This is a genomic window from Asaia sp. HumB (assembly GCF_030263835.1).
Lineage (GTDB): Bacteria > Pseudomonadota > Alphaproteobacteria > Acetobacterales > Acetobacteraceae > Asaia > Asaia bogorensis.
On record NZ_JARPML010000002.1, the window covers coordinates 250515 to 1165000 of the forward strand.

755 protein-coding genes, 7 tRNA genes, 2 rRNA genes, 1 other RNA gene, 5 pseudogenes and 2 riboswitches (1 of these 772 only partly in view) are annotated in these 914486 nt (G+C 59.7%); of the genes and pseudogenes, 371 read left to right on the top strand and 399 right to left on the bottom strand.

The window, feature by feature from the left end; all coding sequences use genetic code 11:
* Nucleotides 1–14 carry the 3' portion of a trifunctional transcriptional activator/DNA repair protein Ada/methylated-DNA--[protein]-cysteine S-methyltransferase gene (locus P5689_RS02460; protein ID WP_285531967.1) on the top strand. Its footprint begins 1051 nt before the window's first position, so 14 of the gene's 1065 nt are visible here — the last part of the coding sequence; its start codon lies beyond the left edge, outside the window; it ends in the stop codon at nt 12–14.
* Between the two features lie 374 nt (nt 15–388).
* Complete coding sequence (locus P5689_RS02465; RefSeq protein ID WP_081866669.1) at nt 389–1291, top strand: prohibitin family protein; 903 nt, start codon at nt 389–391, stop codon at nt 1289–1291.
* A gap of 346 nt (nt 1292–1637) precedes the next feature.
* Here P5689_RS02465 and groL read toward each other — a convergent pair whose 3' ends face one another.
* The 3 genes from groL to P5689_RS02480 all read right to left on the bottom strand — a co-directional run bounded on the left by groL (nt 1638) and on the right by P5689_RS02480 (nt 4053).
* Nucleotides 1638–3281 carry a chaperonin GroEL gene (groL, locus tag P5689_RS02470; protein WP_023978433.1) on the bottom strand — a complete coding sequence of 548 codons (1644 nt, stop codon included), beginning with the start codon at nt 3279–3281 and terminating at the stop codon, nt 1638–1640.
* Nucleotides 3282–3331: 50 nt separating this feature from the next.
* The gene (gene groES / locus P5689_RS02475) at nt 3332–3622 is read right to left on the bottom strand and encodes a co-chaperone GroES (protein ID WP_023978434.1); all 291 of its coding nucleotides are present in this window, start codon (nt 3620–3622) and stop codon (nt 3332–3334) included.
* A gap of 227 nt (nt 3623–3849) precedes the next feature.
* The gene (locus tag P5689_RS02480) at nt 3850–4053 is read right to left on the bottom strand and encodes a DUF4169 family protein (protein ID WP_285531968.1); all 204 of its coding nucleotides are present in this window, start codon (nt 4051–4053) and stop codon (nt 3850–3852) included.
* Nucleotides 4054–4103: 50 nt separating this feature from the next.
* Here P5689_RS02480 and P5689_RS02485 point away from each other — a divergent pair, with 50 nt between their 5' ends.
* Together P5689_RS02485 and P5689_RS02490 are read left to right on the top strand one after the other, a co-directional pair.
* Nucleotides 4104–4778 carry a dienelactone hydrolase family protein gene (locus P5689_RS02485; RefSeq protein ID WP_285531969.1) on the top strand — a complete coding sequence of 225 codons (675 nt, stop codon included), beginning with the start codon at nt 4104–4106 and terminating at the stop codon, nt 4776–4778.
* Between the two features lie 30 nt (nt 4779–4808).
* Nucleotides 4809–5129, top strand: coding sequence for a DUF2934 domain-containing protein (locus P5689_RS02490; protein ID WP_285531970.1), 321 nt, complete (start codon nt 4809–4811; stop codon nt 5127–5129).
* A 133-nt stretch (nt 5130–5262) separates the two neighbouring features.
* Here P5689_RS02490 and P5689_RS02495 read toward each other — a convergent pair whose 3' ends face one another.
* Complete coding sequence (locus P5689_RS02495; protein ID WP_285531971.1) at nt 5263–6150, bottom strand: S-methyl-5'-thioadenosine phosphorylase; 888 nt, start codon at nt 6148–6150, stop codon at nt 5263–5265.
* A gap of 178 nt (nt 6151–6328) precedes the next feature.
* Here P5689_RS02495 and hemF point away from each other — a divergent pair, with 178 nt between their 5' ends.
* Together hemF and P5689_RS02505 are read left to right on the top strand one after the other, a co-directional pair.
* Complete coding sequence (gene hemF / locus P5689_RS02500; RefSeq protein ID WP_285531972.1) at nt 6329–7270, top strand: oxygen-dependent coproporphyrinogen oxidase; 942 nt, start codon at nt 6329–6331, stop codon at nt 7268–7270.
* A 130-nt stretch (nt 7271–7400) separates the two neighbouring features.
* Nucleotides 7401–8504 (top strand): hypothetical protein, encoded by a 1104-nt coding sequence (locus tag P5689_RS02505; protein WP_285531973.1) that lies wholly within the window; start codon nt 7401–7403, stop codon nt 8502–8504.
* Nucleotides 8505–8570: 66 nt separating this feature from the next.
* Here the strand turns inward: P5689_RS02505 and P5689_RS02510 are convergent, their stop codons facing one another.
* The 5 genes from P5689_RS02510 to P5689_RS02530 all read right to left on the bottom strand — a co-directional run bounded on the left by P5689_RS02510 (nt 8571) and on the right by P5689_RS02530 (nt 13802).
* Nucleotides 8571–9197 carry a Smr/MutS family protein gene (locus P5689_RS02510; protein WP_285531974.1) on the bottom strand — a complete coding sequence of 209 codons (627 nt, stop codon included), beginning with the start codon at nt 9195–9197 and terminating at the stop codon, nt 8571–8573.
* 56 nt (nt 9198–9253) lie between these two features.
* Complete coding sequence (locus P5689_RS02515; protein ID WP_408868557.1) at nt 9254–10711, bottom strand: cytochrome-c peroxidase; 1458 nt, start codon at nt 10709–10711, stop codon at nt 9254–9256.
* A 270-nt stretch (nt 10712–10981) separates the two neighbouring features.
* Nucleotides 10982–11818 (bottom strand): site-specific DNA-methyltransferase, encoded by an 837-nt coding sequence (locus tag P5689_RS02520; RefSeq protein ID WP_023978443.1) that lies wholly within the window; start codon nt 11816–11818, stop codon nt 10982–10984.
* Nucleotides 11818–12975, bottom strand: coding sequence for an MltA domain-containing protein (locus tag P5689_RS02525; RefSeq protein WP_285531976.1), 1158 nt, complete (start codon nt 12973–12975; stop codon nt 11818–11820). The genes P5689_RS02520 and P5689_RS02525 overlap by 1 nt, the downstream gene beginning before the upstream one ends.
* Nucleotides 12976–13118: 143 nt before the next feature.
* On the bottom strand, nt 13119–13802 hold the full coding sequence (locus P5689_RS02530) for a Tim44/TimA family putative adaptor protein (RefSeq protein ID WP_062164848.1): 684 nt from the start codon (nt 13800–13802) through the stop codon (nt 13119–13121).
* A 234-nt stretch (nt 13803–14036) separates the two neighbouring features.
* Between P5689_RS02530 and secB the strand changes: the two genes are divergently transcribed.
* Complete coding sequence (secB, locus tag P5689_RS02535; protein WP_023978446.1) at nt 14037–14555, top strand: protein-export chaperone SecB; 519 nt, start codon at nt 14037–14039, stop codon at nt 14553–14555.
* 251 nt (nt 14556–14806) lie between these two features.
* Here the strand turns inward: secB and P5689_RS02540 are convergent.
* The 3 genes from P5689_RS02540 to tsaD all read right to left on the bottom strand — a co-directional run bounded on the left by P5689_RS02540 (nt 14807) and on the right by tsaD (nt 16561).
* Nucleotides 14807–14896, bottom strand: a tRNA-Ser gene (locus P5689_RS02540).
* Between the two features lie 257 nt (nt 14897–15153).
* Nucleotides 15154–15348 (bottom strand): hypothetical protein, encoded by a 195-nt coding sequence (locus P5689_RS02545; protein ID WP_285531977.1) that lies wholly within the window; start codon nt 15346–15348, stop codon nt 15154–15156.
* 124 nt (nt 15349–15472) lie between these two features.
* Entirely contained in the window at nt 15473–16561 is a 1089-nt protein-coding gene (gene tsaD / locus P5689_RS02550) for a tRNA (adenosine(37)-N6)-threonylcarbamoyltransferase complex transferase subunit TsaD (protein WP_285531978.1), read from the bottom strand.
* 88 nt (nt 16562–16649) lie between these two features.
* Here tsaD and hemC point away from each other — a divergent pair, with 88 nt between their 5' ends.
* From hemC to P5689_RS02575, 5 genes are read left to right on the top strand one after another with little or no spacing between them, the layout of a single operon-like run.
* Entirely contained in the window at nt 16650–17759 is a 1110-nt protein-coding gene (gene hemC, locus P5689_RS02555) for a hydroxymethylbilane synthase (protein ID WP_023978449.1), read from the top strand.
* A complete protein-coding gene (locus P5689_RS02560) occupies nt 17752–18498 on the top strand; it encodes a uroporphyrinogen-III synthase (protein ID WP_285531980.1) in 747 nt (248 codons plus the stop codon). Before hemC ends, P5689_RS02560 begins: the two co-directional genes overlap by 8 nt.
* On the top strand, nt 18495–19352 hold the full coding sequence (locus P5689_RS02565; protein WP_285531981.1) for a 23S rRNA (adenine(2030)-N(6))-methyltransferase RlmJ: 858 nt from the start codon (nt 18495–18497) through the stop codon (nt 19350–19352). Before P5689_RS02560 ends, P5689_RS02565 begins: the two co-directional genes overlap by 4 nt.
* Complete coding sequence (locus P5689_RS02570) at nt 19349–20314, top strand: NAD(P)H-dependent glycerol-3-phosphate dehydrogenase (protein ID WP_285531982.1); 966 nt, start codon at nt 19349–19351, stop codon at nt 20312–20314. The genes P5689_RS02565 and P5689_RS02570 overlap by 4 nt, the downstream gene beginning before the upstream one ends.
* A 23-nt stretch (nt 20315–20337) precedes the next feature.
* Nucleotides 20338–21048, top strand: a complete 711-nt coding sequence (locus P5689_RS02575) for a TylF/MycF/NovP-related O-methyltransferase (RefSeq protein ID WP_285531983.1) — start codon at nt 20338–20340, stop codon at nt 21046–21048.
* Nucleotides 21049–21112: 64 nt separating this feature from the next.
* Here the strand turns inward: P5689_RS02575 and P5689_RS02580 are convergent, their stop codons facing one another.
* The 3 genes from P5689_RS02580 to P5689_RS02590 form a co-directional block, all read right to left on the bottom strand.
* Nucleotides 21113–21409: a superinfection immunity protein gene (locus P5689_RS02580; RefSeq protein ID WP_285531984.1), complete on the bottom strand. Its 297-nt coding sequence runs from the start codon at nt 21407–21409 to the stop codon at nt 21113–21115.
* A gap of 85 nt (nt 21410–21494) precedes the next feature.
* Nucleotides 21495–22412, bottom strand: a complete 918-nt coding sequence (locus tag P5689_RS02585) for an aquaporin (RefSeq protein ID WP_285531985.1) — start codon at nt 22410–22412, stop codon at nt 21495–21497.
* Nucleotides 22413–22565: 153 nt separating this feature from the next.
* Nucleotides 22566–23807 (bottom strand): nucleoside transporter C-terminal domain-containing protein, encoded by a 1242-nt coding sequence (locus P5689_RS02590; protein ID WP_285531986.1) that lies wholly within the window; start codon nt 23805–23807, stop codon nt 22566–22568.
* A gap of 226 nt (nt 23808–24033) precedes the next feature.
* Between P5689_RS02590 and P5689_RS02595 the strand changes: the two genes are divergently transcribed.
* Nucleotides 24034–24522, top strand: a complete 489-nt coding sequence (locus P5689_RS02595; RefSeq protein WP_062164857.1) for a glutathione peroxidase — start codon at nt 24034–24036, stop codon at nt 24520–24522.
* Nucleotides 24523–24606: 84 nt separating this feature from the next.
* Here P5689_RS02595 and P5689_RS02600 read toward each other — a convergent pair whose 3' ends face one another.
* Nucleotides 24607–25242 (bottom strand): LysE family translocator, encoded by a 636-nt coding sequence (locus tag P5689_RS02600; RefSeq protein WP_285531987.1) that lies wholly within the window; start codon nt 25240–25242, stop codon nt 24607–24609.
* A 481-nt stretch (nt 25243–25723) separates the two neighbouring features.
* Here P5689_RS02600 and murJ point away from each other — a divergent pair, with 481 nt between their 5' ends.
* The 3 genes from murJ (at nt 25724) to P5689_RS02615 (ending at nt 33021) form a co-directional block, all read left to right on the top strand.
* The gene (murJ, locus tag P5689_RS02605) at nt 25724–27277 is read left to right on the top strand and encodes a murein biosynthesis integral membrane protein MurJ (RefSeq protein ID WP_285531988.1); all 1554 of its coding nucleotides are present in this window, start codon (nt 25724–25726) and stop codon (nt 27275–27277) included.
* 242 nt (nt 27278–27519) lie between these two features.
* On the top strand, nt 27520–30165 hold the full coding sequence (mutS, locus tag P5689_RS02610; protein WP_285531989.1) for a DNA mismatch repair protein MutS: 2646 nt from the start codon (nt 27520–27522) through the stop codon (nt 30163–30165).
* A gap of 48 nt (nt 30166–30213) precedes the next feature.
* Nucleotides 30214–33021: a [protein-PII] uridylyltransferase gene (locus P5689_RS02615; protein WP_408868528.1), complete on the top strand. Its 2808-nt coding sequence runs from the start codon at nt 30214–30216 to the stop codon at nt 33019–33021.
* Nucleotides 33022–33063: 42 nt separating this feature from the next.
* Here the strand turns inward: P5689_RS02615 and P5689_RS02620 are convergent, their stop codons facing one another.
* Together P5689_RS02620 and P5689_RS02625 are read right to left on the bottom strand one after the other, a co-directional pair.
* A complete protein-coding gene (locus P5689_RS02620) occupies nt 33064–34887 on the bottom strand; it encodes a tetratricopeptide repeat protein (protein WP_285531990.1) in 1824 nt (607 codons plus the stop codon).
* A gap of 65 nt (nt 34888–34952) precedes the next feature.
* Nucleotides 34953–35303 (bottom strand): DUF3147 family protein, encoded by a 351-nt coding sequence (locus P5689_RS02625; protein WP_285531991.1) that lies wholly within the window; start codon nt 35301–35303, stop codon nt 34953–34955.
* A gap of 109 nt (nt 35304–35412) precedes the next feature.
* Here P5689_RS02625 and P5689_RS02630 point away from each other — a divergent pair, with 109 nt between their 5' ends.
* From P5689_RS02630 to P5689_RS02650, 5 genes are all read left to right on the top strand, one after another.
* Nucleotides 35413–36552: an L-dopachrome tautomerase-related protein gene (locus tag P5689_RS02630; protein WP_285531992.1), complete on the top strand. Its 1140-nt coding sequence runs from the start codon at nt 35413–35415 to the stop codon at nt 36550–36552.
* An 84-nt stretch (nt 36553–36636) separates the two neighbouring features.
* On the top strand, nt 36637–38043 hold the full coding sequence (gene thrC, locus P5689_RS02635) for a threonine synthase (protein WP_285531993.1): 1407 nt from the start codon (nt 36637–36639) through the stop codon (nt 38041–38043).
* Between the two features lie 128 nt (nt 38044–38171).
* Nucleotides 38172–39437 (top strand): pitrilysin family protein, encoded by a 1266-nt coding sequence (locus P5689_RS02640; RefSeq protein ID WP_285531994.1) that lies wholly within the window; start codon nt 38172–38174, stop codon nt 39435–39437.
* On the top strand, nt 39434–40777 hold the full coding sequence (locus tag P5689_RS02645; protein WP_285531995.1) for a TldD/PmbA family protein: 1344 nt from the start codon (nt 39434–39436) through the stop codon (nt 40775–40777). Before P5689_RS02640 ends, P5689_RS02645 begins: the two co-directional genes overlap by 4 nt.
* Nucleotides 40778–40786: 9 nt before the next feature.
* Nucleotides 40787–41692: a Tim44 domain-containing protein gene (locus P5689_RS02650; RefSeq protein WP_285531996.1), complete on the top strand. Its 906-nt coding sequence runs from the start codon at nt 40787–40789 to the stop codon at nt 41690–41692.
* Between the two features lie 876 nt (nt 41693–42568).
* Here P5689_RS02650 and P5689_RS02655 read toward each other — a convergent pair.
* From P5689_RS02655 to P5689_RS02665, 3 genes are all read right to left on the bottom strand, one after another.
* Nucleotides 42569–43510 carry a heme o synthase gene (locus P5689_RS02655; RefSeq protein WP_285531997.1) on the bottom strand — a complete coding sequence of 314 codons (942 nt, stop codon included), beginning with the start codon at nt 43508–43510 and terminating at the stop codon, nt 42569–42571.
* On the bottom strand, nt 43507–44700 hold the full coding sequence (locus P5689_RS02660) for a hypothetical protein (protein ID WP_285531998.1): 1194 nt from the start codon (nt 44698–44700) through the stop codon (nt 43507–43509). The genes P5689_RS02655 and P5689_RS02660 overlap by 4 nt, the downstream gene beginning before the upstream one ends.
* A 102-nt stretch (nt 44701–44802) precedes the next feature.
* Entirely contained in the window at nt 44803–45525 is a 723-nt protein-coding gene (locus tag P5689_RS02665) for a methyltransferase domain-containing protein (RefSeq protein ID WP_285531999.1), read from the bottom strand.
* A 275-nt stretch (nt 45526–45800) separates the two neighbouring features.
* Between P5689_RS02665 and P5689_RS02670 the strand changes: the two genes are divergently transcribed.
* The gene (locus P5689_RS02670) at nt 45801–46046 is read left to right on the top strand and encodes a hypothetical protein (RefSeq protein WP_285532000.1); all 246 of its coding nucleotides are present in this window, start codon (nt 45801–45803) and stop codon (nt 46044–46046) included.
* Nucleotides 46047–46106: 60 nt separating this feature from the next.
* Here P5689_RS02670 and gshB read toward each other — a convergent pair whose 3' ends face one another.
* From gshB to uvrB, 4 genes are all read right to left on the bottom strand, one after another.
* Nucleotides 46107–47087 (bottom strand): glutathione synthase, encoded by a 981-nt coding sequence (gene gshB, locus P5689_RS02675; protein WP_285532001.1) that lies wholly within the window; start codon nt 47085–47087, stop codon nt 46107–46109.
* 171 nt (nt 47088–47258) lie between these two features.
* The gene (gene greB, locus P5689_RS02680) at nt 47259–47756 is read right to left on the bottom strand and encodes a transcription elongation factor GreB (RefSeq protein ID WP_285532002.1); all 498 of its coding nucleotides are present in this window, start codon (nt 47754–47756) and stop codon (nt 47259–47261) included.
* A gap of 6 nt (nt 47757–47762) precedes the next feature.
* Entirely contained in the window at nt 47763–48656 is an 894-nt protein-coding gene (locus tag P5689_RS02685) for an aldose 1-epimerase (protein ID WP_285532003.1), read from the bottom strand.
* A complete protein-coding gene (gene uvrB, locus P5689_RS02690) occupies nt 48653–50872 on the bottom strand; it encodes an excinuclease ABC subunit UvrB (RefSeq protein WP_023978472.1) in 2220 nt (739 codons plus the stop codon). Before uvrB ends, P5689_RS02685 begins: the two co-directional genes overlap by 4 nt.
* 121 nt (nt 50873–50993) lie before the next feature.
* On the opposite strand from uvrB, the gene P5689_RS02695 reads away from it, so the two are divergent.
* The 4 genes from P5689_RS02695 (at nt 50994) to glpK (ending at nt 56140) form a co-directional block, all read left to right on the top strand.
* Nucleotides 50994–51761: a DeoR/GlpR family DNA-binding transcription regulator gene (locus tag P5689_RS02695; protein WP_285533803.1), complete on the top strand. Its 768-nt coding sequence runs from the start codon at nt 50994–50996 to the stop codon at nt 51759–51761.
* A gap of 117 nt (nt 51762–51878) precedes the next feature.
* A complete protein-coding gene (gene glpD / locus P5689_RS02700; RefSeq protein ID WP_285532004.1) occupies nt 51879–53534 on the top strand; it encodes a glycerol-3-phosphate dehydrogenase in 1656 nt (551 codons plus the stop codon).
* A gap of 47 nt (nt 53535–53581) precedes the next feature.
* A complete protein-coding gene (locus tag P5689_RS02705; RefSeq protein ID WP_285532005.1) occupies nt 53582–54487 on the top strand; it encodes an MIP/aquaporin family protein in 906 nt (301 codons plus the stop codon).
* Between the two features lie 117 nt (nt 54488–54604).
* Nucleotides 54605–56140, top strand: a complete 1536-nt coding sequence (gene glpK, locus P5689_RS02710; RefSeq protein ID WP_285532006.1) for a glycerol kinase GlpK — start codon at nt 54605–54607, stop codon at nt 56138–56140.
* Nucleotides 56141–56238: 98 nt separating this feature from the next.
* Here the strand turns inward: glpK and P5689_RS02715 are convergent, their stop codons facing one another.
* Nucleotides 56239–56754: a DUF2938 family protein gene (locus tag P5689_RS02715; RefSeq protein ID WP_285532007.1), complete on the bottom strand. Its 516-nt coding sequence runs from the start codon at nt 56752–56754 to the stop codon at nt 56239–56241.
* 519 nt (nt 56755–57273) lie between these two features.
* Between P5689_RS02715 and P5689_RS02720 the strand changes: the two genes are divergently transcribed.
* Genes P5689_RS02720 through P5689_RS02730 form a run of 3 tightly spaced genes read left to right on the top strand, consistent with a single transcriptional unit; the run spans nt 57274 to nt 60346 of the window.
* The gene (locus tag P5689_RS02720; protein ID WP_285532008.1) at nt 57274–58608 is read left to right on the top strand and encodes an SMP-30/gluconolactonase/LRE family protein; all 1335 of its coding nucleotides are present in this window, start codon (nt 57274–57276) and stop codon (nt 58606–58608) included.
* Complete coding sequence (locus P5689_RS02725) at nt 58605–59834, top strand: L-dopachrome tautomerase-related protein (RefSeq protein ID WP_285532010.1); 1230 nt, start codon at nt 58605–58607, stop codon at nt 59832–59834. Before P5689_RS02720 ends, P5689_RS02725 begins: the two co-directional genes overlap by 4 nt.
* Nucleotides 59831–60346, top strand: coding sequence for a DUF1440 domain-containing protein (locus P5689_RS02730; RefSeq protein WP_285532011.1), 516 nt, complete (start codon nt 59831–59833; stop codon nt 60344–60346). Before P5689_RS02725 ends, P5689_RS02730 begins: the two co-directional genes overlap by 4 nt.
* Nucleotides 60347–60398: 52 nt before the next feature.
* On the opposite strand, the gene P5689_RS02735 is transcribed toward P5689_RS02730, so the two are convergent.
* The gene (locus P5689_RS02735) at nt 60399–60818 is read right to left on the bottom strand and encodes a GNAT family N-acetyltransferase (RefSeq protein ID WP_023978481.1); all 420 of its coding nucleotides are present in this window, start codon (nt 60816–60818) and stop codon (nt 60399–60401) included.
* 76 nt (nt 60819–60894) lie between these two features.
* Nucleotides 60895–62004 (bottom strand): hypothetical protein, encoded by a 1110-nt coding sequence (locus P5689_RS02740; protein ID WP_285532012.1) that lies wholly within the window; start codon nt 62002–62004, stop codon nt 60895–60897.
* Nucleotides 62005–62159: 155 nt separating this feature from the next.
* Here P5689_RS02740 and P5689_RS02745 point away from each other — a divergent pair, with 155 nt between their 5' ends.
* Complete coding sequence (locus tag P5689_RS02745) at nt 62160–63782, top strand: ABC-F family ATP-binding cassette domain-containing protein (RefSeq protein ID WP_122050194.1); 1623 nt, start codon at nt 62160–62162, stop codon at nt 63780–63782.
* Nucleotides 63783–64013: 231 nt separating this feature from the next.
* On the opposite strand, the gene P5689_RS02750 is transcribed toward P5689_RS02745, so the two are convergent.
* Together P5689_RS02750 and P5689_RS02755 are read right to left on the bottom strand one after the other, a co-directional pair.
* On the bottom strand, nt 64014–64529 hold the full coding sequence (locus tag P5689_RS02750) for a 2'-5' RNA ligase family protein (protein WP_285532013.1): 516 nt from the start codon (nt 64527–64529) through the stop codon (nt 64014–64016).
* Nucleotides 64530–64652: 123 nt separating this feature from the next.
* The gene (locus tag P5689_RS02755) at nt 64653–65348 is read right to left on the bottom strand and encodes a TetR/AcrR family transcriptional regulator (RefSeq protein WP_285532014.1); all 696 of its coding nucleotides are present in this window, start codon (nt 65346–65348) and stop codon (nt 64653–64655) included.
* Between the two features lie 75 nt (nt 65349–65423).
* On the opposite strand from P5689_RS02755, the gene P5689_RS02760 reads away from it, so the two are divergent.
* Nucleotides 65424–66893 carry a cytochrome P450 gene (locus P5689_RS02760; protein ID WP_285532015.1) on the top strand — a complete coding sequence of 490 codons (1470 nt, stop codon included), beginning with the start codon at nt 65424–65426 and terminating at the stop codon, nt 66891–66893.
* 9 nt (nt 66894–66902) lie between these two features.
* Here P5689_RS02760 and P5689_RS02765 read toward each other — a convergent pair whose 3' ends face one another.
* The 4 genes from P5689_RS02765 to P5689_RS02780 all read right to left on the bottom strand — a co-directional run bounded on the left by P5689_RS02765 (nt 66903) and on the right by P5689_RS02780 (nt 73124).
* Complete coding sequence (locus tag P5689_RS02765) at nt 66903–67730, bottom strand: FkbM family methyltransferase (RefSeq protein ID WP_285532016.1); 828 nt, start codon at nt 67728–67730, stop codon at nt 66903–66905.
* A 642-nt stretch (nt 67731–68372) separates the two neighbouring features.
* A complete protein-coding gene (locus P5689_RS02770; protein WP_062164894.1) occupies nt 68373–69740 on the bottom strand; it encodes an AarF/ABC1/UbiB kinase family protein in 1368 nt (455 codons plus the stop codon).
* A gap of 3 nt (nt 69741–69743) precedes the next feature.
* Nucleotides 69744–71555: a M3 family oligoendopeptidase gene (locus tag P5689_RS02775; protein WP_285532017.1), complete on the bottom strand. Its 1812-nt coding sequence runs from the start codon at nt 71553–71555 to the stop codon at nt 69744–69746.
* A gap of 120 nt (nt 71556–71675) precedes the next feature.
* Nucleotides 71676–73124 (bottom strand): AMP nucleosidase, encoded by a 1449-nt coding sequence (locus tag P5689_RS02780; RefSeq protein WP_285532018.1) that lies wholly within the window; start codon nt 73122–73124, stop codon nt 71676–71678.
* A gap of 109 nt (nt 73125–73233) precedes the next feature.
* Between P5689_RS02780 and P5689_RS02785 the strand changes: the two genes are divergently transcribed.
* From P5689_RS02785 to P5689_RS02800, 4 genes are all read left to right on the top strand, one after another.
* On the top strand, nt 73234–73737 hold the full coding sequence (locus P5689_RS02785; protein ID WP_285532019.1) for a DUF6525 family protein: 504 nt from the start codon (nt 73234–73236) through the stop codon (nt 73735–73737).
* Nucleotides 73738–74034: 297 nt separating this feature from the next.
* Nucleotides 74035–75489, top strand: coding sequence for a hypothetical protein (locus P5689_RS02790; protein ID WP_285532020.1), 1455 nt, complete (start codon nt 74035–74037; stop codon nt 75487–75489).
* Nucleotides 75486–76691, top strand: a complete 1206-nt coding sequence (locus P5689_RS02795; RefSeq protein WP_285532021.1) for an HlyD family secretion protein — start codon at nt 75486–75488, stop codon at nt 76689–76691. The genes P5689_RS02790 and P5689_RS02795 overlap by 4 nt, the downstream gene beginning before the upstream one ends.
* Entirely contained in the window at nt 76688–78133 is a 1446-nt protein-coding gene (locus P5689_RS02800) for an efflux transporter outer membrane subunit (protein ID WP_285532022.1), read from the top strand. The genes P5689_RS02795 and P5689_RS02800 overlap by 4 nt, the downstream gene beginning before the upstream one ends.
* Nucleotides 78134–78203: 70 nt before the next feature.
* Here P5689_RS02800 and P5689_RS02805 read toward each other — a convergent pair whose 3' ends face one another.
* The 7 genes from P5689_RS02805 to P5689_RS02835 form a co-directional block, all read right to left on the bottom strand.
* On the bottom strand, nt 78204–80243 hold the full coding sequence (locus tag P5689_RS02805) for a transglycosylase domain-containing protein (protein ID WP_285532023.1): 2040 nt from the start codon (nt 80241–80243) through the stop codon (nt 78204–78206).
* Entirely contained in the window at nt 80240–85291 is a 5052-nt protein-coding gene (locus P5689_RS02810) for an MG2 domain-containing protein (RefSeq protein WP_285532024.1), read from the bottom strand. The genes P5689_RS02805 and P5689_RS02810 overlap by 4 nt, the downstream gene beginning before the upstream one ends.
* Before the next feature lie 160 nt (nt 85292–85451).
* Nucleotides 85452–86381 (bottom strand): Gfo/Idh/MocA family protein, encoded by a 930-nt coding sequence (locus tag P5689_RS02815; protein ID WP_031240626.1) that lies wholly within the window; start codon nt 86379–86381, stop codon nt 85452–85454.
* On the bottom strand, nt 86378–87664 hold the full coding sequence (locus tag P5689_RS02820; RefSeq protein ID WP_031240627.1) for a sugar MFS transporter: 1287 nt from the start codon (nt 87662–87664) through the stop codon (nt 86378–86380). The genes P5689_RS02815 and P5689_RS02820 overlap by 4 nt, the downstream gene beginning before the upstream one ends.
* A 171-nt stretch (nt 87665–87835) precedes the next feature.
* Nucleotides 87836–92356, bottom strand: coding sequence for a glutamate synthase large subunit (gltB, locus tag P5689_RS02825; protein WP_035443882.1), 4521 nt, complete (start codon nt 92354–92356; stop codon nt 87836–87838).
* A 5-nt stretch (nt 92357–92361) separates the two neighbouring features.
* Nucleotides 92362–93822, bottom strand: coding sequence for an NAD(P)-dependent oxidoreductase (locus tag P5689_RS02830; RefSeq protein WP_285532025.1), 1461 nt, complete (start codon nt 93820–93822; stop codon nt 92362–92364).
* A gap of 178 nt (nt 93823–94000) precedes the next feature.
* On the bottom strand, nt 94001–94936 hold the full coding sequence (locus P5689_RS02835) for a complex I NDUFA9 subunit family protein (protein WP_285532026.1): 936 nt from the start codon (nt 94934–94936) through the stop codon (nt 94001–94003).
* Between the two features lie 112 nt (nt 94937–95048).
* Between P5689_RS02835 and P5689_RS02840 the strand changes: the two genes are divergently transcribed.
* The 7 genes from P5689_RS02840 to rpoN all read left to right on the top strand — a co-directional run bounded on the left by P5689_RS02840 (nt 95049) and on the right by rpoN (nt 100991).
* Nucleotides 95049–95135: transfer RNA gene (locus P5689_RS02840), tRNA-Leu, on the top strand.
* Between the two features lie 69 nt (nt 95136–95204).
* Nucleotides 95205–95852, top strand: a complete 648-nt coding sequence (locus P5689_RS02845; protein ID WP_023978500.1) for a ribonuclease D — start codon at nt 95205–95207, stop codon at nt 95850–95852.
* A gap of 126 nt (nt 95853–95978) precedes the next feature.
* A complete protein-coding gene (locus P5689_RS02850; protein WP_285532027.1) occupies nt 95979–97013 on the top strand; it encodes a KpsF/GutQ family sugar-phosphate isomerase in 1035 nt (344 codons plus the stop codon).
* Complete coding sequence (lptC, locus tag P5689_RS02855; RefSeq protein WP_285532028.1) at nt 97010–97792, top strand: LPS export ABC transporter periplasmic protein LptC; 783 nt, start codon at nt 97010–97012, stop codon at nt 97790–97792. Before P5689_RS02850 ends, lptC begins: the two co-directional genes overlap by 4 nt.
* On the top strand, nt 97792–98781 hold the full coding sequence (locus tag P5689_RS02860; protein ID WP_408868558.1) for an LptA/OstA family protein: 990 nt from the start codon (nt 97792–97794) through the stop codon (nt 98779–98781). The genes lptC and P5689_RS02860 overlap by 1 nt, the downstream gene beginning before the upstream one ends.
* Entirely contained in the window at nt 98781–99557 is a 777-nt protein-coding gene (gene lptB, locus P5689_RS02865) for an LPS export ABC transporter ATP-binding protein (protein ID WP_023978504.1), read from the top strand. Before P5689_RS02860 ends, lptB begins: the two co-directional genes overlap by 1 nt.
* A 6-nt stretch (nt 99558–99563) precedes the next feature.
* On the top strand, nt 99564–100991 hold the full coding sequence (gene rpoN, locus P5689_RS02870; protein WP_285532029.1) for an RNA polymerase factor sigma-54: 1428 nt from the start codon (nt 99564–99566) through the stop codon (nt 100989–100991).
* A 69-nt stretch (nt 100992–101060) separates the two neighbouring features.
* Here the strand turns inward: rpoN and P5689_RS02875 are convergent, their stop codons facing one another.
* The 3 genes from P5689_RS02875 to P5689_RS02885 all read right to left on the bottom strand — a co-directional run bounded on the left by P5689_RS02875 (nt 101061) and on the right by P5689_RS02885 (nt 102262).
* Entirely contained in the window at nt 101061–101423 is a 363-nt protein-coding gene (locus P5689_RS02875) for a RidA family protein (RefSeq protein ID WP_285532030.1), read from the bottom strand.
* A gap of 2 nt (nt 101424–101425) precedes the next feature.
* Nucleotides 101426–101680 (bottom strand): DUF1150 family protein, encoded by a 255-nt coding sequence (locus tag P5689_RS02880; protein ID WP_035443886.1) that lies wholly within the window; start codon nt 101678–101680, stop codon nt 101426–101428.
* A gap of 84 nt (nt 101681–101764) precedes the next feature.
* Nucleotides 101765–102262 (bottom strand): Hsp20 family protein, encoded by a 498-nt coding sequence (locus P5689_RS02885; RefSeq protein ID WP_023978508.1) that lies wholly within the window; start codon nt 102260–102262, stop codon nt 101765–101767.
* Nucleotides 102263–102451: 189 nt separating this feature from the next.
* On the opposite strand from P5689_RS02885, the gene def reads away from it, so the two are divergent.
* From def to truA, 3 genes are read left to right on the top strand one after another with little or no spacing between them, the layout of a single operon-like run.
* A complete protein-coding gene (gene def, locus P5689_RS02890; RefSeq protein ID WP_023978509.1) occupies nt 102452–102997 on the top strand; it encodes a peptide deformylase in 546 nt (181 codons plus the stop codon).
* A 4-nt stretch (nt 102998–103001) separates the two neighbouring features.
* Entirely contained in the window at nt 103002–103928 is a 927-nt protein-coding gene (gene fmt, locus P5689_RS02895) for a methionyl-tRNA formyltransferase (protein WP_285532031.1), read from the top strand.
* On the top strand, nt 103918–104709 hold the full coding sequence (gene truA / locus P5689_RS02900; RefSeq protein WP_285532032.1) for a tRNA pseudouridine(38-40) synthase TruA: 792 nt from the start codon (nt 103918–103920) through the stop codon (nt 104707–104709). The genes fmt and truA overlap by 11 nt, the downstream gene beginning before the upstream one ends.
* 28 nt (nt 104710–104737) lie before the next feature.
* Here the strand turns inward: truA and P5689_RS02905 are convergent, their stop codons facing one another.
* The 3 genes from P5689_RS02905 to dapD are packed head-to-tail and all read right to left on the bottom strand — an operon-like array spanning nt 104738 to nt 107333.
* Nucleotides 104738–105373 carry a hypothetical protein gene (locus tag P5689_RS02905; RefSeq protein WP_285532033.1) on the bottom strand — a complete coding sequence of 212 codons (636 nt, stop codon included), beginning with the start codon at nt 105371–105373 and terminating at the stop codon, nt 104738–104740.
* Complete coding sequence (gene dapE, locus P5689_RS02910) at nt 105370–106500, bottom strand: succinyl-diaminopimelate desuccinylase (RefSeq protein ID WP_285532034.1); 1131 nt, start codon at nt 106498–106500, stop codon at nt 105370–105372. Before dapE ends, P5689_RS02905 begins: the two co-directional genes overlap by 4 nt.
* A gap of 2 nt (nt 106501–106502) precedes the next feature.
* Complete coding sequence (gene dapD, locus P5689_RS02915; RefSeq protein WP_023978513.1) at nt 106503–107333, bottom strand: 2,3,4,5-tetrahydropyridine-2,6-dicarboxylate N-succinyltransferase; 831 nt, start codon at nt 107331–107333, stop codon at nt 106503–106505.
* A 211-nt stretch (nt 107334–107544) separates the two neighbouring features.
* On the opposite strand from dapD, the gene P5689_RS02920 reads away from it, so the two are divergent.
* Nucleotides 107545–108570, top strand: coding sequence for a diguanylate cyclase domain-containing protein (locus P5689_RS02920; RefSeq protein ID WP_081866677.1), 1026 nt, complete (start codon nt 107545–107547; stop codon nt 108568–108570).
* Here P5689_RS02920 and argB read toward each other — a convergent pair whose 3' ends face one another.
* The 6 genes from argB to rpmH all read right to left on the bottom strand — a co-directional run bounded on the left by argB (nt 108571) and on the right by rpmH (nt 112812).
* Nucleotides 108571–109494 carry an acetylglutamate kinase gene (gene argB, locus P5689_RS02925; RefSeq protein ID WP_031240645.1) on the bottom strand — a complete coding sequence of 308 codons (924 nt, stop codon included), beginning with the start codon at nt 109492–109494 and terminating at the stop codon, nt 108571–108573.
* Nucleotides 109491–110168, bottom strand: a complete 678-nt coding sequence (gene yihA, locus P5689_RS02930) for a ribosome biogenesis GTP-binding protein YihA/YsxC (RefSeq protein ID WP_285532035.1) — start codon at nt 110166–110168, stop codon at nt 109491–109493. Before yihA ends, argB begins: the two co-directional genes overlap by 4 nt.
* A complete protein-coding gene (yidC, locus tag P5689_RS02935; protein ID WP_285532036.1) occupies nt 110165–111934 on the bottom strand; it encodes a membrane protein insertase YidC in 1770 nt (589 codons plus the stop codon). The genes yihA and yidC overlap by 4 nt, the downstream gene beginning before the upstream one ends.
* A gap of 164 nt (nt 111935–112098) precedes the next feature.
* Nucleotides 112099–112332 (bottom strand): membrane protein insertion efficiency factor YidD, encoded by a 234-nt coding sequence (gene yidD / locus P5689_RS02940; protein ID WP_336717216.1) that lies wholly within the window; start codon nt 112330–112332, stop codon nt 112099–112101.
* On the bottom strand, nt 112329–112670 hold the full coding sequence (gene rnpA / locus P5689_RS02945) for a ribonuclease P protein component (RefSeq protein WP_285532037.1): 342 nt from the start codon (nt 112668–112670) through the stop codon (nt 112329–112331). Before rnpA ends, yidD begins: the two co-directional genes overlap by 4 nt.
* A gap of 7 nt (nt 112671–112677) precedes the next feature.
* The gene (rpmH, locus tag P5689_RS02950; protein ID WP_023978518.1) at nt 112678–112812 is read right to left on the bottom strand and encodes a 50S ribosomal protein L34; all 135 of its coding nucleotides are present in this window, start codon (nt 112810–112812) and stop codon (nt 112678–112680) included.
* 148 nt (nt 112813–112960) lie between these two features.
* Here rpmH and P5689_RS02955 point away from each other — a divergent pair, with 148 nt between their 5' ends.
* Nucleotides 112961–113173 carry a hypothetical protein gene (locus P5689_RS02955; RefSeq protein ID WP_122050224.1) on the top strand — a complete coding sequence of 71 codons (213 nt, stop codon included), beginning with the start codon at nt 112961–112963 and terminating at the stop codon, nt 113171–113173.
* Between the two features lie 74 nt (nt 113174–113247).
* Here P5689_RS02955 and gloA read toward each other — a convergent pair whose 3' ends face one another.
* The 19 genes from gloA to rpoZ all read right to left on the bottom strand — a co-directional run bounded on the left by gloA (nt 113248) and on the right by rpoZ (nt 131890).
* The gene (gene gloA / locus P5689_RS02960; RefSeq protein ID WP_023978520.1) at nt 113248–113643 is read right to left on the bottom strand and encodes a lactoylglutathione lyase; all 396 of its coding nucleotides are present in this window, start codon (nt 113641–113643) and stop codon (nt 113248–113250) included.
* 54 nt (nt 113644–113697) lie between these two features.
* Nucleotides 113698–114540 carry an LpxI family protein gene (locus P5689_RS02965; RefSeq protein ID WP_285532038.1) on the bottom strand — a complete coding sequence of 281 codons (843 nt, stop codon included), beginning with the start codon at nt 114538–114540 and terminating at the stop codon, nt 113698–113700.
* On the bottom strand, nt 114537–115388 hold the full coding sequence (gene lpxA / locus P5689_RS02970) for an acyl-ACP--UDP-N-acetylglucosamine O-acyltransferase (protein WP_122040076.1): 852 nt from the start codon (nt 115386–115388) through the stop codon (nt 114537–114539). The genes P5689_RS02965 and lpxA overlap by 4 nt, the downstream gene beginning before the upstream one ends.
* Nucleotides 115389–115409: 21 nt before the next feature.
* The gene (gene fabZ / locus P5689_RS02975; protein WP_031240655.1) at nt 115410–115829 is read right to left on the bottom strand and encodes a 3-hydroxyacyl-ACP dehydratase FabZ; all 420 of its coding nucleotides are present in this window, start codon (nt 115827–115829) and stop codon (nt 115410–115412) included.
* Nucleotides 115830–116076: 247 nt separating this feature from the next.
* The gene (gene lpxD, locus P5689_RS02980; RefSeq protein ID WP_285532039.1) at nt 116077–117138 is read right to left on the bottom strand and encodes a UDP-3-O-(3-hydroxymyristoyl)glucosamine N-acyltransferase; all 1062 of its coding nucleotides are present in this window, start codon (nt 117136–117138) and stop codon (nt 116077–116079) included.
* A 6-nt stretch (nt 117139–117144) separates the two neighbouring features.
* Nucleotides 117145–118056 (bottom strand): OmpH family outer membrane protein, encoded by a 912-nt coding sequence (locus tag P5689_RS02985; protein ID WP_285532040.1) that lies wholly within the window; start codon nt 118054–118056, stop codon nt 117145–117147.
* A gap of 71 nt (nt 118057–118127) precedes the next feature.
* Nucleotides 118128–120560: an outer membrane protein assembly factor BamA gene (gene bamA / locus P5689_RS02990; RefSeq protein WP_035443891.1), complete on the bottom strand. Its 2433-nt coding sequence runs from the start codon at nt 120558–120560 to the stop codon at nt 118128–118130.
* A gap of 194 nt (nt 120561–120754) precedes the next feature.
* Nucleotides 120755–121840 carry an RIP metalloprotease RseP gene (rseP, locus tag P5689_RS02995; RefSeq protein WP_122050227.1) on the bottom strand — a complete coding sequence of 362 codons (1086 nt, stop codon included), beginning with the start codon at nt 121838–121840 and terminating at the stop codon, nt 120755–120757.
* Nucleotides 121833–123035 (bottom strand): 1-deoxy-D-xylulose-5-phosphate reductoisomerase, encoded by a 1203-nt coding sequence (dxr, locus tag P5689_RS03000; protein WP_023978528.1) that lies wholly within the window; start codon nt 123033–123035, stop codon nt 121833–121835. Before dxr ends, rseP begins: the two co-directional genes overlap by 8 nt.
* 19 nt (nt 123036–123054) lie before the next feature.
* A complete protein-coding gene (locus tag P5689_RS03005; RefSeq protein WP_023978529.1) occupies nt 123055–123921 on the bottom strand; it encodes a phosphatidate cytidylyltransferase in 867 nt (288 codons plus the stop codon).
* Nucleotides 123918–124685 carry a polyprenyl diphosphate synthase gene (gene uppS, locus P5689_RS03010; protein ID WP_035439813.1) on the bottom strand — a complete coding sequence of 256 codons (768 nt, stop codon included), beginning with the start codon at nt 124683–124685 and terminating at the stop codon, nt 123918–123920. Before uppS ends, P5689_RS03005 begins: the two co-directional genes overlap by 4 nt.
* 9 nt (nt 124686–124694) lie before the next feature.
* Nucleotides 124695–125261 carry a ribosome recycling factor gene (frr, locus tag P5689_RS03015; protein ID WP_062164947.1) on the bottom strand — a complete coding sequence of 189 codons (567 nt, stop codon included), beginning with the start codon at nt 125259–125261 and terminating at the stop codon, nt 124695–124697.
* Between the two features lie 135 nt (nt 125262–125396).
* A complete protein-coding gene (gene pyrH / locus P5689_RS03020; RefSeq protein WP_031240659.1) occupies nt 125397–126125 on the bottom strand; it encodes a UMP kinase in 729 nt (242 codons plus the stop codon).
* Nucleotides 126126–126211: 86 nt separating this feature from the next.
* Nucleotides 126212–127102, bottom strand: coding sequence for a GTPase Era (era, locus tag P5689_RS03025; protein ID WP_035443892.1), 891 nt, complete (start codon nt 127100–127102; stop codon nt 126212–126214).
* Complete coding sequence (gene rnc, locus P5689_RS03030) at nt 127099–127848, bottom strand: ribonuclease III (protein ID WP_035443893.1); 750 nt, start codon at nt 127846–127848, stop codon at nt 127099–127101. Before rnc ends, era begins: the two co-directional genes overlap by 4 nt.
* A 9-nt stretch (nt 127849–127857) precedes the next feature.
* Nucleotides 127858–128652, bottom strand: coding sequence for a signal peptidase I (gene lepB, locus P5689_RS03035; protein WP_035443895.1), 795 nt, complete (start codon nt 128650–128652; stop codon nt 127858–127860).
* Nucleotides 128653–128695: 43 nt separating this feature from the next.
* Nucleotides 128696–129106 (bottom strand): holo-ACP synthase, encoded by a 411-nt coding sequence (gene acpS / locus P5689_RS03040; protein WP_023978535.1) that lies wholly within the window; start codon nt 129104–129106, stop codon nt 128696–128698.
* A gap of 8 nt (nt 129107–129114) precedes the next feature.
* Nucleotides 129115–131328, bottom strand: a complete 2214-nt coding sequence (locus P5689_RS03045; protein ID WP_051395864.1) for a bifunctional (p)ppGpp synthetase/guanosine-3',5'-bis(diphosphate) 3'-pyrophosphohydrolase — start codon at nt 131326–131328, stop codon at nt 129115–129117.
* Between the two features lie 163 nt (nt 131329–131491).
* Entirely contained in the window at nt 131492–131890 is a 399-nt protein-coding gene (gene rpoZ / locus P5689_RS03050) for a DNA-directed RNA polymerase subunit omega (protein WP_023978537.1), read from the bottom strand.
* Nucleotides 131891–132175: 285 nt separating this feature from the next.
* Between rpoZ and P5689_RS03055 the strand changes: the two genes are divergently transcribed.
* The 4 genes from P5689_RS03055 to P5689_RS03070 all read left to right on the top strand — a co-directional run bounded on the left by P5689_RS03055 (nt 132176) and on the right by P5689_RS03070 (nt 135085).
* Nucleotides 132176–132781, top strand: a complete 606-nt coding sequence (locus tag P5689_RS03055; protein ID WP_023978538.1) for an NYN domain-containing protein — start codon at nt 132176–132178, stop codon at nt 132779–132781.
* A 27-nt stretch (nt 132782–132808) separates the two neighbouring features.
* On the top strand, nt 132809–133330 hold the full coding sequence (locus tag P5689_RS03060; RefSeq protein WP_285532043.1) for a hypothetical protein: 522 nt from the start codon (nt 132809–132811) through the stop codon (nt 133328–133330).
* A 139-nt stretch (nt 133331–133469) separates the two neighbouring features.
* The gene (locus P5689_RS03065) at nt 133470–134354 is read left to right on the top strand and encodes an NAD(P)-dependent oxidoreductase (protein ID WP_285532044.1); all 885 of its coding nucleotides are present in this window, start codon (nt 133470–133472) and stop codon (nt 134352–134354) included.
* A gap of 122 nt (nt 134355–134476) precedes the next feature.
* Nucleotides 134477–135085, top strand: coding sequence for a superoxide dismutase (locus P5689_RS03070; RefSeq protein WP_285532046.1), 609 nt, complete (start codon nt 134477–134479; stop codon nt 135083–135085).
* A gap of 129 nt (nt 135086–135214) precedes the next feature.
* Here P5689_RS03070 and yajC read toward each other — a convergent pair whose 3' ends face one another.
* Complete coding sequence (gene yajC, locus P5689_RS03075; protein WP_023978541.1) at nt 135215–135529, bottom strand: preprotein translocase subunit YajC; 315 nt, start codon at nt 135527–135529, stop codon at nt 135215–135217.
* Nucleotides 135530–135651: 122 nt separating this feature from the next.
* Here yajC and P5689_RS03080 point away from each other — a divergent pair, with 122 nt between their 5' ends.
* Nucleotides 135652–136494 (top strand): ATP-binding protein, encoded by an 843-nt coding sequence (locus P5689_RS03080; RefSeq protein WP_285532047.1) that lies wholly within the window; start codon nt 135652–135654, stop codon nt 136492–136494.
* Between the two features lie 103 nt (nt 136495–136597).
* On the opposite strand, the gene P5689_RS03085 is transcribed toward P5689_RS03080, so the two are convergent.
* Nucleotides 136598–139117: a TonB-dependent receptor gene (locus tag P5689_RS03085; protein ID WP_285532048.1), complete on the bottom strand. Its 2520-nt coding sequence runs from the start codon at nt 139115–139117 to the stop codon at nt 136598–136600.
* A gap of 426 nt (nt 139118–139543) precedes the next feature.
* On the opposite strand from P5689_RS03085, the gene P5689_RS03090 reads away from it, so the two are divergent.
* Together P5689_RS03090 and P5689_RS03095 are read left to right on the top strand one after the other, a co-directional pair.
* A complete protein-coding gene (locus P5689_RS03090; protein ID WP_285533809.1) occupies nt 139544–140644 on the top strand; it encodes an aromatic ring-hydroxylating dioxygenase subunit alpha in 1101 nt (366 codons plus the stop codon).
* Nucleotides 140641–141603: a bifunctional GNAT family N-acetyltransferase/(deoxy)nucleoside triphosphate pyrophosphohydrolase gene (locus P5689_RS03095; RefSeq protein ID WP_285532049.1), complete on the top strand. Its 963-nt coding sequence runs from the start codon at nt 140641–140643 to the stop codon at nt 141601–141603. Before P5689_RS03090 ends, P5689_RS03095 begins: the two co-directional genes overlap by 4 nt.
* Nucleotides 141604–141617: 14 nt before the next feature.
* Here the strand turns inward: P5689_RS03095 and P5689_RS03100 are convergent, their stop codons facing one another.
* Complete coding sequence (locus P5689_RS03100) at nt 141618–142526, bottom strand: SMP-30/gluconolactonase/LRE family protein (protein WP_285532050.1); 909 nt, start codon at nt 142524–142526, stop codon at nt 141618–141620.
* A 131-nt stretch (nt 142527–142657) separates the two neighbouring features.
* On the opposite strand from P5689_RS03100, the gene P5689_RS03105 reads away from it, so the two are divergent.
* Complete coding sequence (locus P5689_RS03105) at nt 142658–143410, top strand: competence/damage-inducible protein A (RefSeq protein WP_285532051.1); 753 nt, start codon at nt 142658–142660, stop codon at nt 143408–143410.
* A gap of 89 nt (nt 143411–143499) precedes the next feature.
* On the opposite strand, the gene P5689_RS03110 is transcribed toward P5689_RS03105, so the two are convergent.
* From P5689_RS03110 to P5689_RS03120, 3 genes are read right to left on the bottom strand one after another with little or no spacing between them, the layout of a single operon-like run.
* Nucleotides 143500–144456 carry an acetyl-CoA carboxylase carboxyltransferase subunit alpha gene (locus P5689_RS03110; protein ID WP_062164959.1) on the bottom strand — a complete coding sequence of 319 codons (957 nt, stop codon included), beginning with the start codon at nt 144454–144456 and terminating at the stop codon, nt 143500–143502.
* Nucleotides 144457–144504: 48 nt separating this feature from the next.
* Nucleotides 144505–145431: a tyrosine recombinase gene (locus tag P5689_RS03115; RefSeq protein ID WP_285532052.1), complete on the bottom strand. Its 927-nt coding sequence runs from the start codon at nt 145429–145431 to the stop codon at nt 144505–144507.
* A gap of 11 nt (nt 145432–145442) precedes the next feature.
* The gene (locus P5689_RS03120; RefSeq protein WP_162993494.1) at nt 145443–145694 is read right to left on the bottom strand and encodes a hypothetical protein; all 252 of its coding nucleotides are present in this window, start codon (nt 145692–145694) and stop codon (nt 145443–145445) included.
* A 147-nt stretch (nt 145695–145841) separates the two neighbouring features.
* On the opposite strand from P5689_RS03120, the gene aroB reads away from it, so the two are divergent.
* The 3 genes from aroB (at nt 145842) to P5689_RS03135 (ending at nt 149312) form a co-directional block, all read left to right on the top strand.
* Entirely contained in the window at nt 145842–147524 is a 1683-nt protein-coding gene (gene aroB, locus P5689_RS03125; RefSeq protein WP_285532053.1) for a 3-dehydroquinate synthase, read from the top strand.
* Between the two features lie 311 nt (nt 147525–147835).
* On the top strand, nt 147836–148981 hold the full coding sequence (locus P5689_RS03130) for an OmpA family protein (RefSeq protein WP_023978549.1): 1146 nt from the start codon (nt 147836–147838) through the stop codon (nt 148979–148981).
* Nucleotides 148982–149168: 187 nt separating this feature from the next.
* Nucleotides 149169–149312 (top strand): hypothetical protein, encoded by a 144-nt coding sequence (locus P5689_RS03135; RefSeq protein ID WP_023978550.1) that lies wholly within the window; start codon nt 149169–149171, stop codon nt 149310–149312.
* A gap of 111 nt (nt 149313–149423) precedes the next feature.
* Here P5689_RS03135 and P5689_RS03140 read toward each other — a convergent pair whose 3' ends face one another.
* Both P5689_RS03140 and rpsD read right to left on the bottom strand, forming a co-directional pair.
* Complete coding sequence (locus tag P5689_RS03140; RefSeq protein ID WP_122039844.1) at nt 149424–150986, bottom strand: peptide chain release factor 3; 1563 nt, start codon at nt 150984–150986, stop codon at nt 149424–149426.
* Between the two features lie 107 nt (nt 150987–151093).
* Nucleotides 151094–151711, bottom strand: coding sequence for a 30S ribosomal protein S4 (gene rpsD / locus P5689_RS03145; protein ID WP_023978552.1), 618 nt, complete (start codon nt 151709–151711; stop codon nt 151094–151096).
* A gap of 385 nt (nt 151712–152096) precedes the next feature.
* Between rpsD and P5689_RS03150 the strand changes: the two genes are divergently transcribed.
* The gene (locus tag P5689_RS03150; RefSeq protein ID WP_285532054.1) at nt 152097–152567 is read left to right on the top strand and encodes a LysM peptidoglycan-binding domain-containing protein; all 471 of its coding nucleotides are present in this window, start codon (nt 152097–152099) and stop codon (nt 152565–152567) included.
* Nucleotides 152568–152611: 44 nt separating this feature from the next.
* Here the strand turns inward: P5689_RS03150 and P5689_RS03155 are convergent, their stop codons facing one another.
* Nucleotides 152612–154039 carry an MATE family efflux transporter gene (locus P5689_RS03155; protein ID WP_035443901.1) on the bottom strand — a complete coding sequence of 476 codons (1428 nt, stop codon included), beginning with the start codon at nt 154037–154039 and terminating at the stop codon, nt 152612–152614.
* 96 nt (nt 154040–154135) lie between these two features.
* Here P5689_RS03155 and cysS point away from each other — a divergent pair, with 96 nt between their 5' ends.
* From cysS to P5689_RS03170, 3 genes are read left to right on the top strand one after another with little or no spacing between them, the layout of a single operon-like run.
* A complete protein-coding gene (gene cysS / locus P5689_RS03160; protein WP_285532055.1) occupies nt 154136–155491 on the top strand; it encodes a cysteine--tRNA ligase in 1356 nt (451 codons plus the stop codon).
* On the top strand, nt 155488–156267 hold the full coding sequence (locus P5689_RS03165) for an RNA methyltransferase (protein WP_171840683.1): 780 nt from the start codon (nt 155488–155490) through the stop codon (nt 156265–156267). Before cysS ends, P5689_RS03165 begins: the two co-directional genes overlap by 4 nt.
* The gene (locus P5689_RS03170) at nt 156242–156658 is read left to right on the top strand and encodes a VOC family protein (RefSeq protein ID WP_240993632.1); all 417 of its coding nucleotides are present in this window, start codon (nt 156242–156244) and stop codon (nt 156656–156658) included. The genes P5689_RS03165 and P5689_RS03170 overlap by 26 nt, the downstream gene beginning before the upstream one ends.
* A gap of 117 nt (nt 156659–156775) precedes the next feature.
* On the opposite strand, the gene P5689_RS03175 is transcribed toward P5689_RS03170, so the two are convergent.
* The 10 genes from P5689_RS03175 to tkt form a co-directional block, all read right to left on the bottom strand.
* Nucleotides 156776–158170, bottom strand: a complete 1395-nt coding sequence (locus P5689_RS03175) for an MFS transporter (RefSeq protein ID WP_408868559.1) — start codon at nt 158168–158170, stop codon at nt 156776–156778.
* A 227-nt stretch (nt 158171–158397) separates the two neighbouring features.
* Complete coding sequence (locus P5689_RS03180) at nt 158398–159294, bottom strand: DUF4349 domain-containing protein (protein WP_285532057.1); 897 nt, start codon at nt 159292–159294, stop codon at nt 158398–158400.
* 276 nt (nt 159295–159570) lie between these two features.
* Nucleotides 159571–160107: a gluconokinase gene (locus P5689_RS03185; protein ID WP_285532058.1), complete on the bottom strand. Its 537-nt coding sequence runs from the start codon at nt 160105–160107 to the stop codon at nt 159571–159573.
* Nucleotides 160104–160823 carry a ribose-5-phosphate isomerase RpiA gene (rpiA, locus tag P5689_RS03190; protein WP_285532059.1) on the bottom strand — a complete coding sequence of 240 codons (720 nt, stop codon included), beginning with the start codon at nt 160821–160823 and terminating at the stop codon, nt 160104–160106. The genes P5689_RS03185 and rpiA overlap by 4 nt, the downstream gene beginning before the upstream one ends.
* The gene (gene pgl / locus P5689_RS03195; protein WP_062164971.1) at nt 160816–161565 is read right to left on the bottom strand and encodes a 6-phosphogluconolactonase; all 750 of its coding nucleotides are present in this window, start codon (nt 161563–161565) and stop codon (nt 160816–160818) included. Before pgl ends, rpiA begins: the two co-directional genes overlap by 8 nt.
* A gap of 94 nt (nt 161566–161659) precedes the next feature.
* Nucleotides 161660–162523: a Cof-type HAD-IIB family hydrolase gene (locus P5689_RS03200; RefSeq protein ID WP_285532063.1), complete on the bottom strand. Its 864-nt coding sequence runs from the start codon at nt 162521–162523 to the stop codon at nt 161660–161662.
* A 28-nt stretch (nt 162524–162551) separates the two neighbouring features.
* Complete coding sequence (gene zwf, locus P5689_RS03205; RefSeq protein ID WP_285532064.1) at nt 162552–164099, bottom strand: glucose-6-phosphate dehydrogenase; 1548 nt, start codon at nt 164097–164099, stop codon at nt 162552–162554.
* Between the two features lie 133 nt (nt 164100–164232).
* Nucleotides 164233–165228: a phosphogluconate dehydrogenase (NAD(+)-dependent, decarboxylating) gene (gene gnd, locus P5689_RS03210; protein WP_023978565.1), complete on the bottom strand. Its 996-nt coding sequence runs from the start codon at nt 165226–165228 to the stop codon at nt 164233–164235.
* Nucleotides 165229–165319: 91 nt separating this feature from the next.
* Nucleotides 165320–168187 (bottom strand): bifunctional transaldolase/phosoglucose isomerase, encoded by a 2868-nt coding sequence (locus tag P5689_RS03215; RefSeq protein ID WP_285532065.1) that lies wholly within the window; start codon nt 168185–168187, stop codon nt 165320–165322.
* Between the two features lie 157 nt (nt 168188–168344).
* Entirely contained in the window at nt 168345–170465 is a 2121-nt protein-coding gene (gene tkt, locus P5689_RS03220; protein ID WP_023978566.1) for a transketolase, read from the bottom strand.
* Nucleotides 170466–171885: 1420 nt separating this feature from the next.
* Here tkt and P5689_RS03225 point away from each other — a divergent pair.
* From P5689_RS03225 to P5689_RS03250, 6 genes are all read left to right on the top strand, one after another.
* Complete coding sequence (locus P5689_RS03225; RefSeq protein WP_122039834.1) at nt 171886–172401, top strand: ankyrin repeat domain-containing protein; 516 nt, start codon at nt 171886–171888, stop codon at nt 172399–172401.
* Nucleotides 172398–173465 (top strand): histidinol-phosphate transaminase, encoded by a 1068-nt coding sequence (locus P5689_RS03230; protein WP_285532066.1) that lies wholly within the window; start codon nt 172398–172400, stop codon nt 173463–173465. The genes P5689_RS03225 and P5689_RS03230 overlap by 4 nt, the downstream gene beginning before the upstream one ends.
* Before the next feature lie 124 nt (nt 173466–173589).
* Nucleotides 173590–173874, top strand: coding sequence for a hypothetical protein (locus P5689_RS03235; protein WP_285532067.1), 285 nt, complete (start codon nt 173590–173592; stop codon nt 173872–173874).
* 86 nt (nt 173875–173960) lie between these two features.
* Nucleotides 173961–175202, top strand: coding sequence for an aminopeptidase (locus P5689_RS03240; RefSeq protein WP_285532068.1), 1242 nt, complete (start codon nt 173961–173963; stop codon nt 175200–175202).
* The gene (locus tag P5689_RS03245) at nt 175199–175726 is read left to right on the top strand and encodes a hypothetical protein (RefSeq protein WP_023978571.1); all 528 of its coding nucleotides are present in this window, start codon (nt 175199–175201) and stop codon (nt 175724–175726) included. The genes P5689_RS03240 and P5689_RS03245 overlap by 4 nt, the downstream gene beginning before the upstream one ends.
* 49 nt (nt 175727–175775) lie before the next feature.
* Entirely contained in the window at nt 175776–176204 is a 429-nt protein-coding gene (locus P5689_RS03250) for a hypothetical protein (protein WP_285532069.1), read from the top strand.
* 90 nt (nt 176205–176294) lie between these two features.
* Here P5689_RS03250 and P5689_RS03255 read toward each other — a convergent pair whose 3' ends face one another.
* Nucleotides 176295–176639, bottom strand: a complete 345-nt coding sequence (locus P5689_RS03255; protein ID WP_285532071.1) for a hypothetical protein — start codon at nt 176637–176639, stop codon at nt 176295–176297.
* A 509-nt stretch (nt 176640–177148) separates the two neighbouring features.
* Here P5689_RS03255 and P5689_RS03260 point away from each other — a divergent pair.
* Entirely contained in the window at nt 177149–177892 is a 744-nt protein-coding gene (locus P5689_RS03260; RefSeq protein WP_035443908.1) for a response regulator transcription factor, read from the top strand.
* On the opposite strand, the gene thiD is transcribed toward P5689_RS03260, so the two are convergent.
* The 16 genes from thiD to secA all read right to left on the bottom strand — a co-directional run bounded on the left by thiD (nt 177875) and on the right by secA (nt 195345).
* Nucleotides 177875–178675 carry a bifunctional hydroxymethylpyrimidine kinase/phosphomethylpyrimidine kinase gene (gene thiD, locus P5689_RS03265; protein ID WP_285532073.1) on the bottom strand — a complete coding sequence of 267 codons (801 nt, stop codon included), beginning with the start codon at nt 178673–178675 and terminating at the stop codon, nt 177875–177877. The two genes, P5689_RS03260 and thiD, sit on opposite strands and share 18 nt — an antisense overlap.
* Complete coding sequence (glmM, locus tag P5689_RS03270) at nt 178675–180042, bottom strand: phosphoglucosamine mutase (protein ID WP_031240699.1); 1368 nt, start codon at nt 180040–180042, stop codon at nt 178675–178677. Before glmM ends, thiD begins: the two co-directional genes overlap by 1 nt.
* A gap of 109 nt (nt 180043–180151) precedes the next feature.
* Complete coding sequence (gene ftsH, locus P5689_RS03275) at nt 180152–182074, bottom strand: ATP-dependent zinc metalloprotease FtsH (protein ID WP_035443910.1); 1923 nt, start codon at nt 182072–182074, stop codon at nt 180152–180154.
* A 166-nt stretch (nt 182075–182240) separates the two neighbouring features.
* A complete protein-coding gene (tilS, locus tag P5689_RS03280; protein ID WP_023978576.1) occupies nt 182241–183530 on the bottom strand; it encodes a tRNA lysidine(34) synthetase TilS in 1290 nt (429 codons plus the stop codon).
* 8 nt (nt 183531–183538) lie between these two features.
* The gene (locus tag P5689_RS03285) at nt 183539–184405 is read right to left on the bottom strand and encodes a tol-pal system YbgF family protein (protein ID WP_031240704.1); all 867 of its coding nucleotides are present in this window, start codon (nt 184403–184405) and stop codon (nt 183539–183541) included.
* Nucleotides 184406–184664: 259 nt separating this feature from the next.
* Nucleotides 184665–185141 carry a peptidoglycan-associated lipoprotein Pal gene (pal, locus tag P5689_RS03290; protein WP_023978578.1) on the bottom strand — a complete coding sequence of 159 codons (477 nt, stop codon included), beginning with the start codon at nt 185139–185141 and terminating at the stop codon, nt 184665–184667.
* A 276-nt stretch (nt 185142–185417) separates the two neighbouring features.
* Nucleotides 185418–186797, bottom strand: a complete 1380-nt coding sequence (gene tolB / locus P5689_RS03295) for a Tol-Pal system beta propeller repeat protein TolB (RefSeq protein ID WP_051757603.1) — start codon at nt 186795–186797, stop codon at nt 185418–185420.
* Between the two features lie 46 nt (nt 186798–186843).
* Nucleotides 186844–187839 carry an energy transducer TonB gene (locus tag P5689_RS03300; RefSeq protein ID WP_285532076.1) on the bottom strand — a complete coding sequence of 332 codons (996 nt, stop codon included), beginning with the start codon at nt 187837–187839 and terminating at the stop codon, nt 186844–186846.
* A 17-nt stretch (nt 187840–187856) separates the two neighbouring features.
* On the bottom strand, nt 187857–188291 hold the full coding sequence (tolR, locus tag P5689_RS03305; RefSeq protein WP_023978580.1) for a protein TolR: 435 nt from the start codon (nt 188289–188291) through the stop codon (nt 187857–187859).
* 5 nt (nt 188292–188296) lie between these two features.
* Nucleotides 188297–188965, bottom strand: a complete 669-nt coding sequence (gene tolQ / locus P5689_RS03310; RefSeq protein ID WP_369794225.1) for a protein TolQ — start codon at nt 188963–188965, stop codon at nt 188297–188299.
* A 147-nt stretch (nt 188966–189112) separates the two neighbouring features.
* Nucleotides 189113–189526, bottom strand: coding sequence for a tol-pal system-associated acyl-CoA thioesterase (gene ybgC, locus P5689_RS03315; protein ID WP_023978582.1), 414 nt, complete (start codon nt 189524–189526; stop codon nt 189113–189115).
* Nucleotides 189513–190571 carry a Holliday junction branch migration DNA helicase RuvB gene (ruvB, locus tag P5689_RS03320; RefSeq protein WP_035443911.1) on the bottom strand — a complete coding sequence of 353 codons (1059 nt, stop codon included), beginning with the start codon at nt 190569–190571 and terminating at the stop codon, nt 189513–189515. Before ruvB ends, ybgC begins: the two co-directional genes overlap by 14 nt.
* Nucleotides 190572–190626: 55 nt before the next feature.
* Entirely contained in the window at nt 190627–191232 is a 606-nt protein-coding gene (gene ruvA / locus P5689_RS03325; RefSeq protein ID WP_023978583.1) for a Holliday junction branch migration protein RuvA, read from the bottom strand.
* A gap of 76 nt (nt 191233–191308) precedes the next feature.
* The gene (gene ruvC, locus P5689_RS03330) at nt 191309–191815 is read right to left on the bottom strand and encodes a crossover junction endodeoxyribonuclease RuvC (RefSeq protein ID WP_122039817.1); all 507 of its coding nucleotides are present in this window, start codon (nt 191813–191815) and stop codon (nt 191309–191311) included.
* Complete coding sequence (locus P5689_RS03335; protein WP_122050267.1) at nt 191812–192561, bottom strand: YebC/PmpR family DNA-binding transcriptional regulator; 750 nt, start codon at nt 192559–192561, stop codon at nt 191812–191814. The genes ruvC and P5689_RS03335 overlap by 4 nt, the downstream gene beginning before the upstream one ends.
* A gap of 36 nt (nt 192562–192597) precedes the next feature.
* Nucleotides 192598–195345, bottom strand: coding sequence for a preprotein translocase subunit SecA (gene secA, locus P5689_RS03340; protein ID WP_285532077.1), 2748 nt, complete (start codon nt 195343–195345; stop codon nt 192598–192600).
* Between the two features lie 362 nt (nt 195346–195707).
* Here secA and P5689_RS03345 point away from each other — a divergent pair, with 362 nt between their 5' ends.
* The 5 genes from P5689_RS03345 to P5689_RS03365 all read left to right on the top strand — a co-directional run bounded on the left by P5689_RS03345 (nt 195708) and on the right by P5689_RS03365 (nt 201010).
* Nucleotides 195708–196628 carry a peptidylprolyl isomerase gene (locus P5689_RS03345; protein ID WP_023978587.1) on the top strand — a complete coding sequence of 307 codons (921 nt, stop codon included), beginning with the start codon at nt 195708–195710 and terminating at the stop codon, nt 196626–196628.
* A 139-nt stretch (nt 196629–196767) separates the two neighbouring features.
* Nucleotides 196768–198003 (top strand): bifunctional glutamate N-acetyltransferase/amino-acid acetyltransferase ArgJ, encoded by a 1236-nt coding sequence (argJ, locus tag P5689_RS03350; protein WP_285532078.1) that lies wholly within the window; start codon nt 196768–196770, stop codon nt 198001–198003.
* A gap of 363 nt (nt 198004–198366) precedes the next feature.
* A complete protein-coding gene (locus P5689_RS03355; RefSeq protein ID WP_285532079.1) occupies nt 198367–199602 on the top strand; it encodes an NAD(P)/FAD-dependent oxidoreductase in 1236 nt (411 codons plus the stop codon).
* Between the two features lie 26 nt (nt 199603–199628).
* Nucleotides 199629–200387, top strand: coding sequence for a 2OG-Fe dioxygenase family protein (locus P5689_RS03360; protein ID WP_408868529.1), 759 nt, complete (start codon nt 199629–199631; stop codon nt 200385–200387).
* Nucleotides 200388–200446: 59 nt separating this feature from the next.
* Entirely contained in the window at nt 200447–201010 is a 564-nt protein-coding gene (locus tag P5689_RS03365; protein ID WP_285532080.1) for a hypothetical protein, read from the top strand.
* A 26-nt stretch (nt 201011–201036) separates the two neighbouring features.
* Here P5689_RS03365 and P5689_RS03370 read toward each other — a convergent pair.
* Nucleotides 201037–201110: transfer RNA gene (locus tag P5689_RS03370), tRNA-Gly, on the bottom strand.
* Nucleotides 201111–201214: 104 nt separating this feature from the next.
* A riboswitch (SAM riboswitch) is annotated at nt 201215–201294 on the top strand.
* Between the two features lie 67 nt (nt 201295–201361).
* Here P5689_RS03370 and metZ point away from each other — a divergent pair.
* Both metZ and apaG read left to right on the top strand, forming a co-directional pair.
* Entirely contained in the window at nt 201362–202549 is a 1188-nt protein-coding gene (gene metZ, locus P5689_RS03375; RefSeq protein ID WP_285532081.1) for an O-succinylhomoserine sulfhydrylase, read from the top strand.
* A 36-nt stretch (nt 202550–202585) separates the two neighbouring features.
* Complete coding sequence (gene apaG / locus P5689_RS03380) at nt 202586–203059, top strand: Co2+/Mg2+ efflux protein ApaG (RefSeq protein ID WP_285532082.1); 474 nt, start codon at nt 202586–202588, stop codon at nt 203057–203059.
* On the opposite strand, the gene P5689_RS03385 is transcribed toward apaG, so the two are convergent.
* Both P5689_RS03385 and P5689_RS03390 read right to left on the bottom strand, forming a co-directional pair.
* Nucleotides 203019–205946, bottom strand: coding sequence for a diguanylate cyclase (locus tag P5689_RS03385; protein ID WP_285532084.1), 2928 nt, complete (start codon nt 205944–205946; stop codon nt 203019–203021). The genes apaG and P5689_RS03385 overlap by 41 nt on opposite strands.
* A 131-nt stretch (nt 205947–206077) precedes the next feature.
* Nucleotides 206078–206296, bottom strand: a complete 219-nt coding sequence (locus P5689_RS03390; RefSeq protein ID WP_285532085.1) for a hypothetical protein — start codon at nt 206294–206296, stop codon at nt 206078–206080.
* A gap of 488 nt (nt 206297–206784) precedes the next feature.
* Here P5689_RS03390 and P5689_RS03395 point away from each other — a divergent pair, with 488 nt between their 5' ends.
* Nucleotides 206785–208188 (top strand): sugar porter family MFS transporter, encoded by a 1404-nt coding sequence (locus P5689_RS03395; RefSeq protein ID WP_031240037.1) that lies wholly within the window; start codon nt 206785–206787, stop codon nt 208186–208188.
* 105 nt (nt 208189–208293) lie between these two features.
* A complete protein-coding gene (locus tag P5689_RS03400) occupies nt 208294–209457 on the top strand; it encodes a bifunctional 2-C-methyl-D-erythritol 4-phosphate cytidylyltransferase/2-C-methyl-D-erythritol 2,4-cyclodiphosphate synthase (RefSeq protein WP_285532090.1) in 1164 nt (387 codons plus the stop codon).
* A gap of 146 nt (nt 209458–209603) precedes the next feature.
* Here the strand turns inward: P5689_RS03400 and P5689_RS03405 are convergent, their stop codons facing one another.
* From P5689_RS03405 to aat, 11 genes are all read right to left on the bottom strand, one after another.
* Nucleotides 209604–209777: a hypothetical protein gene (locus P5689_RS03405; RefSeq protein WP_023977686.1), complete on the bottom strand. Its 174-nt coding sequence runs from the start codon at nt 209775–209777 to the stop codon at nt 209604–209606.
* Between the two features lie 133 nt (nt 209778–209910).
* Nucleotides 209911–210642, bottom strand: coding sequence for an ATP12 family chaperone protein (locus tag P5689_RS03410; RefSeq protein WP_285532093.1), 732 nt, complete (start codon nt 210640–210642; stop codon nt 209911–209913).
* On the bottom strand, nt 210639–213197 hold the full coding sequence (locus tag P5689_RS03415; RefSeq protein ID WP_285532094.1) for an AsmA family protein: 2559 nt from the start codon (nt 213195–213197) through the stop codon (nt 210639–210641). Before P5689_RS03415 ends, P5689_RS03410 begins: the two co-directional genes overlap by 4 nt.
* A gap of 16 nt (nt 213198–213213) precedes the next feature.
* Nucleotides 213214–214209, bottom strand: coding sequence for an RluA family pseudouridine synthase (locus tag P5689_RS03420; RefSeq protein ID WP_062164997.1), 996 nt, complete (start codon nt 214207–214209; stop codon nt 213214–213216).
* Nucleotides 214206–215618 (bottom strand): replication-associated recombination protein A, encoded by a 1413-nt coding sequence (locus P5689_RS03425; RefSeq protein WP_408868530.1) that lies wholly within the window; start codon nt 215616–215618, stop codon nt 214206–214208. Before P5689_RS03425 ends, P5689_RS03420 begins: the two co-directional genes overlap by 4 nt.
* A gap of 218 nt (nt 215619–215836) precedes the next feature.
* A complete protein-coding gene (locus P5689_RS03430) occupies nt 215837–219109 on the bottom strand; it encodes an AsmA-like C-terminal region-containing protein (RefSeq protein WP_285532095.1) in 3273 nt (1090 codons plus the stop codon).
* A 15-nt stretch (nt 219110–219124) separates the two neighbouring features.
* On the bottom strand, nt 219125–219586 hold the full coding sequence (gene bcp / locus P5689_RS03435) for a thioredoxin-dependent thiol peroxidase (RefSeq protein WP_023977680.1): 462 nt from the start codon (nt 219584–219586) through the stop codon (nt 219125–219127).
* A 22-nt stretch (nt 219587–219608) separates the two neighbouring features.
* The gene (locus P5689_RS03440) at nt 219609–219971 is read right to left on the bottom strand and encodes a hypothetical protein (RefSeq protein WP_285532096.1); all 363 of its coding nucleotides are present in this window, start codon (nt 219969–219971) and stop codon (nt 219609–219611) included.
* Nucleotides 219972–220338: 367 nt separating this feature from the next.
* Nucleotides 220339–220983, bottom strand: coding sequence for a hypothetical protein (locus tag P5689_RS03445; RefSeq protein WP_023977678.1), 645 nt, complete (start codon nt 220981–220983; stop codon nt 220339–220341).
* A complete protein-coding gene (locus P5689_RS03450) occupies nt 220980–221627 on the bottom strand; it encodes a hypothetical protein (protein ID WP_023977677.1) in 648 nt (215 codons plus the stop codon). The genes P5689_RS03445 and P5689_RS03450 overlap by 4 nt, the downstream gene beginning before the upstream one ends.
* A gap of 20 nt (nt 221628–221647) precedes the next feature.
* Entirely contained in the window at nt 221648–222310 is a 663-nt protein-coding gene (gene aat / locus P5689_RS03455) for a leucyl/phenylalanyl-tRNA--protein transferase (protein WP_285532097.1), read from the bottom strand.
* A gap of 161 nt (nt 222311–222471) precedes the next feature.
* Here aat and P5689_RS03460 point away from each other — a divergent pair, with 161 nt between their 5' ends.
* Nucleotides 222472–222636 carry a hypothetical protein gene (locus P5689_RS03460; protein ID WP_155996798.1) on the top strand — a complete coding sequence of 55 codons (165 nt, stop codon included), beginning with the start codon at nt 222472–222474 and terminating at the stop codon, nt 222634–222636.
* A 96-nt stretch (nt 222637–222732) separates the two neighbouring features.
* Here P5689_RS03460 and P5689_RS03465 read toward each other — a convergent pair whose 3' ends face one another.
* On the bottom strand, nt 222733–223569 hold the full coding sequence (locus P5689_RS03465) for an EcsC family protein (protein WP_023977674.1): 837 nt from the start codon (nt 223567–223569) through the stop codon (nt 222733–222735).
* Nucleotides 223570–223793: 224 nt separating this feature from the next.
* On the opposite strand from P5689_RS03465, the gene P5689_RS03470 reads away from it, so the two are divergent.
* The 4 genes from P5689_RS03470 (at nt 223794) to P5689_RS03485 (ending at nt 227352) form a co-directional block, all read left to right on the top strand.
* On the top strand, nt 223794–224276 hold the full coding sequence (locus P5689_RS03470) for a hypothetical protein (RefSeq protein ID WP_023977673.1): 483 nt from the start codon (nt 223794–223796) through the stop codon (nt 224274–224276).
* A 5-nt stretch (nt 224277–224281) separates the two neighbouring features.
* Complete coding sequence (locus P5689_RS03475; protein WP_023977672.1) at nt 224282–225664, top strand: NAD-dependent succinate-semialdehyde dehydrogenase; 1383 nt, start codon at nt 224282–224284, stop codon at nt 225662–225664.
* Between the two features lie 252 nt (nt 225665–225916).
* Nucleotides 225917–226552, top strand: a complete 636-nt coding sequence (locus P5689_RS03480) for a PadR family transcriptional regulator (RefSeq protein ID WP_285532099.1) — start codon at nt 225917–225919, stop codon at nt 226550–226552.
* On the top strand, nt 226549–227352 hold the full coding sequence (locus tag P5689_RS03485; protein WP_285532100.1) for a siderophore-interacting protein: 804 nt from the start codon (nt 226549–226551) through the stop codon (nt 227350–227352). The genes P5689_RS03480 and P5689_RS03485 overlap by 4 nt, the downstream gene beginning before the upstream one ends.
* A 129-nt stretch (nt 227353–227481) precedes the next feature.
* Here the strand turns inward: P5689_RS03485 and P5689_RS03490 are convergent, their stop codons facing one another.
* A complete protein-coding gene (locus P5689_RS03490; protein WP_285532102.1) occupies nt 227482–228678 on the bottom strand; it encodes a phytanoyl-CoA dioxygenase family protein in 1197 nt (398 codons plus the stop codon).
* Between the two features lie 174 nt (nt 228679–228852).
* Here P5689_RS03490 and P5689_RS03495 point away from each other — a divergent pair, with 174 nt between their 5' ends.
* The gene (locus tag P5689_RS03495) at nt 228853–229947 is read left to right on the top strand and encodes a LacI family DNA-binding transcriptional regulator (RefSeq protein ID WP_285532105.1); all 1095 of its coding nucleotides are present in this window, start codon (nt 228853–228855) and stop codon (nt 229945–229947) included.
* Between the two features lie 44 nt (nt 229948–229991).
* On the opposite strand, the gene P5689_RS03500 is transcribed toward P5689_RS03495, so the two are convergent.
* On the bottom strand, nt 229992–230630 hold the full coding sequence (locus P5689_RS03500; protein ID WP_285532107.1) for a pyridoxamine 5'-phosphate oxidase family protein: 639 nt from the start codon (nt 230628–230630) through the stop codon (nt 229992–229994).
* A 107-nt stretch (nt 230631–230737) separates the two neighbouring features.
* Between P5689_RS03500 and P5689_RS03505 the strand changes: the two genes are divergently transcribed.
* Nucleotides 230738–232174 carry a PLP-dependent aminotransferase family protein gene (locus P5689_RS03505; RefSeq protein WP_285532109.1) on the top strand — a complete coding sequence of 479 codons (1437 nt, stop codon included), beginning with the start codon at nt 230738–230740 and terminating at the stop codon, nt 232172–232174.
* Nucleotides 232175–232190: 16 nt separating this feature from the next.
* Here the strand turns inward: P5689_RS03505 and P5689_RS03510 are convergent, their stop codons facing one another.
* Entirely contained in the window at nt 232191–232613 is a 423-nt protein-coding gene (locus tag P5689_RS03510; RefSeq protein ID WP_062165862.1) for an EVE domain-containing protein, read from the bottom strand.
* A gap of 215 nt (nt 232614–232828) precedes the next feature.
* On the opposite strand from P5689_RS03510, the gene P5689_RS03515 reads away from it, so the two are divergent.
* Genes P5689_RS03515 through ccmI form a run of 7 tightly spaced genes read left to right on the top strand, consistent with a single transcriptional unit; the run spans nt 232829 to nt 238254 of the window.
* Nucleotides 232829–233590 (top strand): heme ABC transporter permease, encoded by a 762-nt coding sequence (locus tag P5689_RS03515; RefSeq protein ID WP_285532113.1) that lies wholly within the window; start codon nt 232829–232831, stop codon nt 233588–233590.
* Complete coding sequence (gene ccmD, locus P5689_RS03520) at nt 233587–233784, top strand: heme exporter protein CcmD (protein ID WP_023977662.1); 198 nt, start codon at nt 233587–233589, stop codon at nt 233782–233784. The genes P5689_RS03515 and ccmD overlap by 4 nt, the downstream gene beginning before the upstream one ends.
* Before the next feature lie 35 nt (nt 233785–233819).
* Nucleotides 233820–234335, top strand: a complete 516-nt coding sequence (gene ccmE / locus P5689_RS03525) for a cytochrome c maturation protein CcmE (protein ID WP_031240023.1) — start codon at nt 233820–233822, stop codon at nt 234333–234335.
* Between the two features lie 10 nt (nt 234336–234345).
* On the top strand, nt 234346–236364 hold the full coding sequence (locus P5689_RS03530) for a heme lyase CcmF/NrfE family subunit (RefSeq protein WP_023977660.1): 2019 nt from the start codon (nt 234346–234348) through the stop codon (nt 236362–236364).
* On the top strand, nt 236361–236951 hold the full coding sequence (locus P5689_RS03535) for a redoxin domain-containing protein (protein WP_285532115.1): 591 nt from the start codon (nt 236361–236363) through the stop codon (nt 236949–236951). Before P5689_RS03530 ends, P5689_RS03535 begins: the two co-directional genes overlap by 4 nt.
* Nucleotides 236948–237460, top strand: coding sequence for a cytochrome c-type biogenesis protein (locus P5689_RS03540; RefSeq protein WP_023977658.1), 513 nt, complete (start codon nt 236948–236950; stop codon nt 237458–237460). The genes P5689_RS03535 and P5689_RS03540 overlap by 4 nt, the downstream gene beginning before the upstream one ends.
* Nucleotides 237457–238254: a c-type cytochrome biogenesis protein CcmI gene (gene ccmI, locus P5689_RS03545; RefSeq protein ID WP_023977657.1), complete on the top strand. Its 798-nt coding sequence runs from the start codon at nt 237457–237459 to the stop codon at nt 238252–238254. The genes P5689_RS03540 and ccmI overlap by 4 nt, the downstream gene beginning before the upstream one ends.
* A 48-nt stretch (nt 238255–238302) precedes the next feature.
* Here ccmI and P5689_RS03550 read toward each other — a convergent pair whose 3' ends face one another.
* Both P5689_RS03550 and P5689_RS03555 read right to left on the bottom strand, forming a co-directional pair.
* On the bottom strand, nt 238303–240471 hold the full coding sequence (locus tag P5689_RS03550) for a hypothetical protein (protein WP_285532119.1): 2169 nt from the start codon (nt 240469–240471) through the stop codon (nt 238303–238305).
* The gene (locus tag P5689_RS03555) at nt 240437–241684 is read right to left on the bottom strand and encodes a DUF3142 domain-containing protein (RefSeq protein WP_023977655.1); all 1248 of its coding nucleotides are present in this window, start codon (nt 241682–241684) and stop codon (nt 240437–240439) included. The genes P5689_RS03550 and P5689_RS03555 overlap by 35 nt, the downstream gene beginning before the upstream one ends.
* Before the next feature lie 385 nt (nt 241685–242069).
* Here P5689_RS03555 and P5689_RS03560 point away from each other — a divergent pair, with 385 nt between their 5' ends.
* The 7 genes from P5689_RS03560 (at nt 242070) to P5689_RS03590 (ending at nt 249820) form a co-directional block, all read left to right on the top strand.
* Nucleotides 242070–242423 carry a hypothetical protein gene (locus P5689_RS03560; RefSeq protein WP_231944553.1) on the top strand — a complete coding sequence of 118 codons (354 nt, stop codon included), beginning with the start codon at nt 242070–242072 and terminating at the stop codon, nt 242421–242423.
* Nucleotides 242424–242487: 64 nt separating this feature from the next.
* Nucleotides 242488–243639: an LPS export ABC transporter permease LptF gene (gene lptF, locus P5689_RS03565; RefSeq protein WP_023977653.1), complete on the top strand. Its 1152-nt coding sequence runs from the start codon at nt 242488–242490 to the stop codon at nt 243637–243639.
* Nucleotides 243629–244780, top strand: coding sequence for an LPS export ABC transporter permease LptG (gene lptG, locus P5689_RS03570; RefSeq protein WP_023977652.1), 1152 nt, complete (start codon nt 243629–243631; stop codon nt 244778–244780). The genes lptF and lptG overlap by 11 nt, the downstream gene beginning before the upstream one ends.
* Nucleotides 244780–247092, top strand: coding sequence for an LPS-assembly protein LptD (locus P5689_RS03575; protein ID WP_285532122.1), 2313 nt, complete (start codon nt 244780–244782; stop codon nt 247090–247092). The genes lptG and P5689_RS03575 overlap by 1 nt, the downstream gene beginning before the upstream one ends.
* An 82-nt stretch (nt 247093–247174) precedes the next feature.
* Entirely contained in the window at nt 247175–248632 is a 1458-nt protein-coding gene (locus P5689_RS03580; protein WP_408868560.1) for a peptidylprolyl isomerase, read from the top strand.
* On the top strand, nt 248629–249447 hold the full coding sequence (gene rsmA / locus P5689_RS03585; protein WP_023977649.1) for a 16S rRNA (adenine(1518)-N(6)/adenine(1519)-N(6))-dimethyltransferase RsmA: 819 nt from the start codon (nt 248629–248631) through the stop codon (nt 249445–249447). The genes P5689_RS03580 and rsmA overlap by 4 nt, the downstream gene beginning before the upstream one ends.
* Before the next feature lie 166 nt (nt 249448–249613).
* Entirely contained in the window at nt 249614–249820 is a 207-nt protein-coding gene (locus tag P5689_RS03590) for a cold-shock protein (protein WP_023977648.1), read from the top strand.
* Between the two features lie 168 nt (nt 249821–249988).
* Here the strand turns inward: P5689_RS03590 and P5689_RS03595 are convergent, their stop codons facing one another.
* The 9 genes from P5689_RS03595 to P5689_RS03635 form a co-directional block, all read right to left on the bottom strand.
* Nucleotides 249989–252253: a TonB-dependent receptor gene (locus P5689_RS03595; RefSeq protein ID WP_285532124.1), complete on the bottom strand. Its 2265-nt coding sequence runs from the start codon at nt 252251–252253 to the stop codon at nt 249989–249991.
* A 134-nt stretch (nt 252254–252387) separates the two neighbouring features.
* Nucleotides 252388–253587 (bottom strand): cyclopropane-fatty-acyl-phospholipid synthase family protein, encoded by a 1200-nt coding sequence (locus P5689_RS03600; protein ID WP_285533816.1) that lies wholly within the window; start codon nt 253585–253587, stop codon nt 252388–252390.
* A gap of 138 nt (nt 253588–253725) precedes the next feature.
* Nucleotides 253726–254304 carry a 50S ribosomal protein L9 gene (gene rplI / locus P5689_RS03605; RefSeq protein ID WP_023977645.1) on the bottom strand — a complete coding sequence of 193 codons (579 nt, stop codon included), beginning with the start codon at nt 254302–254304 and terminating at the stop codon, nt 253726–253728.
* A 10-nt stretch (nt 254305–254314) separates the two neighbouring features.
* Nucleotides 254315–254596 carry a 30S ribosomal protein S18 gene (gene rpsR / locus P5689_RS03610; RefSeq protein WP_023977644.1) on the bottom strand — a complete coding sequence of 94 codons (282 nt, stop codon included), beginning with the start codon at nt 254594–254596 and terminating at the stop codon, nt 254315–254317.
* Between the two features lie 5 nt (nt 254597–254601).
* Nucleotides 254602–255066 carry a 30S ribosomal protein S6 gene (gene rpsF, locus P5689_RS03615; protein WP_023977643.1) on the bottom strand — a complete coding sequence of 155 codons (465 nt, stop codon included), beginning with the start codon at nt 255064–255066 and terminating at the stop codon, nt 254602–254604.
* Between the two features lie 226 nt (nt 255067–255292).
* Nucleotides 255293–255877, bottom strand: coding sequence for an N-acetyltransferase (locus tag P5689_RS03620; protein WP_166928060.1), 585 nt, complete (start codon nt 255875–255877; stop codon nt 255293–255295).
* Nucleotides 255878–255893: 16 nt separating this feature from the next.
* The gene (rpoD, locus tag P5689_RS03625; protein WP_023977640.1) at nt 255894–257843 is read right to left on the bottom strand and encodes an RNA polymerase sigma factor RpoD; all 1950 of its coding nucleotides are present in this window, start codon (nt 257841–257843) and stop codon (nt 255894–255896) included.
* A gap of 246 nt (nt 257844–258089) precedes the next feature.
* A complete protein-coding gene (gene dnaG / locus P5689_RS03630; protein WP_285532127.1) occupies nt 258090–259901 on the bottom strand; it encodes a DNA primase in 1812 nt (603 codons plus the stop codon).
* A 14-nt stretch (nt 259902–259915) separates the two neighbouring features.
* On the bottom strand, nt 259916–260368 hold the full coding sequence (locus P5689_RS03635) for a GatB/YqeY domain-containing protein (protein WP_023977638.1): 453 nt from the start codon (nt 260366–260368) through the stop codon (nt 259916–259918).
* A gap of 165 nt (nt 260369–260533) precedes the next feature.
* Between P5689_RS03635 and carA the strand changes: the two genes are divergently transcribed.
* The 4 genes from carA to P5689_RS03655 all read left to right on the top strand — a co-directional run bounded on the left by carA (nt 260534) and on the right by P5689_RS03655 (nt 267300).
* Nucleotides 260534–261886, top strand: coding sequence for a glutamine-hydrolyzing carbamoyl-phosphate synthase small subunit (gene carA, locus P5689_RS03640; protein WP_285532128.1), 1353 nt, complete (start codon nt 260534–260536; stop codon nt 261884–261886).
* Between the two features lie 3 nt (nt 261887–261889).
* A complete protein-coding gene (carB, locus tag P5689_RS03645) occupies nt 261890–265144 on the top strand; it encodes a carbamoyl-phosphate synthase large subunit (RefSeq protein ID WP_023977636.1) in 3255 nt (1084 codons plus the stop codon).
* A gap of 398 nt (nt 265145–265542) precedes the next feature.
* Nucleotides 265543–266016, top strand: a complete 474-nt coding sequence (greA, locus tag P5689_RS03650) for a transcription elongation factor GreA (RefSeq protein WP_031240013.1) — start codon at nt 265543–265545, stop codon at nt 266014–266016.
* A gap of 72 nt (nt 266017–266088) precedes the next feature.
* The gene (locus tag P5689_RS03655; RefSeq protein WP_285532130.1) at nt 266089–267300 is read left to right on the top strand and encodes a threonine ammonia-lyase; all 1212 of its coding nucleotides are present in this window, start codon (nt 266089–266091) and stop codon (nt 267298–267300) included.
* 13 nt (nt 267301–267313) lie between these two features.
* On the opposite strand, the gene P5689_RS03660 is transcribed toward P5689_RS03655, so the two are convergent.
* The 7 genes from P5689_RS03660 to aroA form a co-directional block, all read right to left on the bottom strand.
* A complete protein-coding gene (locus P5689_RS03660) occupies nt 267314–268216 on the bottom strand; it encodes a hypothetical protein (RefSeq protein ID WP_285532131.1) in 903 nt (300 codons plus the stop codon).
* A 185-nt stretch (nt 268217–268401) separates the two neighbouring features.
* Nucleotides 268402–269415, bottom strand: a complete 1014-nt coding sequence (locus tag P5689_RS03665; RefSeq protein WP_031240011.1) for a glycosyltransferase — start codon at nt 269413–269415, stop codon at nt 268402–268404.
* Nucleotides 269416–269483: 68 nt separating this feature from the next.
* A complete protein-coding gene (locus P5689_RS03670; protein ID WP_285532133.1) occupies nt 269484–272435 on the bottom strand; it encodes a glycosyltransferase in 2952 nt (983 codons plus the stop codon).
* Between the two features lie 20 nt (nt 272436–272455).
* Nucleotides 272456–275812: a glycosyltransferase gene (locus P5689_RS03675; RefSeq protein WP_285532134.1), complete on the bottom strand. Its 3357-nt coding sequence runs from the start codon at nt 275810–275812 to the stop codon at nt 272456–272458.
* A 197-nt stretch (nt 275813–276009) separates the two neighbouring features.
* Nucleotides 276010–277704 (bottom strand): 30S ribosomal protein S1, encoded by a 1695-nt coding sequence (rpsA, locus tag P5689_RS03680; protein WP_285532135.1) that lies wholly within the window; start codon nt 277702–277704, stop codon nt 276010–276012.
* Between the two features lie 496 nt (nt 277705–278200).
* Entirely contained in the window at nt 278201–278833 is a 633-nt protein-coding gene (gene cmk, locus P5689_RS03685; protein ID WP_285532136.1) for a (d)CMP kinase, read from the bottom strand.
* A complete protein-coding gene (gene aroA, locus P5689_RS03690; protein ID WP_285532137.1) occupies nt 278833–280176 on the bottom strand; it encodes a 3-phosphoshikimate 1-carboxyvinyltransferase in 1344 nt (447 codons plus the stop codon). The genes cmk and aroA overlap by 1 nt, the downstream gene beginning before the upstream one ends.
* 182 nt (nt 280177–280358) lie before the next feature.
* Between aroA and P5689_RS03695 the strand changes: the two genes are divergently transcribed.
* Nucleotides 280359–280685 (top strand): FYDLN acid domain-containing protein, encoded by a 327-nt coding sequence (locus P5689_RS03695; RefSeq protein ID WP_031240006.1) that lies wholly within the window; start codon nt 280359–280361, stop codon nt 280683–280685.
* 44 nt (nt 280686–280729) lie between these two features.
* On the top strand, nt 280730–281260 hold the full coding sequence (locus P5689_RS03700; protein WP_285532139.1) for a hypothetical protein: 531 nt from the start codon (nt 280730–280732) through the stop codon (nt 281258–281260).
* A 35-nt stretch (nt 281261–281295) separates the two neighbouring features.
* Here the strand turns inward: P5689_RS03700 and P5689_RS03705 are convergent, their stop codons facing one another.
* The 9 genes from P5689_RS03705 to P5689_RS03745 all read right to left on the bottom strand — a co-directional run bounded on the left by P5689_RS03705 (nt 281296) and on the right by P5689_RS03745 (nt 291150).
* Nucleotides 281296–283185, bottom strand: coding sequence for a glycosyltransferase family 2 protein (locus tag P5689_RS03705; RefSeq protein ID WP_285532140.1), 1890 nt, complete (start codon nt 283183–283185; stop codon nt 281296–281298).
* A 30-nt stretch (nt 283186–283215) separates the two neighbouring features.
* Nucleotides 283216–283968 carry an SDR family oxidoreductase gene (locus P5689_RS03710; RefSeq protein ID WP_285532141.1) on the bottom strand — a complete coding sequence of 251 codons (753 nt, stop codon included), beginning with the start codon at nt 283966–283968 and terminating at the stop codon, nt 283216–283218.
* A gap of 2 nt (nt 283969–283970) precedes the next feature.
* A complete protein-coding gene (recR, locus tag P5689_RS03715) occupies nt 283971–284567 on the bottom strand; it encodes a recombination mediator RecR (RefSeq protein ID WP_408868561.1) in 597 nt (198 codons plus the stop codon).
* A 57-nt stretch (nt 284568–284624) separates the two neighbouring features.
* Entirely contained in the window at nt 284625–284948 is a 324-nt protein-coding gene (locus P5689_RS03720) for a YbaB/EbfC family nucleoid-associated protein (RefSeq protein ID WP_023977620.1), read from the bottom strand.
* A gap of 18 nt (nt 284949–284966) precedes the next feature.
* A complete protein-coding gene (locus P5689_RS03725; protein WP_285532143.1) occupies nt 284967–287078 on the bottom strand; it encodes a DNA polymerase III subunit gamma/tau in 2112 nt (703 codons plus the stop codon).
* Nucleotides 287079–287110: 32 nt separating this feature from the next.
* Nucleotides 287111–287207: signal recognition particle sRNA small type (gene ffs / locus P5689_RS03730), an RNA gene on the bottom strand.
* Nucleotides 287208–287264: 57 nt separating this feature from the next.
* Complete coding sequence (gene ggt / locus P5689_RS03735; RefSeq protein ID WP_408868531.1) at nt 287265–289079, bottom strand: gamma-glutamyltransferase; 1815 nt, start codon at nt 289077–289079, stop codon at nt 287265–287267.
* 39 nt (nt 289080–289118) lie between these two features.
* On the bottom strand, nt 289119–289910 hold the full coding sequence (map, locus tag P5689_RS03740) for a type I methionyl aminopeptidase (protein ID WP_031239998.1): 792 nt from the start codon (nt 289908–289910) through the stop codon (nt 289119–289121).
* A gap of 121 nt (nt 289911–290031) precedes the next feature.
* A complete protein-coding gene (locus tag P5689_RS03745; protein WP_285532144.1) occupies nt 290032–291150 on the bottom strand; it encodes a D-alanyl-D-alanine carboxypeptidase family protein in 1119 nt (372 codons plus the stop codon).
* Nucleotides 291151–291466: 316 nt separating this feature from the next.
* Between P5689_RS03745 and clpS the strand changes: the two genes are divergently transcribed.
* Together clpS and clpA are read left to right on the top strand one after the other, a co-directional pair.
* Entirely contained in the window at nt 291467–291835 is a 369-nt protein-coding gene (gene clpS / locus P5689_RS03750) for an ATP-dependent Clp protease adapter ClpS (protein ID WP_408868532.1), read from the top strand.
* A gap of 115 nt (nt 291836–291950) precedes the next feature.
* Nucleotides 291951–294287, top strand: coding sequence for an ATP-dependent Clp protease ATP-binding subunit ClpA (gene clpA, locus P5689_RS03755; RefSeq protein ID WP_285532145.1), 2337 nt, complete (start codon nt 291951–291953; stop codon nt 294285–294287).
* 103 nt (nt 294288–294390) lie between these two features.
* On the opposite strand, the gene P5689_RS03760 is transcribed toward clpA, so the two are convergent.
* The 5 genes from P5689_RS03760 to P5689_RS03780 all read right to left on the bottom strand — a co-directional run bounded on the left by P5689_RS03760 (nt 294391) and on the right by P5689_RS03780 (nt 297783).
* Complete coding sequence (locus P5689_RS03760; RefSeq protein WP_285532146.1) at nt 294391–294858, bottom strand: DUF3465 domain-containing protein; 468 nt, start codon at nt 294856–294858, stop codon at nt 294391–294393.
* Nucleotides 294859–294863: 5 nt separating this feature from the next.
* The gene (locus tag P5689_RS03765; RefSeq protein ID WP_285532147.1) at nt 294864–295217 is read right to left on the bottom strand and encodes a DUF2945 domain-containing protein; all 354 of its coding nucleotides are present in this window, start codon (nt 295215–295217) and stop codon (nt 294864–294866) included.
* Nucleotides 295218–295237: 20 nt separating this feature from the next.
* On the bottom strand, nt 295238–295978 hold the full coding sequence (locus P5689_RS03770) for an HAD family phosphatase (RefSeq protein WP_285532148.1): 741 nt from the start codon (nt 295976–295978) through the stop codon (nt 295238–295240).
* Nucleotides 295979–296501: 523 nt separating this feature from the next.
* Complete coding sequence (locus tag P5689_RS03775; protein ID WP_285532149.1) at nt 296502–297206, bottom strand: HAD family phosphatase; 705 nt, start codon at nt 297204–297206, stop codon at nt 296502–296504.
* Between the two features lie 307 nt (nt 297207–297513).
* A complete protein-coding gene (locus P5689_RS03780; RefSeq protein WP_285532150.1) occupies nt 297514–297783 on the bottom strand; it encodes a DUF333 domain-containing protein in 270 nt (89 codons plus the stop codon).
* Nucleotides 297784–298845: 1062 nt separating this feature from the next.
* On the opposite strand from P5689_RS03780, the gene P5689_RS03785 reads away from it, so the two are divergent.
* Together P5689_RS03785 and P5689_RS03790 are read left to right on the top strand one after the other, a co-directional pair.
* The gene (locus P5689_RS03785) at nt 298846–299637 is read left to right on the top strand and encodes an SDR family NAD(P)-dependent oxidoreductase (protein WP_062165044.1); all 792 of its coding nucleotides are present in this window, start codon (nt 298846–298848) and stop codon (nt 299635–299637) included.
* A 137-nt stretch (nt 299638–299774) separates the two neighbouring features.
* Nucleotides 299775–300575, top strand: a complete 801-nt coding sequence (locus tag P5689_RS03790; RefSeq protein ID WP_023977606.1) for an SDR family NAD(P)-dependent oxidoreductase — start codon at nt 299775–299777, stop codon at nt 300573–300575.
* Between the two features lie 68 nt (nt 300576–300643).
* On the opposite strand, the gene P5689_RS03795 is transcribed toward P5689_RS03790, so the two are convergent.
* Nucleotides 300644–301081: a response regulator gene (locus P5689_RS03795; protein ID WP_200863450.1), complete on the bottom strand. Its 438-nt coding sequence runs from the start codon at nt 301079–301081 to the stop codon at nt 300644–300646.
* A gap of 11 nt (nt 301082–301092) precedes the next feature.
* Nucleotides 301093–302196 (bottom strand): histidine kinase dimerization/phosphoacceptor domain -containing protein, encoded by a 1104-nt coding sequence (locus P5689_RS03800; protein ID WP_035439324.1) that lies wholly within the window; start codon nt 302194–302196, stop codon nt 301093–301095.
* 657 nt (nt 302197–302853) lie between these two features.
* Here P5689_RS03800 and P5689_RS03805 point away from each other — a divergent pair.
* The 3 genes from P5689_RS03805 to P5689_RS03815 all read left to right on the top strand — a co-directional run bounded on the left by P5689_RS03805 (nt 302854) and on the right by P5689_RS03815 (nt 304730).
* Complete coding sequence (locus P5689_RS03805) at nt 302854–303348, top strand: lysozyme (RefSeq protein WP_285532152.1); 495 nt, start codon at nt 302854–302856, stop codon at nt 303346–303348.
* 36 nt (nt 303349–303384) lie between these two features.
* Nucleotides 303385–303624, top strand: coding sequence for a hypothetical protein (locus tag P5689_RS03810; protein ID WP_023977602.1), 240 nt, complete (start codon nt 303385–303387; stop codon nt 303622–303624).
* A gap of 704 nt (nt 303625–304328) precedes the next feature.
* Entirely contained in the window at nt 304329–304730 is a 402-nt protein-coding gene (locus P5689_RS03815) for a type II toxin-antitoxin system HicB family antitoxin (protein WP_336717165.1), read from the top strand.
* 135 nt (nt 304731–304865) lie between these two features.
* On the opposite strand, the gene P5689_RS03820 is transcribed toward P5689_RS03815, so the two are convergent.
* The 7 genes from P5689_RS03820 to P5689_RS03850 form a co-directional block, all read right to left on the bottom strand.
* A tRNA-Thr gene (locus tag P5689_RS03820) sits at nt 304866–304940 on the bottom strand.
* Nucleotides 304941–305009: 69 nt separating this feature from the next.
* A complete protein-coding gene (dksA, locus tag P5689_RS03825) occupies nt 305010–305423 on the bottom strand; it encodes an RNA polymerase-binding protein DksA (protein ID WP_023979604.1) in 414 nt (137 codons plus the stop codon).
* Between the two features lie 455 nt (nt 305424–305878).
* Nucleotides 305879–306538 (bottom strand): glutathione S-transferase family protein, encoded by a 660-nt coding sequence (locus P5689_RS03830; RefSeq protein ID WP_285532154.1) that lies wholly within the window; start codon nt 306536–306538, stop codon nt 305879–305881.
* A 14-nt stretch (nt 306539–306552) separates the two neighbouring features.
* Nucleotides 306553–307617, bottom strand: a complete 1065-nt coding sequence (gene mnmA, locus P5689_RS03835; RefSeq protein WP_122039749.1) for a tRNA 2-thiouridine(34) synthase MnmA — start codon at nt 307615–307617, stop codon at nt 306553–306555.
* A gap of 38 nt (nt 307618–307655) precedes the next feature.
* Nucleotides 307656–307970, bottom strand: coding sequence for a ferredoxin family 2Fe-2S iron-sulfur cluster binding protein (locus P5689_RS03840; protein WP_285532155.1), 315 nt, complete (start codon nt 307968–307970; stop codon nt 307656–307658).
* 23 nt (nt 307971–307993) lie between these two features.
* A complete protein-coding gene (locus P5689_RS03845) occupies nt 307994–309142 on the bottom strand; it encodes a cysteine desulfurase family protein (RefSeq protein ID WP_285532156.1) in 1149 nt (382 codons plus the stop codon).
* On the bottom strand, nt 309139–310251 hold the full coding sequence (locus tag P5689_RS03850; protein WP_285532157.1) for an aminotransferase class V-fold PLP-dependent enzyme: 1113 nt from the start codon (nt 310249–310251) through the stop codon (nt 309139–309141). Before P5689_RS03850 ends, P5689_RS03845 begins: the two co-directional genes overlap by 4 nt.
* Nucleotides 310252–310717: 466 nt before the next feature.
* Here P5689_RS03850 and P5689_RS03855 point away from each other — a divergent pair, with 466 nt between their 5' ends.
* The gene (locus P5689_RS03855) at nt 310718–311383 is read left to right on the top strand and encodes an alpha/beta hydrolase (RefSeq protein ID WP_023979597.1); all 666 of its coding nucleotides are present in this window, start codon (nt 310718–310720) and stop codon (nt 311381–311383) included.
* A 160-nt stretch (nt 311384–311543) separates the two neighbouring features.
* Nucleotides 311544–312800 carry a tyrosine--tRNA ligase gene (gene tyrS / locus P5689_RS03860; protein ID WP_285532158.1) on the top strand — a complete coding sequence of 419 codons (1257 nt, stop codon included), beginning with the start codon at nt 311544–311546 and terminating at the stop codon, nt 312798–312800.
* Between the two features lie 161 nt (nt 312801–312961).
* Here tyrS and P5689_RS03865 read toward each other — a convergent pair whose 3' ends face one another.
* Nucleotides 312962–314290, bottom strand: coding sequence for a hypothetical protein (locus P5689_RS03865; protein ID WP_285532159.1), 1329 nt, complete (start codon nt 314288–314290; stop codon nt 312962–312964).
* Nucleotides 314291–314575: 285 nt separating this feature from the next.
* On the opposite strand from P5689_RS03865, the gene P5689_RS03870 reads away from it, so the two are divergent.
* From P5689_RS03870 to P5689_RS03880, 3 genes are read left to right on the top strand one after another with little or no spacing between them, the layout of a single operon-like run.
* Complete coding sequence (locus tag P5689_RS03870) at nt 314576–315139, top strand: hypothetical protein (RefSeq protein WP_285532160.1); 564 nt, start codon at nt 314576–314578, stop codon at nt 315137–315139.
* Nucleotides 315140–315179: 40 nt separating this feature from the next.
* Nucleotides 315180–316274: a histidine kinase gene (locus P5689_RS03875; RefSeq protein WP_285532161.1), complete on the top strand. Its 1095-nt coding sequence runs from the start codon at nt 315180–315182 to the stop codon at nt 316272–316274.
* Complete coding sequence (locus P5689_RS03880) at nt 316271–316885, top strand: response regulator transcription factor (protein WP_031241364.1); 615 nt, start codon at nt 316271–316273, stop codon at nt 316883–316885. Before P5689_RS03875 ends, P5689_RS03880 begins: the two co-directional genes overlap by 4 nt.
* Here P5689_RS03880 and P5689_RS03885 read toward each other — a convergent pair whose 3' ends face one another.
* The 4 genes from P5689_RS03885 to P5689_RS03900 form a co-directional block, all read right to left on the bottom strand.
* Complete coding sequence (locus P5689_RS03885) at nt 316886–317992, bottom strand: glycosyltransferase family 4 protein (protein WP_285533823.1); 1107 nt, start codon at nt 317990–317992, stop codon at nt 316886–316888. It abuts the gene before it with no gap.
* A gap of 47 nt (nt 317993–318039) precedes the next feature.
* A complete protein-coding gene (locus P5689_RS03890) occupies nt 318040–319851 on the bottom strand; it encodes a heparinase II/III family protein (protein WP_285532162.1) in 1812 nt (603 codons plus the stop codon).
* A 27-nt stretch (nt 319852–319878) separates the two neighbouring features.
* Nucleotides 319879–320553 carry a ribulose-phosphate 3-epimerase gene (gene rpe, locus P5689_RS03895; protein ID WP_023979589.1) on the bottom strand — a complete coding sequence of 225 codons (675 nt, stop codon included), beginning with the start codon at nt 320551–320553 and terminating at the stop codon, nt 319879–319881.
* 89 nt (nt 320554–320642) lie between these two features.
* Nucleotides 320643–321905: an RsmB/NOP family class I SAM-dependent RNA methyltransferase gene (locus tag P5689_RS03900; protein ID WP_023979588.1), complete on the bottom strand. Its 1263-nt coding sequence runs from the start codon at nt 321903–321905 to the stop codon at nt 320643–320645.
* Nucleotides 321906–321977: 72 nt separating this feature from the next.
* Here P5689_RS03900 and P5689_RS03905 point away from each other — a divergent pair, with 72 nt between their 5' ends.
* From P5689_RS03905 to P5689_RS03925, 5 genes are all read left to right on the top strand, one after another.
* Nucleotides 321978–322661 (top strand): YggS family pyridoxal phosphate-dependent enzyme, encoded by a 684-nt coding sequence (locus tag P5689_RS03905; RefSeq protein WP_023979587.1) that lies wholly within the window; start codon nt 321978–321980, stop codon nt 322659–322661.
* 140 nt (nt 322662–322801) lie between these two features.
* Entirely contained in the window at nt 322802–324790 is a 1989-nt protein-coding gene (locus P5689_RS03910; protein WP_023979586.1) for a potassium transporter Kup, read from the top strand.
* Nucleotides 324787–325944 (top strand): radical SAM family heme chaperone HemW, encoded by a 1158-nt coding sequence (gene hemW / locus P5689_RS03915; RefSeq protein ID WP_285533824.1) that lies wholly within the window; start codon nt 324787–324789, stop codon nt 325942–325944. Before P5689_RS03910 ends, hemW begins: the two co-directional genes overlap by 4 nt.
* Before the next feature lie 159 nt (nt 325945–326103).
* Nucleotides 326104–327189: a nucleoside hydrolase gene (locus P5689_RS03920; RefSeq protein ID WP_023979584.1), complete on the top strand. Its 1086-nt coding sequence runs from the start codon at nt 326104–326106 to the stop codon at nt 327187–327189.
* A gap of 3 nt (nt 327190–327192) precedes the next feature.
* Nucleotides 327193–327615 carry a DUF1489 family protein gene (locus P5689_RS03925; RefSeq protein ID WP_023979583.1) on the top strand — a complete coding sequence of 141 codons (423 nt, stop codon included), beginning with the start codon at nt 327193–327195 and terminating at the stop codon, nt 327613–327615.
* Between the two features lie 39 nt (nt 327616–327654).
* Here the strand turns inward: P5689_RS03925 and P5689_RS03930 are convergent, their stop codons facing one another.
* The 11 genes and pseudogenes from P5689_RS03930 to rimP all read right to left on the bottom strand — a co-directional run bounded on the left by P5689_RS03930 (nt 327655) and on the right by rimP (nt 341005).
* Complete coding sequence (locus tag P5689_RS03930; RefSeq protein WP_285532163.1) at nt 327655–329697, bottom strand: FUSC family protein; 2043 nt, start codon at nt 329695–329697, stop codon at nt 327655–327657.
* A gap of 31 nt (nt 329698–329728) precedes the next feature.
* The gene (locus tag P5689_RS03935) at nt 329729–331159 is read right to left on the bottom strand and encodes a nitronate monooxygenase (RefSeq protein WP_285532164.1); all 1431 of its coding nucleotides are present in this window, start codon (nt 331157–331159) and stop codon (nt 329729–329731) included.
* Between the two features lie 60 nt (nt 331160–331219).
* Nucleotides 331220–333373 carry a polyribonucleotide nucleotidyltransferase gene (pnp, locus tag P5689_RS03940; RefSeq protein ID WP_285533825.1) on the bottom strand — a complete coding sequence of 718 codons (2154 nt, stop codon included), beginning with the start codon at nt 333371–333373 and terminating at the stop codon, nt 331220–331222.
* A gap of 247 nt (nt 333374–333620) precedes the next feature.
* Entirely contained in the window at nt 333621–333890 is a 270-nt protein-coding gene (gene rpsO, locus P5689_RS03945; protein ID WP_023979579.1) for a 30S ribosomal protein S15, read from the bottom strand.
* Nucleotides 333874–334827, bottom strand: coding sequence for a tRNA pseudouridine(55) synthase TruB (truB, locus tag P5689_RS03950; protein ID WP_285532165.1), 954 nt, complete (start codon nt 334825–334827; stop codon nt 333874–333876). The genes rpsO and truB overlap by 17 nt, the downstream gene beginning before the upstream one ends.
* A 15-nt stretch (nt 334828–334842) precedes the next feature.
* Nucleotides 334843–335268, bottom strand: a complete 426-nt coding sequence (rbfA, locus tag P5689_RS03955) for a 30S ribosome-binding factor RbfA (protein WP_122039729.1) — start codon at nt 335266–335268, stop codon at nt 334843–334845.
* Nucleotides 335265–337562 carry a translation initiation factor IF-2 gene (gene infB / locus P5689_RS03960; RefSeq protein ID WP_408868562.1) on the bottom strand — a complete coding sequence of 766 codons (2298 nt, stop codon included), beginning with the start codon at nt 337560–337562 and terminating at the stop codon, nt 335265–335267. The genes rbfA and infB overlap by 4 nt, the downstream gene beginning before the upstream one ends.
* A 71-nt stretch (nt 337563–337633) precedes the next feature.
* Nucleotides 337634–338072 (bottom strand): annotated as a pseudogene (locus tag P5689_RS15610) (translation initiation factor IF-2 associated domain-containing protein); the annotation flags it as partial.
* Nucleotides 338069–338854 carry an RNA-binding protein gene (locus P5689_RS03965; protein WP_285532166.1) on the bottom strand — a complete coding sequence of 262 codons (786 nt, stop codon included), beginning with the start codon at nt 338852–338854 and terminating at the stop codon, nt 338069–338071. The gene P5689_RS03965 and the pseudogene P5689_RS15610, both read right to left, overlap by 4 nt.
* Entirely contained in the window at nt 338751–340295 is a 1545-nt protein-coding gene (gene nusA / locus P5689_RS03970; protein WP_062165068.1) for a transcription termination factor NusA, read from the bottom strand. Before nusA ends, P5689_RS03965 begins: the two co-directional genes overlap by 104 nt.
* 83 nt (nt 340296–340378) lie before the next feature.
* A complete protein-coding gene (rimP, locus tag P5689_RS03975) occupies nt 340379–341005 on the bottom strand; it encodes a ribosome maturation factor RimP (RefSeq protein WP_122039726.1) in 627 nt (208 codons plus the stop codon).
* 194 nt (nt 341006–341199) lie between these two features.
* Here rimP and P5689_RS03980 point away from each other — a divergent pair, with 194 nt between their 5' ends.
* From P5689_RS03980 to P5689_RS03995, 4 genes are all read left to right on the top strand, one after another.
* Nucleotides 341200–341841: a hypothetical protein gene (locus tag P5689_RS03980; RefSeq protein ID WP_285532167.1), complete on the top strand. Its 642-nt coding sequence runs from the start codon at nt 341200–341202 to the stop codon at nt 341839–341841.
* A complete protein-coding gene (locus tag P5689_RS03985) occupies nt 341838–343106 on the top strand; it encodes an AAA family ATPase (protein ID WP_285532168.1) in 1269 nt (422 codons plus the stop codon). Before P5689_RS03980 ends, P5689_RS03985 begins: the two co-directional genes overlap by 4 nt.
* 21 nt (nt 343107–343127) lie before the next feature.
* Complete coding sequence (locus P5689_RS03990) at nt 343128–344084, top strand: hypothetical protein (protein ID WP_023979571.1); 957 nt, start codon at nt 343128–343130, stop codon at nt 344082–344084.
* Nucleotides 344085–344430: 346 nt separating this feature from the next.
* A complete protein-coding gene (locus tag P5689_RS03995) occupies nt 344431–345105 on the top strand; it encodes a DUF7010 family protein (protein ID WP_023979570.1) in 675 nt (224 codons plus the stop codon).
* On the opposite strand, the gene P5689_RS04000 is transcribed toward P5689_RS03995, so the two are convergent.
* The 3 genes from P5689_RS04000 to acnA all read right to left on the bottom strand — a co-directional run bounded on the left by P5689_RS04000 (nt 345083) and on the right by acnA (nt 350107).
* Nucleotides 345083–346609, bottom strand: coding sequence for an ABC transporter substrate-binding protein/permease (locus tag P5689_RS04000; RefSeq protein ID WP_285532169.1), 1527 nt, complete (start codon nt 346607–346609; stop codon nt 345083–345085). The genes P5689_RS03995 and P5689_RS04000 overlap by 23 nt on opposite strands.
* A gap of 41 nt (nt 346610–346650) precedes the next feature.
* On the bottom strand, nt 346651–347343 hold the full coding sequence (locus tag P5689_RS04005; RefSeq protein ID WP_081866928.1) for an amino acid ABC transporter ATP-binding protein: 693 nt from the start codon (nt 347341–347343) through the stop codon (nt 346651–346653).
* Nucleotides 347344–347413: 70 nt separating this feature from the next.
* Entirely contained in the window at nt 347414–350107 is a 2694-nt protein-coding gene (gene acnA / locus P5689_RS04010; protein WP_023979567.1) for an aconitate hydratase AcnA, read from the bottom strand.
* A 155-nt stretch (nt 350108–350262) separates the two neighbouring features.
* Here acnA and ccmA point away from each other — a divergent pair.
* The 3 genes and pseudogenes from ccmA to P5689_RS04025 form a co-directional block, all read left to right on the top strand.
* Nucleotides 350263–350913: pseudogene (ccmA, locus tag P5689_RS04015) on the top strand (heme ABC exporter ATP-binding protein CcmA); the annotation flags it as partial.
* Entirely contained in the window at nt 350904–351575 is a 672-nt protein-coding gene (gene ccmB, locus P5689_RS04020; RefSeq protein WP_031241344.1) for a heme exporter protein CcmB, read from the top strand. The pseudogene ccmA and the gene ccmB, both read left to right, overlap by 10 nt.
* Nucleotides 351576–351747: 172 nt before the next feature.
* The gene (locus P5689_RS04025) at nt 351748–355053 is read left to right on the top strand and encodes a S41 family peptidase (RefSeq protein ID WP_285532176.1); all 3306 of its coding nucleotides are present in this window, start codon (nt 351748–351750) and stop codon (nt 355051–355053) included.
* Between the two features lie 350 nt (nt 355054–355403).
* Here P5689_RS04025 and P5689_RS04030 read toward each other — a convergent pair whose 3' ends face one another.
* From P5689_RS04030 to aroQ, 4 genes are read right to left on the bottom strand one after another with little or no spacing between them, the layout of a single operon-like run.
* Entirely contained in the window at nt 355404–355973 is a 570-nt protein-coding gene (locus P5689_RS04030; RefSeq protein ID WP_285532178.1) for an NIPSNAP family protein, read from the bottom strand.
* A 21-nt stretch (nt 355974–355994) separates the two neighbouring features.
* Nucleotides 355995–357341 (bottom strand): acetyl-CoA carboxylase biotin carboxylase subunit, encoded by a 1347-nt coding sequence (gene accC / locus P5689_RS04035; protein ID WP_023979562.1) that lies wholly within the window; start codon nt 357339–357341, stop codon nt 355995–355997.
* 26 nt (nt 357342–357367) lie between these two features.
* On the bottom strand, nt 357368–357823 hold the full coding sequence (locus P5689_RS04040) for an acetyl-CoA carboxylase biotin carboxyl carrier protein subunit (protein ID WP_023979561.1): 456 nt from the start codon (nt 357821–357823) through the stop codon (nt 357368–357370).
* The gene (gene aroQ / locus P5689_RS04045) at nt 357820–358275 is read right to left on the bottom strand and encodes a type II 3-dehydroquinate dehydratase (protein WP_023979560.1); all 456 of its coding nucleotides are present in this window, start codon (nt 358273–358275) and stop codon (nt 357820–357822) included. The genes P5689_RS04040 and aroQ overlap by 4 nt, the downstream gene beginning before the upstream one ends.
* A gap of 281 nt (nt 358276–358556) precedes the next feature.
* Here aroQ and P5689_RS04050 point away from each other — a divergent pair, with 281 nt between their 5' ends.
* Entirely contained in the window at nt 358557–359261 is a 705-nt protein-coding gene (locus tag P5689_RS04050) for a septal ring lytic transglycosylase RlpA family protein (protein ID WP_023979559.1), read from the top strand.
* A gap of 136 nt (nt 359262–359397) precedes the next feature.
* On the opposite strand, the gene P5689_RS04055 is transcribed toward P5689_RS04050, so the two are convergent.
* Nucleotides 359398–360366, bottom strand: coding sequence for a YihY/virulence factor BrkB family protein (locus tag P5689_RS04055; protein ID WP_081866937.1), 969 nt, complete (start codon nt 360364–360366; stop codon nt 359398–359400).
* Between the two features lie 622 nt (nt 360367–360988).
* Between P5689_RS04055 and P5689_RS04060 the strand changes: the two genes are divergently transcribed.
* From P5689_RS04060 to P5689_RS04085, 6 genes are all read left to right on the top strand, one after another.
* Nucleotides 360989–362122: a type III PLP-dependent enzyme gene (locus P5689_RS04060; RefSeq protein WP_023979557.1), complete on the top strand. Its 1134-nt coding sequence runs from the start codon at nt 360989–360991 to the stop codon at nt 362120–362122.
* A gap of 292 nt (nt 362123–362414) precedes the next feature.
* Nucleotides 362415–363521, top strand: a complete 1107-nt coding sequence (locus P5689_RS04065) for a P1 family peptidase (RefSeq protein ID WP_285532182.1) — start codon at nt 362415–362417, stop codon at nt 363519–363521.
* Nucleotides 363522–363741: 220 nt separating this feature from the next.
* Nucleotides 363742–365394: an NAD-dependent malic enzyme gene (locus P5689_RS04070; RefSeq protein WP_285532183.1), complete on the top strand. Its 1653-nt coding sequence runs from the start codon at nt 363742–363744 to the stop codon at nt 365392–365394.
* Between the two features lies 1 nt (nt 365395).
* Complete coding sequence (locus P5689_RS04075; protein ID WP_285532184.1) at nt 365396–366799, top strand: class II fumarate hydratase; 1404 nt, start codon at nt 365396–365398, stop codon at nt 366797–366799.
* A gap of 491 nt (nt 366800–367290) precedes the next feature.
* On the top strand, nt 367291–368850 hold the full coding sequence (locus P5689_RS04080; protein WP_285532186.1) for an ATP-dependent endonuclease: 1560 nt from the start codon (nt 367291–367293) through the stop codon (nt 368848–368850).
* A gap of 415 nt (nt 368851–369265) precedes the next feature.
* Complete coding sequence (locus tag P5689_RS04085; protein ID WP_285532191.1) at nt 369266–370765, top strand: S10 family peptidase; 1500 nt, start codon at nt 369266–369268, stop codon at nt 370763–370765.
* 66 nt (nt 370766–370831) lie between these two features.
* On the opposite strand, the gene P5689_RS04090 is transcribed toward P5689_RS04085, so the two are convergent.
* The 4 genes from P5689_RS04090 to P5689_RS04105 all read right to left on the bottom strand — a co-directional run bounded on the left by P5689_RS04090 (nt 370832) and on the right by P5689_RS04105 (nt 377013).
* Nucleotides 370832–372337 carry an aldehyde dehydrogenase family protein gene (locus P5689_RS04090; RefSeq protein WP_285532192.1) on the bottom strand — a complete coding sequence of 502 codons (1506 nt, stop codon included), beginning with the start codon at nt 372335–372337 and terminating at the stop codon, nt 370832–370834.
* Nucleotides 372338–372585: 248 nt separating this feature from the next.
* Nucleotides 372586–373380, bottom strand: a complete 795-nt coding sequence (locus P5689_RS04095; protein WP_285532193.1) for a deaminated glutathione amidase — start codon at nt 373378–373380, stop codon at nt 372586–372588.
* A gap of 112 nt (nt 373381–373492) precedes the next feature.
* The gene (locus P5689_RS04100; RefSeq protein WP_285532194.1) at nt 373493–374446 is read right to left on the bottom strand and encodes a BadF/BadG/BcrA/BcrD ATPase family protein; all 954 of its coding nucleotides are present in this window, start codon (nt 374444–374446) and stop codon (nt 373493–373495) included.
* 92 nt (nt 374447–374538) lie between these two features.
* Nucleotides 374539–377013, bottom strand: coding sequence for a TonB-dependent receptor domain-containing protein (locus P5689_RS04105; RefSeq protein WP_285532195.1), 2475 nt, complete (start codon nt 377011–377013; stop codon nt 374539–374541).
* 327 nt (nt 377014–377340) lie between these two features.
* Here P5689_RS04105 and nagB point away from each other — a divergent pair, with 327 nt between their 5' ends.
* A complete protein-coding gene (gene nagB / locus P5689_RS04110; RefSeq protein ID WP_285532197.1) occupies nt 377341–378108 on the top strand; it encodes a glucosamine-6-phosphate deaminase in 768 nt (255 codons plus the stop codon).
* 155 nt (nt 378109–378263) lie between these two features.
* On the opposite strand, the gene P5689_RS04115 is transcribed toward nagB, so the two are convergent.
* From P5689_RS04115 to P5689_RS04125, 3 genes are all read right to left on the bottom strand, one after another.
* Nucleotides 378264–380456 carry a beta-N-acetylhexosaminidase gene (locus P5689_RS04115; protein WP_285532198.1) on the bottom strand — a complete coding sequence of 731 codons (2193 nt, stop codon included), beginning with the start codon at nt 380454–380456 and terminating at the stop codon, nt 378264–378266.
* A 27-nt stretch (nt 380457–380483) separates the two neighbouring features.
* A complete protein-coding gene (locus P5689_RS04120) occupies nt 380484–381287 on the bottom strand; it encodes a copper homeostasis protein CutC (RefSeq protein ID WP_285532199.1) in 804 nt (267 codons plus the stop codon).
* 178 nt (nt 381288–381465) lie between these two features.
* Nucleotides 381466–382602, bottom strand: coding sequence for an ROK family transcriptional regulator (locus P5689_RS04125; RefSeq protein WP_285532200.1), 1137 nt, complete (start codon nt 382600–382602; stop codon nt 381466–381468).
* An 842-nt stretch (nt 382603–383444) separates the two neighbouring features.
* Between P5689_RS04125 and gluP the strand changes: the two genes are divergently transcribed.
* The 3 genes from gluP to P5689_RS04140 all read left to right on the top strand — a co-directional run bounded on the left by gluP (nt 383445) and on the right by P5689_RS04140 (nt 387535).
* Entirely contained in the window at nt 383445–384725 is a 1281-nt protein-coding gene (gluP, locus tag P5689_RS04130; RefSeq protein ID WP_023979540.1) for a glucose/galactose MFS transporter, read from the top strand.
* A gap of 49 nt (nt 384726–384774) precedes the next feature.
* Nucleotides 384775–385845 carry an N-acetylglucosamine-6-phosphate deacetylase gene (nagA, locus tag P5689_RS04135; protein ID WP_285533827.1) on the top strand — a complete coding sequence of 357 codons (1071 nt, stop codon included), beginning with the start codon at nt 384775–384777 and terminating at the stop codon, nt 385843–385845.
* Nucleotides 385846–386017: 172 nt separating this feature from the next.
* Entirely contained in the window at nt 386018–387535 is a 1518-nt protein-coding gene (locus P5689_RS04140) for a carbohydrate porin (protein WP_081866927.1), read from the top strand.
* A gap of 59 nt (nt 387536–387594) precedes the next feature.
* Here the strand turns inward: P5689_RS04140 and ade are convergent, their stop codons facing one another.
* Entirely contained in the window at nt 387595–389295 is a 1701-nt protein-coding gene (ade, locus tag P5689_RS04145) for an adenine deaminase (protein WP_023979537.1), read from the bottom strand.
* Between the two features lie 102 nt (nt 389296–389397).
* On the bottom strand, nt 389398–390990 hold the full coding sequence (locus tag P5689_RS04150) for an NAD(P)/FAD-dependent oxidoreductase (protein WP_084331113.1): 1593 nt from the start codon (nt 390988–390990) through the stop codon (nt 389398–389400).
* Nucleotides 390991–391617: 627 nt separating this feature from the next.
* Between P5689_RS04150 and P5689_RS04155 the strand changes: the two genes are divergently transcribed.
* From P5689_RS04155 to P5689_RS04165, 3 genes are read left to right on the top strand one after another with little or no spacing between them, the layout of a single operon-like run.
* A complete protein-coding gene (locus tag P5689_RS04155) occupies nt 391618–391857 on the top strand; it encodes a FeoA family protein (protein WP_023979534.1) in 240 nt (79 codons plus the stop codon).
* A gap of 6 nt (nt 391858–391863) precedes the next feature.
* The gene (locus P5689_RS04160; RefSeq protein WP_285532201.1) at nt 391864–393726 is read left to right on the top strand and encodes a ferrous iron transporter B; all 1863 of its coding nucleotides are present in this window, start codon (nt 391864–391866) and stop codon (nt 393724–393726) included.
* Between the two features lie 5 nt (nt 393727–393731).
* Complete coding sequence (locus P5689_RS04165) at nt 393732–393929, top strand: hypothetical protein (RefSeq protein WP_285532202.1); 198 nt, start codon at nt 393732–393734, stop codon at nt 393927–393929.
* 104 nt (nt 393930–394033) lie between these two features.
* On the opposite strand, the gene P5689_RS04170 is transcribed toward P5689_RS04165, so the two are convergent.
* From P5689_RS04170 to xdhA, 4 genes are all read right to left on the bottom strand, one after another.
* Nucleotides 394034–394702, bottom strand: a complete 669-nt coding sequence (locus tag P5689_RS04170; protein ID WP_166927990.1) for an HAD family phosphatase — start codon at nt 394700–394702, stop codon at nt 394034–394036.
* A gap of 130 nt (nt 394703–394832) precedes the next feature.
* Nucleotides 394833–395672 carry a xanthine dehydrogenase accessory protein XdhC gene (xdhC, locus tag P5689_RS04175; protein ID WP_285533828.1) on the bottom strand — a complete coding sequence of 280 codons (840 nt, stop codon included), beginning with the start codon at nt 395670–395672 and terminating at the stop codon, nt 394833–394835.
* On the bottom strand, nt 395669–398056 hold the full coding sequence (xdhB, locus tag P5689_RS04180) for a xanthine dehydrogenase molybdopterin binding subunit (RefSeq protein WP_285533829.1): 2388 nt from the start codon (nt 398054–398056) through the stop codon (nt 395669–395671). The genes xdhC and xdhB overlap by 4 nt, the downstream gene beginning before the upstream one ends.
* Nucleotides 398057–398069: 13 nt before the next feature.
* A complete protein-coding gene (gene xdhA, locus P5689_RS04185) occupies nt 398070–399542 on the bottom strand; it encodes a xanthine dehydrogenase small subunit (RefSeq protein WP_285532204.1) in 1473 nt (490 codons plus the stop codon).
* 189 nt (nt 399543–399731) lie between these two features.
* Between xdhA and P5689_RS04190 the strand changes: the two genes are divergently transcribed.
* From P5689_RS04190 to P5689_RS04200, 3 genes are all read left to right on the top strand, one after another.
* A complete protein-coding gene (locus tag P5689_RS04190; RefSeq protein WP_023979527.1) occupies nt 399732–400010 on the top strand; it encodes an HU family DNA-binding protein in 279 nt (92 codons plus the stop codon).
* A 317-nt stretch (nt 400011–400327) separates the two neighbouring features.
* A complete protein-coding gene (locus tag P5689_RS04195; RefSeq protein WP_285532206.1) occupies nt 400328–401851 on the top strand; it encodes an adenosine deaminase in 1524 nt (507 codons plus the stop codon).
* Complete coding sequence (locus P5689_RS04200) at nt 401851–402990, top strand: purine nucleoside permease (RefSeq protein WP_408868563.1); 1140 nt, start codon at nt 401851–401853, stop codon at nt 402988–402990. Before P5689_RS04195 ends, P5689_RS04200 begins: the two co-directional genes overlap by 1 nt.
* A gap of 149 nt (nt 402991–403139) precedes the next feature.
* On the opposite strand, the gene P5689_RS04205 is transcribed toward P5689_RS04200, so the two are convergent.
* Complete coding sequence (locus tag P5689_RS04205; RefSeq protein ID WP_285532208.1) at nt 403140–403955, bottom strand: AraC family transcriptional regulator; 816 nt, start codon at nt 403953–403955, stop codon at nt 403140–403142.
* Nucleotides 403956–404044: 89 nt separating this feature from the next.
* Here P5689_RS04205 and P5689_RS04210 point away from each other — a divergent pair, with 89 nt between their 5' ends.
* Complete coding sequence (locus P5689_RS04210; RefSeq protein WP_285532209.1) at nt 404045–404842, top strand: class I SAM-dependent methyltransferase; 798 nt, start codon at nt 404045–404047, stop codon at nt 404840–404842.
* A gap of 306 nt (nt 404843–405148) precedes the next feature.
* On the opposite strand, the gene P5689_RS04215 is transcribed toward P5689_RS04210, so the two are convergent.
* The 4 genes from P5689_RS04215 to P5689_RS04230 form a co-directional block, all read right to left on the bottom strand.
* Nucleotides 405149–405610 carry a GAF domain-containing protein gene (locus P5689_RS04215; RefSeq protein ID WP_285532210.1) on the bottom strand — a complete coding sequence of 154 codons (462 nt, stop codon included), beginning with the start codon at nt 405608–405610 and terminating at the stop codon, nt 405149–405151.
* Nucleotides 405611–405711: 101 nt separating this feature from the next.
* Nucleotides 405712–406479 carry a sulfite exporter TauE/SafE family protein gene (locus P5689_RS04220; protein ID WP_285533830.1) on the bottom strand — a complete coding sequence of 256 codons (768 nt, stop codon included), beginning with the start codon at nt 406477–406479 and terminating at the stop codon, nt 405712–405714.
* Between the two features lie 42 nt (nt 406480–406521).
* Nucleotides 406522–408123: a TIGR01244 family sulfur transferase gene (locus P5689_RS04225; protein WP_285532211.1), complete on the bottom strand. Its 1602-nt coding sequence runs from the start codon at nt 408121–408123 to the stop codon at nt 406522–406524.
* Between the two features lie 135 nt (nt 408124–408258).
* Nucleotides 408259–409185: an MBL fold metallo-hydrolase gene (locus P5689_RS04230; protein WP_285533831.1), complete on the bottom strand. Its 927-nt coding sequence runs from the start codon at nt 409183–409185 to the stop codon at nt 408259–408261.
* Between the two features lie 163 nt (nt 409186–409348).
* Here P5689_RS04230 and P5689_RS04235 point away from each other — a divergent pair, with 163 nt between their 5' ends.
* From P5689_RS04235 to P5689_RS04245, 3 genes are all read left to right on the top strand, one after another.
* Complete coding sequence (locus tag P5689_RS04235) at nt 409349–409990, top strand: peroxiredoxin (protein WP_035440436.1); 642 nt, start codon at nt 409349–409351, stop codon at nt 409988–409990.
* Entirely contained in the window at nt 409987–410352 is a 366-nt protein-coding gene (locus P5689_RS04240; RefSeq protein WP_285532212.1) for a metalloregulator ArsR/SmtB family transcription factor, read from the top strand. Before P5689_RS04235 ends, P5689_RS04240 begins: the two co-directional genes overlap by 4 nt.
* Nucleotides 410353–410474: 122 nt before the next feature.
* Nucleotides 410475–411275: a phosphatase PAP2 family protein gene (locus tag P5689_RS04245; RefSeq protein ID WP_285532214.1), complete on the top strand. Its 801-nt coding sequence runs from the start codon at nt 410475–410477 to the stop codon at nt 411273–411275.
* Between the two features lie 62 nt (nt 411276–411337).
* On the opposite strand, the gene cysC is transcribed toward P5689_RS04245, so the two are convergent.
* The 4 genes from cysC to cysG form a co-directional block, all read right to left on the bottom strand.
* Entirely contained in the window at nt 411338–413206 is a 1869-nt protein-coding gene (gene cysC, locus P5689_RS04250; RefSeq protein WP_285532215.1) for an adenylyl-sulfate kinase, read from the bottom strand.
* 15 nt (nt 413207–413221) lie between these two features.
* A complete protein-coding gene (cysD, locus tag P5689_RS04255) occupies nt 413222–414016 on the bottom strand; it encodes a sulfate adenylyltransferase subunit CysD (RefSeq protein ID WP_023979512.1) in 795 nt (264 codons plus the stop codon).
* A 50-nt stretch (nt 414017–414066) separates the two neighbouring features.
* Nucleotides 414067–414750, bottom strand: coding sequence for a phosphoadenylyl-sulfate reductase (locus tag P5689_RS04260; RefSeq protein ID WP_285532216.1), 684 nt, complete (start codon nt 414748–414750; stop codon nt 414067–414069).
* A gap of 93 nt (nt 414751–414843) precedes the next feature.
* Nucleotides 414844–416259, bottom strand: a complete 1416-nt coding sequence (gene cysG / locus P5689_RS04265) for a siroheme synthase CysG (RefSeq protein ID WP_285533833.1) — start codon at nt 416257–416259, stop codon at nt 414844–414846.
* A 310-nt stretch (nt 416260–416569) separates the two neighbouring features.
* Between cysG and P5689_RS04270 the strand changes: the two genes are divergently transcribed.
* A complete protein-coding gene (locus tag P5689_RS04270; protein ID WP_023979509.1) occupies nt 416570–417337 on the top strand; it encodes an SDR family oxidoreductase in 768 nt (255 codons plus the stop codon).
* Nucleotides 417338–417479: 142 nt separating this feature from the next.
* A complete protein-coding gene (locus tag P5689_RS04275) occupies nt 417480–421112 on the top strand; it encodes a PAS domain-containing protein (RefSeq protein WP_023979508.1) in 3633 nt (1210 codons plus the stop codon).
* 207 nt (nt 421113–421319) lie between these two features.
* Here P5689_RS04275 and P5689_RS04280 read toward each other — a convergent pair whose 3' ends face one another.
* From P5689_RS04280 to P5689_RS04290, 3 genes are all read right to left on the bottom strand, one after another.
* The gene (locus P5689_RS04280; protein ID WP_285532219.1) at nt 421320–424007 is read right to left on the bottom strand and encodes a mechanosensitive ion channel family protein; all 2688 of its coding nucleotides are present in this window, start codon (nt 424005–424007) and stop codon (nt 421320–421322) included.
* A 282-nt stretch (nt 424008–424289) separates the two neighbouring features.
* Entirely contained in the window at nt 424290–425510 is a 1221-nt protein-coding gene (gene hemA, locus P5689_RS04285; protein ID WP_023979506.1) for a 5-aminolevulinate synthase, read from the bottom strand.
* 145 nt (nt 425511–425655) lie between these two features.
* The gene (locus P5689_RS04290) at nt 425656–426792 is read right to left on the bottom strand and encodes a hypothetical protein (protein ID WP_152530254.1); all 1137 of its coding nucleotides are present in this window, start codon (nt 426790–426792) and stop codon (nt 425656–425658) included.
* Between the two features lie 350 nt (nt 426793–427142).
* Here P5689_RS04290 and P5689_RS04295 point away from each other — a divergent pair, with 350 nt between their 5' ends.
* Complete coding sequence (locus P5689_RS04295; RefSeq protein WP_051395935.1) at nt 427143–428405, top strand: MFS transporter; 1263 nt, start codon at nt 427143–427145, stop codon at nt 428403–428405.
* A gap of 96 nt (nt 428406–428501) precedes the next feature.
* On the opposite strand, the gene P5689_RS04300 is transcribed toward P5689_RS04295, so the two are convergent.
* The 4 genes from P5689_RS04300 to P5689_RS04315 all read right to left on the bottom strand — a co-directional run bounded on the left by P5689_RS04300 (nt 428502) and on the right by P5689_RS04315 (nt 441414).
* On the bottom strand, nt 428502–434846 hold the full coding sequence (locus P5689_RS04300; protein ID WP_285532222.1) for a type I polyketide synthase: 6345 nt from the start codon (nt 434844–434846) through the stop codon (nt 428502–428504).
* Between the two features lie 96 nt (nt 434847–434942).
* The gene (locus P5689_RS04305) at nt 434943–436406 is read right to left on the bottom strand and encodes a class I adenylate-forming enzyme family protein (protein ID WP_285532223.1); all 1464 of its coding nucleotides are present in this window, start codon (nt 436404–436406) and stop codon (nt 434943–434945) included.
* An 87-nt stretch (nt 436407–436493) separates the two neighbouring features.
* Nucleotides 436494–438509: a Hint domain-containing protein gene (locus P5689_RS04310; protein WP_285532224.1), complete on the bottom strand. Its 2016-nt coding sequence runs from the start codon at nt 438507–438509 to the stop codon at nt 436494–436496.
* Nucleotides 438510–439176: 667 nt separating this feature from the next.
* Nucleotides 439177–441414: a Hint domain-containing protein gene (locus P5689_RS04315; protein WP_285532225.1), complete on the bottom strand. Its 2238-nt coding sequence runs from the start codon at nt 441412–441414 to the stop codon at nt 439177–439179.
* A gap of 635 nt (nt 441415–442049) precedes the next feature.
* Here P5689_RS04315 and P5689_RS04320 point away from each other — a divergent pair.
* From P5689_RS04320 to P5689_RS04340, 5 genes are all read left to right on the top strand, one after another.
* Entirely contained in the window at nt 442050–443027 is a 978-nt protein-coding gene (locus P5689_RS04320; protein WP_285532226.1) for a glycosyltransferase family 4 protein, read from the top strand.
* A gap of 14 nt (nt 443028–443041) precedes the next feature.
* Complete coding sequence (locus P5689_RS04325; protein WP_285532227.1) at nt 443042–444193, top strand: autotransporter strand-loop-strand O-heptosyltransferase; 1152 nt, start codon at nt 443042–443044, stop codon at nt 444191–444193.
* A 1-nt stretch (nt 444194) separates the two neighbouring features.
* Nucleotides 444195–445598 carry an autotransporter strand-loop-strand O-heptosyltransferase gene (locus P5689_RS04330; RefSeq protein WP_285532228.1) on the top strand — a complete coding sequence of 468 codons (1404 nt, stop codon included), beginning with the start codon at nt 444195–444197 and terminating at the stop codon, nt 445596–445598.
* On the top strand, nt 445591–447351 hold the full coding sequence (locus tag P5689_RS04335; protein WP_285532229.1) for an AMP-binding protein: 1761 nt from the start codon (nt 445591–445593) through the stop codon (nt 447349–447351). The genes P5689_RS04330 and P5689_RS04335 overlap by 8 nt, the downstream gene beginning before the upstream one ends.
* A 279-nt stretch (nt 447352–447630) precedes the next feature.
* Nucleotides 447631–447915, top strand: a complete 285-nt coding sequence (locus P5689_RS04340) for a hypothetical protein (RefSeq protein ID WP_031241304.1) — start codon at nt 447631–447633, stop codon at nt 447913–447915.
* 49 nt (nt 447916–447964) lie between these two features.
* Here the strand turns inward: P5689_RS04340 and P5689_RS04345 are convergent, their stop codons facing one another.
* The 3 genes from P5689_RS04345 to P5689_RS04355 form a co-directional block, all read right to left on the bottom strand.
* Complete coding sequence (locus P5689_RS04345) at nt 447965–448549, bottom strand: tetratricopeptide repeat protein (protein ID WP_285532230.1); 585 nt, start codon at nt 448547–448549, stop codon at nt 447965–447967.
* 3 nt (nt 448550–448552) lie between these two features.
* A complete protein-coding gene (locus P5689_RS04350) occupies nt 448553–450760 on the bottom strand; it encodes a TonB-dependent receptor domain-containing protein (RefSeq protein ID WP_285533834.1) in 2208 nt (735 codons plus the stop codon).
* 430 nt (nt 450761–451190) lie between these two features.
* Nucleotides 451191–452525 (bottom strand): carbohydrate porin, encoded by a 1335-nt coding sequence (locus P5689_RS04355; RefSeq protein ID WP_285532231.1) that lies wholly within the window; start codon nt 452523–452525, stop codon nt 451191–451193.
* Nucleotides 452526–452671: 146 nt separating this feature from the next.
* Here P5689_RS04355 and P5689_RS04360 point away from each other — a divergent pair, with 146 nt between their 5' ends.
* The gene (locus tag P5689_RS04360; RefSeq protein WP_285532232.1) at nt 452672–453514 is read left to right on the top strand and encodes a PhzF family phenazine biosynthesis protein; all 843 of its coding nucleotides are present in this window, start codon (nt 452672–452674) and stop codon (nt 453512–453514) included.
* Between the two features lie 57 nt (nt 453515–453571).
* Here P5689_RS04360 and P5689_RS04365 read toward each other — a convergent pair whose 3' ends face one another.
* Nucleotides 453572–454699, bottom strand: coding sequence for a zinc-binding dehydrogenase (locus P5689_RS04365; RefSeq protein WP_023979491.1), 1128 nt, complete (start codon nt 454697–454699; stop codon nt 453572–453574).
* Between the two features lie 27 nt (nt 454700–454726).
* Nucleotides 454727–456559: a dihydroxyacetone kinase subunit DhaL gene (gene dhaL, locus P5689_RS04370; protein WP_285532233.1), complete on the bottom strand. Its 1833-nt coding sequence runs from the start codon at nt 456557–456559 to the stop codon at nt 454727–454729.
* Nucleotides 456560–457109: 550 nt separating this feature from the next.
* On the opposite strand from dhaL, the gene P5689_RS04375 reads away from it, so the two are divergent.
* The 4 genes from P5689_RS04375 to P5689_RS04390 are packed head-to-tail and all read left to right on the top strand — an operon-like array spanning nt 457110 to nt 463995.
* Nucleotides 457110–461105 (top strand): amino acid adenylation domain-containing protein, encoded by a 3996-nt coding sequence (locus tag P5689_RS04375; protein WP_285532234.1) that lies wholly within the window; start codon nt 457110–457112, stop codon nt 461103–461105.
* Nucleotides 461106–461117: 12 nt separating this feature from the next.
* Nucleotides 461118–462431, top strand: coding sequence for a glycosyltransferase (locus P5689_RS04380; protein ID WP_285532235.1), 1314 nt, complete (start codon nt 461118–461120; stop codon nt 462429–462431).
* Complete coding sequence (locus P5689_RS04385) at nt 462428–463246, top strand: ABC transporter ATP-binding protein (protein WP_285532236.1); 819 nt, start codon at nt 462428–462430, stop codon at nt 463244–463246. The genes P5689_RS04380 and P5689_RS04385 overlap by 4 nt, the downstream gene beginning before the upstream one ends.
* A complete protein-coding gene (locus tag P5689_RS04390) occupies nt 463246–463995 on the top strand; it encodes an ABC transporter permease (RefSeq protein ID WP_285532238.1) in 750 nt (249 codons plus the stop codon). Before P5689_RS04385 ends, P5689_RS04390 begins: the two co-directional genes overlap by 1 nt.
* Nucleotides 463996–464006: 11 nt before the next feature.
* On the opposite strand, the gene P5689_RS04395 is transcribed toward P5689_RS04390, so the two are convergent.
* The 3 genes from P5689_RS04395 to P5689_RS04405 all read right to left on the bottom strand — a co-directional run bounded on the left by P5689_RS04395 (nt 464007) and on the right by P5689_RS04405 (nt 466523).
* A complete protein-coding gene (locus P5689_RS04395) occupies nt 464007–465413 on the bottom strand; it encodes a hypothetical protein (RefSeq protein WP_285532239.1) in 1407 nt (468 codons plus the stop codon).
* A gap of 2 nt (nt 465414–465415) precedes the next feature.
* Nucleotides 465416–465655 carry a hypothetical protein gene (locus P5689_RS04400; RefSeq protein ID WP_285532240.1) on the bottom strand — a complete coding sequence of 80 codons (240 nt, stop codon included), beginning with the start codon at nt 465653–465655 and terminating at the stop codon, nt 465416–465418.
* Nucleotides 465656–465839: 184 nt separating this feature from the next.
* A complete protein-coding gene (locus tag P5689_RS04405) occupies nt 465840–466523 on the bottom strand; it encodes a Fe2+-dependent dioxygenase (RefSeq protein ID WP_285532241.1) in 684 nt (227 codons plus the stop codon).
* Nucleotides 466524–466662: 139 nt separating this feature from the next.
* Between P5689_RS04405 and exbB the strand changes: the two genes are divergently transcribed.
* The 7 genes from exbB to P5689_RS04440 all read left to right on the top strand — a co-directional run bounded on the left by exbB (nt 466663) and on the right by P5689_RS04440 (nt 472511).
* Complete coding sequence (gene exbB / locus P5689_RS04410) at nt 466663–467415, top strand: tonB-system energizer ExbB (RefSeq protein ID WP_023979482.1); 753 nt, start codon at nt 466663–466665, stop codon at nt 467413–467415.
* Nucleotides 467416–467417: 2 nt separating this feature from the next.
* The gene (exbD, locus tag P5689_RS04415) at nt 467418–467852 is read left to right on the top strand and encodes a TonB system transport protein ExbD (protein WP_023979481.1); all 435 of its coding nucleotides are present in this window, start codon (nt 467418–467420) and stop codon (nt 467850–467852) included.
* A 17-nt stretch (nt 467853–467869) separates the two neighbouring features.
* Entirely contained in the window at nt 467870–468733 is an 864-nt protein-coding gene (locus P5689_RS04420) for an energy transducer TonB (protein WP_285532242.1), read from the top strand.
* A 351-nt stretch (nt 468734–469084) separates the two neighbouring features.
* A complete protein-coding gene (locus P5689_RS04425; RefSeq protein ID WP_031241292.1) occupies nt 469085–470191 on the top strand; it encodes an ABC transporter permease in 1107 nt (368 codons plus the stop codon).
* A gap of 3 nt (nt 470192–470194) precedes the next feature.
* Nucleotides 470195–470989, top strand: coding sequence for an ABC transporter ATP-binding protein (locus P5689_RS04430; RefSeq protein WP_031241291.1), 795 nt, complete (start codon nt 470195–470197; stop codon nt 470987–470989).
* Complete coding sequence (locus P5689_RS04435) at nt 470986–471948, top strand: MlaD family protein (protein WP_023979477.1); 963 nt, start codon at nt 470986–470988, stop codon at nt 471946–471948. The genes P5689_RS04430 and P5689_RS04435 overlap by 4 nt, the downstream gene beginning before the upstream one ends.
* Nucleotides 471945–472511 carry a membrane integrity-associated transporter subunit PqiC gene (locus tag P5689_RS04440; protein ID WP_023979476.1) on the top strand — a complete coding sequence of 189 codons (567 nt, stop codon included), beginning with the start codon at nt 471945–471947 and terminating at the stop codon, nt 472509–472511. The genes P5689_RS04435 and P5689_RS04440 overlap by 4 nt, the downstream gene beginning before the upstream one ends.
* A gap of 62 nt (nt 472512–472573) precedes the next feature.
* Here P5689_RS04440 and P5689_RS04445 read toward each other — a convergent pair whose 3' ends face one another.
* From P5689_RS04445 to P5689_RS04460, 4 genes are all read right to left on the bottom strand, one after another.
* The gene (locus P5689_RS04445; RefSeq protein WP_023979475.1) at nt 472574–474496 is read right to left on the bottom strand and encodes an OprO/OprP family phosphate-selective porin; all 1923 of its coding nucleotides are present in this window, start codon (nt 474494–474496) and stop codon (nt 472574–472576) included.
* Nucleotides 474497–474733: 237 nt separating this feature from the next.
* Complete coding sequence (locus P5689_RS04450; protein ID WP_285532243.1) at nt 474734–475804, bottom strand: catalase family protein; 1071 nt, start codon at nt 475802–475804, stop codon at nt 474734–474736.
* A gap of 190 nt (nt 475805–475994) precedes the next feature.
* A complete protein-coding gene (locus P5689_RS04455; protein ID WP_285532244.1) occupies nt 475995–476951 on the bottom strand; it encodes an SIS domain-containing protein in 957 nt (318 codons plus the stop codon).
* An 87-nt stretch (nt 476952–477038) separates the two neighbouring features.
* On the bottom strand, nt 477039–478241 hold the full coding sequence (locus P5689_RS04460) for an alpha-hydroxy acid oxidase (protein WP_023979472.1): 1203 nt from the start codon (nt 478239–478241) through the stop codon (nt 477039–477041).
* A 293-nt stretch (nt 478242–478534) separates the two neighbouring features.
* Between P5689_RS04460 and P5689_RS04465 the strand changes: the two genes are divergently transcribed.
* The 4 genes from P5689_RS04465 to P5689_RS04480 are packed head-to-tail and all read left to right on the top strand — an operon-like array spanning nt 478535 to nt 483573.
* Nucleotides 478535–480322, top strand: coding sequence for a thiamine pyrophosphate-requiring protein (locus P5689_RS04465; protein ID WP_285533835.1), 1788 nt, complete (start codon nt 478535–478537; stop codon nt 480320–480322).
* Complete coding sequence (locus P5689_RS04470) at nt 480323–481300, top strand: hypothetical protein (RefSeq protein ID WP_285532245.1); 978 nt, start codon at nt 480323–480325, stop codon at nt 481298–481300. It begins immediately after the preceding gene.
* On the top strand, nt 481293–481934 hold the full coding sequence (locus P5689_RS04475; protein ID WP_285532246.1) for a gluconate 2-dehydrogenase subunit 3 family protein: 642 nt from the start codon (nt 481293–481295) through the stop codon (nt 481932–481934). The genes P5689_RS04470 and P5689_RS04475 overlap by 8 nt, the downstream gene beginning before the upstream one ends.
* On the top strand, nt 481924–483573 hold the full coding sequence (locus P5689_RS04480; protein WP_035444554.1) for a GMC family oxidoreductase: 1650 nt from the start codon (nt 481924–481926) through the stop codon (nt 483571–483573). The genes P5689_RS04475 and P5689_RS04480 overlap by 11 nt, the downstream gene beginning before the upstream one ends.
* Nucleotides 483574–483594: 21 nt before the next feature.
* Here P5689_RS04480 and P5689_RS04485 read toward each other — a convergent pair whose 3' ends face one another.
* Nucleotides 483595–484188, bottom strand: a complete 594-nt coding sequence (locus tag P5689_RS04485; protein ID WP_285532247.1) for a DUF1826 domain-containing protein — start codon at nt 484186–484188, stop codon at nt 483595–483597.
* Entirely contained in the window at nt 484175–484870 is a 696-nt protein-coding gene (locus tag P5689_RS04490; protein WP_285532248.1) for a DUF1826 domain-containing protein, read from the bottom strand. Before P5689_RS04490 ends, P5689_RS04485 begins: the two co-directional genes overlap by 14 nt.
* An 87-nt stretch (nt 484871–484957) precedes the next feature.
* On the opposite strand from P5689_RS04490, the gene P5689_RS04495 reads away from it, so the two are divergent.
* The gene (locus P5689_RS04495) at nt 484958–486235 is read left to right on the top strand and encodes a GTP-binding protein (RefSeq protein ID WP_285532249.1); all 1278 of its coding nucleotides are present in this window, start codon (nt 484958–484960) and stop codon (nt 486233–486235) included.
* A 29-nt stretch (nt 486236–486264) separates the two neighbouring features.
* On the opposite strand, the gene P5689_RS04500 is transcribed toward P5689_RS04495, so the two are convergent.
* The 6 genes from P5689_RS04500 to P5689_RS04525 all read right to left on the bottom strand — a co-directional run bounded on the left by P5689_RS04500 (nt 486265) and on the right by P5689_RS04525 (nt 492769).
* Complete coding sequence (locus P5689_RS04500; protein WP_285532250.1) at nt 486265–487215, bottom strand: ABC transporter permease subunit; 951 nt, start codon at nt 487213–487215, stop codon at nt 486265–486267.
* Entirely contained in the window at nt 487208–488791 is a 1584-nt protein-coding gene (locus P5689_RS04505) for a sugar ABC transporter ATP-binding protein (RefSeq protein ID WP_285532251.1), read from the bottom strand. The genes P5689_RS04500 and P5689_RS04505 overlap by 8 nt, the downstream gene beginning before the upstream one ends.
* Nucleotides 488792–488873: 82 nt before the next feature.
* The gene (locus P5689_RS04510) at nt 488874–489797 is read right to left on the bottom strand and encodes an ABC transporter substrate-binding protein (protein WP_285532252.1); all 924 of its coding nucleotides are present in this window, start codon (nt 489795–489797) and stop codon (nt 488874–488876) included.
* 130 nt (nt 489798–489927) lie between these two features.
* Nucleotides 489928–490698, bottom strand: a complete 771-nt coding sequence (locus tag P5689_RS04515) for an SDR family NAD(P)-dependent oxidoreductase (protein WP_023979960.1) — start codon at nt 490696–490698, stop codon at nt 489928–489930.
* Entirely contained in the window at nt 490695–491705 is a 1011-nt protein-coding gene (locus P5689_RS04520; RefSeq protein WP_051395973.1) for an AraC family transcriptional regulator, read from the bottom strand. The genes P5689_RS04515 and P5689_RS04520 overlap by 4 nt, the downstream gene beginning before the upstream one ends.
* A gap of 26 nt (nt 491706–491731) precedes the next feature.
* On the bottom strand, nt 491732–492769 hold the full coding sequence (locus P5689_RS04525; protein WP_023979962.1) for an NAD(P)-dependent alcohol dehydrogenase: 1038 nt from the start codon (nt 492767–492769) through the stop codon (nt 491732–491734).
* Nucleotides 492770–493069: 300 nt separating this feature from the next.
* Here P5689_RS04525 and P5689_RS04530 point away from each other — a divergent pair, with 300 nt between their 5' ends.
* Together P5689_RS04530 and crcB are read left to right on the top strand one after the other, a co-directional pair.
* A complete protein-coding gene (locus P5689_RS04530; protein ID WP_023979963.1) occupies nt 493070–494773 on the top strand; it encodes a glycoside hydrolase family 32 protein in 1704 nt (567 codons plus the stop codon).
* Between the two features lie 62 nt (nt 494774–494835).
* The gene (gene crcB, locus P5689_RS04535) at nt 494836–495270 is read left to right on the top strand and encodes a fluoride efflux transporter CrcB (RefSeq protein ID WP_023979964.1); all 435 of its coding nucleotides are present in this window, start codon (nt 494836–494838) and stop codon (nt 495268–495270) included.
* Between the two features lie 79 nt (nt 495271–495349).
* On the opposite strand, the gene P5689_RS04540 is transcribed toward crcB, so the two are convergent.
* Nucleotides 495350–496807, bottom strand: coding sequence for an aminotransferase class V-fold PLP-dependent enzyme (locus tag P5689_RS04540; RefSeq protein WP_285532253.1), 1458 nt, complete (start codon nt 496805–496807; stop codon nt 495350–495352).
* 119 nt (nt 496808–496926) lie between these two features.
* Between P5689_RS04540 and P5689_RS04545 the strand changes: the two genes are divergently transcribed.
* The gene (locus P5689_RS04545; RefSeq protein WP_035444548.1) at nt 496927–497376 is read left to right on the top strand and encodes an Lrp/AsnC family transcriptional regulator; all 450 of its coding nucleotides are present in this window, start codon (nt 496927–496929) and stop codon (nt 497374–497376) included.
* Nucleotides 497377–497489: 113 nt separating this feature from the next.
* Here P5689_RS04545 and glgX read toward each other — a convergent pair whose 3' ends face one another.
* On the bottom strand, nt 497490–499622 hold the full coding sequence (glgX, locus tag P5689_RS04550; RefSeq protein ID WP_035444546.1) for a glycogen debranching protein GlgX: 2133 nt from the start codon (nt 499620–499622) through the stop codon (nt 497490–497492).
* A gap of 199 nt (nt 499623–499821) precedes the next feature.
* On the opposite strand from glgX, the gene glgA reads away from it, so the two are divergent.
* The 8 genes from glgA (at nt 499822) to P5689_RS04590 (ending at nt 513169) form a co-directional block, all read left to right on the top strand.
* Nucleotides 499822–501465, top strand: coding sequence for a glycogen synthase GlgA (gene glgA, locus P5689_RS04555; protein WP_051757798.1), 1644 nt, complete (start codon nt 499822–499824; stop codon nt 501463–501465).
* A 115-nt stretch (nt 501466–501580) separates the two neighbouring features.
* Nucleotides 501581–503794 carry a 1,4-alpha-glucan branching protein GlgB gene (gene glgB, locus P5689_RS04560; RefSeq protein WP_051757811.1) on the top strand — a complete coding sequence of 738 codons (2214 nt, stop codon included), beginning with the start codon at nt 501581–501583 and terminating at the stop codon, nt 503792–503794.
* 23 nt (nt 503795–503817) lie between these two features.
* A complete protein-coding gene (gene treZ / locus P5689_RS04565) occupies nt 503818–505572 on the top strand; it encodes a malto-oligosyltrehalose trehalohydrolase (RefSeq protein WP_285532254.1) in 1755 nt (584 codons plus the stop codon).
* A 5-nt stretch (nt 505573–505577) separates the two neighbouring features.
* Complete coding sequence (treY, locus tag P5689_RS04570) at nt 505578–508187, top strand: malto-oligosyltrehalose synthase (protein WP_285532255.1); 2610 nt, start codon at nt 505578–505580, stop codon at nt 508185–508187.
* Nucleotides 508188–508443: 256 nt separating this feature from the next.
* The gene (locus P5689_RS04575; RefSeq protein WP_285532256.1) at nt 508444–509877 is read left to right on the top strand and encodes a glycosyltransferase; all 1434 of its coding nucleotides are present in this window, start codon (nt 508444–508446) and stop codon (nt 509875–509877) included.
* The gene (locus P5689_RS04580; protein ID WP_285532257.1) at nt 509874–511022 is read left to right on the top strand and encodes a hypothetical protein; all 1149 of its coding nucleotides are present in this window, start codon (nt 509874–509876) and stop codon (nt 511020–511022) included. The genes P5689_RS04575 and P5689_RS04580 overlap by 4 nt, the downstream gene beginning before the upstream one ends.
* On the top strand, nt 511019–512038 hold the full coding sequence (locus P5689_RS04585; protein WP_285532258.1) for a galactosyltransferase-related protein: 1020 nt from the start codon (nt 511019–511021) through the stop codon (nt 512036–512038). Before P5689_RS04580 ends, P5689_RS04585 begins: the two co-directional genes overlap by 4 nt.
* A gap of 12 nt (nt 512039–512050) precedes the next feature.
* Nucleotides 512051–513169, top strand: coding sequence for a glycosyltransferase (locus P5689_RS04590; RefSeq protein ID WP_285532259.1), 1119 nt, complete (start codon nt 512051–512053; stop codon nt 513167–513169).
* On the opposite strand, the gene P5689_RS04595 is transcribed toward P5689_RS04590, so the two are convergent.
* Nucleotides 513148–513384: a hypothetical protein gene (locus tag P5689_RS04595; protein ID WP_285532261.1), complete on the bottom strand. Its 237-nt coding sequence runs from the start codon at nt 513382–513384 to the stop codon at nt 513148–513150. The genes P5689_RS04590 and P5689_RS04595 overlap by 22 nt on opposite strands.
* A 347-nt stretch (nt 513385–513731) precedes the next feature.
* A complete protein-coding gene (locus P5689_RS04600; RefSeq protein ID WP_285532262.1) occupies nt 513732–515135 on the bottom strand; it encodes a PLP-dependent aminotransferase family protein in 1404 nt (467 codons plus the stop codon).
* Nucleotides 515136–515418: 283 nt separating this feature from the next.
* Between P5689_RS04600 and P5689_RS04605 the strand changes: the two genes are divergently transcribed.
* From P5689_RS04605 to P5689_RS04645, 9 genes are all read left to right on the top strand, one after another.
* Nucleotides 515419–516612: an acyl-CoA dehydrogenase family protein gene (locus P5689_RS04605; RefSeq protein ID WP_285532263.1), complete on the top strand. Its 1194-nt coding sequence runs from the start codon at nt 515419–515421 to the stop codon at nt 516610–516612.
* 77 nt (nt 516613–516689) lie between these two features.
* Nucleotides 516690–518150 (top strand): NtaA/DmoA family FMN-dependent monooxygenase, encoded by a 1461-nt coding sequence (locus P5689_RS04610; protein WP_285533836.1) that lies wholly within the window; start codon nt 516690–516692, stop codon nt 518148–518150.
* Nucleotides 518151–518248: 98 nt separating this feature from the next.
* On the top strand, nt 518249–519394 hold the full coding sequence (gene ssuD, locus P5689_RS04615) for an FMNH2-dependent alkanesulfonate monooxygenase (RefSeq protein ID WP_336717316.1): 1146 nt from the start codon (nt 518249–518251) through the stop codon (nt 519392–519394).
* The gene (locus P5689_RS04620) at nt 519394–520827 is read left to right on the top strand and encodes an FAD/NAD(P)-binding protein (protein WP_285532265.1); all 1434 of its coding nucleotides are present in this window, start codon (nt 519394–519396) and stop codon (nt 520825–520827) included. Before ssuD ends, P5689_RS04620 begins: the two co-directional genes overlap by 1 nt.
* Nucleotides 520824–522311 carry an MFS transporter gene (locus P5689_RS04625; protein WP_285532266.1) on the top strand — a complete coding sequence of 496 codons (1488 nt, stop codon included), beginning with the start codon at nt 520824–520826 and terminating at the stop codon, nt 522309–522311. Before P5689_RS04620 ends, P5689_RS04625 begins: the two co-directional genes overlap by 4 nt.
* A gap of 194 nt (nt 522312–522505) precedes the next feature.
* Complete coding sequence (locus tag P5689_RS04630; protein ID WP_285532267.1) at nt 522506–524821, top strand: TonB-dependent receptor domain-containing protein; 2316 nt, start codon at nt 522506–522508, stop codon at nt 524819–524821.
* 207 nt (nt 524822–525028) lie between these two features.
* On the top strand, nt 525029–525199 hold the full coding sequence (locus P5689_RS04635) for a hypothetical protein (protein WP_023979975.1): 171 nt from the start codon (nt 525029–525031) through the stop codon (nt 525197–525199).
* An 85-nt stretch (nt 525200–525284) separates the two neighbouring features.
* Complete coding sequence (locus tag P5689_RS04640) at nt 525285–526997, top strand: phospholipase C (RefSeq protein WP_197669042.1); 1713 nt, start codon at nt 525285–525287, stop codon at nt 526995–526997.
* Nucleotides 526998–527106: 109 nt separating this feature from the next.
* Nucleotides 527107–528411 carry a cytochrome-c peroxidase gene (locus P5689_RS04645; protein WP_285532271.1) on the top strand — a complete coding sequence of 435 codons (1305 nt, stop codon included), beginning with the start codon at nt 527107–527109 and terminating at the stop codon, nt 528409–528411.
* Nucleotides 528412–528432: 21 nt separating this feature from the next.
* Here P5689_RS04645 and P5689_RS04650 read toward each other — a convergent pair whose 3' ends face one another.
* Nucleotides 528433–529383, bottom strand: a complete 951-nt coding sequence (locus P5689_RS04650; protein WP_285532272.1) for an SPFH domain-containing protein — start codon at nt 529381–529383, stop codon at nt 528433–528435.
* A gap of 216 nt (nt 529384–529599) precedes the next feature.
* On the opposite strand from P5689_RS04650, the gene P5689_RS04655 reads away from it, so the two are divergent.
* Together P5689_RS04655 and P5689_RS04660 are read left to right on the top strand one after the other, a co-directional pair.
* Nucleotides 529600–530670, top strand: coding sequence for a cobalt-precorrin-5B (C(1))-methyltransferase (locus P5689_RS04655; RefSeq protein ID WP_285532273.1), 1071 nt, complete (start codon nt 529600–529602; stop codon nt 530668–530670).
* A gap of 154 nt (nt 530671–530824) precedes the next feature.
* Nucleotides 530825–533284 carry a TonB-dependent receptor domain-containing protein gene (locus P5689_RS04660; RefSeq protein WP_408868564.1) on the top strand — a complete coding sequence of 820 codons (2460 nt, stop codon included), beginning with the start codon at nt 530825–530827 and terminating at the stop codon, nt 533282–533284.
* A gap of 11 nt (nt 533285–533295) precedes the next feature.
* On the opposite strand, the gene P5689_RS04665 is transcribed toward P5689_RS04660, so the two are convergent.
* From P5689_RS04665 to P5689_RS04700, 8 genes are all read right to left on the bottom strand, one after another.
* Nucleotides 533296–534318, bottom strand: coding sequence for an L-idonate 5-dehydrogenase (locus P5689_RS04665; RefSeq protein ID WP_285532276.1), 1023 nt, complete (start codon nt 534316–534318; stop codon nt 533296–533298).
* Nucleotides 534319–534417: 99 nt separating this feature from the next.
* Nucleotides 534418–536808: a TonB-dependent receptor gene (locus tag P5689_RS04670; protein ID WP_285532277.1), complete on the bottom strand. Its 2391-nt coding sequence runs from the start codon at nt 536806–536808 to the stop codon at nt 534418–534420.
* Between the two features lie 284 nt (nt 536809–537092).
* Complete coding sequence (locus P5689_RS04675) at nt 537093–537236, bottom strand: hypothetical protein (protein WP_285532278.1); 144 nt, start codon at nt 537234–537236, stop codon at nt 537093–537095.
* Between the two features lie 143 nt (nt 537237–537379).
* Complete coding sequence (locus P5689_RS04680) at nt 537380–538576, bottom strand: anhydro-N-acetylmuramic acid kinase (RefSeq protein WP_285532279.1); 1197 nt, start codon at nt 538574–538576, stop codon at nt 537380–537382.
* Complete coding sequence (locus P5689_RS04685) at nt 538573–539517, bottom strand: N-acetylmuramic acid 6-phosphate etherase (protein ID WP_285532280.1); 945 nt, start codon at nt 539515–539517, stop codon at nt 538573–538575. The genes P5689_RS04680 and P5689_RS04685 overlap by 4 nt, the downstream gene beginning before the upstream one ends.
* The gene (locus P5689_RS04690) at nt 539510–541069 is read right to left on the bottom strand and encodes a sodium:solute symporter (protein WP_285532281.1); all 1560 of its coding nucleotides are present in this window, start codon (nt 541067–541069) and stop codon (nt 539510–539512) included. The genes P5689_RS04685 and P5689_RS04690 overlap by 8 nt, the downstream gene beginning before the upstream one ends.
* 128 nt (nt 541070–541197) lie before the next feature.
* Nucleotides 541198–541914, bottom strand: a complete 717-nt coding sequence (locus P5689_RS04695; RefSeq protein WP_285532284.1) for an acetolactate decarboxylase — start codon at nt 541912–541914, stop codon at nt 541198–541200.
* 68 nt (nt 541915–541982) lie between these two features.
* Nucleotides 541983–542942 (bottom strand): glutaminase, encoded by a 960-nt coding sequence (locus P5689_RS04700; RefSeq protein WP_122040143.1) that lies wholly within the window; start codon nt 542940–542942, stop codon nt 541983–541985.
* A 380-nt stretch (nt 542943–543322) separates the two neighbouring features.
* Between P5689_RS04700 and mntR the strand changes: the two genes are divergently transcribed.
* From mntR to P5689_RS04730, 6 genes are all read left to right on the top strand, one after another.
* Nucleotides 543323–543775 (top strand): manganese-binding transcriptional regulator MntR, encoded by a 453-nt coding sequence (mntR, locus tag P5689_RS04705; RefSeq protein ID WP_285533837.1) that lies wholly within the window; start codon nt 543323–543325, stop codon nt 543773–543775.
* Between the two features lie 457 nt (nt 543776–544232).
* Nucleotides 544233–545618 (top strand): Nramp family divalent metal transporter, encoded by a 1386-nt coding sequence (locus P5689_RS04710; RefSeq protein ID WP_285532287.1) that lies wholly within the window; start codon nt 544233–544235, stop codon nt 545616–545618.
* A 259-nt stretch (nt 545619–545877) separates the two neighbouring features.
* The gene (locus tag P5689_RS04715) at nt 545878–548097 is read left to right on the top strand and encodes a TonB-dependent receptor domain-containing protein (RefSeq protein ID WP_285532288.1); all 2220 of its coding nucleotides are present in this window, start codon (nt 545878–545880) and stop codon (nt 548095–548097) included.
* A 134-nt stretch (nt 548098–548231) separates the two neighbouring features.
* On the top strand, nt 548232–550511 hold the full coding sequence (locus P5689_RS04720) for an FdhF/YdeP family oxidoreductase (RefSeq protein ID WP_023979991.1): 2280 nt from the start codon (nt 548232–548234) through the stop codon (nt 550509–550511).
* On the top strand, nt 550508–551359 hold the full coding sequence (gene fdhD, locus P5689_RS04725; RefSeq protein WP_031241738.1) for a formate dehydrogenase accessory sulfurtransferase FdhD: 852 nt from the start codon (nt 550508–550510) through the stop codon (nt 551357–551359). The genes P5689_RS04720 and fdhD overlap by 4 nt, the downstream gene beginning before the upstream one ends.
* Nucleotides 551356–551850, top strand: a complete 495-nt coding sequence (locus tag P5689_RS04730; RefSeq protein WP_031241740.1) for a nitrate reductase associated protein — start codon at nt 551356–551358, stop codon at nt 551848–551850. Before fdhD ends, P5689_RS04730 begins: the two co-directional genes overlap by 4 nt.
* Here P5689_RS04730 and P5689_RS04735 read toward each other — a convergent pair whose 3' ends face one another.
* A complete protein-coding gene (locus P5689_RS04735; RefSeq protein ID WP_285532289.1) occupies nt 551851–552441 on the bottom strand; it encodes a molybdenum cofactor guanylyltransferase in 591 nt (196 codons plus the stop codon). It abuts the gene before it with no gap.
* A gap of 351 nt (nt 552442–552792) precedes the next feature.
* Entirely contained in the window at nt 552793–554223 is a 1431-nt protein-coding gene (locus tag P5689_RS04740; RefSeq protein ID WP_081866930.1) for an amidohydrolase family protein, read from the bottom strand.
* A 251-nt stretch (nt 554224–554474) separates the two neighbouring features.
* Between P5689_RS04740 and P5689_RS04745 the strand changes: the two genes are divergently transcribed.
* Nucleotides 554475–555389: a class I fructose-bisphosphate aldolase gene (locus P5689_RS04745; RefSeq protein ID WP_285532290.1), complete on the top strand. Its 915-nt coding sequence runs from the start codon at nt 554475–554477 to the stop codon at nt 555387–555389.
* 104 nt (nt 555390–555493) lie between these two features.
* Here the strand turns inward: P5689_RS04745 and P5689_RS04750 are convergent, their stop codons facing one another.
* A complete protein-coding gene (locus P5689_RS04750; RefSeq protein ID WP_285532292.1) occupies nt 555494–556270 on the bottom strand; it encodes an ABC transporter ATP-binding protein in 777 nt (258 codons plus the stop codon).
* A gap of 5 nt (nt 556271–556275) precedes the next feature.
* A complete protein-coding gene (locus tag P5689_RS04755; RefSeq protein ID WP_031241746.1) occupies nt 556276–557073 on the bottom strand; it encodes an ABC transporter permease in 798 nt (265 codons plus the stop codon).
* A gap of 245 nt (nt 557074–557318) precedes the next feature.
* Between P5689_RS04755 and P5689_RS04760 the strand changes: the two genes are divergently transcribed.
* The 3 genes from P5689_RS04760 to P5689_RS04770 are packed head-to-tail and all read left to right on the top strand — an operon-like array spanning nt 557319 to nt 559875.
* A complete protein-coding gene (locus P5689_RS04760; protein WP_031241748.1) occupies nt 557319–558659 on the top strand; it encodes a lytic transglycosylase domain-containing protein in 1341 nt (446 codons plus the stop codon).
* Between the two features lie 22 nt (nt 558660–558681).
* Nucleotides 558682–559248, top strand: a complete 567-nt coding sequence (locus P5689_RS04765) for a peroxiredoxin (RefSeq protein WP_023980000.1) — start codon at nt 558682–558684, stop codon at nt 559246–559248.
* A 39-nt stretch (nt 559249–559287) separates the two neighbouring features.
* Nucleotides 559288–559875: a DUF1643 domain-containing protein gene (locus P5689_RS04770; RefSeq protein ID WP_023980001.1), complete on the top strand. Its 588-nt coding sequence runs from the start codon at nt 559288–559290 to the stop codon at nt 559873–559875.
* A gap of 81 nt (nt 559876–559956) precedes the next feature.
* On the opposite strand, the gene P5689_RS04775 is transcribed toward P5689_RS04770, so the two are convergent.
* The 9 genes from P5689_RS04775 to P5689_RS04815 all read right to left on the bottom strand — a co-directional run bounded on the left by P5689_RS04775 (nt 559957) and on the right by P5689_RS04815 (nt 567640).
* The gene (locus P5689_RS04775; protein ID WP_023980002.1) at nt 559957–560673 is read right to left on the bottom strand and encodes a POTRA domain-containing protein; all 717 of its coding nucleotides are present in this window, start codon (nt 560671–560673) and stop codon (nt 559957–559959) included.
* A 325-nt stretch (nt 560674–560998) separates the two neighbouring features.
* Nucleotides 560999–562531 (bottom strand): oligopeptide:H+ symporter, encoded by a 1533-nt coding sequence (locus P5689_RS04780; protein ID WP_285532295.1) that lies wholly within the window; start codon nt 562529–562531, stop codon nt 560999–561001.
* A gap of 68 nt (nt 562532–562599) precedes the next feature.
* Entirely contained in the window at nt 562600–562743 is a 144-nt protein-coding gene (locus P5689_RS04785) for a hypothetical protein (protein WP_023980004.1), read from the bottom strand.
* Between the two features lie 5 nt (nt 562744–562748).
* Complete coding sequence (locus tag P5689_RS04790) at nt 562749–563660, bottom strand: DnaJ C-terminal domain-containing protein (RefSeq protein ID WP_285532296.1); 912 nt, start codon at nt 563658–563660, stop codon at nt 562749–562751.
* A gap of 80 nt (nt 563661–563740) precedes the next feature.
* The gene (locus tag P5689_RS04795) at nt 563741–565261 is read right to left on the bottom strand and encodes an efflux transporter outer membrane subunit (RefSeq protein ID WP_285533838.1); all 1521 of its coding nucleotides are present in this window, start codon (nt 565259–565261) and stop codon (nt 563741–563743) included.
* 5 nt (nt 565262–565266) lie between these two features.
* On the bottom strand, nt 565267–566178 hold the full coding sequence (locus P5689_RS04800) for an HlyD family secretion protein (RefSeq protein ID WP_023980007.1): 912 nt from the start codon (nt 566176–566178) through the stop codon (nt 565267–565269).
* 141 nt (nt 566179–566319) lie between these two features.
* A complete protein-coding gene (locus P5689_RS04805) occupies nt 566320–566514 on the bottom strand; it encodes a DUF1656 domain-containing protein (protein WP_285532299.1) in 195 nt (64 codons plus the stop codon).
* A 262-nt stretch (nt 566515–566776) separates the two neighbouring features.
* Entirely contained in the window at nt 566777–567208 is a 432-nt protein-coding gene (locus P5689_RS04810) for a hypothetical protein (protein WP_023980009.1), read from the bottom strand.
* A 153-nt stretch (nt 567209–567361) separates the two neighbouring features.
* Nucleotides 567362–567640 (bottom strand): hypothetical protein, encoded by a 279-nt coding sequence (locus P5689_RS04815; RefSeq protein ID WP_023980010.1) that lies wholly within the window; start codon nt 567638–567640, stop codon nt 567362–567364.
* Nucleotides 567641–567714: 74 nt separating this feature from the next.
* Here P5689_RS04815 and P5689_RS04820 point away from each other — a divergent pair, with 74 nt between their 5' ends.
* From P5689_RS04820 to P5689_RS15525, 7 genes and pseudogenes are all read left to right on the top strand, one after another.
* Complete coding sequence (locus P5689_RS04820) at nt 567715–568824, top strand: ABC transporter ATP-binding protein (RefSeq protein ID WP_285532302.1); 1110 nt, start codon at nt 567715–567717, stop codon at nt 568822–568824.
* A 92-nt stretch (nt 568825–568916) separates the two neighbouring features.
* The gene (locus P5689_RS04825) at nt 568917–569936 is read left to right on the top strand and encodes an extracellular solute-binding protein (RefSeq protein ID WP_285532303.1); all 1020 of its coding nucleotides are present in this window, start codon (nt 568917–568919) and stop codon (nt 569934–569936) included.
* Nucleotides 569933–570361: a hypothetical protein gene (locus P5689_RS04830; RefSeq protein ID WP_285532304.1), complete on the top strand. Its 429-nt coding sequence runs from the start codon at nt 569933–569935 to the stop codon at nt 570359–570361. Before P5689_RS04825 ends, P5689_RS04830 begins: the two co-directional genes overlap by 4 nt.
* Complete coding sequence (locus tag P5689_RS04835) at nt 570354–570857, top strand: YcgN family cysteine cluster protein (RefSeq protein ID WP_023980014.1); 504 nt, start codon at nt 570354–570356, stop codon at nt 570855–570857. The genes P5689_RS04830 and P5689_RS04835 overlap by 8 nt, the downstream gene beginning before the upstream one ends.
* Nucleotides 570854–571525 carry a M48 family metallopeptidase gene (locus P5689_RS04840; RefSeq protein WP_051395978.1) on the top strand — a complete coding sequence of 224 codons (672 nt, stop codon included), beginning with the start codon at nt 570854–570856 and terminating at the stop codon, nt 571523–571525. The genes P5689_RS04835 and P5689_RS04840 overlap by 4 nt, the downstream gene beginning before the upstream one ends.
* Nucleotides 571526–571590: 65 nt before the next feature.
* A tRNA-Leu gene (locus P5689_RS04845) sits at nt 571591–571676 on the top strand.
* An 87-nt stretch (nt 571677–571763) separates the two neighbouring features.
* A pseudogene (locus tag P5689_RS15525) lies at nt 571764–571880 on the top strand (DUF6538 domain-containing protein); the annotation flags it as partial.
* Nucleotides 571881–572626: 746 nt separating this feature from the next.
* On the opposite strand, the pseudogene P5689_RS04850 reads toward P5689_RS15525, so the two are convergent.
* The 11 genes and pseudogenes from P5689_RS04850 to P5689_RS04900 form a co-directional block, all read right to left on the bottom strand.
* A pseudogene (locus P5689_RS04850) lies at nt 572627–572794 on the bottom strand (IS5/IS1182 family transposase); the annotation flags it as partial.
* A 63-nt stretch (nt 572795–572857) separates the two neighbouring features.
* The gene (locus tag P5689_RS04855; protein ID WP_035444534.1) at nt 572858–574126 is read right to left on the bottom strand and encodes a methyl-accepting chemotaxis protein; all 1269 of its coding nucleotides are present in this window, start codon (nt 574124–574126) and stop codon (nt 572858–572860) included.
* A 220-nt stretch (nt 574127–574346) separates the two neighbouring features.
* A complete protein-coding gene (locus tag P5689_RS04860; RefSeq protein WP_051757791.1) occupies nt 574347–575360 on the bottom strand; it encodes a methyl-accepting chemotaxis protein in 1014 nt (337 codons plus the stop codon).
* Entirely contained in the window at nt 575260–576129 is an 870-nt protein-coding gene (locus P5689_RS04865) for a HAMP domain-containing protein (protein WP_285532306.1), read from the bottom strand. Before P5689_RS04865 ends, P5689_RS04860 begins: the two co-directional genes overlap by 101 nt.
* An 883-nt stretch (nt 576130–577012) precedes the next feature.
* Nucleotides 577013–577735 (bottom strand): flagellar basal body L-ring protein FlgH, encoded by a 723-nt coding sequence (gene flgH / locus P5689_RS04870; RefSeq protein ID WP_285532308.1) that lies wholly within the window; start codon nt 577733–577735, stop codon nt 577013–577015.
* Nucleotides 577736–577766: 31 nt separating this feature from the next.
* Nucleotides 577767–578762 (bottom strand): flagellar basal body P-ring formation chaperone FlgA, encoded by a 996-nt coding sequence (gene flgA / locus P5689_RS04875; RefSeq protein WP_081866914.1) that lies wholly within the window; start codon nt 578760–578762, stop codon nt 577767–577769.
* Between the two features lie 7 nt (nt 578763–578769).
* Nucleotides 578770–579555 (bottom strand): flagellar basal-body rod protein FlgG, encoded by a 786-nt coding sequence (flgG, locus tag P5689_RS04880; protein WP_023980023.1) that lies wholly within the window; start codon nt 579553–579555, stop codon nt 578770–578772.
* Between the two features lie 281 nt (nt 579556–579836).
* Nucleotides 579837–581255: a tetratricopeptide repeat-containing glycosyltransferase family protein gene (locus P5689_RS04885; protein ID WP_285532310.1), complete on the bottom strand. Its 1419-nt coding sequence runs from the start codon at nt 581253–581255 to the stop codon at nt 579837–579839.
* Complete coding sequence (locus P5689_RS04890; protein WP_062165209.1) at nt 581255–582340, bottom strand: flagellin; 1086 nt, start codon at nt 582338–582340, stop codon at nt 581255–581257. Before P5689_RS04890 ends, P5689_RS04885 begins: the two co-directional genes overlap by 1 nt.
* A gap of 18 nt (nt 582341–582358) precedes the next feature.
* The gene (locus P5689_RS04895; protein ID WP_035444528.1) at nt 582359–583927 is read right to left on the bottom strand and encodes a flagellar hook-associated protein FlgK; all 1569 of its coding nucleotides are present in this window, start codon (nt 583925–583927) and stop codon (nt 582359–582361) included.
* A gap of 411 nt (nt 583928–584338) precedes the next feature.
* On the bottom strand, nt 584339–585997 hold the full coding sequence (locus tag P5689_RS04900) for a PAS domain-containing methyl-accepting chemotaxis protein (RefSeq protein ID WP_285532312.1): 1659 nt from the start codon (nt 585995–585997) through the stop codon (nt 584339–584341).
* Between the two features lie 528 nt (nt 585998–586525).
* Between P5689_RS04900 and P5689_RS04905 the strand changes: the two genes are divergently transcribed.
* The 4 genes from P5689_RS04905 to P5689_RS04920 all read left to right on the top strand — a co-directional run bounded on the left by P5689_RS04905 (nt 586526) and on the right by P5689_RS04920 (nt 590768).
* Complete coding sequence (locus P5689_RS04905) at nt 586526–588244, top strand: flagellar hook-basal body complex protein (protein WP_035444314.1); 1719 nt, start codon at nt 586526–586528, stop codon at nt 588242–588244.
* Nucleotides 588245–588409: 165 nt separating this feature from the next.
* Nucleotides 588410–588928 (top strand): flagellar basal body-associated FliL family protein, encoded by a 519-nt coding sequence (locus P5689_RS04910; RefSeq protein ID WP_285532314.1) that lies wholly within the window; start codon nt 588410–588412, stop codon nt 588926–588928.
* 46 nt (nt 588929–588974) lie between these two features.
* Nucleotides 588975–590117, top strand: coding sequence for a flagellar motor switch protein FliM (fliM, locus tag P5689_RS04915; RefSeq protein ID WP_081866878.1), 1143 nt, complete (start codon nt 588975–588977; stop codon nt 590115–590117).
* 48 nt (nt 590118–590165) lie between these two features.
* The gene (locus P5689_RS04920) at nt 590166–590768 is read left to right on the top strand and encodes a DUF6468 domain-containing protein (RefSeq protein WP_285532316.1); all 603 of its coding nucleotides are present in this window, start codon (nt 590166–590168) and stop codon (nt 590766–590768) included.
* A 489-nt stretch (nt 590769–591257) separates the two neighbouring features.
* Here the strand turns inward: P5689_RS04920 and P5689_RS04925 are convergent, their stop codons facing one another.
* From P5689_RS04925 to P5689_RS04935, 3 genes are read right to left on the bottom strand one after another with little or no spacing between them, the layout of a single operon-like run.
* Nucleotides 591258–591665: a hypothetical protein gene (locus P5689_RS04925; RefSeq protein WP_285532317.1), complete on the bottom strand. Its 408-nt coding sequence runs from the start codon at nt 591663–591665 to the stop codon at nt 591258–591260.
* Nucleotides 591662–592033: a rod-binding protein gene (locus tag P5689_RS04930; protein WP_285532318.1), complete on the bottom strand. Its 372-nt coding sequence runs from the start codon at nt 592031–592033 to the stop codon at nt 591662–591664. The genes P5689_RS04925 and P5689_RS04930 overlap by 4 nt, the downstream gene beginning before the upstream one ends.
* Nucleotides 591999–593081 carry a flagellar basal body P-ring protein FlgI gene (locus P5689_RS04935; protein ID WP_051395980.1) on the bottom strand — a complete coding sequence of 361 codons (1083 nt, stop codon included), beginning with the start codon at nt 593079–593081 and terminating at the stop codon, nt 591999–592001. Before P5689_RS04935 ends, P5689_RS04930 begins: the two co-directional genes overlap by 35 nt.
* A gap of 426 nt (nt 593082–593507) precedes the next feature.
* On the opposite strand from P5689_RS04935, the gene P5689_RS04940 reads away from it, so the two are divergent.
* The gene (locus P5689_RS04940; protein WP_285532321.1) at nt 593508–594341 is read left to right on the top strand and encodes a transglycosylase SLT domain-containing protein; all 834 of its coding nucleotides are present in this window, start codon (nt 593508–593510) and stop codon (nt 594339–594341) included.
* A 5-nt stretch (nt 594342–594346) separates the two neighbouring features.
* Here the strand turns inward: P5689_RS04940 and P5689_RS04945 are convergent, their stop codons facing one another.
* Complete coding sequence (locus P5689_RS04945; RefSeq protein WP_285532322.1) at nt 594347–595921, bottom strand: tetratricopeptide repeat-containing glycosyltransferase family protein; 1575 nt, start codon at nt 595919–595921, stop codon at nt 594347–594349.
* 315 nt (nt 595922–596236) lie between these two features.
* Here P5689_RS04945 and flhA point away from each other — a divergent pair, with 315 nt between their 5' ends.
* The 10 genes from flhA (at nt 596237) to P5689_RS04995 (ending at nt 609472) form a co-directional block, all read left to right on the top strand.
* Nucleotides 596237–598342 (top strand): flagellar biosynthesis protein FlhA, encoded by a 2106-nt coding sequence (gene flhA / locus P5689_RS04950; protein ID WP_408868533.1) that lies wholly within the window; start codon nt 596237–596239, stop codon nt 598340–598342.
* A gap of 160 nt (nt 598343–598502) precedes the next feature.
* A complete protein-coding gene (locus tag P5689_RS04955) occupies nt 598503–600080 on the top strand; it encodes a globin-coupled sensor protein (protein ID WP_285532323.1) in 1578 nt (525 codons plus the stop codon).
* Nucleotides 600081–600130: 50 nt separating this feature from the next.
* Nucleotides 600131–601882: a DUF1217 domain-containing protein gene (locus P5689_RS04960; RefSeq protein WP_285532324.1), complete on the top strand. Its 1752-nt coding sequence runs from the start codon at nt 600131–600133 to the stop codon at nt 601880–601882.
* Nucleotides 601883–601890: 8 nt separating this feature from the next.
* Complete coding sequence (gene fliI / locus P5689_RS04965) at nt 601891–603315, top strand: flagellar protein export ATPase FliI (RefSeq protein WP_081866877.1); 1425 nt, start codon at nt 601891–601893, stop codon at nt 603313–603315.
* Complete coding sequence (locus tag P5689_RS04970) at nt 603312–603725, top strand: flagellar FliJ family protein (protein ID WP_285532325.1); 414 nt, start codon at nt 603312–603314, stop codon at nt 603723–603725. The genes fliI and P5689_RS04970 overlap by 4 nt, the downstream gene beginning before the upstream one ends.
* A 132-nt stretch (nt 603726–603857) precedes the next feature.
* On the top strand, nt 603858–604616 hold the full coding sequence (locus tag P5689_RS04975; protein ID WP_062165219.1) for a hypothetical protein: 759 nt from the start codon (nt 603858–603860) through the stop codon (nt 604614–604616).
* 18 nt (nt 604617–604634) lie between these two features.
* Nucleotides 604635–605741 (top strand): flagellar motor protein MotB, encoded by a 1107-nt coding sequence (locus P5689_RS04980; RefSeq protein ID WP_285532326.1) that lies wholly within the window; start codon nt 604635–604637, stop codon nt 605739–605741.
* 65 nt (nt 605742–605806) lie between these two features.
* On the top strand, nt 605807–606679 hold the full coding sequence (motA, locus tag P5689_RS04985) for a flagellar motor stator protein MotA (protein ID WP_285532327.1): 873 nt from the start codon (nt 605807–605809) through the stop codon (nt 606677–606679).
* Nucleotides 606680–607082: 403 nt separating this feature from the next.
* Complete coding sequence (locus P5689_RS04990; RefSeq protein ID WP_285532328.1) at nt 607083–608657, top strand: hypothetical protein; 1575 nt, start codon at nt 607083–607085, stop codon at nt 608655–608657.
* Complete coding sequence (locus P5689_RS04995; protein WP_285533840.1) at nt 608657–609472, top strand: flagellar hook capping FlgD N-terminal domain-containing protein; 816 nt, start codon at nt 608657–608659, stop codon at nt 609470–609472. The genes P5689_RS04990 and P5689_RS04995 overlap by 1 nt, the downstream gene beginning before the upstream one ends.
* Nucleotides 609473–609566: 94 nt before the next feature.
* Here the strand turns inward: P5689_RS04995 and P5689_RS05000 are convergent, their stop codons facing one another.
* A complete protein-coding gene (locus tag P5689_RS05000; RefSeq protein WP_285532329.1) occupies nt 609567–610256 on the bottom strand; it encodes a response regulator transcription factor in 690 nt (229 codons plus the stop codon).
* 621 nt (nt 610257–610877) lie between these two features.
* Here P5689_RS05000 and P5689_RS05005 point away from each other — a divergent pair.
* The 22 genes from P5689_RS05005 to P5689_RS05110 all read left to right on the top strand — a co-directional run bounded on the left by P5689_RS05005 (nt 610878) and on the right by P5689_RS05110 (nt 632974).
* Nucleotides 610878–611105: a hypothetical protein gene (locus P5689_RS05005; protein WP_285532331.1), complete on the top strand. Its 228-nt coding sequence runs from the start codon at nt 610878–610880 to the stop codon at nt 611103–611105.
* 312 nt (nt 611106–611417) lie between these two features.
* The gene (locus P5689_RS05010; RefSeq protein WP_285532332.1) at nt 611418–613775 is read left to right on the top strand and encodes a hypothetical protein; all 2358 of its coding nucleotides are present in this window, start codon (nt 611418–611420) and stop codon (nt 613773–613775) included.
* 143 nt (nt 613776–613918) lie between these two features.
* On the top strand, nt 613919–614329 hold the full coding sequence (locus P5689_RS05015; RefSeq protein WP_285532333.1) for a flagellar biosynthesis protein FlgB: 411 nt from the start codon (nt 613919–613921) through the stop codon (nt 614327–614329).
* 21 nt (nt 614330–614350) lie between these two features.
* A complete protein-coding gene (gene flgC / locus P5689_RS05020; RefSeq protein ID WP_023980049.1) occupies nt 614351–614758 on the top strand; it encodes a flagellar basal body rod protein FlgC in 408 nt (135 codons plus the stop codon).
* A gap of 78 nt (nt 614759–614836) precedes the next feature.
* Nucleotides 614837–615580: a flagellar basal-body rod protein FlgF gene (gene flgF / locus P5689_RS05025; RefSeq protein ID WP_035444297.1), complete on the top strand. Its 744-nt coding sequence runs from the start codon at nt 614837–614839 to the stop codon at nt 615578–615580.
* Nucleotides 615581–616198: 618 nt separating this feature from the next.
* Nucleotides 616199–617863 (top strand): flagellar basal-body MS-ring/collar protein FliF, encoded by a 1665-nt coding sequence (gene fliF, locus P5689_RS05030; protein ID WP_285532336.1) that lies wholly within the window; start codon nt 616199–616201, stop codon nt 617861–617863.
* Nucleotides 617860–618909 (top strand): flagellar motor switch protein FliG, encoded by a 1050-nt coding sequence (locus P5689_RS05035; protein ID WP_285532337.1) that lies wholly within the window; start codon nt 617860–617862, stop codon nt 618907–618909. The genes fliF and P5689_RS05035 overlap by 4 nt, the downstream gene beginning before the upstream one ends.
* Nucleotides 618909–619652 (top strand): hypothetical protein, encoded by a 744-nt coding sequence (locus P5689_RS05040; protein ID WP_285532338.1) that lies wholly within the window; start codon nt 618909–618911, stop codon nt 619650–619652. Before P5689_RS05035 ends, P5689_RS05040 begins: the two co-directional genes overlap by 1 nt.
* Nucleotides 619653–620006, top strand: a complete 354-nt coding sequence (gene fliN / locus P5689_RS05045; RefSeq protein ID WP_408868534.1) for a flagellar motor switch protein FliN — start codon at nt 619653–619655, stop codon at nt 620004–620006.
* Nucleotides 620007–620399: 393 nt separating this feature from the next.
* The gene (gene fliP / locus P5689_RS05050; protein WP_285532339.1) at nt 620400–621239 is read left to right on the top strand and encodes a flagellar type III secretion system pore protein FliP; all 840 of its coding nucleotides are present in this window, start codon (nt 620400–620402) and stop codon (nt 621237–621239) included.
* Between the two features lie 444 nt (nt 621240–621683).
* The gene (locus P5689_RS05055; RefSeq protein WP_161630876.1) at nt 621684–621947 is read left to right on the top strand and encodes a hypothetical protein; all 264 of its coding nucleotides are present in this window, start codon (nt 621684–621686) and stop codon (nt 621945–621947) included.
* 61 nt (nt 621948–622008) lie between these two features.
* Nucleotides 622009–623925, top strand: a complete 1917-nt coding sequence (locus P5689_RS05060) for a methyl-accepting chemotaxis protein (protein WP_285532340.1) — start codon at nt 622009–622011, stop codon at nt 623923–623925.
* 587 nt (nt 623926–624512) lie between these two features.
* Nucleotides 624513–626072 (top strand): methyl-accepting chemotaxis protein, encoded by a 1560-nt coding sequence (locus tag P5689_RS05065; protein WP_051757728.1) that lies wholly within the window; start codon nt 624513–624515, stop codon nt 626070–626072.
* Complete coding sequence (locus P5689_RS05070) at nt 626072–626356, top strand: hypothetical protein (protein ID WP_285532341.1); 285 nt, start codon at nt 626072–626074, stop codon at nt 626354–626356. Before P5689_RS05065 ends, P5689_RS05070 begins: the two co-directional genes overlap by 1 nt.
* A 2-nt stretch (nt 626357–626358) precedes the next feature.
* Nucleotides 626359–626742 (top strand): response regulator, encoded by a 384-nt coding sequence (locus P5689_RS05075; RefSeq protein ID WP_035444293.1) that lies wholly within the window; start codon nt 626359–626361, stop codon nt 626740–626742.
* 15 nt (nt 626743–626757) lie between these two features.
* Nucleotides 626758–629079 (top strand): chemotaxis protein CheA, encoded by a 2322-nt coding sequence (locus tag P5689_RS05080; RefSeq protein ID WP_031241813.1) that lies wholly within the window; start codon nt 626758–626760, stop codon nt 629077–629079.
* 39 nt (nt 629080–629118) lie between these two features.
* Entirely contained in the window at nt 629119–629589 is a 471-nt protein-coding gene (locus P5689_RS05085; RefSeq protein ID WP_023980062.1) for a chemotaxis protein CheW, read from the top strand.
* A complete protein-coding gene (locus tag P5689_RS05090) occupies nt 629586–630425 on the top strand; it encodes a protein-glutamate O-methyltransferase CheR (protein WP_031241816.1) in 840 nt (279 codons plus the stop codon). Before P5689_RS05085 ends, P5689_RS05090 begins: the two co-directional genes overlap by 4 nt.
* A gap of 14 nt (nt 630426–630439) precedes the next feature.
* Complete coding sequence (locus P5689_RS05095; RefSeq protein ID WP_285533842.1) at nt 630440–631468, top strand: chemotaxis response regulator protein-glutamate methylesterase; 1029 nt, start codon at nt 630440–630442, stop codon at nt 631466–631468.
* Between the two features lie 79 nt (nt 631469–631547).
* On the top strand, nt 631548–631937 hold the full coding sequence (locus P5689_RS05100) for a response regulator (RefSeq protein ID WP_023980065.1): 390 nt from the start codon (nt 631548–631550) through the stop codon (nt 631935–631937).
* A 137-nt stretch (nt 631938–632074) separates the two neighbouring features.
* The gene (locus P5689_RS05105) at nt 632075–632497 is read left to right on the top strand and encodes a chemotaxis protein CheD (protein WP_252849257.1); all 423 of its coding nucleotides are present in this window, start codon (nt 632075–632077) and stop codon (nt 632495–632497) included.
* Nucleotides 632498–632629: 132 nt separating this feature from the next.
* Nucleotides 632630–632974, top strand: coding sequence for a hypothetical protein (locus P5689_RS05110; RefSeq protein ID WP_146926321.1), 345 nt, complete (start codon nt 632630–632632; stop codon nt 632972–632974).
* Nucleotides 632975–633013: 39 nt separating this feature from the next.
* On the opposite strand, the gene P5689_RS05115 is transcribed toward P5689_RS05110, so the two are convergent.
* Together P5689_RS05115 and P5689_RS05120 are read right to left on the bottom strand one after the other, a co-directional pair.
* Nucleotides 633014–633376 (bottom strand): flagellar biosynthesis regulator FlaF, encoded by a 363-nt coding sequence (locus tag P5689_RS05115; protein WP_244442075.1) that lies wholly within the window; start codon nt 633374–633376, stop codon nt 633014–633016.
* A gap of 81 nt (nt 633377–633457) precedes the next feature.
* On the bottom strand, nt 633458–634303 hold the full coding sequence (locus P5689_RS05120; protein ID WP_285532343.1) for a hypothetical protein: 846 nt from the start codon (nt 634301–634303) through the stop codon (nt 633458–633460).
* Nucleotides 634304–635187: 884 nt separating this feature from the next.
* On the opposite strand from P5689_RS05120, the gene P5689_RS05125 reads away from it, so the two are divergent.
* The gene (locus P5689_RS05125; protein ID WP_023979280.1) at nt 635188–636171 is read left to right on the top strand and encodes a flagellin; all 984 of its coding nucleotides are present in this window, start codon (nt 635188–635190) and stop codon (nt 636169–636171) included.
* A gap of 61 nt (nt 636172–636232) precedes the next feature.
* On the opposite strand, the gene P5689_RS05130 is transcribed toward P5689_RS05125, so the two are convergent.
* Both P5689_RS05130 and P5689_RS05135 read right to left on the bottom strand, forming a co-directional pair.
* A complete protein-coding gene (locus P5689_RS05130; protein ID WP_023979450.1) occupies nt 636233–636961 on the bottom strand; it encodes a glycosyltransferase family 25 protein in 729 nt (242 codons plus the stop codon).
* 138 nt (nt 636962–637099) lie between these two features.
* On the bottom strand, nt 637100–639427 hold the full coding sequence (locus P5689_RS05135; protein ID WP_285532346.1) for a glycosyltransferase: 2328 nt from the start codon (nt 639425–639427) through the stop codon (nt 637100–637102).
* 339 nt (nt 639428–639766) lie between these two features.
* Between P5689_RS05135 and P5689_RS05140 the strand changes: the two genes are divergently transcribed.
* On the top strand, nt 639767–640750 hold the full coding sequence (locus tag P5689_RS05140; protein WP_023979280.1) for a flagellin: 984 nt from the start codon (nt 639767–639769) through the stop codon (nt 640748–640750).
* A gap of 63 nt (nt 640751–640813) precedes the next feature.
* On the opposite strand, the gene P5689_RS05145 is transcribed toward P5689_RS05140, so the two are convergent.
* On the bottom strand, nt 640814–641332 hold the full coding sequence (locus P5689_RS05145; RefSeq protein WP_023979281.1) for a hypothetical protein: 519 nt from the start codon (nt 641330–641332) through the stop codon (nt 640814–640816).
* A gap of 316 nt (nt 641333–641648) precedes the next feature.
* Between P5689_RS05145 and P5689_RS05150 the strand changes: the two genes are divergently transcribed.
* From P5689_RS05150 to P5689_RS05170, 5 genes and pseudogenes are all read left to right on the top strand, one after another.
* Entirely contained in the window at nt 641649–641984 is a 336-nt protein-coding gene (locus P5689_RS05150) for a flagellar hook-basal body complex protein FliE (protein WP_023979282.1), read from the top strand.
* Between the two features lie 12 nt (nt 641985–641996).
* The gene (locus tag P5689_RS05155; RefSeq protein WP_023979283.1) at nt 641997–642272 is read left to right on the top strand and encodes a flagellar biosynthetic protein FliQ; all 276 of its coding nucleotides are present in this window, start codon (nt 641997–641999) and stop codon (nt 642270–642272) included.
* A 53-nt stretch (nt 642273–642325) separates the two neighbouring features.
* Nucleotides 642326–643111 carry a flagellar biosynthetic protein FliR gene (locus tag P5689_RS05160; RefSeq protein ID WP_023979284.1) on the top strand — a complete coding sequence of 262 codons (786 nt, stop codon included), beginning with the start codon at nt 642326–642328 and terminating at the stop codon, nt 643109–643111.
* Between the two features lie 35 nt (nt 643112–643146).
* Nucleotides 643147–644220, top strand: a complete 1074-nt coding sequence (locus P5689_RS05165) for an EscU/YscU/HrcU family type III secretion system export apparatus switch protein (RefSeq protein WP_285532348.1) — start codon at nt 643147–643149, stop codon at nt 644218–644220.
* A gap of 105 nt (nt 644221–644325) precedes the next feature.
* Nucleotides 644326–645084 (top strand): annotated as a pseudogene (locus tag P5689_RS05170) (IS5 family transposase).
* A gap of 47 nt (nt 645085–645131) precedes the next feature.
* On the opposite strand, the gene P5689_RS05175 reads toward P5689_RS05170, so the two are convergent.
* Together P5689_RS05175 and P5689_RS05180 are read right to left on the bottom strand one after the other, a co-directional pair.
* Nucleotides 645132–645527: an MAPEG family protein gene (locus tag P5689_RS05175; protein WP_285532349.1), complete on the bottom strand. Its 396-nt coding sequence runs from the start codon at nt 645525–645527 to the stop codon at nt 645132–645134.
* An 89-nt stretch (nt 645528–645616) separates the two neighbouring features.
* A complete protein-coding gene (locus P5689_RS05180; RefSeq protein WP_285532350.1) occupies nt 645617–646708 on the bottom strand; it encodes a catalase family protein in 1092 nt (363 codons plus the stop codon).
* A gap of 252 nt (nt 646709–646960) precedes the next feature.
* Here P5689_RS05180 and P5689_RS05185 point away from each other — a divergent pair, with 252 nt between their 5' ends.
* The gene (locus tag P5689_RS05185) at nt 646961–649888 is read left to right on the top strand and encodes a TonB-dependent receptor domain-containing protein (RefSeq protein ID WP_285532351.1); all 2928 of its coding nucleotides are present in this window, start codon (nt 646961–646963) and stop codon (nt 649886–649888) included.
* Between the two features lie 5 nt (nt 649889–649893).
* Nucleotides 649894–651423 (top strand): D-alanyl-D-alanine carboxypeptidase/D-alanyl-D-alanine-endopeptidase, encoded by a 1530-nt coding sequence (gene dacB / locus P5689_RS05190; protein WP_285532352.1) that lies wholly within the window; start codon nt 649894–649896, stop codon nt 651421–651423.
* A 15-nt stretch (nt 651424–651438) separates the two neighbouring features.
* Here dacB and P5689_RS05195 read toward each other — a convergent pair whose 3' ends face one another.
* Together P5689_RS05195 and P5689_RS05200 are read right to left on the bottom strand one after the other, a co-directional pair.
* The gene (locus P5689_RS05195) at nt 651439–652329 is read right to left on the bottom strand and encodes a LysR family transcriptional regulator (RefSeq protein WP_023978837.1); all 891 of its coding nucleotides are present in this window, start codon (nt 652327–652329) and stop codon (nt 651439–651441) included.
* A 2-nt stretch (nt 652330–652331) separates the two neighbouring features.
* Entirely contained in the window at nt 652332–653513 is a 1182-nt protein-coding gene (locus P5689_RS05200; protein ID WP_285532353.1) for a serine hydrolase domain-containing protein, read from the bottom strand.
* A 260-nt stretch (nt 653514–653773) separates the two neighbouring features.
* On the opposite strand from P5689_RS05200, the gene P5689_RS05205 reads away from it, so the two are divergent.
* A complete protein-coding gene (locus P5689_RS05205; RefSeq protein WP_285532355.1) occupies nt 653774–654976 on the top strand; it encodes an FAD-dependent oxidoreductase in 1203 nt (400 codons plus the stop codon).
* A gap of 72 nt (nt 654977–655048) precedes the next feature.
* Nucleotides 655049–657466: a penicillin acylase family protein gene (locus P5689_RS05210; RefSeq protein ID WP_023978834.1), complete on the top strand. Its 2418-nt coding sequence runs from the start codon at nt 655049–655051 to the stop codon at nt 657464–657466.
* A gap of 31 nt (nt 657467–657497) precedes the next feature.
* On the opposite strand, the gene P5689_RS05215 is transcribed toward P5689_RS05210, so the two are convergent.
* Nucleotides 657498–658199 carry a DUF4410 domain-containing protein gene (locus P5689_RS05215; RefSeq protein ID WP_285532356.1) on the bottom strand — a complete coding sequence of 234 codons (702 nt, stop codon included), beginning with the start codon at nt 658197–658199 and terminating at the stop codon, nt 657498–657500.
* Nucleotides 658200–658271: 72 nt separating this feature from the next.
* On the opposite strand from P5689_RS05215, the gene P5689_RS05220 reads away from it, so the two are divergent.
* Nucleotides 658272–659048, top strand: a complete 777-nt coding sequence (locus tag P5689_RS05220) for an AraC family transcriptional regulator (protein ID WP_285532357.1) — start codon at nt 658272–658274, stop codon at nt 659046–659048.
* A 94-nt stretch (nt 659049–659142) separates the two neighbouring features.
* Here the strand turns inward: P5689_RS05220 and P5689_RS05225 are convergent, their stop codons facing one another.
* Nucleotides 659143–659304, bottom strand: a complete 162-nt coding sequence (locus tag P5689_RS05225) for a DUF3309 family protein (protein WP_023978831.1) — start codon at nt 659302–659304, stop codon at nt 659143–659145.
* Nucleotides 659305–659893: 589 nt separating this feature from the next.
* On the opposite strand from P5689_RS05225, the gene P5689_RS05230 reads away from it, so the two are divergent.
* The 8 genes from P5689_RS05230 to P5689_RS05265 all read left to right on the top strand — a co-directional run bounded on the left by P5689_RS05230 (nt 659894) and on the right by P5689_RS05265 (nt 671928).
* Complete coding sequence (locus tag P5689_RS05230; protein ID WP_023978830.1) at nt 659894–659983, top strand: potassium-transporting ATPase subunit F; 90 nt, start codon at nt 659894–659896, stop codon at nt 659981–659983.
* A 2-nt stretch (nt 659984–659985) separates the two neighbouring features.
* Nucleotides 659986–661692 carry a potassium-transporting ATPase subunit KdpA gene (gene kdpA / locus P5689_RS05235; protein WP_285532358.1) on the top strand — a complete coding sequence of 569 codons (1707 nt, stop codon included), beginning with the start codon at nt 659986–659988 and terminating at the stop codon, nt 661690–661692.
* Between the two features lie 14 nt (nt 661693–661706).
* The gene (gene kdpB, locus P5689_RS05240) at nt 661707–663824 is read left to right on the top strand and encodes a potassium-transporting ATPase subunit KdpB (protein ID WP_285532360.1); all 2118 of its coding nucleotides are present in this window, start codon (nt 661707–661709) and stop codon (nt 663822–663824) included.
* Between the two features lie 10 nt (nt 663825–663834).
* Entirely contained in the window at nt 663835–664455 is a 621-nt protein-coding gene (gene kdpC / locus P5689_RS05245) for a potassium-transporting ATPase subunit KdpC (RefSeq protein ID WP_285532361.1), read from the top strand.
* 64 nt (nt 664456–664519) lie between these two features.
* Nucleotides 664520–667291, top strand: coding sequence for a sensor histidine kinase KdpD (locus P5689_RS05250; RefSeq protein ID WP_285532362.1), 2772 nt, complete (start codon nt 664520–664522; stop codon nt 667289–667291).
* Between the two features lie 126 nt (nt 667292–667417).
* Nucleotides 667418–668104: a response regulator transcription factor gene (locus tag P5689_RS05255; RefSeq protein ID WP_285532363.1), complete on the top strand. Its 687-nt coding sequence runs from the start codon at nt 667418–667420 to the stop codon at nt 668102–668104.
* A gap of 376 nt (nt 668105–668480) precedes the next feature.
* A complete protein-coding gene (locus P5689_RS05260; protein ID WP_336718095.1) occupies nt 668481–670220 on the top strand; it encodes a glycoside hydrolase family 68 protein in 1740 nt (579 codons plus the stop codon).
* Nucleotides 670221–670368: 148 nt separating this feature from the next.
* Nucleotides 670369–671928: a glycoside hydrolase family 32 protein gene (locus P5689_RS05265; RefSeq protein ID WP_285532364.1), complete on the top strand. Its 1560-nt coding sequence runs from the start codon at nt 670369–670371 to the stop codon at nt 671926–671928.
* An 8-nt stretch (nt 671929–671936) separates the two neighbouring features.
* Here the strand turns inward: P5689_RS05265 and P5689_RS05270 are convergent, their stop codons facing one another.
* Nucleotides 671937–672347: a lytic transglycosylase domain-containing protein gene (locus P5689_RS05270; protein WP_285532365.1), complete on the bottom strand. Its 411-nt coding sequence runs from the start codon at nt 672345–672347 to the stop codon at nt 671937–671939.
* Between the two features lie 53 nt (nt 672348–672400).
* Between P5689_RS05270 and gspG the strand changes: the two genes are divergently transcribed.
* From gspG to P5689_RS05330, 12 genes are read left to right on the top strand one after another with little or no spacing between them, the layout of a single operon-like run.
* Nucleotides 672401–672925: a type II secretion system major pseudopilin GspG gene (gspG, locus tag P5689_RS05275; protein ID WP_285532366.1), complete on the top strand. Its 525-nt coding sequence runs from the start codon at nt 672401–672403 to the stop codon at nt 672923–672925.
* 8 nt (nt 672926–672933) lie between these two features.
* Nucleotides 672934–673713 (top strand): A24 family peptidase, encoded by a 780-nt coding sequence (locus tag P5689_RS05280; RefSeq protein WP_285532367.1) that lies wholly within the window; start codon nt 672934–672936, stop codon nt 673711–673713.
* Nucleotides 673706–675403, top strand: a complete 1698-nt coding sequence (locus P5689_RS05285; RefSeq protein ID WP_285532368.1) for a GspE/PulE family protein — start codon at nt 673706–673708, stop codon at nt 675401–675403. The genes P5689_RS05280 and P5689_RS05285 overlap by 8 nt, the downstream gene beginning before the upstream one ends.
* A 22-nt stretch (nt 675404–675425) precedes the next feature.
* Nucleotides 675426–676691 carry a type II secretion system F family protein gene (locus P5689_RS05290; RefSeq protein ID WP_285532369.1) on the top strand — a complete coding sequence of 422 codons (1266 nt, stop codon included), beginning with the start codon at nt 675426–675428 and terminating at the stop codon, nt 676689–676691.
* Nucleotides 676675–677103, top strand: coding sequence for a prepilin-type N-terminal cleavage/methylation domain-containing protein (locus P5689_RS05295; protein WP_285532370.1), 429 nt, complete (start codon nt 676675–676677; stop codon nt 677101–677103). Before P5689_RS05290 ends, P5689_RS05295 begins: the two co-directional genes overlap by 17 nt.
* Nucleotides 677100–677510 carry a type II secretion system protein gene (locus P5689_RS05300; protein ID WP_285532371.1) on the top strand — a complete coding sequence of 137 codons (411 nt, stop codon included), beginning with the start codon at nt 677100–677102 and terminating at the stop codon, nt 677508–677510. The genes P5689_RS05295 and P5689_RS05300 overlap by 4 nt, the downstream gene beginning before the upstream one ends.
* A complete protein-coding gene (locus P5689_RS05305) occupies nt 677507–678109 on the top strand; it encodes a prepilin-type N-terminal cleavage/methylation domain-containing protein (RefSeq protein WP_285532372.1) in 603 nt (200 codons plus the stop codon). Before P5689_RS05300 ends, P5689_RS05305 begins: the two co-directional genes overlap by 4 nt.
* Nucleotides 678110–678134: 25 nt before the next feature.
* Nucleotides 678135–679202, top strand: a complete 1068-nt coding sequence (locus P5689_RS05310; RefSeq protein WP_285532373.1) for a PilN domain-containing protein — start codon at nt 678135–678137, stop codon at nt 679200–679202.
* Nucleotides 679199–679822: a type II secretion system protein GspM gene (gspM, locus tag P5689_RS05315; protein WP_285532374.1), complete on the top strand. Its 624-nt coding sequence runs from the start codon at nt 679199–679201 to the stop codon at nt 679820–679822. The genes P5689_RS05310 and gspM overlap by 4 nt, the downstream gene beginning before the upstream one ends.
* Nucleotides 679819–680325, top strand: a complete 507-nt coding sequence (locus P5689_RS05320; protein ID WP_285532375.1) for a general secretion pathway protein GspN — start codon at nt 679819–679821, stop codon at nt 680323–680325. The genes gspM and P5689_RS05320 overlap by 4 nt, the downstream gene beginning before the upstream one ends.
* Entirely contained in the window at nt 680322–682721 is a 2400-nt protein-coding gene (gene gspD, locus P5689_RS05325; RefSeq protein ID WP_285532376.1) for a type II secretion system secretin GspD, read from the top strand. The genes P5689_RS05320 and gspD overlap by 4 nt, the downstream gene beginning before the upstream one ends.
* Nucleotides 682718–683539, top strand: coding sequence for a type II secretion system protein GspK (locus tag P5689_RS05330; protein ID WP_285532377.1), 822 nt, complete (start codon nt 682718–682720; stop codon nt 683537–683539). Before gspD ends, P5689_RS05330 begins: the two co-directional genes overlap by 4 nt.
* Before the next feature lie 38 nt (nt 683540–683577).
* On the opposite strand, the gene P5689_RS05335 is transcribed toward P5689_RS05330, so the two are convergent.
* The 3 genes from P5689_RS05335 to P5689_RS05345 are packed head-to-tail and all read right to left on the bottom strand — an operon-like array spanning nt 683578 to nt 689947.
* Complete coding sequence (locus P5689_RS05335) at nt 683578–684534, bottom strand: bifunctional enoyl-CoA hydratase/phosphate acetyltransferase (protein WP_285532379.1); 957 nt, start codon at nt 684532–684534, stop codon at nt 683578–683580.
* Between the two features lie 59 nt (nt 684535–684593).
* Nucleotides 684594–688217 (bottom strand): pyruvate:ferredoxin (flavodoxin) oxidoreductase, encoded by a 3624-nt coding sequence (gene nifJ / locus P5689_RS05340; protein ID WP_285532380.1) that lies wholly within the window; start codon nt 688215–688217, stop codon nt 684594–684596.
* Nucleotides 688218–688240: 23 nt separating this feature from the next.
* Nucleotides 688241–689947: an NAD(P)-binding protein gene (locus tag P5689_RS05345; protein ID WP_285532381.1), complete on the bottom strand. Its 1707-nt coding sequence runs from the start codon at nt 689945–689947 to the stop codon at nt 688241–688243.
* Between the two features lie 385 nt (nt 689948–690332).
* Between P5689_RS05345 and frc the strand changes: the two genes are divergently transcribed.
* The 7 genes from frc (at nt 690333) to P5689_RS05380 (ending at nt 701565) form a co-directional block, all read left to right on the top strand.
* Nucleotides 690333–691643 carry a formyl-CoA transferase gene (gene frc / locus P5689_RS05350; protein ID WP_285532383.1) on the top strand — a complete coding sequence of 437 codons (1311 nt, stop codon included), beginning with the start codon at nt 690333–690335 and terminating at the stop codon, nt 691641–691643.
* Nucleotides 691644–691754: 111 nt separating this feature from the next.
* The gene (oxc, locus tag P5689_RS05355; protein WP_285532385.1) at nt 691755–693488 is read left to right on the top strand and encodes an oxalyl-CoA decarboxylase; all 1734 of its coding nucleotides are present in this window, start codon (nt 691755–691757) and stop codon (nt 693486–693488) included.
* Between the two features lie 9 nt (nt 693489–693497).
* The gene (gene yfdE / locus P5689_RS05360) at nt 693498–694721 is read left to right on the top strand and encodes a CoA:oxalate CoA-transferase (RefSeq protein WP_285532387.1); all 1224 of its coding nucleotides are present in this window, start codon (nt 693498–693500) and stop codon (nt 694719–694721) included.
* Entirely contained in the window at nt 694718–695431 is a 714-nt protein-coding gene (locus tag P5689_RS05365; RefSeq protein WP_285532388.1) for a YoaK family protein, read from the top strand. The genes yfdE and P5689_RS05365 overlap by 4 nt, the downstream gene beginning before the upstream one ends.
* Nucleotides 695432–695445: 14 nt before the next feature.
* On the top strand, nt 695446–695754 hold the full coding sequence (locus P5689_RS05370; RefSeq protein WP_285532389.1) for a GNAT family N-acetyltransferase: 309 nt from the start codon (nt 695446–695448) through the stop codon (nt 695752–695754).
* Between the two features lie 170 nt (nt 695755–695924).
* Nucleotides 695925–697787 (top strand): hypothetical protein, encoded by a 1863-nt coding sequence (locus P5689_RS05375; RefSeq protein WP_408868535.1) that lies wholly within the window; start codon nt 695925–695927, stop codon nt 697785–697787.
* 478 nt (nt 697788–698265) lie between these two features.
* Complete coding sequence (locus tag P5689_RS05380; RefSeq protein WP_285532390.1) at nt 698266–701565, top strand: TonB-dependent receptor domain-containing protein; 3300 nt, start codon at nt 698266–698268, stop codon at nt 701563–701565.
* Nucleotides 701566–701627: 62 nt separating this feature from the next.
* Here P5689_RS05380 and P5689_RS05385 read toward each other — a convergent pair whose 3' ends face one another.
* The gene (locus P5689_RS05385) at nt 701628–702662 is read right to left on the bottom strand and encodes a HoxN/HupN/NixA family nickel/cobalt transporter (RefSeq protein ID WP_285532391.1); all 1035 of its coding nucleotides are present in this window, start codon (nt 702660–702662) and stop codon (nt 701628–701630) included.
* Between the two features lie 153 nt (nt 702663–702815).
* A riboswitch (cobalamin riboswitch) is annotated at nt 702816–703031 on the bottom strand.
* A gap of 200 nt (nt 703032–703231) precedes the next feature.
* Between P5689_RS05385 and P5689_RS05390 the strand changes: the two genes are divergently transcribed.
* Both P5689_RS05390 and P5689_RS05395 read left to right on the top strand, forming a co-directional pair.
* On the top strand, nt 703232–704602 hold the full coding sequence (locus tag P5689_RS05390; RefSeq protein ID WP_285532392.1) for an NAD-dependent succinate-semialdehyde dehydrogenase: 1371 nt from the start codon (nt 703232–703234) through the stop codon (nt 704600–704602).
* Nucleotides 704603–704807: 205 nt separating this feature from the next.
* Nucleotides 704808–705671 carry an SDR family oxidoreductase gene (locus P5689_RS05395; RefSeq protein ID WP_285532393.1) on the top strand — a complete coding sequence of 288 codons (864 nt, stop codon included), beginning with the start codon at nt 704808–704810 and terminating at the stop codon, nt 705669–705671.
* A 294-nt stretch (nt 705672–705965) separates the two neighbouring features.
* Here P5689_RS05395 and P5689_RS05400 read toward each other — a convergent pair whose 3' ends face one another.
* From P5689_RS05400 to P5689_RS05410, 3 genes are all read right to left on the bottom strand, one after another.
* A complete protein-coding gene (locus P5689_RS05400) occupies nt 705966–708056 on the bottom strand; it encodes a S46 family peptidase (RefSeq protein WP_285532394.1) in 2091 nt (696 codons plus the stop codon).
* A gap of 663 nt (nt 708057–708719) precedes the next feature.
* The gene (locus tag P5689_RS05405; RefSeq protein ID WP_285532395.1) at nt 708720–710162 is read right to left on the bottom strand and encodes a glycosyltransferase family 39 protein; all 1443 of its coding nucleotides are present in this window, start codon (nt 710160–710162) and stop codon (nt 708720–708722) included.
* Nucleotides 710163–710265: 103 nt separating this feature from the next.
* On the bottom strand, nt 710266–710982 hold the full coding sequence (locus P5689_RS05410; RefSeq protein WP_285532396.1) for a polyprenol monophosphomannose synthase: 717 nt from the start codon (nt 710980–710982) through the stop codon (nt 710266–710268).
* A 1092-nt stretch (nt 710983–712074) separates the two neighbouring features.
* Between P5689_RS05410 and P5689_RS05415 the strand changes: the two genes are divergently transcribed.
* Nucleotides 712075–714612 (top strand): TonB-dependent receptor, encoded by a 2538-nt coding sequence (locus tag P5689_RS05415; protein ID WP_285532397.1) that lies wholly within the window; start codon nt 712075–712077, stop codon nt 714610–714612.
* A 258-nt stretch (nt 714613–714870) separates the two neighbouring features.
* Nucleotides 714871–715251, top strand: coding sequence for a VOC family protein (locus tag P5689_RS05420; protein ID WP_122040317.1), 381 nt, complete (start codon nt 714871–714873; stop codon nt 715249–715251).
* Here P5689_RS05420 and P5689_RS05425 read toward each other — a convergent pair.
* From P5689_RS05425 to P5689_RS05440, 4 genes are all read right to left on the bottom strand, one after another.
* Nucleotides 715236–718331 (bottom strand): CusA/CzcA family heavy metal efflux RND transporter, encoded by a 3096-nt coding sequence (locus tag P5689_RS05425; protein ID WP_285532398.1) that lies wholly within the window; start codon nt 718329–718331, stop codon nt 715236–715238. The genes P5689_RS05420 and P5689_RS05425 overlap by 16 nt on opposite strands.
* 7 nt (nt 718332–718338) lie before the next feature.
* Nucleotides 718339–719532, bottom strand: a complete 1194-nt coding sequence (locus P5689_RS05430) for an efflux RND transporter periplasmic adaptor subunit (RefSeq protein ID WP_285532399.1) — start codon at nt 719530–719532, stop codon at nt 718339–718341.
* Nucleotides 719533–719544: 12 nt separating this feature from the next.
* Complete coding sequence (locus P5689_RS05435) at nt 719545–719811, bottom strand: metal-sensing transcriptional repressor (protein ID WP_023979444.1); 267 nt, start codon at nt 719809–719811, stop codon at nt 719545–719547.
* Between the two features lie 147 nt (nt 719812–719958).
* A complete protein-coding gene (locus P5689_RS05440) occupies nt 719959–720672 on the bottom strand; it encodes a pirin-like bicupin family protein (RefSeq protein ID WP_285532401.1) in 714 nt (237 codons plus the stop codon).
* An 88-nt stretch (nt 720673–720760) separates the two neighbouring features.
* On the opposite strand from P5689_RS05440, the gene P5689_RS05445 reads away from it, so the two are divergent.
* On the top strand, nt 720761–721681 hold the full coding sequence (locus tag P5689_RS05445; RefSeq protein ID WP_285532402.1) for a LysR family transcriptional regulator: 921 nt from the start codon (nt 720761–720763) through the stop codon (nt 721679–721681).
* A gap of 87 nt (nt 721682–721768) precedes the next feature.
* Nucleotides 721769–722152: a helix-turn-helix domain-containing protein gene (locus P5689_RS05450; RefSeq protein ID WP_062165976.1), complete on the top strand. Its 384-nt coding sequence runs from the start codon at nt 721769–721771 to the stop codon at nt 722150–722152.
* A 109-nt stretch (nt 722153–722261) separates the two neighbouring features.
* Here the strand turns inward: P5689_RS05450 and cobM are convergent, their stop codons facing one another.
* The 3 genes from cobM to cbiE are packed head-to-tail and all read right to left on the bottom strand — an operon-like array spanning nt 722262 to nt 724671.
* A complete protein-coding gene (gene cobM, locus P5689_RS05455; RefSeq protein ID WP_285532404.1) occupies nt 722262–723059 on the bottom strand; it encodes a precorrin-4 C(11)-methyltransferase in 798 nt (265 codons plus the stop codon).
* Nucleotides 723056–723439, bottom strand: coding sequence for a cobalamin biosynthesis protein (locus P5689_RS05460; RefSeq protein WP_285532405.1), 384 nt, complete (start codon nt 723437–723439; stop codon nt 723056–723058). Before P5689_RS05460 ends, cobM begins: the two co-directional genes overlap by 4 nt.
* Nucleotides 723436–724671: a precorrin-6y C5,15-methyltransferase (decarboxylating) subunit CbiE gene (gene cbiE, locus P5689_RS05465; protein ID WP_285532406.1), complete on the bottom strand. Its 1236-nt coding sequence runs from the start codon at nt 724669–724671 to the stop codon at nt 723436–723438. Before cbiE ends, P5689_RS05460 begins: the two co-directional genes overlap by 4 nt.
* Nucleotides 724672–724674: 3 nt before the next feature.
* Between cbiE and P5689_RS05470 the strand changes: the two genes are divergently transcribed.
* Complete coding sequence (locus tag P5689_RS05470; protein WP_023979437.1) at nt 724675–725472, top strand: cobalt-precorrin-6A reductase; 798 nt, start codon at nt 724675–724677, stop codon at nt 725470–725472.
* Here the strand turns inward: P5689_RS05470 and cobJ are convergent.
* From cobJ to P5689_RS05580, 22 genes are all read right to left on the bottom strand, one after another.
* Nucleotides 725448–726209, bottom strand: coding sequence for a precorrin-3B C(17)-methyltransferase (gene cobJ / locus P5689_RS05475; RefSeq protein ID WP_035444461.1), 762 nt, complete (start codon nt 726207–726209; stop codon nt 725448–725450). The two genes, P5689_RS05470 and cobJ, sit on opposite strands and share 25 nt — an antisense overlap.
* Complete coding sequence (locus tag P5689_RS05480; protein WP_035444460.1) at nt 726206–726928, bottom strand: precorrin-2 C(20)-methyltransferase; 723 nt, start codon at nt 726926–726928, stop codon at nt 726206–726208. Before P5689_RS05480 ends, cobJ begins: the two co-directional genes overlap by 4 nt.
* Entirely contained in the window at nt 726925–727560 is a 636-nt protein-coding gene (locus tag P5689_RS05485) for a precorrin-8X methylmutase (RefSeq protein WP_285533844.1), read from the bottom strand. The genes P5689_RS05480 and P5689_RS05485 overlap by 4 nt, the downstream gene beginning before the upstream one ends.
* Nucleotides 727561–727598: 38 nt before the next feature.
* Nucleotides 727599–728702 (bottom strand): precorrin-3B synthase, encoded by a 1104-nt coding sequence (locus P5689_RS05490; protein ID WP_285532407.1) that lies wholly within the window; start codon nt 728700–728702, stop codon nt 727599–727601.
* A 127-nt stretch (nt 728703–728829) separates the two neighbouring features.
* Nucleotides 728830–730278, bottom strand: coding sequence for an NADH-quinone oxidoreductase subunit N (locus tag P5689_RS05495; protein WP_285532408.1), 1449 nt, complete (start codon nt 730276–730278; stop codon nt 728830–728832).
* On the bottom strand, nt 730278–731792 hold the full coding sequence (locus tag P5689_RS05500) for an NADH-quinone oxidoreductase subunit M (RefSeq protein WP_352230619.1): 1515 nt from the start codon (nt 731790–731792) through the stop codon (nt 730278–730280). The genes P5689_RS05495 and P5689_RS05500 overlap by 1 nt, the downstream gene beginning before the upstream one ends.
* On the bottom strand, nt 731777–733651 hold the full coding sequence (gene nuoL / locus P5689_RS05505; protein WP_285532409.1) for an NADH-quinone oxidoreductase subunit L: 1875 nt from the start codon (nt 733649–733651) through the stop codon (nt 731777–731779). The genes P5689_RS05500 and nuoL overlap by 16 nt, the downstream gene beginning before the upstream one ends.
* Nucleotides 733620–733931: an NADH-quinone oxidoreductase subunit NuoK gene (nuoK, locus tag P5689_RS05510; protein WP_023979431.1), complete on the bottom strand. Its 312-nt coding sequence runs from the start codon at nt 733929–733931 to the stop codon at nt 733620–733622. Before nuoK ends, nuoL begins: the two co-directional genes overlap by 32 nt.
* A gap of 1 nt (nt 733932) precedes the next feature.
* Nucleotides 733933–734436, bottom strand: coding sequence for an NADH-quinone oxidoreductase subunit J (gene nuoJ / locus P5689_RS05515; protein ID WP_023979430.1), 504 nt, complete (start codon nt 734434–734436; stop codon nt 733933–733935).
* A 2-nt stretch (nt 734437–734438) separates the two neighbouring features.
* The gene (nuoI, locus tag P5689_RS05520; RefSeq protein ID WP_023979429.1) at nt 734439–734951 is read right to left on the bottom strand and encodes an NADH-quinone oxidoreductase subunit NuoI; all 513 of its coding nucleotides are present in this window, start codon (nt 734949–734951) and stop codon (nt 734439–734441) included.
* A gap of 13 nt (nt 734952–734964) precedes the next feature.
* Nucleotides 734965–735927, bottom strand: coding sequence for an NADH-quinone oxidoreductase subunit NuoH (gene nuoH / locus P5689_RS05525; RefSeq protein ID WP_031241233.1), 963 nt, complete (start codon nt 735925–735927; stop codon nt 734965–734967).
* Nucleotides 735924–738635, bottom strand: coding sequence for an NADH-quinone oxidoreductase subunit NuoG (gene nuoG / locus P5689_RS05530; protein WP_035444459.1), 2712 nt, complete (start codon nt 738633–738635; stop codon nt 735924–735926). The genes nuoH and nuoG overlap by 4 nt, the downstream gene beginning before the upstream one ends.
* 13 nt (nt 738636–738648) lie before the next feature.
* The gene (gene nuoF / locus P5689_RS05535) at nt 738649–739965 is read right to left on the bottom strand and encodes an NADH-quinone oxidoreductase subunit NuoF (RefSeq protein ID WP_023979425.1); all 1317 of its coding nucleotides are present in this window, start codon (nt 739963–739965) and stop codon (nt 738649–738651) included.
* Entirely contained in the window at nt 739965–740474 is a 510-nt protein-coding gene (gene nuoE, locus P5689_RS05540; RefSeq protein ID WP_023979424.1) for an NADH-quinone oxidoreductase subunit NuoE, read from the bottom strand. The genes nuoF and nuoE overlap by 1 nt, the downstream gene beginning before the upstream one ends.
* Nucleotides 740461–742239 carry an NADH-quinone oxidoreductase subunit C/D gene (gene nuoC / locus P5689_RS05545; protein WP_023979423.1) on the bottom strand — a complete coding sequence of 593 codons (1779 nt, stop codon included), beginning with the start codon at nt 742237–742239 and terminating at the stop codon, nt 740461–740463. Before nuoC ends, nuoE begins: the two co-directional genes overlap by 14 nt.
* Before the next feature lie 13 nt (nt 742240–742252).
* Nucleotides 742253–742894, bottom strand: a complete 642-nt coding sequence (locus tag P5689_RS05550; protein WP_023979422.1) for an NADH-quinone oxidoreductase subunit B — start codon at nt 742892–742894, stop codon at nt 742253–742255.
* A 2-nt stretch (nt 742895–742896) separates the two neighbouring features.
* The gene (locus P5689_RS05555; protein WP_031241229.1) at nt 742897–743352 is read right to left on the bottom strand and encodes an NADH-quinone oxidoreductase subunit A; all 456 of its coding nucleotides are present in this window, start codon (nt 743350–743352) and stop codon (nt 742897–742899) included.
* 266 nt (nt 743353–743618) lie between these two features.
* Entirely contained in the window at nt 743619–745433 is a 1815-nt protein-coding gene (locus P5689_RS05560; protein ID WP_285532414.1) for a glycoside hydrolase family 15 protein, read from the bottom strand.
* A gap of 161 nt (nt 745434–745594) precedes the next feature.
* On the bottom strand, nt 745595–747100 hold the full coding sequence (gene zwf / locus P5689_RS05565; RefSeq protein WP_285532415.1) for a glucose-6-phosphate dehydrogenase: 1506 nt from the start codon (nt 747098–747100) through the stop codon (nt 745595–745597).
* A 96-nt stretch (nt 747101–747196) separates the two neighbouring features.
* A complete protein-coding gene (locus P5689_RS05570) occupies nt 747197–748750 on the bottom strand; it encodes an efflux transporter outer membrane subunit (RefSeq protein WP_062165980.1) in 1554 nt (517 codons plus the stop codon).
* Between the two features lie 62 nt (nt 748751–748812).
* Entirely contained in the window at nt 748813–750393 is a 1581-nt protein-coding gene (locus P5689_RS05575; RefSeq protein WP_023979420.1) for a DHA2 family efflux MFS transporter permease subunit, read from the bottom strand.
* Nucleotides 750390–751511, bottom strand: a complete 1122-nt coding sequence (locus tag P5689_RS05580) for an HlyD family secretion protein (protein WP_122050635.1) — start codon at nt 751509–751511, stop codon at nt 750390–750392. Before P5689_RS05580 ends, P5689_RS05575 begins: the two co-directional genes overlap by 4 nt.
* Nucleotides 751512–752002: 491 nt before the next feature.
* On the opposite strand from P5689_RS05580, the gene P5689_RS05585 reads away from it, so the two are divergent.
* From P5689_RS05585 to P5689_RS05605, 5 genes are read left to right on the top strand one after another with little or no spacing between them, the layout of a single operon-like run.
* Nucleotides 752003–753229, top strand: coding sequence for a molybdopterin molybdotransferase MoeA (locus tag P5689_RS05585; RefSeq protein WP_285532416.1), 1227 nt, complete (start codon nt 752003–752005; stop codon nt 753227–753229).
* Nucleotides 753219–754292: a GTP 3',8-cyclase MoaA gene (gene moaA, locus P5689_RS05590; protein WP_285532417.1), complete on the top strand. Its 1074-nt coding sequence runs from the start codon at nt 753219–753221 to the stop codon at nt 754290–754292. Before P5689_RS05585 ends, moaA begins: the two co-directional genes overlap by 11 nt.
* Before the next feature lies 1 nt (nt 754293).
* Nucleotides 754294–754794, top strand: coding sequence for a cyclic pyranopterin monophosphate synthase MoaC (gene moaC / locus P5689_RS05595; protein WP_285532418.1), 501 nt, complete (start codon nt 754294–754296; stop codon nt 754792–754794).
* The gene (locus tag P5689_RS05600; RefSeq protein ID WP_285532419.1) at nt 754787–755056 is read left to right on the top strand and encodes a MoaD/ThiS family protein; all 270 of its coding nucleotides are present in this window, start codon (nt 754787–754789) and stop codon (nt 755054–755056) included. The genes moaC and P5689_RS05600 overlap by 8 nt, the downstream gene beginning before the upstream one ends.
* 2 nt (nt 755057–755058) lie before the next feature.
* Nucleotides 755059–755493 (top strand): molybdenum cofactor biosynthesis protein MoaE, encoded by a 435-nt coding sequence (locus tag P5689_RS05605; RefSeq protein WP_181950280.1) that lies wholly within the window; start codon nt 755059–755061, stop codon nt 755491–755493.
* Between the two features lie 10 nt (nt 755494–755503).
* On the opposite strand, the gene P5689_RS05610 is transcribed toward P5689_RS05605, so the two are convergent.
* Entirely contained in the window at nt 755504–756289 is a 786-nt protein-coding gene (locus tag P5689_RS05610) for a sulfite exporter TauE/SafE family protein (RefSeq protein ID WP_023979414.1), read from the bottom strand.
* A 198-nt stretch (nt 756290–756487) separates the two neighbouring features.
* Here P5689_RS05610 and P5689_RS05615 point away from each other — a divergent pair, with 198 nt between their 5' ends.
* The 3 genes from P5689_RS05615 (at nt 756488) to P5689_RS05625 (ending at nt 759363) form a co-directional block, all read left to right on the top strand.
* Entirely contained in the window at nt 756488–757987 is a 1500-nt protein-coding gene (locus P5689_RS05615) for a leucyl aminopeptidase (protein ID WP_166928473.1), read from the top strand.
* Nucleotides 757984–758430 (top strand): DNA polymerase III subunit chi, encoded by a 447-nt coding sequence (locus P5689_RS05620; protein ID WP_285532422.1) that lies wholly within the window; start codon nt 757984–757986, stop codon nt 758428–758430. The genes P5689_RS05615 and P5689_RS05620 overlap by 4 nt, the downstream gene beginning before the upstream one ends.
* Nucleotides 758431–758583: 153 nt before the next feature.
* On the top strand, nt 758584–759363 hold the full coding sequence (locus P5689_RS05625; protein WP_285532424.1) for an acetoin reductase: 780 nt from the start codon (nt 758584–758586) through the stop codon (nt 759361–759363).
* An 82-nt stretch (nt 759364–759445) separates the two neighbouring features.
* Here the strand turns inward: P5689_RS05625 and P5689_RS05630 are convergent, their stop codons facing one another.
* Complete coding sequence (locus P5689_RS05630) at nt 759446–760843, bottom strand: L-serine ammonia-lyase (RefSeq protein WP_285532426.1); 1398 nt, start codon at nt 760841–760843, stop codon at nt 759446–759448.
* A gap of 300 nt (nt 760844–761143) precedes the next feature.
* On the bottom strand, nt 761144–762157 hold the full coding sequence (locus P5689_RS05635) for a cupin domain-containing protein (RefSeq protein ID WP_285532427.1): 1014 nt from the start codon (nt 762155–762157) through the stop codon (nt 761144–761146).
* Between the two features lie 189 nt (nt 762158–762346).
* On the opposite strand from P5689_RS05635, the gene P5689_RS05640 reads away from it, so the two are divergent.
* The 7 genes from P5689_RS05640 to P5689_RS05670 all read left to right on the top strand — a co-directional run bounded on the left by P5689_RS05640 (nt 762347) and on the right by P5689_RS05670 (nt 769452).
* Complete coding sequence (locus tag P5689_RS05640) at nt 762347–763192, top strand: aldo/keto reductase (protein ID WP_285532428.1); 846 nt, start codon at nt 762347–762349, stop codon at nt 763190–763192.
* Between the two features lie 125 nt (nt 763193–763317).
* The gene (locus P5689_RS05645; protein ID WP_285532429.1) at nt 763318–763593 is read left to right on the top strand and encodes a hypothetical protein; all 276 of its coding nucleotides are present in this window, start codon (nt 763318–763320) and stop codon (nt 763591–763593) included.
* A gap of 237 nt (nt 763594–763830) precedes the next feature.
* Complete coding sequence (locus P5689_RS05650) at nt 763831–765432, top strand: hypothetical protein (protein WP_285532430.1); 1602 nt, start codon at nt 763831–763833, stop codon at nt 765430–765432.
* Entirely contained in the window at nt 765432–766337 is a 906-nt protein-coding gene (locus P5689_RS05655; protein WP_285532431.1) for a hypothetical protein, read from the top strand. The genes P5689_RS05650 and P5689_RS05655 overlap by 1 nt, the downstream gene beginning before the upstream one ends.
* A 10-nt stretch (nt 766338–766347) precedes the next feature.
* The gene (locus P5689_RS05660; RefSeq protein ID WP_035444446.1) at nt 766348–766902 is read left to right on the top strand and encodes a hypothetical protein; all 555 of its coding nucleotides are present in this window, start codon (nt 766348–766350) and stop codon (nt 766900–766902) included.
* Nucleotides 766895–768055 carry a hypothetical protein gene (locus tag P5689_RS05665; protein ID WP_285532432.1) on the top strand — a complete coding sequence of 387 codons (1161 nt, stop codon included), beginning with the start codon at nt 766895–766897 and terminating at the stop codon, nt 768053–768055. Before P5689_RS05660 ends, P5689_RS05665 begins: the two co-directional genes overlap by 8 nt.
* The gene (locus P5689_RS05670; RefSeq protein WP_285532433.1) at nt 768052–769452 is read left to right on the top strand and encodes a hypothetical protein; all 1401 of its coding nucleotides are present in this window, start codon (nt 768052–768054) and stop codon (nt 769450–769452) included. Before P5689_RS05665 ends, P5689_RS05670 begins: the two co-directional genes overlap by 4 nt.
* 41 nt (nt 769453–769493) lie before the next feature.
* Here the strand turns inward: P5689_RS05670 and P5689_RS05675 are convergent, their stop codons facing one another.
* Complete coding sequence (locus P5689_RS05675; RefSeq protein ID WP_285532434.1) at nt 769494–770912, bottom strand: DUF2933 domain-containing protein; 1419 nt, start codon at nt 770910–770912, stop codon at nt 769494–769496.
* Nucleotides 770913–771134: 222 nt separating this feature from the next.
* Between P5689_RS05675 and P5689_RS05680 the strand changes: the two genes are divergently transcribed.
* Together P5689_RS05680 and P5689_RS05685 are read left to right on the top strand one after the other, a co-directional pair.
* Nucleotides 771135–772565, top strand: coding sequence for a protein adenylyltransferase SelO family protein (locus P5689_RS05680; RefSeq protein ID WP_285532435.1), 1431 nt, complete (start codon nt 771135–771137; stop codon nt 772563–772565).
* Between the two features lie 205 nt (nt 772566–772770).
* Nucleotides 772771–773256, top strand: a complete 486-nt coding sequence (locus P5689_RS05685) for a hypothetical protein (protein WP_285532436.1) — start codon at nt 772771–772773, stop codon at nt 773254–773256.
* A gap of 245 nt (nt 773257–773501) precedes the next feature.
* Here P5689_RS05685 and P5689_RS05690 read toward each other — a convergent pair whose 3' ends face one another.
* Nucleotides 773502–773954: a carboxymuconolactone decarboxylase family protein gene (locus P5689_RS05690; RefSeq protein WP_023979400.1), complete on the bottom strand. Its 453-nt coding sequence runs from the start codon at nt 773952–773954 to the stop codon at nt 773502–773504.
* A 197-nt stretch (nt 773955–774151) separates the two neighbouring features.
* On the opposite strand from P5689_RS05690, the gene P5689_RS05695 reads away from it, so the two are divergent.
* The 3 genes from P5689_RS05695 to P5689_RS05705 all read left to right on the top strand — a co-directional run bounded on the left by P5689_RS05695 (nt 774152) and on the right by P5689_RS05705 (nt 777435).
* Complete coding sequence (locus P5689_RS05695) at nt 774152–774802, top strand: FMN-dependent NADH-azoreductase (RefSeq protein WP_023979399.1); 651 nt, start codon at nt 774152–774154, stop codon at nt 774800–774802.
* 15 nt (nt 774803–774817) lie between these two features.
* Nucleotides 774818–776284: a PLP-dependent aminotransferase family protein gene (locus P5689_RS05700; RefSeq protein WP_285532437.1), complete on the top strand. Its 1467-nt coding sequence runs from the start codon at nt 774818–774820 to the stop codon at nt 776282–776284.
* Nucleotides 776285–776367: 83 nt separating this feature from the next.
* Nucleotides 776368–777435, top strand: a complete 1068-nt coding sequence (locus P5689_RS05705) for a redoxin domain-containing protein (protein WP_285532438.1) — start codon at nt 776368–776370, stop codon at nt 777433–777435.
* A 132-nt stretch (nt 777436–777567) separates the two neighbouring features.
* On the opposite strand, the gene P5689_RS05710 is transcribed toward P5689_RS05705, so the two are convergent.
* Nucleotides 777568–779142 (bottom strand): RNA repair transcriptional activator RtcR family protein, encoded by a 1575-nt coding sequence (locus tag P5689_RS05710; protein ID WP_285532439.1) that lies wholly within the window; start codon nt 779140–779142, stop codon nt 777568–777570.
* Between the two features lie 185 nt (nt 779143–779327).
* Between P5689_RS05710 and P5689_RS05715 the strand changes: the two genes are divergently transcribed.
* Nucleotides 779328–780731 (top strand): RtcB family protein, encoded by a 1404-nt coding sequence (locus P5689_RS05715; RefSeq protein WP_211199162.1) that lies wholly within the window; start codon nt 779328–779330, stop codon nt 780729–780731.
* A gap of 174 nt (nt 780732–780905) precedes the next feature.
* On the opposite strand, the gene P5689_RS05720 is transcribed toward P5689_RS05715, so the two are convergent.
* Nucleotides 780906–781823: a hypothetical protein gene (locus tag P5689_RS05720; protein WP_023979395.1), complete on the bottom strand. Its 918-nt coding sequence runs from the start codon at nt 781821–781823 to the stop codon at nt 780906–780908.
* A gap of 209 nt (nt 781824–782032) precedes the next feature.
* Nucleotides 782033–782470 (bottom strand): hypothetical protein, encoded by a 438-nt coding sequence (locus tag P5689_RS05725; protein WP_152530239.1) that lies wholly within the window; start codon nt 782468–782470, stop codon nt 782033–782035.
* 219 nt (nt 782471–782689) lie between these two features.
* Here P5689_RS05725 and gap point away from each other — a divergent pair, with 219 nt between their 5' ends.
* From gap to P5689_RS05740, 3 genes are all read left to right on the top strand, one after another.
* Nucleotides 782690–783709 carry a type I glyceraldehyde-3-phosphate dehydrogenase gene (gap, locus tag P5689_RS05730; protein WP_035444442.1) on the top strand — a complete coding sequence of 340 codons (1020 nt, stop codon included), beginning with the start codon at nt 782690–782692 and terminating at the stop codon, nt 783707–783709.
* A 26-nt stretch (nt 783710–783735) separates the two neighbouring features.
* Nucleotides 783736–784953 carry a phosphoglycerate kinase gene (locus tag P5689_RS05735; RefSeq protein WP_023979393.1) on the top strand — a complete coding sequence of 406 codons (1218 nt, stop codon included), beginning with the start codon at nt 783736–783738 and terminating at the stop codon, nt 784951–784953.
* Between the two features lie 166 nt (nt 784954–785119).
* Nucleotides 785120–785644, top strand: coding sequence for a hypothetical protein (locus tag P5689_RS05740; protein WP_023979392.1), 525 nt, complete (start codon nt 785120–785122; stop codon nt 785642–785644).
* A 21-nt stretch (nt 785645–785665) separates the two neighbouring features.
* Here P5689_RS05740 and P5689_RS05745 read toward each other — a convergent pair whose 3' ends face one another.
* From P5689_RS05745 to dapF, 9 genes are all read right to left on the bottom strand, one after another.
* Nucleotides 785666–786316: a response regulator transcription factor gene (locus tag P5689_RS05745; protein ID WP_023979391.1), complete on the bottom strand. Its 651-nt coding sequence runs from the start codon at nt 786314–786316 to the stop codon at nt 785666–785668.
* The gene (locus P5689_RS05750) at nt 786316–787476 is read right to left on the bottom strand and encodes a HAMP domain-containing sensor histidine kinase (protein ID WP_285532441.1); all 1161 of its coding nucleotides are present in this window, start codon (nt 787474–787476) and stop codon (nt 786316–786318) included. The genes P5689_RS05745 and P5689_RS05750 overlap by 1 nt, the downstream gene beginning before the upstream one ends.
* A gap of 2 nt (nt 787477–787478) precedes the next feature.
* A complete protein-coding gene (locus tag P5689_RS05755) occupies nt 787479–789944 on the bottom strand; it encodes a TonB-dependent receptor plug domain-containing protein (RefSeq protein WP_285532442.1) in 2466 nt (821 codons plus the stop codon).
* A gap of 150 nt (nt 789945–790094) precedes the next feature.
* Entirely contained in the window at nt 790095–791909 is a 1815-nt protein-coding gene (locus P5689_RS05760; RefSeq protein WP_285532443.1) for a ShlB/FhaC/HecB family hemolysin secretion/activation protein, read from the bottom strand.
* A complete protein-coding gene (locus P5689_RS05765; RefSeq protein ID WP_285532444.1) occupies nt 791906–792718 on the bottom strand; it encodes a hypothetical protein in 813 nt (270 codons plus the stop codon). The genes P5689_RS05760 and P5689_RS05765 overlap by 4 nt, the downstream gene beginning before the upstream one ends.
* Nucleotides 792719–792914: 196 nt before the next feature.
* Nucleotides 792915–795644: a TonB-dependent receptor domain-containing protein gene (locus P5689_RS05770; RefSeq protein ID WP_408868565.1), complete on the bottom strand. Its 2730-nt coding sequence runs from the start codon at nt 795642–795644 to the stop codon at nt 792915–792917.
* Nucleotides 795645–796204: 560 nt separating this feature from the next.
* Nucleotides 796205–797152, bottom strand: coding sequence for a signal recognition particle-docking protein FtsY (gene ftsY / locus P5689_RS05775; RefSeq protein ID WP_285532446.1), 948 nt, complete (start codon nt 797150–797152; stop codon nt 796205–796207).
* 1 nt (nt 797153) lies between these two features.
* Nucleotides 797154–798398: a tRNA (N(6)-L-threonylcarbamoyladenosine(37)-C(2))-methylthiotransferase MtaB gene (mtaB, locus tag P5689_RS05780; RefSeq protein ID WP_285532447.1), complete on the bottom strand. Its 1245-nt coding sequence runs from the start codon at nt 798396–798398 to the stop codon at nt 797154–797156.
* The gene (gene dapF, locus P5689_RS05785) at nt 798395–799195 is read right to left on the bottom strand and encodes a diaminopimelate epimerase (protein ID WP_285533847.1); all 801 of its coding nucleotides are present in this window, start codon (nt 799193–799195) and stop codon (nt 798395–798397) included. Before dapF ends, mtaB begins: the two co-directional genes overlap by 4 nt.
* Nucleotides 799196–799305: 110 nt before the next feature.
* On the opposite strand from dapF, the gene P5689_RS05790 reads away from it, so the two are divergent.
* Both P5689_RS05790 and P5689_RS05795 read left to right on the top strand, forming a co-directional pair.
* On the top strand, nt 799306–799932 hold the full coding sequence (locus P5689_RS05790) for a hypothetical protein (protein ID WP_285532448.1): 627 nt from the start codon (nt 799306–799308) through the stop codon (nt 799930–799932).
* Nucleotides 799933–800072: 140 nt separating this feature from the next.
* Nucleotides 800073–800720 (top strand): class I SAM-dependent methyltransferase, encoded by a 648-nt coding sequence (locus tag P5689_RS05795; RefSeq protein WP_285532449.1) that lies wholly within the window; start codon nt 800073–800075, stop codon nt 800718–800720.
* Between the two features lie 62 nt (nt 800721–800782).
* Here the strand turns inward: P5689_RS05795 and P5689_RS05800 are convergent, their stop codons facing one another.
* Together P5689_RS05800 and P5689_RS05805 are read right to left on the bottom strand one after the other, a co-directional pair.
* Nucleotides 800783–801742, bottom strand: a complete 960-nt coding sequence (locus P5689_RS05800; RefSeq protein WP_035444437.1) for a sugar phosphate isomerase/epimerase — start codon at nt 801740–801742, stop codon at nt 800783–800785.
* A gap of 174 nt (nt 801743–801916) precedes the next feature.
* Complete coding sequence (locus tag P5689_RS05805; protein WP_285532450.1) at nt 801917–804079, bottom strand: FUSC family protein; 2163 nt, start codon at nt 804077–804079, stop codon at nt 801917–801919.
* 253 nt (nt 804080–804332) lie between these two features.
* Here P5689_RS05805 and P5689_RS05810 point away from each other — a divergent pair, with 253 nt between their 5' ends.
* Nucleotides 804333–806180, top strand: a complete 1848-nt coding sequence (locus P5689_RS05810) for a DEAD/DEAH box helicase (protein WP_023979380.1) — start codon at nt 804333–804335, stop codon at nt 806178–806180.
* A gap of 344 nt (nt 806181–806524) precedes the next feature.
* The gene (gene bfr / locus P5689_RS05815) at nt 806525–807016 is read left to right on the top strand and encodes a bacterioferritin (RefSeq protein ID WP_023979379.1); all 492 of its coding nucleotides are present in this window, start codon (nt 806525–806527) and stop codon (nt 807014–807016) included.
* 180 nt (nt 807017–807196) lie between these two features.
* Here bfr and P5689_RS05820 read toward each other — a convergent pair whose 3' ends face one another.
* Entirely contained in the window at nt 807197–807427 is a 231-nt protein-coding gene (locus P5689_RS05820; RefSeq protein ID WP_285532451.1) for a (2Fe-2S)-binding protein, read from the bottom strand.
* 114 nt (nt 807428–807541) lie between these two features.
* Nucleotides 807542–808588 (bottom strand): heat-inducible transcriptional repressor HrcA, encoded by a 1047-nt coding sequence (gene hrcA, locus P5689_RS05825; RefSeq protein WP_285532452.1) that lies wholly within the window; start codon nt 808586–808588, stop codon nt 807542–807544.
* Nucleotides 808589–808690: 102 nt separating this feature from the next.
* Between hrcA and P5689_RS05830 the strand changes: the two genes are divergently transcribed.
* The 4 genes from P5689_RS05830 to P5689_RS05845 all read left to right on the top strand — a co-directional run bounded on the left by P5689_RS05830 (nt 808691) and on the right by P5689_RS05845 (nt 811848).
* A complete protein-coding gene (locus P5689_RS05830) occupies nt 808691–809479 on the top strand; it encodes an MOSC domain-containing protein (RefSeq protein ID WP_285532453.1) in 789 nt (262 codons plus the stop codon).
* Between the two features lie 225 nt (nt 809480–809704).
* Nucleotides 809705–810466, top strand: coding sequence for a ribonuclease PH (gene rph / locus P5689_RS05835; RefSeq protein ID WP_122040378.1), 762 nt, complete (start codon nt 809705–809707; stop codon nt 810464–810466).
* 20 nt (nt 810467–810486) lie between these two features.
* The gene (gene rdgB / locus P5689_RS05840) at nt 810487–811110 is read left to right on the top strand and encodes an RdgB/HAM1 family non-canonical purine NTP pyrophosphatase (RefSeq protein WP_285533848.1); all 624 of its coding nucleotides are present in this window, start codon (nt 810487–810489) and stop codon (nt 811108–811110) included.
* A 21-nt stretch (nt 811111–811131) separates the two neighbouring features.
* Entirely contained in the window at nt 811132–811848 is a 717-nt protein-coding gene (locus tag P5689_RS05845; RefSeq protein ID WP_023979373.1) for a hypothetical protein, read from the top strand.
* Here P5689_RS05845 and P5689_RS05850 read toward each other — a convergent pair.
* Nucleotides 811831–812460, bottom strand: coding sequence for a LysE family translocator (locus P5689_RS05850; protein ID WP_285532454.1), 630 nt, complete (start codon nt 812458–812460; stop codon nt 811831–811833). The two genes, P5689_RS05845 and P5689_RS05850, sit on opposite strands and share 18 nt — an antisense overlap.
* Before the next feature lie 361 nt (nt 812461–812821).
* On the opposite strand from P5689_RS05850, the gene P5689_RS05855 reads away from it, so the two are divergent.
* The 3 genes from P5689_RS05855 (at nt 812822) to P5689_RS05865 (ending at nt 816719) form a co-directional block, all read left to right on the top strand.
* Nucleotides 812822–813133: a hypothetical protein gene (locus tag P5689_RS05855; RefSeq protein ID WP_285532455.1), complete on the top strand. Its 312-nt coding sequence runs from the start codon at nt 812822–812824 to the stop codon at nt 813131–813133.
* A 101-nt stretch (nt 813134–813234) separates the two neighbouring features.
* Nucleotides 813235–814575: an HlyD family efflux transporter periplasmic adaptor subunit gene (locus P5689_RS05860; RefSeq protein ID WP_285532456.1), complete on the top strand. Its 1341-nt coding sequence runs from the start codon at nt 813235–813237 to the stop codon at nt 814573–814575.
* A complete protein-coding gene (locus P5689_RS05865) occupies nt 814572–816719 on the top strand; it encodes a peptidase domain-containing ABC transporter (protein ID WP_023979370.1) in 2148 nt (715 codons plus the stop codon). The genes P5689_RS05860 and P5689_RS05865 overlap by 4 nt, the downstream gene beginning before the upstream one ends.
* A 51-nt stretch (nt 816720–816770) precedes the next feature.
* On the opposite strand, the gene P5689_RS05870 is transcribed toward P5689_RS05865, so the two are convergent.
* Nucleotides 816771–818546, bottom strand: coding sequence for an ABC transporter ATP-binding protein (locus tag P5689_RS05870; RefSeq protein ID WP_408734843.1), 1776 nt, complete (start codon nt 818544–818546; stop codon nt 816771–816773).
* A gap of 154 nt (nt 818547–818700) precedes the next feature.
* Here P5689_RS05870 and nth point away from each other — a divergent pair, with 154 nt between their 5' ends.
* Nucleotides 818701–819396, top strand: a complete 696-nt coding sequence (nth, locus tag P5689_RS05875) for an endonuclease III (protein WP_023979368.1) — start codon at nt 818701–818703, stop codon at nt 819394–819396.
* Nucleotides 819393–819680 (top strand): DUF1330 domain-containing protein, encoded by a 288-nt coding sequence (locus P5689_RS05880; RefSeq protein WP_023979367.1) that lies wholly within the window; start codon nt 819393–819395, stop codon nt 819678–819680. The genes nth and P5689_RS05880 overlap by 4 nt, the downstream gene beginning before the upstream one ends.
* 51 nt (nt 819681–819731) lie before the next feature.
* Here P5689_RS05880 and P5689_RS05885 read toward each other — a convergent pair whose 3' ends face one another.
* Entirely contained in the window at nt 819732–820445 is a 714-nt protein-coding gene (locus tag P5689_RS05885) for a M23 family metallopeptidase (protein WP_051757769.1), read from the bottom strand.
* 238 nt (nt 820446–820683) lie between these two features.
* Here P5689_RS05885 and P5689_RS05890 point away from each other — a divergent pair, with 238 nt between their 5' ends.
* Nucleotides 820684–821934 (top strand): sodium:proton antiporter, encoded by a 1251-nt coding sequence (locus P5689_RS05890; RefSeq protein ID WP_023979365.1) that lies wholly within the window; start codon nt 820684–820686, stop codon nt 821932–821934.
* 3 nt (nt 821935–821937) lie between these two features.
* Here P5689_RS05890 and P5689_RS05895 read toward each other — a convergent pair whose 3' ends face one another.
* On the bottom strand, nt 821938–824106 hold the full coding sequence (locus P5689_RS05895; RefSeq protein ID WP_285532457.1) for a ComEC/Rec2 family competence protein: 2169 nt from the start codon (nt 824104–824106) through the stop codon (nt 821938–821940).
* A gap of 27 nt (nt 824107–824133) precedes the next feature.
* Nucleotides 824134–825204: a purine nucleoside permease gene (locus tag P5689_RS05900; RefSeq protein WP_285532458.1), complete on the bottom strand. Its 1071-nt coding sequence runs from the start codon at nt 825202–825204 to the stop codon at nt 824134–824136.
* Between the two features lie 329 nt (nt 825205–825533).
* Between P5689_RS05900 and gltX the strand changes: the two genes are divergently transcribed.
* The 9 genes from gltX (at nt 825534) to P5689_RS05945 (ending at nt 837355) form a co-directional block, all read left to right on the top strand.
* A complete protein-coding gene (gene gltX / locus P5689_RS05905; RefSeq protein ID WP_285532459.1) occupies nt 825534–826940 on the top strand; it encodes a glutamate--tRNA ligase in 1407 nt (468 codons plus the stop codon).
* On the top strand, nt 826933–827874 hold the full coding sequence (locus tag P5689_RS05910) for an aspartate carbamoyltransferase catalytic subunit (protein WP_035444431.1): 942 nt from the start codon (nt 826933–826935) through the stop codon (nt 827872–827874). Before gltX ends, P5689_RS05910 begins: the two co-directional genes overlap by 8 nt.
* The gene (locus P5689_RS05915; protein WP_285532460.1) at nt 827871–829163 is read left to right on the top strand and encodes a dihydroorotase; all 1293 of its coding nucleotides are present in this window, start codon (nt 827871–827873) and stop codon (nt 829161–829163) included. Before P5689_RS05910 ends, P5689_RS05915 begins: the two co-directional genes overlap by 4 nt.
* Nucleotides 829160–829810 carry a glycerol-3-phosphate 1-O-acyltransferase PlsY gene (gene plsY, locus P5689_RS05920; protein WP_122050734.1) on the top strand — a complete coding sequence of 217 codons (651 nt, stop codon included), beginning with the start codon at nt 829160–829162 and terminating at the stop codon, nt 829808–829810. The genes P5689_RS05915 and plsY overlap by 4 nt, the downstream gene beginning before the upstream one ends.
* 6 nt (nt 829811–829816) lie before the next feature.
* Nucleotides 829817–830944 carry a DNA-processing protein DprA gene (gene dprA / locus P5689_RS05925; RefSeq protein WP_285532464.1) on the top strand — a complete coding sequence of 376 codons (1128 nt, stop codon included), beginning with the start codon at nt 829817–829819 and terminating at the stop codon, nt 830942–830944.
* A 41-nt stretch (nt 830945–830985) separates the two neighbouring features.
* A complete protein-coding gene (gene topA / locus P5689_RS05930; RefSeq protein WP_035444428.1) occupies nt 830986–833715 on the top strand; it encodes a type I DNA topoisomerase in 2730 nt (909 codons plus the stop codon).
* Between the two features lie 189 nt (nt 833716–833904).
* Nucleotides 833905–835566: a S41 family peptidase gene (locus P5689_RS05935; RefSeq protein ID WP_023979359.1), complete on the top strand. Its 1662-nt coding sequence runs from the start codon at nt 833905–833907 to the stop codon at nt 835564–835566.
* Nucleotides 835563–835895: a DUF1491 family protein gene (locus P5689_RS05940; protein WP_023979358.1), complete on the top strand. Its 333-nt coding sequence runs from the start codon at nt 835563–835565 to the stop codon at nt 835893–835895. The genes P5689_RS05935 and P5689_RS05940 overlap by 4 nt, the downstream gene beginning before the upstream one ends.
* Before the next feature lie 320 nt (nt 835896–836215).
* Nucleotides 836216–837355, top strand: coding sequence for an OmpA family protein (locus P5689_RS05945; RefSeq protein ID WP_051757779.1), 1140 nt, complete (start codon nt 836216–836218; stop codon nt 837353–837355).
* A gap of 122 nt (nt 837356–837477) precedes the next feature.
* Here P5689_RS05945 and cysK read toward each other — a convergent pair whose 3' ends face one another.
* Nucleotides 837478–838479: a cysteine synthase A gene (cysK, locus tag P5689_RS05950; protein ID WP_285532467.1), complete on the bottom strand. Its 1002-nt coding sequence runs from the start codon at nt 838477–838479 to the stop codon at nt 837478–837480.
* 129 nt (nt 838480–838608) lie between these two features.
* Between cysK and P5689_RS05955 the strand changes: the two genes are divergently transcribed.
* Complete coding sequence (locus P5689_RS05955; RefSeq protein WP_023979355.1) at nt 838609–839058, top strand: Rrf2 family transcriptional regulator; 450 nt, start codon at nt 838609–838611, stop codon at nt 839056–839058.
* A gap of 132 nt (nt 839059–839190) precedes the next feature.
* Here the strand turns inward: P5689_RS05955 and P5689_RS05960 are convergent, their stop codons facing one another.
* Nucleotides 839191–839727, bottom strand: a complete 537-nt coding sequence (locus tag P5689_RS05960) for a hypothetical protein (RefSeq protein WP_235075489.1) — start codon at nt 839725–839727, stop codon at nt 839191–839193.
* 361 nt (nt 839728–840088) lie between these two features.
* Here P5689_RS05960 and P5689_RS05965 point away from each other — a divergent pair, with 361 nt between their 5' ends.
* From P5689_RS05965 to P5689_RS05980, 4 genes are all read left to right on the top strand, one after another.
* Nucleotides 840089–840646: a hypothetical protein gene (locus tag P5689_RS05965; RefSeq protein WP_285532468.1), complete on the top strand. Its 558-nt coding sequence runs from the start codon at nt 840089–840091 to the stop codon at nt 840644–840646.
* A 64-nt stretch (nt 840647–840710) separates the two neighbouring features.
* The gene (gene parE / locus P5689_RS05970; protein ID WP_023979353.1) at nt 840711–842729 is read left to right on the top strand and encodes a DNA topoisomerase IV subunit B; all 2019 of its coding nucleotides are present in this window, start codon (nt 840711–840713) and stop codon (nt 842727–842729) included.
* On the top strand, nt 842729–843634 hold the full coding sequence (locus P5689_RS05975; protein WP_285532469.1) for a DMT family transporter: 906 nt from the start codon (nt 842729–842731) through the stop codon (nt 843632–843634). The genes parE and P5689_RS05975 overlap by 1 nt, the downstream gene beginning before the upstream one ends.
* Before the next feature lie 125 nt (nt 843635–843759).
* Nucleotides 843760–844494 carry a YfdX family protein gene (locus P5689_RS05980; RefSeq protein WP_285532470.1) on the top strand — a complete coding sequence of 245 codons (735 nt, stop codon included), beginning with the start codon at nt 843760–843762 and terminating at the stop codon, nt 844492–844494.
* Nucleotides 844495–844575: 81 nt separating this feature from the next.
* On the opposite strand, the gene mutL is transcribed toward P5689_RS05980, so the two are convergent.
* The 4 genes from mutL to ileS are packed head-to-tail and all read right to left on the bottom strand — an operon-like array spanning nt 844576 to nt 850512.
* Nucleotides 844576–846456 (bottom strand): DNA mismatch repair endonuclease MutL, encoded by a 1881-nt coding sequence (gene mutL, locus P5689_RS05985; protein ID WP_285532471.1) that lies wholly within the window; start codon nt 846454–846456, stop codon nt 844576–844578.
* A gap of 9 nt (nt 846457–846465) precedes the next feature.
* Nucleotides 846466–847002 (bottom strand): DUF3035 domain-containing protein, encoded by a 537-nt coding sequence (locus P5689_RS05990; protein ID WP_285532473.1) that lies wholly within the window; start codon nt 847000–847002, stop codon nt 846466–846468.
* A 43-nt stretch (nt 847003–847045) separates the two neighbouring features.
* Nucleotides 847046–847627 (bottom strand): signal peptidase II, encoded by a 582-nt coding sequence (gene lspA, locus P5689_RS05995; protein ID WP_023979348.1) that lies wholly within the window; start codon nt 847625–847627, stop codon nt 847046–847048.
* Entirely contained in the window at nt 847624–850512 is a 2889-nt protein-coding gene (gene ileS, locus P5689_RS06000; RefSeq protein ID WP_285532474.1) for an isoleucine--tRNA ligase, read from the bottom strand. The genes lspA and ileS overlap by 4 nt, the downstream gene beginning before the upstream one ends.
* Before the next feature lie 212 nt (nt 850513–850724).
* Between ileS and P5689_RS06005 the strand changes: the two genes are divergently transcribed.
* Nucleotides 850725–851150: a hypothetical protein gene (locus P5689_RS06005; protein WP_023979347.1), complete on the top strand. Its 426-nt coding sequence runs from the start codon at nt 850725–850727 to the stop codon at nt 851148–851150.
* A 44-nt stretch (nt 851151–851194) separates the two neighbouring features.
* Here the strand turns inward: P5689_RS06005 and P5689_RS06010 are convergent, their stop codons facing one another.
* The 9 genes from P5689_RS06010 to P5689_RS06050 all read right to left on the bottom strand — a co-directional run bounded on the left by P5689_RS06010 (nt 851195) and on the right by P5689_RS06050 (nt 856297).
* Nucleotides 851195–851407 (bottom strand): hypothetical protein, encoded by a 213-nt coding sequence (locus P5689_RS06010; RefSeq protein ID WP_023979346.1) that lies wholly within the window; start codon nt 851405–851407, stop codon nt 851195–851197.
* A gap of 95 nt (nt 851408–851502) precedes the next feature.
* Nucleotides 851503–851925, bottom strand: coding sequence for a fosfomycin resistance glutathione transferase (locus P5689_RS06015; protein ID WP_023979345.1), 423 nt, complete (start codon nt 851923–851925; stop codon nt 851503–851505).
* Between the two features lie 37 nt (nt 851926–851962).
* Nucleotides 851963–852892 (bottom strand): bifunctional riboflavin kinase/FAD synthetase, encoded by a 930-nt coding sequence (locus P5689_RS06020; RefSeq protein WP_285532476.1) that lies wholly within the window; start codon nt 852890–852892, stop codon nt 851963–851965.
* The gene (gene mtnC, locus P5689_RS06025; protein WP_285532477.1) at nt 852889–853581 is read right to left on the bottom strand and encodes an acireductone synthase; all 693 of its coding nucleotides are present in this window, start codon (nt 853579–853581) and stop codon (nt 852889–852891) included. Before mtnC ends, P5689_RS06020 begins: the two co-directional genes overlap by 4 nt.
* Nucleotides 853578–854135: a cupin domain-containing protein gene (locus P5689_RS06030; RefSeq protein WP_285532478.1), complete on the bottom strand. Its 558-nt coding sequence runs from the start codon at nt 854133–854135 to the stop codon at nt 853578–853580. The genes mtnC and P5689_RS06030 overlap by 4 nt, the downstream gene beginning before the upstream one ends.
* Nucleotides 854132–854749: a methylthioribulose 1-phosphate dehydratase gene (locus P5689_RS06035; protein ID WP_062165369.1), complete on the bottom strand. Its 618-nt coding sequence runs from the start codon at nt 854747–854749 to the stop codon at nt 854132–854134. Before P5689_RS06035 ends, P5689_RS06030 begins: the two co-directional genes overlap by 4 nt.
* A 7-nt stretch (nt 854750–854756) precedes the next feature.
* A complete protein-coding gene (locus P5689_RS06040; protein WP_146926528.1) occupies nt 854757–855059 on the bottom strand; it encodes a twin-arginine translocase TatA/TatE family subunit in 303 nt (100 codons plus the stop codon).
* Nucleotides 855060–855110: 51 nt separating this feature from the next.
* Nucleotides 855111–855617 carry a CHAP domain-containing protein gene (locus P5689_RS06045; RefSeq protein WP_285533850.1) on the bottom strand — a complete coding sequence of 169 codons (507 nt, stop codon included), beginning with the start codon at nt 855615–855617 and terminating at the stop codon, nt 855111–855113.
* Between the two features lie 47 nt (nt 855618–855664).
* Nucleotides 855665–856297: a regulatory protein RecX gene (locus P5689_RS06050; protein ID WP_023979339.1), complete on the bottom strand. Its 633-nt coding sequence runs from the start codon at nt 856295–856297 to the stop codon at nt 855665–855667.
* 60 nt (nt 856298–856357) lie between these two features.
* Here P5689_RS06050 and P5689_RS06055 point away from each other — a divergent pair, with 60 nt between their 5' ends.
* From P5689_RS06055 to P5689_RS06095, 9 genes are all read left to right on the top strand, one after another.
* Nucleotides 856358–857944 carry a D-aminopeptidase gene (locus P5689_RS06055; protein WP_285532479.1) on the top strand — a complete coding sequence of 529 codons (1587 nt, stop codon included), beginning with the start codon at nt 856358–856360 and terminating at the stop codon, nt 857942–857944.
* Between the two features lie 129 nt (nt 857945–858073).
* A complete protein-coding gene (locus P5689_RS06060) occupies nt 858074–859300 on the top strand; it encodes an aspartate aminotransferase family protein (RefSeq protein ID WP_285532480.1) in 1227 nt (408 codons plus the stop codon).
* The gene (gene argF / locus P5689_RS06065) at nt 859297–860280 is read left to right on the top strand and encodes an ornithine carbamoyltransferase (protein ID WP_285532481.1); all 984 of its coding nucleotides are present in this window, start codon (nt 859297–859299) and stop codon (nt 860278–860280) included. The genes P5689_RS06060 and argF overlap by 4 nt, the downstream gene beginning before the upstream one ends.
* A 52-nt stretch (nt 860281–860332) precedes the next feature.
* On the top strand, nt 860333–861250 hold the full coding sequence (locus P5689_RS06070; protein WP_285532482.1) for an Hsp33 family molecular chaperone HslO: 918 nt from the start codon (nt 860333–860335) through the stop codon (nt 861248–861250).
* Nucleotides 861247–862257, top strand: coding sequence for a hypothetical protein (locus P5689_RS06075; protein WP_285532483.1), 1011 nt, complete (start codon nt 861247–861249; stop codon nt 862255–862257). The genes P5689_RS06070 and P5689_RS06075 overlap by 4 nt, the downstream gene beginning before the upstream one ends.
* Nucleotides 862258–862284: 27 nt before the next feature.
* Nucleotides 862285–863142 (top strand): hypothetical protein, encoded by an 858-nt coding sequence (locus P5689_RS06080; protein ID WP_285532484.1) that lies wholly within the window; start codon nt 862285–862287, stop codon nt 863140–863142.
* Between the two features lie 151 nt (nt 863143–863293).
* Nucleotides 863294–863989, top strand: a complete 696-nt coding sequence (locus tag P5689_RS06085) for a gluconate 2-dehydrogenase subunit 3 family protein (protein WP_285532485.1) — start codon at nt 863294–863296, stop codon at nt 863987–863989.
* 27 nt (nt 863990–864016) lie between these two features.
* The gene (locus tag P5689_RS06090) at nt 864017–865795 is read left to right on the top strand and encodes a GMC family oxidoreductase (RefSeq protein WP_285532486.1); all 1779 of its coding nucleotides are present in this window, start codon (nt 864017–864019) and stop codon (nt 865793–865795) included.
* Entirely contained in the window at nt 865795–867126 is a 1332-nt protein-coding gene (locus tag P5689_RS06095; protein WP_408868566.1) for a c-type cytochrome, read from the top strand. The genes P5689_RS06090 and P5689_RS06095 overlap by 1 nt, the downstream gene beginning before the upstream one ends.
* A gap of 42 nt (nt 867127–867168) precedes the next feature.
* On the opposite strand, the gene P5689_RS06100 is transcribed toward P5689_RS06095, so the two are convergent.
* From P5689_RS06100 to P5689_RS06200, 21 genes are all read right to left on the bottom strand, one after another.
* Complete coding sequence (locus tag P5689_RS06100; protein ID WP_285532487.1) at nt 867169–868425, bottom strand: hypothetical protein; 1257 nt, start codon at nt 868423–868425, stop codon at nt 867169–867171.
* Nucleotides 868425–869084: a hypothetical protein gene (locus P5689_RS06105; RefSeq protein WP_285532488.1), complete on the bottom strand. Its 660-nt coding sequence runs from the start codon at nt 869082–869084 to the stop codon at nt 868425–868427. Before P5689_RS06105 ends, P5689_RS06100 begins: the two co-directional genes overlap by 1 nt.
* Nucleotides 869084–870319, bottom strand: coding sequence for a hypothetical protein (locus tag P5689_RS06110; protein ID WP_285532489.1), 1236 nt, complete (start codon nt 870317–870319; stop codon nt 869084–869086). Before P5689_RS06110 ends, P5689_RS06105 begins: the two co-directional genes overlap by 1 nt.
* Nucleotides 870319–871461, bottom strand: a complete 1143-nt coding sequence (locus P5689_RS06115; protein WP_285532490.1) for a baseplate J/gp47 family protein — start codon at nt 871459–871461, stop codon at nt 870319–870321. Before P5689_RS06115 ends, P5689_RS06110 begins: the two co-directional genes overlap by 1 nt.
* Before the next feature lie 39 nt (nt 871462–871500).
* Nucleotides 871501–871875 (bottom strand): hypothetical protein, encoded by a 375-nt coding sequence (locus P5689_RS06120; RefSeq protein ID WP_023979328.1) that lies wholly within the window; start codon nt 871873–871875, stop codon nt 871501–871503.
* Nucleotides 871872–872525: a baseplate assembly protein gene (locus P5689_RS06125; protein WP_023979327.1), complete on the bottom strand. Its 654-nt coding sequence runs from the start codon at nt 872523–872525 to the stop codon at nt 871872–871874. The genes P5689_RS06120 and P5689_RS06125 overlap by 4 nt, the downstream gene beginning before the upstream one ends.
* 6 nt (nt 872526–872531) lie before the next feature.
* A complete protein-coding gene (locus P5689_RS06130; RefSeq protein WP_023979326.1) occupies nt 872532–873389 on the bottom strand; it encodes a hypothetical protein in 858 nt (285 codons plus the stop codon).
* 206 nt (nt 873390–873595) lie between these two features.
* Nucleotides 873596–873796, bottom strand: coding sequence for a hypothetical protein (locus P5689_RS06135; RefSeq protein WP_035440173.1), 201 nt, complete (start codon nt 873794–873796; stop codon nt 873596–873598).
* Between the two features lie 52 nt (nt 873797–873848).
* Nucleotides 873849–874718: a hypothetical protein gene (locus P5689_RS06140; RefSeq protein ID WP_023979324.1), complete on the bottom strand. Its 870-nt coding sequence runs from the start codon at nt 874716–874718 to the stop codon at nt 873849–873851.
* A gap of 1192 nt (nt 874719–875910) precedes the next feature.
* A complete protein-coding gene (locus P5689_RS06145; protein ID WP_023979322.1) occupies nt 875911–876228 on the bottom strand; it encodes a hypothetical protein in 318 nt (105 codons plus the stop codon).
* A gap of 2 nt (nt 876229–876230) precedes the next feature.
* Nucleotides 876231–876656, bottom strand: coding sequence for a hypothetical protein (locus P5689_RS06150; protein WP_023979321.1), 426 nt, complete (start codon nt 876654–876656; stop codon nt 876231–876233).
* Nucleotides 876657–876659: 3 nt separating this feature from the next.
* Nucleotides 876660–878150 carry a phage tail protein gene (locus P5689_RS06155; RefSeq protein WP_285532491.1) on the bottom strand — a complete coding sequence of 497 codons (1491 nt, stop codon included), beginning with the start codon at nt 878148–878150 and terminating at the stop codon, nt 876660–876662.
* Between the two features lie 116 nt (nt 878151–878266).
* On the bottom strand, nt 878267–879253 hold the full coding sequence (locus tag P5689_RS06160) for a hypothetical protein (RefSeq protein ID WP_035444413.1): 987 nt from the start codon (nt 879251–879253) through the stop codon (nt 878267–878269).
* 2 nt (nt 879254–879255) lie between these two features.
* Nucleotides 879256–879846: a hypothetical protein gene (locus tag P5689_RS06165; protein WP_285532492.1), complete on the bottom strand. Its 591-nt coding sequence runs from the start codon at nt 879844–879846 to the stop codon at nt 879256–879258.
* A gap of 50 nt (nt 879847–879896) precedes the next feature.
* Nucleotides 879897–880382 carry a hypothetical protein gene (locus tag P5689_RS06170; RefSeq protein ID WP_023979317.1) on the bottom strand — a complete coding sequence of 162 codons (486 nt, stop codon included), beginning with the start codon at nt 880380–880382 and terminating at the stop codon, nt 879897–879899.
* Nucleotides 880382–881737, bottom strand: a complete 1356-nt coding sequence (locus P5689_RS06175) for a hypothetical protein (RefSeq protein WP_035444411.1) — start codon at nt 881735–881737, stop codon at nt 880382–880384. The genes P5689_RS06170 and P5689_RS06175 overlap by 1 nt, the downstream gene beginning before the upstream one ends.
* A gap of 26 nt (nt 881738–881763) precedes the next feature.
* On the bottom strand, nt 881764–882201 hold the full coding sequence (locus P5689_RS06180; RefSeq protein ID WP_023979316.1) for a hypothetical protein: 438 nt from the start codon (nt 882199–882201) through the stop codon (nt 881764–881766).
* Nucleotides 882191–883564, bottom strand: coding sequence for a phage portal protein (locus tag P5689_RS06185; protein WP_235075488.1), 1374 nt, complete (start codon nt 883562–883564; stop codon nt 882191–882193). The genes P5689_RS06180 and P5689_RS06185 overlap by 11 nt, the downstream gene beginning before the upstream one ends.
* 79 nt (nt 883565–883643) lie before the next feature.
* Nucleotides 883644–884969 (bottom strand): phage terminase large subunit, encoded by a 1326-nt coding sequence (locus tag P5689_RS06190; RefSeq protein WP_285532493.1) that lies wholly within the window; start codon nt 884967–884969, stop codon nt 883644–883646.
* The gene (locus P5689_RS06195) at nt 884956–885393 is read right to left on the bottom strand and encodes a hypothetical protein (protein WP_023979314.1); all 438 of its coding nucleotides are present in this window, start codon (nt 885391–885393) and stop codon (nt 884956–884958) included. Before P5689_RS06195 ends, P5689_RS06190 begins: the two co-directional genes overlap by 14 nt.
* Before the next feature lie 574 nt (nt 885394–885967).
* Entirely contained in the window at nt 885968–886477 is a 510-nt protein-coding gene (locus P5689_RS06200) for a hypothetical protein (RefSeq protein WP_285532494.1), read from the bottom strand.
* A 329-nt stretch (nt 886478–886806) separates the two neighbouring features.
* Between P5689_RS06200 and P5689_RS06205 the strand changes: the two genes are divergently transcribed.
* The 4 genes from P5689_RS06205 to P5689_RS06220 all read left to right on the top strand — a co-directional run bounded on the left by P5689_RS06205 (nt 886807) and on the right by P5689_RS06220 (nt 893813).
* Nucleotides 886807–887391: a helix-turn-helix transcriptional regulator gene (locus P5689_RS06205; protein ID WP_285532495.1), complete on the top strand. Its 585-nt coding sequence runs from the start codon at nt 886807–886809 to the stop codon at nt 887389–887391.
* A 469-nt stretch (nt 887392–887860) separates the two neighbouring features.
* Entirely contained in the window at nt 887861–891025 is a 3165-nt protein-coding gene (locus tag P5689_RS06210; RefSeq protein ID WP_285532496.1) for an efflux RND transporter permease subunit, read from the top strand.
* Nucleotides 891025–892206: an efflux RND transporter periplasmic adaptor subunit gene (locus tag P5689_RS06215; protein WP_023979309.1), complete on the top strand. Its 1182-nt coding sequence runs from the start codon at nt 891025–891027 to the stop codon at nt 892204–892206. The genes P5689_RS06210 and P5689_RS06215 overlap by 1 nt, the downstream gene beginning before the upstream one ends.
* Nucleotides 892203–893813, top strand: coding sequence for an efflux transporter outer membrane subunit (locus tag P5689_RS06220; RefSeq protein WP_035444409.1), 1611 nt, complete (start codon nt 892203–892205; stop codon nt 893811–893813). Before P5689_RS06215 ends, P5689_RS06220 begins: the two co-directional genes overlap by 4 nt.
* A 356-nt stretch (nt 893814–894169) precedes the next feature.
* Here the strand turns inward: P5689_RS06220 and P5689_RS06225 are convergent, their stop codons facing one another.
* A complete protein-coding gene (locus P5689_RS06225; protein ID WP_285532497.1) occupies nt 894170–895114 on the bottom strand; it encodes a glyoxylate/hydroxypyruvate reductase A in 945 nt (314 codons plus the stop codon).
* Complete coding sequence (uvrA, locus tag P5689_RS06230) at nt 895111–898044, bottom strand: excinuclease ABC subunit UvrA (RefSeq protein ID WP_285532498.1); 2934 nt, start codon at nt 898042–898044, stop codon at nt 895111–895113. Before uvrA ends, P5689_RS06225 begins: the two co-directional genes overlap by 4 nt.
* 166 nt (nt 898045–898210) lie before the next feature.
* On the opposite strand from uvrA, the gene ssb reads away from it, so the two are divergent.
* The 7 genes from ssb to P5689_RS06265 all read left to right on the top strand — a co-directional run bounded on the left by ssb (nt 898211) and on the right by P5689_RS06265 (nt 906061).
* Nucleotides 898211–898756, top strand: coding sequence for a single-stranded DNA-binding protein (gene ssb / locus P5689_RS06235; RefSeq protein WP_285532499.1), 546 nt, complete (start codon nt 898211–898213; stop codon nt 898754–898756).
* Between the two features lie 119 nt (nt 898757–898875).
* Nucleotides 898876–901680, top strand: a complete 2805-nt coding sequence (gene gyrA / locus P5689_RS06240) for a DNA gyrase subunit A (protein WP_408868567.1) — start codon at nt 898876–898878, stop codon at nt 901678–901680.
* Nucleotides 901664–902191: a pantetheine-phosphate adenylyltransferase gene (gene coaD, locus P5689_RS06245; RefSeq protein WP_285532501.1), complete on the top strand. Its 528-nt coding sequence runs from the start codon at nt 901664–901666 to the stop codon at nt 902189–902191. The genes gyrA and coaD overlap by 17 nt, the downstream gene beginning before the upstream one ends.
* A gap of 45 nt (nt 902192–902236) precedes the next feature.
* Nucleotides 902237–902710, top strand: a complete 474-nt coding sequence (locus P5689_RS06250) for a peptidylprolyl isomerase (RefSeq protein ID WP_062165407.1) — start codon at nt 902237–902239, stop codon at nt 902708–902710.
* Nucleotides 902711–902809: 99 nt separating this feature from the next.
* Nucleotides 902810–902885: transfer RNA gene (locus P5689_RS06255), tRNA-Lys, on the top strand.
* A 268-nt stretch (nt 902886–903153) separates the two neighbouring features.
* Entirely contained in the window at nt 903154–904521 is a 1368-nt protein-coding gene (locus P5689_RS06260) for a hypothetical protein (protein ID WP_152530235.1), read from the top strand.
* A gap of 418 nt (nt 904522–904939) precedes the next feature.
* The gene (locus P5689_RS06265) at nt 904940–906061 is read left to right on the top strand and encodes a hypothetical protein (RefSeq protein WP_285532504.1); all 1122 of its coding nucleotides are present in this window, start codon (nt 904940–904942) and stop codon (nt 906059–906061) included.
* 11 nt (nt 906062–906072) lie between these two features.
* On the opposite strand, the gene P5689_RS06270 is transcribed toward P5689_RS06265, so the two are convergent.
* A complete protein-coding gene (locus P5689_RS06270) occupies nt 906073–906531 on the bottom strand; it encodes an Lrp/AsnC ligand binding domain-containing protein (protein ID WP_035440277.1) in 459 nt (152 codons plus the stop codon).
* A 135-nt stretch (nt 906532–906666) separates the two neighbouring features.
* Here P5689_RS06270 and putA point away from each other — a divergent pair, with 135 nt between their 5' ends.
* Nucleotides 906667–910233 (top strand): bifunctional proline dehydrogenase/L-glutamate gamma-semialdehyde dehydrogenase PutA, encoded by a 3567-nt coding sequence (putA, locus tag P5689_RS06275; RefSeq protein ID WP_285532507.1) that lies wholly within the window; start codon nt 906667–906669, stop codon nt 910231–910233.
* A 41-nt stretch (nt 910234–910274) separates the two neighbouring features.
* On the opposite strand, the gene P5689_RS06280 is transcribed toward putA, so the two are convergent.
* The 4 genes from P5689_RS06280 to P5689_RS06295 form a co-directional block, all read right to left on the bottom strand.
* On the bottom strand, nt 910275–911015 hold the full coding sequence (locus tag P5689_RS06280) for an alpha/beta hydrolase family protein (protein ID WP_285532509.1): 741 nt from the start codon (nt 911013–911015) through the stop codon (nt 910275–910277).
* A 334-nt stretch (nt 911016–911349) separates the two neighbouring features.
* Nucleotides 911350–911426, bottom strand: a tRNA-Met gene (locus P5689_RS06285).
* A 35-nt stretch (nt 911427–911461) separates the two neighbouring features.
* A 5S ribosomal RNA gene (gene rrf, locus P5689_RS06290) occupies nt 911462–911576 on the bottom strand.
* A 112-nt stretch (nt 911577–911688) separates the two neighbouring features.
* Nucleotides 911689–914427 (bottom strand): 23S ribosomal RNA (locus P5689_RS06295).
* Between the last annotated feature and the right edge of the window lie 59 nt (nt 914428–914486).

Here is a 914486-nt window from a genome sequence, read left to right on the forward strand (position 1 = left end):
GGATCACAGCATAGGTTCTGACATCTCATTTTCCTGCCGGTGACGCCTGCTGCCCCAGCCGGAATACCGGCATCATGGCAGTGCGGCGAACACAAGAAATCCATGACAGGCGCGTTATCTCTGCGCTCGACCGAACCAAACAGTGGCAAGGCTGACAAATGAGGCTGGCGCGGCCTTTCGGAAACGACCTGCACGAGAAGCACATCAAGATCGTATACGCGTAGTCGACTGGCAACAGCGATGCAGTGACTGGCGATGCACACTGGACGCGCCCCGCCGCTCCGCCCTTTCGTTACGATAGTGTTACTTGATGCTACATAGCGTGGCTGTAACAGTAACGTCGCTCTCGCAATGACGGGGCGAATACTGCACAGGGATCCGCAGCAACATGTCTTTTCCTCAGCCGCCATCAAGACTACCCGTTCAGGTGCCCTCAGGGATAATCAAGTTTGGCGTAGTTGCCCTTGGTGCTGTCGCGATCGTTGCTGTGCTCAATCCATTCTACCAGATCGCTTCAGGCTATTGCGGCATCCTGACCAATTTCGGTTCGGTCCAGCCCAACGCTCTCGAGCCCGGGCTGCATATCGCCATACCGGTCTATCAGAAGATCATTTCAGTCTCGACCCAGCCGCAGACCATCACCTCGCATGAGCAGGCTGCCACGCACGACCTTCAGGACGTCCGCACGTCTGTCTCGGTAACGTTCCACATCGCACAGGCTGATGCCCCGGGTTTTTATCGTGATTTCCGCACGCTGGACATGCTCGCGCGCCGTATCATTGAGCCCACGGTTTCGAACGATGTGAAGGCCATTACGGCCAATTATAACGCCGAGGAACTCATCACGAAGCGGGATCTGGTTGACGGGCAGATCAAGGATCTGATCATCCGGTCGCTTCAGCCCTACCACCTGACCATTCATTCGGTGAACACAGCGAATTTCGCCTTTTCAACGGCCTATGCACAGGCCATTGAGGCCAAGCAGGTCGCCCAGCAACAGGCGCTTCAGGCCCAGTATACGCTGCAACAGACGCAGATTTCGGCGCAGGCGCAGGTCGTACAGGCCAAGGCGCAAGCCGACGCCGCCATCGCCACAGCGCAGGGACAGGCGCAGGCACTACTGGTGACCTCGCAGGCGCAGGCAAAAGCCAATAGCCTGGTCTCTCAATCCCTGACGCCGGCGCTGTTGCAGCAGAAGGCGCTTGATCGCTGGTCAGGCACCATGCCGACCTATCTGAGCGCAGGCGCTCCCCTGCCCTTCATCGGCACCATGGATGGCGTCCAGAAATAAGGCGACAGCCCCTCTTTGATGGCGGGTCTTTCTTTCGGGGACGGCCCGTCCTCACGTCGGCGCTCATCCGGCCTTCTCTCCTAGCTGGAACACAGATCGGATATGCGGTCGAACGAGGATCACTTCCTGCCTGATCCGGCACGTTCTCTGCCTCTGCGACCATCGAGGGGACCAACGCTACAAATCTGACTGGTCATGTCCAAAGCTGCGATCCCGACCCGTTTACCTGTCCCCCTAAGGTGACGAAGCCTACGGGCAGTGATCTCGCCAGTACGCCACCCATGAAAAAACCGCCCTGTCTTGCGACAGGGCGGCTCTTTCGTAACCTCGATGGAAAGGCGCTGGATCAGAAATCCATATCGCCCATGCCACCCATGCCACCCGGGCCACCGGCCGGAGCGGCCTTCTTCTCGGGCTTCTCGGCAACCATGGCTTCCGTGGTGATCAGCAGGCCAGCAACCGAAGCTGCATCCTGCAGAGCCGTACGGACAACCTTGGTCGGATCGATGATGCCAGCGGCCACCAGATCCTTGTACTCGGCGTTCTGAGCGTCGAAGCCGTGCGTGTACTCGTTGATCTCGAGCACCTTGCCAGCGATGACAGCGCCATCTTCACCAGCATTGAACGCGATCTGACGCAGCGGAGCCTGCAGGGCCTTGCGGATGATGTCCGCACCAACGCGCTGGTCGTCGTTCTGGAAGGAGAGATCCTTCAGGGCAACAGAAGCGCGGGCAAGAGCCGTACCACCACCCGGAACGATGCCTTCTTCAACGGCAGCGCGGGTTGCGTGCAGCGCGTCATCAACGCGATCCTTACGCTCCTTCACCTCGACTTCGGTGCTGCCACCGACGCGGATGACGGCAACGCCACCAGCCAGCTTGGCCAGACGTTCCTGCAGCTTCTCACGGTCGTAGTCCGAGGTGGTTTCCTCGATCTGCGCGCGGATCTGTGCACAACGGCCCTTGATGTCGTCCGTGTTACCGGCGCCTTCAACGATCGTGGTGTTTTCCTTCTCGATATGCACCTTCTTGGCGCGACCGAGCATGTCGAGCGTAACGGTTTCGAGCTTGATGCCGATGTCTTCGCTGATGACCTGGCCGCCCGTCAGGATGGCGATGTCTTCCAGCATGGCCTTGCGACGGTCACCGAAGCCAGGAGCCTTGACGGCAGCGATCTTGAGGCCACCGCGCAGCTTGTTGACGACCAGCGTTGCCAGAGCCTCGCCATCGACGTCTTCCGCGATGATCATGAGCGGACGGCCGGACTGCACAACGCTCTCGAGCAGAGGCAGCATGGGCTGAAGCGAGGACAGCTTCTTTTCGTGGATCAGGATGTAGGGGTTATCCAGATCCGCCATCATCTTTTCGGCGTTCGTCACGAAGTACGGCGAGATATAGCCGCGGTCGAACTGCATGCCCTCGACGACGTCGAGTTCGGTGTGGAGGCCCTTGGCTTCCTCAACCGTGATCACGCCTTCCGAGCCAACCTTCTGCATGGCCTGCGAGATCATCTCGCCGATTTCATGCTCGCCATTGGCCGAGATCGTGCCGACCTGAGCCGTTTCGGCCGGGGTCGTGATCTTGCGGGTGTTCGCCTTCAGCTCTTCAACAACGGCCGCAACAGCCTTGTCGATGCCGCGCTTCAGATCCATCGGGTTCATGCCAGCGGCAACAGCCTTGGCGCCCTCACGGATGATGGCCTGCGCCAGAACGGTCGCGGTGGTCGTGCCGTCACCAGCGATGTCGTTGGTCTTCGAGGCCACTTCGCGCACCATCTGGGCGCCCATGTTCTCGAACTTGTCAGCCAGTTCGATTTCCTTGGCGACGGAAACGCCGTCCTTGGTGATGCGCGGTGCGCCGAAGCTCTTGTCCAGAACAACGTTGCGACCCTTCGGGCCCAGCGTGACCTTCACAGCATCAGCCAGGATGTCCACGCCACGCAGCATACGCTGGCGGGCATCAGCGCCGAATCTTACGTCTTTGGCAGCCATAATCTTTTCTCCAGTAGAGGTTCAGTGTGCGAAAATGGGGAGGCTGGAAATCAGCCGATCACACCCATGATGTCGCTTTCCTTCATGATCAGCAGCTCTTCGCCGTTGATCTTCACCTCGGTGCCGGACCACTTGCCGAACAGCACGCGATCGCCAGCCTTGACGTCCAGTGCTACCAGCTGACCCTGCTCATTGCGGGCACCCGGACCAACGGAGACGATTTCGCCTTCCATCGGCTTTTCCTTGGCGGTGTCCGGAATGATGATGCCACCGGCCGTCTTCTGCTCGCCCTCAAGGCGGCGAACGACGACACGGTCATGCAAAGGCCGAAAATTTGTCATAATGGATCGCTCCACTCTATCTCTAAGGCGGCGCCCTTGCTCAAAAGCAACGCCGCCGGTTTGCGCGCCCGCTAAGCCGCAGCGCGTTAGCACTCCCGTAGCGAGAGTGCCAAACAGGTAAGAGAGCCCCCGCCCTGCGTCAAGACCCCCGCCATATCTGCCATCCGAATTTCATCAAAAAATCAGTAAGCTGGCGCTTGCTCATTTCCCGGCCGGGGGACGTTCGATCATTTGCCCTCATCAGGCAAATGCGGCGCACCTTCGAGCCGGGCGCCATCGATCTCGCGCTTCAGACGGTTCTTTTCCTGCGTTGTTCTGGCGCGCTCGCCCTTGCTCTGCCCGAAGAGATGCCGGTTTTCATCAGCCTGCCGAGCATCCTTCTCACGCGCCAGACGTTTGCGTACCCGACGCAGGTTGACGATCTCTGCCATGTTATCGTTGCTCCTGATTAGAATGAACAAGCAAGAAGGAGGGCTGTTCCATGGGACGCCTGATATCCCTGACCGCCTCGGACACGCATCATTTTTCTGCTTATGAGGCAGGCGACGCCAAGGCACGTCGCGCTCTCGTGGTGGTTCAGGAAATCTTCGGCCTTACCGATCACATCCGTGCCGTGTGCGATGAACTCGCGGAACATCATGGCTATCATGTGATCGCCCCTGCCCTGTTCGATCGTGCCAAGCGCGATGTGGTTCTCCCCTATGATTCCAATGGCATGACCGAGGGCCTCGCCCTGCGCGAGAAAATCAGCCCCGATGCATTGCAGGCCGATATCACCGCCGCTTGCCACGCCCTGAATCATCACGGTCACTCGAAGGTCGGCATAACGGGCTTCTGCTGGGGCGGTCTCGTAGCATGGGAGGCCGCGACCCGTACGCGCAACTTCGCGGCTGCCTGCGCCTGGTATGGTGGCGGCATCGCGGCGCTCAGTCATGAGAAGCCCCATTGCCCGGTGCAACTGCATTTCGGCGGTGAGGACGACCATATCCCCCATACCGATATCAACACCATTCGCGAAAACAGGCCCGAGGTCGAGATCTTCGTCTATGACGACGCTGGCCACGGCTTTGGCTGCAATGATCGTCCTAGCTTCAACAAGCCGGCCCGGGACCTCGCCCATGAGCGCAGCATGGCGTTCTTCGAGGCCCATCTCTGATGTCCCACACTCTCAGTCAGGAAATCCATCATGCCCGCAGACAGCACCAATCCGCTCGTTGACAGTCCTGAGCGCGACGCCCGCATTGCCGCCAAGGCAAAGGAACTCTGGGAAGCCGATGGCAAGCCCGGATGTGGGCCTGAAGCCTACAATGAGAATGCCTCGGAAATTATCGGGATGGAGGAGCACCCGCATGCGGGAGAGATTCCCGTGAAGGATCTGCCTGATCCGCAATTTGCTGATGTTCAGGTCGAGAATGCTGAGATCCAGCAAAATCTGGGAGAGTTTCCCGAGCGTCAGACCGACCAGGGGGACCGTGAGCATTTCCCGGAGAAACAGGATCAGGCCTGATCACGCCGGCCTCCATGGGAATTGGGCAGATGCTTGCGATGGTAAGACGCGAGAAGTGCTCCGCGCCAACAGGAAAAGGCTGGCCCTCACGGGTCAGCCTTTTTCGTTCCGGCCTATCGAGACAGGTCAGTTTTCAGCGCAGAACGCGGCCCGCAACGGCATCGAGCTTTGCCAGCATGGCAGGGTCACGTGATGCCGGAGCTGTAATGATCGCATGATCCAGCGCCCGCTCCGCACCTGAAGGGCACAGACCACGCTTCTTGCCGAGTTCAGGAATGATCGCCTTGACCAGCGCCTTCGCCTTGGCAGCGTTCTGGGTCATGACGGCCACAACCGCATCGACCGTCACCGAGTCATGGTCGTCGTGCCAGCAATCGTAATCCGTCACCATGGCAATGCTGGCATAGCACATCTCGGCTTCACGGGCGAGTTTGGCCTCTGGCATGTTGGTCATACCAATGACCGAGCAACCCCACTGACGGTATAGCTCGCTTTCTGCACGGGTCGAGAATTGCGGCCCTTCCATCACGAGATAGGTCCCGCCACGCACCATCGGCACGCCGATCTTTTCGGCCTGCTCGGCAATCACATCGCCCATACGGCTCGAAACCGGATCGGCCATACCGACATGGGCCACGCAGCCACGACCGAAAAAGGTCTTTTCACGCGCAAACGAGCGATCGATGAACTGGTCAACCAGAACGAACTGTCCCGGAGGCAGATCCTCACGCAGCGAGCCGACAGCGGAAAGAGAGACAATATCGGTCACGCCGACACGCTTGAGCGCATCGATATTGGCGCGGAAATTGAGTTCTGACGGCGGAATGGGATGACCGCGGCCATGGCGCGGCAGGAATACGCAGCGCACGCCATCCAGTCGGCCGAACAGCAATTCGTCGGAGGGCTCACCCCAGGGGGTTTCGACCCGACGCCATTCCTTTTCTTCCAGACCGTCGATGTCATACAGCCCGGACCCGCCAATAAGGCCGATCACGGGTTCGATGGTCACGTTTTCAGTCATGCCGAAGTGCCTTTGCTCTGTGTCGTTAAATGTCGCGTTCAGGAACACCAGAATGGCTGGCTTCGCAACCTGTCAGTGTTTTCATTCTGCCCCGCATGGCCCTGTTCTGACGATTCTGATATGGCTCTAGGCTCTCAGGCTGGCGCAAGACCGGCTGGAACAGAATGTGGAGCTTGCCATGAGCGAGACCTTGGACCCCAAGACATTTGGCACCCTCATCCGGGACGACGTGCCTCATGACTCTTTCAAGGAAAAGGCGCGGCACTGGTTCGAGACCCTGCGCGACAAGATCTGCGCTTCGTATGAAGCCATCGAGGACGAGGCCGTCGCCAACAACTCGCCTGTCCTGCGCGATAAAACCGAGGCCGGGCGTTTCGTGCGCACGGCGTGGAACCGCAGTGAAGACCCCAACAGCGCCCTTCAGGGCAGTGGCGTCATGTCCGTCATGCGTGGCCGTGTCTTTGAGAAGGTCGGCGTCAATGTCTCGACGGTCTGGGGCGAATTCTCACCCGAGTTCCGCAAGAACATGCCCGGTGCCGATGTCGACCCCCGCTTCTTCGCAACCGGCATCTCGCTTGTGGCCCATCCATGCAACCCGCATGTGAGTGCAGCCCATTTCAACACCCGCATGATCATTACCAGCAATGGCTGGTTTGGCGGCGGCGGCGATATTACCCCCATGTTTCCCGACAGCGCTGAAGCGCAGGAAGATGCTGCTGCCTTCCATGAGACGTTTCGCAAGGCCTGTGAGCCCCACGACCCGACCTATTACGAGAAGTTCAAGGCCTGGTGCGACGAGTATTTCTTCCTGCATCACCGTGGTGAACCACGCGGGCTTGGCGGCATCTTCTACGATCACTTCAACAGCGGTGACGCCCAGAAGGATTTCGCTTTCACGAAGGATGTCGGTCTGGCTTTTTACGAGGCGTATCCACGTGCCGTTCGTGCGCGCATGATGCAGCCCTGGACCGAGGCTGATCGTGAGGCGCAGCTCATAAGACGTGGTCGCTATGTCGAGTTCAATCTGATACATGATCGCGGCACCGTGTTTGGCCTCAAGACCGGCGGCAACACGGAAGCGATCCTCATGAGCATGCCACCCGAGGTCAAATGGCCCTGATGGAGGTTGCTTCGGGGCAAACGCCCCGAGGCGTGGCGACACGATTTAGCCGCAATCATCTGGCTTACCAGCGCGTGCTGGCCAGACCGGCGGTGAAAGGGAAGAAGTGCGCTACAGGTTGACGTCTCACGTGACGGGTAAAAAGACGACCCGACGCAGCTTTCTCTCCGCTGTTGTCGCGACAAATCTGGCCACCATCCTTCCGGCCTATGCCTGGGAGGATGACGAACGGAGTGTCTCGACCTCGTCACTCATCGACTCACCCCGCCTGATTGTGGGTGGCGGTCCGGACTCCCTCCCCGGACAGGTTGCCCCGATGGTGGCGACCGCACTTGCAACCGGCCTCAATACGCCTCCCCCCATTGCCGTTCACTATGACATGGGACGCGACGGCGTCACGGCTGCCAATCTATTCGATAATGTCAGCCCCGAAGCGGATGGCGGGACCGCCATACTGGCACCCGGTGCTGCGCTGATCGCCTCGCTCTCCGGCGACGCGCGCGTGCATTTCGATTTCTCGCGCTGGGCTGCCCTGATTGTGGCACGCCGCCCGGTTGTGACGCTGGCCCGCGCCGAACTGCATCGCACCATACGCTCGCGCCTGAGTGGGCTGTTTCATGATCGGCCTGTCAGGCTCGCCGTATCCCATCCCACCGGCGTGGAGCTCTCCAGCCTTCTGGGGCTCTCCCTTCTCGGGCTTCATCCCTTGCCTGTCGCTGGCTACGCAAGCAAGGCTGAAGCGATGGAGGCCCTCAAATCCGGTCAGGTCGATGCCGTACAGCTTACACCCGGACCCGGGGATGATCTGGCCGCCGACATCGCGACAGCGCCGGAGGGGATCAAGCCGATTTTCTGCTCTGGCCCTACCGTAGCCAATGTACCGGGCTTCGAAGCGACATATCTCATGGCCCGTGGTCACGCCCCGGCAGGTGCCCTGTTTGAAGCGTGGCGCGCCGTTTCCAGCGCAGCTGCCTCAGCACTTGTCCTGGCATTACCCATGCTCACACCGCCCCTGGCCATCGCGCGCTGGCGTCATGCCTCGCAGGAGGCGATCCTGGACAGCGCCTTACGAAGCTGGAACGACACACAGCATCTCACGGTGGTAGCCGGTGCCGACGCCGCCCCCCTGTTGAACCAGTGCATGCCGGAGCTCACCTCGCTTCTGGCACTGCGGCGCTGGATCAACAACAATCAGCCGCGCTGGCGTCAGGGGCAGGAAACACGTCCCACCTGACAGCGCGTCAGATTATCTCGCGGGGAAAAGATACAGCCGCGGATAACCGGCCCGAACTATGTCGCCTCAGAGACGATGACGCGCCCTGAGCAGGATCCTCACCGCGCCCTTGTTGCGTTTATGCGTGTGAACCACCGCAAGGATAAGGGGTCGCAGATCGCCCCGCTCCAGCCAGTGGGGTAATTCCTGACGGATCACGCCGCCCTCCTGACCGCTGCCGAGCCCGGTAATCACCTCCACACAGCGAATACCCTGCTTGCTTGCGGCGTGCAGAAAATGATGGAGCTTGTAAAAGGCATCTTGGGCAAAATGCCCATGCAGGTCGAGCCGCTTCTGCGGCTTCATCTTGCCGGTCGCCAGAGCATTCCATGACGTTGTATCAAGACCCGGCTGCCGCCCATTGATTTCGAGGCGGTCATGGGTAATGGCGGGTTTTGCGACATGCGTTGCCACACGCATGACCTCACGCACTACATAGCGCGGCGCTGGCGAAGTCTTGCTGGTCTCAACGTCTACAGCGCCGGCGGCGTCACGCTGGATGCTGCGCCCCGACGCAACGGGACGCATGTTTTTACCCCTCGACGCAGCACCGGAGCGTCGTCCGGCGCGCCCGGCAGCACGAAGGGGCATGATCGTGCGCGTGAAGGCCTGCCACAACGTTTCATCTTCAGAACTTAGATCACGTCGCGACACGGCTGTTCCTTGGTGACGCGCACGAACACGCGTTTAGTTCTCAGGGCATTGCGCCCTTATGGCGCATCCTGTTGTGTTTCCGGCGCCTTCAGAGGCGGCTCCGCAATAACCTGCTGCAATGGCACGCCCTGATACTTGCCTGTCAGGGTTTTGAGGAAAGCAACGATATCGTCAACATCCTGCTTCGACAACGTTGCGTAGGGCGTTTGGTACCGGGCCATCTGACGCACGGCATCCGCCAGAGTTGCGGCACTGCCATCATGAAAATAAGGGGCCGTCAGCGCAACGTTGCGCAAATTGGGCACCTTGAATTTCTGGTGGTCATCAAGGGCATGGGTGAAACCTTCACGCCCTGAGTCCACATCGGTCAGCCCTACCTTGCGATCCGTGAAATACGGACCTTCCAGCCCCATGACCTCATAGGCATCGCCGCCCACGGCCACGCCGCTGTGGCAGCCCGAGCAGCCAATCGCCTTGAAGCGCTCATAGCCGCGCTTTTCCTGCGCCGTAATCGCGTTGTTATCCCCCTTGAGATAAAGGTCGAACGGGCTGTCAGGGGTGATCAGGGTTTTTTCGTACTCGGCAATGGCATTGGTGACCGTGCGCTGATTGACAGCGTTGGGGCCATAGAGAGCCTCAAATGCCGTATGATATTCAGGCACAGCGGCGATGATGGCAGCCACGGCGGGCCAGTCATGCGACCCCATCTCCACCGGGTTGGTGACGGGTCCCGCCGCCTGGGCTGCGAGGTCGACAGCGCGCCCATTCCAGAACTGGGCCATGTTGAACACGGCGTTATAGACGCTAGGCACATTGATCGGGCCTTTCTGGCCGTTGATTCCCGTTGCCGTGACGAGATTATCCACGCCTCCCTTGTCGAGCCCGTGGCAGCTCGCACAGTTGAGCTTGCCATCACCCGAAAGACGACGATCAAAGAAAAGCTGCCGACCCAGCTCGGCTTTCGTCCAGTCCACCGGCAAGCTTTCCGGGATAGGCTGAATGACCTCTCCCGCAAATTGCGGCGCAACCCCGGGCGTTGCGTAATAGCGACGACGCTGATCCGCCACCCAGGCCAGCACATCGCCACGGGCCTTTTCGGTCATGTAGGCATGCGGATGCATGAGCAGATAGGCCGCCGGCGGCATGCGGTTCTGGCTGATCACCTCCTCGATACGCGACAGTTGTTCAACCGAAGGCGGCTTGCCTGCCATGAACGCCGCAAGGATAGGCTCGAAACGAAAATGCCTCTGTCCCGCTACCAGATCGCGCTCCATGATCTGGTTGGCGAAAGGCAGCTTGAAATAGAACGGGAGATCCGCATTGCGCGTATGGCAGTAATCGCAGCGCGTTTCCTGAAATGCCTGAAACGCGGCCAATGCCTTGGGGTCATGCCATGTCGCGCTGCTCGTCGGCACGCGCGGCGCACCCTGATGATCGAAATGGGTCAGATAAGCAATTGTGGCGCCATAGGCCGCGATCCCTGCGACCGCCAGTCCGGCAATGGTTCTTTTTATGAGTTTCTTCTTCCCGGCGGCATCCGACAACCGACAATCTCCCAATCTGTGCAGATCGGGGCACCATGTCCAAACAGGTTGCGCCTGTCAAAGTATTGTTACCGATGACCTCAATAGGTATCACCGATAGTGTTAATCTATTTTAACGATATGTCATCTCTGCATGGGCAGTACGTGGCTGATACATCGGCTCCGCCCTGAGGGACTACAGCAGTCGTTCAAGGTCATCCCGCCGTGCGATCGGGATGTGAGGCGTTACAGGATTACCCCTCAGGAAGCTTCGTCATCTGTTTCGCCGAGAGCCTCGCGCAATCGACGCCGTGCGACGGAAACATAGCGGGTGTCGATATCAATCCCGATCCCGCTGGCTCCAAGCTCATGCGCGGCCACCAGACTCGTTCCTGTCCCCATAAAAGGATCGAGCAGCACGGTGCGCTCGTCATAGCCATGCAGGGTCATGCACGCCGTCGGCAGCGCCACAGGGAAGGTCGCAGGGTGGAGGAATTTCTCCTTGCGGTGGCGCACGGTCTCATACGGGATGAACCAGGTATTGCCCCGACAGCGCCGGTCAACCGCATGGCGCCTGCGATTGATGTTCGACTTGTCAGTGAAGGGAACACCCGCAGCGAGACGCTGAAGCGGCACATCCCCCTGATGCGTCAGGTGAAAGACATGCTCGTGATTATGGTTGATAAAGCGTGTGGAATTGACCGGCTTGAAATGACCATAGGTCTTTTCCTCAATCGAGACAGACTTGATCCAGACGATATGGTTCTGCAGCACGAAAATATCGCGCAGCTGCGTGATCAGCTCGAATGGGAGCCAGGGCTGCGCCGATGAGCCGGCGATATTCAGAAAGAACGAGCCGCCCGGTTTAAGCACGCGGGCAATCTGGGCGCAGATGATCTGCATCCAGCCGATATAATCCTGCTCCTCCAGACGATCGTTATAGGTGCGGTAGGCAAGACCGATATTATAGGGTGGCGAGGTCACGACAATATCGACCGATGCCTCTGGCATACGGCGCATGACATTGAGCGCATCGCCACGTATCAGGGCGTGAGGACCAATCGCCTCCCGACGCGCCCTGACCTTGTCATGCTTCATCAGGCGGGAGGATGCGGGAGCAGCACGACCATCCGGCCATGACTGCGCAGTTTTCCAGCCAGTGCCTCCGCCTCGGTGCCCCAGCCGGTGAACAAATCCGCTCGCCCGACACCCTTGATGTCGCTGCCGACATCCTGCGCAAAAACAAGATGCGTCCAGTGCCCCTCTGCCCCATTTGCCTGCGGCAGATGCGTGTCGATCCAGAGCGGCACGCCCAGCGGCAACACATTGCGATCGACTGCAACGGAACGACCGGGCGTGAGGGGTATCCCCATTGAGCCGGGGGCACCGCGATCGAGCGGCACCGTATCGATACGCCGGAAGAACACGTAGTTGGGGTTTTGCTCCATGATACTCTGGGCGCGATCGGGATGCGTAGCAAGCCAGGCACGCAGCGTCGCCAGCGACACATCCTGCGCCGCCATCTCACCCTGGCTCACCAGCACACGGCCAATTGGCACATAAGGCTCGCCATTCTTGGCTGCAAAGCCGACGCGACGCACGGAGCCATCGGTCATGACCAGACGCCCTGCCCCCTGGATCTGCAGGAAGAACAAGTCCTCGGGTGAGCGCAGCCAGGCAATTTCCAGACCGCGCCCCTCAAGCGCACCACGGTCGATTTCGGCACGGCTGTAATAGGGAACGAATTTGTCGTTCTCCCAGCGTCCTGTCACCCAGTCACCCGCCGTGTCCTTGGTGCGAACAAGGTCGGCAGGCTGCCCGTAGAGCGGTGTCTGGAATTCACCGCCCTTCTGAGCGGAAGCGTAGATCTGCGGTTCGTAATAGCCGGTGATCAGACCATCGCTCGCGACCAGATAGGGCGCGAACCACGTCTCGAAATAGCGCCGCGCTTCGCCTGGCTCACTCCCGACCGATTGAAGCGCGGTACAGGCACCGCTCCAGTCTCCGGCGAGGCTGCCATTGGGGATCGTGCCCTGCGCACCGCCAAGGTGCGTTTCCGGTGGCAACCTGGTGATGCGCTGGCACTCGGTGCGCAACTCCGGCAGAAGCGACTCAGGTGTTTCCGCTGACCAGCCATCGAGCATGGCATAGGTGACCGGGGTCAGTTCGAGGCGGGTTTCCTCCCGCTCCGGCGTGGCGCAGGAGGCCAGGAGGGCAAGGCTGAGCCCGAATGAGAGGCGGGTAATTGTCTTCATGGCAAACCGATTTCGTTATACAACCTGCGGGACCCCCAGCCCGATGAGAACATCAATCGGGCGATACGGGTCTGCAGAGTGCACATTCATGGGCCAGCCGGAAGCATGATACGCGTTCCGACAACGGAGAGGCTCAGCAGATATCAGGCTGCGCGCGCGGCCGCCAGATGCCAGGATGCGACTGGCTGGTTTGGGCCTGTCTCACTCTCGAATTCCCACAGATCGGAAAACTCGGTAACAGATTCCGTCCCGATCAGCGGCTGCCCACCAACATCGTTGAGAATACTGATCTGGCGTGAAACGATCTGCACGTCGATACGCGCCTTATCGCCGCCTTCAAAGCGCGTCAGCACGGCATCGACAATGGCCAGCGAGTTGATCCCGACAATCTCGGTGCGCTGTTGCTGCTGCGCCTCCTCGCGGGCCGTGATAGCTGCATCAAACCCGGCAAAAGCTTCAGGCGTCAGATAAAGACGCAGTTTTTCGCGATCACCCGTCGCGAAGGCCGTCACGACATCGCGGAAAGCCTTCTGCGCATTTTGCAGGAAGATTTCCGGTTTGAACCCGGGCTGTGCTGCCGCAATCTCGGCCAGAACCTGCCCGACCCGCGTGGCGGGCTGAGGAATATCGAACTTTGCGCTGGGTTCTTCCACGGGCGCCGGTGCGGCAGCCGCAGGCTGCGGGCGAGCAGGTACAGGCGCGGCTGTCACGGATGATCCGCCAACATCGACGCGACGACCGAGCACAGCACGCAGCCGCCAGACCAGAAGGGCCGTCAGCAAGGCAAAAATGACGATGTCGTAGGGGATATGCGAAAGGACAGACATCAGGACTTCAGCTTCCCGCTATTTTTTTCTCGAAGGGCATGTTGCCTAGGTAGAGCGGGTCGTGCGGTGGCACAACTCCCTGCCAATGCCTCCCAACCCGAAATATGGTCACATTTGCGCCGGAACCTTAGGCTGTTGGCGTGAGTCATCGATCATGCTACCGCCTAGAGGTACGCAATGCAGCTCTCATGGGCTGCATGTTCACAACCGCCCATGCGAGCAATGCGAGGCTTTATGTCCGATACCGTCCAGAACCCGGCCAACGACCAGGGCAACCCGCCCGCCCTGCCCCTGTCGGTCAATCTGCAATACACGAAGGACCTTTCCTTCGAGGTCCCGGCCGGTGCAGCGATTTTCGCAACGCTGCGCTCCGCACCCCAGATCTCGGTCAATATCGACGTGCAGGCCAATCGCCTTGAAGAAGCCCAGCCGGTTTTCGAGGTTGCACTCGCCATCCGCGCCGAAGCGACCGAATCGCCGGAAACCGAAGGCGGTGCAGCGGGCCGCACGGTGTTCATCGCCGAGCTGACCTATGCTGCCATCGTCACGCTGACCGACGCCCCCGCCGAGCTGATCGAGCCGATCCTGCTGGTTGAAGTGCCGCGTCTGATTTTCCCTTATGTTCGCAGCATCATCAGCGACGTGACACGCGATGGCGGCTTCCCGCCGATCGTTCTGCAGCCAATCGATTTCGTGGCACTGTGGCAGGCCAAGCGCGCCCAGCAATTCCCCGAGACCGCAGGCAACGCCTGATCATGAGCACCGGGAGGGCCCACCCCTCCCGGTACGCACGCGCATCACGCGCCTGCAATGGCTCGAAGGCCGAAAAGAATAATGGATATCATGGGTATCGCCGCGGGTGCCTGACCCGGTCAGCGTCGAGCCGATCAGCGATTGTCACTTCTGGCTTAGCCGATGACGAGTTAGCCCCTGCAGATGCGCTACGGTGCGCGATGATCTGCTGCGGGACAGACTGGAATCATAACCGGGAATTCTCGGAGAAATGGCGGAGAGGGTGGGATTCGAACCCACGGTACGCTTACACGCACGGCGGTTTTCAAGACCGCTGCCTTCAACCACTCGGCCACCTCTCCTGCGCTCATCAGGGTTTGACCCCTGAGGCAAGAGCCGCTTCTTTGCCCGGTTTCATAACGGGATGCAAGAGGGGGAATACCACGAAAAAAGGGCCGCCACCCGGCGCGCGCTATGCAGGCCTCATGCGGGCACCTCTGTTCTTCTTGCAGCTGACCCGAAAGGGTCAATCCGGATCCGCTGGCTCGCTCACACAGAACTCTGCTCGATCCGCACTCGCGCCAACACCTGCGCTGCGAGTATCAAACCCAGCGACGACTCAACCGAGCAGGTGAAACCAGGAAATGATGGCCCAGAGAGCACCGAGCAAGAAAACCCCCATGGCAATGGTGGGTAGAACGATCGACCAGAGGAAGCTTCGAACTGTTTGGGCTGGTTCGGCGATACCCGCCTGACGCTCAAGCGCACTCGCCTGTTCATCAATGTTGCACCAGGCATCGTCTTCTTTGCTCATCACATGCACCTTTCCCGCTGTTACTACTATCAGCCAAGCACGGATGGCAGATTCAGGCCAATCAGTTCTTGGTCATCATACGTCGCAGCCTTGGCGTAGTGCCTCAATACTATCGAAGTAGGACCTATGCCCCGGATTGTTTCCCGGCAGGCAGAATATCGCCCAGTGGCCAGCGGGGGCGTGGTGCGGCTGTAATGCCGTCCTCGAGCATCGCACCCGCCTGCTCGTAGGCGCGGATTGTCTCGATGGCCGCCCAGCCCACCATGACGGCATTATCCGTGCACAGGCGCAGCGGTGGTGCTACGAACGGAATATGCGCCTCCTGCGCAACCTGCTCCAGAGCGGCTCGGATCGTCGTATTCGCTGCAACGCCGCCGGCCACGACAAGGGACGTGGCCCCTGGCAACGCCTGAAGGGCATGGCGCGCCCTGTCTGCCATCACATCGCAAACGCATTGCTGAAAACTGGCTGCGATATCCGCTGCAACCTGCCGTGGCAGGGCCGCCATGCCATAGGGCTCGATCTGTCGGGCTACCGCTGTCTTCAGTCCTGAGAATGAGAAATCGCAACCCGGCCTGCCCATCAATGGACGCGGCAGGCTGATGCTTACAGCATTGCCCTCAGCCGCAAGCTTTTCGAGGGCAGGACCACCCGGCCAGCCCAGCCCCAGAAGCTTGGCCACCTTGTCAAAGGCTTCGCCCGCTGCGTCGTCGATCGTCCCGCCGAGCTTTTCGTAGTGCCCCACACCGTGCACGGCGACGCATTGGCAGTGCCCGCCCGACACCAGAAGCAAAAGATACGGAAATTTAATATCGGTCGCGACCAGCCCCGGCAGTCGCGCTGTCAGGGCATGTGCCTCGATATGGTTCACCGCGATGAAAGGCCGGTCCATCGCCAGTGCCAGCCCTTTCGCATAGTTGCTGCCCACAATCAGCCCACCGATCAGACCCGGGCCGGTACAGGCCGCAAAGGCCCCCATCTCGTGCAACGCAAGGCCCGAATTCTCAAGTGTTTGCCGGACGATATCAGGCAACAGGGACAGGTGCGCGCGTGCAGCAATCTCCGGCACGACCCCACCCAGCGCCGCATGGCCCGCCTGCGTATGCACGGTTTCGGCCAGCACCTGTCCTTCGGGGGAGAGAATTGCGCAGGCTGTCTCGTCACAGCTTGATTCGATGGCCAGGACCGGGGCCTTGAGTGAAAAACATGCCATACCCCCTGATAACGCGATGGAACGCCATAAGCGAGCCGTCTCTTTTCATGCATCACGCGGTGGAGTAGCAAGATCAGCCATGAAACAGATGACGATGCCCGAAGCGCTCATGACCCAGAGCCTGCAATTGCAGCAGGTTGCTGCCGAAGCCATGCGCCGACAGGCCTCGCCTCATCCGCCGACCTCAAGGCACTCCCTGCCGCTCCGCGTGGGCACGCGTGGCTCACCGCTCGCGCTTGTGCAGACGAGGGCTTTCCTGACACGGCTGACCCGTTTCTGCCCGCTGCTGCGCGACATGGGCGCGTTTCAGGAACATCCGATCAACACGACAGGCGATCAGGTCCAGTCCCGCCTTCTGTCGGAAATCGGTGGCAAAGGGCTGTTTGCGAAGGAAATCCACGAATCCCTGCTGGCACGGCAGATCGATTTCGCCGTTCACAGCCTAAAGGATCTCGAAACGGTTCTGCCTGCCGGGCTGACACTGGCCTGCACGCTCAAGCGTGAGGATGCACGCGATGTGCTGATCCTAAGCCCGGCGCTGCGCGACAAGGCAAAGGCGCTGGTCGCAGCCGGTCACTCCCCGCTCGATGCCCTGCCTTTTGGCGCCAGGATCGGCTGTGCCTCTGTGCGTCGTCAGGCCCAGCTGCTGCATCGGCGTCCGGATCTGCGGTTCGGGCTGATACGTGGCAATGTGCAGACACGCCTCGACAAGCTTGCAGGCGGCGCTTGCGACGCGACCCTTCTTGCTCTGGCCGGGCTACGCCGTCTGGGTATGGAAGACCGGGCCGATATCGTGCTCGACACCGATTTCATGATTCCGGCGGCCGGTCAGGGGATCGTTGGCGTGACAGTCCGCGCGGAAGACCGTGAACTGCTCGACTTGCTGGCGGCCATAGAAGACCCCGAAGCACGCGCTGTTGCGACAGCAGAACGCGCGCTTCTGGATGTGCTCGACGGCTCATGCCGCACGCCGATAGGTGGCTATGCCAGGCTGCGCCCCAAGGCCCAGCCGGGCGGGCGCGGTCATTTCGGCGATCGCGAGCTTGTCCTGACAGGTCTGGTGGCCCGCGAGGATGGCTCCTTCTTCCTGCAACGCGAGATCTGCGGCGAGCCGACCGAGGCCCTGCGTCTGGGGCGCGAACTCGGCCTGTCGCTCCGTGCCGATTCCCCTGCCGATATCTTTGAGGATCATGGCTGAGACGCCGCGCCGGACGGTCCTTGTCACACGCCCGGAACCGGGACTCAGCGATACGCGCCGTGCATTGGAGGCGCTGGGCTGGGAGCCTCATCTGGCCCCCATGCTGCGCATCATGCCTATGCCGTTGCGTCCCCTATCCCCTGTCGGTCGTATCGTCGTTACCAGCGGGCAAAGCCTCGACTCCCTGCGTGATGTGCTTCCACTGCAAACGCCGCTGACCGCAGTCGGCGCACGCACGGCCGAGCGCGCACGTGCCTGCGGCTTCAGTCATGTCGATCACGCCGATGGCGATGCCCGCTCCCTGTTGCAGCATCTCGGTCGCCCCCGGTCAGATCCCTCTCTTCTTCTCGCGACCGGACGCGGGCTTGGGGGCATGCTGGCGCGTGACCTGCGTAGCCAGGGCTGGCGCGTCACAAGACGGGTGGTTTACCATACCGCCCCCACCGGCAGGCTGGATGACGCCACCCGGACGTTGCTGGCCCAACAGCGTATCGCCGCTGTTCTCTTTTACTCGGCCGCGACAGCCCGTGCGTTTCTATCGGCGCTGGGGCCAAACGGCGCACTTCTCTCAACGGTGCGGGCGCTTGCCCTGTCGGACCAGATTGGCGACGCGCTGAGGCCGTCGTCATTCGCCGATATCGCCATCGCCGTACGACCGGAGCAGGAGGCGCTGCTGGATCTGCTCGGCCCATCAAGCGCTCCAGTACACGACACGCAATTCAGGAAAGACGCCCGTTGAACTATCGTCACGCCTATCACGCAGGCAACTTCGCTGACATGATGAAACACGGGCTTCTGCTCGTTATCCTTCGCCATCTGCTGCGCAAGCCAGCCGGATTTTGCGTGCTCGACACCCATTCAGGCTGCGGGCTCTATGATCTTGACGCAACCAAAGCGCAGAAAACCGGAGAATGGCGCGAGGGCATCGGCGCTTTCCATGACGCCCCGGCCCTGCCGGAAACCGTGCCAGAGGAACTGACTGATTACCTCTCGATCGTGCGCAGCTTCAATGCGCCCGATGGTCCGGCAAACCGCTATCCCGGCTCACCCGCGTTGATCGCCTCGGTGCTGCGCCCTCAAGACCGGCTCATCTGTTGCGAACTCCACCCTGACGACGCCCGCATACTCAAGCGCAACTTCCGCGATCAACCGCAGGTCGCGGTGCATGAGCGCGATGGTTATGGCGCGCTCAAGGCCTTTCTGCCGCCGCGTGACCTCAAGCGCGGCCTCGTCCTGATGGACCCGCCTTTTGAGAAAACGGACGAGTTCGATACTCTTGCTACCGCCATGCGCAATGCAAGGCGTGCTTTCCCTATGGGCATTGTCGCCGCCTGGTATCCCGTCAAGCATCGCGCCCCGGTGCGCCGTTTTCATGATACGCTGCGCGATATGGGTTTGCGTGATATCGTCGATTGCAGCCTCTATCTGCGACAGCCCACCGATCCTGCCCGGCTCAATGGCTGCGGCCTGACCGTCATCGCCCCACCCTATCGTTTCGAGGATCAGGCCAGAGTGTTTCTCAACTCCATCGCGCCCATCCTTTCGCCGGACGGTGAAGGCTACGCGGAAGTGACCCGGATCGTGGAAGAATGACAGCCACCTCCCCTCATATCGCCGTTATCGGTGCCGGTGCCTGGGGTATCGCCCTGGCTTGCGCCAGCGCCCGTGCCGGCGCGCGCGTAACGCTCTGGTCGCGCTCCCCGGTGGCACCCGGCACGCGAACATTGCCCCGCCTGCCTGCTGCCGTCCTGCCCGATGCGGTTGGCGTGACATCCGACCTCCCCGAGCACGCCGATCTGACATTGCTGGTGGTGCCCATGCAGACGCTCAGGTCAATCGCGCCGCGCCTCAAGGGTACCTCACCGCTCATTGCCTGCTGCAAGGGGCTCGAACTGGGCACGGGAGATCTCCCGCTCGATGTTCTGCGCGAGACCCAGCACGATCGGCCTCACGCCGTTCTGTCAGGCCCGAATTTTGCGATCGAGGTCGCGATGGGCGCTCCGGCAGCAGCCACCATCGCAGCGGCGTCGCTTGATGAAGCCCATCACTATGTCGGCCTGCTCTCCTCGCCGCATTTCCGTCTCTACGCCAGCGATGATCCGATTGGGGTGCAGATTGCCGGCGCTGCAAAGAACGTGGTCGCCATCGGCGCTGGGATCGCCATTGGCGCAGGGCTTGGTGAGAACGCACGCGCGGCGCTGATCACGCGTGCCATTGTCGAGATCGGTCGCCTCGCCGCGGCGATGGGAGGGCGTCCTGCGACGATAGCGGGCCTAAGCGGTCTGGGTGACCTGATTCTCACCTGTACGGGGGCGGGTTCACGCAATTACAGCCTTGGTCTCGAGTTGGGGCGCGGCACAAGCTTAGCCGAAATCCTTGGCACACGCAGCACGGTTGCTGAAGGCGTCGCCACGGCGCCTGCCCTGGCTGCAAGGGCAAAGGCGCTTGGCATTGCCATGCCCATTACCGAAACCGTCTCGGCCTTTCTGGCAGGGGAAATCGACCTCGCCCAGGCACGTCGCTACCTTCTCGAGCGGCCCATCACCGTCGAATAGAACTAACAATAAGGGACAGCATCATGTGGATGCGCAATGAAGCCATGCGTCGCCTCGTCAGCCGGAACCGGTTCGTCCGGTTTCTGACATTCGGTGTGCACAGCATGATGCAGATGAAGCTGCTCGGTGGGCACAAGCATCCGGTGACACTGCGTCGTCTCGACAAGGCGCGCGCAGGCACGGATTCACTCCTAAGCAGTGACGAGGCCTTCGTGCTTCATGAATTGGCGCAGGCGCAGGCCGTCTATGAAGGAGATATGGCCGAGTTCGGTGTCTATCGCGGTGCCTCGGCCGAGTTGCTCTGCATGGTGAAGAATCACCGCAGGCTTCACCTGTTCGACACGTTCGAGGGTCTGCCTGCACCCTGCGCGAGAGAAGGGAAGGTCTTTGCCAAGGGTGAGTTCTGCGGCACGCTCGATTCCGTCAAACGCAAGCTTGCAGGGTATGAGAACGTTGCCTTTCACCCCGGCTTCTTTCCGGACTCCGCTGCCTCGCTTGGCGATGAATGCTACAGCTTTGTCCATCTCGATGTTGATCTGTACGAAGCGACACTGGCCGGGCTGACCTATTTCTACCCGCGCATGATCCCCGGCGGCATTATTCTCACGCACGACTATTCCATCATCGATGGCGTGGCGCAGGCTTTTGCCGAATTTCTGGCCGACAAGCCGGAGCATGTCATTGAACTGCCCACCACGCAGGCCATGATCATCCGTCACCCCCGTCAGGACTGATCCGCCGATATCAAAGCAGAGGTGGCGCAGCCGGCGCCATCTCATTTCCCGTATGGGTCGAAGTCTATCTGCCTCGTCGGGGCAGAATATTCTTTAACGTACCGCGCAGGCGCTCGAGACGGGCCACCATCGCATCGCCGGGCCGATCCATGAAGGCCCATGCCATGAGCGGCATCCAGATCCAGAACTCCCAGAAAAACACAAGGTTGATCAGTGCGATCATCCGGAAAGACGGATGACGGCGCAGCCCGGCAACAAGCGTCGGCAGAAACACCCAGACAGAGCAGACAAGCCCAACAAGAACCAGAGTCAGTGGATCATGATCATGCAGGCGGTGCAGCAGCGCGCTCTTATCCAACATGTTAACGTCCCCATCTGTTTCGATAAGATAACGTTAAGACGCATGGTAAGGTGACGCAATGCAACCATTCATTGCTTTAAGGTAACTATCTCGCCTCGCCGGAAGCGCGGCCCTTATGCCTGAACCATCTCGACAGGAAAAACGGCGCGCGCCCTCCATGACCGAAATAGGCCAGACGCGCTTCATGCAGATGAACCCTGCCAAACGCTTCAGCCCGTATCAGGAAGATCATGATACTGGCCCCAGCGAAGGGGCCGAGCAGATAAACCCAGAAATGCTCCCATGATCCCGATATCAGCGCCGGTCCGACGCTACGGGCGAGATTCGTACTATCGCCCGAAAGCCAGGCCTCGAAGGGATTAAGTACGAAAAACACCGGACCTGCCGCCCACGCAGCAAAGCGCCTCAAAGCGGGCCGCGCACCGCAGAGCAGGACGACAGCAACGAGAATCGCCGTTGTATTGATCTCGCCTACAAAGGCCCACCATGGCGGCACAAATGGAGACGGCACGGTCGCTGCAAAGCGTGACGACTGGCACCAGAGCCCCCAGACTGGCCAGATCAGGCCACTCGCCGCAACCAGCCCCGTTCCCATGACCGCACCTGAAATCTGGGCGAGCATGTAAAACACCATATCGGTCAATGCCAGACGCTGGCCCAGACAGAATGCCAGGCTGATGGACGGGCTCAGATGAGCACCGCTGACACGCCCAAAAGGCGAAAGCGCCGCCAGCGTGGAGCTCAATCCGAAAACGAGCCCTTCGAGGGCACTGAGCAGATTGGGCCAGTCAGCCAGCGCCCTGGCGACCGGGCTATGCGGTGAGCCTATGGCAACGTTGGAGCAGACACCACCAATCATCAGCAGGCAGGTGGCCCAGAACTCGCAAATATAGAGCCGCGTATGAAGGTTCTTGCCCGGCTCAGGCTTCCCCATAAGAGGGCGGTCATGGGGATCGGGATAAAGGGAGTGAAGGTCCTGCTTGCCGGGTGTGTCATCCACCATGCCTGACCTGTCCCTCTTCCTCTGCCTTCCTGCGCCCTGCCATCCGAGACGTGTCAGATTTGCGGGATCGGTAAATCCTGCTGCTGACAGGCAAGATCCCTATGACGCCCCTGCAATAGCCGGGTCTATGCGAGACTTTCGGGGGACACTGGCTCAGGCGGCAATAAAAAGCCCCGTGATCGTGGCACTCATGAGATTGGAGAGCGTCCCGGCAATCACACAACGTGAAGCGATCGTCGCGATTTCAGCGCGTCGTTCGGAAGCCACGCTGCCAAAGCCACCGATAAGGATCCCTACGCTCGAGAAATTGGAAAAGCCGCACAGCGCGACCGAGACGATCGCGAGGCTATGAGCAGAGAGTGCATGCGCATGGATAAGCGGCGATAGACCGACATAGGCGACGAATTCGTTGAAGGCGATTTTCTGCCCAAGGAGCCCGCCAACGGTCAGGGAGTCAGCCCAGGGGATACCGATCAGCCAAGCGAGCGGCGCCATCAGCCCGCCCAGAAGCGCGGAGAGGCTCATCCCGGGCAGATGGAGCCACCCGCCCAATCCGTGAAGAACGCCATCGACCAGTGCGGTGATGCCGACAAACGCAACAAGAACGGCACCCACGGCAAAGGCCACGCGGGCACCGCTCATCGCGCCCTCGGCCAGCGCATCGAAAACACCGGATGTCTCGAGCACGGCGCGTGGCATGGGTTCTTTTGCCAGCGCGGCATCCTCCGGGGTGGGCCAGAGAATTTTGGCGAAAAGCAGTCCACCCGGTATTGCCATGAAAGACGCCGCCAGCAGGTAATGCATGGGCACACCAAGCCCCGCATAACCTGCCAGAACGGAACCGGAGACCGAGGCGGTGCCAGAACTCATGATCGTGAACAGTTCGGCGCGACGAAGCTTGTTCACATAGGGCCGCAGCACCACCGGCATTTCGCTCTGCCCCAGAAACACGGTCATGACGGCAGAAAAGGATTCGATGGCCGTTGTGCCGAGTACACGGCAAAGGCCCTGCCCGATGATACGGGCCAGCGCCTGCATGACGCCCCAATGATAGAAAAGGGCAATCAGCGCCGAGACATAGACAATGGCTGGCAGCACCTGAAAGGCGAACACGAAACTGTCCTGCCCGAACAGAGCGTCCATTTTGGGCCCTGCAAGACCGCCGAACAGAAAATGCGTGCCAACCTGCCCATAGGCCAGCACTGCCCCGACGCCATCGGCCAGCGCCCCGAAAAGCCTGCGCCCCCAAGGTACGAAAAGCGCCAGGGCACCGATGCCGCATTGCAGCGCCAGAGCAATACCCACCTGACGGAAATTTATGGCTCTCCGGTTACTCGAAAGCAGCACGCCCAGCGCGATGAGCACTGCCATACCAACCAAACCGCGCAGGAACATCAACGGCCCTTCAGATCATTCATTCCCTGCCCCCTCAGGGCATGAAACTGCGCCCAAGCGGGGGAGAGATGCGAGGAGTTACAACACGATAGAAGGCCAGCGTCGAGACATGACCTGCGGGAACCGTTCTACTCGCGAAAGGTTTTACTGTGTCGGGATGCTTGCACGCTGTCCAGCGGAAAGCCACAGTGGTGGGCAGGCTCATAACGAGGCATGACGGACTGACATGACGACCAGTTTTTATGATTTGCAGATACCCGCCCTGTGCGGCGAGCCGATCTCGATGGCCGATTTCAAAGGCAAGGCGGTCGTGATTGCCAATACGGCCTCGAAATGTGGCTTCACCCCGCAATATGAAGGGCTGCAATATCTCTGGAGCCATTACGGCAAATCCGGCCTTGTGGTGCTGGGTGTGCCAAGCAACGATTTTGGCCAGCAGGAACCGGGAACAGCTTCCGAAATCCAGACCACCTGCTCGCGCAATTATGGCGTCAGCTTCCCTATGGCGACCAAATCGACCGTCAAGGGCAAGGAGGCCACGCCGCTCTTTCGTTGGCTGGCGAGCCAAGGCGGGATCCTGTCGCGCCCGCGCTGGAATTTCTACAAATACATCGTCTCGCGTGAGGGTGAGCTGCTCAACTGGTACACGCCGCTCACCGCCCCCGACTCAGATCGCTTCAAGGCCAGCGTCATGCGTGCGGTGATGGATCGTTGAAGATCCCGCCCGGCCCGTTCGCGGGTCGGTATCTCTCTTACGCCACGGTGTCAGAGGCTACCCCAAACGCGATGAGGAAATGGCTCAGCCTTGGCGCTCGAGGGCAAGACGCAGGCCGAAGGCCATGAAGATACCGCCCGTGGCGCGGTCGAGGATTCTAACAGTGGCGGGACGAGACAAAAATGCACCTAGCCTGACGGTCATGAGAATGAGCAAAGTGAACCAGCTCAGCGTCAGCAGCACCTGAATTCCCGCCAGAAGCAGCGAAAATGCGACGAAATTGACCCCATGCGGGATGAATTGCGGCAGGAAGGTGATGAAAAAGATGCCGACTTTTGGATTAAGCAGATTTGTCGTCAGCCCCTGACGAAAGCTCTGCCAACCAGACAGAGTGACACCACGCAATGCGTCACCGGGTGCGGCCTTGCCACGGGGCTGGAGCAGCAGGCGTATCCCGACACTGAACAGATAGATGGCGCCCGCCCATTTCACGATAGTGAAACCGAGTTTTGAGGCTGCGAGCAACGCCGTCAGCCCGAAAGCGGCGCTCGCCCCCCAGACAAAAAGCCCGAGCGTAATGCCAAGCGCGGCACAGAATCCTGTGCGAGTTCCTGAAATGGTCGTGCTGCGCAGAACGAATGCCGTATCGAGCCCGGGGACGAGGGTGAATACCCCAGCCGCGAGGACAAAACTGGTCAGTGAAAGCACTATAGGGCTCATCTCTCGCTCGCCTTGTTCGACATCCGGCTGTCCGGATCCATCTTCTCTTGATGCCGGGCCACTTTTTGAGGCTCGCAGGAAAAAATCCCGCCAACGCGCTGCCCGAAGGGCGTTCTCTAGCCCCGGGAGATAGCTGCCCACAAGGAAAAGCTCGCAGGGGCAGCCATGCCTTTGCTGCACGATCGAACCGTCAGATAACGTGCGAAAGAGAGCGGCCTGTCGGCATAGGGGGAACAAACTCAGGATATGTCTGGCTTTGCAAGCTAGGCTGGCCATGCCTTCGTGTGGTCATGACGTGACGGCATCCATCTTTCGCCGCGCCCATCCACCGCCACAGGAAAGCCATTCTCTGCCGCGATGGGTGGGCGCCGTCATGCTGATGACCCCGTAGCCAATCCTCCCCGACCCGATGGCGCTCCAGCGCGGTTGCGTCTAAAGAGGCGCGTTCAATTTTAGCTTGTTCTCTGACTGGAAGCCCGGAATGCTCCGAAACCTGATCACCGTCGGTGGTTGGACCATGCTGTCCCGTATCCTTGGTCTGGTGCGTGACCAGCTTCTTGCAGCGTTTCTGGGTGCTGGCCCGGTGCAGGACGCCTATCAGATTGCCTTCAGGCTGCCGAACATGTTCAGGCGGCTTTTTGGCGAGGGGGCTTTCAACGCAGCCTTCGTACCGCTCTTCACCGAACGTCTGACAGCACATGGGCAGGAAGATGCCTCGCGCTTTGCCTCGCAGGCCCTGAGCTGCCTCAGCGCATGGCTGCTCGGCCTCACGATCCTGGGTGAAGTGTTCATGCCCTGGATCATCGAGATCATCGCGCCGGGTTTCAATCATGCCGGGGGCCGCTTCGAAATGGCGGTCACTCTCACACGCATCACCTTCCCCTATCTGATCCTGATCTGCACAGCCGCTCTGGTGGCGGGCGTGCTCAACGGGCTGCATCGTTTCTCCATGGCAGCCGGGGCCTATGTTTCCTTCAATATCGTGGGCATCGCCACCATCCTGCTTGGCGCGCTGGTGTTTCATGACACCGCCACCTGGACCGCCATCGGAATCACGGTTTCAGGATTCGTCCAGCTTGGCCTTCTGCTCTGGTCGGTCAGACGAGCCGGTGTGCGATTGACCCTGCCGCGCCCTCGCCTGACGGGCGAGATGCGTGACATGCTGCGTCGGCTCTGGCCGGGGCTGGTTGGCTCTGGCGCCACACAGCTCAATCTGACCGTCGATACGCTGATTTCCACCCTGCTCCCTGCAGGATCGATCTCGTGGCTCTACTTTGCCGATCGCGTCAACCAGCTGCCACTGGGTGTTCTGGGGGCCGCCGCAGGAACGACGCTTCTGCCCGTTCTGACCCGTCATGCCGCTGAGCACGACACGGCAGGCGGACAGAAAACGCTCAATCAGGCCATTGATTATGCGTCCATCCTGACCTTTCCGGCCTGTTTCGGCCTGCTAGCCCTTGCGCCGGAAATCATGGCGACGCTTTTCGGCTATGGAAAATTCACAACCGAGGACGCGCTTTCATCAGCGCAATCGCTACGGGCTTATGCGCTTGGCCTGCCCGCTTTCATTCTGATCAAGGTGCTCTCGCCCGGCTTTTTCGCGCATGGTGATACCCGCACGCCAGTGCGTATCGGGTTTCTCACCCTTGCGCTCAATCTTGCGCTCAATCTCGCCCTCTATCGCCCGCTCACCCATGTCGGACCACCGCTGGCGAGTACGATCGCGGCTCTAGTCAATCTCGGCTTCCTTGCCGTCATCTTGCACAGGCGATCTGTATTCCGTCCGGATGCAGCTCTGGTTGGCCGCCTGCTGCGTGTCATCGCCGCCTCGTTTCTCATGGCCCTTGTCACGGTCACGTTGGCACGCCTCATCGCGCCGGGTCTGGTCATGTGGCATGGCCTCATGCGGGCGATGATGCTTGGCATCCTCATGGGGCTGGCTGGTGTGGTTTACCTCGCCGCCCTTTGGGCCTTCGGGGTTGCGCAGCCTGACCGCCTGCTTCGCCGTGTCCTGCGACGCGGCCGCGCCCGTTGAGATCATACTAGGCGTTCGAAATCAGGTCGGGGCGTGACGGCGCCCCGCACATTACATCTCTCCGCACCTGAGTGATTTGCACGGCTATATGTCGCTGGCTTCCTGACCGCACAGACAAGCGTTGCAAAATAATCATGGCTCCAAGGCGATCGCGCCTTGTGCCTCGACAGAGAGTTCACAGGACCGCGCTGTAACGTTAGGATTTGTGTCATGTGGCGCGACATACAGATCCGATATCCAGCATGACGACCCCCGCGATTACGGGTGCAATCCCCTCTGCCGAGGGGGCGACGCCTGCCATGGCGCAGTGGTTTTCACTCAAGGCGCAGGAACCCGATGCGCTGCTGTTTTTCCGTATGGGCGATTTCTACGAGCTTTTTTTCGCCGACGCCGAAACGGCGTCGATGGCGCTCGATATCAGCCTGACCACACGGGGCAAGCATAACGAAGAGCCGATCCCCATGTGCGGCGTCCCGGTTGCAGCCGCCCCAGCCTATCTCGCCCGCCTGATTCGTCGCGGCTTTCGTGTGGCTGTGGCGGAGCAGACCGAAGCCGCGCGCAAGGCGGGTGATCCTCCCCAGAAAGGCCCCCTGTCGCGGGCTATCGTGCGTCTTGTCACGGCAGGGACGCTGACCGAAGACGAATTGCTCGAAGCCGGTCGCCCCAACCTTCTCTTCGCCCTTTCCGCCCCCGCGCGCAAACCACGCGCCAGCGATGCGTGCGGCGCGGCGTGGATCGATATCTCCACCGGATCGTTCGAAACCACGACGCTGCCGCGTACCCAGATCGAGGAGTTGCTCGCCCGCCTCGACCCATCGGAAATCCTTGCCGACCCGGCGCTTATCCCGGAACCCTTCGCGCTGCGCGTCGCCCCCAACTTGGTTCCGCCCGGCATCGATTCAGCACGGACGCGCATGGCGCAGATTTTTGAAGTCCCTCAAATTAACATTCTGGGCGACTTCACCGACGAGGAGATCCGCGCAGGCGCCCTGGTGCTTGATTATGTGCGTCGCAGCCAGGCCGGTGCGATGCCCCGTATCGCCCGCCCCCTGAGACGGGATGATTCCGCGACGCTGGGTCTCGATCCTGCAACACGCGCCAGCCTCGATCTCGTACAGGCCAGGGACGGCACGACCACGCATACGCTTTTTTCAGCGGTGGATCGCTGTGTCAGCGCAGCCGGGCAACGCCTGCTCGCCCAGTGGATTGCAGCCCCCTCTACCGATCTGACGCTCATCCAGAGCCGCCAGGAAGGTTGGCGTTGGATTGGTGCCCAGCCGGGGCTGATGGAGGCGACAACGCCCATCCTGCGGCGCAGTCCCGACCTTGCCCGCGCCCTGGGCCGCCTCTCGGCGGGGCGCGGCCTGCCGCGTGATCTGGCTGCCACACGTGATTTGCTGCAAGCGGCTGACGCACTCGTGGCGTTGCTCGAACCGGTTTGCGATGATGCAACGCCTTCGCTCATCCGGGCGCTTTTCGCCGGGCTGTACGGCCGCGCCGATGCCCTGCTGGAGACGCTTGAAAAAGCCCTGTCAGACTCCCTGCCCGCCCGTATCGAGGATGGCGGGGTTATCGCCACCGGCTATGATGCCGATCTCGATCGTTACCGTGGCCTGCGTGACGACAGCAAACGTACCCTTGCAGCGCTTCAGCAGAGCTATGCCGAGAAATTCGGCGTTGCCACGCTCAAGATAAAACATCACGCGCAACTGGGTTACATCATCGAGACCTCGGCGCTGCATGGGGCAAGGCTTCGGGATTGCCCCGAGCTTTCCTTCAGGCAGGGCACGGCCAATCTGGTGCGGTTCACCACAGAGGAACTGCTCGACCTCGACCGGGCTATTCTGGAAGCTGCCGACCGCGCCGGGGCGCTGGAGCGTCGTCTGTTCGCCGCGCTGGTTGCCGAGACTGTCTCCCATCCTGCCCTGCCCGAACTGGCGGAGCTTTTTGCGCTGGCCGATGTGCTGACTGGCAGTGCGCGTCTGGCCCAAGGTGGCACCTGGTGCAGTCCCGAGATGGCACAGGATCAGAGCTTTGCGCTCAAGGCCTGCCGTCACCCCGTGGTTGAAGCTGCCCTGGACCGTTCCACGCGCTTCATTCCCAATGACTGCCACCTGCCGCCCGACCAGCGCGTGATGTTGCTGACCGGGCCCAACATGGCCGGCAAATCGACCTTCCTGCGCCAGACGGCCCTCGCCGTTATCCTCGCCCAGGCCGGTCTGCCCGTTCCGGCGGAGAAAGCCCGTATCGGCATCGTCGATCGCCTGTTCTCCCGCGTGGGCGCTGCTGATGATCTCGCGCGCGGACGCTCGACCTTCATGGTTGAGATGACCGAGACAGCCGCCATCCTGCGTCAGGCCGGGCCGCGCTCACTTGTGGTGGTGGACGAGATCGGCCGTGGCACCTCCACGCTCGACGGACTTGCCATCGCCTGGGCCACGCTTGAGGCGCTTCACTCGCAGCTCGGCTCACGCACTATCTTCGCTACGCATTTTCATGAGCTGTGCAGCCTGTCCGATTCGATGCCCCGACTGACACCGTTCACCATGGCGGTGCGCGAATGGCAGGGCGAGGTGATTTTCCAGCATGAGGTGCGCAAGGGCTCGGCACGCAAGAGCTGGGGGGTACACGTGGCCCAGCTGGCAGGCGTTCCGCTACCGGTCGTACAGCGTGCCACGCGCCTGCTGGCAGCCCTTGAGAGCGATCAGGGGCGCAGTGGGCCGCAACTCCCACTATTTGCGGCCGCCCCGCCTCCCCCTGTGGCGAAAGATCACCTGCGTGAAGCGCTGGAAACGATCGACCCCGACACCCTCTCGCCGCGCGACGCTCTGGAGGCCCTCTACGCGCTACGCAAACTTGCGCTTGAAACAAAGAACGATTTGACCTGAAGATAGCAAATTCAGGTATTCCTTAACGCCCCTGACCGACGGATCTTAATGCGCGAACCCATCTCCCTCCTTGAAACCGACATGCAGTCAGCCCTGACCACGGCCCTCGACCGTGTGCGTCAGCCGGATGGCTCTGTTTCACGCGAGGATGCCGTCAGCCTCTTCCGCCGTCATATCGGTCGTCATCACGGCGAGATCCGCAGGCTTTTCGAGGGGCGCCAGCTCAAGGGCATTGCTGCCGCCTCAACCCTGGCGCAGCTGATGGATGGGGCCATCGCGAGCCTTTTCGACCTGTCCCGCGCGGCGGCCAAGGCCCCGGCAGACGGGCTCAGTCTCTGCGCTACGGGTGGCTATGGCAGTGGCCTTCTTGCCCCCTATAGTGACATCGACCTGCTTTTTCTCACTGACGAGATGCCCGCGCCTGAAACGACAGCGCAGATCGAATACATGCTGTATTTCCTGTGGGATCTGGGCGTTCGTGTGGGTCATGCCACGCGGTCCATTGAAGGCTGCCAGCAAGCGGCTGCTGAAGATCTGACCATACGCACCACCCTTCTGGATGCGCGACGGATCACCGGGGCAGAGCGCCTGTTCGTCGAACTCGGTGCGCGTTTCAGCCGAAGCGAAGCAAACGCCCTGTGTTTCATCCATGACAAGATCGACGAGCGCGAGAAACGTCACAAACGTTTTGGCGACAACCCCTATATGGTTGAGCCGAACATCAAGGAGGGACGCGGCGGCCTGCGTGACCTCCAGACCCTGAACTGGATGACGCGGGTCTTTCAGGACAGCAGCGACATCAACCCCGCCCATCCTCACCGCCCGCACGAACCCGTTTTCACGACACTGGGGCTCCTGACCGAGCAGGAAGCCAACCGCGCACGACGCGCCTGGAATTTCCTCTGGACCATCAGGCTGCATCTTCATTACATCGCCGGAAGGGCTGACGAGCGTCTGGCCTTTGACGTCCAGCCTGTCATTGGCGGCCGTATGGGCTATGCCGGTCATGGACGGCAACAGGGCGTCGAGCGCTTCATGCGCCACTACTTCCTCACCACGCGTGAGGTCATGCGCCTGACCCGCATCCTCGAACCCAGCATCATGGAACGCCTGCAAGGCCCTGTTCGAGAGGCCCCCTATCGGGGAACGACCCTGACGCCTGCAGATGCCAGCCATTTCCGACTGATCAATGACCAGATTGCGCCCGCGGATGCGCAGTGCTTCGAGAACGATCCGCGCCTGATGGTCCGGATGCTCGATGCGGCATTCCAGGACAATCTGGAACTGCATCCGACCGCCATCCAGCAACTCATACGCAATGAGCGCCGGATCGCCTCGCTGCGTGACGACCCGATGACCATGCGGGTGTTTCTGTCGCTTCTCATGCGCCCGACAGAGATGAACCGGGAACATGCCCGCCCCAGCGGCGCAGACTGGCTCACCATTCTCAACGATACTGGATTTCTTGGCGCGTTGCTGCCTGACTGGTCGCGTATCGTCGGGCAGATGCAGTTCGATACCTATCATATCTACACGGTCGATGAGCATAACATCGAGGCCGTGCGTATGCTTGGCTGGATCGAGGCCGGGGCGATGGCGGATGAAATTCCGCTCGTTTACGATCTGGCTCGCGACATGCAGTCGCGTCGCGCCATGTATGTCGCCACGCTTTTGCATGACGTTGCCAAAGGGCGCGGTGGCGATCACTCGGTTCTCGGCGCAGAGGTGGCACAGCATGTCTGTCCGCAGCTTGGACTGGATGCCGAAGAGACCGAGACGGTCTCATGGCTCATCCTGCATCACCTGCTTCTGAGCCAGACCGCTTTCCGTCGCGATATTGACGACCCGCGCACCATTCTCGACCTCGCGGACATCATCCAGTCTCCAGAGCGCCTCCGCCTGCTGCTGTTGCTCACCATTGCCGATATGCGTGCCGTAAGCCCGAATGTCTGGAATGCCTGGAAAGCGACTTTGCTGCGCGAGCTCTACAGCCGCGTTGCCGAGGTTCTCGAAGGAGGTCTGGCAGCGACAGAGCGCGACGAACGTGTAAGCCACGCGAAGGAACTGGTGCGTGACGGCCTGCTTCAGCAGGGTGTCGCCGCCGATCAGGCCGAGCACTTCCTGACACTGGGCTATGCCGGTTACTGGCTGGGCTTTGACGCCGATACCCATATCCGCCACGCACGACTGGTTCTTGATTCCGAAATCCATTCGGCTCCGCTGACAATCGAGGCGACCCCGATTCCTCAGCGTGACGTGACCGAAATCACCATCTTCAGTGCCGACCATTCAGGGCTGTTTTCACAAATCGCCGGGGGACTCGCCGTTGCCGGCGCCTCGATCGTCGATGCCCGTATTCATACGCTCAGCGATGGCATGGCGCTCGATACGTTCTGGGTGCAGGACAGCAACGGACGCGCCTTTGACACGCCACTGCAACTGGCGCGCCTGAACAGTCTGATCGAGCAGGCTCTATCGAGCCGCCTCGCCATCGGTACTGAACTCGACCGCCTTGCCGATCAACGCGCGACACGCCGTATGAGGGCCATCCATGTTCCGGCCCGTGTCGTGATCGACAACCGCGCGTCGGAGCGTCACACGATCATCGAAATCAACGGGCGTGACCGCCCCGGACTGCTTTACGATATCACCCGTACCATCAGTGAGCAGTCACTGCAGATTTCCTCAGCGCATATCACGACCTACGGCATGCGGGCGGTCGACGTTTTCTATGTGCGCGATCTGGTAGGGACCAAGGTCACCTCCGAAACCCGTATGGCGGAAATCCGTACTGCCCTGCTGGCAACCATGAATCAGGATGATACCACCCGACCGCTCAAGCCCGTCGCGGCCTGAGCGATAGCGCGCCCCAGGGTTAACGATCAAGCGCGCACAAGTTCAGGGCGCCAATTTCTTGCTTCCCCTGTCACGCAGGGCCTGAGCGACACGTGTCACCACGACAGGCCACGCCTCAGCAGGCGGCGCGTGATCGACAGGGCGGAACACCCGTGTCCTCGCGTACCAGTCAGGCCCCTGCCAGCGCCAGTCTCCCCCGACGCGGTCGAGAAGCCAGAGCTCCATGCCCGCCGATCCCGCCACGTGGGCCAGCAGGCTATCCACGCCGATAATCAGCTCGCATCGGGCCATTTCCCTTGCCGTGTCGAGCAATATGGGACCAACGCCCTGCGCCATGCCAAATGCCGGGGCCGCCGCACGCTCCCCTTCGGCCTGAAAGCTGACGAACTCATAACCAGGCACAGCGACCAGCGGCGCGAGCATCGAAACAGGCAATGAACGACGCGCATTGAAACGATAGGTCGGGCTCCCCGCATGAAAAATACCCACGCGGCCTGGCTCGGGCGCAACCCCGAGATCAAGGCTCGGCGTTGCGTCGATGTGCTCCACACCCAGTACGTAAGGAAGGCTCAGCATCGGGCAAAAGAGCGTTGCCTCGCCTTCAAGAATGACACGACCTGAACGAAGAAGCGGCGTCAGGGATGGCATGGCGCGAAGTAGCCCCTGAAGCGGTGCCGGTATCGACAGGAGGAGCGGTGCCCGCTCAGCCGCGCAAGGTACGAAACGCAGGAACTGCAACGCGTCCCCCAATCCCTGCTCGGCCTGAATGCAAACGCGTTGAGCGGTTTCCTCACCCGACCAGCGCGGCAGGTCTGACGGTAGCGGTGTGAGAGCGAGCCTGTGCTCGAAATTTGTCCAGCCCTGCGCGTAATCACCCCGGGCCAACTGGAGCACGCCGAGATTGAACCGTGCACGATGAAAGGCCAGAGTCCCCGCAGCATTGTTGGGAGCAGTGCCAGTTGGGGGCGGCTGCGGCACGGCGCAGAAAGCCTGTTCGGCCTCACGCTCCCTGCCGGTCTCGGCAAGAAGCGTCGCATGGTTCCCCTTGATGCCTGCATCATCAGGGGCATGGGAGAGCGCCTGAGTAAAAAGGCTTTCAGCCTGAGCGAAAGCACCGAGCGCATGATAGACGAGGCCCAGATTATTGAGCGTCTGCGCGCTTGGCACATCGAGCGATAACGCTGTTTGCAGGGCGGTCAGCGCCTCGCTCATGGCACCTGCCTCGAAACACGCTGCGCCAAGATTGGCATAGGCTGCCGCCTGTGCCTGCCGCAGAGTCTTGTCAGCGTCTCTGGCATGGCCTGCATTGCTGTCGTAGCCAGCACCGACGGACAACCGGGCGATCAGTGCCTTGAACGTCTCGGATGCCGTCACGAAGTCGCGCTGCGCCATCAGGAAGGCGCCGCGGCGAGCGAGCAACGAGGCCGGGTCGGCATAAAGCGTGAGTGCCTCACGGAATTCACGTTCAGCCTCGTCCCCCTGTCCGCTGCGATGCAGCAGCTCGGCGAGAAACGCCTTGCCCCTGAAATCGCGCGGCTCAAGCAGAAGGGCCACGCGACAGGCCGAGACCGCTTCTCGCAGGTGTCCGGCCTCATCCAGCGCCGCAGCAAGCGTGATGTGAAAGCGCGATTTCTCGCGGTCATTCTTTTCCAACTGAAGGGCCTGTGCGACTGAGGCAATGGCCACGCGGGGCTGCCCCAGGGCACGCGCCACGCAGGCCAGCCCATGCCACGCCCCCGCACACTCGACATCGGCTGCGAGTATTTCCCGGAAGATGGCCTCCGCCTGCACGGTTTCCCCACCTGCGAGAAGGGCAAGACCCGTATCAATCCGTGAGGCGTGAGCCCTTGAGCGCGTATCTGACATGATGCTGATCATGAAACGTCTGAGTGCCTGTTACAACCGCGCGGAGCACCCGGTTCAACGCGCAATTACAGGACAAGCCCAAGGCGCGGCCCGATCCAAGTCACCGCAAGGTAGAGTACGATCGTCAGCAGGCAGCCGGCACCGAGTGCGGGCCAGAACCCGCCCCCGTGTCGAAGCAGCGCCGGGATGAGAAGGAACATGGGCAAGGAGGGCAGAACGTACCAGAACGTCGCCTCTGCATGATCGGCCATGTTGGCCGCGTCGGGCCGGTCACGCCACAGCCAGATCATGCCCAGCACGGATACCAGCGGTAGTGAGGCAATCAGTGCACCGAAACCGGGAAAGCGGCGCGCCACAATCGAAGCGCAGGCAATCAACACACCCGACAGGGCTGATCTGACAAACAGGGCAAGCACGAACCGTTCCTTCCATGCGTGATGGGGTGTCACCCAATCCGATGGCGGCAAAATGCCGCTCTTGCAACAGATGGTTTTGCAAGGGGGCCGATTGGCCTTAAAAGGAGATATGGTCGCCTTCTCACGCTCTCTGCCCAGCCGCTTCCTGCCACCGTTCCACCCGCTCAGATTCCGTTTTCGAGCGATTTCGGCCGTTGCCAGCCTTGCCCTCTTTGCCCATGCGGCACCGGCGAGAGCGTCTCACGAGCGCCCCTGGGTTTCCGATACCGAAGGCGCGCGCGTGGTTGCGACAATCGATCTGCCCGAGTCACGCCGCTGGAAACAGGCCCTCCCCCTCGAGAACAACCAGATCGTCCTTCTATGCGACGCTACGGAACAAGGCGTCGGGTCCGCAAATGACTGCCTGATGAGTCTGAGCGCAGATCAGACTTCGAAGCCCGTCGCCTCACCTCTGACACTTATCTGGCCGGATGGCGGCACAGAGCCTCACGTCAACACGTCTCTCTCGCCCGTTGCCCTGGCTTACGGCACTGACGGTACGCTGTGGTTGCTCGACGGGGGCGCAGACAAGACCGCGCCGCGCCTGATCCGTTTTGACCCGACATCAGGGCGGGTCTTCCAGACGCAGGAGATCCCCGCCGAAGGATACACGCCCCAATCCCGCTTTACGGCATTCGCCGTTCATGGCGACATGGCCTATCTGGCTGATGAAGGCGGCATTGCCCTGACCGTGCTTGACCTCAGACGTCATGCGGCCACGCGGTTTTTCGCTGGCTACCCCACGGCACGCGGGCATGTGCCCCTGACCATCGATGGCCACTCGGTACCGGGCAAGGACGGGCATCCACTTACGCGCGACCTCGCCTATCTGGCACTCGAATCCAATGGTCAATGGCTTTACGAGCTGGCCCCTACCGGGCCGATCTACCGCCTCTCCGCCGATCTGCTGAACGATCCTTCCGTGACCCCGTCCGAACTCATGGAAGGGGTGACGCAATGGCGTGGCACGCCCACCGTCAGCGGGATCACGATCGATGACAAGGCCACGCTTTATCTGACCGATATCAGCGAGGGGCGCGTTCTGAGTTTCGACACCGCACGGCATCCGCATATCCTTCTGTCATCGCATGAACTGGTCGGGGCCGGTATGCCGCAATGGGTGCCGGGCGACGCCGGGCACAGCACCACGGGCGCGGGGGAGCTTTACATTCCGGTCGGATCCAAGCTGTTGCGCATTGCCCTGCCCTGAAATACGGGCCATTTCTTTTTCTTCTGATCTTTTTCGTCTTTTTCTCGCCCCCGGTTTTCCAGCCACGCAATCATGAAGGCCATCATGCAGTACCGTTCCACCCGCGGCGATGCGCGCCCGCGCTCCTTTTCAGATATCCTGCTCGCCGGTCTGGCAGAGGATGGTGGGCTGTACATGCCGGAAACCTGGCCCCGCTTCACGGCAGATGAGTGGCGCGCCATGCGCAGCCTCTCCTATCCTGATCTGGCCGCGAAGATCCTTTCGGTCTTTGCCGAGGGCAGCATAGATTTGCCGACGTTGCAGGGGCTTTGCGCGAAGGCCTATGCCGGTTTTTCGCATGCCGCCATCGCCCCGCTGGTAGAGGTGGAGAACGGGCTATTCTCGATGGAGCTGTTTCACGGCCCCACCCTCGCCTTCAAGGACATGGCCATGCAGCTGCTTGGCCAGCTTTTCGAGCATGTCCTGACCGAGCGCAACCAGCGCGTGACGATCGTGGGCGCCACGTCGGGCGATACCGGCTCTGCGGCCATCGAGGCTTTCCGTGGCAGCCCACATCTCTCGGTTGCGATCCTGCATCCGATGGGCCGCACCTCGGATGTGCAGCGCCGTCAGATGACGACTGTTCACGATGACAACATCCTGAACATCGCCGTCGAGGGGACATTCGATGATTGTCAGGATCTGGTGAAGGCCATGTTTGCCGATACCGGCTTTCGCGATGAGATCGGCCTTTCCGCGGTCAACTCGATCAACTGGGCACGTATTGCCGCACAGATCCCGTATTACGTGCGCGCTGCCCTCATGATGGGTGCGCCTGATCGCGAGGTCTCATTTGCCGTCCCGACGGGCAATTTCGGCAATGTGCTCGCAGCCTGGGCGGCCAGCCAGATGGGGCTGCCAATCCGCCGTCTGTGCATTGGCTCGAACCGCAACGACATTCTCACCCGCTTCCTGACCAGCAACGACATGAGCATGCGCGCCGTTGAGCCAAGCCTGTCGCCGTCGATGGATATCCAGATTTCATCCAATTTCGAGCGCCTGCTGTTCGAACTGCTCGATCGCGATCCGGTTGCCTGCCGGGAAACCATGCAGAATTTCCGCCAGACAGGCCGCATGAGCGTCGATCCTGCCGTATGGAACCGTGCGCGTGAGCGTTTTGGCGCTCTCATGCTCGATGATGAGGCAACGCTGGGCGAAATGAAGGCGCTCTGGGACAACTCGCTTTATCTGGCCGACCCGCACAGCGCGATCGGACTGGCTGCTGGCCGTCAGGAGCAGGAGCCGGGAATTCCGATGATCGTGGCCGCCACGGCCCATCCAGCCAAGTTCCCCGATGCTGTGCGCAAGGCCACGGGTATCGACCCGGCGCTACCGCCGCATCTGGCGGATCTGTTCGCCCGTGAAGAGCGTTACGAAACGCAGCCCAATGAGCTCAACCTCGTTGAGGATGCCGTAAGGCGTCATCTGGCCGGTCACGTTCACGCGGCCTGACATCCGGGCAGGCATCAGACACGCCCTGGCACGATCATCCAGCGCGGGGGGCTAGGATTTTGCCCTCCGCGACGCCATCTCCTTTCACAGACCCCGTTTTCCTTCGATTTCAGGACCATCACCACTCGATGACCGATCCGATTACCGTCACCACCCTTCCCAATGGCCTCACTGTCGTAACCGAGAGGATGGAGCGCGTCGAAACCGTTTCCTTCGGGGCCTATGTTGCCACCGGCACGCGCAACGAAAGCGCAGAGGAAAACGGTGTTTCGCATTTTCTGGAGCATATGGCCTTCAAGGGCACGCAGCGCCGTAGCGCCGCACGTATTGCCGAAGAGATCGAGAATGTGGGGGGGCATATCAACGCCTACACGGCCCGCGAGCAGACGGCCTATTACGTCAAGCTTCTGAAGGAAGACCTCCCGCTCGGTATCGACATCATTGGTGATATCCTTACCCACAGCACGTTTCTCGATCAGGAAGTCGAGCGCGAGCGCGGTGTGATCCTGCAGGAAATCGGTCAGGCGAACGATACACCTGACGACATCATTTTCGACCATTTTCAGGAAACGGCTTTCCGCGATCAGCCTATGGGGCGTCCGACCCTGGGCACCGAGGGGCTCATTGCCTCGATGAAGCGCGAGACCATGATGCGCTACATGCAGACGCATTATACCACGCGTAACATGGTCATCGCCGCGGCTGGCAATTTGCAGCATGATGCCGTGCTGGAAATGGTGCAGGAGCATTTTCGCGATCTGCCCGACCATCAGCCACCCTCACGTGAGGGATGCACCTATCTCGGTGGCGAGCATCGCGAGAAGCGCGAGCTCGATCAGGCGCATATCGTGCTGGGCTTTCCCTCGGTCAGCTATAATGACCCGGCCTATCATGCGACCATGCTGCTCTCGACCGTCCTTGGCGGTGGCATGTCTTCGCGTCTGTTCCAGGAAATCCGCGAAAAGCGCGGCCTTGTCTATTCGGTCTATTCCTTCGCCCTGCCCTTCCTCGATAGCGGGCTTTTCGGCATCTATGCCGGAACGGGCGAGCAGGAGGCAGCGGAGCTTGTGCCGGTCCTGCTGGACGAGTTGCGCCGTATCAACGATGGCATCAGTCCGGAGGAAATTGCGCGTGCTCGTGCACAGGTCAAATCCTCGCTTCTGATGTCGCTGGAAAGCACGGGCAGCCGCTGTGAGCAGATTGCCCGCCAGATGCAGCTTTTCGGGCGGATTATCGACACGAGCGAGACCGTGGCAAAAATCGATGCTGTGGATGAAGGGGCCATGATCTGCGCCGCCGAGACACTGTTTCGTGCCCGCCCCACGCTCGCAACCATTGGCCCGGTGGGGGCCATTCCGTCATTTGAGGCCATCAGCCAAAGGCTTGTTGCATGAGCAAGGACCAGGAGCGTCTTTCAGACCTGATCGAAGCCGCAAAGCGCGCCGGAGCCGATCGGGCCGATGCGCTCATGGTGGCCTCGCGTTCGGTTTCGGCCATGTGCCGTCAGGGCGTACCGGAAGGGCTGGAGCACTCCGAAACCCTTGCGCTTGGCTTGCGGGTGTTCGTGGGCAAGCGCGCGGCCAGTGTTTCGGCCACGGCACTCGACCCGTCCCGCTTTGAGGCGCTTGCCCAACAGGCCGTTGCCATGGCGCATGTGGTGCCGGAGGATGCCTGGGCCGGTACGGTCGATCCCGACCGGCAGGGCGTGTACGATATCGCGGCGCTCGATATGGTCGATCCGACCGAAGCCCCGAGCCTCGATGCTTTACTGGCCCGGGCGCGCGAGGCCGAGGAAACCGCCCTCGGTATCAAGGGGATCACCAATAGCAATGGCGCCTCTGCGGGCTATAGCCGCGTCGAGATCACCTTGGCTGAAAGCAGCGGTTTCAGCGGCGCTTATGCCCAGACCAGCCATAGCAACGGCATCAGCGTGCTCGCCGGTGACGGGCCGAGCATGCAGCGTGACTATGCCGGACATAGCACGCGCCATCTGACCGATCTGGATAGCCCTGCGCTGCTCGGACGCGAGGCGGCTGAACGGGCTCTCGCGCGCATGAACCCGGTCAAGCCGCGCACCGGATCATTCCCGGTGGTGTTCGACCCACGTGTCTCATCCAGCCTGCTCGGCCATCTGGCGGGTGCGATCAATGGCTCTGCCATCGCACGCGGCACGTCGTTCCTGTCCGGCCACAAGGGCAAGCGTATCCTGCCGGAAGCCCTCAGCGTCATCGATGACCCTACGCGTCCGCGCGGCTTGCGTTCCAAGCCTTTCGATGCCGAGGGCCTGCTGCCCAGCCCCCTCGCCTTCGTTGAAAACGGTGTGCTCACGGACTGGATTCTGGATGGTCGCTCGTCCCGCCAGCTTGGTCTGGTCAATCACGGTCGCGCCTCGCGTGGCGTAGGTGGTCCCCCCTCTCCGGCAGTCGGTAATTTCTATCTGACGGGCGGAACGGGATCACGCGCTGCGCTGATGGAGGACATTGTCGAGGGCATCTATGTGACCGAGATGATGGGGTCTTCCATCAACGGCCTGACAGGCGATTACAGCCGTGGCGCGTCGGGTTTCATGATTCGTCACGGTCAGCTTGCGGAACCTGTCGCCGAGTTGACCATTGCAGGTAATCTCATCGAGATGTTCGCGGTCCTGCGTGCCGCCGACGATCTCGTCTTCCGCCACGGTGTCGATGCCCCGACACTGAGGATCGACGCCATGAGCGTTGCCGGAAGCCAGTAAGGAGTTCTCATGTCACGCCGCCTGTTCCGCGCCTCTCTTCTGCTTCTTGCCCTTGCCCCGCTTCTGGCCGCCCCGGCCGATGCGCGCCCCGGTGGCGGTCGCTCCATGGGAAGCCGGGGAAGCCGCACCTATTCTCCCCCGCCCATGACCCAGACGGCGCCTTATCAGGCCCGGCCCATGGAGCGAAGCTATGCCCCCTCATCCCCGTCACCAGGTTATAGCAACCCGGTGCAGCGCCCGATGGGCCAGCCTTACGGCTTTGCACAGCGCCGCCCCTTCATGACCGGCTTTGTGGGTGGCCTGCTGGGTGCCGGCCTGTTTGGCATGCTGTCTGGCCACGGTTTTCTTGGTGGTATCGGCGGGGGGCTCTCCTTCCTCGGCCTGCTGTTCCAGATTGCGCTGTTCGGTTTCATTATCGTGATGGTGCTGCGCTGGCTCGGCAATCGTCGTCAAGGTGGCGCCAGTGCCCCCCAGAGCCCCGGCTTTTCGGGTGGCGCCGGGGCGCCGGCCGTGACGCTGAACAACAGCGATTACCAGAACTTCCAGCGCCTCCTGCTCGACATCCAGGCTGCCTGGAGTGCTCAGAACATGCGGGCGCTCTCCAGCATGGCCACACCGGAGATGGTGTCGTATTTCAACGAGCAGCTGGCCGATTATGCGAGCCGTGGTGCACGCAATATCGTATCGGACGTGCAATTCATGCGCGGCGATCTCTCGGAAGCATGGCGTGAGGGCAACCTGACCTATGCCACCGTTGCCATGCAGTATTCGCTGTATGACGTCACGACCGATCAGCTCGGCAACGTCATTGATGGCAGCAAAACCGAGCGTCAAGTGGTGACAGAACTCTGGACCTTCGTGCGTGCCGATGGACGCGGCAACTGGGTACTTTCAGCCATCCAGCAGGTTGGCTGAAACGGCGGGCAAGGCTGCGTTTATGCCGGGCCAGGTCGGGTGATTGCTGACCCGGGAGGACGGGTAGCTTCTACCGCCTCCCACCGCCTCCAGAACAGAAAGCCGGAGCCCCTGAGGGCTTCGGCTTTTGTGTATGGGGAAGTCACCGATGATCTCTCCTTCGGGTGGGGCACGCTTTGAACGATCGACTGCATCGTCCCGAAATCGACGAGGTGCGGGCTAGCCCCTTTGACGCGAAGGGGGCGCATTAAGCGGATTGTCGGGGCATCGACGATAATCCGTACCGGATATGCCAGCCCCACTTGTCTGTGTCTGGTATTCGGACCCAACGGCACTCGGACACATCCTCCCAAAGCGCAGCCGTTCTTTTCAGATGCCAAATCGTCGTTGGTCGTATTGGCTGATCGTTATCACGACGTAACGCTGCCCTCACCATCACGGCTATACCGCCCCTCAGCCTCTTTGTCTGCCTATGCAATGACTCGCGGCGGCTTCTGCCTCGCAGCACCGCCAGCGTTGTCTCAGACCCTTTTGAAGAGTCGAGCATCGTCCCGATCAGAGGGATAGTAGCGGCCAACCAGAACGATGCTGGCCCCGGCACCACAAACATATCCGGCAGCCGGAAGACCCACGGGAATCAGTGGCGTTGCTGCGGCCCTATCCTCATCGTTACCTTAAGGCAGCACCACAGGCGTGCAGCCTAAGTAGCGGATCTCTCGTACCCCTCTGGCGCGGGATCGGGCCGCAGTTGCGAGAGCGCCCGCGGGTATCAGAGACGCAGATAGGTCAGGGCGAAAAGAGAGATCATGACCAGTGACAGACCACCCAGCAGGCCCATGATCCGCCCCTGACGGCGCACGGCGAGTTCGTTTTTCATCATGGAAACAACACCCGATCGATCAGCAGGGCTGAAAACAGGAAGAACAGATACGCCAGCGAATACCGGAAGGCATAGCGGGCAGGCTTGTCAGCCGTCAGGCTCACCCCGGTCTCGTCTTGTTTGTCGAGCAGAACACGCAAGGCAAATCCTACAAAGCCCAGCCCGAGAACCGTGGCACTTACCGTGTAGATCAATCCGCAAAGATGCCAAAAGGACGGCACCAAAGACACAGCCAGCAGGATCAGCGTGTAGATGAAGACATTCCAGCGCGTATGACGAGCCCCCTTCACCACGGGCAGCATCGGGATGCCAGCCTTCGTGTAATCCTTGCAGGCGTAGAGCGAGAGCGACCAGAAATGGGGCGGCGTCCACAGGAACACGATGGCAAACATCACCACCGGCAATACGCTCATGGAGCCTGTTGCTGCGGCCCAACCGATCATGGGCGGAAAGGCTCCGGCTGCTCCGCCAATCACGATATTCTGCGGTGTGCTCCGCTTGAGCCACATGGTGTAGATGACGGCGTAGAAGAAAATCGAAAACGCCAGAATACCCGCAGCAAGGGCATTGCTCGCCAGCCACAGCAGAGCCACTGACGCCAGCGACAGCACAACGCCATAGATAAGGGCGCCATCGGCATCCATACGAGAGTCCGGAATGGGCCTCACCGAAGTCCGCTTCATGATCGCGTCAATATCGCGGTCGTACCACATATTGATGGCACCGGCCGCCCCTGCCCCGACGCATATGCAAAGCATATCGATCAGACCGAGCGGAACCGAAGGCCATGTCGGTGCCACGGCCATGCCCGCCACACCTGTGAACACGACCAGCGAGATGACACGCGGCTTCAGCAGCGCAAGCCAGTCCTTGAGCGTCGCCCCTTGAAGGCGATCGAACCCCGGCTCGACATGCGGCAATGATTGTGAGGCACTCATGAAAGGTCGACTTTCGCAGGCTCACGCGATGGCAAGATCAGTCTGACGCCCAGGCAGGCAACACAGCAGAGTGAGACCATCATGCCGGCCTCGCCGATATGACGCAGCATGGGCAGAAACGGGATCATGGCCAGCACCGCTATCCCCATCGAAACAAGATGAAGACGACCAAGCCAGAGTGGTGCGGCCATATCGCCCAGCTGGGCCTGCCAGCGATAATAGCAACCAAACAACGCAAACACCGCGCCAAACAGCATGGCGGAATGAAAGGCCTCCGGACGCGCGGGAAAGAGATAGAGCACCCACCCCGCAGAAAGCAGAAGCAGCGCCGGAAAGCTCCAGGAGAGCGCATAGGTCATGGTGAAGCTGCGACGCCACAGAGAAGCGCAGATCAGCCCCATGATCCCGAAACAAGGGAGGGCAACGCCTGCCCCCAGAAGCCACGCCTCGGAAAGCCCCGGCACGATAACGCCATGCGCCCAGACCACCGATACACCAAGCGTCGGTACCGCCATAAGCAGTGGCAGAACGATCTTGGCACGGGTTGAATGGAAGGAAACGAGGTTTGCAATCGCTCCGAGGGCGAGTTGCATGACAAGGGCCAGTACGGGAACCTGGATACGACCGAGCCACACGCCAGCGACAATTTGCGCATCCCCGCCCGCCACGAGGTCATGGCACAGGCCAGCCAGGACAACAGGGACGATGACGATCAAGCCAAGTGACGCGAGAAGTTGTGACCAGGTAAAGGGCGACAGGTCACGAAAGCGCACAACGCGACACTCGAGACATTTGACGATGGTCGACAGCGCCAGCAACACAACACCAACCGACCAAAGCCCCATCGAGACGGCAAACAGGTCAGGTCGTGAAACACCGCCAAGCGCGCAGAGCGCCCCGAGGAACAGGGCGACAAGAGCCACGCGGTCAAAACGGACCATCAAGGACGGGAGGGATGTCAGCTCACCCGGCAGGATCAATCGTCCCATACCGCCCAGAAAAGCCGGGATCAGGACAAAAAGATCGAGCAGCAATCCATGGCCCAGCGCATGGGTTGGGCCGGTATTCTGGGAAACAAACCCGAGGAAACCACCTGCGAGACCGCAAAAGAGCGCCAGGGCGAGAAAAGCAGCACCATCGGCCCGCAATGTCAGACCCTCGCGGCGTCTCGAAATCGGCAACTGTAACAAGACCCGTTCCTTATTCCGTCCTGGGGGTCCTCATGCCATCAGCATTGGAAAGGGACCCTGAGATCAAGGCCAGTCTGGTATGATTTGTCGGGCACAAACGTGTCAGGCAACCAGGGCCGTCTCTTCCTTACTATCCTTCTCGAGCGGCAATGTCACGAGCGTAAACAGTCCTGCAGGCGGGACCGGCGTGATGGTTGCGCGGCTCAAATCTTCAGGCGGCAGCAGGGATTCCATAGCAAAATCCGGGTGCCAGCCAAGCGATCGGGAAGCCCGGGCCATACCGCGTTCTACAGCCAGCCGGACGCCGCCCGTCGCAAGGAAATGATTGACGAACAGGATATGGCCGCCCGGCTTCACCACGCGCTTGAGCTCGCCCAGAAGACGACGTGGGCTTGGCACGACGGATGCGACGAACATCGCCACAGCAATATCAAAGCTTCCCGCCTCAAAAGTGGTCGCTTCAGCATCCATCTCCAGCAGATCATCGACATTGCCGAGCTGTTGGTTGATTACACGCTGACGGGCGCGCTCGAGCATGGCCTCGGAGAGGTCGATACCGGTGATATGCTTGTCGCGATTGTAATGCGGCAGCGCAAGCCCTGTACCGACCCCAACCTCCAGCACGCGTTGGCCCGGCAACGCATTGACAGCGGCGACAGCACGGCGACGACCGAATGCGGAGACGCCGCCAAACACGGAGTCATACACCTTGGCCCAGCGGCGATAAGCTGCGCGGACAGCATCAGCGTCCAGGGCAGAGCGGGGGCGAGGATGCGTATCGTCAAGGGAGACGGTCGGGTCGATCAGGGGGTCCGGTCGTGTCATCAGGCTTCGTTCGTCTGGTCGCACAAAATCATTGGTTTTGTCCTGATACCTGTCCCGAAATCCCCTTGCGAGACCTCGGCCATTCAAAATTGTCGCCCGACCGCAGCCAGCGTGGCAGGCATCGAACAGATCAGATGCTCTTAGCGTATCTCGTCAGAACTGGCGAGGGGCGGTTTGCATTTCGTCACAGGCAACGCCTAGAAGATAGGCAATAATAACGGGAGAGCGCCCGAGCCCGGGTTGCTCGGACAACTCCTGGAAAGAAACTGATCCGCATGTCACTCTTCGATCTTAGTTTATTCATTCTGGCAATCGGACTGTGGGCGTCGATTTTTATCGTTCGGTTCAGACACAATATTCGGGAGTGGTACGATAACCGCTACGGACGTGCGACCCCGCCGACACCTGCCGACTTCGATGTATCAAAGGTCGCGCTGCCGTTTAAATATACGGGCGCTGAAGCCAAGAATTCTGATACCGACCCATCGATCCCGGAAAATGCCCCGAAGCATTCCGATTGACACCCTTCGCCCCGCTCTGTCGCATATGTCGAAAACAAGACGCCAAGTTGAATAAACGCCTCAGCAGAGGCGCTTTTCGATGGCATCCCAGACCAGGCCGGCACTGTTCATGTCGTTGAAACGGTCCAGTTCCTGCAGGCCCGTCGGGGAGGTCACGTTGATCTCGGTCAGCCAATCGCCGATCACGTCGATCCCGACGAAGATGAGCCCATTTTCACGCAGATATGATCCGATACGCGCGCAGATTTCCTGATCGCGCGCCGTAAGGGCGACGGCTTCCGCCCTACCACCCACATGCATGTTCGAGCGGGCCTCGCCTGTAGCAGGAACGCGGTTGATCGCACCGATCGGCTCGCCATCGACCAGAATGATGCGTTTGTCCCCCTTGCGCACCATCGGCTCATAACGCTGGATCATGAGCGGTTCACGCGAGCGGCTGAAATGCAATTCCAGCAATGACGCAAAATTCTCATCACCTTCACGGATACGGAAAATACCCGCCCCGCCATTACCGTAGAGCGGTTTGAGAATCACATCGCCATAGCGGGCCCGGAATTCGGCCAGCGCCTCAGTGTCCCATGTGACCAGTGTCGGGGGCATAAGATCGGGATAATGCGTGACCAGCAGCTTCTCGGGAGCGTTTCGCACGGCTTTCGGGTCATTCACGACCAGCGTCTTGCCGGGGCCAACACCGTGGACATGCTCGAGCATATGGGTGGCGGTGATATATCCCATATCGAAGGGCGGATCCTGACGCATCAGCACCACATCGGTCTCACCCAGATCCAGACGCTGCTCTGCGCCGAAGGTCGCATGCCCCCCCTGCACGCGCTGCACCGTGACCGGACGCGCCCGCGCAGAAACCCGACCATGATGCAGCGTCTTCTCGGCCCCGCCTTCGCCGAGACACAGCGAGTCCACAGGATAAACAAAGAGTTCATGCCCACGTCTCTGGGCTTCGAGCATCAAGGCGAAGGTGGAGTCCCCATTGATATTGACGTGCTCAAGCGGATCCATCTGTACGGCTATGCGTAGGGCCATCGTCTTCGTCCTTTCGGTATCTGCAAACCAGAATGTCATCGTCACAAACCAGGTACGAACCCTGGCTTTTGCCCTGCGGGGCCGTTTGCATCACGCCACACCCATATCATGAGCGTGCACCCTGCCAAGCATGCGCAAATAGAAAGCCTCGCGGGACCTTACGGCTCCCCCTCAATGCGGATAGGCAATTTCCAGAATTTCCAGCGTGACCGTCCCGTTAGGGGTCAGCAGGCTCACTTCATCACCCACACGGCCGCGCATCAGGGCACGCGCGACGGGCGATACGAGCGAGATTTCCCGCCGGGTCAGATCTGCCTCATCGCAGCCGACGATAGTCACATCATGTCTGACATCGTCCTCATCGGCATAGGCAACGCTCGCCCCAAAGAACACACGGTCGCGCGTTGTCTGGCTGGCAGGATCGACAATCATGGCATGCTCGAGTCGCTTGCTCAGAAATCGGGCGCGGCGGTCGATCTCACGCAGCCGACGTTTGCCGTACAGATAATCACCGTTTTCAGAGCGATCGCCATTGCCCGCTGCCCAAGAGACGAGCTCCACAATGCGTGGACGCTCAACCTGCATGAGTTCCCGTAATTCCTCACGCATACGTGCGGCCCCCTGAGGGGTAAGATACTGGCTGAGGGCAATACGGGAAGCGTCGGACACGAAAATTCAGCTGCGCTGCTCGGTGATGCGATAGCGTATGACACCCGATATTCTCTCAGCCGGCGCGAGAACATGCAGCCCGTTTTCCAGTATCTCGGGATGGTTGATCGCGTTGTTCATGTTCGTCACGGCCTCGACCGCCACGAAAGGTTTTTCCGGCGCGGTGAAGACCACCAGATGCGAGAACGCCGCATCAGCCTCAATCGTCAGATCATAGCCAGCCGAGGGGTAACCGAGCGTTGCCTTGCCATCCCACCCGGCAAAGCAGTTATCAAGGCGTGTCGCCCCAACGACTTTCGCCTTGTCGAAAAACTCCGTGCCCTCATAGGGCTGCAGAGTGGTGGGAAGCATGTCCGGCCCATTCTGCCACATCCCTCGCGCCCCGAATTGTAATGTCATGTCGTCACTTCTCGCGAAGAACGGGTGAAATCCCATACCGACAGGCTGTGCACGCGTATCGCGATTGGCGAGAAGGATTTCGACATCCAGCTCTTCACGATGCAGCACGAAAGAGAGCACAGCCCGATATGCAAAGGGCCATTGCGCCGCATCGTCCCCCTTGGCGGGATCATGGTCGAGATAGAGAATGGCCCGCTCGGCATCGTGCTGGGCCACTTCCCAGCTGCGTTCCCAGCCATTGCCGTGGATGGCATGGGGCTCACTGACAAAATTATGCGCCAGCTGGCACGGGATGCCCTCGAAACTGAATGCACCATTCGCGATGCGATTGGAGAAGGGCAGCAAGGGATAGCCAGCAACGGGCGTGTTTTTCTGTGCGACAAGGTTCGGATCCGCGGTCGGCACCAGCAGATCGCGCCCGCGTAGCCGCCAGAAGGCGAGACTGCCACCAAGAGCGGGGAGTAATCCGAGATGGGCCTCGCCCAGTTTCAACTCGATCATCCTGCTTTTCTCCTGCCACCGCCCCGCTTCTTGTTGGGGTCATAACCCCCGCCGCCCGGGCCGAGCGGTCGTGGCGTCTTGTCCTTGCTCCTGAACCCGCTACGCCCTGCGGTTGAACTCGGCAAGGGGGGAGGCTCAAGCCCGAGATCGATCGCTTCAAGCCGCTTGATTTCATCTCGCAAGCGCGCGGCCTGCTCAAAATCGAGGTCCGCCGCCGCAGCACGCATACGCTTTTCCAGATCCTGAATAGAAGCCGCAAGCGACTTGCCCACGAATTCCTGCGTGTCCCCGGCCTCATCAGGTCCGACCGTCACGTAATCCTGCTCGAACACGGACGATAGCGCATCGCCAATACGCGAACGCACGGTTTGCGGTGTGATTCCGTGTTCCTCGTTCCATGCCACCTGACGGGCACGACGACGCGCTGTTTCCTCAATCGCGAATTCGAGCGAGCCCGTCATCTTGTCAGCATAGAGAAGAACGCGGCCATCCACGTTACGCGCCGCGCGGCCAATCGTCTGGATCAGCGATGTGCGGCTACGCAGAAAACCCTCCTTGTCTGCGTCAAGGATCGCAACGAGCGCGCATTCAGGAATATCGAGCCCCTCACGCAACAGGTTAATGCCAACCAGTACGTCAAAAGCGCCAAGACGCAGATCACGAATGATCTCGATGCGCTCGAGCGTGTCCACATCAGAATGGAGATAGCGCACCTTGATCCCGGCCTCGCCGAGATATTCTGTCAGATCCTCGGCCATGCGTTTGGTGAGCGTGGTCACGAGAACACGCCCTCCCGCCGTGATGGTGTCGCGGGCTTCAGCCAGCAGATCATCCACCTGTCCTTCGACAGGGCGCACGATCGTGACAGGGTCGATCAGCCCGGTCGGACGGATGATCTGCTCGGCAAACACGCCGGCGGTCCGTTCCATTTCCCAGGGGCCGGGTGTTGCGGAAACGAACACGCTCTGCGGGCGCAAGGCCTGCCACTCCTCGAATTTGAGGGGCCGGTTGTCGAGACAGGAAGGCAGTCGGAAACCGTATTCGGAAAGCACGGATTTGCGCGCATGGTCACCCCGCGCCATGCCCCCGATCTGCGGCACCGTCACGTGGCTTTCATCGACAATCAGCAGCGCATCCTCTGGGAGATACTCGAACAGGGTGGGTGGCGGATCGCCGGGGCCACGACCAGAGAGGTAACGGGAATAGTTTTCAATGCCCTTGCAGGCCCCTGTGGTCTCGATCATCTCGAGATCGAAAATCGTGCGCTGTTGCAGGCGCTCAGCCTCCAGCAGCTTGCCAGCAGCATTGAGCTCATCTAGGCGCTGGCGCAGTTCCGCCTTGATACCGATCATGGCCTGATTGAGCGTCGGGCGTGGTGTCACATAATGTGAATTGGCATAGACGCTTATCTCTGTGAGATCGGCCGTCTTGTTACCTGTCAGCGGGTCGAACTCCGTGATGGCCTCGATTTCATCGCCGAAAAGCGAGACACGCCAGGCGCGATCCTCGTTCTGCACCGGAAAGATATCGATCTGCTCGCCACGCACGCGGAATGTCCCGCGCTCGAAAGCCGCGTCGTTGCGGCGGTATTGCAACTCGACCAGCGCCTTGATCAGTCGATCACGATCAATGCTGCCGCCCGCCTCGAGCTTGACCACCATGCGCGAATAGGTCTCGACCGAGCCGATACCGTAGATGCACGAAACCGAGGCCACGATGATAACGTCGTTGCGCTCCAGCAGCGCCTGCGTGGCAGCATGGCGCATACGGTCGATCTGCTCGTTGATCTGACTGTCTTTTTCAATATAGGTGTCAGAGCGCGGCACATAGGCCTCCGGCTGGTAATAATCGTAATAGGATACGAAATATTCAACCGCGTTATCGGGAAAGAACTGCTTCATTTCGCCGTAGAGCTGCGCCGCCAGTGTCTTGTTCGGCGCCAGAATCAGAGTCGGCTTCTGTGTCGCCTCGATGACCTTGGCCATGGTGAAGGTCTTGCCCGACCCCGTGACACCCAGCAGAACCTGATCCACCTCCCCATCATTCACGCCCTGCGTCAGTTCCGCAATGGCGGTGGGCTGGTCGCCCGCGGGCTCGTATTCGGATTTGACGACCAGACGCCGCAGCTTTTCCTTTGCGGGCTGTCGTTCGGGCCTGAACCCCATAAGCCGGTGCTCGGGGATCGCTTCCATCGTGGATCGTGTTGCTGTCGCCATGGCAGGAAAATGGGCTTTCAAAAGGGCTGTCACAAGAGCGCGCCAGATCGCGGGTTCAAAAGCGAGATTGTCGGCATCGGTATCGCATGACAGAACGCGTCATGGCAGACAGGGGTTCATGATGCAGGATATCCTCAATTCGCCCCGTCACAGGCAGATCGTGACGCTGGTCCAGGCCCATGGCTTCATGTCCAATGAGAATCTGGCGCAGCGTCTTGGGGTCACGGTCCAGACCATCCGGCGCGATCTCAATGCCCTGTCCGAGGCGGGACATGTGGCGCGCTATCATGGCGGGGCAAGCCCTGCCTCCTCCACCGAGAACATCGCCTATGGCGAGCGCCAGAGCCTTCACTCCCGTGCCAAGGAGGCGATCGGGCAATGTGCGTCACGGCTCATCCCCGATGGCAGTTCGCTCTTCATCAATATCGGCACCACGACAGAGGCGTTTGCCCGGGCCCTGACCAGCCATAAAGACCTGCACGTCATCACCAATAATCTGCATGTTGCAGTTGCCCTGTCGCCCCAGCGCGATTTTCGCACCGTGCTGGCAGGTGGACTGGTGCGCCCCCAGGATGGCGGTATTGTTGGCGCAGGCGCGACGGAATCCCTGTCGGGCTTCCGGGCCGATTTCGGTGTTATCGGCATCAGCGGCATTGAGGAAGATGGCACGCTACTTGATTTCGATCTCGATGAGATACAATGCGCCCGCGCCATCATGCGCCATGCGAGACGTGTGATTCTGCTGGCTGACCACACCAAGTTCACACGCAACCCAGTGGGGCGGGTGGGCGATCTCTCCAGCATTGATGACTTCGTGACGGATCGTATGCCCTCTTCCCCATTCGTTGCCGCGCTTGAAGCGGCGAATGTTAGACTTCACATAGCATGACCCACATTTTGCACACAAATAACACAAACGCGTTATAGTTAACGTTTAATGTTCGCTTTCTTTCGTTTTTGATCTAGTAAGACTTTCGAGTTTGTTCCCCTCGAAAGGTCTCACCCCATGAGCGGCCCCCCCCCCAACCACCCGAATGAGGGTTCCGACCCGATCGAGCACGACCTGCTGATCGTGGGCGGTGGCATCAATGGCGCAGGGATTGCGCGCGATGCCGCAGGGCGCGGCCTGAACGTGCTGCTGGTCGAGAAGGATGATCTGGCAAGCCATACATCTTCAGCCAGCACAAAGCTGATACACGGCGGGCTGCGCTATCTCGAATATTACGAATTTCGGCTGGTGCGCGAGGCGCTCAACGAACGTGAAAACCTGCTTCGCATTGCGCCACACATCATCTGGCCCATGCGTTTCATCCTGCCTCATTCAGCCATGCTGCGGCCGGCATGGCTGCTGCGCACAGGGCTCTTCCTTTACGACAATCTCTGCCGCGTCATGACCCTGCCCAAAACCCGCGTGCTCAAGCTCCAGCAGGACCCGGCAGGGCGTGTGTTGCGCAACGAATTCCGCAAGGGGTTCGAATATTCCGATGGCTGGGTGCAGGACAGCCGGCTCGTCGTGCTCAATGCCATGGATGCCGCCCGACGCGGCGCAACAATCTGCACCCGCACAAAGCTGGTCGGGGCCGAGCGTCACCCGGATCGCTGGATCGCCACCCTTCGTGACGAGACGAGCGGTCAGACAAGGCAGGTCAGCGCCCGAGCCCTTATCAATGCCGCAGGCCCCTGGGTGGCTGAACTGCTCAAGGACAGATTGTCAGTACCGAGCAGGAATGATGTGCGGCTCATCAAGGGCAGCCACGTTGTCGTGCCCCGCATGTTCGAGACCGAGCAGGCCTATATCCTGCAAAACCCGGACCGGCGCATCGTCTTTGCCATCCCGTATGAGAAGGATTTTACCCTTATCGGCACGACCGACATTCCCTGGGAACAGGACGCCGGTGCCGTAGCCATTTCACAGGAGGAAATCACCTATCTCTGCGAGAGCGTGAACCGCTATTTCAAACGCGCCATCACGCCGGATGACGTTGTGTGGAGCTATGCTGGCGTACGTCCGCTCTATGACGACCATTCGGGCAGCGCCTCAGCCGTGACGCGCGACTATGTGCTCGATGTCGATCACAGCGCAGCCCCCGTGCTGTCCGTTTTCGGCGGCAAGATCACCACCTACCGCAAGCTCGCCGAGCACGCTCTTGAAAAGCTCGCGCCCCATCTGCCCGGACTGCCGGTTACGTCATGGACGGCCGATACCGCCCTGCCCGGCGGCAATTTCAAGCGGGCAGATTTCAATAACCGCGTCCGTCTGCTCATGAAGCATGTGCCGGGAATGACGCAGGATACCGCAACGCGGCTCGTGCGCAATTACGGCACCCTGGTCGAAACACTGATGACAGAAGGCGCAGAAGCGCACACCACCCAGCCCGGCACGGGCACACAAGCAAATGCCCTTCCCGCCGGGCATACACCCGATGCCAGCGCCCTTCCCTCGCTGGGGGCCTGCCTTGGAGCCGATCTGTATGAGGCCGAGGCCAATTATCTGATCGACCATGAATGGGCGCGCAACGCAGAGGATATTCTCTGGCGTCGCTCGAAGCTCGGCCTTCGTTTTTCCCCTCGCGAGACACGCGCTCTCGAGGATTACATCGCCCGGCGATCGCGCCGGAATTCCCCGCCTGTCGAGACCGGCCCCGCCCACGAAATGGCCTGATCTCCCTCCCGCCTCTCCCTCCCACTCTGGCTGACGGAAATTTTCTCATGTCAGAAAGAAAACGCTATCTCGGCGAACTGATTTCCGAATTCATCGCCGTGCTGATCATCATCATCTTCGGCGACAGCGTCGCGGCGATGATCGTGCTTTATGATCCCAATCCGTATCAGAACGCCTATTGGGGCGTGGCCATCGTGTGGGGGCTTGGCGTCACTATCGCCATCTATGCCACCGGGGCTGTAAGCGGCACCCATGCCAACCCCGCCGTAACCCTCGCTCTCGCCCTGTATCGTGGCTTTTCATGGAAAAAGGTCCTGCCTTACTGCACCGCGCAGGTGCTGGGCGGTATTGCCGGGGCTGCGGTCGTCTATCTCAATTTCCATCCGGTCATCGATCACTACAACATGACCCATCACTTCACCCGTGCAGGTGATGGCGGGGCCGCAGGGGTGTTCTTTACCCATCCCGGCCTTGCCGTGACGGCCATGCATTCCTTTGTGGTGCAGATCGTCCTGACCGCCGTGCTGGTATTTGGCATCTTCGCCATCACTTGCCAGTATAACACCCAGGCCCCACAGGCGAATTCGGGTGCCCTCATCATCGGTCTGCTCGTTGCAGCCATCGGTGCCTCCTCCGGCTTCCTCGATGCCTGGGCCATCAACCCCGCACGTGATTTCGGCCCACGTACCTTTGCCTTCTTTGCCGGCTGGGGAGCTTCCGCTTTTCCGGCACCCCAGCATTACTGGTGGGTTCCCATCGCAGGCCCGCTGGTTGGTGGCGTGGTGGGTGCTGGCATCTATCAGTTCACGCTCCGCCCGTTCATGCCGAACTACAACCCAGGCGCGACGACAGGCGCAGCCCAGACATTGCCCGACCCCGTTGCCACCACCCCCGTCATTACCCCGGCATCCGTGTTTGCCTCGCGGGTCAACGAGGCCACGACGCTCCATTAGATCCAGCCTTGTGAGGCACCGGCCGACCGGAACAATCCGATCGGCCACCCCTACCCGATTTCATAAGACAGCCTGCACCGGCACCGACATGCCACGCGTATTTCAAGGACCATCACCATGACCCGCAAGACCCATATCCTCGCCATCGATCAGGGCACGACCTCCACACGCAGCATCGTGTTTGACAGCAAGGCGCGCTCTCTTGCTCTGTCACGGCGTGAATTCACCCAGCATTATCCCAGCCCCGGCTGGGTCGAACATGATGTCGAGGATATCTGGCGCGATGCGCTCGACACGGCACGCGAGGCCATCGAGCAATCCGGAGGTATCGACAGGATTGCCGGGCTAGGCATTACCAGCCAGCGCGAGACCGTCGTGCTTTGGGAGCGCAGCACAGGCAAGCCGGTGCATCGCGCCATCGTCTGGCAGGACCGGCGCACAGCCGCCTTCTGCGCCGAGCTCAAACGCGATGGTGCGGAGGAAATGGTGCGCGCCAAGACCGGCCTGCTCCTCGACCCCTATTTCTCTGCCAGCAAGATCACCTGGCTGCTCGACAATATTCCCGGCTTGCGGGCGCGGGCCGAGGCCGGCGAACTCGCTATGGGCACAATTGACTGCTTCCTCCTGTGGCGCCTGACCGGTGGCAAAGTGCATGCCACCGATGTCACCAATGCCAGCCGCACGGCTCTGTTCAACATCCACACACAGGAATGGGACCAAGAGCTTCTGGCCCTGTTCAACGTCCCTCAGGCCCTGCTGCCCGCTCTTTGCGACAATAGCGGTGAGCTGGGCATGACCGATCCGGCCCTGTTCGGCCAGTCCATTCCCATCGGCGGCATGGCGGGCGATCAGCACGCAGCGCTTGTGGGTCAGGCCTGCTTCAAACCCGGCATGGCCAAGGCAACCTATGGAACAGGCTGTTTCATGCTGCTCAACACGGGTGACAAGCCCGTCACCTCGCATCATCGGCTTCTGACCACAATCGGCTATCGTATCGGTGGCAAGACCACCTATGCGCTAGAAGGCTCCATCTTTGTGGCCGGGGCTGCCATCAAATGGTTGCGTGACGGGTTGCACCTCATCACCCATGCCTCCCAGACCGATGACATGGCAACGCGTGTGCCAGATAGCCACGGGGTATACATGGTGCCCGGTTTTGTCGGGCTGGGTGCCCCCCATTGGGATCCGGAAGCACGCGGTCTGATCTGTGGCCTCACGCTGGGCTCGACCGAGGCGCATATCGCCCGTGCAGCGCTTGAATCGGTCGCTTATCAGACTTTCGATCTGGCACACGCCATGCGTGAGGACGGCGCCATGCAGGCCCAAACATTGCGTATCGATGGCGGTATGTCAGCCAATGACTGGTTCTCGCAGTTTCTGGCGAACATCCTCGATACCGACGTGCAGCGCCCGGTGGATCTGGAGACAACGGCTCTTGGCGCTGCCTTTCTGGCAGGCCTGGCCACAGGTGTCTGGCAGTCTCTGGAAGAAATCGGCACCATCTGGGAGCAGGAGCGGCTTTTCACGCCCGATATCGACGGCGCCCTGCGCCTGACATTGCTGCGCGGCTGGGGAGATGCGGTGCGTCGCACCGTGACCCCTCCCCATGAGACGACGAGCGTCACATCCGCGCGCCGCGATCAGGCAGCCTGAACCGGCCAGCAGGCGTATGATCCGAACCGGGATGCGGGGGAAACCCCCGCATCCCGGCCTTATTCAGCCCCTCACTCGTGGCCGGGGGAACGTGTCCCTCAAAAGCAGGACGCAAACCCTATCGCTGCCGCATATTGCCCGATGGCAAAGACTGCATGGGCCAGCAGCACGAGACCGTAAAGCTTCACCGGGTTGGGCGTCTTGAGACCGAGAAAACCGCCTCCCATACCCGGTACCATAAGTGTCAGGCCCGCAATGGTGGACAGGACCACGCCGATAAGGATGATCGGCAGCCATGTGGGTGCTGCGATGAACGCCACACCCCAGAAAACCGGCAGCATGGCGGCATAGGCACAGCCCACCACGTAATGAAACAGCCAGCCAAGCCCGTGTTCACCGGGTGTGTAGACCCCGCTTGCCGTCGGTTCGAACACGAAGCGCCCCTGCTTCATGCCCTGTAGCCAGTGGCCGACCGCGCCCCAATTGGTCTGGGGGAGACCCAGAGCCTTGTCGAGCACGAGCGCGTAGAGATCGAGGATCAGGGTCGAGACGACGCCGACGATAATCGTGAATACAATGATGGCCCCCAGAGGGTGCGCGAGAAAACTGTCCATTCCGGTCATCCTGCAATGAGCGAGCCCGGCTGAGCATGAGGTGCTGACACCGGACCGTAAGCCCGCCCTCCATGACAGATCCGCCATCTGTCAGCCAGTTCGTAACACGTGCGCATCATCGGACACGCGCAATAGTGATCAGGAGCAAATTACGAGCCCTTTCATCGGTGCGGCAGAATGACTGCGCCAAATGGCGCCGAGCGGAAGTGCTGTATCAGTCAGAACAGAGCGCCCCCATGATGATGTCTGACCTCACAAGAAGAAAGGCCGGATCTTCAGGCACAGCACTGGTCTCGTATCGATCACGAATAGTAATCGGGCAATTCTTCATTGCGACTGGCCACAGCCTGATCACTAATTTAGCGTGATTTATAACACAAGCATCACATTTCCACCTGATACCCTTGTTGATCCGCCCGGAACCTGACCCCGCCCCCGGCCTTCAATGACTGATCCCGTCCCGTTGCCGTCGCTTTGCGCGGCGACCATGGAACCGAGCCTGCGAAAGGAACACGCCTCATGCTACCTGCCACACCCCCCGCCCCAGAAGTCGCTACCCGTGAAAAGAAGCTTTCCGGCGCCGACGATCCAGGCCCGGCAGGTTCGGCTCCTTCCCCAACACGGCGTGGGCTGATACGGATCGGTAGCGCCGCGCTGGGCGCAGCGCTTGTGGCCCCCCTGATGCGGCGGAAAGCCTCGGCCCATGACGTTCCAGCTGATACGGCGCTGTCTCCGCCGAGTGTTGTCAGCACACCGCCGCGCCTCTGGGGCCCCGAAGCTCCCGTCGCCTTTACCCCCGACCCCGATATCATTTCCTACGATCCGTCCTTCTCGGCGGTGATCCTCGATAACGCGCCGCTTGTTCAGGCGTGGAAAGGCAAGGTGCTCTGGCTGGAAGGGCCTGCATGGTCAAACGAGGGCAGGTTTCTTATCACCAGCGATGTCATGGGAAGCACACAGTACCGGTACCTGCCAGAAGAACGCTGCATGACGGTGTTCCGCAAGGAGAGCTACCACTCCAACGGCAATACGTTCGATCGCGAAGGACGGCTTATCACCTGCGAGCACGGGTTGCGCCGGGTGATCCGCTGGGAGCATGACGGGCGCTGCACAGTGCTCGCGGAGAGCTTCAACGGCAAACGCCTCAACTCACCCAATGATATCGTGGTCGATCATGAGGGCGGGATCTGGTTCACCGACCCGCCTTATGGCGACAGATTATGGGAAGGGCACCCGGATGCTCCCGACGGGACCACGCCGGCAAAAGGCAATCTTACCTGGAATCTGGATCTGGAAGCGACAGAGCAGATAGGGGGTGAGCATGCACAGGCAACCCATGTCTTTCATCTCGACCCCGACACGCGTCACCTTACTTCGCTTCTCGATGGCGACGCCCTCGCGGGGCCGAACGGGCTATGCTTCTCTCCCGATCAGAAGACGCTCTATATCGTCTCCAGCGAAAAAGGCGCCCTCAGCCCCAAAGGTGGCGGGTTTCGCAACATCTACGCATTTGACGTGCAGAAACCGGGGGGCACTCAACCCGGCACGAATGGCGTCCCGGCCCTCACGAACCAGCGCGTCTTTGCCGATATGACCCTTGGTGGTCACAAGCTCATGCCGGATGGTATCAAGGCAGACCGGCTGGGTAATCTCTGGGTCGCGGCCAATGGCCCGCTCGGGTTGTGCGGTGTGTTTGTCTATAACCCGGCAGGCAGGATGATCGGCCGCCTGCGCCTGCCGCGCAGTGTTTCCAACCTGTGCTTTGGCGGGACCCAGCGCGACCGTTTGTTCATGTGCGCTGAAAACACGATCTTCACACTCGATGTCGCCACACAGGGAGCCGGCCTGTCATGAAAACGCCTTATCGATTCCTGATCGGGGGGAGCGCAGTCACTCTGCTTGCCCTCTCTGCCGCACCTCGCGCACTGGCTGCACCAGCACCCGATACAACCAAGCCGGATGCGGCCACACAGCGCATCGCTCCGAAAGACGGCACGACGGCGCTGGAGGTCGTCAAGCGCTTCCCGAAGGATTTCAACATGATCGGGGTTGGGGTCTCGCATTCCGGCATCGTCTATGCCTCTGCCCCGGCAACCATGAAGCGCTACAGTGCGAGTGTCGTGCGGATCGACCCTGCGACCGGCGCCCTCCAGCCATTTCCCGATGCGGGCTGGAACCGCTTTGACCCGCATCCGGTGGACAAGGAAGTATGGGTTTCTGTACCGGCCCTGTGGGTGGATGACCGCAATCATCTGTGGGTGCTGGATTCATCGCTCCCTTCGGTGGACCAGAAAACCCTGCCGCCCAAACTGGCGGAATTCGACGCCGAAACCGGGCAACTCTACCAGATCTATCATTTCGGCCCCGACATCACTCCGGCTGACTCACTCAACGATGTGCGCGTGGATACGCGCACACGCACTGCCTATATCACCAATGAATGGGGGCGTGGCGGGCTGGTGGTGATGGATCTCGATACCGGGGCCTATCGTCTGGTTCTGGCCAATACGCGCTCGGGGATCGCCGATCCCAAACAGCATCTTCACATCTATGGGGAGCTTGCGCGCAAGAAAGATAAGACGCTCCCCGTCACACAGGATGATGGCATCGCGCTCTCACCCGACCGCAAGTGGCTCTATTATCGCCCGCTCACCGACCATCATTACTGGCGCATCGCGACCTCGGATCTGCGCAATGCTAAGCTCACCGATGCGGAGCTGGACAAACGGGTAGAGTATCTTGGCCAATCGGTCATGAGCGGCGGTATCGAGATGGATTCCTGCCAGCGACTATGGGTGGGGGATATCGAGAACCACGGCCTTTATGCCCTGAGTTTCCCCAAAGGAGCGACGACACCCAAAATCGACTTCAGCTATCGCAACCCGGCGGTTCTGGACTGGGCCGATGGCTTCGCAATTGCGAAAGACTGGCTCTATATTTCCGACTCACGTCTTGATGAACTGGCCTTCAGCAATTCCCGTCCTGTTTCTGGCGCCACAACAATCTATCGTATGAAGCGTCCTGCCTGCGAGACAGGTGGGGAAGCTTCACCTCAACAGATCGATGGACATTCAAATTGACCGGGAACAAGACCGAAAAGGCCTCCCTTAACAAGGCTCTGTGGGCAGGATTTATTGGTGGCAACCTGTCCAGCTTCGTCAAATGGGGAACCGAAGTTCCCCTGCCGCCCCGCACGCCGGACCGCCCCAGCCCACCCGCCGAGATGCTACGTGATTTCGGCATCGACGTTCGTGGCCTTGTCTATCACTACTCGGACCATCTGGTGCAGGGCGGTGTCCTGCTCGTGCATCACCTCTTTTCCATCGTTTTCGCGCTGCTCTATTGCGTCATCTGGCGCTATGAGCCACGCATTGCGCTCTGGCAGGGTGTTGCCTTCGGGCTGGTCGTCACGGTGGTGTTCCATGGCATGGTGCTGCCTTTGGGGCACTGGGCACCCGCCCTGTGGAATCTCCCGCGAGCGGAAATCCTGTCCGAGACAATCGGCCATATGCTGTGGGCATGGGTCATTGAGCTGATCAGACGTGAGTTCATGACCCCAGCCTCAGAGGCAAGGAAAACCCTTAGAGCCTGAAACACGGAAAGAGCTGCGAAGCGGGGCCATCATATCGGCCCCGCAGCGACAGTCAGAGGACGAGCGCCATGCGTTGATGCTCGATCGGCCCCTTGAAAAACAGATCCCCCATCGGCTGCATGGCAAATTTCTCGTAAAAGCCGCGTGCCGTGCTGCGGGCATCGAGTTCAAGGCGCGTGACGCCCAGCACCCGACAGGTGTCGATCGCCTCGCGCATCAGTTGCGTCCCGATCCCCTTCCCCTGACAGCGCCCCGTCACGGCGAATTTGCGCAGCTGGTACAGTCCCGGCCCGATGGGGCAAAGTGAGAGACAGCCCACCAGCGTCTCGCCGACAAACGCCCCGAGATGCGTGGCCTCGGGATCCTGTGGCACGCGACACTCATCTTCAGTCAGGGCTGGCCAAAGCACCTCGCGGCGCAAAGGCAGACAATCTTCGGTTGAAATTCGCGCAATGCGCAGAGCGTCCTGCATTTCCCTACTCCCTGATGAAGCCTCTTCACGCATCATTCCCGGCCGGTGCAATGCGCGTCCACGCCTTGAGCATAACTCAGATTGCCGTTTGAGGCCCTGCGCCAGCAATTTGTGCCCCCTCAGCCGGGCCGACATCTGAACAGGCTTTCTCAGGCACCTGTCCCAGATCCTTCGCGCCACAACTCAGGCAAAAGCGGTTGAATGCCATGTTGCGCGTGTCGCAGCGCAGGCAATGCTGATAGAGCGTCAAACCGCAATGGACGCAGTAATTCGTGTCCATGCCCTCGACCTGCAGGATAGGCCGATCGCAATCGGGGCAGATCTTCTTCTCGATACGGGCATAGGCCTGTTCGCGATCAACGCGCTGACGGCGCTCCTTTTCCGACTCTGCTTCAGCAATACGGCGCCTCGCCAGATAAGCCTGCATGTTCCTGATCAGCACGACGCAGATAACAACCGTCAGGACTGCGCCCACGCCGTAGCGCACATACCCGCCATAGCTCGGCAGATAGGGGACGAGCTCGACAAAGAACGAATAAAGCGAGGCCAGAACGAAGCCGCGATAGAGTGGCCAGTAAGCGCTTTGCCGCTTGCGCATGACCAGCCAGATGGCGAGCACCAGAAGCGGCAAGGTAAATGCAAGACGCATGAGAAACACGCGCATCTGCGCCATGAAGACAGCGCGGGCATAGACAGGCCGGTAAGCCTGCGCGATCGTATCGCGTTCCTGCTCGATCGCCGTTTTCTGCTGGCTGAGCTCATGCACACGCTGATCGATCGCCTCGATCTTCTGCGTTGCCTGATGCTCGCGCTGCTGCAATTGCTCGAGCGCCTCGGTACGACGGGTCAGTTCAGTGTCCTGCCACGGGTCGGTCGTCGCCTTGCGAGTCTCAAGCCAGGCCTGGAAGGCCTCCTTCGCGCTGCTGGTTGCACTATGTGCCGCCTCCAGCGCGATCTCACCGCTTTCGCGCTGCGCGCGCAGCGCATTCTCCTCGGTGCTGATCGAACGCGCATGCTGCGTCAGTGTGTCAGGATAGACGGGTTTATAGGCGACATCCCCTGCGCGGCGCGGCAGATCATCGATAACCAGACCGCCAAGCCCGATCAGAAACACCGCAAACGCAGCTGAAACGGCCCACATGGCCAGCCCATAAAGCCGCTCAGGGAGGCGATTGCCTTTTTTCATTCTTGTTTCCCATGATGGTGCCAGGTTGCAGGGGCACGTTACAGCAAGGGAAGCGCGATCTGACGCCTGCGTCAAATATCCGCAGCGTGATCGTAATTGCACATTACGGGTCGAGCCCGTATCAACGCCACCTTCCCCCGTGACCCAGAGGTTCCATGATCCGTCTCGATTCGATCAGCAAGCAGAACGGCCAGCGCGTCATTTTCATCGAGACGAGCGCTGCCCTCCAGAAGGGCGAGAAAATCGGTCTGGTCGGGCCTAATGGCGCCGGCAAGACCACGCTGTTCAGGCTGATCACAAAGCAGGAATCTCCCGATGAAGGTCAGGTGTTCCAGGACCGCGGCATCACCATCGGGTTTTTCAGCCAGGACGTGGGCGAAATGGATGGCCGCTCGGTCGTGGCCGAGGTGATGGACGGCGCAGGCGAAGTCGCAAAGATTGCTTCGGAGCTGGCAGAGCTCGAGGCCGCCATGTGCGATCCCGACAGAATGGATGAGATGGACGCCATTCTCGAACGCTTTGGCGATGTGCAGGCGCGCTTCGAGGAACTCGGCGGTTACGGGCTGGACAGCCGCGCCCGCGAGGTGCTGCACGGCCTCGGTTTCTCGCAGGAAATGATGTCCGGCGATGTGGGGCTTCTGTCGGGTGGGTGGAAAATGCGCGTCGCGCTGGCCCGCATCCTGCTCATGCAGCCTGACGTGATGCTGCTTGATGAGCCGAGCAACCATCTTGATCTGGAAAGCCTGATCTGGCTCGAACAGTTCCTGAAAAACTACGAGGGTGCGCTTCTCATGACGTCGCATGACCGCGCCTTCATGAACCGTGTTGTCAACAAGATCCTCGAAATCGACGGTGGGACGCTGACCTCCTACACGGGTGATTACGAATTTTACGAGCAGCAGCGTGCGCTGAATGAAAAGCAGCAGCAGGCGCAGTTCGACCGTCAGCAGGCGATGCTGGCGAAGGAAATCGCCTTCATCGAACGATTCAAGGCACGCGCCTCCCATGCCGCCCAGGTGCAGAGCCGGGTCAAGAAGCTCGACAAGATCGATCGTGTGGAGCCGCCGCGCCGCCGCCAGACCCTGTCTTTCGACTTTGCCCCTGCGCCGCGCTCTGGCGATGCTGTTGCCACGCTCAAGCAGGTTGGTAAGGCCTATGGCTCACGCGTGATCTATCAGGATCTCGACCTGCTGATCCGCCGTCAGGAGCGCTGCTGTATTCTCGGCGTGAACGGTGCTGGCAAATCCACTCTGCTCAAACTGATTGCAGGAGCCAGCGAGCCTGACTCAGGCAGTGTGAGCATTGGGGCCAGTGTGAAAATGGGCTATTTTGCCCAGCATGCCATGGATCTGCTCGATGGCAGCCGCACCATTTTCGAAACACTGGAGCACGCTTTCCCGCTTGCTGCTCAAGGCTCGCTGCGGGCTCTGGCAGGCGGATTCGGCTTTTCAGGGGATGATGTCGAGAAATATGTCAGCGTCCTTTCGGGCGGCGAAAAAGCCCGTCTCGTCATGGCGCTGATGCTCTTCGATCCGCCGAACTTCCTTGTGTTGGACGAGCCCACCAACCATCTGGATATCGACACCAAGGAAATGCTGATCCGCGCGCTGTCCAATTACGAGGGCACCATGCTGTTCGTCTCGCATGACCGGCATTTTCTGGGAGCACTTTCCAATCGCGTGCTCGAAGTCACGCCGGAAGGGCTGCACCGCTATGACGGTGGCTATCATGAATATGTCGCAGCAACAGGTCAGGAAGCTCCGGGCCTTCACGTCTGATCCGTTTCCGTCTGCCGGGTGCGACATCAAGCACCCAGCAGATGGCGTGATCCTGTTTTCCCGATAGCCCAACGCCTCGGGAGGGATCATCCGGTTTTTATGCAAGGCCCGCACCAGACCCGGCGCCACATCCAGCCCGAGGCGATAATGGCCTGTCGCCCTTCGGAATTGCTCCCTCACGAGGCGGCGGCTGCGCCCCGATAGGGTCGCAGCGTCTTTTCTGTCCCCCGCTCAGGCGGTGATGAACGCGAACCGCTTGAGCAACGTCCAGGGGCCGCCTTCATAGCGCCAGAGACGAAGAGCCACCGCGTGGCACCTAACCGGATGGGGGGCCGTCTGTAGGTCTGCAAGAAGCGCACGGGCCTCTTCCGGGGACACCTTGTTCTGGACTGTCAGATGGGGCCGCCATGACGCGGCATCCTGACGGGTCAGGCTCTCTTTCCCGACTATCGAGACGAGATCCTCACGCAGCCGGGCGAGCTCCGGCGATTTCATTGCATAGGCCACACCGCGCCCCAAAAGATAGGGTGCACCGATCGTAATCTCGGGCGCATCACCCAACGTCGCCAGATTCGCGCCGATGCGGCCGCGACACGATGATGGCAGGGCGTGAAAAAGGGTCACATGAGCAGGGACGATATTGCGGGCTGCTGGGAAATGCGTGCTGCGCATATTCTGCGCCCAATTCTGCGTAGCCGGGTCGAATTCCAGCGTCAGGATAAGCGATGCGTCATTCCCCTGATCCATGTGGCCTGCTCTCCTTACATGCGTGACGGTTTCAACCCGTCAAGACGCGAAGAGCGTGGCGGGGTTGCCCCCCAAGACAGGCCACATGCTGGCAGACCGCCCGCCAGCCCTCCTCGAGGCAGTCTAATCCTGGCCTCCATCACTGTTTCGCCCGTTGAAAGCGATCATATCCGGGTGCCTTGTCATGATCAGGCGCGCAAGCCAGGTGCGATAGGGAAAGACGAGCGCCATGATCTGGCTGAAACCCCATGAGAGATGGCTGTCATCTGGATCGCTAATGCCTGTCTGGTGGATGACATAGCCAAGCCAGTAGCTTGATACGATGAAGATATTGGCGACGAGCGGCGGTATGGCGTCATCCTCAATCGATAATGCCCGAAGCCGCCTGAGTTCCAGGACAAGACCTGTGACCCGTGCCGACAGATCGCGATTCAGGCTCATGGCGGCGTCCTGAATCTCCGGCGCAAGGCGGAATACCGCGTTACCGTCGCGCATCAGCGCCCGATAATGCCAGCTAAGCACACACCATTCGCGCAACAGGCTGATGGCCTGCTCGATGGCGGCAATGAGTTCGGCGCGATTGAATTGCCGATGGATGAATGGCCCGGAGGAGAAGATCTCCCGCGCATCCGTCTCAAACAGGGCAAACAGAGCCTGCACGATTTGGGCCTTCGTCTTGAAGTAATAATAGAGGTTTCCCTCATTGATGCCGCAGCGCTCGGCAAGCTCACGCGTGGTAAGGCGATCAAACCCGACTTCATTGGCAACGACGCGCGCCTCCTCAAGGATTCGTGATCGTGTGGAAGGACCCCGCGCCATATCTACGCTCGCTTTCTAAGGTGATCACCTTATACGGTTTAAGGTGTTAGCCTTAGATAACGGAGTCCATCCGCAATGTCATCCCTGCTCAACTCCGTCCGATCCCTGCCGAGCCAGATCAAGGCGCTGCACGCCACGATGAAAAACCCGGTAGAGGCCCTGCCCGAGGCGGTCTATCACGAGCGCCTCGTCGAGCGTCGCCTGATGCGACAGCATATCGTCTATGTCTGTGCGCCAGACCTGATACGAGAAGCGCTCGTGACCCGCAGCCATGCACTCGACAAGGGCGAAGGGCTACGCCGTGCCATCGGGCCCGGGCTCGGGCAGGGCTTGCTGACGGCCGAGGGCAGCCATTGGCGCTGGCAGCGTCAGGCTCTTGCCCCGGTTTTCAGAGCCAATGCCACAGCTGCCTTCCTGCCCGCCATGACGCGGGCCACTCTTACCTGTGTGCACGATCTGGCCAGACAGGGCGGCGAGGTTGCTATCGAGCAAATCATGATGCGGCTTACGGGTCGCATCATCATTGAAACGATGCTGTCTGACCCCGAAGCCGTCGATGCCGATGCTATGGCTGACGGACTGGCGGTATTCCTTCATCAGACGCGCTGGAGCCTCCTGGGCGACCTGCTTGGCACCCCCGAATGGATGCCCCATCCGGGCAAGGCACGCGGCCTTGCCGCGGCCCGTGCCTTGCGTCGTGAGGCGATGATCCAGATCTCACGCCGCCGCGCGGCGATGACACACGATACGCCGTCCGAATTCTCGACGCAGGAAAGTGGGCCGTCACCCCTGCCCGATGATCTGCTTGCGCGGCTCCTTGCAGCGCGTGACCCCGAGACTGGCCGGATGATGAGCGATGAGGAGATCATCGATAATCTGCTGACATTCCTGACGGCAGGTCATGAGACCACAGCGCTGGCGCTTGCCTGGACATTCGACCGTCTCGGTCGTCACCCCGAAATCGCACGCAGCGTGCAGGCGGAAATCGATGCCGTGCTGGGAACTGATGATGTGAATGGCACTGGGGGCGATGCGCTTGCTATGGAGCAGGTCCAGCAGCTCACCCTCACACGTGCCGTACTGCGTGAATCCATGCGTATGACGCCACCGGCGCCGATGATCGTTCGTGAGGTGAGCGAACCCTTCGAGCTGGATGGGGTGCAGCTCCATCGCGGTACGCGACTGATTGTACCTATCTGCGCTCTGCACCGGCACAGGAGTCTGTGGTCGGCACCTGAGATTTTTAACCCGTCGCGGTTCATGAGTCAGCCCGATGGCAAGGAAAAGCAGATCGATCGCTTTGCCTATCTGCCTTTCGGCGCAGGTCCACGCATCTGCATCGGGGCAAGCTTTGCCGAAACCGAGGCCCTTGTTGTCATGGCGCTCATGCTACGCCATGTCGCCCTTACCCCGATGCTGCGCGAGGCCCCACCCGGCCGGATGGAAATCACCATGCGGCCGGCAAGGCCCCTGCTGATGGCGGTAACGGCACGTAATCAGGGAGCGTCGGTGGCCCAAGGCGTAAAGCCTCAGGACCAACCGTAAGCGCTCGGGTTATGAAGTCTGTTCGTGAGCGAAAGGATGGAAGGTCAAATCCACGACCTCGATCATGCCTTGCACATTGAGATTGAGCTCTTTGGGCGCACACAGCATATTGCACGACACTGTGTTATCGTAGATATTTTCCGGGTCATTACGGTAATTGTTTTTATTATAAAGCGTCGTTACATGCCAATATAGAATATAATCCTGCGCCCAAAGATGCTTTATCAACTCTGCTGAGCGATCTGGCCGGTCATTTTCAACGAAAATGACCGGTCGGCACCGGGCTATGGTTTCCGAGGCGCCCTGCAATGCCTCAAGCTCGAAACCCTCGACATCGATCTTGAAGAGCAACGGGTGCTTGTCCGTCAGCATATCATCGGCCCGTACACACGGAACCTTCACCTGCTCGGCCTTGTTGTCGTGGCTCATGGAAACACGACCGAAATTGCCAAGCTGCCGGTAATCGGGGCGTTCAAACCCGAGCACACCGCGCTCCGCACCACAGGCAAAAGGCCAGGCGACAACATTATCGAGCGCGTTCAGAGCCAGATTGGCGCAGAGATTCTGGAACAGGAAAGGCTGAGGCTCGAAAACAACGACATCAGCCCCGACCCTTGCGGCAACCTGGGCGAGAGCCACCGTCATGCTGCCGTTATTACCGCCGATCTCGACGATGGTACCCGGCCCCCTGATGAACTGCCGCAGAAGCTCCATCTCGCCTTCGCCATATTCGCCGTAACGAATTAAGGCCTGCCCGATGAAGAAATCGCATTTATTGGCCAGCATCGGCCCATAGCGACCCTGGGTCAGTTCATAAGGCAGTAGGGGCTGAACCATTTTACGACACTCTTATTTTGCTTTGCCCAAAGCAATGGGCACGTGCTCGTCAATATCCCCGTTAAATAACCGACCTACCGCGTCGCGACTACTCCGATTTGGATTATGGAAACGTTAATACCTTCACATAAGCGAGATGTTCCATGAATTTACATTGCATAGATGTCAAATGAATGCATGTATATATCAAAATTCATGGAATAAGAGACCAAGACCATCTGAGATACGGATGGTATTTTTCAAAATTCATTATAGTCCACGTGAGATGATCATACTATGCCTCCCCTAGACGGCGCATCAATGATCCCCACTGAGGCAATACGATATAAGAGCAATGAATAATCTATATTGCGTTATTCATTATTTAGCCTCGCGAAAGGTGTATTTGCCTGTAAATGCAGGAACGCTGTTCGCCGAGACACCAGTCACCACGAAGGCTTCACCGCATCCCACGTAGTGCCGCCGCATGTGGCAGCAGAGGGGTAGGAACAACGTCACAGACCCCTCACCACTATGCCCTGCGATAAAGAGGCTTCGCCCTTCCTTCCCTCAGCGAGAAGGCGGAACACAACAATGCGCGAAAGACACCGTTCCTACATCCGGCTGGTACGTAGTCTTGATCGGAAGCCAGCCGGGGAGGACTTATAGACCGTTGAGCGGCGGCGGCACGCGAGCGGCGGCGAGTGCCACCTGCTGACGCTCCGCGAGAGCGACCTCGTCGAAATCCGCAATCAGTTCCTGGAAAAGCTTGTGCCAGTTCAACTTGGCGCGCAGGCGAAGGAAAACGCTCCCCAGACCGATGGCAGAGCGATCGACCAGCACGAACTCACGTGACGGACGCACGCCGCCCGTGCGCTTGAGCCCCTCATAAACGCGTTCAGCAATATCACGCCCGAAATTGGGGTCGTCATTTTCCTGAATGAAACGTTCGCGGTCATCCATCAGCGGGCCATAGATGAAACGCGCCCATTCGTTCAGCACCGAAGCTGTCTCACGCGACAGCCCCTTGAAGCCCCAAGCCTCATAGGCTGCAAAGGCCATGTCCTCATCATTGTCACGCAGCGCATTGAAGAGGTCGATGATACCCTTGATGAAATGCGGTGGGAAAATCCGTATCGCACCAAAATCGAGCAGGTTGAGCCCCCAATCGGGGCGAATGGTGAAATTGCCCATATGCGGGTCGCCATGAATAATGCCGTAGCGATAGACCGGTGTGTACCACGCCTTGAACAGTGCGGTCGCAATGGCATTACGCTCTTCCTGGGTCGGGTTCGTATCCAGGATCTTCTGGATACCCCTGCCCGAGACCCACTCCATCGTCAGCAGGCGACGGGTGGAAAGCGCCTCGACAGGCAGTGGTACCGTGACCTCAGGAATATGCTGCAGCATGTCGCGATAGAGCCGCATATGCGAGGCTTCGCGCTCGTAATCGAGTTCCTCACGCAGGCGCTCTTCCAGCTCGCGCACGACTTCATCCTGTTTGATGGCTGGCAGGAATTGCTGCACAAGCCCGACCACCACCCTGAACTGACGCAGATCGGATTCCACGGCAGCGTTCATATCGGGGTACTGCAACTTGCAGGCGACATCCTGCCCTTCTGCCGTTACCGCACGATGCACCTGCCCCAGACTGGCCGCCGCCATGGCCTGATGGGAGAATGAGCGAAACTGCCGCTCCCAGTTCACACCGAGTTCAGTCACCATACGGCGGCGCACAAAACTCCAGGCCATCGGCGGGGCATTGGCCTGCAGTTCTGCCAGCTGGTTGGCATATTCCTCGGGCAGGGCACCGGGGATGGTGGAGAGTATCTGCGCGCCCTTCATGAGCGGCCCCTTGAGCCCTCCCAGAGCCGCACGCAGGTCATTGGCATGAATGGCCTGATTGGATTTAAAACCAAGCTTGTTGCCAATCACGCGCGTCGCGATACCCCCGACCGTGCCCGAGGCACGCGCCATGCGCTTGATTTCGCCAAACAGGCCAGTCTGATCCAGATCCTTGGGTGTGCTCATCGGTTAAGCGCTCTTGTCCTGTTTTTCCCGAGCCTCAAGCTCGTCAATGAAGCCGGAGATCACATCCAGGCCCTTGCGCCAGAACCCCGGGTCGGTCGCATCCAGACCGAAAGGCGCCAGCAGATCGGCATGGCGCTTTGTGCCCCCGGCTTCCAGCATCGCCACATAACGATCCTGAAACGCGGCTGTTCCACCCTGCTTGTCCTGTTCGCTTTGATAAACGCCATAGAGCGCATTCACCAGGCAATCCCCGAACGCATAGGCGTAAACATAAAACGGTGAGTGCACGAAATGCGGGACGTAAGACCAGTAGGTGTCATAATCGGGAGTGAACTCGAAAATCGGACCAAGACTGCGCGTCTGCACCTCGCGCCAGATTTCGCCCAGACGCTCTGGAGACAGCTCGCCGTTACGGCGCTCATCATGCACCTTCACCTCAAACTGGTAGAAGGCAATCTGGCGCACAACCGTATTGAGCATGTCCTCGACCTTGCCGGCCAGCATGCGGCGCCTGCGCGCGGGGTCGTCTTCCGCGTCCAGCAGAGCACGAAATGTCAGCATCTCGCCGAACACCGAGGCTGTCTCGGCAAGGGTGAGCGGGGTCGAGGATTGCAGATAACCCTGCTTTGCCGCGAGAAGCTGATGCGCGCCATGTCCCAGTTCATGCGCCAGCGTCATGACATCGCGCGTGCGACCGTGATAGTTGAGCAGCACGTAAGGATGGGTGTCCGGTGTGACCGGATGGGCGAAGGCGCCGGATGACTTGCCCGGCACTGGCGGCACGTCGATCCAGTCATTCTCCATGAAGCGCCCCACGAGCGCACCAAGGCGCGGGTCGAAACGCTCATAGGCATCGCGCACGATGGTCTTGGCATCTTCCCACGGGATCAGCCTGTCTTCGTCATCGGGGAGCGGGGCGTTGCGGTCCCAATGCTGAAGCTTGTCGAGGCCAAGCCATCCTGCCTTGAGACTGTAATAGCGATGTGCCAGCCGGGCATAATCGGCGTCGACTGCCGAGACGAGCGCATCGACCACTCCATCCTCAACCATGTTTGCCCGGTTGCGGCTCGATGAGGGGCGCGGGAAGCCCCTGAGGCCATCCTCGATGGACTTGTCCTTGGCGAGAGTATTGGTGATCAGCACGAGAAGGCGCTGATTAGCCCCCAGAGCGCGGCTCACCTCACCGGCTGCGATACGACGTTTCTCCCGATCGGGGCTCGATAACTGGTTGAGCGCGTCACCCAGAGGGCGCTCCTCGCCATCGAGCGTGACCGTCAGGGAGGCCATGGTCTCGTCAAAAAGCCGGTTCCACGAAGCCCTGCCCGTCACCGACTTCTCAACCAGTACCTGTTCCACCTCATCAGAAAGCTGATAGGGCCGCCATACACGCAGATCACGCAGGAAGGGCGCCCAGCGGGCAAGCTCGGCATCCTCCAGCAGCTTTTCCAGATGGGCATCATCCAGTCGGTTGAGCTCAAGCGTGAAGAACAGCAGATGCGATGAGATTGCCGTCAGACGCTCTGTCATGCCCTGTGAGAAGCGCCCTGTGGCCGGGTCGGTCGTTCGCGCCGCAAAGCCAAGTTGCGCGAAGGCACCCAAGCGGCCCATGCGCTGGTCGATCCGCTCATACGCTATGATGGCAGAGGCCAGATCGCTGGCACTCGCTTCAGCCAGCCTGCCTTTCCAGCGTTCGGCGAAAGCCTTTGCCTGTTCATCGCACCAGGCGAGATCGTGCTCGATGGAAGGGTCATCGAGGCCGGCATACAGATCCGAGAGATCCCAGCGGGGCAAGGTAGGGCTGTCGGCTTGGGCCATGTCGTCGGGTCCTTGTTATCTTTGTCTGTCCCATCCCATCTGGTGACGACCAGATGGGACAGAAAGAGGGGTATCGCCCCTGCCGTGGAAGAGTGCGTGTCGCGTCGGGGAAATGATGCCCTAGCGGAAAGCCGGCTCGTCAAAGCCGCGCAGCTTGCGCGAATGAAGACTATCCACCCCCCGCTCACGCAGCAGGCGCATGGTCTCGATCCCCACCATGAGGTGCTGGCTGACCCGCTCGCGATAGAACGCATTCGCCATTCCGCGCAGCTTCAGCTCGCCATGCAATGGCTTGTCAGACACACAAAGCAGCGTGCCATAGGGAACGCGAAACCGGAATCCGTTGGCCGCAATGGTGGCGGATTCCATATCCACGGCGATGGATCGGCTCATATTGATCTGGGTGAAGAGCGCCCGCAAACGGAGCTCCCAGTTGCGGTTATCGGTCGTCATGACCGTGCCTGTGCGCAGCCTGGTCTTGATCTCGCGCTCGTCCAGCCCGGTCACGCGCTCCATCGCCTCCTGCAGCGCCACCTGCACCTCTGCAATCGGGGGGACGGGCACCCATGTCGGCAGGTCGTCGTCAAGCACATGGTCGTCGCGCACATAGCCATGCGCCAGCACGTAATCGCCCAGCAGCTGGGTGCGACGCAGCCCGGCGCAGTGGCCTACCATAAGCCAGCAGTGAGGGCGCAGAACAGCCAGATGATCGGTGATCGTCTTGGCGTTGGAAGGGCCAACACCGATATTGATGAGCGTGATGCCATCACCATCCGGGCGGCAGAGATGATAGGCGGGCATCTGCGGCAAAGAGGCTGAAGGCTGCCCCGACATACCGGTCTTGCTGTAGATCGCATCGCCCGGCTCGACGAAGGCGCTGTATTCGCCGCCGGCGTCGACCTGTGCACGGGCATAATCGCGAAAGCCGTCAACATAACGCTGATAGTTGGTCAGCAGAATGAAGCGCTGGAAATGACGGGGCGCCGTGCCGGTATAGTGATGCAGCCGCGCAAGCGAATAATCTGTCCGCTCTGCGGTGAAAAGTGCGAGAGCCCTCGGCGCGTCGGGGTCCGGTATGATTTCGCAATTGGCAATGCGGTCATCTGTCGCATGCAGATCCGGCAAGGCGTAATTATCCTGCAGGATCTTCAGATCACTCTCGGTGAGGCCAGTCACAGCCTCTTCCATGACGTAGGGCAGCGGCATGGGGCGACGCGAGAGCCCGACATGCACAGGCTGACGATAACATTCGAGCAAATTCTCGATCTGGGCACGCCAGTAGCTGCGAAACAGCGCAGGCCGCGTCAGGGTGGTGCCATAGAAACCGGGCTCAAGCAGAACGCCAAAACGCGGCTTCACATCATGGGGGATCGATCCGCGCGCGAGAGAAAAAGCGAGATAGGGATAACAGGATTCCGCTGGCTCACGCGCCTCGAAGGCCTTGCGCAGCCGGGATGCACCCTCGTCATAAAGCGCCTCGATCCGGTCAAGCGCTGCCTCGGCATCATGGAACGGCATGAAGCCTGAACCGACCTGGTCGAACATGCCATCCTGATCCGATACGCTCATCCTGCATCCTTCCCGTTTTTCAGCCCGCTTTTGAGAGGGTTGCGATCAGGCTAGCCCGAACTGCAGAACGACGATAGACGCAGATATCGGTACGTTATAACATAACGATATGAGCAATCACGATTCCGCCTCGCCTGCCGCTATCCGTTCTGCGAACGTGCAAAGCCGACTCACCCCCGGGGCTGCCGGAAAAAGAGCGTCCATACGCAAGGCATCCGCAGATAATGACGGCACCTGCCGCAAAACGATCTGGCGCAGGCTGGAAGGCGATTCATGGGAGGCGTTCGATGCCCTGCCCCGCGCCATTCGCCTTCGACTGACCGAGCATGTTTATGATGCCTGGTCGGTCAACGCTCTGGCACTGTGGCGCCACTACAAGAAAGTGCATGGCGCGACTGAAAGGGCTGAACGGGCCATGATCCGCTACCTCGATTACTGTGAGAGACTTGAGCAGCAAGCCTTTATCGAACGCCACGGTGCCCTGGCCCATCAGGCAGCAGGTGCCACACCGTTACGCTATGAAGCCTCGCGCCAGAAGATAGGGTCTCGAGCTCGAAACGCCCTCAGAACAGAGATACGCCACCATAATACTATGACGGTTGCGTTTAATTAACGCGCATCACACCATTGTCACGCACCCACTCATAAATAGTCTGCCATATAATCGGCATACCATGCGCAGATCGATGTTATATTTACTTGGACAGTCCAAACTCCCTGCGGCGATTCTGCATCCAGACAGGCGGCTTCTTCCGTATGACTGCATGAGGACATTAGCTTCAGAAGGTGTAATCTTCTGAGCGACGCCCAATCGACCGCCGGACTGGAGCGCCCTCCTCTTCTGGGCGCTCCCTATATCGCCCATCACCCTATGTGGCGTCGGGTTCTCTATGCCTGCATGGGCATTTTCATGCCCATCATTGCCTCAACCCAGAACGCCCTCCTTTCGGGCAATCTCGGGAGCGCAGCCGGTGAAGCCAGGCTGACCACAGCCGAGGCGGAATGGCTGATCGCCGCGTTTGTCGGGGCGGCGGCCTTTGCCAATCTGGTTGTCATCAAGGGGCGCCAGCAATTCGGCATCATGTTCTTTCTCATCACCCTGCTCGGGGTGAATGTGGCAACCGGGCTGCTGCTGATCGCCGCCCCGTGTTTCGCAACCCTGATCATCAACCGTGCCAGCAACGGGCTTATGGTATCGACCAGCGTTGCGGGGGGCGTTTATTACCTGATCCAAGCGCTCCCCAAATCGCATCGTGTCATGGCCATCGCCATTGCCATCACCTCCCTACAGATCGCCATCCCGCTGGCGGCCCTTATTCCCGTCGAAACGCTGACCCGCTCGGGCAATCATGGCTTTGCGTGCCTCGGCACGGCCTTCGCTGCCCTGCAACTCGCCTTCGTTCTGCTGCTGCCCCTGCCGAAAACCAATATGGGCCGCGTTTTCGAGAAGATGGACGGCATGTCAGCCCTGCTCCTGTGCGGCATGTCGATCTGCCTTGCCTCGTTCCTGACTTTCGGGCGCACCATGTGGTGGACAGACACCCCCTGGATCGGGTGGCTGCTTGTCGGCACAATCGGTTTTGGCGCTGCGGCTCTAGCAGTTGAGCTCTGCCGCACGCGTCCGCTGCTCCAGATCGACTGGCTGAGTACCGGCACGATTTTCCGTTTTGCGTTTGTCGCCATCATGGAACGGCTTCTGCTGTCAGAGCAGAACACCGGTGCTATCGGATTGCTCGGTCATGCGGGGCTGCTCAATGACCAGTATCACACGCTTTATCTGCTGGTGATTCTGGGCATGGTGGCTGGGATGACCGTCATGGCGCTGACCCTCTCGGCCCGTGCAATCCCCTATCAGTGCATCGTGGCCCTGCTCGCCATCGCCCTTGCCGCATGGCTTGATTCCGGCAGTAACGGCCTCACACGCCCTGCCGACATGTATCTTTCACAGATGCTGCTGGGCTTCGGCACCACGCTCTTCGTCGGGCCGGCCCTGCTCTATGGTGTCATTCTGGTGCTCAAATCGGATACGAGCCATTTCATCTCCACCATCTATGTCTTTGCCATCACGCAGAGTATCGGCAGCGTCACGGGGGCGGCCCTGCTGGGCAGTATCCAGTATTATTACGAACGCTATGCCCTGACCGGGTTCAGTTCACGCCTCGACGACACAGCCAGTCTCTCCCTCGCCACGGCGCGTCGAGGCCTGAGTGGTGTTTCCAGCACCCTTTCGGATCAATCCGCCATCATGGGGTATCTAAACCTGTTCGGTTTCGTGGCCGTCCTGGCGCTTTGCGCCGCCATTCTGATCGGCCTCTTCCTCATCGGGCGGCATCTCATGCAATTCACGAACAAGCGCCTCTCATGACCAACACACATTCTCTCCCCCCCGACCAGAATGCGCCGCCTCCCGGCAAGACAGCATCGGGAGGGGCGCCCGCAGCGCCCCCATCAGGCGCGGTCTGGCATCCCCCCCGACGCAGCATCACCATACTGAGCGTGGTGGCCTTGCTGGCTTTCATCGCCATCGGTTGTGTGCTGGCAACCTTCGGCCTAGCCCCTTTCGGGACCGAGGGTGTAAGCACGGATGATGCCTATGTGCAGGGCCATGTCACCATCGTGGCGCCTGAAGTGCCGGGTTATATCGAGGGGGTTTTCGTGACCGACTTCGCCCCGGTACATAGGGGACAGCTTCTGGTGCAGATTGACGAAAGCACCTATCGCGCCCGCGTGGCACAATCCGAAGCCGATCTTGCAAGCAGGCAGGCGGCGTTGGACAATAACAGACAGAACCAGGCCTCGGCCCGTGCGCGGCTCGACCAGCGTCAGGCGGCCCTGATGACGGCACAGGCCCACCTGACACGCAGCACGGCGGATCATCGGCGACAGGCGGCCCTCGTGGGCGATCAGAGCGTGTCGCGTGTGGAATATGATTCCGGCCTCGATGCCCTGCGTTCCGACCAAGCGGCATTGCGTCAGGCTCAGGCCGATATCCGTGCCGCACAGGCCGATGTGAAAGCGGCGGATGTGCAGGAAGAAGTTCTCAGCGCGCAGGTTCGTCAGGCGGCTGCAACCCTTGACTCGGCGCGCATCGACCTCGGTCGCACCCATATACGTGCGGCCAGTGATGGTGTGATTGGCCGCACGGGCGGCACGCATATCGGCGCCTATGTGGGAGCAGGCACCGCACTATTCTCTCTGGTCCCCGGTGAGCGCTGGGTGGTTGCCGAGTACAAGGAAGCCCAGACTGGCAATATCCGCATCGGTCAGGCGGCCTCTTTCACCGTGGACGGCCTGAACGGGCAGAAATTCACAGGACGGGTTTTCCGTATCGCACCCGCAACGGGCTCAGAATTTGCAGTTGTCAAACCGGATAATGCGACGGGCAATTTCGTGAAAATTCCCCAGCGTATCGGCATCTACATAGCCATTGACCCGAACCAGCCCAACGCCGATCGCCTCGCCCCGGGCATGTCGGTCGAATCCTACGTCGCCACGCCGCCTCAGTCGTCTTCCGATATTGCCCGGTCCACGGCTGACACCGGCACAGCAGGAACCCAGACGCCATGAAGACTGGTTATGGTTGGCGGCGATACTATCCTGCCAAAATCCTGACCGGGCTATGCCTTTTATCGCTCGGTGCGACGGGGTGTCAGGAGGGGGATTTCAACCTGCCGAAAGGCTCTGCCGTGGTGGCACCGGCACAATGGCGGCAGGGTGACCAGGCAGCGATGCACACGAAGCTCGACCCGCAATGGTGGGGACAGTTCGGCGACCCTGTTCTGGTGGCTCTTGTCGCCCATGCGCTGAACAACAACCCCGATCTTGCTTTGGCGGCTGAAAATGTCATGCAGGCGCGTGCGCAAATGCGCCTCGCCCTCAGTGCCCAGCTTCCCCATATCGACGGTCAGGCTCTTGGTATCGGCAATAGCCGCCTCTTCGGATCGAATTTCAGCCAGTATATCCTTGGCGGTGGCCTGACATTCGATTTCGATCTGTTCGGCAAGCTGCGCGAGCAGACCCGCGCGGCCCGGATCCAGACCCTTGCCAGCGCCGCGAACAGGGAAGCCGTCCGTCTGGCACTGATCGGCGATACGGTACGTGCCTATGTGTCACTTCAGGCCTCGCGCACGGCGCTGGACGTGCTGCAACGCACGTTGATCGTTCGGCAGAATGAACTGGTCCGCGTGCGCCACCAGCTTGCCACCGGCTATGAGAAAACCAGCACTTTCGATCAGGCGAGCGCTCTGGTCAGCGACGCCCAGTCCCAGATCGAGTCGACCCGCCTGCAGATTTCACAGCAGGAGAACGCCCTTGCCGTGCTTCTAGGCGAAATGCCCAGTGACGAGATGGCGCGTCTGACGCAAGGCAAACCGCTCGCCGCACTCACGCTCCCTCCAGCGGTAACCCCCGTTCCGGCGCGTCTGCTTGCCAACCGGCCCGATCTTATTGCGGCAGCAGATCAGATCATCGCAGCCGATCACTCCCTGCGCTCCGCCCGTGCCGCCTTTTTGCCCGATATCAGTATCAATCCCGGCATCGGCACGGCGGGGGGCACAACCCCCATCTCGGGCACGATCTGGTCTCTGGGCGGTAGTATGCTGGCGCCTATCTTCGAGGGCGGCGCTCTGCGAGCCCGTGAAAGCATGGCGGTATCGCAGCGCAACCAGGCCGCATGGAGCTACCGCAAGGTGGCGGTTCAGGCATTTCGCGAGGTGCAGGATGCCCTTACTGGCGTAACCCGACTGGCGGCACAGGAAGAGAGTCTGCAACGCAGCCTTGAGGCACGACGCCACACCCTCGAGGATGCACGCAAGGAACTCGCGACCGGCTATGTCAATTATTTCGATGTCGCCAATGCCGAAACCGCAGCCTTGTCAGCCGAGCTTCAGACTGTACAGGTCAGGGCATCGAGACTGGCCGAAATCGCCACGCTCTACCAGGCAGCAGGCGGCGGCTGGACTCCGCCAAAGGATGTGCTTCCCCTGCCCACCCATGACGACAGGTCTTGAGCCCGGATAGGTTATAACGCTCGAAAAACGCGCAGTGTGAAAAAAGAGGGCCCGCTCCTCCGCCCAGCGTTCAACGGATCCTGATATCCACCGCACTGCCGGCACCGGTGGCATCTACGAGGGCAATATGCACAAAGCCGGGGCTGTCCGGCTTCCATGACGGCGTGATCCCCACCGGTGTGTCGAGTGGCACGCCATTGACGAGCCAGCGATAGGGCTCCGTTCCCCCGCTGGCCACCAACCCCAGCGGGGTGACCTGACCATCCTCGGCAAAGCACTCCACCACGCCCCCGTTGCCCGGTTGCACGATGCGCGGCCCTGCATTGTCACGCGCCCTCACCAAAGCGGGCGACAACGAGGCTGCGGGCGCCATGGCATCCGGGCCTTCATCTCCTTCAGGAGGCAGGATGTCGAAAACGTTCATGAGCAACGGTGCGCTGGTACCGAGGCCGGTAATGCCGGGCACAGCGGTACCGTCAGGCCGTCCGCCCCAGACCACGACAATCCAGTCCCCCCTTACCCCAACGGCCCAGGCATCGCGCTGCCCGTATGAAGTGCCTGTCTTGAACGCCATGCGCTGGTCCTGCGTGTCGATGCGTCCTTTAGGCAACGGCGTGCCGCGCAGGATGGACATGATCTGATGGGCAGCATGACCGCCGATCATTCTCATCCCCTCAGAAGGCGCGACGGGCCAGTCCAGTCCGACCGGACGTGACATGCCGTGATTGGCAAAGATGCCATAGAGCCGCGCCAGATCGAGCGGCGTGATGCCAACACCCCCCAGTGCGAGGGCCAGACTCGGCGGTGTCGCCGGTGGAAGTTTCAGCCTTATGCCGGCGGCATCGAGCGTTCCGGCAAAATAGGACGCGCCAATCATGTCGAGCGCCCTCACGGCTGGCAGATTATACGACCGTTGCAGGGCATTGCGTATGGTGGTCGTGCCATGAAAGACGCGGTCGTAGTTGCGTGGCGCGTAGCCGCCAAAGCGCGTGGCGCGATCCTGTATGAGCGTATCGGGCGCCAGATAGCCGAGCTGGAAGGCGAGCGCATAGATTGCAGGCTTGAGCGTCGACCCCGGTGAGCGCCATGAGGTGATCATATCCGCAGCGCAGCCCGAGCAGCCATTGCCGGCATTGCCTTGCCATGCCGCGATACCCCCGTCGCGCTGCGCCACCAGAACAGCCCATGTGCCCCCTTCCGGCGGGGGTGTCTGGCGCAGGATACGCGCGAGATTGCTCTGGATACGCCGGTCGAGCGATGCCTGATAGACGTTGCGCGTCCCCTGCCGCCACTGCCAGGTCAACGCACCCTGCGCCTCGTGGACGATTCCGGCGGGTATCAGGGCGAAGGGCGTCGCCTCCCCTGCGGTGCGCAGGGATGGATGGCCCGCAAGCAGGGCTGCAACGGCCCTGTGCGCCGCCTGCGGATGACGGTCGGGGCGCAGGGCTTCCGGATGACGCGCCATCATGATCAGAAGGGCCGCCTCCTCATCGCTCAGATGCAGGGGCTCATGCCCGAACCAGAGGAGCGACGCCGCGCGTATGCCTTCGATGTTCCGGCTTTCCGGCGCGAGTGTCAGATAGAGATCCAGAACACCCCGATGCCCGTAGCGCCATTCAAGCTGAAGCGCCCGCGCCATATCCTGAATCTTGCCGCGCCAGCTGTGACGATGCGGGCTGAGCAGCCGGGCCGTCTGCATGGCCAGCGTCGAGCCGCCCGAGACAATATGGCCGCGGGTGGTGAGCTGATAACCCGCCCGCAACAGCGACAGGGGATCAATTCCGGGGTGCAGCCAGAAACGCCTGTCCTCGATCGCGAGCAGCATGGCGCGATAATGCGGATCGACCGATGCGGCCGGTGTGGCGAAACGCCATGCGCCATCGCCGCTCACCCGTCCGTCCATTACCTCGCCACGCCTGTCCTGCATCAACAGGGCGAAGGCGCGGGCACGCGACATATCGGGCGGAAAAAGCCTGTCTGCCCCCCAGAGCAGCGCCACCGTCAGGGTGACACAACCCAGAAGGGCGCAGACCATCTGGCCCGACCGGGCCAGACGGCGCGCCGGATTACGCGCCGGACTAACCGCCGGTATCTCGCGCCCTTCGTTCATCGTGGGGCGATGACAATCCGGCTCGAAGCACTGCGCGCCATCACTGACGGGCTGAAACGGTCCTTCACCATCGTTTCGGGGCGCAGGAACTGCCCCGGCGCCACGGCGCGCACGATATAGGCCAGACGAAAGGCATTTGAAGCCAGCAGATTGGCATCGCTCGGGCGATAGGATCCGCCAGCGATATCGAAAGCGACCGTCAGACGATCATCCCTGATCGCGACATGATGCGGCACGGTGAGTTCGCCCAGAGAGGCAAACATGGAGCCACCCGATTGAGAAGCCTCGCGCCTGTCATCATCGTCGGTTCCCTCATCACCGTCCCGGTCACGACCCATGCCATGCCCGTGTGCCTGCACCAGGCTCTCGATTTCCCAGCCTGCCGGGAGCAGATCGGTCAGAAGGCAGTGATGCGCGTTCCGGTCCTGCGCCTCACCCTGCACCAGCACGATGAACCGGTCATTCTGATGCCCCTGGCCGGGATCGTACGGATCGCCGCTCATGGTCAGCATGGATACACGAAGGGTCATTCCCGCATTAACGGCGTCCGGCGCCTCTCGCGGGGTGCCCGTCACGGTTTCGGTCAGCCAGAGCGGGGTCGTGCCGGTATTGGTCAGGCGATAACCCTGCAGTGCCGATGGCTCGGGCGCGAAGGCAACAGGCATGGCGATGGGACGGGGCATCTCCTTGCCGTTGACGGCAATCCCGCGCGCCGGGTCGGGGCGTTCCATGGCGCGGGCCGCCTCGAGCATTGCTGTTGTGGTCTCGGCAGGCAGTGACGAGAGCGAGACGTCGAGCTGGCCGAAGCGATCGATCAGTTTCTGCGCAAGCCCCTTGTTGCCACTCTCTGCCGCCAGCGGCACGAGACCGCCCAGATCACGCAGATAGATCCAGTAGAACGGATCGGAAGCCGCCGGTCGACCCGAGCGGACCGGGCCAAGGGCATCGACCGCCATCCCGAACAGCGTGTTGCTCATGCCACGCTCATTCCCCAGCGAGAGCCCACCGGCGAGATGTCCAAGCGCCAGCGCATCGGCGAAAGCCGCGTTAGCTGCCGTATCACCCCAATAGATGCGCGATACGCCATTGCTTGTCCTTGCCGTCGTACGGTCACCCAGCGCACGCAGGGCACCGATATCCAGCCTTCCCGCGCGGGCGAGAACATAGAGCGCATAAGCGCGTGTCTCAGGCGTGACCGCGCCTTCGCTATTGCGTTCATCACGGCTCGCATCCCCGGGGCTCTGGGCCTGGGAAGTCTCCAGCCAGTCCAGCGCACGATCGAGCGCAGGCGCAGGCACCCCGTATCCAGCCTCTTTGGCATGGACGAGAAAATCGACGACGTAGAGCTGCTCCCAGGGGAACAGACGGCCATCATTCAAGCGCCATGAGCCAAAACGCCCACCGGCATCCTCGCGATCGACGAGCATGGCAATGGCACTGTTGATCCGTTTATCCGCCCCTTCGGGCACGGTCAGCCGTGCCAGCTCATCGTGTCCCTTGAAGGCCAGAAGCCCGCGTGCCGAGGCTGCAAGCGAAACGCTGTCAGTGCCATATCCGGCCTCGAGCGTCTGAAGCAGGCCGATCGTATCAATCCCGTGCACCCCGGAATAGCCCAGCGTCACCCGCGAGCTGCCGGGCTCGAACGGTGCCAGCAGATCGGCCGAAGCCTCGTAGCTTTCACCGGGTGCCTGCGGCTTGACCACCGAGCGGGTGAAGGGCAGATGGCCCGGCCTGACCTGAAGATCCCAGCCTCGTGTCAGCACAGGCCGACCGGCCTTGTCCTGCACCCTGATCGTCATGTGGGCGATGCCCGAGTCACCGGCCTGCAAACCGGCACGAAACGACTGGCGTGCGCCCTTTGCGAGATTGGCTTCGAAATGCCCGGGCCCCGTAATGCGGATCGGCCCTGTGGCGCTCAGGGTTGCCGTATAACGTCCAGCCTCGCCTTCGGTATTGACGATCGAGACCAGACTGTCGGTCACGTCGCCCGGCGCCAGGAAACGCGGCAGGGTAAGATCGGCAAAGACCGGGTCACGAACGAGCACGTCGGATTCCGCCGTGCCCAGGGCGTCGTCCGACCAGGCCGTGACCATCAGATGCAACGTGCCCTCAAAATCGGGAATATCCAGCGGTATGGCAGCATGACCCGCATCATCCGTGGTGATTATGCCCGAGAACAGCGAGACGATACGGGTGGACGTGACAGAAAGCCCGCCCCCGCCATCGCCGCCCTCATCACCACCTTCGCGAATCTCGCCGCCCTGTCCGACCGGAGTCATGAGATGCGCGTAGCTGTCGCGTATATCGAGCGCGAAGGCGCGGCGCCCATAAACCAGATCGAACGCATCCGGCAGCTTCCACTGCGTCAGGGCGAGAATACCCTGGTCCACCGCCGAGACCACGAGGTGAACCTTCTTGCCCCCCGTGACGGTCAGGGGAAGTACTGCGTGACCCTGCGGCCTCAGCACAGCCGGTGCATCGAGTGCGATTTTGAGGTGATGCGCCGACTGGTCCAGACCGATATAGCCAAGCCCCACCGCCCGTGACGGCTCATGCGGACGCACAGGCGTATCGAGCGGTCGATAGGCTGTAACGAGCACATAGGCGCCACCGGGCCAGCCCGCTTCCGCTTTCACCGGGATATCAAGTCCGCCTTTGGGCAGGGTGACCGTTTTTGTGCTCTCGACCTTGTCTGTCGCAATCACGATCTGTGCTTCGCCTGCAAAAGGCGCCTGCACATGCACAACGGTTTCACCACCCACCGGCAGGATTTTGTCGCGCACGGTCAGGCTCAGGCGATCAGGCGCATTGGGCTTTTCGGTAGAATCCGACCACCAACCCGTGGCGAAGCGGGATGAACTCGCTGCGTTGCTTTGCGGGTCACTCAGAATGACGCGATAGCGCCCGCCATCCAGTTCAGTCGCGAAATGCGCCCGCCCCGAGGCATCTGTTGTCAGCGTGCCATTCTGGAGCGGCTCATCAATGACATGACGAATGAAGTGCCAACCCTGGCTGTTCCTGATCCAGTCATAGGTCTCGTTTTCACGCACGATTGTCCATCTGAGGACGTGATTGGCCAATGCCTTGTTATCGGGATTGAGCGCGATCACATCAACGGGGACCGAGCGGGTTTCCAGTTCCCCCCCACTTGCAGGTGGGGTGACACGCACACCGATCAGCGGCCTGTTGCGACGAATGGGCAGCGTCAGGATCTTGCTGACACTGCGCCCGGCAGGATCGAACAGGCTGAGGCGGATTTCTGCCTTGAGCGGCAGTGTGAGCCCATTGGGGATTTCGGGCAGGACGCTCAGTGCAGCGTGGCCTGAATCATCCGTGTCGGGTACTGCAAGGCTCTGCTGGTCAGGGCTGAAATTTTGGGTCTGCAACCCGAACACGAAGCCTTTTGCCTCTGCGACGGGGGTCTCATCACGCATGACACGCAAGACGCCCTCTCCCCTCAGATGCGCAGCCGGGGCACCATAGAGATAGCGCCCTTCAACCGCGATGCCGAGCTTCTGCCCCTCGGTAATGAAAGGGCTAGCCGGGGTGGCATCGACCGCAATGGTCTGGGGGACGAAATCCTGCACCAGAACCGAGGCGCGTCCCACGGGCGGTGACGTGGGATCGACATAGGCCTCAAGTGTCCAGTTTCCCGCTGCCGCTGCGGCCGAAAGGGCAAGGCTGGTCACAAGGCCGCCAGAGGCTTGTGGTGTCAGGTGAAGGGTCTGCGCCTTTACGCCATCCGGTCGACGCAGGACGAGGTCGAGCGGCAGATCCGGCAGCGCACGGCCCTGCGCATCGCGCAGAATCAGGGTCGTATTGATGGTCTCGCCGGGACGGTAGATTCCGCGATCAGTCGCGATCACTGCCTGTTGCGGCCCCGGTGCCTTGTGCCCTTCAGCCTCGCGGTCGGAAAAATCGAACCACGCCTGAGTGAGGGAGGACGTCGCGTAATCTCCGGTCGGGCTCATGGCGATGAGTGAGACCGGTTGATCTGCCCCCTTGCCCTTTATCAGCCCAACCGGAAACGCAACCCCACCTGTTGCATCGCTGACCGCCTGACCAAGGTCATCCCCCCCCTGAGACACGAGCCGTATCGAGACACCCTTCATAGGCAGCGCCGTCGAGAGCGCTCTGGCGAAGACATGCAGGCCGTCCGCGCCACGCATGGTGGTGAGCGCCATGTCGCTCACATTCACCCAATGAGCGGCAATGGAGAGGCTCTCACTCTCATCATAGCTGTCACTGGTACGCGGCGGGGTATGAGGCGCAGCGATACGGCTATCGCTCTTGGGCGTGCGCGCGCTTTCAGCCGTAACGAGGTAAAGCCCAGGCTTCTTGCCCGCAATCACACGCGCAATCGGAAAGGCCGTGACGGTCGTGGCATTGCGCGTGCCCGGCGTATCCATCGTCCCGGTCCAGATCTGGCTCAGACGCTTTTCGCGCAGATTGTTGAATTCATAGCCTTCGAGCGAGGTGACGCCCGTATCGACGCGAGGATAACTCTCATCGCTGGTCATGCTCTGGGTGGCGACAGGCGACAGGCGCCACACACTTACACGTACACGCTCGATATTGACAGTTTGCACATCAAGGCCGGCCACGCTGTGACGGGGCAGGATAAAGCCCTCACCTGCAAGACTGAGGCTTGGTGTCCGGTCACCCGTCGCCATGCTGACCACCACCGGATCAGCCAGCACGTTGCCGCGCGCATCATGCATGCCGCTGGTGAGTGTGACATTATATCGGGTGGCCCAGGCCAGACCACCAAGGCACAGATCGCGGTTGCGCAGCGAGATTTCAGGCCTCAGGCTGGGCGTAATCTGCACATGATCGGCATAATGGGGGCCTGCCTGGCTATCGAGCGGCGCAGCAAAGCGCAGACAGAACTCCGGGCTTTTACCCCCGGTATTGAGCAGACTGCGCTGAAACTGCATAGGCGCGGCAAACGCGGCCCCCGAGGCCAGAACGCTGATGAGCACCGAACCGAGAAGCGGCGCGCAAAGTACTGCGACCCTTGCAGAGATACCGGGGAATTTCCGCGTCATGGACCACGCCTCTTTGTCTGACCTGTAGCGTTTTTGATGGACCCGACAGGACAGAAAGGCAAGTATCCAGAGCCTGCATTACCTGAAATCTGGTGATTGTCAGGTGCTACAGGCTAGCGAACACAGATGATCGGCCTATCTGACAAATTGTATTACATATTTATTGAAATTCATCTGCCCGGTGATGGCGCGTTCCATAGGCTAGTGACTCTGTCACAATATCCAGCGGTCTCAAATCCAGAGCGCAGTCCTGCGCCGTAATCAGCGCCGCAAAGCTGTCATACACCCCGTCATATTCGCGACTTTCGGCGAGGGGCATCACCTTCCCTCCCAGAGAAAGCCTCGCGCCCCCTTCCGACATAAGAAGCTGCGCCCCATCCGGCATGGTCCAGATAATTTCCCATATCTCGTTTTCCCGCTCATGCCGCCAGTCGAAACTGGCTGATACGGGACAACGGGTCCGCGCACCAACAAGCGCGAGACGGGCCCGCGCCGGTGCCTGCTGCTGCGCAAAGAAATCAAGCGAGGCCTGCTCGAAAACGAGTGCCTCGGGGCTGACGGCGCAGAGAATGGACAGGGCATTGATCCCTGCATCGAAAACCCCCAGCGCACCGGGGCGCCACAGCCAGTCCGCGCCGGGATGCCATTTATCGGCATTTTCCTTCCAGCTAATCTCTACCCTGACCGGGTCATTCTCTTTCAGGTAAGCTGCAACACTCGGCACAGCCGCCGCATGAATCGAATGCCATGCTGCAAACACGGTGAGTCCGCGCTGACGCGCGACGGCCAGCAGAGCCTGCGCCTGGCTTCGCGTCAGGGTCGGGGGCTTTTCAAGCAGCACATGCCACCCCGCCTCCAGCGCCTGCATGGCGAGATCATAACGCATGGAAGGCGGCGTGCAGATAGCGACGGCATCGATGTCGATATGACTTTCGATCAAGGCCTCTATGGATGCAAATACCGGCACCTCCATCGTGACCGGCACGGGTGATACCGCCGCCGCCAGATGATAAGCCGAACTCGTAGCAAGGGCGGGGAGATGCTGCTGACGTGCAATCTGCCCGACGCCGATAACGGCAATCCTGATCATGATATCGTCTCCCGGGTTGCCGACGCATGGCGGCGCGGCACGGACCCCCAGCTGGCATAGAAAAGAAGGTAGAGGTAACAGACAAAGGGCAGGAGATAGGACAGGGATAGACCGATATGGTCTGCCAGCACGCCCTGGAAAATCGCAGCTGCCCCACCGGCAATGGCCATGATGAGCCACCCCGCCCCCTGCTCTGTCTGTGGGCCGAGTTCCGCGACACCGAGCGAGAAGATCGTGGGGAACATGATGGAGTGGCACAGCCCGGTCAGGAGCAACGCCCACATGGCCAGCCCGCCACTCGACGAGACAACCACCAGAATGAGCATGGCCCCGGCAAGGCTGGCGAGACCCAGCATCAGATGCGGGCTAACACGCCGCATGAGTGCCGCACCGACAAAGCGCCCCACCATGGCCCCACCCCAGAAAAAGGCCACGTAATGCGCTGCCTGGGCATGGCTCATATCGCCAATCTGTTTTTGTGAGATGAAATTCACCAGTGTGCTGCCAATGCCAATCTCGCAGATCATGTAGAGGAATATGGCGGGCACGCCCCAGAACAGATTGCGATGACGCCAGACACTGTGCTGCGTCCCGGAGGTCGTCACCTTTCGGCTGCCCGCATCGATGGACGGTAGTGGGAAACGCCAGACAACCAGCGCCATGGCCAGCAGCACGAGTGCAATCAGCCCGTACGGCAATTGCACCATCTGGGCATCCTGGATGTGTTGCCCCGCCGTCTCGGCAAGCTGGCCGCCTGTCGAGTTCTCATGGCTGCGCCCGAAGATCAGGATGCCGCCAAACAGCGGCGCAAGCGTCGTGCCGAGCGAATTGAAGGCCTGAACCATCGTCAGGCGGCTCGATGCGGAGGCCTCATCACCAATCACCACCACATACGGATTGGCTGCAACCTGAAGCAGCGTGATGGCCGCAGCCAGCAGAAACAGCGCGACCAGAAAAAACCCGTAGGAGAAAAACGCGCTGGCAGGGATGAAAAGCAGGCAGGACGCTGCCATGCCGACAAGCCCGAGAATGACCGCGTTCTTGTAGCCCAGGGCCGAAACAAGACGCGAGGCAGGCAGGGATATGACCAGATAGCCAAGATAGAAGCAGAACTGCACCAGAAGGGAGGCAGTGTAGTCGAGCGAGAAGGCAGCCTTCAGGTGGGGAACGAGAATGTCGTTGAGGACAGTCGCAAAGCCCCACATGAAAAAGACGCTCGATAACAGGGCCAGAGCGGCGACCGATGACGCCACGCCCTTTGAAGTCGAGACTTGAGACGGCATGAATAACCCTCGAAGAAGAGACCCTGCGATCTATTGACCGAGGGAGAGGGCTAGACCCTACCGAATGACTTTTCGGTAATAAAATAGATATTCAGAGGCAATATATGCCTGTTTGGCTATGAATGGGCATTACGGGCGTCGCCTCAAGCGATCCCGTGATGCCCTGTCCGCTCAGGCGGAAAGCGCCTCCTGCTTGCCCGGCAGTTCGTAGCCGATGATGCGGGCATAATCGCGCGGAACCACCTGCCAGAACTGCGACAGTACTCGATCCCAACGATGCAGAAGCTCGGCTGCATAGGCGCTGCCGGTTTCATCGGCATGACGCTGCACGAGCGAACGGAGGTTCTCTTCCCATACGCTGCCGGGCTCGATACGCGCCCAGAGAAGCGTATCCGGGTTCACACGGCGCTCGAACATCTCTTCCTTGTCGAGTACGAAAGCCATGCCGCCCGTAAAGCCGGCACCAAAATTATCGCCGATATGGCCGAGGATCACGACCGTACCGCCAGTCATGTACTCGCAGCCATTAGAACCACAGCCCTCGACCACAGCTGTCGCGCCCGAGTTACGCACAGCGAAGCGCTCGCCTGCCTGCCCCGCCGCGAAAAGCGACCCGGCAGTGGCACCGTAAAGCACGGTATTACCAATGATCGCGTTGTCTTCCGACCGCCACGGTGCGGTGGGAGACGGACGAACGACGATGGTGCCACCCGACAGGCCCTTGCCAACGTAGTCGTTCGCATCGCCCACGACATCGAGCTTGAGGCCCTGGACTGCGAAAGCACCCAGCGACTGACCGGCCGAACCACGCAGGCGCAGGGTCAGATGCCCCTCAGGCAGAGTCTTCATGCCGAATTTGCGGGTGATCAGCGACGAAACGCGCGTGCCGATGGCGCGATGCGTATTCTGCACCGTGTAGTGCAGATGCAGCTTCTCGCGATGATCGAACAGCGGCGTTGCATCGGCGATGACCTGCGCGTCGAGCGTCTCCGGCACCTCATTGCGCCCTTCACGGGTGCAATAACGTGCATCCGGCCCCGGATCGGCCTGAACCAGCAGCGAGTTCAGATCCAGATCGTCCAGATAATCCGCGCCGCGCGAGACCTGACGCAGCAGATCGGTACGGCCGATGATTTCCTCGACGCTCTTGAAGCCAAGCTCGGCCAGAATGTTGCGTACGTCCTCGGCAATGAAGGAGAAGAGGTTGATTACCTTCTCGGGTGTACCCTCGAACTTGGCGCGCAGCGCCTCGTCCTGAACGCACACGCCCACCGGACAGGTATTGGAATGGCACTGGCGCACCATGATGCAGCCCATGGCCACGAGGGCTGCTGTCCCGATGCCGAATTCCTCGGCACCCAGCATAGCGGCCATCACCACATCACGCCCGGTCTTGAGACCGCCATCGGTACGCAGGGTCACGCGATGGCGCAGGCGGTTGAGCGTCAGCACCTGATTGGCCTCGGTCAGCCCCATCTCCCAGGGGAGACCCGCATATTTGATGGAGGATTGCGGGCTCGCCCCCGTGCCACCGCAATGGCCCGAGATCATGATCGCATCCGCCTTCGCCTTGGCCACACCGGCGGCAATCGTGCCAATGCCTGTACGGGCCACGAGCTTGACGGTGACAGTCGCCTCCGGGTTGATCTGCTTCAGGTCGTAAATGAGCTGAGCCAGATCCTCGATGGAATAGATGTCATGATGCGGCGGCGGCGAAATGAGCGTCACACCAGGCGTGGCATGGCGCAGCTTGCCAATGAGTTCCGTCACCTTGAAGCCAGGCAGCTGTCCGCCTTCTCCCGGCTTGGCCCCCTGGGCGACCTTGATCTCGATCTCGCTGCAATTATTAAGATATTCCGCCGTGACACCAAAGCGCCCCGAGGCCACCTGCTTGATTTTCGAGCTGGCATTGTCACCGTTCTCACGCGGCGTGAAGCGCGAAGCATCCTCACCACCCTCGCCTGAATCCGACTTTGCGCCGATGCGGTTCATGGCGATTGCGAGCGTCTCATGCGCTTCCGGGCTCAGTGCGCCAAGCGAGATGCCCGGAGCCACGAGACGACGGCGGATGGAGGTGATGCTCTCGACATCTTCCACAGGGATCGGCTCGCGCACGCGGCGGAAATCGAGCAGATCGCGCAAAGCGGTCGGGGGCTGACGACGCACGGCATCGGCGTAACGCTTGAACAGTGAGAAGCTGTCGGTCGAGACGGCCGTCTGGAGCATGTGGATGAGCTGGCCGCTGAAGGCGTGAACCTCGCCCTTGCGACGCAGCTTGTACAAACCGCCAATCGGCAGGGCGTCCACACCGCCCGCATAAGCCGTTTCATGCGCCTTGAGCGCATTGCGGGCCAGACCGGGCAGACCGATGCCCGAGATGCGCGACGGCATGCCGGGGAAGAATTCGGCCACAAGCGCGCGCGACAGACCAATGGCCTCGAAATTATAGCCACCGCGATAGGCTGAAACGATGGAAATGCCGGATTTCGACATGATCTTGAGCAGACCCTTGTCGAGCGCCTTGCGATAACGCTCTACCGCCTCGCGCAGCGACAGCTCGCCGAAGAGGCCACGCTGCAAGCGATCGGCAATGCATTCCTGCGCCAGATAGGGGTTCACCGTGGTGGCGCCCACGCCCACCGTCACCGCCATGCCGTGTACATCCATGACATCGGAGGAGCGGACATTGAGCGAGGTGAAGGTACGCAGGGACTGACGCACGAGATGGATATGCACGGCGGCGGTCGCGAGGATCATCGGGATCGCGACGCGCTCTTCATTCTGTCCCTCATCGGAGAGGAAGAGATGGGTGCAGCCGCCGCGCACATAATCCTCGGCCTCATGGCGGATGCGCGCGATAGCGTCGCGCAGCCCGGCCTCGCCATCGGCGGCGCGGAAGGTACAATCGACCGTCGCGCCGTCCTTGCCACAGAAATTGCGCAGCGCCTCGAACTCACCCGTGGTGAGCACAGGGCTCGGCAATTGCAGCAGGTCGCATTGCTCGGGCGACTGGTCGAGGATGTTGCCCAGATTACCAAGGCGCGTGACGAGGCTCATCACGTTCATTTCGCGCAGGGAATCGATAGGCGGGTTTGTGACCTGACTGAAGCCCTGACGGAAGTAATGGGCCAAGCCGCGATAGGTGCTCGACAGAACCTGAAGCGGTGTGTCGTCACCCATCGAGCCGATGGCTTCTGCCGATGTTTCGACCATGGGATGAAGAATGGTCTCCATTTCCTCATGCGTCAGGCTCATGGCCAGCTGGCGTCGGCGCAGCTGATCGGCGCTGAACAGGACCGGCTCGGCGACATCGCCCCGCACAACGGAGCTGATATTACGGATATGCTTCGTCCAGGCGGTGAAGTCCTGACGCTCGGCCAGAAGATCGAGCAGCTCCTGCGGCGCATAGAGCTTGGCTTCCTGAAGGTCGAGACCCAGCGTCTCGCCCGGCCCGAGGCGTCCCTTCATGCGCGTATTGGCGTCCTGCACGCGCACCATACCGGCTTCGGAACCCACGATCAGCAGATCGTCCTGCGTGATGGTATAGCGCAGCGGGCGCAGACCCGCGCGGTCAAGACCGGCAACAACCCAGCGCCCATCGGTCGCACAGATGGCGGCAGGGCCATCCCACGGCTCCATCACAGCATTGCAGTAGGAGAACAGCGCCCGATGCTTGTCAGTCATGGCGGCATTGCCACCGGCACTGGCGGGTACCATCAGCGTCTTGGCCATGGGGGCATCGCGCCCGGCATGGGTGAGCAGCTCGAACACGTTGTCGAACATGGCGGTATCTGAGCCCGCCGCCTGAACGACCGGCTTGAGATCGCTCATATAGGGGTCGAGTTCGGCATTCGCGAGACGCGTCTCGTGGCTGCGCATCCAGTTCACATTACCCGAAAGCGTGTTGATTTCGCCATTATGCGCCAGACGGCGGAATGGCTGTGCCAGCTTCCAGGTCGGGAAGGTATTGGTCGAGTACCGCTGGTGGTAGATCGCAAAGCGCGAGATGAAACGCTCATCGAGAAGATCCGGATAGAAATCCGTCAGGTTCTCGGCAAGGAACATGCCCTTGTAGATGAGCGAACGACACGACAGCGAACACACATAGAGATCGACCTGAGCCGCTGCTGCAGCCTTCTCGATACGACGGCGGATGACGTAAAGATCGCGCTCGAAATCAGCTTCCGAACGGTTCAGGCGGTTACGCACCATGATCTGCTCGATCTCGGGACGCGTCGCGTTAGCCTTCTCACCAATACAGGCCGTGTCGATCGGCACCTGACGCCAGCCATAGATGCCATAGCCGAAATCGAGGATCTCGCTTTCGATGATCGCTCGTCCTGCTTCCTGCGCGGCCAGATCGGTCTTGGGCAGGAAGATCATGCCAACGGCAATACGACCCTCGATATGGTCATCACCGGCGCTGTGAATCGCCTCGGCGAAGAAATCCTGCGGGATCTCGACATGGATGCCCGCACCGTCGCCGGTCTTGCCATCGGCGTCGACCGCACCGCGATGCCAGAGCGCCTTGAGCGCCGCGATACCGGCCAGAACCACGTCACGACGGCGCTTGCCGTCCAGTGCCGCCACGAGCCCGACGCCGCAGGCATCACGCTCCATGGTCGGGTCATAAAGGCCTTCGAGGGCGCGGACATTGTCCTGATAGGACTGGATGAAGCTCTTCTCGGTCATGGCCCTTACTCCGCCGCCACTGCCTGTGCGGCATGGTCTGATGTCATGCTCTCTGTGCCAGAGAGAAATTGGTGCATTTCAGCTGCGGCCTCACGTCCGTCGCGAATGGCCCAAACCACAAGCGAGGCCCCGCGCACGATATCGCCGCCTGCGAAAACGCCTGGCACGCTTGTCTCGAATCGTCCCGGTGTGACCTTGAGCGTGCCCCATTTGGTCACGGCCAGCTCCGGCGCATTCCAGTCACCCGGCAGATCCTCAGGGTCAAAACCCAGCGCCTTGATCACCAGATCGGCCTCGATCACGAAGCTGCTCTCAGGCACGGCCTCGACCGACTGTCGGCCGGACGCATCGGGCAGGCTCAGACGCATCTTATGGGCACGCACGCCGCTAACGGTGCCGTCGCCGAGAAAAGCCTCGGGAGCCGCAAGCCAGGCGAAGTTCACGCCTTCTTCCTCGGCGTTCTTCACTTCCTGCACCGAGCCCGGCATGTTCGCCCGGTCACGGCGGTACAGGCACGTCACTTTCTCGGCGCCCTGGCGGATGGAGGTACGTACGCAGTCCATGGCCGTATCACCGCCACCGATCACCACCACATGCTTGCCCCTGGCGTGCAGCACGGAGTCATCGCCCGGCGTCTCATGATAACCACGGCGGTTGGACGCCGTAAGAAAATCGAGCGCCTGAACCACACCGCCCAGTCCGCTGCCCGGCACGGCAACCTCACGCGAACGATAGACGCCCGTCCCCAGAAAGACCGCATCGTGTTTTTCACGAAGCGCCTCGAAAGAAAGGCCGCCCTCACCTTCCCCTATGGGGGTGGAAAGATGGAAGACAATGCCCTGTGCCTCGAGCAACTCATGACGACGGGCCAGCACGTGCTTTTCAAGCTTGAAGCTCGGGATGCCATAGACCATCAGCCCGCCGACGCGATCATGACGGTCATAGACATGAATCTGATAGCCAAGGGCCCGCAGCCATTCTGCCGCAGCAAGCCCGGCCGGACCAGCACCGACTACGCCGATGCTCTGTGAACGCTCGCAAGACGGCAGGCGCGGTTTGACCCAACCCTGCTCGAAAGCCGTTTCAGTGATGAACTTCTCGACGGCACCGATCGTAACCGCCTCGAAATCCTTCTGAATGACGCAGTTGCCCTCGCACAGACGATCCTGCGGGCAGATGCGCCCGCAGATTTCAGGAAAGGTATTTGTCGCCGAGGAGAGACGATAGGCCTCCTCCAGACGGTTCTCGGCCGTCAGCTTCAGCCAGTCGGGAATATTGTTGCCCAGGGGGCAATGGACCGAACAGAAAGGTACGCCGCATTGCGAGCAACGGCTGGCCTGACGCTCGGCATGATCAACCGCAAAAGCGCGGTAGATTTCACCGAAATCCTCCCGGCGTTCGGCAGCGTCACGCTTCTCAGGCATCTCCTGCGGCAATGACACAAATTGCAGCATACGTTCGGCCACGACACGTCCTCCCCAAGGGCGAGCGGACGCATGTCGCCTCGCTCAAAAAACATGACGGACAGGTAAGACAAGCTCACGACCCGTATAAGTCATCAATGCTTACCTATCACTGGCCATATTGACGATTTATGGCGCGGACACACAGAAATATCAAATTATTAGGTCCGAAACGGACCATTTATTTGCGAATCATTCTCAACGCGCTGATTTGGCTCAGATATTCCGGTGCCACATCATACACACTCCGGGGAACGACTCCGAGGGTTTCGAGGGTCTCAGCCCCGGATGACACGATATTGTCCTGCGAAAGCATCGCGAGCTGATCCCGCGTCAGCAACTTACCCGGTAGAACCTCCATCACACTGGCCTGTATCTGGGCAACACGCTCTGGCACCGTCAGAAGTCGGGGTGTGCGCCCCACGGACTGCGCCACGAAAGCCATGATCTCGGCCATGGTGAGACGATCAGGACCGCCGAGCTCGAACAGCCTTCCGCCCAGACCGCTTTCCGTCAGGGCGAGCGCGGCAGCCTTCGCGACATCCTCGACATAGACGGGCTGAAGGCGCGTTCCGGGAAAGTAGACAGGCAGGACAGGCAGGACTTTTGCCATGAGGCCAAACATACGCAGAAAGCTGTCCTGCGGACCGAACACAACACTTGGGCGCAGGATTGTCGCCTCAGGGAATGCGGCTTTTACCCTGCGCTCGCCCTCTGCCTTGCTACGCCCGTAACGTGAAGGCGAATCAGGCGCAGCACCGATGGCCGAAACCTGAACGAATCGCTTCACGCCTGCAGCACGCGCCTCTTCAGCCACGCGTTCCGGTGCCTCGGCGTTCATGCGCTGGAAAGTCGCCCCGCCCTTCTCTGTCAGAATCGAGACCAGATTGATGGCCGCCCCGGCACCCTGCAGGGCTGCACGCACCGACGCACGATCCGTCACCGAGGCATAAACAGGCAAGACCGTTCCCGGCGGTGATTCGGCGACAAGAGAGCCCGCCTTGTGCGGCGCACGTGAGGCCACGCGGACATGATGCCCCTTCGCGACAAGCTGGCGCACGAGTGCGCGCCCGATGAAGCCATTGCCGCCAAATAAGGTGATGACCGGGTTTTCCATAAAAAAATCCTCTTTTTTCAACGGGGGGTGTTGACGCCCCCCACATCCACCGGTAAACGCCACCTCACCGAACGGGATGCCGAAAAAAAACGGCGCCCCGGACAGCCTCTGAGCCCAGATGGCGGAATTGGTAGACGCGCAGGTTTCAGGTACCTGTGTCCGCAAGGACGTGGAAGTTCGAGTCTTCTTCTGGGCACCATACGAAAAACGGAAAAGCCGACGAGAAATCGTCGGCTTCCGTTTTTTCTAGCCCCAGGGTTTTCCAGACATGGCCGCACCGAGCGCTTCGATCCATCTTTACGATGGTGATCTCCCCGACGATTTCGATCTGGGTCCGGTCGTCGCCGTCGATACCGAAGCCATGGGCCTCAACCCGCATCGCGACCGTCTGTGCCTCGTGCAGCTTTCTGCCGGTGACGGCGAAGCCCATCTGGTGCAGATCCGTCCGAAATCGCTGGGGGGTCGCTACGAGGACTGCCCGAATCTCAAGGCGCTCATGGCTGATGAAAGCGTGACAAAGCTCATGCATTTCGCGCGCTTCGACGTGGCACTGCTTCAGCACGCCCTTGGCATCAAGGTCGCGCCCGTGATCTGCACCAAGATTGCAGCCCGCCTGGTGCGCACCTTCACCGATCGTCATGGCCTGGCGCATCTGTGCCGCGAATTGCTGGGTGTCGATCTCGCCAAGCAGCAGCAGACGTCTGACTGGGGTTCGGAAGTTCTCTCCCCTGAGCAACTGAGCTATGCCGCTTCGGATGTGCTTCATTTGCATGCACTCTGGGCCAAGCTTGAGGCCCTGCTCATCCGTGAAGGCCGGCGTGAGCTCGCCCAGGCCTGCTACGATTTCCTGCCAGCCCGTGGGCAGCTTGATATCCTGGGCTATGAAGAGCCCGATATCTTCTCCCATCGCGCCTGAGCCCTGACGCGCTTCCCCTTCTGCTCTGCTCCGCTCGGTATGATATTCGCATGGCGTGTCATAGAAACGCCTTGCTTGGCGTGGCAGGGTAATTGACCTGAGGCCAGCAAAGCGGGAAGAGGACGCATGACCGAGCTTTCACGTTCCAGCTCCGCTTTGATTACCGATTCCGAGCACGCCCGTAACGCGGCAATCGAGAGTGCCCAGGCCACCCTTGCCGCCGAGGCCGCCGGACTGGCCGCGCTGCAATCCGCGCTCGCCTTGCCAGAGGCGATGGGGAACCAATTCAGCCAGGCCGTTGCCTGTATCGCCGCCACAAAGGGGCGCGTCGTGGTTTCCGGCATCGGCAAATCGGGCCATATCGGCAGAAAAATCCAGGCGACACTGGCCTCTACCGGCACATCCTCCATTTTCGTCCATCCTGCTGAAGCCGCCCACGGCGATCTGGGCATGATCGAAGCGCGTGACGTGCTGGTGCTTCTCTCGCAATCCGGTGAAACGGCCGAACTGGCCGCATTGCTCGAACATGCCGCGCGCCATGCGATCACCATCATCGGCATGACATCCTCGCCCAACTCAACGCTGGCCCGGTCCAGCAGCATTGTGCTGTGTCTGCCACGCAGCAAGGAAGCCTGCCCGATGGGGCTCGCCCCCACGACCAGCGCGGTGATGCAGCTTGCCCTCGGTGATGCCCTCGCCGTTGCCCTGCTCGAACGACGCGGGTTTACCGCTGATGATTTCGGCGCCTTTCATCCGGGCGGCTCCCTTGGCGCGTTGCTCCGCCCGGTGCGCCGGCTGATGCATGAGGGCGAGGCCATGCCACTTGGCACGGCTGACATGCCCCTATCGGGCGTCATCATTGAAATGACACGCAAGGCGTTCGGGTGTATGGGCATCGTCGACCCCAGCGGCGTTCTCATCGGCCTCGTAAGCGATGGCGATCTACGTCCGGCCCTGACCCGCGACCTCGACAGGACAACGGCGGGTGACATCATGAACCGCGCGCCAATCACCACCCATGGCGATATGCTCGCCCAGGAGGCCATTCATCTGATGACCGCGAGGCGCAAGGCCATCAATAGTCTGTTCGTGCTCGATGAGGCACAGCGACCGGTCGGTATCATCCATCTGCACGACCTGCTTCGCACAGGCGTCGCATGACCGGGACGCAGGAGAACAAGGACCGCAAGCCGCCGCAACGCGAGGATTTTGCGCGTGATGCGGCAAAGCTTGCCGCCCTGCGCGAGGCCATGCGTGAACAGGGGCAGTCCCGCCAGCGCAATATCCCGACATCGTCGGACCTTGCCTCGCGCCGTCGCCTGCTCGACACGGCAAAATGGGCGCTTCCGCTCACGGCCGCTGTTCTTCTCGGCTCGATCGCTGTCTGGCCGGAAATCGCGCGCTGGCTCAGTGCCAACCGTGCCGTCATGCAGGAAATGGCGCAGATGCGGGTCGAGAGCGGTAATCTCGAAGGGGCTATCTATCGCGGCCTCGATGCCCATAACCGCCCCTATATGATTACGGCACGCATCGCCCATCAGAACGGTCCCGATCGTGTCGATCTGGTCGACCCGGTAGCCGATACGCATATGGCGGGCGGCGGCTGGGCCGAAATCAAGGCGGACAAGGGCGTTTACATGCAGCATGAGCAAACGCTCAATCTGACCGACCATGTCGTGCTGTGCAGGGACGACGGCACACTGCTGAACGGTCTAACCGCCGATATCGACCTTCATCGCAGCGTGATTGCGTCGAATGACTGGGTTCATGCAGAGGGGCCATTTGGCATACTCGACGCCCAGGGCTATTTTATCGACCAGCACGCCAATCTTCTGCAGTTCGTGGGGCCGCAGCGTGTCATACGCAATGATGACCGTCAGGATGCCATGCCCTCGCTCACCCCCCCTGCCCGCACCTCCTCCACGCAGAAGGCCCCATGATGCGCCGCCTCATTCCTGCCCTGACCCTGGGATCGCTCCTTATGGGTCTTCCTTTTGCCGGCGTCTCGCTTGAGGCCCTCCTTTGCCCGCAGGCTCATGCCCAGGCGCTCGACATGTCGCATGGCGAGCAGGTCAATATCAGCTCCGCTGGTCCGCAGACCTATGATCACGACGCCCAGACGGTCACTTTCGTCGATCAGGCGCGCGCTGTTCGTGGCGACGTGACGATTGATGCGGATCAGCTCATCGGTTTTCTGCGCAAGAAAGCGCCTGATCCCAACGCCCCCAAGCCGCAGGATGATTCAACGCAGCAGGACGGCGAGAAAAAGCCCGGCGATGACGGCGCCATGGGCGGATCGATGGAGCTCTATCGCATGGAGGCCATCGGGCACGTTCATATCTATACCAGCACCGATCAGGCCTGGGGCGACAAGGCGCTTTACGACATCGATCAGGGCGTTCTCGTCATGACAGGCAAGGCGCTCAAGTTGACCACGCCGCAGGATGTCATGACCGCGCGCGACGTGATGGAATATCACAGCCAGACCCGTATGTCGGTCGGTCGTGGCGATGCCACCGTAACCACCAATGACGGCAAGCGCATCAAGGCTGATGTGCTGGTGGCGTTCAGCAAGCCGGACTCCACGCCCCCCGCCGGCGCGAATCCTGCCCCTGCGCCCGCACCGGGTGGCGATGGCACCGCTCGTAGCTCGAAGCTCGATCGCGCCTATGCCTGGGGCCATGTCATGCTGCGTACCCCCAATGAGACCGCGACAGGTGACAGGGGCGTCTATGTGTTCGACACGCAGATGGCGCGGCTTATCGGCCATGTGCACGTGACGAGTGGCCAGAACCAGAATAACGGCGCCTCGGCCATCGTGAACATGAAGACGGGGGTTGCCATCATGAACCCCGCACCCGGCCAGCGTATCGAAGGTCTGGTCATCCCCAACGAAGCTGGCAGCAGCAAGCCCGGAGACGCGCATTGATGAGCGACAACGAGACCGTCATCCTGCAGCAGATCCACGATGACCCCACCGTGCAGACAGGACTGATCGCGCACGGCATCGGCAAAAGCTACAAGAAGCGCCAGGTGGTCCGTAACGTCTCGATCCAGGTGCAGCGTGGCGAGGCCGTGGGTCTGCTGGGGCCGAACGGTGCTGGCAAGACGACAAGCTTCTATATGATCGTGGGTCTGGTTCAGCCTGACACAGGGACCATCACCCTCGATGGCGCCGATATCACCCAGCTGCCCATGTATCGTCGTGCACGGCTCGGTATTGGCTATCTTCCGCAGGAAGCCAGCATTTTCCGCGGCCTCAATGTCGAGCAGAACATTCTTGCGGCGCTGGAAGTGGTCGAGCCCGATTACGACCGCCGCCAGACCATGCTGGATGGGCTGCTGGCCGAGTTCGGTATCTCGCATCTGCGTCATTCGCCCTCTCTGGCCCTCTCAGGCGGCGAACGGCGCCGTCTTGAGATTGCCCGCGCCCTCGCCAGTCAGCCGAACTACATTCTGCTTGATGAACCTCTGGCCGGTATCGACCCGATTGCCGTGGGCGAAATCCGCGATCTGGTGTCCCACCTAAAGGACCGTGGCATTGGTGTGCTGATTACCGATCATAACGTTCGCGAAACCCTTGAGGTCATCGACCGGGCCTATATCATGCATTCGGGTCAGGTGCTGATGGAAGGCATCCCCGAGGAGATCGTGGCCAATGAGGACGTACGACGCGTCTATCTGGGAGAAAATTTCTCCCTCTGAGTCCTGATGGCGCGCCTCTCGCTTCAGGCGCGTCAGACCGCTGGTCTTGTCATGACCGCGGAACTGCAACAGGCCATCGGTCTGTTGCAGCTTTCGAACCATGAATTGCTGGCCGAACTCTCTCTTCTGGCCGAAGCCAATCCGCTCCTGCTTGTCAGCCCCCCTGCGGGAGAAGCCGGCAGCACGGAACCCGACACAATGGCCCACCCGGACTGGCGGGATAGCGATCTGCCGGGCGATCTCGAGCCTGATGCCAGTGACTGGCACGATGCCGCCTCCTGGGATGATGACCCCATTCTTCGTCATGGCGTGTACGACAGTGACGAGCCGACCAGCCGCGAGCCATCGGCCCCTGCCCCGACACGCCTTGAGCAGTTTCTCTGGCAGATCAACAAGGCCTTCACGCAGCCCGCCGAGCGTCATATTGCGCTGACTCTGCTCGACGCAATGGATGAATCGGGACGCCTCGATACCCCGATACCCGATCTCGCTGCGTTTACCGGCGCAGCGCTGGAAAGCATCGAGCAGGTTCGCAACATCATGCTGCTTTTCGAGCCAGCCGGGTGTTTTGCCACGTCACTGGCTGAATGCCTTGCCGCCCAGTTCAAAGCGAGGAACCGCCATGATCCCGCGGTTGCGACGCTACTGGGTCATCTCGACTGGCTCGCCCGAGGCGAGCATGAGCGCCTGCAAAAAGCCTGTGGCCTTGACAGCCAGGACTATGCCGAGCTGTTGCAGGAGCTACGCAGCTGCGATCCCAGACCCGGCGCAGGGTTCGATCCCCCGCCCCCCGAGCCTGCGCCGGATCTGTTCATTCATCTCGTTGAGGGAGAACCGATTGTTGCGCTCAACGAGGCCACATGGCCGGGGCTGTCGATTGATGAACGCCTGTATCGGCGGCTACAGACCGCTGATCGCGAAGCCCGGGGCTGGGCCCAGGAAAAGAAGCAGGAAGCGCAAAACCTGTTACGCGCTGTTGAGCAGCGTGCCCGCTCGCTCCTGCTGATATGCACCGCCATCGCGCGTCATCAGATCCTGTTCCTGCATAACGGTATCGATGCCCTGCGCCCTTTGACTCTGACCCGCATTGCCGAGGTGACGGGGCTGCATGAAAGCACCGTCAGTCGCGTCACCGCGACACGCATGATCGGCACGCCGCACGGCGTCATTCCCCTGCGGCGGTTCTTTTCCACCGGCCTGGGCGATGAGACGGATCAGACGAGTGCCGAGGCGATCAAGAACCGGATCAGGCAAGTCGTTTCAGCCGAGACGGCTGAGGCGATCCTGTCCGATGAGGCGATTACCCTGATGCTTCAGCGAGGCGGCATCGCCATCCAGCGACGCACGGTCGCCAAATATCGTGAAGCCCTCGGCATTGCAGGCTCGGCGCAGAGGCGCCGGGATTTTCGCATGAAAGCCCGAATGGCATCGTGATGCGTTGGTCGCACCCCCATGCCGCGTCGCTTGGCGCAAGCATAGGGTGAACGAACGGGGATGGTCGGCTCAGATGGCGGCGATAGCTGTGATCTCGACAGCCCATTGCGGATCGACGAGACGCGTCTCGACTGTCGCCCGTGCCGGTTTATGGTCATGGTCGAGCCAGGCATCCCAGGCGCGATTCATCGCATCAATCTCGGTGATATCGGTCAGATAGACCTGCACCGAGAGGAGCTTGGTCTTGTCCGTGCCTGCCTCGGTCAGGAGTACATCGATCTGACGCAGGATATCGGCAGTCTGGCCTTCGGTATCGAGCAATGCGTCATCTGCAACCTGCCCTGCCAGATAGAGTGTATTGCCATGACGCACCGCCCCACTCAGGCGGTGTTCCTCGGCGTAACGCTGGATGGTGTCAGGCGTGGTGGTCATGGTCAGTGTACCCAGGCCGGAATCATTTCATGGTCGACAATGGCTTCGAAGGCGCTCGAACGATCTTCCGCCAGCGCCATCGGGGTGCCATCCGCCGCGTGGATCGCAAAGGCAGCTTCGCCCTCGTAAACCACGGGTTTGACATAGGCGACATGGCTCATCCCGAACGCCTTCAAATCGTCATGCGACATGCGACGCAGATCGGCAACCGGGGCGGGTGCGTCATTTCCGGCATCATCGCGCGTGTTTTTTCTCATCGCTTTTCTCTCTTTTCAGCCCGATACCATGACAGTGCCGGGCTGGTCATCTCGCCAGTTGCCCGAATAAGGCCCTGATCGCCCTCAATCGTCGTCAAGATCGCGTATGGCGCGGGTGCGACGGGGTTTGGGCATTTCGATATGGGTGGCACGCGTCACACCCGTCTCGCGACGCCCGGCGCTGATCTCGATGCGCTTGACCCGAACTTCGGGCTGGGGGCGGAACAGATCGATATAGAGCAGACCGTTATCGAGCCAGGCTTCGCCAATCTCGATGTTTTCGGCCAGAACAAACGCCTTTTGGAACTGACGCGCTGCAATGCCACGATGCAGGAACACGCGACCCTGACTGTCATCGGTCTGGCGGCCACGAATGACCAGCTGGTTATCTTCCTGCGTGATGTGCAAATCGTCCATCACGAACCCGGCGACGGCCAGTGTGATGCGCAGGGTGGTCTGGTTCAACTGCTCGATATTATAGGGGGGATAGCCATCAGAGGCTGTTTTCGAGGCCCGTTCGAGCATCTGCTCCAGATGATCGAAACCGAGAAACATGGGTGACGTAAACAGACGGCCTGACATGCAGCCTCCTCCATGAGCGAGACGGTAACAGAACCCGGCCCTTGATTGCGGCGCCGGATCACTTTCCCGATATGGTCATGTTTGGTGCGTGGTGCAAGCAAGAGCCCTTGCAGGAATTGCCGTTCTTTGAGGTTTATGCCCCGTTTAGAACTGGTTTTCCGGCACCTGACCGATTACATCCGCTCCATCATGACAGCGCTCTCCTTCCTCCCGGACATCGAGTCCATTACGCCCACGCCCATCCTCGTTGCGCCGCAGCCCGTGCTGCGGGCGGTTGCCCGTGAGGTCACGGCTGACGACATGGCTCTCGTCAAGTCCCACCTGCCAGGCATGTTCTCTGCCATGTACAAGGCACCGGGTATCGGCCTTGCTGCCCCGCAGATCGGTCTGGGCCTGCGTTTTGCGCTCGTTGATGTTGCCGATGAGGGCGAGCGCAACCCGATGGTGCTCATCAACCCCGAAATCATCGAGGAATCCGAGCAGCTCGCCGCCCGCGAGGAAGGCTGCCTCTCCCTGCCCAACCAGTATGCAGAGGTCATCCGCCCCCTGAGCGTGCGGATGCGCTATCGTAATCTCGAGGGTGAAGTGATCGAGATGGAGGCCGATGACCTGCTGGCCACCTGCCTTCAGCACGAAATCGACCATCTCGACGGTATCCTGTTTGTCGACCACCTTTCCAAGCTCAAGCGCAACATGATCATGCGCCGCCTCGCCAAGGAACAGAAAGGCCGCTGAAACCATGCGTCTGGTGTTTATGGGCACGCCTGATTTCTCGGTGCCGGTTCTCAAGGCGCTGATCGCCGACGGGCATGAGGTCGTGCAGGTCTATACCCAGCCTCCGCGCCCGGCCGGGCGCGGCAAGGCGCTACGTCCCTCGCCCGTTCAGAGCGCAGCCGAGGCCGAGGGCATCGCCGTGCGCTCCCCGGTCAGGATCCGGCAGAACGAGGAGGAACTCGCTTTCTTCGAATCCCTCCAGGTCGATTGCGCCATTGTGGTCGCCTATGGGCTGATCCTGCCCCAGCGTATGCTCGATGCTCCGAAACTGGGCTGTCTCAATATCCACGCGAGCCTGCTGCCGCGCTGGCGGGGCGCCTCGCCCATCCAGTCAGCCATTATGGCTGGTGATCGCCGCTCGGGCGTGTCGATCATGCAGATGGATGCGGGGCTGGACACCGGCGATGTGCTGGCAGAAGCCGCTGTGGATCTGTCCCCCGCCGAAACCGCCTCAACGCTGCATGATCGCCTCAGCTTTCTGGGTGCAGAACTGTTGCTCGAGACGCTCCGCCGTCCCTTTGCCCCAGTCCCGCAGCCTGAGCAGGGCGTGACCTACGCCGAGAAACTTACCCGCGAGACAGGCCGCATCGACTGGAACCAGCCTGCGACGATCATCGACCGCCAGATACGCGGTCTGACGCCCTGGCCGGGTGCCTTCACCACACAGGACGGGACTGTACTCAAGATCGGTGAGGCAAAGCTTATACCGCTCGCTGCTTCGGATGGGGCGGATGTCCCGGCTGGCACAGTTCTGGATGATGCGCTGACGGTACGATGCGGTGACGATGCCCTGCAGATTCTGCGGCTTCAGCGCCCCGGCAAGGCGATGATGAACGCGACCGATTACCTGCGTGGCACCCCCATGCCGAAAGGCACGTGCCTTGGGCAGTGATGAACCGGCCGGCGGTTATCGCCGCTGGGCGCTCAGAATCGAGTATGACGGTACGGGGCTTGTTGGCTGGCAGCGCCAGAACAATGGCGTGTCGGTGCAGGCCCTGCTGGAAGAGGCTGCATCACGCCTCGTCGGGGATGCCCCCGTCATGACGGCCACGGCGGGGCGTACCGATGCGGGGGTGCATGCCTCTTCCATGGTGGTGCAGCTCGATCTGCCGGATGACCCTCGCCTCGACGCGCGACAGATACGTGACGGCGTCAGCTTTCACCTCAAGCCGCATCGCGTGGCGATCCTGGAGACGGCACAGGCACGCCCGGGCTGGCACGCGCGGTTCTCCGCCATCTCGCGTCGCTATTGCTACACCATTCTCAACCGCCCTACCCGCCCGGTGATCGACCTCAATCACGTATGGCATATACGGCGCCCCCTCGATGCCGGGGCGATGCATGAGGCAGCCCAGAGCCTGTTGGGGCGGCACGATTTCTCATCGTTCAGAGCCGCATCCTGTCAGGCGAGCAGCCCGATCCGCACGCTGGACCGGCTGGATGTCACCCGTGAGGGGACGTTTGTGCGGCTGGACGTGGAGGCACGGTCCTTTTTGCATCATCAGGTGCGCAATCTGGCGGGTTCGTTGCAGCTTGTCGGTAGCGGCCAGTGGCCGGTCGCCCGTATCCGTGACGTTCTCGAATCCTGCGACCGGCGTGTCGCTGGCCCCACAGCCCCGCCGGATGGCCTGTGCTTGATCGGTGTGGGCTACGAGCTGGACCCGTTCACCTGAGCCCTGCCCTGCGCAGGGGCTCAGGCGATCAGGGATGCGGTTTGGGCAGCGGACCCATCAGTTCCTTGAGCGCGTTGTAATGCGGCGGAAGCGCAATGGCGATGAGATAGAGCGACGCCACAGCGAGGTTCACCACAACGACAAGCAGTGCCGCCCTGCCGCCCTTGAGCCCCAGGCCGGATTTGGCCACGAACCATGAGAGCCAGAACTCATAGGCCTCGATACCAATCATGATGACAGCCAGCGCAAGGCGTGATGTCACGATACCGGGCATGATGATCTGCGCGATGCTCAACACCACCAGAGATAACACCATCGGCAGCCATGCTGACCACAGCAATGCCGTAGCGTAGCGCAACCAGCCCTCCGCCTTCCCCCAGACCGAAGCCAAAGCTTGGGAAACCACGAGACGCAGCAGCAGCGCCGTGATCAGGATCAGAACCTTGGTGACCTCAGTGGCATCATATCCCTGCACGAATTGCGACAGGGCCAGAACCAGAAAAAGGGCGGCACTCGGTGCAATCGCCGAGAGAAGAGCTTCAGGCGTATTGCCGAAAGACTCGATCCCTTCGGCCTTGCCCCGGCCCAGACGCACCACGCCACGAATGATCCGTGTTGCGGCACCACCAGGTGTTTCCGCCGGAGGAGTTGAACCGGGTGTCACAATCCGAAGGCCTCAAGAAAATCACGATAGATCAGGACAAGCATTTCCAGATCGGCAATCGCCACACATTCGTCTGCCTTATGCATGGTCGCACCGACAAGACCGAATTCCGCCACAGGGCAATAGGACGCGATAAACCGCGCATCGGACGTGCCGCCGCCTGTATCGAGGGCAGGCACACGCCCCGTATGACGGGCGATGACACTGGAGAGGGCTTCGACGGGCGCACCGGGTGTGGTCAGGAACGCTTCACCGCTGATGCTGGCCTCGACATGACCGGCAGGCGCATGACGCGCAACCACCTCCCTGATCCAGGCAACCAGATCGTCCCCCTTGTGGGCCGTATTGAACCGAATGTTCAGCAGCGCCGTGGCCCTGGCAGGAATGACATTGGTCGCCTGATTGCCGACATCGACACTGACAACCTGCAGCGATGATGGCGCAAAATGCTCATTACCCTCATCCAGCACACGCCCGGTCAATTCGCTCAGTATCGGCAGCAGGCGATGCACCGGATTATCTGCGAGATGCGGATAGGCCACATGCCCCTGCACACCCTCGACGGTGATCCAGGCATTGAGGCTGCCACGACGCCCGATCTTGATTACCTCACCCATGCGGGCGGGGTTGGTGGGCTCACCCAGAAGGCAGAAATCGGGACGATGCCCATGCGCCACCATCCAGGGGAGGACTTCTTTTGTGCCGTGCAGTGCCGGCCCTTCCTCGTCCCCTGTGATCAGAAAGCTGACAGACCCCTTGAGCGGACGCTCGACCAGCAAAGAGGCGACAGCCCCTACAAAGGCGGCGATGCCGCCCTTCATATCGGCAATACCACGCCCGTAGAGCATGCCATCAGCGTGCTGGGCACCAAACGGGTCATGCACCCAGCCTGGGCCAGGCGGCACAACATCAGTATGTCCTGCAAAGCAGAGATGCGGCCCCGACGCGCCAAGCCGTGCAAAGAGATTGGGCGTGCGCTCGCCCTCCGGGCCGCAGTCGACCCGCTCGCAGGTAAAGCCCATCCCCTCAAGCGTGCGGGACAGGACATCCATCGCCCCGTCATCCGCCGGGGTTACGGAACGGCAGGCAATCAGCTGGCCCGCCAGGGTCACGGCATCGAGCGGCACAATCAGTCGCGCAGCAATTCGTTGATGGAGGTCTTGGAGCGCGTGCGCTCATCCACCCGCTTGACGATGACGGCGCAGGCCAGATGCGGCGCATCGGGGGTACGGCCCGGCAGCGTGCCCGGCACAACGACGGAATAGGCCGGCACACGACCCATGAAGATCTCGCCGGTGGCACGATCGACAATCTTGGTGGACGCACCAATGAACACACCCATGGAGAGCACGGAGCCGCGCTCGACAACCACGCCTTCGGCCACCTCGGAACGCGCGCCGATAAAGCAATCATCCTCGATGATCACAGGGGCCGCCTGGAGCGGCTCAAGCACGCCGCCAATACCGGCACCGCCGCTGATATGGACGTTCTTGCCGATCTGGGCGCAGGAGCCCACGGTGGCCCAGGTGTCAACCATCGTGCCGCTATCAACGCGCGCGCCGACATTGACGAAGCTTGGCATCAGCACCACGCCGGGAGCGATATAGGCCGAGCGACGCACGATGGCGCCCGGCACGGCGCGGAACCCGGCCTCTGCAAAGCGGAACTGGTCCCAGCCGTCGAACTTCAGGGGTACCTTGTCAAAGCCGGGAACGCCTCCGCAGGCACGTTCGGCCACGCGGCTATCCGTAATACGGAAGGAAAGCAGCACCGCCTTCTTGAGCCACTCATGGACAACCCAGCCACCATCCGTGGGTTCGGCCACGCGCAGCTTGCCCTCATCGAGTGATGTCAGGGCCTGTTCGATCGCCTCACGCGCCTCACCTTCCGTATGGGCGTTGAGCGTGTCACGACGCTCCCATAGGGAGTCGATCACGGTGCGGAGATCGGAAACAGGCATTATCAGCCATCCTTTGACAGGGTTACTCGAGTGAGCGGACCATGCTCAGGACGCACCCGGAAGTCAACGAATCTTCCGCAAACGATGCGTTAAGGAGTAATTAAATACCCCGGCTTATAGTCAATGCGAGCCGTCACCGATAAAGCCCTGCTATCAATTTCGGTCTCTCGCTGCTGGCCTGACAGGCCACCCCCCGGTTCCAGGAACAATCATGATGGACGCCCTTTTTTCCGACATCATGCGCTCGGCTCGTATCCGCCTGTCACGCGCCTTCCCCTCCCCACGCCGCAGACAAAACCCTCATGCAGAAGAGGCAGCTCTTGAAGCCAGACTTCTCGAAATCCTCCGCTCTGCCATATCGGTTCCGGACGGACTGAAACAGGCTTTCGACCATTTTTGCCTCGTCACGCGCCCAGAGCGCGGTCTGATCATGAGCTCAGGCCCTCTCGTCATACCGCCGCCCACTGAACCGCAAATCCATATCCTCCACTCGTGGCCGATACGCGACGGCGATTTCCGCAGCCGTCTGGGCGGCATCAGAACCACAACCAATCTTTGTCTGCGGGCCATTGCGGAGATACGCCATCAGGGAGAGATTGGCCTTGTCGTCTATTATGGGTGTCGCATGTCGCGCCGGCGCACGGCATCGTGCCGCCGTATCCTCAACACGCTGGCGCAGACCGCGGCGGCCATGATCGAGGTGGATCATCGCTATCGTGCGCTCCTGCGTGCCCTTCCCTTCGACCCGCTGACCCATCTGCCAGTCTGGTCGCTGTTTCGAGAAAAGGTTGAGCGGCGTTTTGCACGGCTGGACCGCGAGCAGATCCCGGCCACGCTCATGCTCGTAAGTTTCCATGGCTTGCTTGACACACCCAGCGAAACGGTCGAGGCCGATGAAGCTGTGGAACAGATCGCCCATGTGCGTGACGCCATCAGTTTTCTCCAACGCGCCATACGCCCGACAGATCTGATGGGACAGCTGGATCGTGAAAGCTTTGTTCTCTGGCTCGATGGCGGAGACCGCTTTGCCTCGGTCGAGCGGGCCGAACAGATCTGCCGTCGTAAATATATGTGCTCAGCCGGCGCCAATCCGCTTGTTTCGGTCAAGATCGGGCTCGTGACGCGTGAGCCAGGATCGCATGATACGCTCGATGTGTTTTTCGAGAGAGCCCGCATGGCTCTCTCGATTGCCCAGGAGGCAAACCTGGACTGGTACTTCGCGCATGAAAGCGCGTGATCAGGCGGCGCGGATGAGCGTGCCTGATCCCTTATGCGTGAAAAGCTCCAGCAAGCAGGCATGAGGCACACGACCGTCGAGGATCACAGCCGCACTGGCACCTGCCTTGACCGCAGCGAGACAGGTCTCGACCTTTGGAATCATGCCACCCGATATCGACCCGTCGGCAATGCGGCGACGCGCCTCATCAGCCGTCAGTTCGGGAATGAGCTTGCCATTTTCGTCAAGCACACCCGCCACATCGGTCAACATCAGCAGGCGCGACGCATTGACGCTACCAGCGATGGCACCAGCCGCCGTGTCGGCATTGATATTATAGGTCTCGCCCTTATCGCCTACGCCAACCGGTGCGATGACAGGAATAAGCCCCGAACCCAGCAGGGAAAACAGAACGCGGGGGTCGATCTTGACGGGCTCACCCACAAAACCGAGATCCTGCGCCTCATCATTGCCCGAGCGGGCATCGCGGCAGTAATGCAGGAGCTTGCGCGCCTGCAGCAGGCCACCATCCTTGCCCGAAATGCCGACAGCCAGAGCCCCGGCGCGATTGATGAGGTCGGCCACCTGCTTGTTGACACTGCCCGAAAGCACCATCTCGATCACGTCGATCGCAGCCTGATCGGTCACGCGCAGGCCATCGACAAAGCGGGATTCGATGTTCAGGCGCTTGAGCATGGCGCTGATCTGCGGGCCGCCGCCATGCACAACGATGGGGTTGATGCCCACGAGCTTCAGCAGGGCAATATCGCGCCCGAAAGCGCTGGACAGATGATCCTTGCCCATGGCGTTTCCGCCATATTTCACGACAATGGTATCGCCCGCATAGCGCCGCAGAAACGGCAATGCGCTGGCCAAAAGAGCCGCCTGCTGCTGCCCCTCATCACTCATGTCCGGAAGCGTCAGCTCCGGGATATCCTTACTCATCCCTGCATCCCCTCAGGTGACGCACCAGCGATAAGCCGGGCGATCTCGGCACGCAATGTCTCGATGCCCAGTCCGGTCTCGCTGCTTGTGGTCGCGATATGTGGATAGGCCGCGGCATGTTTGGCCAGCACGGCCTGCACCTCGGCCATCTTGGCCTTGAGCTTGTTCGACCCCATCGAGTCTGCCTTGGTCAGTACGACCTGAAACAGCACTGCGGCGCGGTCGAGCATTTCCATCACGTCGCGATCTGCCTGCTTCAGCTCGATACGGGAGTCGAGCAGCAGAAAGACGCGCGTGAGCGTCGGGCGTCCGCGCAGATAGGCAAACATCATGGTCTGCCATTCTTCCTTGACCGACTTGGCCGCCTTGGCAAAGCCATAACCCGGCATGTCCACCAGAGCGAGACGATCACCAAGATTGAAGAAATTGAGCTGCTTGGTGCGTCCCGGCTCGGAAGAGGCGCGGGCCAGTCTGTTACGTCCGGTCAGGGCATTGATGAGGCTTGACTTGCCCACATTGGAGCGACCGGCAAAGGCCACTTCCGGACCGGCAAGCGGGGGAAGCTGGTCGAGCTTTTGCGCACCGAAAAAGAATTCGCATTCCGATGCGAAAAGCAGACGACCTTCCTCGATCTGCTCGTCACTGAAGACTGTCGGATCTTCTTTCTGGCTCACGACTTGCTGACGGCCTTTCCGCCTTTCTTCTGGGCACGATCGATCTGGCTCTGGATCAGCTTCTGCTGACCATAGCTGAGTACGTTGTTCCATGTGTAGTAAATGATGATACCTGCCGAGATACGACCAAGGAAGATCGTATAGATGACCGGCATGAACTGCATGATCTTCTGCTGCGCCGGATCCATGCTCACCATGCTCTGACGCTGCATCAGCCAGATGGTGAAGCCGAACAGGATGGGCCAGATGCCGATATGGAGCATCTCGGGCATGAAGCTCGGGTTGAATGGCAGCAGGCCAAACAGATTGAAAATGGTGGTCGGGTCGGGCGCTGACAGATCGCGGATCCAGCCATAGAAGGGCGCGTGACGCATCTCGATGGTGATGTTCAGCACCTTGTAAAGGCAGAAAGCAACCGGGGCCTGAACGAGCAGCGGCAGACAGCCTCCCGCCGGATTGACACCCTCTTCCTTGTAGAGCGCCATGATCTGCTGGTTCTGCGCCAGCTGATCGCCCTTGTTGTGCTCACGAATGGCCTGAATACGGGGGGCCAGCGTGCGCATACGCGCCATCGAGGCGAAGGATTTCGTCGCTAGGGGGTAAAGGATCAGCTTGATGATCAGGGTCAGGATCAGCAGGGCGATGCCGAAATTGCCGACATGACTGTAGAGCCAGTGCAGCACATGGAACATCGGGCGCGTCAGGAACGCAAACCAGCCGAAATCGACGGCCTTGTAGAAATAGGGAATATGCAGATCGTCGGTGTACTGGTCGAGGAGATTGACTTCCTTCGCACCGGCAAAAATCATGCTTGTCGTGGCAACATTCGAACCCGGCGCGATCTGGATCGGCTGGCTCGAGAGCGCATCGACAATATATGAGCCTTCCTTGGCGTTGGGCACGTAGCGATACCGTACGGTCACCGCAGCCTTCTGGTCGGGGATAATGGCCGTCAGCCAGTACTTGTCGGTGATTCCGGCCCAGCCACCCACGCCATCAGCCGACCAGGCGGTGTTGTCGGGCTTGCCAGCGCCCTTGCGCATGGTCTTGTAGGATTCCTCGTCCAGACGGTCATTCATGACCGAAAGCGGGCCTTCCTGCACGATCATACCGCCAGTTTCGAGCGGCTTGTAATCACGCTCGACGCGCTGATAGGGCGTGAGAGAAACCGGCCCACCGGCCTTGTTCTCGACACTCTGGGTGATCGCGAAAAGATAGCGACGATCAAGCTTGATCTGAATTCGGAAAATCAGACCCTGACCGTTATCCCACTGCATGGAAACCGGGTGGTCGGGCGAGAGCGTCTTGTCATCGCTCGACCAGTCGGTATTGGCATCCGGCAGGCGTATCGTAGAGCCTGATGGCGCCTGCCAGCCCAGTTCGACAAAGCTCGGCTGCGGCCCTTCATCCGTCTCCAGGAGGCGAACGAGCGGCGAATTCTTGTCCAGCGTCTCGAAATAATGCGTGAGCACCAGATTGTCGAAACGGGCCCCGCGCAGGCTGAAGGATCCGGTTGCATCCGGCCCCTCAATGGCAATGCGTCCAGCCGGTCCGTTGGGAACAGCAGGCCCATTGGCAGGTGCGCCGCCCGGCGCGGCGACAGGCAGGGCCGAAACCTTGCCATCAGCTCGGGGCTGCTTGCCCTGAACCTGCCCGGCCGTCTGGGTTTCAGCATCTTTCTTTGCGTGCTGAGGCACGAAATAATCGAAGCCGACCACGATCGCGAGCGAGAGACTGGTTGCCACCAGGATGCGCTTGATATCCATCAGCCGAGTGCCGGTCTTTCCATGAAAGTAAACAATTCTGCGCGCCCGGCGGCAGGATGCCACGGTCGCAGCCGTTGAAGTGACCGAAATCGGGTCACAAAACAATAGGGCGGAGGTGAATTAGGCGTTTTACAGCCCCTTGCAACCATCCAAAGCCGCCCCGTTCAGGGCACGGGGTCATATCCGCCGCGACAATAGGGGTGACAGCGCAGCAGTCGCTTCACAGTCAACCATATCCCGCGCACCAGACCGTGTCGGCGCAACGCCTCCTGGGCATAGGCACTGCAGGAGGGGTGAAACCGGCAGTTCGTACCGAGTTGGGGACTGATATAGCGGCGATAGACATGCAGACCGCCGAGCAGGCACGAAAGCAGAAGCTTTCTGCCCAGGCCGATCACAGGGCCTGACCTTTTTTCAAGGCATGTTCGAGATCGGCAATCAGCTTGCCGAAGGGCCGGCCACGTGTCGAATCGCGGCCAATGAGCACCAGATCCACTGCGCTCAACGCATGGTCCTGCGCCACATGCGCCAACGCCGCCCGAAGGCGGCGGCGGGTGCGGTTACGCACAACGGCGTTCCCGACTTTTTTGGTAACCGTGTAGCCGACGCGGGCCGGCGCCTCGTCTTCGGTCTTCAGAACCTGAAGCACGAGCCCCGATGTGGCGACCTTGCGCCCGCGGCTCGCAACCCGAAGAAATTCGGGTCTTTTCCGAAGTTTTTGAGGCAGGCCCGCCAAGTCGGAGTCAGGCCGAGAGCTTCTTGCGGCCCTTGGCGCGACGGTTGTTGATGACGCGACGGCCACCGACGGTTTCCATACGTGCACGGAAGCCGTGGCGACGCTTGCGAACGAGCTTGGACGGTTGATATGTACGCTTCATGGCGTCATTCCTCAAGGCAATGAATGATGGTGAGGCCCCTGGCTTCACCCCCGACAAGAAGACGACACAAGGCTGACGCCATCTTCCTCTGTGCGCGGGCTTTTACGGGCCTGAAACTGCGCTGTCAATCAAATCAAGGAGTCTGACCATGACACTGCGCGATGAAACGCCACCAACCGATGCCGAAGCGAGACTGAAAAGGCTTCGTCATGATCTGCGCAACGATCTGGCGACTGCCCTTCTCGCTGCCGACCTGCTGACGTCGCATGGTGACGAGACAGTCAAACGGCACGCCGCCAGCATCGTCAAAGCACTGGAAAAGGCGACCGAACGCCTCAAGCGCTCGCGCGTGGCGAACTAGGGTCACCAGACGCCCCGCCCCATGTCCGGGCGAGGCGCAAGGCGGGTGAGTCATGCGCCCGCCCGATCTTTCCCTCAGAACGTGTCCTTCTGGATGATCTCGATCTTGTAGCCATCGGGATCTTCAACGAAGGCGATGATTGTTGTGCCGAACTTGACTGGCCCAGCTTCGCGCGTGACCTTGCCGCCATTGCTTCGGACCGTCTCGACGGTACGGGCCGCATCAGGCACGCCGATCGCAAAATGCCCGAAGCCCGTCCCGAGCTCGTAAGGACCTTCCTGATCCCAGTTATAGGTGAGCTCAACTTCCGCCTCACCATGGGCGTTGTCGTTGAACCCCATATAGACCAGCGTGTAGCGACCATCGGGCACTTCGCGACGACGGATCTCACGCATCCCCAGAATTTTGTAGAAAGCAACGCTCTTATCGAGATCCTGAACGCGTATCATCGTGTGCAGATAGCTTGCCATTGTGGCTCTCCCGGGCAGTTGGGTCCGGAATGCGCAGCACACCGGACAGGATGATCAGTCAGCGCCCAGCAGTTCGGCCGGGCTCAGACCATAGAGAAACAGACCTGAGCGGTCGGCGGTTGCCTCGCAAGCGGCCGGATCCGTCAGAAGGGTGCCTCCCGTCTCGAACGCGATGCCACGCAATCCGGCAGTGGCGGCGTTCCGGATAGTTTGAGGGCCAATCGTCGGCATGTCGGCCCGCTTTTCCTGGCCGGGTTTCAGCATCTTCACCAGCACGCCACCGGGGCCAGGCTGGCGCAGCCCCCCTGCCCGCGCAATCATGGCATCCGTCCCTTCGATAGCCTCAACAGCAAGAACGAGGCTATCCTGCACGATGCACCCCTGCCCGATATCCAGCGCACCCAGCCCACGCACGACAGCAACACCGCGTCTGATATCGCTCAGTGCAAGATCATCCGGCGCGTATTGCCCCATGGCACCGGGGCGACCGAGCGATCGGGTCAGAAATTCATGGGCGCCACGGACGCGAAAGCCCTCTTCACCGAAAATCCGCACGAGCGCGCCGAGCAATCCGTCATCACCGGAGAAGAGCGCGCGCCCAACCCGCGCGAGCAGACGCGCACCTTCCGCGTCGGGGCGCAGATCACGCAGGGCCGGTCGCTTTACCGGGCCGATAAGCACGATATCGCGGCAACCGGCAGCACGAAGTGTGGAGAGAATTTCGCCCGCCGCAGCCAGACGGATGATACGATGTGGCCAGGCACGGATCAGATCGGGATCAACAAAGTCCTGAAACCCGATGATAAAAACCTCGCCTCCCTGGGCGCGCACTGAATCGGCCACCTGGAAAGGGAGCGGACCACCCCCTGCCAGAATGCCGACCGGTGCGGCAGTCACACGCCCTCCGTCTCGGCGGAGAGCTGCGCAGGGCTGGCGGCGCGGACGAGACCACGCCGGCTCTGGACTTCCATGAAAGCGATGATTTCCTGCACACGAGGGCTGTCAGGAAAGTCACGCTTCACAGCCGCAAGACGGGCTTCGAGCACCTGCTCATTGCGGCCAGTGCGCGGGTAAAGAATGCGGAAAGCGCGACGCATCTGCTGGATTTCCTCGGCGCTGACGCCCTGGCGGCGCAGCCAGATCCAATGCAATCCTACGAGACGCGCCCGGTTACCAAGCACACTGCCATAGGGAATGACGTCAGCTTCGACGCCGCATACGCCACCAACCAGCGCACCGCGACCGATACGCACGAACTGGTGCAGCGCAGCCGCCCCCATGACACGGGCGCCATCGCCAATCTCGACATGACCGCCCATGACCACATTGTTCACGATGATCACGCCATCACCGATCATGCAGTCATGCGCGACATGGGCATTCGCCATGATCAGACAGTGCGAGCCGATTTGGGTAAGCGCCGTTCCTTGTGCCGTGCCGCGATGGATTGTCACGTTTTCACGAATGACGGTATGGGCGCCAATCACGCAGCGTGTCGGCTCGCCCTTGTATTTGAGGTCCTGCGGCGCAAGACCGATCGTCACGAAGGGGAAGACTTCAACCCGCGCACCGATCTCGGTCAACCCGTCGATGATGACATTGGCATGAAGGCGGGCCCCCTCGCCGATCGAGACATCGGGGCCAACGGAACACCAGGGCCCGATGGTGACATTCTCCCCCAGTATCGCCTCGGGTGCGACCAGGGCGCTGGGATGAATGCTGACAGTGCTGGGCCAATTTGACACGGAACGATCCACGAAGCTGTTTTAACCCATGATCATGGCGCTGAAGGTCGCCTCGGCAACCGACACGCCATCGACGCGTGCGACACCCTTGAAGCGCCACACATTGGCTCGGGCACGCTCCTTCACGACAGTGATGTGCAGCTGGTCACCGGGGCCGACCGGCCGGCGGAACTTGGCACCCTCGATCGTCATGAAATAGACGAGCTTGCCTTCAAAAGCCTCACCCAGTGTGAGCACGACCAGCGTCGCCGCTGTCTGAGCCATGGCCTCGACAATGAGCACGCCCGGCATGACGGGCTGCGCCGGGAAATGCCCGGTGAAGAAAGGCTCGTTGATCGTAACGTTCTTGATGCCGGTCGCCGACTCACCAAGCTTGATATCGACCATCTTGTCGATCATCAGGAAGGGATAGCGATGCGGGATAGCGGCCATGATACGCATGATATCGATAGCCTCGATATCCACTGTCGCGACCTCGGCTGCGCCGTTGTCAGCCGTGCCGGCCTGCGCCGTTACTTCCTTGTTTTTCTCTTCCGCAGAGGCGTCCAATGTTCTGCTCACTTCTCGTTCCTGAGCGGGTCGGCCCTGCCAACCGCGCCCAATTGTCAGTTACATGACAACAGGTTTAACGTGTCCGCCTGCTTCTAGCAAAACTCTGTAGTCATGACCACTGCCCGACCGGTCGTGCTCAGGCGTCAGGCTTGCCGTCCTTCTTCGCCAGTCTGCGCAGAAAAGCGACATTGCGGAAGAACTCGCGGAAAGGCATGGCGGGACTTCCAATGACATCCGCACCGGCCTCAACATCCGACATCACGCCACATTGTGCGCCGATACGGGCCTTTTCACCAATCTTGATATGCCCGATCAGACCAGCCTGAGCAGCAATCGTGACGAAATCACCCAGTTCTGTCGAACCAGAAATGCCAGCCTGCGACACCACGATACAGCAGCGACCGAGCTGAGCATTATGGCCGATCTGGACAAGATTATCGATGCGCGTTCCTGCTCCGATTACCGTGTCGCGCATGGAACCACGGTCAATGGTCGAGTTCGCGCCAATCTCGACATCATGACCCAGAATGACGCGCCCCAGCTGTGGAACGGTCTCGAACCCGGCCGGTCCGACAGCAAAGCCGAAGCCATCCTGTCCAATACGCGTACCCGGATAAAGGGTGACACGATCATCGAGAATGGCATGAGACAGTGAGACATGCGCGCCGATGCGGCACGATGCGCCAATCACGACACCCTGCGCCACATCTGCGTGAGGACCGATGACGCTCCCTGCCCCGATCTGCACATTGGCGCCAATCGTTGCGAACGGGCCAATCTCGACACCCTCTCCCAGGACAGCGCTTTCATCGACAAACGCTGTCGCGTGTACGCCGGGACGCGATGGGGGCACCGGGTGGAAACGGGCGGCGATACGAGCCCAGGCGAGGTAAGGTGACTTGCTGATCAGCCCGACAACGCCCTCTGGAAGCTTGTCCTTGAACGCCGGCGCAAGAATGACGGCACCAGCCTTGGTTTCCGCCAGGAGCGGAAGATAGCGCCTGTTATCCAGAAAGCTCACTTCCTGCGCGGTGGCCGCCTGAAGAGGCGCCACACCACGCAACATGCGCTGACCCGCCTCACCCTGCCCCACGATCTCGGCATCCGCCCACTCGGCAAGCGACCGGATCGAGAACGGTCCCTGACGCCCGAAGAAGCGGGGATCGCCGGGGAGAGCGTCTGGCAGGGAAAGCGTCATGACAGATCAGTGCTTTCTGAGGATAGAAGCAGGAGCGGCTTGCGGCGCAGCAGCCGCCGGCGGTGCGGCGGGACCGGGGCCAACTTGCGAGTTCGTATCCTCATCCGCAGTGGTCGGCATCTTGCCGGACTTTGCCAGCACTTCAGGATCGACATCCTCAGCAGGGATGAAGACGTGCGGCAGAACCTTATTCAGAACCTTGGCTGTCTCTTCCGTGATGTCCTGACCATCGACATGCAGGGCGACCTGTTCGCTATGCAGAACGAGGTTCATGCTGTGGGATGCAGCAACCTGACGCACGATACGAACCAGCTCACGCTCGATCTGGTTCAGGGAAACATTGGCTGCTTCCTGAATAATCCGGGCGCGATTGGCAAAATCACGCTGCGCCTTGGCGCGACGCTCCTGCAAATGACGCTCACGCAGCTGGATCTGCTCTGAAGTCAGCGTGCGCGCGCTTTCCTGCAGCTTCTGCTGCTCGGCACGCCAGCCAGCCTGCTCCTTCTGGGCGGCAGCGGCGAGCTTGTCGCGGCGCTCGCCCAGAACACGCTGCGCCTCGGCGGCCGCGCTCGAGAGACGCATGACGGTCGGAATGCTGATCACACCGAGCAGGGCGGCCGGCGGCGGTGCAGCCTTGGGCAGATCGGGCGAGTCAGGAATAGGGGGCTGCGGCAGAACGGGCGGTGTTTCCGGCTGCTGCATCGGCTCATCAGCATCCTGCGCCATAGGCTGCGCGACAGGAACGCGACGAACCGGATGCGGCGCGGCAGGAGCCGGCTGCTGGGCCGTCTTGGGGACGAACCAGCCACCATTGCCGGAGGCGTTCTGGGCAGATTGTGCCTGGGCCAGGCTCGGCAGGCTGACGGAAGCGAGCAGTGCCGAAGCAGCCACGAAACGGGCTGCCGAGAAAATGGACATGGAAACCTCTGTTCAAGACCGGGTGGCTATCGCCTTCTTGGCGGGCGATAGCACAGAGCGGTAAGCGGAGATCAGAATTGCTGCCCGAAGCCGAAACGGATCGGGTAGAGACGGTCGTTGCGCGACTTGCGGATCGGCACGGCGGCGTCGATATTTACGAGGCCAAACGGGCTTTTCCAGGAAATACCAAGACCCGTGGTAACACGCGGTGTGAGCGTGTTACCCGTGACAGGCGTGTATTTGGCCTGCGTCGGGTTGGTGTAGAGATTCTTTACGCGCAGCCCTGCAAGGCTACCGGCATCGACGAAGTAACGTCCGGAAATCCCGACATCCTCACCCATGGGCAGCGGGAAGTTAAGCTGGGCAGACGCCGTGTAGATGAAGCGACCACCGATCAGATCTTCCTGACCCGGTAGCGGGTTATCGATACTTGTATGACCCGTACGCGGACCGGCACCACCCTGCAGGAAGCCGCGCAGGTTTTCACCACCAAGATAGAAGTTGTCGATGATGCTGACATTGCTGCTCTTGGACCAGTCGCCCATATAGCCGACGCCGCCCTTGAACTGCAGGCCCCAGTCATGGTTACCGGTCACGGAATCGAGCGGCACATAATACTGGCCATCGAACTTGGCGCGCAGATACTTCACGTCGCCGCCCACGCCGGCGAAATCGCCGCTCAGGTTCAGCACATAGCCTTTGCGCGGACGCATGCGGTTATCGCGACGGTCATAGGTGAGCGTGGTGCTCAGCTGCGAGAGCAGCGACCAGCCTGCCGAATCCTGCACATAATAGGACGGCACATACTGATAGCCGTAGGTCGCAATATCGCTCTGGCTGAAGATGTTGCCGACGCGACGATCGATCAGCGAGTAGCTCCAGGATTGCGAGAGGTAGTTGTTATACGAATACCCCATGCGCAGCGTCATACCGTAACGGCCCTCTTTATAGGACTGATAGGTCTGATAGTTGTTTTCGATACCGAAGATATCGATACCAGCAACGATATTGCGGTTCAGGAAGTAGGGATCGGTCAGCGAGAGATCGACCTGTTTCTGATAATACGCAACCGTTCCGGAGATGCCGGCATCCATGCCCGTGCCAAGCAGGTTATGCTGCTTGACCGAGCCGTTACCGAGAATACCAACGTCAGTCGAGTAACCACCACCAAGCGAAAATTCGCCGGTCGGCTTCTCAACCACGTTCGCCGCAACGTTCACCTTGTCCGGTGCCGAACCCTGGGTCTGATCGACGGAAACCGTGCTGAAATAGCCGAGATCCTGAAGCGCAGCCTTTGAGTACTTGCGATCGAACGGGGTGTACGGGTCGCCCTCTGCCATAGGCAGCGCACGACGGATGACCTTGTCCTTGGTCACCGTGTTGCCGTTGATGTCGATGCGCTCGACATAGACATGCGGTCCTTCGTTCACATCGAACAGCAGATCGACAATGCGCTTTTCAGGATTGCGGGCAATTTCGGAACGAACCATCGCAAACGGATGGCCTGTCGCCTGCAGACGCTCCTGCATACCCGTCACGTTGTTCTGGATGGCAGTGCCATCGTACCACTGATGCGGGAACAGATCGATGTACTGCTTGAGATCCTTTCCTTCGACGTGACGAAGGCTGGAACGCACATCCATCTTGCCAATGCGGTATCGCGGCCCCTCATCCACCGTGAAGGTGATGATGAAGTTCTTGCGGTCAGGTGAGAGTTCACCCGTCGCATTGATCATGTGGAAATCGACATAACCATTATGCAGATAGAAGCGACGCAGCAATTCGGCATCGTACTTCACACGCTCAGGGTTATACTCGTCCGATGAGGAGAAGAAGCGATACCACTCTGTCTCCTTGGACGAGATCACAGAGGCCAGACGGGCTTCACTGAACGCCTTGTTGCCGACGAACACGACCTTGTTGATCAGGGTCTGGCGCGCTTCGTTGATCTTGAAGATCACATCGACACGGTTATGCGACAGCTTGATGATCTGCGGCGTAACGGTCGCGCCGAAACGGGCCTTCGAGGCATAGAGATCGAGCAGCTTCTGACGATCAGCCGCAGCCGCCTGCGAGGAGAACACGGCGCGCGGTCGCATGGCGATTTCCTTGCGCAGATCCTCGTCCTTAACCGCATGATTGCCCTCGAAGGCGATGCGATTGACAATAGGGTTCTCAATCAGGTCCACGGTCAGCGTGCCGCCCGTGCGACGCAGCGTCACGTCCTTGAACAGGCCGGTCGCATACAGCGTCTTGAGCGAACGATCGAGATCGTCCTGGTTGAAACGGTCACCGGGCTGCACCACCATATAGGACAGCACGGTGCTGGTTTCGATGCGGGTGTTACCCTTCACGTCGATCGCCTCGATCATCTGCCCATTGGCCTGCCGCGATGCGGCTGCCTGGTGATGCGAAGGACGGCGGGTTTTCTGAGCCTCGGCCTTCCCTGCCCAAACAGGGAGTATGCAGACCGAAGCAAGGAGAACGAGGCGTTTACCTGACAAGACGGACGTTCCTTAACTTCATCAACCCGACGTGAAGGTTTATTTCAGACAATTTAAATTTCCGCAACGAAGCGACTACTCCGCAGCTGGCCCACTTCATCCGGACGTATCCGGTTTAGCCCCCCTGAGCAAGCGTCCTGCCACATGAAGTGTCGTAACACTCTGTGTCAGTGACAGGCACTTCCAGCGTTTTCCTAGCGAAACAGACCAAGATTCGATAGGTCGTTGAAGGTAGAAAACAGGAACAGCGCAGCAATGATGGCGAACCCGGCCTGATAGCTGATTTCCTGTACCTTGCGTGAGACAGGTTTCCCCCGCACAGCCTCAGCCGCGTAAAAGACGAGCCGCCCACCGTCGAGCAGTGGGATGGGAAAGAGATTGATCAGGCCCAGATTGATGGACAAAAGCGCCATGAAAGACAGGATGCTGGCAAAGCCGTAATGGGCCACCTGCCCTGAGAGCTGGGCAATCCGGATCGTCCCACCAAGCTCTCGCGCACTGCGATGACCCGTAATGATCTGCCAGACGCCCTGTAATGTCTGCACCGAGACCAGCCAGGTTTCATGCAGCCCTGCCGTAACAGCGCTTGCAAAACCCATCGGCTTGCCAGGCACCAACTGTGCCATGATGCCGATGCTGCCCGTGTCCGGGGCACCCAGCTTGCCCGGAACGCGGTCCAGGGTGATGGGGAGGCTGAGGTCCTGGTCACCGCGATGAATCCCGAGCGTCGTGCTCTCGCCCGGCATCTTCACGGCATGCGCCTGGATATCGGCAAAATTGAACACATCCAGCGATCCCAGCCGGGTAATCACGTCACCCTTCTGCAATCCGGCCTTTTCCGCGGCGCTATGCGGCACAACCTGCGAGACTTCGTTCTTCAACTCGGGTTTGCCGACCGAGATATACAGCACCGTAAAAAGCAGGATCGCGAAAACAAAGTTGAATACCGGGCCCATGACGATCACCAACATGCGCGAGCCGACTGGTTTGTCGTGGAACGTCTGACCTGGGACCCACGCCGCCTTTTGCTCAGGCGTTGCATCCTCGGGGTCTTCAAACCCATGCGGCTTGACGAAACCACCAAGTGGAACGGCCGAGATACGCCATTCCGTGCCCGTGCGGTCATGCCAGCGATAAAGCGCAGGCCCGAAGCCGATCGAGAACGTATCGACCTTCACACCGCGCCAGCGCGCGGCAAGGTAATGCCCCATCTCGTGAACGAAAACGAGCACCCCCAGGATGAGGGCGAAAGCAAGAATCGTCACCGCGAATTCATGCATGGAGCGTCTCCGCACCGTTCAGGGAATTGCTGCGCTCGCGCGATACGAAGGCCTCGGCTACGCGACGGGCTTCTGCATCCCAGTGCAGCACCTCATCAAGGGTATCGAGCTTGGGAGCCCCAAGCTTTTCCATGGCATAGGCTATCGTGTCCCCGATCCCGAGGAACCCGATACGACGGCCGAGGAAGGCCTCGACGGCGATTTCGTTGGCCGCAGAGAAAATGGTGGGGGAGGCCGCCCCGGCACAAAGGGCCTCACGGGCCAGACGCAGTGCGGGGAAACGCACCTCGTCTGGCGCTTCGAAATCCAGACGGGCAAGCGCCGCCAGATCGAGACGCGGCGCGTTGGTCTGCATACGTTCGGGCCAGGCTAGGGTGTTGGCGATGGGCACGCGCATATCGGGCGCACCGAGCTGCGCAATAAGGCTGCCGTCGCGGAACTGCACCATGCCATGAACAGCTGATTGGGGATGAACCAGCACGTCGATCTGTTCGTTGCTCAGGCCGAAGATGCGGGCGGCCTCGATCACTTCGAGTCCCTTATTGGCCATCGAGGCAGAGTCGATCGTGATCTTGGCCCCCATGCTCCACGTCGGATGCTTGAGCGCATGTTCCGGTGTGGCGGCACGCATGGTTTCAATCGAGGCACAACGGAACGGCCCGCCGGACGCGGTCAGCACGATCTTCTCGACGCTCTCGATCGGGCTGCCTGTCAGGCTCTGGAAGATGGCGTTATGTTCGGAATCAACAGGAAGAAGGGTCGCCCCTGCTGCCGCAACCTCACGCAGCATGACGTCACCGGCGCTGACGAGCGCCTCCTTGTTGGCGAGCGCGATAGCGCGGCCATTCCGTGTCGCTGCGAGGGTTGGCTCAAGCCCTGCGGCCCCGGTAATGGCGGCCATCGTCCAGTCGGCCTCCATGGCAGCGGCTTCGATGACCGCCTTGCGTCCACCCGCCGCTTGGACGCCGCTCCCTTTCAACCGGTCGCGCAGTTCCTCCAGCAGGGATTCGTCGTTGATGACGGCAATTTCCGCATGCAGGGCGATTGCCTGCTCTGCCAGCAAGGCAACATTGCGCCCACCAACAAGGGCCCGGATCTGGAAACGTGCCGGTTCTGCCAGCAGGAGATCGATCGTCGAGCAGCCGATACTGCCAGTACTGCCGAGAACGGTGATGCTGCGTGGTGAGACGGTCATGATCCCAGGATACTCCAGATCAATGCGATGAAGCAGAAGATGAAACGAGGTAATGTGTCAAAGCCACGATCACATCATGGGGCGTGGCATCCCAGAAAACATGTGTGGGCACGCACAGGGAAAGCAGCGCTGCAAGAGGCGCGGCAGCAAGAAGCCCGTCAAACCTGTCAAGCAAACCGCCGTGACCGGGAATAAGCTTGCCGGAGTCCTTGATCCCGACCCGACGTTTGGCCGCGCTTTCGGCAAGGTCGCCGGATTGCGAGGCACAGCCGAGCACCATGCCCCACAGGAGCCCACCCAGAGGTGAGCCGAGACCAGAGAAAAACGCTGTTGTCATGCCCGCTATACCGGCCGCCACCAGGCCACCAACCGCGCCAGAACGGGTCTTACCAGGAGAAATGCGCGGCGCGAGCTTTGCCCCGCCGAAAACACGTCCCGCGAGATAGGCGCCGCTATCACTGGCGATAACGACCACCACAACAAAAAGCACAAGTACAGCGCCGTGCGAAGGCTCTCTCAGCCAGAAGAGGGAGAGCCCCCCCAACGCTGCCACAGCAACGCAGGCCCACTGGGCAGCGCCGAAAATACCCGCCGCGAATACAAGAGCAAATGCAACGCGCCACTCGCCCCTCATGGCAGCGAGCAGTGCCGCCAACGGCCAAGCGAGGAGCAGCCAGCCGCGCCAGTGCAAGGCACCGCGCCCCCATCGCAGCCCCGCCATTGCCATAGCCTCATAAACAAGCCCGAGGCTGACGAGCAGGATCATGGCTCGATAGGCCAGCCCGCCCATGAGGATACAGAATACCGCCACAGGAACGATAATAGCTGCTGAAATGAGGCGCAGGCGCAGATCAGACCAGCGCTGGGCGGCACTTTGCTGACTCACAGGGCGCCATCCGGTGCGAGGCGTTTGCCGAAGCGGCGCTCGCGTCGAGAGAAATCGCTCATGAGGCCAGCGAAATGATCTTCATTAAAATCCGGCCACATCACATCCAGAAACGCGAGTTCGGCATAGGCCGACTCCCAAAGCAGAAAATTGGACAGCCGCCTCTCGCCACTGGTTCGCACGATCAAGTCCGGATCGGGAAAAGGAGAGGTCTGAAGAAAATCGCCGAAAGCAGCCTCGCCCAAGCCATCCAGGTCAATTTCGCCACGCGAGGCGGCGATGGCCATTTTTTTCGCCGCGCTCAGCATGTCGTGACGTGCGCCATACGACAGCGCAAGGATCATGGTCAGACGGGTATTTCGCGCTGTGAGCGTGCGCGCACGATCAATCTCGGCCCGCAACCCGGCATCGAACCGGGTCAGGTCACCGATGAAATCGAGCCGGACATTCTGCTCGTGTAGTTCCGCAACCTTGTGCCGAAGATAGAAACGCAGAAGCGACGTCAGGTCCGAAACCTCCTCGCTGGTACGATTCCAGTTCTCCGACGAGAAGGCATAAAGCGTCAGATAACGCACGCCAGCGGTGATGGCCGCCCTGACACAGCGTCTGACGGCCTCTGCGCCTGCGCGATGCCCGGCCATGACCGGTTTGCCCCGCGCTCGCGCCCAGCGCCCATTACCATCCATGATGACGGCCACGTGGCGAGGCACCGTCGCGGGGTCCAGCCCTGCAGCCGGAGCATTATGTGCGCGTGAGGAGGACACAGCCTTCAATCAGACCTGCTTGATCTCGCGTTCCTTGTCCGCCAGCATATCATCAACTTTCTTGATGTACTGGTCAGTCAGCTTCTGCACGCCATCAGACCACACCTTCATGTCGTCCTGGCTGATTTCGCTCTTCTTTTCGTGCGTCTTGATCTGGTCCATGCCATCGCGGCGCACGTTGCGCACGGCTATCTTGCCGTTTTCGGCATAGCGCCCGGCAGCGCGGGCCAGCTCGGTGCGACGCTCTTCCGTCAGTTGGGGAATCGGCACGCGTACGGTCTGTCCATCCGCAGCCGGATTGAGGCCAAGACCGGCATCACGGATAGCGCGCTCAACGGCACCTACGAGACCGCGATCCCAGACCGAGACCGTCAGCATGCGTGCTTCGGGAACGGCAATCGAGCCCACCTGCGACAGCGGCACTTCACTGCCATAAGCCTCGACGCGAACCGGCTCGAGCAGGTTCGGGCTGGCGCGGCCCGAGCGCAGGCCAGACAGATCGCGACGCAGGCTTTCGAGGGCGCCATCCATACGGCGCGTCAGATCGTCAAGCAGATCGTTCAGTTCGGCAGGCATTGGTCTCTCCTTCAATACGGTTCAGGCGTCCGGACCGGGGAAGTGTCCCTTAAGTGGCGGTATGGCATTGCCGGGTTATCCCGAAGGCCATGAGCCCTCGCGAGATCCCCCGGAACACCCGGCAGATGGCCCTGCTCAGGCCGTTTCGATGATACGGGTGAAACGCCCCTCACCGCGCATGACACTCGCAAACGCACCGGGGGCATGAATATTGAAAACAATGATTGGAAGTCGGTTTTCACGCGCCAGCGAAATGGCAGTTGCGTCCATCACATTCAGATCGCGCGACAGCACGTCCATGTATGACAATTCATCATAACGCTCGGCATCCGGCACACGACGCGGGTCAGCAGAATAGACACCATCGACCTGCGTACCCTTGAGCAGAACATCACATTCCATCTCGTTGGCGCGCAGTGCTGCCGCTGTGTCAGTCGTGAAGAACGGATTGCCCGTACCGGCAGCAAAGATGACCACGCGTCCCTTTTCCATGTGGCGCACGGCACGACGACGGATATAGGGCTCGGCAATGGAGGACATCTGGATGGCGGACATCACGCGGGTATCGATCCCTGCGCGCTCAAGAGCATTCTGCATCATCAGAGCGTTGATGACGGTTGCCAGCATACCGGCATAATCACCCTGGGCGCGGTCCATGCCCTTCGCTGCGGCGGCCACACCACGGAAGATGTTTCCGCCACCGATCACCAGACAGACCTGGATGCCGCTGCGTGAGACAGAAGCCACATCGTTCGCGATGGCCTCGACCATCTGCGGCTCGATACCGAATGAGCCCTTGCCCATGAGGGCTTCGCCCGAAACCTTGAGAAGAACGCGCTTGTATCCTGCAGAAGTTCCGGTCATCGCATCCTCTTTCACAGCGGCCTGATCAGGGCCCAACACGGCCCGCGCCTCTCTTATAGGGCGCGGCCTGTCCTCACAAGAACTTCTCAGGCGTCATCCAGCCCGATGGCACGCAGTCTGGCCTTTTCCTCATCCCAGCCCGCGCGCTCACGCACGTTCAGGAAAAGATGGCAGGGCCGTTCAAGCAACCGGCCCAGATCCAGACGGGCCCGCTCGCCGATGCTGCGAATCTTGCGTCCCCCTTCACCAATCAGAATGGCCTTGTGCCCGGGCCGGGAGACATAAATCGTGGCATCAATGCGCACCGAGCCATCGGGACGTTCCTTGAAGCTCTCTGTCTCGACCGTGGCCTGGTAGGGAATTTCCTCATGGGTCTGCATGAAAATCTGCTCGCGCACCAGCTCAGCTGCCAGCAAACGATCAGGCAGATCGGTCAGATCGTCCTCCGGATAGAGGTAAGGCCCCTCAGGCAGTTCAGCTGCGAGATAATCCAGCAGATCGTCTACCCCATCACCCGAACGGGCGCTGAGCATGAACACATGCTCGACCGACAACTGATCGGTAATGGCTTTGGTCAGGGGCAGAAGCTGCTGCGTGGTCACGAGGTCTGTCTTGTTGAGCACAAGCCAGACACGGCGCTTCTGCTTCGCCAGGGTATCAATGACCGCCTGGGCTTCTTCGCGTATGCCAGCCTTGGCATCGATCAGCAGGAGCGAGATATCGGCGTCCTGTGACCCCGTCCACGCCGCCGCCACCATAGCACGGTCAAGCTTACGCTTTGGCTTGAAGATGCCCGGCGTATCAACCAGCAGAATCTGGGAAGTCTGCCGCATCAGGATTCCGAGCACGCGAAAGCGCGTCGTCTGGGCCTTGGGGCTAACGATCGAGAGCTTGGTCCCGGTCATACGGTTGATCAGGGTGGATTTACCGGCATTCGGAGCCCCGACCAGGGCGACGAAACCACAACGTGTTGTCATTTTCTATCCTTCGTGCCTTTACGGCCACGGTTCAATCGCCGAAGCAGGGCAGTAGCAGCCTCACTCTCGGCCTGGCGTTTGCTACCCGCAACGCCCTCTCCTTTCTCCCCCATAGCAGAAACCGCGATGGTAAAGCGCGGCGCATGTGAGGGACCTTCCATGGAAAGCGTTTCGTAATCCGGCAAGGGGTACCCCCGTGCAAGAACGAACTCCTGCAGGGTTGTCTTGGGGTCCTTGGGCGGCGTGATCTGCGAGGTCAGCAGATCCTCCCACTTTTCGCGCACGAAACGTCGTGCCGGCTCCAGTCCACCATCGAGATAGAGCGCTCCTAACAGAGCCTCCATCGCGTCGGCCTGAACATTGGCGAGGCTGCGTATCCCGGCCTGCTCCTCATGTTCCGCAATATGCAGCGCCTCGGCTACACCGATGCTCTCTGCAATCGGGGCAAGAGCATTGCGCGAGACCAGTGAGGCATGGCGCGGCCCCAACGCCCCTTCGGGCTCATCGGGGAACTGCTCAAGCAGCCATTCAGCCATCAGCAGACCGAGCACACGATCACCAATAAATTCCAGCCGCTCGTTCGAGGCTGCGCTCGCAACCCGTGCGGCCTGACGTGGCGCGCGCCGTCCCTGACGGGCGGAGACGGCAGAACGGTGGGTGAGCGCCTGTCGCAGAAGCCCCTGATCAGCAAACTGGTGGCCAAGGGCCTTCTGGAGCGTCTCCGCTATGGCGTCATGAGTCGTCATGAGCCACCCTCAATGCATGGTCGCAAAAAGATGGCTCCAGCGGATCTCGAAGGGCCATTGCCAGAACTGCCAGAGAGGATGAACGGCCTCGTACGAGAAGAACACGAAGCGTGCCTTGCCCACCAGATTGACCATCGGCACATAGCCGAGATCTACACCATTATCGCGCTGGAAACGGCTATCCCCGCTGTTGTCGCGGTTATCGCCCATCGCGAAAAAGTAACCCTCGGGCACGACATATTCGCGCGTGTCGTTCTGTTCACCCTCATCCGTCTGCTTCAGAATCTGATGCGTGACGGGCGCGGCACCCGCACTCCCGGGCAAGGTTTCGAGATAGCGTATGCCCGTCTGCGGATAACGGTTCTCATCCATCACGGAATAGGCGCCCAGCGACTGGCGCGGCACCAGCGTGCCGTTAAGATAAAGCTCGCCTGCACGCATCTGGATGTGATCACCCGGCAGACCGATGATGCGCTTGATATAATCGACCGACGTATTTTGCGTATAGCGGAACACTGCCACATCGCCACGATGCGGCGACGCGCCCCAGATGCGCCCCTCAAAGAGATGGGGCGAAAATGGCATGGAGAATCGAGACCAGCCATAATCGAATTTCGTGACGATAATGTAGTCGCCCACCTGCAGGGTCGGGATCATGGACGCGCTGGGAATATTGAACGGCTCGAGAACCACCGTTCGTATCGCCAGCAATACGACAATCCAGATCGCGACAAAGCGCACGATCTCAAGGGGGGTGTCTTCTTTTTTCCTGGAGGCACGTGCCTCCTGATTTTGGTCGGTCATATCCGGGTTCTAGCGCAGGTGGTGGGGCATTGGCGACAGGCTATCACGAAGTACAGGAAACTGACTGCACGATCACATAGGCCAGTGCATAAGGTGTTTCATCACTCAGGCTGAGCAGGACTTCCGCCCGCTCTCCCGGCAGGGCCAGCGCAGCGAGACAACGCGCCGCCTCGCCCCTCAGGGTCAGGAAGGGTTTACCCGATGCATCATTGCCTGTCTCGATATCGGTCAGGACAATACCGTCTCGAAAGCCGGTACCCAACGCCTTGACGCATGCTTCTTTGGCCGCCCATCGCTTGGCAAGGATACCGATACGGCCATCGCCCTTGCGCGTATCCGCATAGGCGCGCTCCGCCGCAGTGAAGCTGCGCTCGAGAAATCTTTCCCCTGAACGCTCAAGAGCGCGTGCGATACGACGCATATCGCACAGATCCGTGCCAATTCCCCTGATCATCCCGCAGCTCAGTTCCGGGCGCGCTCGACCTGCATGACACCCCGCGCCGAGCGCAGCGCTGCAATCATGGCAGACAGGTGCCGCACGTCACGCACTTCGAGATCGACCAGAATTTCCATGAAATCCAGCTGGCGGTTCAGAATGCGCAGATTGACGACACTGCCATTATGCTTGGACGCTGTATTCGTGAGGGTGGTCAGAACGCTCGACTCATTGGCAGCAATCACGCTGACACGCCCGATATGCGGTGCGCCGCGCTCGCCTTGCGCCAGAGCCTCATAATCCCAGTCGATTTCAAGGAACCGCTCAGGCGTGGACGAGAAGGCACTCAAATTCTGGCAGGCACGCTGGTGGATGGTCACGCCCTTGCCCTGCGCGATGATGCCCACGATCGGATCACCCGGCAGCGGATGACAACACCCGGCGAAATGGGTCGCAATCCCGGAGCCGATACCGGTGATGATCGAACCGCTCTTGGCGCCATAGCGCGGCGCCGTACCGACACCCCCACCAAGGCGACCGGACAGACCGGGCACCATACGAGGCGCGCGATGGGTCTGGCGTAATTCCGGATAAGCCGCATTGACCACGTCACGCGGCCCGAGCTGACCATTGCCAACCGCAACATACAGATCTTCGATGCTGGCCTGACGCAGATCGCGCAGCAACGATTCCAGCACTTTCTCGCTGCCATCGACACCTTCCTGACGGAAAGCCTTGGCCAGCGCGGTGCGCCCGGTATCGAGATTGACCTGACGCTGCTGCAACGCGACATGGCGGCGTATGCGCGCGCGCGCCTTGCCCGTAACGACGAACCGCTCCCAGGACGCCGAAGGCGTCCCGCCACGCGCCGTCATGATCTCGACCTGATCGCCATTCTGCAATTCATGGCGCAGGGGCATCAGGCGGCCGTTGATCTTGGCGCCTACGCAGGCGTCACCAACCTGGCTATGCACCGCATAGGCGAAGTCAACGGGCGTCGCGCGACGCGGCAGGGAGATCAGCTGCCCTTTGGGGGTGAAACAGAAAACCTGATCCTGATACAGTTCGAGCTTTGTGTTTTCGAGAAACTCGTCAGGTGCCTCTGAATCCTCAAGGATCTCAAGCAGATCCTGCACCCAGCGCAGCTTGTTGAGGCCCAGAGCCGCAACTTCGCTATTGGACGCCTGCGCCTCGTCACGTTCCTTGTAGGCCCAGTGCGCCGCCACACCGTTTTCAGCAAAATTGTGCATGTCCGCCGTGCGGATCTGAACTTCGATCTTCTGGTTTCGCGGCTGTCGCAGGGTCACGCCCGTATGAAGGCTTTGATAGCCATTGGCCTTAGGCGTGGAAATGTAATCCTTGAAGCGCCCCGCAATCATCGGATAGGCGCCGTGGATGGCACCCAGTGCAGCATAACAGGCGTCACGGCTGGGAACGATCACGCGAAATGCCATGATGTCGGAAAGCTGCTCGAACGCGACATTGCGCTTTTGCATCTTGGCCCAGATGGAATAGGGCGATTTCTCCCGCCCCGTCACGTCGATCTGGGGCAGACCGACCTCGGCACAGAGCGCCTTCAGTTCATGCTTGATCTGCTCGATGATATCCGCGCCGTGACCTCGCAGGAAGTTCAGGCGTGCCCGGATTGTTGCATCGGCCTCGGGCTCAAGCTGTTCGAATGAGAGGTTCTGCAGCTCGGTCTTGACGCGGTCCATACCAATGCGCTCGGCCAGCGGCGCATAGATATCCATCGTTTCACGGGCAATGCGCAGGCGTCGATCCTGCCTCTGCACATAATGCAGGGTGCGCATGTTGTGCAGGCGATCGGCAAGCTTGACGATCAGCACGCGAATATCGCGCGACATGGCCAAAACAAGCTTGCGGAAGTTCTCCGCCTGTTTCGTTCGGTCCGACTGCAACTCCAGACGGGTCAGCTTGGTCACACCATCGACCAGACTGGCCACCGTCTCACCGAAGCGATCCTTCAGAAAGGCCGGGGTGATCCCGGTATCTTCGACCGTATCGTGCAGCAGCCCGACCATGATCGAAGGCACGTCCATGCGAAAACCCGCAAGGATGTTCGCTACGGCGATGGGGTGGATAATATAGGGTTCACCGTTGTCGCGCTTTTGCTCGCGATGCGCTTTTTCGGCCACCTCGTAAGCTTCTTCCACGCGCTTGAGGTCCGCTTCCGGATCGTAAGCGGCAATGCGGCGGAGAAGACCGCTGATCGACGGCATGGCAGGCGCCACGTTGGCCGGTTCAGCGGCGAGGATTTCAGGCGCTGGCGTGCTGTGCTCGGCGCCGGAGAGAAGGGTGTCAGACATGCCGGTACTCTCTCCCGCAACCTAGATCGTTGAATACGCTACCGGACCACAGAACGGCCCGGCACCGCAAGAGGACTCAGCGGCGGCCGCGTCCTCCGAACTCTGCCTCGAACGACGCCTCGAGCTCGGCTGTGGACATGGTTTCGGCCATGTGCGCGTGCTCTTCTTCAGAAGAGACATCCTGCAGGCCAAAAATGTTCTGATCGGTCGGGATGAGGTCCATCACCTCTTCATCGACAGGCTCAGGCTCGGGTGCACGGGCCAGGGAGCGCACGATACCATCCTTGAGCGTGCCGAGATTGACCTTGTCTTCCGCGATTTCGCGCAGAGCCACGACAGGGTTCTTGTCATTGTCACGATCGAGGGTCATCTCTTCGCCACGCGACAAACCACGAGCGCGCTGTGCAGCAAGGAGAACGAGCTCGAAGCGGTTCGGAACCTTTTCGATGCAGTCTTCAACGGTAACGCGTGCCATAAAACTCTTCCCAACCAATTTCCGCGGATCGACGTGAATTGTGCAAAATAGCATAGCCGGTGGGTCGGCACAATCTTTACGGCGATTGTCCCATACACGCAGTCTGACCTTCGCCTTTTGGGAAACAAAGTTAACAACCGCTTTGTTTACCAGACTGACATAGTCTAACCATTACGAAATGCAGCGCTCACTGTTTTATCCGCCCCGCATTTGTTAAACTTCCTGGGTAATTCCAACTGATTGTCGCGAAGTCCCGTCGTGACATATTTCTAATACGGATCAGACATGCTCGACAAGAACGAGAAAACTGCTGTTTTTATAGATGGATCGAGCCTGTACTACACTGCGAAAACTCTTGGATTTGAAGTCGATTATCGCAGGCTTCTGCGCTATCTGAAATCCGGCACCCGCCTGTTGCGCGCCCATTACTACGCTGCAATACCAGAAACTGAGGAATATTCGCCACTCAAGCCCCTGACCGATTGGCTTGCCTATAATGGTTACATGCTGGTCACGAAGACAGCGCGCGAATTCACCGATCAATCCGGCCGCCGCCGCCTCAAGGGCAATATGGATGTCGAGCTGGCGGTGGATCTTCTGGAGCTTGCCGACAAGATCGATCATGCCGTTATCTTCAGCGGAGACGCCGATTTGCGCCGCGCTGTGGAAGCCATACAGAGACGGGGCGTTCGTGTGACTGCGGTCTCATCCCTCCGCTCCTCGCCATCACTGATCGGCGATGACCTTCGTCGACAGGTCGATCAGTTCATCGAGCTGGGAGATATTGCGGCCGAGTTCACACGCCGACAGGCCGATACCCCTGCCCGCCCTCGGTCCAACCCTATTCGTCATCCAGCGGATGTCACCGTCGATCATGATATGGATGACTGAAGGACGTCACGAGGGGAAGCCTGAGGCATGGCAAGTCCAGCGCATGCGAAGGAAACGTGCATCCTGATCGTCAGCCTTGGCGCGATCGCGTCCGAGCAACGCACACAGCTTGCGCAAGCACTTAATGCCGCGCTCAGGCTCCAGGCACCCCGATCGCGTCAGACACCGCATCTCGTTTTCCACAATCTTGTCGCGCCCAATCAGATGCTTGCTACCATGTCTCGAAGATCATCGACACATGGATTGCCGGATCAGAAACGGCCAGCTTCTCTGATGCGCAAGGACGCCCATACGGGTCTCTCCCAGCTCGTCACCAGTCTTAAGGGGCTGCACATTGTGGTCAATCTGGGCGTTGCCGCCCATATCTCAACCCTGGATGCCTATGGCGTGCCATGGGCAAAGATCCCTTTCAAACCCCATGACGCACTTGTCCTTCCAGACGGCCTGCTGCTTGCAGGGTTCCCGTCGCACACCGGGATATGTATTGACACAATCGCTTCTTCCCTCGCACAGCTGACCGCAATGAGCGCGACCCAGGCGTCGCTTTGACTGTTTTCGTGTCAGTCATCTAGCGCGGCCCAAGGATCCTCAAGGGGCCGGATGCCGCGATGGCGAGTGCACCGGGCGGCGCAACCCTGACAGGCAGCTTGCATTAACCCCCGGCAGCAGGCATTGAAGGAGCTTCATCATGAACCAGCGCAATTCAGGCACAATCGGCTTTATCGGCTACGGCGCGATGGGCTCGCTGATGGGACGCAATCTTCGCAAAGCGGGATATGGGGTTTGTGCCTATACGCCATCGGGTCGCAAGCAGGACGAGGAAACCCCGGTTGAGGCGTCGGCGCGCAGACTTGCAGAGAAGGCCGACATCCTGATTCTGTGCGTCCCCAATGACGCGGCCATCTTTGCTTCGGCAGAAGGCGAGGACGGGTTTCTAACCGGTGCCCGTTCGAACACATTGGTGATCAATTGCAGCACGATCTCCCCCGAAGCGACCGATAGGCTGCATCAACTTGCTGAGAAGCAGGGACTACGCTTCGTGGACGCCCCCATGTCGGGCAGCACCCCCGAAGCCGAAAAGGGCGAACTCGTCATGCTGGTGGGGGCATCTGAACAGGATCTTGCCGCCGCCGCGCCCGTGCTGGACGCCATCGGCAAGCTCACCATTCATGCCGGAGATGTCGGAGCAGGCACACGCCTAAAGCTCGTCATCAACGGCATCATGGGCGCAACGCTCAACGTGATTGCCGAAGCTGTGGGTTATGGTCTCGATAGCGGCCTGAACCGTGACATGCTGTATGAAGCGCTCTCTCAGGTGGCCGTCATTTCGCCGCATCACAAGCGCAAGCTCGGCGCTGCACAGCAGGGCGATTTTTCGCCGCAATTCCCCACCCGCCTCATGTCCAAGGATATGGGATTGCTCATCAGTGCGGCTAGAACGACGCACAGCTTCTGCCCTGCCATTGCTGTGGCAGACCAGGCCTTGGCCCTCTCGGGCAAGCGCCATGCCAACGACGATTACTCTGCCCTGCTCGGCGCGATCGAAAAGAGCGTCGTCAAGCACGACAGCTGATAGATCAGCGCGACACGAACCGGTGCCGCAACGGGTTGACGAAACCGGTTGCGCACCATAGCTGCCTTCTGTGGCCAGACAGCCCGTCTGGCCCTCACCATGACAGTCCAGGAGACGCGACCATGGCTTTCGAACTGCCGTCCCTTCCCTACTCGTCCGGTGCGCTCGCCGCCTCTGGCATGTGCCAGGAAACGCTTGAGCTGCATCATGGCAAGCATCATCAGTCTTATGTCACGGCGCTCAACGGCTTTGTCGAAGCCAAGCCAGAGCTTCAGGGCAAGAGCCTTGAGGAAATCATCCTCGCCGTGAAGGGTGATGCCGCACAGGCTCCCGTATTCAACAACGCGGGCCAGCACTGGAATCATATCCTGTTCTGGAAGAACCTTGCGCCGAATGGCGGTCAGGTTCCCTCCAAGCTGGCTGCGAAGATCGAGTCCGATCTCGGTGGTCTCGACGCGTTCAAGGCCGCCTTCAAGCAGGCAGCCATCTCGCAGTTTGGCTCGGGCTGGGCGTGGCTGGTTCTTGGCAATGATGGCAAGCTTGCCGTGACCAAGACAGCCAATGGCTCGAACCCGCTGGCCGAAGGCCAGGGTCGCGCCCTGCTGGGTCTGGATGTGTGGGAACACGCCTATTATCTGGACTTCCGCAACCGTCGCCCTGACTACATCACCAACTATCTCGACAAGCTTGCCAATTACGAGTTTGCCGAGGCAGAGCTGCTCTCTGCCTGATATCGTTCCGGACTGCCCTGAGGATTGTCCCTGGGGACTATCTACGGGGCAGCACAAGACGTTATCCCATGAAAAAGGCCGGCTCCCTTGCGGGGCCGGCCTTTTTCGATCTGTACGGACCGCTGCGCCTTACTTGGCGGGCTTGCCACCGTCATTCGCCGGCTTGGCCGTGCTGGTCAGAACCTGCGAGACATTTTCGCGCATCAGCTGGATCTTCACGCCGGGCGCGATCTCGATTTCGATTTCCTTGGTCCCCTCGCGGGCAAGCTGAACCACGCCGATGATGCCGCCACTGGTCACAATACGGTCACCACGACGCAGCGCATTGAGCTGTGCCTTGAGTTCCTTCTGACGTGCCTGCTGGGGACGGATGAGCACGAAATAGAACACGACGAACACGAGGATCATCGGGAGGAATGAGATAATCCCGCTGTTGGCGAGCATGCGTTTCTTCCATATGTCGATAGTCAGGGACCGGACACGTCATGGGACGGACCGGATTGCAGCCGGACCATAATTGACCGCGCCTGCACGTCAAGCACGGCTTTGGAACAAGGGAGAAACCTATGGACCCCGTTCTGCTCGAAAAACTCGAGCGTATTGCATCGGCTCTGGAACGCCTGTCACCCGCACCGGCCAGCGCCACCACGCTCGAGACAGGCGACGCCTTCATGTGGCAGGGGGCGTCCGCAAGCCTGCGACCCGTCGCGCAGGTCCACGGGGTCGATCTCTCTCTGCTGCGCGGGATTGATCGCCAGACCCGGCTGGTTCTGGAAAACACGCGCCATTTCGCACAGGGTCGCACAGGCAATAATGTCATGCTCTGGGGTGCGCGGGGTATGGGGAAATCCTCGCTGGTCAAGGCGTGCTTTGCCGAGGCCAATCGCGAGCGGCCCCATGCCCTTGTCCTGATCGAGATCCAGCGCGACGATCTCTCCACCCTCCCCCGACTGCTCGATATCCTGCGCGCCCAGCCCCGGCGCTGCATCCTGTTTTGCGATGACCTCTCCTTCGAGACACAGGATGCCGATTACAAATCGCTGAAGTCGGTCCTGGATGGCGGCATCATGGGCCGCCCCGAGAACGTGCTGTTCTATGCCACGTCCAATCGTCGCCATCTCATGCCGCGCGACATGATGGAAAACGAGAGCGGCAGCGCCATCAACCCGCAAGAAGCCGTCGAGGAAAAAGTCTCCCTGTCAGACCGCTTCGGACTGTGGATCGGGGTGCATGGCTGCAACCAGGAAACCTATCTCGCGATTGTTGACGGCTATGCAGCCCACCGCAGACTCGCCATTTCGACCGAGGCGCTGCATCGGCACGCTTTGGAATGGGCTATGGAACGTGGGGGCCGCTCCGGCCGCGTTGCCGCCCAGTTCATCGACCATCTCAGCGCAACGCTGGGATGAAAAAAGCCGGGCCGGTTATGCACCGGCCCGACCTGGAAAGCTTACCCGGAGGGAAGCGTTGGCAGGGACCCTCTGGCTGGTCCCTGCATGGATGGCAGAACGATCAGAACGTCGCGTTCAGGCGACCGTAGTAATAGGCGCCATAGATCGGGATACCGGAGGAGTCGGTGTCGTAGACCTTCGGCCCCAGATAGTTGTTGATCGGGTTCACGTGGCGCGGGCGCTGATTGAAGATATTGTTCGCGCCGATAGCGAGATGCCAGTGCTCGGTGAAGCGATAACCGACTTCGATATCTGTCAGCCAAGCCGGGGTGTTCTTGAATTCTGCCCACTGGGTATTGGAGTACTTGATCGCCGCTGGTGCCAAATCCTCATAGGTCAGCAGCGACTTGGTCTCGCCATAGCGGGTCTGGCGCAGGTTCACGTCCCACTGATGATACGTCCAGTAGGCGTTCAGGATCAGCTTGCTGCGCGGTGAGCCTGTGGTGAGATAACCCACCGTCTGCGCATTGGCTGCGGGTTCCCCGAAAGCGTTGGTGTTGATATGGCTGATGCGCGTGCGGTTGAGGTTGAGCATCGCGCTCAGGTTAAGCGTGCCGTAGCGGTGCAGACGCAACAGATAATCGGTTTGCAGATCGAGACCCTGCGTGCGCGTGCTGGCCACGTTGGCAAAGTAATTGGCCGTCACATTGCTTAGATCCGCAATCCCGCTCGGAATGTTCACGCCTGTCAGCGAGATTGCGTCGAGCGCTGTCTGGCCATTGACCGTGGCCGAGCCGATAATGCGGTCACGGATATTGATCTGGTAGACGTCGACGGACATGTGCCAGTCCTTGAGCGGCTCGGCGATAATGCCACCCTCCGCACTGGTCGACCGCTCCGGCTTGAGACGCTGCGCACCGATTGACTTGCCTGCCGCTCCAACAGTCTGGAGCAAACCCGAAGCCCCAGTCGGCGAAACGTTAAGCGCCGAATAATACTGCTCGGGCATGGTCGGCGCACGAAAGCCGTTGCTGATCGTGCCGCGGATTGCGAGCTTGCTGGTGATGTCGTAGCGCGTCGTGACCTTGCCGTTCTCGGTATTCCCGACATCGGTGTAGTGCTCGAAGCGGCCGGCAAAATCGAGGTCCCAGTGCGGCAGCGGATGGAAGTCGCCATCCAGATAACCCGCCCAGATATTGCGCTGCCACTTGCCGGCGTTCTGCGGCGTCAGACCGGCAAAGCCCTGTGTGCCGCCAAGCTCATACGAAGCCGGCTCGCCCGCCTTGATCGTATACATTTCCAGGCGATGCTCGGCTCCGAAGGCCAGCGTCATCGGCACGACATCCGCGATACGGAAGTTGCGACGGGCATCGAAGTTGCTGGTCCACTGGGCAAGAGAATAGCTCTGGGCGCGCACCGTGGTGGGCGAGAACCCATAGGCCTTGTAGTAATTCGGGTTGAAGGTGTTCTTGTTTCCGATATCGTCGTCATCCTGCCCGTACAGCGTGCTCAGATCCCAGCTGAAGCCGAACAGATTATCACCCTTGAGGCCCAGATTGGCTTGGAAGTCGTTCTCCTCGATCGTCTCCAGCGGTGAGAAGCCATAAGGATAGGCGCTCGGTGCCACGGTGGGCACACGATAGTTCTCGTAAGCCTCGGAATGGCGATGGGCATAGGTGATCAGACCATAGGTCTCGATACCTTCCGTGATACCCTTGCCCCATTCGATGGAGAGATTTTCGCGTGTTTCTTCCGGATTGGAGAGAATGTTGTTGGAGTTGGCGGGCCAGCTCGAGCTGGTCGTCCAGCGATGGTCGTCGGTGCTCTTGAGCTTCGAGACCCAGTGATCGGTGTGATAGACCTGACCGCTCAGGTGGACGAAACCGTCATTGCCCCATTTGAGACCACCATCGGCACCAATCAGATACTGCCATCCGGTGCCGTTATAGGCATTGGCACCCGTCTGCGCGACAGTGTTGATGCCATGACTGGTCTTCTTGGTGATGATGTTCACGACACCTGCGATAGCATCGGAGCCGTAAAGGGCGGCTGCGCCATCACGCAGGATTTCGATGTGATCGATCGCGCCCGCCGGGATCATGTTCAGATCGACCGGGGTCGAACCCTGCTGCGGGCCCGCATCGGCATAGATATTGGCGGTCGTGTTACGGCGCTTGCCATCGACCAGCACCAGAACCTCGTTCGGGTTCAGGCCACGCATACGGATCGCCGAGGTCAGCGCACCGGCATCGGCACCGTTGGCCGTGACCGTGATGGAGGGATCAACGCGCGTAATGGCATCTGCCAGGTTGAGCTGGCCCGAGCGGCGCAGGGTGGCGGCGGAGACCACGGTGACTGGCACGGCGCTGTCGCGGGCCTTGCGATTGAAGGCATGGGTACCCGTCACGATGACGGACTCACCGCTATCGCCGCTCGCATCACGTGCCTTGCGGGTGCGGATCTTGGGAACGGAGTGAAGGGGCTGATCCGAGCCGATTGACGTTCTTTGGTGAACGACGCCGCTCTTTTTTACCTTTGGCGCGGTCTGCTCGGCAGGCTGCGTAGCCGCCTGAGCGTAGCTGAACCCGAATGGGAAGGAGAGAAGGGTCGCCGCCGCCAGTATTCTTCGCTTTGTAAACATCGTTCGAGCTGTCTCTCCATGGGATCGTGAACCAGGATCAGTCTAGGCAGCATCGAAAACTCGTTACAACTTCGAAATGGAATTTTCTTTCGTTAGCGGATCGAATGAGACAAAAAAAACACAGTTTGTCGCAGATAGCCAGCACAAACCGGCCAGTTTCAGCAATTATCTGTCGCCCGTTCTGCATTTCACGACCATAAGTTCCCCAGTGAACATTCGTGACGCAAAGGTGCTGTTCCCTCTGGCCGCAAGCCTGCTAAACTTCGCTCCTGCACAGGGTTGCAAGGATTTCAGAGCCACGCTCAGGGCCGCCAGCTCATCGCCAGGCCTGGCCATGAGGCGGTCAAGACAGGGATACCGATGACGGAAAGCCTCATTAACGACACATCCGAGAACGCCAGATCAGGGCAGCGCTGTTCAGACGCCATGAGGCTGGGAAGCGACGTGGTTGATCTGCGCCGGGTCAAGTGTGATCCCGATTACTGGTACCCTGTCGCGTGGTCGCGTGAACTGCGCAAAGGAAAAACCATTGCGACACGTTTTGCCGGCCAGCCCATTGCGCTCGTGCGCCCGCATGAAGGCACCGTGTTCGCTCTGGAGGATCGCTGCGCGCACAGGCAGGTACCGCTCAGCAAGGGACGTGTCGAAGGCGAGGCTGTCCAGTGCTGCTATCATGGCTGGGCCTATGGCCGCTCGGGGCGCTGCATCGATGTGCCCTATCTGGGCAAGGGTAAACTCCCCAATGGCGTTCGCACCTATCCATGCCGTGAGGTCGAGGGGCTGATCTTCATCTTCCCCGGTGATCCGGCCAAGGCGGAAACGACCCCCTTCCCGCAGCTCGGCTCCGTTGCCGACCCAGCCTACAAGACCCGCCGTTTCGGCGAGCATGTGAACTGCCATTACAGCTTCATGCATGAGAACCTGATGGATATGAACCATCAGTTCATGCACTCGAAGCAGATGGGCAAGATGAAGCCCCGCTATCTTGGCGGTGCCGATGAGCCACGCATGGTCGAGGCGCGCTACAGCTTTGCCCGCGTGGGTGGAAAGCAGCCCTGGGGCGAGGCGCTGATCTTCGGAGAGCGTCGTGATGCCAGCGCGAAATTCGCGCATCGCGACGTCATGACCATCCGCACTGTCTATCCCTATCAGACACTGCACATCCGTACGGGCGACGAACCACCCGTGATGGATCTCTGGATCGTCTATGTGCCGCAGGACGCCGAGCATCTTACATGCCGCGTATTCGGCCTGCTCTCGATTCGACGTCCCAAGCTCAAGGGAGCGCTCGAGCTCGCCTGGCCGCTCCTTGTCGGGTTCACTAACAGGATCTTCGCCGAGGACCGCGAGATTGTGGAGCTTGAGCAGAAGGCATGGCGCGAGCTTGGCGGTGATCGCAATCAGGAAGTCTTTCCGGTCATCAACGCCCTGCGCGACCTGTTGCGTCGTTCGGGCATTCAGCCGGAAACACAGACTCAGGATGCCGAAGCACTGACCGAACCGGATCGGGCTCAGGCCGCCGAATGAGTCTGATACTCGAGGTCTCGCCCTACCGTCTGCGCCCGCTTCAGCCGACCGATGGTGCCGCTGTGCACAATCTGGTCAATGACTGGAGTGTGGTGCGCATGCTCAGCCATCTCCCCTTTCCCTACCCCCGGGAGCTGGCCGATCAATGGATTGCGAGCACTATCGAGCGTCAGGAAGCCGGCAAAGCCTGGCATTTCGCCATTTGCGACAATGACAGGCTTGTTGGCTGCATTGGCTTGTCGATGGATCGATCGACCCAGACGGCGAGAATCGGCTACTGGGTGGGGCGCCCTTTCTGGCAGAAAGGCATTGCAAGCGCCTGCGTGCGACGCGTGGTCGAATGGGCGTTCGAGACACTTCCGGTCACGAAGATCATGGCAGATGTGGCGGAAGATAACCTGCCTTCGATCGCTCTGCTTGACCGCCTGGCCTTCGTGCGCTCAGGCACGACACGTGTTCCCTTCATTTCACGCGGGTCGGAACCCTATCCGGTGCTTACCTACAGGCTGGATCGCACAGTGGAGAAGGCAACGCCCGTGACACAGGGTAATGGGCCACGCGTTTTGCTGGTCGTCGCAGCCGTGCTGATCGATCGGGAGCAGCGCGTTCTTCTGGCCCGTCGGCCGCCCGGCAAACCGATGGCCGGATTGTGGGAATTCCCGGGTGGCAAGGTCGAACCCCATGAATCGCCCGAACAGGCGTTGATTCGCGAACTGGATGAGGAACTGGGGGTCGATATCTCGTCGGGCTGTATCGCCCCTTTCACTTTCGTCTCCGAAAACATAGGGGGGCGGCATTTACTGATGCCGCTCTATCTCTGCACACGCTGGCGACGCCAGCCCGTACCGCGTGAGGGACAGGAACTGGCCTGGGTGCCGGTGGATGAACTGGATCGCTTCCCCATGCCAGCGCCCGACCGTCCCCTGATTCCCCTTCTCAGGGAACTGCTGGCGGGTTGACCTGCAGGCAGCGTTCAGTACGCCTTGACCAGGGCGATGCGATGCTGCGGCAATCCTGCCTTGTCGGCACGGAAAGTGAAGAGACTTCCCGATTGCGGATACCGGGCAAGGACCGCATCGGAGAGGCCCTGACGTGCACTCGTGACATAGGCCGTCTTGCGATCATCACCACCAAACGCGACCTTGGTGACATTCATGGCGGGCACTGCAAAGGAGGCGCGTTCGACCCCATCGGGGGTGAAGCAACGCACATGAGCGCCATTCCAAGTCGAACACCAGATATTGCCTTCGCTGTCTGACACAACGCCGTCGGGATAGCCCTTGTCCTCAGGCAGGTTCACGAAGATGCGCTTGTTCGACAAGGCCCCATCCGGGGAAAGGTCGAAACGGTAGATCACACCATTGGGGGTATCGCAGGCGTAGAGCAGCTTGCCATCGGGCGAGACTGCGGGGCCATTGGCGACCGTATATCCCGTGTCGTGATGGCGCAGCACAAACCCTTCTGCGGTATGATGGACCGAATAGAGAGAGCCGCTCGGCGCTTCTTCCGAATCATCCATTGTGCCGAACCAGCCGCGCCCGTGCAGGTCCACGCAGCCATCATTCAGGCGGTTGCCGGGCTTGTCGGCCTCGACATCCAGTTCCTTCTCGAAGCTGCTGGCCTGAGGGTCGAACCGGTAGAGCCCGTCAGGCAGCCCTGCCAGAAAGGTACCGTCTTCCACTGGAAGCAGAAACGCGACCTTGCCGGGGGCGACCCAGTGATGGGCCTCGCCCAGCCCCGGTGTGAACCGATGGACCTTGCGACCGTTGATATCGACGAAATAGATGGCGTTTTCGCTGGAGATCCAGACCGGCCCCTCACCCAGATCGGCGCGGATGTCATAAGCGCATGATGCGCAGGGTTCGCTGTTCAGATCGCTCATTTCCTGTCTCCTGCGAAAAGGTCATAGTCAGGTTCATCAACTCAAAGTTGATCGACGTGTCGGGATTTAACGTCAGGACACCCTGTATGGTTGACGAAGTTATCATTCCCCGGCGATCAGAGGGAAACCCCATGCCACCCACCGCCTGTCTTCTCATCATCGGCAACGAAATCCTGTCTGGCCGCACGCAGGATGCCAATATCCGCTTCATTGCGAACGGCCTCGCCCGCTCGGGGATTGCGCTGGAAGAGGTTCGCGTCATTCCGGACAAGGCCCGGCGCATCATCGACACGGTTGCTACCTGTCGCGCCATGTTCGACCATGTGTTTACCACGGGCGGCATCGGCCCGACCCATGACGACATAACTGCCGCCTGCGTCGCGGAGGCCGTTGGAGTCCCCCTCGAAATTCACGAGGAAAGCTACCGGAAGCTGGAATCCTATCTGGGCAAGGAGAAATTCAACAAGGCGCGGCAGCGGATGGCCTGGCTACCGCGCGGCGCTGTCCCGATCGAGAACACCGTCTCGATTGCTCCGGGTTTTACGATTGCCAATGTCCATGTGATGGCGGGCGTACCCTCGATCATGCAATCCATGTTCAACGCCCTGCTCCCAACCCTCGAAGGCGGGGCCCCTCTATGCTCCGTGGCATGGCATGCGGATTTGCGTGAGGGGACATTGGCAGAGGGGCTGGAGGCAATCCAGAACGATTTCCCTACGCTCGACCTTGGCTCCTATCCGTTTGAACGTGCAGACGGGCGAAAAGGCGTGTCTCTCGTCGCCAAGGGCTACGATTCAGATCAGGTGGCGCAAGCCGGTGAGCGCGTCCGTCAACTGATCGATTCGCTTGGGGTGACGCCGATCGAGGGTGAACCTGCCCCTTGAAAAGCACAAAAAACCGCCTGACCTGTTGGCCGGGCGGTTCTTCATCCTTCCGGGTCGGGGCCGTCAGACCCCGTCCGTAAACCGGTGCTTCAGAGCGTATCACGCCCCATCGCGAGGAACTTCTCGCGTCGCTTTGCAACGAGATTCTCTCCCTCGAAGGGGATGAGTTCGGCCAGCACATCGCCAATGGCGTCACCGACAGCGGCAATCGCTTCTTCCGGGAAACGCTGCGCCCCGCCGATGGGCTCGGGGATGATACGATCGATCAGGTGCAGCTTGAGAAGATCCTGAGCTGTCAGCTTGAGCGCCTCGGCCGCCGTAGCCGCCTGCTTGGGGTCGCGCCAGAGGATGGACGCGGCGCCTTCCGGGGCAATGACCGAATAGATCGAATGTTCGAGCATCAGAACGCGGTCACCGGCGCCAAGGGCAACAGCCCCGCCCGATCCGCCTTCACCGATGATGATGGCAATCAGCGGGACCGGTGCACGGAGACAGCAATCGGTCGAACGGGCAATAGCCTGCGCCTGACCACGCTCTTCAGCATCGATGCCAGGCCATGCGCCTGACGTATCGATGAATGTCAGGATCGGCAGGCCAAAGCGGCCAGCCATCTCTACGAGGCGCTGCGCCTTGCGATAGCCTTCCGGCTTGGGCATGCCGAAATTATGACGCAGGCGCGACTCCATGTCGAAACCGCGCTCTGTGCCGATCACCATGACAGCCTGACCGCGAAAGCGGGCAAGACCACCGACGATGGCCTGGTCATCATGCCCCAGACGATCACCGGCAAGCGGCGTATATTCCTCAAGCAGCCCCTTGAAGTAATCAAGAGCGCGAGGACGCTGCGCATGGCGCGCGACCATGACCTTCTGCCACGGCGTCAGCTTGGTATAGGCCGCACGAAGCTGCTTTTCCGCCTTGTCGGACAATTTGCCGATTTCGTCGGCAATGTTGATGCCTTCGCCGTCCTTGGCCATCTGGCGAAGTTCGGCAATCTTGTTTTCAAGCTCGGCAACCGGCTTTTCGAAATCGAGATACTGACGCATGCCCCGCCGATAGCACGGGTTCATGTTCCACAACAATCCGTCGCTTCATCATGGCGCATCATCCGAAAGCGGGTGATGCTGGTTAAGCACCTGCCGCAGCCGCTCCTGCATCACATGGGTATAGATCTGGGTCGTCGCGATATCTGCGTGACCAAGGAGCATCTGCAAGGCGCGTAAATCCGCCCCGCGCTCCAGCAGATGGGTTGCGAAGGAGTGTCTCAGCACGTGGGGTGATACCAGATCGGGATCGATCCCGGCCCTAAGCGCCACCTGGAGCAGGATCTTGTCGAATCCCTGACGGGTCAGGGCACGCGCCGGGTTGCGACCGGGAAAGAGGTAGGGGCTATCGATATCCCGGTCGTGATGAAGCAGCGCCAGAGCGGCTTCGCGGGCTGCGTGGGAAATCGGTATGAGCCGCTCGCGCCCGCCTTTCCCCCTTATCAGCACCATTTCCGACTCACGCCTGAACAGACGCCCGGGCAGAGAGAGCAACTCCGAAATACGCAAACCGGTCGTATAGAGCAGTTCGAGCGCCGTACGACTGACCAGATCGCGCCGCGGATCGTCATGGCCATGACATCCCTCATCGAGCAGACGCTCCACCTGCGCCTCCGACAGGAGTTTGGGCAGCGGCTTCTCCAGACGCGGCATCTGGATGCTTTCCGTGGGGTCATGATCCGACCACCCCTCGCGCTGAACAAAGCGAAAGAACTGGCGCAGGCATGAAAGCCGTCGTGCTGCGGTACTTGATGAAAGCCCCGAACGCCCCTGCCAGGCACCATAGGCAGCGATGCTTGTCTGCCCTGCCTCGAGCAGAGCCGCAGGCTCACCCTCATTCTGGCGCTTCAGGAAGGCAATGAAATCCGCAAGGTCCGAGGCATAGGCCTGACGGGTGCGCGGGGCCGCATTGCGCTCCGCCGCCAGCATCTCCAGAAAAGCCTCTGCCGCCGGGGGGAGCCCTTCAACCCCGGACATGGGGGATTGGCTCAGTGCTGGAGCGTGGGCGCTGCGACGGGCTCTGGCATGGCGGGCATGGGTTTGGCGGGGGCGGCACCCGGCATGGCCGGTGCGGAATCAGCCGTTGTCGCGGCGAACTGCGTTCCCGGCAGATCCTTGTGCACCATCGTCTGTACGGGCAGCGGCGGGTTCATACCCAGCTTCAGAAAAGCTCCGCCAAGACCCAGAACGATCAGGACAACGAGTGCAAGGGCGATCCGGGGAAAGCTCAGCATGGACATGAAAAACTCCTGGGAGACGGGCGTGTGGGCAAGATTTTCAGCCACAGGCCGCGCCCTGCCGGGGCTGCTCGGTGGCGAGCCGCTTTCCTGTATGTTAGCCTTGCCCGAATGTCACGCCCCACCTTTTTTTCCGATCGAACCGAACCGATGCCCGACCTGCCTGATCCCGCAACCGGATCGGACTTCCCTGCCCCGAACCCTGCTGACCCGATCATTGTTCTCGTCGGCCTGATGGGCGCCGGAAAGACGACAATCGGCCGCCGTCTGGCGGCTCGACTCGGTCTGGAATTCGTGGATGCCGATCTTGAGATTGAGCGTGCTGCGGGCTGCACCATTTCGGAGATCTTTGCCCGTCATGGCGAGCCGGCATTTCGTGATGGTGAGAGACGGGTGATCCAGCGCCTGCTGCAGGGGCCTGCCAAGGTGCTCGCAACAGGGGGCGGCGCCTTCATCGACGCGCAGACGCGCCGTCTGGTGAAGGCCCACGCCCGGTCGGTCTGGCTACGTTGCCCCCTGCCCGTGCTGGTGCGTCGCGTTTCGGGCCGCACAGGTCGCCCCCTGCTCGACAAGGGCAATGTCGAATCAACGCTTGCGGCGCTTCAGGCGCAGCGCCACCCCATTTATGCAGAGGCAGATATCGTCGTGGATTGTGGAGATGACAGCATCGATCATGGTGCTCAGCGCATTATCGAGGCGCTCGATTCCTATGCCCACCCGCTTCGGGTACCCGTAACGCTTGAGTCGCATCATTACGAGGTTCTGATCGGGTCCGACCTGATCAGCCGTGCCGGGGCCTATCTGGCGCCCATCCTGCCCCAGAAGCGTGCGGTGGTGATCACCGATGAAACCGTGGCGAAGCTCCACCTCCCGCGCCTGCTTGGTGCACTGGGCGAGACCGGTATCGACGCCACCCCTTTCGTCGTTCCGGTGGGTGAGGAGTCGAAATCGCTCACCCGTTATGCCGCGCTGATCAACGACATTCTGGACCACGGGATGGAACGCCATACAACGGTCATTGGCCTTGGCGGTGGCGTCGTGGGCGATCTTTCCGGCTTCGTGGCGTCCAGCGTCCTGCGTGGCGTTCCTTTCGTCCAGATCCCGACAACATTGCTCTCTCAGGTCGACAGCTCGGTAGGGGGCAAGACGGGCCTCAATGCCCGCGCTGGCAAAAATCTTGTCGGGGCCTTCTACCAGCCGCGCATCGTTCTGGCAGACAGTTCGGCACTGGCGACGCTGTCACGCCGTGAGCGCGTCGCGGGTTATGCCGAGATCGTCAAGGCAGGCATTATTGCCGATCCCGCCCTGTTTGCCTGGTGCGAAGCCCACGGCGCCGGCCTTCTCGACGGCGACCCGGCTGCCCTTGGCGAGGCCGTGCAACGTGCCTGCGCCTTCAAGGCGAAAGTCGTAATGGATGACGAAAGGGAAACGGCTGCACAGGATGGAAGGGCCCTGCTCAACCTTGGTCACTCCTTCGGCCACGCTCTTGAGGCCCATTTTCGCTATGACGGGCGACTGCTGCATGGTGAGGCTGTATCGATCGGGCTCCATCTGGCCGCTGCCCTCTCTGTCGCCCTCGGCCTGTGCCCACGTGCTGACCTGGAACGCATCGACACCCATCTGCGTGGCCTTGGCATGCCCGCCGGTCTCGACTGGTTCGATGAGACGCTCAGCGCCAGCGAACTGATCGCCTCAATGGCACGCGACAAGAAGGTGCGCGATGGACGCCTCTCCTTCGTGCTGATTCGCGGGATCGGCCAGGCGTTCACGACGCGTGATGTTGAAATGGACACGGTGCGTGACGTTTTGGTTAGGGAAGGTTGCTTCGCGTAACGACAAACCGGAGAAATGGCGTTTTCTCCTTACAGAACAGCCATTCTCCTCACGATCCCTTGATGCCGCGATTCATGAACAAACCCGTTAGAACGGCTCGCTGCATAAGAAATTGTTAATCGGGCGGAATGGAGTGTTGCAGTTTTGACACGGCTATTTCGTCTAATCGTCAAATACCCATGGAACTCACTTCCTGAACCGGAACTGACGGCTCTATACGCACTTATGCATCGCGCTGAGCTTGTTGTTGCTTCGCCTCTCCGGAGGGAAAACGGCAGGCTTGAATGGATGAATTTATGAGGACGAAACTAATGCGTCTCCGCACGGCACTTCTGGCCATGACGTCGATGGCAGCCGCCCCGACGATCGCCATGGCGAGCACCATCACCGGCCCGTATGTCAATATCGGCGGTGGCTACAATCTGGTTCAGACCCAGCACGCTCACTTCTCTCCGACGACCCAGGCCGACGGCACGACCGGCAATGGCGGCACGAGCTCGAAGTTCCGTCACAAGGACGGCTTCACGGGCTTCGGTTCGTTCGGTTGGGGCTTCGGCAACGGCCTGCGCGCTGAAATCGAAGGCGTCTACAACTACTCCCAGATCAACCACCGCAACACGACACCGGTGACCGGTTCGACCAGCGGTTCCGACCAGTCCTATGGCGGCTTTGTCAACGTTCTGTATGACATCGATCTGGCCCAGTTCGGCATCAACGTGCCCGTCACGCCGTTCGTCGGTGTCGGTGCAGGTTACCTGTGGCAGCACTACAACCCGATCACCACCGCCTACACCAATGGCGCTGTTAATCGCGTTGGCGGCACGCAGGGTGGCTTTGCCTATCAGGGCATCGTCGGTGCAGCTTACGACATTCCGGGCGTCCCGGGCCTCGCGCTCACGACCGAATACCGTATGATCGGCCAGACCTTCACGGATGGTGCATACCGCTCCACCTCGTGGAACCGTAACGGCACGGGCCTGCACAAGGGCAACGTGAACTTCGGTGACCGCTTCCAGCACCAGTTCATCCTGGGCCTGCGTTATGCCTTCGACACGGCTCCCCCGCCGCCGCCGCCGGTTGCCGTCGTTGCTCCCCCGGTCGTGCAGCCTGCTCGCACGTACCTGGTGTTCTTCGATTGGGACAAGTCGAACCTGACGGGCCGCGCTCGTGAGATCGTTGCACAGGCAGCTCAGGCTTCCACGCACGTCCAGACGACGCGCATCGAAGTCAACGGCTACACCGACAACTCTGCTGCTCACCCCGGTGCACGCGGCCAGAAGTACAACATGGGCCTCTCGGTCCGTCGCGCACAGTCGGTCAAGGCTGAGCTGATCCGTGACGGCGTTCCTGCCGCTGCGATCGACATCCACGGCTACGGCGAGCAGCACCCGCTGGTCCCGACGGGTCCGAACACCCGCGAGCCGCAGAACCGTCGCGTCGAAATCATCCTGCGCTGATTTCGGCCTGAGAAAGAGGCCTCCCCGGAGGCCTTTTGATCGGTTCCAGAATAAAGGCCTCCGGCATTCGTGCCGGGGGCCTTTTTCTTTTCTGCCTCCCCCTTTTCTCAGTGACGAAAATATTACATATAAGTAATGCATTCGGAGGAAAAGCATTTCACGCTTTGCCCCTCCGGGGAGGTTGGCCATGGCTCAGACTTATCATATCGATCGTTCGGACCGCACCGGTATTACGCCGCTTCATCATGAGGGCGAGAATGTCTTCCTCATGCTCGGCGCTCTCGTGGGTGGGCTTTTCGCTCTTGGGGCGATCGCTTTATTGACCCTCTGAACGACACGTTCTTAAGGCAAGAAAAAAGCCCCGGTCTCCCGGGGCTTTTTCATTCCAGACAACGTCATGTTGGGTCTTACTCAAACAGCATCCCGTAGAGCAGCCAGTTGATCAGTTGCTCAGGCCAATCTGCTTGATATCGTGAAACGCTAGATCGGGATTCATCTCGACCATGCGGCGCATCATGAAGTTTGAGCTCGCAAGAAAAACGGGATCGCCGTCAAGATCATCTGCCATGGCTGAGCGGTTCGCCATGGAATAGGCTTCGATCTTGGTACGTTCGCCCGTCACCCAGCGGGCAATCGTATAGGGCGTCGATTCGAAGCCGATGGCGACGCCATATTCGCCCTGCAAACGCGACTGCAACACATCGAGCTGAAGTGTGCCGACAACGCCTACGATGGGTGGCAGCCCGTCCTGCGGGCGAAACAGCTGCACAACACCCTCCTCTGCCAGTTCCACAAGCGCCTGACGCAGCTTCTTCGCTTTCATCGCGTCATCCAGGCGCACACGACGCAGAATTTCGGGCGCGAAATGCGGCACGCCCGTAAAACGAAGCTCTTCACTCTCGCTAAGCGTATCGCCAATGCGCAATGTGCCGTGATTGGGCAGCCCGACAACGTCACCCGCAAAGGCCTCCTCCGCAAGCTGACGGTCACGCGCAAAGAAGAACTGTGGCGTATGCAGCGCAAACTGCTTGCCTGTGCGGACGTGCTTCAGGCGCATGCCGCGCGTAAGCCGTCCCGAGCAGATACGGGCGAAAGCCATACGGTCGCGATGGTTGGGGTCCATATTGGCCTGGATCTTGAAGATCAGCGCCGTTACCTGTTCCTCATCGGCCTTGACCTCACGCGTCTCACTGGGCTGCGCACGTGGCTCAGGCCCATAGGCTACCAGGGCGTCCAGCAGATCGGTCACGCCAATTTCCTTCATGGCGCTTCCGAAGAACACCGGCGTCAAATGCCCGGCGTCGAACGACTCACGGTCGAACAAGGGAAGCGCAGCCTCGGCGAGTTCGAGCTCTTCGGAGAGCGCCACCATACGCGCGTCGGATTGCGGGAGTGTCGCGGCCTCACCGCGTATCTCACGCGTGCGCATGTCATAGGTTCCGGCAAAATGTCCGGCACGCCCAATCGGCCATGTCGCAGGCGAGGTATCCAGCGCCAGTGTCGAGGCGATTTCGTCCAGCAGGCCGAAACAGTCCTGCGCCTCGCGGTCCATCTTGTTGATGAAGGTCACAATGGGGATATCGCGCAGACGGCAGATCTCGAAGAGCTTGCGCGTACGGTCCTCGATACCTTTGGCCGCGTCGATCACCATGACCGCGCAATCGACAGCCGTCAGCGTACGGTAGGTGTCTTCCGAGAAGTCTTCATGGCCCGGCGTGTCGAGCAGATTGAACACGCAGCCGCCATATTCGAAGGTCATGACCGAGGTCACAACCGAAATGCCGCGGTCACGCTCGATACCCATCCAGTCGGATTTGGTACGGCGGCGCTCACCCTTGGCGCGTACATTGCCTGCAAGCTGGATGGCGCCACCCGCGCGCAGGATACGCTCTGTCAGGGTCGTCTTACCGGCGTCAGGATGCGAAATGATGGCGAAGGTCCGGCGGCGCCGGATCTCGCTGGCAAGGCCCGTGGCAGAAACGGAGGCGGACGCGGCTTCGGACATCGAAAACTAACCTTCGGTAAAACGGCAAATACCAGAAACGACAAATGCCGGACCGGGGGTGAACCCGATCCGGCATTGGCCAGAAACACCCGGAAGAAACGGGTCTTTTAGCGCGAGTAGAACTCGACCACGAGGTTCGGTTCCATCTGCACGGGGTACGGCACATCGGACAGACGCGGGCTGCGAACAAACTTGCCCTTCATCTGGCGATGATCGACCTCGATGTATTCCGGCACGTCACGCTCGGCGGACTGGGCGGCATCGAGAACGACAGCAAGCTGCTTGGACTTCTCACGCACTTCAATGACGTCGCCGTCACGGACAAGGTAGGAAGGAATGTTCACCTTGCGGCCATTGACCGTCACGTGGCCGTGGCTGACGAACTGACGGGCAGCGAACGGGGTGATCGCGAATTTGAGGCGGTAGATCACCGCATCCAGGCGACGCTCCAGCAGGTCGATCAGGTTCTCTGACGTATCGCCCTTACGACGGACGGCTTCGTCATAGTACTTGCGGAACTGCTTTTCGCTGATGTTGCCGTAGTAGCCCTTGAGCTTCTGCTTGGCCATCAGCTGGATCGAGAAGTCGGAGGGCTTCTGCTTGCGGCGCTGGCCATGCTGACCGGGGCCGTATTCCCGCTTGTTGACCGGCGACTTGGCGCGGCCCCACAGGTTTACGCCCAGACGGCGATTGATTTTATACTTGCTCTCTTGGCGCTTGCTCATGTGCAAGAACTCGCTTCGACTTCGGGTTGTCCTGACGCTGCGCGACAACCTCATGTTGCGCCGGTAGGCCTTCCCCCGAATTAGGAAAGACGGGCGCATCCCTCGAACCGCTGTCACGGGATGCAGAACCCGATCTGACAACGGCCGGCATGTCCACGTTCCCGGCAATAGCGGCGGCTCCTACAGGACCCCCTCTGCGGTGTCAATCAAATTTGCCCATGTCTGCGGCGGCAGGGGTGGGCCTTTCATCGTTCTGCACCAGTGGAGATCTTGCGTAGCTCACAAATTTCGGATCGACGGAACAACACACACGCAGCTGCGTCTGCATGGATGCACGCCATGTCTCATGGCATAATAAACGCAAGTTACCCGAGGGAGGACCGTAATGGCCATTTTCAAGTTCAATCGTGCTGCCGGGCGCAAGCTTGACGAGCAAGCAAAGGTTGCGGCCATCAACCCGGCCGGTGCCCCCGCACCCAAGGCTCCGCATGAGAGCCTCATCAAACGCGCTTTCAAGCAATATGGCATGTCGCAGCTTTCCGTCTCGCACATCACGGTGCGCGACAGCACCATCGCCCTGAAGGGCAAGGCTGAAAGCGCGGCCGAACGCGATGCCATGATCCTCGCCGCCGGCAATATTGCCGGCATCGACACGGTGCATGCCGATATCACAGTGCCAGAGGGTACCCCTGCTCCGGTATTTCATCAGGTCTCACCCGGAGAGACGCTGGATGCCATTGCCGAAAAAACGGATGCGGATGTCACGGCAGAGGATCTGCACAAGGCCAATGAAGCCGAGCTGGCTCATCATGATGGCGTCTATCCCGGCCAGACGATCCGTATCCCGGAGGCCTGATCTCGCCGAAACCCACCGATTACTTAGCAATAAGCGGGGCCTGCTCAGGCGGGCTCCGCACAGGCAGGGGCTAGCGCCCCCTGCCCCTCTCGCAGTTTGCGCCGTAGCGTGACCACCAGCCTTATCGACAGCAGGACCGACAGGATACCGAGCCCGGTGGCGAGGCCGATCCAGAGCCCTGCAGCCCCATAACCTGCCTTGAACGCCAGCCAGTCGCCCCCGAGGATGGATACGGGGATATAGGTCACCACCATCAGAACCATTGGCATGAACGTGTCATGGCAACCGCGAAGCGCGCCAGAACAGACGCATTGCACGCCATCAAGAATCTGGAAGATCCCCGCAATTTTAAGAAGCGTCACAGCTAGTGGAATGACCTGCGCCGCATCCTGACCATGCGGATCGACATAGAATCCGGCGATGTATTGCGGGAAGACGAGCAGGATCGTGGCGGTGAAGCATGTCCATAATACCACCAGCATGACCGCCCCGAGCGTGGCGCGCAGGGCCGCCGCAGGAGCACCAGCGCCCAGCCAGTACGCAACCCGGATATTCACCGCCTGCGAGAGCGCCAGACTGATCATGAATGCGGTACTGGTCACGCTGAGCGCTATCTGATGTGCCGCCGACGAGACAGCCCCCAACGCGCCAGCGTGAAGCCCTGTCATCTGGAACGCCAGCAATTCTGCGCCGGTTGCGCCCATCATGGGCAGCCCCAGACGCAGCATTTCCATCATGGCGCGTGGATCGGGCCGCGTCAGGCGAAGATGCGGCCTGAGTAAGGACTGGCGCCGGGCAAGGATTACCAGCAGGATGGCAACCGACCAGCCCGTCACGATGGTCGCGCAGGCCGAACCCCACAGCCCCATACGCGGCAGACCAAAGCGCCCATGGATCAGACCTGCATTGAGAAAGCCGTTCATGACCGCCATACCCGGCATGGTCCAGAGCAGCAGACGTTCACTGCCAAACGCAGGCAGGATGATGCGCAGGAGCCCGATAATGACCAGATTGGGCAGAAGCGCCCATAGCAGCAGATGCATGAAGCGGCTGCCCTGTGAAACGATCAGGGCGGGCTCGTTGAAGAAACTAAGCAGCGACCCTGCGGGCAGCAGAATGGCCAGCACTGGCAGACAGAGCAGCAGAGCAAGCAAGACGCCTGATGTCACGATGCCCGAGAGATCTTCCAGACGCTCCTGCGACGCGAAGGCACGGCCGCGTGCCCGCGCGATGAGAATGCTGGCCCCACCCAGCGCCGCCTGAAACGTGATGAACGTGCAGAAAAAGAGATTGGTGGTCATGCCACCCACCGCCAGCGCCGTGGCACCCAGACTGCCAAGCAGCACCGTATCGGTGACATTCATGGCCATTTCGCTCAACTGCGAAAAACTCAGCGGCGCGGCAATTCTGATCAGCGCACGCAGGTGTTCACCCCAGCGCGGGGCCGTTGCGGAAGAGCGAATTTCTGTCATGCAGCCCTGATTATAGCAGTGCCGAAAGAAAACCAGCACCAAAAGCCGTAAATTAGAGTTGCATGGGGCGCGGGGCTGACGCATCTACTCAACTCCATGGCCACCCCACCCTATACCCTGTCCCTTCATGACAGCCAGACGCGGCGGAAACAGGTTTTCACGCCCCTGGACCCTGAAAATGTGCGCGTTTATTACTGTGGACCCACGGTTTATGACGCCGTGCATATCGGCAATCTGCGTGCCATGCTCAGCGCCGACATTCTGGTCCGCCTGCTGCGTACGCTGTTCCCGCGTGTGACCTTTGTCCGCAACATCACGGATGTGGACGACAAGATTACCGCCAGGGCACGGGATAATGGTGAGGATATCGCGAGCCTGACGGCCCGCACGACCATCGCCTTTCATGAAGATGTCGCAGCGCTGGGCATCCAGCCACCCGACATCGAGCCCCGCGCCACGCACCATATCGACGACATGCTGGCCATGATTGCCCAGCTGATCGCAAGCGGCCACGCCTACGAGGCAGAGGGCCATGTTCTTTTCGCGGTCGATCGCTGCGCGAGTTATGGCACCCTGTCCGGACGTAGCCCGGACGATCTTCTGGCCGGTGCACGGGTAGAGATCGCGCCCTACAAGCGTCACCCCGGCGATTTCGTCCTGTGGAAGCCATCCACGCCGGAACAGCCTGGATGGGACAGTCCGTATGGCCGCGGCCGCCCCGGCTGGCATATCGAATGTTCGGCCATGTCCCATCGTTATCTGGGTGAGAGTTTCGACATTCATGGCGGGGGCGACGATCTGCTTTTCCCGCATCATGAGAACGAACGGGCCCAGTCTCTCTGCTGCAATCCGGGCAGCAGCTTTGCGCGATACTGGCTGCATAATGCCATGCTGCTCTCCAATGGGGAGAAAATGTCCAAGTCTCTGGGCAATTTCTTCACCATTCGCGAGGTGCTGACCCGCGCCCCGGCCGAGGCGCTGCGCCTGCTCATGCTTGGTGCCCATTACCGTTCGGTGCTCGATTTCACCTGGGAAAAACTCGAAGACGCGAAGCGGATGCTCGATCGCTTCTATCGCGCCCTTGAGAAACACCCGTCTGTCACACCCGGCGCAGTCGATGCTGATTTCATGTCCGCCCTTTGCGATGACATGAACACACCTCTCGCCCTCTCCTGCCTGCACCCGCTGGCCGATGCTGCCCTCGCTGGCGATGCACAGGCAGCGGCTTCGCTCAAGGCTTCTGGCGCCATGATCGGCCTGCTTGGCCAGTCGGCCGATGACTGGTTCCGTGCCGGATCGGATGACGGAGCCATTGATGCCCTGATCGTCCAGCGCGCTGAGGCCAAGAAAGCGCGTGATTTCGCCCTGGCAGACTCCATCAGGGCCGATCTGGCCGCGCAGGGGATTATTCTTGAAGATACCGCACAGGGAACGAAATGGAGGCGCGCATGACGGGTCGTGATGGTGGCGCCGATATCGGACCGATCGGGGCCTTCAGCCCGGTCGTGATTCTGGTACGCCCGCAGCTTGCGGAGAATATCGGGACGACGGCCCGTGCCATGGCCAATGGCGGTCTCTTCCATCTGCGTATCGTCGCGCCACGTGATGGCTGGCCGCAGGAGCGCGCCTGGTATGCCTCCTCCGGTGCCGACCGGATTCTGGACGAGGCGCAGGTTTTTGACACCGTGGATGAGGCCGTTGCCGATCTCCACCACGTCATGGCGACCTGCCCGCGCCCGCGCCATATCGTCAAGACCGTCATGACGGCCCGTGGTGCCGCGTCAGAACTGCGCGCAATTGCCGATCGGGGGCTCAAGGCAGGGCTGCTTTTCGGTCCGGAGCGCGCAGGGCTCGATAATGAGGACATGGCGCGCGCCGATATCCTCATACGCTATCCGCTCAACCCCGATTTCATGTCACTCAATCTCGCTCAGGCGGTGCTGATCATGGCCTATGAGTGGTGGATGGCCTGCGAGACCACGCCGCCACGCACGTTGATGACAAACGAGACACATGTAGCGACCAAGGGTGAGCTGGAAAACTTCCTCGGCCATCTCACGCGAGATCTCGACGAGTGCGGCTTCCTGCGCAATGAGCAGAAGCGCCCTGGTATGGTGCGCAATCTGCGTCATCTGTTCCAGCGTGGGGAAGTGACCGAACAGGAACTCCGCACCATGCATGGCGTCGTGACAGAACTCTCCAATGGCCGCAAAGCCCGACAGCAATAGGCGTCAGACGATGTTCAACGGCGTCCATCATATCGCGATCATCGCCTCGGATTATCAGAAATCGCGCAGCTTCTATACTGAGGTGCTGGGGCTGGAAATTATCCGTGAGGTCTGGCGTGCGCAGCGGCAGTCATGGAAATGCGACATCGCCATTGGCGATACCCAGATCGAGCTTTTCTCGTTTCCAACCCCACCTTCGCGACCGACCCAGCCGGAAGCTGCCGGGCTGCGTCATCTCGCCTTTTCCGTGAGTAACATGCAAGACGCCGTCGATCATCTGACGGGTCATGGCGTGGCCTGCGAGCCGATCCGTACTGACCCGTATACAGGCAAGCTCTATACCTTCTTCACCGATCCTGATGGCCTGCCGCTGGAGCTCTATCAGAGCTGACCGCAGAGCCGTTCGTCCGAGAACAGACCCAAGGGAGCAGCTGCCCGCAAGACACTGTCTCCTCCCTGATCTGGGGGCGACACCCGTGATATGCCGTCTGGAGCAGGAGCAAATTGTTCATGCGCCGGAATGCATCGCCTCCTGCTCACGAGCCGCATAGAGGGCAGAGAGCGGCGGGGCCACCTCCTCAAGCGAGCGGTTTTCGGCATCGACACCCCAGATCCAGGCGACGACACTGGCCACCAGCATCAGAGCGGCAGCCACGAGATACCCGACGACCAGCAGCGATAGCCGACCCGTGCCAATCAAATGGCCGAAGATGACAGGTGCCGCGACACCCCCGAACAGGGTGCCCACAGCGTAGAAGACCGCAATGGCAAATGCCCGCATTTCCAGCGGAAACAGTTCGCTTGCGGTGAGATAGGCTGATGATGCTGCCGCTGACGCAAAGAAGAAGATCGCGCACCACGAAAGCGTCTGGGTCGTGGCTGTCAGCAGATCAGCCCCCATGGCCCAGGCAACGATGACCATCAGGACGCCCGATATGGCGTAGCTCAGGCCAATCATGCGGCGCCGTCCCCAGGTATCGAACCAGCGCGCCAGAACAAGGGGGCCGATCAGGTTGCCGATTGCCAGCGGGAGAATGTACCAGCCAACTTCGCGCGCAGAGACGCCGTGATACTGGGTGAGAACCATGCCGTAGGTGAAGAAAACGGCGTTGTAGAGAAACGCCTGCGATATCATCAGGACCAGCACGTAGAGCGACCGTCCGCGATAGCGCATCACCATGATGCGGATCATCTCCATCGGGCTGAAGACCCCGGCCGGATAGATAAGCACCGTGGGCAGCTTGCTCGCCCATCCTCCCTGCGGTTCGGCACAATGCGATTCAACGTGGCTGACGATGGCATTGGCCTCCTCCACACGCCTGTGAGTGATGAGCCAGCGGGGGCTTTCCGGCACGAAGGTGCGCAACAGCAGCACGGCCACACCAAGCAGGGCGCCAAGGGCAAAGGCCACGCGCCAAGCCAGCCATACAGGGATAAGCGCGGTATTCAGCAGCCACACCGAGCCGAGCGCGCCAAAAGCCGCCCCAGCCCAGAAAGTGCCGTTGACCATGACATCCACCCGCCCTCGCAGCCGGGCTGGCACGAGCTCGTCGATGGCCGAATTGATGGCGGAATATTCCCCCCCAATACCCATGCCCGTCAGGAAACGGGCAACGGCAAAGCTGCCCAGATTCCAAGAGAAAGCCGATGCGCCAACGCCCACGACATAAAGGGCTAGAGTGAGAAAGAAGATCTGCTTTCGCCCGAGCTGGTCCGTCATCCAGCCAAACAGCAACGCCCCCAGCACAGCACCCGCGACATAGGACGATGAGGCGAAACCAATCCCATCGGCGCTCAGACCGAGCGTATCGCCGCGTTCGAGCGATGGGGCCAGGGAGCCGATGATTGTGACCTCCAGCCCATCCAAAATCCAGGTAATGCCGAGGGCCACGACGATGAGCATGTGGAAACGCGACCAGGGCAGCCTGTCCAGTCGGGCCGGGATATCCGTCTCGATGGGCCTGCCATGGTCTTTCACGCTGTCTGCCCGATGCGACCGGTCGGAAAATGAATGCACAGAGCGAACCCCTCACCGATTACAGAATTTTTAATCTTTGATATCGGTTCTGACGCATCGCAGCTGCAAGGGTTTGCCGGCTCACTTTAAGCTGAGCCAGCGAACGATGATCCCTAGTCGCGTCTGAACCAGCCTTTGCGTATCGCACGACGAACCAGCAGGAGGCCTATCAGGACCAGAGGAGCCCAGACCACGGCCTGAATCAGGAAGAACCAGACGTCGCCCAGTGTCTCCATGAAAATCTGTGTGCTCTCGTTCCATCGCTGTCGGACAGGTGTGGACGTTGCCCTCGCGCCCTCGAAGCTGACATCGACCCTCTCGGTATCAATGCGGCGGGAGAGGCCGTTCTTCTCCTTCTGTGCATCTTCAAGCGAGGATTGTACTTCAGAGAGTTCCTTGGCGACCTTGATCAGGTCGTCGGTACGGCCGGCACTTTGGGCCTCAAGGGCTTCCAGCCTGTCGCGGTAGGCCGTCATCTGCGCCAGACGCCGATCCACATCGATGACGTCATTTTGCAGATCGGTCTCGCTCGTTGTCGCTGCACGCGTGACGATATTACGGCTTTCCTCGCCCGGCAGGGGCGATGACACAGCTTTCATAAAGGCCTCGACACGATCATGGGGCAATCGCACGGCGATGCGGGCAGAATGTTGCGATACGCCCTGCCCCAGTTCCTCCGTATTCTCACTCGACGATACAAGTTCGCACGACACCGCCGCCGCGCAGGCCGCGCGCGCCGCATCCAGATGGGCACCGACAAGATGATCGGGGACGGTAAGGTCCAGCCGGTGCTCGTAGGCCATGAACGCCTGCCCGGCCCGTTGACTGACACCATGTTTGAAGAAGCGCAGGCTCATCGCCGGCGCGGGGGCCACGGCGGGCATGGGCGGTGGAGAAGGATCCTTTTCGCGTTGCGTGGTGTGATGGTGCTTGCAGCCAGGCAGAAGCGCGAGGGTCAGAACGACGCCGGTCAAGGAAAAGAGCCGTATGGCTCGCTTGGAAGAACTCATATCACCTGCCATCTCTCTGCCCGGATTCGGGCAAATTGCCACCAGCAAAGCGGCCTTGTGTCAGGCTGGGAGGGAAATAGGGCGGAATTCCGCATCAGGCCGGTCCATCACTCCATGACACGTGAAGGCGGGCAGAGGTTATCCCCAGATTCGAGGAACAACTCTGCGGATCAGCCTGTGCATAAGCTGTTCACGAGCTTGGATAGAATCTGATGAAAGGTTTTTTGGATCGATCCACAAACTGCACGTGAATCGATCCGGATGTTGAGGAAAAGCCTAGCCGGCCTTAGATTTCAATGATGCGATCAGCTTTGCCATGACGATCTCGGGCGTACCCGCACTATCCACAGTCACCACATTCTCGTCCGGGCCTGGCGGCTCCAGCGTGGCAAGCTGGCTGGGCAGCAGCGATGGCGGCATGAAATGGCCGATGCGATGCTTCAGGCGCTCGGCGATCGTGCGCTCGCTGGTCTCGAGATAGACGAAGGTGACATTCAACCCGCTACGCAGGGTGTCGCGATACTTGCGCTTGAGGGCCGAGCAGGTCAGGACGCCCCCGGTTCCCGCATGATCACGAAGCCATTCGTGGCAGATCTTGAGCCACGGCGCGCGGTCTGAGTCATCAAGTGGGATGCCGCTATGCATCTTGGCGACATTGGCCGGCGGGTGAAGGTCATCCCCCTCCTGAAACGGCCACCCAAAATGATCGGCAAGCCCCTGTGCCACGGTTGTCTTGCCGCAGCCCGATACCCCCATGACGACAAAAAGCCCGGGCGCCGCACGATCGGCGGCAGGGTTATGCGCGGCGCTCATGCCTTGAGCCTCTGCAGACCGGACACGCCCGCCACCAGCACTTCGCTGGTGATGTCCAGAAACAGCCCATGATCAACCACACCCGTGATCGAAATGATGCGGTCCGCCAGGCCACGCGGGTTTTCGATGCGCTCGTAATCGCAATCGATGATGATGTTGTGGTTGTCGGTCATGTAGAGCGACCCGTCCTCATTACGACGCGGTATGCAGCTCTTGGCACCCGTCTGACGCAGCAGGTTCTCGACACGCTCCCAGCCCCAGGGGATGATTTCGACGGGCACAGGCATATGGGTGCCAAGATCTGTCACAATCTTGCTCTCATCGACGATCACGATGAACTTGCGCGCCGAGACCGCCACGATCTTCTCACGCAGCAACGCGCCACCGCGCCCCTTGATGAGGAACAGCGAGCCGGTCTGAACCTCGTCGGCGCCGTCAATAGCGACATCGAGATACGGATCATCGGCAAAATTGGTGATGGGGATGTTCAGGCTCTGGGCCTGGGCCGCGCTGGCCTCGGAGGTCGGAATTGCGCGTATCTTCAAACCTTCACGACGGACGCGCTCTCCGAGCGCGTCGATCATGAACTTTGCGGTGCTGCCTGTGCCAAGACCGACGGCCATGCCATCTTCGATATAGGCAATGGCGTGGGTCGCAGCCTCTCGTTTCAGCTCGGCGACACGTGCTGCGGCATCTTGTGCGCTAAGATCAGCCATTTGCCAGATCTCCGGCAGCTGCCTTGTCCGTGAGAAACACGACCTCACCTTCCGACGTGATATGCGACGACGGCAACGAGGCGTCACCCGCCCTCACACGTGCAAGCATCTCGGCCTTGCCTGCTCCTTCGATCAGGAACACGACAGCGCGGCTGGAATGGATGGCTGTGTAGGTCAGTGACACGCGGTCATGCGGTGCGTTGTCCGGTGTGCAGGCCGCCACCCATTTCTCGCGCTCCTGCAGGATAGGCTGACGCGGAAAAAGCGATGCCGTGTGACCGTCGGGGCCCATGCCGAGCATGACCACGTCGAAAAGCGGACGCCCTGGGATGAGGTGATGGCTGCCATAAACATCCACCAGGGCGGCCTGATAAAGAGCCGCATCATGCTCCGGTGTGCCATCGGCCGGGATGGGATGAACGTTCTCGGGCGGCAGGTCGACCTGATCGATCAGGATTTCGCTTGTCATGCGGAAATTGCTGTCTTCATGGGTGAAGGGCACATGCCTGTCATCACCAAAGAAGATCTGGGTACGACGCCACGGAAACTGGGCGGCATAAGCCGGCTCGGCCATGATCTTGAAGAGGCGCTTGGGGGTCGAGCCACCCGAGAGCGCGACAACGAACGGGCCGTCTTTCTTTGCGAGCGCCTGGTCAAGAAGCCATTGCGCCATCTTACGGGCAACGGCCTCGCCATCTTCCAGAACCACGAGCCGGGCCGAGGTCACATCATGTCCACTCATCTGTCTCATTCCTTCTTCTAGGGCTTCCAGGGGGCCTTTCGCAGGGCCGTCGCGCCGCAATGCCGCACGACGATTCTGCCTTTAGGCCCTCGCCTCAGGCCGCGCCCGGTGCACGGGGGAGAACGTAGTCACGCATGGCTTGCGCCCAGCCATCTGCGTCGTTTCGCCCTGTCGTCACATGGGCATGGGCGCTGACTTCCTCGCTGGCATTTCCCATAGCGATGCCGAGCCCGGCAGCGCTGAGCATTGGGACATCATTGGACATGTCCCCAATGCAGGCAACCTCATTCATGGGTATGCCAAGCCGGTCTGCCAGAGCACGGGCTGCGAAGCCCTTATTGGCATCCTTGTGCGTGATATCGAGGTAATAATCCGACGACCGGTGCACACTGGCCTGCCCCTTGAGCATGGCCCCGATCTCGATTTCCATACGCTGCAGAAGCGCAAAATTGCTACTGGCCGCCATGATCTTGCCGACACCGGCCATGTAGGGCCGGAAGTCGGGAACGACAACGGGCTCGATACCGACCGATTTGCGTTCATGGGCTACATAATAGGCGCCCGGATCGCGGATCAGCCAGTCATGGTCACGAAACAGCCAGGTGTCGATTTTGTGAACCGACAAGGTATCACAGGCCGAGACCACGCAGTTTTCGGGCAGGACGAGGTGAGAAAGGATCTCGTCGTCCGGGCTGACAATCAGACCACCATTGAGCGCCCCGAACGGCGTCTGGAGCGACAATTCCCGATGGTAGCGCAAAATACCTTCTGCCGAACGGGAGCTGACCAGACACAGGGCAATACCGGCCTTAGCCAGATCCTGCGCGGCCGAGAGTGTCGACGGTGCCAGGGATTTGTCAGGGCCGATCAGCGTTCCGTCGATATCGGAGACGACAAGCCGAATTCTGGATGCCTCGGGCGGGAGAGCATCGTGAATGGCATCCAGTTCGATTGTCATAAGGTCTCCTGTCGTTTTTCCAACGATCTCAGTTGTTCAGATCAAGCCAGCGACGGCCAGAACGCGCGAGCAGCTCATCGGCTTCACGCGGGCCGTCCAGGCCGCCCGGATAGAAGCAGAGCGGGGACTTGTCAGCGATGTTCTGCGTGAAGGCAGGCTCCACAATGCGCCAGCCCTCTTCGATGGTATCGGCGCGCTGATAGAGCGTCTGGTCGCCAATCATGCAGTCATAGATCAGCGTTTCATAGCCGGTACTCGGCCCCTCGCTGAACCAGTCGGAATAGTCGAACTTCATGCGTACGCCACCGAGGCGAACCGAAGGACCTGGCACCTTGGCCGAAAACTGCATGGTCACGCCTTCAGTCGGCTGGATATGCAGCACCATGATATTGGGGGTGAGCTTCTCCACCGGCGTATCACGGAACAGCGCGAAGGGTGCCTGCTTGAAGTGAATGGCAATTTCGGTCTTGCGACGACGTAGACGCTTGCCAGTGCGCAGATAGAATGGCACGCCAGCCCAGCGCCAGTTATCGATACGCAGCTTCATCGCAACATAGGTTTCTGTCTGGCTACCCATCGCGACATCGGGCTCCTCGCGATAACCGCGAAGCGCTTCAGCCTCATCACCCACGCCGAAAGAGCCGCTGACATACTGACCGCGCACGACCTGAGAGAGGTCGATTGGCTGGATGGCACTCAGCACCTTGGCCTTCTCGTCACGCACGGCCTCGGCATCGAAGGAGGTCGGGGCTTCCATGGCAACCATGGAGAGAAGCTGCATCAGATGGTTCGGTACCATGTCACGAATGGCACCCGTGCTTTCGTAGAAGCGACCGCGGCGTTCGACACCAACGGTTTCGGCTGCCGTGATCTGCACGTGATCGATGTTCTGACGGTTCCAGAGCGGCTCGAAAAAGCCGTTAGAGAAACGCAGGGCCAAGATGTTCTGGACCGTTTCCTTGCCGAGATAATGATCGATACGATAGATCTGGTTTTCGTCCAGCGAGCGCAGCAGACGGGCATTCAGTGCCTTAGCCGATTCCAGATCCGCACCGAACGGCTTTTCGATGATCACGCGGCGGGAGATTGTATCGGTCTGCTCGGCCAACCCTGTTTCACCCAGAAGATCGACGATCGGACCGAAGAACCTTGCAGCGACTGCGAGGTAGAAAACGGCAGAGCGCTCACCGAGACGTTCCTTGAGGGCCTCGAAGGTCGAGAGCTCCTCAAACGAGCCACGGAGATAGGTGATGCTTTGAGAAAGGCGGTTCCACACATCCTGACGCAGCGTCGTGGCGTTGGTCCCACGCTTGCTGACAAAGTCATCCAGCGCGCCTTTGAGCTGCTCGAGCAGCCCTTCTGTCGTCATCTCGGCCCAGTCGACCACGATGATCGAGAAATCCTCACTGAGAAGACCGGCGGAGTCCAGATTATAGATAGCAGGGACGAGAAGACGTTTGGTCAGATCGCCACCACCGCCGAAAATGACCATGGACCCGGGAGGCGCCTGGCGAACCCCACGCGTTGTCTCGTTATTGGACAATGCCGCATGTGCTGAAGCGGAAACGTCGACCATATGCCAAACCTTTTTAGTCGATAATCGGAAAGCCGGAGTGCGAGCGGGAGCATTCGGACTCCCGCTGGCATTCAGGCAGACAGCTTAGAGAAAAAAAAAGGGCCGGGACCAGAGAAGGTCCCGGCCCGTCATGTCACTTCTTCTCGACGTGGCCGCCGAAACCAAAGCGCATCGCAGAGAGGATCTTCTCTGCGTAGTTGTTGCCCGAACGCGAGCGGAAGCGCGTAAAGAGCGAGGCCGTCATGACCGGAACCGGCACCGACTCCTCGATAGCGGCTTCGATCGTCCAGCGACCTTCACCGGAATCGGCCACTTCGCCCGAGAACTCGGAGAGGGATTCGTTCTTGGCGAGTGCATCGGCTGTCAGGTCGAGTAGCCAGGACGACACGACACTGCCGCGACGCCAGACTTCAGCAATATCGGCCATGTTCAGGTCAAAGCGCTGGTCTTCCTGCAGGACCGGCGAGTTCTTCGACTTCATGACGTCAAAGCCTTCAGCGAAAGCCTGCATCATGCCGTATTCGATGCCGTTATGGACCATCTTGACGAAGTGACCCGAACCGGCCGGGCCGCAATGCAGATAGCCTTCCTCAGCGCGGGGATCGAGGCCCTCACGGTCGCGACCGATGGTGCGCACGACGTCGCCCTTGCCCGGTGCCAGAGCCTTCAGGATCGGGTCGATATGATCGGCCGAATCCTTGGTGCCGCCGTACATCATGCAATAGCCGCGATCGAGGCCCCAGACACCGCCCGACGTGCCGACGTCGATGTAGTGGATGCCCTTTTCCATCAGCTCGTGAGCGCGACGGACATCGTCCTTGTAGTAGCTGTTGCCACCATCGATCACGATGTCGTCCTTGCCGAGCAGGCCGCGAAGTTCCTGCACGCAGGCTTCGGTGATCTCACCGGCCGGCAGCATGACCCAGACGATCTTGCGCTCTGCCGAAAGCTTGCTGACCAGATCGGCCACCGAGTTCGCGGCGATCGCACGGCCCTTCTCGGCACGGTCGAACGTCTTGGTCACAACTTCAGGCGTGCGGTCGAACAGCACGACGTCATGACCATGACGGGTCAGGCGCACTGCAATGTTGCCGCCCATACGGCCAAGGCCAACAATACCGATTTGCATCTCTAAAACTCCTGCACAGTTTTCCTGTGCCCTCTAACTACCACGTCAAAAAACAATCCGCCCCGTTGGAGCGGGGCGGATTGCGTCAGTCTCAGACGGCTTTCTTGATGACCGTCGCCAGTTCGGCGAGGCCAGCTTCAAGCGGTCCCTTGATATGCACACGCAGGGCGCGACGGCCACGCTCGGACAGCACGTCGAAATCGCCGCGCGCCTGAGCTGCCTTCACCACACTGAACGTGAAGCGTTCACCCGGCACAGCGAGATCGGCATGATCATCTGCCGTGATCTGAAGGAACACACCGCTATCAGGGCCGCCCTTATAGGCCTGGCCGGTCGAATGCAGGAAGCGCGGGCCGAATTCGGCTGCCGTTGCGACCTTGAGCTGGTCACGCAGGTTGAGGCGAACGTTCTGGATCCACTCGCGCGTCTTCAGATCACGCTCCACATAGGCGAGAACACCCACGTAGTCGCCAGCCTTCACGCGACCGAAATGCGCCTTCAGGATTGCCAGCGCATCGCCACCGCCCAATGCCTCGGCATTGGTGTCGTCAGCGAAGAACTCGAACGCACCCGAGGTTGCAAACGGCGTCTCGGCCGGAAGCTTGCCCGTCTCGTTGAAGGCGGTCGTGAGCTTCTTGGTCTCGATCTTGCTGAACTCGACATCCGGCTGGTCGAACGGATCGATTGCCAGCACCGAGCCTGCAACAGCCGTAGCATATTCCCAATGGAAGAACGCCTGGGCGATATCGAGCTTGTCAGCCAAGTCGATCGTCACAACCGGTTCACCGGCGGCAACGAGAGCAGCGATGGCCTTTTCCTGGTTCGGGCAAGGCGCATCGGTCAGGCGCAGATAGGCAAAGACGCGGTCCTTGCCGTAAACGCCGGGCGCACCGAGGGTCTCGTCATCGATCGGGATCAGGCCAGTGCCCTTCTTGCCGGTCGATTCAGCCAGAAGCTGCTCGAGCCACGCGCCAAGGTCATAGATCGCGGGTGAAGCAATGATCGTCACCTTGTCACGACCGAACTTCGTTGCGGCCGCACCAAGGATGGCACCGAGCTGAAGCGCCGTGTTCTGCGCCGGCGGGGTGCTGGCCGAAGCGCCCTTTACGGAACGCAGAGCCGATTCGAGGAACGCGCGAACGTTCAGACCGGCGGCGGCTGCGGGGACGAGACCGAAATTGGACAGCACGGAGAACCGGCCACCAATCTGCTTCTCACCGTAGAAGATCTTCCAGAAGCCATCGCCCTTTGCCACCTGCTCCATATGCGAGCCAGGATCGGTCACGGCAACAAAATGCTTGCCGGGGGCCGAGCCGAGCGCCTTTTCAGCAGCGGCGAAGAAGTAGGCCTTCAGGATGTTAGGCTCCAGCGTACCGCCCGACTTGGACGAGACGATGAAAAGCGTATTCTTCAGGTCAACAGCGTTCTCGTACGTCTTCACCTGCTGCGGGTCCGTGCTGTCAAGCACGTGCAGCTTGGGGAAGCCTGCGATCTGGCCGAAGGTTTCCGAAATCACTTCCGGACCGAGGCTCGAACCGCCCATACCGAGCAGCAGCACATCGCTGAAGCCCTTGGCCTTGACTTCGCTGGCGAAGGCTTCGAGCTCGGCAACATGAGCCAGACGCTCATCGACGATATCGAGCCATTTCAGCCAGCTGGCTTCGTCACCGCCAGTCCAGACAGAGGCGTCCTTGGCCCAGAGCTTGCGGCCCTTGCCGGTCTTGCGCCAGTCTTCGAGAACCGCATCAGAGGCGGCTTTCAGATCGGCCGGAAGTTCGGCCTTCTGCTCGATCAGTTTGGACCCGAGAAACGTGGCCTGCTTGTTTGCTACCGCCCCAAGCAGCTGGTCGAAAGCGTCGCAGAACGAAGCGCAGCCTTCTGTTACAAGGGTCTTGGTGACGCCATCGAGGTCGAGGTCGAGCTTGGCCTGCTGCTCGAGCACCTTGAAGGCATCTTCCACGTTTTCGGTCAGGCTGGCGCGCAGCTTGCCATGATCACGGAAGGCATCGAAGGTTGCGGGCGGGATGGTGTTGACCGTGTCCTCACCGATCAGCTCTTCGACATAGAGAACGTCCGAGAAGGTCTTGTCCTTGGTGCCCGTCGAGGCCCAGAGCAGACGCTGCGGGTGCGCACCCGCGGCGGCCAGCTTCTTCCAGCGCTCGGAAGCGGTCACTTCGAGATAATGCTGATAGGCGACCTTGGCGTTCGCGATGGCAACCTTGCCACGCAGAGCCTTCAGCGCCTCGGCGTCCTTGTCGCCTTCCTTCACGCGGCGGTCGATGGCACTATCGATCTTGCCGTCGATGCGCGAGACGAAGAACGACGCCACGCTGGCGATCTTGCTGATATCCTTGCCCGCTGCATGACGGATCTCAAGGCCCTTGATGTAGGCTTCGAGAACGTTCTTGTAGGCTTCGAGCGAGAAAAGAAGCGTGACGTTGACGCTGATTCCTTCCGAGGTGACATCCTGGAATGCCGGAACACCTTCAGGCGTGCCCGGAATCTTGATCATCAGGTTTTCTTCGCTCACGGCAGCCCACAGGCGGCGGGCTTCGTCAGCCGTGGCCTTGGTGTCGAAAGCGAGATAAGGAGAAACCTCAAGGCTCACATAACCATCGAGGCCCTTGGTCTGCACGAATACCGGGTGCATGACCTTAGCGGTTGCCTTGATGTCGGTGATGGCCAGCTTCTCGTAAAGCTCACCGGGGGAGAGGATTTCCTTCGCCAGCAGATCCTTGATCTGGGCGTCGTAATCCGTGCCATACCCCATGGCCTTCTCGAAAATGGCGGGGTTGGAAGTGACGCCACGCAGGCCGTCTTCGTCCACCAGCTTCTGCAGGCTGCCATCGGCAGTATAGGATCTCTGGATGAAGTCCAGCCAGGGTGACTGGCCAAATTTGGAAAGGTCACGCAGCGGGTTCCCGCTCGTGGCGGCACCCTGCTTCTGTTCGACGTCCATGACGTACTCCTGTCTGTCCACCTGACGGGTTCCCTGTGGACACCCGTCTCAGCTCAGGTCGGCCTTCCGACCCTGACCTCAAGTTGAGGGGGCCAAAGCACGCTAGGGCCCCGAAAGGCCCGACCGCCGAGGAAACGGTCAGGCCCCGGTAGTCGTCTTACTTGCGGGCAGCCTGCTCGCGGGCCGCGTCGTAAACCTTCTCCGGCGTGAAGCCGAACTTGGTGAGAAGGCTCTTGAGCGGTGCCGAGGCGCCGAAGCTGTTCATCGCGATGATCGAACCGCCGATGCCGGTGTAACGATCCCACCCGAAAGCGGCAGCCTGTTCAACAGCCACACGTCCCTTGACGTCCGGCGGCAGCACGCTGTCCTTGTAGGCCTGATCCTGCTCCTCGAAGAGGTCGAAGGACGGGAAGGAAACGACGCGGGCCTTGATGCCTTCGGCGGTCAGCTTCTCATAGGCGTCAACCACCAGCGAGACTTCCGAACCCGAAGCCATCAGGATCACATCCGGCTTGCCTTCACAGCTTGCCAGGACATAAGCACCCTTTGCTACGCCAGCAGCGGAAGCATACTTGCTGCGATCCAACGTCGGCAGGTTCTGACGGCTCAGAACGAGCACGGCAGGCTTGTGCGTCTGCGGGATCAGGGTGCGCCAGGCTTCAGACACTTCGTTGGCGTCGCCGGGACGAATGGTCATGATACCGGGTGTGGCGCGCAGCTGGGCCAGCTGCTCGATCGGCTGATGTGTCGGACCGTCTTCACCAACACCGATGGAGTCATGGGTGAAGATGTAGATGACCGGCAGCTCCATGAGAGCCGACAGACGGATCGGGGCCTTCATGTAATCCGAGAAGATCAGGAAGCCCGAACCGTAAGTGCGCAGGCCAGCCAGCGCCATACCGTTGCAGATCGACCCCATGGCGTGTTCGCGTATGCCGAAATGGACATTGCGACCGCCATAAGTGCCACCCCACTGCGGCGGCTGGAACGAACCAGCGCCCTCGAAGGTCAGGTTCGTCTTGGTCGAGGGCGAAAGGTCAGCCGAACCACCGATCATCCAGGGGATGTTCTTGGCGACGGCGTTGATCAGCTTGCCCGAGCTGGCGCGCGAGGCAACGCCCTTGGCGTCGGCTTCCCAAACCGGAATATCCTTGTCCCAGCCTTCCGGCAGGCGACGCTCGAAGATCGCGCGCAGCTCGGCGGCTTCCTTCGGATATTCGCTGGTGTAGCGATCGAACAGCGCATGCCATTCCGCACGAGCCTTGGCACCGCGCTTGCCGAGTCCTTCCTGGAAGTGCTCCAGAACGCCTTCCGGCACATGGAAAGCATCGGTCCAGGGCCAGTGATAGGCCTTCTTGGCGCCGGCGATTTCTTCTTCTCCAAGCGGCTCGCCATGGGCAGAGGCCGTACCGGCCTTCTTGGGCGCACCGAAGCCAATCACCGTGTGCATCACAATGAGGCTCGGACGATCCTTGACCGAACGGGCTTCCTCAAGAGCCTTGCTGACAGCGGCGATGTCATTGACATCGTTGACCGTCACCACGTGCCACTTATAGGCGCGGAAACGCTCAGCCACGTTTTCCGTGAAGGCGAGATCGGTCGAACCTTCGATCGAAATCTGGTTGGAGTCATACAGCCAGATCAGGTTGCCCAGACCCAGGTGACCTGCCATCGAAGCCGCTTCGGACGAAACGCCTTCCATCATATCGCCGTCACCACAGAACACGTAGGTGTGGTAGTCGAACAGATCGAAGCCGGGGCGGTTATAATGGGCAGCGAGATACTTCTCGGCCATTGCCATACCGACGGAGTTGCCACAGCCCTGACCCAGCGGGCCGGTGGTGGTCTCAACGCCGGAGGTGTGGCGGAATTCCGGATGACCAGGGGTCTTGGAATTCAGCTGACGGAACTGCTTGAGATCTTCGAGGGTCAGCGACGGGCTGTCGAGAACCTTGTCCTTCACCACATCGCGGATGCCGGTCAGGTAGATCGTCGAATACAGCAGCATCGACGCGTGACCGACGGACAGCACGAAACGGTCGCGGCCAGGCCACAGCGGATCGGCCGGATCGTATTTCAGGTCGTTCTGCCAGAGGGTGTACATGACAGGAGCCAGCGCCATGGCCGTTCCCGGATGGCCTGAGTCGGCCTTTTCCACACCATCCATCGACAGGGTGCGGATGGTGTTGATGCTCAGCTGCGCGATGTCAGAGACACTGGCGCCGGCCGCTCCACCGGTTTCCGCGCCGAACGCGGACGGGTTGCTACAAGAACGCATCAAAAATCGACCTCCGAATTAACTCTCTGCGATGGAAAACCATCAGCCGGACAGACACCAATGTTCAAGACCGGTTTGCTGTCCGAGACAACCCCATCGGGGATCCTTTTCGTATCGGCGACCATGCAGAGTCAGCGACCACCCTCACCTTGCACGGCGCACCGTGGGGAGGCGGTTTCCAAACACCCTGACCATACGCCCTGGTCAGCGCGATGTTCCGCTGGACTGCACATATTGCCTCAAATTCCCGACAGCATTGAAACCAGACTGAAGCCTACCGGCCAGGCAATACATTGCGTTGCGCATAAAACGCCCATTGCCCACATTGTGCTAGAGCCAAAACCATCACGACTGCTCGACTACACGAAAATTTGCAGGATTTGCCGCGCCACGGTCGCAACTTGGGCCGCACATCAGTAGATGGAGTTGCTGTGAACCCGCCTCTTATCGCTTTTCCCCGCCCGACGGCCCGTCCAAGGCGTGTCGGTGGTCCGCCCGGGTTGTCATACGATCTTCATAATGAGCGATGAAATCGAGGCGGGACGGCTCAGAAATCTGACGCCCGTCTGTTCCGCTTGTCTCGCTGAGGGCGCTGCTGGCCGGGCAGCCGTGAAACCCATAGGTCCTACACAGGTCGTTCTGCGCTGAGGCGACCGGGTAGTAGGCGCTTTGAGGGACTGCATCGGCCTGCCCCTCGCGCCGCCACCCCCTCCAACGTTTCGCCCCGACGCGCACTTGGTTGGAGAGCTCCCCATCATGCACTTCCCGCGAACGCGAATTCCAGCCAGACCACCCTCTTGTGACGATCAACACGCATAGCGCCGGGAAGATGCCACTCCATTCACGCGTTTACGGGTCGGGTACATCATCATGGCAAAAGAATATTAAGGCGATGCGATCCTCGCTCCCGTGATGGCGCACCCTTGGGCGCACCCCGCGTCAGCAGAGCCATGCAACAAGGTGTTCTTATACCCTCTGAGGCGCCCGGTCGCCCGGTATCGATACCACCTGCTTCCGGCCCTGAATCAACGGCTCGGGGCGCTTTATCTCGGGCTGCCTCGCATCGGCACCCAATGGCCTTCGAGACGCTCCGTGCGACCTCCAGATGGCTCTCGAGCAGACGACAACCATCAGCAATCGAGCGATGGCACCACACAAGCGAGCCCACCATTTGCAACGGTTCATCTGATGGATAGCAGCCCTTAGCCCCTGCCGCATCGGCCGACCCAAACAGGCTCGCTGCATCGCCCGACTTCCTCGCAAGACGCGCTTCGGGCGCAGCATCAGAGGGCAAGTCACCATAGGGCACGAGCCATCTAAATCTACCGGCCTTCTTTCGGATCCACCGGGGCTCGGCTATAATTTCTCTCTGCGATCCCCATGACCGCGCCAGTTCAGGAATGAGAGTCTCCACCCCACGATGACCGAGATGATGCCGGCAGGCAGTTTTTCGCCAGAACAGATCACCGCGCTTTTCATCGATGCCGCCCGCGTGGACGACACCGACATGCTGACGCAATTTCTCGATGCAGGCATGGCAGTCGATGCACAGGACAGCCGCGGCTACACGGCTTTGATCGTAGCGGCCTATAATGGCGTCCTACCCGCGACGGCGCTGCTTCTCGAACGCGGCGCCAACCCTGACATGCAGGATGCAAAAGGTGCGACAGCCCTGTCGGGGGTCGCCTTCAAGGGGCATCTTGCCGTGGCCGAACTGCTCGTCAGTGCAGGCGCCAGTCTCGATATACCCAGCCATCTGGGCCGCACGCCGCTCATGTTTGCCGTCATGTTCGGACGTCAGGATATGGTGCGGTTTCTGCTCTCGAAGGGTGCCAATCCTGCCCATCGTGATGCAGAAGGCCTGTCCGTGCTCGATATCGCGGAATCGCATGGCCAGAGCCATCTTTTCACCTCAAGCGAAGCGGATTTCTCATGAGCCGGTTCTGGAACCCGCTGGTTGCGGATCTGCACCCCTATATCCCGGGCGAGCAGCCGCATTTCACTGATATCCTCAAGCTCAACACCAACGAGCTTCCTTATGGACCGAGCCCGGCCGCGTTGAGCGTCATGCAGGAAGGCTGCAACGATAGCCTGCGGCTCTATCCGGACCCCACAGCCCGTGATCTGCGCCAGACCATCGCGTCGGTCTATGACACAGTGCCGGAGCGCGTTTTTGTCGGTAACGGGTCTGACGAAGTGCTGGCCCATGCCTTCAGGGCGCTGATCGCACCGGAAGCGCCCATGCTCTTCGCCGATGTAAGCTATGGGTTCTATCCCGTCTATTGCGGTCTGTTCGGTCAGCCCTATCAGGAAATACCGCTCAACGAACGCTTCGAGATCGACATCGAGGATTATGCCATCCCGTGCGGCGGCATCGCGATTGCCAATCCTAACGCCAATACCGGGCACGCCCTGTCACTCGGGGCGATCTCGCACCTTGCAACGCTGCAGCCTGACCGCACCATCATCATCGACGAAGCCTATGTCGATTTTGGCGCCGAGTCCGCTGTGTCCCTCACCCGGGAGCATGACAATCTGCTGGTTGTGCAAACCCTTTCGAAGTCGCGTGCTCTCGCGGGGCTGCGGGTTGGTTACGCCATAGGCCACCCGGACCTGATTGAGGGACTGATCCGGGTCAAGGACAGTTTCAACTCCTATCCGCTCAGCCGCCTCGCCCAGGCCGGGGCCTCTGCCGCCATTGCCGATACGGCCTGGCTGACCTCGACCACCGGGCGGGTTATGGCGAGCCGCGACAGGTTTGTGCAGGTCATAAGCGGGTTGGGCTTTGACATTCTGCCCTCCTGTGCCAATTTCGTTCTGGTGCACCATCCCGCGCACAAGGCTGGCGATCTGCTGGCCGGGCTTCGGGAGCGCCACATCATCGTCCGGCAGCTGAGTGCCCCTCGCATACGCGACTGGCTTCGCATCACGATCGGCACGGATGATGAGATGAGCCGCCTGATCGAGGCGCTTGCTTCAATGGGTTTGACCGCGCGCTGAGTGTCAGCGCAGTCACCCTTCTGACCTTCACATGACGGGGCTGGCCCGGCGCGATGAGTCGTCGGTCTGGTTCCATGCCGAAAAACGAGTCCCGGGCTGACCGGGCAGATAAAGAGATTTCACGATGCGTTCGTACACAGGACAGCTCTCAGACAACCAACCCATCCGGCGCAACCTGGCCGAGAAGCAGAAGCAGCTGCGTGACCTCAAGGAAACGCTCGCCACAATGAAGCCGCATACATCGCCTTCGCTGAAGGAAAGTGTGCAACGTCGTATCCGCGAACTCGAGGTCGAGATCCGTACCGGGCCACGCAATGACAAACCCGCGACGCAGGACAAGGCACAGCGCAACGAGCGTCAACGCCGTGCGCCGCGCCGCGCCCATCATGCCGAGACATTTGGCGAGTAATCTCGTTCGATCAGGCGCCCCTCACCCGAGGTGAGCAGGGCACCGACCCGAAGTCGAACAAAGGCTTGCCCCGCAGGAGAAACGTGATGTCTGAAGCCACCCTCTCATTCACCGAGCGTCTCGACAGACTCGGTGAAGTTGCCGTTCGCATCGGGCTGAATCTCCAGCCCGGCCAGGAGCTGGTGATTTCCGCGCCGCTGGAGGCCGTCTCGCTGGTGCGCCGCATCACCGAGCACGCCTATCGCGCCGGCGCGAGTCTCGTCACAACGCAATATGCCGATGATGAGGCAACGTTGGCACGCTATCGCTTTGCCTCCGATGAGAGCCTCGACAAGAGCGCCCAGTGGATGGCGGATGGCATTGCACGGGCTTATCGGGAAGGTGCTGCGCGCCTAGCCATTACCGGCAGTAATCCGACCCTGCTCAACGGGCAGGATCCGGCCCGCGTGTCACGCGCAAGCCGCTCTGCATCGCGTGCCAGCCGTGAGGCCATGGAGATCATCACGCGCTTTGATACCAACTGGACGATTGTTGCCTATGCAACAGCCAGCTGGGCTGCGCAGGTCTTTCCCGATCTGCCGACGCAGGAAGCGCAGGACCGACTCTGGAACGCCATATTTGCCTCGTCCCGACTGGATGCGGCTGATCCTGTCGTTGCCTGGAAACAGCATAATGCAACCCTGCATGCCAAGGCGGCGATGCTGAATGAGCGCCGCTTTCATGCCCTACACTTCACCGGCCCCGGCACGGATCTGACTGTAGGCCTTGCAGATGGCCACGCCTGGGCGGGCGGTGCCGAGCGCACGACAAACGGGATTGAGTGCAACCCGAACATACCGACCGAAGAGGTCTTTACGACTCCTCACAGCCATCGGGTGATCGGACACGTTTCAAGCACCAAGCCGCTCTTTCATCAGGGCACGCTGATCGACGAAATCCGCGTGACCTTTGCTGAGGGGCGTATCATCGAGGCCCATGCTGGCAAGGGAGAAGATGCGCTGCGCCGGATTCTGGAAACAGATGAAGGCGCCGCCCGCCTTGGCGAAGTGGCTCTGGTGCCCCATGCCTCGCCCATCTCGGACACCGGCATCCTGTTCCGCAACACGCTGTTCGATGAAAATGCCTCGAGCCATATTGCGCTTGGCCAGGCCTACACCAAATGCCTGTTCGACACCGAAGGGGCCTCGGCTGAAATGCTCGCTGCCCGCGGTGCCAATACAAGCATGATCCATATCGACTGGATGATCGGCTCGGACAAGATCGACCTTGATGGTCTGGCTGAGGATGGCACTGCGACACCGCTGATGCGCAAGGGGGCGTGGGTATGATGAAAATGCACCTGACAAAACTCGCTGCGTTAGGCTTTGCGCTTGCCGTCTCACCTTCTCTGGTTGCAACAAACGCCTTGGCGCAGAACGCGCCCGCTGGTGCGCAAAGCCAGCAGAGCATCCCGCCCGAAATGAGGCAGGATATCGAGGCAGGGCTGGGTTATCCCCTGCCTGCCGACTTCATGCCGCGTGCAGCCCAGACCGTGCAGGCGCTTCAGGCGGCCAATATCCGACCGCCCAACTCCACCCAAATGTCGCTGCGGGCGACAATCGCCCAGATGCAAGCCATCCCGGGTCTGCCTGCCATCCTGAGCGCACACGGCTTCACGCCAGAGACGTTCGTGATGGGTATGACCGCCTTCGGGATGACAGTTGCTGCGACAAATGGTCAGCCTCTGCCCGCTGGTCTGCCTGCACCGAACCCAGCCAATGTTGCCCTCTTTCACGCCCATCCGGATCAGGTGACTGCACTGATGCAGGCTATGGGAACACCACCGGGGCAGATGCAGGGTCAGGATAACTGAACCGGGTATCCTGAAGGTCACGTCCGGGCCACGTCAGGCCCGGATATCCTTGAAGCAGAAAGTAGCAGACATGAAGGAATTTGCCCTCGACCCGGCAACCCTGCCCGAGGCCGATATCCTCGGCCTGGCGCAAACGGGACAGCTTTTACGGGCGGAGCGTCAGACACCTGAGAATGGTATTCCGGCGTTCATCTCCCGCGAAGACTGGGATCGCACTCAGGCGCGTTTTGGTGCGTGTGGCAGGGACAGCGGCGACCTTCTTACCGCCCTCGAGAAGGCCGTGCAGCGCCTTATGGGTCATGCCGCCGAAACCCTTGCAACGCGTGAAGCCGGTGTGGTCAGCGCCATCCTCAGCGCCCGTACCGACCTGTTCGACGATGGTGGATCGACCTATCTCTCTTTCCTCCGCGACGCCACCCACCCAGTTGCATGCGTCATCATTGGCAGTCGCCCGTGGCTCACGACTGAGGGGGCCTGAAAACGCACTGCCTCAGCATCATCGGATCGCGTTAGCGACACCCCGAGACGTTCAGCCTCTAGACTTAGGCCCAACCGGCCTGCATGGCGCTTATGCTTTGGGGGCATCGCTCAAAGCTTCAGCCTCTCCCTGCCCCGCCCCCTCAGTCGTGCTTCCTGTTTGCGAGCGTTTGATAGCGGCTCGCGCCTGTATGAATGCCTGATACGCCACGGCAACATCGATGGCGACCTCGCGCTCCGCGAGTCTCGCCCGTTCAATCGACGCACGGGCTTCCGGAAGCCAGTTGACGAACCCTTCAACGGCGCTGTCCTCATCGTTAGAAGCTAGCACATTGCGCTCGGCGCTGACGATTTCGGCCTCGGCATTACGCCTGGCGCGCCGCACGCCGGTTTCCCGTCGCAGGACCGCAGTCAGGGCCTGCGCCCGATCCACCATCTCATGCCATCTTTGCAGCCGGGTGCTCTTCCTGATTCGCACGGCACTCACTTCTCATTACCGGCCCGTCGACGCGCGTGACTTGCCAAAATACATGACGAAATCATCAACATCGCCATCGTTGAGCAGCCCAGGTTAGTTAATTTCACGATCAAAGGCACATGCCGTTGGAGTGATCAATGAAGAATAGGCGCTTGGAAATACAACCTGAGCGCGCATCCCTTGTGTTGCGGCGCCCTCTACAAGACGAGCTCAGGTCGAGGCTCGTTAACGGCCGTTAAATACTCTATATGTTAGTGTAATCGAAACTATAAAATACACCGAAAAACCTTAGATACAGCTTCGATTTGCCCGAGGATTCGAACGCCTGTTTCAGAGAAATTGTAAGATTAATCCGTTAAAGACTCGTTACCTACACCAAGAAATGTTTTGCCGTTAAACAAGTATTTTTCTTGCCGGCAGCAACCTTAGGTAGTAACTACGACTCATCAACCCTGGAGATTGATGAGATGCGCCTCCTTCTTGTGGAAAGCGACCAAGCTACAGCTCAAGCGCTGATCAAAACACTCAAACAGGGCGGTATTACTGTTGATCATGCCCAGACCGGGCATGAAGCAATCGATATGCTGCGCCATTATGATTATGATCTTGCCCTTACAGAACTGACACTCGAAGATCTGGAAGGATATGAAGTCATCCGACGGGTCCGCAAAACCCAGATCCAGACCCCGATTATTGTCCTGAGCGGAATGACGCGCCCCCAGGCCAAGATCAAGGCACTCCATGCCGGAGCCGATGACTACATCACCAAGCCGTTCGATACTGACGAATTGCTGGCACGACTTCAGGCTGTACTACGCCGGTCAAGAGGGTTCAGCACAACAGTCATGACGGTAGGACCGCTTTCGCTCGACCTCAACGCAAAGAGTGCCTCGGTCAATGGCAATCCTGTACAGTTGACCGGCAAGGAATACGCCATACTGGAGCTATTAGTGCTACGGCGTGGGAATGTTTTGACGAAGGACGCCTTCCTCAACCACCTTTATGGTGGCATCGACGAGCCGGAAATGAAGATCATCGACGTGTTCATCTGCAAGCTACGGCGCAAATTGCAGCAATTTGGCGCGGGCCAGATGATTGGCACAGTCTGGGGTCGGGGTTACGTTCTTCGTGACGAAAACAAGCCTGTCTCTGTGGTCCCGGTTACGGAGCCATCCCAGCATTCTCTTGGAGCGCTACAGCCCGCGCTCTGACGAAGGAAGATGGTTCATCGGGCGGGCAGTTCCCTTTCCATAGGAGGGTGCCTGCAAGATGGCCTGCCGGACATAATGACGCGCCCGCGTCACCGCCGCCGGAGCATCCAGCCCCTGCGCAAGACCGGTAGCGATCGCGCTGGCTAGAGTGCACCCTGTGCCGTGAGTGTGAAGCGTCTCGATCCGTCCATCGGTGTATAAGCGTGTGGTCTCCCGGTTAACGAGGATATCCGTCAAATGCGGCCCGGGTAAATGGCCACCCTTCGCCAGAACCCACTCGATCCCCTGCGACCGGGCCAGACCCCGAGCAGCCTCCAGCATGTCATCCTCAGACGAGATGGCAGTACCATGGAGCACCTCAAGTTCCGGCAAATTCGGCGTGAGCATGAAACAGCGCTTATAGAGTTGCGCCAAAGCGACCTCACCATCCGGTGTTATCAGTTTCGCACCGCTCGTGGCGACCATCACCGGGTCAATCACACAGGGGATGGAGGAGTGTTGCGCCAGCACCTGGCCCACAGCCTCCATGATGCCCGCATTGCCGAGCATCCCGAGCTTGATGACGTCAGCGCCGATATCCTCAAGCACCATCGTCATCTGCTCTGCCACCATATCGGGCGCCATATACTCGATCCGGCTCACGCCTGACGTATTTTGCGCGGTCACGGCGGTCAGGGCCGTCATAGCAAAGCCGCCCAGTGCGGTCACCGTCTTGATATCGGCTTGTATCCCAGCGCCTCCACCGGAATCGCTGCCTGCTACAATGAGGACCCGGCCTTGCATCAGGCAGCGACGGCTCGCTGAACGGCATCACAGATCGAAGCGACAATTTCCTCGACAAGAGCGGGGTCTTCGGCCTCGGCCATGACACGGATGAGCGGCTCCGTTCCACTCTTGCGCAGTACCAGACGACCAGTGCTTCCAAGACGCGTCTCCGCCGCCTTCCTCGCCTGTGCCAGCATTTCGGTCGAAAGCGGATCGCCTCCCTGATAACGCACATTGCGCAGCAACTGGGGATACGGCTCGAATACACGTAGGATCTCGCTGGCTGGCCTCCCTTCCTCGACCAGCACCGCAAGGACCTGCAACGCGGCAATCAGTCCGTCACCGGTGGTTGCGAAATCGGACAGGATCATATGGCCTGACTGCTCGCCACCAAGCTTGATCCCCTGCTCGCGCATCTTCTCAACCACGTAGCGATCACCCACCGCAGTGCGGTGTAGGGTGATCCCATGCTCGGCGAGTTTCTTTTCAAGACCGAGATTGGACATTATCGTTGCGACAGCGTCATTGCTGCCGAGACGCTCGTTCTTCTGGAGAAACAACACGATCAGACCAAGGATCTGATCCCCATCCACAATCTGGCCTTTCTCGTCGACGATGATCAGACGGTCGGCATCTCCATCGAGCGCAATCCCGAGATGGGCACCATGCTCCAGCACAGCACGCTGCAAGGTCTCCGGGTGGGTTGATCCGCAAGCCGCGTTGATATTCACCCCATTGGGCTCGCACCCGATCTTGATGACTTCGGCACCCAGCTCCCATAGGGCTGCCGGGGCTACGCGATAGGCCGCTCCATTGGCGCAGTCGAGCACGATACGCAGGCCATCGAGTCGTGATCCCTTGGGAAAGGCTGCCTTGGCCGACTCGATATAGCGCCCGGCTGCATCGTTGAGACGCGACGCGCGGCCCACTTCTTCAGGAGAGGCCATCTGATTCGTCAGATCCTGGGCCATCATGGACTCGATCTCTGCCTCAACTTCGTCAGAGAGCTTGAAGCCATCAGGACCGAACAGCTTGATCCCATTATCGCCGAACGGGTTGTGGGAGGCCGAAATCATGACCCCCAGATCGGCGCGCAAGGAGCGTGCGAGCATCGCAATGGCCGGTGTGGGCAGAGGCCCAACAAGGATGACGTCCATACCAGCCGACAGGAAGCCTGATACGAGGGCGCTTTCAATCATGTATCCCGAGAGGCGAGTATCCTTGCCAAGTACAACGCTATGACGATGGGCACCACGACGGAAATAGAGACCTGCTGCCTGCCCAAGGCGAAGGGCAACGTCCACGGTCATGGGAAAAGTATTGGCCTTGCCCCGGATACCGTCAGTGCCAAACAGCTTGCGGCCTGTACTGGATTGCTTGCTCATGATCGCCCTTCCTGTCGCTTGCTTCTGCGCGAGACATGAGGTTCTTCAAGCACACCGCGCCATACGAAAAAAGGGGGCTTGCGCCCCCTCTCCTCAATAGTAGCGAGCCTCAGCCTGGTTGCGGCGACGGATCCAGTGCTTCTGTTGACCCTCCCGTCTTGGCCTTGACCGTGGGCACCGATGACCGGCGGTTTTCAGGAGTCGAATCGTCTACCTCAAGACGGGTAATCTCCTCACCGCGGAGTACACGTGCAACCTCATCTCCAGACAGCGTCTCATACTCAAGAAGTGCCTTGGCGACCCGGTGCAGCGCGTCGATATGCTCCAGCAAGAGCGCGTGAGCCTGACGATACGCCGTATCGATCAAAACCCGGATCTCGCGATCGATTTCCATCGCGGTCTGCTCGGACACGTTCTTGTTCTGCGTCACGGAGTGTCCCAGGAATACCTCCTGACCATTATCACCGTAAGCGACCATGCCGAGCTTCTCGCTCATGCCCCACTCAGTGACCATGCGGCGCGCGTAATTCGTCGCCATCTTGATGTCACCAGAGGCACCGGTCTCGACATTTTCGGCGCCGAAGATGATCTCTTCAGCAGCACGGCCACCCATGGCCAGCACGAGCTGCGCCTTGAGCTGGGTCCGGCTCATGTTAAGACGATCACCTTCCGGGAGGATCTGAACCATGCCAAGCGCACGGCCACGTGGAATGATGGTCGCCTTGTGTATAGGATCGGAACCGGCAGTCAGCAGGGCACAGATGGCATGGCCACCTTCATGGTACGCTGTCTTCTTCTTCTCGTCCTCGGTCATGGCCAGTGAGCGACGTTCGGCGCCCATCAGAACCTTGTCCTTGGCATTGTCGAATTCGAGCATTGCCACGGTGCGCTTGCCCAGACGGGCAGCGAGCAGAGCGGCCTCGTTGACCAGATTGGCAAGGTCGGCACCGGAGAATCCCGGCGTACCACGGGCGATCACCTTGGGATCAACATCCGACGCCAGCGGTACCTTGCGCATATGGACGCGCAGGATCTTCTCACGCCCTGCAACATCCGGGTTCGGCACCACAACCTGACGATCGAAACGACCGGGGCGGAGCAAGGCAGGGTCGAGCACGTCAGGACGGTTTGTCGCCGCGATGAGGATAACGCCCTCATTGCTCTCAAACCCGTCCATCTCCACCAACATCTGGTTGAGGGTCTGTTCGCGTTCGTCATTGCCGCCACCCAGACCTGCGCCGCGATGACGGCCAACCGCATCGATTTCGTCAATGAAGATGATGCACGGCGCCGATTTCTTCCCCTGCTCGAACATGTCGCGGACACGGGAAGCGCCGACACCCACGAACATCTCGACGAAGTCCGAACCGGAGATCGTGAAGAACGGTACATTGGCTTCACCCGCGATAGCACGCGCGAGCAGGGTCTTACCTGTGCCCGGAGGGCCAACAAGCAGCGCGCCTTTAGGAATCTTGCCGCCCAGGCGGGTGAATTTCTGCGGATCCTTCAGAAACTCGACAATTTCCTCAAGCTCGGCTTTCGCCTCGTCAATGCCGGCCACATCGTCAAATGTGACGCGTCCCTGCTTCTCGGTCAGAAGGCGGGCACGCGACTTTCCGAAGCCCATGGCTCGGCCACTACCCGACTGCATCTGCCGGAAGAACAGGATACCGATACCCAGGAGGAAGATCATCGGCAGCCAACTCGTGACCGCACGCAGGATGGGGCTGCCATCTGCGTCAAGCGGCTTGGCCACAACCTCCACGCCCTTACCCGTCATCCGTGGCACGAGGCCAGGGTCAACCGGTGCATAGGTCTCGAAAGACGTACCGTCCTTCAAAGTGCCTGTGATGTTCTGGTTCTGCACAACGACAGAGCGCACCTTGCCTTCATCGATATCGGTTACGAAATCGGAATAGGCGAGTTGCTGCGCCGCGTGCTGGCTTCCCGTGGGCTGAAACGCCAGGAAGAGCAACAACGCCAGAACGATGATGATCACCCAGAGTGCCAGATTGCGGCCAAAATTGTTCATCACGGTCTCTATTGTTTCCAAATAACAGGTGCCAGGCCATGCGGCCGGCGTGCCCCCAGAGGAGAGACGTCGGCGTCGGTAGCCCCGTCTGCTGCCCTGAACCGACAACAGCGCTGATCTTTTTCATAACATAAGCATTTGGGGGGACGTTCCCACCCCCCGACGATCAAGTTTTCACGGTTTCCCGGTAATCTGGCCATCTTGACCGGTCACTCAGGCTCACGGCAGGCTCGAACGCGACTTCGAAGCCGGGCCAGTCCTGTGAAATGCCCTCACCCAGCGTCGGTACACCCACGACGCTGCCGCCTCGCCATAAGGCTGGAAGGGCGGCCAGTACTCGAGAGGGCAATGGATGGTGACGATAGCGGCGTGATTCCGGCCCCAGGGCGCCAATGCTCAGCCCAGGCTGCAGCGGCGCACCCCGCACCTTGAAACGCCGGTCCCACCAGAGCCCCTGATACAAGGCTGACTGCCCACGGATCGCTGCTGCCTCGCGTGCCAGGATCCACCCCTGGCCATACCGCCCTGCCTTGAGCAGGATACCCCCTGAGAGCGTCATCGCACGCGGCGACGCGATCAATCCGGCGAGATCCGATGGAGAGGGAGGATAAGCCGCGCCGGATATCATCTGCCAGAGCTGCCCCAGGAGGGCCGGGTCATCGGGCAAAGTTGTCATGACGGCATATCCGGCAGGATCAAGGCGGATCGAGGCGAGCCAATGTGCAACGGTCTCCGATCGTCTGTTACGTAGTGCTCCGTAAATGCTTGCCTCAACCAGCGTATCGCACCGCGCTGAGGCGTCCATATCCTGCCGTATACGGACACGCTCGAAGCATCGTTTCTGGTTACTGGGGTCTTCCACCCATTCTATATCCTGCGCCTGCAGTGTGGCACGAAGCCGCTCCGGCGCAATTGACAGCAGAGGGCGAAGATAGCGCAGATGCGGCGTCTCACGACTGAGCGCCATGGAAGCAAGGCCATAGGGTGTACTTCCATGCGCCTTGCGCATGATGAAGGTCTCCGCCTGATCGCCGGCATGATGCCCCAATGCAAGATCGAGAATACCATGGGCGGCGCAGGCCTCGGCGAGGATCTGATAACGGGCCGCCCTCGCGGTCTCCTGCAATCGTCGCGTGCCATCGAGCGCCTGAATGCACAGAACGCTCACGGGGATATCGAGCGCCTCAAGTCTGGACGCTGTCAGCGCAGCCTCGGCTGCGGAGTCTTGCCGCAAGCCATGATCGACAACAAATGCCCTGACGGCACGTCGCCAGCGTCGCAGCAACCAGGCAAGACAGAGACTATCTGCCCCCCCCGAAACTGCGACACCGAGTGGAAAGCGGGGCTCATCAGATGGAAAAGCCCCGAAGCCCTGCATGAGGGCCGCAAACTCCCCTGCTGCGATGGGCCATGCACCCGGCTGGGATGGCCGGTCCACAGTTTCAGCTGTAGGCATCAGCCCGTTCAGTGGCAGTTGGCACGGCCCTTGAAGCTTGTGACGGCAGCCTTCACGCGCGGTGTGGGCGAAGGAAACTCGGAATCGAGCTTCTGCAGGGCCTGACAGGCCGAGTTCTTGTCGCCCATTGCCAGCATGGAGGCTGAGACGCCAAGCAGGGCTTCCTGCGCGCGCGTGGACTTGGGGGAGCGATTATAAGCGTCGTAATAGGCAACAGCGGAATCGCGATACTGCTTCTGCCCCGCGAGAGACTGGGCGAGCAGGAATTGGGATTCGAGCTTCCCATTGGCCGTCTTGGCCAGTTTCAGCGCCTGCTCGGCATTGCTCTGTGCCGTGGCATAGTCACGGCTCTTCAGGGCAGCCTGACCGGATTTGAGCAGATCCAGCGCGGTCGCCGGTTTATCTGCGGGCGCTGCGGGTGGCGCACTGGAAGTGGCTGGCGCAGTCATGGCACCGGCACCGACACTGGACGCAGCGCCTGCCGCAGCGCCACCGGCTCCATTCTGGGCGGCGAACTGCATATCGCCAATCTGCTTGGTCAGCGTCGCATTCTGCGTCTGGACCTGATTGGTCAGCTGATCGAGCTCTCCGCGCATCTCCCGGTTCTCGTTCTCGAGCGTCGAGACACGCTGCAGAAGCTGGGAAACGAGATCGCCGTTGCCTGAACTGACGGCAGGGGCGGCATTGCCACTCACCGGCACGGAGGATGCACTGGACTGCACCTGCTGAAGCTGCTGCGAGAGCTGCTGGATCTGGTTTTGCAGCGCGATACCCTCGCGGCTCGTGACCTGAGCCTGTGCAGGTGAGAGCCCCAGCCCTGTTGCAGCGGCGACGGTTGAGAGAATGAGGAAGCGGGAAACTCGGGCACCGCGCATGGCGCATCCTTCGGTCAGATCGTGATGGCTGGCATCATGCCGCGCATGATCCTTCGCCGTATAGCTCAAAAGGACTTGTAAATCAGACGTTCCATAAAACAAAACCGGCTGATGCCACAGCACCAGCCGGTTTTGTCAGATCCGAATTCATCCCCTACAGGTCGCAGGGGAGAATCAATCGTCAGAGTTGGCAGGTTGTCGAGACGCTGACGTGAAAAATCAGGTCAGAACCACGAACAATCCGGCAGTCTCGAACCGATTACTTGACCGAGGTGATCGCGTTACGGTTCTGAGCCCATGCCTGCTCGTCGTCACCATCAGCGGTCGGACGGTCCTTGCCGTAGGAGATCGTCGTGATGCGCGAAGGAGCAACGCCCTTGGCAACCAGATAGTCACGAGCTGCATTCGCGCGACGCTGGCCGAGCGCAATGTTGTACTCTTCCGTGCCACGGTCATCGCAGTTACCAGCGATTTCGACGCTGACCTGCGGGTAGCGGGCGAGCCATGCTGCCTGCTTGTCCAGAGTTGCCTGTGCATCGCTGGAGAGCGTGTTGCGGTTCAGGTCGAAGAAGACGCGATCGCCGACATTGGCGACCAGATCGGCTTCGCTACCGGGCGCAGCGCCGGTTTCCTGAGCCGTTGCGCCTGCACCGGTCGATGCACCCTTGTTTGATTCATCCGAGCATGCAGCCAGAACGACTGCAAGGCCAAGCGCACCGAGAAGCTTGAAATTCATTTTTGCCAACCCTGAATATAGTCCCCATCCGGGACCAGGAAGCGTGACGACAACTAATTACGAAGGTCGGAGTTCCCGTTTTGCTTGCTGGTTACCATAACCATTGGGCCTTACCGATCCCGACGACCAAGATCGGCCATACTCATTCCCACAAAGCGCGGTCAAGCGGCATGACTACCATCGCGCACCAAGTCGCGTGGATTTCATTAGAAATTCAGAATTAGTGTCTCCAACGCCACAAAAAGCGGCATCAGAGACACAGCCTCACGGCTTTATTCAGCCCTGAAGCGGGGACCAGGCCGGATCAGAAGCGCCCGTGCTGGTGCGTACGGGCCGCTCATGGAATCCGGTGATGTCGATCGTGCCGATTCCACTGGAGAACCCGGCGCCCCCTGCCCCGGCTGCCGACTGGCGGCAAAAGGCGATAACGCGACCATTCGGACAGAAGGTCGGGCTCTCGACCGTAAAGCCCTCGGTCAGGATGCGCTCTCCCGTTCCGTCCGGTCCCATCACACCAAGCGAGAAGCGACCATTGGCAATACGGGTGAAGGCAATCACATCGCCACGCGGCGACCAGACTGGCGACCCGTACGTGCCGTGACCGTAGGAAATACGACGCGCGCCGCCGCCTGATGCACTCATGATGTAGAGCTGCGGCGATCCACCACGGTCGGAGTTGAACACGATCTGGCTGCCGTCGGGGCTGAAGCACGGGCTCGTATCGATCGCACCGGAATTGGTGATCTGGCGTTTGGAGCCCGAGCCAAGATCGACAACGAATATGTCCGACCCGCCGCCACGCGTTGCCGAGAGCACAACCTGGCTGCCATTGGGGGAGAAACGCGGGGCAAAGGAGATGCCCTCAAATTCACCCAACATACGCTGGCTGCCCGAGCCGAGATCGAACGTATAAACGCGCGGACGGTTATTGGCATAGGACATGAACGCAATCTGGTCGCGCACCGGGTTGAAACGCGGCGTGAGCGTCAGCCACTGACCCGAGGTCAGCATGTGGCTGTTGGCGCCGTCCTGATCCATCACCGCAAGACGCGTGATCTGGTGATGGCGCGGGCCAGTACGGGCGATATACGCAATGCGCGTATCGAAATAGCCCTTCTCGCCCAGCATGCGCTCATAGATCACGTCAGCTATCGTATGGGCGATGCGACGCCAGTTGCCAGCTGAGGCCGTATAGGCCGTGCCCTGGATCTGCTCGCCTGTCAGAACGTTCCACAGACGCATCTCGACGCGCGTGCTGCTCGAACCCGCAGCACTCCCCGTGACCGCGGCGCGTGCACCCTGCGCCTTGAGCGCGGCAAAATCCGGCGTGCCAGAGGAGCCGGGCAGGATCGTAAACAGGCCGGTACTGTCGAGATCGGCAGTGACCACACTGGTGATCTGCTCGCCCAGTCCGGGACCGAAAGACGGGATGGAGATGGGGATAGGCGCTGTACGGGCCTGATCAACAGTGATCTCCGCCTCGCCGGGCGCGCCGCCTGCGGCATTCTGCGCGAAGGCGCCAATCGGCGTGGCCAGCAGACCGCCAGCGGCAAGGGACGCACCGAGAACCGAGCGTCGTGAGAACAGGGAGGAGAGGCTCTGCGCCTGGTCGTCGGTCAGCAGGGGCCTGTCGAAACTGAACGTATCGCGTGACATGAATGCGGGTCTCTTGCGGTCTGGGAGGATCATGAACCTGAAAACCTCAGGGGCGGAACACGAATTTGAGCTCGTGCGTCTTGCCCAGAAGGTTCGAGGGGATGGGAAGTTTCGAGCAGGTCGGGCTGAGCACGGCATCGCGTGCACGCTCGGCCAGCGCCCGATAGGACGGGTCGGAAGCTGCCTTCGCCTGGGTATCGGGAGCAAAACGCGCCATTCTCGCCTCTCCGGTCGCATCGATCGTCACAATCAGATGCGCGCTAAATGAGGCATAATTACGCGCTTCGGTATCTTCCGAATAACAACGACGCACCGAGCCACCAATCGCTTTCTGCTGGGCAGAACTCAGCGCGTTGGTGATGTCGCCATTCGGCGCACCACCCCCGTTGGGCGCCCCGCCCTGCTGTGGGTTGGCGCGCGCCTTCGGCGGATGCGTCTGCTTCTGGTCGGCGCGCAGCGCATCGAGTGTCGCAAGCAGCGAGTGCGAATCCGCCTGGGTCTTCTTCGCCGCATTGGGTTGCGTGATATGCGAGAAGGTCGGCGTTTCAGGCAGCTTGTCCACAGGCTGTGTCTGGGGCGAAGGTGGCGCAACCTGCTTCGATGCGGAAGGGGGAGACGGCTTGGGCGGCGAGGCCTTGATAGGCTCGGCCGAGTCGTCAACCATCTTTTCAGGTGTCTTCACGTCAGGCAGAGGCGGCGTCTTGCTTTCCGCCGGAGGCGGAATGGGCGGCGGCGGCGGCGCAGGTGGTGGCGGCTCCTCCACAGGCTGAGGAGTCGGCGGCGTCGGAGCGGGCGGCGCGTCTGTCGGCGTAGGGGCTGGCGCCGGCGCTGGCTTGGGTGCTGGCGTATCGGCCTTGTGCGGCGTGGCAGGAGGACCGGAATCCTCGAAAGCCATCTCGATTGGCGGCGGTTCGGGGGGCTCGGGGGGCTTGCTCATGGGCAGCCGCACGAGAAGGAAGCCGATGAACAGCGCATGCGCTGCAACCGACGCTCCCAGCGCATAGCGGAAGCGCCGGACATCGGACCGACGGGGACGCAGCAAGGCTGCTTCTCCTCTGGTTACTGGCCCGCGGCGGGCTGCTGGGCGAGCAGCGCCACGTGCGTGAAGCCACCTGAGGTAATCTTCCCCATGATGTCCATCACCTGTCCGTAATTGATATGAGCATCAGCGCGGACGAAGATGCGATGCTCCTTGTCGTTCTGTGCGGCCTGCTGAAGCTGGGCGACGAGCTGGTCGGCCGAAACCGGGTCATCTCCCAAATAGGTCCCGCCATCGGCCTTGATTGAGACCGTTATCGGTTTGGTATCAGCGTTGAGCGGGCTGGCATCGGTCTTGGGGAGATCCACATTCACGCCGCTCGTCATCATGGGGGCTGTCACCATGAAGATGATGAGCAGCACAAGCATGACGTCCACCAGCGGTGTGACGTTGATTTCCGACGCCGGGCGTCGCCTGCGGCCGCGTGCGGGGCCGCCCCCTGCAGACATGCCCATGGGTCTTAGCTCCGCTCTTCCGACTGTCGCGACAGGATCGCGGCAAATTCGGTACCGAACGCATCCATGCGCTCAGCGAAATGATCAAGGGCAGAGCTGGTCACGTTATAGGCTACATAGGCCGGAATTGCTGTGACGAGGCCGATTGCCGTTGCGAAAAGGGCTTCTGAAATACCGGGAGCCACAACAGCGAGGTTCGTGTTGTGCATGGCCGCGATCGAGCCGAAGGCGTGCATGATGCCCCACACCGTGCCGAACAGACCGACAAACGGGGCAACGGGACCAATAGTAGCTAGAGCTACCACGCGACGGCTCAGCCGATCCATTTCACGGGCGACCGTGATGTTGATCGCGCGATCCACGCGATCACGCACACCACCGCGCGCCAGATCGATCCCCGTGATGCGGGCAGAGCGGCGCCATTCGCCCATGGCCGCACCGAAGACAGCAGCCATCGGATGAAGCGGCTTTGCGCCGTCGGAATCATAAAGATCCTCCAGGCTGCCGCCGGACCAGAAACGATCCTCGAATTCTGTCGCCTCGCGATTGACGCGGCGAATCAGGATGATCTTCTCGATGATCACGGCCCAGACAAAGGCGCTGCACAAGATCAGCCCCACCATGACCAGCTGCACCACGATGGATGCATGCAGGAACAAGTCCAACGGTGACAAACCAGAAGCGGCGGCCCCAAGGTCAGCCGCATTTACCGCTCGATCCAAAAAAACCTCCTGAGGCTTCGTTCTGCATCACGCCTATACAGTGCATGCCTCATACGCGCCTATCCCGAATCGTCACGCATCATCACATGCCGCCTGTCCTCAGGTCTGGCTCGACAATGCCTCCAAGGATGCACGCCATCGCGGCGGAATTCGGGCAGGCCGCCCGGAATTCTGCATGATGCATGCCAGCTCGACTGTCAGCGTGGCGGCGTGCATGTCGCCACACGACACGATCTGACGCAACTGGCAACGTGCAGAGCCAACAGATTCAATCGTGGTTGTGATCTCTGCCCAGTCATCCAGGCGTAATGGGCGTAGATACTCAACCGTAAGCTTCGTTACGACAAAGACGAGACCCGTTTCTTCCTGCAACATCGAAACGGGTGTGCCTGACATACGCAGGGCCTCGGTTCGTGCCCGCTCGGCAAAGGCCAGATAGCGGGCGTGGTAAACAATTCCGCCCGCATCCGTATCTTCGTAATAGACACGATAACCGATCTTATGAACCTTCATCGCTCTCCCTCAACAGATCGAACTGTGCCTCACTGGCCGAGGCCGGCGCCGCAAGGCCGAGATGGGTCCAGCCACGCTCTCCAAGCATGCGCCCCCGCGAGGTGCGCAGCACAAGCCCTTCCTGAATCAGATAGGGCTCGATCACATCTTCTAGCGTGTCACGCGCCTCAGCCAGCGCCGCAGCCAGGGTCTCGACTCCGACAGGGCCACCATGATGATGCTCGGCAATGCGCTTGAGATAGCGCCTGTCCATGGCATCCAGCCCGACCGAATCGACTTCAAGCCTCGTGAGCGCGGCATCAGCCATCACGCGCGTGATCGCCCGGTCATGCGGCGCCCCCACAGCAGCGAAATCACGCACACGACGCAGGAGCCTGCCCGCAATACGCGGTGTCCCACGCGAGCGCCTCGCGATTTCCTCTGCCCCTTCCTCGGTCAGGTTCATGCCCAGCTTGGCGGCGCCACGGGACACGATCAGCCGCAGTTCCTCGGGCGTGTAGAACACGAGCCTCAGCGGGATACCGAAACGGTCGCGCAGCGGTGTCGCAAGCAGGCCAGCCCTCGTTGTGGCCGCAACCAGAGTGAAAGGCGCCAGATCGATACGCACAGAGCGGGCGGCCGGCCCCTCGCCGATAATCAGATCGAGCTGGAAATCCTCCATCGCCGGATAGAGCACTTCCTCGATGGCGGGTTGCAGACGATGAATCTCGTCGATGAACAGTACGTCATTGGGCTGCAGATTGGTCAGAATGGCTGCGAGATCACCGGCGCGCTGGATCACCGGCCCCGATGTGGCGCGGAACCCCACGCCAAGCTCGCGCGCCACAATCTGTGCCAGCGTGGTCTTGCCGAGGCCCGGTGGCCCGTGCAGCAGAACATGGTCCAGCGCCTCGCCCCGACTGCGGGCCGCCTGGATGAAAACGGACAGGTTTTCGCGGCTGGCCCGCTGCCCGGTGAAATCATCGAGCGTCTGGGGACGCAAACCGTGATCGGTATCTTCCATACGACGCTCGGGGGTCAGTGGGCCTCTATCCGTGTCATTCATGCTCTCGCCCCTGTTCCCCTGCTGCTGGTCTCATTTGACCGGGCCATGCCTTGCGTCATCGCGCCAGATCCTTGAGCGCCAGACGAATGACCTTGTCCAGCGTTGCCCCCTCATGCTCGACCAGAATGCGGCTGAGCACAGGCCAGGCCTCGGCGCGGCGGAAACCGAGACCGGCCAGTGCCTGCAACGCGTCACTTTCCACAGAGCCTGCATTGCCCGTGACGCTACGCCCGACCGCAGTCGCGCCGCCTGCGGGCATTTTGCCCACCTTGCTTTTGAGCTCTGTCACGATGCGCTCGGCCAGACGGGCACCAACGCCCGCCGCACGGGTCAGCGCCGCCTTGTCGCCAGCGCTGATGGACAGAACCAGATCGCCCGGTGTCGCCACAGAAAGAATGGCCAGCGCCACCTTGGCCCCGACACCCTGAACGGTGGTTAGCAGACGGAACCATTCCTGCTCATCCGAAGTCAGGAAGCCGAAAAGCTGGATTGCGTCCTCGCGCACCACGGTCTCGATGAGCAATCGTGTCTTTTCAGGGGCGGCAGGCAGATTCGCCAGAGTCCGGCTCGACGCCGAAACGAGATAGCCCACGCCATTGACGTCGAGAATACAGCGATCCGTATCCGTGCTTACCACGATACCTGTCAGTAGCCCGATCATGCCCACCTCACTTCACGCGTCATGGCACCCTGCCCCGAGTCCTGTTGTCTTGTTATCAATCAGGCTGCGAACCCGATCAGGCCATCCGTCTGCCAGACATGACCTGCCGCGCCGTCTCCCGATGATGGGCGTGGCAGATCGCCACCGCCAGCGCATCGGATGCATCCGCCTTGTGGATGACCGCACCCGGCAGCAGGCGCTTGACCATCATGGTCACCTGCTCCTTCGTGGCGGCCCCGGTGCCGACAACGGATTTCTTGACCATCATCGCGCCGTATTCCGCCACGGGGAGCCCTTCATAGGCCGGGGTCAGCAAGGCGACACCGCGCGCATAACCGAGCTTGAGTGTCGAAGCCCCGTTGCGGTTGACATATGTTTCCTCAACCGCCGCTTCGGCAGGCTGATAATCGCGTATCAGCTTCTGCAGGGCACCATGAAGCTCGCACAGGCGCAGCGGTACGGACTCGGCGCCATCCGTGGCAATCACGCCGGAGGCGACATGCTGCAACCGGTTGCCTTCGACATCAATCAGCCCCCAGCCCATGAAACGCAGGCCGGGATCGATACCGAGCAGACGGATCAAGCAGCGAGTGCCTGGGCAACGTCGTCGGGAATGTCGAAATTCGCATAGACGGCCTGGATGTCGTCATTGTCTTCCAGAACGTCGATGAGCTTGAGCACAGAACGTGCCTTTTCCTCATCCAGGGTCACGGTGTTTTCAGGGCGCCAGTCGAGCTTGGCCGAGCTCGGCTCGCCAAAACGTGCCTCGAGTGCATCACGCACCGCAAAGAGGTTTTCCATGGCGCAGGTGATCTCGTGGCCATCAGCCGTGAGCTCGGCATTATCGGCACCCGCCTCGATGGCCGCATCCAGCATGTCTTCCTCGGAAGCTGCGGCAACCGGGTAGGTCACGACCCCCAGACGCTGAAACATGAAGGACACCGAGTTGCTCTCGCCCATCGACCCGCCATGCTTGGAGAACGCAGCACGCACTTCGCTCGCGGTACGGTTGCGGTTATCCGTCAGCCCCTCGACGATCACGGCAACACCCGCCGGGCCATAGCCCTCGTAGCGGACTTCCACGTAATCCTCACCGCCACCGGCACCACTGGCCTTCTTGATGGCGCGCTCGACATTGTCCTTGGGCATGTTGGCTTCACGGGCCGCGATCATGGCGGCGCGCAGGCGCGGGTTGGATGACGGATCAGGCAGGCCCGAGCGCGCAGCAACCGTAATTTCACGCAGGATCTTCGCAAACTGCTTGGCACGCTTGGCGTCCTGCGCACCTTTGCGATGCATGATGTTCTTGAATTGCGAATGACCGGCCATCAGAGCCTCCTAAACCGTATGACTGTTCGTTCTTCTTCAGGCCAGACGGCCATGACAATGCTTGAATTTCTTGCCCGACCCGCACGGGCAGGGCGCATTGCGCGGGGTTTCCTGCGCATAGCTGCCCTCGGCCTCGGGCACATTCATGCCCATGGCTGCCGGGGCCTGGAACATCCCGCCCGGCTGCATGCCTACCTGCCGCGGCTCAAGCCCGGCCGATGAGGCCCCCTCATCGGAGGACGCAAAGATCTGCTGCCCCTCGAAACCGGCATGACCATCGAAACCGGGGAACGGATCGGCCTGCTGGACCACCTCGATGCGCGACATGGTCGAGGTGGCGCGGATACGCATGTCGTCCAGCATGGCGGTGAAGAGCTGGAAGGCTTCGTGCTTGTATTCGTTGAGCGGGTCACGCTGACCATAGGCGCGCAGGCCGATGCCCTGACGCAGCTGATCAAGCGCGTGAAGATGCTCTTTCCACACCCCGTCAAACGAGGTGAGCAGCACCTGCTTTTCGATATGACGCATGATCTCCGGGCCAATATTGGCCGAGCGTGCGGCCTGCGCCTGCGTGGCCGCCTCTTCCACACGCTGGATGATCAGATCGGCATCCATGCCGTCTTCCTTTGCCCATTCGCGAATCGGCAGGGTCAGGTTGAGCAGCGACTGCAGGTCGGCTTCGAGCGCCTCGCTTTCCCACTGTTCGGCAAAGGCCTTCTCGGGCACGCGGGCATGGACCATCTCTTCGATGCTCTGCTCGCGGAGTTCCTGCAGGATACCCGATACATCGTCCATCGCCATGTATTCGCGGCGCTGGGCATAAACCTCCTTGCGCTGATCGTTCATGACGTCGTCGTATTTCAGGACGTTCTTGCGCATGTCGAAATTGCGCGCTTCAACCTTCTTCTGGGCACGCTCAAGCGCCTTGTTCAGCCAGGGATGAACAATGGCCTCGCCTTCCTTCATGCCCAGCTTGGTCCAGAACGCGCCCATGCGCTCGCCGCCATAGATGCGCATCAGGTCGTCTTCGAGCGACAGGAAGAAGCGTGATGCCCCCGGATCACCCTGACGGCCGGAACGGCCACGCAGCTGGTTGTCGATACGGCGGCTTTCATGGCGCTCGGTACCGATCACATACAGGCCGCCAAGTTCCTTGACCTTGCCATGATTGACCGCGATTTCCTCACGCAGACGGAGGACCTCGGCTTCATGCGCTGCCTCATCCTCGATCTTCTCAAGGCTCTGGCGGATCAGCATATCCAAATTGCCGCCGAGTTTGATGTCCGTACCACGTCCCGCCATGTTGGTGGCAATGGTGATGGCGCCCGGCGCACCGGCCTGTGCGACGATCTGCGATTCCATTTCATGGAAGCGGGCGTTCAGCACGGAATGAGGGATTTTCTTGGAGCTGAGCAGGTTGGAGAGATGCTCGCTCTTTTCGATGGAGGTCGTCCCCACCAGCACCGGCTGCCCTGATTTTGCGACGTCCTGGATCAGGTTCGCTACAGCCTCGAACTTCTCGCGGGCCGTGATGTAGACCTCGTCGTCCGTATCCTTGCGCGCGACGGGGAGATTGGTGGGAATCTCGACCACATCGAGCTTATAGATCTCGGCAAACTCGTCAGCTTCGGTCATGGCCGTGCCGGTCATGCCCGAAAGCTTCGGATAGAGGCGGAAATAATTCTGGAAGGTGATCGAGGCCAGCGTCTGGTTCTCAGGCTGGATCTCGACGTGTTCCTTGGCCTCAAGTGCCTGATGCAACCCGTCGGAATAACGACGGCCATCCATCATGCGGCCTGTAAACTCGTCGATGATGACCACCTTGCCGCTACGGACGATATATTCGACATCGCGGGCGAAAAGTGTGTGGGCACGCAGGGATTGCTGGACGTGGTGCATGACGGCGATGTTGTGCACGTCATAAAGGCCGCCCTCATGCAGGACGCCGGCCTCACGCAGCATTTCCTCGACCATGTCTGAGCCCTGTTCGGTCAGGATGACCGTACGCAGCTTCTCGTCCCGCTCGAAGGCCTCGGGATGCTTGACGAGCTGAACCACCACGTCATCCACCCCGCGATACAGCTCGGAGCTGTCATCGGCAGGCCCGGAGATGATGAGCGGTGTACGCGCCTCATCGATCAGGATGGAATCCACCTCGTCGACGATCGCATGATAGAAAGGACGCTGGACCATTTCTTCCAGCGTGTACTTCATATTGTCGCGCAGATAATCGAAGCCGAATTCGTTGTTCGTGCCGTAAGTGATGTCCGACCCATAGGCAGCGCGGCGCTCATCGTCCGACAGATTGGGAATGATCACGCCCGTGGTCAGGCCGAGGAAGCTGTAGAGCTTGCTCATCTCCTCGGCATCGCGCTTGGCCAGATAGTCGTTCACCGTCACAACGTGCACGCCTTTGCCGGCCAGCGCACTGAGATAGACAGCAAGTGTCGCCACCAACGTCTTGCCTTCACCTGTGCGCATTTCAGCGATACGGCCGGAATGAAGCACCATGCCGCCCACGAGCTGAACGTCGAAATGACGCATGCCGAGCACACGGCGCGATGCCTCGCGGCACACGGCGAAGGCCTCGGGCATGATCTTGTCGAGGCTCTCACCTCCGGCGATACGGCCCTTGAATTCCTCGGTCTTTGCGCGCAGTGCATCATCGTCGAGAGCCTGAATGGCAGGCTCAAGCGCGTTGATTTCAGGCAGGCGCTTCTGATAGCCCTTCAGTGAGCGATCATTGGCGGTGCCGAACATGGCGCGGGCAATACGAGCGAACATGACTGTCCTTCTGGCGAACTGGTCCGCTAGAAGCAGGACCGCGAACTGGAGTGCGGATCATCCCGACCCGCCTGCACCGATGAATTCGCCCGGTTGAGAGGCGGCGATCGGTCAAGGCGGTCACGCGAAACATCCGCCGAAGCCGGATCGGGATTGTCCACGCGGGAAATGAGATAAGGCGCGCCCTTGCCCCGGTCAACCGAGCAGCATGGCGTTCAGCGTCGCTCAAAGCCCCGCAACGCACGTTTTCTTCATGAAGAGCGCTATCAAAACCCGATATCGCGCCCCTGTCGGCCTTGCCGAGCGCCCAAGCCTGCGCCATGCTGGACAAAGTTCCACGAGTTTTTCGAGGTTATTTCTCCATGCGGCTTACCCGCCCGGCCCTTTTCTGCGCCGCTCTCATCTCCGGCACGACTCTGGCGGCTCCGGCTTTCGCAGCCCCTGCGCCTGCCGCCCCGGCGAATGCGGCTCCGGCCGCTGCCCCGGCTGCCCCTGCCGATGCCAACCCGCTGATTGCCTCTGTCAATGGACAGAAGATCTATCTTGATGACGTCAAGCACGCTGCTGCCAGCCTGCCCCCGCAGGCGCGCCAGCTGCCGCCGAACACGCTGGTCAATATCCTGCTGAACCAGCTGGTCAGCCAGAAGGCCATTCAGATCGACGCACTCAAGGAAGGCCTCGACAAGAAGCCGGACGTGAAGGCCCAGATGCAGGATGCCGCCGACAACGCGCTGCAGAATGCCTATCTGCAGGAAAAGGTTGCGCCGCTGGTGACGGAAGACGCCATCAAGCAGGCCTATCAGGCGAATTACGCCTCCAAGAAGGGTGAGCAGGAAATTCATGCCCGCCATATTCTTGTGGCCGATGAAGCAACCGCGAAGGACGTGATCAAGCAGCTCGACAAGGGCGCGAAGTTCGAGGATCTCGCCAAGAAGCTTTCGACCGACAAGGGATCGGGCGCAAGCGGCGGTGATCTTGGCTGGTTCAAGAAAGACGACATGCTGCCGGAATTCTCGAAGGCCGCTTTCGCCATGAAGCCCGGCACGATCAGCCAGACCCCGGTCAAGACCCAGTATGGCTGGCACGTCATTCAGGTTCTGGCCTCGCGCGAAGCCCCTGTGCCGCCGCTGGACCAGGTGCATGACGAAATCCGTCAGCAGCTGATCCGTGACAACGTGCGCAAGATCGTCGATGACGCGCAGAAGAAGGTCAAGATCGTGCGCTACGACGCCCAGGGCAAGCCCATCAGCGATGCCCCGGTTGCAGCCCCGGCGAAGAAGTAATCGCCACATGGAGGTGAGCGCCTAACGCTCACTTTTCACTCAGAATTCCGGTCTTTTCGCCCCATTGCGGGGCGGGGGGCTGGACCTGAGCCCCAAGCCGTGCATCCTCTTTCCGACGTTTAAAGCTCGGAGACAGATCATGGCAAAAGCCCTCCCCCGCTCCCCCCTCGCCCAACCCCTGCCGCGCCTTCTGCCGGTGGCTGGTGTCAGGCTGGGCGCTGTTGCCGCGCAGATCCGCTACAGGGATCGCACTGACCTCATGATGATGGAGTTCGTGCCCGGCACAACGGCGGCGGGCGTGTTCACGCGCAGCAAATGCCCCGGCGCTCCCATCGACTGGAGCCGTGCAGCTCTGGCGCAGGGCAAGGCGCGTGCGCTGGTGGTTAATTCGGGCAATGCCAACGTCTTTACCGGCCGCGCGGGCGTGATCGCCACGCAAATCTCGGCGGCCGCCGCTGCGCGTGTCGTGCATTGTCCAGCAACAGAGGTATTTCTTGCCTCGACCGGCGTCATTGGCGAACCGCTTGATGCCGAGCGCATCAGTGATGCGATGCCTCAGCTCTATGAGGTGCTCTCGCCCGAAGGCTGGGAAGACGCCGCCCGCGCCATCATGACCACCGACACCTTTCCCAAGGCTGCCACAAGGCAGGTCGAGATCGGGGGCAAGACCGTCACCCTGCAGGGCATTGCCAAAGGCAGCGGCATGATCGCACCCGACATGGCCACCATGCTGGGCTTTGTGGTAACCGATGCCGCAATTTCCCATGATGTGCTGCAATCGCTCCTGCGCGAGGGCACAGAACGCAGCTTCAATGCCATTACGGTCGATTCCGACACATCAACGTCAGACATGGTGCTGGTTTTCGCCACGGCGCAGGCCGGTCATGACGAGATCACCTCCCTTACCGATCCGGCACTGGCGGCTTTCCGTGAAGCCCTCGATTCCCTGCTGCTCGAACTGGCCCTGATGGTCGTTCGTGACGGTGAAGGGGCAACGAAGATGTTCACGGTGCGTGTGAGCGGTGCCGTTTCAGACGAATCGGCCAAGAAGATCGCGCTCGCCGTTGGCAACTCCCCGCTGGTCAAGACGGCTATTGCCGGTGAGGACGCCAACTGGGGCCGCGTCGTCATGGCCGTAGGCAAAAGTGGTGAGCCAGCCAATCGCGACACACTCTCCGTCGCCATCGGCAATGTCTGGATCGCCCGACAGGGAACGGTTGTCGAAGGCTATGATGAAACCCCCGTGGTAGCCCATATGAAGGGTCAGGACATCGATATCCAGATCGATCTCGGGCTGGCCAATGGCCACGCACAGATCTGGAGCTGTGATCTGACTCACAGTTATATCGACATCAACGGCTCCTACCGGAGCTGAGCCACGACCGCTGGGCCCGCCAACCGGGCCCAGCATGGCGGCCTTCGCTCTAGCGGTCCTCTTCTGCGTGACCACTGGAGCCCGAGCGCTTAGGCGCTCCCCCCCCCTCTCCCGAATCCAGCGGACAGGCCTCTGTTCAACCGCGTCTGCGTCCATTCTCAGTGCCTGCGTGCGGCATTGCGCCTCATCCTTTTCTGATTTAGTACCGTGTTCGTCCTTTTTTGATCGCTGCGACGCATCTCGCGTCTGGACGACCGCGTTGATTGCTCCCACATTATGGGTTGAGAGCGAGACGCGCTCACAACAAGAGCAATCATATCAGTGTCGTAATTCCTGCCCGGACGACACTGCGGAGGAAACTTCATGGCTAATGGATTTCGCGTGGTCATCATCGGCGGCGGTGTTGCCGGGATGGAAACAGCGATGACCCTCGGTCGCGGCCGCCATCGCAACATCGAAACCACGCTGATCGACAAGGGCGCCGTCCATTACTGGAAACCCATGCTGCACGAATTTGCAGCAGGTACGGGTGAGGAAACGCGGGATTGTACGACCTTCGTGGAGGCCAGCCGCCGTTTCGGCTTCCGCTTCATCCAGAGTTCGCTGAGCAGCGTTGACCGTAAGAAGCACGAGATACGCCTCGCGAATGACGAGATCGTACCCTACGACATGCTGGTGGTCTCGCTTGGCTCGCGCTCGAATGATTTCGGCATTACGGGCGTTATGACCAATTGCACCTTTATCGACTCACTGCCCGATGCAAGCTCGTTCCATGAGAAATTCCGGGCAGCTTTCCGTGATGCCGCGGCCAGCAACCGCAAGCTTGAAGTCGGTATTGTCGGCGGTGGCGCAACCGGCACGCAGCTCGCCGCCGAATTGTGCAGCGCCATCGATCTCGCTCCCGGTTATGGCAAGGATGCAAGACGCAACGTGCTGCGCCTCTCCCTGATCGAGACGGGCAAGCGTATTCTCCCCGCCTTCCCCGAGCGCGTTTCGAACGATGCGCGCAAACAGCTCGAGGCTCTGGGCGTGTCCGTTCTGACCGAGGCCATGGTGACGTCAGTGGATGAGGAAGGGTTTCACCTCAAGGACGGGCGCGTCATCCCGGCCTCGCTGCGTGTATGGGCTGCCGGTGTGCGCGCCAGTGCTGCAACCGAACTGTTCGAGGGGCTCGAAATTGCCCGTGGCGGCCAGCTTGTCGTGAACCATCACATGCAGTCCACGAGCGACACGTCAATTTTTGCTCTCGGCGACTGCGCGCGTATCAACGACGCCCCGCTTCCCGCCACAGCGCAGGTTGCACGCCAGCAGGGTATCTATCTTGGCCGCGCCATACCGGTCATCGCTCAGGGCCGTGAGCCCTCGACATTTGTTTACCGTGACCGTGGTGCGGTCGTGTCTCTGGGAGACTATAACGGGTGGGGCATGGTTGGTGCCTCGACGAGTTTCGGTGGCGGCTTCCTGCGCGGCCTCGCCCCGAGATGGCTTCATGATCTGATCTTCCGTCAGCATCAGATTGGCGTCATGGGACTGGCCCGCGGAACAGCTGCCTTCCTCAAGGCTCATCTGAATCCGACCCGCCCTCGTCTGGACCAGTAACACCCGATCAACGGTAGTCTCGCTTCATGCCCCTGCAACGGTCACAGTCCCTCCCCCCCGCCGAGGCGCAACGCCTCGATGATATGGTCGCCACGCTGCAGGCGCGTGGCTTTGCCTTCGAGCGTGGGCCCGACATGCGCTCCTTCCTCAAGTCTTTCGGTTTCGAGGACTGGGCGCGCTTCGCCGAGAGCTGGAACCGGCTCGGGCTCGACCGGTACATGGCGGATGGCGGACGCTATCGCAAACGGCGTTACGCCACCTATGCCCTGGCGGGTGGGCGTATCGACCGCAAGCGTCATCAGCCCCACTATCAGAGCCGCGACTACAACCTGCTCAATGGCGGAATCGAACGCTGGTTTGGCCCCATAGAGGATGCCATAGCCTCTCATCCGGTCATGCTTTCCATTCTCAATGCCGCCCATCTTCTGGCATTACGTATGACGCCAGCCTCCACGCAACCCGACAGCTGGCATGCGGAAGTGCATCAGTTCCGTATCGAGGCTCAGGCTGGCAATCAGGGCCGCCCCACGCCGGAGGGAATGCATCGTGATGGTGTAGACTGGGTTTTCGTTCTGATGGTCAGTCGCGAAAATGTCGCTTCCGGCGTCACGACGATTCACGACGATCATCGTCAGGAAGTCGGTTCGTTTACGCTCGAGTCCCCCCTCGACACGGCTCTGGTCGATGACCATCGTGTGTACCACGGGGTCACCCCCGTCGAGCCAATCGACCCAGCCCGCCCGGCCTATCGTGATGTACTGGTCGTTACGCTCAGACATGCGTAATAAACCGGCGTGAAAAAACGGCCCCTGCGATTCGTGCGGGCAAAATGAAAGACAATCCGATGCGTTTTCGTGTGGTAGTGACGGGAATTGCCATCATGGGCCTTATAGCAGCACCAGTCTTGGCCCGGACGCATCAGAAGTCGGCCCCATCAGGCAATGGGCCGCATCCCGTCATTCTCACGGCGCAGCCTGGTACCAATCTCGATCAGGAGGCCCGTCAACTGAGTGCGGGCGATCTGGCGGATGCCGCCAAACATGATGATCAACCTGTCGTTCTGGTTGCCTCGGCACCACTCTCGACAGACCGGGGTGATATGGCACTTTTCGTACAGCTGCAATCCGCCCGTCTTTGCGGTTCGGCGGGCTGTTCCACTTCGGTCTATCTGCGTCACAAGGGTGGCTGGAAGCTTGTGCTCGACTCGGTAAGCGGGGCCATATCTGTCCTGCCGAGCCGTCACAACGGCATGCATGATCTGCTGATCGACAAGAATGATCGCTGGACCTGGAATGGAACAGCCTACCAGGATGGTGCGCCTGTCACGGCGCCGGCACCGCAAAAGGCGGACAAGGATAGTAAGGACAAGGGAGACGAGACCCCGAAGAAGAAACTTCTTCGCGGCTAGTCTCAGCACCCAGTTTTTCGGGAAATTGGAGCGGGTGAAGGGAATCGAACCCTCGTATGCAGCTTGGGAAGCTGCCGTTCTACCATTGAACTACACCCGCAACGGTGCCCCTTCTATCCCAGTCGCTTGCGCTATGCAATCGTCCCACTGCCGGTTGACGACAGACACTGCCTTTGCGCATAGTCACTACCGTGGTGCCGCACGCGGCAGAACCCTCGCGATTTGAACGGCCGGATTGCGGCGAGGCTAAACAACAGCGCTAAAGAGGCCCGGAACCAGTTTGGTTCCAGGTTTTCCACGGCCAGAATCGCACCCTTCGGATCACGGTGCATTTTGGAGCGTTTCCATCCCATGACTCAAAATAATTTCGGTCCCTCGACACGTCTGTTGCACGAGGATGTCAGCCGTACCGAACATGGCGAAACCAGCGAAGCCATCTTCCTCACCTCGGGGTTTGTCTATGACAGCGCCGAGCAGGCAGCCGCCACATTCACCGGCGACGTCACCCATTACCAGTATTCCCGCTTCGGTAATCCCACGACCGATGCCCTTCAGTCACGCCTGGCCCTGCTGGAAGAAGCCGAGGCCTGCATCGTGACAGCCAGTGGCATGGGGGCGGTCTCATCCGCCCTGCTGTCCCATCTGAAACAGGGCGACCGTGTGGTTGCGTCCCGCGCCCTGTTCGGCTCGTGCTACTGGATCGTGACCAATCTGCTGCCGCGCTACGGCATCGAGACTGTGCTTGTCGATGGCGATGACTGGGCCGGGTGGGAGGCAGCACTTTCGCAGCCAGCCGGTGCGGTGCTGATCGAAAGCCCCTCGAACCCGATGCTCGACGTGCTGGACATCGAACGCATTGCCGATCTCGCCCACGAGGCAGGCGCGTTGCTGATGGTCGATAACGTGTTTGCCTCACCGGTCGGGCAGAAGCCTCTGGCCCTTGGGGCCGACGTGGTTCTGTATTCCTGCACAAAGCATATCGATGGGCAGGGCCGCGTTCTTGGCGGCGCTGTTCTGGGCCGCAAGCAGTGGATTGAGGAAGTTCTCCAGCCCTTTACCCGCAATACAGGCAACGCCCTTTCACCGTTCAATGCATGGGTGCTGCTCAAAGGGCTCGAAACACTCCCTCTGCGCGTCAACGCCATGGCTCACAATGCCAGCGAAGTGGCAAAATTCCTCGAGAACCAGCCGGGTATTGCCCGTGTTGCCTATCCGGGCCTTGCCTCTCACCCCCAGCGCGCCCTGGTTGAAAAGCAGATGCTCAATGGCGGCTCACTGGTCGCTTTTGAAGTTGAAGGCGGCCGTGAGGCAGCGTTCCGCTTCCTCAATGCGTTTAGGCTGATTGCGATCTCCAACAATCTGGGCGATGCCCGGTCTCTCGCCACCCATCCCGCTACGACGACTCACTCCAAGGTCGATGCAGCCGAGCGCGCAAAACTCGGGATTACGGATGGCGCCATCCGTCTCTCGGTAGGGCTAGAAGACGCCAGCGACCTGATTGCAGATCTTCAGCGAGGGCTTGCTGCGCTCAAAGGCTGATTGCTTTCCAGCGCTTCATCGGCATACAAGGCGGGCATGTCACAAAAGCCCGCCCCTCCCCGCCTCGTGGCCGACCCTGAAGCGAGCCTTGCCGAAGCCATGGAAGCTGCGCCTCGCTACGAGGCCACAACCCAGGGGGTGACGGTCTCTGTGCGCACTTTCTGGCTTGAGGACCAATCCCAGCCGGAAGACCATCATTTTGCCTGGGCCTATCATATCCGGATCGAGAATGGCGGCAGCGAGACGATCCAGCTTCTGACCAGGTTCTGGGAAATCACCGATGGGCGCGGCAAGACCGACCATATTCATGGCGATGGCGTGATCGGCGAGCAGCCCATTCTCATCGCGCAGGAAGTCTTCGAATATACATCGGGCGTGGCCCTGCCCACAGCGTGTGGCTTCATGCGCGGGATGTACCACATGATCGTGCCCGCCACGGGTGAACGCTTCGAGGTCGTCGTTCCCGCTTTCAGTCTTGATAGTCCTCATCGTCTTGGTCTTGTTCACTGACGACAAGACGCCCGCGGCCTTCCAGCTTCGCACGATAAAGCGCCTGATCGGCCCTTTCGAGGGCTTCCATCCACACCTCGCGGGGTGACTCGATTTCCGGCACACTGCGCGCAAGGCCGGCACTGCACCCGATTGTCAGAGCACCAACCTTTGTCTCGAAAGGATGGTCACTCAAGCCCGCCAGCAACAGTTCCACGCGACGGCGCGTGGAGGCAAAATCCCCCTGTATGACGATCAGGAATTCCTCACCGCCATAGCGACCAATGATTTCCTCTGGCAGCTTGTCTCGCAACAGACGTGCGCCGATTTCCGCCAGGATTTCATCGCCGATCATATGGCCGAAGGTGTCGTTGATCGATTTGAAATAATCCACGTCGAAAAGGGCCAGCGTTACCGAGCGATGAGATCCTTCATAATCGGGCCGTCCCTTGCGTTCGAGCAGACGCAGCACACTGGCTTCGGCCGTGCGGCGATTCATCAGTCGTGTCAGCCCGTCCTGGCGCGCCTGCTGCTCAAGGGCAGCCTGCGCCGCACGCATCTCACCGGTTCGTTCATCGACGAGCGCTTCGAGGCGCTTTTGTCTCTTGAGAAGATAGCGGAAGCGAACCCGATTGAGCGTGTAGGGCAGAACCACGACAGAGACGACGTAAAGGGTAATGAGTGGCCAAGCCATCCACCAGGGCCGCTCCATCCTGATTTCAAGAACGATGGGACGGGAGATGATATTCCGGCTGTCATTGATTGCCTGAACGATCAGCCTTGAATGACCGGGTGGAACGAAATTGTAACGTATGTCACCCGTGGTTGTGGTGACCCAGTCCTGATCGACCCCCTCGAGGCGATAACGAAAATAGGTTGTCGAGGCGAGCGCAGTATTGAGCGTCCCGAGCGTCACGATCAAAGGGTCGCGGGTGAAAGGGATGGCGTGTTCCGGCAATACGGCCCCACCAAGACGTGCCTCGATAAAGACAGGCTTGAGGTCCGTTGGTTCGAAAAGATGCTCCGGATGCAGGAGGTGTGAGACGCCTCTCGTCGTGGTGATCCAGATGGACCCGTCAGGATCTTCAGTCAGACCCTGCTGATTGATATTTGCGGAAATCAACCCATCATCCCGCGTCACCCTGATCCATTGCCGCCCATCGTAAGCCGCAAGCCCGTTTTCGGTGCCAACCCATAGTCGTCTGTGGCGATCCCAAAGCAGGCTGAAGATGATCTGTGAACCGGTGCACTCCACCCCGATCTGACGGGTACTACCGATGCGGTTGCCATCCAGATGGATATGCACAAGCCCGGTGCGCGCACGCACGCCCCCGACCCAGAGATCGTCATGGGACGAAAAAACCATGGTCAACGGGGAAAAATCATGCCCGTTGGCCCAGTGTGTGAGCACCGGCTGCCATCGGCCGTTTGCCCCTCTTCTGTAAAGGGCATTACCTATGATTGCCCACGGGGTGCCATCGTCACGAAGCGCTATGGCGCTCGCTGGCTTGCTGAGCGGCTGACCATTCTCGTCTTCAACAAGGCTTGGCTGGGCCGTACCGTCCCCGGGCATAGCCAGCATCCCGTCATCGGATGCGATCCAGAGCGTATGATCCCTGGAAGACAGTGCCAGCCCAAGAATTCGCTGCACTGGCATTTTCCGGTCACACGCGAAGTGTCCCGACTGGAAAAGACAATGCAGCAGATCGCGATCGTCCACGGGCATCCAGTATCCCGACCTGCCATCGGACAGCCCAAAGAAGAAATTTCCCTCCCTCAGGCGTTCGCCGAGCTCATTCCGGTCGAGCTGGTACAGTCCCTGATCTGTCAGAAGTAGTGTTCTCTCGGGCCCGGACAATACAGACCAGACAGACCGTATGCTCTGTGGTTCAAGGTTTTCCCAACTTCCCCAACCGACGAGCTTGACCAGTTCGACAGAGTCCTGAACAGTCCAGAGCTGCCTGTTGCGGTCAGCATACGCAAAATGAATATCCTGCTCCCTGCCGAGGTCATGATTGGGCAGGGTCCAGTATTGCCCATTGAACGAGCGCAGGCGATTGCCGTCAAAGAACACCGTCGCATCCGGCGTCTCCACGACAAAACTCGGGCGCTCGCGGAGATTTCCCTGATCAAGCACCCAATCTGTTGGCAGTCTGGCGAAGGTGCCATCGACATTTGGCACGAGCAACGCATAGCGCTCGAACGCATAAAAACTGCGATCGGCATGGCTGCTCGGTGAACCGGATATCTCGGCATCCCAGGGAAGCCTGAAGACCCGAAGCCCCGTCAGGTCGCGCATCTGGTTTCCGCCGGGTTCGCGATAGAAAACACGATCACCAATCTGGTAGACAAGCGCCCGCGCGCTGCCAGCCATCGGCGCCTGACAGGAGAGGATACTATCCTCCGGGGTTTCGCACAGATGCACACCCTGAGAATCGACAACGGTCAGTCGTCCGGCATCGAGAAAGACATTCTCGATACGTCCCAGGCCGGGGGTCTTCAAGCGCCTGAAACGCAGCAATAAGGGCGATACCCGACTACTTGTCGCGCGTTGGGATATCTTGAGCCCTCCGCGCTGGAGAACCACAACCCGGCCATCGGGGAGGAAACGAACACTATCGGCAAAATTAGGCTGATTGGGTGTTTCCTGAACCTTAACCTGATAAAAGCGCTGCCCGGAGAAAAAATAGAGCGATCTCTGGGTCAGAAGGTACAGATAGCCCTCGTGGTCTTGAGCCAGGCCAAAGATATAGGAACTATCCACCCCGTCACGCTGCGTGAAACTCTGCATGGGCAGGTCGGCGTCGCGCGCAAGGGCCATCTTCGCGAAGCTGCAGAGTAGCAGGAACACGATCACAGCCCAACGCAGAGCCGCGCTCAGGGCATGATAAAAGGAGGCCAGCACCATCGGCACTGAGCCTCACCCATCTTGATCGATGCTCGAAACGAGTTTCAGGTCTTTTTCCTCAACGCAGGGATGTGCCCCTCTGAAAGCACACTAATATAACAGCTGCGTTTCGTCGTTAAAAACTCGCAACCTCAAACCTTGCGGACCACACACGCGCCTTGCATCTCACACGGATCCCACTTCTGACCGGCAGGCGGACGCGGGCCAGCATAGGCAAGGCTCGAGGTGGCCGTTACCCCATCGCGCAGCTCATGCCCCGTGGAGGCAGAAGCCAGCGAGACCAGACCAAAGACAGCGCCTGAAAAGGCAAGTGCCGAAAAAGTTTTTGCAGCGTGAATGCGAATAGACATGAGAAGAATCCATTTACATGCGAAAGCTTTATTGCTTGAGCAATGTATGGACCCGTTTTATTGACAAGTCTCGACCAGTTATGGAATGACTCTAAGGTAGAGTTATATCAGATAAGAATAATTTGTATTTATCTCTACTTATCTTGTATTTATGTTATCTTTTTATTTACGATATAGCGACAAGATTCCGGAAAGGGGTAATCTCTTACAATGGGTTATATTCCCATCAATGCCGGTTACTTTCTTTTTTCGTGTATGAACTAAGTCGCTATTTGAGCCCGCACCGACTCACTGCTCGTCCCTGACCGGCCCCCGCTTGAACCAGGCTCCAGACACAGCCGGTGACCCATTATATGGATCACAACGATTTTGGTTTGAATTAACGTGACAAACCCTTAAAGATCACACGGACTTTGGGATTTCTTGTGTGACAACAGCGATTCCTCTGCAGGCCCGGCCCCCGGCTTTCTCGACTAAGGTCTTCTCATATGAGTAACGTTACCTCGTCCAACCCAGTAGAAACGAAGCTTCCGCTGGTTGGAAAAATGATGCTTGCTGCAATTCTCGCGGCAGTCGCAGGATTGATGTTCGGTCTCGATATCGGCGTCATCTCCGGTGCCCTTGGCTTTATTGCCAAGGAATTTCAGGCCAGTGATACCGCTCAGGAGTGGATCGTTTCTTCCATGATGTTCGGCGCGGCCCTTGGGGCACTCATTGCCGGGCGTCTTTCCTATAGCCTCGGCCGCAAAAAGGCGCTTGTCTTCAGTGCTGCCCTGTTCGTGATCGGCGCCATCTGCTGTGTCGTGGCCCATTCTGTCACTCTGCTGATCGTCGCGCGTGCGATTCTCGGGCTCGCCATTGGTATCGCCAGCTTCGTGGCACCGCTTTACATTTCGGAAGTGGCTGACGAACAGCATCGCGGCAGCCTGATTTCGGTGTATCAGCTCATGATCACCATCGGGATTTTGCTCGCCTTCATCTCGGACGCCATGTTCGCCTATTCGGGGTCATGGCGCTGGATGCTCGGTATCGTCGCCGTTCCGGGTGCCGTGTTCCTTGTGGGCTCACTTTTCCTTCCTGACAGCCCGCGCTGGCTGATGCTGCGTGGCCGTCATGCCGAGGCGCTCGAAACGCTTGCCTCGCTGCGCGCCTCGCGTGCCGAAGCAGAGAGCGAAATCCGCGATATCCAGGAAGGCCTGCAACAGAAGCAGCGCGGCTTCTCGATGTTCCTCGAAAACCCAAACTTCCGTCGCTCCGTCATGCTTGGCATTGGTCTGCAGATCGTCCAGCAGCTCACCGGCATCAACATCGTCATGTATTACGCCCCGCGTATCTTCGAAGTAGCCGGCTTCGGTCAGGACGGGCAGATGTGGGGCACCGCCATCGTCGGTCTGGTCAACATGCTGGCCACTTTCATCGCCATTGGTTTCGTCGATCGCTGGGGTCGTCGCCCGATGCTCGTTGCCGGCTTCGTCATCATGGCCATTGGCATGGGGGCACTCGCGATCCTGCTTTCCTTCGGCCAGGATTCGAGCACGATGATGCATTATCTCTCGGTCGGGGTTCTGCTGCTCTTCATCACGGGCTTCGCTTTCTCTGCCGGCCCGCTCATCTGGGTGCTTTGCGCCGAGGTGCAGCCGCTTCAGGGTCGTGATTTCGGCATTGCCTGCTCGACCTTCACCAACTGGATTGCGAACATGGTCGTAGGCGCCACGTTCCTGACGCTGCTTGGCACACTGGGCGCCTCGCACACCTTCTGGCTGTATGCAGCGCTCAATGCAGTGTTCATCCTCGTTACTCTTGCCTTCGTGCCTGAGACACGTGGCGTGTCGCTGGAGTCTCTCGAGCACAAGCTGAACAAGGGTATCCGCCTACGCGACATCGGTCGCTGAAACACACTCGACGTGTGACGCACAGGTCATGGGCTCCGCAGTCACTGCGGGGCCCTTTTTTCTTGGCTTGACGCGGCAGGGACAAATCCCCATTCCCTGAACATCATGCGTATTGCTGCCATCCTCCTCGCCGCCGGTTCCGGTCGCCGCTTCGCTGATGCCAGCGCCGCGCCGGCCACCGGCCTGTCTGCCATGCCAAAGCAGTACCTGCTGCTTGGTGGCAAAACCGTCATTCGCCACGCAGCTGAAGCGCTGCGCGACCATGTGACCCTTATCCAGCCGGTTGGTGATGACCCGCTGCTGCTGCAGGCCCTCGACGGGATCGAGACATTGCCGCCTGTCGCAGGGGGGCGTGAGCGTCAGGACAGCGTGCGCGCCGGGCTTGAGGCCCTAGCACGCCTGCCTGAGCCACCCGATCTCGTTCTGGTCCACGATGGCGCACGCCCCTACGTGCCAGCCGAGGTGGTACAGAACGTGCTCAAGGCGCTCGAAAAGCACCCAGGTGCCATACCTGCGGTTGCCGTGGCGGATACGCTCAAGCGCGGTCGCGACGGCCTGGTCGACACAACCGTTTGCCGCGACTCCCTGTGGCGTGCTCAGACGCCGCAAGGCTTCCATTTCCCGCTTCTGCTCGACCTGCACCGCACGCATCAGGGGCCCGTCACCGATGACGCAGCCCTGCTCGAAGCCGCAGGTCATCCGGTCGCCCTCGTTCAGGGCGCTGAAGATAATATCAAACTGACCCTACCGGAGGATCTCGTGCGTCTCGAAAGACTGCTCGGCTCGACCCCACTCCCGCGCACGGGGCTGGGCTATGACGTTCATGCCTTCGAGGCCGGCCGTCCCCTGATCCTCTGCGGTATCACCATCCCCCATGATCGCGGGCTGGCGGGCCATTCCGACGCCGATGTCGGTATCCACACCCTGTGCGACGCCATTTATGGTGCGCTCGCCGAGGGAGATATCGGCCGCCATTTCCCACCCACGGATAATGAATGGAAGGATATGGACTCCGCGCGTTTCCTGATCCACGCGGGCGAGCGCATCCGCCAGCGCGGCGGCATGCTGATCAATGCCGATGTAACGCTCATCTGCGAACGTCCCAAGATCGGCCCTCACGCTCAGGCCATGCGCGAACGCCTTGCTTCGCTACTTCAGGTCGATGTTGACCGCATCTCGGTCAAGGCAACCACCTCCGAGCGCCTTGGCTTCACGGGCCGCGAAGAGGGCATTGCAGCCACGGCTGTCGCCACAGTACTCGTTCCCTGAGCGAAATACAGAGCGTATAAAAGCAGAAAGCCCGGCCATTGCGCCGGGCTTTTTCGTTGCTGTGCAGCAAGGGCGGCAAGAGCTGCGCCGTTGGACGGCTCATACCGTGCGATCTTGCCTCCCGGCGAAGGCCGGATGAGCGAAACTCAGCCTTTGATGGCGCAGATCACAACAATGACCGGGGTTGCTGCAAGGAGCAGCCAGACATTCTGGACGCAACGTGCCACGAAATGGGCAGAGCGCACCTTGAACGGAATACGACGGATGAGATTTGCAGCAGCGGCGTTCTCATCCAGTACGGCCTGAATACGAGAAGACATACCTGATCCTTGCACAAATTCTTCTGATTACCCGACAACCCTCTAATAAATCGCGAAGAGCGGGTCGAGTAACCAATGGTCACCGAGTGTGATGTCCACTGAAGGCAAGGGTTAAAGGCCGATCATGGCAAAATCATGCCTGATTCGTCTCAGCTCCGTAAGAAAGCTCCAGATACCGTAACGCAATTTCCACATCTGCCGCGTTGCGATCAATCTCCTGCATCAGCGCATCATCCTCGCCCCATTGCGCCATCTGGTGCCGCTCCTCGACACTGGCCATCAGCCGTGCCGAAGCAGCGTCCACCCATCCCTCGACCAGGCCAATCGCCAGAATCAGGCTTCCCGTTGCAGGTGCGCAGATTGCGGCACAAGTCAGGGCTGCGTCATCCATACGCTCAAGGGCGGCCCCATAAGCCTTCTGAAGCTCAGGAGCGATGGAGAGCGGCAGAAGACTGCGCGTGACCTGAGGCACAACACCATGCCTGCTGCCAAACAGGGCCAGAACCGGATCAAACAGAGCGTCCTGCTCCCGGCCAAGAGACCCGACAGCCCGGTAACAAAGCAGATCGTTTTCACCATAGGCGCTAAGGCCACCAATGATCTGCTCGCGGTCAGGCCGGACACGCTCGATTTCCGTACCAGCCATCTGCGTCATAGGCAGATCTGCGGTTCGAAAGGCCTCCCCTTCAGGGATGGCCCGCCACTCGGCAGCAATAGCATCAGCCAGCCTTGCAGAGGATGTGGTCAGCAAATTTCCGCCGGGCAGTCTGAAAGGACGCCCGTCAAGCATGACAGCGTAATGCCCATCGGGCCCATACGCTGCGACTTCAACGGCTTTCCAGAAACGTTTGATCGTCTGGCTCAATGCAATATCCCCAAACCATGCAGCAATTCAGAGGCCTGCGAATGCTTCTTGCGCTCAGGTGCTGCTTCACCTGACATATTCTCACGCGCAGCGGAGAGGATATCGGGACAGGTATCGGGCTGGCTGCCGCCGATTGTCAGCTGGAAACGTCCCCCTTCGGTTGCCTCCTGGCTTGCCTTGGGTGCATCGAGCGTTCCCTTGACCAGTACCGGGGTTGATGCCCCCGTGCCGCCAAAGCCGATACGCGGCACCAGATGCAGATCAAGCATTTCGTCAGCGAGACCGTAAACACCGTGGCCAGACAGGGTAAGCGCACCAGCCTCCATACCGATCGTATCGAGCTGGGCCTGCCCTCCCTCGAACCGGGCGTGAAGCCCAAGGCAGCGCACCGGCAATTCCCGATGCGAGAGCAGCGAGCGCGCCGCATCGCCCAGATAGGCCCCAAGCCTGTTGGTATCGATCGTGCCACCCACCATGGATAGGCCAAGATGCCCCTGCAGGGTGTCGCGCATCGCTGCGCGTGTCTCACCCCGTGCATCGAGTTCACCCACCAGCATCAACGGCCCATGAAACAGGTCTGGAATTGACAGCAGGGTCTGCGCCAGCGTGGCCGGGAAGAGTACCGGAGAAAAAACGACACTGACAGAGGCAGGCGACACACTCCGGTCGTAAACGGCACGCCCGGCAAGCGTCATGCCATTGCCCGCCCCTTTGATCGACTCGATGGCCAGCTTGGCGCTGTTCAAGGCGATATGCCCGGAGACGTCGCTATAATCTGCACCATTGAAGCGCAGCTTTGCGGCAGAAACATCGATCGATGCCTGCCCCTGGTCAATGAAGCGCTGCAAGCCGGTCGTGCTGTCGGTATCGCCCACAGTGCCGGTAGGCGAATCTTTTTTGGCTGCAGGTTGAGGCGCTGCAGCACCGTTGCCGGCTACGCCGATCAGACCCGCAATTGGCATCTGTGCAGGCGAGGTCGCTGTGGACGCGGGAGACGAAGCTCCCGAGGCGCCCGGTCCGGCTGGCACAGGGGCTTGCGCTGCCGTCCCGGTTCCCTCATCGCGTCGACCCAGCCACAGCCCCTTGAGGGCGTCGAGATCAAGAGCAGAAAACTGGAGCTTTCCGTCTATGGCAGATGGGAGGGGGGCCTTCATCGAGGCATCCATCACGCCCGTCGCCTCATGGCTCGTGAGGCTCAGCCCCTTGATCTGAATGGATCCGGACGTGTCGCGCTGCACCTCCCCCTTGAACGTCACATCGTGCAACGCTGCCTGCATGACATTGAGCGTGCGTGCCTGCCCTTCCAGAGCAAGCGTGGAGTCATCCGCGCCGATCTGACCGGAAAGATGGGCCGTAAGCCCGGAACCGGTCCCGATCTTGGACACATCCCGCAGATCCACCGCCACCGGGAGCGGCGTTGCAAGTCCGGACTGCCAGGCCGAACCAGCCTGCGCCAGAGTTCCAAAACGTCCCTGCAGGGCGACGCCCGGTGCCAGTTCGCTGATCAGCGCACCATTGACGACGCCACTCACCGTCAGGGCCGAGGAGAGCGTGTCGGCATCGGCATGAACCGCGCTGGAAGTCAGCCCATGCCATGACGGGATGGAATCGGCATGCAGATGCACATGGTTCACACCCAGCCGCGAGAGATCGAGACCGCTGTCTTCGGCTTGTGGGTCGGCATCGAACACCCCGATCTCGCCTCCGAGCCCTTTCACATCGGGCAGATTGGCATTCGGGAAGAGGGATTCGACATCCTTGAGTGAGGCCAGTTCACCGCGCAATACGCCCGAAAAACCGTGGAGATGGCGCATATCAGTGATCTGACCATCGAAATTCAGCCAGTCCTGCTGTTTGCCATCCCTGCCCAGTGTCGCACCCAGACTGACCGCCCAAGGAGGGTTACCTCCCTGAAACAGCGAGAGCGGGCCGATATGGCCATTGACGCGAAACGGGGCATCCCCACGACGCCCGTGAATATCGAGATAGGGAGCTGAGGAAGAAAGACCGTCGAATTCGGCGCGCTCTACAGTCATGGCACCGCTGTGGTGACCCTGTCTGTCATCGAGGGAGATCGCCATATTGTCGAGTTTGGCAGAGCCGATCTGCAGCTTCCATCGGGCTTGCGGGTGAGACACGTGTCCCGACGGGGAACCGGTTTTGCTGGTCAGCGGGTGGAATACCCAGTTTGCCTGCCCGGATTCGTTGCGATGCAGGATTGCCGCACCGCGCATCACCGTCAGGTTTTCGAGACGGATCTCGCGCCAAAGCAATGGTATGAGCGCGATCGACGCGCGGATGTCGCGTGCGCGCAGCATCGGCGTCACGCCATCGCCCCCCTCGTCAGACAGCGTCACCTGATAGGCGCTAAAGGAAGGCCAGGGCAGCACGCCAACCGAGAAACGCGCCATTGCGAGATCACGGCCGGTCTGTCGCTTGACCGCAGCAATCACATCCTCCTTCAGCGATGAGCGATCGATCAGGACATGGGCCGTCACGGCCAGGCCTGCCGCCAGCACCAGAATGATGATGAGCGCCGCAGTCAGACGTTTCATTTGACGAGTTCCTTGGTCATTTCCTGCCGGTCTTGCCCCCGATCCGTTCGGGGCGCGGCGTCTCACCGGCGGTAAAGCCGAGATCCTTGAATGTGTCACGCATATGGGGCGGCAATGGGGCCGCTACGCGCAGGCGCCCACCGGCAGGATGCGGAAACTCCAGTGCACGCGCATGAAGATGCAACCTGTCGATAAAACCCTCCATATGCGCGGCCTTGCCACCATATTTCGGGTCGCCAAGAATAGGCGTGCCGAGGGTTTCGCAATGCACACGCAGCTGATGGGTGCGGCCTGTGAGGGGCTTGAGCGCAAGCCATGAAAGGCGTTTACCCGCCGCATCGACCACTTCATAATCGGTCTTGGCCACTACAGCGTCTTCGTCATCACGCGTAGCGGCAATCATGAGGGCGCCGTTTCCGGCCCCGAGCTTTGCGAGCGGCTGATCGATCACGCCTGAGCCGGGCATGGGGCGCCCGACGACAATCGCCCAGTAGGTCTTGTCCACATCGCGCCCGCGAAAGGCTGCGGCCAGCTTGGCGGCAACACCCGGTGTCCGGGCAACCAGCAACAGGCCGGACGTGTCGCGGTCGATGCGATGCACGAGGCGCGGCCGGTCGGGCAGGTCGCCACGCAGGCCATCGAGCATCATGTCGATATGCTTGGTGATGCCGGGTCCACCCTGTGTGGGTAGGCCGGATGGCTTGTCGAGCACGATCACCTGATCGTCACGATAGACCACCATGCGCTCGATCTCGCGGGCAAGCTGCGGGTCGAGCGGGGCGGGGCGGTCGGGCTGCGCCGCCATCGGAGCAGGCAAAGGCGGTATGCGCAGGCTTTGGCCGGGGGCAAGACGGCTTGCACCAGTCACGCGCTTGCCATCAAGACGCACCTGCCCTGTGCGGCACAGCTTTTGCAGCGCCCCCTGGGTGAGGTCGGGATAATGGCGGCGGAACCAGCGATCGAGGCGCATATCGGCCTCATCTTCGCTGACAATACGGGTCGTAACACTCATGGGCGACGGCTTGCCCGTATTGCGGCCTGCCTGTCCAGATTTTTTCTGATTTCGCTTTCCCGACCACGGTCGGTGGGCTGATAGAGTGACACGCGCGCCATTTCATCGGGGAAGTAGTTCTGTCCCGAAAATCCATCCTCCGTATCATGGTCATATTCATAGCCCTTGCCGTAGCCGATCGACTGCATCAGCTTCGTAGGGGCGTTGCGTATATGGTGTGGCGGTCCGAGGCTGCCCGTTTCGCGGGCCAGTTTGCGGGCCTGGTTATAAGCGCGATAGACGGCGTTCGATTTCGGCGCCGTAGCCAGATGCACGACCAGTTGCGCCAGGGCCAGTTCGCCCTCGGGGCTGCCCAGACGCTCATATGTTTCCCACGCGGCCACGGCCAGCGGAAGCGCTGTGGGGTCAGCCATGCCGACATCCTCTGCCGCAAAGCGCGTCAGGCGGCGGGCGATATAACGAGGGTCTTCCCCGCCTTCGAGCATCCGGGCAAACCAGTAGAGTCCCGCATCGGGGTCTGATCCGCGCAGCGATTTATGCAGCGCCGAGATCAGGTTGTAATGTTCCTCGCGATCCTTGTCGTAAAGTACCGCCCGACGAGCCACCACACCGGCCAGCCCCGCCGTATCAAGCAGCTCCCCGGCTGGCAGGGCCTGTATCTGTTCGACCAGATTAAGCAGGTAGCGCCCATCGCCATCTGCCATGGCACGCAAGGCAGCACGTGCCTCTGCGGTGAGTGGCAGCTTTGTGTCGGACAGGGCTTCGGCACGCTGGAGCAGCTTCTCGAGCCCGTTATCGTCCAGCCGGTTGAGCACCATCACCTGACAGCGCGACAAAAGCGCGCCATTGAGAGCGAATGACGGATTTTCCGTTGTCGCACCGATCAGAATGACGGTCCCACGCTCGACATAAGGCAAAAAGCCATCCTGCTGGGCGCGGTTGAAGCGATGGATCTCGTCAACGAAGAGTAACGTCCCTCGCCCTGTCTCCTGCTGGAAGCGCGAGGCGGTTTCGAAAGCCTTCTTGAGATCAGCCACGCCCGAGAAAACGGCTGATATCTGCTCGAATCTGAGCTTGGCCTCACGGGCAAGCAGCCGCGCAATCGTGGTCTTGCCGCATCCCGGTCCGCCCCACAGGATGAGGCTTGGCAGCGTGTTGCGGCTAAGCATCTGGCTGATCAGCCCTTTTGGGCCGAGAAGATGATCCTGACCAACGACTTCCGCCAGTGTGGAGGGGCGCAGCCTGTCCGCCAGCGGCTGCGTCTGTCGCGACGTCGGCGTGGACGCGGTGCCCGTTTGCGATGCAGGGGGCATCATCGGAGCAGAATGTACCGCAGGGCGCCCGTAGCGCGCGGCTTCCTTGCGAGGGGAAGGCGTGCCGAACAGATCTGCATTTCCATCATCTTGCATCGCGCTGGCCTCTTCCTTCCTGCAATCCTGCTCTATTCGACTTACCACGTATCTCATCGCGTCACCGCCAGCCTAAGCAGGAACGTGCACATGCGGACGAACGTCGCACAGAACAGATGCTTCAGATCCATCATGCGTCGGAACGATTACGGGCTATTCTCTACGCAAGGCCAATCACCGGGGCAAATATACCCTTCGTCAGACCGGTACAGGGTGCCCTATTTGGCGAGTTGACGCATGACGCCGGGTAAAAGCATGGCGAATGGATTGATCGACAGATCCGGATTTCCCGCCGTCCCCTTGACCGTAAAGGTCGCGGCAAGAAAGCCACCCCCTTTTTCCGGCGAGAACAATTTGCCCACATTCGGCAGCCGCCCCGGTGCCGCGTTCAGGCCAAAGATAGGCACGACTGTCCCGCGCAGATCGAGCCCGCCCTTGTCGAGATCGATCTTGCCTTCCAGCGTGGCCCCGAGCGCCGGGTTGCCAAGATGCCCCTCATGAATGGTCATGACGTCATCCCGCACTCTGATCGGCAGATGAAGATGCTGAACCTCAAACCGGTCATGGCTGGCCTGGGACCAGTTGAAGACAGAAAGATGGGTAGCCGCTGTCAGTGCCGCTGGTGGCTGCCTGAACGCGAAGGGTGAGACAGAAATCATCCCTTTGAAAGGCGGAACGCGCCCCGTATCGCCGTCTCCTACCTGACCGGAAATCTGCGCACGCCCGCCCTCAAGACGATCCGTCATACCGGTTTCGTTCAGAAGCCGACCGAGATTATCAATACGGAGCATGAGCTGACGCCCGGCCTCATGCGGGGCAAGATCGAACGCCACGCCAACGGGCCTGACCGCTGTGAACCGGGCACGGTCCAGCCGATCATGGCGATGCTCCAGATGCGCGGTCACACCCCCCAGAAATTTCTGCGCGTTGTAGAACAGGCGGTCGGTTGCAATATCGACAGTCCAGTCCTGACCTGCTGGCGCCGTACTTTTGCCTGACGCGCTCTCGGCAGGACCGCTCGATGCGCTGCCGGTCACCGCACTGCCGCCCTGCTCCTCCCCGGGCTTTGCATCGTCGCGGTGCAGCAGGGTCGCGATATCGAGGTCCTGCGCATGAATACGCACGGCAATCGCTGCATTGGCCTGTGTCGGCAGCTCGATCACTGCATCCCCGTTGGAGCGGCCAATCATGAATCCGTTCAGATTAATGGCCTGGACCTGCCCCTCGACCAGTCGGCTGTCGCCCTCGACATGCAGGCCTGGCCCCTCGGCGCTGATGCGATCGAGTGCAACCATTTTGCCATCGCGCAGGCCGATATGGGCGGAAGCTGTTGTCGCGATACCGGCCGCTTTGCTCCAGACGGGAATCGTCAGGGCTGCCTGGGTGAGATCAAGTGCAAGATCCAGATTGGCATGACCATCGAATGCCGCATGATAGTCAGAGACGAGCTGCGCCGTACCCTTAAACAGGCCGTTATTGGCGATATGCGCCTTGTTCAGAGCCTGTTCATCGAAAACCGATACGGCATGAACAGTCTCGCGCAGCCCGCCTGACCGGCTCAGGAAATTCTCGTTCAGCGTGGCATCGGTCGGCACACCGTCGAGCAGACCGTGCCCCTGAAGCGCGAGCTTCTTTTCAGTCGCTTCCAGATTGCCCGACGCCTCGGTCAGTTGCCGCCCCAGAACAACATTGCCAAGGGTGACGTGGTCAAACCGCGCCCGTGCGTTGACGTGGATCTGGTCATTCTCGATATGCGACGAAAGCGGCAGCGTGATGGTTTCGCTCACTTTCACTGCACCTGCTGGATGCGTAAACGGCAGTGGATGCCGCGAGAGCAGATGCAGCCTTGGATGGGCAAGCAGGGTGGCACAGTCGCCCAGATTGCAGGAGAGATCGAGTGCAATCGTGCCGGTCTGATCATGGGCAAAAAGATCGCTGATCAACATCGAGCCACCATCGAGATGGATGAGACCGGCATGGGCCGCATCGGATGCGGGCTGGGTGCCATGCAAAAAGTCGATGCGAAGGACATCCGGGGCAGCAAAGCTGAAACGCGCGGCGACATCACGTGCGGGCGGCACGGGCCGAAGCCAGTTCACAGTCGCATGCTCGATGGTCAGGGACGCGTCGGTCTTGCGGGGGCGTAGCTGGTCCCAGCCCGCGTCACTGCCGAGAATGGCATCAAGATGCAGTGAGTCTGTCGTACCGGCGCTCAGATTATTGGTGACCCAGCGGCGCGCGCCCTTCATCAGGAAGCGTGGCCAGATGGAACCCAGATGGGGGACATCGAGCGGTGTCGCCGTAAGGGAAACTCCCCCCGAAATCCGCCGGGCAGAGCGAAGCGAGTCTGCCTCAAGATGGCCATGCGCCTGGAATGTGTCGGTTCTGCCTGTATCATCAACAAGCGCGATAGCGGCATCGCTCCGGTCGACGACGAGACGCCCCTCAGGCAGGGCGATATGGGCGGAGACATGACCCGACTCCACGTTCAGAGGGTCGCCTCCTGACTGATCGATTTTGCCCTTGCCGAGAGAGAGGGCAACCTGCCCTTGCGTGACCGGGATACCTTGTAGCGGCCCATCGCCAGCAGGGTGCCGCTTGCCAGTGCTGCCCCTGACCAGAAAAAAGGCCTGCAATCCGACCGGCACATGCCAGTCACCGGCATAGGGAACGAAACCGCGCAGAATGTCAGGCGTGAAAGGGGGGACCGTCACGCGCCAGGAAAGATCCCCCGCCACCGATGTACTGACGGCGAATGAACTGGCTGCGCTGAAGCCGATCGGCGGTTCATGACCCGGGCTCACCTTGCCTTCGACCAACCCGGTCCACGCATAATCGGCTGTCCGTGGATCGTGATGCAGCACGATATGGTTCAAGAAAAGCGTAGCATCAGCGCGATCGGCATAGGCTCCAACACCATTGGCTGACAGCGCATGGCGGAGTTGCACCGTCACAGCGTTCAGGTCGAGTGCCGCCAGATGATCGAGTGAAAGTGGATTAGCGGCGTTTTTGCGATGTCTCGCATCGGGCCAGTCCAAATCGATCGACCCGTCTTCTTGACGATCGAAGATGATCCGTCCCGATTGTGCAGCAAGACGTGTGGGCTCGACACGCCCGCGTAGCAAAGGCCCCATGCGCAGGGCCAGATCGACCTGCGACAACGCCAGCGTTGGGCTGCCGTCCTTGCGTAGAATACGCAGATCCTGCGCCTTGAGCACAAGTTCAGGATGAACATGACGCAGGCCAGGCTGCCAGCTCAGAAACAGACGCTCCCAGCTCAGCCTGCCGGCAGGACGCCCTGTCTCGTTGCTGGCCTGGATTGTGACCGGCGCAAAACGTGAGGCAATGGCTGTGACATCCAGCGGGCCAAGCGACAAACGCCACAGGAACGCCAGCCCAGCCACCGCAATGATGGTGACCGGCGTTACAACAATGAGCGTCGCGAGACGGAACGCCCGCCAGGACGCACGATGGAAGGGGTCGTGCGGCACTATACCCGAAAAACGCTACAGTTCAGCGGCGGCTTCAGTCACCAGCGCCACATGCTCTGCTGGCTTGACCTTGCGCCAGAGGGCCCGGATGACACCTTCGGCATCGACCAGGAACGAGCTGCGTTCCATGCCGAAATAGGTCTTGCCATACATGGTTTTCTCAACCCACGTGCCGTACTCGTCGGCAAGCTTGTGGTCCGCATCGCTGACCAGCGTGAAATCCAGCCCGTATTTCCGGGCGAAGCGTTCAAGCTTTTCAACCGGATCGGGGCTGACCCCGATCACACGAAGACCAAGCGAACTGAGCGTCTGCTTTTGATCGCGCAGGTCGCAGGCCTGGGTCGTGCAACCGGGTGTATCGGCCTTCGGATAGAAATACAGCAGATAAGGCTGCCCATTCAGGGCTTCGCTTTCGACAACCTGACCAGTTGCATCAGGCAAGGAGAAAGCGGGGGCCCTGTCACCAATGGAGACCATAATGGATGCTTAGCCTTTGAACTCAGTATGCCGGATAGGCGGGGTAAGACGGATAAACTGCAACCGGCGGCGGGTAAACCACCCGCGGAGGCGGCTGATACACAACCGGCGGCGGGGGCGGCGCATAGACCACCGGGGGTGGCGGCGGTGCCACATAGGGCCGTGCAATCGCGCCGATTACGGCACCACCAACAAGACCGCCAACGAGGCCGCCAACGAAGGCATTACCGCCGCGATGCCAGCCGCGATCACCGCGCCAGCCGCCGCCGCCGTGCCAGCCGGGTCCGCCCCAGCCTGGGCCGGGATGAGCCTGTGCCATTGGAGCGCCTCCCATGAGGCCGATCAGGGGCAGAGCCGCAAGGCCAATTTTCAGGATATGACGCATGAAGAAACCTCCTCGTCAGATCGGCCTGAAACGGGTGGCCGATCCGATATCCAGTTTATACCATCCATATGGTGTCGATTTTGGGACCAAACAGGACCAAAACCGGGCTAGAATGTAACATAATCGCTCAGACGCGTTGATGGATCCCATGGCGGCCATGGCCGTAACAAAAAAGGGGCATGCCGACGAAGCTGCCCCTTTTTTGCGCGGTATCTGAAGTGTGGAAAGGCGAATGACCGACCCACCCTTGTATCGCCATACCTCTTGATCCGGTGAGGTCCCCCAGAATGCCGGATTTCTGAAACCCAGCGGCATCTTGGAGCACGCAGGCAGGTCGTCCCGCAACAAGAGGTACAGCTCGCTCCCCCTACTGATGATCAACCTGTATGGGTTTGGCCTCATGGAAGCCTTCCGGCTCCCTGAAGATTTCTGGCCCTTGGGCAGTCATCGCGTAGGAAAGCGCCTTGATCACCTCCAGACCGTTATGGCTCGCGGATAACAGGACGCCGTTGTCATCGTAGCAGAAATCGCCGACCTGACCGTCTGTGTCCGTGGTGGTCCAGTGTGTGCATCCCTGCCCCGCGACACGATCCTGCGTCCCGCGTTGCCAGCGACCGGCGGCCGGGGTGCCGGGCGGGGCGAACTGCGCATCCGGTGCACCAGAGACCGTGTAGGTTTTCGTACGCGTATCGATCACTGAAAGACGATGCGCCTTGTAATCCGTCAGCATGATGAGCCCGGTCGTCTCCATATCGAGACGCTGCTGCCAATGGGCAGCGTTCCAGCGCATGCGCTGGCGATAGGCCTGACCATCGGGCCCCTTGGCTTCGTAGGTGACGTCCACATCGACGCGAGGTGTAACATAAGGCGTTGCCTGTACGTCTTCAGCGTACGCCATGCCGGAATGGCAGGTCAGACCAAGCGCACCGACAGAGAGGGTGGCCAGCGCCGCCCTGCGCAGCGCGGCGCGTGTACGATTATGCAGGCTGACCCTTAGCGATTGTTGGCTCATCTGGGCGCCGCGGAGCTCTGCGGGCCAGCGCCATGCGGAATGGGCATCTGCGCCGTGATCTGCTGATAATCGGCAGGCGGCTGGAACTGGGTATCGGCAACCGGGCCGTAAGTCACCTTCTGGGCTTCAAGCTTGCCATGCAGCCCGTCTGCATCCACGCCTTCCTCGCTCAGGATAACGCCGTCCTCGGTCACGCAGGCTGCCGCTTTGCCGTGGGTCGTCGTGATGGTCCACTTGTTGCAGACAAGCCCTGCCACCGTTGCGGTACCATCCGGCGCATATTGCATGGACATGTCGAGCATGAACGGGTTGCGCAGGCCATGCTTGGGGGCAAAACTCGTATAGACGCGCTGCTTATGCATGATCAGCGTCACGCGCTGGGCGGGACGATCGAGAATGGTCGAACCTGCATGGTCGGGCGAATCGATGCGAAGCTTGTCGCCCTCAGCCTTGAACTGCACGATAGCCTGTACCGGCTGGGGCATTTTCTCGGGCTGGACGGAATAGACCACCGTCACGTCACGCGCTGGCGAAAGCCGGGGGTGGGCGCCCGTGCTTTCCTGCGCCATCGCCGTGGCGGCACCGGCCGTCATTGACAGGGCCAGCGACAGTAACGCCGCATTTCTTACATCGAATACCGACATGGTGTTCCCTCCTTCATGCCTCAGCGAGCCTCTATACCATCGCGCAGACGGATGACTTCATCTCGAAGTCTGCCCAGTGAAACATCCTTGCTCCACGATGCCTCAATCCCGAGGGCATGGTCCAGTAGCAAGCGATAGGCGTGGTCTGGAACGGTCAGGCAGCCGAATGTTTCCAGATGCCGTGTGGGAAACTGGGTATCGAGCAGGGCGAAGCCCGCAAGGCGCAGTGCAGCGACAAGATGCACCAGCGCGATCTTGGACGCATCCGTGCAAAGCGAGAACATGCTCTCACCAAAGAAGGTCCCGCCGATCTGAACCCCGTAGAGCCCGCCAACCAACACATCGTCGCGCCATGTCTCGATGGAATGGGCATAACCGAGCTGGTGCAGCAGGGTATATCTGGCCTGGATACGACCGCTGATCCATGTCTCGTCACGGCCGGGGGTTTCAGCGCAAAGGCGAATGACATCATTGAAGCAGCGATCGGTCGTCACCGCGAATCTGCCCTGCAACGCTGTGCGCGCCAGACGGCGCGAAAGGTGGAACCGGGAGTCCAGCGGCAGAACGCCACGCTCATGCGGACGATGCCAGCTGATCTCGCTGGCATCGCGCCCGTCCGACATAGGAAAAATGCCGTTCCGGTACGCCTCGATCAGAAGCTCCGGTGTGATCGGATCCGTCATCCTCTGTCCCGTTTCGCAGTCTCACTACAGCTTAAGGCATAGTTGGCAGGCCTCATGTCACTAGCTCCCGGCAACTCTTCCGCAAGCCGGGATTTGTCATGGCCAGACAATGCAGCACCATGATAGGCGATCTGTCATCGCATCCTGCCGGGAGGTTCACCATGCCACTGACTTTCGTCTATCTCATCGGTATCGCGCTCAGCGCCGTGCTCGCGCTCGTGGCCCCACATTATCGCGGCCTTTGCTTCGTCATGACCGCCATCTTCTCATTGCAGATCGTTCCGGTCGGATTGCTGGAGACCTTCACTTCCCCGCGTGAGCGCTGACCTCACGCAAGGCACGAAAGCCCCGCTCTCGTCAGTCTGACCCGGGGGTGAGAAACGCGCCATGGCACGACGTGGCGCTCTCTCACCTTGGACCCGTCAGGCCGATGCGGCGTCAGCGCCTGTCTGGCGCATATGCTGGGCGGTATCGCGCACAATTGGGCCATGCTGACGCTCAAGGCGTCGGATGGTGAAATGCGCTCGGGCAAGCGCTCTGTAATGTGAGAGGAAAGCCGCGTTGAGCGACGCGCCGCAGAGCGCACCGGCAACCGGAACCATCTGCAGGGCAAACTTGCGCGAAAGCCCGATGCCGTAATGTGACGCGACCTCAGCAATGAGCAGGACAATCGGCTTGCCGCGCATCAGGGCACGGGCAGAGAAAAAGCCCAGTTCGCTCTCATCGGCATTCTGGCCCGCAAGAAATCCCTTCAGGGCAAACACTTCGAGGCAGGCGCGGCGGGTTTCGTCATCGCTCAGATCCTCACCTTCCTCACGGGCGATGCGGGCAATCTCGCGCATGATGGTGAGTGTGGTGAATCCGATATCGGGCATCAATCCGACCACGCCACCGAAACCGCCCAGCGCTCCTGAAACCGCAACTGCCGCCTGAGCCGCCGGGTCACGCCATTTCGGGGCCTTGGTCACCGATTCCTGCGTCATGCCGAGCACCGCAATATCGAAGGCACGGGCAATCGAGGCTTCAGCCAGACCCTGAAGCTTTGTCTGGATCGCCGGAGCCATGCCCAGCCCCTGCATGCCGATACGGGTCGCCTGACCCACAGCGCCACCCATCAGATCCGCAAGGCGCACGAGTACGCCGCGCCCATGTTCGACCTTGGCCAGAGCCGCCTGAAGCTGGGCGAGCGACTCGCTATCGAGGTTCATCGGGGCGATCTCACCGATTCCGGGGATCGTCGATCCGTTTGCTGTAGCCATGGGTCATGTTCTCCCTGCACTGGCGTTCGGGCCTCGGGCTCCTGCTTTCGCGGGTCGCCTGCACAGCCTGCGCCGAATTCGTTTCATGACGGGCAACGCCCGACGGGTGCGGCAGTCACCAATAATTGTGACAAAGCCTGTTTTTTTACATCTTACAGGTTCATAGAAAAACGAAACAGACGCGCCCCTGTTAGCACCCTACAGAGGCAGGCAGGAGCACGGACATGCCCGGATCACTTTTCACCACCCCACTTACCCGCATTTTCACCGCATTACTTTTCATGGCGCCATTCGGTACCGGCATGGCGGTGGCCGATCCGGCCTCGCAGCTCAAGGCGATGGAACACCCCCTCACCCCGGTTGAAAAAGTGGCCCTGCCCGATGGCGGTGCCCCGCCGCCGCCGCACGGCTATGTCGTGACCGAGGATTTCGACAACTCGCTGCGAGATTATTCGTACAAGGTCCGTGCCCATCCGGCACTGGGACTGCCGAATTCGGAGGCTCATCAGAGCACCCAGATCCCCAATGACGCCCCGTCACATTTCTCGTTTTTGGGCTGGCCGGTGAAATTCAATGCACCCGTGCGGCCGCCTTATACCAACGGGGTCTATCACAACTACGCCGGCTCACCCGGCAACGGTCAGACCGATGTCGTGGCCCAGTCCGATGCGGCAGGCACGGCAATGTGGCACAATAACCAGAGGTAAAGATCATGACCCATCCTGCGTCAGGCGATTGCGTATTCACGGTCAACCCGGCCACCGGAGAAACGCTGGGGCGCTACCCGTTTCTGTCGGAGCAGGCGGTCGATGACATGCTGGCCCGTGCCCAGGAGGGGTTTTTGTCATGGCGCGCCAAAACCCTGGGCGCACGGCTTGATCTGCTCCACCGTCTTGCGGCAGGGCTACGTGCGCGCAAGGAAGAACTGGCGCGCCTTGCCGTCAGTGAAATGGGCAAAACCATTACCTCAGCGCGTGCCGAAGTCGAAAAATGCGCCTCGGTTATCGACTGGTATGGCGAACACGCACCAGCCCTGCTGAGGGACAAACCCATGCCCGTACCGATGGGCAAGGCCCATCTGAGCTATGCGCCAACCGGCATTGTGCTGGCGGTCATGCCGTGGAACTTCCCGTACTGGCAGATCATTCGCGCTGCCGTGCCCATTCTGGCCGGAGGCAATAGTTTTATCGTCAAGCCCGCCGAAAACACGCTGGGCTGCGGCGCATTGCTGAACGAGATCGCGCAGGATTGCGATCTTGGCGATGTGTTCATCTCCGCCAATCTCGCTCGCGAGCAGACGGCACGTGTCATTGCCGATAAGCGGATTTCGGGCGTGACAGTTACGGGCAGTGTCAGGGTCGGGCGTCTCCTCGCTGGCATGGCCGGTGAGAACGGCAAGAAGACCGTTCTGGAACTGGGTGGGTCTGACCCGTTCATCGTGCTGGCTGATGCCGATCTGGACAAGGCCGTCGATGCCGCCGTGACGGCGCGCTTTGCAAATTGCGGGCAGGTCTGCATTGCCGCCAAGCGGATCATCCTCGAAGCGCCGATTGCCGAGGCCTTCACGGAACGTTTTCTCGAGAAGGTAAGAGCGCTTCGTCTCGAAGATCCTATGAGTGATGGCGCCTTTATTGGCCCGATGGCACGCACTGACCTGCGCGATGGCCTGCACAAGCAGGTGCAGCAGAGCATCGCGGAAGGTGCGCGGCTTGTGGTCGGCGGCGAGGCTGTGAACCGTCCCGGTGCGTGGTACGAGCCGACCGTGCTACTGGACGTCACCCCCGGCATGACCGCCTTCAGGGAAGAGCTTTTCGGGCCTGTCGCCTGCCTGATCACGGCACAGGATGTCGATCATGCCATTACGCTGGCCAATGACAGTGCCTATGGCCTTGGCGCGAGCCTGTGGACACAGGATGAGCGCCTTGGTCTCGCTCTGTCACAGCGCATCGAATCGGGTGGCGTATTCATCAATCGTATCACTGCCTCGGACCCCACTTTGCCGATCGGTGGCGTCAAGGCGAGTGGCTACGGGCGCGAATTGACCGAACTCGGCCTGCATGAGTTCATGAACATCAAGACGGTCTGGGCCTGCTGAACCAGTCAGTTTCTCTTTCTGGTCCTGACGCCATCGGCGCTCCTACGGCGCCTCCCCGGCCTCATTGACCGGGATCAGGACCGGAACCGGTAAGAACCCTCGCTCTCCCCCCGTTGCATCCGGCAATCCGAGCGCACGCATAACGACACGCCTCGTTCTTTCTCCCTCCAAGCACAGGGCGAATCAGTCTTACGAAAGTTCTTGCGTTATATCTTAAGATAGAACAGTCTAAAGATATAACGGAGAATATAAATGTTTTTTCGCCATCATCTACGTCATGCCCTCAATCGCCATGACGGTTTCGGTCACGGCTCGGACCATCGCTTTGGCGGTGGCATGGGCGGGGGTTTCGGGGGCCGCTTCGGCCGCCGCCGGGGCGGTGACATTCCCGGCGGTCGCAAGCTGAGCGCCGAGGAACTGCAACTGGTCATTCTTGCCCTGCTGGCCGAAAGTCCGGCTCACGGTTACGAAATCATCCGCCGCCTCGAGGAGCGGACAAACGGTTTCTACAAGCCGAGCCCCGGCATGGTGTACCCTGCCATGACCTATCTGGAAGAGATCGGCCAGGCTGAGGTCACACAGGAAGGAACCCGCAAACTCTACACCCTGACAGATCAGGGGCAGGCTTACCTGACGGAAAACCGCGCAGAAGCCGATCGTATTCTTGAAATCCTGACACGCATTGGCAGCCGCATGAGCGAGGTTCGCGAAGCGTTTGCCGGACTGCATGACGTCGATCCCGAGGCCGCAGACGGGCTGCACAAGGCGCGTCATCACCTGAAGGCAGCGCTCTACAAGCATCGTGGCTGCAGCCCTGTCGAAGCCAGACGGATCGCTGCCATCCTGATGCGCGCTGCCGCCGAAATCATGGGCAAGGAATCATCATGACCAGCAATCTGCCCCCTCTGCCCCCCATCAAGATCCGCCATCCGCTTCGCCTGAGGCAGATCGAGGTGGCACGAATCATCCCGCTATCCGACACCATGCAGCGCGTCGTCTTTACGGGTCCCGACCTGCATGATTTCGTCACCGCCGGGACCGATGACCATGTGAAGCTGTTCTTTCCCCAGCCCGGCGAGACCCATCCTGTCCTGCCTGACATGAATGCCGACCGCACGGCACCGCGTGATCCGCGTATCATTGCCCGCGACTATACGCCGCGGCGCTTTGACGAGGAAAACGGCGAACTCATCATCGATTTTGTGCTGCACGACTCAGGCCCGGCCACCCAATGGGCGGCCCAGGCCAAACCGGGGCAGCGTCTTGGGATGGGTGGTCCCAAGGCCTCGAATATCCCGCATGAGCGCCTCACCTCGCATCTGCTGATTGCCGATGACACGGGCCTGCCCGCCATCGCCCGTACGCTGGAAGAGTTGTCGCCCGAACACAGCGCCGTTGTGGTGCTCGATACGCAGGAAAGCGACAAGACCTACCCGCTGACGAGCCGTGCCTGGGTCGATCTCTTCCGCTGTGACAGGGCCGCTGGCCAAAGCCTCGCCGATCTTCTGCGCCTGGTCGTTCTGCCTGCCCCAGAGACGCTCAACGTATGGATTGCGGCCGAGATCGATACCGTGCGTGCCCTGCGCGACCATCTGGTGAATGAGGAAGCCATTCCTCGCAACCGGATCAGGGCAGCCGGATACTGGCGTCGCGATACCGAAGCTGGTGGTGCGCGAGTGGATGACTGACCATCCGGAAAACCCAGGCCCTGAGCAGTGAACTCATCCCTTACCGGGAAACCGGTGTTCAGGACCTGGGGTATCATGAATGTTCGCCTCGTTCAGTCATCAGATGATGCAGAGCTAACTGGCCCCCGCTCAGGTTTGGGTGCAGCGCACACGTTCATCGAGTGCCGCTTCGAAACGCGACGGCTCCCAGTTTTCCTGCAAGGCCTGAGTCATAAGAGCCTGCTGACTTTGGGGCGCCAAACCATTGATGGGTGGATCACGATCGAGATTGGTCGGGAAGGCATAACCCTCGGCACAAGCTGCAACAGCGTGCATTACGGCACCGCGCCCAAGCGCCCGCTCGGTCTGGAGACGCTGGAGCACAGGGTAGAGAGCCTTGGCCATTCGCGCGCGATCCATGTTTTCCATTGCGCGGCCGAAGGGGGAGGAAACCTGAAGCAGATTGGCCATACGCCGTATGGACCGGGAATGATTCCTCCCGGCAGCATGAAAGAGCGCCGGGTTGAAAAACACGGCATCACCCTTTTCCAAAGGGAGCTGCACATGGGTGTTCTGGAACCACTCCCTGATCTCGGCACTCTGGGTTGCCAAGTAACCGGGGCCGTATTGCTGAGTGAATGGCTTGTAGAGCGTCGGCCCGCTCTCGAGCGGCATGTCACAATGGGCGACCGCCCCCTGCAGAGTCAGGAAAGGTGAGACGGCGTGCACATGCACCGGATAGCGGATGACCTGCTCGGTGGACTGGAATCCGAGATGATAGTCGCGATGGACCGTCTGCGCCTCACCGCCGGGATTAACCACATTAACCTGTGACGTGATCTGGTAAGCCGGGCCAAGCCAGGCCTCACTTACGAGCGCGATCATTTCATTGCTGTAGTAACGGGCGAACCCTTCCGGATCGAAAAGGCAGAGTTTTTCCAATGCGTTCCAGACGCGATCATTGGCTCCGGCCTTGGCGAAGTGATCGCCCGACTGCACCCCATCGCGTTTTTGCAGAGTGATCAGCGCGTCGAACTGATGCGTCACGTGGTCAAGTGCGGCCATATCATCAAAGGCCTTCTTGAGCACCACAATGCCCGGGCCGTCGCGCAGCGCCTGCGCCCATTCGGCCATCACGAGCTCACGTCCCTCCTGGGTCAGGGTAAGGCGCCGGATATCACCGCAATCGAAAAGGGGAACCTGCCCGGCACCGATAGAGGCAGCCAGAGGATAATCGCGCGGCGTGATCTGCCGCTCGGTCAGCGTTTGCAGCTCTTCCAGCGTGGCATGATCCGGGGAGTACCAGTTGCGGCTTGACCGCAATACAGAGAGATTGTCCGCTTTCACTTGTCGATCTCCATCTTGTCGATCCCTGCCTGAAACCGGGCGGCTTTCCGTCGGGCTATCGCAGGTAACGTCAGAAGATTACAATCGTGTAATCGCACGCCCCATACGGTAAACACCTCAGAAACACCTCAGGACAGTTTCAACGCTTCTCATGGGAACCGGAGGAGACGCAGCATGGCCATCGCCCATTCACTCAAGGACATATCCCGTCAGGCCGGGGTCAGTCTCGCCACCGTTGATCGGGTGCTGCATGATCGCAAGGGCGTGCGTGACAGCATGCGACGCCGCGTGCTTCAGGCCATGGACGAACTCTCCCGCCAGACCCTCGAACTGTCCCTGCATGGCAGCCGACTGACAATCGACCTGGTCATGGAAGCGCCTGATCGTTTCTCCTCAGCCGTAAGGCTGGCGCTCGAAGCCCAGCTTGCTGCGCACCTTCCCGTATTGATGCGCGTACGCTCTCATCTGGGCGAGACAGCGACCGGTGAGGAAATTGCCGCCATCATGGCGCGTATCAGGAAACGCGGGTCCAACGGCATCCTGCTGAAGGCACCCGATCACCCCTCCATACGTGCAGAGATACTGGCCTGCGCAAAGGCGCGTATCCCGGTCGTCACTCTGGTAACAGACCTGCCGAACTCCGCCAGACAGGCCTATGTCGGCATGGACAATCATGCTGCGGGAGGCATGGCCGCATGGCTGGCTTCGGGCTGGATGCCCGCTGAGACCCATGCGGGGCGATCCATTCTCGTCGTGGTCTCAAGCAATCGCTTCGTTGGCGAGGAAGAGCGCGCCCGCGGGTTTCGCGAATGGCTGCAGCAATATGCGCCGCATCTTGCCATCGTCTCGCTTGGTGAAGGGCGCGGCCTGGACTGGCAAACCTACGATCTCGTTGCCAACACCCTGCGGGACCGTCCCGATATCGCCGGTATATACTCGATCGGTGGCGGCAATCACGCCATTGCCAGAGCCTTGCGGGACTGTCTAATCGAGCCGCGCCTGTTCATCGCGCATGATCTCGACCGCGATAACAGGGCGCTTCTCTCCGATGGAACCATCACAGCGGTACTGCATCACGATCTGACGGCTGACATGCTTCTGGCTTGCCGGATCTTCACAAGCGCCAATCAGTTGCGCCCACCGGTTCAGAATATATGCCCGAGCCCCGCCCAACTGATCACACGCTTCAATCTGCCTCCGATAGGACAGCAACTAACTGATAGTCTCTCGAATGCATTTACCCATCGGCATGCACGACCGGGTGAGTGACAACTCGCGCGGTCGCGACTCCGGTAACGGACAACACTGCACTTTTAGGCCAGGAATTTTGCCTGTGCCTTGCGCAGCGACGCGGGGGGCAGCGTGCCTTCCGGGGTATGGCCGTCCTGCAGGCCTGTCCCGAGAGCGGTCACAACCGGCACCACGCCGCCCCACTGCGTGGAGGGCAGATCGGCATCATCCTCAACCGGGCCGCCTGTTCTGATCTTTGCGCTGGCTGACTCGATGTCGAGGGCCATGACGCCTGTAGCCTTGCGTTCCTGCGCCGTCATGGCCCGCACCTCACCCGAACGGCCCGGCAGGAGATGATCGGTTATGGCGTCGAGCGCCAGCTGATGCTCCTCTGCCAGAACCTTCCTCGCAGTGCCATGCACAACCGCACTGCGGTAATTGACCGAGTGGTGAAATGAAGAGCGGGCCACGACGATCCCCGTCAGCTGGGTCACGGTCAGGCAGAGCTTCTGGCCATCCAGCGCCATGATCCGTGTCTTGGAAGCGCCATGCAGATAGAGCGTGCTGCCGATACGGGCATAGGCCATCGGTATGACCATTGGACGCTCATCAGCCACAAACCCGACATGCCCGACCAACCCCGTATCGAGAATGGCGTGGAGGGTCGCTTCATCATAATGCGCGCGCCGTGCCTGCCTCGCCCTGGCGTAATCGGGAATCATGGTTTTCTGCTCCTCGCTCGGCATGTGGCCCCTGACGTGGCGCCTGTCGTAAAGACGTTATTGCGGGAACTGGACTGATCCAAGAGCCGGTTTTATGGTTTTTCGCCATGCCAGTTTACCTGCCCGCCCTGTTCAACGTCGATCCACACGCATCTGGCCCCTTGCCGGTCCAGCTCTTCGCTGCCCTGGGTCGCGCCATTAAATCGGGCAAACTGGCACATGGCGAAGCCTTGCCCTCGACTCGACAGGCCGCCGCCATGCTCGGCCTGTCGCGCAGTTCGGTCGCCACGGCCTATGACCTGCTTCGGGCGGAAGGTATCCTCGATATGCGGGCCGGACGACGCCCGGTTGTGCATTGCACGAACCTCCCCTCACCCCGGACGGTTCAGGGCGGCACGGCCACCCTGTCGGACAGAGGCAGGATTTTGGCCCAGGACCCACGGGCTGCAAGCTACCAACGCGATAAAGGCCGCTTATCCCCCGGTGTCCCGGATGAGGCGCAGTTTCCCGCCGATCTGTGGGCCCAAACCCTGCGTCGTGTCGCGCGCCAGAATCACGGCGATGAAGCCGCCTATGGCGGGTATCACGGGACTCATGCCCTGCGTGAGGCGATCAGCACCCGTCTCGCGAGCGATCGCGGGCTGCGTGTCAGCCCCGGGCAGATTATCATCACGCCAGGCACGCAGGCATCGCTCACGCTCATCGCGCAGGTCATGACCGACCCCGGTGATGTCGTTGCCGTAGAGGATCCCGGCTATATGGGTGCCCGCGCGAGCTTCATGGCATCAGGCGCGCGCCTCGCCCCCGTGCCGGTTGATGATCACGGCATGCAGGTCAGCCACCTGCCCCACGAAGCGCGCCTCGTCTATATCACGCCATCGAACCAATTCCCTCTGGGCGGTCGCATGGGGCTGGACAGACGTCTCGCCCTTCTTGAGCGCGCCAGAGCCCAGAATGCGCTGATACTCGAGGACGATTATGACAGCGAATTCCTGTGGCATGGTCGCGAAATTGCCGCGCTTGCCGCGCATGGCACGGGGTGTGAATGGCTCTATCTCGGCTCCGCCTCGAAAGCCTTGCTGCCGGGGCTGAGGCTGGGCTGGATGGCCGTACCCGAGCCACTGGTTGCATCCTTGAGGGCGGCACACCGCACAATGGGCCTCGCCGCCAATCTGCACGCCCAGCTTGCCCTCGCGGCCCTTATGGAAACAGGGCAATACCGGGCGCATCTGCGCCGTATCGCGCGTCTTTACCAGCAGCGGGGCATGGCCCTTTATCACGCTCTTTCAACCGTGGAAGGACTGCATGTCACGCCGCCGCATGGCGGGGTGCAAATCGGCGCGATCCTTGAACATGCAGGTTTCGAGACAGCCTGCCTGACAGCGCTCAGTGCAGCGGGGTATCGCATGGGGCGTCTGTCAGACCTTTGCCAGCGAACACCGCTGGAGGGGCTCATCATGGGCTTCGCCTCGCTGCGAGAAGACGACCCGGCCAGACTTGCCGCCCTTTTGCGAAGCGTCCTTGAAGGTGCGCCGGGCGTTTGAGCCCGTTGCGGCAGGCTCAGCCCTTTGGCTTGTTCCACCCTCCCATATGGCAAAGATGGTGCCATTCACCTTCGGTGACAGGCGCTACCGAGAGACGTGACTGACGCAAGAGCGCCATGTCAGCCAGAGCCGGATCAGCCTTGATGGTCGCGAGAGAAACCGGATTTTCAAAGGCCCCACAGGCCTGAACATCCACGCAAACCCATTTACCGCCTTCGGCGCTCGGATCGGGATAGGATTCACGGACAACCCGGACCACACCCACGATCTCCTTGTCCGAGACCGAATGATAGAAAAATGCCAGATCGCCACAACGCATGGCGGCGAGATTGTTGCGCGCCTGATAATTGCGCACACCGGTCCATGGCTCGATGTCGTTGCGCACCTGCTGCTGCCATGAGAAGGCCTCGGGTTCGGATTTGATCAACCAGTACTGCATTATCGTCCCTCTCTTATCGGCCTGACCTGTTTGGGTTATCGGAAGAAACTGCACCTTATGGCCTCCCTCCCCCGCCATGAATCCCGTATCAGGACGGCTTTCCGTCAAAACCTGCATTGGATGGTGGCTGAAGCGGGCTATATCATGACCGCAATCGAGGGGGAGAGAAGCACGAAGTGACAGGAACTGCGCAAGACACCAAGGGAGGCAAAAGCGTGGAACGGCCCGTACAGGGAACGTTCCTGCATCGTTACGCCAATCCGGGGCGCTTCCTGAAGCTGGCGCAATGGCTGTTGCCGCTCCTGGCCCTTCTGTCATGCCTGACGCTTGGTGTCGGTCTGGTCTGGGCGCTGATCTGGTCGCCAGCAGACTGGCAGCAGGGGGATGCCGTGCGGATCATGTATATCCATGTTCCCATGGCGATACTGGCCTCGGGTGGCTATGCCGCTCTTGCCATATGCGGGGTTCTGTCCCTCGTCTGGAAGCATCCTCTGGCCGACCTTGCCGCCGTCGAGATCGGGCCATTAGGCGCTGCCATTACCGCGCTCTGTCTGATCACCGGCTCACTCTGGGGGAAGCCCATGTGGGGAACATGGTGGGTGTGGGATGCGCGGCTGACCTCAGTGCTCGTGCTGTTTTTTCTGTATCTCGGTCATATTGCGCTGATTCAGGCCTTCGACGACCCGCAGCGCGGTTATCGTGCCGCAGCTGTTCTGGCCATTGCCGGTGTCATCGATCTGCCCATCATCAAGTTCAGCGTCAGCTGGTGGAATACCCTGCATCAGCCCGACAGCATCACGCTTACCCATGCCCCTGCCATGCCGCCCTCCATGCTGCTGCCGCTTTCATGCTGCATGGCCGGCTTTGCCTTCGGCTTCGCCGCCCTTGTGACAGGCCGCCTCAAGGCCGCCATTCTTGAAGCCCGGGCCCGACAGATCATGACCCGGTCGCTCATGCACGAGGGACCGGCCGCGTGACCCATCTGCCCTATATCGTTGCCTCCTATGCCGCGACGCTTGTGATGATCGGTGCCTTTACCCTGCCTCTCGTGATGCGGCTGCGCCGCGCCAGAGCCCGCCTTGCGCTGCTCGAACAGCGGCAGGGAGCCAGACACCGCAGCATCGGAAGCCCCGATACCGGGTCGATCCCCAGCCAGGGGGCGACTCCATGAGCGATGCGCTGTTTCAGACGCGCCCGAAGCGTCGCATGACCCGCAAATCCCGGCGTTTATGGCTTGTGCTAAGTTGCCTCGCCTGCTTCACCGTCGCAACGGCGCTGGTGCTGAATGCGTTTTCGTCCAGCATTGTCTTCTTCATGGCGCCCTCACAGCTTGTGCAAAAGCCACCCGCGCCTGACCGGGTGATTCGCCTTGGCGGCATGGTCGTGGCGGGGTCGCTTCGACGCGAAACGGATGGCAAGACACCGGTCAATTTCTTCAGGGTCACGGATGGGCAAGCCGCCGTCGAAGTACGCTTTGAGGGCATCCTGCCGGATCTGTTCCGAGAAGGGCAAAGTGTGGTCGCCCTTGGCAGCTATCATGCCGGCGCGCCCTTTGCAGCCTCTGAAGTTCTGGCCAAGCATGACGAGACCTATATGCCGAAAGAAGTGGCCGAAGCCTTGCAACGCAGCGGCAAATGGGACCCGCGCTATGGCAAACCGCCCAGTTCCGAAAGCTGGACGAGCATGATCCGTGACGATGCCAAGGGTCACACAACACCATGATGTCTGTCGCATGATTTCTGTCCTGGGGGCCGAACAGGGCCATTATGCACTGGCTCTGGCCTGCGTGATCGCACTGGCCCAGTTCATCCTGCCGCTCTGGGGGGCCGCACGCGCCAGAGTTGCGCTGCTCGATCTGGCCCCGGCGCTGGCTGTAGCCCAGCTTCTGGCGCTGGGCTTTTCCTTCGCAAGTCTGATTGCCTGCGCGGTAAATGATGATTTCTCGGTTCAGAACGTGGCTGCGAATTCTGCCCTGAGCAAGCCGTTGCTCTACAAGATCACGGGTGTGTGGGGTAATCACGAGGGGTCGGTTCTGCTCTGGGCGCTTATCCTTGCCCTGTGCGGAGGCGCCGTGGCCCTGTTTGGCCGCAACCTGCCGCTTGTGCTCAAGGCTCGTGTGCTGGCCATTCTCGGTGGCGTGTCAACCGGGTTCCAGCTTTTCTGCCTGCTCACCTCCGACCCGTTCGAGCGCATTTGGCCAGCACCCGATGACGGGCAGGGCATGAACCCGCTTCTGCAGGACCCCGGCCTCGCCTTCCACCCGCCCATTCTCTACACCGGCTATGTCGGGTTTGCCGTGCCCTTCGCCTTTGCTGTCGCCGCGCTGATCGAGGGCCGTGTGGATGCGGCCTGGGGCCGCTGGGTCCGTCCCTGGGCCGTGGCGGCCTGGGCGTTTCTCACATGCGGCATCGCGATGGGCTCATGGTGGTCCTATTATGTGCTGGGCTGGGGCGGCTACTGGTTCTGGGACCCGGTGGAAAACGCCTCGCTTATTCCTTGGCTGACCGGAACGGCCCTCGTTCATTCGGCCATCGTGGTCGAAAAACGCGATGCCCTGCGTATCTGGACCGTTCTACTGGCCATAGCGAGCTTCTCGTTCTCGCTTTCAGGCACATTCCTTGTACGCTCGGGTATTCTCAATTCGGTGCATGCCTTCGCCAATGACCCTGCCCGCGGCATTTTCATTCTGGGTCTGCTTGCGCTCGTCATAGGCGGGTCGCTTGTGCTCTTCGCCTGGCGAGCCCCCTCGCTCACCTCGGGGGGCATCTTTGCACCGTTTTCACGCGAAGGCGGGCTTGTGCTCAATAACATCCTGCTTTGCGCCCTGTGCGCGGTGGTGGTGACTGGCACCATGTACCCCCCCTTCATGCAGATCCTGACGGGGCGGACCCTCTCGGTCGGCAAGCCGTTTTTCGATGCCACGACCATTCCGCTGGCACTACCCCTCCTGCTTGCAATGGGTATCGGTCCTCTGCTGCCCTGGAAGCGTGCACGCCTCTCGCCGGTGCTGGGGCGCCTTTATCCGGCGGCCTGTTTTGCTGTGGTTGGGCTTGCAACCGCGCTCATTCTGCTCGACGGCCTCCTCCCCGCGCTCTGTGGGGCGGCGGGGCTGTGGGTCATTGCGGCCAGTCTTTCCGATCTGGCCATCCGTCTTGGCATCACCACGACCCGGTGGACCGCAATACCCCGGACCATGCGCCAGCGCGTGGCAGGACTTCCCCGCGCCGTGTGGGGCGGGGCTCTAGCCCATATCGGCGTGGGTGTGACGGTACTGGGTCTCACTGGCATGTCTCAGGCGAGCCATTCTGTGGTGGAACTCGGCGTGGGGGAGACGATCCAGCAAGGTACGCTGGTCTGGCGGCTCGATGGCGCGAGACAGGAGGACGGCCCGAATTACCGCGCGCTCGTGGCAGACCTGACTGTCCTGCGCGGCGGGCGTGTCATTGCCCATCTGCATCCGTCACGTCGTGATTTCACAAGCCAGCATCAGGTGACGACCGATGTCGCCATAAGAACCAACCTGCTGCGTGACCTCTACGCGGCGCTGGGTGAGAGTCATGGCACAGGTGCGCAGACCCGCTATGTGCTGCGCCTTCATAATAATCCGCTTGCCCCCTGGATCTGGCTTGGCGGTGTGATCATGGCTCTCGGGGGGGCGCTTTCGCTGTCGGATCGGCGCCATCGCCTCGGTGCGCCCGGCAGAGGCCGCACAGCCTCTACCTTGCCGGGCGCGAAGGAGATACACCCATGACACGCCTGACAAGACGCCGGATGTTCATGGTGCTTCCCGTAGCCGGGGCGACTCTTGCGGGGCTGGGATGCTGGAAGATGCTGGCAGCGATGCAGGACGGTTCCTTCGACCCTCATGCCATCCGCAACGATCAGGCGAGCGAGACGATCCCGGATTTTTCGCTGCCCGGTCTGAGCGGGCAGAGTGACGGTTTCTCAACCGCCGACCTCAGAGCCAGCCCTGTGCCTGTGCTCGTGAATTTCTTCGCCTCCTGGTGTATCCCCTGCGTCGCAGAGATGGCCGCCCTGCGGGTGATCAGCCGCGACATTGCTCTTTGGGGCATTGCCTATAAGGACAAGCCACAGGACGCCCGTCGTTTCATCGAGCGCGATGGCTCGCCTTATGCACGCACCGGCCTGGATGAAAGCGGCATGACCGCCATCGACTGGGGCGTGACCGGCGTGCCCGAAAGTTTTCTCGTCATGCCGGGTGGGCATATTGCCTGGCACGGCGCGGCTGCGCTTGATGAAGCCCTGTTGGATCACACGATCCTGCCTCTCGCCGCGCAGGCGTCTGCCCCATCTACTGGTGATGGCAGGTCAGAATGAGCCCATCAGGACTAGCTTCTCGTTCTCTCGTTCCGGCGTGGCTTGGTGTTGTTCTGCTGACAGCGCTGCTAGCCCTCACACCCCTGATATCCGGTCGGGCTCTGGCGCTGGACGATCCGTCCGAGATGCTGCACGACCCCGCACAGGAAAAGCGGGCGGCTGCCATAGGTGCCCAATTGCGCTGTCTGGTGTGCCAGAACGAATCCATCGAGGATAGCAGCGCAGGGCTGGCGCGCGACTTGCGCCATGTCGTGCGCGAGCATGTGGCAAAAGGCGAGAGCGACGCCCAGATCATGGCATGGATGACCCATCGCTATGGCGAGTTCATCCGGCTGAAGCCGCAATTCTCGATGGCCACATTGCTGCTCTGGACCATGCCGGCTCTGGCGGTTGCCGTCGGTATTGGCGCAGCCCTTGTGATGATGCGCCGCAAGCAGGAAGAACCTCCCCTGACTGAAGCCGAAGCCACGCGTCTGGCCAGTCTGCTGCGTGAGGAGAGCAAGCCATGAGCTGGCCCGGTTTCCTGCTTGTCACGCTTCTGGCCCTCTCGCCGCTGCTTTGGCTGATATTCCTCCAGTCGAAGCGCCAGATCCCACCCGTCGGGCCACGCCTGTCAGCCCTCGCGCTATATCGCGAGCAGTTACGCGAACTCGATCGGGATATGGCCTCCGGGCTGATCGACCCCACTGAGGCGGGTAAGGCACGGCTGGAGATACAGCGTCGCATCCTCGCCGCCGACGCGCTGCCTGATGACGGACTCACAGCCCGCGCTCTGCCCGCAGCACTTGTGGATCCTGATAATCCCGAGGGCCATCGGGCGCAGGTTTCACAAGGTATGCGGCGCTGGAAATCCGTGCTCTGGTTACCCGTGCTGCCCATCGCAGGGCTCGCGCTTTACCTGGTGAACGGTCATCCGTCACTTCCACCCCAGCCGCATCAGGACCGCACGCGCAGTGTTTCGCCGGAACTGCAGGCGCTTTTCGGCAAGCTGGCCCGGCAGGTGGCAACGCTCTCCCCTCAGGACCCGGATTTCATCCGGTCGGCCCTGCTGCTGGGTCAGGTGGATGAGGCCATGAATCGCCCCGATGAGGCTATCGGCCTGTATCGTCGTGTTCTAGCTGTACGCTTCATCCCCGATCTGGCCGTGCAGGTGGCAGAGCTCCAGACACGCCGTGACGGTCATATCTCGCCCGATAGCCTCGCCCTGTATCGGCGCGCTGTGGATGAAGCCCCGGCAGATGCCCCTTGGCGTCTGGCGGTCGAGGCCCGCATCGCGACAGGCGAGCACGAGAACACCCCCTGAAATCCGACCAAGCCTGTCGCCACACTTCCTGCGCGAACGCAACGCCCCTCAGAGCCGACGCGCGATCGCCGCTCGAACGCGCTTCCAGGTTCTACGCAGCCCGTAGAAACGGGTCTGCTCGAAAGCAGGCCTGACCGTGCAGCTACTGCCGAATTTCGGAGCAAAATCGACAAGGGCCCCTTCGCGCACATATCGCTGGTAGAGCGCTTGCGTCTGATCGGTCTGCCACCCAGCTGCCTGACAGAGCACAGCCGCGAAAGCCTGCGAGCGCGGGGGAAGGAGGTCAGCCGCACGGGATGCATAGCTGACGGCAAGCCAGCGATAATGATAGCGCGCATCGGGCTTGACTGCACTGCTGTCGAACCGGGCGATTTCCTGCGCCGTGACGAAGGTTCTTGAGGCAGGCGGCTTCTGGGCTGCTGGACCTTGCACCGAGCGAGGATCGATGTTGGCACCCCAGCCATAAATCCCGCCCCAGATATGATAATCCGGTCCCAGCTCCGTGCCGGTCAGCTCCATACCATAGAGCTTCACGATCCGTGCTGCCAGAAACCAGGCTTCCGCGCGCCCTGCCCGGGTCCAGCGCGACTTTGCGTCCGAAAGCGCCTCTGCATAGGTCTGGATCAGTTGATCATAGGTCAGATTGAGCGGCTGGCCTTGCGCGCTCTCAAGCGCGAACCCTGCCTTGTGGTCGTGATCCGTATAATTCAGCGCTTCCGCGAGGCGGTTTTCACGGATCAGGCGTCTCACAAGGAGCGAACGCATTACATCCGGCATCGTCTCGACGGGGGGCTCACCAGCAGGTTCTGTCTGGTCATCCTGCACCCCGGATGATCTGGCGCCGGAGGCTTCGGCCGGCGTTGGAGGCACGTTGGCATCCACAAACTGCCTGAGTTCATCCACGCTCAGCACGCGCTCAGCGACATAGGCGGCATCGATTCCGACATCACTGCCCGGTCCGGCCTGCTGCGCCGCTTTATAGAGCCAGAGAAGCGCCTGCACATATTCGCCACGCGATAGCGCCAGCACACCCTGCTCGCCCTGCATACGCACTGCAATGGCAGGGTCTTGCGCAGGCACCAGTGTCGGGAACCCTTTGGTCGCTTCGGCATAGGCAAGCGTCGCGGCTTTTGTGTCATTGGCGCGGACAGCCAGCTTGGCGCGCACCCAGGCAGCCAGAGGGGACGGATTCTGTGTAGCGAAATCCCGCGCCAGATCGAACTGACCCTGACGATAGGCCGCGGCCGCCAGCAGATCGGTTCCGTCATCCGGTTTGACGCCCTGCTCATGCACGGCAGTTGCAAGATTTTTCAGGGATGAATGGGCGAGGTCACCGTCATAGTCGAAAGACAGGGCATAGGCGCTGAGCAGCTTGCGCGACAGCGGATCAGCGGCGAGCGCTCTCACCAAGTCGGGATATTGCGAGACCCAGGCCAGGACGTAACGCAGGGAGTCCTCACCGGCGTAGGATCCGGATTCGACCTGATGCACATAAAGAAGGAGCGCCTTGCCAATCAGATCCTTCCTCAGGCTGCTCGTGCACGGTGCGTGAGTCTCCATTTCGTGCCAGCCGCACAGACCATTGGCACCGCGCAGATAGAGCTTCGCCTCTTCACCCCATGAGGCCTGAGCTAGGGCGTCAGGATCATTTACGCCTGCCTCGACCAGCGACCGCGTCAGGGCAAAGGCCCGGGCGGCTTCGGTCAGGTCATGCTCCGGATCGTTGGCTGACGCAAAAGCCGAAGCACTATACGCCTTGCCCAGCATGAAGGCTGCCGCAACTTTCTCATGAGCATTGCTTGTGTCTGGAAGCGCAAGAACCGCCTTGAATGCGTCGATCCCGTGATCGGCGCTATTGGGGTCGCGATAGGCCTGCGCGCCGCTCTGGTAGAGATCACGCGCCCGGGCTTCAGCTGGGTTATCCTCATCCGGAGGCAACATAGCCCCTGACCCTGGCGAAGGCTCTGGCGTTACCTTCTGTCCGGGATAAAGATGTCTGATTGCATAGGAGAACGAAAAAGAAGGCAGCTTCTCAAGCGTGTGTGTACGGTCATTCAGCAACGGCTCGGGAAAGAACGGACCGCACGCCATGACGCCGACAAGGCTTGCAGGCGTCAGAACCATCACGCCAAGCAAGGCCCGCTGCCTTGCTGTCAGTCGCTTTCGACGGGGTGCACGGTCTTCAGAAGCGTCGGGTAACGTCCTGCGCTGAGACATTGATCTGATCTTTCTTTTTCTGGCAGGTCAGCCAGCCCGCAACAATTTCCTGTCCGACCGGCAGAAGCGCCTCACCCGTTCTGACAAGAACCGGGCCAGTCTGGTCGTAATCGAGACGATAAGGCCCTTGCGCCCCCATACCGGCACAGTCCTTGTCAGCATGGATAATGAGCGGCAGCGTGGCGTCAATCGTGCCGTCATTTCTCAACACGATATGATACAAAGCTGCACCTTGTGGGTTCAGGCCAAGCGAGAGTGCCCGGCGCAATGGCTCGTGCCTGACCAGCGTCAACCACGCAGGAAGGCTCCAGGCGCGTCGGTCACCCGCAACCGGCAGGCGGAACCAGATCCATCCCGCCAGACCCGCGGGCGGCGCGTGTTCGATACGCTGCATGAACCGCGCAACCTCCTCCGGAGCAACGGTCAGTTCCTGCCCCGCCCCTCTGGCAATGCCGCGTGCCATCTCGCTTTCAACCGCGACCGGCTGGCCCGCCTCCCCCCATATGATTTTCGTACCGTAGCTTGGCAGCGCAATCTGCCACGGAACGGGCGAAATCCTGCCAAAGCGGGAAGCATCGCGCTGGGCCTCATGGGCCCTGAACAATCCACCCGCCGGATTGCTGACGGCGTGAAGCTGCAGGACGACGCCCTCGACATGGGACAGGACCGAACCGAGCGCCGGGGCGCCGATCCAGCTTGGCAAGGCTGTAATCGTCAGACGGTAGCGCCCCGACAATCTGCGATGGAGTGCATCGAGCCACGCCGCATAATCGCCAAGCCGGGCGGTGGGACAGTCATGATCGATCTCGATCCCCTCCGGCGTAAGGCCGAGCGTCTGCCATTGAGCGAGCACCTGCTCGATATGGTAGCCCGTTTGCACAGGATCGAGCGCCTCTATCCGGCCGCTGAGGCGGAACACGGCGATCACACGATGCGATGCCAGAACCTGTTTTGGGCTAAGCAACGCCGTATCACGCCACTGGCCGGTCTGGTCGAACTCGGCGGCGAGAATGTGCCAGGTCTGGATAGAGGGCGCAGCCTGCGCGATAGAGCGGATCAGTTCGTCCCGCCATTGGCGCTGCCAGATATAGGCATCCGATGGCAGCTGAACGGATGCGGGTCCAAAAAACCGCATCGCCGAAACACCTGCGAGGCAGATCAGGGCAGCGAGAAGAACGAAGGCCCCGGCGAGTGCAGCACGCCATCTGTGCACGATTCACCTCCTGCATTCAGGCGCAGCCATCGAGGCTCTGGCCCCCACGGGATCAGCCTGTCAGGACGATCTAGACGGGGATCATACACGTTGCCAAGAGATGCGGCTGAGGTGGGGGGACCGTGCCTGCCATATCATATTCTTCACCCAGACCCGCGGGGGCCGGCACGTTCAAGGGCTTCCCCGGACCTTCGCACAGTAGAGGGCGATCAGACGCCTGCCAGAGAGCGCAATACGATAGCGCAACGCGGGTCCGCGGCCTGATCAGGTCAGCCGATCAAGCAGGAACCGTGATGGGTCGAAACAGTCTTGCCTTGGTCTCAGCGCGCTACCTTGCCTGATTTTCATATTGCGCTGCCCCCATGCTTCGCGGCATGTGCACTTCATGGCGCGTCTCTCCCCCCTGCCCCGACAAAGATCGGTCATCACCGGCAATTATCTTCCTGTGCCTCGACCACCGGCGCAGGAAACGGTCGTTCTGTGCCCGGTCTGCCGCGGCAAGATGCAGCGCACGGATGAAGAATGCCCTACCTGCCATGCCCAGCGTCATTTCGGCCCCACTCGTCGAGAGACAATTGTCAGCACGCTGATCGGACTCATTGCGGCTCCTGCCCTGTCCCTCCTGCTGATACGTCCTTCCGGCTGGACATTCGCCTTTGCTGTGGCAGGTCTGCTGGCCGGTTTTTTTGTGGCGCATAGCCGCCACACCGGCGATCGCTGGTTGCGTGATCCGCGCTGATCCTGAACATTCGTAACAAGATGCAGCTTTCGGCACGTCCGGCGAAACGCTAAGGGCAATACTCATGTCTGCTTCGGCTTCACGCTCCAAACAACGCTCTCCCCTGCTGCTGCGAGAACGCTATATCCTGCGTCAGCTTTTCCTTGGGCTGGTGGGCATTACCAGTGGTGCCATTGCGCTCATCTGGCTTATGCAGTCGTTGCGCTTCGTATCACTTGTCGTGGATCGTGGCCTGTCGCTGCGCGTGTTCATCCAGCTCACCTCCCTGATGATCCCGTCTTTCCTCGCGGTCATCCTGCCAATCACGACCTTCCTTGTCGTGCTGTTCGGTTATCAGCGCATGTCGGGCGATCGTGAGCTGACCGTCATGCAGGCAGCGGGGCTTTCGCCTTTCCAGCTGGCGCGGCCAGCCATGGCCTGTGCGCTGATCACGACCGTTATTGGGTATATTCTCAACCTGTGGCTTGTCCCGGTCTCCTACCACGCCTTCAGGCGCTATGAGTTTGAGATCCGCAATCGTATGGCGGCCTTCCTGCTTCAGGACGGTGTGTTTGCTCAGCTCTCGAAAGACATGACCGTCTATGTGCGCAGCCGCGACCGTGATGGGGAAATGCACGGGGTGTTTGTGGAAGATGACCGCCAGCCTGAAGCACGCGCAACCATCATCGCTGAACGTGGAACGATGGTGGTGGTCGATAACCAGCCGCGCGTAGTGCTCTTCAACGGCTCCCGCCAAGAGATCGATCATCATACCGGGCGGCTCAATGTCCTGACATTCACGCGCAATTCAATCGATCTTTCCAGCAGCAAACAGGCCGACACCGAAGTGCGCGACGCCTCCGAAATGTCTCTCCCCGAGCTCTTTCACCCTGACCCGCGCTATGTCTCGCAGCGAGACTGGGGCAAGTTCGCTGTGGAAGGGTGGAGGCGCCTGACCTCACCGCTCACCACTTTGTCTTTCAGCATGATCGCACTTGTTGCCGTGCTGAGCGGTGCCTTTTCGCGCCACGGCAACATCAAACGCCCGCTAGCCGCCATTCTCTCTGTGGTGGGGCTGATGGCCATGTCTCTCATGTTGCAAAATCTGGCAGGCCGAAATCTCGGTCTTGTCCCGCTTCTCTGGGGCGTAGCGATTCTGCCTGCCATCGGCTGCGCAGTTTGGCTCTTCCTGCCCAGAGGGTTGAATTCCGGCCGGAAGACATCTCATGGCGCGTAATACCCTGGCCCTGTTTCGCGGCACCTCGGCTGGGGTGTCGGTCACGCTTTCAGTTTATATCTCGCGAATCTTCACGCTGTTTTCGCTGGCGATGATCGCCGCGCTGACAGGGCTCGTCTCCCTGTTCGATTTCATCGATCTGCTGCGGCGTGTCGCCACCAAACCGGATGTCCCGACGAGCCTGGTGACCGAAATCGCCGGACTACATGTGCCATATTTCATGATCATGATCATGCCGTTCGGCATCCTGCTGGGGGGTATCGTGTGCTTCTGGCGTCTGACGCGCTCGTCCGAGCTGATTGTTGCCCGTGCGGCGGGCATCTCGGCCTGGCAGTTTCTGGCGGCACCCCTGGCTTGCGCCATTCTGATGGGCGCTTTCGGGACGATGGCGCTCTCTCCGCTTTCCTCCTCCATGTTCCGCAAGGCGGAGTTGCTGGACGAGGCTTATCTGAAGACTGGCGGGGGGCCGCTCTCCCTTAATGGCGGTGCGCTATGGCTGCGCCAGCTCGATGATGAGCAGGGCGGACAGGGTGTAGCTATCCTGCACGCGCGTCACGTCTTTCTGCGGGACCGCAAATTGCAGATCAACGACATCAGCATCTTCCGCCTCGATGCGCGCGATCAGCTTGTCATCCGTATCGAGGCCCCTCGCGGCGAACTGGTGGAAGGTGCGTGGAAGCTGGAAAATGCCGCGACAGTCAGGCCGAACCACTTGCCGATCCATATCGGTGATTATCTTCTGCCGACCAATCTCTCACTGCGTCGCGTCGAGCAAAGCTTTGCGTCGCCCGATACCTTGTCCGTCTGGACGCTGCCGGGTTTCATCCATCTCCTCGAGCGGTCCGGTTTTTCCTCCATCCGGCATCGACTGCACTTCCAGACTCTGTTAGCTCTTCCGATCCTGTGCGGTACAATGGCACTCGTCTCTGCCGGCTTCTCGATGCGCCCTACCCGGCGCGGCGGTGTGGCCCGGATGCTGGGCTCGGGAATCGCGGCGGGCTTCGCGCTTTTCACCATCTCGAAGGTGGCGGCGCAATTTGGTGAATCCGGTGCGTTGCCGCCTGTCATGGCGGCATGGGCACCGACTGGCGCGGGTCTCTGCTTGGCGGTAGCCTTGCTTCTGCATCTGGAGGATGGTTGATGTCGAAACGGCGCGTTGCGCATCACAGGCGCAGGTCTTGGCTTGCTGCCTCCATGCTGGCGGGCACGGTGACATTCGGTGCCATTCCTGAGGCGGATGCAACCATGCAGCGCCAGGCGGGGCCGAAAGTTGCCGTCGGCAAGCCGTCTTCACAGTCCGATCCCGTCACCTATCTTGCTGATAACGAGAGCTACACCCGCAGCGGTGTGGCAACCTGGACAGGCAATGTGCAGGTCTGGCAGGGCGAGCATGCACTTCGCGCCGACAAGATCGTGTTCGACCGTAATACCGGTGTCCTGACGGCCACAGGTCACGTTGCAATGGTCGAGCCCGATGGCAGCACCAGCTTCGCGGACTATGTCGAGCTCAGCAACGGCATGCATGACGGCATTGCACGCGGCATCTTCCTGCGCATGGAAGACAATGCCAAGCTGGCAGCCAATGGAATGAGGCGCACCAACGGCAAGATCAATGACATGGCGAAGGCCGTCTATACGGCCTGCCAGATCTGCGCCAAGGATCCGTCACGGCCGCCCTTCTGGCAGTTGCGCGCCTATAATGCGACCCAGGATGCCGAACACAAGCGCATCGAATTCAGCCACGCCTATCTGGACATGTTCGGACTGCCGATCATGTACCTGCCTCTGTTTTCGATGACGGACCCCAGCGTGAAGCGTCAGAGCGGCTTCCTGATCCCGGGGATCAACCCGCATGACCGTTATCTGGGCACCTACTTCACCATTCCCTATTTCTGGGCGATTGACGACCAGCAGGATCTGACCGTCCAGGGGCTTGTCTCGACCCGCACAGGACCGCAGATCAGCGGGCAGTATCGAAACCAGCTCAATTTCGGCAAGATCAATTTCACGGGCGGCGTGGCCTACAGCACCCATAAGGAAGGCAGCTACGTCAACACGTTCGGCAATACGGTTGATGGCACGAACGACAACGGCATCCAGGGCTATGTCCGTGGCAATGCCATTTTCGATATCGACGATCACTGGCGCGCTGGCGCAAACGTCAATCTTGCCTCTTCGGCCAACTACATGCGTGACTACCGCATCACAGGCTACGGCAACGAAACACTGCAATCGACAGCCTATATCGATGGCTTCGGCGTGGGCTCCTACACGCGTCTCGACGGGCAGTTCTATCAGGGCCTGAACCAGGGCGTTATCCGTAACTCGAATCTGCCTTTCGTTCTGCCGCGCTTTACCTATGCGTTCCAAGGTGAGACGGATCCGCTGGGTGGCACATTCTCGCTCAGCACAAACGACTTCAACGTCTATCGCCCCGAGGGAACACGCGATCAGCGCGGGCAGATCCAGATGAACTGGAACCGGCCATTCCACAACGTGCTGGGCCAGATCTGGCTGCTGACAGCGCGTCTCGATGCCACGGTTTATCAGGCGAGCCATCTGACAGAGCAGCCAACCTATTATACCGATACCGGCACGCATACGACGGGCTGGGTCCTGCCCACTGTGGCCCTTAAGATGAACTGGCCCTTCATGCGCAGCTTTGCACATGGTCACGGGTCGCAGGTGCTTGAGCCCATTGTGCAGGCAATTGCCGCGCCCAATATGGGCAATAGTGCCACCCGCATGATCCCGAACGAAGATTCGCTGCAATACGAGTTCACGGACAGCACCTTGTTTGCACTGAACCGCTATACTGGCACGGATCGTCTGGATGGCGGCCTGCGCGGCAATATCGGGGTGCACGGTAACTGGACGTGGCGTGGTCATGTGGTTGATTTTCTGGTGGGTGAGAGCATCCAGCAGCACGTTACCCAGAACCGCATCCCCTATTCGGGCCTGTCTCATCACCTCTCGTCACCTGTGGCGCGTGTGCGCGTCAGTCCCAACCGCTATCTCGATCTGACGGCCCGTGGCCGCTATGACCCCTATCGCAAGAGCTTCGATTATGGCGAGGGACTGGTCAGTGTCGGTGTGCCCATATTCCATGTGAATGCCGGGTATATCTATGAGCCTGTCACGCCCTATTACTTCTATGCGACGAATTATCGACTGAATGGTCCGACGCAGGTCTATTATACAAAGACAAACGAAGTAACAGCGGGCGTCTCGACGGCCTATAAGCAATACCACGCTTCGATCTATGGTCGCCGTTCGCTGTCACGCAAGGAGTTTGTCAGCCTGGGTGGCGATATCGGCTACTCCAATGACTGCTTCGGCTTGGACATCCTTGCGATCAAGCAATATACCTCGATTGGTGGCCAGCAGCGTAATACGACGGTGCTGTTCAATCTCACTTTCAAGACAATCGGTACCTTCGGAATCAATGGCTGACGGACGCGCAATGACCCTTACCGCCCCCTTCCTCCGGGCTGCCCCGCAATCCGGCGCTGCCCGGCCCCTGCGTGCGATACTTATGGGCTTTGCCACCTGCCTCGTCCTGCCGGCTCTGACAGCAGTGGCAGCGACCCCGCATCACGCCACCCATGCCCGCCCGGGCCATGGCAGCGTCGCCCCGGCGGCCAATCCGCCGGAAGATGCCATTCTGGGAACGATCAACGGTCAGGTTCTGACCGAGCGCGACGTCGATAACCGCGGCAAGCTTTTTGCACTCTCTACGGGGCTGAATATCAGCGCCGACCTGATGCAGCGCCTGCGCCCGCAGATCATTCGTCAGCTGGTCGATGAGCGCATCAAGACGCAGGAAATCCTCAAGCGTCACATCAATGTCGAACCGCAGCAGATCGCCCAGGCCATCAACAACATCGAATCCCGCAATGGCATGCCCAAGAATGCCCTGCGTGATCGACTGGCGCAGGATGGTGTATCGCTCACCACCTTGATCGACCAGATCCGCGTGCAGATCGGCTGGATGCAGGTGCTTCGAGAGGAAATTTCGGGCCGCGGGCGTATCACGGCGCGTGAGATAGCCCAACGCGAGGAAGCCCTCCGTGCCGAGGAAGGCCGCGCGCAGTACAATGTGAGCGAGATCTTCATTCCGGTCGCCGATCCGCGCCATTCCGAAACCGAGCTGGAATTTACCAAGACAATCATTACACAGCTGCGCAACGGGGCGCCTTTCCCTATCGTCGCCGCGCAGTTTTCGCAGGCCCAGACCGCGCTTGACGGCGGAACAATGGGTTGGGTGCAGGAAGACAGCCTCGACCCGCCAGTTGTCGAGATCGTGCGCCAGATGCCCATCGGGGCCATTTCGAATCCGGTGAAGGTGGCGGGCGGCTACGTGATCGTCACGGTCAACGGCAAGCGCACCATCGGCCATCAGAACGTCACGATGATCACGGTACGTCAGGCCTTCTTCCCCTTCTCCTCACCGCTCAACCCACAGGCGCCGACGGATCAGCAGAAGCTGACCCTCCAGAAAGCCACGGCCGCCGCACAATCTGTGCATGGCTGTGAGTCGATGGAGGCGCTCAATCGCTCTCTGGGTGAGAAGCATCCTTCCGATCCAGGCGGTCAGCTCGTCCTCGAGCGCCTGAACCCGCAGATGCGTCAGGTACTGGCCGATCTGCCCGTCGGGCAGTCGAGCCGCCCGCTTGTCTCCTCTGATGGTATCGCGCTGCTGACGGTCTGCACCAAGGGGCAGAAGAATATTGCCCAGCAGAGCCCGAGTGAGATTGCCGACAGCCTGATGAATGAGCGCGTCGAACAGGCCTCGCGTCAGCTCGAGCGTGATCTGGAGCGTCGCTCCGTCATCGAGATGCGCAAGGACGACAAGACCGCTTCGGCCAAGGCAAGCAATGACGCTGCTGCCGATGATGAGGCCCCCGCCAAGCCTGCCCATCACGGGTCGGGGCAAGGCGGTGCGGCACAGGGTGGCAAGCCCCACGGCAAGCCAGTGTCGGACCAGGGATGACCCTTCCATCCCTGCGTGACGCAATCCGGATTCATGGTCTGGATGCGAAGAAATCCTTCGGTCAGCATTTTCTTCTCGATCCGGGAATCGTTGCCCGGATCGCCGCACTGGCTGGCGACATGGCTGGACGGCAGGTGGTCGAGATTGGCCCCGGTCCCGGTGGCCTGACACGCGCCCTGCTGGATACGAAAGCCGATGCGGTGCATGCGGTTGAGATCGATCAGCGCGCCTGGCCCCTGCTGGATGAACTTGTCGCCCACGCGCAAGGCAGGCTGCATCTGATCAAGGCGGATGCCACGTCTCTGGACTGTGCCACGCTATGCCCCGCGCCACGCAAGATCGTGGCCAACCTGCCCTATAATGTCGGCACGCCTCTTCTGGTCGCATGGTTACGTCAGGCAGCGTCTTGGGAGCGCATGACGCTCATGTTCCAGCTTGAGGTGGCCGAGCGTATCTGTGCTGCGCCCGATACCGGTGCCTATGGCCGACTGGGTGTGCTGGCGCAGTGGTGCGCAACCTGCAATGTCGTCATGAAAGTCCCTGCGGGTGCCTTCTCCCCCCCGCCCAAGGTAGAGTCGGCTGTGGTCGATATCGTCCCGAAGCCCATCCAGCCTTCAGCCTCGATGTTCAAGGCGATGGAGCATGTGACGCATCTTGCCTTCGGGCAGAGAAGAAAGATGCTTCGTGCCTCGTTGCGTCCCATTGGCGGCGAGGCCCTGCTTGAAAAGGCAGGAATCATCGCGACGAGGCGGGCCGAGACACTGTCGATCGACGAGTTTGCCACGCTTGCAAAACTGGTCTGCAAAGAGGGCTGAGCCGCGCTCAGTGCTTGCACTGGGCTGAGCGAACGCCCATACAGGGTAGACGCGGGTGCTTTTGGCCGGAAATGCGGGTGCATGTGGCGCCCGAAACAGATCCACGAAAGCATGTTTGCACGCATAATTCTTCTGCGTGGCCGCTATACTATCAAGGAGCCTTGCTATGGCAACAGGCACCGTCAAGTGGTTCAACTCAACAAAGGGCTATGGCTTCATCAAGCCGGATGCCGGTGGCGACGATGTGTTCGTGCACATTTCTGCCGTTGAGAAGGCCAACCTTTCCTCCCTCAACGACGGCCAGGCGCTCTCTTATGAGACCGAAGTCGGACGCAACGGCAAGACCTCGGCAGTAGCTCTCAAGCTTAGCTGAATCCAGCCGTTACGGGTGCCGGATTCCGGTAGAGGAAAGCGAACAAAACCAGTCGGGCGCGCAAGAGCCTCCCTTGGTGACCGTTCACGTCTCGCCGGATCTGCCCTGTCTCTGCACGGGGAGGACCATTTCCTCCCCCTCGGGTCGCTTTGAGCCCCCGCTTCCCCCTCAGAATGCAATCGATGTCGCGACAGCGAAGCTGCGCCCCTGCCCCCAGCTATTGCGGTAAACCGACCCTGTCGGAGCGATGATGTAACCCTGGTTGAGCAGGTTGACCGCATTGAGTTGCAGGTTGATCTGCCGCAAAAAGAGTTGCGTCACCGTCCATGATGCAAAGGCATCAACCGTGCCATAACCGGGCACCTGGAAGCTGTTATCAAGCGCTGCCGAGCGCGTCCCCACAAGATGGACACCGCCACCTGCACGCATCGACATAGCGTGCCACGGCAAGACGCCATTCCAGGTTAGGAACAGGCTCCCGCTGTTTTTCGGCACGCCAATCAACTGGCGCCCCTCAGTGGCAGGCGTATCACGCAGCGTCCGGGCATCGGTCCACGCATAGGCGAGCACGGTGCTCCAATGGGCAGACAGTGCCCCTGTTACACTTGCCTCCAGACCTTTGGACCCGGCCAGACCGGTAAGACGCTGCACGATGTTGCCATCGCGATCCTGCCCCGCAGTCTGGAGAACGTTTTTCTTGCGGATATGATAGAGGGCGAGATCGGCTGTCAGGCCGCCATGCGCATAACGTGCCCCGACTTCAAATTCCCGACCCGTCGTGGGCTTGTAGCCTCCCTGCAGCACGCTGCCAGCGGAGAGCTGATTTGCGCCGAAGGATTGCGAATAATCGCCATAGAACGAAACGCTCCTGAATGGCTGCCAGACGAGCGCGGCAAATGGTAACGGCTTTGTATAGGATGCATCGGTCGTCTGGATGAAGGGAATCCCACTGCCATAGCGCAAACCGAACCACTGGTAGCGCACGCCGCCGCTTGCAATCAGGCTGCTTGTCAGGTGGATATTGTCCTTGAGATAGCCAGATGCCGTATTGATGTTCTGCTGCAGATTGCTGTTTGCCGGATTGGGGCGCCCGACGGGTTCCAGCCCCCCATAGACCGGATTGGCCGGGGTAAAGCCACCCTGATTGGCTGACTGATAGAACACCCCCTGATCCTGATTCCGGTTTTCGTAGTCGATACCCGCCGTGATTTCGTGACGCATCCCCCACAGATCGTGATCGCCCAGATAATCGAGGGCGACACTGCCATTGGCACGGATTGTCCCACCATTGGCACGATAGCGACGTAGCAGAATGCCGGTACGCGCCGAGTAGCTCGAAGGGTCAGCCTGCCTGTCATGATAATCGTCGCGGTTATAGCCACCGGACAGCCTGAGCCTGTCATGCATCCCGATCCGGTAGCCCAGATGACTGGCGATGAGATGACGGGCACCAAAAGACGCGGTCCAGGGTTCATCAAGACGCTTCTGAGGACCGGAAACCGGATTATTCCCGACAAAAACGGCGCCGCGATCCAGCACATTGTCGTAAGCGACATATTCGTAAGACAATGCGCCATCCCAGCGTTCGTGATGCCAGCTGAGTGTCGGTGCCACCAGGATCTGCTTGTTGGCGCCAAAATTACGCCAGTAATTCTCGTTGCGGTAACTGCTAATCAGACGGAAAGCCAGCGTCTTTCCGAGCGGCCCGGTAACATCGACATGACCATTTCCACCTCCCAGAGAGCTCCACTGGGTCCCCAAAGCTGCTCCCCAGCGCCGGAAATCGGGCGCCTTGGTGATGACATTGATCACACCGCCTGGCTCCTGCATGCCGTAGAACAGTGAGGCTGGCCCTTTGAGGATCTCGACGCGCTCGGCAGTATCACCCTGATAATTGCGTCCAATGGGCATCCTCACCCCGTCGCGCAGGATGGACCCATCATCAATAGCCCCAAAGCCACGCTTGATGAGGGCATCCTGTGTACCGCCGAAGTTGTTCCCGATTGCCATACCGGGCACGTATTTCGCCATGTCTTCCATGGTCTGCGGCGAGAAGTCCGCGAGCGTCTGATGGGTGACGACATTGGTGGTCTGTGTCTGTTGCAGAAACGGGGTGGCGCGCTTGTCCCCCATAGCGCTTTCGGCAGCGGCATAACCACCACGAGCCCCCATTACGGTCAGCACCTCATGGTTCTGATGGTGCCGCGCGTTCGTCTCGCCTCCCTGGCCTTCCCGGTGCGGGTGGGTGATATGGCGCTTCGGTGCGTCACGCGTGGCGATATCATCCCCTGTCCGCCCGGGGCTTACAGCATTGTCGCCAGGTTTGCCCTCCGCCAAGGCATTAGGCAGCAAGGTCATGCCAAGTGCCGCAATGAGGACGATTCCGGGGCCAGACAGGCTCACCCCATTTTGTGGGTTGAGAATGTTTCTCATTCGCTAATCGTTGGCACAAAGAGTTACGTAACGAAACCGTGAGTCACGGTTTCGAGAGCCTATTTTTTTAACAAAGTATGAGATCGTACGTCAGTCGGCTGACTAGGGGCCAGCCGTGCTGCACAAAATAGGCTTCAACGACCAGCCATATAGTCGCGGGTCAATGGAACAGCATCGATATCGGCAGTCAGCTGAAGCTGGAAGTTCATGTGGCCCTGCAGTCGGAAAGACAGTTCGACCCCAACGAGGTAGAACTCGAACATACGGCAGAAGCGCTCGTCATACAGCGCCTTGATCTTCTCGCGATTGGCCGCAAAGCGCTCACGCCAAAGCCGGATCGTTTTCGCGTAATGCAAGCGCAGGATCTCGCAATCCGTCACCCAAAGGCCGGCCCGCTCGATTGCAGGAAACACTTCGCTCAAAGCCGGGGAATACCCACCGGGGAAGATATATTTATCGATCCAGGGGTTGGTGGAACCCGGCTCATCCATACGTCCGATCGAATGGACAAGCGCCACACCCCCAGGCCGAAGCGCCTTGCGCAGGGTGCGGAAATAGGTGTCGTAATGGCCTATGCCGACATGTTCGAACATGCCGACTGAAACGATGCGGTCATACTGCCTGTCGAGCTTGCGGTAATCCATGAGCTTGAAGGTTACCAGCCCTTCAAGCCCCGCCGCACGGGCACGCTCGCGGGCCACCTGAAGCTGTTCCTGCGAGAGCGTGATGCCTGTCACCTTGGCGCCGTAGTCACGCGCCAGCGTCAGGGCCATGCCTCCCCAGCCGCAACCGATGTCGAGCACATCAAGGCCGGGCCGGTCGAGTTGCAGCTTGGCAGCAATATGATGCTTCTTGGCGAGCTGCGCCTCTTCCAGTGTCATGTCGTCAGAAGTGAAATAGGCGCATGAATACTGACGGTCTTCATCGAGGAAGAGGTCGTAGAGTCTTCCGTTCAGATCATAGTGATGAGCGACATTGCGACGTGAGCGCCTCTGCCCGTTCCATTGCCGAAGAAACCGCGTGACGAAACGGGCCTTTTCCTCGACGCGATTAAGCAGATGGTGACTACCGTGGATGTTGAGCATGAGAACGCTCAGCACATCCTCAAGCGAGCAGTCCACCGAGACGATGTCGCCATCCATCCAGCCCTCACCAAAGGCGAGCCCGGAATTCAGAAGGAGTGCTCTCAGCGCCTTGTCTGTCTTGACATGAATGGCTGCGCTCGGACCGGGACGCGTCCCCTTGTAGCGGCGTTTTTCACCACCGGGCAGGATGACGTCGAGTGCTCCGGCACTGATAAAGCGCTTCAGAACACGGTCCAGCAGAAATATCATGGTCAATCCCGCTCTTCTCACATCAATTCAAGTAATTGAACGAGGAAAACCTGAGATCGTCAACTGGCCCCAATAACACAAAACCCGACTGCCTGAGGCAGCCGGGTTTTACATTCAATCGCTAAGCGATGCGTCTTTTCAGACGGCAGCGCCTTCGACTTCACCTTCAGCCGCGGCGTCTTCACCCTCGACTTCGGTTTCGAGAACGTATTCGTCCTCTTCAGCGACGATGGCTTCGCCACGTGCCTGACGCTCGGCTTCTTCTTCCGAACGGGCCACGTTGACCGTAACCGGGATCGACACTTCCGGGTGGAGGGCAACGCGTGCCTCGACCAGACCCAGCAGCTTAATCGGCTCGGCGAGGACAACCTGGTTGCGGCTGACGCTCAGGCCAGCAGCCGTCACAGCAATCGCGATGTCGCGCGTCGTGACGGAGCCGTACAGGCTGCCACTGTCACCAGCCTGGCGGATGATGACAACGCTCAGGCCATGCATACGCTCGGCAAGACGCTCGGCCTCTTCACGACGCTTGAGGTTCTGGGCCTCAAGCTGTGCGCGCTCGGTCTCGAAACGCTGGCGGTTCTGGGCGTTGGCGCGGAGCGCCTTGCCCTGGGGCAGCAGGAAGTTACGGGCATAGCCGGGCTTAACGCGGACGATATCGCCCATCTGGCCCAGATGCTCAACGCGCTGCAGCAGGATGACTTCAGTCTGTGACATGCCTGTCTCCTCAGTTCATCACGTAGGGGAGCAGGGCAAGGAAGCGGGCGCGCTTGATCGCCTGCGCCAGCTCACGCTGCTTCTTGGCCGAAACCGCCGTGATGCGGCTCGGAACGATCTTGCCGCGCTCGGAGAGGAAGCGGCTCAGCAGACGCACGTCCTTGTAGTCGATCTTCGGCGCATTGGGGCCGGAGAACGGGCAGGACTTGCGGCGGCGATAGAACGGACGGCGGGCGCCGACGGCAATGCGACGGGCGGCCGGGTTGATTTCGTTGGTGTTCTCGTCAGACATCGCGATTACTCCGCATCCATCTCGGCACCCTCACGGGCGCGGTATTCTTCACGATCGTCGCCACGACGGCCGCCACGGCCGCTGTCGAAACGACCAGCAGGCTTGGAGTTGCCACCACGGAAATTGCCACGATCGCCGCGATCATCGCCCTTGCGGGACAGGATCGGAGACGGGTCCTGGGTGATTTCCTCAACGCGCAGCGTGAGAACGCGCAGAACGTCTTCGTTGAGGCTCAGCTGACGCTCCAGCTCGCGGATCTGGTCCGGACGGGCATTCAGGCCGAGAAGGACGTAGTGGCCCTTGCGGTTCTTCTTGATGCGGTATGCGAGCGAACGCAGACCCCAGAATTCGCGCTTCTCGATGGAACCCCCATCCTGGGTGAGGAGGGTTTCGATCTGCTCGACGAGGGTTTCGACCTGCGCCTGCGAGATATCATTACGTGCGATAAGCACGCTTTCGTACAACGGCATATGAGCTCCCTTCGGATTGCTTCAACCCAACCGCCCGACCGGGACCGGTCGGATCAGCGCCTCTTCCACAAGGCTCGGGTATAGCCGGGACGATGCCTTCGTCCGGCAGGGAAAGGCGGCATAAAGCACATACGTCCCTACGGGGGCAAGAGTTTTCCTGCCTCGGAACGCTTCCATGCGAGCGACAGCCTGCTTTCCCGCCTATTTGTCCAAGCGATGGGTGCGCTCAGGGGCGGAGCAGATGGGCCGGCAGGGTGAGGCCAAGATCGTCGGGCACCGCCCAATGCTCTTCCTCGACCATGATTGGCACGAAGCCCGCAGCCTTGTAGGTGGGGAGCGCATTGGGGTGATCGGCCGTGCAGGTATTGACCCGCATGACCCGCGTAACCTTGCGCCAGCCATGAGATATGGCAGCCGCCAGCAATTTGCGGCCAAGCCCCTTGCCCTGCGCGCCTGGCACGAGCCCGAGATAGGACAGATAAGGGGTTTCCGGCTTGTGCATATCAAGCTCGAAAAAACCGGCCACGCCCTGCGGCCCCATCAGACGCCAGATTTCCGTATGGCGTGAAGCGATGATGCGATGAAGGGTATCAGCAGGCATCATGTACCGCATCCACCAGCAATGCGGAGCGCCGATCAGACGGTAAAGCGCCAGATAATCATCCACATCAGGATGCCAGCGCTCGATGTGATAGCCTTCAGGCCAGCCGATATGGGCCGAAGGTGGCGGCCTAAGACGTTCAAGGAACGTCACCTCGACCGTGACTTCGGTCGTGGGACGCTCCGGAATCGTCTCAAGCCAGGGCTCCATGAGCCGTTCCCGCCGATCAGTTATCGTCGAGGAAGGAGCGCAGCTTGCGGCTGCGGCTCGGATGCTTGAGCTTGCGCAGCGCCTTCGCCTCGATCTGGCGGATACGCTCGCGGGTCACGTTGAACTGCTGCCCCACCTCTTCAAGCGTGTGATCGGTGTTCATGCCGATACCAAAGCGCATACGCAGCACACGCTCTTCACGCGGGGTGAGTGAGGCCAGAACGCGCGTGGTTGCCTCGCGCAGATTGGTCTGGATCGCGGCATCCAGCGGAATGACCGCCGTCTTGTCCTCGATGAAGTCACCAAGATGGCTGTCTTCCTCGTCACCGATCGGAGTTTCGAGAGAGATCGGCTCCTTGGCGATCTTCAGCACCTTGCGCACTTTCTCAAGCGGCATACCCAGCTTCTCGGCCAGCTCTTCGGGTGCAGGTTCACGTCCAATCTCGTGCAACATCTGGCGCGAGGTGCGCACGAGCTTGTTGATCGTCTCGATCATATGCACCGGAATACGAATGGTGCGTGCCTGATCGGCAATCGAGCGCGTAATGGCCTGACGGATCCACCATGTCGCATAGGTCGAGAACTTGTACCCACGACGGTACTCGAACTTGTCCACCGCCTTCATGAGGCCGATATTACCTTCCTGAATCAGATCCAGGAATTGCAGGCCACGATTGGTGTATTTCTTGGCAATGGAAATCACGAGACGCAGATTGGCCTCGATCATTTCCTTCTTGGCACGCGTGGTATCACGTTCGCCACGCGACACCACGGCATAGACGCGACGGAACTCACCGACCGGCAGACCGGTGCTGTGCGCCAGATCGGCCACCTGATTACGCAGATCGATGATCTGCTCGGCATAGCGCGTGGTGAAGTTCTTCCACGACTTGCCGGGCAGCGCCGAAACGGAGGCCAGCCAGTTCGGGTCGAGTTCGTAGCCGCGATATTTCTGCAGGAAGTCATCGCGCGAGACGCGGCACCCCTCGGCCATACGCAGCATGCGGCCTTCGAGGTTATTGAGGCGCTGGAACTGAACCTTGAGCTGGGTCACCAGCTCCTCGATACGGTTGTTGTGCAGATGGACCTGCTCGACCATCTTTACGAGTTCCATACGAAGCGTTTCGTATTCCTGCTCGGAAGAGCCTGTGGTCTCGGACCCGCTGGTCAGCGTCTCGATGCGACGCACCTGAAGCGCACGCAGTGTATCGTATAGCGGCTCGATGGCCTCGAAATGCGCGAGGATCTCGGGCTTCAGCTTCTCTTCGAGGGCAGAAAGCGACAGGCCGGAGCTCTCCGGGTCGCCACCTTCCTCGTTTGCGGGCTCCTCGTCGAGATTGTCCTCGTTCTCCTCGGCGTTCTCGCTCTCGGCGGTTTCCTCTTCAGAGGGACCACCCTGCATGGCTTCAAGATCAACGATGTCGCGCAGCAACATCTCGCCTTCCTTGAGCTTGTCGTGCCAGGAAATAATGGCGCGGAAGGTCAACGGGCTTTCGCACAGCCCGCCAATCATCTCATCGCGGCCCGCCTCGATCCGCTTGGCAATGGCGATTTCGCCCTCGCGTGACAGCAGCTCGACCGAGCCCATCTCGCGTAGATACATGCGCACCGGATCATCTGTACGACCGGCGCTTTCGCTCACATTACCAGTGGGAGATTCTTCGGATTCCTCGGCCTCTTCCTTTTCCTCGGATTTCTCCTCGGCTTCGTCAGAGTCCTCGTTTTCCTCATTCTCGACGACCTGAATCCCCATCTCGGAGAAGATCGCCATGATGTCCTCGATCTGCTCGGAGGACATCTGATCCTGCGGCAGGACAGCGTTCAGCTCGTCAAACGTGATGTGACCGCGCTCGCGTCCCTTGGCGATGAGCCGCTTGACGGCACCGGACTGCGTGTCGAGGACATTGGTATCGCCGTCCTGGTCCTGCGCGTTCCGCTCCGTTCCCGTGGCCGCTTTCGTCGCCATACCCTACTCCCTGCTCCCGCACGCCCTATCGAACGCCGCACTTAAAACCAGCCATGAAAGAAACGCGCTTGGCCAGCGCTCTGCAATCACAGAACGCCGCCCCACCCGCCAGCCTGAGGCCGACCTGTCTTTCATTTGCGATCCACCAGCGCGAGCGCCAGCAATTTCGGCATCGTGCAGGTGGGCGATACGGGCCACGAAGTCAAGGGCCGGGGGCGCTCTTTTCGCGTTACGAAACCTGCATCGTCAATCTGCGTCATCGCCCTCTTCGCCGCGGCGCAGGCGCTCGAGAGTACGCAGCCGCACCATCAGCGCCTCGGGCAGTCCTTCCAGCGCGGGATTGGCCAGTGCCGCCTGCATGTCCTGCTCGACCTCACGCATGAAGGCCGGGAAATTGACCAGCCCGAAGAAATGCCACCATTGCTGAAGCGGGGCCTGATTGAAAGGTCCGCCCGTCTCGGCTTGCGCGGAGGGCACAACGCCCCGCGCAATCAGTTGCCGGGCCTCATCGCCCAGCCCCTCATGATCGAGCGCCGCAAGGGCATTCTGCTCTGTCAGGAGGTCCGACGAACCGATTTCGGCAAACCAGTCGAGAATCGTGTCGCGGATCTCATCGAGCGGATGGGGCAGATCGAGGCGGCCATAGGGGTCTTCGATCTGCGGCAGAATGGACGGGTGGCGCAGCACCAGAACCGTCAGCACCCGCAGACGCTCTCCCGCCCCGTCCCCTACAGCAATATTTCGCACCCGGCTCTTGCCGGAATCCGGCCGTGAAGGCCCACTCCGCCCCTTGCCCCGACGTGACGATGCGAAAAACCGCTCCATCAATGCACGTCGGTACTCAGCGGCAAGGTCCCTGTCCGCCACCAGTGCGGCAGAGGCCTCCAGCCGCTTTTTCAGCGCTGCACGCTGCTCGGGCACATCCTGCTTCACACCGGCCTGCATGAGCTGGAACAGCTCGTCCGCCAGAGAGGTTGCTCCATCAAGCACCTGACGCATGGCCTGAGGGCCATCGCGCCTGATCAGGCTGTCCGGGTCATCCTTGGGGTCGAGGCGGCAGAATTGCAGACTGCGCTCCGGCGTCAGAAGAGGCAGGGCCAACTCAGCCACACGAAGCGCCGCCCGCGCCCCGGCAGCATCGCCATCAAGGCACAGAATGGGATGCGAGGCCTCGCGCCACAGAAGCTCGAGTTGCTCAACACCCATCGCCGTGCCGAGCGGCGCAACCGCAGCTTCGAACCCGGCCTGTGCGAGGGCGATCACATCCATATAGCCTTCAGCCACAACCAGCTTCTGTGCCGGATCGCGCAAGGCATTGCGGGCCTGATCGAGATTGTAAAGCGCGCGGCGCTTCGAGAACAACGTGGTCTCGGGGCCATTCACATATTTAGGCTGGGCGTCGCCAAGAGTGCGCCCACCAAATGAGATCAGCCTGCCCCGCCGGTCGCGGATAGGGAACATGACACGCGAAAAGAACAGCTCGCCTCGCGGTGCGCCATGTTCATCTACACGCATCAGCCCGGCCTGCAAAAGCTGCTCGGCCGTAATATCCTGCCCGCGCAATGCCTGAAGCAGCGCCCCCCGTCCCTCGCCCGCCCAGCCAAGGCCGAAGCGCTCGATCGTTGCCTCGGTCAGGCCGCGTCGCCTGAGATAGGACAGTGCCTGACGCCCTTCAGGCGCATAGAGGGCCTGGCGATAGACGTTCTGTACAGCCTCGAGCACATCGCCAAGAGATCGCGCCTCGCGCGATCGGGCCTCCTGCCAGGGGTCCTGCCGGGGCATGTCGAGCCCGGCTTCATTCGCCAGTTGCTCGACGGCCTCCGGGAAGCTGCGTCCCTCGCTTTGCATGACGAAGGAGATCACATCGCCATGGACGCCGCAGCCAAAGCAATGGAAGTGATCGTCATAGACATAGAAGGATGGCGTCTTTTCCCCATGGAAGGGGCAGCATGCCTTCCAGTTGCGGCCTGAACGGCTGAGCTTGGTGCGGCGCCCGATGACAGCTGCAATCGGGGTGCGGGCACGCAGCTCGTCCAGAAAACCAGGATCGAACGCCATCGTTCAGCCTGCCCTCAGGACAGACGGGCTTTGACGACAGGATTGACGCGACCCATATCGAGGGCGCTGCCAAACTTGGCCTTGAGCACGCCCATGACCTTGCCCATCTCCTTCATGCTGGTCGCACCAGCCTCGGCAATCGCCGCATCGATCTCGGCATTGAGCGTCGCCTCGTCCATCTCGGGCGGGAGATAGGTCTTGATCGTCTCGATCTCGGCTTCTTCCTTTTCCGCCAGTTCGGGACGACCGCCTTCGCGATACATCGTGGCGGACTCGGTGCGTGACTTGATCATGCTGCGCAGCATCGGAAGGATATCCTCGTCACCGACTTCCTTGCCATTGGCACGCGCCGCAACATCCAGATCCTTGATACGGGCAGTGATGCCACGAATCTGGGCTACGCGATCCATCTCCTTGGCCTTCATGGCGGTCTTGAGATCGGTGGAGATCTGTTCTCTCAGGGACATTGTCTCATTCCTTTTTCGGATCACGCCACATGATTTCGGGAATATTTTTCCCACATATCAGGCAACGCATGTGAGTGGGAAAAAACTTCCCAATCTAGTCTCAAGGGCTTATCTAGCACCAACCACGCGAGCGTCCGAGTGGAAAAGGACGCAAGGGAGACGGGTATGGATATCGACGAGATCATCGAGAAGGCCGGTGGCGCCGAGGCGCTGGCGAGCCTGACCGGCGTTGGCACCGAAGCCATTCGCAAGTGGCGCCAGTCGCGTGCCATTCCCGGCAAACACTGGGCCGCATTGCTGCGCCTGCCCGGCATTTCCCTTTCGGACCTCGATCCGCAGACGCCTCAGGAGGAAACCCCGACAATGACAGAGACCTGCCCTGACGGCGCGAATGCCGCCCTCGTTCTTGCTGATGGCACCGTTTTGTGGGGCGTCGGCTTTGGCGCCCATACGGATGGCTCAGCTATTGGCGAGCTCTGCTTCAATACCGGCATGACCGGCTATCAGGAAACGCTCACCGACCCGTCCTTCGCCGGGCAGATCGTGACCTTCACCTTCCCCCATATCGGCAATGTCGGCACGAACGCCGAGGATGACGAGGCCCAGCGTGTGGCCGCGCGAGGCGTAGTGGTGAAGGAAGACGTCACCCTGCCCGCCAACTGGCGCTCGACCCAGAAGCTCGCGCAGTGGATGATCGGCCAAAACCTGCCTGGCATTGCCGGCATCGACACGCGTCTGATCACCCGCCGCCTGCGCGATGGCGGCCCGCAGACTGCCGTGCTCGCCTTCCCGAAGAATGGCCAGTTCGACCTCGCCGCCCTGCGCGCCCAGGCTGTCTCCTGGCCCGGCCTTGAAGGCATGGATCTGGCCAAGGACGTGACCTGCACCCAGAGCTACTCCTGGGAACTCGGCGTCTGGCAGAAGCCCGCAGCAGAGCGCAGCACGCGCCGTCGTGTGGTCGCTGTCGATTACGGCGCCAAGCGCAACATCCTGCGCTGCCTCGTGACCGCAGGCTGCGACGTGACCGTGGTGCCTGCCACGGCAACGGCCGAGGAAATCCTGCGGCACAACCCTGAAGGGGTGTTTCTCTCCAACGGCCCCGGCGACCCGGCGGCAACCGGCGTTTATGCGGTGCCCGCCATCAAGGGCGTGCTGGATGCCAATATCCCGATCTTTGGCATCTGCCTCGGTCACCAGCTTCTGGCGCAGGCACTTGGAGCGAGGACCTTCAAGCTGGAGCGCGGCCATCGCGGCGCGAACCAGCCGGTCAAGGACCTTGCGTCGGGCCGCGTGGAGATCACGAGCCAGAATCACGGCTTTGCGGTGGATGACAAATCCCTGCCCGAGGACGTGATCATCACCCATACTAGCCTGTTCGATGGCTCGAATGAGGGTATCCGCAGCACGAAGCTCGATGCCTTCTCGGTTCAGTATCACCCCGAGGCCAGCCCCGGCCCGTCGGATTCATTCTATCTCTTCGAGCGTTTCGTCGCGCTCATGGACAAGAAGGCAGCCTGATCCATGCCGAAACGTACAGATATCTCGTCGATCCTCATTATCGGCGCTGGCCCTATCGTGATCGGTCAGGCCTGTGAATTCGATTACTCCGGCACGCAGGCCTGCAAGGCGCTGAAAGAGGAAGGCTATCGCGTCATCCTCATCAACTCCAACCCGGCCACCATCATGACCGATCCGGGTCTGGCCGATGCCACCTATGTCGAGCCGATCACCCCGGAATTCGTCGAGCGCATCATCCTCAAGGAAAAGCCTGACGCCGTTCTGCCGACAATGGGTGGTCAGACGGCGCTCAACGCCGCCATGGCGCTCGACAAGTCGGGCTTCCTTAAGAAGCATAATGTTGAGCTGATCGGCGCCAATGCTGAAGTCATCGACCGCGCCGAGGACCGTCAGAAATTCCGCGAGGCCATGGACGAAATCGGCGTGGAATCCCCGCGCAGCACCATCGCCCACACGCTCGAAGAAGCCCGCGCGGCGCTGGAATCAGTGGGCCTGCCCGCCATTATCCGCCCTTCCTTCACCATGGGCGGCGCCGGTGGCGGCATTGCCTATAACCGTGAGGAATTCGACCAGATCGTGGCTGGCGGTCTCGATGCCTCCCCCACAACCGAGGTTCTAATCGAGGAATCCGTGCTGGGCTGGAAGGAATTCGAGATGGAGGTCGTCCGCGACAAGGCGGATAACTGCATCATCGTCTGCTCCATCGAAAACATCGACCCGATGGGCGTGCATACGGGTGACTCCATCACCGTTGCCCCGGCCCTAACCCTGACCGACAAGGAATATCAGAAGCTCCGCGATATCTCGATCGCCTGTCTGCGCAAGATCGGTGTCGAAACCGGCGGGTCGAACGTGCAGTTCGGTATCAACCCCGATGATGGCCGTATTGTCGTCATCGAAATGAATCCGCGCGTGTCACGCTCCTCGGCGCTGGCCTCCAAGGCGACGGGTTTCCCCATTGCCAAGATCGCGGCGAAGCTGGCCGTGGGCTATACGCTGGACGAACTCGCCAACGATATTACCGGCACGACGCCTGCCAGCTTCGAGCCGACCATCGACTACGTTGTTGTGAAGATACCCCGCTTCACCTTCGAGAAATTCCCTGGTGCCCCCGCCCTGCTCTCGACCTCGATGAAGTCGGTGGGTGAAGCCATGTCGGTTGGCCGTTCCTTCGCCGAGGCCCTGCAGAAGGGTCTACGCTCGATGGAAACGGGGCTGACGGGACTCGATCCTGTCGAAGCACCGGGCGATGGCTCGCTTGATGCCTATCGCGCTGCACTTTCCGAGCCGCGCCCCGAGCGTATTCTCATGGCAGCACAGGCCATGCGCGCCGGACTTTCGCTTGAGGACATCAACGCCGCCTGCCGTTTCGAGCCGTGGTTCCTGCGCCAGCTTCATGACATCGTGGTGTCGGAAAACGAGATCGCCGCCAATGGCCTGCCGCAGGATGCCCGCAATCTGCGCCGCATCAAAGCGCAGGGCTTCTCCGACCGCCAGCTTGCCCGCCTGACGGGACAGAGCGTCGAGGAAGTGACGGCATTCCGCCTCCGGCTCGCTGTGACGCCCGCCTATAAGCGCATTGATACCTGCGCGGGCGAGTTCGCTTCTGACACGCCTTATCTCTACTCGACCTATGAAGGCGGGTTCGGTGTACCGGAATGCGAAAGCCGTCCGACAGACCGCAAGAAGATCGTCATCCTCGGTGGCGGTCCCAACCGCATCGGTCAGGGTATCGAATTCGATTATTGCTGCGTTCATGCCGCCTATGCGCTGCGTGAGGCCGGGTTCGAGACCATCATGGTCAACTGCAACCCCGAGACCGTCTCGACCGATTACGACACCTCGGATCGTCTCTATTTCGAGCCGCTGACCGATGAGGATGTGATCTCTCTCATCCGCACCGAGCAGGCTGGTGGCGAGATTCTGGGCTGCATCGTGCAATATGGTGGCCAGACCCCGCTGAAGCTGTCCCGTGCGCTGGAAGCCGCCGGCATCCCGTTGCTCGGCACCCCGGCTGACGCCATTGACCGTGCGGAGGACCGCGAGCGCTTCCAGGCCCTGCTGCGCAAGCTTGGCCTGCGCCAGCCCGAGAACGGCATCGCACGCACCCCGGGTGAGGCCGAGGCCGTGGCTGAAAAGGTTGGTTACCCTGTCGTGGTTCGTCCGTCCTATGTGCTGGGCGGCCGCGCGATGGAGATCGTTTACGACCCGGCGGGGCTGCAGCGTTACCTGCGCTCCACCCTTCTTCTGGCGGGTGCCGAAGTCGCCAATGGCCCGATCCTGCTCGATCGCTATCTGAACGACGCCATCGAAGCCGATGTGGACTGCATCTGCGACGGTCAGGATGTCTATGTTGCAGGCGTGATGGAGCATATCGAGGAAGCCGGGATCCATTCCGGTGACTCTGCCTGCTCGCTGCCGCCTTATACCCTCTCACCGGCTATCGTGACCGAGCTGAAAGCCCAGACCGAAGCCATGGCCCGTGAGCTTGGCATTGTGGGCCTGATGAACGTGCAATACGCCATCAAGGATCAGGAAGTCTTCGTGCTCGAGGTGAACCCTCGCGCCTCGCGTACGGTGCCCTTCGTTGCCAAGGCGACCGGCGTGCCGGTGGCCAAGATCGGGGCCTGCGTGATGGCAGGGGCCAAACTCTCGAGCTTCAAGCTCGATGGCGACGCCATCTCTCCGCACGTGGCTGTCAAGGAAGCTGTCTTCCCGTTCCATCGCTTTGCCGATACCGACACCATTCTTGGTCCGGAAATGCGCTCCACGGGTGAGGTTATCGGTCTCGACAGCAGCTTCGAGCGCGCTTTTGCGAAGTCGCAGCTTGGCGCCGGGGTGGTGCTGCCCCAGTCGGGTGCGGTGCTTCTTTCGGTGCGCGACGGTCACAAGACGCAGGTCCAGGCCCTTGGACGCAAGCTGATCGAAATGGGTTTCAGCATTCTCGCCACACGCGGCACGGCTGCCCGCCTTGAAGAGGCCGGCATTCCCGTCAAGCGCGTGAACAAGGTGCTCGAGGGCCGTCCGAACTGCGTGGACGCCATCCGCTCGGGTGACGTGCAGCTGGTCATCAACACGGCGCAGGGTGCGCAGGCCGTGCGCGACAGCTTCGATATCCGTCGCTCCTCGCTGCTTGGCGGTGTGCCGCATTTCACCACCCTCGCCGGGGCACGTGCGGCGATCTATGCCATTTCGGCCATCAAGGATGGCGGGCTGGATGTGGCGCCCCTTCAATCCTACTTCAAACGCGCTTTCTGAGACCACGAGGCTTTGTCCTTTTCCCTACCCGGCTGTTTCAAGCCGGGTAGGGTGACGTGGCTCTGCCTCGCGCTGCGGAAAGGGGCTTGCCCCTTTCATCCCCGCTTTGAGGCCTTCGAGGCGGAATGCGACATCCTCAAGTCGCGGATTTTCAGAGGGTGGCCGCCTTTTGGCGCGTTTCAGGGCAGAGCCCTGCCCCTCCCCGAGATGATCAACTCTGTGCAAAACAGGCCCTCATTTCGAGGCTCGCCTTGAATTTACCCCCCGGAAGACCTAATTTATCTGATCAAATTGCGGGCGGGGATTGTCTCATGCCCATCCATGCCCCGTGCAGGGCCTTGGAACATTGTTGTTCCTGGGCGCTACGCGAGGGCTGAACTCGTTTTGGGGAATGCGCTGTGCAGAAGATTCCGATGACCGGTGAAGGTTTGACCCGTCTAGAAGATGAACTGCGTCGGCTGAAAAGCGAAGATCGTCCGGCCGTCATCCGCGCCATTGCCGAAGCACGCGCTCACGGCGATCTCTCGGAAAATGCTGAATATCATGCTGCACGCGATCGTCAGTCCTTCATCGAGGGGCGCGTTCTCGAACTCGAGGAACTGATCTCGACGGCTGAAGTCATCGACCCCTCGCAGCTCTCGGGTGACACCGTGAAATTCGGTGCTCATATTGAACTGGTCGATGAGGAAACGGACAAGGAGAGCAGCTATCAGATCGTGGGCGTCCACGAGGCTGATATCAAGCTGGGCCGCCTTTCTGTCTCCTCGCCGCTCGCCAAGGCGCTTATCGGCAAGTCGGTAGGTGACAGCGTGACCGTACCGACCCCGGGTGGCGACAAGAGCTACGAGATTCTGGCCGTCACTTTCAAATAAACGGATCAGCATCAGCACGGGCTGGCGTCTGGCGGTTTCGGACGGCCAGCCCCAAAGCAAGAAAAGAAGACCGTGTCCGAAAGCCTCACCCTCACCTTCGCCGATATCCTTGCCGCTCATGAGCGGATTGCCCCCCATATTGTGCGCACGCCCAGCATTCGCTGCGCGGCCCTGTGCAAGATGACGGGTGCCGATATCTGGCTGAAGCTCGAGAATCTGCAGGCTGTCGCCTCGTTCAAGGAGCGCGGTGCCGCCAACAAGCTGGCGCTGCTGAGCGACGAGGAAAAGAAACGCGGCGTGATTGCGGTCTCGGCAGGCAATCATTCACAGGGCGTGGCCCGTCATGCCAGCCTGCTTGGCATTGACGCCACCATCGTTATGCCGCGCCATACGCCCTCGGCCAAGGTCGAGCGCACGCGTGGCTGGGGCGCTCATGTCGTGACCGAAGGCGAGGATTTTGCCGAAGCCTCGATGGTGGCTGAGAGAATTCGCAAGGAGAACGGCCTCGTTCTGGTTCACCCGTTCAATGATGTAGCCGTCATGGCGGGTCAGGGCACCTTCGCCATCGAGTTGATCGAGGACAGCCCTGAGCTCGATTATCTGGTCCTGCCGATTGGCGGTGGCGGGTTGATCAGCGGTTCGGCCATCGCCTCGGCAGCACTAAGCCCCAACACGAAGATCATCGGCGTACAGGTCGAAAGTCACGCCTCGCTTTCCGCCTTCCCCGAGGCGGCCGTACAGGCACGTGGTGGCTCTACCATCGCCGAAGGCATTGCTGTCATGCAGATCGGCAATACCTGCCTCGAAACCGTCAGCCCGCTTCTCGACCGTGTTCTGGTCGTTACCGAGCTTCAGGTGGAATCAGCCATTGCCCATTTGGCCGAACAGGCCAAGCAGGTCTCCGAGGGCGCTGGCGCGGCAGCTCTGGCGGCAGTAATGGCCTATCCCGAGCTCTTCAAGGACAAGCGGGTGGCTCTTCCGATCACGGGCGGGAACATCGGCACACGCATTTTTGCCAACACGCTACTTCGTGCCCTGCGCCGTGATGGCCGCCTGCTGTCGCTTACCCTTCAGATCCCTGATCGTCCCGGTGTGCTGGCTGATATCTCCACGCGCATCGGCAATGCTGGCGGCAATATCATCGAGGTCTCGCATCAGCGCCTCTTCGCCGCTCCTTCTGTGCAGACGGCGGAGCTGGAGATCATGATCGAAGCCCGCGATGGGGCTCATGCTGACCAGATCGAGGCCGATCTGCGCAGCCATTATCATCTGACACGCGGCTGAACCTGCTGCCCGATCAGTGCGAGCGGGCCTCGGGGGAGAAATGACTGGCCATCCAGTTCAGGCCATCTGACTGGTCATAGTCATCCGGGAGGGCATAAAGCGTTGCCAGAACGGCCCTATCATAGGGAAGCATCTCCCCTGTCGGTCCCTCAAGGATCTCGCTCTGCGTGTATCTGAGCAGACTCCGGTCGTCGTAACCGTCGCGGAGATGCGGCGCCGCAAAGGCAACGAGCGAGAGCAGATCACCCAGCATGCCCCAGGATTCATTTCTGAGGCGGTTGATATCGATGATGATCAGAACAATCGTCAGGTCCCGCCGGGTTGTCACATTCCCCAGAGCGCTATCCACTACCGGCGCAGCATATCGAACCGGAAAGCTCGATGGCAGGATGATCGGCGGCATATCGCTCTTGTTGCGCATGGACGACGATGCCAGCCACCTGACGGCGCGTGGTTTGAGAAACTGCCTGACCTCGTCGCGGGTCGCTTCGACCTTACTCTCCTGATATTCCTGTGCATTATCCAGACCGACGAACAGATCAGGGTTCAGTTTGTGTATTCCGTCAGCCAGAGCATCGGACTGATCGGTAAAGAAGACGAAAAGCTGCTTTGCGCTGCAATCGCGCGACAGAGACAGCCCCAGACTACTCCCCGTATTCTTGAGGTAAGAGAACAGCATTTTGTCGAACTGCTCCTGCACGCCATGAATATCGACGCAGACCTGCTGATGCCATCGTGGCAGCGTGCCGAACTGACGTTCCCCCAGTTCGAAATTCAGATGATCCTCAAGAGCGTCTTGGGTCACGCCATGCACGGTCAGATGCTCCTGACAAAAAGCAGGATTTCCGGCCGACAGCCCCGTCAACCCGACGACAGCCAGGATAGCAAAGCGACGTAACAGACCGGCAGTACGCATGACTTCTCCCGCAAAACGAACGTAACAAACTGTATCATCGGTTTTGAGGAAGAAAAGACGTCAGCATACTCATGTGCGATCACATATCGATTATTTCAACAGAGCAAGCGGGCATCTCTCATCGTGCCATCCGACCTGCTTCAATACGAACAGGCCGGATCGATCACCCGCCAGTGCGCAGGACTTCAGCCCTGCACGAAGCCCTCACGCTTCAGGACCGCAATGGCCGCGCGGATACGATGGCCATAGGTATGTTCCTCCATCGTGCGCGCCTGAGCACGGCGCGCCATCTCGATGCAGAGCGGCGTGTCGTTGATATAGCGGGCCACCAGACGATCAAAGTCGATCTTGTTCGAGAAGGTCGGAATCTCATCGGCCGTGAAGTAGCGGCGCAGTTCGTAGGTATCCTCATGGAATACCTGGAAAGCACCTGCAGCAGCGGCCTCGAAGGTACGCGGACCGGGCGTCGAGGGTGAGATCATGAAGCGCTTGTTTTCGAAATGGAGCGAGCGGCCCAGATTGAGCACAAGCTTGGAGCGACGATACAGCTCGATAAGCTGTGCCTTCTCGATACGCGCATCCGAGAAACCGATACCAAACTCACCCCAGCCTGGACCAATGATCTTGATGTTCAGGTTGCGGAGCGTGGGCATCAGGTTGCGCACGATATCCTTGCGGCTCGTGAACGCCACACCGCAGAAGAGGACATCGATCGATTTTTCCACATCGGCCTCGATCGGAGCGTAGTGCAGCTTGCGGCTGGCTGCGAGCGGCAGATGATAGACACGCTCGCGCTGATAGAAATTGTGACCCCAGCGGTCGCAGGAGAAGATGACATCGAAGTCATCCGTGATGCGATAATTGGCGTCCTGCTCGTAGGGGTCTTCTGTTGCCCAGAAAACGGTCGTCGCCCCGATCTTCTTGGCCTCGCGACAGACCTCGCCGAAATAGGTGCTCTCCGGGAGATAGGAGCCGATAGCAAAGACGATGGTCGGCTGAATACGCTCTACTGCTGCTGCGGCACCGCTGATATGCACGGCGACAACATTTTCCTCGCCAAAGCACTCGGCCCAACCATCCATGATTGACTCGCGGATCTGCGCATTGGCCTGTGACTCATAGCGTCCGCCACTGCAAACGAGCACGCGCTGCGTCTTGCCAGCAGCCTTGGATCCCGCGTTTTTCTTCTCTGCTGACATGGTCTTACCGTCCATTCCTCGTTTCGGGCCGGGGGCGTCCCCCGCACCCATTATCAGACGCGGCAGCCTCAGGGCGCCACACTTGCTTCGATAATCGTCTCCAACGCGTGACTGAATCGCGCCGGGCTGCAATCACGTTCCACGGCCCGCAGAGCCCCGGAGCGGATCATTTTCCATTTTTCGCTATTCTCGTAGAGCTCTGCGAGGGCGAAGGCGAAGGCGATCGGATCCTCACTCGAGGCACTGATCAGCTCGGCGCCGTCGGCCCAGCCCATCTGACTGGCAAGCAGACGCGTAGCCATGACAGGCAGGCCATAAGAGGCTGCTTCATGCACCTTGTACGGAAGGCCGCCAGCATATCGGGTCGGCGCCACGAAAACCCTGTGCGACGCGTAGAGGGCCCTCAGGTCATCCACGGGGCCAAGCCAGTTCACCCGCTTCGCACAACGCAGTGCCGACACATCAAGCGCCGGATTGACGAAACCGGCGACCGTGAGCCGCACATCGTCGGGGAGATGTTCGTCCATTTCCGGCAGCACATCATTGATCAGCCAGAAAAGGCTGTCGAAATTGGGCGCATCCTCATCATGCAGAGCCCCGACGAACAGAATGTCACGCCGGTCCTCAAAACCGCGAGGATCCGGGCGCGTCGGCAAGGCATGGCCTAAAATCGACACGTTCTCATATCCGGCGTCCCGCACCAGGGCCGCATCATGCTCCGAAACGACCACGATGCGTTGGCAGTAATGCGCAGCCTCAAGCTCGCGCGACACCATCTCGCCCAGAGGCAGAAGCTTTTCCTTTGGCGGATGGAAGCGCGCTTTGGCAATCGTTCTCGGTGCCGCAATCACCTCGGTATCGAGCACGACGCTGTCAACGGGCAGATGGCGGCTCTGTTCGGTAAGCACGGGAAGAAGACGTGTCAGGTTATGGGTGCGCCCAATCCAGACAACATCATAATAGCCTGCTCGTTCCTCGATGAATGCATTGAGATCGCCGAGATCACTATGCGCCATGAGTTCCACATCATCCGGGAAGTTGGTCGCCAGATCGAGGTGACTCGCAGGTCTCGGCAACACCGGGAATACCGTGACCTGCAAGCCAAGACGGCTCATGGCCCAGACCAGATCGTTGGAGCGGACATATCCCGAGCCCAGCGAACGCAGGGGGATACGATCCTCAATGAACAGGACGCGACACCGGGCACCACGATGGGAACGGGCCAGAACGGCATTACGCACATGGGCAGGAAGCTGCTGCCTCAGATATTCCTGATGCTGCTTGCCGAAGATGCGATGATTGATCTGGATCTGCGCATGCGAGCCCGCATTGCCAGCACTGCCGAATTCGAGATGCTCGACCACGACACCGGGATCGTAGACGATGCGCTTCCCAGAGCGCACGATACGCAGACAGAAGTCGGTATCCTCGAAATAGGCGGGACGATAGATCGTTTCATAGCCGTTGAGGGCGCGGGCGATTGCGCTGCGGACCATAAGAAAGGCCGCCGAGCAGTAATCGACATCGCGAACGAAATTCGCCTCAGGGATCGTGGGATTGTCCTGGCGGCGGTAGCCATAAGTCGCACCGTCGCGCCAGATGATCGACCCGGCCTCCTGGAGCCACATATTGCTGCGGATCAGCTTGGCACCGACAGCCGCAATGTCCTCTGACGCATGCAACCGCGAAAGCGCATTGCTGATCGCGTGGGGATACAGGCGCAGATCGTTGTTGAGATAGAGCAGAACCGGCGCACGCACCTCAGCCAGTGCTGCGTTGCACCCGTCGAGATACCCGATGTTGTAGCGATAGCGCATGATTTTGGCACCACGCACGACGTGCTCGATCCGAGTCGTCTCGTCGCTCGATGCCGAATCAACCAGAATAAGCTGGATTGCGCCGGGATAATTCGCCCGCAGCGATGCCAGCACCTGCATGGTCAGCGCATATTTATCGTGCAGCACCATGATGACGGAGAGCTCGGGCTCGCCCTCAAAATGGAAATCCGGCGCGTTACGGGTGATGATACGCTGCTGCAATGCGGCTTCGGCTTCGAAGAGCCTGCGTGTCTGCTCCTCGGTCGGCGGCGCAACGTCACTCTGCTCACCATATCTCAGGCGCTGGGCCACCCAGCATGAGTAGACGCTGTCATAAAGCCCGGCATCGAGTAATGCCCGTATCTCAGGCTTTTCGCCAAAGACATGCAGGTTGATACCCTCGGCCGGGCGGCGGCCTTCCCTCGCCCCGAACCTGACGAAATGCTCATAGCCATTGCGAAACGAGCCGTTATCGATGCTCGGCGCCACATCGGCATGGACCCGCAGATAATACAGGTCGTCGAAGAAAGCCTGGGGGTTGAACTGTCGCGGCGTCTGATTGGTCAGATAGTGATGCAGGGCCGATACATAACGTCCGGCACCGATCTCCCGATCAACCTCGGGATAACGCTCACGATACCAGACCGGGTCGAAATACCAGGACACGCGATGATGGTCTGCAATCGCGGGTGTGTCGAAAGCGAGAGCCGCGAACAGGCCACGCGTTGCGCCAGTCTCAACCGGGGCCTCGACCGCAAGCCGCGCTACAGCCTCCGGATCGACAAACCAGTGGCCGGCAAGCCCGTCCACATCACCGATCTCGAGAAAATGGTCATATCCGTTGATATAGAAACCACTCGACAGGGATGCGTCGAGCAGGCTGCCATTGCGTGCCCGGTAATAGGTCTCGGAAAACAGCCAATGCGGCGCATAGGTTGAAAAACCCTCCGCGCAATAATGGTCAAAGCCCGAGGCCAGCTCACCACGACAGATTTCGGCATAGATCTCGGGATAGGCCTGACGATACCAGCCCTCATCGAAATAGCGATTGGGAGAAAACCCGAAGGATTTCCCAATCGTCTCGTAATGCTCGGTCGCGTCACGCAAGCCATTGGTGGCGATTTCCTCAGCCGCCTCGGGATGAAGACCGAGATACCAGTCTTCATCAACCTGACGCCACTTGGGGATGCGCTCATGCTGCATGAGAAGATCTTCCCCGCGTGTCAGAGAGCAGGCTCGGACGCGTGGCGTGCCTCGATGCTGTCATTGACCTGAGCCACAACAGCCTCGGTGACATCCCTGTGCTCGACGGAGGTGACAATACCATCGGCCACATTGACCACCACATCCAGCGGCTTCACCCCCACCATTTCACCGATCGTATTCACCAGACACAGACGATAGCTGCCAGCAAGTTCCGCAGCATAGCCCGAGGCGACCGAGAGCCAGCCCTCGAAGCCGACGCAAAGCGGTGCATCGGCAAAGATCGTCTTCACGTCGTGACGCAGGAAGCGGTTGAGCGCGAAGAAGAACACGTCATTCTCTGCTTCACCAACGAGAGCGACCGACATGGTCCCGGCGCGCTCTACCTGGCGCAAGAAGCCCCAGCCACGGATGAACAGATTGCCATCTTCGGTCAGCAGGGGCGCCGGATCACCGATGAGGCCGCTCAGTGAATCGATATAGTGCTGGAAATCGTTCGGCGCACGATGCGTGGTCATCTCACGATTGAGGCGGCTCAGCTTGATGCCGCGCAGATGCCCATCCGCATGAGAAACGCGTGTGAAATCAGCCATGATCTGGTCGTTGGACGGGCGCTCGACCTGAATCTCGTTGATCTTGCCATCCTTGACCGCAATCTCGACCGAGGTGACCATGAAAGCGCCGGACCCGTTGACGATATTGACCAGCGCCACACGGAAGCGTCCTTCACACCATTTGCCGCGCAGAGCAGCCTGACCGGCAAAACCCGAGCGACGCGGTGCGTTGGGGTAGATCGATACGACATCCCCACGCGCCTCGCGAGAGCAGGGCAGGAAGATCATCGGGGTGTCATCATCACCAATCAGGACGGCATACATCGACCCTGCGGAGCTTACGCCCGGCAGAACATGCCAGCCGCGAATATGGAATTCATACGAACCGGCAAAATCCTCCGGCTCGTTATCGGCCAGAACGAAATGGCAGACATCGTCAATGTAATATTCAGCGCCCTGGATCGAGTACCAGTCCGTAACGGTCTCGGGCAGTTCCACCGACAGATCGCGAATGGTTGGCGGATCGAAGATGTGACGCGGCGGGGCCTGATGACGCCACGACGCATGGGGCAGCAGATGAACCTGCCCGGCATCGATCTGCATCTCAGCCGTGCCAAGCTCGCGAACCGGGGCCGCTTCACGATAGACGTCACGCATGTCGTCAGCATAGGTTTCGGCCTGGGTCCAGAGCGCAGGCGAGATATTGCCCATGATCTTGCGGCGAATACCCTCGCAGGAGCGGAGCAGTTCGAGGCGCTCGAGCACCATGTTGGCTCGACCGATCGGCACCTTGAATCCGTTGACGCCATCCTTCACGCGGTCGCCCAGAGCACCGACATCGGTCACGATGGGAATGAGACCGTTCTGCCAGGCCTCCGAGAGCGAGATACAATAGGTTTCAGGCCAGATTGACAGGTTGAGCGCAACATCGGCCACCTGCAGCGCGGCAATATCGCCCGCCGTATAGCGACCGTACACCTTCACGTTCGGGCGCGGTTTGCCGTTGATCACCGCGTCATATTCCGGATGGATATAACCGAAGATATGAAACTCGAAATGGTCGGGATGGGCAATCTCGATCAGATTGAGAATGGTATCCGCGCCCTTGGTGCGCAGGAAGTTGCCGACAATCGCGACCCCGAGCGGACGTTCACCCAGCGGTTCGTACGCCTTGGGCACGATGGGAATCGTGTTCTCGGGGGAGGGGATACCGAGGATCAGGCTGCTCTTCTGGTTCAGGATCGGATAGATCTCATGCGTCAGGTTGCGCGAGTGTTCGGTTCCGAACAGGATGAGATCGACCGAGTGAAGCATCTTGGCGATAAAGGCCCGACGGGTCTGCTCACCGCCATATTCGATGTTCTCGGCGACCTTCAGAATGATGTCGCTGGCCACAACCGACTTCACCTCATCCTCGACGTAACGAAGATCCTGGTTCAGCAGGTTATAACGCGACGAGATCAGCCAGAAATCATGAGCCGAGAACACCACGCCCGCGCCGCAGGCCTTGGCGATGATCGGCAGCGACAGGGCGTGATGGCCCAGATGCTGGAAATGCACGATATCGAAATTATACTGGCTGATGGCATTGGAAAACGCCATTTCTTCCGGACCATCGCACATGGCGTCCATCCAGCCCACTTCCGGCACGTCGTAACGCTCGACTTCCTGCCCGTTTGCCGTGGTCAGGCGGCAATGCGTGCCGCGACGGAGCCAGTAGAAGAACTCGATTTCACGACCCAGCATCGAGCACAGGGTCTGCTGATAGACCTCGACGCCGCCCCAGGCTGCTTCATGGATGGTGGAGTGCGTGCACATCAGAACGCGCAGACGGCGACGGCGCGGGGCAATCTCGCTGCCCGGCTTTGTCCGCCCGAAATTCGCCTTCGTGACCTCAGCCATGAAGCGGAGGCGATGTTCGTAGAGATGCCCCTCCTGCACGGAGGTCTGGGCTGCCACCGCAGCCTTGCGGCGCAGTTCGCGATCATTCAGCAACGCTGCGACCGCACTCACCACGCCATCGACATCGCGTGCCAAGAACGTACCCTCGACCTCGGCAAAGTACTTGGTGTCCATGCTCTCGGGCGCTTCGACAACCTGCGCAGCACCGGCAAGGCCAAGCTCATAAAAACGCGGTCCCGGAGCCGTTGCCTGGCTTACGTCACCGTGGCTGGCATAGTCACGGAACATGGTCAGCGTCACGGCGCTGGCATTGGCGAAGTCGATGAAAGCCTCGTGGCTCACCGGGCGCTGAATGGCCAGTTCCGCCAGATCGGCGGGGAGCGGCGGCAGATACTCATTGCCGGGGCAGATCAGCTTGAGGCGGGCCTGCGGAAAGGCTGCGATGATCCGGCGCAGCGTCTCGACGCGGTTGGGCCACATCGTCCCTGCAAAGAAGATATCGTAATCGAGCGCCTCGGCATCCTTGACGTCGCGATGATGGATCGTGCGGCTGGCACCGAGCGGCAGATAGAACCCCTTGCCACGATAATGCTCGGCACAGGACGGATCGTTGGTGAAGACGTAATCGAAAAGATGGGAGTTCTCGACATTGAAATCCCGCATAAAGGGGTCTTCAAATGTCCAAAGGATCATCGTTTTGAAAGCAGGACGGATGCGCCGCATGAGCTGCGTATTGATACGCTGGCCGTCAATACAAATAAGCGTGTCATGCTCGCCTGACGCAGCCGCAGCGGCCAGGGTCATGTTATCAGCAAGCAAGATCTGGTCATGGCCGAACAATGCCCGTGCAGCACGCTCGACCGCGAGGGTCAGGTACGAATTCGGGTTATGGGTGTAGTTCGTATTGTAGATAACAGCCATGAAATCCCCACCTGCACATCTCGTCAATAAACGGGGCAATCCCCGTCCATCCATTGATCTGCCTTTAACCTAATCGCCGGTCGGGAAAAAGTGTTCGCGAGTGAATTTATAATTAAGTTGAGTGTCAGTTTAACAAGAAAAAATAAAAGGGCTGCCGAAGCAGCCCTTTCATAGTGTTTCTGCGTTTTGACGACAGATTACACTTCGGTATTACGACGACGAATAGCAGCGCCGAGGATGTCACCGAGCGATGCACCGCTATCGGACGAACCGTATTCGTTGATGGCTGCCTTGTCTTCCTCGACCTCACGGCCGCGGATGGTCAGGGCCAGCTTGCGCGAAGCGCGATCAACGGACACAACCTTCGCATCGACCTTCTCGCCAACCGCGAAGCGCTCAGGGCGCTGCTCGGCCTTGTCACGAGCCAGTTCGGCGCGGCGGATGAAGCCGGTCAGGACGTCGTCCACCTTCACTTCGATGCCGTTGGTCTGAACCGACGTCACGAGGCAGGTCACGATGTCGCCCTTGTGGACGCGCGACAGGGTATCGGCTGCAGGGTCTTCCTGAAGCTGCTTGATACCGAGCGAGATGCGCTCCTTCTCAGGATCCACATCGAGCACCTTGGCCTGAACGACCTGACCCTTCTCGAACTTCGCCATGGCTGCTTCGCCGGCTTCGTCCCAGGAAAGATCAGACATGTGCACCATGCCGTCGATGTCGGCAGAGAGACCCACGAACAGACCGAATTCGGTGATGTTGCGGATTTCGCCTTCGATGGTCGAACCGATCTTGTGCTCTTCGGCGAACTGCTCCCACGGGTTGCGCTGAACCTGCTTCAGGCCGAGCGAGATACGACGCTTGGCGCTATCCACGTCGAGAACCATGACGTCGACTTCCTGCGAGGTCGCGACAAGCTTGCCCGGATGGACGTTCTTCTTCGTCCAGGACATCTCGGAAACGTGTACCAGACCTTCAACGCCGGGCTCGAGTTCAACGAATGCACCGTAGTCGGTGATGTTCGTGACGCGACCGGAGTAGCGGGCACCCGGCGGATACTTGATCGCCACGTTCTCCCACGGATCAGCCTCAAGCTGCTTCATGCCCAGCGAGATACGCTGCGTGTCGGAGTTGAAGCGGATGACTTGAACGCGAACCGGCATGCCGATCTGCAGGGCTTCGGACGGGTGGTTGATACGCTTCCAGGCAATGTCGGTGACATGCAGGAGGCCATCGACGCCGCCGAGGTCAACGAACGCACCGTAATCGGTGATGTTCTTGACGACGCCATCAAGGATCATGCCTTCCTTCAGGCCCTGGATCAGCTCGGAGCGCTGCTCTGCACGGGTCTCTTCAAGAACGGCACGACGCGAGACAACGATGTTGCCACGAGCGCGATCCATCTTGAGGATCTGGAAAGGCTGGGGCTGGCCCATGAGCGGAGCAACATCGCGCACGGGGCGGATATCGACCTGGCTGCCCGGAAGGAACGCCATGGCGCCGCCGAGATCAACCGTGAAGCCGCCCTTGACGCGACCATAGATCGTGCCGTTGACGCGCTGGTTGTTCGCGAATGCACGCTCGAGCGAGGTCCATGCCTCCTCACGACGGGCCTTCTCGCGCGACAGCACGATGGAGCCGTCACGGTCTTCGTAGCGCTCGACATAAAGCTCGATCACGTCGCCCGGACGCACGTCAGGCGCGGTGCCCGGCGGTCCGAATTCCTTGAGCGAGACGCGACCTTCGCTCTTGAGGCCGACATCGACAATCGCATACTCGTCCGTCAGACGGATAACGCGACCGGTGACAACCGAGCCGTCAAAGCCCGTGTCCTGGCCGAGGGTCTCGTCGAGAAGAGCAGCAAAGTCTTCGACGGTGTTGGTGGCTGAAGCCATGTGTTTTCGTAATCCTGGGCCGATCGTGAAGACCGGGCCAATGTCTGCGCCCGACATCTTGGCCGGACGGCTTGCTCGATGATCCTGGGCCACCCATGAGCCTTCAGGGAAAGATCGCCCGCAAGGCGCGGGAGAACGGATAGCGCAGGTGGCGTTACGCTGCCCGTGGTCAGACACCCGCAGCGGGGTGCTTGTCAACAAAAACCTGTATTTCCGGGCCGAAATCGGGTGCGAGCTCTCGACTCCGTCTCAGATCGCAAGTGCCGCCGATCATGCCGTTCAGTCATGCGCCGCGTATGAAGTCGAACACCTGTAGGCACAGGGGTGCTTTCGCGCTGCAGGACGCCCCGGCGATGGTATGAGTGCGATGACGGTGCAAGAAAGCGATCCGTGCACAGAAGGCGTCCGATGCGTCCCTACCCGTCATCTATCTGCCGGGAACAGGGTCGAAGGACAAAGCCCCCTACCCGCCCCGGCCAGATTGCAGGCTTTTGGCTCAGGCCGGAAAACGAGACCTAACGATCGACAGGGCGTGGGCCAGAACAGCCCCGGCATCCATGTCATCGGTTTCAATCAGAACGGCATCATCAGCCTGACGGAGCGGAGAAACCGGACGCTCCGCATCCTTCTGGTCGCGTGCGCTGATTTCTGCCGTCAGGGCAGAAAGCGCGCTTTCATCACGGGCGCCTGTCCCATGAAGCTGCTGGTAGCGACGCAGGGCGCGGACCCCGGCGCTGGCAGTGACAAAAAACTTGAGGTCGGCATCGGGGAAAACCACCGTGCCAATATCGCGCCCATCAATCACCGCACCGCTGGCTGTCGCAAACTCGCGCTGACGCCGAAGCAGGGCGGAGCGTACAGGGGCCTGTGTGGCTACCGAACTCGCGCCACGATCGATTTCCGGCACACGCAGGTCATCACGCAGCAGATCCTCGGGCTGGAGGGCCTGCGCCGCCTGCTCGCCGCTATCGGCAGCCGGGTCCAGTCCCTTGAGGATCATCTGACGGGCGACAGCGCGATAGAGCAGCCCTGTATCCAGATGAGGCAGCCCCAGTGCCGCAGCAAGCGATTTGGCCAACGTCCCCTTGCCCGCTGCAGCCGGGCCATCAACAGCAATGATAAGGCGCATCAGAGCGCAGCCCCGAGAGCCGTCATCAGCGACACGAAGCCGGGGAAACTCGTATTGATGAAGCCGGTGTCATCCACCATCACGGGCTTCTCCGCAGCCAGGCCGAACACGATGGCACTCATGGCCAGACGATGGTCCATGCGTGTCTCCACCAGACCGCCACCAAGCCCTTCAGCGCCACCGCGTCCCTCGATGATCATGTCATCACCCTCGACACGTACCGTTGCGCCATTGGCCTTGAGCAGCGCCACAGTGGCAGAAAGGCGGTCGCTCTCCTTCACGCGCAGTTCTTCGAGACCGCGCAGGCGCGATGTGCCGTTGGCAAACGCACAGGCCACAGCCAGCACGGGATATTCATCGATCATGGAGGGCGCGCGATTGGCCGTCACGTCGACACCTTGCAGGGCAGAGGCACGCACCACGAGATCACCGACGGGCTCGCCACCCTCGATGCGCTCATTCTCGATCTCGAGCGATGCGCCCATCTCACGCAATGTGGTGAACAGGCCCGTACGCAAGGGGTTCAGCCCGATACCGGGCAGTCGGACTTCCGAGCCGGGAACGAGGCAGGCCGCCACGATGGGGAACGCCGCAGATGACGGATCAGCCGGCACGACAACGTCGCGGGCCGCAAGACGGGCAGGTCCCTGCAGGGTGATGATACGACCACCTGTCGGGGTCAGCCCTACTTCTACCTCGACGCCGAAATGGCGCAGCATATTTTCGGTGTGATCGCGCGTCGCTACAGGCTCCTCCACCTTGGTCCTGCCCGTCGCACTGAGCCCGGCCAGCAGAATGGCGGATTTCACCTGCGCCGAGGCAACCGGCAGGCAATAGGCAATCGGTGCAGCCTCACCCGTGCCGATGATGGCCATTGGAAGCTTTTCGCCATGTCTGGTGGCAAAACAGGCCCCGTTGGCCGAGAGCGGCTGCGTAACGCGGCGCATGGGACGACTGCGCAGGCTGGCATCGCCCGTCATGAAGCTGGTGATGGCGTGGCTGGACAGGATACCCGACAAAAGCCGGGCGGCCGTACCGGAATTGCCCATATCAAGCACATCGTCCGGCTCGTTCAGCGCACCGACACCCTTGCCCTCGATGACCCAGCGATCCGTCTCTCGGGTGATTGTCGCACCAAGGGCGCGCATGGCATCGGCCGTGCGCAGCACATCCTCACCTTCCAGCAGGCCGGTTACGATAGTACGCCCACTGGCAAGAGACGCCAGCATCAGGGCGCGATGGCTGATCGACTTGTCGCCAGGCACACGAATCGAACCCCGAAGCGGGCCAGGATTGCGCGCTACGGAAAGAGGAATGACGGGGGCGGAGGGATGATGTTCCATGATAGCGTTCATTCCGATGCGAGCCCCCTTCCTGTCAATTGCTGAGACCGGATTCACATCAGGTTTTGACATCAAAATCCCCGCTGGCATTTGACATTGCGGGCACAAGCTGGCATGGCCCCGTGCTTCGCGGCACAAGCCGTTTCCCTTTTCAACCGGTTCAGGATCGACAGGTAGTCATCATGGCAAAACCAGAACTCGGTCTGAAACGCGTCTGCGTCTCCTGCGGCACACGTTTCTACGACCTGAATCGCGCTCCCGCGATTTGCCCCAAATGCGGCGCAGAACAGCCCAGCGATCTGCCCCAGCCCAAGCGCGGTGGCGACATCCCCGCGGATCAGACCAAGAATGATCCCAAGAGCGACGAGGATGACATTGATGTCGATCTCGACGCCGATGAAGATGGCGATGACGATGTGATGGAAGACGCATCGGATCTCGATGATGACGATGATGATCTCGGTTCCGAGATCGAAGTCACCACCGACAACGACGATAACGAAAATTGATCTCCCTGGGAAAAGCCGGTCTGACCGGCTTTTTTCTTTTGTGCATGGCCCCTTCCTTCTCCTACGCCGAGGCGGCCGATCAACTGGGCCGCGCCCTTCGTGCCGAGCCCAGCGCCACAAAAGTGCTGCAAGACTATTGCAGGCGTCTCGCGCCTGGCGTGGCAATCACGGCCATTCCGCTACCTACTGACAATCTGCCGCCGCCCGCGCCCTTCAGGACCCATTTTTCGCTGAGTGCGCATGAGCATCTTCGGCTGCGCCATGTCAGCCTGCGCTGCGGGACCCATGTGCTCTCGGATGCCTGGAACTGGTATGTGCCTGAGCGTCTTGAACCCGCAATGAACACGCTGCTCGACACCACCACCCTGCCTTTTGGCCATGTGGTGGCAGCGTTGCATTTCAAACGGGAGGCGTTGCGGAGCGAACGCGACAACCTTCCGCCGGATATCCTGCTGCGCAACACCGCCATGCTCACACGGGGGGCTGACGGCCTCCCCTTTTCACTGGTGGTGGAGAACTATCTAGCCTCGGGTTTTGCAGGGCTTGTGTCGCCTGCTCGCCAGTCCCACCCCTGAGCCGTGCCCGGTCGCGGTCTGGCCCGTCGCTTCCCTTACGAAACGCCGCGCATATCGCGCCACTGGGCAACCAGAGCGCACCATCGCTCCCGTGTTTCGACATCGATACGATCATCTTCCTTCATGATGGCCGCACTTTGCTCCACATAATCCCGTGATTGCTCTGCAAAGCGTCTCTCAATCTCCTCGTGGGCTTTGGCGACGCCAGGCAGACGGGAGAGACGCCGGATACCCCTGCGCACATCCTCGGCGAGAGGCAGAGCCGGCTTGGGGCCGCCAGCGTCGAAACGTGTGGTGAAGAGGTTGAAGATACCAGGATTATTGTAGCGGAAGTGCTTGATCTTGAGCACACCATTACCGTCGTTCTCACCGCGGGCGAATTTCCACACATATTCCTCGAGCGAGCGAACATGATAGTGGCAGATCATCGCATTGACGGTGGGGCGAACGGCAAAATTGATATCGTGTTCGCCCAAATCACCATCACGATGACGCTCCCCGTCAATGGTCAGGAACGGGATGACGCGCCTGTTCTTTCCATCCGGGTGGTGGGCCGAGGCGCCACAGAAAAGACCGGTGCGGAATACCGATTTGATAAGCGGATGGCGCTCGGTCTCAACAAAACGTTCAGAAGAGAGGCCAGGTGCCCAGGTCAGGTGACCATTCGAATTGAACACGCGCCATGAGATGGCAACCGCCTCGGCGCCCTCATGCTCACGGGCCTCGAGAAGCGGCGGCAGGCTGTAATCCACATGGGCACCGGGCAGCACCATTTCATCGAGATCAAGCACAAGGCACCACCGATAATCGAGCAATTCCGGCACGATGGTCAGGGCGTGATAATAGGCTTTATCCTGCATGTTGATCCGCGCAGGAGCGGCCCCGGTATTGTCAATCCAGACGATCTCACCCGCATCGGCCAGGCGCTGCAACATCACCTCTGAACCGTCGGTCAGATCATTCGTGTAGATAAAGAACTGCTCGACACCGATGCGACGATGATGGGCAATCCATTCCAGCAGATAAAGCCCTTCATCACGCGCCGTCGCCAGAACAGCCAGCTTGTGGTTCGGGACGACCGCACGACGTGCTTCACCCAGCAGCCTAGAGCCGAGGTGATAGGCACTGCCCGGACCACGCTGGTCATGCAGGCCCAGAAAATCATAGCTCTCATCGGCCTTCAGGCAGGCGCGGATGCGACCGTTTTTCCATTCGTGCAGATCCTGCAGGGCGCTGGCGATCCATTTTCCGCCTGGCAAGGCAGCCAGAAGGCGCAAGGCATCACGTGTAGCAGGGTCAACGGCCCGGGCAAGATCGGTGGTGAATAACGCCACAAAAGCCTTCAGGACATCCGGCCGCAAAATGGTCAGCAGGATATCGAAAAGGGCAGGCAGGAAGCACACGGGAGCCGAAAGCAGCGCATGCAAAGCCGCCACAGCATCGTGACGCGCATGAAGCATGATGCCGAACTGCTCGGCGAAGTCGCCCAATAATACCGGCGTCGGCTTTCTGACGGACTCGAACTCGAAAAGCTCCCAATCCGATATGGTCGGCCGGTTGTCGTGGATCAGACCCGTATTGATTTCAGCCGTGAGAAATTCGGGTCTCCCGAATTTCTTGAGCGCATGACGACCTGCCTGCATGTCGATCACGGACAGCGCCATAAAGGCAGGGCACCAAGCTTTGGTATCACCACTGGAAAGCGCCTCGGGCCAAGCCCCATCACTCGCAACCAGTAGAGCGAATTCCGGCATGAAGGACCAGGTGATCAGCAGCGTCTCGCCTGTCAGGGCGGACGGGGCCTCGTGCGACAGCCTGTGATCACGACTATTCAGGTCCAGATAGGTTTGATGATGTGTCCGGACCCGGGATACTGTGAAACCGAAGCGCTCTCCATCAGCCATACGGCAGGTCGGTGAAGTCATGGGGAGTTATGCGCCTCTTATATTCTGATGTTATGGGCGCCACTGTAAATGCTGCCCACCATCGAGCGCAATCATCTGGCCCGTGACTGAAGGCATTCGCAATAAAGCTGTCGCGGCTGTGACAATTTCCTGCGGATCAGCGCCAATACCGAGAGGCGCATTCTGACACATCCTGTCGAAATGATCCTGTGACTGCCCTGCCGCCGGAAGGACCGGTCCCGGCCCAATGGCATTGACCCGTATGCGCGGCGCCAGAGCAAGCGCCATGGTCTGGGTGAGGGTCCAGAGCCCTGCCTTGGAGAGGGTGTAACTGATGAAATGTGGCGTCAGGTTCCAGACACGCTGATCCAGCAGGTTGAGCACCATCCCTCGCGCCGTCTCAGGCAAGAGACGCGCGAATTCCTGCATCAGCACGAACGGCGCTCGCAGATTGGTTTCCATATGCCGGTCCCACGAACTGCGCGTGACGTCGGACCACTCATCCCGCTCGAAAGCAGAGGCGTTATTGATCAGGACACCCAGAGGCCCGAGCGCTTTCGTGGCATCGCCGATCAACCGGGCCGTTTGCGCCTCATCCGTGAGATCGGCCTCCAGAACACATCCCGTTACGTCAAGTGTGGCCAGCAGGGCTCGCGCCTCATCCGCATGAGAGCGGCAGTGAATGGCAACCGAGAATCCCTCCATCGCCAGCGCCTCGACCAGCGCCCGACCGATGCGCCTTACGCCACCCGTGATTAGTGCAGCCCGGGGCATACCCGATGGGAAAGATGGGGCAGAGGTCATTTTCAGTGCGCGGGTCGCCGGGCAGAGAGTGCCGCAGCCAGCGTACCGTCATCCAGCACATCAAGCGCACCACCGATTGGCACGCCGTGACCGACGCGGGTAACCGTCACGTCGAAGGCAGCAAGCTTCTCCTGCAGCCAGTGCGCCGTGCTCGCCCCCTCGACCGTAGCCCCCAGCGCAAGGATGACCTCACGCACCTGACCCGATTCCACCCGCGCCAGCAGCGATGCCGTGTTGAGATCCTCAGGACCTGTGCCGGATAACGCCGAGAGCACGCCGCCAAGCACCTGATAGGTGCCGGGATGCAGCCTTGAGCGCTCAAGCGCCCAGAGATCGCCCACTGTCTCGACCACGCAGATCAATCCCTTGTCCCGCGCCGGATCGGCACAGATGCTGCAAGGATCGCTGCTGTCGAGCGTGCCGCAGATGGAACAGCTGCGCACGGAATGGGCTGCGGCTTCCATGGCCTGGGCCAGAGGCAGAAGCCTTGTCTGCGGGGAACGCAGGAGCACAAGGGCAGCCCTGCGCGCCGATCGCGGCCCCAGTCCGGGCAGACGGGATAGAAGCTGGATCAGCCTCTCGACATCGCCACCACCCATCATGGCTGTGCGCTCCTGCTCAGTACAACCGGTAAGACGGTTTCAGGCCTTTGAGGTTCAGAAAGGAAACTTCATGCCAGCCGGCAGATCGATCCCGCCAGTGACCTTGCGCATCTCCTCGGCATTGGCTGCCTCGACCTTGCTGCGGGCATCGGCAAAAGCCGCGATGATCAGATCCTGCAGCATCTCGACTTCATTCGGGTCCGCCAGCTTCGGATCGATACGCAGGCCGCGCATGTCGCCCTTGCCGCTGAGGGTTACGCTAACGAGCCCGGCGCCCGAGGAGCCCTCGACCGTGAGCGCATTGAGCGTGTTCTGCACCTCTTCCATGCGCGACTGCATCTGTGAGGCCTGCTTCATCAGTCCTGCGAGATTTTTCATGATGTCTTGTCCTTGAGGTCAGAAAGAAGAGCTGCCACCGAAATCGTGCCAGTCATCGTCATCCATCAGATCGGCATCGAGGGGCGCAAAGTCCAGATCGGGCACGGCAGGTTCTGCCGTCCAGCTCTCCGGCTCTTCAAGCTCTTCGGGGGGAAGCCCGTATTCGTCGAGCGAGAGATCCTTCGGCTCGCCAACACGGGCATCGGGAAACACGTCGAGTATGGCACGCAGCAGCGGGTGCGCATGAAGTTCCTCGCGACGCAGGGCCACGATCTCTGCACCCTGCTCATCCAGTGTCGGCTCGCCTTCTTCATCCGAGGCTTCGACTTGCCACTGCCCGGGATAGGCTTTCTCGAGCAGGGCCTGCAGACGGGTTTCAATACGCGGTGGCGTTCCACGGGCCATGCGTATGGCCACACGCGGCGGCTCGAAGCGCACGAGATGCGCCGAATGGCGCAGCATGCCATGCAACATGGCTTCGGACTGGCGTGCGACAAAAGCGACCATCTCACGCCATGAACGCAGGGGCGGCAGGAAAGCATCAACCTCCTCATCCTGCGGCGCTGGCTCGACCGGGGTCAGAACGGGCGCAGGGACAGCCAAAGCACTGGAGACAGCGTCGTAGGCTACACCCCCATTAGCCACCAGACGCAGGGCGGCTTTGGGGCGGTCATCGCCGCCATGACTGCCCGAAATTCCCTGCGAACTGCTCGCCTGTGCGGAAACCGATCCGGCGCCATGACTGGTCATACTTCCCGAGGAACCTGTCAGACTTTCCCTGTCCATATCACCGGCGGGGCGGTCCTCGGATTGCATCTGCATGACCATGCGTGCCACGCGATCCGGCGTCGGCAGGGTGCTGGCATAGCACAGACGTATGAGCACCATCTCCGCCGCAGCACGTCGATCAGGGGCTTGCTCGACCTCCTGAATACCCTTGAGCAGGATCTGCCAGGCGCGCCCGAGTTCGGCATTGGGCAGGCGATCGGCCAGAGAGGCCCCGCGATCACGCTCGGCCTCCGGCAATTCGCGGCTGTGACGCAGCGACGGGATGGCCTTGAGACGCGAGATTACATGGATCAGATCGAGCAGATCGGCGAGGAGGATGCCAAGATCGGCCCCCTGCGCATAGGCCTGACCACTTATGGCGAGCGCCTCTTCGGCCTTGCCCTGCATCAGGATCTCGAACAGGTCGAACACGAGCTGACGATCGGCCAGCCCCAACATGGCGCTGACCATGGGGGCCTCGATGCGCTCGGCCCCCTCGCCCTCACCTTGCGCAATCGCCTGATCGAGCAGAGACAGCCCATCACGCACAGAGCCATCGGCAGCGCGTGCGATCAGGGAGAGCGCCTCTTCCGAAAACGCGACCGACTCCTTCTCCGCAATGCCCGCGAAATGCTGCATGAGCATCTCCTGCGGCACGCGGCGCAGATCGAATCGCTGGCAGCGTGAGAGCACGGTCACTGGCACCTTGCGCAGTTCGGTCGTCGCAAAGATGAAGGTCACCTGCTCAGGTGGTTCCTCGAGGGTTTTAAGCAACGCGTTGAAGGCGTTGCGTGAGAGCATATGGACCTCATCGATGATGAAGACCTTCATGCGCCCCTGCATCGGGCGGAAACGTGTCGCCTCGATGATTTCGCGTATATCGTCCACGCCCGTCCGTGATGCGGCGTCCATCTCGAGCACATCGGGATGACGATCGGCGAGAATGGCCGTGCAATTGGCGCAGACACCGCAAGGATCAGCGGTCGGGCCACCCTGCCCATCGAAACCAATGCAGTTGAGCGCCCGGGCGATGATGCGCGCCGTCGTGGTCTTGCCCACGCCGCGCACGCCGGTGAGCATGAAGGCATGAGCAACGCGGCCCAGCTGGAAGGCACGGCGCAGGATACGCACCGTGGCATCCTGCCCGATCAGGTCATCGAAATGCTGGGGGCGATATTTGCGGGCGAGAACACGATAGGGTCCGCTGCGCTCGTTTTTATCCCGCGCGGGTGCCACGGACGCTGCCGGTGCAGGAGCAGCCGCTTCAACGGGACTTTCCTGCGGCGCATCGAAAAATCCGCCAGCCTCAACCGGGGGCAGCGGAATATCGTCATCGTGGGAGGGGGTATCTGAAGGCGTCATGACTCGCGCGACGAGACCGGCTGCTTCAGAGGGTGGGAGGCCGAACACATGACCCGAACAAAACTCACTGCGGCTGCTTCCTTCCGGACCTGACCGGGTTCGCAAGCCGTCCGTCCAAGGCCGACCTCCCGGTGCAGGGTTAACACCATTCTGCCTCTCATGCGCAAGAGGCAGGATCAGGTTTTTTTACAATCCGCTTGCGCCGCCGCCTTCATGGCGTCGGTCCCAGCCCCCATAAAGCTTGCCGCTTTCAGGTGCCGCAACCGATGGACGCCCGAACAGAATTCCCTCGGCCACACCCCAGGGGCGATGCGGCGAGAGCGCGTATCCCTCGATCTGAAGCTGCTGCATGACATCAGGGCTGAGTGCCCGCGGTTCGAGCTCGATCGCCGAGGGCTTCCACTGCTCATGAATACGCGGCAGATCCACGGCCTGCTGGATGTCCAGCCCGCCATCGATCACCCCGAGCACGACAGACAGGATGATGGTGGGGATGCGTGAACCGCCGGGGCTGCCGATCACCATGAAAGGCTTGCCCTGATGCGTGATGATCGTGGGGGCCATGGATGACAGAGGGGTCTTGCCCGGCGCGATGGCATTGGCTTCGGACCCGACAATGCCAAACATATTGGCACTGCCCGGCTTGGCGGCAAAATCATCCATCTCGTCATTGAGGAAGAAGCCGGTATCCCCACCGATAACACCCGCGCCGAACCAGCCATTAAGCGTGTAGGTGGCAGAAATGGCGAAGCCTGAGCGGTCAGCTACAGAGAACTGCGTTGTCTCATGCTTTTCGTGATCTTCGGCAGGCTGGGCCTGCATGACACCCGGCAGGGGGGCGCTCGCGACCAGCGCATCGGAATTCAGGGCGTGATCGAGTGGGATACCCTGACGAATGGCGGCCGCATAGGCCGGGTCGATCAGATGGGCAACGGGGTTCTTCACGAAGTCCGGATCGCCCAGATCGCGGCGGTCGGAATAGGCATGGCGCATGGCCTCTACCTGACGCTGAACGCCAGCCACCGTGCGCAGGCCAAGCCGCTTCATGTCATAGCCAGACAAAATGTCGAGCATTTCGCAGAGAGCCACGCCACCACCGCTGGGAGGCGGGGCTGTATCGATATCGTAGCCACGATAGCTGCAATGGATCGGTTCCAGCTCACGCGTGTGATAGGCCGCAAAATCGGCGAGGCTCAGAATACCACCATTCTGCTTGCTGGCGGCTACGACGCGCTGGGCAATATCGCCCTTGTAGAACACATCCGGCCCCTGGCTCGCGATGCTGCGCAACGTGTGGGCAAGCTCTGTCTGCACCAGACGATCGCCCGGCTGGAGCGGTGTACCGTCTGGACGAAGAAAGATCTTCGATGCATGCGGATCTTTCTGGAAGGCCGCGGTGCTGGTGTGCAGCAGATCGGCATCGCCCTGCCCGATCACAAAGCCCTTCTCCGCCAGCTCGATGGCCGGCGCCATGACCTGAACACGGCTGAGCTTGCCCCAGCGACGCTGGATCTCATCCAGTCCGGCGACTGTGCCCGGCACGCCGATTGCCCGCCATCCTTCGATGGAGGCCTTGGAGTCAACCTTGCCCTGTGCGTCCTGATACATCGTGGCCGTGGCAGCGAGCGGCGCGTGCTCACGGAAGTCGATGAACGTCGTCTTGCCGTCTGGCAGGCGCAGGGTCATGAAGCCACCGCCGCCGATATTGCCGGCAGCCGGATAGACAACCGCAAGCGCATACCCCACCGCAACGGCAGCATCAGCCGCATTGCCACCCGACGCCAGAATACGACGCCCGGCCTCCGACGCCAGATGCTGGGCCGATACGACCATGCCGCGCGTTCCGACAACCGGCTTTGCAGGCTTGAGTGCCGGGTTGACCGTGCCGAAGGCCAGCGGGTCATAGGGCATGGCCGCTGGCGCAGCCTGGGCGAGACTCGAGACAGAAATGCTGGCGAGGAGGAGCGGCAGGGCCGCAACCCGGGTGCAGACACGCTTCACGTAAATCGTTCCTTGCAGATCAGACAGAAGCCTTTGGCTTCAGACGTAAGGCGGCTTGGTAAAGCCGGCAGGCGAGAGCGTGAAAATCTCGCATCCCTCACTCGTTACGGCAAGCATATGTTCGAACTGTGCGGAAAGGGAACGATCACGGGTCACGGCTGTCCAGCCGTCTTCGAGCGTCTTGGTGCCTTCCTTGCCCAGATTGAGCATGGGTTCGATCGTGAACACCATGCCTTCTCTCAGCTTCAGCCCCTTGCCAGGCTTGCCGTAATGCACAACCTGCGGCTCGGCATGGAATTCACGCCCGATGCCATGCCCGCAGAAATCGCGCACGACCGAAAGTCGCTGCCCCTCGGCAAAGCTCTGGATGGCGTGCCCGATATCACCAAGCGTCTTGCCCGGCGCAACTTCCGCAATGCCAAGCATCAGTGCCTTGTAGGTTGCATCAACCAGATTGACAGCTTTGCGGGGCACGTTCCCCACCAGATACATGCGCGACGTATCGCCATACCAGCCATCGATGATGGACGTGACGTCTATATTGACGATATCGCCATCCTTGAGGCAGCGCTCGCCAGGGATGCCATGACAGACGACATGGTTGATCGAGATGCAGCAGGATTTCGGGAAACCACGGTAGTTCAGTGGTGCAGGAACCGCCCCATGATCGAGCGTGTATTCGTGGATCAGACGATTGAGATCATCGGTCTTGGCGCCGGGCACGACATAGGGTGTGATCATGTCGAGTGTGGCGGCAGCGAGTTGACCCGCTTTTCTCAGGCCAACAAAATCGTCCTCAGTGTAAATCGTGATCCCGTGGTCGTGCGCCATACTGTCCATACCCTGCTGTTGCTCCCGCTCATGTTGTCTACTTCACGGATGATGCAGAGAAAATGCGCTGCCAGGGCATGAGGAGCAAGGCCGGATCGTCGTTTTTTATCCCCTGACCGGATCAACCCTTCTGGTGGCGGCTCGTCTTCCGGGTCGAGACAACATGACGCGACGTAGCCATACGCAGCTTTGCAGACGCGACTGTGTGGTGCTTGGCACCATGCGCAAGGGGCTGATAGCGACGCGGGCCAGTCGGCGCCTCGGCCACTTCGAGAACAGCAGCGGACCCGGCAGAGAGATGCCCGTGACGGCGTGTGTTGCGTGCCAGAACAACAGGGGGATGCAGCGGGGCCATGGGAGCCACACCCTCCGCCGCAAAACCCTGATCGAGGATGTTCGCCATCATCGCGTTGCGCTGGGGATTGGAGCGCGCGCCCAGCACCACGCCCACAAGACGTACATTGCTGCGCTGAGCGGATGTGATCAGATTATGCCCTGCCAGATCGGTATAGCCGGTCTTCATCCCGTCCGCACCCGCATAGGTTTTGAGCATCGGGTTATGGTTCGGAATCATGCGCCCATGGAAAGCAAACATGGGCGTTGAGAAGTAGTGGTAATATTCAGGAAAATCCTGAACCAGATGCTGTGCCAGCATGGACAGGTCGCGTGCCGTCGTCACCTGATCGGGGTCAGGCAGACCCGAAGCATTGCGGAACGTCGTATTCGACATACCCAGTGCGCGCGCCTGCTGCGTCATCATGTTTGCAAAACGGACTTCGTCGCCCCCGCCCAGCAATTCACCGAGCGCGCAGGCAGCGTCGTTGGCTGATTTGGTGACGAGGCCGAGAATCGCCTGCTGCACGACGAAATGCGTACCGGGAACCAGGCCGAGCTTCGAAGGCGCCTGAATGGAAGCGTGGATAGAGACCGGCACCGGGGTATCAGCCGTGATCTCGCCCGCACGCATGGCGCGAAACGCCATATACAGGGTCATGAGCTTGGTCAGAGAGGCCGGATAACGCTGGAGGTCGGGATCGACCTGCGAGAGCACAGCGCCGCTATTCACGTCCACAACATAGGAACTGACATGGCCCGCATACTGAGCATGTGCCGGCGCTGAGACCGCTAAAGTGCCCAGTCCCAGTCCTGCGCTGAGCAGCGCGCGGGTAAATACCGACCATTTGCGCGCCTCGCCCGCCCGGGTGACCTTGATAAGGTTCGTCTTGGTAGCGGACTGCATGCAGTAGGTCACTCGTGCCCCCGGGAATCTGGCGTTAATTCGTATCATAGACTGACACATTTCAAACCGTCCACGATGATCTGCCACAATTGAGGGAAAAATAAGGTAAACGTCGCTTAATAACCCCGATTGACGTCCAAAAGCGTATTTCAACCCTTATTCGAGCATCAGGGGCTCGGTTGTCATCGCGTCGATACGCCCGCTAAGCGCCAGTAAAACACACGATTGATCTTTGCGAACGCCCTGTCGATCCCATATGGTCTGGATCATGCCGTACCGCAAAGAAGTTTCAGGAACCCGGTTAGCCGACGCCTCGGTGACCCCCGCCCCTACCCTGCCTCATCTGGCGGGCGAGGACGATCCACCGCGCAAGGATGGTAATAACGACGAGTCGCATATCAGCGTCGTCATTCAGGCGCGCCCTGAAACGCGGCGTCCGGCGATGTACAAGGTGCTCATGCTGAATGACGACTACACGCCGATGGAATTCGTCGTGCATGTTCTGGAACGCTTTTTCGCCAAATCACGCGAGGAGGCGACCAACATCATGCTCAACGTCCATAAAAAGGGCGTGGGCGTCTGCGGGGTCTTCACCTTTGAGGTGGCAGAGAGCAAGGTAACCCAGGTGATGGATCTGGCACGACAGAACCAGCACCCGCTGCAATGCATGATCGAGAAAGCCTGAATCGAAATTATTCGGCCTTGCCAGGGAAACGGCAGGAGAGACCCTTTTACAAACCCATTATTTGCCTACATCCTGTCATGCTGACCCGTCACGCCTGACCTCAAGGAGCGCCCCCATGTTGTCTCGTATGCTCGAACAGACGCTCCATCGCGCCCTCACCCTCGCCGGTGAGCGACGCCACGAATACGCAACCCTCGAACACCTGCTGCTGGCTCTGACCGAAGACACGGACTCGGTGACGGTCTTCAAGGCCTGCGGAATAGACCTGGAGAAGCTTCGTGCCGATCTGACCGAGTTTCTCGACAAGGATCTGGCGGGCCTTGCTTCCGACCGCCCCACCGAGCCTAAGCCGACAGCGGCTTTCCAGCGTGTCATTCAGCGGGCGGCCATCCATGTGCAGTCGACGGGCCGCGATGAGGTGACGGGTGCCAATGTGCTGGTTGCACTCTTTGCCGAACGCGAGAGCCATGCCGTCTATTTCCTGCAGTTGCAGGACATGACCCGGCTCGATGCTGTCAATTTCATCTCTCACGGCATTGCCAAGGCACCTGACAAATCCAGCCGCCGCACCCCGACCGGGTCGCGCGACAAGGATGAAGGGGAACGTGAGGAGAAGCAGGGCAAGGCCGCCAAGCCGCAGGAAGCGCTCGCCGCCTATTGCGTCGATCTCAACAAGCGTGCCGAGGAAGGCAAGATTGACCCGCTGATCGGGCGCGATGGTGAGGTTGAGCGGACGATCCAGATCCTGTGCCGCCGCACCAAGAACAACCCTCTTTATGTGGGTGATCCGGGCGTAGGCAAGACTGCTATTGCCGAAGGACTTGCCAAGCGCATCGTTGAGGGTGATGTGCCGGAGGTGCTGCTCGATGCGACGATCTTCTCGCTCGATATGGGTGCGCTGCTTGCTGGCACCCGCTATCGCGGTGATTTCGAGGAGCGCCTCAAGGCGGTAGTGACAGAGCTGGACCAGACGCCGGGCGCCATCCTCTTCATTGATGAAATCCACACTGTGATTGGCGCTGGTGCGACATCGGGTGGGGCAATGGATGCGTCCAACCTGCTCAAGCCCGCACTGGCAGCCGGTACGCTGCGTTGCATCGGCTCGACCACCTACAAGGAATACCGTCAGCATTTTGAAAAGGACCGTGCGCTCGTGCGCCGATTCCAGAAAATCGACGTGCCCGAGCCCTCCATCAGCGATACGATCAAGATCCTGCGCGGGCTCAAAGGCAATTACGAGCGCCATCACAAGGTCCGTTACACCGATGACGCCCTGAAGGCAGCAGTCGAGCTCTCGGCCAAATACATGCACGACCGCAAGCTGCCGGATAAGGCAATCGACATCATCGACGAAGCCGGTGCGTCGCGTATGCTCCTGCCCGAAAGCAAGCGCCGCAAGACGGTCACGCTCAAGGATATCGAAGAGATCGTGGCCAAGATCGCGCGTATTCCGCCCAAATCGGTCTCAACCGATGACCGCGAAACGCTTCGCCTCCTATCCCGTGATCTGAAGAACATGGTGTTCGGTCAGGATACGGCGATCGAAGCCCTGAGCTCTGCCATCAAGCTGGCCCGAGCCGGTCTGCGTGATCCTGAAAAGCCTATCGGAAACTACCTGTTTTCCGGACCGACCGGCGTGGGCAAGACCGAAGTGGCCAAGCAGCTTGCCGCCTCGCTGGGTGTCGAACTGATCCGCTTCGACATGTCGGAATATATGGAGCGTCACTCCATTTCACGCCTGATCGGTGCGCCGCCGGGTTATGTGGGTTTCGATCAGGGCGGTTTGCTGACCGATGCGATCGACCAGCATCCGCATGCAGTGCTTCTGCTCGATGAAATCGAGAAGGCGCATCCAGAACTCTATAATATCCTGCTTCAGGTCATGGATCATGGCCGTCTGACCGACCATAACGGCAAGACCATCGACTTCCGTAATGTCATCCTGATCATGACGACCAATGCGGGCGCGGCCGATCTGAGCAAGGAAGCTGTCGGGTTTGGCCGAACGGATCGTGTGGGAGAGGATGAAGACGCCATCAAGCGCCTGTTCACCCCAGAATTCCGCAACCGCCTGGATGCGATCATTCCGTTCGCCAATCTCACACCCGAGACTGTTGGCCGGGTGGTCGAGAAGTTCGTTTTGCAGCTTGAAGCCCAACTGGCAGACCGTCATGTGACGATCGAGATCAGTTCCGCGGCCAAGGAATGGCTGGCTGAACGCGGCTATGACCGCCATTACGGCGCACGCCCGTTGGGGCGCGTCATTCAGGACACGATCAAGAAGCCCCTCGCGGAGGAGCTATTGTTCGGTGCCTTGGCGAATGGCGGTGCGGTGCGCATCGGTCTAAAGGACAACACGTTGCATTTCGACTTCCTTGAGGCCACACCGGCCACGCCGAAGAATGGTGAGGAAGACTCTGACGAGAAGTCGGAAGCGACCAGCGATAGCTGACACCTCCCTTTCGCCCCGGTCGCTCACCGGATGAGAGGGAAGACAGAACGGCAGGCTCATATGAGCCTAGAAGAAAAAGCGGTGGGGAAAACCCACCGCTTTTTTATTCGTAGTGTGTACCGTTCACGACGACATAACCGGGCGTTGCCCAGTGTCGGCCTGTGCCATGATGCGTCCAGTCAATGCCCTGACTGCGCGCAGAGTCGAAATAGTACCGGCCCACGACCTCTACCTGATCGCCCGGCTGGACCCATGGCCACGCCGGCGCGTTCATACGGTCGAGATCAGATACGATACGAATGACCTGCCCGGGCGCCAGCTGCATGATGAAGTAGCCATGGACACCGCTGCGCGTATGACGCGCGCGCGTGGTGACCGACAGGACTTTTCCGCAGACATGTTCAGGCAGGTCGACATGCGTCGGACCTGTTTGCAGAAAACCGGCCTGATCTGTTTGGAATTTCGCGTTATCACACTTGCCGTCTGCTGCCTGCGCAATTGCGGGAGCCACAGCGAAAGCCAGAGCGGCAAGCGCAGCGCCTCTCCAGCGCCGAAACGATTGAACCTGCATCAGCGTCACTTCTTGTGCAGCGTGTCTGGCTTGTGCGCGGCCTTCGCGCCAGTCTTGTCACTCTCCACCACGATTTTGGGATTGTCCGTGGACGCTTTCACCTCATTGCTTTTGATCTTCATCGGCTTTGTAACCGTCTTAACCACATGGCCCTCGGTTTCGCCGTTGCTCGTCTTCCAGGTGACATCATCACCCATCTTGAAGTCCTTTGCTGACATGATGCCTGTCCTTGCTTGGCCCGGCGGGCGGTTGGAAAGGAAAATCCCGAGCAAGCCGAACGCAGGGCGAGGCACGAATGTTGCCTGCCTTGCCAACTGAACAGACACAAAAAAAGCCGCCCCGAGGGACGGCTTTTGCACGAATGGACTAGTATCAGGCCTTAGGCAGCAATTGCCCTGGCACCGGATTGCACATCCAGAATCTGCTTGAGGATCAGCGGGAATTCAGAAAGATGCCCGATGCGCAGCAGGCCAGGCCAGCTGGGAGCAGGCTTACTGAGGTCGCGCAGCAGCACACAAGCCATACCGGCGCGACGAGCGGCTTCAGCACCCGTGTCCGAATCCTCGAGTACGATGCAATTCTCAGGATGCACGCCTTCCATTTCAGCTGCGTGCAAATAGAGATCGGGACGCGGCTTTGGCATGTCGAGATCACGACCCGAATGGATGCGCTCATCTTCAAGCAGTTCATCAAGTCCTGTGCTCGAAAACTTTGCTTCCATTTCAGCACCGGAAGAGTTCGAGCCAATACGGATGGGGAGGCCCAGATCATGCACGCTCTGCAGCATGTCATGGGCGCCATCGATGGTTTCCGCTTCGGTTTCCATCATTTTGACGATGCGGTCCTGCATCATCATATCCCAGTTCTCGGGCATTTCAGTGCCGGTCTCACGGCCGATGCGCTCACCGATCTTCACAAGTTCACCACCCGTGAAAATCTTGTGGGCCTCGTCATTGGAAATGTTCCAGCCATAATGGCGGGCTTCTTCAGCCATCTTGGCGGTCGACAGATGCTCACCGTCAACCAGTACGCCATCACAATCGAAAATGACGAGTTTCAGTGAGCCATCTTCGCGAAGGGCTGCGGGGATATCGGTAGCATTAGCGGAAGCTACGGTCATGATATTGTCCTCTCTCGGTTTGTGCGGGCACCGACCGGCGCTCTCTGCACACAGGGTTTGGGCAATCACGAAATCGTGTGTATGACCCTAAAATAGGCATGGAAAAGAGAAATGCAAGGAAAAACGTCAAAATATGTCTTGTTGAGCAGAGAAATTCTGGATTCCGCCAATCCAGCGCACATACCGGGAGCAATGTCATTCTTCACATATTTAACGTTACGCGCGCTGTTTCCGGATATCCTATTGAAGACATGACAGAAACATGACAGGCACCACGCACACGAAACATATTATGGATTTTTGCTTACTCAATACTACGTAAGCCTGATTTGCATTTGAGGAGATGGCGGGTGAGATTGTAAAACCCTGCGGGTGTTCACCCGCCTCGAGTAATCGCGGGCATGTGATAAACAGCGCTGAACGGGCTCACCGGTTTTCTGATTACAGCATGAAGTTTTTGTAGCCTGAGCGTTATCTTGGAGGCTGCGTTATTATTGCTCCGCCTGACACGCAGGTCCGAACCCTATCGGGCGTAGCGCATGAGATAATCCCGGGCGACATCGAGGCTCTCTACAATGGCGAGAGCGTTGGCCCATGCGAAGTCGTCCGGTTCGGCCAGATCCGGCACCATGATAACGCGCATACCCGCTGCAACGGCAGCCCTGACGCCGACTGTTGAATCCTCAAGCGCGAGACAAAGCTCGGCAGTCACGCCAATACGGGCAGCGGCAAGCGTATAGGGTTCGGGGTCTGGCTTGGCGTGGGTTACATCGTCACGCGTCACAATGGCGTCGAAACGCTCTGGCATGGCAAGAGCAGCGAGATGCGCTGTGGCGCGCGCATGACTTGAAGACGTGGCAATCGCTCGCGGGATATTTCTGGCGTCGAGCAGATCGAGAAGACTGAGGGCGCCCAGCTTTAACTGCAAGCGCCCCTCACCGACCATTTCCGAAAAGCACGCCTCCTGCAGAGCGAAGAACTTCGCCGCTTGCCCTGCCACGCCACATTGCTCCGTAACAAGCTCAAAACACTTGTCTTCTGAAAGGCCGATCATGGCTCGGGCGAGGGAGATCGGCAGAGACAATCCGCATTGTCGCGCCGCCCTCATGGAAGCCTCTATGCCGAGGGCCTCACTGTCGAACAAAAGGCCGTCCATGTCGAAAATCACCCCGCGCACCGACATCTGCGGGCTGGCGATCAGGGTTTCGGGCAGGACTTTGATGACCATATTACGTCTCTTTCGCAGCAAATCCAGTGCCGCGACCCCCAGAGAATTTTCTCTTCGACAAGAGACTGGCCAGAAGCAACGGCGTCCCTCTGCTCTGAGGCAGACGGTTGAGCAGATTGCATGAACCTGTCGATACAACCCGGTTGAGGCTTAACGGTGTCGCACACTCGCTGTTTGCATGGTGCGCCTAACCCCTCGTTCACAACCGCGCTACCACGCTGACGTGTTTCAAAATCGCGAGGATTCGACGTCTCGCCAGCCCTGGTGAAACCGCCCCTCCCCGTCATCGGCTGAGCGAACTACGCGCTCAATGATGCGCCGCCCGGTAGAGCACCCACTCCTCGACCACGCGTCCATAAGCCAGATGGCAATAGCCCACCTCGCCGTCTTTCTCGTGCCGGATCTCAAGCTTACCGCCCTGCTCCTTACAATAGACCGAGGCGGGATTGGCCATATTGGCAGCTTTCGCCGGTCTCTGGTCCTGCGAACATCCTGCAAGCAATGGTGTCAGACACACTGAGGACAATGCGATGACGCAGAAAAAGCACCGGCTCTTCAGTTGATGCAATCTGATCATGAAATGCGTCCTTTCACACAACTATCTATATGCAGCCTCTGGTGATGAACCATGTCAGGAGAGAGGTCGAGTGCGGCACATGCAGTGAGCCCACGCTTCCTTGTGAAACCGGAGCACCATATCAATCCGACATCGAAACAACATACTGTAAGACGTTCGGCGCAATTTGGTGCGCCAAGAGGGTGACGAACGGGCTTCCGGTCGCAGCGTTTACGGCCAAGCGCCCTCACCTGCACCGCAATCACCGAGTGCGTCTGACCTTACTCGCTGATCAGATGAGCAAACCCATCCAGAGGTGTCGCAGCATATTGTACCACATACTGATGCATGGCCTATCTGGTCGAACCCAGTCCTACGCAAAGCACGCGCTCGACAGCAATATCCGCCTCCGACACCTGACATGACGAGCAAGAGAAAATGCCGGAGCGGCTGCAAATCAGGGTGCAATCCGTTACCCTGCCCCTTGCTCCGGCACACGAGCGAGAGCGAGCGCCTTAAGAAAAATGCGGGCTCAGGTTTGGTTTTGGTTTTGGTTTTGGTTCTCAGCGCAATTCGGCTGGCCTGCTCCCCATACCAAATTTTCGTCTTTTTGCATCGTCAGCACTACGAGTGTCATACCGAAAATCAATAGTATAAGGTCGATCCCGGAGTATATTTTTTGTAGTCGAAAGGCGTAATTGCTCTGATGAAGCTGCCGGGTACAGGCGAAATCTCTGGCAGATTTGCGATCACCTGGAATGCGTGGGGCGCAGGATACCGTGGAGGAAACTTTATCGACAGGCCCGGCGGAAGAGGGAGCATGAATGCATGTCACCCGCTCGGATCGTAGCACGCTCAGTCTCATATCCCTTATGGTCACCCGACCATCACCGTAAGCACCTCCAATCGGGACGCCGACCGGCGATCGCACCACCCGGCGGCTCAGCCTCACCGTAGCGTGTTCGATGTCACTCAAACTTGTGCGCCGCTCCCTCTTCCTCCCGTTTCTGATCCCTCGTTCAGTATGCCGCCTACGGGTCGCCTCACAGGGAGGCGACGCAGGATCTCACAAGGACAATCGGAATGGATCTGGGTCTCAAGGATAAAGTTGCCGTCATCACAGGCGGTAGTGTCGGTATAGGCCTTGCTGTGGCGGAAGGTCTGGCCCGTGAGGGTGCTCACATCGTCATGGTGGCGCGCGACAAGGAACGCTTGACAGAAGCGGCATCAAAGCTTGCGGCAAGCTTTGGTGTGCGCTGCCTGCCTGTTGCTGCCGATGTAGCCACGAGCGAGGGTATCGAAAGCATCGTTCGTGAAACTGAAGCTGCTTTTGGTGGTGCGGATATCCTCATCAACAATGCCGGGACGGGCTCGAACGAGACCATTATGGAAGCCTCTGACGAGAAGTGGCAGTTCTACTGGGATCTGCACGTCATGGCGGCCATTCGCCTCGCGCGCGGCCTTGTGCCTGGCATGAAGAAGCGTGGCGGTGGCGCCATCATTCACAATGCCTCCATCTGTGCAGCTCAGCCGCTGTGGTACGAGCCGATTTACAATGTCACCAAGGCAGCCTTAATGATGTTCTCGAAAACCCTCTCGACAGAGGTGATCAAGGACAACATCCGCGTGAACTGCGTCAATCCAGGCCTGATCCTGACGCCTGACTGGATCAAGACCGCCAAGCAACTAACCAGCGAGAGCGGTGGCGACTGGGAAGCCTATCTGCAGGGGGTTGCCGACGAACATGCCCCTATCAAGCGCTTTGGATCACCCGAGGAACTGGCCAACTTCTTTGTGTTCCTGTGCTCCGACAAGGCTTCCTACAGCGTGGGGTCATCCTATTTCGTTGATGGCGGGATGCTTAAAACCCTTTGATGCATAGCAATGCGAAAGCGCTGCTATACTGCTAGTTATGAGGAACCGACCCGCGCCTATGCCGCTAAGGGCAAGGCAGGGTCTATCGGCGCATCCCGATCGAAAGGCCGGGATACGACCATGAAGGATGACAACCAATGAGTGAGACGAAACGTTTCGCTGGCAAGACAGCTCTCGTGACCGGTGCCGCTGGCAATATCGGGCTTGCCGTGGCGCGCCGACTGGCGAAAGAAGGCAGCCACGTCGTGCTGCTCGATCTCGATCAGGGCAAACTCGACGAAGCGGCGAAGCAGTTCGCCGAGCATGGCGTGAAGGTCAAGACGGTGGTTTGTGACGTCACGAACTACGCCAGCGTCGAGGAAGCCATCGACTACGCTGAGAAGAACGTCGGTCCGATCGACCTGCTGTTCAATAATGCCGGGTATCAGGGCGCCTTCGCTCCGATTCATGAGTACCCCGTTGAAGACTTCCAACGCGTCGTCGATATCGATCTGGTTGGGGCGTTTCACGTGCTGCGTGCCGTATCGCGCCGCATGGTTGCTCGCCGTTCGGGCAGCATTGTGAACACAGCCAGCATGGCAGGCCTGCAGGGCCCTCCAAACATGGGCGCCTATGGCTCATCGAAATTCGGCGTAGTTGGCCTGACCCAGGTCGCCTCAAAGGATCTCGCGCCTCATAACATCCGGGTCAATGGCATTGCCCCAGCGCTGATGGGGCCGGGCTTCATGTGGGACCGCCAGACTGAGCTGCAAGCGGCCACGAATACGCAGTATTTTTCGACCGATCCGGAGACAGTCAAGAAGGAGATGGTTGCTGGTGTTCCCATGCGTCGTCTTGGCGATATCGAGGAAATCCCTGGCACCGTGGCTTTCCTGCTGAGTGAGGATGCAAGTTACATCACAGGCGTCACCATGCCGATCTCGGGCGGTATCCTCTAACGCCCAGCCGCTCGGTCAGGGTGCACGGCGCCAGGCGCTACTGCCCCTGATCTGGCGCGGTTCACGCCTCAGGCGCAGCTTGCCCAGCGTTCGCGAAGATGCTCAGAGGTTGCGAGGCTTGATGGGCGCGGCACTGAGGGTGGTGGATCGAACACCCCTTCGGACAGGTAACGCAATGCGTTCACTACGCCTGCATGAGAAAATGGCTTGGCGATCACACCATGGGCCCCCGAAAAATCCTCGGGGATTTTTGAGACGTTTGCGGTCAGGAAAACGATCAGGGCTTCCGGCCATCTCCCGCGGATATGCGCACAGACCTCGAACCCGTTCGATCCCCCAGCGAGATGAAGGTCAACCAGTGCGAGCTGCGGACTAACGTGATCCGGCAGCGCTTCGACCTCCTGCAGCGACGCAACAGCTCCCACCACCTCGTGACCACTGTCACGAATCAGCGCTTCCATATCCATAGCAATGATCATCTCGTCCTCAACAATGAGAACGTCCATGGGAGTTGCCATCAGAATGTATCGCTTTTTGGGAAGGTGATCGTGACGCAAGTCCCAGGACCGTTGTCACTCCATGTGGCCTGAGCTTGGGCCTGACGTGAAAGACGGGTGATCAGGGCCGCACCTATGCTCTTGGTTCGCTTGACTGAGGGCATGCCCGGACCGTCATCACAGATACGGATTGTGCCGAGCCTGTTTTCCTCCCCGGCGAACAGACTGAGCACGCCTGCCCGACCATCCGCAAAACCGTGCTTGATGGCATTTGTCAGGATCTCGTTGAGGATGAGACCAAGGGCGGAGGCATGGGCTGAATCGACCATCAGCGGCCGCACCTTCAACAGTAGACGTATATCTGCGCGGCCACTCGACCCGACGACGTCGCGTGCAAGGTTTTCAACAAAACCGCCAATGTCGAACGCGGCGATATCCTCTGACTGATAAAGCTGACGATGGACCACAGCAAGCGCATCGACACGTTCGAGCATGCTGTCGAGTTTGGCAACGATCGCCGGATCATCAATCGTGCGCGCTTGCAGGCGCAAAAGCGACCCGATCATGGTCAGGTTGTTCTTTACACGATGGTCGACTTCGTGAAGGAGGATGGTTTTCGCCTCAAGGGCATCTCGCAAATCCGCCGTTCGGCGCTCAACTTCACGCTCGACCAGTATTTTCTGCTGGTTGATGATGTGCTGCGCTTGCACGCGCTCTGTCACATCGAGTTGGGAAGCGAAGAAAAAGCGGATATCACCTTTTGCGTCACGTACGGGAGAGAGATAGAGCGCATTCCAGAAGGTTGATCCATCCTTCCGATAATTCAACAGGTCCACATCGATATCATGCCCTTCCTCGATGGCCGCCCGAACCCGGGCGACGGCCTCAGGATCAGTATCAGGCCCCTGCAGAAAGCGACAATTCCTGCCCATGATCTCGGCGCGGTCATATCCCGTCAGTTCCTGGAAAGCGACATTGCAGAAAACAATCGGATTATCGGCCTGACCCGGGTCCGTAATTACCATAGGCATGCGGGTGGCTCGTACAGCAGCCGCAAAAGGATCACCACGCCCCTGTTCGTAATCAAGCTCGTCCGTCAAATGCCAGTCGTCGCGCTGCTTCACATTTTCTCCCCCGGGTGAATGCCCGAGAGGCATCACTTCGGGCTAAAACGAAACCTTGCGGAGAGGGTTTCACGAATTCCCGTGTTCCCCAGGCGGGTGGGGAACGAGCCAAACGTGCACGCTCATGACTTGGCTGAGGCCAGACTATCGCTCAGGAACGGGAATCCTCTTTCGCCAATGCGCCAGCAGGCAGTAGTGGCTTCCATACTTGCAAGACAAAGATCCCATCATTCCCATGAATCGGGCTCATTAAAAATATACCGAATAACTTTATAGATTTATATTAGAGCGTAAATTCGTAATATTCATTTTTATCCGAAAATATGATATGGATATATCCATTCTGAGGGTATCTGCAGTTCAGATCATAGTCGCGTTCCCCCACCCTCAGAGCTCGACAGGGCCGACGCTAGAGCACGGCAACACAGCCCAAAAACACGCGCTATCTTCATTCCTGCCAAGTGGGGAAGAACGCTGAAAGCGTGTCCTGAAGCGATCATCATGCGCCGAACAGCTCCACGCAGATTTGGCGGAAAGCAGGTTTCCAGCTGAGACGGGACCGGCAGATACGCCTTTGGGAAAAGGTCTAAGCCGCGGCACGTGGCTCACCGTCGTCGCGCATCAGTTGTCGATAAATCGCAAGAAAAGAGAAAGGTAATGGATGATTCAATCAGGATCGCCACGGCGCTTTTACGCCGTGATGATGTCGAGGGGCTGCGTCTTGCGCCCTATCTTTGCCCTGCGGGGTACTGGACGATTGGCATTGGCAACCGGTTTCTCGCTGATGGCAGTCCGGTTACAGCAAGAACACCCCCGCTGACAGAAAACGACGCACTGAACCTACTGCAGAGCACTTTGACTGACCTGCGCAAGAAGCTGCGTGACTCCATTTCCGTCCCTCTAACGCCAAATCAGGAAGGAGCGCTTCTGTCTTGGCAATTCAATATTGGTAGCGCGGCAATGTATCGCTCGACTTTGCGCCGCCTGCTCAATCAGGGCCAATACAGCGCGGCAGGTGAGCAACTACTACGCTGGGATAAAGCCAGCGTGAAGGGCCAGATGGTCGCCCTACCCGGGCTCAGAAAGCGCCGCCAACTCGAGCGTGCCGTCTATTTCGGACAAGCTGTAACAGGCACGTCGCGCAGTATCTGATTATTTTCCGACAACGTTCTCCAGGACAATCCGAGCATGAATATCGATTGGCAACAATTCTACACTGCAATCATGCCAATAATTCCCGTCAGCCTGGCGTCAGACCTCACAGTGCTTGGCACCTTCATAGTGGCATCCTGCGCGGTCGCAGCCCGTTTCTGGCCGCGCCCGGCTGAGGGCTCCAGATGGATGGGCCTCTATAATATCGTCAATCGCCTCGCCATGAACAGCAGGCATGCGGCCAATGCCGACGACACACAGCCGCCCAAGCGGTAGCGTCATCCCACTCTGTCCCTCTAGCGCGCAGGACCGGGGCAACCCACTTACGGTCCTTAGTCATTACGGGTTTTAACTGCCAGTTTGCCATGTACGATCTGGTTCGCCCCCTTCATTGAAAGCAGAGCGCTTGGTTCAGGCTTTACAGAGCAGACGTTGGGTAACGTTGTTCACGCGGCGATAGGCGATATCGAGCCGTTCCTCCAGCGGAAGCCGCAGATGCGGCGCGAATGACGCACCATAATTGCACTGCGAATGCTCTCACTGCCCCAAATCCGCCGCCAAACACAGCGGGCATCGTGGCCAATTGAGCGTCAAACGCGGAGCAGGACAAAATCGCAAGCGTCACGACATAAACGAGGGAGGTATACGCCTAGGGGATCAGTTCAAATCAAGTCCGATCCTGTCTCTTCCATACTGCGTGATCGTGGGCCTCAGCGGAGTTTTCTGAAAGGGCGATACATCCTGTATATGCTGCTTTCCCACTCATGAGTACCGTGTGTATGAGTTCTCGATTCCTAGTGAGGAATTGGTCTGTAGGCTGAAAAAGTAGGATGGGCAGAAATGAAAGGCAGGGTCTACACATCACATATCATGCCACGAGTATCATGGGGGCTTGATCACGTCCTCTTATCTTAGGAAGGATCTCGGCACGAGCCACAACCACGCAAGCAGGCCAGCCTCAGATAGCACAGGCACAGAGAATGCCATTGATATATCCTATTGTCATAGAAACAGGCTCGGAAACTCGGGCATTCAGCGTAATTGTACCTGACCTTCCCGGCTGTTTCTCGGCAGGCGACACATTCGACGAGTCAGTCAACTGCGCGGCCGAGGCCATTACCTCGTGGATAGAGGAAGCCATCGAGAACGGGCAAAACGTGCCATTCCCCTCGTCTCTCGATCAGCTACGCGCCGGGAGCGAATGGATAGGGCCAGACTGGATCTGGGGATTTGTTGCCGTCAACCCGGCGCTGTTCGACGAGTCAGTAGAGCACATCAACATCACCCTGCCCCGTCGCATTCTGGCCCGCCTGGACAGGCGTGCCAGAGAGGAAAACGAGACACGCTCGGGCATGATTGCGAAGCTCGTTTTGACCGTCTGATCGGTTCTCAGTGACGTTGATATGGTCGGGTTGCGCGAGGGAGGTCCGACTGCCATTGCCAAGAGGCAACCCATTTCCCATCCGATGGATCGAGGGAGACGATGGGAATTACGGTCATGTTTTTCTGGGAAATCATGGTGCTGCTAGCGAGGATTGAACTCGCGACCTCTCCCTTACCAAGGGAGTGCTCTACCACTGAGCTACAGCAGCAACTGGAGCGCTTCGTAGCTTCTCAACCTGAAAGCTGCAAGCCCCGAATGCGCTTTTTTGTAAAAAGAATCAGTCGTCGCGATGAATTTTTTCCATACGCTCGTGGCGCTCCTGCGCCTCGATCGACATCGTTGCGATGGGGCGGGCCTCAAGGCGACGCAGACCGATAGGCTCGCCCGTTTCTTCGCAAAAGCCATACGAGCCGTTTTCGACACGCTGCAGGGCAAGGTTGATCTTGCCAATCAGCTTGCGGGCGCGGTCACGCGTTCTCAACTCGAGGGCCCTGTCTGTCTCGACGCTTGCACGATCAGTGACATCGGCCTCGTGAATTCCGCCTTCGGACAGGCTGGCGAGCGTCAGATTGGCTTCCTTGAGAAGGTCATTGCGCCAACGCAGCAATTTCTGCCGGAAGAACTCCACCTGAAGCGGATTCATGAACTCTTCGTCGTCGGAGGGCCGATAATCCGGTGGGAGCGTGATCATGCACGTCTGTCCTTAACGCAAGTCGCTTGAGGCCCGCCGTTCCGTCTTGTGCATTGCAGGAAAGGAGGGCCCAAACCCGTATCCTGAGCAAAACGGCATGGCTGGTTTGGCGCGGCTTATACCCGGCCCGGCCAGGATCGCCAAGCCCGAACTGTCAAAAACTCGCAACGGTGCAATGAACAAGCGATATAACAGCCAGAATCCATCATTTGTAATAAAAGATACATATAGATATGGCTTATCTTTTATTTAAACAGCGGCATCTACTACCGCAGACCGACATTTAAGCACCCTATTACAACAGGTAATGAACAAGATGACTGGCGTCGGAATAGAAAAAATCTCGAACTTTTCCGTAACGACCAATGGGTCGCCACATCAGCGATACCAAGCTTCCTCACGACGGTTTCTATTACTATACGGCCACCAACTATACGCGGCTGCGACACGCGAGGTCAGGCGAGTGATTCGTAACGCTCAAGCTGCCAGGAAACAGGCTCCAACGCGGCGAGATGCGCCCATTCCCGCATCAGGGGATGATCGAGTACAGCAAGCCGATAAGCTTCACCGACAGCCGAAAGCGTTACCCCATAGGAGGTGAAACGCGATACCACCGGTGCGAACATGATATCAGCAGCGCAGAAATCAGCGCCGAAAAGATAAGGGCCGGTTGCACCGAAGCGCTCGCGTGTCTCGCACCATATCTGATCGATTCTGGCAATGTCCGCCAGCACGTCATCGCCTGTTTCGAGCAAAGGACGGTTTGTCCGACCAAGATTCATGGGCATAGCGATACGCAAGGCGCGAAAGCCTGCATGCATCTCACTGGCCACGCTGCGGGCCACCGCGCGCGCCACGCGATCGGCCGGCCACAGTGCGGGCGCGACCTCAGCGCAGTATTCGCAGATCGCAAGGCTTTCCCATATCCGGGCACCCTGATGCACCAGATAGGGCACCATCCCATTTGGGGAGATCGCATGGATTTCGCTCGTCTGTCCGCCCCCGCGCAGGGCGATGACCTCATCCGGCACGTTTAGCCCGGCGCAACGCACGGCGAGCCACCCTCTCAGAGACCAGGAGGAGTAGCGGCGCGTTCCGATGACGAGGCTATCCATGACGATAATCCTGTTCAGGCGAGAATGAAGCCCCCGCCCAGAACCCTGCTGTCCCGATAAAGAACGCAGGCCTGTCCGGGCGCAGGCATGGCTGCCTCATCCAGCACGACACGTGCGCCACCCGCAAGAGGATAGACCCAGGCGTCACGCGTCACCTCGCGAGCCCGGATCTGCACCTGGCAGCGCACGCCGGTTTCTGGCGCATCGATCAGCCAGTTCATGTCACGCAGGGCGAATTCGCTCCGACCGGCATTTTCCTTGGGTCCCACGATGATACGGCGCGTCGTGGCGTCAATGCGTTTGACAATCTGGCGGCGGCCATCCTTCGTGTGGATGTCACCCAAGCGTTTGCTCTGCCCTACCGTGTAGCGCGCGATGCCCTCATGCTGGCCCAGGATACGCCCTGTCTCATCGACGATCTCGCCAGTTCCGCTGGTTTCCGGGCGCAGCTTCTCCACCACTTCGGCATAGGTGCCAGTGGGGACGAAGCAGATATCCTGACTATCGGGCTTGGCGGCGATTGCGAGTCCGAATTCCTCGGCTTTCTGACGCACTGCATCCTTGTTCGGCATATCGCCAAGCGGAAAGCGCAGATAGTCGAGCTGGTCCTGCGTCGTTGCGAACAGGAACCATGACTGATCGCGCGAGCTGTCGGACGGGCGATGCAGTTCCGACCGCTCCTCACCCTCGATACGCCGCACATAGTGACCGGTCGCCATCGCCTCGCAGCCCAGATCACGGGCCATGCTCAGCAGATCGGTGAATTTAACGCCCTGATTGCACGCAACGCAGGGCACGGGCGTTTCACCACGAGCATAGCTGTCGGCAAAACTGGCCATCACGCTGCTGCGAAAACGATCTTCAGCATTGATGACGTAGTGCGGGATATCGAGCCGATCGGCCACGGCACGCGCATCAAGAATGTCACGGCCCGCACAGCAGGCACCAGGCTTGGACACGGCCTGACCATGATCATAAAGCTGCAACGTGGCGCCAATGACCTCATGCCCTTCCTGTTTCAGGAGCGCGGCCACTACGGAACTGTCCACGCCTCCCGACATGGCAACTAGGATACGCATGAGATCTCTCTACTTTTGAAAAAACGGAATTTCAGGCTTCAGGAAGCCTTGGGTAGACGCACAACCAGACCGTCCAGCGCATCGGTCATAACGATCTGACAGCCGAGACGGGAAGTCTTTTCGAGCCCGAAGGCGAGATCGAGCATGTCTTCCTCGTCGTCTGTCGGCGCGGAAAGCTTGTCGGCCCATTCAGGATCGACAATCACATGACAGGTGGCGCAGGCCAGCGAACCCTCGCAGGCGCCTTCGAGTTCGATATCGTGCTTGTGGGCAACTTCAAGCACGGAGAGGCCGACCGGCGCATCGACTTCCCTGCGGGTGCCGTCCTGCTGGACGAAAATCATGTGTGGCATAGTGTTTCTACCCTGCTTCTTCGTTACGAGGTGCGATAGACTTCGCAGGCTGCCTGACGGAAATATCCCAGCGCCTGCACGATCTCGGGCGTGGAGGTAAAGCGTCCGACCGACAGACGCAAGCATCGTGCCGCGTCTTTTGCTTCGAGCCCCATTGCTGTCAGAACATAGGAAGGCGTGACATCAGCCGAGGTACAGGCTGATCCGGTGGACAAGGCCACATCAGGGAGCGCCGCCATCAGAGCCCTCGCCTCGACCCCTTCGGGGAAGATGAGATTGAGAGCGCTACTGACCCGAGGCGACAAAGCACCGTTGATGCGCACCCCGGGAAAGATCTCCTCAAGCCCCGCCAGAAGCTGATCGCGTAGACCGGCAAGGCGCTGTTGCTCCTGCGGTATCAGCGCCTTCGCGAGCGTTGCCGCCTTTCCAAATCCGGCGATCAGTGGTGTCGGCAAGGTGCCCGAGCGCAATCCCCGTTCCTGCCCGCCCCCGGAGAACAGGGGAAGAAGGCGCGCCCTCGGACGATGGCGCACATAAAGCGCCCCGATGCCTTTGGGCCCATAGAGTTTGTGGGCCGAAAGCGACATCAGGTCGACCAGACCGCAATCAAGCGCCACCTTGCCAGCGGCTTGTGCGGCATCGGTGTGGAACAGCGCACCTGCCTCACGGGCTATGGCAGACAGGCGTGGGATATCCTGAATGATGCCTGTCTCATTATTGACTGTCATGACACTGACCAGAGCCGTCGGTTGCGACAGCGCAGCGGCCAAGGTTTCAGGCGCCAGCAAGCCGTCGGGTCCGACAGGCAAGATGACGGGCTCGAACCCTTCCGCTGCCAGATCGCGCACCGACTCCAGAACGCATTTATGCTCTGTCGCAACAGTAATGATGCGACGCTTCGGACTGTTCTGGCGGGCCAGAAACCGGGCTGCGCCCTTGATCGCCAGATTATTTGCCTCGGTGGCACCTGAGGTAAAGATAATCTCGCGTGACTGCGCCCCGATCAGCGCCGCAATGGCAGTGCGTGCCTCTTCAACGGCATGGGCTGCCGCCTCACCTGCTGCATGGCCTTCGCTATGTGGATTGCCATAATGCTCGCTGAACCAGGGCAGCATGGCCGCCACGACCTCGGGATCACAACGCGTCGTTGCCTGATTATCGAGATAGATCACGCTGCCTTGGCCCCCAGACGAAGCGCCATGGACGTATAGGCCTCGATAAAACGGTCAATCTGCTCCTCGGTGATGTTCCAGGGCAATGAGACTCGGATGGCATTGGCAGCCGCCTCACCCAGCCCCATGGCCTGAAGGACATGCGAGGCCGATACCTTGCCGGAGGAGCAGGCCGACCCTGTTGAAACGGCAAAGCCCTGCAGGTCCAGCATCATGAGTTGCGTCTGAGCCGGCACACCCCACAGGATCAGCGAGGTCGTATTAGGCAGGCGCGGTGCCTTGCGATCTCCGGTTACACGTGCACCGCAGGCGAGCGCCGTCTCATCCACCTTGTCACGAAGCCTCGCAATCTCGCACCAGTCCTGTTGGCGGGATGCTTCAAGCGCGGCCATCATGCCGAGGATTGCGGGGAGTGGCGGAGTGCCTCCGCGCCTGCCACGCTCCTGGCCGCCGCCCCTGATCAGCGGGGTGATGTGTCCCTCGGCCCCCAGAATCAAGGCGCCCGCCCCCATGATGCCACCCGCCTTGTGCCCGGACAGTGCAAGGCTTGTGACCGAACCAAGGGGTAACGCCATACGCCCTGCCACCTGCACCGCATCGACATGGAGCAGAGCCCCGTGGCGTGCGCAGAGCGCAGCGATTTCCTGCGTCGGATGAATAATTCCTGTCTCGTTATTGGCGGCCATGCAGCAGACGAGCGCCGGCGCGCCATCAGCAAGCGTCTTTTCAAGCGCGTCGAGGCAGAGTGTCCCATCTGCCAGCACGGGCAGGATCACGGCATCAGGACGCGCCATTCTTACGGCGTCATGCTCCGTCGCACCAATCAGCAGCCGCCGCGTCGTCCCGCCGGGCAGGCCATCGCCCTGCGTCAGGGCGTGTATGGCCAGCATGTTTGCCTCGGTCCCGCCCGAGGTGAAAACGACCTGCTCTGGCCCTACGCCGCAATAGCGACCCATGCGGTCTCGAGCCTCTTCGAGGACCCGGCGCGCAGCGCGTCCCGGCCCATGCACCGAGGAGGGATTGCCCTCAAGCGACAGTGCCTCAAGCATCGCCAATCTGGCTTCATCACGCAAAACGTCAGTAGCATTGGCATCAAGATAAACGGTCATCTTTCTATAGATTGGCTTGCGCTCGCCGAGTGCAAGTCAAAAGCGCATGAAAGGGAAATGGCGTGTTATGACGATTTCTGTGGAATTTTACCTGTCAGCATCGTTATACACTGCGCCAATGATGGCGTGGTGATCTGCCCCTGAGAGAGAAATCCCTCCCACGGGGCCCGCGCCGCTTCAGGGAATATCCGCCTGATATTCCCTTACCGTTGAGGAGCTAGTCCATGCGCGTTTCAACGCCTGCCGAATCCCTACATGGTTTTCACGCCCGACCAGCCTTCCCTTCGGTACGTGTCGCCACGGTGCCGCTTCGCTGAGAGATCCGCGTCAGTCATCATGACCTGTCCCTGAACAGGTCTGGAGCAACAAGCCTCCGGGTCTTCAGGCATAGCCTCATCTCCCATAAAAAACACATTTCCCCTGCAGGGCACGCCCTCAGACAGGGGCATAATTCGGAAGCATTTTGATGCCAGAAGTCATGTTCGCCGGCCCTGATGGCCGGTTGGAGGGTCGTTACCACCATTCTGACGAGCCCAATGCGCCGCTCGCTCTGGTTCTGCATCCGCACCCGCTTCATGGCGGGACCATGAACAACCGCATTACCTACACAATGTACCGGTCGTTCGAGAAAATGGGTTTTTCCGTCATGCGTTACAATTCGCGTGGCGTGGGGCGTTCGCAAGGCCGCTATGATGGCGGTATCGGAGAAATTTCAGACGCCGCAGCCGCGCTGGACTGGATGCAGATGGTCAACCCGAACTCAAGCGAGTTGTGGATTGCCGGCTATTCCTTTGGTGCGTTCGTGGGCATGCAGCTTCTGATGCGCCGCCCTGAAATCAGCGGCTGGATCAGCGTGGCACCGCCCGCCAATGACTATGATTTCGGCTTTCTGGCCCCCTGCCCCTGCGGTGGCCTGATGATCGCTGGTGACAAGGATGACATGGCCCCGGAGCCGGGCATTCGCAAGCTGGTCGACAAGCTGAACACGCAGAAGAATGTCGAGGTTGATTACCGCGTATTCGAGGGCGCCAACCACATCTTTGCCAGTGAGGCCGACAAGGTCGCCCACGCGCTCGAAGACCATGTGACTGTCATGCGCAATCGTCGCGTTCTGGCTATCGCTGCCGACTGACGCCTGAAAGGCATCGGGTCTGTTGAAAAGGCGGGGCATACCCCGCCTTTTTTATTGGCGATTTACTTTTTTCGGGGGCAGCTCTGCTTGCCCGGTCGGCTTCCGGGCGGTTTCATGCTAGGACCCCCAGCCTTGACCCTATTCTGATGGATGACCCGATATGGCAGAGCACGCGCTGAAAAGTCCTTTCCTGAAAGAGGCTCAGGCTCGGGGCTATATTTTCCAGTGCACCGACCTTGCCGCCCTTGATGAAGCGATGAGCAAAGGCCCGGTGGCAGGCTATATCGGCTTCGACCCAACCGCAGATTCGCTGCATGTGGGCAATGCCCTCTCCATCATGATGCTGCGCCTGATGCAGAAGCACGGCCATCGCCCGATTGCCCTCATGGGCGGCGGCACAGCCAAGATCGGCGATCCCTCGTTCCGCGACGAGGCAAGAGCGCTGATGAGCCCGGAAAAGCTGACGCATAATCTGTCCGGCATCGAGATCAGCCTGCGCCAGTTCCTGAATTTCGGCACCGGATCGAGCGACGCCATGCTGGTCAATAATGCCGACTGGCTCGATCGCCTGTCCTATATCGAATTGCTGCAGGATGTCGGCGTACATTTCTCGATCAGCCGCATGCTGTCGTTCGAGAGCGTCAAGCAGCGCCTGGACCGCGAGCAGGGCCTGACGTTCCTCGAGTTCAACTATTCCATCCTGCAATCCTATGATTTTCGTGAACTGAACCGGCGCTTTGGGGCCGTGCTCCAGATGGGCGGCTCCGACCAGTGGGGCAATATCGTTGCCGGCATCGATCTGGCGCGTCGCACGGATGGCAAGCAGGTCTTTGGCCTGACGACACCGCTGGTGACGACATCATCCGGTGTGAAAATGGGCAAATCGGCCAAGGGTGCCACCTGGGTGAGCGCTAAAAAACTGCCGGTCTTTGAATACTGGCAGTTCTGGCGCAACACGGAAGATGCCGATGTTGGTCGCTTCCTGAAGTTCTTCACGGATCTCCCCGTTGAGGAATGTGATCGTCTCGGTGCGCTTGAAGGGGCCGAGATCAACGAGGCGAAGAAAATCCTTGCCACCGAAGCCACGGCCATCTGCCACGGCCGCGACGCTGCGCAAGCTGCCGCCGAGACCGCACGGCAGACTTTCGAGGCCGGTGCCGTTGCCGCCGATCTGCCCTCGCGCGACCTGCCGCGCGCAGAACTCGAAGCTGGTATTCCGGCGTTCCGTCTGTTCGGCGAGTCGGGGCTGGTAGCGACAAACAGCGAAGCGCGCCGTCTGATCAGGGGAGGCGGCGCAAGGCTGAACGATCAGCCCATTCAGGACGAGAACCGGGTAATCGGTCCGGACGATCTTGTAGAAGGGGTGCTCAAGCTCTCCTCTGGCAAGAAGCGTCATCTGCTGCTGCGTATCGTCTGACCACCGCTCTCAGGACGTCCATGCGTCCTGAGGAGTTTTCCTGCCGCAGCGTTTCAATTTGCATGTTCGCCCATAGATGCTCGGGGTAAGCACTGCTCCTTGCGCTCACCCGCGTTAGGGCAGCCCCCCCAAAAAGAACGTGGTTTCCTGTCAGCAGACAATCAGACCGTGACCACGGAAAACGTTTCATAGGATAGCTGGTGGGCGGACCACACCATTTCACGGTCGCCCACGACGGTCAGATAGCGTTCTTCGTGGTTTCTGATGCCACAGGTTGTTCCCCGGCACTGTGCGTGAATACGCCCCGGCGATACAGACGCCCGTATATCATGGCCATCAAGATCGAGAAAAAAACGCCTACCGAAAAGCGAAATGCTGGGGTAGGCGACCCTGTTGATATGGGTGAGGCTGACGGGAATCGCATCGCCTTCCATCCAGACTATGTTGGAGCTCGTAAAACGCCGTTCGCGTGATGAGTACCCCAATGTCCGGCCACGATGATCGAGCATGACGGGCATCCCTACAATGACGTGGTCATCGCCACCAGGTGAGAATTCACCCGATGCATAGTAATCGATCAACCCCCGCAATAGAGCACGTGACTGCGGCACATAGCCTTTCTCATTCAGCGCAGCACAGACCCTGAATAGAAGCGTCTCGTCGCGCAGGATATCATCATACCGGAAATCGCGGCAGAACCTCTCGCTGGATAATATATCATAGACGAGCTTTGGAAATTTCCGGTATCCGCTCTGGATCTTGTTATACAGGTTCGTTGTGTTGGATCGGCGAAACCGGGACGTTGCGATCCTTAGATTCCGGGCACAGGACATGGTCGCATCCTGCTCGTTTAACATAGCGATCAACGCAACCAGGTTGGCGCTGCCCTTCAGGCTCTCATAGACGATATGCCCGGCGCTCGGCACGTTGATCGGAACGATCTCGGCTTGAGCGCCCTGATCCACATAATCAAGAAGATGCTGTACGGTCGCGTGATCATCGACGTGACGGCGATCGAATAGGGTGAAGATCGTACCGTGCAGATCCTGCGGTTTGATGCCCATACCTCTCATGGATGGTGTGCATAGCGCCGCCCATTCAGGCAGAACATTCCCCTCCCGATCATCGATCGTCAGTTGCGGCCCCAAAGCCAAAGTGCGTCTAGCACCAAGAATTCGTGAATATTTTATAGCGGCATAGGCCCCGGCTGAAAGACCTATCGTAATGACGCTGCGGTATCTCTCCTTGATCAGACTACAGATAAGCCGCAGAGCCGTATGCATATTCTGCGAAGTGTACCAGTTTCTGACCTTATTTGTGATACCAATACATGAGATGTTCTCGCGCTCGACGATCGGCTTACCAAAATAAGATGCCGTGGCATTAGCCTCATGTCCAATGCCCATGAACGTTACAAGAACGTAATCGGAACGACCTTCGTTGAAATGAACGACGATATCATCACTATCGAAGACAATTATGGACGTCATTTCTGGACCCCGAAAAATAGTTATATAGTCAACAACATCTATTCTGGTTTTATGTTAAGTTTTTACTTGTATATCAACATATTATTTATGAAATCGGACATCATCGCCCCGACACGCAATCAGCCCACCGCTCGCACCGCCCGATTGTTGGGAGTTGACCCCTTCTGACCAACATGAAGCCGTTATCATCTCAGGTCATCTCTCCCGCATGACGCTGCACACTGTCGCACAGGTCAGAGCCTTGCGATCCTCAGGTTCGATATCCCGACAGTGAGAGAATGCATCATGCCCACCACTCCCGCTCAAAGACCTTGGCGTTACGCCCTGACCGATCTCACCGGACTGCTGTTTGCCGCGCTCTGGAGTATGAGAGGTCTTGCCGCCCTTGGAATTGCCCCGTCTCATGGACTGATCATCACAGTCTCAATCTCCCTGCCGCTGGCTTGGGGGTTCCTCAGAAGAGACATCACACATCATGACCCCGAGATCGTTCACGATCATCAACTGGCTCGCCGCACGCGCCGGGCGCGAGTCGTTCTCCTCGTTGCGGCAGGTATGGTTCTGTCGGCCGTCCATCGGCCTGACCTGATGCTTGTTGTCGCAGGCCTCGTTATCGGCGCCTCCTACCTGCCTCTGGGACGTGCCATGCATGAGCCTGTGCATATCTTTACAGGAGTTGGCATTCTCTTCGTAACTGCGGCCTCTCTCTTCCTGAATCAGCCGCTTCACAGTGTCGTCGCCGGGCTCGGGACAGCCAGTGCCTGCTGGGTGGGTGCGTTATGTCGGCTTATGCGCAGCAGGCTGATAGGCTCCCCTGAAGCCGAGGCCCCAATCCGTACCATCGCCTGATTCCATATCTTCCCTCCCTGCGTCAGACCAAGGCCCTGTCATGCCTATCACCCTCGGCCCCCGTTCCCGCATCGCCTTTCGCCGCAGTATCTCGGGCATCTACCTGCTTCTCTTTCCCCTTCCCTGGCTCACGCGTGGCGGAAGTTTGGCAGGAATCGTCGCTTTCATCGCGGGGGCAGCCGTATTTCTGGCGCTACCTTTTCTGCCAGGTCGACTTGCCGTGCCGATTGCAGTCAGAGCCCTGATCTATGCCTTCATAGGTATCCTTCTCATACCGTTCCACGGCTATTGGGGGGTATTCTTCATCTCGGCCGCAGCGACATGCGGTGCCATCACGAACCGGCGCCTCGGTCTCACGATGCTCGCCGTCATATTGTGCGTCTGTGCATCGCTGACATGGCTCGCCTATGAGGATCTCATTGGATGTCTGATCACGATCATTGTCGCCATCGGTACTTTCGCCACCATGGTGCTGTCGATGGATCTGCACCAGAGAAACGAGGCGCTTGCCGCGGCGCAGGAGGAGATACGCTCCCTCACCCTCATCGCAGAGCGAGAACGTCTCGCACGTGACCTCCACGATACACTCGGTCAATCTCTGACGATCATCGCGCTGAAATCCGAACTTGCCCATCGTCATCTGCCGCACGACACCAGCAAGGCGCAGGATGAACTGGACGAGATTGGTCAGCGAGCGCGCAACGCTCTGGCTGAAACGCGTCAGGTCGTATCGGATATGCGCGTGACCTCTCTGCGGGATGAACTCGCCTCTGGTGTCGCCGCATTGAATGACGCAGGAATATCCACGGAGTCATCGGGCGAACCGGGGCTGATGCCCGCATACGCCGAGGCGGTCCTCGCCTTTGCCCTGCGTGAGGCGCTGACCAATATCCTGCGCCACGCCAACGCCGCGACCTGTCATATCGCATTCCAGCAACGCGCGACGGCGGTGTTCGAGCTTATGGTCCGTGATCAGACCAGGCCCCGCCATGACAGCAATATTTTGTTATCATTCCGAGAAGGGAATGGTATAAGCGGAATGCGTCGCCGCCTGGCCGAGATCGATGGACGACTTGACTTGACCCCGCGACCAGACGGCCTGACCCTCATCATCACGCTTGGAGACCTGTCATGAGGCAGAAGCTGCGCCTCGTTCTTGCCGAAGATCAGGTCATGCTGCGCGATGCCTTCGCGGCGCTTTTGTCGATGGAATCCGATTTCGAAATCGTGGGCAAGGCAGCCAATGGGCTTGAAGCCCTGACCCTGTCGCGGTCGGAGCGCCCCGATATTCTCCTCACCGACATTGAAATGCCGGGAATGAGCGGCATCGAACTGGCGGAAACCCTTCAGGCTGAGAAAGCCCGAACCGTGGTGGTGATTGTTACGACCTTCGCCCGCGCTGGCTATATGAAACGTGCACTCAATGCCGGGGTCCGGGGTTATCTGCTCAAGGATGCGCCGTTGAGCGAACTGGCTGGCGCGTTACGTAATGTCGGGCGAGGAGGACGCGCCATCGATCCTGGTCTCGCGCAGCAGGTCTGGGACGCCGCACATGATCCCCTGAATTCCCGCGACCGCGCGATATTGCGCCTGGTGGAATCCGGGCGCTCCAGCGAACAGATCGCAACATTCTTCGAGCTCTCGCCCGGTACGTTGCGTAACTGCTTTTCAGATATCATCCAGAAGATAGGTGCCCGTAACCGTGTCGAGGCGAGCCGTATTGCAAGGCAGAATGGCTGGCTCTGATCAACTCAGCAGCGTCACCACACGGCTCAGAACCTTCTTCTCGTCATAAAGCTGCGTGGCTCGATCCCGCCCGGCCTGCCCCATGGCGGTCCGCAAGGCCGGATCCCGCACAAGCTGGTTCAGTACATCGGCAAGGGGCGCCGCCAGACCCGGCGGCACCAGAAATCCGGTTTCACCATGCACAACCTGCTCATTGGGCCCGCGAATATCGGTTGCCACAACTGGCAGACCACTCAGCATGGCCTCGATGACCGACATGGGGAGACCTTCAAAATGGCTCGGCAGTGCAAAAATATCCGCTGCAGCCAGCAGCCTTGACGTATCCTCGCGGTAACCCAGCAAGCGCAAACGATTTCCAAGCACGGACGCGGCAGCGGCGAACTCGGCGGTCATGCTGTCGCCATGATCAGAGGCAAGACGCTCTCCCACGATCACGAGTATAGCGCCAGGCACGGCCTCCATCGCCCGCAATAATTCGGGATACCCCTTGTGGCGCACGATGCGCGATACTGCGATAACCACGATTGACGTGTCATCCAGACCAAGCGCCTCGCGATACGCGCGCCGGATTGTCTGATCAGGCCGGTAGAGCTGCGGATCACGACCATTTCCGACGGCTTTTGGCCAGGGGTGGATACGCAACCTCCGGGCATCGCGCGCTTCGGCATGCGATACGGTCATGTAGCGGTCGGTCACTTGTCCCGCCAGCCACTCCATCACGAAGGACAGAACCCGACGCCGCCAGGACCCCGGCTGGTTGAACAAATAACCGTGGCAGGTATAAGCGATGAGCGGCACATCGCACCACCAGGCGGCAATACGCGCCAGAAAACCGCTGATCGGCATATGACCATGCACAAGATCAGGTCGGGTGTGCCTGATGAGCCGGATGATCGCTCTGAGCGCGCGCCATTGCGCAACCGGTGAGTAGGACCGTGCCATGGGGAGGGCATGCACGACAAAACCATCATCCCGAACGGGGACGAGATGATCCCCCTCGGCACAGCCGCCCTCGACCTCATGTCCGGCTTCACGCAAGGCCCGCATCAGCGGGTGGATGAACTGCCGCATGGCGAAATCGACATTGGTGATTTCGAGAATACGCAATGCCGTTCCGCTGCCTGGCGGGATGTTGGCTTTCGAGCGCCTCTTTTTCATTCCGGGACACGCTCCATGACCCACTGAAGCACCTGACGGGAAGGTAGCGCCTCAACGACCGGCACGACACGCTCGGGGGGCGCGTTGTTTCCGTCAGGGATCGCGTCACCAGAGAGGTGTTCACAAGAAGCAGAGTCGGGCGCCGTCTGTGCATCGGGAGATTCCTGCCCTTGCTCGACTGGTAACGCCTGCCCTGCCGATGCGAGACCATCGAGCTGCGCATCCGCCTGAAGAGCCTGATCCTGTGGAACCTGGTCCGGCTGAGCGACGGGTCTCACGACAATCTGGAAGGCCGAAACCGGTTTCTCGCCACCGGCATAAACGCTCTTCTCCAGCGACAGGGCCCCGCCTTCCTGGCGGAAACGCCAGATCATGCCACCTGCATGCATCAGCACCTCATCGCCATCCGGCGCGAGTTCGGCCGTTACGGAAGGATGCAGGTGAAAGCGCAGGGCGAAGGCAACGCGACGTTCGCCATCTACACATTCCTCGCCCCGCAGATCCTCCCCTGTCGGGCCAAGATAGAGGCGCCGGCGCCAATGCACACCAAAACCGGGATACCAGCCATCATGCTGGGCATCGACCCAATGGGCGCCGTCCTGACTTTGATGAGCCAGGGTGACATGGGCAGGACGGCGAATGATCGTGCCATCAGCCCCAATATCACAGCATGAGGTATTCTCGACCACGAGAGATGAATGAGCCGCGGTCTGACGCAGCGCATGCTTCCAAGAGCCGCCGGCAGCGCCACCGCAATTCACAAAAAGGCGCTGGCGACCGAACGAAAACTCTAGAGACAGCGGGGCCGCGTGGGCATTGCGGTCGTAGTTGACCGGAGGGGGCGCACCACCATCGACAAAAAGAAGGGCCTTGCCCGCCGCAATGCGCCAGAACCCGCCATCCGGCATCGCTGAGGCCAGAAGCGTCTGACGCGCACCATACTGGATGATCCTGTCTATCTGGCGATCATCCTGTTCCTTGCTGCCATGAAACAGGGCCAATCCACCATCACCGTGCCTGAGCGCACGCAAAACGGGGCAGAGCCGTGCGAGGGCGTTCTGAACGGACTCCGACGGAGAGAGCTGCGCCATGCGCATGAACACACTGATCTCGGCCAGTTCCCGCGTCGCTTCCATCTGCGCCAGCGGACTGCGCTCGCGCAGCGTACCATCAGGCAGAATCTGCCGCTCGATTTCCTGATCCAGGAAGCGATGAAAGCGCTGCAGAAACCCAGTTTGCGAAGGTATGGCCACTGCGACGGAAAGCAGCCCCTTGAGCGCCGTGAAATTGCGCCACCCCTGTTCTGCGAGAGGCAGCATGATGGAAACCAGCCGCCCCTCTACAAGGAGGCGATCCATCAATCTCTGCCTGAACCCCTCACTGGCAGACGCCGCGAAGAAATCAAAATGGCCAAGCCAGGAGGCCAAACGGGCACCTGTCGCCGTAGCATTGAGCACAAGGGGATCAATTGGCGGCTGATCGAGCCAGCTGCTGACGATCGAACGGGCATAGAGCCGGGCTTCGTCGCTCCCAAGTGCGCGCAGATCGCGCAACCAGGTAAAGCCTTGCAGCCAGTCACGTGTTGCCGGGGAAACATCGGCATATTCCCAATCTGTCACACGCAGGGGTATGGACCGCCCCTCGAATCGGGCCGTGCCGCTAACGAGCAGGGCACCATGATCCGGGTTACCGGGCCAGATATCCCTTATGGCATGGACAGGCCGGTCTGGCGCACGCGCAAGCCCCGGCACACTCGATGGAAGCCGGGCAAATGAAAGACGAGCTTCACGCGCCCAGCGTCCGAGCATGCCGGTATGTTCCCCCAGATCAGGTTATCAGGACAGGCTGCCAACCTGTCTCAAAGAGTTGATTGCTGCAGCATAATCATCCTGACCATAGATGGAAGTCCCTGCGACCATCATATCCGCACCGGCACCCGTCGCGAGAGGCGCTGTCGCGAGATCAATGCCGCCATCGACGCCAATACGGATGTCGCGCCCCGTCGCATCGGCCATCTGGCGCAGCTTGCGGATCTTGGGCACCTGGCTCTCAAGGAATTTCTGCCCCCCGAAACCGGGATTGACGGTCATGACCAGAATGATGTCGACGAGGTCGAGCAGATATTCGAGCGCTTCGGGCGGCGTGCCGGGGCAGATGGCAATGCCGGGCTTCTTGCCAAGGGCGCGAATATGCTGAAGCGTGCGATGCACATGCGGGTTATTTTCCACGTGGACATGAATATGGTCCGCACCGGCCTTGGCGAAGGCCTCAATGAAGGCATCGGCCGGTTCGATCATCAGATGCACGTCAAAGGGCTTGTCGGTACGATTGCGCAGTGCTGCCACCATGCCAGGGCCGAATGTCATGTTGGGCACGAAATGCCCGTCCATCACATCCAGATGCAGCCAGTCGGCCCCATCGCGCACCACGGCTTCGACTTCCTCGCCCATGCGCGCAAAATCGGCGCTGAGAATGCTCGGTGCAATCAGGGGCGTTTTCAACTGGGGCATCGTTCTACCTTCTCTCTGTGTCGATCGTTCCGTATCGGGCTGCTCATCAGGCACGGCCCCATCGGGCGGCGCTCTCTGAACAAACCTTCTCAGGCCGTCTTGCGCAGCCTTGCAGCGAAAAAGCCATCCATACCGCCCTGCTCGGCCCACATGCCGGGATGAGTGCGGAATGTTCCCTGTTTTGTGAGTGCCTCGGGCATGGTCGCGAGCTCTTCAGCCGTAAAAGGCTCAAGCACCCAGCCGCGTTTGACCGCTGCTGCCACGCGCTGAGGACCTTCCTCATCCTGAAGGGAGCACACGGCGTAAAGCAGGATGCCGCCCGGCTTGAGCATGGCGCCAGCGGCATCGATCAGGCGATCCTGATCCTTTGCAAGCGCCAGCACATCACGCGGGCGCTTGACCCACAGGACGTCCGGATGACGACGCAATGTTCCCGTCGCAGAGCACGGCGCATCGAGCAGAACCGCGTCAACTTTCTCTTCTGGCTGCCATTGCAAGGCATCGGCGACAACCACTTCGGCATCGAGCCTTAGGCGCTCGAGATTCTGCTTGAGGCGCCTGGCGCGGGTTTCCTCGCGTTCGACTGCATAGACCTTGGCCCCGGCCACAGCCAGCTGGGCCGTCTTGCCACCCGGTGCCGCGCAAAGATCGACAACGCTCTGTCCCGGCGAGATATTCAGCAGTCGCGCTGGCATGGTGGCAGCCGCATCCTGAACCCAGAACGCGCCTTCCTCGAAGCCCTCAAGCTCCGTCACCCGCGTCCCCGGTGCGAAACGAACACTGCCATTGGGCATCATCTCCCCGCCTTCCGGCGCCGCAGCGCCCGGTTTCAGGGTCAGATCGATCGGCGCCTCGCGATGCAGGCCGGCCGCAATATCGCGAGCCCGGTGCCCCCAGGCCGTCCAGAGCCAGGCCGGAACATCAAGCCGATCGGCATCAAGGCCCTCGGCCAGTTCGTCACCATCGCGCGCCACACGCCGCAGCACGGCATTGGCAAGCCCGGCAAAGGGCGCCAGCCCACGACGACGCAGCAGGGAGACGATCGTACCCACGGCAGCATGAGGGGGGGTCTCGAGATGACGCAGCTGGGCCACGCCCATCAGCAACGCACAGCGCACGGGTGCCGGCGGCTCGCGACGAAGGAGCGGTTGCAGCAATTCGGTCATGCTGCCCATATGCCGCAGCACGGTCGCCGCAAGCCGGTGAGCGCTTGCACGATCCCTTGGGTCGGTCAGCGGGCTGCGGTCGAGCGTCGTCTCCAGCATACGTCGATGCTCGACGACACCGCAGACAATATCGAAGGCCAGATCGCGGGTCGGATCGGCGGGAATCTGAGAAGGTGCTTTGGACATTGCCTTGCCAATGGCATTTCGCGAAGCGCCGCGCTACCCCTTCGTGCATCTTAACAGCAACAACTTGCGGATATGGCCATGACAAACGACACGCTCTCCTCCCGTCTCGACCGGATTCGTGCGCGTATCGATGCCGCCTGCCTGACAGCCCAGCGCCCAAGGGAAAGCGTTCAACTCGTTGCCGTCAGCAAGTTTCATCCGGCTGCCGCCATCGAGCAGGCCCTTGAGGCCGGGCAACGCCTGTTCGGCGAAAACCGCGTGCAGGAAGCCAGAGAGAAGTTCCCCGCCCTGCGCGAAACCTGGCCTGATTTGCGCCTGCACATCATCGGTGGCCTGCAAACCAACAAGGCCCTGGACGCATGTCGCGTGGCCGATTGCATTGAATCCCTCGATCGACCTGGCCTGGCGGATGCGATCGCCCGGGCAGGTGACCGCCTTGGCCGCCTGCCTGACCTGTTCGTGCAGGTCAACACAGGTGATGAGCCTCAGAAATCGGGTATCCCGCGCGAGGAGGCCGATACATTCATCACGCTGTGCCGGACGCGTTTTGGCAACGCTGTGAAGGGACTGATGTGCATCCCTCCCGAGGATGAGGCACCAGCCCCCCACTTCGCATACCTTGCACAGCTGGCGCAGGCTCATGGTCTGGCAGAGTGCTCCATGGGCATGTCAGCCGATTTCGAAACCGCCATCGCCCATGGCGCAACACTCGTGCGCGTTGGCACCGCTATCTTCGGCAGCCGTCCCACCATCTGATTTCGGCCACGCCATGCTTGCGGCGACAGGACGAATGATCGTATGGCAGGCTTTATGTCAGTGATCGCTCACATCTATGTGTATCACGCATCGTATTTGCCCCCGTGCTTGCCTCGCGCTTGCCATGAGATGGAACAGAAATGACAGACAGGCCTGCCGGACAGCCAGGTTCCACCACTGCAGAACCAGGGTCCGTTGTCAGAAACGCAACCGACGGGCAGGGCTCCATCCGCGAGTTCGGCGCGAATGACGGCCTGCACAAGAAAGCCCCTGTCGGTCTGGCCGGTCTTCTGGGCGTTCTGGGGGTGGTTTATGGCGATATCGGCACCAGCCCGCTATACGCCTTTCAGGCCTCTGTCCAGATCGTCGGCTCGATCCGTCATCCGGCGGAAAGCTGGGAGATCATGGGTATCGAGAGCCTGATTTTCTGGGCGCTCATGCTGGTCGTCACCATCAAATACGTCATGCTCGTCATGCGTGCCGATCATGATGGCGAAGGCGGTATCATCGCGCTCATGTCTTTGGCACAGCGTGTCTGCAAATCGCCGAAATATCGCTGGTTCTTCGGCATTGTAGGTATTGGCGGGGCCTGCCTCTTCTTTGGTGATGGTATCATCACCCCAGCGGTTTCGGTTCTCTCGGCCATTGAAGGTATCGAGGTCTCGGTGCCATCAGCCTCCCACATCATCATACCGGTGGCGATCATCATCCTGATCGCCCTGTTCAGCGCGCAGGCACTTGGCACTGGCAAGATCGGTCGTGCCTTTGGTCCGATCATGATGGTCTGGTTTCTGACGCTGGCCGTCATGGGCATCCATTCCATCGCCCAGACGCCCCATATCCTGATGGCGCTGTCGCCTTATTACGCCGCGCAGTTCGTGCTCTATCACGGATGGCTGGCCTTCATCGCCCTGGGCTCTGTCGTTCTCTCCGTGACAGGTGCCGAGGCGCTTTATGCCGATATGGGGCATTTCGGTCGGACACCCATCCGCTATGCGTGGCTGTTTTTCGTCCTGCCGTCCCTGACGCTGAATTATCTGGGTCAGGGTGCCCTGCTTCTGCGCAACCCGGCGGCGCTGCAAAATCCGTTTTACCATCTGGCCCCCGGCTGGGCCCAGATTCCGCTTCTGCTCCTTGCCACCATGGCAACCGTGATTGCCAGCCAGGCCGGCATTTCCGGTGGCTTCTCGCTCTGCCGCCAGCTTATCCAGCTGGGCTATCTGCCCCGTATGCGCATCACCCACACCAACGCGGAGGAAGAGGCACAGATCTATCTTCCCGTGTTCAACTGGGTGCTTGCCCTGGGGTCGATCCTGCTCGTTCTCTCCTTCCGCTCTTCCTCGGCTCTGGCAGCGGCTTACGGCATTGCCGTCACAGGCACCTTCATGTGCACGGCCGTTCTGGCCATGGTGGTGTTCCGTCGCGTGTTCAACTGGAGCGCTCCTCTGGCAGGTCTCGTCTTTGGGTTCTTCCTGCTCAGCGATGGAACCTTCTTTGCAGCGAATGTGCTTAAGATCCCCGATGGCGGCTGGGTGCCTCTGGCGATCGGTGTTTCTGCCACCATTCTCATGACCACATGGGCGCGCGGTCGCAGCCTGATCCGCACCCGCCAGATGGCAGATTCACTGCCCATGGCGTCCTTTCTGGCGCGTCTGCCGCAGTCACGCACCGTCAGGGTGCCCGGCATGGCCGTGTTCCTGACGGCCAATCCCGATACCGTCCCCACCTGCCTCCTGCACAATCTCAAGCATAACAAGGTGCTGCACGACCACGTTCTGTTCGTGACGGTGCAGAACCTCGATCAGCCCGAAGCAGAGCGCGGCCATCGTGCGATGGTGCAGGAGCTGGCGCCGAATATTCACCGTGTGATTGTGCGCTACGGCTTCATGGAAATGCCCAATCTGCCCAAGGCCCTGGAGGAACTGAATGCGACCGGGGTTGAGTTCGATGCCATCCAGGCGTCGTATTTCGTCTCGCGTGAGCTCGTCGTACGCTCCACCCTGCCCAAGCTTTCAATCTGGCGCATGTGGCTGTTCCTGCTGATGGTACGCAATGCTGTGCCCAGCACCGAATTCTTCCGTATTCCGCCTGATCGTGTGGTCGAGCTTGGTGTGAGGATCGCAATCTGAGCGTAGCACCGCCGCTCTCGCTCTATGTGCACTGGCCCTTCTGTCTGGCCAAATGCCCCTATTGCGACTTCAACTCGCATGTGCGCGACGTCATCCCGCATGAGCGCTTCACAGCGGCGCTGCGTCAGGAGCTCGCCCATGATGCTGCCCGCACGGGGCGGCGCAGCCTGCGCTCGATCTTTTTCGGTGGCGGCACACCGTCGCTCATGCGCCCTGAAACTGTCGCCCTGATCATTCAGGATGCCCTGCACCATTTCGACGCCGCGCCTGATCTCGAAATCACGCTCGAAGCCAATCCGACCAGTGTGGAGCGCGAGAAACTCGCCGGCTTTGCTCAGGCGGGGGTCAATCGGATATCGCTCGGCATCCAGAGTCTGAACGAGGACTCCCTGCGTTTTCTGGGCCGTGAACATTCGGCTGGACAGGCCGTGCAGGCTCTGGAGACAGCGCGCACCCTCTTCCCGCGGCTTTCCTTCGACCTGATCTATGCCCGCCCCGGCCAGAGCCTGGGCGCGTGGGAGGCAGAGCTGCGCGAGGCCCTTGCCCTCGCCTCCGATCACCTGTCCCTCTATCAGCTCACCATCGAACAAGGCACGAAGTTCGAGGCGCTCTATCGACAGGGGCGGTTCACCCTGCCTGAGGGAGATGAAGCCGCTCGCCTGTATGAAAAGACTGCCGAAATCGCAGGCCTTTTCAGAATGCGGGATTACGAAATCTCGAATTATGCCCGCCCCGGTGCCGAGAGCCGTCACAACCTCACCTACTGGCGCTATCAGGATTATATCGGCATCGGGCCGGGAGCGCATGGCAGGCTGACGCTGGACGACACACTTCTGGCCACACGGCGGCATCGTGCTCCGGAAATCTGGGCAGACCGTGTCGAACAGCGAGGAAGCGGGTCGACCGAGGAAACGCCTCTGTCATCCGAGGAACGCGGGCGCGAGGCGCTCCTGATGGGGTTACGCCTGCGCGAAGGGATCGATCTGGACTGGTTCGCAAAGCGTACAGGGCGCCAACTGGCCGAGTGTGTGGACCCGATGATTTTCGAGGCGGCGCAGGAAGAGAATTATCTCAGCCTTCAGGACAACCGGCTCATTGCCACGGACGAAGGTCGTGTGAGGCTCGAAGCCCTGCTGGGTGCTCTGGTCCTCTGATCACCCGCGAGTCACCGCCCCTCAGCCTTGTGATTATTCAGACTGCATGAACACCCTGCACGCCACGAGATGACGTTCATCACCCCTTCCCTTAAGACTTTATTGCTCACAGTATGAGACACAGGGAACCGTCCCGCTTTTCCGGAGTCAAACCAGCTTATGCGTTGTTTCCTTGCCAGTCTGGCGCTTGCCGCCCTCACCATCGGCACAGCCTCCGCCGAAACCCGGAACGGTCCGGAGCTTGTGATTGCCGATAATGACTATCTGGGCCCGGGCGGCTCGAACATCCAATCCGTCATCCCCCTGCTGAACAACCCGAAACTGAAGGTTCTTGGCCTGACGGTCGTGGCTGGCGATGACTGGGAAAATGCCGAAAGCGCGCGTATCCGCCGCTTTCTGGAAATTTCGGGGCATCGTGATGTGCCGGTTTATGACGGGGCAACCCAACCCCTGATCAACACAGTGGCGCTCACGCGCCTGCGCGAGCAGCAATATGGCAGCCTGCCCTGGAAAGGGGCGTGGGGTGGCATGGGGTCTATGGACAAGACCCCTGACACGCAGCCCGCTGTTGCCCCGACCCCCGATGGCAAACCCGCGCTTCAGCCTCAGGGCATCCCTGCTGCGCTGTTCATGATCCAGCAGGTCCATGCTCACCCCCATGAGGTGACGATCATCGAAGCTGGCCCGATGACCAATCTGGCACTGGCCATTCGGCTGGATCCAAGCTTTGCGAGCACGGCGAAGCAGCTTGTCTTTATGGGCGGCTATCTTGACCTAGCAATGATGTCTGTCACCGGCAATGCGGATAACGGATCGGATTTCAATCTGATTTTCGATCCCGAGGCCGCCCATATCACCCTGACCGCACCCTGGGCCCATATCACCTCTGTTGCCAATGTCTCCAATGACGTGGTGCTCAGCAAGGCTGAGGTCGAGGCCATTGCGAAAGATCATCGCTCGGCCGCCACCGATTATCTCGTGCGCTACTATGTCCCGTTGGCCATGTGGGATGAAGTCACGAGCGCCATCGTGGCCGATCCCTCCCTCATTACCAGGAAGCAGGATGCCTATATGGATGTCGAGATCGGCAAGGGCATTGGCTATGGCCACGCCTATGTGTGGCCTGATGCCCTGGCACCCAAAGCAATGGGCGTCCGCAAGGTCAGCATCGTACAGACTATCGATGTCGATCGCTTCAAGAAGCTCTATGCCGGCTGGGCGCAGGGCTTCATGGGAAAGCACTGATCCTTGCTGCACATGATCAAACTGGTCGTCGGTTGCACGACCCTTGATGAACTCGCCGCCTGGATGCAGCGCGGCGAGCGTGTCGAGGGGTGCGGTGTCATACGCACGCGCACAATGCCCAAACAGGCCGATGAGATCAGTGGGCAGGGCTCGCTTTTCCGGGTGATGGGCGGGCTGGTGCTCTGCCGTCAGCCAATTATAGGGTTCCGACCCTTTACGCGCCCTGATGGCCAGTTAGGCACCCATATCCTCGTTACTGACGAGATCATTCCGGTTCAGCCGCGCGCCATGCGTCCATTCCAAGGCTGGCGTTATCTGAAGCCCGAGGACGCGCCCATCGATCTGGGCTCGTCACCCGCAGCGACGGGGATCGAAAACCTCCCCCCGGCGCTCAGACGCAGCCTGTCCGAACTCTGCCTGATCTGATTTCTCGCTGCTCTTATTGCCGAGCACGTGGGGACGGCCTCAAGTCACGGCATCTCCTGCCGCCTTGTTCTGAAGCCCGGCCCTCTGCCCCAGCCGCATCAAAGCTGTCTCGTCATTGAGCCAAGTGAGTACTTCCTGCATGGCGAGAGGGCCCTTCCTTTCGGCATCTTGCGGCACGATCTTCACGCCACGGGACTTTCCCTCAGACGCGATCGCCTGCGCCCACCGCTCGAAGCGTTCCGCTTCCTGCAGGTCAGGGCTTCGCAGCCCGTTCTGCATATCGAAGCGATAGAGGGTCAGTTCGCCGCTCAGGCGACGCAGCGCCCGCAGGACGGCCTGCACATCCCGTGACTCCCCATCGCGCAGTTGCGTCGCGAGCCCGCCGAACAGAGGCAGTCCCCCACGAGAGAACTCGGCAGCAATGGTTGTCATCCCGGCCTCACGCTGCGCCTTGTCGGTCTGGCCCTGATCCGTATCGCCCGAGAGAACAAGGCTGGCATAACGGCAATGGGCCAGTATCGCACGCCTGACCAGCGTCTCCCGGTCGGAATCGCCGCGCTGGGGCCAGAGCAGCAGGACGCAAAGCAGAGCGATCCCGCTGCCGATCAGATTGTCCAGCACGCGCGCCCACACGATGCCGCCTCCCGGCATCAGCGCCTCGGCAATAACGACCACCAATCCGGTCAGGAAGAACACCAGCATGGTGTAATTGACAGCACGGGTCGCAATCGCAGCGAGAGAGAGAAAAACCGCTGCGATCAGGAGGGGGATTTTGCCGGGCAGCATCAGAGCGCAAAGCGCCGCGAGCAGACTGCCCCCGATGCTGCCCACAACACGCTCCATGCTGCGCACAATGGTCAGGTTGCCAGCTGGCTGCATGACCAGCAGTGCCGCGATCAGCGCCCAGTAGGAAAACCCTTCGCCGCCATACAGACAGACGATCTGGGTCAGGGTAAGCGCCAGAGAAAGACGAAGTGCATGGCGCCATATCAAAGGAGTCAAAGCGCGCCCGCGCCCGGATTGTCCCTCACCTTCCTCACGATGGCGGCGTGAAAACGCGGCGATCATTTGCTGGAAAGCCGCGGCGCAGGCGATGACAGGCATGGCGTTCACCACACCACCGTTGCGCGACTCCCTGTCGAGGCGCTGTGCGAGTTGCCCAAGAATACGAAAATCGGGCTCAGGCCGCGCCACCTGCCGCATGCACTCGTGGCAGGCCATACCAAGCCGCCCGAGGAGGACGCGCAGCTCAGGTGATAAAGGCCCATTCTGTGAGAGATGCTCCAGCGCCAATAGAGCGGTAAAGACGCGCTCGGCCGCCATGAGTGTCGCTTCCATACGCCGGCGCAGGCGCATATTGCCATGACGCGCATCGAGCATCAGCAGCAAGGTTCGGGCACGTTCGATCGCGTTTCGCGCCGCCTGACGATGCACGGCCTCACGCAGGCGGCCGGCTGACAACTCGCGCGCCATCAGATCCAGAATATAGAACGTTGCCGAAAGGCTACGACGCGCCGGAGCATAAGGCTGCTGCCGCCAAAGCACCAGGCAGAACAGCGTCGCCAGGGCACCCCCCGCGAAGAACAGACCCGCAATCTCAGCCGCCTGACGCGGAGGCGATGGAAAACCGGTGGCTGCAACGGCGGCACATCCGGCCAGCGCCCAAAGCTGCATGACCGCCGGAGAAAACATGCGCGCCAGACCGCAACCCAGACCGATGAGCGCCACAAGCGGCACGGTGGCCCAGGGACCGAACAGGCTCAGGCTGGAAACCCCGAACACAAGAAGGGTGCCGGCCAGCGTGAACCCGCCCAGAACTTGAAAGCGCTCGCGATTAGGGCCGCCCGGATCGATCAGACAGGCCCAAAAACAGGCAAAGGCAATCCATGCGAGAACGGGTTGGTCGAAGAAAAGGGAGGGGGTCAGGGCGAGCGCCGTGACAAGGCCCGCTCGCGCGCCTTCGTACAGGCTCAGCTGCTCGGGCGTGAGCGTGATGGCATAACGCGCGAGATGGTTTGTGGAGGTTGTCAGAAAGGCAGCCAGAGGGCGAGAGGCAGAAAGCCGGGTCTTGCCCTTCATCATGCCGTTTCGCACCTCCGCTGTTTGAGGGCGCTCAGCGCCCCGTCATGATCTGTTCGACAAGCTGACCGACTGTCGGCGTGAAGCCATCAGCATAGAACGGATCGGAACCGAAACGCCATGCGTTCGTCCCACCAAACATCAAGTTATGATCAACCAACTGGTCGGCGGCCTCGATCCCCATGCTGTCATCGGCATGAGCAATGTCCTGCAGGCTCTTCTGGATGCAGAAGGAACGTGGATCGGACTTCGCCCCGTTGGTATAGTTCGGGCCGCGCTGGCTCCAGTTGGAGAAGCGACATTCCGAAAGACAGCCCATGCAGGCCACCTGATCGGCCACGATCACGCGGCTTTCTTCAGGCGCGACGAAAACAAGTGTCGAATCCGGTGTGCGCATAGCCTCGGTATAGCCTGCAGCCTCCCATGCCAGAACATGCTCGCGATCCGTTGCGGTCATCCAGACCTCGCGCTTGCGTGCACCGATCCCATGAGCCGTATCATGCTCGCCCACAGGTTCGCTGCTATAGGCCACCTGACGCTCGGAACGCCCGCGCAGGTTCTGCATGAAGCTGTTGTTCACAGCCGATGAATAGAAGCCGGTGGGCGAGAAGCGATTGAGATACACATCGCCTTCATGCAGTCGGCGCAGGCGGCGCTTCCATGCGTCAGGGATAGGGCTCTCCTGAGTCAGCAACGGGCGTGTGCCGAACTGGAACACGATCGGGCCGATCTCGGGATTATTGAACCAGTGCGCCCATTCCTCGAGCCACCAGACACCGCCAGCCATGATGATCGGCACGGTCTCGAGACCGAACTGGTTCATGGACTTGCGCAGCGCGGCAACGCGGGGATAGGGGTCTTCCGGCTTAAGCGGGTTCTCGGTGTTCGACAGCCCGTTATGGCCGCCCGCCCGCCAGGGATCCTCATAAACCACGCCGCCCAGCAATTCGGATGTCTTGCTGTACGAACGCTTCCACAGCGCGTTGAAAGCGCGCGCCGAAGAGACGATCGGATAATAATGCACCTTATGACGTGCGGCGATTTCCGACAGACGATACGGCATGCCAGCGCCGCAGGTCAGCCCGTCGATCATCCCGGGGGCACCCTCGAGGATGCCCTCGATCACCTGCTCGGCACCGCCCATCTCCCACAGGAGATTGGCGTTGATCATGCCCTTGCTGCCTGCAATTTCGCGGGCAATGCGAACCTGGGTGATACCGCCCTCGATCGCGTAGCGGATCAGTTCCTCATGACGCTCACGGCGCGTACGGCCCGAATAGATCTGGGGGATACGGTTGCCATCTGCATCATAGCTGTCGGCATTGACGGCAGAGACAGTGCCCACGCCACCAGCAGCAGCCCAGTGGCCTGCTGATATACCGGTCGAAACCGAGACGCCCTTACCACCCTCAACGAGGGGGAGAACCTCCCGGCCAGCCATGCGGACGGTATCAATCGACATCATAATCTGTGTTGTACTCCGAGGGAGGAGGCCCATTCATGGCCCTCCTCCTGAAACGGGAGATCAGTCAGCGTCACGCTGCCTGGTCGGACGAGCGGCCTTTGCACCGACGCTCTCCGAGATATCGGCGCCGGTCTGCTGATCGACAACGCGCATCGACAGCTTGACCTTGCCGCGGTCATCGAAACCGACAACCTTCACCTTCACGGCATCACCCTGCTTCACGACATCGGTGGTCTTGGCCACGCGACCATCAGTCAGCTCGGAGATATGCACCAGACCGTCGCGCGGCCCGAGGAAGTTCACGAAGGCACCGAAATCGGCGGTCTTGACGACCTTGCCATCGTAGATGCGGTCGATTTCCGGCTCAGCCACGATACCTTCGATGCGCGAGATGGCCTTCTGGGCCTGCTCGTCATTCGAGGCAGCGATGGTGATGACACCTTCGTCGTTGATATCAACCTTGGCACCCGAGAACTCGACGATCTCACGAATGACCTTGCCACCCGAACCGATCACATCGCGGATCTTCTCCTTGGCGATGTTCATGGTGGTGATCTTCGGCGCATTGCGCGAGACCCCCTCACGACCTTCATCGATCGCCTTGGCCATCTCGCCGAGGATGTGGATACGACCGTCACGGGCCTGCTCGAGCGCCACCTTCATGATTTCAGGCGTGATCGAAGTGATCTTGATATCCATCTGCAGCGCGGTGATACCGGATTCGGTACCGGCCACCTTGAAGTCCATGTCACCAAGATGATCTTCGTCACCCAGGATGTCGGACAGCACGGCGTAGCCACGATCTTCCTTAATCAGGCCCATGGCGATACCGGCAACGGGGCGCGGCAGGGGCACGCCGGCATCCATCAGCGCCAGCGAGGAACCGCAAACAGTGGCCATCGAGGACGACCCGTTGCTCTCGGTGATCTCGGAAACGATACGCACCGTGTAGGGGAAGCGGTCCTTGCCCGGCAGCAGCGGGTGCAGCGCACGCCATGCCAGCTTGCCATGGCCGATCTCGCGACGGCCCGGGCTTCCCATGCGGCCGCACTCACCAACCGAATAGGGTGGGAAGTTGTAATGCAGCATGAAGTTCGAGCGGTACTCGCCTTCAAGAGCGTCGATGATCTGCTCGTCCTGGGTGGTGCCCAGCGTGGCAACGACCAGAGCCTGCGTCTCACCACGCGTAAAGAGCGAGGAGCCATGGGCGCGCGGCAGGATGCCGACTTCGGACAAGATCGGGCGCACCGTCTTGGTGTCGCGACCGTCGATACGGATGCCGGTCTTCAGGATGGCGCCACGAACGACCTGGGCCTCAAGCTCCTTGAGCATCGGCTTGGCCATATCGACGTCCAGACCTTCCTCGGTCAGACCTTCGATGATGCGTGCCTTGGCGGTCGCGATCTTCTCGTAGCGTGCCTGCTTGGCCTTTTCCTTATAGGCGTCGGCCATCAGCTTGGTGCCGATCTTCTCTACGCGCTTGCGCAGGGCGATCTGCTCCTTGGTGGGGCCTTCGAGGTCCCAGGGCTGCTTGGCGGCGTGCTCGGCCAGATCGATGATCGCATCGATCACGGGCTGGAAGGCGGCATGGCCTGCGGTCACGGCTTCGAGCATGATCTCTTCCGAAAGCTCGGAAGCTTCGGATTCAACCATCAGCACGCCCTCACTCGTCCCGGCGACGACGAGATCGAGTGCGCTCTCCTTCATCTCCGCAATGGTCGGGTTGATGACGAGCTGGTCATTGATGCGGGCCACGCGAGCCACGCCAACCGGACCATAGAAGGGAATACCCGAAAGGGTGAGCGCGGCCGAGCAACCGATCAGCGCAACCAGTGAGGGGTCATTTTCCATGTCATGGCTGAGAACGGTCGCCGTGACCTGCACTTCATTGCGGAAGTTCTCAGGGAAGAGCGGGCGGATCGGACGGTCGATCAGACGCGAGATCAGGGTCTCGCTCTCGGACGGGCGGCCCTCACGCTTGAAGAAGCCACCAGGAATACGGCCAGCTGCATAGGCCTTTTCCTGATAATTGACGGTCATCGGGAAGAAGTCCTGGCCCGGCTTGACCGACTTGGCACCAACGGCGGTGCAGAGCACAACCGTATCGCCATAGGTGGCGACAACCGCACCATCAGCCTGACGGGCAATCTTGCCGGTTTCCAGAACGAGCGGGCGTCCGGCCCAGTCGATTTCCTTGCGGAAGTAGTTGAACATCATTCTGTCCTGATTAGGGGGCTTTGGCACCGGTTACGGTGATCTGAAGGGAACGGGCCCTGACTGGCTGGCAGCGTTTCGGACGGCATGGCAAGAAAGGCCGGGATCGGACCGGCATGTCACCATGTGGCCTGAAACGCCGAAGGCCGGTTCTGTCTCCAGCTTCAACGTTCAGTGACGAAGCCTGGTATCCCGCCGCCAGAATGACGACGGGAGGTGGCGGAGGCATGACCCTCCGCCGAGCATGTTAGCGGCGCAGGCCGAGACGCTCGATAAGGGTCTGGTAGCGGCCCTGATCCTTGCGCTTGAGATAGTCAAGCAGGCCACGACGCTGGCCAACGAGCATCAGAAGACCACGACGTGAGTGGAAGTCCTTCTTGTGCGTCTGCAGATGGCCCGTCAGGTTGACGATGCGCTCGCTCAGCAGTGCAACCTGCACTTCCGGCGACCCGGTGTCGGTCGGGTTGGTCTTGAATTCTTCGATCAGCGCCGTGCGGCGTTCAGCTGTAATCGACATCTCTGTCTCCGTATTTAAACGACTCGAATATCCGTATCGGCTTGAGACGGCCCTCCTGGACACGGCACAAACCGACAAGACACCCCCCCTCCTGGGCCTGCAGGACGTCACCCTCCCGCGGTGTCAGCATCAGAGCGGCGCAATCGGCCAGAGATAGGCTCTGTCCAAAGCGCAAGGCCTGTGCTTCTGCGTCGGTCACGGCCAGAGCCGGGATGTCGGCCAGCGCGGTCGAGACCGGGCGCAGAAGCGCTGAAAGTGCATCGGCCTTGTCGTCATTTTGAACCAGCTTGTCCAGTGTTATCGCATGGGTCTCGTCAAACGGGCCGCATTTGGTCCTGCGCAATACGGCAATATGCCCGACTGTCCCGCAAGCCAGGGCGATATCACGGGCGAGGCTGCGCATATACACGCCCTTGCCCGACTGTACCTCGAACACGGCATGGTCACGATCAGGACGGTCGACAAGCGTGATGGAGTCAACGCGCGCAGGCCGCGGCGGCAGGTCGGGCGGTCGTCCGGCCCGTGCGAGGTCATAGGATCGCTCGCCATCCACCTTGAGCGCAGAATAGACCGGCGGCACCTGCATGATATCACCGATGAGCGCGGGAAGAGCCGCGCGCAGTTCGGCATCACTGGGGCGATGCTCGCTTGTCAGCACGACCTCGCCCTCGCGGTCATCGGTTGTGCGCGACTCACCAAGGAACAGCGTGAAGCGATAACGCTTGGTGGCATCCATGATATAGGGGATCGTCTTGGTAGCCTGACCAAAAGCAACCGGCAGAATGCCCGTCGCCAAGGGGTCCAGCGTGCCGCCATGTCCAGCCTTTTTGGCATCGAACAGGCGGCGTGCCTTGTTCACCACATCGGTCGAACCGACTTTCAGGCTCTTGTCGACGACCAGCCAGCCGTCGATATCCTGCCCTTTTTTGCGTCCCATGACGGGTCGCTCCACTCAGTCTTCGGAATCAAGATCGCGACGGACTTCCGGTGTGCGCATCAGCGCATCCATTTCCATCGCATGTTCGAGCGCGGTATCGGGCTGGAAATGAATTTCCGGCACGATGCGCGAGCGCAGGGTCTTGGAAAGTCCTGTACGCAGGAACGGCGCCACGCGCTTGAGCGCAGGTAGCACTTCCTCGATATCGCTACGCCCCAGACGGCTGACAAAAGCCGTGGCGTGGCGAAAATCGGGGGAGATACGCACTTCAGTGACCGTCACATGCACGCCCGAAAGTTCCGGATCACGGAACTCGGTGCGAGCGAAGAGATCCGAAAGAACACGACGGACCTCTTCGGACATTCTCAGCTGACGCTGTGAAGGGCCACCGGCGTCGCCGGGCCCTGAAAAGCCCGGCACCTTGGAACGCGAACCCCTCATGCAGGGATCACTTCCATCTCGTAGCACTCAACCATGTCGCCTTCGCGCAGGTCGTTGTAGCCAGCGAAGGAGAGACCGCACTCGTAGTTGCGAGCCACTTCCTTGACGTCATCCTTGAAGCGCTTGAGCTGGCTCAACTCGCCTTCATGGATCACCACGTTGTCACGCAGCAGACGCACGCCACAGCCACGCTTGACCACGCCCTCGGTGACATAGCAACCCGCGACCTTGCCGACCTTCGTGATGTTGAAGACCTGACGGATCTCGGCGTAACCGAGGAACTTCTCGCGATGCTTGGGCGCAACCTTGCCCTTGACCAGCTGCTCCACATCGTCGGTCACCTGATAGATGATCGAGTAGTAGCGGATATCCACATCCTCACGCTGGGCCATTTCACGGGCCTGCGTGGTGGCGCGAACATTGAATGCCACGATGATGGCGTTCGATGCCTTGGCCAGCTGGATGTCGCTCTCGGTGATCTGACCGACAGAGGCATTCAGCACGCGGATACGAACTTCCTCATGCTCGAGCTTGAGCACCGAAGCCTCGATAGCCTCGGCAGAGCCCTGCACGTCTGCCTTGATAAGCAGAGCCACTTCCTTCTGCTCACCCGCCTGGATACGGGCCAGCATCTGGTCGAGCGTACCGCGGGCTGCGGCACGACCGGCTGCCATCTTGTCCTTCTGCTTGCGCTGACGGAACTCGCAGATCTCGCGGGCACGGTTCTCGTTCTCGACGACCACGAAAGGTTCGCCGGCACCGGGAACACCCGTGATACCGAGAAGCTCGACGGGCATGGACGGACCAGCATCCTTGAGCTGGCGTCCCTTGTCATCCAGCATGGCGCGAACGCGACCCCACTCGGCACCAGCCACGACGATGTCGGAGCGTTTGAGTGTGCCCTTCTGCACCAGAACCGTTGCCACCGGACCGCGACCGCGATCCAGACGGCTTTCGATGACCGAACCTTCAGCCACGCGGTTCGGATTCGCCTTCAGGTCGAGCACTTCTGCCTGCAGCAGAATGGCCTCTTCCAGCTTGTCCAGACCCGTACGCTTGAGCGCCGAAACCTCGACATCCTGCACGTCACCGCCGAGGGCTTCCACCACGATTTCGTGACTCAGCAGGGCCTGACGTACCCGGTCGGGGTTTGCACCCGGCTTGTCGATCTTGTTGATCGCCACAATGATCGGGGCATCGGCAGCCTTGGCGTGCTTGATGGCCTCAATCGTCTGCGGCATCACGCCGTCATCGGCTGCCACAACCAACACAACCACGTCAGTGACCGAAGCACCGCGGGCGCGCATCGAGGTAAACGCTTCATGGCCAGGCGTGTCGACGAAGGTGATCTTCGCGCCGCTGGGCACCGTCACCTGATAGGCGCCGATATGCTGGGTGATGCCGCCGGCTTCGCCAGCTGCCACATCAGTTGTGCGCAGCGCATCGAGCAGCGAGGTCTTGCCGTGGTCGACATGGCCCATGACGGTCACGACCGGAGCGCGTGTCACGAGGTCTTCCTCGCGGTCTTCCACACCCTCGATGCCCAGTTCCACGTCGCTCTCGGCAACGCGACGGACGCGATGGCCGAATTCGCTAATGACCAGTTCGGCCGTATCGGCGTCGATCAGCTGCGTGGCCGTGGCCATCACACCCATCTTCATGAGTGCCTTGACGACTTCAGCCTGGCGCAGCGCCATACGATTCGCCAACTCGGCCACCGTGATGGATTCTGGCAGGATCACGTCACGCACCACGCGGACCTGATCGGCGCGGAGACGCTCAAGTTCGGCCTGACGGCGCTCGCGGTCGCGCTGGCGACGAACCGAAGCGAGCGAACGCGTCTTGTCGTCATCACCTTCGATCGCGGCGCGGACGTCGATACGGCCCGAACGACGCGAATCACCACTCTTCTTGGGCGCAGCTGGCGCACCACGGCGCGGCGGTGCGGCCGGGGCACGGCGCGGACCAGCGCGACGATCATCCTCGGTTTCGCCACCAGCGCCACCGCGACGCAGATGCAGGGTCTCATTGCGAGGCGCTGCAGCCGATGCACCGGCCGCGGCAGGCGCAGGCTTGGGCGTGACGGGACGCGGCGCCATGACGGCACGTTCGGCCAGCGGACGCAGACGTTCCATCGGGGCAGCAAGCTGCACGCCACCGGTACGACGGGCCGACTCAGTCGCCTCGAGCGGCGCACGGCGTGCAGCTTCCTCGCGCTCGCGCTCGGCGGCACGCGCCTTGCGCTGCTCCTCGAGGGCTTCCTGCTTCGCCTGATCTTCAGCCGCGGCTGCCATCTGGCGGTCATGCTCTTCAGCTTCACGCTGGGCTTCAACCTCGCGGGCTGCTGCCTCGGCACGTGCCTCTTCCTCACGCTTCGCCTCTTCGGCTGCGGAGAGGATACGGATCTTCTCTTCTTCGAGACGCGCAGCCTCGCGAGCCGCTTCCTTGCGCTGCTCTTCAAGCACGCGCTGGCGGATGGCGAGTTCCGCAGGAGTCAGCGCACGTCCTGCACCGGCGCGGCCACCGCGGCCACCGGCAGCACCGCGGCCGTCCTTGCGCTCATTCGTTTCGCGCTTCTTGCGCACTTCGACCTGCACCACCTTGGAGCGGCCGTGGCTGAAGCTCTGTCGGACAGAGCCCGCATCTACCGTGCGCCCGAGTTCCATGCGCCCGCCCGGACGCAGGGACAGACGTCCCTTACCCTGGTCACCCTGAGCCTGGGCGCCCTGATCCTGGACATTCTGGCCATCTGTCTGACCGCCCTGAGCCTGAGTGCCCTGGTTCCGTTCGTTGCCTTCGCTCATATACCTGCCTGTTCCCGTCCGAGCCGCTCATTGCGCGGCTCAGGAACCAACCCATCGGTCAGCCCCAAAAATCGTTCATGCTCAGCCATCAGACGCTGCGCGAGCGCACCGGGCGCTATCACAACATAGACCGCATGTTCCCGCCCAAATGCCGTCGCGAGCATCTGGGCCGGTAACGTCCGCACCGGAACCTTGTTGTTTCCCGATATCAGACGCCGCAACTCATCCGGGCTTCCGCCCGATCCCTGGATCACCAAGCCGGCCTTTCCGGCAGCAATCCATTCGCGACACTTAACAAACCCACAGAGAGCCTGCCCGGCCCGACGCGCGAGCCCAAGGCCCTGCACCAGCCGCGCTTCTATTCCTGAAACCAGCACCTGCGCAATATCCTCAGGCACCTTTACCGGCTGACGCGCTGCCCGAGAAAACAGGTGACGCGTCCGCGCGGTTTCTAGCACATCCCGCTTGGCACTCAACCAGATTCCCCGCCCTGGCAGCTTAGCCGCCAGATCGGGAACGACCGTACCATCGGGCGCGACGACAAAACGCAGCATGACTTCAGGGTTCCCGCTCTCGCGAGAGACGATGCAGCGCCGCTGCGGCCCCTTCTCATCATCGAGTTCGATCAGGTCAAGCTCGATATCGGAGTCGGGACTCGGTGCCTTTGTTTGGTGGATCTCAGACGTCGGAAGCCTCCCCTTCCTCGGGGGCCGCTTCTGCCTGCTCACCATCAAACCAGTGGGCACGGGCTGCCATGATAATCTCATTGGCAGCATCTTCATCTATATTGTCACTGCCGAGCATTTCGACAAGCTCGTCACCTGCGAGATCGGCCAGATCATCGAGTGATTTCACACCCTTCTCACCCAACGTCACCAGCATGGCGTTGGTAAACACGCCCAGCTCGGCAATCGAATCCTCAACGCCAAGGCCCCGACGCTTGTCGTCCAGCTCCTGCTCCTTCTGCACGAGGAATTCCTCGGCGCGGCGCATCAGCTCCTCGGCTACGCTTTCATCGAAGCCCTCGATCGCATGCAGCTCATCCGGATCGGCGTAAGCCAGCTCTTCGATGGTGTGGAAGCCTTCGGTCACCAGCAGGCCAGCAATCACGTCATCGACATCGAGCGCATCGACAAAGAGCTGGGTACGCTTGCGGAATTCTTCCTGACGACGCTCGGATTCTTCCGCCTCGGTCAGAATGTCGATGTCCCAGCGCGTGAGCTGGCTTGCCAGACGCACGTTCTGACCACGGCGACCGATGGCAAGCGAAAGCTGCTCGTTCGGCACGACAACTTCCACGCGACCGGCTTCCTCATCCATGACCACCTTCGTCACTTCGGCGGGAGCCAGAGCATTCACCACAAAGGTTGCGGCCTGAGGGCTCCAGGGGATGATGTCGATCTTCTCGCCCTGCAACTCGGCTACAACGGCCTGAACGCGTGAGCCGCGCATACCAACGCAGGCACCAACCGGGTCGATGGATGCATCCTTGGAGACAACGGCCATCTTGGCGCGCGATCCCGGATCACGGGCCACGGCCTTGATCTCGATGATGCCGTCATAGATTTCTGGCACTTCCTGCGCAAACAGCTTGGCAAGGAACGCAGGATGGGTGCGGCTCAGGAATATCTGCGGGCCACGCGTTTCGTCACGCACGTCATAGATGTAGGCGCGCACGCGATCGGAATTACGGAACGACTCGCGGGGGATCAGTTCGTCACGACGGAGCAGTGCTTCCGTATGACCGATCTCGACCATGAGGTTACCGTATTCCGTGCGCTTGACCGTGCCGTTGACGATCTCGCCCACGCGATCCTTGAACTCGTTATACTGCTTCTTGCGCTCATATTCGCGAACACGCTGCACGATAACCTGCTTGGCAGTCTGGGCAGCGATACGGCCGAAATCGATGGGCGGCAGCGGGTCGACCAGATGCTCGCCCAGCTTGATCTCAGGCTGGAACTTCACCGCAATGGCGAGCGGAATCTGGGTGTCCTCGTTTTCCACGGTCTCGACCACTTCGGTCCAGCGTGACAGACGAACCTCACCGGAGCGGCGATCGATCGTCGCGCGGATATCCTTTTCGTGGCCGTACTTGGCGCGCCCGGCCTTCTGGATGGCCTGCTCCATCGCCTCCAGCACTTCTTCACGATCGATGTTCTTTTCACGCGAAACAGCATCTGCCACCAGAAGCAGCTCAGGACGGGTAACGGAGGTGTCCATCAGACGAAATCCTCAAATGCGGCGCACCGTTGCGGCGCGGACCATCAGAAACGGGAAAGGCGATAAACCCAGTAACGCTAACTTCAGTGTGTCTTTCGTCCGGGCCGCGATCCCTTGCCCGGCTTGGCAGGATTGAGCTTCGGCGTCTTGCGACGCGGTGCCTCCTCTTCTTCTGCCCCTTCATCCTCGGATGCAATGCCCAGCATCGCGGCACTCGCCTCAATCAGCGCGTCGGTCAGCACAAGACGGGCCTTGCGGATCGTGTCGATGGGCAGAACGGCTTCCTCGCCGTCATCCAGACGAATCACGGCTGCACCATCACGCGTTCCGGTGATGATACCCGAAAAGCGCTTGCGACCATTGAGCGGCAGATCGAGCTCAGCCTTGACCAGATGACCCGCAAAACGGTCCCAGTCCTTCAGGCGTGTCAGCGGGCGATCGATTCCGGCAGAGGAAACCTCAAGCGTCCACGCGCCAGGGATCGGATCATCCACATCCAGCACGGCGCCAACGGCGTGGCTGATCTGCTCACAATCCTCGATTCCGATCAGGGACCCATCGGCGCGATCAGCCATGATCTGGATGGTCGGCGTCTCGCGGCCCAGCACGCTCAGGCGCACGAGCTCGTAACCGAGATCGGTCAGGGTCGGCTCGATCTGCTGCGCAATACGCGCTTCAAGACCGTTCAGGCTGGGAATTTCATTGGCCAAGACAAAAAAAGGCGGCCCGTCAAGGCCACCCCCCGATAAGACGAAAGATGAAAGGAATACGGGCTGTTTAGGCCAAGATGGCCGTCGATGCAAGACTCGTGCATGGCAGGAAGCGTGATGCGTAACTTTTGATTACACTCCCCGTGTAACAGGGCTCTTGCAGTCATGGTTTTTATCCTGCCACAGTCGCAGCGATGAACGATACGCCCGAGCCACAACTCAAGCCGCTCTCCCATGGGACAGTTGGCAGCGGCCATCACTCCCCTCGCGAGAGCGGCGGGTTGACCTCCAAGCTAGTCCTGGCGTCTGCCGTTGTCATGGCATGCATGGGGGGTGCCTACTGGCAAAACACGGCTCATGGCGGCGTGACAGCGGCTCGCGCACCGCAAGCTTCAACTACTCCGCTAGACCGTGAACCCCAGATCCGGGCAGATGCCAGACATTTGGGTGCACAGTTTGCCCTGATTGCCCCCGGGCAGGCTCCGTCAGCTCTGGCGCATTCAGGCTTCGATACCCAGCAGAGGGCAAACATACTCGCCGCTGTGAAAAATCGCCGCATGCGGTTGGTGCGCATGCCTATCGCTCAGATAGCGGGGCTACCCGGCCAGTCTATTGCCATCACCTCGGGTGGTTTAACGCAGCGACTTACTCTCAAACCCGAATTGCAGGCTGTGGTTCTACCTATCTATCTGGCTGGCGAGGTCACGATATCCCCCCTGACTCAGCCTCCAGCTGGGGGGCTAGAGACCGGCATACTTACGGCGCTTGGCGCTCAGGTTCTCCCAACCCTCGCCAGCCTTGATCAGCAGATTGTTCTGGACGTGATCGTACAATGAAAGCCCTGATGCCCGCCCTCAATCGCCTCATGCCCGTCATGATGGTGATTTTTCTGATTCTTGCGAGCATTCAGGCAGCTGTTTCGCTTCACCTTTCGGGGGGAATGCTGCTTCATTTCCTCTCCTGGGCAAGGGACGCCTATCCTCCCGTTGCCGGTCTCGCCGCTCTGCTCTCGATATCCGGCCTCCTCTATGAGGTGCGCTCCACAAAACTAGCCCGCAAGGGGCTTCGCCGTCGCAAAGGTTTCGTTATGGATATTCTCGCCCGCCTGACAAACCGCGTTGCGCTCGAAGAGCTACTTGCCCAGGAGCAGAAGGAAGTCGCGATCAATGCCGAGGAATTGGCCGCCGGACTGCGCGCCAAGGTCGTCGGTCAGGATCAGGTTTGCGAGGATATTGCCCAGCAGTTGAGACGCCGTCTCGCTCTTACTGTGCGTAACAAGCCGGTCGGAATCTTTCTCCTCGCCGGCCCTCCGGGCACGGGAAAAACCTACCTGGCAAAACAGATCGCCCGGCAGATGGACCGGCCCCTGCTTCATTTCGACATGACCCAGATGTCCAGCCCACACGCTGCAACCATGCTTTTCGGCTCGCCAAAGGGATATGTAGGATCCGATAGTTTCGGCAAGCTCACGGGCGGCCTTCAGGAGAAGCCGGATGCGATCGTGTTGCTGGATGAGATCGAGAAAGCGCATCCAGACGTTTTCAAAAAATTTCTGACAGCATGGAATGACGGTCACGTGACCGAGGCCTCAACTGGCGCTCAGGTATCTACAACGCGCGCCATCTTCATGCTCACCTCCAATATTGCCACAGAAGCACTGACCGAAATTGCCGATCGTCTCCATGACGACGCAGACAGGATGCGTGCGGAGTCGACGGAAGCCCTGCGCAAGGCCGGTTTTGCACCCGAAGTCCTGAACCGTCTGGATCGTATCTTTGTCTTCCGTCAGCTGCGCGACCTCGATCTTGCGCGGGTAGCAGCGCTGGAAATCGAGGCGATGATCAAGGGTTATGGGCTTAATGTCGAAGCTGGTGGTATCGATGCCTACCTGCTCTTCCAACTCATGCAGCGTCAGCAGAAGTTGGGTGCCGGGGCCTCGGCACGTGATCTGGTTCGCTCGATCGAAGACATGGTCAGTGAAAGCCTGATCCTGGCGCGCCAGAATAATGCGAAGCTCGTTCGTCTCGTCATGAGCAACGACGGTGTCAAAGCCGAAATAGCTGACGACTCGGTCTCGCTCAATGCGCGACTGACACCCTGAACCCTGCCGGAACGATAGTCAGTGTCAGCTTTCACCCGCTTGTGGCGTCGTGCCCCTGCATGGCGCCTCATGATCTATATCATGATCTTTTTCACGATCATGAGCCTCTTCTTCCCCTTGCCCTGGATGCTTGCCCATGCGCCATGGCTTCAGCGGCTGCCCGGCATGCAGCCCCCGAATGGCGCTGCCACCGCATCCACTGCGAGGGATCAGGCCGTCAATAACGGGCAAGGCTCTCAGGCACAAGCAGACGCGCCGGACGACACCAATCGCCTGATGACACCCGATATCACTGCGTCACTTACAGGAACGATACCGTTCGGTGGGCATACATTGCCCCTGCCGGCCGGAGTCTGGCATCCGGTGCTCACCGGGCAATTCGGTCCGGGCGGCCTTATGCTGATCAATATTCTAGTGCGCACCGATCGTGGTGTTGTCACAGGCGTCATGATTGCACGGACAGCCACGGAGCAATTACCTCTCGATGTCGTTCAGTCAGCGGCCTCGCATTGTCACGACGATCGTAATTATCGCGCCCATATCTATGCCGATCGGCCCGATGGTCGCAATGAATGCGCTTTTATCGCCAATGCCGTCATGGGGCCGAATGGTGCCATTTCGTCTGATGAGCTGATTCAGCTTGCGTTCAAGAGACTGAGCGCTTTGGGCTTTCCCATGCCCTCCCTTTTTGTGGTCGCCAACTGGATTCTAAGCAGTGGTGCCACCGATGCGACCAAGGGCAGCTCAGGCATCACCTATCTTCTTGCCCCCACCAAGACCGGCACGGTCCAGTTGCTGGCCCCCCTTCCCTATTGGGACAAAACGACGTTGTCGCAGGTTCCTACAGCCGACGAATTCATACAAAAGACCGATCGCTGGTTCTCTCGCTGGGTGCCGCTCCTCCGGCAGGCCATGACGCATGATGCGGGTAGCCCGACATTTTCGCCGGACCTTGCCCACGACCCATCGGCTCCCTGAGTCGTGCAGGCGGCGTGCCTTAAGAAGGACGTCGCCTAAAGCGCGTCAAAGCCATCTGAGCATTGCCTGATCGAAACTGCTTTTGATTGAAGAGCGGGAAGGCAGGCGTTCGCATGTTGGCAGTGCCACATCATTTTTCGCTTCATAGTGTCGCTGCGATCGCCGCATTGATCCGCGAATACGCTCCTCAATCAGCACGCACACCAATATATCGCTTTCATATCGATCATATTTAGAAAATTGATTAAAACTCAGGGCATTAGTGCCATACAAGTACAATCTATATTTGCATAACTAGTCCAAAGACTCACTCAACACCTTGCGCGAATCCTACCTGGCGTAATGCATGTCGGCCATGCCGCTCGGCGGCCTCATCTCCTGGTCATCATTGGCGCTGGCGGGTGTCTGGATGGGTGACAAGCTACCGCTCTTCTCCGTTTTCATGGCTGCGGCCATTCCGTTTCCCTTGGCTCTATTGATCGACAAACTGCGAGGTCAGGTTGGATTGAGAGTGGTGAACCGGCACAACCCGATCACTCAACTTTTCATGCGTTTCATCACCGTCACCAGTGTTTTGGTTCCCTTTGCCATCATTGCAGCGCGCACGGCTCACGACCCGGCTATACTGTTTCTGGGAATCACCATTTTTTCTGGTATTGTCTGGGTACCTCACGGGTGGGGTGCAAATGATCCTGCTGGCTTCAGACATTTTTTACTGCGTAGCGTTCTAGCCTATCTCGCCTATCTGCTCGCGCGCCCCGCCGTGCGTGACGCGGCCATCGCGGGGGCCGCCGCTCTCAGCTATCTTTACGCAATCGCCGCCATGCGGAGACCTATGAGGCGAACACTCGGGCCGAGCTCTGATCGCATTGCGCCCACTCGCAACCGCCATGAGGGGGAGGAATGGGTCAGCCGGACAAGAACCCCGCTCTGCACAATCTTGCGGCGAACGACACGCTTACCTCTGCATCGGACTCAGAAGTTTTGTAACAGAGTTTTCAGTGGTGTCCCGAGCGTGTGAAGCTTTGCCCAAGTCGGCGTTCCACATGGCGGGCAAAACGGACGAAAGGCAGTCCGAGCAGCAGATAGGCCGCACCGATCAGAAGCCCGGTGCCGATATAGTCATAATAGGTCGATGAAAGCCGGATATAGGTCTTTGTCAGCTCGGTCAGCGTGATCACACTCACCAGCGAAGAATCCTTGAGCAGGGCAATGAAGTCGTTGGTCATAACCGGCAGGACAGTGCGGAAAGCCTGCGGCACGATCACCAGTCGCACAGCCTTGGCGCGCGTCATGTTGAGCGCAATGGCCGCCTCCATTTGCCCTCGCGGTACAGAGGAGAGGCCAGCCCGATAATTTTCGGCTTCATAGGCCGCATAGTTCAGGCCCAAAGCCAGCACGCCCGCGAAGAAAGGCGACAGTTTGATCCCTATGCCCGGCAGACCATAGAAAATGAAGAGCACCTGAATAAGCAGAGGCGTGCCGCGCACAATTTCGATGTAGAGACCGCTCAGCCATTGCAGGGGGCGTGCCCCGTAGTGGCGGCACAAGGCAAGCACGAGCCCCAGACTGACGGCAAGGATCATGGAAAGGGCCGACACCACAAGGGTCAGCACGGCCGCCTTGCCGATGATGGGCAGAAATCCGAGATAACGGTGGAGCAGCCCCATCCAGCCAAGCTGACTGCGCATGGCGTCACGATAGCGCAGCCACGCGACAGGAGGCACCTCACGCACCGTGTGGTCGCCCGTCATGGCCGCCATCTCGGGTGTCCAGAGACTCCAGCGCCGAAGAATGGTCTGAAGCGTCCCATCGCTCATCATGTCGCCCAGCGCACGATCGACGGAATCATGAAGCGCGACATTGCCCGGCTTGAAGGCAATGCCATAGCGGGTCTGTCCCACCGGCTCGCCAACGATCACCAGATCATCGGTCACCCCGGCATAGAAAAGCGCGATGGGCCCGTCGAGCAGGAGCGCATCCAGACGCCCGTTGCGCAGGTCCGAAAAGGCATAGGTTTCCTCTTCGTAAGAGCGCGTGGTAATGCTTGGCTCGTTCTGCAACAGCCGCTCGGCCAGCGTCTCCTTGATCGTTCCGACCACATGCCCCTTGAGGGCCGCGAAACTGGCAAGGTCCTGACGGTCGCGACGCACCACGATGCGATCGCCGGTCACATAGTAAGGCCGCGAGAAGAGCGCCGCCTTCACATGGTCGGGCGTCATCTCGATGCCGTCCACCACCATGTCATACATGCCGCGCTGGAGGCCGGGGATCAGACCGTCCCAATCGTTCTGCACGAAATGCGGTGTACGTTTCAGACGCCGGGCGATCTCCTGCACCATGTCGAACTCGAATCCCTCTAGACGATTCGTGTCCGCCGGGTCGTGAAAGACATAGGGAACATTGGCCTCACCATCCGAGGCCCAGTTCAGAACCGACGATGAAGCCGTGTTGCTTATCGCTGGTGGGGGTGAAGATGTCTGGGCATGGACAGAATGGCCACCGATCAGAAGCATCACCCCCATCAGGGCGCCGGCGAGGACCCGCCTTGGCACGGTGCAGACGTTCACAGCAGTGACCTCAGGAAGCGGCGCGTTCTGGCATCTTCAGGAGCCGCAAAGACTTCTTCAGGGTCGCCGCTCTCAATGATGCGGCCCCCCTCGACATACAGCACGCGGTTCGATGCCGCACGGGCAAAGCGCATATCGTGCGTCACGACGATCTGGGTCATGCCCTCCTCATCCAGTCTGCGCATGACCTGCAAAACTTCTTCAGCCAGTTCGGGGTCCAGCGCAGAGGTCGGCTCGTCGTAGAGCATGATGGCCGGTTTCATGGCCAAGGCGCGGGCAATGGCCGCACGCTGCTGCTGACCGCCAGACAGTGTCGAGGGATAACGGTCAGCCAGACCATCGAGCCCGACCTTCGCCAGCAGACCACGCGCCAGCGGCGCGATATCGCCAGTTGCCATGCCTTTAACCGCCCGTGGCGCCAGCATGACATTGTCCAGAACCGTGCGATGGGGAAACAGGTTGAACGACTGGAAAACCATGCCGACATGGGCACGCAGCTTATGGGCACGACGCTCCTGGGCCCGGTTCCAACCCTGACCGGCGACCGTGTCGATTTCGATATCCCGGATCCGGATCGTTCCGGAATCAGGTATCTCCAGAAAATTGAGACAGCGAAGAAAAGTCGATTTCCCGCAGCCCGAAGGCCCGATGATGGAAATCAGGTCACCACGCCTAACGCGAAGCGACATGTCGTGCAGCACGACATGTCGCCCAAAGCTCTTGGTGATGTTTCTGGCGTCGAGAACGGTCTCGGCGTGATCAGTCAGTTTCGGTCATCCCGCGCAGGACATAAGGGAGAATCCCTCCATGCCTGTAATAGGCGACTTCATCAAGCGTATCGATGCGGCAAAGAAGTTCGACCTGCTCGGTCTCGCCGCTGGCGCGGGTGATGGTCATGGGTACGGTCATACGCGGGGTAATGGACTCGAGCCCACCCAGTGAGATCGTTTCGGTGCCATCCAGCCCCAGCGTCTTGCGCGTCGTCCCCTCGCGGAAGGTCAGAGGCAGAACGCCCATGCCCACGAGATTGGAACGATGGATACGCTCGAAGCTCTCTGCAATCACGGCCTTGATGCCCAGCAGATTCGTGCCCTTCGCAGCCCAGTCACGCGAGGAGCCCATGCCGTATTCACGCCCGCCAATCACGACCAGAGGCGTGCCATCCTGCTGATAGCGATGCGCCACGTCATAGATCGACGCCACCGTGCCATCAGGCAGGTATTTCGACATGCCGCCCTCGACGCCCGGAAGCATCTCGTTGCGGATACGGATATTGGCAAAGGTGCCACGCACCATCACGCGGTCATTGCCACGGCGCGACCCGTAGGAGTTGTAATCCGCAACCGCCACCTGATGCTCGCTCAGGAACTTGCCCGCCGGGGAAGACGGCTTGATGGCGCCTGCCGGTGAGATGTGGTCGGTCGTGATGTTGTCGCCCAGCAGTGCAAGAATACGCGCATTCTCGATGTCATGCGTCTCGCCCGGCTCCTTGGTCAGCCCTTCGAAATAGGGCGGCTTCTGGATGTAGGTCGAACTGTCCGACCACGCGAAGGTACGGGCGTCGCTGGCAACGGCCAGAGCCTGCCATTGCTTCGTGCCCTTCGAGATGCTGCCATAACGCTCGACAAAGCTCTCACGCGTGACGGAGGACTTGATGAGCGCTGCGATCTCTTCATTGCTTGGCCAGATATCGCGCAGGAAGATTTCCTTGCCATCCTTCGAGATGCCGAGGGGCTCTTTCGTGATGTCCTTGCGCAGGGTGCCAAGCAGGGCATAGGCCACCACCAGCGGCGGGCTGGCGAGATAGTTGGCGCGCACGTTGGGCGAGATGCGCCCTTCAAAGTTGCGGTTACCCGAAAGCACCGACGTGGCCACCAGACCATTGCCTTCGATCGCATCCACGATCGGCTGGGCGATGGGGCCCGAATTGCCGATACAGGTCGTGCAGCCATAACCGACCGTCTCGAAACCAAGCGCATCGAGATCAGCGCTGAGGCCTGCCTTGTCGAGATAATCCGTCACCACCTGCGAGCCGGGGGCGAGCGACGTCTTGACCCAGGGCTTGGGCTTGAGACCGAGCGCACGGGCCTTGCGTGCCACCAGACCAGCCGCCACCAGAACCGCCGGGTTGGAGGTGTTGGTGCACGAGGTAATGGCCGCAATCACCACATCACCATGACCGATGTCGTAATCCGACCCGGCCACGATGGCGCGCTTGCGCACGTCGTCCGGCTTCACGCCCAGCGTGGTCGTCAGCGCGTCCTCGAAAGCCGCCGTCGCATTGGTCAGGGCCACGCGATCCTGCGGACGCTTCGGGCCAGCCAGTGAGGGGATGATGGTCGAAAGATCGAGCGACAGAACCTTCGAGAACACAGGCTCAGGCGTATCGGCGTCGCGGAACATGCCCTGGGCGCGCAGATAAGCCTCGGTGAGACGGATGCGATGCTCGTCGCGTCCTGTCTGGTGAAGATAATCCAGCGTCAGCGCATCCACCGGGAAGAACCCGCAGGTTGCACCATATTCCGGCGCCATATTGGCGATGGTCGAACGATCGGCCACCGGCAGATGATCAAGGGCGGGACCGAAGAATTCCACGAATTTGCCAACCACGCCTTCGGCGCGCAGCATTTCGGTAATGGTCAGCACGAGATCGGTCGCGGTTGCGCCTTCAGGCAGAACGCCTTCCAGGCGCACACCGATCACGTCCGGGATCAGCATGGCAATAGGCTGGCCAAGCATCGCGGCCTCGGCCTCAATGCCGCCCACACCCCAGCCGAGCACGCCCATACCGTTCACCATGGTGGTGTGGCTGTCCGTACCATAGAGGGTATCGGGATAGGCGTAGTCCTTGCCATCGACCTTTCCGGTCCAGACGGCCTGCGCCAGATATTCGAGATTGACCTGATGGCAGATGCCTGCACCCGGCGGCACAACACGGAAGTTCTCGAATGCGCCCTGGCCCCAGCGCAGGAAGGCATAACGCTCGCCATTGCGCTCGAACTCGATCTCGACATTGCGTTCCAGCGCATCGGCGCTGCCCGCCACATCCACCATGACCGAGTGATCGATCACGAGGTCGACCGGCACCAGCGGGTTCACCTTCTCCGGGTCACCATCAAGGGCAATGATGCCGTCGCGCATGGCAGCGAGATCGACCACGGCCGGAACGCCGGTGAAATCCTGCATGAGGATACGCGCCGGTTTGAAGGGCACTTCCTGATCCGAATGGCCCTTTGCCGTCCAGTCGACAATGGCCTGCGCATCTTCAGTGCGATAGCTCAGCCCGTCCTCGAAACGCAGAACGTTCTCGAGAAGAACCTTGAGGCTGACCGGCAGGCGGGACAGATTGCCCAGCTTGGCCGCCGCCTCTGGCAGGGAGAAGATGTGGTACTTTCGGCCATCAACCTCCAGATCCCGCATCACGCCCAGGGAATCCCGTCCAACGGTTCTCATGGCTTGTCCTCCTGCCTTGTCAACTGGCCCTCAAGGGCTGAGCCTTCTATACAGTCTCGACCCTTATTCGCACAGAGTCGAATAAAACTCTCTCAGGAAGATGTTATTTCCGCACAATGTCAGGCTTTCCCTCGCCTCCAGCGCCCTGGCTCAGTTTGCATGACGTAACCGTGATACGCGGCGATCGTCTGGTGCTGGATGGACTCAGCCTGTCGCTCGCGCCCGGCGAGGCCATCCTGCTCACGGGTCCGAATGGTGCGGGCAAATCGACCCTGCTCCGTTTTCTGGCCGGGCTCTGCCCCGCACAGGGTGGTCAGGTCACCTGGAATGGCGAGACGAGGTCAGCCGACAGGCTCGATCCGACACAGGCTCTGGATATCGCGTATCTTGGCCATCAGGATGCGCTCAAGCCTGCTCTTACCCTGCGTCAGAACCTGAGCCTTGACGCCGGGTTATTTGGGACACGAACAACAAAAGGGGACAAGGGTGCAGCGCTGGATCAGGCTCTCGACCTCCTTGGCCTGATAACGCTGGCTGATCTGCCGACGCGCCTTCTTTCGGCAGGCCAGAAAAGACGCGGCGCTTTCGCCCGCCTCCTTCTGCGCCACGCGCCCGTCTGGTTGCTGGATGAACCGAGCCTCGGGCTGGATGCGCACGCAATCGAAACACTCGGGCATGTGATGGCCCGGCATCGTGCCCGGGGTGGCATGATCATCGCCACAACCCATGTTCCCCTGCCCCTGACCGATGCCATGATCCTCGCTCTCACTCCCACGGCTTTTCAGGGGAGTGACCCATGCTGGTGAGCGCTTTCCTCTCCCTCATCCGGCGCGACCTGTCTCTTGCCGTGCGCTTTGGGGCCGACACGCTCGCGGCTGTTCTTTTCTTCGTGCTCTGTGCCAGCCTCTTTCCGCTGGCGCTTGGACCATCGCCGGTTCTGCTTCACCGCATGGCCCCAGGCATTATCTGGGTCTGCGCGCTGCTGGCCAGCCTGTTGCCGCTCGACCGGCTTTTTGGTGCCGAGCTTGATGATGGCGGCCTCGATCACCTTCTGCTTCTGGGCCTACCCCCTTCGCTGGTGGCGCTTGCCAAGATCATCGCGCACTGGCTGACAACCGGCGTGCCCCTGCTCGTTGCGGCCGGCCCTCTTACACTCATGCTGGGGGGCACGCCGGGCGATATCCTGCCACTGCTGGCCGGGCTCGTGCCGGGCACGGCGCTGCTTTCGCTTCTGGGGGGAATGGCGGCGGGGCTCGTGCTGGGCGCGCGACGTGGCAGCATCCTGCTGCCGCTTCTGACTCTGCCCCTCGCCTCACCTGTGCTGATCTTTGGCGCAGCAGCCGCCGATGCGGCGACCAATGGTCAAAGCAACAGGGTGGAGCTGAGCATACTCGGCGCCTTTCTGGCGCTGGCACTGCCTCTGTGCCCCCTCGCCGCGGGGTACGGATTACGCGCCGCTACCAGCTAAGGCCCTTCCCGGTGCCGTTTCCTGTGCCATTCGGCCCCCTCTCAGCACCCGAATACAGGCCATGAGGCTTGCGTTTGAGGACACTTCACAGTTTCTATTTGCAACCCCCTCGAGGTGAGGCTTCCGCGCCGCTCTCCCGCATCACAGAATTTCGTTGCTCCAGAAGGTGTTTATGCGTCTCTCCTCCCTTCTCGCCAGTACCGCTATTGCCAGCCTGACCCTGCTTGGCCTTGCCTCGCCTCCTGCCCAGGCTGCGCCCGGCTATCTGCGTGATCCCGCCCTGTCAGGCACGACCCTTGTCTTTGATGACGAGCAATCGGTGTGGAGCGCCCCCTTGCAGGGCGGCAACGCAACGCGCCTGACCGCACCAATCGGCTCGGATCCGCATCCCATTCTCTCACCGGATGGCAAGCAGGTCGCCTTTCTGGCCAATTATGACGGCCCGCAGGAAATCTATGTCATGCCGGTCGAAGGGGGGACGGCCAGGCGCGTCACCTTCGAGAACCAGAATGTCATGCCCATCGGCTGGGACAGAAAGGCGGGTATTCTCTACAGCTCGGCTCCCGCGACGGGCCCGGGACTGAGCCGCGTGGTAAGCGCGATCCTTCCCGTAAGCGGCACGAAGCGCACCTACCCTCTGGCCGATGCCAATGACGCTGCCCTGAGCGCTGACGGACAATGGCTTTATTTCGTCCGTTTCGGCACGGCCGTCTCCCATGACCACCTCAGGCTGTATCGCGGCGGGGCTGTGGCGCAACTCTGGCGCTATCGACTCAAAGGCGGCGGTGAAGCCGAACGTCTGGGGCCGCAAAACGTCAATCTGCGCCGCCCGATGCTCTGGAAAGACCGGCTGATCGTCATCAGCGACCAGAGCGGCCGCGACAATCTCTGGAGCTATGCGCTGGATGGCACGGATGGCCATCCGCTCACGCAACATGATGATTTCGGCATCAGACAGGCCAGTCTGAGCGTCCACGATGTGGTTTATCAGCGTGGGGCAGACCTCTATCACTTCGACCTCGATACCGGCAACGAGACGCTCATTCCCGTTGATGTTGTCAGTGACAATGCTGCGCGACGCCCTCAGTGGCTGGATAATCCTTTCCCCTATCTGACCGATATCGATCTCGCGCCCAACGGCAAGCAGGTCGCCCTGACCCTGCGTGGTCACGTGGCGCTCGCCAGCGCGGGGCCGCAAAGACGCATCACGCTGGCAACCGCAGCGAGCACACGGTTGCGTCATGCCAGCCTCTCCCCTGATGGCAAGACGCTTTATGCATTCAGCGACAAGGGCGGAGAATCCGAACTCTGGGCCTTTCCGGCCACGGGAGGAGCCGAAGGCACGGCCCTGACCCATGCCAGCAAGAGCGAGCCTACCGGGCTCTGGGTGTCGCCCGATGGCACCCATATCGCTCATACCGATCTTGCCGGGCATCTGTTTGTTCTGGACGTTGCGACACGCACCGACAAACTCATCGACGATGCTCGTCTCGACGGGCAGAGCGATTATGAATCGGTGGTCTGGTCCCATGATGGCCGGGCTCTGGCTTTTACGCGGGCGCGGGGGGATAATGTCCGGCGCCAGATCGCACTTTATCCTCTTGAAACAGGGGCCACGCTCTGGGCCACGACGCCGGACTACGATTCCTACGCGCCGCGCTTCAGCCCGGATGGTCACTTCCTGTGGTTCCTGTCCGACAGGCTTTTCAAGCTGAGCAATGGCAGCCCCTGGGGGGATCGCAACCCCGCACCCGTGTTCGGGCCTCGTACGGGAATTTTCGCGCTGGCCCTGCACAAGAGCGCGCGTTTCCCCTTTGCGCCGCATAATGAGCTCGAACCGGCCGCTCCGGCCAAGCCCCCCGAGAAGCCAGCCGCGCCCTCGAACGCCAAGACCCCGGTTTTCGACCCCGACGGTCTGGCCGCACGCCTGTATCAACTGCCCGTCCCGGCGGCGGATTACAGCCAGATCGAGATCGCGCCTGACTATCTCTACCTGCTGGCAAAAAAGCCGGACGACCTGACAGCCAAGAACGACGGAATGACGCTGTATTCCGTCAAGGTGACCCGCGACGAGATCAAGCCCAAGGTCTTTGCAGCAGATCTCAGGGATTTCAGCCTGACACCGGATGGCAAGACACTTATGCTGGTCTCCGGCAAGGAAAAGCAGCGACCCAAGATCCAGCTTGTCCCGGCGGGCGCGACGCTGGGTGATGCTGGAGGGCCGGAGTCACAGATCAGTCTCGACGGCCTGCGACTGCGCATCGACCCCGGTGCGGAATGGCAGGACATGTTCACCGATGCGTGGCGTCTGCATCGAGACCATTTTTATGACCCTGCACTGCATGGCGTGGACTGGAACAGTGTTCGCGAACGCTACCGGCCGCTTCTGGCCCGCATAGGTGACCGCTCGGATCTGGACGATCTGCTCGGCCAGATGATGGGTGAACTCAATGCGCTTCACTCGCAGCTTCGCCCTGCTGAAACCACAACCCGCGACAATGAAACCCTGATTGCCGGCCTTGGTGCCCATCTGACACGCCAGCCGGGCGGCTTTCTGATTGATCGCATCTACACGGGCAACCCGGATCTCCCGCAGGATCGCGCGCCGCTGGCGGCACCGGATGTCGACGCGCAGCCGGGTGATCTGATTGTCTCCCTCAACGGTCAAAGCCTGGCCGACCTGCCAGACCTCTCTTCGCTGCTTGCCAATCAGGCGGGCAAGCAGGTGCTGCTGACCCTCAAACGCAAGGACAGGCAGTTCCAGACCATCGTCACGCCTGTGTCCGCCAAGCAGGAGACGAGTCTGCGTCTGCGTGCTTGGGAAAGCGAGCGCGCCGCGCGTGTCGAAAAGGACAGCCACGGGCGGATAGGCTACCTGCACCTGCGCGCCATGGGCCCGGACGATATTGCAGCGTTCACACGCGACTTCTATGCCCAGACCGATAAGGACGGGCTGATTATCGATGTTCGTCGCAATCTGGGTGGCAATATCGATTCCTGGGTGCTTTCGCAGCTGTTACGCAAGGTCTGGATGTTCTGGTCCGACCATGGCAAGGCATCGCAAGGCAACATGCAACAGGCCTTCAGGGGGCATATCGTTGTTCTGTGCGATGAATTCACCTACTCGGATGGCGAGACCTTCTCGCAAGGCGTGAAGGCGCTCGGCATCGGGCCGTTGATTGGCATGCGTACAGCCGGAGCGGGCGTATGGCTTTCAGACTCCGACCGTCTGGCCGATAACGGCCTGCCCCGCACTGCACAGCATCCCTATTTCGACATGAAGGGCCATTGGCTCGTAGAGAACCACGGCGTGGAGCCCGACATTGCCGTCGAAAACATGCCGGTCGCGACGTTCAACGGTCAGGACCAGCAACTCGACAAGGCATTGGAAACCCTGAACGGGCTGCTGCAAAAGCTGCCTATTACCCCGATGGCAGCTGAAGGCTTTTCGGGTACCGCGGAGGCTTTGCCTCACTGACATGATCCCTGCCTCCCTCTTTCGGTCGGGAGACAGGATACTGGCCTGCTGACGCTGGTCATGCAGGCGGCCTGGTCCCGGCGGTCGGACGATAAGTCTCCGCAGAGCGATATCGCCCCCGGTGCTCGAGGAGACCGAACAAGCCGGATCGAAGGAAGGGGCGCATTTGACCGACACCCAGTCTGTACCCCTAGCACGTATGCTCCGATTCGAGAGGTTTGCTGGCGCAACAATCTGGCCACTCAGCCGAACGGACCCGTCACCATTGGTCTGTGCCCGGGATAGGACGACATTCCTTCCCGAGCTTCGGTCATCCGATGCGCAGGGCGCGAAGCCCGACAGCGTTGCCTTTAACGGCTGGGCGAGAAAGCCACTGGCGTCAGGATACTGCTTTGCCTGGTGCCGAGCAGGGGCAGGATATTTTTTGGCGGCCACGCACCACTTTCCACCGCCAGCTTCCGCTTGGCAGCACGGTCCGCGAGATCGGCATAAGGCCAGATGTGAAGGAGGCGTGATGCGCCCTGGGAGGCGGTCATAACGGCGTAGGCGGGGGAGATCTCGGCCCGCGCGGGAGTCGAGGCCTCCATCAGACCGACGACCTGTGCCTCGCACCCGTCCAGGATATCATAGAGACGCCACTCATAGGCACCGCCATACGTGCCGGGCTGCGGGGACGTTCCAGCGTGGAGCGTCCATTCCTGCTGCACAATGCCCTGCACGCCGTGATCAGAACCGGGCCACACGATGTCGTCCGGCAGCTTCTCGAACATGACGACAACCTGATTCAGGATGCCCAGTTCGGTTGTCCAGCATCCAAGGAAACCGGCACGCCCCACAAGTGGCGCCTCAAGCGCGGCGACAACCTGAGGAACGCTGCCCGAGCGGCAGGTGAGAACAAAGGTTTCAACACATACCGACATCGGGGCTTTTCCTCGCGCTTCTTACTTCTTGAGTGATTCGACGAATTTTTCCAGCCAGTGAATCGTGTAGTCACCCTTCTGGAACTGCGGGTCCGCCAGAATCTTGCGATGCAGCGGAATGACCGTTTTCACGCCATCGACCACACATTCATCCAGCGCACGCATCATGCGGGCAATGGCTTCTGCACGGGTCGGCGCATGGACAATGAGCTTGGCAATCATGCTGTCGTAGTAAGGGGGCACGCGATAACCCGCATAGATGGCGCTATCGATGCGCACACCCAGCCCGCCTGGTGCATGGAACACCTTGATCGTGCCGGGGTTGGGCATGAACGTCTCGGGGTCTTCAGCATTGATGCGGCACTCGATGGCATGACCGCTGAACGTGATGTCCGACTGCTCGTATCCAAGGGCTTCACCGGCCGCGACACGGATCTGCTCACGTACCAGATCGACGTCGCACACCATCTCGGTCACCGGATGCTCGACCTGCAGACGCGTGTTCATCTCGATGAAGCAGAACTGACCGTCCTGATACAGGAATTCGAGCGTACCGGCATTGCGATAGCCCATCTTCTTCAACGCTGACGTTGCGGTGGCGCCGATCGCGTCACGCTCTTCGGCGGTCAGGACGGGTGAGCCAGCCTCTTCCAGAAGCTTCTGGTGGCGACGCTGCAGCGAGCAGTCACGCTCGCCGAAATGCACGACATTGCCATGCGTGTCGGCCATGATCTGCAGCTCGATATGACGCGGCTTGTCGAGATATTTCTCGAGATAGACCTCGTCATTACCAAACGCTGCGCGTGCTTCGGTACGAGCGACCGACCAGGCTTCCTCGATCTCATCCTCGGTCTGAGCGACCTTCATGCCGCGACCACCGCCACCGGCGGCAGCCTTGATCAGCACAGGATAGCCGACCTTGGCAGCAACTTCACGCGCTGCTGCCAGATCGCGCAAGGCACCATCAGAGCCCGGCACAAGCGGTACACCAAGCTCACGCATGGTGGTCTTGGCCATAATCTTATCACCCATCGTACGGATATGATGGGCGGTCGGGCCAATGAACACGAAGCCGTGCTCCTCGACCGTCTCAGCAAAATCGGCATTCTCGGACAGGAAGCCATAACCCGGATGAATGGCTTCTGCCCCGGTAATGGTCGCGGCGGAGAGAATGGCCGCCACGTTCAGATAGGATTCGCGCGACGAAGGCGGGCCGATGCAGACCGCCTCATCCGCCAGTCGGACATGCATGGCATCGGCATCGGCCGTGGAATGCACGGCAACCGTTGCAATGCCCAGTTCACGGCAGGCGCGCAGGATGCGAAGCGCGATTTCGCCGCGATTGGCGATCAGGATCTTGGAAAACATCAGGCCCCAGACTCAGTCAATAATGCTTATTCTATGATGGCGAGCGCTTCGCCGAATTCAACCGGGTCACCGCTGGAAACCAGGATACGCTTCAATGTGCCGCCACGCGGCGCCTTGATCTGATTGAAGGTCTTCATGGCCTCGATCAGCATCAGGGTCTGACCGGCTGCAACGGCCTGACCTTCCTGCACGAAAGGCGGTGCCGACGGATCGGGCGCCAGATAGGCAATGCCGACCATCGGGCTGTTGACAGCGCCAGGGTGGCTTGCTGCATCGACCGGCGCAGCAGCCGGAGCAGGCGCTGCAACCGGCGCTGCGGCAACAGGGGCCGCGCCCACAGCGTGCACAACCTGACCACCGGCATTGCGGGCCACACGAATGCGGCTGTCCTTTTCCGCGACCTCGATTTCGGTCAGTCCGGTTTCGGTCAGAATATCAGCCAATGCCCGGATGGCATCCGCGTCCACGAGCATACGGCTCATCGTTCGTCCTCGTCTTCAATCATGTCATAGAGTGCACGCAATGCCATGGCATAGCCACGCACACCAAACCCGCAGATTACGCCAATAGCGGCCTGGGAGGTATAGGTATGATGGCGAAAGGCATCGCGGCGATGGATATTGGAGATATGAACCTCCACCGTCGGCAGACCGGTGGCCAGCAGCGCATCGAGCAAAGCGATGGAGGTGTGGCCATAGGCCGCCGGATTGATCACGATGCCACGCGCCCTCCCCCGGCATTCCTGGATCCAGGAAACCAGTTCGCCCTCGATATTCGTCTGACGAAAATCGATGGCAACATCGAGCTGCTCGGCAGCCTGGATGCAGACCTGTTCGAGGTCATCCAGGGTCGCATGGCCGTATATTTCCGGCTGCCGCATTCCGAGCATGTTGAGGTTGGGGCCGTTAAGCACGGCAATCATCGGGCGAATCATGAGAGGAGCCCGTAGCACTTTCACAACTTGCGTAAAAGCCTCCCTGCACCGCACCGCAGGATTACGCCTCATTCCTGCCCTGTTTATAGGCTCACTTGCCACACAGGAGACAGACAGGTGGCAGTTTCACGGTGATGATGCGGTGCAAAAAACCTTGCCCCGCCTCAGGATTTCGTGATCGGGCCGGTCTGTGATACACACGTCGTTCGCCGCCTTGGCTTGTCGGGGCAATCGTTCGTTCGGAGTAACTGGGCAAAAGGCTGCACGCTGTCGTGACATCTATGAAAAGCAGAAAACGCGCATACAGTTCCACGGAACGCTGCAAGAAGCGTCTCCGCGCTCGAATCGGTGGCATCGCTCTGCTTTGCACAGTGCTCGCGCCAAAACACGGCGCTCATGCCGCAACAACCTCCCAGCCGGACCAGCTGACCGAAGCCCCCGCCGATCATGCGCCCTGGGCTTCTTCAGTGCGGCTTGCCCTCGCCAAGCGGGCCCATCGCATTGCTCTTGCGAGCCATAATGTCCTCGCCTGGTCGGAACATGGCGTCGCCAGCTGGTACGGTCGTCGCCTTGCCGGCCATCGCACAAGCAGCGGTGAGCGCCTAGACAGTCATGCTCTAACCGCAGCCCATCCGACCCTGCCCATGGGATCCAAGGTTCTCGTCCAGAACGAGGACACGGGACGCTCTGTTATCGTCACGGTGAACGATCGCGGACCGTTCAACAGCCGCATCATCGATCTCTCCCATGCAGCCGCCGCAGAGATCGGCATGTTGGGTAGCGGTACAGCCCATGTGAAGATTGCTCCAATCCCGGCCGGCGCGCCGATCAAGGAAGACGAGCCGATCGAAGTGGCCGAGGCAGAGGCCGACGACACGAATGCCCAAGCGATGGACGCTGTGACCCCGGTCATGACACCGCATGAGGCTAAAACGGCCTCAGCCTCGCACGCACCGGTTCATCACGCCCGCCATCACCATAAGTAAGAGGCCGCGGGGCCACTCATATGCCTGATGCGCCTCTAAGCGAAAATTCTGGAACTTACGATTCCAATAGAAAAAGGCACCGGTATGATCCGGTGCCTTTTCTGTTTTCAGGCCCTTGCGCGCCTACGCCCGCTCGTTAATCCCCGCTTTGTACCGCCGCAGGCTCAGGTTCCTCCTGCACACGGGTCATACCGGGCATCTTGGGGTTGAAGCCTCGCATCCGGTCCTCGAGCCCGGCATTCAGTTCTGCGCCAAACAGCACGACATAGGTGCCAACGAAGAACCACATCATGATGGCAGCGACGGCGCCCAGGGGACCGTAAGTTGAGCCGTAGCTCGCGAAATGGCTCACATAATAGGAGAAGGCGAGCGAGGTCAGAACCCAGAGGAGCGTTGCGACCAGCGAGCCTGGCACGATCCAGCGCCAGTCCGGTTTGTCGCGGCAGGGGCCGTAGCGGAACAGCAACGTCACCGCCATGAACACAAAAAGCAGCATGAGAGCCGGCGCACCGAAATGGACGATGTAGCGCGTGCTGTAGCTCATGAGGTAATCCGTGAGATACAGGATTTCCGGCGGCAGGTTGCGCAGACCGAACCTGTTGAGCAGGTCCGGCAGGTAATCGATCAGCGCCGGGAACGCCACCATCAGGGCCAGCGTAAGGCAGGCGCCCACGACCGCGCCGAAAGTCACCCCCAGAGCGAGAAACTGGAACCGGAAGAAACCGCGTGTTTCCAGAACGTCATAAGCGAGGTTGAGCGCAGACAGCACCGATTTCGTGCTTGCAGACGCGGACCACAAAGCGATCACGGTGGAGAAAATCAGGCCGACAGTCAGTGACGCATGAGGCTGGGCGATCAGCGTATGGATCTGTGAGGCAATCAGTTCGAACGCAGTCGGCGGAAGCAGATTACGCAGCACATTGAGCTGAGGCTCGACCGTCTGCAGATCGAAAATCAGCCCATAGACTGAAATCAAAGAGGATATGGCCGGGAAAAGCGAGAGCGTGGCGTAGAAGGCGCAGCCTGCAGCCGAGAGACTGGTCTGGCTCGATCCCAGATTGCTGAATGTCTGGCGCATGACCAGTTTCCAGCCGCCCAGCGGCATGTGGATGGGGCTTCGTGCCCCCGTGCCGGGTGCTTCGCGACCCAAGGCCTCTTCCGGGATGTCGACTTCCCCTACTGAGGTGTCCTCCTCCCGCTGGTCCGGCGTCGCGTTGCGCGTTGCAGTCGTATCAATCTCGGTCGGTCGTGCCTCCCCAAGGGCACCGCCCGATTCTGCAGCAGCTCGCGACAACTGAGTTTTCTGGGTCGGTGACTCGTCCACAAACACTTCCTTCTACCAAAGCAGCCCCGTTCCGCCTGATGAACACAGCATATGTCACCCGGCGCGCGGCACAGATTTACTGTCGGAATGACGCCCCGGCACGAGAAACGTTGCAGGCCCACCGACGTTGAAACGCGACAACTGCGGCCCCCATGTGAAAAATACAAGTCCGGCCCATTTTTTAGTTGCAACAGGGGGACTTTGGTCCCATATGCGCCGCACGCAGCAACGCACGTGCCACTGGCCCTCTGTAGGTTACGCAACGACGTCAAGCGTTCTGGCAATCGGGCTGATCCTGCTCACTTTCACGGGCACTCAGCCTCGTCCTGATCGCCGGTCCGTTCGACCGTTTCGCAACAATTCCGCCCGTGCAGTTCCGGGCGGATTTCGGGAGGAGTGACTCATGACTCCGAAAATCGTCCGCTATCTTGCCGAGCAGCAACCGGCAACTCCCTGCCTCGTGGTCGATGTCGATCATGTCGAGGCACGCTATCATGCCCTGCGTGATGCCCTGCCGCTTGCGCAGATCTATTACGCCGTCAAAGCCAACCCGGCTGCCCCGATCCTTGAGCGCCTCGTGCGTCTGGGCTCGTCTTTCGATGCGGCCTCCATCGGTGAAATCCACCAGTGCCTTACCGCTGGCGCACAGCCCAGCCAGATTTCGTTCGGCAACACCGTCAAGAAGGTCTCGTCCATTCGGGAGGCGTTCGGTCTTGGCGTCGACCTGTTCGTTTTCGACAGCGAGGAAGAGCTGGCAAAGCTGGCTGAACACGCCCCCGGCTCGCGCGTTTTCTGCCGCCTTGCCGTCGAGAATGAGGGCGCTGACTGGCCGCTGTCGCGCAAGTTCGGCACCACGGTCAATCATGCCAGGGATCTGCTGCTGAAGTCGGTCGAGCTCGGCCTCGAACCCTACGGCCTGTCCTTCCACGTGGGCAGCCAGCAGACCAGCACGGCTGCCTATGAGGCGGCTATTGCCAAGGTCGCCATGCTTTTCACCGATCTCTCGGCGGCTGGCATCGATCTCAAGATGGTCAATCTCGGTGGCGGGTTCCCCGTACGTTACCGCGACGACATTCCCGAGATCGAACAGTTCGGTCTGGCCATTGGTCGCGCCATGACCGAGCATTTCGGCAATGCCCTGCCGCAGATGCTGATCGAGCCGGGCCGATTCATGGTGGCTGAAGCCGGGGTTGTCTCGACCGAAGTCGTGCTTGTCAGCCGCCGTGGTGGCAAGGAAAGCGATCCGCGCTGGGTCTACCTCGATATCGGTCGTTTCGGCGGTCTGGCCGAGACCGAAGGCGAGGCCATTCGCTATCGTTTCCGCACCCCGCATGACGGTCTGCCCACGGGTGAGACAGTCGTTGCCGGCCCGAGCTGCGATGGCGTCGATATCATGTATGAGAAGAACCGCGTCCAGCTGCCACACGCCCTGAATTCGGGTGATCGTATCGAGCTGCTGACCACCGGCGCCTATGTCACCACCTACTGCTCCACCGGCTTCAACGGCTTTGCCCCACTGAGCGAGCATTATATTTGAGCGCTTAATCTGGCCCTGGCTCGCGGCGGTCATGCACGCTGACCACCATCAGCTTCCTGCCTAAAGCTTTCAGGACCCGATCTGTTGCGAAACGGAGAAAGCGCCTCTCGATCCCCAACGGGATCGAGAGGCGCTTTTTTCTTTTGGGCTGGATGATGCTTGTCCGGAAGCGCACCGCCTTGTGCCGCTGGCTAACTCACCGCGGGCCAGTGCAGGTGCTTCATTGCTCCCTTGCGTGTAATCGCTCTAGTTTGGCCCGCCCGAACCAGCATATGCCCAAAGGACCCCCGCCATGAAACGCCGTGCTTTCTGCCTCGCCAGCCTGGCAGCGACAGCGCTTGCGAGCACACACAAGACCCGGGCCGCGTCACACGGCCATGTGGGGCAATCCAACACACTTGCCGATGTTGCGGGCCTCAAAATCGGGCAGGCGCAGGACAGCGTGCGCCGCACTGGTGTGACCGTCATTCTGCCGGACCAGCCCGTACCCTGTGCTGCCGATGTGCGCGGCGGCGGTCCCGGCACGCGTGAAACCGACGCGCTGAATGGCTGGAATCTCGTCCATCGCATCGATGCCCTCACCCTCTCGGGCGGGTCGGTTTACGGCCTAGCCGCAGCCGATGGAGTGGCCGCATGGCTTGGCGCACAGGGGCGTGGCTTTGCCATGCGCCGTGTGGCGGGTGTGCCCGTCTCGCCCATCGTTCCAGCCGCCATCCTGTATGACCTCGATAACGGCGGAGACAAGAACTGGGGCGAAACCCCACCCTATCGGGCACTCGGTATGCAGGCCGTGCGCGATGCGCAGCGCAGCCTCGAACTTGGCACAATTGGCGCGGGATACGGCGCGACATCGGGCCGCCTCAAGGGAGGCATCGGTTCAGCCTCCTGGGTCACGGAGGATGGAATCACAGTTGCAGCCCTTGTTGCCGTCAACAGCCTTGGTGCCGTGACACCTCCGCACCAGCGTCAGTTCTGGGCCGCCCCTTTCGAGCAGGGGCAGGAGTTTGGCGGCCTTGGAGTCTCCACCACTACGATCGCCCCGGATGACTGGACCGGTACGAAACTCGACCCCGCCCCACGTGCCAACACGACCCTGGCCTGCATCGCAACGGATGCGACCCTCGACCAAGACGACCTCAAGCGCATTGCCATGATGGCACAGGATGGGCTCGCCCGGGCCATTCACCCCGTCCACTCGCCTTTCGATGGCGATACGATCTTCGCACTCTCAACGCAGCGCCGCACGATAAAGGACGAAGGGCGGGCTCTGATGGTGGCTCGTCTGGGCAGTATTGCCGCCGATGTGCTGGCCCGCGCAGTCGCGAGAGGGGTTTACACCGCAACACGCCCACCGGGCATGAACATCGACCTGTGGTCGGACATACCTTCGCGCCGGTAATCGCGCACCGGCAATCACGCACCGGTAATTCCGCCCTGGCGCAACAGCCACCCCATCGTGCCGACAACACAGAGGGCGAGGCAGGAAAATAATGCCGGGATAATAACGCTGCGATCACGTTAGCTCTATCAGGGCTCGCCACATGACTCAGCATATGTTTTTCTTCCTGCCCGCGATTTCTGGCGAAACCGCCCCGACCATTTTTTCCGGAGACAAGCCCATGACCAGAACGCTGTCTGTTGCGCTCTCGGGGCAGGATCTGCTCAACCATCCATTCCTCAATAAGGGCCTCGCCTTTTCCAGCGAGGAGCGCGATGCTTTCGAGCTGCATGGCCTCCTGCCCAAAGCCGTCCAGACACTGGACCAGCAGGTTGAGGCAGCGCTGAAATTCCTCGATGCCCTGCCCTCACCTTTTGCACGCCATGTGCATCTGCGTGAATTGCAGGATACGAACGAAACGCTGTTCTACGCGCTGCTGACCCGTAAGATCGATGCGATGCTGCCGCTGGTCTATACTCCCACCGTGGGTGAAGCCTGTCAGCGTTTCTCCGAGATCTGGCGTCGTCCGCGTGGCCTGTTCCTGAGCTACCCCGAGCGCGAGTCGATGGAAGATATCCTCGACAACCCCGCCTATGACGATGTGCGTGTGATTGTCGTCACGGACGGCGAGCGTATCCTCGGGCTCGGTGATCAGGGCGCAGGCGGCATGGGCATCCCTATTGGCAAGCTGTCGCTCTACACCACCTGCGCGGGTATCTCGCCTGACCAGACCCTCCCGATCGTGCTCGATACCGGCACCAATAATCAGGATCTGCTGCAAAACCCGGCCTATATTGGCTGGCGTCACGAGCGCGTACGCGGCGCGGAATATGACGCCTTCATCGAGCGTTTCGTGACCGCCGTGCAGACACGCTGGCCCCATGTGGCCCTGCACTGGGAAGATTTCAGCGGCGCCAATGCGGCCCCCATTCTTGAGCGCTATCGCGACCGGCTTTGCACCTTCAATGATGATATCCAGGGTACGGCGGCCGTCACCACTGCTGCCATTTTGAGCGCCAATGCGGCCCATGACGGCAAGCTCAAAGACGAAACCATCGTCATGCTGGGCGCGGGCTCGGCGGGTGTGGGCATCGCCAAGCTGCTGCTTCAGGTCATGCTCGACGAGGGCGCGAGCGAGGAAGACGCGCTAGCCCGCTTCTACATGCTCGATCAGGACGGGCTGTTGCTGGACGGGCGCGAAGGGCTGACCGATGGTCAGGCGCTTTTTGCCCGCAAGGACTGGAAAGACCACCCCACCGATTTCGAAAGCGTCATGCGCGAATGCAAGGCCAGCATCCTGATTGGCGTGTCCGGCGTGAAGGGGCTGTTTACCGAGACCATCGTGCGCGAGATGAGCAAGACCTGCAAACGCCCTATCATCTTCCCCCTCTCCAACCCGACCTCCCATTCCGAAGCGACCCCTGAGGACATTATGGCCTGGTCGGATGAGCGCGCACTGGTCAGCACGGGCAGCCCCTTCCCGCCGCTCGACCTGCATGGCCGCACCCATCGCGTGGACCAGACCAACAACGCCTATATCTTCCCCGGTCTCGGTCTCTGCCTGCTGGCCACCGGCGCGACCCGCGTGACGGATTCCATGTTCATGGCCGCAGCCCGCGGTCTCGCCTCGCTTTCACCGCTGCGCAGCAACCCCGATGGCAATCTGCTGCCGCCCGTCACGCAGCTGCGCAAGGTGGCTCTGGCCGTGGCCGAAGCCGCCGCCCGTCAGGCGCGTGAAGATGGCGTTTGCCCTTCTTTCAGCGATGACGAATTGCTTGAACGCATCCAGTCTCTGGTCTGGACGCCCGAATATTGTGCTTATGAGAAGATCTGACATGACCGATACACGCATCGAAAGCGACGGCCTCGGCGAAATCGAAATCCAGGCCGACAAGCTCTGGGGCGCGCAAACGCAGCGCTCGCTTCATTATTTCAGCATCGGCCGTGAGCTGATGCCACGCGAGATGATCGAGGCCTATGCCATCGTCAAGCGCGCCTGTGCGAGCGCCAATCAACAGAGCGGCCGTCTGGGCGAGACGCAATACAAGCTGATCACCAGTGTTTGCGATGAAATCCTGGCCGGTCAGCATGCCGACATGTTCCCGCTTCATGTCTGGATGACCGGCTCTGGCACCCAGTTCAACATGAACATCAACGAGGTCATCTCGAACCGCGCTTGCCAGCTTTCCGGCGAAGCTTTGGGCAGCAAGCGCCCGGTTCATCCTAATGACCACGTCAACATGTCGCAATCGTCCAACGACAACTTCCCCACCGCCATGCATGTGGCCGTCGTGCTGGGCAGCCGTCGCAGGCTGATTCCGGCCCTGACCCGTCTGGCAGAATCCATCGAGGCCAAGGCCGAAGAGTGGAAGGACATCGTCAAGATTGGCCGCACCCATATGCAGGATGCCGTGCCGGTCACGCTGGGTCAGGAATTCCACGGCTATGCCGGAATGTTGCGCGAGAACATCATCCGTATTCAGGAAGCCGAGAAGGGTCTTTACCCCCTCGCCCTTGGCGGCACCGCGCTTGGCACCGGTATCAATACCGATGCCCCCTTTGCCGGTCGTGCCTGCGCCGAAATCGCCCGCCTGAGCGACGCCGCCTTCGTCAGCGGCGAAAACAAGTTCGCCCTGCAGGGCGCGCATGATGCGCTCGTGCATTTCTCGGGCGCGCTGCGCACCACGGCAGGCGCGCTTTACAAGATCGCGAACGATATCCGCCTGCTCTCCTGCGGCCCGCGCGCCGGCTTTGCCGAGCTGCATCTGCCCGAAAACGAGCCTGGCTCGTCCATCATGCCCGGCAAGGTCAACCCGACCCAGGCCGAGGCGTTGGCCATGCTGGCCGTGCAGGTGATGGCCAATGACGTGGCGGTAGGCTTCGGCGGCGCCGGTGGGCTGCTGGAAATGAACGTCTACAAGCCGCTCATTATCCAGAACATCATGCAGAGCATCACCCTGCTGCATGACGGCAGCGAGAACTTCCGTACGTTCCTGATTGAAGGCACCAAGCCGAACCTCGCCCGCATCGAGCGCTATGTGGCAGAATCCGTCATGTTGGTGACGGCCCTCGCCCCCACCATCGGCTACGACACGGCCTCAAAAGTCGCGCATCACGCCATGGACCATGATTGCACTCTGAAAGAGGCCGCCTTGGCCCTGAATGCCGTCAGCGAAGCCGATTTCGACCGCCTGGTCGACCCGCGCACCATGCTGGCACCGAATTTGAAGGGGAAGTAAGGGAAAGCGGGACTCTGCCCCGCCCCCCGGAAAGGGGCGGAAGCCCCTTTCATCCCAAGAAATTTAGCAGCGCACTACGTCTGCGTTGAGGGGAGACCCGAATGCCCGACTTGGGGCAACGGGACAAGGAAAGCAGTTATTCGAGCACTGTGCATTGGAGGCGCTCGCACTCATCTAGACTATGCAAGATCTTAGCCTCACAAGGGCGGATAATGCGTCACTTCTTGATATAGCGTTCAAGATCATATGGCGTTAAGCCAGGGTCGTGGGCTTAAATCTTGCCGTCTCGATGGGGCATTTGAGGGACATCCGGCTGGGTTATTAGCCGGCGTTGACTGACGCGGATTACAAGCAGCGTATCGAACTGTTACAGGTCACGAGCCCCTTCCATGGGGAGCATCCTGCTACGCCAAAATGCTCATGCTCGAATTTCCAAAAAAGCTCGAAGGGGTTATTGTCACCCCAGAAGAGAGAAACTAGGGATATTCAAAATGCCAGCATCGCAACAAGTAATACATTACTTGAAAATAGATCACCTCAAGGGTGTGAGAAATCTTCAAGAAATAAGATTCGACGAAAAAAACCTAACTTCTATTGTTGGAGTAAATGGCTCAGGAAAGTCAACCATTCTCCACGCTTTAGCTTGCTGCTATAAACCGGAAAGTGGGAAAACTCGAAAAAATTGGAAGTTTAGCGATTTTTTTACCCCCACTACACACAGTACGTGGAAGGGTAGCAAATTTACCATGGTCCATTCTTATCGAGAAGGCACGCAAGAAATCAGTCATGAAGAGACCACTTACAGAAAAATGACTGATCGATGGTCTCCGAAATATATTCGTAGGCCGGAAAGATTTGTAGATTTTATTGGAATCAAAACATGCGTTCCGCGAATTGAGGAAGAAAGAGCAGCAGGAACAATTAAGTTCAGCACAAAAAAACATGATGATTCAGATCTAATTATAGCCGAAATGAGTAATATATTTAACAAAAATTATGACGAACTAAGCGTTCATGTGACAGCAAATGGAAAAATATTTCCCGGATTATCATTGAAAAGCATAAAATACTCCTCTTTAGCTATGGGTGCTGGAGAGCAAAGAGTTATACAAATATTATCATCAGTATTTACCGCACCAAAATATGGATTGATTTTGATAGATGAAATAGATCTTCTTCTTCACACAGATGCATTGAAAAGGTTACTCAGGTCCATTTCCGGAAGAGCATCATCTAAGAATCTGCAGGTAATTTTCACATCTCACAGAGAGACAATACTTACTGAATCAGACATTGTTAGCATAAAGCATCTTCACACAATCGAAATCAAAGATTCTTCTGTAATTGCGGGCGGAACTACGCACCCATTAGAAGCAAAGACGTTGTGTTTTTCTAATACTACGCCAGATATACTCCATAGACTAACAGGAGATATGACTAGGACGCTAGAAGTATTCGTTGAAGACGATGTTGCTAAGTCTATCGTTGATTGGGAAGCATCTAGATTAAAAATAAAGCGACATGTGAATACGGTTTTCTACGGATCAGCAAGTAACTGTTTTAGCGTTGTAGGGGGGCTTGCGCTAACAAAAAAATATGACCGTGAAAAACAGCTCTACGTTTTGGATGGAGATGTTCTCTCGAAGGAAGACGAAAGAAAAACGCAGTTGGAAAAAGTAGTCAGCGGGACTGAAGAAGGGCGCGAACAATTTAGAGAAAAGTGTGTTGATGGTATAAGACAATTCAACCCTTCTTCTGATTTCGGCTTATCCCCAGAGTCTCAAATACATCATATGATAAGGAGTTTAGACCCGAACGATCTCTCTGGTAGTGAGAGAGAAATTTATGATATCTCTTCTGATATAGAATATGAAAAAGATAAGCATTATCTTATAGGAAAAATAATAAGTACTTTAAATGTTGAAAGATCTGTAGGACTATCTCAGATTATAAATCTAGCTGCCAAGTCAAATTATTGGTACACTTATACACAACAAGTGCGCGACTGGTTAACTCACGCGGCCACCATCGTTTCTCAACCTGATGTATAATAAACTCCGACCTTGGAATTGGAGAGTTCAAGGAACCCTCCTTTCAAGAAGGATATAATTACGACCGATGGCATTGTAAGTATATATGAAATATATTTCTAAATCTCACAAATGTAAAATGTCATTTTCTATATAATTTTATTTTCTTAACCGCTTTGAACTGCAGCATGTATGATACTATACCTTAAAGGTGCTGAGTAGATTATTACGAACTGCTCATTAACGTGGACATATATCATCATGCTCTACGTTTGGAATGACAGCGAAAACAGCCGTTCCACGGCCAACCTCTACAACGTGTTTCCAAAGGGTGCCTGCCCTTTGGTGGGTTTCAGGGCAGCGCCCTGATCCTGCCCTCCCGCATTGCACCCCCTTCCGAGATTGTTATACTGTTCCAAACTCGAAAGGACTTTGCATGTCGCGCAAGACTCTTGTTGCGGCGTTGCTGGCTTCGGCCTGCTTCGCCCTGCCCCTCCTCCCCGCTGCTCACGCAGCTGAGCCCGCAAAGAGCGAGGCGCCGAAGGAGGGATTGGCGGCGCTGCTGCCTGCGGATTCCATCACGAAACATCATCTGACCGCAGGCGGGCAGAGCATTGCCTATACTGCCCATGCGGGCACGGTCACGCTGCGTGACAAGGAGGGCAAGCCCTCCGCCAAGGTCTTTTATGTGGCCTATACGAAAGACGGGGCGAACGCCCAGACGCGCCCGGTGTCGTTCTTCTTCAACGGTGGCCCCGGCGCAGGCACAGCCTATCTGAATCTCGGTGCGGCTGGCCCGCGCGTGCTGCAGTTCCCGGCGGATCATCCGGAAGATGGCGCGCGCGCCCATCTGGCCGACAACCCGGATAGCTGGCTGCCCGCCACCGACATGGTTTTCATCGATGCCGTGGGCACGGGTTATTCGCAGCCGACCGACCCGAAAAAGGCTGCCGAGCAGTTCTATAGCGTCACCAAGGATGGCGAGGCTTTCGCCAAGGCCATTGCGCTCTGGGTGGGTGAAAACGGGCGTCAGGGCTCGCCGCATTATCTGGTGGGTGAGAGCTATGGCGGCATCCGCTCGGCACAGGTGGCCGATGCGTTGCAACAGCAGCAGAACCTCATCGTCAATGGCATCGTGATGATCTCACCCGCCATCCAGATGCAGTTTCTGGACAACACGAACAACCCGATGGCCTCGGCCATGGCGCTGCCCACCTTCATCGCCTCGCATCTGTCGCAAATCGGCAAGCTGACGCCGCAGGCGGTGGATGAGGCCTATCACTATGCGCTCGGCCCGTATCTGACCACCATCGCCAATGCCCCGCCCAAGGGGGATGACGCGAAGAAATTCTATACCGATCTCGCCGCCCGCACCGGCCTGCCGGTGGATGTCATTACCAAGGAAATGGGCGAGCCCAACCCGTTTGCGCATGATGTGCGCAGCCGGGATGGCCGCCTGTACGGCATCTACGACTTCACCCAGTCGATCCCTGACCCGTACGCCGATGGCATCGAGAACGGTCAGAGCCCGGAAATGACGCTCTCCGGTTTCGGTCGTGCCTATGGCAATGCCTATAGCGGCTATCTGGCCAATGAGCTCGGCTACAAGACCGACCTCACCTATGATCTGCTGAGCATGGAAGTGAACGGCGCCTGGAAATTCACCAGTTCCGGCTCACAAATGACCGATCAGGTCGGTATTCTGCGCAAGATGCTGGCGCTCGACCCCAGCCTGCATATCTTCATCGCCAATGGCTATTTCGACATGGCCTGCCCGTTCGGCACCACGCGCTGGACCAAGGACCATATCCCGGTCGGCGCCGATCGTATTGCGCTGCATCTCTATGAAGGCGGGCATATGCTCTACACCCGCCCTGCCAGCCGCGCCGCGCTCACGCGCGACGTTTCGGCATTTTATAACGATACATCCAAGTAAGACGGTCGCGCACGGGGTTTATCGCCCCGTGCCACGGAGAGGGGTAGAATCCCCTTCCTGCCCGTTTCAGAAGAAACCGAGTTTCGTCTCGCTATAGCTGACCAGCAGGTTCTTGGTTTGCTGGTAGTGGTCGAGCAGCATCTTGTGCGTCTCGCGGCCGATACCGGATTTCTTGTAGCCACCGAAGGCCGCATGGGCGGGATAGGCGTGGTAGCAATTCACCCATACGCGCCCGGCCTGTAGCCCACGCCCCATGCGATAGCAGGTGTTCGCATCACGGCTCCATACGCCCGCACCCAGACCGAACTCGGTGTCATTGGCAATGGCCAGGGCCTCTTCCTCGGTCTTGAAGGTCGTCACCGCCAAGACAGGGCCAAAGATTTCTTCCTGGAAAATACGCATCTTGTTATTGCCACGGAACACAGTCGGCTCGATGTAAAAGCCGTCATCCAGCGTTCCGCCAAGTTTTGCCGCCTTGCCACCCGTCAGAAGCTCGGCCCCTTCTTCCTTGCCGATAGCGATATAGGACAGGATCTTGTCCTGCTGCATCTGCGAGTTCTGGGCCCCCATCATGGTAGCGGGATCGAGCGGGTCACCCTGTTTGATGGCCTGCACGCGCGGCAGCACTTTCTCCATGAAGCGCTCATAGATGGATTCATGCACCAGCGCACGGCTCGGGCAGGAGCAGATCTGCCCCTGATTGAGCGCGAACATGGCGAAACCCTCAATGGCCTTGTCGAGATAGGAATCATCACGATCCATCACATCGGCAAAGAAGATATTGGGGGATTTTCCACCCAGTTCGAGCGTTGCAGGAATGAGGTTTTCTGCCGCGGCATGAGCAATGGTCTTGCCCACGCCGGTCGAACCCGTGAAGGCCACTTTGGCGATGCGCTGGCTTTTCGCGAGGTAATCCCCTACATCGCGCCCGCTGCCATTGACGATATTAAGCACGCCCGGCGGAAACAGGTCACCAATGATATCCATCACCACCAGAATACTGGCGGGCGTCGTCTGGGCGGGCTTCATGACCACGCAATTACCGGCGGCAAGCGCAGGCGCCAGCTTCCATGCAGCCATCAGGATCGGGAAATTCCAGGGAATGATCTGCGCGACAACACCCAGCGGCTCATGAAAATGGTAGGCCACAGTGGTGTCATTGATTTCACCCAGACTACCTTCCTGCGCCCGAATGCACCCGGCAAAATAGCGGAAATGGTCAATCGCCAGCGGAATATCAGCGTTGAGCGTCTCACGCACCGGTTTGCCGTTATCCCAGGTTTCGGCACGGGCAATGAGGTCGAGATTGGCCTCCATACGGTCCGCTGCCTTGAGCAGAAGAAGCGCCCGGTCAGCCACCGAGGTCCGGCCCCATGACTCACGCGCCTGCTCGGCGGCATCGAGCGCCATGTCGATATCAGCAGGGGTGGAATGGGGAACCTGGCACAGCACGCGGCCATCGACTGGCGAGTGATTATCGACATACTGGCCAGAAACTGGCTCACGCCACTGTCCGCCGATGAAATTGCCATAGCGTTCGCGAAATGGAGGGGCTGCCTTGTTTCCCGACATTTTATCTACCTTTTCAGTAGGCTGTAGGACGACATCTTTGGGGGATGTCTGAGCCTAACCACCCGAACTCAATATACCCGTTATCAGCAACATAATTACTGTGCCGTTTAACGTTATTCATGAGATAAACATGAAAAAGCCGGTCGGGTTTACTCAAGCTCGCGAGAGGTCACCGCTTCGTGAGAGCGCTGCAAGGGCAGCACTGTCGCCAGAAAGAGGCGACCACGCCCTGTATCCTCACTGCGCTCTCAAAGATCGTCGCGCAGAACAGGCGCAGCGAAACAACGGTTTTCGAGCACAGGCAATATGCGCCTGACCTCCTGCACATGGCTCCGGTCGAGCGTCGCCATGATCAACCCCGGCCGGACGCCCTGCGCGGCCACCACCACCACGCCAAGCGGGTCGATCACCATGCTGTTGCCGATATTCTGCGGACCGCACTCACCCGCCCCCAGCACATAACAGGTGTTCTCAAGCGCTCTGGCCGCCAGCATGATTTCCCAATGCCGCTCCTTGCCGGGCCCGCGCAACCAGGCAGCAGGCACAACAATCGCCTCCGCACCCGAGAGCGCCAGATGACGCGCGATTTCCGGAAAGCGCACATCGTAGCAGGTCATGAACCCGATCCGTACGCCACCGATATCGAGAACAGGTGGCAGATCATGGCCGGGGGCAATCAGGCGTGATTCCTGCATGGCAAAGGCATCGTAGAGATGCAGCTTTCTGTAGCAGGTCAGGATAGCACCATCGGCCATGACAACGAGCGTGTTATGAAACCGCCCTGCCCCATCAGGCACGTTTACGCAAAACGCGACCGTGATATCCTGTGTGACCGCGAGCAACCCGGTGACAAACTGACCATCCAGCTTCTGCGCCGTGCGTAGAATATGGTCCGGGTCCGCCGGATCGCGCGCCAATATCCCCTCCGGCAGCACAAGCAGCTTCGCGCCACCCGCTCGGGCCTGCGCGATCATCCCGCTCGCTATGGCAAGGTTTTCTTCCCATTGGGCCGAAACGATAAACTGTCCAAGCGCGACGCGCATCGCAAGCTCCATTCCGGTGCGTGATCTCGCCACCCTAGACCGGCGAGGCACGCCTTGCCATCACGTCTTCACCATTGTTACGCGATAGAGGCTGCGAGAGCGCCGAAGCGCCCTAGCTGATCCCGGCGGCCTCCAGCGCCTCACCCAGGCGCGCAACGAAGGCGCTGTCCGTAACCCAGCCCGCAAGCTGAGCGGCAACGAGCACGGCTCCCCCGATGGGGGGCAGACCCGGCGCAACAGGTACGCCACATTGCTGCGTGATACGCTCGCGCAGAACAGGGCTGCGCATGGTTCCCCCGGCATAGCTCCATGCCAGATGCGGCGCGTCGAGCCTGTGACGCAGGGCATGAACATGCCGCGCAAGGTGCTCCGCCGCCTGCGCAAACAGGTCATGCGAGACGATACACCCCTGCTCTGCCAGTCGCCCCAGCCCTGCTGTGAGGGCTGCCACGGCCGGTCGGGCCTCGTGCAGCCCTGCATACCATTCCTGAAGAGCGCTCGTGGATCCGGTAGTTTCCTCCGGCCAGCCCTGCATCCTTGCAAAACGCGCCTGAAAGCCGGTCTCGTCAGGGAGGCGCCCATCCAGAACCTGCGCCAGATACGCAAGGGCCAGACGCCCGATCCAGTAGGCACTTCCCTCATCACCGAAGAGACTGCCCCAGCCACCCACACGGGCTGTCCGCCCCTGCTCATCCTGCCCCCAGGCCATCGACCCCGTGCCAGAAAGCAGCAGCACACCCGGCCCGTTCAGAAAGGCGCCCCGACAGGCCATATCGACATCATTATGGATGACATGAGGCGCGGGACAGGCTGCGCCGAGTGTCTGTGTCAGTTCGCGGCTGAGACGCCCGCTCTCGCCAAATCCTGCCATGCCGAAAGCTGCGGCACGAATATAGGGCTGCTGACCCTCCAGTAGCCCTGTAATCACGCTCCGCCACTCTGGCACGTCAAACGGGTTGGACCCACCGGCCTTGCGTATGTCGGCAAGGGAGGCGTCGGGTCTGACGCGCAGAAGGAGTGTTTTCGTGCCGCCGCCATCAATGGCGACAATATCGTTGTTCCGCACGTGTTTCCCGTCTCTAGGCCATTGAAACGCGCCCGGACATTCTCCGGGCAGGGGCGATGAGTCAAGTCGATCCGGTTATTCATCCCCCCGGATCAGAACCCGGTCGAGAGTGAAACCAGAGCCGCGAAGTTGCCACCAACGAGATAGATCGGTGAGCCAGCCTTGGTCTGATTGCCGTAAATCCCTGTGCGGCTCTGGGCGCTGGTGACGAAACTGGCTGGTGCGGAACGATAGATGTTGTTGCCGATATTGACCAGATTGAGCTGGATTTTCGGGCCGTTCAAATGCGCGACATGAGGCAGGCGATAACCAAGCGTGATGTCTGACACGACATAGCCCGGCATGCGCTGGTCATTCATGAACGTGGAATATTGCGAGCTGATATAACGCAGGCTGAAATTCCCGAAAAACTGTCTGTTGTCGTCATAGGCCAGACCAACGGACGCTGTCACATGCGGTGTGGCCACCATCGTCTTGCCCGCCGTTGGCAGATAATCGATGACAGACTGACCCGCTGCGTTGGTCGCCGAGACAGGCAGATTATTATCCGTTGTCGCGTGCAGGTACTGGGCCGAGACATAAGGGCTGAAATGATGCCAGGGCTTGAGCCCCAGCTCACCTTGAATACCGCGGATCGTCTCGCCACCCACATTGATGGGCATGGAAACCAGCGTATTGGTGCCAGGAATATAGGAGGTGGAGCTTACCTGATGATTGGTCAGGTTCATGTTGAACGCCGAAACCTGAAAATGGATCAGCGTGCCGTTATGGCGATAACCGATTTCCTCACCAATACCGTACTCGCCCTTCAGGCTGCCTGGCTGTGATGTGGCCCCAACTGAGTTGGGATCGAAAATCTGGCTATAGGCCTGCACCGAAGCCGGTGCACGGAACGAGGTCGTGCCGTTGATATAGATCTGGTCCTTGGATGTCAGCGCATAGCTAATGGCCACCTGTGGCAGAGGTGCGAAGTAATTGCGCACTGTCTTGTAGGGATCGGCTCCGGGTACATCATTCGTCCCCTGACGTGACACCATGACCGTACGAAAGCCCGCGCTCAGCGTCAGCTTGTCATTGAGCAGTTTGAGCGTGTCAGCAATGAACAGCGCGTTGATCTGCTGCATGAAATTGAGGTTGTAGCCGCTCAGCAGATCACCGCCCGGCACACGGATGCCATACGCTCCATAGGAATTGGCAGCCTTGCCCGAGAAATCCACGGTCGCGAAGGTCGAGTGCTCCTCATGCGTTGCATAGGAATACCAGTAACCGCCAGACAGCGTGTTGTGCCCGGAGGTCCAGTCGAGAGACGTATTGATGGCACCGACTTTCTGGTTCCACGGATCGACCGCAACTGTCGCAATCTTGCCGTTGGTGACGTAAGGCTGGTTCAGATTGCCATAGACCTGCGTCCCGAAAGTACCTCCGGATGCCGGAATATTCTCGCCACCAACAGCGGGGCCGAACTGATGAACATAATAAGGCGTGACACTCAGCTTGAGCCCGCGTGCCAGCGTGAAATGCATGGGCACCACCACATCCTGCGAGTTCAGATTGCTCAACTGAAGCTTGTAGTAGCTGGCATCCCCTGGCGTGTAGTGATCGCTATAGGTCAGCCCCTCGCCCCATTGCTTCCACTGGGCCGCCGTTGGCGACCGGAAAGGCGTCTGCTCCTGTTTGTTGAAGCCGAAAATGGCGCTGATCGAGTTGCCATCCCCCCATTCCTTCACGAACTTCGCATCGACATGGTAGCGCTTCAGCCCGCCGGGACCACGCCAGTTATTGTTCGATTGGTGCGAAAACGATACGAAACCACGAATGCCAGTCTGGCCAATATCACCCGTATCCAGACGGAGGAATTCCTTGTTGGCGCTCTTGTTGCCTCCCATCAGATTGATGAAGCCACCATATTTGTGCGACGGGTTCAGCGCTGTCGCTGAAATCTGCCCACCAACCGCGTTGAATGTCGGCGCATTGAGATCGGGCGAGCCTTGTGAGACCGTCACAGAACCCAGATTTTCCGTATCGACAAGCATCGCCGTGTAAGGCTCGTAATTGATCGGATCAGCCAGCGGTGCACCTTCAAACAGGTAACCGATCTGGCTCTGGTTCATGCCACGCATGGTGATATTGTCACCTGCCGTCGCAAGCGGGCTTTGATTGGCATAGACCACGCCCGGCAGATTAGCGATCATCGACGAGATATTGCCCGTGGGCGCCTGCTTGGCGATGAAGTCGCGCGTCACCCCGCTTTGTGAGCGCGGCGCAGTCTGCTTTGGCATCAACCCGCCGCCCGGGGTGGTATTAGTCGTCCCATCTGCATGACGGCTGGATGATCTGACCGAGATTTCCTCTGCCTGCGGGTTGGGCCCCAGAACAGAACCCTCAGTCGCACTCCCCGCCCGGCGATGCGCAGCGCCTGCCTTATGCGCCGGAGCGGCAACCGGCGCCTTGCCGGACTGTCCGCTTCCATCGGGCGTTTCCGCTGCCTGTACGGCGATTGCGCCAACTACCGAGTTCATTGCGATAGCGTAACAGAAAACAAGGAGATCACGTCTTAGATGGCGCATGGTCCACTCCCGTCTGCGTGGAGGATTCAAAATAAATCGGCCGCGATAGGAAGAACAGTTTGTTGTCCGTCCGGATCGTTCCGCGTTCTTGAAAAACGTTAGACGGCTGATTTTCGCCCTGCAATTGTTTATTGGAAAAACTAAGTGATTTGCCAGTTTTCGGTAAAATCAGCGCCAGAAAACTAGCATTACGTCACGTTTGAGTGTCGATCCCGCGATTTTCACTTAATTTATGTCGATAAACAAAGGGGGAGGTCTTATCAGGAGATGGAATCGGTATCGCCCCGGATGTATCAGGGGCTTCACAACACAGGATCATGACCGTCCATGCGCCTTATTATTATGCCAGAGTCCGGCTCCGCCATGCGACTCGCCGCAGCCGAAATTGCCTCAGTGATGACCTCCTGCGCATCGCCTGTGCTCGGCCTGGCGACCGGACGGACCATGGAAGGCGTCTATGGGGATCTGGTCAGACTACACCAGAAGCAGGGGCTCGATTTTTCAAGCACAACCAGCTTCAATCTTGATGAGTATGTTGGCCTCTCTGCCGATGACCGCAGGTCCTATCATTACTACATGAACGATCTGCTTTTTCGTCACGTCAATATTTCTCCTGCAAACGTACACCTCCCAAACGGGGTCGCCGCTGATCTTGCGCAGGAATGTGCGGATTACGAGCAATCGATACGCGACACGGGCGGGATTGATCTGCAATTACTTGGCATCGGCGATACAGGGCATATCGGCTTCAACGAGCCGCCCTCGCCATTCGACACGCGCACGCGCTGCGTCACGCTCAATGAGCGCACCCGCGAGCAGAACGCCGCCATGTTCGGTGGGGACCCTCAAAAGGTGCCTGATCGGGCCCTGACGATGGGCGTCGGGACCATTCTCGAAGCGAAACATCTTCTGCTTCTTGCGCTTGGTTCTGCCAAGGCAGATATCGTGGCGCGCGCCCTTGAAGGTGATGTCACGCCGCAGGTCAGCGCGTCGGCCATTCGGCTTCATGACCGTTGCACGGTCATTCTGGACGAGGCCAGCGCCTCTGCCCTGACAGAGCAGACGAGACGCAATGCAGACTTCCGGCCGCGCTGAAAATCCCGTGTGCTGCGTCGCATTTTTAATGCCTGTTTTACAGGTAGGCTTCGTGGCGCGGCGTATCTAGGGGCGCTGTCCATTCCATATCAGCGCCCAGGATATTTTCCTGGATGGAAAAGGGGCTCCGGAATAATCATCCGGAGCCCCTTTTTTCAGTCGGCGTTGGCGACCAGCGCCTTTATGCCGGGTACAATGGCAATCAACAGCCCTCCCGGGGGCTGGTTCGTATGGTTCGAGGCTTCGTGGTCAGCACTCGCTGCGTAAGCGGCATCCTGCTCGGCAAGGAGCGCCTGAGCATGCTCATGCCAGGCCTTGTCCTTCCGGCCTGGCTGCATGGCGTCCAGGCCAAGCTGCGACAATGCTGCGATCTGAGCCGAGACGGGCTTGACCTCATCAATGACTGGCTGCGCGGGCAAAGCCTGAAACGCCTTGTCGTTGCCGATATAGCGCAAAAGATGGCCCTGCACCGCAGCGATAACGCTACGATCTCCTGCCTTGTAGCGCGCGGCAAGCGCGTTGAATTCGTTCCCTTCAAAGCTGTCTGGTCCCGCAATTGCCGCAGGGGAACTCAGGATTTCATCACCCTTGTGGCTCGCAAGCCGGTTGATTGCATAATTGCGCACCGGCACGGTAATCGCGACCAGCTGCGTCAATGGCGTGATATTCTGCGGGGTCAGACGGGCAATCATCCGGGCCTGATGATCACTCGCCTGCAAGCCGAATGTCTCGAGCATATTCATGACCAGCGGAAGCTGTTCTGTAAGGGCCTGCGGGTCTCTCACCGACTGATCGGACCAGTAACGCTCGGCAAGGGCGGCGGAGCGCGGCCAAAGACGCGCATCGACCATTTCATCAGATACGACTTCCGTCCAGAGCGGTGCCTCACCACCCAGCACCAGTTTCTTCTGAGCCTCGTCCAACGGCGGCGCATTGGGGTCGAGCGTAAAGGCATCGTCAAGCGGACGAGGTTTCTGCCCCGGCGGATTGGGTGCGAGACCATCGGCACGCGTATCAAACGGGTCGACGGCATAATGTGTGGTCGAGGGATTGAGCAGATCGAGATAATATCCCGATGACACGACCACCGGGTGACCGACACGCGTGGCGGACCCAATCCATTTGGAGCCGCGCCAGGCTTCGACAACGACGTTTTTGGGTATGGGGGCCTCGCTTACCTCATCCCAGCCCATCATGATCTTGCCATCCGCAGCGAGGAGCTTCTCGATCTCTGCGGTAAAGGCCGCCTGCATGGCAGGCGCATCCTTGTAGCCGTGCGCCTGCATATAGGCCGTGATCTGCGGGTTGGTGGTCCACTGGCTCGATACGACCTCATCACCCCCGGTATGAAAATAGCGATCCGGGAAAAGCCGCGCCATTTCGGCAAACAGGATACGGGCGAATTCGAGCACTTTGGGGCTCGTCGGGTCCATTGCCGGCGTATTGAGGTTCGGGTGCTTCGCGCAATGGGTCGTCGTTTCGCCATTACCCGAGGCGACGTCGCAATCCTTCACCCAATCCTTCATCGTCACGACGGGCTGCTGCGCGGCAAGCTTAGGATAGGCTGCCAAAATGGAAAGCGTGTGCCCCGGCACGTCGAATTCCGGCACGATCCGTATGCCTCGGTCGGCGGCATAGGCGATGATCTCGCGTATCTGATCCTGCGTGTAGTAACGGCTATGGCCGCCGAGTTCCTGAAGGCGTGGCAGGCGCTTGCTCTCCACCCGGAAGCCGGTTCCATCGCTCAGATGCCAGTGCATGACATTGAGTTTTGTCAGTTCCATCGCATCCAGCTGGCGTTTGATGGTGTCGGTGGATTGGAAATGACGCGAAACATCGAACATGAGACCGCGCCATTTGAAGCGTGGCGCATCGACAATACGCCCCTGTGCAATCACCGGTGCAGTGCCTCTCGTGTCCAGCATCTGCAGCAGCGTGGCAAAACCATGGATCACACCGGCAGGGCCATCGGCAGTCAGCCTGATACCCGTGGCAGAGATATCCAGCTGATAGGCCTCATGCGCGTCGAGCGTCAGATAGGCAGGGTCTCGCCCGACGTCGATCGTGAGCGTGGGTCCATGACCCGTCACAGGGCGAACGCCAGCCGCTGCAAGACGTGCGCTGAAGCGCGCAGCAGCCCGTTTCAGCAAGGGGGTGGGCGCGTGTGACCAGTGAATATCCGGCAGCGCCGTGAGCGCAAGGCTCTGTGCATCCAGTGCAACGCTGGCAGGCTGGGGCATGAAGACCGGGGTCAGCGGCGCAGCCAAGGCAGGACGGATCGCGGCACAGCCAGCCAGCAATACGCCAAGCGCAACCCCGGAGCGGATTACCCTTTTCGGGAGAAACATCAGGCCCAATCCTTTTTCAGAAGCAGGTCACTCCGGGCATGCCGTGCGTATCGCCTCGTGCAGCCGGAGGATCTCCGCAGAAGATGTCACAGCGTGAGACGCTGCGAATCCGAAATGATCCAGTCGCCCATCCTGCACTGCTGATTTTATCCGACAAGAGGCATGGAACGATTTCACACCGCTTGACGCAATAAGGTCTCCCACATTGTCGGGGCGCACAGCACTGCCAGCCATGATGTCGATACGACCACGCGCATGATCATTCAGCCTGCGCAAACAGGCCGCACCATCAGGCGCACGAATGGCCTGCCCGGATGTCAGTACGCGCTCGAACCCCAGATCCATCGCCATATCGAGTGCCGCAATCGGGTCAGGTGTGAGGTCGAAAACACGATGCAATTGTCTGTGCAGGCTACCACAGGCGAGTGACAGCCGCTCGAGCAGCGCATGATCGAGCGTTCCATCTTCCAGAGAAGCGCCCAACACAACACCATCCATACCCGCCTCCCGTACGAGCGCGATATCGTTCTCCATCTGGGCAATATCTGCGGGAGAAAATATGAAATTGCCCGCTCGCGGCCTGATCATCACAAACATCGGCACGCGGGAGCGCCGCGCCTGCGCCAAAAACCCTCCTGAGGGCGTAAGGCCCCCAAGGTCTAGCGCTGCGCAAAGTTCGATGCGATCGACCTGATCAAGCTGGGCTGCTTCAAGCCCCGCCATATCGTCAATGCAGATCTCCAGACTCGTCGTTCCGGTAAGGGTCCGTAACCGGTCGACCTCATGGAACTTGCCGCGCAGCCTTGGCACGACACCCTGTTCACGCTTCACGTGCCATCTCGCTTCTCCTTCCGGTCGCCTCGCAGCAGACTGACCCGCCCACCCCGCACGCCTAGAACCCGGCAAGGAGACGTGCAGCCCTCGAAAGACCAAGCACAGGGAACTTGCCCGTCGCAACCTGCAACCTTCAGGCGAAGCCGCTCACAAACGCCCCTGAGGCGCAGCGCGATTAAAGATGGGCGTTGCCGAACAGGAAGTGCTGAGCCGCCAGACTGGCTGCACCCGTGGCAAAATCCAGTGGCTGAAGCGGCGCCAGGTGCAGCTCGGTAAGGTAACTGTCACGACACAGAACATGAGCTTCCACTGCCTGACGTAGCGCGCGGGCAAAAACGCTTTCAACCAGATGAGGGTCGAGGCGGACAACGATACGGGCAGGATCGACAAACTGGATCACCTGAGACAGCGCCACGCCCAGCGCCGTACCAGCCCTATGCAATATCGTCAGGGCTTCGGGATGGCCATCCGTCGCCATCTGATCGATACCCTCAATATCATCCGGCAAGCCTACACGGCGCGCTGCTCCCAGAATGGCAGGGAGCGCTGCCAGGGTTTCGAGACACCCCTTGTTCCCGCAGCGGCATGGAAGCGCTTCGCCATCAATGGCAATCGGGGCGTGTGACATCTCACCGGCACCCCCATGCCGCCCCCTATGAAGCCGCCCATTGACGATGTGCGCACCGCCAATGCCCTCGCTGACAAAGACGAGACTGAAATCCTGCAAATCGCCGGAATTACCGAAAAGCTGTTCCGCGACAATGAGAGCATTCGCATCGTTCTCAACGAAGACCGGCAAACCTGTCATGGCGGACAGACGCGAACCAATCTCGGCATCATGCCACCCCAGTGTTTCCGAGGCGAGGCACGTCTGGCTATCGGACGAGACAATCCCCGCAATGACGACGCCGACACCTGCAACCTTGCCGATATCCGGCGGGGCCATGCTGAGTACCGTTCCAGCGGCCTCGGCCATGGCAGCAAGACAGGGCTCGACATCGAATAGAAGTGGAAAAGTCAGCTGGGCATGAATGCGCCCGTGAGGGTCTGTCAGCACCACGTGGGCAGGGTCACTCTGCAGCGATATCCCGATAAAACTCGCCGCATCCTGCCTGAGACCGAGCATGACCGACGGACGACCAAAACCGAAGACCCGTTCTCTCTCATCCAGAATGTTGCGCTCTATTAATTCACGTACCAGAGCGGTCACACTCGCCTTGCTCAGATTGAGGACACGCGCGAGGTCAGTGCGACTTTGCGGCCCGGAACGGCTGAGCACACTCAGGATACGATGATGGCCTGTCGAGAACATCTCTTATTTCATCTGCTAAAGTAATTGTTTGTCTTCTATCTTCCACATCCCAGGACGCCGAAGCATTGCCCCTGAAGAAGGCGTGATACAATCCGAACCGGAAGTCAAATTTGAATCCACCTAAATAGTCATACCTCCGTCCAGAACCATAAGATAAAACCCAACTATAACCCATCACCCTAGGACATACTTATCCTTTGATTCACCGTGATTATACAAGGCATAATTTTTTTTACAGTTATTATTGTTTATATACCGATCGTTTGTTCAAACATTGTTTTATGTAGGGAATTATATCAGGTGAGATTCAAACCTTGTCTGCCGAGCGCCTCCATGCGTACCCGGATATTCCACCTACCCCGACCTTCATGTTGAGACGCGCCGGAGGGCATATCGGTACGATGTGATGGAGCCGCACAGCGTTCAGCCATGCGTCCCACTGCCATTCATCAATATGGTGAGCAAAATCGCGGTAACCAGCCCGAATCGCCCTGTTTCGCCGACCCGATCGCCCATGTCCTCCTGGTTATCGCACGCAGGCAATACAGCTCCCGAGTGAGACCTCGTGACGACGCCTGGATCGCGATACCTTGGACCTGCCTGACGCGTCATCCTCAAGTCTGAATTTCCTCAGCCCCACCGACGCAGAGCCAGCTCCATTCTCCTGCCCGTGGGCGCCCAACAGGAGGGGCGAGAGATTCAGCGCCTTCGCGCACTTCCGATTATTGTGAAACCGAAACTTGCAAATGATGCTGGCTAGATTGGCGCATCTTACCTATAATCCGCATAGTTCATTTTGTAAAATAAATAGTTTCTCGTTCAAGTTGAGGATCTACCGAAAAATGTCCCAACTCACTTCACATGATAACCGGCTGGTTGGCCCTTATGGCTACAGCGCCCTGGCTATCGCTGCGCTGATTTTCTTCGCCATGGGATTCGTCACCTGGCTCAACGGTCCGCTCATCTCGTTTGTACGCGTGGCCTTCTCGCTGAGCGAGTTCAGCAGCTTTTTCATTCCGCTAGCGTTTTATTTTTCCTTTTTCCTGTTCTCCATTCCAACGTCGTTGATCGCCCAGCGCCTCGGCCTCAAGACAGGGCTTACCCTTTCGGTGCTCGTCTCGGCTCTTGGCGTCGCGGTTTTCGGACAATTTGTCGCGTGGCGAATCTATCCGGGTGCTCTGACTGGCCTCTTGATCCTCGGGGCGGGTATTTCGCTCATGCAGGTGGTAATCAACCCGCTGGTCAGCCTGCTAGGGCCTGCCGATCGCGCGGCACAACGCATCTCGATCATGGGAATCTGCAACAAGACCGCAGGGATATTAGCGCCTCTGGTGCTTGGCCTCCTGGTCATGCGCAATATCGGTGCCGTCGCAGAGAAAGCTCAATCTGCTACCGACCCTGCTGTCCGTGAAGCCTTGCTCAACAATTTCGTGCAGGCGCTTTATCTACCCTATCTGGGTATGGCCGGCATTCTGGTGATTATTGCCGCCATCGTGGCTTTCGCCCCCCTCCCCAATCTCGAGGCCCCCCCGATCCAGACAGGCGACGGCGCAAGCCCGAGCTTCTTCAAGCCGCATCTGGTATTCGGTTTCATTGCGATGTTCCTTTATGTCGGCATCGAAGTAATGGCGGGCGATGCGATTGGCACCTATGGGCAAAGCTTTGGCCTGCCTCTGGATGAGACCAAATTCTTCACGGCCCTGACGCTGACGGGGATGCTGGTCGGCTATATCATGGGCTTCATCATCGTACCGCGGTTCATACGGCAGGAAGTCTATGTGCAGCTATCCTGCCTTGCCGGCTGTGTGCTTACCGTTCTGGCGGTACTGACCCAAGGCTATACCTCCGTTTTCTGCGTCGCACTGCTGGGTGTGACCAATGCCATGATCATGCCCACCCTTTTCCCGATTGCCATACGTGGCGCCGGTCATCTCACGGCCATGGCCTCGGCCATCATGGTCATGTCGTATAGCGGCGGTGCGGTCGTGCCCCAGTTCTATGTCTGGCTTAAACCGGTCTTCGGCTTTCAGGGCATGTTCGCCATGATCGTCATTCCGGCCTATCTCATCATTCTCGGATACGCCCGCCGCTATGGCCGCGTCGGGCTCTCACAGGGAGAATAGGATCGTGCTTACCCAGCTTACCGGACAGATCGTCCTGCCAGATCGTATCATGCCCGGTACCATTTCCTTCGATGATGTGATCCGATCCATCGAGCCGGCTACCGGGGCGACCGATCGTTACATCCTGCCCGGCTTCATTGATGGGCACGTACATGGCGGGGGCGGCGCTGACACGATGGATGGCCCCGAGGCCATTAGAACGCTCGCACGATTTCATATGCAGCATGGCACGACCACAATCCTGCCAACCACAATCACCCGTCCCTGGGACGATGTGATGCGCGCACTGCATGATGTGGCCGGCATCATGGAAAATCCCGGTTCCGATGAGCCACGCATCCATGGTGTCCATCTGGAGGGCCCTTTTGTCAGCCCTCACAAGCTCGGGGCTCAGCCGCCTTTCACCATCGCCCCCACCTCCGACAAGCTCGATGATGTGCTGGCAGCCCGATGCGTGCGCGTGGTGACTCTTGCACCCGAGATAGAGCACGCCGATGAGGCCATAGATCGCCTCGCTGCTGCTGGTATCCGTGTCAGTCTCGGCCATACCACGGCAGATTACGAAACGAGCGTGACCGCCCTTTGCCGTATCTGTACGGCAGGCGGGGTCGGCGGCGGGACCCATCTGTTCAATGCCATGTCGCCTGTGGAGGGCCGCAATCCGGGCCCGGTCACCGCCTTGATGTGTCATGACGCCAGCTATGCGGAAATGATTTTCGACACGCATCACGTGCATCCGGCCAATTTCCGGCTTGCCTCACGCGTCATGCGCGATCGTCTGGTTTTCGTGACCGATGCCATGCGTGGCGCGGGTCAGCCTGATGGTCCGAGTTCACTAGGTGGTCAGGATGTGGTCATCAAGGATGGCGTGGTCCGCCTGCCAAACGGTTCGCTGGCCGGCAGCGTGCTGACGCTCGATCAGGCCTTGCGCAACGCCGTGGCTCATGGGGCCTCCCTGCCCGAGGCGAGCGCACTGGTGAGCAGCAACCCGGCGCGTTATCTCGGCCTTCACGACCGTGGCACGCTCGACTGCGAAAAGCTGTCCGATATGGTGGTGATGGATGCCGCGCTTACCGTGCGGGAGATCTGGGTTGGCGGACGCAAAACCTACGAGGCATGAGTGGAGATGGGGACAGGCGTGAGAAATCCCTCAATCCTCTCACGGGTTTGTAACAATATCACACGAAATCTTGTATTTTTTCTTGGTGTTGCGCGAACATGTCTTTCTGTTAATGCCTTGTGCAATCACGCTGCCGCTTGAAGGCAGCGGCCAACTCAGACCAGTCAGAGTGATGAGCAGAACAGAACTGATCCCGCACACCCCTTCCAGCCCATCTGGCGCGTGCCCCTCTGCGGGCCATAAAAGACGTCCCGCAAGGCGATGGCGAGCCTCTCTCGCCCTGTCACTGACGCTCGCCTGCGGTGCGGTCTCGGCCACACAGGTTCACGCTCAGGCGCAGACGGCCAAGACCCTCGAGAGCGACGATTACGTTGCGATGGGTTTTCCCATTGCCGGTCAGGGCGCTGTGCCCATCGGGCCCCTTGTTCCTTCCCTCTATGGTAATCCGCATCTTCTGGGTGACTGGGGCGGGGCGCAAAGCTGGATGCAAAAGCGCGGTATCTTCCTCAACATAGCGCTTAACGAGGAATATATGGGCAATCTCACGGGTGGGCGTACGCGTGATAATGTCTTTGCCGGTCAGGTTGCAGCCGAACTCGACATCGACTGGCAGAAGCTGGCAGGGTTCAAGGGATTCTGGACACATATGCTGGTCGTGAACGGTCATGGCCGCAATTTCAGCTACTCGCTGGGCGATTATGTCTCCAACCCCGAGCAGATCTACGGCGCGCGCGGCAATGTCGTCGCCCATCTTGTCTCGATGTACGCTGACAAGACCTTTTTGCATGACAGAGTCATTCTTTCCGCCGGTGTGATCCCTACCGGGACGTTTTTCGACTTTGATGCACTTGCCTGTAACTTCATGAATGTCAGCGTGTGCGGCAATTTTGCGCCGGGCAAATATGCGCCGGGCGGACGCGACTGGCCCTCTGCCAATATTGGCGCCGTGCTGCGCGTGCGCCCGACGGAGCGCACCTATCTTATGGGCGGGTTGTTTGCCGTCAGCCCGCACGCCTTCAATGGCGGTGTATCAGGATGGGCCCTTGCCCAGGATGGTCTGGGCAAGCTCAGCTCTCAGTTCGAAGCTGGCTGGGATCCCGCTTTCGGCAAGGACAAGCTGCTGGGTCACTACAAGGTCGGGTTTTATTACGACAATTCACGCTACCCGCATCTTTATGAGGATCGTTACGGCGGCTCCTATCAGGCCAGCGGCCTGGGCGCGCGCCAGCAATCGGGTATGTGGTCCAGCTGGTTCATGTTCGACCAGATGCTCATGCGCAGTGGTAAAGGCTTGGCCGATGGTCTGATCGTGATCGGCGGTGTTGGTTACGCCCAGGGCAATGTGGTGGCCATGCGAGACCATGAATGGATTGGCCTCCTTCAAAGCGGCACGCCGTGGCATCGCCCGCTCGACCAGATCGGTGTCATGTTCCAGCATATGAACATGAGCCGCTCGGTGCGCTTGCAGCAGGAATCCTCAGTCGCTCTGGGGCTGCCTTTCGTGTCCAATCAGTGGGGCAACGTTTACGGCGTGCAGAACTGGGAACAGGTCTGGGAAGCTTTCTACAGCGTGCATCTGGCACGGGCTACGGCGCTGCAGTTTGACTTCCAGTATCTTCAGCATCCCGGTGCCACAACCACATTCAACGACGCCGCTGTGATTGGCGGCCAGTTCACCACCAACTTCTGAGCAAGAGGCTGCGCCGGTGCACGCCGGCGCAGCCCTGATCAACCTTGTTTGTCCGACGTTCAGGATAGCAGTGACATGGTATCCACATCGATCATCCCGAGATCTGTGATCTTGAGATGGGGAATGACCGGCAGCGGCAGGAACGCCAGTTGCAGGAAGGGCTCCTCCAGCGTGCCCCCCATGGCGCCGACTGCCGCACGCAGTTTTTCCAGATCGGCCCGTACGACCTCGAAGGGTCTGTCGCTCATAAGTCCAGCCAATGGCAGGGACAATTCAGCCACGACATGACCCTCCCTGACCGCCACGAAGCCACCACCGAGTTCGGCCAGTCGCGCAACAGCCAGCGCCATATCGCTGTCATTCATCCCAACGACACAGAGATTATGGCTGTCATGTCCCACCGATGAGGCGAGCGCCCCGGTGCTCAGGCCAAAGCCTTTGACGAAGCCGCGGCCGATATTGTCATTCTTGCCATGCCGCGCGATGACACAGATCTTCGCGATATCACGTGCCGGATCCGGCTGAACCGCCCCACCCTGCACGGGCAGATCGAAATGCAGGAAGTCCGTTATGATCTGCCCCGGCACGATACCGATGACAGGCCTGTTTTCCCCCGGTGCAGCGATAACCAGATCTTCGGCAGTGATCGGCGCGGCGAGGCGCATCGTGCCATATCCCTGTGGGTCGATTGTCTCACGCGCTGCAAACAACGCCTCGTCAACCAGACGCCCCGCCGAAAAGACCCGTGCGACCTGACAGGTCTCGAGGTCATCAAGCAGAACGATATCGGCACGCTGTCCCGGAGCAATCTGCCCGCGATCGCGCAAGCCGAAAGCACGCGCCGCCGAAAGGGACGCCGCGCGGTAGGCCGCGAGCGGGGCGACGCCAAGCGCAATGGCCTTGCGTATAAGGAAGTCGATATGGCCTTCATGTGCAATTTCGAGCGGATTGCGGTCATCGGTGCAGAAAGCAAAAAACTGCGAGGTCTCAGGGGTTAGCAGAGGCGCCAGCGCTGCCAGATCCTTGCAAACCGACCCCTCGCGGATGAGGATGGTTATACCCTTGCGGATCTTCTCCAGTGCCTCATCAGCCAGCGTGGCCTCATGGTCCGTCAGAATACCAGCAGACAGATAGCCGTTGAGTTTGCGCCCACGCAAAAGAGGCGCATGACCGTCGATATGCTCACCCGCAAAAGCCACGAGCTTGTCGATGCAATTGGGCTGGCATGAAAGCACGCCCGGGAAATTCATGAATTCAGCGAGCCCGATCACCTTGGGATGGGACCGGTAGTGCGTGAGGGCATCCGCATCGAGAACAGCCCCCGAGGTTTCGAACGGTGTGGCTGGCACGCAGCTCGACAGATTGACGCGCAGATCCATCACGGTGCGGGTAGCGCATTCGAGAAAATACGCGAAGGCGTCGCCGCCCAGCACATTCGCCATTTCATGCGGATCGCAGATCGCCGTTGTCACGCCATAGGGCAGCACACAGCGATCAAACTCGAATGGCGTGATCAACGACGATTCAACATGCAGATGCGTATCGATAAAACCCGGAACGGCAATGCGTCCCTGCCCATCGATCTCACGTACCCCTTCATAGGTATCGAGAATACCCACGACACGATCACCGCAGATCGCGATATCGGTCGGCAGCAGGTCACCCGTGACCAGATCGAACAGCCTTACATTGCGTATGACGAGATCGGCTGGCTCTGCCCCCGCCCCCTGCATGATTCGTGCAGTGAGTTTACCGAGCATCATCTCCCCTTTTTTCCAGAACTAAATATTGATGCCCTTACAGCACATTCTACGATATCGAGCTATCAAAGCGGATCCGCAAAAGAGGGATGGCAATTTTGCTTACAGCGTGACGCCCCCAGAGTGCTCATTGGGTAAAAGCCAAGGGCACGGGAGGTGGTTGGGCAAATCACGAAATTGCTTCTCAAAATCCCCATGCACGGTGATGGCATCAGCAAGTTGCCCGAGAATCTTCACGTTTTCACGGAGTCGCGCCAATACGACCTCGTCAGATTTATCGGGCAGGATCATGCAAGCATGCGCGTATTGCACCATTGACCCTGCCAAATTTATAAATCTAGGTAGGTCTCGAAGATGCTGTAACGCACCCGGTTTACGCAGATAATCAGTAACTCTCCTGTGAAGATTATAAAACTCGGCTAGATCACTCATATATGTATCGAAGAAATCCAGCTCATCGACTTTTCCATTGAGATACAGCACTGGAAGGAACATGAAGTAAAAACAAGTATCCCAGCTTGTTTTTACAAATACGTAATTCCAGTCTCCAAAATTGAGCAACGCCCCTCTATGCGTCTCAATGAAATTTTCGTATGTCTCGGTCAATACCTTGTTTATCAGATCGATTTGCCTTTCGCCATTCGGGCGCGTGATCGCATTGGTGATCATGGTGTTGGAAATCGCAATGAAATCGGTACCATTGGAATATAAGGGATCCACAAAACCGCCGGCCTCACCGGTGAGCGCCCAACCATCGCTGGATATAAACTTACTGGACAGATAAGAATAATTTTTAGACATAACAAAATCAATAACCGGGAAGTTTTTCATTTCTAGGTAGCGAAGAAATGACGGTTCGTATTTCCTGAACCACTCACAGGCCAATTGATATGAACTCACGTCCGCCAGACTATGAACTTCATTATCAAATACAATACCGACGCTAGTCGTTTCGCCACTGATGGGTATAATCCAGACCCAGTATCCTTTCCCGGTTAAATGGGTCGTGCTGTGGCCGCGCTCTTCACTGAAACGGAACGGATTATTCTCACCTTGTTCGTTCAGAAACTCATTGATATCGATTTTACCTGCCACTCTGAACCAGACCGCCGAACGATTTAGCGCCGACTCTCTCTGGAGACCAAATTTCTTCATCAGGACGCGTCCTCGCCCTGATGCGTCAACCACCCAGCGCGTCTTGCGCTTACTCACAACGCCTTCATGGTCGCGAACAGAGATGAGATGACCGTCCTCGACTTTGTCGATATCGAGCACACGCGAGTGTTCAATCAATGTAACCCGATCACCAACCAGGCCGCGTATATGATTCTCGATTTTTCCACGATCGAGTTGGAATGTATGATGCTCAGGGTATTTATCTATACCGACCTCCCTGTATGTCCCGTCATGAGCACTCCCCTGCGTCTCGATAAAACGCATCGCCATTTTGCGCACATGGCCTCGTTGCAAATGATCAGAGCATCCGATCGTATCAGCCAAGTAATAGGCACCGATTTCGATCGTCGACTCACCGACTTTGTGGATACGTTCCGGGTAGGGAAACCGGCGATTATGCACGATGCAGATATCGAGCGATGAGTCACGGTCAAGCAATTGTTTAGCTAGAGTAAGGCCAGCCAGACCCGCACCTATGATCAGGACGTCATGAATAGGTCGTGAGTTATCTGTAGACATTTCGCGTGCTCGATACAGGCTGAATTGTGACTTTATATTTCGCCCCGCTTGGACGAACTCATTTGGTATTCAGTTAGGCTCTGCCTCATGCGGAATCAACCACGAAACCCGATCAAAATAGCGAGATCAATAGATTGAAGAATTTCAGCAATACTTGGAAAAAATTTGATGAGATTACTTATTGATTTTATGAGTTAAAATATTCATCATAACATGATTACGAAATTATAAATAGTTGCTTCATCGATAATACCGAGAGTTTTGCCATTTGTGAACGCTATATATTGATATCGTGAATAATTGTTAGACCCGCCGCAATAAAACGCCTCAAGGACGCCGGAATAACAAGATTTTCTACGCGCTCGCTCGCCTCTGCGGATGAGCTCTGCCACACTATAGCCCATCAGCTTGGTAGCACTTGCTGGCGAAACAACCCGCAGGCCCGCGCGGCACTCGTCAGAGTCATCAACGCCGCACGTCATGTCATTGCCGGGACAGAGGCCGATGTCACGCTCGTATCAAAGGATTTCACCCCTTCCCCCTTCCCTAAGAAAACATGAAGGACTATCTAGGCAATTGAGAAGCGTTCTCAGGGCGTCTCGCCCCAGATTACAGGTGTATTGACCCATGACTCTCGACTCCCTTCCCAAAGGCGCCCACGCGGTGATCAGTCAGGTCGTTTCCCGCACGGAAAATGACCCGATCGCCCTGCGCCTTGGGGAGCTTGGCTTCATTCCGGGCGCACCTGTCGAGATCGTCGCCACCGGCCCGGTCGGCCATGACCCCATTGCCGTTCGTCTTGGTTCCACCTGCTTCGCCCTGCGTCGTGGCGAAGCTGCACGCGTCTCGCTCAAGCGCGACCACTGATCCCTGATGGATGCCGTGACCTCGACCGTAACGGAGACCCTTCCGTTGCGTGCCGCCCTCGTCGGCAATCCCAATTGCGGCAAGACCTCGCTGTTCAACCAGCTGACCGGCAGCAAACAGAAGGTCGCGAATTACGCAGGGGTCACGGTCGAGCGCAAGGAAGGGTATTTCACGACGCCCAATGGCCGGTCAGTACGCCTGCTCGATCTGCCGGGCGCCTACAGCTTGAGTGCCACCAGCCCGGATGAGGATGTCACGCGTGATGTCTGCATGGGTCGTCATCCTTCCGAAAAACAGCCCGACCTGATCATCTGCGTCGTCTCAGCCAGCAATCTGCGGCTGCATCTGCGCTTTCTGCTCGAACTCATGCAACTGGGCCGCCCCATGCTGGTCGTGCTCAACATGATGGATGAGGCCGAGCGTCTCGGGCTCAAAATCGACGTACCGGGCCTCGCGGCAGCGCTCGATCTGCCCATCATCCCGACCATCAGCCTGCGCAAGAACGGTGTGAGCCATCTTCTTGCGGCACTGGATCAGACAGCGACCCTGACCCCGCCTACACTCGGCAGAGAGATCGACCTGCATGCCCGGGCGGGCGAGCTTATCGCCCGCTATACCAATGAAGGGAGTTTGCGTGGCGACCGGCTGGCTGACAGGCTCGACCGCTGGTTCCTGCACCCGGTCTGGGGGCCGATCATCCTGCTGGTCGTGCTGTTTTTCATGTTCCAGACGGTCTTTGCCTGGGCACAGCCGCTCATGGATGCACTGGAAGCCAGCATCACCTCTCTGGGGCAGATGGTGGTCTCACCCCTGCCACCCGGGCTTTTGCGCAGCCTTCTGGCGGATGGCATTTTCGCCGGGGCAGGAACCGTCATCGTTTTTCTCCCTCAGATCCTGATCCTGTTCCTCTGGATCCTGACCCTCGAAGAGACGGGCTATCTGCCAAGAGCCGCTTTCCTGCTCGACCGCGTAATGGCTTTGGCCGGGTTGAGTGGACGCTCTTTCATTCCGCTGCTTTCCAGCTTTGCCTGTGCCATTCCGGGCATCATGGCGGCGCGTACGATACAGAACCCGCGCGACCGTCTGGTGACGATCCTGATCGCGCCTCTCATGACCTGTTCAGCGCGCCTGCCGGTCTACACACTTCTGATCGGCGCTTTCGTACCGCATCGAACGGTTCTTGGCTTTCTCGGGCTTCAGGGCCTTGTGCTGTTTGCGCTCTACCTCGTGGCCATTCTCAGCGGCATTGTCGCCGCGCGTCTCATGACACGCGGTGTGGCGTCCGATGAGCATCCGTTGATGCTCGAGCTGCCCCCCTATCGCTCGCCCAATCTGAAAAGCGTGGCCCTGGGCCTATGGCAGCGCGCGGTTATGTTCCTCTCCCGCGTGGGCACGATCATCGTCTCCCTGAACGTGCTTCTCTGGGCGCTCTCAAGCTTCCCAGCCCCGCCCGCCAATGCCACCGGGGCCGCCATCGATTACAGCCTCGCTGGCCATATCGGGCACTGGATGCTGCCGATTTTCGCCCCGCTCGGTTTCAACTGGCAGATCTGCGTCTCGCTCATACCCGGCCTGGCTGCGCGCGAGGTCGCGGTGAGTGCGCTGGCAACCGTCTATGCGCTGGGTACGAATGAAGACAGCGCAGCAAGTGCCCTACTGCCATTACTCAGCGCTCATTGGAGCATGGCCACGGCATTTTCGCTGCTGGCATGGTATGTCTATGCCCCGCAATGCATCTCCACCCTTGCTGTCATGCGGCGTGAGACGCGTTCATGGAAAGTCGTCGCCGGTGCGGCGGCCTATCTTTTCGGCCTTGCTTATCTTGCGTCGTTTCTTACCTATCATGTGACTGTCGCCCTTAGCGGATAAGGCCCATGATCCAGACTCTCATCGTCATCGCCGTTATCGTGGTCGCCGTGGTGTTCTGGCTGAACCGGCTGTTTCCTGCCCATGCGCGCCGCATCAAAACCGCGCTTGGCCTGCATGTCCCTCACGCGGCGGGTGCCCCGACGCCCAAGGAAGGCAAGTCCTGCGGGGGATGCTCCGGCTGCAAGGGCGGTGGCTGTCACTAGAAGCGGCTGAGGGCGCAACGCGCTCCCTCTGACAAGCTTCAATCGAATACGGCAGACAAGGGACAGGTAAGTATCCCTCGCCCGCCCCCCTCAACTGCGAAGAATCAGCCTGCGCGATCGATGAAGTCGCACACCTCATGAAGATCATTCATGATTGCATGGGCCTTCTCCGTGATCTCCTCATTCGGGGCCATCAGGTCAGGCACAACAATGACCCTTATCCCGGCGGCATGGGCCGCGCGGGCACCGTTGTGGGAATCCTCGAGCGCCAGACAATAGGCGGGCTCGACCCCGATCGCCTCAGCAGCGCGCAGATAGGGCTCCGGGTCCGGCTTGCCGCGCGTCACATCGTCGCGCGTGATGATGGCATCGAACCGGTCATAGATCCCCACATGGCGCAGATGCGCCTCGGTACGCTCACGCCCCGAGGATGTGGCAATGGCACGAGGCAGCTGGCGGGCATCGAGCATTTCCAGCAACGGAAGCACGCCCTTTTTCAGCACGAGTTTACCCGCCTGAACCAGTTCATGCAGACGGATATTCTGCCTCCTGAACAATGCAGCCAGATCGATATCGGGGCCAAAGCTGTCAATCACCAGCTGGGCACAGGCATCACCGGGCAGGCCGATCATCTGGCGCGCAAATTCATGATCCATGTCATAGCCCAGATCACGCGCGCCGAGGGTAAAGGCATCGAGAGACAGGGTTTCGCTATCGAGCAAAAGCCCGTCCATATCGAATAACACGCCGCGTATGGGGCCAGGGCCGGTCATGAATGTCTCCTTCGGTATAAGTTACTGATGGGGGTTCAACGGGCGAGGCTGCGCAGATGTTGCCAGATGGCTGATCACAGCTCGTCGGGCCAGTGGGCTGGCAGTGGACGGCCTCCCGCCATTCCGTTGCTTATGACGAACCACACCCATCGCTCGCATGGTCGCCATGAACGAGTTTGACGACCAGTTCCGCCGCAACGAGGGCAGCGATGACCGAAGGACGCTTGTCACGGATCCTGTAAGGGCCGTCGTGATGCCCTATAGGACAGACCAGCGCATCAATCCTGTGCTGTGCCATCCCCAGCGCACGAAATCCGGCCTCGAACCGCCGTCGCTTGGTGCGCGAGCCAATCAGGCCGACATAGGCCAGATCGCCACGATCGAGGGCAGCAGCCGTGATAAGTGCATCCAGCGTATGGCTGGGTGTCATGATGACCACACCATCACCGGGGCGCAGCAAGGCGAGTTCGGCCTCCCAATCCTGCGTCACGCTCATTGTCACACCCTCGGGCACAAGCCCGAATTCATCGGCTCGTGAATCAATCCAGCGCAAGGCCAGAGGCAGGGGGGAAAGCGCTTGGGCCAGGGCTCGGCCAACATGGCCTGCGCCAAACAGGCTCACCACAGGCCATGAAGCCTGTTCCGCCTCAAGGCAGGACAATTCATGATCGAGATCGAAAACCGGTTCGTAGCGTATCGTCACGGCCCCGCCACAGCACTGATCGGCCTCGGGCCCGAGACGATAGCGATGCTCCTGCGCAAGGGCGGCACCGCTTAGAATTCGGCGTGCCTGGGCCAGACATTCCCATTCCAGCGTTCCACCACCGATCGTGCCCGTCTGGGCGTTGTGAGACACCAGCATGAACGCCCCGGCCTCACGCGGGGTCGAGCCAGCAGCGTCGGCCACGAGGATCCGGAGCACGGCAACCGCCTCGCGTCGCCAGCGCCGGATCAGGTCAAGGTCGATCAGACGCTCTCTCCCGTCGGAGCAACCACGGCAGCAGATGACAACTGGGCAACAGATGACTTCATGGCCATGATGGTGCGCAATAGCCGCTCGGGTGTCGCGGGGGCATCCAGCCCCGGACAGTGACGGTAGTTGCCCAGGCTAGCAATCGCATCGGACAGCGCATGCAAAACCGCAACGCCATGGACCAGAGGAGGCTCGCCCACGGCCTTCGAGCGGTAGATCGTCTCCTCACGATTGGGGGCATTTTCCAGCAGCATCACGTTGAAGATATGCGGTCGGTCCGAGCAGGCTGGAATTTTATAGGTGCTTGGCGCGTGGGTGCGCAGGCGGCCCTTCTCGTCCCAGACCAGTTCTTCCGTGGTGAGCCATCCCGCGCCCTGAACGAACGCCCCCTCGATCTGGCCGATATCAATGGCCGGATTGAGGGATTGCCCCGCGTCATGAAGAATATCCACACGGTCTATCGTGTTCTCACCTGTCAGCAGGTCAAGCGTGACTTCAGCGCAGGCCGCACCATAGGCAAAATAGTAGAATGGTCGCCCGCGCCCCGTGGCGGCATCCCACGAAATCTTGGGCGTTTTGTAAAATCCGTTGGCTGACAGCGAGATACGGGCGAAATAGACCTGCCACACCAGATCACGAAAGCTGACACATTCCTGCCCGATGCTGACACCCTCGGGCGTAAAAGAAATCGCCTCGGGCGCAACCTGCCATTTTTCAGCAGCAAACGCGATCATGCGGCCCTTGATCTGGCTTACAGCATCGAGCACCGCCATACCGTTCAGATCTGCGCCAGATGATGCCGCCGTGGCAGACGTGTTGGGCACCTTGCCGGTCGTCGTGGCGGTGATGCGCACTGAGTCAGCAGGCAGAGCAAATTCCTGCATGACGATCTGCACCATCTTGGTGTGCAGACCCTGCCCCATTTCGGTCCCACCGTGATTCACCTGCACCGACCCGTCGGTATAGACATGAACCAGAGCACCCGCCTGATTGTAATGCGTTGCCGTGAACGAGATGCCGAACTTCACTGGCACCAGGGCGATCCCCTTGCGCAGCGTGCGGCTGGTTGCATTGAACGCTCTGAGGGCCGCCTTGCGACGGCGATAATCGCAGCGCTCTGCCAGCTGCGTCATGACGAGATCGCTGATCGAGTCCTCAACGACCATATGGTAGGGCGTCAGATTGCGCTCACCAGTGCCATAGACGTTGCGCAGACGGATATCGAGCGGGTCCTGCCCGGTGGCAAACGCGATTTCCTCAATCACACGCTCGGCAGCCACGATCCCCTGCGGGCCGCCAAACCCGCGAAAAGCCGTATTGGACTGCGTGTTGGTCTTGAGTGCCTGTGAGCGGAAACGCACATCGGGGTAATAATAGGCGTTATCAGCGTGAAACAGGGCGCGGTCCGTCACCGGCCCTGAGAGATCAGCTGACCAGCCACAACGGGCCGCCAGTACCATATCCACGGCAAGAATATCACCCAGGCTGGTAAAGCCGACATCGTATCGCACCTGAAAATCGTGACGCTTGCCCGTAATCATCATGTCATCATCACGATCAAGGCGCATCTTGGCCGCCTGGCCGGTCAGCTCTGCCGCAAGCGCAGCCAGGCAGGCGCATCCATTGGCCTGAGACTCCTTGCCACCAAACCCGCCCCCCATGCGGCGGATCTCAGTTGTGACCAAGTGGTGAGGGCGGCCCAGAACGCTTGCCACGAGATGCTGCGTTTCAGAGGGGTGCTGGGTGGAGGACCAGACCCGCATCTCGCCAGCCTCACCCGGCTGCGCCAGAGCCACCTGCCCCTCGAGATAGAAATGCTCCTGCCCGCCAATCGTCACGCAGCCATTCAACCTGCACGGTGCGCTTTCCAGAGCGGGACCAACGACACCGCGCTCCATCGTCAGCGGGCGCCAGACCAGAGGGCTTCCATTGGCCCGCGCAGCGTCGATATCGAGCAGTGCTGGCAGTTCATCATAGTCGATACGCGCCAGACGCACCGCACGGCGTGCAATGGCACGATCAGTCGCCACCACGGCAAAGATGGGCTGACCAACATGCTGGACCAGATCCACCGCCAGCAGGGGCTCGTCATTGGCGTGAACCGGGCTGGTCTGATTGTCTCCCGGTATGTCTGCCGCCGTTATGACGCGCACCACACCCGGATAATCGCGCACCGCTGACAGATCGACCGACACAAGACGGGCATGGGCCTTTTCGCTCAGCCCCGCCACGACATGCAGCAGCCCCTTGGGCTCGGGGAGGTCGTCGATATACTGCGCCTGCCCGGTCACATGCAGAATGGCGCTTTCATGCTTCATCGAACCCGGGCCTGCGCCTTCGGCGGCAGAGTGTTTGCCTGACCCGGCGATTGGCGTGTCCATGAGACCCTGAACATCAGACATGGGCCAGGCTCCCTGCCTTGGCGAGACGCATGGTCTCACCCCGACTCTCTTCGAAAAACCGCGTCAGAAGATTGGCAGCGACCGTCTGGCGATACCACGCACTGGCGCGCATATCGCTCAACGGTTTGAAATCCAGCGACAGGGCCTCGCGGGCGGCTTCCAGAGCGTCCTCGTTCCACAGGGAACCCATCAGGGCCTTTTCGGCATGATGGGCGCGGCATGGTATGGCTGCCATGCCACCAAAAGCCAGTCGCACATCGATTACACGCCCCTGCGCGTCGCATCGCAGGGCGAACGCGCCCAGAACCGCAGAGATATCCTGATCGAAGCGTTTGGATATCTTGTAGCTACGATAGAATGTTGCCGGCAGCGGTGCTGGTACGCTCACACCCTCGACAAACTCGCCCGGTCGGCGGTCCTGCTTGCCATAGGCCAGAAAGAACGCCTCAAGCGGCATATCCCGTCTCTCATCGCCGCAATGCAGATGCAGGATTGCCCCGGCGGCAATCAGCGCGGGTGGCCCATCGCCAATCGGTGAACCATTGGCAATATTGCCGCAGAGCGTCGCGCTGTTCCGGATCGGTGTGGAACCGATTCGACCAATCAGCACGCCAAAATCGGGTAGAATCCGCGAGAGCGCCTCGCGCGCCTCCTCGTAGGTGACGGCGGCGCCCACATAAAGACCCTTGGCATAGGGGCCTTGGGCGCCCGTCTCCAGACGCAACAGATCCGCGCATTGCCCGATGAACGCGACGCGCGGCAGAGGGCGCATGGCTTTGGTCACCCAGAGCCCCACATCCGTCGCCCCGGCCACGATCACTGTATCCGGAAACGAGGTCAGCCGTTGCGCCAGGGATTCCGCCGTGGCGGGCACGAAAAGACTGCTGCCCTCATGCTCGATCAGCACATCCTGACCGTCTGCCAACGCGTGGAGGCGCTCTGTCATCTCTGCCACCCTCTGCTCGAAGGCGGCAGGAGGGGCCAGAAGCGCGTGCTTCATTGCCTTGACGATGGGCGCGTAACCCGTGCAGCGACACAGATTGCCCGAAAGCGCGGCATCGATCGCGGCATCGTCATCCGATGCGCCTTCGGCCTGACGATAGGCCACCATCGACATCACAAAACCCGGCGTGCAGAAGCCGCACTGGGCGCCGTTGAGGGCTACCATAGCCTCCTGCACGGGGTGGAGCGCTCCCGGTGTCCCGATATCCTCGATTGTAAAAACAGCGGCACCGTCCAGCATGGGCAGCAGCTGGATGCAGGCATTGACGGCCTTCACCGCAAGCCTGCCCTGACGCAGCCGCGCCACGATCACCATGCAGGCCCCGCAATCGCCCTCGTTGCATCCTTCCTTCGTACCGGTACGCCCCTCATGGCGCAGCCAGTCCAGCAAGGTTGTGTCGGGGGCAATATCACTCAGGCTGACGAGGCGTTCCCCCAGATAGAAGCGTATCGTCTGACGCATGGATTACCCCCCTCAAAGGTGAAAACTGGTTGATTGAACGAGGGCGGCCCCTTCGCCATTTCCGGAAACTCATGTATGATTGAAAGATTCGACGGCAGAGAACAATCAGGAATATTGCATTTCCTGCCTTGTTCTCTCATCGAACTGCGCCTAAGGCTCCACGGCCATTTCAAACGCAAGAGGATCACTATGAAGTCCACTGATCTGATCGACCGCATCGCCGCTGCCACCGGTGGCACCAAGGCCGACGCCAAGACCGCCCTCGACACCGTCTGGGCCAGCATCATCGAAGCCGCCACCAAGGGCGACGAAGTGTCCATCCCGGGCTTCGGCAAGTTCCAGGTCCGTTCGACCGCAGCACGTCAGGGCCGTAACCCCAAGACCGGCGAGACGATCGAGATCGCAGCTTCCAAGAAGCTCAGCTACTCCCCCGCCAAGAACGTCAAGGACGCTCTGGCCGGCAAGTAAGCCGCTCTACCGTGCCGGATGTCATGGGTAGCGTCTCGACGCCGCCCGATCCGGCACCCAGGCATCTCCTGCCTCTTCTGCCCCGTGCAGCAGGCAGGGTGCCTCCCGGCTTCTGTCCGGGCCCTGTTCCGGTTCAGTTCCGGTGCAGCCTGCTGCAAATCGACTGATCCCGCACAGACATTCCTGATTTCAGACGATTGCTTCGAAGCCTTGTCGGGTGGCTCCCTCAGCCTCGTGCTGCCGTCATGCCGATAAAAGCGACATCCCGTGTGTTCGCGTGCTTGCAAAACCCAAAAGGTTTCGTCACGTTTCGCGGCATGTTGCCCCGCATCCTGCCCGCTTTCGCCCTTGCCGTTCCGCTCGTCTTTTCGTCTGCCTCTGCCCGCGCCGAGACAGCCGACACGCAGGCAACCTCGCGCATTTTCGATCATCTGCGTAATGACCCAGCGCGCCTGACCGTGTTTCTGCGCGGCTTTCCCAAGGGGGGCGATCTTCACAACCATCTGGCTGGTGCCATTCCGGCTGAAAGCTTCCTTGACTGGGCCGGTCAGGACGGCCTGTGCGTTTCTCTGGCGCAGGGACGAATCCTGCCCACCAAGTGCCGTCTGGCCACGCCGGGCGATATGCCCGCTTCCCAGCTTCGCACCCGACAGGACGCGCGCGAGCTCATGATCGATTCTCTTTCGATGCATGATTTCGTTCCCACGCCAGCAGACCGCTCCGGGCACGATCACTTTTTCTCGACTTTCGGGCGCTTTGCGCCGGTGCTTTCGGCCCACCAGGGCGCCATGCTTGCACAGGCGCGCGATCAGGCTGCGGCCGATCACGTGGTCTATCTGGAACTGATGATCTCACCCGCACTGGGCAGCATGGTGAAAGCTGGCGACCAGCATCCCCTGCACGACCTCGACCTCGATGCCGCCCATGAGGCGCTTCATGATGAACGCCCCCGCCTCGTGGCCGAAGCGCGCCATGAGACGGATGAGATGGAGCATCAGGCGCGCGACATCCTGCAATGCGATACGCCTGCTGCCCATCCGGGTTGTGCTGTGACGGTGCGCTATCTGTTTCAGGCCATCAGGACCATGACCCCTCCCGAGGTGTTTGCGCAGCTCGATACGGGTTATGCACTTGCCCATGAAGACCCGCGCTTTGTCGGCCTGAACTTCGTCGCCCCTGAAGACGATGCCGTGGCAATGGCCGATTACGCCCTGCACATGCAGATGTTCGCAAAACTTGGCGCGCTCTATCCCGATGTGCGCCTGAGTCTCCACGCTGGCGAACTCACCCCTGCGCTGGTGCCTGTCACCGGGCTGCAGAGCCATATTCGTGATGCTGTCGAGATTGCTGGCGCAGACCGTATCGGCCACGGCGTGGACATCACATGGGAAAAAGACGCTGTGCGCCTGCTGGGTGAAATGGCCCAGCGCCGCGTCGCGGTGGAAATCAACCTGACCAGCAATGACCAGATCCTCGGGGTGAGCGGTGCCGCCCATCCGATGGGGCTGTATCGACGCGCCCATGTGCCGGTCGTGCTCTCGACCGATGATGAGGGCGTGTCCCGCAGCAATCTCACAGAGGCCTATGTCAGGGCGCTTTCAACTGCCCCCCTGACCTATGCTGACCTCAAGACCATCTCGCGCAACAGCCTGACCTATGCCTTCATACCCGGCACCAGCCTGTGGGACGGAGATCACGTCATCACCCTGTGCAAGGCTCCGCAGAGCTTTGCCTGCGCCGATTTCCTGAAGAAAAGCCCCAAGGCGCGCCTTCAGCTTCAGCTCGAACAGAACTTCGCAGCCTTCGAAAACACCGTCAGCCACGAGCCCCTTTTCCTATGATGACACGCCCCAAAGGCCTTCGCCACCGCCTCGCCCTCTCCCTTCTCCTGTGCAGTGTTCCCGCGGGCCTGACCGCAGCTCCCGCCCATGCTGCCGGGCCGACAGCACCGGCCACGGGTCATACCTCTTCCGCCACCATCCCTGTGCGCGTTGTGGTTGTGACGACCTTTGAAATCGGCAAGGACACGGGCGACACACCGGGCGAATATCAGAACTGGATCGAGAAATTCCCGCTCAGCCAGACGCTTCCCGCCCCGGGCACTGACCATGAGGTCATGCATTACAACCCGGAGTTGCAGGTGCTTGCCATCGCTTCTGGCGAAGGCCCCGAGCATATGGCCTCTGCCATGACGGCGCTGCTGCTCGACCCACGTTTCGACCTGCGCCACAGCTATTTCGTGCTGGCTGGCATCGCGGGGATCGATCCCAATTTTGGTACGATCGGCTCCGCCGTCTGGGCACCCCGCGTCATCAATGGCGGGCTCTCCCATCTAATCGACCCGCGTGAAATTCCCAAGGACTGGCCTGACGGTTTCACGCCCGTACAGGGCAGTCGCCCCGACGAGACACCACGCCCACCCCTGCATTCCCTCTCAGGCGATATGCTCTACACCCTCAATCCCGGTCTCACCCGCTGGGCCTATGAGCTGACCCGTTCCGTTTCCCTGCCCGACAGCGAGGGCATGAAGCAGAGCCGCGCCCGCTATCACGGCTATGCCGCAGCGCAAAAGCCGCCTTCTGTCATGATGGGTGATACCATTTCGGGTGAGACCTTCTGGGTGGGCAAGCTCATGAATCGCTGGGCCGAGCGCTGGGTGCGCTACTGGACCGATAATCAGGGTGTGATGGCGACTACCGCCGAGGAAGATGTGGCCTTCTGTCAGGCTCTTGCCCTTCAGGCGAAGGCTGGGCGCGTCGATCCCGAACGCGCGCTCATCCTGCGCACTGCCAGCAATTTCGACATGCCCCCACCGGGCCAGACGGCCGCGCAGCTTCTCTCGGACGAAGCCAATGAGAAAGGCTACTCGGCCTTCATCCCGTCGGTAAACGCAGCCTATCAGATTGGCAGCATTGTCGTGCGCGACCTCGCCACGCACTGGGACCGCTACGAGAGCACACCACCGGGCGCGGCACATTAGAGTACGGTCCGGTCAGGGTTCAGGCGGGGCCGTGACCATGGGTTTCCGCCACGCACCACCGGAGGGTCGTCGTCCTTCGGAAACGCCTGCGGGAAACCTGTTTCAGCAGGACCGGGTGGGATTACCTCCGCACCGATGAGCAACCCTGCCTAGCGTTCTTGCATCGCATATGCCCTGAACCGTGCAGGAGTCAGACCGAAACGTTGATTGAAGGCCTTGGCGAATGCGCTCAATGACGCATAACCGCACTCTGCTGCAACATCCGTCACACGCTGCCCCTGCCCCAGTTGCAGGGCCGCATGAAACAGGCGCGCCTGGGTCATCCAGCTTTGCCAGCCCATCCCGGTTTCAGCCTGAAAATGGCGGCGGAAACTGCGCTCGGACATGGCAGCACAGGCGCAAATCCGGGTCATCGTGGCCGATGCCGGGTCAAGCAATGCCGCATCGATAGCCCGTATCAGTCGTGGGTGCCTTGGCATGGGCAAGGCGAGCCCGGCGGCAGGCGCTGCCTTGATCCGCTCATGACAAAGCAGCGCGAGGGTATTGAAGAAGCTCTGCGCGAGCGCATCAGCGGAGTGTGGTCCATCCGGCCAGCGCAGTGCGTAGAACATCATCTCGGTCAAAATCGGTGTCAGAGGAAATGTCGTCATCGCCTCGACCGCAGTCTGCGTATCGTCCGGCGCAAGAAAGAAGGACATGCCGTCATGATTGCGGATCATGGTGCGATGGGGCGTCCCGGCTGAAATCCACAAGGCGTGGGCGGCAGGCAGGAGATAGCGCCCATCTGGCCCCTCTATCTGCGTGGTACCGGCACGGGCGCAGATGATCTGGTGGTAAGAATGCGTGTGCCAGTCATAGAAAATCGCATCGGCCGATTGCCGCAAAGCAAAGGATTTCTGCTGCGGCCTGTCGAGGCCTGCTTCGACCAGAACAGCCGTGGTCTCTGTGCTGCTCAGGATTTTCATCTGGCCGGTTCCCGTCATTTTCTGGCCGAAGCGCGTTAGTCGGCCATTAGCGATCTTCCTATCCTGTCCGGCAAGGAGAGGAAACCACCATGTCTGTATTACCCGCAACCGCGACCCCGAGCGGCACCCCTGACCCGCACAATGCCACCGTCATACGGCAATTTACCCGATGGGCGGCCCCTTTCGCTGACCTGCCCATTCATGCCGAGGCGGAAAGCATGGCCCAGACTTTGAATGCCTGTGCGCCCGGCCCAGCCGTGAAGGCGCTGGATGTGGCCTGCGGGCCCGGCATCGTCAGCTGCGCGCTGGCAGAGGCGGGGGCCGAGGTGACCGGGTTGGATCTGACCCCCGCGATGATCGCACAGGCGAGCGCACGTGCCGATCGGCTGGGCGTCAAAGCCTCTTTCCAGACCGGAAACGCGATGGTGCTGCCTTTTGAGGACGCACAATTTGATCTGGTGGTGACGCGTTACAGCTTCCATCACATGGAAACACCGCAGGCCTGCCTTGCAGAAATGATCCGTGTCTGTCATCCCGGCGGTCGGATTGTCGTCATCGATGCGACACCCGCTCCAGCCTGCCAGAGCCAATACGATCATGCTGAAAAGCTGCGTGACCCCTCGCACACAACAGCTCTTACGCTCAGCCAGTTCATGGCATTGGGTTATGAGGCAGGCCTTCACCACATACAGACCAGCCGCTACCGTCTGGAATCCCGCCTGAACGATCAGGTTGCCGAAGAAGATCGCGAGGCTCTCGCATCCTTTTTCATGCGGGAGATTGCGAGCGGTGAGAACAGATCGGACATGGTGCCACGCCAGACAGAAGGCGGCATTGTTTTCAGCTTTCCGATTTCGATTGTCGTTTGGAACCGTCCGAGCGCCTGAGCCGGATGGCGATTGTCTTGCAACACGCGATCCGAATGGAGGCGCAGGAGACGTTCAATCAACAGGAGGATGCGATGCCGCCGCAGCCACGCTCATATGGCCTCAGCTGAGCGGCGCGGCGACGACGGGGCTGCACCCCCCAATAGATTTGAGAGGCATACCATCGGCGTTGACTCTCTTGGCGGGGTAGGGTCGAGGGTTACACCTACAGAAAGGCTCTCATCCCTTCTTCCTGCCCTAGGCAATATTCCTGCCGGACTGCGCACATGACCTTTCCCTCACGATCAGGCCGCGCGCGATCTCGCCTCAGGCTTCGAGCAGGAGGGTAACAATGCGCTCCAGTATAGCCTGCTCGGCATCGCCAAAACGTGCCTGTTCCGGGCTGTCGATGTCGAGTACGCCCAGCAATTCACCGTCTCTGACCAGAGGCAGAACAATCTCCGACGCTGATGCCGCATCGCATGCAATATGGCCGGGGAAGCTGTGGACATCATCGATACGCTGGATACTGCGTTCGCTGGCAGACTTGCCACATACCCCGCGCCCCAGCGCAATGCGGGTACAGGCGACACGCCCCTGAAACGGCCCCAGAACCAGTTCGCCCTCACGCAGCAGATAGAACCCTGCCCAGTTGATGCGCGGGAGTGCCTCAAAGAGAACCGCTGCGATATTGGCCATATTCGCGATCATGTCGCTTTCGGCCGCCACCAGCCCCTCCACTGCCGATAGGATATCGTCTTGCGTCAGTCTGCTGTCAGGCGCGCTCATGGGGGTTCATCTTTCCGGGTATATTTCAATGACGCCGCATGGCGCCTCAGGGTAGGGGCGAGACCCTCTGAAGGCGCGCATAGAACAAAATGCCTGCGCTTTCAGAGTGTGCGATAGGCGATATAGGCCGCCACGACAAAGATGAGGCCAGCGAAGAGAAGTTTCAACGTGGCACCGGACCCTTTACCAAGACGGCTCGCCAGTTTCGTCCCCACCAAGCATCCGACAACGCCACCCATGATGAACCACAAGGCCAAAGGCCAGTCCACAAGGCCTGAAAGCGCATAGCTGACAGATGTCGTCACGCCAAAGGCCGCAACAGCCACAAGTGAGGTGCCCACGGCATTGAGGACAGGCATATGCGTTGCCGCCATCAGTGCCGGCACGATCAGGAACCCACCGCCGATACCGAAAAATCCGGACAGCCCGCCCGTGCACAGGCCAAACAGGCCAACCTTCCAGACATTGTCACGATTGCACGCCGCCCCCGGTATGCCCTCGTCGTGACGGCCACGGATCATCGCGATCCCGACAAGCACCATGAGACCGGCAAACAGCAACAGAAGTCGCTGTCCATCCATCGCCTTGCCGAGCTGCGCCCCAAGCGCCGCACCAAGCATCCCGGCAGGCGCGAAGAAACCGGCGCAGCGCCATTTGACCGTGTGCTCACGCGCATGGCTGAGCAGACCTGCCAGCGCGTTGATCGCGACGGCAAAAGCGCTCGTGCCAATCGCGATATGGGGGTTACGCACCCCCACAACATAGATCAGCAGCGGGACAGCCAGAATGGACCCGCCGCCGCCGATAAGGCCCAGAACCAGACCAACCAGACTCCCGCATGCCAGAGCAGGGACAGACGAGGCAGACATGAACGCGTCAGGCATGAACGGGGTCGACAGCATTGGTTGAGATCAGCCCTCGGTCTTGCGGGCGGGTCGCACCAGAAACTCGCGTCCCTTCAGCATGAAATCCCAGTACAGGCGCGGCATGATCTTTTCCTTGAGAAACCACGCCAGGCGTGTGGGCTTCTTGCCGTCAAGCAGCCAGCCCGGCAGGGTCGGGAGCAGCTTGCCGCCATAGCCGAACTCGGCCAGTACAATCTTGCCGCGCTCAACCGTCAGCGGACAGCCGCCGTAACCGTCATACACCGCATCCGGCTTGCGTCCGGAAAGCTGGGCAATCAGGTTCTCAACCACCACAGGTGCCTGTTTACGTGCAGCGGCAGCCGTCTTGGCATTGCTCGTCCCGGCCACGTCACCCACGGCAAAAACATTCGCATATTGCGTGTGCTGCATCGTATCCGGATGAACCGACACAAAGCCATCAGCGCCAGCAAGCGGCGAGGAACGAATGACATCGGGCGCGGTCTGGGGGGGCACAACATGCAGCATGTCGAATGCGCGTTCGACACGCTCCGTACCGGCCTCCGTAACGCGCTCGAAGGTTGCAACCTTGCGCTCGCCATCGACCGCTACCAGTCGTGACTTGAGGTTGAGGTCAATGCTGTAGCTCTTGATGTAATCAATCAGGGCCGGTACGAAATCGGCCACGCCAAACAGGCTGGGCGTCGCTGTATCGAACTCGACCTGCACGCGACCCAGCACCCCACGACGACGCCAGGCATCGCAGGCGAGATACATGGCCTTTTGGGGCGCCCCTGCACATTTGATCGGCATGGGCGGCTGGGTGAACAGCGCCTTACCCTCTTCAAGCTTGCTCACCAGCTCCCAGGTATAGGGGGCGAGATCGTAGCGATAATTCGACGTGACGCCATTCTTGCCCAGCGTCTCGGCCAGCCCAGGAATAGCAGCCCAGTCGAGTTTGAGCCCGGTCGCCACAACAAGCGCCTCATAGGCAATCTGGGTCCCGTCACCCAGCTCGATACGGTTCTGCTCCGGCAGGAAGGCCGTGACAGCCTGACGGATCCAGTTGGCACGCGCCGGGATAAGCCCGACTTCGGAACGACGCGTCTGCTGCGCCGTGAAGACACCCCCACCCACAAGGGTCCAGCCCGGCTGATAGTAATGCTCGGTCGAGGGTTCCACGACAGCGACCAGCAACCCCGGCCGACGACGCAACAGGCTTGCCGCGCAGGCGAGACCACCCGCGCCACCGCCGACCACAACGACATCGAAACGCTGAGCGCCAGCGGGCTTTTCTTCCTTCTGGGTCGACGCCAGCTCATAAAGATCAGCCGCACGTCGGCCAGAGCGGCAATAGGCAAGAACCTTGCCTGTATTGTCAGGCCCGGTCATCTCGGCAAGGGTCTGGCGCATGACCGAGACACTATGCGCATCGGGCGTAGCCCCCATACGCACCGGGATATAGGCAAAAGCCAGCCCGCATTTTTCCGCCGCCACACCCAGATCGGCCACGCCGGGCTGATCCTTCTCCTCACCATCGGGGCGGGTGCAGATAATGCCGCTGAAACCCTGCTCCTTGAGCGCGGGCAGATCTTCCACCCTGATCTGGGGCGATACGGCGAAATGGGCCGTCAGGAAACGAAGGGACATGAGCTTGCCTCTCTCTTCTGGGGCTGTATTGCGGGCCGGGTCAATGCGCACCGGCTGGATGCTGCGTTCTGTAACGGGCGGGGTTCAACAAGGTGCTGTGCAGGCCATTCAAGCTGGATACCGCACAGCGTCCTCTCAAAGCTTGTCGAGCGGTATCTTGATATAACGCGTACCGTTCTCTTCCGGCTCCGGTAGTCGCCCCCCGCGCATATTGATCTGGACCGAGGGCATAATGAGATTGGGCAGGCTCAAAGTCGCATCACGTTTCGTGCGCATCTCGACGAATTCGTCCTCGCTCACACCGTCATGCACGTGCAGGTTGCTGTCGCGCTGTGCTCCAATGGTGGTTTCCCAGGCAAACCAGTCACGTCCGGGGGCCTTGTAATCGTGACACAGGAAGAGGCGCGTCTCACGCGGCAGGGAAAGCAGGCGACGGATGGAGCGATAGAGCTGCCTCGCATCGCCACCGGGGAAATCCGCGCGGGCTGTTCCGAAATCGGGCATGAAGAGCGTATCACCGATAAAGGCACAGTCACCGATGACGAACGCCATATCGGCTGGGGTGTGCCCCGGCACGTGCAGCGCAATCGCCTCGATTTCACCAATTCTGAAACGCTCACCATCGCGGAACAGATGATCGAACTGCGAGCCGTCCCGTGCAAAGCGCGTACCGGCATTGAAGATCTTGCCGAACACCTCCTGAACATGGGTGATCTCGGCACCTATGGCGAGTTTGCCTCCCAGCTGCTCCTGCAGCCACGGCGCTGCCGACAGGTGATCGGCATGGGCGTGGGTCTCGAGCTGCCAGGTCACGGTCAGGGACTCAGCGCGGATATATTCAAGAATGGCCTGAGCGCTTGATGACCCGGTACGACCGGAAGCGGGGTCATAATCGAGCACGCTGTCGATAATCGCCGCTTCGCGGGTACGGGGGTCGTGCACGACGTGCGAGGCCGTGAAAGTTGTTTCGTCGAAGAAGCTGCGCACCACCGGGCACGGCGACTGGCCCGCTCTGGTGGCCTCGATCTGACTGGCTGCCTGGGCAATCGTTGCGTCATCCATCATGCGCGCTCCGCTGAACTGATCGTGAATTACATATTTGCTGAATATGATATTTCTCGATTTATGTAATTGTGATAGTTGCTCCCGTCAAGGACAACACAGGCACCCAACGTTAAATCGTGAATCGGCTGGCACCGATGCCGATTAACGACGCAGGAGATGAATGATGATGCAAGAACAGGCACAGACACCCCCGCGTCTCGGTACCCTCGCCCCAAATTTCCGCGCCCGCACGACATTGGGCCCCCTCACACTCAGTGATTTCAGGGGACGATGGGTTGTGCTTTTTTCGCACCCCGCCGATTTCACGCCGGTCTGCACCAGTGAGTTCGTCGCCTTTGCAAAGGCCCAGCCACAATTCGATCAGCTCGGCTGTCAGCTGATCGGCCTTTCCGTCGACTCGCTGTCGTCCCATCTGGCCTGGATCAACGCCATCGGGCGCGATCTCGATACCGAAATCGGCTTCCCGGTGGTGGAGGATCCCTCCATGGCCGTTGCGCGAGCCTACGGCATGCTTGATGCGACTGCTCAGGACAGCAGTACAGTGCGTTCGACCTACATCATCGACCCCGATGGACGGATACAGGCCATTCTGGTTTATCCGCTCTGCGTGGGTCGCTCGGTGAGCGAGATTCTTCGCACAGTAACGGCGCTGCAGCGCGCCGCGCATGGCGATGCCCTGACGCCGGAGAACTGGCAGCCAGGGGGTGCCATCTTCCGCCCCCCCTCGCTCACCGTGGCGGAAATGAACGCGCCATGCGAGCAGCCCTGGTTTCACTGCCTGCAGAAAGATGACGGGCGATGAAGGCCATGAACGGCCAGCATATGGCTCAACTTGTCGAGCGCCTTCGCCTTTATGGGCAGGCTCAGCGCCTGTCGATCCTGTCCGTCCTGAGCGAGGCTCCCTATACCGTGGCTGAAATTGAGGCCCGTACCGGAATCGGCCAGCCCGCCCTGTCGCAACAGTTGGGCGAATTGCGTCGCGCCGGTATCATCGCCTCCAGCCGCGCTGCCCGCGAGGTGATCTACGATTTTGCCTCACCAGCAGAGCGCATTCGGACTGCAACCGTCCTCGGATTGCTTGAGGACAGGGAAACACCCTCACTCGCTCCAGCTACCGCCGAACCGCCGCGCTATGGGGCTCATTTCGCGTCGATTTTGCCTTGAATGCCTCTCTGGTGACGTTGCAGGAGAGCGTCACAACACATCCTGCCCGCTGAGACAGTTTCGCGAATCTTCCAATCCTGATAACAGCCATTCGTATCTCATATGAAACGAACAGGCTCGACATGACCCCTCCCAAATCCGGTCGGAATTCCTTTGTCCGGGGCGGTTTTCTGCTCTGCCTTCTCGCTTCGTGCACCACGGCACCCACCCAGCCTCTCGATACCGCCCATCTGCCGGATGAGCGTCTGGCCCTTGCAACCCCGCCATCGGTCGGGCTGGCCTCGCAAGGTGATGACGACCGCATTTTCGCACGCACACGCGCGCTGAAGGGCTCGCCACGCTGGGCACTCGCGCAAAGCGATGCTGATTTGCGCCCTGCCCCCTTCCTCAAGGGCTTTTCCTGTGCGGCAGGCTTTACGATCGATATTGTCCAGGCCCCGACTCTGGCGCGCATCCTCGATATGATGGCCAAGGCCGAAAGCGGCAGAACGTCGGAAGAAAAGCGTTACTGGAAGCGCAAGCGTCCCTTCATCGGCAATGATGCGCCCATCTGCGTTGCGCGTGATGAGAGACTGGCGAAAAGCCCGTCTTACCCGTCGGGTCATACCATCGCCGGCTATTCCACCGCACTTGTCCTCTCCGCACTTCTGCCGGAACGCAGCGCAGAACTACTGCAACGTGGCCGTGTCGTTGGAGAAAGCCGCATCATATGCGGCATGCATTGGGCGTCGGATGTCGCTGCGGGCTATCAGGCGGCCGGGGCCTTTGCCGTTGCCACTCTTGAAAATCCGGCTATTCGGGCCCTGATGCCAAAGGCCCGTGAAGAGCTCCTTGCCATGCAGGCGGAGAAAACCCGCCCGGACGAGGCACGCTGCGCTCTGGAAGCTGAAGCGGCCACCCACTCGCCGTTTACGGATGATTGAGCGAACCGCCTTATGGACAAAAGAAAAGATCAGGCGACCCGAAAAATCGCCTGATCCGCTCTTTACGCGATGATCACACCGCGCACGAAGGACGCGAAACCCTGCACCGTTCCGTCCAGGGCCCCGAGCGTTTCAAGGCGCATTGCCGGGTTAGCCGGTGTTTCATAAGGCGCGCTGACGCCCGTGAAATCTGCAATCTTCCCGGCTCTCGCTGCGGCATAGAGCCCTTTCGGGTCACGGGACTCACAGATTTCCACCGCCGTATCCACATGGATCTCGTGGAAGCCCTCACCCACGATCTGCGCCGCAAGCGCACGGTCCTCGATCAGAGGGGAGACAAGAGCCACGATAACAGCCTGCCCACTCTCTGCCAGAATACGCGCCACATGGGCAGCGCGACGGATATTCTCGCGCCGATCTTCTGGCGAGAAGCCGAGATCGCTGCACAGACCGGCGCGCAGCGTGTCGCCATCGAGCACTGTCGTACGAATTCCAGCCGCGACCAGATCGGTCTCGACCGCCCGGGCAATTGTGCTCTTGCCCGAACCCGGCAGGCCAGTCAGCCAGAACACAGCGCCCTTGTGACCATGCAGAGACTCGCGCTGAGCAGCAGTCACCTTGCTGGCTGTCGGGTGAATGGCATGAACACCATCCGGCAGTTCAGCAGCCCCAAGCAATGGCGCACCGCCCACGATGCGCTGGAAACGATCCACCAGCACACCACGCCCATCGCTGTAACCTGGCGAGAACGGGTCGAACAGGATGGCATGAGAGGCCACCAGGGTGATCTCGGCAAACCCATCCGGCGGCACCTCGTCACCGGGTGAGAGCGTGAGATCATCAAGGTTCACCACGGCATCGATCGAGGCGACCGTCACATCATGTTCGGCTGTGGCCAGACGCAGGGTGAAGCTCTCACCCACACGCAGGGGCTCACCACGCAGCCAGAAGAGACGCGTGCGCAGGCGCGCTGTGCGGATCGGTGCCGCCCCATTTTCCTGCGCCGGATAAAGCAGATCCCCACGATCCGGCACCAGATCGGGCTCCAGACGCAACGCGATGGACTCTCCTGCTCCCGCGACAGGATTTTCCGGCGCATGCCAGCGGCAGATTTCTGCAACTGTAGCCTGCTGACCCTGTGAGCCGATCATGATGCGATCGCCTGCGCGTATGACACCGCGTTCGATCCGCCCGGCGACATAGCGCACATCGTCAAAGCGATAGACATCCTGCACAGGCATACGGAAATCGAGAGCCAGGCGTGATGCCGGTGCCGGTACGGCTGCCAGAGCCTCAACTAGCGTCGGCCCCGTATACCAGGGCGCACGCTCCGAGCGGCTGGCAATGTTATCACCATCCCGAGCGGAGGCCGGTACGAAGGCCTCAACCGTGATTTCGAGACGACCCAGCAAGTCGCGCACATCGGCTTCGGCCTGGGCAATCTTCGCCTGATCGAAATCCAGCAGATCGGATTTGTTGAGCAGCACGATCACATGACGGATGCCGATCAGGCGCAGGAGCATCGCATGACGACGCGTCTGCTCCTGAGCGCCTTCAAGCGCATCCACCACCAGCACGGCGGCCTCGGCGTCAGCGGCACCGGTGATCATGTTACGCAGAAACTGGCGATGGCCGGGCGCATCGACAATAACGAACTCGCGCCCGCCCAGATGAAAAGGAATACGGGTGGAATCGACGGTCACACCCTGATCACGCTCGATCTGAAGCGAGTCGAGCAGGAAGCTCCATTCGACAGCGAGGCCGCGCTTGCGACTGCTCTCGACGATCTGAGCAAGCTTGCCGTCCTGCAGGCTGTCCGTGTCGTAAAGCAGACGGCCGATAAGCGTCGACTTGCCATGATCGACATGGCCAACAATAACGATCGGCGTGGCAGCGGCGCGCAGCGAGGCTGGGAGGTCGTTGTTTTTCATGATTTCGCCCATGGCTCAGAGATAACCCGCAACACGCAGACGCTCGAACGCGTCTTCCGATTCATGATCCATCGCGCGACCGGCACGCTCGGATGTCTTGCTGTTTTCAAGCTCGGCAATCACCTCGGCGAGAGTCGAGGCATTGCTGTCGATGGGGCTCGTGATGTCCTGGTCACCCAGCGAGCGGTAACGCTTGCCGTTCTTCGCGAAATACAGATCGACCAGCGGGATGTTCTCGCGCTCGATATAGCGCCAGATATCGATTTCACGCCATGACAACAGCGGATGCACACGGATATGCATCCCGTCCTCATAAGGTGTGGCGTACTGGTCCCAGAATTCCGGCGGCTGATTGCGCACATCCCAGCGATGACCCGCCCCACGCGGGCTGAACACGCGCTCCTTGGCGCGCGTCGCCTGCTCGTCACGGCGGATACCGGCAATGACGCCGCGCAGCTTGTGCTTTTCAATCAGGCTGGCCAGACCGGCGGTCTTACGCGCTGCAGAGCGCGCCGCGGGCGGCAGGGACGGGTCGATTTCCTCAACCGGCGGGCAATCGCCAAGCATCAGGTCGAGGTTCCACTTCTTTGTGTATTCCTCGCGAAACGCATACATCTCAGGGAATTTCTTGCCCGTATCGACATGCATGACCGGAAACGGCACGCGGCCCATGAATGCCTTGCGTGCCAGCCAGACCATCACATTGCTGTCCTTGCCCAGAGACCAGAGCAGGGAGAGCGGACGCAGCTTGCGATAGGCCTCACGCAGAATGAAGATGCTCTGCGCCTCAAGCTGATCGAGGTCATCCATGGCACGCGGCGTGGCGAGGGTGGGGGACGCCAAACTCATTTTATGCTCCGTTATCGCGCTGGCAGGTGAATGCCGCATTCGGTTTTGGTCTGGCCGGCCCAGCGTCCGGCTCTGGGGTCCTCACCTTCGGCCACGGCCCGTGTGCAGGGTGCACAGCCGATGGATTTGAAACCGAGGGCCGTCAGGGGGTGACGCGGCAAGTCACGCCGGGTCATTTCGCTTGCGATGCGCTCGCGCGTCCAGGAGGCAAGCGGATTGATCTTGGCTCGCCCGTCCGCAAGCGGCTCGAAGACGGCCATCGAGGCGCGTGTCGCTGCCTGACCGCGTTTGCGCCCGGTTATCCACGCATCGAAATCGTTCAATGCGCCATCCATAGGCTCGACCTTGCGCAGGGCGCAGCAGGCATCCGGGTCGAAATCGGCCAGCATGTCCTGCGGATCACGATCGTGCAGCGCCTTGGCCGAGGGCGCGATATTCACAACCCCAGTCAGTCCAAGGTGATCGATCAGGGCATCACGATAGCTCAGCGTCTCGGGGAAATGGCGCTTGGTATCGAGAAAGAATATCGGAAAATCGCGGTCGATATCGGCAACCAGAGCAAGAAGCAGCGCGGATTCGGCCCCAAAGGACGAGACAAGCGCCATACGCCCTGAAAGCACCTCCATGGAGCGCTCCAGGATTGCTTCCTCGCCGGTCGTTTCAAGGATCTGCCGTTCGGTCTGGGTCAGGGCCATGACTGGTTAAATCCACACTGAAAAATCGCTTATTGCGCCATCACGCTCGACATAATACCTCAGACAACACCGTGCAATGGGTAAACTACGAACTCACGCTTCTTTATGGTGAATTGTTTTCCCATGCCCCGAGCGGCGGTGGTTCACCACCTCCCCCACGAGGGTGAGCGCCGGGCTGGCCACATTGCGCTCGATAACCAACGCAGGCAGCGTCGCAAGCGTTGCCACATGCACGCGCTGATCATGACGCGTGCCATGCTCGATTACAGCGGCGGGCCAGTCGGCGGGCAGGCCATGGGCCTGAAGCTGGGCGCAGAGATCCGCCATCGGCGCGAGCCCCATATAGATGACGAGTGTCTGCCCTTTCTTGGCCAGACTCGACCAATCCAGATTGAGCGTTCCATCGGCGCGGGCGTGACCGGTGACAAACACACAGCTCTGTGCGCAGTCCCGATGCGTCAGCGGGATTCCCGCCGCCGCGCCACACCCACTGGCTGCCGTGATGCCGGGGATGACGCGCACAGTGACGCCGGCATCCACCAGCGCCTCCATTTCCTCACCACCACGCCCGAAAATGAACGGATCGCCTCCCTTCAGGCGCAGAACGCGTTCACCCGCTCTGGCGCGACGTATCAGCTCGTCATTGATCCCTTCCTGCGGCAGGGTGTGGTGGCTGCGCTTCTTGCCAACGAACACACGCTCTGCGTCACGCCGTACACGGTCCATGATCGCGGGCGGGATCAACTGGTCATACAGGACGGTGTCGGCATTCTGCATCAGGCGCAGGGCCGCCAGCGTGAGAAGGTCCGGATCACCCGGCCCGGCACCGACCAGCCAGACCTCGCCTTCTCTCGGCACGCCACCCAGGCTGCGTTCGAGACTGGCTCTTGCAGCCTCATCCTCTCCCCTAAGGGCCTGCTCGGCACCCGTGCCATCGACAAAATCCTCCCATGCCCGTCGCCGGATCATGGTGTCGGGCTGAGCGCGGCGTATCCAAACGCGCTGCGCCTGCATGAAGCGCGCTAGGCGCGAGAGCCCTTCGGGAAGCAGCGACTCGATCTGGGTGCGCAGGCGCCGGGCCAGTACGGGCGCCGCGCCATTGGTCGAGATCGCAATCTGGACCGGGGTCCGGTCAATAATGGCAGGGGTGATGAAAGTGGATGGCTCAGGATCGTCAACGACGCAGATATTCACCCCCTGTTCGCGCGCCTGTGCTGCAATGACGCGATTGAACGCAGCATCCTCGGTGGCTGCGAAAACAATGCGCATCTCCCTCAACAACGCACTGATACGATGCGCTTCCAGCGCCCCGCCGAGATGGGTGACCTTGCCGCTGTCGATCGCCTGGCGGATTTCGATGTCATGAACCGGACCGATCTGGGCGATATCATCACAGCGCCCAAGAAGCAGGCGCAGCTTGTTGGCGGCCACCTGCCCGCCCCCGATTACGAGAGCGCGGCCATCATCGAGGCGCAGGGCGATAGGGAGATAGGTCGCTTCCTTGGTCATTTCTCCTGTATGGCGTGCCCTATGCGCCGCGCCAAGATCGGCCGCGACACAGGCCCGCTTGCTGGCCCCGACACGGGCACCCGAAAACCCTTCGGACATACGCCCCTGTCATCCCCTCCCGTGATGTGACGACGGTGCAGGCAAAGGATGGCTGAAAGAAACCACACGAAAATGTCGGCTGGGCAGTCTGAGCATCCCTGATACCATGCCCAGCATATGAGCGGCTCGAAACGATAATGTGTTCAGCGAGCCGCCAGATCATGTCCGCCCCGACAGTCACGGGCCGGACTGTCCAGAGAAGGATCCAGCCATGTCCGAGCCCGCCCTTTTTTCCCTCAAGGGCAAGCGCGCCCTCATCACTGGCGCCTCGCGCGGCATCGGCTTTACGCTCGCGCAGGGTCTGGGGCGCTACGGGGCTGAAATCATTCTCAACGGGCGTGATCCGGCACATCTCGATTCTGCACGGGCCCGCCTGGAGGGCGAGGGCATTGTGACACGCGGCAGCGTTTTCGATGTCACCAATCAGGATCAGGTCATTGCAGGTGTCGAGGCGATCGAGGCCGAAGGTCCGATCGATATCCTGATCAACAACGCCGGCATCCAGTTCCGCTCGCCTCTCGACCAGTTTCCACGTGCCGAGTGGGACCGCCTGATTTCCACTAATCTCAGCTCGGTGTTTTTTGTCGCCCAGGCGGTCTCGAAAGGCATGATCACGCGTGGGCGCGGCAAGATCATCAACATCTGTTCTGTGCAGAGCGAGCTGGCGCGTCCCGGCATCGCCCCCTACACCGCAGCCAAAGGGGCCGTGAAAATGCTCACCAAGGGCATGGCGACCGACTGGGCACGGCACGGGCTGCAGATCAACGGGCTCGCCCCGGGGTATTTCGAAACAGAGATGAACGCAGCCCTTGTTGCCGATCCGGCCTTCTCCTCATGGTTGTGCCAGCGCACCCCCGCGGCACGATGGGGCAAGAGCGAGGAACTGGTAGGCGCTGCTGTGTTTCTCGCCTCCGAGGCCTCGAGCTTCGTTAATGGGCATATACTGACTGTTGACGGGGGTTTGACGGCATCCGTGTAATCGGCCCCGGATTCTGTATTTACGCTTTCACGTTCAGGGGGCTATGACTGAACCGGATCAAGCGGGCTCATCGTATGGTGCCTGAGACGCCTGTCCTGCCCTCGCAACCCGGGGGCAGCCTGAACATCCGGGGGCGTATCACATGTTGCTTTGGGAGCGTCCCGGTCCGGATAACCTGACGAGCTCACGGGTCACCGCAACCCATCCGGCGTTGCACCCCCTGTGCGAAACCTTCCCCGAGATCGGTTTCGCACTCATTGCTGTCATCAGCGGTCATGCGCATCTTGTCGCAACGGCACAGAGTGGGGCTGCAACCCGCGACGCGATACCGGTATTGCCTGACCTCTCACGCGCGACGGGACAGGACTGGACCCGCGAGTCATCCTTCTCAGGAGAGGGTGAGTTTGCCGGCTGGGATTTCTTTCCCTTCGGCACCCCAGTCGCAGGGCTGATTGCAGCAGCCGCTCGGCAAAACCCTTTATCCCCGCAGCAAAAGCGCATCGTTCAGGCTCATGCCACCCTTCTTGGCACCATGGGCCAAAGGGACGCGCGTGCCCTCGCTGTGGCAGGGCGGAATGGCACCCTCAATGCCCCATTGCATAAGGCACCTGTCGTCACACCGGATGCGGCGCCCCCTCCCGGCGAGAACGGTTCACGCGAGGCCATGCTCGGCTTTCTGCTCTGGAATGCCAAGAGTGGTCTGCTAACGGGCGATCCCTATCTCGCGTCGCTTTGTGGCCTCGATCCTGAAGCCTTGCGTCTCGGTGTCGAATGGCCGGTTTTTCTGGCCTGTTTCCATGAAGATGCTGAAATCCTGCCGGAAACCGATCCTGTCGCATGGCTGACGAGGGCTGAAACAGGCTATGTAGCCTTCCGGCAGACGGACGGACCGCCGAGAGCCGTTCATATCAGTGTGCATCCCCATCCTGATGGCTGCACCGGGACGGTCATCGACACCACGATCGATCCGGATGAACGGGCTGCACTGCGCGCCAGCCAGTCTTTCGTCAATTCGCTGCTCGTCAGCGCCAGTGACTGCGTGAAGATCCTTGATCTCGACGGCAAGATCACCTTCGTCAATCACGGCGCTGTTCTGGTGCTTGGTCTTTGCTCGCCCGCCGACATGCTGGGGGTCTACTGGCCTGATGTGTGGCAGGAGCGCGGGCGCAAGCTCTCGCTGAACGCGATTGATGCTGCCAGGGACGGGCTCACCAGCCATTTCCAGGAATATGTCGAGACGACCGACGGGCGCAAACGCCTGTGGGATGTCGTGGTGACACCCATACTTGGGCCCGGGGGCAGGCCAGAGCGTATCCTCGGTGTCTCGCGTGACATGACCGTGGCCAATCAGGAGCACGAGCGCCTTGAGCTTGCACTTGCGGCCGGTACCATCATCGGCATGTGGCTGTGGGACGCCAAACGTCAGCTTGTGACGGGCGATCTGCGCATGGCGGAGACGCTCCGTCTCTCCCCGGCCCGACTTGCCGAGGGGGTGGCGCTCACGCAATTGCTGGATTGCATCACCCCTGAAGATCGTCCGGTTCTTCAGGCAGCGCTCGACATGGCCTTACAGGAGCGCAAGCCGTTCCGCTGCGAGTTTCGTCTATGCGACGACGGCTCGCGTGCCAGCCGGTGGATCGAGGCCAATGGCTCGTGCACCTACGACCATAACGGCCAGATCAGTCATTTCCCCGGCATTCTGCTCGATATCGACGCGCCCAAACGCCAGACGCTCAAGCGTGAGGCGCTGGTGACTTTCGGTGACGAACTGCGCGCGCTGACGAGTGAGGCTGACATTCTGGCGCTTACAGCGCGGACGCTGGGCATGACCATCGAGGCAGACCGTTCCGGTTTTGCCGATGTGGATCATGAGCGCGAACTGGCGCAGGTTACAGATTGCTGGCGCAGGGACCCTGAAACCCCCGATGTTTCGGGGCTCTATGCCTTCCGGTCCTTTGGCTCCTATATCGATCTGCTCAAGGCCGGTGAAGTTGTTGCCATCGATGATGTCAGGACTGATCCTCTGACCGCTGCGCAGGCTGCGCAGTTTGCCCCGCTCCAGATCTGCGCCCTGCTCAATGTGCCGATCATGGATAACGGTGTTCTGCAGGCTGTCGCCATCGTCCATTTTGCCCATGCCCATTGCTGGGACGACATCACGCTCTCCTTCGTTCGTACGATTGCTGACAGAAGCTGGGCCGCCATACGCCAGATGCGCGCACAGGAAGCCCTGCGCCGCATGAACGAAACCCTCGAAGAGCAGGTGCTACGCCGTACGCGTGAACGCGACAGGTTGTGGGCCATCAGCGCCGACCTGCTGGCCCTTACCGATCGTGACGGCAGGCTGCGCTACCTCAATCCGAGCTGGCAGACCTGCTTTGGTGACAAGGCGCGTGACTGGATTGGCAGCAAGGCCGAGCAGCTGGTGCATCCAGCCGATATGGCACGCGCGACCGAGGCCTTGGCCCTGCTGCGCGAGGGCAAGCTCGATCATGGCGTTGATCTGCGATTCCTGCATCAGGATGGGGAATGGCACACATTCAACTGGTCCGGCTCGACTGAGGGAGAAGACATCTATCTGATCGGACGTGACGTGACCGATCGTATCGCTCTGGAGGATCAGCTTCGCCAGTCGCAGAAGATGGAAGCGGTCGGACAGCTGACAGGCGGCCTCGCCCATGATTTCAACAATATCCTGGCCGGGATCGGGGGCGCACTCTCGCTCCTGACGCGTCGTATTGCCCAGGGACGTACAGAGGGGCTGGACCGTTATATCACAGCGGCGCAAGGGGCCACGGATCGCGCCGCCGCCCTGACGCATCGCCTTCTGGCCTTCTCACGCCGTCAGACACTCGACCCGCAACCCGCCGACATCAATATTCTCATCCTCGGGCTTCAGGACCTTATTGCCGGCACGGTCGGGCCGGCCGTTGTGCTCGAACTCTGCCTGGACGAAACCATTGGGCCGGCCCTGGTCGATACCAACCAGCTTGAAAATGCGTTGCTCAATCTGTCGATCAACGCCCGTGATGCCATGCCCGAGGGCGGGCATCTGACGATTGCCACGTCACGCGCCACGCTGGGGGCCCTTCAGGCCGAAGAATGGGGGGTGCGCCCCGGGATCTATCAGGTGCTCTCGGTGACAGATACGGGTGTGGGCATGAGCGCCGATGTCATGGCGCGTGCTTTCGATCCCTTCTTTACCACCAAGCCCTTGGGCAAGGGGACCGGGCTGGGGCTGAGCATGATCTATGGCTTTGCCAGACAATCGGGGGGACGGGTCAGCATTGCCTCGATCCCCGGTGCAGGAACCTCGGTCCATATCTGGCTGCCCAGCCATGCCGCCGCCCTGCCCTCGCCTGTCGTCGCGCCTGACCTCTCGCCGGATGGCGACGCCCTGCGTAACCTGCGCGTACTGCTGGTCGATGATGAGGAGACGCTGCGCTTTACCGTTCGTGAAACGCTCGAAGACTGGGGCGCCATTGTTCAGGAGGCAAGCGACGGCACGGCAGCCCTCGCCCTGCTCAATGACCGGGAACGCCTGTATGATGTACTGATTACCGATGTCGGCCTGCCGGGTGGTCTGAATGGGCGGCAACTTGCCGATGCGGCGCTTGTGCTGCGGCCATCACTCTCGGTGCTGTTCATCACGGGCTACGCGGAACAGGCCATATTTGACCGGAGTGGACAGGATGAGAAAATCCATATCCTGCCCAAACCCTTCACCACGGCCATGCTTGACGAGAAACTGAGAAACGCCCTCAGGCGCGGCTAGCCTCACATACGAAGCCGATCGGTTTTGCCCTTCGGGCCGATCGGCTTGGAGCGGCCAGAGCCCCTGCGAAAAAGCCCCTACGGCGAGGCTCTTTTGCGTCCGTCGTCACACGGCCCCGTCGTTACAGCGTGACGTCTCGGCGTCCGTCATGTGACACGGGCCGCGTGGCCTCAAGGCAATTCTGAGTAAGCCTGAGGCCGCAACCCGTCATTCGGGTCGGGAGGTTGGGACGCGTCCCTCTCGCAATGTGACACCTTCTTCGCCTGATCGCCGGTCGTGTTCTGGCCCGTCGCTGCCTCCCATACCTGCCAGCCCCGTAACCTCCACATAGCGCGTTGGATAAGGGAGATGGATATTCCGCGCCTCGAACGTCTTTTTCAGGCGGCGATAGAATTCACGCTGCACAGGCCAGCGCCCGGAGGTGATTGTCGGCAACGTACCGCGCACCGTGACAGAGGTCTGATTGAGCGCGTCCACACCCCACATCTGGAAATCGTCAATGATCAGGGCCTTGAAATTCTCATCGGCACGCATCTCGGCCGTGATATCGTTGATGACCTGCACAACCTCATCGGTATCCGTCTCATATCCGACTTCGGCCACGATAATGGCACGGGCAAAATCGCGGTTGTAATTGATGATCTGACCAAGCGAACTGAACGGAAAGATGTTCATGGAGCCATCATTGGCACGCACATGAACCGTACGAAGCGAGAGATGCTCGACCACGCCATAGGTACCGTTAAGTGTGACGGCATCACCCACCGTCAGGGCATTTTCCATGAGCAGGAAAATCCCGTTGATGAAATCCTGCACGAGCTTTTGCGAGCCGAAACCCAGCGCGACACCAAAAATCGAGGCCCCTGCCAGAAGCGGAGCAACATTCACGCCGATCTCGCTCAGCACGGTCAGCCCGATGACGGCCACCAGAATGACCATGAGGACGATACGGATCATGGGCTGCAATGTGCGCACACGGGCCACCCTGGCCGCACCGTCATCAAGCCCGCCGACCTTGCGGGCGTAGCGCTCAAGCATGATGTTGCTCGCCTCCCAGACCACAACCCCGAGCAGGCAGGCGATGAGCACTGTCATGGATGACGAGGCCAGACGATAGCCAAGCCCCCCGGCACCAAACAGAACCTTGATAGGCGCGCCCCAGGCGCTGGCCAGAGCAAGAACAGTCAGGGCAATGATAATGACGGACGTAACCCGCTGCGCCGGGGCGTAATAGCGGCTGAAGCGTGTCTGTGCATCCTCGCTCAGCGTGACCCAGCCTGGAGCCGAGCGGAACACGCGCTCCAGCAACCCGTACAGCACGATGCTGACGCAGCGCATGACCACCAGTGCCACAGCACTGCGCAGAAAGAGCTTCCAGATTGCCGCATAGCCGTGATGGATTTCCGCCGCCCAGACGAGCCAGAGGCCCATGTCGAAGAAGAGCGCGACCACCCACCAGGTGCGACCGAAAAGATGCAACATGCTTGCGCCAAAACCACGCCGTTCCCTGCGCTCGCAAAAACGCATGACCTTGGGGCGGCTGCGGATGATCATGACCGCCACCATCAAATGCAGCACAAGCGTCAGGATCTTGAGCAATGCCTCGATCACCCTGTCGGGCAAGCCGCAATCATCAAGCGTTTCGAGCGCAGCAGCAGAAATTCCTGTGGTGAGGATCAGCAGACGCAGCCAGTCGAACAGGAAGCTCGCCGCGGAATCTGAGAGCAGGGCAAGGCGCAACCAGGGACGCTGCGGCGCGAGAATGGTGCGTATGGCAATGATCAGCCCTCCAGCCACCAGAGCCGTCAGGCTCAGCGCGCGCAGCAAGGCTGTTGTGAACTCGTCAGCCGCCGGATCGGCAATGACGATCAGCAAGGCAATAAACGGCACAACCAGCACCGGCAGACAGTCGAGCAACAGACAGAGGAAGCTGTAGGGAAGTCGCTTGAGAACAAGCGTCAGCCGGGCAAGTGCGCCTTGATGCCGCAAACGCGACAGACGCTCGCGATCCTGCGTATCGGGAATGGACTTCGCGCCGCCGGAGGGGCCTTCCGTCTGAACGATTGGGCGCTCCTGTTCAGGAGGCGAGGCTTCGTCAGCGGATTGCTGATAGGCATCGCCGTGATCCTGCGCCAAAGGCGGCGTAATGTCGGAAAGAGTGGTCTGGTCAGTGGTGGAGCTTCCGTCGCCCGCCTTCCTCTCAGCGTCTCCCCGAGCAGCCTCGTCAGCCGCCTCTTCTGCGGCCTGACGATCATCGATTTCACGCGCCAGCGCAGAACGCCCCTTGATGCGAGCCAGCGCCTCAACGCGGTTGCGCACCCCCCGTAACAAAAGCCGCAACGCATAGAAGAGACAGGTGCTCACTGCAGCCAGAATCAGGGCGCGAAGCAACAGTTTGAGCGATTCCTGACGATCTGCCGGATCGTTGCGCATGTGGCGCCACCACGGCCCGATGGCGCGCACGTCCACGACGGTGCGCAGCAGGCTATGCGCCTGAACACTGGCAGCGTGGGTCCAGTCGGAGGCACTGCCAAGCAATTCTGCCCCCAGCCCATCGGGTTTGAGCTTCGGACCGGTTTTCTCACCTGTATCGGTCGGATTGGCCGCCTGCTGGGCCTGACTGAGATTTTGCAGTGTCGTCAGGAATTCGCGGCGCTTGGCATCGTTATTGAGCACCGAAGCGAGTTGCCGCGCCTGATCGGCTGTGATGCGCGGCGCATCGGGCACTGCCGCAGTGGCTTGCGTCTGGGCGCGCGCGCTCCCTGATTGCAGGCACAGACTGCCGACCAGGAGACAGATCAGCAGACACCATGAAAACGGCCGTCGCGCGGAATACCTGTTTTCGAGTGTCAGGACCGTGGCACCCGGATTGGGCGCTCGCGAAAGGGACAACATCAGGCATATCCTTGCGGAAACAGAAGTTCGGTAATGTATGACCTGCCTATACCGTCCCGACGGATCCGAACAATGGCGGATCAGTCAATAAATCACCTGACGGGTGACACACGCGCCCGGGTATCGCTCTTTGCAGCGGGGTCATCGACCTCACGCTTGCCCCCGGAGTGTGAGGCAGGAGTTTCCCGTAGCAGGCCAGGCCGCGAAGCACGGCGTATCACATCATCTGCCCGCAACAACCTCGACATGTATCTGAGTTGTCGCGGGGATGCGTTGTGTCTCTCAGGCGGCGTTGGCCAGACGATGCTCGCGCCACAGTGCGGCCAGCGCAGTGACGAGGGAGTCGATATCTTCCTTGGTGTGCAGGGGCCCCGGCGTGATACGCAGGCGCTCGGTGCCCCGCGGGACGGTCGGGTAGTTAATCGGCTGGATGTAATGGCCAAAGCGTTGAAGCAGAGCGTCAGAAAGCGCACGGCACCGCGTCGCATCGCCTACCATGACCGGCACAATATGCGACGGGTTGTCCAGATGGGGGATACCGGCACGGTCGAGGCTTTCACGCAGCCATGCCACGGCCTGACGATGCGCCGCCCGCTCGCTCTGGCTGTTGCGCAGATGACGGATGCTTGCCAGTGCTCCTGCCGCCACCATCGGGGGGAGCGCGGTCGAGAAAATGAAGCCTGAGGCGAAAGAGCGCACAAAATCGCACAACGCAGCACTACCGGTAATGTAGCCACCGACCACGCCAAAGCCCTTCCCCAGGGTCCCCTCGATGACCGAGAGACGATGCGCCAGACCGCGTTCCTCGGCAACGCCACCGCCCTGATGGCCATAAAGACCAACAGCGTGAACCTCATCCAGATAGGTCAGGGCGTTGTAACGATCGGCAAGGTCGCAGATCGCCTCGATCGGGGCGATATCGCCATCCATCGAATAGACCGATTCAAAGGCTACAATCTTGGGTGTATCGAGCGGGATCGTCTTGAGCTTTGCCTCAAGATCCTCGACGTCGTTATGACGGAAAATCATCTTTTCGGCGCGTGAGTGGCGTATGCCCTCGATCATCGAGGCATGGTTGGCGGCATCAGAAAGCACGACGCAGCCCTTGAGCCGCGCTGCGATCGTACCCAGTGTCGCCCAGTTGGAAAGATAACCTGAATTGAACAGTAACGCTGCTTCCTTGCCGTGAAGGGCTGCGAGCTCCTTTTCAAGCGCTACATGCTCGTGATTGGTGCCAGAGATGTTTCGCGTGCCACCCGCACCGGCACCGCTACGGGCGAGGCTCTCATGCATTGCCTTGAGCACGTCCGGGTGCTGGCCCATGCCGAGGTAGTCATTCGAGCACCAGACGGTGATATCGCGCTTCAGACCGTGATGGTAGGCGTGGGGAAACTGTCCGGCATGACGCTCGAGCTCGGCAAAATGCCGGTAGCTGCCATCGGCCTTGAGGCCGTCCAGAGCTGTCTGGAAATACTTGTCGTAGACTGTATCCACTTGCGCCATCTCGTTATTCCCTCTTGTCTGACCATAGCGCAGAACAGCTAACCGCGTTGCAGGGCAAGTTAAACTCACGTTATGGGTGCGCACCCACGCGAAGGGAGACACGGGCGGAACCTGTCGCAAGTAGGCCGTTTCGTCCAGCCCTGCTTCAGGCGCAGGGCGGCTCTGCTTCCATCGCAATGCCTTCCAGTTCCGGACACAAGCCACTCATTTCATCGAACCCGGCAGCAAGCGCAAAACCGTAATGCGCAGAACTGGAGATCCGGGCGAAGTGAGTCCTGATTCCAAGCGCTTGCAGAGCTTCGCATGTGGTAGAGAAAAATCTGGCGGCGATCGGATCGAGGCGCTCCTCGGACTGCCGCTCCTTGTGATGAGCCAGCCGCCATAGCCCTGATGGCGCAGAAACCAGTCCGGCTTCGAGACTGACGCCCGCGATCAATCCCGTACCGGCACGCTCACGCAGCAGGGTAAGGCTCGACACCCCCTGACCGAAACGCCCGACCCATAACTCGACCCCCCAATCGACCAGAACCGCCAGACACAAGGCCTCGTCACGCCCTGCGAGCGTAAAACGACGTTCATCCAGCACGAGGCGCAGGGCCTGAGGCGAAAAGCCGGTCTCCGCGAAGACCGCCTGCATGGCCAGTACGAAGGGCTCGTCAGGCGACAGAGGGTCCGTCAGGGTCAGGCTTGCCCTGTAATGCCCTCCAACGGGTGCCATACGACGACAGATCTCACGCAGCACAGTGATATCTGCCTTCGCACTGTCCTGCCCGTCCTGCAGTGAACGCCGAAAACCCTGGAGGCCCGAAGGCGCGACATCCCAGCCAATGAGCCTGATATAGTCGCCCTTGCGCCCATAGCGACCGGTCCAGCGCAGCTCAGGCGACCCTGCCCCCGCTCCGGAACGTCGGGCAGGCTGGACACGACGTCGTGTACGCCCCTCGCCTTCCGACCCGCCCCCCTGCGTCGGCATTCCCGATGCCGGAAGGGCAGCCACGTGACAGCATTCCGGCGTAAGACGCGGCTCGGCAAGGTCGGGCCGCGTGATATCGGGAAGCATGATGCTTGAGAGCGTGACGCACGACACCCGCACCCCGGCACGATCACTCTCCGGAAAATTTCTGTCAGGCATCGTCATGGTCGAAAGGCCGGGCTGCACGGCCAGAGCACTGATACCCGGCCCTCCTGACAACGCGCGCCCTTCGAGGGCCGCTTTCGAAAGGACGACACGGCTTTGCCCTGCCACGCCAGGATCGTCGATCGGGCTGCTATCTCGTGGCAAAGCGGCACAGCTCCTCGCGGCAAGGGTAGGAGGAGGTGATGCTAAAGTGAGAATGATAATATGTTCTTAACGCTTTGCACCTGCCCCGCGCGCGTCTTGCTTCAGAGTGTGCAGCATAATCAGGGTCGGGTGACAAACGGGACTCGATTTCCCGCCGCTGTCAGGGCAGAATGAGGAGTGAATCGGTCCTCTATCAACACCCCCTGACGCCCCTTCAAAACATCCCTCTCTGTCTCGCCGGCCCATTGGCGAAATGGAACCGTTTCGCTCCCAACCGATTTTACTCCTTCTCTCTCCAGACGTTCCCATCCCCCTGCTTCCTTTCGCTCCCCCATTTCAAGGACGAGACCATGTCGGCCTCCGCCCGCCAATCCTACCTGTCCCAGATCCTCACTTACCCCCCGCTGGTCGCGCTCAAACCCTTCTGGCGCGTCACCTTTGCCGCCTTCCTCGGCTGGTTTCTCGACGCCTTCGACCAGACAGCGCTGCTGCTCACCCTGCCCGACATTTCCCATGATTTCGGGGTCACCATCAGCGCCATGGGCACGGTACTTCTGGCGCAAAGCATCGGGCGTGCCGTTGGCAATACCGGGTGGGGATGGCTGGCAGACCGTTACGGGCGCCGTCTGGCGTTTCTGCTGGGTGTCTTGTGGTTTGGCGTGTTTTCTGCGGCCACAGGATTCTCTCACAGCCTGATCAGCCTGATTGTCATCCAGTTCCTTTTCGGCATCGGCTTTGGCGGTGAGTGGACGGCTTCCGCAGCACTTCTGATGGAGAGCGTACCCGGCAAAAGCCGCGCCATGGCCTCGGCCATCATGATGTCGGGTTATGAACTCGGGTTTCTGGCTGCAACCGCAGCCCAGGCGGTCATTCTGCCGCATTACTCATGGCGCCTGTTGTTCTTTATCGGGCTGGCGCCCGCCGTGCTCGCCCTCTTCATACGCTGGGGCGTTCAGGAAAGCCCGGTATGGACGCTCAAGCAGGAGCGCCAGAAGGGGCTCAATGGCGCGGCACCCCAGCCCAAGGCCAAATTCATCCTGACGCTGGCGGCCGTGCAGGCCATTGCGCTCATGTCGTTTCTGGAGTTTCAGAAGGCTGCCATCTACAGCCTGTATCCAACGATCCTGCGCAATGTTCATCACCTGACGCCGGCGCTCGTGTTTTGGCCAATCGGCTGTTTCTGTATCGGCTCGCTGGTGGGCAAGCTGTCCTGTGGGGCCCTGGCCAGCCGCTTTGGTGATCTGCGCGTGATTATCGGCACATTGCTTGTGGTGATCCTTACAATCTATCCTTTCCTCAGTGCGGAGACCTATCCCGTTCTGCTGGTATCGGCCGTGATCATGGGGCTTGCTGCCTCGGGCGTCTTTGCCCTTGTGCCGCATTATCTCGCCAAGCGCTTCCCTTCAGACACGCGCAGCTTCGGCATGGGGCTGAGCTATGCCATTGGCTCGCTTGGGCAGGGGCTTGCAGGCAAGCTTGTTCCGGTATTCGGGCGCAACCTTGGCCTTCCGCTGTCGGCACAGCTTTTTGTCATTGGGTCCAGCGTGATCGTGGGCGCCATTGCGTGGGCAGAGCCGGACGAGCTTCCGGGCGAAACGATGGAAAACGAATAGCGTAGCGCCCTGCCCTCATACGGTCAGATATCGGAAAAGGCTGGTGGACTCTCGTCCACCAGCCTTTTTATCAAACCCACCCGATGCCGTCCCGCCTCAGGCAGACGCCATGTTCAGACTGATCTGACGCAGCACGTTACGGGCAATTTCACGTATCGGCTCATTGCGCGACAGGACAAGCAGAGAGATCTCGACATTGAATTCTGTCTTGATCGCCGTCTGGATTTCCACACCAGCCAGTGAATCGACTCCCAGCTCGTTTGGCCGTGCACCCGGATCGATGCTGTCTGGTTCGAGCTTGAGAACATTGCCGAGGATCGACTTCACGTTATCCAGCACGAACTCGTAACGCTCCTCGGGTGACAGACTCTGGAGATGGGCCAGCTTCTGCGCCGAGGTGTTCTTGATGCTCTTCTCGCGCCGGATAAGAGCGAATTTGGGATTACGCTCGATCGCGCCATGCTGACCAAAGCATGTCTCCCAATCGATCGCCATGGCCGCTACGGTATCGCGGTCACGATTGATGAGCGTGGGTAGCAGCGAGAGCGCCTCGTTGCTTTCGAGCAGACGGAACCCTGCATTCTCGAAGAACTGCACGACACTGCCTTCCTGGGCCAGCATGCCAACCTCGGCAATCGGGCCCCACTGGACAGAAACCGCAGGGAAACCTGCCTTGCGGCGGGCGCTGGCCAGCGCATCGAGATAGGCATTGGCCGCGAGATAGCTGCTCTGCCCGATATTACCCGTGACCGTCACAATGGAGGAATAGAGCACGAAGTAATCCAGCGGGCAGTCGCGTGTCAGCACGTCCAAATGGTGCCCGCCCAGTACCTTGGGTTTGAGCACATTGCGCAGGCTCTCTTCCGAGTATTTTGAAATCAGTCGGTCATCGAGAATACCTGCGGCGTGGAACACACCCTTGAGCGGGATACCCGTCTCGAGAATGGCCGATCTGATACGGGCCACATCCTCGTAAACGCTGACATCGCCATAATGCAGCGTAACGCGGGCACCGGCCTTTTTCAGGGCCTTGATCTTGTCGAGCGTTTCCTTGTCACGGCGTACGCTGCGCCCCATCAGATGCAGATGCCGTGCGCCACTGGCCGCCAGCCAGGCCGCCGTAGCGAGACCAAGGCCGCCCTGCCCCCCTGTCACCAGATAGGCAGCCGCCGGATCGACCGGCCGAACCGGCTGACGCTGCGCGCGCACATTCGTCAGATCCTCATACGACACGAGAATCTTGCCGATATGCTTGGAGGACGACATGAACTTGAAGGCATCGCGCACTTCGGAAGCGGGATAGACCTTGTGCGGCAGAATGACCGTGTCGAACTTGCGTGACAGATAGGGAATCCGGTCGAAGATCGACACCGCCTTGCGGTGATCACGCGCCATCATCAGGTCAAGATCAAAGGCGTGGAAAGACACGTTGCCGTTGAAGCTGAACTGCGACAGGTCGCGCTTTTCCCAGATATCCTTCTTGCCGATTTCGACAAAGCGACCAGTATTGCACAACAGCGCAAGGCTATGAGCCTGAATTTCACCGGGGGAACTGTTCAGGACAACATCGACGCCCTGACCACCGGTTACTTCCAGAATACCGTCATAGAAGGCGAGGCTGCGGGAATCCCACACCGCTTCACAGCCCCGATCAAGCAGGATCTGGCGTTTCTCGTCACTGCTGGCCGTTGCAAAGATGCGTGCGCCGATAATCTTGGCAATCTCGATCGCAGCAAGACCCACACCGCCTGCCGCCGAATGGATCAGGACGATCTCGTTCTTCTTGAGGCGCGCAAGGTCGTGCAGACAGTAAAGCGCTGTCGCAATGGCAATCGGCAGACCCGTTGCCTCGGCAACAGTCAGGGGGCGACCGGCCGTCTCGAACAGGTCGAGCGCCATCACGCGGAAGCCCTTGACCGGCAGTGTCATATGCGAGGTGAAGCACCCCGGATGACAGGTCAGATAACGCTTGCCCACCTCGAAATTCTTGACGCCCTTGCCAACGGCCACAACCTCGAAGCAGCACTCCATGCCCATTTCGGTGGTGTGATAGGTATCAAGCAGGAACTTGTCGGGCAGGACCGAAATGCCCTTGAGCATGTCCTTGAAGTTCAGCGATGTGGCCAGCACGCGAATGGTAATCTCGCCACGTCCCGGTGGGCGGACATCGAAAGCCTTGTAATACAGGCCATCGAGCGTGCCCGTACGGCTCTTCTGCAACTTGATGCCAGGCGTACCGGGAAGCTGCGCAAGCGGGCGATCCGGCTGCCCTTCGACAGGCATGAAACGCGGCGTGAAACGGCGACCTTCGCGCAGGGCGACTTCAGCCTCGTTATCCTCGTGTAGGATTTCAGCCGCGAGCGCTGTCAGCGCCTCCTGACCGGCCGATGTATCGACATCGACGACCTTGCCCTGAAGGTCCGGGCGCTCATCGACCAGTCCCTTGAAGAACCCGACCAGCGCGGCCCCATCCGGATGCACCTTGGCCTTGTGGGCCAGCACATCTTCCGGGTCGAAGAAGATCGCGTTTTCGGACACGTAGATGAATTTCGGCTGCTTGTCCTGCCCCTCCATCAGAAGACGGGTGCCAAACGTCACCATGTCATCGATCTGTCCGACAAGCTTTTCGAAATCCGCGTCGGGGGTCGGGCCTGCCATGTAAATGATGGCATCCAGCGTCAGGCCCGCCTCAAGCCCGATTGTCTGGGGCGTGATCTCTCCGCTGCGCGGCGTCGAGAGAACCGTCACGCCATTTTCCTCGAACAAGGCACCGAGCTTCTTCTGTGCCGTGCTCTTGTGCCCAACGAGGAGCACGGTCTTGGGCTCGGCAAACAGGATCGACGCCTCGGACTCGATCCATTTGGTGTAATATTCTTGCGTTTCGACGCGTGTGGCAGCCTCCTTGTGGATGCGCGGCACTTCGGCAAGGCGCATGCCCTTGACTTCGGCTACCGGCATACCGGTCGTGGAGTAGAGGCGCAGTGACGCCTCGATCTGGCTCTTGGTGATCGCCGTGATCTCGACCCGTGCCAGCACCTCGGTCGTGCCCATGCCGAAGCAGCTCAGACGATCAAAGCCGACTGGCACATACATATGATCAGAGAAGCTCTCGGGGACGAGCCCGATCAGCGCATGCATTGCGCCATCAAGCAGGGCCGGATGCAGATAATAGGCTTCTGCCGAACCTATTTCGTCTTCAGTCAGGCCGATACGCGCATAGGCTACCCGATCTTGCACAGCAAGGCGCTGCAGGGTCTGGAAACGCGGCCCGTAATAGAAACCGTGATTGCGGATCCTTTCATAAAGCCCGGCCCCATCCACCCCCTGCTCGAGCGCCTGCTCGACCATCGCACGGTCGATGACCGGCATGGGCCACGGCGCTGCGGAGAGGATATCGACCTTGCCGTGGTCGATCCACATTTCGGAGAATTCTTCCTTGGCGCTATGGAAACGAAGCGCACGGCGGCTTTCGTCATAATCGAGATACAAGATCGGGTTATCGCCTGACTGCACCACGAGCGGCGCCATGATCTCGAGGTTTTCAAGGACGACACCTGTCTGACCCTCGATCTCGTGACCGACCGCCAGAGCGGACTCGATAAATCCCGCGGCAGGCAGAAGCACAACATTGTCGATGCAGTGGTCCTTGAGCCAGGGCACGCCCAGTTCGGTAAGATCAACAACCCAGGATTTCCCCGGTGTCATGGCACCAAAGCCGATCAGCGGATGACCCGTGCCGCCGAGGCGGAACCGTCGCTCGCGCTCATTTTCCGCATGGAAAACCTCGCGTGACCAACGATAGGTCGGCAGGTCGATCAGCGTCCCTCCTGTAATGGCTGCCCAATCGAGGCGCGCCGTATGCAGGATGATATTGGCAACGGCATTCTCGAGGCATTTTGCCTCACTTTCCTGCCGGTTAAGAGTGCTGATGACACTCAGCTTGGCCTGTTGCTTGTCCGCAACAGATTTAAGCGCACGCCCGATGACGGGGTGCGGCCCGATCTCGACAAACTGCGTAAAGCCATCGGCCAGGCAGGATTCAATAGCGGAGGCAAAAAGGACCGGCTGTCTGGCATTGCTGAACCAGTAGCCAGAGTCTGCCCGGTGGTCGTCATCGGCAAGCTTGCCGTAAACTGTCGAATAAAATGGCGTCGATGCCGCACCCGGTGCGAGCCCTGAGAGAGCCTTTTTGAGATCCCCCTCGATCCGGTCCATCACGGCGCTGTGGAAGGGGACATCCACATTCAGAACACGGTTGAACAGCCCCTTCTGCGTGAGGTGCGCGGCCAGATGGCGTATCGCCTCCTCCGGCCCTGCAAGTGTGCAGGTGGTCGGTGCGTTGACGGCAGCTACGCAGAGTTCCGGTGCTTCCGCCGCAATCAGCTCGGCTGCCGCTTCTGCGGACAGGCCCACAGCAAGCATGCGGCCTGTGCCGTCGAGCGTACCCTGAAGGTTACTGCGGTAATAGATGACGGTGACGGCATCTTCCAGGCTGAGGCCGCCAGAGACATAGGCGGCAGCAACCTCGCCCATGCTGTGACCAACCACGGCATCCGGCAGAATACCCTGCAAGGCCAGATATTCGGTGACGAGAACCTGGATCAGGAAAATGGCGGGTTGAAGAATGGCCGTGTTGTCGATACGGCTATCGGCCTCCTCACGCAGGATTTCCTCGCAGATCGAATAACCTGACAACGCCTTGAACAAGGCGTCACAGGCGCGCGCCTTGTCCAGAACAGCCTGCGGCGCCTCACGCAGCAGGTAACGACCCATACCCCACCATTGCGGGCCGACGCCGGAATAGACAAACACCATGCCACGGCCGGACTCTGCCTCGACCGTTGCCTGGAACATCCCTTCCTCGCGCTGGTCCTTCAGATAGGCATCAAGCCTATCCGCCAGTTCCTGTTCGTCACGCGCCATGACGAGCAGGCGATGGCGAAACAGGGTGCGTGACGTGGCGAGACTGAAAGCGAGATCGCCCAGAACAGGCTGTGCCTCACCATCGAGACGCTCGCGATAGGCTGCTGCCATGAGCGGTAGCGAGGTCTTGGAAAACGCGGTGAGCAGGAACGGAATCTTGCCGTTGATGCGACGGGCAGCATTGTGCCCGCTGCGAACGGGGGCCTTGTCATCAGGGCGACGCAGGACCGCAATGGCGTTGGTACCACCGTAACCAAACGAGTTGACGCCTGCAAAACGCGCGATCTTCCCCTCACCGAGCGATCGTGTCGAGCCGCGCGGGATCTCCAGATTCCACTCGTCCAGATGGATCGAGGGGTTGATCGTCTTGAGCCCTGGCTGGGGGGGGACCGCCTGATGACGCAGGCAGAGTGCCGCCTTGAGCGTACCAAGCGCACCGGCCGCTGCTTCGGTATGACCAAGATTGGCCTTAACCGCACCGATAACGAGTTTCTCGTCCTTGAAACGCGCAATGGATTGCGACAGCGCGTAGGTCTCGATCGGATCACCTGCCGGCGTTCCGGTGCCATGCGTCTCGACATAGGCCACGTCGCGCGGATCGACATCGGCGCGTTCCAGAACTTCGGTCATGAGACGCGACTGCGCGCCAGCATCGGGCGACGTCAGAAACTGCGTGCGTCCATCCGAATTGACGCCTGTTGCGCCCACGATGGCATGAATTGTATCGCCATCGCGCTCGGCGTCTTCCAGACGCTTGAGAATGAACACCACGCTGCCTTCGCCACGACCATAACCATCGGCTGCAGCATCGAAGCTTTTCGAGCGACCGTCGCGCGCGATGAAATGCCCCTTGGACATGAAAATCGACGTCTGGGGGCACCCCATAAGGCTGACACCGCCGCTGATGGCGACATCGATATCGCCCTCATTCAAAGCCCGGCAGGCCTGGTGCAGGGCCACAAGAGACGACGAACATGCGGTGTCGATCGACATGCATGGTCCCTGAAAATCGAACACATGCGCCAGACGGGCAGAGAGCATGGTTGAGGGCGTCGCCGTTGCGGCAAAATGATCACGCACGGTCGGCAGATTATAGGGGCTCGATGTGTGAGCATGGGCATCAATTGCAAAAATGCCGATGAACACACCCGTCTTGTGACCGGACAGACGAGACGGCAGGACACGCGCCGTCTCCATGGCTTCCCACGTCACCTCAAGCAGCAGGCGCTGCTGGGGATCAAGGATCTGCGCCTCACGTGGCGAAATTCCGAAAAAGAGCGGTTCGAATTCATGTATGTTGCGCTTAAGAAAACTCCCCCTGCGCATATAGGTTTTCGACGGGGACTCGATTTCCTCGGCATAGAAGCGTTTGACGCTCCAGCGCTCCTCCGGGATGTCGGTAACCGCTTCCCCCTCGGCGCAAAGAAATGACCAGAGCTCGTCAACATTGGTGATGTTGGGTGCCAGCCGGCATCCGATCCCGATGATGGCGATATCAGATTTTTTGTTGCGCGACATGATGGAACTCGAACCTTACTTTTTATACGGCGCTGCCAGGATTTCTCATCCTGTGCCTGTTGTTGCGGGCCGAACAATGCCGACCCTTCTTGTTATTCAACCCAGCGTATTTTCCGAACGCTGGAAGGCACCCGACAATCTCTCGCGATCCACGCGACCATCGAGCGACCAGGGAATATGATCAACGGACATCACACGAACGGGCGGCAGAGTGGGATAGAAAGCCCTGAGCGCCTGAGCGAGACGCTCCGTGTCGAACTCCGAAGAAGAGGCAATGGCGATGTTGATGCGTGTGCGCCCGGTCTCATCAAGAGAGAGAAAACTGCCAAGTTCACGCATTTCGAGCATATCCCGCGCGATGTCATCAACGACGCCCAGATCGAATTTTTCACCACCAATGGATACAAGATCATCCACACGCCCGGTGATACAAATTATGCCTTCCTTATCGATCCGCCCGCGATCACCGGGATAGAACCAGCCCTCCGCAAACCGACGGGCCTGACCTGACAGGCGATCGACATAACCGTCGAGCAGACCGGAACTCCTGATACGGACAATACCTTCCTCGCCGGGTGCGACCAGTTCGTCCTGCTCGTTGACAATCTGCAGCGTGACCCAGGGAGGGGTAACACCCACCATATCGTCCGCTGTAAATTTTGCGGCATCGCCGAGCGCAAGAGCGCCGCATTCATCCGTCCCGTAGGCTGACAGGATATGAGGCGTGAGCCGGGCCAGCGCCTTGTCACGCAGCAAATGGTTAAGACGACCGCCCGTCACTACCAGCCTGAGCGTATCGAGCGGCCTCATGCCCGGCGGCAGAACCTCGAGAATATGTGCGAGATGACCCGGCGTAACGACGGCGACAGTCGGGATCTTTCTTGCAATCAGAATACCAATATCGGTGTGACTGACAAAATTGAGCGGTGAGCCGCTGCACAACCCGGTGCAACCAACAATGAAGCCCGTCAGCGAGATGACGCCGATTGTGGAAAGCACATGGGGATGCGTGGCGGCAACGGCAGTAAGGGACTCGTCCTGCATGACCATATGCATGATCGCCATTTCCGCCTGACGGAACGTCATGGCAAGGACCTGGCGCTCGGCATCCGTTCCTGCGGCAATCGCGTAGCGGCAGACGGCATCATAATCAATCGCGTGATTGCAGGGCTTCGCATCAGCCTGACAGACACGCGCCAGCCAGTCGTCACTGATTTCGAGAACCTGCACATCCTGCAGCGACAGCCCCCCCATGGAAATCATGATATCCGGCTCAAGAAGGCGGACATCACGCAGAAAGGACGGGTCGGAACTCTCGGGGAATGAGGCGCTCGCAAGCCCCAGCGATGCCAGAGACAGAATCAGTACCCAATGCCAGTAAAGATTGCCGCAATGGATTCCGACCAGTCTCGGATCGGCCTCTCTGAGTTTGATCAGCGCCTGTGTTATAGCCGTCACATCATGATCAAGCTGACCAAACGTCCAATCCTGTGCGAGGCTGTCGAATGCCAGGGATTGCGGGTTCTGCCTGGCATGCCGCAGGGCCATAACATGAAACATAAATAACAATCCCCAAACGCAAACGGGGCGGCCATGATGGCCGCCCTGGGTCCCCCTTTCAGAAGAGGCCCGATTAAACCATGAAACTCAGCCCACCTGAGCTCCGCAAAGTTGGGCGGGGGCCTGTGTAAGATATGGCCCACCTGCCAAGACTTCAATTGCAACAATACAAACTGCATCAGACTGTCGATCACTGAGATCAATCAATGCAGAGCCAGTTGTCCACCGCTGACGACCATCCTCAATATTTGCCCAACCTTCAAGAGTTTCATCACTCAGATGGTCAGCAAGATGACGTGTTCTATCAGCCTCCCATATCTGGATTTCGCCAACAAGCACACCGAGATGACGACGATCATCATGAAATGGCCCGATCACATCAACCGGACGCGAAACACGCGAAACCAGTCTTACGCGCTTGGCATCGGGCGGAAGCATGAACACGCTGGAACGATTGACCACGCGCATCCTGCGCATGATGCGTCCCTTTTCGTCCACGAGGTGAAGGTCAGGATCTTCAGTAATTTCAGGTGCTTGCTGGTTTGATCCGAGGTTAAGCGACGCGGCGCGGTGCGCCAGAGAGGCATGCAGAGGCTCGACAAAACCACGATCAACACGCAGCGGAGCAGCACCATCACCGTCCCATGTTGCCTCGGGAGCATTCAGAAGGTGCACGACAGCGCCAGGCTGCGCAAAACGCTTGCGGTCGCCCGTGTCGAGATAGCTCTCGCTCAGGGCGTTATCAGCCCAGATAATAGAGTGCTCATCTGTTTCGACGTGATAATAATCAAAGTGTGTGATGGTGCGGTCGTAGAAGATACTACGGCCATTGACGAGCATACGTGCGGGTACAAAAGCCCCATTGAGATACATGGCATGCTCAGGAGTCACCAGAAGATCCCGACTCGGCACACCCTCGCCCAACGCGTTGCGAAGGATGCGCACGGGATAACCCGCTTCGTCATCCTCGAGCCACGTACGGACGATTGTAGAGCGATGACCTAGCCAGACAATCTCACGGTAGATGGTCTCGCCATCAACAAAAGCCGCCACGCGATCGCCTACCGCCAGATCCTCGACGGCAATTTCGCCGCGATCTGTCAGGATCATGGTGCCCTTGAGGAAGCACTTGTCATAGACAATGATCGTACTGCCATCTGTCGGATCACGCTCAAGGTGATAATCCGTCGCGGCGTTACCCTTTGTCCCATGGACATCAGCCGTCCAGACAATTTTTCCGGTCGCATCAACAATGCTGATCGAGTTGTTCCCGTAGACAATACGTTGTCCATCGGTCCAACTCAGCGTATCCACATCAATACGCCCCTTCCAGCCGATCGTAATTCCCTTGAGAACAGCGCCAGACTGAACGACGAGCAGACCACCAGGACCCTCACCCTCTGTGCTGATGCCCGAGATAACGGCATTCACGAGGGTCGCACCGGAATTGACGGTCAATGTGCCGCCCGCTGCAATGAGAGCTGTCGTCATGTAGGACTGCGCCTTAAGCGTGGCAGCAGCGGCAGCCTGGATCGTCAGCCTGTCGACCGTGGCAGAGGCGTCAGCCACCAGGCTTCCGCCTGCGCCAAGGGTCGCAGCAATGCTGCGTGCGCCGCCGCCAACATAAATAAGCCCCCCAGCGGAAGCGATACACCCGCTGGCCCAAGCACCTGCGCCCAACAGCTGAGTGCCTGCACTGAAAAGCGTACCAACGGCCGATCCGCCAGCCGAGACGAACTGTGTCCCGCCCACAATACTACCAAGATCCGTGCCACCACTGGCAATCGCCTCGGTCGATCCGATGTCAAATCTACTGGCGGAAATCACCCCCGGACCAACGAAGGACTGCCCTTTAAGGGTAAAGCCCCCGCCTGCCAGCCCAACGCCACCCGACTGCACATGGGTATCAACAATAAGGCCCGCAGAACCGCCATAATTGGATATCTGGCTGGCAAGGACGCCGCCTTGATTTCCGATCGTAGCTCCACTAACGACGCCCTCATTGATAGCCGCAAAGCCACCGCTGTTATAGGCTGTGCCGCCTGCGACGACGCCTTTGCCACCAGCCAGGACGACCCCCCCCTGAAACTGCTGTTGCGCCATACGCAACGGCCGCTGCGGACGCAATAAGCATCGCAGGGTTATTAGTTCCACCGGCGCCGAACCCGTCAACATACACGTTCGACGTTGAATATTGCGCAGCTGTCGTAATCAGCGTCGCGCCACTCAATACGCGGTATGTGGTCGGACCCGTCTTTATAATCGACGCGTTACCGCTCATGCCTGTAGAGGTAATACCCATGTGCCATCCTCCCCGCCAGGAACGTCTCATCGGCGCCGCTCTGCCATGTTGGCGACAAGCATAGGCAGTATCTTCCGTACAGAAATACAGAAGATGGGGCACACCATGTGATCGTTCACAATTAATTAACTCATAAATCCCTGGCATAGAAGAAATCGACACGCAACGAGCTGATATATCAGAACTTATTATAGATGCATTCTATCCAATATTTTGATTATACAAACATTCATTTTGGCGGATAACTAAGTCCATGTTTTCCCGGTGTTTTCAGATGTCCCCTCAATGGTGAGGCGGCATATCGCAACTGGTTTCTTGCGCTAAAAAAAACGTGAATTTTCCGCACGAGGAGCAGGACCGCATATCCTGACAGCCGAACCCAAACGGCTCGGTAGTCGGTCATCAAACATGGAAAAGGGCGGAAGGGGTCGATACCCCCTTCCGCCCCGCCGTACTGATCAGGATCGCTTACCCAGCGGCGGCCTGATCAACGTCTGCTTCCTTTTCAATCAGATACGGGCCACCCGCCTGGATCTCGATTGAAAGCATAGCAGCAACGCCCGAACGCATATCCGTCAACGGAAGAACTGCATTCCCCGTTGTCCAGCGATGAGCGCCCTGCTCGCGGTTAGCCCAGCCAGACAAAGCATCTGCCTTGAGGTGCGTATCGAGCACGCGAGTTTCACCCGCTTCCCAAATCTGAATTTCCCCGACGAGCACACCGAGGTGACGGCGGTCATCTACAAACGGTCCAACCATGTCGACCGGGCGGGCAGTCCTAGAGACGATACGTAATTCGCTCGCATCAGCTGGCACCATGAAGACGTGCGCACGACCCGTCTTGCGCAGAGCACGGATCACACGCCCGGATGTATCAACCAGATGCAGGTCGGAATCACCAGTCGTCGCCGCAGGAAGCGCCATTCGCTCCATACCGAGAACCTTCGCCCGCGCTTCGAGTTCATTGAAGAGAGGCTCGACAAAATCGCGCTCGACCTTCAGCGGCGCAGCGGCATGGAGAGCCCAATCCCGCTGGGGGGCATTCAGCAAACGCACAACCGGGCTATTCAGCGAAAAGGTCTTGCGATCGCCAGTGTCAAGATAGCTTTCGCTCAGTGCACCATCAGACCAAATAACCGAATGTTCGTCCGTTTCCACATGATAAAAATCAAACTGGGTAATAGTGCGATCATAGAAGATACTACTTCCATTCACCAGCATACGAGCCGGCACAAAGGCACCGTTCAGGAACATGGCGTGCTCAGGCGTTACAAGCAGATCCTTGTGCGGTACATTCTCACCAAGCGCATTCTGCTTGATACGTACCGGATAACCGGCCTCATCGTCGGGCAATCCTTGGCGAACCGTAGTCGAGCGGTGACCGGTCCAGATAATTTCACGTAGCACTTCTTTACCGTTGACCATGGCAAGCACCTGATCGCCCACGACCAGATTCTCAACCGCAATCTCGCCACGATCGGTGCGAATCATGGTCCCCTTTAGAAAGCACTTGTCGTAGACGAGCACCATGCTTCCGTCAGTAGGATCGGCCTCCAAGTGATAGTCAGACGCCACACCGGCGGTCAATGAACCGGTCCACAGAACCGTGCCGTCTGGGCCCAGGACTGATACCGTATTACCTGACGTCTGGATTCTCGCACCGGAATTGTAGAGGAGGCTATCAATATCCAATCGGCTTTTCCAGCCCATTCTGGTGACACCACTCAGTACCGCGCCAGACTCGAGTACCAGCAGGCCACCAGCGCCGCCGTCTTTCGTGGTCCCAGCGAGCACGCCGTTTACAAGCGTTGCACCCGAAGCGAGAGTCAACGTACCACCGCCAGATATTGTTGCCGCATTTACCACCGCGGCCGCATCCGCCGACGCAGCCCCCGCTGCCTGGATCTGAACCCCGTTCACGATACCGTTGGCATTTACATGCAGCGTTCCGCCCGACCCGATCGTAAACGAAGAGCCGACTCCCCCAGCGTAAACCTCGATACGACCACCCGCCGAAGCAATCGACCCGCTGGCAACGCCACCAGCCGAGATGAGCTGGGTCCCCGCGCTGAATATGCTCTTGAGAGCACTTGCGCCAGATGAAACGAACTGGGTGCCGCCGATGAGACTTCCTACATCTGTGCCGCCCGAGACGAGTATCTCCGTGGAGCCGACGTCAAATGTGCCCCTAGAGATGACGCCAGACCCTGCGAAAGCCTGCCCCTTGATGGTGAAGCCACCACCAGCCAGCGCATAACCGCCAGCCAAGACATGGGAATCGATCACAGTTCCAGCGCCACCACCTTCGCCAGCGACAGTCGAAGCCAGCAAACCACCGTTCGAACCGATAGTCACGCCACTTACGAAACCACCGTTTGCTGCTGCAAAGGAGCCACTGTTCATAGCCGTTCCGCCAGCTGCGGTACCGCCATAAACACCCATGGCGACGCCGCCAAAGCCTACAGTCGAGCCGGAAACAATGCCACCGGCGGATGCAAGCAACAACGCCGGATAGTTAGTGCCACCCGATTGGCCAGGGATAGCACCCGAATTGTTCGGACCCTTACCGAACCCGGAGACAATTGCGCCATTGGTAACGAATCCGGCGCCCTGCACGGTCAGTGTTGCGCCACTGAGAACCGAGTAGACACCGGCTGCGCTAGAAATCTTCGCACCGCTTGCGGTGACATTGGATGTGATAGCCATCTTTATCCCTCAACAAATAACGGTCTGATGCATCCAGCCATCGCGTGCGGCGCGATGAGGTCTTTTTAGACGCCTCAATTTACCGACCATCGACAGCGCCTCCCCTGAAAGAGAGGCACGTTGTCTATTAGCAAACAACCGATGTCATGAACTCGCGGGCGATGCAACATGTAAGTGTTTGTATAATGCTATCACTTTTGCGCTATCCAAAAAGTGGATGGCCTTGGCGTAGAGCGCCGCTTTGCGCGTCAAAGGAATGAAAATTAATACTTCGTCATAGTCAATCAAATGTAATTAATTAACTTTTGCGAACGTCAAATCGTCCTGTTAGAATCCTGATTTGAGATTGATACTACTGTGATTTCGTTATCACTAATGACAATCACTGCGTCCCATTCGGGTTGTGGTCTGAATTACTTTTTACAAAGCTCTGTCGGGGATATTTCAGCAGCATGCAAGCGCGAGTGACTGCACCGTGGGAAAGGATACCCCTGGGCCTTGGTGGAACAGAAATGCCAAGGTGTCGTGCAACAATGCAGGCGGGAAGCAGGTCGTATTTTCGTCACTGGAACATCGGGCCCAGAACTTCTACCTCGCTGCATGACAATTTTTCACACCGGTAAGGGACCCTGAGAGTGAAGATTATTTTTCTTAATCCGTTCAGCCCAGATGTCATCTCGGGCGGGGTCAAGGTCACCTATCAGCATGCCGAAATTCTCGCGCAGGCAGGCTACGATGTGATGATCTACCAGCCGGCCGGCAAGCCAACGTGGATAGAGGTCTCGGACCACATCACCGTTTGCGACAATTTCAGCGCGGCGGACGACGATATTCTGATTTTCCCTGAAATTTTAGCAGATTGGCTGCTCGAAATGGCGATGACACCGTTCGCGGGCACGAAGGTATTATTCTGCCAAAATCCTTTTTATCTTTATAGCTACAGACAGAGCGGCCAAGCTCTACATGACATGGGTTTCCGGCATTTCATCGTACCAGGAAATGAGACAGCCCAGTCTCTCAAAGCGGTCTTGCGCGTTCCCGACGTACACATCATCCCGAATTCGGTTGATACAAAGCTCTTCCACCCCAGGGAAAAACAGCTTTGCATCACAACCAATCCGCGCAAATGGCCCGCAGAAAGCGTGAATTCACCGCTTTTTTTTATCATTATGTGCATGCTGCATCTCAAATATCCTGAAACCAGCAATGTCCCCTGGAACCTCTTGGAAAACTGCAGTCAAAGCGAAGTCGCGGACATCATGGGAAAGTCAGCTATATTTCTAGCTTTGTCACGACAAGAGGCACTTCCGCTCACCCCACTTGAAGCTATGGCGTCCCGCTGCGCGCTCGTGGGCTTCCATGGGACAGGCGGAAAGGACTATGCCTCGCACCGCAACGGCCACTGGTTCTCACCGGAACAATGTGAGGAAGTCGTCGATTGTCTCGCTCAACTTATTTTTGAATTCAAGCAGAGGTCGCCACGCATTGACAGAATGCTCGACGATGCTGAAAAGACCGCTCGTCAATATTCAGTTAGCGCTACACGTCAGGCCGTTCTTCGGGTTTACGGCGAGATATGTGCTGAACACAGCGCGCGCTGCCGCGCCGTATAGCCGAGAGCATCAAAATGGACCTTCCGCTGAGCCAGGTCGGCCCCGAGGGAATTAAGTACGACTTCCAGGACGGCTGCCGTATCGGCCTACCTCCTGATAAATGGCGCGTAGAAATCAAGGATACCGCCACCCAAACTCTTTTGTTCGCACAAGATCTCGCGGCTGGCGTGGTTTGCACGACCAAGAGATACTTTGTTCCTTTTGCCTTCCGTGTCCAGCGCAGGGGTGTGACTGTATTCGAGCATGAATTCAGTCTTGTCGGCAAGGATATCCTGATTGATATGCACCTTGGCGCTCTGGGGGATCATCTGGCTTGGATGGGGCATGTCGAAGCCTTTGCCGCTCGCCATCGTTGTCGTATACATTGCCTTGTACGCCCGGGTTTCGCGGATCTATTTGCGGGACGAAACGATGCACTCATTGTTACCGAGGACCAGTCGATCCTCGAGCAAGGCTTTTACGCGCGCTACAAGGTTCTTATCTTCTTCAACGATCTGAACCGCGATCATCAGCCCACCGACTACCGGCAAGTCGGCCTGATCGTATCAGGAGCCTACATCCTGGGAATGCCTCCAAAGGAAAGACGTCCAAGGATACGCATTGCCGATGGAGGGCGCCCTATCGAGGAGCCCTATGTCTGTATCGGCACCCAAGCGACCGGCCATAACAAATATTGGAATAATCCCGAGGGCTGGCGCCGCACCGTCAGCTATCTGAAGGAAAAGGGCTACCGCGTGATTTGTATCGATCGTGATCGTGTTGCCGGTCACGAAACGATCTGGCACCATATTCCCCACGGCGCTGAGGATATGACCGGAGCCATCCCGCTGAGCGAGCGTGCAAGATGGCTCCAGCACGCCGATTTCTTTATCGGCTTGTCGAGCGGTTTGTCGTGGCTAGCGTGGGCAAGTGCCTGCCCCGTCATCATGATCAGCGGATTCACTGAGCCCTATAACGAGTTTGAGACCCCATACCGTGTAATCAATCGACATGTCTGCAATGGTTGTTCAAATGACGTCACGATCGAGTTCGACCGTACGAACTATATGTGGTGCCCCCGTCACGCCAACACAGAGCGTGACTTCGAATGCACGAAGATGATCGCATACGAACAGGTTGAACTGATGATCAATCAGGTCATCGCCGACCGGCAGAGCCGAGGCTGATATGAGCAAGATTGAAGCCATCATCGATTCAATCCTGAACTTCGACTCAAACGATACCTCTGGTGCGGCGTCAAACCATCCAGCGGACGGCGACGAAAACGCCGATCCGCAGGCAGAGAGCGACGCGACTAAGACGTCATCGAGTTCAAACGTATCGAGTACCCCGGCGCTGCTTGACGGCGGCGCTTTCCCTGAACCAGCGCCGTCGCCCACGCAACGTACCGAGCACGACATTGCCTTCGACTTCAACGCAGGGGCGCGCATCAGCGTGCCGCCGGGTCGCTGGCAGGTCAAAATGATGGACATGGAGCGCTCGATATATCTTTATAACGATGAAGCCAGCAATTGCACGATCCTCGGGGTAAAGCGCTACTTCATCCCCATGCGTATCGAGGTGCAGTCTCTTGATACCAATGAGATCGTTCTCGTTCACGAATATGACTGCCGTGACCGGGACGTGGCCATATTGCTGCCTGGCAACACGTTGGGCGACGCTGTCGGTTGGTTTTCCTATGCGATCAAGTTCCAGGAAAAACACCACTGCCGATTAACGGTCGCCATGAATCCGGAAGCCTGCAAATTATTTGCCGGTCAGTACCCAGGGATCCGGTGTTGCACACTCGCTGAGTATGCAGCCGAACGCGAGAAATTCTACGCCACGTACTATATCGGCCTCTTTTTCAGCGATGCCGACCATAATTGGCAGCCTTCGGATTTCCGTCTGGTGGGCCTGCACCGGACAGCCGCGCATATTCTGGGCGTCGACGATCAGGAAGTACCACCGCGTATCGCGCCATGGCCCGTCGCCACGCGCCCGATCGACAAGCCTTATGTCGTGATCGCTACCCAGGCCTCAAGCCAGTGCAAGTACTGGAATAACCCGCATGGCTGGCACAAGGTGATCGATCATCTGCACATGCTTGGCTACGAGGTCGTGTGCATCGACAAAAGTCCGGTGGGCGGTCATCGCAATCACTGGAACTATATTCCGCATGGCACCCGTGACGAAACGGGGGACCGTCCGCTCGCCGAGCGCGCCTGGTGGCTCCATCACGCAGCGTTCTTTATCGGCCTCTCAAGTGGCCTGTCCTGGCTCGCCTGGGCGGCCAGAACGCCGGTCGTCATGATCAGTGGATTTACCCATCCGTCAAACGAGTTCCATACGCCCTATCGCGTGTTCAATCCTCATGTCTGCAATAGTTGCTGGCACGATATCAGAACACCCTTCGAGCACAGCGATATCCTCTTTTGCCCACGCCATGCGGACACGCCCCGGCAGTTCGAATGCACCAAACTGATTACCCCCGAATATGTCATCGCTTACTGCGACAAACTGCATGCGCAACACGCCACGGTGACAGTGCCTTCCTCCGACGACAGCGAACAGGCTTTGCAAGATGTATGAAGACGAACAGGCCATTGTCGGAACAGAGGCCTGGAAGGAACGCACGCTCGTCGATTTGCTCAGGCTCCGCCGCCTGACTAAAAAGGAAAATCCGATTTTCCTTTTCCTCGGTGATGGAGAGAACGTCACCGAAACGCTAAGCGCCGTCGAACTGCATGAGCGTGCAGCGTCGGCGGGTGCCCATCTCGCACGTACCCTGTCCAAGGGCGCTCATGTCGTTCTCCTTTTCGAAAACGGCATCGAGTATATCGTGGCTTTCTTTGCGTGCCTGTATGCAGGGCATGTGCCTGTTTCAGGTGTCTATCCCAGCGCCATCGGGGCTACGGAACGCTTTACTTTCATTCTGCAAGATAGTGAGGCAAAGGCTGTACTGGGCAAACGCGATACACTGACCCTCTTCCATCAGGGGCAGGCCGCCAAAAGTGGCTTGAAGTGGATTCCGCTTGAAAGTGCCCTCAAGGCGGTGCCGCTTGATGAGCCGGTCGCGCTCACATCCGATACACTGGCAGTCATCCAGTACACATCGGGCTCGACGGAAAACCCGAAAGGCGTTTGCCTCACCCATCGCAACATCTGCCACAATATTCACGCGCAACTCATTTCGTTTCAATACCAGGACAATGATACCGGGCTGAGCTGGCTGCCATTTACTCATGATATGGGTCTGGTTGGCGCCGTGCTTCCTGCACTGGCTGCGGGCAATCCCTTCTACTTCATGGGACCTGACAAGTTCATCGAGAAGCCATCGCGCTGGCTCCAGGCGATCAGCCGATATGGAGCAACCATTTCCGGCGGCCCCGATTTTGCGTACCGCTATTGCGCCCGCCTGCCAGAGCAGGACATTTCGCCTGACTGGGACTTCTCACGCTGGACCATTGCCTTCAATGGCTCAGAGAATATCAGTCCCGATACGCTGGAAAAATTCAAGACGCGCTTCGAGAAACAGGGCTTCCGAGGCGGGTCCTTCTACCCGTGTTACGGTCTGGCCGAAAACTCATTGCTCGTGACCTCCGGACGCAAAGGCGCCGGTGTCAGTCTTGTCGCATTCGACCGCGAAGCCCTGAGTCACGGCAAGGCGCTGCCGCTCGCCAATCCAGGCAATGAGGCTGACCGCGAGAGCGTTTCCATTCTTGCAAGCTGTGGCACGCCCCACGAGGACCAGCATATCCATATCGTCGAGCCCGAACATCAGACCTTCCTGCCTGAAGGCGCGGTCGGTGAAATCTGGATCGATAGTCCCAGCGTCAGTGTTGGCTATTTCAACAGTCCGCTTCGCAATGCGCAGTTCTTTGTTGAGCGCGGAGGCAAACGGTATCTCCGCACGCAGGATTTCGGTTTTATTCACCATGGCGAGCTTTTCCATGTCGGGCGCCTGAGTGAAAAATTCCTCTATGAGGGGAATGTCTACTATACGAATGATATCGCCCTCTCACTCAGTCAGACACTCGATGGCGCGCTTTGCGTCGTGGTGCCGCCCGCCCTGCCTGAGCGCGACCTGCCAAGTCTGATCGTCGAGCACGACAATATCGAGGCCATCCCGTCCCTACGACAGCGGATTGTCGCGACGATGAACAGCTATCGCATCGCCCGTTTCGCCTTCTATTTCATTCGCAAGGGCTTCGTGATCCGCACACCCAGCGGCAAGATACGGGCTGATTTGACGCTGGAAAATATCCTTGCCGAGAAATCGGCCATCGTTCTCTCGGGTGATACACAGGCTCCCGTCGCAACAGGCATGAGCCGCATGATCTGACGCCTGGCTTGAAAAGACGGCATCCGACACGTCCTTCCTGATAGACCAGTCGGATGCGCGCCAGCATTTCTCACATTACGGGTATGGGCTCATATTGGCCTTGTTTGAGGCCATGTCGGTCACGTATTCAGAACACGACGTCGAAGCTTCACGCCAAGCCTGCAAGACGCGCCACGCTTTCGCCTCAAGAACCGTGCTTGTTCGGGTAAAGGCGTTATGACATTCTTAACGTCGCCTCGACCCGGCTGCGTTCAATCAATAATCAAAGGCACTCTGCAAATGGCAGATAATACTTCAGACAAGATCTTGCATCAGATCGCACAGGGGATTGCATCGCTCAGTGCAGAATCCGCACCGATCATCTTTGCCGACAACGTGCCGGTCTATGGTCATGTCGGAGGTATCATCACGGTCACACTCGCGGCAGAGCGCCCTTATGGTAACGAGATTGTCGTGGCACCGACCGCTCATCTGCGCCTGACGCCCAAAGCGGCCAAGCTGCTGGCGGAATCAATTCTCAAGGCATTTGCAATGGGCGAACGCAAGGAAGCCTCGGTCAACTAAACGTCGCACATCGCCCCGGCGCATCCGGCCTCAGGCCGATGGCTATCCTTCAGACGCCACTCAGGGCGTCGAGCCGGGCCAGATTGATAGCAGCTGCCGCGTCGCCACAATCGCGCCCGGCACTATAGTAGTCTCTGGCGTGAAGAGGATTGGCAGGGCAGTCACCATAGCCATCCTCGTGAATCAGCCCGAGCATATTGAATGCCTTGCCCACACCGCGGCGGGCTGCCTCCATGTAAAGGGTACAGGCGCGAACACGGTCCTGCATCACACCATCGCCGTTCAGATAAAGATCGGCCAGATTATAAAACGCCCATCCCTCACCGCCTGATGCAGCGCGCTCAAAGAGGCGACGCGCCTCATGCACGTTGCGTTTCGTCCCCCAGCCCTGCTCGAACACACGCCCCAGCATATTGAGACATGTCGGATGCTCTGACCGCGCGGCCTGTGAGAAAAGGCAGAAGGCCTCGCTCATCGCCCCACGATCGAGATTCCATTGTGCGAGATAGAGTTGCGCCGCCACCGAATTGTCGAGCGGCGGCAAACGCGGCGCAATGACCTGAGGGGAGGCAGGCGTTATGCCTGCCTCCCCTTCATGATTCTCCCGATCCGGCTCAGGAACGTCAGCCCGCATGGCTCAGAAGCGCAGACCGACCGAACCGAGGAATGTCCGACCCGAAAGCGGGACAGCACGCGAGGTCGAGAAGGCCGAGGCGTAGTTGCGATGATTGGTCAGGTTATTGGCGTTGAACTGAACATGGTAGTGCGAAATGTCGTAGGAAATCATGCCATTGAGCGACACGTTATCCGGCATACGCCCTGTACGGCCTTCGTTGGACCAGTAACCCGACGAATACTGCACACCACCGCCAGCCTGCAGCTTGCCGTTATTGGGCTTCAGGACCAGACTGGACACATCATAGGTGCTCCAGACCGACAGGCTGTTCGCAGGCAGCTGCGGTGCACGATTGCCGCCATAAAGCGCGCTGTTCGTCACCTTGCCACCCATATAGGCGTAGGAGCCATAGATCTCCCAGTTGTGGGTCAACTTGCCTGTGGCGCTGACTTCAAGACCGCGAATGCGACGACCGGAGCCTGCATCCTGGAAGCCGGTGATGATGTTGCCGTCATCGTCATAGGTGAAGGAGTTGTTCTGCTCGATCTGGAAGATCGCGCCAGTCACGCCAAGGCGCTTGTTGAAGAAATCGGCCTTGCCACCCAGTTCATACAGGTCGCTACGCTGCGGCTTGAGGTCGCGCCCATTGGCCGCCACGTCGCCGATGCTTGTCGAGCTCATGGTCAGTGAGGAAACATCCGTACCCACAGGCTTATAGGACTGCGAGAAGGTGAAGTAGAAGGTCGTGTTCTCCAGCGGTTCGTACATCAGGCTGGCGGACGGGCTGAACTTGTTCGATTTCTGCTTCTGCACGCCAATCGAGGATTGCGCCGCACTCCAATAGGTCGAGCGGTAATCGTCCCAGCGCACCGTGCCATAGACCGAGATCTGTTTGGTCAGGTGGATCTTGTCTGCCAGAAACAGGCCCAGATCGCGGAAATCCGCCGTGCGGCTGCCCGTTGCCGGGAAGGTCAGCATGGTGCCCGGATATTCGAATTGCGGCGTACGGATCTGCTGGTTGTTCACCCGGTTGATCCAGGTGCCGTAAAGACGGTCATCCTTGGTGTAATTGATGTCCACACCAGCACGGATGTCGTGATGCATGAAGCCGGTCCGGAATTTGGAATGGGCCATGCTGACGTTCTGCACGCCCCAGCCGGCCTGATCATACCCCATGCCACCACCGGCGCCATAAGCCAGTGTCGGATTGCCGCCAGCCAGGAAGGAGGTTGCGCACGCTCCTGAGCAGGCTGCGGGCGTCGTCGCTGCAAAATTGCGGGTGTAATGCGAGTAGCGGGTGTCGTTCGACAGGGTCAGCCACTTGGACAGCACAGACGCGAATTTCGAGGTGACCATGTGCACATTGCCCATGTCGCGGTCGAAATTGCGCGAATAATTCGTGTCACGTGGCAGGCCGTATTCCGTGATCGGACGATAGGTCTTGCCAATCTGGATCATCGACACGCCGTAATCGGGACGACCGCGGCTGCCGAGCCACTGATAATTCAAATGCCAGGTGTTCTTCGTGCCCAGCCCGACACCCAGATCGGCAGCAGCGCCGTAGCGATCGGTGCGGACATTGTTGCGGTCTGCCACCATCTGCTTGTTGTACATGCCGTTCACGCGAAGGGCGGTATGGGCATTGATCTCGTAATTGGCATCGGCCGAGCCGCGATACTGCATGCCGCTGCCGAAGGACTGATCAGCCCCGAAAGCGTTGCCGCTATGCGCCTTCTTGAGCGTCTGGTTGATGACGCCGCCCACATTGCCGGCACCGAAATACTCGCCAGACGGTCCCTTCACCACCTCGACGCTCTCGGTGTTATAAACGTCGCGCACATAATTGCCGAAATCGCGCAGGCCATCCTCATAGATGTCGCCACGTGCCTGCTGGCCACGAATACGGAACTGGTTGCCGTTCATGCCGCCATTGCCCTCACCGGCAGACATGGTGATGCCCGGCACGTTGGACAGCGCCTGATCGAGCGTGAAGAGACGCTGCTCCTCGATCAGCTGCTTTGGCACGACGCTGACCGTCTGGGGCGTTTCACGCACGTTATCGGGCATACGGCCGATATCGAGCGTCGTCGTGTTGGTGTTGAGCGTGTTGATCTGCTCCTTGCCATGCACGCGCACGGCTGGCAGCGCGATGGACTGACCATCACTCGCCTTGTGATCTGTCGTCACCGCATCCTGCGCTTCAGCGTCCTCGGCAGCGCCAAGACCCATACCGGCCGTGAGCGCCAGCAGCAGAAGACGTTTCTGTTTGCCTGAGTAACTACCGGATACCACTGTGCGGGGGGCGCTATTATTCAGCGTTCCACAAGGGAACGTGCAGTCTTCAGGCATACGACTCACCAGAAATCCGTTATTGACAGCGAAAGCGAGGCACAAAACGACCTGAAATGTTTTGACACACCTAGATATAATTCCAGAATGTCCGTCCATTACCTGCCCATGCAGGGATCAATACTCAGAATCGCAGCGCTTGGCCTTCGACGCTGTGTTTCGGTCAAGTTACACTCAGATGCAAACGATTCTTAAAATCTTTCTTAACTCGGACCAGATATGTGCTTTTTCAGCAACATTTCGCCGGCACAGCGCGAGCAGGCTTGCCTGGCAAGGTGCGCCTGCTTCACGCGAGGCAGAGTTCATTGTGTCAAATAAACTCGATATGAGTCTTGACGCCCATCAGAAGCTGGTTCCGCAGCCCGGGCTGAAGCCCCGGGTTGATGTAATACTGGATGTCAGGCGCAATCGAGACACCACGCCAGATATGCAGTTGGTAGAACACCTCGATGATGCCCCCCCAATCCTGAGGTCGCCTAGTATGCCCCCGCAAACGCCCCTCCTGCGCATAGGCGGCCAGCTGCGCCCGGCGCGCAGCGCGTGAGACCTGAATAACCGTCATATCAAGCCCGATGGCATCGCTCGGGCGGGAGGCGATCATGCCACGCATGAACAACCCCAGAGAATACTGGGCCTTGCGCAAGGCTGTGCGTGGCGCGTTCCAGTAAGCCGCCCCCAGCAGGGTCAGCCCGGCATCGCGACCTCGCCCCTTGAAGCGCCAGACCATCTGATCCGCCATGACCCATGCCGACCATGCCCCCTTGATCAGGCGTGGCGATGCGCTGACCAGATAGAGGTTCTGCCCCCCCATGCCCTCGAAACGGCTGTCATGACGGGCCGTGTCGTAAACAAAGCCGAGCTTGTAAAGACCCGACAGGCCCTTCCTCGGCCCGAAGGCGGGTGTCCAGCTCACCTCAAGCGGCAGGGCCATGCCATCCATCGTGGCGCCGTTGAACTTGAAGCCCGTGCGTGTCTGATGGTGCGTATAGATTGCCTCGGTTTCAGTCAGGTAGAGACCGGTCTTGATGGCCATCTCATCGGTAATCTGCACCCGCACCCGTGTCGCCCAGTTCGACATGGGGAATGGCGCATGAGCCTTGTTATCCGATGCTGCACGCGGATTGCCGCAAAAAGCGCCGTTCATGAAATTGCAGTAGAGCGGATTGGCCGAGAAATCGGAAAGGAACGTCATGCGTCCCACAGCCGCGCTCACCCGGTCATACAGCATGGATTTTTCAACATAGGCCGAGACCAGATGAATCACGACATTGCCGACACCGCCATAGGTGGCCTGGCTCGGATTCAGGAAATCTCCGAATTTGTGGCTCGTCGGGCTGCCATAGCCACTGGCAAGAATGATATGCGTCGAGACACCTTGCAGGCCCGCCAGACGTTCCCAGTCGATATCGCTGCCATAGGTGAAGATACCGACATTGCCGACGCCCTTCTCCAGCCCCAGCCCGGGCGTGGGGGAGCCGAGCATCGCTTGCGTCTCGTTGGTATGCTGCACGTGAAACATCACGCCGTGCTCGCGTAACGCCGAGAGACTACCGAGCGTGGCAAGAGAATCAGCCCGCGCAATCCCGGCATGACCCATGATGATGCTGACCCCGAGCGTAACGCCCAGTTTAGACACTCCTCTCATGGTTGTGCTCCTCCTGCCTTCAGGTCCTCTCTATCGTTCCGTGGTTCAAGCGGCGGTTTGTGGCGATTTTCGGCCGGGCTGGCCTGAGCAATGTTTTGTCTGTTACGCTTGTGTTCTGTCCCACCCGCTCTACGAAAGGGTCGAACATGAGCGACCATCCCTTCCGGCAGGTCGATGTTTTCGCCGCCACGCCCTTCGCCGGTAATCCCCTGGCGGTCATTCTGGATGCCGATGGCCTTGATGATGCGCTGATGGCCCGCATCGCCAACTGGACCAATCTGAGCGAGACAACCTTCCTGTTGCGCCCCACGACGCCCGAGGCCTCGTATCGTGTGCGTATCTTCACGCCCGGCGGTGAGCTTCCCTTTGCGGGGCACCCGACACTCGGCACAGCCTTCGTATGGGCCTCCCTCCCCGGCAACACCCATGATGGCACCATCGTGCAGGAATGTGGTGTGGGGCTGGTGCGCGTGCGGGTCGATGGCACACGTTTTGCCTTCGCAGCCCCACCGAGGCGACGGGCCACCCCCCTGACGATCGAGGAGCGCAATACCGCCTGCGCGGCGCTGGGCCTTGCTCCCGATGATATCCTGGATGCTGCCTGGGGGGATAATGGCCCACCCTGGCAGCTTCTCTTCCTTCGTGAACGCAAGGATGTGCTCTCGGTCAAGCCTGACTGGTCGGGAATGGGCGACAATCTCTACGGGATCGTAGCGCCCTGGCAGGAAGACCATGATGAGACGGGCGCTGCCTTCGAGATCAGGGCCTTTGTCGGCCAGAACCAGGGATTTGAGGACCCGGTGACCGGCAGTCTCAATGCCGCCATGGCCCAGTGGATGATTGGCAAGGGAGCAGCCCCAGAGAACTATATCGCGAGCCAGGGTACTGCCATGGGCCGCAATGGCCGTGTTTCAATCGTCAAGAACGGGGAGACGATCTGGGTCGGGGGAACTGTGACGCCACGCATTGCAGGCACGCTGACACTCTGAAAACAGAAAAGGCGGCTCCTTTCGGAACCGCCTTTCTCACCTGAAACAGGCTTGATCTTATGGGATCAGGACCGTCTTGATGGACTTGTCGCCCTTCTTCATCAGGTCGAAGCCTTCCTTCCACTGGTCCAGCGGCAGGGAATGGGTCACCACACCCTCGACCGGCAGACGACCATCGGCAATGGCGGCAATGGTGAAGGGGTAGCAATACGGGCCCAGATGGGCGCCGAGCACGTCCAGCTCCTTACGGTCGGAGATGATGGACCAGTCGCAGGTCACTTCATCGCCGAACACGCTGAACTCGACGAAGCGGCCGAGCTTGCGGATCATGTGCAGGCCCTGACGAACGCTCGAGGGATGGCCGGTTGCTTCGATATACACATCGCAGCCATAGCCACCGGTCAGTTCCTTGACCTTGGCCACCACGTCTTCTTCAAGCGGGTTCATCACGATATCCGCGCCGAACTTCTTGGCCAGATCCAGACGGTCCTGCTTGGTGTCGAGCACGATCAGCTTGCTCGGGTTCTTCAGGCGGGCAGCGCCCACCATGCCCAGACCCAGCGTACCGGCACCGGCCAGAACCACCACGTCATCGAGCTGGATGTTCGCACGGTTCACAGCGTGAACGGAGCAGGCATAGGGCTCGATCAGGGCAGCCGCCTCGGCAGGCATGTCCTCGGGAACGCGATGGGTGCGCGACGTCTTGGGGAAGCGCATGTACTTCGCCATGGCGCCGTTGGTGTTGTTCTGGAAACCGTACAGGTCGTGACGCTCGCACATCCAGTACTGACCGCCCTTGCAGTAGCGGCAATCGTCGCAAGGAACGATCTGCTCGCTGATCAGGCGGTCACCCACCTTGTACTGCCCGCGCAGGTTCTCGCCGATTTCGACAGCGCGCCCGATGAATTCGTGGCCCGGGATCATCGGCGGCTTGACGTAGCGGGGCTGTTCCTTGTCGCCCCAGAAGGAAGGGGCGCCCAGGAAGCACTTGATGTCACCGGCGCAGATGCCAACGGTTTCGACTTCGATGATGATATCATCGGGACCGGCGCGGGGGACATCCACCTCTTCCCAGCGATAATCGCCGGGTTCGTAGGCGACGACGGCCATCATCTTTTCCGGCAGAGCGGCGCTGGCTGCTTCTTTCTGCAGGGCACCCAGGTCAGGCGTAACAATCTTGTTCATGGTCTTGGTCTTTCGGTTCGTGGCGTATCAGGCGTTGTGGTTACGCGCCGGAACCACGAGTTCCTTGGCGATCGTCTGAAGGATCAGGCAGCAGGAGGTTGCACCGGCATCGAGCACGCCGCGTGAACGCTCGCCCAGTCGGCTGGCGCGGCCGATACGGGCCACCAGATCGATTGTGGAGTCACGACCGCGTTCTGCCGCTTCCGACATCGCAATCAGGGCCTGCTCGAACGACTTTCCGTCATCCAGTGCCTTGTGGAAGGCTTCAACAGAAGGCTGCAGCGTATCGACAAGGGTCTTGTCACCTACGCGGGCATTGCCCAGGCTGTTGATCCCGGCCAGCGCCCCATCGAGCATCTGGGCGAAGAGCTTGCCATCAAGGAATTCGACATTGCGCAGCGGGATCGCCATGCCTTCGAAGAAACGGCCATAAAGCGGGCCCATCGAGCCGCCGATACCGGCCATCAGCGAGTCAGACAGGGCATCGAGGCCCTTTTCCATGACCGGCGGGTTGGCACCCAGCGCATCACCGCAGCGGGCAAAGCCCTTGGCCATGTTGATGCCGTGATCGCCATCGCCGATCTTGCCGTCGATCTCGCTCAGCCAGTCACGTGCCTTGACGATGGCATCGACCAGGGCCGAGATGACCTTCGTGGTTTCGGCGACGGGAATACCGCTCTTGGGCACGTATTTCTCGCCCGTCGCGGTCTTGACCAGTGCTTCGACCGGGTCGGCCTTGGCCGTCGGCGCTTCAGCAGCCTGAACCTGTGCCGCACCGGCACCGACGCGCACCAGACCAATGGATTCGGCGGGAGCGGCCATCAGGCGATCCAGCTCTTCATCGGTCTTCATGATCGTCAGGGTAGCGCCCTTCATCTCGAGCGAGGTGAAGAGATTGCCAACGAAGCGATGCGCCACCTCAATGCCCTTCTCCTTCAGGAGATCGGCAACATCAGCGTACAGCACATAGAGTTCGATGATCGGGGTGGCACCCAGACCCGAGAGCAGCACCGTCACGCGGTCGCCCTTGGTGAAGGGCAGGTCGGGCAGGATGTGCTCAAGCATCAGCTTGGCGATATCGCGCGAGCGGCCGAGCTCCTGAACCGACACGCCGGGCTCGCCATGATGGCCGATACCGACTTCCATGGTGCCGAGTTCGATCGAGAAATTCGGATGACCGTTGGCAACGATGGTGCAGGGCGTGAGGCCGACACCGATGGAGCGGGTATTGGCAATGGCCTTGCGGGCCACGGCAATCACCTCATCCAGCGAGCCGCCTTCTTCGGCGCGCGCACCGGCGGCTTTCCACATCAGGATTTCGCCAGCAACACCGCGGCGGCGCTCGGCTTCACTTGCCGGGGCCGACGCAACGTCATCGGTAGCGACCACGGTCTCGACCTTGATGCCAGCCTGCTGCGCATCACGCGCCGCCATGCGGACATTCATCGTATCACCCGCGTAGTTGCCAAACAGGCAGGCTACGCCAGCGCCCATATCGGCTTCCTTCATGGCGTCGAGGAAGCTCACAGCCGTCGGAGAAGAGAAGATCTCACCAATGGCAACCGAGTCCAGAAGGCCCGTACCGACATAGCCAAGGAAAGCCGGCTCATGGCCCGAACCGCCACCCGTGATCACGCCGACCTTGCGACGGCCCATGGTCTTGGCGCGCTTGACGACACGCGGATTGGCCGTTTCGACAATGATGTCGGGATGGGCGAGAAGTGCGCCGCGCACACCGTCTTCGACCACACCATCGGGGTCGTTGAAGATGCGGTCCAGCTTGGGCCGTGCTGCGGGAGACTGGGATGAAGCGCCATCGCCATGGCCGGTATGCGCTGCGTGAACGATTGAATGAACCATAATGGGCCCCATACTGTGTGCCGGGAAAACACCCTAAGTGCCCAAGAACCATAACCGTAACAGCGGTTATGAACGAAATCACACTAACGAGAGTGATATTCGTTACCTATTATGTGGGACCAGAGCAATCCTGATTACCGTTTCTGCATATGAACTACGGCGCTCCGTGTTTATTATGTTTATTTGTCAATACGTTGTCCATTGAGGAGCCCTTGGGTCGCCTACCGCGAGCACCCGACATTCATCTGATCAAACTGAACAAATGTGATATTTCGTGTCACTTCCGGACCATTCCGCCTGCCTGCGCCATGGTTTGAAAGACTCTATCCGTTCTTTTTCACATGATCAGCGACTATTGGCCTGTTTGCACGTCCCCGAGGCCATACGGCGACCATACGTGTATCGGCAGCATGATCACCAGTGGCGATCAAGTTCTGGTGTGACGCTTCGTTTGGAGTATTGATTGTTGTAAAACACTCCGAGAATACGTAAAAGTTACCGGAGCCACATCCGAAATAATAATACCTAAAAGAGGCCCCGGCACCGAACGATGCTGCACGAAAACCGCGTTGAGACGCTGCCATTGACCACTGCACAACGCGGGTTGTGGATGACGCAATTTCTAGCCCCTTCAGGATCGAGCCTGAATATTGCGGAAGCGATCCATCTTCGCGGAGCACTCCGCACAGATCTCTTCATCGAGGCACTCACCTGCGTACAGGCTGAGGCCGAGACGCTCAGGACCGCTATCGTCAGGAAACCAGAGGGGCCGGTTTACACGATCCGCCCACCAGGGTCCGTCGCCTGTCCTGTCATCGCGTTCCACGACATGCCCGATCCGGAACAGTCCGCCCGTGACTGGATGCTTGAACGCCTGCGTGCCCCGTTGGATCTGGAGCATGATCCGTTGTGGCAGAACGCCTTACTGCGGCTCAGCGACACGTATCATATCTGGTTTCACTGCTGTCATCATGCCGTGCTGGACGGATTTGCAGGCGGGATGGTGGCGGCGCGTGTCGCAGCCCACTACACCGCGCGCTACGCCGGAATATCCCCCCCGGAGGCCGCTTTCCTGCCACTCTCGACCCTGCATGAGCAGGAACAGGCCTACCGGCAGTCGCCACGCTTCGAAAAGGACAAAGCCTACTGGAGCGAAGCGCTTTCAGAAGCACCCGAGCCGGTCTCGTTGTCGCTGCGCCCCCAACGTGCGCCCAGTGGTGAGGCTGGCGGCGCGATAACCCGCGCCGCCTTCATGTCGGATGAGCGCGCCGAGAGTCTGACCCGGATCGGCCGTGCGCTGGAGGCGACCCTCCCCCAGACACTCACAGCCCTTCTCGTGGCTTATCTCTATCGCGTTACCGGACAATCCGACCTTGTCGTGGGCATGCCCGTCAGTGCACGCGCCAATCGTCAGCTCAGACAAACGCCCGGCATGGTCGCCAATGCTGTAGCGCTGCGTTTTAGGATCGTACCCAAAACCAGTTTTGCCGACCTGGTCGGCATGGCACGTCGGGCCATGCGTAATGCGTTACGCCACCAGCAATATCGGTACGAGGATATGCGACGTGATCTCGGGCTGTTCAGCAATACCACCCAGATCAGCCGTATCGGCATCAATATCGAGCCTTTCGACTATAATCTCTCCTTCGGTCCCATCACCGCGCGCAACGAAAATCTGAGCAATGGCGCGATGGAAGACCTGACCATCTTCGTCTTCGACCGCAAGGACGGCGCTGGCCTGTGTTTTCAATGCGATGCCAATCCAGCGCTTTACGCGACCCATGAACTGGATGCCCATCTGACCCGGATCCTGCGTCTGGCTGAACAGATCGCTAACGTACCGGATACCACGCTCGATCATCTGTCCCTGCTCACGCCAGAAGAACGCGCCGCGCAGGAAGCCAGAAACCGAACGACCCGCCGCGACTGGCCGACCACTCCCCTGACAAAGCTTATCGACAAAGGGGTCGGTCATGGCTCCGGCCCCCTCGTCAGCGATGCCTATGGCGTGATGACGCGTGAGGTATTTCTTCGACAAAGCCGTGCACTGGCCGAACAGCTTCGGGCAGAAGGCATAGGGCCGGGCAAGCTGGTCGCTCTGGCCCTGCCACGCGACAGACGCATGATCCTTGCTGTTGCCGCTGTCCTGCAGGCAGGCGCCGCATGGCTGCCCCTCGATATCGCCTCGCCCCAGGCACGGGCAAAACTGATCCTCGAAGATGCTGAACCCAGTGCCGTCATTGTGCCGGACGCTGCCCATATCGACTGGGCGGCAGAATACACCGCATGGGCTCTTACGAGCGAGACGTCCACGCTTCAGCGACTTTCGCGAGGGAAAACGGCCTCGTCCTCGCCCGTCCCGGATGACACGGCCTATGTCACCTATACCTCGGGAACGACCGGGCGACCCAAGGGGGTCGTTGTTCCCCGCAAGGCCCTGACAAACTTCCTGCATGCCATCACGGAAAGACTGGCCTATAGCGCGCGGGAAACACTTCTGGCTGTCACGGCCTGGACATTTGATATTGCCGTGCTCGAAATGCTCCTGCCGCTCACATCCGGCGGTGCCTGTGTCATTGCCAGCCGCGAGGATATCCTCGAGCCAGGCCGTCTGGCAGCCCTTGTTCGGGAACATGGCATCACAGCCATGCAAGCGACCCCGACGCTTTGGCAGACCCTGCTAGGCACAGCCGAGAGCAGCGCCCTGCAGGGTATGATGCTCATGAGCGGGGGCGAGGCGATGCCAGCCCATATGGCGCGCCAGATGCTGCATCTCGGCCGGGCGGTGCATAATCTGTATGGCCCCACGGAAACCACGATCTGGTCCACAACGCATCATCTCGACCCTCAGGAAACCGATACGCCGGCCGCTGGGCATGCTCTGGCCAATACACAGCTTTACATCATCGGGCCTGATCAAACCCCTCTGCCAGATGGCATTGTCGGCGAATTGCTGATTGCGGGTGACGGGGTTGCCACAGGCTATCTCAATCAGCCGGAACTCACGTCGAGCCGCTTCATCCCCGACCCTCTTGGGGTACCTGGACGCAAGGCCTATCGCACAGGCGATCGGGCGGCGATTGGACATGACGGGACGTTGACCGTCCTTGGGCGCGGCGACCAGCAGATCAAGATACGCGGGATGCGTATTGAACCCAGTGAGATCGAAAGTACGTTGCTCAGCCTGCCGGAAATCCTGCAGGCCGCCGTGATGATCGAGAAAGACCCTGCACGCGGCGCGCCTCTCCTCGCCGCCTATCTCGTACCCGCGACCCATGGCGCAAGGCTCGACCCTTCACAGATCAGACGCACCCTTCTTGGCCTCCTTCCCCCCCAGATGATCCCGGTGCGTATCGTCTGCGTCGAGACACTGCCGCGCATGACAAGCGGCAAGCTCGACCGGGCGGCGCTGGCCTCCCTGCGTGAAGAGACGGAGACGACAACCTTCACCGAAGCCCGCACCCCGGCGGAACGCAGGCTCAGCGCATTATGGGGCGAACTGCTCGAGCTCGAACGCGTCGATATCCATACCAGCTTCTTCGAACTCGGCGGCGACAGCCTCATGGTCGTACAGATGATCGCCTGCCTCTCACGCGAGGGTTACGCGCTTCCTGTCGGGCAGGTTTTTGCCGCTCCGACAATTGCGCTTCTGGCTCCCCTGCTCGAAGGGGGCTCGGTCACCTGCGACCCGCTTGCACCATGCCTTGCCATACGGGCTCAGGGACACAACGCGCCGGTCTTCTGTTTTCATCCCGTGATCGGCATGAGCTGGAACTTCAACACGCTGGCCCCACTCCTTTCTGAGTCCCATCCGGTCTATGGCCTGCAGGATGCCGGACTCCTGCTGAAGGACGATGCGCCCGCAACGCTCGCTGCCCTGGCGGCCTTCTATGTTGCCGAATTGCGGCGCCTGCAGCCGCACGGCCCCTATCATTTGGTCGGGTGGTCCATGGGTGGCGTTGTTGCCCATGAAATTGCGTCTCTCCTGAGACAGGAGGGGGAGGACATAGCCCTACTGGCCATGCTCGATTCTTATCCCTGCCTGCTCCAGGATCAGAGCCTTGCGCCAGATAGCCCCCAGGCCATACGCGCTGCCCTGCAATTCCTGCAGATCGCTCCGGTCGAGGATGCAGCTTTGCCCGATACGCTCGATGGCCTGGCCGATCTGTTTCTGGAAACGCTGGACACAACGGTGCTTCCGGATCTGCCTGAAATCGACCTCAATGCCCTGACCAGCCTTGCCGAGAAGCTGCGCCTGATTACCAGACGCAATATCGAGATGCTGCTCGCCCATGTTCCGACGCCCAATGATGCCGATATCCTGTTCCTCAGGGCTGCGGACAAGGGAAACCAGAACGAGGTGACGATCGTCTCGGACGACCCGTATGCCTGGAGGGCGTACAGCTCTGGCCATATCACGGCCCATGACCTTGACTGCCGTCATGGCGATATGCTGCTGCCCGGCCATGTCGAGACCGTTGCGCGTTGGATCAATATCAGCCTCGCGCAGGACCGCACGCCCGCATCCTGCCTCTCGGCAGCCTGACCGGATGCCGCCATGAAAATCGTGATCTTCACCATCGGTACGCAGGGCGATGCGCGTCCATTCGTCGCCCTTGGGCAGGGCCTCGCCAGACGGGGCCACGACGTCTGTATTGCCACATCAGCGCGCCACGAATCCCTCATAAGGGGTGGTGGTCTCGGGTTTGCCCCCATCGAGTCCGATTTCGCCGATCTGATGACACAGAAACATGCTGTGCTGGAAAAGGGAAACCAGTTGCGCATGGGATGGCAGGTCGCCCGTGCCCTGTGTCGGTGGATGCCTCTCTGGGTCAGGCAGGCGATGGAAGCCACGAAAGGGGCAGAACTCGTCATCGGATCGGGCTCCGGCACGATACTCGGAGCCTCGATTGCCCAGAGGCGGGGCATAGCGTTCGTTCAGGCGCAATTCATGCCCATGACCCCGTCGAAATGGGTGCCTCCCCTGTGGCCGAACCCGGCCCTGCGCTTGCCCGGTATCCTGCACAAGGCGCTGACCCATGTGGCACGATTCCTGATCTGGCGTTTCATGTCTTTTCCGGTGGCGATCATGCGTCGCGAGCTGTCCCTGCCTCCCATCGGGTGGAAGGGACCGTGGTCCGAAACGGACAGCGCGGGTAACAGGCGCTATCTGCTTTATGCCTTCAGCCGGCACATCCAGCCCCAACCCGCTGACTGGTCGCGTGACCGCATTGCCGTAACCGGGAGCTGGTTCTACGACCAGAAAACAAGCTGGCGCCCCTCACCGGAGCTGGAAGCATTTCTCGCCGCCGGTCCGGCCCCGGTCTATGTCGGGTTTGGCAGCATGATGACCGGCAAACCGGAGAAATTTACCGCGCTCATTCTCAAGGCCTTGCGCCTGACCGGGCGACGCGCGATCGTCGCGACAGGCTGGGGGGCACTCAAAAACCTCAAGCCCGACCAGGAGGGGGATATCTTTTTCATCGACAACGCCCCCCATGACTGGCTTTTCCCCCGCGTATCCCTTGCGGTTCATCATGGGGGCGCTGGAACGGTGGCGGCTGCCACGCGCGCCGGCCTGCCTCAGGTGATCATACCGTTTCTGGCTGACCAGTTTTTCTGGAGCTGGCGCCTGAAGGTTATCGGTATCAGCCCGATGCGCCTGTCGCGCAGGACACTCACCGCCGAAAAACTGGCCGAGGCCATCGGGCGCGCAACAACACGCGCTCCGCGCGACAAGGCTGCCTCATTGCGTCCACTGATCGAAGCAGAGCAGGGTGTCGAGAGCGCTATCGACACGCTTGAGGGCTGGGGCCTGTTGAGGCAGGAAACCCGGAGTGCCACCCTGACCACAGGGATATTACCGCGTTGACGCCAGCCACGCCCTCTACCGAGCAAGCTCATGATCGCTCAGTGCTCTCAGCGCCCTCGGGCATGGCAGGCGCGCCACAGGCTGTGATCAGGGTGGAGAAGCTGGTCAAATCCTACGGGGATCGGCAGGTTGTCTCGGGTCTGGATTTTACGGTCGCTCGCGGTGAAATCTTCGCCTTTCTGGGGCCCAACGGCGCAGGCAAGACCACCACGATCAAGATGCTGACTACCCTGCTTCCCCCTGATAGCGGACGCATCCTGTTGAATGGCATCGATCTGGCCAATGACCCGATGGAAGCCAGGCGCCATTTTGGCGTGGTATTCCAGGAATGTACCCTGGACCCTGCCATGACCGTGCAGGAGAATCTCTGGATCCATTGTGCGTTCTATCGAATCCCGCGAGCCGAGAGGGCGTCACGTATTGCAGACGCGCTAACCCTGTTCGATATGACGGACCACGCGCGGCAGATGGTCAGGACCCTGAGTGGCGGTCTCAAGCGGCGGGTCGAGATCGCCAGATCCCTGCTGCACCGCCCAGCCCTGATTTTTCTGGATGAGCCGACTCTCGGGCTCGACCCGCAATCACGGCGTGTGCTGTGGGATCATCTACAGGCGTTGCAGGCCCATCAGGGTACGACCATTTTCCTGACGAGCCATTATCTCGATGAGGTCGAACGCGTTGCACAGAGCGTCGCTGTGATCAAACAGGGACGCATCCTGACCCAAGGCGCGGTCAGCGCTGTGATGGATCACGCTCAGCAAGGTTCGCTGGAAGATAGCTTCCTCTCTCTGACCGCCGGGGAAGAGCCGCGTTGATGATCGATGTCATCTATAATTTATGGCTCAGGCAAATCAGGAGCTTCTTGCGTGCGCGAGGCCGGCTGATTTCGGCGCTGGCACAGCCTTTCCTGTTTCTCGTTGCCCTCGGTCTGGGCTTTGCGCCGGTTTTTCGCAAGGCGGGCGAAGGGGATTATTTCACGTTCCTCGCACCGGGGGTGGTGGGCGCAGGTATCCTGTTCAACACGGTCTATTCAGGTGCGGATTTACTATGGGACAGGCAATTCGGGTTCATCAAGGAAACACTGGTCTCGCCGGTTTCCCGACACTGGATCCTGCTCGGACGTGCGCTGGGTGTGGCAAGTGTCGCGTTGATCCAGGCTATCATCGTGAGTGTGATATGCCTGATACTGGCAGGTGCTCTCCCTTCACCCGCCCATCTGGCGCTCGCCTTCGCCTTTGCCCTGCTTCTGGCTCTGCTCTTTGCCTTTTTCGGCTCGGTGCTGGGCTCCGTCATGAGCGATGCCCAGAGCTTTTCACAAATCGTCAATTTCATCCTGACGCCGCTTTTCTATCTTTCCGGCGCTGTCTTTCCCCTTGAAGGGCAAAGCCGTCTTATCAGGGCGCTCGCCTTCAGCAACCCGCTGACCTACGGCATTGACGGCATGAGAGGCGCCCTGACCGGCCACGCTCTGCTGAACCCGCTTCTGTCCCTGTCGGTGCTCGGCGTCACAACCCTTCTTTTGGCTCTTGCCGCCCAGATAGCGTTCTCCCGCATTCGACCCTGACCCCTCAGCGATCAGGCGCCTTTGGCCTTCCTCCCCATTTCGCCGTGCCAGACATAATCCCTGCGCGGCAGTCCGGCCTGAAACAGTATCGCACCATTGATCAGCAAACCCGAAAGAGCCGGACTCAGACCAAAGGGGCCCCAGCCCAAGGCGAAAACCACGCCACCTGATACAAGCCCGAGGAACAGGGCAACAAGCAGCCGTGCAGGGGAAACGCGATATCCCGTCACGCAAAGCAGCACGGCGGGCAGGAGCTGCACCAGACCCACATAGAACAGCCGGTTAAGTGTCACGATCAGCGCGGTATGCAGGGCAGCTGTCAGCACGGAAAGGCCAAGATAGAGCGCAATGATGGCCAGACCCGTGCGCTTTTGCGCAGGGGCAGAAAGATGCGGCGTGAAACTGCCGGTGACGATCGCCGCAAGGCTGAGACACACCGCCCCGAGCCAGACGAGCGCGGTCAGGGCCACCGCGCCTGAGACGATCCCGACACCCCAACCCGGCAGCAGATGCGACGCTACCGAGAGAAAGACTGAGTCGGGCCGTCCCATGATGACAGGATGGGTCAGGCCGAAACACGCAATGACGACGAGCAGCGGAAACAGCACCATATAAAGCGGCATCCAGATCTGGGCCCGTCTGATGGTTTGCGGATCACGGGCCGAAAAGACGGCGGCAGCGGTTTGTGGCGCGATGCAAAAGCCGAAAGCCTGCGTCACGATCGTGCTCATGATCATCACACAGGTCGAAAAAGGATGTGGACTGGCACCATGCAGCGCCACGTTGAGAGGGCGCGTCGCCTGATGGGGCCAGGCTAGGAGGGCTGCAAACGCCACACAGACGATGGAGAGCAGGATAAGGCCATCCTTCAATGCCGCACTCAGCGCCGCACCACGTAATCCGGCACCTGCCACAAAAAGGAACGCGAGCAATGCTGCGAACGCACTGAGCATGACAGGGGAAACAGGCAGGGCGAGGGTCGAGAATACCGCATCCAGCCCTATGAACTGCATGGTCCCCAGCGGGAGCATCAGAATAACGAGCACAAGGCCTGTCACACGCCCGACAAGCGTACTCCGGAAATACCCCCCCAGCAGGTCTGGCAAGGTGATGGCACCCAGGCGGTTTCCCACCCGCCATAACCGGGGATACAGCACCATCCCGACCGGGAAGGCGAGCAGGATATACCCGACAAACCACAATGCCACGTCGATGGAACCGCTCGCGGCGATACCTCCGGGAAAGCCCAGAACCGAACCGATCGAATAGGTCTCGCCCACTGAAAGCAGAAAGAAGAGCGCAACGCCGAACTGCCCTCGCGCGGCAAAAAAGGCGCGAGGGTCACGGGTGACGCCGCTTCTGAGCGGCGCGCAGGCCAAACCCAGGGCGAGCAGGAGGACGAGAACGAAACCCGCCACTCTCAACGTTCTGCCCCTCTGACAGGTGCAACATCCTCAGCGATTATCCCCATGGGCCGGAGTGCAAGGGCAAGGCAGAGCGTCGTAAACGGCAGACAGGCAAACAGCCACCATAGGATCACCGGCACACCAAGCAGGCGCCAAGAGGCCCCATAAAGAAAAGGCATGGGCAGCAGAACCGCGCAGAACGGGGCTCCCACCAGCAGGAGACGTTGCCAGTGAAGGGAAAAACGGGACGACATGGCACACTCGGGTTCAGGAGACCGGAACGCCCGACATAACGGCAAGTGCCATCATGGGGCCAGCCCCGAATATCACGCCTGAATTGCCTCTCAGACAAACGAAGCAGACGGGGCGTCAGCCTCGCTGGCAAAGCACCTCTCCTTCATTTACTCCTACAAGGCAGCAGCGCGAACGGGTGGTGGCTCAGAGCTCCGCCCACTGACGCAGCAGGTTGTGATAGGTCGAGGTCAGCCCGAGCACACCCGGATGATCATCGGGAAGAGCCTTGCGGGTCTCGATGATCGAACGGTCGAAGTCGTACAGAAGGGCACGCTTCGTATCGTCGCGCACCATGGACTGGCTCCAGAAAAACGAGGCCCAGCGTGAGCCGCGTGTCACCTCACTCACGCGATGCAGGCTGGTAGACGGATACAGCACCATGTCACCAGCGGGCAGTTTGACACGTTGCTCGCCATAAGTGTCCTGAATGACCAGTTCACCCCCGTCATATTCATCCGGCCCGGTAATGAAGAGCGTTGAGGACACATCGGTCCGGATTCTGAAGCCGCTCTCGGGGATGGGGCGTATGGCGTTATCGACATGGGCGCCGAATTTCATGCCCACATCGTAGCGGTTGAAAAGCGGCGGGAAGACGCGCAGCGGCAGGGCGGCACTATTGAAAACGGGGTTCCGGCCCAGCGCCCGCAACACGATCTCGCCCAGTTCGCGCGAGGCCTCGCAATCCTGAGGCACCTGAAGGTTGTGCTTGGCTTTTGCCGATTGCTGCCCGGCGGTCACCTTGCCGTCCAGCCACGACGCCTGCTCAAGCGTCTGACGGCAATGACGCAGCTCTTCAGGTGTCAGGACATTGGGAATGTGAACCAGCATGGGCGCTCTCCTGTGCAATCGACTTCTTGTAATTGAGAATGAATCTGATTAACAGGGAATGAGCGGTTGGTTACACCCCGTAACAAGAACAAAAACCCCGAATGGGGGTGTACGCACCTCACATGAACAGGAGAGCCTCATGGCTGCGCCCGCTGGCGACCTCGCCTCACTTCCCTTCACCCCGTGGGAAATGTTCCTCGGTGCCGGCCCCGTCGTGCGCTTCGTCATGATGCTGCTGATCGTGGCCTGCGTGATCAGCTGGGCGGTGTTTGTCGCCAAGGTCGTTGAGGTCATGCGTGTCAGGCGTGCACTGTCACAGGCCGAACTGAAGCTGGAAAATGCAGCCTCGCTTGCCGAGTCCCAGTCGCTCTGCCCTGATATCGGCATCGTCCGCGCCCTGCTGCTCGCAGCCTCCAATGAATGGACACGCTCTGCCGATGTGCTGGAAGACCGCGAAGGACTGAAAGAGCGCATCATGCTGCATCTTGAGCGTCTGGAAGCCGCAGAAGGGCGTCGCCTGATGCGCGGCACGGGAATTCTGGCTACGATCGGCGCGACATCGCCGTTTATCGGGCTTTTCGGCACGGTATGGGGCATCATGACCTCGTTCACCGGTATTGCCGCCACGAAGGCCACGAGCCTTGCTGTGGTCGCCCCCGGCATTGCCGAGGCCCTGCTTGCCACTGCGCTGGGACTCGTGGCGGCCATTCCAGCCGTCGTGATCTATAATTTCCTGTCGCGACAGTGCCTTGGCTGCAAGGCGCAGGTGGGTGATCTCACCGCGCTCATCCTGCGTCTCGTCTCACGCGACCTGAGCCGCCTGCATGTGCAGGGCGGCGGTGGGCAGGTGCTGCGCTTTGCAACACCGCGTGCCGAGCAGGCCGGCCGCTGATCATGGCGCTGCGTATGCGTCATGCCGACGACACGGCGCTCGATGCCCATGAGCTGAACGTGACACCGCTGATCGATGTCATGCTCGTGCTTCTGGTTATCTTCATGGTGACGGCACCGCTGAGCACGGTCAACGTTCCGGTGGATCTGCCCTCCTCAACCCAGAAACCTGCCCCGCGTCCGGCCAATCCGATTTTCGTCACGGTGAAAGCCGACAAATCCCTGGCTCTGGGTGAGGACGATATCAGCAATGAGGCGCTTCCCCTGCGCCTCGTGACCCTGACGAACGGCCACAAGGATGAGCGCATCTTCCTGCGCGCAGACAAGACCGTGGATTACGAGACGCTGATGAAAACCATGGATCTGCTGCGCAAGGCAGGGTTCCTGAAGGTGGCGCTCGTCAATCTGCAGGGTCAGGAGGAGGGCGACGAACCGTGACCGCAAGGCGTTATCGCATGGCGCCAGCCACCCCGGCAGCGGCTTCACCCGCAGCAGGAGACATGCTGTCCTTTCGCGCTGTCTACCAGCTTCATCAGAAGCTTGAGGGGCAGAGGCAAAGACGTCTTGGTGGCTGCTCTGCACTCGCCATCCTTGCCTTGACGGGTCTCGGGATCTGGGCAGCCTCGACGCTGCGCGCAACCCCGCCCCTTCTCTATGCGCCCCCGCCTGCTGCGATCGCCATCGATCTTGCACCCGAGCCCGCCAGTATTCCTTCGCCGCCCCAGGAGCGGCCGCCCGGGCCGCCTCAGGTCGCCACGCCGGAACTGCCCGCGCCTGAAAAACCTCCCGAAATCATGGCTCCTCCGTCGCCCGCCCCCCTGCCGCCCGTGCCGGTGCCTGCCAAAATCAAGGTGCCGCCGGTGCGCCGCAAGGTAACGCCCACACCGCCCGTACCGCGCCACGTCGCTCCACTCGTGCCAACGCAGTCGACAGCGAATACCGCACCCCCACCTTCGGATGCGCCCCCTTCGACCGTATCGGCCACCAGCGCCAAGGGAGCGCCTTCGACGCGGGAAATGTCGCAGGCCAAGGCAAGCTGGCAAGGCAGTCTTCTGGCGCGGCTTGAACGCTTCAAGCGCTATCCGGCACAGGCACAGGCCGAGCATCAGGAAGGAACGGTGATGCTGCGCTTTACGATGGACCGCAAAGGCCATGTGCTCTCCGCCAGTCTTGTCAGACCGACCGGCTATGCCATGCTGGATGACGAGACCCTCGCGCTTGTCCGGCGCGCCGAGCCTTTGCCTGCCCCGCCCGATACCATATCGGGTGCAACGCTAAGCCTTACCGTTCCTGTGGAATTCTATATGGAGGAACACTGATCGATTGGCCCGAACCGGGATGTCAGGGCAAGTAAGCGACCTGACCACCGCCACATGGAACGATCTGCAGTGATCACATATCGGGCAGCCTGCCCCCGGGTGGGGCCCGCTGTTCTTGCGCGGGCGCAGTCTTGCCCTCACAATACACTCTTATGATGGCAGCAAACCAAAAGCCTCCGGTACGGCCCCGACAAGACGCCTCCTGTTTAGACAACCGGACAGCGTGACGGCCTGATGCGTCATACCCCCGACACCCGTGAAACGTCGCCTGCCTCGAGCGCGCATCCAATAGCTGACACGACAGGTGAGACGCCAACCGGCCGGTTCGAGATCATCCCGCCCCCTGATCGCATGACGCGGGATGTGGCATCTCTCCCGGCACGACTCGTCCTGACCGGATCCTGGCTCAGCCATGATTCAGCGTTGCCTGACTGCACGGTTGAGGCACTCGCCCCGATGGGCAAGGCCACCACACTGGCCTGCGATGTCTCAGGCGTCACGGACTGGGACACCGGGCTGATCGCGTTTCTGTGGGATGTGCGCCGCCTGTGCGATGCATCACAGCGCATGTTCGACACCACACCCCTGCCACATCCGATGCAGCAATTGCTTGATCTGCTTCCTGATCAGGCTGGCCCCGCGACACCGAGGAGAAAACCCCGCCAGCCTTTCCTCGAGCATGTCGGGGGCAAAGCGATTGATGTGCTTGCCGAGACGGGTATCGTGGCCGGTATGGCCTCAGGCACGGCGCTGGCAGCGTTCCGCTCACTGTTCCGGCGTGTTGGCCTGCGGCGCAGTGACCTGTCTTCCGATCTGTTCAGTGCTGGCCCGTCAGCCCTGCTGATCGTCGGTGTGGTCAATTTTCTTGTGGGTGCCATTCTGGCCTTTGTCGGTGCCGTGCAGCTGCAGAAATTCGCCGCAGGTATCTATGTCGCCAGTCTGGTCGGCATTGCGACCGTACGCGAAATGGCAGCGGTCATGACGGCCATCATCATGGCCGGACGCACAGGCGGGGCCTATGCCGCACGTATATCCACCATGCAGGGCAATGAGGAAATCGACGCGCTGAAGGTTTTCGGCATCTCGGTTTCATCCTACCTCATCCTGCCCGCCGTGCTCTCGCTCGTTGTCACCATGCCGTTTCTCTATCTCTATGGCTGCCTGATTGGCATGCTGGGCGGCTATGTGGTGGCCATATCGATGCTCGACATCACGAGCCTTGGCTATTTTCATCAGACCGTCATTGCCTTTGGCATCGGCCAGTTCATCTTCGGGGTCATCAAGAGCATCGTGTTTGGCGCGTTCATCGGGCTGACGAGCTGCCGCATCGGCCTCAAGGCCGGGCGATCGGCGGCAGATGTCGGTATTGCCGCAACGCGGGCCGTGGTGATTGGCATTGTTGGGGTCATTGCGCTCGATGCCATCTTTGCTGTCATCGCCAATAGTCTGGGGGTCTGAGCCATGAGCCATGAGACAGACACACAGCCCCCCGCTCCCGCCATCCTGACAATGCAGGACGTGACCCTCGCTTTCGGCCCCAAGGTCATCCAGTCGCATATCGATTTATCGGTGCGGCGGGGCAGCATTTTCGCGGTGATGGGGGGCTCGGGCTGCGGCAAATCCACCCTGCTCAAAAGCATGATCGGCCTGCTGCGTCCCACTACGGGCCGCTTCATGGTTGGCGAGCAGGACTACTGGAAAGGCACGGATGCCGATCGCACGCAGATCAATCACCGCTTTGGCGTGCTGTTCCAGAGCGGTGCCCTGTGGAGCTCGATGACTGTGGGCGAGAATGTCGCCCTGCCCCTGCAGATGTTCACCTCTCTCGATGCCCGGGCCATCAGACGGCTGGTGGAGCTCAAACTCGCTCTGGTGGGCCTGCTCGACGCCATCGATCTTGCACCGTCGGAAATCAGTGGCGGCATGCGCAAGCGCGCCGGCCTTGCTCGCGCTCTGGCCCTCGACCCCGATATCCTGTTTTTCGACGAACCCTCTGCGGGGCTTGATCCGATCACCTCAGCGCGTCTGGATGACCTCATCCTTAATCTGCGTGACGGTCTGGGCGCGACCATCGTCATCGTGAGCCATGAACTGCCCAGTCTGTTCAGTATCGCAGACGATGGCATTTTTCTCGATGCCATCACCAAAAGACCCATCGCCCACGGCTCGCCGCGCTTTCTGCGCGATCACTGCGACGACAGTCAGGTCCATGCTTTCATGAACCGGCAACGCAACGAAGAAGGATCCCCCTCATGAACAGGCAAGCCCTTGTCGGCGCATTCGTGCTGGGTGGTATGGCCCTCATGGTGGCGGCCTTTGTCTTTTTCGGCAATTTCCATCCGTTCACCCATACAGATCGGGCAGTCCTGATCTTTCGTGGGTCAACCAACGGTCTTTCTGTGGGTGCGCCGGTCAATTTCCGTGGCGTTCAGGTCGGTGCGGTCGATCGCATTGCCATCGAATACGATCCGAAAAACCGCGAGGCCTATATCCCGGTCTATGTCACGCTGCGACGCGACGACATTCTGGTGGCCGGGCAGAAGCATGGCCATCTTCCGAGCCTGAAAAGCCTCGTCGATCATGGTCTGCGCGGTGAGATGAACCTCAAGAGCTTTGTCACGGGCACGTCGCAGATCGATCTGGACATCTCGCCCGATACGCCGGCAATCCTGCATCCCGAACTCACGAACGAGACCGAGATCCCGACGCGCCAATCGTCCATTCAGGCCATTACCAATACCATCACCCACCTGCCTTTGCGCAAGCTCAGCGATGACGCGGCTGCAACCATCGCCATCATGCACCATCTGGCCGAAATGCTCGATGAACGCCTGCCGGCCCTTGCCGACAACCTGCAACAGACATCGCAGAGCACACGCGCGACACTCGATGCCGCACATGACATGATCACAGCCGTCCAGCCGCAATTGCTGCGCACCCTGGCCAGCGTGGACCGGCTGGCCACGACCGGGTCTGATCAATTGACTGCTCGCGGGCAGGAATTGCGTCTGCTGCTGCAAAACAGCCGCGAAACCATGGTGACCGCCAACAAGACACTGTCGAACCTGCAAGGCATGACCTCACCCCGCTCGATTGATCGCGCCAATCTGGATGCCAGCTTGCGCGATATTGCCTCGGCGGCTGCAGCTTTGCGCGGCTTTGCCAATGATGTGGAGCGCAACCCGCAACTTCTGCTGACAGGACGCCGCCAATGAAAACGCGCCAGCTTATTCCGGCCATCGCTCTGGGCCTGCTGACGGGCTGTGCCTCGGCGCCCGTACAGTTCTATACAATTGCCCCGGATCCGGGCACGGCCTTACCGGCAGGCACGGGAACGGCGGTGGTCTATGTTCCGCGCATCGTCATGCCGGACTATCTGGATACACAGGACATCCTGGTCCGTGATGGCAGCCGATTGATACGCAGCAGCAACGGGCGCTGGGCCAGCCGCCTGTCGCAATCAGCGACCGATCTGATCGTGGCGCGCCTTTCGCAGGACTGGCCGCAACGCACGATCACGGCCCATTCCCCTCTGGAAACCCCGGAGTCACGCCTGAGCATCACGATCGAGCGTATGGATCTGACCAGGCAGGGTAAGGCTATTCTGCTTGCCTCATGGACCGATCTCCCTGGCGACGACGCCCGCCCGGCGCGTCAGGGCCGTACCAGTCTCAGCGTGCAGGGTAGTGTGGCCGATGATGCGGCCAAGGCGGCCCTGCTGCAGAAACTGTTCGAGCAACTGGCTGACCGCATCGCAAGTACGCTGTCCCAACGCTGAAGACCGCCTGAACCAGGGAGATGCCCCTGACGCCCCGGGTCGTTCCGAACTGGGGCATCGGCTCAGAAAGCGGCCTGGATACGGCTGCCCACAGCGTTGATCGAACGGCCCTTGTTATTGACTGTGCCGACCGTCTGGGAGCGCGTGGCATCGATGTGACTGTACTGCAGCTGGATGCGATAATGCCGGTTGATGTACCAATTCAGCCCACCCGACCAGACGGTCTGTGTGCCGCCGCGCACCCCGCCCGTCATCGAGGCAGGCGCATCGCCGCGCAGATTGCTGTTGAAGTCGAGCACACTCCAGCGTCCGACCAGTTCGAGCGCGCCCCATTTGTTGTTCCAGATATCGAAATCCTCTGTCGGGGCGGGCGATGAAAACGCGGCATCCTTGGGGCTGTAGCGCCGCGGCTGTCCGAACAGGGTGTAGCTGCCCGCCACGTAATAGCCGTCAAAGCCGAGATTGGGCGCGGGACCCTTGACCCTTGCAGCTGCGGTACGGTCGACACCGATATGATAATATTCCGCCTGGATGAGCGCGGCCCTGTAGCGCAGGGCGATTTCCGGACCGATCGCCCAGACCTTGCCGATATCGGCGATGGTCCCGGTAGAAACGAGACGCTCATTGGTCAGGCGTGTCTCAGGACGATCGCTGAGCGAGAGGACACGTCCCTGCGATGTCTGGTTGCGTTTGAAAGACATGGTGGAGGACATGCCAAGGTGAAGATCGACATTGGGTGTTGCCACCGGGCGACCTGCCACACGCAGCAAACCACCCATCTGGCTGTCGGACACCGTGGGGTCATTGGTGCGATCACCATAAGTCTGACCCGTCAGATAAGCGCCGAGATACCAGCGCTTTTCATGCGTGCGCCCACCAAGGCTCATACGGGTATCGCCCGCAGCAATCAGACGCACTACTTCCGAAATCGAGGCACGCTCCATCAGAATGAAGCCGTTGGACGATTCTGAATCCTGCATCGTCACGCGCGGCTGATAATAGCCAAAGGTGAACTGCGAATTGTGGATGCCACTATAGACCATATTGGCTTCATACAGCCCAGCCGTCCCGTCGACCGTGCGCCCCCATTCTGGCGTAAGGTTGGCCAGAAGATTGCCGTAACGCCATGTCAGCGGCAGACGCAGGCGACGGGCATTTTCGTTCATCTTGGGGAAACGACCGGTCTGCCCCTGAGCCGTACCGCCCGTTGACGGAAAACCGCCAATATCCAGATGCATGACCAGCCCCACCGAAAAGGCATAGAGCCCGTCACTGGATGCGATGGTCGGACGCCCGGCAGGAAAGCCGATCCGTATTCCGCCGATATCGACCGTTTCAGCAGATTTCGTGGCCCGGCGGAAATCGGCCAGTGACATGTTCAGACCATGATCGGGCGGCGGGATCAGATGGGTATCATAAGCCACCTGTGGGTCAGAGGGCTTGCCCTCCCCATGTGACCGGGCCGATGCCAACTGTATGCCTTCCCCTCCAGCACCAGTCGCCTGACCGGGCGATGTAGGGCCGGGCGATGCAGTGCCCGCCCCGCTCCCCGGGCTGGAAGGAGACGCCGAGGTATGCACTGCCCTAGCGGTTTGCGAGGCAGCGCCGCCCACCCCGGCTGATGCCGTGAGAACACCAGGGGCGTCTTCATGAGGCTTGGTGTGCTGCGGCCCATCGGATGTCACATGCAAGCCCGGTCGCGCATCAGCGACATCATGAGAGCTGGCTGTTCCAACAACGCCGGTGACACGACTATGACGGTTAGACACCGCCTTGTTTTGCGCAAGTTCCGACTGACGGCGCAGGGTGCGTTCCTTCGCCAGTTCGCGACGCAGATCGCTAATCTGCCCCTGCATCTGCGCCCGCATTTCAAGCATTTCACGGCGCAGGGCGGCGATGTCATCTGATTGCCCCGCGGCAAAACCGGTTTCCGGCATGACAACGCCGCAAAGAAGCAGCAGGGAAGTAAGGGAACGCGCGCGCATGAAATTGACTGACTTTGCTTCTGGACCGTATGCGCGATGCTATAAAGGACCCAATAAGTCAGTTGAATGACTGTTTTATGACAAAGTGAACTTTTTGCAATCAAATGAAAGAAATGTTATGTCGTAAAAATCAGTAGAACAATAACCGAAGCACTTATACCAGACGATCCCCACTATCGCCTGGATAAAGGCTCGCATGGTACACGCTTCGATTACACACGCACGATCAACCGTCCTTCACGGCAATAACTTCATCGGGCATCCGTTTAGCCTGGACCGCAATCCCGCAGAGAAAGGATAAGCCGCCCGTCGGGCGCGCATGATATTGCCAAGCGGTCTGTGCGCCTCGAGCCCGTGCCAAGGTGAAAACGAGAGACATTCATCAATCTGGTATGATCGCGCCTCGTTCCAGCTATCCTGCGGCGGAAATTCGAGCGTTGCCACAGTGTGGAAAGGGCTGAGAGCCTCGCTCCACTCTGTTGCGGCATTCTCGACAGGTTGCCGCTGTTCATCGCGGCAAAGCTGCGCACGCAGGCTGAAGCGCCCACCTTCCTGCGCCATGACGCGCCTGATTGCCCGACGTATCGCAACCGGATCATGATCGATATCGATCAAACGGCCCGTCAGCCGACGAAAGCTCTCTGACTCAGGCACGAGATCGAGCTTCGCGACATAATCACCAAAACGCACCGGCACCTGCGAGTAAAACCGGTCGCCCAGCGGATGAGTGGGTGTGAATCCACCCAGCGCAGCAAGCGTGGCACTGGGCCTGGCGAAGCGCGTCAATAGTCTCTGCATCAGGCGCAGCGTGCGCGAAAGCCACGCTTTGGCGCCCTCTGCCCGATCGGTTGTCAGCGCCAGCACGCGCAGATTCTTAAGAAATCCCCTGGCATCGGGTGCCCCGAAAACGGCACCGTTGGCAAACAGGAAGTCCTGTACCGCCACCCCCTTGTTGTCTTCCAGCAGCGGACCGGGCACGTCATGAATTTTCAGGGCAAAGCCACGTGGCCCTGAAACGGCATCGCGCAGCGGATCGCCCGGTATGGCTGAAAGCCGTGCCGTCAGGCGATAGGCGCCGGGTGTCGCAAAAAACCCTTGCGCAAGCTCCGGCGGAAGATTGGCCGCCACATGCAATGTCCCTTCAAGCAGGGCATGGCTCTTGGCATGAACCCCGCGCGAAGCCGTGCCGATATCACGATGCGTCGCCGTAATGATGCGCCTGAATGTCCGACGCAGTTGCTCGTGAGTGGCCCCTTCATCTGTTGAGCCTTTCTCGATGTCGGGGTGGTAGGCGATGGGTGCGCGCATCGATCGGCTCCGGCAGGTCTGGGCGAGGAATTCGATTTTTCCTCGCTCCCAGCGTCTGGCGACCGTCCGGGTTGCCATAGGCTCGTGCCATCGGTGTCAGACACACCCGAGGCACGGCCCCACCTGTGGCTCGATGGCTGCCCCATCGGATGCAACACGGGGCAAGAACACCTTGCTCGGGATAAACCGGTCAAGCGTCGAATGTGACGACCTTGGTCAGATGACGCGGCGCCAGCGTGTCGAGCCCGTTGGCGCGCGCCACGTACTCGCCCAGAAGTTGCAGCACGGGCAGACATACCAGCGGTCCCGCGCCCTGATCGCCGCCCACGGGAAGGGAAACCGTACCCAGACCGCCAAGGCCGAGCACGACCGCTCCCTTCTCCACCACCTCACGCGCTACCTGCTCTTCCTCCTCACGGGTATCAGGATGATAGAGCATGACCACGAAGGAATGTTCATCGATCAGGCTGGTCGGGCCATGACGATATTCGAGCGGATGATGCGCCTCACTCTGGCTAAGGCTCATTTCCTGCATCTTCAACGCCCCCTCGCGGGCCACGCCGTAATAGGCGCCGCCGCCAAGAAACACGAAATGCGAGCGGCCCTGAATCAGTGAGACAAGATGCGGGTCGGAAGCCTCCAGAAGGGCCTCGGCAGCGACGATCGTATCAGGCGTAATGGACAACCCGGCATAGCGCAGGCCCGTCATCAACATCAGACTGGCCGAGGCGGTCATCACGATCCCTTCCTCGGGGTGGGTCTCAGCCTCGAAGGATTCGCTCGAAACGCGCGTCAGGGCGCTGCCGGGCGCACAGGTAACGCCCAAGACATCGAGCCCTGCCCTGAGCCCGGCCGCGGCGGCTGCCACGGTCTCGGTCGACTCACCACTGCGCGACAGCGCCAGCATACGGGTGGGTGTCCCGGCCGGTACATAGGATGAGGCACGACGCGTCCACTCATTGCCCGGCACCGCGCGCGCGGCAAACCCGGCCTCGTTCAGCGCACAGGCAATACTGTCAGCGATATGCACCGAAGTGCCACAGCCAATCACCACATGGGCAAAACCGGGCTCGGGCGAAGAACCGGGAGACGACAGCGCCCGCCAGAAGGAGAACTGCTCACGTATGCCGCGTTCGGTCGCATTCATAGCCCAGTCTTTCACGCCAGGGGTGGGAGGTGGGCGCGATCATGACACAAGCTGCCCCGCGTTCCGATACCCCCTCTGCCCAGTCGGTCAGGTTTTTTCCGTCGCCTGTTCGGCGAAACGGACATCGCCCAGATCCTTGAGCAGATCCTCCTTGAGTGACTCCAGGCCCGTGACACCCAGCAGGGCCAGATCCCGGCTGATTTCGGTGCTGAGAATGGAAATGGCCTTGTCGAGCCCGGCACTGCCCGCCAGCGCACAGGCCTGAAGGAACGGACGCCCCAGCATGACCGCATCGGCGCCAAGCGTGAGGGCCTTGAGCACATCACCGCCACAACGAAAGCCGCTATCAACAATCACGGCCATATCGCCCGCTGCCTGCCTGATGTCGCCAAGAGCCTCGAGCGGGGCGATGGTAGAATCGAGCAGCCGGGCACCGTGATCGGAGATGCCAACCGCATCGGCCCCGATCCGGGCCGCTTCGGCAATATCTTCCGGACGCAGCAGCCCCTTGAGCACGAGCTTGCCTTTCCAGCGCGACCGGATGTGGCGGATATGGTCCCAGGTGAAGTGAGGCGACCCGCCGACAGCGGCAATCTCATTGGAGAAGAGGCCTGGCCCACCCTGAGGGCGGATGTTCACGATCTTTGGGTTGCGATCACGCAGGATCGTGCGGCCCAGCGTGCCGAATGTCCAGCCCGGATGCGCCATGCCACCGAGTGTAGCGCGCAGATTGGGCCGGATTGGCATGGAGTAGCCTGCCCGTGTCTCGGCAATACGTTGCGCGGGTACAGGCACGTCACAGGTAATGAGAAGGACGGGATAGCCCGCCTCCTGCACACGATCGATCATGCCATCGATGATGCCCATATCGCTGGGCAGATAGGCCGCAAACCAGGCCCTGGGATTGATGCGTATGATCTCTTCAAGAGGTGTGAGCGAATTGGCCGAGAGCGCATAGAAAAGGTTATGGCGACGCGCGGTCGATGCCTCGATACGGTCTGCGTCATAACGGGTCATGGCAGCACCACCCGTCGGGGCGAACCCGAAAGGCTGGTCATAGGTCTCACCCAGAAGGGTGATCTTGGTGTTGAGACTGGACACATCGCGCAGGCGATAGGGCCGCCACAAATAGCGCTGGAAGACGGCCCGGTTGCGGCGAAGGGTTATTTCCGACCCGGCGCCATTGCGCACATACTCATACACAGCCTTGGGCAGATAGCGTTTAACGGCCTTCTCGAAATCGGTAAGCTGATAGATATCTTTCAAACGCCGTTTGGCCGTGATGGACATGAAAAAGATCTCCCGAAGGTTCATGCTGATACGATGGCAATGAAGCAGGAACGGGGCCGGAGGCTTCTGGCGCTTTTGCAGCATCGTCACGTTAAAGTGACATCTCGCGCACCACGCTGACCCTGTCCCGGTTCATCCCGTTTTCCGCATCGGATAACGCAGGAAACAGCGAATTCTGATCATTCCGGTTCATGAATATAAAATAATTTTACAAAGTATGAAAATGAACATTCCCGCTTGACGCGACGTTGCTCTGGCACACAGCCAATCGCCGGAGCATCAGAGCCATGTCCATGAATGTCAGCGAATTCATGTGGAAACGCCTTCAGGAATGGGGCCTGAAAAGGGCCTATGGATATCCGGGTGATGGTGCAGGCGGGATCGATGTGGCGCTTCAGCGCGAGATCGATGCAGGGCGTGTGGAATACGTTCAGGTACGACATGAGGAAATGGCGGCGTTCATGGCTTCCGCCCATGCCAAATTCACAGGTCAGGTCGGACTTTGCTTTGCCACCTCGGGTCCGGGTGCCATTCACCTGCTCAACGGGCTTTATGACGCCAAGCTCGACCATGTGGGCGTCGTTGCCATCATGGGCCAGCAGGCGCGCACCTGTATCGGGTCGAATTACCAGCAGGAAGTCGATCTGCAATCGCTCTGCAAGGATGTCGGCTCGGAATATATCGTTACCGTTACCGAACCTTCGCAGATGAGGCACGCCATCGATCGCGCCGTGCGTATCGCCCGTGACAAACGTGCCCCCACCATCGTGATCGTCCCTAACGACCTGCAGGAGCTACCCTACAAGGAAGCGCCTGTCGCGCATGGCTTCACCCATACCGGCATTGGCGAGACAGTCATCAGCCCCGTGCCGGAGATGCACGGCCTGCAGGCCGCTGCGGAAATTCTGAATTCCGGCAAGAAAGTTGCCATTCTGGCTGGCGCTGGCGCGCTGGAAGCCACGGATGAGCTGATCGCAGTTGCCGACCTGCTTGGCGCCGGTATTGCCAAGGCGCTTCTGGGCAAGGCTGCCGTGCCAGACGAACTACCCTACGTCACTGGCTCACTCGGCCTGCTCGGCACCAAACCGTCCTGGGATCTGATGAAGGAATGTGACACCTTCCTGATGGTAGGCTCGGCCTATCCGTATAGCGAGTTCCTGCCCAATCCGGGTCAGGCACGCGGCGTCCAGATCGACATCAACGGCTCTAACCTCTCTCTGCGCTACCCGATGGAGGTCTGCCTGCAAGGCGACAGCGCCGCTACACTGCGCGCCCTGATTCCGCTTTTGCAGCGCAAGAGCGACCGGAGCTGGCGCGAGAAAATCGAGAAGGAAGTCGAGACGTGGTGGAAGGTTCTCGAAGCCCGCGCCATGACGGACGCCAACCCGATCAACCCGCAGCGCGTGTTCTGGGAATTGTCACCCCGTTTGCCTGAAAACGCGATCATCACCGCCGATTCAGGCTCGGTCGCCAACTGGTTTGCGCGGGATCTGAAAATCCGTCGTGGCATGAAGGCCTCGCTCTCGGGCGGCCTTGCCTCGCTTGGGGCTGGCACACCTTATGCGGTCGCCGCGAAAATGGCCTTTCCTGAACGGACCGTCATTGCCTGCATGGGCGATGGGGCGATGCAGATGAATGGCCTGAACGTGATGATCACGATTTCCAAATACTGGAAGCAATGGGAAAATCCTAAACTGATCGTTCTCGTGCTTAACAACCAGGACCTCAATCAGGTGACATGGGAAGAGCGCGTCCAGCTTGGCGAGGGCAAGACGACCGCCACGCAATCCATTCCCGATTTCCCGTATCACAAATACGCCGAATTGCTCGACCTCAAGGGTATTCTGGTCGATCACCCCGATCAAATTGCCGGTGCATGGGAAGAGGCCCTGAACGCGGATCGACCTGTTATCCTCGAAGCCCGCACCGATCCCGACGTGCCGCCCCTGCCGCCGCACATCACCCTGCAACAGGCCAAGGCTTTCCTCTCATCCCTGCCGACCGAACCGGAACTGCTCGATGTGATCCGCGGGTCAGCGAAAGAAATGCTGGCCACGTTCCTGCCTTCGAAGAAATCCTGAGTGCCGCGTTATAGTGGCCCGCGTGGCGCGGTCGGCTGGGCCCTCGGCCTGACCGGCGCGCTCACAGCGGCGGCCTTCGCTGCCGCAACGCGGGGCGGGCGCATGAGCCGGAAATCCGCCCTCCCTGCCCTTGCGGCAGAGCCGCCTCCCTCGGCGGATCGCGCCAATCTCGCTGCAAGACGCCTCAACCGTTCCGCCGGCACGCTGGCCGCTTCGGTTCTCTTCGACAGTGCCGTCGAGCACTACCGGGGCGATTTTGCGAACAAGGCGATGTACACCCCCCTTGTTACCTCGGCCCTCGCCCTCGCCGTCTCGGCGCATGGCACGGCGGATAGACGCGCTCATGCGCATCTGGTCCGCGACGGGGTTTATGCCCTGACAGGGCTCGTGGGGTTGGTAGGCACCGGGTTTCACATCTGGAATGTCGTCCAGAAGCCGGGACGATTCATTTGGCAAAACCTTTTTTACGGGGCGCCGCTCGGTGCGCCCATGGCCATAGGCCTCTCTGGCCTTCTCGGTTTTTTCTCTGAACGAGTGCGCGAGACAAAATCCGGCGACGTGCCGAAACTGTTCGGTCTGCCCGCGGGGCGCGTCATCGGCGCGGTTACCGGCGCTGGCATGGTCGGCACGACGGGTGAGGCCGGGTTGCTCCATTTCCGCGGGAGTTTCCATGACCCGTTCATGGTCCTGCCTGTTGCCATGCCGCCTGCCGCTGCCGTGGCCATCACACATGCCGCGTTGGGCGATGCCCGGACGGACCGCCGTCTGACACGCTGGTGGCTGCGCGCTACCGCCATCATGGGGGTGTCCGGCACCGTCTTTCATGCGATCGGCGTCGGGCGTGACATGGATGGCTGGCGCAACATCCAGCAGAACCTGCTCAATGGCCCCCCTATTCCGGCCCCGCCCGCCTTCACCGGACTGGCCCTCGCCGGGCTGGCCGCGCTCGATCTGATGGAGGATGACCGCGATGTCTGAGCGCTATCCGGGTTATGATGTGCTCAATAAGCGCCTCGGTCCCTCGTGGAACGATGCGACGCGCCGTGTGATTGACGAGCGCCTCGCTGTACCACGTGAGGCGCGCTTTCTGGAGCAGGCGGAATGGCTGACGCTTTGCGCCCTGTGCGACAGGGTTATGCCCCAGCCGAATGATCGCCCGCCCGTTCCGCTTGCTGCCTATGTTGACCAGAAGTTGCTCAAAGATGAGCGCCCCGGTTTTCGCGATGCAGCCCTGCCCCCCCAGCGCGAAACATGGAAGAGCGGCCTGGCGGTATTCGAAGCCGAAGCCCGCGCACGCCACAACGCCTCATTCCACCTTCTATCCGCCGCCGATCAGGAAAACCTGATGCGCGAAGCCGGGGCCGGTCGTCTGGGCCATGCCGGGTGGAGCGCTGAGCAGATGCAGCTTTTCTTCAATGGGCATGTGCTGACCGATATCCTCTCCGCCTATTACGCCCATCCTACCGCCTGGAGCGAGATCGGGTTTGGCGGTCCAGCGAGCCCACGGGGCTACGTCCGTATGCAGAATGACCGCCGCGACCCCTGGGAGGCGATCGAAGCCACGCCCGAAACGGTCGAGAAAGTGCGCAAGGAAAACCGTCATGTCCGATAATCCCTTGCTCACACCGCGCGCCATCAATGGCCGCGCACCGGATGTCTTTCGCAAGGGTGAATGGGTGCCCATGCGCGAATATGCGCAGAATGAGCCGGTGGATTTCGTGGTGATTGGCACTGGGGCGGGTGGAGGCCCCCTGATCGCCCGTCTAGCTGAGATGGGTTACTCGGTCATCGGGTTCGATGCGGGCGCGTATTTCAGGCCGCTTGAGGATTTTGCTTCTGACGAGACCAGTCAGAGTCAGCTTTACTGGACCGATGAGCGTCTGATCGATGGGGCAAATCCGATCAAGATGGGCAGCAATAACAGCGGCAAGGCCGTTGGTGGCTCGACAGTCCATTTCGCTATGGTTTCATTACGATTCAGGCCCGAATGGTTCCAGTCGCGCACCAAGCTGGGCTACGCAGTCGACTGGCCGCTCGATTGGCGCGAGATGTGGTCGTATTACGACAAGGCTGAACGCGACCTCGCTATTGCCGGGCCGATTTCCTATCCCTGGGGGCCAAAACGGCCACGCTATCCCTATCGTGCGCATGAAATTGGCGGCGCGGCGGAGTGGCTTGCGCGTGGTGCGGAGGCAATGGGCTATCAATGGTCTGAAACGCCTCTTGCCACGGTTTCGGCACCGCGCGGCGACTCCCCCTCTTGCGTCTATCGTGGCTTCTGTCGTGTCGGGTGCTCGACCAACGCCAAACAGAGCCAGCTTGTGACCTATATTCCCCGTGCCCTGAAGGCCGGTGCCGAGATACGCGATCTTGCCATGGTGGGACGTATCGAGACCAACGCGCAGGGTGTCGCGACCGGTGTGCATTATCATCGCGAAGGAAAGTGGCATTTCCAGAAGGCGAAACAGGTCATCGTTGCCGGTTATGCTATCGAGACGCCGCGGCTGCTGCTCAACTCGGCCACAGACCGCTTTCCGCAAGGGCTCGGCAATCGGTCGGGTTATGTGGGGCGCAACCTCATGGTGCAGTCCAATCAGGCTGTTTATGGCAAGATGAAAGAGACGGTGCGCTGGAACAAGGGACCGCCCTCTCTCACCATTACCGAGCACTGGAACTATGAGGACAAGAAGGATTTCTTTGGCGGGTATTGCTGGATGGCCCAGGGTCCCCTGCCGCTGGAATGGTCCTCTGCCGTGTCCTCATCGCGCGGGCTATGGGGCGAGGCGCTGCGCCAGAAAATGATGGATTACAACCATCAGGTCGGCCTCAAGATGGTAGGGGAAATGCTCCCCAGCATGAATAACCGCGTGACGCTGGCTGATGAGAAAGACCAGTATGGCCTGCCCATCACACGTATCACCTATGGCTGGCAGGATAACGACAAGGTCATGATCCAGCACGCCCTGGGCGAAATGCAGCGCTCACTCGAACTCATCGGCGCACAGGATATCTGGCGTCAGGAAAACGATACCAACCATCTGGCAGGAACGGCACGGATGGGGTTTTCGGCAGAAACATCGGTGGTCGATGCCGATTGTCGCAGCTGGGACGTCCCCAATCTGTGGATCTGCGACGGGTCGATCTTCCCGACCACAGGGGGCGTCAATCCCTCATTGACCATCACCGCTATTGCCCTGCGTACCGCCGACCGCATCCAGACACTGCATCGTCAGGGAAAGATCTCGCTTTGATCATCCCCTGACGCTGGGCTCTCAGTCGGCACGCAGAAACAGCACGACGCCAAGTGAGGCCTTGTCCAGATCGATCCTCACCCGGCTTTCATCCCGGACTGGCATGAAAGCCAGACTGAACGGTGCGAACCGGGTGAGGCGCGGACCTGTGAAAGGCTCGCCCGAGTTCCAGCTGGCTTCATCATGACCATAGGCGCAGAACAGCGACAGACGCCCTCCCGGCTCGGGCTGCCCCCCGGCCACACCCGTTGTAAGAACGAGGCTGATCCGGTTCGATCCCGAGAGGGCCGCGGCAAGCGATGCGCAATGGGCAAGGTCCTCTGCCAGGAAATCCGGATATCCTTCCTCCGAAACAAGAGCCTGAGCTGCCTGCATCACCTGTTCGACCGTTCCTGAGAGCGAGAGCGGCTCCAGAGGCGGCAACGCGTCTCTCATGGCCTCCACCCAGCTCTGTGGAGGTTGGCGCGTCCAGATGACCATATCGAGATCCTGACGGGTCAGGCTCGCCAATGTGTCCTCCAGATTACCGGCGCGGACATGGGGAACCTGGCCCGACAGGGAAGCCATCCCGTGCAGCATATCCTGCCCGTCGGGCCAGCTCTCAATGGCGAACATGCAACCCCGCATCATCGTCCGGCGCGTACCCGTCCTGCGGGGGCAGGCCGCGATCAACTGTGTCATGGTCCTCTTCGCAGCAGGCATCGATCAGACCGTCATGCCCCAGCGCGGTATCGTCAATCGTCAGCAGCAGCCTTCCCCCGACCTGAAGCTGTGCCGCTGTCATCGGTGGAGACCGATGTCGCACCGTGCATTGATCGGACCAGTCGGGATGGGCCGTCCCTGCCAGTAGGACAACCGCCCCTGGTGGGGTATCCTCGATATGGGCGCCGTCATCGCGTGTCCATTGCACACCCGGCCCGACATAGCTGCGCAACAGACGCAAGGCGAGGTGATCGACATGGAATTTGCGGCAGCTATCCGTCACGATCCGCTCAAGCCTGACCCGCATGACAGAGTGCCCCATCATATCGGCGTAGAGCGCCACAAGCGACATGATATCCTCGCGCAAGACGTAGAACGTGCCCTGCATGGCATCGGCCAGCTTCGCCCCCAGTTCGTCGGGCGTACCGCGCAGCACAATCACGGCAGGACGGGTCGCAAGGTAGCGATAGGCCGCGTCGCGCACCTCTGCGTGCAAGCCCAGTGGCAGCGTCGTCAGGTCGCCGGAAGGGAGTGTGACCGCCAGCGGGCTTTTACGGAAGGCGAGGATACGTCGCGTCGGGCAGGAAGCAATCATGGGTGGCCCTCAGAGTAAGTTATGTTATAACATAACAGTTCTAGCAAAGATTTCAATCCTTCCCCGTTCCCCTGCCCCGAGCGCCTCATGCCCGATTTATCTAGCCTTTCCCCCGCTCATCTGTCCGGCGAAACTGCCGAAACCCTCGCGACCAACAAGGGAGACCGTGATACGCGCCTGCCCGTGACCATCCTCTCAGGATATCTCGGCGCAGGAAAAACAACGCTGATGAACCATCTGCTGCATAACCGCGAAGGTTTGCGGATAGCGGTGATCGTCAATGACATGAGTGAGGTGAATATTGATTCCGCACTCATTCGCGCGGGTCATGCCGATCTGACGCGTGCGGAAGAAAATCTCGTTGAGATGACCAATGGATGCATCTGCTGCACCCTGCGCGATGACCTTTTGACGGAAATCAGCCGCATTGCCGCCCTCGATCGCTTTGACTACCTGCTGATTGAGTCAACAGGTATTGCAGAGCCTATGCCCATTGCCGCCACATTCGAGTTTCGTGACGACGCAGGGCATAGTCTGAGCGACGTGGCGCGGCTCGATACGATGGTGACGGTGGTCGATGCAGTCAATCTGCTCAATGACTTCTCTTCCACCGATTTCCTGCATGAGCGGGGTGAGAGCGCTGGCGAGGATGACCATCGCAGCCTTGTCGATCTCCTGACGGAGCAGATCGAATTTGCCGACGTCATTGTGCTCAACAAGATCGATACGGCAAGCGAGGCACAGCGCCGGGTCGCACGCTCCATCATCAACGCCCTCAATAGCGAGGCCCGGGTGATCGAAACCTCGGAAAGCCGTCTTGCCTCGCGGAAGGTGCTTGATACCGGCCTTTTCGATTTCGAGCGGGCCCATCGCCATGCCCGCTGGTTTCAGGAACTCTACCACCCGCACATGCATGCGCCAGAGACCGACGCCTATGGCGTGACCAGCTTCGTCTATCGCGCCCGACAACCCTTCGAGCCGGAAGCCTTCGCTTCACTGATCGCCCGCTCATGGCCGGGGCTTGTGCGCGCCAAGGGGTATTTCTGGCTGGCGACCCGCCCCGACTGGGTGGGCGAGCTGAGCATTGCCGGCTCGCTGGCGCGCAACCAGGCCGCCGGGCGCTGGTGGGCAAGTATCCCTGCGGCAGACTGGCCGACCGATGCTGAATGGCGGCAAACACTCGATGCGCTATGGGACCATTGCTATGGTGACCGCAGGCAGGAACTAGTTTTTATCGGTGCCAGTCTGAACGAGGCCGCCTTGCGTCAGGCACTTGACGCGTGCCTGATCACACCGCCCGATACTGGCGCTTTCGATCCCGGTTGTTACGCCGACTTACCGGACCCCTTTCTCAAATGGGAGTAGAGAAAGCTGGCCACACCAGCTGATAACGTTCAACGTGCCCCGGGACGGGTCTGACGGCTGATGAAGATAGCCAGCAGGATAATCGCGCCCTTAATGACATTCTGCACATAGGGTGAGATATTCATCAGATTGAGGCCGTTATTGAGCACGCCCAGAAGAAGCGCACCGATCAACGTGCCAACAATCGAGCCGCGCCCACCGGAAATTGCCGTTCCGCCAAGCACCACGGCAGCGATGGCATCGAGTTCGAACCCCATACCCGCATTGGGCTGGCCGCTCATGAGGCGCGAGCTGAGCAGGATACCGGCAATCGCTGCTGTCACGCCGCTGACAAGATAAACGATAACCTTGTAGCGACGCGCATCGATACCAGAGAGACGCACGGCGTCCTCATTGCCGCCAATGGCGAAGATATAGCGCCCGATCGGCATTTTCTCGAGCAACACATAGGCCACCACAAATGTCAGCGCCATGATCACAATAGGGGTCTGCACCTCTAGAATGGTGCCACGCCCCAGAAAGCCGAACCAATCGGGCAGACCGGTAACCGGATAGCCATTGGTGTAAATCAGCCCCAGCCCGCGCGCGATGCTCATTGAGGCGAGCGTGACAATGATGGGGGGCATACGCAGACCGGCAACGCACAGCCCGTTGCCTAGCCCAAACACCATGCCTGCTCCAATCCCTGCAAGGATGGCCACGACGCCTGATACCCCGCTGGCAAGCAGCCCTGCGGTGAGCGTACCCGTGAGAGCCATAGTGGCACCGACAGACAGATCGATCCCACCTGTCAGGATCGCAAAAGTCATACCAACCGAAATGATGGCGTTGATCGAGACCTGACGGCCGATATTCTCCAGATTGCCCAGCGACAGGAAGCGGCTGTTGAGAAACATCATGCCGATGACGACCACAATGAGCCCCATGGCAGGCAAAAACGCGGTCGAGCGCCGTGATAGCGCCACAAGGGAGTCACGCATGGAGCGACGCTCCCGACCCGGCGGACTGATGAGAGGCATATCCCTGTCCGACGGATTTTGTACCGCTTGATGTGGCATGACGCATGATCTCCTCGGCGTTCAGCGCGTCTCCTTCGAGAATGGTCGAGATGGCGCCACGATAAAAAACAGCGACGCGGTCGCACATCCCGACGATTTCGGGGAGTTCTGATGAGATCATGATGATCGCAAAGCCCTCCCCGGTCAGGTCCCGCATCAGACGATAGATTTCCGCTTTGGCCCCGACATCGATTCCGCGCGTCGGTTCATCGAAGATCAGGATCGGGCAGCGACGATTGAGCCAGCGCGCGATGACCACTTTTTGCTGGTTGCCGCCGCTGAGCGTGACGGTTGCCGTCTCGGCATCCGGGGCCTTGACCTGCAGGGCGCGCATGAGAGAGGCGGTTTTCTCATGCTCCTTGCGCCGGTCGATCAGTCCTGTGCGCCGCGTATACTGTGGAAGATTATTGATCGAGATATTGTCGCGTATACTGAATGGCAGAATCAGGCCTTCTGTCTTGCGGTTTTCAGGCAGGAGCCCAATCCCGGCTTTGAGCGCCGCCGCCGGATCGGACAGGGTGACTTCACGCCCATGCATGGTCACGCTCTTGCCCGGACACGGTAGCGCTCCGATCAGGGCAAGGGCGGTCTCTGTACGGCCCGAGCCCACCAGCCCGGCAAAACCAAGAATTTCGCCTGCGTGAAGGTCGAAATCGCTCATCGCCGCATCGCTTCGGCTGCGCAGATGGCGCGCTGTCAGCAGCACGCTGCGCCCGGCCGCACTGATCTTGGGCGGAAAGCTGTTCTCGATACGCCGCCCCACCATCATCTCGACCAGATGATCCATGCTGCAGGATGCGACTGGTGTCAGGCCGACATTCGCACCGTCGCGCAGAATGGTGATTCGGTCGCAGATCTCGAAGATCTCCTCGAGATGATGCGAGACAAAAATGATCCCGATGCCCTCATTGCGCAGCTGCCGCATGACACGAAAAAGCAGCGCTGCCTCATTAGGCGTCAGCGGAGCCGTTGGCTCGTCCAGAATAAGGATGCGCACATCTAGCGAGAGCGCCTTGGCAATCTCCACGAATTGCTGCTCGGCAACACTCAACCGTCCGACGGGGACGGTCAGGTCGATCTGCACGCCGATGCGTTCAAAAAGGCCAGCCGCCAGACGCGCCATGGCCGTGCGGCGGCTCAGCCCGAGCGCATTGCGCCTTTCTCGCCCCAGAAAGATATTATCGACCGCGTCGAGATCGGGCACCAGGCTGAATTCCTGAAACACGATGCCGATGCCGCGCGCGATGGCGTCGCGATAGCTCGTGAAATGGCACGCTTCGCCATCGAGCAGCATCTCGCCCTCATCCTGGCGCTGGATGCCGCCTATGATCTTGATAATCGTCGATTTCCCGGCACCGTTTTCACCCAGCAGCGCATGAATCTCACCACGCATGAGGTCCAGTGAAACGCCCTTGAGCGCTTTCACCCCGGGAAAGCTTTTGGTGATGCCCTGCAGCTTCAGGAGCGGCAGGGCAGAAGAAGAGTGAATTTCTGTCATGATGCCTTACCGCCCCCAAATAGGTGTTCAGGAATAGGTGCTCAGGATCGGGAAAAAAGAGAGGCGCAGCCCCGCTTGGCTCTCACCAGCTAAAGGTCTTCGCCCCCTTGGCGTCGACCAGTTCCACATCCACGGGCACTGTGGCGGGCGGCACTGCACCCCAGTACTTGGCGAGCGCCATAGCCAGGGCGAGGCGGATCTGCTGACGCGGGAATTGCGCGGCCGTGCCGATGAAATGCGAGCCCGGCTTGGCAATGGCCTTGATCGCTTCGGGTGCGCCATCCACGCTTACAAGCTTGACGTCATGCCCGCTCGACTCAATGGCCGACAACACGCCCAGCGAGCCGTTATCGTTGACGCTGAAAATACCCTTCATATCAGGATTGGCCTGCAGCATGTTTTCAGCCACCGTCAGAGCCTGATCGCGCTCCTGCTTGCCGTTTTGCGTACTCACGATCTTGATACCCGGGAATTTCGCCAGAGCGGCCTTGCATCCTTTGACGCGCTCCAGGATCGGCACCACGGGAATACCGTCTATGATACCGACATCACCCTTGGTGATGGTCTGGCCCAGATAGGTGCACGCCTTGAAACCGGCATCGTAATTCTTCGATCCCACAAAGGCATCGATAGGGCCATTGGCCTGGGCATCGACAGAGACAATAGGGATGTTCTTATCGTGCACGGTCTTAACGATGGAGGCGACACCCGCTGAATCGGTCGGATTGATGAGGACAACCTGCACGCCCTGCTGCACCATATCCTCAATATCGCTGACCTGCTTGGACACGTCGTGATGCGCATCGCTGATGATCAGCGTGGCCCCGATGGATTTGGCTGCATCCTGCAGCGCGTCCTTCATGGTGACGAAATAAGGGTTGTTCATCTCCTGAAAGGACACGCCGATCTTGAGCGGCTCGGCGGCGCAAGCCTTGCCGGAGGCCAAAGAGAGCGCGGACCCGGTGATGAGGGTCGAGGCAAGAAGCGTCTTGAGAAACTTGTTCATTTTGAACTCGTATCGAAATGGGCATTGCCTGCCCGGTGCGGTTTTCCATGCCCCGTCATCCGGGGCACGGGCTCAGTTGATGCGACGCCGTGACCGGGCTCAACCGGTCGAGACGCCCGGTCCTGTCGGTTCAGATGGCGGTATAGCCGCCATCAACAAAGATCTCCTGCCCGTTGATCATCCCCGAGGCAGGGGTCGCGAGATAGAGCACCAGATCGGCCACCTCCTGAGGTGTGGCGACACGACCCGCGGGAATTTTTTCGAGAAAGCGCTGGAGCTTGTCACCCACACCCCAGACGCGCTCGCCCATGGGCGTCCAGACCACGGTGGGGCAGACAGCATTGGACTGGATGTTATGTGGCGCCCATTCGGCGGTCATCACCTTGGTCAGGCCATTCAGACCAGCCTTGGACGCCACATAAGGGCCATGATCAGTCAGCGCCACGCTGCTGGCCATGGAGCTGATATTGATGATCTTGCCCCCCCCGGCATCGATCATGCCCGGCACCAGCGCCCGCGCCATGAGCCAGGGCGCCCGCAGGTTGAGATTGAGGATAGAATCCCATTCCGCGACGCTCTGCTCGGTCAGCGATTTCGGTATGCTCATCCCGGCATTATTGACGAGGATCGTCGGTATGCCGATTTCGCTGCGCATGCGGGCGGTAGCCTGCTCTGCCGCTCGTGCATCGAGCAGATCGGCTGCAATGGCGAGACAGGTCCTCCCCTGCGCGGTAACGAGCGCGCGCGTCTCATCCAGAAGCGCCTCGTCCCGGGCAATGGCGACAATATCAGCCCCTGCGGCGCTCAGCGTCTCGCAGATCGTGACACCTAGCCCGCGCGAAGCCCCGGTGACGACGGCAACCTTGCCTTTGAGCGAAAAACGGGTGGAGAGATCGGTCATGACAGGTTCATGCCTCCTGCAGGCGACGCTACCGGCGCGCCAAGGGTACGGGAATGCGCCAAGAGATGAGGCGCGGTGATCTGTTGCGATTGCTGGCGAAACTGACGCGGCGTGCAGCCACGCAGACTCAGGAACACGCGATTGAAATTCGAGAGATTGCTGAACCCTGCCTCTCGGCAGATATCAGTCACCGCCATCGAGGTCGTGGCGAGCAGATGACACGCATGGCCGATACGCAGCTTCTGCACGAAGCTCATGAAAGTCTCCCCCGTCACCGCGCGGAACTGGCGCGAGAAACCTGAAGGCGTCATGCCGAGGGATGAGGCGATGCTCTCGTGGCGGATCGTGGCGGGATCGGTCGTCAGGAGATGACGCACCAGACGGTTGATGCGCGCAGCACCCGAAACACCGACCCCACCCGGCAGAGGGCGATCGCGCCCGGTAGACAGACGCCGCCAGGGCGATTGCGACAACGCAGACAAAAGGGACATGCAGGAGGCGAGTTTCTGCCCCGCGCTTTGCGCACCCATCGCGACGAGAGCCTCGGCATGGGCGAGAGCCTGCACGCCGGTGAATTCCAGCCCATGGACTGACTCTGCGAGCATACGCGTCAGCCCTGACAACTCCGGGCAGAGCGCAATCAATCCCTCAATCCAGTTCTGGCTGAACTGGAGCACCACGTCGCGTCCCTGGAGCACTTCGCCTTCGGAAAGGGGACTGAACCAAACATGAGGGAGATCCGGCCCGATGAGCACAAGCTGACCCGCCGAAAAGGCGCCGATATGATCGCCGATCATCGCACGGCCTGCGCCGCGTGTGATCAGATGCAGCTCATATTCCGGATGATAGTTCCAGCAGGCAATGGCTGCCGGATAATCATGCTGGTGCCAACGGAAACTGCCGGTCTTCTGCTCAGGTATCAACTCCAGAATGGCAGGGTTCTGCACCCCTCGTCCATTCTGCCCAGGACAGGTATGACCCGTAGAAATGCCATTGAGATACGACATGAGACGTGCCTCGCCTGTGCAGGACGTCAGAGCGTGATCTGGAGTTTGACGTCGTCCGGCCTACCCTCCGCCGCTCGCTCAAAGGCCGCGATACCCTCGCTAAGCGGATAGCTGCCGGAGATCAGCGGCTTGAGGTCGATACGTCCAGAAGCGACGAGCGCAATGGCGCGATCATAGACATGGGCATAGCGAAAGATCGTCTCGATGCTCAGCTCCTTGGCTTGCGCCGCAACGATATCAAGGGCGACCTTCTTGGGAGGCATACCGACCAGTATCAGACGCCCTCCAGGCCGTGTGCAGTCCAGTGCGTCCTGATAGGCTCCCTCGAACCCGCTCGCCTCAAAGGTCACATCCACGCCCCAGCCCTCACCGCACTCGGCAGCGATACGCTCGGCCGGTTTTGCCTCGGCCAGATTGATCGGCACGATATTGGCATAGCGTCCGGCTATCGCGAGCTTGGGTGCCGAGAAATCGCTGATAAAAACCCGGCTTGCCCCGGAGGCTAGCGCCGCGAGCGCTGTCATGATCCCGATGGGTCCTGCCCCTGTAACCAGACAGACGTCGCCGGGCTGCAGGCGGGCCTTGACGCAGGCGTGAACGCCGACCGCCAGCGGCTCGACCATCGCCCCTTCAGCAAAGCTCACACGATCAGGCAGTTTGTACGTGTAAGCCGCTGGATGCACCACAGAGGCCGTCAGGCAACCATGCACAGGCGGGGTTGCCCAGAAGCGTACGGAAGGGTCGATGTTGTATTGCCCCAGGCGGGAGGCACGCGAATGCACGTCAGGAATACCCGGCTCCATGCACACACGATCACCGATTTGCAGGCCCGAGACGCGGCTACCCAGTGCGGTGATTGTCCCCGAGGCCTCATGCCCCAGCACCATGGGCTCACGCACGACAAACGGCCCGATGGCGCCATGCGAGTAGTAATGCACATCGCTCCCACAGATCCCGACCGTATGGATGGCAATACGCACATCATCAGGGCCAAGCGTGTCATCAAGGGCGATATCCCGCAGGGACAGTTTGCCACGCTCTTCCAGAACCAGTGCCTGTGCCATCTCGTCATTCCTTACAGGTCCCGACATGCTCCAGCGATACGCGAACATGACAGGACTGTTAGATATAACGACATGATCTCATGAAATAGGTCTGTTCTTCACAAAATCCGATGATTTCTTGCGTGAACAGAACACCACTCCGTGATTTTCGGTCTGAACGCGAGCCTCTGTGAACAGGCGCCGCACTGGAGCGAGGTACTCCGTGGCGACCTCGTTTGGCGCCGGGTCATCGCTGACCTATGCTGGTTTTCCATCGGGGTGCGCCCCGGCCTTCCCCCAATGCCGACAGAAAGAGTTCAGATGCCCGAGCGTCCCGTTTTCCCCGGATTGAGCCGTCGACGGGCCCTCGCTTCGCTTGTCGCGACGGGTGGTGGCCTGATGGGAGCGGCACTGGCGCAGGCAGCGCCTGGCCCTGTTGCGGCACCCAAGGCACCGGACGGGGAAAGAAAGGCCGAGCCCAACGCCTCGCATCCCTCCCCTGCTGACCAGCCGGGAGCCACCGCCCATCCGGTCATTCGCACGCAAAGCGATGCCCTTTACCGCCCCACGATCCATTTTTCACCCGAGAGCGGGTTCATGAACGATCCTAACGGGCTCATTCATGATGGGTCGGTTTTTCATCTTTATTATCAGTATGACCCCTTTGCCCCCTATGCCGGTCACGTGCATTGGGGCCATGCGACGAGCAAGGATCTGCTGTCGTGGCAGGACCAGCCAATTGCGCTCAATGAATCACCGGCTGGCGAGGCCTTTACCGGGTGCACTGTGCTGGACGCACAGAACAGTTCAGGCCTGTTCAAGGAAGGGCAAGGTGGACTGGTTGCCCTCTACACCCGCGCCACGCCCAAGAAGCAGTCACAGTATCTAGCGATCAGTGAGGACGGGGGGCAGAGTTTTCACGATATCGCCCAGAATCCGGTGCTCGATATCGGCAGCAACTCATTCCGTGATCCGCAGGTGATCTTTCACGAGCCCACCCGCCAATGGGTCATGGTGGTTGCAAAGTCACGCCTGCATCAGATTGCATTCTACGCCTCCATCGATCTCCGACACTGGGTGCATCTCAGCGATTTCGGCCCGTCCGGCCTGTATGGCGTCGATTATGAATGCCCCAATCTGATCGAGATTCCCGTTGAAGGCGGCGGGTCGCGCTGGGTTCTGTTCATCTCGGTCAATCCCGGTGGGCCGACGGGGGGCAGCATCACCCAGTATTTCGTTGGCAGCTTCGATGGCAGTCGCTTCACCCCCGATGACACCGTGATCGGGCTGACGGATTTTGCCAAGGATGCCTATGCCCTTCAATGTTACCAGAACATGCCGGGCAAGCAGGCCGTCTCCATCGCCTGGCTGGGCAACTGGCAGTACTGTCAGGAACTCCCGACACAAAGCTGGCGCGGCTGCATGACCCTGCCCCGGCTCATGACACTGCGCCATGACTCAGCCGGCTGGCTGCGCCTCGCCCAGGCCCCGAAAGGGCTGGAAACGCTGCGTGAAGCGCCCATCGCTTTCACCTGTCAGCGTCTGGCCGCCGGTGCCAGTGCCTCGGTGCCCCTCCCGCAAGGCGTGGCGCTCGAACTGGTCCTGAGTGCGACCGTTGACCAGATGCCCCCTAATCTGCCGCTGGGGGACAAGGGGCGCACAGGCCGGTTCGTTATCGTGTTCGGCAATGATATGGGCGAGAACCTCACCATCGGTTTTGACGCCTTCAGCGGTCAGCTCTGGATTGACCGGGCCGATCTCAACGGTTTCAAGCAGCCTTTCTTTACCGGGCAGTTCTCGACCCCTCTCAATGCCGATGACCGCCATTTCGACATACGTTTGGTGCTTGATGCCTGCACACTTGAGGTATTCGCCAATGGTGGCCTTTCGGTAGGAACCGCCTTGCTCTTTTCAGCCAACCCGCTCAGCTTCCTCAAGCTTGAGGCGACGGGCGCAGGGGCAAGCATTGAGACGCTGGGCCTGTACCGGCTCAGGAAGGTCATGCCGCGCGAGACAGCCCTGTAAGCCTCGGCCACCCTATGATAAGGCGGTGATCCCGACGAACCAGACCGGAGCTATTCCCTCTCATGTCCTTCACCGCCTGTCTTTTCGTCATGCTCGGCGGGGCCCTTGGCACGCTGGGGCGCTATCTCGTCTCTGTCGCGACCGCGCCCTATAGCCGCTCCATGCCGTGGGGCACGATCCTGGCCATCAATACGGTCGGATCGTTCGTTATCGGTTTTTTCGGCACGCTGACGCTCGCCCATGGCCGCTTTCCCGTTTCGGAAAACATGCGGCTCTTTGTCATGGTCGGGATTTGCGGAGGGTACACCACCTTCTCGTCATTCAGCCTTCAGACGCTGGATCTGATGCGTGCCGATGCATGGGGCCGCGCCATGCTCAACATCATTCTTTCAGCCGTGCTCTGCCTTGGCGCGGTATCACTGGGGCATCATGCCGCCTCGAAGCTCAATGCCGGGGCCTTTCAGATCGCCCAGAACGAGACCGAAGAGGACGCCTGATATCCTGACGACCGTCCCGCCGGGTCAAAGCCTGGCGGGACACAGAGTTTGCCTTGTTCGCCCCCGCAGAGGCCATCCTTCAGGCTGAGAGCGCTTCGAAGCGGGCTGTCTGCTCGTCGCAGCGATAGATATCGGCCATCGGGTATGGCTGTCGCGCAAGCGTCGCCACCGCGTTGATGACCCGATCCACCTTCTCGTCGCTCATCAGAACGCTGAAGTTCAGCCGGGTCCAGCCGGGCTTTTCGATTTCATGACCCGACAGGATCTCGCGGCGCAGGATTGCCGAGGCGGGCTCATCGATGGAGAGCAGTCGATGCGCATAGGGCCCGGCGCAGGCACAGCCGCCACGTGCCTGAATACCGTAGCAATCGGACAGCAAGCGGGTGAAAAGTTGCTGATGGATATGACCGCCGCGCTGATGATCGCGGATGCGCATGGAGAAAATCGGCAGAGTCGGCTTGTCGGGTGAGGCACCGATCAGTTCGATTTCTGCCACCTCGCCCCATGCCTTAAGCGCCCGTGCGCGCAGTTCGGCATGACGTTCATCCATGAAATCCTGACCGATGGCGTCCTTCACCAGAAATGCCAACGCCGCCCGGATATCACCCACCACATTGGGTGTGCCCGCTTCCTCACGGTCGCTCACGCGATCGGAATAATCATGCCCCCAGGGCGAGACAAAACGCACCGTTCCACCACCCGGCAGGCTCGGGCGTGTGATGGCCACAGCAGCATCACGAACGATCATCACGCCTGAAGCGCCGGGTCCGCCGACAAATTTGTGGGGCGATACAACCACCGCATCGATCTGGGCAGGCGTGCCTGCTGCCATATCGATGGCAAGATACGGGCCGCCTCCTGCATAGTCCCAGACCGAACGCGCGCCATGCGCATTGAGCAGGGTCGTGATGGCCGCGACATCGGTCAGAATGCCGGTCACATTCGAGGCTGCGGAAAAGGCCGCCACCACCAGCCGACCCGGGGTGAGGGCTTCCAACACGTGGGTGAGCTCTGCCACATCAGGCCCACCCTGCACGGCCTCGCCGATCTCGATGATTTCCGCACCGCTTTCGCGCCACGGAAGAATGTTAGAGTGATGCTCGTAAGGCCCGATCAGAACGAGCGGTTTTCTGCCTTCAGCGACGGCCTGTGTAACGCCCATAAGGCTGACGAGACGGTTGATGCCTGATGTCGCACCTGAGCCGGTGAAAACAACGCTGTACGCCTCCGTCGCCTTGCAGAGCCGGGCGATATGAGCGCGCGCCGAGGCACGCAGCCTTGTCATCATGCGTCCGCAATAGGACGCCTGGGTATGACTATTGGCATAGTAGGGCAGAACCTGCGTGAGGACGAAGCTTTCCACCTGCTGAAGCGCGCGCCCTGAAGCCACGTAATCGGCATAAAGCAGCGGATGATCGCCAAACGGCCCCGGCACAGGCACGCCCTCACCAATGACCCCTTTGCGAAGCCCTGCCAGCCCCTCTTCGCCCTTCAGCGAAACGGCAAAATCATCGAGGCAAGTATCAGGGTTCAGCATGGTAAAGGCTCCTGTGATCGGATGAGCACAGGATAGAGCGATGGAATGGTGGAAAACTCACCCTATTTCATCGCAGATTACGCTTTCTTTCTATCAAATGATCTGTTTTTCTCGATTTCATGGATCAGATAGACCGCGCCATCGTCCGAGCCCTCCAACAGGATTCATCGCTTTCCCAGCGGGGTCTGGCCGAGAAAGTCGGGTTGTCGCAGAATGCCTGCTGGCGCCGTCTGAATGCGCTCAGAGTCAGCGGCGTGATCGAGGGAGAAACCGTCCGCCTGTCGCAAACGGCCATAGGGCTGGGTGTGACGGTATTCGTGATGGTACGCACACGCTACCACTCACGCGAATGGCTGAGCCAGTTTCGCGAGGCCGTTCTGGCCATACCCAATATCGTGGATTTCCACCGTCTGGCGGGTGATTACGACTACATGCTCAAGGTCGTCGCCAAGGACATGAACGCATTCGACCGCATCTATCAGATGCTTATCAGCAAGGTAGAGCTGGACACCGTCACCTCCTATCTTTCGATGGAGGCTATCGCCGATAATCGTGACATGCCTGTGTGATTGCGCAGGATGGAAAGGCCTTTCGCCACAGCCACGCTGACACATACAAACACTCATGATGGACAGACGCTCCAAGGGCGCCGCCCATCATCAGTTACCAGGCTAGAAAAGGCTCAGCTTGCTTCAGGTTTAGTGATCAGTTCGAACAGCAGAACCGAGCGCCCTGTCACGGTATAAACCTGCTCCTGCTCAAACAACTCGGATTCCAGCGCCTCGCCGTCATCTGGCCGGTTAGTGTCCAGCAGCAGCTTCCATTCGTCGCCTTCCGCCTTCGGCAGCGTGAACTCCACCACATCGTGCCAGCTATTGAGGATGAGCAAGAGCGTAGCATCAGCGCCGCGACGCATGATACCGCTGGGCTGGGCCCGACCATCCAGCATGAGCCCGAAGCACTGCGCCAGCGACCATTCATCCTGCTGCATGTCACCACCGGACGCGCTGATCCAGGTCAGTTCCTTGACGTCGAGTTCAGGATTATAGGCCTCGGTCAGGAACCGGGCGCGACGCAGGATCGGGAAGCGTCGACGAAGCGCGAGAAGCCGCGTGGTGAACTTGGAAAGACGAGCCCCTCCTTCGCTGAGACGCCAATCAACCCAGGAGATGTCGTTATTCTGACAATAGGCATTGTTGTTGCCGCCCTGGGTTCTGCCGAACTCATCCCCCGCCACAATCATGGGGGTGCCTTGCGAGAAGATCAGGGTCGCCATCATGTTGCGGCACTGACGCCAGCGCACTTCGTTGATGGCTGCATCGTCCGTCTCACCCTCCACGCCGTAATTGCATGAGCGGTTATCCGACGTGCCGTCCTTGCCGTCCTCTCCATTCGCCTCGTTGTGCTTCTCGTTATACGAGACGCAGTCCCACAGCGTGAAGCCGTCATGAGCCGTGAGAAAATTGACACTGGCCCAGGCCTGACGACCCAGATGGTTGAACAGGTCAGGGCTGCCAAGCAGGCGCGGCGCCAGCACATCAGCCTTGGCCTCGCCGCGCCAGAAATCGCGCACCGTGTCACGGAACTTGTCGTTCCATTCGGCCCAGCCGGGAGGAAACTGGCCAACCTGGTACCCGCCGGGACCAATATCCCAGGGCTCGGCGATCATTTTGAGATGGGTAAGGGTCGGGTCCTGCTGGCAGATGCGCAGGAAGCCCGACTGACTGTCGAACCCGTCAACCTCGCGCGCGAGGATGGTCCCGAGATCGAAGCGGAAGCCATCCACACCGATTTCATTGGCCCAGTAGCGCAGACTATCAACAACAAACTGTAATGATGCAGTTTTTGTCAGGTTGAACGTATTACCAGTACCCGTATCATTAATATAGAATCTCTTATTGTCAGGCATGAGCCTGTAATACGTCGCGTTATCCAGCCCCTTGAAGGAGAGGGTCGGGCCGAGTTCGTTGCCTTCTGCGGTGTGGTTGTAAACCACGTCCATGACCACTTCGATGCCCGCCTCGTGGTAGGCGGCGACCATGCGACGTACTTCGGTCAGGGCATCATCCTGATCCGCAGCATAGCGCGTGTCGGGGGCAAAAAAGCCGATCGTGTTGTAGCCCCAGTAATTCGTAAGGCCCTTGTTCACCAGATACTCATCAGCGACGAAGCTCTGGATGGGCAGCAATTCGATTGTCGTGATGCCAAGCGATTTCAGGTGCTCGATCACATGGCGATTGGCCAGCCCTGCATAGGTGCCGCGCAGGCGCCGTGGAACGCGAGGATGATTGAGGGTGTAGCCCCGGACATGGGTTTCATACACCACCGTATCTGACCAGCGCGTACCCAGCGGGCGCAGGTTCTGAGCGGCAGGATCGGTAATCACGCATTTCGGGATGTAAGCTGCGCTGTCACGCTCATCGAAGCTCAGATCCTTGTCGGCATGGCCAATCTGGTAGCCGAAGAGTGCAGGATTCCATTCGATCTCGCCAAAATGCTCACGCGCATAGGGGTCGAGCAGGAGCTTGTTGGGGTTGAAGCGGTGACCGGCATCGGGCTCGTAAGGGCCATGCACACGCAGGCCGTAGAGCTGCCCCGGACGCAGGTCCGGCACCCAGCCGTGGAAAACCTGGTCTGTGTATTCCGGCAGGCGAATCCGGTCTGTTTCCTTCTCGCCGTTCTGGTCGAACAGGCAGATCTCGACCGCCTCGGCGTTGGCGGAGAATACGGCAAAATTGACGCCCTTACCGTCATAGACGGCGCCTCTCTCGGCGGGGCTTCCTTCCTTCAGGCGTTTCGCAAAAGAATCACTCATGAGTTTCTTTCCATCCTGACCCGTTAGACCGGCATTTTCCCTATCTGCACCCGGGTTCGAGGGGCCTAACGCTATGGAAAGGGAAAGTGCTGATAACATAAACGCGAGCGGTTAACGATTTCAGATGCGAAGCGTTTCACAAGTATTAGCATCCAAATGGCTCTGCAATTTCTTCCCGATTTCCCAGACGAGGCTCGCCATGCCGTCAGACCAGATCGTTACGCTTCCGACGGATTTGCAGCTGCTTTCCGTCACGGCAGAGATGTTTCCTTTCGTCAAAACCGGAGGGCTGGGCGATGTGGCGGCCTCGCTTCCCACTGCCCTGCGTCATCATGGCGTGCGCACCCGCACCATCCTGCCCGGCTATCCCGCAGTCATGAAGGCTCTGACACAAAAGGTGCAGGCCTATGTGTTCCACGACATGCTCGGCTATCGCGTCACCCTGTGGGAGGGAACAGCGCACGGGCATCATCTCTACGCAATCGAGTCGAGCGATCTCTACGATCGTGCGGGTGGCCCCTATCTGGGTCCGGACGGGCGGGACTGGCCCGACAACGACATGCGATTTGCCGTACTCTCCCGTGTTGCGGCCTGCATTGCCCAGGGTTGCCTTGCAAACTGGCAGCCGGACGTTGTCATGACCCATGACTGGCAGGCTGGATTGGTGAGCGCCTATCTGCGCTACGACAATCTGCCCGCACCACCGGTTGCCCATGTCATTCACAACATGGCGTTTCAGGGGCTCTTTCCCCGCGATCTTCTAGCGCGCATTGGTTTGCCCGACCATGCGTTTTCGGTCGATGGGGTCGAATTCTACGGCAAGCTCGGATATCTCAAGGCCGGTTTGCAGCTTGCAGACAAGCTCATAACTGTTTCACCCACCTATGCCGAGGAAATCCAGACGGCCGAAAACGGCATGGGTCTCGAGGGTCTGCTCAGCACGCGGGCGAATGACCTGCACGGCATTCTCAATGGCATCGATCTCCATGACTGGAACTCGCTGACCGATCCAGCGGTGATCTTCCCTTACGCGGTTGGCGACATCGCGGGCCGTCGTGCGAACAAGCGCGTGTTCCAGGCAGAGTTCGGCCTCCCACAGGACCCGAACGCCATGTTGCTGGGTATCGTGAGCCGTCTCACCCGTCAGAAAGGTGTGGATATCCTGGCCGAAATCGCGCCGCGTCTCTTCCAGGCCAATATCCAGCTCGCCGTCGTAGGCGTGGGTGACAATGACATCATGCAGGCTTTCCGGTCCCTGCAGCTGCGCTATCCGCGCCATCTCGTCTGCCATCTACGTTATGATGAGGTACTCGGCCACCGCCTGCACTCTGCGGTCGATGCCTCACTCATACCATCCCGCTTCGAGCCCTGCGGCCTGACGCAGCTTCATGCCCTCCGTTACGGCTCTGTGCCAATCGCTGCACGCGTGGGTGGCCTGACCGACACCATCGTGGACGCCAATGCCGCGGCCATCGAGGAAGGTGTGGCCAATGGCATCCTGTTCTCCCCAACCCAGGGCGATGCGTTGTATCGCGCAATCCGTCATGCTCAGAGGCTCTATCGCCAGAAATCAGTTTGGGCGCGTCTGCAACGCAATGGCTCGCTCCATGATGTGTCGTGGCATGGGAAAGCCGCCCATTATGCGCGACTGCTTCTCGAAATGGCCGGTCGCGCACCGGCCCGCCTGATTGGCGAAGGGGAGATCGCGCCTCGACTGAGCGATGTGGGCATACCGCTTGCCCCCAATACGTCTTTCACCCGCACAGCCAGAATGCCGCAGAGCCGACCACGCAACCCCGGTCTGGGCCGCACCGATCTGCCCCGTTTCGGAACCAGTGCCTGACCGCACGCATCCGTATCCAGCTTTGAATGGCTCGCGGGCCCGACAGCCCGTGAGCCTAACCGCTTGCACATTTTCCTGAGGCGAGATCGTCTTTTCCATGACCGATACAGAAACCATGCAGCCCGCCATCAGGGCCATCAAGCCTCAGGAGCAATCCCTGATCGACGAGATCGTCGAAGGGCGCGCTCATGATCCGTTTTCCTATCTTGGGCGCCATCGCGAAGGGCGTAACGGGGTCGTACGCGTGTTCTACCCTGACGCCGTCGAGGTCAGACTGCTGGCTGAACGCAAGAACAAGCCCCCGCTCGAAAAGAAAATGGACCGCATCGATGAGCGCGGCATCTACAAGGCGACCATAGCCGCGACCTCCACACGCTATAGCCTGCGCATTCTATGGGCAGATGGCTGGCAGGAAACGCACGACCCGTACAGCTTCGGCACGTTGATTGGCGATCTTGATCTCTATCTCTTCGCTGAGGGCAATCATCGCGATATCGACCGGATCATGGGCGCCCATATCTGTGAGATCGATGGCGTATCGGGTGTACGCTTCAGCGTCTGGGCACCCAATGCTCATCGCGTGTCGGTCATCGGCGATTTCAACATCTGGGATGGGCGTCGTCATGCCATGCGGCTGCGCCATAGCGCAGGCATATGGGAGCTGTTTGTTCCGGGCATCGGGTCTGGCGAGCGCTACAAATTCGAGATCATGGCGCAAGGCGGTGTCATTCTGCCCGCCAAAGCGGACCCCTATGCCCGTTATGCCGAGCTCCCCCCGGCCACAGCCTCCATTGTGGCCCCACCGCTCGAGCACGATTGGCAGGATCAGGACTGGATGGCACAGCGCGCGGCACGACAGTCGCTCGAGGCACCGATCTCGATTTATGAACTGCACGTGCCTTCATGGCAGCGCCTGAACAGCCCGACCGGCTATGTGAGCTGGAATGATCTGGGTGACAAGCTCATTCCTTATGTCACCGGGCTTGGCTTCACCCATATCGAGCTGATGCCGATCACGGAATACCCCTTTTCAGGCTCGTGGGGTTACCAGCCTCTGAGCATGTATGCGCCAACCTCGCGCCACGGAACGCCTGCCGAATTCGCGCGCTTTGTGGACCGCTGCCATCAGGCGGGGCTCGGTGTCATCATGGACTGGGTACCAGCGCATTTTCCGGCAGATGCCCACGGGCTGGCCCTGTTCGATGGCACGCATCTTTACGAGCACTCTGACCCGATGGAGGGCTACCATCAGGACTGGCACACGCTCATCTACAATTTCGGACGCACAGAGGTTCGCAATTTCCTGACCGGCAGTGCGCTCTACTGGTTGAGAAATTTTCATATCGACGGCCTGCGCGTCGATGCGGTGGCTTCCATGCTCTATCGCGATTACAGCCGCAAGGAAGGCGAGTGGCGTCCCAACGTCTATGGCGGCCGTGAAAATCTGGAGGCCGTGAATTTTATGCGCGAGCTCTCCGGAATCATACGCGATTACTGCCATGACGCCGCATTGATTGCCGAGGAGTCGACGGCCTGGCCGGGTGTGACCGCGCCTCCTGAGGTCGGTGGGCTGGGCTTTCGCTTCAAGTGGAATATGGGGTGGATGCACGATACGCTGCGCTACATGCAGCAGGATCCGCTATGGCGGCGCTATCATGGGTCAGACCTCACCTTTGGCATGGTCTATGCCTATACCGAGCATTTCATTTTGCCTCTCTCTCACGACGAGGTCGTGCACGGCAAAGGGTCCCTTCTGTCGCGCATGCCGGGTGATGACTGGCGGCGACATGCCAATCTGCGCGCCTATTACGCCCTGATGTGGGCCTATCCGGGCAAGAAGCTGCTCTTCATGGGCGGTGAGCTCGCCCAGTGGGAAGAGTGGCATAATGACCGTGAACTCGCCTGGAACCGTCTGCACGATCATCTTGGCAAGGGTATGCACGATACGGTCGGCCTATTGAACGCGGTCTATCGCGAGGAACGCGCGCTCAGCGCTCATGATTACCACCATGACGGTTTCAGATGGATCATCGCAGACGATACCGAAAATACGGTTTTCGCCTGGTTGCGTCAGGCCCCGGGGGCTAACCCTGTTCTCGTCGTGTGCAACATGACGCCAGTGGTCCACCACGAGTATCGCATCGGCGTGCCATGTGGTGGGGCATGGGTCGAACGCGTCAATACCGACCGCAGCGAGCTGGGTGGCTCTGGCGTGGTTCATGACAATCCCGTCATGGCGTCGCAAGAATTTGCTCATGGCATGGAACATTCACTCGTCCTGACGCTTCCTCCTCTCGCCGTTCTGTATCTCGTCCCCAAGCACGGCTGACCCTTCCCCAACCGGAGGCACCAATGCCAGAAGCGTATCTCTACCAGACCCGTTTTGGTGCCACCCCCCAGAGTGACGGAACAACACGTTTCGCGCTCTGGGCGCCGTCATGCGAGGCCGTCAGCCTCGAACTGGAAAACCAGGCGCCCATGCCCATGCAGGCCGAATCTGACGGTACGTTCACCCTGACAACGTCATGTCCGTCAGGTGCCCGCTATCGCTATCGCGTACGTGACGATCTTGCCGTTCCCGATCCGGCCAGCCGTAGCCAGCCGGATGGCGTGCATGGTCCGAGCGTGGTGACAGACCCGTCTTCCTATGTCTGGAAAACACGGAACTGGGCTGGCCGCCCCTGGGTCGAAGCTGTCATTTACGAGCTTCATGCCGGCTTGCTCGGCGGTTTCGATGGCGTGCGCGATCGTCTGGATGAGCTCAAGGCGCTGGGTATCACGGCCATCGAGATCATGCCCGTCAACAGCTTCGGCGGCACGCGCAACTGGGGGTATGATGGTGTCCTGCCCTATGCCCCGACGCAGGCCTATGGTGACCCTGACTCGCTGAAGCGGCTTATCGACACGGCTCATGCCAAAGGCATGATGGTGTTGCTGGATGTGGTCTATAACCATTTCGGCCCGGACGGGAATTTCCTGCACAACTACGCGGAAGCGTTTTTCGATCACGACAACAATTCCACCTGGGGGATTGGCATTGCCTTTGCCAAGCCCGAAGTGGCCGATTTCTTCATCGACAATGTGCTCTACTGGCTGATGGAATTCCGGTTTGACGGTGTGCGCATCGATGCAGCGTCAGCTATTACCGATCATGCGTGGTTCGGCAAGCTGCGCAAGCGCGTCACCGGGACAATCGAGCCCGGTCGCTACGTACATCTCATTCTAGAAAACGAAAACAACGACGCAGGCCTCCTTCGTGATGGGTATACCGCCCAATGGAATGATGACGGCCATAACGTACTGCATGTCATGCTCACGGGGGAGAAGGAGGGTTATTATGAAATGTTCGCCGATAACCCCACGCGCATACTTGCCCGCGTGCTGCATGAGGGATTTGCCTATCAGGGAGAGATGAACCCGTATTCGGGCAAGAAACGCGGCATGCCGAGCGGTGACCTGCCCGCAACCAAATTCATCCTGTTCCTGCAAAACCATGACCAGACCGGCAACCGTGCCATGGGTGAGCGTCTGATTTCACTCGCAGGGCCCGAGGCCCTCCATGCAGCCTATGCTCTTTTGCTGCTGAGCCCTATGGTCCCGATGCTGTTCATGGGGGAGGAATGGGGCTGCACCACACCCTTCCTATTCTTCTGCGATTTTCATGATGAACTGGCTGACGCCGTGCGTGAGGGCAGACGCAAGGAATTTGCCAAATTCGCCTCATTCCAGGATCCCGAAAAGCGCAAGACCATCCCTGACCCCAATGCGCTCTCGACCTTCGATCAGTCGCGCCCGGATCGTGATGAGCGCGCCACGCTGGATGGGCGTATCTGGCTTGACCGCACCCATAGTCTCCTCTCCCTGCGCAAACGCTTTCTTGTGCCAAGGCTCTCGAATGTGCACAGCCTCGATGCCAGCGTGATCGGCGACAAATCGATACTAGCGCGCTGGAAACTCGACGATGGATCAATCCTGTCGATCGCCATCAATCTTTCGGACCATGAAACCTGCAAGATTTCCGAACCTGCCACGCTCCTTTATAGCTCGGCAGCGCGACGCGCCGTAGAAGAACTGCCACCCGGCAGTCTGGTGGCCGGACTGGAGTGACGCGCATGACCTATCTCCCTCTGACAGCAACCCTGCGGCTGCAATTTCATCTTGAATTCACCCTGAATGACGCCATCCCGCTGGTTCCATATTTCAGAAAACTCGGGATCAGCCATGTCTATGCATCGCCGCTCCTGTCCTCCACCCCCGGCTCCATGCACGGCTATGACACGGTCGATTGCCACACGATCGACCCTGATCGTGGCGGTATTGAAGGGCTGAAGAATCTGGTTGCAGCGCTGCGTGACCAGGGCATGGGGCTTATCCTCGATATTGTCCCCAACCATATGGGAGTCGGCTGTGCCAACCACTGGTGGATGGATGTCCTGCGCCACGGGCGCGACAGCGCCTATGCCCAGCATTTCGACATCGACTGGTCACCAGCCAGCCCGGTGCTGCACAACAAGGTGCTGCTGCCTTTTCTCGGCGATCCCCTTGATGACACCATCAGGAGCGGTGATCTGAAAATCGCGCTTCATGAGGCGTCCAACCATCTCGCCATCCATTACGGCGATCAGTTCTATCCTTTATCCGCACAAAGCGAAGCCTCATTGCTTGCCGAGGCCGGAAGCGCAGGGGCATCGGCCATGACCGATGAGACCCTTGCGAAACTCAACGCGCTGATCACCCCTGACAGCAAAAGCGGGCGGGAGAGACTGGAAGCCCTGCTCGAGGCGCAGCACTACCGTCTGGCCTGGTGGCGCGTTGCAGGCGATCTGGTCAACTGGCGCCGGTTTTTCGATGTTACCTCTCTGGTGGCCCTGCGCATGGACCGCAAGGACGTGTTTGATGACGCGCATAAACTCGTCTTCGAGCTCTACCGTGATGGCCTGATTGACGGTTTGCGCGTGGATCACGTCGATGGCCTCGCTCGCCCGGCGGAATACTGCACGAGGCTTCGCGCCCGTCTGGACACCCTGCGGCGGGAACGCCCGGAAGGTCTGCGCGATCAGGCACCTTTCTTCATCGAGAAAATCCTTCAGAGGAACGAAATCCTGCCACTGGAATGGCCGGTTACGGGAACGACTGGCTACGATTTTCTCGAGCAGGTTGATCTTGCCCTTCATGACCCACGTGGCGAGGCACCACTGACCGAATTGTGGTCCGCTTACGGTCCGGCCGATTTTGAAACCGTTGAGCACGGGGCCCGGCATGAAAAACTCGACACTTCATTCGTGGGCGATTTCGAGGCGCTGACAGCGCGGCTTGCGGGGCAGTTCCCGTCGGGTCGTGACCTTACGCCGCACGCCATTGGCGTTGCCCTGCGCGCCCTTCTAACCGTCTTTCCGGTCTATCGCAGCTATTTCGCCGATGGTGGTGATTCCGGTGCCGATTTTCGCGCCATCGACAGGGCACGTCTCGCAGCGCAGCAGATTTTGCCCGTCTATCAGCACGAGATACTGGACCAGATTTGCCAGTACCTTGCCGATGCCCGTATCGACACGACGGAACGGCAGGATATTCTCGAACGCTTCGAGCATCTCACAGCGCCTCTCACGGCCAAGGCAGGTGAGGATACAGCGTTCTATCGCTATGCCCGCCTTCTCTCGCGTAACGATGTCGGTTGCAGCCCCGATCGGTTCGCAGCCCCTGTGAAGAGCTTTCACAGCATGAACATCGAGCGTCTGGCCAACCACCCCCAGGCACTTCTCACCACCGCAACGCATGACCACAAGCGCGGGGAAGATGGACGGGCTCGGCTCATGGTTCTCAGTGAGCCCGCGGCCAACTGGCCTGAAACGACGCGGCGCTGGCTGGACCAGAGTCAGGCTTTCCTTGAAAAGACTGCCCATGGTCCCTCACCCATATCGGCCGATGCCTATTTCATTTTCCAGACGCTGATTTCTTCCTGGCCCCTAAATGAGGCTGGTTTCAGCGATTACAGCGAACGTATCGACGCCTATCTGATCAAGGCGTTGCGCGAAGCCGGCAGCCAGACCGGGTGGAGCAATCCTGACGAGGCCTATGAAAAAGCCTGTCTGGATTTCGCCCATCGCTGCATGACCGGAGACTTTGGCAAAGGCCTGTCATCCTATGTCGAGCGCATCAGCCCGGCTGCTACGCTCAACAGCCTGTCACAGACCTTGCTGCGCATGACCAGCCCCGGTGTTCCTGACCTTTATCAGGGTCGTGAAACCTGGGATTTCAGCCTTGTCGATCCGGATAACCGCCGACCCGTCGATTATCCCACCCATCGGGCAATGCTCGATGAAGCCCTGCCCTTTTCCCAGAGCAGCGCCGGGTGGAAGAATGGCCGCATCAAGCAGGCATTGATCGAAACCGTTCTGTCTCTTCGCCTTGAGAACACAGATCTCTTTGCTTCTGGGCGCTATCTGCCACTCATTGCTACAGGCCCTCTGGCAGAGCATGTAATTGCCTTCCAGCGGCAAACGATGGAAGGCTCCTGTCTCATCATTGCGCCGCGGCTGACAATGGCGCTGGCGCCGGATGAAGGACTATGCATTCACCATCGCGGCCTGAGCGAAACGATGCTCCCTGTTCAGGGCGCCTGGCGCAGCCTGCTGCATGACGGTATTGCGCCAGAGGCGGGTACTTTCTCGCTGGGTTATCTCAATGGCCGCCCACCAATTGATATCCTGATCAATCGGGACTGATTTTCCGTGATGCGACAGGCTCGAACCATGACGCCTGTCGCCCACCTCTGGGCATACACATCCGTATCCCCGCAGGACGCCCTGCCGCGTGAGACTGGCGTCGGCAACCATGCGCAGGCGACTTTGCAAAACTACACTTGATTCAATGAGAGTCTCTCAAGCGCCACAAGCAGGACCAGGACGATGAATGAGTCCCTGAGCGGCGCAACCCGTTCTCTCCCGAAAACGTTACATCGCCCCATGAGCGAGGTGACGCGTGCATATACTTCACATTGCGCTGGGTGGCTGTCTCCGCGCGCCCCCGGTTACCTACGGAATTACGCCTGATACGGGCGGTCATATCGCTTATGTGCTTGAGGCAGCCAATGCACAGGCTGCCCATCCTGACGTTGATCATATCACAATCATTACGAGACGATTTCGCAATGAAACGCTTGGTCTGATCCACGATCAGGAAATCGAATGTGTTTCGGACAAGATCACGATCCAGCGCATCGGTGCTCCTGCCTCGCCATACCGCGAAAAAGATGCTGCCCTTGCAGACCTCCCTGCCCTGACCGAAGCCCTGCTGCGCCATGCGAGCCGCCCGGACCAGCATTACGACGCTATTCATGTGCATTTTGCCGATGCTGCCCAGCTTGGTCTCGCTCTTGCGCAAAAGCTGAATATTCCCGTCATCTACACACCCCATGCGCTAGGCATCGACAAATTGCAGGCGGGAGGGCACAATTGCCCGGCTTTGCACGCACGTATTGCCATGGAGCGAAGCGCCATCGCTCAGGCCGATGGCATCATCGTTTCAACCCGCGATGAAGCGAGCCACCAGATCCCCCGCTACGGCGTCGCGCTCAACCGCTCACGCCTTCGCCTGATCACACCCGGCGTTCCCACGCTCGATCCCGCACCCGCCGCACAAGGACGGGCCTTTATCTCGAGCCATCTGGCTCATCCTGATCGCCCCGTCATTCTGGCTATCGCCCGCGCTGTCGAGAAGAAGAACCTTGTCCTTCTAGCCCAGGCCTATGCCAATGATCCCGGCCTGCGCGAGCGCGCCAATCTGGTCATTCTCGCGGGGCAACATGCCGGCGTGCAACCCGGCACGGAAGAAGCCGGTGTAATTGCACAACTGCATCACATCCGTCATGCAGCGGGGCTGGAGGCGCAATTTGCTCTACCTGCTGCTCATGAGGCGCATAATGTTGCCAGCCTTTACCGGTTTGCGGCTCATACGAGAGGCGTTTTTGTCAATCCGGCGCGTCACGAACCCTTCGGTCTGACCCTGCTCGAAGCGGCCTCGGTCGGACTGCCCGTCCTTGCCACAAATCGGGGTGGTCCGGTCGATATCATCGCCAGACTGGGGCATGGCCTGCTTTTCTCCCCTAATTCATCAGACAGCCTGACGGAAAGCCTGAACCATCTGCTGTCATCGCCTGAACTATGGGCAAAGCTTTCAAGCGCAGCGACCAGACATCAGGCGCTTCTGGGCTGGGAAAACTACGCCGCAGACTCAGTCGCATTCTACCGCAAGCTTGGTCGCCAGCGCCAGCGCGTAGCACGCCCTGCACCGAGCAGGGTAGCAACATCTGTCTTGCCGTCGGGCAGCATCGCGCCATCGGCTCTTCCCTTGCCAGCGTTCTCCCAGCTGATTGACAGCGCAACCCAGTCGCAACTGTCAGGATACTCCGCATGACGCGCCCTATTGGTTATTTCGTGCATCATCAGGGTCGCGGTCATGCCGAGCGCTGCCTCGCGATCATCAACGCTCTACCCGATACGCGTCCGGTACGCATTTTCTGTGCCCGCGCCGATCTGTTTCCTGACCTGCCCGCCCATGTGAGCCTGATGGTCATTCCGTCGCTTTTCGAAGCGACCGGGGCGGAAAACGCGGCACTGGCAGATATGCCTACGCCCCGCACCCTGCATTGTGCGCCGCTTGGCTGGCCCGGCATACGGCAGGCTATGGGGCAGATAGTGGCGTGGTTTGTCGAGGCAGACCCGGCCCTGATGATTTGTGATGTTTCCGCCGAAATTGCCCAGCTTTGTCGCCTATGCAGTGTGCCGCATATCAAGATCCTGCAACATGGCGACCGTGACGACGAGGGCCATCAGGCTGCCTATGATGGCGCGGTCGGTCTGCTGGCACCGTTTTCGGCCCAGCTTGCGCAACCTGAATGGACGACCTCACGGCTACAGCAGATTTTCTTTGCAGGTGGCCTCGGCAAGCCCGAGATCCTGCCAGAAAAGGAAGTGGCCCGACAGCGCATCGGCATCGCCCCCGACAGGGAAATGATCCTTGTCATGACGGGCGGCGGCGGATCGGGTTTCACTCTGGCCCCCATCACGGTCGGCGCACGCCACCGCCCCGATGCCCTGTGGGTCACAATCGGCGCGCTGGAACGCGATTGGCACGCAACAGAGCCTGGCAATATTCTTCATCGCGAGTGGGTATCGAACGCGACAGACTATATCGCCGCGGCCGATTGCATCATTGCCAGCACAGGCAATACGACCTGCCAGCAAATTCTCGCCGCCGGCAAACCGTGGCTCGCCATTCCTGAATGGCGCTATTTCGATGAACAGCGTCGCAAGGCCGAGTGCCTCGAAGCCGCCCATATGGCCGTCATACGCCAGCACATGCCTGCCTCGGCGCTCGCCTGGGCAAAAGCGCTGGAAGAGACCTATTTGAACCATCGGCCCGGCATCCAGCGCAGCGCCATAGATGATCGTCCCGCCGAGGGTGTTGCGCACTGGCTTGAAACCCTGATTGCCCGCCTCTGGAATGAACCCCCTTCCACCATGACCGGCGCCACCGCGCATGAAAGCTTCCTGCCATGAACACGCTTTCGGTTCTGACTCTTGCCAAAGGGCGCGCCAGCCATCTGGCCAATATGATGATCGGTCTGTCGCGCCAGAGCGTCCAGCCTGACGAATTTATCGTTATCGTGATGCAGGATAAGCCCTATGAAAACCTGCCAGAGGTGGATTTTCCCGTGCGTCAGATCGTTGCCCCTGCCGGGGTGATGAATCTGTCTGCCGCGCGTAATCTTGCGGCGTCGGAAGCCATCGGTGAGGCTCTCGTATTTCTCGATATCGATTGTATCCCGGCACCGCATTGCCTGCGGGATTATCGCGATGCGCTGGAAACCTGCGACGGGCTGCTGATGGGTGAGGTCATGTACCTCCCCGCTGGGGTAAATGATGAAGGCTGGACCTACGCTGCTTTCGAAGCCGTCAGCGAGCGCCATTCCGACCGACGCGGGCCACCCGCTTATGGGGTGGAAGCCTGCCCGGATTATCGCTGCTTCTGGTCGCTCAATTTCGCTATTCGCGGGACACGCTTCGCGAGTTCAGGCGGGTTCGACGAAGGCTTTACCGGCTATGGCGGTGAGGACACGGATTTTGCCAAAGGTTTCACTCTCGCTGGCAATTCCCTGGCCTGGGTCAATGGCGCACGCGTCTATCATCAGCACCACACGCATCATATGCCGCCCGTTCACCATCTTGAGACGGTTGTTCGGAACGCCGAGATTTTCGAGAGCAAATGGGGCTACCGGACCATGGGCCACTGGCTTCACGCCTTCCGGCTCATGGGGCTGATCGATGACACGCCCGGACAGCCTATCCGTATCCTGCGTGCCCCCAATGCAGACGATCTGGCCCTGACAGGACAGCAGGCTCATCAGCCCTATGCCAATACGGCTTCGGTCATCAGAATTCTTGAGCAGCGTCAGGCAACACGTGAAGCCGCTTTCGCTGCGCTGCGACCGACTGAAACTGCCCCGCCCCTGCCAGTACCTCATGGCTCTTTACGCCCCGACGCGGTGAACCCTGTCGCCATCGCGGCTGAGTGACGGGTCGTCATCATGAACCGCCCGCTCCGCATTGCCCTGGTGGCGCATCCGCGCCACCCGATTGCCGAACCATTCAAGGGTGGGATGGAGGCGCATAGTTTTCATCTCGCGCGAGGCCTGATGGCGCGGGGGCATGACGTCACGCTTTTCGCTGCGGGTGACAGCGATCCCGCCTTTACGATCGATTCTTTGCTGCCTGTTCACTATGACCGCGACTACCCTTGGGAAAATACGAACCCCCATCCGGAGCTCTACACCGTTCTCGACAAGGCCTTTGGCGCGGCCCGCCACCGGATTTTTTCGGGACACTATGACATTGTTCACAACAACTCCCTCCATCGTTTTGTGATGCAGGAAGCAAAACGTACCGGCTTGCCTTGCGTGACGTCGCTGCATGTCCCGCCATTTGACGCCATACACGGCGTGGTGCGCGACACGCTGAGTGATACCCATCATGTCACAGTGACATCTGCCCGACAGAACATCTCATGGTGGGGGCAGGCCATCCCGCCCGAGAGCATGGTTGTGCATAACGGGATCGACATGGCCTGCTGGCCCTTCAGTGCCGCGGGAGGCGATCACGCTATCTGGTGCGGACGGATAACACGCAACAAGGGGCCGCATCTCGCCATTGCAGCCGCAAAACGCGCCAATATGTCGCTTCGTCTCTTCGGGTATCTGGAGGACAAAACCTATTTCGATCAGGAAATCGCACCTGAGTTGGGCGAGGCCATCACTTATGGCGGCGTTCTGGAAGGCGCCGCCCTGTCGAACGAGATGCAGCGGGCCGCGCTGTTGCTGTTCACGCCCTGTTGGGATGAGCCTTTTGGCCTGATTGCTGTCGAAGCCATGGCAAGCGGGTTGCCTGTGGCATCGTTCGATCAGGGTGCAGCAAGAGAGATTATCGGCGAGACAGCCGGACGTTATGCGGCACCGGGGGATGTTGACGGCCTTGCTCTGGCGATCCGGGAGGCTTCACGCATCGACAGGTCGCTTCCCCGGTACAGGGCAGAGGCTTTCTATAGCCGCGAGACGATGATCGACAATTACGAGGCGATCTATCGCCGCGTCATGGCCGCCTCATCATGCGTAAGAGAGGGTGAGCGCCCTTACGAGACGCTCATGTTGTAAACCGCGTACATGGCCCAGAACAACGTGGCGCCAAGAGCCCAGTAGTTGGTGTGAAAGTGGTCCTGCATGTCGACCGAGGTGCCCGCGATGGCCCAGGCGAGACAGACGTGGAACATGAGCACGCCGACCACCATGGCAATCATGCGGTAGCGCAGACGGCGCTGCGCCTTCGCTTCTCTTATTTCCAGCGACATGTTGGCGACATCTGCGGTCATTCTTACTCTCCCTGACGGAGAGGCGTCGACGGTGGAGCGAATATCCCCGGCGCCATCCCGTTGCTGGTTTTCCTGGAGAGGGCCACCCAGCCCCGCCGCGTATGGCAGGACCGGAACACCCTGTTGCCTGCTCGCACCATGACCGAAACTGACTGCAAATGCAAAATATTGTATGGACCTAAAGGCCATACAAAAGAAGCTATTGAACATTTTCGGGAGCATCATCTGATACAACACCGAACAATATACCGATCATTCAATGACAAACCATTGCGACAACCCTATACCATTGAGAACTTGCGGTTTTTCGCTCTCTTTTTCGTGAACGACAGAACGCACTATCTCGGTCACACGATATCGGAAAATCCGCTGGCGGGGCGATAATCCAGCACGGAGCGCAGATTGATAAGCGAGTCCCGCAGCCCGGAGAGGTCAGGGGCGCTTCCAAGCGCGATCCTCACCGCCGGGGGTGCATGCCCGGTGACCGCAAAGACAGAGCCGGGCACAAGAGCCAGCCCCTGCCGCCTCGCGAACGCTACGAAATCGGCACTGGTCCACCATTCTGGCAAAGGCAGCCATACATGAGGGCTGGGTGAACGGTCATGGAAATGATCGCTCATCACCTGCCGCAGCACATGATGGCGCTGGGTCAGTTCCTCGCGGATGCTGCGCAGGCATTGCTGGGCAATACCGGTCTCGATCCAGCGCGACACGAGCGCGTCCAGCAGGCCTGCCTTGGCCTGACAGATGGCCCGCACGCCCGAGGTAATGCGGCGGGTCATCTCCGCGCCGGGCAGGACGATATAAGCCGTGCGCAAACCGGGGCTGAGCACCTTGGACAAGGTGGCGACATAGATGACACGCGTCGGATCGAGCATCGCCAGCGTCGGCGGGGGCGCCTTGAGGAGGAGACTATAGGGATCGTCCTCGACAATCTGCACCTGATAGCGTCTGGCGATGCCAAGTATGGCCTCACGCCGGGCGACTGACCAGGTAGCAGTGGTCGGATTGTGCAGGGTCGGGGTGCAATAAAGATCCCGGGGCCTGTGCTGCGCGCAGAGTTCCTCGAGCGCCTCGGGGTTCATCCCCTCCTCATCATGGTCGACCCCAAGCAGCACATAGCCAAACTGGGCGGCAATCGACCTCATGCCCGGATAGGTCAGATAATCCGTGACAATCGCCTCACCCGGCCTGACGAGAGAACTCATGATGGCCGACAGCGCAACCTGGGCACCCGGCACAATCAGCAGTTCACCTGCCCGCCTGCGCCCCAGAACGGGAGCAAGCCAGTTGATCCCGAGCTGGCGATCCTGCTGCGTTCCGCCAGTCACGCGGTATGACATCAGGGACTGCACATCCTGATGGCGAAATATGGAGGCGATTTCGCCCTGTATCATGGCCTGTAGGGACGGGTCGCGGGGAAGAGGCGGTGAATTCATGGTGAGATCGATCACGCTGGCGCCGGTCTGACGCCACGAACCATCGCCCGCGTTGATCCTGACGAACGTACCGCGTCCGACCGTTGCATCGAGCAGGCCGCGCTTTTGCGCCTCGCCAATGGCGCGGGTTACCGTGCTGAGATTGGTGCCCAGACGGGCAGCCATCTCGCGCTGAGGGGGGAGCCTCTCACCCTCCTGCAAATCCCCCTTGCGGATCGCATGGGCAATACATTCGACCATGACAAGATAGAGCGCACCCGTCGCCCGGCTGAGCGCTGCTTTCCATTCATCGAGATAAGCTTCGCCTGCCATTTTCCGCCCCTGCCCCGCTATTCGCCATGCTGCATCAACTGGACCCGTTTCTACCCCCCAGGCGACAGCGCAGGAAGAGCCGACAGGTGCATGGAACGGGTCACCCAGAACAGGCAGGACGCCTGACCGTCGGCTGTGCATTATAACGATCCATGATAGTGATTAACGCATTTAACGTGATTCACCGTTGACAAAAAATATCATTCCATTCTGTTATGTCGATGTAACAACTATCGTTGGTTGTTGAATTCACGAAATTCAGTCCTGACGTAGGGATTTTGTCATGGTTTTCACAGAAATTTTTCGCGTTATTGCTCGAGATGCCGCGCAGCGCGACTGTGAAAGAGCCCCTGCGCATGACGCTGTTGCCGCTCTGGCTCAGGCCGGATTTGGTCGGTTGCGTCTGGACAAGGCGGTAGGCGGGGCAGGTTTGAGCCTGTCTCAAAGCTTCAGGGTCCTGCGAGACCTCGCCAGCGCGGACTCCAATATTCCACAGATTTTCCGGGCGCATTTTGCCTTTGTTGAAACACTGCGCGCCGGATTGCCGGATGCCGAACGGTGGCGCGGCCTGATACGCGAAAACCGGGTTCTGGGCGCGGCCATGGCCGAGCGCAACAACGAGACGAGCGTCACCACCCAGGTTACCGAGGCCCCTGAAGGACTGCGGCTGAACGGACGCAAATACTACTCGACCGGAACGCTCTATGCTGACTGGATTATTGTCTGGGCGGCTTTCGGGAGCGACAGGGTGCGCGTGCTCGTGCCTGCAGACGCCCCCGGCGTTACCCGTCTGGATGACTGGGACGGGTTTGGCCAACGCCTGACCGGCAGCGGCACCACGATTTTCGAGCAGGTTCCGCTGCAGCCCTGGCAGATTGTCGAACGCTCACCGTCTAACGCCCCGCCGAGCCAGCCTTTCCTTGGGGCCTATTACCAGCAATTCCACAACACGACCCTCGCAGGCATCGCCCAGGCCGTGCTGCGCGATGCGCTGGATTTTGTCCGCCCGCGCGAGCGGGTATTCGGCGTGCCGGGCAAGGTGGTCCAGAAGGATGACCCGATCGTGCAGAGCGTCGTGGGGCGTCTGTCCTCTCTTGCCTACTCGACCGCTGTGCTTGCCGATCGCGGGGCACAGGCGCTTGAGGAGATCGAGCCGCTCTTCCTTGCCGGGCAGCATGATGACGATGCCATCGAAAAGGCCCAGGAGGAAATCTTCAAAGCGCAGCAGATCATCGCACAGCAGACGCTGGAAGCTGCCACGACCCTGTTCGAAGTTGGCGGTGCCTCGGCCACTTCCGAAACACGGCGTCTCGATCGGCATTGGCGCAATGCCCGCACACTGGCCTCGCATAATCCCGCCGCACAGCGTCAGCGCGAACTGGGCGATGTGGCGCTCAACGGCACCAGATTATGGACCCCCTATCGCGACGGGCTGCGCCGCCTTGCGGCAGACGCGAACCGGGAGAACGCACCATGAGCCCTGCACCCCACCCCGATCGGCAGGGCGCGGCACCGCCCGGCAAACGCAAGACTCTTCACGTCAATCTGTTCGAGATGGCCTGCGTCAGTCACATCGTCCACGGCATGTGGCGCGAGGAACGCAACCAGCGCCATCGTTTCGGCGAGATGGCGTTCTGGCTTGAGACAGCCCGCAAGGCCGAGGCTGCGGGGATGGATGCCATCTTCCTGGCGGACGTGATCGGCATTTATGACCGGTTTGGCGGGCTCGATGCGTCGTTGCGTCTTGGTTTGCAGATTCCGAATCTCGATCCCCTTTCGCTCATTCCGGCAATGGCCGCCGTTACCACTACGCTCGGCTTTGCCGCGACATTTTCCACGACCTACGAACCACCTTTCGCCTTTGCGCGGCGCATGAGCACGCTCGACCTGCTGACGAATGGCCGCGTGGGCTGGAACGTCGTCACTTCCTACCTGCCCAATGCCGCACGCAATTTCGGCCTGGATGGCGAGCTGGAACATGACAGCCGCTACGACCGCGCCGATGAATATCTCGAAGTGCTCTACAAGCTCTGGGAAGGCAGTTGGGAGGAGGAGGCTGTCATTGCGGATCGCGAAGGTGATCGCTTCAGCGATCCCGCTCGTGTGCGCCACATCAATCATGACGGCACGCATTTCCGTGTCGAGGGGCCGCATCTTGTGCAGCCCACACCGCAGCGAACACCGGTTCTGTTTCAGGCCACCGGCTCGCCACGCGGGCTGAAAACGGCATCACGCCATGCCGAGGCCGTGTTCATTGGCGGTCGCACACAGGACGAGGTGCGCAACCATATTGCCCGCACCCGCGCAGCGGCCGCAGCAGAAGGGCGCGATCCCTCGGAGCTGAAATTCTATGTGATGGCCGGTCTCATTGCAGGCCGCACAACAGAGGAAGCCGAAGCCAAACTGGCGCGCTACCGGGCTCTGTATTCCGTGGAGGGCGCACTGGTCCATGCTCAGGCTGAAATCGACCTGCGACAGTTCGACCCGGCGCTTACCATCGGTCAGGCCCTTTCTCAAAGCGGGCGTGAGTTGGGCAATATGGGGCGTCGATTTGGTGCCGATCAGACAGTCGGTGCGGCGCTCGCGCAGATCGCAAGCTTTGACGAGGGGCGCTTTTTCATCGCCGGCACGCCGGAGCAGATTGCCGATGCCATCGAGACCTGGCTCGATGAGGACGGCATCGATGGCATCAATCTGCGGCAATATCACAGTCACGAAACGCTGGACGATTACGCCACCCTGATCGCGCCCGAATTGCGCCGCCGCGGAAGGCTGCCCCCCGCCCCGACAGAGGGTGAAACGCTGCGCCATCGCCTGACAGGGCGTGACCGCCTGCCCGACACCCATCCCGCCGCCGCCTATCGTAAGCCCCCGGCCTTCTGGGCCACCCCGCCAGCGTCCGACGCACATCCCATTAGCCCGTCCCCGCCAGCTCGGCGCACGCCAGAGCCCGCATCGCGACCACAGACCAGTCCACGGCAAGAGACCGTGCAGAAAGAAAGCGCCCTGCCATGACCCGCCCCCCTTTCTCCCTTCCGTTCGCACCGGTAGACAGCACCTCTTTCGGGGGGCGTTCAGGCGATGGTGGTGCAGCCCACACGACCCCGGACAAGATCAACGTCCTGTGGTTCCTGCCCACGCATGGTGACAGCCGTTATCTTGGCACCAGCGAGGGCGGTCGCGCGGTCGATCTGCCCTATTTGCAACAGATTGCCCGCGCCGCTGATTCGCTGGGCTATTATGGCGTGCTTCTGCCCACCGGGCGCAGCTGCGAGGATTCCTGGGTTGTTGCCTCCGCGCTGGTCACCTCGACCGAGCGTCTGAAATTCCTTGTGGCTGTGCGTCCGGGGCTCCAGTCACCCACGCTCGCCGCACGCATGACCTCGACGCTCGACCGCCTGTCCGGGGGGCGTCTGCTGATCAACGTCGTAACAGGGGGTGACCCGCGCGAGAATGGCGGCGATGGGCTGTTTCATGACCATCCCACGCGCTACGCCATTACCGACGAATTTCTGGATATCTATTCGCGCCTTCTGCGTGGCGAAACGATCGCCCATGAAGGGCCGCATTTCCGCATCGAGGATGGTCGGCTGCTCTTTCCGCCCCATCAGGAAAACGGCCCGCCGCTCTATTTCGGCGGTTCCTCCGATGTCGGGATCGATATTGCGGCAAGACGGGTACAGAAATACCTGACCTGGGGCGAGCCGCCCGCCCTTGTGCGCGAGAAGATCGCCCGAGTGCGCGAGGCTGCTGCCAAAGCGAGTCGCGAGGTCAGCTTTGGCATACGCTTTCACGTCATTGCCCGCGAGACGACGGCAGAGGCCTGGGCAGAGGCAGACCGGCTGATTTCGAAACTCGATGATGCCACCATTGCCGAGGCACAATCTGTTTTTGCGCGGCTTGATTCCGTGGGGCAGTCACGCATGAGCGCCCTGCATGGCGGCCGGCGTGACAAGCTCGAGATCAGCCCGAACCTCTGGGCCGGTGTCGGGCTGGTTCGCGGTGGCGCGGGAACGGCGCTTGTGGGCGATCCGGCCACCATTGCGGAGCGTATGGATGAATACCGCCGCGCAGGGTGCGACAGCTTCATTCTCTCGGGTTATCCGCATCTGGAGGAAGCCTATCGCTTCGGTGAACTTGTGCTGCCGCTCCTGCCTACCGCTCATCCCGTGCGTACGAAGCAGGCCAGCAGCAATATGGGCCCGTTTGGCGAAACCATAGCCGGAAGCCACAGGCCCGGACGGGTCGCGGCGTCATAATGGGCAGCGCATCCCCCTCCTACCCGGTCGCCATTATCGGCGGCGGCGCCTCAGGTGCGATGGTGGCCTATCACCTGCTCAGGCTGCGCCCTGACCTCGCCGCCGGCCAGGTGGCGATTATCGAGCCGCGTGCCCAGCTTGGCGCGGGGCTCGCTTATGGCACGCAGGACCCGCAGCACCGGATCAATGTGCCCGCGTCGCGCATGAGTCTCGATACCAGCGTGCCGGGAGATTTTCGCGCATGGCTCGATCTCGATGCCCTGTCCGCCACCGATCCTGACGCCTTTCTACCCTCGGGCGATCTCTACCCCTCACGGGCGCAGTTTGGCCGTTATGTCGCGGCCCGTCTCGCCCCCGAAATTACATTGGGGCGGTTGCGGCATATCCGCGCCGAGGCGCTCGATATCACGCGCGACAGGCTTTGGCGTATCGCTCTCAGCGATGGGCCGCCCATCCTGGCGGAACGGCTTGTTATCGCCCTGACCCATCCCGCACCCGCCCTGCCGGTGCCGCTCAGGGCGCTCGCCCACGACCGACGCGTGATTGCCAATCCGTGGCGTGACGATGCGCTGTCGCGCATCGGGGTGCAGGATCGCGTGGCCATTATCGGAACGGGCCTTACCATGGCCGATGTCGTGGCCAGCCTGACCGCTCGCGGCCATCACGGACCCATCGTTGCCTTCTCACGGCGTGGGCTACGACCGCGCGCTCATGCTGGCGAGGCCTCGGCGCTCTCGGAGCTCCTGCCCATTGCGCCGGCCCCGACCGCAACGGGCCTGCTGCGCCATGTGCGACAGGCACTATGCGATCATGCCGATCTCTCGTGGCACGAAGTGATTGATGCCGTGCGCAAGCAAGGGCTTGTTCTGTGGTCGGCACTCTCTCTTCCAGAACGTCGACGGCTGATACGTCACCTGCGCCCCTTCTGGGACGTGCATCGCTTCCGCATTGCCCCGCAGATCGACGCCATTCTGACACAGCGTCTGGCCGATAAAACGCTTAGCCTGCGGGCCGCTCGCCTCGTGAGTGCAGAAATCTCGGAAGGTGGTGTGCGCCTGCGCATCCAGCCCCGGGACGGAACAAAGATAGGGGAGCCCTCCTTTCCCCTTGTGGTGGATCACGTGATCAATACCACCGGCCCCGACCATGCAGGCATTGTCGCACATATGCCTGTGCTGCGGTCGCTCGCAGCACAGGGCGCCCTTGCCCCGGACCCGACCGGCCTTGGACTGCACACCAGCCTTGATCATCACGCGCTGTCTGATGGCCACAAGGTGGACTCCGTCCTTATTGCGGGTCCGTTGTCACGCGGCACCTTTGGCGAATTGATGGGCCTGCCCGAAGTGACCGAAAACGCGCAGTCGGTGGCCCGCCATCTCGCAGCCCTCCTCTCTCCTGCAACGCAACGTCTGCCCGATGAGGTCCGATCATGAGTGCCGCCCCCTCTCATGCGCCCGAACGCCCGATCATTCGCTCGGCCGATGATATTGCGGCCCTGATCAATCGCGGGCCGAGCGGCAAGGGTCATGCCAATATCATCGTGCTGCTGGCTTTGGGCGGCGTGTTTCTTGACGCCTATGACCTGACGACCCTCTCCTATGGCATTGGCGATGTGCAGAAGCATTTCGGCCTGTCCGGCTCACAAACCGGAATTGTAGCGGCCGCCATGAGCGCAGGAACAATTATTGGCAGTATCATGGGCGGATGGCTGACTGACCGTATCGGCCGCTACGCTGTATTCATGGCGGACATGGCATGCTTCGTGATTGCGGCCCTTGTTGCCGCTGCTGCACCAAGCGCGAGCATTCTCATCTTGGCCCGTTTTGCCATGGGGTTTGGCGTTGGTATGGATCTGCCCGTTGCCATGGCGTTTCTCTCCGAGTTCTCGAAGCTCTCGGGCAAGGGAAGCAAGGCCGGGCGGGCCGCCGCATGGTGCCCCACCTGGTATGCGGCCTCCTCAGCGTGCTTCATACTCGTGTTTGCGCTCAACGCCATTGTGCCAGCCAGCCACCCCGACTGGCTGTGGCGTGCCTCGCTGGGCTTTGGCGCGGTCCCTGCCCTGATCATCATTCTGGTGCGCAGCCGCTACATGAGTGAATCGCCGCTCTGGATTGCCCGCCACGGTGATCTGGAAAAAGCCGCCGCCATCCTGCGCGCCACACATGGGGTGGACCCAGTTCTGCATATCACGGTAGCGCCGCCGCGCCAGACGCCGCCCAGCCTGTTTGCCCTGCTGCGCAAGCCCCTGCTCAAGCGCACCACGCTTGTCATTGGCATGAAGATCGTGAGCGCCACCTCCTATGCAGCGATTGCCTTTGGTCTGCCGGGGCTTCTGTCGTCCATGCTGCACCTGCAACGCACCGAAGTGCTGGGTGTGTCCATCCTGCTCAATCTGGTCTTTGCCTTCAGTGGCGGCCTGCTTGGCGTCAGGTTGACCCGCAGCTTCGGATCGCGACCGATCACCCTCGCCGGTTATGCCATGCAGGTGGCGGGCATTCTACTGCTTGCCCTGACCGGCACGCCGCATAGTAGTCTGGGCATCGTGTCGGTGATGAGCGGTTTTGCCCTCTTCCTGTTCGCTCAGGGCTTCGGGCCAGGATGCCAGCAGATGGTCTATCCAACGCTCAGCTACCCGACCGAATTGCGCGGCACAGGCATCGGCTTCACCAACTTCGTAGCCGGATTCAGTGGCACACTGAGCATGTGGGCCCTGCCCACGCTCTATACAGCACTCGGTATGCAGATCTTCTGGGTCATCCTGATTGCCCCCTTGTTCGGCATTGCGCTGCATATGGCGCTTCGATGGGAGGTGTTCGGCTATGACGCCGATGCTGACCCGACCCTGTGTCATGCCCTGTATCGCACACGGGACGGAAACAGGGGGCAGACGCTCTGCCCCTCAAACCAGGCCCCGTGAGCGCCCCCTCTTTCACCCTCCGAGCATGAAGGGCTTCTCCCTCTGCGCCCGGACGATCCGCGACGTAATTCAACGATTATAAATGAGTGAAATAATGAACAACGAAAATATACCGTTTATCCCCTCACACGACCGATGTCCGCCTTCTCGCACGCTCTCCAGTTTATTCATCACCCTCCCCGGATATCGCCCTTATGAAACACCGCCACCGATCTGAATTGCCCCTCCCGCGTCGCAACACGCTTGGCACTCATTCCCTCGCCCTCCTGGCCGGAGTGAGCCTTGTTCCCGTCTCGACGGCATTTTCCGCCGTCTCACCGAGCCGCAACCCTGCTCTCGTGCAGCCCGGTCACACGGCCACTCAGCCTGGCTCAAGCGCTGAGTCGCCGTCAGCTGCGGGACACGCAGCGTCGGCAAAAGCCACCGATCGAGCCAAAAGGGGCGTCCAGACGCCCGATCGACGCAGTGGCGCGAAATCTGTCATCGGCAAAGCGGAATCGATCACCGTTTCGCAGCATCGTCTCTCCCCGGCCGCAGCAGCGAGCCGCCAGCTCGAAACCGTGCCGGGTGGGGTATCCGTCATCAGTTCGAAGGAAGTCCTTCGCAGCCGTAATCTGACCAATGCCGATCTTCTGGCTTTCCAGCCCGGCGTCTTTGCCCAAAGCTCTGGCGGCGGCGACGGGTTGCGCCTCTCCATTCGTGGTTCCGGCATCCAGACAGGCACCAACTACTTCCGCTCCGGTATTCTGCTGATGTTCGACGGGTTGCCCGTCACCACCCCTGCCGGCACGCCCTATGAGCTATTCGAGACGCTAGGCATCCAGTACACCGAGGTTCTGCGCGGCGCGAATGCGTTCGATTATGGCGGGTTGCAGCTTGGGGGTGCCATCAATTACGTGGCGCCCACGGGCTATACGGCCGATCATTTCCAGGCGCGTGTCGAGGCAGGCAGCTTCAACTACAACAAGCAGCAGATCAGTTCTGGCGCCGTCATCGGCAAGTCCGATTATTATATCAGCCTCACCAAATCCTATCGCGGCGGGTATCAGGCCCAGACGGCAGCGAGCAGCTTCGGCGTCAATGCCAATTACGGCTATCGCTTCAATGACAATGTCTCGACACGCCTCTTCTTTCGCTACCGCCAGACGCAGAATGGCTATCCGGGCTATCTGACCCGCGACCAGATCGAAACCAACCCCAAACAGGCACAGGCGCTTTACGCCTCGCTGCACGGGCATCGCATCCAGCCCGGCAGCAAGTTCTATGGCGACATGACCACGATCCGTATCGATGACCGCTCCAAGCTCGAGCTCGGTTTCGATTATCAGGATGCGCCGATCGATATCCAGAATACGGCGACCGCCCAGCGCTGGGGCTACAAGACAGTCGCGGGGGTGCTGCGTTACAGCCGCAACGATACTTTTTGGGGCCACAAGAGCGAAACGCTGTTCGGCATCGATACCTATACCGATCTGGAAGCCTGGCAGACCAACCGGTCGCGCACCAATACGGGCATTTATGCCAAAATCCCCTTCGGCACCGTACTGCGCCATTCGAATTATGGCGGTACCGATAATTACTTTCACATACGGAACAATTTTGAGCTCTTCCATAATTTCTGGCTGACGGCGGCCGGTGCGCTTGATTTCGTGCAGCGTTCGACCGAGGTCACCTATCCCACGCAGAGCTCTGTTGGCACCTCCGGGCTCGGCTTTACGCCACGTGGCGGCTTTCGCTACGTGATTTCGCCCCATGCCTCGATTTACGGCAATGTCAGCCGCAGCTTCCAGCCGCCCAATGACTGGCAACTGCTTTCTGGCGCGCTTTATACCTCTGGCCCGGCGCAGGGCCTCAATGCGTCAGGGGTGAAGCTCGATAACCAGACCGCCACGACCTATGAAGTCGGCACACGGGGAGAGTGGAAAGACATTCGCTGGAGCGTCTCCTATTACTATTCAGACGTACGCAATGAGCTGCTCTCGGTCATGACGCCGCTCTCCCAGCTTTACGGTGCGGCGACCTACTCCAATGCCAGCCCGACGACGCATCAGGGTGTCGAGGCCTCGCTGGAAACCGATCTCATCAAATGGTCAGGTGGCAAGCTCGGCCTGCGCCAGTCCTATACCTGGCAGGATTTCCACTTCAGGCATGACGCGGTATTCGGCCATAACGCCCTGCCGGGCATACCGGCGCATTTCTATCAGGGGGAAATACGCCTCGACCTGAAGAACGGGCTTTATGCCAATTTCAATACACAGGTCTCGTCAAAAGTCTCCGGCTCCTATGATGACACCTATTACGCACCGTCCTACCACATCTTCAACACCACCATCGGGTATGAGTGGCCGCACAAACACCGGCAGGTCTTCCTGTCCTTTAACAACCTCGCCAACACGCATTACGCCTCGATCGTCGTGCCGGGCTACATCGCCGCAGGCAAGCAGCTCGCGGTGTTTCAACCCGGCGACGGCTTTGGCGTTTTCGCCGGTGTTTCGGCGGGCTTTAACTAGGTTTCAACACGGTTTTTACCTTTTCCGATGTGACATTTTCAGGTTGGGAGGAGCGCCCGTCTCCCAACCGGGAAATCTCCAGAGGCCGACCTCGAATGCCTGCAACATGCCGACGCGGCGAATTCATGGAACGGTCACACACCGGCTCTCGGGAATCCTTTATCGAGGCGCCGTAACCCGGCACTCTTCTGGAAAAGGAGCAGGTCAATGGAACTTCAGCTTCAGCACGACAGATCCTCAGCCCCTTCAGATCGCTGGCGCCAGACGCTTGTTGCGGCATGGCGTGAGCACCGTCTGACAGCCATTTCCCTGCAATCGCGTCGCGGCGCGCTCATGGCTCTCGATGAAGAGCCCCTGCGTGAGGATGACCAGACCTGAGGCGTGACCCGCTTTACATCCGGCCCCACGCTTCAGACAAAAGGCCGCTTCTCTCCTCGCTGAACAGATGTTATCGCCGTTGATCATGACTCGTCCGACACGTTCTCTCGCCGCAGCCCTCCTTGCCCTGACCTGCCTGAGCCCAAGCCTCGTTGCGAAACCGGCGCAGGCGCAGACTGTCCGTGATGCGGCGGAGGGATTCCGAACCAGGACACCCATCAAGCATGTGGTCGTCATTTTCGATGAAAACGTTTCCTTCGATCATTATTTCGCCACCTATCCCCAGGCAGCCAATCTCGAAGGTGAGCCGATCTTTCTGCCGCAGCTTGGCACACCGCCTGCCAATACCCTTCTGCGCGCCAATCTCCTGACCCATAACCCCAACACCAACCCGGCCAATGGTGCGGACGCAGCGCTACCCTTCCGGCTGGACCGGACGCAGGCCAGCACGGCCGACCAGAATCACGGCTACACGGCCGAACAGATGGCCTATAATGGCGGCAAGGCCGATCTGTTTCCGCTTCACACTGGCAGGGCCTCACCCGGCGGTGTCGGGGCTTTTTCCACGCGCGGTCAGGTCATGGGCTATTTTGATGGCAACACGGTTACCGCCCTCTGGCGCTACGCACAGCGTTTCGCCATGAGCGATAATGCCTTTACCGATACCTATGGTCCCTCCACGCCCGGCGCGCTCGAAATCGTTTCGGGTCAGACCAACGGTCTACATGTCACTGCCTCGGCCGAGAAACGGAGCACGCGCGAGCATCCCTCGCCCTTCATCCCGGATGGGTCAGGCAATGGCGGGCCGGGAGCGGATGATCAGGGGCGTATGACCATGATCAACGATATCGACCCCAGCGGAGACGTCTGTTCGCTTCCCGGTGAGCAGGTCTGGATGGAAGGCCGCAATATCGGTGATCTGCTGACGGCGAAAGGCGTAAGCTGGGGCGGCTTCATGGCCGGGTTTGATCTGTCTGCCCGCAACCGCAACGGGACAACCGGGTGCCAGCGCGCCACCTATTCGAGCGTCGTTGCCCAGACAGTGGTGGATTACATTCCTCATCACAACTGGTTCCAGTATTATCCCTCCACCGCCAATCCCAAACATCTGCGCCCTTCGGGTGTTGCGGCCATCGGTCAGACGCTTGGCATGGACGGCAGGACGAAAGACCCCGCCAACCACCAGTATGATCTTGAGGATTTCATCACCGCCACACGGGCCGGTCATATGCCTGCGGTGTCGTTCCTCAAACTTCCCGCCTTTCAGGATGCCCATGCGGGCTATTCCAACCCGCTGGACGAGCAGGAGGGCGTGGTACGTCTGGTCAATTTCATCCAGTCCCGTCCTGAATGGAAAGACACGGCCATCATCATTGCCTATGATGATTCCGATGGCTGGTATGACCATGCCTTCGTCAAACCCCAGCACAGCTCTCATGACCCGCAGGCCGATCAGCTGGATGGCCCTGGCCAGTGCGGCAACGCGCCTGCCCCTGCCGGGCTGAAGGGCAAACCGGTCAACGGGCGATGCGGTCCGGGCACGAGGACGCCGCTTCTGGTTCTCTCCCCCTGGGCACGCCGTAATGCGATTGACCATACCCTGCTGACCCAGAGTTCAGTCCTGCGCTTCATCGAGAATAACTGGCTTGCCGGGGCGCGCCTGGGTGGCGGATCATTCGATCAGGACGCGAACGACCTCGATACGCTGTTCGACTTCAAGGGACAGCCTGACCTGTCGCCGCTCTATCTTGCCCCCAGAGACGGCTCGATCCTGCATGATGCGCCGACGGTCTTCTGAAAAATCGCCTGCACCCACTGCATCCCGCACTGACGCACCAAGGCCCGTGCAAGGCGGGCGTGCCCGTCTGATCAAGTGGGTTTTCCCGCTTTGGGTCGGAGCCGTCTGGATGCTGGGCTGTCATCCCGGTCTGGCCCTTGCCGCCTCGCAAAACGCCGCCCCTGAGTGCAGCATACGTGCCGATGGCAGCAATCCCTGCCCCGTCACGCTCCTGCGTCCGGCAACAGCGCCCCTTTCCGCGATGGCCCGACTGGGCCGCGATCTGTTCAACGACCCTAAACTCTCGGGGTCGGGGCAGCTTTCCTGCGCTTCCTGCCATGTGCCAAAGGCTCATTACGCGCCCGATGATGACCGTGTATTTGCCCGCGGTGGACGGACGATGCAGGCTGCGGGCGTGAGGGCGGTGCCGTCTCTCACCTATCGGGAGCGCCAGCCGCCCTTCAGTGTCGGGCCGGATGATGCCACCAGCGAGGCCCCACCCCCTGCTCCTGCGCAGGCAGGCCCAGAGACGCCGCGCGCGGCCAAATCTGCAGGCAACACGGCGGCCTCTGCCCTGGCCCTCGTGCCTCAGGGCGGATTGTTCTGGGACGGCCGGGCCGATACGCTACAGGCGCAGGCAGCGGGTCCACTTTTCGATCCGCGCGAGATGGCTGCCACGCAGGCTGATGTCGTGCAGCGCCTGCGCCATGCACCGTATACGAATTCATTGATGGCGCTGGTCGGTGGCTCAGCCTCCGATGACATGCTGGTCGCTGAAGCCCTCTTTGCCCTTGCCCGATACCAGATCGAATCCCCCGGCTTTCACCCTTACTCGAGCCGCTATGATGCCTGGCTTGAGGGCAAGGCGCGTCTGACACCCCATGAAGCCGAGGGTCTGACGCTCTTCAATGATCCGGAAAAGGGGAATTGCGCCGCCTGTCATCTCAGCACGGTCGATGCGGAGGGGCGACCACCGCTTTTCACCGATCATCAATACGAGGCCCTTGCCGCGCCACGACAGAAACTCGCCTTGCCCGGCAGTGTGGATCTGGGCCTGTGCGCTGCCGGGCGGGCCGATATCGGCGCTGCCTCTGGCTATTGCGGGTTCTTTCGCACCCCCTCACTGCGCAACAGCGCCACGCGTCGGCATTTTTTCCATAATGGCGTGTTCACCTCCCTGCGTGAGGTAATGGATTTCTATGTGCTGCGCGATATCGAGCCCGCGCGCTTCTATCCTCGCAACAAAGACGGAACGGTCGCCCTTTATGACGATCTGCCCAGGCAATACCGCGCCAATGTCGACAGGAATGACGCGCCTTTCGGGCCGCGTGACAAACCTGCCCTGACGGAGGCCGAACGCGACAGAATTATGGATTTTCTCAACACCCTGACCGACGCCCCTGCTGACGGTCAGGGGCAACCCACACCCCCATGATCCGCATTTGTCGCGTGCCGATCAGACGATTGATGAGACGAATTGCCCTGACGTGGCCGCGGCGATCTGACCAACATTCATGTCGGTTGGAACAAAAATGACGGTCGCCTTGCCCGAGCGGCTGGCTGTCACCACCATATCGGCCTGATTGACATTCTGCATGAGGGTCAGGATCGCTTCTTCACTCACACCCGGCACGCTCTGGCGAAACAGCTCCGCCGCCTCGGCAAACCCTGCCGCAATCGCCTTGCGTTCATTGGCGATACCCTCACCCTGCAGTTTCTTGCTCTCGGCCTCGGCGCGAGCAATACCGACGCGCCGCACCATTTCGGCCTCGGCTTCAGCCTGCGCGGCGTCCTTGCGCGCAATGGCGGCCAGCTTGTTGTTCATGGCCTCCTGAATCTCGCGCGGTGGCATGGGCTGCTCGATCGTAACACCATGGATATCGAGACCCGATTCAAGGGCATCGGCCACCTGATCGGCAATGACGCGGCGGGCAATCTCGTTGCGTTGCGAGTAGAGCGCGGCCAGCGTCATCGTGGACGCAATCTGCCGGATTTCATTCTCCACTCGAAAGACCAGACGCTTGACGGGCTGCGATACCTTGTAGGCGTAGTTGAACACGGCCTCGCTGTCATCGCGGACACTGTAAAGCAGCACCCAGCGTATCTCGATGAACACGTCATCGAGCGTCTTGACCTCGGAAGAGGTCTCTACCTGCATCTGCTGGAGGGACACCTTGTACGAAACGCGTGTGAGCAAAGGGATACGGAAGTGAAGACCGCTTTCGAGAAGCTTGCGCTGCGGCTTGCCGAGAAACTCGGTGACGTAAACCATCCGCCCCGGCACGATCATGATCCCGCCGAACAACAGACAGAAGACAAGGAAGAGAGCGAGAACCACAACAATGGTGAGAAGAACGGGCGCGGGAATGGTCAGTGTTTCCTTCTTGCAGGAGAAGCCCCCAATCATAGCCGTGTTATCCAGCCAATACAGAGAGAATTGTTACATCCGCATTATTGAGCGCCCCAGACAAGCGCTGCGTGCCCGCACGCACAAGGCGTGCGCCTTTCCGTTGCTATCGCTCCACCACGCCGCACTGGCGGCGCGGGGCTGTCTATGTAAAGAACACACAGACCTGCAATAGGAGGTATGTCCTCCCACGCGATGAGAGGAGCCAACGCCGTCATGACGCAAGCCACGGCCCTGCGTCGCGGATGGACAACCGGAAGCTGCGCTACGGCAGCAGCCAAGGCAGCCTGGTCTCTGCTGCGGCACGATATCTGCCCCGACCCGGTGACGATCAGCCTGCCCGGCGGCAAGGAAGCCTGTTTTGCGCTCAACGGGCATGGGAAAGACGGCCGAACCGCATGGGCCAGTGTGATCAAGGATGCCGGTGACGACCCGGATGTAACCCATGGCGCCATAATGCGTGTGACAGTGGAGCAAGCCTCTGCGGGCACGGGTGTCGCCTTTCGCGCTGGCGAAGGCGTTGGCACCATCACCCAGCCCGGCCTGCCCCTGCCACCGGGAGAGCCCGCCATCAACCCGGTGCCCCGACAGATGATCCGCGCAGCACTCCTGCAGGTCACACCAGAAGGGGCGGATGCCATCGTGACGGTCTCGATTGCCGATGGTGAAATGCTGGCCAGACAGACGCTCAATGCTCGCCTTGGCATCATTGGCGGCCTCTCCGTTCTGGGAACGACCGGCATTGTCATACCCTATTCCTGCTCGGCCTGGATCCATTCGATCCATCGCGGCATCGATGTCGCACGTGCTCTAAACCTCCCCCATATTGTGGCGAGCACCGGCGCGACCTCGGAAAATGCTGCACGGTTGCGCTACGGAGTGAGTGAGGCCGCCCTCATCGAGATGGGTGATTTTGCGGGTGGTTTGCTGAAATATCTCCATCGGCATCCGGTGCCGCGCCTGACCCTCGCTGGCGGTATCGCGAAGATGACCAAGCTGGCTGAGGGCCATCTCGATCTGCATTCCAGCCGCACCCTGGCCAATCCGGCCGCGCTGCGCAGCATTGCCGCGCCTTTGGGCTTATCCGCCTCCCGCATGGCACAACTCGATGCGGCCAAGACTATCGCGCAGGGCTATGCCGCCCTCGCTGATGAAAGGCTGGGCAACCTCATTGCCGAAGCGGCCTGCGCCACCGCCCGCAAGACGCTCGCTTGTCCAGACTGTGAAATCGGGGTGCTGGTGGTGGACAGGCAAGGCCTGATTGTCGGCGCCAGCGAGAGAGCGTGACGCAGGCTCGCTGGCCTGCGACCCCGGCACGATCCTGAAAATTTGGTGACTTCCCGTAACGAAAAGCGATTGACCATTTCGATATCGTCATTTTATCGTAATTAGAAAGAAACTGATTACGGAAAAATCGGTCATGCGTCGATGGAAAGTGATGATGCCAGACAACAGACTCCGTTCTGTCGCTTTCCTCATGGTATTCATATCTCTCGGCTGCAATCTTTCTCTTGTCATGGCCGCGTCTCACGCCAGCCAGAAGGCGGAAAAATCCGTTTCGGCGCGCAAGAAGACACCCGGAACGGCCAGAAAGACTGCTGCTTTGGCCGTCCCTGCGCAGAAAGAGTCGATCTCTGTCAACGGCAAGCGCCTGCGCAGCCATGCTGCCGAAGTCGCGATCTCGCGCAGCGTCATGGATCGTTTCATTCCCGGCACGAACCCGATGCAGGTCCTTTCTCTCACCACACCGGGAGCCAATTTCACGTCGTCCGATGCTTTCGGCCTCGATACCGCCGCCAATACCTTTTACGTGCGCGGCTTCACGCAAACACAGATCGGCGCAACGCTTGACGGCATACCGCTCGGCACGCAGGGCTTTACCAACCAGAACGGGGTATCGATCACCCAGGCCATGATTCAGGATGATCTGGCGGGGATGACCATCTCGCAGGGCGCAGGCTCGCTTGATACGTTCTCGGGGCAACTTTTGGGCGCCGCCATGACGTACACATCCTCCGATCCTGCAGACAAGGCCGGCGGTCGGGTGAGTCAGAGCTTTGGCAGTTATAACGCCTTTCGCACCTATGGAAGGGCCGATAGCGGCACCCTCAACCCGAGCGGTACGAAATTCTATGCGTCCTTTGCCCGCACCGAGAGCAAACTCTGGAAGGGCGAAGGCTATCAGCGCGAATTACAGGCCGATGCCAAACTCGTGCAGCCTGTGGGAGACCACGGCAAGATTACCGGGTTCTTCGGGTTCGGCAATTTCACCCAGGCCAATTATCTGAGCCTGACGAAAAACATGTGGGAACGTCTCGGGCGCGATACCACCTACCTCAAACCCGATTACGAGAAGGCGAAGCTCTGGGCCTATTATGCCCAGTTCACCGATGATGTGCCGCCCGGTTATGAGGGCGTTCTCTCCAACAGCGAGGTGGGGAATTACGCATGGGATGGCTCCCAGATCCAGCGTAGCTACCTGTCATCGGTCAACGGTCATTTCGATATCTCTACGCGCCTGCATTCTGACACGGTGGCCTATGGCAATGTGGCCAGCGGCGTTTATGGCGGCACGAATAATTTCGTGACGTCACCAAGCTACGGTGTGCCCATGCTTCTGGCGGATGGTACAGTGAGTGGTGTTCCCATGGCGCTGCAACGGGCCCATGCCGGCATGCAGCGCGTTGGCTTCACGCATAAGCTTTCCTACGAAGCGCCCCATCATAATCTCGTCGAGGGTGGGCTATGGTATGAGAACAATCGCTGGATCTACAACGCACGCCTGTACGAGGACACGCCAACCAGCGCCCACAACATGATGTCCGACCTCAGGAAGGGAACAGGGGCCACGTGGTTCGAGGACACTTACAACTCGAACAGTTTCCAGTTCTTCCTGCAGGATCGCTGGACCATCATCAGGGGTATGATGCTTCTGGCGGGTTTCAAATCACTCACCCAGACCACGCATGGCGGCACGAAAAATGACTATACGCAGCAACTCAAGGCCGAGGGCTGGAACACGTATTATCGACGCCCTGCCAGTGGCTCCCTGACGGCATCAAGCGCCTTCCTGCCCCATTTCAGCTTCGATTACCATTTCCTAGATCATCATGAGATCTACTGGGATATTGCCGAAAACCTGCGCGCCTATGACTACTACTCGCAGGTCGCTTCCGGCACGGCCTGGGGTGGGCTCGGCAATGCCTCGCAGCCCGCGCAACAGGTGTTTGACGCGAACAAGAAAATCCTCAAGCCCGAGCGGACATGGAATTACGTCGTGGGCTATCGCTACGACGCCAGATTTTTCACCGGTACAGTCGATTACTATCATACAGATTACTATAATCGTCTGGCTTCGATCACCGAAGGCACATCGAACAACACGCGTAATGCCTATATGAATGTCGGCCGGGAAACCATGGATGGGGTCGATATCCTCGGTGCCATCCGCCCGGTCAAGGGGCTCGAAATCACCAATAGCTTCAGCTGGAACAACGCGCGCTATCAGGGGACGGGCATCAATTACGGCGGTCAGATCTATAGCCTGAAGGGCAAGCGTCAGGTGTATTATCCAGCCTATATGTACAAGGCCAATCTGGCCTACACATGGCGTGCGACACAGTTCAACTTCAACGTGAACTACATCAGCTCACGACCCATGACATTTCTCAATGATCTGAGCATTCCGTCCTACTGGCTCGCCAATCTGACTCTCACCCATGATTTCGGCCGTATCGGCTTTGCCGAGCATTTCAAGGCAAGCTTTGGCGTCACCAACCTCTTTGACAAGAATTACATCGGTGGCGTGTATGGCGCGGCATCGGTGTCGGGCGATAACAACAGCAATCTCTTTGTCGCATCGCCAAGGCAGTTTATCGGGTCGATCACCGCAGCCTTCTGAGGGGATCAAGCCTAGAGCGTGAGAAGCACTTTCATGGCCTCCTTGCGGTTAGAGGCCAGATCGAATGCTTCCTGCGCTCTCTCAAGCGCGAAGCGGTGCGTGACGAGAGCCGAGAGGTCAGCCCTGCCGCTATCGATGAGCTCCACTGCAAGGGCAAACTCCTCACGAAAACGGAATGACCCCACCCAGTTGAGTTCGCCCGTCACGATACGGCTTTGCGGCAGAGTCACATCATCTCCAAGACCAAGCTGAACGATCGTCCCGCAAGGGCTCATCAGATCAATCCCATTTCTGAGCGCCTGCTCATTGCCTGAGCACTCGATCATCACATCCACCTGCCCCTTGATCGTCGCCAGCGCATCAGGCTCTTCCCGCCCGTTGATCACCTCATCCGCGCCAGCCTTGTGCGCAATTGCGAGCGGCTCGGAAAGGATATCGGTCACAATCACCCGCCTCGCACCATTCAGTCGGGCTGCAACCGCCACGAGCGTTCCGATCGGCCCTGCCCCCGTGATCAGCACCTTTTTGCCAAGCAGTGCTCCCGCCCGTCTGACAGCGTGGAGCGCAACGGCGAAGGGCTCGGCCAGAGCGAGATCAGCAGGTGATTTGTGATGCCCCCTGACGCATTGAACGGCCTTGCAGACAAGGTCCCGCCTGAAGGCACCATCCACATGCGGGTCGCGCATGGCACTGCCATAAAAGCGCATATCGGTGCAGTGATTGCACAGTCCCGCCAGACACATGGCGCAATGGCCACAGGCCAGACCTGGGTTGACGGCTACGACATCACCAATTTCGAGCCCCTGCACATCCGGGGCCTTTTGGGCAATGCGCCCAGCCACTTCATGACCAAGCACCATCTTGTGCCTGATGCGCACCGCGCCAAAGCCGCCGTGATGATAGTAATGCAGGTCAGAACCGCAGATACCCCCTGCCTCGACCCGCACCATGACTTCACCGGCCTGGAGGGGCTGCGTCTCGAATGTCTCAAGGCGCAGATCATGGGGCGCGTGGATAATGAGAGCCTGGCTCATGGGTCGGAACAGCCTTTCGCAGTGATTGCCAAAAGAAAGGCTGCGACAGGCTGCATGTTCCGCATGCAGGCTCTCACATCGCCGTGTTCTGTCTGCCTTTCACTCGAAGGCAGCAGACACGGTCGCGATGGCTGCAAAGCCGGTTCCTACCGCATAGGCGGGCTGAGACCCGACAAGCGTCTTGCCCCCCAGCCCCTTGATCCGGCTCGCAGCGCTCGGCGTGAAACCCGTGATGGATGACAGATAATGCACATCGCCGATATTCATCAGGCTAAGCATCGCCTTGGGCCTTACATGCCCGAAGCGGGGCAGATAACGACCGATCGAGGCATCGGCCGTGAAATAGGACGGGATGCCCTGATCGTTCATAAGGGTTGAATACTGGGAGTCGGAGTAACGGAAATTGAAATTGCCGAATGTCGTGCCGTCATCGAAGGTCAGCCCGAGCGCTCCGAGAAATTTGGGAGAAGCCACCTCCTGCTTCCCCTTGGTGGGCAGAATGTCGCCCATATAGGCGATATTATTGCCAATACGGGTGTGCATGTACTGCCCCGAGGCATAGGCGCTGAAATGATGCCAGGGACGGGTCGAAAGCTCAGCCTGCACGCCTTGTGCTGATTCACCCCCGGCATCGATAGGTTGCGAGGTGAGGATGCTGGTCCCTGGAATATAGGAGACAGAACTGATCTGGTGATGGGTCAGATTGTAGTTGAAGCCCGCCACACTCAGCATGACCGCCCCATAATGCCGGAAGCCGATTTCCTCGCCAATCATGTATTCGGGCGTGAAATTTGCCAGAGGCTGCGTGACAGGTACGGGCGTCGTGAAGGTATAGACCGGCACCTGCGCCTGAAACGATGAGGGGGCGCGATAACCTGTGGTGCCGTTCACATAGATCTGGTTATCGGGGTCGATCTGATAGCTGATGAGCACCTGCGGCGCAGGGATGAACATGTTCTTGGTCGATTTGTACGGGGTCGATCCGGGCAGATCTTCAGTGAACTGGCGCGAGATCATATTGGCGCGCAAACCCGCATCAATGGTCAGGCGGTCATGAAACAGCTTGATCTGATCCTCGATACCGAGCGCGTTGAGCTGCTGGAAACCGTTGATGTCATACTGGGTGACAGCTTTTCCACCTACAGTCAGGTAGCCGTTATTCTGCGTGTACTGCCCCATGGCATTCACCGGATAATGGTTCTGAAACTCGGTATGAACGGCATAGGAATACCAGTAGGAGAATTTCAGCGTATTGATGCCACGGTGCCAGGCAGCGATCATGTTCAGCCCGCTTGAGGTCTGTACCCAGGGGTGAATGCTGATGGCCGTGATCGTGCCGGATTGCGGCGTATAGCCATCGAGAACGGCATATTTCTCGGTACCCCGATACCCGTTCGTCACAGGGATATTCGCGCCATAATTATTGGGGCCATAGGTCTCAACGGCGTAGGGCTGGGAATCAAGCGACCAACCGCTCCCCAGATCGAGATGATTTTTGATAGTGCCGACCACGGCATTGGTGGCCTTGGTATTCAGCTTGTAATACAGCGTGTCTCCCGGTGTATACTGACCATGCGTATTATAGCCCGTACCATATTGATGCCATTGCGCGAGATTGGGATAGACCCACTCCGTCTGGTTCGCATAATTATATCCGAAAATTACCTCGGAGCTGCTTTTGGGCGTCCAGTGTTTCAAAAGCGCTGCGTCCAGATGCCAGCGATAGAGGCTTCCGGGGCCACGCCACAGATTGCCGCTGGAATACGAGCCGGAAACGAAACCAGTAACACCGCTATGACCCAGCTCGCCCGTATCGACGCGTACAAATTCCTTGTTGGTGCTGTGCGTTCCACCTGAGCCTTCGGCGTATAGAGCGAAATGGTCCGAGGGATGACGCAGGCTCATGGTCATCTGGGCGCCATCGGCATTATAGGTTGGCGCCGTAAGATCCGATGATCCCTGGCTGACCGAGACATTCGCCAGATCCTCGTTATCCACCATCGCCGATGTATAGGCGCTATAGGTGAAAGGATCAGCCAGTGGCATGCCCTCATAGATCATGCCGATCTGGGTCTGGTCGAGACCACGGATATGAACTGTCTCGGAGCTCGTGCTGAGCGGTCCCTCGTTATTTCCCTGTACGCCCGGCAGGCTGGAGACCAGCACGCCCGGATTGACCAATGGCGACTGCCTCGCGATATATTCCTGCGTCACCGTACTGATCGAACGCGCAACGGTCTGCCGCGCCATCAAGCCGCCCCCCAGAACGGCACGACGCCCTGAGACACTGACATTTTCATCCTGGCCTTTTACCGGCTCATGCCGCTTGGCCCGGTTTGCCGCAGGCCGCGTGCCTGAACTGACGGGCATATCCTTATGCGCCGGGTGGGGGGCATGATGCACAGCCCAGGCGGGTCGCGGCGGAAGCAGGGCCACAAGAGCGCCAGACGCGAGCAGAGAAGCCATTTTGCAGGAAATAGGACGCGACATAACCCGATTCCGATACTGTGACGGCATGCGTGTCGTTACGCTTGCGATATCGGGCGGCACTTTGGGCGAGGGGTTCCCGCGTATCAAACTATAGTTTGATGACTATTTTTGGTCTGATTTGTTAATATTTCAGCGACGTGAATTTCTACTGACAATAGCGAGAAATCATCGCATCTCCGGTCTTATGACCCACGGTACGGTCAGAGTTGCGCCGCTGATCATGGAGACCGGCTGAAGCAAGGCCGGCAGCCTGCGCGAAGGCCGGCCAGCCGGGAAATGCTGGATCAGTTGCAGGTGTGCAGGACCGATTTTGCGCTCGTCACCTGATAGGAGGTGGCCGTCGGATCATTGGCACAAACCGCATGATCGATCCCGTTACAGGAAGTGAGAGCGAGTGCGCCCACCAGAAATGCCATCAATTTGCCCATGCTCGTTCCACCCTTTGTTGCAGGTCATCAACGCACCAGCCCGCACAGAGTGTCAATCGGGGTTAGCCGTGATCCGCATCACGCCTTGGGGATGGCTGGACTGACGCGATAAAAGAACGCGCAGACCCACCCCCGAAATACCTTCAGCGGGCGAACGCCCCTCCAAGAACCGACGATGGAACGAGCGCTGAGCAACTCAGCCTGCCCCCCGAGCCAAAACCGGGCGCCCCTGTGATGCCGGGCGATGAGAGCGGCAAGCCTCGCAAGCTGCGCATGGCGAGAAAGGCAAAGCACTCAGCCTCGACCATATCACCGTTCCACCCCAACGCTTCCACCGGCGCGACCGTGCCCGGCAAAGTCTGGCCGAGCGCCTGCATGATCGACGGATTGTGACGCCCTCCCCCACACACAAACCAGCCCCGCGGCACCTCCGGCAGGGCGCTTTGAGTGATACTGCGAACCGTGAAGGCCACAAGGGTCGCCGCGCCATCCTCTGCCCCCAGGCACGACACACGCTCCAGCGCCATCGCAAAAGCCTGCCGATCCAGCGATTTGGGCAGGGGCCGTGCGAAAAAAGGATCGGCCATCAGACCGGCCAGAATAGCCTGATCGACCTGCCCCGCACGCGCCAGAGCGCCATCCTGGTCGCACGCCACGCCTGTATGGCGCAGGGCCCAGTCATCAAGCAGCGCGTTCCCCGGGCCAGTGTCGCCTGCCAGAATGGCCCCGTCCGCTCCGACGAAGGTGACATTGGCCACGCCGCCGATATTGAGGATCGCCACCGGCCCCTGCATATTGCCCAGACAGGCCGCATGATACCAGGGTGCCAAAGGGGCGCCCTGCCCACCTGCCGCCACATCGGCCGAACGAAAATCATGGATGACCGGCAGCCCGGTCAGATGGGACAGACGAGAGGCATCACCCATCTGCCATGTCCGCCCCCGTTCCGGCGCGTGATACAGTGTCTGGCCATGAAACCCGACAAGATCGGCCGTGCCTTCCTGCTCCAGCACCTGCTGCACGGCCCGCACATGGGCATCGGTCAGTTCGCGCTCGACCGCCCTGAATTCTTCCGGCAGGGCGTCGAGCGTCTCACCGGCAAAGGCGGCTGCCTGGCCGAACAGGGCATAAACACGCTCACGCAATGAGGCCTCATAGGGCAGACTAACCGCAGCGCCGCGATACCTCACGCTCACTCCATCCGTCTCGATCAGGGCAGCATCCACCCCATCGAGCGATGTACCGCTCATCAGACCGATCACGCGCAGAAATCTGCCCGCGCCTTCAGATCTGCCGTCATGCCCCGTTGGGGGCCCGTCATCCTGTCGGGATGGGATCATGAACCGGTCTCTGTCTTGCGGCCCAGTATCGCATGCAGATCACCCCCATGCGTCCTCAGGGCGAGTTCGGCCTCCTCGAGCGTCATACCGTGACGGAGCAGCACAGCGCGTTTGACGTTGCCATCAGCCTGTTTCAGCGCATTCCCGATCTCCGCATCGGTTCCCCCGGCAATGCGGCGCACCATGCCGATCGCTCGCCGTGCCAGCTTGGCGTTGGTGACACGCATATCAACCATCAGCCCCTGATAGACATGCCCGAGACGGATCATGAGCGTGGTTGAGAGCAGGTTGAGCGCTGCTTTCTGCGCTGTCCCTGCCTTGAGCCGTGTCGAGCCCGCGACCGCTTCGGCGCCTGTTGGCAGTGCAATGCCAAGCTCGGCCTCACGCAGCAGACGACCCTCTGCCACGCAGCTTATGCCGATGGTAAGCGCCCCCTTGCTGCGCGCGAAACCGAGCGCCGCGCAGCTGTAAGGCGTGTTGCCACTCGCCGCAATGCCAAACACCACGTCATCGGGCCCCACATGGTTGGCGTCCATCTCCGCACAGGCCGCCTGCTCATCATCTTCGGCACCCTCGGCGGCCTGCGATACGGCGGCACTGCCTCCTGCCAGCAGCATCACCAGCTTCTCCGGCGGCCAACCATAGGTGGGAGTCAGTTCCACCCCGTCCTGCATACCTACCCGGCCCGCCGTGCCGGCACCGACATAAAAGAGCCTTCCTCCCCGCCGTAAACGCGGCAGAGCCGCCTCGACGACCGCTTCAAGCGATGGAACAGCCGCCCGGACAAGCGCCGTGGCCGCCATCTGCGCTTCAGCCAGCGCGTCCAGGATCGTTGCCGTTGGCCAAAGCTCGATCGTGGCGTAGCGCGGGTCCTGCTGCTCCGTCTGGAGTTTCTCCACAGCGTGCTTCTGCGGAAGGATATCTGACGGTGTTTCAGTCACGTTGGGGCTCCTGACTGGCAGCTTCTGGGCGAGCGGCGCGCTGTCCCGCCAAAGCGCGATACAGCCCCGCAGCACCAAGGTGAAACAGGATGCCCAGTGGCACAAGCCATGAAAAGGCAATCGCGATACCACGCAACTGACCAACGATCAGTACCAGCGCCATACCCGCAAGGGATGCGACATATCCCGCCATGACCGCCCGTGCCCCCAGGCGGGGCAAAAACAGCGCGCAGAGAAACGCCCCCAGTGTCGGCCCATAGGACCACCCGGCGATGGTAAGCCCCAGAACAACCGCCGATTTGCTTCCCATCGTGAACAGGGCCGCCCCGACAAGCAGCACAGCCCCCCAGAGAAGGGTCATGAAGCGTGGCGCAGAGAGCGGGCCGGGCCGATAGCCGATATGGTGCATCGCCTGTTCGATCCACCGACGGGGCCTCGGACCGAAATCAGTCAGGCTTGCCCCGGCCATCGCGTTGAGCGTGGAAGAGAGCGACCCCATCGTGGCGCTCAGCACACCGGCAATGAGCAGACCGGCAATCCCGGCAGGCAAGGCCTCAATCATGAAATGAGGAAAAAGCGCGTCGGAAGACATCATATGATCCGCAGCAAGGCTGCGTCCTGCACGGGCAACCCAGAGCTGAACCCCGAGAAGGGAGAGAAGCCCGAACAGGGCCGCCACCACGACAGCGCTGCCAATCAGGGCCATGCGGGCTTCCCGCAAAGAACGCGCTGCCAGAATACGCTGCACCATGAGCTGGTCTGTGCCGTGAGAGGCAATGGAGAGCACAGCCCCGCCAAAAAGGGAGGCGGCGAGGGTGAAGGGATCACCCAGCCAGTTCTGTGCGGTCAGGGGATGAAAGACCGCGAGCTTGCCCGACTGAACGGCCATGGACCAGCCCTGCCCTGCTGCAGCAGATCCCGGCGCGCCATGCCCTGCCATGCCGAGCCAGACATACACCACGCAGAACACGGCTCCGAAACCGTAAATGCCAAGCTGGATGGCGTCTGACCACACAACCGCGCGGAGGCCGCCTAGGATTGTGTACAACAACGTGAAAACCAGAATGGCGGACAGGACGCTCCAGCGGCCCACAGGCAGCCCGCTTTGCGTGAACAGCCAGACGATGGGCAATGCGCCGGCAAGCAGGCGGATACTCTCGGCCATGAAACGCGTGACCAGAAATGCACCGGACGCCAGACGCTGCATGGGGGCCCCGTAACGGGCGCCCAGCACGGTATAGGCGCTCGTCATCGAACCCTCGACATAACGCGGCAGAAACCACAGGGCGACCAGGCCACGCCCGATGAAATATCCCCCAGCGATACCGAGGAAAACCATCCCCTGCGTATAGCCGATACCCGGGATGCTGATGAATGTCAGGGTCGATGTCTCGGTCGCCACAAGGGAGAGACACAGGGCCCACCAGGGCAGGTCATGATGTGCAGAGAGGAAATCCCGCGACGACCCTGCAGAGCGGCGACTGACACGCCAGACCAGGAAACAGAGCCCCGCAAAATAGAGCAGGATGACAAGACGATCGAGCGGATGCATGGCGTCGGACCCGGCAGAAAGGCGAATAAATACCCATGATGGCGAAGAACACCATCATGGCAAGCACGCGGCCCGAGCTTTGTGCCAGTTCAGCCTGCCCGGCCCTGCATCCAGTGGCCCGGCGCGTATTATTTCTCGATACGGTGGATCATATCATCGAGCTTGTCCGTCTCGATGGTTCGATTCCGGAACGAGTCGCTTTGCGAGTTGGTAATCTCGATGGTCGATTTTTCCTCCGCCCTGAGCGTTGCATGACGGGCGGCAAATTCCAGCACATGCCCGCTTATCTGGCGTTCATCGTCGAGGAAATGGAAATGAAAGCCGGGAACCGAAATGCGACCGAACAGGGCGGGCGTCCAGAAACCGATCAATCGGCCCCGTATCCCCTCGAACCTGTCGATTTTCTGGCTCGCGGCAACAGCCTCGACATCGCGATGCTGATCGCTCTCGTCTGCGGCCCGATGGGGGCGGCGAAGCACAAGATGGTCGAACAACCCTGTCACGCTGACCGCCATGAAGATATTATCGGGCGCGATCAGGGTGCAAAGCCTGTCATAGGCCGTCTCATGGGTAATGTTCTCGACCTCGACCTGAAACTGAGGCCGAAACGCCGTGATCTGCACGAAAGGAACTGCGTCGTGCTGCGGCAGCTCATGCAAGGGCTCACCCGCCGTTGCTTCATAAACACGGCCATCGCAGATCGTGAGTTCGCCATTGAGCCCGGCAGAGCAACCGAGACCGAACCCGGTTTCGTGGCAGGCGCATAGCGATGCGATTTTCTGCTCAGCCTGCAGATGTCCTGCCATCAGGGCCCCGATGGTCGAAAACTGGGTAACACGGCTCACGACGGCAACTCTCCTTCCATTCCTTAGCGCCACTGCGCAGCGCCATCCTGTTAGGCCTAACGCATCAATCAGGGAATGGTCTGAACCGAGAGGGGGAACGGGTTGAACACCGACCAGCCGGTTCGCTGCACCAGACGCTCAAGCGCGAGCGTTCCCAGCAGGGAATTCCCCTGGCTGTTCAGCCCCGGCGACCACACGGCAACCGAAGCCAGCCCGGGCGCAATGGCCAGAATACCGCCGCCCACGCCGGATTTGCCCGGCAGCCCCACGCGGATGGCAAAGGCACCAGACCCGTCATAATGGCCGCACATCATCATGAGGGCCATGGTGGTACGGGCATCGGGCACAGAGGTGATCATCCGCCCCGAGCGCAGATCCACCCCGCCCGTCATGAGATAACAACCGATTTCAGCCAGTTGACGGCAGGACATGGTAAGGGCGCACTGGTGGAAATACAGATCGAGCGTGTCCTCGATCGGATTTCTGATATTGCCGAAAGTACGCATGTAATTGGCGAGGGCGGCATTGCGAAACCCCGTATCGCGCTCCTGACGGGCCATGTTCTCATCGATATGCAGCCCCTCTGGCGCGCCGGACTGCGAAAGCGCAAAATCGAGCAACGCCTGACGCGCACCCAGACGACCCAGCCGGGAGACCAGAATATCGGAAATGACGATGGCCCCGGCATTGATGAACGGATTGCGGGGAATACCGTGCTCGCTCTCCAGCTGGACAATCGAGTTGAAAGCACTTCCCGAAGGCTCCTGACGCACGCGGCTCCAGAGCTCGCTTCCCTCCAGTGTGAGGGCGAGGGTCAGGCCAAATACCTTGGAGAGACTCTGGATCGAGAAGGCTTCATCCGCATCGCCCGCCACATGAGCGGTGCCCCCTGCGTCAATGACCGCTATACCGAATTTGGCAGGATCGACGCAGGCAAGCGGCGGGATGTAATCTGCCACATGGCCACGCTCGGTGATCATCTGCATGTCACGCGCGATTTCGGCAACGATGCTGTCGAGATCGGCCATATCCTGTCCTTCCTGCCTTTACCTGTTCCGTCGTGGGTCCCGTCTTCGTCACGAGACATTGGCCCTTCATCACCCGGTCCAAACAGCCGGCTGAGGCCAGAGACATGACATGCACGAGGGCGGCGCACAATGCCGGATCAGGCGGGTCGCGGTCAGGCACCGTGACGTGATGACAGGACGGCTATGGCCCTATGACACCGCCTCTTTTCTGACTGTGCCGTATCGGCGCCACGGTTGAGCTTGCCCGCCTAATCTGCGATGAGAAACCCATGAATGGCGGCAAGACACGATCGGGTAAGGATGCAGGCGGGAAGGCGGATGTAAAGCCGGGCGAGAAGGCGTTTGCCTTGCCGGGTCTGCCTGATAGCGGCGCAGGTGACATGACCCTGCCCGATATCGACACGCAATCCGAAGGCTTTCGCCTCAATCGGGCGGCGCGGCGCAATGCCCTAATAGAAGACTATGTGGAACTCATTGCCGATCTTCTGGCTGAAGGCCATGAGGCAAGGCAGGTAGATATCGCAACCCGCCTGGGGGTTTCACAGCCAACCGTTGCCAAGATGCTTACCCGCCTTGCCAATGAGGGCTACGTGCATCGCCGCCCCTATCGCGGCGTGTTCCTGACCGAAATGGGGCAGGATGTCGCCAATCAGGCCAAGAACCGCCATCAGATCGTCGAGAATTTCCTCCGTGCTCTGGGTATCAGCGAAGAAACGGTGCGGGTCGATGCAGAGGGGATCGAGCATTATGTCAGTGACGAGACCCTGGCCGCTTTCCACAAGGCCCTGGAAGCAGGCCTGACCGCTTTCATGGCGCCATCCCCCCGGTCCTGACGACGCCTTCTGGCGGCCCCGCGACGGGGGCGCGGTGGCGGTAGCGCCACCGCCACCGCTCCAGTCATCGCATGCCTGTCTTCACCGCCCGCAGCAGCCTTGCGCGGCAGATCGACTGAACAAATACCCTTCCCTTCGGCAGTCCGCGCGTCGCTCGCAGTGCAACCGCCCTGACACGGTAGAGAAACCCTGCCTCTCGTTTGGGGTATGGACGGCTGACAACGTCCCCTACCGGACGACATCGCTTCGCACGCCGCGTGTCCCGTCTATTCTGCCTGTCTCCTTCCAATGACGAAGCTGCGTGATCGGTCCAGACGTTGCCGCTCGCAGTCTCATCGACCCGCGAGGAAATACCCGGTCAACTTCGCGCCATCAGGACCGTTAGCATCCACAAAACCGCCCACTCGTGAATATAGTATATTGCATATTTCTAAGCCTTGGGTTTGAGTAACGCATCATGTCCTCTCTTCCACCTGCTCGCGGGACGCATCCCGACCCGGCTCCTCCCGGGCCCAAAGCCCGGCGGTTCGTCCGCGCATTGGGCAGTGAGGGACAAAGCCTGCCGGAAGTCTTCTCATCCGTGCGTCTTGCGCCGGAAGGGTCGGGCTGGATAAGGCGTTTCCTCTCCTTCGTCGGTCCGGGCTACATGGTGGCTGTGGGCTATATGGACCCCGGCAACTGGGCGACCGATCTGCAAGGTGGCGCGCAGTTTGGCTACACGCTGCTTTCGGTCATCATGATCTCCAACCTGATGGCCATTCTCCTTCAGGCCCTTGCAGCGCGTCTGGGTATCGTGACCGGACGCGATCTAGCGCAGGCCTGCCGTGACCACTTCCCGCCCGCTCTCAATCTCGTGCTCTGGCTCACCTGCGAGCTTGCGATCATTGCCTGCGATCTGGCCGAGGTAATCGGCACAGCCGTAGCCCTGCAACTCCTGTTCCATATCCCGCTACTGGCAGGCGCGCTGATTTCGGCCTTTGACGCGCTGATCGTCCTGTTTCTGATGAATCGGGGCTTTCGCTATCTCGAAGCCTTCATCATCGCGCTTTTAAGCATCATCGCCCTGTGTTTCACAGCGCAGATCGTGGCGGCAGCCCCTCCTGTGGCAGAAGTGCTGGCCGGTTTCATCCCGCGGGCTGAAATCGTCACGCATCCTGCCATGCTTTATATCGCGATCGGTATCATCGGCGCGACGGTCATGCCACATAATCTCTATCTGCACTCATCCATCGTGCAGACACGTGATTACCCGCGTACCGAGACCGGGCGGCGTGAGGCCCTGCGATGGGCGACACTCGACAGCAGCGTGGCGCTCATGCTGGCGCTCTTCATCAACGCCGCCATCCTGATTGTTTCGGCCGCCGCTTTTCACAATACCGGCCATCAGGACGTAGCGGAAATCGAGGACGCCTATCGCCTGCTTTCGCCCATTCTGGGCATGGGCATGGCCTCAACCCTGTTTGCGGTCGCGCTTCTCGCTGCGGGCACGAACTCGACAGTTACCGGAACACTTGCCGGGCAGATCGTGATGGAGGGGTTTCTCCATCTTGGCCTGCCCCATTGGGCCCGACGCCTCGTCACACGCGGCCTCGCCATTCTGCCCGTCGTGGTGGTCACGGCGCTCTATGGCAACCATGGCGTGGGCACGTTGCTGATTTTCAGCCAGGTCGTCCTGTCGCTGCAGCTACCCTTTGCGGTCATCCCACTCGTGATGTTCGTTTCTGACAAGCGCAAGATGGGTCAATTCACAATTGGCACACCCATGAAGCTGCTCTCCTGGGGCGTCGCTGGCGTGATCCTGCTGCTTAATTTCAAGCTGCTCTACGATACGCTCATGACCTGATCCCCACACTTTCCGCCGCGTCTTGGCTCAGCCTGGAACACGGCGGGCCATGACGCCTCGGCAATCCCGCATCTTACCGCTTCCTTTCATCTTCTGGCCCCTCAATCCTGCTCAGGACCCTTTCATGTCTCGTCTCGATTTCAAAGTTAGCAAATGCTATAATAGTGAGCATATGAGATTTAGTAGAGCACTCACTCATAACGCAGGCTTTTCTCGTCGCCCTGCGTTCTGGCTTGGCCTGCCGACAGCACTCTTTCTTATGTCGGGTACAACCCTTGCCGATCCCGTGCGAAAATCCCCATTGGCATCACCGCCGGAACCGCCTGCGCATCGGGATCGCGCGGCACCGCTTGCCACTCATGCAGGCCGCCAATCTGTCGCAACGTCGAAGGACGGGGCAAAGCCGTCGAAAGCAGGCAGCGAGCCTGCCGTGGCAAATGCCGCCCCTCCCCCGCATCGGGAGGACATTACTGTCACTGCCCATATGGATCAGGCCCGTGGCCGTCTCGCACCGGGGTTGGGGGCGGTTTCCTATGGCATTGACCAGCGGCAGATACAGGTCACACCGGGAGGTGAAAACGCCGCATTCAGCCAGATCCTGCTCCGGCTCCCCGGTGTCGTGATGGACAGCTATGGCGAGGTGCATGTGCGTGGCGAGCATGGTGGCCTCACCTATCGCGTGAACGGCGTCCTGTTGCCTGAAGGGCTGAACGGCTTCGGGCAGGAACTCGACAGCCGTATCATCCAGTCGGTGGACCTGCTGACAGGCACGCTACCCGCCCAGTTCGGTTTTCGCACGTCGGGCGTCATCGACGTCAAGACCAAGAGTGGCGCAACGCTCAAGGAGAACCAGATCTCGCTCTATGGCGGGAGCTACAACACGTTCATTCCGTCGCTGCAACTGGGAGGATCGAAGGGCCGGTGGGACTACTTCGTAACGGCCTCCTACAACCGCAATGACATCGGCATTGAAAACCCGACGAACAGCTTTCGCGCCACCCATGACACGACTCAGCAGGGCAAGGCCTTCGGTTATGCCGCCTATCAGATCGACGATGAAAGCCGGCTGAGTTTCCTGACCAGCGCTTCCTACGCCGATTTCGAGCTGCCCAACACAACCGCCCTGCCCATTCTCTATCAGTCCTCCACCATCGCACCCGATGATCCGGACATCCAGTCGCGTCTGTTGCGCGACGGCCAAAGCGAGCAGAACTACTATGCCGTGATGTCCTACCAGCGCAGCACAGAGAAATCGAACCTCCAGATCTCGCCCTATTTCCGCTACGGACGCATCGGCTATCGCAACGACCCGAACAGAGATCTCGCTTTCTCAGGCATATCGCAGCATGAAGTGAATGATTTCACCACGGGCGGTCTGCAAATCGACAATTCCTACGATATTGCCCCCCATCACGTGCTGCGCTTTGGCCTGCTCGCGCAATATACGGCCGAGAAGCTCGATACCGACACGCTGGCCTTTCCTGTTGATGAGACCGGTGCCCAAAGCACGATCGACCCGAGGCGCATCATCGATCATAGCGGAAACTGGGCCGTCGAGGCCGGGGCCTATATCCAGGATGAATTTCATATTACGCCGCGCCTGACGTTCAATTACGGGTTGCGTTATGACCGCTTTGCCTCGTCTTTCAATAGCGAGGGACAGGTCAGCCCGCGTGCCAATATGGTCTGGAAAGCCAGCCCCTCGACCACGGTACATTTCGGCTATTCCCGTTACTTCGCGCCGCCCTCCCCGCAATACATATCGGATGCGACGCTTCAGAAATTCGCGGGCACGACCAATGCGCCCGATACGATGCTGAACACACCCACACGGGTCGAGAAATCGCATTACGTCGATGTCGGCATTCTTCAGCATGTCACGCGCGACTATCAGATCGCGATCGATGCGTTTGGCAAATGGGCACATGACCAGGGCGATCTGGGGCAGTTCGGGCGCGCAGTCATTCTTGCACCGTTCAGTTATCGCCGCGGCCGCGTTTACGGGGCGGAAATCGGCAATTCATGGCGTCACGGAGGCTGGTCGGTCTATGGCAATTTCTCCTTCGTCAAGACCTGGGCGAAGGACATCAATTCGGCGCAATATCAGTTCGAGGCAGCAGAACTGGCCTACATCCAGCGCCACGGCATACAGCTCGATCATCAGGGAGAGTTCACTTCTTCAGCCGGGGTTTCCTATGCCAACAAGCATGATATGGCCTATCTCGATTTCCTGTATGGTTACGGCCTGCGCAGCGGCTTTGCCAATCTCGAGAAGCAGCCTGCCTACGCCATTTTCAACATTGGCTACGCCCATACCTTCACGAGGGTGCCGGTTGGTCATTCCCTCAAGGTCAGGGCCGATGTGGTCAATCTGTTCGACCATCGTTACCAGCTGCGCGACGGCAGCGGCGTGGGCGTAACGCAGGCCCAGTACGGCCAACGGCGGGGTATGTTTTTCTCCATGGTCAGCAGTTTCTGAACCAACGGGCACGCCGGGGCTTCTGCGTGAGGGGTTCTGTGCTTTCCCTCACGCAGAAATGAGACTGCGATTTCGACGCTGGCAAGGTTCATGCGTTTAAGATGAGGTTCTGCCCCCTCACCGGAGACCCTTCCATGTCCGAACGCAAGACCGTTTATCGCCCTTATCACCATCCTGCGGGTGGCTGGGGTGCGGTCAAGGCAACGGCCAAGGCCCTGCTGGAGCAGAGCGTGGTGGGCAAAGGATCGCGGGCGCTTCTGGCCATGAACCAGCCGGGCGGTTTCAAATGTCCGAGCTGTGCCTTTCCGGACCCCACGCGGCACAAGAAGATCGAGTTCTGCGAAAATGGTGTGAAGGGTCTGGCGGTCGAGGCCACCAAGCGACGCGTCACACGGGAGTTTTTTGCGCAGTACAGCGTCAGCGATCTTGCCGCACAGAGCGATTACTGGCTTGAGGAACAGGGCCGCCTGACAGAGCCCATGCGCTACGATGCCCAGACGGATCACTATGTTCCGTGCAGCTGGCCCGAAGCCTTCGCCCTGATAGGGAAGCATCTGCGGGGACTTGCCTCGCCACATCAGGCCGAATTCTACACCTCGGGACGAACCTCGAACGAGGCAGCGTTTCTGTATTCCGTCTTTGTCCGGGCCTATGGCACCAACAATTTCCCCGATTGCTCCAACATGTGCCATGAGCCGACAAGTCGCGGCCTTCCGGGTGCCATTGGCATTGGCAAGGGCACAGTGGTCATGGATGATTTCGACCATGCCGAGGCCATTTTCATTGTCGGGCAGAATACCGGCACCAATTCACCGCGCATGATGGGGCTTCTGGCCCATGCCCGCAAACGCAACGTGCCGATCGTTGTGGTCAATCCCATGCCGGAGCGATCGCTCATACGCTTTACTGAACCACAGGATGCCGTGCAGATGGCGACCGGGGGATCGACAGCGATTGCGACCGAATTTGTCCATATCCGGATCGGCGGTGATCTCGCTTTCTTCAAGGGCATGATGAAGGCATTGTTCGAGCGGGATCAAGCAGGCGAGAGCGTGCTGGATCATGACTTCATCACCACCCACACTGAAGGTTTCGAGGCCCTGCGCCAGGAGGTGATGCAGCAGGACTGGGCGGAAATCGAGCGTATTGCTGGTATCGAGAAGGCCCAGATCGAGCGCGCAGCCGACATCTATGCCCGGTCGAATGCCACGATCATCTGCTTTGGCATGGGCATTACCCAGCATCAGCAGGGTGCCCGCATGATCCAGCAGATTGCGGCCTTTCTCATGCTGCGGGGCAATTTTGGCAAGAAGGGCGCAGGAATTGCCCCGATCAGGGGCCATTCCAACGTTCAGGGCGATCGCACCGTCGGCATCGATGAAAAGCCAAGCCAGGTCTATCTCGACCTACTGCGCGATGTCTTTGGTTTCGAGCCTCCGCGGGATCATGGCCATCATGCTGTTGATTCGGTCGAGGCAATGCTTGCCGGCACGGCCCGCGTCTTTATCGGCATGGGCGGCAATTTCGTGCATGCCATCCCGGACACACCGCGCGCCTATGAGGCCATGCGCCGTCTGGACCTGACCGTGGGTATCGCGACCAAACTCAACAGAGGCCATATCGTCCACGGGCGCGATGCGCTCATCCTGCCGGTCGTGGCCCGCTCGGAGATCGACCGTCAGGCGACCGGCGAGCAGTTCGTGACGATCGAAGACGCCATGTCGAACGTCACCGCCTCGCGCGGCGTGCTCGAGCCCGCCAGCCCGGACCTGCTTTCGGAAGTCGCCATTGTCTGTGGCATGGCACAGGCCACTCTACCCGACAGCACCATCCCATGGGCATTGTTCCCGACCGACTACAGTCTGATCCGCGACAAAATTGCGGCGGTCTATCCCGACATCTATGCCGATTTCAACGCGCGCATACGCAACCCTCAAGGGTTTCATCTCGACATTCCACCGCGTCGTCGCGCGTGGAAAACCCCGACCGGCAAGGCGCAGTTCCTGCTCTTTCCGGGCCTCGCCGTCGATGATGCGGTCGATGATCCTGCCATGCTGCGTCTTTCCACCATACGCTCTCATGACCAGTTCAACACGACCATTTACAGCATGAATGATCGCTATCGGGGCATCTACAACACCCGCATGGTCGTGTTCATGAATGATGAGGACATGGAAGAGCGCGGCATTACGCAGGAAATGGTTGTCAGTCTGGAAACGATCTCGACAGACGGCATCCATCGCCGCGTGAACGGTCTCGTGGCAGTGGCCTATCCCATGCCGCGCGGCGCAATTGCGGGCTACTATCCCGAACTCAACCCCTTGCTGCCTCTCAACCATTTCGACGAGATCAGTGGCACACCCGCCGCCAAATCGATCCCGGTGCGTGTTTTCCTCAAGGGGGGGACGTCATGACGACGAGACCGGATAGTCTTGCAGCGGCCCATGTGCTGCGTCACGCCATCGAAATTGGCCCCGAGGGCGTTCAGGAGCGGATCGAGCTTGGCATTGCCGAAGAGATACCCCTCACCCTGATTTTCAATGAATTCCATGTTCATGCCGTCATGATGGTCACACCGCTTGATCTGCATGATTTCGTGCTCGGTTTCGTGCTTACCGAGAAGATCATTGCTGCGCCGAGCGATATGATCTCCTGCCATATCGAACGTCACGACGAACAGCTAACGGCGCATATACGCATCACCGGTGCCGATTTCAGCCGATTGATCCGTCGGGGGCAGCGCCTGCTGACCGGGGGCAGTTCGTGCGGGCTTTGCGGCGTGACCTCGCTTGACAATATTGCCACCGCAACACCGAGCCTTCCCGCGCATAGTATTCCGGTGTCATCCATACGTGCGGCGCTCAATGCCTTGCCAGACCAGCAGGTCCTGAACCAGCAGGTGCATATGGTGCATGCTGCGGCCTGGGCCTCGCCTGATGGCATTATCCATTACGTGCGGGAAGATGTCGGGCGCCATAACGCGCTGGACAAGCTGATCGGCATACTAAGCCAGTCACCAAGAGATCCGGGGCGAGGCTTTTGCCTGCTGACCAGCCGTTGCTCATACGAAATGGTTGAAAAAGCACTGACCCTGGGTATCTCGACACTGGTCGCGGTCTCCTCTCCAACCGATCGCGCCATCCAGATTGCCCGCAAGGCAGATATGACCCTGATCGGCAATGCGCGGCGAGACCGCTTCTCTGTATTCTGCGGCGGCCATCGCCTTGTCAGACCCGAAACTCTGGAAATGATGACCACATGATCCCTAATTCCTCACCAGCTTCACAGGAAATTTTCGGTTTCGAGCACGATTTTGCAGGATCGTTACGTTGCATACCGATGTGTGTGCGAATGAAGCTCGATCTGACAGGTATCAAACTAAGCCTGCGCCAATGGAGCCAGTTTCTTCCAGACGAACGTCGTGAATTGCTGGAACGCGCCTGTGTCACGCCAGACGAGCAGAGCCGCTATCACGCTCATCTTCTGTCCCTTATCGCGCAACGCTGTGATGCGCCACCCAAGCCCCTTCCGGCAAATGAGGATCATCTCTGGCGTGATAGCGCGGCGATTCCTGACTGTGTCCTTCAGCAGGCCGCTTCAGATGACGTCTCACCGCCAACACGCGAGGCATGGGGCTTGCTGACATCGCTGCAACGCTTCGCCTTGGTCAAGCTTGCCCGCTCAAGCCATGAAAACGAGAATTTTGTTCCAGCATTGCGTGAATTTGGGCTGTTGATGACTGAGTCCGCGTAATCACGCCTCAATCAGCGTTGTCAGAGCCAGCAGATCATCTGGCGTATTGACGTTGAAGAACGGGTCCGGCCCCTCATCATCGAAAGCGATTGGGGTCATATCGATACGTCGTGCAAAGCTCCAGACGGCCAACTGTCGGTGATCGCCCGATGCCACGCCCGCGCTCAGGTACTCATCTAACAGGGGTAGAGACGATACGGGCCACAACGCAACGAGAGGATGAAGGCGCCCTCGGCTCATGGCGCAACTTGGCGGCGCTTTCAGCCGTCTGACCAGATCGTTCGGGACGAACGCCGTATCTACCGGCACCGTCAATACGGCCGTCTCGCCAAGATCCTGTGCCCATTCAAGTGCCGCAAGCACACCGGAGAGAGGGCCTGCCCCGGTATGTCGATCCTGAAGCTGCGTCAGGTCGCGGCCATAGGCTGTTTCGCAATCGCGTCGTATCGAGAGCGCAACCGGACCGATTTGTGGCCGTAACCGGTCGAGGAGCTGATCGAGCAAAGCCCCCTTCCCGGCTGGAATGAGCGCTTTGTCACGATACCCCAACCGACTGCCTTGTCCCCCTGCCAGAATGACAGCGGGGGTCACGGACAGCGCCTGCTCAGCGTGGACCGCCAAGGGGAACAGGTTGCATGGGTCCGGGAGGTACTGGGTGTGGGCGATAATGATGCCTGTGCGAGCGTACAGGGGGTGGCGGCGGTGGCGGTGCCTGCACCTGCACGGGCCTAAACGGCGGCGGCGCCTCTCCACGGTTGTAATACGGCCCCTTGTAATTGTTGTTCAGCTGGGACGAATTCAGCTGCTCAATCATATTGTTGCCAGTCCCGTCCGCATAGCGGTGGGGTGCCGGGCCTTGCTGCGCGAACGCAAGCGAGGGAGCAGCAAGAGAGAGCGCCGAAAGGGCTACCCCCAGAGTACGCTTTGACCCGAAACGACGAATCATGGTGTCTTCCCTTTAATGACGAGCCCGTCCGAGACCGGCTTGCCGCGCTGCCAGACCTGAGAAATCAGGTCGATATCAGATATGGTGCGGTCTGGCTCGCCGTCAATGACGAGAAAATCAGCTCGTTTCCCGACAGCCAAGACGCCGCGATCCTGCAGCCCCAGAAGAGCCGCTGCTTTCTGCGTCGCCAGATTGATAGCCTGCAACGGTGTAAGGCCTGACTCCGTCAGCAGGACAAGCTCGCGATGCTCGGCGTAGCCAGGCAGGCGAAGCGGCGTCGCCCCGGAGTCAGTCCCGAACCCGATCTTTGCGCCGGCACGATAAAGGGCGAGAACATTGCGTTCGTTCATTGCCAATGCGGCGCGTGCGGCGCTGACCGAAGGCTTCGCCAGACTGTCCTTGCGCCATTGCTCATCGGCGACACTGTCGCGAAGGGCTGGTGACATGGCATCATGTGCCACAGGCTGCCCCAGTGTTTCCGGATGCTCGGCAAAATAATAAGTCGACTCATCCAGCGACAATGTCGGGATATACCAGGCTCCGGTGGATCTGATCTGGTCGATGAAGCTCTGATCGACCGGCTTGTCCCGCACACCATGCGCCAGAATATCGGCCCCATGCTGCAAGGCCGTTCGGGCGAGGTCCAGATCGTGAATATGGACCGCCACGCGCAGATGACGCCGGTGAGCCTCCTTGATAGCCGCATCCCAGACAGGCGCACCGAGCAGCGGCAAGGGCGGTTTGCCCGGATTGGTCAGGCGCAGATCATCGAGCCAGATCTTGACAAAATCCGTCCCTTCATCGGCCATCCGGTCTACTGCCTGTCGTGCCTGTTGCGGGGTGGACGGGCGGAAAATCTGGTCACGCCCCATGCCGTCGATCATGGCTTCGGGCGGCATCCCGGCAGGCGCACCGATACCCTGATCGACACCGAAAAGGTCAGCCCCCTCATTGGCCCCTTCATGCTGCTCATGACGCAGCTGATCGAACAGGGGAGATTTGTTCAACCCGAGCGCCGTTATGGTCAGGACCCCGTAGCGCACATACTGGTTGAGCGCTGCCAGGATATTGGCGCGCGTATAATTGGCCGAAGCTGCACTCATCCCGTCCACCAGCCCGACATGACTGTGGTCACTGATCAACGCGGGCATGATTGTCTTGCCCTGAAGGTCGATGATCCTGACCCCCGCAGGCGGTGTCGTGGCCAGGCCTATGATCTGGCCATGATCGACCACCATCGCGAGATCTGTGCGTGCCGGTGCGCCTGTGCCATCGACAACACGCGCGTGGATCAGCGCAACCGGCTCGGCTCGTGCCGGTTGGCCGCTAGCAAACGACACACCGAGCGCTGCAATAAGGGAAACCGCTGGGACCGCGAGCCTACTGCGCTTGACCGGTGATAGCGGGGCCTGACCGGAATATCGCATGAAAGCTCCTTTATCGCCCTCATAGACCCGCCACGCCGCGACAATCCGGGTGGCATACAGGCCATTTGAAGCCACCTCCCGAACGCGGCAGAACGGCACAGGATCCATCGTCCGTGCAAACGATATCGCATCTGTGAAGACTTGTTGTCGCTCCAAAAGAAACGGAGCGCCCGCGCATCAGTTAAGCAGCGGTATGATGGTCGCCCGGAAGCTCAAAAATGACGGGCATGACAGTAAAACAGGAGCGTTGCATGTCACTTACGCCGCAGGTCAAAGCGATTCTTGCCAATTACGAGTCAGATAATCCCGGCACCAAGGCCAATCTTGTCCGTCTGATGAACACGGGTGTGCTGGCTGGCACCGGCAAACTTGTCATTCTGCCCGTCGATCAGGGGTTTGAGCACGGACCTGCCCGCTCCTTTGCGGCGAACCCTCCGGCCTATGACTCGCATTATCATTTCTCGCTGGCAATCGAAGCCGGACTGAATGCCTTCGCCGCTCCCCTCGGGATGCTTGAGGCTGGTGCTTCGACCTTTGCCGGTCAGCTGCCGCTTATCCTCAAATGCAACAGCTCGAACTCGCTGTCCACCGAGAAGAACCAGGCCGTCACCGGCACGGTTGCCGACGCCCTGCGGCTGGGCTGCTCGGCCATCGGCTTCACCATCTATCCCGGCAGCGAATACTGCTTCGATCAGATGAACGAGCTGCGTGAACTGGCCCAGGAGGCCAAGGCCGCGGGTCTTGTTGTCATCGTCTGGAGCTACCCACGCGGCCCGATGCTCGACAAGGCCGGAGAGACCGCCATCGATATCTGCGCCTATGCCGCGCATATGGCCGCTGAATGTGGAGCGCACATCATCAAAGTCAAACCGCCGACAGACGCGCTTTCCCTGCCGGCCGCCAAAAAGGTCTATCTCGATCAGAAGATCGACATCTCGACCATGGAGGCCCGTGTACGCCACGTTGTGCAGTCAACCTTCGCCGGGCGCCGCATCGTGATCTTCTCGGGCGGTGAACATGAGAGCACCGAGGCCCTGCTGGATACCATCCGTGGCATCCATGCTGGCGGCGGGTTCGGCTCGATCATCGGCCGCAACACGTTCCAGCGCCCACGTGAGGAGGCTCTGTCGCTCCTCTCGACCATCACGGGCATTTTCAGAAGCTAAGGCGGATTGATCCGATCAAGGCACCGCTCCCCTTCAGGATTGTCTGAAGGGCAGCGGCTCTGGTTTATCCTTTCCATCGCCCCCCTCACAGGACGCGATTGCGTTCAGGCCTGCCCCGCAGCCTTGTAGGCCTCGATGACCTCTTCTGGCGCCCCATCCATCCTGATGCGTCCGCCCTCCATCCAGATGATGCGCGTGCACCACTTCTGCAGGATGGGCAGGGAATGCGAGGTGACTACGAGGATGCGGACATATTCGATCAGACGGCTCAGCCTGTCGCGGGCCTTTTCCTGAAAATGACTATCCCCTGCCATGAACCACTCATCCATGAGCAGGATCTCGGGGCGTGGCGAGGTCGCCAGACCAAAGCCCAGACGAATAGCCATACCTGAGGAATAGTGCCTGACAGGAAGATCCAGAAAAGCGCCCAGTTCCGCAAAAGCCTCTACATCTGTTTCGAGAAGCTTCGCTTCCTGCTCGTTCATCCCGAGAATGCGAGCATAGAGGCGAATATTCTCCCGCCCGGTCAGCTCGGTATTCATCCCGGCCTGAGGGCTGAGGAGCGAGTGAACCTCACCCTGCACGTCAAAATGGCCACTTGACGACTCATAGATCCCGGCCAGAGCCCTTAGCAAGGTGGACTTGCCAGCGCCGTTATGGCCAATCAAGCCGACACGTTCACCTGTGCTGATCGAGAGCGTGATTGTGTCAAGCGCCACGACGATGGTCGTATCGTCCTGACTGACGATACTGCCGCCCACCGCCTGCCTGTTCTGGATCTTCTGCCGAACACCCTTGAACAGGCTCTTCTTGAACGACCGTGCGCTCCCATGAAACATGGGATAAATCAGGGAGTAATCCCGAAGGGTAATGGAGGCCATCGTCTTTACACCCAGAACGCAAGGCGCTCACGGGTTCTGACAAAGGTCAGAAAGCCCAGTACGCACCATACGAGACTGACACAACAGGAGACCGCGATGACGCTGAGGCTGGGTAAATGGCCCAGTATGGGCCCCCGAACCAGCTCCATCATGTCATAGAACGGGTTGAACACGAGATACCGGCCACGTGGGCCAAGCTGGGCTGGTTGCCAGATGATCGGTGTCACGTAGAAGGCAATCTGCATCAAGGCCCCGATCACGGAGGTGATATCACGGAACCGGGCGCAGAAAGGCCCTAGCAGCAGGCAGGCCGCATAACCGTTCAGCGCCCACAGAACGAGGCCCGGCAAGGCCGCAACGCTGATGATTCCCGGCCAGACACCATAGAGAACAAAGACGCCAATGGGGACAATGATACTGTGACCAAACACGATCAGGTTGCGCACCAGCAGCCTGATGGCATGAAGGGTGTAGGGCAGTTTCATTGCATGGATCGTCCCTTCCGCCTCAACGAAGCAGGTACAGGATTCCGTTAGCAGACTGGCGATCCCGACCTGCCAGAGCGCCATGGAAAGCGAGAGGTAGGGCAGATAATCGCGAAGCACCATATGGAAGAGGCGCGCATAGATCACACCCATCGAGGCGATCATGACAAGCGCAGAGAGCGTGAGCCAGAATGGCCCCAGTACCGAACCGCGATAACGCAGGCGAATATCAGTCCAGCCCAGCGTGGCGCCTAAGCGCCACATATGCAGCCCTGAGACGATATCATTCCATGCGAGGGCATAACGACTCTTGCTCATGTCTCTCCGGGGAGTGCTGACAGTCTCGTGTGGGACAGGCGCCTGAAAACACCCCAGGCACAGGACAATTCGCGTAGCTGATAAGGTTCTTTTCCGCAACCGGGACACAATGTTGCCAGCGAAATCACTCGCCACCCTATCATCTCGTGATTTTAGGCTTTCTTTCTCTTGATCGGCTCCGTAGTTTTGCCTCAATCCTGCCCCACATTACGGATCACGCTCGGTTGCATCAGGTGAAATCCATCATGGCTCCTCCCCGTCATTCGACTTTCCAGACCGGACAGCAAGAAGCCGGCCGGTCCCGTCTTGCGGGGGCACCGCCCAAACGTCTCCTGCTGATCACAGGAATGACAGCCCTGCTCTCCGCCTGCGCCAGCACCCCGCAGCGCCCTCAGGTACCGGTTGCACAGGAAGCCGCCCATTACCGCGAGCACGCCAAATCCTACTACGCTCCGCCCGGTCCGGCAGATGACCCATGGGGACCGTATATCGAGGAGGCATCGCAGCGTTTTGACGTCCCGAGCACCTGGATTCGCTCCGTCATGATGCAGGAATCGGGAGGCAGACTGTACGATCGCAACGGCCAGTTCACGACGTCGGCACCGGGTGCGATGGGGCTGATGCAGCTCATGCCGCCCACCTATGACGATATGCGCATGCAGTACAGCCTCGGCGATGACGCTTATGACCCGCATGACAACATCATGGCGGGCACAGCCTATATCCGGCAGATGTACGACATCTATGGCTCTCCGGGCTTCCTCGCTGCCTATAATGACGGTCCCGGCAGTCTCGACTCCTATCTTCGCCGGGGCCGCGCCCTGCCGCGCGAAACCCGCCGCTATGTTGCTCATGTCGGGCCGCAGATCGCAGGGATCTGGCCGCGCAATCGCTCGGCTGCCGATCTGCTGGTAGCCCAGCACGACCCCTCGGCGGCGACGATGGTGGCCCAGAATGACAGTGAAACGGCAACTGTCCGGGCAGCATGGCGACATCAGGCGCAGGCAGCCACTTACAGTGCCGACCAGCAGGACATGCAGGTGGCAGAAGCCCCTGCGCCCGCGTCGAACCGCGCTTCCGTCAGTTCGGCCTGGGCTGCACGCGGTATCGTGGCGACTCCCGCCCCGGTCCAGATGGCAAGCCTGACAAGTTCGGCATCGGATTCGTCCTCGGACTCGCCGACCGATAATGTGGCGCAGGCCTGGGCGGGACGGGCACCTGTACAGCCTATCCCGGTCGGACGGCGTCTTTCTGCCGAGCCGGTACTGGCTGTCATGACGCCGCGCCCCGCTCGCCAGACAGCCCCATCCCGCGCGGCTACGGCCATCACACCCAGCAACTGGGCTATTCAGGTGGGCGCCTATAATTCTGCCGTGCAGGCTACACGCGCCGTGGCTCAAGCCCAGAATCATGGCGGAACTTCGCTTTCCGGCGCGCGTAGTCAGGTTTCCACGGTGCAGTCGGGCCGGGCGCATCTGTATCGGGCGCGTCTGGTCAATCTCTCCCATGACAATGCCGTGGCCGCCTGCCGGAAGATGGGCCGCGACACACCCTGCGTCGTCGTCTCTCCGGGATCATCATTCTGACCCAGCTCCCTGTGGAGACATCATGAAACGCTGCTTTATCCCCGTTTCCGCCGCTCTCCTGTCACTCTCGTTAGCCGCGGCGGTCCCCTCGGCACATGCTGCGCTTAAGCAAGGGGGTGAAGCACCGGATTTCACGCTTCCCGCCACGCAGAATGGGCAGGAAACCAGCTTTACGCTGCACGACGCCCTCAAGAACGGCCCCGTGGTGCTTTACTTCTACCCGGCGGCCTTCACCAAGGGCTGCACGGCCGAGGCGCATGGTTTTGCGGACGCCATGCCCCAGTTCAAGGCGCTTGGCGCCAGTGTCATCGGCGTGTCGATGGACAACATCCACAAACTGGATGATTTCTCAGTCAGCCAGATCAAGGGACAGTTCCCCGTAGCGTCCGATACCGATGGCAAGGTCACGCGCCTGTATGATGCCAAGATGCCTATGCTCGATATTGCGCAGCGGATTACCTATGTGATCGCGCCTGAAGGGCAGATTATCGACACAATCAGCACGGACTCTCCGGGCAATCATGTCAGCAAGGCGCTGGCAGCGCTGAAGAGTTTCAAAGCTGATACCATGAAGAACCGCCGCAAATAGGGATTGGGCCACGCGCCGTGACGGGTGGCCACTTCATTCATGACTTCATCAGACAAGACCCACCATGTTGGTGCCTCACGTCCCCTGCGTCTTCAGGATGACGTGAAAAGCACCGCTCTCTACGATGGCCCCGGTGACTGCTACCGCTACCGCCTGCACAGGGTATGGGCGTCGGAAAAGCGCAGCATCATGTGGCTAATGATGAACCCGTCTGTTGCCACCGAGTATGGCGATGACCGGACCGTTGCCAAATGCCAGCGCTACGCCCGCGAGTGGGGGTATGGGGCGATGTTTGTCGGCAACAGCTTTGGCTATCGCTGCACGGACCAGAAGCGTCTGCTTGAAGTCGAGGACCCTGTGGGGCCAGGCAATAATGCGGCATTGCTCGATATGGCGCGGCAGGCCGACAAGGTGATACTGGCCTATGGCTCACCCACCCACCCTTCATTACGGGCACGCGGCAACCATGTCGCGCAGACCCTGCACGCCGCCGGGATCCCACTGTTCGTTCTAAGGCTGAGCAAGGGAGGCCGACCCGAGCACCCCCTCTACCTTCCGTCTGCCCTGACACCAGTCCGGCTGGACGAAGCCTTCTTCAAGGCGCTGGATGGTCAGCCCGCCCCTTGACGGGAAGGGTCGGGCGATCCGGCAGGCAGGGTACCGCGGCACCCTGCGCCGGTTGATAGCGAGAGACGATATCGGACCGCCTTACTTCTCGGTGATCTGATAGGTCAGCACGACATGGTTGTCGTGATTGGGCTGGGTGGCGACTGGCTGGATCTGCACGCCCAGATCATGCTTCTGATAGACCTTCTGGATAGCTTGCGTATCAGCGGTTGCGGCTTCTGCCGTCACAGTGGCACCGGGACGCAGCTTCGTCACAGCTTCAAGTTCGGCGGTCGGCACTTTCTTGTTGCCGACAAACTCGACCTTGTCGAGCACGAACGGCGCGGGGGCTGCGGCGGCCTGCGGTGCCTGCTCTTCGATCACGAGATAGAACTGCACCGTGTTTTTGACAAAGCGCTCCTTCTCGCTGAACTTGGCGCCCATGTTCTTGGCCTTGTAGAGATCCGCCACTTTCTGCACGCCTGCATCGAGCTGATCGCGCGTGACGGTATCACCCACATGATAGGGAAGTGCGGCCATGATTTCGTCAGTCGAGACGGCCTTGTTGCCCTCAACCTTGAGAATCTTGAGCGTCAGCGGTGCGTCGGCAGCCGGGGCACTGGCAGCCAATGCCGGTGAAACGAGCCCTGTGACGGGCAGGCAGGGCAGAGCTGCCGTACCGGCCATGAGAGCAAGACCGGCGAGAGCGAGACGGGAGTTCGGCTTCATGTTGTCGTCCTTCTGAACAGGGTCATTCTGAACGGCAGGATCATAGGCATCATGCGAAGCAATTGGCAAAACCCGAGCATGCGGTGCCATTCTGCTTCTCATCGTTCAGGGATATCAGGATGTTGGAAACAGGCCTGAAGCAGGTTGCCGGGTCAGCGCTCGACCTCTTACGCGCCGGAGGCGGCGTATCGAGAGCAAGGGGCGCTTGCAAGAAATGCCTGCTCTCAAAAGCATTAGAACGGCACGTATCGGCCTTGAACCTTTAGCTGGGAAACAGAGAAGCGCCTCTGCCGGGGAGTAGAAACGATACGCCGCGGCAAAGCATCAAATGCTCCTGCCGTCCCCTGCGACCTGCAAAACATGAGTACAGATGCGGGTCGAGGCGGCTCAGAGAGACCGCCCCGACCCAGGAAGACTAGCCTTCCATTTCGGCAGGCATGGCGGGGCGGGCATCAGGATTGGCGTGCAGTCCTGTCGCCAGAACATGCTCACGATCCCAGCGCTTCGCCAGCGGCAAGAGGCATACGAGAACACCTGTCAGGATCAACCCTGCCACGAACAAATCGCGGAAGAGAGGCACATAGAGTGCCGCCGCTGCAGCGCCCGTTGCCGGTGTACCTGTGGCCGCAGCGAAATTGGCAACCAGACTGCCGGCGTACATGGCCACGCCCCACAGCAGATAGAGCGACCCCATCATGAAGCCACTGCTTTCGGGCAAGGTGTAGCGAGCGATAATCGCCAGCCCCAGCGCCATGGTCAGAAGCTCGGCAATCGAGATCAGACCGTAACCCAGAACCATGACCCAAGCCGAAACCAGAGGCTGGGCATGAGAAGCGGCAATCCACCAGATGAGGAAGCCCAGCGTCACGAGGCCGAAGCCAAGCACCATCTTGTGCGCAAGGGACAGGTCGCGCCCCTGACGGGCCAGACGGTTATACAGCGCTGCCAGAACCGGGCTCGCCAGCATGATCCAGATCGGATTGAGCGCCTGAAACTGGCCAGCGCTGAGATGCACCAGGGTGACGCCACCGATACGAAGATCACCATCGACAGCACGCAGCGCAAAAAGCGTAAGCGATGTCATCATCTGCTGATAGAAAATCAGATAGGCCATGCTCTCCAGACAGAGCAGGAAAGTCAGGCGCAAACCCGGTCGGGCTGCATTACCCGAGCGCCAGTAGAGACGTCCCCACAGGAAGGCGATGGCCGCCGTGGCACACCAGACGCAGAGCCGTGCGATCCCGGGGCTGGCGATGATGCCTGTCAGCACAAGTACGGTCAGTACAAAGCCGCCAAACACGGTCAGAAACGGTTTCAACTGGAAAGGCCCCAGATCCAGCGCTGAGCCAGCGTGATGGATCCAGCGTCGACGCCAGAAATAATAGGCCAGCCCCACGACAAGCCCGCCTGAACAGGTCAGGAAGGCGCTTGCAGGTCCATAGCGATCCTGCAGCAGTGGGGTGATGAGCATTGAGACCGTCGAGCCCACATTGACCGACATGTAATAGATGGTGAACGCGGCATCGAGCGCGGCGTCGTCACCTTCATAGATGCGGCGTACCAGATTGGCCGCATTGGGCTTGAACAGGCCATTCCCTGCCGAGATCAGGGCCATTGCGAAGAACAGCAATGAGCGATGCTGGTCAGCAAGCGCAAGCGCCGCGTAACCGAAGACCAGCGCAAACGCACCCATCAGCATGGTGCGCCTCGGGCCGAGGATGCGATCGCCGGCATAGCCACCAAGAACCGGGGTAATGTAGGTAAGACCAACAAAGGCGGCGATCATGACATTGGCTGCCACGTCGCTCAGCCCCAGACGCTGAACCAGATAGAGCGTCAGTACGGCCTGCATGCCGTAATAGCCAAAACGTTCCCAGAGTTCGATCGCGAAGACGACCGAGAAGGCCTGTCGTCGCGTCGGAAGCTCTGTAAGAGAGGATGCGCTCATGAGGGGGGTCCGGGTCAAGAAATCAGATCAGTGGACCCGAGATATCACACTCCCCCGTGATGGAAAGACTAAAGTCCGGCCCAGATCCCCGAGATCCTCATGCCACCATAGCAGAAAACCACGAGCAATGCGGTGGAAAGAAGGGCGACAATGGCCCCCATCACCTCACGGGTGAAGATCAGCTTCCAGTCGAAAAAACCGGGCCTCGCCACCGTTATCAGGCCTCCTCAGCCTGCTGCGCGCGCTGCTCGGCAAAGAACGCTTCGAGCTTGGGATCGACGTCACCAATCCTGACCTGAAGGGTGACGTACAGGTTTCCTGCCTTGTGCTGGCCGTGCTCGGCGACACCACGGCCACCCAGCCGCAGCACCGTACCGGTATCGGAATGAGGAGGCACCTTCATGGTCACCTGCCCCTTGGGCGTCGGGATCACGATCTTGCCGCCAAGAATGGCTGTCTCCAGATCAACCGGCACATTTGCCCTGAGATCGCGGCCATCGCGGGTATAGATCGTGCTTGGCGTCACCGAGATCGTGATGAGCGCATCACCGGCAGGGGCATTCTCTCCCATACCGGCACCACCCTTGCCACTCAGGCGCAGGGTCTGACCGTCCTCGATTCCGGCAGGAATCTTGACCTCAACCGTTCCCGCCTCGGGCAAGGTCACTCGGCTCGTCGTGCCCAGCACGGAATCCTCAAACGAAACTGTCAGCGTATAGGATCGGTCTGCCCCGCGGCGCGTCCGACGACGCCCGCCAAATGGCCCCCCACCAAAATCGGCGCCGGTGCCACCGCCGCTGAACATATCCGAGAAAAAGGCCCCCAGATCTTCCTGATTGAACTGGTTACCGCCGCCATGGAAACCCTGGCCGTCACCAAAACCACCGCCACCGAAGGGCCCTCTCTCATTCCCCTCGGCATCGATTTCACCGCGATCAAAGCGCGCGCGCTTTTCCTTGTCGCCCAGAATGGCATAGGCGGCACCAACGGCCTTGAAGGCCTCCTCAGCCTTCTTGTTGTTCGGATTATGGTCCGGATGATGTTCCTTGGCGAGCTTGCGATAGGCGCTGCGGATCTCCTTATCCGTGGCGCTGCGCGTCAGGCCAAGCGCTGCATAAGGATCTTTCACGCCTGTTTCTCCTTGCTTTCCGTGAATACTACAGAATTCATGAGTTGTATATTGTGCCCATCATCGGCAATTCAAGTGAGCTAGCGCGAGAAGGCCTTTGCAAGGATACTTTGCTTTGCCGCATCGATGGGCAAGGCCGTATCGCGCATTGCCACACCCTGCCACCCTGCACCCATCGCCGTATAGAGCGCCACGGAATCGTGCAGCCTGGCCGTACGGGCCACTGCCTCACGGTCCTGAGCCCCCAGCAGGGTGCGCTGCGTCGTCAGGACATTCAGGTAATCGGTCAGACCCGCGGCATAGAGCCGCCGCGCCCTGTCCGCTGCCAGACCGCTATCGGTTGCTGCCTGGTGCAGCTGGGCGACATAATGGTCGTTATGCAGCCATGACGTCATGGCGTCCTCAACCTCGCGGAACGCATTGAGCACGGTCTTGCGATAGGTCAGACGGCTGGCCTCGGCCCGCGCACGGGCCTCGACCACCTGCGAGGTGAAACGCCCCCCGTGCATGACCGGCAGGGTTGCCAGCATCATGAATGACCAGCTCATCGCATTGACCTGAAACGCCTGATACATGGCGGAGGCATTCGGGTTGAATGTCAGGGGAATCGAGAATTTGGGGTAGAGCTGGGCCACGGCTACGCCGATGCGAGCCGTCGCTTCGGCATAGCCCCGCTCGGCGGCACGAATATCAGGGCGATTGGCCACGACGATCGAGGGCAATGTGGCCGGAAAGCGTGGCATGACTGGCAGGGAGGCTGTCCCATTGGGCAATGCCTCAAGCTCTGCCTTGAGATCGCCTGGCATATCGCCCAGCAGGACGCTTACCCCGTGGCTCAGCGTGTCGATCTGGGCCTTGAGAGGTTCGAGCGAGGCCAGCTCGCTATCGAGTTCGCTCTGCGCCTGCGCGGTCTGAAGCGTGTTGCCTATGCCCTCCAGATAAAGACGTTTGGTCAGATCGACCTCACTCTGGGCATTCTTGACGTTGGCCTGCGCGATCGAGAAACGCAGTTGCGCCCCCCGGAGCGAGATATAGGCGCGTACCAGATCCGAAAGCAGCGTCATCAGTGTGGCGCGTCGGTCCTCGATACTCACATCGATGGCGCGCTCGCTCGCCTCGACCTCGCGCCTGATGCGCCCGAACGCATCGATCTCCCAGCTAGCCTGGGCACCATAGGTCAGGACCGATGCCTCTGGCCGGTTCTGCGGATTGCCGGGTCTGATCGGCCAGTTGTCGATATTGATGGAATACCGGCTTGAGCCACCGCCTGCGTTGACATCAAGCTGCGGGTACCAGGCGGAGGCTGCCTCTTCACGCATGGCGCGACCGGCGATGATACGCTGGTCGGCAATGAGGAGGTCGTAATTGCCCTTGATGGCCTGAGCCACGAGGCGGTTGAGCAGCGGATCGTTATATTGCCCCCACCACTCCTTCATCTCGGCCTCAGTGCGGGCGATTTCCTCTGCGGTGGCCGCGTGATCGGTCTCGACGAAGCCATCTGGCAGTTTCATGCGGTCGGGCTTGTAGGCGGGCCCGACCGTGCATCCGGCAAGAAGCGAGGCAGCAAAAGTGAAGGCGCAAAGCCTGCGGGGGAGAGACATCATGATCAGAGATGGTTCTGCAGCCAGGTGGTCAGACGGCCCCGCTGCCCCTGTGGCGGGGTGCCTACCGTGACCGTACAGGTCATTCCGGCCGCCAGAATGACCTCGGGCGGCACGCGATCAAGATGGATACGCACGGGAATACGCTGCGCCAGACGGACCCAGGTGAAAATGGGATTCACATCCTGCAGTCCCAGCTTGTCCGGCGATCCGTTCTGGTCGTTGATACCCCGGGCAATAGAAACGACATGGGCCGGGATGATTTCGCGGTAGCCCATGAGCTTCACGCGGGCAACGTCGCCCACATGCACGCCCCACATCTTCGTTTCCTCGAAATAGGCGTTGATCCAGAAGCTGTCAGCATCGATGACCGCCATACGCGACTGCCCCTCATGCGCATAGTCACCCACGCGCAGATTGAGGTTGGTCACGTAACCTTCAACCGGCGAGTAGACGATGGAGCGTTGGAGGTTCAGCCTCGCCACATCGAGCGTGGCACGCGCTGCATTGACCGCATCCTCCTGCGTCTCGACATTGGAGTTGTAGATTTCCTGCTCTTCAGCCGAGACGATACCGCTCAATCCCATACGGCGCTTGGCATCGTTGCGACGCAGCTTCAGATCTTCCTCCGCGCTCGCCAGATGGGCCTCCGCCTCCTTGATCGCGAGGCGGAACCGCACCGGGTCGATCACGAAAAGCGGGTCCCCACGATGAACGAAATCATTATCGTGCACCGGCACACTCACCACGGTTCCCGACACTTCAGGCGCTGCATCGACCACATACACGCGAACGCGCCCATCACGCGTCCAAGGTGCGATCATGTAGGTTTCCCACAGCGTGTAACCCAGAAGTATCGTCACCCCGAGCACTGCGAATGTCAGAAAGACCCGGATCAGTGTACGAGCGAGCAACACGAAGGCATTTCCTTGTAAGAGGCCAGGTTATTCGGGGCGAGGAAGCAGGCAGTATGTACGGGAAAATGCCAGACCCCACAGGCGACATAATCCATTATGCGCCTCTGTGAGGCGGGCGGGGTGCCGCGCTGCCTCTCGACCTCACACATAGAGCACCATCAGGCAGAGCACGCAGACATAGAGCGCCACTTCGAACAAGGCGACATGCCAGAACCACTCGATGGCGCCTGTGCGCCAGAGGAGGAACCGGATGAAAAGCGTGACGGGGATAGCGGCAAGGGAATAAACGGCGATGGGAGATATGAACACGCCGAAAAGATCGAATTCCGCGAGCATCAGCCTCCCTCCTCCTTCCAGTATCAACCTTGCGGGATCAGAAGGGAGAGAGCCAAGCCCGAAAGCATAAGGTGCGGAATTTCCCGCAATGCTATCGGGGCGCAGACACCGGACGACCTGACCGAACCCGGATGAGCCCCGGACCTGACGCCTGAGGCAACTAACCGAAGGTCATAGGGGAAAGCCAGGTTCGCCGCCAGAAGGCAAACCTGAATTTTGCATTAGATTTGAGGCAACAAACCTCACAACGTGGTTAGCATGTTCAACGACGCGCAAAGATGTTGCGAAGCGCCTCAAAGATCTGCTTGCCCGTAAAGCGTCCCACAGGTCCGACAAGCAGCCCGAGAATGGTGGACAATGCAAGCGTCTGCTTGAACTCGATCATCTTGCGGTCGCGCCGCAATCTGGCCTCGAACTCAACCGGATCAGCTACGTTGCGCGTGCCGAGCAGGGCAAAGATGATGACAAAGAGCAGATCGAGACCCAGCACCGAACACGCTGAGGCGAAAGCCGAGAAGTGGAGCACGCTGAAAGCAAAGGCCCACAGGACAGCGTGGAATGACACAAGCGCGAACAGCCCGAAGATGGCAGCAATAATGAAGTAGGCCACGCGGCGGCCGATACGCATCGCGACGCGCTGCAGAACTTCGCCCTGAGCCTGAAGGGCTTCCTGCCCGACATCAATGACCTTCATGGAGATTCGCAAGCCTTTACGGTGTGGTCGTGCCAGTGCTGGACGTGCCAGAGGCGAACCCGCCAGAGATCAACCCGGGCAGGGTAGCCGCCGAACATCCAACCCTGAAACGGATTGGAACAGGAGGCCGCCTTGCCCGAGAGAGAAGACAGCCTATTTGGAGACACGTCCTGCAATAAAGCCAATGACGGCAGAAATCAAAACTGCAGCGATGGGGCGGGCGCGTACACGAGCCTCGGCATTGTGAAGCTGCACGTCAGTGATCTCTCGTGCATTGGCCACGGCCTGATCGGCCCGTCCGGCAACATCCAGCAGTGCGGGGTTGATACGATCCTTGAGCAGCTGCTCCAGCTGGTCCTTCAGGCTGTCGATCTGTTCCTGAGCCGATTTGCTGGCATTGTCGACAGACTTCTTGACGTCAGTTTTGCTCATGTCACAACTCCTCATACGGTCTGAACCGCATCTTATGGTTTCGGATATAACGTTCTGAGTTCGGGCGAGGTTTCATGTCAGGTTCATCGGGGGACAATCGGTCGCCCCTGTCGGTTCATTCGCTCGCGCTCACCCCGGGGGCCGACGGCTTTTCGCTCAACCTCGTGAAGGGCGAGGCTGTGAGCCTGCTTGCTGACCCCCCCGGAACACTGAGTCTCTTTTGCGATATCCTGGGCGGGTTTGTCGCACCTGCTGCCGGACGCGTGACGTTTGCAGGTCTGGACGCCAGCGATACCCTTCCGGGGCAGCGCCCTATCGTGCTCGTTTCCCGTCGCGAGCCTGCTTTTGGTCATCTTGGGGTCGCTGCCAATATCGCTTTCCCACTTCGTGTACGCGGCATGGCCGCCCATGAGATCCGTGCAAGCGTGAGCCATTTTCTCGCTCTGCTCGGTCTCGATGGCTTTGCCTCGGCACGCGCCGACACGCTGCCACCGGAATATGATGTCAGGCTCAGACTGGCGCGCGCGCTCGCGTGCAACCCGTCTGTGCTGGTGCTGGACGATGTCCTGTCCGGCCTCGATCTGCGTGCGATTGGCCGGACACGGCAATTGATCGCGAAGCTTCACAAGGCTCTCGGACTGACCTTGATCTACGCCGCCGATGATCGTGAGGACGCTGTATGGCTCGGGGGACGCATTGCCCTGTTCGATCGCGAAACCCTTGTTCAATGTGCCAGTGCCAGCACCCTGCTTGACCGCCCGGCAACCCCATGGGTGGCCTCCCTCTTTGCGGAAGCCAATCTGCTGACAGGTCGCGTTCTGTCGATTGAGGACGATATCGCCACGATTCATCTTGCCTGTGGCGGCGTGGTGGAAGCTCTGGCCGATGCCGATCTGGAAGATGACAGCCTTTGCGTGCTGTGCATCCGCCCCGATCGTATGACGCCTCTTTTCGCCGCATCCGGCGGGGATGAAGAAGGCCCCGCCCCTCTTGTTGCAACGCTCCAATCGGTACTGCATACCGGCGAACAGATGCGCCTGCGGCTACGCCTCTCTGACGGGGTGGAAATCGAAATGCGGCGCCCGCTCATCCAGTCGACGCGGCAGATGACCCCCGGCGCAACACTACAACTCGCATGGCAGGCCAGTCAGGCTGTGGCCTTTCCCATGAAAGACGATCTATAAGAGGCGTTCCGATCAATTTCCCTCAACAGGAAGGCCGTTTCCTGCACGCGTCACTCTCCCCTTCCAGACCTGACCGCCGGTCCCATGCTGCCTTGAACAAGGCCGCGTGGACGCTGCTCGTGACGCTGTGCCTGCCCGTACTGTCGACCGCTTTTCCCCTTCAGGCTGCCGCAGCAGGGCACCATGTCCATCATGCTGCCCATCATGCCAAGACCAAAAAGTCCTCCCACGCAGCCACGTCACAACTCGGTCTGGCCGTGCCGTCAGGCAGTCTTGATGCCCATTCCCTGCTGATGCCCGACCAGCCCTATCCGCTCAAGGAATGGGATGGCAGCCTAACGACGCTGCGTGACGCTGCTCTGGCACACAAGCCGGTATGGCTTGCAGCCATGATCGACAACACCACCCTGTATGCCGCCTGTCGTGACGGTATTGTGCAGACGCTTCCAGCGCTCCCCATCAGCGATCGGTCACGCAGCACACCGGGCTCACCCTGCGGCATTGCCGCCGGGGAGGAGAGTATCGTCCTGGCGTGGGACCGAGGCAGACTTGGTGACGACGCGCCAAACTGGGGCGATTTCTGGGATATTGCCCGCCATCCGGGCAAACGTGCCCTGCGTCTCGACCCCAGAGGCACGCTTGAGATAGCTCTGATGGCTGATGGTGTTGCACCCGGCGACGTCTATACCGTTCTGGCCTCTCCCGCAGGGACAGATCGCGCATTTCGCAAGCTCGATCAATTGCGCCCCTATCTTGTCTGGTGGCGCACACCCGCAGAGGCGACGCGCATCATGAGCAGCGGCGCTGCCCTGATGCTTTCAACCCCCCATGACCGCTTGGCCGATCTGGGAGAGAAAGCCACCTTCGCCGCGCAATGGCGTCAGTCCCTTCGCCAGAAAGCGTCGTGGGCCATACCGCGCAACGTGCCTCCCGAGCAGGCAGAGGCTGTGATCAGGATGCTGCGCGACCAGACCCCGCTGCATGACGACACGCAGGATGCCCCGCAGGATGGACGCGACATTCGCGCTTTGTCCGTGAGCGACAGTTTCTGGGCCATCAATTATTATGCGCTTCAGAAACGCTTTCAGACCTGGCTGACCGCAGCGCCATGAGTCTCTCCGCTCTCGCCCTTGTTGCCGGATGGGCCACCTGTCTGATTCTGCTGGCTGTCCTGTCCAGAGGAGCGTCCCGTCTCGCCGGATTTTCCCATCTGAACACAATTTTTACCCATAGCGCCTGCGCCGCCGCCATAGCGGCACTCTGGCTCGGAAGCGAGGCTCCGCACTGGCCCCACTATTCGGGATGGTTTCTGAGCGGCTTTCTGGCTGGGCCATTTTGCATCCTGCCCATATGCCAGCGCCTGGCCGGCAAGGTGGCAGGACTGACGCGGGCTGCCTCCGGCCTTGGCGCTGGCCCGCGCGCGCGCTTGCGTCTGCTCTGGTTCCCCTTGCTGAGAGGCCCTATCCTGCTCTCTGGCCTGATTTCCCTTGCCACCCTGACTTCTTGCCTCATTCTTGGCAGTTTCACTCATGTCTGATCCCGAACATCCTTTCTGGCAGGTGATCCCCTTGTCTGAAATGACAAAGGCGCAGTGGGAATCGCTGTGTGATGGCTGCGGCAAATGCTGCCTGCACAAGCTGCGCGACGAAGAGACCGAAGCGATCCATTTTACGAATGTCGCGTGTCGTCTGCTCGATCTGGAAACCTGCCAGTGCTCGCAATATCCCACGCGGTTTCGCAAGGTGCCTGACTGTGTCTCGCTCACACCGGAAATTTTGGCCGATATTGACTGGCTGCCTCCAAGCTGCGCCTATGTGCTGATCCGTGATGGACAGGACCTCCCCGCTTGGCACCATCTGCGTACGGGCTCGGCTGACTCTGTGCACGAAGCGGGAATCTCGGGAAAGGGCCGCATGATCAGCGAGCGCGAAGCCGGGATGCTGGAAGACCACATTGTTGAGTGGGCGGCGGAAATTCCACCTGGCGTGGCGAAAAAACGCCGCAAGCGGCCTTCAACCAAACGACGCTGGTGACAGAACCTGCTTACCCGGTGACGTGGCGACACTCTGCGCGTGCTCGGCGCATTTCGCTTCGCATCGACGGCGCCAATCGTCAGGTCGTGGTGACCTGCCCCCGCCATTTACCCCTGCACCACGCGCGACGCTTTCTGCTCACTCACGATAGCTGGGTGCGCGAACGACTCAATGCCCTGCCGGCTATGACTGCCCTTGTTCCGGGAAGCACCATCTTACTCAATGATTGCCCGGTCACCCTGGTTCATGCGCCAGAGCAAAGACAGAGCGCCGGTATCGAGAAGGGTATTCTACGGATCAATGGTCCCATTGAGCGCTTCGATCAACGGGCTCTGGTTTTCCTCAGGCATCGGGCCGGGTTGATACTCCCTGCCGAGCTCGCTCATGAAGCGGAGCGAATGTCGTGCCAGATCTCGCGTTTCGCTTGCAGCAATGCCCGCACCCGGTGGGGGAGTTGCACACGAAACGGACGGGTTATGCTGAACTGGCGCCTGATCATGATGCCCGAACCTGTTCGCCGCTATGTGATGGTGCACGAACTCGCCCATCTGACGCATTTCGACCATAGCCTGGCTTTCTGGACTTTGGTGGAGCGGTTTCATGAACACCGCAAGCCGGCACAAGCCTGGCTCAGGCAGCATGGTACAGCGCTGATGGCGCTGGGATAATGGCCAAGCAGCCCGCAAGGGATTTTCACCCCCTCCCCCACGTGCTAGAGCCTGAGCCGTGCTGTGCGAACTTGGCGGAATGGTAGACGCACGAGACTTAAAATCTCGAGTCCGTAAGGGCGTATGGGTTCGAGTCCCATAGTTCGCACCACTATCTCATTGAATTTTATAGGTTTTTTGGCTCTCAACGCGTCAAACTGGGGTTTCCCCGGAATTCTTCCCAGAATGGGAAATTTTGATGCTGCGTCTGATAGGGTCCCGTTACCATTTTCGCAGGGCCGTGCCGAAGGATATCCAGCCTCTCCTGAGGCGGTCCGAGATCTCCCTTTCGCTCGATACTTCGGCTAAACTCGAGGCTCGCAGACGGGCGGCACAGCTATATGACCGGACCGGACAGTTCTTCGACAAGGTGCGCGCCATGAGTGACTCGAAAGCCCGACCGCCCACACCGGACGAGATCATCACTTTTTATGAGAGCTTCGTTCGCGATACCGAGTCTGCCCATGCCATCGAGATGCGCCTGCTCGAACTCAAGCATGAGAGGGAAATGACAGAGGTTCAGGTACGCTTCCTCGAATTCAACAACCTTGTGACGCGTTTTCTCTCCATCATCGGCCCCTATCTTGCCAAGGATACCGAGCGGCTCGAAACGATGCGGAAGATCGTGAAGAAGGATCTGCCTGAAGCGCGTGCGGAGGCCGCTAATCTAGCCGCTCAGGTCAATCTCCTGAAAAGCATCGTCGTCGACATTGGAACCGCCACGAAGAGCGAACCTATCGCCCCAGTGCCGCTGACTGCTGAACCAGACCCACGCGGACCAACCATACCAAAGAAAAAGCTGGCAAGCTCCAACTGCCGCGCAAAGCTTCTGACGGTCAGCATGGCTGCGCAGCGTTTTATCTACCCAGATACCAATCGCTCAGAAGATACGAAACGCGGCACGCGCAAAGCGCTTAACCTGTTCATCGATGCCTTCGGCGACATGGAGGTCGAACGGATCACCGGCGAGACCGCTGGCGAGTTCCGTGATCTCCTCTTCCGTCTTCCCTCCACCCACGGCAAGGAGCGCAACGGTCGCTCAATCCGTGACGAGGTCGCTCGCGCTGAAATGGTCTCACGTAAATCGGACGCTCGTTTCCGGCCGCGCCGGCTCGCAAGCGGCATCAGGGGCGCTATGCGTTCCCATTCTTCATCTGTCAGATCAGACGGATAGCATTTCGTCCTGCGGGTGATATCGGCCACGCGGCCTCTCTGCTCTGGCGTCCATATTCAGAGCTTGAATCGTGTACCAGACTCGCTGAAAACCCTTCACGTTCAATTTCCAAAATAGCTTTAAAGAGCATACCGTTTGAGGAATTCGTTCAATGAGGCGACTTGCTGGTCAAGGTCGAGGCAATTTCTATTAACATCATCGGTCATACACATATTATTGCCAGCAACGTCCTCAATAGATTTTATGTTTTTGTTGATTTCACCAATACTACGGGCTTGGTTTTTGGTTGTATCTTCAATACTACGAATGAAATTGTTCACGCTCGCAACCTGACATGTTATGCTTTCCATGCCACTTGCAACTTTCTCAGTAAGTGCGACGCCTGTCTTCATGGTCTCCCGGGACTGGGTCACGAGCTCAGCGATAACCTGTGCGGCTTCCGCCGAGCGATGCGCGAGTGATCGGATTTCATCCGCAACAACGCCGAAACCCTTCCCTTCCTCTCCAGCATGGGCAGCTTCCACCGCAGCGTTGAACGAGAGTAATCGCGTTTGCAGGCTAATATCTTCTATCAGTCGGAGGCTCTCGACCATATTGAAGTAGCGTTGGGCAATACCGGATATGGCCGAAACTGTCTCACCAACAATATCCTTGAACGAGCCCGCTTGTTCATTGATATCCGAAACGAGCCGCCTGGCTGAAGCAACGTCTTCTGCATTTACCTGCACTGCATCATTCATCTCTCTCACACTTGCGGCGGCAATCGTGAGATCCTGGGTTTGTCTCTGGGTATGCCCAGATAATGTGAGGCTTCCCTCCCGAATAGACGACGATGCCCTGCAGACCGCTTCAACACTCGTGGAGATAGCCGCGATGACCTGACGAAGGTCTTCAGCCGTTTCTGCTGAACGTATGGCAGACGCTTCATTCTGCAGATTCGCAGCTCGAACCAGAGAGAGGGTCGAACCAACTCCAAGGTACCGCCCTTCTCGCACTATGAGGAAACCGCGATAGAGATCGTGTGCGTCGGCACCAAGGAGTGAACGAGTGAAATCTGCTATGGCCACATCGTATTCGACAACTTTGGTCGGCCCTCTGAGGAGTAAGCCCACCTTCCGTCGGGTGTAGAGTGAACGTCCGAAACGTCCTGACATAACCGCGAAGAAAAACTGTCTATCGATAATCCCGACCGGTCGCCCGTCTTCATGTAAAACAGCGATCATTGAAAGATTGTCGTCATCTGTGAAAAGCTGGTTTACCGTAGCTCCGATATCATCACCCCCCAATACCGGAACAGTTTCCACAATATCTGCCATGATACGCGGCGGAGTACTGGTTATCTCGGTAAATTCCGAGGATATCAATGAACCAGAAAACATATCCGACATGAATACAGACCGTTTATATGACAAATATATGACGTTATATCATGGCACTAGCATTGATTCTCAAAACTTCGCCATGTGAACATATTACACAATATACTCACCTCGCGAGGCAATACTCGTAAATTTCTTCATTTTTTCATATTTGAGAGAGTCGGTAGCCACGATGGAAATGGCTACCGTGCGGTCGGTTCGTTCTAGCTCATGCTCTTAAGAACGTACCTCATTGTTCCAACCGGAAGAATGCGACCCGATCACGAAGTACGCTCGCGGCTTTGTCCAAGGACGAAATAGCTGCAGTATTTTCTTCTACCATGGCTGCGTTTTGCTGAGTAGATTTTGTCATCTCTCCAACCGCCAGGTTGATCTCCTGTATCGCCGAGAATTGACCAGTCGAGGAATGAGCGATTTCCGCGACGAGCTTGTCGATCTCCCCAACCTGACTCAGGATAATACCTAGAGCGCCACCGGCTTCGCGCACCAGCCTTACGCCATCGGAGACAAAATCGCTCGAACTTGAGACCATCTCCTTCACGCGACGAGCGCCTTCAGTCGACCGCTGAGCCAGAGTGCGCACTTCTGTCGCGACGACAGCAAAACCACGTCCTGCATCCCCGGCTCGGGCGGCCTCTATCCCTGCATTCAGTGCAAGGAGATTTGTCTGAAAAGCAATTTCGTCGATAAGTCCGATCACCTGACTGATCTGGGCGAAGCTACTCTCGATCTGGCTCATCGCGTTCACGGCGTTATGAACCATCGCGCCAGACTTTTCAGCACCCAGTCGCGTGTCATCGGTCACTGAAGCGGCTTTCTTCGCACTGTCTGCGGAGTCACGCAGCATACTCACTACGCGCTCGATCGCGGCTGAGGACTGCTCTATACTTGCCGCCTGCTGCTCGGTGCGCCGTGACATATCGTTCGAAGCGACAGAGATTTCGCCTGTGCCAGAGCCAATGGCCATAACGCTTTGCTGGATCACCGAGAATGTCTGATTCAAACGCTCAAACGCATCATTGAAATCCGTTTTCATGACCTGAAGGCGCTGCGGTAGCGCAACATCAATACGATAAACGAGATCACCCTCGGCAGCCGCCGATAGCCCTTTGCGGATAGCCTCGACTGCACGGGATTCCTCTTCAAGCTCCCTCGCAACACGCTCCGCGTTTTCGGCCCTCTCCTTGGCAACAGCTTCCCGCTCGGCAGCCTGCTCGGCAGCCAGAACCTTTGCTCGTTGCAACCCCCCCCTGGATCGTGCTGAGCGCCTTGGCCATATCTCCAACTTCATCTCCCCGCTCAAGACAGGGAATGCTCTCGTCCAGCCGTCCTTCAGCGATACCGAGCATACGATCCCTCACCCTCAGAAGCGGTGATACGATCGTTTTCTGGCTCATAAGCAGGGTCGCGAAAAGAATAAGAATCTGGATGAGCACCAGGCCAATGACGCAATTACGGACAGAAACATTCACATCATGAGCGAGCTGGTTTGATGCACTCTCAACATGCGTAATACGGCGGCCTGTGATCGCCCCGATATCGATCGCCAGGTGAACCCCATCCTGATCAGATGCCTGGGCGATCTGGCGCATTTTGGCAATGTCGCCTTTATCAAGCGCAATCAGCAGACTGTTTAACTGCTGCTCGAAAGTGCCATAACGTCCCAATAGTGGATCCAGCGTGGAGACGAGACGCGGATCCACCCTCGCGGCCTCAGCAAAGATATCACGGGTTCCTCGCATATCTTTCTGGAACCGCGTTACAACCTCGCCGACGAATGGGCTGTTCGCCTGATCGATCAGGAGATGAGAGGCGTAAAGGAGTGCATTGAGCTTGTCGCTGATGCGCGCAAGCATGATTGTGCCCCGGTCATCTGAATTGATGAATGAGCGATAGCGCTCGCCGGATTTTAACTGATTATTGACTAAAAAACCTGAACCGATAAATGTAACCAACGTCAATGTTATTGCAACAAGTGCAATTTTGGCCTTGAACCGAAAGACACTGAACATGAGAGGGACGAGCCTTTTTTCCGCGTACCCTTTCATTGGTCCATCGGAATTATTAATAAATCCTCTCGTTGCCCCTTCATATAACCTGTGGGCGGCTTCGTTTCAGATTTTGCCTTGCAGATAGGGACTGACAAGAATCCTGGCTGACCAGACCTGATGCGAGTAGGTCGCTGTAATCACCAGCCAGGCCCCGCGTCACGCCCCTCCCGAGTGTCCGTGGCGCGGAGGCGGCTTATCAAGCGGAGGAAAAAGAAGCCAGCGGCACACGAAAAACATATCAGGGCTGCCGTCTCGCAGATCGATGCGAGTCGTTCCAAGGAGCCATCGAACAGCCCCAGATACACCAGACGATCGCCGATGAAGGAGAAAACCTTCACCAATATGGTTTCTACAACGCCTAAACCTATGAGAAGTATGATCAGCTTTAGAATCATGTAACGGCCCCTGTCCTCGGTTTTTGACGAGAACGTCGAGTTCTAGGAGCCAATCGTTAACAGAAGATAGGATTTAATACGCTCAATCCGCCTTGACGGCGCTCGCCTTGCATTCTCGATCACGAGAATTTTCGGGGTCTATGGAGGGCTTTCATCAATGCGTTCACCCTTGGTGCGGCCATGTATTTCCCGCCTCTATGCAGAGGGCTGGAAAAACTCCAACACGAGAATATCGACCGTGATGAGTGAGGGGGTAAGCATATAAATAATGGCCCCTCTCTTACCCGTTCCTTCCGGTCATCGTTACTTTTTATGACGCAGTTCCAATGAGCGCTATGGCGAAAAGCCGGAGGAAACGTGGGCGGGACGCTGCGCTACGCGAAAGACACCACATTTCCCAAGATCAAGGAGCTGATAAACCAAGGCCTGCCAACAAGCATGTTGCCTGGTCAGAATGGCAGGACACCATTCATAATCTGCTGTCCCCAGCGCGCATTCTGGACAGTGGTCAGCTGACCACGACCTCCATACGAAATCCGTGCCTCTGCAATACGGTCATGTGTGACGATGTTGTCTTCCGTTATATCCTGGGGTCGAACAACGCCGCTAACCATGAGTTGACGCAGTTCACCATTGATGCGGACTTCCTGCCGGGCAACGACAACGAAGTTACCATTGGGCAGTACCTGAGTCACCGTCCCCGCCAGGGCAAGGGTGACAGTCTCATTACGGCGAATGACACCTGCGCCCGTATTTGCAGTCGCACTACTTGTGTCCAGCGCACTGCTACTTGATAGCACCTTACCCTGGGCTCCGAAGAAACTCGGGATCCCGAATGTCTGCGAGCCGCTTCCTGCGACGGTGGTATTGTCGTTGAGTGCCGCATTGTCCGAGATGTTGACGTTGATCGTTATCAGATCGCCAACCTGAGAGGCACGCTGGTCTTTGAAAAAAGCCCGGCTTCCTGAGCGCCACAGGCTCCCGACCTCCGTTGGCGGAGGTTGGAGAGGTGGCATCGGCATTGTCACCGGACGATAGTCCGGCGACTGTGTCGGATCAGAAGTGTGGGTCATTCTCGGTGGGTGACCGAGTTCCGTCAGATCAGAAAGAGACGTGCAGCTGCCCAGTAGCAGCAGCACGGTCAATGAGCCACGGGAGAAAAAACGCGTCATCGTTTTCAGAGCCACCTATCGCCAGGAAACGTCAAGGCGCAGGATTGCGCATAGACGCCGAAAGCCGGCGCATTGTGATCGGATCGGACGGGACTGGATGACTCGTCAACGCCACTTCCACATTTGACCCATCAGTGACTTTCCCGTTGACAATCATCCCGCTCGACTCATTCAATGCGCGGACCTGCTGTTTGGCACCGGCATCCTCAAGAACCCTTCCAGCAATCGACAATCTGAGCCCTGGAGCTACGTAGGTGATCATGACGGGATCTCCCTTATGCATGATCACAGTGCGCTGCAGGTCCTGCGCAATGACCGCGGAGCCCGCCACGACACCACGGCTGATGGTCTGCCCCTCTACCTCAGCCGGATCGGTGACAGCACGCGACGGCAGATGACCGGAATATGCCTCGTCCACCCTAACATCTGCGGCACTGACAACGCTTCCTGCCCCCATCGAGTGGGTGTACACAATCACGCGCTGGGTGGCATGGACAACACCCGTCAGCATGAACGAGTCGGTTGCCAGATCTCCTGTAGGGTGGGCACGATAAACAGTGGATGAAAACCACCCGCTCCGCTGATCCCATTTCACATCAGACAGAACAACCGGCTCGGCCTCATCCGCAGAGACTGTCACAGGATGAAAGTCGTGAAACGTTATTGAAACGGGGCCTTCGCCCAGGTCGGGCAGGTTTTTCCTGACGAGGGAAACGAAATAATTCTCGTCGAGAATTCTTCCCGCTCTGGTAATCGTCATGAACGAAGAGGAGGATTGGTCTTCCCACTCGACACCGTATTGATCAGCGATCGCAATAAGTTGTTGCCCGCTTACATGAATACTCGATCCAGGTGCCGGCCCAGGACCCAGAACCCGATCCTGCCCGGGCTCAAGACCAGAAAAAATATCAGAAAGACGAACCATCCCGGACGAAACGATGGACGTATTGCGCAGGGTCGCTGCATATCCTGGTACGGAATGGCCTATCAAAGATAGCCCTATGAGAGCGATCGTGAGCCCGCGCATATTGGTATCACCGCAGATTGGTCAGGGTTTGCAGCATTTCATTCGAGGCAGTGATAACTTTACTGTTCATCTCGTAGGCTCGCTGCGCCGTAATGAGCGCAGTGATTTCGGTCACGACATTAACTGATGATTCCTCGACAAAACCCTGACGGACCGAACCATATCCCTCGCTCTGCGGTGTACTGAGGTTGGCTGTACCAGATGAGGTTGTTTCGGTGAACAGGTTCTGCCCCATCGCCGTAAGACCATTCTCATTCTGGAATGTCGCGAGCTGCAACTGACCAGCCACCTGAGCTGTAGTCTGACCAGACAGCGTGTACTGTACCTGTCCAGACTGATCGATCGTGATATTCTCCGCATTGTTGGGAACGGAGATATTGGGAGACAGGGGATAGCCGTCTGCAGTGACAATCGTACCGTCTTCCGAGAGCGAGAATGTTCCGTCACGAGTATAGGCATATTCTCCCGACGGAAGGGTTACACGGAAATATCCACGCCCCTCAATGGCAAGATCCAGCGAATTTCCGGTTTGTTCCAGCGTACCTTGCTCGTTGATGCGGTATATGCCGGCCGTGCGAACACCAAGACCAACCTGCGCACCCGCAGGAACAAGGTCCCCGGTATCAGAACTCATCGTCCCAGCACGACGCAGATCCTGATAGATCAGGTCCTGAAACTCAGCACGACGACGCTTGTATCCGGTGGTTGTCATGTTGGCGATATTATTGGAAATCGTCTCGACATTTGTGGTCTGGGCCTGCATGCCCGTATTCGCAATATCAAGCGATCTCATCATTTCAGGACACCCCTATCAAGAGCACTTCGGAGAGCCTCTTGCATCGACATTATATTTTCTTATCGCAACGAAATATCATTTCAGTTGCGCACAGGACTTCAATATCAGGCAATCTTCGAATTATCTGGCATGTAACATAGAGGCAGCTCGATGCCCCCATGCCGATATATGATGGTTACAGCCTACAATGCTTTGTTGCACAATACGAGACCGGGAATATGAAACTTTTCAAAATTTTCGAATGCATGCGTCAGCGCGTCTTTTGGGACACGCCTATCTCATCGGGCTGAGACAGGCGTATGAGCATACCTCGTCTCAAGAAGAGCCGTGAGATCATCTGTGAGCATGGCAACAGGCCCTTCCCAGTTGAGGGGCTGCTTTTGCTGATAAAGGCGTATCGACTCATACCACGGTGAATCACATCGCCCCGAGAGCCAACGCCAGCATTGATCATAGCGTGAAAGAAGCCATGTGGGCTTCCCCAACCCAGCCGATACATGCGCAGTCGATGTGTCGACGGCGATAACGAGATCCAGCGTGTCAATCAGCGCAGCCGTATCATCAAAACTGGCGATGTGCCTCGTGTGATCTGAAAGACGCATCCCTTCAGGCGGATTTGCCGCCTGCGCTGCGCGTTCTCCTATCTGCAGGCTATAGAACCTGAGCGCTCTAAAGCGTCTGGCGACCTGCCCTAGCGGTGCCAGATCCTGCAGATTCATGGAGCGGCGATGGTCAGCAAGAAATGCTGCCTGAACTTCGGGATGCGGTGCGCCCGCCCATACAAGCCCCACACGAAAGGTATCGTGCCAGTCATCAGCGTCCCCAGCCCGAAGCCGTTCGCGCCACAGGGTAATCTTTATCGGGTCAGGCCGCAGATATCTGCCAGGAACAGGGATCGTCTCTAGCGTTATCCCGAGTACGTGAGGCAAGCTGAGAACCGGACATTCGAGATCGTGCTCGGGAAGGATATCGTCTTCCGACAGGACTGTGATCTCAGGGAAACTACGCTCCAGAAGCGAGACGAGCTCCGGCCTCACACGCAGAATGACCTGTCCGACCTTTTGCGCCGCAAGCGGAGCCAATCGGGAAAACTGCAAGACGTCTCCAAATCCGCCCTCGGTGAAAACCATCAGAGTTTTGTCAGGCGCCAGCTCACCACCCCAGCGAGGCACACTACTTTGCCCGCCAGAAGCACGCAGCCCTGTCCAGCGATGCTCATACTCACGAAAGCCTTCAGCATAATCGCCACTTTGAAGCAGCGAAACTGCGCGGTTGGTCCGGCTGTATATGTTCTCCTGGTTCATCTGGACAGCGGCATCATGAAAACCGCGCGCCAGTGCATGATCTCCGCGATGATCAAGAGCTACGCCCATGTTACTGAGCGCCAGAGCATGCGAAGGCTCGAGGCGGAGACTGTTGCGATAGCAGGCAATCGCATTTTCGTACTGGCTTAGATGTAAAAAACTATTCCCTATATTGGACCACGCGTCGGGAAGACCAGGATCAAGCGCAATGGAACGACCCAATAATGCGAGGGCATCCGAAAACCGGTTTTGCAAGTTGAGCAAGCCACCGTAATTGCTCAGGGTGCGCGCGTTGTCGGGAGATGCCTGGAGGCGGATTTCATATGCTTTCGCCGCTGACGCATAATCACCAGCCAGCTGAAGCGCTTCTGCGCTGCCTTCCGGATGGGTCATCAGAGATAATCCGCCAGTGTCATGCCCTTCATGTTTGAAATAAGGATATACGAGGCACTCAGGCTGGTTTTGATATTCGCTGCATTGGTTGCGACTGTCGCCATATCAGCATTTCGCGAATCGCCCAGCTGGGTTTCGAGCATTGTGGAAAGCCCAGTCAGCATTGTCGATTGCGAGGTCAGACTGTTTTGCGTTGCGCCCACAGCGCCTTCCTCTTCGGTCAGCTGGCTAATTGTCGTGCCGAGCGACGTATAGATCTGCTTTGCAAGATCGGAAAATCCTGGTGTGTTGGACGACATCCCGTTCATTGCCGATACCGCCATAAGGTCTCGCATCAGATCCCTGATCGGCGATCCGGTGGACGTATTGCTCGAAGAGGAGGTCATTGATGACTGAGTCGCAACGATACCGAAACTCGTCGTGGTGTTGGTCCCACTCATCACGCTGCGTTGATTATCGGCAGCCTGAGCCGGAGATACGGAAAGTGTTGCCGAAAATACGGATACCGCCTGATCGGTTGACCCCGCCAAAGAGGTCGCACTGGCAAGAACGGACCCCGCATTGGATGCGTTGAGAGACTGAACGCTCGTCGCAATCTGCTGAGCAAGGCTGCTTGATGACAGGGAAGCGCTCCCTTTTATGGGTGCTGTGTTGCTGTCAGTGCCTGCAAATACGTAATTTGCACCATCGCTCGTATTGAGCACTGTCTTGAGATCACCAAGGGCACTCATTGCCGATGAAGCGGCGGCAGCAACCTGACTGGATGTTGCCGTGCCCGAAATACCGAGCAGACTAGTGGAAAGCGTCTGCGCCATTGAAACAAGTTGATTGAGACCGGTGGCCGTGACGGACAAGGTGTTCTGAGCGTTGGTGATATTGGATTGCCACGCCTGCACCTGAGTGATTTTGGGAGTGAGGCTGAGCGCCGCAGAACGGGATGCCCCTAGATCAGCGTAAGTCGACCCGATGATACCGGTGCTGCTCTGCCACGTTGCGGTCTCCTGCTGCGCAGTCAGGGTCTTTACACTCGCCTCAAGAATGAGCGAGAGAGCCGATCCGCCGTACTGACCTACCGCATTGCTCATGACCAATCTCCGGACCGCTTACTGGATTGCCGATAACAGCGCATTGAACATGGTCTGCACCGTGGAAATGATCTTCGCGTTCGCCGTGTAAGCATTTTGCAGCGCAACGGTCTTGGCCATTTCGTCATTGACGTTGACGCCCGAAACGTCTGCTACTTTGGTCTGCAGGAGCGTGAGAACGGCGCTGCTAGACGTGACACCCGCGCCCATGGAAGCGATGGTAGCGCCCTGATTGGAGGTAAGGGCAGTTGATAACGCGAGTAGTCCCTGATTACCGGCATATCCCGTCGAGATTGACCCACCTGGACCGAGATTGCTGGATGGCGCAGATAGACCCCCGCTTACGTCTTCGGCATCCGAGCCAAAGGTGGTGGAAAGAACATTGCTGATGGTGGTTGTGACACCTGTGTTGGTGCTCCCATCACTATTAGTGGTGGTGGTGAGCGCCGACGGCGTCTTGGTATAGGTACTGTTGACACTCAGGCTGGCAGATAGCCCAACAATTCCCTGAGGCACCGGCTTACTGAGGTCACTGCCCTGAATCGAACTCGTCGCGTTGGCGTCAGAGCCGGTAACGAACAGAGGCAATCCTGCGCTGCTAAAACGATTCATTACCGTGTAGGAGAATGAATCGAGCTGCGCCTGCATCTGAGGGTAAGTGCTATCGCGCAGGGTCAGGTTGCCGCCAAGGCTCCCCCCTGTTAGACTCGTTGTAATATCCTGGCCAGCAAGAGTAATTGCCGGGATGGAAGAGTTCGTGTTCTGCGCACTGTAGTATGAACTGCTCGACAGTGTAACACTCGAAGTCGAGAGAGGCCACGTGCTGCTGGGTAGTGTCTGGGTGCTATCGTCCAGACCCATCTGATCGGGTCTGGTTGGCAACTGCGTTCCGTCTGCGGTACGCACCGTCATATCGCCGTTTGCACTGGTGGTAAAAGACACGCTCAGATTGGAAGACAGGTCCGACATCACGCCCAAACGCTGATTTTCCAGATCGGCGGTACCCTGCCCCAGACTTTTGAATTTCATGATCTGCTTCGACAGGGCACCAATCTGTGTCAGGTCGGAGTTGATGGAGGACACATCGGAAACCGCACCATCAGCCGCCGCCTGTCGCTGCGAAGCATAGGTCGAGGCAAGAGTCTGTACGGTTGTCACCAAGGCAGAGGCCTTGCTGACGACTGCACTCTGGGAGACGCTCTGGGTAGGAGTGGACGTCAGGGAAATCAGGGCACTTTGCAAATTGCCGAGCTGGTCTGAAAGGCTAGACGTACTTCCGGAGTCCTGAGAGGTAGATCCTTGCACGGAGGAGACGGCAGCCAGCGAATCGCTCATCACTGTGTAGGACGAAGCCTGGGCATTTTGCTGATAAAGCGATGATTGCAGCGCTTGATTGATCGCAAGCTGGGTATTGCCAAGCCGGACCCCTGTACCATAACCCGCAGCCACCGAAGACAACGTCGCAGCCGTCTCTTTCACGTAGCCAGTGGTATTTGCGTTCGCGACATTGTTTGCCGTCACAGCATACTGGGCCTCGATAACACTGAGGCTACCCGTGGCGATAGAAAGAGAGGCCAGGAGGTTCATGCAATTCCGTTCAGCAAGAGAATGCCGCAGTCACCCACGACGGGCTTCAACACGCCACCCCAATGAAAAAGGGGAAACCAGCACGGACAGACCTAGAGACAAATAGTTTCGCAAAAGTTTCCAACCGCCTCTGATGGCACGTGGGATATAGCGCGAAAGGATACATACTTTCCGCCGATACGGCGGCTCTGGCTCTGGAATTTTGCGCCACGAGAAGCTGGCACATCCGGGATAAAAAGGCTGTAGCCAGGCAAGAGCTCGGCCTTAGCCCGCCCCCCCCCCCCGCATCAGGTAAGCCGATGCAGGGTGGTGCACTCAATCCACGTCTATCGTGCAGACCGGGCCATGCATCGTGAGAAAAGTGCCGCGGACTGGATAACATAGCCAAATGGCTGTGACTGGCCCGACGCCCTAGACAACCTCACTCAACGTGAACTCATCAACAAGCCCCTTGAGACGCCCCGCCTCGACACCGAGACTATTGGCCGCCGCAGTTGCCTCTTCGACCATTGCGGCATTCTGCTGAGTTACACGATCCAGTTGACCCACAGCCTGGTTGACCTGCCCCAGCCCCTCCGCCTGGTCTTCGGATCCCAAGGCGATTTCCGACAGAAGGCCGTCAATTCCGGATATGCGTTCGACAATCCCACCCAGCGCAGATCCGGCATCCGTGATCAGCTTTGCGCCACGGTCAACGTGCGTCGTGCTCTCTGAAATGAGGAGACGTATCTCCTGAGATGCCTTCGCAGAACGTTCCGCCAACGCGCGCACTTCTGTAGCCACCACGGAGAACCCACGACCCGCCTCACCCGCGCGGGCGGCCTCGACGGCAGCGTTCAAGGCAAGCAAATTGGTCTGGAAGGCAATCTGTTCGATCATCCCGGTGATCTGCGAGATTGCCTTCGACGCCTCACGCATACGCTCCATGGCATCGATCGCTCCATCCACGATTTGGGTCGCCGCCAGTGCATCGACTCTCATTGCTGAAGCTGAACAAGCCGCTGCCTTGGCGCTTTGCGCCCCTTTTGATACGCGCGCAGTAATCTGATTAAGCGTAACGGCGGTGCGCTCGAGATTACCCGCCTGCATCTCTGTCCTGCGGGCGAGATCATTGGAGGCAACGACGATCTCATTGGCTCCGTTCGCGACCGTGCCCACCGAGGCCGCAACACCGCCGAGCGTCATGTCCAACTTCGAGATTGCCCTGTTGAAATCTTCGCGGAGCTTTTCGTATGTGGGATCAATCTCGCCATTGAGACGAAAACCGAGGATGTTATCGGCCAGTCGCGCCAGGCCCTTACCAACGTCATCAATGGCCTTTACCCGCCCCGTGATGACCGTCGCGAATTTGACGACCTTGACCACCTCGCCTTTGATATCAAAAATCGGGTTATAGGAAGCCTGCAGCCACACCGGCTCCCCACGACTATCGAGACGTTTGCATTCGAGCGGTACATATTCCCCTTTGCGCAGCTTGTTCCAGAACGCCTTGTATTCCGAGGTGGCAGCCATATCCGACCCGACGAAGATCGAATGGTTGCGCCCGACAAGATCTGGCAGTGAATAGCCCATAGCTGCGAGAAAATTGGGATTTGCATGCAAGATGGTGCCGTCGGGCGCAAATTCGATAACAGCCTGAGCACGGGAGATCGCGTCAAGCTTGCCCGCTGTATCAGCCCTGAGGGCCGCAGCCTCTGTCACTACAGCTGCAACCTTGACGATTTTATAGACCCGACCTGTAACGTCCCTGACTGGATTATAGCTCGCCTGCAGCAAAACCTCGGAACCGCTCTTTGCCAGCCTTATGCATTCCTGCGTACAGGACTTTCCCTCAGATAACCCGCGCCAGAATCCTGCATATTCCGCACTTGCCGCATAGGTATCGTCAATGAACAGGCGATGATGACGCCCCACGATCTCATCAAGCCGATAACCCATTGCATCGCAGAAATTCCGGTTGGCCTCAAGGATCATGCCGCTCACATCGAACTCGATGAACGCCAGCGCACGATCAAGCGCATTCATCTTGGCTTTGGCATCTGCCCAGCCACCAGGCCACGACTTAAACATCGATTTTTTACTCCGGAGATTGCCTGAAGAGTACTGGAGACGAGGGCAGATAGACACTCACAAAGCCGGACTATACCAAAGCCGCGCCACGGGTGCTGATTGTCAGAACCACCCCTATCTTGCGCCGGATCAGTGCCGGCCATTCATCTAATCGTGAAAACAGTTAACGAAACGTTTTTATCCGACGCCTGCGGCTTCTGTCTCAATTTTGTCATCCGACATTCAGTTTGCCGTCGCCGCACCGCGGAAAACGTTTTACCGCGTTTCGATATCGTGGGTTAGCATCCGGATAAACATCGTAACAAAGCTTGCGTTTCCACCAACACATGCTACCCATAGCCAAGCTGGGATTCACCTCGTTTCGGGATACTCCTGCTTGCCGCAGGCGTGGTGAGAGACAAATTTCGATCCGGTCAAGGCATCGCGCATTTTTATGTCGTCTCGTTCATTCAACATTCGGACTCTTCGTATACCATGCCCATGCGGCAAGCGAAGCAGTTCGTGGCATATAAGGTCGGGGACACTCTGATGTCAGTATTTAACGCGCTCACGACGGCCGTCAGCGGAATAAACGCGCAGTCAACGGCATTTACAAATCTCAGTAATAATATCGCAAACAGTCAGACCGTAGGTTACAAAGCCGATACGACTTCGTTCCAGAACTTCGTTGCTGGCTCGATGATTGGCAGCACTGCCTCGGCCGATGTCTCGGATTCCGTATCCGCTATCACGGTGCAGCATGTCGATAATCAGGGTACACCGACCAGCAGCAGCAACAGTCTTGCCTCGGCCATTTCTGGAAATGGGTTATTCGTTGTCTCCAAGGCGAACGGCGCTGGCAATGCGAGCACAACACAGTTTTCAGATCAAAGTTATTACACGCGAAACGGTGAGTTCTCGCAAAACAACCAAGGTTATCTTGTCAATACCAGCGGTTATTATCTCGACGGATATATGGTCGATCCGTCGTCCGGACAGCTTGGCACAAGTGTGACGCAGATTAATGTTGGCAATATCAGTTATCGTCAGCCACAGACGAGCAAGCTCACGCTGACAGCTACTGTGGGCACAATGCCTGCAAATTCGGCGAATTATACCGCCAGTGATGCCCAGACATACACGACTGCACCCGTGACAGTTTATGACGCGAACGCGACGCAGCATCATGTGGCGCTCAACTGGTCTCAAAGCACCACAAATCCCCTCGTCTGGACTGCCAGCGCTTATGACGCAGATGGAACGGGCGCCATCAATCAGGCGGATAATACCTATAACGTCACCTTCAACAGTAACGGCACTCTGGCCAGCGTGACGGATTCGACGGGAGCTACAGTTGGCTCGACCACCACTGGCGCGGCTGTAACGCTCCCCATCACAGCGTCCTATGGAACGAATACCTCTCAGTCGATTAGCCTGTCACTGGGCACCATTGGTGGCACCAGCGGAACGATCATGGCCCAATCAACGGGCACTGCGAGCAAAAGCGCAGTCTCGAGCCTGACGCTTGATCAGAATACTTCGACACTCACTGAGGACAGCTCTCAAATCGGTACGGCCACCGGCTCGAACCAGAGCTATATGACGTCGCCTGTTGATGTCGGGGGTACGCCCGTATCGCTTCGGTGGGCTCAGACATCTGCCTCGCCGCCAACCTGGAGCGTGTCGGCCATCAACTCCTCTACCGGCGCTGCGCTGAGCTCGACGAGTTCGATCACTTTCAATGCGAACGGCACGGCAAATTCACCCCCGACGACTCTCGCCGCCACGATCAACGGGCAGGCCTATACGGTGAAGCTGCCAAACATGACCAGCACAACGAGCCCCCTGCTCTCGACTTCGAGCTCGCTCGGACAGGACACGACAGCTCTCACATCCGACGCTGTAGCCGCTGGCACATATCAGGGCGTTCAGATACAGAGCGACGGATCTGTCATGGCGCAGTTCAGCAACGGGGCATCCCAACTTGCCGGCAAGATTGCGCTTGCCAATTTCGCCAATGTCAACGGATTGAACGCGGTAGACGGGCAAGCGTACACCGCTACCGCAGCGTCTGGTAACCCCGCTGTCGGCACTGTTGGCGCCAACGGGACCGGAACACTCTCCGTAGGTTACACAGAGTCTTCAACCACAAATCTCACAAGCGACCTTTCTGCCCTGATCGTCGCTCAGGAAGCGTATTCAGCCAATACCAAGGTCATCACCACTGCGGACACTCTGCTGCAGGCTACCATTGCCATGAAGCAATAATATAAGAGGACGATTTTCCCGGGCAGCAGTCTGATGCTGCCCGTCGAAACAAGGCGGCCTCGCAGGAGGATGCTCCTTCTATGGCGCCCCGGAAACTTCCGTCCGCGCATGAATGCGCATTAATCAAACTACAGTCACTGCCAGAAGAACGTGAGCGAAAGATAAATGAGTGAATCCCGCCTGAACGATGATCTCGACATCAACGTTGTCGATGACGATCGGCTTGGGATGAAGGCTCAACCTAGAAAGAAACGCCTCATTCTCGTGGCAGCATCACTGATCCTGCTCACTTTAATCGCCGGCACAGGATATCTTGCCATCCATAAGGGGTGGTTTTCATCAACGAAGCAGACAGCAGAGGCTGCTGACCCGTCTACTGCCCAAAGTACCATTCTGGCGGTACCATCCATCATCTCGAGCCTCGATAATGGTGAAAATCGACCCGTCTATGTGAAGATGACAACGCGTGTGGAGATTGCTGGAATTCAAAATGAGGCCTCGCTGAGGCGGTATATTCCCCAGATCCAGGACATATTTCAGACCTATCTGCACGAGACGCGCCCTCAAGAGATAAGGGGAAACGGGGTGTACAGGTTGCGTGAAACTCTCCTGAGGCGGCTTAGAATTGAGATAGCGCCCTTCAAGATCACCAATTTTTATATTACCGAATTCCTCATACAGTGAGACCGGTTGAGATAAACATTGGTCCTTTCGATGCAGGCAGAGTTTCATGATGTCGCCTAGTGAACACCATATCCCGCCCATACCTGATGCCTGGGCCGACCCCGCGGTCGAGACCGAGAATGACCCCTTTTCGGGCAGCGCCTCCGGGGCTTTTCAGCAAGAGGAAACGCTGAACCAGATGCTCGACCAGTCGGAGATTGACAATCTCCTTGGCGGCGCATTCAGCGACCTGCCTGAACGGCACGAGACGGGAATGGAGCGTGTGATCAGGGCCGGCTTTGTCGCTTACGAGCGCATGCCGATGCTCGAGATCGTGCTTGACCGTCTGGTCCGCCTCCTCACAACGGGCCTTCGGAATTTCACGAATGACAATGTAGAAATTACCACAGAATACACGCGCTCCATGTGTTTCGGCGACTACGTCAACAGCGTGCCGTCATCCTCGCTGTTTTGCGTTTTCAAGGCTGTCCAATGGGAGAATTACGGTCTTCTCGTAATCGATTCCGCGCTGGCCTACTCCATAATCGATATCCTCATGGGTGGCCCGCGTGGGAAGGGTCATTCAGGCACTGAAGGGCGGCCTCACACCGCTATAGAGCGCACTCTGATCGAAAAGCTCATGAACCTTACCCTGCGGGAACTGTCGGTTGCGTTCAGCCCAGTATGCGAGATCGACCTTATCTTTGAACGGCTCGAAGTAAGCTCACGCTTTGCGGCGATCGCTCGTGCTTCCAATGCTGTCGTGACATCGAAGATGCATATCGATATGGAGGACCGGACCGGCAATATGGATCTTGTCATCCCTTATGCAACCCTCGAACCTGTGCGAGATCTGCTCTCCCAGCAGTTCATGGGGGAGCGATTTGGCCGTGATTCGGTTTGGGAAAACCACCTTATTTCCGAAATTATGGAAACCAATGCCGAAATCCTGGCTGTGCTTGAGGAGCAGACCGTCAGCCTTTCGACATTGCTCACCATGAAGCCAGGTATGCAGCTCGTATTTCCCCACAAGGTGAAAAACACCCTCCCTGTGACGCTGCAGTGTAATCAGACGACACTCTTCGAGGGGCATCTGGGGCAATCAGGGGGGAAAGCAGCGGTGAAGATCGATCATCGGCTTGTGCCCGAGGATAGCCCGCATATACACAACCCGAGTGAGGCCAACACTGACTTCGAGACTATGGACTGACATCCCGCAAAACGAGGCTGACGATAAATAACGGAGGATCGAGAGAGAATGCTCGCCCAAATTCAGGTATTCATAGAAGCGGCACTCTCGGTTCTGCTGCTGTTAGGCATCGCCTATAACTTTCACATCAGCAAGACCCTGTCGGCTTTGAAGAGCGACAGAGCAAGTCTCGTCAAACTTATCGAAAAGCTCGAGAGCAGTATCAAGAACGCGCATGATGGTGTTGAAAAGCTGCGTGTTGCGGGTCAAGTCAGCGGACGACCGCTTAGCCGCACGATCGAGCAAGCCAAGATCGTCGGGGGTGAACTGGATACGCTTGTGGACAAGGCAGATTCGAAGGCTGAGCAGCTCAGCGTTCTAACACGGAAAGCGGAATCCAGTGAGCAATCCCTGGGAAAGCTTCTGGATGATGTGTCAGACGTAAAACTGGATATGCTTCGACAGTCAGAGTCGCCTATCCTGCGAGACGACCCGGAAAATACCGAAGCACCCCTTGAGGATAACATTACCCCAACGAAGGCTCCCATTCTTGAAGCAGAGCGACACAAGCAACGCCCGGCCGTCACGCCCGTGGTTGCCGAGGCCCGCAAGCCGGTGTCAGAAGGTCATCATGCTCGCAAACGTATGGGCAGCAAGTTTCTCGGCGAGTAGAGAACCGAACCGTTTCTACCACGCAGCCCCGGTTACATATCGGGGCTGCGTAGCACCGGGGTCTGCAAGACTGGACCAGGCGCTCCAGTCCCAGACACTGGTATTGCGTCGATTTTCAGCGGCCATCGATGCAATCGAAGGGACATTCTTGATGGGCAAGTGCTGATTTCGAACGACAGGGGTCGAATTCAGAAGATAAACGAAAGCCACGTCTGATCCCATGTAGACACAGCCGCATCCGATCGGATCTGCGTAGAGATAAATGGGGCCGCTAGGAGCAGGCCGATAGGTTATCACACCAGGCGGGAGCGAATTCATCATTGCGTAACGTGCGGTTGTATCTGCAGGATGGGCTATAAACCCCGCATCCGCTATCCGTTTACCCATGGTGAGATACGGCTTTGCTGGAGACTGACAGGCGGTCAACGCCAAGCTTACAGACAGACCTGTCGCCCTCATCAGTCCAACGCGCATACGGTCTCTCAACTCTCAGATTTCACTGTGAAGGGTCAAGGCGGCGCTCTCTGTCGTCGGCGTGACGTAGTGACCTGACGGACTGTATGCCTGCGTGATTTCTTCAACGGGCGCGGCACATATCAATTTCAGGAATTCGGTTTGCACCACTGACATGTGCTCGAGCAAAGCCTGGTTCTCCGCAACAAGCGCTATCAGGTCCCCCATGGTCGGCATCAAAGCTGTTCTATCGCCCCCCTGCTCCTCAAATTGAGTCAGTGCCTGCTCCATTTTTGACAGTAATTTCGTTTTATCCGCGAGCAGTATCTCGATCTGTTCAGGCTTCCCCTGACGGAGCTGTTCATTTTCCACTTTCAGCAGGGCCATAAGCCGCGATGCCGCTTTTATGACGGGTGAGGTTTGGTCTGAGCGCATACCGATCATGTCTCTTCCTGTTCCTGCATCGCGAGTATTTGTCGATACACACTGTCGGCAATACCGATCCCGCCATTATTGGCTATCTGCTTTCCCATCTCCAGCACTTGCAGGGAACGGAACTGCTTTTCAGCCGCGCCTCCACCGAATTCGTTGTCTGAGATGTCAGCAGTGTCAAACATGGGCTGAAGCAACTCACCCAGCGTAAGGCCCTCAAAAGATCTCGCTGTTTCGCGTGCCTTGTCAGCTTTTGCGGTTCGGGCAGCCTCCTGCGCTTTAGCCAATGTCTCATTCTGCGTAGCAGAGAGAGAAGAGAGTGTTGCAGGCGTCAAAGCCGTCATGTCATCGAACCTCCAGATCTGCTTGGAGAGCGCCATCAGCCTTGATAGCCTGCAAGATACTGATCATATCGCGCGGCCCCATTCCCAAGGCGTTCAGCCCGGCAACAAGGCTCGCGAGCGTGGGACCTTCACGAAGAATACCCAATCGGTGAGAACTGTCTGTACTGGCATCGATCTGCGTTCGAGGCACGATCGCCGTCGTCCCATTGGAAAAAGGGGCAGGCTGGGCGATCAACGGAGTTTCCGTCACCTGGATCGTCAGGTTGCCTTGCGCAATGGCAACCGTGCTGATGCGCACATTATCGCCCATCACGATGGTCCCACTTGCCTCATCCACAATGACTTTGGCCATCGTATCCGGTTCGATCATAAGATCGCCGATCCGATAAAGAAGCGAGGGCGCGTCGCGCCCGGCCATATTAACTGAAACCGTGCGCGGGTCATCCATTTTGGCCGTGCCATATCCGAGAGAACGGTTGATGGCATTGACGATTCTGTTTGCCGTCGTGAAATTCGGGTTTCGCAAGGAGAGATGGATCAGCCCGCTTCTACCCAGGGAAACCGGCACCTCGCGCTCGACAACCGCGCCATTGGCGATATGCCCTGTCGTTGGAATATTGCGGGTGGCCGAGGCCGCCGTCCCTCCGACTGAGAAAGCATTTGTGACGAGGGAGCCCTGCGCCACAGCGTAGACCTCACCGTCTGCTGCCTGGAGCGGCGTCACCAGCAACGTGCCTCCTGCAAGGTCACGGGCGTCGCCCACTGCCGATACCGTAACATCGATATGCCCACCCCCGTGAGAGAAAGGCGGCAAAGTCGCGGTTACCATGACCGCGGCTACATCATGAGTCTGTAACTGGACTTCTCGATCGCGGATATTCACTCCAAGACGATTGAGCATGCTGATGAGGGTCTCGCGAGTGAAGATCGTATTTGTCAGCCGGTCGCCCGTTCCTCGCAGACCGACAACCAATCCGTACCCGACCAACTGGTTGTCACGCACACCCTCATAATCGACAATATCTTTGACGCGTACTGCGGTGGCGTTTGACGCCGGCGCATAACCCACGATTCCCAGGCTCATACAGAAAAGGAGCGTCTTTATCAGGCAGCCAAACGTCTTTTTCCCGTTACGACAATGCATCGTATGATCGTCCAGCCCAGTTCCCGGTGTGACGCAGAGTGCGTATCGAAATGTCTTTGTCAAATGGACAAGCCTGCACCATCGATAGTGATCTTGTACGACAGGCGCCAGCAATGACACCCTACGACACAGGCCTGTCACTTACAACCACAACAAGGTTAACGCTCTCCGACAGAGAGACAGTTTCACACCGGCATTGTTGCAAAAGCGATAATGATTGTCATAACGCCTGCTTATCCTGTAACGGGAAGACCTTTGATACTGATCTATGCCGCACCACGGCGAACCGTAATCCCGCTGTCACATAGACGCCGATGAAAGACTGCCATGGATTTCGCTGAGAGGCGCAACGGACTCATGATTTTCATGAAATCACGCCTATCGAAATCAGCCAGCGCGTCTCTCGCAATGTTGGGTTTCAGCGTTGTTCTCGCTCCCGTGCCGGCCCTGTCTCAGACGATGGAAGCTGAGCGCTGCCGTATAGCCTCCAGCCAGGCTGAAAAAGTCCTCCGCATTCCCGAAGGTTTCTTATATGCCATCAGTCGGGTTGAGAGCGGCAAGACCGACGCGCAGGGGCGACTGTCGTCCTGGCCGTGGACAATAATGGCCAATGGCGTTGGCCATTATTACGATTCCAAACAGGACGCCGTCGCGGCGGCAACCGAATTTCGCAATGCGGGTATTATGTCGATCGACGTCGGGTGCTTGCAGGTCAACCTGCAACAGCACCCGGATGCTTTCCATTCACTTGATGAGGCGTTCGATCCAACCTCAAATGCTCTCTATGCCGGGCGTTTCCTTAACCAGATGCACGACAAGATGGGAAGTTGGCCGCGTGCGGCGGCGGCCTATCATTCCCAGACCCCAGGGCTCGGAGCCCCGTATCAATGGAAGGTGCTCGAAACCTGGGCCATACCTGATGACGAACGGATAGGCCCGTCAGGGGACGTTAAACACCCGCCTCAGCGTAAGGGCGCGATTGATTTGGCGGCACCACGAAGCCAGTCTCCCTACGGCGATACAATCGTTGCTGATGCGCGTGAGGGAACACAGCCTGTTGTTAGGGCATTTCATCCTTTCCAGGGTTTCAGCCATTTCACCCAGCCTGCCCCTCATCATTCAGGCATGAGCGGCATGAGAGGACGCAGCCTCGCATCATACCGAAGCAGCCCTACGCAATTGGCACGCCCAACAGGCTGAAAGCATCAGACGCCTCGCATATCGATCCAGAGTCGCAGCGCTTTTCCGACTTCTTGAAGGACGGGAAGGAAAGAGCGCTCATTCGAACGGAAAATTCTCATTGTAGGGTACCATGGGCTCCCTGTTCCGGAATCCCCCCAGCGCCAGCACGCATCCCAACGGCTTATCAACCATACGGGACAACCAAGCGCTCCGGCGAGATGCGCGGGTGACGTATCGACCGAGATGATCAGATCAAGATTACGCATGATGGCCGCCGTATCCGCCATGTCTTGTACCTCGCTCATGGGATCATGAATTGTCTGACCGCCCCAGCTCTTCAGCTCTTCCCTTGGTGTCCCGAATTGCAGATTGACGAAGGTCGCCTCAGCTGGGAGGAGCGCCTCGGCGAGATCGCTGAAGGAAATCGAGCGCCGCATATCAGCCAATGCGTATTCTGAGCGGAGACGACGCTCGCCTGCCCATACAAGACCGATCCGCGGTCTACCCGCTGGCAGCAGGGCCGCCATTTTTTCTCGGTCGGCGGGGATATCGGTAATGTATGGAATGCAGGTTGGAATATCGTGCACCATCCGTACCCCGCTGATAAAGGGCAGATCCGGCACGGGGCACGCGTAATCATATGCGTGGTTCGTAGCAGCACTCACAGGGTCCAGCACCGTCAAAGCCGGGTAGGACTGACGCACAAGGCGCACCAGAGAGACGGGCACACAGACGTGGATTTCGGCACCACGCGCTGCAAGGGCGGATAGGTGACGCATAAACTGGATCGTATCGCCCAACCCCTGCTCCTGAAAGACAAGGATACGCTTCCCTGAGAGGCCGGTATCAGGACGGAGCCGGGGAATGCTGCGTACCCAGCCCTGCTGTGGGGTTATCTGCAATTCGCGCTCGAAATAGAGTGGCCAGCCTCTCTCAAAAAGACCCGCCTTGATCAGGGTGCAGGCATAACCAAACGCGATAGCTTTGCGTTCAGGGCTGATTCTGAGGGCTTTTTCATACCATGGCAGGGCTTCAACGGAGCGATTGAGCCGCTCGAGCGCACAACCGGCGTTATTGAGCAGTGACGCTGTTTCATCTCCGTCATTGAACAGCGATTTCAGCACCGCAAGCGCCTCAGCAGGATACCCGACTTCAAGCAGGGACATGCTGATGAATTCCCCGATCTCCGCTTTCTGCCCGGGATAGGTTGCCATCATCTGTGCAAAGCTTGCGCAGCCGCCGCTTACGTCCCCGCGCACGATCTGCAAATGGGCGGAGAAAGCCTGGGCGGGCACATTGTCAGGTTGCAGGCGTATGACATTGCGCAGCAGGACCCCAACGATGTCGTAACGCGTTGTGAAACGCAGGATGAGCGACGCTCCCGCCATAGAGAGCTTCCACTCGTCCTGATGGACTGCCATCGTTTCGAGTACAAGTTTTAATCCGCTGATCCCGTCACCTGAGCCCAGCAGGGCCTCGCATGCCTCAACAAACTTCCCGACATCTGGCGGTGCACCCGGGATTTTCCACCACTGCTCAGCAGGCGATGAAGCATGTGTCAGATCTCGCGGTTCCGGACTATCCGTGTCTTGTATCATGCCATCACCGATCATGTTCAGGTCATTTCGAAAGCGGGTTAGCGATCCATGAACGCGTAACGCTTAATATCTTGCCTCATCTACGCGAGACGGGATACCTCTTGGCGCGAGATTCAAGCGCCTGCCGCAACGATTGGCGTATCATTCATTTTCAGGACGACAGGTCGGGGCCCGTTGCGCAGCAATGCCATCGGCATCATGACTTAGGCTAGGAAAGCTGACATTTTGGAAAGCGCAAACGTCTCTCCGGTCCGTGCCCCTTCCTCCAGCAAATCGCGCACGGGTGGCAACGCTGCCTCAAAACTTTTTTCTTCCTTGACCGGGCAAGTAACGAAGGCATCTCAATCCGTCAGAGATGGCAGTTACAAGACCTCCTGGCGACGGGCGATCCCCGGCACCGATGTCGGCCTTGCGCTCGGCGTGTTGCTGCTGCTGTCGATTCTGATCATCCCTCTGCCGACGTTCATTCTCGATCTCGGTCTCTCATTGTCGATCACATCGAGCGTGCTTGTTCTGATGGTTTCCCTGTTTTTGGAGAGACCCATTGAATTCACCTCATTCCCTACCCTGCTTCTCCTCACGACACTGCTCCGCCTCTCGCTCGAAATCGCGACAACACGCCTTATCCTGAGCCACGGCAACGAAGGCACCTTTGCTGCCGGGCATGTTGTCGCCGCATTCGGAGGCTTCCTGATGGGCGGTGATGTCGTGATCGGGGGAATCGTCTTCAGCATTCTTCTCGTCGTGAACTTCATGGTCATCACGAAGGGCTCGGGACGCATCGCAGAGGTTGCAGCACGCTTCTTTCTCGACTCCATGCCTGGCAAACAAATGGCCATTGATGCCGAACTGTCGTCAGGAGCCATCAACGACAGGGTAGCACGCCTCAAGCGCAGGGAGCTCGAAGACGAAAGCTCGTTTTACGGTGCCATGGACGGCGCTGCAAAATTTGTCCGCGGTGATGCCATCGCAGCGCTGATCATTACAGGGATCAACATTGTCGGGGGGTTGGCTATCGGTGTCCTCCGCTACGGCATGCCTATCGGCGATGCGGCGAGTACGTTCACAACGCTGACTGTCGGTGACGGACTTGTTTCCCAGATTCCTGCCCTGCTCGTTTCGACAGCCTCCGGTATCGTGGTTACCAAAGGAGGAACTGCGGGGTCGGCAGACGTCACGCTTGTCCGCCAGCTCGGCGGAAACCCGAAGCCCATGGCGATGGCCGCGATTCTCTCCGGCTGCTTCGCATTGATGCCTGGGCTGCCAGCATTTCCGTTCCTCATCATTGGTGCCCTTGCCGGCACCGCTGCATGGTGGCGCTGGAAAGTGCCGACACCAGATGAAAATGACAGTGACGTCAGCGAAGCGCCCCCGGCCCCTTCTGCGTCACCCATCTCTGATGTGCTCAAACTGGATCTGCTTCGTCTTGAGCTCGGGTTCGGGCTTCTTCCAATGACCAATGGTGAGAACGCGCAACTGACCGAGCAGATCAAGGCACTGAGAAGAACAATCGCATCCGAGATGGGCTTCATTACACCGCCCATTCGCATACAGGACAATATCGTCCTGCCGTCTGATCGCTACGTTATCAAACTGAAGGAAATCACCATCGGTAGTGGTGAAGTCCGGCCTGGCCGCCTTATGGCCATGACGCCATCGGGGGGCGCTCCCGATCTTGAGGGTGAGAGGACGTCAGAACCCGCTTTCGGTCTTCCCGCCGTGTGGATTGCACCGGCCCTCAAGCCGCGAGCCATGGCCCTCAAATGCACGGTCGTCGATCCTGCGAGTGTTCTGGTCACACATCTCAGCGAACTTGTGAGGCAAAATCTGCCAGATCTGCTGACTTACGTAGCGACCCAGAATCTGCTCGATGAACTGCCCCGGGATCAGCAGAAGCTGGTGGGAGACCTCATTCCGTCACAGGTTACCCTGAGTACGGTGCAGCGTGTGTTGCAGTCGCTTCTCGCCGAACGGGTCTCCATACGCGACCTGCCCACAATTCTAGAGAGCATCCAGGAGGGTAATGGTCTGGGCTTGCGAGGCATCCAGGCCCTCACCGCTCATGTGCGCGTCCGCCTCTCCCGACAAATCTGCAGCGGCCTGGAGGGGCCCGCAGGTTATATCCCGATGATTACCCTCTCTCCGGAATGGGAAAACGACTTTGCCGCTCATATAGCCGGACAAGGCGACGACCGGCGACTTGCCATGCCGCCATCCATGCTCAATCGCTTCGTGATCAAACTGCGCGACGCCTTCAACGCCGTTTCAGCAAATGGCGAGGTGCCGGTCATCGTCGTCTCCTCGACTGTACGCGATTCAATGCGATCAATCGTTGAGCGCGTACGCCCTGCGGTCCCGGTGCTATCCCAGGCAGAGATCTATCCCCGGGCACGTATCAAGACCATCGAGACGATTACCTAGACCTCGCCTCGCGCCCCATAAGCCAGCCCCAAAAGGCCCCGCACGACCAGATCATTGACAATGACAACAAACAATCCTCTCTTCACGCACTCTTGAAGGTTCGCTCAATAGAGGGCGCACCGCACCGTCGGGTACCAACAAACAGGCGAGAAGCTGCAACATGACTGAAACCCTACTCTCTGATCTGGCACGCAGGCAGGATTTCATTGGCATGGGACAGAGTGATCTCACCTCGTTGCGCTCGATGGCCAGTCTCTTAGAACGGGAACTTCCGGGAGTGCTTGACGGCCTCTACCGGAAGATCCGTGAAACACCGCGCTCACGTGCATTCTTTACTGATAACGCCCATATGGAGCGTGCTAAAGAGGCGCAACTCGCCCACTGGCAACGTATAGCCAAGGCGCGGTTTGACGAGGATTACGTTGCACATGTCACAAAGATAGGGACAACTCATGCCCGTATCGGGCTGGAACCCAGCTTTTACATCGGTGCATATGGCCGGATTTTTGTTGCTCTGATGCACGAAATCATCCGCGATGATCAGCCCCGGGGCATTCTGAAAAAGCTGTCTTCACACAATGTGGATGACATGGCTGGACGCATCGAAAGTCTGACCAAGGCTGTCCTCATTGAGATCGATCTTACAATATCGGCTTACCTCGATGGCATGGACCAGGCCCGTCTCCGTCTTCAGGAGGAGCAGACGCAGCGTGCGCAAGAAGATCAGGCGACAGTTGAGATCCTCGGTCAGGCCCTGAGCGCCCTGGCGAATGGTGATCTGACCCTCAGGATTGAAGATGGGGCAGTCCCGGAGCGATTGGACGCTCTTCGTCTGCACTTCAATCAGGCTGCGGTCACGCTCCAGCAGACGATACACCATATCAGCAACGAGGCCGTGCATATTGGAACAAATGCCACCGATATCGGTCACGGCGCCGATCAGCTTTCCAGCCGTACCGAACAACAGGCCGCGGCTGGGGAGGAGATGTCCGCAGCGCTTGGCCAGATAGCCGGCAGTGTAAAGCAGACCGCTATCGAGACGCGCAAAACCGAAGAGATGGTTCTCGTGGCCCAGCGTGAGGCAGAACATGCAGACATCATCAGGACCGATACGATTGCCGCGATGACTGCCATTGAGTCTTCCTCACAGGAGATCGGTGGCATCATCACCATCATGAACGAGATTGCATTCCAGACCAACCTCCTTGCCTTGAATGCGAGCGTGGAAGCCGCGCGCGCCGGTGATGTTGGTCGCGGCTTTGCCGTGGTGGCCGAAGAGGTCCGGGCCCTCTCACAGCGCTCTCGGGAGGCAGCAGAGGCTATAGGACGGCTGATCGCTCAATCGGATGCCCATGTGCGTCTCGGCGTTACGAAAGTGCGAGAGGCCGGACTGGCGCTACAAAAGGTGATGGATCAGGTTCGGGAAATAAGCAGCGCCGTCACAGTCATCGCATCATCTGCGCAGAGACAGTCCCAAAGCATCGGCGAACTCAATGTGGCAATGAGCGACCTTGAGCAGACGACCATGCAGAATGCAGGCGCGGCCGAGGAAAGCGCAGAGGCAGTGAAGAGCCTCGTGTCAACAGCAGACTCTCTTGCTGAACTCGTATCACACTTTGCCTTCAGTGATATCGAGCGCAATTCGGCATCAGAAGGAACGTCCCCTCCCCCGGCGGGAGGGGCAGGGCGCCCGGGGAGAATGATCGCGGGAAAGGCTCATCTGGAAACCTCTTCGTAATTTTCTCCCGTTAGGATCGCCCAAGAGCGGAGGAACCCCGGGAGACGTGTATGGCCATAACAAACATATCACCGGTTGCCAGCTACCTCTCAGCCCTCAAGGACGAGGATCTGGCCGCATCGAATTACGCCAAGAGCGATATTGCAACGAAGCAGGCAGTCACTGCCTTTGAAAAAAAAGCGCCTGCGATAACCTCTGCTGATGCCCTCCTGAAAGATTATTCCTCTCTTCAGGTCGTACTCGGGGCGTTTGGGATGGGGAGCTACGCCAATGCGACAGCACTCATCAAGGACCTGCTGACCCAGGACCCCAGCTCCAGTAAATCTCTCGCCAAGACGTCTCAAAACGCAACATGGCTTGCCTTCGCCGACGCGTTCAAGGTCTGGGGGCAGAACAAGGGTAGCTCTAGCGACACAGCGTTCATCACTGGTAGCGGTTCAACGGCGCTCAGCACAACCTATACGCCGACCAGTTCTGTAACGATGAGCGCAACCCTCCCCTCTGCAGGGGCCTCTGGCCAGACATATGTTTCGCCCGCCGTCGATGCGTATGACGATGTTTCCGGGGCTCACAAGATTGCGCTTCAGTGGACACAAAGCAAGACGAACCCTTTGAGCTGGAGTGTCTCTGCCTTTGATGCCGAGGGCAATGCATCGGTCGCGAGCAATGCGTTTCAGGTGACATTTAACAGCGATGGTACGCTTGCTTCCGCGACCAATACGACTACCGGAGCGACTATTGCCTCGGGTGCAGCCGGACAGGCGGTCGAGCTGCCCATCACGCTTAACGACGCGAATGAAAAGGGTCAGGCAATATCAATCTCGCTGGGCACGCTCGGGGGCAGTTCAGGCGTGATCATGGCTGGCAACAGCTACCAGGCTACCAGCCCAACCCAGTCGGTGCTGTTGCAGAACGTCGACTCTTCCAGCACCTCGCTCTCAATGCCCTCCGCGACAATCGGGTCGCTTTCCGGCACCGGACAGACCTATATCACGGTCCCTTTCAATCCGAACCAGGCGTCTGACGATACGAACAATGTCACGCTCGGTCGGACGTATCTGTCGGTCAAATGGGCGCAGAGCAGCAGCGATCCGAGCACCTGGAGTGCTTACGTCGTCGATCCTTATGGTTCTACCGTCAATAGCACCGTGGTGTCAGTGGGGTTCGATGGCTCCGGCAACGTGCTTCAGGTCAATGGGCAGTACACCCATGACATCCCCTCGCTGCAGGCAACGGTCAACGGAGTGCAGTACAGCGTCACTCTCCAACCACCCAATCTGTCACAGAGTTCCGAGGCCAGCCAATCGGTGCTCAAGAGCGACAGTAAGGTCTCCAGTACGGTTGACGGTGTGTCGATCGATCAGATCGTTTCGAACTATCAGAAACAGCAATATGAGTCGAACGACGCCAACACGGATAACGGCGTAGGCAACGCTCTGTATTTTACGCGCAAGATGGCCAGCGTCACCTCGCTCAGCCAGATCATGTCCGATACCAAGTTGCTTCAGGTGGTCGAGACCGTATCAGGCTACGATCCCTCGACGTTTGGTGCGCTGAGCTACGATCAACAAGTGCGCATGCTTACGAAAAAGGTAGACTTCTCGAAACTCAAGACTCCTGATCAGATCCAGAAATACGCTGAACAATATCTGACCCTTCTCCAGATCACTCCGCAGCCAGCAGACAAGCCTGCGGACATGCTCGATCTGTTTGGTGGTGACGACTCAAAATCAGGCATACTCGCCTTGTTCGGCGATGATGACAGTTCTTCTTCATCCAGCATTTATTCTGGTCTGTTTTGACCGATCAAATGCGCCTTGATGAAGACTTGACACTTTCCCGGCTCACACAAGAGCTTGGTGCCCTTGCACAGGCCGTCAGAACGCCTTTGCACGACCTTCCTGTTGCATACCTGGAAGGAAAGGTCACTGCAGTTACGGGCCTTTCCGTCGCATTAACCGGTATGACGGGCTTTACTGGCGTAGGTGATCGGGTCACGCTCGCAGCCCTGGATGGACGTGAAATCGATGCCGAGATTGTCGGCTTTCGTGACGAGACGGCCATTGCGATGCCATTCGGTGCCCTTGATGGCATTGGGGCCGGTTGTCGCGCCCTTTTTCCGCTTCTGCCATCGGGTGAGCGTCAGAAACGTTCCGGCGCAAATCTCGTGGTCAATGATCATTTTGTTGGTCGCGTGATCGACCCCATGGGCAAGCCCATCGATGGAAAAGCGCCCCTTTCCCCAAGTGGCCTATCGTGCAACCTGCGGGCGTCGCCGCCAGATGCAGCATCTCGCGCACGCCTCGGCCCCCGGATGAGCCTGGGTGTTTCAGCATTGGACCTGTTTGCCACATGTCGCCAGGGACAGCGGCTCGGACTTTTTGCGGGTTCCGGCGTAGGCAAGTCCACGCTTATGGGAATGCTCACGCGCAACAGCGCTTGCGATATCGCCGTAATCGCTCTCGTTGGGGAGCGAGGGCGTGAGGTAAGGGAATTCCTTGAGGATGATCTGGGCGAAGAGGGGCTGTCGAAGGCCGTAGTCGTCGTTGCCACGTCCGATTCTCCCCCACTAATGAGGCGGGAAGCTGCTTATACCGCCACGACGATTGCCGAGTATTTCCGCGATCAGGGGAAATCAGTGCTGCTCCTGATGGACAGCGTCACACGTTTTTGCCACGCCTTGCGGGAAATTGGCCTCTCTGGCGGTGAGCCCCCCGCAACACGAGGCTATCCTCCAAGCGTTTTCGCCGAATTGCCCAGACTCCTCGAGCGAGCAGGTCCGGGGCTTTCAACGCCAGACGGGCGTGCGGGACAAATAACCGCCATCTATTCGGTCCTTGTCGAAGGAGACGACCATAATGAGCCGGTTGCAGATGCGGTTCGCGGCATTCTGGACGGGCACGTGATAATGGATCGACGCATAGCGGAGGCCGGACGTTATCCGGCTATAAACGTGCTGCGCTCCCTTTCCCGCACGGCGTCAGGATGCAACACCCGTGAAGAGAATGCCCTGACGCGTGAGGCACGCGCGACACTGGCAGTGTGGGAGGATATTAGGGATATCGTTCAGCTTGGTGCCTATCGTGAGGGCAGTGATGCCAAGTCGGACCGGGCCATCAGGCTCGCACCGGAGATCGATTCTCTACTCCAGCAGGAACGCATGGAAGTCAGAGCCCTGTCCGACAGTTTTCTTGCCCTCAGTAATCTGGTTGCTGCCTATGGCGGACCACAATGACCCATCGCCTGCGCTGCCTCGCCACTTTGGCCAAAATACGGGAACGCGAGAGACTTGATGCGCAAACGCAACTGATTGCTGCGCAGCAGCTGCAGGATGGCAAATCCGCGAGCCTGACTTATGCGACAGACGTACTTGCCGAGGAACGTCGCATTGCAACGGCGGGAAACGTGACTATGGAGACGTTTCGCGTCTGGTTTCCGTCTGGCCTTGAAAAAATCGCATACGCCACAGAGGAATATCACAACGCTTCTGCCGCGACAGAAACTGCGCGACTTTTCGCTCTAGAGACGGCAGTCAGACATAAGGCGACAGAAACGGTCTTTCGGCGTCTGGAAAAAGAGCGTAATGATTCTCACACACGCCGTGAGCAAGCCGTACTCGACGAGTTATCGTTGCGTACGCGCTAATTCATAGGCGAATGTCTTTGATACGTCGCTTTGAACGCCCTGGAGTTTGCGTTTTCTAACATTCGCAAACCTCGTCATTTCACTCCGCCAGTCAGGTGGAGACCTCATATTCCAATAGCGATCAGGAATGTTATGGAAGAGATACAGAACGCCAAGATATTCATTGCGACGCCCTGCTTCGGCGGGCTTGTAACGCAGGAATATATGGAATCGATTATCGCCTGCACAAGCATCATTCGTATTCCCATGACCTTGTCCCTCCTGGGCGACGATGCCATGGTGAGCCGCGCGCGCAACACGCTCGTTCATCAGTTCTATACACGTTCGGATGCAACGCATCTTCTTTTTGTAGATGCAGATATCGGGTTTCCCGCAGAGGCGCCCGCCCGACTGCTTGCAGCCGACAAGGATATCGTTGCCGGGATGTACCCTATCAAGGAGCGCTTCTGGGACAAGGGAACCCAGGAAAATCTGAACCGCGGTGAAAAGCTTGAAACAGCCTCGCTACGCTACGTCGGTGAGACGGATGCGATGCATTCCTCGTGGGACAAGGGGCCGTTGTTCCGGACCCATTACGCAGGCACCGGATTTATGATGATCAGCCGCAAGGTCATTACAGCGATGATCAAACACTATCCGGAAACCGCCTACCGGCGCATAGACGCGGCGGGCTCAGGAGACGGAAGCATGTGTCACGCCCTGTTCGATGGCAGCATCGATCAGGAGACCGGCACCTATCTCAGCGAAGATTTCACATTCTGCAAGCGTTGGCGCGATCTGGGTGGCGAGGTCTGGCTGGATACGTCGATCGCTCTCAACCATGCAGGACGCGCCTCGTTCGAAGGGACACCCGCGTCCCGCCTGGGCATGTTACACCTGAAAGGGCGATAACGGGACCCCTGAGCGCAGATGGCCAGAAAAAATCGCCCCTCCGTCATCATCCGTCGCCAAGATGAGGATGGACACGAGCCCCATCATGGTGGTGCATGGAAAATCGCCTACGCGGATTTCATGACGGCCATGATGGCGTTTTTTCTCGTCATGTGGCTCCTGAATGCAACGACTGACGAGCAGCGCCGGGGGATTGCCCAGTACTTCAACCCGCTGGCCGATGAAAAATCGGCAATTCCGCCGGAAAAAATCGTTGATACTCCCCCCGCTCCTATGATGGGCGGGAGCAGTTTTGATCGTCTCGAAGACAATGAGAATATGGATACGGCGGGGCCGGTGCCCGTTCCTTATGAAGGGCATGGCGCTTCGTCCCCTATCGAGGCAGTTCCGGCCTCCCATCATCAATCCGAGCATGAATCGCTGCCGGCCCAGGCGGCAATCGTCCCCATAGGGGGCCCGGAAGCAGGCTCGCGTCATGACAAACCGGGCCCTGTCGGGTCCGAGGCATCGAGAGCCGAGCAGGCCAACCTGCATGATATGACACGCAATCTGGAACAGGCGCTCAAAGCAGGCAAAGATACCAGCGATCATCTCGACAATGTGGCGATCTCTTATGGTCGGGATGAAATCAGGATTGAGCTTCACGACACCGAAAATGTGCCAATGTTCGAGCTTGGAGCCTCTGCACCAAACAAAGCCGCACGCGCCATGCTGGGCGAGATAGCAAAATGGCTCGCGCCGATGCCGGAGCGTATCTCAATTGTCGGGTATACGGATGCAGCCCCTTTCAAGGGCAAGGTTGCAGGAGGAATGTCCAACTGGACCTTGTCCGCCTTGAGAGCCGATCAGTCACGCGAAATTCTCGTCAAGTCGGGATATCCCGACCCCAAGATCCTGGACGTATCAGGTGGCGCAGATCGGGAACTTGCCGACCCGGCAGTACCGTCAGCCGCAGCGAACCGCCGGGTCGTTATCATCATGCATCGCTTGCATCCCGATATAAATCAGGTGGAGGCCGGATCAGGCACTCTTACAGACGAGCACGAAAAACCCGTGGATAATAGTCCCGGTTCGCCTAAGATCATGCCACAGGCTGGGCACAGTGCCTCTTTTCCAAACCCTTAGCATCCTCCGACATCACATCAGATACCTTTCAACATTCAGCCTCGAATAAGAAACGGAATTCAAAAATGCTTTTTATCGGGGGGCTTGTCTTTTCCCTTCTGTGTGTTTTCGGCTCATTCGCTGCATCAGGCGGTGTAATGGGGCCACTGCTCGCATCCATGCCCTTTGAACTGATTACAATTCTTGGTTCGGCGCTAGGCATTTTTGTGATGTCAAATTCCATAGGTGCCCTGAAAGAACTGCCGCACAACTTCAAGCTTGCGCTCAAAGGGCCGCAATATGACAAGGCCGCCTATGTGGATCTTCTCGTTGTTCTCTTTCGCCTGACCCGTCTCGCTCAAGCCAAAGGGGCGATGGCGCTCGAGGAGCACGTAGAAAATCCGCAAGACAGTGGTATCTTCGCGCTCTCTCCAAAGGTCCGTGACGATACGGAAACCCGCGATCTTATTTGCGATTATCTGCGCCTGGTGAGCCTCAATCTCGAGGACGCCTACCAGCTTGACGACGTCATGGCCCGCGAGCTTCGCAAAAATCAGGCCGAGAAACTGCATATTTCAGAGTGTCTGACGGGTATTGCTGATGCCCTGCCTGCGCTGGGTATCGTCGCCGCTGTGCTTGGCGTGATTAAAACCATGGCCTCAATCAGCAAACCTCCTGCCATTCTGGGCGAGATGATTTCCGGGGCACTCGTCGGAACATTTCTGGGCGTTCTGCTGTCCTACGGGGTGGTGGCTCCTCTCGCCTCAAGAATCAAGGCGGTGATTGTGCAGGATGGCCGTTATCAAGGCATCATCAAGACGGTCCTGGTTGCCCATCTTCAGGGCAATCCCCCGCAGGTTAGCGCCGAAATCGGACGAAAAGAGATTCCACCAGCTGCCATGCCGAGCTTTTTCGAACTCGATGTCGCCCTGACAGAGTCTCAGGGAGTCGCTTCATGACACTCCTGACCTGCGAGATGACAGAGTGGTCAATATGAGAGTGAGAGAGAGACAGGGCCGATCTGTGGCGAGTGATGAGGTATCGCGGTCAAACCTGCCCGGCAATGCCCCACAACTCACTTCGGGCGCCGCAGTGTCGGGTGCCCCCCTGCCGTCCCCCCAGTCATTCCGCAGTCAACTTTCGTCGGCAACTCAACCACAGAAAGCTGTTTCGAATACCCTGACGCCTTCAACTGACAAATGGTCAGATGTCGTCAGCGGTGCCTCACTGGCCGTGGCGGGAGGGTTGAGCGGTTCAACGTCTCTAGCCAATGCCCCACCCGACATACTCCCGACACTCTCGAGCAAAGGGCAACGCACCAGCTCCGGGAGAGAGGATGAAGGTTCGATCAGCAACGAAGCCGTGAGCAACCAATCATCGGTCGCAGTGATGCAAGGGGGCTATTTTTTAGCCTCAAGCCAGGTCCTCGCCCCCTATGATATGGGTTCGACATCAACGTCCGGGCAGAGCGACATACGCACATCCGCCAAGGGCTCGTCGTCGAATGGATTCGATATTCTCTCACACGCAGCGCCCTTCCCTTCGGTACAGGCACCAAGTGGGTCAGCAATCCTGCAAAATGCCGATATCTCCTTCCAGCGGCACAGCCCGGCGTTGTCGGGGCAATCAGATACTTTCGCGGCCCTTGCTCAACCAGTCTCCGCCGGTGCGCCCCCGCTCACAAACCTGTTCATTGGCGATGCAACGCAACAACCGACAACGCCTGACACAACATTTGGCCGCAGCGCCCTGACTACCTTGCAAGGATCATCAACTCCAGCGATTGGGGCCTATGTCGGGCCTGTCTCCCCGTCAGGCGCTTCTGCCAGCACCGGGCGGGACGACGGGAGATTGTCATCACTGCCAACCATTAACACGTCCGCCGCATTCGATCCTGCGGCAGCGATAACCCAAACAGGAGGGACTTGGCCGGCGAAACGGTCCGCTGCTATTATCTCTGGTACTGGTGGAGGCTCATCATATCTGACGGATGGTACCCTCGCTAAAGGCTGGGTAGTCACGACCTTGCCAGACAATAGCCAAACCAACACGCCCACTTCTCCGATCATCAATCAAGCGACCGTACAGCAGAGCGAAAGACAGGCGCATTTCGGATCTCTTTCCGACAGCACAGGCAAACCTGCCTCAAGCGTCACGCCCCTGCAATCTGGCGTAGCAGATGAACCGGACTATGAAAGTGACTGGTCCGGCGTCGCAGCGTTAGGCGGTACGACAGGCAGAACAGAGGGCGAAGAAACATCGTCAAAAGGAGACAACCCGCCCGAGGATCACTCTGAGGCAAAGGCAGCGACGCCTTTGCTGGTCGCGCAACTTGCTGATGCCATCGGGGGGTTACACAACGATTTTGGATCGATGGTGCTCAACGGCCAAAGAGAAGACGGGCAGCAAAAAATCTCAAGTCCTATGGAAAGAGCGACATCGGACTCCACGACGAATCAAGGTGACCAGCCACAGACCGCGTCCAGCTCGACGACGATACTGACTATGACGTTGCAGACAACTGATACGAGTCCGATTCAACTAAGCCTCGAGGGGCAAAATGGGATAGCGACACGCATCATCCTTCAGAGCGATGATGATTCCACTGCGGAAAGCCTGAGCAAAACCAGACACGATCTTATCGCCTCCCTGCATTCAGCTGGAATTGATACGACTTCGATCAGAATCGACATCGTCTCATCCATGTCTGGCGGGCCCAATGCGCAGACCCACGACCATCATGCTCAAAATGGCATGAACCTATTGATGCAAGGGCAAAACTTTGCTGGCGGTGGTCAGAATTCCAACCCCGGATACAGACAGCAAGAGAGTAGACTCGGGACGTCCGAACCCGATAACATAGGGGATACCGGCATTACATTGCGGGCTTCAGACTCCGCCCTGGCAACCAATGGCCGCGTCAACATCACGGCTTGATGACAGACATTCAACGCTTCGACTTTTTCACAAGGGCAACAACATTGGCAACCTCGTCGATCAGCAACGAAAGTGCATTGCTTCAGGCCGCTGAGGCCACCGCAAAAGCTTCGGCTAACTCTTCGTCATCAAGCACCTCATCGAGTTCGAGCGCTGCCTTGGGTCTCTCGTCCCTTGCGAATAACTATACAACATTTCTGACGTTGCTAACGACCCAGTTGCAGCATCAGGATCCCAGCAGCCCCATGAGTTCTGACTCGTTCACCTCTGAACTCGTCCAGTTCGCCGGTGTGGAACAGCAGGTGCAAACCAACACCAATCTGTCATCCCTTATCTCGCTCAACGAGAGCAGCCAGCTCAGTTCGGGCAGCCAGTGGGTGGGACAGACAGCTACGGCGAAATCGACCACGTTGCCCCTTCAGAGCGGTGCAGCGTCGCTGAGTTTCAGTGCAACTCAGGGCCAGAACGTGGCCATCGCCGTTAGCGATTCATCTGGAAAAATCGTCAAGACCGATACAGGGTCCGCTGTTTCGGGCACCAACAAATGGACATGGGATGGGACTGACAATTCGGGCAACAAACTGGCGGACGGCGCTTACAGTGTCGCGGTAAAAACGATCGACTCTACCGGCACCACATCCGACGTGCCCTTTACCGTAACGGGCATTGTGACAGGCGTTACGAAAGGAAGCTCCGATCTTGAGATTCAGATGGGAAGTGCCACGATCCCATTGTCGAACATCACCAACTTCAGTGGCAAGACAGCCTCGAGCACGACCCAGAGTTCTGACAGCTCAGATAGCGTTGAGGCCTAAACAGGACCACGAGGTAGCGCGATACGCAATACCTCGCAGGCCACCTTCCCGAGGCGTGACAAGTCAAGCAATGCCTTGGATACCCTGATTTGGCTCAGCTCTGAGCCTGTCCAGGCGATGCCATGGAACCAAGCATATGGATACCGCCCGTCACAGGGAGGCAATTTTCTCTTGCCGGGGTACGAACGTGCAATTCTTCCTGAGGCAGAACAATTGTCATTGGTGAAAACGCGGGCTCATTCAGTCGATAACCTATCCCCCATTGGGTTGTGAATGGCTCGCTTATTCCGAAAGCCCTTATCTTCTTTCTGATCTTGCAAATCATTACGTCGATAACCTTTCCGAAGGGCTCATCTTCACCACTATAAAGGCTATCCAGCAGCACTTCCTTGCTCAGGACCTGGTTTTTGCGCATGACGAGAAGGACGAGAAGATCATATTCCTTTCGGGTCAAGGGAACCACGGCCCCGTCGATGTGCACCTCGCGGCGGTCGATACCGACCGACATTCTGCCAACTTGCAATGTTGGGCTGTCATGACCGCCCGCGCGCCTGGCCACCGCGCGCAAACGCGCGAGAAGAACCCTATGATCGGTCTCCTCGCCAACGCAGTCATCTGCGCCCGCGGAAAGCAGTTCGACCTCTCCTTCCGCCGAACCGATTTTACGAACAACGATGACAGGTACTGCAATCTTCCCTTTGCGTAATTGCCGGATGATGCGGGTATCCGAAGCGGCCTGCTGCAGAACCACGATATCATAATGCGTGCGCCGCAAGGTCTCCACAATCCCGGCAGGGCCGCTGGCCGTGATCGACAGGGACCCTGCTATCGCCGCTTTCGCGAGCTCGTCGCTCGGCCTTCCTGCCCCGGAGCTTTCAGCAACACACAATACGCGCATTTATGATCCACCAATAGTTTTACTTATGATTATATAATTTTGTCTGGTTATTTAGTTGGTCAATTATGGAAATCTACCTTGACTACCCTGCCTGCGTTCACAGATCGACATTACTGGTCGAGATCCCTCAAAGGGCACAGGCTGACCATACAGGGCAGACATTAACGAGACTACCAGTGGGTGACGAAATATGGCTGAACCGCGACGATTTTTTTTCCCTGTTGCCCAAAGTCACCTCGACATCGTCAAATTCCATCAATACCCCCTCCGGTACGCAGTTTCGGGATACCCGGAACGTTTCGACAAAAGCATGGCCCTGCCATCGGAATTCGTGCTAACACTGAGTTATGGGGCGTGAAGCGTTCTCAAATGTAACAAGCAAAAACCTTAACGTTATTGTAATAAAGAAGGCGCATAACTTGTGACAAAATGTTTGGCAGCATAAGCCACAAGCCATTTTCACGGGGTCTTTGTGCCCCGTTTGACGATTTATAACCGGAAACAACAATGTCAGATATTTCAGCTGCCTCCTCGCTCTCCGCCGCGCTGCGTCAGGCGACAAGCACGAGCGCACACGCATCCTATGCTGCAAGCCGCCACGGTACCCTGTCATCTCAAGCTGTTGCCGAAACAGCCAGATCCGGGACAGTACAATTTTCTGCTGACGGGGGCTTGTCCGCAACCTCTGCACGAAGCGGCTCGACCATCACCCAGATTCTCGATTTTCTGGCCTGACCTGATAGCGCCCATGTCCTGCCAGATAGAAAGAACGCCCGTTACCGCAGGCGTCTGCACTGGAGATATCGGCCACGCTCATTGGGCGGACCGGCTGTGTCGCATCTGAATTTCAAGGCAATCGGGAAAGCCCTGCGCCTCGCACCTGCCGCGTTGCTTCCAGGCCTCGTCTTTGTGGCGTCCGCAAGGGCCGATCACAGGCATACGCTTCAAGGACGCAAAGAGCTGCACCCGCATACGCGGCCTGCCCAGCCGCGAGAAATACCAGACCAGAAAGAGCATCTGCCTGATCGGATTTCCGGGAGTGACCTTGTGCAAGGCCTCCCCCCTTCGTGGCGTGCAACGCTTCTGAATGCTCCTGCAGCTTCACCTACGGAGAAGACAGACAGCAGGCCCAAACCCGCCCCTGCACCCCTGCCCGCTGTCACAACGGCGACCGCGCCGTCAGGGGCCGATCTGCCCGTGGCAACGCCACAGGCATCCCAGGATCGGGTCCTGCTGCCTATCCCGCCCAAGACTGGCATCGCGGCATTCGAGAGCGGGGATCGCTTTATCGTCATCGTTGATAACGCCATTCCGATGGACACGTCCGCGATACATGGAGACGGCGTTTTTTCGTCCCTGAGCGTCGATGTATTGCCAGACGCCACCATCATCCAGCTGCGCAGATCAGACAGCCGACCGCTCTTTCTTTCACAACAGAGCGATGGTTGGGTGCTGGGGCTCAAACCGCCGCTCGATATTCCCCAACAGGATCGACGCACTATAAACCCTCACGTCGTCGCAACGGGTGTCCTGTATCCGATGCGCCGCAGCGGACGCGTTCTATCTGTATCTGACCCGGCCTCGGGCGCACGCCTTTTGATTGGCACCTCCCTTCTCGATGATGGGGGCGTTACATCCATGCGACGTACACCGGGATACGATGTGTGGCCGACCAATGAGGGCGTCGTCGTCTCTGCACGTGACGCCGAAATCACTCTATCCGCCGTCCCTTCTGGCCTTCTGCTCAATCGAGACGGACACAGCATGGTGGATGATGGACAGGCAGTCTATGCCAACGACATCGATCTCGAGTGGCTTGCCCTTAAAGATCTTGGCGATACCGCTCTGCGCCAGAGATTTCATGACGCTTTTCTCGCAGCAGCAGACTCCAGCCCCTCCAAGCGCTTCGAGGCTCGCGTGAAAGAAGCGCAGGCAGCCTTCAGCATGGGAGCATTTACCGAGGCGAGAGGTATACTGGCTGTTGCGCTCAGAGACGATCCGGAGGAAATCGGCCGTCCGGAAATAAGGTTCCTGACTGAAGCAACCGCGCTGATGAGTGGCGATCTTGAGGACGCCTCGGGATTGGATGGCCCATGGCCCGAGAAACAGCAACGAGCGGCGCAGTTATGGCGGGCACTCTATCTTGCTCAGGCTGATCAGATCGATGCGCGCGGCACCCATCGCCTCGTGCTTGATCTCGATCGGATCAGGAGTTACCCCGCGAACGTGCGGGATATTTTGCTTCCCCTCGCTGCCGAAACGATTGCGCGCAACGCTACGCCCACTGATCTGCCCGCCTTGAACAAGCTGCCGCAGTCATCTGGCTTTCAGTTGAGTCGCGCGCTCGCCAATATGCGGCTCGGTCGGACCGACGCAGCACGGAGAAGCCTTGAACACCTCAAGACCGATCGCGATCCTGTCATCGCCGAAAAGGCGGCGGAAAGCGAGATCGTGCTTGACCATATGCAGGGCAAGTTATCTCCCCAGCAGATGATCCGTGCCCTTGATGCCATGATCCTCGATGCGCGACTGGCCGGGCGCGAGATGGCGGTTCGTCTCACTCAGGCGGAGGCATTTCTGCAGCTGGGCGATTGGCCAAACGCTGCTCTGATGATCGATCAGGGCGTCCCGCCAAGGCGCCCCTCTGCCTTGATGAGCAAACGTAACACGATACTTCTGAAAGCCCTGAAGGGGCTGGCTGAAATTCCCGCCACCGGTCTGGACAACCAACAGGCGCTACGCAATGCAGCGCTACTCAAGGCCCATATTGCAGGACTTCCGAACGGTCCCGAGCAGGCCAGCCTACAAGCTGCCTATGGAAAGCTTCTTCTTTCTATCGGTCTGATCGATGACGGGTCCAAAGCACTCGAAACAGCCGTGCCGGCTCTGGAGAGTCCAGAAGACAAAGCCAGCGCGGGTCTTGCTCTCGCCAAACTCGCCATACAGCAACGAGACGCGGCCCGCGCGCTTCAAACGCTCGACATGACCGAGTCTGAGACGGTATCCCCCGAACTTCGCGCGCAGCGCAATGTCGCAAGAGCCGAAATTGCCCTTCTGGACGGAAACACGGCAAAAGGTCTCAACATCCTGAAGGACGCACAGGGCCAGTCTGCCAGACTGGTATCAGCGGCCACCTTTGAAAATCAAGGGGACTGGGCCGCTGCGACCCATGAGCTCAAAATCGTCGCACAAGAAAATCTTCCCGCCAAAGGTACTCTCTCGGATGTGGCACAGGACCTTGCTCTCAGACTCGCATCCGACGCCTCACGTGCCGGAGATGACACAACGCTCAAATGGCTTGCAGGGCGCATCGCCGGGAGAGCGATGAGCCCTTCCAGGGCAAGCATATTTTCGCTTTTAACCCAGCACGCCCCGCCGCCCACCCTGTCGGCCGGCAATCCATGACATACCAGGGAGAGGCGACGCAGAAATTTTTTGTTACGCATCGCGGTTCTGCTTCTCCGGGCCGCTTTTTCATACTAGAATGGGAACTATCCTGATAATGCTATTTATCGCTTCTGTCGGCGAAGAATGAAGGGCGAAATTTAATGCTCCAAGCAACGTCACCGCTTTCAGTCAGCGCTGATAAAGGGACAGATATTCTCGATCTCGCCAACCGCCGCATGCAGTGGTTGCAGTCGCGCGAGACGCTCATCGCAGGCAATATCGCCAATGCAAATACGCCTAATTATGTGGCCCGTGATCTTCCTGATTTCAAAGGCGCCTTGCAGGACCAGATGTCTGTCCAGCTTGCCCAGACCGAGCCAGGGCATATTGCCAGCAACATGAGCCAGAAAGGTTCGGTCAAAGCCGATAGCAGCACGTCGATCGATGGCAACAAGGTCGACCTTGAAAGCGAACTCGTTAAGATTGCGCAGACCGACGACCAGCAGCGCATGGCTACGAGCGCTTACAGCACCTATATGTCCATGTTTTCTCTCGCTCTAGGTTCATCCTAAGCCTGGTCTTTCGAGGTCGAAATGAACTTCACAGATACTATCGGAATTTCCGCGTCCGGCATGCAGGCTCAGGCGAAGCGCCTGCAGGTCGCAGCCGAGAACTTGGCAAACTCTGAAACGACTGGCTCTACACCGGGTTCCGATCCCTACCGCCGAAAAACCATTACATTTAAGGAAATTCTTAATCGCGATACCGGCGTTTCATCTGTCTCAGTGAAGGAGATAGGTGAAGACCGGACGGCCTTCGAGACCCATTACGACCCATCCCAACCGGCCGCAGACAAAAATGGACTTGTCAAGCTTCCCAATGTCGATGCGATGACCGAAATTATGGATACCCACGAAGCACAACACTCCTATGAGGCCAATTTGAACGCCTTGCAGGTGACGCGTTCGATGCTCACGCGCACGATCAACCTGATGAAGTAATGAAATGGATTTCCATGGTCATGCGCATGTGTGCGCGCGTGATTTCATTTCCATTTAAAAAAAGGCTGGTCGAGCATTATGGATAGCACTGCTTATATTGCCTTGTCGCGCATCGACGTGCTCAAGCGTGAACTTGACGTTGCCGCCAATAATCTGGCGAACGAGAACACCGACGGCTTCAAGGGATCCCGGGAGCTCTTTTCGCAATATCTTGTCCATCAGAAAGGGTCCGGGGTGACTCCAGGGGATCGGGAGCAGGCGTATGCCCAGGATAAGGCAACGTTCAGGGATCTGGTCCAAGGCCCCTTGAGAAGCACAGGTAACGCGACCGACGTTGCGATCAATGGTGACGGCTATTTTACCGTCCGCACAACGCAAGGGGTACGACTGACCCGCAACGGGCAATTTACACGCCGCCTCGATGGCACGATCATTGATAGCGCGGGCAATCCTGTGCTCGACAATAACGGTCGCAATCTTGTTCTGCGGCAAGAGAGCGGAGATTTCTCGATCGCCAAGGACGGAACCATATCGACCGAAGATGGTCCACTGGGGACGATAGGCGTTGTCACGGTCGATAACCCCCAGACACTCATGGCAGAGGGCAGCTTCCTCTTTAAGCCAACAACGCCAACGCGGCAGATGCCCACTCCCGAGTTGCATCAGGCAATGCTAGAGGGAAGCAATGTCAATGCGGTAGCCGAAACAACCCGTCTGGTGCAGATCCAGCGCGATTACGATCTCACTTTTCAGCTCATCCAGACGGAGACGACGCGAGGCATGAATGCTATCGACAAGATTGCAGCCGAGCCTAGCAGTTGAAGCTGACCGAGCGATTCCGCATGCCGGCCTCTCCCCATCGGTGATTGAAATGCTCCCCTATCGATCAAGGATCGCAATGAGCTTCCGGTTCTGCGTTTTCTCTTACAGGCCCATGCTTCGTTGCTGCATACTCGGGATAACTGGTCTTCAGCTTTCTGCGTGCGCGGCTGATGACATCGCACGTCATCTTACTGGTCGTGAATGCAACGCCGGTTACATACAGCAGGGTGAAGACTGGTGCGCTCCAGCCGAGCGACCACCTGCGCCGCAGCCATATTGCACCCAAAGCTGGAACGGCGTGGACTGCTGGAGCAGACCTGACCTCATGCCAAATGTCGCTCGTCAGGTGGCGCAGGGCCCTACGGGCCTGACACAGGATCAGAACGCGGACCGCCTCAATCTGCCGCTCAAGGAAACACCGCCAACGAATGCCTACATCCCATGATGAGCATGCTTCCACGCGGACGGGGAGCATTCGGGCTGGAAAAATTGACGCCTTACAATACGCTAAAATATTTGATGCATCATACAAAAATATACCTCAGGAAACACACGGGAGATTGGACGCCGACCATGAATAAAACAGCAAAAACCGATCGCGTCTGACGACAGTTACTTATGAAAAATCTCCTTACATCCATAAAGGGGCTGGGTCGTAATCAGCTGATTGCCCTGGGAGCCGCAGGGGCTCTGCTGCTCGGGCTTCTGGGGTATCTCGCGCTTGGTGGCTCTGGGCAGCCCAACGCACTGGTGTACGGCAATCTGGACCTCAACGAGGCAGCCCGGATGGTCGAAGACCTGTCAAAGGCCCATATTCCGAGTTCGACCTCACCGGATGGAACGAGCCTTTACGTATCCAGCGACCAGGTTGCGAAAGCTCGCCTCCTTCTCGCCAAGGATGGCCTTCCCAATGGTGGGAGCGTTGGTTACGAGCTGTTCGACAAGAGCGCGACCCTGACGAGTACCCAATTCGAGCAAAACATCAACGAAACCCGCGCCCTAGAAGGCGAACTCGAGCGCTCGATCCGGCTCCTTCAGGGAGTACGCAATGTGCGGGTGCATCTCGTATTGCCTCATCGTGACCTGTTTTCGGTGCAGACAAACCCGTCTCAAGCAAGCGTCGTTATCGATATCGGCCACGGAGGACGCATCGCACCTGATGGTATACAGGCGATTCAGAACCTTGTTGCCGCCGCAGTGCCGGGGTTGAGGCCGCAATCCATCTCGATCGTCGATACACGCGGCGATGTTCTGGCAAAACCGGGAGAGCCGAACAGCGAGGACGGTCAGGAGAGCGCATTCGAGAAGTTCCGTCATGCCGAGGAGACAAGGCTGTCTCAGTCTGTTGAGGAGATGCTCATCCCTACGCTGGGCACGGCCCATGTCAGGGCGCGGGCCGCAGTCGTCATCAACAATGACGAAGTGCACGAAACAGAAGAAAGCTTCGATCCGAACCAGCAGGTACTGCGGTCGCAACAAACCAGTACAGACAAAAGCGTCAACACTGATTCGACCCCCAACACATCTGTCGCGAACAATCTGCCGAACGCAAATGCCGGGCAAACCGACAAAAACGGATCGAGTGATACGCGTGACGAAGAAACCAATAATTATGAAATTGGCAAGCGCGTCCGGGTCGTCAACCAAACTCACCCACGCGTGGCACGAATCAGCATAGCGGTCATGGTTGATGGTTCCTACACGAGGGATAAGAGCGGAACAGAAGTGTGGAAGCCTCTCGATGCAGCCGCAATCGACCGCATCACCACACTTGTGAAAACCTCAGTCGGTTATGACAAGGCCCGTGGAGATCAGGTCGAGGTCGTATCAATGCGATTTATGCCGGATGGAGGTGTCGAACCCCTCCCGGCTGCGCCCGGCTTCTTCTCGCGCGCTAACCTGATATATCTGGTAGAATGGATTATACCGATCCTCCTCGCTCTGGGTGCAGGGTTCTTCGCGCTCCGGCCACTCCTCCGCCGCAAAACGACGACACACCCTGCCCTGTCGCGATCTGGCCCCACCCATCTGGAAGCGCTTGGTGGCTCCGGTTCCTATAGGGAGGGAGAGCCCAATCACGCGGCTCTCGGACAAGGTTCGTCTAACAGCCTGGCTCTTCGCACTGATACCGATACCGTGTCGATAGATGGAATTGAGGGGAGAGCGCGTGCAGGAACGATTTCGAAGGTCGCTGACCGTATCGATCAAAACCCTGAAAGCAGCCTGAGCATTATCCGAAACTGGCTCGAGGCACCCGAGCCACGTCCGGGAGCTTCATCATGAATAACGCCAGCCCCCCCGATATGCCTCCCGCAGCTCCCATAGCGCCGGAATTTTCACTCTCCGGCAAACAGAAGGCAGCAATTCTTTTCATGGCAATCGGTCGTGACCGAAGCGCCGCACTTATGCAGTCCCTGCACGAGGATGAAATACGTGACATCTCGATCGCCATGGCGGGACTGGGCGTCGTCAAGGCCGCCATGGTCGAATCAGTGTGTCGGGAGTTCGTCGAGAATTTCGAATTGGCCGATGGTCTCGTCGGGACTTTTGAGACAACCGAAGCTTTCCTGCGCCGCTCACTCAGTGCCGAGCAGGTCGAAAAGATCATGGACGAGATCCGTGGTCCCGCTGGCCGCAATATGTGGGACAAACTGGCAAATGTGCAGGAGTCAATTCTCGCCAACTACCTGAAGAGCGAGTATCCGCAAACGGCTGCGGTTATCGTGAGTCGTTTGCAGCCCGCGCATGCAGCACGTGTCCTCGCCTTGCTGCCTGAGGATTATGCGACAGATGTGATGATGCGTATCCTGCATATGGAAACGGTGCAGCGCGAAGTGATTGAGAGTGTCGAGGCGACCCTGCGATCCGAATTCATCTCATCCCTCGGACGGTCATCCAAGCGGGACAGTTATGAACTCCTCGCCGAGGTATTCAATAATTTCGATCGCAAGACGGAGGGGCGCCTTACAGAGCTCATGGATCGTCAGAGCCATGAGGATATGGAGAAGGTCAAATCGTTGATGTTTACCTTTGAGGACATCGCGCGTCTCTCACAGGAATCCCTCATGCGAGTTGTGACCGAGGTGGATCGGGATCGCCTCCCGGTTGCCCTGAAGGGAGCGACGGACAGCGAACGCAAACTCTTCCTTCAGTGCATGTCAAAACGGGCAGGCAATATCCTCCTGGAAGAAATTGCATCGCTAGGCCCCGTACGTGTCAAGGACGTGGAAGCTGCACAGGCAGAAATCGTAACGACCATCAAGAATCTCTTGAACGCAGGGGAAATCGATATAAGCGATAACTCCGCAAGCGACGAATTCATCTCCTGATGCGAGATTTCGTTCCTTTTTCGCTCAAGTCCAGACGAGAGGACCACGCGAGTAACGCTGACACCGCCACCCTGCCGCTCGCCCGCCACCTCGTTGATTTTGATGCCAAGCCAATGCCCCCGGCACCGCCTCCCGCCACCGATCAATCAGATTCGGCTCCGGCAGACGGGCAAGCGAAGCCTTTGGTGTCCTTGGCTCAGGACGAGATTGATGCGTTGCAGCGTGCCGCTTACGACGCTGGTTTTGCAGCAGGCGCGGCTTCGGAGCAGGCCAGAGCCGAAGCCATCCTATCTTCTACACTGGCGGACATGATCCGTCAGAACGAAGATGTATGCGCCCGCCACTTCGGCCTGGCGCAAAAGGCGGGGGAAATTTTTGCCGAGGCGGTGGTCGACATCGTCAGCGCTCTGACCCGCCTCCCCCCGGAGCAATTAAATGGCATCCATCGCGATCTTTTGCAGGATGCAATCGATCTGATTGTGGGATCCGAGACAGTGGTTGAGGTGACTTGCACCGCAGATGACGAAGTCCGCCTCAGAAGCGCGATTAGCCAGCCTGACAAAATAAGGTTTGAGCCTTGTGCTGTTCCCGGGGATTCACGTATCAGAATCAGCACTGAGACCAACACGATCGTCCTCGACCCGGAAGAATGGCGCAGGAAGGCAATTGAGAAGGTGCTGACCTCACTCAACTCTTTGCAGCGTTCACCAACTGCCTCACCCAAGACGACAAACGGACCGTAAATGATGAATGCAGATAACGGAATGATGGGGCTCGAGGATTTTGCCTCAGAGCCTCTCGATTCTTCAGGTTCCACAACCGAGACAGCAGCTGCCGGCAGCTCCACCGCGCCTCGGACCGAAGCCATCTACGATATCCCGGTCAAGATTACCGCAGTGATCGGCACTGCCACCATGCCGGTCAGCCAGCTCCTTAGGTTGGGGCGTGGCGCTGTGGTCGAGTTAAACAAGAAACTGGGCGAAGCTGTCGATATCTACGCCAATAACCGTCTCATTGCGCGTGGCGAGCTGGTTGTCGTTGATGACAACAACATAGGCGTGACAATGACTGAAATTCTGTCGTCTTCGTCCTCCTGAGTGTGAACACCATGCTTGCTCAGGGCCAATGTGACGCATGCAACGGGCAGCACGGATGAGCCTCCTGTCATGGGTGAGCTATGGTGCATCGTTTGCACTGGTAATATCGCTCATATTCCTTTTGCGATTTGTTGTGCGCTATCTCGAACCCCGCCTGGGCAGACGGAATACAACCAGAAGTTTACAGATTGTGGAAACACTGCCTCTTGATCCGAAAAGGCGACTGATCGTCTTTTCCTGTCGAGGGCGCGAAGGCCTTCTACTCACCGGGCTAAATGGAGATTCGTTCATCGGCTGGCTTGAGGGCGATTGCGGCCCGAACGACGGTCTCGTCCAGGCTAATCCTGAACCTGCCTCGGGTTTCAGCCAGTATCTCTCCGTCGAGCGTAGCTCATGAATAGTTTTGTGATTCATTCAACCGGGGCGATAAAATCCCGCGTAGTGAGCTCATGCAATACCAAAGCTACGACCTCTGGCAAGAGTCGAACCATCGGCCATTGTTGCACGCTTGTTGTCCTCACAGCCGTTCTGCTTTGTGCCCCTTGCATCGCGCACGCGCAGTCTCTTTCCATCGATCTTGGCGGTAGTGGCGGCAGCCCTGGAACAACGAGCCGCCTGATCCAGCTTACTGCCCTCATCACCCTGCTGTCTCTGGCACCGAGCCTTCTTGTAATGGTGACTGCTTTCACGCGTATCGTGATCGTCCTGTCGCTGCTTCGGGGCGCAATCGGCGCGCAAGGTACCCCACCGAACACAATCATCATCGGCCTCTCGCTATTTCTTACGTTTTTCGTGATGCAGCCTACTTTTGAACGATCCTGGTCACAGGGGATCGCACCGATGATCAATGGGAGCATGTCGGAGATAGACGGCCTCAAGGCTGCAGCAGAGCCATTCCGCGGCTTCATGGTTGCGCATGCCCGGCCTGGCGATCTCGCAACTTTCTATCATCTGGCCAATCTCACACCTGCCAAAACCGCTGCGGAAACCCCATGGCGGGTCCTGATGCCTGCTTTCATGATTGGTGAGTTGAGCAGAGGCTTCGAAATGGGCTTCCTTCTCTATCTGCCTTTCCTGATCATCGATATCGTCACATCAAGCGTGCTGATGAGTCTCGGCATGATGATGCTGCCCCCTGCAACAATCTCGCTACCATTCAAGCTCATCTTCTTTGTCATGATTGATGGGTGGCAGATGGTAGCAGGCGGCCTGGTACGCAGCTTCGGCTCCTGACAGGCGCGTTTCAGCAATGACGCCATCAGCCAGCTATTCCCGCTTTAAACCGAAGCTTAGTCCAACCATTCACGCCTTAAGGGTTGAGACGCAAATGCCGTCGCATGCCTCAACCATGGAAGCCTTGACCGCACCCCTGCGCGCATCCCGATAAAGCTTAAAGGTACGGATTCCATTCGTTACGATCTGTCGTCGGCCACGGCAATGAGTACAGAACGCTGCTGCGCGGAATTCTTCTCACGCTGTTACCTGTTTACCAATCTGAACAAAAATCTCGTCCAGAATGAAACATAACGGTGACGGAATATATTGACGTATAACATCCGGCGTGAATGATTAACCTGAATCTAACGTTGCGGGAGCGGGCTTGCCCGCAAACGCGCCTCATGCCCCAGCGCCCACCTTCACGCCCGTCGGGAGTCTCCGCTCTAGCAAATTTTGTCGATGAGTCTTTTCACCCCTCCTTCCAGCCTCATGCCTCCAAAAACGGAAAGCAGTCCCCGTGCGCAGAAAATCTCTTCATCATCCTGCCTTCAATCTCGCCAGCAAAATCGTTCTGGCCTGCGGCATTTGCTTCATAGCAATCCAGATCGTCGCCGTATCCATATCCGGGTTCATGATGAAGAAAGAGGTAGAAAAAAAGATCTACTCGCAAGCAATCCAGAAAAGTCAGATATTGGGCCAGAAGATCGCCCGATCAATAGCTGAGCAGAGCCTGGTTGTACGAGGCATTCAAAGCGCTATCGAAAGCGGCCATCAGACGGGCGTCTTGAACAAGCAGTTCATTGTTGACCTTCTGGTTGAAGACATGCGGCGTTTTCCAGCGATTTTCGGCATGGATTTCAAGGAGATCCCGCATGGTTTCGATGGGACGCAGCTTCCGGGCGGTCCAGGAACAAACCCGGAGGGAATATTCTTCCCTTATGTCGTGCGTGACGGTCATGGAAATATTGCCGTGCGGACCCCTTCCGCCCACTATAGCGATTTTTACAAGGCCATAATCAGAACAGGCAACCCGGACGGCCTTGAACCCTATATCGACCACGATTCCGGTGTTCCCATGGTCTCCCCGACCTTCCCTATCACGTTCAATGGCAAAAGAATCGCCGTCGTAGGGGCGGATATCCCCTTGGACTGGCTTGTCCCTATGCTCAAGGAAGTCCAGATCGCGCCGGGCACCAAGATCTCGCTTCTGTCCAGCCAAGGCTTCTGGGTCGTAAGCCCTACACCTGCCCAGATCATGCAGCACTTCCATGATGACGCCTCCAGAGCTTTCAGCAAGGCCCTCTCTGCGCACGATGTCACCATCATCCCCGGGTTTGACGGTGGGAGTGCAGACCGTATCCTGGTTCCTATCACGGTGGATGGTTTCGGCACTTACTGGACCCTTGTGGTCGACCTCCCGGGTGAGGCCATCACGACACCGGTCTGGCATACAATTTTCACTCTCGTCATTCCGGGCATCGTGCTGATCGTCATTTCGCTCGTCCTGATGTGGCTCATCTTCCGCAAGCTTCTCAGCAACCCGCTAGGCAGCCTGATTCATGCTGTCTCTGAATTGGAAAACCGCCACTATCAGGCACGTGTCTTCGGAATAGAGCGCCAGGATGAACTCGGTGCAATCGCCCGCGGGCTGGACGCATTCCGCTCATCATTGCTGAAGGCGCAGGAAGCCGACTTGCTTCTGGAAGGGGAGCGACGTCGTAACGAAGAAGCGCAGCGGGTGCGGCATGAGCAGGATGAACGCAGGCTGGATGACATCAGAAAGGTCGTTGAGCAGATTGGAGGGGCGCTTTCAGCCCTTTCGAACGGCGATCTCGCCTCAGAACTGCGTCAGCCTCTTCCCGATGAGTTCGAGATTTTACGAACGGATTTCAACAGGTCGATCAGGGAACTCGCAAATACCATCTCAGGTATCTCGACTGCTGCACAGACCATCCGGGATGGAAGCGAAACCGTCCATGGCGGTGCCGAGAATTTGGCACAACGGACCGAACAGCAGGCGGCAGCTCTGGAGCAGACAACGGCTGCGATCAGTCAGATCGCGCGCAGTGCCTCTCATTCGGAAGAGCTGATCACCAGCGCCCAGTCAATCGGCGAGGAAGCCTGCCATTCTGCCGCAGCTTCAGCCGATATCATGCGCCGCACACGTGACGCCATGTCGCGAATAGAGAACAGCTCGTCCCAGATTGTCGACATCGTCTCGATCATCGAGAACATTGCTTTTCAAACCAATGTCCTTGCTCTGAATGCCAGCATCGAAGCGGCGCGGGCTGGCGACGCCGGTCGCGGTTTTGCCGTCGTGGCTGACGAAGTGAGAACTCTGGCGCAGCGATGCACCGAAGCGGCCAAAAGTGTGAGTGCGCTCGTAGGGAAAACATCAGACGAGATACATATCGGCGCCGAATGTGTGCATGAAACAGAACACGCGCTTGCCACGATTTCCGGTCTTGTCACAACGATGGGTGAAAGACTGACCACCATCGTTCGAAATGCGCGCGAACAGGCGGTAAGCCTGAAGGAGGTCAATTCGGCCATCGGGGTCATGGATCGCACGACACAGCAGAATGCCGGTATCGCAGATGAGGCACGTTCTGCTTCCAGAAGCCTGTCGAATGAAACACACTCCATGCTTCACCTGATCCTGCGTTTTTCGCTCCCGGCAACGAGCGCGGCGACTTATTGAAGGTCACACCCTCCTGCCTTGAGCGCGTCATGTTGGATCGAGGCAGGTGACCTCGTTACATGGCCAAAATATCGTCAGGCGCTTACCGCTCACACCTGGAGTGGACGCCCACAATCAGGTCGTGCCGGGACTACAGGGGGACAAGCGACGACTCCCCATGGCGGCTGGCCTCTGGCATTCGCCCCCCTCAGCCACCGACGGGAGGTCGTCGATCCTCGATCAGGTTTCTTCAGTTCCTGCACTGCACCAGCAACGCTCATTCAGACGACAGCATGAGACATGGGCACTTTCTGATGATGCGGCAGGAGAACGCGAAAAGCGCGGAAAGCCTCTCTCCGGCAGATAGTGCCTGCGACGTAATAACTCCCTGATATCATGACCCACTAGCCGACAATTTTCGGGATCTCATCATCGTACGCGATACGCTTAACTTGTTCTTAATGGCTTCATGTGAGCGTAAAGTCTCTGATCTTTGCGGCCGAAGGATAAAGACGAGATCGAAAAGACACTTTGCCCGCCACTCATCATAAATGACTATCGAAACAATAATTTCATATAATTTACTTACGATCGCAGAGTAGGAAAAAATGAAAACCTGGCTGTATCGAGAAGCATCATTCCGGTCCAAAATTGGTACGGTCATGCTTTGCTCCGAAATCCTGCTCGCCGCGATCGTGCTCGGCGAAGTCGCTGCTTTTCTCGCCGGGCCCCTGACGTCAGTCGCCTTTTCTTTCCTGCTGCCACTCACACTGATCACAGCGGCAGCTGTTTTTGCAGGATGGCAGATACTCAACCAGACAATCTCGGTGCCGGTGGAGGCAATCCTTAATATGGGGGAAGCCCTCCTCCGTGGAGACACACGCACGCGCACGCGCTACACTGGCTTCAGAGATGATAGCGGCTCCCTTGTGGATCTACTGGAGCGCCTTCACAACCAAACGCATGACGATGCTGACCGGGCGGCCGCTCACAAGCATATGAGCGAAGAGATTGAAGAGCTGAAGCGCACCGCTGCCAACAGGCAGAAAAGCGTCGCGTCAGGGGCGGAGACCCTCGTATCTGCACTGAGAACCGTTGCGCAGGGCAATCTGGATTGCCGCATTCCGGCCGAGGCGGCTGAGGGGGAATTCGCGCCGATCCGCGAGGCTTTCAACGAAGCGTGCCAAAGCTGGAAACATATCCTGCAAACAATGGCAAAAAGCTCGGAATTCATTACGACCGGGGCTGCAGAGATTTCCACGGCCTCGGACGATCTCGCCAGAAGAACGGAGCGTCAGGCTGAGAATCTTGGCCAGGCGGCTGCCTCGGTACGTACGATCAGCAACGGCATTCAGACAACTGCCGATGTCTGTTCCGATTCCAGCTTCGAGACCAAGAAAACGCTCGACAAGGTCAAGCTCGCAACAGAAATCATGGCGGATGCCAATGCTGCAATGGTCGGCATTCAGAAATCCTCGACAGCAATAAGCGAGATCATTTCCGTCATCGACGGAATTACATTCCAGACCAATGTTCTCGCGCTGAACGCTGGTGTCGAGGCTGCGCGAGCGGGCGACGCAGGACGCGGCTTTGCCGTGGTGGCGCAGGAAGTACGGTCACTTGCAGAGAAATCGGCCAAGTCAGCGAATGAGATCAAACGTCTCATATCTGTTTCCGCAGAGCAGGTCGACAAGGGCGTAACTCTCGTTCAGCGCACGAGTGAATATCTCAGCGATTTCTCCGAAAGCGTTTCGAATATAGCCCAGCGTATTGATGGCCTTACGGTCACAACGCGAGAGCAGGCAGCGCGTCTCGTAGAGGTCACGACGTCGATCAACGAAATGGACCAGGTAACCCAGCAAAACGCAGCCATGGTGGAAGAGGCTACAGCCGCCAGCCATAACCTGAGCGCCGAGACCCGCACTCTTTCAGAAACGCTCGGACGCTTCCACGTGGATACAAACGCGAAGCCGAAAACATCTCCTCCCAAACCGCCAATGGCCAGGCCGCCGGTCGTCAAACCAGCCGTCACAACGAGGACTGCTGTCGTCCCTCCGGTGGTAAAAAATCCGGCCCAGCCCCCTTCCCCCGCACCTGCCAAACAGGCGGCAGTTCCCAGGCCTGCTTTGCAAGTGACGTCTTCTGACCAGGGCTGGGAGGATTTCTGATGTCCGTCATACCTGTGCCCCCGGAGACGATGCCTCATCATATCATGCTTCCTGCGCGCCTTGACACCAAGGCTGCCGCAGCGCTGCGCGATGATCTCATTGTGGATGATGGCACTCCCCTGGATGGATCGGAAGTCACTTATCTCGGAGGTCTTTGCCTCCAGATTCTCCTTGCTGGCAAACGCGAGATTATCAACCCATCCGAAAAGATGGCTGAAGCTCTGGCACTCTTCGGTGTGCCTTTCCTCCTGCGGGAACCCCGCACAACATCCAGCGAGACCTAGACATGAGCGATTCAAAGACTGTGCGCGTTCTGACGATTGATGATTCCCGAACGATGCAGAGTATGCTCCGGACAGCCCTGGAAGGCGCTGGATACGACGTTATTCAGGGGAATGATGGTGTGGAGGGTATCAGCGTTCTCGAAGCAGCGACCCCCGCGCCGGATGTCATCATTACCGACATCAACATGCCCCGTATGGATGGTTTCGGCGTGATCGAGACGGTGCGCGGGCTTGAACCCTTCCGTCACCTGCCGGTTATCGTTCTCACAACTGAAAGCGACCAGGAAAAGAAGGCTCGTGCCCGAGCCGCCGGCGCAACCGGGTGGATCATAAAACCCTTCAACTCCGAAAGCCTTGTCTCCGCCATACGTCGCGTCACAGAGTAGAGAAGCAGGATCAGCATGAGCTCAGACATGGACGAAATCCTGGAGATTTTCTTTCAGGAATGCGAAGAGCAGCTGCAGGAGCTGGAAACAGGGTTGTCTGCGCTCGATGCAGATCGTGCGGAGGCGGATACAGTCAATGCGGTGTTCCGTGCCGTGCACTCCATCAAAGGCGGTGCCGCTTCGTTCGGCCTTCAGAATCTGGTCCGCTTCGCTCATGTGTATGAGAACTCGCTTGACGGTGTGAGGTCGGACCGGATCGCCCCCACACGCGACGTCATTGCCGTATTCCTCAAAAGCATGGATGTTCTGAGCGACCTCGTCGTCGAGGCCCGCGGAGGCGTGGCAGTCGATGCCGTTCGCATTGACGAGAACCTGGGCGAACTCCAGCGTGTCAATGCCTCCGGGGCTGGCCATACCGAGGCGAGCCAGGCCACAGATGCAGGGGCCATCGAGGACAGCTTCTGCCCCGTCCCTATGGAATTCGAGCCTGTCGCCTTCAGCTTCGACGACGATTTCAGCGTTGAGGCTGTAGAAAGTGAAATACCGGCCAGATGGTGCGTTTCTTTCCGCCCCCATGATGAGATGTATCACTGCGGTGACGATGCGCGGAATATCCTGACCGCGCTATCGAATCTTGCGAAGAGCAAGAGCGAGACGGCATTGATCACTTGCAAGACAGATTCTTTACCTGATCTCGATGCGATAGATGCTGAAAAATCCTATCTCAGTTGGGAGATCCTGTTGCCTCTTACGGTCGAAGAGGCAGCAATACGCGATGTTTTCGATTGGGTCGTTGACAGCTGCACATTTACGATCAGTCAGGACGACAAAAATTCTATCCCGACGGAGGCGCCCAAGGCGTACCCGGAGGCTGATATAACTCCTGATTCGGATGAGGGTGCGATTGTCAGCGTTGAGGAGCAGCCCGCTCAGCCCTCAGGCGCCGATCTCGCAATCATCCCGCAAGTACATGCGGATGATGAGCAGGCACCCCAGTTACCGGCGGTCGACATCCGTCCTCCAGCAGAGAAAATTCTTGAAGCTCTTGCATCGACTGCGCAAACGCTGAGGGAAGAAGAGCCTTCCACCGCTGCGGTGAGTGGGACACGCAAGACCGAGACAGCATCCATCCGTGTCGATCTTTCGCGCGTGGACGATCTTATGGATCTCGTAGGTGAACTGGTCATCGCCCAAGCTGCGGTGCAATCACTTTGCCAGAAGAGCGCCGTATCCGGCCATCATGAGCTGATACAGAGCATTGAAGGCATGCAAACCCTTACAAGGGACATACAGGATGCCGTGATGTCTGTGCGCGCCCAGCCGGTGCGGAGCGTCTTCCAGCGGATGCAACGCGTCGTGCGCGAGGCTAGCGCCATGACGCGCAAGGTTGTCAATCTCGAGCTGGAGGGAGAGGACACCGAAGTTGATCGCACCCTGATCGAAAAGCTGGCGGCACCGCTCACGCATATGCTGCGAAACGCCGTCGACCACGGCATAGAGTCTATCGAAGATCGCTTGGCCGCGGGCAAACCATCCGAGGGAAATATCACACTCTCCGCCGAGCACCGCTCGGGACGCATTCTGATCACGATCAAGGATGACGGCGCGGGCGTCAATCGCCAGCGTGTATTCGAGACGGCGGTGAAGCGGGGAATCATCCCACACGACGCAACCCTGAGCGAAGACGAGATCAACAACCTTATCTTTACCCCAGGCTTTTCAACGGCCTCAGAAGTCTCGGATCTCTCGGGTCGAGGGGTTGGAATGGACGTGGTCAAGCAGGCTATCATGAGCCTTGGTGGCCGCGTAGTGATCAGCAGTGTGCAAGGCAAAGGGACAACCTTCAGTCTCAGCCTTCCCCTCACCCTTGCCATTCTCGACGGGATGCTTATCAACGCCGCCGAAACAACAATGGTCATCCCGATTTCAGCCGTCTCTGAAGCCATCATCGTTAGTGAAGGCGATGTTTACGCATTGCCAGATGGTACAAGTATCATCTCGAAGCGCGGTGAATGTATCCCGCTTTTGCCACTCGCAGCGACTCTCGGTCTTGCCGCGCCACGCAAGCAGGAGACGCTCGAAGGCGCTGTCGTGCTTGTGGTCGAAAATGAGTCGGGCAGCCGCGCAGCACTCATTGTTGATGAGATCTGCGGTCAGACGCAGGTCGTCATCAAGAGCATGGAAAAGAACTATCGCCATATTTTCGGTGTGTCGGCCGCAACAATTCTCGGGGATGGAAGCGTTGCGCTCATTCTGGACGTTTCGGCCCTCATCGCAGCAGCACTCAGCCAGACAGACAACAAATCGATGCTCGGATTGTCCGAGCTGGTAGCCTAGATCTTCATGAACATGCTCAGTATCAATCAGGAACCTCCGATGACCGAACAACTGACAACCATTGAAGGGCCCGGTGTCTCGTCGATCAAGATGATCGTTTTCGCAGTCGGTGCACAAGAATACTGCATACCCATCCTTAGCGTACGCGAAATCAGAGGTTTCGAAAAAACCACAACCCTGCCCTTTGCCCCCGCTTACGTGTGCGGTGCGATCAACTTGCGCGGCATTATCCTGACCGTTATCGATCTCGCAGCCTACCTGAACATTGCTCCGGAACTGGAAAATGCTCGGCGTGTCGTTGTCATCGTCGAATCAAGAGGCGGTGTGGTTTATGGCCTCCTGGTGGACCGGGTCATTGATCTCGCTGATATCAAATCGACTGATATCCAGCCGACCTCCGATGAGGGTGGATGCTTGCACGGTCTGGTGCTGGTCGATAACCGGATGATTGGAATTCTGAAACTTGATACGGTCGTCAAACAGCTTGTTGGCGAATCGCCCAAAGAATGACCGCCTCCATCACCCTCACTGCCCCTGAATATACAGACTCCGATTTTCGACGTCTGCAGGGAATTGCACAAGAGCAAGCTGGTATCTGCCTGCCAGACACCAAGAAGGCGCTCGTCTATGCACGTGTGTCGCGACGTGTGCGCGAAATGCAGATGGGTAGCTTCGAGGCGTATCTGCAGTTTGCCACCAGCCCCGCCGGCACGGTCGAGCTCGAAAAGCTGATCTGCGCTCTCACAACGAACGTAACGGGCTTCTTTCGTGAGCGGAATCACTTCGAACATTTGCGCACCGAAGTCATGCCCTCCCTGATTCCGTTGCTTCGTCAGGGAAAGAAGATACGTATGTGGTCAGCGGCCTGCTCGACAGGGCAGGAGCCGTGGAGCATCGCCATGACGACGCTCGAAAGCTTTCCGGAAATAGGGTCCTTTGATTTCCGCATTCTGGCGACAGACATCAACAGTGAAGTCGTGGCCCGTGCCGCCGAAGGCATTTACGCTCGCGACGAACTCGAGGGGATTCCGGAGCGGGAACGTTCTCTCTATCTTGAGGACCACGGCGGTTCGGCAAGCATGAGCGCCTCGTTGCGCGCCCTTCCAACCTTCCGGGTCCTTAATCTGAATGCTGGATGGCCTTTCCGCGGCAGCTTTTCAGTCATCTTCTGCCGCAACGTTGTCATCTATTTCGATGATACGACGCGCGAAGCATTATGGGCTCGTCTTGCCGAACGCCTCGAGCCGGGTGGCTTTCTTTATGTCGGTCATTCGGAACGCGTCGCCAATGCTGCGCAGTGCGGATTGATCAATATTGCACCGACCATATACAAAAAGGAGGGCTAGGTTTGTCCCCCCCGGTGAAAGTACTTGTAGTTGACGACTCCCGGACGGCGCGCGCGATGATACGCCATGCTTTTCAGGGGCATCCTGATCTGCTGATCACAGGCGAAGCCTCCAATCCCCTCGAAGCCAAGGATATGATTATTAAGGACCAGCCTGATGTCATCACGCTTGATATCGAAATGCCGAATATCAACGGACTACAGTTCCTGGACAAGATCATGCGGTTGCGACCGATCCCGGTCGTCATGGTCTCGAGCCTGACACAACGGAATGCCGAACTGGCACTTACTGCCTTGCAGATGGGTGCCTTCGACTGTTTTCCCAAGGCAATGTCATCCGCACCCGGAGTCAACGCCTATGCCGGCCTGCCAGGGATCGTCCGCCAGGCGGCAAAGTCCAAGCCGGAAACACGCGCCAAAGAGACGAAGCTGCCAGCATCGACACCTGAGCGCCTTGTCTGGTCTCAGGATTTTGCCGTTGTCGCCATAGGCTCATCGACCGGAGGCGTCGAGGCGCTTGAGGAGGTCTTGAGCGGGTTCCCTCCTGACAGCCCACCCATTGTCATATGTCAGCATATGCCAGCATTTTTCACAGCAAGTTTCGCTGCCCGTCTCGATAAGAAAATAGAGGCGCTATCGATACGCGAAGCGCAGGATCGCGAAGTCCTGCGAAGGGGCGATGTCCGAATTGCGCCCGGTGGCTCTCATCATGTGACGGTTACCCTCAACGCTCGAACCGTCACAACACGACTGCATACGGGTCCCGCCGTCAACGGACATACTCCATCTGTCGACGTGCTGTTCGACTCGGTTACGGAACAGGTGGGCAAGGCGGCGCTCGGCATCATTCTGACAGGTATGGGGCAGGATGGTGCAGAAGGGTTGCTAGCGATGCGCCGTTCAGGGGCATGGACAATTGCGCAGGACAAAGCGACCTCGGTGGTGTACGGAATGCCCCGCGTCGCTGCTGAAATCGGGGCAGCGGCGCAGATCGTGCCGCTCAATCAGATCAGCCACGCCGCGATGACCGCTCGGGTACGTTAACACCATGATCCGCTTTATTCGCCAATTATCAAAACCTGTCACATTACCTTCTCTCAGCGTGAAGCCCTAAGGACCCGATATGCCCGCAGCCTCTCAAATTCGAGCTCTGATTGTCGATGACCAGGCTTCTATCCGTCAGGTTCTAGCCAACAATCTTGCCCAGCTTGGTTTCACGCAAGTGGCCCAGCGCAAGGACGGCAAGGAGGCACTTGAGTATCTGGGGCAGAATCCCACCCACCTGGTGATCTCGGATTTCAACATGCCTGTCATGGACGGCCTCGCATTGCTTCGCGCAGTGCGAGAAAATCCCAAGACACAGAAAACAGCTTTTGTCATTCTCACGAGCGAAGCGAGTCGTGATCTCGTACAAGAGGCAATCAAAGCGGGCGTGAACAATTTCCTCGCAAAGCCCTATACCGTCGCCAAGCTACGCGAAGTACTGGAGAAGGTCTTCGGACCTATCACCTGATGCAACAGCAAATGCTTACCCAAACCGTTATTCAGGGTGATGTCGTTGTTGCCGGGGGGGCTGACACTCTGCTTACCACCCTGCTGGGATCGTGCATCTCCGTATGCATGTACGATCCACTTGCCGGGATAGGTGGCATGAACCACTTTCTCCTTCCTACAGGAGAAGGATGCGACAATAGCACAGCCCTTCGTTTTGGGGTGAATGCTATGGAAAAGCTGATAAACGGCATTCTGACTTCTGGCGGCAAGAGAGACCGCCTTTTGTGCAAGGCATTTGGAGGCGCCGCGATCGTGCCTTCCTTAGGCAAGATCGGTCAGGAAAACAGCCTCTTTGTGGTGGGATACCTCGCAAACGAGAGAATATCCTGCGTCGCGCAAAGTCTGGGTGGCACACAGGCGAGACGCATACGCTTTTGGCCAGCCACCGGGCGCGCACAGCAAAATCTTGTCGAGGACGGCCGCGCAATCGGTGTTCAGGAGCAGGCCTATAACAAGAAAGAAGCCGCTTTCGAAAGAAAGTGGAAAACTGACGACAAGACCCATGTCGAGCTATTTTGAAAGATCGCCGATCGTCCAGGTGCTGACGCGACACCCCCTCCAGTCGCAGCAAATGAGGTTCAGAGTTTTTACGCGCCTGCCAATCTACGGGAAATACCTCCCAGCTTAAGCTATTTGGGATTCATGCAATCGATGAACACCGAGCCTCGCGAATTCATATCCAATATCGTTGCACAACTGGTTATCACACATGGCGATCTGCTGAGTGTGCAGGCAGCTATCGAGAGATCCGCGCTTAATATGAGTTTTCATGAAAGCGAGATCAGAAATTTGCAGAAGCTCGATCACGCGACTCAGTTTGTCGACGCAATCACTATCATACTACGCAACTTCATGCACACTGCGTGCCGTGATGATGACACACAGCTGAATCTCGAAGATCTTCTCAAAGATGTCCAACTTGGAAGCGTGCAGGGTCTCTTTACAGGCAGGAATGCCCCTCCACCAGCCGCCGCCGGCGAAATAGATTTCTTCTGAAAGTTATCTCTGGTCTGATCAGTGTGCTCGGGCTGTTGATCAGCCCGTCACTCCTGTTAATCCGTCAAGCACATCCCGGGAAATATCAATAAGGGGAAATAGAGTCAGCTCCTCGTTCAGGATAGCCTGAATCCCGTATTTCTGAGCTTTGTCTGCAAGGTTTACAATCAACGCCCGTTCATCATCCGGCGTATGGCCGCTGTCGATGATATTGGCCTTCATGATAAGCGACCATAATTTCTGGTGTCGATCGAGAGCTTTGGCGCGCAAGCTCGCGTCTGCCTCTGCATTTTGCAACTCTTCGAGCATCATCGTGAAAGCGACCACCTCCGCTTCTCTACCGGACAGGCTTGTCTCTGCGACTGCTTTATAGGCGCGTAATCCAGGGTGCATGGCGTTCATTTTTCAGCCCTTGCGGCAGGTCGGTGGTGATTAACTCTACTATCTCAGTCAGGCTGAACATCAAGATCCTATGCGTAGGATCTACTCTTTCGGAACAGGTGGATGATCTGAGCCTACACTTGGGAGCCATGAGAGTGTGCCCACACTATTCGCATGACCAGCCACGCTGTCAGGACCACTCCGGTTAAGGTGGAAATTACGTACGCCAGCCAGATACTGCGACACTGTGTTGACCCGCTCGGGAAACATGTATCCCATGATCGCTGATATCTTCCGCGGGTTCATGCTGTTTGCAATCGACACGAGCACGTGGATATCCATGATATTGAAAACCGCAGCGGCCTCTCTCGGCGGCATTTCCTCGTAGATCTTCACGAGACGCGAGGTCTCTGCGACCATCATCTCTTTATGCTGCGCCTGCTTTTCAGCAAGTTCGGCCATCGAATTATCAATGGCGCGCATCTTCTCCTCAAGAACGATACGTGCCGAGTCCAGAACGTGTTTCTGCTCCTCAAGCTTGCGACGTTCATCCTCTATGGATCCCTGGTGCGACAGCAAACGCTTTACCAGCTCAGCCTGGGCCTCATCTGTGGTCGGTGTATCTGTCACCCCCGTAGCACCACCCGGCACACAGGATATGCCGATACAGGATGCAGCAGGACCATCGTTCTTCAGGAACGCGGCGTCGACCGGAATTGCATCGTCGTCAGCTCGGATCCCTTCCGATGTCACAGGGATGGTCTTCCACCCTTCTGTATTCGCCGAAGCCGCAGATACCGAAGGCTGCTTATTATGAGGTTTGGGAAGTGGTGCCTGAAGCTTGGCAGTCGGATTTGCTGTATCGGCGTTTTCAGGCTGGATGCTGCGGTCATCTTCACCCATACGACTGGCGAGCGCATGCACATTCATCGCAAGCGCTAGTGTCATAAAGATGGTCGACACATGGAGTAGACGCCCAAGTGGAATTCGCGGCATGACCAAGAAACCCAAAATTCAAATAGACAGATAAGAAAAAATAATCCTATATATACACTAACTATTTAGCTAAATTAGTTTATATATTTAAATTCGTCCTGCAATGATACTTTGCCCGTTAAAGGTCAAAATATCGATAACATTCGTATCACGTAATAGTTATGCCTGCCCGATTTGGCAAGCACTTTTATCACGAAGAGTTGCCACACTCACCTTGCCCGTCTCGCACCTGGCAAAGAGAGGGTTGAGACTGGGCACCCGCGATGAGGCCGCGCTCCAATAGGGATCGTGATGCGAGACCTGCTGTCTCGGCGCCTCTCGATGCAAGGCCCTCCACGCAACGACGGACTCAAGACAGCTAATTCCAGATTAGAGCCCTCACCGCACCACAAGTCTTGGTCGTCTCAGGCGCTGCACATCCAGCCCCCCGAGCCAGCATTCTGACGAGAGCAGTCGAATAGCGCATCAATCGTAGCTTCAAACCATGCAGTGTAACCATGATGATGGCCTCAATAGCGCACCGAACCGGGCTGTTCGCGATATGGTGTGTGGGCTGCCTATCATAAGACATGCCAATCGGCAGGAAACCCTATCGCCTCGATACCGGTGATCGAGGCACCTTGCTGCGCCATATCGAAATCAACAATGCCTTCATCAAAGTCTGTCCGGCAAACCAGTGGTCATCTCTGTTTGCTGTAGCGTCTGTCGTCCGATCAAGCGTGATGCCTGTACGGGTATCATCTGAGTTCTTCCATTCTGGTAATCTTCTCTTATCCATTTCGGGTTTTATGATGCTTGCGTGGCCCGATATCTGGGCGAGCACCAGGAGAAATTCGATGAGCCTTTCGATCAACACCAATGCCTCGGCGATGGTCGCCGTTCAGACCCTGAACGCCACCCAGACGGCCCTGAGCAACGCTGAAAACACCATCTCGACCGGCCGCAAGGTCTCGAGCGCTGCCGACAACGCCGCTGCCTACGGCATCGCGCAGCAGATGCAGGGCAATGTCTCTGGCCAGTCCGCTGTGAATGACGGCCTCTCCTTCGCCGCACAGACGGTCAGCTCGACCAGCACAGCCGTCAACCAGATCATCAGCGTGCTCAACAGCGTCCAGAACGCAGTGACCACCCTTGGCAACAACCAGGGCAGCCCGGCCGCTCTCGACCAGATCGGCACCCAGATCACTGGCCTGCTTCAACAGATCGATACCATCTCGCGCAACGCCACGTTCAACGGCGTGAACCTGATTTCGGGCAGCACAAAAGATGGTCTCGGGATCACGTCCAACAACCTGAGCTACATCACGGGCCTTCAGGGTGACCAGACGACCGTCACAGGCTTCAACGCGGCTATTGCCTCGTATATGGGCGGATCCAGCGTCGCCGGCGCACCGGCTGTCTCTTCCTCGTTCTTCCAGAGCGGCGTCGCTGGCACGAGCCTGACCGACGCCCTGGGCCTCACCACAAACAGCGGTACGAGCGGTGCAAACCCGACCACCAACGTGTTCGAATCCACCGGTGGCGTACTCGGCGGCAGCAAGAACGTCTCGGACATGATTTCGCAGGTTCAGGCCGCCATCAAGGCCATGACCTTCGTGACCTCCACACTGGGTGCGAACAGCAACGTCATCAACAACATGAGCACCTACGGCTCAAGCATCTCCGACAACCTCACCAACGGTATCGGCTCCCTGACCGACGCAGACATGTCCGCAGCCAGCGCCAAGCTGACATCGCTTCAGACCAAGCAGTCCCTCGCCATCAAGTCGCTTACCATCGCCAACTCACAGTCACAGAACATCCTCTCACTCTTCCAGTAAAATAAAAAAGGCCCCTCGCCTCCAACGGCAAGGGGCCTGCCCTGACGGCACATCTAAAAAATCAACGTAGTGTCTGCACAGTGCTATTGGCCACATCGTTCTTGGCAAGAACGAGAGGTGGAAAAGCAACCCAGGCCCGCATCTTGTCGTAGCAAGCCGCCATCATATCATCGATGCCGGTATTTTCCTTGTTCTTCTCCAGACCAGGATAAAATGTCTGCATCGGCCGCAATGGCAGAACATGCGCCAGCATTTTGGAAATACCGCCGGGTGAGATGGAATAACCAATCAGCCCGTGAGCGCGCAGCAAGCCAAACAGCAATGACTGCCCCGATTTTTTTCTGAAATCTTCTTTATATTTCAGAAGATTTTCGTGATCAAAGCGCGACGTGCAATAAAATCCTGTCTCCACATTTCTAAATGTGAGGTGGGCATCTGTATTGTATCCCCACAAAACCAGATCCCAATCTTCAGGCAGCGTAGCCAAGAGGTCAGTGCTTTTTTCATCGAAACTCTCGCTGATGACCGCATCATCTTCGAAAACTGTGCATCCCTGCCCTTCTTGCAGGGCGTTCGTCCATATCGTGAGATGAGACATGGCGCAGCCAAGCGCTCCAACGCTGTATTGCAAAGCGGGATCCAGGATCTTCTGCGCAATAAGCACTGCGCGATCAAGCCTCAGACCGTCGATTGCCTCAAAAATCCGTGCATCTGTGAAGGTGGGATTGTCGCGGCGAAAGGCCTCTAGTCGTTCAGGCGTGCGTGCGAGTGTGATAAGCCATTTGTTCATACGTTCCGTTTCCACACACTCTAATTCTGATGAACAGAAACTTTTTGAATCACGAAAACATAACCGCGAGTCGATGAAAGACGTGGACCGCGAAAGCGCATCTCCACCTGCGGCGCCCGGAGTCAGCTCTATCGTTATCTAGCCCGTTGCCGGACGATAGCGTACGACCTCAGTAAGGCCCGGAGAACCCTTGATTATCAACCTAGCCAATGTTTCGGTTGTGAAGCCAAAAGGCGGAAGTGAAAAATCGAGGCGACCACCTCGGATATGTTTACCATCAACTTTGTCTTCGTTGATGATGGGATAGTCAGGCAGCATATAATTAACCAGAATTATTTCTCGGTATCGCGAGATATTACTGATCGCCTTGATGATCGACTGAGTTGAGAGATGTTGCAATACATCTTTCACGATAACCAAATCCCCATCAGCGGCGGGAACCTGCTCGACAAGATTGATTACGCCGAAATGCACATTCGTCAGATTGGAGTAGGTACGTTTATTTACAGCAATAACTTCGTGCACAAGATCCATCGCGACGAACATTGTTTCCGGGCAACGCCGTGCGATTTCGGCCCCTACTCGGAAATCTCCACAGCCAATATCTAGCACTGTCCGGATTTTGTTGCGTATAATATAGTGACAGATAAAGTTTATATAATCACTACATTTATCAGGATCTGACCCAACCCCCGAATATACGCGACCGGAACTTCCCCAATCATTGTTTCTGTAAATCTGCTGAAATACAGATTGCAATCCATGATCTTCAGTCGATACGAGAGGAAATGCAGCGCACCTATCGCGTAGCTCAGCAAGGTGTTCGATATGGCCGTTGCTAAGAATCGCACGACAGGCGAGCGAATAGGTATCGAACCGCGACCAGATATTGGCTTCGTCTATTTCTTTTAGGACTGGCCACGACATACTTTCCCACAGATGGAAAACGTATGCGTCCGGAAAAGCGACAGCCTGCTCGAAAAGCGAGGAAAGCCCTGCTCGGTCCCAGGAAGGTACAAAGAAAGCTTCCGGAGCAAGAATGGCCCCCAGACCAGGTCGCGCTGCATTCAGAAGGTGGGGCATCTTTGTCGAAGAATGCGCCCAATACCGGGAGTCGAAATGCTTGTAGCTGTCCCACCATGCAGCCATGAACGGGGCGTCTGGTGGGGAGAGTATAACTGAATTGCCGAGACTTTCGGCTTCCACCCTTGGATCTGTTGAGATGAGCTCGCGAGCCATAACAGTTTGCGTCGCGGAGAGGAGGGGTTCTAGACTTTTGAGGGTGATCGTATCCAGGTCGAGATAAATTCCACCGTATGCCCGCAAGACACTCATTCTGATGATATCTGACTGATGAGCAGGATGCATGACCGGATTACCAAAAATACGCTGCGGCGCAGGTACGATCACAATATCCGCTATATGCTTTACTGCCTCCCAATAGGGCCCTTCACGTTCGGCGATGCACCAGAGGACAATCCTGAACCCCGGATGATGAGTCGCTGCGGAAAGCACAGCCATATAATGACTGAAGCCGAAAGGCCTGATACCAGGCGGCTTTTTTTCGGAGAAGTAATTCACGTCATCAAAGACGATTTTTTCAGGGGTGGTCTCGACAAAATGAATGAGCTTGGGGAAAGCTCCAGCTTCATTCGAACAGATAGGACGACATGCACTTTTGCTCAGGCAACCATCGAAAAGCTGCCTGACATTGATACACGCATAGTCAAATGACTCATCGACAGCTCCGACAGACTTGAAAACGTCTTCTGGTAGCCGGCCAACAACCAGCGGGGGGAATGAGACATGCGCAGCCATAGCACCATGTTCGATCAAACTCGAAAAGAGGGTGCTGAGAGAGACGCCCCTCATCTCGCGCCCCGCCAGCTTGCTTCTGTAGCTATATTCTCGGATTGGCAGCGAATTCATCAGGATCGATGCGCCACGTGGCGAAACCGTATATCCGGACATTCCCTCGATCGCGCTCAGTTTCAAGAGCAACGCAGGGGTTTTACGCTCTCCCAGAGGACCTGTAGGGCCGGTTGATGGATGGTCGTCACATTTGAGGATACAGTCACCCATCTGATTGGGCATTTTGACAATCATCAGGCCGTTGTAATCAACGCCCCAAACAATCAGGTCCCAATCCTCGGGAAGCGTCTGCAAGAGCGCGTTCGCCAGTTCCTCAAAATTATCTGGTATCGATGATTTATCGCTGAAGATTATGCGCGGCACACCGTCAGCAACACACTGACTCCACTGAATGACATGGGAAAAGATTTCGGCCACCTGATCGTCCGACGCCCGGATATTAACATCCAGAAGGCCGTTCTCCACCATATAACTGCGGTCGAGTGCGAGCACGTCAAATGACGGTACCACTTCCAGATTGTCAGCCGCAGGATTTCTTTTTCTGAACTTTCTCAGTGTTTCAGCATCTGCTTTGGAGATCACGCGAAGAACCATCGTCCTGCTTCCGTATCGACTCGTACTGTGAAAGTGCTGTCTGGCCATTGCCACATGGATCTCAAGACAGTCGGATTTGTCTTTGTATGACCGAGGATCACAGCCGAGACAACACTCCTCCACTCGAGCGCGCGCCATGTCTTGATGATGGTTTCCCCTGAGATCGTTAATGAGACGTATCGGTCATCTCTGTTTGCTGTAGCGTCTGTCGTCCGATCAAGCGTGATGCCTGTACGGGTATCATCTGAGTTCTTCCATTCTGGTAATCTTCTCTTATCCATTTCGGGTTTTATGATGCTTGCGTGGCCCGATATCTGGGCGAGCACCAGGAGAAATTCGATGAGCCTTTCGATCAACACCAATGCCTCGGCGATGGTCGCCGTTCAGACCCTGAACGCCACCCAGACGGCCCTGAGCAACGCTGAAAACACCATCTCGACCGGCCGCAAGGTCTCGAGCGCTGCCGACAACGCCGCTGCCTACGGCATCGCGCAGCAGATGCAGGGCAATGTCTCTGGCCAGTCCGCTGTGAATGACGGCCTCTCCTTCGCCGCACAGACGGTCAGCTCGACCAGCACAGCCGTCAACCAGATCATCAGCGTGCTCAACAGCGTCCAGAACGCAGTGACCACCCTTGGCAACAACCAGGGCAGCCCGGCCGCTCTCGACCAGATCGGCACCCAGATCACTGGCCTGCTTCAACAGATCGATACCATCTCGCGCAACGCCACGTTCAACGGCGTGAACCTGATTTCGGGCAGCACAAAAGATGGTCTCGGGATCACGTCCAACAACCTGAGCTACATCACGGGCCTTCAGGGTGACCAGACGACCGTCACAGGCTTCAACGCGGCTATTGCCTCGTATATGGGCGGATCCAGCGTCGCCGGCGCACCGGCTGTCTCTTCCTCGTTCTTCCAGAGCGGCGTCGCTGGCACGAGCCTGACCGACGCCCTGGGCCTCACCACAAACAGCGGTACGAGCGGTGCAAACCCGACCACCAACGTGTTCGAATCCACCGGTGGCGTACTCGGCGGCAGCAAGAACGTCTCGGACATGATTTCGCAGGTTCAGGCCGCCATCAAGGCCATGACCTTCGTGACCTCCACACTGGGTGCGAACAGCAACGTCATCAACAACATGAGCACCTACGGCTCAAGCATCTCCGACAACCTCACCAACGGTATCGGCTCCCTGACCGACGCAGACATGTCCGCAGCCAGCGCCAAGCTGACATCGCTTCAGACCAAGCAGTCCCTCGCCATCAAGTCGCTTACCATCGCCAACTCACAGTCACAGAACATCCTCTCACTCTTCCAGTAAAATAAAAAAGGCCCCTCGCCTCCAACGGCAAGGGGCCTGTTCATCCCATGGGTAGCTAGAGCCTTACTCAACCGGACCGTTGAGTATACGCGCCGCCACGATGACCGAACCCCCTTCGGTTTCAGCGCCGGTCCGGAACATCCTCCATTTTCCAAGAGAAAAAACCCACGTGCCGGTAAAACTGGCCACTTGGGCATGTGGTCTACAAACGCCGTCAGGTTGTGATTCCTCCTGCCTGTTGCACTGCATGGCATCGGATTCCGTCAACGGAATATAGACGTTGGTATTGAGCTGCGCAGTACGGCCGTGAATCTGAATTGATCCGTCTATCCCGCTTTTCTGTCCCTGTTGACCATTGTTCGAAACGTCGTCAGGCGTGCCGCGTGTTATGATATCTATATATTTTGTCTCGTTATCAGAACACACCTCGATTGAGGCCGATCCGATCACCCTGTTTTTTGCTTCCTGCCCGACATAATCGACAATTGCCTGCACCTCGGCGATCCGAACAACTCCAGAGGGACAACGTATGCTGTCTCCATTCCCGGGCAACACTGTACCAGCGTAAGCCGGAGCCGACATTCCTGTTAACCCCGTCGCCAGACACGGTACCGTAGCGCACAAGACCGCGCGCGCAGAGAGGAACAAGCCTCGCGGTGAAACCACTTTCATATCCTTCGTGAAGGTTCGTTCGATGGTTGGGCCACGATACCCGAAAAGTCGCACAGCTGAAGCATGACACGACAAATTTCCTCAAAAGCCCGACGCCGGAAAAGTGATGTCACAGTGGGCGCACCGATAACGCTGCCGAAAGATATTGCTGTCATGATCGGTTCACGTTACGAACGACCTTGGCAACAATCTGCCCTCCCTGCGGCAGATGATTCGGTAGAGGCTCATGATCAGCGACGTCACCACCCGTAGTTTCGACGCCATGAACGCGTATGGAGAAGTTCAGCGTAGCCTGCAATCCGCAACGGGCCCGGCCAAACAAGCTGACACCTCCAGCATTGGTACCGGAAGTTTTAGTGACGCACTCAGTGGTGCGCTGCAAGATGCGGTGCATACCGGAAAAGTTGCCGAAACCCAGACCGCGGCCGGTCTCTCAGGGCATGGCGATATGACTGAGATCGCGACATCTGTCGCTGAGGCAAAATTGACACTGCAGACCGTAACCGCAGTTCGTGATCGCTTTGTGCAAGCCTATCAAGATGTAATGAAAATGTCGATCTGAACGCAGAACGGCATGCAACATACGGTAGACATTCACGAGATCCTGCAGGAATCCCTGTTCGTAGCGGTCAAGATGGGTGCCCCGTCGCTTCTCGCCTCGCTTGCAGCAGGCATCCTGATCTCGCTTTTCCAGGCAGTTACCCAGGTCAACGAAGCAACACTATCTTTTGTACCCAAATTTGTCGCTGCAATGCTTGCCCTTATGCTGACAAGCTCGTTTATTTACGCGACCCTGCATAATTATGCGATGCAGATTTTCGATCAGATGGTCATCGCTGGCGGATCATGAACAGAGCAATGTCGACACGGCGGGCGTTGTTCGGAATAATGCGGAAAAGGTAGATGTTGGCTCTTCCATCCCCCGATGTGGTAGCCGTCTATCTGATGATCCTGTGCCGTGTCAGTACGCTTGTCATGGTAGCGCCAGGGCTGGGTGAGTCCACATCACCCATGACAGTGCGCGCAGGTATAGCGGTTACGATCTCTTTCCTGCTTGTCCCGCTGCTGGAGCCTGTGCTCACCCCCGTGGTGACGCCAGCCCTCAAGAGCCCGGCTCTCCTGATCGTCATGATTGCGCAGGAGTTGCTTATAGGAACTTTCATCGGATGGATGGCGCGACTGATCGCGATGTCACTCATCATCGCTATGCAGTTCATTGCAACTTTCACGGGTCTGGCGAGTGTTTTACAACCCGACCCTGACTTGGGCGCCTCGAGTACCGCCATCAGTCATATGGCCTCTTTCCTCATCCCGGTACTTTTTCTGACGACAGGATTGTATATCCTGCCCCTCGCCGCGCTCACAGGTTCTTACAAAGTGTTCTTGCCGGGCCAATTCCCATTTCTGAATGATATGGCGCAGGCTGCTGTCATGAGCGTATCATTGAGCTTCAGGCTTGGCCTCCAATACGCTGCTCCGTTCGTTCTTGTCGGCACCCTGTGGCCTGCGCTTCTCGGCGTACTGAACCGACTAATGCCTGCTATTCAGGTTTACGGAATTGCCATGCCTGCCCAGCTTCTGGGCGGCGTATTCCTGATCGCTCTCCTGATTCAGGTCATCACTGGCGTCTGGCAGGAACGTATGCAGGAAACACTTCTTCAGCTTCCTGGCATCCATGCATTCCAATAACCTAGCCCACCCAACTCGTACTTCGCGCCCAGTCTATGGCTGAGGAAGGAAGCAGCGAAGATCGCACACAGGCCCCTACCCCGCGCCGCCTTGCGAAAGCAAGGGAAGAGGGAAATGTTGCCCAGTCGCGTGAAACACAGATGCTGCTCGTGCTGGGAATATTCCTTGCGGTATTCTCAATGACCGGGGCGACTTCGGGATATCGCTTCGTCACCCATATGCATGGATTGCTGGAGCACTTCTCCACCCCGATCGACGATACAGCAACGATCGGGCGTATCGTCCATCAGGCGTTTGCTGAAGGAATCCTCCTGATCGCTCCGTTCGGTGGGGCATGCATGGCAGCTGTCGTAGGTTTCGGTCTCTTCCAGACACAGTTCCTGTTCAGGCCTCAGGCGCTTGCTCCTGATCTGGAACGGCTGTCTCCTGCCGCCGGGGTCAAACGTGTGTTCAGTGCCCGAAATCTCGTCGAACTCCTCAAGAGCCTGGCGAAATTTTTAGTGTTTGGTGTTGTGCTATACAACGTAGCACGCGGAACGCTGCATATCGCCCCTGAAGCGGAGAGATGGACTATTCGTCGGCTGACACAGGAGCTCGTTTCCTGGTTTGTCTACGCCACCCTCGTTATCCTCATTGTTCAGGTTTTAATCGCTGTACTCGATGAATTATGGACGCGATACAGTCGCCTCCAGAAGCTACGGATGAGTCACCAGGATATAAAGGACGAGACGAAGCAGGAAGACGGTGATCCCAAGATCAAGGCCAAAAGACATCAATTGAGGCTGCGTCGCGCCCGACAACGCATGCTCCAATCGGTGAAAACGGCAACCGTTGTTGTCACCAACCCCACTCATTACGCGGTAGCCCTTGCATATGAGAGCGATTCCACGGCCGCACCCAAAATCGTAGCCAAAGGCACCGACGAACTGGCGGCACGCATTCGTGCCGCAGCAGATGACGCCCGTGTGCCAATCGTCAACAACCCCCCTCTCGCACGCGGGCTCTACACATTGCCGCTGGATACCGAAATACCGCCAGAGTTTTTCAAACCGGTCGCGGCCATCATCGCCTATGTCATCAAGTTGAAGACACCAGGTTCGAGGCGATAAACACTGCTATTTGCATGCGCTCAGATAGTATCATCGGTCGTTAGGCTCAGGACCCATTGATTTAAGCGGCATGATGTGATTCAGGCTCCCTCAAGGAGACTGGAGATGGGAGACCTGTATTGGCTGACGGACGGGCAGATGGAGCGTCTGCGGCCCTTTTTTCCGAATAGCCATGGGAAACCTCGGGTCGATGACCGCCGTGTGTTGAGCGGGATCATTTTCGTAAACCGCAATGGCCTGCGCTGGCGTGATGCGCCCCGGGAATACGGTCCACACAAGACACTCTACAACCGCTGGAAGCGCTGGAGTGCTATGGGGATCTTCATCCGCATGATGGAAGGACTGGCCGCCGGAAAGGCAGAGCCTCAGACCATCATGATTGATGCGACCTATCTCAAGGCACATCGCATGGCGTCGAGCCTGCGGGTAAAAAGGGGGGGTCAGGCCGCCTGATCGGGCGCACCAAGGGGGGGCATGAATACGAAGTTGCATGCTGTCGCCGACCGGAACGGACGTCCGCTCGACTTCTTCATGACAGCGGGCCAGATCAGTGATTACACCGGTGCTGCTGCCCTTCTGGACAGTCTTCCGGCAGCCCAATGGATGTTGGCAGACCGGGGCTATGATGCTGACTGGTTCAGGGATGCCCTGGAGGAAAAAGGGATCAAACCCTGCATTCCGGGACGGAAATCCCGCGGGAAGCCGGTAAAATACGACAAGCGGAAATACAAAGGCCGCAATCGTATCGAGATCATGTTCGGAAGGCTCAAGGACTGGAGACGGGTCGCGACACGCTATGACAGATGCCCGACCGTCTTCTTCTCGGCCATCTATCTCGCCGCAACCGTCATATTCTGGCTATGAGTCCTGAGCCTAGCCAGCCCCATTCGCGTTTGATGCTTTGACAGAGCCTACCCGAGAGCCAGCGCCCAGAGCGTAAGAAGCAGGCCCAGAAGCGAGATCATGAAAACCATGGTTCGCACAACAGGCACACCGGCGGCATAAAGCGGCAGATAGATCACTCTTGCTGCCAGATAGATGCAGCTACCCCATTGCGTCTTCCATCCCGCATGACCTGCAAGCAAAGCCGCCAGCAGCGTCGCAAGGAAGAGGGGCAGCGTCTCAAAGAGGTTGGCCTGCGCGCGCGCCAGACGTGCCGGTACAGGCTGCAATTCCGGCATCTTGCCGTCTCGTGCGCCCATGTTCCATTCCGTGCCATATTGGCGCGTCTTGGCGGCTCCTGCCCAGAATATGTTCACCAGTGCCAGCAGAACCAGCCCCGCAATGACATAGAATTCGATACGCATGATCAGGGGTCTTTCCTTCAGTTGGTAGCTTCACCACGCAGGACCGGCAGGCGGGAAGCCGGTATATGTCGAACAGCCTGTCTGGAGATTCAGGCGGGAATTTGCCCGATGCTAACCGGCTGGATTTCGTTTTGTCCGTTCCCACCGTGTCGAAAGGCAGATAGCGCTTTGTAGACCTGCATCCTCGCGCGCATGACCGAACCCAGTGGACGATGCGCACTGAGCCCCTGTGACGGGCGGAAAACCAGATGATCCTCAAAAAAGGTCGCGCGTTGGGCACTGAAGGCGTTCTGTACGGGAAAGCTCAGCCTGCCTACTGACCGAAAGGGTGCCTCATCGGCCGACCAGATGATTGAGGCATCCTCGATAGGTTGCGTCTCGGCGTTGTTCCAGAGCTGAACGCGAATGTCGAACACCACCTCTCGCCCACCGAAATAGGTGACCGTCTCATGCCGGAACCCGTCCTCATCATGATGGGGGTCGAGCCGCCATGACTGCAGGGCCTCGAGGTCCGGCATTATCGGAAATGCCGCGATCTTGGCGACATAGGCACCATAACGCAGGGGGGCCTGACTGTAATATGGCTCGGAAAGCGGGTGGGAGTAGGGATGGCCAAGGAAATCCGCCATGGGGCTCTGCGCACCCGCATGACCAAGGGCATGATTGAGACCACGCGCCACAGACGAGACCGCACTCTTCACCCCTTCAGGCAAAGCGGCGGCCTTGCCGATCACCCCACCATCACGCAGGAACCCCGCGGCCGTGCCCGATGGGAACGTCGGGCCTGACGCCAGGATGAAATCCTGCGTCTCGGTGTCATGACCGGGCAGTTTCTCCCCCTTAACCCCGAACAATTTGAGAGAAAGACCACGGTGAGTCGAGACGCGATCGCCCAGTGTTTCGCCCGCCCCCTGTGCAAAACGTGCCGCTACGGGATACTGGCCTGACGTGGCGAAAACGCCCTGGGCGAGTTCAGCTGGCAGATGCGCTGCAATATCGAGTGTGCCAACGGCCAGCGCCGTCGGTTTGGCATGGCTGGCACGCACCATGCGGCCCTCGCGTTTGCCGACCACACGGCTCTGCTCCATCATGCCATCAATGATGCCCTGAATGACATGCTGCTCGTCTTCCTCCGGCGTTTCGACATCCGGGGAAAAGCGCAAGGGCGGGTTGAGAATCATCTGAAGTTCCTGCAGTGCCAGTCTGCTCCTCCAACAGGCAGAACCTGCACAAGTTGCACGCAGGGAATAATGCCTGCCACTCGGTTAAGCCCTGCCGGGCAAGATCCCTGCAAGGTACGCGGCTGGACTGCCAACCCTTAACAGAAAGTTATGGGTTGGGTGTCGTTCCGAAATCGACACGAGAGCAGCGGGTTGCCCATATTGGTTCGATATCGCAATGTTGCGATTGTTACCGGCCCCAGGAGCAGCGTCATGACATCAAGGCATCACATTCGCAGCGCGCTTCTGGCTTTCACTATCCTGTCCGTCCCCCATGAATTGAGCGGGGGCCTTGTCGACACGGCACAGGCTCAGATCACGCCGCTTGCGCCGCAGGGTGCGCCTTCAGGCACAGTTTCAGACAAGCACGCCAAGGCGGGTCCGGCCAAGTCAGCCGCTATCGCGCAGAAGAGGGCAGACAAGCCCAGCAATCGCCCATCCGGCAATCGTGAGGTCCTGACTGTCACCGGTAGCCATATCGCCAATAGCCGTATCAAATCGCCCACGCCGGTCAGCACGCTCAGCGCGCAGGAGATACGCAACCAGTCCCCCACGAACAATCTGGCCGATCTGGTCAACCAGCTTCCGCAGTTTGCCGGCAGCACCACACCACAGAACTCGACCCTGGCTCTCAGCTCCGGTCTGGCCGGTATCAATGCGCTGAACCTGCGCAACCTCGGCGCCGTGCGCTCGCTGGTCCTGATTGATGGGCGGCGCACCGCGCCGTCTGCCATTACGGGTATTGTCGATATCAATACCCTGCCCCAGCAACTCGTGAAGCGCGTGGATGTCGTTACTGGTGGCGCCTCGGCGCAGTACGGGTCCGATGCTGTAGCGGGCGTGACCAATTTCGTTCTCGACAAGACCTATACCGGGCTCAAGGTCGATGCCGATTCAGGCATTTCCAATTACGGTGATGGCCAGAACGAGCATGCTGCCGTTGCCGGCGGCTTCGGGTTCGCCAAGGGCAAGGGCCATGTCCTTCTCAGTGGCGATTACGCCCATCAGGACGGTATTTTCAAGATCACGCGCGGCTGGAACCAGAATGGCGAGCGCATTATTGCCAACCCCGCCTATGTCGCCGGAAACGGCCAGCCTTATTATATCCGCGTGGGCAATGCAGGCACGAACAACGCCCTGCCCGGCGGCATCATCAACGCCTCGACAGGCGCTGTGGCCAACAGCCTGCGCGGCGTCTATTTCGGTCAGGGCGGCAGCGTCAATCATTACAATTATGGCTCACCCTCCACCTCCAGCGTGTCGGTCGGCGGGGATGAAGGTCTTGCCAATAATAACGTCAATCTCGGCCTGCAACCGGAGAGCGACCGCAAGAACCTCTATGGGCGCCTGAGCTATGACGTTGCCTCATGGATGACCCTCTATGCCGAGGGTGCCTATAACCAGAGCAACTACGTTTATAACGCCGGGCCGCAATACCTGACCTCCATTGCGATCAAGAGCACCAACCCGTATCTGATCGACGCGCTGGGCGCGGATGCCCTCAGGAACGTGACGGGCGTCACCGTGGGCACAACCGCGCTCGACATGCCCTATCGCCAGATCACCAACACGCGCGATGTGCAGCGTTATACCTTTGGTGGCGAGGGTAATTTCACGCTTTTCGGACGCAAGGCCTCATGGACAGCCTATGCTCAATATGGCGTCACGCACTCGCATGAGCAGATCAACAATGTGATGAATACAGCCCGAATTGCCAACGCGACAGATGCGGTGCGCAATGCCTCTGGCCAGATTGTCTGTCGATCCAGCCTGACGGATCCCGGTAATGGCTGCGCGCCCATCGACTGGCTCGGCACAGGCGTCATGTCACAGGCCGCCATCAGCTATGTGCTGGGCAATCCATGGCGCGAGCAGCGTTTTCAGGAGATCGTTTCCGGCGTCAATCTCTCCACCATTCCGTTTGCCACATGGGCCGGTGACGTGAATGTGGCAATCGGCGGCGAATATCGCGATGAGCGCGCCTCTGGCTATGTGCCGACAGAATATCAGAAGGGCTGGTCGGTCGGTAACTACCTGCCCACTTTCGGCAATTACAACGTCAAGGAAGCCTATGTCGAAACCGCTGTGCCTCTTGCACGCGGGCTGGCCGCCAATGGCGCGGTACGCGCGACCGACTATTCCACATCGGGTTATGTCACGACATGGAAGATCGGCGGCACGTGGCAGCCGATACGCGATATTCTCTTTCGCGCCACGCAGTCCCATGACATCCGCGCGCCGAACATCAACGAACTCTATAACGCTGGCACGTCGCAAACGACCACCGTGCTCGACCCGGCCACGGGCAAGACCGACACGGTTTTGTCCACCACGACAGGCAACCCCAACCTGAAGCCCGAGACAGCCAATACAACCGTGGTGGGTGCCGTTATCACGCCCCGCTACGTACCGGGGCTGGCCCTCTCCATCGACTGGTTTCACACCAAGATCAAACACGCCATCCAGCAATTCTACCCGCAATCGATCATCGACGAGTGTTATCAGGGCTACACGACTTTCTGTTCCGCCATTCGCCCCGACCCGAGCGGCACGCGTGACCTGCTGATCAGCGCCTCGCCCTTCAACTTCGCCAAGCTTGAAACCAGCGGTATCGATATCGACGCTTCCTATACCTTCCCGCTGCGTCGCATCCTGCCCAAGGCAGGAGGAGCCTTCACACTACATGGTCAGGCGAGCAATTACCTCAAATACGTTTCTGACTCGGGTGTAGGTTATGTGGTCGATACGGCAGGTGACATCACCAACGGACCACCAAAATGGATCTATCGTTTCTCGGCCACCTATAGCGCGGAGAGCTACAGCATCACAGCAGTGGCACGCGGTATCAGCGCGGGAAATTACTCGAACAGTTATGTGCAGTGCACGACAACCTGCGGCGTGTATAATGCCAATTACCCCTCGATCAACAATAACCGGGTGGCAGGCACCTTCTATTTCGACATGAACTTTACCTACAAACTCCCTGTTCAGAATATCGGCCAGATGCAGATTTTCCTGAACGTCACCAATCTGGGCAACGCCCCGCCGATCCTGCTACCCACCAGCGGACTGGCTGCGGATTCCACCTATAGCAGCCTGCTGGGGCGGACCTATCGCGGCGGCATACGCATGGAATTCTGATGCTCATGCGCCCTGCCCTCCTGTTTCTCGCGCCTCTTTCTCTCGCCTCGGCGCTCGGGCTCTCCGCCTGTGTGCCTGCCCCCGGTCACGACAGGCTGGCCGCCCGCCTCGCCCCCCTGCTGGGCCCGATGGAGACCCGAGGTGCCCGTTGGGGCATCCTGATCACTGACGAGACGGGGCGCGTGCTCTACGCGCGTCATGAAAGGCAGCGCTTCGTTCCAGCCTCAAACGCCAAGCTTTTCACGACGGCTGCTGCGCTCGTCGCCTATGACACGCTCATGCGCCCGCCCTATCAGCTCGATACGACCCTGTTTCTGGCACCACGCAACAACGGAGCGCCCGATCTCATCCTGCGCGGCGCGGCAGATCCGTTTCTCTCCGCCGCGCCGGGTTGCACGCAGCAATGCCTGACCGAACTTGCCGATGCCGCCGCCAGATCCGGCCTCAAACACCTTCATGCCGTGATCGGTGACGACACCTTGTTTGCCGATACGCACTGGGGCGATGGCTGGAGCTGGAACAATCTCTCCACCCGCTATGGCACAGCCATTTCAGCCCTGACACTTGACGACAATGTCGCCTCTCTGATCGTGACACCCGGCCCAGTCGAGGGCGCACCCGCCACCGTGTCGGCCATCACCCCGGCCTATCGCGTGGTGAACCATGTCGTGACACGTCGTGATGCGGCCGAGGCACCGGCGATAACGCTCCTCCCCGACAATGACACGGAGCGCGGTTCCGGCACCCTCACAGGCACCATCAAGCCGGGTCCCACTCCCCTGACTGTGCACTCTGGCATCATCGACCCGGCGCAACTTGCCGCAAGGCTACTGGGGGACATGCTGATCGCCCGTGGGGTGCGCGTTGATGAGACGAAAGCCCGTCATCGCCCGGAGGGTGAGGACGCAGCCCCACAGGACCTTTCGTTTGTCCGTCTGGGTGTCATGCCGCAAAGACCGCTTGCCATCGATATCAGGCATATCCTCAAGGAGAGTCAGAACCTGCACGCCGAACTTCTTCTGCGCCGGCTCGGCCTTCTGGCCGGTCAGGGAACGGTTCAGGCCGGGCTGGAGGAACGCGAGAAGCTCCTGGCCTCAAGCGGCGTGGATTTCAGCCGGGTTTCGCTGGCCGATGGCTCTGGCATGTCGCCCTATGACCGTGCCACTCCACGCGATATTGTCTCGCTGCTGCTCTGGGCGCAACACCAGCGCTGGGGCGGTGAATGGGCCGATGACCTGCCTCTTGCCGCGACCGATGGCACATTGTCTCATCGCTTTGAGGGCACCGCTGTCGCAGGCAGGCTCCACGCCAAGACGGGCACGCTCAACGGCACCCACGCCCTTTCCGGCTATCTCGTTACGGCCAGCGGACGCAGGCTTGTGGTGTCGATCCTGCTCAATGACGTGCCGGAACCCCTCTCCGTCGCAACCGCACCTGCAAAACCGCTGAGCGACGTTGCCCCACGCCCGGCGGTCGGTGAGCGTCCCACCGACGCCATCGACCGCGTGGTTGAAGCGCTTGCTGCCGTGGAGTGACAACAGCCGCGTTCTCTAGAGCCGCGCCATCTCGCGTGTGAATTCCTGACGCAGGATCTGGATGAAACTGCGGGCAATGCGTCGCAGGGCATGATCTTCGCGATACACGGCAGAACAGGTAATCGTCATGGGTGGATCAAGGCGACGCGCTGTAGGCAGGCTTGAATCATGCAGGGCGGTGAAAGCGTCCACAATCGCCCATCCTGCGCCGAGCCGTGCCAGTTCTGCCGCCATGTAATGCGTGCGTACCCTGATGGCAGGAGACACCTCCCAGCCCGCCTTTTTCCAGGCACTACTGAGCGCCCATGATGTCGGGTCATGATCGGCCAGCCCGATCCATCGCGCCGGGTCAATCGTCTCAAGCCGCACCGGCCCCTCGGCTGCCGTACTGTCGAGCAGCACCAACGGTATCTCGGCCAGCGCCTCACAGATCAGCCCGGGCTCTTCGGTCACGCCGAAGATAATCCCGAAATCGAGATCGCGCTTGCGCAGGCCTGCAATAATCTCGGCCCCGTGCAGCGTATCCACACTGAGCATGTTATCGCCCGATTTCTCGCGATAGCGATTGATCACGCGTGGCACTACGCTGAGCCCAAGGCTCGGCACGCAGCCAATCGACAACTCATGCCCCCCTCTGCCGGTGCGCAGGTTTTCGGCCAGACGGGAAAGATCGGCGAACTGATCGAACAGGGCTGTAATGCGCGGGAGCATGATCTGTGCCTCACGTGTGGGCACAAGACGACCTTTCACGCGATCGAACAGCGCAAAACCAAGAGACTGCTCAGCATAGCGCAGCGCCTTGCTGGCAGCGGGTTGCGACACGTTCAACGCCTCGGCGGCCTGACGCAGCGAGCCCGTCCGCATGACATAATACACCAGTTCGATGGAGCGCAGGCGCAGTGCCATGATCAGCCCTGCACCCTGCCCGTTCTGTCGATACCGAGCGCGCGGGCGGCCTCCGTTGCAATTGCGCGCCGAAGCGCCACCACGCTGTGACCGCCTGAGGGATGCACACGATTGGTGAGGATAAGCACATAGCTGTCGCTCACCGGATCAATCCAGAGAGACGTGCCGGTAAAACCCGTATGCCCGAAGGAGCGGGGCGAAAACAAATCACCGCGCGGTGTGGAATAATGGGTGGCAATATCCCAGCCCAGACCGCGCAGATCGCTCTTGCCGGAAGGCTGCTGCGGCGTCGTCATCATTTCCAGCGTCTCACGACGCAACGGGAACGTGCTGGCACGAGCGGCCAGCCGGTCCAGCAGGGCCTGAGCGTACAGACACATGTCATGCGCATCGGAAAAAAGCCCGGCATGCCCCGCCACACCGCCCATGCGACGTGTCGTTGGATCATGCACCACGCCACGCAGCATGATGCCTTTCTCGTCGTACTGGGTCGGGGCGATCAGGGTGCCCAGGCCCGGGTCGGGCCGATACCCGCTATGCGTCATGCCTATAGGCCCGAGGATATAGCGGGCGACATAGGTATCGAGCGCGAGACCGCTCAGCTTTTCCACCACCAGCCCGAGCGTGATGTAGTTCACATCGCTATAGACAAAGGCATTGCCCGGAATGGTGGCGGGGCGCATGGCCATGACGCGTTTCACCGCCTCTTCCTTGCCCTGCCAGGGCTGACTGAGATCGATATCGGGAGGCAGGCCGGAATAATGGGTCAGCAGCAGGCGTATGGTGAGAGCGCCTTTTCCACCGGCCTCGAAATCCGGCAACACGGATGAGACAGGCTGATCAAGGCTGAGTCTGTTCTGCTCGACAAGCTGCATGATCGCGAGCGCCGTCATAGTCGGCTTGGTCAGGGAGGCCATATCGAAGCGCGTATCCCAGCTTTCGGCCTCGCGATGGGGAACCAGCGCGCGGGCACCATAGACAAAACGGTGAACGATGGCCCCCTGATGCCCGATAGCCAGCACGATACCGGGGCACTGACCGGCTTTCACAGCATCCCGCGCCAGGCGGTCCACCCCGGCAAAGGCCGAGGGCGCCTCACAGCCAGCAAGACCGAACAACGCCACGCCCCCGCACAGCAATGCACGGCGGGGTAGACCCATTTTTGTCTCAGGCTTCGTGATCATGTCGCATCCGGTATGACGGTCCAGTTCGGTTGCGCAACATCATCACACCCTGCGACATCGTGATAGCCCCGCAATACGGCACAAGCCCTGCCCGTGCGACACGCCGACAGGGCAGATTACCTGTACTCTCAGCCACTTGGATCGAATGACGTGCGCCGGGTCATAACCTGAGGTTAAGGGGGGGCATTATCTTCCCAATGGATGACGCGCCCCATGCCCCCTAGGCTTGATCTGTTACACGAGAAACAAAGGCAGGGTCCGTGGCGCAGCGTCAGTCCGTTACTGTTATCGGGGCCGGTGTCATCGGTCTTTCAACCGCTTTTGCCCTTTGGCGCGACGGGCATCATGTTACCCTTGTCGAACGTCACGACACCCCCGCCAGCGGTGCCAGCCGGGCCAATGGGGGGCAGCTCAGCTATCGTTACGTATCCCCGCTGGCCAGCCCATCGGCCCCGCGTGAGGCACTGTCATGGCTGGGGCGCCCCGGCTCGCCCGTAGCGTTGCACCCCAATACCAACCCGGCACAATGGGTCTGGCTCGCGCAGTTCCTGCGGGCCTGCACCCCGGACAGGTTCCGGATGGGTAGCCAGGCCTTGCTCACTTTGGCCCTCGAAAGCCAGAGCGAACTCGCGACATGGCGCAGCGCGGGTCTGGGCGGTTTCGACTGGGAGAGGCCGGGGAAACTCATTCTGTTTCGCGATCCACGCAGCATGCAGCGCAATGTGGCCAATCTGGCCGATCCGCAGAATCAGCGCGTCCTGTCACCGGATGCATGCCTCGAACTCGAACCGGCTTTTGCTGCACTCCGGCCCCGGCTGGCTGGTGGTCTCTTCACGAAGGGCGAGGAGGTGGCCGATTGTCATGCCTTCTGCCTGAAACTGATCGAGACCATGCGCCAGTCCGAACGCTTCCGGCAGGTTCAGGGCGAGGCCAGTCTGTCACGACAGGGCACACGCTGCATCGTGCACATCGACAACAGGGCGTTACCCTCGCGTCTGGTCGTGCTGGCAGCAGGGCTGGGGTCAAGAGCATTGGCACGCCAGATCGGGCTTACCCTGCCGCTCTATCCCTTGCAGGGTTACTCACTCACCCTTACGCCCGCGCCGGGCCATCTGCCTGCCGTCAGCGTCACCGATTATGACCGGCGCGTGGTCTATGCCCGCCACGGCGCAAGACTGCGCATCGCTGCAATGGTCGATATCGGTCAGGCTGGCCCGCGAGCCGATACGAACAGGATTGCGCAGCTGCGTCACCTCGCGCAGGAAGCCCTGCCCGGCGCAGGCCCTTATGAACAGGCCGAAAGCTGGATTGGCCAGCGCCCTGCCACGCCGGATAGTGTGCCGATTATCGAACGCGGCCCGTGCGAGAACATGTTGCTCAATGTCGGTCACGGGGCGCTCGGCTTTACCCTGGCCGCCGGATCGGCCCGCCGGATTGCAAGGCTCGCTGCCCAGACAACGTGATACGGGGTGCTACGCCCTCGCTCCCATAACCCTCGCTCTCGACCAACCGCATCCTTGGAAAGGACAAGCGCCATGCCCTCTTCCCCCCTCACAGGTCGGCGCGCCCTGCTGCAGGCCAGCGCCTGTGCGGCTCTGGCTGCCTGCCTGCCACGCCCTGCCCGTGCGGGCGCAAAAACTGCCTCCATGCAGGGTCTTGAAGGATTACAAGCCCCGGTCACGGTCATCGAGGATCAGTGGGGTGTCCCGCACGTGCGTGCCGAGACGTTAGGGGATGCCTTCTTTGCCAATGGCTATCTGATCGCCCGGGATCGCCTATGGCAGCTCGATTTTGGGTATCGGCAATCGATCGGTCGGCTGGCAGAGGTTTTCGGCCCCGATTTCGTCCCTTCCGATCAGGCCAACAGGCTGTTTCTGTTTCAGGGTGATTGTCAGGCCGAATGGGCGCAATACGACCCGGCCATACGCGAGGCCGCAAGCGCCTATGTTGCCGGGATAAACGCCTTTATCCGCACCCTGACCGACGAGGAGAGGCTACCACTGGAATTCGCGCTTTATCACTATCGCCCTCTGGAATGGTCACTGGATGACCTGATTCGCATGAGGGCCGAGCCCACAGGCAACACGGCGCTTGAAATCAGAAGGGCGCGTCTCGCGGCGAGGGGCGAGGCACTCCTCGGTCTTGATGGCCTCATCACCCCCCGCGAACCCAACAGCCCGCTCGTTGTCCCGCAGGGGCTGGACACAAGCGCCGTGTCACATGACGATCTTGGTGCGCTGGGCGTGCTGCAAAAGCGCCTGCCCCTTGGGGCCATTCATGCCGCAACCCTGCATGGCGATATGGGCCATCGCCGCGCCAATGAGGGCAGCAATGCCTGGTGTATTGCCCCGCATCGCACGGCGACGGGGCGCCCCATTCTGGCCAATGATCCGCACCTCTCCTTCGGCGTGCCAGGCCCTCGTTATGTGATCCATCTCACAGCCTCGGGTCTGGATGTGATCGGGGCAGGTACGCCGGGGATGCCCGGCATCATGCAGGGCCATAATGCCGATATTGCCTTCGGGCGTACCAATTTCCATATCGATCAGGAGGATCTGTTCGTTCTGAACACCCATCCCGATCATCCCGACCGCTACTGGCATGACGGGGCATGGCGGGAGATGACACGCAGGCGCGAGACCATCGCCATACGCGGTGCCGCCCCTCGGGAAATCGTGCTGCGCTACGCCGCGCAGGGGCCGGTGATTGCACAGGATCTCTCCCGGCGACGTGCCATTGCGGTATCCGCCACATGGCTGGCACCGGGGGCCAACGCCCTGCTGGGTAATATCGGCATCAATCTTGCCAGGGACTGGCCCCAGTTCCGCGAGGCTTTGCGCCATCACACAAGCCCGACCAATTTCACCTATGCAGACCGGCACGGTAATATCGGCTGGCAGGCTGCTGGCGGGCTTCCCCGCCGTCGCCCGCATCATGATGGCCTCATGCCTGCCCCCGGCGATGGAAGTTTCGACTGGCTGGGATTACGCCCGCTTGAGGACCTGCCCCACCAGTTCAATCCGGCCAAGGGCTGGTTCAGCACCTCCAATGAAATGAACCTGCCAGAGCCGCCGAGTTTCACCATCAGCCATGAATGGAGCCCGCCCTATCGCCATGAACGGGTGGAGCAGGTGCTCGATGCCACCCCTCGGGCCAGCCTGGCGGACAGCATCGCTCTGCAGCACGACACGCTTTCGCTTCTGGCGCTGCGAATGGTCGCGCTGCTACCGGAGCATGACACGCGTGATACGCTCTCCCGGTCCGCGCTGCCCCTGTTGAAAAACTGGGACGGTCATGTGACGGCCAGCAGTGCTGCCGCAGCGCTTTACGAAGTCTGGGTGACCCGGCTTGGCAAGGCGCTGCATGAGCGCTTCATCCCGTCCGCACTCGACGATCTTCTCGCAGCCGAACTCAGCCCCGTGACGCAGCTTGGTCTGCTGGAAAACGCCCGGAATTTCGGTGGCACGTCACCGGAGCAGCACCGCGAGGCGTTCATGCTGGAACAACTCGACCGGGCCTATGCCGAATGTGTCTCACTGATGGGGCCATTGCCCGCTGCCTGGCAATGGGGACGCCTGCATAGTTTGACCCTGCATCACGCTCTGGAAAACGATCCCGCCATCGCCGCCAGATTTCCCTCGCCGGGTGGTCCTGCCTTTGGTTCGGGCGGTGACCACTACACCGTCATGGCGCGTTGGTACGATCCCGGCCATGTGAAGGACAACCCCTATGCCGTAACGGGCGGGGCGAGCTTCCTGATGGTATGCGATGTAGGCGCATGGGATAATTCGCTCTTTCTCAACTTCCCCGGACAATCAGGCGATCCGGCCTCGCCCCATTATGCCGATCTGTTTTCGCCCTGGTACAAGGGCGAGATGCAGCGCTTGCCATTTTCCCCTGCCCAGGTGGATCGCCTTGGCGTCAAACGCGCGCTTCTGACGCCCAGAGGGTAAGATTTGCTCCGAGCCATGCAGGCCGGGCTTTTCAGAGGCGTGAGAGCCACGAGGTTGGCGGGCGCGGATAGGGCCAGTTTCTGGCCTGGAAATAGGCAGCCAGTCGTTCATCGATGCGGTCTGTCGTCTGCTGTGCCTCCTGCGCCAATCCCTGACGCAGGGTTCCGGGCACCCCCAGCAACGGCCCTGCCATATGCACGGCTGTCCCCGCTGCAGACGCAGCCGACGCGACACCAATACCGGCACCCGGCATGGCCCCTGTGGTGCTGGTCGTGACAAAGCTCAGCAAGAGCGTGTGTCGACTGCCCGCCTCCGCCAGAACGGTCCTGACCTGAAGCTCTGCCTTGCCCGCACCATAGCCGATCAGCAGGCGCGCCACGGTGCTGCCGGGCCGGATTTTGGTCAGTGTGCAGGTCAGGGTCATATCGGCGGGCTGTCCCGATGCCACCACAGCAAGATGGCGGGCAGACAGCATTTTCTGCAAATCGTTCATCAGTGCCACGCGGGTTGTCGCCACGGCTGCGTCATGACGCCGGGCACGATCGGCCTTGCGGGGCGGCACGCTTTCATCGTCGATCACAAGGGCAATCTGATGGGGTGGCAGGAGGGAGGGATCACTGGCCCTGACTTCGGACGCCACATGCGTTCCGGCGCAGCCAGCCAGCAGGAGAAGGGGCAGCAGGATGGCGAGCCATTCCTGCAGCGTCCTGAGACACATCTTTACGGTATTCATGCAGCCAGTATCGCCAGCGCGTCGCTGGCCCGCTAACATGATCAGGGCATATACCAACAGGATCGGGCCATAATGGGTATAAACGCACCCCTGCTGATCGACCGTATCGGAAGCGAGGCTGATCTGTTTCTCGACCGCGATCGTGATCGCACTGAGAGTATTGCCCTTCATCGGCACCCGCACGGTGAACTTGGCCTGATAAGGCGGGGGCATATTGTTACGGCTACCGAACAGGCGCGATGGATGATCCCCGCCGGTCAGGCCTACTGGGTTCCACCTTACATGACCCATGGTGGCGACATGGCCGGGGTCGATGGGTGCCGGCTCTATATCTCCGCTTCTCTCGCCCAGGCGCTCATGCCGAGCGAACCTGCTGCCCTGACCGCGACACCTCTGATGGAAGCGCTGATGTCACGTTGGGAGCGCGATCTGCAGGCCCCCTGTTCCGTGCGCCCGATTGACCATCATCTTCTGGCCGTCATGCGTGATGAAATTGAGAGCAATCTTGCGAGCCCCGTACTTTTGCCCATGCCGCGTCATGCCCTGACTCGCGCTGTGCTGTCGGAGTGGGCCCGCCATTGTGAGGAAAAACTGTCGCTCGATGACCTTGCATCGAAATGTGGTCTGTCCCGGCGGAGCTTCACGCGTCGTTTCAATACCGAAACAGGCTTGTCGCCGGGGGCGTGGATGCAGATTGCCCGCATCATACGAGGCTGTCAGCTTTTGGCAGCCGGATTACCGGTTACCGAAATCGCGCTCATGCTTGGTTATGAAAGCGTGACGAGTTTTGTCACACTGTGTCGGGCCCATACCGGGTTCAATCCGACAACACTCAGGCAGAAAATCTGAAAGGCAACCTGTCGTGATAACTGCCGTGATATTGGATCAGGGGGAGAGTGCTCTCCCCCGCCCATATCCCGTCCGATCAATACGGGATGACCTGTCAGAGGCGACCCATAAGGATAAGAATCAACAGAACAAGAACAATCAGTCCGACGCCGCCGCCAGCGCCATAACCGGTCCAGGCCGTGCCATACCAGCCGCCATAGCCACCGAATGTGCCGAGCAGAAGAAGAACGATGATGATGATGACAATGAGATTCATGGCGAGCCCCTGTGATCGGTAGCCTTGATTGCGCCACCGTAATCCTATCACGCCCCAAAGGCTGGCAAGTTCGCCCTATGACCCCCGGCGGCCCATATTTTAGGTTTGCCGGGTATTCCTGCCACAGCTGTTACAAGATTGCTGGAAGAGAGCCCCATCGCGCACAGCGCATTTCAGGCTGCGTCTCTCAATCATGACAGTGCTGGTTTACCTGTTTCATAACCGCAACCGGATTGTTCGTTAACGCCCTCCCTGCGTCACGACGCCCCTCCCCGGAATAAACACTCTGCTGATCCACGCGCCCTTATCGTTGAGGCTGTGCATCGGCCCGCATCCGGATGGGTATCACTGACCACGGCTCGCCCTCGCTCCCGGGCTTCGCCCAGGCGGCCCGTATCCTGCGGTGTTTCTCCTATGAGATTCCTATACGGCGTGAGGTCTCTTCCTCTGTCATCCCTACGCCCCCCAGCCGGATAATACCCCCCTCACTCTGGGAGCTTTCCTATGCTGGACAGTCTTTACTGCGCGCTTGGCCTCATGGGTTTTGCGCTGTGCCTCGGTTTCATTTCGGTCTGCAAGAGGATCTGACATGACGCCCGATTTCGTTCTGGCGGGCCTCGTGACCCTTGGCTTGCTGGCTTATGTCACCGCCGTCCTTATCCGCCCCGAAAGGTTCTGATCATGACCCTCTCAGGCTGGATCACCCTTGCGGTGTTCTTTCTGTGCGTGGTGGCCATTACGCGCCCGCTGGGTGGCTTTCTCAAACGTGTGCTCGAAGGCGAGAAGCATCTTTTCCAGCGACCTTTCGGCGGGCTGGAACGCCTCATGTATCGCCTTGCAGGCGTTGACCCGAAGCGCGAGCAATCCTGGTCGCATTATGCGCTGGCCGTGATCCTGTTCAAGATTTTCTGCTTTGTCGCCGTCTTTGCTCTGCTGCGCCTTCAGGGAATCCTGCCGTCCAATCCGGCGGGTCTGGGTGCGGTATCACCCGACCTGGCCTATAATACGGCTGTCAGCTTCCTGACCAACACCAACTGGCAGAGCTACGGTGGTGAGACCACGCTGAGCCCGCTCAGCCAGATGCTGGCCCTCACGGTTCAGAACTTCGTTTCCGCTGCTGCGGGCATCGCCATTGCAGCCGCCATCATGCGCGGCTTCGTGCGACGCAGCGCCTCCACAATCGGCAATTTCTGGGTCGATCTGGTGCGTGTCACTCTTTATGTGCTGCTGCCCGCCTGCATATTGCTCACCCTGTTCTTCGTGCTGGAAGGTGTTCCGCAAACCCTGACAGGGTCGGCCTCCATCTTCACACTTGAAGGCGCAAGACAGACGATCGCGCTGGGGCCTGTGGCGACTCAGGAAGCCATCAAGATGCTCGGCACGAATGGCGGCGGCTATTTCAACGTCAACTCTGCTCATCCTTTCGAAAACCCGAATGCGCTGACCAATTTCGTCCAGATGCTTTGCATCTTCGCGCTGGGAGCCGGGCTTACCAACATGTTCGGTCGCATGATCGGGCAGGAAAAGCAGGGCTGGGCCATTTTCTCGGCCATGTCGGCGCTTTTTCTCATCGGCGCGGGCGTTCTCTACTGGTCGGAGGCCCACGCCAATCCGCTCTTTGCGTCGCTGGGTCTGGATGGCACGCTGGGGAATATGGAAGGCAAGGAAACGCGCTTTGGCATTGCTGCCTCCGCGCTTTTTGCCACGGTCACGACCGATGCCTCCTGCGGGGCGGTCAACGCCATGCATGAGAGTTTTCTCCCGCTCGGCGGCATGGTGCCGCTTATCAACATGATGCTGGGTGAGGTGATTTTCGGCGGCGTCGGTTCGGGGCTGTACGGGTTCCTACTCTTTGCGCTCATTGCTGTTTTCATGGCGGGCCTGATGGTCGGGCGCACCCCCGAATATCTGGGGAAGAAAATCGAGGCGCGCGAAATCAAGATGACCATGCTGGCCGTGCTTTGCCTGCCGCTTGTCATGCTGGGCTTCACAGCACTTGCCGTCGTGCTGCCAGCGGGCCTTTCGGCACTATCTGCCAGCGGCCCGCATGGTTTTTCCGAAGCGCTTTATGCCTACACCTCAGCCGCCGCCAATAATGGCAGTGCCTTTGCAGGGCTGACAGCGAACAGTTTCTGGAACGTCACGCTGGGTATCGGCATGATGATCGGGCGGTTTTTCGTGATCATTCCAGCACTCGCCATTGCCGGCTCCATGGCTGCCAAGAAAGTGGCTGCCCCGACACCCGGTACCTTCCCGACCGATAACGGCCTCTTCATTGCGCTTGTCGCCGGGGTGATCGTGATCGTTGGCGGCCTCACCTTCCTCCCTGCCCTCGCTCTCGGCCCGATTGTCGAGCATCTCGCCATGCTCCACGGCACGACCTACTGAAAGGCGCCCATACGATGATCTCCTTTCCCTCACCCGCGCCTGGGTCCCATGCCGAGGCACCGTCGAAGCGCCCGCCCTCACGCCCGAAATCGGGTGTGCTGAATGCAGCGCTCGTGCTTCCCGCACTGGCTGAAAGCCTGCGCAAGCTCGACCCGCGTATCATGATCCGCAACCCGGTCATGTTCGTCGTCGAGATCGTCACCTGTCTGACAACCGCGCTGCTTTTGCGCGACCTCATCAAAGGTGTCCCCCATACCGGGTTTGCCCTGCAGATCACGCTCTGGCTGTGGTTCACGCTGCTTTTCGCCAATTTTGCCGAAGCCATCGCCGAAGGGCGTGGCAAGGCGCAGGCCGACTCACTGCGTCGCACCCGCACGGAGACGCGTGGCAAGCGCCTTTTGCCCAGTGATACAGGCGCTTTCGGTCCTGCCGGACTGTATGAGGAAATTCCTGCCCCCGAACTGGTTGTGGGCGATGTGGTCCTGGTCGAGGCGGGCGATTTCATCCCGAGCGACGGGGAGGTAATTGAAGGCATTGCCTCGGTTGACGAATCAGCCATTACGGGTGAGTCAGCCCCCGTCATTCGCGAAAGTGGCGGCGATCGATCGGCCGTCACAGGCGGCACACGTGTGCTGTCGGACTGGGTGATCGTGCGCATCACGGCAGCCCAGGGCTCGACCTTCCTTGATCGCATGATCTCTCTCGTAGAGGGCGCACAGCGACAGAAAACCCCCAATGAGATTGCCCTGACCATCCTTCTGGCTGGCATGACGCTCATATTCATCATCGCCGTGGCGACCATTCCGTCGTTTGCGCATTACGCTGGCGGCTCGATTTCGGTCATGGTGCTCGTGGCCCTGTTCGTCACGCTCATTCCCACCACCATCGGGGCGCTTCTCTCGGCAATCGGCATTGCTGGCATGGACAGGCTGATCCGCTTCAATGTGCTCGCGATGTCGGGCCGTGCGGTTGAAGCCGCGGGCGATGTGGATACGCTCCTGCTCGACAAGACTGGCACCATCACAATCGGCGACCGTCAGGCCTGCGCCTTCATGCCCGTGCCGGGCGTGACCGAACAACAGCTTGGCGATGCGGCACAACTGGCCTCGCTGGCCGACGAAACGCCGGAAGGCCGCTCCATTGTCGTGCTGGCCAAGACGCGTTTCGGGTTGCGTGGACGCGAACTCAACGCCGCAGGTGCACAGTTCGTCCCGTTTACGGCCCAGACACGCATGAGCGGCGTCAATATCGGCACCAGACAGATACGCAAGGGCGCGGTTGAGAGCGTGCTTGAAGCTGCTGGGCCAAACGCCCCCTCCGCCGCCCAGATACGCAGTATCGCCGATGGCATCGCCCGTCAGGGTGGCACCCCGCTTGCGGTCATGGATGACACGCATCTGCTGGGTGTGGTGCATCTCAAGGATGTGGTGAAAGGCGGCATACGCGAACGCTTCGCCGAGTTGCGTCGCATGGGCATACGCACGGTCATGATTACGGGTGACAACCCCCTGACTGCCGCCGCCATCGCCGCTGAGTCGGGCGTGGATGACTTCCTGGCCCAGGCCACACCCGAAGCCAAGCTGGCCCTGATCCGCAGCGAGCAGGCTTCGGGCAAGCTCGTGGCCATGTGCGGCGATGGTACGAACGATGCCCCCGCCCTTGCTCAGGCCGATGTGGGCGTTGCCATGAATACCGGCACTGTCGCCGCCCGCGAGGCTGGCAACATGGTCGATCTCGACAGCGACCCGACAAAACTGATCGAGATCGTCGGTATCGGCAAGCAGCTGCTCATGACGCGCGGTGCGCTCACGACTTTCTCGATCGCCAATGACGTGGCCAAGTATTTCGCCATCATTCCTGCGATGTTCGTCGGGTTCTATCCTGCGCTGTCCAGCCTCAACATCATGCATCTGGCCACCCCGGAAAGCGCCGTGCTTTCAGCGATCATCTTCAACGCCCTGATCATTATCGCGCTCATCCCGCTTGCACTGCGTGGCGTGGCGTATCGCCCGGTAGGTGCGGCGGCGCTGCTGCGGCGCAACCTGCTTATCTACGGTGTTGGCGGGCTCATCGTACCGTTCATCGGCATCAAGCTGATCGATCTGCTCATCACCCATATCGGTCTGGCCTGAGGAGGCCATCATGGTTCTATCCCAGTTGCGCCCTGCGCTAGTTCTTTTTCTCCTTCTTTCTGCCCTCACCGGTCTGGCCTACCCTCTTGGGATGACCGCCCTGTCAGGCCTGATCCTGCCCGACAAGGCGGCGGGCAGCCTGATCCACGACAAGGGAAATGTTGTCGGTTCTGCCCTGATCGGACAGAATTTCACCTCCCCGCGCTATTTCCACGGTCGCCCTTCGGCCACAATGGGGCCAGATCCGAAGGACCCCGGCAAAACAATCCCGATGCCCTATAATGGGGCTGCCTCTCTGGCTTCCAATGCCGGCCCGACATCACGGGCCCTCATCGAGCGCGTCACCCAGAGCGCCGCCGCATTGCGTGCCGAAAATCCTGAGGCCATGGCACGGGGCTGGCATATTCCGATTGACCTCGTCACCACATCGGCCAGTGGCCTCGACCCTGACATCTCACCCGAGGCAGCGCTGTTTCAAGTCCTGCGCGTGGCAAAGGCACGGGGCCTTGATGAAGCGCGTATTCGTCATCTGGCTCTGCAGCAGACAAGCCAGCCCTTTCTGGGCTTCCTCGGTGAGCCCCATGTGAATGTTCTGGCACTCAACCGGGCGCTCGATAGAATGGCGCAATAGCCGGTCCAACCTGCCCAGATGCCAGATCGCGGCACCCGGGCAAGCCATGATAATCATCAGATCTATGAACAGGCGCAGCCGCAAGACCGGACCAGGGAACGCGATGACGAGACAGGATTATGACCGCCCCGACCCTGACGCCCTATTGCGTCAGGGCTGCGGCGAAAGACGCCGGGGCCGGCTGAAAATCTTTCTCGGCGCGGCGCCAGGTGTCGGCAAGACATTTGAAATGCTGAGCAGCGCCCGGCATCTGATGCAGGAGGGGGTCGATCTGGCAATCGGCGTCGTGGAGACGCATGGCCGTGCTGAAACACAGGCGCTTGTCGAGGGCCTGCCTGTCATCGCGGCCGGTTCCGTCGCCTATCGCGGTCAGATCCTGCGCGAGATGGATCTCGATGCCATTCTCGCCCGGCGCCCCACCCTCGCTCTCGTCGATGAACTGGCGCACAGCAACGCGCCCGGCTCCCGCCACCCGAAGCGGTGGATGGATGTCGAGGAGCTTCTCAATGCGGGGATCGATGTTTTCACCACCGTCAATATCCAGCACCTTGAAAGCCTGAATGATATCGTAGCCTCGATCACCCGGGTGCGCGTGCGCGAGACCGTGCCCGACCATGTGATCGAGAGCGCCGATGAGCTCGAACTGGTCGATCTGACACCGGGCGACCTGCTGCAGCGCATGCGCGATGGAAAGATCTATGCGGCCCACACGGCAGGCCGGGCGCTGCTGCATTATTTCTCGCCCGGCAACCTGACCGCCCTGCGCGAACTGGCCTTGCGCCAGACGGCCCAGCAGGTGGACGCGCAGCTGGTCGATCACATGAAGGCCAACGCCATAGCGGGGCCTTGGGCGGCCGGTGAACGCGTGATGGTTTGCCTGACCCTGCAGGATGGCGATGCGGGTCTTGTGCGCTACGGCAAGAGACTGGCCGACCGGCTTCATGCGCCCTGGATCGTTCTGCATGTGGAAACCAGCCGCGACCTGACCGAGGAGGCCCGCGCGCGCATGGCCTCACAGATGCATCTCGCCCAGTCGCTCGGTGCAGAGACGGTGACAGTGCCCGGCCATGATATTGCCCTCGATGCCCTGGCCTATGCCCGCGCCCAGAATGTGACGCAGATCGTCGCGGCGCATCCGGCGGGCACGGGTTGGCTCGGTCGGCTGAGGCAGCTTATCGGTCGATCAACAACTGAACGGCTGATTCAGCGCTCGGAGAATTTTCCGGTTCATGTCGTACCCCGTTCAGGCGAGGCGATGGACCACCGGATCTACGAAAATCCTCCCCCACGTTTTTCGCCCTATCTGGCGAGCACGGCCATCGTCCTCTGTGCTCTGGGGCTGGCCCTGTTGCTTCGGCAGGGTTTCGAGGTCAGTAATGTGTCACTGGCCTTTCTGACCGCCATATTGGGAGTGGCCGTGGCCTACGGGCTGGGTCCCTCGCTCTGGGCATCCATTTTCGGCATGCTGTGCTTCAACTTCTTTTTCCTGCCGCCGCTTTATACCCTGACCATTGCAGCCCCCGATAATGTCGTGGCGCTGTTCTTCTTTTTTGCCACGGCATTGATTGCAGGCAATCTGGGCGCCCGCGTACGCAGTCAGGCTGTTGTGGCGCGCCACCGTGCAGAGATCACCCAGTCACTCTATCGTTTCAGCCGCACCATCACCGGCATGTCCACGCTCGACGACCTGCTCTGCTCTGTCACCCGGCAGATTGCGACCCTGCTCGATTGTCACGTCGTGCTTCTCATGCCCGATGGCGGCAGACTAGCCGTACAGGCGCAATCGGACAAAGCCCACCCCCCGGGAGAGGACGATCTGGCGGCGGCAAGCTGGGCCTGGAAGCATAGCCGTTTGGCCGGGCGCGGGTCTGACAGCCTTCCCGGCGTACAATGGCTGTTCATTCCCCTGCGCACGGCGCGTGGGCCCGTAGCTGTGATCGGCCTGTACCGCGAGAAACCGGGCCAGTTGCTCGATGCCGAGCAGCAGAGTTTGCTGGACGCGCTGGCGGACCAAACAGCCTCGGCCCTCGAAAGCCTGCTGCTGACCCGTGATCTCGACAGGGTACGCCTGGAAGCCGAGACGGACAGGCTGCGGGGGGCCCTTCTGACCTCCATTTCCCATGATCTGCGCACCCCGCTCGCCTCCATTCTGGGAGCAGCATCGAGCCTGCGCGATTATGGCGAGGTACTGGGAGAGGAAGGAAGAAGCGAGCTTCTCTCGACCCTGACGGATGAGGCCGAACGCCTGAACCGCTTCGTGGGTAATCTGCTCGACATGACACGGATTGAAGCCGGCGCCCTCCCCCTGCGCCATGACAGTGTGGACTGCGCCGAGGTGGCGGCGACAGCCCTAGCACGCGCGGCGAAACTACTGGAGCATCATCACGTCACCCTCGATACCGCATCGACCCTCCCCATGCTCGATCTCGATGCTGTGCTGCTGGAGCAATCTCTATTCAATATCCTCGACAATGCAGCAAAATATACCCCCGCAGAGACTGCCATTACGCTGCGCCTCGCCATGCGCCATTCAAGGCTCGTGATCGCGATTGAGGATGAGGGGCCGGGATTTGGTGATCGTGATCCAGCAGAGATTTTTGGCAAGTTCACACGCTTTGCCGCGGCCGATACGGCCCGTGCAGGGACTGGCCTCGGCCTCGCCATTGCCCGTGGTTTTGTCGAGGCAATGGGTGGCGATATTGAGGCCGCAAACCGTACGGACAGGCAAGGAGCGGTTTTTACCCTGCGCTTTCCGCTGCCAGCCTCACAGGCGATGCGCCAGATTGTGCCCGACAGGACCGGCCCGGAAACCCGTGACGGAAGAAAGTCCCTGTGAGAAGTTTGCCCCCAAAGAAACTGTTTCCCTGCGGGCAGCCCTATCGCCGGGTGAGTCCGATGACCATCAACCGTGCCAAAGACACGGTCCCATGCCCTATCCGATCCTGCTCGAAGTCCCTGCCCCATGAGTGACCCGATCCTTCTCGTTGTTGACGATGAGCCCGCAATTCGCAGGCTGCTGCGCACCACGCTGGCCAGTCAGTCATGGCGCGTGCTCGAAGCTGGAACAGGCGAGAACGCGCTGCGGGTGGCCAGTGAAACACCGCCTGACCTCGTCCTGCTCGACCTGGGCCTGCCTGACCATGATGGGATCGAGATCCTGCGCAGGCTAAGGGCGTTGCATCCGGCCCTTCCGGTCGTGATCCTTTCTGTGCGCGATGATGAGCGGGGCAAGGTAGCTGCTCTGGAAGCCGGCGCCGATGACTACGTGACCAAGCCGTTCAGCATGGCAGAACTCGTGGCCCGCCTGCGCAATGCGCTGCGTCATGCCCTGCAGCAACAGGGGACAACGCCCCTCTTCACCTCCGGTGATCTGTCGATCGATCTGGTGAAACGACAAATCTTCCGTGCCGGGACCGAGCTGAAACTCTCTCCCCGGGAATGGGATATTCTGCGAATGCTCGTGCGCTACGCCGGGCGCGTTCTGACCCATCGCACCATCATGAGCGAGCTCTGGGGTGCCAGCGGTGATGTGCAGCAGTTGCGAGTCTATATCCGACAGATACGACAGAAGATCGAAACTGACCCGGAACAGCCTCACCACATCATCACCGAGACCGGTATCGGCTATCGTCTGGTGCAAGGGGAGTGAAAGCGAAATTCACCTCGCTTGGAGCAGTATCGCAATCGTAACGGCAACAGGCCATCGTAAAGAAAATTTTGTCTTTCACCGCCACTTTTCAAATTTACGAAATTAACCAAAAATATCAGTCATCACACCGGATATCAAATTCCAGTTTGATGGTGGCGCATCGAATACTTGCTGCTGCAGCAAGGCCTCAAGACAGACATCTTTCTGCCATTAATCTGTCGTTAATTGCGAATTGACTCTCATAACAAATTTGTGATCAAGTAACCGGGCGCTGGAGGAATGTAACGCCGCCAGGGCAGGAAGAAACGGGATCATGATGCGTGACGGAGCAGTAACGTTCCTGCCATGCCTCATGACGAAATCATTCGAGGGTGACATGGCAAACAGGTTCCGAAAGAGAGCGATGCTCAATCTGTTGCTGGCCGGATCGATGGTCGCAACATTCACCAGCCAGGCGGCTTTTGCCCAGCTTAACCCCGACGCCCTGCGTGAGGCGTTCCGCGTTGCGCCCCGCCCCGGCATGATGCCGCATGGCGCAAAACTGTATCCGGGCAGTTCGCTGAATGGCGTGCCCGGCTTCCCGTTGCCCACCATCCACACCCAGAAGGCCTACGACCCGCAGGACAGCTTCACGGCGCGATGGACGCGTGCCGATGCCATGCAGATCAAGGCCCATTCCGACACCTCGGCCGGTGCAGGCAAGAATTCGCTTCCCGAGCAGCTCGTCATGCCTGATGTCCCCGCCGATTTTCCGGCAACCAACCCTGATGTGTGGGTCTGGGACACTTGGACGCTCATCGACAAGAAAGCCAATCAGTTCAGCTATAACGGTTGGGAAGTTATTTTCTGCCTGACCGCCGACAAGAACGCCGGTTATGGCTTCGATGACCGTCACACCCATGCCCGTATCGGCTATTTCTACCGCCGCGCAGGCATCCCGGCGAGCCGTCGCCCGACCAACGGGGGCTGGATCTATGGTGGACACCTGATCCCTGAAGGGGCGCAGGAACAGGTTTTTGCCGGCACGACTTATACCATCACCGCCGAATGGTCCGGCTCGATGCGTCTGCTCGATCCCACGAGTAACAAGGTATCGCTGTTCTATACTGATATGGCATTCAACCGGAACGCGGCAGGCCAGGATATCACTCCCTCACAGGCGGTGATCACTCAAAGCCTTGGCCAGATCCATGCCGATTTCAACCATGTCTGGTTTACGGGCTTCACGCAGCACACGCCGCTTCTGCGCCCCGACGGCGTTCTCTATCAGAATGGCGCGCAGAACCCGTATTACAACTTCCGCGATCCGTTCACCTTCGAGGACCCCCAGCACCCGGGCACCAACTATATGGTGTTTGAGGGCAACACGCCCGGTGAGCGTGGGCTCGCCAACTGCACGGCGGAGGATCTGGGTTATCGCGCCAATGACCCGCACGCCGAGACCGTTCAGCAGGTGCTGAACACGGGTGCATATTACCAGAAGGCCGCCATTGGCTTGGCAGTCGCCGAGAATGGCTCCCTGTCGAAGTGGAAGTTCCTGTCACCGCTGATCGAAGCCAATTGCGTGAACGATCAGACCGAACGTCCGCAGATGTATATCAAGGACGGAAAGTACTACATTTTCACCATCAGCCATCGCACGACCTATGCGGCCGGTGTGGACGGACCTGACGGTGTCTATGGCTTCGTCGGCAATGGCATCCGCAGTGATTTCCAGCCCATGAACTACGGAAGCGGGCTGATGCTCGGCAACCCGACCAACCTGAATATTGCGGCTGGCACCGACTATGATGCCAACCCGGACCAGAACCCGCGCGCCTTCCAGTCCTACTCGCATTACGTCATGCCGGGCGGGCTCGTGGAATCCTTCATCGACACGGTTGACGGACGTCGTGGCGGTGCGCTGTCACCGACCGTCAAGGTTCGCATCCGTGGCGATGCGTCGATTGTCGACACACGCTATGGCAATAACGGCCTTGGTGGGTACGGCGATATTTCGGCCAATCGTGCCGACATCAATATCGTCGGTTTCATTCAGGATCTGATCAGCCAGCAAAAGCAGATCGGCCCGGATGTGAATGCCCGCATGAATGCCTTTCTGACCACACAACAATAAGCGTCTGGTGATCGGCCTGCCCCGTGCAGGCCGGTCACTTTCCTTTGGGTATCCTCAGCTTCGGGTGATGATGTCACAGCGCCATAAACGGTTTTTTTCTTGCGCAATACTTTGCGCGTTCTCCGGGCTCATCGCGCCCCTGACGGCCATGACGGCCTGTCCTGCCGCTGCGCAGGAGTCAAACCCGACAGGCAATTACTCGAATACCAAGATCGAGACACCGCAATGGCGTCCCGCGCTGCATTTTTCTCCTCGCGCGCACTGGATGAATGACCCCAACGGGCCGTTCTGGCTGGATGGGACATGGCATCTTTTTTATCAGTATAATCCGGATGGCATGGTGTGGGGTCATACCTCATGGGGTCACGCGACCAGTCATGACCTTCTGCACTGGCATGAGGAACCCGTTGCGCTCGCCGCTTCGCCCGGACGGGACATGTTTTCAGGGTCAGTCGTGGTGGATCGGGATAATCGCTCTGGTCTGGGCAAAAACCACATTCCGCCATTAATTGCGCTCTACACCACTGTTTTCTCGCAGGATCCGGCCCACCCTGACGGTACGCAGGCACAATCACTTGCCTATAGCCTTGATCGCGGCGCAACGTGGGAACACCACGAGCGCAACCCGATACTCACATTGTCTCCGGACTCACGGCAATTCCGTGATCCGTCAGTGGTGTGGTACGCGCCGGGGCAATACTGGGTCATGACGACCGTCGTCGCCGATGCGCAGCTGGTCAAGCTCTATCGTTCCCGCGACCTGAAGCACTGGGATTTTCTGAGCGATTTTCAGCCGAACGGTTATCGCAAGCCCGGCATGCTGTGGGAGATGCCCACGCTTGTCGCGCTCGATCTGGATGGAAATCGTAAGGACACCCGCTGGGTCATGATCGTCAGCGTCAATCCCTGGAGTATTGCCGGGGGATCCGGGGTGGAATATTTCACAGGCCGCTTTGACGGCACGAAATTTATCGCCGATCCTCTTCCTCCTGAAGGGGCCGATCCATCGGCCTATCACTGGCTCGATCATGGAGCCGATAATTATGCGGCCATACGCATTGCCAACACGCCAGATCTGTCGCCCCGCCTGATAAGCTGGATGAGCAACTGGGATTATGCTGACAAGCTCCCTACCGCACCCTGGCGCGGCCAGATGACCTTGCCAGTTGCGCTCTCGCTCAGGACACTGCGTGGCAAGCCGCATCTCTATCAGGCTCCGACACCCGAATACGACGCCCTCGTCGCCCGCTCTCCTTCCCGCAGATGTGCAAGTCATGTGCTGTCCGCAGGTGTAGTCTGGCCCCTGCCCGTACAGCACGAAGTGGAGGATATCTCATTGACCCTGCACAGCGACGGCAAGGGGCAGGCAGGCATCACGGTGCGTCAATCTCAAGATGCTCAGGAAGGGACGCGAATCAGCTATGATTTTGCCCGCCACCTGCTGTCGCTGGATCGCTCCCATTCCGGAGTGACCGATTTTTCAGGCAAGTTCAGCCCGATCCACATTGCCTCATTGCTCCCGCACAACAACACCATCACCCTGCACCTCGTGGTAGACCATTCCTCTGTCGAAATTTTCGCCAATGACGGTGAATTAAGGATAACGGATCTGATCTTTCCCCATGAAGGCAGCACGCACATCTCGCTGTTTGCGCAGGATGCCCCGGCATTGGTCAAGACTCTGCACGTCACCGGGCTCGATCATTGAACGGATGCTCAATGACCGCCATTCTGAAACAAAAGGCGTGCCGCACCCAACACGCGCTGCTGGTACGCCAGATTGAGCGCGATGGTATGCGAATGGTAATTACCGACCGCCCTCATGAGATCACCATGAGATTCATTGAGATAGAGGCGCATGATGGCCCCCGCTGCGCTGATATTATAACAAGGCTGGGTCAGCAGATTGCGGTAAACCCTTTGCGGCGTAGCATGGGTAAACTGCGCAATAGGCCCAAGCCACAACGTGTTGACCTGCATCACACCGAGGTCATCCGTTCCGTTACTATTATGACGCACCATGCCGTTACGACCATTTTCCGCCCCCAGAATTGCGGGAAGAACCCTGGGTGGCAAATGGTACAGGGAAGCAACAAAAATCATGCAGCTCGCATACGCAACGGCCATATTGCGCTACACTCCTCCCCGATTCAGGGCTTTTCATATCGGACACATTATTGATGCGCCTTTTTGATACGTTAGCACAGCCCCGTTGCGCCAAAACATGCGAATGGTCCGTCCGGACCACGCAGCGCCCCGACCAGACCGAAGGCGCCAATATCGGCGTTCCCTCCGATACCGACGAGGCCGGGTTCACGCTGCTCGAATTGCTGGTGGTGATTGCCATTCTCGGTTTGCTGATCGGTCTCGTCGCGCCCGCCGCATTGCGTCAGCTGGGTGGCGCACGCAATTCTGTTGCTCATCAATCCATTCAGCGGCTGGGCGAGGTTCTGGATCTGTATCGTCTCGACACGGGAAGCTACCCCAGCACTGAAGACGGGCTGCACGCGCTGATCGAACGTCCGCAGGACGCCGAGAACTGGAACGGGCCTTACCTCAAGGATAATGCTGACCCCAAGGACCCGTGGCACCACCCCTACCTCTACAGCAATCCCTCTGAACGACCGGGCCATGATTATGACCTCTGCTCGAAGGGCGCTCACGAAGCGACGAGCGATCGCGCTGCCATGATCTGCAATCCCTGAGCGCCCCCATGAATTTCGCGCTCCCTCTCCATACAGGCCTCGTCATCGCCTCGCCGTTCATCGGATCCTTTCTCGGTGTGCTTGCCTGGCGGCTGCCAGAGGGGCGCTCGCCTTTCTTTACCCGGTCACACTGCCCGAACTGCGATTGCGTGCTTGGCGCCCGCGATCTCATACCGCTGGTCAGCTACGCCATACAGCGTGGCAAATGCCGCTATTGCCAGTCGGCTATCGATGCGTTCCACCCGGCGATGGAAGTCGCGGCCCTGATCGTTGCGGGAGCCGCTGACTGGGCCGTGCATATGGCGCCGGATCGTCTCGACCTGACTCATCTCATGATTCAGGGATGCCTGTTTGGCTGGTGGCTCTTGTTGCTCGCAGCCATCGATTTGCGCAGCACAACCCTGCCGGATTGCCTGACTCTTCCCTTGCTCGGTATCGGGCTCGCCTTCGCAGCGCAGCATAGTCGCGCCGAGTTTCATCTGCACAGTCTGGCTGCCTTGCTGGGCTGGGCCGCATTTGGCGGCGTCGCGCTGCTTTATCGCAAGTTGCGGGCGCGGGATGGGCTTGGCGGTGGCGATGCCAAGCTGCTTGCCGCCGGAGGCGGGTGGCTGGGACCATTCATCCTGCCCGAGATCGTATTCATGGGTGCTGTCGTCACACTGGCCGGCGCGTGGCTTACGCGAAAAGCAAGCCTGAGCGCGCAGATGCGTATCCCCTTCGGCCCAGGGCTCGCCTTTGCCCTCTGGGGCGGCTGGTTGCTCAAGATCATCGGACAGTCCTATGGCTGAGCGTCAGCATGACGGCCGTCTGGAGGCGTTAGCTTCCCTGCTGGTCGACAGAGGATATTGCGACCATCGAGGGCTGGACCGCGCTGCACGTGCCGCAGAGCAGAGCGGCGGTCGCCTCGACCAGATCTTGCTGCAACTGGGTCTGGTGTCAGAAGCGCTCATGGCCAGAAGCTATGCTGAGTTGCTCGATATTCCTCTTGCAGGTGCTGATCATTATCCGGCCGATCCGGTTCTGACCGGGCAGCTCAAGACACGTTTCCTGCGTGATGCGCATGTTGTGCCGCTCTCGTTGGAGGGAAACATGCTGGCTCTTGCCATGCGCGACCCGCTGGACAGTTTCACGCCTGCGGCCCTGCAGGCGGCGACGGGACTGACCATCGCAACCCATGCAGCCCTTCCGGTTGAACTCGAAGCCGCGCTTGACCGCCTCTACCCGGATGAAAGCCGCGAGGCTGAACCCGAGCAGGCAGACGGCAATGCCCTTGAAGACGACGCCGAACGGCTGAAGGATCTGGCGTCAGAAGCACCCGTGATCCGTCTGGTCAACCAGATCATCAATCGTGCGGTCGAGACCAGGGCTTCGGATATCCATATCGAGCCGTTCGAGGACAGGCTGCGTGTGCGCTATCGCTATGACGGCATCCTGCATGAGGCGGAAACACTGGCGGCCCAGCTTGTGCCCGCCGTGCTCTCACGCGTGAAGATCATGGCGCGCCTGGATATTGCCGAACGACGCCTGCCTCAGGATGGACGGATCAAACTTGCCGTGCGCGGGCATGAAGTCGATTTTCGTGTGTCCACCATTCCGTCCCTCTATGGCGAGACACTGGTCCTGCGCGTTCTCGATCGGTCTGGCGCGGTCTTCGATTATGCCAAGCTGGGCCTGCAACCCGGCATTGTCGGGGGCCTGCGCAAGCTTCTCGAGCGGCCCAATGGCATCGTTCTGGTTACCGGGCCAACCGGATCGGGAAAAACCACAACACTCTATACGGGCCTCTCCGATCTCAATGCCGTCACGCGCAAGATCGTCACGATTGAGGATCCGATCGAGTATCAGCTTGGCGGCATCAATCAGGTGCAGGTCAAACCGCAGATCGGTCTGGATTTCGCCGCCCTGCTGCGCGCCATTCTGCGTCAGGATCCCGATGTGATCATGGTGGGTGAGATACGCGACCGGGAGACCGCCCAGATTGCCGTGCAGGCGGCTCTGACGGGGCACCTGGTTCTGTCCACACTGCACACGAATTCAGCATCCGCCGCCATCATACGCCTGCGCGACATGGGGGTAGAGGACTACCTCATGACCGCAGTGCTGCGTGGCGTTCTGGCCCAGCGCCTCGTGCGTCGCCTGTGCCCTCTGTGCAAGACGCCCTACACGCCACCTGCGGCGCTGGTTCAGGAATTGCAGCTTGATCGTTTTGCTTCGGGGGAGCCGATCACTCTTCATCAGGCGGCGGGTTGCGCCTCCTGCCGCCATACAGGCTTCCAGGGCAGGCTTGCAATCGCAGAACTTCTCGAACCCGATGAGGCCATTGAAAAACTCGTTTTCGAGAAAGCCGATCATCTCGCGATAGAACGAGCAGCCGTCGCAGCCGGCATGGAAACCCTCTTTGATTCCGGCCTTCGTGCAGCCGTTGATGGCCAGACCACCATCGAGGAAGTCATGCGTAGCGTGCGCGCTGTCGGTTGAATGTGGCGAGCGCAGCCCCCTCATGACGGAATTCCTCTACAGGGTCATTGACCGGCAGGGCACCCCGCAGCAGGGCACCCTCGTGGCCGACACGCGGGAAGACGCTGTCGCGAAACTTCGACGCCAGGGCTACATGCCCATCCATGTTGATGTTGCCGGAAAAGGCGCAAAAGGGCGCACTAGGTTTGCACGCGCGTCTGGCACGGGAGCCATTCCGCGCTCTGGCGCGCAGGGCTTCAGCCTGAGACGACACGGCGTGAAGCGCGGTGAACTGGCGAATTTGACACGCGAACTCGCTGTCATGCTCGATGCAGGGCAGGATATGGATCGTGCCCTGCGTTTTCTGATCGAGACCACGTCATCCCCCCGCATAGGCAGCGTCCTGAAAAGTGTTCGGGACAGGGTCCGTGACGGACAGGCGCTTCATTCGGCACTTGCCACGAGCCGGGGGGGGTTCCCCCCGCTCTATATCGGCATGGTGCGGGCGGCTGAGGCCACGGGAGATCTGGCCCCCACCATGGAGCGGCTCGCCGGGCTGCTCGAACGCGAACGCGCGCTGATCAGCACCGTCCAGTCGGCCATGATCTATCCCGCCATCCTCACCCTGACGGCTATCGGATCTGTCACATTGCTGCTCACGAAGGTCCTGCCGCAATTCATGCCGCTCTTTGAGCAGAACGGCGCGACCCTGCCGGCCTCCACGCGCCTTCTGACGGAGGCAGGCGCTGCAATCGGTCATTACGGCCTGGCCATGCTGGTCATCGTATTTCTGACTGGTTTAGGCCTGCGTCTGGCCATGCAACGCCCGGCCCTGCGTCGTCCTGTTGACCGCCTGCTGCTTCGTATGCCGGGACTCGGCCGTCTGGTCTCGGAAATCCTGGCCGCGCGGTTTGCCCGTATTCTCGGCACCCTGCTGGTCAATGGCGTTGCCCTACTTCCGGCACTGGGGATCGTGCGTGATGCGCTGGGCAATCAGGCCGCCAGCGCCGCCATCGGGACAGCCGCCGAAAGCGCACGTTCGGGCGCGGGGCTGTCAGCAACACTGAACGCCGCTGGCATTTTTCCGACAAGACTGATCCATCTGCTTCAATTGGGTGAGGAAACCGCACGCCTCGGCCCCATGGCGCTCAGGGCCGCCGATATTCACGAAGATCAGGCCCGCATTGCCATTCAGCGCCTTGTTGCCCTGCTGGTCCCGGCCATCACCATCGTCATGGGTCTGATGGTGGCAGGCATCGTCTCCTCGTTTCTCCTCGCCATGCTGAGCCTTAATGACCTTGCCCAGTAGAGCGCAGGCCGAGTCCGGCTTTACCCTGATCGAGATGCTGGTCGTGCTGGTCATTCTGGGAATGATTGGCGCCATTGTGGTCCGACACGGCGCCTCGCATCCTGCACGGCTCGAACTGCGTAACGCGGCGCGACAGATCGCCGCCCTGATGCGCGAGACCCATGCCCGCGCGCTCTATACGGGGCGTGCCCAGGAACTCGATATCAACCCGCTTTCCGGAAGCTATGTCATTACCCCGGCAACTGCGGGAGCCCTGCCCGCCATTACGATCACGCCAGACACGACAAGCGTGTTCCGCTTCTACCCGGATGGCAGCGCATCGGGCCCTGTGCTCGGGCTCAGCCGGGGGGCGAGCCGCATGACACTGGGCGTCAATTGGCTGACCGGTGCCATCGAAAGCCACGGCGGATGACGGTGCCAAAGGGCGCGCATCCTTCCTCCGAAAGCGGCTTTACGCTCATTGAGGTGCTGATTGCGTTCATCATCGTCGCTCTGGCGCTGGGGGTCGTCTATCGCGGCATGCTGGATGGCGTTGCGGCAGGACATGTCGCCACCGCCACGCGCGAGGCCCTCTCACGGGCGCGATCACATCTCGATGCCATTGGTCACGGCATGACCCCCGGTGCTTTTACCCAGAGCGGCGAGGACGGACATCATTTTCACTGGCGTGTCACCATGACCCCGCTGGAACATCGTGGAGGAACTGTCCTCTACCACGTCATCGTGACGGAATCCTGGCCTGACGCTTTTACCCTTTCCGGCCAGCGCGCCGTCACCCTGAGCAGCCTGTGTTCCGGCCCGGCGGAGGGCACGCCATGACCCCGCGCCGTGATGATGCGGCCGGGTTCACCTTGCTGGAGCTGTTAATCGCTCTGGTCGTGTTCTCTCTGGTGCTGCTGGTCCTGCGCCAGGGTTTCGATGCCGCCACGCGCCTGTTCGAGCAGCAACGCCAGACCCTGGCTGCACAGGATGATCTGGATGCGGTGGACAGGTTTGTAAGGCAGGTGGTTGCCAGTGCCGATGCAGGTAATGGACGCGAGGGGCCGCTCCTTGTGGGCACGAACCATCGCCTCACATGGCGTGGCCCCGTGCCCCGTGCCCTGCAAACACAGGCTGAGGCGATTTCCGGCGGAGGACGGGCAAACATCGCGCTTTTCGTGGATGACGCGCATCGGTTCGTGCTGCAGTGGTCAGCCTATCGGCATGTGATCGAACCCCCGACGCCTGTGGAACAACGGGTCCTGCTGAGCGGTCTCGAGGGCGTGGAGTGGCATTATTACGCATCCGGGCACTGGAGCCCGACATGGTATGGCAATACCCTGCCCGAGCTGGTGCGCCTGCGTCTCGTGTTCGCGCCGGGCGATGCGCGCCACTGGCCCGATATCGTGGTGGCACCCCGCCTGAATCCTCTACCGTGAAGCAAAAGGAAAAGGAGACATGGTGATGCAGCCTTTCCTTGTCTGGTGGTGGCGCCAGATCCGGGCCGTTTTGCCGGAACGTGTCACGACAGCGCTTGCCGCCGTTCAACGCCCGGTGGTTGAGGCCGTCGCCACTAACGACGCCCTGACACTCTATCTGCGCGAGCCGCGCAGCCGGATCATCATCGGAACTCTAGGGCAGTCGGAAACGCTGGATCTCGAGACCAGCGCGCAATATCGCGCCCTGCGCAAAGGCAAGGCACGCCATGCTGCCATCAGGCTTGTTCTGCCGGCAGGGCGCATCATGCAGCGCGATGTCACCCTTCCCCTCGCTGCGGAACAGGACCTCGCGGCCATTCTCGCCTATGAAATGGATCGCCTGACGCCGTTCGACGCCGAGGCGCTTTACTGGGACTTCATCGTACTCAGGCGCGACGAGGCGCTCGGACAGATCATGCTTCGTCTCTCCGTCGTTCCACAGGCATCGCTACGCCCCCTGTTCGAGCGTCTCCACCTGCTGGAAGCTCACCCGCACGCCATTGCTGATGAGACCGGAGAGACCCTGATCAGACAGCCTGTTGCGCGTCCTCTCGTGGCTCGCGTGAGCGACCCACGTCTCGCATTGCCTCTCGGCGGATGCACTCTGCTCGCCTGTCTCCTGCTAGGGCTGTTCTGGCATCAATCGCGTGTTCTCTCAGGATATGAACGCCAGATTGACGCGCTGCGCGGCCCGGCGCTGGAGGCCAGTGCGTTGCGTCGCACGATTGAAGACAGGCGCATGGGCGAAGGGATCGTGAACAGGGCGAGGCAGCGCCTTGGTGACCCGATGCAGATCATTGCCGCCCTGACCGATCTGTTGCCTGATGACGCGTGGTTGGCCGATCTGAGCCTGAAGCAGGGCCAGCTGATCATCAGTGGGCAGTCCCGTGATCCTGCCGGGCTGATACAGGGGCTTGGCACGTCGCCAGTTCTTCACAATCCGGGCTTTATCGCGCCCGTCACGCGCCTTCCAGGACAAAATGCCAGTGCGTTTTCAATACGAGCGGAAATTGGTCATCCCGTTGGCACACCCCATGCCGGAGCGAGACCATGAGGACACGGCTCCCATTGGCGCTGATGCGTCTGTCTCATGATCTGCCAGAAGGGCGCAGGGGACGAGTGCTGGCCCTGGTGCTCCTTCTGATGGCGGTCACCCTTGTCTGGCTGGTTATCGTCGGCCCGCTGATCAGGGTTTACAGCCAGTACGCCAGCCGCATTGCCCTGGCGCAGCAAACGACGGAGCGTATGGCCCATCTGCAAGAAATCCTGCCCCATTTGCGTCAGTCTGCCGCGCACCGTCCGTCATCGGCACCGCAATTGATCGATGGTGCGAGCGACACCATGGCGAGTGCCACATTGCAGGACAAACTGGCGCATCTCGCCAGCCAGTCTGGCATCGAAATCAGCAGCAGCGAGACGCTCGCCCAAATCAGGGAAGGCAGTTACCGGCGCATCGGATTGCACATCACGCTGTCTGCTCCCTATCCTGCCCTAATCCATTTTCTCACTGACCTCGCACAAGCCTCGCCTGCCCTCGTCGTGGACGGGCTTCATCTCCACGCATCCGAAGATGAGGGTCGCAGCGCCGATGCCCTGTCATGCGACATGGGGGTCTTTGCCTATCGTCGTGACATCGCGCTACCGGCCCGTCTCGCGAAGGAAACAGCTCCATGACAGCCCTCCTGTTCAAACGCTGCGTCATGCTCTGTGCTTTTCTGATGATACCCCATGCCGGGTTCTGCGCCGGTCCAACGCAAGCCGATCGGGCCACCTGGCAGGACCATAGCCTCGCCCGTCCACTCTTTGCCCCAACGCGACGCCCTTCCCCGACTGGCAATGCCCTGGCTGGTACGCCCCGCCTGACAGGTATTATCGAAAATGGGGGAGTCAGCCGTGCCATTTTCATGATACCGGGTCAGGAACGTGGCGTTATCGTACCGTTGCAGGGTCATATTGGTAACTGGCAGGTTATTGCGATCGGAAAAGGCACCATCACCATTCGCGAGGCCGGTCAGGACAGGCTGATGCGCCCCGATCGTGACCGGTTATCCGGCCTGTCGACGCCTGATCATACCCCTCGAAGCGAAAACCCGCCCGAGACCTTCTCGCGCGATGAGCTCTCGCGTTTCGCCCCTCCTGCCTCATCTGACACTCCCCCACCAGGTATGCCGCAATGACCGTTCTGCCCCGCGCCTTTCCTCCCCACTTTCTGTCACGCGGCAGACAGAATGCCCGCAAACAGGATTCCCTGCGCCTTGGCCTCGTTGTCCTGGCCGCAGGCCTGACCCTTGGCCTGACCGGGTGCGACAAGCCGGTACCCAAACCCAAACCCCTTGGTGGCCCGATGCCGCTGGGTGGATTGCAGGATACTCCGCAGGAGGGACGCCTCTCACCGGCCGATCCGACTGGCAAGGCGCGCTACAGCCTCGCTCGCCCGAACATTCCCACCCTTCGCGGAAACGGCGACACGGAAGGTATCGGTCAGGTTTCGCTGAATTTTGCCGATACGGATGTGCGCGACGCCGTCTCGCAGATTCTCAACGATATCCTGCACGTCAATTACGCCATCGATCCTGCCGTGCATGGACAGGTGACGCTCAGAACCAGCGAACCCCTGACCAATGCCCAGCTTTTGCCAGCGCTGCAGGTGATCCTGGCGCAGGTTCATGCTGTGCTGGTTCATGGTGACGGCCTGTATCGTGTCGTGCCCAGCCAGTCGGCGCCGGGTGCCGCGCAGGGTGCGCTGGCGGGCATGGCTGACAGCCTCTCGATGGGTGGCGACCTGATGGTCCCGCTGCGCTACGCACAGGCCAGTTCTCTCGCCCATGCCTTGCAGCCCTTCGTGCAGGGTGGCGCTCGCGTTGCAGCGATAGACAGCAGTAATGCCCTTATGGTGAGCGGAGACCCTTCGGCCCGCAACGCGCTGGTCGAGGTCATTCATGCTTTCGATGTGGACTGGCTGAGCAGCCAGTCCTACGCGCTTTTACCTGTCGACTCAGGCAATGCAAAGGACATGGCAAGCGCGCTGCAATCAGCCCTGCACGGGGCCGGTAATTCGCTCTCGAAGCTTGTGGACGTCCTTCCCCTTGCACGTGTCAATGCTGTGCTCGTGGTGGCACGCAACGCGCGCTATATCGAGGATGCCAGACGCCTGTTTTCTGTCATCGAGCAGCATCGCAGAGCAACTGTAAGAAGCTGGCATATTTTCTACGTGCAGAATTCAAGCGTCAATGACGTGACTTATACGCTTCAGCAGGCCTTCACCCCGGATAATGTGACAGCTACACCGCCCGGTTCTGGCAACAGCCAGACAGCACAGACCGGCATGGGAGGGGGATTGAATGGCGGCGGCCTTGGGGGCACCGGGGGGGGGCTTACCGGGGGCGGCCTGAACGGCGGAGGGCTGACCGGCGGCGGCCTTACAGGGGGTGGTCTGGGCGGAGGTCTAGGGGGCACCGGCACGAACACTTTTGGCCAGACAGGGCAGAACACGGCAGCCCCTGCAGGTCAGGCTGGCGGCAATGCGTCTCTCAACAATCCGCTTCTGGGTGGGCTCGACAGCTCAGGCGGCGGAGACCACAATACCGACTCACTCCGTATCCTCTCGAACGCACAGCATAACGCCATTCTGGTTCATGCCACGGATCAGGAAAGCGATACGATCGAGCAGATGCTGCGCCGTATCGACGTCATGCCGCTTCAGGTGCGTATCGACGCTGTTGTCGCCGAGGTGCAGCTCAATGACGCCCTGCAATACGGCACACAGTTCTTCTTCAAGTCTGGCGGCATCAATGGCGTGCTGAGCACCAACAGCCAGACCATCACAGCCGGGACACTCGCCACTGCCGCGTTCAGCCACACCCTGCCCGGCTTCATCATCGGCGGGGCAAGTGGTGGCGGTGCGCCGTTTGCTATCGATGCCCTGCAAAATGTGACCACGGTGCATGTGCTATCCTCGCCCCAGCTCATGGTGCTGGATAACAGGGCAGCACGACTTCAGGTCGGGCAGCTGGTACCCGTGCAGATCGGCTCGCAATCCAGCACAATCGGGACTTCCGTCTATAACCAGTTCACCTATCAGCCTACCGGCGTGATCATGGAGGTGACCCCCCATGTCAGCCAGAGCGGCCTCGTCACGCTGGATGTGTCACAGGAGGTGAGCTCTGTCAGTTCCAATGCAGCCAGCAACACCAGCAGCGCGGCCAATCCCACTTTCAATGATCGTTCGGTCAATTCGCGTGTGGTCGTGCAGGACGGGCAGACAGTGGGGCTTGCCGGGCTCATCACCGAGAACTCGTCCCGCGCCAATAGCGGCATCCCCTGGCTCAAGAACATCCCGGTTCTGGGCTTTCTGGCGGGAAGCCAGAATAATAGTCGTCAACGCACCGAATTGCTGATCCTGATCACGCCCCACGTCATCCATGACCAGCGCGATGCTGTGAACCTGATGGAAGATCTGCGCGACACTCACCCCAATGCTGCCGATGTGCCAGACGAGATGAAGTCGATGCACACGACCGGCAGCGCCGACCCGCAAAAACGCCTGCGCGAGAAACTCGGTCTGGATCGGTGAACACGAGGCAGCCAGCACTGGAGAGACCGGATCGCGGTTTCGCGCTGGTGATCGTGCTCTGGGCGCTGGCGGGGCTCTCACTGCTGACGGCCATGACCATCGCCAGCGCAGGCTCGGCCTTGCGTGAAACAAGGCTGCTGCGCGACACGGCCCGTATGGAGACACTCGCTGAAGGCGGTATCGCCAGCGCAGTCTTTCACGAAAGCGGGCCAATCGCCACACGCTGGCCACTTGATGGCACACCGCATGTCAGCCGGATTGATGGTCTGAAGCTCAGTATAAGCCTCTCAAGTCAGGCCGCTACGATCAATCCGAATGCTGCCCCCCTGCCACTTCTTACTGCGCTATTCGTGGAATGCGGTGCAACACCGGATCAGGCGGCAATGATCGCCCGGGAAATGGTTTCATGGCGTCGGCAGGCGCAGGACCCGAATGAGCGACAGCGTTATCTTGCCCTGGGATTACGCTATCTGCCGCCCCATGCCCCGTTCCAGTCGCTGAATGAACTGGCGCTCGTGCCTGGCATGACACCTTTACTCTTGGCTCGCGCAAGGCCGCATCTCTCGATTGTCCAGCCTGAGGAACTTCACACCCCGATCTCCGATCCTGTCACCCGACAGGCGCTGGCCCGCGCGAACCTCCCAGCCCTGGCTGCCGCAAGCGGCGACCAGAGGCACGCTTCCAGTTTCATCGCGACCGTCATCGTGTCCGATGAACACGGTGGCGCTTCCTTCCGTCAAGCTACACTTCTGTCCGATAATGGGCTCTCGCTGGCACGGATCATCGCAGAGCACCGAGAGAGCGATGATGCGCGCTGACCGAACGAGCACGCTGTGCCGCCAGTAGCCCAGCGGCTTCAGGCAACAGACAGACTTTTGATATGTCGCGCATAAAGCGCGCAAAGGGCGGCTGAATCGAGCCTTGCCTCGATGCTGTCGGCCCGGCTGGTCAGCAGGATGGGCACCTTGGCACCAAGCACGATACCGCCCGAACTTGCCTGCCCGAGAAAGCTGAGCGCCTTGACCACAATGTTCCCGGCTTCGAGATCCGGTACAACGAGGATCTGGGCGCAGCCGGCGACAGGTGAGGTCAGCTTTTTGATGGCTGCTGCCTGCGGGTCCACCGCACCATCCATCGCAAGCGGTCCATCGAGCAGTGCTCCCGTTATCTCTCCGCGTTCGGCCATCTTGCTCAGGCAGGCGGCATCGAGCGTTCCCTGAATACGCGGATTGATGCTCTCCACAGCGGAAAGGATCGCCACACGTGGTGCGCCATAGCCAAGACCGTGATGCAGGTCGATCGCATTCTGCACGATGTGCTGCTTGGTTACGAGGTCGGGGGTAATATTGATGGCGGCATCGGTCACGAAAAGCGGGTCGGTGCGCCCCGCTACCGTGACCATGAACACATGGCTCATGCGCCGTGATGTCCGCAGGCCACTCTCCTGTGCAACGACACCGTGCATCAATGTGTCTGTGTGCAGGCTGCCCTTCGCGAGGCCCTGGACCTCGCCTGCATGAACAAGGCCAATCGCGACCTGCACGGCGCGCTCTGGCGTTTCGGCCTCGACAATCCGGCAGGACGCTACCGAAAGCCCAGCCTCCTGCGCCGCACTGGCGATAAGCGCAGGATCGCCTATAAGAACCGGCTCCAGCACGCCATGTCGGGCCGCCTCAATGGCGCCGGCAAGGGCATGTCCCTCACAGGGCCAGACGATCGCATAAGGCACAGCACCCAGCCCGTCCGCTTTGGCAATCATCCCGTCGAAAATCGTTCTGCGCGTGCAGGAGGCAGGGGAAAGTACTGTCGTCATCGCGCGACCTTCTTCCGGTTCGTTTGTCTGTCTGGTGTCAGGGGCGCAGGTTTGTGCGGTCACTGCACATCCTCCCAGTGAGGCAGGAAGCGCCTGCCATCACGTGAGGCCATGTCCTCATACAGGCGATAGCGTTCCAGCGCCGCGGCCTGAGCCTGATGCAGCAAGTGCTCCGCCTGCTCCGGATTGGTTCGCGACAGGGTTTTGTAGCGCAGTTCGCGATAGGCATATTCCTCGAACGGCAGACGCGGGCGTGTTGAATCGAGCTGGAACGGGTTAAGCCCCTCCTTGCGCATGGCCGGGTCGAAACGGAAGAGCGGCCAGTATCCGCTGGCCACCGCCCTGGCCTGCTGCTTCATGCCGTCGCGCATGTCGATGCCGTGGGCAATGCACTGCGAATAGGCAATGATCAGCGACGGACCGTCATGAGCCTCGGCCTCGCGTATGGCCGTCAGAGCCTGCTCGGGATTGGCTCCAAGGGCGATCTGCGCCACATACACATTGCCGTAGGAAACCGCCTGCAGACCTAGATCCTTGCGCGGCACGCGCTTGCCGGAGGCGGCAAATTTTGCCGAGGCACCAAGCGGCGTGGCCTTGGAGGACTGCCCGCCCGTGTTGGAATAAACCTCGGTATCCAGCACCAGAATATTGACGTTCCGGTCCTGAGCCAGAACATGGTCGAGGCCACCATAGCCGATATCATAGGCCCAGCCATCACCACCAATGATCCATACCGAGCGTTTCACAAGGTGATCGGCAACCGACAGCAGCATGACCGCCGATTTATCAGTAGAACCCTCGAGTTTTCCCTTCAGGGCTGCCACGCGGTCACGCTGAATGGCATAATCCCATTCATCTTCCTGCGGGGCATCGAGCAAGGCATCGGCAAGATCGCCACCGATCGTCTCACATAGGCCCGCAACCAGATCGCGCGCCAGTTCGGTCTGCTTGTCGATGGCCAGCCTGAAGCCAAGGCCGAACTCCGCATTGTCCTCGAACAGAGAGTTCGACCACGCTACGCCACGGCCCTGCGCATTCGCCTTCCATGGATGGGCCGGCGTATTACCCGCAAAAATGGCAGAGCAGCCTGTCGCATTGGCAATCTGGAGACGATCGCCGAAAAGCTGCGAGACAAGCTTGAGATAGGGGGTTTCACCGCACCCGGCGCACGCTCCACTGAACTCGAAGAGCGGCTCGAAAAACTGTACGCCTCTTACTGTGGTCGGATTGACCTGATTGCGATCCATTTCCGGAATGGTCTCGAAAAAGCGCATGCTGGCCCGCTCACGGTCGAGCAGAGGCAGCTTTTCGGTCATGTTGATGGCGCGCTTCTGGGTCTGGGCATCAATCGAGGGGCAATTATCCACGCACACGCCGCAACCGGTGCAGTCTTCGACATAAAGCTGAAGGGTGTAGCGCGTCTCGGGGTAACCTCGGGCATTGACTGGCGCTGACCGGAAACCCGTGGGCGCCCCCTCCAGCCGGGCCTCGTCATAGGTCTTGGCACGTATCACGCTATGAGGGCACACGATGCTGCATTGTCCACACTGAATGCAGGTATCCGGCTCCCACACAGGGACTTCGATGGCGATATTGCGTTTCTCATAACGCGTCGTGCCCCCGGGAAACGTGCCATCAACCGGCATGGCACTGACGGGTATCAGCTCGCCGCGCCCCGCCATAATCTCTGCTGTGACCCGGTGCACGAATTCCGGGGCCTCGGCGGGCACGATGGCAGGCATCGGGCGCGTTCCCTGTGCCTGCGCCGGGACGGATACCTCATGGAGGGCTGACAGGGCAGCATCAACCGCCTTGTTGTTGAGGGCGACGATTTTTTCGCCTTTCGCGCCGTAGGATTTGCGAATGAAAGCCTTGATGGCGCTGATTGCCTCTGCTTCAGGCAGAACCCTTGCGAGATGGAAGAAACAGGTTTGCAGCAGGGTGTTGATGCGTGGCCCAAGACCGATCTCAAGCGCGACACTGGACGCATCGATCACATAGAAGCGCAACTTCTTGGCGATGATCTGATCCTGAACCTTGCGCGGCAGGCGCTCCCAGACCGTGTCCGGACCGAAAGGTGAATTCAGAAGGAAAATACCCCCCGGATTGGCCGCACCCAGAATGTCACGCCGAAACAGGAACTCGAATTTGTGACACGCGACGAAATCCGCATGGCGGATCAGATAGGGCGCGTTGATGGGGCTGGTGCCGAAACGCAGATGCGAAGCTGTCTCTGCGCCCGATTTATGGGAGTCATAATCGAAATAGGCCTGGGCATAATGCCCGTCGATTTCACCGATGATCTCAACGCTGTTCTTGTTGGCGCCCACCGTGCCATCCGCGCCCAGTCCATAGAACAGACAACGCGTTATATTTCGGGGCTCGATATCGATAGCCTCGTCGAATTCGAGACTCAGATTCGTCACATCATCGATGAGACCGACCGTAAAGACGGGGCTCGGATCAGGCTTTGCCAGCTCGTCATAAACCGCCTTGACCATACCGGGGTGGAAATCGCGTGACGACAGGCCATAACGCCCGCCAATGACACGCGGCATATGAGGAAATTTCCCCGTGGCCACCGCTTCGGCCAATACACCCACGATATCCGCATGAAGCGGCTCCATCGGTGCCCCCGGCTCCTTGGTGCGATCCAGCACCGCAATGCGCTCCACTGTCGTCGGCAACGCTGCAAGAAAGGCTGCAGCGTCGAAAGGCCGGTAAAGGAGCACCTGAATGGCCCCCCGTTTCTCCTGCGGGTCACGTTCGTTCATCCATCGCATGGTTTCGCGCACCACTTCGGCACCCGACCCCATCGCGATGATGACATGGCGCGCATCCTGCGGGCCGTCATAACGGAACAACCCGTACTGACGCCCGGTCAGAGCGGCAAAGCGGTCCATGGCAGACTGCACGAGAGAAGGCGTGCGCAGATAATAGGTGTTTACCGCTTCACGCGTCTGGAAATACGTGTCCGGGTTCTGCCAAGTGCCACGAATGAACGGATTATCCGGCGTCAGCGCGCGGGCACGATGCGCGTGCACGAGCGTCTCGTCGATCATCGACCGGATCTGGTCATCAGGAACCAGTTTCAGCGAATTGTATTCGTGAGAGGTCCGAAAACCATCCGTGAAATGGATAAATGGCACGCGTGAAGCGAGCGTGGCGGCCTGGGCGATAATTGCCAGATCATGTGCTTCCTGCACCGAGGCTGCACCCAGCTGGGCAAAACCTGTCTGGCGAACGGCCATCAGATCCTGATGATCGCCAAAAATAGACGACGCCCCGGCTGCAAGGGCGCGTGCTGCCACGTGCACCACGGTCGAGGTCAATTCGCCCGCAATCTTGTACAGATTGGGGATCATCAGCAGCAGACCCTGCGAGGCCGTGAAAGTGGTTGTCAGCGCACCGCTTTGCAAGGCGCCGTGCACACAGCCTGCCGCACCGCCCTCGGCCTGCATTTCCTGCACGATAGGCACATTGCCCCAGAGATTTTTCAGCCCTTCACTGGCCCAGCTATCGGCTGTTTCGGCCATGGGTGAGGAAGGCGTGATAGGGTAGATCGCGCAGATCTCGTTCACGCGATACGCGACGTGAACAACAGCAGAATTCCCGTCCAGAGTAGTCATTTCACCAGGTTGGGGTTCGCCGGATTGCAGGGCGGTATTTGCGTTATGGCTCATCGTCTTGTTCTCTTTTCCCGCCTTCAGGCGCGCACCACGAAGCGCTGCGGCGTCAGGTCGACCGCGGCCTCCGCGCAATCGGCATCATTGTGTTCAGGCGTCATCACGATGGCATGGCACGGGCATTGTCCGGCGCAATCGCCACAGCCGGTGCACAAGGTCTCGTCCACTGCATAGCCCCTGCCCGGCCCCAGTCGGGTGATGGCCTGCTCGGAGCAGGCAGCAAAACAATTGTCACACTCAAAACAGTTACCGCATGACAGGCAGCGACCCGCCTCATGACGCGCCTGCGTCTCGTTCAGCCCCGCAATGATCTCCTCAAACCCCGTGCGGAGCGACGTGGGCAATTCGGCGCCCTCCTCGCGCACGGCCATCATTAGAGCAGGCATGTGGAGCATGTCGAAGGTCACGATCTCGGCCGGCGCGTCAGGCACGGATTTTTCCTCCCGCAGATAGGCATCAATCGCCCGGGCGGCCTTCTTGCCGTGGCCGGTCGCGGTGGTCATGGTGCGTGCTCCTCGCACACAATCGCCACCGGCAAACACGCCGCGTGCGCCCGTCATGAAAGACGGATCGATCTCCAGCCTCTCGCCCTTGTCGATTGTGATATCGCTCATGTCAGAGCAGAGCGAAAAGTCACTATGCTGGCCAATCGCAAGAATGACGCTGTCAGCTACCAGCCTCTCTCTATCCGGCGCACAGCCATCCGCTGGCGGACGTATGGCACCGGTCTGGGGATCGAGTTCAACATGCTCGATCTCGACACCATCATGTCCATAACGGGTCACGACGCTGCAATAGCGTATGGTGACACCTTCTGCCTCGGCGGCCTCGCGCTCTTCTGGCAGGGCGCTCATATGGGCCTCGTCCCGTCGATAGACCATAAAGACCTTCTCTGCGCCGAGACGGCGTGCCGTACGGGCGACATCCATGGCGACGTTGCCACCACCAACCACCACCACAGTACGGCCAAGCTCGGGCCGCTTTCCTTCACGCACGGCATGGAGGAGGTCGATCGCCTCGACAGGCTGATATCCAGCCTCGGTGGCCAGCGGCATGGTCAGGGCGCGCGCCGCCCCAACGCCCAGAAAGACAGCGTCGAAAGTGCCCTCTTTCATGGTCTGGGCGAGATCCGTCACAGGCGCATTGCAGTGCAGACTCACGCCCGGCATTGACAGAACGTCACCCATTTCGCGTTCGAGAATATTTATCGGCAGGCGATACGCCGGAATACCATAGGCCAGCATGCCTCCCGCATGAGCCGAGGCCTCGCGTATCTCAACCTGATGACCCTTCCTTGCCAGATGATAGGCACAGGACAGACCCGCAGGCCCCGAACCGACAACGAGCACTTTCTTACCCGTGGCAGGCTTACAGGCGACCCGCCAGTTTTTCTCGGCGGCCATATCACCCAGAAACCGCTCGACCTCATGGATCGCCACAGCGTCATCCATCTCGGCGCGGTTACAGCTGCTTTCACAAGGGTGATAACAGGCACGACCGTGAATGGCGGGAAACGGGTTCTCCGTTTTAAGCAGATGCCAGGCGGCCTCATACTCACCAGCCTGAGCCAGAGCGAGCCAACCCTGGATATTCTCCCCAGCAGGACAGGCGTGGTTGCAAGGTGGCATGAGCGACACGTAATCCGGACGGCGCGATCGTACGCTTCCCACTCCGACACGCGTGCCAACATGCAGGGCCCGATTGAGTTCACGCAGCTTGAGCGCCATGGAAGAACCTCATTCTCTCTTCCGGCCAGACTGATCCGAATGACCGCATGGCTCGGGGGAATATCCTGACTGGGAGAGGAACAAGATAATCACCCCCTCTTGCTCAGGTTACCGAGCGCTAACCCGGCGAGGGGCAACCGTCATTGAGGCACATCAATCCTTCAGCGGTTTATTGAAATAATCAACATCAATCATGAGTATTTTCTAGGATTTACAAGAAACCACTACAGTTCCCAAAAAAATTGAAAATATTCATCAAGTTTTATTGTGAGATGCTCTTTCGGGAACATACTTCACACCGACCGCACAGCCTCCATATTAGGCTTATTCGTTCGATAAGCGCTTCCCGAAAAACGATAAGAACAATCATAACGGAGTTGCCCTCATGAGCACGGCACAAGACAACACAAAGCCGCTTGCCGGAATCAAGGTCATCGATTTCGGTGGTGTGCAATCGGTCCCTTCGGCTGCCCAGCTTCTGGCCTGGTACGGAGCCGATGTCATCAAGGTTGAGCGGACCGGCGTAGGCGATGTGACCCGTCGTCAGCTGCGCGACATCCCGGATGCCGACGCGCTCTATTTCACCATGCTGAACAGCAACAAGCGCTCGATCGAGCTCAACACAAAAACCCCCGAAGGACGTGAGGTTTTCGAGAAGCTCCTCAAATGGGCCGATATCCTGCTTGAGAATTTCCGCCCTGGCGCCATGGATCGCATGGGTTTTGGCTGGGACGTCCTGCATCAGCTCAACCCGCGCCTGATTTACGGCACGGTAAAGGGCTTTGGCGACGCCTCTCCCTGGTCGCACATCAGTGCCTATGAAAACGTCGCACAATGCGCCGGCGGTTCGGCCTCGACTACGGGTTACTGGAATGGCGCGCCGCATGTGGATGGTCAGGCGCCCGGCAATTCGAATGGCCCGCTCATTTCAGCCGCGGCGCTCGGTGACAGCAACACAGGCAATCACCTGCTGATCGGCGTTCTGACGGCCCTGTTTGCCCGCGAGCGCAGCGGAAAAGGCCAGAAAATCAGCGTTTCGATGCAGGATTCCGTACTGAATCTGTGCCGTGTCAAGCTGCGTGACCAGCAGCGTCTGGAGCGCGTGGGTTATCTGGAAGAATACCCGCAATACCCGGACGGAAAGTTCGGCGACACGGTGCCACGCGGTGCCAATGCAGGCGGTGGTGGCCAGCCTGGCTGGATCCTGAAATGCAAAGGCTGGGAGACGGACGAGAACGCGTATATCTACTGCACCGTGCAGGAGCAGAACTGGGGGCCGACATGCGAGGCCATCGGCAAGCCTGAATGGGCCACCGACCCGCATTATTGCACGACCAAGGCACGTGAGACCCACATGTTCGAGATCTTTGCTGCCATCGAGGCCTCGCTTGCCGACAAGGATAAATACCAGGCCGTAGCCCATCTCTCGAAATTCCGCGTGCCCTGCGCGCCGGTTCTGTCAATGAAGGAAATTGCCGAGTCCAAGGACCTGCGTGACGCCGGCACGATTGTCGAGGTCGAGCAGCCGGTACGTGGATCGTTCCTGACCATCAATCCGATCAAGTTCAGCGACTTCACTCCGGAAATCACCGCTGCCCCGCTGCTTGGTCAGCATACGGATGAGATCCTTGCCGAGTTCGGTTATTCGGCAGACCAGATTGCCGATCTACGCTCGAAGAAGATCGTCTGCGCCTGACAGACCCACCGGAATGTCCTGAAAAAACATTCCGGTCCTGTCCCCCCCAGGAATACCAAGCCCTTCCTGCGCCGCCGCCTTTCAGGACGGCACAGGGAAAAGGAGTTAGTCATGGCAGACGCCCCTTCGGCCGCCAACACATCGGCACCCGCACAATCTCCCCTCGCATCCGGAACGGACGGCTTTCACCTTGTCATTGAAGCCCTGCAGCGCAACGGTCTGAACACGCTCTACGGCGTTGTTGGCATCCCCATCACGGATCTTGCGCGCCTCGCCCAGGAGAAGGGAATGCGCTTCATCAGTTTCCGAAGCGAGCAGCCCGCCGCTCATGCGGCATCCATCTCGGGCTATCTTACCCGCAAGCCCGGGCTCTGCCTGACAACCTCTGCCCCCGGCTTTCTCAACGCCCTTCCTGCCCTCGCCAATGCCACCATCAATGGCTATCCGATGATCCTCATAAGCGGGTCCAGCGATCGTGCGATCGTTGACCTGCAGCAGGGTGATTACGAAGAACTCGATCAGCTTGCTGCCGCCCGCCCCTTCGCCAAGGCCGCCTATCGCGTCAACCGTGCGGCCGATATCGGCATTGGGGTAGCGCGCGCGGTACGTGCCGCGCTTTCAGGAAAACCGGGTGGTGTCTATCTGGACCTGCCTGCTGCTGTCCTGAGCGAAACGCTCGATTCAAAAGCGGGCCAAGACTCCCTGATCACGGTTGTAGCTCCGGAATCAGCCCTGCCACCCTGCCCCAATGCGATCGCCCGTGCGGTTTCGCTTCTGAAGCAGGCACGCAAGCCCCTCATCGTACTCGGCAAGGGCGCAGCCTATGCCCAGGCTGAGGGGGCCATACAAGATCTCGTTGAAAGCACCTCCATCCCGTTTCTTCCCATGTCGATGGCCAAGGGGCTATTGCCCGATACCCACCCTGCCTCTGCCGCCACGGCGCGCTCGCTGGTGCTGGGACAAGCCGATGTGGTGGTGCTGGTGGGCGCACGCCTCAACTGGATGCTTGGCCACGGCAAGCCGCCGCAATGGTCGCCTGACGCACGCTTCATCCAGATCGACATCAACCCCGAGGAATTTGACAGCAACCGCCCTATTGCCGCCCCGCTGGCCGGTGAGCTTGGCCTGACGGTGCAGGCCTTGGCCACCGCACTGAAGCAGGAGAAAATCTGCGCGCCGTCGGAATGGCTGGCTGCGATTGCGGCCAAGCGTGACATCAACACGCAGAAAATGACCGAACGTCTGGCCAACAAGACCGCGCCGATGAACTTCTACACGGCGATTGGCACCATCAAGACGAGCCTGGAGGGGCGCGACATCGTGCTGGTGAACGAGGGGGCCAACACGCTCGATATTACCCGCAACGTGATTGATATGGACAAACCGCGCCGCCGCCTCGACCCCGGCAGTTGGGGAACGATGGGCGTCGGGCTGGGTTATGCCATCGGTGCTGCCATCACCACGGGCAAGCCGGTCGTTGCCATAGAGGGTGACAGCGCTTTTGGCTTCAGTGGCATGGAGGTCGAAACGATCTGCCGCTATCACCTGCCCGTTGTGATGATCATTCTCAATAATGGTGGCATTTATCGTGGCGATGACATCAACCGCAGCGGGGGCACGGATCCGGGTGTAACGGTGCTGGAGGCCAATGGTCATTACGAGAAGATCATCGAAGCCTTCGGTGGCAAGGGGTACTACGTGACCGATCACGAGGCGCTCTCGCAGGCACTGGAGAACGCGCTGGCCTGCGGTGGTCCTGCCATGATCACAGCCTCTATCGACCCGCATGTCGGTACGGAAAGCGGCCATCTGAGTAAGCTCAACCCCAAAGCCGGTTCAAAGTGAGGCAGCTCCATGGCTGAGAATACTCAACCCAACACACAGGATGCTGCCGCAGGTTCTGCAAAGGCACCCGTGACGGCATCCCGCCCCTCAACCGGCCCTTTCGAGGGGCTGCTGGCCATTGACCTGACCCATGTGCTGAACGGCCCGTTCGGGACGACCATTCTGACCGATCTAGGCGCCCGCACGATCAAGGTGGAAGCGCCGGGTCATGGTGATGATACGCGCACCTATGGCCCTTATGTCGGTGATCGTTCGCTATATTTCTCCTTCGTCAACCGTGGCAAGGAGAGCATCGTTCTCAACCTCAAGGACGAAAAGGATCGGGGCGTTTTCCTTGAGATGGTCAAGTGCGCCGATATTCTGTGCGAAAACTACCGCCCGGGTGTGATGGACCGTCTCGGCTTCTCCTATGAGACACTCTCGGCCCTCAACCCCAGACTGATCTATGCCTCCTCATCGGGGTTTGGGCATACCGGGCCACTCGCCCATTATCCGGCCTATGACACGATCGTGCAGGCCATGAGCGGCATGATGGAGGCGACAGGGTTTCCCGATGGTCCTCCCACGCGGGTCGGCGGAACGTCGCTGTCTGATTTGTGTGGCGGTACGTTCATGTTCTGCGGCATTGCCAGTGCGCTCTACGCGAGGGAACGCACCGGCAAAGGGGCGCATGTCGATGTATCCATGTTCGATGGCACGTTCGCGTTTCTGCAACATGCGCTCATGACATGGTCGGCCACAGGTGCCGCCGGGCCGCGTATCGGCAATCGCCACCCATCCATGGCACCGTTCGATGTCTACCGCACACGCGACAGCCATATCGTGATCTGCTGCGGCAACAACCATCTGTTTGGTGCCCTATGCCAGACGCTTGGCATCGAGGCTCTCACAACGGACCCGCGCTTTCTGAACAACAGCGACCGCATGGACAATCTCGATGCACTCAAGGAGGCCATTGAGGGGGCTCTTAAGGAAAACGACGCGGCGTACTGGCTTGAGGCTATCGAGAAGGCCGGTGTGCCGGTCGGTCCTATGCTGAATGTTGCAGAAGCGGCGGCTCTGCCCCAGACAGCCGCCAGAAATATGGTGATTGATGCCGGGGGGCTGAAAATGCCGGGCAACCCGGTGAAGATCAGCGGCTATGATGATCCTCTGACACGCCCCGGTGCGCCTAGGCTCGATGAACATGGCGCAGCCCTGCGCGCGGAGTTCGCCCCCGGCCAGCCATCATGACCACTACAAACGTGACAGTATCCACGCCGGCCGCGCAGGAGGATTCTCTTGTCACCCTGCTGCGGCGCGTCTTCTGCCTGACCTTCGTTGTAGCTGTGGTGGAGGTCACGACCTATATCGATGTTGGCGGCATCTACCCAGGCATCATGACGGGAAATACCGTGCAGCTTGGCCGCGCTGTGGCACTGCACCACTGGCCGAATGCAGGATCAATCGGCACGGCAGTGGGCCTGTTTTTTCTCGGCTGTATCGGGGCAAGCCTGATCAAGAAATTCCTCAGCTGGCCCTATTGGGGCCTCCTGATCATGGCCGCCATTCTCTTTGTCGTCAGTTTCGTCCGGCTTTCCCCCGGGTTGCGCCTGCCGGTCGAATTGCCTCTCGTCGCGCTTGCACTGGGCATTCAGGGCGAGACATTGGCCAAATTTGGCGGGGTGTCGCTCCAGACGATTGTGGTGACAAACAACATCGTCAAGTTTTCCGAGGCTTTCACCGGGCGCTACCTTCTGCTCTGGCTCGGCCGCGTGAAACCGGATGGAAAAAGACCCGCCCTGAAGGAAGTGGCTCTGCCTGCCTGTTCCTGGCTGACCTACGTCTTGTCGGCGATGCTGGGGGCCTGGCTGGGACAGTTTACCAATCTTGTGCTGTTCCTCACCACGATCATGCTGGTCCTGACAGTGTGGGATCTGCATCGGGACTACAAAACGAGCTAATTGGAGAAAACGTCATGAAGACAGCGCAGGACACACAAGGTTTCGGCTCCGGTCGCCTTCGTGACAACAAGGCGCTCAATCGCTTCGAATGGTCAGAAGCGGGCGAGACCAGTATTGTCGGTTATCATCACGACGGCTCTGTTCTGGTCCTGGATCACAGTTCCGTTCCTGAGGCTTTGGCCGGGAAGGGTATTGGATCGCGGCTCGTCAGGGCCGTGCTCGATCATCTCCTGACGACAGATCAGAAGATTGCCGTGCGCTGCGATTTCATCAATCACGTTATCAATCGGCACGCGGCGTATCAGGCCCTTCTGCAGCGTTGAGCCGCGCCACCCGATGGCAAAAGGCCTGAGATAAAGGGAGCCTTGACGCATCGACAACGAGATTGGAAATCATAAATAATAATTACCGAAATCGTTTATTCTGTTAATGAGATTGCGCCCACACCAAGGGTATAAAATTCAATAACAATAATAAACAAGGCAAACTCAAGGTGAGCGAGCGTTTCAAAACTGCCCTCAGACTCTCTTTGCTCGGCGTGAGTATTGGTACAAGCCTGACACCCATTGCGGCCCGGGCCTCGACAGATGATGATGAACTCGCCTTGATCAAGGCGCAGATCCGCGATCTGGAAAACCGCGTCGTGAAGATAGAGCAACGCCGACAGGCCCGATCAGCCGGCAAACAGGGGGGGAGCCGCACCAGCCACCCCATACGCCAGGATAGCGCCACCAGAGGCGCTAATCAGACCGCCTCCGCTCAAGCTGCAGGCCCCGTCAGTCCATCGCATGCCGTGAAAGCACCGCAGGCTGATACAACCGCGATCAGGTCCGGTGCATCAGATACGCGCCTTGCCCAGGCCACATTGCCATCCGGTCGCGCCGCGGTGACCGAACCGACCAGCACACCAGGGAGCGCATCGGGAAGCGCCGGGTCCGCCATCGATCTGAGCTCATCGAGCCCTCTCGCCATTACCCAGACCTCCGTCGATCATCTGCCGCCTGTATTCAGCATCGGCAATATTTCGGTGCGTCTTGGCGGTTTCATCGATATGTCCAATATCTGGCGTGACTCTACGATCACCAGCGGTCCCGCCACTGCATGGAACAACTTCCCCTATGCCAACAGCCCAAATCACGGCCTGAGTGAGGAGCGGCTCTCGGCCCAACTCACGCGTCTTTCTACCCTTCTGGAGGCAAACCCCACGAGGGATATCCGCCTGCAAGCCTATATCGAGTCCGATCTTGGCGGGGCGGCAGGGACGACCAACTCTGTACAGATCAGCGGCTATACGCCAAGGCTGAGGCAGGGATATTTCACTTTCACCAAGAAGGATTGGGGTTTCCATGTCCTCATGGGGCAGGCATGGAGTCTCTCGACAAACTACGCCAAGGGGGTCACCCCGCGCAGCGAACAATTGCCTGCCGTGACAGACAACAACCAGATACCGGGCATCACCTTCCTGCGCGTACCCCAAATCCGTATCGGCAAGGACTGGGGGAACAAATACTGGCTGGCTGTCTCGGTTGAAGACCCTCAGGCGACCATTGCCTATTCAGCCGATCTGGCATCGGGTGGTCGCTTGCCAGCGCTCAGGGGCTACACACAGGGGCCGCGCGTTTTCTACCAGAATACGGGCGGGTTGCTGCTCAACCCGAGTGCAGAATATACCGATAATCCGATCCCTGATGTGATCGTCAAGGGAGCCGTCGATACCAATCTTGGGCATTACGAGGTTTTCGGCCTCGGCCGCTGGTTCCGTTCGGTCATCCAGTCTCCCGGTGACGCCCGCAGCCACAAGGATACCAAATTCGGGGGCGGTGTAGGTGCCGGAATGACCACACCACTGTTTACGCCGGACCTTCAGCTGACGGGGAATGTCATCGCGGGTCAGGGTATCGGTCGCTATGGTGCGTCCCAGCTTCCCGATGTCACTTTCAACGGTCAGGGCGGTCTCTCGCCCATCCCTCAGATCCGTGGTGCGCTTGGCCTGATCGGCCATCCAGATCCTTCGGTGCTGGTGTATCTCTATGGCGGTGTCGAGGCCAGCAGCAAAAGAAGCTATATCGCCGCCGACGGCATGCAATATGGCTATGGCGTCAATGACCATAATCTCGCTGGCTGCTCCATCGAGTTCGGAACATGCACCGCCCAAACCCGGACCCTGGCTTCCATAACGGCGGGGGGCTGGTGGCATTTCCTCGATGGCACTTACGGAAGCCTCATGGGAGGCGTGCAATATACCTATATCCGCAAATTTGCCTTTCGCGGGTCGGATGGCAAGGGCGGCTCGGTCTATCCAACCACCTTTGGCAATACCGTATACGTCACGTTCCGGTATCTGCCTTTCCAGTAAGCCCCGTCGCAACGCCTGCCTTTGCAAATGGCAAGGGCATACTGATTTATCTGCGCAAAAACGAATTCCGCGATACTGAGCTGCAATGTGTCGCCCGGGTAGCCGCGCTTGCCTTGCTGCGATTGGAGACAAAGACACTTTGCCTCCCCCCTGACTCCTGACATAGCGGGCGGGCGCCCTCGAATACCCTCCATGTCGCTGTTGGCCCATTGGAAACTTACCAACAATATCAATCACGACGGCACAATGTGTGATGCACTGTTGCGATTGTACAACAGCGTGACATATTCGCGGAGTATTACCGCGATACTTCTTCGCCTTTCGCCCATGGGGATAATAGTGGAGGAGAGCTCTCACCCGGTTGCCGCACGCAATCACCCGGCAAGGGCACTTGTGCCGCACGGTGTAGCGCAAGGAGACGACAGACAAACGGACATGATGTGCCAGATAATGGCACACAAGCGATGGGGTGTTCTTGATGCCATTTCCCGCAAGGGTGAAGACAAGTGCTCTCACCCCCGCACGGTCATTGCGTCTCCTGCTTACCCTGACCGCCGGCACAATGGCCTTTGTCCCGCTTCCTGCCTTGGCGTCTGAAAAAGTCACCGGGCAATCCGGAGCAGGTGCGCAAGACAAGCAGACATCCCATCCCCTGCGGAAGCAGGCTCAACTGCGGCAACAGCCACGCGAGGCAGTGCAATCGACAAGCGAAAAACACCGCCTGTCCTCTTCCGTGTCCTCAAAACGCGACGCATTGGCTGTGGGCGCGGGGCAGAAAGCGTCCCCTGCAGAGACGATTTTCGTCACTGGCACGCGCCTGACGCAATCGCGTCTGACCAATGTCATGGCCGGATCGTCACTGAGTGGCGAACAGATTGGCCGCCGGGGCTATACCGATCTCGGCCTTGCGCTCTTGCGCGAAAACCCTGCCGTCAGCGTGCCTGACAATTCCTCACTCGGCACACAGAACATGTTTGGTGCCGGACAGTCCTTTGTGAGCTTGCTTAATTTGGGTTCGCAGCGTACCCTCACCCTTGTCGATGGCATGCGCATGGGCGGCGGGGCTACGGCTTCGATCTACGGTGTGGGATCGGGCTCGCAGGTTGACGTGAGCACGTTGCCAACCTCGCTCATCAAGTCGGTGGATACCCGTCTGGGCGGTGCTGGTGCAGCTTATGGCGCTGATGCTGTGGCTGGTGTGATCAACTATACGCTCGATGACCACTACAAAGGTGTTTCGCTTGAAGGTCAGGGCGGCTGGACACAACAGCTCGATGCCGCCAGCGAGAAGATTGCATTCAAGGCCGGCACCGGTTTCGATCACGACAAGGGAGGGCTGGTCTTCGATGTCGAATATCGCAATCAGGCCGGTATCGTCGCCAGTGATCGTCCGGATGTGTTCGGCGCCAACGCGGCTGTCTATCACCGGCCCGCACTGGGTGAAGCATCCCCTTACACCTATGTGTTGAGCCCTGACCTGCGTTTCATTCAGGCATCGCTCACCGGTATGCCGTCCCTGACCGGCGCCTATGGCGACTTTCCCGTATATGGCGGCAATTATGGTGCAACCTGGGCTGGGCTGGCTGCGTCCGGCATCGCCAATGCCAGTGGTATTCCCCTGACCTTCAGCCAGAACGGCCAGTCGCTCGTGCCGCTCAACGCGGGGACCTTGCTCAAGAGTGACACGGCTCAGGCCGTTGGGGGCGATGGTATCTCCCTGCGCAACTACAACCAGATCGTCACACCAAATGACAAGCTCAACCTGACCTTGCTTGGCCATTACGATTTTGATCCGCACATCCACGCCCGCTGGCAAGGCTGGTACGCACGCGGCAGTGCGGAAAACCAGGTGGGCCAGGGAACATGGAGCAGCACGCTTTTCAACGATGCGCTGACGGCGAATAATGCCGGGCCCTATAGCAGCAGCTATTATCAATACGGTGTCACGACTGGTGCTTTCGCCCTGAGCACCAGCAACCCGTTCCTCACAAGTGCCGAACAGAGCACGATCAAGCAGGCTCTGGCTGAAAACGGCCTGCCAACCGATACATTCTATCTCAACCGCCTCAATCAGGATCTCGATCAGGGCCTGTTTCGCACCACATCGCAGATGTTTCGTTTTCAGGGCGGGCTGAATGGCGATTTCCGGGCCTTCAACCGTCAGTTCAACTGGAAGCTGCAGGGCGAGTATACGCGCAATACCAATGCCACGACGGCCCCGTCACTCGTTATTCCCAACCTTGTCAATGCGTTGAACGCTGTCACCGCCGCTGATGGCACAATCGAATGTGCTCCCGGCTACCAGAATGCTCCGATTGCCACGCGCAGCGCGGTATGTGCCCCGCTCAACCCGTTTGGCTACAACCAGATGACGCCGGCCGCGCGCGACTACGTCACAACGGAGTCACGCTCGACCAACCGCAACACGCAACGCGATCTGCAGGCCGAAATCAGCTCGACCGTGGCGACCCTGCCAGCAGGGACGATACGATGGGATCTGGGTTACGAACATCGGCGCGAGGCCTATCATTTCGACCCCGGCGCCTATCTGCTTGGATGGAAACAGGGCGATGGCAGCTATCTCCCCTACGGCAATAGCGCATCGATCCCTTATACGGGCGGCGCTTATCATACGCATGAGGGCTTCGGCGAGCTCGATATCCCTCTGATCTCACCGGCAATGCATCTCCCGGGTGCCTATCATCTCTCCCTGACGGCCAATGGGCGCGTAACCTATAACAGTATCACCGGCACCTACTGGACCTATATGACCGGTGCGGCCTGGTGGCCCACACGCGATATCGGTCTGAGCGGCAATTACGCTGTATCGGTACGCAATCCCGGCATTGGCGAACTCTACTCCCCCCAATCCTCGACCTATCAGAACGGCGTCGATCCCTGTTCCGATACAGGCCTTGCGTCGGGCCCCAACCCGGCCCTGCGAGCCGCCAATTGCGCACGCGCCGGACTGCCTCAGAATTTCGTCTCGAACTTCAATTCCTACGGCGTCGAGGGTACAGCCGGAGGGAACCGGAATCTCTCTAATGAACGCTCCAAAAGCTATACGGGCAGCCTTGAATTCAGGCCGCATTTCATACGCGGGTTCGATGTCAAAGCCTCATTTGTGGATGTCAGAGTTGCTGATGCCATCACCTATCTGAGTGCCAATGACCTGCTCAATGCTTGTTACGACACCGGCATCTACCCGAATAATCGCTTCTGCTCGACATTCACCCGGGATTCATCGGGGCAGATTTCCTCTTTCCGCTCCGGCTATTACAATATCGCCAACTACGAGACCCAGGCCCTTCAGACGACGATAGAGTACAACACCCCCCTCTCCCGTCTGGGTCTGCCTGAGAGCTCGGGGGCGATCGACCTTCGAGGCAACTACGTGCATTACGTCAAGAGCACGCGCAATTATGCCGGAAGCACCTATCTGCTTTCAGGTAATATTGCTGCGCCCAATGACAATTTCACACTCAACACCACGTGGATACGTGGCCCCTTTAACGCTCAGTGGCAGACTATCTGGTATGGCCCGAGCCTCGTGGCCCTTCAGGTGCCGACCACGCGTTATGAGGGCAACAAACGCCCGGCCTTTGCCTATTTCAATCTCTCACTCGACTATGCCGTAACCGAGCATTTCTCGACCAGCTTCGTGGTGAACAACATCACCGACGCCCTGCCACGCGATGCAGGCATCTATAGCGTGGGCCGTTATTACGAGGCGCTTATCGGTCGCGCCTTTCAGATGCGCATTGGCGCCCATTTCTGAACGCAACGCCCGCTGGTGGTTGTACTCGCGACCGCCGGCGCGCCGAGACCGTAAGCCCTTCGTCAGTTTTTGCGCCGTGCATCGACCCGGCTGAAAATCAGAGACAGCATCCAGGCCAGCACGAACAGCCCGATCACGATAAACCCGATCTGGTTGAAGCTGTCGCTGACAGCGGCCACAACGCCCCAGAACCGCCCTTCAAAACCGATCTGATCACCCAGCAGTCGCAGCGTTTCGATACTGCCAATCCCGACAGCCACGATCACCGAGATCAGGGTAATGATGATGTTATAGCGCAGCTTGCGCAGCGGATCGACAAAGGCCCAGCGATAGGCCCCGAGCATGAGAACACCATCTGCCGTATCGACAAGGGCCATGCCCGCAGCGAACAGGGCAGGAAAGATCATGACCGCCGCAACCGAAACACCCCGGCTCGCCTGTGAGGCAGACAGCCCCAGAAGCGAAACCTCTGTCGCGGTATCGAAGCCGAGGCCGAACAGAAAGCCGAGCAGCACCATATGCCAGCTGCGCGAGACCAGTCTGAACAGCGGATAAAGCAGGCGTGACAGTAGCCCGCCCCGGTTCAGAAGCGCTTCTGGGTCGACCTCCTCGATCGCCCCGCCTGCCCGTATGTGGCGCCAGGCGCGCCAGGCGCCGCGCAGGACAATGAAATTCGTGATGGCCAGGGCAAACAGGAAGCCGGCAGAGACGAGTGTGCTGGCAATGCCACCAATATCATGCCATGCACCAAAACGATCCTGCATCGCCTGTGACAGCAGCGCCGTGCCCAGCGCCGCCAGCACAACAATCAGGGAATGGCCGATGGCAAACCAGAACCCTGTCAGCAAGGGCTGCCGCCCCATCTGGATGAACTTGCGCGTCACGTTGTCAATCGAGGCGATATGATCGGCATCGACAGCATGACGCAGGCCAAAACCATAAGCCAGCAGGGCATTGCCAAGCAGCAAGGGCCGATCGCGAAACATCACGAAGGTCCAGACCCAGAGCGCCATATTGGCCAGAAGCAAGCCAATCCCCAGCAGGGAAATGCGCCAGCGCAGCGACGGCGGAGACACCGGCAGGGTTTCGGCGCTCATCTCTGGCCCCCGTTTTGCCCGATCAAAGATCCCCGATGAGAAATCGATGCAGGCCTGACGGCATTTCGTGCACGTCGCGGCACGCAAGAAGGCAGGGTAAACTCGTTCACGAGAAGGGCTCTCCGCAACAACCGGATCATCCCGTCCGGTCTGGCCGTCAAACATGACAAGGGCAGGTCTCCTGGCTCACGGTTCATCGCTCCCCTGCCCCTTCCCGGATGACCTGCACCCAGTGGTTCCGGCAGGGCGCTCACCGCTCACAGTTGCGGGGACAGCTGCCGCCTCGCGCCCGATCCTTTCAGGATCAGCCAGCCCGTCCGACATTCCCTTTTCACTCACTCGCGCAAGACCCTCGACGGGCTCGACCCTACCGTTTCAACCAGGCGAAAGCCAGCGTTCAGCGGCCTTTATGCAGGTGTTTCTCCCATGCCCCAACCGTGCGTCTAGGGGGTTACCCAGCCGATATTGCCTCCCCTTTGAGGGAAACCATGCGCCTTTCCAGGCATTTGTTGGACCGTGACTTTGGTTCGGCCATGCGCCGGACACCAGATAACCGGGAGCAGAAAACGATGAGCGCCTATCGTACGATCAACCCCGCCACAGGCAAAACCGAGCGCGAGTTCGACCTTCACACCAAGGCGCAGGCCTTTGAAAAGCTCGACGCCGCCCATGAATTCTACAGAAGTGACTGGCGTCACCGCAGCTTTGCCGAGCGCAAGGCCATCGTCAACAAGGCGGCGCAGATCCTTGAGCAGAACAAGGAAAAATACGCCCGACTGATTTCCATCGAAATGGGCAAGGTTCTGCCCGAGGCCATTGCCGAGACCGAACTCTCTGCGAAGATCCTCGCCTATTACGCCGAAAACGCCGAGAAATTCCTTGCCCCACGTGAGATCCCTGTCTCGGAAGGTCGTGCGACGGTCCTCAGCCAGTCTCTGGGTGTCATCTACTGCGTCGAACCCTGGAACTTCCCTTACTACCAGCTTGCCCGCGTGGCAGGTCCCAACCTGATGGCCGGTAATGTCGTGCTCGCCAAACATGCACCGGGTGTTCCGCAATGTGCTCTCGCCTTCGAGGCGCTGTTCCTCGAAGCCGGGGCACCCAAGGGAGCCTGGACCAATCTGTTCATCGACAATAATGTGTCGGAAGAACTGATTGCGCGCCCTGAAGTGCGTGGCGTGGCCCTGACCGGCAGTGAGCGTGCAGGCAGTGCTGTCGCCGCACAGGCTGGCAAGGCCCTGAAAAAGACCACGCTCGAACTCGGCGGCTCCGATCCATTCATCGTGCTCGACGATGCCAATCTCGATGAGGTCATCCCCCGTGCCGTGGCCGGACGTATGTCCAATAACGGTCAGGTTTGCACCGCCGCCAAGCGTATGATCATTCATGAATCCTTGGCCGACGAATTCGTGCGTCGTCTCTCAGACGCCTTGGCCGAATTCCGCTATGGTGATCCGCTGGAACAGGGCGTCACTCACGGCCCGATGAGCAGCGAAAACGCCATGAAGCTCGCACTGAGCCAGGTCGAAAAGGCAGTCGATCACGGGGCAAAGCTCGTCACCGGCGGCAAGAGGCTCGACCGCGAGGGCTTTTTCATGCAGGCGGCCCTGCTAACACATGTCACCCAGGATAACCCGATTTTCTACGAAGAGATCTTTGGTCCCGCCGCCATTGTCTACCCGGTGGCCGATGACGATGCCGCCATCGCGCTTGCCAATGACTCTCCGTTCGGTCTGGGCGGTTCCATTCATACGGCTTCGGTCGAGCGTGGTCGCAAGCTTGCCGAGCGCATTGAAACCGGCATGGTGTTCATCAATGATGTGACGGGCACCGCCCCGGAACTGCCTTTTGGCGGGGTCAAGAATTCCGGCTATGGCCGCGAGCTTTCCTCCAACGGGATCGAGGAATTCGTCAATCACAAGCTGATCCGTTCAGCCTGATCGAAACCGGCCTGTCACGATCGTCCACCCGATCCGTGACAGGCCCTCAGGATGCCCTGTGCAAGGCCTTACGAAAGCCCATTCCTGACCTTATGAGCGCCGCGACACGCTTTGCCATGAAACTAAGGCTCACATTTTCGCGATGAATAGGGTGCAACGCACAGCCCGCGGCACTTGACCGCCGTCCGGAAAACGGAGCCTCATCATGACCGATTACGCAAAGCCCCCCTTCGATACCCCTCTTCAGGATCGCATCCCCGGTCAGACCAAAGCCATGACGCCCCTCCCCGATCATGGTGAGGAGAGCTACGAGGGCTCAGGTCGCCTCGCGGGCAAGATTGCCCTCATTACAGGTGGCGATTCCGGCATTGGCCGTGCCGTCGCCATCGGGTTTGCGCGCGAAGGCGCCGACATCGCTCTGTCCTATCTTGATGAGGAAGCCGACGACGCCGCGGAAACAGCTGCCTGGATCGAAAAGGCGGGCCGCAAGGTGCTGCTGCTCCCCGGCGACCTGAAGTCACGCGAGATCTGCAGATCCGTGATCGATGAGACAGTCTCGACCTTCGGCCGGATCGACGTCCTAGTGAACAACGCCGCTTTCCAGATCGAACGCCTCGCTCTTGAGGACATCTCGGAAGATGAGTGGGACGATACATTTGCCACCAATATCGGCGCGACATTCCGTCTGACCCGTCATGCTGTTCCGCATATGAAGCGCGGCGCCTCGATCATTCATACCATCTCGGTCAATGCGGACAGCCCCAAGCCACGCCTGCTCGCTTATTCCGCCACCAAAGCCGCCATCCAGAATTTTAGCGGCGGACTTGCGCAATTGCTTGGTGAGAAGGGTATTCGCTCCAACACCGTTGCCCCGGGCCCGATCTGGACACCGCTCATTCCTGCCACCATGCATGGCGACCATGTGCATGTCTTTGGCGAGGATACCCCGCTGGGCCGCCCTGGCCAGCCTGTCGAGCTGATCGCGCCTTACGTCATGCTGGCCAGCGACGAGGCCAGCTATATCTCGGGTGCTACCATCGCCGTGACGGGCGGTACGCCTGTCATCTGAGGGATAGTGGGGCCTTGCCCCACACCCTACCAAAGGGCCGTCGCCCTTTGAAAACCCTGGATGCTGGAATTATCGAGAAGAAAGCTCTGGCTTGGGCTGCGGCCGCACGCGGCATTGCGGTTATGCCGCAACCTGGGCCAGAGGCTCGTACGTCGGGTAACTTTACCTTATCAGCAGCCGCGATGGCATCGCCGCTACAGAACCCAGACGAATGGACTGGAAGAGGTTTCCCCCTCCCTAGGAAGCAGGGCAGCGCCGCGCGCTACCCGCTTCCTGCACTAGTACAACCGAAGATCAGCGATGGCCGTTGGTCAGCTCATCGGCGAGTGTCTTCTCGTTATAGACCACTCTGAGCGCGGTGATGATGGCGCTCGTATCGGTCGCGACAGCACGGTTATTGCTGATGTCGTAATAGAGATCACCCGCAAGGCTCGGCAGATTACCATCGAAGATCAGGCCGACAGCCTTACCTTCGCGATTGATGACCGGAGAACCGGAGTTACCCCCCACAATGTCGTTGGTCGAAACGAAATCGAGATGCGTTGCCAGATCCAGATTGGCCTTCGCATCCAGCCAGCGCTTGGGCAGAGCAAAAGGCTCACTGCCGGTTGCGTGGCGATACATACCCGCGAAATTCGTGAAGGGCGCGACATCCGTGCCATTCTTGCGCCAGCCCTTGACGGTGCCATAGGACAGGCGGGGCGAGAACGTGGCGTCGGGATACAACGTATCGAGGCGATTTTCAGCCTTGGCCTGAGCGAAGCGTGCACGGGCAATATCGCCCTGAGCCTTGTGCAGCGGGGCGGAAACCTCGTCACGCATACGATCATGAAGTGACGCGTAATCCGGGTAGAGTTTGCGGGCAAAGACGATCAGTGGATCGGTCGAGGCTTCGATGGCCTTGAGACCTCCTTTCCACAGGGCGAGACGCTGTGCTGGATCAGCTAGATGCGTCCCTTTGATCAGGCGCGCCGCCACATCTTCCGGTGCATCATTGCCAAGGGCCAGGTGAACGAGGCTGTCATCGGCACCTGCCACCTGACGCAGGCTGGTCAGGCTGAGTGCCAGCGAAGCAGTTTCAAGATCCGGATAGAAAGGCTCTTTCGCACCAAGGCTGGTCTCGATTTCGCCAAGCTGGGCGTCATGGAAGCCCGCATGACGCTTGGCGTCAGGCTTGGCCCGCTCATGAGCGCCTTCCACCAGGGTCATGACGTCATCAAGGAAGCCACGAAAAACCATACCGATGGCCAGATTACGCGTAAACAGATCCTTCTCAAGCGCAACAGCCTTGTCCACCATGGCGAAAGGCTGGCCATAAGCAGCACGACGCGCCGGGTCGGCATCGATCCAGCGTTGCAGGGCGGCATCCTCCTTTTCACGTCGGCTCACGATATCGCCTGACTGAAGTGCCGCCTGAGTGCCGGAATAGGATTTCAGACCGTTCTGGATACCGAACAGCGTGTTCTCCACCTGCTTCGCGTGATCGGCGCTTTCACGGCTGTATTGCCACAGCATCCCTTCACGCACCGAAAGCATGGCGATGATTGCCGGATTGGCGACATCACGCTGGAACGCAAGGGCTGCAGCAGGCAGCCCGCGCTGCGTGCGCCCCGGATTGCCGGAGGTGAAAACCAGATCATCCGCCTTGGGGCCGTTCGGATCGAACTGCAGGAACGGCGTGTTCACCGGCTTGCCGCCCTCATAGACGCGCAGCATCGACAGATCGATATCGTAGCGGGGATAGTCGAAATTATCCGGATCACCGCCAAAGAAAGCGATCCCCTGCTCGGGGGCCATCACCACGCGCACATCGTTGTAGCGGCGATAACGGTAAAGTGCGGTCTGCCCACCATGATAGAGCGAGACCATGTCGCAGCGCCAATGCGCGTCGTCACCGCCCACGCAATCCTTGGTCAGCTTGCTTTCCACTTCCTGCAGGGCTGCCGAATAGGCGGCCCCCTGTTTGCCCTTGGTGGCTTCTGCCACAGGGGCAGACACATCTTTCATGGTGTCGAGGCGATCGAGCTCCATACCGGGGCACTGGCGCTCATCGGCGAGGTCCTTCGTGTAGAATCCGTCGCGGAAATAGTCGTGATCCTTGTCAGACAAGGCGGCAAGGCATGAATTGGCGCAGTGATGATTGGTCATGACCAGACCGTTGCCTGACACGAAGGAAGCAGAGCATCCCTCGGCCAGACGTGCCGAGGATTGCACAACGTGCTGGATCCAGGCGGCATCAGGCTTGAAATGATAGGTCTTCTGCAAAGCAGCGTTAGGCAGATGATCGAATGTCCACATGCCCTCGTCGGCGCGTGCAGCGTCGACAAGCGTTACGGCACCGAACAGGGCCGATGAGAGGAAAAGCGATAGACGGGCACGTGTCATGGGCAGCAGCTCGGCTCTGAATGATGATATAATGTATCAATCCATAACATACGCCATTTTGCAAATCCGAAAATCAGCACGGTGACCTTGTCCGGCGGCTCTGGCTGGCCGTCGCCAGCGTGCCACACGCTGAAACCCATCGTAGCAGCCAAAACGATGCCAGTTTGCAAAGAGGCTATTCCCCAGAGGCTCAAATCGCAAAAATCACGCTGTGAAATGAGAATAAGGTCTCGTCCCATCGCGTTAAGATGCGTTTCCCGAGGAAGGGTGCGGTAATCATACCAAACGTGACAGTCAGGAACCTCGGGGCCTCTCTTGGCCGCGATCATCCGACCGGTGCGATCAGACGGGAGAAAAGTGCCAATTCATCTGGCATCGCAGGCTCATTTAGCCGCCTGACATGAGCAGCCATGATTGCCGGGGCACGAACAGGCAACTTACGACCCGGCCGATCCTGAACCCGTCCTGGTACAGCGTAAAGATGCGTACGAAAAGGCGCGTCATGTAGTGGGAACGTCGCGCGGCATGAAGGTTCGAGGCAATCGCCCAAATGCCTGTCCCTGGTCGATCTGCGGCACGGGGACGGACACGATTGGCCACGTCTCTCATTATTCGATCGGAACGATCGCGACAACCGTGCCCTGAGTTTTGACGAAAGCGAGGTCACTCTGACTGTGGGACAGGCGCAAGCGCAGGGTGAGGCGGGAGCACTCCCCCGCTCCGTTTATAAACCGACAGCATTCTGCGATGGGGTCGCGAAATCCAGCTGTAAGTCCTGACATAATCCCGGGAGAGCGCGTCATACAGCGCCTTGCGCACATTCCGGTTTTCACCGGCAGCTTCCGGCTCCTGGCTGATGATATATGCAGGTTCCTGCGTCAGAACGGCATGCAGCTCCGCGAGAGGGTCCATGCCCGTCGCACCGGCTTCGCGCTGGAGCCCAAAATGGGATGGAAATGGATGCGACGTCAATCGGCAATATGGCAGGGCATCATAGAGCGCAACGGGACCGTTATAGATAAAAAGGCAACCTGATTTTCCGTAATCCACACTTTTCTCGAGCGCCAGGAAAAGCTCTTTTCCACCACTCGATCTCAAATGCTTCCAGGTACTCAGCTGCGACGCCACCAGCCCGAGAATTGCCATAAGCCACGCCAGATTGCGACCGGATTTTCTGTAGAACAGCGGGGCAATCTGGATGGAAAAGGGTACGAGAAGCGGGAGGATATAATGGATGTACCAGGTGCCAAAAATCACAAACGCACCGAGCGCCACCATCGCCCACATAGTCAGAAACGAGACGTAAGGTGCCTGTTGTGCAGAATAGCTTCTTCTGGACAGAAAATTCGCGCCCATGACGATGAAAAACGGCCCCAGCAAAGGCAGGAGCTTGATCAGTCTCTCCGAGATGATCTGATGACTTTCGGTTGTGCGCAGAAACACCGAGGAAATATTGGAGAACAGCCACTCATGCCCATAACCGCTCATTATATAGAAAAGAGCGGAGGCAATCGTGGGCAATACAGCAACGAAAACCCATATGGCAGAGTCAGCGATGATGCTTCTGGGGGTACTCCCTGATCTTATTTCCCGATATATCAGATATAGACCAGCAAACATCCCTTCGAAGACAACGGTATATTTTATCTGAATAGCCACCCCGAAAAGGAGCATGATCAGCATGCCGAGCGTTCTACGGCGATTTCGATCGTTCCCCTCGAAATCTTGCAGGTGATCCAGAAGAAGGCACATCGCGCCAGCGACCAGGAGATTATAGAAAATGGGCGATTGGCCACCTTCGCCCTGTGCCAGAGTGGGCCAAATCTCATAGATGAGCGCCGCAACCAGCGCTCCGCTAGCGGGAGCAATCCTCAACGCCATACGCCGTATCAGTAGCGCCGTGCCCCACAGGGCGAGCAGTGCCCCGATCTGATAGGCGATAACCCGATACGCCCCGAAGAGATGAAAAACGGCGTAGAGCAGAAACAGGCCAATTGGCTTGCGGTCCCAGAAGTCGACATAGGGCAGATGGCCTTGCAGTAGCCGCCCCCCTCCGAAAAGATAGAATTCCTCATCCCATTCAAGGATAGGGTTCCCCAATGTCATGAACCGTATCAACAGGGCCGCGAACAGCAGAAAAAAATGCGGATAATACGCGACGACTATTTTGTTCAGTTGCTTCAAGAGAGCCCACCTTCGCCTGACATGATCACCGGAAGGCGTTTCGTATTTTGATTTCAGCCAGAGCCACAAAAAACTGGCCTATGATCCTGGGTGTCATCTTGCTTTCGCCATGAACGCGCTCCCGGAAAATCATGGGACATTCTTTGATCCGGAGCGATTTCGGACTGGTCATGATAATCTCGAACAGGATCTTGAACCCATGTCCAGTCAGGCGAGGGGCGAGCGCTTCAAAATCACGCTGCCGCATCAGGAAAAAGCCACTCATCGGGTCATTGATCGGGGCAGAGGCAGACATGGCCACCAGATTGCCCAGACGGGAAATGAAACGCCGCCAGAAACCGGAGAGTCCCCCACTGTCACCCCCGAGCACGTGCCGACTGGCGACGGCGAGATCATACTGATCGCCCTGGAGAGCGGCCAGCATGGGAAGCAGGCAGGACTCGTCATGTTGCAGGTCACCATCCATCACCGCAACGAATGTTGCCGATGAGGATAATATGCCCTCGGTCACGGCCGATGATAAGCCACGACGGCCCATACGGACGATGCCACGTACTCGCCGATCCAGCGCCGCAATATTCCGGACCGTATGGATCGTCCCGTCGGGTGAATTGTCATCGACAAAAATGATTTCCCACGCAATGCCACTGAGCGTTTTTTCGAGTGCATTGATGAGAGGCCTGACATTTTGTTCTTCACAGTAGCACGGTATTATTATGCTCAGGATTGGTGCTGCTGTCATCTTTTCCTCTGGGATTACCCCTCGACTTTATCAACACCAGCAGCAAGGATACACAGGGTCTTTTGTAACATTTCTTGCCTGAATATGAGACGACTTGGTGATCGGCTCGTGGTCTCAACATCGGATCATTGTCGCTCGGGTGGCAGGACGCATCCTGTGACAAATCAGTTATGCTGACACCACGATCCTTTGAGCCCCGCACGCGGCATCAAACGGATAACGGAAGATCTGCTGACCTGCCGTCGCTCCATGATCTGCACTCAGCGAGACGAAAGCGCCCGACAAATCGTCCAGCTCCAGCTTCGCGGATGCAATGAGGATCAGTTCCAGACGAGCATCATTCAGACATGCGATTGCCCTATGACCTCAGACAGATGAGATCACCTCCCGGCTGGTCTGCCCCCAGGCCGGTACGTGCCGAAACTCTGTAAGCTCGCAAAGCGCAAGCCTTGGAGACAATATCGCAGAGGGGGTGCAACAATGCCTTTATCTCATAGCCCGTGCACAGCGCCGTCGCATCGACTCTCTTGGGGAGCTGCTCCGCCTGCAGACACGCAATTGATCGGATATCGTTATGATCATGGCCGTTCAAGGGGGGTATCACCTGTCGGATTACCCGGTCGGCTTCATGACAAGTTTATGACACGACGCTCAACCACGCTGCGGCCGGTCAAAATACGAAAACCAGAACAATCTACCTGCTAACCGGAATGAAATTATATTTATAAAGTAGTTACATTCCATCTATCGCGCAAAATTCTTCTTCCCGTGGTGCCAAGATGGCAGAGAACAGATAGGCAGATTATAGAGGGAACATTGATGCTGAATATCTATATATGAATATATCGCAAATATATTAACCAGTGTATATAAATACGAATAACTATCCAACAATAACTTCAGGATTACGTATTTAGATTATGCTTGACTTACATAATATAGGCATAGAATCATTCCGCGAACGACCCTAGAAACATATAAATATACGATGGAAATATTTCGACATGTTGCCATAAAATCTTAACTTTACTCAAACGCTCCAGGTAACGCTTTTGCGACCCGTTACATCCAAGACACGTGTCGGAGAGACCGGTGAAAAGACTTGCCCTGTTCCTCGTTGCAACGACTGCCTGCACGCCCTTCGTGAGCCACGCTGCCGATGCCGCAAGCGCCACCGAGGCGCGGGACGTCGCACAGAAAAAAGCCGACAAGACTACGGCCCTGACGAAGAAAAACAAATTCGTCAAAAGCGCCGACGATGCCGAGCAGGTGGTCGTGACAGGCACGCGTGAAAGCCATGTAAAGGCCCGTCAGAGCATCAGCCCCGTCGTGGTCATCTCCTCCAAGACACTGGAGCGCTCGGGCGAACTGAACGTCGCCAATGCGCTGACGCGCACCTATCCCTCCATCACCATGAGCGCGCGCGGGTCCAACACCAACTCGCTGGTGTCGTCCATCCAGATGCGTGGTCTGGGGCCGAACGAGACGCTGGTTCTGGTCGATGGAAAGCGCCGTCATTCCACCGCCAATATCGTGCAGAAGCCGGGGCCGCAATTTGCCTCGTCAGGCGTCGATCTGAACATGCTGGCTGGCAACATGATCGACCATATCGAGGTGCTCGAGGATGGTGCCGCCGCCATGTATGGTTCAGACGCCATCGCCGGTGTGGTGAATATCATCACCAAGAAAAAGGATCACGGTCTGACGCTCAGCGGTCAGGGCGGTGCCAATGCCTATCTCGGCAGTGGCGAGCAATACCAGCTCGACGCTGATGGCGGGTTCAAACTCGGCAAGGATGGTTATGTCCATCTGGGCGCGCAGTTCTATCAGACACAACACGCCATTGCCTGGGGACCCGATCATGCATTGCTTGGCTACTGGCCAGCCGGCGCCGATACCAAGAACTACTTTGTGGGCGTCAAGCCAGGCTCCGAAAGCTGGCGCGGTCGCAAGACCGATTATCTGAGCACACCGAAAGAAACACGCGAGACCTTCGCGCTCAATTTCGGCAAGCCGCTCGCCGCTGGTATCGAACTCTACGGACAGGCCACGCTCGGCTATCGCCATGCCGAAATGCGCGCCTATAAATACCCCTATGTTGTTCCCGCCGCAGGCATCAGCGAACTCCGCCCCATCACGGGGGATGATGAACTGGATTACGCCGCCGAGCTAGGCCTCAAGGGCGAGAACCTGTTCGGCTTCGACTGGAATCTCTCAACAGTCTATGGCGGCGATAATTCGCGCATCAGCATCCGCGATGTGGTCAATCTGGGCGAACTTGCCCGCACAGGTTATTCACCCAGCAAGTTCTGGGACTACACCCAGAAAAACACGCAATGGACGAATAATCTCGACCTGCGTCGCGGGTTCAATATCTGGTCCATGCCGGTCAGCCTGGCGTTCGGCGGTGAGCACCGTCTGGACTCCTATCAGATCATCTCGGGTAATCCGGAGTCCTATCTCGATGGCGGCCCGGTGGAACATGCCGGTATCCCGCCCCAATCGGCAGGCACATGGTATCGCAACATCTACTCGGCCTATGTGGATGCGACCTTCCGCCCGACGCGCAAGCTCTCCATCGATGTGGCAGGCCGCTACGAATATTATACCGACACTGACAATACCGAAAACGGCAAGCTTTCAGCGCGCTATGATTTCACCAGACGCTTCGCGTTGCGTGGCACCATCGCCAACGGGTTCCGTGCGCCGACACTGCAGGAATCCCATTTCAGCCGTCTGAACATCTTTGCCGGTACCGGCAGCGTTGGCGGGCAGCTCCCTGTGGAATCCGCCGCAGCCCGCTCGCTGGGTGCTCAGGGCCTGAAGCCGGAACGCTCGGTCAATGCCAGTGCGGGCTTTACCATGGAGCCGGTACGCGGCCTGCATGTCGAAGCCGATGTGTACCAGATCAATCTGCGTGACCGTATCGTGCAGGGTGGCACGGTGCGCGGCGCACAGGCGCTGGACGCCATCCGCTCTTTCGGCTTCGATGTCTCCCCGACCGCGACCAATGCGGCAGCGTCTTCGGCCTACTTCCTCTCGAACGGGGCAAGCACGCGCACACAGGGTCTGGATATCAAGGCCGATTATCTTGTGCATATGCATGATTACGGCAATCTGGCGCTGATGGCGGCGTTCAACCTCAACCGCACACGCCTGCATCACAATGGCATCTCGACCATCGGCAAGCCGCTGCTGAACGAGCAGACCATCGCCTACATCACCACCGCCACACCCCGCAGCAAGATCATCCTCAACGCGCTGTGGACCATCGGCAGGTGGGATGTGAATATCCGCCAGAGCCGTTATGGCGAAACCACCAACATGATGACCTATCAGGACTGGACCCCGGCCTCGGCAACCTGTGCCAGCGGTGGCGCCCTGCGCTACTCCAATTCCTGCTTTGGCCAGTTCAAGAACACACCCCGCTGGCTGACCGATCTTGAGGTAGGCTACAAGATCACCTCGCGCGTCCATGCCTCCATCGGCGTGAACAACGTGTTCAATGTCCGCCCTCGTCGTCTGCCCGGCAATCTCGTGCCGGCAGGTGGGTCGATGTACGATCAGTTCTCCAATCAGGTGCCCTTCACCGGCGGCTATTATTTCGGGCGCGTCAGCGCAAGCCTCTGAGCGCAGCGCGACCAGCCTCATAGCGCCAATCGCCTGATCAGGCCGGGTGCGGAAACGCTCCCGGCCTTTTTGCCGCATGGCCCCGTCCTTACTTCCTTTTTCCTGCGCCGCCGCCTCCAAGCGGGATGGGGGCCGGATTGACAGCCTCGCCCGATCTCCCGATCCTCCCCCGCGGCAGAGCCTTCTGCCCCCGGATGGTGGATAGGATACGTTACACGCAACCTCACATTCGGGTTCATCATCAGGAGATGAGAGTTCATGTTCAGTCATATCACGATAGGCAGTGACGACCTCGAAGCCTCGAAAGCGTTTTACGACGCTGCTCTGGGCGCGCTTGGTTGTCCGCCGGGTGAGATGGTGCCCCCGAACCGCCTGTTCTATACGCATGATGGTGGCAGGCTCATGATCACCACGCCGCTCAATGGCGAACCCGCAACCGGCGCCAATGGCGGAACGATCGGTTTCAAGGCGGACTCACCCGAAGCTGTCGATGCGTGGCACAAGGCCGGTGTCGCGCATGGCGGTACCGCCATCGAAAACCCTCCTGGCCCGCGTGAGTCTGCAATAGGTACACTCTATCTCGCCTATCTGCGCGATCCATACGGCAACAAGCTCTGCGCCCTTCACCGCATGGGCTGATCGGCCTCCTGCGCCGGACGCGACGCATCCTCCCGGCTGAAGAACCGCGCATAGAGTAGCGGCAGCACAAGCAGGGTCAGGAGGGTTGATGTGATCAGCCCTCCAATCACGACACTTGCCAGAGGGCGTTCGACTTCGGCCCCGGCACTGCCGGAAAACGCCATGGGGAAAAAGCCGAGACTGGCCACCGAAGCCGTGGCCAGAACCGGGCGAAAGCGGGCCTTTGCCGCGGCAAAGGCCGCCTCGGCAGCGCCCATCCTCGTCAGGCGGTAATCACGGATCTGGCTGACCAGCACGACACCGTTGAGAATGGCCACCCCGAACAGCGCGATGAACCCAATTCCGGCGGCAATGCTGAATGGCAGCCCCCTGATGGCGAGGGCAAAAATACCCCCTGTGGCGGCAATCGGCAGGTTGATGAAAACCAGCAGCGCCGCCCGGGGTGAGCCCAGAGCGAGCACCAGAAAAACGAAAATCAGAACCAGAGCCAGTGGCACAACCTGCGCGAGGCGCGTCATGGCCGAGTCCAGATTGCGGAACTGGCCCGCCCATTCGAGCCTGTAGCCCGGAGGCAGATGCAGCGATGCCCCGACCTTCGCCTGCGCAGCAAGAACGAATGATTTGACATCGCGCCCGCGCACATTGGCCTGCACGATCACCCGACGGCGCAGACTGTCCCGGTCGATACGCGCGGTCGTTTCATCAACGGTGATATGCGCAACATCCTTGAGCAGAACCCAGCCGCGCCCGTCCTCGCGCCTGATCTGCAACCCGCCGATACGGGTTGCACTGGCCACTGCACCGCCGGCAAAGCGGATCTGTGTCGGTATAAGGGCATTATCAATAATCACCGGCCGCCCGATATGGCCACCTACCGCCTCGATAGTGGAGAGAATTTCCGGCACCGCAACGCCCAGTCGCGCCGCAGCATCGCGGTTGATGTCGATATGAAGATACGCCACCGTCCCCTCACCCTGCTGGGCGACATCGGCAGCGCCCGGCACCGAGGCGATCACGCTCACAAGATGCGCGGCCAGCTTGTCGAGCATCGACAGATCATCGCCATAGACCGAAATAGCCAGCTGTGTACGCACACCCGACAACAGGTCGTCCATGCGCATCTCGATCGGCTGGGTGAAGGAATAGGCCGCATCGGGAAGGTCATGACTGAGCTTGGCGCTCATGGCGCTCACAAGCTTCGACTGGGTCATCCCCGCACGCCACTGATCACGTGGCCTGAGGAACACAAAGCTGTCCGTCTCGTTCGTTCCCATCGGATCGGTCGGGATGGCGGCGGTACCGGTATTGCTCACCACGGTCTCGACTTCAGGGAAACTGCGCAGCAGGCGCTCTTCCTGCGTTACCGATGCCAGAACAGTCGGCAGAGAGGCGCTTGGCAGGCGCATGGCATTGACCACAAGCGCCCCCTCCTCAAGCTGGGGCACGAATTCGCCGCCCAGCCGTGAGGCGAGCACGAGCGCGAGCAGGAAGATACAGGCTGTTCCCATGAATACACTGCGCGTATGTGCAGCGCACCAGTCCAGAGCCGGCTCATAACGGCGCCTGAGAGACTGGACGACACGCGTTTCGCGGTCCTGCGGCGCATGATTCATCAAAAGCGCAGAGAGGATTGGTACCACAACAAAGCAGTAAATGAGCGAGGTCACGAGCCCCATGATGATGGTCTGCGCCATCGGTCTGAACATACGGCCCTCCACCCCCTGCAGGGTCAGGATGGGCAGATAGACCATGATGATCACGAAAATGGCGAAGCTGACCGGTCGCAGCACGGTGCGCACGGTGTGAGTGGCCAGTGAGTCAAGACTCTCCCCCGGTCTGTTGCGGGCGCGCTCGACCATGAGATGCTCGACCACCACCAGCGAGCCATCCACGATCATACCGAAATCAATCGCGCCGAGGCTGAGCAGATTGGCCGAAATGCCAAAAACACGCATCCCGACAAAAGCCATGACGAGCGAGACAGGGATGACAGAAACAATCACCAGCGCGGCACGCCAGTTACCCAACACTACAAGCAGCGTCACAAAAACCAGACACGCCCCGAGAACGAGATTTTCCTTGATGGTGCGTATGGTTTCGTCAGTCAGGGTCGAGCGCCGGTAAAATGGCTTGAGCGTCACGCCCGGGGGCAGCGTCTGCTGGATGGCTGGCAACGCCGCATCGATCGCATCGAGCGTCGCATTGGAACTGGCGCCTTTCTGCATGAGAACGACACCGTTGACGATTTCACCCCTGCCATCGCGCGTGACAGCGCCGAGACGCAGACGCGCCTCAAGCGAGACGCGGCCCAGATCACGCAGGCGAATGGCCAGTCCGTTGGCCCCCATCGCCACAGGGATGGCCCCGAAATCGGCCAGCGAGCCGACGAGGGCGCGCCCCACAACCACCTGCTGCTCCGCCCCGCGTGAAATCCACCCCCCGCCCGATGAGGCATTATTGCTTTCTATCGCGGCATAGATCCTGCCAAGCGCGATGTCATGGGCACGCAGGCGGGCCGGGTCGAGAGTCAGCGTATAGGTCTCTTCGGCACCGCCATTGACATTCACATCAGCCACGCCCGGCACGAGCCTTAACTGCGGTGCCACGGACCAGGTCATGAGCCTGTTGAGGTCGAGCGGCGAATAGCGTCCGTCGCCATCGATCTGCATCTGCATGATCTCGCCCATGCCGGTGGCAAGTGGCCCCATCGCAACACTGACCGGCACGGCAATGGCCTCACGGGCCTTTTGCAGACGCTCATTGACGCGTGTCCGGTCGAGATCGAGATTGGAGGTATCGCTGAACTGCAGATAGACGACCGAAAGCCCCGTACGCGAAACGGAGCGCAGATCGATCAGATCCGGCAGTCCCGTCAGGCTCGCTTCGAGCGGAAAGGTGATCTGCTTTTCCACCTCTTCCGTCGCAAGGCCCGGCGATGTGACCGAAACAAGCACCTGCTGGGGCGAAATATCAGGGACGGGCTCGACCGGCAGGCCCGGCACCACCATCAGCCCGGCCAGGACCAGCATCGCGCAAAGCGCGAGCACAGCAAGCTTGCTGCGCTGCAGAAATTCCCACATGACGCGCTCAGTCCGCTGTCATGGAAGAGAGCAGCGCCATTGATTTGAGCGTGAAGCTGCCTTCGCCCACCAGCCTGTCGCCATCGTGCAAGGCCCCGCTCACAATGGCCTGCTCGTCGTCACGCGCCCTGACCTGCACGGAAACGGGCATGAAATGCGTGACATCCTGCTGGACGAACACCACATCCTCACCATCAATCTGCTGAAGTGCCGCCACCGGCACACGCAGCCCCTGCGTCCCCTCGCCGGTCTGGAAAGCGGCATCGAGCATCATGCCCGGGCGCAGTGAAGAAGGTGGATGATCGAGGGTGCAGACCACGCGCACAAGCCCTGTGGCAGGATCGGCGAGCCCCGCCACGGTGGTGATCCGCGCCTCGATTACCCGTCCCTTTTCCTGACTGGCCGGGCGAAACCGCGCCTTGCCTCCGGGCGCCAATCCGGCAGCATCTTCGGGCGAGAGATCGGCGCTCAGCCAGAGGCGGGAGAGATCGACCACGGTCACGAGATTGTCGCCCGCATTGATATCGGCTGCGACAGAGGTGCGCACAGCCTGCACGACGCCATCGACCGGGCTGATCAGATCCGATGCCTCGTCCTGCACGATCCGCTCGGTTACGGAGGTGAATTCCTCCGTCTGCCTGTGTTCGAGCGTCGCGAGGTCCGCCTCGCGGGCCTTGACCAGTCCGCGCTGCTGTTCGAGCACCATCCGGCGTCGTTCAAGTTCCCCGCGTGAGACCGCACTCCCGACAAGCGCCGCACCGCGACGATAGAGCATCGTCGCCTCCGCCTCACCGGCACGCGCCGAAGCCAGGGCGGCATCGACCTGTTCACGCTGAAGCTGAAGCTCATGCAGGGAGTGATCAGTGTAGGAAATCAAAGCCTCGCCGCGTTTGACAGGCTGACCCGGCGTCACATGCACCGCCATGACCTTGCCTGCACCGGCTGCATGGATATCAATAACCCGGCTCGTATCGGCATCGACCCGTGCCATCGCCTGCACTGAGGGGAACACCTCGCCCTGTGACAGCGAGACGATCATGACATGCTCGTTGCGCTGCGCCTCCTCAGGCAGCGTGAAGACATGACGCCAGGCCTCTGCTGCCTGTGCCGTGCCGCCGAGACACGATGAAGCCGCAAGACCTGTCAGAACGACAGAGACTGCCAAAGTCCTGCTGCGCATCGAGGCGAGACATCTGATCATGCGACGCCCCTGTCAGAGATATTTAACGAGACGGGCAAATTCGCGCATGGCATCGTCACGCCCGGTTCCGCCATCTTCCATCGCCTCAATCACGCAATGCTCGACATGGTCCTGAATCAGGGCACGCTTGGCATTACGCAGGGTGTTTTCAACAGCCTGAATCTGCTGGGCCAGATCGGCGCAGCTTCGATCGGCCTCGATCATGTCGAGGATCGTCGCCAGATGGCCGTGGGCCTGCTTGAGGCGAAGGGCGATTTTTCGATGATTCGGCGGGCTCATAAAACCCCTATACCCTAGGGGGGAGGGTATAGGGAAGAATGTTCAGGCATTTTGCGTCACAATTGACGCCGGCGAAGGGCGATCCTTCCAGACTGCCTGGCATGATGGGTGCGTTGCCTGCCCAAGCCCCCCACCATGCCCCGATAATCAGTCGCGTGTTTCGACAATCACGATTTCCGAAACGCTGGCTGCTTCAATTGTCACGAGAGCCTCGTCACGCAGCGCAGCACCATCGCGTGGAGCGAGTTTCACGCGCGATCCTGGAGTGACGAGGGTGACATCGCCAGAAGCCAGAACGGCATAGCCCGACCAACCGGGCTCAAGCTGCCACTCAAGCGCGCTACCCTTCTCGATCGTCGCCGCCCGGACCCGTGCCGTGGCATTGATCCGCAGCGCATCCTCATCACCCTCGACACCAGAGGCCAGCGTCACCAGCCGATTGGCCCGTGCCTCGACCGGGAAAGGCCGTGTGCCCCACGAGGGCGCGTGACCACGCCGGTCGGGCTGGATCCAGATCTGAAAGAGCGTGGTGGTAATGGCCTCGAGATTGGCTTCGCTATGAACGATCCCTGTCCCGGCTGACATGACCTGTACCTGCCCTGCCTCAGTCCGGCCCTCATTACCTAGCGAGTCACGGTGTGAAATGGCCCCCTGACGGACATAGGTGATGATCTCCATGTCCCGATGCGGATGAGAGGGAAAACCGCTATCCGGTGCAATCTCGTCATCATTCCAGACGCGCAGCGCACCCCAGCCCATACGGGCAGGATCGTGATAACCGGCAAAGGAAAAATGATGCGCGGCCTTGAGCCAGCCATGGTCGGCGTGGCCGATCGACGCAAATGGACGGTAGTCGATCATGAGATGATCCTCCTGAGTGATGATCGACCATAGGCAATCGGGCGCACGTTAAGATATAGAAATAATGGCAACAGATCGGTTCCATTTCATGACACAGCGCTTGCCTGACTTCGAGGCTTTGGCCATCTTTGCCCGTGTGGTCGAGCTCGGCTCCTTCAGTGCTGCGGCGCAGGCTCTTGGCCTGTCGCGCCCCACCATTTCCAAGGCCATTGCGCGTCTGGAGCACAGCACGGGCACCTATGTGCTGAACCGGACCTCACGCCAGCTCGCCCTGACTGAAACAGGGCAGCGCGTACTGACCCACGCCAACCGAATTCTCGGCGAGGGCGAGGCTGCCGAGGCTGAATTGCGCCAGGCCGTTCATCACCCGCATGGATTGCTGCGCCTGACCGCCCCAATCTCTTTTGGTCTAAATCATGTGGCACCCCTGCTCCCGGATTTTCTGACGCGGTATCCCGAGATCCATCTCGCCATGACCTATACGGATACCCAGCTTGACCTGATCGGTGGGGGGTTTGACATCGCCATACGTATCGCGGCCCACGCCCCCTCATCGCTGCGCGCTTTGCGCCTTTGCCGCATACCACTGTTTCTGGTGGCCGCACCGGCCTATCTCGCCCGGCATGGTGCGCCATCACACCCCAGGGATCTCAGGGAGCATGACGGGCTGATCTATGAAGGCACACAGCCCCCCGGAGCATGGCGCATGAGCCGCGACGGGGAAACCATGCAGGTCGATCCACCGACGAGCCATTACCGCTCAAACAATGCTGAAGCCTTTTTGCCCGCGCTGCGGGCCGGGCTGGGTATTGGAATATTCCCGGAGTTCATGATCGCGCAGGACATACAAAATGGCACACTGATCAGGCTTATGCCGGAATGGTCCTTACCCGAAACAGAACTCTGCCTGCTGACACCCCCCGGCCGTTCCCATCCGGCACGGGTATCGGCTTTCCTTGACCATATAGGGGGTGCGCTCAGAAAATCTCCCTGGCGTCATTCGACATGATTTGACGAAGAACCGGATGATAACTTATTAACTCAAATGCTACGCGGTGCGATAGCAGGCTTCCGCAAGAACAGAGACCTAAAAAAGATGACCAGCGAACGATCGCAGAAGATATCTCCAAGCTTTGCGCTCACAAGACGCATTGCAATGTTAAGAAAAAGCCAAGGTCTCAGCCAACAACAACTTGCGGATACATTGGGCGTTTCACGATCGGCTGTTGCTTTTTGGGAAACCGGACGTGTCGGTAGTTTGAGAAAATACATTCCCAAGCTCGCAGACCTCTTCGGGGTCTCGACCGAGGTCTTTCTGACCGGCATGATTGAAGAGGATATCCCCGCAGTCCTGACCCCGGATGAAGACGATCTGCTGCGCCTCTATCGCCTGCTCAATCCCGAGATGAAACTGACCGCCCAGAAATGGATGGAGCGACAGGTACACAAGCAAAACGCCGCCGGGAAAGTCATCGCCTGAAACAGGCGTTCCTGTCTCTTAACCCTTCTTTTCAGGCAGCCCCATCAACGCTTGGTCCATGTCTGCCGGGCCGCATCTATCGCGTTATCCTGCCCAGCACCGATCATGCTCAAGTGACGAGACGTGGTGCCGGAAGTGGGACGTTATCCTTGTCGCGACCACGAAACCGTCGCTGGTAATCGGGGTCATAGAGCGCACTTTCGCGGAACGTCCTAGGCTCGAGGGCTCTGCCAACCAGAATGAGGGCCGTGCGGGCCTCGGGCTCAGCCGCCATCAGGGAAACAATCGTTGCGAGCGTTCCCTGCACGCGATGTTCATCAGGCCAGCTCGCCCGCGCAACCACGGCAGCAGGACAGGTTGCGCCATAGAACGGCAGCAGGCGGCTTACAATTTCTTCCAGTCGATGCACCGCAAGATGAATCGCCAGTGTCGCGCCAGTCGCAGCAAAAGCCTCAAGGGTTTCTGCCTCTGGCATGGCCGAAGCGCGCCCTGACAGACGCGTCAGGACCAGACTCTGAGCAACGCCCGGCACAGTCAGCTCGCGCCCGAGCGCGGCAGAGGCTGCGGCGAAAGCCGGCACACCTGGTGTCAGCGTGTAGGCAATACCTCTACGCTCCAGCCGCGCAATCTGTTCAGCCACGGCACTATAGAGCGAAAGATCACCTGAATGGAGCCTCGCGACGTCCTCACCGGCCTCATGAGCCGCAACAAACAAGGCTTCGATCTCGTCGAGACAAAGGGGCGCCGTATCGATCTGTCTGGTGTCCGGCCCACAGAAAGCTAGGATCTCGGGTGGGATGATCGAGCCCGCGTAAAGACAGAGCGGCGCGCGTTCCAGAATGGCGCGGCCCCGCAGCGTCATCAGATCAGCAGCCCCCGGTCCCGCCCCGATAAAATGAACGGTCACGGGCTCAGCGATCCGGCCTTGATCATGGCAAAGGCGCAGGTCACGCCGTCTCCTGCAAGTCGCGCGCCGAGCAACTGGCTGTGCGGCCCCAGAACAGCCAGAGCGCAGCCTTCCGCGATGGAGCCGAACCCCATTGTCATACGGGCGCGCTCGGAGTGGGTCAGACAGCGTGGCTGGGCCGAGGCGAGAGACAGGAGATCGACCACCGTGACAGGTAGTTTGAAAAGCTGGGCCACAGCCTGCACAGCGGCGTGGTTCTGCCTGAACGCCGGAACGGCAAAACCGTGTGGCAGGCCCCAGCGCTCGACGGCCAGCCTCACCACATCAATCATGGCCTCGGGGGATGCCTCGAGCCTGCAACCCAATCCTCCCATGATCATGGTTTGACAGCCTTGTACTGTGTGACCGTCATGGCCGGCCTGAATCCATGCATGGTCCCTATTGGTCCTAGACGCTCCATGCTGATGCGCGATAGCGCACCGCCCCATGCTTGAAAAGCCTCGAAAAGCCGTTGCTCGCCCTCAAGCGTGACGGCATTGGCCACCAGCCTGCCGCCAGAACGAAGCGCAGACCACGCATTGTCCAGCAATCCGGGCGTGCTGATGCCGCCGCCGACAAACACAGCATCGGGCGACGGCATACCGGACAGGGGCGCAGACAGGTCACGCTGTTCCACGTGAAGCTGGTCAACACCCAGAGCTTCCGCATTGCGAGCGATACGCGCACAACGCTCTGCGCTACGTTCAATGGCAAAGCACTGGTTCGAGGGGTGGCGCAGCATCCACTCGATACCGATCGACCCCGATCCTGCCCCAAGATCCCACAACACTTGCCCCGAATGGGGGCTAAGGGCGCTGAGGGTGATCGCGCGTATCTCCTGTTTGGTAATCTGACCGTCATGCTCGAAAAAATGGTCAGGCAGACCGCAGGCCAGAGGCAGCAATGATGCGCCCCTGCCGGCCACAATCTCCACCGCCATCATGTTGAGCCGCGCCACATCGCCGGGTACGCCTTCGCGGGCCCGGAACACCCGCTGTCGTTCTTCGGGTCCATCGAGCGCTTCGAGCAGATGGATCACACTCTCACCGCATCCCTTCTCGTCCAGCCACGCGGCCAGAGAGGCGGGCGTGGTCTCATCTGCCGAAAGGATGACAAGCCTTGCACCTAGCTGCAAATGAGGCAGCAGGCGGCTCATGGGCCGACCGCAGAGCGAGACAAGGCCGACATCCTGTGCCGACCATCCTGTTCTGGCACAGGCCAGGGTCAGGCAGGAGCGTGAGGGTATGACCTGAAGGCCATCAGAGCCAAAATGCGCAGCGATCTGCTTACCAATCCCGAAAAAGAACGGATCCCCCGAGGCCAGAACGACGACGTTGCGTCCTTCATGACGCGCCAGAGCCTGCATGGCTTGCCCGTAGGGCGACGGCCATGTCTCGCGCAGCGCCTGCCCCCTTCCCTCCACAAGCCTCAGATGCCGCTGCCCGCCGACCAGAACATCTGCCTCGAGAATTGCCCGTTGCGCCTTGCGTGAAAGCGCATCAAACCCGTCCTCTCCCAGGCCAATGATCGTCAGCCAGCGTTTGGCGCCTGAACAGGGAGAGAGTGAGGGCAAGGAATGCATATCCTGATATTGGGGGGCACCACCGAGGCGCGCCAACTCTGTCACGCGCTGGAGTCCCGGGGGAGTGATGATATCACGTTTTCTCTGGCGGGTGTCACGGCGTCGGCATTGCCGGTTCCGTCCCGTATGCGCATGGGGGGGTTTGGCGGCATCGCCGGGCTGAGCGCCTGGCTGACCCGCCATGAGGCTGACGTAGTGATCGATGCCACCCATCCGTTCGCTGCGCGCATGAGCCATCATGCTGTTGCGGCTACGATGGCCTGTTCGCGCCCATTGCTGCGCCTTACCCGCCCGGCATGGCGAGCCGGAGAAGGCGCGATATGGCGCCATGCGCCATGGATCAGCGCCGTGCCCGCCATGCTGGGAACGACGCCGCGCCGGGTTTTCCTGACGACAGGACGCAAGGATCTCGATCCATTCAAGCATACGCCGCATCATTACCTTCTGCGCAGTATCGATCCGCCCAGCGATGCGCTGCCAGACGGCGCGGCCCTCCTGCTCGCATGCGGCCCTTTCCGGCTCGATGACGAACTCGCCCTGTTTCGCAAGCATCGCATCGATTGTCTCGTGACAAAAAATGCCGGTGCGGCTGCCACAGCCCCCAAGCTGGAGGCGGCCCGACAACTGGGCGTTGAGGTCATCATGGTCGATCGCCCGCCTCTTCCGCCTGCCGAGGAAGTCGACACGGTCGAGGCCGCCATGACATGGCTGGAACGGATCAGGCTTCGCGGCTCAAAAGGCGGCGTAACCTGCGGCGATCCCCGGCTTCAGGGTACGCGGCGCAACGTGTAGAGCCAGGGGGTTTCGCCGGGGCGTTCGATCAGATGAGTGAAGGCGCAGCCAATCAGCACCAGCGTGCTCATATCCGCATCCTCGCCTCTGGCCTGAGCCAGGGGCACATGCAGGACATGCTCGCCGGGGCGGCCTATGGCGCGGGCAAATACGACATGCGTCTCCCCTGGCAGCACCCGACGCAACACCTCGAATCCATGATCGAGCTGGCCAGGGCGCGCCAAAGAACGGGGATTATAGAGCGCAATCACAAATCCGGCTTCGGCCGCAGCTTTCAAACGGCGCGCCACAATGTCCCAGGGTTTGAGGTTATCCGAGAGCGATATCACACAGAAATCGCCGCCAAGCGGTGCCCCGAGCCTCGCCGCCGCGGCGAGCACGGCACTGATGCCGGGTATGACGCGTATATCGATAGCACGCCAGGCAAGTGGCCCGCCTGCCACGGCCTCGAACACGGCGCTCGCCATGCCGAAAACGCCCGCGTCCCCGCCCGAGACGACCACAGGCACTCGCCCGCTCGTTGCCAGATCGAGCGCATGGCGGGCGCGATCGAGTTCCTCACGATTATCCGTCACATGGGGCGTTGCACGCTCGTCTACCCCCGACGCAAAGGCGCGGGTGACATAAAGCCCGTAACCCAGCACATCAGTTGCCGCAGCCAACGCCTCACGCGCCTCAGCTGTGATCTGACCCGTAGCACCGGGCCCAAGACCAACTACATACAGGACAGGCTTCATCGGGCCCGCTTTCGCCCCGGCACGAGGACCATCGAGAAATAAGGAGCTTTTTCCGGCGCCTGATCGAGCGGCAGGCAGACCTGCCCGGCTTGTGTGCCGCGCTCGACATACACCGCCTTCTCGTGGCGCCCGCTTTGCTGCAGGGCTGCACGCACTTTCGCAAAATTGCGCCCGATCTTCATGATCACATGCGCATCACCCCGTGCGAGCCACGCGGAGAGACTGGCTTCATCGAGCGTTGCAGGCAATACACTGAGAATATCATCACCATGCACCATCGGCAGATGGGCGGCTGACCAGCAACCGCTCATCCCGGTAATGCCCGGCACGATCTCGCAGCGAAAATGCGGGCTGAGGCGGTCAAACAGATACATGGCCGACCCGTACAGAAACGGGTCGCCTTCGCACAAAAGCGCAATCCGACGCCCTTTCGCCAGCTCTTCTGAAAGCCTCTGGGCACAACGGTCGTAAAATGCGGCCATATCGACCAGATAGCGCGGGTCCTCCACCGGCACAGCCGTGGTGAATGGATAATCGAAACGCAGTTCTTCTGCGCCTGAGGGCACATGATCACCGGCGATGACACGCGCATGGCCCGGTTTGCCGCACGCAGCGAACCACGCCACGACATCCGCAGCCTGCAGGTAACGCACCGCTTTGAGGGTCAGCAATTCCGGGTCACCCGGCCCCATGCCGAGAATTTGGCAGAGACCGGTCATTCGCTCTCGCTGGCCAGCGCGTTGACACAGGCGGCCGCCATGGCGCTTCCCCCCTGCCTACCCCGTACGATAGCCCAAGGGATTTCATTGAAGGCTGCCAGTGCCTCTTTGGACTCTGCCGCGCCAATGAAGCCGACCGGCATGCCGATAATGGCTGCGGGACGTTTGCCACCCTGCAGGATGAGTTCCAGCAGGCGAAACAGGGCTGTCGGTGCATTGCCGATCGCCACGACCGCGCCCTCCAGGTCGCTCCCCCAGAGATCGACCGCCGCCGCCGATCGCGTGTTGCCGATAAATCTAGCCAGCTCCGGTGTACGCATGTCACGCAAGGTACAGATAATCTGGTTATGGGCTGGCAACCGCGCACGCGTCACACCGTGAGCCACCATTTCCGAGTCACACAGAACGGGCTTTCCAGCCAGCAGCGCGGTACGCGCCGCGGCGACAAAGCCGGGAGCGAAAGCGAGATTACGGGTGATATCGACAATGCCACAGGCATGAATGACCCTGACGGCAACGCGTGCCTCGTCATGACCATAAGCCGAGAGATCGGCCTCAGCCCTGATTGTCGCAAAGGACCGAACATAGATCTCAGCGCCGTCGCGGATATAGTCGTAACTCTCTTCGGTCATGCGCTCCCCCCGGTCATGGGCCATCTCGTTTCTTCCTGTCATGCCCGACGCAAACGCCTTCGCACGTCCTCGATGTCAAGACCAGACTCGGCAGGTTGATCAGAGACACTCCCCTGCCAGACGAGATCATATCCTTTTGGCCCCGCCACCAGAGTCACATCATGAATACCGTGCGAAGCACATCCCTTGGCGCATCCCGAGACATGGAGCCGTCTGCCGCGCAGTTCAGTCACCAGCGACAGCGCATCGCGTTGTGTTGGCGCATGGGCCTGTGCGCAGCGCCCTGCGCCCGGACAGGCGACGAGATCCGCTCGCCTATCCTGAGGGTCGGTTATCAGGTCATGGGCTGCGACAGGGCGATCAAGCACCAGCCCGCGCCAGGGTGTCAGCCGTATCGCTGCGCCGGCAGAAGCGATGGAGGCAAGAGTCTGGGCACTGATTTCCCCCAGCACCGCCACAGCACCAAAACACCCGGGCAGGAAGGGACCAAGCAAGGGCGGTATCGTCCCTCTAAATGGTGCCGCCCGATGCAATGCCCGATCTGCAACGGCCCGATGCGCAGAACGCTGGAGCGCCGCCAGCACTTCATCGACCAGATCTGTCCTGTCCGGTTGATGCCTCAGGGCGCCTTCGTACAAAATCCACGCTCCTGCCTCGTGGCGCAGGGCCAGATCACCCCGCAGCGCCCCTGAGGGGACCAGTCCACCACCATCGACAGCAAGGCTGAATTTCTCCGGCGGATGCCATGAGGGCGGCAAATCCTGCATCGCATGCGTGATTTCATGCGCGAGAGCCAAGGTATCGTCAGCGCAATCGGGATCGAGACCAGCCAGAGGCGATGCAAACAGGATGCGGCGTCGCGCTTCCTGCTGTGGTGCCGCAAGGCCCAGACCTTGCGCCACAGCACGCGATGTGAAATCGAGAGCGGCCTGATGATCGAGTCCCCGGAGCTGGAGGTTGCCGCGCAGGGTGAGCGTGATGCGCTCATTGCCATGACGCGCGGCGTATTCCGCCAGAAAGGCCGATTGCCCGGGGTTCAGTCCTGTGGGGTCCGGGGTGACACGCACCAGCCAGCCATCATGCGTTTGCATCGGGGCATGAAGGGCTGGACACCAGCCTTTGCGAATGGGGGCGGAACTCATGACCCGGTGATACCTCTCCTGACCGGGCAATGCGCATAAAAAAAGCTGCACGCCCGACGGACATGCAGCTTTCATCGACTTCCAATGAACCGGCGGCCATTTAGTCGCCAGTTCGGGAGAGCCTTCGTCAGGGCAAGGTTGCTGGCGCCGCAGGGAGAGGCGGGGCCACAACCAGAGACTGGCTGCGCTGGACCAGCGTGCTCGGGCAAATGCCCAGCAGGATGGTGGCGCAGGCCAGCACAGTGATCAGTGCTGCATTGACCGGCGTGGGCGCCGTCAGTTCCGCGCGGGTCTCGCGATCTGCTGGCGCAGGCGTCAGCATGATCAGGATCAGACGCAGATAATAGAACAGACCGATCGTGCTGCTGGCGATCAGAACGAAGAGCAGAAGCGTGCGATGGGCCGAAACGCCCGCAGCCGCCACATAGAACTTCGCAAAGAAGCCGACTGCCGGGGGAATACCTGCCAGCGAAATCAGCATGATCGACATGGCCAGCGCAGCGGCAGGCTTGCGACGGAACAGCCCGTGCCATTCACGGATATTGGTACCCTGCGGCAGAACACCGTTCATGATGGCAAACACGCCGAGCGTCGAGATCGCATAGGCCGCAAGGTAGAAGGCAGCCGAAGCGACGCCGAACGGCCCCGGTGACAGGAAGGCCACCAGCAGATAGCCCACATGCGCGATGGACGACCCGGCGAGCAGGCGACGCAGATCCGTCTGCACCACGGCCATCAGGTTACCGCCCAGCATGCTGAGCACGGCCACGATCAGGATCTCGTTCACCTGTGCGCTGGGCGCATAGAGATTGACGGCAGAGAAGTAGCGCAGCATGGCCGCAAAAAGCGCGATCTTGGATGTCACGGCCACCAGGGCGGCCACCGGTACGGACGTGCCTTCAAGCACATCGGCCAGCCAGAGATGGAACGGCACGGCAGACAGTTTGAAGAACATGCCCGACAGGATGAGGATAACCCCCATCACACCAATGATCGGCTCGGGAACATGGCTGAGATCGGGGGCTGCAAAACGCAGCGATCCGGTCTCGGCGTAGATCAGCGCAAAACCGAACACCATCGTGGCCGATGCGACACCCGAGAGAAGCAGATACTTCATCGCGGCTTCACCGGCGTCGAGACGCTGGTTGTGGAACGCGATCAGACCAAGCAGGGCCAGGCTGAGCGTTTCGAGACCAAGGAAGAACGACACGAAATGAACCGCGCCGGTCATGGCCACGCCACCCAGTGTGGCCAGCGTGAGCAGCAGGAAATACTCGCTGTTCACACTCGGGTCAGCGCTGATGGCGCCATGGCGCGACATCAGCACAATCGCCAGTGCGGAGAGGATGATCAGCGCACCAGCAAAAGAGGCCCATGTATCGGGGGCAAAAAGCGGGGTGGCACCCGTCATGACGAGCACGGTCGGCAGCATGATCGAGGCCAGCGATGCCAGAAGAACGATCACGCACAGAATGGCATCACGAACGACATGACGCCGCCAGGAGATGGCTGCGAGCTGCACCAGGCTTCCGAGGCACAGCACCAGCACCGCATTGGGGAGGAACGAGAAAGACATTACTGGGCCTGCTCCTGAGCGATGCTCACGACATGGGGGCTGGCCGGTGCCGACAGGTTGAGAACCGGCTGCGGATAGACGCCAAGCGCAAGGAGAAGAAGGGCTGCCACACCAAGGACAGCGAGATGCGGCACGGAAGGCGCACCAAGCGGTGCCACGGCATCGGTCTTTTTCGGACCATAGAAGACGCGCAGCATCATAGTGAGCGAGTAGACCGACGACAGCACCAGACCAGCCGCTGCGAAGAACGTCGTGGTATGGCTGACCTGCCATGTGCCCATGAGCACCAAGAACTCACCGACAAAGTTGCCCAGCCCCGGAAGGCCAAGCGAGGCCGCGGCGAAGAACATGGCCAGTGCCGAGAACTGCGGCATGGCAGGCCAGAGCCCACCCATGCGCGACATGTCACGCGTCCCCAGACGATCTTCCAGAAGCCCTGCGATCACGAACAGAGCGCCCGTGCTGAGACCATGCGCCACCATCTGGGCGATGGCACCCTCCATACCGATGCGTGTGCCCGAGAACACACCCAGCAGGATGAAACCAAGATGGCTGATGGAGGAATAGGCAATGAGGCGCTTGATATCGTCCTGCGCCACGGCAAGCCATGCGCAGTACAGAATACCGACCACGCCAAGCGTCATGGCGATGGGTGCGAGATGCGCCGCAGCACCGGGGAAGAGCATGACCACGAAGCGGATCAGGCCATAGCCACCTGTCTTTGCCAGAACACCCGAAAGCAGAATGCTCGCAGCGGCGGGCGATGCCGCATAGGTGTCTGGCAGCCACGAATGGAAAGGCACCATAGGCAGCTTGACCGCAAAAGCGATGAAGAAGCCGAGCATCAGCACCGGGGCGATAGGCGCAATGAGCGCCGTCTGTGACAGGGCAAAGTAGTCGAACGTAATGACGCCCGTGCGCTGGGCGTTGACGATGACGAGCCCGAGGATGGCCAGCAGCATCAGCAGGCCACTTCCCTGCGTGAACAGGAAGAATTTCAGCGCAGCGCGCTGGCGCCCTGCATCACCCCAAATCAGGATAACCCCGAAGAGCGGCAGGAGCATCAGCTCCCAGAAGAAGAAGAACAGGAACAGGTCGGTCGCCATGAAGACGCCGTTGATCCCGGCCACCGTCGCCAGCAGCAGGAAGTGAAACAGGCCTGCGCGATCTGCCACGTTGCGTGCGCTGAGCAGCGCGCAAGGCAGGGAGATCAGCGCGTTGAGCCACAGCATGACGAGGCTCAGACCGTCAATGTCGAGCCGGACATTGATGCCCAGCATCGGCACCCAGGCCATGGAGAAATGGCCAAGCCATCCCCCGGCGCTGGCACCGCCTGACAACGCGCTGAGTGTGACCTGCGCGAGCAGGATCACCATCAGCACAAGCGTGATGAGTGAGGAAACCGATGCCGCGCGCGAGGCGCCGCGCAGCCCGACAAGCCAGGCTGCAAGACCCCCGATGAAGGGGATCAGAACAAGAGCGGGAAGTGCCAACATCATCATACCGCCAGACAAAGAGCTGCAACCGTTCCTGCTGCGATCCAGCCGGCATAGCGACGCACCTGGCCGCTCTGCAGCTTCGCAACAGCGTATCCACCGCCCTGGGTCAGGGCTGCAACCAGATCATAGAAACGATCGATGAAATCACGACGGTTCAGATGGGCAAGCACCATGAACGGCCGTACGAAAACCCGGTCATACAGTGTGTCGAAACCCCAGTCGGCGCGCAGCGTCGAAATGGCAGGGCTTTCGGCAGCAACCGGAGCTTCGCCTTTCGGGCGCCACAGCGTCCAGGCGATGGTCACGCCGGCAATCGGCACGAGAGAGCCGAGAATGAGCAGGCTGGTATTGTGCTCTTCAGGCAGGGCACCGAGCACGGGGGAAAGAAGATTGGAGAAGATATGCACGTGTGCGATGGCATCCGGCATTTCCATCCAGCCACCCGCAATGGCGAGCACGGACAGGATCCCCATGGGCAGGGCCATGGCGATGCCCGACTTGCCATGTGCATGGGTGCGATGACCGCCCCAGAACACGATGAACACGCAGCGGAAGATATAGATGGAGGTCAGGAAGGCACCAAACAGCGCACCGGCCCAGAAGATCGGGCTCAAATCATAGGCGCTGCCCAGAATGAGCTCTTTCGAGAAGTAACCGGCGGTGATCAGCGGCAGACCCGCCAGCGCAGCCGAACCAATAAGGAATGCCGCAAACACCCAGGGCATGTCCTTGCGCAGACCACCCATCTTGAAGATGTCCTGCTCATGATGGACGCGCAGGATGATCGAACCCGCCGCCATGAAGAGCAGAGCCTTGAAGAAGGCATGCGTGACGAGATGGAACATGGCAGCATGCCAGGCGCCGCAACCGAGCGCGAGGTACATGTAGCCAAGCTGGCTCATGGTGGAATAGGCGAGGATGCGCTTGATGTCGGTCTGGACCAGAGCGCTGCCCGCAGCGAGCAGAATGGTCACGAAACCCACAATGGCGCAGGCGAACATCGCCAGCGGCGTGAGAACGAACAGACCATGCAGACGCGCCAGAAGATAGACACCCGCCGTGACCATGGTCGCGGCATGGATGAGCGCCGAGACTGGCGTCGGGCCGGCCATGGCATCAGGCAACCAGGTCTGGAGCGGCACCTGGGCCGATTTGGCCATCGCACCACCCAGCAGCAGGAACATGCCCAGTGTCAGCGTGCGCGGTGCGGCATGGGGGCCGACGGCCAGAAGCGTCGGGATGTCCAGCGAACCGACGGCTGTTGCCATCAGCAGCATACCCAGCAGGAACAGCGCATCGCCCACACGCGTAACCACAAAGGCTTTTCGCGCGGCGATGGCATTGGCCTGTTCGCCATACCAGAAGCCGATGAGCAGATAGGAGCAAAGGCCCACACCTTCCCACCCGATGAACACGCCCAGCAGATCCGATGCCAGCACCAGCAGAAGCATGGAGGCAACGAACAGGGTCATGTAGGTGAAGAAACGCGCGATGTCCTCGTCGTCATACATGTAGGCACAGGCATAGACGAGAATGAGGAAGCCGACGCAGGACACCACCAGCATCATGACCAGTGAGAGCCGGTCGAGCGTAAGCGCGATCTGGGCGTTGAAGGAGCCGACATTCATCCAGTTCCACAGCACGACGTGCAGCGAACCGAGCGAGTCCGGGCCGGAAAGGAAGCTATAGGCCGAAATGACGGCGAAAAGCGCGCAAAGCCCCATACCGGCACCGACGAGAAGCGTCGTTGCCCGTGCGGGAAGCTTGCCCCCGGTCAGCATCAGGATGATGGAGACCGCCAGGGGGCAGAAAATAACAAGCGGAAGCAGCATGGCCACGAGACTAACCCCCCAGTCGATTGCCGGTATCGGCATCTAGCGTGGAGCGTCCGGCTGCATGCATGCGCAGGATGATGGCCAGGCCAACTGCGGATTCCGCAGCAGCGAAGGCGACCACCATGATGAACATGACCTGACCATCCGCCATATGCCAGCGATTGCCCGCCGCGATGAACGCGAGGCAAGCGGCATTGAGCATGATTTCGGTCGACATCAGCATGAAGAGCAGGTTGCGGCGTACAAGGACGCCCAACGCTCCGAGTGAAAAGAGTATGACGGCGACAATGAGCGCGCCATTGGGATCGGCAGCAGTCATATCAGGATTTCCCTCCGATCCGGCGGCCGATGTGATAGGCGCTCACAAGCCCTGCCAGAAGCAGGAACGAGGAGAGCTCGACGGTCAGGATATAGGGGCCGTAAAGCGTCAGACCGACCGCCTTGGGGCCGATAGGCGCGCCAACGGTGCCCACCGCCATGGTGTTGTGGCTCACGCCATAGACCAGCAGACCCATCAGCAGCAGCGAAATCACGCTGGGGCCAATCCAGGCGCCACCGGCAAACCAGCCTTTTTCACGAAGCTGGTCGGGCTGGCCCAGATTGATCATCATGACCACAAACACGAACAGGACCATGATCGCGCCGGCATAGACGATGATTTCGAGCATGGCGGCAAAAGGCGCGCCCAGCTCTTCAAACATGCAGGCAAGCGCCAGAAGCGACACGACAAGGTAAAGCAGGCCGTGAACGGGGATGGTGCGGGTAATCGCCAACGCGGTCGCGCCGATGGCGATCAGCCCATAGAGTTCAAGCATGATATTCATGATCAGGGCATCAGTGCGTGAATGTCGATAGGCTTGGCTTCATTTTCGGCTTCACCTTTGTTCTTACCCGGGATCTTGAGCCCCGACACATTATAGAAGCTGTAATCATGTACCTTGCCGGGTCCGCTGATCAGGAGGTCTTCCTTCTCGTAAACCAGGTTCTGGCGCACATATTCGCTCATCTCGAAATCGGGCGTAAGCTGAATGGCGTAGGTCGGGCAGGCTTCCTCACAGAAACCGCAGAAGATGCAGCGTGAGAAATTGATCTGGAAGAATTCCGGATACCAGCGCCCTTCCTTCTCGCCTTTCTGCAGGCTGATGCAATCTACCGGGCAGGCCGCGGCGCACAGATTACAGGCCACGCAGCGCTCTTCGCCGCTCGGATCGCGGGTAAGGACGATACGACCGCGATAGCGGGGGGACAGGTACGGTTTGACGTCCGGATACTGCACCGTTTCATTGCGATGAAACATGTGCAGGAACGTCATCCATATGGTGCGGAGAATACCAAGCATGGCGCGCCCCCTCTCAGACGCCCGCGCGCAGCAGAACGACCGCGCCGGTGACCAGAATGTTAAGAAGAGACAGCGGCAGCAGCACCTTCCAGCCGAAGGACATCAGCTGGTCGTAACGAGGACGGGGCAGTGCTGCGCGCAGCAGGATGTAGAAGCAGATCAGCAGGAAAACCTTGATCGCAAACCACAGGAAGGGCGGCAGGAACGGGCCATGCCAGCCACCGAGGTAAAGCGTGGTGATCAAGGCCGAGCTGAGCGCGACACCGGCATATTCGGCAAGGTAGAACATGCCGAATTTCATGCCCGAATACTCGGTATGGAAGCCGGCACCGATTTCGTTTTCGCCTTCCGGGAAGTCGAAAGGCAGACGATGCGTTTCAGCAATACCGGCAAGCAGGAAGATCACGGCACCCAGGCATTGCGGGATGATGAACCAGCAATGGGTCTGGGCTTCCACGATGTCGCGAATGCTGAACGAACCGGCCGCCATGACAACGCCCATGACCGACAGGCCCATGAACACTTCATAGGAAATCATCTGGGCGGCGGCACGCATGCCACCAAGCAGGGCGTATTTGTTGTTGGACGACCACCCGGCGAGAACCACCGAATAGACGCCAAGGCCCAGCATGCCGAAAATGAAGAGCAGGCCGACATTCAGCTCGCCCGCCACACCCCAGATGGGGGTGATGGGCACGACGCCGAAGCAGAGCAGAACGGCCAGAAAGCCGATGATCGGCGCAACAAGAAAGACCGGCTTGTCCGCAAAAGGCGGAATCCAGTCCTGCTTGAACAGCATCTTCATCGCATCGGCGATGACCTGAAACAGGCCGAACGGGCCGACGCGGTTAGGGCCGGGGCGATCCTGGAACACGCCAAGCAGGCGGCGCTCCAGCATGGTCGAGACCGCTGCGACGCCGAGAACGCCAAAGACGGTCACGACGATCACAAGAATTGGCCACACGATGGGCATCATACCGCGCTCTCCGTTCCAATACGCTCGGCAGGCGCCATGATTTCAAGAGAAACCCAGCCCGGTGCCGACCAGGAGCGGGACACCATATGCGGCGGGCATGTGGCGACACCTTCGGGAAGAGAAGAGTCAGAGACGGCATCGACCGTGAACACTTCGCCATTCAGCGACAGACGAACCTGAGCACCCGTGGCCACGGTACCGCCGATACGCACCACTGCGGGGGCGGCGCGCTCAGCAATCGGCTGGGCCATCATGCTCATTTCATCCGTGCCGAATACACGGGCTTCCGGCAAAAGCATGAACTGACCGGCACGCGGAGCGAAAGCCGACGGCACGTCCATGGCATAGGAGCCTGCCGCATTGGCCACCCCTTCCACCAGACGCACGCCGCAATCACCACCGCGCATCTTGCCGCCAATTTCCTGCTGGAAGCGGTTCAGCGACTGCTCGGAGTTCCAGCCGGGCACCTGATAGAACGGCACGAGCGTTCCGGGCATGTCGGTGCTGTAGGAGCCTTCCATTGTGGAATGCAGCGGGGTGTCGGGCGAGCTCGGCGGCGGAATGTCGCGCACGCTGATATTGGCGCGAATGGCCGTGCGTCCGCTGACGCGATGCGTCTGGCTGCGCAGCGGCGTGCCTTCGAGTTCGTAGTCCGAACCCGGTGCTGCCTCGGGGATACGGGCGAAAACCGGCATCGTCGTGGCAATCTCGGCGATCAGATCGTCCAGCTTGCCCCAGGGCTGCACATGGCTGAGGCCAGCGGCCTGCGCCATATCGGCAATCCAGCGCCAGCCCGCCTGAAGCGGGGCGTCGGGATAGACCACCTGGAAGAAGCGCTGGGCGCGGCCCTCGGCACTGACCAGCGTGCCGTCTGTCTCGGAATAGGCTGCCGAGGGGAAGGTGACCTGAGAGCGAATGGCCGTCGGGGTGACCGAATGATCAAGCACCACGAGGTTGGCCGCGCTCCCCACCAGCGCCTCGAACTGCGCACCATCGAGGCGGCGGCTCAGATCGTTTTCGAGAACGATCAGCGTGGCATCGGCGGCGCGAGCGGCGATCTCGTCGAGCGAGAGCCCGTCCATCAGCGCGAGGCCCATCGAGTTGGCTTCCGGCAGGACGAAGCTGATGAGCGGCGTCTTGCCCTTGGCAGCCAGAGCAGAGGCAATGTTGGCCGTTGCCTGAAGCAGGGCAGCCGAAGCGTATTGCAGGCCCGAAACCAGCAGGGGCTTCTCGGCAGCCAGCAGGGCTTCAGCAATGAGCGAAGCGGAAGCCGCCTCGGCTTCGGTGAGACCAGCCACATCGGGAGCCGAAGCGTCGATGCGATGCGCGATGGCGAAGCCGAGACGCGCGGCATCTTCCGGCATGGCGCGGATGGCGTCCTGCGCGAAACCGTCCAGATCGGTCACGGTGGGCGACACCACGAAGAGCGGCGAGATCGTGTCCTGACCCAGCGTACGCACCGAGGCGTCCATCCAGTGAGGGACACGGGCCTGATCGGCAGCCTTGTTGAAGGCTGTACGCTTGATCTGGCGGAGTGCTAGGCTCATGCGCGGCGAGGTAGCCGAGACATCCTCACCCAGGATCAGTGCGCCGTCAGCGGTTTCCATCTCATGCATGGTGGCGATGCGCGCCGGGCCAGCGGCCAGCAGCGACACCGCCAGCTTGACCAGGCCATGCTGCGGCTCGGCCATGCCGGTCGAGAAATTCTCGGCACCGACGAGTTTGCGCAGGGCGTAGTTGGATTCCAGCGACGCACGCGGCGAGCCGATGCCCACCAGCTTGCCCGAAGCCGCGATCTTGCCGAAATGATCCAGTGCGGCCTGGGCCGGCACCGGCGTCATGTCGCCATTGATCACGTAACCTGCTGAACGCAGGCGTGTGGGGGCATTGACCCAGCCATGACCAAAGCGACCGCGATCGCACAGGAAGTAGCGGTTTACCTCATCATTATAGCGGTTGAGCGTGCGGCGAACCTTGCCGGCGCGCTCATTGATGATGGTGTTGCAGCCCGTTGCGCAATTTGAGCAGACAGACGGTGCACCGCGCATGTCCCATTTGCGGCTGTACATCTTCGAGAACGGCTTGTCGGTGAACACGCCAGTCGGGCAGACCTCAATGAGGTTACCGGAGAAGGGGCTCTCCAACGTGCCGCTCTCATGACGGCCGAAATAGACGTTGTTATGCGAGGCAAACACGCCCAGATCCTGGCCGCCCGCATAATCGCGATAGAAGCGCACACAGCGATAGCAGGCGATGCAGCGGTTCATTTCGTGCTTCACGAAAGGACCGAGTTCCTGATTGTTGTGGGTGCGCTTGTCGAAGCGATAGCGACGCTCGCGATGACCGGTCATCACGGTCATGTCCTGAAGGTGACATTCGCCACCTTCTTCACAGACCGGGCAGTCATGCGGGTGGTTCGTCATCAGCCACTCGACCACTTCGCCGCGGAATTCCTTGGCTTCGGGGTCTTCAACCGAGATGATCGCGCCTTCAGTCACTGGCGTCATGCAGGCCATGACGATACGACCGCGTGTGTCGTCGGCATTGGCATATTGCTTGACGGCGCACTGGCGGCATGCACCGACAGACCCGAGTTCCGGGTGCCAGCAGAAATAGGGCAGGTCTTCCCCTGCCTCGAGACAGGCCTGCAGAAGGTTCACGTCTGAACGTGCTTCAACCTCGCGGCCGTCGATTACGATTTTTGCCATCGGGCCGTTCCTCCTACGCCGCCTGTCCTGCGGCGCCGCTCTCTGCGGTGCCGGAGGTGGGCTTGCTAACCATTCGCTGGAAATCCTCGGCAAACATCTTCAGGCCGCTGGCCAGAGGCGCAATCGCACCCGGCGCGTGGGCGCAGAAGGTGCGCCCCATCGGGCCGATCAGGCGGGCCGCGTCATGGAGGCGATCGATATCCTCCGGCGTGCCGCGCCCTTCCTCAATGGCAATCAGAAGACGCTCGACCCAGGGCAGGCCGTCACGACAGGGCGTGCACCAGCCACAGGATTCCTGTGCAAAGAAATGCTCAAGATTGCGGATCATCCCGATCGGGCTGGTCTTGTCATCGAGCAGGATGGCCAGACCCGTACCAAGGCGGCTGCCTGCCTTTTCCGGCGTCGGATAGTCCATGATGATGTCAGCGTGCTCGGCCCCGAGGAACGCGGTCGAGGCACCACCGGGCAGGAAGGCGCGCAGCTTGTAGCCGTCCTGCATGCCACCGGCACATTCGTTCAGGATAACGCCAAGCGACGTGCCCAGAGGTAGCTCGAACACGCCCGGACGCTTGGCGCGACCGCTGACACCGTAAAGCTTGGTGCCACCATCGACGCAGGCGCTCAGCCCCAGATACCATTCCGTGCCATTGGCAAGAATATGCGGGATGTTGCTGAAGGTCTCGATGTTGTTCACGACCGTCGGCGCGCCCCACAGACCACCGATCTGCGGGAAAGGCGGCTTGGCGCGCGGGTTGGCGCGGCGGCCTTCCAGTGCCGTGATCAGGGCCGTTTCCTCACCGCAGATATAGCGACCGGCGGAGGGATGGACGTGAAGATCGAAATCGAAACCAGAGCCGAGAATGTTCTCGCCAAGGAAGCCGGCCTCACGCGCCTGGATGACCGCCTGCTGCAGGCGCTCCAGACCCAGATGGTATTCACCGCGCAGGAAGATGATGCCGTGCCGTGCCTGGATGGCATAGGCCGAGATGATCATGCCTTCGATAAGCTGGAGCGGGTTGCCCTCGACAAGGATACGATCCTTGAAGGTGCCCGGCTCCATCTCGTCACCATTGGCGACGATGTATTTTAGGCGGTCCTTGGAGGATTCCTTGGGAACGAAGCTCCATTTCATGCCGGTGCTGAACCCGGCGCCGCCGCGTCCGCGCAGCTTGGAGTCCGTCACCTCGGTGATGATCTCCGCAGGGCTCATGCCAAGGGCGCGGCGCAGACCGCGCCAGCCGCCCTTTTTGTCATAGCCAGCCGGATCGAGCGGCGTCTCGCGATTGACGAGCGCCAATAGCGGCTGCTTTTCGGGGTTGAGACCAGTCATCACTTCTTCCTCGCCCGAATGTCGTCGATGATCCCGTCGATATCTTCCGGACGGACAGGACCGAACAGGTCCTTGCCGACCAGCATGGCGGGCGCATGGTCGCAGTGACCAAGGCAGACGATGGGCAGAACGGTGAATTCACCATCCGGCGTCGTCTCGCCCATTTTCACGCCCAGCTTCTTGCAAAGGCGCTCGCGTGTCTGCTCCGCACCCATGATGTAGCAGGACACGGAGTCACAGAGCATGACCACGTTCTTGCCGACCGGCTTGCGGAACAGCAGGTTGAAATAGGTGGCAATCCCGTCCAGATCGGCCTGGGACATGCCCAGGATCCGTGCCGTATGGGCAAGATGCGCGTCATTGATCCAGCCGAAGCGTTCCTGCACCAGACGCAGCGCCTCAATGGCGGCGCCGCGCGGGTGATGCTCATGGGCCGCCATGTCGATGAAGGTATCGACTAGATCCTTGGGGAGTTCGGCGTCCTGCGCCGTAAGTTCAGCGGTCGACATCGGCCATCACAAAATCGATGCTTCCGATGATGGCAATCAGATCGGCAATCATGGTGCCGCGTGACAGCATCGGAAGCTGTTGCAGATGAATGAACGACGGTGTGCGGATACGCGTCCGGTAGGACATCGTGCCGCCATCGCTCACAAGGTAATACTGGTTCAGGCCCTTGGTCGCCTCGATGCAGGAGCGCACTTCGCCCTGCGGAATGACCGGCCCCCAGCTGACGCCCACGAAGTGATGGATGAGCGTTTCGATGTCATGCATCGTGCGCGGCTTCGGCGGCGGCATGGCCAGCGGGTGCTCGGCCTTGTAGGCCCCGCCCGGCATGTTATCGAGGCAGTAGCGGATGATGCGCAGGCTCTGGCGGATCTCTTCAATATGCACCGCAGCGCGGTCATAGCAATCGCCATTGACGGCGGTCGGGATATCGAAGTCGATCTGGTCATAGCCCGAATAGGGCGCCTTGCGACGGTAATCCCATTCCAGACCCGTGGCGCGCAGCCCCGGCCCTGTCACACCCCAATCCACGGCCTCTTCGGTCGTGTAGACGCCTACGCCCTTCGTACGGGCCTTGAAGATTGGATTCTTCATGACGAGTTCGTTGTACTCGTCCAGACGCTTGGGCAGATAATCGAGGAAGGCGCGAACCTCGCCATCCCAGCCCTGCGGCAGATCCATCGCCACGCCGCCGATGCGGAAGAAGGCCGGATGCATGCGGAAGCCGCAGATCTTTTCGATGATCTCGAAAACGCGCTCGCGATCGGTGAAGATGTAGAAGACCGGCGAGAGCTGACCCAGATCCTGCACCATGGTTCCGTAGAACACGAGATGGCTGGAGATACGGAAGAACTCGGCCAGCATGATGCGAATGAGCTGAGCGCGCGGCGGTACGGTGATGCCTGCCAGCTTCTCGACACCCATCACATAGGGGAAGTTGTTCATCACCCCGCCGACATAGTCGATACGGTCGGTATAGGGGATGTAGCTGTGCCAGGTCTGGCGCTCGGCCATTTTCTCGGCACCGCGATGATGGAACCCGATATCGGGTACCGCATCGACAATGAACTCACCCTCAAGCTGCAGCACGACGCGGAACACGCCATGCACCGAAGGATGGTTCGGGCCAAGGTTGAGGAACATGAAGTCGCTATTGTCGGAATGACGCTTCATGCCCCAGGATTCGGGGTCGAACTTCAGCGCTTCCTGCTCGTCGAAAACCTGGTCTTCCGAGAGCGTGTAGGGCGGACGCTCGGTCGCGCGGGCGTAATGGTCCTTGCGCAGGGGGTGCCCGACCCAGGTCGGCGGTGTCAGGATGCGCGAGAGATGCGGATGCCCCTCGAACACGACACCGAAAAGATCCCACGCCTCACGTTCGAGCCAGTTCGAATTCGGCCAGATATCGGTGATGGACGCGATATTGGCATCATCGACTGCAAGCGGGACCTTGAAGCGCACTTCATCGATCGGCCCGTCGAAGGACTGGATGTGGTAGATGACCGTGAAGTCGGATGCCGGCAGATTGTCACGATGGATACGCTGGCGCTCGTCCACACAGGTCAGGTCGAGCAGCATGCGCAGCGCGCCACCGGCCTTGACCGCCTGAAGCACGGCACGGATCTGGCCACGCGAGACCCAGAAAGTCGGCACGCCATCACGCGTGGCTTCTTCCATCATGATCATGTGCGGCGGGAAAGCGGCAACCGAGGCCCCCATGCTGCCCGTGCCCATGCCTGCTGCGCGGCTGTTGTCGAAAACTTCGCTCATAGCTGCAGGCTCCTCAGATCGTGTCGGGCGTACGCAGCTTGGTGACCGCCATGCGCTCTTCACGCTTGAGGTCGCGCATGCTGGCAGGCGTCACCTTGGTCACACCCTGATCGCCCACCATCCAGCTGAGCGGACGGCGCTGCTTGCCGATGGAGTCCTGCAGCAGCATCAGCCCCTCAAGCAGGGCATCGGGGCGCGGCGGACAGCCCGGCACATACACATCGACAGGAAGGAAGCTGTCGACACCCTGCACGACGCTGTAAATGTCATACATGCCGCCTGAATTGGCACAGGAGCCCATAGAGATGACCCAGCGCGGCTCAAGCATCTGGTCGTACAGATACTTCACGATGGGGGCCATCTTGCGGAACACAGTGCCCGCAATCACGATCAGGTCGGCTTCACGCGGGGTGGCGCGCAGCACTTCGGAACCGAAGCGCGCAATGTCGTAACGGCTCGTGAAAGCCGTCGCCATTTCCACGTAGCAACAGGACAGGCCGAAATTGAACGGCCAGACCGAGTTCTTCTGCCCCCAGGAAATGAAATCCTGAAGCTTGCCCACAACAAGATTACGGCGCACGTCCTCGTGCGCCAGGAGTTCCTCAGGGGATTGCAGACGGGGCTCGCCGACGGCGGAGGTAAGAGTCCAAGTCATCGTTATACGACCTCGCGCTCGGGGATTTTGACAAGTTCAACAGGGGAATTGGGCGGCACCTTGACCGGCATGCGGCGGTGCTTGGGGCCCCATTCAAGGGCACCACTGCGCCAGAGATAGACCAGGGCGAGCGTCAGAAAGACGACAAAGGTCACAACCGAGATGAAGGCAGCCCAACCAGCCTCGACCACCACGGGAGCCCATGAGTAGATGAACACGCCTTCCACGTCGAAAATAACGAAGAAGACGGCGAGCAGGTAATACTGCACCGGCAGGCGGATACGCGCCGAGCCGGTGGAGAGAATGCCCGATTCATAAGGGAGGCTCATGGAGCGACCGCGCGCCGCACCAACACGACGAGGGCCGAGAGCAGCTGACAGCGCCACCACGATGCAAAGGAAAATGACCGTAAAGGCCACGTAGATCGCTAAAGCATGATCTGCGAGAAACTGAGACACTGGCGCAACCACCTATTCCCGACGGGACCAAAGGCCTGCGTGCCATCACGGCGTGTAACACCGGTCTGGAACTAAAAAGCCAGTGGTCGTGAGGTTTTTTTCTGCGCCATTGCCTAGCATCACATCAAGTCCCTGCCTATCACCTGAAGGGGAGCACACGAACCCGTGATTATTAGTATTCAAACAGTCCTGTTTTTGTTGATATTGATTATCAACTCCTTGCCCGTCATCGCGGTCCTGCCGCGATGACTTGTTGATACTTATTCTTAACTTCCCGCTGCCTGCCGTGACAGGGCCTGGTCGAGATATTGTCCTGCCCTGATGAGCGCCAGATGCGTGAAAGCCTGAGGAAAATTGCCCAGATGCTCGCCAGCCGGACCGATTTCCTCCGAAAAAAGACCGACGTGGTTGGCGTATGAAAGGGTCTTGTCGAACAGGAACCGGGCCATCAGCAGGTCTCCGGAACGGGCGAGACATTCGATGTACCAGAACGAGCACATCGTAAAAGTTCCCTCCCGGCCTTCCAGCCCATCCTCGTTATCACCTTCGGCTACATGATAGCGGAAGACGTGGCTGTCATCGAGCAACTGCTCGCCCACGGCCTTCAGCGTTGCCATCCATCGTGGGTCGTGATCACCAATGAAACCCATGAGCGGCATGAGCAGACAGGATGCATCGATTGCAGTACCGCCCTTGTACTGCACGTAATACTGAAGATCATCGCTCCAGAAATTATTCTGTACATCCATGTAAATGGCGTTCCGCTCACGTACCCATACAGCGATACGGGCTGGCAAACCACGCTCTTCCGACATCCTGATGGCACGATCGAGGGCCACCCAGCACATGATACGTGAGAACAGGAAGTGCTTCTTGCCGCCACGGACCTCCCATATACTCTCATCGGGCTGGTTCCAGGCAGTGCAAAGCCAGTCAATCCCCTCGGCGATTGACTCCCATGCCTTCCAGCTGATCCGTTCGCAGTGGCGATCGGCGTGATACACGGCGTCCATCATCTCACCGATGATGTCGAGTTGCAGCTGATCCTCCGCCCCATTGCCGATACGCACGGGACGCGAGTCCCTGAAGCCGCGGAAATGCGTCAGGTCGGTTTCGGGCACGAAGGCCTTGCCATCGATCGCATACATGACCTTCAGCCGCGCCTCACCCGGCTGGGCGTCCAGTCGGCGCTCATGCAGCCAGCGGATAAAGGCGGTGGCCTCCTCCGTATGGCCCGTTTTCATGAAGGCATAGACCATGAAGGACGAGTCACGGATCCAGCAATAACGGTAGTCCCAGTTACGGATGCCGCCCGGATCTTCAGGCAGGCCGAAGGTCGCCGCCGCAACCATTGACCCGTATTCGGCTGAGGTCAGCAGCTTGAGGGCGAGGGTCGAGCGCGTGATGTGATCATGCCAGCGCCCGTGATACTTGGCGCGCGCCACCCAGTCGGTCCAATAATTGGCCGTTGCCTTGAAGGCATTGGATGTCCAGTGGTCCTCAAGACAGAGATTTTCGTCCGTTGTCACGCTGTCGAGCATGAAAATGGCCGTCTCGTTCAGTTCGAGCACGAATTCAGCGCAAGCATCATCGCCGATGATCGTCATGGGTATGGTCGAGCTGATACGCAGGCTCGGCAGATCGGGTCGCTCAGGCTCGAACAGGATCACCCGGTCACTCAGGGCACGGGCCTTATGGCCGACACGGGCATAGTCGAACCGGGGGGCGCAATGCAGCCTGAAGCGAAGCGTACCGCGAACAGCTTTCACACGCCTTATCACCCTCTGCTCAGGATAATCAGGGGCCAGCGTCATGAAATCGGAGATTTCACTCACGCCCTCCGGTGACAGAACGCGTGTCAGCAGGACATTCGTGTCCGGCACATAGAACTGCCGGAAACGCCCGCCTTCGAGAACGGGCGCCAGCTCGAAGAACCCTGCGCTGGGCTCAAGCAGGGAGGCAAAGACGCTCGGGCTGTCAAAACGCGGCCAGCACATGAAATCGATCGATCCGTTGAGCGCGACGAGCGCTGTCGTGCGCAGATCGCCAATCACGGCATGATTCTCAATTGCCATACTCATTCGCAGTTCTTTCGACCCGAGGCTGGTGAAACCCTATGTGAAACAGGAATATGAACAAGGCGCCATCCCGACCAGGGATGACCCCCGTCTCCGCAAGGCCGGCCGGCAGCATCTGGCCGACCGAAAGAATGACCGCGCGGGAAGGAGAGGCCCAACGTCAATCAGGCCACCGGAAGCCACTGGCGCCCATCGCGGGCAAGCAGGGAATCCGCCTCAGCCGGCCCCTGTGACCCCGCTTCATAGAGGCAGGGCGTGACGGGAGTGGTTGCGACAGTATCAATCGCCGTCCAGGCGGCCTCAATGGTGCCCGCGCTCTGGAAAAGCATCTGGTTGCCCGCCATGCAGTCATGCAGCAGCGCCTCGTAGCCGACATTCGGCGTCTTCGGGAAAAACGAGTCGTAGAGAAAACTGCTGGTCACCGGGGCAATCACCTCTTCCAGGCCGGGCTGCTTGGCATCAAACCCTATGGAGACACCCCGGACAGGATCGAGAAGAAAGCGGATGACATTGCCTGCGCGCGGGTCGTTCATGTCCTGATTGAAAAGCGCATAAGGCGGCTTTTTAAAGACAATGTTGATCTCGGTACGTCGGGCCTTCATGCGTTTGCCCGTGCGCAGGTAAAAGGGCACCCCACCCCAGCGCCAGTTATCGATATCCAGTCGCATGGCGACGTAGGTTTCTGTCTGGCTATCGGGCGCAACACCCGGTTCGCTGCGATAGGCCGCGACGGGTGATCCGGCAATCTCACCTGCTCCGTACTGGCCCGCCACGTAATCCTGCGCGCGCACCGGGCGTATGGCTTCCAGCAATCGCGTTTTTTCCTGTCGTATGGCCTCAGCGGCCAGAGAGGATGGTGGCTCCATTGCGATGAGGCTGAGCAGGACGAACAGATGGTTGGGCACCATGTCGCGCAGAGCGCCCGTGTGCTCGTAGAAGGCGCCCCGGCTTTCAACGCCAATCGTCTCGGCAGCCGTGATCTGCACATGGTCGATATACTCACGGCGCCAGATAGGCTCGAACAGGACGTTGGAGAAGCGCGCGACAAGGATACCCTGATTGGCTTCCTTGCCCATGAAATGGTCGATGCGATAGATCTGACTTTCACGGGCCTGCCGGCGCAGGGTTTCATCGAGTGCCCTGGCCGATGCCAGATCGTGACCGAAAGGCTTCTCGATCACGATACGCCTGAACCCCGCCTTCTCCGCAAGAAGCCCCGCCTCACCCAGAGCGGTTGCAATCGGCGCGAAGAAACGGGCCGCGACAGCGCAATAGAAAATGGCGCTGTCCCCACCGAGGGTTTCAGACAGGGTGGTGAAAAGCTCGGGCCGGGTGAAGTCGCCCGCAATATATTGTGCGTTGTGGGTCACCCTGTCCCACGCCCCACGATCGAGATGAGGGCATGAGAACTCGGCAGAGGGATCTTTTGCATCCTGCTCTGCCAGAGCGAAATGACGGTCGGCCCAGTCCTGGGCCTTTTGCTCGTCGCGATCAATCGCGATGATCTGAAATCCGCCTGGAAGGGCGTCTGCCACAGCCAGATCGTAGAGCGACGTGAGAAGCAGGCGGCGCGTCAGATCGCCCCCGGCTCCGAAAATGACCAGCTTGCAGGGTTGAGAGGCGGAAGTTTGCCCGAGAACATTCTGAAGCTGGTCAGCAGGGCTCGTCATGGTACTTCTCCATCCTTCTCAATGAGCAGGATGAAAAAGCTTACAGAGCCCTAATAGATCACCTAATTATTTTCTTAAGTTCAAACAATAACGTGATCAGCCATGACGGGGACTGTCTTCGCCCAATTGCCGGATCGTGGCGTCTTCGGGCTTGTCTTGCGGGAACTGCACCTCCCAACCGCCGCCCAGCGCATTGTAAAGACGCGCCAGATTGCTTGCGATGGTGGTCGTGCTGTCAGCCAGTTGCAACTGTGCCGAGAGCAGGTCGCGCTGCGCCGAAAGCACGTTGAGGTAGGTTGTCAGACCGCTGCGATACTGCTCCTGCGACAGCTTGAGCGCGCGTTGGCCCGCCCCGACCGCTGCCTGCAACCCGTCGCGCCGGCGTTGCTCGTCACGATAGGCCACAAGCGCGTTATCCACATCACGCCAGGCGCCCAGCACCGTCTGCCGATAGGTAATGGCCGCCGCCTTCTGGGCATAACGGTTGAGCATCAACTGACCACGCAGACGCCCACCCTGAAAGATCGGCAGTGAAATGGACGGACCGAGATTCCAGGCGCGCGCATTCCAGAAACCGAGATCGCGGAACGAAAGAGATTGCAGACCGAAATCGGCGCTGATGGTGATCTTCGGATAGAACTCGGCTTCCGCCTCGGCCACATTGGCCACAGCCGCATGGAGCTGGGCCTCGGCCTGACGGATATCGGGACGACGCTGGGCCAGCTCGGCCGGTACACCGACCGGCACGCGCGGCGGCACCACCGGTATGCCTGCCGTACGGGTCAGTTCATCGTTCAGCGTACCGGGCGGCGACCCCAGAAGCAGGCTGATGGCGTTGATCTGCTGCGCAATACGCTGCTCGATCTGCGCGATCTGGGCCGTGGTGGAGTCAAGCTGGCTTTCTGCGCTGGTCACGTCCAGTTCGGTGACGAGCCCGGTTTTCTGACGCTCCCTGGCAAGGGCGAGCGTCTGGGCCTGTGTGTCACGATTGGCCTGGGTGATACGAAGCTGTTCCTGCAACCCACGCAGGGTCAGGTAGTCATTCGCCATATCGGCCTGCTGGGCAATAAGGACGCCGCGGCGCTCCTCATCGGTTGCCTGCAGATCAGCCTTGGCCGCCTCGTACTGACGCGCCACGCGCCCCCAGATATCGAGCTCGTAAGAGGCGTCGATGGAATATTTCCACTGATTCAGAACAGGGATCGTGGCAGACCCCACACTCTGGTCGAGGAGCGTGGCGTTCTGTTGACCCAGCGCCGTCGCATTATCCTTGGCGACACCGGAGAGGATGCGCTGCAGCGATTTGGTGCTGTATTGCGAGCGTGTGTAGGACCCGCTGGCAGAAAGCCCGGGAAAGCGCTCCGCACCAGCCATCAGCAGCTGGGCACGGCTCTGCGCCAGCTGTGCCGTGGCACGCTGGATATCGAGGTTCTGGGTCGCCAGTCGCGTTTCGAGCGAGGTCAGGGTCGGATCGTTGAAGATCTTCCACCAGTTGACATCGGGCGCGTCCGGCGTGGTCAGGCTTCCCTTCTGGCCAGCATGGGCATGCATGTCATACTGGGTTGGCGACCACAGGTCAGGCTTCTGGTATTTTGGCCCGACGCAGCCCGGCAGCGAAAGGACCACGGCAAGGGAAGCACCGCACAGCATGAGCGCACGCGGGGAACGGCCAGTCTTCAAGTCATGGCTCCGGGAAATCATGAAACGGGTCATCAATGGGCACCTCCGGCCGGGCCTTTCTTGGCCACCGGGGACAACAGGAAGCAGAAGGGCACGACAAAGAACGCCATGATGCCAATCACCATGAACGTCTGGTTGTAGGCCACCATCGACACCTGCTGCATGAAACTCTGATAATAGCTGTGTACGGCATATTGATGCGCGGCCGACTGGGTCAGACCGGCATCGGTCGCCACCTTCTGCACAGTGTTGAGGTAATCCTGTCCGTTGGCATTATAGTCGGACGACCAATGCGCCATCAGGCTCTGACGCACCTGCTTGGTTTCTGTAATCGCTGCCGTGGCGAGCGAGATTGCCAGAGAGCCCACATAGTTACGCGACATGCTGAACATGGCCGAAGCATCGGAGTTCAGCTCCTTGGGCAGGGTCGAATAGGCAATTGTCGAAATGGGCACGAACAGGAAGGCCAGAGCCGACGTCTGGAAGATACGATATTCCACCAGATGGGCATAACTCGTGGTCGGCACGAGCTGCGCCGAATAGAACATGGCCAGCCCCATCAGGAAGAAGCCGAACGCGATCAGATTGCGCACCTGAACGAAGCCCATCAGCTTGCCCACAATCGGGATAAGACAGATGATCACAGCCCCGCCCGGTGCGAGCACCTCACCCGAGATCGTGGCCGTATAGCCAAGGACCTGCTGGGCAAATTGGGGCACGATAATGGCTGAGGCGTAAAGCAGACCACCCACCATCGCCATCAGGAACGTCCCAACAGCAAAATTGCGATCCTTGAAGATGGCAAGGTTGAGCAGCGGGTTCTTGGCGCGCAGCAGCCAGATCACAGCACCCACCACCCCGGCTACGCCAAGCGCCGCCATGATGATGATGAAGTTCGAGCCAAACCAGTCATCATCCTCACCGCGATCGGCCATGACTTCGAGGCAGCCAAGACCGAGCGAGATCAGGCAGATGCCGATGACATCGACCTTTTCGCGCTTCTGCTTCTCCCATGGCGGGTCCTCCACAAGCGCCGAAACGCCGATGAGGGTCAGGATACCGAAAGGCACGTTGACGTAGAAAATCCAGCGCCAGGAATAGTTATCGACCAGATAACCACCAAGCAGCGGGCCGAGAATGGGGGCGACGATGGTGGCAATGGCGGTCAGACCGAAAGCCGCACCGCGCTTTTCAGGCGGGAATGTATCCAGAATGATGGATTGCTGGTTTGGCTGAAGCCCACCCCCGAAGAAACCCTGCATCAGGCGGAAAACGATCAGCATGGGTAGGCTTGTCGATAGTCCGCAAAGGAACGACGACACCGTGAACATGGCGATGCAGATCAGGAAGTAGCGCTTGCGCCCCAGAAGCTTGCCGAACCATGCCGAGATCGTCAGCACGATACCGTTTGCCACCAGATAGGAGGTGAGCGCCCAGGTGGCATCGTCATAGGAACTGCCGAGCGCGCCCGAAATGTGCGGGAGCGCCACATTGATGATGGTGGTGTCGAGCACCTCCATGAAGGCGCCCAGCGTCACAACCACTGCAATCAACCAGGGGTTGGCTTTGGGCTTCCAGTCGGCATGGTTGTTCTCGCTGGACGCGTCGCTCATTGGACGGTCACCGTCGGCACGACAGAGACGCCAAGCGGCAGCGGCACATTGGGGTCGAGCCCGCTATCGATCAGGATCTTGACCGGCACGCGCTGGACGATCTTCACGAAGTTGCCCGTCGCGTTTTCGGGCGGGAAGGCGCTGAACGCGGCACCCGCACCGAGCTGGATGGAATCCACATGGCCATGCAGGGTCAGGTTGGGATAGGCATCGACCTCGATCTCGACCTTCTGGCCGGGACGCATCTTCTGGATCTGCGTTTCCTTGTAGTTCGCAACAACCCAGACTTCAGGCTCGACCACAGAGAACAGCTTCTGACCGGTCTGGACGAAATCGCCCTGCTCGACATTACGCTGCGAGATCCAGCCATCATGCGGCGCGCGCACTTCGGTCCAGCCGTAATTCAGCTGTGCCTGAACAAGATCAGCCTCGGCCGCCTTGAGGGCAGCGTTCTGCTGCTTCATCGTGGCTTCCTGGTTCTCGATGTTCGGCTTGACCGGGGTGGCCTGCTGCAATTCACCTTCAGCGCGCATGACCTCGGCATGAGCCTGGTCGAGCGCGGCCTTCGAGTAATCGATATCCTGCTGCGTGGTCGCAGCGCGGGACACGCTGTGCTGGCGACGATAATCCGTCTCGGCCTTGAAAAGCTGGGCCTGCGCCGAAGCAAGAGCGCCCTTGGCCGCAATCAGGCGACCGGGAAAGTTCTGCTTGGCGACCATCACCATCTGCGTGGCAGCGGCAAAATTGGCCTGAGCCTGTGCAATGCTGGCTTCAGCCTTGTGCAATGAGGCGATGTAGTCGCGGTCATCGATCTTGACCAGAAGCTGCCCGGCATGGACGAACTGGTTGTCATTCACCAGAAGCTGGGTGACATAGCCGTTCACATGAGGCGCAATCGAAACCTTGCGTCCTGTCGTATAGGCATCATCCGTCTCGATCTGGTTGCGTGTCAGCAGCCAGTAGGCGATCCAGACGATCACCACGACAACGACAACAGCAATCAGAATGATACGCAAAAGGGGGCTGCGTTTCTTGCCCCCGTTCTTCTTGTCCTGCTTGCCGTTCTTATCGTCATCACCCTGCGATGCGCGATTATCCTGCTCGTCGCCCTGCGCCATGTGCATCCTCTCGGCGTTGCCCCGCCCTTGCGCGCAGCAACTCAGTTTTTGGCTCTGTAATCCCGAATTCTCATCGCCTGAGCTGAAAATGACCGTTCGGTTCGGTCATGGACTAGCATAGGTCTCCGGGGCCTTCAATCATCTGTTTCAGACAATGTCTGGGGTCTTTTCCACCGCCGCCATACCTGAGTTCCTCAGCTCTGCGACATCCTGCCACGCCCCGGCTTACGCCTTCGTTACGCGCCAGAGATCAGACATTACTTGCCCATCCAGCGCATCACGATGGCCAAAAGCCAACAAGCCGTCAGATCATCGCGAAGTTGCCCACTCAGGTCTCATCGTGCACGACACCGTTGCTTCTGTTACGCAAAAGACACAACACATGCGGGGATATATTTGCCTTTGGCCCGGTTCCGCCCCATCTGAGGGCCTGATGCCGGACTCGGCATATCTGTAATATCGTGGCTGTCAGGGTTCCTCGGGGGGCGTATATGGGTGATCTGATGGATATCGAGACCGCCGAGCGTCTGATTGGTGAAACGCTTGTGCCGTTTCCTGTCGAGGCTGTGCCTCTCGCTCAATGCAGCGGGCGCGTACTTCGCCAGGACGTTCAGGCCGAGCGTGCGCTCCCGCCTTATGATCGCGTCATTCTCGATGGCATTGCCGTACGCTGGCAGGCGCAGGACCGGATTTTCCGGCTGGCAGCAACGCAGCCTGCCGGACATGCTCCCCTCACCCTGCCCCCTCAGCCTGCGCCAGCAGACGCAGGATCGTTTGTCGCGCCCTGCATCGCCGTCATGACAGGATCTGTCCTGCCGACCGGCGCTGACACGATCATCCCGCGTGAGCATTACAGCGTGGAGGACGACCTGATCACCCTGCACGCTTCATCTCACCCGCAAACTGGACAGCATATCCATCGTCGGGGTGCGGATTGCGCCGCGGGCGATATCCTGCTGCGCGCAGGCATCAGCCTTTCCCCGCCTGATCTGGCCGTACTGGCCGCCAATGGACTCAGCCATCCCCTCGTCGCGCAGATTCCCTTGGTCGCCATCATCTCAACAGGCGACGAGCTTGTAGCCCCCGATGCGCCTGTTGCAGACTGGCAGATACGCCGCTCGAATGAATATGCCATAGCCGCCTCGCTTGCCCGCAATGGCTTCACCCGTCAGAGCTTTGCGGTGTTACCCGATGATCTGGCAACGCTGACCGATCAGCTCGGCGCGCTTCTGGCGGAACAGGATGTTCTGGTCATCAGCGGGGGCGTGTCGATGGGGCAGTTCGATTTCGTCCCGCAGGCCCTCGCTGCGCTGGGCGTGCGCAATATATTCCATAAGGTGGCCCAGCGCCCCGGCAAACCTTTCTGGTTCGGCATCTCGCCCGCAGGCAAGCCGGTCTTTGCTTTACCGGGCAATCCTGTCTCGGCCCTCGCCTGTTGCAGTCGCCATGTCGTGCCTGCCCTGCTGCGTGCCCAGGGACTTTCGGTAACCCCTCGCCCTGTCCGGCTGGGGGCCTCGCTGGCGCCGCTGGCCACCATGACGCGGCTTGTTCCCGCCCAACTCGTTCAGGACGACACCGGCATGGTCATTGCGATACCGCGCCCCATGCCGACCTCAGGTGATTTCAACCGTCTGGGTGCAACACAGGGGCTGATCAGCCTGCCCCCCGGCGAAGCGACATTGGATATCGGCTCGGTTGTGCTGTTCCATGACTGGTGAGGCGTCACAGACCAGCGTACCACGCGATCGGCTCGGACGCCCCTGGCATGATCTGCGCATCTCGGTCATGGACCGGTGCAATTTCCGCTGCCCTTATTGTATGCCGGAATCGGTCTTTCATGACGATTTCGCCTTTCTCGCCCCTGACGCCCGTCTGAGTTTCGAGGCGATCGAGCGCGTGGCCCGCGTGGCCTCCGGGTTGGGTGTCAGCAAGCTGCGCCTGACGGGTGGCGAACCGCTTTTACGGCCCGATCTCTCCCGTCTTGTCAGAAGGCTCGTAGCCATCGAGGGCATTGATGATGTGGCCCTCACCACCAACGCGGTTCTGCTCGTACGTCATCTGGACGCGCTGCATGACGCCGGGCTGACGCGCCTGACCATCAGTCTGGACAGTCTTGACCCGACAATATTCAGCCGCATGAGCGGTGGACGCGCCGTGGTCGAGACCGTTCTGGCGGCCATCGACAAGGCTGCACAACGGGGGTTTCCTGGCGGTATCAAGATCAATACCGTCGTACAGCGCGATGTGAACGAGAGCGAGATCCTGCCGCTCGTTGCCCGCTTCCGCCATACCGGCATCACGCTGCGCTTCATTGAATATATGGATGTCGGTACGCGCAACCACTGGTCGCAGAGTGCCGTCGTCCCCTCGGCGGTGGTCCTTGAGCGTATTGCCACCCGCTGGCCGGTTGAGGCCATCGCCCCCCGCTACAGGGGGGAAGTCGCCCGCCGCTACCGCTTTACCGATGGCGCAGGTGAGATCGGTTTCATCTCTTCGGTCACGGCGCCCTTCTGTGGCGATTGCTCGCGTGCGCGGCTGTCATCGGATGGGCAGATCTTCACCTGCCTCTTTGCCACAAAAGGTACGGATCTTCGGCCCGCGCTGGCAGATGAGTCGGATGAGGCCCTGCGCGCAGCCCTGCGCGACATCTGGCATGAGCGCAGCGATCGTTATAGTGAAATGCGCCATCCTGCACCGGTGCAGCCACCGCCCCCGGAAGACGGACACGGGACGGGACAGACGGGCGACCGGAAAATAGAAATGTATTATATCGGAGGCTGATGTGACATCGCTGACCCATGTGGATGAAAAAGGCGAACGGCCCCGTATGGTCGAGATCGGTGACAAGACAGTCACCCGCCGCGAGGCCCATGCCCAGGCCCGTCTGCGCTTTCCCCCGGAAGTCGCCAATACTTTGGCTGATGCCGGTTACATGACCAGCAAGGGCGCGGTACTCACCGTTGCGCAGCTTGCCGGTATCATGGGAACGAAAGCGACATCACAGCTTATTCCGCTCTGTCATCCGCTTTCGCTCACGGGCTGCAAGGTGGACATCACGATCGACGGTCATAATGCCGTGATCGATTGCCGGGTAAAATGCGAAGGCAAGACCGGTGTGGAGATGGAAGCACTCACGGGTGCCACGGTCGCCGCCCTGACGCTTTATGACATGTGCAAGGCGCTCAGCCACGACATGGTCATTCACGAGGTGCGCCTGATGGGAAAAAGCGGCGGCAAGCGTGATTTCAGCCACGAACCCGGCCACGGGTCCGGCAATGTCTGAAACCGCCACCATGACCGGACCGGCCTGCGTGACGCTCGAATATTTCGCCCAGCTACGCGATGAGGTCGGTTGCCCGACTGAAACCGTCACCACAGAAGCAGCTACACTTGCAGCGCTTTATGACGAATGTTCCGCCCGGCATGGCTTCAGCCTCCCCCGGATGCGCCTGCGTGTGGCCGTCAATGCCGCCTTCACGCCGTGGGATCACAGGCCTGTCGATGGCGACCATATCGTGTTCATCCCGCCAGTTTCGGGAGGTTGACCATGTTCCTTCTGACCGAAACCCCGATCGAGCCAGACAGCGTCGCCCGCGTCTTGAGGCGCAACGAGGCGGGTGGTTACTGCAGTTTCGAGGGATGGGTGCGCAATCATAGCGAGGGACAAGCTGTGCTTGGCCTCGATTATCAGGCCTATCGCCCCCTTGCAGAAGCGGAGGCAGCGCTCATCCTGCAGGAAGCAGAAAGCCGGTTTGATATTGTGGCCGTCTCGGCCATTCATCGTATCGGCAGTCTCGGGCTCGGGGATATGGCGGTATGGATCGGTGTTTCAGCCGCCCATCGCGATGCAGCCTTCGTCGCCTGCCGCTATGTGATCGACGAGATCAAGCGCCGTGTGCCCATCTGGAAACGTGAACGCTATGCCGATGGCCATTCCGAGTGGATTGCCTGCCACGACACCGAGCCCTCACCCGAGCTGTGATCGGTGGGCCTCAGACGAGGCGCCACCCGACAATAAAGAGCACCGCTGCCAGAACGGAGCGTTGCACGCGCTCATTGACCTGCCCCACGCACAGGCTGCCGAGCACGATGCCCGGGATCGAGCCGCAAAGCAGCGAGACCAGCATCGGAATCTTGACCGCCCCCAGATACCAGTGCCCCATGCCCGCAATCAGGGTGAGCGGTACGGCATGGGCGATATCCGACCCCACGAGGCGTGCGGTGCTGAGCGACGGGTAAAGCAGGATCAGCACAGTCATGCCGATGGCCCCTGCGCCAACAGAAGACAGGGTGACCATCACACCAAGCACAGCACCAAGCACCACGGTCAGCGCCGCCGCCGCGCCGGAGGAGAGCTCGCCCGCATGGCGATGGGACCAGGCCTGCAGCTCCTTGCGAAAAAACACGCTGGGCGCCGTAATGAGCAGGGCTACGCCAAGAGCTGTCGAGACCAGACGCGTCGTGTCGTGAGACGGGCTGCCATACCAGTGCAGAAACAGCAATGAGACCAGCGTCGCAGGCAGACTGCCGGCCAGCATGCGGAACACGACACGCCATTCTACCGCGCCGCGATGACCATGCACCAATGTGCCAACCGATTTGGTGATGGCCGCATAAAGCAGATCCGTGCCCACAGCAGCCTGGGGATGCACCTTGAACAGCAGAATCAGCAACGGTGTCATGAGGGAGCCGCCACCCACACCGGTCATGCCGACCAGAAAGCCCACACCGAGACCGGAGAGTACGTAGAGATAATTGAGGTCGGCTAGCAGTGACATGAACGGGCCTTGAAGCACGAAGCGATGGGAGAGACGGGACTAGGCCATATTTCCGGGCAACAATCAACGTTGATAGTGGTTTGAATTAGATAAACGATTTTATATCGTTATTAACGGCCAGGAGGCGGCACTGCGCCTTGCCTTATCCGGTCGCGATGACGATAGTGAGGGCCTTCTCAGCTACAGACCGGAAAGATCATGCTCGATATCCAGATCCAGGCCCCTTTTCCAATCCTGCAGGGCAAGGGCGCCCCGGAATCGGAGCAGACCCTCGTCCTGCTGACTGGCCCGGAATTCGATGTGGCTGATGGTCCGTTCTCGCATCTCGATGCCGCAACGGGCGGGGCGCTGCGCCGGGCAGTTGCCATCTCGCGCTTCAAGGGGCAGCGCGACCAGAGCTGTGTCCTGCTTGCCCCCTGTGCGGCGTTGGCCCGAATCGTCCTGATCGGTTGCGGTCCCGAGGACGAGCTTGATATTCCGACGATGGAAGCCGCTGGCGGGCAGGCTGCACGTGCCGTGCGTGACACCACCCATGCCGATCTTGCCTTTGCGGGTCGCTGCGCCGCGTTCGCCGCCCATGCTGCCTATGGCGCCGCACTGGGTCGCTACAGCTTCGACCTCTATCATACCGACGAGGCGGAAAACGCACCGCAGCTTCAGCGCCTGCATCTGGGTGTCGCCGAGATCGACGCTGTGCGTGAAGCATGGGAAAGCCTGAAGGCTGTGGCGGCAGGCGTGTTCCGCGCCCGTGATCTCGTCAGTGAGCCGCCCAACGTTCTGAACCCGCCCGAATTTGCCCGTCGTATCGAGACTTTGCGCGATCTCGGGGTCGAGGTGGAAATTCTCAACGCCGCAGCATTGCGCGAACTCGGCTTTGGCGCCCTACTGGGCGTGGCGCAGGGCAGCGATCAGGAAGCCCGCGTGGCCATTATGCGCTATCGGGGTTCGGACGAGGCACCGCTTGCCTTCATCGGCAAGGGCGTGACCTTCGATTCAGGCGGCATCTCCATCAAGCCGGCTGCCGGTATGGATGAGATGAAAACCGACATGGGCGGCGCAGCCGCCGTTGTCGGTGCGCTTGAGGCCGTGGCACGACGCAAGGCAGGCGTCCACGTGATCGGCGTGGTGGGACTGGTCGAGAACATGCTCTCGGGCAATGCCCAGCGCCCCGGCGATGTTGTGCGCAGCTATGCTGGCAAGACCATAGAAGTGCTCAATACCGATGCCGAGGGGCGTCTGGTTCTCGCCGATGTTCTGGCCTATGCCAAGGCACGGTTTGCGCCGCGTCTGATGGTCGATCTGGCCACGCTGACCGGTGCCATTGTCGTCAGCCTCGGCCATGTGCGTGCCGGGCTGTTCAGCAATGACGACGCGTTGGCCAACGCGCTTTTCGAGGCCGGAGAAACCACAGGTGAAGCCGTCTGGCGCATGCCGATGGGCAAGGCCTATGACCGGCAATTGCGCTCGGACATCGCCGATATGAAGAACATTACGGGCCGCCCTGGCAGTTCGATCACGGCCGCGCAATTCCTGGCACGTTTCGTGGGTGACACACCCTGGGCGCATCTCGATATCGCTGGTGTGGCATGGCGCAGCGACGCGGCACCGCAATGCCCCAAGGGCGCAACCGGGTTTGGCGTGCGTCTGCTGGACGCGCTCGTACGTCATCATGAAGAGGCAGACAACAAGGCCTCATGAGCGATATCGGCTTCTATCATCTGACGCGCACGACGCTGGAAGACGCCTTGCCGCCGCTATTGGGCCGCACGCTCGAAGCGGGGCAGCGTGCCGTGATCCGGTGTGGCGACGCGGCACAGGTAAAGGCGCTGGACGAGGCTCTCTGGAAGGCGAAATCACCCCGCTGGCTGCCTCATGGCAGCCAGCGCATGGGGTTTGGGCCGCGTCAGCCCATCTGGCTGACCAGGGGAGACGATGTCCCCAACGGCGCGCGCTTCCTCTTCCTGCTTGATGGAGGTGTCGAGGACGGGCTGGAAACGTTCGAGCGTATCTTCACCATGTTCGACGGCAATGATCCGGAGGCTGTTGCAAGGGCCCGGGCACGCTGGAGCCTTGCCAAAAAGGCCGGTCATAATCTGGCTTACTGGCAGCAGCAGGAGCGCGGTTGGCAAAAAGCGAGATAAGCCCGCGATCCGACCAGACACGAAACGTTTCGCTTGTCACAAGAGAGTTAACCTCTCGATCCTCTCCCCCTATTGGCCGTTCATGCTCCTGATAAAGGGCCATGTGACATGCCTCTTCGGCTGTTGCCCGCCCGCATAAGAAGGGGAACAGCCATGTCACTCAGTGGAAAAGTCGCCCTCGTTACCGGTGCCGCTCAGGGCATCGGTCGCGGTATTGCGCTCCGCCTGGCGCGCGATGGCGCCGATGTTGCTCTGGTGGATCTTAATACGGAGCGGCTTGCGCAGGTTCGTCGTGAGGTCCAGGCACTGGGACGCAAGGCCAGTGTCTCGGCGGCCGATGTAAGCCAGCGCGATGCCGTCTATGCCGCCATTGATCACGCGGAAGCGGAACTGGGCGGTTTTGACATCATGATCAACAATGCGGGTGTCGCGCAGGTGAACCCGATTGCCGATGTCGCGCCCGACGAAGTCGAGCGTATTCTGCGTATCAACATCCAGGGTGTTCTCTGGGGTATCCAGGCTGCGGCGGCCAAATTCAAGGCACGAGGTCACAAGGGCAAGATCATCAATGCCTCGTCCATTGCCGGGCATGACGGTTTTGCGATGCTGGGTGTGTATTCTGCCACCAAATTTGCCGTACGCGGCCTGACACAGGCTGCTGCCAAGGAATATGCCAGCGCCGGCATCACGGTAAACGCCTACTGCCCCGGCATTGTGGGCACCGATATGTGGGTCGAAATCGACGAACGGTTCTCTGAACTGACCGGCGCAGAAAAAGGACGCACCTACGAGAAGTTCGTCGAAGGGATCGCGCTAGGTCGTGCCCAGACGCCGGACGATGTGGCGGCTCTCGTCTCCTTCCTGTCGAGTGACGATTCAGACTACATCACGGGTCAGTCGATCCTGACGGATGGCGGCATCGTCTATCGCTGATCATCCCGGCCGTCAGCCCGATCACACATGTGTCTGACGGCTCCGGGTTTTAGGCCCGTCCCATTGATCAGGCGAGGCCGGATCAACACTCCGGCAGGTTCACCGCAAGGCCGCCAAGCGATGTTTCCTTGTAACGCTGGTTCATGTCACGCCCGGTTTCCGCCATCGTGCGAATGACCTGATCCAGCGAGACAAGATGGGCCCCGTCGCCATTCAGGGCGAGTGAGGCTGCATTCACCGCCTTGACCGCACCGAAGGCATTACGCTCGATACAGGGGATCTGAACCAGACCGGCGACCGGATCGCATGTCATGCCCAGATGATGTTCCATTCCGATTTCGGCAGCATCCTCGATCTGCTCGGGGGTTCCTCCCAGAGCGGCTGCCAATCCCGCTGCCGCCATGGATGACGCAACGCCCACTTCACCCTGACAACCAACCTCTGCGCCGGAAATCGAGGCATTCAGTTTGAACAGCCCGCCAATGGCCGAAGCAGTGAGCAGAAATTCCCGCATGGCCTGGGTCGTCCCGGGCGATGCGAGCGGCGCGCAGTAGTCGCGGTAATAGCGCAGAACCGAGGGAATGATGCCTGCCGCCCCATTGGTGGGCGCCGTGACGACGCGCCCTCCGGCTGCATTTTCCTCATTCACGGCGATGGCAAACAGGCTGATCCAGTCCATGATGGCATGGGCCGAGCGCATATTGCTGCGTTCATGCGCACAAAGCTTTTCGTGCAGGGCATGGGCACGACGGCGCACCTTGAGCCGTCCGGGCAAAATTCCTTTCTGCATGATGCCACGTTCGATACAGGCCAGCATGACCGCGATGATCTCATCCAGATAGTGCTCGACTTCCGAACGGGGGCGCAGGGCACATTCATTGGCCATAACCAGCGCAGCAATGCTCAGATTGTGGGTACGGGTCTGTTCCAGCAATCCGGCCCCACTGGTAAAAGGATAGGGCACATCAGGCTGCGCGTAGCCTGCACTCTCCGTCACGCTTTCCGAAACAATAAATCCACCGCCGACCGAACAAAAGCGGGCGCAGTCGAGTACCACGCCCTCAGCCGAAAGCGCCTCGAATTGCAGGGTGTTGGGGTGGACAGACGGCACACTCTCCCGATCGAGCACCAGATCATGAGCCGGGTCGAAGGGAAGTATACGGTCGCCATAGCCAACGTGCTTTGTACGCATGACGCGCTCGACAATCCCGTCCGCCTGATCGGGGTCGACCGTCTGGGGAAGCTCACCGCACAGGCCCAGAATAACGGCTTTGTCAGTCGCATGCCCCTGGGCTGTCCAGGCAAGGGAGCCGTAAAGCGTGACGCGCAGGCGGGCGATTTCCAGCAGGCGAGTTGTTCCCGCCGAGGCATCAACTTCTAAAAGTGCCGCGATGAAACGCTGCGCCGCACGCATAGGGCCAACAGTATGGGAGGAAGAGGGTCCGATACCGATCTTGAAAAGGTCGAACAGGCTGATCATGCGCGTCTCATGGGGTCGATTACACCAGTATGGCCACCTGCCGGGCCAAGTTCATTTCGGGACAGAATTAGGCCGACGAACCGCCGAAATGCTTCTCGCTCTTCCGACGCTATCTGACCCTAAGGGATTTTGACACCACGATAATCAGGCAAGTGCTGGCTCCCGACAACCCAGCATACCTCTCGTCATCCTGTCTGATAAGAGGCGCACTGATCTGCCATGACCGCCCCCCCTATCATTGCGGCGCATAAGAGCGACCACCTGTTGTGGTCTTATGGACTTACTCAGGCTGAAGAGCCTTCAGTGCGTTCCGGACCGTGCAGGAAAAGCTACGATACGACCGGACGACGCATTTTCCCGCCGGGCAAGACCCGCAACAACCCCTACGTCGACACAGAGATGGGCCGCGATATCCTCGGCAGAGCTGGCCGCCAGCCATTGCGGCAGAGACAGGTCGTGATAGTGATCGGAACGGAAAATTTCGAGCAATCGCAGGGGGCGGTCGCCATCATTGCGAACGAAATACCCTTCGCCGCGTGGCACGTAGGCCATCACGCCGGGGCGCAGGGTGGCGTTGTGCTGACGGCACCCTTTGGGCAGGCGGGTAAGCTGTCCTTCACTATCGAGGCATATCTGCCAGACAGACGTATTGAGATGCCAGTGCAGATCGGTACGGCAGTCCGGCTCGATCTCAACCAAGGCGGCAGACAAGGCATCCGGGTCGCAGAAAACATCGGCTTCAACCACGCGCAGACTGCCCCAGCAGGTACGCTCCGCCTCCTGAGCCATGAGGCTATGGTGGAAACCGGCATGGGAGAGCGGCTGCCCGGAGAGATCCGGCATCGCATCCCGCCCCGCCTCCGGCTCACGCCCCCCTACGAACGCGACAACACTGGCCTGTCCTCCCGGATGGCAATGGAACCAGGCTGAAACCGAGGCAGGCACGCTCCAGACATCCCCTTCATGGAGGGTCATGCTCCGGATAGACGCACTGGCATGCGGACGCATGCTGAGTGTTGCACACCCTGCAACGACCATCCCCCAGCCAGAAGCCGGGCATGCTGTTGCCGCACCATCGATCGAGGCGCCAAGCACATGATGGTTTACCCTCACGTCGCGTATACCGAATGGCGCGACCCGCTCGGACCACGACCAGCCTTCCTCCTGCGCGGTGGTCAGGGACTGATCAGACCTGCGTGTACGCGAACGCATCGCCCACCCGCCTGTTGATCGCCGGGCGGAAAAGAACCCTGGGGTTCCCGTCGGCACAGCACCCAGCAGGCGCTGGAAAACGTTATGGTCAAAAGACGCCATGAGCGGCCTCCTTTTCTCAAGAGCGCTGACGATACGCTTGCGGGGCGCGTCGGCTCTCCCCCGACAGCCTAACGCCAAAGGAGGTTATGGCTGCACGAATTCACGAACTCGTGATTATTCTGCAGGGAGAACTGCCGAACGCCGCCTGAACTGTGACGCTTGATCTCCTGTATTGAAAAGGAAGTTTTCATGAAAACCGTGAGATTCAGTGATGGGACGACCGTGCCTGCCTTGGGCATGGGAAGCTGGAATATCGGCGACTCGACAGCCGGAAAGGCCGAGGAGATTGCCAGCCTGCGCGCCGGTCTTGATCGCGGCCTGAAGGTGATTGACACAGCCGAGATGTACGGCAACGGGCGCTCGGAACGTCTCGTGGGTGAGGCCATTTCAAACCGGCGATCAGACGTTTTTCTTGTGAGCAAGGTCCTTCCATCGAACGCCACGTTTGATGGCACCATCCAGAGTTGTCAGGCATCTCTCAAGCGGTTGGGCACGGATCATCTCGATCTTTATCTCCTGCACTGGCAGGGCGGCGTCCCGCTGACGGAAACCGTCGAAGCCTTCGAAGCCCTTATTGAGAAAGGTCTCATCAGGCGCTGGGGCGTATCGAATTTCGACACCGAAGACATGCAGGATCTCGAAGGCGTCGCCTCGGACTGCGCGGCCAACCAGATTCTCTACAACCTTGAGGCACGCGGTGTTGACTATGACCTGCTGGCGCGTGATCGGGCGGCTGGCATTGTCACCATGGCCTATTCTCCCCTGGGGCAGGGAGGCGATTTGCTAGCCAGCCCGGTTCTGGCAGAGATCGCCCGGGAGCATGAAACGGCCGCCGGCCCAGCCACTCCGGCCCAGATCGCTCTGGCCTGGACCCTGCGAAACGCCAATATTCTCTCGATCCCCAAGGCTGGAACCCTGCGTCACCTGCAGGAAAATATCGCCGCCCTGTCGATCACCCTGCGTGACATTGATCTCGCCCGTATTGACGCCCATTTCCCGCCACCGCGTCGCAAGACATCGCTCGAGATGATCTGAACGTGAAGATCAGGAACAGCAAACCCGGACGCTTGGTTAATAATTAATTTGGATATACAGTGAACATAACGATATTATTATGAAACAAATAGATTCATCCATCATAGTGGAAAGCCGGATAACTGATGACACATGAAGAATTCGACAAATTCATGGCTGTACATCCCGACCTTGTCGAGCAGTTCCGCAAGGATCGCCGCATATGGGTGTCCCACATACCAAGCGTTCAACTGCGCAGCTTCACGGATCATCTGAGCAAGCTTGTCGGTTGCGCTCTGGTCTCGACCCAGATCGAGCCTGAACTCGAATTCGTGTTCTATGATCCCGGCGCTGACGGCAATTCGGACAATGAACTGCTCGATATTTCCCATGAACGTGCAGGCGATTCGATGAGGGTCTGAACGATACTCTGCCTCGCGCAGCCTGGCTCTTCACGAACCGAATGGCCGGGGGACGAGGCAGCGCCTGTTACCTCAACAGGCCCTGGGAGAGGCTATACTCACGGCAGCCTCCGAGACAACGACTTGATTGGGTGATCCACGAAACTGAGGTAAGAAGACGTTTCGTCGCACCCCGTCCTGTCAGGAATTCCCCTGCTTCCGCTCGTTGCTCTTATTCTGCTGCCCTTGTGCGCCATCGTGAGGCTGGCGCTTGGTGCTATTCCAAGCCGCGGCAGGCAGGCTGTGCCAGGCGCTGTGCTGGCGTTTGAGATCATCGTAGCGGGTTGGGCGGCGCTTCATGGCTATCATGCGACCTTCGACCCTCTCGCGCTCGATCCCCTCATCTCCTGCTGGATTGTCCTTTGGGGCCTGACCCAACTCGCCCCCGACAAAGCCTGTGGCCCTGTTGGTGAGGCCTCCGGCACTCTGGGGCTGCTCTGTCACAATCAGGCTCTTGCATTGATCTGTTTCATCCCCTGCCTGATTGAAAACCGCCGCCTTGGGCCCCGTGCGTCCGGCCTCGCCTGGCAATTGGCCCTTCTGGCGCCTGCAGGCTGCTATCTGGCGGCTCATGGGTTTTTCCCTGCACAGGGTTTGACAGATAGTCTGATGAGCACCGGTATCGATCCTACCATGGCGGGCCACGCGGGCCGCCTTGCGGGCGAGGCCACGGTCACACCGGCCGTCCGCGATTTCGCTTCCCTGGGTGCTCTGTCTGGTGAGGTTTTCCTTCCACTGGCCGCCCTCGCCACGCTCCCTGCTTTCTCGGCCATGCCTGTCCTGGGCTACTCGATTGTCGTACCAGCCCTGCTCGCCCAGACCGGTAGCTTCTGGCCGGTCACCCTCATATTGCTGGGCGGCGGCCTCTGCTTGTTTCTGCCACTGCGGCGATCTCTGGCTTACTGGCCACTTCTGCTGCTCGGTCTGACCCTCAGCGCGCGACATGGCGGGCTGGCCGATAGCGCCCTTGCCGGAAGCGAGGCATTCATCCTGTCGCTGCTTCTTGGCGTGCTCGGGAAGAAGTCCAGCTTCTTCCAGACACCTCTCCCGCCTTTGGCCGGTTTCCTGCCCTACTGGCTCGGACTTCATGTCGTCGACGGACTAACGGGACTCTCTCCGGCATGGACCGCTAGCGGCATGTGCCTTAGCCTCGTGCTTGGAATATTGATGGTCAGGGCATGGCTCGCATCATGGCGGGCCTTGTCACAGCCAGGATCGGCCGTTCAGGAACGCCCTGGCGCAAAAGATTCGGCGCATATCGCCAGCGGCGCAGCTCTCGTCCACTCCTCGGTCGAGCCTAGAATGATACCCTCCCTGACGCTTGGCCTGTGCCTGTCAGTATGCCCCGGCTTGCTGATTGGCCCGGTCCATGACGCGGTTCTCACCATCGCTGGCGCACCGCATGATATCTGGCGCGCCTGGCCTGTCTGGTCGTTCGCCGGGGGCGATGGCGCCTTCTGGTATCCAGCTCTGGTGTTTCTTGTGCCCGCCATCATTGCCCCTGCGGTCATGACCCATCTTCCCGCCTCTGCAACATCGCTGCCTGCCTGGCCAGCCATGCCTATCCGGCTGCGTCTCCCCTGGGGGCTCAGGCGGCTTCTCGCCTCGATGCGGCGACAGGGCACCCTGTTGCAAAGCGGTCTGCAACGGCGTCACAACCAGCGCAACGCCTCTGCGGCGCCATCGGCCATTAAGGACACCCTGCCACTAAGAGCCGGCAGGTTCCTGTCGCATCAGGCTCTGGTGCTCTGGCTTCTACTTGTTGCGATGGCCCTGTCATGGTTGGGCTGGTCAGCGTGATGACCTCCTTGCTTCTCCAGCTATGCCTGATGCTCGGACAGCTTCTCACGCTGGCGCTGCTTGCCCCCTTTCTGACAGATCTGGAAACGATGATTGGCGGCTTGATGGCAGGCCGACATGGCCCCCTGCCCGGCTGGCGATGGCGTCAGCTGCGTATGGGGTGGGGTCAGAGCCGGGCCATACCGGCGTTGACCTGGTTTGGTCTCTGCGCGGTGCTGCTTGCCAGTATGGGTATCCCTCTCGCAACAACGCAGATCCCGTTTCATTTTCTTTCGGAGCCTCTGGTCTGCGGAGTATTACTGATCCTGTCCTGTGCGACCGTCTGGACCCAGGCGCTAACCCTGGCACCGACCCGCATGACCGAGCTGCGCCTGAAACGTTCTTTGGGGGCAGTCGGACAGGACCTGCTTTTCCTGGTGCCTCTTCTCGCTCTAGCAGGCACGCTGATCACCGTTGGCCTTCCCGGATCGGCCACAATTACCGGGCTGCTGCAGCAAAGAGTGCTGCAGCCCTCACCTGCCCTGCTTGGCGGGCTGGTCTTCATCGCAACCGCCTTATTGCTGGTTCTCAATCGCCGTTTTCTCTCACAGGCATGGCATGAGGAACTGATTGCGGGGACAGAGGGCCGTCATCGTAGCCTATTGCGCTACCGGCACGATCTGACGGCCCTGTGCTGGTATCTCCTCATCGCCGACCTGATCTGGCCCGATGCCATCGCCGCAAATAACGCAACGACGGGCCATCTGGCCCTGTTGTGGTTTGTGGCGGCTCCGGTTCGGCTGGGTGTGCTGGTAATTCTTGTCGCGAGCTGGCGCGCGCTACGCCCCCTTCCCTCCTCACGGCTCGCGCTTGTTCTGAGCGGGGGCGCCATCCTGCTGGTTCTTGCCGGAAGGCTGACCTCATGACTGGTGCCGCATGATCGTTCTTCTTGGCCTGACCCTGCTTGTCGCGCTGGCGGCGATCGGCCGCGATGCGCGCATCCTTCCCTTGCATGGCACCTGCGCGGCGACCTGTGTCTCCGGGGTCGGACATGGTGCCCCGGCTCTGGCAGCCCTGATCCTCTTGCCTACACTGAACGGTGCAGGGCTGATCGTGCTGCGCCGCCATGTCGCATGGCGCTCGGGGGAACCCCGTGAACGACGCACTGCCCAGCAGGCTGCCAGCCTCGCTGTCTGCGGAGCCATTGCACTTGTGCTCCTCACAGCCCTGGCAGCGACACCGGGCATACCGGTGCTCATCTGCATCGGCATCATTCTCGCCGGATTATGCGGGGCGGCACTCTCTGCCCCCCTTTTGCAGCTGGTTTCGCTTCTCTGCACTCTTAATGGGCTTCTCCTGCTGGGCGGCTACACCCATAGCTGGCCCCTCGTTCTGGGTGCGACACTGGTCTGGATCGGCCTGCTGTCGCTTGGGGGATGGCTCATGCCCCGCCTTGCCTGGCATCGTATGGATGGCCCCGGTCATGGCTGATACCCTGCATCAGATCGCCCGGTTCCTCGTCCCGTCATGGCCGCTCCTCGCGGCCTGTCTGATGGCCTTGCTGCCTGAGGCGCGCGCCCTGCGCTCGGCGCGGCATTTTGCCCTTGCCGGTCTGGTCCTGACCCTGTGCCTTTCCCCGCTGCTTCCCGCTCAGGATCTGCTCAGCCGCTGGGGGTGCCTGATGGCGGGCGCAATGCCTTTTCTTGCATTGGGCAAGGGGGAGACGCGCCTGACCTTGTGTCTCGACTTCGTCTCGGCCTGCCTTATCACACTGGCCCTTTGTGCTCATGACGTGCTGACCGTGGTTTGCCTGACTGGCTGCGCGGCCCTCATGCTCACATACCGGGAAACCCTTGCCACCACGCGCGCGCGTCAGGCCTGGGATTCGATGCGCATGCGCCTTGCCGGGCTGGTTCTGGCACTGCTGGGCACCAGTCTGATCACCATGAGCCCTGACCCTGCCATCTTGAGACTTGGCGATCTTTTTCTCGCTGTCGGGCTTTGCCTTCTTTCCGGTCTCGGCACCATTGCGCCTGTCTGTGATGGGACGATGACCGGGAAAGATGGGTCAGCGGTTTCGCTGCGGACCGATCGCCTGACTGCCCTCCCCGACATGTTGCTATGTCTGAGCGCCGTGGCACTCATGCTGCGCCTGCCTGCGCGCGAGGTCACACACATGGTGCTCCTTTCCGCCGGGATAGCAGGATTGTGGCTTTGCATTCTGACCCGACAGGACGGCCCGAGGCTCCTGGTCTGCCTTGCCACCATCGCCGCCGCCCTGCCCACAGGGCCGGTTCCCTCGCTGCTCTTTCTCAGTTCAGGCCTCGCACTGGCCGCCGGTCCACAGATTCCTGACTCCGTGCGACGCTGGATCATGAGCAGCCTGCCGCCCTGGCCCAACTTCACAGCAGGATGCCTTACTCTGGCGGGATTGAGCAGAGTTGGCCTCATACCCACCGTCATCGTGCTGGCTGCTCTCGGGCTGACCGCCAGCCGGGCGACGCTGGACTGGCATATACCGGTCAGCTGGCGCGACCGGGCGCTTGTGCTCGCCCTTGTCGGTATGGGGATGATTGCGCCGCTCGTGCTTGGGCTTAACGCTCATGGCAGCCCGGTCGGGGCCCTTTCTTGGAGCGCCCCATGAGCATGATCGCCCGTATCCGGGCCGGCGAACGTCTTTCCCCACATCATTACACCCTCGATGAGGGGCAATGGCACGAGATGATTGCTGCGGCACCGGGCTGGTTCATCGCTCACTGGTGTGACGATCTGCGCGCCTATGCCCTGTTCCTCGATCAGGAAACGCCGCTTTTGGTGAGCACCCCCCTGATCGACGGGCGCTATTTCGCCCTGTCAGCGGCTCTGCCTTGCGCCGCATGGCCAGAACGCATCGCGCAGGATCTGTGGGGTTGTCTGCCACTGGGCGCCATCGATACCGAGCCCGCACTGGATCGGGGTGGCTGGGCGAGTATCGCGCCTCTATCCGCCCGGTCCGTCCCAGCGCCTGTTTCAGCCGACCATACGCCTTCCCCATCCGTGTTCGTGCAGAGCCTTCATGGCGATATGGCGCCGTTCATGTGGGGGCATGGGAAGATCATGCCGGGTGCCGCGCATATCGGCCTCATGCATCGCCTCAAGGGCTGTATGCCCGAGGAAGCATTGAGGCTGATCAGTCGCAGCAACGGATCGGCTTTTGTCGCAGCCCCCCTTGCCTACTCGCGTGCCATCGAAAACGCACTTGGCATCATCCCCGACGATGCGACACGCGATGCCCGCACGATCCTTCTGGAGATCGAACGCATCGTTGTGCATTGCCGTGATATTGCCCAGATGGCGCAGTTAACGGGCTTTGCCCTCCTTGCCACTCACGCCAGTCTTGCTGAGGATCTCTGTGCAGGGCTATGCGCCCATCACGGGGCCAGCCGCCGCCTGACCGACATGATCACGCCACAAGGCATTGCAGCAGGAATTGATATCTGCGGCCTTGCTCATGCCCTTCATGATGCCCTGATGCCGCGCCTGCCCGTCATCGAGGGGTTGCATTTCCAGATGGCGGAGACGCTGGAGGGACTTGGAACGATACCCCCTGCCCGTGCCCAGGCCCTGTGCCTCGGTGGGTTGGTTGGTCGGGCTTCCGGACGTTCATTCGACCTGCGCCAGCTTGAAGATGACATGCGCCACGTTCCCGGCCGGGCAGGCTCGCGCCTTGGTGGCGATGGCTGGGCCAGACAATGCCTGCGCCTTGATGAGATACGTGACTCGCTCAGACGCATCGACCGCATTGCCGCTGATTTCGGCGTGCCTCTGCCCTCACCGGCAGCGGACACATCCGGATCCGGGGAGGGTATCGGCGCTGTCGAGGGCCCTCATGGCGATATCTGGTGCTGGGTGCGCCTCAAGGAGTCACGCCTTGACGGGATCATGCTGCGTGATCCTGCCCTTGCCACGCTGGGTTCTCTCCCCGCGCTGATGCATGATATCTGGGAGGACAGGCTCGTTCTGGCATCGCTGGGCTTCGATCCTGCCGGTGCCGACCAATAAGTTCCGATCCGGGGATCACTCCGGCCTGGCTGAAATACGCCTCAAGCCCCGATGACAACCCTGCTTTGCGTCTCGCCTCCGGCATGACCCGTGGCGCTTTCGGGCGCAGTCTCGTCGGTATGTTTGATCGCTGATGAAGCTGGTTTGAGCGAATCAGCCGGTGGACGCAGGGAGCTGGCCACGGCTCGCCACAGACGCGTCACGAACATCACGAAGCTGCTGAGCGCAGTCGCATAGCAGGCGCCAGTCAGCGAAAAATGGCGTGTGAGACCATAAAGCACGGGAAAATAGGCCAGTGTGATCCAGGTACGATTGGCCATGAGAAAGCCGATCTGTCCCATGACCGTCAGCAAGGGTTCGAGCGGCACGACCAGAAGGGTGAGCACCGCAGAAACGAGCATGATCGAGATGTAATAGGTGGTGCCATGCAGATGAATATGCAGCATCAGCGAGAAAATTCGCCCGCCGAAGAAAGCCGCCACCAGAAGCAGCGCGATCGAAACAGCGCAGAGGATACCGAATATCTTCCATGTCAGGCGCTTGAGACCGCTCCAGTCCTGCCGGTCACGCATCTTGACCAGCTCGGGATAAAGCACAGGCGAAAGCATCTGCGCTGGTGTGACGATCCCGTCGGCAATCTGGCGGCAGATCCTGAACACGGCGGCCTCGGCAGAGCCGAGTAACGACCCCACGACCAGCGTGCTGATATGGCCGGACACAGCCCCGAGGGTCTGGTTGATGCTTGTCGAGCGGGTGAAGGCCCACATACCCGGCAATTGCCAGCGCCATTGCCCGAGCACGTCACGCCAGCGCAGACGCAGGCCGATTTTCTGACGCAGGGTGGAAAGTGCAAAATACAGGAATAGGCCATAATCCATCAGCACGGCCCCAGCCCAGACCAGCACGAAAAAGCCGAGATCAAGATGCAGCCCATAGCCGACAGCCGTGCCCGCCGTACGGAAAATGGCCGTACAGGTATCGCTGACCGGCACGAGATGGAAACGCTCCGTCAGGCGCAGAACGCCATTGCTCCACCCGGTATACATGAAGGGGCAGATCAGCGCGTAGCCATAGGCCAGGAACGTCACCCAGTGCGACCAGTGCGCCACATGCGCATAAAACGTGACGCTGATTACACCGATACAGACCGCCACCACCGCGGAAATCAGATCAAGCCTGATACAGAACCCGATGATCTGACGCAGAAGAACCAGGTCGCGTCTGGCGTAAGGGTCATTTCCATAGCGGATGAGCGTTTGCCATGACTGCATGCGCGAGAAGGTCGAGGCCATGATGCCCAGAGAATGGATCAGGATCAGCAGGCCGAACGACGCCAGCCCCAGCGCCCGCACGGCAAAGGCGATATAGGCAAAACTGCATATGGCCGTCGCAATGCGCCCCAATGTCAGGAAACTGACATTGTGGAAGATCCGTCTGGCGGCAGAGGGGTGGGTCGACATGCAGGGGTTTTGAACGTCCGGCCATGAAATGGGAAGGGAGGGGTCGAAAAAACTTGCAGGTTTCGCTCTTCGAGCCCTGACTGCCTTGCCTGAAATGCGCGAGAAACCATCTGATGAGACACAGGGCTCTCCATCGAAGGCGAGTTTGTTCTTTTCACCCCTGACGTTTCGGGTGCCACTTCAACAGGGCCGCTTTCGTATCGGCCCCACCAGCGAGGTCCCATGTCTCTGCCCCTGAGCCCGGCCCCCTTCCCCCCTACCATGGCCGTGCAGGCTGACCCCGCAAGGTTTCCCGCGCTGAAACTTGTTGCCTTGAATGATGCACTGGCTGAGTCGCTGGGCTTTTCCCCCTCATGGCTCGAAACCCCGGAGGGTGTCGATTTTCTGGGTGGGCAGACACGGCCTGACGGTGTTGCCCCTGTGGCACAGGCCTATGCTGGCCATCAATTCGGCCAGTTCGTGCCGCAACTGGGCGATGGACGCGCCCATTTGCTTGGGATTGCAGCCGACCGGCAAGGCCGTGTTTTCGATGTTCAGCTTAAAGGCTCCGGCCCCACGCCATTCTCCCGGCGTGGCGACGGGTTGGCCGCCATCGGGCCGGTCTTGCGCGAATATCTCGCCAGTGAAGCCATGACCGCGCTCGGCGTTCCAACGACCCGCGCCCTTGCGGCTGTCCTGACCGGCGAGACTGTCTGGCGTGATCGCCCCCTGCCGGGTGCCATTCTCGCACGGGTTGCTGCAAGCCATCTACGTGTCGGTACATTCCAGTATTTCGCTGCACGGCAGGACAATGAGGCGCTGCAATTTCTTTGTGATCTGGCAATCACGCGCCATTATCCGCACGCAGCCACAGCCGAAAATCCCGCAAGAGCCCTCTACGAAAATGTGGTCGCGGCTCAGGCAAGACTGATCGCCCACTGGATGAGTCTCGGGTTTGTGCATGGCGTGATGAACACTGACAACATGGCCATTTCGGGAGAGACGATCGATTACGGTCCCTGTGCCTTTCTCGATGTCTACAGCCAAAACAGGGTATTCAGCTCCATCGACCGTAACGGTCGCTACGCCTATGCCAACCAGCCAAAACTCGCAGGCTGGAATCTGGCCCGCCTCGCCGAAACCCTGCTTACCTTCTTCGATGCGGACGAAGCGCGTTCCCTGGCCTGGGCACAGGAGACACTGGGCACGTTTGCCACGCTTTACGAAAATGCATGGCTCGAAAGAATGCGTTCGAAATTCGGGCTCACAACATGCGAACCGGATGACAAGGGTCTGATCGAGCGTTTTCTGGCGATCCTGGAGCAGGACAAACTGGATTGGACACTGAGTTTCCGACGCCTGACCCGCCGCGAGTTGTCATGCGATGCACGGAACTCACCAGCCATGACGCAATGGCTGCAGGATTGGGACGCACGTTGCACACGGGAAGGCGTATCCACCATTGTCCGTGAAAATGCCATGCGCCAGATCAACCCCGCAGTCATTCCGCGCAATCATCGGATTGCCGAGGCGATAGACGCTGCGGAGAGCGGTGATTTATCGGTATTCCACGCCCTTCTCTCCCGACTGGAACGCCCCTTCGTTGACGATGCAATCTATGAAACCCCACCGCGCCCCGAGGAGGTCGTGCAGGCGACATTCTGCGGTACATAGGCCCCGCTTCTTCAATGGGGGGATGACTGACTCAGACGCATCACAAGATGGTGCCCCAATTTGCCGTAGTGATTGAGCGCCGTTCATCTCCGGACCGGCTCGACACCCGTATTGGAACCCGAAAGTCGAGCGATATTGTGAAGCTCACCATCGTGGCGCTGCCGGACCGAAGGCGATACGATACGGACCCGCAATGGAGTGACACATGACCTTGATGCGCAAGCATTGGTTCTATCCCTCTATCGTCATGTCCTACATCGCTGTGTTCCTGTGGCTCTCAGGTTTTCAGAATTGCCCGATGAGCGCGGCCCACCAGACGCTCATTGGTGCGACGTGGATAGGCACGCTCGTCCTTACTCTCTGGGTGTGCTATCGCCCTCCCACGCTCATGCGTGGCCTGGTCCGCAGCCTTGCCCTTGGAGGTTCCGGCTTATGGATAGCGCGCCATACACTGCCCAGCTTCGATGAGGGTACAACCCCTCATATCGGGTGGGTCCGCTTCATCAGCGTCTGCCTTGCCGTTCTGTGCGAAAGCACCGTCCTGATCGCTGCCATGCGACTTGTCTTCGGCAAAAATGGCGATCCAGACAAGCTGAAGGATCTCGGATTACCGCCTCTTGTTGTCAGGGCCATGCTTGCAGAAGCTCGTTTCTGGCGCGGGGTCTGGCACGCTCTGACCGGGTCACGATGATCAGCAATAAAAGAACAAACCGGTTCTTTCATTGCTGATGCTGATTGTTGTTTTTGTCCACTCCAGAACCATTTCATTGAAACATAATAACCGTAACAAGCTGCGTTCCGTGCAAACTGGACGGAACGCAGCAGAAAATATTTATACAGTGCGCACCCATCACTGAATTGAGGAGCCTCGTGTCCCCTAGAAGTTGTTGCAAGGTCGCGGGGCCATCATGCTCCATTGCAGCGCGGCATCCGGACTTATGAGCCAAGCTGATTGCTCGTGCGCCTGAAACCGATTGCCAAACGGTTGAACAGATTCATCAGCCCGACAGCGATGGTCAGGTCCACAATTTCCTTTTCAGAGAACACCTCGGAGAGCGCACGAAAATCAGCGTCAGGAATGACCGTCTCTCGCACGCAGGTGACACTCTCCGCCCAGGCAAGGGCCGCACATTCGCGCGCGCTGAATGTTACCTCCACCTCACGCCATGCCTGAAGCACACCGAGTTTACGTGGGGAAACGCCCTTTTCGAGTAGGGTTTTCGTATGGAGATCGAGACAATAGGCACAGCCATTGATCTGCGAAATGCGCAGATAGATCAACTCGACCAGAAGCGCATCGAGTCCCGAACGGGCAATGTAGCGATAGACGTCACCCAGTGCCCTGACACCCTGCGGGGCAATCGCTTCATAATCCAGACGCTGCGGCATGTTTTTGTCTCCCGGTGGTGATGTATCCCGATGTTCCTCCCATGGGTCCTGCCCCATCGGACAGGACGAAGAATGATGTTTTCAACTGGACCTCCCATCTTGGTACACGCGAAGAACAGATTTCTGGTCCTGTCGTCGCAGGGCGGATAGACCCAAGAACCATCACTCTTCTTCTCTCGCCCTGCGGTGCCCAAGCGATGCAAATTCTTCATATCGATTGCAGCCCTCGCCCTGACGGGCAAAGCCGGATCATCTCGGCGGCTATCGTGACGCGTCTCCGCGCGCTCGAACCCGATGCTGTCATTGTCCGGCGCGATATCAGTGCTCTGCCGATGCCCGATGCGCCCTACGCTGCGCTTCTGGCACACCCCGATGATGTGACGCCCCCTGCTGCGCAGGGATCGATTACCCTGTCAGAAACACTCATCAGGGAAATCGAGGCTGCCGATATTCTGGTGCTGGGTACGCCCGTGCATAATTTCACGGTTCCCGCTTCCCTGAAGTCCTGGCTGGACCATGTCGTGCGCGTGAACCGGACGGTTGCGCTAAGTGCTCAAGGCAAGAAGGGCCTGCTGACGGACCGGCCTGTGCTTGTGGGTGTCGCAGCAGGTGGCATTATTCTCGGCGAAGATGCCCAGCAGCCTGATTTTTTTGCCCCGTATCTCAGGGCGGTTCTAGGCTGTATCGGACTTCATGACCTGCATATTGTTTCCGTTCAGGGTACGGCTTTTTGCGATGCCTCCGCGAAAGCCGCGGCCCTGAAGAACGCCCTGTTAACGCTTTCACCTGTCCTTTCCGCCTGCACCACATCCAAGTCGTCACGCGAAATCCCGGCGCCACATGTCTGAGACAGGCTCCCACGCATGACCGCACCCACGGCCCCGCTCGCGGGACTCACACTCGACAGGCAGAGCACACGGACCCTGAGCGAGCAGATCGCGGGGCATATCGAAAGCGCCATACGCTCTGGCGCCTTGCCCGAAGGCAGCCGCCTGCCGTCGTGGCGTGATCTGGCCACACAACTTGGCGTCGCCCGTGGCACCGTGCGTGCGGCCTATGATCGCCTGATCGATCGCGATCTGCTTTACACTGCCGGGGCAGCCGGAACACGCATAGCCTCCCCGCCGGAATGGCCAGGCCGAATGGGACAGGCCGAAACGACCAACCCATCGACATCTGCTGCGGCATCGCGCCTGGAAGACGAAACCGGTTACGGGTCTCTCGCCCTTTTCCGGCAGAGGGATACCCGACCACTATCATTCCAGATGGGTGTTCCCGCGCATGACGTGTTTCCTGCCACGCTCTGGGCGCGTCTGCATCGGCAGGCTGTGCAGGCTTCTGCCCTCAATACAGGTGTCATGGACCCGCGCGGCCTGCCGGAATTACGGACCGCACTGGCTTCTCACCTTGCTCTGGCCCGCGGGCTGGATTGCAGCCCTGATCAGATCCTGATTACGACGGGATTTCGCAGTGGGCTTGCCATGGTCCTGCGTGCCATTGATTGCGCAGGTAAACAGGCCTGGGTGGAAGATCCGGGCTTTCCTATCACGCGTATGGCGCTCGAAAGCGCCGGTGTGCACCCTGTACCGATTGCTGTAGATGACGAAGGGCTGGATGTCGCGCAGGGGCAAGCCACCGCTCCCGGTGCAGCATTCGCGCTTGTTACCCCCGGTCAACAGGCCCCCATGGGGGTTTCGCTCAGCGCAGCGCGTCGCCGTGCCTTGCTGCACTGGGCGCGGCTAAGCAATGGCTGGATTATCGAAGACGATTATCTGGCTGAACTGCATCTGGACGGCCGCTCGCCCCCGGCCCTGGCCTCGGGTGAGCATGCTGATCGTGTGATCCATATCGGCACATTCAGCAAGACACTTGCCCCTATGGTCGGGCTCGGCTTCGTCGTGGCACCGCCCAGCTTGCTCAAACGCCTGACTGAAACCGCCTGGTGGCTGGCCACCCCGCCCAATAACGCGGTGCAGATTGCCGTGATGCGATTCATGCGCGAAGGGCATTATTTCCGACATCTGCGACGCACACGCGAAGCCTGTACCCAACGGCGTGACCTGCTGCACCAGACATTGCGGCATTGCCGGGCGCCCGTAGCCCATGATGCGGGGCTGTCCGTCATCCTGCCACTCCCCTCGGGGTATGATGATGCCAGGCTGGCACAGCAGGCGCGGGCGGCCTCCCTTGGGATTACGCCTCTCTCAGCGTGGTTCGCCAAGGGGTCACGCGCCCGGTCAGGCGTGTTGCTGGGCGTGGCCAATATACGCCCCGAGCAGGTCGAGGCCGATTGTCAGACACTCCTGAGCCTGATGGGCACGGGGCCCTGACAGGAGCACAGCCCCCGCTTCTCTGCGCACCCAGCTGCACACGCACCCTCCCCTTTTCAATTTCAGGACAAGGACGATCAACCATGCCCGGTTTCCGACGCGGCCTTCTGGCCCTTCCCCTTCTTTTTTCAATCTGGGGGTCCAGTCAGGCGCGAGCCGACACACCGCCTGCTCCTGACTCAGCAGCGTTCATTGCCGAGGATCCGGCCCTGTCGAAGATGGTTGGTCGCGCCATTCCGGCTTTGCAATGGCAAACGCTGGACGGGCAGACGCTTAACCTCGCGACACTGACTCGTAAGGGGCCTGTCTATCTCAAGCTCTGGGCGACCTATTGTATTCCCTGTCGCGCCCAGATGCCCGGCTTCGAGGCGCTTTATCAGCGCTACAGGACACGCATGAGCGTCATTGCCGTCGATATCGGCTTTGGGGAAAACCGGGACAAGGTTGCCGCTTTTGTCAAAAAGACCGGACTGACAATGCCGGTCGTGATGGATGACGGCAAGCTGAGCGACTGGCTACAGATTCGTGCGACTCCCCTGCATGTGCTGATCGACCGCGATGGACGACTGGCCTATCTCGGCCATCAGGATGGCCCAGCCCTCGATGCAGCGCTTGAGCGGGTATCGGCCAGACCACGCACAGCCGGTGAGATCCACTTCGCCGACATAACCCCCACACCACCGCTGACCACCGGGGAACGGGTTCCCGAGATCACAATGAGCGATGCGACAGGTGCCACGGTGCCTCTGCGCCAGTCTGGCGCGACCAGAAGCCACAAGCCCCAGATTGTCCTGTTCACGGCGCCATGGTGCGAAAGCTATCTCGCCACGATGGACCCGTCGACCGCCCGCGCTTGCGTCAACACACGTCGCGTGGCGCAAAAACTCGTCGGGCACATCGCGGCAGACTGGGTTGTCGTGGGGGCACGGCTCTGGACAGAGCCTGTAGACATGGGCCCGTTCCAGACCCTTTACGGCCCCGGATTTCACGTGCTGCTCGATCGGGATAATCTGGCTTTCACGCGGTTTGGTGTGCGTCAGATTCCGGCCGTGGCACTCATTACGAAAGACGGCCGCCTGTCACGGATGATCGACGGATCGGCCCCCGATCTGGCCTTGCAGATCAAGGCATTTGCGCGACAGGAGCAATAAGCCTGCCCCCTGATGGTTGCCGGACGCTCCCCGAAGCGTCTGCGCCCTCAAGCTTAGAGTTGTTGCAAGCAGACAGCCCCCTGTGGGCCAGAATCAAGACGCTATGGTCACCAGTGTTCAGGATACTGGTGATCAGGTGATCGTCTTTCCACCTTTTCTGACGGCGTCCCAATCCAGATCGAAACGTGCCAGATATTTGCGCAACCGGTCTGCATCATTGCGGCTCGAACGCTGCATACGAGAGACAGAAAACAGGGTTCGCCCTGCGTCAGACAGGCTGGACGACATGCGGCATATCTGCACGACCGTAGCCAACTGGATGCGATCGAACATATCGATTGCGGCCAGATCCGGAACGATATCGGCCAGCATGGCCATATCGTCCGTGGCAACAGAACCCGCAGCATCCTGCCTTGCGGGACGCCAGCGCGCCGACAGCTCTGCAATTTCCTCGTCGATCATGGATACCGTGATACGACCACGTTCGGCCAGCGTGCATAGCCTGAGCAATGAGTCCGACAGATCGCGATAATTGCCCGACCAGGCCGCATCGATCGATGTCGCAAAACGCATATAGCGCGCCCGTGCGCCCGGAGCGAAACCGGTTTTGGTTCCTGAACGGCGCTCGGCTGCGTCAAGCGCGTGATCAAACGCCGCTTCAATATCTGCAAGACGTTCCCGCAAGGGCGGCAGACGTAGAATCCAGGGAAAAACGGACTCCATGCCGGCCCCGTCCCGCGCCGTAGCTATCAGGTTGAACTGTGCATCCAGATCGGTTTCGCCACCCAGCGGACGGTAGCGCTTTGCCACCACCGCGCGAAAAAGAGTGTCGCGCAAAGCCTGTGGCACATTTTCCATGCCATCGATCAGAAGCGTGCCGCGATGGGCCTGCGCCAGAAACCCTGCCCGTTCGGTCCCGGCCGCACTGCCGAGGCCTCGTTTCTGACCCAGAAGCAACGCGGTGCCATCCTGCGTGGCAAGCAGACTGCCATCCACCCGAACGAGCGACCCGCGCAGCAAACGGCGCTGGATACGCAGGTCATGAATATTGGCCGCAAGCGTGCTCTTGCCGCAGCCCGCCGGGCCGGTAATCAGGATGGGGACCTCTGACCTCAGGGCTATCTGCTCGAGCCGCCCGATCAGGCGATCAATCGCGGGGTCGGCACCCGAAATACCGCTACGCAGCAAGGTGGAATGTTCGGCAGAGGCGATCTCGAAGCGATGCCTGATTGCGTCATATCGTGCAAGATCGAGATCGATGAGTGTCAAACGCCCGTTGGGTCCCGTATCGGGACGCGGGGGCTCCATCTGGATTAGGCGCGCCGGGACGTAACGGCTTTCTGTGAGCAGATACCAGCAGATCTGCGCCACATGGGTGCCTGTGGTTAGATGGACGAAGTAACGCTCCCGGTCCTCATCGAAACCATAGGCGAGAGCGAAGTCATAAAGCTTGGCATAGACCTCCTCTAGATCCCAGGGATTGTCGAAGTCGAGCACGGTCAGACGCACTTCGGTATCCGGCGAAATGGCCGCAATGTCACGTGCGACGTGGTGGGCCAGTGCCTCAGCATATCCGGGATAGAGCAGTTCGAAGCGATCGACTGGCAGGGAATTATGGCCGCAAAGCCTGGCGCTTGGCTGCCACGACCCGACTCCGCGCGTGCGATCGATTTTTACGCCAAGCAGACCGATAACCACGTTTCTCATGAGACGATTATTCCAGATAAAAGACGATATACATAGATCAGAACCGGAAAGGTCGATCTGATGAGAAGATAGGTTTTCTCTATTGGTATCAGCACCTTATCCTGAAAGTCAGGTTTTCTTTCGGCCATACTTTCTGCCGTTCATGCTTGAGCCACATGCAAGCGACGAAAAGAAAGGACATGGCCATGAACGCGCCTGTAGAGATCGACGGCAAAATTCTGATTGAATGGGGCCACACACCCGGGCCCGCATTTGGCGCAGCGCTTGAGCAGGCACGCGCCTTGGCGGCAGAGGGGCGTGATGAGGCCGCCATACGCGCTGCCGTGGCTCCGGCGCCATTACCGCCCAAACTTCCGCTTCAGGACGCCGATACAGTCCCGCTCCATGTTTCGCTGGATGCCGAAACACCCGATGAGGCGCTTAACCGTGAGCGTGTCATCGAGACGATGCGAACGCTGATGCGCACGCCCACGGTGGCAGCGGCAGCCATCATGCCCGATGCCTGCCCGGCGGGGCCGCTCGGCACTATTCCGGTCGGCGGCATTGTCAGCACGCGCAATGCCATCCATCCCGGCATGCATTCACCCGATATCTGCTGCTCGGTGATGATGACGGATCTGGGAATAGTCGATCCTGTAGCTGTGCTTGATGCGGCCTCCGGAGTTACGCATTTCGGGGCGGGCGGGCGCGATCAGGGGCGACGCTTCACGCTCTCGCTCGATCTGCTTGATGCGTTCAGGGCCAATCCGTTCCTCAGCCACCAGAAAATGCTGCACACGGCGCAGTCTCATATGGGTACGCAGGGGGATGGCAATCACTTCCTGTTTGTGGGGCGGTCCCGTGCGACAGGTCATACCGCCATTGTGACGCATCACGGGTCACGCGGGCCAGGTGCCCAGCTCTACCGTGCCGGCGTGGAGGTCGCTGAACGCTGGAGGCGTCGCCTGTCGCCCGAGACATTGCGGCAGAATGCCTGGATCCCTGCGGATAGTGATGAAGGGCGCGATTACTGGGAGGCGCTACAGATCATACGCCGCTGGACCAAGGCCAACCATAACGCCATCCATCAGGCGGTAACAGAAAGCCTGCGCGCCACGCCGGCAGAGCGTTTCTGGAACGAGCATAATTTCGTGTTCGAGCGAGACGGGCTGTACCATCACGGCAAGGGGGCAACCCCGGCCTGGGGCAGCTATGCCAGCGATGCGACAGGCAAGGTGCTGATCCCGCTCAACATGGCCGAGCCGGTTCTGGTCGCACGGGGGCGCGATGCTGGTCACGCTCTGGGCTTTGCGCCCCATGGTGCGGGCCGTAACATGTCACGCACCGAGCATCGCCGCCGCATGGGTGATGCAACCCCGGAAGCGCTGCTTGCCGCCGAGACACAGGGGCTGGATGTCCGGTTTTTCGGGGGGAGGATCGATGTATCCGAGCTCCCATCGAGCTACAAACGGGCTGCAAGTGTCGTCGAGCAGATCAGGCGTTATGATCTAGCGGATATCGAGGATTATATCGATCCTGTCGGCTGCATCATGGCCGGTGATATGGCGCCGCCCTGGCTGAATGGCCACCGCTCGGGTCGTCGGAACTAGCGCGAACTGCGCTGCCAGTATCCTGCGGGCACGGCACCGCAGAATATCACCCCTGACGACAGCCTCCCGGTCGGTATAGCCGGTATGGAACGACCAGCACCTCTGACTCCGCACGGGCCGTCAAAGAGGCGCTCATACCATGCGCGCCTCACCCTCGGGACGGGAGGAGATGAATCAGGCCAGACCCAAGCGCTTGCGCAGTTTGCGCAGTTCGCGTCCGGCCTCGATCATGAGGCCATGCGGCGACAGAACTGTTCGCTTGATATCGAACAGCGTGACATCGCCTGCTGCAGACAGGGTGTGCATGCCTTCATCATAGGGTGCGTAAACCGACTGCATGGGCAAGGCTGGCCCACTGCGGGTTACAACGCGCTCGGAGGTGAGCACATCGAACCAGAGGGCACGGATGGCGCCACCATAGGTATGCGCGCAATCCTGAACCGGCAGCATGAGCTTTCCATCAATCATGACCGGCGTGCCTCCCGCCCGTGCGCTGGAAGGATCGAGGCGTATTGGGTTCTGACCATGACGCGTCCAGGGGCCCGTCAGGCTTTTGGCATAGGCGACATGCAGACGGCTTGGGGCTTTCTTGGCGGCTTCGACAGGGGTGTATATCATCCACCAGAGATCGTCATGGAAGCAGAGCGTGGCATCAACCGCGACTTCGCCACCCAGATCGATCTGGCAGACGGGCTCCCACTGATCGGGAAAGCGCGTGGCACGATAGAGTGTCTGTGTTCCCGAGCGATGCGCCTCGGGGAGCATCCAGAACGCGCCCTCCGCCTCGATGATCTGCGGGTAAGAAAGATGCCAGGGTTCACGCAGCACGATCTGCTGGCTGAGAAGCCGATACTCTTGGTCGTAGATGAGCACCTCAATCTCGCCAATGCGGTTGCGGTAGTCATAGATCTCGACAAAAACGTGCAGCCTGCCCTCGTGCCACACCCCGAACGGGTCGGCGCGAAACTGGAAGTCACGCGGCATGTCCGGCAGAAAGTGGCAGGGAATATCTGTCCAGTCGGGGTTTTCGAGCAACGTTGCAAGCGGGGCCCGCAAGATGCCGGTCCGCCAGATATCCTTCCGCAAGCTCATGTGATGTCTCTCCGGTAATCAATACGCCACCCGACCTGACCGCAACGGGGCGGGTGTCCTGTCAGGGGGTGTCAGCAGACAGAAACAGGCAGGATTGCCCGGAAGGTATCCACGCTCGCTGCTGCATTGAAGGCTTGTCCAGCGTCACCCCGGACGATCATGAAGGCACCGCCTGCCTTGAAGCAGCAGGCGCAGAAATGTGGTGCGGCCTAGCGCAGATCGACGCGAATACGCCCTTTGGGGCTGGAACCATCGGTCTTGGCCTCAATCTGGACCTGATTGGGCGGTGCGCCCGATGCCACGATCTGATCCGCCACATCCTTGCCGTCCTGCTCGGTCAGTGTCTCGATCGATTTGACCTGCGCTGCCGGACTACCTGTCTCGGGGGAGAGCACGGTGACCACAAACAGAAGGTCGGGCTTGCGTGACAAAGCGAGCTTCGTACTGCGTGAGACAGCTGGTGCCCATTCCGCCTTGGGTGTGCCTACAACAATCTGCAGGAAGGGGGCGGGCGCGGGCTTGCCCGGAGGCGCAGGCGGATAATGGGGCTTGGGTGGCTTGCCCGCATTGGGGTTGAACAGCCTTTGATCGGGCGGGGTACAGGCCGTGAGCGCCCCCGAGACGAGGCACAAACCGGCGATCGCCAAAGACCGAAATTTCAGGAAACCACAATTTGAAGCATTCGTCATCGTCATGACCTAAAGAACTTGCAGGAAGACCGCACACAAGCAAGAGAGCGGGAACAGAAAGACCAGTTTTCACGAAAATATCGATAAGATTTTTGGTAGCCCCCTCTCGTCTCGTCTTCCAAGGGTGCTATGGTTTCATCTCTTATAACGAAACCGCCTACTGGCCGGGAGACTACAATGGCTGTGAAAATCGCGATCAACGGTTTTGGACGTATCGGGCGTCTGGTGCTGCGTGGCATCATTGAAAGCGGACGTACGGATGTCGTGCCGGTCGCCATCAATGACCTCGGCTCGGTTGAAGAAAACGCCCATCTGCTGGCTTATGACAGCGTTCATGGCCGTTTCCCCGGCACGGTTCGCGTTGATGGCAGCAACCTGATCATCGAAGCCAATGGCCGCACCTATGGCCCCATCCGTGTTTCCGCCGAGCGCGACCCGACCAAGGTGCCGTTCGAAGGCGTCGACGTGGCCATGGAATGTACCGGCCTGTTCACCAGCAAGGAAAAGGCTTCGGCCCTGATCAAGGCTGGCGCACGCAAGGTCCTGATTTCTGCTCCGGGCACCGATGTCGATGCCACCATCGTCTATGGCGTGAACAATGCCATGCTGACGAAGGACATGACGGTCATCTCCAACGCATCCTGCACGACCAACTGTCTGGCACCGGTTGCCAAGGTGTTGGACGAGGCCTTCGGCATCGAATGCGGCTACATGGTGACCATCCACTCCTACACCGGTGACCAGCGCACGGTGGACACCCACCACCGCGACCCGCGCCGCGCCCGCGCTGCTGCCCTGAACATGATCCCGACCTCGACGGGCGCTGCCAAGGCCATCGGCCTGGTTCTGCCGCACCTCAAGGGACGTCTGGATGGCACCTCGATCCGCGTGCCGACGCCGAATGTCTCGGTCGTCTCGCTCGACTTCATCCCGAGCCGCGCACCGGGTTCTGTCCAGGCCATCAACGACGCCCTGCGCGCCGCTGCCGAAGGCCCGCTGAAGGGCGTTCTGGACTATAACGAAGCCCCGCTGGTGAGCACGGACTTCAACCACTCCTATGCCTCCTCCACCTTCGATGCCACGCAGACGGCCGTGATCGATGGCGGCAAGATGGTGCGCATCTGCTCGTGGTACGACAATGAATGGGGCTTCTCGAACCGCATGTCCGACACGGCTGCGCTCTTCGGCAGCCTGTGAGCAACAAGAAACCGGGAGAAAAGAGCATGGCCAGTTTCCATACGCTCGATGACCTGTCTCCTGAGGGAAAGCGCATCCTTCTGCGCGCTGACCTCAACGTGCCGGTGCGTGATGGCGCCATCACGGACACGACGCGTATTGATCGCGTCATTCCCACCATCTGCGAGCTGGCCGACAAGGGCGCGCGCGTGATCATCCTGAGCCATTTCGACCGCCCCAAGGGCCAGGTCGTGCCCAGCATGTCACTCGCCCCTGTTGCCGAAATGCTGGAGTCAAAAATCCAGCACAAGGTGCATTTCGTGTCCGACTGCGTTGGACCGAAAGCAGAAGAAGCCGTTGCCAACCTCAAGGATGGCGAAGTCTGCGTTCTCGAAAACACACGCTTTCATGCTGGTGAGGAAAAGAACGATCCGGCTTTTACAGACATGCTGGCCCGTCTGGGCGATGTGTATGTCAATGACGCTTTCTCGGCCGCCCATCGCGCTCATGCCTCGACCGAAGGTCTGGCCCATCATCTGCCGGCCTATGCCGGTCGCTTGATGGAAGCGGAGCTGAACGCCCTGACCGCAGCGCTTGAACTGCCTGAGCGCCCTGTCGGTGCGCTTGTTGGCGGTGCCAAGATCTCCACCAAGCTCGATCTCATCGGGAACGTGCTGGGGAAGGTCGATGTGCTGTTCATTGGCGGCGCCATGGCGAACACCTTCCTTGCGGCGCAGGGCGTTGCTGTTGGCAAGTCGCTTCAGGAAGCCGACATGCATGAGACAGCACGCAAGATCATGGCACAGGCGAATGACGGCAAGTGCGAGATCATCCTGCCGGTCGACGCCGTGATCGCCCGCGAATTCCGCGAGGGTGCCCCTTCGGAAGTCTGTGACATCCATGCCGTCCCAGCCGATGCCATGATTCTCGATGCTGGCCCCAAGACGATCGCGCTGATCAACGCCAAGCTCGAGGGTCTCAAGACCCTTGTCTGGAATGGTCCGCTCGGCGCCTTCGAGATCAAGCCTTTCGATACGGCCACGGTTTCTGTCGCCCGCAAGGCGGCTGAACTGACCATGGCAGGCAAGCTCAAGACCATCGCCGGTGGTGGCGATACCGTCTCGGCGCTGCGCCATGCCGGGGCTGCCGACCAGATGAGCTATGTCTCGACGGCTGGCGGTGCCTTCCTCGAATGGCTCGAGGGCAAGCTTCTGCCCGGTATTGCAGTGCTCACCGACGCTGCTCACAACGCTTTCCCGATCTGATCGGGAAAAGCTTACCCGCCGGGTTGCATCACGTTTGATGACAGCGCGATACAATCGGCGGGTTTCGGTTGCATAAGATTTTCTGACCTGGATACAGTCACGTCAGCCGGCAATCGAGTCCGGTATTTTCGTGAAATACTGCACCAACGGAAAGAGGATCGCGCTGTTGCGTTTCTGTTCTGCCTTGATACTCGGCCTTGTGAGTTGCGCCTCCATCGCCCCGCTTCATGCAGCGGAAACCGGTGTAGCAGGACAGTCTGCGCCGCCTGACGCCTCCCCGGCCCAACCCGGCAATGGCCCCGCCCCCGACAATGCGGCGACGCCCGGAGCCGAGACGCAAAAAACACCCAGCCATGTGCGGTCCCTCCGCTCAGGCCTCAACACGGTTTCGGCTTTCTCACTGGAGCCAGAAACGGCAGACGCCCCCCTGATCAGACAGGCCTCGCTGACCGTCAGGGCGCAGGCACCGGCATCGCATGACGGCTTTACCGAAGCGCCCTTGCCCGATGACTCGCTCGACGCACCCAAAGAGCGTGGCGGAGATGACGATACGAAACTGCGCCCGGATTTCTTTCAGCGTAACCATCATCAGGTTGGCGATGCATTGACCGGCGGCGCGGGTGCCAACGACCAGAGACGGGGCCATGGCTCGATGGCTGCCGGTGTAGCGGTTGCTATCCCGCTCGACTGAAGCACAGGGACCGGACTTCTTTCAGCTTTCGAGGTCGGCTGGCGAGAGCCCTCTCAGACGATCCATCTCACGCACAAGATCTGGCAATGAGCCTGCCTCCATCTTGCGCATGATCTGCGCACGACGCACTTTCACAGTGATCTCACTGACCCCCAGTATTCCCGCTGTCTGTTTATTGAGCAACCCTGTGACCACGAGACGGGCAACCTGCTTCTCACCAGCGTTCAGACTACGCCAGCGCCGTAGAAGCGCCTCGCCCTCCGCTCTCTTTTGCTGTGATGCCTCATCAATCGCCAGGCCCCGCTGGATGGCATCGAGCAGATCGAGATCGCGAAACGGCTTCGTCAGGAATTCGATCGCCCCGTTCTTCATCGCTTCGACCCCCATGGCAATATCCCCATGACCGGTGATGAAGACCACCGGATAATCCAGACCGAGCCCAGCCATGCGCCGATGAAAATCCATCCCGGACAGGCCCGGCATCCGGATATCGAGGATCAGGCAAGCGGGACAGTTCTCTTTCGGCGCGACAATGAAGCTCTCCGCATCGGCAAAGCATCGAACTTTCTGCCCAACCGCGCTCAGCAGATCATCGAGTGCCTGACGAATAGAGGCATCGTCGTCGACCACGTAAACGATCGTTTCTCCCGTGAACTCATTACGAGCATCCATTACGCCTCCTCCTCGCATGCTGCAGGGATGCTGAAGCAGAACGCTGCCCCTTCACGCCGGTCCTGAGCCAGCCAGATCCGGCCTTTATTCGCTTCGATCAGCGTACGGCTAATCGCGAGGCCGATACCCGTCCCCTCCTGCTTCGTGCTCCAAAAGGGCTCAAAAAGGTGATCCGTGAGAGTGGGGGCGATCCCGGCACCGTCATCGCTCACCCTACACAGGCAGGAATTATCCTCCTTCCATAGGGATATCTCTATATGGCCGCCACCCGTACCCTGCGCTGCAATTGCTTCGATCGCGTTGAGCAGAAGATTGCTCACAACCTGCTGAATCTGGACCGGATCTCCCCAGGCAGGCAGGGTACCGGCCTTGCAGCGGATACGTGCCGCGATATCGTGGTGCTCAAGGCGATGCTGGGCCATAGCCACCACGTCCATCACAGCATCTGCCAGGTTGAAACGCTGACATTCGGTCACTTTGCCACGGGTCAAATCCTTCATGCGTGTCAGGATATCAGCGGCACGCGTGGTATCGCGTATGATGCGCTCCAGGGCAGCCTCTGCCCGACCGACATTGGGCGGTGTCGCGGAGAGCCAGCGCTGGCAAGCTTGCCCGCTAGTGGCGATAGCGGCGAGGGGCTGGTTGAGTTCGTGCACGATGGACGAAGTCAGACCGCTGACCATCTGCGCATGGGCGATGCGTGCCAGCTGGGACTGCCCCTGCAGGGCCATTTCCCTGGCATGCTGAAGCCGGATGGCAAGCCAGGCCGTGATGACGATCGCTGCCGAGCTGATCAGCAGATTGATCGCTCCGGTAGCCGCGTTGCCATGCAGGGTGAACGCGAAGCTCACTCCGGTCAGACCAAGACACAGGCAGGCAAGCCAGATCAGGTTTCTTGGCCGAAAAGAGAAGGCGGCGCCTAGGAGCACCACCGTATAGAGCACCGGTATCGCGATCTCGTAGTGGGTGATCGTATCGGCAGCAAAAATGGCGGCCATGATCAGGCCGAGCAGGATGGGACGGGTCGCACTGGCAGGGGGTTGCAAGCCATGACCGCCCCTCCCGGAGCCGGATGAACCGACCTGACGTGGCTCGGGACTCTGACGTTTTCCCTGCTGGGCCATGCGGGCGGTCTTGGGCGTACCGCTCCCTCTCCTCATGATCAGAACCTCGTACCCAGGCTGAAAACGAGTTGTCTCGGCGCCGAGCGCTGCATGGTCTGATAATCTCCGGAGAACGGGGCGCCATCCACGTTGAGGTTGCCGATCATCTTGCTGTTGAGCAGATTATAGACATCAAGACGCATGTCGAGAGGCGGCCAGCCTGCATGACCAGGGCGTTTCCACGCAATATAGGCCGTGGTATTCCAGTAATTCGGCCCCATGATGTCGTTGGTGTACGAGAAAGGACGGTCGAGATAGACTATGCTTGTCGCACCGGCCTCGACCTGTCCGACATGCACAAAGGCCGAGCTTTGCAGAGACAGGGCCGGGTAACCCGGCTGGGCCTTTCCCCTAATCGGGAAGATTTCACCTCCGGCGACCAGATCGCCACCGTAGCGGAAGCGACTGACCGAAAGTGACTGGCTGAGTGTCAGATACGGTCCCAGAGGCAGGCTGGCCGCGACATCTCCCCCCCAGATATGCGATGCCCGCACGATCCCGACGGTGTTGACCGGGCTGTGCAACGTACCGATCGACGCCGAAACAAGCCGGTTTTCGACAAGCGAGAAGTACCCATCCCATGACAATCTGAAGCGTCCCTCTTTTCTGTGTCCGCCGATCGTAACCGTCATGTCCTTCTCAGGAGCGATATGCGACAGGGCCTCGTCGAAACTTGCCTGATCCGAAGCGGACCAGATCGAGGCGGAATAGCCGATATTGCCGCGAGGCGACATGCGGTAGCCGCTTTGGGTCTGGGCGGCATCAATGAACAGATCCTGACGGGGCGACAGCGTCCAGAGCAGGGAGAGATGCGGCAGGAAGCCGTTTTGCGAGCGCAGATTTCCTCGCGGGGCGCCATCATCCCCAACACCACCGCCCGAGGAATGCACATCTATTGCCTTGAACCCCAGCCCTAGGAGCAGGGAAGGCGTGAGCTTCCAGTCGTCATGCAAAAAGATCTGGCGCGAAGATGTGTGCCAACGGGAGAGATTTTGTGTCTGAAAGGCGGGTCCGTAGCGATCAAACGGTCCGATAGCCCGGAGTGGTGCCCCACTCCCCAGGAGCGGCTCGTTATACCAGGACTGATCGGCAACCGAGCGTGATGTCTCCTGCCAGAGTCCTGCAGAAAGAAGATGATGCCCGATCCGGTAGTCGAGGGTGAGACTGCCGCCGAAGCGCTGGACCGCAGAATGCCAGACCTGCTCCGAAAACGGAGCGCCAGTTTCGGAAGGGGTTGTCGGGTCTGAAACGCTGGCGTCGGTATACGTGCTTGCCCCGTAGAAGAGCGCCTTGCCATGAAGGCGGCTTCCGATCCGGAAGCGATGGGCCAGGGACCCTATGAAATCCTGCGAGACCTGTCCGCTGTCATACGGGGTCAGGGCGGCACGCTCCGCACAGCTATAGGGGCCGCATTGCGCCTCGGCATTTTCAGGGCGCGCCATATCGTAAGCTGCCTCATAATTCGGATAGGTGAAATCCGCACCGCGCCAGCCTAGCTTGTCCAGCATATCGTGGGACACGTTGTTATAGCCCCAGACCTGCGCCTGCGAGGCCGAGAAAAAGGCAGTCAGATCACCCCAGGCGACATCTTGCACCGCCTTGATATTGCCGCGCAGCATGTTCTGCGAGCCCTGCCCCTGATATTTATCCTTGCTGATGCGCTGGAAGCCGGCGAGCACACGCGGTCCCGACGTGCCAAGCGTACCGGATTGCCCTACGAGCGTCGTGACAAGGGTGTTGTTGCTGCCAACGGCCTGGTTGACGGCAAGGCTGTGTGTTTCTGTGGGCGCCATGAGCGTGTAGCGGATTTCGCCGCCATTATTGCTGCTCGAAAAAGTACTCTCGCGTGAGGTACCGGGAGACACGGCAATGGAACCGATCGTATCAGGGACACTGATATTGAGCACATTTGTACCGCTCAGCGTCCCGAAACTCGAATCGTTCAGCGGAATGCCCTCAAAGAGAATGCCGAGTTCATTCATATGAAACCCACGCAGAAACAGGCTCGCATCGGATTCATCGAGGCCGTAGGAATCTGATGACGTATAGGAAACACCGGGCGTCTGGGCGAGAAGAGCGAGCGGATTGGAACCACTCAGCGTATTGCGCCAGTCAGCCGGGGTGAGCACGGTCATATTGGGCTGAGCCGCGCGGTGGACATCTCTGGCCACGCTGATGGTCTCGGTCTGAGGAGTCGCCGTATTTGCTGCAATCTTATGGCTCCCCCCTTTAGCCCGAAAAGCCTTCCGGCCGTTTTTCCACTCTGCGGATTTGGACGCTACCCCGGCGGAATTTTCCGCCTCGGATGCGGCTTTTGCCCTTGCCGCCCCTCCAGCAGCCAGAGCTGTCTCGCAGGGCAGGATGAGGGGAAGCATCAGGCCGGCCATGCAGGCCGCCTGACGCGGCAAAACGATCCGATTCCCCCAGGAATAAGCGGTTTTCCGGTGATGCATATCATGGCTCATGTCGAGATTTTCCCTGTTCGGGAATTCTCTAACGACAATATGCTTTTGAAAGAATGACCTCTTTGGTATACCCTCTCTATACGAAAGTATATTACCTCATGACACTTTGATCATTACTTTTAACTGATCTGATCGGTACTTCCGTCTCAATCAGAACCCTGCCACCAGATTGAAATCGCAGAACACGCCCCGATCGCCGCGACTGGCTGCGCGGCGCAGACGCCAGCCTGCGTCGACCGTCATGTTGAGATGCCGATTGATCTTGCTGTTCAGATCGGCCCCGATGCTGGAAAGCGTTACCACGCGCGGCCCGATACCGGCCGGATGAACCTGCGAATTATCGCCCCAATCCCAGAACGCGCCGAGCGTATTCGTGTCTTCCAACGCACTGAGCCCCGTCCATTTGCCAAGCGAGAAGCCCTTGGTATTGATCTCCTCGCTGAACATCAGGCCACGACTGCCGAAGGACGTGTTGACGTAATAGCCACGCACCGTGCCCATACCGCCAATCATCAACTGCTCACTATATAGCAGGTTATGGGTCGCGCCCTGCCACGCGGCACGCGTATTGGCCTTGAACCCCCAGGGGAGCGATAAGGCGCGCTTCAGGGTCAGGCGGTCATAGACGTAATTCGGTTTGGCGTTGGGGAAGATCGTCTCATACCAGCCCCTCTTGTTATAGGCTGAAATACCGGGCGGCCCGTAAACGATCTGGTTGTTGATCTCGGTCTTGCCCAGAGGGTCCTGTAGCGATCCCATGAATCCGGCGACAAACTGGTTGGTCTCGGCATTGGCCAGAATGAGTGGCACAGCCGCGCTAAACTGGTCCGAGATGGTCGATTTCCAGTCAAAACCAAGCTGTGTCGTGCCATCGAGGCCGAACAACGTACCAAGGGCGATATGGGGCAAAATATGCTGCCAGCGCAGAGATGCCTGACCTGAAATACCCTTATTGGTAAGGGGCTGATCGGCCACCGGATAAGAGACCGAATAACTCCCGAAAACCAGCAGGGCATCGCGGGAAGTCAACGGAATTTCCCAGCTGCCGTTATGCCCCGTGAAACGCCCCGAGACACTGCGCTGCAACTGATAGGTAAGGATATGCCCCAGATTGAAGGCGTTGCCCCATGATATGCCAAGATCCCAGTTCACGCGGCCCAGCGTGGGATCGAGCTGGTTGTTGTAGGCCCCGTAAACATAGAGCGGCAGGCGATCGGCAACCTTCAGGTCGACATCCGTCAAACCCGGCGCGGCACCGGGGCGATAGACCATATCAACCGTCCGGAACGGGTTGCTGTTGACCCAGCTCAGATCGGTCTGGAGGCTGTCCAGCGAAAGTGTCTGACCTGTTCGGAGCCCGCTTTGGTTGCGGATGGTGCGGTCGGAAAACCAGCGATTGCCGACGACCCGTATCGCACCGATGCGATATTCGAGCACATCGATATGCAAGATGCCCTGATGGATCTTCTGGGGCGGTACGCTGACCGTCACGAAGGCATGACCCCTGGCGCGATAATACCCGACCACGGCATCGATAAGCGCCTGCATCTGCCCGAAGCGCAGAGCCTGCCCAATGAACGGCGTCATGATGGCTGTGAAATCAGGGGAGCGGAGAATATCGAGCCCGGTGGTGGTCAGGGAGGAGCGCCCGTCCTGTTCGCTGATACGCCCTGCAGGCTGGATAATGAGTGCACGAAGCTGGGGCAGCACCAGGCGGTCCGACTGCAAGGCAACGGGCGCGAGATCGTGTGTTCTGCTCGCAGGCGCTGACAGATCCGGAAGATTTGTGCTGCGGCTGGTTGCGCCGGAATGAAAGACCGTCTGAGCCTGCGCCAATGGGGAATTGGCCATACCAATAACGGCGCAGCAGAAAGCACTGGCCCTGACGAATCTGACCGTGAAAGGCGTGCATCCTGCCCTCTCCTGTCCCGAATGACCCGAAGCTCGCCCGCGCAGCCCCTTCATGGTCTGGCTTCCTGCGGGGTAGATGCGACAGCCCGATCGTCCGTTGCGATCGGTGCAAGGCGCGGCTCTGCATGGTCGGGGCGTTCTGTCGTCAGCAGCACATCACCATCGGGCAAGGCAACGGCATGATTGGCCTGTCGCATACCATCGCGATTGCCCGCCAGAGCAAACACATTGCCCCCGGCTGAAGCGAGCGAAGCCGCGGCATCATGAATCGTGGCCGCCTTACCCGTGCCATGATGTCGGCATGGCTCGGGCAGCACATACACGCCTGCGGGGCCAAAAGAGGCGTTCATGGTGGCCTGCGGACGTATCCCGCGATTCCCTGCGCGTTCGTCATGGTTACGAGCTGTTTTCAGGGGGGCGGCCTGATCCGTCACACCAATCATGACAGCCTCGTCCTTGCGGGCGCCGATCCCTGCGCCGGCACTCCCCCTCAGGGCCGGTTCGGATGGCGCACCGCCTGCAACGAACTGGCCTGATGCCACATTGACGGGCGCCGGGCAGCCGCCAGACACAGCCTGTCCGTCAGGTCCGATCAATGTGCCGGCAGGGGTGACGCGATAGGTCTCGCCATTCAGTCCGACCTCTGCCTTGACGGGAGAGGGCCGATTGCCAACGACGCTATCGAGTGTGCCATTGGCCGAGGCCGAGGCACGCGCGCCGGGAGCGAAACCGCCCGCCGATTGTGCTCCCTCCGCCCGCTGCGCGCGGCATGGGCTCACCCCGACGCCAAGCAGCATGATGCCGAGGAGAATAACAGGAAGCGATGACCGCCAGAGACGGCAAAGAGCATGAGGGCGGCGCATGGTAACCGGGCAGAAAGACGAAGAAGGGTTCAGTATATCACCAAACCGTGATCATCACTGATCGTTCCTGGTTTTTCTTCCGCCGCCCCCTGCCCTGGCCCCGTAACGGGCAGGCCGGATAACGGGAATACAGGTCTCGAAGCCTGCTCAGGTCAGGCCATGCATCAGGCATGGCCCGCCCGGTAACTGGACTGGATCAAAAGCTGACGCCAGCCTGCAGGAAGGCATAGCGGCCAACAATGAGGCTGCCATACTGATAGATATTGGTGTTCGTCGCCGCATCCATGACGAAGGGCGGCTTCTTGTCGAGCAGGTTGCTGACGCCCGCCTGGAAGTTCCAGCGGTTGAGGCGATAGCCCAGCGTGATGTCATGTGTGAAGATGCCGGGGGTCTTGTACTGTCCGGCTGTCTTGGCCGTCAGATCGGTCACACCGTTATTCCACACCATGCCGCCGATATAGCGCATCATGTAGGTGAAGCTGAAATCGTCATGCTGCCAGGTCGCCTGGGCATAATCGCTTACGCGCGGCTGGCCGCTTCCACCGGCATAGAACAGACGACCGGTGTAGTTGTACCACTTCCCATTCGGCACGTTCTGCTGCAGGTAGCTGACAAGCTGCTGCATGTTGTTCGACACGGTGAGGCTGTCATGGGGCGTCAGACGCACATGATAGTCGAGGTCGAAATCAATGCCGCTGGTGCGGATTCCACCCAGATTCTGAAAGAATGCGTTGACCGAAGTCAGCTGCTGCGAGGAAGAGCGCGCAGCGATAGCGCCGCAATTGCTGGTATCTGCACCGGTATAGCACTGGTCGAGAATATACTGCGTGCCCAGCGTGCTGATCGTGTTGTTGAGCGAATAATGCCAATACGTGACCGAGGCGGAGAGACCTGGTACCCAGCGCGGCGTGACAACCGTGCCGACCGTATAGGTACGACCACTCTCAGGCTGCAGCTTGGCGTTGCCGCCGGAAACCGTCGGAACCTGCCCCGTGTTCTGCGGAACGAAAGTCGCCGTATTGATCCCCTCGCTTGCGCAGCGGGCCTGAACAGCGGCGGCCTGTACGCCGTAGCTGGAAACGGCACTGCAGGGATCGTATGCCGACGGATAGCCAAGGCTCTGACCGCCATAAAGCTCATAGACGTTGGGCTGGCGATAGGACGTTCCGAGCGTTGCACGGAAGCGGATATCGCGCACCGGGGCCCAGTTGATCGAGACCTTCCAGTTCTTGGTCGATCCGAAGGTGTTGTAGTCTGACCAGCGGCCCTGACCGTCAATGGTCAGATCCTTGGCAAGAAATGCGTTCTGGAGCAGCGGGATCTGACCTTCGGCATAGACTTCGTTCACATTGAAGCCACCGCCGCTATAGCTTGAGGCATTGCCCGTGGAATCACCGCTCACAACGATCGGGTCGGGCTTGCTGCTCAGCTGCTCGCTGCGATGCTCCATGCCGAAGGCGATACCGACATTGCCGCCATGCTCGTAGGGCATCTTGACGACGCTGCTGTTATTGATGCGCAGGTTGAAGTCGCGCAGCTGATATTCGGCATGATCATGCTGCGTGAACTTGCCATAAGCGGCAGCCTCGGGTGAAAGCGGCGCGAGTGGGTTGGACAAGACGCAGCCCGGCTGGCTGGTGCAGACGGTCGGGTCATACACGATCTTGCTGCCCGGATTGGTGGGGTCGAGCTGACGCACACCGGTCATCTGCAGCAGATGACGATAATTGCCCATGTTCTGCGTGTTGGCGGTCCAGCGGCTCTGGCCGTATGTCATGGACGCATCATATTCCCAGCCACGCCAGATCTTGCCCTTGGCGCCACCGATAACGGTCCAGGTATCGGTCGCATAATCCATCTTGCGCGGACCGAGATCGTTCATACGGCGCGACATGATCGCGTCACGTCCCCAGATATTATAGGGGCTGCCTGCCGGGATGGTCCAGGACGACAGCAACGGAGACGGCTTGATGCCACCGGAAACCGGGGCTGCAGCCATCTGCCGTGCCGTTGTCGTGTGACTGTACCGCACGTTGGCGTAGGGCTTAAAGTGGCTGTCCACATCGTAATGGGCATCGCCGGACAGGGCTGAATTCTGGTTATAATTCTGCACCATCGTGTCTTTGGCAAAATTATACCGATCGGCATTGCTGTACCGGTGAAAGGTGCCATCCCCATTCGAAACCAGATTGGCCCCTGTGCGCGGGTCGGTCACACGGCCAGCCGGAATGATGGACGAGCCATAAAGTGGCGTGCCGGTCACCGGGTTGCTCTGCTGCGGGTTGGCCGCCCAGGCGCGGTCCTGGCTCATGATTCCGCCAGATGTATTATACTGGCCGAAAAGGGTGACGTTGCCCTTGCCGTGATCGAAGTTGAAACCCTTCATGGCGGAAAGCAGGCCCGTCTTGGCATCGCCGTATTGCGAGATCCCGCCACGCATGGTGATGGTCGCCTTGGTGACGTCATGACGCAGCTTGATGTTGATCACGCCGGAGACGGCATCCGCACCGTAAAGCTCGGAGCCGCCATCCTTGAGCATTTCGACGCTGGCGATTTCCTCGATGGGGATCGTGTTCAGATCGACGCAGGATGTGGCCGCGTTAATTGCCGTGCGCTTGCCGTCAATCAGGATGAGCACACGCTTGGAGCCGAAATTGCGGATATCGGTGCAGCTCACACCACCACCGCCATTGGTCTGCTGGTTGGGCGTGCCCGACGAACCGACCGAGGGGAGGCGCTGGAGATAGTCACCCAGCGAAACAGCCGAAGTCTGCTGGATCTGCTTGGCAGTCACGATCTGGACGGGGTTGGCCGAGCTGTTGTTCGAGCTGCGCAGATACGATCCCGTTACCATGATCGTTTCTGATTTGGGCGTGGCCTGTTTGGTCTTGACCAGGGTCTTTTTCTTGGTGGCAGTTGCGTCCATCGGCACCGTGGCCGCCATGGCTGCCGAGGTAGATAGTCCGGCCACTGCCGTAAACGTCAAAAGGAAAGATCTGCGCAGGCTCAACGCCATAGGTCACACGCTCCACACGTAACGTAATTCATCTGAAACGTAACGCTGGCATAACGAGCAACTTGCGAGTGCGACGAAATATTTCCGTTTTGTATCGAACTTTAAAAATTAATTGAATCAGTCTTATTTCGTTATCATATCGTTAATCACCTCTTTGGCGTCCGGTTTTTCGTTGCGAAAATGACACGTTATGGAGGGAGGCCTCGCAAAAAATAATCATCCCAAGCGCTCATTTCAGCATGAGAACGACATCTGGCATGAGGCGTGAATCGCCTCTGGACCGGCAGTGCCCCCGCCCCCGGAATCCGGCTATGTCAGGTGCGGGACTGCACGGCTGTCAGCGTTGCGCAACGCGCGCCTGAGCAGGCGCGTGATGGCCGATACAGGCCCTCACCTATGAAAAGCCATGCCGGAATGGTGTCGGTGGCGTAGCCATCACAGGCCACGCATGGATAAGCCAGATTACTGGTTCAATCCTGAACTTCGTCGATCAGATGGCTGGTCAGATCGGCACCGCTTCCGCCCACGAGACCACGCGCATATTCCTGTGCCGAAAAGGGACGCAGATCCTCGACCTGCTCACCCACGCCCACCAGATGCACCGGAAGCTTGAAGGCGTCAGCCAGTGCGACAACGATACCACCCCGTGCGGAGCCATCGAGCTTGGTCACGATCAGACCCGTTACATTCACGAGTTCACGGAAAACACGCACCTGCTCCATTGCATTCTGTCCAGTCGTGGCATCAAGCACCAACAACACTGAATGAGGAGCGGTTTCGTCGAATTTCTTCATGACGCGGATGATCTTGGCGAGCTCTTCCATCAGCGCGCCCTTGTTGTGCAGACGCCCGGCCGTGTCGACGAACAGCAGGTCGGTTCCTGATTCACGCGCCTGTTTGATGCCTTCATAGGCGAGGCCTGCGGCATCCCCACCCGGCTTGCCCGCAATGACAGGCGCGCCAGTACGTTCACCCCAAACCTGCAACTGCTCGACAGCAGCGGCACGGAAGGTGTCGCCCGCCACCATCATGACCGAGCGTCCCTGATCCCGGAACCATTTGGCCATCTTGCCGATGGTCGTGGTCTTGCCCACGCCATTGACGCCCACCACGAGCACGACATGCGGCTTGTGCTCGGTCTTGAGCTCGAAGGGCTGGGCCACGGGCTCGAGCACGCGGGCGATTTCGGTGGCCAGAGCCTCCTGAATTTCCTCGGTCGTGACATTGCGACCAAAACGCGACGTGCGGAACTCCTCGATCACACGCCCGGCCACTGCGGGGCCGAGATCGGCTGCAATCAGTTCGTCCTCGAGTTCCTCCAGCGCTGTCTCGTCGAGATAGCGATGGGTGAGAGCAGCATTCAGCTTCTGCGTCGAGCGCGTCAGCCCCTGTTTCAGACGTGAGAAAAATCCGGCCATGTCAGTTGATCTCTGCTACCAGCCCTGCTTCGTCAAGGGTTTGGGCGACAAGGGTGAGGCGTGTGCCACGGACTGCCTGCCCACGCGACAGACGCACGGGCACGAAATGGGCCGAGTGGCCCTTGGTTGCCCCCTCCATCAGAACATCGAGAGGGCGCCCCATCATACCGCGCCAGTAAGCCTGCCGATTGGCCTCGCCTGCCTCACGCAGGGCCGCCGCACGCGCCTGACGTTTTGCATTAGGCACGCTGGGCATACGGGCCGCCGGGGTGCCTGGGCGCTCGCTATAGGGAAAGATGTGCAGGTAGGGCAGTTCATGACGCACGACAAAATCGAGCGTCTCCTGCGCCTGAGCCTCGGTTTCAGTCGGAAATCCGGCAATCAGATCGGCCCCGATCGCAATATCGGGGCGCAGGCGCCGCGCCTGCGCGATCAGATCGGCGGCATCCTGCACCGAATGGCGGCGCTTCATGCGCTTGAGCACCATATCGCTCGCTGCCTGTAGCGAGAGATGCAGATGCGGCAGAAAGCGGGGCTCCTCGGCCAGCAGATACCACAGATCGGCATCGACAGAGGCCGGATCGAGCGAGGACAGGCGCAGTCGGGGCAGTTCCGGCACGGCTGACAGCACGTCACGGCAAAGCGTGCCCAGTGCAGGCGTGCCATCGAGGTCCCGCCCCCAGGAGGCGATATCGACACCCGTCAGAACGATTTCATGATGGCCCGCCTCGACCAGCGCCCGGGCACGGGCGATCACGTCCCGGGTGGGCACCGAACGCGAGCGGCCGCGCCCATACGGGATAATGCAGAATGTGCAGCGATGGTCGCAGCCCTGCTGCACCTGAAGCAGGGCACGCACATGCCCTCCCGTTTCGACCACGGGGGAAGCGGGAGCGGGTGCGGCCTGCATGATATCAGCAACAGCCCCCTGCTGCTTCAGGGAGGCCTCCGTCCAGCTGGCGGCCTCGAGCTTTTCGGTATTGCCCATCACATGCGACACGCCGGGCAGGCTGGCCCAGTCCTGCGGCGCGATCTGGGCCGCACAGCCTGTGACCACAATACGCTTGCCGGGGTCATCACGATGGGCACGTCTGATGGCCTGACGCGCCTGACGTTCAGCGCTTGTCGTCACCGCGCAGGTATTGACCACCACGACATCCGGCAAATGGCCGGTCAGGGCCTGCATACGCTCGCTTTCATGCAGGTTGAGGCGGCAGCCGAAGGTCAGAAGACGGGCACCGCTCATCCGTCATGCGTCCCGAGCGGATAAAGCCCCTCGAAAACATGGGTCGCCGGGCCGATCATGAGGACGTGACCGTCTGCCTCGCGCCAATGGATACGCAGCGCACCGCCGTCCATTTCTACCCGGCACTCACGGTCCAGAAGGCCGCGACGCACACCATTGACCACGGCAGCACAGGCTCCGGACCCGCAGGCCAGTGTCAGCCCGGCGCCGCGCTCCCAGACGCGCAGCCGAATGAAATCACGGGAGACAATCTCAGCGCAGCCGATATTGGCACGTTTCGGAAAGAGCGCATCGCGCTCCAACGCGGCGCCCTCGCGGTCCGCACGGTCCATCCCGTCAAAGAAGGTCGCATGCGGATTACCCATCGAGCAGGCCGCAGGGCTGCCAGGCAGGGGCAGTTCGACGGTATCCATCGCCTGTGACAGGGGGACACGCTGCCAGTCCAGCGCGGGCACACCCATATCCACCCCGATTTCACCCTCGGGCGTGATGAAGCTCGGCAGCAATCCCGCACTTGTCTGTAATACCGGCGCATTGCCGATGAGGGCAGCGACACAGCGTGAGGCATTGCCGCACGCCCCTGCTTCGGATCCATCAGGATTGTAGAAACGTACCCGGATATCAGCCCCATCGCGATCTGGCGCATCGAGCAGCACAAGCTGGTCACACCCGACGCCAAAGCGACGGTCACAAAGCCTGGACATGGTATGTAATGTGGCGTCGAAACGCTCGTGGCGCCTGTCGATAATGACGAAGTCATTGCCGAGGCCCTGCATCTTATGGAACCGGATCATCATAAGGGCAGTTATAGTGGGTCCGGGCCGCCACGGCACGGGAAACCTCCGGTTTCTTGACGTAAATTTTCAAAGCCGACGCATCGCCCGCTGCGGTGCAGGATAACAGACCCATGTTCATCGCCTCCTACGACACCCCCGCCATTGCACGCCATGTCCGTCTCATCTGGTCGTGCCTTGATATGAGCCGGGAGGCGCTTGAAAAATGCCTGACACAACTGCCCACCGGATGCAGCCTGCTCGTTCGAGATGACATGATCGACTGGATGCGTGGTCACGCCGCGCAGCATAATCTGCTGCGCCAGGGCCCTGGCGGCATCGAGCGGCTGAGGCCCGATGGTAGCGTGGCTGAGACCATGGCGCTCTACGAGCACTGCCTGCCATCGCAGATTGTCGACCACCCGGCCCGCTCCGTAGTGGCACTGGACATCGTGCTCAAGGACAGCACGGAAGAGGCATGGGACGAAACCGAAACCCTGATCGATCAGGGGCTCCCCTCGCAGGTGGCCGCCTCGGCGCTTGTTGGCACCGCGCAGGAAATCGCGCAGCGCCTCAATGACTATCGCAAGCTTGGACTGTTCGATGTCATCCTCACGGCGCCGCCATCCCGTGCGCCCTACCACGAGGTAAGCGAGGCGCTGCAGCCGCTTCTGCGGCAGCAGGCCATCCCGGTGGACCGTCACGCCCGCATTGCCGGGATTTCCGACGGTCCGTTCGAGTGGCACGGCGCAGCGCTCTGAACCCGGCCTCACATCGCCTGGGCGGGAAGTGCGCGTAGAGAGACTGTCTGCCTTGACGTGTGCCTGTCATGGCGTCATCCCTGCGCGGATCCTCGCAATGCTGCGAGCACGCCAGAGCAGAGAAAGGCAGGACTGGTCCGATGACTGATACCCCGTCAGGGCTGCACCCGGCAGCCTTCACCCGCGCCAATAACGACCCTGACCGCAGTTACTATGCTGGTCGTGGCGATTCAACGCAGATGGATGCGGGTGCCCGCACCGCGGTCACGGCCCTTTACCAGACCGCGCTTCCTGCCACGGGTGTCATACTCGACCTTATGGCCGGGACGATGAGTCACCTCCCTGCGGAGGCACAGCTTGAAACTGTGCTTGGGCTGGACGTGAACATTAAGGCCCTTGAGGCCAATATCGCCCTGACACGACGGATCGAGCAGGATCTGAACGAAACACCGGCTCTCGACCTGCCTGACGATACGCTCGATGCCGTATGTCTGTGCGACGGGTTTGCCTATCTGACCAATCCGCTGGCCGTGCTGGAGGAGGTCAACCGCGTGCTGCGACCCGGCGCGCCATTCATCATCACCTTCTCCGACAATTTCATCGCGCAGAAAGCCGTGGCCCTGTGGCAGGCTCTTGAGCCCGCCGACCGCACCCGTCTTGTCACGCTCTTGCTCGACAAGGCAGGTTTTGGCGATCTGGACACCGGTGAGGTCGTGCCCCCCGAGGACCTTACGGCGTGGAATGATACCGTCCATGCCGTGATTGGCCGCAAGAAACTCGCGGCCTGATCGGCCGCCTTCGACTTCATGTCAGAGGCCGGCCTTTGGCGAGATCCAAAAAGGGGCAGCGTTCAGATATCCATCTGATTAAAGCCGCCGAGGGCCACTGGCATGACCTCACGCAGAAGGGTGACTGATCTCTCAAGCCCTTCCACTGCATCCAGCAATGGGTCCTCATGCTCGATGGACAGCCAGCCATCATAGCCCACCATGCGCAGACGATAGCAGAATTGACGCCACCATAGCGTGTCATGCCCATAGCCAAGCGTGAGATACGACCAGGCACGTGCCGAAGGCAGACCCAGCGGGCCGTTTTCGAGATTCGATGTCACCCCCCGCCTCGCCTCATTAAAACCGGCATCCTTGGCGTGGACATGGAAAATGGCGTCACCCAGCGCATCGATAGCGGCGATCGGGTCAGCCCCCATCCAGAACATGTGTGACGGGTCGAGATTGGCCCCGATCATGGGGTCGAGCGCTTCGCGCAGGCGCAGGAAATTTGGAACGTTATAGGCCCATTGTCCGCCATGCAGTTCGAGCGCAATGCGCGTGATACCGTGATCAGGCGCCATACGCAGGATACGTTCCCAATAGGGCAGCAAACGCTCGCGCAGTTGCCATTCCTTGGCAACCTGACCTTCGGGCGGCCATGAACTCACCACCCAGTTGGGCAAACGGTCCCCCTCCTGCCCTTCCGGCAGGCCCGACATGGTACAGATCGTGCCGATACCAAGATCACCCGCCAGCCGGATCGTCTCCTCAAGATCCTGACCCTGACGCGTATCCACCGGGTGGAGAGGGTTGCCGTTGACGTTCAGGGCGATGATTTCGAGATCGCGCTGCTCGAAAGCACGCACAAAACGCCGACGCGCTTCGGCGCTTTGCCTGAGTTCCATGAGATCGACATGCGGCGCCGGTGACCACCCGCCCGTATTGACCTCCACGCCCGACACGCCGAGCGCAACGGCCTGATCCAGCATGGCTTCGAAAGAAAGTTTGCCGAGACTGTCGGAAACGAAACCGATCTTCATGGCGTGACGACCCTTTCAGTGTGACGGGACTGGTGGAATGGCCCGCATGAGAGAATTTATATTCTCTTCTCACACCCGAATCGGAACATAAATTCGTTATGAAACGATCATTTGGCTGTGATCGATTAACATTCCATCTAATGCCCTCCGGGCAATCCGGTCCTGTGGCGCAGATTACTGCCCGGTCGCACGGGCCAGTTGCAGGCAGCGCCTGAAGTGCCGGTCATTCAGCCAGTCCTGATTGCCCTGCCATTCGTGCCGCACCACGAGCAGGCTCCCGAGCACCTCGGCATAAGCCGGACATTCCCGGTCATCCGCCAATGCCGCATGCTGGTGAATGGTGCTGATGGCGCTTTCTATCCGCGACGTGAACACGGCCGCTTCGACACCGGGGCCACGAAGCCAATGGGGACCGAGCCCAGTAAAGAACTGCGCGAGAATGTCGCGCAGTGCCGCAGGAAGTGCAGGCCGCGCCGCGACACCACGCAGAAAAAGCAGGTTACGCCCGAGGGTCATGGTGGAGAGCAGACCATGCAGGTTGAGTTCCATGAACGGGGTGAGCGTGGCGCCTGCATAACGGATGACACGTTCCATACCCTGGGTGATGAGCCCGATCCAGCGATTCTCGGCCGGCAGAAACCGCGGCGTCGCACAGATACGCTGCAATCCATGCAGGGCACGTCGTCGCAACAGGGCACATACCTGATAGATATTGAATGGCAGGATACAACGGAACACAAGCACCCCTGCCCCAAGCCCGAGCAGCAGGGCGATCGTGGCATTGAACCAGGTAAGCTCGTTCATGCGCATATGGTTATCGAGACCAATCAGCGCGGGCAGGAAGGTATTATATGACCCCGCCGCGGTGGCAGTGGCTGGGTTGCGTGCCGCAAGCCCCCCGATGAACATCAAAGGGGCCAGAGCTACGATCAGGGCCTCGAACCCCGTCCCGGTTGGGATAAGGAAGAATACCGGCAGGATGGAAGCCAGAGCGGCGAAACAGGCACCGTAGAAAAAGCGGTTGCTGACGAGCACGGTATTATCGGTGGTGGCAAACCGCCCCACCACCACAGCGATGAACGAGATAAACGCTGCCCCCTGTGGCCAGGCCGTGACCTCCCATACCAGTCCGGCCAGACAGATGGCAGCGGCAGAGCGCATGGCGTTATGGAATGCCGCATGAAAATGCAGCACGCGTCGCAGCCGATACCGCGCAGGAGTCGTGGCTTCGGTCGGACGGGCCTCGAAATAGATCAGCAGCGTGCGATATTCCTCCAGAATCAGGCGCATACCCTGAAGGATGATCGCGTCATCGGGGTTGAACCCTTCCCCCGGATGATCGGTCGCGCCAGCTTCGTCAAGCAGGATGTCGCAGCGCGCAGCGAGCGCCTCGAGATCCCGACGCAGCGCCAGAAGCGTGTCAGCATCGTCCAGCCTTGCCGGTACGTTGCGGACAAAACGCGCCACCTCGGCTAGCCCCACTCTGGCGCGTTCGGAAAGGACAAGCTGTGTGGACAGTCGCGCCTGCATCCCCAACGCACGCGAGACGAGTCGCGACAGGATGCCGATCGTGGCATAGGCGCAGGCGATTGCATGGTCACTGCGCCCGACCTCAACCACGGTAAATTCGAGTTGCTCGTTAAGACTGAGCGTTCGGCTGAATATGGCACGTATCGCCGCCTCGGGCGGCGGGGCGCCATCAAGCACATCGCCAATGACCTTTGAGGCGGCCCCTATGGCCTCGATTAGCCAGCCGCGCATGGTACGTCTGGCCTTGACCGCCAGAGAAGCCGAAAAGACCAGCCCCGCCACCATCTCGCACACGACACCCAGAAAAATATAAGTGCCGCGCGCCATGGCGATTTCAAACACATGATCGGGCGCGTTCAGGGCGCCGGTTGCAATAATGGCGCAGGTATAGGCCGCCAACACAAAGGCATAGGCGCGGAAATTCTGGCACAGTGTCGCCAGCCCCGTACAGAGTCCGGCCCAGAGCGCCAGGGTAGGAATGAACAGCCACGGAGCCTGGGGAAACGCTGAAACCAGCCCCACCGCGCCTGCCATGCCCAACACGGTGCCGACCAGACGCCACCGACCCTTGGAGAGGCTTTCGCCACGTGAGCCCTGCGCCGTGATCCATACGGTCATGGCGGCCCATTGCGGTTCGCCCAGTTCCATCCAGAACGCGATTCCGAGCGCGACGAGCGAGGCGATAGTGTTGCGCAAGGCGAATTCGAACGCATTGCCGCTGGGGGCAAAAAGCCATTTCAAAGGCCATTGCTGCGCGTGCAGGCGCAGAAACGCACCCTTTTGACGGGAGAGGAACGCGGCGATCATGCGTGGCGTCTTACCCGAATTTAACGGTTTGTGTGGCAGCAATCGCTTCAACTTGGCGCGCATGTCCCATATATTGGGAGTGTGCCGAGTCAGGTTCCCGCAGAAGCGTTTTCAGCACGGGTGCCGTTTAATCCTAGATTTCAGCTCGCATATTCTTTATTGACCGCCTTCCTTACGCCGCGAGCCATGCTCGAACAGCGCATTCCTGTCTCGGCGTTCTCTCTTCGCACGATCCTGATTGAGTCCGAACCGCATGCCATTTCCCGATACCGTACCGTCTCTAAGCCGCGCTCTGGCGGCACGCGGTTATGAAACACCGACCGCCGTGCAGGAAGCCGTTCTGCAGCCAGGCCTTGAGACACGGGATCTCCTCGTTTCCGCGCAGACAGGATCGGGCAAGACGGTTGCTTTCGGTCTCGCCTTTGCCCCGACCCTCATTCCCGAGGGCAGTGAGCGCCTTCCGCCTGCCAACAGCCCGCTTGCTCTGGTGGTTGCACCAACGCGCGAACTGGCCCTGCAGGTGCAGACCGAACTTCAGTGGCTTTATGCCGAGACAGGTGCGCGTATAGTCAGCTGCATTGGCGGCACGGATGCCCGTCGCGAAGCTCGCAACCTGTCGAACGGTGCCCATATCGTTGTGGGGACGCCGGGCCGCCTGTGCGATCATCTGTCACGCGGGGCCCTGAACCTGTCCGATCTGCGCGTGGTCGTGCTGGACGAAGCCGACGAGATGCTCGATCTTGGCTTTCGCGACGAGCTGGAGCAACTTCTGGATGCCGCGCCGGTCGAACGCCGCACGCTGCTTTTCTCGGCGACCATCGCCAAGGAAATCGCCAATCTGGCGCGCCGCTTCCAGAAGAACGCCGAGCGCATCAACACGGTCTCCACGTCCAAGCAGCATGATGACATCACGTATAAATGCGTGCTGACAGCGCCAAATGACATCGGTCGCGGTGTCGTCAACGTTCTGCGTTATTACGAGAGCCCGACCGCCATGCTGTTCTGCAACACCCGCGCCATGGTCGCGCAGGTGCAGGCAGCGCTGGTCGAGCGTGGCTTTGCCTCGGTCGCCATTTCCGGCGAAATGGGCCAGAACGAGCGTTCGCGCGCCATCGAAGCCCTGCGTTCGGGTGTGGCACGCGTTTGCGTGGCCACCGACGTGGCCGCACGTGGCATCGACATTCCGGCGCTCTCACTCGTGATCCATGCCAATATGCCGAGCGAAGCAGCAACATTGCTGCACCGTTCGGGCCGTACGGGCCGTGCAGGCCGCAAGGGCACCTGCGTGGTCATGGTGCCTGTCAGCCAGCGTCGCAAGGCTGAGCGCCTGCTCTCCTTTGCCAAGATCAGCAATGCCGAGTGGGAGAGCGTCCCTTCGGCCGATGCCATCCTTGAGCAGGACGCCAAGCGCCTGATGGAAGACGAGACGCTTTTCGCGCCGTCGCAGGCCAATGAAGATGCGCTGGCATCGCAGCTGGCAAATGCGCATGACGCGCATCAGCTCGCCACGGCCCTCGTGCGCCTCTACAAGAGCCGCCTGCCGAGCGTCGAGTCGATCCGTCCGGTCAGCGTTGACGCCCCTGCCCGTGGCATGCGCGACGATCGTGCACCCCGCGAGTTCACCGGCCGGGTGGACCGTATGGGCGGTGAGTGGTTCAGCCTCGCCATTGGTCGCACCGAGCGTGCCGACCCGAAATGGCTCGTACCCCTCATCTGCCGCCTGGGTGGTGTGACCAAGAGCGAGATCGGTGCGATCCATATCGACACGGATCACACGCTCTTCGAGATTGCTCCTGACAGCGCCGAGCGTTTCCGCTCCTGCGTTGCCGGTGCCGATGCGGATGAAGCCAAGATCGAGCCGGCTTCCGCCCCGACTGGCCCTTCCGCCCCGCCGCGCGGCCCGCGCCGCCCGCGTGAGGGTGGCTTTGCTCCTCGTGGCAAGGGCGGCTTCCGCGGTGGTGACCGTGGCGGCGATCGCGGTGGCGACAGAGGTGAGCGTGGTGGTGACAGGGGCGATCGCGGTGATCGCGGCGACCGTCCTTCATTCCGCAAGGGCAACTCGGTCGGCAACGGCAAGGGCTCGTCGCGCAAGCGCTACTGATCGGATAAGAAGCGTTCGTCCAGGCGGCTGTGCCCCCGGGCGACGGCTCTCGCGATCTGACGGGATTCTGTCCCGCTGCACCCCGCCTTGTGCGGGGTGTTTTGCGTTCAGGGGCCTGATTTTGCACCCATGATTTGAGGTGACTTCGTTGTTGCAATTAAATTGCAACAACATTTACTGACTCCACACCAATAGAGAGAGTCATTCTCAACTTCGATACTTCAATACTGAACAACGTTATTTCTATTGCACCCGCTTCTTTTCCATGCTTGAACAGCGTCACACAGCCTGCGGGGAGTGGCCATGCGCCCCTTCTGCGTGCAGGACAGAAAAAGGAGCCAACCATGCTTAAAGATCCGAAGGTTATCGAGCATCTGAACATCCAGCTCACCAATGAGCTGACGGCCATCAACCAGTATTTCCTTCATGCCCGCACCCTGAATCACTGGGGTGTCACCAAGCTGGGCAAGAAGGAATATGACGAATCCATCGAAGAGATGCGTCATGCCGACTGGCTGATCGAGCGCATCCTGTATCTGGGTGGCCTGCCGAACGTGCAGCGTCTGAACCAGATCCTGGTGGGGGAAAGCGTTGAAGAAATCCTCGCCTGCGATCTCAAGCTGGAAGAAAAGGCGCTGGCCGATCTGCGCGAAGGCATCGCCTATTGCGAAAGCGTGCGCGACTACGTGTCACGTGATCTGCTGATCCGTATTCTCGCCAACGAGGAAGAGCATGAGGATTTCATCGACCGTCAGTTCGATCTGATCAAGCAGGTCGGTATCCAGCGCTACATCACGCTGAACTCTTCGCCGGCTCCCGACCAGACCGCCGAGTAAGACAGAACCGGACACACCTGCCTCGGGCTTGCCCGCACAGGACCCCGGAAACAGAAAAACCCGTCAGCGCAGGCTGGCGGGTTTTTTCATGACCGGCCGGGTGTCCGGCTCCCTATACGCAGATCGACAAGCCTGCCGATATGACGGCCCATCAGCGCAGCCCAGTGCAAGCGCCCTCGCTCAGGCGTAAGCGGCGTTACCAGCACCCTGATCGACCGTGTTGAAGGCTATCGCGGCCTCCTTTCTTTCACGCAGCAGGCTACGCAGGGCGCACACCACGCCGGGCACGCAATTGCCGCACTGGGCCTTGCACCCCTTGGAGGCATAGACCTCCCGCGCGCGCGAGGCACCTCTGTTTACGGCATCAGCGATATCATGATTGGTCAGGGCGTTACACGAACAGACGATCATCAGCCATTCCACTTCAGAACGGCGCGACCCTAACAGCGTTTGAGAATAATTCTCAATGATAAATTGCGAGTGATTCTTAAAAAACATGTCACGGCAGTGCCAGACCCTGCCTGTTCAGCTCAGCAGGCGACCGATCACACGGGCCGTGTAGTCCACCACAGGCACGATCCGCCCGTAATTGAGGCGTGTCGGGCCGATCACTCCAATGGCACCGACAATGCGATTCGTCTCGTTGCGCGCCGGTGCCACGACCATCGATACCCCCGACATGCCAAAAAACCCGCTCTCGGCACCGATATAGATCCGGACACCGTCCGATTCCTGGGCCAGCTGGAGCAGGCGCAGCATCGTTTCCTGCGCCTCCAGACGCTCAAAGAGCATCTGGATGGTCGTGAGTTTCTCGATTTCGGTGATGTCGGTCAGCAGGTTGCCCTGCCCGCGCAGATAGAGCGTGCCATGCTGCTCATCCCACATCGCAAGACCACTCTCGATCACGCTGGTCGCCAGCACATCCAGATCAAAGCGGTTCTGCTGTAAATTCTCCGAGACGCGCTGGCGCAAGGCACTCAGTGTTACATCGCCAAGCAGGGAGTTGAGATAATTGCCCGCCTCGACAAGGGCTGACGGCGGCAGACCCGGTGGCGTTTCGATCACGCGGTTCTCGACCTGACCATCGGCTGCCACAAGGATCACCAAAGCCTTGCCCGGCCCGAGCGCGACGAATTCGATATGCTTGAGGGCACCATCGCCCTTGGGAGCCAGAACCAGACCCGCTGCTGCCGAAAGCCCTGAAAGCATGGAGGAGGCCTCAGCCAGCGTCTCCTGCATGGATCGCCCCTTGAGCGCCAGACGCCCGGCAATCTGGGCGCGCTCCAGTTCATCGAGCGCGCCGAACTGCAACAGGCCATCCACGAACAGTCGCACGCCTTTCTCGGTGGGCAGGCGACCCGCCGAGACATGGGGGCTGAACAGTAATCCGGCCTGGGTCAGCTCCGCCATGACATTGCGTATGGTCGCGGGAGAAAGCGATGGCGTCAGGCGCTGGGCAAGCGTTTTGCTGGCCACGGGATCACCCGTCTCCATGTATTGCTCGACAATCTCGCGCAGCACATTAGCCGACCGGGCATCCATGCCACCCGGCAGGTTTGAAAGATCGATCATGCCCTGCCCCTTTTTCCGACGCGCCAGCTGGCTTCCTGTCACCGTCCCGAGCGACTAGACCTGTCACGACGTGTCCTGTCCATCCGCTTCGGAGTCGTGCCGATGACCCGCCTTGCAGCCTTATATATCCATCCTGTCAAAAGCCTGCACCGGGTTGATATGACGGCACTCGAACTCGACCCCTGGGGGCCGCGTGGCGACCGACGCTGGCTCGTGGTCGCGCCAGACGGCCGCTTCATGACGCAGCGCCAGCATCCGGCCATGGCACGCATCATGACGGCGCTGCACGGTGAGACACTTTACCTGACCGGTAGTGACGGCTCGGCGCTGAGGATTGATCCGCCTGCCCCTCAGGCACCCGCAAAGACAGTGAGCGTCTGGAAAGATCATGCCATTGCGGCACGGGATGCCGGAGACGAGGCTGCGGCGTGGCTGAGCGCCATTCTCGGTACGGCGTGCAGGATCGTGCATATGGCCGACCCGGCCCATGCCAGACCAACCGAGTTTGGCAGTGTGAGCTTTGCAGACGGGTTTCCCCTGCTCGTCACCAACACAGCGTCACTCGAGGACCTCAACGCCCGTCTTGATCAGCCCGTGCCGATGGAGCGTTTCAGGCCCAATATTGTCATCGAGACCGATCAGCCCTGGGCTGAGGATGAATGGCGCTCCATCCGGATCGGTACAGTTGAACTCGACCTTGTCAAACCCTGCAGCCGCTGCATCGTCACCACCATCGATCAGGAGAGCGGGACGATTCCTGTTCCGCGCGAGCCTCTCAAGACCATGACCGGGTTTCGCCACCGTCCCGGTGGGGTCATGTTCGGCCAGAATGCGGTCATCCGCCACGCAGGGACCATCCGCCTTGGGGATGCGGTTGAACTGATCGACTGAGCGGGTCGGCTGGGCACGACGCCGTGCCCGGTCATCCCGACCGCCTGACCGTCGTCGAGGGGCGCATGCCTTACCCGATGCCTTGGGTGATGGCGGTAACAGCATGGGCCCGGTCGGGGCTGACCCGCATGATTCCGCCTTGTCATTCGGCTTTGTCATTCAGGGCCCCAGGCGCTAAAGCTGCACCCGACCGCATCTCTGCGCTTGAAACGAGGAAAACGCTCCATGTCCAGCACCCGCCCTTCAGGCCGCAAGGCCGACGAGAACCGCGTCGTTTCCATCGAGCCGGGTTTCGCCCGCCATGCCGAGGGCTCCGTGCTGATCCGCGTGGGTGGCACCGAGGTTCTTTGTGCAGCCTCGATCGAAAATCGCGTGCCGCCTTTCCTGCGTGGTCAGGGCCAGGGCTGGATTACCGCGGAATACGGCATGCTGCCGCGCGCGACGCATACCCGTGGCAACCGTGAAGCAGCCAAGGGCAAGCAGTCGGGCCGTACGCAGGAAATCCAGCGCCTTATCGGCCGCGCCCTGCGCGCCTGTGTGGACCTGCGTGCTCTGGGTGAGATGACCATCACGCTCGATTGCGACGTGCTCAACGCCGATGGTGGCACGCGCTGCGCCGCCATCACAGGCGCCTGGGTGGCCCTTGCCATTGCTCTCGACAAGCAGATCAAGGCTGGCGTGCTCAAGCGCTCGCCCCTGCGTGCGCAGGTGGCTGCGGTCTCTTGCGGTCTGACCGATGCCGGCGCTGTGCTCGATCTCGATTACATCGAAGACAGCTCAGCCCAGGCCGATACGAATTTCGTTCTGACCAGCGAAGGCGGCATTGTCGAAATTCAGGGCACGGCAGAAGACGCACCGTTCAGCGAAAGCGAATTCGCCTCGCTGATGGCGCTTGCAAAGCTGGGCACGTCGCGCCTGTTCGTTGCCCAGCGCGAGGCGCTTGAGAGCGTGACGAACAGCAGCGCTGCAAACGGAAAAACGGCGTGAACGGCGCGGCGCCTGCCGACATGACCGAGCCCGGCCAGCGGGTTCTCAGGCGGGGCGAGCGCGTTGTGCTCGCCAGCCACAACAAGGGCAAGCTGGCTGAATTCCGGGTTCTGCTGGCCGATAGCGGCATCGAGATCGTCTCGGCGGCGGAGCTCTCCCTACCCGAGCCGGAAGAGACGGCTGACAGTTTTGAGGGCAATGCCGCCATCAAGGCACTCGCCGCAGCGCGCGCCACGGGACTGCCTGCCCTGTCTGATGATTCCGGTTTCTGCGTCAGCGCCCTTGAAGGGCGTCCCGGCGTCTATTCAGCCCGCTGGGCCGGCCCGGGCGGTGACATGCAGGTGGCCATGCAGCGCGTTCATGACGAAATGAACGGCGCGGCCGACCGCTCGGCCTCCTTCGTGGCTGTGCTCTGCGTTGCATGGCCCGATGGTGTCACACGCTTTGCTGAGGGCCGTTGCGAAGGAACGGTCTGCTGGCCGCCACGCGGCGCGCAGGGCCATGGTTACGACCCGATTTTCATTCCCGAAGGTGATTGCCGCAGTTTTGCCGAACTCTCGGCAGAAGAAAAGAACGCGACCAGCCATAGAGGTCGTGCGTTGGCCCGGTTTCTGGAGACCTGCGTCGCGCCCGATGGCGCCTGAATTCCAAAAGGAGTACCCGTCATGAAGAAAGGCTTGTTCCTTTTTCCGGCCTGCGCCCTTGCCTCCTTTGTGGCGGCAGCCCATGCGGCGCCCGTTTTTGATCCGACCGGCTTTGACCTGCGTGAAACAAAGGCCTTCAGCATGTCGGTCCTGCCCGCCACTGCATTAGGGCAGCCCAAGGCCGATGCCCCGTATCGCCTGACGCCGGGCGGCATTGCCCTGAGCAGTGAAGCGCGCAAGCCAACGGCCTATCACGCGCGCCAGCCCCGAACGGAGTTTTCCGAATCCCGTCCCTGGCGTGTGGCCGACGCCGAAGCCATGCTTGATGCGACGATTCATATCGATCGTTTCCCCAAAAGCGGGAATGTCGTTCTGGCCGAACTGACCGCCGATGAGGATGCGACCCCGATCCTGCGCATTCTGGTTGATGGCGACCGTCTGGTGCTGCATGGCCAGGTCGACAATGCGCCAGAGAATGGCGTTGTGCTCGGCACGCTGGACGACACCCACACCGCCCATATCGTGCTTCACACACGCCCTGACGGCATGATGACAGTAGCGGCCAACGGAACGCCCAGCACATTCCGCCTGTCACCTCAGGCGATGGCAATCCCAGTGATGTTCCGCACCGGCGCCCACGCGATCAATGATATTGGCACGACGCCAGACCAGATTGCGGTGACCCTGACAGGGCTGAGCGTTCATCATGGTGCCGCACAATCAGGCCTTCGCTCGTAGGATCACAATCCCGAAGGCGACAAACACGATGCCGGTCAGACGATTGAAAGCCCGTCTGACCGGCCGGCGCGACAGAAAACGCGAGAGCGACTGGCCGCCCAGTCCGTAAAGGGTGAGCCACAACCCGTCCGAAAAAAGATAGGTCACAACCAGTATGCCGAATTGCGGCAGAACAGGCTGATGATGATCAATGAATTGCGGGAAGAAGGCAGCCGCGAAAAGCAGTAATTTGGGATTGCTGATACCGACCAGAAAGCCGGTGCGGTACAGCACCCAGCGGCTCACGGGCGCGGCTTTCCCTGTTTCCGTATCTGGCACCTCCGGCGTATCACTCGCACGCCAGGCCTTGATCCCCAGATAGACCAGATAGGCGGCACCAGCATAACGGATGATGTTGAACAGCCGAGGCATGGCCACAAGAACGGCACCGATACCAATCACTGACAGAACGAGCGCGAGAAGCAACGCGGTAATACAGCCCGCCATGGCGGCAATACTGCGATTGAAGCCGACCTGAACACTGCGACTGAGCGCATGCATCATATTCGGGCCAGGTGTCGCTGAAATGATAAATACCGTGACGACGAACAGCCACCAGGTTTGCAGGGTCATATGAGGCACCGCGAGGAAAGGGTCACGAATTCCTTTGAAGGATAGCGGATAATACTCTCTCGCAAAGGAGAAAGATGTGCCTGCACAAGAGCGCTGCTTTCGCCCTCGATCTCATGAAAAAATAGCAATTTTTTCGTAGTAACGACGGAAAGCGCATGACCCGAAAAGCATCACCATGCGTCGTAAGTGCTGATATTTATATGTAATTTCTCACGATATATCCACATTGATTACTGGCTTTGTCACGATGGATCGCGCTTAGTTCATCGAACTGACAATTGTCGCGCCCATAGATACGCGCCAATATTGAGTTGGGCTTCATTCAACGGCCTTCACGGCAAACAACAAGAGAGCCAAAATCATGCGCGAACTGAACTCAACTGAAATTGAAACTGTCAGCGGAGCCGGTTTCTTCAGCAATTTCGGATTCCAGCTTGGCAGCGCCATCGGCAACATTGTCGATTGGTCCACAAAGGCGATCAGTGGCAAGGCGCCCGTAGCCAGCGCTGTCGCAGGTGCTTCCAACCTCGGCACGGGCATCGGTGAAATTGTCGACTCGATCGCCTCCCACAGCCTCACCGGCGTGCCGCAGGCTGTCCAGACAACCGGTCTCGGGATCACCCAGATCGTTGCTACGGCCGTGGCCAACGCACCGGCCAGCAAGCCTGCCTAAAGTCTGAGCGTTCACTCCCTGCCAGTCTGAAATGCTGGCAGGGAGTGAACCTTTTCTGAGCCCTCCCGTGTTCCCGATTTTTCTTCCGATTGTCGTCTTTTATGACTTCTGACCTCTTCAGGCGCGAAGTCCTTGAAGCCCGGCGACAATCCTGGCTCGGGCGGGTTCAGCTTCTCCAACCCCTTTCCTTCCGACTTGTCGCTCTGGCGACAGTCGCCCTGTGCATCGCGGCAACGCTCTACGCAGCTTTTGGTGTCTATACACGACGCGTGCATGCAACAGGCTATATGGCCCCACCTACCGGGCTGATCACCATTGCAGTCAACACGACGGGGGTTATCTCGGCACAAAAAGCCAGCGAGGGCCAACATGTTCACATGGGCGACGTGCTCTATGTGATCAATATTGAAGCGACATCGAGTTCAGGTCCGACCCAGGCCCGTGTGCTCGATCATCTGCGCGAGCAGGCCGACATCCTGAGGAAGCAGAAAGCCCTGAGGCTGCAGGACGCACCCATCGAGAAAACCTCGATCGCAACGCAGATCCGGTACCTCACGCAGCAGCACGATGAAATCCGGCGTCAGATCGAGAGCGATAACCACGTCTTGCCGATTGTCGAATCGGCGATGAAGCGGATGCAGGCTGCCAAGTCACAGCACATCGTGACCGAAACGCAGTTCCAGAATCAGCTCTACACCTACGCACAGCTACTCAGCAGCCATGCCCAGTTTCTGCAGAATATGAGCGGGATCGAGGGGCAGATTGCTGATCTGACATCAAAGCTTGTGCGCTACGACACCCAGCAGGCGCGTGACCTCAACGACCTTGACAAGGAGATCGCGCGTATCCAGCAGCAGATCGTCGAGAGCGAAGCCCAGAAATCGAGCGTGGTCATCGCACCTGATGACGGCATCCTGACGGCCATACGCAGTAATCTGGGTCAACATGTGCAGGCAGGGCAGACACTGGCCACCCTCCTGCCTACAGGGCACACGCTGGAGGCCATGCTCTTTGTCAACAGCGCCTCGATCGGGTTCCTGCATGAGGGTGAACCAGTCCTGCTGCGTTACGATGCCTTCCCCTATCAGCGCTTCGGGCTTTATCGCGGCAAGGTTCTCGAAGTGACCCGCGCCCCTGTCTCGATCACTGAAGCCAGTCCTGCCCCCACCGCCGCAGGCAAAGGCACCGGGACTGAACGCGGCTCAGACCCGTCTCTCTATCGCATACGGATCCTGCCCGATCAGGATTACGTCAACGCCTATGGAAAACAGATGCCGCTTCAGGCCGGAATGGCCGTGCAGGCCGATATCGCCATCGATACCCGCAGGCTCTATCAGTGGATCTTCGACCCGCTGATCAGTGTCCGTGATGACATCTATATGGTGAGCGGCGGCATGGTGAGTGGCAACAAGGGGACCGGCAACAGGATGACGGGGCGATGAAGACGCTCAAATCCCTCGCCTATGGTTTTCAGCCCCGTACGCCGGTCATTCTGCAGGTTGAAGCCGCCGAGTGCGGCATGGCCTGCCTGGCCATGATCCTTGGGCATTATGGCAACCGCATCGATCTACCGACGCTGAGGCGACGGTTTGCCCTCTCGATCAAGGGCAGCACGCTGCGCGACCTGATGGCCACGGCCGAGCGTGTGGGCCTGACAACGCGCGCCGTGCGTCTGGAACTGGACGAATTATCGGGGCTTCGCCTGCCCTGCATCCTGCACTGGAATATGAACCACTTCGTGGTTCTTACTGCCGTCAACGGCAAACGGGTCACGATCCATGATCCCGCTTTCGGGCGGCGCAGCCTGCCCATCGAGACGGTCTCGCGCGAGTTCACGGGTATCGCGCTTGAGGCGTTCCCCAATGAGAATTTCCGAAAGGAGGATGCCCGGGAGACCCTGCGCCTGCGGGATCTGTTCAGGCATGTCGCCGGACTGCGCTCATCCCTGCTGATGCTGGGAGCATTGTCGCTCGGGCTCGAAGTCATTGCGATCATCATGCCGATGGTATCGCAGGTGATTATCGACGAGGTTGTTGTCACCTCGGATCGCGAGCTGCTGAGCACGATCGCCGCTGGCGTGGCGCTCTTGCTGCTCCTGCAACTCCTCATTGCCTGCGTACGGCAATGGTCCGTGCTTATCATGGGCACCCGGGTAGGGCTTCAGTGGAATACCGGGCTCTTCAACCACCTTTCCCGCCTGCCGCTCGATTATTTTGCCAAACGCCATGTGGGCGATATCCTGTCGCGCTTCAACGCCATCGCCTCGATCCAGAAGACCATGACCACCGATATGGTTCAAACGGTCATGGACGGCCTCATGGCCGTGGGCATGGGCGTGATGTTGTTCATCTATGGCGAGTGGCTGGCTGTCGTGGCGCTGATCGCCGTGACACTGGATGTGACGCTGAGGCTCTTTACCTACCGTCTCTATCGCGAGGCGAATGAAGAGCAGATCGTTTTCGATGCCCGCCAACAAAGTCATTTCATTGAAACGCTACGCGGCATGGCAAGCGTAAAGCTGCTGGGCCTGCGCGAGAGCCGTCGCATCTCATGGCTCAATCTGGTGATCGACAGTATCAATGTCCGGCTTCGCATCCAACGCTACGACCTCATCTATGGCAGGCTGGCTGAGCTGATTTTCGGGGCAGACAGGCTCATCATGATGGTGCTCGGCGCGATGGCCGTCATGAAAGGGGCCATGACTGTTGGCATGCTCGTCGCATTCCTGTCCTACAAAGACCAGTTTGCAGGGCGTATCGGCAGCCTGATCAGCAGCGGCTTCCAGATCCGCATGCTCAGCGTGCAGACAGAACGCCTGTCAGATATCGTCATGACCCCAACGGAGCCGTCCGAGCCTACGACCAGCCTTGCCCCCCGGCCCGACGGGGGCGGCCAGGGAGCTCTTGCCTGCCAGGGCCTCTCCGCCCGCTATGGCGCGCATGATGCCTGGGTCTTTTGCGACATTTCCCTCGATGTCCCTGCCGGACAGATTATTGCGGTCGTGGGGCCGTCGGGCTGCGGCAAGACGACTTTTCTCAAGACGCTCATGGGGCTGATGGAGCCGTCATCAGGCAAGATCACGCTTGATGGCGAGTCGATCGAGGCCCTGACGCTGGAGGGGTATCGTAGCCGCATCGCCGGCGTCCTTCAGGATGACGGCCTCTTTTCAGGGTCGATCGTCGATAATATCAGCGGCTTCAATGAGGAAATCGATCAGGCGTGGCTCAGGGAATGTGCCAGCAGAGCCGCCATATTGCAGGATATCGAGCATATGCCGATGGGGTTCGATACCCTGATCGGCGATATGGGCGCAGGACTTTCCGGTGGACAGAAACAACGCATCATCCTGGCGCGCGCACTCTATCGCAAACCCGATATCCTGTTTCTGGACGAGGCCACCAGCCATCTGGATGAAATGACCGAGGCCCATGTCGCCGCTGCATTGCGCGCCATGAAGGTCACCCAGATTATCGTGGCCCATCGACCGGCGACCATTGCCCATGCCGATCGGATCTATGTTTTCCAGCCAGGTGGCGTACTGCAGGAATATCTCCCCCAAGGCCACAATGCCTCGGCACCTGCTTAAAGTTCGATCCCATCCCCCAAGTTATTCTGCCTTGAGGGCAGAGATGACGCCTTAGCCCTCGAGCGACTGCAACTCGAACAGGCGGCGATAGATCCCCCCTTCACGCCGCACCAGCTCGGCATGCGAGCCATCCTCCTTCAGCGCGCCCTTGCTGAACACGAGGATACGGTCCAGCTCCATGACCGTGGACAACCGGTGCGCCACCACAATCACCGTGCGACCGGCCATCAGGCGATGCATGGCGTCCTGCACCAGAACTTCGGACTCGGAATCGAGGCTGGACGTTGCCTCATCGAAAATCAGCAGGGGGGCGTCAGCCAGAAACGCACGGGCAATCGCCACGCGCTGACGCTCACCGCCCGACAGCTTGACCCCACGCTCACCAACGAGCGTAGCATAGCCTTCCGGCAGACGTTCGATAAACGCACTCGCATTGGCCAGCTGCGCGGCACGCTCGATTTCGGCCTGCGTTGCCCCCGGTCGGGCATAAGCGATATTTTCCGCAAGGGAACGATGGAACAGCATCGGCTCCTGCGGAACGATGGCGATGTGGGCCCGCAATGAGTCCTGTGTGACATCGCGCACATCCACGCCATCGATCAGCACCCTGCCCGTGGTTGTATCATAGAGACGCTGGATGAGCTTGGTGAAGGTCGTTTTGCCCGAACCGCTTGGCCCGACGAGAGCAACACGCGAACCGGGGGTGATCGAGACATCCAGATCACGATAGAGCGGCGTATCCTGACCGGGATACTGGAACGTCACATTATCGAAACGAACGTCACCTTGCGTGAAGGCGGCCTTGCCCGCGCCCTTGTGGTCCTGAACGCCGGGCGCCTGATCAAAAATGGCAACAAGCTCTTCCATCTCGTTGACAGAACGCTGGACCTGGCTGACCTGCTGGCCCAGGTCACGCAGATAGCCCTGCACAAGAAACACCATCGTCAGCACATAGGCCACATCGCCGGGTCCGGCCTTGCCCTGCCACCATTGCCAGACGATCAGCGCTACCAGAAGCATACGCATGACCAGCGAGGCAAAGCCCTGCAGGTTGGCGCTGTTGGTCCCCCTGATCCAGGTGCGCGCCGTGCGCCCGCTCCAGGCACGCAGCACACGGTCCAGCCGGCGTTCCTCGCGATGTTCGGCGCCGAAAGCCTTGACCACGGCATTACAGGTCACGGCATCCGCAATGGCCGCGCCCACTTTCGTATCCCAGCGATTGGCCGCCCGGGCCGAAGGCGCCACGTAGCGCAGCGTCAGCACGACGGAGAGCCAGGTGAACAGCACAACAGAAAGTGCCAGCACGGCCCCCATAAACGGAGAGTGCCATGCCAGAACAAGCGTGGTGCCGGTCAGGACCAGCACCTCCGGAGCGATCAGCAGCAGCAAGGTGTCGTCAAGCGTGTCGATGGCCCACATGCCACGGGTCAGTTTGCGTACGGTGGACCCTGCGAAATTATTGGCGTGCCAGTCGGTCGAAAAGCGCTGCACACGCGCAAAGCCCTGAGACAGGGCGCGCTGCATGATGGCAAGGCTGAGATACGTAATGCCAAGATAGGAGGAACGCCGCCCCAGAAGCCCCACCAGCCCAAGCGCGATCAGCCCACCCACCATGAACAGCGCATCATTGCGCAGGGCCATTTGTGCGGCATCATGAGGGGCACCGCCGGTATGGCTGGAGATATCGGTCACCAGTCGGCCCGACAGGACCGGCATTGCCACGTCGGCAATGGTGGCGAGCGCAATACCGAGCACGGTGCGTGTCAGAAAGGCCGGATGCTCGAGCCATCGGCGCATCACGAAGCGCACGATGTCGACAAAGGCGATATCGCGCGGCCGGGTCGGGTTGTTGTCGGTATTGGACACGAGAGAAAGCTCCTCCGCCAGACGTTTGGCTGGGCGGGCATACTGGTAGTCTGGGGCGGGAAGCGCTTATTGTGGGGCTTCAAACGCCCTTATGCAACATGATGAAATGGTTCTGATGTCTCTTCCCTCGGCCAGAAGGGCCATGACCCTCGCGCAGGCACGTCAATTCATCACGGCACTGGCCGAGGCCAACCCGGATGCCGAGAGTGAACTGGTCTATGACGACGCTTTCTCCCTGCTCGTCGCGGTCGTGCTATCGGCCCAGGCAACCGATAAATCGGTCAACAAGGTGACGGCAGGTCTCTTTGCAGCCGCACCGGATGCAAAGGCCATGGTGGCACTGGGTGAGGAGGGCATTGCGGGCCATATACGCACGATTGGCTTATGGCGTGCGAAGGCGAAAAACGTGCTCAAACTCTCCGAGCAACTTCTGGCGCTGCATGGCGGTGTGGTCCCCTCCGATCGGGCCGCGCTGGAGGCTTTGGCAGGCGTCGGGCGCAAGACCGCGAGCGTGGTGCTGAACGTGATGTTCGGCGAGAGCGCCATGGCCGTGGACACGCATATCTTCCGGCTTGGCAACCGTACCGGTCTGGCGCCTGGCAAGACGACACGCGCCGTTGAAGAAGGGCTGATCAAACGCATCCCGCCTGACATGCTGCGCCCCTCACATCACTGGCTGATCCTGCATGGTCGTTATGTGTGCAAGGCACGCAGCCCCGAATGCGGAATCTGTGTTGCCTACACGCCTTGCCTTTTCCCATTCAAGAACCAGAGCAGAAACGGCTCCAGAAGCAAAGGAGAGACTGCATGAGCACCTATATCGTCTTTACCCGCGAAAAGACGCTCGATCAGAACGAGCTCGACACTTATTTCTCTCTCGTTGCCGAGACATTCGAAGGTCATCCCATCAAGCCGATCGTGGCTTATGGCGCACAGAAATCTCTCGAGGGTGATGAGCCCGAGGGCATAGTCATTGTGGAATTCCCCGACAAGGCGTCGGCGCTGGCTTGGTATGATGGCGATGCCTATCGCAAGGTGCGCGAGCATCGCTTTGCCGGAGCAAAGTATCGCGCCACCCTGGTTGAGGGCGTATAACACCCACGCGGTGCAAGGCTTTCAGGCTGCATTCTGACAGCCTGAGAGAATCTAATTTCCGCTCAGCGCCGGAATGGCCCCCATTGCCTTCAGATCCCATCGGATCTGGAACGGCTCGGTACCCTTGTAGGCACCGACATGTACATGGGGGTTACGCGCGAACCCGTTATTGCTGTCAAGCGCCACGACATCGCCCGCTTTTACATGATCGCCCTTTTTTACCCTAATATCGCCAATATGGGCATAGATCACGTTCATGCCATCTGCTCTGGTGAACATGATGACGCTGGCTGGGGGTTTACCCATTTCGCCGGGACTATTGGTCACCGGATTCATGTGGATATAGGTCACGATTGAGTCGAAAGGCGCATGCACGGTCTTGTGCCAGCCATACCAGTCCTCGTTCTTTTCTCCGAGCCCGCGATAGAGCTTGTTATAGCCGTGCGTGGCATCAGCCGCCCCCCCTACGATCAGGCAATCAGTTCCAAGCGCATCACCCGTACCGAAGAGCTGCCCCACAGGATGCTCCGTACAAGCAAATGGCTCGTGGAAGAGTGGCGCAAGCGTCACCTGATGGATTGGATTTGCAGGCGATGCCTTCTCGCCCAACCCGGGTGGGAGGCCCATCGCCTGTAACTGCTGATGCCAGGCATCGGGTTGCGTTTTATCTACCGGTGCGGCGCGCCCGTTCGACAAGCCGATCAGCAACCCGACCATTATCATGCCAAGACCATTCAACGTGGCCATGATGCCTCTCTCACTCATACAGGTCTCTCTCCCTTTCCAGTCAAAAACAGGCAGTCATTCTGGGACCGGATGAGCAGGCTAGCCCTATACAATACGATATCGCAATGGTTCGACGTGATGCCCCTGGTGCAACGCGACCCGAGGGATAAACCATGGTTTTGTGGATGACATAATGTGAGAAGCTGGACGAAGGGCGTGCGTTCACGTTCCCATGCGGTAAAACGGCTCATCCCGGCATCATCTGCAAAGAGATTTCATGTCCTCCCTCAGCCTCTTCGCGATTCTTCTTACCCTCTGCACCGCGTGCGGCATTCTCAATTACAAGCTGCTGCGCCTGCCCATGACGATTGGCATCCTGCTGATTGCCTTGATCGTGTCGCTTGTGGTCAAGGGGCTGGACATGGCCCTGCCCAGTGTCGATCTGCACACTCTGCCCATGACGCTTCTTGCCTCGGCCGACCTGCCTGGCAATTTGCTGGACGGTGCCTTGTCTTTCCTGCTTTTCGCCGGTGCCCTGCAGGTTGATACACGCCATCTGATGGAGCGGAAATTCTCGGTATTCTTCCTCGCCATCGTGGGAACCATACTGGCGGTGTTCATGCTGGGCGGGGCCATGTACTGGGTCATGGCGCAGGTGGGACTGCCCGTGCCATTCCTGTGGTGCGTGGTGCTGGGGGCCATTCTGGCGCCAACCGACCCGGTTTCGGTGGTGGGCATGTTGCGCCGGCTGGGTCTGCCGGGGCCCATTCAGGCCATTTTTGCCGGAGAAAGCCTGTTCAATGACGGGGTGAGCATCGTGATTTTCGGCCTTGCCATGACACTGGTCACGGGTGAGGCGCATCACCTGACCCTAGTGGATGCTGCCGAAGCTTTCGGAATCGAGGCTGTAGGGGGTGCGGGGCTTGGTTTTGTGGCCGGTCTGATTGCTCTGCTCTGCTTTCGCGCTGCACGCGACAGCCACTTGCAGCTTCTGGTGTCGCTCAGCCTGGCGGCAGGCACATTCAGCCTCGCCCATGCGCTTGGCATGTCAGGCCCGATCGCCGTGGTCGTGGCAGGCCTCTGCCTGGGGAGCGAACGCGCCAAGAGCAGCATGGACGACCATGCGCGTGAGGAACTCAGCAGCTTCTGGACACTCGTTGACGAGATCCTGAACGCACTCCTCTTCCTGATGATCGGCTTTGAGGTGCTGGCCGCCATTCCCAGCCAGCGTGCGCTCGTGGCCCTGCTCCTGGGTATTCCGCTTTCAATTGCAGCGAGGGCGCTCAGCGTGTTTCTCGCCATCCTGCCGATCCATCTTTATGGAGAAGATCGCGGGCGCATGCTGGCCGTGCTGACCTGGGGCGGATTGCGCGGTGGCATTTCTCTGTCGCTCGCGCTCACTTTGCCTGCCGGACCGATGAAGGAGGTTCTTGCCCCGATCTGCTACGGCATCGTGGTCTTCACCATTCTGGTACAGGGATTGAGCATGGAGCGTGTCGCTCTTCATTTCTATCCAAAGAAGAGCTGATGGCTACTCAGCCTTTGCCAGAGGCAGATTGGGTACGCCCCTGAAACCAGGGCGCGGTACCCATAGCCGCGCACCGCGCCATGAGCGGTCTGATATGATCTGCAAGGCTTTCCCCCTGCTCCGATCTGCGCCATCGCGCACCATGACCGCGCCATCGCGCCAGACCGTGAAGCGATCGACATAGATGCCACTTCTGCACGCCGATGGCAGGGGAGCAGCGCTGACCACGAGCGCGTTGCCCGTACACTCGGGAGGTGGGTCTGCTGAACGGAGGCGGGAGAACAGGATGGCGATATTCTGGCCTCCCCGCTCGATATGGCACCGCTCAGCATCGCAATCCGGCGGTTGTGCCGATGATATGACAGACCGGGGCCAAGCCTGAACCCAGGCAGAGAGCGTATGGTTTGAAAGGCTGCCATGCGGCCCCGCAACCCAGGCACTCCCCTGTCGGAAAGCGATGAGACCGGCATCGGGTGAGACGAGCAGCACAGGCGCTGACAGACAGAGCGGTAACGCAACCCCCGTCAGCATGAGAGGCAGCCCCATGAAACGGGCCTTGCCGCGCCAGAGGCACAGGATTGCCAGCCCGGCCATATACAGGACTAGGGCCCAGCAAGGCATATGGGGCACAGCGATGTGAGCCATTGGCCATGCTGCAACATGCGCGGCCAACGACGAAACCAGCCCGATCCCCTGCCCCATGACCCAGAGAGGCGCACCAGCGCCCCCTAATGGCATGAGCAGCAACGCGCACAGCCCTGCGGGCATGATGCAGAATGCCGCTATGGGTACCGCGACAAGATTGGCCATGATGAACCAGGGCTGAAAACTACCAAAGCCCGCCATGACGAGTGGCAGGGTTGCCCCTCCCGCCAACGCACTGGTGAGGGAAAGCAACACGAGATGATGGCCGATGCCGCCCTGATGCCCCTGTTCGGCTCGCCGGACAAACCGCGGCCGCATGGCTTCGTAGCCTGCAATCAGGGCCATGACGGCTGCAAACGACATCTGGAATGACAGATCGAGCACCAGCACCGGAGACGCCATAAGTAGGATCAGTGCCACCAGAGCCAGCGAGCGCATGGAGAGCACACGACGCCCGCTCAGAAGGGCAAGGGTTGCCAGACCCGCCATGCCCAGACTGCGCAAGGCTGGCAGATGGAACCCAGTGAGCGCCACATAGACCACGCCCCCTGCCAGTGCCGCGAAGGCAGCGATTTCCCGACAGGGCAGACGCAGGCCGAGCCACGGCCAAAGGACGAGCCCCATCCGCACAGCCGCAAAGAGGGCGCCCATGACCAGGCCCAAATGCAGCCCCGCTACGGCAAGGATATGGGCCAGCCCCGATGCCGCATAGGCCTGTCTGGTCTGCTGGCTTATCCCCTCGCCGTGCCCGGCCAGCAGGGTGGCGGCAATGGCGGCGCGTTGCCCTTCGAGATGGTACATGATTTCTGCCGTGATCGCGGCGCGCCAGCGCCCCAGCCTGTAGCCCTGCGGTGCCGCGAGGATCTCTGGCACGCCCAGCACCCGACCGGACCCGGCGAGGGCATCGAACCACGCCTCTCTTTGTCGATCGCGCGCACCGGGGTAATCCGGCCAGTCGGGCGGACGCAATACGGCCCGCAGGCGCAGCACCATGCCCGGAACATAGGTCTGGCCCTCATGAGTAAAGAGCAGCAAATCACGCTTGAGCGGGGCCATGCCGATATCGACCCCGCTCTCGAACACGGCGTCCCTGACGCGCAAACGCTGAAGGATCTGGCCCGGCTCTGTGGTCGTGGCGACATCGATCACCCTGCCATGCAACACGACCGCCAGTGAGGGAAGCGCAGGCATGGGGGGCTGCCGCCCTGCCTGCGCCCGCGCCAGTAGAAACCCCGCGCCCGCCATCACCATGACAAAGCCAAGGCTTCTGGCATTGATACGGGACCACCCTGACAGCACTATGCCCAGCCCCGCGAGGACGCAGGCACTGGCGCACCAGAAACCGGGCTCGTAACGGGGCAGGAAATAGATCAGGCATCCTGCGGCCCATGCTACAGCAAGCCAGGCTGCAAGCCCGCGCCCCTGCGAGAGCAGAATGGTCTCAAGAGACCCGGCAAGGCGGGAGAGCGTCACATCCCCCTGCCCCGACAGGGCCACATCCCTCTGCCCCGACAGGGCAAGGCGCACCTGTCAGAGGCACCCTGTCCAGCGCCTTCAGGGGGCGGAGGGAACATGGTCACGATAGTGATCCCAATGACGGACCAGCTCCGCCACGACAGGTGCCCCGACGCGCTCGTTATTGTCGAAAGCGATATTCTGGCCGGGTCCCTCATCGCCCATCGACTGGGTCAGGGAAACGTGTGGGGGCGGCATGGAAGGGTTGGAGCCCGAACGCAGCACCATCACCCGGTCCGGATCGACATAGCCCCATCTTGCCAGCAGGCGCATCTGCTTCTGGTTGGTCTGGCTTTCCTCGTTGGTCATGACGAAAACGCCCTGGTTTTTCGTCCAGAGTTTCACCCAGTCCTGCGCCCAGTCATTGCGTGCCTCGCCATGCCAGTAGCGCAAGGCCCCCAGAGTCTCGCCCATCAGGATCATCGGGGGCTTGCTGGCAGGAAGGCTCGCAGGCCAGGCTGCGCGTCGGCGGGCGATTTCCGGGTCGTCGGCCAATTTGACATCCTTGCTCAGACCATAGGCCCACCGCGCCAGACCCTGATTGAGCGCATAGGCCTTGGTCAACTGCGCGACATCCGTCACCGAGCCATAGTGATTGGGATCTTTCGGCAGGGTGTTCGGGCGATCTGCTCCGATGGCGTAAAGCCCATAGGGCCAGTCCTTGGGAATGGTGCGGTCATCGAGTTCACGCAGGGCATCGCCATCCACCACCCAGCGCGCCCAGGCCACGCTTCCGACCGAGGCCACATTGGGGTTCACGCCGGAAATACCGGTGAAGATCCAGTAGGTCCTTTTCAGATCGAATGCCGGGTCGAGCGCCAGAGCCATGAGTTCCGACGGGCCGGAACGCAGCACAATGCCGTACACCCCGTCGTTATTGCGTCGCAGGATGGGCTCCTTCACGCCACGCACTGGCACTGTCTCGCTCAGATGCTCGCGCTCGACCCAGTCCTGATATTCGCCCGGCGCATCACCTGTATCTGCACCGTTTTCCCAGCCTGCAACAATAATGACGCGCGGTGCGACGGGTGCAGCATGGGCAGACGCCACCCCAAGATCGAGAACGCAGGCGAGAGATGCGAGGCAGGCAGGAAGCAATCGTTTTTTCATATCGGGATCGTTACATCGAATACAGGTTTCTGCAAATACTGTTCGCAGGATACTGCTTTGATCTGGAGCCTGACCCGGCAGACATCTGACCGCGATGCCCCCTGCAAGGCAACCGGCAATCCGCAGCCTTTACGGGGCTTGCCCCGCTGCCCGGTAGGGGCGTGCTCCCCCTGTGCCGGATTTTCACCAGGCAGGTTTTCATAAGGGTGACTGTCCTTTGTCGGGGCATGGGGCAGCGCGCTCATGAGGCATGACTTGCCTCTCATGATACCCGGACAACAAATCGCCATCCGGTAGTGTGGCGCACGCAATCATGCTATGGGAACGCCATGACCGTTCGCACACGCTTTGCCCCTTCTCCCACCGGCTTGCTGCATATCGGCAATGCCCGTGCGGCCCTCTTCAATTTCCTTTTTGCCCGCCATCACGGTGGGCAATTCCTGCTCAGAATCGAGGACACGGACCGCGAGCGCTCGACGCAGCGCGCGGTGGATGTGATTTTCGAAGGGCTGGCCTGGATGGGCATCACGGCGGATGAGGAGCCTGTATTCCAGTCCACGCGTCAGGGCCGCCATACGGAAGTGGCACAGGAATTGCTTGAAAAGGGTCTGGCCTATCGCTGCTACTGCACGGCAGACGAGCTGAAGCAGATGCGCGAGGACGCCATCGCGAATGGCCAGCCGCCGCGCTATAATGGCATGTGGCGTGACCGTGATCCCTCTGAAGCTCCCGAGGGAGCGCCTTTCGCCGTGCGCCTCAAGGCGCCGCGCGAGGGTGAGACAATTATCAACGATCTGGTCCAGGGCGAGGTCCGCGTCGCCAATGCCGAAATGGATGATCTGATCATTCTTCGCTCGGATGGCACACCCACCTATCTGCATGCCGTGGTGTGTGATGACCATGATATGGCAATCACCCATGTGATCCGTGGTGACGATCATCTGACCAACACGTTTCGTCAGGCGATGATCTATCGCGCCATGGGCTGGGATCTGCCGCATTTCGCCCATCTGCCGCTCATTCACGGGCCGGACGGCGCGAAGCTCTCCAAGCGTCATGGCGCACAGTCAGTGGTCGAATTCCGCGATGAGGGTTTTCTGCCGGAGGCGCTGTGCAATTACCTTCTGCGTCTGGGCTGGGGTCATGGCGATGCCGAGATCCTCAACCGTGAGGAGCAGATCCGTCTGTTCGATCTGGATGGCGTTGGCCGCTCGCCGTCACGCATGGATTACGTCAAGCTGACGCATCTGAACGGTGTCTATATGCGTGAGGCCGATGATGCACGTCTGACCGACGATGTGATCGAACGCCTGAAGGAGCGCGAGGACGTGACGGTGGATGATGCGCTGCACGCCCGCGTGCTGACGCTGATGCCGGGCCTCAAGGAGCGCGCCAAGCTTCTGACCGACCTCGCCGACAGCGCCGCGTTTCTGGGTCGCTCCCTGCCCTTTACCTATGACGCGAAGGCACAGAAGCAGCTTTCGGAAGAAGGCAAGGAAGTGCTGCGCGGTGTGGCGCAGGCCCTCGCTCTGGTGGAGCCATTCGAGGCATCGGCCATCGATGCCGCACTTCGCGAATTCGCCGAGGCGAAAGCCATCAAGCTGGGGCAGGTCGCCCAGCCCCTGCGTGCGGCCATGACCGGCAGCACGGTATCGCCCGGTATCGACCTGACCCTGCAAGCCCTTGGCCGGGACGAGGTTCTGGCCCGTATAGGAGCCGCGATCGCGCATGGCTGAGACGCTCACCCGACGGCATCATCTGCTTGGCCTTGAGGGCATGAGCGCCGAAGAGATCACCCCCTATCTCGATCTCGCGGCCAATTATGCCCTGCTGAGCCGTTCACGCACCGCACCGCGTGATGCGCTGCGCGGCCGGACGGTGATCAACATGTTCTTCGAGGACAGCACCCGCACACGCACGAGCTTCGAGCTGGCGGGCAAGCGTCTGGGGGCGGATGTCATCAACATGACGGTCGCCACCTCCTCAGTGAACAAGGGTGAGACGCTGCTCGACACGGCAGCCACGCTCAACGCTATGCGCTGCGACCTGCTTGTGGTCCGTCACGCAGCCTCGGGTGCGCCAGCCCTGCTGGCCCAGAAGGTCGAGGCCAGTGTGGTCAATGCCGGTGACGGCATGCATGAGCACCCGACACAGGCCCTGCTCGATGCCCTGACCATCAAGCGCCATCTTGGCACGCTCAGCGGGCTGAACGTCGCGATCTGTGGTGATGTCGGCCATAGCCGTGTCGCGCGCTCGAACATCCATCTGCTGACGGCCATGGGCAGCAAGGTGCGTCTGGTGGGGCCGCCCACCCTCGTTCCTGCTGCGATGGCTTCGCTGGGTTCGGTCTCGATCCATCATGATATGGAAAGCGGCCTGCGTGATGCCGATGTGGTCATGACGCTGCGCCTGCAACGCGAGCGCATGGGCGCCGGGCTTGTGCCGAGTGCTCGTGAGTTCTTCCGTTTCTATGGCGTCGACAGCCGCCGCCTCGCCCTGGCGAAACCCGGCGCACTGGTCATGCATCCGGGTCCGATGAATCGTGGTGTCGAAATTGCCTCCGACGTAGCGGACTCAGCGCAGAGCGTCATTCAGGAACAGGTCGAAATGGGCGTGGCCGTGCGCATGGCCGTGCTCGACCGACTCTCACGTATGCGGACAGCGTCATGACCGATCTCATTTTCGAAAATGTCAGGCTGATCGATCCGGTAACAGGTCAGGAGTCGCTTTCGCGCCTGCGCGTTTCGGATGGTCGCATCGCGGGGCGTGACAAGGCTGGTGCTGAGGGTGCACCGGAAGGTGTCCAGAGCATTGATAGTCAGGGCGCGGTTCTCTGCCCCGGCCTGGTCGATATGCGTGTTGCCATTGGCGAGCCGGGTTTTGAATATCGCGAAACCATCGCCTCTTGCGCCCGCGCCGCGGTTGCCGGTGGCGTGACAACGCTGGCGGCCCTGCCTAATTCCAAACCTGCCATTGATGAGCCCGCTCTGGTGCGCCTGCTGCGTGGCCGTGGCGAGGAAACGGGTTTGGTCACCATCCTGCCCTATGGCGCGCTTACCAAGGGCTGCAAGGGTGAGGAAATGGCCGAGCTTGGCATGTTGCGCGAAGCCGGGGCCGTTGCCTTTACCGATGGTATCCATGCCATTGCCGACACCAAGCGCATGCGCCAGCTTCTGGCCTATGCCAAGGGGATTGGCGCTCTGGTAGTGCAGCACCCGGAAGACCCGTCTCTGGCAAAAGGGGGCGCCGCCACGGCGGGAGCACTGGCAACCCGTATGGGCCTGCCCCAGATACCCGCCGCTGCTGAGGCCATTCTGATTGCCCGCGATATCCGTCTTGCGGAAATGACCGGCGCCCCCTTGCATTTCGGCCATGTCTCGACCGGCGAAGGGCTCGATCTGATCCGTCAGGCCAAGGCCCGGGGTCTGGCCATTACCTGCGACACGGCGCCCCCCTATTTTGCGCTGAATGAAGAGGCGATTGGCGAATTTCGTACCTACGCCAAGCTTTCGCCTCCGTTGCGTGCAGAAGAGGACCGTCTGGCGGTCTGTGCGGCGCTCGCGGATGGGACAATCGACGCCATTGCCTCGGACCATGCGCCATGGGACGCCGATGACAAGCGCCTGCCTTTCGCTCAGGCCTGCGCAGGCGGGACAGGCCTGACCACGCTGCTGGGTGTCAGTCTGTCTCTGGTGCATGACGGCGTGCTTACCCTGACGCAACTCGTTGCGCTGCTCACCCGCCGCCCTGCCCGGTTGCTGGGTAGCGAGGCCGGAACCCTGGACGACGGCGCCAGCGCCGATCTGTGCCTGTTCGACCCCGCAGTTGAATGGGTGGTTGAAGCGGGCGAACAGCCCGGACGCGCGCAGAACACACCCTTCGACGGCAAGCGCCTCAAGGGGCGCGTTCTGGGAACGTGGAAGAACGGGCAGCGCGTTTTCGATGGTGCCGCATCATGATCCATCATCTGCTCACGCCCCCTTTCCTGCTTTGTGCCGGTATCGCCTATCTGCTGGGCAGTATCCCTTTCGGGTTGCTGATCAGCCATGTCGGCGGGGCGGGTGACATACGCAAGATCGGCTCAGGCAATATCGGCGCAACGAACGTCCTGCGCACGGGCCGGAAAGGGCTGGCTGCGGCAACCCTACTGCTCGACGGGCTGAAGGGCGCTCTGGCCGTGCTGGTTGTGCACCTTCTTCTCGATGGCGGCATACAGACAGGGATGGCTGTCGCCGCAGTCTGTGTCGTGATCGGCCATTGCTTTCCGGTCTGGCTCGGTTTTCGCGGGGGCAAGGGCGTTGCGACCGGGCTAGGGGCGCTGTTTGCCCTGTGCTGGCCCGTGGGCATTGCCTGCTGTCTAGTTTGGCTGGCGGTTGCCAAACTCTCCCATATCTCGTCAGCAGGGGCGCTGGCCGCTTTTGCCGTGGCACCGTTCATCATGGCGCCGCTGAGCGAACAGCCTGTGCACAGCCCGCTTTCGATTGCGACACTCATCCTGACACTCATCATTCTCCTGCGTCACACGAGCAATATCCGGCGTCTGCTCACGGGACGGGAATCGCGCATCAATATCGACCCGCCGCCCCAGACCAAGCAGGAAATCTGACCCATCATGTCGGCCGTACCCCTAGGAAATGAACGGCTCGACATTGTACGCCTGGCCCGCACGGACGGCATCGGCCCCGTCAATTTCCGACGCTTGATGACCGAACACGGGACAGCCGGCGGCGCCATCGAGGCATTGCCCGAGCGCGTGCGCAAGGCGGGACGGCGCGCTACCATTGCCATCCCGACGAGAGACAGTGTCGAAGCCGAGCAGGAGGCTCTGACACGACTCGGTGGGCGCATGCTGCTCCTTGGCGACCCGGACTACCCCGCCCTTCTCTCGCGCATTACCGATGCGCCCCCCGTTCTGAGCCTATGGGGCCAGGCTGAAAAGCTGTCACAGAAGGCCATCGGGGTTGTCGGCGCACGCAATGCCTCAGCCGGAGGATTGCGTATTGCTGAAAGCCTGAGCGGCGCTCTTGCTCATGAGGGCTGTGTGATCGTGTCGGGCCTGGCCCGCGGGATCGATACTGTCGCGCATCGTGCCGCCCTGCATCAGGGCATGACGGTTGGTGCCGCAGCGGGCGGCCTTGACTGTTTCTATCCCCCCGAAAACGAGGGGCTCTATCGCGCCATTGCTGAACGGGGCTGCGTTGTGACCGAGGCCCCTCTCGGCACGATACCCCAGGCCAGTCACTTCCCGCGGCGTAACCGTCTGATTGCCGGCCTCTCTCTGGGCGTCATCCTGATCGAGGCCGCGATGCGCTCTGGCACGCTCATCACCGCGCGCCTTGCCCTCGATTACGGACGGGACGTGTTTGCCGTTCCGGGCTCACCACTCGACCCGCGCTCACGCGGTGGCAACGACCTGTTGCGACAGGGCGCGATTCTGACCGAGACGGCCCAGGATGTCCTGAACCAGATCGAGAGCGGCGCCCGCACCCGTATTGAACCCCGATGGACAGGCCTGCCGGGCTTTTCAGAGCCCGAAAGCGCAGGGTTTTCACCGCCTCCGGACTCCGAGAACGTCAAAAAAAGAATATGTGAGCTTCTCTCTCCGACGCCTGTGGCAGTTGACGATATCGTGGCGCACTGCCAGTTCTCGGTTTCCACGGTGCTGTCCGCCCTGTCAGAACTCGAACTTGGCGGCACAGCGACCTTCCTTCCCGGGGGGCAGGTTGTCCTGACAGCCTGATCCACCGGTTACGAACAGGCCGGAGCGGTTCTGGAGTAGAGATGACTGATGTCGTAGTGGTCGAAAGCCCGGCGAAGGCAAAGACCATCAACAAATATCTGGGCGATAATTTCATCGTTCTGGCATCCTTCGGCCATGTCCGCGATCTGCCGCCCAAAGACGGCAGCGTGCGGCCTGACGAGAATTTCGCCATGGACTGGCAGACCGATGAGCGCGGGGCAAAGCAGATCGCCACCATCGCGAAAGCGGTCAAGAACGCCGATACGCTCTATCTCGCCACTGACCCGGATCGCGAAGGCGAGGCCATCTCCTGGCATGTGCGTGCCGCACTGGAAGAGAAGAACCTGCTGCGCGGCAAGAACGTGCAGCGCGTCACCTTCAATGAAATCACCAAATCCGCCGTGCAGACGGCCATGGCGAATCCGCGTGCGCTCGATCAGCCGCTGATCGATGCCTATATGGCCCGCCGTGCGCTCGATTATCTGGTCGGGTTTACCCTCTCGCCCGTCTTGTGGCGCAAACTGCCCGGCAGCCGCAGCGCCGGTCGCGTGCAATCCGTCGCGCTGCGTCTGATCTGCGAGCGCGAGGCCGAGATCGAGGTTTTCAAAAGCCGCGAATACTGGTCGGTCACGGGGTCTTTCGCGACGCCGCGCAACGCTGCCTTCTCAGCAAGACTAACGCATCTTGACGGCCGCAAGCTCGATCAGTTCGATCTGGACAATGCCGAGAAAGCCCATGCGGCGCGTGACCTCGTGGCCTCAACAGGCTTCAAGGTCCGCTCCGTCGAGCGCAAGAAGGCCAGACGCAACCCGCCCGCGCCGTTCACCACCTCGACGCTGCAGCAGGAAGCCTCGCGCAAGATCGGCATGAGCGCGCAATCAACAATGCGTGCTGCCCAGCAGCTCTATGAAGGTGTCGATCTGGGCGGCGAGACGGTCGGCCTGATCACCTATATGCGTACCGATGGTGTGACGATGGCCGCCGAGGCCGTTCACGCCATCCGCAACATGATCGGGAGCAGTTACGGCGCGCCTTATCTGCCGGAGAAGCCGCGCGTCTATACCAGCAAGGCCAAGAATGCGCAGGAAGCGCATGAGGCTATTCGCCCCACCGATGTCACGCGCACGCCTGAATCGATGGCCCGGCATCTCTCGGGTGAGCAGATGCGTCTGTACGAGCTGATCTGGAAACGCGCTGTCGCGTCACAGATGCAGTCGGCGGAGCTCGATCAGGTTGTGGTCGATCTGTCCGATGCCGCGCAGCGCACCATTCTGCGCGCCAATGGCTCGATCATCGCGTTCGACGGTTATCTCAAGCTCTATAGCGAGGGGCGTGACGATACCAAATCGGACGAGGATGAAGGCCGCGTCCTGCCTGCCATGAGCGAGGGCGATGCGCTCTCGACCCGTGGTGTCGAGGCTGACCAGCATTTCACCCAGCCGCCGCCGCGCTTCTCGGAAGCCAGTCTGGTCAAGCGTATGGAAGAGATCGGCATTGGCCGTCCCTCGACCTATGCCTCGATCCTGACCGTTCTGCGCGACCGCAATTATGTGCGTCTGGATGCGCGGCGCTTCATTCCCGAGGATCGCGGCCGGCTGGTCACGGCATTCCTGACCTCTTTCTTTGAACGCTACGTGGACACCGATTTCACGGCGACGCTCGAAGAACAGCTTGATGACATTTCCGATGGTCGGGCCGACTGGCACGACATCATGGCTGCGTTCTGGCGCGATTTCTCCGCTGCCGTAGCGCAGACCAAGGATCTCAAGATCTCGGATGTCATCGATGCGCTCGATGAGGATCTGGGCTCGCATTTCTTCCCCGCACGTGACGATGGCGGTGACCCAAGGCAGTGCACGGCCTGTGGCACGGGGCGCCTGGGGCTGCGTCTTGGCAAATTCGGGGCCTTTATCGGCTGCTCGAACTACCCGACCTGTCAGTTCACCCGTCGCCTCGTGGCCGAGGATGGCGGCGAGGGCGAGACGCTCAAGGAAGGGATGAAAAGCCTCGGTCAGGACCCGGAAACGGGTGAGGAAGTGACCGTGCGTCGCGGGCCTTATGGTCTCTATATCCAGCGCGGTGAGGCCGACCCCGAAAACAAGAAGATCAAGCCCAAGCGCACCACCATACCCAAGGGGCTGGAGGGCGACAAGCTGACGCTGGACAAGGCGATCGGCCTTCTCTCCCTGCCGCGCAAGCTGGGCCCTCACCCTGAAACCGGCGAGATGATTGAGGCCGGGCTGGGGCGTTTTGGCCCCTATGTGAAGATGGGGTCCATTTTCGGTACACTCGATGCCGATGATGACGTACTGACGGTTGGGCTCAATCGCGCCATCGACTCGCTGGCCAAGAAACTGGCATCGATTCGCAATCTTGGCGCTCATCCCAAGGATGGCGAGGCCGTGATGGTCCGCAAGGGACGATTTGGGCCTTACGTGCAGCATGGGCAGGTTGTGGCCAATCTGGCCAAGGGCCAGATGATGGATGACGTGACCCTTGATGAGGCTCTGGTGCTTCTGGCTGAAAAGGGGAAACCCCTGAAGGCCAAGGGCAAGACCACGCGCAAGACCACGACAAAGGCTGCGTCGGGCGACGCTGCGCCCGAAAAGGCCGCGCCACGCAAGAAGGCCGCCCCAAAAGCCGCTTCCATGAAACCGGCAGCCAAAAAGGCGACGTCAGCCGGGAAAAAAGCCCCTGAAAAAGAGGGGGTTAAGAAACCGGCAAGGAAATCACGCGCTGCAGGGACAACAGATGGTGATGACGCCGCGTAATTTGCGTTTTTGGTGCCACAGACCGTGGCAAAAACGTCGCTCCCCCTGTTAGGCTCCCTATCGCGGTCCAGGCAGGACCGTTAAAGCGGCACTCGATGGGGAAAGCCATCGCCCTGATGGTCAAGGTCACCGGCTCTGAACAACGTTCCTTTCCTGACTGGCGCGCCCCCGCGAGGGCTTATGGGCGCAATGGGGCTGGCCGTTGCCGTGGCCACGCTGTCCGGAGCCATGCTGGCCAGTATCACACCGGCCCAGGCCGCACGTCTGGGTGCCAGACGGCCTCAGCCGGCAGAGTTGGCGCAGGCCGGTCCACCTGCTGCCGTCACGGCAACCCGCACGACGCAGCAACCAGAAGGTGGACAGGGGGACTCAACGCTCGATACCGGGCTCCTGTCTTCGGTATTATCCAGCGCGTTCCGTTTCCTTACGCCCAGGACACTCGATGCTCACTCAAGCCGCACCTATAGTCTGTGGGGACTGGACGGACTGACGGCGATCGACCCGTCGATCACGATCGAGGAACCGACCCACGGCCCGAAGGAAGCTGCTTCGCTCCGCCTGAGCCTGAGCCAGAAGACCGTTGCGGAATTCCGCGAGCCCGGAGAGAACGAGACTGGCGAATGGGTCCGCGTTCTTGTGTCGATCATGGATGCAGCGTGGCGTGCCTCACCGGCACTGAGAAGTGCTGGCCGCGATGCGTTGCTGCAGAGCTTTTTTGACGAGCTGTTCAATCACCTCGACCCCTATTCGCGCTATGTTGCACCTGCGCCCGCGGGCAATGACCGGGCCAACCGTGCGGGCGATGTGGCCGGGGTGGGTCTCTCTCTCCAGCGCGATGGAACGGGGCTGGTTATCGGTGCAATCAATGCCAATGGCCCCGCCTGGGCAGCTGGCGCCAATATCGGGCAGAAACTTCTGGCGGTTGATGGCCATTCAACGCGCAATCAGGACGCGGACACGGTTGAGGGCTGGCTGAACGGGGCACCGGGCAGCAAGGTCAGGCTTCTTCTTGCCGATCCAGGGCATCACGGCGCCATCATGCGTCTGGAACGCCAGATCGTGCCCCCTCAGACCGTTTTCGCCAGCGGGCATGACCATATTGCCGTCATGCGGATCGCCTCGTTCTCATCCGACACCGCTGAGGAACTGAGCCAGAATATCGACCAGGCCCTTCAAGACAAGAAACTCGTAGGGCTAATCATTGACCTCCGCGGCGACCGCGGGGGCGTGCTGCAGCAGGCCGTCACCGCGACGGCTCTGGTGCTCGATCAGGGCATTGCGGTGGTGACAAAAGGCCGGGACCCGAAATCGAACCACATATGGGCGGTTCAGGGCGGCGATATGACCCATGGTCTGCCAATCACGGTGCTGGTGGACGGGCGAACGGCCAGCGCTGCCGAAATCATGGCAGCGGCCCTGTCCGATCATCGACGGGCTGTGGTGATTGGCAGCGCGACACTGGGCAAGGGGCTGGTGCAGGCCATTGGCCAGATGCCCGACGGGGGTGAGCTGTTTGTTACATGGAGCCGCGTGATTGCGCCTTTGGGGTGGCCGCTTCAGGGTCTGGGTGTCACACCACAAATCTGCACCTCACGCGGGGCCCTTTCGCTCGAACAGCAATTGAGTGCTCTGGGGCAAGGCAAATTGCTGGACGCCGAGACGGTGCGCGCCAGCCGCGAGATCCGTTTCCCGGTCAGCGTCTCGCGCATTCTCGATATACGCCGCCATTGTCCTGCCGCCCTGGGCACGGATGCCGATCTCGACACGGCCGCCATGCTCCTGCACCTCCCGGACAGCTATCGCGCTGCCCTCGCCGCCATGCCGGATGATATGGACGACGCCTCGCCATGACGGAAGCTCGCCTGAAAACAGGATTATGGGCACGCGCGCTCATGCGTCTGGTGCAGGGGCAGGGCCACGGGGCCATGCTGCTCAAGAAGGGCGACGAGGACGCAGGCGCCCTGCTGATCGTCCTGACAGACAGGCAAAACCAGCTGGTTGTTCTGCGCGTCGCGGCCCTCGGGCAAGGCTGGGAACGCCTCCCCATGGATGATGCCAGCGCCCTGGATGCGTATCTCGAGCGCCAGAAACGCTACGATCCTGATTTATGGATTCTCGAATTCACGGTGCACGATGTGGCCGAGCCCATCGAGACCATCCTGCCCGGCAGGATGGCCTGAACCCGCACCATCAGGCACCTGAACACCCTCAGCACAATACAGGGGAGTGTTGCAGCCATCCCACACTCGGTGCAGGAAGAAGGAAGCGCCTCACATGGTGAACGCACCGGGACAGGAAACATGCGTTGCACAGGGATGACAGTTCAGCGAAAAGACGGCATTCAGATCGCTGCGGACGGCCAGGAGACTGGCCTTCTCTCAGTCTGCCGCGTGAAAAGGATGGAGAAGACGATATGACGCTGGAACACCGAACGCGCGGTGAGACCGTTTGCCGCCCGTTTTACGATGTCCGGCAGGTGGTCGGATCCTTCTCCCGCCTCATGCGCCGACAGGGATTGAACCTGACCGCGCTTGCCGGCTTCGGATTTGTCGGTTTCGGCCTCGCTGCAGCACCAGCCCAGGCACAGGTTGTGAAGGGTCTGTATGTGGCAGGCTCCGGTGGCGCGAGCTTCAATCAGGATCAGACCGTGCGTCTGTCACCCGTTCTGCCGAGCGGGCGTGACCATTATGACGCCGGGGTGACGGGTCTGGGCTCGGTCGGCTGGGGGCTTGGCAACGGCTTCCGCGTCGAGGTCGAGGGCAATTACCGCAATAATCGCCTGCAGCAGTTCAAGTCCAGCTACTTTCCTTCAGCGGCGGGTGGTCGTCAGCAGGGTTATGGCGTGATGGCTAACGCCCTGTTCGACATGGATATCGGTGCCAACTGGGTCTATCCCTATTTTGGCGCTGGTATCGGCTATGGCTGGCAGGCCATGAACGCTTCTGTACGCGCACCGAACAACTATCTCAGCCAGAAGATCGGCGGGACAACGAGCAATTTTGCCTATCAGGGCATCTTCGGCCTGTCCTTCCCGGTGCCTTTTGCCGTCGGTCTGTCTTTCACCACCGAGTATCGCTTCTATTCGCTGCTTGGCCCCAACGGCCATCACGCAACGGGCTATGGCAGCATCGGCGGTTACGACACGCCGCGCCCTGCAGGGGCGATGGATGGCAATCGTGTCACCCGCAACGATTTCAACCACTCCCTGCTGCTGGGTCTGCGCTACGAGTTCAATCCTGCCCCGCCGCCGCCGCGCAGCGTTCCGGTCATGACCGCCCCTGCCCCTGCACCGGCGCGCAGCTATCTGGTCTTTTTTGACTGGGATCGTGCAGAGCTGACCGAAAGGGCACGCTCGATTGTCGGTACGGCCGCGCAGAACTCGACCCACACGCAGCTGACCCGCATCGAAGTGAATGGCTACACGGATAACAGCGCGGCTCATCCGGGCTCCCGTGGCGCCAGCTACAACCTGAAACTTTCGCAGCGTCGTGCCGATGCCGTGCGTGCCGAGCTGATCCGTGACGGCGTTGCCGGTGGGCTGATTGCCGTCAAGGGCTATGGCGAGAGCAACCCGCTTGTCCAGACCGGCCCAAACACGCGTGAACCGCAGAACCGCCGTGTGGAGATTATCCTGCACTGATCAGGGCCATCACGCAGCCTGATGGGCCGCGTGATGGATCGACGTGCTGCGGACATGGTCGGATGACAATGAAACAAGCCCTGAGCCGCTTGGCGGCTTCAGGGCTTTTTCATGCCCGGTGATCAGACCAGCCCGTTGAAGAGTGACGTCGAGAGGTAGCGCTCCGCAAAGGACGGTACGATGGAGACGATCGTCTTGCCGGCGTTTTCCTCGCGCTGCGCCAGCGCAAGAGCAGCATGGAGCGAGGCACCGGAAGAAATACCGATGGGGATACCCTCGATGCGGGCACAGCGCCGTGCCGCCGCCATCGCATCGCGCTCGGACACCGCCAGCACGCCGTCGAGCAGTGAGGAGTCAAGCGTGTTCGGGCAGAATCCGGGGCCGATACCCTGGATACCGTGCGGGCCGGGATCATCGCCATTCAGCACGGCGCTTTCGGCGGGCTCGACGCCCCAGAACTGCATCTCAGGCTTTCGGGGACGCAGGGTGCGGGCGATCCCTGTCAGCGTGCCCCCTGTACCGACACCTGCCACCACCAGATCGACCCTGCCCTGCGTATCCTCCCAGATCTCCTCGGCGGTGGTCAGAGCATGGATTTCCGGATTTGCGGGATTATCGAACTGGCTTGGCATCCAGGCATCGGGCAGCGAGGCAACGAGTTCTTCAGCGCGAAGAATAGCCCCGGCCATGCCGCGGGCTGCGGGCGTCAGCTCAAGCTGGGCATCCATCATGCGCAGCATCTTGCGTCGCTCGATCGAGGCACTCTCGGGCATGGTCACGATCAGCCTGTAGCCCAGAGCTGCCGAGGCAAAAGCCAGGGAGATACCGGTATTGCCTGAGGTCGGTTCCACCAGAACGGTACGTCCTGGCGTGATGTCGCCCCGGGCTTCGGCCTGCTGGATCAGGGCGAGGCCGATACGATCCTTTACCGAGCCGAGCGGGTTGAAGAATTCCAGTTTCAACAGCAACCGGGCATGGAGCTTGTCAGCCTCGGTGAGGCGCGGGACAGCTACAAGCGGCGTACCGCCCACCGTTTCGAGAATCGACTCATAGACACGGCCCCTCGGTGCGGCATAGCGCGTTGCGAAACCACGCGCCTCATCCTTTTCGTGTCGAATGGTCATAGATGGGTCCCTCGTATCAGTTGGCAGGACGATGATTCCTGCAATGTCGGCTTTCCTGCGATGCCGGTCTGTGATTTGCAGGCAATAACTGCTACATTACGCATAATTTGTCATTGAGGAAAAATCTGCATGTATCTCCGCAGGGACAGGGCGATGGTTGCCGTGATCATCATGGTCGATGTGGCTTTCCATGCTGGGCGCTCAAGCCTGGTGAGCGGCGGGGATATCGCCGAACGCGCAGGGCTGGCCCGCCGTGGGATCGAACCTCTGCTTCAGGCGCTGTCACGCTCGGGATTGCTGGAAAGCGTGCGTGGGCCCCGTGGCGGCTATCGCCTCGGGCGGCCACAGCGCGATATCGGCCTCGATGAGATTGTGCGCGTAGTTGTGTCAGACGATGCCGGGACCGAGGAGACAGCTCAGGGAGCGCTTTTCCGCAGCGTTATTGAGCCTTGCTGGCAGGTTCTGGATGAGACGGTTCGCAGTGAAATGGCCGCCCTGACCCTTGAGGAAATGGTGCGCCGGGCGGAGGCTGCGGGCCTCAGACGGCCCGTCCACGAGCCGATTTCGTTTTCGATCTGAAGGAAACGCAGGGTCGGAGCTGATAACACGCGCGCGGGAAACAGCCCCGCCGCACTTAGGTCTATTGCCTGAAACCACCCCTTGGGAGGTTTGACCCGGGGGGCTCCTGGAAAAGCCCCCCGGCTGTGACCCTTACTTCTTGCTGGTCTTGCGACGTGTCGCTGTACGCTTCGCAACTGGCTTCTTGGCCGCAGGAGCCAGAACAGGCGCTGGCGGGGCAGCAACGGTCACGCCGGTTGCATCGACCATGGCATTGACGGTCAGCTTCGTACGCGGCTCGGTACCGCCGGGGATCAGGATCGCTGTGAAGCTGTCCTTGCCTGCATAGGCCGTGCTGGGCGTATACGTCACATAGGTATGGTCATCGAAATTATACATGAATGCCTTGCCGTGCTCGGGGGCAGGCGAGACACCGAACGAACGGTAATTGGTGTTGCCCGGCTTTTGCACGGACAGGGCACACAGACCGTCATCGCTACGCACGGTCATGTCGACCGTCATGCTGCCATCGGCCGCCGTCTTGACCGGGGTCGTCTTACAGACGGCAGAGACCTTCTGGTAGCCGAAGGGATTGGGGGGCACGACGCGCTGCACGACAGGCTTTGTTGCGCAGGCCGCCAAGGTCAGGGCCGAAACGAGAGTAATTGCAGAACCACGCAGTCGCACCATCAACTCCACTGATCACATGTCATCGAAAATCGATTCTGCCTTCTTTGTACCAGCAGGCCCGACACAAGATGTTCAGACGCGCGCCGTGCGCACCTGAAAACAAATTCATCAATGGCCCTAGCGCAAGCCGCGCCCCGCAGGAAGGGGGAAGCGGGGGCTGAAACAAAAGAAAAGGGCACTCAGGTTTTTTTTTACAAAATCGGCCTATACCCTTGCCTGCGGGCATTTTCTCGCCGCAATTGCTGCGACATAATCGAATAAAGTTCCGTATTGCAGAACACCGCGTGATCCGGTGCGCTGCCCGCCTGCCCTGCCCGGAGCATTTCCGGCTTTCCAGTTTGTGCCCTTGTGGAGTCCCTTGATGTCGTTTTCAGCCCGGCAACGTCTCCTGCGCCCGTTTGCGCGTCTCACCGCCTGCGCCTTTGTCGCTGGCAGCTTTTTCGCCTCCGGTGCCGCTTACGCCGCCGGGTGCAGCGAATCACCCGCCCATGAAGCCTTCAATGTGCAGGGTCTCAAGAGCGAACTGATGGTCACGGCGCTCTCATGCAGCGCGCAGGACCGCTACAACGCGTTCGTAGCGAAGTTCCGCCCCAAGCTGGCTGCCGAGGAAGAACGCCTCAACACCTATTTCAAGTCAGCCTATGGCCGTAACGCCATGAAGGCGCATGACGACTACATCACGCAGCTTGCCAATGTGCAGTCGGAAGGCGGCCTCAAGGCAGGTACGATCTTCTGCCAGCAGCGTGTTGCGATGTTCGATGAGGTCGATGCCCTCGATGATGGTGCCGATCTTGCGCATTACGCTGATGCGAAGGACGTGGTTCAGCCGGCCTCATTCGAAACCTGCTCGGCTCCCGCAGCCGTTTCCCATAGCCGCAGCACGACCACACGGCGCACCCATCGCAAGACACGCGCTTAAAATCTGATCCTCTTCCTGCACGGGGCGCTTGACGGCGCCCCGGCGAGGCCGTCAAGAACGCAATATGAACGACGACCTCTTCAAGAGCGATGAAAAGCCCGTGCGTCGGCCTCGAAAGGCCGCGCAGGCCCCCGTGCCGGAAAATTATGGCGCTGACCAGATTGAAGTCCTTGAAGGGCTCGAACCGGTCAGACGGCGCCCGGGCATGTATATCGGCGGAACCGACGATACGGCCTATCATCATCTCGCGTCTGAAATTCTCGACAATGCGATGGATGAGGCCGTGGCAGGCCATGCCAGCGTTATCGACCTCGCCCTTGAGGGACCCCGCCTTTTGATGGTGCGCGACAATGGTCGCGGTATCCCGGTCGATCCCCATCCCAAATTTCGCGACCGCTCGGCCCTGGAGGTGATTTTCACCACACTCCATGCTGGCGGGAAGTTTTCGGGCAAGGCCTATGACACGTCAGGCGGTCTGCATGGCGTTGGCTCATCGGTGGTCAATGCTCTTTCGGACCGGCTGGAAGTCGAGGTTGCCCGCGAGAAGCTCCTATGGCGTCAGGATTACGCCCGCGGCAAGCCGGTCACGCCCCTGCAGCAGGTTGGCAATGCGCCCAATCGCCGGGGGACCACCATACGCTTTTCGCCCGATCCCGAGATTTTCGGCGGGCTCAGCTTCTCCCCGCTGCGGCTCTATCGTCTTTGCTGCTCCAAGGCGGCGCTGTTCCGCGGTGTCACGATCCGGTGGAGTGTCGATCCCTCGCTGCTGAAGGCTGGGGACGAGATACCGGCCGAGGCGACCATTCACTTTCCCAATGGTCTGGCAGACAGCCTGAATGCAGAGCTGGGTGCCAGCCCCGCCTTGCTGGCACCGGTCTGGGCGGGCGAGGCAGAGTTGCCCCAGGCCGCTGATGGCCGGACCGGGGGCAAGCTGGAATGGGCCGTGGCGTTTCTGGAGCAGGGAGCGTCGAGCATGACCTCCTATTGCAATACCATTCCAACCCCTCAGGGCGGTACGCATGAGGCCGGCTTCAGATCGGCTCTCGTCAAGGGGCTGCGCGCCTGGGGTGAGAGCCGCAACATGAAGCGTGCGGCGGCAGTAACGGCGGAAGATGCGCTCGGTGCGCTGGCGGTCAAGCTCTCGGTCTTTATTCGCGACCCGCATTTTCAGGGTCAGACCAAGGAAAAGCTGACGACGCAGGAAGCCAGCCGCCTCGTCGAGGGTGCCTTACGCGACCGGCTCGATCACTGGCTGGGCGGCAACCCGGCTCAGGCAGATAACCTTCTGGCTTTCATCATCGAGCGCGCCGAAGAGCGTCTGCGCCGACGCGAAACCAAGGACACGCCGCGCAAGAGCGCCACGCGTCGCCTGCGCCTGCCCGGCAAGCTGACAGACTGCACGCGCGAAAACGCCGCCGACACCGAAATCTTTCTGGTCGAGGGCGACTCGGCTGGTGGTTCAGCCCGTCAGGCCCGCGATCGTGAAACGCAGGCGGTGCTGCCGCTACGTGGCAAGATTCTCAATGTAGCCTCGGCTACGGCGGACAAGCTCAAGGCCAATCAGGAACTGCGTGATCTGGTCGAGGCGCTTGGCTGTGGATCGGGCTCAAGCTTCGATGTCGCCCGACTGCGCTACGGCCGCGTGATCATCATGACCGATGCTGACGTGGATGGGGCGCATATCGCGTCTCTGCTCATGACCTTCTTCTACCGCGAAATGCCCGATCTGGTGCGCAAGGGCCATCTCTACCTCGCCCAGCCGCCCCTTTATCGCCTGACACATGGGGCCAAGACCATCTATGCGATGGATGATGATGACCGCGTGCGCCGCCTCAAGCGCGATTTCAAGCAAGGCGCAAAGGTCGAGATCTCGCGATTCAAGGGGCTTGGCGAAATGCCCGTGAAGGATCTAAAGCAGACAACCATGGACCCCGCCAAGCGCACGCTGCTGCGCGTTGTCACCCCGCCGGAGGACAGGGCTCTCACGAGCGATCGCGTGGAGAGCCTGATGGGACGCAAGCCTGAGCTGCGCTTTCGCTTCATTCAGGAGCACGCCCGCACGGCGGAATTGCTCGACGTCTGATGGCTGCTTTCGATCACCCCACCTCAACCCGTCTCGACAAACTTGGTGGCCTTGCCCTTCTGATTGGTGGAATTTCCTCCTTTCAGGTTGGCGCGGCGCTCGCCAAGAGCCTGTTTCCGCTCTTCGGAGCGGAAGGCATGGTGGGGCTACGCGTCTGTCTGGCCGCCGTCATTCTGCTCGCCGTCATGCGACCCGGCCCGTCCGTGCTCAAACCGGGCATGTGGAAGCTGCTGCTGCCTTATGGCGCCTCGATGGCGGTCATGAATTTCGCGTTTTATATCGCTCTGGTACGGCTGCCGCTTGGTCTCGTCGTTGCCTTCGAGTTCATGGGACCGCTCTCGCTCGCGCTTATCGGCTCACGTCGCCTGCTCGATCTGCTTTGGGCGGGTATGGTTCTGGGTGGCCTCTATCTGCTGCTGCGCCCCGACCATGTGGAAGGCCATCTGGACCCGATTGGCGTGATCGCAGCGCTCACCAGCGCGGTTGGCTGGGTCGTCTATATTCTGACCGGCACGCGTATCGGACGTGTCATGCCTGCGGCACAGGCCACAACACTGGGAATGACCACAGCGGGCATCCTGCTACTGCCCTGGCTGATACCGGCCATCTCGCCCGCCATCACGCATCCGCATCAGGGGATGCAGGCCGTGGGTGTGGCGGTTCTCTCCTCCGCTGTGCCATATATTCTCGACATGATGGCCATGCGGCGCCTTGGGCCGCGCGATCTGGGTATTCTCCTCAGTCTGGAGCCCGTACTGGGCTCCATTTCCGGCCTCCTGCTGCTGGGTGAGTCACTCTCCGTGGCGCGATGGATGGGGGTGCTGTGCATTGCGGGGGCTTCGGCAGGCAATGTTCTGACCTCGCGCAAGCCCCCTCCGGATGGTGAAACCGTTCCCCCCACCTGAAGAAATACGAACATCGGGGTGATAATGGCGTCGTGTTAACGGCCTTGTCATGCAACAAGCCGGTCGAGACATCGTTCTGATCCTCGAAATCCCGATTTGCGGGATATGTATTGAGGAGATTACTGATGCGTCGACTGATGAGTGCGGGCGCTGCCCTTGTTGCACTGTCTGCCGGGTTTGCTGTTACGCCGGCTTCTGCCGCCGCCCCCGGTGATGATAGCTCTGCTCGCAGCGTTGCCATGATGAAGGCAGACCAGGTGAACGCCACCCGTGACTTTGGCCGTCTGTCCAAGGACGGGCAGAAGGCATTTGCCAATATCCTTCTGGCGCAGCAGGCCCTGACAAACAACCAGAACGGGCAGGCACAAAGCCTGATCAACGATGCCGAGGCCCGCCTGGAAAAGGCCGCCAAGGATAGCAAGGCCTTCATCAAGGCCGAGGATGCCATGCAACCTGTCCCGAGCCACGGCATGCCCAAGCGCGTTGCCGCCAATGGCGTGCCCCTGCACTGGCTGCCCGTGGGCGGCGAATATGCCGTGACCGATACGCTGGCTCCGGCGCAGCAGACCGCTCTTGCCAGTGCGAACCAGCATCTCAAGGCGGGTGACACCAAGCTGGTCAATCAGGATCTTCAGGTTGTCGGCACGAGCGTACAGTATGTCGTGGCTCTGGCACCGCTGGAAATGATCTCGGGTGACGTGCATCGCGCTTCCGTATTCATGGATGGCGGCGATACGAAATCGGCTGCCGATGCGCTGCAGAACGCTGTCGACTCAATCCTGTTCGTTTCCGGTGATGTCGTAGCTGTCACGCATCCGTCTGCCGCCAAGCGTCACAAGATGGCTCATAGCCCCTCCTGATCTCCTGCCCCTCTCCTCTGGCCCTGTGCACCCCGCTACGGCAGGGCGTGCAGGGTCGGGTTTCGAGGGATGGAAATCAGCCTAGCGTATCCGGCCGAAAAGCTTTTCCAGCTCGTCCCGTCCAAGGCGCAACCATGTTGGCCGACCATGCGAGCACGTGCCTGCGCGCGGCGTCTGCTCCATCTGTCGGAGGAGCGCCGCCATCTCGTCCTGCTGTAGCCGTCGTCCGGCACGGATACTGCCGTGGCACGCCATGCGGGCAATCACGGCATCAATACGACGCTCCAGAGCCGCGCTGTCCCCCGGCGTCAGGTCGGGATCTGCTGCCAGTTCTTCGGAAAGATCGCGCAGCAAGGCGCTCCCGTCACCGCCCTGAAGCAGTACGGGCATGGTGCGCAGCAGCACACTGCCTCCCCCGAAGGATTCGATCTCCAGACCCAGCGCCTCGAGCGCCTCTTTCCACTCCATAAGTCGCCCTGCCTGACCGGGCGGCAGGTCGATGACCTCGGGAAGCAGGAGGCGCTGCGCCTTGAGCGACCCACTCGTGTACTGAGCCAGCAGTTTCTCATGGGTCAGACGTTCATGGGCGGCATGCTGATCGACAAGGATCAGATCACCATCCTGACCGACAGCGAGGATATAGGTATCGAAAACCTGTGCGACCGGCGCGCCGAGTGGAAAGCGCGCCATTTGAGCCGCATCTGGCTGAACCAGCGGGCGGGATGACGGCTCGAATGCAGCCAGCGACGCGACAGGTGAGCGGTCATCGCGAGGATTGTCCGGCTCTTGAAAGCCACCATACGGGCTGACAGACCCCGTTGCCATGGGAGCGCCATTCCCGGTGAGCGCGGCATGGCTCGCCAGAAAACCCGACGTCAGGCGCACTGGGTCGGGCGGTGGATAGTGAATGGCCTGACGCGAAGGGGCGGCAAAACGTATCCTCACGCCGCCCTCACCCGCGCCATGCCCCAGAGCGCGTTGCATGGCACCGATCATCAGACCGCGCACATCGGCCTCATCGGCAAAACGCAGTTCGGTCTTGGACGGGTGCACGTTCACATCGACGCGGTCATGAGGCAGTTGCAGGTGGAGCGCCAGAACAGGATGACGTCCCGGTTCGATGACAGGACGATAGGCGACACGTATGGCCGTCTTCATCAGCGGATCAGCAACGGGGCGGTTATTCACGACCAGAAACTGGGCGGCTGCCGTGGCCCGCGTGGCCGCGGGCCCACAGATGAAACCGCTCAGATGCAGGCCATTGCGCTCCTCATCCAGTGCGATCAGGGAGTCGCTTTCACCCAGAACCGCCTGAACGCGGGCGATGGTCGAATGGGCAGGGAAGTCGAAAACCAGACGCTCATCCAGCGTGAAACGCATGGCACAATGCGGGGCAGACAGTGCCAGTCGGCGCATCACTGCCTCGGCATGGCTGCCCTCCACGCGGGCGGATTTGAGGAACTTGCGTCGAGCGGGTGTGGCAAAGAACAGATCGGCTACCACCACGCGCGTTCCCGGCGCACCGGGTGCGGGGGATGGGGGCGTCAGGACGCCTCCCTCAAGGCGCAATTGCCACGCGGTATCGGCATCATGCGGGCGTGAGGTCAGGCTCAGTCTGGCTGTAGCACCGATGGAGGGCAAGGCTTCACCACGAAAGCCCAGCGTGACGATACGGGTCAGTGTCTCATCGGATAATTTGGAGGTGCAGTGTCGCTCGACAGCCATGAGCATGTCATCGGGCGACATGCCACAGCCGTTATCGAGAACCTCGATGCGGTCGCATCCGCCGCTGGCCAGAGCCACCTCGATACGGGTCGCGCCGGCATCGAGCGCATTCTCGACCAGTTCCTTCAGGGCAGCAGCCGGGCGCTCCACCACCTCGCCTGCCGCGATCAGATCGATCACATGGCTGGAAAGGCGGCGTAATTTGGGCTGAGGCTGGGGGCGCTCAGACGGCGTCATGACCAGGCATCAGAAGACGCCGAGGAACGCGCTTTTCGACTTCTTGGTAGGCGTGGCACCGGTGGAGGGGTTCTGGCCCAGGGCAGAAGCACGCTGGATGCGACGGTTTTCTGCTTCGCTGTCGACAACGCTGCCTGCATTGCCACCACGCCAGAACATGAGTTCATCGGTCAGACCCGCACCGGCAGCGCCGAGCTCGGCATTGTTGGGGGCCTTCGATGCCTGATCCACCTGACCGACCAGAGCCTGCTGACCGGCGCTGTTGCTGCCGGAAGTGGGGTGCAGGGCTGCATTGGGCGAGAGCGTTTCAAGCGCCTGGATACGGGGGTTTTCCTCCGCCGTATGGTCACCCTGCCCCGGCAGGCTCAGCTGCTCTGACGGCGGCATGGAGAGGGGCGCACGGGTCGTGACCGTATACTCATCCGGCATCGAGCGTTCGAGACCGAACGCGCGCGAGACGTCAGAGCCGGAGCAGGCCGGAAGGAGCGCTGTCAGGCCGAGAACCGGCAGGACGCGGAGGACGGACGGAAGGGAGAGCTGAGCCATATCGGACCCGATCCTAAATGAGCGTTTCGGCATCGACAAGAGATCAATGCTCGCGATGTACCGAACCGTGATCGGAGGCGCCATCCGAAACAGGTGAGGGCTTTCCGCTGGAAGCTGACTGGCGACGATCTGCCAGAATGGAGTCGATCACCCAGGCAACCACACCACAATCAATGGCCGAATCGGCAACGTTGAAAACATACCAGCTCCAGCCATAGGCATGGACATGAATGAAATCGACCACAGCGCCAAAGCGCATACGGTCGATGACATTCCCGACCGCGCCGCCGGCAATGGCAGCCGAGGCAATGGCCACGACCATGCGCGACGTACGCAATGTCTGCCATAGCAGGGCCAACACGGCGACGAGGGCCACTGTGCAAAACAGCAACGGCCCGTAGCGGCCGACGCCGCCGAGCATCCCAAACGTCACGGCGTGGTTCCACACCATCGTGAAGTTCAGCCCCGGCGCAATGACCACGCTCCCTTTTGCGGGAAGGTCAAAGACGTTCAGGATCCACCATTTGCTGCCCTGATCGGCGCAAAGCACCACGATGAACGCTGCCAGACCGGCCAGCAAGGTTGCCGGCCGACCGAAGGAGAGTGTGACTTTGGCTGATTTCACGCTGTCACCACATCGCTACAGCGCAGGCAGAGACCCGGATGGGAGGTCTGGCTCCCGACTTCGGGCAGCACACGCCAGCAGCGCAGGCACTTGCTGCCCTCTGCCTCGCCCACACCCGGCCCCGGATGAGCGCTGACAACGCCCTCGTGCTCGGTGGTGGCGCTGTCATCGATATAAAGCGACGGCACATTGGTCAGGAGCTGGATATCGGCCTGCGAGACAATGGCGAGTTCAGCCCAGTCGACGTCCCCAAACACGGCCTGTTCCTGTTCGGTCAGGGGCAGGCTGAGACGGGCTTCGAGCGACGAGCCGATCACGCCACCCCGACGCGCGCCCTCAAGCTCGGTCGTGATGACGCGGCGCAGAGCACGGATACGGTTCCAGCGCTCGCCCAGAACCGTATCATGCCAGGCGGGATCGGGCTCGAGGAATGCCTGCAGATGCACCGAACTCTCTTCGCCAAAGCGCGATGTCCAGGCTTCTTCAGCCGTGAAGACCAGAACCGGTGCAAGCCAGGTGGCGAGGGCACGGTGCAGGATATCGAGCACGGTGCGGGCAGCACGACGACGCAGTGAGGACGGCGCATCGCAATAGAGCGCATCCTTGCGCACGTCGAAATAGAAGGCCGAAAGATCGGTCGTGCAGAACCCGTGCAGCATCGGATACACGCCCACCCATTGATGGGTCTGGACCGCCTGCTTGAGAAGACCGCCCAGATCGCTCAGGCGATGCAGGATATAGCGCTCCAGCTCGGGAAGCTGCTCGAAAGGTACCGCCTCTTCAGGGGTAAACCCGTCGAGCGCGCCCAGCAGCCAGCGCAGCGTGTTGCGCAGTCGACGATAAAGCTCACCCTGCTGCTTGAGGATCTCGTTGCCGATACGCAGGTCTTCGTTGCTGTCGGAATTGACAACCCAAAGGCGAAGGATATCCGCGCCCAGCTTGTCGGTCACTTCCTTGGGGGCAATCACATTGCCCAGCGACTTCGACATCTTGCGGCCCTGCTCATCGAGCACGAAGCCATTGGTGACGATGGCCTTCATGGGGGCCACGCCACGTGTGCCGACGCTCTCGAGCAGCGAGGACTGGAACCAGCCGCGATGCTGATCGGAGCCCTCAAGGTAGAGATCGGCCGGGAAATTCAGGCCATCCTGACCCAGCACGAAGCTGTGGGTCGAGCCGCTTTCAAACCAGACATCGACGATGTCGAACACCTGTTCGTACTGCGCGGGGTCACGTCCCTCACCCAGGAAGGTGGCAGGGTCAGCGCTGTACCAGATATCGGCACCATGCTCGGCCATGGCATCCACGATACGCTGCATGACCGCCGGATCACGCAGCACCTCGCCCGTGCTCTTTTCCACGAAAACGGCAATCGGCACGCCCCAGGCGCGCTGTCGACTGATGCACCAGTCAGGGCGCTGTTCGATCATGGAGGTGAGGCGGTTGCGTGCGGCCTCCGGGACGAAGGTGACATCTGCCAGCGCATCCAGCGCCTTACGACGCAGGGCCTGATCGCCATCCATGCGGATGAACCACTGCGGGGTGGCGCGGAAAATGATCGGCTTACGCGAGCGCCATGAATGCGGATAGGAGTGCACGATGCTCGACCGGGCCACGAGGCCCGCAGCGGCATCGCCATTGGCAGCCCAGCGCTGCGCCGCCTCGGTCAGGGCATTGCAGACCGGGTCAGCCGCCTTGAACACGTGGATACCGGCAAAATGGGGAACCCACGGCGCATAGGTGCCGTCATCCTGCACCAGTTCGGGCACTTCAATGCCGTATTGCCGTGTCAGCAGGAAGTCGTCCTGACCATGAGCCGGGGCCATGTGCACAAGGCCCGTACCGGCATCGGTCGTCACGAACTCGCCGGGCAGCATCGGCACATCGAATTCATAGCCACAGCCACGCAGCGGGTGGGCACAGATCGTGCCCTCGAGCGCCTCACCGGGCAGGGTGTAGAGAATGTGATGGTCCTGGATACCGGCCTGCTTGCAGAAATCGCTTACGCGCTCTTCGGCGACCAGAAAACGTGAGCCGGGAGCAACGAGGCTGTTCTCTTCCATGATGTCGGCACGCAGCACGACATAGGCAATTTCAGGCCCATAGGCGAGGGCGCGATTGGCCGGAATCGTCCAGGGCGTGGTGGTCCAGATAACCGCAGAAGCCCCCTGAAGAGCCTGACCGGGCGTCGGATCTGCCTCAATGGGGAAGGCCACATGGATCGTGGTGGAGGTGATGTCGTGATATTCGATCTCGGCTTCAGCGAGCGCTGTCTTCTCGACCGGGCTCCACATGACCGGGCGCAGGCCGCGATACAGTCCGCCATTCAGCAGGAACTTGCCGATCTCGCCCACGATGGCAGATTCGGATGAAAAATCCATGGTGGCGTAGCGGTTCTTCCACTCGCCCTGCACGCCCAGACGCTTGAATTCCTCGGCCTGGATGTCGAGCCAGCGACGCGCGTACTCGCGACATTCGGCGCGGAACTGCAGAACAGGCACATCGTCCTTGTTCTTGCCTGCCTTGCGGTATTCTTCCTCGACACGCCATTCGATCGGCAGACCGTGACAATCCCAGCCAGGCACATAGCGCACACGGGCGCCATTCATGCGCTGGGCACGGTTGATCACGTCCTTGTTGATCTTGTTCAGGGCGTGACCGATATGCAGGTGACCGTTTGCATAGGGCGGGCCATCATGCAGGGTGAAGACCGGCTTGCCTTTGCCTGCCTCGATAATGCTCTCATCCAGCCCCATCGACTCCCAGCGCGCCAGAATTTCCGGCTCACGTGTCGGCAGATTGCCACGCATCGGGAAGCTGGTACGGGGCAGAAAGACCGTGTCGCGATAACGGTCCTGAGGATCTTGGCTTTTGGAATCAGGCATTTTCGATCAATCGACGGAGTCAGGGAACCGGGAGTTATGCGAATAGGGAGGCTCGCGGGTCAAGTGCCGAGGTGCAATGCGGCGAGGATCGGGGCTGGATAACGGTCGGCGAAGGAATGGATCTGGCAACGATATACGCTGCCTTCACTGTCAGGAGGCATGTCATCAATCTGTATTTGATGTTACCATTACTGAAAATACGGGAAAATCCGATGAAGAACCTTATCCTGCTCGCTCTTTCAATCGTGTCGTGCCTGGCATGTACAGAGTCTCGTGCTGGAGAGTTCAAATTCGATACTGAAATCACGATTGCACAGATCGACAGGGTGGTTGCCGTTCTCAACAAAAAAGCACCCGATTATGAAAATGAGATGGAAACGATCACGGCGACCAGTCGGGACGGGCGGATTCTCGTTGAGGAAATCGAACTGACCCGGGAGGCTGACAACTGTATCCAGACGTTCTCCAGAGACAAGCTCAAGCAGCTTCTCTATGACGCGACGGCCAATCGTTACTGCAACACCAATCTGAAGTTTCTGATGGACGGAAATGTGTCGCTAAAACTGATCTTTTTCCTGCATGGCAAGGAGTTCTATCGCGTTCTCCAGACCCCGTTTTCATGCACGATCGTCAACTGACCAGGCGCACCCCGATCACAACCCCAGCCCGCTGCCTATCGGCCTTACGATCGGCGAATTCTCGTCGTCGGAAGGCCGGGCCCGGAACAGACGGCATCGAGTGTCGTGTCGATCTGCTCACCAAGTGAAGCGAGGTCCTGCCGCAGGAAATCGCGCAGGCGCATCAAGCGTGAAACGCTCTCACGGCGGCGGTTCTCTTTTTGGGCGATATGCTGTTCCATTGCCTGCATCTGATACATTTGCATCGCACCGAACATGACAGCCTCCCACGCCTCATTAACCGTGGGTAATCTATAACATCATGTCATGTGAGATAAAACATCTAAAACTTCACAAAAAAGGCAAGTCCACCTCAGGCCCTTCCTGTCAGGGTCATCGTCCAATGATCCCCGCCTGATGCGGCATGTAGCGATCGCAAACGGGTCAACAGTGATCCCACGTGGATTTCGAGCTTGTGACCGTCGGGATCGAGAAAATAGAGCGAATCGCCTTCGCTTCTGTTCTGCTTCCAGAGCGTTACCTTGCCGAGGAGCCTCTCACACATCGGGGTAAAACCTGCGGGCTCGACAGTGAAAGCCAGATGGGAGTCATCACGCCGGGAAATGGCTTGCGAGTCAGGCAGCAACTCAAGACAAAGCCAAAGGGAGCCAGCCTCGAGATACGCTCCCTTCTCCCATCTCTCACGAAGGGCGCAGCCAAGAAGATCGCGGTAAAACGGAATCGACCGATCGAGATCGCGAACACAGAGCGTGACGTGATTGATGCCCCTGATCAGACTTCTGTCAGACAAAACCAGGGTCTCGCGTGTTCAATCAAGGAAGAGCGGAAAGCACGAGACGTGCGCTTGCAGCATCCTCGGCAATCTGTGCTTTCAGTTCGTCAAGGCCGTTGAACCGACGCTCATCACGCAGCAGCTTGTGCAGGCTGACCTCAAGCGTCTGACCGTAAAGATCCTCATTCAGGTCGAAAAGATGCGCTTCGAGCCGACTTTCCTGTCCGTCATTGATTGTCGGACGGCGGCCAATATTCGCGACACCCGGGCTGATCCTTCCGTCAGGATGGTGCACTGTCACGGCATAAACACCACGTGCGGGTTCAATATGTCGCCCAAGGGAAATATTGGCCGTAGGAAAACCAAGAAGGCGCCCGCGTTTGTCACCATGGGCGACCTCGCCCCGGATGAACCATGACCGGCCAAGTTCCTCAGCGGCGCGCTCGGGGTAACCTTCCTGAAGCAGACGCCGGATTCGTGAGGACGAAAAAGGACCGCTGATATCGGTCAGGGGCGGCACCACAGTCAGCCCGATACCGAGCGTTTCAAGCTTGCGCGCGAGGTAGTCGATATTGCCCGCCCTGCGATGGCCGAAAGCGAAATCAGGCCCGCAAGCCACATGCTGAACGCCCAGCGCGTTGTGAAGCACATCCTCGACAAACTGGTCCGGGCTCAGATGACTGAAATCGGCATCGAACGGCAGCTGGAAGATGGAGCGTACGCCCTGCTCATGCAGAAAGAAGGCTCTTGTCTCGGGTAGCATGAGACGCAGGGGTGGGTCCTGAGGACGAAAATACTCGCGTGGATGCGGCTCGAAGGTGACTGCCCCAAGCGCCAGATCGGGCCGCGCACCATGGAGGGATCTGAGAAGATGGACATGCCCGAGATGCACACCATCGAAATTACCGAGAGCTACGGCGGCACCACGGGCTTTTGCGGGTATCGCCGTCCAGTTCTCGTACAGGGTCATGAAACCGGCAGCTCGAACTGTCGGCTGACACCCGGCAAGTCATCGGCCTGACGAACACCTGCATGAGGACGGGTGCCATCCTCGGCACGGACAAGCTGGCAAACCTTGAGCCCGGCCTCAAGAGCGGCGTCGAGTTCGGCCCCCACATCGGAAAGGAACAGGATCTCTTCGGGGGCAACACCTGCCCGAGCAGCAATCTCGCGATAGCTTTCGGCAATCTTCTTGCCACCGATATCGAGGTCGTAAAATGCCTCAAACAGATCTGTCAGATCACCCGCATCAGAATAGCCATAGAGCAGGCGCTGTGCGCTGGCAGAGCCCGAAGAGTACACCGCAAGGCGCAACCCTGCCTTGTGCCACGCCTTCAGGGCAGAGGGTACGTCTGGGTAGAGACGGGCCTTGAGTTCACCGCTTTCGAAACCCGTTTTCCAGGCAAGGCCTTGCAGGGACTTCAGAGGGGCCACCTTCTCGTCGCGTACCGTCCAGTCATGGAGCTGCGCCACAGGATCACATCCTGGATTGGCCGCCTCGATATCGGCCAGCGCGACCTTGACCAGCGGATCGCTGGCCTTTTCGCGCAGCAGATCGGGCATGACCTTGTCCGAATACGGAAACAGCACATCCTTGACGAAGGAAATCGGCAGGGTTGTTCCCTCGATATCGAGCAGAATCAGACGAATAGCGCTCATGCGGCAATATCCGGAATCGTGACGGGAAAACGACGGGCAATCTCGTCACCGGTATAATCGGCAACCCAGCCTGTCGTGTCTGTGAAGACGCGCAGCGCAACGACGTCGGGCGACAGACCTGCATCGAACCAGTGAGGCGTTCCCGCCGGGACGGAAATCAGATCACCCTGGACACAGAGCACGGAATAGACCTTGTCGCCCACATGGAGCACGAAGGCCCCCTGCCCATGCACGAAGAAACGAACCTCATCTTCGCTATGGGTATGCTCAGACAGGTATTTCTCGCGCATGGCGGCAATCTGGGGGGTGTGGCGGTCAAACCGCACCACGTCGGCACTGCCTGCACCAGTCTCACCCATCAGCCCGTCGAGATAGGGGCGATACGCCTCCAGAATTTCCTCAGGGGGCGCGTCCTTCGCCGGCGTCACGGGGGACTGCCAGCGCTCGAAACGCACATTCAGAGGGCGCAGCGTCTCTGCGATTTCACGTCCATCCTGCGTATCGAGCAGAATGGTCTCAGGCGCGTCATCGCGATAGATCGTCAGTCGGCTCATGCTTTCCGCCTTTCGAGTTCGCAGGCCAGCAGGAATTCCAGCCCTTCGAGACGGGCCAGCGCCATCGCCATGTCCCGCCCCCAGACATAAACACCATGTCCCCGGATGATATAGCCCGCAGGCATTTTTCCGAGTGAGGGCGCGACGACGCCTGCCAGCCTTGCGATATCCTGGTCGTTGTCGAAAACAGGCACGTCAATGGACGTCGCGTGGGTCGATTGACCCTCGAAAACCTTCAGCAGTTCGTAACCCGCCAAAGTGAGGGACGCCCCCGGCATCACCATGGAAAGCACGGTTGCTGCAACAGAATGACCATGCAGCACTGCCCCGACCGAAGGATCGAAAGCGTAAAGCTGTGTGTGCAGCAATGTCTCGGCACTGGCCTTTTGCGTCGCATCAAGCGGGTGCCCCTGCGGGTCGATCTCGATCACATCCTGCTCGGCCAGGAAGCCCTTGTGACCTCCGGAGCGTGTAATCGCGATGCGCCCGTCAGACAGGCGTCGGCTCAGATTGCCCGCCGTGGCAGGAACCCAGCCGCGCTGGTCCATTCGCTGTCCGGCCCGGATCACATCCTGCACAGCACCCGACCAGAGCCGGTCAGAAACCTCGGTCATGAACAGCTCAGTGATTGGTGTTGTTCACACTGCCGCCGGAAACCGGAGGCGTGTACTGGGGTGCCTGAAAATTCCCGTGGGGAACACCCTGAGACGCGCCCTGGGCATTGCCATGCGGCGGGGGGGCAATCTGCCCGTTGGGCTGGGCCGGATGGGTGTCCATGGATTCGTCTTCGGCCATGTTCTTCTTGAAGGATTTGATGCCCTTCGCAAAGTCGCCCATCAGCCCGCTGATCTTGCTGCCACCACCGAACAGGATGAGCACAACGGCAAGCACTATCAGCCAGTGCAGGGGACTCATGCTACCCATAATCTCTCTCCTTGTGTGACGGGACCATCCAGCCGTCTTTTTTCTCGCTTCTCACATGGCGTGATCACGCGCCACTTGCAAGCGCGCAATATCGTCCAGATCACGCGGTACGATAAAGCCGTAAGTGGGATAGGCACGCGCACCAAGGCTCCTGATGGGGGCCCAGTAAACGCGCACGAGAGACCAGTCATTCCCGGGAGAGACATCAATGACCGGCACGGATCGATCAATCCGGCCCGGCTCCCAATTGGCATGTTCCACGAGGATCTTGCGCGACGAGACCGTACTGCGCACCACAGAAACATGACCTGATGGCAGGCGCCCGGTCGAACGAAACACAAGGATCTCGCCCTGCGCCGGCGTCTGCGTTCGCCGGTATTTGCCTGAGGCACCACGCCACCATGATGATGCGGCCCCATAAAGTGCCACGCCTGTCTTGGCTCGTGCATAAGGTGCGCACTGGAGCGGGCCATTGAAACTGGCGCGGCTATATTCCCGCGGGCCACCCCCACAGGCTGCGAGCCCCAGACACAGGCCCACGCCCAACCCACGCCTCAGATAAGGGCCCAATTTTCGCGCGGTCTTTCTTTTCAACACAGTGTCTCTCATGACGATTTGAGCGCCATGACGCGATCCTCCGCTTCTGTCAGATCCAGAGCCAGCGCCTGTTCGGCCACATCTCGGCCAAATCCGGCGCGGGCAAAAATCGCCAGGGCCCGCTGATGAGCCTCCCCTGCGTCACTGCGGGCCATCTCGCCCTCATCCCGGCTGAAGGGGCCAAGCCGACGCTTGCGTGCCAGAACAAGGGCTGCCGCCAGCTCACGCTCCTTTGCCTCGTCGTCATGCCGATGGCCGAGAGCCTCTTCCATCGCCTCGCCCAACGTCTCGGCCCCGATCCCTTTCTGGGTGAGGCTGGCCGCCACGGCACGACGAGACCGCCCGGACCGGGTCAGGCTGAGCGAGCGGGAACGCGCGAAGGCGGCATCATCCAGTGCGCCGATACGACGCATATCGCTCACGATTGCGGCAATAACGGCGCGGCTTTTCTCGCGCTCTGAGTCGATCTGGTCTGTCTCGCCTCCCTGGGTGGCGAATTTACGCGCCCAGCGCATCACGGCGCGGTCGAGCACCTGCGCAAGCCCCTGTTCGGTCGCGGCAAAGCGCGCCAGATGACGCAGGGCCGCCTCACGCAGTGTTTCCGCTGTCGGCGGGGGAGTCTGATCCGGAATCGCTGACATGGAAGGAGTGTGCCATAATTTCATGGCAGCAACATGGTAAAAACCCGCCGGAGATTCCCCATGCCTCACGCTCTGCTCGATCGTGTTCTCGCGACCCTGCCCGCTGCCTATCCGGGGCCCGGCGGGGCAGCCGCGGTGATCCAAAAGGGCGAGATCATTGCGCGACATAGCTGGGGCTTTGCCAACGCCGAAACCCGTACGCCATTCACGCCGCAGACACTGTTTCGCATGTGCTCGATCACGAAGCAGTTCACCTGCGCCCTGCTCGACGCCGTAACGGACAAGGCCCGGCTGGATGCCGTCATCGCCTCTCGCCTGCCCTTGCTGCAGGAGCCACCGCCGGACATTTTTCACCTCGCTCACAACCAGTCAGGTCTGCGTGATTACTGGGCGGTGGCCATGCTGCATGGCGCCCCTACGGAGTCGGTTTTTGGTCTGGCAGAGGCACGACGGGTGATTGCCGGCACCAGATCCCTGCATTTCAGGCCCGGCACCAGCTACTCCTACGTCAACCAGAACTTCCATCTCATTTCCGAAGCGTTTGAGGCCTGCACAGGGCAGAGCTTTGCTGAATTGCTGCGCGCACGGATTTTCGAACGCTATGACATGAAAAGCGCCTTTCTTGCGGCAAACACGCAATCCATGCCGGACGGAACGCAAGGCTATGAGGGCAGTGAAGCCACCGGCTATCGTCAGGCGGTCAACAACATCTTCTGGACGGGCGATGCCGGGCTGGGGGCCAGTCTGGACGATATGATTGCCTGGGAATGTGCGATCGACGCCCAGCGCGATGATCCCCAAGGGTTCTATAACCGGCTCAGCGCGCCCGTAACCTTCAGCGATGGCACCCCCGCCCGCTACGGCTTCGGGTTGCAGCGCGGACGCCTGTTTGGCCATGCCATGACCGGACACGGCGGCGCCCTGCGCGGCTGGCGTAGCCACAGACTGCACCTGGCACAGGAACGGCTGTCGGTCGTGGTCATGTTCAACCACATGTCAGAGGCACATTCGGCGGCGGCAGAACTGGCGGGGGCCGCGCTCGGCATCCCCCCATCCCCGCCTACAAAGGCGCCCGGTAACCCGGCCATAATTGGGCATTATCTCGACGCGCAGAACGGTCTTTCGGCCACGGTCACATCGTCAGATCAGAATGGCGCGTCAGGCAACAATCTGGCGCTTCGTTATGCCTATCCGCCCGAGCGCCTGGATAACTGGACCCAGAGCGGTGCTGGTCGCGACGGCACCACCCTGACATTTCAGGATGACAGGCACCCCGAGCGCGGCCTGATCATGAACCGTCCGCAGGAAAATACCCAGCGTATCCTGTCGCGTTTGGCCATGACACAATCGCATCAGGATCTGGCAGGGAGGTATCTGTGTGAGGAACTCGACAGCATCCTGACCCTGTCCGATGCAGGCGGCGCACTTTATGGCGCCTTCTCAGGCATGCTGGGGCAAGGGCGCATGGAGAGGCTTCTGCCGCTTGGGGATGATGTCTGGCTTATCCCGTGTCTGCGTGCGCTCGATCATTCGCCGCCGGGGTACTGGACGCTCTCTTTCCAGCGGGATGCGGCTCAGGCCCTGCGCGGCATACGTGTCGGATGCTGGCTGGCGCGCGACCTGTTTTATCACGTCATAACAGACTGAATTTGACGAACCGGGGGGATTAACCCCATCATGGTAAGGCAGCAGCCCGTGCCCTGCCCTGATTCCTCAGGTGCGGGGCTCTTGTTGTTGCATCTCTCCAATCCATTTCAACCGGGCTCTCATATCGCCATGATTTCCGCTCTGATGCCAACATTCAAACGAGTCGACCTTGCTTTCGAGCATGGTCAGGGCGCTTGCTTGTACACGGCTGACGGGCGACGATTTCTCGATTTCGGGGCGGGTATTGCCGTCTCGTCGCTCGGGCATGGTCATGAGGGGCTGGTCAAGGCGATCGCCGAACAGGCCGCACGCGTCATGCACGTGTCCAACCTGTATCGCATCCCGCAGGCCGAGAAACTGGCCGACAGGCTGGTGGCTCATTCCTTTGCCGACAGCGTCTTCTTCTGCAATTCCGGCGCAGAAGCCAATGAAGGCATGGTCAAGATGATCCGCAAGACCCAGGCAGGTCGCGGTCATCCCGAGCGCACGCGCATCATCTGCTGCAACGGAGCCTTTCACGGGCGCACGCTCGCCATGATCGCCGCCACGGGCAACCCGGCCTATCTCGAAGGCTTTGGTGCCCCTGTCGAGGGCTTCGATCACGTCCCCTTCAACAACATGAATGCGCTGCGTGCCGCCATCACGCCCGAGACAGCCGGCATCATGATCGAGCCCATCCAGGGCGAGACAGGCATCAAGCAGGCTGATCCGCAGTTCATGACCGGGCTGCGCCAGGTTTGCGACGAATTTGGCCTGATCCTTGCGCTGGACGAGGTTCAGACCGGCATGGGCCGCACCGGCAAACTCTTTGCCCATGAATGGTATGGCGTCACACCCGATGTCATCTCTGTTGCCAAGGGCATTGCTGGTGGTTTCCCCATGGGGGCCATTCTTGCCAGTGAGGAAGTTGCCGCATCGATGGGCGCAGGTTCGCATGGCACGACTTTTGGCGGCAATCCGCTGGCCTGTGCTGCTGGCAACGCCGTGCTGGATGTCATTCTTGCCGACGGCTTTCTCGATGACGTTGCGCAAAAGGGCACCATGCTCGGCAGTGAGCTGGCGGCTCTGGTGCATGATCATCCGCGCGTATTTGAGCTTGCTCGTGGCCGCGGTCTGATGTGGGGTCTGAAATGCAGGATGCCTGTTGCCCAGGTGCAGGCTCAGGTCATGGCTGAAGGCCTCCTCACCGTGACAGCAGGTGAGAATGTGCTGCGGCTCCTGCCGCCGCTGGTTGTGACCCAGGAGGACTGTCGCGAAGCCTGCGCCATCCTTTCACAAGCGGCCCGGGCACTGGAAGCGCAGGAAGACGCGACATCAGACAACAAGACGAACAGCCGGACGGAGAGCCAGGCATGACCATTCAGACGAACGCCAGCGCTCATACACCGATCCGCCACTTCCTCGACTTGCGCGACCTCGACAGCGCCACGCTGCGCGACATCATCGATGTCGGTCGTGCGGTCAAGGCGATGCAGAATAACCGCCGCGCTCCGATGCATCCCGCGCACCCGCTAGCCGGACGTACGCTTGGGCTGATGCTGTCCAAGCCGTCCACACGCACGCGCCTCTCTTTCGAGGTTGGCATGCGTCAACTGGGCGGCGATGTCTCTGTGCTGTCGCCGTCAGACATGCAGATCGGCAGAGGCGAAAGCCTCGCCGATACGGCGCGAGTTCTTTCGCGCTTTCTGGACGTTCTCGTTGTCCGCACCGGCGAGACGGATATGCTGGGCGAACTGGTCCGCTGGAGTTCCATCCCCGTCGTCAACGGGCTGACTCCGGACTCGCATCCCGTGCAGATCCTGGCGGATATCATGACCTATGAAGAGCATCGCGGTTCTGTCGCGGGCTCGCATTGGGCATGGATCGGTGATGGCAACAACGTGGCTGCGTCCCTGATCGAAGGCGCCGTCCGCTTCGGGTTCTCTCTCACCCTTGCAACACCTGAATCCATGAAGCCCCGTCAGGACGTTCTGGACTGGGCGCGCGCTGAAGGGGGGAAAATCCGCCTTGTGCATGACCCCATCGAGGCCGTCAGGGAGGCAGGCTGCATCGTAACCGATACATGGACCAGCATGTCCGATGAGGAATCAACGGTGCGTCTGAACACCCTGCGCCCTTTCCAGGTCAATACCGCCCTGATGCAGAAAGCGCCCGAAGGGGCCCTGTTCATGCACTGCCTGCCTGCCCATATCGGTGAGGAAGTGACCGAAGACGTGTTTGAAAGCCCGGCCTCCGTTGTGTTTGACGAGGCCGAAAACCGCCTCCATGCCCAGAAAGGTCTTCTGCTCTGGGTTCTTGGGAGCGAGAACTGGCGCGACTTCGGAAGCCCGGCCTGACCCGGTCGGGTGATGGTTTCACCCTGAGTATGAAGTAATTGTTGAAGCACAGATGATCGAGACACCTGCCTTTCTTGATACGCAACGCCCGGATGAAGTGCCTGATCTGGTGATCTCGCATGGCATCACGCCATTTCATCTGGCGAAGCGACCGGTGCGTGGGCGACTGGTACGGCTTGGCAAGCTGGCTGACATCATGCTGACGCGTCACGATATTCCGGATGACGGCCGCATCCTTGCCGGTGAAGCGCTCTCGCTTGTTGCCGGCCTGAGTGCCGGTCTGAAGTTCAAGGGATCATTCTCGCTACAGATCAAGGGCGATGGTCCGGTCTCCATGCTGGTGACCGATTGCACCGACGCCGGTGAACTACGCTTTTACCTGCGGTCGCCCGACACACTCGAAACCGGGTCTGCCCGCTCGCTTCTCGGCGAGGGATATTTCGCGTTCACGATCGACCAGGGGGCTCACACCGAGCGCCATCAGGGCATTGTAGCGCTCGAGGGCGAAACCCTTGCCGATATGGCCATGCATTATTTCGCCACCAGTGAGCAGCATCAGTGCTGGATGCGCCTTTATTGCGAAGAGACCCCGGATGGCTGGCAGGCCGGGGCTCTGCTTCTGGAAAAGATTGCCGAAGAGGGCGGAATTTCATCAGGGGCCGACAGCGATGAGGACGCTTGGGAGACGGCGAGCGTTCTGGGCAATACCCTGACCTCCGCCGAGCTTTTCGACACCAAGCTGAGTGCCACCACCCTTATCGAACGCCTGTTCGGTTCACAGGATGTCATCGTGGATCGTCCGCGAGCGGTCAGTCTCGGCTGCCGGTGCAATCGTGCGCGTCTGGCAAGTGTGCTCTCTACTTTCCCTGAAGATGATCTCGACCATATGGCTGAAGAGGGTCAGATCACCATGAACTGCGAATTCTGCAATGTCGGATTTCGTTTCGACCGCACCGAGATCGCACGATGACTAATGCCGAGGCTTTTCTCAAAACGGCCCAGATCGACGGTGAGACCATAGGCTCGCTTTATGATCAGTGGCTCCCGCAGGAGCTGATCTCCCTTGCAGACGATATTACCTGCGTCACCTTCAGCGACGCCCTGAGCGACCGCAAGGCAGTATGGTATTTCAACGAGAGCCGTGAATATTGCGGCTCGCATGTCGAAGTTGTCCAGAGGCTGCAACCCTCAGATATTCTCTCCAGCGTCTCACCCTGGTTCGACGCCTTGTTCAGAAATGCGCTGAGTGCAACCCCTTCGGCTTTGGGTGGAGCCCGCCCCTTGCCGCTCTTTCTTGCAACACAGCTTGCCGCCGCCTGGTCGGTGCGCATGATGGCTGATCTCAGACAGGTACAGACCGCGCTCATCGAGCAGGATCGCGAAATCGCCCGCGTCGATGACAAGCCTCTTTCCGCGCGTGACGTCAGACGACTGCTTGGCGCGCGCATAGGGCCGGAAACCTTGGTCGTTCTTTCGCCGTTTTCCGGAGCGCCGCTGCGTTCCCAGATCTCGTTCGTCGTTGATCATCAGCTGATCCATCGGTTTTACGACCCGGAACTGGATTGCGCTTTTTATCTGGCATGGTGGGAAAGGCAGCTCGATGCACCGCCGTCTTTCTACTGCCCCAAGGCCAATGTCGTTGTCAGCGACGAGACTTTGGCCGGTATGTTGCCCTCTCTTATTCTGGGCTGGTATCTCGGCATGCCCGAGCACGCCGAGATGATCGCCCAGGCGCAGGCTTTCGAGGCACGCGACTACGGCCTCGGCAAGGCCTCCTCGCTCATGAGCGAGGTCAACGCACCTTCAGCTCCCCTGCCCGCCGTTCCCGATGCCGCATCTGCCGACATGATTTCCGAGTCTTGGGCGTTTCTGCACCAGCATCAACCGGCGGGGCATATCCCAGCTGACGCGAGCAAGGACCTCAAGCCATCGGGTAAACTGATCGATCGGCTGCGCTCTCTCGTCAAAAAGAAATAACAACCGCCCTATCCTCAGGAGCAGATCATGTCGCGCAGCCGGTCCCGCATTCAGTCTTTCGTTCGTTTCGGTTCAGTCTGTCTCTTGCTGGGCAGTGTCTCGCCCCTGCTCACAGCCTGCGGCGACAGCGAGCCCCAAAGCTTCGCGCCGCTCGACTATAGCTATCTGAGCAAGATGCATCTCAACGTGGCACATATTGAAGTCGTGGATTCTGCGCCTCCCGGCAGCACACCCGGCGATATCTCCGCCAAGGCACCCACGCCCCCTCAGCAGGCGCTTGAGCAGATGGCGCGTGACCGCCTTATTGCAAGCGGTTCGGAAGGCAATGGCACATTCACGATTACCAAAGCCAGCATCCTTCACGCACCTGGGGGAACGCTACTCGGTGAGCTCGAAGCGCATGTCGATCTTTCCGCCCCCTCCGGCGGTCGCGCTGGCTACGCCCTGGCCCATATCACCCGCAGCCTCAATCCCGGCGACAAGGATCCGGAATCCCGCGCGGTCCTGTACGATCTGACCACCCAGATGATGCAGGACATGAATGTGGAACTTGAATTCCAGATCAAGAAATCCCTGCATGACTGGCTGGTCGACGCCAGCGGCGCCCCGCTTCCGGGAGCTATCACGCAACAGGACATCGGGCCGGGCACCGCACTGCCTGCTCCGGCTGCGTCCAGCGCCGTCACGAGCGCCAATGCGCCAGTGGCTGCACCGGCCACCGCCAGCGCGACGCCGGCTGCGTCTGTCAAATCCGTTGCACCTCAGGAGCCGGACGCCATCTTCCCTCTGGGAGATGACGCTTCTTCAGCAAGTGCGCCTGCGGCAACACCTGCTGTCAAATCCCCCAAGCCCGGCACGCTCTCCCTGCCCTCCAAACATTCCTGAGCCAGCGCTATCAGGCCAACCGGTGTACGCCTGACCCGTCTCACCGGTTGGTTCTTCAGAAAGCCGCTTGCATTTCCCCCGGCAATCGCGAAGAAGGAAGTTGCGCCCAGGATATGGGAATCACGCAGTGTTGTTCTGTCAGGAGCACAGATTGAGCGCCCATTCATCCTCACGCCGACGCTTCGTCAGAAACGCAGCGGGCACGACGGCCTTCTTTCTGCTTGCCGGACAGGAAATTCAGGTACCAGCCTTTGCGGCCTCCGCCAGCAAAGAGGAAGGCAAGCGCTTCTTCTCCCCTGCTGAACATCGCTTTCTCGATGCCGCCTGCGATTGCATCTACCCCAATGACGCCTATGGCCCTGGTGCAACTGCACTGGGCGTGCCGACATTCATCGACAGGCAGATGCAAACTCCCTACGGCCGCGGCGAACTCTGGTACATGCAGGGTCCATTTCAGGATGGCCCCGCCAATCTTGGCTATCAGCTCCCCCTGGCACCTTGTGATCTCTATCGGCAGGGTATCGAAGCGGCCAATCACTACGCTAATGCAGAGCGTGGTAAGGATTTTGCCGACCTGACGCAGAATATCCAAATTGAACTTCTGAGCGCGTTCGAAGGTGGCGCGGTCCATTTCCCCGCCTTCAATGCCCGTCTGTTTTTCGAGCAGCTGCGCCGCAACACGCTCGAAGGCGCTTTTGCCGACCCGATCCATGGTGGCAATCGTCATATGCAAGGCTGGATGTTGCTGGGCTTCCCCGGCTCACGCGCCGATTTCATGGACTGGGTCAATCAGGAAGGGGCGGCCTATCCCTTCGGTCCCGTATCAATCGACGGCCAGAAGGCCTGACCCCGTTTATTACCGAGTATCAGACGCATGACTTCAAAACGGACTGACGTTGTCATCATTGGGGCCGGCTGGGCAGGCGCCATCCTCGCCAAGGAAATGCGTGAGGCAGGGCGAAACGTCGTCATGCTTGAGCGCGGACCCGAGCGTAAAACAGCCGATGAGGGAACATATCCCGGCTCCATCGACGAATTGCGCGGGGCCATTCGCCATCGTCTTTTCCAGAACCCGGCCAAAACCACCGTCACCATCCGCAACACCATCAACCAGACAGCCCTGCCCTACAGGCAGCTGGCCGCATTCCTTCCAGGTGAAGGCGTCGGGGGTGCCGGTCTGCACTGGTCCGGTGTGCATTTTCGCGCTGCCCCCGATGACCTTCGCCTCAAAAGCCACGTCATCGAGCGCTATGGCGCAAAATTCATCCCGGAAACGATGAATCTGCAGGATTACGGCGTCACCTACGAAGAACTGGAACCATTTTTCGACAAGGCGGAAAAGGTTTTCGGCACTTCTGGTGAAGCTTATAAAATCAACGGGCAGATTGTCGGAAAGGGGAACGTTTTCGCCCCGTCACGCAGCGACAACTTCCCACTGCCTGCGATGCAGGATGTCTACACCGCCAGCCTGTTCCGAAAGGCAAGTGCGGAGGCTGGCTATCATCCTTATGCCCTGCCAGCCGCAAATGCCTCAAAACAATATACGAATACCTACGGCCTCCAGATGGGGCCATGCAATTTCTGCGGTTACTGTAGCGGTTATGATTGCTACATGTATTCCAAGGCATCACCCAATATCAATATCCTGCCCGCGCTCCGCAACGATCCCGAATTTACCCTGATTACCGATGCTCATGTGCTGAGGGTCAATCTGGACAGCGATCGCCGCAAGGCGACCGGCGTAACCTATCTCGACCAACGTGAAAACCACGAGAAAACCATCGAGGCGGAACTGGTCATTCTCGCAGCCTTCCAGTTCCACAATGTCCACCTCATGCTTCTTTCCGGTATCGGCAAACCCTATGACCCGGTCAGTAATACCGGCGTGGTAGGACGTAATTTCGTCTATCAGACCATCACAACGTCCCGGGCATGGCTTTCTGAAAAACAGTATACCAACCAGTTTGTCGGGGCAGGCGGCGCAGGCGTCGCCATAGACGATTTCAACAGCGATAATTTCGATCACGGCCCGCTGGGCTTCATCGGCGGGTCACCCATCTGGGTCAACCAGGCCGGTGTCAAACCGATCGCCGCCGCGATGACAGGCGGGGGGAAATCTGCCCCGCGCTGGGGAGCCGGCTACAAGGCGGGGCTTATCGACACCTACAGGCATTCGATGGCCATGGACGCACATGGCAGCAACATGGCCTATCGCGACGTCTATCTTGATCTGGATCCGACCTGGAAAGACAGTTACGGCCAGCCACTTCTGCGCATGACCTTCACGTGGAAGGAAAACGACATCCGCATGAACCAGTATGTCGTGGGCAAGATCGAACCGATCATGAAAGCCCTTGGGGCCAGACGCTACGAGCTGGGCAGGCTCGAACATGGGGAGGCCTTCGATACACGACGCTATCAGACCACCCATCTGGGCGGAGGGGCGGTTATGGGTACAAGCCCACAGGACAGCGCCCTGAACCGCTACCTGCAGAGCTGGGATGTCTCGAACGTTTTTGTCATCGGCTCCAACGCCTTTCCCCAGGGCATGGGTTACAACCCGACAGGCACCGTTGCGGCCCTGGCTTACTGGGCGGCGTATCATATCCGCACCCAGTATCTCTCACAGCCCGGCCCGCTGGTCTCGCTATGATGAAGCGCCTGTCTTTCCTGCTCGCCACGGGCTTTACCCTCATCTGTACATTCGCGGTCCCGCCGATGGGTCACGCCCAGACTACCGATCACCGCGGCCTGATCGATCAGGGACGTTACGTGGCCGAGGCGGCCGATTGTTCGGCCTGTCACACCCACGACCCTTCTGCCCCCTATGCGGGTGGCAATCCTTTCGTCCTGCCAATCGGCACACTCTATGCGCCCAACATCACACCCGACGCGCAGCATGGGATCGGCGCCTATACTGAAGCCGACTTCACCAGAGCCCTCCGTCAGGGCATCGGCAGAAACGGCAAACCCCTTTATCCGGCCATGCCGTTCCCGTCCTACGCGCGCATGACCGATGCCGATATCCATGCGCTGTGGATCTATTTCCGCGAGGGTGTCGCGCCACTCGCCAAAGCCCCGCCAGCAAACACCATACCCTGGCCGCTCTCAATGCGCTGGCCCATGACGCTATGGCGCTGGGCCTTTGCGCCCACGCCCAAGGCTGCCATGGCCAATGCTGACCGCTCCTTCGCCTCCGCTGAGATCGCGCGCGGGGCCTATCTGGTGGAAGGTCCCGGTCATTGCGGGGCATGCCACACGCCCCGTGCCCTGACCATGCGGGAAAAAGCGCTCTCCAGCGATCAGGGCGCCACCTATCTGGCAGGTGGTGGCGCCGTCGATGGCTGGACGCCGGTCAATCTCCGGCAGGACGACAGAACAGGTCTGGGGCGATGGAGTGAGGAGGACATTGTGGCCTTCCTTGCCACCGGTCGAAACCAGCATGGATCGGCATTCGGTGGCATGAGCGAGGCCATCGTGCATGGCACACAACATCTGAGCGATGCCGATCTCCACGCCATTGCGCGCTATCTCAAGACGGAACTCCCAGCGCGCAAGAAAGAGACACCATGGCAGGCCGATATGACCGTAGCCAATGCGCTGCATGAAGGGCATCTGCCGGATCATGGTGCACAGGTCTATGTCGATCGGTGCGCCGCCTGTCATCGGACCGATGGACATGGCTACGCACCAGCCTTCCCGCCTCTGGCAGGTAATCCTACACTTATGGACAAGAATCCGGGATCGCTCATTCTGATCGTCCTGCGTGGCGCAAGCGTACCCGCCACCGCCAAGGCGCAATCATCACTGACCATGCCGGGATTTGGTCACGTCCTGACCGATCAGGATATTGCCGATGTCGTGACATTCATACGCCATAGCTGGGGTAACACGGGTAGCGCTGTAACGGCAGACGATGTCCGCTCTTTCCGGGCACACAACGCCGAGTGGATCAGGAACACGGCGTCCAATCCACTGAACTGATATTCCGGCACTGAAGATATGCGCGAATCATCTTCAGCGGCCTCAATAGAGAAACCGATAGATTAGGCCCCCCTGAAAGCCCCGCCCACCGGCTGTCACCTCTCCCGCCTGGCGGGCCATATAAGCGCCTCCGCCACCTGCCCCATATTTGGTGGCAGTCAGACCGAGCAACGCCCCTGCCTTGCCACCACCGCCCCATGGTCCATCGGCACCGTTCCCGGCGAAAACCAGATTGCCGAACTGCCCGTCACTGCCCGCGCCTCCATACTGATTCCATAGAATGCCTCCTGCGGCACCCCCGCCGCTGCCGCCGCAGGAATTGCGTGCGGCAGAAAAATATCCAGCTTCTCCCCCATCGGCAGAGAGAAGGGGCTGGCCGCCATAGGTTACGTAGCTCGGCCCACCTTTCTGATCCGGACCGCCGCCCAGACCGATCGTGACCGACAATGTGCTGTCGCGCGCCGGATCAAGCGCATAGATCCCCCATGCATCGCCCCCGGCACCACCCCCCGCTCCCGAGAAAGCCCCGGCATCAGGAGAGATAACACTGCAAGATGCACCGCCACCGCCCGCGCCAATAAGCCGCAGCTCAACCTGTTTCGCCCAGTCCGGAATAGTCAAAAGACCGCTCGTCGCGCAAACAGCGTAAGGCTGACTCACTTGCTGGGCAAAATCCATCGTCGCAAACTGGGTCAGATGCGGCATGAACGCTGCCCCCGGCTGTGCCACAACCCCCGACAGGGTTTGTGCGCCAGCAGGAATTGTCACCTCATAGAGGGGCACAACCACAGCACCGGCGACGGCTGGCGAATCAAAAGCCATGACAAACGCGATGCGCCCCGTCCTGCGCGTAGGCAGCGCCTTACCGCGGTTATCAGGCCCCGCCATGGTCTGGTCCGGCTGATCGGCATTATAGAAAGGCAGAACATCCGGACTGTCATCCTGCTCGCTGCAGATCGCAAAGAGCGTTAACGTAGCACCAGTCAAAGAAACAGAAATCTGCTGGACTTCGTCGTTATAAAACAGGCTCGGAACAATCGCAGGCGCCGCTGCGAGCCCCGCAGAAACACTTCCGATATGGGAGCCATCCAGCGCATAGGGCGCGATGATCGTTCCCGGCCCGACAGAGACCGACAGATCCGATGACGAGACCACACAAGCAAGACCCGACGCCATAACCGTCTGGCTACCCAGCAGGATCTCTGCAAGTCGTCCCACACCTTCCTTCGCGTAGCGGCCAAGACGCAGGAGATCCGTATCAAAGGGCACGGCGCCTGAATAGATTATTGGACGATCCATTAAGCTTCCATCCTTACCCATGCGATCACGCCGCACGCCTTTACCGCCTTGATTGCGGCATACAGTTCAAATTGCTGAACCGGCAGTTTCGGAAAAACCTCAATGACAAACTGCCCGCCATGTCGCGTCCCATACCGACTGCGCACAGCGCCATAGCCACCCAGATGACACCATGCACCGCAATCACGCGCTGTCCCCGTTTCGATGATCCGAGGGGCTGCACCAGAGATTTGACGCACAGCCTCCGACACCGCCTGTCGTGTGTTGCGTGGCGCTACCAGATCTGCAGCAATGCGTCGGCGCAGATGGCTGTCCTTTTCCAGAGGCAGGCGCGCAGTTTTTCCGGATCCGAAATAATCAATGAGCGCCATATCTAGAAAGGCACCACTCATCGTCCCAAGGCGTGTCTGGGCTCGCACAACCCCCATCAGCTGCCATATATAGGCCAATACCGCTCCGAGCCCGGTCAGAAGCGCCTGCAACACCGGCGCTTCTTCCAACTCATCGCCCCGATAGGCTGGAAACCATCCCTGCGGTAGCAGAAGGCGCATACGGCGGGCGAAATCGCGCGCCGTACCAGGCGCTATGCCCGTGTCATATAAAAGCTTCCGGTCGGTTGCCTGAAGCCCATCCAGATCCCGGTCTCGCAGAAGAGCCATCAGCCACCCACCTGCTCAACAGTGAATAGCGGGACGCGATAATCCGTGCCGTTCACATTCAGATGCAAAAAACCACCTTCTGCCCTCGCAGGTACCGCAGCTCCCGGGCTGGCAACGGGCGATGACATCTGTATTTCTCCACCCGCAGCAGGATAAAGGCCGAGATTGGGCGATCCGCCATCACCCTTCTGCACATATAGTCCCGCAGCAGCGAGGCCACTGCCGGCCTGTATATTGAGCGTATTGGTGGGCGACGGATTGGATGACACAGAAAAGAGCAGCTGCCCCGCCATATTGGTCACAAGCAGACCATCATCCGAAAACTGCACACGCTGGCCGTTTGCAGTGCGCGTCACCGTTGAAAACAGCATGGCCCCGGCATCCAGCCCCTGCACATGCTCCCGGGTCTCTGGTGTGCGCCACTCAATGCCCTGGTTACACGCCATCGAGACCGCGTTTCCATAGCCCCCGTCATTACCATTCGTTCCGGCAAGCGACGTGTTGCTGAACAGAATACCGGTTTTCCAGGAATCAGGATTGTTGACGAACACAATCCCGGCCTCACAATCAGCCGTTCCTTCGGTCTGCCCTCCACCAGCACCAATCTGTATGGCGTAAGTGCCGCCACCACAATTCGGATGATAGGGAGTCGATACACCGTAAGCTGGTCCGCCCAGATTGACGGCCTCAAGCTCCATGACAAAGCTCGGCTGGTAATTGACGCCCGGCATACGCCAGGCCTCACCGTAATAAGCATAGGCTGTGGTCTGGGTCGGGCTCGTCGTATCATCAGCGATCCCCCAGGCTGCCATCCCGATCGAACTGGGAACATGACCCAGCTTGTCGCGTGACTTGAGTGCATCGGACGTACGCGATCCTGCAACAAAGGCACCGTTGCCAAACCGGGCGAGGCATGCCGCCTGGGCATTTTCCAGCGCCCAGGGCCCGATGGACGTCGTCGCCATCAACGCTGAAAGCCAGTCCTGTCGGTCTACGTCACGCGTATTGAGCGCCGGATAATCGGCGGCAGCGCCGATAAAGAACCGGTCGCCATAGCGACTGACCTTAGCACCTTCCTCGGCGAAGAATTCACCGCTGGCCGGTGAGTCGGCTGGTGCGCCGGCAATCTGGCTTGCTGTGGCATTGAGCGTCTCGACACCATCTGATGTCGCAACGACAAGAACTTCCGCCCCACCGATAGAGGGGATTGGAAAATAACTGTTGAATTTCGGCATTACCCCTCCTGAACGATCTGTACGGAGATCGTGCCTGGGAAAAGCGATTGACTGGCTTCCCCCACAATATCTTCCTGCGCGTTATTCAGACGTATCTGTGATATCGACAGCACCGCATCACCTGCCGCCGCATAGGCCACATAGCCAAGCCGACTATAGGCGTAGCCGCCCCCGATACGTGACGCCCGGATATCAGCGCTGATGGCCTCGAGCAGAGTACGCTGCACCGTATCGGCATCAGCGCCGAGAGTTATGCTCACAACCATTGAAACCGAGACAGAAAACATGACGGGTCGCTGGACGGCAAAGCCAACACCAAGAGCCTTGCAGGCATCAACCTGAGCATACACACGACGCAGCACCTGATCAGGCACGGCATCACTCCCATCGTCGACAACAACCGTGAAATATCCCTGACGCGTCGTTCCATCCGGCGCCGCACCATCGAAAATTGCATAGTCCAGATTATTCTGAGTTTCAGCGATGGCGCTTTCCACCGCGGCCCGTGAGGCGCTTGCCTTGGCGGCAAGCCAGAGCGGGAAACGCTGCCGAAGCTGGGCGTCAGTCTCCTGATCTGCCCCATTGGCAAAAGCGGCTTCATTGGTGACGATATCAATTCCGGCAACCGGCGTGCCCATAAGCGATATGGCACCTGAAGCAACGTTACCCTGAACGCCCTCCAGTAGGGCCTCTACGGGCAAGGTAAGCGAGGCTACGCCAGTCGGGCGGACATACCCCCGCGTCGCACTCGACCAACGTTCGTGGGTCGTATCGGCAATAACCTGAAACGTCACAGCCGCCGCTGTTCTTACCGTGACGCCCGGCCGCACCACAGCCGAGATATCCTGAAAGGAAAAACAGGTCATGGTGACGGATCCCAGCGCCTTCACGCCGGGCAGTCGTGTCATGCCAAAATCCCCGACGAAGCTGTCGCAGTCAGCGCCACTCGATGTCGCAAGCCGTGTCCGACACAGCACCTGCATCAGCATGTATTGCAGCCAGAGCCCAAGTCCCGAAACGCTCTCGACAAGCGCACGCCCTGGCGTTCCTATATCGAGTGTCAGTTTTCCTGCGCAGCTCGCTTGCGCCGTAACAACCGCCGTCTGAACAAGGGATGAGAAAGAACGCAGAGAAAACGCCATGAGCTTCCTGATTCCATGCCGGCGCGAGCCGAGCTGGGCTCAGATCGTGCCATCCTGATTGAATGTGAATGTCTGCCGGTCTGATCCATCGCGCCCGCTATAGGTGATCGTGCACAGATAAGTGCCCGGCGCCTTGGCCTGCAGTTCGACTGTCACGGGCTGGGTCTGATCGACACCGGCTTCAAGGCCGAGCTGGCTTATAATCAGTCCCCGCGTCTCGACCTCGGCGATAGGCATACCGATACGGGCAAGCAGGCCAGCCCCATAATCGACATGCCAGAGATAGGCACCGGGGTTTGTACACAGTCGGCGCAGGATGGATTGTCGTGTTAGCAGATCTCCCGACGCCTCGCGCAGGCTGCCAGCAGGATCACAAAACAGATCCTCGCCAAACACGTGATAAAAATCGCTCATCCGACAGGCTTTCCCGTCATCCCGTTGGCATAGTGGTGCACATGGGCGTCGAGACTATGCAGATCTGTTCGCACATCACCGCCCAAAACAGAAAGGTTACCCCCCGAAATCCGTACACCCGCACCGGATATCTCCAGTCCATTTTCTCCCAGACTCATCTGCACTGTGCCGGCACGCAACACGATGGATGATTGCCCGATGATACAGCGCAAGTTCCCTGCACCGAATGAGACACCCTCGCGCTGGATATGAAACCAGCCCCCTTCCCCGGACTGGCCCTGCCCCTCTTCAGAGGGGGCACCGCAACCTGTACGCACAAGCAATTCCCCGGGCTGCGCCACCTTGCCTGTCTGGGGTGAAATCGCGGGACCAGCCACCACGTCGAAGAGTACCGATGTGATGACGAAGTTTTCGCCATCCCCCTCAATCGGCATCAGCAGAACATGAGTGCCGATCGCGCAGGGACATGACAAACGCAGGTCGCCAACTTGTGTCAGCGCCGCATCGGGCAGCCAGCCCGTTTCAGTATCATCAGGCTGCAGACGTACCTTCACCGCATGACTGGAGGGGTCTACCGCGCAAACGATCCCATGCACCGCATGGGTTACACGCATCTGATGGGCTGCTGCCCATACCGGATTATCCATCATAACCCCTCAGAAAATACGGTCCCGAAGCGTGACTTCCTGCCGATATCCCTGGGAGAGATCGAAAAAATGATCGACCGCATCCACCGCCAGTGTCCTTGGTCGATCTATCATCTCTCCTCCCAGCTTCATGAAATGACGCGGCTCAAGCCCCGCAATGGCTGGCAATGAGAGCCTGGCTTCACAGGCATGAGAGACGATCCGACGGTGCTTCCCCTGCGCCAATCGCCTGATATCGTCCATGCGCAGACCAGGCCCCCGAAACGTATAAAGCGCTGCACCCGATGCAGGGGGCTCTGTGGAAAATTCCTGCCCATCATAAAAAATTTCGCTTCTCGCGCGCTGGCGCGAATCCCATGAGCGCACACCGACCGATACCGCCCCACTCAGACCGAAATCATAACGAAAATGCTGCATCGTCATGCCGTCCGGTTCAAAGATCTGACCACTATCGGCACCTGATGGACGGTTGATAATAATTGCTCGTCCACGGGCCTGACATTCATAGCCGTGATCACGCGCCAACGAAAAAGCCAGATCGAAAGCCGTCTGATAGCGATGCTGCGCACTGGCCGACAAACGTCTGTGCTCCAGCTGCCAGAACTGCCCGCAATAATAATCACCAGCGATATCGTTCCCGTTCAGGTCGCTCTGGAACTCCAGTCCGGCAGCCTGCGCTGCCTGCTGGACAATCTCGATAGCTGTCTGATTATTCCATGAGCGTGTGAGACGCGTATCCAGCAAAAAACAGAGATAGTCTCGACACTCCAGACGAAACGATACCGGATCATTCTCTCGCGTTATGGCGTCCAGTGCCCCGTGAAACACGCTACGCCATCCAGCCTCGCCCGCAAGGCGATCAATCACCTGTAAATCTATATCCGGCCTGTCAAAACCACTTCGCCCGGTGAGGTGGGAAAACAGGGCAGATCCATCCTGTGCGGCGATAACGATGTGCGCCGTGTCGCACCGTTCATATCGCGTGCATTGCAGTCGGAAACCGCAAACATGCACACCCTCTGGGCTCGTTCCATCGAGAAGAAGTCGAACTTGCCAGCTTCGGATCCTGCCCGTCATACCTCTGGCAACCCTCCCGTCTGTCCAACTGACGCCTCATCCGGCAGCAGGATCTGCACCGGCACCTCAAAGCCGGACAGATCCGGGTCGCTCATCCCGTTGCACGCGGCAATCCGCCACCATTGCAAGGCATCACCAAAATAACGGACCGCCAGATGGAAAAGAGACACATCGTCGCACGTGACCTGTATCTTCATCGCAATTCTCCCGCTTCATATTCATGACGGGTCGAAACCCAACGCCATGATTTCAACCGGCCAGAGTGCGCAGTGCCCGGTTCGCGTAACTACCGGCCTCGACGCCCAGAACAGACGCCCCGGCATTTTGTGAAAGCAGGGACAGAGCACCCGCGCTATTCACTGCGCCAGCTTCCATCGCCGCTCCAGCGTCCTGCGTAACTTGTCCCAGTTCACGAGCGGCAACGGAAAGAGGCGCCATCACCGAAACTGCCGCCGTTGGCACCCGCGATACAGACATGGCCGTCTGCCAAAGCGCGCTTGCCTTACCCAGAGCAGCCTGCGCACGCGCCACCCCACCACCTGCGCCCAGAACCTGCGCAACCGGCATGATTTGACCCGTCAGTGAGGTCAGCATGGTCGTACCAACCCATCCAGCCTCCGACATCTCCCCCAGCAGGCCCGCTATCATGCTCAAACCGCTACCCAGATCAGCCCCCGCTATTTCCCCCATGCTCAGGGAAATAGCGGGCGGCAAAGCCTCGCGCTCCAGCACAAGCCTGTAAGGACAAATCGTGCCCCGCGCCTGATACGACCAGGTAAATTCGGCAATCCAGACCCTGGCCGATAAATCCGCAACCGAGAAGGAAAGCGCTCGTGAAGCCTCACGCATGGCCTCAACCCGTCTCGCCCGCAGAGTCGCCAGGGGACCGACAAAGCGACCGGTCAAAACCAGTCGCGCGGGATCATTCCCGACAGCATCGATAACACGCCCGCCACCGAGAAGCCGATGGATCACCAGCAGTTGCCGGCCACCCATCACAAGCTCGTCCGGGACTTCCGCCCCACTGAGGATCAGATCACCCAGCACGACCGGTGCTGACCTGTCGATCAGGCCTATCGCCCCGAGGGCATTTTCCATCTCGAGAAGCGACACACCCATGCGTAACCCTCCTACATCAGCCCGATACTCATATTCGGATATTGAGGCGTGGCGATCTCATCAATCATCGCGCCGTAACTCCGCATGGATAGCGCGCGGGACATACTGGTCAGTATCGGCAGATATTGCCTATCACGCTGAGAGGATCGTTCGGCGGCGGCCCACCCCTCCTCATGCTGCAAATGCCCGGTTCGTCCAGCCCCGTTTCCAACAGAACTCCCCTTCGCACCCGGCAAGGAAAAGGGCGGCAAGACTGCCAGATCCCCGTCCCCAGAAACCGGTAGTCGCATTGCGGAAATACCGCGCTCCCGCAGTCCTGAGGGCAAGCGAATGACAGGGTGAGGCAGTTGCCGCGCCACAGCACCAAAGCTCGAGCCTTTCGGCCCGGTCCCTGATGCCGGAGATAACGGCATAACGCCGACAATTCGCCTGACATGCGCCCGCAGGCCTACCCCGGCATAACCTGTCAAACCGCCCCTGTCTGTGGACACAGAGGGCGTTTCCCGCGCACCCATACGCTGCAAATGCCCATACGATATCGAGCCAGATCGGCGTCGCAACGTAGTATCAGAAAACTCGACAGACTTCGTTGCCGCATCTGAATACCTGAAGGACGAAATATCAGAACGGACCGGCATAACAGATGAGAGAACAACACCCCTTCCAGCTTCCGACATGGCCGGGTGACCAATCAAGGGTTTGAAAGGACCCAACAGATGAGCCCCCGCAATGGCGGAAACGTCCAGCCCTCGCGATCTCCGCGCATCCGATACCTGCGATACCCCCGTGTTTCTCGCTCTGGTGGATAAGGACAGCACAGAACGCGACACTGTTCCCGCAGAAAAAAAAGCCGGAGCGCCGCTATCGCGTAATTGGCTCGACCGGGCCGAGAGGGCCTTGCGCCGCAGCGGCACAAACGAGTGGCTTCCCCCCGAACGTCTCAGCACCGAGAGCCATACATCCCCAACCTTGCCCCTAAATCCAGGCATATGAAACTGCATGATTTTTCCTCAGCGTCATCAGGCTCGGTCTTGCCGGTATGAGCACGCCTCCCAGTCAAACTGGAATCCGTCCATTTCTGCCATGACAATGCAGGCGGCCACACGTCTGGCCCGTGTCCACCCCATGACGACCGACCACGGCACCCCGTTTTTCACGAGATAAAGCGTCTCACGAAAAACAGGGTGCCGCGTCAGTTTTTTGCTGGCGCCATAACGGCGTCATTTTCTTGCACCGCCCCGTCATAGACAGATTGCAATGCTGCAAGCCCATCATTGCCAATCCTGCGCGCCAGATCCTTGATCTCGTCCTTGGTCTGGGGCATCTGCACCGGCACACCATCAACGGCGCGAACCGAACAGATCATCTGTGCATAGGCCAGCCAGGGTGATGCCGAAGGTCCGGACACAGCGCTCCCCGCCGCCTCGATCAGATCAAGCATGTCGCCCGGATCGAGTTCGCAAAGGCTGAGCTTGCGTCCCGAACCGAATTCCAGTGTCTCAGGCAACATACTCAAGATATCTTGCTCCTCAGCGAGGCATAGAATTGCACATGCTGGTGAATCATTCCCTCCGCCTGCCAGCGATCCGTCTTCAAGGACAGCGATACACCGCTATATTCCCAGGTGCTGGTCGTGCCGTCCGGCTCACGGATATACTGGTAAAGCGTTCCGCTCCCGATACTACCAGCATTCCAGAAAGCGGCCTCGATCGCTGCCACCAGACTATCGAGATTGGCATTGGCTCTGGCAATCGTGAAAATCCCGCGCCAGCCGCTGGGTGTATTGAATTCAACCGGCAGTCCATTCAGCGGCGTGGCCCGCTGAATGATCGTATGTTGCTCTGACTGGAACCCGGTCACATCACGCAAATCAATGCGTGAACCGTTCCAAAGCAGCGTGATCCTGCAATCCCGCCCGATACTATAGGGGTTCGCCATCAATCACACACTCCCGCTGGCAGTGCTGACGCTTACCGAAGCGCCTCCCTGCAGGTTGATGATGAATTTTTCATTGATGCCCTGGTACTGCACCTGCACATCAGCCTGCACATATCCCGTCGCAATGCGCTCAGTGGGATTATTCGTCGCATCGCAGATCACCGCGTAAGGCAATCTGCCTCCTGTCACACCGAGGATGTTCTGCGACAGCAGGCCCGAGAGAAAGCCAAGAAGCGAGGCACGAATATTACCAAACAGTGTATCGTTGATCACACTGCCAACATACTGCCCCATCGTCCCCTGAAGCGCGCGCGCTAGGTAGTTTGTCAGGCGGGTATAGGCATCGCTCTGAATCGCCACATTCTGCGAAGTGTTATGGCCTGCCCGTATCGACCAGTATTGCCCACCCGGTGACGGGTTGCAGATGACGTCAATCCCGTTCTCGATCAGCAGCCCAAGCTCGGCCAGCGTATAACCAAAGCGCGTCGCCTCAAGACCATTTTTCTGGCTTCCCACAATCCCTGTCAGGGGCTTGTTCAGTCCCGACTGCTCCGGCGAAAGCGCAGCCAGCTTTGCCGCTGCAAAGAGCGCAGGGCTGACAAGCTGCAACCCAAGCGTGTCGTCATTCCACCACAGCCAGTCGCCATGCATGTATTTCAGTGCGTGAGACGATAGCCCGAGTGCCATTCTCGTCTGGACGGCCTGCGCCAACGTCTCGCTTTTCGGGCCCGATACAACTGCGTATAGCCCTTGATCCTGGCCAAAGCCCAGCATCGGCACCATAAGGGAGGTGTCCCCGACACCCGCGCAGGTGACAACCGAACACCCCTGACTGGTCAGGGCATAAAGCCCGGTTCTGGTATCCGACGCGCCAACAAAACGTCCCGGACCCGGCTCCGCACCGTCACCGCCACCACCAAGCTGCACAACGCCCGGATCGCCAATCGCCGTCTCGGCCGACAGGTCGATCTGCACGAGCGCACGGGGGTCGGCAGCAAGCGCCGTCTGCAACGCAGTCCAGTCCCCGCCTGTATAGGATGAAACCCCCAGTTCCTCATGAGCAACCGTCAGGACAAACATCCCGTCACGATAGCTCTGCTTTGTCAGGGTAGCTGAAATCCCGTTGCCAGCCGACCCCGTATAACATGCCGTGATACGCGCATTGCCAAGGGTGCCGCGCGCCGGCGTATCTGTTCCATCAGTTACACGCACCAGGCAAAACTGGTTCGCACCCTGATGCACGGCAATATCCACCGCCACATTCAGGTTGGACGCCCAGCCCCTTTTGCCGGCGAAGATCTCACGACATTGCGCAACACTTCCGACAATCGTCGGTACGTCCTTCGGCCCCCATGACGCGCTCCCCACGAGGCCAAGCAACCCGGATGAGATTCCCGCGATAACAAGCGTCTCGGGCTGGGCTATCTGGATATAGAGATCAGGCACAGAGAGCGCAGCCGTATTCAGCGTGCCACTCTGTATGAGTTGTGGCATGAACATTCCTTCCTGTTTTTTTGAATACCGTCTTGCGGGAGGCAAGCGATCCGACGCAGTCCTGGCCGCAAGGCAGACACTGCAAAGCCGAAAGTCCGGGAAAAATAATCCTCGGGTCAGCCACATCCATCAAAGGACGACGTCTTGATCACTGTCCCATCCGGCCTCAACCGCCAGCCGCGATAGGCAATCGGCATGTCTTCCAAAGCTGCCAGCGCATCCAGGCTGCCCACAGGCGTTTCACCGCGCGAAAGATCGGGCGGCACATCGAAGGGGAATTGCGTCCCCCCTGCCTGCATCCATCCCCCGCCCGCGAGCATTCGGGGTGACCAGACAGACGCATGATCATCCCAGATCGCTCGGAGCAGCACATCCCGACGGAACAGGTTCTGGGTCTGCATCGCATCCCGGTCTTCTTCACCCTCGAAAACGAGCTGGGCAGCTGTCCCATCAGGCAAAGCCAACCAGTCATCAGGTAGAAGGCGTTCTGTAAGAAGCCTGCCCAGTGCCTCACATGTGCACTCGCTATCCGTCCAGATCGACACCCGGAAAAGCTGGCTCTGCCGCCGCGTCAAACGCCTGGAACGGGCATACCCGCTCACCCCACCTTCAAGAGCCCCCGAAGAGACACGCAGTGTGCCTGCCTCGACGTCACATCCAGTCATTTCTGCGGCGAGCGCCTGCACGATATCCTGCGCCGAATCCCGATCCTGAACGACATATCGGGCAGAAATATCCGAGCCGTCATTTCTGGACCATCGCAGCGATACCACCCCCGGCGCGGCGCGGCCGGCGATACGTGCAATCGTCGCGACACGCCCCCGCACATCCAGGGTCACATCAGGCGGTAGATAGAAACTTTCAGCCCAGACATCACCCAAAGGGACAGGCAAGCGTTCATAGCGACCCGAAACCAGCGTTATCGTTACGTAGCTGACCGCCTCCCTGAGCGAAGGTGAGGCAAACAGATCCGAGGGCATCAAAGCCCCGGCCCGGAATATCAACCGTCCCTGAGCCAGGCCGGTCGAAGGCTCTGCCACAAGCGCGAAACGCGCGGCGCAGCATAGAGCAAGCCCACGCGCGACAAGAAAAGCACCTGCCATGATCAGACCTGCTGCATGGATAAAAGCGCGCGGGTTCCGTTCTGCGACAGCTCGACGGTATCGACCAGATAACACGCGCCCTTCTCGTCCAGGACCTGCATATAGGGCTTCAAACAGAAACCCGGCATGACCGGCAAATGCAGCATATAGCTTCCTGACCGCAAGGCACCCGGCATACCGCTATGCCGATCCTCGCCCTTCCCAGTCATCCACAGACTGGCCGGACAATGATCGACCAGCAGACCCTCTGCTCCACGCATCCCCATGACCGATATTTCGCGGTTGCACGCGACAAAGAGTGCTGGCCTGCACGGTTCCATTTCAGCAACGAAATAAAACCGTTCACCCAGCGCGATATAATCACCAATAGCCAGATCCCGCGCATCGCTCAGCCCGAGAGTCATGACCTGACCCCATCCCTTCGGCTTGCGCATACGAAATCCCGCATCGACATCAAGGCACAGATAAGCGGCTCCTACCGCATGACCCAACGGCGTAAGCGGGTCAGTAACCCGATATTGGCGTCCCATGCGCCCGATGCGGCGTGCAACCTGCGCGAACCCGGATGACACACGCTTCTGAAGCATTTGCATGGTTCATCTCCCGAATTCTCTGAGGTGTTCTGCTGCGGTGACGCGCGCTGTCACAGGGCGATCAGAGCATGGTCCTGCATATCGGGGCCCGGTGCCACACCCAGAAAGCCGCACACCCTGCGCCGCCACCAATCAAGCAATCTGACGCGCTCGGATAATTCACGCGTATTACGCGTCCATACCGAGGCCACCTGCGTATCCAGTGTATCGGAGGCACGAGAAATCGCCCGCTCCATTTGCAGCAGTGTCGCCAGAAAATAGCGCATGCGTCGGCGCTCGGAGGGCGCAAGCGTGTTCAATCGGAACTCCAGAGTTCCTGCACTTTGAAAAAACCGCCAGGAACTCTCTCCCGACCCGACATCACCAAGGGCTGCATACCCGCAGAAGCGGCGGATTTCGGTTTTTTCTTCATCGGTGAGTTGGTCACCGGATGGCGGTACGCCGCCACACGACATATCATCCTCCATCACACCGCTCCCGTCTGAAAGTCCGGCCGGAGGCTGACCGATCGACATGGCAAGACCTCCCCTGCTCATCAGCGAGCGTCCGTGCCGAGACTCTCGATCACCACACCGCGCTTGAGATAGGCATTGGTCGCTGTCGGGATGATGGAGGCATCGGCCGTCACATCTGTCGGCAAGGCAAAACCACCAATCCAGTACCATGACTGCGCGATAATCTGTTTCAGACGATCCAGCGGCTCACGGGTGACCATCGCCACACCGTCCACAATGTCGACAAGCGCCCGCTCGGCATCGGGGATATCCGAATGACCCACACAGGCGCAGTCCCCCTCTACCAGAGCCCCCTGCCCCAGAAGCAACGCGCGATGAATTGGCCCGCCACCCAGTGAGGCCTGCTGCGGCGCTTCGGTCGTCGGCACAAAACGCACACCCAGCAATTCAATTACCTGCCCGGACCGGTACTCCTCAGACCCATAAGCGCCGCGATAGAGATACTTGAAATCGGCATCCCTGAAGAGCGAAAGCAACTGCAAATCATCAAGATAGCAATTATACGCGCCATCAATCATGGGCACGTTGTTACGTCGCAACGAAGCGACACCAGCCAGCACGTTCTGGATCCCGAGCGTATCACCGTCGGCCCTTTTAAGATCTGCCGTTGTGGCCTTGCCGTTAGGCCGCAGCACCAGCGGGGCAGTCGATGCAACAACCGCCATACCTGCCGTGGCATCCGCCACAGTTGCCGAGGTGGCAAGCTGTAACTGCCCGGAGATACCACCAGGCGCCGTCGAGACATTCACAGCGTCCGGAACGGCGCCGGCAACCGTGTAGACCCCGCTGCCAATGGTCACCGTCATGCCTGCACTTGCTCCGACAGGCCGCACAAGACCGGATACGATGACAAACTGGAAGCCGCGAATATCATCGACCGAAACCGTCGTGGTTTTCGCCGTCGCCGTTGTCGTCACACGCGTATTACCGCCCAGATAACCACCGACACCGCCAGAAACGCCGCCAAACAGTGCGTTACGAGCCAACCGGTCCAGCGACTGCATAGCCTGCATGCCATTTGTCTGCGCATTGGCCAGAAACTGCGAGGCAATGCCAACACCGGTCGTGACCATGTTCAGATCAATCGTATCGCCATACTGATTGATACTGAGAGTGTATTGCTCGACCGACCAGCCACTCGGTGACAGCCCGTTGTCGAAATTCGTATTACCCGAAGGCAGGAGTGGCGTCGTTACCGGTGATTTGAGGCTCTTGCGTGTTTTCGTCAGCGTCTCACCAATTGCATTGGGAAAAACCTCACGATCCGCAATTGCTCGAAATCCAGGGCGGGAATGAAGCCCCGTCTCGAACTCACGCGCCAGAAAACCCTGCTGAATGGCAGCACGAAGCTGCTCGGGAAAATTCTCGATACCCATATCTCTACTCACCCCAGACCCGTATTTCAGATAATTCCAGCAAGAAACTGCCGCTTGCGCAGGGCATAATCATGCGCGGGCAATTGGCGCGCATCCTGTCCCTGGGCTGGTGCCGGCTTCGGCACGATCCCGGCGCTTTCCTGCGCTTCGCCCGATAAACGCTGTCCCGTTTCCCGAAAAAGAAAGTGGCGCACCTCGCGTGCATCGCGCAGCGCCTTTTCAACGCCCTGCGGCGCCCCTTCTTCAGACCAGGTTATGGCAGAGCGATCGACATGCGCAGCAACCAGATCAGGGTCATAGGCCCCGAGCCGCGCAGCTTCAGCGCGCAGCGCCCCGGCAAGCACAGTATCGCGTGCGGCTGCCTTTACTCTGGCCAGTTCCTCCTGATGCGCCTGAACAAGGGAATCACGTTCAGCAGCAAGTTCAGCAAGAGAGAGACGAAGCGCATCGACATCATCCACCATGTCCATTTCCCCCTACAGGGTTTGTTTGGGCCGCCTCTGCAGCCCTGATTTCCGTCCACTCGGCAGCCGGGTCAGCAATGCCGGCAGCACTGGCATACAGCCGGGCCGCTGTTTCACGGCTCAGCAATCCCCCCGACTGCGCCGCACAAAGCCCCTGCGCGAGCGGCAGCAATTCCGATTCATCAGCAGTGAACCAGGCTGGCCAATGCAGCGAGAGTCCCTCCGCATCGAGATTCCGATAGGTTTTCGTCCCGATCTGTATCCCTTCGGGCATGACCGACGAGAGATGACAGAGCAGGCGATACAGTGGCAGCACACCACCCTCGCCATAGGCACCACGCAAACGATCAGCCATCCAGATCAGGGGCTGACACATCAGCTCCATGGCGCGGCCGGATTGTGGAGCTCCAAGACGGTCGCCGTGCATACGGTTACCGTGCAACTGCTCCAACACCAGCTGACGCAATTCACGGTAATGCGCCAGAACCGCACCGGCAGCAGCGCCATTGATTTCCAGCAGCTTGGCATCGCCTTCAGGCGGCAGGGTCAGGGCGGAGGCCGCCCCTCCCTGTCGTGCCATGCCCTCAGGTATGTCGGGCGTCTTGAGCACGAGCGTCGGATCGGAGCCGTATTTCAGTCCCCGCCCGGCTTGCGAAAGCAGATAATCGGCTTCGATGACCGTATCGATCGCCTTCTCGAAGCTACATTCCCCCTCAGTCTCGGCAGCGCCCCCACCAAAATTTCGGATCCACACAATCGGCACCACACCAAAACCGTGCTGATGCGACCGCTCTTCATCAAGTGGCGCATCCCCCTCCTGATCGACGGGATGGGGCACAAAAACCCGCACGCAATCACGGTCCCAGCATCGGTGCCACCAGAAGCGCATGGCCGCACGTTCAGGCGCGATGGCATAACCACTCAGCCGCAATGCCTGCCCGGTCACGACATAGCGCTCCGTCACACGCAGCAAGGCGCCTGCACGACCCCATTCAGGCGTCAGATAAGCTGTTTCCAGCACACGAGGCGTCGGTCTGGAGCCCACAAGCTCGATCCAAAGCGCCACCGACCCAACCGAGCCACGTATTGCTGCCTGCGTCATGAGTGACGCCAGACCAGCCTCACAGGCAAAACGGTTCAGGGCATCCGCCGTCTCCTTTTCACTTGAGACAGCAAGCGGCCAATGCGTATGGCCAAATAAAAGCGAGACCGCTTCATCAACCACAGTCCTGCACAGATTGGTCCGTACAGAGGGTCTCCGCTGGGAGAGGGGGATATATTCCCCCGCCACATTACGCTCCGTCGCAAAAGGATAGGGCAGAACATCATACTGCGTTCCATCCAGAACCCTTTGCAGGGCCAAAAGCCGCAGTGTCCTCGGAGAAAAACCCGGAGGAGAGGCATATCGTCCCTGAAGCGCCACCCAATCCATGTAACCTCCCTTATCGTGAAAGACTGAACCACCCCCGGTCCTGCCAACGGCCCGGCACTGCCTGAGGCTCGATCATCAGATCGCTCAGCGCCCAGATCAGCGCATCCGCGCGATCGGGCGAGGCTGCCCCGCCAAAGCCTCGGTTCGAGAAAAGACAAAGCTGCGACTCAAGAGCCGCAAAGCGCCCATGATGGATCACACGTCCCTGCTCATAGAGCGCCGCAACAGGCTCGGCGCGCGCCGCCTTGCCACGCGATGCCGTCACCATTCTGAGCGCAGCCCTGGGATCGACGCTTCTGAGCGTCGCTTCCACCAGAGCCCCACCAAAATTGCGTTCCGCCACAATCCTGTCTGCCTGCCAGAGCGCTGCCGCCTGTATGGCCCGACGTGCCCACCCCATGGGTGTGTCACGTGTGGAGCAATCCTCCAGCACATGCCCGATTCCATTGTGGTCGATGGCGGCCACAACAATACCGATTTCGTCCGCACCCAGATCCGAGGGCCCGGAGGCCCCTGAAGGATCGATCGCCACGACGACACGCTTCATCTGCCCAAGCAGGGCATCGCGATGCTGATCAGAAACCGGTTCAGCGCGCTGGAACATATCACCCCGCCAAAGCGCACCCTCGATAACGGTCTGATACTCCCCCAGCAGAAAACGCCTCCGATCGCGATCGGGCAGTGCATCCAGCTGGCCCAGATAGGCCTCGCTAAGATTGGCCCGGTTCTGCTCAGGGTTCATGACCATCGAGGCATAAAGCGAGGGGTCCGCATGACGCATCCCTGACCGTGGCTCGATGCCACTCTCGAAAACGGCGTATAACCAGTGATCGGTCGCAGGCGGATTGGCGTCGATATATTCCCGCGGCATCAATCCACAACGCTGTGCGAGACGCGTCAGCAACATGTTCCGCGCGCCATAGCTTATCTGACTGGCTTCATTCAGATAGATCGTCGCAAATTCCAGCCCGAGAATTTTCTCTGTCCGCGCTGAGTCATCCAGCCCCCCAAAGAGGATCGACGACCCGTTGGGAAACAGGATCCTGTTGCTCTGCCCGTCCCATTTGTACCGATGCTGCGGAAAGCAGCATTGCATCACTTTCGGAAACGTATCCTGGATGATGCTGGCTCGCAGTGCATTCTGGCGGTGCCTGAAGACGCCATGCCGCGAGTGCGGCTCCCGCAAGGCCCTGACAACCAGCGCCCGGATCAACACAAATGTCTTGCCCGAGCGCGATCCTCCGCGAAGAAATATGTGGCGGGCCCTTCCCCCGAGCAGCCGATTGGCCTCTTCCTGAACCGGTGTCAGCGCAAAACGCGACTCAGAGCGTGTCATCACCCTCGCCCAGGGTCAGTTCCGGCTCGGGCTCGTCACCTTTTCTTGGCACATCCCTGAAGCTCGCCGGGCGATGCGCCCGCAGAAGCATACGCAGCAACCCGTCGCTGTAGCGTTTGCGCGTCACCGGATTACCCTCGGCATCACAAACAAGCCGCCCCCCGTAAAGCACCGGCTCTTCGTAGCCATGGATGGCTCTCCGCCTGGCCTCAGCCTCTAGAAGATCTGTCGCCTCCTCCAGTGCCTGCTTCCATTTCTCACAAAACAGTTCATCGCCACGGCGCCAGTTATAGGCCGTCTTGCGATCAATTCCCGCGGCACGTGCCGCCTCCGAAACATTGGCGCTCTTTCTGAGATGATCGAGAAAGACGCTTTGCAAGCCCTTGCCTCTGGGGCGCCCCCGGATGGCGCTTCTGCTGTCCATTCCAACTCCGTTGCCTGAGCCTGAGGAGTGGTGCGTCGAAAAAAACCTGTCCGTGCCAATATCGAACCCGGCTCATGATAATACCGGATCCCAAATCGAGACCTGCCATGAGCCTGATAATGGCATCGCATACGCCTCGTAGCCTGCAGCATCAGGTATGACGCTGTGCTGACCCCTACCGTCACAATCACAGATGACATCGACGGCGCGACGCCAAGGATCCGATCCCTTCTCGGTCTTTCTCTGCCATCTCATGCCTGAGGCGCTGTCTGATCAACGCGACACAGGCAGGACGAACAGAGCCCAAGCGTACGAGGCCTGCCTTTTTGCGAAGGCAAGGCACTGCCCTTACCCTCATATCGCCCGAGGGCAGGTTCGCTTCTGCGATATCACTCCACCCCAAGGGCAGCTCCGCGCGATGGCGCAATTCCGAAGCTGCAATCACCGGGCTCAGAACAGCATTTTCCAAACCGGTATGCACAACGACAAACAGGTAATTTCTGCACACAACCACATCCCCGACGTTGATGTCGGGATTTGTCATATCTAATTATTTCAGCATGTATTATTTATACTATATTTTATGAATTTTTGCAATATTTTTTTTATTATAATATCCACAGAGCCATTCCAATGCGAGAGCACATTGTGCTGCGGTCTTGGTTCTCGCCTGCGCGCGTGCCCCTTCAGGGAAAATCAACCGTGCCATATCAGGAAAACTCATCTCCCTGATCAGCATCATCTCGATCCGGCTATGCAGGCTATCCCCCATGAGCATGTGGAGCTGTCTTAACCGCGCTGCGCACTTGCCCCGTCCGAGCATCCACGTGTGGATATCGCCTTTCTCCGTGGCCCTCCGCTCCCCTTGCGCTTCGACCACCCCCCTCTCGGCGTAGTCATATTCTGCGCGCCAACGTTGCGCCGCCGCCACCTCGTCGTCTCCGATATCGCCAGCCTTATACAGCCAGGCCACTGTCGACCACAGCCGAAGCGCCTCACCCTCCTTCCTGAAATGATGACGACACATCCTCTCAGGCGTTGGCATGTTCTCTTCCCGAACCCGATCCGCCTCGCTCTTCGTCATCCCAATCCTGCCCCCCCATATCCAGACGCCGCATAATTCAGCCTGACCTTCGCACCACTTCAGATTACCGGACGTGCCGCCCCATACCCGCAAACCTCGTGATAAGCCGGCGCTTCACCCTCGGGCCACAAAGCGCCCCAACTCACCTTGTGACCTGCCGGCAGCGCTCCAGACTCATCGCGGTCATACTCCAGGGCCACCACCCTGCATCGCGTGATTTCCGATGCACGCACGACCAGCTTGGAGATAGGCTTATTCACGTCTTGGCCGGATGATGCGCCATTTAAAGAACGCCCCCTTTTGCGCTCTGGCCTGAGCCCCACCCTCGCATGACGATCCATGCTCATGAGCATTCTCGCCAGTTCGGCACCGGTCGTGGCCCGACTGGGCTTTTCTGCGGACATTTTCATGATACCCACCTGATTCACCCCGAAATATGGCTAAATGCCATAAGTTCAATCATGCTTATGACTGATAATTCCCCTCTGGATTTGGCAATGAGCCATTGCTATGAATGCCTCATGGCCAAAAACAAACGTCCCGACTCGCTTGCGATCGTTCAACGCGCCATCGGGCGTCGTATCACCTGGGCAAGAGAACTCGTCTTTCCCAATCAGAGCGAATGCGCGCGCCTACTGGGCGTGGATGCCTCGACCCTGAACAAGATTGAGAAGGGCGATCGCGCGCCAAGCGTGTTCCTCATCATGTCTCTCTCCAATCGCTTACGGGTCTCGACCGACTTTCTCCTGAAAGGGGTGCTGAACGGTCGCACGGATGAAGAGATGGCTCTCCGCCTGGCGGCTCTGCACCCAGAGTTGGTACTCCAGCAGCAGGACATGGCGTCTCACATGGACAAAAGCACGCCTTGCGACATGCAAGAGGCGCCCAGGAAACAAGATCAGGACCATTCTTAGCGTCCTCGTTTTTATCGCACATCCGGAAAACAGCCTTCTTCGTACGCAGACATAGCGCCTGAAGCGGGACGCAGCAAGAACAAAACGAGAACATACGCGTTCTCAACCATTCCTTGCGCCTCGCGCCCTTGCGTTTTGATCAGCAACAACCGACCAGCTGCGCCTTGAAGCCGAACTGACTTCTGGACGATTAACGTCTTATTAATGGCATTGTGCCATAAAGTCAAGAATAGATTATGGCGATAAGCCACAAGACCGGTGCAGATGCGTTCTGCAACCATTCTCTAAAACAACATTTATGCGACATTTTATGTCAGCGCCTATACGATCCGAAGATGAGTAATCTGGATAAGTAATGATCAGCGTCAACGCTAGGCTATCATTTTCTTAATGTTAATTCAGATTAATGCAACAACATAAACTGCCGTAAGGCATCTTCCCTTCGTACGAGAAGAGAGCGCATGAATTCATGAACGCCATCGTCGTAACTGCCTTAAGGCGGCCCCTGACCTTTGTCGTCTTTTCGATCCTGATTCTGATGTTTGGAATCATGTCGATCTTCAAGACGCCAACCGACGTGTTCCCCGAGATCAAGGTGCCTGTCGTTTCGGTCATCTGGACCTATCCCGGTCTGCTGCCGAACGAATTCGCCGGGCGAATCACCTATAATTTCGAGCTGGCAGTCACGACGACTGTGCAGAACATCGAGCATATGGAATCGAATTCCTATTACGGGCGTTCGATCGTCAACATCTACTTCCAGCCTGGCACACCTGTCGGTACGGCTGAAGCAGAAGTGACAGCCATTTCACAAACGATTCTCCTCGGCCTGCCGCCCAAGGTGCCGGCCCCGATGATCGTCGCGCTCGATCCCTCACAGGTTCCTGTCATCGCGCTTCAGATCACCTCCGAGAAACAGACACCTTCCGATCTGTTCAAACTCGGCGTCATCCGTGTTCGTCCGCTCCTTGCCACCGTTCCCGGCGCCGTCGTCGCCCATCCCTATGGTGGCATGGACAGCTTCGTGATGGTGTCTCTCAATCAGGAACAGCTTCGCGCCCACCACCTCTCGGCTGCGGATGTTCAGGCAGCTCTTACCGCACAGAACATCGTTCTCCCTGCAGGCGACCAGAAGATCGACGCCACGGATTGGATGGTCCAGACCAACGCTGCGCCGGAATCGATGGAAGACATTGCTGCCATCCCGGTCAAGCGCGTTGGCAACGCCGTCATCTATATCCGTGACGTGGCCGATGTGTATCGCGGCGGTCATCCCCAGACCAACCTTGTGCTCGTCAAGGGTCGTCAGGCCGTCGAGATGATCACCCAGAAGGGTGGTACGGCCTCGACGCTCGACGTGGTCTCCGCCACCAAGGCCCTTCTGCCACGCCTGCGCGCCATCCTGCCCCCGGACGTTCAGGTCTCCATCCTTGCCGATGCCTCGGTCATGGTGAAGGAACAGATCAAGGACGTGGTCCGTGAAATGATCACGGCCTCCATCCTGACCGGCATCGTGGTGCTGCTGTTCCTCGGTTCGTGGCGTTCCACCGTCATCATCGCCACCTCCATCCCGCTTGCCATTCTCTGCTCGATCATCGGGCTCGGCTGGGCGGGTCAGTCCATCAACATCATGACCCTTGGCGGTCTTGCCCTCGCCGTCGGTATCCTCGTCGACGACGCCACCGTGATGATCGAGAACATCGATACCCATCTCGAAATGGGCAAGGATCTCGAACTCGCCATCATCGACGCCGCCAACCAGATCGTCATCCCCACCTTCGTTTCCACCACCTGCATCTGCATCGTGTGGCTGCCGCTCTTCGAGCTGTCCGGGGTCGCGGGCTATCTCTTCATGCCCATGGCGCTCGCCATCATGTTCGCCATGATCGCGTCCTTCATCCTCTCGCGTACCCTTGTGCCCACCATGGCGAAGTTCCTCCTCGCCGGTCAGGTCCACCATGCCCACGGCCATGACGACCACGCCCCGGCGCCCAAGGGCTTTTTCGGCCGCTTCCAGCGTGGCTTCGAGCATCGCTTCAACAATTTCCGCGAAGGCTACAACACGCTGCTGACACGCTGCGTGGCCCGTCGCGGCATGTTTGTCGGCGTGTTCCTGCTGATCTCCATCGCTTCGCTGGGTCTCTATGGCGTCGCAGGTCGTGACTTCTTCCCCGAAGTCAAATCGGGCTCGCTGCAGATGCATATGCGTGCCCCGCTCGGCACCCGTATCGAAGTCGCAGGCCGCATCGCCGCGCTGGTCGATAATCGCATCAACCAGCTCCTGCCGGGCAAGGTCGAGAACATCATCTCCAATTGCGGCCTGCCTGAAGGTCCGCACAACCAGGCCTTTATCCCCACGCCGACCATCGGCACGCAGGATTGCGATCTGACCATTGCGCTCAAGGATGAGGAATCACCCGTGTGGGATTACCGCGCCCTGCTCCGCAAGGATCTCTCGGCACGCTTCCCCGGCACAGTGTTCACCTTCCAACCCGCCGACCTGACCGACAAGATCCTGAATTTCGGTTCGGCCGCACCGATCGACATCCAGCTCTCCGGCCCCAGCGTCTCTGATAACTACAATTACGCCAAGCACCTGATCGGCAAGATCCGCCAGATCCCGGGCACGGCCGATGTCGTGATCCAGCAGACGATGTCCACCCCCACCCTCATGGTGAATGGCAACCGTACCTTCAGCCAGGCCACCGGTCTGAGCGAGAACGATCTCGCTACGAACGAACTGCTCACCCTCGCGGGTTCCGGCGTGGTCGATCCCCAGTTCTGGCTCGATCCGGTCGATAACGTGACCTTCCCGCTCAACGTCTACACGTCGCAGGACCAGCTCACTCACCTGAACGACCTGCTCACGGTTCCCATCGACAAGGGTGACGGCAACCCCAACGACCAGACGCAGCTTCTGGGCGCCATTGCCGATGTCGTGCCTACCGGCACACCGGGCGAGGTCTCGCACTACAACTCGATGTCAGAAATCGACATCTACGTGAACGTCGAGGGCACCGATCTGGGCAATGTGCTCGACGCCGTAAACGACACCATCGCCAAGGATGCCCCCAACCTGCCGCGCACAACAGCGGTCGATGTTCATGGTCAGGCCACCACCATGCATGGTGCCTATGTCCAGCTCGTCTTCGGCCTCTGCGTCTCCGTCGTGCTGATCTATCTGCTGATCGTCGTGAACTTCCAGTCCTGGCTGGACCCGTTCATCATCATCACGGCCCTCCCCGGCGCATTGGGTGGTATTGCCTGGGCCCTGTTCCTGACCGGCACCCGCCTGTCGGTTCCCGCCCTTACCGGCGCCATCATGTGCATGGGTACGGCCACCGCCAACTCGATCCTCGTCGTGTCCTTTGCCCGTGAGCGCCTCGAGGTTCATGGCGATGCACTGCGCGCTGCCATCGAGGCCGGGTACGGTCGTATCCGTCCGGTTCTCATGACCGCGCTCGCCATGATCGTCGGTATGATCCCGATGGCCACTTCAAACTCCACCAATGCGCCGCTTGGTCGCGCCGTCATCGGCGGCCTGATCGTGGCTACCATCTCCACCCTGCTCTTCGTGCCCTGCGTCTACGCGATCCTGCACAACCGCTCTGCCCGCCAGAAGGAAACCGTCTAATGGCCACCTCCCCCAAGATCATCGCTGTTGCGGGAGGATGCGTCCTCGCGCTCTGGGTCGGCGCCCTCGTTGTCGGTCGCGTCCACCACAATCACGCCCTCGCCACCGAAACGGCGCAGAACGCCATCCCGAATGTCGCGGTGCTGAACCCCATCCAGTCGCCTGACAAGGTGGCCCTCACCCTCCCCGGCAATATCGATGCATGGTATCAGGCCCCGATCTACCCGCAGGTCTCGGGCTATGTGAAAATGTGGTTCAAGGATTACGGCGCCCATGTGAAGGCTGGCGATGCGCTGGCCGAAATCAACGCACCCGCGCTGGATGCGCAGTACGCCCAGGCTCAGGCGGACCTAAATGCGGTACTCGCCAAGTACCACCTTGCCGCCGTCACAGCCGAACGCTGGCGCGCGATGGGCAAGTCGCAATCGGTTTCAGGCCAGTCGGTCTCTGTGTCGAACGCCAACGAGCAATCGGCCAAGGCCGAGGTCGATGCCGCCCAGCGCAATGTCGATCACTTTGCGGCCCTCGAGAAGTTCAAGACCATCGTGGCCCCCTTCGATGGCATCGTGACATCGCGCAGCATCAATGTGGGCGATTACGTCCATGATGGTGGCGGCAATCTCAACAGCACGGGTGCAGCGTCCGAGCTGTTTACCGTGGCCGACGTGCACAAGCTGCGCCTCTTCGTGTCCGTGCCGGAAGTGTTCTCCTATATCCTCCAGCCCGACATCACCGCCGATGTCAGCGTGCCCCAGTTCAAGGACAAGAAGTTTCGCGCGAGCTTCCTGACCACAGCACGCGGCTATGACCCGAACACCCGCACCGTGACCTCGGAATTCACCATGGAAAACCCCGGTGAGGTTCTCTGGCCCGGCACCTTCGCCTCGGTCCAGCTCAAGGCCCACAACGAAACGGCCCACCTTTTCGAGGTCCCGACCTCCGCCCTCGTCTTCGAGGAAAAAGGCATGCAGGTCGTCGTCGTGAATGACGACAACACTGTCCACTACAAGAACGTCGTCGTAGGCCGCATGGCGGATACCTCAACCGAAATCCAGGCAGGCATCTCGCCCAAGGATCGCATTATCGCCAACCCGCCAGCCGACCTGCTGGAAGGTGACAAGGTCAACGTCACCACACCCCAGCGCGGCTACAACCAGTCCGGATTCGGGGCCTCGGAATGACCACAAGCAAGATCAAGAAGCTGGCTCTGGCCTGCGGCACGGTTCTGACAGCCTTCGGTCTGTCAGCCTGTGACCTCGCGCCAACCTACAAGCCGCCCACCTTCGTCGTGCCAGCCAGCTGGCACGGCCAGGGCCCCTTCGCCACAGCCACCCCGGCCGATGCCACGCTACCCACAAATTGGTGGACATTGCTGAACGACCCGCTTCTCAACCAGATGGAAGCGACGCTCACAACCTCCAATGCTGACCTGCAGGCCGCAGCCGAACGCTTCATTCAGGCACGCGCCCTCGTGGTGCAGGCCCGTTCGGAGCTGTTACCCCATCTTGCACTCGGTGCCGGCGCCTTTGACAACAAGCAGTCCGAGGACCGCCTGTTCCGCTACAAGGGCAACATCACCGAGACGGATGAAGAATATCACGGCCTGGCCTCCTGGGAGCCCGATTTCTGGTCGTCCATCCGCAACCATGTGCGCGCCCAGAAGCAGTACGCGCAGGAAAAAGCGGCCGACTTCGCCATGTCACGGCTGAGCCTTCAGGCTGAACTTGCTTCCGACTACGTGCAGTTGCGCGGCTATGATGCGCAGATCGCCATCTACAACCAGTCGATCGGCTATTATCAGAAGGCTCTGCAGATCACGCAGAACCAGTTGCTGAACCAGGCTGCCCCACGCCTCGACGTGGCCCGTGCCCAGGCGCAGCTCTACTCGACGCAGGCCGCCGAGCTTGATGTGCAGGCCGCCCGTGAAGTCACCGAGCACGCCATCGCCATCCTGACCAATGCCTCGCCCTCGTCGTTTCATATCGCGCCGACGCAGGTCATGGGCTTCCATCAGCCCAGCCTTCCCGCCGGCGTCCCGTCCGAGCTGCTCCAGCGCCGCCCAGACATCGCGAGCGCCGAACGCGAGATGGCACAGGCCAATCGCGAGATCGGCATCGCCCGTGCTGCGTTCTACCCGCACATCTCGCTTCAGGCGGGTGGCGGCTTTGCCCAGAACGGCTTCGATCTCGCCAATCTGGCCAATTCGCTCTGGTCCTACGGCGCCTCGTTCGAGCTTCCCATTTTTGAGGGCGGCATGAGACGCGCCGAACTCCAGCATGCCTGGTCGGCCTATCGCGAGACACGCGACAACTACCGCAGCAAGGTGCTGGACTCCTTCCGTGAAGTGGAAGACGGCTTGTCACGCACCAGCCGCCTCGATCAGGAAAATCGTACGCTCGAAAAAGCCGTCGACGCGACCCTGGCGACCCAGAACATGACCATGACGCTCTATCAGGGCGGTGTAGGCACATATCTTGAAGCCATCTTTGCCCAGGTCCAGACGCTGGAAACCCGCATCCATCAAATCGAGGTGGCAACACGTCTCTACCAGGCTGATATCGGACTGGTCCGCGCCCTTGGCGGCGGCTGGAACGTTAAGCTCCTGCCCACGATGGATCAGACGCTCTCCATCACACCGCTGCAATATGACGATCTGCACCACCCGCAGCCCGTTGGCGGCGTCAATATCTCGCAGCACCCCGAGCAGTTCGAAAATCTCAGCAGTGCCGCCCCTCAGGCACCTGCTGCCGCAACGGGCAAAACCCTTCGCCCGATGTACGACCAGTAAACCCCGCCCACCTTCGGCGTTGTCCGCCTCACGACAACGCCGGAGCACCTTGTCTGGATGGCAGGTTCACTCTGACGACTTGCCATTCCAGCGCAATCCACAAAATCAGACGCAAGACCCACCGTCCCTGTCGCGGCCCATGTCTCGCCGAGCCGTTCAATCCGCCTCTATATCCGTCCGGTCCTGGTCAGAAAGACGCGCATCGTGCTGCTCTGATGGGAAAGTCCCGGAGATGCGTGGATAGTGCCACCCGTCTGATCCACAAGGATCAAATGACCCTCGGCCCCCGGCATCGGCCAGCGAGCCCACCAGCAGCGACGGCACTATAAGATTTTTTTGACGTTCAGGCCCGCCTGTCAGTACCCGACATCGCGCTGGACACAGGCAGGGATAACACCCTGATCGTAAAACGCCTGAAGGTTACGCGCCACAAGCTGCGAGGCCGTCCCCGTCTGGGTCGGGGCAGAGATATGAGGCAGTACCGTCACCTTGGGATGACTCCACAACCAGTCGTCCTTCGGCAGAGGCTCACGTTCGAAAACATCAAGCACAGCATGCGACAGGTGCCCACGGTCAAGCGCCCTACCCAGCGCCGCCTGATCGATAATCGGACCCCGGGCAAAATTGATGAGTGATGCCCCCTCGCGTATCTGCCCGAAACGCCAGTCATCAAGCAGTCCACGGGTTTGCGGCGTCAGTGGCAGAAGGACCACAACAATCGCACTTTGCCTCAACAGGGCTTCGAGCCCGGATGGACCGTATGTCATGGGAATATCCGCCGTTGCCCACGGCGTGCGGCTCCAGCCCGTCACGGGAAAGCCGTTTTCCTTCAATCTCTGCGCAGCCGCTCGCCCCAGATTCCCCATGCCCAGAATACCGACAGGGCGGTCCTGCGGTAAGACGAGCGGATGCTGACACCAGCGCGCCTTTGTCTGCTGCTCGCGATAAAGCGGCATGTCGCGATGCAGATAAAGCGTCCAGGCCAGCACCGCCTCTGACATCGTAAGCGCCAGCTGCGGATCAGTCATCCTGACAATGCGTATCGCCGGGTTCGGCATTTCCTCGACCAGCCGCTCGACCCCGGCCCACAGACTTTGCACCCATTCAAGCATGGGTAGGTCGGACAGATCAGCCGGATCCGGGTTGGCGACCACAGCCATACGCGCCGTACGTCGCTCTCCGTCTGTCAGGTCCTCAAACGGCATGACCCTTATATTGTTCAGGCAGGCATTGATCGACTCAAGGCTCTCTTGCCTCTCGCGCGGCGTGATCCGCCCGCAAAAGGGCACTATGATGGTCATGACACACGCACCTTTCTCCGAGCCGCTGGAGCAGCTTTCTTCTTCTTGACGGATGTTTGCACCTCGACGGCACGAGGCGGCAGGAGCGGCCCGAGGAAACGCCCGGTGTGGCTCCCTTCGGTCGCTGCAATGACCTCTGGTGGCCCCTCGGCAACGATCCGTCCGCCACCATCACCGCCTTCCGGGCCAATATCAATCAGCCAGTCCGCCGTTTTGATCACGTCCAGATTATGTTCGATCACGAGAACGGTATTCCCCTGATCCACCAGCGCATGAAGCACATCCAGCAATTTGCGCACGTCCTCGGTGTGCAAACCTGTCGTGGGCTCATCCAGAATATAAAGTGTCCGTCCCGTCGCCCGTCGCGCCAGTTCCTTCGACAGCTTGACGCGCTGGGCCTCGCCACCCGAGAGCGTCGTCGCCTGCTGGCCCAGCGTGACATAGCCAAGCCCCACCTGCTGAAGGATTGCCAGCCTGTCGCGAATACGCGGCACCGCATGGAAGAAGGGCAGAGCCTCATCCACCGTCATGGCCAGCACATCGGCAATCGATTTACCGCGAAACTTCACATCCAGCGTCTCACGATTATAGCGCTGTCCCTTGCAGGTATCGCAGGTCACGAACACGTCGGGCAGAAAATGCATCTCGATCTTGAGCACACCATCACCCTGGCATGCCTCGCAACGCCCACCCTTGACGTTGAATGAAAAACGCCCCGGCTTGTACCCGCGCGCCTTGGCTTCCGGCAGTTCGGCAAACCAGTCGCGTATTGGCGTAAACAGATCTGTATAGGTTGCCGGATTGGAGCGCGGCGTCCGTCCGATAGGGGACTGATCGATGTCGATAATCTTGTCGAGATGCTCCAATCCCTCAAGCGCCTTGTACGGCAACGGCGACTGATTAGCTCCCATCAGCTCACGCGATAGCGCCTTGTAAAGTGTATCGACCACGAGGGTCGATTTACCACCACCCGACACCCCGGTAACGGCCACAAAGCAACCCAGCGGGAAACGCGTCGTCACGTCATGCAGGTTGTTGCCGGACGCCCCCACAAGGGTCAGCATGCGGTCCCCATCGCAGACGCGACGCTTTTCCGGCACCGGGATTACGCGTCGGCCAGAGAGATAATCTCCTGTGATGCTGTTCTCGTTTTTTGCCACTTCCTCAGGGCGCCCACAGGCCACGACCGTGCCACCCAGCGCACCCGCCCCCGGCCCCATATCGATCAGCCAGTCGGCAGCCCGGATCGCGTCCTCGTCATGCTCGACCACGATGACCGTATTACCGAGCTTCTTCAGCCGGTCGAGCGTCCCGAGCAGACGCTCATTGTCACGTTGATGCAATCCGATAGAGGGTTCGTCGAGCACATAAAGCACACCGGTCAGCCCCGATCCGATCTGGCTCGCCAGCCGGATACGCTGGCTCTCTCCACCCGACAGCGTGGCCGAACCACGTGAAAGAGTCAGATAATCGAGGCCCACATCATCCAGAAACCGCAACCGGTCGAGGATCTCACGCAGGATACGCCGCGCAATTTCGGCACGCTGCGGCGTCAGGGACGCCTCGACGCCCCCAAACCAGTCAAGCGCCCGCCGGATGGTCAGATCGGAGGCCTGCGCGATATTCAGGTGGTTCACACGCACGCAAAGCGCTTCAGGCTTCAGACGCGCACCATGGCAGGCATGACAAGGGACGTCGGACTGATAGCGTGACATTTCCTCACGTACCCACATGCTGTCCGTCTCGGCCAGACGACGTTGCAGGTTACGCATCACCCCTTCAAAAGGCTTGGTGAGTTCGTAGGCCCGCTTGCCATCCTTGTAGGTAAAAAGAACCGAGTCCTCGCTTCCTTCAAGCAATGCCTGGCGAAAATGCTCATCGAGCTTTTTCCAGGGCGTTGTCATCTTCTCCCTGAAATGACGCGCCATCGCTTCCAGCGTCTGGTCGTACCAGGGCGTCTTGGCATCGCGCCAGGGGGCGATCGCCCCCTCGGCAAGAGACAGATTCTCGTCAGGCACGATCAGCCGCGCGTCGAAATGCGTCTCTGTGCCTATCCCGTCGCATACCGGACAGGCACCCATCGGCGCATTGAACGAGAAAAGGCGCGGCTCGATCTCCTCAAGCGTAAAGCCACTCACCGGGCAGGCAAACTTGGCCGAAAACACGATATGCTCGCTCGCGCCTTCTTCCCCGGCGCGACGCACCTGCTCGGCATAGGCAACGCCATCGGCAAGGCTCAGCGCCGTCTCGAAGCTGTCAGCCAGACGCGTCTCGATACCCGGCTTCACCACCACGCGGTCAACGACAACCTCAACCGTATGACGCAACTTGCGGTTCAGGTGGGGGGCTTCTGCAATTTCATAGGTCTCGCCATCGACCTTCACACGCGTGAAGCCCTTGCGCTGAAGCTCGGCCAGCTCCTTGCGATACTCCCCCTTGCGATCGCGAATTACAGGAGCCAGCAGCATCAGCCGTGTACCCTCCTCCATCGCCATCACACGATCGACCATCTGGCTGACCGTCTGTGCCTCGATGGGCAGCCCTGTGGCGGGCGAATAGGGCACACCGGCACGCGCCCAGAGTAGGCGCATGTAGTCATGAATTTCGGTAATCGTCCCGACAGTCGAACGCGGGTTTTTCGATGTGGTCTTCTGCTCGATCGAGATGGCAGGGGACAGCCCTTCGATCGAGTCCACATCCGGTTTGCCCATCAGTTCCAGAAACTGGCGCGCATAGGCCGACAGGCTCTCGACATAACGCCGCTGCCCCTCGGCATAGATCGTATCAAAAGCGAGCGACGACTTGCCGGAACCTGACAGCCCCGTGATCACCGTCAGCTGGTCCCTGGGAATATCGGCGTCGATATTCTTCAGATTATGCACGCGGGCACCGCGCACACGAATGGACTGGTTGTACGGCAGATCAGACATCAGCACCACGCAAGGCAGATTGGGGACGGAAAGACGAGAACGTTTCGAGACCTATGTAGGATTGCCCCCCACAGGATTAAAGTCGGCAGCAATGCCGCCCGAGGCGTGACGCCAGCGTCGGGCTGGGCTAAGATGGCTCGATTTTCAGTATTTAGGGTCGGTCGCCATGGCAGGAAGTGTAAACAAAGTCATTCTGGTGGGAAATCTGGGCCGCGACCCGGAAACACGCAATGCCCAGTCCGGTGCCAAGATCGTCAACCTGACCGTTGCCACCTCCGAAAGCTGGAATGACCGCGCCTCGGGCGAGCGCAAGGAGCGCACCGAATGGCACCGCGTCGTGATCTTCAACGAGCGTCTGGCCGATGTCGCCGAGCGTTTTCTGCGCAAGGGCCGCAAGGTCTATGTGGAAGGCCAGCTCCAGACACGCAAATGGACCGACCAGGGCGGACAGGAGCGCTATACGACCGAAATCGTGCTTGACCGGTTCCGTGGTGAACTCACCCTGCTCGACAATAACCGCGATGGTGAGTCCGGTGGCGGCATGGGGGGCGGCTATGAAAGCGGCCCGTCACGTTCCTATGGCGGCGGCAATTCCCCGGCTCGCAGCGGTGGCAATGGCATGAGCCAGTCTCCCTCGCGCAATCAGGGCGGCAATAACGGCGGTGGCTGGGACGCACCGGGTGGCGATCTGGACGACGAGATCCCGTTCTGATCGGCCCCTTTCTACGCCTCTCTCCCTGATCGACACATCAACAAGACGGACCTGCCTTGACCGACCTGACGCCGCCAGCCGCACCCTTTGACCAGATCCCGGTGACCATCGAGGAGGAAATGCGCTCCTCCTACCTCGCCTATGCCATGTCGGTCATTGTCTCGCGCGCGTTGCCGGATGTCCGTGACGGCCTCAAGCCGGTCCATCGCCGCATCCTTTACGCCATGCGTGAGAGCGGCTTCACCTCCGACAAGCCCTATCGCAAATCGGCCCGTGCGGTCGGTGATGTCATGGGTAAATACCACCCCCATGGCGACAGCTCGATCTATGACGCCATGGTGCGCATGGCCCAGTCCTGGTCGATGCGCGTCCGTCTCATCGACGGTCAGGGCAATTTCGGCTCGGTCGATGGCGACAGCCCGGCTGCCATGCGTTACACCGAAGCGCGCCTGGCCAAATCGGCGTCTTTCCTGCTCGACGATATCGACCGCGACACGGTCGATTTCCAGCCGAACTACGACGAAAGCGAAAGCGAACCCAAGGTTCTGCCTGCCGCCTTCCCCAATCTTCTGGTCAACGGTGCCTCCGGCATCGCCGTCGGCATGGCGACCAACATTCCGACGCACAACCCCGGCGAAGTCATCGACGCGACGCTTGCCCTGATCGAAAACCCTGAAGCCACCCTCGATGATTTGATGAAGATCATCCCCGGCCCGGATTTCCCGACGGGTGGCATCATCATGGGCCGCCGTGGCATCCGTCAGGCCTTCGAGACGGGCCGTGGCTCCGTTCCCATGCGCGCCCGCGCCGAAATCGAAGATATCCGCAAGGATCGTCAGGCGATCATCGTCACCGAAATTCCCTATCAGGTAAACAAGGCAACGCTGCAGGAAAAGATCGCCGATCTCGTCCGCGCCAAGGAAATCGAGGGTATCTCCGACATCCGCGACGAGAGCGATCGCTCCGGTATGCGTATCGTGATCGAGCTCAAGCGCGACGCAACGCCCGAAGTCGTGCTGAACCAGCTCTATCGCTTCACCCAGCTTCAGACCTCATTCAGCGTCAACTGCCTTGCCCTCGATGACGGCAAGCCCCGCACAATGGGGCTCAAGGACGTTCTGGAAGCCTTCATCCGCTTCCGTGAAGACGTCATCCTGCGCCGGTCGCGCTTTGACCTGAACAAGGTGCGTGATCGCGGCCATCTGCTCGTCGGCCTCGTCATCGCGGTTGCCAATATCGATGAGGTGATCGCTCTCATCCGCAGCGCCCCCGATGCCGCCACCGCACGCGAATCCCTGATGGCCCGCGCCTGGAATGCCGCCGATGTGCAACCGCTCATCGAACTGATCCATGACGAAGGCAATGTCATCGTCGATGGCAAGGTCCATCTGACTGAAGTGCAGGCCCGCGGCATTCTCGAACTGCGCCTGCAGCGTCTGACCGGTCTGGAGCGTGACAAGATCCAGGGCGAGCTGAGCGAGGTCGCCACCAAGATCAACGAACTGCTCGAAATCATCGGCAGCCATGTCCGTCGCATGGAAGTCATGCGTCACGAGCTGCTTCTGGCCCGCGCCGAAATCGCCACGCCGCGCATGACCGAAATTTCGGATGCGCTGGGCGACCAGTCGGATGAAAGCCTGATTGAGCCCGGTCAGATGGTCGTCACCATCACGCGTGACGGCTTCATCAAACGCACACCGCTCGAAATCTTCCGCGCCCAGAACCGTGGCGGCCGCGGCCGTACGGCCGCGGGGCGTCGCGGTGACGATGTCATCGTCAACAGCTTCAACGCCCACACCCATCAATGGGTCATGTTCTTCTCATCGGGCGGCAAGGCCTATCGCGAGAAGGTATGGCGCCTGCCAGAGGCCTCCCCCACCGCCAAGGGTCGCGCCCTGGTCAATCTCCTGCCCGACCTCGGTACAGATTCGATCACGGCCATCCTCGCTTTGCCGCAGGAAGAGGAGCAGTGGGAAGATCTGCACCTCGTCTTTGCAACAGCCAGCGGCAATGTCCGACGCAACCGCCTGAGCGATTTCAAGAACATCCGCGCCTCCGGCCTGATCGCCATGAAGCTAGATGAGGGCGACAGCCTGGTCGGTGTCGCCACCTGCCGCGAGGGTCAGGATGTGTTCCTCGCCACACGCAAGGCCCGTTCGATCCGCTTCCAGATCACCGACGACACACTGCGTGTTTTTGCTGGTCGTGACAGCTCCGGCGTACGCGGCATCCGCCTCGCCACCGGCGACGAGGTCAACTCGCTTTGCATCCTCAACCATGTCGATGCCAGCGTCGAGGAACGCTCTGCCTATCTGCGTGCGGCCAATGCCAAGCGCCGCGCTGAAGCCGCGGCCAATGCAGCCGGCAACGAGGAAGAGATCGAGGAAATCGCCTCTGACGATGCCGACGAAGCCATCGATGCCGGTGATCTGACGCAGGAGCGCTTTGACGAGCTCGCCGCTCAGGAAGAAATCCTGCTCACCGTCACCGATGCCGGCTTCGGTCGTCGCTCTTCCGCTTACGAATATCGTGTCAGCGGCCGTGGCGGTCAGGGTATCGCCAATATGACACTCACCAACCCAAAACGCGGTCGCGAGGTTGTTGCGACCCTGCCTACGCTTGATGGCACCGACGTCATGATGGTGACCGATGTCGGACGTCTCATCCGGGTGCCGGTCTCTCAGGTGCGTGTCATGGCCCGCCAGGCCAGCGGCGTTACCCTGTTCCGCGTTGGTGCAGAAGAGCGCGTCACCAGCATTTTCCCGGTTGCGGAATCCGAGGGCACGGATGCCGATGACGCCGAAACCTCACTTGAGGAATCGGATGCTGCGGCCTCCGGCGCGCCGGACACAACCTCCTCAGAGGCTCCCTCATCCGAGGCCACTTCCTCTGGCGAGACAACACCGGATGACAGTGCAAACTGACGCCCCATCGAACGGTCAACGTGTCGGGTTTTATCCCGGCACGTTCGACCCGTTCACCCTGGGCCATCTCGATATCGCCCACCGTGCCCTGAATCTCGTCGATCACCTCGTCATCGGCGTGGCACTCAACCCCGGCAAGGCGCCACGTCTTTCGATTGACCAACGCTGCGCCTGCATCACCGAGACCTTTGCCCTTGAGGGCATCACGCAGGTCAGCGTGGTTGCCTTCAGCACCCTCATGGTCGATGCCGCCCGTGCTCAAAAGGCGCGCTTCATTATTCGCGGGCTACGCTCCGAATCCGATCTGACCAGCGAAATGCCCATGGCGGCCATCAACCGGAATCTGGCCCCTGACCTCGAAACCATCTTTCTCACCGCACGTGAAGAGCATCGCCTGATCGCCTCCAGCCTCGTGCGCGAGCTTCTGGCCTATGGGGGCGATATACGCCCCTATGTGCCGGAGAATATTGCCCGGCATCTCTTGCCCAATGCGCCAGAGAAGCCGACATAGGCCGCGTGACCTTTCAAGGCTCCGCAAACACAAGGATAGACGTCAATGTCCGAGACCAATAACCGCCTCGTCATGAAGCTCAAGACCGGCGATGTCGTGATCGAACTCCGCCCCGACCTCGCTCCCCTGGCAGCCGAGCGCCTGCGCACCCTCTCCGAGCAGGGCTTTTATGACGGCGTGAAGTTCCATCGCGTCATCGAAGGCTTCATGGCTCAGGGTGGCGACCCGACCGGCACCGGCTCGGGTGGCAGCGACCTGCCTGACCTCAAGGCCGAATTCACGCGTGAAGCCAAGTTCGAGCGCGGCACGCTGGGCATGGCCCGCACCATGAACCCGAACTCGGCCAACAGCCAGTTCTTCATCATGTTCCAGCCCACCCCCTCGCTTGATGGCCAGTACACCATCGCCGGTCAGGTCGTGTCGGGCATGGAGCATATCGACCAGGTCAAGCGCGGCGCTGGCGCCTCGGGCATGGTCAAGGACCCCGATGCCATCATCTCCATGCGTCCTGAAGCCTGATCAAGGACGTGACGGCTGTAAAAGCCGCATGAAAACCGACTGAGCCCGATTCAGTCGGTTGACGGCCTCTGGCTCATATTGTAGCCAGACGCCTCACGTGAACCGGTAGCTCAGCCGGTAGAGCATTCGACTTTTAATCGAATGGTCGTGGGTTCGAGTCCCACCCGGTTCACCACTCCCCATAAAAAAAGTGTTATCGGCAAAGCGCCCTATTGCGGCGAATTGCGAAACCTCGTGCAGCACAAGTCTGCGTCTTTGGGGCACTTCTGCGCCGACAAGAGTCCGATGAATCGTGACAATTGCGTCACATATTCACACCCTCTATCGGCTGGTCCTCTGAATACGCATATTCATAGTAAAACATGACGTATAGACTGCAAGAAAATAAACGAGAACTCCCTGTTGGGGCCATTATCTTGCGTTATATACGGCGTGTTGCCCCGATGTTAGCTCTATTTCTATGGGGGTCGGCTGATTACGCAGCCGCCGCCACGTCTCTCCCGCCGGGCCCGGCTATTCTCGGTTTTGATCGGGATCTGATCTTCCGGGATAATCAGACAAACACTGCCTATATCAGCATCCGCGACAGCCATGGAATCAATGACGCGATGGAAGCAGGCGACAGATCCCGCCTTGAAAGTCTCCGCGCGGTAGTCGCCTCAGCGCAAAATGCCCCGTCGATACGCAAGATGATGATCGCGCTGTGTGATGCCGCAATGGCGCGCGTAGACGGCGATTTCGCCCATTCATCCAATATCATCCTGCAAGCTCTTCATGAGGCCGGGAAATTCGGGGACCTTTCCCAGACGATCAATCCCATCCAGATCATGCTGCGCAACATCCATATCGGCAATCTGATGTTGATGGGCCGCGTCCGTGACTGGGCCGAGGAAACAGAGAACCTTCAAACCGGCTTCTATGCGCCTGTCAGAGCCTACTATAATATTCCTGACCTCGAATTTCGGAATATGGACTTCCTCAAGCTTTCCGTACCGGCCCGTGCAACTCCAGATTCGACCCTTGAAAGGCCACCATCGGATTCTGTTGATCTGGACCCGTCCGAGAGCCAGTTCGAGGATCAGACTGCAATTTCAGCAAAGGCAACCGTACTGATTGATGGCTCGCCTGCGACAGCCACTTTCGGCACCGCGACCGTGATCGGCTCCGTCCCGTTTTCCTTGCAACGGGATCATCACTGGCTTGTCATTGGCCGTCTGGCTGGAAGCAAGGATTTATCACCCGACCCACGCACTGAGGCAGTCGTTCTCATCCCCTCCATCAAGATCGGACAGACTGTCCTGACAAACCAGATCATGACGGTAACCCATTCGGAGACGGTGCTGATCGGGCTGCAACAACTGAGCCGTCTGCGTCACCTGACGATGACCAGCCGTCGCCTCAGCTTTGGGTCCTCAGCACCGATTTCCTGCAATCTGAGGCCTGTCGTCAGTAGCTTCAGATCAGGGGTCAACATGTTTCTTCTGTTTCCCGTATCCTACGCCCGAGGCGATACACAGGCAATTATCGGGACTGAAGACAATGCTCCCGATCTCCTGACTGTCAACATCACCAGCTTCTCCGGTAAAATGGCGCATCGCAGCAGAACGGAATATCTCGGCACAGCCTATGGTCAACGAGCCCATGAGACGTTCACGCAAACCGACACTATCGAAGTCGCCGGGAAAAGCCTGCGCTCGAGCGTGAGATACCAGATCGGCGACCCGGCCGACCGGCCTGTTATCTCAATGGCAGCTCTCAAGACGCTGAGTTTCTCCCTTGACCTGCCCGAGAGCATGGCCTGCCTGCGCTAAACAATCATTCCCCCTGGCAGAAGGCAGGGGGAAAACGCCTCCCCTTGGCAAACCCTGAAAGACCGGACGCGGCCGACATCCTGTTCTACCGCTTCGCAACCCGCCTCACTCATGCGTCTAAACGGGATTCCTGAACATGTGCCTGTCTCGACTACTTCTTCTCACGACCATAATTGCGGCGCCTCTGCTCTTTCCTGCTTACACCGCCCACGCTGATCACTCACCACCAGGTACGGCAAAAGGGCCGGTTCATTTCTTCGAGCCAGACCTGCTGAGCATCGACAGGCGAGGCAGGACGACACTCACCGCAAGCGATACCCGAGGTATTCTCTCCGCTCTTGAAGCAGGAGATACCGGCCGACTAATCGCAATAAGAAAGTCCCTCGAAAAAGCTCCTGGGCCTGAACCGGCTTTCAATGTGATGTTGCTCGCCCTGTGCGATGCCGCCATGGGCCGGACGCAGGGTGACCTCTTCCGGGCCGATCACATTATCCAGGACGCTTTGCGCCGTGCAGCACCGTGGAGCAACCCGGCCCAAAGCGTTAACCCGTTCAATTTCATGCTGGCCACATTCCTGACTGGCGATCTGCTTCTGGAAAACCGCCTCCCCGCATGGGCGGGCGGAAAACTCTTTATCGACCGCGCCTTTCGTGCGCCCCTCATTGCCTATTACGACAAACCCGGCCTTGTTCTCACGGACCTCGATCAGGTCACGCTAACAGTTCCGGAGTCAGGCATCCTCCCGATCGAGGTCAAAGAGCCACGCAGCGATCAGGTCTCTTTCAATCCATTCCAGACACTGATCGATGGTGTGACAACTGCAACGGCTGGCACAATGATCGATCTGGACGGGAGTCCGGTCCATGCAATCATCAACACAGGCAGTGTCCTGGGCGCTGTACCGCAGGCTATGCAGCGCAGTCATCACTGGCCGGTAGTCGGTACTGTCTCATCACTGCGTGACGATACGATACAGGCCGAAAAAGCCGACCTCGTGCAGGTCCCGAGCCTGACTCTTGGTCATACAGTCTTTCGCAATCAACTCATGATCGTCGCAAAAACCAGCCATGCCGTTATTGGCCTCCAGTCGCTCGGCGTGCTGATCCATGTTGTCATGACGGATCACGGCATGAGTTTCGGCCCGGATGCTCCGTTTTCCTGTCATCGTCATGCTACGCTTCAATCGGATGTCGGGGGACTCGATGCAGCGTTCCTTCTTCCTGTCTCCTATGACGGCCAGCATCGCATGGCTGCCCTGATGACAGGAGACAACTCCCCTGAGCCGCTCGTCATCCAGCGTTCCACGCTCACCACTCAAGCCGGTATAAAGGCCACGCAGAAATTCGAGACCGCTACCGGCATGATCCGTGAAAATGCGATCCTGCGCAGCACCGCCCTGCGCCTGGATCATCACAATGTGCAGGCCCGCATACGCTATCGGGTCGGGGATTCCACAAAACCTCCGGTCCTGACCATGTCCGCCCTCGAAGGCGCGAAGCTCTCTTTCGACCTGCATCAGGGTGTTGCCTGCCTGGACTGACTACGCTTCCGTCAAATCGGAAGTTCAAGGTCCGCCTTTACCTCCTCCATAACTGTATAGGTGTGTGTCTGCCTCACGCCGGGCAGACGTGTAAGCGTCTTGCCCAGAAAGGCACGATACGCATTCATGTCCCGCACCCGTGCCTTCACCAGATAATCGAACCCACCCGCCACCATGTAACATTCACTCACTTGCGGTATGGCCCGCACGGCTTTCGCAAATGAGTCGAAAATATCGGCACTTGTGCGATCCAGCGTCACCTGCACGAAAACCAGCAATCCAAGATTGACGGTCTCGGGGTCCAGACGCGCCATGTAATTCCTGATCACCCCGGAATGTTCGAGCTTGCGGACGCGCTCAAGCGTCGCAGCAGGGCTGAGGTTCACCAGCCTGGCGAGCTCCACATTGGTCATACGGCCTTCCTTCTGGAGGATTCTCAGAATCCTGCGATCAATCTCATCCGATGCCACCACCACCCCCAAAATGATATTCGGTAAAATTCCCTAAAGGAGAATAATATACGGTCCCATCCCCATTCTTCCATAACTCATTTGGTGCAAATCACCATAAGGGATCATAAACAACCAGCAACGATATGGCCTGTGATGAACGCACCCTTTGCCGCCTTCCGCACGATCGCTCCCGAACGTTCCGCCTTGCGTCAGGCAATCACCGACCATACGCGTGCCCCAGAGCCCGAACGCGTGGCAGCATTGTCCATTGAGGCAACACTTACGCCTGCACAGGAAGCTGCTTCGCGCGCCACGGCTCGCAAACTGGTCGAGGCGCTGCGCCGCAATGGCACTCCTGGGCTCGTGCAGGGTCTCATCAGGGAATATGACCTGTCCTCGCAGGAAGGCGTCGCCCTGATGTGCCTCGCCGAGGCCCTGCTGCGCATCCCCGATACAGCAACACGCGACGCCTTGATTCGCGATAAGATCGCCAAGGGCCACTGGCAGGGCCATATCCGCAAGGGAACGCCTCTTTTCGTCAACGCCGCCACCTGGGGGCTGATCGTCTCGGGTGGTTTTCTTTCAACCACACAAGCCAGACGCCTGCCGCAGACACTCGACACCCTGCTCAAGCGCTGCGGCGAGCCTGTCATCCGTCGCGGTGTCGATATGGCCATGCGCCTGATGGGTGAGCAGTTCGTCACCGGACAGACCATCACCGAGGCCCTCAAAAACGGGCGCAAGCTGGAAGAAAAAGGCTACCGCTACTCCTACGACATGCTCGGCGAAGCCGCGATGACGGCGAAGGATGCCGCGCGATATTACCGCGACTATGAAACCGCCATTCATGCAATCGGCAAGGCTTCCAATGGTCTGGGCGTCTATCGTGGCCCAGGCATCTCCATCAAACTATCCGCCCTGCACCCACGCTATACCCGCCTTCAGCGCGATCGCGTCATGGCGGAGCTTCTGCCAAGCGTCACGAAACTGGCCCACCTCGCCTGCGCCTATGACATTGGCTTCAATATCGACGCCGAGGAGGCCGATCGCCTCGAACTCTCTCTCGATCTGCTCGAAGCCCTCTGTGCGGATGAAGCCCTGAAAGACTGGAAAGGCATCGGCTTCGTCGTTCAGGCTTATCAGAAGCGCGCGCCCTTCGTGCTGGACTGGGTGATCGACCTCGCCCGCCGCAGCGGCCACCGGCTCATGGTCCGACTGGTCAAGGGTGCGTACTGGGACAGCGAAATCAAGCGTGCCCAGACCGATGGGCAAAGCGATTTCCCGGTCTACACGCGCAAGATTCACACCGATATTGCTTACCTCGCCTGCGCCAGAAAACTGCTGGATGCACCCGAGGCCATCTTCCCACAATTTGCCACGCACAACGCCCAGACGCTCGCCAGCATATACGCCTATGCCGGGCCAGAATTTTCCATCGAGAAATACGAGTTCCAGTGCCTGCATGGCATGGGCGAAGGGCTGTATAATGAAGTCGTCGGCCCTCAGAAGCTCGATCGCCCGGTACGCATCTACGCGCCGGTTGGCACGCATGAGACACTTCTGGCCTATCTTGTCCGGCGCCTCCTCGAAAACGGGGCCAACTCTTCCTTCATCAACCGCATCCAGGATCCGGCGATTCCAGTCGAGGCGCTGATCACAAGCCCTGTTACCCTGGCAGAACAGGAAACCTCCCGCTTTACCGTCGCCCTGCCTCCCGCCCTGTATGGTACCGAGCGGCAGAATTCCCGCGGTCTCGACCTGTCTGACGAGAACACCTTGCGCGACCTTGCCGCGGTCTTCACGGCCACACCGGCTCCGGTCGCTTCCGAAGGCGAAGCCATCATCAACCCTGCCAGCACCACGGAGATCGTCGGCCATATTGCCTTTCTCTCCCCGCAAGCCATTGACGAGGCCCTGACACGCGCGGCAAGCGCCTTCCCCGGCTGGCGCGACACAGGCCCCGTGCAGCGCGCAGCCCTTCTGGAAAAGACAGCCGAGGCGCTGGAAACCGAAACACCGCGCCTCATGGCCCTCATCATACGTGAAGCCGGCAAGACACTGGCCAATGCTGTGGCCGAGATACGCGAAGCCGTCGATTTTCTGCGTTATTACGCTGCCCAGACACGCCATCTTGGCTCTGCTGCCCAGCCCTTGGGGCCCGTGGCCTGCATCAGCCCATGGAATTTCCCGCTGGCCATTTTTGTCGGGCAGGTTGCCGCCGCTCTGGCCGTTGGCAATACCGTGCTGGCCAAACCTGCCGAAGAGACCCCCCTCATCGCACAGGAAGCTGTCCGTCTGATGCATGCATCCGGCATACCGCAGGATGTCATCCAGCTCATTCCGGGCGATGGTCGCGCGGGCGCACAACTCGTCGCCGCTCCGGGAATACGCGCCGTGCTCTTTACCGGATCGACCGATGTCGCCCGCCTGATCCAGAAGCAGCTCGCAGATCGCCTCAACCCGGATGGGGCATCCATTCCCTTCATCGCCGAGACTGGCGGACAGAACGCGCTTATTGTCGACAGCTCGGCCCTGACAGAACAGGTCGTGACCGATGTACTGGCCTCGGCTTTTGACAGCGCTGGCCAGCGATGCAGCGCCCTGCGTCTGCTCTGCGTTCAGGAAGAAAGTGCAGACCGCCTGCTGACCATGCTCGAGGGTGCCATGCAGGAGCTGCGGACTGGTACGCCAGAAAAGCCGGAGACCGATATCGGACCGGTGATCAGCGCAGAGGCTCACGCCATGATCTCGGCGCATATCGACGCGTTCCGGGCAAAAGGACATGACATCTACCAGACAACCGCTACCCCCGAAGCACAGAGCGGCACCTTTGTCCCCCCCACCCTTATCGAGATCGGCACGGTCTCTGATCTGGAGAGGGAGGTCTTTGGCCCCGTCCTGCATGTCCTGCGTTACAAACGTGAGACCCTGCCTGACGTCATGGCCGCCATCAATAGCACGGGATACGCTCTGACCTTCGGTGTTCATTCGCGTATCGATGATACGATAGAAACCCTGAAAACGCAGAGCCATGCGGGGAATATCTATATCAACCGCAATCTGGTCGGGGCCGTCGTGGGTGTGCAGCCCTTCGGTGGTCACGGCCTCTCAGGCACAGGCCCCAAAGCAGGTGGCCCTCTCTATCTGCGTCGACTGCTCGCAGAGCGTCCGGCACTCTCGCCGGCCTTCCTGCACAACCTTCCCGTCGAAGCCAAGCTCTTCGCTGACTGGGTCGCCACGACGCTTCCCACGATAACGCTCCCCGCCTGCGACAACACCCCTCTCGGCACATCCCTCTCGCTCACTGGCCCCGTGGGTGAAACCAACACATACTCCCTCGCCCCCCGAGGCACGGTGTTTTGTGCAGGCCCTACAACGGCAGATTTATGTGCTCAAATTCTGGCGGCATTGGCTGCAGGCAATCGCTGCGCCATTCCTTTGGCGCTGCTGCGCGCGCTGCCAGAACGCCCCCCCGGCCTGGAAGCTGCAGTGTTCCCCTTGCAAGACAATACGCTCATCGATGTCGCGCTGGGCAATGGCGATTCATCGTTCACAGCGGACCTGCTCCAGAATCTCGCCTCCCGCAAAGGCCAGATCGTCTCCCTTCATGGGCCTGACGCGTCAGGCAGCTATCCTCTCGAATGGCTGGTGCTCGAATATGCCTGCAGCACCAACACCACCGCCGCAGGTGGCAACGCTGCGCTCATGGCGCAGGTCTGACAATGAGTCCGTCGCAGGGATAAACCAGTTGCTGCGGCGGTTCAGAGCGCGTCCATGATCAGAGAGGCAACCCTCTCTGGAAAAACGATTTCGGCATCATGCGGTACGGCTTCGGTGTGATAGTGCCAATCCGACTGCGCTCTCGCATAGGCGCGGCTGGGCTCGATCGACCCTAAAGCCGGATTTTCATAGGCAATATAGGTAACAGACAGCCCCGTTCCGGCTGGCTGCTCCAGGCGTGCTGGCGTCTCATAAGTGCCTACGGGATGAGGGCGCAGATGCCGCATGAACCACGCTTTTCGATCAGCATCAGGCAGAAACACAGCATTTTCAGGGGGTACTGGAAAGGCAACATCTGCCCCACCGACACGGGCGCGCTCGCGCCGTATCGCTGCCATTCCCTTCGGTAGAATATCAAAGGCAGAGAGTCCCGGTTGTGCGATAAGGGCATCCAGATAGATGAGCTTCGCAATACGATCCCTCATCCGGTCAGCCACGCAGCTAACTACCATTCCGCCATAAGAGTGCCCCACGAGCGCAAAACGCGGCAGATCGAGCATGTCGATAACACTCAGCATATCCTCGATATGCGTCTCAAGTGTAATCTCGCGTGAGAGAAGATGCGCCCGATCGCCTGTCCCGGTCAGAGTTGGTGTGATGACCTGATGACCCGCATGCTGCAGAAAAGGCGCTACATAACGCCAGATCCAGCCACCACAATGCAGACCGTGCACCAGAACGATCGGCACTTTGGGTTCGGCCGCCGCAGCATCAGAAACCATACTAAACCCTGTCACAAACGGAATGACTGCAAGAACATCTCGACGCTGCATGAACGTGAGCCCTCTCTATGGCCCCATCCGGGTTTAATACTTTGTCATGAGATATTTCGCGGAAACAAGACCGGAGGCCATTCCTGCCGAGGATTTGATTATCCTGTACCTGGGTCGCGCTGATGGCGGTATTCGTGCCTGCTGTGAGGCAGTGAGCGTTTTCGACGCAGGATCAGGGGTTATCTGGGCTGCGCTCAACGCGAGCCATACGCGCGCGTAAGACGCCTCGTGCTGTGAAGCTGAGGCGTTGGGTAGGGATTTATGTCTGTATTGAGGGGTATTTTGGTTGCGGGGGCAGGATTTGAACCTGCGGCCTTCAGGTTATGAGCCTGACGAGCTACCGGGCTGCTCCACCCCGCGGGGGTGGTGGTGTGTTTTGTGGGGTGGATCAGGGGACCTGGCGGCGACCGACTTTTCCGCATCTTGAGATGCAGTATCATAGGCGCTGGGGCGTTTCACGGCCGAGTTCGGGATGGGATCGGGTGGAAGTCTCCCGCCATAGCCACCAGGTCTTCTGATCCACCCGACAACTGTGTGTCGGTGTGGAGGTTGGTGTTTTGTGTATGATGAGTGTGATTGCGTGGATGATTGCTATGCATGTGTATGCTCTCTTGTGAGAGCGTTGTGTGAGCGATATGGGCGATTAGGACCGGTTAGCTTCACGTGTTACCACGCTTCCACACCCGGCCTATTGACGTGATGGTCTTTCACGGCCCTGTGAGACCTAGTTTTGAGGTGGGTTTCCCGCTTAGATGCTTTCAGCGGTTATCCCGTCCATACTTAGCTACCCGGCTGTGCCGCTGGCGCGACAACCGGTACACCAGAGGTATGTTCATCCCGGTCCTCTCGTACTAGGGACAAATCCTCTCAAGTCTCATACACCCACGGCAGATAGGGACCGAACTGTCTCACGACGTTCTAAACCCAGCTCACGTACCACTTTAATCGGCGAACAGCCGAACCCTTGGGACCTGCTCCAGCCCCAGGATGTGATGAGCCGACATCGAGGTGCCAAACCTCCCCGTCGATGTGGACTCTTGGGGGAGATCAGCCTGTTATCCCTAGAGTACCTTTTATCCGTTGAGCGATGGCCCGTCCACGTGGGACCACCGGATCACTATGGCCGACTTTCGTCTCTGTTCGAGCTGTCACTCTCACAGTCAGGCGGGCTTATGCCATTGCACTCGACAGTCGGTTTCCGACCGACCTGAGCCCACCATCGCGCGCCTCCGTTACACTTTGGGAGGCGACCGCCCCAGTCAAACTGCCCACCATGCAGGTCCCGGACCAGGCTAGACTGGTCTCGGTTAGACATCAGAAAAATTCAGGGTGGTATTTCAAGGACGGCTCCACCGGTACTGGCGTCCCGGGTTCGTAGCCTCCCACCTATCCTACACAGGATGTCTCTGATGCCACTGCAAAGCTGCAGTAAAGGTTCATAGGGTCTTTCCGTCTGACCGCGGGTACCCCGCATCTTCACGGGGAATTCAATTTCGCTGAGTCGATGCTGGAGACAGTGGGAAGTCGTTACGCCATTCGTGCAGGTCGGAACTTACCCGACAAGGAATTTCGCTACCTTAGGACCGTTATAGTTACGGCCGCCGTTTACCGGGGCTTCAATTCAATGCTTGCACATCTCCTCTTAACCTTCCGGCACCGGGCAGGCGTCAGGCCGTATACGTCGTCTCTCGACTTCGCACAGCCCTGTGTTTTTACTAAACAGTCGCTACCCCCTGGTCTGTGCCACCCGCCTGTGGTTGCCCACGGACGGGTCTCGCTTATCCCGAAGTTACACGAGCAATTTGCCTAGTTCCTTCAGCATCGTTCTCTCAAGCGCCTTGGTATTCTCTACCAGTCCACCTGTGTCGGTTTCGGGTACGGTCTATACGCCAGAGCTATTTCCTGGAATGCTCCAAAAGCCTGGTCAATCCAATAAGACCAGACAACATATCGCATTCGTCACTTCTGGCAGGCCCAGTAATATTCAACTGGTTCCCATCGACTACGGCTTTCGCCCTCGCCTTAGGGGCCGGCTCACCCTGCGTGGATTAACCTTGCGCAGGAACCCTTGGACTTTCGGCGACAGTGTTTCTCGCACTGTTTGTCGCTACTCATGTCAGCATTCGCACTTCCGATATCTCCAGAGAGGGTCACCCCGTCTCCTTCGCAGACCTACGGAACGCTCCGCTACCGCGCATATCAAAGATATGCACCCACAGCTTCGGCACGTGGCTTGAGCCCCGTTACATTTTCGGCGCAGGGTTTCTATTAGACCAGTGAGCTATTACGCTTTCTTTAAAGGATGGCTGCTTCTAAGCCAACCTCCTGGTTGTTTTGGAATCCCCACATCCTTTCCCACTTAGCCACGATTTGGGGGCCTTAGCTGGTGGTCTGGGCTGTTTCCCTCTCGACAATGGACCTTAGCACCCACTGTCTGTCTGCCACGCTCATACTCCTCGGTATTCGGAGTTTGGTTAGGTTTGGTAAGACTTTGGGTCCCCCTAGCCCATCCAGTGCTCTACCCCCAGGGCAATACGTGACGATCTACCTCAATAGATTTCGCGGAGAACCAGCTATCTCCGAGTTTGATTGGCCTTTCACCCCTAGCCACAGCTCATCCCCGACTTTTTCAACAGGCGTGGGTTCGGCCCTCCAGTGCGTGTTACCGCACCTTCAGCCTGGCCATGGCTAGATCACTCGGTTTCGGGTCTTCTGCCAGCAACTCATTCGCCCTATTCAGACTCGCTTTCGCTACGCCTACACCTACCGGCTTAAGCTCGCTGCAAACAGAAACTCGCTGACCCATTATACAAAAGGTACGCCGTCACCCCATAAGAGGCTCCGACTGCTTGTAGGCATCCGGTTTCAGGTCTCTTTCACTCCCCTCATCGGGTGCTTTTCACCTTTCCCTCACGGTACTTGTTCACTATCGGTCATCAGGGAGTATTTAGGCTTGGAGGGTGGTCCCCCCATGTTCAGACAGGGTTTCACGTGCCCCGCCCTACTCGAGAACCATCATGAACACTACGCATACGGGGCTATCACCCATTATTGCCGGACTTTCCAGACCGTTCTGCTTCTTTCACAATGATTACTGGCCTGTTCCGCGTTCGCTCGCCACTACTAGCGGAATCTCTGTTGATGTCTTTTCCTCCAGGTACTGAGATGTTTCAGTTCCCCGGGTTCGCCTCATACCCCTATGTATTCAGGGCATGATACCTATCGCTAGGTGGGTTTCCCCATTCAGATATCCACGGATCAAAGCTTGCTCGCAGCTCCCCGTGGCTTTTCGCAGCGTGCCACGTCTTTCGTCGCCTCCTGATGCCAAGGCATCCACCGAATGCCCTTCTCATGCTCACACACTACACATGCACAGCAACCATCCACGCTCGCGCGCTTCAGAGTTTTCTGCGCAGAGAA

What these genes read in the sequence shown, in the direction of transcription:
- P5689_RS02465 (WP_081866669.1), top strand. Translation starts at nt 389, where the DNA reads ATGTCTTTTCCTCAGCCGCCATCAAGACTACCCGTTCAGGTGCCCTCA.
- groL (WP_023978433.1), bottom strand. Translation starts at nt 3,281, where the DNA reads ATGGCTGCCAAAGACGTAAGATTCGGCGCTGATGCCCGCCAGCGTATG.
- groES (WP_023978434.1), bottom strand. Translation starts at nt 3,622, where the DNA reads ATGACAAATTTTCGGCCTTTGCATGACCGTGTCGTCGTTCGCCGCCTT.
- P5689_RS02480 (WP_285531968.1), bottom strand. Translation starts at nt 4,053, where the DNA reads ATGGCAGAGATCGTCAACCTGCGTCGGGTACGCAAACGTCTGGCGCGT.
- P5689_RS02485 (WP_285531969.1), top strand. Translation starts at nt 4,104, where the DNA reads ATGGGACGCCTGATATCCCTGACCGCCTCGGACACGCATCATTTTTCT.
- P5689_RS02490 (WP_285531970.1), top strand. Translation starts at nt 4,809, where the DNA reads ATGCCCGCAGACAGCACCAATCCGCTCGTTGACAGTCCTGAGCGCGAC.
- P5689_RS02495 (WP_285531971.1), bottom strand. Translation starts at nt 6,150, where the DNA reads ATGACTGAAAACGTGACCATCGAACCCGTGATCGGCCTTATTGGCGGG.
- hemF (WP_285531972.1), top strand. Translation starts at nt 6,329, where the DNA reads ATGAGCGAGACCTTGGACCCCAAGACATTTGGCACCCTCATCCGGGAC.
- P5689_RS02520 (WP_023978443.1), bottom strand. Translation starts at nt 11,818, where the DNA reads ATGAAGCATGACAAGGTCAGGGCGCGTCGGGAGGCGATTGGTCCTCAC.
- P5689_RS02525 (WP_285531976.1), bottom strand. Translation starts at nt 12,975, where the DNA reads ATGAAGACAATTACCCGCCTCTCATTCGGGCTCAGCCTTGCCCTCCTG.
- P5689_RS02530 (WP_062164848.1), bottom strand. Translation starts at nt 13,802, where the DNA reads ATGTCTGTCCTTTCGCATATCCCCTACGACATCGTCATTTTTGCCTTG.
- secB (WP_023978446.1), top strand. Translation starts at nt 14,037, where the DNA reads ATGTCCGATACCGTCCAGAACCCGGCCAACGACCAGGGCAACCCGCCC.
- P5689_RS02545 (WP_285531977.1), bottom strand. Translation starts at nt 15,348, where the DNA reads ATGAGCAAAGAAGACGATGCCTGGTGCAACATTGATGAACAGGCGAGT.
- tsaD (WP_285531978.1), bottom strand. Translation starts at nt 16,561, where the DNA reads ATGGCATGTTTTTCACTCAAGGCCCCGGTCCTGGCCATCGAATCAAGC.
- hemC (WP_023978449.1), top strand. Translation starts at nt 16,650, where the DNA reads ATGACGATGCCCGAAGCGCTCATGACCCAGAGCCTGCAATTGCAGCAG.
- P5689_RS02560 (WP_285531980.1), top strand. Translation starts at nt 17,752, where the DNA reads ATGGCTGAGACGCCGCGCCGGACGGTCCTTGTCACACGCCCGGAACCG.
- P5689_RS02570 (WP_285531982.1), top strand. Translation starts at nt 19,349, where the DNA reads ATGACAGCCACCTCCCCTCATATCGCCGTTATCGGTGCCGGTGCCTGG.
- P5689_RS02575 (WP_285531983.1), top strand. Translation starts at nt 20,338, where the DNA reads ATGTGGATGCGCAATGAAGCCATGCGTCGCCTCGTCAGCCGGAACCGG.
- P5689_RS02580 (WP_285531984.1), bottom strand. Translation starts at nt 21,409, where the DNA reads ATGTTGGATAAGAGCGCGCTGCTGCACCGCCTGCATGATCATGATCCA.
- P5689_RS02585 (WP_285531985.1), bottom strand. Translation starts at nt 22,412, where the DNA reads ATGGTGGATGACACACCCGGCAAGCAGGACCTTCACTCCCTTTATCCC.
- P5689_RS02590 (WP_285531986.1), bottom strand. Translation starts at nt 23,807, where the DNA reads ATGTTCCTGCGCGGTTTGGTTGGTATGGCAGTGCTCATCGCGCTGGGC.
- P5689_RS02595 (WP_062164857.1), top strand. Translation starts at nt 24,034, where the DNA reads ATGACGACCAGTTTTTATGATTTGCAGATACCCGCCCTGTGCGGCGAG.
- P5689_RS02600 (WP_285531987.1), bottom strand. Translation starts at nt 25,242, where the DNA reads ATGAGCCCTATAGTGCTTTCACTGACCAGTTTTGTCCTCGCGGCTGGG.
- murJ (WP_285531988.1), top strand. Translation starts at nt 25,724, where the DNA reads ATGCTCCGAAACCTGATCACCGTCGGTGGTTGGACCATGCTGTCCCGT.
- mutS (WP_285531989.1), top strand. Translation starts at nt 27,520, where the DNA reads ATGACGACCCCCGCGATTACGGGTGCAATCCCCTCTGCCGAGGGGGCG.
- P5689_RS02615 (WP_408868528.1), top strand. Translation starts at nt 30,214, where the DNA reads ATGCGCGAACCCATCTCCCTCCTTGAAACCGACATGCAGTCAGCCCTG.
- P5689_RS02620 (WP_285531990.1), bottom strand. Translation starts at nt 34,887, where the DNA reads ATGTCAGATACGCGCTCAAGGGCTCACGCCTCACGGATTGATACGGGT.
- P5689_RS02630 (WP_285531992.1), top strand. Translation starts at nt 35,413, where the DNA reads ATGGTCGCCTTCTCACGCTCTCTGCCCAGCCGCTTCCTGCCACCGTTC.
- thrC (WP_285531993.1), top strand. Translation starts at nt 36,637, where the DNA reads ATGCAGTACCGTTCCACCCGCGGCGATGCGCGCCCGCGCTCCTTTTCA.
- P5689_RS02640 (WP_285531994.1), top strand. Translation starts at nt 38,172, where the DNA reads ATGACCGATCCGATTACCGTCACCACCCTTCCCAATGGCCTCACTGTC.
- P5689_RS02645 (WP_285531995.1), top strand. Translation starts at nt 39,434, where the DNA reads ATGAGCAAGGACCAGGAGCGTCTTTCAGACCTGATCGAAGCCGCAAAG.
- P5689_RS02650 (WP_285531996.1), top strand. Translation starts at nt 40,787, where the DNA reads ATGTCACGCCGCCTGTTCCGCGCCTCTCTTCTGCTTCTTGCCCTTGCC.
- P5689_RS02655 (WP_285531997.1), bottom strand. Translation starts at nt 43,510, where the DNA reads ATGAGTGCCTCACAATCATTGCCGCATGTCGAGCCGGGGTTCGATCGC.
- P5689_RS02665 (WP_285531999.1), bottom strand. Translation starts at nt 45,525, where the DNA reads ATGACACGACCGGACCCCCTGATCGACCCGACCGTCTCCCTTGACGAT.
- P5689_RS02670 (WP_285532000.1), top strand. Translation starts at nt 45,801, where the DNA reads ATGTCACTCTTCGATCTTAGTTTATTCATTCTGGCAATCGGACTGTGG.
- gshB (WP_285532001.1), bottom strand. Translation starts at nt 47,087, where the DNA reads ATGGCCCTACGCATAGCCGTACAGATGGATCCGCTTGAGCACGTCAAT.
- P5689_RS02685 (WP_285532003.1), bottom strand. Translation starts at nt 48,656, where the DNA reads ATGATCGAGTTGAAACTGGGCGAGGCCCATCTCGGATTACTCCCCGCT.
- uvrB (WP_023978472.1), bottom strand. Translation starts at nt 50,872, where the DNA reads ATGGCGACAGCAACACGATCCACGATGGAAGCGATCCCCGAGCACCGG.
- P5689_RS02695 (WP_285533803.1), top strand. Translation starts at nt 50,994, where the DNA reads ATGCAGGATATCCTCAATTCGCCCCGTCACAGGCAGATCGTGACGCTG.
- glpD (WP_285532004.1), top strand. Translation starts at nt 51,879, where the DNA reads ATGAGCGGCCCCCCCCCCAACCACCCGAATGAGGGTTCCGACCCGATC.
- P5689_RS02705 (WP_285532005.1), top strand. Translation starts at nt 53,582, where the DNA reads ATGTCAGAAAGAAAACGCTATCTCGGCGAACTGATTTCCGAATTCATC.
- glpK (WP_285532006.1), top strand. Translation starts at nt 54,605, where the DNA reads ATGACCCGCAAGACCCATATCCTCGCCATCGATCAGGGCACGACCTCC.
- P5689_RS02715 (WP_285532007.1), bottom strand. Translation starts at nt 56,754, where the DNA reads ATGGACAGTTTTCTCGCGCACCCTCTGGGGGCCATCATTGTATTCACG.
- P5689_RS02720 (WP_285532008.1), top strand. Translation starts at nt 57,274, where the DNA reads ATGCTACCTGCCACACCCCCCGCCCCAGAAGTCGCTACCCGTGAAAAG.
- P5689_RS02725 (WP_285532010.1), top strand. Translation starts at nt 58,605, where the DNA reads ATGAAAACGCCTTATCGATTCCTGATCGGGGGGAGCGCAGTCACTCTG.
- P5689_RS02735 (WP_023978481.1), bottom strand. Translation starts at nt 60,818, where the DNA reads ATGCAGGACGCTCTGCGCATTGCGCGAATTTCAACCGAAGATTGTCTG.
- P5689_RS02740 (WP_285532012.1), bottom strand. Translation starts at nt 62,004, where the DNA reads ATGAAAAAAGGCAATCGCCTCCCTGAGCGGCTTTATGGGCTGGCCATG.
- P5689_RS02745 (WP_122050194.1), top strand. Translation starts at nt 62,160, where the DNA reads ATGATCCGTCTCGATTCGATCAGCAAGCAGAACGGCCAGCGCGTCATT.
- P5689_RS02750 (WP_285532013.1), bottom strand. Translation starts at nt 64,529, where the DNA reads ATGGATCAGGGGAATGACGCATCGCTTATCCTGACGCTGGAATTCGAC.
- P5689_RS02755 (WP_285532014.1), bottom strand. Translation starts at nt 65,348, where the DNA reads ATGGCGCGGGGTCCTTCCACACGATCACGAATCCTTGAGGAGGCGCGC.
- P5689_RS02760 (WP_285532015.1), top strand. Translation starts at nt 65,424, where the DNA reads ATGTCATCCCTGCTCAACTCCGTCCGATCCCTGCCGAGCCAGATCAAG.
- P5689_RS02765 (WP_285532016.1), bottom strand. Translation starts at nt 67,730, where the DNA reads ATGGTTCAGCCCCTACTGCCTTATGAACTGACCCAGGGTCGCTATGGG.
- P5689_RS02770 (WP_062164894.1), bottom strand. Translation starts at nt 69,740, where the DNA reads ATGAGCACACCCAAGGATCTGGATCAGACTGGCCTGTTTGGCGAAATC.
- P5689_RS02775 (WP_285532017.1), bottom strand. Translation starts at nt 71,555, where the DNA reads ATGGCCCAAGCCGACAGCCCTACCTTGCCCCGCTGGGATCTCTCGGAT.
- P5689_RS02780 (WP_285532018.1), bottom strand. Translation starts at nt 73,124, where the DNA reads ATGAGCGTATCGGATCAGGATGGCATGTTCGACCAGGTCGGTTCAGGC.
- P5689_RS02785 (WP_285532019.1), top strand. Translation starts at nt 73,234, where the DNA reads ATGAGCAATCACGATTCCGCCTCGCCTGCCGCTATCCGTTCTGCGAAC.
- P5689_RS02790 (WP_285532020.1), top strand. Translation starts at nt 74,035, where the DNA reads ATGCCCATCATTGCCTCAACCCAGAACGCCCTCCTTTCGGGCAATCTC.
- P5689_RS02795 (WP_285532021.1), top strand. Translation starts at nt 75,486, where the DNA reads ATGACCAACACACATTCTCTCCCCCCCGACCAGAATGCGCCGCCTCCC.
- P5689_RS02800 (WP_285532022.1), top strand. Translation starts at nt 76,688, where the DNA reads ATGAAGACTGGTTATGGTTGGCGGCGATACTATCCTGCCAAAATCCTG.
- P5689_RS02805 (WP_285532023.1), bottom strand. Translation starts at nt 80,243, where the DNA reads ATGAACGAAGGGCGCGAGATACCGGCGGTTAGTCCGGCGCGTAATCCG.
- P5689_RS02810 (WP_285532024.1), bottom strand. Translation starts at nt 85,291, where the DNA reads ATGACGCGGAAATTCCCCGGTATCTCTGCAAGGGTCGCAGTACTTTGC.
- P5689_RS02815 (WP_031240626.1), bottom strand. Translation starts at nt 86,381, where the DNA reads ATGATCAGGATTGCCGTTATCGGCGTCGGGCAGATTGCACGTCAGCAG.
- P5689_RS02820 (WP_031240627.1), bottom strand. Translation starts at nt 87,664, where the DNA reads ATGCCGTCTCAAGTCTCGACTTCAAAGGGCGTGGCGTCATCGGTCGCC.
- gltB (WP_035443882.1), bottom strand. Translation starts at nt 92,356, where the DNA reads ATGACCGAGAAGAGCTTCATCCAGTCCTATCAGGACAATGTCCGCGCC.
- P5689_RS02835 (WP_285532026.1), bottom strand. Translation starts at nt 94,936, where the DNA reads ATGGAAAACCCGGTCATCACCTTATTTGGCGGCAATGGCTTCATCGGG.
- P5689_RS02845 (WP_023978500.1), top strand. Translation starts at nt 95,205, where the DNA reads ATGGCCGCACCGAGCGCTTCGATCCATCTTTACGATGGTGATCTCCCC.
- P5689_RS02850 (WP_285532027.1), top strand. Translation starts at nt 95,979, where the DNA reads ATGACCGAGCTTTCACGTTCCAGCTCCGCTTTGATTACCGATTCCGAG.
- lptC (WP_285532028.1), top strand. Translation starts at nt 97,010, where the DNA reads ATGACCGGGACGCAGGAGAACAAGGACCGCAAGCCGCCGCAACGCGAG.
- P5689_RS02860 (WP_408868558.1), top strand. Translation starts at nt 97,792, where the DNA reads ATGCGCCGCCTCATTCCTGCCCTGACCCTGGGATCGCTCCTTATGGGT.
- lptB (WP_023978504.1), top strand. Translation starts at nt 98,781, where the DNA reads ATGAGCGACAACGAGACCGTCATCCTGCAGCAGATCCACGATGACCCC.
- rpoN (WP_285532029.1), top strand. Translation starts at nt 99,564, where the DNA reads ATGGCGCGCCTCTCGCTTCAGGCGCGTCAGACCGCTGGTCTTGTCATG.
- P5689_RS02875 (WP_285532030.1), bottom strand. Translation starts at nt 101,423, where the DNA reads ATGACCACCACGCCTGACACCATCCAGCGTTACGCCGAGGAACACCGC.
- P5689_RS02880 (WP_035443886.1), bottom strand. Translation starts at nt 101,680, where the DNA reads ATGAGAAAAAACACGCGCGATGATGCCGGAAATGACGCACCCGCCCCG.
- P5689_RS02885 (WP_023978508.1), bottom strand. Translation starts at nt 102,262, where the DNA reads ATGTCAGGCCGTCTGTTTACGTCACCCATGTTTCTCGGTTTCGATCAT.
- def (WP_023978509.1), top strand. Translation starts at nt 102,452, where the DNA reads ATGACAGCGCTCTCCTTCCTCCCGGACATCGAGTCCATTACGCCCACG.
- fmt (WP_285532031.1), top strand. Translation starts at nt 103,002, where the DNA reads ATGCGTCTGGTGTTTATGGGCACGCCTGATTTCTCGGTGCCGGTTCTC.
- dapD (WP_023978513.1), bottom strand. Translation starts at nt 107,333, where the DNA reads ATGCCTGTTTCCGATCTCCGCACCGTGATCGACTCCCTATGGGAGCGT.
- P5689_RS02920 (WP_081866677.1), top strand. Translation starts at nt 107,545, where the DNA reads ATGATGGACGCCCTTTTTTCCGACATCATGCGCTCGGCTCGTATCCGC.
- argB (WP_031240645.1), bottom strand. Translation starts at nt 109,494, where the DNA reads ATGAGTAAGGATATCCCGGAGCTGACGCTTCCGGACATGAGTGATGAG.
- yidC (WP_285532036.1), bottom strand. Translation starts at nt 111,934, where the DNA reads ATGGATATCAAGCGCATCCTGGTGGCAACCAGTCTCTCGCTCGCGATC.
- rpmH (WP_023978518.1), bottom strand. Translation starts at nt 112,812, where the DNA reads ATGAAGCGTACATATCAACCGTCCAAGCTCGTTCGCAAGCGTCGCCAC.
- P5689_RS02955 (WP_122050224.1), top strand. Translation starts at nt 112,961, where the DNA reads ATGACACTGCGCGATGAAACGCCACCAACCGATGCCGAAGCGAGACTG.
- gloA (WP_023978520.1), bottom strand. Translation starts at nt 113,643, where the DNA reads ATGGCAAGCTATCTGCACACGATGATACGCGTTCAGGATCTCGATAAG.
- fabZ (WP_031240655.1), bottom strand. Translation starts at nt 115,829, where the DNA reads ATGCGTATCATGGCCGCTATCCCGCATCGCTATCCCTTCCTGATGATC.
- lpxD (WP_285532039.1), bottom strand. Translation starts at nt 117,138, where the DNA reads ATGACGCTTTCCCTGCCAGACGCTCTCCCCGGCGATCCCCGCTTCTTC.
- P5689_RS02985 (WP_285532040.1), bottom strand. Translation starts at nt 118,056, where the DNA reads ATGTCCATTTTCTCGGCAGCCCGTTTCGTGGCTGCTTCGGCACTGCTC.
- rseP (WP_122050227.1), bottom strand. Translation starts at nt 121,840, where the DNA reads ATGCATGAATTCGCGGTGACGATTCTTGCTTTCGCCCTCATCCTGGGG.
- dxr (WP_023978528.1), bottom strand. Translation starts at nt 123,035, where the DNA reads ATGACCGTCTCACCACGCAGCATCACCGTTCTCGGCAGTACTGGCAGT.
- frr (WP_062164947.1), bottom strand. Translation starts at nt 125,261, where the DNA reads ATGCCTGCCGAACTGAACGATCTGCTTGACGATCTGACGCGCCGTATG.
- pyrH (WP_031240659.1), bottom strand. Translation starts at nt 126,125, where the DNA reads ATGACCGGAACTTCTGCAGGATACAAGCGCGTTCTTCTCAAGGTTTCG.
- era (WP_035443892.1), bottom strand. Translation starts at nt 127,102, where the DNA reads ATGACAACACGTTGTGGTTTCGTCGCCCTGGTCGGGGCTCCGAATGCC.
- rnc (WP_035443893.1), bottom strand. Translation starts at nt 127,848, where the DNA reads ATGACGACTCATGACGCCATAGCGGAGACGCTCCAGAAGGCCCTTGGC.
- lepB (WP_035443895.1), bottom strand. Translation starts at nt 128,652, where the DNA reads ATGACCGACCAAAATCAGGAGGCACGTGCCTCCAGGAAAAAAGAAGAC.
- acpS (WP_023978535.1), bottom strand. Translation starts at nt 129,106, where the DNA reads ATGATCAGGGGAATTGGCACGGATCTGTGCGATATGCGTCGTATCGCA.
- P5689_RS03045 (WP_051395864.1), bottom strand. Translation starts at nt 131,328, where the DNA reads ATGCCGTCGATCAGCGGTCTTCTCCGCCGCATTGCCGCTTACGATCCG.
- rpoZ (WP_023978537.1), bottom strand. Translation starts at nt 131,890, where the DNA reads ATGGCACGCGTTACCGTTGAAGACTGCATCGAAAAGGTTCCGAACCGC.
- P5689_RS03055 (WP_023978538.1), top strand. Translation starts at nt 132,176, where the DNA reads ATGCTCGACAAGAACGAGAAAACTGCTGTTTTTATAGATGGATCGAGC.
- P5689_RS03060 (WP_285532043.1), top strand. Translation starts at nt 132,809, where the DNA reads ATGGCAAGTCCAGCGCATGCGAAGGAAACGTGCATCCTGATCGTCAGC.
- P5689_RS03065 (WP_285532044.1), top strand. Translation starts at nt 133,470, where the DNA reads ATGAACCAGCGCAATTCAGGCACAATCGGCTTTATCGGCTACGGCGCG.
- P5689_RS03070 (WP_285532046.1), top strand. Translation starts at nt 134,477, where the DNA reads ATGGCTTTCGAACTGCCGTCCCTTCCCTACTCGTCCGGTGCGCTCGCC.
- yajC (WP_023978541.1), bottom strand. Translation starts at nt 135,529, where the DNA reads ATGCTCGCCAACAGCGGGATTATCTCATTCCTCCCGATGATCCTCGTG.
- P5689_RS03080 (WP_285532047.1), top strand. Translation starts at nt 135,652, where the DNA reads ATGGACCCCGTTCTGCTCGAAAAACTCGAGCGTATTGCATCGGCTCTG.
- P5689_RS03085 (WP_285532048.1), bottom strand. Translation starts at nt 139,117, where the DNA reads ATGTTTACAAAGCGAAGAATACTGGCGGCGGCGACCCTTCTCTCCTTC.
- P5689_RS03090 (WP_285533809.1), top strand. Translation starts at nt 139,544, where the DNA reads ATGAGGCTGGGAAGCGACGTGGTTGATCTGCGCCGGGTCAAGTGTGAT.
- P5689_RS03095 (WP_285532049.1), top strand. Translation starts at nt 140,641, where the DNA reads ATGAGTCTGATACTCGAGGTCTCGCCCTACCGTCTGCGCCCGCTTCAG.
- P5689_RS03100 (WP_285532050.1), bottom strand. Translation starts at nt 142,526, where the DNA reads ATGAGCGATCTGAACAGCGAACCCTGCGCATCATGCGCTTATGACATC.
- P5689_RS03105 (WP_285532051.1), top strand. Translation starts at nt 142,658, where the DNA reads ATGCCACCCACCGCCTGTCTTCTCATCATCGGCAACGAAATCCTGTCT.
- P5689_RS03110 (WP_062164959.1), bottom strand. Translation starts at nt 144,456, where the DNA reads ATGCGTCAGTATCTCGATTTCGAAAAGCCGGTTGCCGAGCTTGAAAAC.
- P5689_RS03115 (WP_285532052.1), bottom strand. Translation starts at nt 145,431, where the DNA reads ATGTCCGGGGTTGAAGGGCTCCCCCCGGCGGCAGAGGCTTTTCTGGAG.
- P5689_RS03120 (WP_162993494.1), bottom strand. Translation starts at nt 145,694, where the DNA reads ATGTCCATGCTGAGCTTTCCCCGGATCGCCCTTGCACTCGTTGTCCTG.
- aroB (WP_285532053.1), top strand. Translation starts at nt 145,842, where the DNA reads ATGCCCGACCTGCCTGATCCCGCAACCGGATCGGACTTCCCTGCCCCG.
- P5689_RS03130 (WP_023978549.1), top strand. Translation starts at nt 147,836, where the DNA reads ATGCGTCTCCGCACGGCACTTCTGGCCATGACGTCGATGGCAGCCGCC.
- P5689_RS03135 (WP_023978550.1), top strand. Translation starts at nt 149,169, where the DNA reads ATGGCTCAGACTTATCATATCGATCGTTCGGACCGCACCGGTATTACG.
- P5689_RS03140 (WP_122039844.1), bottom strand. Translation starts at nt 150,986, where the DNA reads ATGTCCGAAGCCGCGTCCGCCTCCGTTTCTGCCACGGGCCTTGCCAGC.
- rpsD (WP_023978552.1), bottom strand. Translation starts at nt 151,711, where the DNA reads ATGAGCAAGCGCCAAGAGAGCAAGTATAAAATCAATCGCCGTCTGGGC.
- P5689_RS03150 (WP_285532054.1), top strand. Translation starts at nt 152,097, where the DNA reads ATGGCCATTTTCAAGTTCAATCGTGCTGCCGGGCGCAAGCTTGACGAG.
- P5689_RS03155 (WP_035443901.1), bottom strand. Translation starts at nt 154,039, where the DNA reads ATGACAGAAATTCGCTCTTCCGCAACGGCCCCGCGCTGGGGTGAACAC.
- cysS (WP_285532055.1), top strand. Translation starts at nt 154,136, where the DNA reads ATGGCCACCCCACCCTATACCCTGTCCCTTCATGACAGCCAGACGCGG.
- P5689_RS03165 (WP_171840683.1), top strand. Translation starts at nt 155,488, where the DNA reads ATGACGGGTCGTGATGGTGGCGCCGATATCGGACCGATCGGGGCCTTC.
- P5689_RS03170 (WP_240993632.1), top strand. Translation starts at nt 156,242, where the DNA reads ATGGCCGCAAAGCCCGACAGCAATAGGCGTCAGACGATGTTCAACGGC.
- P5689_RS03175 (WP_408868559.1), bottom strand. Translation starts at nt 158,170, where the DNA reads ATGCTCATCGTCGTGGCCCTCGGCATTACCTGGATTTTGGATGGGCTG.
- P5689_RS03180 (WP_285532057.1), bottom strand. Translation starts at nt 159,294, where the DNA reads ATGAGTTCTTCCAAGCGAGCCATACGGCTCTTTTCCTTGACCGGCGTC.
- P5689_RS03185 (WP_285532058.1), bottom strand. Translation starts at nt 160,107, where the DNA reads ATGAGCGCCGCGCATAACCCTGCCGCCGATCGTGCGGCGCCCGGGCTT.
- rpiA (WP_285532059.1), bottom strand. Translation starts at nt 160,823, where the DNA reads ATGGCTGATCTTAGCGCACAAGATGCCGCAGCACGTGTCGCCGAGCTG.
- pgl (WP_062164971.1), bottom strand. Translation starts at nt 161,565, where the DNA reads ATGAGTGGACATGATGTGACCTCGGCCCGGCTCGTGGTTCTGGAAGAT.
- P5689_RS03200 (WP_285532063.1), bottom strand. Translation starts at nt 162,523, where the DNA reads ATGACAATCGAACTGGATGCCATTCACGATGCTCTCCCGCCCGAGGCA.
- zwf (WP_285532064.1), bottom strand. Translation starts at nt 164,099, where the DNA reads ATGGTCGACGTTTCCGCTTCAGCACATGCGGCATTGTCCAATAACGAG.
- gnd (WP_023978565.1), bottom strand. Translation starts at nt 165,228, where the DNA reads ATGCAAATCGGTATTGTTGGCCTTGGCCGTATGGGCGGCAACATTGCA.
- P5689_RS03215 (WP_285532065.1), bottom strand. Translation starts at nt 168,187, where the DNA reads ATGGACGTCGAACAGAAGCAGGGTGCCGCCACGAGCGGGAACCCGCTG.
- tkt (WP_023978566.1), bottom strand. Translation starts at nt 170,465, where the DNA reads ATGCGTTCTTGTAGCAACCCGTCCGCGTTCGGCGCGGAAACCGGTGGA.
- P5689_RS03225 (WP_122039834.1), top strand. Translation starts at nt 171,886, where the DNA reads ATGACCGAGATGATGCCGGCAGGCAGTTTTTCGCCAGAACAGATCACC.
- P5689_RS03230 (WP_285532066.1), top strand. Translation starts at nt 172,398, where the DNA reads ATGAGCCGGTTCTGGAACCCGCTGGTTGCGGATCTGCACCCCTATATC.
- P5689_RS03235 (WP_285532067.1), top strand. Translation starts at nt 173,590, where the DNA reads ATGCGTTCGTACACAGGACAGCTCTCAGACAACCAACCCATCCGGCGC.
- P5689_RS03240 (WP_285532068.1), top strand. Translation starts at nt 173,961, where the DNA reads ATGTCTGAAGCCACCCTCTCATTCACCGAGCGTCTCGACAGACTCGGT.
- P5689_RS03245 (WP_023978571.1), top strand. Translation starts at nt 175,199, where the DNA reads ATGATGAAAATGCACCTGACAAAACTCGCTGCGTTAGGCTTTGCGCTT.
- P5689_RS03255 (WP_285532071.1), bottom strand. Translation starts at nt 176,639, where the DNA reads ATGGTGGATCGGGCGCAGGCCCTGACTGCGGTCCTGCGACGGGAAACC.
- P5689_RS03260 (WP_035443908.1), top strand. Translation starts at nt 177,149, where the DNA reads ATGCGCCTCCTTCTTGTGGAAAGCGACCAAGCTACAGCTCAAGCGCTG.
- thiD (WP_285532073.1), bottom strand. Translation starts at nt 178,675, where the DNA reads ATGCAAGGCCGGGTCCTCATTGTAGCAGGCAGCGATTCCGGTGGAGGC.
- glmM (WP_031240699.1), bottom strand. Translation starts at nt 180,042, where the DNA reads ATGAGCAAGCAATCCAGTACAGGCCGCAAGCTGTTTGGCACTGACGGT.
- ftsH (WP_035443910.1), bottom strand. Translation starts at nt 182,074, where the DNA reads ATGAACAATTTTGGCCGCAATCTGGCACTCTGGGTGATCATCATCGTT.
- tilS (WP_023978576.1), bottom strand. Translation starts at nt 183,530, where the DNA reads ATGCCTACAGCTGAAACTGTGGACCGGCCATCCCAGCCGGGTGCATGG.
- P5689_RS03285 (WP_031240704.1), bottom strand. Translation starts at nt 184,405, where the DNA reads ATGCGCGGTGCCCGAGTTTCCCGCTTCCTCATTCTCTCAACCGTCGCC.
- pal (WP_023978578.1), bottom strand. Translation starts at nt 185,141, where the DNA reads ATGAATTTCAAGCTTCTCGGTGCGCTTGGCCTTGCAGTCGTTCTGGCT.
- tolB (WP_051757603.1), bottom strand. Translation starts at nt 186,797, where the DNA reads ATGTCACGCGATACGTTCAGTTTCGACAGGCCCCTGCTGACCGACGAC.
- tolR (WP_023978580.1), bottom strand. Translation starts at nt 188,291, where the DNA reads ATGGGCATGTCTGCAGGGGGCGGCCCCGCACGCGGCCGCAGGCGACGC.
- ybgC (WP_023978582.1), bottom strand. Translation starts at nt 189,526, where the DNA reads ATGAAGGTTCATAAGATCGGTTATCGTGTCTATTACGAAGATACGGAT.
- ruvB (WP_035443911.1), bottom strand. Translation starts at nt 190,571, where the DNA reads ATGAATGACACGGATAGAGGCCCACTGACCCCCGAGCGTCGTATGGAA.
- ruvA (WP_023978583.1), bottom strand. Translation starts at nt 191,232, where the DNA reads ATGATCGGGCTACTGACAGGTATCGTGGTAAGCACGGATACGGATCGC.
- P5689_RS03335 (WP_122050267.1), bottom strand. Translation starts at nt 192,561, where the DNA reads ATGGCCGGTCATTCGCAATTCAAGAACATCATGCATCGCAAAGGTGCG.
- secA (WP_285532077.1), bottom strand. Translation starts at nt 195,345, where the DNA reads ATGTTCGCTCGTATTGCCCGCGCCATGTTCGGCACCGCCAATGATCGC.
- P5689_RS03345 (WP_023978587.1), top strand. Translation starts at nt 195,708, where the DNA reads ATGCGGCTTACCCGCCCGGCCCTTTTCTGCGCCGCTCTCATCTCCGGC.
- argJ (WP_285532078.1), top strand. Translation starts at nt 196,768, where the DNA reads ATGGCAAAAGCCCTCCCCCGCTCCCCCCTCGCCCAACCCCTGCCGCGC.
- P5689_RS03355 (WP_285532079.1), top strand. Translation starts at nt 198,367, where the DNA reads ATGGCTAATGGATTTCGCGTGGTCATCATCGGCGGCGGTGTTGCCGGG.
- P5689_RS03360 (WP_408868529.1), top strand. Translation starts at nt 199,629, where the DNA reads ATGCCCCTGCAACGGTCACAGTCCCTCCCCCCCGCCGAGGCGCAACGC.
- P5689_RS03365 (WP_285532080.1), top strand. Translation starts at nt 200,447, where the DNA reads ATGCGTTTTCGTGTGGTAGTGACGGGAATTGCCATCATGGGCCTTATA.
- metZ (WP_285532081.1), top strand. Translation starts at nt 201,362, where the DNA reads ATGACTCAAAATAATTTCGGTCCCTCGACACGTCTGTTGCACGAGGAT.
- apaG (WP_285532082.1), top strand. Translation starts at nt 202,586, where the DNA reads ATGTCACAAAAGCCCGCCCCTCCCCGCCTCGTGGCCGACCCTGAAGCG.
- P5689_RS03385 (WP_285532084.1), bottom strand. Translation starts at nt 205,946, where the DNA reads ATGGTGCTGGCCTCCTTTTATCATGCCCTGAGCGCGGCTCTGCGTTGG.
- P5689_RS03390 (WP_285532085.1), bottom strand. Translation starts at nt 206,296, where the DNA reads ATGTCTATTCGCATTCACGCTGCAAAAACTTTTTCGGCACTTGCCTTT.
- P5689_RS03395 (WP_031240037.1), top strand. Translation starts at nt 206,785, where the DNA reads ATGAGTAACGTTACCTCGTCCAACCCAGTAGAAACGAAGCTTCCGCTG.
- P5689_RS03400 (WP_285532090.1), top strand. Translation starts at nt 208,294, where the DNA reads ATGCGTATTGCTGCCATCCTCCTCGCCGCCGGTTCCGGTCGCCGCTTC.
- P5689_RS03405 (WP_023977686.1), bottom strand. Translation starts at nt 209,777, where the DNA reads ATGTCTTCTCGTATTCAGGCCGTACTGGATGAGAACGCCGCTGCTGCA.
- P5689_RS03415 (WP_285532094.1), bottom strand. Translation starts at nt 213,197, where the DNA reads ATGAAACGTCTGACTGCGGCGCTCATCATCATTCTGGTGCTGGCGGCA.
- P5689_RS03420 (WP_062164997.1), bottom strand. Translation starts at nt 214,209, where the DNA reads ATGAGTGTTACGACCCGTATTGTCAGCGAAGATGAGGCCGATATGCGC.
- P5689_RS03425 (WP_408868530.1), bottom strand. Translation starts at nt 215,618, where the DNA reads ATGCAAGATGATGGAAATGCAGATCTGTTCGGCACGCCTTCCCCTCGC.
- bcp (WP_023977680.1), bottom strand. Translation starts at nt 219,586, where the DNA reads ATGGTCTCCATTGGTGACAGGGCCCCCGCTTTCTCCTTGCCTGATGCA.
- P5689_RS03440 (WP_285532096.1), bottom strand. Translation starts at nt 219,971, where the DNA reads ATGCGTCATATCCTGAAAATTGGCCTTGCGGCTCTGCCCCTGATCGGC.
- P5689_RS03445 (WP_023977678.1), bottom strand. Translation starts at nt 220,983, where the DNA reads ATGAGCCAACAATCGCTAAGGGTCAGCCTGCATAATCGTACACGCGCC.
- P5689_RS03450 (WP_023977677.1), bottom strand. Translation starts at nt 221,627, where the DNA reads ATGTCGGTATTCGATGTAAGAAATGCGGCGTTACTGTCGCTGGCCCTG.
- aat (WP_285532097.1), bottom strand. Translation starts at nt 222,310, where the DNA reads ATGACGGATCCGATCACACCGGAGCTTCTGATCGAGGCGTACCGGAAC.
- P5689_RS03460 (WP_155996798.1), top strand. Translation starts at nt 222,472, where the DNA reads ATGCCACTGACTTTCGTCTATCTCATCGGTATCGCGCTCAGCGCCGTG.
- P5689_RS03465 (WP_023977674.1), bottom strand. Translation starts at nt 223,569, where the DNA reads ATGGCTACAGCAAACGGATCGACGATCCCCGGAATCGGTGAGATCGCC.
- P5689_RS03470 (WP_023977673.1), top strand. Translation starts at nt 223,794, where the DNA reads ATGCCCGGATCACTTTTCACCACCCCACTTACCCGCATTTTCACCGCA.
- P5689_RS03475 (WP_023977672.1), top strand. Translation starts at nt 224,282, where the DNA reads ATGACCCATCCTGCGTCAGGCGATTGCGTATTCACGGTCAACCCGGCC.
- P5689_RS03480 (WP_285532099.1), top strand. Translation starts at nt 225,917, where the DNA reads ATGTTTTTTCGCCATCATCTACGTCATGCCCTCAATCGCCATGACGGT.
- P5689_RS03485 (WP_285532100.1), top strand. Translation starts at nt 226,549, where the DNA reads ATGACCAGCAATCTGCCCCCTCTGCCCCCCATCAAGATCCGCCATCCG.
- P5689_RS03495 (WP_285532105.1), top strand. Translation starts at nt 228,853, where the DNA reads ATGGCCATCGCCCATTCACTCAAGGACATATCCCGTCAGGCCGGGGTC.
- P5689_RS03500 (WP_285532107.1), bottom strand. Translation starts at nt 230,630, where the DNA reads ATGATTCCCGATTACGCCAGGGCGAGGCAGGCACGGCGCGCGCATTAT.
- P5689_RS03505 (WP_285532109.1), top strand. Translation starts at nt 230,738, where the DNA reads ATGCCAGTTTACCTGCCCGCCCTGTTCAACGTCGATCCACACGCATCT.
- P5689_RS03510 (WP_062165862.1), bottom strand. Translation starts at nt 232,613, where the DNA reads ATGCAGTACTGGTTGATCAAATCCGAACCCGAGGCCTTCTCATGGCAG.
- ccmE (WP_031240023.1), top strand. Translation starts at nt 233,820, where the DNA reads ATGACCCGCAAATCCCGGCGTTTATGGCTTGTGCTAAGTTGCCTCGCC.
- P5689_RS03530 (WP_023977660.1), top strand. Translation starts at nt 234,346, where the DNA reads ATGATTTCTGTCCTGGGGGCCGAACAGGGCCATTATGCACTGGCTCTG.
- P5689_RS03535 (WP_285532115.1), top strand. Translation starts at nt 236,361, where the DNA reads ATGACACGCCTGACAAGACGCCGGATGTTCATGGTGCTTCCCGTAGCC.
- P5689_RS03540 (WP_023977658.1), top strand. Translation starts at nt 236,948, where the DNA reads ATGAGCCCATCAGGACTAGCTTCTCGTTCTCTCGTTCCGGCGTGGCTT.
- ccmI (WP_023977657.1), top strand. Translation starts at nt 237,457, where the DNA reads ATGAGCTGGCCCGGTTTCCTGCTTGTCACGCTTCTGGCCCTCTCGCCG.
- P5689_RS03550 (WP_285532119.1), bottom strand. Translation starts at nt 240,471, where the DNA reads ATGTCTCAGCGCAGGACGTTACCCGACGCTTCTGAAGACCGTGCACCC.
- P5689_RS03560 (WP_231944553.1), top strand. Translation starts at nt 242,070, where the DNA reads ATGGCGCGTCTCTCCCCCCTGCCCCGACAAAGATCGGTCATCACCGGC.
- lptF (WP_023977653.1), top strand. Translation starts at nt 242,488, where the DNA reads ATGTCTGCTTCGGCTTCACGCTCCAAACAACGCTCTCCCCTGCTGCTG.
- lptG (WP_023977652.1), top strand. Translation starts at nt 243,629, where the DNA reads ATGGCGCGTAATACCCTGGCCCTGTTTCGCGGCACCTCGGCTGGGGTG.
- P5689_RS03575 (WP_285532122.1), top strand. Translation starts at nt 244,780, where the DNA reads ATGTCGAAACGGCGCGTTGCGCATCACAGGCGCAGGTCTTGGCTTGCT.
- P5689_RS03580 (WP_408868560.1), top strand. Translation starts at nt 247,175, where the DNA reads ATGGGCTTTGCCACCTGCCTCGTCCTGCCGGCTCTGACAGCAGTGGCA.
- rsmA (WP_023977649.1), top strand. Translation starts at nt 248,629, where the DNA reads ATGACCCTTCCATCCCTGCGTGACGCAATCCGGATTCATGGTCTGGAT.
- P5689_RS03590 (WP_023977648.1), top strand. Translation starts at nt 249,614, where the DNA reads ATGGCAACAGGCACCGTCAAGTGGTTCAACTCAACAAAGGGCTATGGC.
- P5689_RS03595 (WP_285532124.1), bottom strand. Translation starts at nt 252,253, where the DNA reads ATGAGAAACATTCTCAACCCACAAAATGGGGTGAGCCTGTCTGGCCCC.
- P5689_RS03600 (WP_285533816.1), bottom strand. Translation starts at nt 253,587, where the DNA reads ATGATATTTCTGCTGGACCGTGTTCTGAAGCGCTTTATCAGTGCCGGA.
- rplI (WP_023977645.1), bottom strand. Translation starts at nt 254,304, where the DNA reads ATGTCACAGACTGAAGTCATCCTGCTGCAGCGCGTTGAGCATCTGGGC.
- rpsR (WP_023977644.1), bottom strand. Translation starts at nt 254,596, where the DNA reads ATGTCTGACGAGAACACCAACGAAATCAACCCGGCCGCCCGTCGCATT.
- rpsF (WP_023977643.1), bottom strand. Translation starts at nt 255,066, where the DNA reads ATGCCGTTGTACGAAAGCGTGCTTATCGCACGTAATGATATCTCGCAG.
- P5689_RS03620 (WP_166928060.1), bottom strand. Translation starts at nt 255,877, where the DNA reads ATGGAGCCCTGGCTTGAGACGATTCCGGAGCGTCCCACGACCGAAGTC.
- rpoD (WP_023977640.1), bottom strand. Translation starts at nt 257,843, where the DNA reads ATGGCGACGAAAGCGGCCACGGGAACGGAGCGGAACGCGCAGGACCAG.
- dnaG (WP_285532127.1), bottom strand. Translation starts at nt 259,901, where the DNA reads ATGGCGTTCGATCCTGGTTTTCTGGACGAGCTGCGTGCCCGCACCCCG.
- P5689_RS03635 (WP_023977638.1), bottom strand. Translation starts at nt 260,368, where the DNA reads ATGTCCCTGAGAGAACAGATCTCCACCGATCTCAAGACCGCCATGAAG.
- carA (WP_285532128.1), top strand. Translation starts at nt 260,534, where the DNA reads ATGGATATCGACGAGATCATCGAGAAGGCCGGTGGCGCCGAGGCGCTG.
- carB (WP_023977636.1), top strand. Translation starts at nt 261,890, where the DNA reads ATGCCGAAACGTACAGATATCTCGTCGATCCTCATTATCGGCGCTGGC.
- P5689_RS03660 (WP_285532131.1), bottom strand. Translation starts at nt 268,216, where the DNA reads ATGCGTACTGCCGGTCTGTTACGTCGCTTTGCTATCCTGGCTGTCGTC.
- P5689_RS03665 (WP_031240011.1), bottom strand. Translation starts at nt 269,415, where the DNA reads ATGTCAGCAGAGAAGAAAAACGCGGGATCCAAGGCTGCTGGCAAGACG.
- P5689_RS03670 (WP_285532133.1), bottom strand. Translation starts at nt 272,435, where the DNA reads ATGCAGCATGAGCGCATCCCCAAGTGGCGTCAGGTTGATGAAGACTGG.
- P5689_RS03675 (WP_285532134.1), bottom strand. Translation starts at nt 275,812, where the DNA reads ATGGCTGTTATCTACAATACGAACTACACCCATAACCCGAATTCGTAC.
- rpsA (WP_285532135.1), bottom strand. Translation starts at nt 277,704, where the DNA reads ATGGCTTCAGCCACCAACACCGTCGAAGACTTTGCTGCTCTTCTCGAC.
- cmk (WP_285532136.1), bottom strand. Translation starts at nt 278,833, where the DNA reads ATGCGCCTTATCATTGCTGTTGATGGCCCGGCTGCAGCGGGCAAGGGG.
- aroA (WP_285532137.1), bottom strand. Translation starts at nt 280,176, where the DNA reads ATGGAACATCATCCCTCCGCCCCCGTCATTCCTCTTTCCGTAGCGCGC.
- P5689_RS03695 (WP_031240006.1), top strand. Translation starts at nt 280,359, where the DNA reads ATGGCAAAACCAGAACTCGGTCTGAAACGCGTCTGCGTCTCCTGCGGC.
- P5689_RS03700 (WP_285532139.1), top strand. Translation starts at nt 280,730, where the DNA reads ATGGCCCCTTCCTTCTCCTACGCCGAGGCGGCCGATCAACTGGGCCGC.
- P5689_RS03705 (WP_285532140.1), bottom strand. Translation starts at nt 283,185, where the DNA reads ATGACTTCACCGACCTGCCGTATGGCTGATGGAGAGCGCTTCGGTTTC.
- P5689_RS03710 (WP_285532141.1), bottom strand. Translation starts at nt 283,968, where the DNA reads ATGACCTCTGCCCCATCTTTCCCATCGGGTATGCCCCGGGCTGCACTA.
- recR (WP_408868561.1), bottom strand. Translation starts at nt 284,567, where the DNA reads ATGGGTGGTGGCGATGTCGAGAGGCTGATCCAGCTTCTATCCCGTCTG.
- P5689_RS03720 (WP_023977620.1), bottom strand. Translation starts at nt 284,948, where the DNA reads ATGAAAAATCTCGCAGGACTGATGAAGCAGGCCTCACAGATGCAGTCG.
- P5689_RS03725 (WP_285532143.1), bottom strand. Translation starts at nt 287,078, where the DNA reads ATGACGCCTTCAGATACCCCCTCCCACGATGACGATATTCCGCTGCCC.
- map (WP_031239998.1), bottom strand. Translation starts at nt 289,910, where the DNA reads ATGGCGCACGACCACGGGATCACGATTTACACTGAGGACGATTTTGTT.
- P5689_RS03745 (WP_285532144.1), bottom strand. Translation starts at nt 291,150, where the DNA reads ATGCAGTCCGCTACCAAGACGAACCTTATCAAGGTCACCCGGGCGGGC.
- clpA (WP_285532145.1), top strand. Translation starts at nt 291,951, where the DNA reads ATGTTGTCTCGTATGCTCGAACAGACGCTCCATCGCGCCCTCACCCTC.
- P5689_RS03760 (WP_285532146.1), bottom strand. Translation starts at nt 294,858, where the DNA reads ATGCAGGTTCAATCGTTTCGGCGCTGGAGAGGCGCTGCGCTTGCCGCT.
- P5689_RS03770 (WP_285532148.1), bottom strand. Translation starts at nt 295,978, where the DNA reads ATGACCGTAGCTTCCGCTAATGCTACCGATATCCCCGCAGCCCTTCGC.
- P5689_RS03775 (WP_285532149.1), bottom strand. Translation starts at nt 297,206, where the DNA reads ATGGTCATCAAAGTCCTGCCCGAAACCCTGATCGCCAGCCCGCAGATG.
- P5689_RS03780 (WP_285532150.1), bottom strand. Translation starts at nt 297,783, where the DNA reads ATGATCAGATTGCATCAACTGAAGAGCCGGTGCTTTTTCTGCGTCATC.
- P5689_RS03785 (WP_062165044.1), top strand. Translation starts at nt 298,846, where the DNA reads ATGGATCTGGGTCTCAAGGATAAAGTTGCCGTCATCACAGGCGGTAGT.
- P5689_RS03790 (WP_023977606.1), top strand. Translation starts at nt 299,775, where the DNA reads ATGAGTGAGACGAAACGTTTCGCTGGCAAGACAGCTCTCGTGACCGGT.
- P5689_RS03795 (WP_200863450.1), bottom strand. Translation starts at nt 301,081, where the DNA reads ATGGACGTTCTCATTGTTGAGGACGAGATGATCATTGCTATGGATATG.
- P5689_RS03805 (WP_285532152.1), top strand. Translation starts at nt 302,854, where the DNA reads ATGGATGATTCAATCAGGATCGCCACGGCGCTTTTACGCCGTGATGAT.
- P5689_RS03810 (WP_023977602.1), top strand. Translation starts at nt 303,385, where the DNA reads ATGAATATCGATTGGCAACAATTCTACACTGCAATCATGCCAATAATT.
- P5689_RS03815 (WP_336717165.1), top strand. Translation starts at nt 304,329, where the DNA reads ATGCCATTGATATATCCTATTGTCATAGAAACAGGCTCGGAAACTCGG.
- dksA (WP_023979604.1), bottom strand. Translation starts at nt 305,423, where the DNA reads ATGATCACGCTCCCACCGGATTATCGGCCCTCCGACGACGAAGAGTTC.
- P5689_RS03830 (WP_285532154.1), bottom strand. Translation starts at nt 306,538, where the DNA reads ATGGATAGCCTCGTCATCGGAACGCGCCGCTACTCCTCCTGGTCTCTG.
- mnmA (WP_122039749.1), bottom strand. Translation starts at nt 307,617, where the DNA reads ATGCGTATCCTAGTTGCCATGTCGGGAGGCGTGGACAGTTCCGTAGTG.
- P5689_RS03840 (WP_285532155.1), bottom strand. Translation starts at nt 307,970, where the DNA reads ATGCCACACATGATTTTCGTCCAGCAGGACGGCACCCGCAGGGAAGTC.
- P5689_RS03850 (WP_285532157.1), bottom strand. Translation starts at nt 310,251, where the DNA reads ATGACCGTTTATCTTGATGCCAATGCTACTGACGTTTTGCGTGATGAA.
- P5689_RS03855 (WP_023979597.1), top strand. Translation starts at nt 310,718, where the DNA reads ATGCCAGAAGTCATGTTCGCCGGCCCTGATGGCCGGTTGGAGGGTCGT.
- tyrS (WP_285532158.1), top strand. Translation starts at nt 311,544, where the DNA reads ATGGCAGAGCACGCGCTGAAAAGTCCTTTCCTGAAAGAGGCTCAGGCT.
- P5689_RS03865 (WP_285532159.1), bottom strand. Translation starts at nt 314,290, where the DNA reads ATGACGTCCATAATTGTCTTCGATAGTGATGATATCGTCGTTCATTTC.
- P5689_RS03870 (WP_285532160.1), top strand. Translation starts at nt 314,576, where the DNA reads ATGCCCACCACTCCCGCTCAAAGACCTTGGCGTTACGCCCTGACCGAT.
- P5689_RS03875 (WP_285532161.1), top strand. Translation starts at nt 315,180, where the DNA reads ATGCCTATCACCCTCGGCCCCCGTTCCCGCATCGCCTTTCGCCGCAGT.
- P5689_RS03880 (WP_031241364.1), top strand. Translation starts at nt 316,271, where the DNA reads ATGAGGCAGAAGCTGCGCCTCGTTCTTGCCGAAGATCAGGTCATGCTG.
- P5689_RS03890 (WP_285532162.1), bottom strand. Translation starts at nt 319,851, where the DNA reads ATGCTCGGACGCTGGGCGCGTGAAGCTCGTCTTTCATTTGCCCGGCTT.
- rpe (WP_023979589.1), bottom strand. Translation starts at nt 320,553, where the DNA reads ATGCCCCAGTTGAAAACGCCCCTGATTGCACCGAGCATTCTCAGCGCC.
- P5689_RS03900 (WP_023979588.1), bottom strand. Translation starts at nt 321,905, where the DNA reads ATGTCCAAAGCACCTTCTCAGATTCCCGCCGATCCGACCCGCGATCTG.
- P5689_RS03905 (WP_023979587.1), top strand. Translation starts at nt 321,978, where the DNA reads ATGGCCATGACAAACGACACGCTCTCCTCCCGTCTCGACCGGATTCGT.
- P5689_RS03910 (WP_023979586.1), top strand. Translation starts at nt 322,802, where the DNA reads ATGACAGACAGGCCTGCCGGACAGCCAGGTTCCACCACTGCAGAACCA.
- P5689_RS03920 (WP_023979584.1), top strand. Translation starts at nt 326,104, where the DNA reads ATGCGTTGTTTCCTTGCCAGTCTGGCGCTTGCCGCCCTCACCATCGGC.
- P5689_RS03930 (WP_285532163.1), bottom strand. Translation starts at nt 329,697, where the DNA reads ATGATGAAGGGCAAGACCCGGCTTTCTGCCTCTCGCCCTCTGGCTGCC.
- P5689_RS03935 (WP_285532164.1), bottom strand. Translation starts at nt 331,159, where the DNA reads ATGATGTCGATTGATACCGTCCGCATGGCTGGCCGGGAGGTTCTCCCC.
- pnp (WP_285533825.1), bottom strand. Translation starts at nt 333,373, where the DNA reads ATGTTCAACTACTTCCGCAAGGAAATCGACTGGGCCGGACGCCCGCTC.
- rpsO (WP_023979579.1), bottom strand. Translation starts at nt 333,890, where the DNA reads ATGTCGATTACAGCTGAACGCCGCACGGCGCTGATCGAAGAATTCAAG.
- truB (WP_285532165.1), bottom strand. Translation starts at nt 334,827, where the DNA reads ATGGGACGCAAAAAAGGGCAGGATATCGACGGCTGGCTGGTCGTCGAC.
- rbfA (WP_122039729.1), bottom strand. Translation starts at nt 335,268, where the DNA reads ATGAGGGGTTCGCGTTCCAAGGTGCCGGGCTTTTCAGGGCCCGGCGAC.
- infB (WP_408868562.1), bottom strand. Translation starts at nt 337,562, where the DNA reads ATGGCAGCCGCGGCTGAAGATCAGGCGAAGCAGGAAGCCCTCGAGGAG.
- P5689_RS03965 (WP_285532166.1), bottom strand. Translation starts at nt 338,854, where the DNA reads ATGAAGATGCTGCCAATGAGATTATCATGGCAGCCCGTGCCCACTGGT.
- nusA (WP_062165068.1), bottom strand. Translation starts at nt 340,295, where the DNA reads ATGGACACCTCCGTTACCCGTCCTGAGCTGCTTCTGGTGGCAGATGCT.
- P5689_RS03980 (WP_285532167.1), top strand. Translation starts at nt 341,200, where the DNA reads ATGAACGATACGCCCGAGCCACAACTCAAGCCGCTCTCCCATGGGACA.
- P5689_RS03985 (WP_285532168.1), top strand. Translation starts at nt 341,838, where the DNA reads ATGAAAGCCCTGATGCCCGCCCTCAATCGCCTCATGCCCGTCATGATG.
- P5689_RS03995 (WP_023979570.1), top strand. Translation starts at nt 344,431, where the DNA reads ATGTCGGCCATGCCGCTCGGCGGCCTCATCTCCTGGTCATCATTGGCG.
- P5689_RS04000 (WP_285532169.1), bottom strand. Translation starts at nt 346,609, where the DNA reads ATGGGGGTGATGCTTCTGATCGGTGGCCATTCTGTCCATGCCCAGACA.
- P5689_RS04005 (WP_081866928.1), bottom strand. Translation starts at nt 347,343, where the DNA reads ATGTCGCTTCGCGTTAGGCGTGGTGACCTGATTTCCATCATCGGGCCT.
- acnA (WP_023979567.1), bottom strand. Translation starts at nt 350,107, where the DNA reads ATGAGAACCGTTGGACGGGATTCCCTGGGCGTGATGCGGGATCTGGAG.
- ccmB (WP_031241344.1), top strand. Translation starts at nt 350,904, where the DNA reads ATGCTGGTGAGCGCTTTCCTCTCCCTCATCCGGCGCGACCTGTCTCTT.
- P5689_RS04025 (WP_285532176.1), top strand. Translation starts at nt 351,748, where the DNA reads ATGCGTCTCTCCTCCCTTCTCGCCAGTACCGCTATTGCCAGCCTGACC.
- P5689_RS04030 (WP_285532178.1), bottom strand. Translation starts at nt 355,973, where the DNA reads ATGTCGGTATGTGTTGAAACCTTTGTTCTCACCTGCCGCTCGGGCAGC.
- accC (WP_023979562.1), bottom strand. Translation starts at nt 357,341, where the DNA reads ATGTTTTCCAAGATCCTGATCGCCAATCGCGGCGAAATCGCGCTTCGC.
- P5689_RS04040 (WP_023979561.1), bottom strand. Translation starts at nt 357,823, where the DNA reads ATGAGCCGTATGCTCGTGGACGCGGATGCCATCCGGGCATTGGCTGAT.
- aroQ (WP_023979560.1), bottom strand. Translation starts at nt 358,275, where the DNA reads ATGATTCGCCCGATGATTGCCGTGCTTAACGGCCCCAACCTCAACATG.
- P5689_RS04050 (WP_023979559.1), top strand. Translation starts at nt 358,557, where the DNA reads ATGAAAAGCAGAAAACGCGCATACAGTTCCACGGAACGCTGCAAGAAG.
- P5689_RS04055 (WP_081866937.1), bottom strand. Translation starts at nt 360,366, where the DNA reads ATGCCGCTGGGCGGCTGGAAACTGGTCATGCGCCAGACATTCAGCAAT.
- P5689_RS04060 (WP_023979557.1), top strand. Translation starts at nt 360,989, where the DNA reads ATGACTCCGAAAATCGTCCGCTATCTTGCCGAGCAGCAACCGGCAACT.
- P5689_RS04065 (WP_285532182.1), top strand. Translation starts at nt 362,415, where the DNA reads ATGAAACGCCGTGCTTTCTGCCTCGCCAGCCTGGCAGCGACAGCGCTT.
- P5689_RS04070 (WP_285532183.1), top strand. Translation starts at nt 363,742, where the DNA reads ATGACCAGAACGCTGTCTGTTGCGCTCTCGGGGCAGGATCTGCTCAAC.
- P5689_RS04075 (WP_285532184.1), top strand. Translation starts at nt 365,396, where the DNA reads ATGACCGATACACGCATCGAAAGCGACGGCCTCGGCGAAATCGAAATC.
- P5689_RS04080 (WP_285532186.1), top strand. Translation starts at nt 367,291, where the DNA reads ATGCCAGCATCGCAACAAGTAATACATTACTTGAAAATAGATCACCTC.
- P5689_RS04085 (WP_285532191.1), top strand. Translation starts at nt 369,266, where the DNA reads ATGTCGCGCAAGACTCTTGTTGCGGCGTTGCTGGCTTCGGCCTGCTTC.
- P5689_RS04090 (WP_285532192.1), bottom strand. Translation starts at nt 372,337, where the DNA reads ATGTCGGGAAACAAGGCAGCCCCTCCATTTCGCGAACGCTATGGCAAT.
- P5689_RS04095 (WP_285532193.1), bottom strand. Translation starts at nt 373,380, where the DNA reads ATGCGCGTCGCGCTTGGACAGTTTATCGTTTCGGCCCAATGGGAAGAA.
- P5689_RS04105 (WP_285532195.1), bottom strand. Translation starts at nt 377,013, where the DNA reads ATGCGCCATCTAAGACGTGATCTCCTTGTTTTCTGTTACGCTATCGCA.
- nagB (WP_285532197.1), top strand. Translation starts at nt 377,341, where the DNA reads ATGCGCCTTATTATTATGCCAGAGTCCGGCTCCGCCATGCGACTCGCC.
- P5689_RS04115 (WP_285532198.1), bottom strand. Translation starts at nt 380,456, where the DNA reads ATGTTTCTCCCGAAAAGGGTAATCCGCTCCGGGGTTGCGCTTGGCGTA.
- P5689_RS04125 (WP_285532200.1), bottom strand. Translation starts at nt 382,602, where the DNA reads ATGTTCTCGACAGGCCATCATCGTATCCTGAGTGTGCTCAGCCGTTCC.
- gluP (WP_023979540.1), top strand. Translation starts at nt 383,445, where the DNA reads ATGTCCCAACTCACTTCACATGATAACCGGCTGGTTGGCCCTTATGGC.
- nagA (WP_285533827.1), top strand. Translation starts at nt 384,775, where the DNA reads ATGCCCGGTACCATTTCCTTCGATGATGTGATCCGATCCATCGAGCCG.
- P5689_RS04140 (WP_081866927.1), top strand. Translation starts at nt 386,018, where the DNA reads ATGAGCAGAACAGAACTGATCCCGCACACCCCTTCCAGCCCATCTGGC.
- ade (WP_023979537.1), bottom strand. Translation starts at nt 389,295, where the DNA reads ATGCTCGGTAAACTCACTGCACGAATCATGCAGGGGGCGGGGGCAGAG.
- P5689_RS04150 (WP_084331113.1), bottom strand. Translation starts at nt 390,990, where the DNA reads ATGTCTACAGATAACTCACGACCTATTCATGACGTCCTGATCATAGGT.
- P5689_RS04155 (WP_023979534.1), top strand. Translation starts at nt 391,618, where the DNA reads ATGACTCTCGACTCCCTTCCCAAAGGCGCCCACGCGGTGATCAGTCAG.
- P5689_RS04160 (WP_285532201.1), top strand. Translation starts at nt 391,864, where the DNA reads ATGGATGCCGTGACCTCGACCGTAACGGAGACCCTTCCGTTGCGTGCC.
- P5689_RS04165 (WP_285532202.1), top strand. Translation starts at nt 393,732, where the DNA reads ATGATCCAGACTCTCATCGTCATCGCCGTTATCGTGGTCGCCGTGGTG.
- P5689_RS04170 (WP_166927990.1), bottom strand. Translation starts at nt 394,702, where the DNA reads ATGACCGGCCCTGGCCCCATACGCGGCGTGTTATTCGATATGGACGGG.
- xdhB (WP_285533829.1), bottom strand. Translation starts at nt 398,056, where the DNA reads ATGGACACGCCAATCGCCGGGTCAGGCAAACACTCTGCCGCCGAAGGC.
- xdhA (WP_285532204.1), bottom strand. Translation starts at nt 399,542, where the DNA reads ATGCGTCAGACGATACGCTTCTATCTGGGGGAACGCCTCGTCAGCCTG.
- P5689_RS04190 (WP_023979527.1), top strand. Translation starts at nt 399,732, where the DNA reads ATGAAGTCCACTGATCTGATCGACCGCATCGCCGCTGCCACCGGTGGC.
- P5689_RS04195 (WP_285532206.1), top strand. Translation starts at nt 400,328, where the DNA reads ATGTTGCCCCGCATCCTGCCCGCTTTCGCCCTTGCCGTTCCGCTCGTC.
- P5689_RS04200 (WP_408868563.1), top strand. Translation starts at nt 401,851, where the DNA reads ATGACACGCCCCAAAGGCCTTCGCCACCGCCTCGCCCTCTCCCTTCTC.
- P5689_RS04205 (WP_285532208.1), bottom strand. Translation starts at nt 403,955, where the DNA reads ATGAAAATCCTGAGCAGCACAGAGACCACGGCTGTTCTGGTCGAAGCA.
- P5689_RS04210 (WP_285532209.1), top strand. Translation starts at nt 404,045, where the DNA reads ATGTCTGTATTACCCGCAACCGCGACCCCGAGCGGCACCCCTGACCCG.
- P5689_RS04215 (WP_285532210.1), bottom strand. Translation starts at nt 405,610, where the DNA reads ATGAGCGCGCCTGACAGCAGACTGACGCAAGACGATATCCTATCGGCA.
- P5689_RS04220 (WP_285533830.1), bottom strand. Translation starts at nt 406,479, where the DNA reads ATGTCTGCCTCGTCTGTCCCTGCTCTGGCATGCGGGAGTCTGGTTGGT.
- P5689_RS04225 (WP_285532211.1), bottom strand. Translation starts at nt 408,123, where the DNA reads ATGTCCCTTCGTTTCCTGACGGCCCATTTCGCCGTATCGCCCCAGATC.
- P5689_RS04230 (WP_285533831.1), bottom strand. Translation starts at nt 409,185, where the DNA reads ATGGATGACGCAACGATTGCCCAGGCAGCCAGTCAGATCGAGGCCACC.
- P5689_RS04235 (WP_035440436.1), top strand. Translation starts at nt 409,349, where the DNA reads ATGATGATGCAAGAACAGGCACAGACACCCCCGCGTCTCGGTACCCTC.
- P5689_RS04240 (WP_285532212.1), top strand. Translation starts at nt 409,987, where the DNA reads ATGAAGGCCATGAACGGCCAGCATATGGCTCAACTTGTCGAGCGCCTT.
- P5689_RS04245 (WP_285532214.1), top strand. Translation starts at nt 410,475, where the DNA reads ATGACCCCTCCCAAATCCGGTCGGAATTCCTTTGTCCGGGGCGGTTTT.
- cysC (WP_285532215.1), bottom strand. Translation starts at nt 413,206, where the DNA reads ATGAAAAACAACGACCTCCCAGCCTCGCTGCGCGCCGCTGCCACGCCG.
- cysD (WP_023979512.1), bottom strand. Translation starts at nt 414,016, where the DNA reads ATGGATGACCTCGATCAGCTTGAGGCGCAGAGCATCTTCATTCTGCGT.
- P5689_RS04260 (WP_285532216.1), bottom strand. Translation starts at nt 414,750, where the DNA reads ATGGCCCTGACCCAGACCGAACGGCAGATCCTTGAAACGACCGGCGAG.
- cysG (WP_285533833.1), bottom strand. Translation starts at nt 416,259, where the DNA reads ATGACCAAGGAAGCGACCTATCTCCCTATCGCCCTGCGCCTCGATGAT.
- P5689_RS04270 (WP_023979509.1), top strand. Translation starts at nt 416,570, where the DNA reads ATGTCCGAGCCCGCCCTTTTTTCCCTCAAGGGCAAGCGCGCCCTCATC.
- P5689_RS04275 (WP_023979508.1), top strand. Translation starts at nt 417,480, where the DNA reads ATGTTGCTTTGGGAGCGTCCCGGTCCGGATAACCTGACGAGCTCACGG.
- P5689_RS04280 (WP_285532219.1), bottom strand. Translation starts at nt 424,007, where the DNA reads ATGTTGTCCCTTTCGCGAGCGCCCAATCCGGGTGCCACGGTCCTGACA.
- hemA (WP_023979506.1), bottom strand. Translation starts at nt 425,510, where the DNA reads ATGGCGCAAGTGGATACAGTCTACGACAAGTATTTCCAGACAGCTCTG.
- P5689_RS04295 (WP_051395935.1), top strand. Translation starts at nt 427,143, where the DNA reads ATGTCGGCCTCCGCCCGCCAATCCTACCTGTCCCAGATCCTCACTTAC.
- P5689_RS04300 (WP_285532222.1), bottom strand. Translation starts at nt 434,846, where the DNA reads ATGTCGCGCAACAAAAAATCTGATATCGCCATCATCGGGATCGGATGC.
- P5689_RS04305 (WP_285532223.1), bottom strand. Translation starts at nt 436,406, where the DNA reads ATGTTTCATGTTATGGCCCTGCGGCATGCCAGGCAGAACCCGCAATCC.
- P5689_RS04310 (WP_285532224.1), bottom strand. Translation starts at nt 438,509, where the DNA reads ATGGCGCAACAGCAGTTTCAGGGGGGGGTCGTCCTGGCTGGTGGCAAA.
- P5689_RS04315 (WP_285532225.1), bottom strand. Translation starts at nt 441,414, where the DNA reads ATGGCTATCACATCCAATGTCACCGCAAGCGGTGCGAAGATTTCTAGC.
- P5689_RS04325 (WP_285532227.1), top strand. Translation starts at nt 443,042, where the DNA reads ATGGACCTTCCGCTGAGCCAGGTCGGCCCCGAGGGAATTAAGTACGAC.
- P5689_RS04330 (WP_285532228.1), top strand. Translation starts at nt 444,195, where the DNA reads ATGAGCAAGATTGAAGCCATCATCGATTCAATCCTGAACTTCGACTCA.
- P5689_RS04335 (WP_285532229.1), top strand. Translation starts at nt 445,591, where the DNA reads ATGTATGAAGACGAACAGGCCATTGTCGGAACAGAGGCCTGGAAGGAA.
- P5689_RS04340 (WP_031241304.1), top strand. Translation starts at nt 447,631, where the DNA reads ATGGCAGATAATACTTCAGACAAGATCTTGCATCAGATCGCACAGGGG.
- P5689_RS04345 (WP_285532230.1), bottom strand. Translation starts at nt 448,549, where the DNA reads ATGCGGGCTGACGTTCCTGAGCCGGATCGGGAGAATCATGAAGGGGAG.
- P5689_RS04350 (WP_285533834.1), bottom strand. Translation starts at nt 450,760, where the DNA reads ATGGGTCTTGGCGCTGCCGAGGACGCTGAAGCGCAGGATGCGGTGACG.
- P5689_RS04355 (WP_285532231.1), bottom strand. Translation starts at nt 452,525, where the DNA reads ATGAGAGGAGTGTCTAAACTGGGCGTTACGCTCGGGGTCAGCATCATC.
- P5689_RS04360 (WP_285532232.1), top strand. Translation starts at nt 452,672, where the DNA reads ATGAGCGACCATCCCTTCCGGCAGGTCGATGTTTTCGCCGCCACGCCC.
- P5689_RS04365 (WP_023979491.1), bottom strand. Translation starts at nt 454,699, where the DNA reads ATGAACAAGATTGTTACGCCTGACCTGGGTGCCCTGCAGAAAGAAGCA.
- dhaL (WP_285532233.1), bottom strand. Translation starts at nt 456,559, where the DNA reads ATGGTTCATTCAATCGTTCACGCAGCGCATACCGGCCATGGCGATGGC.
- P5689_RS04375 (WP_285532234.1), top strand. Translation starts at nt 457,110, where the DNA reads ATGCTGCACGAAAACCGCGTTGAGACGCTGCCATTGACCACTGCACAA.
- P5689_RS04380 (WP_285532235.1), top strand. Translation starts at nt 461,118, where the DNA reads ATGAAAATCGTGATCTTCACCATCGGTACGCAGGGCGATGCGCGTCCA.
- P5689_RS04390 (WP_285532238.1), top strand. Translation starts at nt 463,246, where the DNA reads ATGATCGATGTCATCTATAATTTATGGCTCAGGCAAATCAGGAGCTTC.
- P5689_RS04400 (WP_285532240.1), bottom strand. Translation starts at nt 465,655, where the DNA reads ATGTCGTCCCGTTTTTCCCTTCACTGGCAACGTCTCCTGCTGGTGGGA.
- P5689_RS04405 (WP_285532241.1), bottom strand. Translation starts at nt 466,523, where the DNA reads ATGCTGGTTCACATTCCCAATGTCCTGACACCTGAAGAGCTGCGTCAT.
- exbB (WP_023979482.1), top strand. Translation starts at nt 466,663, where the DNA reads ATGGCTGCGCCCGCTGGCGACCTCGCCTCACTTCCCTTCACCCCGTGG.
- exbD (WP_023979481.1), top strand. Translation starts at nt 467,418, where the DNA reads ATGGCGCTGCGTATGCGTCATGCCGACGACACGGCGCTCGATGCCCAT.
- P5689_RS04420 (WP_285532242.1), top strand. Translation starts at nt 467,870, where the DNA reads ATGGCGCCAGCCACCCCGGCAGCGGCTTCACCCGCAGCAGGAGACATG.
- P5689_RS04425 (WP_031241292.1), top strand. Translation starts at nt 469,085, where the DNA reads ATGACGCGGGATGTGGCATCTCTCCCGGCACGACTCGTCCTGACCGGA.
- P5689_RS04430 (WP_031241291.1), top strand. Translation starts at nt 470,195, where the DNA reads ATGAGCCATGAGACAGACACACAGCCCCCCGCTCCCGCCATCCTGACA.
- P5689_RS04435 (WP_023979477.1), top strand. Translation starts at nt 470,986, where the DNA reads ATGAACAGGCAAGCCCTTGTCGGCGCATTCGTGCTGGGTGGTATGGCC.
- P5689_RS04440 (WP_023979476.1), top strand. Translation starts at nt 471,945, where the DNA reads ATGAAAACGCGCCAGCTTATTCCGGCCATCGCTCTGGGCCTGCTGACG.
- P5689_RS04445 (WP_023979475.1), bottom strand. Translation starts at nt 474,496, where the DNA reads ATGCGCGCGCGTTCCCTTACTTCCCTGCTGCTTCTTTGCGGCGTTGTC.
- P5689_RS04450 (WP_285532243.1), bottom strand. Translation starts at nt 475,804, where the DNA reads ATGCGCGCACCCATCGCCTACCACCCCGACATCGAGAAAGGCTCAACA.
- P5689_RS04455 (WP_285532244.1), bottom strand. Translation starts at nt 476,951, where the DNA reads ATGAATGCGACCGAACGCGGCATACGTGAGCAGTTCTCCTTCTGGCGG.
- P5689_RS04460 (WP_023979472.1), bottom strand. Translation starts at nt 478,241, where the DNA reads ATGTCCATCACGGCCAAACGGCGTTTGAAAGATATCTATCAGCTTACC.
- P5689_RS04465 (WP_285533835.1), top strand. Translation starts at nt 478,535, where the DNA reads ATGAATGTCAGCGAATTCATGTGGAAACGCCTTCAGGAATGGGGCCTG.
- P5689_RS04475 (WP_285532246.1), top strand. Translation starts at nt 481,293, where the DNA reads ATGTCTGAGCGCTATCCGGGTTATGATGTGCTCAATAAGCGCCTCGGT.
- P5689_RS04480 (WP_035444554.1), top strand. Translation starts at nt 481,924, where the DNA reads ATGTCCGATAATCCCTTGCTCACACCGCGCGCCATCAATGGCCGCGCA.
- P5689_RS04485 (WP_285532247.1), bottom strand. Translation starts at nt 484,188, where the DNA reads ATGTTCGCCATTGAGAGCTGGCCCGACGGGCAGGATATGCTGCACGGG.
- P5689_RS04490 (WP_285532248.1), bottom strand. Translation starts at nt 484,870, where the DNA reads ATGATTGCTTCCTGCCCGACGCGACGTATCCTCGCCTTCCGTAAAAGC.
- P5689_RS04495 (WP_285532249.1), top strand. Translation starts at nt 484,958, where the DNA reads ATGCCCGATTTATCTAGCCTTTCCCCCGCTCATCTGTCCGGCGAAACT.
- P5689_RS04500 (WP_285532250.1), bottom strand. Translation starts at nt 487,215, where the DNA reads ATGCGTGACTCCCTTGTGGCGCTATCACGGCGCTCGACCGCGTTTTTG.
- P5689_RS04505 (WP_285532251.1), bottom strand. Translation starts at nt 488,791, where the DNA reads ATGACAGAAATTCACTCTTCTTCTGCCCTGCCGCTCCTGAAGCTGCAG.
- P5689_RS04510 (WP_285532252.1), bottom strand. Translation starts at nt 489,797, where the DNA reads ATGAACAAGTTTCTCAAGACGCTTCTTGCCTCGACCCTCATCACCGGG.
- P5689_RS04515 (WP_023979960.1), bottom strand. Translation starts at nt 490,698, where the DNA reads ATGACCGATCTCTCCACCCGTTTTTCGCTCAAAGGCAAGGTTGCCGTC.
- P5689_RS04520 (WP_051395973.1), bottom strand. Translation starts at nt 491,705, where the DNA reads ATGTCGTATCTCAATGGCATTTCTACGGGTCATACCTGTCCTGGGCAG.
- P5689_RS04525 (WP_023979962.1), bottom strand. Translation starts at nt 492,769, where the DNA reads ATGGCACAGGCACTGGTTCTGGAAGAGCGTGGCAAACTGTCCCTGCGG.
- P5689_RS04530 (WP_023979963.1), top strand. Translation starts at nt 493,070, where the DNA reads ATGCCCGAGCGTCCCGTTTTCCCCGGATTGAGCCGTCGACGGGCCCTC.
- crcB (WP_023979964.1), top strand. Translation starts at nt 494,836, where the DNA reads ATGTCCTTCACCGCCTGTCTTTTCGTCATGCTCGGCGGGGCCCTTGGC.
- P5689_RS04540 (WP_285532253.1), bottom strand. Translation starts at nt 496,807, where the DNA reads ATGCTGAACCCTGATACTTGCCTCGATGATTTTGCCGTTTCGCTGAAG.
- P5689_RS04545 (WP_035444548.1), top strand. Translation starts at nt 496,927, where the DNA reads ATGGATCAGATAGACCGCGCCATCGTCCGAGCCCTCCAACAGGATTCA.
- glgX (WP_035444546.1), bottom strand. Translation starts at nt 499,622, where the DNA reads ATGAGTGATTCTTTTGCGAAACGCCTGAAGGAAGGAAGCCCCGCCGAG.
- glgA (WP_051757798.1), top strand. Translation starts at nt 499,822, where the DNA reads ATGCCGTCAGACCAGATCGTTACGCTTCCGACGGATTTGCAGCTGCTT.
- glgB (WP_051757811.1), top strand. Translation starts at nt 501,581, where the DNA reads ATGCAGCCCGCCATCAGGGCCATCAAGCCTCAGGAGCAATCCCTGATC.
- treZ (WP_285532254.1), top strand. Translation starts at nt 503,818, where the DNA reads ATGCCAGAAGCGTATCTCTACCAGACCCGTTTTGGTGCCACCCCCCAG.
- treY (WP_285532255.1), top strand. Translation starts at nt 505,578, where the DNA reads ATGACCTATCTCCCTCTGACAGCAACCCTGCGGCTGCAATTTCATCTT.
- P5689_RS04580 (WP_285532257.1), top strand. Translation starts at nt 509,874, where the DNA reads ATGACGCGCCCTATTGGTTATTTCGTGCATCATCAGGGTCGCGGTCAT.
- P5689_RS04585 (WP_285532258.1), top strand. Translation starts at nt 511,019, where the DNA reads ATGAACACGCTTTCGGTTCTGACTCTTGCCAAAGGGCGCGCCAGCCAT.
- P5689_RS04590 (WP_285532259.1), top strand. Translation starts at nt 512,051, where the DNA reads ATGAACCGCCCGCTCCGCATTGCCCTGGTGGCGCATCCGCGCCACCCG.
- P5689_RS04595 (WP_285532261.1), bottom strand. Translation starts at nt 513,384, where the DNA reads ATGACCGCAGATGTCGCCAACATGTCGCTGGAAATAAGAGAAGCGAAG.
- P5689_RS04600 (WP_285532262.1), bottom strand. Translation starts at nt 515,135, where the DNA reads ATGGCAGGCGAAGCTTATCTCGATGAATGGAAAGCAGCGCTCAGCCGG.
- P5689_RS04605 (WP_285532263.1), top strand. Translation starts at nt 515,419, where the DNA reads ATGGTTTTCACAGAAATTTTTCGCGTTATTGCTCGAGATGCCGCGCAG.
- P5689_RS04610 (WP_285533836.1), top strand. Translation starts at nt 516,690, where the DNA reads ATGGCCTGCGTCAGTCACATCGTCCACGGCATGTGGCGCGAGGAACGC.
- P5689_RS04620 (WP_285532265.1), top strand. Translation starts at nt 519,394, where the DNA reads ATGGGCAGCGCATCCCCCTCCTACCCGGTCGCCATTATCGGCGGCGGC.
- P5689_RS04625 (WP_285532266.1), top strand. Translation starts at nt 520,824, where the DNA reads ATGAGTGCCGCCCCCTCTCATGCGCCCGAACGCCCGATCATTCGCTCG.
- P5689_RS04630 (WP_285532267.1), top strand. Translation starts at nt 522,506, where the DNA reads ATGAAACACCGCCACCGATCTGAATTGCCCCTCCCGCGTCGCAACACG.
- P5689_RS04635 (WP_023979975.1), top strand. Translation starts at nt 525,029, where the DNA reads ATGGAACTTCAGCTTCAGCACGACAGATCCTCAGCCCCTTCAGATCGC.
- P5689_RS04640 (WP_197669042.1), top strand. Translation starts at nt 525,285, where the DNA reads ATGACTCGTCCGACACGTTCTCTCGCCGCAGCCCTCCTTGCCCTGACC.
- P5689_RS04645 (WP_285532271.1), top strand. Translation starts at nt 527,107, where the DNA reads ATGCTGGGCTGTCATCCCGGTCTGGCCCTTGCCGCCTCGCAAAACGCC.
- P5689_RS04650 (WP_285532272.1), bottom strand. Translation starts at nt 529,383, where the DNA reads ATGATTGGGGGCTTCTCCTGCAAGAAGGAAACACTGACCATTCCCGCG.
- P5689_RS04655 (WP_285532273.1), top strand. Translation starts at nt 529,600, where the DNA reads ATGACGCAAGCCACGGCCCTGCGTCGCGGATGGACAACCGGAAGCTGC.
- P5689_RS04660 (WP_408868564.1), top strand. Translation starts at nt 530,825, where the DNA reads ATGCCAGACAACAGACTCCGTTCTGTCGCTTTCCTCATGGTATTCATA.
- P5689_RS04665 (WP_285532276.1), bottom strand. Translation starts at nt 534,318, where the DNA reads ATGAGCCAGGCTCTCATTATCCACGCGCCCCATGATCTGCGCCTTGAG.
- P5689_RS04670 (WP_285532277.1), bottom strand. Translation starts at nt 536,808, where the DNA reads ATGTCGCGTCCTATTTCCTGCAAAATGGCTTCTCTGCTCGCGTCTGGC.
- P5689_RS04675 (WP_285532278.1), bottom strand. Translation starts at nt 537,236, where the DNA reads ATGGGCAAATTGATGGCATTTCTGGTGGGCGCACTCGCTCTCACTTCC.
- P5689_RS04680 (WP_285532279.1), bottom strand. Translation starts at nt 538,576, where the DNA reads ATGATCCCATCCCGACAGGATGACGGGCCCCCAACGGGGCATGACGGC.
- P5689_RS04690 (WP_285532281.1), bottom strand. Translation starts at nt 541,069, where the DNA reads ATGCATCCGCTCGATCGTCTTGTCATCCTGCTCTATTTTGCGGGGCTC.
- P5689_RS04700 (WP_122040143.1), bottom strand. Translation starts at nt 542,942, where the DNA reads ATGGCCGATCTCGACAGCATCGTTGCCGAAATCGCGCGTGACATGCAG.
- mntR (WP_285533837.1), top strand. Translation starts at nt 543,323, where the DNA reads ATGACCCTGCCCGATATCGACACGCAATCCGAAGGCTTTCGCCTCAAT.
- P5689_RS04710 (WP_285532287.1), top strand. Translation starts at nt 544,233, where the DNA reads ATGTCCTCTCTTCCACCTGCTCGCGGGACGCATCCCGACCCGGCTCCT.
- P5689_RS04715 (WP_285532288.1), top strand. Translation starts at nt 545,878, where the DNA reads ATGTCGGGTACAACCCTTGCCGATCCCGTGCGAAAATCCCCATTGGCA.
- P5689_RS04720 (WP_023979991.1), top strand. Translation starts at nt 548,232, where the DNA reads ATGTCCGAACGCAAGACCGTTTATCGCCCTTATCACCATCCTGCGGGT.
- fdhD (WP_031241738.1), top strand. Translation starts at nt 550,508, where the DNA reads ATGACGACGAGACCGGATAGTCTTGCAGCGGCCCATGTGCTGCGTCAC.
- P5689_RS04730 (WP_031241740.1), top strand. Translation starts at nt 551,356, where the DNA reads ATGATCCCTAATTCCTCACCAGCTTCACAGGAAATTTTCGGTTTCGAG.
- P5689_RS04740 (WP_081866930.1), bottom strand. Translation starts at nt 554,223, where the DNA reads ATGCGATATTCCGGTCAGGCCCCGCTATCACCGGTCAAGCGCAGTAGG.
- P5689_RS04745 (WP_285532290.1), top strand. Translation starts at nt 554,475, where the DNA reads ATGTCACTTACGCCGCAGGTCAAAGCGATTCTTGCCAATTACGAGTCA.
- P5689_RS04750 (WP_285532292.1), bottom strand. Translation starts at nt 556,270, where the DNA reads ATGGCCTCCATTACCCTTCGGGATTACTCCCTGATTTATCCCATGTTT.
- P5689_RS04755 (WP_031241746.1), bottom strand. Translation starts at nt 557,073, where the DNA reads ATGAGCAAGAGTCGTTATGCCCTCGCATGGAATGATATCGTCTCAGGG.
- P5689_RS04760 (WP_031241748.1), top strand. Translation starts at nt 557,319, where the DNA reads ATGGCTCCTCCCCGTCATTCGACTTTCCAGACCGGACAGCAAGAAGCC.
- P5689_RS04765 (WP_023980000.1), top strand. Translation starts at nt 558,682, where the DNA reads ATGAAACGCTGCTTTATCCCCGTTTCCGCCGCTCTCCTGTCACTCTCG.
- P5689_RS04770 (WP_023980001.1), top strand. Translation starts at nt 559,288, where the DNA reads ATGACTTCATCAGACAAGACCCACCATGTTGGTGCCTCACGTCCCCTG.
- P5689_RS04775 (WP_023980002.1), bottom strand. Translation starts at nt 560,673, where the DNA reads ATGGCACCGCATGCTCGGGTTTTGCCAATTGCTTCGCATGATGCCTAT.
- P5689_RS04780 (WP_285532295.1), bottom strand. Translation starts at nt 562,531, where the DNA reads ATGAGCGCATCCTCTCTTACAGAGCTTCCGACGCGACGACAGGCCTTC.
- P5689_RS04795 (WP_285533838.1), bottom strand. Translation starts at nt 565,261, where the DNA reads ATGTCTCTCCCCCGCAGGCTTTGCGCCTTCACTTTTGCTGCCTCGCTT.
- P5689_RS04805 (WP_285532299.1), bottom strand. Translation starts at nt 566,514, where the DNA reads ATGCTCGCGGAATTCGATCTTTTCGGCGTGTTCATATCTCCCATCGCC.
- P5689_RS04810 (WP_023980009.1), bottom strand. Translation starts at nt 567,208, where the DNA reads ATGAAGGTCATTGATGTCGGGCAGGAAGCCCTTCAGGCTCAGGGCGAA.
- P5689_RS04815 (WP_023980010.1), bottom strand. Translation starts at nt 567,640, where the DNA reads ATGAGCAAAACTGACGTCAAGAAGTCTGTCGACAATGCCAGCAAATCG.
- P5689_RS04820 (WP_285532302.1), top strand. Translation starts at nt 567,715, where the DNA reads ATGTCAGGTTCATCGGGGGACAATCGGTCGCCCCTGTCGGTTCATTCG.
- P5689_RS04830 (WP_285532304.1), top strand. Translation starts at nt 569,933, where the DNA reads ATGAGTCTCTCCGCTCTCGCCCTTGTTGCCGGATGGGCCACCTGTCTG.
- P5689_RS04835 (WP_023980014.1), top strand. Translation starts at nt 570,354, where the DNA reads ATGTCTGATCCCGAACATCCTTTCTGGCAGGTGATCCCCTTGTCTGAA.
- P5689_RS04855 (WP_035444534.1), bottom strand. Translation starts at nt 574,126, where the DNA reads ATGTCGGATATGTTTTCTGGTTCATTGATATCCTCGGAATTTACCGAG.
- P5689_RS04865 (WP_285532306.1), bottom strand. Translation starts at nt 576,129, where the DNA reads ATGTTCAGTGTCTTTCGGTTCAAGGCCAAAATTGCACTTGTTGCAATA.
- flgH (WP_285532308.1), bottom strand. Translation starts at nt 577,735, where the DNA reads ATGACGCGTTTTTTCTCCCGTGGCTCATTGACCGTGCTGCTGCTACTG.
- flgA (WP_081866914.1), bottom strand. Translation starts at nt 578,762, where the DNA reads ATGCGCGGGCTCACGATCGCTCTCATAGGGCTATCTTTGATAGGCCAT.
- flgG (WP_023980023.1), bottom strand. Translation starts at nt 579,555, where the DNA reads ATGAGATCGCTTGATATTGCGAATACGGGCATGCAGGCCCAGACCACA.
- P5689_RS04885 (WP_285532310.1), bottom strand. Translation starts at nt 581,255, where the DNA reads ATGACCCATCCGGAAGGCAGCGCAGAAGCGCTTCAGCTGGCTGGTGAT.
- P5689_RS04890 (WP_062165209.1), bottom strand. Translation starts at nt 582,340, where the DNA reads ATGAGCAATGCGGTAGGTCAGTACGGCGGATCGGCTCTCTCGCTCATT.
- P5689_RS04895 (WP_035444528.1), bottom strand. Translation starts at nt 583,927, where the DNA reads ATGAACCTCCTGGCCTCTCTTTCTATCGCCACGGGTAGCCTCAGTGTT.
- P5689_RS04900 (WP_285532312.1), bottom strand. Translation starts at nt 585,997, where the DNA reads ATGTTTAAGTCGTGGCCTGGTGGCTGGGCAGATGCCAAAGCCAAGATG.
- P5689_RS04905 (WP_035444314.1), top strand. Translation starts at nt 586,526, where the DNA reads ATGTCAGTATTTAACGCGCTCACGACGGCCGTCAGCGGAATAAACGCG.
- P5689_RS04910 (WP_285532314.1), top strand. Translation starts at nt 588,410, where the DNA reads ATGAGTGAATCCCGCCTGAACGATGATCTCGACATCAACGTTGTCGAT.
- fliM (WP_081866878.1), top strand. Translation starts at nt 588,975, where the DNA reads ATGATGTCGCCTAGTGAACACCATATCCCGCCCATACCTGATGCCTGG.
- P5689_RS04920 (WP_285532316.1), top strand. Translation starts at nt 590,166, where the DNA reads ATGCTCGCCCAAATTCAGGTATTCATAGAAGCGGCACTCTCGGTTCTG.
- P5689_RS04925 (WP_285532317.1), bottom strand. Translation starts at nt 591,665, where the DNA reads ATGATCGGTATGCGCTCAGACCAAACCTCACCCGTCATAAAAGCGGCA.
- P5689_RS04930 (WP_285532318.1), bottom strand. Translation starts at nt 592,033, where the DNA reads ATGGCGCTCTCCAAGCAGATCTGGAGGTTCGATGACATGACGGCTTTG.
- P5689_RS04935 (WP_051395980.1), bottom strand. Translation starts at nt 593,081, where the DNA reads ATGAGCCTGGGAATCGTGGGTTATGCGCCGGCGTCAAACGCCACCGCA.
- P5689_RS04940 (WP_285532321.1), top strand. Translation starts at nt 593,508, where the DNA reads ATGAAATCACGCCTATCGAAATCAGCCAGCGCGTCTCTCGCAATGTTG.
- P5689_RS04945 (WP_285532322.1), bottom strand. Translation starts at nt 595,921, where the DNA reads ATGATACAAGACACGGATAGTCCGGAACCGCGAGATCTGACACATGCT.
- P5689_RS04955 (WP_285532323.1), top strand. Translation starts at nt 598,503, where the DNA reads ATGACTGAAACCCTACTCTCTGATCTGGCACGCAGGCAGGATTTCATT.
- P5689_RS04960 (WP_285532324.1), top strand. Translation starts at nt 600,131, where the DNA reads ATGGCCATAACAAACATATCACCGGTTGCCAGCTACCTCTCAGCCCTC.
- fliI (WP_081866877.1), top strand. Translation starts at nt 601,891, where the DNA reads ATGCGCCTTGATGAAGACTTGACACTTTCCCGGCTCACACAAGAGCTT.
- P5689_RS04970 (WP_285532325.1), top strand. Translation starts at nt 603,312, where the DNA reads ATGACCCATCGCCTGCGCTGCCTCGCCACTTTGGCCAAAATACGGGAA.
- P5689_RS04975 (WP_062165219.1), top strand. Translation starts at nt 603,858, where the DNA reads ATGGAAGAGATACAGAACGCCAAGATATTCATTGCGACGCCCTGCTTC.
- P5689_RS04980 (WP_285532326.1), top strand. Translation starts at nt 604,635, where the DNA reads ATGGCCAGAAAAAATCGCCCCTCCGTCATCATCCGTCGCCAAGATGAG.
- motA (WP_285532327.1), top strand. Translation starts at nt 605,807, where the DNA reads ATGCTTTTTATCGGGGGGCTTGTCTTTTCCCTTCTGTGTGTTTTCGGC.
- P5689_RS04995 (WP_285533840.1), top strand. Translation starts at nt 608,657, where the DNA reads ATGACAGACATTCAACGCTTCGACTTTTTCACAAGGGCAACAACATTG.
- P5689_RS05005 (WP_285532331.1), top strand. Translation starts at nt 610,878, where the DNA reads ATGTCAGATATTTCAGCTGCCTCCTCGCTCTCCGCCGCGCTGCGTCAG.
- P5689_RS05015 (WP_285532333.1), top strand. Translation starts at nt 613,919, where the DNA reads ATGCTCCAAGCAACGTCACCGCTTTCAGTCAGCGCTGATAAAGGGACA.
- flgC (WP_023980049.1), top strand. Translation starts at nt 614,351, where the DNA reads ATGAACTTCACAGATACTATCGGAATTTCCGCGTCCGGCATGCAGGCT.
- flgF (WP_035444297.1), top strand. Translation starts at nt 614,837, where the DNA reads ATGGATAGCACTGCTTATATTGCCTTGTCGCGCATCGACGTGCTCAAG.
- fliF (WP_285532336.1), top strand. Translation starts at nt 616,199, where the DNA reads ATGAAAAATCTCCTTACATCCATAAAGGGGCTGGGTCGTAATCAGCTG.
- P5689_RS05035 (WP_285532337.1), top strand. Translation starts at nt 617,860, where the DNA reads ATGAATAACGCCAGCCCCCCCGATATGCCTCCCGCAGCTCCCATAGCG.
- P5689_RS05040 (WP_285532338.1), top strand. Translation starts at nt 618,909, where the DNA reads ATGCGAGATTTCGTTCCTTTTTCGCTCAAGTCCAGACGAGAGGACCAC.
- fliN (WP_408868534.1), top strand. Translation starts at nt 619,653, where the DNA reads ATGATGAATGCAGATAACGGAATGATGGGGCTCGAGGATTTTGCCTCA.
- fliP (WP_285532339.1), top strand. Translation starts at nt 620,400, where the DNA reads ATGAATAGTTTTGTGATTCATTCAACCGGGGCGATAAAATCCCGCGTA.
- P5689_RS05055 (WP_161630876.1), top strand. Translation starts at nt 621,684, where the DNA reads ATGAGTCTTTTCACCCCTCCTTCCAGCCTCATGCCTCCAAAAACGGAA.
- P5689_RS05065 (WP_051757728.1), top strand. Translation starts at nt 624,513, where the DNA reads ATGAAAACCTGGCTGTATCGAGAAGCATCATTCCGGTCCAAAATTGGT.
- P5689_RS05070 (WP_285532341.1), top strand. Translation starts at nt 626,072, where the DNA reads ATGTCCGTCATACCTGTGCCCCCGGAGACGATGCCTCATCATATCATG.
- P5689_RS05075 (WP_035444293.1), top strand. Translation starts at nt 626,359, where the DNA reads ATGAGCGATTCAAAGACTGTGCGCGTTCTGACGATTGATGATTCCCGA.
- P5689_RS05080 (WP_031241813.1), top strand. Translation starts at nt 626,758, where the DNA reads ATGAGCTCAGACATGGACGAAATCCTGGAGATTTTCTTTCAGGAATGC.
- P5689_RS05085 (WP_023980062.1), top strand. Translation starts at nt 629,119, where the DNA reads ATGACCGAACAACTGACAACCATTGAAGGGCCCGGTGTCTCGTCGATC.
- P5689_RS05090 (WP_031241816.1), top strand. Translation starts at nt 629,586, where the DNA reads ATGACCGCCTCCATCACCCTCACTGCCCCTGAATATACAGACTCCGAT.
- P5689_RS05100 (WP_023980065.1), top strand. Translation starts at nt 631,548, where the DNA reads ATGCCCGCAGCCTCTCAAATTCGAGCTCTGATTGTCGATGACCAGGCT.
- P5689_RS05105 (WP_252849257.1), top strand. Translation starts at nt 632,075, where the DNA reads ATGAACCACTTTCTCCTTCCTACAGGAGAAGGATGCGACAATAGCACA.
- P5689_RS05110 (WP_146926321.1), top strand. Translation starts at nt 632,630, where the DNA reads ATGAACACCGAGCCTCGCGAATTCATATCCAATATCGTTGCACAACTG.
- P5689_RS05115 (WP_244442075.1), bottom strand. Translation starts at nt 633,376, where the DNA reads ATGAACGCCATGCACCCTGGATTACGCGCCTATAAAGCAGTCGCAGAG.
- P5689_RS05120 (WP_285532343.1), bottom strand. Translation starts at nt 634,303, where the DNA reads ATGACACTAGCGCTTGCGATGAATGTGCATGCGCTCGCCAGTCGTATG.
- P5689_RS05125 (WP_023979280.1), top strand. Translation starts at nt 635,188, where the DNA reads ATGAGCCTTTCGATCAACACCAATGCCTCGGCGATGGTCGCCGTTCAG.
- P5689_RS05130 (WP_023979450.1), bottom strand. Translation starts at nt 636,961, where the DNA reads ATGAACAAATGGCTTATCACACTCGCACGCACGCCTGAACGACTAGAG.
- P5689_RS05135 (WP_285532346.1), bottom strand. Translation starts at nt 639,427, where the DNA reads ATGGTTCTTCGCGTGATCTCCAAAGCAGATGCTGAAACACTGAGAAAG.
- P5689_RS05140 (WP_023979280.1), top strand. Translation starts at nt 639,767, where the DNA reads ATGAGCCTTTCGATCAACACCAATGCCTCGGCGATGGTCGCCGTTCAG.
- P5689_RS05145 (WP_023979281.1), bottom strand. Translation starts at nt 641,332, where the DNA reads ATGTCGGCTCCGGCTTACGCTGGTACAGTGTTGCCCGGGAATGGAGAC.
- P5689_RS05150 (WP_023979282.1), top strand. Translation starts at nt 641,649, where the DNA reads ATGATCAGCGACGTCACCACCCGTAGTTTCGACGCCATGAACGCGTAT.
- P5689_RS05155 (WP_023979283.1), top strand. Translation starts at nt 641,997, where the DNA reads ATGCAACATACGGTAGACATTCACGAGATCCTGCAGGAATCCCTGTTC.
- P5689_RS05160 (WP_023979284.1), top strand. Translation starts at nt 642,326, where the DNA reads ATGTTGGCTCTTCCATCCCCCGATGTGGTAGCCGTCTATCTGATGATC.
- P5689_RS05165 (WP_285532348.1), top strand. Translation starts at nt 643,147, where the DNA reads ATGGCTGAGGAAGGAAGCAGCGAAGATCGCACACAGGCCCCTACCCCG.
- P5689_RS05175 (WP_285532349.1), bottom strand. Translation starts at nt 645,527, where the DNA reads ATGCGTATCGAATTCTATGTCATTGCGGGGCTGGTTCTGCTGGCACTG.
- P5689_RS05180 (WP_285532350.1), bottom strand. Translation starts at nt 646,708, where the DNA reads ATGATTCTCAACCCGCCCTTGCGCTTTTCCCCGGATGTCGAAACGCCG.
- P5689_RS05185 (WP_285532351.1), top strand. Translation starts at nt 646,961, where the DNA reads ATGACATCAAGGCATCACATTCGCAGCGCGCTTCTGGCTTTCACTATC.
- dacB (WP_285532352.1), top strand. Translation starts at nt 649,894, where the DNA reads ATGCGCCCTGCCCTCCTGTTTCTCGCGCCTCTTTCTCTCGCCTCGGCG.
- P5689_RS05195 (WP_023978837.1), bottom strand. Translation starts at nt 652,329, where the DNA reads ATGGCACTGCGCCTGCGCTCCATCGAACTGGTGTATTATGTCATGCGG.
- P5689_RS05200 (WP_285532353.1), bottom strand. Translation starts at nt 653,513, where the DNA reads ATGATCACGAAGCCTGAGACAAAAATGGGTCTACCCCGCCGTGCATTG.
- P5689_RS05210 (WP_023978834.1), top strand. Translation starts at nt 655,049, where the DNA reads ATGCCCTCTTCCCCCCTCACAGGTCGGCGCGCCCTGCTGCAGGCCAGC.
- P5689_RS05215 (WP_285532356.1), bottom strand. Translation starts at nt 658,199, where the DNA reads ATGAATACCGTAAAGATGTGTCTCAGGACGCTGCAGGAATGGCTCGCC.
- P5689_RS05220 (WP_285532357.1), top strand. Translation starts at nt 658,272, where the DNA reads ATGGGTATAAACGCACCCCTGCTGATCGACCGTATCGGAAGCGAGGCT.
- P5689_RS05225 (WP_023978831.1), bottom strand. Translation starts at nt 659,304, where the DNA reads ATGAATCTCATTGTCATCATCATCATCGTTCTTCTTCTGCTCGGCACA.
- P5689_RS05230 (WP_023978830.1), top strand. Translation starts at nt 659,894, where the DNA reads ATGACGCCCGATTTCGTTCTGGCGGGCCTCGTGACCCTTGGCTTGCTG.
- kdpA (WP_285532358.1), top strand. Translation starts at nt 659,986, where the DNA reads ATGACCCTCTCAGGCTGGATCACCCTTGCGGTGTTCTTTCTGTGCGTG.
- kdpB (WP_285532360.1), top strand. Translation starts at nt 661,707, where the DNA reads ATGATCTCCTTTCCCTCACCCGCGCCTGGGTCCCATGCCGAGGCACCG.
- kdpC (WP_285532361.1), top strand. Translation starts at nt 663,835, where the DNA reads ATGGTTCTATCCCAGTTGCGCCCTGCGCTAGTTCTTTTTCTCCTTCTT.
- P5689_RS05250 (WP_285532362.1), top strand. Translation starts at nt 664,520, where the DNA reads ATGAACAGGCGCAGCCGCAAGACCGGACCAGGGAACGCGATGACGAGA.
- P5689_RS05255 (WP_285532363.1), top strand. Translation starts at nt 667,418, where the DNA reads ATGAGTGACCCGATCCTTCTCGTTGTTGACGATGAGCCCGCAATTCGC.
- P5689_RS05260 (WP_336718095.1), top strand. Translation starts at nt 668,481, where the DNA reads ATGGCAAACAGGTTCCGAAAGAGAGCGATGCTCAATCTGTTGCTGGCC.
- P5689_RS05265 (WP_285532364.1), top strand. Translation starts at nt 670,369, where the DNA reads ATGACGGCCTGTCCTGCCGCTGCGCAGGAGTCAAACCCGACAGGCAAT.
- P5689_RS05270 (WP_285532365.1), bottom strand. Translation starts at nt 672,347, where the DNA reads ATGGCCGTTGCGTATGCGAGCTGCATGATTTTTGTTGCTTCCCTGTAC.
- gspG (WP_285532366.1), top strand. Translation starts at nt 672,401, where the DNA reads ATGCGCCTTTTTGATACGTTAGCACAGCCCCGTTGCGCCAAAACATGC.
- P5689_RS05280 (WP_285532367.1), top strand. Translation starts at nt 672,934, where the DNA reads ATGAATTTCGCGCTCCCTCTCCATACAGGCCTCGTCATCGCCTCGCCG.
- P5689_RS05285 (WP_285532368.1), top strand. Translation starts at nt 673,706, where the DNA reads ATGGCTGAGCGTCAGCATGACGGCCGTCTGGAGGCGTTAGCTTCCCTG.
- P5689_RS05290 (WP_285532369.1), top strand. Translation starts at nt 675,426, where the DNA reads ATGACGGAATTCCTCTACAGGGTCATTGACCGGCAGGGCACCCCGCAG.
- P5689_RS05295 (WP_285532370.1), top strand. Translation starts at nt 676,675, where the DNA reads ATGACCTTGCCCAGTAGAGCGCAGGCCGAGTCCGGCTTTACCCTGATC.
- P5689_RS05300 (WP_285532371.1), top strand. Translation starts at nt 677,100, where the DNA reads ATGACGGTGCCAAAGGGCGCGCATCCTTCCTCCGAAAGCGGCTTTACG.
- P5689_RS05305 (WP_285532372.1), top strand. Translation starts at nt 677,507, where the DNA reads ATGACCCCGCGCCGTGATGATGCGGCCGGGTTCACCTTGCTGGAGCTG.
- P5689_RS05310 (WP_285532373.1), top strand. Translation starts at nt 678,135, where the DNA reads ATGCAGCCTTTCCTTGTCTGGTGGTGGCGCCAGATCCGGGCCGTTTTG.
- gspM (WP_285532374.1), top strand. Translation starts at nt 679,199, where the DNA reads ATGAGGACACGGCTCCCATTGGCGCTGATGCGTCTGTCTCATGATCTG.
- P5689_RS05320 (WP_285532375.1), top strand. Translation starts at nt 679,819, where the DNA reads ATGACAGCCCTCCTGTTCAAACGCTGCGTCATGCTCTGTGCTTTTCTG.
- gspD (WP_285532376.1), top strand. Translation starts at nt 680,322, where the DNA reads ATGACCGTTCTGCCCCGCGCCTTTCCTCCCCACTTTCTGTCACGCGGC.
- P5689_RS05335 (WP_285532379.1), bottom strand. Translation starts at nt 684,534, where the DNA reads ATGACGACAGTACTTTCCCCTGCCTCCTGCACGCGCAGAACGATTTTC.
- nifJ (WP_285532380.1), bottom strand. Translation starts at nt 688,217, where the DNA reads ATGAGCCATAACGCAAATACCGCCCTGCAATCCGGCGAACCCCAACCT.
- P5689_RS05345 (WP_285532381.1), bottom strand. Translation starts at nt 689,947, where the DNA reads ATGGCGCTCAAGCTGCGTGAACTCAATCGGGCCCTGCATGTTGGCACG.
- frc (WP_285532383.1), top strand. Translation starts at nt 690,333, where the DNA reads ATGAGCACGGCACAAGACAACACAAAGCCGCTTGCCGGAATCAAGGTC.
- oxc (WP_285532385.1), top strand. Translation starts at nt 691,755, where the DNA reads ATGGCAGACGCCCCTTCGGCCGCCAACACATCGGCACCCGCACAATCT.
- yfdE (WP_285532387.1), top strand. Translation starts at nt 693,498, where the DNA reads ATGGCTGAGAATACTCAACCCAACACACAGGATGCTGCCGCAGGTTCT.
- P5689_RS05365 (WP_285532388.1), top strand. Translation starts at nt 694,718, where the DNA reads ATGACCACTACAAACGTGACAGTATCCACGCCGGCCGCGCAGGAGGAT.
- P5689_RS05370 (WP_285532389.1), top strand. Translation starts at nt 695,446, where the DNA reads ATGAAGACAGCGCAGGACACACAAGGTTTCGGCTCCGGTCGCCTTCGT.
- P5689_RS05380 (WP_285532390.1), top strand. Translation starts at nt 698,266, where the DNA reads ATGCCATTTCCCGCAAGGGTGAAGACAAGTGCTCTCACCCCCGCACGG.
- P5689_RS05385 (WP_285532391.1), bottom strand. Translation starts at nt 702,662, where the DNA reads ATGAGCGCCGAAACCCTGCCGGTGTCTCCGCCGTCGCTGCGCTGGCGC.
- P5689_RS05390 (WP_285532392.1), top strand. Translation starts at nt 703,232, where the DNA reads ATGAGCGCCTATCGTACGATCAACCCCGCCACAGGCAAAACCGAGCGC.
- P5689_RS05395 (WP_285532393.1), top strand. Translation starts at nt 704,808, where the DNA reads ATGACCGATTACGCAAAGCCCCCCTTCGATACCCCTCTTCAGGATCGC.
- P5689_RS05400 (WP_285532394.1), bottom strand. Translation starts at nt 708,056, where the DNA reads ATGACACGTGCCCGTCTATCGCTTTTCCTCTCATCGGCCCTGTTCGGT.
- P5689_RS05405 (WP_285532395.1), bottom strand. Translation starts at nt 710,162, where the DNA reads ATGACATTGGGGAACCCTATCCTTGAATGGGATGAGGAATTCTATCTT.
- P5689_RS05410 (WP_285532396.1), bottom strand. Translation starts at nt 710,982, where the DNA reads ATGACAGCAGCACCAATCCTGAGCATAATAATACCGTGCTACTGTGAA.
- P5689_RS05420 (WP_122040317.1), top strand. Translation starts at nt 714,871, where the DNA reads ATGTTCAGTCATATCACGATAGGCAGTGACGACCTCGAAGCCTCGAAA.
- P5689_RS05425 (WP_285532398.1), bottom strand. Translation starts at nt 718,331, where the DNA reads ATGTGGGAATTTCTGCAGCGCAGCAAGCTTGCTGTGCTCGCGCTTTGC.
- P5689_RS05430 (WP_285532399.1), bottom strand. Translation starts at nt 719,532, where the DNA reads ATGATCAGATGTCTCGCCTCGATGCGCAGCAGGACTTTGGCAGTCTCT.
- P5689_RS05435 (WP_023979444.1), bottom strand. Translation starts at nt 719,811, where the DNA reads ATGAGCCCGCCGAATCATCGAAAAATCGCCCTTCGCCTCAAGCAGGCC.
- P5689_RS05440 (WP_285532401.1), bottom strand. Translation starts at nt 720,672, where the DNA reads ATGATCGACTACCGTCCATTTGCGTCGATCGGCCACGCCGACCATGGC.
- P5689_RS05445 (WP_285532402.1), top strand. Translation starts at nt 720,761, where the DNA reads ATGACACAGCGCTTGCCTGACTTCGAGGCTTTGGCCATCTTTGCCCGT.
- P5689_RS05450 (WP_062165976.1), top strand. Translation starts at nt 721,769, where the DNA reads ATGACCAGCGAACGATCGCAGAAGATATCTCCAAGCTTTGCGCTCACA.
- P5689_RS05460 (WP_285532405.1), bottom strand. Translation starts at nt 723,439, where the DNA reads ATGATCATGGGAGGATTGGGTTGCAGGCTCGAGGCATCCCCCGAGGCC.
- P5689_RS05470 (WP_023979437.1), top strand. Translation starts at nt 724,675, where the DNA reads ATGCATATCCTGATATTGGGGGGCACCACCGAGGCGCGCCAACTCTGT.
- cobJ (WP_035444461.1), bottom strand. Translation starts at nt 726,209, where the DNA reads ATGAAGCCTGTCCTGTATGTAGTTGGTCTTGGGCCCGGTGCTACGGGT.
- P5689_RS05480 (WP_035444460.1), bottom strand. Translation starts at nt 726,928, where the DNA reads ATGACCGGTCTCTGCCAAATTCTCGGCATGGGGCCGGGTGACCCGGAA.
- P5689_RS05485 (WP_285533844.1), bottom strand. Translation starts at nt 727,560, where the DNA reads ATGACCGAAGAGAGTTACGACTATATCCGCGACGGCGCTGAGATCTAT.
- P5689_RS05490 (WP_285532407.1), bottom strand. Translation starts at nt 728,702, where the DNA reads ATGAGTTCCGCCCCCATTCGCAAAGGCTGGTGTCCAGCCCTTCATGCC.
- P5689_RS05495 (WP_285532408.1), bottom strand. Translation starts at nt 730,278, where the DNA reads ATGTCTTTCTCGTTCCTCCCCAATGCGGTGCTGGTGCTGTGCCTCGGA.
- nuoL (WP_285532409.1), bottom strand. Translation starts at nt 733,651, where the DNA reads ATGCCGATACCGGCAATCGACTGGGGGGTTAGTCTCGTGGCCATGCTG.
- nuoK (WP_023979431.1), bottom strand. Translation starts at nt 733,931, where the DNA reads ATGACTGCTGCCGATCCCAATGGCGCGCTCATTGTCGCCGTCATACTC.
- nuoJ (WP_023979430.1), bottom strand. Translation starts at nt 734,436, where the DNA reads ATGAATATCATGCTTGAACTCTATGGGCTGATCGCCATCGGCGCGACC.
- nuoI (WP_023979429.1), bottom strand. Translation starts at nt 734,951, where the DNA reads ATGCTTGGTATTCTCCGCACCATATGGATGACGTTCCTGCACATGTTT.
- nuoH (WP_031241233.1), bottom strand. Translation starts at nt 735,927, where the DNA reads ATGATGCCCATCGTGTGGCCAATTCTTGTGATCGTCGTGACCGTCTTT.
- nuoG (WP_035444459.1), bottom strand. Translation starts at nt 738,635, where the DNA reads ATGGCAAAAATCGTAATCGACGGCCGCGAGGTTGAAGCACGTTCAGAC.
- nuoF (WP_023979425.1), bottom strand. Translation starts at nt 739,965, where the DNA reads ATGACTGGTCTCAACCCCGAAAAGCAGCCGCTATTGGCGCTCGTCAAT.
- nuoE (WP_023979424.1), bottom strand. Translation starts at nt 740,474, where the DNA reads ATGTCGACCGCTGAACTTACGGCGCAGGACGCCGAACTCCCCAAGGAT.
- nuoC (WP_023979423.1), bottom strand. Translation starts at nt 742,239, where the DNA reads ATGAGCGAAGTTTTCGACAACAGCCGCGCAGCAGGCATGGGCACGGGC.
- P5689_RS05550 (WP_023979422.1), bottom strand. Translation starts at nt 742,894, where the DNA reads ATGACTTGGACTCTTACCTCCGCCGTCGGCGAGCCCCGTCTGCAATCC.
- P5689_RS05560 (WP_285532414.1), bottom strand. Translation starts at nt 745,433, where the DNA reads ATGAGTATGGCAATTGAGAATCATGCCGTGATTGGCGATCTGCGCACG.
- zwf (WP_285532415.1), bottom strand. Translation starts at nt 747,100, where the DNA reads ATGACGAGCCCTGCTGACCAGCTTCAGAATGTTCTCGGGCAAACTTCC.
- P5689_RS05570 (WP_062165980.1), bottom strand. Translation starts at nt 748,750, where the DNA reads ATGCTGTGCGGTGCTTCCCTTGCCGTGGTCCTTTCGCTGCCGGGCTGC.
- P5689_RS05575 (WP_023979420.1), bottom strand. Translation starts at nt 750,393, where the DNA reads ATGAGCGACGCGTCCAGCGAGAACAACCATGCCGACTGGAAGCCCAAA.
- P5689_RS05580 (WP_122050635.1), bottom strand. Translation starts at nt 751,511, where the DNA reads ATGGCGCAGGGCGACGAGCAGGATAATCGCGCATCGCAGGGTGATGAC.
- P5689_RS05585 (WP_285532416.1), top strand. Translation starts at nt 752,003, where the DNA reads ATGGGTGATCTGATGGATATCGAGACCGCCGAGCGTCTGATTGGTGAA.
- moaA (WP_285532417.1), top strand. Translation starts at nt 753,219, where the DNA reads ATGACTGGTGAGGCGTCACAGACCAGCGTACCACGCGATCGGCTCGGA.
- P5689_RS05600 (WP_285532419.1), top strand. Translation starts at nt 754,787, where the DNA reads ATGTCTGAAACCGCCACCATGACCGGACCGGCCTGCGTGACGCTCGAA.
- P5689_RS05605 (WP_181950280.1), top strand. Translation starts at nt 755,059, where the DNA reads ATGTTCCTTCTGACCGAAACCCCGATCGAGCCAGACAGCGTCGCCCGC.
- P5689_RS05610 (WP_023979414.1), bottom strand. Translation starts at nt 756,289, where the DNA reads ATGTCACTGCTAGCCGACCTCAATTATCTCTACGTACTCTCCGGTCTC.
- P5689_RS05615 (WP_166928473.1), top strand. Translation starts at nt 756,488, where the DNA reads ATGCTCGATATCCAGATCCAGGCCCCTTTTCCAATCCTGCAGGGCAAG.
- P5689_RS05620 (WP_285532422.1), top strand. Translation starts at nt 757,984, where the DNA reads ATGAGCGATATCGGCTTCTATCATCTGACGCGCACGACGCTGGAAGAC.
- P5689_RS05625 (WP_285532424.1), top strand. Translation starts at nt 758,584, where the DNA reads ATGTCACTCAGTGGAAAAGTCGCCCTCGTTACCGGTGCCGCTCAGGGC.
- P5689_RS05630 (WP_285532426.1), bottom strand. Translation starts at nt 760,843, where the DNA reads ATGATCAGCCTGTTCGACCTTTTCAAGATCGGTATCGGACCCTCTTCC.
- P5689_RS05635 (WP_285532427.1), bottom strand. Translation starts at nt 762,157, where the DNA reads ATGGCGTCTTTTGACCATAACGTTTTCCAGCGCCTGCTGGGTGCTGTG.
- P5689_RS05640 (WP_285532428.1), top strand. Translation starts at nt 762,347, where the DNA reads ATGAAAACCGTGAGATTCAGTGATGGGACGACCGTGCCTGCCTTGGGC.
- P5689_RS05645 (WP_285532429.1), top strand. Translation starts at nt 763,318, where the DNA reads ATGACACATGAAGAATTCGACAAATTCATGGCTGTACATCCCGACCTT.
- P5689_RS05655 (WP_285532431.1), top strand. Translation starts at nt 765,432, where the DNA reads ATGACCTCCTTGCTTCTCCAGCTATGCCTGATGCTCGGACAGCTTCTC.
- P5689_RS05660 (WP_035444446.1), top strand. Translation starts at nt 766,348, where the DNA reads ATGATCGTTCTTCTTGGCCTGACCCTGCTTGTCGCGCTGGCGGCGATC.
- P5689_RS05665 (WP_285532432.1), top strand. Translation starts at nt 766,895, where the DNA reads ATGGCTGATACCCTGCATCAGATCGCCCGGTTCCTCGTCCCGTCATGG.
- P5689_RS05670 (WP_285532433.1), top strand. Translation starts at nt 768,052, where the DNA reads ATGAGCATGATCGCCCGTATCCGGGCCGGCGAACGTCTTTCCCCACAT.
- P5689_RS05675 (WP_285532434.1), bottom strand. Translation starts at nt 770,912, where the DNA reads ATGTCGACCCACCCCTCTGCCGCCAGACGGATCTTCCACAATGTCAGT.
- P5689_RS05680 (WP_285532435.1), top strand. Translation starts at nt 771,135, where the DNA reads ATGTCTCTGCCCCTGAGCCCGGCCCCCTTCCCCCCTACCATGGCCGTG.
- P5689_RS05685 (WP_285532436.1), top strand. Translation starts at nt 772,771, where the DNA reads ATGACCTTGATGCGCAAGCATTGGTTCTATCCCTCTATCGTCATGTCC.
- P5689_RS05690 (WP_023979400.1), bottom strand. Translation starts at nt 773,954, where the DNA reads ATGCCGCAGCGTCTGGATTATGAAGCGATTGCCCCGCAGGGTGTCAGG.
- P5689_RS05695 (WP_023979399.1), top strand. Translation starts at nt 774,152, where the DNA reads ATGCAAATTCTTCATATCGATTGCAGCCCTCGCCCTGACGGGCAAAGC.
- P5689_RS05700 (WP_285532437.1), top strand. Translation starts at nt 774,818, where the DNA reads ATGACCGCACCCACGGCCCCGCTCGCGGGACTCACACTCGACAGGCAG.
- P5689_RS05705 (WP_285532438.1), top strand. Translation starts at nt 776,368, where the DNA reads ATGCCCGGTTTCCGACGCGGCCTTCTGGCCCTTCCCCTTCTTTTTTCA.
- P5689_RS05710 (WP_285532439.1), bottom strand. Translation starts at nt 779,142, where the DNA reads ATGAGAAACGTGGTTATCGGTCTGCTTGGCGTAAAAATCGATCGCACG.
- P5689_RS05715 (WP_211199162.1), top strand. Translation starts at nt 779,328, where the DNA reads ATGAACGCGCCTGTAGAGATCGACGGCAAAATTCTGATTGAATGGGGC.
- P5689_RS05720 (WP_023979395.1), bottom strand. Translation starts at nt 781,823, where the DNA reads ATGAGCTTGCGGAAGGATATCTGGCGGACCGGCATCTTGCGGGCCCCG.
- gap (WP_035444442.1), top strand. Translation starts at nt 782,690, where the DNA reads ATGGCTGTGAAAATCGCGATCAACGGTTTTGGACGTATCGGGCGTCTG.
- P5689_RS05735 (WP_023979393.1), top strand. Translation starts at nt 783,736, where the DNA reads ATGGCCAGTTTCCATACGCTCGATGACCTGTCTCCTGAGGGAAAGCGC.
- P5689_RS05745 (WP_023979391.1), bottom strand. Translation starts at nt 786,316, where the DNA reads ATGGATGCTCGTAATGAGTTCACGGGAGAAACGATCGTTTACGTGGTC.
- P5689_RS05750 (WP_285532441.1), bottom strand. Translation starts at nt 787,476, where the DNA reads ATGAGGAGAGGGAGCGGTACGCCCAAGACCGCCCGCATGGCCCAGCAG.
- P5689_RS05755 (WP_285532442.1), bottom strand. Translation starts at nt 789,944, where the DNA reads ATGAGCCATGATATGCATCACCGGAAAACCGCTTATTCCTGGGGGAAT.
- P5689_RS05760 (WP_285532443.1), bottom strand. Translation starts at nt 791,909, where the DNA reads ATGAAGGGGCTGCGCGGGCGAGCTTCGGGTCATTCGGGACAGGAGAGG.
- P5689_RS05765 (WP_285532444.1), bottom strand. Translation starts at nt 792,718, where the DNA reads ATGCGCCGCCCTCATGCTCTTTGCCGTCTCTGGCGGTCATCGCTTCCT.
- P5689_RS05770 (WP_408868565.1), bottom strand. Translation starts at nt 795,644, where the DNA reads ATGGACGCAACTGCCACCAAGAAAAAGACCCTGGTCAAGACCAAACAG.
- ftsY (WP_285532446.1), bottom strand. Translation starts at nt 797,152, where the DNA reads ATGGCCGGATTTTTCTCACGTCTGAAACAGGGGCTGACGCGCTCGACG.
- mtaB (WP_285532447.1), bottom strand. Translation starts at nt 798,398, where the DNA reads ATGAGCGGTGCCCGTCTTCTGACCTTCGGCTGCCGCCTCAACCTGCAT.
- dapF (WP_285533847.1), bottom strand. Translation starts at nt 799,195, where the DNA reads ATGATGATCCGGTTCCATAAGATGCAGGGCCTCGGCAATGACTTCGTC.
- P5689_RS05790 (WP_285532448.1), top strand. Translation starts at nt 799,306, where the DNA reads ATGTTCATCGCCTCCTACGACACCCCCGCCATTGCACGCCATGTCCGT.
- P5689_RS05795 (WP_285532449.1), top strand. Translation starts at nt 800,073, where the DNA reads ATGACTGATACCCCGTCAGGGCTGCACCCGGCAGCCTTCACCCGCGCC.
- P5689_RS05800 (WP_035444437.1), bottom strand. Translation starts at nt 801,742, where the DNA reads ATGAAGATCGGTTTCGTTTCCGACAGTCTCGGCAAACTTTCTTTCGAA.
- P5689_RS05805 (WP_285532450.1), bottom strand. Translation starts at nt 804,079, where the DNA reads ATGATCGCCGCGTTCCTCTCCCGTCAAAAGGGTGCGTTTCTGCGCCTG.
- P5689_RS05810 (WP_023979380.1), top strand. Translation starts at nt 804,333, where the DNA reads ATGCCATTTCCCGATACCGTACCGTCTCTAAGCCGCGCTCTGGCGGCA.
- bfr (WP_023979379.1), top strand. Translation starts at nt 806,525, where the DNA reads ATGCTTAAAGATCCGAAGGTTATCGAGCATCTGAACATCCAGCTCACC.
- P5689_RS05820 (WP_285532451.1), bottom strand. Translation starts at nt 807,427, where the DNA reads ATGATCGTCTGTTCGTGTAACGCCCTGACCAATCATGATATCGCTGAT.
- hrcA (WP_285532452.1), bottom strand. Translation starts at nt 808,588, where the DNA reads ATGATCGATCTTTCAAACCTGCCGGGTGGCATGGATGCCCGGTCGGCT.
- P5689_RS05830 (WP_285532453.1), top strand. Translation starts at nt 808,691, where the DNA reads ATGACCCGCCTTGCAGCCTTATATATCCATCCTGTCAAAAGCCTGCAC.
- rph (WP_122040378.1), top strand. Translation starts at nt 809,705, where the DNA reads ATGTCCAGCACCCGCCCTTCAGGCCGCAAGGCCGACGAGAACCGCGTC.
- rdgB (WP_285533848.1), top strand. Translation starts at nt 810,487, where the DNA reads ATGACCGAGCCCGGCCAGCGGGTTCTCAGGCGGGGCGAGCGCGTTGTG.
- P5689_RS05845 (WP_023979373.1), top strand. Translation starts at nt 811,132, where the DNA reads ATGAAGAAAGGCTTGTTCCTTTTTCCGGCCTGCGCCCTTGCCTCCTTT.
- P5689_RS05850 (WP_285532454.1), bottom strand. Translation starts at nt 812,460, where the DNA reads ATGACCCTGCAAACCTGGTGGCTGTTCGTCGTCACGGTATTTATCATT.
- P5689_RS05855 (WP_285532455.1), top strand. Translation starts at nt 812,822, where the DNA reads ATGCGCGAACTGAACTCAACTGAAATTGAAACTGTCAGCGGAGCCGGT.
- P5689_RS05860 (WP_285532456.1), top strand. Translation starts at nt 813,235, where the DNA reads ATGACTTCTGACCTCTTCAGGCGCGAAGTCCTTGAAGCCCGGCGACAA.
- P5689_RS05865 (WP_023979370.1), top strand. Translation starts at nt 814,572, where the DNA reads ATGAAGACGCTCAAATCCCTCGCCTATGGTTTTCAGCCCCGTACGCCG.
- nth (WP_023979368.1), top strand. Translation starts at nt 818,701, where the DNA reads ATGTCTCTTCCCTCGGCCAGAAGGGCCATGACCCTCGCGCAGGCACGT.
- P5689_RS05880 (WP_023979367.1), top strand. Translation starts at nt 819,393, where the DNA reads ATGAGCACCTATATCGTCTTTACCCGCGAAAAGACGCTCGATCAGAAC.
- P5689_RS05885 (WP_051757769.1), bottom strand. Translation starts at nt 820,445, where the DNA reads ATGAGTGAGAGAGGCATCATGGCCACGTTGAATGGTCTTGGCATGATA.
- P5689_RS05890 (WP_023979365.1), top strand. Translation starts at nt 820,684, where the DNA reads ATGTCCTCCCTCAGCCTCTTCGCGATTCTTCTTACCCTCTGCACCGCG.
- P5689_RS05900 (WP_285532458.1), bottom strand. Translation starts at nt 825,204, where the DNA reads ATGAAAAAACGATTGCTTCCTGCCTGCCTCGCATCTCTCGCCTGCGTT.
- gltX (WP_285532459.1), top strand. Translation starts at nt 825,534, where the DNA reads ATGACCGTTCGCACACGCTTTGCCCCTTCTCCCACCGGCTTGCTGCAT.
- P5689_RS05910 (WP_035444431.1), top strand. Translation starts at nt 826,933, where the DNA reads ATGGCTGAGACGCTCACCCGACGGCATCATCTGCTTGGCCTTGAGGGC.
- P5689_RS05915 (WP_285532460.1), top strand. Translation starts at nt 827,871, where the DNA reads ATGACCGATCTCATTTTCGAAAATGTCAGGCTGATCGATCCGGTAACA.
- plsY (WP_122050734.1), top strand. Translation starts at nt 829,160, where the DNA reads ATGATCCATCATCTGCTCACGCCCCCTTTCCTGCTTTGTGCCGGTATC.
- dprA (WP_285532464.1), top strand. Translation starts at nt 829,817, where the DNA reads ATGTCGGCCGTACCCCTAGGAAATGAACGGCTCGACATTGTACGCCTG.
- topA (WP_035444428.1), top strand. Translation starts at nt 830,986, where the DNA reads ATGACTGATGTCGTAGTGGTCGAAAGCCCGGCGAAGGCAAAGACCATC.
- P5689_RS05935 (WP_023979359.1), top strand. Translation starts at nt 833,905, where the DNA reads ATGGGGCTGGCCGTTGCCGTGGCCACGCTGTCCGGAGCCATGCTGGCC.
- P5689_RS05940 (WP_023979358.1), top strand. Translation starts at nt 835,563, where the DNA reads ATGACGGAAGCTCGCCTGAAAACAGGATTATGGGCACGCGCGCTCATG.
- P5689_RS05945 (WP_051757779.1), top strand. Translation starts at nt 836,216, where the DNA reads ATGCGCCGACAGGGATTGAACCTGACCGCGCTTGCCGGCTTCGGATTT.
- cysK (WP_285532467.1), bottom strand. Translation starts at nt 838,479, where the DNA reads ATGACCATTCGACACGAAAAGGATGAGGCGCGTGGTTTCGCAACGCGC.
- P5689_RS05955 (WP_023979355.1), top strand. Translation starts at nt 838,609, where the DNA reads ATGTATCTCCGCAGGGACAGGGCGATGGTTGCCGTGATCATCATGGTC.
- P5689_RS05960 (WP_235075489.1), bottom strand. Translation starts at nt 839,727, where the DNA reads ATGGTGCGACTGCGTGGTTCTGCAATTACTCTCGTTTCGGCCCTGACC.
- P5689_RS05965 (WP_285532468.1), top strand. Translation starts at nt 840,089, where the DNA reads ATGTCGTTTTCAGCCCGGCAACGTCTCCTGCGCCCGTTTGCGCGTCTC.
- parE (WP_023979353.1), top strand. Translation starts at nt 840,711, where the DNA reads ATGAACGACGACCTCTTCAAGAGCGATGAAAAGCCCGTGCGTCGGCCT.
- P5689_RS05975 (WP_285532469.1), top strand. Translation starts at nt 842,729, where the DNA reads ATGGCTGCTTTCGATCACCCCACCTCAACCCGTCTCGACAAACTTGGT.
- P5689_RS05980 (WP_285532470.1), top strand. Translation starts at nt 843,760, where the DNA reads ATGCGTCGACTGATGAGTGCGGGCGCTGCCCTTGTTGCACTGTCTGCC.
- mutL (WP_285532471.1), bottom strand. Translation starts at nt 846,456, where the DNA reads ATGACGCCGTCTGAGCGCCCCCAGCCTCAGCCCAAATTACGCCGCCTT.
- P5689_RS05990 (WP_285532473.1), bottom strand. Translation starts at nt 847,002, where the DNA reads ATGGCTCAGCTCTCCCTTCCGTCCGTCCTCCGCGTCCTGCCGGTTCTC.
- ileS (WP_285532474.1), bottom strand. Translation starts at nt 850,512, where the DNA reads ATGCCTGATTCCAAAAGCCAAGATCCTCAGGACCGTTATCGCGACACG.
- P5689_RS06005 (WP_023979347.1), top strand. Translation starts at nt 850,725, where the DNA reads ATGAAGAACCTTATCCTGCTCGCTCTTTCAATCGTGTCGTGCCTGGCA.
- P5689_RS06010 (WP_023979346.1), bottom strand. Translation starts at nt 851,407, where the DNA reads ATGTTCGGTGCGATGCAAATGTATCAGATGCAGGCAATGGAACAGCAT.
- P5689_RS06020 (WP_285532476.1), bottom strand. Translation starts at nt 852,892, where the DNA reads ATGACCCTGTACGAGAACTGGACGGCGATACCCGCAAAAGCCCGTGGT.
- mtnC (WP_285532477.1), bottom strand. Translation starts at nt 853,581, where the DNA reads ATGAGCGCTATTCGTCTGATTCTGCTCGATATCGAGGGAACAACCCTG.
- P5689_RS06030 (WP_285532478.1), bottom strand. Translation starts at nt 854,135, where the DNA reads ATGAGCCGACTGACGATCTATCGCGATGACGCGCCTGAGACCATTCTG.
- P5689_RS06035 (WP_062165369.1), bottom strand. Translation starts at nt 854,749, where the DNA reads ATGACCGAGGTTTCTGACCGGCTCTGGTCGGGTGCTGTGCAGGATGTG.
- P5689_RS06040 (WP_146926528.1), bottom strand. Translation starts at nt 855,059, where the DNA reads ATGGGTAGCATGAGTCCCCTGCACTGGCTGATAGTGCTTGCCGTTGTG.
- P5689_RS06050 (WP_023979339.1), bottom strand. Translation starts at nt 856,297, where the DNA reads ATGTCAGCGATTCCGGATCAGACTCCCCCGCCGACAGCGGAAACACTG.
- P5689_RS06055 (WP_285532479.1), top strand. Translation starts at nt 856,358, where the DNA reads ATGCCTCACGCTCTGCTCGATCGTGTTCTCGCGACCCTGCCCGCTGCC.
- P5689_RS06060 (WP_285532480.1), top strand. Translation starts at nt 858,074, where the DNA reads ATGATTTCCGCTCTGATGCCAACATTCAAACGAGTCGACCTTGCTTTC.
- argF (WP_285532481.1), top strand. Translation starts at nt 859,297, where the DNA reads ATGACCATTCAGACGAACGCCAGCGCTCATACACCGATCCGCCACTTC.
- P5689_RS06070 (WP_285532482.1), top strand. Translation starts at nt 860,333, where the DNA reads ATGATCGAGACACCTGCCTTTCTTGATACGCAACGCCCGGATGAAGTG.
- P5689_RS06075 (WP_285532483.1), top strand. Translation starts at nt 861,247, where the DNA reads ATGACTAATGCCGAGGCTTTTCTCAAAACGGCCCAGATCGACGGTGAG.
- P5689_RS06080 (WP_285532484.1), top strand. Translation starts at nt 862,285, where the DNA reads ATGTCGCGCAGCCGGTCCCGCATTCAGTCTTTCGTTCGTTTCGGTTCA.
- P5689_RS06090 (WP_285532486.1), top strand. Translation starts at nt 864,017, where the DNA reads ATGACTTCAAAACGGACTGACGTTGTCATCATTGGGGCCGGCTGGGCA.
- P5689_RS06095 (WP_408868566.1), top strand. Translation starts at nt 865,795, where the DNA reads ATGAAGCGCCTGTCTTTCCTGCTCGCCACGGGCTTTACCCTCATCTGT.
- P5689_RS06100 (WP_285532487.1), bottom strand. Translation starts at nt 868,425, where the DNA reads ATGGATCGTCCAATAATCTATTCAGGCGCCGTGCCCTTTGATACGGAT.
- P5689_RS06105 (WP_285532488.1), bottom strand. Translation starts at nt 869,084, where the DNA reads ATGGCTCTTCTGCGAGACCGGGATCTGGATGGGCTTCAGGCAACCGAC.
- P5689_RS06110 (WP_285532489.1), bottom strand. Translation starts at nt 870,319, where the DNA reads ATGCCGAAATTCAACAGTTATTTTCCAATCCCCTCTATCGGTGGGGCG.
- P5689_RS06115 (WP_285532490.1), bottom strand. Translation starts at nt 871,461, where the DNA reads ATGGCGTTTTCTCTGCGTTCTTTCTCATCCCTTGTTCAGACGGCGGTT.
- P5689_RS06120 (WP_023979328.1), bottom strand. Translation starts at nt 871,875, where the DNA reads ATGAGCGATTTTTATCACGTGTTTGGCGAGGATCTGTTTTGTGATCCT.
- P5689_RS06125 (WP_023979327.1), bottom strand. Translation starts at nt 872,525, where the DNA reads ATGATGGATAATCCGGTATGGGCAGCAGCCCATCAGATGCGTGTAACC.
- P5689_RS06135 (WP_035440173.1), bottom strand. Translation starts at nt 873,796, where the DNA reads ATGAAGATACAGGTCACGTGCGACGATGTGTCTCTTTTCCATCTGGCG.
- P5689_RS06140 (WP_023979324.1), bottom strand. Translation starts at nt 874,718, where the DNA reads ATGGGTGTGTCGCTTCTCGAGATGGAAAATGCCCTCGGGGCGATAGGC.
- P5689_RS06145 (WP_023979322.1), bottom strand. Translation starts at nt 876,228, where the DNA reads ATGTTGCCTGAGACACTGGAATTCGGTTCGGGACGCAAGCTCAGCCTT.
- P5689_RS06150 (WP_023979321.1), bottom strand. Translation starts at nt 876,656, where the DNA reads ATGGCGAACCCCTATAGTATCGGGCGGGATTGCAGGATCACGCTGCTT.
- P5689_RS06155 (WP_285532491.1), bottom strand. Translation starts at nt 878,150, where the DNA reads ATGCCACAACTCATACAGAGTGGCACGCTGAATACGGCTGCGCTCTCT.
- P5689_RS06160 (WP_035444413.1), bottom strand. Translation starts at nt 879,253, where the DNA reads ATGGCAGGTGCTTTTCTTGTCGCGCGTGGGCTTGCTCTATGCTGCGCC.
- P5689_RS06165 (WP_285532492.1), bottom strand. Translation starts at nt 879,846, where the DNA reads ATGCAAATGCTTCAGAAGCGTGTGTCATCCGGGTTCGCGCAGGTTGCA.
- P5689_RS06170 (WP_023979317.1), bottom strand. Translation starts at nt 880,382, where the DNA reads ATGAGCAGGGGAGGTCTTGCCATGTCGATCGGTCAGCCTCCGGCCGGA.
- P5689_RS06175 (WP_035444411.1), bottom strand. Translation starts at nt 881,737, where the DNA reads ATGGGTATCGAGAATTTTCCCGAGCAGCTTCGTGCTGCCATTCAGCAG.
- P5689_RS06180 (WP_023979316.1), bottom strand. Translation starts at nt 882,201, where the DNA reads ATGGTGGATGATGTCGATGCGCTTCGTCTCTCTCTTGCTGAACTTGCT.
- P5689_RS06190 (WP_285532493.1), bottom strand. Translation starts at nt 884,969, where the DNA reads ATGACACGCTCTGAGTCGCGTTTTGCGCTGACACCGGTTCAGGAAGAG.
- P5689_RS06195 (WP_023979314.1), bottom strand. Translation starts at nt 885,393, where the DNA reads ATGGACAGCAGAAGCGCCATCCGGGGGCGCCCCAGAGGCAAGGGCTTG.
- P5689_RS06200 (WP_285532494.1), bottom strand. Translation starts at nt 886,477, where the DNA reads ATGACGAAGAGCGAGGCGGATCGGGTTCGGGAAGAGAACATGCCAACG.
- P5689_RS06205 (WP_285532495.1), top strand. Translation starts at nt 886,807, where the DNA reads ATGACGATCCATGCTCATGAGCATTCTCGCCAGTTCGGCACCGGTCGT.
- P5689_RS06210 (WP_285532496.1), top strand. Translation starts at nt 887,861, where the DNA reads ATGAACGCCATCGTCGTAACTGCCTTAAGGCGGCCCCTGACCTTTGTC.
- P5689_RS06215 (WP_023979309.1), top strand. Translation starts at nt 891,025, where the DNA reads ATGGCCACCTCCCCCAAGATCATCGCTGTTGCGGGAGGATGCGTCCTC.
- P5689_RS06220 (WP_035444409.1), top strand. Translation starts at nt 892,203, where the DNA reads ATGACCACAAGCAAGATCAAGAAGCTGGCTCTGGCCTGCGGCACGGTT.
- P5689_RS06225 (WP_285532497.1), bottom strand. Translation starts at nt 895,114, where the DNA reads ATGACCATCATAGTGCCCTTTTGCGGGCGGATCACGCCGCGCGAGAGG.
- uvrA (WP_285532498.1), bottom strand. Translation starts at nt 898,044, where the DNA reads ATGTCTGATCTGCCGTACAACCAGTCCATTCGTGTGCGCGGTGCCCGC.
- ssb (WP_285532499.1), top strand. Translation starts at nt 898,211, where the DNA reads ATGGCAGGAAGTGTAAACAAAGTCATTCTGGTGGGAAATCTGGGCCGC.
- gyrA (WP_408868567.1), top strand. Translation starts at nt 898,876, where the DNA reads ATGCGCTCCTCCTACCTCGCCTATGCCATGTCGGTCATTGTCTCGCGC.
- coaD (WP_285532501.1), top strand. Translation starts at nt 901,664, where the DNA reads ATGACAGTGCAAACTGACGCCCCATCGAACGGTCAACGTGTCGGGTTT.
- P5689_RS06250 (WP_062165407.1), top strand. Translation starts at nt 902,237, where the DNA reads ATGTCCGAGACCAATAACCGCCTCGTCATGAAGCTCAAGACCGGCGAT.
- P5689_RS06260 (WP_152530235.1), top strand. Translation starts at nt 903,154, where the DNA reads ATGTTAGCTCTATTTCTATGGGGGTCGGCTGATTACGCAGCCGCCGCC.
- putA (WP_285532507.1), top strand. Translation starts at nt 906,667, where the DNA reads ATGAACGCACCCTTTGCCGCCTTCCGCACGATCGCTCCCGAACGTTCC.
- P5689_RS06280 (WP_285532509.1), bottom strand. Translation starts at nt 911,015, where the DNA reads ATGGTTTCTGATGCTGCGGCGGCCGAACCCAAAGTGCCGATCGTTCTG.